Below are 781549 nucleotides of genomic sequence, written 5' to 3'. Positions count from 1 at the left end.
AACACCCAACACCCAACACCCAACACCCAACACCCAACACCCAACACCCAACACCCAACACCCAACACCCAACACCCAACACCCAACACCCAACACCCAACACCCAACACCCTCTCAACGTTTAATCTTGAGATTTCCGGACGCCGTGCCCGACCAAGAGACGCCGCTAGTCGATTACCTCCTCTTTGTTGTCTTAACGCTCTTTTTTTTGACGTTGATCAGCGTATTTCCGCTACTTCTCTTCCGTTGCTACCGACGCAGGATAATCGGCAGCAATGGGTACAGTTCGAATAGTCATGTAAATCCGAAAAAATATGATATTTACAATAAAAATGTGGGATTACTAACCGTACTTCAGGTAAGTGATGATAATAAGAGGCCTTCAATTCACCCCTAATTTTATATGTCGCATGTGCCCCACTGATCAAGATTGTCGGCCACACTTCACAGTGTGTAGTCACCGAACTATCAAATCTCACATCTGATTCCCATCAATGCAAACATTCTCACTTAAGTAAATAGCCATAATTGTGATCAATGACGAACCATTTCGTTTGACCAATTTCTAATATCTCGCTTAACTAGATAATCTTCTTTTATTCGACGTTATTCATTACAAAACTGTGTTCCAGCATTACCATCCGGTTCAAATTAAACAGGTGATATTCGACCATGACATATTTGCAGGCAGTCGTTGGAAAGCTTTCAGAGGCCCACGTCTTTTGGGTGATGCACTTCAGAGACTAAAAATTCTGCGTGGCGATGTTGCAGCCGAAGACTTCAGGTTATGGCGATGTGGCAAATGAATTGCTGCAATATCTTTGATTATCAATAAACGAAAAACAGGGAGTGTCATGCATGTTGAAATTTTTTAAAAATATCTTTGGGGCGGATAGCAACTCAAAGCAGAACGGACCAAATGAAGTGTCCGAAATTCAGCTTAAGACTATTCGTGAGTTGAATGTTAGCGCCGCGATTGCGGCGCATGAAAACTGGAAAATTAGGTTAGATACTTATCTCGCGGGAAAATCTAGCGAGGATCTGCGTCCGGAAGTTATTTGTTTCGATAATCGCTGCGACTTGGGAAAGTGGTTACACGGATCTGCACGTGAGCAGCTAGGAAAATACGCGTCGTTTCAGCAACTTGTTGCGGAACATAAAAATTTCCATTATCACGCGTCCAATGTCGTCAGCCTGAATCAATCAGGGAAAAAAGAAGAGGCGCAGAAGTTGCTCACAAATGGATTTCAGCAGTCCAGCGAAAGGGTTATTCGACTACTCGGCGATATCGCATAATCGGCATATAGAAAAACCATTGCGCTCAGCCTCGGCGATTGTATCTATCTCAAATGCGTCGCGGCTTTGCGCTTTTCATATGGCAATAAGACGGTTAAACAGTACAACTCCAAGTTTGAGTGTAAGGATCGGTTAGATGTACGATTTTACAGAATGAATAATTTCGGTCATGTCGCAATAAGCACCATACTAAACTTGCGACGATGCGCAATAATCCCTTATAGTTAACAAAGCGGGATAACCGAAATAATGTATCTAAACCCGACTGTTTGATTCCGACTGATTCATCACTTTTTTATTGAATGAATCTAACGTCGGGAATAAATATGCAATTGAATTTAACGCTACCACAATATTCTTTTGACCATCCTATCGGGCGCTCATGCCTTTTTCTGAGGCCTTTTTTTCGGGCTATCTGTATTACTCAAATATGACTCAGATTTTTTGATCAGACTTTTTGGTCTGAATTCCCCCGGCAATGGTCATCCACTTATTGATGAAGCCTTGTTACGGGCCAGGTGTTTTGATGAAATTATATAATAAGGTCGCCATCGTCACTGGTGCACAACGCGGCATTGGCCTCGCTATTGCGCAGAGATTCATGCGTGAAGCGCATACGTTATTATTGCTGACATCGTTGATGCAACAGAGCAGGTTTCCAAGTTGCCGGAGCACAGGAAACATAAAATGCGTTTTGTATTAAGCTGGTGTATGGACAAGGCGTGGGGCCACATTCACACCAATCAACATTTTTTCCAGACCTGCGTTACTATTTTATCGGCGAGAGCGGCTGAAGTTATCTTACGTACAAGTAGGATACCTAGCGTCAATAAGCCCCGATGACCCTACAACAGAGTAAACTACGCATCACATTGTTTCGCATAGTGCGATTCGAGCAAACCTGCGAGTTATCATGTCAGAAACACCTATTCCCTTATTCGCCGATTTGAATCTCAGTGAGCCGCTGTTACGCGTACTGAAAGAAGTCGGATATGAGTCTCCGTCCCCGATTCAGGCAGCCACCATCCCGATTCTTTTAGCGAATCGCGACGTGTTGGGTCAAGCACAAACCGGGACGGGAAAGACCGCCGCCTTCGCTCTTCCGATTCTGTCCCGCATTGATATCAAACAAACAACCCCGCAGGCGCTTGTCTTAGCGCCGACGCGTGAACTCGCAATTCAGGTTGCAGAAGCCTTTCAACGATACGCCGCCCATATTCCCGGTTTTCACGTTTTGCCTATTTATGGTGGCCAAAGTTATGAGCCGCAGTTAAGAGCTTTACGCCGTGGTGTGCACGTGGTGGTCGGTACGCCAGGTCGCGTGATTGATCATTTGGATAAAAATACGCTGGATTTGTCGCAGCTGAAAACCTTGGTGCTGGATGAGGCCGATGAAATGCTGCGCATGGGATTTATCGACGATGTCGAGAATATTCTTCAGAAAACGCCAGATACACGTCAGACAGCATTGTTCTCCGCAACGATGCCATCGGTCATCCGACGTATCGCAAAAACGTATTTGCGCGACCCATCTGAAATCGCAATTGCAGCAAAAACTGGCACTGCTGACAACATTCGTCAACGCTATTGGTTGGTAAGCGGCATGCAAAAACTAGAAGCGCTCACTCGCATTCTAGAGGCCGAAACGTTTGATGGCATGATCATTTTTTCGCGCACAAAATTGGGTACCGAAGAATTGGCCAGCAAGTTGCAAGCGCGTGGATTTTCTGCGGCCGCAATTAACGGCGACATCCAACAAGCACAACGCGAACGCACCATCCAACAGCTAAAGGATGGGCGCATTGATATTCTGGTCGCCACCGATGTCGCAGCGCGTGGTCTCGATGTCGAGCGTATCAGTCACGTCGTCAACTACGATGTGCCGCACGATCCGGAAAGCTACACCCACCGGGTGGGGCGCACCGGTCGCGCCGGTCGTAGCGGCGAGGCAATTTTATTTATTACACCACGTGAGAAAAGTCTTCTAAAAGCGATCGAACGGGCGACACGCCAACCCATTGAGCCGTTAATATTGCCAAGCATTCAAGCTGTCAATGATGTCCGTATTGCGAAGTTTAAAAGTCAGATAGGCGAGATGTTGAGTCTTGGTGACTTGGAGCAATTCCGCGCCATCATCGAAGAATATGAACGTGAAAACAACGTTCCTGCCATCGAAATCGCTGCCGCGCTCGCAAAAATGGCGCGTGGCAATGTACCGCTATTGCTGGATAAAAATCAGCGTGAAGCGTCGCCTACTTCGTCCTGGTCGGACGAGCGGTCTTCTCATGCAGGCAAATTTGATCGTCCCGAACGTGGTGAAAGAGCAGAGCGTGCAGAAAGATTCGATCGCAATGATCGCTCGGATCGGAATGAGCGTCCGGCAGCCCCAAGGAAAGAGCGTGTTGATCGCGCAGCAGATGTCGGCATGCAAACCTTCCGCATAGAAGTCGGCCATACGCACGGCGTCAAGCCTGGCAATATCGTTGGCGCGATTGCTAACGAAGCGGGGATCGATTCAAAAAATATTGGACGCATCGAAATATTCGATAACTATAGCGTGCTGGATTTGCCGAACGACATGCCTGCTGAACTGCTTGAACATCTCAAAACTGTATGGGTAGCAGGTCAGCAATTACGTATAAGTGCTGATGGTGCGACGGCCAGTGCTGGACATAAATCTGCTACATCGCCAGCGTCGGCGACATCGAAGGCAGCTTTTTCCCCCAGCAATCCGAGAGAAAATAGTGCCTCGCCGTCCGATAAGTTTGAACGTAAGGAACGTTCTGAATCACCGGACCATGCTGCGAGATCTGAGTTTCCAAAAAAAGAACGCAATGATCGTAAACCTGATGCCGGTATGGAGCGCTTCCGTATTGAGGTCGGAAATGAACACGGTGTGAAGGCTGGCAATATTGTGGGCGCTATCGCCAACGAAGCTAGTCTGGATTCCAAATATATTGGCCGCATCGAAATATTTGATGATCACAGCACGCTCGATTTGCCAGAAGGTATGCCAAAAGAACTGCTCGAACATTTAAAAACTGTCTGGGTGGCAGGGCAGCAACTACGTATTAGTCACGCTGGTGAGCGTTCGCAAGCATCCGAAAAATTTGCGGGCAACAGCAAATCTTTTGCTTCTCCAAAAATGGGAGGCGACAGACGCGTGGGTGAGAAACAAAGCGATAAACCACCGTTCAAAAATAAAAACGATTTTAACAACCGTTCTGACGCTGCAAAAACAAAACCTAAGCCACATCGCAAAGGTCCTAAACCGGCCTGATGTAACCAGACTGATTTAGTTCGGGTAACGTAATGCGCGTGATGGGCATTTTTGCGAAAGTGCTCCGAGTGAATTGGTCGCCATTTGCTGGTGAAGCCTGTACAACAGTGATGGCTGCTATCTGAATCTCGTGATCGTTTAATCAATGATCACGAGATTGTTATTTGTCAATCCGACGCGTGATTGGGGTCCTTTATCACTAGCTTTAACGCTTTGATACATTGTTCATACTGCCTCTTCTTCTGCTCAGATAGATGATCCATGCTCCCGAATAATGCTCCCGTATCGATGGGTCATTTCCGCCCACGACTGACGCTGCAAACTTTAAGCCGTGGTGACGGTCTTTTAGGGATGAAACCATCTGGTCCATTTGGCCCCCGTGGCGGGCTAGTGACGGTCGTGCGTATCATGTGGACTTATACCAATGATGAGGGCTTGTATTGGGAAACCCCTGCGCCAATCGCGCTATTAAATCGACGCCCTTCATCATCGCAATACGCCGAGGATGCATTAGGGCAACGCGTGTTGACACGCAATTTTGATGCAGAAGCTGACGCATTGGATCGCGTGTGGGATGTCGGTTTGCACCCGCTCCCCAGCGAAAATTTGCAGTGGCGCACGGCTAGCGACGGGCAAGAGTTCGCCTCACTTTGGACGCTTGTACAAGAAGGTTTTTTTGGTGATTTCTGGGCCGACCAGTTGCCGATGTTGCAAGCGGAAGGTTGGTCGGTGGTAGTGCATCCAGGCTTTGCGCACGAAAGCGTGGCGGTGGATGCGTGGCATCTCACTGTCAGCACGGAAACCGGCGAAATACGCAATAAGGAAGTGATTTCGCGCATGCGGAACCGGCCTCAGGCTTTAACAGCATTAAGTCAACCTTCCGGTGAATCGTGGATGTTGACGCTAGGTATAGAGATTGACGGAGAAATACTGGACCTGACACCGTTACTAGCGAATTTATTGCAACGTGATGCACGCTGGCTTGACGCCAGAAGACTGGCGTTGATTGATGACGATGCAGTGATCCTGCTACGTACGCCAAACGGAAAGCGGATTGCGGCGGAGGCCGCGCCGCTTAAGGTAATTGTAGGAAGCATGCTGGAGTTGCTGACCGATCCGGATCGTAAGGATGGTCCGCTACAACTGTCATCCTGGGATGCTTATCGTCTCGAAGCGATGCGTCTACATCTGATGAATACGCAGGCGCAACGCGCAGGCAAGCACGGCGCCTGGCAATTACGTGGAGACGTCGGATTACGCGAGTTGGCGCAACGATTGCAACAATCGTCTGGCCCACAACCGATTGAGGCACCATCCGGCTTGGGTGTCACTTTGCGGCCGTATCAGTTACATGGTGTGGCGTGGTTGCAATATCTGCGCGCGCAAAATTTGGCTGGCATCCTGGCGGATGACATGGGCTTGGGGAAGACCGCTCAGGCGCTTGCTCATCTACTGATAGAACAGCAATCTGGTCGACTGGATCGTCCAGTATTGATTGTCCTGCCCACCTCGCTCGTCTTTAATTGGCAATCTGAAGCAAAACGCATGGCACCAAGTCTGCGTGTTATGACGTTGCAAGGGCCAAACAGAAAGCAGGATTTTTTTCGCATAGCAGATCATGATGTCGTCCTGACGACATATCCTTTGCTGTGGCGTGACCGAACCATCCTCGAAGCGCAAGATTTTTACATGCTGATCTTGGATGAAGCACAGACCGTTAAGAATGCCGCAGCCCGCAGTGCGAACGCCGTGCGCCGGATAAAGGCGCGTCATCGTCTCTGCATTACAGGCACACCGTTGGAAAACCATCTCGGTGAGTTATGGACGCAATTCGATTTTTTGATGCCCGGTTTTTTAGGAGATGCGCGCAGTTTTATGCGCTTATGGCGCAAGCCAATTGAAGTAAGCGGTGAAACGTTGCGGGCACAGTTATTGGCGCAACGGATACGGCCTTTTATCCTGCGACGACGCAAGGATGAAGTCGCCACTGAGTTACCCGCCAAGATCGAAGTGATCAAACGTTTGCAATTACAAGGCCAGCAGCGCGCGCTTTATGAAAGTGTGCGTGTGGCCGCTGACGAGCATGTGCGGCGTATATTAAAGCGCAAGGGATTTTCTGGAGGACAAATCACCATCCTCGACGCATTACTCAAACTACGACAAGTATGTTGTGATCCATATTTACTAAAGGGAATACAACACGCCAAAACAATGGAACGCGCCAAGTTAGAAATGCTGCGCGACATGCTGCCGTCGCTGGTCGCCGAAGGTCGTCGCATTCTGGTATTTTCTCAATTTACTGAATTACTCGGCATGCTCGAAGCTGAGCTCAAGCTATTGGGAATCCCTTGGCTTGCCCTGACCGGCAAGACGCCGCCAGCAAAGCGTGGTGCATTAGTCGCGCAATTTCAAAGTAAAACCGTACCGATTTTGTTGATTAGTCTAAAGGCTGGCGGCGTCGGTTTGAACTTGACCGCCGCAGACACCGTTATTCACATGGACCCATGGTGGAATCCGGCTGTTGAAGAGCAGGCTACGGCCCGCGCGCATCGTATTGGGCAAGAGCACGTGGTATTCGTCTACAAACTGGTGATCGAAGGCAGTATCGAAGAAAGAATTTTAGATTTACAAGTTCGCAAAGCAGCGCTGGCCGAAGGAGTGCTGGGCAGCGACGGCGCATTGGCACAGAAATTTAATACGGAAGATCTGCAATTTTTGTTAGCGCCGTTGCATTCGGCCACGGGAGCCGGCAGCAGCTCTTAATTAGCGAGAAAAGTGATCGACGTTTGTTGAAAAAATAACGCATTAATGAAGTGCTAATTGGGTCATTTTGCTTTCTCTACCAATTTTTTCTCCCTTGCTCTAGCGCTAAAAACCAATATTTATCATTGATAAATGATCTGCTTTGGTTCTGGCGTGGGCATAATTTATTGCTCGTTATAACGTTCCCGCATATCCAAAAGCAAATGGCGGTTATTTACCTATCATGATGGGTCCGATACTTTTCATACCATAAGCTGTATTTGTGGGAAATATTCACACATTCCATACTAAGAGCGGGCTAGGACCGAGGTATTGCTTCTCGATTCGGGTGCGTTCAAAAACATAACACGAGACACCCTGAAGACGATTGCACGCATATTGCCTCAGAGGATAATAAAGGAGTAGCTTGATCATGATGGAACCACAACTTCAGTCCCCGCCGACAGGTAGTTTTAAAGCTTCCGGTCTTGATGCCGCTGGCATTGACCCAGCTATCGGGGTTGTACCCGAAACAGGAACCGGCAGGATAGACAAATACTTTCAAATCACTGCACGCGGCAGTACGCAGCGTCGTGAAATTATTGCCGGGGTCACCACCTTTTTAGCAATGGTCTACTCGGTGTTCGTTGTGCCGGATATGCTGGGCAAGGCCGGGTTTGATGTTAGCGCCGTATTTGTCGCCGTATGTCTGACTACCGCCTTTGGTTCTCTAATAATGGGTTTCTGGGCGCGTTTGCCTATCGCGGTTGGTTGTGCGATTTCGTTGACGGCATTCACTGCGTTTGGCTTGGTGCTCGGCAAAGGCATAACGCCAGCTGTCGCTCTTGGTGCAGTCTTTCTGACTGGTTTGGTCTTTACGGCTATTTCAGTGACCGGCGTGCGTTCATGGATTCTGCAAAATTTGCCTGCCGGTGTCGCCCACGGAACGGGTGTCGGTATCGGTTTGTTCTTGCTATTGATTGCGTCAAACGACGTAGGTTTAGTAGTTAAAAATGCCGGTCCTGGATTGCCAGTGGCACTTGGCCACATCACCTCTTTTCCAGTCGTGATGAGCATCGTTGGACTGGCGGCTATCTTCGGTCTTGAACGTCGGCGTGTGCCAGGCGGTATTTTACTAGTCGTCATTGTCATATCAATCATCGGATTAATATTTGATCCAGCCGTTAAATTTGCGGGTGTGTTTGCATGGCCAGCGCTTAGCTCTCCGGGTCACGCCTCATTGATCGGCGCGATGGATATCAAAGGCGCGCTGAGCATGACAGTATTGCCGAGCGTGCTGGCGTTGGTCATGACTGCAGTGTTCGATGCCACGGGTACCATTCGTGCGGTGGCCGGACAGGCTGGACAAGTCAGTGAAAACGGCTACATTCTCAACGGTGGTCGTGCACTGACAGCAGACTCACTCAGTTCAATATTTGCTGGCTTTGTCGGTGGTGCACCTGCTGCTGCGTATATTGAATCCACCGTCGGCACAGCCGCTGGCGCTAGAACCGGTCTTACTGCAGTGGTGGTCGGCTTGCTGTTTCTCGGGGTTATCTTCTTCTCGCCATTGGCTGGCCTGGTGCCTTCCTACGCCACTGCGCCCGCATTGATGTACGTCGGATTATTGATGCTTGGCAGTGTCAGCAAGATGCATATGGAGGATACGGTCGATGCGATGGCTGGACTAGTTTGTGCCGTATTCATTGTCCTGACATGCAATATCGTAACGGGCATTATGCTCGGCTTCTGTACCTTGGTAATCGGCCGCATTGTTTCAGGCGAGTACCGCAAGCTAACATTCGGCACAGTCGCCATCGCGATCGTTCTGGCAGTATTTTATGGCGGTGGCTGGGCAATTTAACAGCGGTGCAAGGTTGTCATCGGGTACCGCCGTTGCCTTGCGTATTCGACTAAAAATTGGGCATGTCGCGTCGCTGGCGGCTGCCTGATCTCAGTGATCGTTTCGTCCAGAGTGAAAGTGGGACGCGCAATATCGCAGCGAAATACCACGCGGGCCTAACCGCAAGTTGCCATGTGAAAATGCTGATCAGGCAAATAATCACATCCCGTAATTGCTATGCTGGTGCGGATAAGTCTGCAATTATTGCACCATATTAATTTCTTTAGGGAAATATAAAATATTCCAATGTCATCGACGTGGATGAGCGCCAACTCTGTATGAATGTAATAGTTTGTAAAGAGGCATCATCGATTGTTTGTGAAACGGTATATTGAATCTGTCTCCTCCAATACCTCCTAAGGTTTGGATTCAGCCCGCAGCCGAAAGGTCATGCGGGCTTTTTTTAGGCCAACGCCAACGCGGTGTTATTTCTTTTGGGAAGCGTCTAGGAACTTGCCTTTAGATGACGCGCAATGACGAAGGTTAATGAAGACCTGTTAACGCTTTACGGATAGGCTCCTGGTCGCCTGACTCAAGCGCAATGAGATAGCTTATTTTTCCCGCAATCACCGTTGCAACAGGCAGTCCGTCCCGGAATAGCACGCGGTTAGCGCTCAATGCAGGGACTTTTTCGCCGGGCAGCATGGCTCCGCAGAGGTTAAGAGGGTCGACGCCAGAGATGCAAATCAGATCACCGGAACCAGGCCGCCGACGCACATCACGGAGCAGTGGAATGGCCTCCGGTAAGGCGAATTGTTCGCCCGATAAACCGCCGACAAAACGGCCGCCCCGTAGTTCTCCCCGCGCTTCAAGACGATGGAAGATGGGGAGCAAATCACGCCATGGCGGCAACCAATTGGCTTCGCGTTCAAGTAACCGCCAGAAAACAACCCCATAGCGCCGCAATAACACCATAGCAATGTGTTCCAGCACCAATGGATCGATTCGTGGTTTTCTGCCCGAAATGGTTGTTGGTGTCATATTAAGGTTTGGGTCTCGGTCTGGATCGCGGTCTGGGTCGATATTTGAGGCAATAGGGCGCACCAAAGCCCAACGCCCAGCCTCGTCCATAGTTGTCATAGGCCAGCCCCGATGACGGCGGCGGGAATGTTCGGCGCGTTTCGCTGTTGGCACTAACAATGCCCGTAATCCTGCAAAACTGTCAGCATTGATCAGGCCAGCGGAAACTAATTCACCAAGTGCATTTTCCAACTCTGTTGGCAGCAAACGTGTATCAGTGAGTAGTTCATCGAAGAACATTGCGCCATGGCGTAGCAACGCCATGTGGACACGTTCTGAGCGCGGTGATATTTCGGGTTGCTCATTGGTAGGTTGAAGCGCATTCCAGATACGCAAATGGCGACGTTGCAGAAGTGCGATTGGGGTACTACGCAGCGGACCGGCCCCAGCGCGTAACGGCGCTGCAATACGGGTCCACACCACCTTGCCACTACGACATAAATCATCTAGCAACTGCGGGGAATAGTCGCTCAATCGTGCTGGAAGGATCGCGCTTTCCCAGCCTGCCGCAGCCCCTTCAAATCCTTCCAATTGGGCGATAACGGATGACAACGCATTTGGTCCTTTTAATTGTGTATCTGGTGTTAAATGCTGCCAATCGAACAGAAATCGCATGAAATCCTGGCGTTCGACCGGTTCAATTTCCCGTCGCAAACGCTTGATTGTGTACCGATGGATACGCGCCAACAGGTGCCGTTCACACCATTCTTCCTCGGCGATGCCGGGTGTAAAGCGCCCGCGCATGACATAACCTTCTGACTCAAGCCGAACCAGCCCGGAGGTAAGGGTCATCGCTGGTAATCCGACGGTCTGCGTTAGCTCCGCTAGCAATTGCGGCCCGAAACCAGAAAGCCGCGCTCTCAGAATCTCAACAATTGCCTCATCGCGGTTCCAGTTGCGCTCCCCATCACTGTGCGCTTTTTGCCGGTTGAATAAGGGCGGGGTGGAAACTGCTTGCGGGTAAGCCGCCTGAAAACAAGCGATGCGTTCCAGTGGAATCCAAATACCGTCGGTAGCGTCCGGGTAAATTGACATAAGTGTTGCACGTCCGCTCAGCGCCAACGATTGCAGCCAGTCCCTCCAGCCTTCATACCGCCTTGCCTCGGTGTTGGTAACGAACGAGAGGCTCATCAGTGCTTCGTGCATTTCGTCACCATCTCGTACGCGTGGCCATGCTTCTTCGACGACGCTTGCGATGGCGTCAACATCCAGTGCGCTCATATCGTCAACCGAAGTAGGATCGGTCCATCGACGACTTTGTACGGCTTGAGTGCGGCGTTCTTCTAATGGTGCATCATCAAGAAAAGCGTAAGGCCTTGCATTCAGTATCTCCATGGCCAGCGGCGATGGCGTTGGCAAGTCGCGGGCAATGAGCGTCACATCACCTTGCTCAATACGGCGTAGCAGTGCAATCCAGCCGACGGTGTCCATCGCGTCATGCAGACAATCGTCGATGGTTTGCATCACCAATGGATGATTGGGTAGTTCACGTTCGCCAACCACATTCTCAAGGCATGCTGCCTGATCAGGGAATACGGCGGCTAACAGATCGTCGCTTTTCATCCGCTGCAATTGTGGCGCGACTTTACGGCCGCCGCTATAGCGTGGCAGCGCCAGTGCAACCGTCGCGTTCCAGCGCCAACGCACATTGAATAGCGGTGCATCCAGCAGCGCCTGAATCAATACGTGTTCGGCATTGCCGGACTTTAAATAGCGCCAGACTTCATCCAGGGCAAAGCTCTGGCTGGTTGAAAGTGATAAAACGATGGCATCTTCGGTGGCTGCGGCCTGTAATTCGAAGTTGAAGGTGCGGCAGAAACGCTTGCGTAGCGCCAACCCCCAAGCGCGGTTAATGCGACTGCCAAACGGTGAATGCAGCACTAGTTGCATACCGCCCGATTCATCGAAGAAACGCTCCATCACCAGCGTATCTTGCGTTGGAAGTGCGCCTAATGCAGCGCGGGCAGGCGCGAGATAATCGACGATCTGGCGCGCCGAACTATCGTCAAGGCCGACTTGTTCAACCAGCCAGTCAATAGCCGCCGACAGAGTGGGCGTCTCCCCGCTAAATGTGACCGTACTGTCGGAATCGGCATCCTTGACGTTATGTAGCCGCAGAATGCCAGTTGTGCTCGATAGAAGCTGATCAACTCTGGCGCGCAAACGTGCGACCCCGACCGACAGTTCATCGCTTCGTCCGGGTGCTTCGCCGAGCCAGAAAGGGATGCTCGGCGGCATGCCATGCGCATCCTCAACCCTAACCCGTCCGGTTTCAACCTTCAGAATCCGGTAAGACGTATTGCCTAATTGGAAAATATCGCCCGCGATGCTTTCGACCGCAAAATCTTCGTGCACCGTCCCAATCGGATGTCCCTGCGGTTCCAGCAATACAGTGTAATCTGCATTATCGGGTATCGTACCGCCGGATGTGACAGCCGTCAGCTTCGCGCCTCTTCGCCCCCGCAATGTGCCAGCGACGGTGTCGCGGTGCAGATAGGCACCACGGACACCATTTCGCCCCGTATAGCCTTCAGTCAGCATGCGAAGGATCGCGTCGTATTGCCCGCGCGCCAGTGCTGCATAAGGTTCAGCACGCCGAACCAGCGCGAACAATTCATCTTCGGTCCACTCCTGACAAGCCACCTCGGCAACAATTTGCTGGGCCAGAACATCTAGCGGGGCGTTTGGAATGTGGAGCAAATCGAGTTCGTCGCGCCGTATGCAATCCAACAGCGCCGCGCATTCAATCAAGTCATCCCGTGATGTCGGAAACAGGCGGCCTTTGGGCATGCCGCCAACCTGATGCCCTGAACGCCCGACACGTTGTAAAACGGCCGCGATGCTGCGAGGTGAACCAACCTGACAAACCAGATCAACATCACCGATATCGATACCCAGCTCCAGCGACGCGGTGGCGATCAACACGCGCAGGTCGCCGCGTTTAAGCCGTTGTTCAGCATCTAAACGATATTCCTTGGCAAGGCTTCCGTGATGCGCGGCGACCGCGCTGGTTCCCAGACGTTCAGCCAAATGGCGGGCGGCACGCTCAGCCATGCGCCGCGTGTTGACGAATACCAGCGTCGTGCGATGCATGGAGACCAGTTCTGCCATTCGGTCATAAACCCGTTCCCATACGTCATTGGCCATGACGGCTTCGAGCGGAACGGGTGGCAATTCAATCGCCAGATCGCGTCGACGGATGTGGCCGACATCGACGATAGCGCAGTCGTTGACCATTGTTTCAGTGCCATCGTCGTAACGTCCCACCAGAAATCGCGCAACTGCATCCAGTGGTTTTTGCGTCGCGGACAAGCCAATCCGGGTGGGACGCTGTTCGCAAAGCGCATCAAGCCGCGCCAGACTTAGCGCCAGATGACTGCCGCGCTTGCTGCCAGCAACTGCATGAATCTCATCAACAATGACCGTCCGTGTGCCAGCCAACATCGCCCGACCACTATCGGAACATAACAGGACGTATAAGGATTCCGGCGTGGTGACGAGAATATGCGGTGCGCGTTTGCGCATTGCCAGTCGTTCGGCAGTGGTCGTGTCGCCAGTGCGCACAGCGGCTCGTATGCCGTGGTCGGGCAAGCCCATCTGCGCCAGTTCGCGCGCAATGCCTTCTAGCGGTGCATCGAGATTAATACGGATATCATTAGACAACGCTTTCAGTGGAGAAACATAAATCACTGAAGTCACATCCGGCAGGATGCCATTGCGCAATACACTCTCTTTTACCAGCGCGTCTATCGCCGCCAAAAAAGCCGTCAGGGTTTTGCCGGATCCGGTCGGTGCCGCGACCAAGGTAGGACGACCGCTGCGAATTAACGGCCACGCGAGCTGCTGCGCTTCCGTGGCACTCTTAAAAGTGCTGCGGAACCAAGCCGAGACAGCAGGATGAAAATCCTCCCACATATTAACGGTAGCGGTGGCGGTGCATGGGGTAGCCATGGAATATTATAGGCTGGGCTGTGGATTTTGCTTTGCACACTTAATCAACCCATCCTAACTGCTGAGCTCAATCGTGGTTTTCCCTATCGTGCTTTCAGTGGGGCTCCTCAAGTTTTGCCGGGCTGGCTTGCATTCTAAGGCGATTTTCCGCATTTTGCGATCAGGACTTTATTTGGTTGAAATGATTGCCTTATTGATCACTTAATTGATTCGATATAATAGAAATCGTATTCGATAAATGAGTGTCAGTTTTATATCGTCATTCTGACTAAAGTCGGTCACAGCAGGAAATACCATTTTGTACGTTAAAATGCTAGGTTGATTTCATTTTCAGTTATTTGTGAGAAGCACCGTGACATACAGCATCAAAGAAATTTTTTATACACTGCAAGGCGAGGGCACGCACGCCGGACGCCCCGCGGTATTTTGTCGCTTTAGCGGTTGCAATTTGTGGACCGGACGCGAGGAAGATCGCAGCAAAGCCATTTGCCAGTTTTGTGACACCGATTTTGTCGGGACGGACGGGGAAGGCGGCGGCAAATTCAAGACTGCTGACGCACTGGCCAGTACGATCAACGCGTTGTGGCCGGAATCGTATACCGCCAGCAAATTTGTCGTCTTCACCGGCGGCGAGCCTCTTTTACAACTGGACGCTGCATTGATCGACAGCATGCACGCGGCCGGTTTTGAAATCGCCATCGAAACCAACGGAACAATCGACGTGCCAGCCGGTGTGGACTGGATCTGCGTCAGCCCAAAAATGGGATCGGTGCTTAAAGTCCACAAAGGAAATGAGCTCAAAGTCGTCATTCCCCAACTCGGACAAGCGCTGGCGACATATGAAACGCTTGATTTCGATCATTTCTATTTGCAGGCGATGGATGGTCCGTTGTTGGCGGATAATCTGCAACGCGCAATTGAAACCTGCAAGCGCAATCCGAAGTGGAAATTGAGCTTGCAAACGCACAAACTTTTACAGATTCCCTAAACTCATACCATTGGCGTCTTTAAGCCTTTGTACTGCTTCTGAAGTCTGCCTTGCAAAGTTCCATTGCTAAGCTGTGATTCAATACTGTCCTTAAAGCGCTTCGGGTTTGATGATTTGGACTCGTTTTAGATCAAATAGTTGATCAGTATTAATTGAAAATGAATTATGTTAACCATTACTCGCAAATTAGAGTTCGATGCCGGTCATCGCATCCCCGATCACAAAAGCCAATGCCGCAACTTGCATGGCCATCGTTATACGCTTGAAATTACGTTGGTCGGTGCCATTATTGAAGTCGAGGGAAGCTCCGACAATGGCATGATTATGGACTTTTCGGATATCAAGACGCTGGCTAAACAGCATCTGGTTGATGTCTGGGACCATGCATTTCTGGTCTATGAAAAAGACACCGTCGTGCGCGCTTTTTTGGCGACTTTGCCAGACCACAAGACAGTGATCATTGATCGTATTCCGACTGTCGAAAATCTTGCCCGCGCTGCCTATGACATCCTCAAAGCTGCGTATAAAGATCATTACGGTACAGGTTTGCATTTGCAAAAATTGGTATTGCACGAAACACCCAATTGCTGGGCTGAGATTTCTGAAGATCGTTGATTAATACGCCTTGAGGTCAGTTACCGGACCTTCAACTCAAGCGCGCAAAGTTCATTTATATGAGTGAATGGTCAGCGCAACGGTTGCGCAATTCTCTTCGTTTCCATGCATTATTAGTTGTTCTGATAAATTTCACCGTATGGATAATCTTTCTCATCCAATAGACGCCGCTTCAACCGATGACATTTTCATGCGGCAAGCAATAGCGCAAGCACATAACGCTTGGGCATTGGGTGAAGTGCCGGTCGGCGCAGTCGTGGTGAAAGATGGCGTTATTATCGCCTCCGGATTTAACCATCCGATAGGCAATCATGACCCAACTGCGCATGCCGAAATAATGGCGCTGCGGGCTGCCGCGACGTTACTTGGCAATTATCGTCTACCCGGTTGTGAACTCTATGTCACACTGGAACCCTGCCTGATGTGCGCAGGCGCAATGATGCACGCGCGCCTCTCACGCGTGATTTATGGCGCTAGCGATCCAAAGACTGGCGCTGGCGGTTCTGTGCTCAACGTCTTTGAGCAAGAAAGGCTGAACCATCACACCGCGTTAACCGGTGGTGTCCTATCCGACGAATGTGGCACACTGCTTAAACAGTTTTTTTCCGAGCGTCGTCTGGCGCAAAAAAATCAACCTGAATTATTGTAAAACGTTTCCAGGACGCATCAGTGGATCTAGAAAATTCCGATTTGCCAGCCGATTTGCAAACACCAGAGCTTGCGCTATTTGCCAAAAAAGTTGGCGTTGCGTTGATCGCGCCAAGCGGTTATGCGCTGGATCAGCAGGTGCTTGGGCGTGGCATTCTGGCTCTGCAACAACAAGGTTGCGTCGTTTATAACTACTACGACGGGACGCAGAAATATCAGCGATTTGGCGGCACCGAAGCAGGGCGGTTGGCACAAATATACGCAGCGATTGATAATCCACAAGTGCAAATTGTCATGGCAGTACGCGGCAGTTACGGCATGTCGCGCTTGTTACCGTTGTTAGATTTTGAGCGGATCGCAGCAAGTAAAAAGCTCTTCGTCGGCCATAGCGATTTCACTGCTTTCAGTCTGGCCCTGTTGGCGCAAACCGGATTGCAAAGCTTTGCCGGACCGATGTTATTTAGTGACTTTGGTGACGTGGAACTGAGTCAATTCACCATGTCTCATTTCTGGCAAAGCCTGCGTCAAGCAGAGCAAACGCTCGATGTGGAGACCAACGGAAATCCAGACCTTGATGTCACCGGCACTTTGTGGGGTGGCAATCTGGCGATGATCAATCACCTTATCGGAACGGCCTATTTGCCGCAAGTTGATGGTGGCATTTTATTTCTTGAAGATATCGGTGAGCATCCGTATCGCATCGAACGGATGATCTTACAACTTCAATACGCCGGAATTGCAGAGCGCCAACAGGCGATAGTGCTGGGCGATTTTTCACATTATCGCTTGGCGGCCCACGACAACGGCTACGATTTTGATGCCATGTTGGCCTATTTGCGTTCGAACATATCTGTTCCAATTTTGACCGGCTTGCCATTCGGTCATGTGCGCGATAAAGTCACGCTGCCGATTGGCGGTCAGGCAAGGCTGATTTCCGGACCAGCCGGATTTCAGCTCAGGATCTACAGTACGCTTACATTACGCTGACCTGAAAATGGGTCTTCATCGAGAGAGTTTGTCCACGTGCTAGCGTGACCAAACCTGGTTTTCCGGTTACGTGGAATGCATTAATTGGATGCGTAATTGGTTCGAAGCAAAAATAGTCATGCTTCGGTGGCCGATACATCAAACTATAGCTACTACAGTTATCCATTGTCACTGACAGTTCCAGCCCTCGGTCAGGGTAGCTAATCAGCGCCTTTCCATCCCATCCCGTAAAGCAATTATCAATCAATGGTCCTTCCAATGCGGCTGGATGATTATAATTCCAGGTCTGTGGAAAGGCCTTCGTGTGAGCAGTCGGGATCTGATCGCTATCCGAAAGCCACACGCCATCGGCCCGCGAACTAAATCGCGTCGCCTCATTTCGTGGAAAGTAGGGATGTAATCCGAGGCCGTAAGGTAAGGATTCGGCTCCCAAATGGGTTACTAATAACGCTATCGATAGCCCATCGTCCGTTAACGTCAAAGTCTGGCTGCAACGATAACTGTGTGGATTGCCATCAAAGCAATCCGATTTTAGCGTCAATTGAATACTGTTTGGGGTTCGGTTGGCAACCCGCCATTTTTGCAGCCACGCATCCCCGTGAATCGGATATGGCTCGCCCGCGCGGTTTTCAAGAACTGGATAGTGCCGTCCTTGATGGGTGAACCCGCCATCAGTAATCCGATTCGACCATGGAACCAGCGGAAAACAGGCCATGGCATAGCGATCCTTTGAGGTTCCATCCCATGACCGCAAAAGAGGACTCCATTGTTCTTTCAACTTCCAATCCCATGCAGCAATACTTCCACCCAAGGTCGGTAGAACTTGCAACCGTTGTGTCGCCGATTGGAGTTCAACTACGCGGATGGCAGAAGAGGTCGTTCCTGATGGTTTCGGGTTTATCATATATTTAATATTGGAATAGTATTCTGATAGGTTTATGCAATGATCTTAATCGACTATAAAGCTTTCAATGATGAAATAATTCGAATAAGCAATACTCAAATCTCTTAAATAAATATTAAAAAAATAACTATTCGATGTTGAATTTGATTCAATACCTAAATGGTTATCGCTTACAGCAAAAAATTCATTGGATAAATATCAATCTTTCTTCTAGGATATGAAGTGGTTTGGAACAATCAGAACAGCGAATTGTTGCAAGGCGAAGCATTGCGGAATCAAAGAACAGTAAAACAAACATCGGCGCGTTATGCGTCGCATGATCCGCAAACAGCGTGTTAAACCAGCTCCAAGGAGAAGACAAATGAAATTAACCAGCAAAAAAATATTAGCGTCCGCATTATTTTTAGGACTAGGTTTTGGGATTGCATCGAGTGCATTCGCAGACAAATCACTAGTAATGGGTTTTGCGCAGGTAGGCGCTGAAAGTGAATGGCGCACCGCCAATACGGCGTCGATCAAAGACGCCGCGGGCAAAGCCGGTGTCACGCTTAAATTCTCGGATGCACAGCAAAAGCAAGAAAACCAGATCAAAGCAATCCGCTCCTACATCGCCCAAAAAGTGGATGTAATTGCATTTTCTCCAGTAGTGGAATCAGGATGGGACACTGTCCTAAAAGAAGCCAAAAGCGCAAAAATTCCAGTTATCCTCACGGATCGCGCGGTCAACGTCACAGATAAATCGCTTTATGTCACCTTTATTGGTTCTGACTTTGTTGAAGAAGGACACCGTGCTGGTCGCTGGTTGCTAGAGCGCGCCAAGACCATGCCAGCCGGTGATATCAATATCGTTGAATTGCAAGGCACGGTAGGGTCTGCACCGGCGATTGACCGCAAAGCCGGTTTCGAGCAAGAGATCGCCACGAATCCACGTCTCAAAATTATCCGCTCGCAAACAGGTGATTTCACGCGTGCCAAAGGCAAGGAAGTGATGGAAGCTTTCCTTAAAGCTGAAGGCAAGAAAATCAATGTCTTGTACGCGCATAACGACGATATGGCGATTGGAGCAATTCAGGCAATCGAAGAAGCCGGTCTTAAACCAGGTAAAGACATCCTCATCATTTCGGTGGATGGTGTGAAAGGCGCATTCGAAGCCATGATGGCGGGTAAGTTGAACGTCACCGTCGAATGCAGTCCATTGCTGGGACCACAATTGATGCAAGTTGCCAAAGACATCGTTGCTGGTAAATCAGTGCCAAAACGGATCACCACGGTGGAGGGCGTGTTCCCAGCCGAAATCGCTGCTAAAGAGTTTCCAAACCGTAAGTATTGACACTAAACGGTTGGCGCTACATCACGAGCAACCACGAGCGACAATGATTGACGCCTAGTCCAGGACCGGAGCAAACTTAGTGCACGACCTTAGCGTTTGCTCCCGATTTGCAAAACAGAATCGGAGTAGACGCAAGTGTGCAAAGGGCGACGGTTCTGACGCTCAGTCATTCACTGTTCTGTTGTATGGCTAATGCATCTCATCCTATTGCTGCGCGCATCTTAACTTTTTTGTGCCGGTAATGGGATTCTTCGGGAAGTCTTTTGCCCATGATGACATCCATTACTACGCCATTATCGACCCCATTTTCTAGTCCTGAACATCGCTCGAAGCCGGTGTTAGAACTCAGTGGCATCTATAAAGCATTCCCCGGCGTCAAGGCATTAACTGATGTCGATCTCCTGTTATTTCCGGGAGAAGTGCACACGTTGATGGGCCAAAATGGGGCTGGAAAATCAACACTCATCAAAATATTGACCGGTGTTTATAAACCCGATAGCGGACGTATCCTGTTAAACGGTCGACCGGTGCAACCGCGTTCAACTCTGGAAGCCCAAAATCTTGGAATCAGCACGGTTTATCAAGAGGTCAATTTATGTCTCAATCTATCGGTTGCTGAAAATATCTTTATTGGCCGTTATCCGATGAAAAATGGTTTCATCGATTGGCCGATGATGAAACAAAATGCCCAAACATTATTGGCCGAATTACAGGTTGACATCGATGTGACCGCGCCGTTATCACGCTATTCGCTGGCGGTGCAGCAAATGGTCGCCATTTCACGCGCACTCAGCATTTCAGCCAAAGTATTAATTCTGGACGAGCCAACTTCAAGTCTTGATGACAATGAAGTCCAAATGCTGTTCACTGTATTGCGACGCCTGCGTGAACAAGGGCTGGCCATTTTGTTTGTGACCCATTTCCTCGAACAGACATTCGATATTTCTGATCGTATCACCGTATTACGTAATGGCATCCGTGAAGGCGAATACCTCGTCAACGCCTTATCCCGCTACGACCTGGTCAACAAAATGGTTGGCGTCAGCGCTGAAGAAGCGCTTGCGCTCAGCAACGCGCGTGAAGAAAATTTGCAGTCATTGCCATTAACCGAGGTGGACCAAAACTCAGCCAGCAGCGCCACCTACATGGAGGCAGCAGGAATTGGGCGTAAAGGCGCGTTGACACCACTGGATCTTACATGTCGCAGTGGGGAAGTACTTGGCTTATGTGGCTTATTGGGTTCAGGGCGGACCGAAGCGGCACGTCTATTGTTCGGCGCAGATAAAGCAGACTCGGGAACCATCGCCATCAAAGGTAAGATTCACAAATTTAATTCGCCACGTGACGCGATTGCTGCCGGTATTGGATTCTCGTCAGAGAATCGCAAAGAAGAAGGCGCGATTCTTGAACTCAGCGTGCGAGAGAATATTATTCTAGCCTTGCAAGCGCGGGCAGGACTGATGCATGTCATCGGTCGCAAGCGCCAGCAGGAAATCGCCAATAATTATATTAAATGGCTTGGTATTAAAACGCCCAGCGCAGAAACCCCCATTGGCAAGCTATCCGGTGGCAATCAGCAAAAAGCATTGTTGGCGCGCTGGCTGGCGACCGATCCCGAAATGCTCATTCTGGACGAACCGACACGTGGCGTTGATGTGCGTGCCAAGCAGGAAATCATGGATTATGTCGTTTCACTCTGTCGCAAAGGAATGGCAATTCTGTTCATCTCATCTGAAATTGACGAAGTATTGCGTTGCAGCGACCGCATTCTGGTGTTACGGGACCGCAAAGCGTGCGGCCAGTATTTGCGCGGTGAGCTGGACGACGCATCAGTCCTGCAAGTCATTGCCGGAGATGCAGCATGAGTGTCGATAAACAACTGAAACCATCAGCGGCTATGCCAACAGAACAATCTGCAATCGCAGCTAATGCCTCGACTGCCTCGACTGCATTAGCCTTACCAACTGCAAGCCAATCCAGCTGGATGCAACATCCCTTATTCTGGCCCACGGCAGCGTTAGCCCTTTTACTGCTAATCGACCTGATCATGATCCCCGGATTTTTTCGATTAGAAATCAAAGATGGACATCTCTATGGCAGCGTGATCGACATCATCAATCGTGCAGCGCCGTTAATGCTGGTAGCGCTTGGCATGACATTAGTCATCGCCACACGTGGCATCGATATCTCGGTCGGTGCAGTCGTGGCGATCTCTGGCGCGGTCGCTGCGGGACTGATCGGCGGCGATATGGTGATGATCAACGGCGCACCAGAATACGTCAGCAAAATGCCGATGGTGTTTGCGCTCTTGATCGCCATGGGCGCGGCGTTGCTATGCGGCGTCTGGAACGGATTGTTGGTTTCCACCTTGGGTTTGCAGCCCATCATTGCCACCTTAATCCTGATGGTGGCGGGGCGCGGTTTAGCGCAATTGCTCACTGACGGACAAATCATCACGGTGTATTACAAACCGTTTTTCTTTCTCGGCAGTGGCTATTTATTCGGTCTGCCGTTCTCGTTATTTATTGTGCTGGCGGTCGGTGGCTTACTATTGTTGCTGATGCGTAAAACGGCGCTTGGTCTCTTTATTCAGGCTGTCGGTATTAATCCGGTTGCATCCCGACTCGCTGGTATTAAAACCTCGGCACTGATTTTTTTCGTGTATATGTTTTGCAGCGCCTGCGCAGGGATGGCGGGTCTCATGATTAGCGCCAATATCAAAAGTGCCGACGCCAACAACGCCGGTCTGTTGATGGAACTCGACGCAATCCTGGCCGTGACCTTGGGTGGTACATCCTTGGCCGGTGGTAAATTCAGTTTGGTTGGCAGCATCATCGGCGCATTAATTATTCAGACACTGACCTACACCATCTATTCAATTGGCGTTCCACCTGAGGTAAACATGGTGGTCAAGTCCATCGTCGTATTCATCGTTTGTTTGTCACAATCGTCGCAATTTCGCTGGCATTTTTCTGCTGCCGGAATACGCAGTTTCAAACATTTTTTTGCGGCGACCAAATAATGAAGAACGCCATACAAAACCTTCCCAAATCACTGACATTGCCCAAGTCTGCTGCATCGCAGACCCGCTCATTATTTAATTCACCTTATTTCACCTCCGTGATTACGGTGGCGTTATTTGCCATCATGTTCGGTCTTGGCTCCTTCTCTTATACTGGATTTTTTTCAGTGCAAGTATTTTTCAATCTCCTGATTGATAACGCCTATTTGCTGGTCATCGGTCTTGGCATGACCTTTGTGATTCTGTCCGGCGGGATTGATCTGTCGGTCGGTTCAGTATTAGCGCTGACCACAATGATCTCGGCCTATTTGCTCGAAAGCCTGCATTGGCCGCCGTTATTTGTCATGATTTGCGTACTCCTGATCGGATCGCTATTTGGCGCATTCATGGGCGCATTGATTCATTTCTTTAAATTGCAGGCCTTCATCGTCACGCTCGCGGGAATGTTTTTTGCGCGCGGTTTATGCTACCTCATCAGCATCAATTCCATCACCATCGATAACCCGCTCTACGTGTCGCTATCGCAGGCCAGATTGACGTTTTTCGGTGCGTTCATTTCTCCCAGCGTCATGATTGCCCTCGTCATGCTGGGGGTGGCGATCTATCTCGCGCACTACACCCGTTTTGGTCGCGCCGTCTACGCCATTGGCGGTGATGAAGAATCGGCATTGCTGATGGGTTTGCCGGTTGGCCGTACCAAAATACTGATCTATTCCTTCAGCGGATTTTGCGCGTCACTGGCCGGGATTCTGTTTTCACTTTACATGCTGTCCGGCTACGGCTTACACGCCCAAGGCGCAGAGCTCGACGCCATTGCAGCAGTTGTCATCGGCGGCACGTTATTGAGCGGTGGTTACGGCTATGTTGCGGGCACGCTATCGGGCGTATTGATCCTCGGCGTCATTCAAACACTGATTACATTCGACGGCACACTGAGCTCGTGGTGGACCAAGATCGTCATCGGCGCATTGCTGTTTATATTTTGCCTGGCGCAACGTTTGCTGGCGATTGGTGGAAAGGCGCGCGGGAAAGCGACGGCATAATTGTAGGAATATTGCGACTTCATTTTTCCTTTGTTGCAAGAAATTCGCCTTTCCCTACGGGAACCAGGCTCGTCACAAAATCGCCATCTGCTTGAATTATGTTGATAAATAGCGCCATCTCTTTAGCGTGAGACGTGGCGTTATCCACCACCAGCAATCCACCACGACGCAGCACACGCTTCAAATCCGGCCACCATCCACCATATTCAGAGCGGTCTGAATCCAGAAAAATCATATCGAAGGCCGCATCTGCCGCACCGCTCAACACGGCGCCAGCATCTCCCTCAATTTGGGTGATATGGTCGGCCAAGCCCGCTCGGACGAAGTTCTTTGCCGCCATTGCAATTTTAAATGCCGACATCTCAACAGTCGTCACTTTGCCATCAAAAGTCCGTGAAGCATCAGCTAACCAAAGGGTTGAGTAGCCGTTAGAAGTGCCGATTTCAAGAATGCGTTTAGCGCTCATGATTTTTATCAGTACAGACAAAAAATCGCCCGTGTCACGCGTAATGTTCAACATGCGGCCTGGTCGATCCCTCATCAAATCGTCATTCGCGTGACCGAACTCTTCCAACTCGTCCAAAAGTTCTTTCAATGTTGAATTCATTGCTTACTCCGCATAGTGAGTGTTGAGAGAGCCTTGCAAACCGCCGATATCGCGATAATCATAAGGCATGGGCAATGACGGTAAAAATCCCGAGTTTAATAGGTGTTCTGATCATATTACAAATGCCGAGTGGCAGTTTCGCTTACCTGGCTGTCATTTTTGGAGTGTTTTGACTTGGCTAGCAAGACGCCGGTGGATTAGTTAAGGGCAGGCTGAAAGCGAAAGGGTATAAGGCATGATGTTTTCTTTTGTGTGTGGTTAAACCCGCGCCCCGCTTCCAAGCGGGTGGGCGGCAAATGGTAGAGTTGGAAGACTGGCGCACAAAAGCAAACCAGCAAGCACGAAGACTTGCCCGCCACAGCCGCCCTTTGAGGCAAAGAGAGATGATTGCACATAAAAAAAGGCACTAGATCGTTTTGTGCGATTTTGTGTTTTCAGGCTTTCAAACCTGGTTTCCTTTTTATCAGGGACGAAAAGAGCATAAAGCAAGACGGTAAAATCTGTGAAGTCTTGATTTTCAGTTGATAAAAAAGTGATTAGACGCGATGCGTTCGCGGATGATCCAAAGCGTTTGGGTGACCCCTTAGCCAATTACAAATTAAAAAAATGGCGATAGGGAGAGCAGCCGGTGCCTCACGTATTGTATTTTCCTGGTCGACGCAGATCAAATTGTCAGTATTTTTTACACTCTTGCCGTGAGATAGGTTTGAAAAAATCATAAGTCCATGATTTAAAACAAATAGTATATGTGGCATAACTATTGCTATTTAGTCATTGGAAAATCTATTTCATGTCTAAGGTGCGCAACTAAAGCTATGTAATCAAGGGCAGCGACTTTAGGGTAATTATTTAACGGGGAAGTTATGAAAAATATTAAAAAAATCGCTTTCGTTGCTGCCGTTACCGTCACAACATTATTTTCGGTATCGGCACAGGCAACCCTCACAACTTACACTAACCTGGCGTTATTTGAGGCTGCTGCGGGTGCAACCTCTCTAGAAACCTTTAGCACTGCTACCCCCAACGTATCTGGCAATAATTTTGCCGGTACCTTTAACGGTTTTTCGCTGTCCAGCGTAGCGAACGGTAACAAGAGCGGCATTTCGACCGGATCTATTAGTGGCAGTGACAATACGGCGATTCCGGCAAATTTTTCCGGCCAAAATTTCTATGGTTGGGGGGAGGGAACTCAAGGTAACGTCGGTCCTACTACCACCTTTAGTTTTGGTCGTGCGGTTCAGGCGCTTGGTTTCGATTGGTTCGATACGGATGTTACTGATAGCTATTCATTGAAAGTCAATGCCTTGACTACGGTAGTTTTCAATTACAAATCGAGTGGCTTTTTTGGTGTTATTGCTAGCGCTGGCGAATCATTTACCACTGCATCAATCCAGACATTCACCGATGGTGGGTTCATTTCAACCGAGGGTTTTGATAATGTCCGTGTCTCCGCCGTTCCTGAACCGACTTCGCTGGCTTTGTTGGGTCTTGGAATCTTAGGCTTCGTCGCTTCACGACGCAAAGCAACTAAGCATACCAGAGGCTGATTCCTCATTTTTTCCATGGTCCGCTGATTAGGTGATTTCCGCTACCTGGTCAAGAAAAGTCTCCCACGATGACATTCGGCGAGACTTTTTTATTTGTCCGGTCCCATTTTATGTCCCGTCCAAAACAAGTTGCATATGCAAATCCCGCTATCCGTCCCTCGCCGAATTAAAAGGACGTTATCAACCTTGCGGTAATATCCACTGTTGTCTGGCTTATCGCTGCCATCTCCACACATATCCTCCACATAGGACAAGGAATTTACTTATGCAACGTTTCAATCTTTATTGTAGGCAGCTTCTGCGAGGCTTATTACTGTTGTCGCTATTGAGCATAACATCCGCTCACGCGGCCGAAAAGCGCGATCTCATCATCGATACCGATCCGGGCGCCGACGATGTAGTGGCGTTACTTCTGGCGCTGGCATCGCCCCAAGAGCTCAATGTGTTGGCCATCACCACCGTAGCAGGCAATGTCCGTCTCGATAAAACCTCACGTAATGCCCGGCTAGCGCGCGAATGGGCTGGGCGTGAAGACGTGCCCGTGTATGCGGGAGCGCCAAAACCACTGATGCGGACGCCAATCTATGCGGAGAACATCCACGGTAAAGAAGGGTTGCCGGGGGTGACCGTGCATGAGCCGAAACAAGGGTTGGCTTCCGGTAATGCGGTCCAGTATCTGATCAATACCTTGAGCAAGGCCAAACCACATAGCATCACCATCGCCATGCTCGGGCCGGAAACCAATCTCGCGCTGGCACTGATGCAGGCACCGGAGATTACCAACGGCATTAAGGAAGTCGTGGTGATGGGTGGCGCGCATTTCAACGGCGGCAACATTACACCAGTCGCAGAATTTAATATCTTCGCTGATCCCCAGGCCGCGCAGGTGGTGTTGGCAAGCGGTGTCAAGCTGACTTATATACCGCTCGATGTCACCCACAAGATTCTGACCAGTCCGCAGCGGCTCAATCAGATTGCCGGATTACACAATCAGGCGGGTACGCTGGTCAGCGACATACTTAACGCCTATGTTCCCGCCGACATGCTGCATTACGGTTTGTCTGGCGGTCCGGTACATGACGCCAGCGTTATAGCGTGGTTGCTGAAGCCAGAGCTGTTCAGCGGCAAGCAGATCCACGTTGACATCGATAGCCGAGAGGGAATAGGTTTTGGTCAGACTGTCGCCGATTGGTATGGCACGCTTGACCAAAACAAAAATGCATTCTGGATCGAAAACGGTGACGCCCAGGGTTTTTTTGATTTGCTTACGGCACGACTTGGACGCCTGAAATGATCATTGGTTAGGCTGGCCTATTTGACTGATAAATATCGACGGAATGTCTGCCGTACGAATTTAGTTGTCGGGCGCGATTGTTTGCGGCCTTTGATTGCATTGATCAGCTCTATGCCAACAGATGTTTCTTGCTACCATTGAAAAGATTCACTTGGTCACATCGGGGACGCGCCATGCCGGCAGCATCCTCGGTGGTGAGTTATTCCTTGCCTTGAATGGCATTTATAGCGCCAAAAAAGCTGAGGAATACCTCATCGCAGATCAGTTAATTGAAAATCACATTAAACGTTTTTTTCGCATTACAGCGATACCAAACAGTCCCAAACCTAGCAATGCCAGGGTTGCAGGCTCCGGCACCGCTTGGCCACCTGTCAAACCAATATCGTAACCACGCCATGTTCCTTTAGCTTGATCCACTACCCAGAACTGATCGTTCGCATAGCTATAACTGAAGTTAGAATCAAAGCTAGTGCCGCCGGATATCAGAGTTGCCGAGCCAAGATCTTGGCCAGTCATACTCCATGCATTCACAGTGCCATTGTAGTAGGTCAATAAATCATTGCCAACGATAGCCAATCCACGGCCTTGTGGATAGCTAGCCTGAGATCCACTAAAACCCGCTAAAGTGATGGCTCCAAGATAGTTACCCGTTAGATCCCAGGAGCGGACTTGACCCGCGGATTGTGCCAAATATTCGGTGCCCGCGCTATTCATTACAACGGCAGACTGAGAATCCAAGGATCCGCCATTCAACGTTACCAAACTCGTAAAATGACCAAATGAGGTTTGTTGGTAAATAACATTGCTGCCATAGCCGCGCGCTAGCAAATTATTTGAAGAATTGGTGAACACCGAGCGGAAGTCAATTCCGGGCGAAGGTGATGCCGAAGCGATTAAAGTGCCATTAGCAGCGTACTTTGAATAGGGGCTAGATTGAGAGCCACCTGATGCCGTATAGTAATTTACCCCATCCCAGGCAAGCGTCATGGTCGTCCCGGGATCTGCGTCGGTAAATGTCGTATTTTGTGTGTAACTTGGCTGTGTAAATACATTGGCTTGAGCTACAAAACTGACGCCAATTAAAGCTGCCGTGACCATTAAACCGCGAAAAGTGCTATGTTTCATCAAGAACTCCAATTGGATATATTTCTTTTTATTGTGAGAGAAAATAAGGCAATAGAAGGTAAGCATAAAACATGCCATATTAATAATATCAACCTAATCAATAGGTTAGCTAAAATATGACATATCGCATCTCGCATTGTGTAAGATTTTTCGACAAATAAAACCGAGAGTTGGTGATCGCAGTCGGTGGTCTAATCGTTTTCTTCACCGTTAAAAAACATAATCTTTATAGTGCCTCTCACAATTTGTGTAGGTATGCGATTTGTGTATCCAGCGTAGGTGCTTGCGTTCTGTTTTCTACTAAATCCCCCCGATTGGATATGCCGTATTCGAGCGTGAACCCTGTCTTTGTGTGTGGGAAATAATTCGGCCCCATCGACACTAAACATGAAACCATGTAGTTGCCAAAAATACCGTGTGCCTTAGCTCAGACGCACAGCCGCCCTGTGCAAACAAAAGCATTTTCACTGCCTATGATTTTTTGAGCGTGATAGATTTGCGGATCAAACCCGCGACGTAATCCTAATCGTTACCTTCGTTTTGAAGCAAATACGTAAGTGACGCTCAAAAATAGGGATTTGAGTAGTGCGTCACGGATCGCGCCGTCCACGGGAAAAGCAGGGCGTTGGCGCAAGCATCGATGCTGCGCCATTTGAAAGCCTTTCGTTCGGATTCTGGTTCAACATCCTGCGTAGGCGACGAGTATCCGCCGTCCGATGGAAAATAAGGCTTTCCCAAGAAGAGATTAAAACACCAGACCAGAACGTGCCTTGCCTGGCTACCCCGAAATCTCTGGCTCGACGAGTTTGGCAAGTTGCGCGAGCGACTCTTGCCAACCGAGATAACACATCTCCAGCGGAATGGCTTCCGGCAATCCCTCTTGCACGATACTGATTTCGGTTCCGCACAGCACTTCCTTCAAGCTCACCACTGTTTGCATTTCTCCTGGAAGGTTCGGATCGTCAAACTTGTCCGTGTAGTGAATTTTTTCGAACGGTACCAGTTCACGATATTCTCCGCTGAAGGAGTGCTCCTGGCCGGTTGCGAAGTTTGTGAACGACATCCTGTAAGTGCCGCCAGCTGTTGTATCCATGTGATGAATCTTGCAGGTGAAACCGTATGGCGGAAGCCACTTGGTCATTGCGTCAGCGTGTAAAAATGCACGATAGATGCGTTCTGGATTTGCACGTAGCACACGATGAAGTCGGATGATACCTTTGGTTTGCATGATCATTTCCTTTCGATTTGTTGTCGCGGAAGCGGCATATTTTAAATCGGCGACTAAATGATTCCAGGAAGTAAGTTGGCGTGACTGAGTTGACTGAGTTGACTGAGTTGAATAAGGCCGGTATTGAAAAAGTTAAAAGCCAAGGCCACACCCAATAATAGTCTCTCGCCTGATTGCGTCAAGTACAAGAGGTAAGTACAAGAGGTAGGCCATCAGATTGAAGGGAGAGGTGCGCCGAAGCATCAATCCCAAGGCTCGCCTTTGCAATGGCCTGCTATCGATCACCACGGCAGAATTCTAACGAGAAATCTGGTCAGTTCTGCGCTCGTAAAAATCGCGCGTTGTCGGGTATTTTCTATGGCGGAATTCTTCACTACTTTATTTTTTTGCAGTTTTTGCCTTGCCAGAGTCGTTAAGAGCAACCGCTTGGTTAACGAGCGCCCTAAAGGCGGACTCGTTCATGTCCTCTCCTTCGTGTATGTCAATTGCGCGGCGTACGTTTCCATCGAGACTAGCGTTGAGTTCCGCATTAAATCTTTCGACAAAGAAGTCCATGAATACTCTTACTTTTTGGCGTATTTGGGTACGGCCAAGCCACAAGATCCAAAAGGTTGACAAGCGCGTCATGTAAGCGTCCAGTGCTATCCTTCATTGGCCTTCAGTAGTTCCGACGCAAGCTGGCGAAATGCGTCGACTGCTTTGACTAACATGGTTGATGACGCATCAGAAGCTGCAATTCAAAGAGCGCCAATATGGGCAGTACCATTGATAAGTCGCGCCATAGCCTCTGCATCGACGGGCTTAATTATTCCGTCATCGACAAGTGACTGAATCGTCTGTGTTGTCCTGAAAAGGCATTCGTTTTGGCTAGGCCATTGTGATATTTATCGATAAGAAAGCAAACGCACGACCATTAAAATAGTCTCGGCCAAATACAGATAGCATGATTATCTATTTAGCTGAGGAGATCGCCACCGCCGTAAATTTATACTGACTCATTATTTTTTGCGCTTGCGGGCTTAAAAGAAACAGCGCAAATCGGTATGCAGCGATATGAGATTTCGGCTCCCGCGTCACGACAGATAAACCATAGTCGGCGGTGATTGACAGTGCTTCCGGCAGTTCGACAGACGTTAACTCGGGGTCAGGAGTGGTTTGACGCGAGCTGCAATAACCGAGGAAAATATTCACTTTCTTTTGTGCAAAGAAATATGTCACTGCATCCTTTGCTTGAGGAACAGGTGGATTGTTCGTGCCACCCACCAGTTGCTGTGCCTTCTTTTCCAGAACGGCTTGTGCGCCATGCCGTACTTTTTCCGCCTTCGCAAACATCATCCAAACGTAGTCGCCTCCGGGATCGGCCTTCGGTGTCGAGGTGCCTAACCTGACGCGCGGATCCATCAAGCGGTCCAGCAAATTTTCCGTGGTGAGGTTGGAGTTAGGCAGCGCTGTCGCGCACAATCTGTTGCGTACCAAAACAACAGGTTGCGTGGCAAATCCATCGTCCGCAAGTTTCTGCGGATGTTCCATATTAGCTGACACAAGGATATCAGCCGGTTCGCGATTTTCGATACGGTCCAACAACAATCCGGCTGGACCAAATACCGTTTCGATCTGCTGCCCGGTCTGCTGAGAATAGAGTTTGGCGACGGCAGTCATTGCACCGGTTAAGCTGCTAGCAGCAAATACTCTGACTGGTGCCTGGGCATCCGATGCAGCATTTGCAGCGCCCGTACCTAAAGCGAAGGAAAAAATTACGTATTTGATACATGTTTTGTGGTGGTTCATTTTGCTTGTCTTTTCATAGAATGTTTTTACGTCACCCGTCTTCACATTTGTCGATGTTGGCAACAATGGCGACGTTATAGAGCTTGTCTTGATCAATATCAAAATTTAGTCCCAGCGATGTCTTAACCCTTTTCGTAGAGGGCCAAACGGAAACGTGCCATTGCTTAATTCGCTCGCGCATCAATTCGGTCGGTGCTCGTAAGTGGGGAGGCATCACCTCGCGATGAAACGGGGATCTGTTGTCGGCAATTATTTTGCTATTAGTGCTGTATTCTAGAGAATATAGCGAATAAAGTGTAAACAGCTCCTCTGATTTCTTCTAAAGACCGGACAGCTTTGTGTAAATAAGCTGGATGATTTGCGAAGCGCGGCGGACAAGAGGGTGGGCTGTAAATAGCAGTGTTGATAGATTGGCATACAAAAACCAGCAAGCCCGAGACTTATCTATTGCCGTCGCCTATTGAAGATCGTACGAAGCAGATAAACATAAAAAACGGCATTGCGCCGTTTGTGGAGCGAAAGTAGAGCATCGTGGTGAAGTCGATGAGTATTGATTAGCCGCCATAAAGCCCTCAGTCGCAATCTGCCAAATTGCACCGGTGTTATATTTACGCATTCTGTTGTTCAGCTTAAATTTTAAAAGGATACGTCATGGCAAACATCGCTTTTCTTGGTACTGGCTTACTCGGAGCCGCCTTCGCTGAGGCGGCTACAAAACGTGGTGATTCTGTTACTGCATGGAATCGCTCCATGGATAAAGTTGTCGCTCTGGCGCAGTTTGGCGTGAAGGCAGCAACGACGCCTGCTGAAGCGGTTCAAGGTGCTTCAAGAGTTCACATTGTGTTGAAGGATGACGCAGTAGTTGAAGAGGTTATTGCGGCGGCGCGCAGTGGATTATTGCCTGATGCGATCCTGATTGATCACACTACAACATTACCGACGCTGACTGCTGAGCGGGCCGAAAGATTACATGCGGCTGGTGTGAAATATTTACACTGTCCGGTCTTTATGGGGCCACCTGCTGCGCGCAATGCTCAAGGGGCGATGATGGTTGCGGGGCCACGGGCGCTTTTCGAATCCGTCGAGGCGGATCTCGCCAAAATGACCAAGCGTCTCCAATATATGGGTGAGCGCGCCGATCTTGCCGCAGCGAACAAATTGTTTGGCAATGCCATGATTATTGGCCTCACCGCGGTGATGGCGGACGTTCTCACACTCGCGCAAGCCAGCGGTGTTGACGGTGAAGATGCTATCAAATTGCTTGGTCTGCTTGATCTGAACGGCATGGTTGGTGGGCGAGGGCTAAGCATGGCCAAGGGACACTTCACTGCGAGTTTTGAACTGGCGATGGCGCGCAAGGACGTTCGATTGATGTTGGAGACAACAGGTGATCGGCCGATGGCGGCATTGCCTTCGATTGCCGTGAGAATGGACCAGCTCATTTCAGCAGGACATGGCGCGGAGGATGCCAGCGTTCTTGGTCTCGACACGGTCTCGCGGCCTTAATTTATCTTTTTATACGGATGGACATGTTGTAAAGTTTTGGGCACGCGTCATTACTGAGTTAATTGTGCGTTAACTTTTCACATCAGGACTAACTTGTGCTTGGATTGAATTGAAGCTGGCTATCGGGAGTGTAAGAAAATGTCCCGATAGAAAGTATCTCCAGATTGGAAATATCAGCTAATGACACAAATTGTGCGGCACCAGTTATTTGATGGATAGCGTAACAGAATAAATGTCGATAAGAATGTTGCTGTTCAAACGTCTTCGGCTGAACGGCGCCAAGAAAATGACTTTGATCGGATGGACTCAGCAATTCTACGAGTGGATCGATAACATGGCTGCGTGCATTCTCGTTTTGTGGATCACAATGGATGCTTAAAAAAGCATGGTCTAAGAAATAATCATTTAATTCGCCTGATATTCCGCAAAGTTCAACAGTATGGGGATAGCCATTTTCAACGATTGCGCGTGCCGCGAGCATGCATAGATCAGCACAATTTCCAATTGCATAAAGTTTGACTGCGTTAGTAAGTTCAATAAAATCTTCCGAAGTGAAACTATTCATCGCTTTTCCGAAAGTTCCTGCTGACTGCTGCATGATGCGTTGCTGCTTCTTTAGGTCCTCAGGGCATGCTCCGTTTCGAAGAATTTCCAACACTACGCTGTCGTTGACCCGTTCCTTGACATAATTGACGCCGTAATTTCCAGCCTCACCGGCTGTCGCAACTGCAAGATGATGACCGGCTTCCTGGTTTGAAGCGGCAGCGATGGTGGGATTGTTATGTGGCGATTGAGTTCGCATACGTGTTTCCTGTTTTGCGGGTAAAAAAATTAAGTATTGTTACTACTGGATCGCCTTATTTGCGAGGCCCATGGCGACGCGCTGCGTAGAATTGAGGCTTATAGGAAAGTCTTCCTCCAGAAAAGGTTCCCTTGATTGGTGAGATTAATATCGGTACGACATTCGCCGAATTAGGGTGCGCGCAATGTTGTTTGACTAATTATGTCGATGTTCACTCTAAGCGGAATGAGTTTGGTTTAGATGCATTAAATGTTGGTTGCTAGTACTTTTTTGATGATATTTAAGCAGCAAAACGACCCTATTTTTGGTCGTGACTGAACACGTCGCAGCAAAATGGTAAAATAGAAGGTTATTCCATATTGTTTCTAAGGGCTTTTTTCCGTGCTATCCACAGCAAATATTACAATGCAGTTCGGCGCCAAGCCGTTGTTTGAAAACATTTCGGTCAAATTCGGCGATGGCAATCGCTATGGTTTGATCGGTGCCAACGGCTGCGGCAAGTCGACCTTCATGAAAATTTTGGGCGGTGATCTTGATCCGTCTGGCGGAAACGTGATGTTGGACCCGAACGAGCGTTTAGGTAAACTGCGTCAGGATCAATTTGCATTCGAAGAAATGCGCGTGCTTGATGTCGTCATGATGGGCCACACTGAAATGTGGGCTGCCATGGCCGAGCGCGATGCAATTTATGCCGATCCTGAGGCGACCGACGACGATTATATGAAGGCCGCCGACCTTGAGGCCAAATTCGCAGAATACGATGGTTATACCGCTGAATCACGCGCGGGCGAACTGTTGATGGGAGTTGGCGTGGCGATGGACCAGCATAAAGGTCCAATGAGCAATGTCGCGCCGGGTTGGAAATTGCGCGTATTGTTGGCGCAGGCGCTGTTCTCTAATCCTGACATTCTGTTGCTCGACGAGCCGACGAATAACCTGGATATCAACACCATTCGCTGGCTTGAAGATGTATTAAATCAGCGCAATTCGACCATGATCATTATTTCCCATGATCGTCACTTTTTGAATCAGGTGTGTACTCACATGGCCGATATGGATTACGGCACATTGAAGGTATATCCCGGAAACTACGATGACTATATGCTGGCGTCCACACAAGCGCGTGCGCAGCAGTTGTCAGTCAATGCAAAAGCTAAGGATAAAGTCGCTGAATTGCAAGACTTTGTGCGTCGTTTTGCGGCGAATAAATCTAAAGCGCGTCAGGCGACATCCCGTGCCAAGCAAATTGAAAAGATTAAGGTTGAAGACCTTAAGCCATCCAGCCGCGCCAATCCGTTTATTCGTTTTGATGGCGAGAAAAAATTGCATCGACTGGCTGTGGATGTGCAAAGCATCACCAAGAGTTACGACCGTACGCTGTTTAAGAATTTTGGCATCATGGTTGAAGCTGGCGAGCGTATCGCGATTATCGGTGCCAACGGCGCGGGTAAAACCACTTTGCTTCGTAGCATAGGCGGCACAGATATTTGCGGGCTCGAAGCAGATACGGGTTTGGTGAAATGGGCAGAAAACGCTAATCCAGGTTACATGCCGCAAGACCCAACTGAAAACTTTGCCGCGGATATTACGCTGACTGACTGGATGGGCGCATGGACACAGGAAGGTGACGACGATCAGGCGGTTCGCTCGATTCTTGGTCGCTTGTTGTTCAGTGGCGATGACGTCAAGAAATCTGTCAAAGTATTATCGGGTGGTGAAAAGGGACGAATGACTTATGGCAAATTGATGTTGGGCCGCCATAACATTTTGTTAATGGACGAGCCAACCAATCATATGGATATGGAGTCTATTGAATCGCTCAATATTGCTCTTGATAAATATGCCGGTACGTTGATTTTTGTCTCTCATGACCGGGAATTTGTATCATCTCTGGCAACACGTATTTTAGAAGTCAAAGAGACTGAAATAGTTGATTTCCGCGGCAATTATGAAGATTATCTGACTAGCCAAGGTATTGAGTAACTGATTTGACGATCAGTTATTGGCTATTCTAGTGCAGTCAACATGGGTGCGGAGTTGCTTCTCTATGCTAGATTGCGAGTGTTGACTGGTGGTTTAGGTGGCTGGTGAAGAGGTTGTCTTCGTGAATGTCAAAAAAGTGCACCCTACGTTTTAGGTGCACTTTTTTTTGCGCTTTAGTGGCGTTCTTTAAAGTGCTATTCCAAATTGATAGAATTTGGCCCCGGTTCGCCAAGATAAAGTAACTGATCGAGTCGATCGCGCAGGCTGCGGGTGATTTCTTTGCCTTTGGACTTAAATATGGCTTCGAGATAAAGCTGTCTTATTTCTTTGAAATCATCAATCGAACTAGCCCGTTCGACCCTCAGTTGCAGACTATATCCACGCAAACCGATCATGCTCTTGATCGTTTCGTTGTAAAACCGATAAACGCATTCGAACTGACTTTTTCCTATTGGTAGAATTGTTTGCGTTTGTGGTATTCCGAAGACAGGGGCAGCGGAAGGTGGTGACGCTACCGACGCATTGAAAGTATCCGTGTTGATTGCTGGCTTAGTTGAGGGGGCAACTGTCAGCGGCGCGATAACAGTAACGTGGGCTTCAATGAGTCCCGACTCTAATAGTATTTCCAGATGCGAAGCTGACAACCCCAAGCCAGCGACCTTGGTCAGCAGCTTATCGCTGTCCGTTTTGCCATCGACGAGCAATAACAAGGTACGCAAGCGTGGTGATAAATTATTTCCACGGATGGCGATTTCTGCTCTTCCACGGGTGGTTTTGTCAAAAAGTGTCATCCCTGTCAGGCCTCTAATTCTTGTTAAATTGATAGTAAGTGAAATTTTTAACAGAAGCAATAAAACTATACCGCAGCATTGAATCGGCGTTGGCGTTAAAATTAGGCTCCTACCGGCTGAGGCTAGATTTTTTTTGGTTTCAGTTCTTATTGGCGTTTCACTAGATTCAGGTTCATTATCGTTATGCCATCGCAACTTATTAAAACTATTGAATTCGAGCGCCCGCAAATGGCGCAAGGCAGCAGTTGTACCGCGCAAGCTTGGGCTAGGGTCGCTGCCAACCCTACACAGCAGGAAAAAACTGAATTAAAGGCGCGTATCAAACGCTTGTTAAAAGAAAAGCAAGCAGTATTGGTCGCCCATTATTACGTCGATGCAGATTTGCAGGATCTGGCAGAAGAAACAGGTGGCTGTGTTTCGGACTCGCTTGAAATGGCGCGTTTTGGTCGCGATCATCCAGCCCAGACGTTGGTGGTTGCTGGTGTGAAGTTTATGGGCGAAACGTCTAAAATTCTTAGCCCCCACAAACGCGTCTTGATGCCCGATCTTGACGCTACTTGTTCGTTGGACTTAGGTTGTCCTGCTGACGAGTTCAGTGCGTTCTGTGACGCCCATCCAGACCGTACTGTGGTCGTGTATGCCAATACCAGCGCCGCTGTGAAGGCGCGTGCTGATTGGATGGTGACATCGTCAATCGGTTTGGATATCGTCGCCCATTTGCACGCACAAGGGAAAAAAATCCTGTGGGCACCAGATAAGCATCTTGGTGGATATATTCAGAAAAAAACCGGCGCTGACATGTTGCTGTGGCAAGGTTCTTGTCTGGTGCATGATGAGTTTAAGGGGATTGAACTTGAACTGTTGCGCAAGCAGCATCCGAAAGCTAAAGTGTTGGTGCATCCGGAGTCACCGCAAGATGTGGTGGATCAGGCCGATGTTGTTGGCTCCACTTCTCAGTTGATCGCTGCTGCGCAGATGTTGGATGCGGATGAGTTTATCGTTGCGACTGATAACGGTATTTTGCATAAAATGCGTATGGCCGCACCTGGCAAGCGCTTCATTGACGCGCCCACTGCCGGTAACAGCGCTACTTGCAAAAGCTGTGCGCATTGTCCCTGGATGGCGATGAACGGATTGCAGAATCTGGCCGACGTATTAGAGTCTGGTAGCAACGAAATTCACGTTGATACTGAAGTCAGCCGCAAGGCAGTGATCTGTATTGACCGCATGCTCGACTTTGCAGCGGAGCGCAAAGCCAATACCCGTCCGTCCAGCGATCTGGCACAAGAACAAACACTATTTTCAGGAATCGGTCCCGCATGAGTCTCCCTATCAGTAATGTAAACAATGCAAATAGCTCATTGAAAAACCGTTTCGCACCGTTTGATCAGGCATTGCAAGCGGCATTTGAAAATAATATTAATACTGGTATTGCTGAAGATGTCGGCAGTGGAGACTTCACCGGTATGTTGGTACCGGCCGATGCCATGGTAAAAGCGCGCGTGATCGTGCGCGAGGAAGCGGTTCTTTGTGGGGCGCCTTGGTTTGAGGCGGTCATGCAACGGCTCGACAGCCGCATTCAGATTGAATGGCATTACGCCGAAGGTGATGTAATGCGCGCCGACAGCAAAGTCTGCGATATTGCTGCACCAGCACGCGGTTTGCTGACCGCTGAACGCGGTGCGCTCAATTTTCTGCAGTTGCTGTCCGGTGTTGCCACCGCGACCCGCAGTTACGTCAACCTGATTGCCGATACTAACGCGAAAATACTCGATACCCGTAAAACGTTGCCGGGCTTACGCTTAGCGCAAAAGTACGCGGTTCGTGTGGGTGGCGGTCATAATCAACGGCTGGCATTGTATGACGGTATCTTGATCAAGGAAAACCATATCGCCGCCGCTGGTGGAATCAGCGCGGCAATGCGTGCCGCTCAAAACCTGAATGCTGGAGTAACGATTCAGGTCGAGGTGGAAAATTTGGTGGAGTTGGATGAAGCGCTGAATGCCGGTGCAACATCGGTTCTACTCGATAATTTTACCCTTGATGCAATGCGGGATGCGGTCAAGTTAACTGCGGGCAGGGCGCTATTGGAAGCGTCTGGCGGCATTAATATGGAAACCGTTCGGGCGATTGCTGAGACTGGCGTTGACCGGATTTCGATTGGCAGTCTGACCAAGGATATCCGCGCAGCAGATTATTCACTGCGCGTACTCGATTAAGATGGGTCGCTAAAGGTAAGCTTCCCGAAAAAACAGGAAATCAAGAACCAGGATGGTGATCTTGATTTCCTGGGATTGATGATGACGCAGAAGTAGGGCGTAGAAACAATCAGTCTTTAGAGGTAATATCTGAAAAATTGCCATTCTGTGGCACCGTCAGACCCGATAACTTAATGCCTGTCAGGCGTCAATACCGTTGGCAAGGCCTTTGCCAATGTTTCAGGATAATCCTGACTGTAATGCAGCCCGCGGCTTTCGCGTCTTGACAGCGCACTTTCCACAATCAAAGACGCTACTTGCACCAAATTACGCAGTTCCAGCAAATCACGGCTGATGCGGAAGTGTGTGTAATATTCATCGATTTCTTCCTTCAATAATCGGATGCGGTGCTGGGCGCGCTCAAGCCGTTTATTGGTTCGAACTATCCCAACATAGTTCCACATAAAGCGGCGCAACTCATCCCAGTTGTGGGCGATGACGACCTCTTCGTCGGCGTCGGTAACCCGACTTTCATCCCAGGCCGGGAGCGGTCTCGATTTTGGTTTGGCTTGTTGCTCGATGTATTTGGCAGTGGCACGGCCAATCACAACGCATTCAAGGAGTGAGTTACTAGCGAGGCGATTAGCACCATGCAAACCGGTATAAGCTGTTTCGCCGACTGCGTATAAACCGGGCAGATCCGTGCGTCCGCTCAGATCGGTGACCACACCGCCGCAGGTGAAATGGACCGCAGGCACGACCGGGATCGGTTGTTTGGTGATGTCGATACCAAGTTCCAGGCAACGTGAATAAATAGTCGGAAAGTGCTCTTTTAAAAAATCGGATGATTTGTGGCTGATATCGAGATCAACATGATCCAAACCACGTTTTTTCATTTCAAAGTCAATTGCCCGCGCAACGATATCGCGTGGCGCTAATTCCGCACGTTCGTCGTGGTCTGGCATAAAGCGTCTACCTGCATCTTGACCTTCTGTATCGGGAAGCTTTAATAAGCCACCTTCGCCACGAATCGCTTCGGTGATGAGGAAAGATTTGGCGTACGGGTGGTATAGACAGGTCGGGTGAAACTGGATGAATTCCATATTGGCAACGCGGCATCCGGCCCGCCACGCCATCGCAATTCCGTCACCAGTAGCGGTATCAGGGTTGGTGGTATAAAGATAGACTTTACCTGCGCCGCCGGTCGCCATCACAGTATGACCAGCGCTGATGGTGAGGACTTTACCGGTCTTTACGTTCTTGGCATATAGACCGAGGCACTGCGGTGAAACCCCTTTTCCGTCAATTTTTTTAGAGGTAATCAGATCAATGGCGTAGTGGTCTTCAAGCAACGTAATATTCGGATGTGAGCGTACCTTTTGTTCCAGCGTCACTTGTACGGCATGCCCGGTTGCATCAGCGGCGTGAATGATGCGGCGTTGGCTATGGCCGCCTTCTCGGGTAAGGTGAAACCCCAACTCGGCGCTGGCATCGGGCGTAAATGGTACGCCTTGCTCGATCAGCCATTCGATTGCTTCGCGGCCATGTTCGACGATATAACGTGTCGCCGTCTCATCACATAATCCGCTACCGGCAATCAGCGTGTCGGAGATATGTTCATCATAGCTATCACCGGAATCAAGCACCGCGGCGATGCCGCCTTGTGCCCAGTTACTGGCCCCGTCAAGCAGAGCACGCTTGGAGATGACAACCACCTTTCTTTGTTCTGCAAGATGGAGGGCAACTGACAGGCCGGCCAAACCACTACCGATAATAGCGACATCGAATTTCATAGTGAATAGGTGAATGTAGAAATGCTGATTGCTCTAAAAGAGAATAAAAGGCTAACAAAGTGGGATAGTGTAGCGCAAGCAGCCACGTCGTGCTGTCGACTATCTGTAGGTTTTCGCAAGAGGGAAGTCGACGCCATCTGTTGGTCAACTATGCAACGGGTCTGCGTAAGCATGTTTTGAACCGCATACTTGGTTTGATCTCCATACCCACATCGGTGTGCGTAGGAGTTAACTGCTGGGTTGTTGGATGCATAAAGGAGTGGGCGAGGAGTGATGCGCGCCCCTTTGGATGCAAAGCGACTAATCCGCTTACGCGTCTATAGGTTCGGCTAATTGCGCTAATTGGCTGTCTCACTGGCTTTCTAAAGTCGCTCCAATAGTCAGCCAGACCGAGCCAGACTCAGCTACAAATATTTGGCAAGCGGTTTAGCAAGCGATTTGCCAAACCGCTTGCTAAAGCTGTTGAGCCGAGGTTAAGCGACAATCACAGGTTTTATTTTGGCGGCGGCTTGTTTGGCGCGAACTCTGGCGCTTTCGACGTCGTTCGCAATCGCGAGTATCACGCCCATACGGCGGCGCTCAAAAGACTCTGGTTTTCCGAATAGACGGATGTCGACGCCCGGTTCCCGCAACGCATCGGCGACACCTTCAAAGGCGATACCCTTAGCGTCGTGCTTGCCATAAATCACTGCCGATGCCGCCGGGCTGTTGAGTGCAACATTGACAGGCAAGCCTAATATCGCCTTTGCGTGCAACTCAAACTCGCTTTGTAGTTGACTGGCCATGGTGACCATGCCGGTATCGTGTGGTCTAGGGCTAACTTCAGAAAACCAGACCATATCGTTTTTGACAAACAGTTCGACGCCGAAGACACCAAGGCCGCCAAGATTATCAGTGATTTTTTTTGCGATATCGCGAGCGCGGACCAATGCTTCGGAATGCATCGGATGCGGTTGCCAGGATTCGACGTAATCGCCTTGCACCTGAACGTGGCCGATTGGCTCGCAGAAATGGGTTCTGATGCTGCCATCTGCTTCAAGCGCACGTACCGTCAAGAGGGTGATTTCATAGTCGAAATCAACGAAGCCCTCAACGATGACACGCCCGGCATCTACGCGACCACCAGCCGCGGCATGCGCCCACGCAGCTTCTACTTCATTGATGCTGTCGATCTTGGATTGGCCTTTGCCGGACGATGACATGACGGGCTTGATCACGCAAGGGAATCCAATGGCATCACAGGCTGCCTTAAGTTCGTCCAGATTGTTGGCAAACCGATAGGGAGATGTCGCAAGACTCAGCGTTTCTGCGGCGAGGCGGCGAATCCCTTCGCGATTCATGGTCAACCACACCGCGCGTGCAGTCGGAATCACGGTAATTTTTCCAGCGGCTTCCAATGCAACTAGCGTCTCGGTTGCAATGGCTTCAATTTCAGGCACGACCAGATCGGGTTTTTCCAACGCTATCAGCGCTTCCAATGCCGCACCATCGGTCATATTGATGACATGCGAACGATGCGCAACCTGATGGCCGGGAGCATTCGGATAACGATCAACCGCGATGACCTCAACGCCAAGACGTTGTAGTGAAATGATGACTTCTTTGCCAAGTTCGCCCGAACCCAGCAGCATGACTTTAGTTGCGGATGGGGAAAGCGGAGTACCAATTCTGACAGGTGGCTTCATATTCTCGTAAGTGGGTAGATGGCTAACGACGATAGCAAATCTTGGGGGTTTTGGACAGCCATAAATGTCAAATTTTGCAAGCAAATTTAAGCAATAGCAAGCAAGATGCAGATTAAGAGGCCAGATTGCCTCAGAAACGACAGTGAGGCGTAGTTGCGCAGTTTTATTTAGTCAAGCGAACTGCCAAAGGGTAGCATTTTGCGATGAAAAAGGCGGTCAAATAAGGTGGTAAATATACGAAAAAATGCACGTACAAAAAGGAATTACTAGACCGGAAGGCTTGAATATTGCGTGCCAGAAACAAAAAAGCCGATCAGGTCCGGTAACCTGATCGGCTCAAATCGCTGAAGGAATTGGGTTGTCGACATCAAGCTAAGCTTTGAAGCCGACTTCCCTTTAAATCTAGCGTTCTTCGGCGTAGATATCGTTGTGGATCGTTTCTTTGACAAACAGCATACCGATGACAAAGGTCGCGATGGCAATCACAATTGGGTACCACAGTCCATAATAAATATCGCCCTTGTAGGCAACCAGTGCAAACGCCGTAGTGGGCAATAGACCGCCGAACCAGCCGTTACCGATGTGATAAGGCAATGACATTGAGGTATAACGAATACGGGTCGGGAACATTTCGACCAGCATCGCCGCAATTGGTCCGTACACCATCGTCACATACAGCACCAGAATGAATAGCAATAACAGGACCATTGGCTTATTCATTTGAGCAGGATCCGCTTTGCTTGGATAGCCTGCACCCTTAATGTCAGCAGTCAACTCAGTAGAGAAAGCCTTATCTTTGGCGGTTGCATCTTCTTTCGAGAGACCATTTGCATCGTACGAAGTCAGCGTTTTATCGCCGATCTTGACGGTTGCAACTGAACCCGGCGCACCAGCGACGTTTTCATAGTTAACCGACATCGCAGACAGCTTTGCCTTCGCGATATCACAGGAAGAAGTGAACTTTTTGGTACCAGTCGGATTGAACTGGAACTGGCAAGTCGCTGGATCTGCCGTAACGATGACCGGTGCGCTCTTGAGTGCTGCTTCGAGTGCTGGATTAGCATAATGCGTCAGCCCCGAGAAGATGGGGAAGTACGTGAGCGCCGCTATCAGGCAACCCGCCATAATAATTGGCTTGCGACCAATCTTGTCCGACAACGAGCCAAAAATCAGGAAAAATGGCGTAGCAATCAGCAAAGCCAGTGCGATTAGAATGTTGGCTGTTGGCCCATCAACCTTGAGGGTTTGTGTCAGGAAAAATAGCGAATAAAACTGACCCGTGTACCAGACCACAGCTTGACCGGCAGTCAAACCAAACAAAGCCAAAATGACTAGCTTCATGTTTTTCCACTGGCCGAATGCTTCGGTCAACGGTGCTTTAGAGACTTTGCCTTCTGCTTTCATTTTTACAAAAGCAGGGGACTCACTCATGGATAAACGAATCCAGACCGAGACGCCAAGCAAAACGATCGACACCAGGAACGGAATGCGCCAGCCCCAGTCAGCAAATGCTTCTTCACCCACGGCTGTACGTACGCCCAAAATCACTAGCAATGATAGGAATAAGCCCAGCGTTGCTGTGGTTTGAATCCATGCAGTAAACGAACCGCGTTTGTCATTCGGCGCATGCTCAGCGACATAAGTGGCGGCACCGCCATACTCGCCGCCCAGTGCCAGACCTTGCAATATCCGTAACGCCACCAAAATGATTGGTGCAGCGATCCCGATGGAATTGTAATTTGGCAAAATGCCAACGATGAATGTCGACGCACCCATAATAAGAATGGTCACCAAAAAGGTGTATTTGCGGCCAATCATGTCACCCAAACGACCAAATACCAAAGCGCCAAATGGCCGCACAATAAAGCCCGCAGCAAATGCCAGCAACGCAAAAATGAAGGCCGTATTTGGGTCCGTACCAGCGAAGAATTGTTTAGCGATAATCGCAGCCAACGAGCCGTACAAATAAAAGTCATACCACTCAAATACGGTACCGAGTGATGATGCAAATATGACTTTTCTTTCTTCGGGCGTGATGCCGCGTGAAGCAACTTTTCCTGCAGCAATACTGGTTGCCATGACTGTCTCCTTGAATATTAATATTGTTATGCACTCTTTGCGATCTGCTTCCGACGGCGTTCTCATGTCGGTATTGATACCCAAATAGTATGTATGTCCGCTTTTAATTAGCGTTTAGACCAACGGAGTGTGCGACCACAACCTTACGCAAATCTTGCTTGAAACTTACAGAAACTTACAACGCAGAGAATGGGATACAGCGGAAAATGTGCAGATTGTTTTTACCGCCTGGATTTTGTTAATGTGTGTAGAGGGAAAAAGTTTAAAAATAGTGAGCCATCAAACTTTAAAACCCGAAGCGACGCTGACCATGTGCGGGCTTGAGTTTTTTTATTGCTTCAGAGATATTATAAAAATTACACTTATAAAATCATTAAGACTATGATCAGTTAAGCCACAGTATTGCTTAATCCCTTTACATCCAGAGGTTATTAAGACCAGTTTCTTCATTCGCTTTTTTATGCCAACGTCTTTCTATGTATAGACTAAAAACGCTTTTGAAAATTGAATTCAATTTGCATAGGCTAAAGGTGATGTGGCCGCTTATTATTTCGGCTGCACTCTTGGTGGCGCTTGGGACTTTTAGTATCAATATTTTGTCCTCGGTTCGCGGGTTTGTCGCGGGTGAAAACAGCTACTCTAAAGCGCAGCGTGTTGCAGTCATGCAGTTGTTTGCATATATTGATACACGCGATTCTTTGCAATATCAGGCCTTTTCGGACGCCATTGCGATACCGTTGGGGGATCGGATGGCGCGGCTTGAGCTTGAGAAGGCCACGCCTGATATGGCGATCGTGCATCAAGGATTTTTGCAGGGTAAGAATCACCCAGATGATTTCAACGACATGGTCGGCTTGTTTCTTCATTTTAGTCACTCTTATTTGATGAGTCCCGTGATTTCCATTTGGGCGCAAGCGGATCGACAGATAGCCGCATTGAATACTGAGGCACAACAGCTGCACAAGGAGACGATTTCCGGTGTCTATGACAGCGTTTCCTCGCAAGCCGCGAAAGAAAGAATTAGGACAATTAGCCTATCGCTTGACCGCCTTGAGGCAGATTTTTCATTTAGCCTTGGGGAAACTTCGCGCCAGTTACAACGATTGTTGTTGCTGGGAACCCTTTTAATCGGTGCGCTGTTGATCGCCATCGGTACACTTATTTCACGCTCAATACTTAGCAAAACCAAACGCGTGGAACGTGCCCTCGGCATCAGTGAAGAGCGTCTTTACTTTGCGATACAAAGTACCGGCGATGGGTTGTGGGACTGGGATATCGAAAAAAATAGCGTATTTTGTTCAGCACGTTTGCTGGCGTTGTTGGAGCAGCCCGACGATGGTTTGTCATATTCATCGCGCTACTTTCTGAAATACATCTATCCCCTGGATCAAGAGCTAGTGCGGGCAGGAATAGAAAAGCATTTAGACGATAGATCGTCGTATGACATAGAGTTTCGTATCGTTACGCGCTCCGGCAAGTTGCGATGGGTACGCCTGCGTGCACGTTCTAAGTTTAATGATCGTGGTGTCGCGATACGGATGACCGGTGCAATTGTTGATATCACAGAGGGAAAAAAAGCAGCACTGGAATTGACGCGTACTAATCGAGCATTGAAAATGTTAAGCCGGTGTAGTGAGGCTGTTATCCGAGCTGAAAATGAACGCGATTTGCTTTCTCAAGTATGTCGCGTTGCGGTAGACATCGGTGGATACCGCATGGCATGGGTGGGTTATGCGCAGGGCGACGAAGCCCGGTCGATTACGATTGAGTCTCATGCGGGGATTGATAACGACGCGGCCTTTGTCGATAATTTACAGGTTAGTTGGTCAGAGGACAGCCCTTTCGGCCGCGGCCCTGCCGGGCGCTCGGTTCGTAGCGGGAAGCCTATCGTGATTGAGGATATGGCGCACGATCCGCGTGTTTTTCCTTGGTTGATTGATATCCAGCTTCATGGTTATCGGGGTGGAATTTATCTACCGTTGCATGACAAGGACGGAACCTTAGGATTGTTGACGTTATATTCTGAAGAGATGATGGTAGTGGCTGTCGATGAAATTAATCTCCTGACGGAATTGGCTGGTGATCTGACATTTGGCATAAGAAGCATTCGGGCTCAACAACAACAACGCCAAATTCAGGCAGCAGTCTTAAAGATTGCCGTAGGCGTTTCGGCGAGTACTGGCACGGTATTTTTTGAGCAAGTAGCCCGTAATATGGCGGAAGCTTTAGGGGCGAGTGCGGGCTTTGTTACACGCTTGTTACCCGGTGAACCAGTGACCAGTCGCGTCCTAGCGGCCGTGATTGATGGGAAGGTGACGGAAAATTTTGACTATGTCGTTGCATGGGACAGCTACGAAGAAGTGTTTAATGCGGATAAATTTTTAATATCAAATAAAGTGTCAATGGACTTTTCCCGTTCACCGGCATTAAAGTCGCTGGGGACGCAAGCATCAATAGGCTGGCGACTCGATAACGCGGCTAATCAGCCTGTCGGTCTTCTCTTTATTTTGTTTCGCAAGCCTCTAAAAAACCTCGATTTCATTACATCTACATTACAGATATTTGCTGCGCGGGTGGCCTCCGAAATGGAGCGACAGGAAACCGATGTACGCATTCGAGATCAGGCATCGTTGCTCGATAAAGCGCAGGACGCGATCATTGTGCGCGGTATGGATCATCGCATCATGTTTTGGAATAAAAGTGCAGAACGGCTTTATGGCTGGACTCAGGACGAAGTACTCGGTATTCCGATTGAAGACCTTCCATTTGATTATTCCGTTATCTTTGAGGATGCAAAAAAGAAAATAATGCATAGCGGGGAGTGGAGTGGGGAAATTGCAAAACGGTGCAAGAGCGGTGCCACGCTGACTGTAGAAAGTCGGTGGACATTGGTCCGGGATGACCATGGGCAACCACAGTCCATTCTGGCGATTGATACGGATATTACCCAACGCAAGGCCTCTGAGCTTGAGATACAACACCTGGCTTTTTACGATCAACTCACCTTGCTGCCGAACCGCTTGCTATTAATTAATCGTCTCCAGCAAGCGTTGGCGGCGAATGTTCGTGGGCGACATTCGGGCGCGTTGTTGTTCATCGATCTGGATAACTTTAAAACGATCAACGACACGTTAGGTCACGACAAAGGTGATCTTCTGTTGCAGCAAGCTGCGTTAAGACTCGCAACATGCGTGCGTGCGAGTGATACAGTGGCTCGCCTTGGCGGTGATGAATTTGTGGTGATGCTGCTCGGACTTGAAGCTGAGCCTGATTCGGCTGTTGCACAAGCCAAGCTTGTTGGAGAAAAAATTCTGGCGGTACTCAGCAAGCCCTATCAAATTGCCGGCATAGAACATCACGGCACCGCTAGCATCGGGATTACGCAATTCCGAGATCAGCGAGATACTGTTGGGGAGTTATTGCAGCAAGCCGATCTGGCGATGTATCAAGGTAAGGCGGCGGGTCGTAACGCGATGCGATTTTTTGACGTGGAAATGCAGGCGGCGGTGACGAGTCGCGCTGCTTTGGAGGTCGATTTGCGGCAAGCTTTGCTGCACGGAGAGTTTCTTCTTTATTACCAACCACAGATGGACGGCGAAGGCCGCGTGACTGGCGCAGAAGGCTTGTTGCGATGGGTGCATCCGCGGCGCGGATTGGTTCTGCCTGTCGATTTTATATCGATGGCGGAAGAGACAGGGCTGATTTTGCCATTGGGCCAATGGATTTTGGAGGCTGCGTGCATGCAGTTGGTGGTATGGGCAGAGCGTCCAGAAACGGCACAACTAACGATCGCTGTTAACGTGAGTATTCGTCAGTTCCGTCATGCTAACTTCGTGGAGTTGATGAATGAAGTGTTAGATCGGAGCGGTGCGAATCCGGAAAGACTCAAGCTGGAAATTACCGAAAGTCTGATGGTCGATAATATGGACTCGACCATTGCTAAAATGACCGCACTAAAAAATCGGGGCGTACGCTTCTCGCTAGACGATTTTGGGACCGGTTATTCGTCACTTTATTATCTCAAGCGCTTGCCGCTTGATCAACTAAAGATTGATCAGTCTTTCGTCCGGGACATTATGACTAATCCAAATGATGCAGCCATTGCGCGCACCATCGTCGCGTTGGCGGAAAGCCTTGGCCTGATGGTGATTGCCGAGGGCGTGGAGACCGAAGCACAGCGTGAATTTTTGGCCCGCCACGGCTGTCATTTTTATCAAGGTTTCCTGTTTAGCCGGCCTTTGCTGATTGAACAGTTCGAGGTTTTTTTACAGCAGCATCTCCGCACCAGAAGTATGGGGAATGTAAAACTGAACGCTCTGTAAAAATTGACCGTTCAGATATTTATCTAAACGAGGCCGGTTCCTCGCTTGTCGAATTCTATGTTTGTTGTGTATGAATGATCGCGCCCAATTCAGCGTAGGCTTGCTTCACTTCATCTGAGAACGGCATCCCACAATTGAGACGAATAAAATGATCAAAACGTTGTGAGTTAGAAAAGAGCATACCGGGTGAGATCAGTATTTCGCGCACTAGCGCTGCTTCGAAGATTTTCCTGGATGAGAGGCCAGCGGGCAACTCGACCCATATCGAGACGCCACCGTTTGGCAGACTACAACGCGTACCGATCGGAAAGTGTCTGGAGATGGCTTCGGCTGTCAGATCACGTTGAACGCGCAGCGCACTGCGTATCTTACGCAGATGCCTGTCGTAAGCTGGCGAACCCATAAATTTCCCTGCAACTGTTTGCGACCATTCATCGTTGTAACGTGTCTGTGCATACTTCAACATATTGACACGGGCTTGCCAGCGGCCAGCCACCATCCATCCGAGCCGAAGTCCGGGAGCGAGGATCTTGTGCAACGATGCACAGTGGATGACATTGCCGGTCATATCGTGGGCTTTTAGCGATGTCAAAGGCGGCCCATCATGCACCAAAGCGCTATACGAATCATCCTCGATTAAGGCGATGTGCGACGTTTCACATAGCTGCACCAAACGTTTTTTGTGTGCTTCCGGCATGATGCTACCTAGTGGATTTTGTAGATGCGGAACGACAACGACCGCCTTGATATTGTCGTAAGTCTGGATCGCGAGTTCCAGCGCCTCAAGCGAGATACCAGTTTGCGCACTGGTGGGAATTTCAAGCGCACGCATACCCAGACTTTCCATCACCTGAAGCAAACCATAAAAAGTGGGTGACTCGACCGCAATGACATCGCCCGACTGCGCCACAGCGCGCAACGCAAGATTGAGCGCTTCGATGCAGCCATTGGTGACCAAAATGTCATCCGGATTGAGCATCATGCCACTAGCCAGCGCGCGCCTTGCGAGTACATCCTTGAAGATGACATTTCCGGTAGGGCGGCTTTGTTTCGAAAACATATCCGTATGGCAGCGCAATTCTCTGGTGGCGAGCACATTCAGTTGCTTGCCCGGATAGAGTTCGGGCGCTCCTGCGGCTCGCCCTAAATTAATACGTACCTTCCGCTGTCCCATAGAGATGATTTCGGATACTTTTTCGTGAATACCTATGAACTGGGCGGTATCGTGTGGTCGGCTCATATCCGGCTCGGTGACCGCCATTATCTCGGTTCGCTTCTGCGATTTGACGAAATACCCCGAACGAGGTCGTGCCTCTAACCAGCCTTCGCTTTCCAGAAAGCGGCAGGCTTGCAAAGCGGTGGAGAGACTGAGCGCGTGTTGCCGCGCCAGCGCCCGAACGGATGGCATTTTGTCACCAGGATGCAAAACCCGCGTTTTCATCGCCTCCAGATAATGCGTGGCGAGTTGGCGATAGAGCGACTGTTGAGGTACGGGCGGTTGAAGCATTTTGTTATCCATGCGTGATGATCCTACGGATGTTCGTGGGCGTATATAGACAGAAGGGATGAAACCAAACCATAACAGATGATTCAATTTGCATGTGATGCGATACAGATTGTGTGGGGCTGTCTATTTCGCTACCGTTGCTGGCGGCTTATTCTGCAATATCACTCAACAACGTCTGCGCTGCTTATGCGCCACCGCCATGGAAACTTGCAAATTGATGACAGGACAAACAACCACTTTTTACGCCAGCTCCGGCACTGGCGTGATTTTACGGGAGGGGAATGTATGCGTGACGGTCAATAATATGCAAATGGATTGCTATGGATGGAAAGAAGAAATGGGGCTGGACGGAAGCGGTGAGTGGATTGCGCCGCGCTCTGGTTGGTATTCTATACATGCCCGCCAACCCGCCTTGCTATACGTCACCAAGCCATCTTCCCTAGTTTTGCGTTTTTGGACAACGTTATCTGCAATATCAAGGCGCATGTTGGGAGTAACTTCTTCTATTAAGCCAGGTTCTTACTCAAGATGATGGCAAGGGGTAAAGCCTCGTAAATACCCGCGGGGCTGACGTGAAAAAAAGCCCGAGATTCGGGCTTTTGGAAATTCCATTGAAGCTGATCGCTCGTGGTTTGGCTAACTTGCGATGTCTTCCAGGCTGAAGATTTCTCTTTTATCGTCGTATGAAAAAATTTCAGCGTAACGACCCCAACGAATAATCGCGTCGATTGTTTCTTCTGCAGCATCGTCGCTTAAATGGTCTTCCAATTCTTGCTGGAAGCGGGCACGCGGGGCGCGTTGGTTTGGCCTTTCCTGCAATATTGCCTTGATTCGGGCTGCCAATGGTACCTGGCGCAGCAGTTGCTGTGCGAAGACTTGTTTACGTTGTTGCACGCCATGATCGGCAAACTCCAGACCTAACGTCGTGAGTGTGATGTCACCTTCCGTCATTTCCGCGAACCCCAAATAGTGCAGGACTTCGGCGACGGGGAAAAGATCGTCGATCTCCAGGTGAAGACGTGCGGAAATATCCGGCATATCTGCGCGTCCGTTATACGGCGCGGCAGCCACGGTTTCTAACAAACCTGCCATTGAGTTGGTCGATACCGGATTAAGGCGGCTGGCGAGTTCCAGACCGGGATTGCTGCGGTTCGACACTGGCTGCAATCTGGCTGTCATCTTGGCGTAGATATCATCCACCAGTTGCCGGAACGCAGGATCTAATCGGTTGCGCGGATGCGGGAAGGGGACCTTGATCTCTGCAATGATACGACCGGGATTGGACGAGAGAACCAGAATGCGATCACACATGAACACCGCTTCTTCGATGTTGTGGGTGACGATCAAGATGGATTTGATCGGCAATCTGCCGTCGTTCCATAGATCGAGCAGGTCGGTGCGCAACGTCTCGGCGGTCAATACATCGAGTGCAGAAAAAGGCTCATCCATCAATAATAAAGTCGGGTCAACCACTAGCGCTCTGGCAAAACCAACTCGCTGCCGCATCCCGCCGGAAAGCTCACGCGGATAGGCATTTTCAAAACCATCGAGACCGATCAGGTCAATCGCTGCCAACGCACGTTTCCGGCGTTCGGCAGGCGGTGTGCCAAGCGCCTCGAGACCTGCTTCAACGTTGTCTAAAACGGTCAACCACGGAAAGAGCGCGAAAGTCTGAAATACCATTGCGACACCATCGGCAGGTCCATTTACTGGATGGCCACGGTAGCTGACGTCGCCGCCAGTGGGTTGAATCAATCCGGCGATGATGCGCAACAAAGATGATTTTCCGCAGCCTGAACGCCCTAGCAGGCCAACGATTTCGCCTTCATGCAACGTCAAACTGACATCATCAAGAACTAAGAGCTCGCCTTGCGCCTTGGCAAAACCACGGCGCACATGATTGACGTTAAGTATTTCGTTTTCAGTTATTTTTTGCATCGTAATCCTTGATCAATCTTTGAATTCTATGAAGTCCTAAGTGGCGTTCAGTTTGTTATTTGCATAGTGATACATCGGTCGCCAAAGCAGGCGATTGAATAACACCACAAATAACGACATCACAACAATTCCCAGGATGATGCGGGGAAAATCACCAGCAGCGGTGTACTGCGCAATATAAGAGCCAAGGCCGTGGGCGTTGAGTTTGGTATCGCCCCAAGATACTGATTCAGACACAATACTGGCGTTCCATGCACCACCAGACGCTGTAATGGCGCCCGTCACGTAGTAAGGGAAAATACCTGGCAACATCGCTTTACGCCACCATTGCCAACCGCGGATTTTGAAATTCGCCGAGACCTCACGATAATCGTTGGGATACGCCATTGCGCCAGCAATTACATTAAACAAGATGTACCACTGCGTACCCAGCACGATTAAGGGACTTAACCAAATGTCGGGATTGCCATTGAAGCGAACAATCAGAATGACAAATACGGGAAATAACAGATTGGCTGGAAAAGCCGCCAAAAACTGCGCCAAGGGCTGAATTTTTTCAGCCAGACGCGGACGTAAGCCAATCAGCACGCCGAGCGGTACCCATATCACGGAGGCAATAGCAATCAGCAGCATCACGCGCAGTAACGTGTAGAAGCCCAGTAAAAGGACGGTACCGACTTCGCCGATACTTACTTCTGATCCGATAAAGGCGATTACGCGCCACATTACCCAGCAACCCAATACCAAGAGCGTCGCGTTCCATGCAAAATCGACTAGCTTATTTGATACATCGTTGGTTTTCTTTGGCTTCGTTTTGCTTTGGTTGAAGCGTAAAGGTGCCGTGATAATGCGGCGAAACAGCATGCTGAATGGCGATAATATCGCTTGAATCAGACGCGTCCGCTGGATCAGATTAAGAAGCCATGACGAGGGCGAAAATTGCGCTGTCGTATTTTCCATACGAAATTTGTCCGCCCATGCCACGAGTGGTCTGAAGAGTAACTGGTCATAACAAATAATGACGGCGGTCATGACGACGATGACCCATCCGACCGCACCTAGATTGTGCTCGCTGATCGCCAGCGCCAGATATGAACCGACCCCGGGTAACGTAATGCTTTTATTCCCGACCGTAATCGCCTCAGCTGCCACGACGAAAAACCAGCCGCCGGACATACTCATCATCATGTTCCAGATCAGGCCCGGGATCGCGAAGGGGACTTCCAGTTTCCAAAAACGTTGCCAGCCAGAAAGATGAAAGCTTCGCGAAACTTCCTGTAAATCATCAGGAACGGTAGTCAATGACTGATAAAAGCTGAATGTCATGTTCCATGCCTGACTGGTGAAAATGGCAAAAATCGCCGCCAGTTCGGCACCAATAACGCGCCCAGGGAAAAGTGCAATGAAAAATGTCACGGTGAACGAGATATAGCCAAGCACCGGTACGGATTGCAATACATCTAGTGCCGGAATCAAAATTTTCTCGGCACGCTTGCTCTTGGCGGCAACAGTCGCATAAACAAGGGTGAAAATCAGCGATGCAACCATCGCGGCCAACATACGCAAAGTTGTGCGCAAGGCATATTCAGGCAAATTGTGCGGGTCTAGCGTGACGACGTTTGCAGTTAGACTTGAGAGCGGGGCGAGGGTATCTTTGACGCCGATACCGCTAAAGGCAATGATGCCTATAACCAACGGAAAAACCAGAAAGTCCCAACGATTAGGGGTGAGTCTTTTTGACAAAGGTAATGCGTGAACGTTTGAAGTCATACCTGGAATTCCTGATTACCTAAGTGATAAATGTCGTAAAGGTTGAGCGCGGCGGTGATATTTCGCGTTCTGTCTAATACCTTTTCCTTCCTCAAGGGCAAATGGCCCGGTGACTATGTTAAATTTGTCGGGAGATGACTATAAAGTTCAAGCAATGCTCAGGCAATGTTAGGTATACGTTTGACATAGTTTTCAAAGCTGTTTTAGATCGATATGATATATTTTTTTACGCACCCCGGCACGTTACCAACCGAATATGGCATTCTGATGACATGGTGGTGAAAATGCTAAAAAAATCTGCAAAATGGGAGGCGAACTCATACAAATGTTAAGCCACACATGTTGACGCCTCGTTTAAGTTACGCATTTCTGCTTCACTTTACAAACTTGCCTGGACCAGAGCAGTTCAGTTTGACGAACAATCACCCTTAAGTGTGGATGACTCTACAGGGCGACATGTCGCGATATGGTGCGATAAAGCAATAGAGCGATAGCTTGCTAATGCTTGATTAAAACGGTTTTTTTATTGCAATAGTATTAACGCGCACATCAGTCAATTTATTAATCACCGTATTGATAGTTTATTGTGATCTATCAACGCGATCTTTTTTACGCTCGCCAATCTGGCGAGAACGCTAGTCTCTCTTAGCGCCAACCACATCAAGGAGAAAAAATGAAAGCTATTTGGAATGACATGGTTATTGCGGAGTCTGACGATACCGTTGTTGTTGAAGGGAATCATTATTTTCCACGCACGTCGATTGATTCCGACTTGTTGAAACCCAGCGAAACAACCTCAAATTGCCACTGGAAGGGCACTGCGAATTATTACACTCTGGAAGTAGGCGGAAAAATGAATCCTGATGCAGTGTGGTACTACCCAGAACCGAAGGATGCCGCAAAGGAAATTCGCGGACGCGTAGCGTTTTGGAAGGGGGTAAAAGTAACCGAGTAAATGGTTGTCCCGTACTGTATTGATCCCATTTGACTGCAAGCTACCTCTATGAGGCGATATGGTTCGGCTCATGAAGTGGTAGCTGCGGTTAGTTTCTTGCTGTAAGGCTGCTTACGTCTTAATTTCTCGTGCCTGCACGTGGCTTGGACTCTTTTCTTTTCAATAATTTAAACAAGCATTTTGGCAGACGCCGAGCGGACTTTTTGAATGTATCGTAATATAGCGATATTAAGTTCTGAAAATCCCAATATTTAATTCTATTAAAAACGAAATACGTGTCTCGGCCAAAAAGATGAACTTCGACCTTATACATAAAGCGCTGGCTAATCCAGTTAGACGCCAAATACTGCAGTGGCTTAAAACGCCCGGAGAGTATTTTTCTGAGCAGGAATATCCGCTCGATATCGGCGTGTGCTGCGGTTTGATTGATAAGCGCACAGGATTGTCGCAATCAACCGTTTCAGCGCATTTAGCCACCTTGCAGCGGGCCGAACTGGTGACCACAAAGCGGGTCGGGCAATGGGTTTTTTATCGACGCAACGAAGACACCATTCAAGGTTTTCTTGCACATATGAATGGCGATCTCTGATAGGTATTTCCCGTAACAACCAGGGTTAAGTACCTTTGTCAGGGTTTGGTATCGGGACCACATTAGTGGATATCGATACAGATGCCGTAACTTGGCTTCCGCCCAAAATGCTGTTGAATCGTTCTATCCATTTTTGTAAAGATTTGTCATGCCTTTAGCTCTACTTGTGTTGGCGCTTAGCGCTTTTGCCATCGGAACCACTGAATTTGTCATCATGGGTTTGTTACCGGACGTCGCGCGTAGCCTTGCTGTATCGCTTCCAAGCGCGGGTTGGTTAATTAGTGGATATGCGCTGGGCGTCGCGATCGGCGCACCGATTATGGCCGTGGCGACTGCCGCGTTGCCACGTAAACGCGCATTGCTGATATTGATGGGCGTATTTATTGTTGGCAATCTGATGTGTGCGGTGGCTGCCGATTACGGCTTTTTGATGTTTGCACGGGTGGTGACGGCGCTTTGTCATGGTGCTTTCTTCGGTATTGGCTCAGTCGTTGCCGCCAGTCTGGTGCCAGAAAATCGTAAAGCATCTGCCGTGGCATTGATGTTTACCGGATTGACCCTGGCCAATGTGTTGGGTGTGCCGTTGGGTACCGCACTCGGTCAGTTTGCCGGTTGGCGCACACCATTTTGGGCTGTGGCAGTATTGGGCGTGCTGGCGTTCGTTGGTTTGGCGCGCATCCTGCCTTCGCAAAAAGATGAGAAAAAAACTGATCTGCGTAGCGAATTCAAACAATTGGGCAGCGCCGGTATTTGGGCAGCGCTGGCGACAACGACGTTTTTTTCGGCAGCGATGTTTGCGTTATTTACCTACGTCGCACCATTACTTGAGCAGGTAACGCAAGTGACGCCACGTGGCGTGACCTGGACGTTGTTTTTGATCGGTCTCGGTTTGACGCTGGGCAATTACCTCGGCGGTCGATTGGCTGATTGGCGTTTGGGCGCATCGTTGACCGCTATTTTTATGCTGTTGGCTTTGGCGACTGCGACGATCAGGTGGACTAGCGTGGCGCTGATACCGGCAGAAGTGAATTTGTTCATATGGGCAATGGTCGCTTTTGCAGCGGTTCCTGGGCTTCAGATCAATGTCATGATTTTTGGTAAGGCTGCGCCAAATTTGGTGGCCACACTGAACATTGGCGCTTTTAACGTTGGTAACGCACTCGGTGCGTGGGTTGGCGGAATGGTGATCGCGCATGGCCTTGGATTGCAAGCAATACCGATCGCGGCGGGTGCACTTGCCTTGGTCGCAGTATTGGCGATGCAGTTATCAATTCGTTTAGCTAAAACAGAAAAATCGGTCACAACGACCAAAATAGTTTCTCCAGCGATGGGCTGACCCCATTTTTTTGAAGTATTTTTTTCCTTAAGTATCAGGAGGTTATTTGCGCTTTATGTTTTGCGCATAGGAGTTCTGCGCTTAAAAATTTACTTTTGGCTTTTTAAATTTTGACTTTTACCACTTTGATTTTTCTATTTACTTTTTTATTGAAATGACTACGCATACCATGACTACATTATTTGATCCTATCAAAATTGGCGATATCCAACTTTCTAACCGTATCATCATGGCACCACTGACGCGCTCGCGTGCCATCGGCGAAGGTCGCGTACCGAACGCTTTGATGACTGAGTATTACGTTCAGCGCGCTTCAGCAGGACTGATCATCAGTGAAGCGACTGCCGTGACACCACAGGGTGTCGGCTATGTTGATACGCCAGGTATTTGGTCTGAAGAGCAAGTCGCCGGATGGAAAAACGTAACTTCGGCCGTGCACGCTGCTGGTGGTCGTATCATCCTGCAATTGTGGCATGTTGGTCGTATCTCGGACCCAAGCTTGTTGAATGGTGAATTGCCGGTTGGGCCAAGTGCGATTGCAGCCGAAGGCCACGTCAGTCTGCTACGTCCGTTACGTGACTTTGTCACGCCGCGCGCTTTGGATCTTGCTGAAATCCCAGGTGTAGTTGCAGCCTTCCGCAAGGGCGCTGAAAATGCTAAAGCTGCCAACTTTGACGGCGTTGAAATTCACGGTGCGAACGGTTATCTTCTGGATCAATTTTTACAAAGCGGTAGCAATCAACGTACCGATATGTATGGCGGTTCGTTAGAAAATCGCGCACGCTTGATGCTGGAAATTACGGATGCTTGTATCAGCGTCTGGGGTGCTGCACGCGTTGGCATGCATTTGGCACCAGCTTGCGACACCCATTCGATGGGCGATGCTAATCCGCTGGAAACGTTTAGCTATGTGGCGCGCGAATTAGGCGCACGTGGCATCGCGTTTATCTGCGCACGTGAACCGCAAACGCCAAATCGTCTGGGGCCGCAACTTAAACAAGCTTTCGGTGGAACATATATCGCCAACCAACAGCTTACAAAAGCCGCGGCAGAAGAACTACTGACAAAAGGTGAGGCAGATGCTGTTGCATTTGGTCAGTTGTTTATCGCTAACCCAGACTTGCCGCGTCGTTTGAAACTTGACGCACCATTGAATGCACCAAAATCAGAAACTTTCTATGCCGCAACGTTGGAAGGTTATACCGACTATCCTGCGCTGGCAGCGTAAGTTAACCTGCCTATTCACTCTACGCTGCGTGATCGGCGTGATCCGCGCTTTCGGCCGTGCTGCGACGGGTGAATTGAGGTAGTTGGTTTTAGTAAAAACGTTCATGATATGTATTTCGCAAACCGACTTATTAAGTCTGTTTGCGATTTTTTTTGACATTGCGTTTTGCATCGTTGAGATGCATGGACATATGCATGCGATTCTGCGATTTTCTTAACTGGCCGACTGACTATCGACCAGTTCATTCAATAAGCTCCGCACGGCAGGAATTAATTCCCCCGCAGTCATGCCAACTGGCCCACATCCTTGCGATACCAGCAAATCCGCTGCGCTGCCATGTAACCAGACAGCACCGAGCGCTGCATACCAGTCAGACCAACCTTGCGCCAATAAAGCCCCGCAAATACCAGATAATACGTCGCCGCTGCCGCCCGTCGCTAACGCCGGATTTCCAGTCGGATTGATCACAGCAGAACCATCAGGCCGAGCAATGATGCTGCTTGCGCCTTTAAGCACCACTACCGCATTGAAGTGCTGCGCCAATCTGCGTGCTGCTGCCAAACGGTCGGATTGGATTTCAATGGTACTGATGCCAAGTAGTCGCGCTGCTTCCAACGGATGAGGTGTCATGACGGTAGCAAGGCCTGAATGACGCCGTTGCGCCACGAGTTGCTGTAATGCGGGCTCAACGGCAATCAAATTCAACGCATCCGCATCCAGCAGCAAGTGGCCGGGTGCCATTAACGTTTTTACCAACAAGTCGTGTGCTGTTTGGGATGCGCCAAGTCCGGTACCGACCACTAATGTCACCGATGTCAGGTCAAGGTCAGCCGCACGGCGACACATTAACTCTGGCTGACCGCTATCGTAGGCAGGTGCAGCATCGAGAAAGCCGATAAATACTTTACCCGCGCCAGATTTGGCAGCAGCGCGTCCCGCAAGGATTGGCGCACCAGCCATGCCTTCCGCACCACCAATTACCGCGACGCTACCGAAGCTGCCTTTATGCGAGTTCCGTGCGCGTGGTTGCAGGTTACGCGCGAATAGATCGCTTGAATTCAACCATGATCTTGCCGGAACCGAAGAGTTTTCTGGCAGGCCGAGTCCGGCAACGGTGACCTGACCGGCGTAGTCAGGGCCATCGCCAGTATGTAATCCGGTTTTATCGCCGATAAAGGTGACGGTATGGTCGGCAACTATGGCGATCCCATCGGGACCGACCACCATACCGGTATCTGCATTGAGTCCACTTGGTACGTCGAGTGCCAGGACTAAACAAGACAGCGTATTAACGGTCGCGACTAAGCTGCGTAAAGGGCCGTCCAGCGGACGGGTCAGGCCGATTCCCAGCAATCCGTCTATCACCAGCGTCCAGGCGATGCTGTCGATAATGGCAAACTGTTCAGGTGGCATCATGTGGACACCGGCACGATTGGCGCGGGCAAGGGCGTTGGCCGCATCGGGCGGTAACTTGTTGACTTCAGCTTGCAACAACGCAACAACGTCCGCACCAGCCTGCGTGAGGATCGTCGCCGCCTCGAGTGCGTCGCCACCGTTATTACCGGGGCCGACCAGCACGAGAATACGTGCTTTATGCGGACTTCCCGTTAATAAGCGCAGCGCAACATCCGCAGCGGACTGACCGGCGCGCTGCATCAACGTATAGGCCGGTAACGCAGTTTGAGCCGCTTGTTCGATACGGCGAATTTCTGCGCTTGCGTAAAGTGCCGTCATGGTAATTTTGCCTCATTCTATGTTGGGGTAAAAAAAGCCGCCCAATAGATGACGTGCTGTTAGCGTCGATAGCGCGCCAATGTCAGTCCGTCAATATCAATCTCGGGCAGACGACCTGATAGTTGGTCTGCTACAATTTTAGCGGCACCCAATGCCATGCTCCAACCGCTGCCGCCATGACCGACATTGATGTATACATTGCTGCTGCTGGTAGCGCCAATGAGTGGTACTTCGTCGGCTAACATAGGAATGTTGCCGGTCCACATTTGTGCATTGTGATAATTGGCGGCATCGGGATACCAGTCCTGCGTGACCTTTAATAGTGTGCGCAGTGCTTTGTCGTCGATGCCAGTGTCGCGCGCGCCCAGTTCCGCAATTCCGGCTACGCGTATGCGCTCGCCGAGGCGCGCCATGGTGACCTTATAGGCATCATCTTGCAGCGCCAGTTTAGGCGCAACTTCATAATTTTTAATTGCTGCCGTTATAGTGTAGGTTTTGACGGCCTGCAAGGGCACTTTTAAGCCAATTTTCCTCAGAAGGCGGGCGCTTCCTGTTCCTGCAGCAACGACCACAGCGTCGGCTTGCAGCACATCATCACCAATTTTTAGTGCCACCCGTCCATCATGTGGATCAATGGCATCGACGCGAACATCAAAGTGAAATTGTACGCCGCTCGCCTGCGCAATGGCTTTTAGCTGTTTGGTAAATAAGGTGCAATTGCCTGACGACAATTCTGGAAAGTATAATCCTCCAGCAACGCTGCGGGCGGTCTGTAAGGCTGGTTCCAGCGCTTGTGCACCCGCTCCATCCAACAATCGATGGGCAACATTTCGTTCCGTCAGCAAAGCTTGAAGCGGGGCGGTTGCGGCTAATTCTTTTTCTGTACGAAATAGTTGTAGCAAGCCGCTACTTTGTTCGAAATCAAGTTGATAGTCCAGCTGAAGCTGAAGCAAAATTTGCTGACTATAACGGGCTAAGCGGTGCATGCGTTCGCTGTGTAATTGATAGCGTTGTAACTCGGGTTTTGAGGTCCAGCGCATTAACCAGCGCCATAACGATGGGCTAAGACGCGCGTTTAAGATAGTGGAGGCCTCCTGGCTGAACAGGCCAGAAAAGATACGCTTTCGCATCCCGTTGACTGCCCACGGCGTGGTTGAGGCCGTTGCCAGCATCCCCGAATTTCCCAGTGTGGACACTTCGGCGACATTGCGGTGTTGCTCGATCAGCGCCACCTGATGTCCTGCTTGCGCCAAAAAGTAAGCGGTCGACATGCCAATAATACCGCCGCCAATGACGACTATTTGTCTTGTTGCTGGTTTCAGTAATTCTTGTGGTATCACTATTTTACTCAATTAAATCCAACTGCTTTTAACAATAACCCGATGAACATTACATCTTGTTTAACCTGCAACGTGGTCAGCGCACCTCCAAAGGAGCGACCAGAATCATACCTTGAATTGATCGCAGTCCTTGCGTCACGAGTAACATTCCCTTAAAAGTTAGCATTGCATTGTCTAAAAATCGCCTTCTTGAAGCTAAACCTTAACCATTTATGGTCGAGGAAGGATAAGATATATTTGTGCACGATAGATGCGAATTGGACAAATATACTATCGCCATAGTTGAGTGACGATTTAAGATAGGCAACCGATAGGCAATATTATGCAACCCAAAAATAGCCAGCGACTTGAATCAAAAACCGATATGGCCCTTGACGCGATGCCACCCTCAGCGGAAAGCGGATTGGGGACCGCTGGCGCCAAAGCCAATCCCGAACCTGCACATTTTGGCGATCCGATTTCCGCTCTGACTTCGACGCAGGCGCGCGAACCGCTTGCCAGCCGGCTGCATGTTGACGCTCGTGGCGCGGCATTGGCAATTATCGCCACGGTGGTTTTTATTTTTGCGCTGCAATGGGCGCAAAAATTTCTGGCACCCGTGGTGTTTGGAATTTTCATTGCCTACACCCTCAATCCTGTCGTCGTATGGTTGCAGCGATTAAAGCTACCCCGCGTCGTCGCTACCAGCATCGTCCTGCTAGCCATTTTGGGTGGTGGCGCAGTGGTGACAGATGCTTTGCGGGGAGAATTTCAGTCTATTTTGGAACAATTGCCACAGGCTTCGCATAAGTTATCGCGAGGACTAGCGAAGTTGCGTGACGGTCAGCCAACGACCATGCAGCAAATGCAAGCCGCGGCTAATGAAATTGCAAAAGCTACGGGTGGGCAACCCTCCGCACGCGAATCATCGTCGGCTTCCAGATTGAGTGACTGGTTGCTGGCCGGATCGCTAGGTGCGATTGGTTTGTTAGGACAGGCGCTGGTCGTTCTATTCCTGGTATTTTTCCTTTTGCAGTCGGGAGATACATTTAAGCGAAAATTGGTGAAGTTGACCGGTCCTTCATTGAGTCGCAAAAAGGTCACCGTGCAGATTCTGGATCAGATTAATACGTCGATACAGAATTACATGTTTATGTTGCTGGTCACCAATATTTTGCTGGCGTTATTGATGTGGATAGCATTTCGTCTGATTGGCCTACAAAATGCCGGGGCTTGGGCGGTCGCGGGTGGTTTTCTGCATATTATTCCCTATTTCGGCTCGCTGTTAATCGCCATTGCAACTAGCGTGGCGGCGTTTATGCAGTTTGGAACCTTTTCGATGATGTTTTTGTTGGCTGGTATTTCTCTCGGGATCGCGGCGATTGTCGGCACGTTTGTCACTACGTGGATGACTGGAAAAATAGCTAAAATGAATCCTTCGGCTGTTTTTGTGGCTTTATTATTTTGGGGCTGGCTGTGGGGAATTGCCGGACTGCTGGTTGGCATTCCGATTGTGGTGATCATTAAAGTTATCGCAGAACATGTAGAAGGAATGTCGCCGATTGCAGAATTGTTAGGCGAGTAAGCACGTTATTTGAGCATTAGCGCGAACTATTTTGAGGTCGATGATGTAATTTAAAAGGAATTTCAAATGGCTAAACCACCTATCAAAATACTGGGCATTTCGGGCAGCTTACGAAAGGGCTCGTTTAATACAGCAGCGTTACGCGCCGCTATCGAATTGGCACCGGAAGGCGTCACCATCATCGAAGCCGATATCTCGGATATTCCGCTCTACAACGAAGACGTTAATGCCCAAGGCCGACCACCTTCAGTGGAACGATTTCGGCAACAAATTCGCGACGCCGATGCGCTTCTATTTGTGACGCCAGAATATAATTATTCGGTTCCCGGCGTATTAAAAAACGCCATTGATTGGGCCTCGCGTCCACCGGAGCAACCATTCGCGGGTAAACCGGCGGCAATCATGGGCGCTAGTCCCGGTGTAATCGGTACGGCGCGTGCACAATATCATTTGCGTCAGATTGCGGTATTTCTTGACTTGAAAGTGTTGAATAAGCCGGAGGTGATGATTGGCGGGGCTGGCGATCGTTTTGATAGCGCAGGCAAACTAACACACGAGCCAACGCGTGAATTTATGGCAACAATGCTGGTGGCGTTACAGGATTGGACTTTGAAGCTTAAATAGTATTGATTGAGTCCTGATCCTGAGGTCTGAATCCGGCGATAGAAAGTCAGCGATATAATCGGTGTGTGGGTTGCCTCCCGATCGCTACGTAATGCCGCTTTGGAATGTAAGTCACGCGCTTAAAACTTAAGGTGGCGCTAAAAAAGTACGCATCGCAGTGACAAAATAGTCGTTGTGATGCGTACAAATTTATCTTTATTTGATTTTATCTACGCGAGTAGATCGTTATCGATTATTCGATTATTTCTTATTCAAACACATGGCGCTGTCGCAAGTATCCACTGCCTTCACGCCGCGTTTTGGTTTGCGTGCGAATAAAGACGGAGCGCAACTCAGGTGCATCAGCATCGGTCTGTATGGGAAAAAACTTAGCGAGTGCAGCCTGTTCATCGGGAGCAAAAACCGTTTGTTTTTTTGCGCTCTCCATAACCCTGATTTGGTCTGCCCGATAGCCGGGTGCCTTATCGGCCTGCTTCATCGTATCGATACGGCTTTGCAGTATGTCGCTCAACTCTGGGCTGACCGCGATAGCACGTTGATAATTTCTCCATACCCGACCGTTATACGATGTTGATGGCGATTTTCCGGTTTTATCATACGCTGTCGCCATCTCAAGTAATGCCTCCGCTTTATCTTCATCAGAGCCGTATCCTGCGATAGAAAAGCTCGCTAAGGAATCGTGCAGATAGCCTTCCAGCAGGACTAAAAATGGGGTCTTTTGTGATACCGCGACTTTGGTCATCTCTTCCAGGGCCCATAACTCATCTGGTCCCGGAGGGGAACCCTGGATCGCTAATCGGAGTTGCCATGCATTGGCGCTGCCATCCACCATATCTGAAAATCTGACAAACGCTCTGACAGCAGTGTCGCGACTAACCGACGTTCTCGCTAAATGTGCACGCTCTTTGAGCACCGCCACGTCGCCTCTGAGCAGATCGTTATAGCTTTGCAAATCCTCCTGATCTTGCGGATTGGCGCGACTATAGCCGAAAGATTCCTCCAAACCACTCAGCCGTAGCCGCCGAAAAGCGTAATACAACGCCATGTGTTTGCGCACAATACTGTGATAGTTGCGCTCAATCTTGTCGCCCGGCACACCAACAAACTCGGCTTTACCGGCCGCCATATAATCATTCCAGGCCAGCGCTAATTTGGGACTGATGATGTAGTCTTTCTTCAGGCGCTCATCCATCACGCAGTAAGCCGCGAGCGGCACACCCGCTTTGCTGGCGGCCCGATGCATGTGTGCCAAAGGGATTTGCGATGCCAACATGCCCATCTCACCCTTCCCATTCCAGATGCCGCGCCCCTGATCACCGGGTTTGTAAGCGCCACCGACATCAGAGTGAACACCGGGATAAATCACTTCGGACACATTCTTTCCCTTCACACGGGTAAGGGGAAAGCTGCGCCGTTGCTCATGCGCGGCGATGTAATGAACGGTCTGCCTGACACAGTCCGGGAGCGGTTTGAGGACTTCTCCTGCCCAATCCTTATGACCGTCAGACCACACCACGGGTATGGTTTCCTTCGCAGAGTTTGGTAACCCGATACTTGCTACGCTATCGAACAATCCCAAAAAATCGATACTGACTCGCATCCCTGCAAACGTGCCATCTGCATCCAATACGTCGTTAAACCAATAGCAAAAAGCGCGCGCTATTACCGCCCCGCGTGAAAAGCCGAATACGGAAATTCTGATATGGTCAATTCCCGGAGACCAACGCGATTTGCGCGCTGCACGTAGCTCTTCAGTGAGTTCGGCCAACCAGCTGTGTCGGTCAGGACGGGAGTCATATCTGTCCGCTAATGGATCGTTGGGATCTTTATCTGCACCGTATTGCTTCAGTTTGGTTGTAATTTCCTCAAGATCAAGCATTTTGTTACCCTCGTTAAAGGTACGATATACGGCGTTATAAACCTGTAACAATCCAAACAAAATTCTAGCCTTACTACCATCGCCGAATGCCTTACCGCCTTGCAATTCGCGCCATTCGGCGTTCTCTGGAAAGCGGGTTCCCACACCGGGCACGTAAAACTTATAGTGATAAGGAACCTTTAGCACTCCTTTTTCATTGACGTCCTTATGGGCATTGAATAATTTCACGATATTGGTATGACCATTCAGGGGTTCGTCCCGCTCCTTATTATTGTTACTTCCGTCGAAGAATAAACCAATCTTGACTACAACTTGGCACGGAGGTCCGTTTTTGGCCGGACGTGTATCGATAGCCTGGACCGCGCATAATTCGGTGATTGACATCGCCATTTCATTTTCGATGCGGTCAGAAATAATCAGCGGCGCGGATTGGATGAGGGCGTCCATTATTCTTCCTCCGGCGGAGCGATTGTTACACTTTTTAAAATGGGATGATGGGTACTTTCAGGATAGTTATTGGCTGAAAGGACGCGTACCTCGTCATTCGCAAAAAAATGTACAAAGAGAGTTCCTACTCTTTCATATCGTTGAATCGTGGTGGTCTTTTCCAACCAGTCCCGTGCATTTGGTTTCCAGCGTACTTTAACTTTCATGCCTGGTTGCCACTGCAAAGGTAGCATGTAGCCGAATGCACCGATTCCGCCGCAACTCAGTCCGCCTACCATGCGCTTGCTATAAAATTCCTGCACCCTGAATGAAGAAATGGAGGGCGCACCGTCATGACTTAGACATCCTAACGATACGGGTGCCATCGGTATATCAACATAAGGAATAGCTTTTGACGGGCGAGCGGGTTTTGTTGGCGCTGTTGAACAGGCGGTGAGTAAAATTGTTATTGCAATAAATAAGGTGCTTTTTAGTCGCATTGATTGAACCTTTGGATCGATAGTTAAAGCGGTTGTGTGGTGACGTGCCGTTAAGGATTGGCAATTTTTGCAAGAGGTGTATCGATAGCCTGGACCGCGCATAATTCGGTGATTGACATCGCCATTTCATTTTCGATTTGATCGGAAATAATCAGCGGCGCGGATTGGATGAGGGCGTCCATTATTCTTCCTCCGGCGGGGCGATTGTTGCGTTGTTCAAAATAGGATGATGAGGGCTTTGCGCCCCGGCCAACGGAGAAGAAACCACCCGGACTTCATCGTTCTGAAAAAAATGTACATACAGTGTTCCTGCTTTTTCGTACCGTTTAATCGTGGTAATCTTTTCTAGCCAGTCACGTGCGTTTGGTTTCCAGCGCACCTTGACCTTCATACCTGGTTGCCACTGCAACGGCAGCATGTAGCCTAAAGCACCTGAGCCGCCGCAACTCAGTCCGCCCACCATGCGTTTGCTATAGAATTCTTGCACCCTAAATGAGGAAATGGAGGGCGCACCGTCATGACTTAAGCATCCCATATCTACCGCCCGCATCGGTATATCAACATAAGGAATAGCTTTTGACGGGCGAGCGGGTTTTGTTGGCGCTGTTGAACAGGCAGTGAGTAAAATTGTTATTGCAATAAATAAGGTGCTTTTTAGTCGCATTGATTGAACCTTTGGATCGATAGTTGAAGCGGTTGTGTAGTGACGTGCCGTTAAGGATTGGCAATTTTTTCAAGACGTGTACCGATAGCCTGGACCGCGCATAATTCGGTGATTGACATCGCCATTTCATTTTCGATACGGTCAGAAATAATCAGTGGTGCGGATTGGATGGTGGCGTCCATTACTCTTCCTCTGGCGGAGCGATTGTGGCGCTGTTCAAAATGGGATGATGAGGGCTTTCTGGTGCAGTCCAAGCAGAAGAAAGCACCCGGACTTCATCGTTCTGAAAAAAATGTACATACAGTGTTCCTGCTTTTTCGTACCGTTTAATCGTGGTAAACTTTTCTATCCAAAAATCTTCACCTTTGATTGGCCGATTCCAGCGGACCTTGACTTTCATTCCTGGCTGCCATTTCGAGGGCAGCATATAGCCGAGGGCGCCGATTCCGCCGCAACTAAGGCCGCCCACCATACGTTTGCTATAAAATTCCTGCACCCTGAATGCGTAAATATACGGTGCACCGTCATGACTTAAACAGCCCAACGATACGGGGGTCATCGGTATATCAACATAAGGAATAGCTTTTGACGGGCGAGCGGGTTTTGTTGGCGCTGTCGAACAGGCGGTGAGTAAAATTGTTATTGCAATAAATAAGGTGCTTTTTAGTCGCATTGATTGAACCTTTGGATCGATAGTTAAAGCGGTTGTGTGGTGACGTGCCGTTAAGGATTGGCAATTTTTGCAAGACGTGTATCGACAGCCTGGACCGCGCATAATTCGGTGATTGACATCGCCATTTCATTTTCGATGCGGTCAGAAATAATCAGCGGCGCGGATTGGATGAGGGCGTCCATTACTCTTCCTCTGGCGGGGCGATTGTTGCGTTGTTCAAAATGGGATGATAAGGGCTTTCTGGCGCAGCTAACGGAGAGGAAACCACCCGGACTTCATCGTTCTGAAAAAAATGTACATAGAGCGTTCCTGGTTTTTTATACCGTTTAATCGTGGTAATTTTTTCCATCCAGTCACGTGCATTCGGTTTCCAGCGCACTTTAACTTTCATACCTGGTTGCCACTGCAGAGGCAGCATGTAGCCGAAGGCAGCAATTCCACCGCAACTGAGTCCGCCTACCATGCGCTTGCTATAAAATTCCTGCACCCTGAATGAAGAAATGGAGGGCGCACCGTCATGACTCAAACAGCCCAGTGATACGGGGGTCATCGGTATATCAACATAAGGAATAGCCTTAGACGGTCGAGCGGGTTCTGTTGGCGCTGTTGAACAGGCAGTGAGTAAAATTGTTATTGCAATGAATAAGGTGCTTTTTAGACGCATTGGTTGATCCTTGAGATTAGGTAGGAAATTCGGGGGAGAGATCAAGCGAAACGTAAAAGGGCAATCTCGGTTCCGTGTTTTTGGGCTTCGTCCAATAACGCCATGGCTTGCTCCCGATCTGGCATCGCCAATGCGTGAGCGATCAACTTTCTGCGCTCTGGATCGTTCAGAATTTCACGCCTGTTCAAGCCCGTGATGAGATCAGTGATCATCGCGTACAGTTGTGATGGCTTTCGCTGTGCGGTGATCGCAGGTATGTTTTGGGCGAAATGGCGCAAAATATAATCTGCCTCGCCGCTATCGATTAACCATGCGTATTGCTTGTCGGTAATATCGAAGGCGTTTGATTCGCCCACTGCTGAAGGTACGTAGGATGCTGTATCAATGCATGTTCCGTCGATGGTCGTCAGCGTGCCTTTGCGGTTGATTAAGTGCCATTTGGCAAAGCCGGAACAAAATGCTTTACGTTGTGCGGCATCGAAGCTGTACAGAATATCTTCACTGCAGATAGTGTCCGAAAATGGCAGCGAAAAACACAATCCGTCAGATGGTGTGCGGATTTGTAGGAATGGCGCGAAGTGACGTTGTAGCGCATGGATGGTGAGCGGGCTTTGCATAATGCTGAGCATCGGCTTGCCCTCACAATTTTTTAGTACACCGGATAAATTCATTGCGGTGATGGCGATCAGGAAGGGTGCACATTCTTCCAGCTCGCTTAACACCGTCTTGTCGTACAGCGAGACAACATCACTGTTTTCGCTTCGACTTTTTTTCCACATTTCGATACCGAAGTCATCATCAAATGTGCCATTGATCAACAGGTAGGTTGAAAGGCGTCTATGTTTATTATGAACTTCAGCCAAGGTTGCTTCGATCTGACTGCATAATGCGGGATGCTGTGGGTCAAGGCCGTAATAGATCATATATTTTTTTCAGATTGGTTGGAATGGGGACCGTGCCATGTGGAGCCGCCGTTTTCTTATCGATTTCCCGGTTGCCGTTTGGATCCCGGTCGATATGGCTAAAGGGGAATATTGCGAACGAAGCAGATCGCTTCAGGCGTGTTGGAATAGCGCTCGAATATGCGCTTAAATGGCGACTTCTTAAAACGGGGGGAGGCCTTCCGTAACGACTGTGAGGACGATTAATAAAATCGCAGAGGTGAGAAACTCTGCCGACATACTAAGCGCTAATTGCCACGAATAGTTCTAAGAAGATTCTAGTAATTGATGTGAGTTTTTAATTGAATTTTAAAAAACAATTTATATTCACTATCGGTTTAGCTGTCTGAAGCCATTGGTCATCGTTATAGAAACCAGCGTTTAATCGTCTTGTAGAATGCCGGGGGACGCACCAGTTAGCCAACCGCGCATTGCGTGATTGGGGTTACGGTGCGAATCAATTATTCAAGCTGACAAAAAAACACCGCAAGACATCTAAAAATGTCTTACGGTGTTTTGATAACCTTCAACTTTGAACTTCCTAAAGTCAAATGGCCGGCGCGGGTTCAAGCCCTGAATGTTTGAGGTCGGTAGCGCTTCATACCATCAATTAAATCCCTCTCATTTTGCGACTTTGATATGATCCAAAATATGCTTCGGTACGGCCGCATAATGCTTGAACTCCATCGTGTAGGTGGCGCGTCCCTGACTCAATGAGCGCAGGGTTGTAGAGTAGCCGAACATCTCTGCCAGCGGCACTTCTGCACGGATAGTTTTGCCACCGCCGCCAGCGATATCGTCGGTGCCCTGTACCATCCCGCGGCGCGATGATAGATCGTCCATGACGTTGCCCATGAAGTCTTCCGGCGTTTCGACCTCGACCATCATCATCGGTTCCAGCAGGACCGGGTTGGCGCGACGCATGCCTTCTTTGAATGCGATGGAGCCTGCCATGCGGAAGGCGTTTTCGTTTGAATCGACGTCATGGTAAGACCCAAATGTCAGTGTAGCCCTGACATCAACCACGGGATAACCTGCCAACACGCCGCTCTTGAGGGTTTCCTGAATCCCTTTATCGACTGCGGGAATATATTCACGCGGAACCACGCCGCCTTTGATGGCATCGACGAATTCATAGCCTTTACCCGGTGCAAGCGGTTCTAGCTTCAGCACGACGTGACCATACTGACCACGTCCACCGGATTGTTTAACGAACTTGCCTTCGACATCTTCAACGGCTTTATGAATCGTCTCGCGATATGCCACCTGCGGTTTGCCAACCGTGGCTTCTACGCCAAATTCGCGGCGCATCCGGTCGACCAGAATTTCGAGATGCAGTTCTCCCATGCCGGAGATAATCGTCTGGCCGGATTCTTCATCGGTGTGCACTCTGAACGACGGGTCTTCCTGCGCCAGTCGATTTAAGGCAAGGCCCATTTTTTCCTGATCGGGCTTGGTCTTTGGTTCCACCGCCTGCGAAATAACCGGTTCCGGAAAAATCATCCGCTCAAGGATAATCACGTGGTCGGGATCAGATAATGTGTCGCCGGTCGTCACGTCTTTCAATCCAACAGCCGCGGCAATATCGCCTGCATAGACTTCCTTGATTTCTTTGCGTTCGTTAGCGTGCATCTGCAAGATGCGACCCAGTCTTTCTTTTTTACCTTTGACTGGGATGTATACCGAGTCGCCTGAATTAATTACGCCGGAATAGACGCGGAAAAAAGTCAGTTGCCCGACAAATGGATCGGTCATGATCTTGAAGGCAAGTGCAGAAAAAGGCTCGGCGTCGGCAGGATGACGTTCTATTTCCTGATCGTTTTCGTCATGACCAAGAATCGCCGGAACGTCTAGCGGCGATGGCAAGTATTCAACCACTGCATCAAGCAGCGCCTGCACACCTTTGTTTTTGAAAGCGCTGCCACACAGCATCGGCACGATCTGATTGGCAACCGTGCGCAAACGTAGGCCATGGATGATCTCGGCTTCGGATAGTTGTTCGCCGCTGAGATATTTCTCCATGAGTTCGTCCGTCGCTTCGGCGGCTTGCTCGATCATCTTGTCGCGCCATTCTTGCGCCAACCCAAGCAGGTCATCCGGAATCTGGCGATATTCAAATACGACGCCTTGACTTTCTTCATCCCAAATAATGGCTTTCATCTTGACGAGATCAATCACACCTTGAAAGTGATCTTCTGCACCGACAGGAATCTGTATCGGCACTGGATGGCCTTTAAGGCGATCCTGTATCTGTTGATAAACGCGGAAAAAATCTGCGCCGACCCGATCCATCTTGTTGATAAACGCGACGCGCGGCACGCCATATTTATTGGCCTGTCGCCATACGGTTTCGGATTGCGGTTGCACACCGCCAACAGCGTCGTAGACCATGACGACGCCGTCGAGCACGCGCATGGAGCGTTCGACTTCAATGGTGAAGTCGACATGTCCGGGCGTATCGATAATGTTTATGCGGTGTTCGGCGAAATTGCCGCCCATGCCTTTCCAGAAAGCAGTCGTGGCGGCTGATGTTATGGTGATGCCGCGTTCTTGCTCTTGCTCCATCCAGTCCATGGTGGCTGCGCCATCGTGGACTTCGCCAATTTTATGTTTGACGCCGGTGTAGAAAAGAATGCGTTCTGTGGTGGTGGTTTTGCCAGCGTCGATATGCGCGCTAATGCCGATATTCCGATACCGCTCAATAGGGGTCTTGCGGGTCATGATAGTGCCTTTTCAAGTTGTATTTTCCCAATATATCTGGGGGTGTTCGTAGCAGTGTGATGCGTTGAACTTGCCGGACGGTGCATTCGCACTATCTTCAATGTCACGGCCAAAGGATGAGCGCAAGCTGCCGCTCCTTTGACCAACACGAATTACAGCAATCAACTTGTCATACGTACGCATACCAATTCCTTGAAAGCGAGCACGATTGTGCAGTTTGCAGGGCTACTCCTAAAAGTAGATTATCATTTTTTTAATAAGTGGGTGCCCTGGTGAGCAATATGGGGGACGGTCTCCCACTAAACAATAGTTCAATAGGCAATACGCTGTTTGGTTTGTCGGGACTGCGGTTTGTATTGGTAGCGTCGATTGATAGCTACAAAAGCCCTTTTTTTAAAATAGACCATGACGCTTATTTTGCGGAGAACTCAGAAAAAGTGGCGTCAGTCTTAATCTTAAAGCCAACGTCATACGTTAGCTGACTTGGAAGACATGAATGCCAACTTGGGGAAATGTCGGCAGTTGCCAAGTGCATATCAATAAAACAGAATCTTGACTTAGACCCTATTTAGATATATCTTAATTAAATCTAAATAAGTTAAAGAGAGATAGTCATGCGACATTTCAGAGATTTTCAATGCAACATAAGCCGCGACGGTCACGATGATCATGGCGGTCATGGCGGTCATGGCGGTCATAGCGAGGGATCGGCTGGCGAGCATCGCGGAAGGGGTGTCCACAGTCCAAGAGGAGGCCGGATTTTTAGTCACGGCAGCTTGCGCTTCGTACTGCTGCAACTGATCAGTGACAAGCCCAGCCATGGTTATGAATTGATCAAACTGATCGAGGATCGCGTCGGTGGAAGTTACAGCCCAAGTCCGGGTACCGTCTATCCCACGCTGACATTGCTGGAAGAGCAAGATTATCTTCAGGTTGAAGAAGCCGATGCAGGAGGACGTAAGCGCTATTGCATCACCGATGCCGGCCGGGCTTTTCTTGCGGAAAACCGCGTAACCGTGGACGCGATGCTGGCGCGTATGCAAGGTGGCGTTGATGGCGCTGGTCCGCGTGGTGGTCGCCCGCATCAGGTAATGCGGGCGATTGAAAATCTTAAGCTGGCGATGCGTATGCGGCTCTCGCGTGAGGCGCTAACATCGGAGCAAGCCAACGCTTTCGCTGCTGTGCTTGATCATGCGGCGCAACAACTGGAGCAAATTTAATGAATACCTCGACTAATAACACATTTTCCAATGGCCTTTGCGAACAGGCCGACTCAATAACGCAGCATGCGTCTGATCGGGCGTCTGCACTTGCCCCGCAGCGTGTGCGTTATCCAATGCGTTTTCGCGTGCTCGAGGTGCGTGAAGTGCAGCGAATTACGCCACATCTGGTGCGCGTAAAGCTCGAAGGCGACGCGTTGGAAGGATTTTCTAGCCTGGGATTTGACGATCACGTTAAGTTGTTTTTCCCGGATCCATTGACCGGCAAACTAGTGATCCCGACGATGGGCCCAGACGGTCTTATTTGGCCTGAAGGTATAAAACCGATTATGCGCGATTACACTCCACGCCGATTTGACGCCGCTGCTCGTACTCTGGACATCGATTTCGCCTTGCATACCGCTGGACCAGCTACGTTGTGGGCTGAGCAAGCGCGTCCGGGTCAACAATTAGGCGTTGGCGGACCCAAAGGTTCGTTCATCGTGCCAACAGGTTTTGATTGGCATCTTTTAATTGGCGACGATACGGCTTTGCCTGCCATTTCGAGGCGACTTGCTGAACTGCCGCCAAACGCCAAGGCTACGGTTTTACTTGAGGTGGACGGACCCGCCGATCACATCACGTTTGAAAGTGCCGCCGAGTTTGACATTGTGTGGGTACATCGTAGTGATGCCGCCCAAGGTGATGCGCCGCTACTGGATGCATTGCATGATGTGCAGATATCGCCCGGTATTTTCCATACATGGATCGGCTGTGAGTCAGCCCAGGCGAAAGCCTTGCGCGCGTATCTGGTGACGGAGTGCGCCGCTAATCCTAAAATGATCCGCGCTTCAGGCTACTGGCGCAAAGGAAGCATGGCAACGCACGATTCGTATGACGGGTGAACTTGCGCCGCGTAGCCGTTACGTTCTTCTACCAACTTTCTTTTAGCGGGATGCGGGGAACGTACCGCTTACTGTCGAGGGATACGATTGATGATTGACGCGAATCTGATCTGCATTCATCGGTCAGCTTGTAGGTCTAATTGTGACCCGGATAAGCGCTAAGACATGGTGAATTCCGGTCTTGGGCGGATCGGCTTAATCGCGCAATTGCGCTTTGAGCAAAATCACTATTGCACCTGAGCCACCGTTGGCATCGCTGGCTTGACAGAACGCTACCACGCTATTGATTTGCACCAACCAGTCACGCACTTTGCCCTTGAGAACGGGGACTTGATTCACAGAACCGAACCCCTTGCCATGAATGACCGCCACACAGCGCCAACGCCGTTTAATGGCTAGTTGTAGAAATTCGGCCAGTGTGTCGCGGGCCTGATCGGTACGCAGGCCATGCAAATCAAGCTGTTGCCGTATAGCCCAATGTCCCCGATGGAGTTTTGTCAGCACGTCGGCCCCGACGCCATCGCGGGCGAAGCGCAGATGATCGTCCGAGTCGAGCAGGTTTTCTATACTAAATTGATCTGAAAGCGAAGCTTCCAGAATAGCTGAGTTCTGTGACGATGCGTCCAGATGCGTAAAGTGTTGGCTAGTGCGGGGGAAGGGCTTTGGATGGTGCTGATGCGGTGGGGCGTTGCTGGATGATTTCAGTGGGAAGACCGGTCCTACTTTTTGACTAAACTGTTCGCTCTCACGCTCTAGTTGTTGTTTTTGGCGCAGTTCTTCAGCGGCAGCTTCTTGTCGGGCCTGGTGCTGCGCTGTCAGTTCTTTGCGTAGCGGTTTGAGTGCGCGAAAATCTTTGATTGGGCCAGACATAGCGTGGTTTAAATGTACGTGGTCTCAAATTCGGATTATTTTTTCTTTGACGGCGATACGAGTGGCTGGATGTTGCCAACACTCTTTCGAAAAACATTGGCGTCGCGATCAGCTTGCTCGGCAAGTTGCTTGCGTTCGGCTGCTTCGGCCAGACGAACTTCTTCTTCCGCCTTCAATTTTTGTTGAAGAAACTTAAGATCGTTAAAGTCTTTGATTGGGGCGGGCATGAGGCTTCCTTCGGGAGGGTGTTCTGCTAAGCCCATCCGCTGCGTCTGTAGGCAATGGCAAACATCAGATGGACTACAAACGGGGTCGCAAACGAACGTGCTTAATGCGTGGTTCTCAACGTACTCATAATAACGCCGTTGCCGACCAGAGATGGCAACGGCATGGTCTTTATTCTTCCAAAAAGCGCTGAGCGTCCAGCGCAGCCATGCAGCCGGTTCCGGCGCTGGTAATCGCTTGACGATAAATGTGATCCTGCACGTCGCCAGCGGCAAATACGCCCGGTACACTTGTTGCCGTCGCCATGCCCTCAAGGCCGGTTTTGGTTTTGATGTAGCCGTTGTGCATAGTCAGTTGGCCTTCAAAAATACTCGTGTTCGGTTTGTGACCGATAGCGATAAATACACCGTGTAAGGTTACTGGCTTGACCGTACCGTCAACGGTTGATTTAATGTTCATGCCGGTAACACCGCTGGTGTCGCCAGTGACTTCTTCCAATGTATGGTTGTATTCGATGGCAATTTTACCTTCGGCAACTTTCGCCATCAGGCGGTCGATCAAAATAGGCTCGGCGCGGAATTTTTCACGGCGGTGGACCAGGGTGACTTTAGTGGCGATATTGGAGAGATATAGTGCCTCTTCAACTGCGGTATTGCCGCCGCCGACCACTGCCACTTCCTGACCTTTGTAAAAGAAACCGTCGCATGTGGCGCAGGCTGATACGCCTTTACCCATGAAGGCTTCTTCCGAAGGCAAGCCCAGATATTGCGCTGATGCGCCGGTGGCGATGATCAGCGCATCACAGGTGTACTCTCCAGAGTCACCGATCAGGCGAAACGGTTTTTCTGATAATTTAGTGGTGTGGATATGATCAAAAATGATTTCCGTTTTAAATTCTTCTGCATGCTTTAACAGACGTTGCATTAAATCAGGACCTTGGACGCCGCCGTGGTCGCCCGGCCAGTTTTCGACGTCGGTCGTGGTCATTAACTGTCCGCCTTGTTCGATGCCGGTAATCAACACGGGATTCAAATTGGCGCGTGCTGCGTAGACCGCAGCACTATAACCGGCGGGGCCAGAGCCAAGAATCAATACTTTGGCGTGCTTAATGGTTTTTTCGGTGGTCATAAAATAATCTCAGTGAAATGTCGTGGGCATCGGATGCAAGCGGCTATCTTGCTAACAAATCAAGCCTCCCGATGTCTCAGCGGGGTAAATAACGGGCAAAAGCGCTGCAAAAAGACCGTCGTTCTTTCATATTTTCTAACATGGGGAGGTTGGGTGTGGATTTCAAGCTACCTCAACAGGCTACACAGGGACTGGTATAAAGTTGGCAATCCCTGATAAAACGTAAATATTCTCTCGACGTATCCAAATGTTGCCTCAAAACTGGTTAAGATTATAGTCGAAGCAGCGACTTTGACGTGTGGAACAAACTAATTGTATTGATAGCGAGAACCAATTTGCCGCGCTGCATCAAAGGATGCATACCATTCCATCATTCGAGGCCCATTACAGTGCATAATTTCACATTGTTAATGTAGTGGTAGGGCAATTGTTGAAAAGGTACGGAGGTCTATTACCTGCTTTTTCATAGACTTGCAAGCGTCTGACGGTGCAAAAATGAGCAAGTTAGAGATCAGTTTGGTTCTTACTGACCGTCAAAGTGGAAGTAAGCAATGAATGATGGACGATCAGCGTTTGGTCGAAGCGTTTCAATCAGTATTTTCAGTATTAACCAGTATTAGTATTGCCAATTGGATTTATGACTAGAACAACGCAAGCTTATACCCGCAGCGCTAAACCGAAACCAGCGCCTCCAACACAGAATCGGCTGGTTCGCCTGCTATCTGAGGCACGCTGGATCATCTTTGCGGTCCTGACCGCCTATTTGGTGATCATTTTTGTAACGTATTCCAAAGCAGATCCGGGATGGTCGCAGGCGCGAGTCGTGCCGCATCTCGATAATTGGGGCGGACACTTAGGTGCATGGCTGGCAGACTTGATGCTGTTTGTCTTCGGCGCGTCGGCGTGGTGGTGGTGTGTCTTGTTATTACGTTCGTTGTGGGGTGGTTATCAGCGCATATCACATCGTTTTGAGGTAGACGTTGATAGCGAAGAAGAACATCCATACGAAGGTATTTTGCGTGGCGTTGGTTTCGTATTGATACTGGTCGGAAGTATGGGTATCGAATATATGCGGATGTATTCGTTGCACATGCAGCTGCCACGTGCGCCGGGAGGTGTATTAGGCCGTTTAATAGGCGGTAATGCACAAAGCGCGCTGGGATTTACCGGTGCTACGTTATTGTTGCTATTGCTGTTTGCACTCGGCGTCAGTCTGTTTTTTCATGTTTCGTGGCTAACTGTCGCGGAACGTATCGGCCACGGGGTTGAAGGCGCCATTCTCTGGCTTAGAAATTTGATCGCCGCCCGTGAAGATCGCAAGGTCGGCCATGTCGCCGCCGTCAAGCGAGAAGAAGTAGTCGTGCAGGAGCGCGCCAAAACCGTTGAGGCAGCACCGATCCGGATTGAGCCGCAAATTGTGACTGTACAAAAATCCGAGCGGGTCGAGAAAGAGCGGCAAACGACGCTATTTCAGGACCTCCCAGATACCAACTTGCCGCCCTTGTCTTTGCTTGATGAAGCACCACCGGTGCAGGAGACGGTCAGCGTTGAAACCCTGGAATTTACAAGCCGCCTGATTGAAAAAAAGCTCTCGGATTTTGGCGTACAGGTAAAAGTAGTCGCGGCCTATCCCGGTCCCGTTATTACGCGCTATGAAATCGAACCGGCAACCGGCGTCAAAGGTAGCCAGATTGTCGGCCTGGCGCGCGACCTTGCACGCTCGTTGTCGCTGACATCAATACGCGTAGTGGAAGTGATCCCCGGCAAAATGTTCATGGGTCTGGAGTTGCCAAATCCAAAGCGCCAAATTGTGCGTTTGACTGAAATTCTGAGCTCCAAAGTCTATAACGATGGCGTCTCTAGTCTGACGATTGCCTTGGGTAAGGATATTGGCGGTCATCCGGTAGTCGCTGATTTGGCCAAAATGCCCCATTTGCTGGTGGCGGGAACAACCGGATCAGGTAAATCGGTGGGTATTAATGCCACCATTTTATCGTTGCTTTACAAGTCCGATCCCAAGCAGGTCAGATTGATTTTAATCGATCCAAAAATGCTGGAATTATCCATTTACGAGGGCATTCCACATTTGCTCGCGCCAGTCGTGACCGATATGCGGCAGGCCGGTCATGCGTTGAACTGGGCCGTCAATGAGATGGAGCGGCGCTACAAGTTGATGTCTAAGATGGGTGTACGAAACCTTGCTGGCTATAACCAGAAGATCATCGATGCTGACAAACGCGAAGACAAGATTCCAAATCCGTTTAGCCTGACACCAGACGCCCCAGAACCGCTTGAAAAATTGCCCACCATCGTTGTGATTATCGATGAGTTGGCTGATTTGATGATGGTTGTGGGTAAAAAGGTCGAAGAGTTGATTGCCCGGATTGCACAAAAGGCGCGCGCGGCCGGTATTCACTTGATTTTAGCGACACAGCGTCCATCTGTAGATGTCATAACAGGTTTGATCAAGGCCAACGTTCCTACCCGGATCGCGTTTCAGGTCAGCAGCAAGATTGATTCTCGTACCATCCTTGATCAAATGGGCGCAGAAGCATTGCTCGGGATGGGCGATATGTTGTACATGCCGCCCGGTACGGGTTTGCCGATTCGGGTCCATGGTGCTTTTGTGTCAGATGAAGAAGTGCATCGGGTGGTCGATTATTTGAAGGAACAAGGCGAGCCGAATTACGTCGAAGGTATTCTGGAAGGCGGCGTTATGGAGGATGGTGTCGACGGTAGTAGTGGCGTGGCAGCCGGTGGTTCTGAAGGCGACGAGTTATACGATCAGGCAGTTGCTATTGTGCTCAAGAATCGTCGTGCCTCGATTTCGCTGGTTCAACGACACTTGCGCATCGGTTATAACCGCGCGGCCCGCTTGCTTGAACAAATGGAAACAAGTGGATTGGTCTCGACCATGCAATCAAACGGAAATCGTGAGATTTTGGTGCCGGTTGGCAATCCGGAGTAAATTCGAATGGTAGGGTAAAAGCGGTTGATGCGGCCTAGGTGGGTTGTTAAAAGGTTGTCCAATAATGCGATTATCCCAAAACCATTCAAATTGGAAATATTGATAGCTGAAGATGGACAGATAGAACGCCGTAAAATGTTCAGGGCCTTTATGGATAAGTGGCTATCTCAAACAAACTTCTGCAACGATGATCGGTGGTGATTGTCTTTGCCATAGTGACTCTGAAATGAAAGTTATTGTGATTCAAAACCGGCAAGCAATCGAAGGTAACAACATTGTGATGAATAAATCAAAAGAATCGGCAAGTAGTGGGTTTGGAGCGCCGTGCAAGGTACGCAAAGTCATGTGCATACTAGCCCTGTCCGCGGCTTTGCTGCCGGGCATGGCAAGTGCAACTGCGCTCGAACAATTTAAGTCCTTTGTTAGCAGTACGCAATCTGCCAAGGGCGAGTTCACGCAACGTTTGGTGACAACCGATAGCGGGACAAATAAACCAAAGGTGTCGACGACCTCTTCTGGCACTTTTATTTTTGCGCGTCCTGGTAAATTTATTTGGACCTATACCAAGCCATACGAGCAAGTGTTGCAAGCGGATGGCGACAAACTATTCATTTATGACAAAGATTTGAATCAGGTAACGACCAAAAAACTTGGCAATGCGCTAGGCTCGTCGCCGGCAGCGATCCTGTTTGGCAGCAACGATTTGGAAAAGAATTTTACCCTCAAAGAGGGGACGCCTAAGGATGGTTTGGAATGGCTGGAAGTGACGCCAAAAGCCAAGGATACAACGTTCGATCACATCGGCGTTGGCTTACGGAATGGTTTGCCTGAGGCGATGGAATTGAGAGATTCGTTTGGGCAGACTTCGATGTTGTCGTTCAAGAATTTCGTTAAAAATCCAGCGCCACCTAGCGGCGGCTTTAAGTTTGTCGTGCCAAAAGGTGCTGACGTTTTTAATAATTAATGTGGCGCGAGGAGGCGCTGATTAATTTCGGCGCGCTTCTATGTCAGCATCATGATGCGACAGTGAGGAGCGCAGACCTCGCTGTTTTATTTGATTGTAGTTTCCTTGCGGGGCGCAAGTAAATTGTCATCCAATAAATCTAATTTTTTGGATGCAGTGCGCCACGCGTCATGATCTGGTAGCGGGGCTTTTGACCGCGTGATGCGCTTCCAGTCGGCGTGCGCCGCCAGTTCTGCATTAAGCTTTGTGAAGTGGCGTTGATGCGCTGGCAAATCGCTGTCGGAGTAAATCGCTCCCACTGGGCATTCTGACACGCACAACGAGCAATCGATGCATTCGTCGGGCGCAATTACAAGAAATTGCGGACCTTCCCGGAAACAGTTCATCGGACAAACGTCGACGCAGGTTGTGTATTTGCAGAGGATGCAGGAATCAGTGACGACGAAGGGCATAGTAAAGAATTGGCGTGTTTTTATTGAATGTAGACGATGTACGCAAGCGTGCGGCGGTCGGCGGTTATGGGTAGTTATTGGGCGGTTATTCATTGCTGAGTTGCTACTCATTCGCCAGTTACTATTTGGTTCCAGCCGGATTTTCTCACAATCATCCCTTTTCTGTCTGTCCTTGACAGGTTTTGAAAACTTTTAGCTCCCATCCTGATAACGAACGCTTAGATGAATCGTTAGCGGGACTGGTATCGGCAGTCTTTCCAACATGCGTATTACGGTGCCGGAGTTAGATATGCAATGTCACATAAGTAGTGTGAAATCAGCGTATTTCAGCAGCATTATTACAGCAGCAGCAGCATTTCAGCATCAGATTGCATCATCACTGCAATTTGCGCAGCATGCGTTAGACTGAGGCGCAGTATGTATTTACCGGTCAACATTTTTAACAAGTCTATCTTTTTTGCAGAGTATTTTCTCCCATGTCTGATCTCTTTAAGGTCGAGCCCACGCCCCCGCTAGCCGAAGCCCTTCGTCCAGCCAAACTCGATGACGTGATTGGGCAAAGCCATTTGCTCGGCCCAGGGAAGCCGCTGCGTCTGGCCTTTGACTCGGGCAAACCGCATTCCATGATTTTATGGGGGCCGCCAGGAGTCGGTAAAACGACATTGGCCCGTCTGACTGCGAATGCTTTTGCCTGTGAATTCATCGCGCTGTCCGCGGTTTTCTCCGGCGTGAAAGACATTCGCGCTGCGATGGAAAGGGCAGAGCAAAATCTAGCAATGGGCAAACATACCATTCTGTTTGTCGATGAGATACATCGATTCAATAAGTCGCAACAAGACGCACTATTGCCCTATGCAGAATCTGGACTTGTGACACTCATTGGTGCCACGACAGAGAATCCGTCTTTCGAAGTCAATTCGGCACTGCTATCACGGGCACAAGTCTATGTACTGAAGTCGCTCACGGACGAGGAGCTTAAGCAGTTGTTAGCCAGAGCGCAAACCTCTGTTTTGCCGCATCTGCTTTTCGATGAAGCCGCGATCAATACCTTGGTCGGATATGCCGATGGTGATGCGCGTCGGTTACTCAATTTGCTGGAGCAGACTAATACTGCGTCGAGTGCAGCACAGACTAATAGAATCACGGCAGAGTTCATTCAAAACGCACTTACTCTCAACGCCCGCAGGTTCGACAAAGGCGGGGACAATTTTTATGATCAGATATCCGCATTGCACAAATCGGTTCGCGGTTCGAATCCGGATGCTGCGTTGTATTGGTTATGTCGCATGCTGGATGGCGGGGCGGATGCTAAATATCTTTCGCGTCGTATCGTTCGAATGGCATGGGAAGACATTGGTTTAGCCGATCCCCGGGCGATCCAGATTGCAAACGATGCCGCCAATACCTATGAGCGATTAGGCTCGCCGGAAGGGGAGTTAGCGCTCGGTCAGGCGGTTATTTATCTAGCAATTGCAGCCAAAAGCAACGCCGGTTACAACGCATTCAATCAGGCAATGGCATTCGTGAAGCAAGATAAATCACGAGAAGTCCCAGTCCATTTGCGTAACGCGCCAACAAAACTGATGAAAGAACTCGGCTACGGTCATGCTTACCGCTATGCGCATGATGAACCTCACGCTTACGCAGCGGGCGAGACGTACTTGCCCGACGATATGCCAGAGCCAGGTTGGTATGCACCGGTTCCGCGGGGCATGGAGGCAAAAATTGGTGACAAACTGACGTGGCTACGCGATCTTGACAAGAAGGCGCGGGAAGAGTGATAGGCGGTTATTGAGGGTGCGTTGGGTAAAAGTGACTCCTCTATTGTGACACGAAGCCACAAACTCTTCTTTTACCGCTTCACTCTTTACTTTGCCAGCTGATCGGTATCAGGAAGTCGCCGGTATCAGGAAACATCATCCGAAAAATCTGCTTAATAGTGTACGAATAGTCGTTTTTCATCCATGCTAAGAAGTAAAAATTATAGTCTGACTACAATTTGCGCTTGACTGAAATTGTAGTATAGCTATAATTTCTTTCACTTTGCCGACGAGCAAATACCAAAAAAATACGCGCTAACAATGAAAAGATAAATCAGCGGGGACCTCCATGACAATGCCACAATTAGGAAAGACCATTCGAACGCGGCGTCATGCGGTGAAAAAAACACTCATGCAAATCGCGGTCGAGACCGGTTTGACTGCAGGCTTTATCTCGCAGGTTGAGCGTAACCTGACCACACCATCAATCACCTCATTAGTTGTTATCGCAAAAGCGCTCGGCGTACTGATTGGCGACCTGATTAAGCAGCCAGAACAAATACAGCCGGACTCCTATCAAGATCGACGGCAGACCTACAGAGTTGCTAGTGGGCCGGTAAAGTATGAGCGGCTATCGACTGTTTTTCCCGGCAGTCGCGTGCATTCGGTCAAGTTCACCATGCCTTCAGGATACAAGTCAGAAATGGTCTCGCACGAAGGCGATGAGATGGTTTTTGTGCTGAGCGGTCAGGTGGAATATACGGTTGGGTTGCAGCATTTTGTGCTGTGCGCCGGAGACAGCCTTCACTTCGACGGCAACATTCCGCACACTATCGAGGCGCTCATGCACAAAAGTAAGCAAGCTGAATTGTTATGGGTTGGCACCGCACAACTCTTTGATGACGAAAGCGACAATGTCGTAGAAGAAAAACAGGGAAATCACGAAAGGTTTCTCAAAGGCACAGAATTTTCTTAGCCAGGTATAGATTTTGCTCCGTTACCGGTGGCATTATTTAAAAAAATCAAGGATGAGCATGTTCGAAAGTACCCAATACGCTACGCGGCGACAAAAGTTACGGCAACAATTTTCGTCTGGTTTGCTTTTGCTGCCGGGAAATGCCAATGCGTCCATGAATTATCCGCATAATCATTACGCGTTTCGGCAGGACTCTTCGTTCTCTTATTTTTTTGGATTGGATCAGCCTGATCTGGTCGGCGTGATTGATATCGATTCCGGCGTGGACTTTTTGTTCGGTGATGACCCCGATATCGAAGAAGTCGTGTGGACAGGCCAGCAGCCTTCGTTGGTCGCGCTCGCCGCCACCGTCGGCATTATCTTCAGCAACGCCACCGACGCTATTAAGGCCGTAAGACCAGCCAATGCGCTGCATGCCATGGTTGCCGAGGCACGCAGCAAGGGGCAAACCATTCATTATTTGCCGCCGTATCGCGGCGAGTCCACGTTGATGATGTCGCGTCTGCTCGACCTTACGCCTGACCAGATTTGTGCCGGTGTATCATCAAGTCTGATCGCTGCGATTATTGGTTTGCGCGAAATAAAAGAAGAAGAAGAAATTGCCGAAATGGAGCGTGCATTAGTCATTACCAAAGAAATGCACATCGCCGCGATGCAGCAATCCAAGCCGGGCATATTTGAATATCAGGTGGTCGGCACGATCGAAGGCATCATGCGCGGAGTTGATTTGCTCGGCGCTTATCCCGTTATTTTTACGCGACATGGCGAGATACTGCACAGTCGCGATCATGCGCAAAAACTAGCGGCAGGTGATTTAGTCGTGAACGACTCAGGTGTCTCCAGCGCATTGGGTTACGCCTCGGATATCACCCGAACTATCCCCGTAGGCGGAAAGTTTAGCCCACGTCAGCGGGCCGTCTATGAGATCGTTTTGTCCGCTCAGGTAAGTGCCATCAAAGCGATCAGACCCGGTGTGCCGTATCTTGCGCTTCACAAATTAGCGGCAACGGAGATCGTCACGGGTTTGTCGACACTTGGATTTTTTAAAGGTGATCCGCATCAAATCGTGGATTCTGGCGCTTATGCGATTTGCTTCCCGCATGGCCTTGGTCATCAAATCGGATTGGACGTACACGATATGGAAGGGCTGGGTGAGACGGCAGTCGGTTACGATGCCAGTGTGATCCGCAGCGAGTTGTTTGGCATGCGCAATTTGCGTATGGCAAAACCGTTGGTCGCTGGCATGGTCGTCACGGTTGAACCTGGGATATATTTTATTCCAGAGCTCATCAAACAGTGGAGGGCAGAAGGCCTTGACGGACGTTATGCTGATCTGATTAATTATGATCGTTTTGTCGAATACATGGATTTTGGTGGTATCCGAATTGAAGATAATGTTTTGGTGACGCCAACTGGTTCGCGTGTATTGGGCCCGGCAATTCCTAAAACTTGCGAAGAAGTGGAAGCCATGATGGCGATGTAAATAAAAAACAATAGGCGTTGAACACCTGTTATTTGTCGAGCAGCATCCTGTCAATGTTACGACATTGCACTATTAACCTTGGAAGAGATGAATAATGAAAAATGGAAAATTTGTTGCCAAACTCGGCTTAGTCGCTGTGCTAAGCGTTTGTGCGGGATTGGCTTCAGCGCAAGCCAAAAAAACACTGGTCTTTTGCTCTGAAGCTAGCCCAGAAGGTTTTAGTCCGCAGTTGTATACCACCGGCACCACTTTTGACGCTTCTGCTAGCCCCATGTTTAATCGCCTGGTTGAATTTGAAATGGGAACGACCACCATTAAACCAGCATTGGCAGAGTCCTGGACCATCTCGGATGACGGTACTATTTACACCTTTAAACTACGTAAAGGCGTGAAGTTTCACAGCAGCGCTAAATTTAAACCAACGCGCGACTTCAATGCTGACGACGTCGTGTTCACTTTTGATCGCATGGGCAATCCTGCAAATCCATTTCACACATTGGAGCGCGGTCAGACTTTTGGTTATTACCTCGACATGGGCCTCAACAACATCATCGACAAAGTTGAAAAGGTTGATGACAGCACCGTCCGCTTCAAACTCAAGCATCCTGAATCGCCATTCCTCGCCGATCTGGTCATGTATTTCGCCTCAATCTATTCAGAAGAATATGCTGCGCAATTGCAAAAAGCCGGTACCCGTGAAATTCTTGATCGCGAGCCGATTGGGACCGGACCATTTGAATTTGTGTCATATCAAAAAGATGCCGTTATTCGCTACAAAGCCTTCGATTCTTATTGGGGCGGACGTCCAAAAATTGACAATCTGATTTATGCGATCACGCCTGATGCATCGGTACGTTATGCCAAGCTGAAGGCCAATGAATGTCAGGTAATGTCTTACCCAAAACCGGCAGATTTGGCTTCAATGAAAGCAGATAAAAATATCAATCTGATTTCAAAACCAGGCATGAACATTGGTTATATTGCTTTTAATGTTGAGAAAAAACCTTTCGATAACAAGCTCGTGCGGCAAGCCTTGAGCATGGCAATCGACAAGGAAACAATCCTTAAAACGGTCTACCAAGGTGCTGGTCAGGTAGCAAAAAATCCGATTCCGCCAACCCTGTGGTCTTACAACGACAAGGTTAAAGATTACCCGTACGATTTGAAAAAAGCTAAAGAGCTGCTGACAAAGGCAGGCTATCCAAATGGTGCAGAAATCGAGATGTGGTATTTGCCGGTCCAGCGTCCTTATAATCCGGATGGCAAACGTATCGGTGAATTGATCCAGGCAGATTGGGCAAAAATCGGCGTCAAAGTCAAACTGACGACTTATGAATGGGGCGAATATCTAAAGCGCAGCAAGCAGGGCGATCAACAATCGATGATGTTTGGCTGGTCGGGTGATAACGGCGATCCGGATAACTTCTTCGGCAATTTGTTGAGTTGCGATGGCGTCAAAGGTGGCGGCAACGCGTCACGCTGGTGCGATAAAGATTTTGATGCGTTGATTCAAAAGGCCAAGCTGGTTTCAAAGCAGAGCGATCGTGCTACTTTATATGAAAAAGCCCAGGTGATTGCGCACGAAGAGGCACCTTGGATCGACATCGCTCACTCGGTTGGATTTGTACCCGTTCGCAAGAATGTTGTTGGTTTTAAGATTCCGGCAACGCCATATAGTTTCTTTTTTGATAAAGTTGATATCGTCAAGTAAGACCATTAAAGCGATTAAAACGATTTAAAGCGATTTAAAAAAACTGTAGCGTCAATGTGCGCGGATTTCCATTTGGTCGTTTCACAAAAAACGTCTACGTGTTGATCCGCGCCCGAACCAGACAAGATTGAGCCTACCTTTTTTTATTCATTGTCTGATTCTTTTATTGTTTCCAATCTGTTTTTAACCGGTTAGTATTTCTTTACATATTTTTCTGGGTGGTCACAATAGGGCACTTAGGCCAAAGAGGCTGCATAGGCCAGAAAAAGGTGGCATAAACCCACAAGTCTTAACGCACTTTTAAGCGGTTGTCTTTTTATTGAATAGGTATTTCCTATGTTTGGATTTCTCTTGCGGCGCGCAGGTTTGGTCATTCCGACCTTTCTTGGCATCACGCTGCTTGTGTTTTTATTGATTCACATGATCCCCGGTAACGTCGTCGAAGCGATATCGGGTGAGCGTGGGATGGACCCCGTTCGATACGCACAGATGATGAAAGAGTTCGGTCTCGATCAGCCATTGTATGTGCAATATTTTTCTTATCTGGGACAGGTGTTTCATGGCAATCTCGGCATATCGGTCACGACACATGAATCTGTACTCACCGAATTTTTGACCTTATTTCCTGCAACGCTGGAACTCTCCACTTGCGCGATGTTGTTAGCCCTTGTGATTGGCGTTCCGGCTGGCATTCTTGCCGCAGTCAAACGCAATACCGTGCTTGATTACTCCGTCATGGGCGCGTCGCTCACCGGTTATTCAATGCCCGTATTTTGGTGGGCGTTACTATTAATTTTGCTGTTTTCTGTCACGTTAGGCTGGACGCCGGTTTCTGGGCGGATCGATCTGTTGTTCGATATTCCGCAGGTGACCGGATTCATGCTGATCGATAGTTTGTTGGCGGGTGATCCCGGTGCGTTTAAATCAGCGGTGTCGCATCTGATATTGCCGACGATTGCTCTCGGTACTATTCCGCTTGCAGTGATTGCGCGTATGACGCGCTCAGCGATGCTGGAAGTTTTGCGTGAGGATTATGTTCGCACCGCACGCGCAAAAGGGTTGTCACCTTGGCGCGTGATTGGCATTCATGCGTTGCGAAACGCATTGATTCCGGTTGTGACCGTGATTGGCCTGCAAGTCGGAACGCTGCTGGCCGGTGCCATTTTGACGGAGACTATTTTCTCTTGGCCAGGTATTGGTAAGTGGCTGGTCGGCGCTATTCAGCGTCGTGATTATCCGGTAGTCCAAGGCGGGATTTTGCTTTCCGCTACCATTATTATCATCGTCAATCTGGTCGTCGACCTGTTGTACGGCGTGATCAACCCTCGTATACGGCACAACTCATGAACGAGACGACCACTAATTCGATCACTCTTCCGGCGCAAGCGCCAAAAAAAGAGACAATCACCGCGCCTCCTCATGCGTTGCGAGAATTTTGGGGTTACTTCAGCCAAAATCGCGGCGCAGTCATCGGCTTGGCTGTTGTGTTCATTATCATACTGGCGGCCCTGTTTGCCGACGTGATCGCACCGCATTCTCCCATCGAACAATTTCGTGACGCGACTTTGGTACCGCCTGTGTGGCAAGCCGGTGGGTCTGCCAAGTTTTTGCTCGGCACCGATCCGGTAGGCCGCGATATGTTGTCGCGTTTGATTCACGGTGCGCGTTTGTCGTTGGTGATTGGACTGGTCTCGGTCTCATTGTCATTGGTGCTCGGCATTGTTCTCGGCCTGATGGCGGGTTACTTCCGTGGTGTAGTCGAAGTGGCGATTATGCGTTTGATGGACATCATGCTCGCGTTACCCAGTTTGCTGCTGGCGGTCGCGGTGGTCGCCATTCTTGGGCCCGGATTGATGAACGCCATGTATGCGATCGCGATCGTCATGTTGCCGCACTATGCGCGCCAAACGCGGGCCGCTGTCATTGGTGAACTATCTAAAGATTATGTCAGCGCATCGCGTATTGCTGGTGCAGGAACCGCGCGCATCATGTTCAATTGCGTGTTGCCGAATTGTGCTGCGCCACTCATCGTACAAGCTACTTTAGGATTTTCTACGGCTATTCTTGATGCTGCGGCACTGGGCTTTCTCGGGCTCGGTGCGCAACCACCGACCCCGGAATGGGGATCGATGCTTGCTAGTGCGCTGGAGTTTATTCAAAGCGCATGGTGGGTTGTGACCTTCCCCGGATTAGCCATTCTGGTCTCGGTGCTTGCGTTCAATTTGATGGGTGACGGGTTGCGCGATGCGCTCGATCCAAAATTGAAGCGTTGATGACAAACCAAACAAAGCGAGTAGCCATGGCATTGCTAGAAATTAAAAATCTTAGTGTTCAGTTCGGATCAACCAGTTCACCATTCACCGCCGTCGATGGGCTTGATCTGACGATTGAAGCCGGCGAAGTCGTCGGTATCGTCGGCGAGTCCGGTTCCGGCAAAAGTGTCACTTCGTTAGCATTGATGGGCCTGATCGATTATCCAGGGCGTGTAAATGCCGAGCAGATGGCTTTTGATGGCCGTGATCTGTTGAAGATGGCGCAAAAGGAGCGCCGGAAGCTGTTAGGCAAAGACATCGCAATGATTTTTCAGGACCCGATGACAAGCCTGAATCCATCCTTTACCGTCGCCTATCAACTGATCGAAACGTTACGCGTGCATCAAGGCGGCTCGCAAAAAGAACTGCGTGAACGCGCATTAGCGTTGCTCAAGCAGGTTGATATTCCTGATCCTGAACGCCGCCTTGACGCCTATCCGCATCAACTATCCGGTGGTATGAGTCAGCGTGTCATGGTCGCGATTGCCATTGCTTGTAATCCGCGCCTATTGATTGCCGATGAGCCGACCACCGCGTTGGACGTCACCGTTCAGGCACAAATGTTGGAATTGTTGCTTCAGTTGCAGCGTGATCGTGGCATGGCTTTAATGTTGATCACCCATGATCTCAGCGTGGTGGCACAAACTGCGCAACGTGTTGTTGTGATGTACGCCGGACAAGTGCTGGAAACTGGATTGGTTCCAACGATTTTTCAGGCGCCGCAACATCCTTATACGCAAGCACTACTCGCCGCGCTGCCCGAACACAATATCGGTCGTGATCGCTTGCAGACTATTCCTGGCGTCGTCCCCGGTCTTTACGATCGGCCGACCGGTTGTCTGTTGAGTCCACGCTGCCGTTATGCCGTCGCGCGCTGTATTGAGGAGCGTCCGCTTCTCAAGGGCGCAGCCGAATTGCAGGTGCGCTGCCATTTTCCGCTCGATAGTACCGGTCAGCCGACCAATGGCTGGACACCGCCGGTTCAGTCGCAAGTATTAGTGAATAATATGACCGCCAATAAGTCAGTAAGTAATCCAGAAAGTAATACAGCCAGCAGGACGGCACCATGACGAGCACTACGCCAACGATCACCCAACCCACTATTTTGTTGGAAGCCAAAAATCTCCGCAAACATTACAACGTTTCTCAAGGCTGGCTAAAGCCTAAAGCGACCGCCAAAGCACTTGACGGTGTCTCGTTCACACTCATTCCTGGTAAGACGCTGGCCGTGGTCGGCGAATCCGGGTGTGGAAAATCGACACTTGCAAGGCAGATCACCATGATTGAACCGCCGACCGGTGGCGAATTATGGATGGACGGGGCCAACATCGCCGACGCTGATCGTGCGACTCTCAAGCGCGTGCGTCCCTTGGTCCAAATGGTATTTCAGAACCCCTACGCCAGCCTTAATCCGCGTAAGAAGGTCAGCAGCATGCTTGAAGAGCCGCTGATCATCAATACAAACTTCAGCAAATCGCAGCGTGCAGAAAAAGCCCAGGCGATGATGGCCAAGGTCGGACTACGTCCAGAACATTACAACCGCTTTCCGCACATGTTCTCCGGTGGTCAGCGCCAACGCGTGGCAATTGCCCGCGCTTTAATGCTCGATCCAAAAGTGATCGTTGCCGACGAACCGGTATCGGCGCTAGACGTGTCGATCCAGGCGCAAGTGCTGAATTTGCTCATGGATTTGCAGGATGCAAGTGGTGTCGCGTACCTGTTTATCTCGCATAATCTATCGGTGGTAGAACATATTGCTGATGAAGTTTTGGTGATGTATTTGGGTAAAGCGGTTGAGCATGGCGACAAAAAAGATATCTTTAGTCGACCATTACATCCTTACACCAAAGCATTGCTCGCCAGCACGCCACGGCTTGATCCCAATCAGCGTCAAGAAAAATTGATGTTGCCGGGCGAATTGCCATCGCCACTTGCGCCGCCGCCAGGTTGTAGTTTCAATAATCGTTGCCCGCACGCAATTGAACGGTGTCGGCAAGAAGTACCTGAACTGGCTGAATTTGAAGGTCGTCTGGTCGCATGCCATCGGGTTGCAGAAATTAACTAATCGTCATTGCTGGCGTCATCTTGGGTTTCAAAAAGTCGTTCGGTGTGATGAGCACACTCATACCGGACGCATAGTTAAAGCGCAATTTGTTGGGTTTTGGCGGTTTAGCAGATTTTTTACAACTTGCCAGAATCACCAATTCAGTCTCTCTATTGAGCAGTTGTTTCGTCCTTAATTAGATTTAGCAACATATTGATCAACTTATCCAGCAAATTACGCATGGACTCACTAAGTTTTACCCAAAAAGTCGATAAGTGATTCCCCAATTACCCGTTTCGACAATTATCGAAATTCCGTTGACCTTGGTACAATGGCAGCTTATTTATTGGTGACTTAACTATAGGTCCGCACATTCCATGATCGACATCCAACTTCTCCGCAAAGACATCGCCACCGTCGCCAGCCGTTTAGCTGCGCGCAAATATCAGCTTGACGTCGACGCCTTCAATTCGTTGGAAGCAGAGCGCAAGCAAATTCAGACCCGCACTGAAGAGCTGCAAAGCCAGCGCAATACGCTGTCAAAGCAAATCGGCATGCTCAAAAGCAAAGGGGAAGATGCAACGGCCGTCCTGGAAGCGGTGAACGGTATCGGCGAAGAACTAAAAACTTCCGCGACTCGCCTCGATCAGGTGCAAGACCAGTTCAGCAAATTTTTGGAAGTCATCCCCAATTTACCGCATGAATCTGTGCCTAGCGGTATTGATGAGTCGGGTAATATTGAAGTCCGCAAATCAGGCACGTTGCCGGTGTTTGATTTTGAAGTGCGCGACCACGTCGACGTGGGCGCTGGCGTCGGTCTGGATTTTGATGTTGCCGCCAAACTCACCGGATCACGCTTTTCTGTGATGAAGGGCGGCATCGCGCGTTTGCATCGCGCGTTGGCGCAGTTCATGCTCGATACGCACACCGCAGAGCATGGCTACACTGAATGCTATACGCCGTACATCGTCAATGCGGATTCATTGCGCGGCACTGGTCAGTTGCCGAAATTCGAAGAGGATTTGTTTGCCGTCAAAAAGGGTGGACAAGAAGGTGAGCAGGGCGCGGATAGCGCAGCGCTCTATCTGATTCCAACTGCCGAAGTACCTTTGACCAACTTGGTACGCGACGAAATCATTGCCGGTGAAAAGCTACCACTCAAAATGACTGCGCACTCACCATGTTTCCGCTCAGAAGCTGGAAGCTACGGACGTGACACGCGTGGAATGATCCGCCAACACCAGTTTGACAAGGTGGAAATGGTACAGATTGTGCACCCTGAAAAATCTTACGAAGCACTCGAAGAGATGGTCGGTCATGCCGAAGTGATTCTACAAAAACTCGGCTTGCCATACCGCGTCGTCTCGCTCTGTACCGGCGACATGGGCTTCGGTGCGGCCAAAACCTATGATCTCGAAGTATGGTTGCCAGCACAAAATACCTACCGCGAGATTTCGTCAGTCTCCAATATGGAAGCATTCCAGGCACGTCGCATGCAAGCACGTTTCCGCAATGCCCAAGGCAAAACCGAGCTGCTGCACACGCTCAACGGTTCAGGTTTAGCGGTCGGACGAACACTGGTAGCAGTGCTGGAAAATTTTCAGCAAGCCGATGGAAGCGTTGAAATACCAGCCGTATTACATCCATACATGGGCGGTATTACGCGGCTAACACCGACGGTTTAGACGTGATAATTTAAGCGCGGAATTGGCGACGCGGAGTGTGCGTCGTTATGATTGGTCAGTATTCCAAATATGTTAGATTGGTATTTGTAATACACGAGTTAAAAAGGTGTCTGGCAGCTAAAATATTCTGCTATAATCTTGTGCTTTGCTGCAGACCACGCAGCAAAATGACCAATTAGGAGAAGTGGCAGAGTGGTCGAATGCGCCAGACTCGAAATCTGGTTTACAGTTTCGCTGTAACGTGGGTTCGAATCCCACCTTCTCCTCCAAGAACACGCTCGATAAGTACCCAAAAGCCCCGCAAAATCTCTGCGGGGCTTTTGTTTATAAGGCTCTAGCGTCTTTTCTAGTCTCGCATCATCCATCCCATATTTCCTCTAACTCACGGCTTTTGTGGTATCGTCGTGTGGTATTTTTAACGTATACCACACGGACAATGCCACTCACCGCCAAACAAGTCGCTGCAGCACAACCTAAAGAAAAACCCTACAAGCTCACGGATTCGAATAGGCTCTATCTGTACGTCCCAATTACAGGTACGAAATCTTGGCGCTGTAATTACAAGGATGGGGGTAAAGATAAAACTAAAACTTTTGGTCGCTATCCTGAAATGTCGCTTGCTGATGTACGGAAGGAGCATGTTAAATTCCTTGATGAGCAATCCATTCCTGATGTTGTTTGCTCTCCATTGTTTGAAAGCGTGGTCGCGGCTTGGCTGAAAATAAAATTGCCAAAGCTATCTAATGCAAAACACCAGATACAGGTGGTCGAAACAATTAATACACATGTGCTCCCGTATGTAGGGAAAACACCAATAGATCAAATCAAGCGCGCTCAGTTGGTTGATATCGTGCGTAAAGTTGCTGATCAAGGTCTTGTAGAGACGGCGCACAGAATTGCTGGAAGGATCAGGATGGTATTTGATTATGCACAGGATGCGGGAATTCTTGAGTCACAACCAGCAACTGGGCTATCACGCGTAATTGAGCAGAAAAAGCGTAAGCAGCCTATGCCATCGATCCCGCCGGAGCAGGCAGGAAGGCTATTTGAAATAATAAATACCTATGATGAAAAGGTTTCTAGGCTCGGGTTGATGTTGGTAGCACATACGTTTGTGCGGGTTAATGAGCTAATAGGTGCCCACTGGGATGAAATAAATTATTCTGATTCCGTGTGGGTGATACCAGAAGAGCGTATGAAACTACGCAAGCCACACGTTGTGCCATTGAGCAAACAGTCAATGGACTTATTGCGCGAGTTGCAAATACTAGCGGGTGATTCTCGATATGTTGTTAGTTCGCCACTTCGGCAGGGAAAGCCAATAAGTGAAAACACATTACTGTTTGCTTTGTATCGGCTCGGTTATCGTGGACTTATGACGGTCCACGGTTTCCGTGCGTTAGCAAGTACGGTACTCAATGAGCAGTCTGAATTTGATCGTGACGCGATCGAGAGGCAACTGTCGCACAAAGAAAGTGATGCCGTCCGTGCTGCGTATAATCGGGCGGAATACTTGCCTGTGCGACGTGTCATGATGCAGTGGTGGTCTGATTGGATAGATTCGCAATATATACATCAAGATCAGAGCGCCGCCAGCGCGTAGCACCTCCTATCTTCACCGGCGAGGGTGCCCGTTTGTCTTTTGCGTAGCGCCAGAGCGTTGATACGCCGATAGAAAGATAATTGGCAGATTCTAATGCCGTCAGTAATGATTTTTGCATGGAGTTGTCCTGTTGATTATTCACGATTGCGCCTTGCTTGATTCTTTGGCAAAGGCAACATCACCTTTAACGGTTACGTTAGATTTTTCCGACTTCGGAAAAGGCCACTCTGCTAATGTCGCAATGGTTGCCTTTTTGGTTTTAGGCACTTTGGGCGGCTTAGCTATTACCATTGGATCTAATGGCTCGAGAAGGTGATCGTCCATATGGTCAGGGTCGATACCTTCGTGTTTTGCCATCGCAATTATTGTTGCGAACTGCTCGTCGTCGTCGGCTCGACCAAGCTGCCAACTCGCTACGCCAAGGCATTCACCGAGGATGAGATCCACCAGGAGGAGCTGAACTTCTGATTGTGGTGCCTGGTCAATATAGGCGCAGATACCGTCGTCGCTGCGGTCGGGAAAGCAGTATAAATCTCCAAGGAGATCGTCCGGTAATGAATGCGTGTTGACCATCGATTTGACTAGTTCGCGCAAGGATGAAACGCTGAAACCACTGGCACCACGTTGTCGTAATTTTTTGTAGAGCGTGACGCGGCGGTTGGTTTCTGCTTCGGCCAGCCGGTCACATTCGGTAGCTTCTTCTTCCCTTTTCTTTTGAGCTAATAAGAGTCCTTGCCTATTCGGCGCTTTATTTTCCAGCGCCATTCGATCGGCGTAGACAGCGTGTGTCTCGCATAATCCAGCGGCCTCTGCTGCAGCTTGTACAGCAGCTTTATCGTAGACCGCCCGCACGATGCCGCTATCCATTTTTAATAGGGCAATAGGCTGCGGTAGCTGGCCCTCTTTCAGAACAGTATTAAGAATTGCGCTGTTTGATTGTCCATCTGCAAGGCGGTCCAGCTTCCAAAGGCAGCCATCATCAAATATTTTGGTTAAGTCTCCAAATATTGCGGTTGCTGCAGTGCCTTCAAGAATCGGAATTCCTCTCTTGTTTGCCAAAACAATCTTTCGCGCATCGTGTGCGGCACGTTTTTCAGTAAAGCAGTCTGGATCGGTGCAAAGATTGACGTCCTCCGTAGGATACAACTCCGGTTGATTGCCAGCGCGCTTAGGGCATGACACACAAGAGCCAGCGGTGGCCAGTAACTTTGCATCATTTAACATGAACGTGGCCGCATTGAGATCAAGCATATAGCGCTTTTGTATATGTTCGGCTGCACGGCGATAGGACATTGGCTCGGCGGGCCATCCACTTGGCGCTGTAACTTCGCTCATGGCTTTGGTTTGGAGTGCTGGCACTGGAATACGAGCGAGAAGCAGGGCGATAGAGGCGGATATTTTATCGTCCAGGAATTTTTCCCGTGCGGTCAGCGTAAGTGCACAAAGTTTCAGGCGTCCATAGATATAGGACCGGCTTTTATCTATCTTTTCAGCCAGCTGGTCGGCGGTATAGCCGTGTTTGATCATTAACTGCTGATAACCTTCTGCTTCTTCCATCGGATGCGGATCTTCGCGCTGCAGATTTTCAATGATTTGAATCTCCATTGCTTCCATATCACCCAAGGCGCGACACATTGCTGGAATAGTGCCCGCACCGGCCACCACTGACGCACGGTATCGGCGTTCACCAGCCACGATCTCGTAGAATTCTGGCTCATCTTCTGTCGGGGATACCGGACGTATTAAAATTGGTTGGATTACACCAACTTTTTTAATATTTTCACTCAACTTTTCCAGCGCTTCGGGGTTGAAGCGTTTTCGGTTAGTGCGCGAAATGCGAATATTGCTTAATGGGTAAATCGCAAACGTGCTGGCTTCGAGTTGAGCATCTGTGATCGCGGCCGAATCATTTTCGGTAATGCTGATTTCTGTATCAATCATGCGGTGCTCCTGGTATTGAAGTGGAGTTAATCGAATTAATTTTTTTCAGGGCATTAAGCGGCACGTTCCAGTAGATGCCGTCCAGACGGTGGTCTATCGCTACTACAGCGTGTTTTCTGCCATTAGTGAGACAGGAAATAAAGCCGGTTACGGTACCGGTTTGAAGGCCGTGTTCACTATCGAATTCAACGGGTGCTCCTGGTGTGATGTCGGTCGTAATCATGGCGGTGTCGAGCATTTGATAGGAGTGACGGTTACGCCCACCACGCCAAACAAAGTAAGTGCATCATCGAGCGCATCTGAACTGGTGGCTGCAAGCGCTGTGTAACGGATTCGTGTTGTATCGGTTCGAACGATGAGGGAGTAGACGTTCATATACGTTTGACCTTTACATTCAATTGACGTGCTGCGATGTACTCGTGCCCCCGCAGTCCGGCAAATTTGTCACGGCCAGTGGCGCGGACCCGGACAACGGCTTCTTGTTTGGTTTGCAGCTCGGCTTCGATTGCCACACGTACACGCAAAAAGTCGAACTTTTTGATTTGCATGGTCATACCTCCAGCGCTGCTTGCGCCTGTACAAACGTATGCACTTCTCCGTGCGCGATGGGTCGTCGGCGAAGTCGTGCGAGATTAGTCGCGATGATATTTTTCATATTGCGGTCCGTAAATAAGGTTTCGACAGAGCAGATTAAACACCACGTTTAAACAAATTGCAAACACTATGTTTAGTTTTTATATCGGTCATTGCACATGGTGTTTGCATTACGATGATTGTTTGAGGGTGTCTTGCGCAATCTGGACGAAAAAAAACCCGCATAAGCGGGTTGTCCTTCTCGGAAAATTTTAGTCTTTTTAGTTTTTTCGTTTTTCCAAATCAACTTCGGTTTGTTGCTCCACCCGAATTTGAGTCGAGCCGGGTTCATGTCTGTTGACTAGTTCGACGATTAAATGTCCGTCGGAAGACTCCTTTTAGCGATCTTTTGTAGCTGTTCTTTAGTCGATTGATCATTTCGCTACTTAAGGGTGTGAGATTTTTCTCTGCGGCCAGCCAAAGGGCTTTCAGGTCTTCCGGGATACACAACCCGGATGGGAGCTAGCGGCTTCTATCTTTGATCTCGGACATAATACACAGCGATACAAGTATTCTCCAGTAGTAACAGCGTGCAACTAATCCGTTAAAATAGTTTCTCACGAGCATTCTTTTGGCTCGATTTCTAGCGAATATTGGGGGGATGGCATGATGCAGTGATTCCACTCGTTGTCGTATGTGTGGTGTTCCGCCAAGGCAATCATGTTACCAATATAAGCGACATTAGTAGATAAAATGGAGAGGTAATGTATCAGCAACAGGAGATAAGATTGATTGCGGCATTTAAATTGCTGCACCAGGAGGAGAGGAGCATATTACTGGATCTTGCCGAAACTAGAGCGCTCAAGCAGGTGAGCACCCGTCCTAAATTGCGTTTAGTTGCTGGTGCTTCTGACCCAGCGAATAGTGCCATGCTTAGCGGCACTTCTGGCTAAGTCGAGGATCATCTCACGCCCTCTACTAGTTGACTGCTGGTATAGGGCGATTAATTCAATCATTTCGTCTGCTTCAATCTCACTATTCCCGGGCTGCATTTTCCCTATGCCGTCTCGAAGCCATATGGCATCGCATCCGACGGCCTCCTGCGCCTTCAATAGGCCATCATTTGATATTCCACGGTCTTCCCAATTATTAACAGTTTGAGGCGAGACGTTCAGTAACTTTGCGAGCGCACTCTGCCCGTTAAGTCCTCGAAGGGCATTCGCTGCATGATAAAGGCGGACCATTTGTTCATTCATACCCGAGATGATCATCCAATTAAACATATTAATGTTAAACATGGTGTTTGCATTTAATTTAAACATAGTGTTTAATGGTGGCTATGGATGACAGAAAACTAATCATGAAACTTGGCGGACCTGCGAAAGTCGCAGAATTACTTGGCCTCGACAAAACGAGGGGGGGCGTTCAGCGTGTTCAGAACTGGACAACTCGAGGCATTCCGCCGAAAGAAAAGCTGGCGAGGCCGGATCTTTTTTTGCCCGATCACGCCGTGCGACATCAGATGCCGGATGCATGAATCTATCCCAGCGTGAGGCAAAAACAGAAAGAAATACGCATTGCGTTTTGTAGAGACCAAAGGGAGTTTTTTTGTGCCCGCTTCCATTTTTATTTCCATATCGCAATTATTAGCAAAGTTTACTTGGCGAGTGATTGATCAAAAAAACAGTGTAGGGAAAACGTTATGGGGCAAATAAAAAATATCAATAGATCGAAACAGATGCGATCACACCGCCGGAGCCAAATAAAAAACCTTATCGGCCTAGCCCAGTTACGCGACAGGCTTGAGGCGCACCGGTTACTCAAAATTTGGTGTCAAAAATCAGAGGTCATTCACGCATACGTCGATGCCCAAAACGACCTTTCTGATGCGTTGCTGGCCGCGGGGCACACCGTACAAGCGGCATTCGTTCGGGAGGACGGACAGATAGCGAATGCCAACGGATTCATGGAGGGGCTTAACTTGTTGGTTAGGGTTGAATCTCGCCCCTAATTGATCTCGTCATTCGGCGAACCTCAGAGTCAATGCTAGGACTAGTTGAATTCACATCCGCGGCATCCAGCGCAGTTTTGATTATCTTCAAATTGTCAGGATCCTGCTTAGTAAGCGCATTGATAAGCGCCAGGATGATGCGCTGGGTGCCTAGCCGGTGGGTGTTTATAACGTCATTTAGAAAGTCGGAATCTTTGAGGTAGCTATTAATCCGCCTCTTAAGTTCGTCGGCCTGTTTGTCCATGGAAGTTCCTATGTTGTTGGTTGATGTGTGAGAGCTGAAATTTAACACATTGGGACTTCCGCCTAATTCACTGATGTTGGCAGTGTAGCTGCCAGCTTCGAATATTTAAACCACCACAAAAAGGGGCAAGTAGTGGAAATCAGAAAAGCCTATTTATCGATGATTAAGGCGTTCGGCGGTGGCTGGGATGCTATGGCCCCAGCGCTTGGGATGTCGCGTGACGCGCTGGAAAATCGGATCTATGAGCGCAAAGGCCAGTCGCTGATGGTTGAGACGGCGATCCAGATGCAGGAATTTTCTGGCACCAAGCTCTTCGCGGAAGCCATTGCCGTAATCAGCGGCGGGACATTTGTGGTTTTGCCGACTGTAGATAACGTTGACAACGATTTCATTCAGTCCAAGTTCAACGAGACATATGCTGAACTGGGCGCGTTGTTCACGGCTTTTACCGCTGCAGCTGCGGATGGCGAAATTGATGCAAAAGAACGGCGTCAACTAGAGGGCTTAGGCGAAGATCTGCATCGGAAGACTGAGCAGCTATTGGGCTTGATTTTCAGCGTCTACTGTAGAAAAACTAAGGCCGTGATGATGACTCGTCCAGGGAGCCACAATGGCTAGGCACATTGGACCGCGCGCGGGATCTGCACCTTATAAAGTGATTTTCCGAATAGTCGATCTCGGCGGCATTGCGACCAAAGACGCATTGATGCATTTGCTTGGCGACGAGTGCCAGAGCGATGCGCATTTCAATATTAAGGTGACAGAGGTGTTGGAGCGTTACGGGTTCGTCACGGTTTCTCGTAAGGGGTTGAAGCTCACACCGCTTGGAAAAGCATATGTTGCTCAGTTCGAAGTAATTCCCCTGATAGAAAAATACGTTGGAAAGATCGTTCCGCCTCGCGCTGCTCCGGTAAGGACGGTATTGAATACCAAAAAATATGGTCTGGTTATACCTATGCGCGAGGGTGCGTTCGATTATAGAAATATTCCATCGCTAATGGGTGGCAAGAGGATATTGCCTAACGGGGAGGTGGTCGAGTGACAACAGTATCTCAGGTCGTCGACCAGATGGTAGCGCATGGCATGCCGCAGTTGCCCGCGAACCACCCCGTTCTTGACGGCAAATATAAGCGCTTCGGCCCGGAGAAAAAAGCGTGGTACATCTTGCGTGAGATGACGCTCAAGTCTGGAAAGAATATCGTCACCGGCGCGTTTGGCATATTCCAAGGTGAAAACAGAAATACCGTTTCTGTGTCACTAGATTTTGAAAATCTCTCTGACGAGGATCGCGCAGAATTTTCGCGTAAGCAAAAGCACGTTGAGGAAAAGGAAGCGCAGCGTATCCAAATGGCCGCGGATCTCGCTAGCAATCGCGCAAAGGACCAATGGAGTCGGGCAGAAAACGGTAATCCTGATCTGCATCCCTATTTACTGCGCAAGGGCACTACAGCCGAAAACGTACGGGTAAGCGATCATGGTGTTTTGCTTGTCCCAATGAAGCATTACAGCCTGGCCGGTGCGCGCCTAGTCGGTCTACAGAAGATCGCTTCGGACGGCACCAAGCTTTATAACAAGGGTATGGAGAAGGTCGGCGCGGCCTGCTTGCTTGGGTCCATTGTTGGCGCGCCGATCATCGGCATTGGTGAAGGATATGCAACATGCCGCTCGGTACGTATGGCGCTCGGACCAGCAGATATTCCGGTCATGGTGGCATTTGATGCTGGAAACATCCTGCCGGTTGCGTTAGGTTTGCGCCGAGATTTTCCTTTGGCTCATTTGCTCTTTCTTGCGGATGACGACTATCAGCTTGAGAAACGCTTTACTGAGGGGTTGAGCCGCGATTTCAAGATCACTCTACCGGTTGCTATTGACGGCCAGACGCATGATGTCTTGACGGACAACGGCGACACCGTACAAGTTTTTGCGGTCTGGAGAACTGATCCTCAAGGCATCGAGTACATCGAGGCCGATGCGCGCTTAGGCAGAACTTTCCGCAACTATAAATATGAGAACGCCGGCGTATCACGCTGTCATGCAGCAGCTAAATCCGTTTGCAACGCCTCTGTTGTGGCACCGTCGTTTAGCAACCGAGGAGATAACAAATGGACCGACTTTAATGATCTGCATATCGAAGAATCGCTAACAGCGGTCGCGTTACAGATTGGTCTTTCCATTACTGCTGCGCAGCAGCCTATAAAGACTCCTGCACTTTCAGACGAGCGCGCGGTGGTTGATGACCAGTTTGGTGTTTCCAGTTTTTCTGCGCAGCAGCCTTTTGAGTCTCCCGCTCCCTCTGGTGAAGGTGCGGAGACCACTGATTTTGCGCATGCTGCTTTTGACATCCCTTTGCCCGAATCCCCCCCGCCCCCGGATGCGAAAGCGGCGGCCGCTGGCCTTTCACCAGAGGGTGAGGGAGAGAGCCATAAGAAAAGAGAGAAGTCAAAAAAAATATACGATCCCGACCACTGGGACCAGGTCGCCTATGTGCTAGATAATTTCATCTTGATCTATGGCGAAGATTTGGTGTGGGATGAAAGCCAGCGCATGTTGATGAAAATATCGTCAATGCGCACCATCGTCCAGAACTCGGACGTTATGAAATTTTGGGGCGGTGATGCACGCAAATGGGTATTGAAAAAAAATATCGTATTTGATCCACTGGAGCGGCCTAGCCCCGCTCTAAGCGGCTCTACCGCAACTGTAAATCTGTTTAGCGGTTGGAAAATGAAGCCGAAGAAAGGCGCGTACTTACAGATTGAAGTCCTGCTTTTACATCTATGTAACGGCGATGAGACTTTGATGATGTGGGTAATGCGGTGGCTTGCGTATCCCTTGCGAAATCGTGGTGCAAAAATGGAGACGTCAATCATCATGCACGGCGACGAGGGTTCAGGAAAAAATTTCTTCTTCGAAAAGGTGGTTAAAGAAATATACGGTGAATACGGGTATGTCATCGGAAATGCACAGCTAGAGTCACAGTTTAACGACTGGGCGGGCATGAAGCTTTTTATGGTGTGCGACGAAGTGGTAACGCGAAGCGAACTCAAACATATGAAAGGCAAGTTAAAAGGTTTGGTTACCGGTGACACGGTGATTATCAACCCGAAGGGCTTGCCTGAGCATAGCGAAGCGAATCACATGAATTTCGTTTTCTTATCCAATGAGCTGCAACCACTTGCGCTCGATAAAACGGATCGTCGTTATTTGGTCATATGGACGCCTCCAGCACTGCCAAAGGAATTCTACGCGGACGTGGCCAGAGAGATCGAGGCTGGTGGCATTGAGGCGTTTTATCACTACCTTATGTATGACTTAGATATGGAAAACTTCGATAAACATACTAAACCGCTCTACACAGACGCTAAGGACTCTTTGATTGAAAAGAGCCTTTCCCCGCCCGAACGGTTCTATCGAGATTGGTCGGCTGGCTTTCTGCCCATTCCATTTATCAGCTGTGGTGTGGGCCAGCTGTACGACGCTTATAAAGTTTGGTGTGAAAAGTCAGGGGAACCAAAATATATCTCTCTTACGCTGTTTAGCCCGACAGTGGCTCGTTATGCCGGTGATCTCCTGCAAAGACGAGTGATCAAATATGAATACGGCAATGTAGTAAAGCAGCGCTACGTGTTTTTGACGGGTAATCAGCCGGAAGGAAAAAGCTTGAGCGATTGGATCGCCGACGCGTCTGCTTTATTCGAAGAGCATTTTAAAAGCTATCGTAGTCGGACAGTATCAAATGTTGACACTTAACCCCTCACATCCCGGTGAACCCCTCACACCGTAAAGCCGCACGGGATATAGGTTGTTGGGAGTATGAGGGGTATGAGCAGTTTTTTCTCACGCACATGTGCGCGTAAGGGGCACGATGCTTAACACTATTAATAAACCGATTGTATTTTTTTATATAAATCTTAATTTAAGTATCAATACTCCTAACACTCCCAACAAAGTGAGTGTTTATAAGGCTCTACGGTGTGAGGGGTTATGTTGGGGGTGTTAGGGGTATGAAAAAACCGAGCTTACGAGAATCTATGCCATTGACTGCAAAACGGATCGATTGGATGAGGGAAGTTATGGGCGCATCAGAGGCAGATGCTTTGATCAGGAAAGCCATGGCGGGAATACCTGGCTACTTTTACGCGGAAGAAAATGGTATGACATTTGGGACAAGGGATACCGGATCGACAAGCGCTATCGGCTGGGATAAACGGGGAGTTGCTTACCGCTCCGATCCTCCTTGGATGGTGGATGCAATGGCGGTAGCCGAGCAGCGCGGAATCGTTTTACCACCAAGGGACATGAGCGACCATGAAGCAGCGGAAAGAATTGCAGTGACGTTACGTAAGATATTAGCCGACCATAGGAATGAACAATGACTGTTAATCGCAAACATAGGGTGCGAACCCCGATTGAGGATGTTACGTTGGCAGGATTTTATTCACCCCCAGCGAAACCAAATATTAACGGTGTTTCCGCACCGGAAAAGATTGATCGCAACGTTTTAGAAAACCGTTTATATAACTGGGGCGAGACTGTAAGTTATCGCGGTAGCACAAGCGGAGGCGTCTGCGCGGCATGGGCCAAAGAATACGTTCGGGTGAGGGGTAAGCAAGAAGCCATGCTTGCCATCGCACTGAAGATCGCTCGGCCGAATGCGCAAATGACTCGGGGCGATGTCAATGAATTAGATGGTTGGTTAATTGAACTAGCGGTGCGTGAATTGCGTTATTTAGATCAACGCCATGTACTGAAATATAAATACGTTTGGCGGTATCCAAATCATTTTATAAAAAACAAATTACACATTAACGACTCGACCATGTGCACGCTTTCGAAAATGGCTTTAGACAATTTGCAAAAAATACTTGATAAGTTTGATGCGCCTGATAATATCCGATCTACAAATTGCACGCACGGTGAGTTCCGCGCCTGAGGCTATAAGCCGTCCCTGGGGGACGGTCGTGCCTCAGAGATTGATAAGGCCCTGATCAGCTAACGTTGCTCGGGGTTTTTTGTTTCTTGCGCCGGTTTGGTACATGTTACGAGTAACCCCCAACATCGAAATCAACCCGTCACATCGCAGAGCCGCATGGGATATAGGATGTTAGGGGTGTGACGGGTATGACGACTATTTTCCCCGTACATGTGTGCGCGAAGAAAGTCATGAAGTTAGCTATAAATGATGATGTATATTTTTTTATAGAAAACTAGAAATAACCGGTAATACTCATCACACCCCTAACAAGTGAGTCCCAGTAAGGCCCTCCGGTGTGATGGGTAGTGTTATGGGTATGATGGGTAACTAATATTTTGATGTAATTCGCAAGCGGCCAGCGAACTGAATGGCCGAACCACATTAATGTAATTCTTACTGTGCATACGTCTGTATTGCTAAGTACATCTGAAGGCCGGGCTTATCGCGGATGCACCCATGAGGGAGCGAGTAGCTGACACTGGCAAGGTCTTAATCGGGTCAAATAGCCTTAAACCACTTAGAGAATATGTCGGGCAGTCGATAACGCCAAACGGCGATGGACGCTGTAACCAGCACAATTTTGTAATGTCGAATGGGGGGGGGATCCATCTACCACGATAACAAGTTTTCCTCTTTAGCCTGCTGATACATTCGCCGCTGACCTGCATTTGATTGCGGCAGCGGCTTTCTTATTTAAGGTGGCTGTATGCCTAAGTCTGCGCCACGGCCATGTAGCTATCAATGCTGCAGGACGTTAGTGTCCGATGGCAGTGGTCGATGTATCAAACACCCCCGACCAGTTTGGATCAAGACCACACCAGTTAAACGCATTACCGGACGCCGCCTTCAGGCTATGCGTGCCAGGTTGTTCGCATCGAATCCGTTGTGTGCTGCGTGCCTGTTAGAAGGGTGGGCAGTCGCGGCGACTCAGCGCGATCATATTGTCCCGCTAGAAGAAGGTGGACGCGACGACGATTCGAACGAACAAGGGTTGTGTGAAGCTTGTCATGACACGAAGAGTAAGTCAGAGGCATTGCGGGGTCGTTTGCGGAAAATGTAATTTTTGCTATTTTTCTATGAATGCGAATCGTTCTCATGGTAGGGGGGCTGAAAAGTCTGTATTTTCCCCACCGGAAACCGATAGTTAAACTGGACTTTTATGGGGAAGAGAAACTACCCCCTAGGGGTTATCTCATCCAGCTAATTTCACGCCAAGGCATCGCGTATCGCCTGACGGCCAATCTAGTAATTCACCAAACAAAATGACTAAAACCAACCAATTTGCTGTGGCGTTACCAGCGGTTGGTGGCGCATCCGTTCAGGGTAGTGCCGAATCCGCTGTATCTCCAGAGCCGCCACCAGTGATGGATCTTAGGGCCGACGAAATGCAAGTCTACAACTATTTGTGTGCATCACTGCGCGAGGCGGGCGTCGAGCATTTGACCGCTGGAATGCCAATCGCGGTAATTGTGCGCACTTTTGTGGATTGGATCGCAGCGGCGAAGCAGTGTGAAGAAAAGGGTAGGACGCAGCAATCAAAAACAGGATGGGTAACGCCGTTACCTTGGGCTGATGATGAGAAACGCTTAAAAATGGAGTTGGGCCAATGGCTACCAAAGGCATGCCTGACGATTCCATCTTTGGCAAGGGTCAGAAAGGACACCGGGGAGAGGTCAGGGCAGGACGACCTATTCAGCGATCTCGTAAGCCACGCTATCAGCTCCCCCGCAAACGGATTGCCGAACTAACGCCTGCTTCCCTGCATGAGTGGGATACGCATTACGGTCTGCGGGTGCTGAACGGTGAAATCCTTACAGGAAAATATACCTATCTTGCGGTAAAGCGGCACTACGAAGATTTGCGGTCGGGCGCTAAACGCGGTCTGGTGTTTTCAGCGGATCATGGTTGGCACATCATTCGGTTTATCGAACGCTTCTTTGTCCATATAAAGGGACCATTGGCCGGTAAGCCGATCCTCCTTGATCCATGGCAGAAGTTCTGGACCGCTGTGTTGTATGGCTGGAGACGCGCCAACGACGGCGGTAGGCGGTTTTCTCGCGGGTATGAAGAGGTCGCACGCAAGAACGGTAAAAGTACCTGGAAGGGGCCGCAGGGCGCTTACCTGTTTGCCATGGACGGCGAGATCGGTGCGGAAGTGTATGCCGTCGCTACTACGCGCGCGCAGGCGATGACCGTGTTTAAACCCGCATTCGATAACATCAAACGCTGGATGCGGCGTTCGTCTGGCGTTGCGAGATCATTTAAAGTCTTTGCCGGAATTAATCAGGAAAAGATTGAGCTGGATACGTCCGTGTTTGCGCCGCTCCCGGCCAACGCAGAAAACCTCGACGGCCTTAACCCTTCGGCCATTTTGTTCGATGAGTTGCACGCCCAAAAAACGCGGGACGTGTGGGACGTGATGGAGTCGGCGCTCGGCGCGCGATTCAATCCGTTGTTGTCCGCTATTACCACGGCCGGTTTTATCCTGGACGGCATATGTACCGAGATCCGAGGCTATCTGATCTCCGTGTTGGAGGGCAAACGTGTCGATGATTCCTTCTTTGGTTACATCTATACGTTGGATGAGGGGGATGATCCGTTCAAGGAAGAGCTGTGGATCAAGGCAAATCCGGGTCTAGGCAAGTCTAAAACGCTCGAATATATGCGTGGTATGGCGAGAAAAGCCGCCGCACTACCTGGTGCGCGGACCAATTTCCTCACCAAGGATTTGAACATTTGGTGTAACAGCGCAGAGGGTTGGTTTGACATTGGCGTCTGGGATAAAGGCAATAAAAAATTTAATCCAGAGATGCTTAAGGGGCGTCCTTGCTATGGTGGGCTTGACCTGGGATCGACCCGCGACCTTACCGCGTTTTCGTTGGTGTTTCCTCCGCAGGAAGACGGAGACGCGTGGTACGTCCTGATCTGGTTTTGGTGCCCGCAGGAAAAGATCGAAACGCAAGAGCATGATGACGCTGCACCTTATAAAAAATGGGCTGAAGAAGGCTATATCACTGGCACCGCTGGCAACGTCACGGACTACACGCAGGTAAAGAAAAAAATACTCCAGGCGATGCAGGAATATCAAATCCGCGAGATCGGTTTTGACCGGTGGAATGCTTTGCAACTGGCCAACGAGTTACTTGACTTGAATGTCCCCCTCGTAGAGGTGCCACAAAACACGGGTGGAATGTATCCGGGCAGTAAGCGGCTTGAAGAGCTGGTCTATGGTTTTCAATTCCAGCATGGCGGCAATCCTGTTCTACGCTGGTGCGCTGCCAATACCGCGTTGCTGTTCGACTCCAACGGCAATTTTCGGCCTGATAAAAAGCGATCAAATGATAACGGTCGGATCGATGGCGTCGTGGCGACTGTCATGGCGCTGAGCCGATCCGTTTGCTACGAAGACAAAGGAGATATTGATGACTTCATTAACACACCGGTTAAGACATGAGTCTCTATAGCTCATTGCGCGGATGGTTCGGTCGGGGCGGTGCTATCGGTGAAAAGCCCGGTACCCAAAACGCTGTACCAGGGGCGGCGCTGATCCCCGATACCGCCTACGTTGGTGCTGATGGTGCGTTGCAGATCAGTACCGTATGGTCCTGTATTGATCGTCGTGCGACCACGGTCGCCAGTTTGCCTTTCTTCGCTTATGAAGTGAAAGGAGGCGAGAAGCAGATGGCGCGTACATCGCGCCTTTACGCGATCCTGCACGATTCACCGAATAGTCGCATGACGCCATTCGAATTTTGGCGCGCCATGATGATGAATCACGATTTACGGGGTAATGCCTACGCCCGCATAGACCGGGACAGTAATGGCGAGGCGGTCGCAATGTGGCCTATGCCTTCAGATCAGGTCGAAGTACGCGTTTTGGACGACGGATCAATGGTCTACGTGTATTCATTCGGAAACGATATTGCCGTGTTAGATGCTTCCAACGTTCTACATCTAAAAAACTTGGGAAACGGCACGACTGGATTGGCGAAGCTTGAATTCATGCGCTCAGCGACCGACGAGGCAACCAAAGCGCAATCGTCGGCAAGTAAGATATTTGGAAACGGCGGCAAAGCCTCCGGCGTATTGATGATCGACAGGATTCTTAACGATGAACAGCGCAAGAAGATTCGCGCTAATTTTGCCGACATGGGTGAGGGCAGCATAACGCGGCTGCACTTACTGGAAGCGCATATGAAATACCAGCAGCTTTCCCTCACTCCGGCCGACCAGCAATTGCTGGAAACACGTAAATTCAGTGTTGAGGAGCTTTGTCGCTGGTTTGATGTGCCTCCGGTCTTGGTCCATCACTCGAACGTCACCGCTTGGGGGTCTGGTATTGAACAGTTAGTGCAGGGTTTTTATACACTTACGGTGCGCCCAATGCTGATCAACATAGAACAGGCTGTGCGTAAGCGTGTAATGACGCCTCGCCAGCGCGTGACGATGTCTATCGAATTCAGTCTCGACGCGTTGCTGCGTGGAAATCCGAAGGACCGGGCCGACATCAACGCCAAAAACGTGCAAAACGGACTCGTTTCGCGGGCCGAAATCCGGCAGCTGGAGGGCTGGCCGTATATACCGGGTACGGACGAACTGACCGCGCAATCGAATTTGGTCCCCTTATCCATGCTTGGCAAGACTGTCGCATCGGGTGGCAATGGCAGTGCAATCGCTCAATAAACGAGGAAAGATATGGAACGCAAATCACTGGCGCTTGCCAATGCACAATTCAAGCTGGACGACGATAACACCTTTGTTGGTTACGCCTCAACGTTCGGCAATGTCGATTCCTACGGCGACACGATCATCAAAGGTGCGTATGCCGCGACGTTGCAGGAACATGGCCTCCCAAAAATGTTTTTTAACCATGATAGTTACGCCGTTCCCATCGGGAAGTGGGTCAAGGCATCCGAAGATGATTACGGTTTGTTGCTAACTGGTGAATTTACCCCCGGTAATACCCTCGCGCAAGAGGTGAGGGCGGCACTCAAGCACGGCACGGTTGACTCGATGTCGATTGGTTACCGTCTCAAAAAAGGGGATTACGAAGATACCCCGAGTGGTCGCACGATTAAAAAGGTCGCGCGCTTGGCAGAAACGTCGATTGTGACATTCCCGGCCGATAAATTCGCGCGTGTCGACTTAACCAGCGTGAAGTCCTTTGTTGAGGAAATCAACCAGGTCGACACCATCAGAGATTTTGAATACCTCTTGCGGGACGCAGGCGGGTTCAGTAAAGGGGCGGCACAAGCGTTGACCGCCCGCGCAAAAACGTTGTTCGGCTCGCGGGATGCAGTCGACCAGGTGGATGCGAAGCATGCGGCTGAAATTCTGGAACGTCTTCGAAAAATAGCCGCATAGACGTGCATTCCGCCCCTACGGGTCACCACATTTGGTGGCTTTTTTCTTTTAAAGGATAGTTATGAAACGTACTACATTGTTTGGTATCCCTTTGCGCGCTGCTGTATTTTTGGCGCTAGCCGTTACAGCAGGCATGGCGCAAGCCGCAGGAATCGATGTCCATGGCTTTATGTTGCAACACGTCGGCGCATTTGCTGGCGTGGCCGCGCTCGGCTTCATTGGTGAGATTGATGGTGCCTCTATTCTGAAGGCCCTGGATTCGGTCGAACAAAAGATGAATACCATCTCTGAAAAGGCCAGCGAGGAAATGAAGGCGTTAGGCAAAGTCTCAGATGAAACGAAAACAGCGATTGAAACCATCGGCATCGAGCAACGGACATTGGCTGACCGGCTGTTGCAGATCGAGCAAAAGTCGACTGCCCCGGAGGAAGCCCCCGCAGATGAAAGTGTCGGCGTGCAGTTCACAAAACACGCTGCCTACGACGCGTTCGTCAAGTCTGACGGACGTCATAAAACCCGCATTGAAGTCAAAAATACGGTCACGAACGCGATTGCCAATACCTTTAGCGAGCGTCGCCCTGGTATCGTTGAGGGTGCTTTTCGGGTGTTCACGATTGAGGATTTGCTAACCAGTATCCCGACCTCAGCGAACGCGATTGACTGGATTCGTGAAAACGTGTTCACCAACGCCGCTGCGGAGACCGCCGAAGGGGCCGCCAAGCCGCAAAGTTCGCTTACCTTTACACCCGGCACGATGCCGGTCAGCACCGTTGCCCATTGGATCAAGATTACCCGTCAGTTAGCGATGGATAACGCGGCCTTGGGGGCGTACATCAATCGTCGGATGGTTTACGGCGTCAATCTGCGCGTTGAGAATCAATTGGTCGCGGGTAACGGGACTGCACCCAATTTGACTGGTCTGACCAATGTCGGCAATTTTACGGCACACGGTTACACCGCCGCATCGTTGACCGCACTGGGCCTGTCGCCAACCAATCGTTTTGACCTGATCGGAAAGATGATCGGTGATTGCGCGGTGGCCGACTATCCGGCCGACGTCGTGATCATGAATACGTCCGACTGGTGGACGATACGCTTGACCAAAGATGGACAGGGTCGCTACTTATTGGGTGACCCCGGCTCGACCGTTGTGCCGACGTTATTTGGTCGCCCGGTCGTTGCCAGCAACGCGATGGTCGCCGGTAAGGTTTGGGTCGGCAGTTTGTCCCAGGCCGCGACCTTGCACAATCGCGAAGGCATCGCCGTGGACCTGTCCGAATCCGACGGTGACAACTTTACGACCAATCTCATCACCATTCGTGCTGAACGTCGCCTCGCATTAACGGTCGAGAAGCCAGGTGCTGCGCGTTATGGTGATTTGACGCCCGCGTAATCTAACGGGGCCGGTCAGTAAGACGGCCTTATAAGGAGATCTAAAAATGGAATTAGTCACAGTCAATATTACTGGTCAGGCGATTACGGCACGCTATGGCACGTTAAATTCTGGCGATGTGTTGCGCACGGATGCAGAGTTTGCGCGCCACTTGGTGGTCGATTGTTGCGCGGCGGAATATGAGAATGCAAAAAATAACACTACGGCCACACTTCCTTTGTTGTCGGATGAGCGCATCAAAGAGTCGAAGCCAAAAAAGATCAAATAATTGCAGCTCAATAACCCTAGGACAGTCATGGCCCAACGATTAATCACGCCACCTACTGAACTGGCGGTAACGCTCGATCAGGCGAAGGCGAACCTACGTGTCGATGGTTCGGACATGGACGCCTTGATCACCATGTGGACGCAGGGCATCATCGCTTCACTCGAGCACGAGATCGGGCAGTGTCTAATGTCGCAGGTTTGGGAGGTGACGCTGGACGCCTTTCCAATTGCGATCAGTCTGCCGCATCCGGTGATCGGCGTGTCATCGGTGAATTATGTTGATACAGGCGGACTCGCTCAAACGCTATCCGCGGATGACTACAAGCTGGTACGTTCGGCCTACGCGTCATCGCTCGTACCGGCATCTGGCACACTATGGCCGGGCACGTTTCAAGATGCGAATGTCGTCACGGTAACGCTTATCTGCGGCTGTGGTGCCACCCCAGACGACACACCGGCAAACGTGCGTCTGTACATTTTGGCGAAACTGGTCGAACAATTCGATCCAGCCACGCGGTTGGAACGGGATACGGTCCAGTCCGACTTCGTTGGTCGCTTGCTAGACGCTTGCCGGACCTACACATGAGCACGCTCTCTACGCAACTTGATAAGCGCGTTCAGATTCAGGCGCGCGCCACCGGGTTAGACGATGATGGGGAGCCGCTCGGCGGTTGGTCGAATGTCGCTACGGTATGGGCCTCGATAGTCGACATCTCGGGTCATGAATATGTGCGTGCTGCCGCTGTCCAGAATGCCGTGCAAACCAAAATTGTGATTCGGTACCGGTTAGGTGTTGTGCCCGCAATGCGGGTCTTATTCGGTTCTGATCGTTACAACATCGAGGCGGTGCTCGGTCAGGACCAACGGGCGTTATTACTGATGTGTTCGAGGGCGGTCTGATGATTAATATAAAAACCAAGTTGTCTGGCAGCTTCATGGCCGATCTGGACAACCTGACTGAGGCTTGCGGCGAGGCAACGTTGCGTGCGACTGGCTATGCCGGAGCGAAGGTGCTGATGGACGAGGCGGTGTTACGCGTTCCGGTGAAGACCGGCACCATTCGAGCCAACATTATCATCAAGCGGAGGGAAGAGAAATCTAAGGGTGATGAAACGCAGACCTATATTGTGACCGTGCGTACTGGAAAATTTGGATCGGACGGTGATGCTTTCTACTGGAAGTGGGTCGAGAACGGCCATAAATTTGTGGGTCGGAAAGCCAAAAATGTTTCATGGAAGGCACATCGAGCTGCTGCCGAAAAACTCGAATTTGGTAGCTCTAGAATGGGCGCTAAGCCTTTCCTTCGCCCCGCATTCGAAGCGAAAAAAGACCAGGTGATTGCGGTCATGCGTCAGAGGATGGCAGAAAAAATCAAAGAATTCCTGGAGAAACCATGACCGTCGAATCAACGATCTTTCATACTTTGCGGGCGCTGGTTTCTGATCGTGTGTGGCAGAACGTGGCAGATGAAAAGGTCGCGCTTCCGTACATGACATACCAGCTGGTGGGCGGTGCAGCAGTCAATTTTCTTGACCCGACCATCCCATCGAAAAAAAATAGTCGGTGGCAGATCGACATCTGGTCAACGTCGCCCGCCGAAGTTGCGCTGCTGTCGCAGCAGGCCGAAGATTTGCTGCGTGTGGCCCCCGAGCTGCGAACGACCGTGCTGGGCGCAGCCGTAGGTTCGTATGAACCCGATGTCGATCCACCCTTACATGGGCGGCGGCAAGATTTTAGTTTTTGGTATTAAGTCGTTCGTTAAACCGCCTTCGGGCACCGCCAAACCACCGCTTTCGAGCGGTTTTTTTATGTCTGATTGAAAGGTACATTATGTCGATCTCCCTCCCGAATGGCGCTTTAGTTGCCATCGCCTCTGGCTATGGCCCCGTCAAAGCCCTGACCGCAATCACCAATGCCTCTACAGGTGTTGCCACGCTGGAAGCAGCGCATGGCGTCATCGTTGGCGACATTATCGAAGTCACGTCAGGCTGGTCGCGACTGACGAACAAAATTGTGCGCGCTAGTTTAGTCGCCACCAATGACGTGAGCTTGGGCGGGCAGGATACTTCCCTGACGAGCATCTATCCCGCCGCTGGGGGTGTCGGCACCATCCGCAAAATTAGTGGCTGGACGCAACTCTCACAAATTCTATCGTCCAGCTCGTCAGGTGGTGAACAGCAATTCCTCGATTACCAGTTTCTGGAAGGTGACGCGCAGAAGCGGATTCCCACGTTCAAAAACGCCGCAGGACTGTCGTTTAGCGTGGCGGATGATCCAACGCTGCCGGGATACATCCTCGCCTCTGCGGCAAACGATGACCGCTTGCCGCGCGCTGTGCGCGTGTCGCTTCCAAGCGGATCTACGATTTACTACAACGCGTATATCTCGCTCAATAAAACGCCATCGCTGACGGTAAATGAAATCATGGCGTGCGAAGTGACACTGTCGTTGCTAGCAGAAGTGGTGCGCTACTAATGGCTAAATTAAAACTGGTGGCAAATCCGACCTTTAAAGCGATGGTGGGAATTCCTGTCGCAGGCGGTGAATCTGTGAGTGTTGAGTTCACATTCAAGCATCGGACCAAAACCGCGCTCGACGTCTTTGTGCAGTCGCGCAAGGAGAAGTCCGATAGCGACACGTTCCTCGATATGGTCGAAGGATGGGACCTGGATGACCCCTTTAATGAGGAGTCGGCGGAACTGCTACTGGAGAACTATATCGGTACCGCGCTTGCTGCCTATCGGGTGTACGTCGATGAATTAGTACAGGCTAAAGTAAAAAACTGAAAGCCGCTGCCAGGGCGCTTTACTCGCAAGGGCCGAGCGCATCCGAAGCAGCGGCGTTTGGCCTGACATTGGAGGAGGCTAGCGGGCCACCGGTTGACATCTGGCCGGACAATCTGACGGTCATCAATGTTTTTGTCGCTATGTCCACCCAGTGGCGCGTAGGCATGGCGGGTGCTACCGGGCTTGACTATACCGCGTTGCCGCATGTGATGCGATTGGTCGGCGTATTGCCAAAAGAGCGTGCTGATGTCTTTAACGGCATCCGCACAATGGAAGATGTGGCGCTTGAAACAATGAGGAAAAAATGACTGGGACCGTAGGCACTGCTGCTCTTGAAATCACCGCCAGTAATACTGGGTTAAAGACAACCGTAGAAGAGTCGAAGCGCTCAATCCTCAGCTTGGGCGAAACATCGACCACCGCTAATGCGAAATCCTCAGCGTCCATCGACCGTTATGTGAAGAAACTGGAAGGGCAGAATGCCACACTGGGCATGTCTGCGCGCGAAACCGAGCGATATAAACTGACGCTGCGCGGCGCATCCGAAGAGCAGTTGAAAGCTGCAGATTCTGCTATCCGCCTCAAAGAGGCATATGAAAAGGGTGAACGCATCGGCGACCGGATACGCACCGGTTTTCTGGCGCTGGGTGCGGCAGCAGCAACGGGCTTGGTGGCGGCCTATGTTGCGTTCGATCAGCTCGTAAAAAAAGCGGGTGATTTTCAGGATATGGCCGAGAAAACCGGCGATACAGCGGAAAATATCGCGTCGCTGGCGGTTGCTGCAGGCACTGCTGGTGTGGAGATGGATACCGTCGTCGGCGCATCTGAAAAGCTAACGAAGGCGCTCACAGGCGTTGATGATGACTCCAAAGCGGCGGGTGCTGCAATCGTGGCGCTTGGCCTGAATTTAAAGGAGTTTAAGAATTTTGCTCCCGCTGACCAGATTGAGGCAGTGGGTAAAGCCTTAAATGGATTCGAAGACGGTGCCACAAAAACGGCTGTGGCAATGGCGTTATTTGGCAAGGCGGGCGCTGAGCTATTGCCATTTTTGAAAGAGTTGGGTGCGCAGGGCGGTCGTCAGGTCATTCTCACCGAGGAGCAGATCCAACTAGCGGATGACTATTCTGATAAACAGGCAAGGTTACGTACGGAAATCAGTTTGCATGCACAAGGCATTGCGACGAACTTGCTACCGGCCTATAACGAACTCAGCACGACGATTCGTGACTTGATAAAAGATCAAGGATTCGCTGCGACCGCTACCGAAATTCTGAAAGGCGCAATGAATGGTGGGATCGTTGTATTTCAAACGGTTGCCGTGCTCGCATCCGAAATTGGGTATGCATTTTTGGCGACGGGTCGGGAAATTGGCGCGGTTTCCGCGCAGCTTGTATCGTTAGCCCATCTTGATTTTTCAGGATTTCGTGCCATTAGCAATGCAGTAAAAGAAGACGGTGAGCGGGCGCGTGCTGAGCTGGAGAAGTTTCAAGCCAAGATCATGTCGGTGGGGCAGCCCTCTGCTCCGGAAGCACCAGCGGATTACTCGAATGAGGGACGTACCCATCGTCCGCCAGCGCGACCACAACTTCAGTTTAATGGCGCAAACAAGGCTGCTGCGGGTGGAAAAAATACGGCTGCACAAGAGGCTAAAGCGCAAGTTAATTACGACCTCGATCAAATCCGCAAGCAATCCGCCGCCATCACTGACACCTTTGCGAATGCGGAGAAAATCATGTCGGCGCGTCGTTCGGCCGGTCTGATTGATGAACGAGAGTATTACGACGCCAAACTTGGCTTCCTGGCTCTCAACGCGCAGGAGCAAGAGTCTGCGCTGCAGAAGGAAATCGCCAGGCTGCAACAAGAAAAGTTAGCGGGCAAAGATAAGATCGACAATGCGCGAAAAGTCGTTGATGCCGAGGCGAAGCTTGCCAAGGTGCGGGAAGGGGCGACGGCGAATGTGCAAATACTCGCGATCCAGCAAGAGGCCGCACTTCAAAAAATTGAGCAAGGTTATCGTGACGCAGAGGCGGCAGCGCAAGACTATCTCGACACCATTCGCAAAACGCAAGCGCGCGAACTGGCCGGGATGGGCGCTGGCACGTTGGAGCGGGGTCGCACTGACGGTCGGGCACAAATTGAGGATAAGTACAGTCAGCAGGAACAAAGCCTCAATAAGAGCCGCACTGACGCCGAGTTCGCGGGTACGTTCGGGCCTGAAGCAAAAAATAAATACGATGACGAATTGAGTCGGATACGGCGCTTCCAATCTGTCGCGCTCGGTGAATACGATTCCTATTTCACAGAGCGACTGAAAAAAGAAAATGATTGGTCAGTCGGCGCTAGTGAGGCGATGCAAAATTATTATGATGAATCGTGCAATATCGCCAGGCAAACCGAAGATCTGTTTGCTAATGCGTTCAAGGGCATGGAGGACGCGCTCACGACCTTTATCACCACCGGCAAAATTTCCTTCAGCGGACTGGCGAACAGCATCCTTGCCGATCTTGCACGGATTGAGGCCAAAAAATTGATTGCCAGTTTGACGGGGGGCAGTGATGGTGCCGGTCTTCTCGGCTCCGCTTTAGGATGGATTGGCGCGCTTAGTGGCGGCGGGTCCGGTGCTTCGCTATCTGGCGACAGTTCAGGATCTTTGTTGTCTGCAACGGGCGAGATGGTCCGAGGGCGTCGGGCAGGCGGCGGTACGGTGTCGTCCAACGGCATGTACGAAGTCAATGAAAAGGGGCCTGAACTTCTTAATGTTGCGGGCCGACAGTACCTGATGATGGGAAGCCAGAACGGAAGCGTCACACCGAATAGCGAAGTCGGTAATGTTGGCGGCGGCGGTCCGAGTCCCACAATTATTGTGAATATGCACGGTGGAGGTTCCGCTCCAGACGTGCGCCGAGCAGCTGGTCAAGGGGCGCGTGAAGCCTTGGCCGCATTTCAACAAGCCCAGCGATATACCTAAATGACGAATCCATTTCTCGAAGAACGCATACCCATTGGTATCAAGATGGGTGCAACTTATGGCGACGATTACAACGTAGAAATCACCACGACCAGCGGTGGTCAGGAGTACCGCCGTCTGGTTCATCCCTACGCAGTGCGGCACTACAGCATCAGTTACATCGGCAAGACCACGGAATTGTGGAGTCGCATTCTGGCCTTGTATCACCGCGCCTACGGCATGTATGCGGGGTTTCGGGTGCGGGCCATGGATGATTTCTCAACGAATGGTGATACGGGGACGCCAACGGCGATTGATCAGCCGTTATTACTCGTATCGAGCGGGGTCTACCAACTGCAGAAGCAATATGGTCGGGGCGCTGCACCTCTATCGGTTGGGTTTCCAACACGCACGATCTTTAAACCAGTATTGGGCACGACTGTTATTGGAATCAGTAATGTGGGTACATCCAACGGGTGGCTAGTCGATACGACCACCGGCCTGGTGACCTTTGAGGAAAATAAAACGCGAAATATCACCGGTATCACTCGGGCCGCCTCCACCATTGCCAGCATCGGCGCACATAACCTTGTCGTCGGCGAGTCAGTCTACTTCAACAATGTGGCCGGTATGGCGGAGGTCAATACGCGGCGCGGCTTAATCACTGCCGTGAGCGCAACCACTATTACGGTGGCGATCAATTCGACCGTTTTTAGCGCTTATACGGGCGGCGGCACGGTCAATAGTCGCCCGCAAGCCGGTGAGCCAGTCACCGCTGGTTGTCAGTTCGATATTCCTTTTCGCTTCAATTCACGCGTTGATCTCTCGCACGTTGCGGTCGATGTGCGTGACACATCCAGTATCGATATTGTGGAGTTAATTTCCCTATGAAGACTCAAATAGCCAATTACGCCACCAGGGTGCTGTGCTTGCGCATCGTGCCGGTGGTCGGCGCGAGCGTATGCCTCACGCATTACCCGCGCAATCTGACCATGACGAACGGTGCGGTGTATCTGACCAATTCCGGCTATGAGTTCACCGGTTATACCGCAGCTTCGGGCACATCCCCCGCCATGGTTGACGTTCAAGGTATTGCCGGTATCGCAGGCATCAGCAAGGCTGCGATTGCGTCCGGGGTGTTCGATAATGCGCGTTGCTATCTGTTTGCCACCAACTGGGACAATCCCATTGAGGACTATGAACCGATAGTGGCATCCATTTTTGGCAAGACCACGCTCACCGACGATAAATATCAGATTCAGGAGATGGCGCTCATCGATGCGCTGAACCAGTCAGTGGGCAGGTCGTACACCGTGACGTGCCAGAAAAGATTCGGTGGGCAGGAATATGGCGGCTGTAAGGTAGCGCTCGGACCGCTGACGGTCACCGGGGCGATTACTTCCGTCACCAGCAATACGCAGTTCCGCGATGCCAGTCGCATCGAAGTCAGCGATTATTTCGGACTGGGTACCATTCAATTTTCGAGCGGACGCAATGCCGGATTGAAGCCACAGGAAATTAAAACATTTACTGTGGGCGGCGGCATTGTGACGTTTGAGGCGTTCTATTACGCACCTGCTGTGGGTGACACTTACCGCATGATTCCCGGTTGCCGAAAACGTGCATTGGAGGATTGCACTGATAAGTGGCACAACATCATCAACAATGGCGGTTTTGGGAATATCCCGACCGGCTCTCAGTACGCCCAGATTGGACAAGCCGGATGACCGCCGATGACGTCATCGACGCTGCGCGCGCAGCTCTCGATACCCCTTTTCAGCATCAAGGGCGCGTCGTCGGATTAGCGTTGGATTGTGCGGGCTTGATCGTGCATGTGGCGCGGTCTATCGGCGCACCCTATAAGGACGTACCAGCCTATGGCCGTTCGCCGCACGAAGGCTTGTTACAGGCAACGCTCGACAATAACGACTGCATCCGATGCGTAGCAGACCGGCAACCTGGTGACATTCTGCTGATGCGCTTCGACAGTGAACCTCAGCATCTGGCGATCTGTGCTGGCGAGACGATCATTCACAGTTATTTGAATGTCGGTATGGTCTGCGAACATCGCCTGTCATCCATGTGGGCCGCACGCATCGTCGCGGTGTATCGATTTAAGGAGTTGGAATGAGCGCTGGTCAGGTAGTCGGCGGTATCGCCGGTGCGGTAATCGGGTTTTTCGCTGGCGGCGGTCCACAAGGTGCGATTGTTGGTGCGCAGCTTGGTATGGGCGTGGGCGGCATGGTCGACCCACCAAAGGGGCCACATATCTATGGCCCGAAATTAACAGATATGTCGACTCAGACCAGCACCTATGGCGCTGTTATTCCGCGTGTGTATGGCACGGTGCCAATCATCGGTAATGTGTTCTGGCTGGAAAACAACCGGCTCAAGGAAACTGAAAACACCCAAAAGCAAGGGAAGGGCGGCGGCGGTGCCGAATCGACGACATTCACCTATAGCGCGACCTTTGCGGTCGGTCTGTGCGAAGGGCCGATTGCGGGCGTGAATCGCATCTGGATCGGCGCGAATTTGATTTATGATGCGGGCGCCACGGATATCGGTGCCATCATCGCCAGTGGCGACGCAGCGCCGTTTTTTAACATCTATACCGGTACCGAAACGCAGTTGCCAGATCCGCGTATGCAATCCACGTTGGGCGTGGCGAATACGCCTGCCTATCGGGGATTGGCCTATATTGTCTTTTATGATTTGCCGCTAACGAAGTATCAAAACTCGTTGATGGGCGCGCAAGTAAAAGTGGAAGTCGCACGCGTACAGGTGACGTCAGGTCCCACACTCGCAGAGACGGTCATCGTGCCAGGAACGTCTCTTCTTTATAGTACCTCGGCGTTGTGCATGGACCGGGACGGGCGCATGAACGTGTTTCTCAGCCAAACCGCTGCGGGCGCGGGCGGTATCGTTGAGCTAGTGGGCGCATTTCCCACCGGCCAAATAGCGAGAAATGGAAGCTTCGTAGGGCTGGGAGATTACCACTTGCCAGGGTCGTCTGATATTGCGTGCGTGGCAGCAACCGATGGTAGCGCATTAATCGTGTACGTACAGGACGTCAACGGCGCGCTCTTGAGTACCATCCCGCTCCCGACTGCTCTTACGTCTCTTACGGGGGGCTATCACCGACGCCTGAGGAAACAGTTTGTTATCGACTGGGGGGTAGCGGGTACGTCCAATTATTGTAATGTGTACGACGTGTCTAACGGTTTGACCCTCGTCAATAGCACCAATTCCTCGTCGACATATGGAAAAGTACATGACATTTTTATCGGGACCGGAGAGTATTACGCCATCACCGAGACGCTGCAGTTCATCTGCTTCGATACCACCTGGTCGGTGAAGTGGGTCGTCAACCTGTCTGTCGAGTCAAATGTTTTAGCGGGATTTGGTCATTCTGGGGGTACGCCGATTATTTTGCGATCCTCAGCCGACGGGGTGATTTACCTCAAGTTTTCCAACTATTTTTACCGCGTAACGCAAAGTGGTTATGTTTTTCTCGGGCAGGTTACCTTTCCAGGGCCGTACAGTGAACTCGGTGGGAACGCGGTCATCGGCGATTTGTGGGCGACCTACAATGCGCAGGACAACACTGTCTACTATGTCAGCCTCGGGCATACGTCCGCGCAGAACGAGTTGCTATCGACCATCATCCTTGAGGAAGCGCTCAAAAGTAACCTGCTTACCTCTGCGGATGTGGATGTGACTGCGCTCACGCAGGAGGTCCGTGGCTACACCATTAGTTCCGCCGCGGCTATTCGTAGCGGATTTGATCCATTGATTGGCGCGTGGCCGTTTGATGTCGTTCAATCCGGCTATCAGGTTGTTTGTAAGCCGCGTGGTGGTGCTTCCGTGGTCACGATTCCAGTGGCGAGACTGGATGCGCGCTCAGTGAGTGGGGCACCGGGCGTCCAAATTACCAACTCGCGCGAAATGGATTCGGTATTGCCGAGCAAGGTAGCGCTGAAATATTTTGATAGTGACCGCGAGTACAACACGGGCGAGCAATATGCTGAGCGTTTGAATACGCAATCGGTCAACGTCGCTGCGATGGATTTGCCTATCGTGCTCAGCGCTGACGAGGCTGCGCAGAAAGCTGAAATATTGTTGTATATGTATTGGTTGGAGCGTTATGACGTGTCATTTAGTCTCCCACCTGCCTATGCTTACCTTGAACCATCCGACATCATTACCATCGCCGCAGCGGATGCGAGTTATGAATTACGTCTGACGCAGATCAACTACACCTCGGATGGTCGCTTGGAATGTCTGGCTAAATTTCATAGCGCGGCTGTCTACACGTCAACGGCGTCGGGTGGCGTTGGGGCGTCCACCGGCCAAGCATTGACCCTTGCCGGACCATCGCAATATGACCTGCTCGATATCCCTCTAGTGAAGGACGTTTTTGATACGGCTGGATTTCCGGTCGCGATGTCTGGTTATCTGCCAGGTTGGGTCGGCGGTATTCTTATGCGCTCCGATGATAGCGGCCAGACCTGGACGCAAGTGCAGGGATTTTCCAAGCCGGGCGGGACTATCGGTTATGCATCCAATAGTTTAAGTGCCCACAATGGTCTCCTCATAGATAAGTGGAGCACATTGCGGGCGGTGATCAGGCCATCCTTATTTAGCGTGACGGAATTGCAAATGCTCAATGGCGCAAATCATTTTGCCTATGGCGTCGATGGCCGTTGGGAAATCATTGCGGCACAAAACTGTATTTTGCAGGCTGACGGCACCTATTCATTGACAGACCTATTGCGCGGGCGCTTTGGCAGCGAGTGGGCGACAGGGCTGCATGCGATCAACGACCGTCTCGTGCTATTAGATAGTGCGAACCTGCAGTTTGTGACCAGCAGCCTGAATACGATAGGCATGGCGCGGACCTATCGCGCCATTACCAACGGCAAGACGATTGATTCAGATGGCAACCGTACGATGACCTACAAAGGTGTCAATCTGAAATGCCTCTCGCCGGTGTATTTGAATGGGAGTCGCGATCCAGCTAGCCGGGACTGGACACTCACCTGGATCCGTCGCACCCGAAAGGGAGGAGAGCTGCGGGATTTTATCGATGCACCATTGAGTGAGGCGTCGGAATCGTATGCCATTGATATCTTTGCCGATAGTTCTTATGGCACGGTGATTCGCAAGCTTACCGCTCTGTTGCCAACCGTCATTTATGACAACGCCTCTCAGGTGACCGACTTCGGCATTATTCAGGCAACGCTGTACATCAAGATCTACCAACTATCGGCTACGACAGGACGCGGATCGCCCCTCACTGCCACCATCACGCGCTAAACACTACAGGAGCATAACGTGTCAGACAGCACCAGCAATCTCGATCTGGTTATCCAATCACAAGCATCGAAAGAAATTACCATCAACGCCGGATTTGATGCCGCTAGTCCTGGAACCTTGTACGGCCGACAGCAATCCATGACCAGCGGTTTGACATTTGGTTATTACGGCGGGCGCTACAACAGCACCTTGATTGCCAATGGGACGTTCTTGCTCACGGCGAATACGACCAATTATATAGTCGCGCTCAGAACGAACGGCGTGGTGAGTCGCGCAACGACGACGACCAACTGGAATAACCAGACTCTTTATATTCGACTATACCTGGTGGTGACTGATGCATCGTCGATAGTCAGTTTTCAGGATCATCGTCAGGCGATCAACCCAGTGATTGGCGGTCTTGCGGGGCAGATACTGAGTGGGGCGGGCGTCAATTCAGCACCTATTTGGGCTTACGCAACGATGCCGCAGACGTCAAAAAACGCCGACTACACGCTCGTGGCAACCGACGCCAGTAACTTTATCCTGCATCCCGCTGCGGATATTACAGCGCGCACATTTACGATACCGGCAAATGCATCGGTCGCCTTTGCGATTGGTACTGAACTCACGCTGATCAATCAGAACGGTGCGGGTGTACTGACGATTGCCATCACGACCGATGTTATGCGCTTGGCTGGCGTTGGAACGACTGGCAGCCGAACGTTGGCCGCCAACGGTGTTGCCAAGGCGCTCAAAATTACGACGAATGAATGGATTATTAGCGGCACCGGACTGACCTAGCACCACCATTAAGACTCACAATAACCAATTAAGCCACCTTCGGGTGGCTTTTTACGTCAGGGACAGATATGCCAGAACTAACAAGCATTACCGCTGCAATGAGGGCGAAATAATGGAAGAGTCCACCACCATCGCAGCACCCGTCACAAAGGCTATTTCTGTTTTAGCTGCGGCTGGCATCTCAAGCTGGTCCGACGCGGCCAGCATCGCCGCGCTTGTTTATACGTTGCTTCTTATCGGCGAGTGGTCGTGGAAGAAGTTTTTACGGGGGTGGATCAAATCGCGGGGAGGAAGTGATGAAGCTACCTGATAATTTGCGCATACCCATAGCAGCGCTGTCGCTGTCAGCAGCCGCGTTTGTCGGCATTCTGACCAGAGAGGGATTTAGCGACAAAGCCATTATCCCTGTCCCTGGAGATGTGCCGACGGTGGGTTTTGGCTCGACCGGCGGCGTCAGGATGGGCGACACCACGACGCCGCTGAAAGCAGTTCAGCGCGCCCTGATCGAATCTACCAATGACCAGTCCGCTATCAAGCGGTGCGTAAAAGTACCTCTGCATCAATATGAATATGACGCTTACGTCAATCTTTCATACAACATCGGTTCGACCGCGTTTTGTAATTCAACCGCCGTGAGGCGATTAAACGCGAGTGACTACCTTGGCGCATGCGAGGCGATTCTGATGTTCAAAATGTTCAAGGGCTTCGACTGCTCAATACCGGGTAACAAATTATGTTACGGGCTTTGGAAAGACCGGGTACGCGTCCATGCGCAATGTGTGGGGGCGCTATGAACGCCAACGCATTGCTCGCAACGCTCAGCAGGTTGCCCGTCTGGTGCTATTGGTTGTTAGCTCTGATGGCGTTGTGTCTGGGCTGTGAGTTGCATGGACGGCATGCGGTGCAAGTGAAGTGGGACGCTGCTGCCGCCATTGAAAATTCCCTAGCAAAAGAAAAACTTGCCGTCGCGACCAACCGTGCCAACGCGGCAGAGTTATCAATGAAATCTAAAATCAAAGAGGTCAATGATGATCGTAATAAAAAAATCGCTGCTATTAACGACCGGCTTAGCGCTGCTTTGTACGAGCTGCGCGCACGACCTGCGCGTCGTGGAAACGCCGATTCCGAAGGTGCCGGAACGACCGGCCAGTGCGCGGGAGCCAGCGGTGCCGAACTTTCAAGGCCGGATGCAGGATTTCTTGAAGGGGAAGCTGCCAGAGCCGATCAATACGTCATCGAATTAAACGGGTGCCATAAAGAGTATGACGCGGTCGCTGATGGGGTAAATAATCTGAGATCGACGTCAGGTTCTAACTCTGACCCTGAGCAATAACATGCTTATGGCGGTGTGCAGACGTCTGCAATCGGTGGCTAACGCCGCCCAGCAATAAAACATAGAGCGCTAGATTAGCTGCGCTAACAACTAATCTAGCCTCAATCCACTGAACGGGCCAGTGAACCAAGCTAAGGCTCTACGACCTCGCGAGGCGTGCGCATCTTAGCATAACAAAAGGTTCCTCATGGCAATTCCTATCATTCCTTGGCTTGGCGGCAAACGTCGCCTTGCCGATATTCTCATTCCGCGCTTTCCTGCACATACCTGTTACGTTGAGGTTTTTGCAGGAGGTGCGGCCCTCTATTTTTTGCGCCCGCCCGCCGATGTCGAGGTCATTAATGACGTCAACGGCGAACTGATCAATCTCTATCGGGTCGTCAAAAATCACCTGGAAGAGTTCGTCCGTCAGTTTAAATATGCCTTATCGAGCAGGGACGTTTTTAAATGGCTGCAGGACACGCCGCCCGAAACGCTCACGGATATTCAGCGTGCTGCCCGATTCTTTTACCTGCAGCAGCACTGTTTCGGCGGGAAGGTCGACGGCCAGTCCTGGGGAACAGCAACCACGGCACCACCGCTCAATCTTTTGCGCATTGAAGAAAACCTTTCGGCTGCCCATTTGCGGTTATCAGGCACCTACATAGAAAACATTGACTGGGCGGCTTGTGTTACCAAGTATGACCGGCCACATACTTTTTTCTACATGGACCCGCCGTATTGGCAGACTGCAGGTTACGGGGTTAGTTTTGGCATCGAGCAGTACCAGCGCATGGCCGAATTGATGCGGGCGATGAAAGGTAAGGCAATTTTGAGTATCAATGACCATCCTGGTATTCGCACCATCTTTGCTGAATTTCAGATGGAGCAAGTCGGTATTGACTATACGGTCGGCGGAGGAGGGAAGGCTGCGGCTAGAACGGAACTAATTATTTATAGCTGGGATCGGGAGAGTGAGCCAGCTGGATTATTTTAGTTAGGTGGAAGTTGCAGTACCCAATGATTGATGATAAACCATCATTGGGTACTGCATCCTGATCGGCAACGGTAGATTCCATCGCAGAGCATAAATATGATTAGCATCAAGTTTTATTGGTGCTCAGTGTAAAATGTCCTGTAGGAAACTATCTTTTAAAGCACCGACCGTTAAACGCTTCATTTTATGGAAATTAATAATATGGGATCGGGATCAAATTCTGGAGACAGCGTCGACGATCAAGCATCGTTTAATCCCGCAAGGCTTCTCAATGCGTTGGTTGAAAAACTTCATTTAAAAAACGACGCCGCGCTATGTCGCAGAATGAGGGTCGCTCCGCCGTTGATTAGTAAAGTTCGCAATAGAATTTTGCCAATCAGCGCGGCATTGTTAGTTCGCATGCATGAAGAAAGTGGTCTGACAGTCGGTGAACTACGAGCGCTTATGGGAGATCATCGAAAAAATTTCGGAGTCAGCGATACGGATATTTTATAAAAAATGCAAAGCAGAAGTCGGGCTATTTCAGCGTAAGGTCGGCTTATAGAAGTCGTTTCTTTGTCGGACAAATTCATTCCTGAATGACGGATTTCGACCTTTTCAGTCGCCCACTTTTTCCAAACTAGACGTTCTTATACCTTACACGATTTGCCGTTGTATCGACAGGTGCGGCCACCCACTCTGGGCAGTATTTGGTCCGATGCTAGAGGGCTTAGGCCAATTGGTTAGAATTACTCCATGCCATACAGCCCCGGCTTCACTGGTGCGTGAACGCCGTACTTGGCCGCGATGGATTTGACAACGTCAACAAACCACTTTTTACTGTCCGGGTGCACGATAACAGACACTACCAACTCGTTGACATCGAAGAAGGGAAGGTCAACCCCCTGCGGCGTTTTCTTTGTCGGACTGGTCCGTGAATACGTATCCAAGCTAATTCTCACCTCTTCTTCAAAAGAAAAGTGCCGGCGCTTTCTAAAGAAACATTCCTCATACTGAAGATCCCCGGTCTCTTCATCCGCATTTCGGTAGATGACGTTTCTTAATAATAGGGAATATCCATTTATGCTTGAGGGGTCAAGGCTGCGCTTCATGTGTCCAATCGAACTTTGGACGGCGACAGCATTGTTTGCTTGCCCATAGATTTCCCACATAACCATATTCTCTTCGAGATTTTTGTGCCAACAGCTTATGAATGTATTCTTGACAAGGTAGTCTTGAAAATCGTCCGCGTCTTTGACGGGAGAGGGGTCACTATCAGAAAACCCTTTATACGCTTGGTGCACGCGCGTTCTCATATCGTCGGGAAATCGCCCCTCCTGACTGTCTCTAAAGGAATCAGCTCTTGCGAGCCACAATGCTTTCCGCTCGAGCATGGAGATAAATTTGGCCAGATGCATATACCGCCATACTTTCAGATCTTCATGTATCGTATTTTCAATTTTTAAGGTCGTTCCCATTTACTCGCCCAAAGTTAAGCTGCCCTTCACCTTTTCATTGTCCTCAACGGTATGAGGATGTTGACGTCGTCACAGGAATTTCTCTATACCCTTGATTATCGAGGAACCGCCGAACGCTGATTGCCGCGAGGTCTGCACGGGGGCCAGGTCCGACCATAACCTCATAAATTGGTAGACGCTCTTTTTCGATGGCAGATTCTCCGGAATTCCGAATATCTTCGATAGTAGTATATGGTGCCAGGAACCCATTAGTCTTGCGAAAACGAGTTTTTGCGGGGCTGAGATTTGCCGCCTCTAGCGTGTCTGGGTGCTCGGCGTAAAACAGCCTCACCTCGTGTTCATCGACAAAATCGGAATGCTTGCACAAAGTAATCAATTCGAAATAGATGCTGTTTATCCCTCCCTCCCAGCCCGTAATTGGAAGATGATCTATATGCGTAAGATCTCTTCGAATAATTTTAACTTTCCGTTTTGAATCTCTCCGATAGGCTTCGACATAAAAAAGGAAAAATGTTTTTATTAAGGATCGTTTTTTCGCTTCGTCGTAGAGGACGTTTCCTAGTGTGCAGTCGGGATAACCGAATCCCTTCATTAAATCCTTTGCTTTGAAACCTATAGAAATGCCAACATCCCCTCCGTAGCCTCGCCATTGACCAAGATTGTTGCGAGCATTAGAGAAGCATCCAATATTAATTCTTGGTCGCTGGTCGATAGGAGCACGAATGACGTCATTAAGAAGACTTCTAATTGGCTCAGAATCGATCTGAAGGCTTTCAAAAATTTCTTGAGATAGTTGCATTCCATGAATAATTTCGCTAGCGTCATTTAGGAAATCAGATTCAGTAAGCCACATATCCTCCGATTCGATGATACCTCGGAAGCCATCTAAAGATGTGTAGTGATAAATATTGGGATTAGAAAGTGGCGCTAGTCGCGATAGCTCACTTCGCAGTAATTGCCGGACAAGCCACCCATAGCTTTCTGAGTCGGAAATCCAGAAATATCTCGGCTCACCGTCTTCCGCAGGAAGGCAGTCTCGTGTGTACTTTTTGGGCCGAGGACTGAAGTTATTAATGAACTCATCTCCATTGTGCCCATTCGGACAGTTAGGCCAGGCGCACGGTTTATTTAAAGTTTCAACGTGGTGAATCTCACAGTAATTTTCTAATGCCAAGAGTAAATCCCCTCTAATCTCTGTTGCTGGCCGGCAACGGCCTACGAAGTTTCTAACTTATTTGACACACGTTGTCAGGTCAAGTCTGAGCGGCTACATATTAGGTTTGACTCCTATGAGTCGCCAAAAAGAACTGATCGACTACTTTCACTCTTAACTAGCTTAGAGCGTGGGATGCCCAACGTCTCTAGATGGTCGAACAGAGCCATTCGTTAATGACAGAATTCGATCCAACGCGGACGGTCATTGGCACGTAGATCACAGCGGCTCGAATGAAGGGGCTGTAAAATTGTATCGAAGATGCCGGCAGCACTATCTGCGGCCGACTATCTTCTTAGAAGAAGAATATTGTGAAGTTCATTCCCGCACTCATTCATGCGTATATGGATGCGTTCATATTCTCCGACAAGAAAAGGAAGAACAGGACGGCCTTCATATTGTGTCTTAGAATATTTAAAACCAAGAAATTCCAAAGAAATTGTCTTCGGACCAGCGCCAACATGAAACCATACTGCGCTGGTAACTATACTACGGTGTTTCCCATGATTATTAAGCGCTTCAAGATACTTGAACTCTCCTTCTTTGGCAATTGATTCAAAAAGCTTCCGGAGTGTTAATAGCGATTGATCTCCGGCGAGTTTTTCTGCGACGGTTCGATAATCAATATTTCTTTCATTCAAAGGGCATTCCCGATCCATGGCCAGTCCGTAATACAAAGCGTGGCTGAGTATGTCTGCGATCGAGTGAATGGACTGCACACAAGCTTGCACATGTGCACCGATCTCGTGAAGTCGATCACCATGTCTCTTCTTGCGGTCTTCGCACATAGGTGCGAGTATTTCGCCCATTGGCAGTTCCTTCACTTCACTACAATGTTGATTCCAACGGCGCGTCGCTTCGAGTATATGAAACGACGCAAATCCTGCTCTTTCTACCATCGATAGGAGGCTATCCCTTGCCAACAGCATTTGGTTTTTTCCATAAATGTCGAAAATAAGTTGTTTCGTAGCTCCCCGATCCCACACGCTATCCATATTCTTATTTTCTCCGATATATTGGCCATCTGATGGTGTCGCAAGCTCCGCTTTCGGCCGGTCAGAACCATTCGTAATTGATAGAATTAGGCCCGAAGCGGCCATCTGGATGAGACGGCTAGGGGATCTAGCTTCCAGCATGGCTGGTTAAAATAAAATTAATCTAAGCAATGAGTTTTCTGTCGTGAATTCCTTTGAGCCATATCAAATCAGAAAAGACCGGTTTCGACGCGAAGCTGCCATTAAAATCTTATCGGGCAGCGGGATATTGTACTAAGCGAACAGTCTCGTTCGTGTCAAACTCAATCTCTTCCTCCTCCCACAACTGGACGTGTGCGGTTTTATGATTTGGATGTTCATGTAAGTCTGCAAATTTCTGCGCTATATCTAATGAATTTAGGCTAATCGTGCCCTCCTTCCTGACCGCTATTACGCAACAAAATTGATTTGTGACTTCATTCAGAACTCGGTACTTAATAGCCATGTACTTCATTAAATTCTCCACAATTGTAGTTACGATGAGCTGTAAAGGCCGAAGGCTTCAACGACCGCTTCTGGACATGTTCCTTCAGTTACATAGCATTCGATCCGAGCTGTGACAATTATGAAAATACCGCGAACCGAAATTAATGTAAACCAACGAAAACCGACTTTTCGCACGCTTACCGAACGTGATGTCACCAATTCTTAAAATGTTTTGATGTACTGTTTATGTACAGCAAAATTCTTCAATTGCGGAAATGCGGAGTGCGTCGGTCGGACTATGATCTCAACCGCGATGAAGGGATATTTGGCTGCATAACTACATGCGATATTGCGGGCACGGTACAGATGGATGTGATTGCCTGGGGTGACGATGCGTTGCGCACAAATCTCGTCGCCACGTTGAACGCACCGGTCTTGGTAGCGATGAACGGAGACGTTATGCGATTTCGCGGGTATCAGCGCGAGAACAAAACAGCACCGACCTACCTACAAAATTGGGTTATAACGATCATCGGAATGCGCCCGCCAGCCGCAAAGTAATTAGCTATCGACTGGATCGATCATGTATGAAGCGCTGTGGCCTGCTTTATTCACATCAGTCGACACTTTGAACCATTCGAAATGTTCCGGCCCCAGCGCCAGCTGACGCGCTATTTCTTCGGCCTGTTCTGGTGACAGGCTGTTATCCATCCAGAGCGCCGCGTCGCTAGCTGTAAGTACCACCGGCCTGCGGTCGTGAACATCTACCATTCCGCCCTCGGCTGCAGCAGTCACGATGACGAAGCCAGAGCCGGCGAGTACTTCTTTATCTGGCCGGATGTCCGTCATCGCGGCCATGAAAACCGGCTGATCGGACTTCAGTTTGATATACCAAGGCTGCTTGTGTCCCTTTTCACCGGTCCACTCGTACCATCCGTCGGCCGGAACAATTGACCGACCGGATCGGAACATGCCGCGGAACATCGGCCCGGTCGCGGCCTTTTCAAGTCGGGAGTTGATCATCAAAGGAATTTTTCTATCGACGGCCCATTGTGGGCGATATCCCCAAGGTACCTCGTCGATATGATTTTTGCCGTCAAGCTGGTGCATCAATAGCGGGCGGCTTCCTGGTGGGATATTCCAGTTCGGTGACCAGTCGTACTTGCGATAGTCCGCATCGACCCAGCCCATTTCTTTTGCATAGGCAATCGCTGCTCTAGTTTGAGTGATTCGTCCGCACATCCTGATAGTATAAGGGAATGTTTTAAAATATTCGGCAGGCCGGGCAACCTTGCTGGAGTGCACTTTTTGCTCGTCATGAAATCCTAATACGATTCCTGAATAGAGATTCCGAGTTTTTGTGGTACTTTTTGTGGTATTTAACTGTAAGCCATTGATTTTTAATTGTTTATTGCTCCCACCTTCTCCTCCAAGACAGCGTTTATAATGTTCGTAGAAGTTCAATAACCGGCCTCCGCCATAGTGCAGACGTCGGTTTTTTGTGGCCTGTCGTCCAGCGTTGTCCATTTACATTCACGGTTTTTGCATCCATATTTGGGCACATGGATGCACTTTAAAACTGACTTGGATGAAAAAATGCCCAAACTCGCCACCCCCCTCACGGATATTCAAGTCAAAAGCGCCAAACCAAAGGACAAGGCCTACACTTTAGCAGACGGGGGCATGTATTTGGAAGTCTCGCCGGTGGGCTCCAAGATATGGCGGATGGCTTACCGTCAGCCGAATGGCAAAAATACCAGGCTGACTTTCGGCGCATCATCGCCTCGATATGTTTGTTGCCGTCCCATTCATCGCCAGACGCCGTCTCGATGGCGTTCATGACGTCCATCACTATCTGGTCCACTCGCGCAGCGTGTCACAAGAAAATGTTCCTAATATTCACTGTCATCCAGGCGAGTAAGCCATAGGAACAGATTGCACGGAATTAACGTTCTAACGGGCGGAAATCCGGGCTTTATAAAATTTACGCTGATGCTTTATACTAAATGTATGCCGGAAAAAAAGGAACCGTGCTTAGAAGCACGCAACGTACAAGGTTCACAAAAATCGCAATGCGGTTTTTAATGTGCGTTTATTTTGTTAAGCCTTCGCGGCTTGGCAATGATGGGAAAGCTTCGGCTTGCCGGTAGCGCCTCGTAAATCGGTTTTCCGACCTGCCATTTCCCGCCGAGCCCGCTTGGAATCGGGGCGCGGCCTAATCGTACAAGGAATCAATTGATGTTTAATGTTCTTACTTCAACTACCGCTCACTATACGAGCCAAAATCCGTCGTTATTTATCTACGGTGCGCCGATAGTCTTCGACGATGTCGTTGGGAGGGCGCTCTCATGAGCGAGCCAATCCTGCCGATGCCAGAACAAGAGGCATTTCATAAGGCGTTTTCGTGGCTGCCTGTAGATCATCAAACTGATAAACACACGCAGTTTCGTGCACTGGCGGTAGATGTCTGTCGTGGTATTCAAACATGCCTAGAGGTTACTCACTTCAGGACCCTGAACAGAAGCAGCGATGCGATGCCAACGTTGAGTACTATTCACACTGAGCGCCTGATGCGCCTGGCGTCGTCATCATCTCAGATGCTTGCGGAAATTGCAGCGAGACACTTTGATGATCTAAACGATAAAAGCGGCAAGGCGTCTAATAAAATTTAACCTCAATCAAATGGATTGGGGGCGTTTCTATTTTTTGAGAGTTGCTCAGAGAATTGTTATTTGCCGAGATGCTAACCGGAATTGCTACAGTTCATATCGTCAGTGTGTGAATCGACCATTCAGATAAATTTACATACTGACCGTTACAACTCCCTCCGGCACGTCGTTCACCAACTTATCGACAAACCAGCCTTGCGCCTTGTCAAATCCTAACTCTTTAGCAAATATGAAATGTGCCACGGTCTCGACGCATTCGACAATCACGCGAATGCCACGGGATTGCCATTGCTGAATGAGTATCTTCAGCATCGTTGCTGCGTCATCTCGCGTCATAGCCGTCTTGAAAAAAATACCGTCAATTTTGATGTGCGTGCAATGATGAATGGCGTAAAGACGTTTGAATCCATCTTGTCCATTACCGAAATCGTCAATGGCAAATTTTAACCCGAGTAATGACAGGCTATTGATCTTGGCCGTGATCAGGTCAAATGTCTTTGGGTCTGAATAGGATTCGCTGACTTCAAATACCACGTTATTTTTTTGTGCAGCGAGAGTGAACAGTTCGCTAGGTAACGCAAGTAGTGATTCATTGGCGATATTGACGAACAAAATGGCTTCTGCCAGCCGCGTAGAACCCAGGTGCTTCAATACACTGCGATCAATGTCTAACCATTGCGCCGGGATTGGCCCGCGGTAAAGCAACTCACATTCTATCGTCGCGCTGCGTTGAAATTGGATGATCGGTTGCAACTCAAACTTCAAACTCACCTTAGGGTCGAAGTCTGAATCGAGTTGCAAAAATCGATTAGGACTATTTGGTTTAGTTGAAATAGACAAAACGGTTCATCTTAAAAGTATTAGTGGAGCACACATACGAAATGATCGTATCGGCTGGAATCTGTGCAAATTACATCAAAAAAGCTATCAGTACCTAGAAAGTTTAACGAGACGTGCGTTCATCCTGTCAATTATGACTGGATATTAGCTACTTAGTAGCGCGAAGTCGTGTTCTGGTAAAAAAGTGGCGCATATTACTTTTTTCCAGCGCGCATTTTTCCAGGACATCTGTCATATTTGTTTTTAAATAGGGAGTTGTCCTATTGTTTGATAGGAGGTCGGGCCTGAATATTGGTCAGCCCCGGGTTTCTGCTAACCGGATATTTTTTCCAAATGACGACTGCTTGGGCTTACTTTATGCCGCCTTAAACTAAGTTGCATCAGACTGTTAAATACTTTGGTAGATTGTAAGCTTTCGCGTTATTTGGGTTCCGTGGCACTTATGATTGACTTGCCCGAATCTATCTAAGCGTCTGGATTTTTTTAAAACAATAAAAGTCCACATAAAATGACGCCGTATAATAACGAAAAATAGATCAGTGCCTGGGATCAGTTTATGGGTGCAGGGAGTAACTTTAACTGGAAAAGTATGAATGAAACTGCGTGTGAATTTAATGAGCATCTTAATGAATCAATATTCACCCTGCAACGGATAGCCGTTCTCATTCCTTGCTATAACGAAGAAGTTGCAGTGGCATCAGTTGTACAGGATTTTAGGCTCGCTCTTCCGACTGCAGAAATTTTCGTCTTCGATAATAACTCGACAGACCGGACTATGGACGTTGCTAAGCTCTCTGGAGCGACAGTGCGCTCAGTTCCGCTGCAAGGAAAGGGAAACGTGGTCCGACGGATGTTTGCAGATGTAGATGCAGATGTCTATGTTATGGTCGATGGCGATAATACCTATGATGCAACGGTGGCACCGCGGCTGATTAATAAGCTATTAACCGAAGGCCTGGATATGGTGGTTGGTGTCCGGGTTACAAAGGAGCAAAAAGCCTATCGGTTTGGGCATCGCCTTGGTAATGCGGTATTGACTCGTTTTGTTGCCTTCCTTTTTGGAAGAACTTTTACCGATATGTTATCGGGTTATCGCGTTTTTTCACGTCGGTATGTCAAGTCATTTCCCGCGCAATCCCGGGGTTTTGAGACCGAAACTGAGCTTGCGATCCATGCATTACAGCTAAGGATGCCTGTCGCAGAGTTGAATACGACCTATGGATCAAGGGTACAGGGATCTTCAAGTAAGTTAAATACTTATCGTGATGGCTTTCGGATACTCGTCACGATCGTTAGATTATTTAAATCCGAAAAGCCGTTGACGTTTTTTTCTTTTGGTTTTTTCTTTTGCTCCTTAATTGCCATTCTTTTGGCGCTGCCTTTGTTTGAGACTTATTACGAGACTGGTCTCGTGCCCCGTTATCCTACTGCCGTTTTATGTTCTGCATTAATGTTGTTTGGCGTCATTTTACTGACCTGTGGGATTGTGCTTAATACCGTTACGAAGGGTCGAACTGAAGCAAAACGATTTGCTTATCTAGTCCATCCTGCGCCTGCCACAAAGAATCCTAACTAATGGACAGTTGTCGACAATTTATTCGTTTTGCTATGGTCGGGGCGCTCGGGTTTGGGGTCGACGTTGGTATTTTATATTTGACGCTTCATATCGGTTTTGGATATTTTTTTGGTCGCGTAATATCATTTCTTTGTGCTGTGTGGGTTACTTGGATGGTCAACCGTCGTTTTACATTTTCTACGAGGCCGAATAGTGCGGTTTTGAATGAAGCAATCCGTTATCTCGCTGCGATGTCTTTAGGTGGTCTGATTAACTATGCGGCATATAGTCTTGTGATAGTCCAGGGCCAAAACATTCCTTTTCTTCCCTTTTTTGCTGTCGCCGTTGGTTCGCTTGCAGGAATGGTGATTAACTATTTCAGTGCAAGGTTGTGGGTATTTAAACTTTCGGAAAAATGTAAGAAATGAATATTTTGCAGTGCGCGTTAAATCGAACGAGCTTTAATCATTGCGACCTGAACAAGCCTAAGACATTATTGATTGCTTGTCTTCTTGCACCATTATTTTTTGGTCTGGTTTCTTTATGGCTTGGAACTGACCTTAACTGGGACTTGCAAAACTATCATGTCTATAACGCGTTTGCGCTATTAAACGGCAAGTTACATACGGATTTGGGTCCGGCTGGAATGCAAACGTACTTTAATCCGATTTTGGATGTGCCGTATTATTGGTTGTCTTTGCATCTACCTGCGCCGCTTGTTGGTTTCATGATGGGCGCAGTACATGGCATCAATTTTATTCTTCTGGCAGGTATATGCCGCAAGACTTTGCCCGACCTTCCGTCAGAAGATCGTTTTCGCATACCACTTTTACTGGCAATAGTTGGTTGTCTCACAGCGAATTTCCTCTCAAGTATAGGAAATACAATGGGGGATGCCTCGACTTCCATTTTTATCCTTGGCTCTTTACTCATCGTTTTGTATGGGTGGGAAAAATTTTCTGAAAATGGTGTGCGGCCGATTCTTATCGTAATACTTGCTGGTTCGGTAGCTGGTCTTGGAACAGGTTTAAAGTTGACCAATGTTGTATTTGCAATGGCTCTGTGTCTCAGCTTTTGCGCGGTGCAGGTTAATTGGATAACGCGATTTCGTCTGGCATTCTTTTTCGGTGTTGGCGTGTTAATTGGTATAGCAGCCACTTCGGGATATTGGTTTTTTGAGATGTGGCGCACCTTCGGCAATCCTTTTTTCCCCCAATTCAGTACATATTTCCCAAATCCGTTGACGCGATCGGTGAGTGTTGCCGATGTGATTTGGCGACCAAAAAATCATTTTGAAACGCTATTTTGGCCATTCTTATTTTCATTGAATCCTAAAAGAGTTGGGCAGCTTCCGCTCCATCAAATTATCTGGCCTGTGGTGTACGTTCTTTTCTGGTGCTGGCTTGCTGCAATATTCTTGAAAAGGAAGACGCGCACTACGATAAGTAGCATGTTGCCGGAGGCGAAATATATCGTTGCAGTGGTTGCCATTGGATATCTCATCTGGATGGAATTATTTAGTATTCAGCGTTATCTGATACCGATTGAGATGTGCGCGCCGTTAGTCGTATTCATTTTACTCATGCAGCTAAAAAGCTATCAAAAAGCCCGTAAAATCGCGATGACTATTTTTGCGGTAACAACGGCTGTAGTGCTTCTAGGGGGGCTGACCACTTGGGGGCATGCGTCATGGGCGAAAAAAATGTTCCGTATCGATTTGCCGCCGATAGCTGCTCCGGAGAAAACTACCGTCATTTTGGCGAATGGTGACCCGGCTTATGGATGGCTGGCCGCGCAGTTTCCACCCAATATTGCTTTTACGCAGATAGAAGGTAATTTTCCTGGAGCAATGCCGGCTTATGTTAACCGTATTCATGAGATTGTAAATAAACGCGGTGGTCCTATTTTCGCCATTGTCCAAGGCGAAAAACAATCCAGTCGGATAGCGCAGATCACCAAAATCCGTGAAATCGCGTCTGGCTTAGGAGTTACATCAACCAAAAGTGGTTGCGAGGGATTACGCTGGATAATCACGCGTCTAAAGCTTCATGCTAGCGTCAGCATGTTGGATGCTCCCGTTGACAATGCACAATGCGCGATCCAGGTACTAGCTTCCGATATTGTGGATGTTGAAGGCAAGAATAAGGTGTTCATTGCCAGCGTAGAAAAAGGGCTAACCCAAAATGGCTTCTTTATCAATGCATCCTTGTGCAAGCCATATCGGGCATACATTGGCGATGCCGAATATCCTTATCAGTGGTGTCCGTTAAGCCAGTCCTGATAGTTACTGGCATAATTGTTAAAAATATAATTTGTTAAGCGGTATTTGCTTCAATAAGACGAGCATCGACTACAATCTTGGCTGATGCTAGTGTGTGAAACGATTTGTAAATGACCAATTGATCTATTTGCCTCTTTAAAAGCTTGATTGGGATGCGTTTTCCCAAAGTGAACTTCACAAGTTGTCGTTTTGAGTTACTCTAATGCAATGCTTAATATCTCCTATGGATTCAAAAATGCACAATGAACAACCCATCACCCATGCAGTCATTTTATTGCACGGATTATGCGGTTCGTCGCTTGAAATGGGGTCTATACCTAAGGCATTACGAAAAAGTGGCTGCGCAGTCATTGAGTTGTTGATACCTAATTATTCCGCAGGACACGTTGATTCAACAATGACCCCGCACTGGGAAGATTGGTGTGCAGTGGTGGATAGCGAGATTTCTCGTTTGAAAATGAATTTTAAAACAGTGTCTATCTGCGGCTTGAGTATGGGGGCAACATTGGCTTTGGCAGTTGCGTCTCGCAGCAGTGAGGCGATTGCTATAGTAGCGTTGTCTCCTGTTTTGCGATATGACGGATGGTCAATACCCTGGTATCAACATTTAATGCAGATACCTTTCTTTTTGGGCTATAAAAATTGGTCTCATAAAGAGGGCGAGCCATTTGGAATAAAGAACTTTGATATGCGCAGAAGAGTTGCTAATGCTCTCAAAAAAGATGGGGTCGCTGCAGTGGGAGCGGCTGCAATTCCGGCGCGACAACTTCGTGGGGCGCATCAAATGATGGCATATGTGCGTTCTTCGCTCAAACAAGTTAAAACGAATATTTTAGTTATTCATGCAATCGATGATGAAACCGCATCACCTAAAAATCCCGAGTTAATTTTGGAGCATGTCAGTTCCGAGATGCGAAAAGTCATTTGGTTAGGCGATTGTTATCATATTATTACTGTCGATAACGAGCGAGAAATTGTGACGAATGAAACAGTTCAGTTCATACAAAAAAATATAGAAATGCACTTAAAAGATATTTCTTATAGGGAATTGCAGCATAAATCACCGTTAAAAGATCGTCGTGGATAAAGGCTGAGATCGTTGGCCGATTTCTCGCTATTACTGACCTGTTATTCTTTATCTGAAAACTGCAATGAAATTAAAAAATAGTAGAACCTGGAAGCAAAGTGGTCTTAATTCGATAGGAATCTGTTTATTAGGATTCGCTTTAACATTTTGTTTGCGATATGTGCTGAATTCAATATTGGATGAATCAATGTCTATGTTGTTTTTTGCCATAAACTGTATTGTTATGGCATGTTTTTTTGGGTTCTGGCATTCAACAGGTCTTCTTATAATTAGTTTTCCGACAGCATTTTTCTTCTTTAGAAAACCCTATTATTCGTTTGAGGCGATAGCTGTAAAAGATTTGTATATAATTATTATTTATGCAACTATTATTTTGCTTTCTTCTTGGATCATCGAATGGTTGCAGCGTGAGCGATATGCTGCGGTTTTATTGCAACGAGTATCGGAAACACGGTATCAATTATTAATAGAGTCAGACCAGGCACGACGCATTGAGTATGCAAGAAATGCCGCTGAGTAGTAAAAATTAATATAATACTAACTATCGGTGCTAGATGTGTGACCAGACCGGTCGGTTAGTTTAAAACGATGCCCTGAACGCGGATTTTTCAACTGCAGAGTTATTTGAGGGAAATATACAACGTCGTTAAGTTGTGATCTGCTTACTCCTTTTGATGTCTTGTGATCGCCAAGTCAGACTCAAAATCAGGCGTATTCAGCGTTAAATCAGCAATATCGCAAGTTCAGTATTTTGCGGAAGTGATTGATTAGCGTCAACGCGTTGCTTAATAACGTGTCTTTGAAGCAGCATTTTAAAGAGCGGACAACTTTCACCGACACCCATTCCGCGTACGCCGTTAAAATAGCGGACTATCAAATAAATTTAACCTTAGTATGGATATTAATCTCTGGACAACGTATTTATTTGCGTCGGTTCTTATCGCCGTTTCACCTGGTTCGGGTGCGATTCTATCAATGAGTCATGGAGTACGGTTTGGAGTAAGGCGCACTGGCGCAACGATTCTTGGCCTTGAGTGCGGTTTAGTGGTAATCCTGCTGATTGCTGGTGCCGGTGTGGGCTCGTTGCTTGTCGCATCTGAGGTGGCATTCAATATTGTAAAATTTCTAGGTGCTGGCTATCTTGTGTATCTAGGCTTTTCGCAGTGGCGCAGTGCGGTACCAAATGCTGAATCGACTGGATTTATGTCGCCGAAGAAAGGCCTGCCTGAGGTGTTTACATGGCGACGTCGTTACGCAGCGGGACTTTTTACCAACATGACAAATCCTAAGGGCATCGTTTTTATGGTCGCTGTTTTGCCGCAATTTGTTATACAGAATCGACCTTTGGGATTGCAGCTGCTGGTGATGGCGCTCACCACGGTGACAGTCGATGTAGTTGTTATGCACGGTTATGCATTAGCCGGAAGGTCAATGCAAAATCTGTTTCGAAACGCGCGAGCGTTCAAGATTCAAAACAGGATTTTTGGTGGTCTGTTGATGGCAATTGGAACGGGCTTGCTTTTTGTAAAGCGGGGAAACGATAGTTTATGAAAATTTCCCGATCTTGGAAAACAGAGTGATGACACGATAACCAAAACAATTCTTGATGGGTGGACGTGAAGAGCAACTGATATTTTTGGCTGTTTTCAAAAGAGCATAAAAAGAGTCGGATAGCTAGAATTGGCGATCACATCAGTGCCACGCAACATTTTATTTCAGCATTGATAATTAAACTTAATGAAAATTTTATACTTAGACTTTAACGGTGTTTTGCACGATGGCATGGTGATGCGTAATCGCAAGCGTGGCATGTACATTACGAATCCAGAACGTTCTTTTTTTGAGTGGATGCCAATTTTGGAAGAATTGCTTGCACCGCACCCGGATGTAAAAATTGTGTTGTCCACAAGTTGGGTGCGGGCACTAGGATTCGATGCTACTCGCCAGGAATTGAGCGAAGAGTTGCGTGCACGAGTTCTTGGCTCGACATTCCATCACCCGAAATTGCTGCAAAGTGAATTTGATATTATGCCGCGCGGGATGCAAATTTGGAATGATGTCGAGCAACGCAAACCAGATAGTTGGTTCGCCATTGACGACGATGCATTCGGCTGGCCCGGATGGTGTCTGGATCGATTGGTTGAAACGAAAAGTCATCTCGGGTTGAGTGATCCGGTCGCGCAAGAGGCAGTCCGTCATATTCTCGCTGCTTTGTAAAAAGACTTGATGTATTCGGTATCGGCGGAAGGATGAAGCGAGCATAGCTAAAATAGCCGTCTAAATACCTTGTTCTAACCATTTGCGGAAAAATTCCTTTTCTGGAATTCAGAAAATTCCGATAGCTGATTAGCCAGTGCACCAATCGCATTTATTGGTGACAACAACCTCTGCTTTTATCGGTAATTCATTTTTTAAATTAGCGCAGTCTGAACACGCTGCCGCATCCATGATTATGTCATTGAGTATTCAAAATATGTCATCGCTTGATGCGATGACATATCGTTTAGCTGCCAAAAGATTAGAAATCTAATAAATTGACATAGATTTCACTTTCCAGCGATCTTCGGCCGTAACTCTGAGATGTCGTGCTCAGTTTGCTGTGTACGAGCGGCAGGATCAGCGAACATCGTACTGCGTAATCGGGTTGCATAAATTTGCGCATCAAGCGTCGACGTATAAGCGGCAATGCTTTTCATTTTCCCCTCTAGTCTTGCTATGCGGGTATTGAGCAAGTTTACTTGCGCCTGAACGTGCTCAAGGTCGTTTTCTGCTGATAATAATTGCAGCCTGGCCGCCACTAGTTCATCAGTGACGATAGAGAGATGTGTGGGAGTAAACAAACGTTTCAGTATGTTCATGATTTCTCCTTTACGTGTACAAAGACAATTAAAGAATCAGTACTTCATTTCGGGTAATGAGTTTCAGGTATTACTTCAAAATATTCATGACGTAACATTTGAAGGTGCCTAAATTTTGTCTCTGTTTTAGTCTCTTTTTCTCCGTTCCTTGTCACTATTTTAGGTTGCTTATGATGTCGACATTTATATGGTAACAGCGAGATTAAGCTACGTGAAAGTGAATCTCTTTTGCAAATAAACTTGATGCTTTTTTACGACATTATGATGACTAATTGGCCTTATCCGATAGCTCTGCAATACTTTAATTGCAAAACAGAAATTGTCTGATTGTGAAGTCAATAAAAGGAAGAGGCAGAGGGATTTTTTGCTTTCCTCATTAACAGTTATCTAATAAGAATGGACATCAAACCTGTATAAAGATTCAATTTTTGTATCATGACTCGCCTTGATGAAATTCATATCGGGGCGACCGTACACCAAATACAATCTTTCCCTAACCACTGTAATAAGTGTAAAAGCAAACTTGGTGCAGCGCTAAAAATGAGTACGCTGATACAAAGCATCAGCAACAAGACGATTGCCGCTTGACAGCCATCAGCGAAGGGGAGAGCGGCTATCGTTCGCCTCATCACTGATTCGATCCGATCACGCTTTGTCGGGGATGCCATTGCACAACTCCATCATGAACAAACAAGTACCTATTTTTTATTTCAAATGAATGTCACGCGTCGAAACAATGATGCCGAAAGACAATTCTTCCTGTCCGTATTTTTTGCTATGAACGTGAATTACAAACACCTCGCTCACCGTGCGATCTGATTCCGTCGGTCTGAACTGAAAATAGCGAACTGCTCATTTTTATGTTTCACTACATAGCGTATTACAAATTATAAAATAGGCAATCAATGGCTCGGTATTAGTATCAATAGTAGCGCGTTGGTTATTGGTCACTCGTCAATACAAAAAATCCCTAATGCAGTTATCAACGCCACTAAAGCAGTTATCAACGCCACTAAATCATCTGGAGAAAAAATGGAAACCACTGCGATTATTTCTGGAAGCGGAGGTCAGATTGTGGTGAGTTGTCTGGTGACACATGGCGTGGATCATGTTTTTTGCGTACCCGGCGAGAGTTATCTGAACGTACTCGATGCACTTTATGATGTCAGAGAGAAGGTTGCCTTGCGTGTATGTCGCCATGAAAGTGGCGCTGCGAATATGGCCGAGGCGTACGGCAAGCTAACTGGAAAGCCTGGAATTGTGATGGTTACACGTGGTCCGGGTGCGATGAATGCGGCGATTGGGTTGCATACGGCACATCAGGACTCGACTCCGTTAATTATGTTCATCGGACAAGTTGCTCGTGACTGTATGGATCGTGAGGCATTTCAGGAGCTTGACTACCGACGCGTGTTTGGACATATGGCGAAATGGGTTGCCCAAATCGACGACGCTAAACGCATCCCTGAATATATTAGCAGGGCATTTCATACCGCTGTGAGCGGAAGGCCTGGCCCGGTGGTATTAGCGTTGCCGGAAGACATGCTGACCGATATAGCGGAGGCTTTTTCCGCGCCTCCATACAAGCGCGTGGCTTGCGCACCGACGCCCACATCATTACAGCAATTAGCTGTTTTGCTTGGTGCTGCAAAAAAGCCGATTGCGATACTCGGCGGCAGTGGCTGGACCCCGCAAGCATGTGAGGATATACGTCAATTTGGAGAGGCTTGGCAATTGCCAATGGCGTGTGCGTTTCGATTTCAGGACCTGTTTAATAATACCCATCCTTTGTATGCTGGCGATGTTGGCATCGGTATCAATCCTGCATTGGCACAGCGTATTAAGGACGCGGATGTGGTTTTGGCAATTGGCCCGCGGCTGGGTGAGATGACGACCAGCGGATACAGCTTATTCGCTATTCCTACACCGCAACAGCGCCTGATCCATATCCACGCCGGTGCGGAGGAATTAGGGTCCGTCTATGCCGCTGAACTATTGATTAACGCCAGCATGCCGGAATGTGCCGCTGCGCTTGCGGAATTGGTCCCGCAGACCGGGATTGCGTGGTCTGGTAAAGGGGAGGCCGCACACACGCAATATCTTGCATGGAGCACGCCACCTCAAGTGGAGGGGCCAGTTCAGATGGGGGAGATCATGCAGACACTTCGCGAGCGACTTCCTGCTGACGCGATTGTTTGTAACGGCGCTGGCAACTACGCCACCTGGGTTCACCGCTTTTATCGCTATCGGCATTTTAAGTCCCAACTAGCGCCGACGAGTGGCGCTATGGGTTATGGCGTGCCGGCTGCAATTGCCGCGAAGTCCCTGTATCCAGAGCGGATGGTGGTGGCTTTCGCAGGTGATGGCTGTTTTATGATGAGCAGTCAGGAACTGGCGACGGCAATGCAATATGCGTTGCCAGTGATTTTTATCATTGTTAATAACGGGATTTACGGCACCATACGGATGCATCAAGAACGTGAATATCCGTCTCGCGTGCATGGCACCACGTTGACCAATCCCGACTTTGCTGCTTACGCCCGTTCGTTTGGCGCTTCTGGCGCGGTAGTTGTTAAGACGGAAGATTTTGCATTAGCGTTTGAGCAGGCGTGCGCTTCCGGGCTTCCGGCCGTGATTGAAATTCGGTTGTCACCTGAAGTGATCACACCAACCAACAGTTTATCCAGCATCAGAGAACAGGCGCTGCGCAAGCAGAAAGCACTCAAAAAGGATGGCTGACGACGAGGTTGCTTGCCGTCGTTAGCCATCCGCCCGGAATGATTGCAATTCATACGTCAAACTGGATTCCTTGCGCTAGCGGTAACGCATTGGAATAATTAATGGTATTGGTGGCCCGACGCATATACGCTCGCCACGAGTCGGAGCCGGATTCTCGTCCGCCGCCGGTATCCTTTTCGCCGCCAAACGCGCCACCGATTTCAGCGCCAGATGGACCAATGTTGACATTCGCGATACCGCAATCGCTGCCAACGGTAGAGACGAACAGTTCTGCTTCACGCATGTTTAGCGTGAATATCGACGACGAAAGCCCTTGCGGGACACCATTTTGCAGGGCGATGGCGTCGGCGAAATCGTCGTAGCGCATGACGTATAAAATCGGTGCAAATGTTTCAAGGCAGACGATGTCCGTTTGTTCTGGCATTTCAACCAGCGCTGGACGGACGTAAAAGCCATCTGCACAGCCGCTTACCGCAACCCTTTCACCGCCGACCACCAGACCACCCTGGGCACGCGCGGCCACCAATGTCTGTTGCATTGCGTCAAAAGAACGTACGTCTATCAGCGGGCCGACCAAAGTTTCGCTTTCTAACGGATTGCCAACTTTGATGTTGTTGTAAGCATTGCGTATTTGCGGCATCAATTGGTCATATATGTCTTTATGCACAATCAGTCGGCGTAGCGTTGTGCAGCGTTGCCCTGCGGTTCCTACGGCTGAGAATAAGACGCCGCGCACAACCAATGACAAGTCAGCGCTGGGCGCTACGATAGCGGCGTTATTGCCGCCAAGCTCAAGAATACTGCGACCAAACCTTTCGGCGACACGGGGACCTATTTTGCGTCCCATCCGGGTTGATCCGGTCGCTGAAATTAACGGAACGCGCGCATCTTTGACCAGCGCATCGCCGACCGTCCGATTACCCTGAAGCACTTCCAACAATCCATCCGGCGCATCTCCAAATGCACGGCTGGCCCGATTAAACAAGGCAGCGCAGGCGAGGCCCGTCAAAGGTGCTTTTTCTGACGGTTTCCAGACCACGCTGTTACCGCATACAAAGGCCAATGCTGCATTCCAGGCCCATACCGCAGCAGGGAAGTTAAAGGCGGAAATGACGCCGCACACACCCAGAGGATGCCAGCTCTCCATCATGCGATGACCGGGGCGCTCGGATGCAATGGTCAGCCCATATAGTTGGCGCGACAAGCCCACTGCAAAGTCGCAAATATCGATCATTTCCTGCACTTCACCCAGGCCTTCCTGAAGGATTTTCCCCGTCTCCATGGTAATGAGTGCGCCCAGATCGTGTTTATGTTCTCGCAAAATGTTGCCTAACAAGCGAACCAACTCCCCGCGACGTGGCGCAGGAACTGACCTCCATGTCAGAAATGCCTGGTGTGCACGATCTATCGTTTCGGTTGTCTGTACAGGACTGTGGGTCTTGATGATTGCCAGCAACGCGCCATCAATTGGGCTACGCACTTCAAGATCGCCATTTTCCAATGCCGTCTGTGGCACACCGAGTCGCTCCATTAATCCATGAATGTTCATGAAATGCATCCTTTTTAGGTGATTACACACAAAGTCTACGTTGAATTGCGTTACTTAAAATGATAATTTTGACGGGACATATTGCGAATGATGCGCGGTTTCGGGTGTTTTTTTACTTCATTGATGTAGTGCTAAGCGTACTTTTTCCCATGAGGAAACGTCGTTGTAAGGGAGCGCATTTTTTATGAAATCTGTTTTTTTAATATCTATTTTATGCATCACGGCGTTTTTTTTAAGCGTTAGTATTGATCGCGGGACGACGTGCGGTAGTAATTGACTTGATCGGCAATAGCGACTAAAACGCGCGATTGTTTTTTTGTAATGGCTTGTTCTGTGGTTATTCAGGACTGCGCCTCCTACAATTTTGTTTTTTCGAATATTATGAAATTAAATTTAATTTTTTGAATGCAAAGTAGTCTTCTATTGATTTTTTTAGCTTGTTTAACTGAGAAATTGATTGCAAAAGCATTCTTGAAAACTCTACAATTTTGTACAGGGAAAATGACTGTATGCGCACAATCGCCGGGATTGTAGTTGGCGCGTAATACCAACTTGTTAAAGGGAGACGCACAATGAGTACGACGAAATATACGGAAGAGCACGAGTGGCTAAAAATCGACGACAACGGTTTGGTGACGGTCGGCATTACTGATTTTGCGCAAGATCATTTGGGTGATCTGGTCTACGTCCAGTTACCGGAAGTCGGCAAGCAAATAGACAAAGGCGCAGAAGCTGCCGTGATTGAATCAGTCAAAACCGCGAGCGAAATCATGATGCCAATGGCGGGCGTAATCACTGAAATCAACGCATTGTTGGCCGACGAACCCGGCAAGGTGAATGAAGACCCATTGGGTGATGGATGGTTTTTCAGGTTTCAGGCAAATGATGATGTTGCCGGTATAACTGGACTGATGGATGAGGATGGTTATAAAGCATTTGTAGCAGGATTGGGTTGAGTATCGTCACGCAAGTTGTATCGGTTGGGACGATGCAAGCGCATGTATGGAACAGTAACTATTGCGAGAGAATACAATGACTCAGATACGGCCGACGTTTGAAGATTTATTGCAGCATACGGATTTTGTTGGTCGGCACATCGGCCCCGATGAGACTGACCAACAACGGATGTTGGCGACGCTGGGTTACACGTCGATCGACGCGTTGATAAAGAATGTCGTGCCAGCGGCTATTTTGTCTGACGCGCCATTAAATCTGCGCAGTGCGCTCAATGAAGTCGAGACGTTAGAGGCGCTACGCAGTATTGCAGTTAAAAATCATGTATTTAAAACCTATATTGGGATGGGCTATTACAACTGCCATACGCCTACGGTTATTCTACGCAATTTACTTGAAAATCCGGGTTGGTACACGGCTTACACGCCGTATCAACCAGAGATATCGCAAGGCCGTTTGGAGGCGTTACTAAACTTTCAAACGATGGTATCCGATTTGACTGGGCTAGAGATTGCCAATGCGTCATTACTTGATGAGGCCACGGCAGCGGCGGAGGCCATGACCTTTTGCCAGCGCGTATCGAAAAGCAAAAGCAATACGTTTTTTGTATCCCAGGACTGCTTCCCGCAAACCATCGATGTAATCAGAACCCGCGCCGCGCCGCTAGATATTGATGTCGTGATAGGTGATCATCTGACGGCGTTAAATGATCTCGATTGTTTCGGCCTGCTATTGCAATATCCAAGCCTCAGCGGTGAGATACACGACTACGCAAAAACTGTTGACATCGCGCACAGTAAGGACGCGTTAGTGATCGTTGCCGCCGATTTGCTGGCGTTAACTTTATTGACGCCGCCCGGTGAATTTGGTGCCGATGTAGCCATTGGCTCGTCCCAGCGCTTCGGCGTGCCGTTAGGTTATGGCGGCCCACATGCAGCGTACTTCGCAACTAAGGACACACACAAACGCATGATGCCGGGGCGCGTTGTCGGTGTTTCCATCGATAGCCGTGGCGACCAAGCGTATCGTCTGGCGATGCAAACGCGGGAGCAGCACATCCGGCGTGAAAAAGCGACCAGCAATATTTGTACTGCGCAGGTGTTGTTAGCGAATATTGCCAGCATGTACGCGGTCTATCACGGGCCGCACGGATTGAAGACCATCGCGCAACGGGTCCATCGTCTTGCAGCGACCTGTGCGGCGGGATTAAATCAGCTGGATTATGCGGTGGTGACGCCTCATTTTTTCGACACACTCACCGTGCGCACTATCGGACATACCCAGGCGATCCACGCAGCGGCGCGCGCGCAGTCTATCAACTTGCGGATAGCTACGATTGATCAGATTGGCCTTTCATTTGATGAAACGACAACGGCTGAGGATGTCGAGACGTTGTGGCGGATTTTTTCGCGCAAGGACCATCCAACGCTTTCCTTTGCAAAAGTTGAAGCTGAGGTTGATGATCGACTTCCGTCAGAGCACACTCGAACCAGTGATTTCTTGACGCATCCGGTATTCAATAGCCACCACTCTGAAACCCAGATGATGCGCTATCTGCGCACACTGGCTGACAAGGATCTGGCGCTTGACCGCACTATGATCCCGCTTGGCTCATGCACGATGAAACTGAATGCCACCACGGAAATGATTCCGATCACATGGAAAGAGTTCAGTGCCATTCATCCCTTCGCGCCGCTCGAACAGGCGCAGGGATATCAGCAACTGGTGACGGAGCTGGAACAAATGCTATGCGTTTGTACTGGTTACGACGCAGTGTCGTTACAGCCAAATGCCGGTTCGCAAGGTGAATATGCGGGCTTGCTGGCAATCCGCGCTTATCACCAAAGTCGCGGTGAAGGCGAACGTAATGTTTGCCTTATCCCAAGTTCTGCACACGGTACTAATCCTGCCACGGCACACATGGCGGGTATGAAAGTGGTCGTCGTGCGTTGCGACGATAATGGCAACGTTGATGTCGTTGATTTAAAGGCCAAGGCCGATTTGCATGCGGCTGAGCTGGCTGCGTTAATGATTACGTATCCATCGACGCACGGTGTTTTCGAACAAGCTATCCGCGAAATCTGCGACATTATTCATACACATGGCGGTCAGGTCTATATTGACGGTGCGAACATGAATGCTATGGTCGGTTTGTGTGCACCGGGCCATTTTGGTGGTGATGTATCGCATTTGAATCTACACAAAACATTTTGTATTCCGCACGGCGGTGGTGGCCCGGGCGTTGGTCCCATCGGCGTGAAGGCCCATCTTGCGCCATTTTTGCCTGGGCATGGACTGCTCGAAACAGGTATTGCGCCGGTCGCCGCTGCGCCATGGGGCAGTGCCAATATTCTGCCGATCAGTTGGGCCTACATCACGATGATGGGAAGTCGCGGTCTTAAACAAGCCAGTCAAATCGCGATTCTGAATGCCAACTATATCGCCCATTGTCTCGCGCCGCATTATCCGATTTTGTATGCTGGCAGAGACGGTATCGTGGCGCATGAGTGCATCATCGATTTGCGGCCATTGAAAGATAAAACGGGGGTGACCGTCGACGATGTGGCGAAACGTCTTATCGATTTTGGCTTCCATGCGCCAACGATGTCGTTTCCCGTAGCAGGAACGTTGATGATTGAGCCCACCGAAAGTGAATCAAAGGGAGAACTGGATCGTTTTTGTGCGGCAATGATTGCGATTCGGCATGAAATTAAGGAGATTGAGGATGAACGCATGACTGCTGAAAGTAGCCCACTCAGGCATGCACCGCACACTGCCTTGGATCTGACAGAAGACTGGGATCGTGCGTACACACGTGAACAGGCCGTATTCCCAATAGCATCACTGAAAAAGACCAGCAAGTATTGGCCGCCGGTTGGCCGAGTTGATAATGTATACGGTGATCGTAATCTCGTGTGTTCTTGCCCGCCGCTGTCGGATTACGAGTAAATCAAGATGGCTATCAGCATATTTGAACTATTTAAAATCGGCATCGGTCCTTCAAGCTCGCATACAGTGGGACCGATGCGTGCGGCTGCGTTGTTCGTCACCGGGCTGCAAGCCAACGGTTTGCTGAATCGCACCGCCACGGTCAAAGCTGAGCTATACGGCTCGCTCGGTGCGACAGGTAAGGGCCACGGCAGCGACAAGGCGGTACTGTTAGGCTTGCTGGGAGAAACGCCCGATCTGGTCGATATTAATACCATCGCCGCTAAGCTTGCGCACATTCGCAGCGCGGCAAGTATTGATTTACTCGGTATCAAGCAAGTTGCTTTCGTTGAAAAAGAGCATCTTTTAATGTATCGGCAGCGCACCTTGCCGTATCACCCAAATGGTATGCGCTTTACAGCATTGGATAGCGATGGTAGCGAAATAGTCAACAAGGTGTATTACTCCGTCGGTGGCGGCTTTGTGGTCAATGAAAACGCCGCCGGCGAGGATCGGATTGTGTCCGACACTACGGTTCAGCCTTATGCGTTCCATAGCGGCGCAGAATTGCTTGATCACTGCCAGCGTAATCAACTATCGGTTAGTCAGCTAATGCTGGAAAACGAAAAAGTATGGCGCTCCGAGCAACAAATCCGTGCTGGCTTGATGAATATTTGGCAGGTGATGCAGGATTGTGTCAAACGTGGCTGTCAGGAAGAAGGCGTTCTGCCCGGCCCGATGCAAGTACGACGCCGGGCCGCCGAGTTGTTCCGCACGTTGTCGACGCAAGGAGAACGTAGTCTGCGCGATCCATTAACGACACTCGACTGGGTTAATCTTTACGCGTTGGCGGTCAATGAAGAAAACGCTGCCGGTGGACGTGTAGTCACGGCACCGACCAACGGCGCGGCGGGCATTATTCCAGCGGTGCTGCATTACTACACGCGCTTTGTACCCGGTGCAAATGACGACGGTGTTGTGCGTTTTTTGCTGACAGCTGCCGCGATTGGTATTCTGTACAAAGAAAACGCATCCATCTCCGGGGCTGAAGTCGGTTGTCAGGGCGAAGTCGGCGTCGCTTGTTCGATGGCTGCGGGCGCGTTGGCGGAAGTGATGGGCGGTAGCCCTGCACAAGTTGAAAACGCGGCAGAAATTGGGATGGAACACAATCTCGGGTTGACCTGCGATCCAATTGGTGGACTGGTCCAGGTCCCTTGTATCGAGCGTAATGCGATGGGTTCCGTCAAGGCAATTAATGCAGCGCGGATGGCTTTGCGAGGCGATGGACGACACCATGTTTCGCTCGATAATGTGATCAAGACCATGCGCGATACCGGCGCGGATATGAAAACAAAATACAAGGAAACATCACGTGGCGGGCTTGCCGTGAATGTTATTGAGTGCTGAAAGTGCAGATTAACTGTTGACCAAATGATTGAACGTTGCTTGCACTTTGGTGTTCACGGTCCTTAAATTGCGCGCTGTTCAAGGGCCACTTCTGACCATATTGATCCGCTTTCGCGGTACGTCGTTAACAAGGCGATACGCTCTTTTCTAAAAAAAGGAAAATCTTATGGAGTCCAATTCACAATCTCTGGCACGTACGCCGTTGTATGACCTGCATCTTGAGTTGGGCGCGAAGATGGTGCCGTTTGCTGGCTATCAAATGCCGGTGCAGTATCCAACTGGTGTTTTGAAAGAACATACCCATACTCGCACGCAAGCAGGTTTGTTTGATGTTTCGCATATGGGGCAAGTGCGACTGAGTGGCGCACATGCGGCGGCGGCGCTGGAAACTCTGGTGCCGGTTGATATCATTGATCTTGCTGTCAATACGCAGCGCTACGCCGTGTTTACCAACGCCAGCGGCGGCATTCTCGACGATCTGATGGTGGCGAATTCGGGGGATCATTTACTGTTGGTCGTCAATGCTGCCTGCAAACAACAAGATTTGGCGCATCTGCAAAAACACCTATCCGAACATTGCAGCGTTGAAGAATTGAATGACAGAGCATTGCTCGCGTTGCAAGGACCGCTAGCAGCAAAGGTCTTGGCCCGGCTTGCTCCCAACACTGCCCAAATGATATTTATGCAGACCGCCACTGTGATGCTGGCGGGCGTGAATTGCTTTGTTAGTCGTTCCGGTTACACGGGTGAGGATGGATTTGAAATATCGGTACCAAACCATCACGCAGAAGCGCTCGCACGTGTTTTGTTATCGCAACCGGAGGTCGCGCCTATTGGTCTGGGCGCACGCGATTCTTTGCGATTAGAAGCAGGGCTTTGCTTGTATGGCCACGATATGGATGCCAATATTACGCCGGTGGAAGCGAGTCTGGCATGGGCGCTCTCGAAAGTACGTCGCGCTGACCAACCACGCGCAGGTGGTTATCCTGGCGCCGAGATCATCCTGCGTCAGCTTGCAGAAGGCGTTGCGCGGAAACGCGTTGGGCTGTTGCCGCAAGACCGGATGCCAGTACGTGAAGGGGCCGAGGTTATCAATGCAAACGGCGAGATTGTCGGCAAAGTGACCAGCGGCGGATTTGGACCGACATTAGGCGGTCCGGTCGCAATGGGCTATGTTGAGTCGGCGCATGCGACGGTCGGCACGACGTTACATGCCATCGTGCGCGGCAAACCGATAGCGGTTATGGTTGCGAAAACACCTTTTATTCCGCAACGTTACTTCCGTGGTTGACGGTTTAAATCTGCAGAGATTTAAGTAAAGCGGACGAACAAGTTTTTTGGTCCGGCAAAGGTAAATGAAAGACAAAGCATAAGCCGGGCAAATCAAAATTAGGAGAAGCAATGCGTGACCCCACCATAATCAGGGAATCCAATGAAGCACGGCGGCCGGTAGAGGTCGGCGAAAAACTTCGTGGTGCGGAAAAAATGGCGCGCATTCCAATCAAGATTGTCCCGACTGAAGCGGGGCAATATTTGCGCAAACCAGCATGGATTCGTGCGCAATTTACGGGTACTCGTGAAGTGTTGCGCTTAAAAGAAATACTCCGCGAAAATCATCTGCACACAGTCTGCGAAGAAGCGAATTGTCCGAATATTGGTGAATGTTTCAAGAGCGGTACGGCGACTTTTATGATCATGGGCGACATCTGTACCCGACGCTGTCCATTTTGTGATGTTGGTCACGGTCGTCCTAATCCGCTGGATACCGAAGAACCGAAAAATCTGGCGCAAACCATCAAGGCAATGGAATTGTCTTACGTCGTCATTACGTCGGTTGACCGGGATGACTTACGTGATGGCGGTGCAGCGCATTTTGTTGATTGCATCCAACAGACCAGAGCGTTCAGTCCGGGCATAAAGATCGAAATTCTGGCGCCCGATTTTCGTGGGCGAGTTGATGTAGCGCTCGAAATCCTTAGTCAAGCCACGCCCGACGTTTTTAATCATAACCTCGAGACCATCCCACGCCTTTACCGTGAAGCACGTCCCGGTGCCGACTATCGCAATTCGCTCGAATTACTGCAGCGTTTTAAGCAGCGTCATCCGCATGTTGCAACGAAATCAGGGCTAATGCTAGGCTTGGGTGAGACGATTGAAGAGATCGAAGTCGTGATGCAGGATTTGCGAGATCATCAGGTCGATATGCTAACCCTCGGACAATATCTACAACCCAGCCCGCATCACTTGCCGGTCGCAAGGTATGTCACTCCGGCAGAGTTCGAGGCTTTGCGAGTCGTAGCGCTAAAGTTAGGTTACTCACGCGTGGCCTCGGGGCCGATGGTGCGCTCGTCTTATCATGCGGATGCACAATCGGAAGGGATATTTTCTTCAATCCCACAAGACGCGTTGTAACGTTTAATCTGGACTGCATGCTATGCGTTATTAGAATTGCAACCCTATGAAGTGACATCCACTTTTATAGCGCATCAAATAAGTTGTCATCGCTGTAGGTGGATGTGCTTGATGCAAGGCTGATATTTGTGGATGCGATGCGATATTACCAACTAAAAAGGTAGCAGAAGCGCAATTTAATTCATAATATTTGTTTTTTTGACATTAATCCTTGGGTTTGGGGATATTTTCTTATTTTGAATGGTCGTATAACTAACAAATCCATCCTCCAACACTTTATCACTAATACTTCGCGTCATCATGCTGAGGTTTCTGAAAACGATTTTCGTTATTGGTTTCGGTTTTGCCCTTCATTGCGGCATTGCCGCGACGCCTATTGTTGTGGTGATACCGGTGACAGGAGCGATCGGACCGGCAAGCGCGGATTTTATTAATCGACATATTCTGCTTGCACAAAAATCCGGTGCGCAATTAATTGTCCTGCAAATGGATACGCCCGGCGGCCTTGATATATCGATGCGGCAGATTATTCAGACGATACTGGCTTCGCCAGTGCCAGTTGCGAGTTTTGTTGCGCCCGGCGGGGCACGTGCGGCAAGTGCAGGGACTTTTATTCTCTATGCCAGTCATATTGCAGCGATGGCACCCGGTACAAATCTTGGTGCAGCCAGCCCGATTCAGGTTGGTATACCGGACCGTACGCGACCACCGCAACAGCAAAAATCCAAACAAGACGCTGGTAATTTAGGGGCCGGTACGGCTAAGACGGAGTTGCCGTCCGATAATGAAAGTACGTTGCATCGAAAGCAAATGCATGATGCAGCAGCGTATATCCGCGGTCTGGCGCAACTGCGTGGTCGCAATGCGGTATGGGCGGAGCGTGCGGTGCGCGAGGCGGTCAGTCTGTCCTCGAATGAAGCACTGACGCAAAAAGTGATCGACCTCATCGCTCAGGATGTGCCGGATCTGTTACACAAGTTGGATGGGCGCCAGGTCAGTACTGCTGATGGTAATCACGTTTTGCATACCGTCGGTGCGGACATTAAGACGATAAAGCTGGATGACAGAACGCGATTTCTGGCTGTTCTCACCGATCCAGGAACAGCGCTCATGTTATTGATGGTGGGAATTTTCGGGTTGATTTTTGAGTTCACTAATCCAGGAATCGTACTGCCGGGTGTGATCGGTGCCATTTGTTTATTGCTTGGTTTATTCGCCTTACAAATGTTGCCGGTAAATTACGCCGGGTTGGGACTCATTCTGCTTGGCCTGGGATTTTTGGTGGCGGAAGTATTCCTTCCTACGTTTGGCGTCGTCGGAATCGGTGGCCTGATTGCGTTCGGATTCGGCGCTACGATGTTGATCGACACGGATCAACCAGGTTTTGGCATTCCGTTGTCTTTGATTGTCGCGTTGGCCATTGTCGCCACGTTATTTGTCTATTTCGTCTCTAACGCGGTGCTGAAATCACGACGACGGCCGGTGGTCAGCGGAGCGGAACAATTGCTGGGCAGTACCGGAATCATGCTCAATGATATGCAATCTGATGGCGTCATTAGTGAAGGTTGGGCGCGGGTTCGCAGCGAGCAATGGCGGGCGCAAAGCATGGTGACACTGGCGAAAGGGCAGCGGGTGCGGGTGGTTTCCCGCACTGGCCTGATATTGGCGGTGGTGCCGATCAATGAGGTGGAACCAGGAGAGTTGATATGACACTCGGATTTGGATTCGGTGGCATTGTATTTCTGATCGTCGCGGTATTGCTCGTTACGTCAGTGCGCATCATGCGTGAGTACGAACGCGGTGTGATTTTTATGTTGGGACGGTTTTGGAAAGTGAAGGGGCCAGGGTTAGTATTACTGATTCCGGTAGTCCAGCAAATGGTGAGGGTAGATTTACGCACGGTGGTGTTTGATGTGCCACCGCAGGATGTCATCACGCGTGATAACGTTTCCGTAAAGGTTAATGCGGTGGTGTATTTTCGTATCGTTGATCCAGAGAAGTCGGTAATTCAGGTGGTCAAGTTTCTCGACGCCACTAGTCAATTAGCGCAGACAACGTTACGTTCGGTGCTTGGTAAGCACGAATTGGATGAACTGTTATCCGAACGCGAAAGGCTCAACCTCGACATCCAGAAAGTGCTGGACACGCAAACCGATGCATGGGGCATCAAGGTGTCAACTGTCGAGATAAAGCACGTAGATATCAATGAAACGATGATTCGCGCCATTGCACGCCAAGCTGAGGCCGAACGCGAACGGCGAGCTAAAATTATCCATGCGGAAGGCGAGTTACAAGCCTCGGAAAAACTCCTGCAAGCGGCGCAAATGCTGGCGCAACAGCCACAAGCCATGCAGTTGCGTTATCTGCAAACATTAACTGCTATTGCCGGAGATAAAAGTTCGACTATTATTTTCCCGGTGCCGATGGATATCTTTACTATTTTGGCCAATATAAAAGGTGTCGCGCCCGGAGAGTAACCGTAAGCAAGCTTACATTGGTCGATGCGATAAATTGATTTTAATTTCAGGCCACACTCAGATTACATTGCAACGTTAACGTATTTTATAAGTGAAGAACACGGCTGATAAAATTACTGGAGGCAGTATGTCGATTCTTGAACACGATCTTGAAAGCACGGTCGCAGCACTCATCGCGCCGGGTAAAGGGATTCTCGCCGCTGATGAGAGTGTTGGTACTATCGAGAAGCGTTTTAAAGCCGTGAACGTGGTTTCCACGCAAGAAAGTCGACGCGATTATCGGGAGCTATTGTTTTCTACGCCTGGGTTAAGTGAGTTCATCAGTGGCGTGATTCTTTTCGACGAGACGCTGAAGCAAAAAAATACCGTCGGCGTTCCACTGCCGGACTTATTAAAAACACAGGGCATGATACCCGGTATTAAGGTCGACATCGGTACGGTTTCATTACCCGGGTTTCCCGAAGAAAAAATCACGGAAGGTTTGGATGGCTTGGCGAAGCGCCTAAATGACTACAAGCATTTAGGTGCGCGATTTGCTAAATGGCGGGCCGTATTAACGATCGATGAAGGGCTTCCGTCGGCGCAAGGGATTGCCGCCAACGCCTATGTTTTGGCGCGGTATGCGGCCATTTGCCAGTCAGCCGGTTTGGTACCGATTGTTGAGCCAGAAATATTGATGGACGGCGATCATACGCTGGAGACATGTGGCAGTATTACTGAACGTGTTTTACACACCGTATTTCACGCTCTGCATGCCCAGCGGGTCATGCTTGAATTGATGATTTTGAAGCCGAATATGGTGGTGCCGGGTTCACTCTGTAAAGTGCAAGCGTCGCCACAGCAAATTGCTCAGGCAACGCTGACCTGTTTTCGCCGTACCGTCCCGGCAGCAGTGCCGGGTATTAACTTTCTTTCAGGCGGCCAAACGGACGCAGCCGCGACAGCGAATCTTAATGCGATGAATGCTCAGATAAAGCACCCTTGGAATGTCAGCTTTTCTTACGGTCGAGCGCTGCAATCGACGGCGATTCAGGCGTGGGCAGGCGAACTTGCGAATAAGGAGGTCGCGCAACAGGCGCTGTACCGACGCGCCCGCTTGAATAGTGCAGCAGTTTTGGGGACTTACTCGGCGGCAATGGAAGAAGATTAGTGTGAGATCGAAGGCGATCTTTTATACATCCTCATTCTGGCGCTGAAAAAGGTTGATCGCCGGGAGCTATTTAGCGTGAAAGTGTGAAAGGGTGAAGAAGATATCCTGATGATGGGGAACATTCAACAAAGACTGCTTTTGGCAGTCTTTGTTTTTTTGTGGACAGCCTTATTTCGTTTCTATCGCTCGCATCTCGCGCGCTGCTACAGAAAGCATCGCCAAATCGACATTTCCCCCCAACTGAAAATCGATCAACAGGCGACGGTAGCGCTCTAATTGTGGACGATTGGCAGATTGCCAGACTTCGACCATTTCCGGGGATTGGTCGAGAGTAGGCGAGAGTTGGATAACATTTGCCGTCAGGGCGCGTTGCAGCGTGGTTAAATCACTTTGCAAAGCGGTGCGGGCAAGTGTCTGCCAATGCGTATCGACCGGTAGTGTGGCCGCACGCTCTCGCATCCATCCGAAGTTAAGATTGAGGTCGAGGGCGAAATAAACTTGCGCCACAAGCTCCAGACTACGACCCGTCACGGTAGCCACTTCTGCTATATCGAGTACGGCACCGATCAGCTCAGCACTTGCTACGCGCCGCGCCAGCGTTTCCGATACGCCTGCTTGCATCAATGCCGCTTGTTTCGCTTTTAGCGCTTCTGCATCTGTGGCTGTCAGCAATGAAACCAATATAGGGCCAAGCTGATCCGCGGCAGGGCGGAAACGGGCGACCATGGCTTCAATCGTCTCTGCGGTGGCATGACGATGCAAGAACCAGAAGCTGGCTTGCTCGATAAGGCGGCCGACCGCAATAAACATTTGAGCTTGCAGCGCGTCGGGTACGACATTGTCCAGTGCGTCGATATCGCTCCAGATGTCCTCGAAACCAAAAACGTCGCGCGCGATGATGGAGGCTCTGATCACATCGGTCGGACTGGCTCCGCTTTCCTCGCTAAGTTGATGCACAAAAGTGGTCCCGACCCGGTTGGTGAACGTATTCACCACGTAAGTCGCAATGATTTCGCGTGCCAGCGGATGACGCGACATCACGTCAGGATAACGTTCGCGCAATGGTTGCGGAAAGTATTGTGCCAGTGCGCGACTAATAAACTGATCATCCAGTAAATCCGAGGCCAGCGTGGTTTCGTACAACCACATTTTGTTGTAGGCCATCAGCACAGCACGTTCAGGCGTGGTTAGTCCTTGCTTGGCAGTCTTGCGCTCGGCGATAGCCTCCTCCGAGGGTAAAAATTCGACCGTACGGTCAAGTCGTCCTGCGCGCTCAAGATAACGGATCAGACGTGCTTCCGGTTCAAGTAGTGATGCGGCGCAACGACCGGCGACAGACAGGGCCTGGGTTTGGTAGTAGTTGTCGGTCAACACCTGTTTGCCCACCTCGTCGGTCATCTCGGCGAGCAATTTGTTGCGTTGCTTCTCGGTCATCTCGCCTTCGGTCACCACTAGTCCCAGCAAAATCTTGATATTGACTTCATGGTCTGAGCAATCAACACCAGCGGAATTGTCGATGGCATCGGTGCAGATCCGTCCACCTTTTTGGGCGAATTCGATGCGCCCGAATTGGGTTAGTCCCAAGTTGCCGCCCTCAGCCACCACTTTGCATTGTAGTTGCGCGCCGTTAACCCTGATGGCGTCATTGGCACGATCACCGACCTGTGCGTGGGATTCGTAACCGGCTTTGACATAAGTGCCGATACCGCCGTTGTACAGCATGTCTACCGGAGCGACCAGAATGGCATGTATTAAATCGGTTGGTGCCAACTCGGTAGCGGTAACCCCAAGTGCAGCGCGGACTTCCGGCGAGAGCGGAACGGTCTTCAACGACCGGGGATAAATGCCCCCGCCGACGGACAGCAATTTGGCATCATAGTCTGCCCAACTGGAGCGCGGCAAGACGAATAAGCGTGCGCGTTCGGCAAAGCTTGCAGCAGTATCCGGGTTAGGGTCGAGAAATATATGACGATGATCGAAAGCAGCCACGAGTTTAATGTGATTGGATAACAGCATTCCGTTACCAAACACATCCCCCGACATATCCCCGATCCCGGCAACAGTAAAATCCTGTTCTTGCGTGTTGACACCAATTTCGCGGAAGTGGCGTTTGACCGCTTCCCACGCACCGCGGGCCGTAATGCCCATTTTTTTATGGTCGTAACCCACGGAGCCGCCGGAGGCAAACGCGTCAGTGAGCCAGAATCCATATTCGGCAGAAATAGCATTGGCGAAATCGGAAAAAGTCGCCGTGCCTTTATCTGCGGCAACGACCAGATAAGGATCATCCGCGTCATACCGTACGACGTCCGTGGGTGGTACGACTTTGCCACCAACTAAATTATCGGTCAGATCAAGCAAGCCGCGTAAAAAATTCTGATAGCAGGCGATACCTTCTTTTAAATAGGCTTCGCGGTCCGAGGCTGGCGGCGCATTTTTCAGTACGAACCCACCTTTTGATCCAACTGGCACAATGACCGCGTTCTTCACCATTTGCGCTTTCACCAGTCCCAATACTTCGGTCCTGAAGTCTTCGCGTCGATCCGACCAGCGCAATCCACCGCGGGCCACTTTGCCACCTCTTAAATGGACGCCCTCGAAACGCGGCGAATAGACCCAAATTTCGAACATCGGCTTCGGAGCCGGTAGTCCCGGGACCTTGGCTGGGTCGAACTTGAATGATAAGTATGGTTTCGGTTTACCATTGACGTCGCGCTGAAAATAATTGGTGCGTAACGTCGCTTGAATGACCCCTAAAAATTGTCTTAGAATGCGGTCTTCATCCAGGTTAGGAACCTGATCCATCGCCTCTTCGGTCTGCTGCAAAAGGGTATCTATGCGGACTTGGTCAGGGCGACCACCCTTAATGTTAGCTGCGGGATCGAAGCGCGCGATAAACAGCTCTACCAATTTGCGGGCAATCGACGGATTGCCGGTCAAAGCTTGTTCGATGTACGCATTGCTAAAGGTTGAGCCGACCTGACGTAAATAGCGTGCGTAAGCACGTAATATCGTCACTTCGCGCCAATTGAGTTGGGCGCCGAATACCAGTCGGTTCAGGTCGTCATTATCGGCTTCGCCATTCCATACATGGGCGAATGCATCTTCAAATATGTCTTTGATGCGGTCGATCTCGACCTCCCCGCCATCTGCAGTTTGCATACCAAAATCATGAATCCATACGGGAGCCGCATCTTGCACTTCAATCCGATAAGGGCGTTCTTCCTGCACCTTAACACCCATATGTTCCAGCATCGGTAAGCTCTGCGAGAGGGCGATTGGTTTGCCGGAGTGGTATATCTTCAGGCGTAAGGACGAAGCAGCAGCTTCGATAGGGCGATATAGATTCATCGCCAGTCCGGCCCGCTGTTGTGCCAGTTCCATTAATTCGATATCTCGCACTGTGGCACGCGCTGCATAATCCTCACGGAAGCCAGCCGGAAATGAAGCCGCATAACGGCGCAATAATCGGTTGCCATGTTCCTCACCACGATTTTCCAGCAATGCATCGGCTAGATCGTCCTGCCAGCGGCGTGTGGCTTGCACAATCTTGGTTTCAAGTTCGCTAATATCAGTATTAGTTACTGTACCAGCTTCGGTACGCACTGTGAACTGGATACGTGCCAATACGGAATCGGACAACAATGGAGTGAATTCGATACTCAAGCCATTGAATGCGTCGAGCAATAAAGTTTGGATACGGACGCGTAGTTCTGTATTGAATTTGTCACGCGGCACGTACACCAGGCAGGATACGTAACGGCCGAATGCGTCGCGGCGTACAAATAGGCGTGTGCGCTGGCGCTCTTCAAGCCGGAGAATACCTATGGCGGTATCGTACAAATTGTCTTCATCAACTTGAAACAATTCGTCGCGTGGATATTGTTCAAGTATAGTCGTAAGCGTTTTTGCCAGATGCCCCTTTGGTACAAAGCTTGCACGCTCCCGCACCTTCGCCACCTTGCGCCGTATGATCGGGATATCGCTAGTAGTAACCATGTACGCGGTTGAGGTATAAAGGCCGACAAAGCGCCGTTCGCCGATCACTTTGCCTCCAGTATCGTACCGTTTGACACCGACGTAATCCAGATAGCCGGGGCGATGCACGGTAGCGCGAGAATCAGCTTTGGTGATAAAAACAGGGGAAGGAGAGTCGATAATCGCTTGCGCGCCGCTTGGTAATTTAGTCATGTCAGCGCTATCCGACGACCGCGTGGTATCCCGCAGTGAATCGCGCAATATTCCGAGACCTGAGCCCGCAACTGCCTGCAAATAATTTTCACCAGCGTTGATGACTAGCTCATAATCGCGGCAGCCTAGAAACGTGAAGTGATCATTGATCATCCATTCCAGAAAAGCGCGGCCTTCGTCGATTTCGGCCTGTTGCGTGTCATCCTTGCCGGGCTGATCATTTAGTTCAGTGACTGCGGCCGTGGCGCTGGTCATCATGCCGTGCCAATCTTCAACTGCTGCCCGTACATCACTTAGTACCTTTTTGACGCCAGTTAAAATTTCTTCAAGCTTCTGAGGCTCGGTACACCGGTCAATCTCAAAATGTATGTAGGATTCCAGCTTTGGTGCGTTGTGTTGCTCATCGATTTTTGCGCTGATGTCAGTAGCAGCCTGAATTCTTTCGACTTGGCCGGAAGCATCACGCCAGACACGGAATACCGGATGGATGGCAGCGTGCAACGTGAGTCCAAGGCGATTAATTTCGGTGGTTACCGAGTCCACCAGAAAGGGCATGTCGTCGTTGACGATTTCGATGACGCTATGGGCTGATTCCCAGCCGTGCTCATCGATTTGGGGATTATAAATACGCACGCGGGGCGCGCCTGTTTTAAAATGTCGTGCAAATTGCCAGTGGGACATTACAGCACCATACAGATCACTGATATTGCGACTTTGTACCTGTTCCTCACCAACTTGAGAATAGTAATTTGCCATAAAGGGCTGCATCGTAGCAAAAACGTCGGGTGGAAGTCTGTCGTGTGCGAACTTCACCATTTCTGTTAATTGTTGCTGTTTTTTTTCTTCCGCTGCTTTTTTTATCACTGGCATACATTTCTTTCGTTATTTAACCTGTACAGGCGCATTAAGGTGCACATTAATGCGCCAGATTAATGGGCCCAAAACAGGTTTTGTTCGATGAGTTAAATCATAGTTGTGCCGATTGCAAACAAACCAAATAAAAATAAAGAGACGACAGATCACCGTTGGTGCGTTCTTGTGTATTAAGGCCAACTAGCGTGAAAGCTGCCCTTTTTATCAATCCGCTCGAACGTGTGCGCGCCAAAAAAGTCGCGTTGTGCCTGAATTAGATTGGCCGGAAGCCGTTCGGTTCGATACGCATCAAAATAAGCAATCGCGGACGAGAACGCGGGGACCGGCACACCAGCGTTGAGTGCAGCGATCACAACCTCGCGCAGTGCGGATTGGTATTTTTCTGCGATCTCGGAAAAGTAGTCATCCAGCAGCAGATTAGCCAACTGTTTGTTAGTAGCGTACGCCTCCATAATTTTTTGCAAAAAACTGGCGCGGATGATGCAACCGGCACGGAAAATTTTAGCGATGTTCCCGTAGTCCAGATCCCATTTGTATTCATTCGATGCTGCACGCAACTGTGCAAAGCCCTGTGCGTATGAAATGATTTTGCTGAAATACAGCGCACGTTGCACAGCGTCAATCAGTGCTTTGCGATCACCGTTATAGGTTTGTTGCAGCGGTCCTGACAGTTTTTTGCTTGCTGCTACACGTTCGTCTTTGAGCGACGATAAGACGCGCGCAAAAACTGCTTCAGTGATAAGAGGTAGCGGCGCGCCTAAATCCAGCGCATTTTGGCTGGTCCATTTTCCGGTGCCTTTTTGTGCAGCCCGATCCAGGATGACGTCTACCAAATCTTTATCGGTATCGGTGTCTTTTTTTGCAAAAATCTGGGAAGTGATTTCTATCAGGTAACTATTGAGTTCACCCTTGTTCCAGTCTGAATATACCTGGCTTAGCTCTTGATTCGATAGGCAAATGACGTTTTTTAAGACCGCGTAACTTTCTGCGATGAGTTGCATGTCGCCATACTCAATCCCATTGTGGACCATCTTCACAAAATGTCCGGCGCCATTGGGGCCGATATAGCCTACGCAGGGCACGCCGTCCGCCGCTTTGGCAGCGATTTCGGTCAGTATCGGTGCGACCAGATCGTAAGCTTCGCGCTGCCCGCCCGGCATAATGGCGGGGCCTTTAAGCGCACCTTCCTCGCCACCGGATACGCCGGTGCCAATAAAGTGAATACCCGATTTGGCCAGATCGTCGTTGCGCCGAATGGTATCGGTAAAATGCGTGTTCCCACCATCGATCAGGATGTCGCCGTTATCCAATAACGGCTTGACGGCAGCAATCGTCTCATCAGTCGCCGAACCGGCTTTGACCATTAACAGGACGCGGCGCGGCTTCTCGAGCGAATCGATGAACTCTTTGAGAGAATACGTTGCAACAAGATTGCGGTCTGGAAATTCTGCGACCAGCGAATCAGTTTTCTCAGCACTACGGTTATAGACGGAGACCGAATGGCCTCGGCTTTCAATATTTAGTGCAAGATTACGACCCATTACGGCCAATCCAATTACACCAATTATTTGCTTAGTCATGATCGTTCTCCAAAAAAAGACTGCTAATGTTGAAAGGGAGCTTTAAAAATAGAGGCTTACTTTCTACTATTGATGATAGCTGACTTAAGCGGAGTGCCGCTTTCGTCGACCTATCTAAAGGAATGCGATCTGATAAACCGCCTTGTGCGTTTTAAAACTACGCGATTAAGTTGCCCTTATATTTTGCAATTACTTAAATCGATAAGCTAGTGATACAAAGTAACTTTGAGCCGTCCTCTTGTCGACGATGGGACTGTTGGTGATGCCATTGCCGAGCCACTTATAGCGCCCGTATACGTTGACAACCCAGGTTGCATTAATAGGAATTTCGACCTGTAGTGCCACGAGTGGATTTGTTGTGCCTTTGCCTTGATAGGCAGCGTAACGTTTATTAGCGGCAGATTCGGCTGGTGTAATGCCGTAGTAATAATTAACGAAATTTGCATTGCGATATTCAGCACCGATTTGTGGGTAAAAGTTAACCGGGCCAGCCTTTATTTCACCTGCATAGATGGCTTCCAGCAACGTGCCATGCGATTTGTTGACGTCGTAAAAAGCGTTCAGAAAGAACGCACCAACCGGAGTTTCCTGAAAAGTGCCAATACCTAAGGGAATCCCATTTTTGCGTTCGGTCAAACCTCTTAGCGTTGAGTTGGAAGTTTTAAAACCATCAAAACTGACACGACCAGTGAGTTCCAGATAGCCATAGCCCATTTTGACCGTTTTTATGCCGAAGGTATCGACCCGCGCAAATAACCGGCCATAGTCAAGATAGGCGTACGGCAATATCAGGGTTGAACTACGTTTACCACGTATTTCTCCGTGTATTTCGCTGGGTGCCTCGTACACACCTACGCCTAAATCACCCATTATGCGCTGAGGAAACTCATCAACATCAGACGTGGTCGAGTCTTGTGCAACCGCGCTTGAAATTAAAACCAATCCTGTTATTCCTCCTAGGATGGCGCCCAGTATGGCTTTGCTCTGGCCGTTTTCTTTCATACTTTTCCGTAGTTTAGTCATGCTTGACGATGAAACCCGCATTTTGCCTGGCGCCAGCCGTTCACAGTGCGCCGGTAATCCTGTCTCTGCCAATGAGCTAGATTCATAAAAAAGCGGATCCAGCCCTCTTCAAAATGAAATAAAACAGCCCTATATTGTTACATCTCAAACGTGTTTAGACTAGGTTTGATTCTCTTTATTGTTGAATATTCGGAATGGATTTGGGCAAGTCCCAATTAAAATTTATTGAAAGATGTTTTCTTTTGGCAGGCCTTATTCTAAGGGAATCCATAATTGACACTAGTTTGAGAGGCTTTGCGTATTGCGAGTATTCTCCTTATGGTAATAGTAAATACTGTTGAAAATAATTGTTTGATAACTACGTTATCTAAAAAAATACAAACGAGTGTATTTTTCTTTTAAGGAGAGCGATATGAGCGCCATTACAACCACTAACTACGAAGGTTATGAGATACATACGCGTGCTGTGCCTATTGGTGACGTTTGGGCAGCTGAATATTCAATCAGTGAAGATGGTGAAACAAAAATATCGTGGACTCGGGCAAATATTGCGGAAGGACTGCCCACTCACGGCACTGCAAACCATGCAGCCCTCGAAAACGCTAAAGCGGACATCCAACTTAACCTCTCTACGTTCACTTAATATTTAAATACGATAGTTGTATTTGTCTTGTATGCGTTCAGGCGATCGAATCCATAATTCAGGTTGCTTTTGATGAGTGAATAGAAATTTTTCAAGAAGCGGGCTATATGCTAGTTAATGGAAAAAATACCGAGATTACGTTCGCTGTGCCATTTGAGGGAGGAACAGTGACATGTACGGTGCTAGCCGAGGCGTTACGGCATTTAACAAAAAATCCGGCAAGTAGTCTCACTCGAGACCAATTGGTCAGCGCCTTTTTGGATAACAAACCCTTAATTCGAGCGGTAGCCCTTAAAGAGCTTGAAATGGGCGTCGATGAAGTAATTTTGACGGCATCGAGTTTTTAAGGGAGGAGCGCAACTTCAGCCTAATCCTCAATGGATGTCCTCGCGCTAGAACATCAGACGCAAATAGCGCGGATATCACAGGTTGAAAGCGGCGTGGACGTCATTCTTTACCCAATTCCATTACTCGAGCGATGTCGCATGACACTGTTGTAAGTGTTTTGAACCAACCTCTTTTTTAAGTGTAAGCGCTGACTTGATCTGCCGCGCTATCAGCCCATAAGACTGGCCTCCGCCAAATCAAAATCGGCAGAAAGGTTATACTCAAAGACCGCATAAGCAGTTAGATAAGGACACACCCATGATCCCCATTTCGATCCTCGATTTGGTCCGTATTACGCAAGGTAGCACCGCCCGCACCGCGCTCGACAATGCGCGAGATCTCGCACGCCACGCTGAAGGTTGGGGCTACCGCCGATTTTGGATGGCCGAACATCACAATATGATTGGTATTGCCAGTGCTGCAACAGCTGTCGCGATTGCGCACGTTGCCGCTGGAACCAGCACGATTCGCGTGGGCGCTGGTGGCGTCATGCTACCAAACCACGCTCCACTCCTTATTGCCGAACAGTTTGGAACGCTTGCATCATTATTTCCGGGGCGCATTGATCTGGGACTGGGAAGGGCGCCGGGCACTGATCAGATTACTACGCGTGCGCTGCGCCGCGATTCTGCGAGCGCTGAAGAATTCCCGCAGGATGTACTCGAACTTCAGGCTTTTCTCGCGCCAGCTGAACCGGGCCAACGCATTGTCGCGGTACCAGGCGTAGGCACAGAAGTGCCTCTCTGGATTTTGGGATCGAGCACATTTGGTGCCAGACTTGCTGCCAAACTGGGTTTGCCATATGCATTCGCATCGCATTTTGCGCCGGATTCACTTGAGGCCGCGCTCCAAGCTTATCGGGCGCAATTTCATGCGTCTGCTCAACAGGCATCGCCGCATGCGATGGTGGGTATCAATATTATTGCCGCCGAGACCGACGCCGAAGCGCAGCGTCTGGCGACGACGCAACAAATGTCTTTTACCGACATGTTTCGCGGTGCCCGAGGTTTGAGCAAGCCACCAATCGATGATATTGAGACTTATTGGTCAGGTGCAGAGAAAGCGCAAGCATCGCATATGCTGGCTTTTTCGGTTGTCGGCTCGAAACAGACTGTACGCGAAGGGTTGGAAAGGTTAATTTCAATGACTGGTGCGGACGAATTGATGATCGTCTCGGACGTTTTCGATCATGCCGCACGGCTTCGGTCATATGAAATCATTGCAGATATAGCGCGCGGCGCCTAAAGTTAAGGCAAAGGATAAGTTCATTCACCTAGTGGGTTGAAGTGGACGTTAACCGACGTTTGAGACGCACAGCGATGGTCCATGATGGTATCGCTGAAAGAAAAAATAAGCCTTATGATTTGGCTTTAGTGTTTCGGGTTTATTGCTCTAACTTAAAGCTAAGTCATTCGAGCGTCACAACCTAATTTTAAAATAAAAATAAAAATGTGCTTTAGGGTTTTATAGGGCGCTTTGAACAGCCACTAACACGTTGCATTTGACCCGTTCGACGAGCAAAGCATCCGTCGATCCGCGCCACCAACGGGCGGAAAACGCTTTGCGGCGAGAGTGCCCGACGATCACAAGATCGACTTTTAACGCTTCTGCCATTGAGCCGATCACATCAATCGGTTCGCCAGTCTGAAGGTGAGTTGCCACACGCAGTCCAGCGGCGACCATTAATGCTTTACCCGCTTCCAATTCTTCTTTAATGACCTGAGTCCTGTTTGCAAAAGCCACTTCCGGGCAATAACCTCCGGCCATTCCATGCGCCGACAGTTCGATGACGGCCAGCAAATGGACTTCAGTCGAAGCAGGCGGATGGAGTTGAATACATTCGTATAAGGCCGAGCGACTGTCTGGCGTGCCGTTGTAAGCGACCAGGATTTTATTGAACATAAACGCCTCCAACAGATGAGATTTCAGCATTATTGCAACTAAGTCATGGTCCTTATTGTGCGCTCTTTATCGGGTCCAGGTTATAACGTTTTTATGACCGTTTGGCGTAGTAATGCAGGCGGAACAAAGAGCCGGATCGATATAGACCTCCTCGCTCTCCTTGTACATCAGGTCCTGTCTTACAGGTTTATCGCGTTGTTCATCGAAATACTGACCGCATACATGCAAACCTTGCAGTAAAATATTTTTTGATAGAATCTACAGATACCTGGAGACTTTACATGCGCTATCCTTTTATTGCACCCTCGACCATTTGTGTTTTAGTCATGCATCTTAGCGCTTGTGGCGAGGTGGCGACATTGCCGGAACAGGCGGATATGGGGCCACATCCGACAATCCCGGCACCGCATGTGACGCTATTGCCCACCGTCAATATAGCGCCAGCTACGGGTTGGCCTGCTGGCGTAGTACCGCAGGCCGGCGCTGGCCTTGCAGTGAAAGCACTTGCCACCGGCCTTGATCATCCGCGTTGGTTGTATGTACTCCCCAATGGTGATGTGCTGGTGGCAGAAACCAACGCTCCGCCCAAGCCCGACGATAGCAAAGGTATTAAGGGTTGGATCATGAGGCTTGTCATGAAACGGGCAGGTGCTGGCGTACCGAGCGCTAATCGCATCACCCTGTTGCGCGATACAAATGGCGACGGCGTGGTCGCCACAAAAACGGTGTTCCTGCAAGGATTGAATTCTCCCTTTGGTATGACATTGGTTGGCACCGATTTGTATGTTGCTACGACTGATGCCTTATGGCGCTTTCCCTATCGCACTGGCGAAACACAAATTACGGTGCCAGGTGTAAAAGTGATTGATTTACCCGGAGGGCCGATCAATCATCACTGGACAAAAAACGTGATCGCAAGTCGGGATGGTGCGCATCTATATGTAACGGTTGGCTCGAATAGCAATGTTGCCGAAAACGGACTTGAAAACGAGGTCAACCGCGCCGCCATCCTGGAAGTTGATGCCAAAACAGGTCGCTCGCGCATCTTCGCCTCGGGCTTACGCAATCCGAATGGTCTAGCTTGGCAACCACACAGTGGTGCTCTGTGGACGGCGGTCAACGAACGCGATGAACTTGGCAGCGATCTGGTGCCGGACTATATGACTTCGGTGAAGGACGGCGGTTTTTATGGATGGCCTTATAGTTATTATGGCCAGCATGTGGATACGAGAGTGAAGCCGCCGCGGCCTGATATGGTGGATAAAGCGATTGCGCCAGATTATGCGCTAGGTGCGCATACGGCCAGCCTTGGGCTTGCTTTCTATGAAGGTAATTTATTGCCGAAGCATTTTTTTGGCGGAGCGTTTATCGGCCAGCACGGCTCTTGGAATCGCAAGCCCAGGAGCGGTTACAAAGTGATTTTTGTCCCCTTTATTGACGGAAATCCTGCTGGTCCACCTGAAGACGTTCTTACCGGTTTTGTAACTGCGCAGGGTGATGCGATGGGCCGCCCGGTTGGCGTGGCGGTCGACCGCACGGGCGCGCTTTTGGTCGCTGATGACGTTGGCAATGTCGTATGGCGGGTTACCCCCAGTCGTTAGCCGACCGGTTGGTTTGAGAGGTGGCGATGCGAACGCTGTTCAGCGAATAGAGGGATGGGATAAAGAGCGCGAAGGAAATGGTTAGGCCTGTCTGCTAGCAAGGCTGGTGAAGTATCGGCGCGGCGAAAGTTTGAGGAACTATTAAGTTTTATGATTTTTATGGAAAATGAATCATTTGACTACTATGATGGAAGCTAAAGCGATATGCGAGCGAATGTCAGATATCAACTCAACCATAGCCAATACAGGAAATTACCATGTCTACCCATACGTACAAACTGGTCGAGTTGGTCGGGACCTCAAAAACTGGTAGCGATGATGCAATACGTGATGCGATTACCAAGGCGGCGCTGACGGTTAAACATATGGACTGGTTCGAAGTCGTTGAAACCCGAGGTCATATTGTGGATGGCAAGATTTCTCATTATCAGGTAACGATCAAAGTTGGCTTCAGGTTAGAGTAACAAACCGTTGACCGACCTTTAGCTTTCCTCGTGGACGTTCCGCGCGCCTGGTTTTATACGCTGAGGCAGGACATTAGAGGCGCTGCGGGGTTGCGAACCTGGGAACCTGATGCCGGGATTGAATTCTAGAGCCTCAAATAATACCGCTACTACTGATCCCTGCCTTCGGTGGTCGTTGTTGGCCTTTTTGAGCGCGATATCCGGTTGAACGGTAGCAGCCGATGGGGTCGATTGTCGCGCCCGAGCGGAACCGTGCCATTGCCAGAATAGGACTGACGTCGGTACGGAATGCATGTTTCAAGGTTTGTGCCGATTGGAGTACGTCGTTTTGCTCCTGATAATGCTGCAACGCCGTGCGGTCAACGATGGCAGATTGAATAAACGCCCGCTGTACTTCAATGGCGCTGCTCATCAAACTTTCAATCGGATCGGTTACGTTGTGTGACTGGTCGAGCATATACGATGGTTTAAACGATGCCCCCTCGCGTTGCGCAACATCCGCCAACTCGTTGAAGATCAAAAATAATTGGAAGGGATTGATGCTGCCCGAGTCCAGATCGTCATCGCCGTATTTGCTATCGTTAAAATGGAAACCACCCAATTTGCCAAACTGTGCCAGGCGGGCAACGATCATTTCGATATTGGTATTGGGCGCGTGGTGACCCAGATCGACAAGGCATTTTGCCTTCGGTCCCAGTTCGGTCGCGCATGCAAAACTAGTACCCCAATCGGCGATAGTGGTGGCGTAGAAAGCCGGTTCAAATAATTTGTGCTCAATATAGACCAGCCAGTCGGATGGCAATGCGCTGTAGATTTCGCGCATGCTATCCAGATAGCGTTCGAGCGCGCCGCGTAGATTGTGCTGGCCGGGAAAGTTTGCGCCATCACCGATCCAGACTGTAAGCGCGTTAGAACCGAGGGCCCGCCCTAACGTAATGCAGTCGATATTGTGTGCAATCGCTTGAGCGCGTGCGGCAGGATTGTTTGCTGTCAGACTGCCATTTTTGTACGAATGCGCTTGCCCGGCCTGATCCTGAAATGTATTCGAATTAACGGTGTCAAAACCTAAGCCATATCCGCTTGCGATTTCTCGCAGAGCCGCAGGATCAGTCGTTTTATCCCAGGGAAAATGCAGTGATACAGTCGGTGTAGCGTGCGTTAATTGATGGATCACCGCGCAGTCTTCCATCTTTTCGAACACGTTTCGCGGCTCGCCAATTCCTGGAAAACGTGCGAAACGCGTACCGCCGGTGCCTACGCCCCAACTCGGTAACGCGACTGCAAAAGTTTGGGCTAATGCGGTCAATTTTTCAATGTCTTGTCCGCGCCGTGCCAGCATGCCACCGAGTGCTTCATAGTCAGCTTGAAGATTATTTTGTATGTTGGTATTGTGTTCGGCAATCCGGCCGGTATCGATCATTGCATTCATCATGTCTCCTGATTTTCAGCACCGAGGCAACAATTATTAGCGCCTGCTGCTGGTTATGTATATTTAATATGCTGGCGATTCGGGCGCATTCGCCTTATTGCCTTATCGTGTAAACGCCGCCGCATTTCCCGCGTCAACGTTAATGATGTTGCCGGTACTCTTGGCCGATTTATCGCTGGCCAAAAAATACACTGCTTCGGCGATATCTTCGGGTAGGACGCTGCGTTTAAGCATACTGCGTTGGCGATAGAATTCTTCCACATCGCCTGATTCAATTTTGTTCGAGGCGGCACGCTCTTCTTTCCATTTTCCATCCCAGATCCGCGAGCCACGGATCACGGCGTCAGGATTGACGACATTGACACGGATACCATGCGCAGCGCCTTCCAGTGCAATACAACGCGCCAGATGGATTTCACCTGCTTTGGCGGTGCAATATGCCGATGCGCCAGCGGATGCCACTAAGCCGTTTTTGCTGGCGACAAATACCATGCTGCCGCCTAATTTTTGTTCTTTCATCATGCGGAAAGCGCTGCGACTAACCAGAAAGTAGCCTGTCACCAGAATCGATTGATTGCGCTCCCACATTTCCAGCGTAGTGTCTTCTAGCGGCGCGGATGAAGCGATTCCCGCGTTAGAGATCAGCAGATCAATGCCGCCAAAGCGGAGCGCCGTGCTGCTGAGGATGATATCAATATCTTGCTCGCTAGTGATATTCGCGCAGATACTAGCGACGTAATCGCGTCCGGCGACCTTGATCAGTGTTTGTTCGGCTTGTATCAGCGCCTCGGCATCGATATCGGTCAGCATGACGCAAGCGCCTTCTTGTAACAGCTGGCGCGCAACCGCCTGACCGATTCCGCCGCCACCACCCGTGACCAGTGCAATGCGTCCCGCGAGACTTTTTGGTTTGGGCATGCGTTGCAGCTTGGCTTCTTCCAGTAACCAATACTCGATATCGAAGGCTTCCTGCTCTGGCAAGCCGACATAAGTGTCGACCCCATTTGCGCCGCGCATGACGTTGATGGCATTGACATAAAATTCCCCAGCGATGCGGGCTGTGGCTTTGTCTTTGGCGAAGGACAGCATACCAACCCCAGGAATCAAATAAATGATTGGGTTGGCATCGCGTATTGCCGGACTATTATCGCGTTTGCAGCGGGCGTAATAGGCGAGGTATTCGGCACGATAGGCGCGCAATGCATCGTCCAGACCAGCCAATAATCGCTCAAAATTGGGATTGACTGGGTCAAAATCGACCACGAACGGGCGGATTTTGGTGCGCAAAAAATGATCCGGGCATGACGTTCCGAGCGCTGCTAACGGCAACAAATCAGTGCTACACACAAAATCGAGCACAGTCTGGCTATCGTCAAAATGGCCTAATTTATATTCATCCTGACTAATCTTGCCGCGCAAAAGCGGCATCAGACGCGCTGCCAGATCGGCACGTTCGGAGGCCACAAGTGGCGTGAACTTACTACCGCCAAAAGCCGGTTGTTTGCTGTTGGCTGCCAACCAGTCTTCTGCGCGTTTGATGATTGCTAAGGTAATCTCGTAGCAGGATTTAGATGTATCGCCCCACGTAAATAAACCATGTCCTTCCAGAACGATGCCTTTTAGGTGCGGCTGTTCTTTTGATAACACCTCTAGCTTTAACCCGAGATCATAACCGGGCCGCTGCCATGGCAACCAACCCAAATCACCCTCGAAGACTTTGAGAGTCAGTGCTCGGCTATTGGCACAGGCGGCAATCGCAATCACAGAATCCGGATGCATATGATCAACATGTTTTTTGTCGATGTAGGCATGTAATGGCGTATCGATACTGGCCGCACGTGGATTCAGGTTAAAGGTGCAATGCGGCAAATAGGCGACCATCTCATCTTCCAGCGCCAAGCCACGATAACGATTTTTGAGAGAACGCAGTTTGTCCATATAGAGTGTGGAAAATCCGTCCAGCTTGATACTTCCCAAATCGCCGCCCGATCCTTTGACCCACAAAACCTCGGCTTGCTCGCCGGTAAGGTGGTCAGTCATATCAATCTTGGCGGAGGTATTGCCACCGCCAAAGTTGGTAATGCGCATGTCAGAACCAAGCAGGTTTGAGCGGTATAACAGGAGTTCGGGCGCGCTGAGCATCGCAGCGGTGGCATCATCCCACATCGGGGTGATCGGGCCTTGCGGCGTGGTGGCAATCAATTCAGTCATACAGTCTCCATCATCTATTGTTATTACTTTAGGCGTTACGCAAAGTCGCCCCAGCAACGTTGTGCTTTCCTGGCCGCCAACGTGGCTTGGTACTCGCGTACTGTCTGCGTCGGCAGCGTTCGCAAGCTCGTTGAAGGGACTGTTCTGCGTAACGCCTATTTATTAATGTATTAGGCTCTGATCACATCGATTTTTTAAAAATGCAAAGGGGATGAGCAATGACGACTAGTAGAAAGCAGGCACTAATCACTGTCAATCTTTTGGCGCTCAAAATGGTGATTGAAGTTGAATTAATCACGATGTTGATTGATGTTCGCATTAAGTTGTCGGCAATATAATCAATGGTTTGACTGAAATGCAAATAATCATCGAGTTGATTGATTGGTGATTGACAGGCATTTCTCAAATGCTTAGTCTGTTTTACCGAGAAAGAGATCGTCCTGTTGATTGCAACTTGCTGTAGCAATCAAAAGAGATGAATCCAAACAGGAGACAAAGTGGTGAATAAATTGGCGATGTCAACAAGCGCTGACGCGCTGTGGTGGATCAGCGATGGTGTGTGAATGGTGAATCATAAACGCCGTAAAGGCTTGCTGAAGTTACTCGCCGAGCACAACACGGTCAGCGTAGAGCAATTGGTTGATTGGCTGAATTCGTCGCCAGCGACCGTGCGGCGCGATATCGCCTGGCTTGCTGAACGTAATCTGTTGACCCGAACCCGTGGCGGGGCAGAGAATCTGCCGCAAAAAAAACGTGCATTTGCCTTGTCTGGCGAAACCTTTCAAAACAATATAGAACGTTTTTCCGCAGAAAAACGCGCTATCGCCAGATATGCCACAAACATGTGCGCCGATGGCGAAACCATCATTATCAATGGCGGCACAACGACTTACATGATGGTGGAATTTCTTGCCGAAAAACGCCTGAAAATTTTGACTAATTCGTTTTTGATGGCAGAGCGCCTATTAATGTCGAGCGAAAATGAAATCATTCTGCCGGGCGGCAAGGTCTACCGTGAGCAAAACGTCATCCTTAGTCCATTCGATAACGATATTACCCAACATCACTACGCGGCAAAAATGTTCATGGGCGTCTACGGATTGTCGATGCTGGGTTTGATGGAGGTCGATCCCCTTTTGATTCAGGCCGAAAAGCGCCTGATCAGTCAGACCGAAGAATTGATTGTACTGGCCGACAGTTCAAAGTTTGCACGCAAAGCAGGATTGATCTTATGCGGTCTTAACCGTGTCGCTTGCGTCATCACCGATACGGGCGCGTCAGATGCCGCGATCCAGATGCTGGAACAGGCGGGTGTGAAGGTGATTACCGTGACGCCGGAAAAAGTACCGATGAATGCAATGCAAGATTGATTCAACAAAATTGCCCCAAAAAACATTGATTTAACAAGGCTGGAAGACATTCGGTCCACAGTCGTATTTATCACAGGAGACATCGCAATGAAACTAAAAAAAATATTGCTCGCCGCGTTGACCGTCGGCATGATCGGCGGCTTGGTGAACAGCGCCCAGGCGGCCGAAAAAATAAAGATCGCGATGGTGGTAAAGAGCCTCGGCAATGGTTTTTTTGACGCTGCCCATGAGGGCGCAAAAGAGGCCGCGAAAGAACTTGGGGATGTTGAGATTATTTATACCGGCCCAACCACGCCAACAGCGGAAGGCCAGATTGAGATCATCAACTCTCTGATCAGCCAAAAAGTAAGCGCTATCGTGATCTCAGCCAATGATGCCAACGCGCTGGTGCCGATTACTAAAAAAGCGATGCAACGCGGTATCAAAGTGGTTTCTTTTGATAGCGGTATCGCAAAAGATGGGCGGTTGATGCAACTCAATCCATCCAATGCGCAATTGATCGGTTTGAAACAAATTCAGATGGCGTCTGACGCGATTGGCGGAGCCGGTGAAGTGGCAATTCTGTCGGCCACCGCTCAGGCAACCAACCAGAATATTTGGATTGGCGAAATGAAAAAGGTCTTGGCGAAACCCGAGTACGCAAAGATAAAGCTGGTTGCGACCGTCTATGGCGATGACCAATCAGACAAGAGCTATCGAGAAGCAATTGGCTTGTTGCGTAGCAATCCAAATCTGAAGGCGATTATTGCCCCGACTACCGTTGGTATCAATGCAGCCAGTAAAGCCGTGGTGGATGAACATTTGGTTGGCAAGGTATTTGTCACAGGACTCGGTTTGCCGTCTGAAATGGCTGGTCATGTGAAGAGTGGGGCGGTGAAAAGCTTTGCGATCTGGAACCCAATTGATCTCGGTTATGCGGCGACCTATGCTGCTTACGATTTCGTCAAGGGAAAAGCCGTTTCTAAACCGGGTGCGAGTATCGCGGTCGGACGGATGGGTAAGATTACGCTTGATGTTAACAATGAAGCTGCGTTAGCGCCGCCATTTACCTACGATAAAGATAACGTCGACAAGTTTGCCAAAATATTTTGACAATCAAATCGGGCTTATCGATTTTGCCGTGCGCATCAATATTATGCAATAACGTCGTAGTGTAGGGGTTTCTGAACAGTGGTTGCAGTATTAGCTGCAACTACGTTCACAGGATGAGGTTTGATTGTCTTGCGCTGGTCGAAACGCTCAGATAGTTGCATCAGGCGCGGCGCTTGTTCCCTATCATTTATGAAATGAATATGCCCTTGAACGCTGCGCCAAACACTTATTCCGCCCCATCCGATCTGACGCGATCCGATCTGACGATGTCCGATACGCCGCCGGTGCTGACGTTATCCGACATCTGTAAGCGTTTTCATGGCGTTGTTGCGCTGGATGATGTGGGACTGACCGTTCGCGCCGGAGAAGTGATGGCGCTGATTGGTGAAAATGGTGCTGGAAAATCGACGCTGGTGAAGACGTTGACCGGGATTTACCAAGCCGATGGCGGCACGATCCATCTGTCTGGAAAACTGGTTTCGTTTGCCAATCCCCAGGCGGCGATGCATGCAGGTATCACAGCGGTTCATCAGGAAACCGTCATGTTCGATGAACTCACTGTGGCGGAAAATATCTTTATTGGTCGTCAGCCGCAACATGGATTCCCACCCCGGATTAATTGGGCTTTCATTGAGGCAGAAGCGGAAAAATTATTCGCACGTCTGGAAGTCACTTTGCCGGTGCGCGCTCGCGTTAAAGATTTGAGCGTTGCACAACGCCATTTCGTTGAAATCGCCCGTGCACTCTCGCAAAACGCGCGTGTAGTCATCATGGATGAGCCCACTGCGTCATTGTCGCAACGCGAAATTCACGAACTGTATCGGATCATCCGGCAATTGCGCGATGCCGGAACGGCGGTTATTTTTATCTCCCATAAGTTTGATGAGATTTTCGCAGTGGCTGATCGTTACACGGTATTACGTGACGGCCATTTTGTGGCTGCGGGCGCGCTTGCCGATATTGCCGAGCCGGAATTGGTGGCGTTGATGGTCGGCCGTGAGATTCATCAGGTCTTTCCAAAGGTTGAAGTTGCACTAGGTCCGACAATACTTGAGGTGGAAAATTTTTGTCATCCGACCGAATTTAACGGAGTGAACTTTTCGGTGCAACAAGGTGAAATTGTCGGTTTTTATGGTCTGGTGGGTGCCGGGCGCTCTGAAGTCATGCAGGCGCTATTTGGACTGACGCCTGAGGTTACCGGTACGGTGAAGCTGCACGGAAAGGCGATTACTATCCATTCCACCAGCGACGCTATTGCCCATGGAATCGCCTATGTACCGGAGGATCGGCAGCATCAGGGTGCACATTTATCGCTTCCAATTGTCCACAACATCACATTGCCGATCCTATCCAAAATTGGTTTTTTTCTGTCGGGTCGACGTGCCAAAGAAACGGCTATTGCACGTCATTTTAGCGAACAGCTGGAATTGAAGGCGGGGCATTTTACCCAAATGGTATCGGAACTATCCGGTGGCAATCAACAAAAAGTGGTGCTGGCAAAATGGCTCGCGACCGATCCAAAGGTGATTATTCTGGATGAGCCGACCAAGGGGATTGATATTGGTTCTAAAGCAGCGGTCCATACTTTTATCAGTGAACTGGTGTCGAAGGGATTATCGGTGATTCTGGTCTCGTCTGAATTGCCGGAAGTACTGGGTATGGCTGATCGAATTGTGGTCATGCACCAAGGTCACATCAAAAAAATATTTACGAGGGCCCAAGCGACACCCGAAAACGTGGTTGCCACTGCATCCGGTAGTGCGTATTCCGCAGAGGAAACTGTATGCGCTTACTAAAAAATCGTGAAGCGCTGCTGGCGTTGCTGATCTTGTTACTGATTGGTGTGGTCGGGTTGCGTGCGCCGATATTCCTGAGTGCCTCGAGCATGTCTAATCTGCTGACCGATAGCACGTTATTGGTGATGCTGGCGTTGACCCAGATGTTCGTCATTGTCACGCGTGGTATTGATTTGTCGATTGCGTCAAATCTTGCGCTATCGGGAATGATGACGGCACTGTTGGCGTCCAAATTCCCTGATTTGTCGGTGGCAGTGATCATTCTGGTGGCACTTGGTATTGGTCTGTTTCTGGGCTTGATTAACGGTTGGCTGATTGGTTATCTGAATCTACCGCCGATTGTCGTTACTTTAGGCACGATGAGCGTCTATCGTGGCCTGGTATTCGTGCTTTCCGGCGGTGCATGGGTGTCGTCGCGGCAAATGCCCGCAGCGTTTATCGCGTTTCCACTGACCCATTTTCTTGGTGTCTCGCATCTGGTTTGGTTGGCAGCGATTGCGATTATCGTCATGTGGTTTATTGCCCGCTACACACATTTTGGAAGAGACTTATATGCCATCGGCAATCAACCGGTGGCTGCGCGCTACGTCGGTATTGCGATTTCTCAACGCTTACTTTGGACGTACGGACTCTCGGGCATGATGGCCGGTCTGTGCGGATATTTGTGGGTTGCGCGCTATGCCGTAGCGTATACCGAAATCGCTTATGGGTTTGAGTTCACCGTTATTGCAGCTTGTGTGATTGGTGGTATCAGTATTGCGGGCGGTGTTGGCAGTGTCGCCGGTGCGGTTTTGGGTGCCTTATTTCTATCGGTGATCAATAACGCTTTGCCGATTGTAAAGATATCGCCGTTCTGGCAGAGCGCATTGACCGGTATCGTGATTCTGACCGCCGTGGTGATCAATGCCCGTGGCAATACCAAAAACGGTAGACAGATATTGTCGCTGCAGTCGCTTGATCCTTCCCGGCAACCGCCTCCATCCGTTCAATCCGGCCAATCGACAGTAAGGGAAACAGTGTGAGTACGATGAACACGGCGCCATTGCCTTCGACAGCGACATCCCGTTACACCATCCAGGACCGACAAGGCTTTAGAATCGGCGGCCTAATGGCGCGCTGGGAAACGCTGTTAGCGATCCTGTTTGTTGTGGTATTTGTTGCGAATAGCTTTCTGTTGCCGCACTTCTTTGATTTTTATAACCTCGCAGATAGTACGTTTAATTTTAGTGAGAAGGCGTTGATTGCATTGCCGATGGCGTTGCTCATCATCTGTCGGGAGATTGATATTTCAGTCTCGGGCATACTCGCCTTGTCGTCGGTGGCAATGGGTCTTGCGCATCACTATGGCATGCCAGCGCCGGGATTGCTGTTTGTCGCTATTGCGACTGGCACAGCGTGTGGATTGTTAAATGGATTTTTAGTTACCCGCTTTGCGTTGCCCTCCATTGTGGTCACGATCGGGACTGTATCCCTGTTCCGCGGTTTGTCGAGTGTAATTTTGGGTGATCAGGCATTTACCGGTTATCCGCAATTGTTGGTGGATTGGGGGCAAGGATATTTCTTCGAGGTGATCCCGCGTGAGTTTGTGGTATTACTTGTTTTCGCGATAGTGTTTGCGGTCCTGTTACATGCCACCAGTTGGGGACGGAAAATGTACGCTATCGGTAATAATCCGATAGCCGCACGATTTTCCGGGATCGCTGTGAATCGTTACCGTTTGGCGTTGTTTATGTTGACGGGCGCAATGGCCGGTCTGGCTGGTTTTTTGCTGACTGGACGGATCGGCAGCACGCGCCCCAACATCGCGCTTGGATGGGAGCTTGAAATCATTACTATGGTGATCTTGGGTGGCGTGAGTATCGCTGGCGGCGCGGGTAGCATTGGCGGGGTGTTACTAGCCGTATTGACACTTGGGATGGTGACGTATGGACTGGCATTAGCCAATATTCCTGGGATTATTATGACAATCGTTGTCGGCCTGCTGCTGTTGATCACCATTGCATTGCCGCGCTTGCTACGCAAATAAAATTACTGACAATCGATGGAACCAATTGTCTTCAAAACCCAACTCAAGGCTGGAAATGTCAGCGAATACAAACTCCGTTATGACTTGATCTGGCCTGAGTTGGTAGTATTGTTAGCCAATGTTTGTATGCGCGATTACAGCATCTTTTTGGGCCTGAACTATGCCTTCCAACGATCTCATCAAGCCTCCTAAGGGCATCAACAACGCAACAGTTGTTTTAGACATTGGCAAAACCAATGTCAAATTGACGTTGCTGGATGCCAGCGGCAAGACACTCGCTGAGCAACGTTGTGCCAATGCCATCGTCCATAGTGGGCCTTATCCGCATCATGACACTGAGCGCATCTGGGATTGGTTGCTCAATACGTTGCAAGTATTTTCCCACACCGCACATATTCTCGCTATCGTCCCCGTTACCCATGGTGCTACCGCTGCGCTGGTCGACGCCGTTGGATTGGTGTTGCCGGTGCTGGATTATGAGTCTGTGTTGCCGCAGGAATGTGATTGGCACTACGAGAGCGTGCGACCGCCTTTTTCCGAAACGTTTTCACCTAATCTGGGCGCAGGATTAAATCTGGGGCGTCAACTATTTTGGTTATCACGTCGCTATCCGGCTGAGTTTGCTCGCGCACGCTACATCCTGAATTATCCGCAATATTGGGCGTGGCGATTGTCTGGTATCGCAGCAAGCGAAATAACGTCGCTTGGATGTCACACTGATTTGTGGCAACCGTTAGCGGGTGGTTATTCCTCGCTGGTTAGGCGGTTAGGTTGGGAAAAATGCTTTCCGCCGATGCGTGATGCATGGGCCGCACTCGGCCCATTGCATGGCGATTTGGCATCGCGGACTGGCTTGCCGACCGATTGCAAGATTCTGTGTGGCATCCATGATAGCAATGCATCGCTGTTGCGGTATTTTGGAGGAGTGGGGGATACAACGCAACGATCGGTGTTATCAACTGGCACGTGGGTTATTGTTGCCGCCTTGGGTGCGTCGCTCGATGGTTTGAATGAGCGATCCGACATGCTGGCCAATGTCAACGCGTTAGGCGATCCCGTGGCCTGTATGCGCTTTATGGGCGGCCGCGAATTTTCTGCAATTGCTGGTTCAGAACCGACATTATGCAGCCTCCATGACTTGCAGCATCTGCTCAACCAAAATACGTTGGCGCTGCCTTGTTTTGCGGAGTCCGGCGGCCCTTTTTCGGGGCAGAACGGCACCATCTGCGGAACCTTGCCACAGTCAGATGAAGAGCGCTATGCGCTTGCTACGCTGTATTGCGTGCTGATGACGGATTATTGTTTGGACGCGCTGAAATCTGCGGGGCCGATAGTGGTGGAGGGCAGTTTTACTGATAACCCCTTCTTCTCGGCCTTGCTTGGGATATTACGCCCACAACAAGCAGTGTCTTTTTCAGAGGATTCCAGCGGTACGACGTGCGGGGGATGGATGTTGCAACATTGGCCTTCTACGCTGGATATTGTTGACGGAACGGTAACCAAGTCGACGCCGCTTTCGACGGAACTGACTGGATTGGCAGACTACCGAGATTGTTGGCGCGCACTTCTGCCGCACGCCTAATCGATTTATCTTAAATAGTGAGTGGCCAGCACTTTGTTGCTTCCTGCGGTATCCTTATGGCATCGTAGTTCGCAAATGTGGTTAGCGCTTTCTGTTCGCTGGCACTCTATTTAATGAAGTAGCTTCTCAATCGGCAAGTGTCTGGCTAGACCAAGGGCCAGCCATGTTTTTTCTCTTTGTCTTTCTCTTTTTATCCGCTGTTAGCAGCCGTTCCAAAATAATTGTGAACTAAACTATCAAAAAGCTGCTCGAACTGAAGTGATGTAATTTGCATATTTTTTTAGCGAACAAGCATCGCCGATGTGGTTTTTTAACGAAAATAGCAATTTGCTTCGCGCAGTTCAGCGCAGCTTCAGGCAATTCCATTTAACCGCAACCACGTTACAAGGGTTACCATTTTCGCTCTATTCACTGGGATCATCCAGAAATGAAAAACGCAGATCCTACGGAACTTATAGATACGCAATCAACATTTAACTTAGGCAATCTGGGCGCATGCGCTCTTTTTCTCGACTTCGACGGCACCCTTGTCGATCTGGCGCCCACGCCAGAAGAAGTCGTCGTCATACCAGAATTAATTGATTCCATACAGCATATCCGTGATCATCTCGATGGACGCTTGGCGATTGTGTCAGGCCGTCCTATTTCGCAGATTGATGCGATGCTCGCACCGTTAATATTACCAGTCGCAGGTGTACACGGCATAGAACGTCGCGATGCTGACGGCGTTTTACATTACGCGACTACTCCCACATTTTCTGCCATTCAGGCCTGCGCTGTGCGTCTCGCCGCGAGTTATTCAGGGTTGCGTGTGGAGCAAAAACGCGGGACTCTTGCATTGCATTATCGTCAAGCCCCCGAGCTTGAGGCGCTCTGTGAATCAGAACTGCTCTTTGCGCTTCGCGATTGTCCTGGCATGGTTTTGTTGCATGGAAAAATGGTGTTTGAGGTGAAACCTGCAACCATCACCAAAGGCACTGCCATTCGCGATTTTTTGACCGAGTCGCCTTTTGCTGGCACGCGTCCGGTGTTTGCCGGCGATGATACAACTGACGAGATTGGCTTTGCCTATGTACAACAAGTGGGCGGGATAGGAATCAAAATAGGCGAAGGCGCCAGCGTCGCACGTTATCGCATCGCGTCACCCCGCGCATTGCGTGCCGAGCTGGCCAGTGTTGCGCAATTGGCTCAGATATTATCCAAAGGATGTTGATATGACAAAAAATTATGCTGAATCATCAGCGCCCATCAATGATCCAAAACGCAGTACATCGACGCTTGCTTGCGGGGTTGTTGGAAATTGCGCGTTAAGCGCATTGGTAGATGAGATGGGGCGCATGGTGTGGTGTTGTCTCCCACGCTTTGACGGTGACCCGGTGTTTAACGCTTTGCTTGATGAATCGGAGAATGGCAGTTTGTGGAGTATTGAAATCGAGAATTTTGCCCGATCCGAGCAATTCTACGAACCAAATACCGCTGTGTTGCACACCCGATTATTCGATACTGACGGGCGCGGCATCGAAATCACGGACGTAGCGCCGCGTTTTATGAGTCGGGATCGCATGTATCGACCACTCATGTTAGTTCGTCGCGTGCGTCCGTTAGATAGCGCAGTACGCATTAGAGTGAGGCTCCGACCACGTTTTGACTGGGGAAGGCAGATACCCACCGTCACGCAAGGTAGTCATCACATACGTTATGTCGGGGCCGCAACCACACTGCGCCTCAATACCGACACTTCACTCAGTTACATCCTGACAGAATCGTTTTTTGTACTGGATCAAACCGCAAACTTCCTGCTTGGCCCTGACGAGACATTGGCGGAAGGGATCGAAGATACTGCGCGCATGTTCGAAAAAGAAACGATTCGTTATTGGCGTACATGGAGCCGACGCCTTGCTGTGCCATTGGAATGGCAGGACGTTGTTATTCGGGCGGCGATCACGCTCAAAATGTCGTTATATGAGGATACTGGTGCGATCATCGCAGCCATGACGACCAGCGTTCCCGAGGCACCAGGAAGCAGTCGTAACTGGGATTATCGGTATTGCTGGCTGCGCGATGCATTTTTTGTCGTGCGCGCCCTAAACAGTTTGTCCGAAGTTGGCACCATGGAAGATTACATGCGCTGGCTGACCAACGTTGTGGCGCGTTCTAAAGGTGGTCACATTCAGCCGTTGTACGGAATCGGGCTGGAAGAGATGCTGCCAGAGTTGATCGTCGATCATTTGCCAGGATATCGTGGTCATACACCCGTTCGTGTTGGCAATCAGGCGCAGGAACATTATCAACACGATGTTTACGGCAATATCATTTTGGGGGCGACTCAGGCATTTCTCGATCAGCGCCTGTTCAATCGCGCAGGTATTGCCGAGTTTATCAATCTTGAGGCAGTTGGCGAACAAGCCTTTAAAGTCTATGCCGAGCCTGACGCCGGCATGTGGGAATTACGCTCCCGTGCGCGGGTACATACCTCGTCGGTATTGATGAGTTGGGCCGCCTGCGACCGACTGTCCAAAATCGCGCATGCGCTTGGTTTGACCGAGCGCGCTGCACATTGGGAGGCGCGTGCCACGATTATTCGTGAACACCTATTGCGCGATGCGTGGAGCGAAGAACGGCAGGCTTTTGCCGAAAGTCTGGGCGGACGTGATTTGGATGCCAGCGTTTTGCTGATGGCCGAAGTGAATTTTATCGATCCGATGGATCCGCGATTTATCGCTACCGTTGACGCTTTGGAGCGCTCTTTGTGCGATGGTCCTTATATGCGCCGTTACGAGGCACCGGACGATTTTGGGAAACCTGAAACTGCATTCAATATTTGCACGTTTTGGAGGATTGACGCGTTGGCGCGGATTGGCCGTAAAGAGCGGGCGCGTGAAATTTTTGAAACGATGCTGAAGGCGCGCAATCATTTGGGATTGCTGTCTGAAGATACGCATCCGGTTACTGGTGAAATGTGGGGAAATTTTCCTCAGACCTACTCAATGGTAGGACTGATTAACTGTGCTGTGCGGCTTTCTGCTCCATGGGATACTGCAATTTAAGCCTCTAAGGAAAACTATGTCACGTCTCGTTATTGTTTCAAATCGGGTTGCCGATCCGCGTAAGCCTGCTGCTGGGGGCCTAGCGGTAGCGCTCGGGGAAAGTATGAAACAAACTGGCGCTCTCTGGTTTGGCTGGAGCGGAAAAATAATCGAAGAAGCTGAGGGCGGAGTTCAGGGGGAAGGTAAGCTCCATACAGAGGAAGCAGGCAATATCACGCTGGTGACGGTTGATTTGAGTCGTAAGGATCACGATGCGTATTATCTTGGATACGCTAACGGTGTGTTGTGGCCAGTGTTTCATTATCGGCTGGATCTGGGGAATTATGAACCGGGTTTCGCAGAGGGCTATCGTCGGGTAAACGAATTGTTTGCGCGCAAGTTGCTGCCATTGCTGAAACCGGACGATCAAATCTGGGTACACGATTATCATCTTATTCCTCTAGCGGCAAATTTACGCGCTATGGGATGCCGCAATCGTATGGGATTTTTTCTGCATATTCCCATGCCACCACCACTTATTACGGCGGCAATTCCGCATCAGGAATGGTTGATGCGTACGCTCTTTGCTTATGATCTGTTGGGTTTCCAAAGTGACGCCGATCTTTTAAATTTTTCCCACTATGTGCAAAGTGAAGCACACGCAGAAGTGTTGTCCGATGGACGTTACCGCGCCTTTGATCGTACGGTACAAGCGGGCTCATTTCCGATTGGTATCGATGTCGGTGAGCTGACTCGTATGGCGGAAACCAAAGAAGGTAATCAAATGTTCCGCGGATTGCGAGAGGAATATTCTCGCCGCCAATTATTGGTCGGCGTTGATCGACTGGATTATTCCAAGGGACTGCCACAACGTATTCGCGCATTCCGCGAACTACTTACACGATTTCCTGAGAATAAGAACAGCGCGACGTTGATTCAAATTGCGTCGCCAAGTCGGGAGGATGTTGATGCTTATGCCAATATTCGCACGGAAATGGAAAATTTGTGCGGTTCCATTAACGGTGATTTTGGTGAGTTGGACTGGATGCCGATTCGTTACATCCATCGTACGGTTGCGCGCAAACGGTTGCCTGGCTTATATCGCGCCAGTCGTGTTGGCCTGGTCACACCGTTGCGCGACGGCATGAATCTGGTCGCAAAGGAATTTATTGCCGCCCAGGATCCCTCAGATCCGGGGGTATTGGTTTTGTCGCGATTTGCCGGAGCGGCAGAGCAACTTAAAGAAGCCTTGATGGTCAATCCCTATGATATTGAGCACACTGCGCAAGTCATTCAACAAGCCTTGCAAATGCCTCTGGAGGAACGTCAGAATCGACACGAAGTATTGCTACGTCGCATCAAAGAACAGGACGTACATTGGTGGTGCAATACTTTTCTTGAAACATTAGCCAATTTGGATTTGCCAGCGGGGCAATCGGTAGCCGATTAGGCAGGTTGGTTGAAGAGTGGACATCAACCATCGCCCATCGATCATAAAATACCTGCAGATTCCGCTGAACGGTCCTTTAAATAAGGAGGTTCACAATGCAACTTGGCATGATTGGGTTGGGACGCATGGGCGCCAATATGGTGCGGCGGCTGCAAAAAGGTGATCACGAATGCGTGGTATACGATGTCAGGGAAGAGGCGATCAACAATCTTTTAAGCCCTGGCATCAGCGGGGCATCGTCGCTTGACGATCTGGTCGCCAAATTACAGAAGCCAAGGGTTATCTGGTTGATGGTTCCGGCGGCTTTGGTCGATCAGGATCTTGCGTTATTAGCGCCTTTACTCGATGCCGGTGACATTATCATTGATGGCGGCAATTCCTACTACCATGACGATATCCGACGCGGGAAAGAGTTGACATCACAACAGATTCATTATGTGGATGTTGGGACCAGCGGTGGTGTGGCCGGTTTAGATCGTGGCTATTGTTTGATGATTGGTGGCGAAAAAGAAATCGTCATCCATCTTGATCCGATCTTTGCGACGCTCGCGCCGGGTTCGGCTGCTGCCTCTCCCACACCTGGGCGCGACAATGCAAACAGCACTGCGGCACAAGGTTATTTGCACTGCGGGCCGCAAGGCGCGGGCCACTTCGTCAAGATGGTCCACAACGGTGTCGAGTACGGCATCATGGGCGCGTACGCAGAAGGCTTGAATATTCTGCGGCACGCGAACGTTGGGCTGCAAAAGGGCGATGTCGACGCCGAGACTACACCGCTACGCAATCCCGAATATTATCAATATGAGATAGATCTTCCTGAGATCGCCGAATTATGGCGTCGTGGAAGCGTTATCGGCTCGTGGTTATTGGATCTGACGGCAAGTGCACTCGTCGCTGATCCTGCACTAGAAAATTATGCCGGTCGGGTCTCTGATTCTGGGGAAGGGCGATGGACGATTACTGCAGCGGTTGATGAAGCCGTGCCGGCCCCGATACTGAGTGCCGCTCTTTTTGAGCGCTTCAGTTCGCGTGGCGAAGCCGATTTTGCCGATAAGGTGTTGTCGGCGATGCGACAGGGGTTCGGCGGCCATATTGAAAAGCCATCGACCGCCGCAGAGACATCCGCCGCCAAGCGTGGCATCACAAAAATCGTGTCGAATAAGCGGCAGGAGGAATGATGACAGTATCGCATTCTGACGCGTTTGTTTTTTTCGGTGCTACTGGTGATCTTGCCTACAAGCAGATTTTTCCTGCCTTGCAAGCGATGATTAAGCATGGTCATCTCGACCTTCCGATTATCGGCGTAGCTAAGTCCGACTGGACTGACGATCAATTACGTGAACGCGCGCGTGACAGTATAGAAAAAAATGGCAGTTTCGATGCCGATGCCTTCGCAAAACTATCGGCCCGCCTTCAGTATATCAGCGGCGATTACCAAGACGACGCGACGTACACTCAACTACGTAAGGTGTTGGGTAAAGCGGTGCGGCCGCTCTACTATCTTGCGGTGCCGCCAAGTATGTTCGGGCCGGTTACTGAAGGGCTTGCCAAATCGGGCGGCGCTAATAATGCGCGTGTGATCATCGAAAAACCATTTGGACGCGATCTTGCGTCAGCGCAAGCACTCAACCGGACATTACTGGCTTCCTTTGCTGAGGAGGCCATTTTCCGAATTGATCATTATCTGGGTAAAGAGCCGGTCGAAAATCTGCTGTATTTTAGATTTTCTAATACATTTGTTGAGCCGATCTGGCATGGCGATTATGTGGCCAGCGTCCAAATCACGATGGCCGAACAATTCGGCGTCCAGTGTCGTGGTGCTTTTTACGAAGAAGTAGGAGCCATCCGCGACGTGGTGCAAAATCACATGCTTCAAGTGTTGGCGTTGTTGACGATGGAAGTGCCGGAAAACGACCTAATTGAAGTGAAAGACGTCAGCGCCGATTCTGCGCAGGATGCCATCCGCGATGAAAAGCTGCGGGTATTATGCGCGATGCGTCCATTAGAACCGTCGGAAGTAATAAAAGGGCAGTTCCGCGGATACCTTGATGAGCCAGGCGTGGCGCCGAACTCTCAGGTTGAGACGTTTGCAGCCCTGCGTTTGCATATCGATAATCCGCGCTGGGCGGGCGTGCCGTTTTATATTCGCGCTGGTAAGGAATTGCCGGTGACGTGCACTGAAGTGATGATCGAACTTAAATCACCGGCGAAAACTGTCTTCGACAAAACTGGGTCAAATCACCCAAATTATTTCATTTTTCGACTCGGCCCGGATATGAAGATCGCATTAGGAGCGAGGACCAAACTACCCGGCGAAGCGATGATTGGCACAGCGACAGCATTGGTCGCGCATCACCATCCAGGTGATGAAATGACGCCGTATGAAAGGCTACTGGGCGATGCGCTTCAAGGCAATGCGGGCTTGTTCACACGGGGTGATATGGTCGAGGCCGCCTGGCGCGTCGTTGATCCTGTTTTGGAGAGTGCGACGGAACAAAATAGTCACAATGCCGCACCAATAGATGTCTATGAGTCGAACACATGGGGGCCGGATGCAGCGCAAAAAATGATGACCGGTAGCGATCAATGGCATAACCCAACATCTAAGGACATGCTGCCATGACAACGCCAAGTGAGATTGTTTTCCTGTTCGATTGCGACAATACGTTGCTCGATAATGACCGCGTGCAGTTTGATCTCCAAACGCATCTGGAGGCAGAGTTCGGTGCAGCAAACCGTATCCGCTATTGGCAAATCTTTGAAGAGTTGCGAACCGAGTTGGGATACGCAGACTATTTGGGGGCATTGCAACGCTATCGAACAGGCGGTATGAATGACCCGCGTCTTTTACAAATGTCGGCATTTCTGGTGGACTATCCATTTGCCACGCGCCTATATCCGAATGCGCTGGAGACTATCGCCCACGTTGGGCAATGGGGACCGACTGTCATTCTTTCGGATGGCGACGTGGTTTTTCAGCCGCGCAAAATTCAACGCTCAGGATTATGGGATGCTGTCGATGGTCGCGTGCTGATCTATATTCATAAAGAGGAAATGCTGGAAGACCTTCAACGACGTTATCCGGCCCAGCACTATGTCATGATCGATGATAAATTACGAATTCTGGCAGCCATGAAAAACGTCATGAAAAATCAATTAACGACTATCTTTCCGCGGCAAGGTCATTACGCTCTGGACCCCGAAAACATCGTCAATTATCCGGCGGCGAATTTGACGGTTGAGTGTATTGGTGATCTGATCAATGCGCTGGATTATCAACATGGGGAATTGATTTTTTCGGACAAGTGAATTGACGCTTCCCGTCTTTGCGAGATTAGCTTCACATTTCCATCCTGGTCATACAGATTGCAATCCGGCTTAACGTTGAAGTAGAGCCAAGGCCCGCTGGCAGACGTTTTCGACGGTAAAACCATACTCTCGCAGCACCACGTCTCCGGCTGCGGATGCACCAAACTTGTCTACCGAGATGATATCGCCGTCATCACCGATGTAGCGATGCCAACCCTGTGCCACGCCAGCCTCCACCGCGAGTCTTGGTTGTCTTGGCTTTGATGGCGGGAAGACGGTATCGCGGTATTCCTGCGGTTGGGCGTCGAATAACTCCCAACTGGGCATCGACACCACGCGTGCCTGAATGTTTTGTTTCATCAATTCTTCCCGCGCGGCAATGATCAGTTTTACTTCCGAACCGCTAGCGATCAGGATTAAGTCGGGATGGCCGTCAGGCGCATCGGCCAGAATGTAAGCGCCGCGTTGCAGGCCTTCGGCAGCAGCAAACCGGATCCGGTCGAGTGTTGGCAAATTCTGTCTGGTTAATACGAGTGCCACGGGCCGATCAGTTGACCGGATTGCAACGCGCCATGCGTGAGCCGTTTCGTTCGCGTCGGCTGGACGAATCACGATTAGCCGCGGTATGGCACGCAAGCTGGCAAGCTGTTCCACCGGCTGATGGGTCGGCCCATCTTCGCCTAGCGCGATGCTATCGTGGGTAAAGACGAAAACTACCTGCAACTCTGATAGCGCGGCAAGGCGTATCGATGGCCGCATGTAATCGGAGAAAACTAGAAATGTCGCACCAAATGGCACTGTGCCGCCATGTCCTGCCATACCATTCATGATCGCGCCCATGGCATGTTCGCGCACACCAAAGTGCAGATTGCGACCATCAGGACTCCAACCCCCGCCGTTCGAACCCTGTCGGTCGCGAGCGCTGACGCCACCTGGTTGAAAATCTCCGAAGCCTTTTAATGCCGTCATGGTCGATGGATCCAAATCTGCCGAGCCGCCAATCAATGCCGGAAAGTGTGTAGCAATCGCGTTCATTACCTGGCCCGATGCGATCCGGGTGGCCATTCCTTTCTCATCTGCGGGGAACTGTGGAATAGCGGCATCCCAGCCGTCGGGAAGCTGTCCTGCGCCGCCCGACATACGTTGGTGTAATTCTTGTGCTAGGTCGGGAAACTGTTTTGTATAGGCTGATATTGTCGCGTTCCAATCAGCTTCACGCTTTTCGCCGCGATCATTTATTTCTTTAAAGTGTGCGCGGGCGGCATCGGGAACGTAGAACGCTGGTTCCTCGGGCCAGCCCAGATTACGTTTGGTCAGGCGGACTTCTTCGGTGCCGAGTGGAGAACCATGCGCCTCAAAGGTGTCTTGTTTGTTGGGCGAGCCATAACCAAGGTGAGTGCGCACCAGTATCAAGGAGGGACGATGGGTTTCTGAGCGAGCGTTAGCGAGTGCTTGCGCGATAGCTGAAAGGTCGTTGCCGTCCGCAATGATCTGCGTATGCCAGCCATAGGCCTCAAAGCGCTGCGTCCGATCCTCGCTGAAGGTCATCTCGGTGCTGGCGGACAGCGTCATGTTGTTGTCATCATACAAATAGATTAATTTGCCTAATTGCAGATGACCAGCCAAAGAGGCAGCCTCGGATGTCACGCCTTCCATCAGGTCGCCGTCACTCACAATTCCATAGGTGTAGTGGTTGATGACTTCATAGCCGTCGCGGTTATAGTGAGCTGCGAAATGTGCTTCGGCCATTGCCATGCCGACGCCATTGCCAAAGCCCTGACCGAGGGGTCCGGTTGTCATCTCGACGCCTGGCGTGACGCCGCGTTCAGGGTGGCCGGGCGTGGAACTGGCCCATTGGCGAAACCTTTTCATTTGTTCAAGCGGTAGATCGTAGCCGGTCAAATGAATCAGGCTATACAGGAGTGCCGATCCATGCCCTGCCGAAAGGACAAAACGATCCCGGTCGAACCAATCGGGATTGGCTGGATGATGCTTGAGAAATTGTGACCAGAGAACATACGCCATCGGTGCCGCATCGAGTGGCAAGCCGGGATGACCGCTATTGGCAAGTTGCACGGCATCGACCGCCAGGAAACGGATTGTATTAACACACGCCTCGTCGACTTCTGAAAATGTTGAGGACATTTAGCTGCTCCTTGATGGGTTGAATGGCGCTAATAGGCGAAGATTTAAAAACGAAGAGTGACTAACAGAGCTCGACGGACGCACATTGGCGTAACCGTCGTGAATTTGTTGGGAATTGTTAAAATAGACAGGGGTTTAATTAAATAGTTTAAAAAAACGACAAACAGCGGGGCGATAGCCGCAATTTAGGCGTTGTACTCTGCAACTAACAAACGAATTCGGCGTTTACGTTGAAAAAATACTTACTTTGGCTTGTAGGGATATAATGCGCTCCACCCAATTTGAGAGATCAATGGGGAATGTGCAGTACTGCGTGACGTTATTCCTCCAGACAACCTTTTTGCAATCTTTTCTGTTGTCAGTTTGTTCCATAAAAGAAAACATTTTTCTTGGAAAACATTGCTTTATAGCATTTTTTCCTACGTTGTCGCGTGGATAAAAGCGCACTTTTTCAATTTATCGTAAGACCCGCGCTGTTCCGTGAAAGCGTGATATATTTTTTTATATTTCCTGTGTACATATTTTTTTTTTGAAACCATTTAGAGGCATTCACCATGGTTCAACTATCAAGGCGCCAGTTTCTTAAAGTTACTGGCTCGACGCTGGCGGGTTCCAGTCTCGCTTTGCTTGGCTTTGCGCCAATTGCGGCGTTGGCGGAAGTTCGACAATATAAGCTTTCTCGCACAACGGAAACGCGTAATACATGTCCGTACTGTTCGGTTGGCTGCGGCATTCTGATGTACGGTCTGGGCGACGGAGCAAAAAATGTCTCCTCGAGCATTCTGCATATTGAAGGCGATCCGGATCATCCGGTCAATCGCGGCACGTTATGCCCAAAGGGCGCAAGCCTGATTGACTTTATTCATAGCCCGAGTCGGTTGCTTGCACCAGAGTATCGCGCTCCTGGCGACGACAAATGGCAGAAAATATCATGGAACGACGCGCTAGATAAAATCGCTGGTCTGATGAAGAAAGATCGCGATGAAAACTTTATTGAAAAAAATGCCGCAGGTGCGACCGTCAATCGTTGGTTGACCACCGGTATGTTGGCTGCATCAGCGGGAAGTAACGAAGTTGGTTATTTGACGCACAAGACAATTCGTAGTTTGGGAATGTTAACGTTCGACAATCAAGCACGCGTTTGACACGGACCGACGGTGGCAGGTCTTGCCCCGACGTTTGGCCGTGGTGCGATGACGAATCATTGGGTCGACATCAAGAATGCCGATGTGATCCTGGTAATGGGCGGCAATGCCGCTGAAGCACACCCTTGCGGATTCAAATGGGTAACAGAAGCGAAAGCGCATAACAAGGCGCGATTGATCGTGGTTGACCCGCGTTTCACCCGCACCGCGTCAGTGGCGGACTATCACGTCCCGACCCGGACCGGTACGGATATTGTGTTCCTTGGCGCAATCATCAACTATTTGTTGGTGAACGATAAGATTCAGCACGAGTACGTTCGCAATTACACCGACATGCCGTTCATTGTGCGTGATGATTTTGCGTTCAAAGATGGTTTGTATTCCGGTTACAGCGAAAAGGCTGGCGGGTATCCGGACAAAAGCACGTGGGATTACGAGATGGGTAGCGATGGCTTTGCCAAAATCGATACCACCTTGCAGCATCCACGTTGCGTTTATCAATTGATGAAAACGCACTACTCGCGCTATACACCAGAAATGGTGGAGCGTATTTGCGGTGTGCCATCGGATAAATTTCATAAAGTAGCCGAAGCATTGGCTTCGACCGCCACCCCGGATCGCGCAGGTACTATTTTGTACGCTTTGGGATGGACGCATCACTCCACCGGCGCACAAATTATTCGTACCGGTGCAATGGTCCAGCTATTACTGGGAAATATCGGTATCGCTGGCGGCGGAATGAATGCGTTACGTGGTCACTCTAACATCCAGGGTCTGACCGATTTGGGGTTAATGTCGAACCTTTTGCCAGGCTACATGACGTTGCCCGGCGAGAAAGAACAGGATTTTGACGCTTATATTGCTGCCCGTGCGACGAAACCGTTGCGTCCTAATCAGTTAAGTTATTGGAAAAACTACCGCAGTTTTCATGTCAGTTTTATGAAGACCTGGTGGGGCGACGCCGCTACTGCGGAAAATAACTGGGCTTACGATTACTTGCCTAAGCTTGATAAGCCGTACGACTTATTGCAGGCCATTGAGTTGATGCATCAGGGCAAGATGAACGGCTACATCGCGCAGGGCTTTAACATGCTTGCTTCTGCGCCGAGCAAGCAAAAAGTTACTGAAGCCCTGTCTAAACTGAAATGGCTAGTGGTGATGGATCCGCTTGCGGTGGAAACGGCTGAGTTCTGGAAACCACACGGCGAATTCCATGACGTCGATCCGGCTAAAATCCAAACTGAAGTGTTCCGTTTGCCAACTACCTGTTTCGCGGAAGAGCGTGGATCGCTGGTCAGTTCAGCGCGCTGGTTGCAATGGCATTGGCAGGGATCGGAACCACCGGGTTTAGCCCGCAGCGATCTGGACATTATGTCCGGCATATTTTTGCGCATGCGCACGATGTATAAACGCGATGGCGGCAAGTTTCCTGACCCGATTGTGAATCTGACATGGAATTATGCTAATCCTGAAAGTCCGACGCCGGAAGAACTGGCCAAGGAATTTAACGGTAAAGCGCTGGTCGATTTGTATGATCTAAAAGATCCGACCAAGCTACTGGCGAAGAAAGGCGAGCAATTGCCGTCGTTCGCCATGTTGCGTGACGATGGCTCGACGACTAGCGGTTGCTGGATATTCTGCGGTGCGTGGACGCAGGCGGGCAATCAGATGGCGCGCCGTGATAACACCGATCCTACCGGGATTGGCCAGACCCTTAACTGGGCTTGGGCTTGGCCGCTCAATCGTCGGGTGTTGTACAACCGTGCTTCTTGCGATGTGAAGGGCAAGCCATTTGACGCCAAACGTAAACTTATTGGCTGGAATGGCACCGCTTGGAATGGTCCTGATATCCCTGACTTCAAGGCTGACGAACCACCGGAAAACGGGATGGGTCCGTTTATTATGTTAGGTGAGGGCGTGGCGCGGTTCTTTGCCCGAGGTGCGATGGCGGAAGGTCCTTTCCCAGAACATTACGAGCCATTTGAAAATCCGCTCGGCTATAACCCGATGCACCCGAAAAATCCGTTGGCGACCAGCAATCCGGCTGCACGGGTCTTTCCACAGGACCGTGCGCAATTGGGAAAACATGAGGATTATCCGCATATTGCAACCAGTTACCGATTGACCGAGCATTTCCATTACTGGACTAAGCATGCCAAGCTGAATGCGATTATTCAGCCCGAGCAATTTGTCGAAATTGGTGAAGACCTGGCGAAAGAAGTAGGCGTCGTAGCAGGCGAGCGCGTGCGCGTCAGTTCGAAGCGAGGACACATTATTGCCAAAGCTGTAGTGACCAAACGGATCAAATCCTTGATGATTGAAGGCAAAAAGATGCACACAGTCGGACTCCCGATTCACTGGGGATTTACGGGTCTTGCAAAGCCCGGATATCTGATCAATACCCTGACACCGTCAGTCGGTGATGCGAATTCCCAGACGCCGGAATTCAAATCTTTCCTGGTGAAGGTGGAAAAAGCATGAGCAAACTACTAGCGTGTGCTGAAAGAGGAGACTAAAGATGTCAATGCAATCACTTGATATCCGGCGCTTGTCGGCGACGACGGTACAGCCGCCGTCGGTGCGGGAACCCGTCACAGGAACTGTCGCAAAGCTGATCGATGTCTCTAAATGCATCGGTTGCAAAGCATGTCAGACCGCATGTATGGAATGGAATGATCTGCGCGATGAAATTGGCGATACGAGCGGTACTTACGATAATCCGCGTGATCTGACCGATAAATCGTGGACCGTGATGCGGTTTTCGGAATATGAAAATCAGGATGCAAATCTTGAGTGGCTAATTCGTAAAGATGGCTGTATGCACTGCGAGGATCCGGGCTGTCTGAAAGCTTGCCCGGCACCTGGCGCCATCGTGCAATACACCAACGGTATCGTCGATTTTCATCAGGAAAATTGTATCGGTTGCGGCTACTGTATTGCGGGATGTCCGTTTGATGTGCCGCGCATTTCGAAGCAGGACCATCGTGCTTATAAATGCACTTTATGTTCTGACCGTGTTGCGGTCGGTCAAGAGCCTGCATGCGTCAAAACCTGTCCGACTGGTGCCATTGTGTTCGGTACAAAAGAAGACATGAAGCAGCATGCGGAAGAGCGCATTGAAGATCTGAAGTCGCGTGGTTTCGACAAGGCCGGTTTGTACGATCCTGCTGGCGTCGGTGGTACGCATGTGATGTATGTATTGCATCATGCGGATCAACCGTCTCTTTATCATGGTCTGCCCAACAATCCGCGCATTAGTCCGATGGTGTCGTTATGGAAGGGTATCGCCAAACCGTTGGCTGTTGCCGGTCTCGCACTGGCTGCGTTGTCAGGTTTCTTCCACTACACGCGCGTCGGCCCTGCCGAAGTGACTGAGGAAGAAGAGCGCGAGGCCCAGGAAGCCGCTCGTAAAATACAGGAAGAGCAGCAGCAAGGAGAGCCAAGATGAATCCCGAGTTGAACGAGTTGAAAGAGCACAAGACGCCCACGCCTCTGATCCTTCGTTACACACCCAACGAACGCAGTAATCACTGGATCACAGCGATTACGTTCGTTTTGCTGGCTCTTTCCGGATTGGCCCTGTTTCATCCAGCCATGTTTTGGCTGACTGAACTGTTCGGAGGCGGGCAGTGGACGCGGATTCTGCATCCCTTTGTTGGCGTTGTCATGTTTGTATCATTCGCCTTCCTTGTATTGCGCTTTTGGCATCACAACTTCTTTGAAGAGGGTGATGTGCAGTGGTTGAAGCAAATTGACGATGTCCTCGCCAATCGCGAGGACAAGCTGCCCGAAATCGGTCGCTATAACGCTGGGCAGAAGTTGTTATTCTTCACACTGGTGGTGTGCATGCTAGGCTTGCTGGCATCCGGAATCGTGATTTGGCGCGCGTATTTTGCATTTTACTTTCCGATCCCAGTCATTCGTGCAGCAGCGTTATTGCACGCTGTTTGTGCGTTTGTTCTGATCATTGGTATCATCATTCACATCTATGCAGGTTTCTGGATCAAGGGTTCGATGGGTGCAATGGTGCGTGGTACGGTCACCTACGGCTGGGCAAAAAAACATCACCCGCGTTGGTTTAAGGAAAGCGTCAAAAAGCAACCATGATGTGAGGTGTTATGGTGATTGATATCGACTTACGTTGATTTTTCAATTTGAACTGTTAATGTGTCCTCAGTATGTGCAAATGGACATTGCGCTCAACTACGCCGACGTGGCGTCAGTTGGGTGCGTCTGCCGCCGATAAGCTTGCATGAGATCAAAGGGTGATGTTGAGTGGTATGCTGACATCAATCCCGCCTGCGCGGTAATATCGTGATCAGGTTCTACAGTATTATTTACAGGGAGTTTCAGTGCAGCGAATTCTTGAACGCGGGGAAATTGAATCCCTCGATCACATTACGATCCCACGCTTATGCTTGCCGTCCGCGGAAGGCGTGTTTAAAGCGCGCGCGGCACGTTTGCGCAAGTTGGCAGCGAATGAAATAACAGGCACGCCGGTTAGTGCAGAGTTAAGTGGCTATTTACTGTTGATGGCAGAGTTGGTCGAAGCGCAGAACGCGGTATTTGTATCGCTGACCGATGCGGATGCAGCATTGCCTGATCGGGAGGTACTCGATATCGGGCTTCAGCACGCGATGCCACCATTGCCAGCGTCTGGTCCAAGACCTGTTGTATGGCAGTTGATTTTCCAGCGATTGCTGGCCTTTTTGGCGCCAGTCGTATCGACGCGGCCTCAATTGGGTCCTGTATTGGCAGCTTTGCAGGCGCTTGATCAGACATCACTGGATACATTGGCGGATGCTGTCTTAGCCCAACGTACGGAAGATGTCGATCCAGCCCAAGCACCATTTATTGCTGCCGCGTTACAAGTGTTGTGGAGCCATAGTGCCAGCAAGTTATCGCTGAAGGACGTGCCGACGTTGGAAACGGCTGCGTTATGTCCTGTTTGCGGTTCGCATCCAGTAGCCAGCGTGGTGCGTATCGGCGGTCAATCGCAGGGTTACCGTTATCTGCATTGTGAGCTTTGTGCGAGTGAATGGCACATGGTGCGTGTGAAGTGTTCCCATTGCGAAAAAAATGCTCACATCGCCTATCAAGGCCTGGACGCACTTGGCGATGCGGACATTGATACTTCAAACACTGCTACCGGGTCGAAGAATATCTCAACGTCGATCAAGGCTAATAAGGCGAACAATCCTCAAAAGGTTATTCGGGCCGAGACCTGCGACGATTGTCACACCTATCGCAAAATCGTCAATCAGGAGCACGACTACGAAGTTGAGCCTTTGGCAGACGATCTGGCCAGTTTGACGCTGGATGTGTTGGTCACCGAAGCCGGCTATACGCGGGCAAGCATGAATCCGTTACTGTGGTTTAGCGGCCCCGCATGACAGACCTGCGATCGGCGGCGGGATTACTAGCAACTTCAGCGGCCACATCGGTTGCCGGTGGCGAGGTCGTTTTTGCAGCTCGCTTGCCTTCCGTCGAAAGTGTTCTTGCGGATGCATCCAGTGTTCCGTTGATCGAAAAATATGGTCGCACGCAAACTCTGGCGGCGCTGCGCGCGTTGCTTGCCGAGTTGCGGGCGGAAATCGTGCGCGGCGTGGCGAGCGTTGCTGCGGATGCTAGTACCGCGGTTAATCGGCCAAAGCTGCAAGATAGAGAAAACCCATTCGCTGGCCTCACCTCGGTACTTGCTGAGCGTTTGGCGACGGCTGCGATTCCGTCAATGAAACAGCTATTCAATCTTACTGGCACGGTATTGCATACCAATATGGGCCGAGCATTGTTACCAGATGTGGCGATTGATGCGGTGGTTGCAGCATTAAGTTCTCCGATGAATCTGGAGTTTGATCTGGCGACCGGAAAGCGCGGCGACCGCGATGATTTGGTCGAAGACTTGCTCTGTGAGTTAACCGGGGCTGAAGCGGCTACGGTTGTTAATAACAATGCCGCCGCCGTTTTGCTGATGTTGAGTGCGCTGGCTCCTCGCCGCGAGGTCATTGTTTCGCGCGGGGAATTGGTCGAAATTGGTGGTTCGTTCCGTATTCCGGACATCATGATGCGTGCGGGCGCAAAACTGCACGAAGTCGGAACCACTAATCGCACCCATGTATCTGACTATTCGGATGCGATTGGCCCGCGTAGCGCGTTACTGATGAAGGTCCATTGCAGCAACTATGCAATTCAGGGATTTACTAAAAGTGTCGAAGTAGCGCAACTCGCCGAACTGACCAAAACGCATGGTGTACCGACCGTGGTCGACTTGGGAAGCGGTACGCTAGTTGATCTTTCTCAATATGGATTGCCGCACGAGACAACGGTACGCGAGACCATTGAAGCCGGTGCCGATCTGGTGACCTTTAGTGGCGACAAATTGCTTGGTGGTCCACAGGCTGGCTTGATTGTGGGGCGCGCCGACCTCATCAAAAAAATCAAACGTCATCCTCTCAAGCGTGCGCTACGGGTTGGAAAACTGACATTAGCTGCGCTGGAGCCCGTGCTTGCTCTATATCGTAACCCTGAGCTTCTGCCTGAGCGACTGACAACCTTGCGTTTGTTGACGCGTCAGCAGTCAGCGATGCGGTTACAAGCTGAAAATCTCATGCCGATAGTTCAGCAGGCATTGGGACCGACAGTTGTCGTGACCTCCGAACCATTATTTAGCCAGATCGGAAGCGGTGCGTTACCGGTTGATTTGCTGCCAAGTTATGGCCTCTCGCTACGTATTAATGCGCCGCAGCGGCGTGGCCGCGGGCTAGGAAAAATTGAAAAGATGCTGCGTAACTTGCCGCGTCCAGTGATTGGGCGCATCGCCAATGATACGTTGTGGTTGGACCTGCGTTGTCTTGAAACTGCGGACGAAGCACAGTTCATTGCGCAACTATCCACGCTAGTACTAGCATCATGATTGTTGGTACCGCAGGACATATCGATCACGGTAAGACGACCTTGACGCGTGCTTTGACGGGTGTGGATACTGACCGCCTGAAAGAGGAAAAAGAACGCGGGATCTCGATTGAGCTTGGGTATGCTTATTTGCCTTTGCCCAATGGTGAGGTTCTGGGCCTGATTGATGTTCCTGGTCATGAAAAATTGATTCACACCATGGCCGCAGGCGCTAGTGGAATTGATTTTGCTTTGTTGGTGATCGCCGCCGACGATGGCATCATGCCGCAAACACGTGAACATCTGGCGATATTGGCCATGCTGGGCGTTAAGCGGGGTGCGGTAGCGCTGACCAAAATTGATCGTGTCGATAGCGATCGCATGGCTGCTGTCGAGCAGGATATCAACGTGCTTCTTGCATCAACGCCATTTTCTGGTGCGCAGATTTTTCGCACTCAGGCACATATTGCTGGCGATCCAGGCGTAGCGGCGCTACTTGCCTACTTGACGCTCAGTGCAAATAATGTGAACGGTACAGCTGTTAACCTTGCAACTAACCAAACTAACGCAAATATTTCGCAAATTGCCGATGCCACGCTCGCGACTTCCTCCATGCCGGACGAGCGCTTGTTCCGATTAGCGATAGATCGTGTCTTTACGTTGGCTGGACACGGAACAATCATCGCTGGAACCGCCTTGGCTGGACACGTGGCTGTTGACGATACTTTGATACTGGCGCCGAGCGGCGAACGTGTGCGGGTGCGCAGTATTCACGCGCAAAATCGTCCATCAGCAAGCGGTCATGCCGGTCAGCGATTAGCGTTGAATCTAGTGGGTGTTCCACGTGAGCAGATCAGTCGTGGCGACTGGATTTTGTCACCAGCACTGGCTGAGTGTTCCGAGCGTATTGATGGTGCGCTGCGCTTATTGTCCGATGCCGGACTTTCTCTTAAGTCCTGGTCTCCCGTGCATGTCCACCTCGGTGCCGCACATCGCACCGCGCACGTGGTGCTGCTTGATGGCGATGTGATAGTGCCGGGGCAGGAGAGTAGGGTGCAGCTTGTGTTTGATGCGCCTCTCCACGCGGTGCCGGGCGATCGCTTTGTGATCCGTAACGCACAAGCATCCCGCACCATTGGCGGCGGTCGTGTACTTGATCCATTCGGACCTGCGACCAAGCGGCGCAGTGCTGCACGTCATGCATGGCGCGATGCACTTGCTGCTTTTGTGGACTCTGGCGATAGCGCCGCGCTTCTTGACTGCAATCCGCTTGGTCTTTATCGTTCTGGGCTGGTGCGGTTATCACAGTTGCCACCCGAGCGGCTAGTTCTTCCCATCGATACGCGATCGATTTCGATCAGGGATGGTGATGCAGTACTTATTTCACGGGCTGCCTGGGATGCACTTGCTGCGCGCACGATCGAAGGATTGCGGACTTTTCACGCGAGTACACCCGATGATATTGGTCCGCAAATTGGCCGTTTAAGACGTATCGTTGAACCAGATATGGATGAGTCGCTTTGGCGTGCGCTGGTGGCATCGTTATGTGCGACCGGAATGTTGGTACAACAAGGTCCATGGTTGCATTTGCCTGAGCATACCGTGGAACTGCGCGCAGATGAGCTAGCGTTAGCGATTCAGTTGCTAGCCTCACTTGAGGCCGCAGGATTTAGTCCGCCTTGGGTGCGCGATCTGGCGCGTGAGCATGGCGCTGGCGAAGCGGAGGTCCGCGATCTTTTATGTAAGCTAGCAAAGCGGGCTGAAGTAAGTCAAATTGTGAAGGATCTGTTTTATCATCCCTCAAAGATTGATGACCTGGCGAGGATAGTCGCAGTGCTTGCAAACGATATCGATGAAGCAGGCTGCGTCGCTTCAACCGGTGCAAAAGCACGGCTAGTCAGCGCTGCCGCGTTTCGGGATGCGACCGGTATCGGGCGAAAACGGGCCATTCAATTATTGGAATTTTTTGATCGGGTCGGCTATACTCGGCGCTTGAAAGACACGCACATCCTGCGGCCAAACGCTTTGTGGGGAAGCGACGTTATGTTGTAACGGTTTTTGGATTCTTCAGGTGGTATTTTTGAATAGTATCTTTGAATAGTATTAAAGAGTATTGGTATCCAGCGATACCTGTTAAGTAGTGCTTAATGAGCTGTACCTATTGAGCAATACGGAACAAGCGGCAATGGGAAATAATCCATTCCGCAGCGTACAGTTTTCTTGGAAGGCAACCGCATCCGGTGGTGCGGCCGGGCTTCAAACCCGGTAGGGGGCGTCAGCCGTTCCCTCGTAAGTTCGACTCTTGCTGCCTTCCGCCCTATGGCCTGCTCTCAGATGGATACGAGGCTGACTAAGTCTGATTGGGCCTCATTAATGTTCAGTAATGCCCAGGACGGTTGGTGTAACTCATTCATTTTTCAGATCATTCGCGTTTAGGGACGTACGAAGATTGCGGACGACTTTCAGCAGATTTTTCACGAATTTTCGCAAACCAATTACCGTTGGGACACAAGGATTGCGATGACTGTCATGGCATATTTGTTCCGATAGTTGGGCTAGGCCATCTTCTTGTATTGCCAATAGTGCGCCTTTGAGCCGATGCAAAGCCCCATCGAGGGCTCCAAACTCCCTATTCTGGAAGGCAAGTAGTAGTGAACGTAAATCTTGTCGGTACGTGTCCAAAAAAATCTTAGCAATGTCATCATCGACTATAGATGAACCAAGGTTGTCGTTGAAGGTGGCTGCCAAAGTCTCGGCTTGATTAATAGATGCCTCGAAAGCAGAAGTGCCTCTTTTCGTCCCAGTAGATTGTGGGGCGTATGAACTATTAATAAAAAAATAGCGTGCCAGAGCATTTTTTAAATCAACCAAAGAAATCGGCTTGGTCAGATAAGCGTCAATTTGAGGCCGAATAACCACTGTCTGATCATTTTCACCACTTGCGCTGGTGACAATAATTGGCGTATCCAATCCATGCTGCCGTAAAGATGAAATGAGTTCGTACCCGCTCATGTGCGGTAAGTTCATATCGGTCAATATCAAGTCATACGGATAGTCGCTCGGCGCTGAGGTTGCCAGCGCTAATGCCAGTTTCCCATTATCGACAAAATCGACATTACTCTGTCCCAATGAGTATAGTTGCCTCTCCAGCAATTTTTTACTGACAGGATCATCTTCTACCACGAGTACCCGTAACACAGTCGATGGGATCGGCTCCTGAGGCTGTGCATGGATTTGGGACAGCGAGATCGACGGCATATAGCGAATCGCGGTAATGGGTATAGCATTACCTATGCGCCAATGTTTAAGGGCGCTGAGATCGATTGGTTGTGAGATAGCATTAACGGCCGCATGGCCCAGCACTAGCGTCACCAGAACAATGGTCCCCGCACCGTATTCGCTCTGAATGGTGATTTTTCCCTGCATCGCATCGATTAACTGCTTACACAATGATAAACCCAGACCGGTGCCACCGAACTCGCGTGCGATACTAGAGTTCGCCTGGCTGAAGGGTGTAAATAGCCGTTTTTGATCCTCAGTCGCAATGCCGATGCCAGAATCTCGAATACCGATCTGCAACGTATATCCATCCGGATGCGATGAGCCGGAAATGTCGAGAATAATGTTACCAACATGTGTGAATTTCACTGCATTTGATAGTAAATTATTTAAAATTTGCGCGATTCGCCCAGCATCACCGACCAGATTCTCCGGAACCGTAGATGTGATTCGACATTGAAAGTCAACAGATTTGGATTCGAGGGCAGGTGTCCACAAGTGCGTACATGACGCCACTGCGTCACGTAGATTGAAAGGCGCAATTTCCAGAGATAATTTGCCAGCCTCAATTCTTGAGATATCCAATATGTCATTAATGATGCGCAGGAGCGATTCAAACGAACCACGGATCGTTTGCACGAGTTCTCTTTCTGATGATGCTAAAGGCGCCATTTCCAGCAACTCCAAATGGCCAGTGGCGCCATGCAAAGGCGTCCTTATCTCATGGCTTATTAATGCCAAAAACATGGATTTGGCCTTATTTGCTTGGTCGGCTTCTATCTTTGCACGCTGCAGAGCACGTTCCGCACATTTCTGGGAGGTGATGTCGCTAAGACAGCATAACAGCACGTCATTGCGCAAGTAACGTGTGCGGGTAAAAGCCGCCAGCGCAAAGGTGCATGTTCCGTCCGCTGCGGACAACTCTAATACATCATGGGCAAGTGTCTGATCGCCTGCACCTGACTGACCTTGATTTTTATAGCATGCCATCAGGCGTTGATGGAACGACGTTATCTCATCGAAGGCGTGACTTTGACTGGCGATATGTCGTGCTTGTTCATTGGCCAGTATGAGTTCTCCTGTCGGATAATTTAGTACAAAAAATCCCAATGGCGCCACGCCCATCATAGCGCGGTTAAACGCTTCGCTGTCATGCACTCGTAGCGCTTCTCGAATGACGGGAATGAATGCCAGGCGATTGAAGAAAAAGACGGCAGTCCATAAAATGATACTGAGCATTAAGGCGACGCCGAGCGCAAAATAAATTTTGTGGTGAAGTACGTCCCACAACATACGCCAGTTGAATGTGTATACCATAGTCCAGCCAGTGTCTCTGATAGGGTGGCTTAAGGTGACAAGCGTGGCGCGTCCGTCGAAAAAAGCTTTCAAAGTATCGCTATATTTTTTAATTCTGGATGATGATGTCTTTTGTTGATAGGGCGACTGTTTGCCAGCATCATCGCTGACCGCCCCTGAAAGTACGATTCCGTTTGACGCAATTACGCCAAAACCTGCTGGTAGCGGTTGCAATAGGAAGTGTTGGTCGAACAGATCAACCGGCGTGCTAATGACCAGCACTGAAAAAGCGCTATCGCCATGAAAGGTCACGGCCGCCCGGCTGATGATCAGTTTTCCGCTTAAAGGGTCTTTATAGGGCGCGATCCAGATGGTCTTACCTGCGCGTAGTTTTGCGGCTGGTATTGTCTGCAGTGCGGCCTCAACAGGTGCGACGGCCTTAACAATTGCGGCGCGAATCTCCATTGGATTTCGATGTGAAGATTGAAGCGATTTAGCCGACATCTCCGTCTGCGGTGCATGCAAGCCCAAAAAAGTTTTCTTTTTATCATAAAGCATGACGTACGAACCCTCAACCGCCGGTAAGGTATTCATGACGACATTAGGTGAGACATCGTAAAATTGTGTCAGAAGCGTTGCCAGTTTTGCAGACGGTTTGGCAACGTTCAACGCGGTTAGCACCAGCATTTCTGTTGATGCTTTGGCGGGGCCGTTGTTAACGGCATTAGCCGCAATTTCGGAAGTCACGGCAGGTTGCGTGCCCGATGTGATGTCCGACTTGCTGACCGCGGTGTCAACGGCGGCATCAATCGCTGCATTGATGGCTATGTTGCGCGCCGTATGTTGAATAAAACTAAATCGTTCGAGCGGAATTAAATTAGCTGTTGCTTTTCCCGCCACGTCCGATTGCCGTTGCTTATGCAAAAACTCTTGCCTTACAATAGCTTGGCGCATTTTTGCATTTGCTGTAATGACCCTGATTTCTACCTGACGCTGTTCGTCATCGAATAGAAGTCGTTGCGCGTGGACAAAATTTTCTGTGTACATTGCCACTGCGATTAACCCTGCCACTAGCGCGACAAAGGTAAACAGCGTGGCACCGCCGTAGAGTATCCATTGATAGTATTGACCTAAAAGTTGAACGGAGCTGGTTCCATTGGGTGAGCCTGGTTGTGAACAATGTGTCGAGAACGGTTTGTTCTCGTCATGTTTGATCATTGCGAGGTGATGGAGGACATCAGTTGTTCATTACTGAGCGTATGGAAAAACTCAATGTTACTTTTGGTGCCGAGCTTTTTCATCAACAACTGTTTATGTGCACTGACTGTTTTGACGCTGCGACTCGTCAACTCCGCGATCTCCGTAAGAGTCAACCCGCGTTGGAGTAGACGTATAGTTTCAATTTCTTTAGGTGTGTATGAGACACGTCCGACTGCTGGTGAGCGTTCGTTTCTTCCTAAAGATAAGAGATTTTTTAACATGTCCTGCGTGGTGGCAGAGTCAGTAAATTTATTGCCGGATCTGACTTCATGCACAGCGTTGATCACGTTACGCATGTCACTATTTTTACGGACGAATCCATATACGCCACATTCCAGCGTATTACGGGCTGTTCCCAGATCATCCCGAGCAGAAAGGATGATAATTTTAAGATCAGGGTATATCTGTCGGATCTTTTTAATCATTGGTAAGCCATCAGGGAACTCATCGCCATAGAAAGAATAATCGCATATCAGAATGTCACATGGATAAATCTCAAGCACTTTGAACGTGTCTGACACCGTTTGCGCGGTTGCTACAATACGGACGTTTTTGGTTGTTGCCAATATTTTTTCAACCCCATGTAACAAAATGGGATGATCGTCTGCGACTATGATGTCGCATGTCTCGTTGGTGTGGATATTTTCAAATTGCTGCTGGGTTTCAAACATAATATTTCCCTTATCTTTCTATTCCACACAAAAATGGCGGCGATCGCGTGAACATATTTTTGAGAGCCTTGAAATCCCGCGACACAGATAGAATTATCTCAATAATTGGTGGCAATTGAATTAAGAGACATCTCTTTTTGATGTGGAAATAACTGTAAACGTCTGAGAATATTCCGAGATAAAAAGATTATTCTTAGTGGGCGATGCTATGCTGCGATGGAATACCTCGACAGGCGCTTATGGCTTACTCTGCTTTATCAGACCGCATAACGACGATTTCGCGCAGATTTTTGCAAGCGCGAACCTATTTGATCATCGCTTTATTGTCGCTTTTGCTTGCCCTTTTTATCGGTTTTTTGCTTCTGTTTATGCTATGGGACCGGAGTGAATGGGCGCATGAAAATTATGCAGATCTGTTGCGGCAAATATCGCGACAGGAATATTTCATTGGTAAGTTTTCGGAGGTGGTGCCAGATTATATTTGTGGCATGACGTCGCCTTGTAAAAAGCCGGTTGACCCGACTGCACGCTTATCGGTTCCCGGTCAGACCTCTCCACTGGTTGAGGAATTTTGGATACTTCGCCGTCCTATCGGGGCGGGTCCATCAACTTTCCTTGAGCCACAGCACGAATTGCAACTGAGAGAATGGCAGGCGCTTGGATGGCGTCTCGCGGATTTTCATAAGGTCTTTTGGGGTTATCGGGTAAGTAGTGACCAATCAGTCTTAATGAATGCTGATGGCTCTCTTGCAATGTTCACCCGGTCAGGATTGAAGTCGCAGCCAGATACCCAAAAAATTGCGTTATTTTTGCTTCAGAAGCGCGAGGAGTTTGAGCGCATATTGCGCGATTATCCAGATTCGCACAATGCGGATGGTATTTATTGGACGAAATCGATGACCGACCCTTTTTCTGGGCGTACGGTATTTACCTGCTTCATGCCGTATCGAGATAGTCATGGCACTGTTCTTGGTTACGCTTCGACCGACGTTTCACCGGATACTGTATTAATCCGCACGAAGGTCACTGGGACTGCTTTCCAAAAAAGATCTGGACTCGTATTGATTTATGCCTACACAGGTCGATTGATGTTGATTGATGGCCGTAAACCGACTACCGAGGAAGTCGCATTTTATCGAAATCTGGATAGCGAGCAAGATTACAAAATTCACCGTAGCTCTTTACAGTTTCGGATGAAAGATGCCATGCTCCAAGTGAGCTACGCGGTACCAAATATCGAATGGCGTGTGGTGTATGCAGTCAGTTTGTGGACGATGCTGCGTGAAAAAATGATGCTGATCGTGGTCGGAATTTTATTGTTTTTATTGGCCGTTACCGGAGTTCTGCTTGGCACGCAGCGCATCAAACGTGCAGTAATAGGTCCTGCAGAAAGGCAGGCAAAACGACTGGCTGACAGTGAAAATTTTAATCGGACTATCATTGAAACATCGCCTGTGGGATTGGCAGTTTTAAGGGTGCGTGACGGCAGTGTCGTATTGCGTAACGGGCAGTTTGTTCCGCTTGAGCGGTGGCGGTTATTTGATGCGACTGATCAATTAATATCTGGCGATGTGTTGCCGATCTTAGCGTCTCTGGAGCAACTAGGAAAACAAGAGCAGCACAGCACGTTACTTTTAGAGGATGCACAGCACGGACATTTTTACCAAATCGGCATTGCTTCAGCAATGCACGAGGATGAGCCAGTATATATTTGTGTGCTGAGCGATATGACTGATCGCAAACGTACGGAGCAAACGCTGGCAGAAGCCAAGCTTGTTGCCGAATCGGTTAGCGCTTCGAAAAGCCTTTTTCTGGCAACAATCAGTCATGAAATCCGCACGCCTTTATATGGAATGCTGGCTTCAATCGAGCTAATGGCCAAAACTCGACTCGATGATGAACAACGCCAGTTGTCCCACACAATGGATGGTTCTGCCAGAACGCTCAAAGACGTATTAAATGACGCCTTAGATTTCACCAAGGGTGAAACGGAAGCCGATGAGCTAGATCGTCAAGAGTTCGACTTAGCGAAAGAGTTGGAGACAGTGGTGCAGGGATTTTGGTCGCGAGCATCGTTAAAGAATTTGCAACTGAATTGCTTCATTGATCCTGCACTCGAGGGCTTGTGGTGGGGTGATTCCCTTAAGTTGACACAAGTGCTTAATAACTTGATCAATAATGCGGTGAAATTTACGATGCACGGAAATGTCACGGTAATAGGGCAATTACTTACGACGGGACCGAATGGATCACGCATAGGCCTTTCTGTCCGTGATACCGGACCGGGTATTGACGAAGAAGATGCGGAACGTATTTTTCAACCATTTGGTCAGGCTAGCGGACCGGTGGCGAGACAGCAGTTTTCTGGTACGGGTTTGGGCCTTTTTATCTGTAAAAAATTCGTCGCTGCGATGGGCGGTACGATTGCTTTAGATTCTGAGCCTGGTCAAGGTGCGACTTTCGTTGTGACGATTACATTAAGCCAAGCTAAACGAATAGCGGTTGATGAGAGTTTGAGCGGTCTTACATTCGCAATTAATACCAGCCTGGAACACGGAACACATTTATCCTCGGTAATAACGTCGAAATCCGGTGTAATCCTTGAACTGCGTGATGATCCTGACAATAGAGAGCCGTATTCAGCGCGAATTGATGTGACTGTCGATACGGCAGGGCATGGCGTTGAAGGGCATAGCGAAACCGGTGAATTTGAAGAAGCGGCGCACCAGGGGGTTGTGTTTCTAGACTTATCTTTGCCCTATCAGCCCTTTTTGAAGGGTAATCAAGGTTATGCCAATCCTCTTTCAGGATCAGCCGTAATAAATGCTTTGTTGATGGTGGCTGGGCGCAAAGCCGCGGAAGAAGCAATCCAGCCAGCAATGATGGGAAGCCCTCGTAAAACTGATGCGCAGGTGTTGATTGTTGATGATCAGGCAATTAACAGACTTCTTTTGGAAAAACAATTAACTTTTTTTGGTTGCCGTATCAGCGCAGCCGAGAGTGGCCGGGAAGCATTACGACAGATTCAGGACGGTCAACATTTTGATCTGATTTTGACTGATCTGAATATGCCAGAAATGAACGGTTATGAGTTGGCACTGGCTTTGCGTGCGCATGAAGTGCTTTGCCCAATCATTGCCGTCACTGCAAGCCTGTTAGCGGGCGAACGCGAACGCGGGCAGGCCGCCGGGATGAACGGCTATATGATTAAACCGTTTGCGATGGATGATTTGGAAAAGCTGTTGGAGCGATTTATTGGCTTGGGCAAGGCACTGCCACATATCGTGTCTAACGCTATGGTGATCGACGAATCCGATCGTGATAAAGCGATCGCGGAAGCGTCTGTGGTCGCATCACAGATGTGGCAGCCGGAAATGTTAAAAGCTGCGGTCAATAGTATGACGGAGGATATGGCACTGTTGGCTGTCGCTATTGCCTTAGCTGACCTTGATCACCTTGGGGCAATCGCGCATCGGATTCACGGCGGTATGGCGGCCCTCGATATGCGACCTGCCATCTCGCTGTGCCGCGCGATCGAAGAAAGTGCAGAGTACGAGTGGCAAGAAGAGGCGTTCCGACTTGCACCTATCCTGTTGGAAATGCTTGAACAAATTCGAGAAGATATCAATCCGGATGAGGATTAAGTACTAAAGCCGTCCCATCATTCATTGACCTAAATCTACAGGCAATCAAAGCATCCGGCTAATAATGTTACGTTTGTCGATGAGTTGATGTTTCGCTACTGCCGCAAGGTGCAGAATTAACATTACTGCTACGCCAGCGCAGGAAGCACGATGTACGTCAAAAAAGAATCCGTTAATCGATGCGTCGTTGATAGGGTTGGGAATGTCGATTAACCAAAAAAATCTGTAACTATGTGTCAGCATTAAAACGCCGCTTAATAACATGACAAAAATTACCAGGTAAAACATTTCATGCGCCAGATGTGCAATATTTTTCTTGGGACGTGAAAGGTCGGCCGGGTAGGGAACTGACGGTCTAAAGAATTTCCATAAATACCTTACAACCGTAAGCGGTATCACGACAGTTCCAATAGACATATTCAATACCGAAAAAAATGAAAAATACGGTGTGTCGATCAAAAAATGTAGCGAGTAACCAGCAATCATTGTATAAATGATCAAGCCCGCAGCAATCCAATGTACCCGTCGCGTAAAGACGTCATAACGATTGTGCTGCTGATTTCTCTGTGAAAAATGATTAATAATCGTTGCCATAAATAACCTTATAAATAGTGTTGTCAGGTGTAAAGAAGAGTTAAAAACGCAAAGTGACTAAAACGCCGTTTCACGCTCACCTAAAAAATTATTTTTTAAAATGGGGAAATGTGATTGATTCGTACAAAAACGTCGAATCGGAGGTGCATCTTGTCACGGTAAAAAATCTCTTTTACCAAAAATAAATTCGCATGCTCTCGATAAAAACCGGGTCACTCAAAGCGCCATCCCGGCAATCACTCGGTATAGCTCAGAATCATTGCGTATACTTAATTTTTCCATTGCACGCAGTTTGTGCGCACTCACCGTTTTGATGCTGAGACTCATGCATTGAGCAATATCAGTGAGACGACTACCTTTGCCCATCAAGCGCAGTACTTCTATTTCTTTAGGACTAATAACAGCAGTTTCAGGATTGCGATACAGCATCGCTTTCAACAAGTGATGCTCAACAAACGTATCGCCTTTGATAACAGCCTGAATTGCTTGCCACAGTACTTCTTCGTTGGCGCTTTTACTGATGTAGCCATTCGCGCCTGCTTCCAATGCCGCGCGGATGATAATTGGCGAATGATGATGCGACACCACAAGTATGTTGGTGCTGTAATTCTTGCGGATATGCTTGATCAAGTTATGACCGTCGAGTGCGTGGAGCGGATGCGGATCGGTACTGTCAGTCTGTAATGAATAATCTAGTAGGAGCAGATCCGGGTTATGCGTCTTCAGCGCCTCCAATAACTCCTTAGGCGATGCCACATCTGCGACCACGTTATAGGATGTTTGTTCAGTAGATGTCTGAGGCGATGCATTTGGAGCTGAAAAATTGCTGATTATGGAGACCAACCCCTTGCGGACTAAAGTGGAATCTTCGACGATAATAATGTTGATAGGCATGAAAAAAGCTCCGTTTATTCAGATTGTCCACAGAACATCTTCACCGTTCCTCAACGTCGATATTTAACGGAGAGTAGTTTGCCATGCGATAAGGATTGGTCCTGACTTGTTGAAACAAAGAATATTCTTATCGACTCTCATTGAAAATAGGGTTTATCCCAAAAATCGCGATATCGATTGCACTGAAAAAAAACTCAACAAACATACCGGTACAAAATCACTGAGTAACGCTGCTATGGATAATTAAGAAAGTATCGCCAGAACTATAAAATCCCTTGTAAAGTCGAATTAATTTTTCCTGACTACTCAAAAAAACGCCCCGTAATCCGAGGCGTTTTTATTAGTATCTGGTCCGGTACCTATTTTGTTCGTTGGCACCGGATAGCTAAAATTCGTTTGTAGATAATGATTTACTTGCTAACCTTCGTCCACGCATCCGACCAGTCACTACCAGTTCCCGGAGCATAATGCTGTGGAGACTGTTTGCACCACAGACCATGAGGAACCGGCTTACATGCATAAACATTGCCATCCTTCGGTTGTAATACCTTGTTACCTGGTTTATACGCTGTGCGATCATTCGGGTACGTAAAGTCATAGTCGACATTTACAGGAGGAATCGGATCAACGACTGGCGGAATTGGATCAACAACCGGTGGAGTCGGGTCAGCTACATCGCCTCCTACCATTTTGAAGTTCGATGTTTTTTGCACCAGCGCGCCCGATTTTGCTTTACCAATAGTCACCAGATCGTAGCTACCGGCTACAGCTTTATCGATATCTATCGTAAAGTGTTCTGAGCCGTCGTTTATATCTGCTTCGCCACGAGCGACTTCTTCTTTTTGCGCGTTGTAGACAATGCTTTGCACCTTACTGGAATCGCCCAGAGCTTTCACGTCAAAATGGAGTGTGACTTTGCCGTTTTCGATTTTGTACGTCGATTTTACGCCGCTGACTTCCATCGAGAAAATAGGATTTGCGCGCTGAATATCAATGATCAGACCTGAAACATTGCTGTCTTTTTGGACGTAAGCAGTGTTTGGGCCATAGGCTGGTTTCACTTCATCATCTTTATTCAATTGGCCTGCTTTGTAACCCAGATTGTCGGCGTTGATTTTGGTGGCTAATTGATGTGGCCATTGGGTACTCTTACCTTCTTCGTCGCTCTGAATGGTGAGTACGGTTTGTTTTGAAACATCCTCCTGACCAGCAACCATCACGCGAGCGGTGATGACCGTGTCCGTTTTTAAATCGGTTTGACTCGGTTGAATTGATCCAATTTCTGACCACTTTGATGGTGCGATCATATCATTCTGAATATCGACATCGACTACTTGATAGAACGTAGCGGAAGTATCTGATGTCTTCCATGTAGCCAGCACCACATGATAGCCGCTATGATCGGTCGGAATATCAACACTATGCGAAGAATTCATGATGCCATTATTCGGTTTGGTGCCGTTATGTATTTGTTGGCCGATTGGCGTTGCTTCAAACGAACTGCGTGACAAAGGCATATTGGGGTTCCAATCTTTTTTAGTGATAAAGAACTGCCAGTAAGCGGTAATATGATCTGCCGTATATTTCCACTTGAACGTATTTTTACCCGCTTTGACCTTGGTTTTATGCCAGCGCGTTGCTGTCTGTTCGTTCAGGTTACCGTATTTGCTGGTGAGGCCGCCTGCTGCAATATCGCCGTCAGCGGGAGCGTTGAACGGGAAAGCCTCGTTGCCGGGTGGCAGAACGCCGAAAGCACCGCCGCCACCGCCGAATTCAACACCTTGTGGTTCGTAGGGAGCGATGCAGTTGGCGTTGACGCCTTGGTAGCAAGACAGCGACCGGCTCATTGGCGATTCGATGTAACCATGTGCTGATGCTTGCTGAGCGACTAGCGAACCAAGTACCAGTGTTAAACCGAGCGATAGTTTACCGATTGTTTTTGTTGATGTGGATGTAGACATATAGGTTAATACCCTTTGTTAGTGTATGTAAAAAATCGTTAGTACTGCATGAATTCTGAATCTCAATAGTGAGTTGATGCTGCGTGCTCAGTGGCACTGCATTCCTACTGTTGATGGGATTCATTTTCCAGTTTTTAACTAACGCACAACACCTGATAAATGCGGGGATTAAATAAGAAAAACGCTTAACCGGTTAAGAATTGTCTGTATTTGAGTTGGGCTTGATGATTCAAGCCGTACGTTTTAGCGTTACTGCTCTACACCAAAGGAAGTGATGATACAAAAAAGGTGCGGACAATGTCGGCACCTTTTGTGGGAAATATGTTCTCCCGCTTAACGCCGCTTATATGGCGTCATTGGCAAGTTTATTTTATTTCAAATTGCGCCTTCACCCAAATCATTCGACCGGGTTCGTTGATGCGTGTGGTTTGGTCATAACCGGGCAATGGCGTGCCACTGCGACTAAGATGTTCGGCGTACACTTTGTTGGTTATATTATCGACGCCGGATGTAATCAATACATCTTTGCGAGGCTTCCAGCCAGCATTAATCGAAAATATGGTGAACCCAGAACTAGCCCCCAAATCTTGTCCCGCGATGTTACCTTTATGAAGATCAAAACGTTTCTGGGAGGCGACTGAGCGCACCATAGAAGCTAGAGACCAGGTGTGATTGTCAAAGGTAAGACCAAATTTACTTTCCAATGGTGGCATTTGTGCCAAGGGTGTCTTGTCGGTCAGGTTATTACCGCGAACCCCGTTAATCGAACCATCGAGTTTCCATAATTGATTGATCGCATACGTTGCGCCGATTTCACCGCCCCACGTCGACGCCTTTATATTACGTGTAATGGAGATGCCGGTCTTTGCTCCCTTATTCACGTTTGACTCAATCAGGATAAAATCATTTACATGGCTATAAAAGGCTGAAGCGGTTAGATTCCATGGGCCTGAATGATATAGGACACCAATATCAAGTTGAGTCGTTTTTTCTGGCCTGGTACCAAAAGCGCTCACACTATCCACACTTTGCTTTGAAATCAACTCCCAATAGTCAGGAAATCGCTCTGCGATTCCAACACCCGCATAAAGCGTCGTTGGACTTCCCGTAAGGTCGTGCTCATAGCGTGTAAAACCACTGCGTAACGTGTCATTTCGGCGTGTGAGATTACCCGAACTGGTGGTCGATTTTCGTTCATCTCTGGCCTGCCAAAAATCTGTGCGCAACCCGGTAATAATGCGGCTATTTTCGCTTTTTCCGAGATGTTGCGTTAGCTCGCCAAACAAACCAATATTCTGAAAACGTGCATCGGGCACCCGTGGACTGTCCTGATACGACACGCTCCCAGGATTCATTCCCATCCCCATGCGTGATGTATGCACATTGCCTTGCATATCAAAACCGGTTACTAGTTGCGTCGTATCACTCAGATTGAGCGTGATGGCGACGCGGCCGCCTTGTGTGGTGCGGTCCGGATTCATTGCCTTCAACATACTACCCGCTGTAGGGGAGCGAAGACTGTAGTTATCCATTACGTGGTCAATGTAATTTCGGTAAATTTGGGCTTCCACTTTTTTGACCATTGGTGACAAGTTACGCTTTTGGAACTTGAGTCCTATAGTCGAGCGAGCGAATCGCGCACCATCCATCCCACGGTCAGCGTAGGCGGCCTGACCGTCACTTTTGGCAATAGATAGCTCCAGCAAGGTATTGTCATCGGGCGTCCACCCAAACGCTGCACGACTACTCCAGCGGGTATAAGACGAATGTACAGGATGTCCTTCGCCATCGCGATAGTCATCGGAATGTGATCGGGTCGCGCCTGCTTCAGCATAAAATCCGGACAGGCTATAACGGGCGGAAGAGACCTCGTCATGACGCCCAAAACTACCCACCATAATACTGGAGTTGAGTTTCAATCCTGGCGCTACACGCTCGGTACTACGTTCGAACAATACAGTTCCTGCAGAACTAGTGGGGCCATAAAGAACCGTTTGCGGTCCTTTAATCAAGGTAATGCGGTCATATTCCGCTGGAAATATATAGGCGGTCGGTGGATCCATGCGACCACCGCAACCACCTAAAATTTGCTGTCCATCCATTGCAATATTCAGCCGTGATCCCGCCATACCACGGAAGACAGGATCACCATCAGTGCCACCTTTGCGCACTACAGAAAATCCCGGAATCGTTTTTAGGTAATCAGCTCCATCATGTGCGGGAACGGGTTGGCGCGGTGCTTTTGGATCGGTAACGACGATGAGCGGTGCCGACATTTGCGGTGCGGTTACAACGACTTCTGGAAGGGGGATAGTCAGGTTTGCAATGATTGCATGATCTATCGATTGGGCGTGAACGTTAGCCATAAAGAGAGCGCCCAAAACTAAGGCAATCGGCGTGAGTTTGAAACAATTCGTCATATTGGGATGAATGGTTGATAAGTGACTCGCGACGATGTCTGCCGGCATTAGCGAAGACGCCGAACCGTCAAGACAAGTATTGCGCACAGTTACTCTGGTTTAAATAGCATTTATCAAAACCGCCCGCTGACAACGCTGAGAGGTTCCTATCCGTTTTATAGATTTGGTACTACACAGTGTGGACACTTTTACCAATTTAAAACACGGGATAAGTACTAGATATGGTTAAGACTTTTCTAATTCTTTAGCAGAAAAATCTTATTGAGGAAGATGGTGGAAACCTCGATAAGAACACAACTTTTAGAGATGAAAATAGGAATGGATGAGAACGAAATACAAATTTTCAATCGCCCTCTGATATCACAAAGTAAAAGTTAATTTAATTATTTTGAAAATTGAATGTCGATTTTATAGAATATTCTTAGATAGATTCCAGAGTATTCGCATTGTTTTTTGTCGCGCAATTTACTATCCTCTTAACTGTTTTTGAAGACAGGATGAAGAGCTTGTAATGAAAAGTTTAAACGAAAAAAATAGCATCAATTTTCTAGAGTTGGCCATCTATAGATGACGATACATTTTTTTCTTCTCGTCAATACAAAAACCACTTTCTGTCTGTTGCTTGGTGCTGCTTGTTAGTGCTTAAGGTTGTTTAAGTAGTGACGAATCAAGAACCATTCGCAAATTTTTATCCTCCCTTGTACACCTGATTTTCACAAAAAATAAGCGTTGAATATTCGAAGGTATTTTCTGGCTTTTTTTTGAAGTAAATGGCGCTCATAAAGGAAGCGTGGTTTTTGGCTGGGATATGGAAATGGTATCTATTCTATGCAGCGAACAGGCAATCAACTTTATAAATACTATCCACATTTGGGATAAATCCCATGTTCCCAATATCGCTTCTCTGTAAAACTGCATCTCATCAACTTAATCAGAGCAAAACGAGTTTGATGTAGAAGCACTCATCCTCATCATCGCTCACCTCAACAGGAGCCTTACAAAATGCGCATCAATCGACTTATCACCGTGTCAGCAATTTTTCTGTTTAGCGTGATGCCGTATGCAATGGGATCGAACGTCGCTGTTGGCTTGCAGCATGATGATACAAAACAGCTGGGGAATTTTGGAGCACTGAAAAAAAGCGATAGCAAGCGCGCAATCGGTTTGCAGGCTTCAGCCCAGTATGGACTACTTGAAAAAAGTCGGAATAGATTGTCGGTTCAATCGATCCCATCCGTTGGTGATCAAGCTATAAATAATAATCTATGGAATAGCTTACCAATGGAAAAATCATTTAAGCGAGTTGAAGGTTTGGGTGAGCGTCATGTTACGGTTTTTTCAGATCCTAACTGCAGCTATTGCAAACGTTTGGAAGCAGAACTGGCAAAGCTCCACAACGTGACCGTACATACATTTATTTTTCCTTTTTTGTCTGAAAATTCAAGAGAAAAGGGAAACAATATTTTATGCGCAAAAAATCCTTCTGCCGTTTGGGGGGAATGGATGTTGCATGGCAAGGCGCCTGTAAAAAATCCCCTTTGCGCTTCAACATTACAAGAACTTCTCGATGTCGGGCGGCGTTTCGATATTCGTGGAACGCCAGTTCTGATTTTCCCCGATGGCTCCCGCATTAGTGGTTTTATTTCTGCCGAAACGATTGAAAAAAAATTAGAGCAAGTAATGAAAAAAATATAGATGTTATCAAATCACCTCAAAATCAGACGTAAGTTGTGGCGTATTCGTCGATTTCAGTAACGAAGTCAGCGGTCAGCTAAGTAACTATATAAATCAGTAATGAAGTCCGTAGCGGCGCAACAGCCCCAACTCTAACCAAGGAAATACAAATGATGAACCCAAAATCCCAATCTGAACGTGGCTTTACGTTACTCGAATTACTGGTGGTTCTATTGATTACCGCGTTGTTAGCTGGGTATGTCGGGCCAAAGTTATTTGGAAAAATCGAACAAGCTAAAGAAAGTGCAGCAGCGGCACAAATGAAAACGCTTGCCGATGTACTTGGTCAGTACCGGCTTGATACGGGCATCTACCCAACTGAAGAGCAAGGATTAGAAGCCTTGATAGAACAGCCAGCTGGTGAAAATAATTGGAAGTGGCCGTATTTAAATAGTGGTTTGCCGAAGGATCCATGGGAAAACGCATACGTCTGGCATAACCCAGCGCGTGATGCCGATGCTACGCATGAAGTTGAAATTTTGTCTTTGGGCGCTGATGGACAGCTGGGTGGCTCAGGAAAAAATAAAGATATTACGAGGGGATTTTGAGTTATGAAAATATCTTTGATTGCGGTCACTATGTGTCTGGCGGTTTCAACTTCGTCGCAAGCTGCATGTTGGGACGAAGCTGGCGCTCGCTACAACATTGACCCAATATTGCTTCAGGCTATGGCGCATGTGGAGTCGGGTATGAATGCTGCTGCTCGTAACTATAACAATGATGGCTCCTATGACGTAGGCTTAATGCAAATTAATAAGTTGCATTTCCCGCGACTTGCTACATTCGGTATTACCGAAAAACGTTTGATCGCGGAGCCTTGTACTTCGGTGATGGTGGGTGCGTGGATTTTGGCAGAATTTGTTCAACGCGTTGGCTATAACTGGACTGCAGTTGGGGCTTATAACGCTGGAACAAGCATACATCGAAAACATGCGCGCAACCGATATATCAAGAAAGTAGCTGGACAATATCGAGCGTTAAAAATGCAGACAAAAAAACGAACTCACGTTGCCAAGGTTCTTTCAGGAAAATCCACCCGCTCGTTTGTGCAGCTTAATACGGCTACGCAATGAAGCAGTTCGACGTACTCGTCATGCGTGGCGGCAATGCAGAGCATCAATTAATACAGGCCAAAGATGCCAATGATGCCAGCAATCAATGTGCAAAACAGGGACATGTCTTGCGCGTTAAGGAAGTCCGACTACGCGCAAAACGTCGCACTAAATTTCTACTTGGTCTGTTTATTCAGGAACTGATCGCGCTTCTTGACGCGGGCCTGGCATTAGTTGAAGCAATCGAAGCTTTGGCAGAGAAGTCGGCAAATGAAGAGCATAAGGAAGTACTAGATGGACTGTTAACGTATTTATATCGGGGGCAGCCACTTTCACAGGCGATGGAGCAACAGAGCGAGATTTTCCCAACATTACTAATTGCCAGTGTTGCGTCGTCCGAGCATAGCGGTCAATTACCACAGGCGTTGCGTCGATTTCATCATTACGAAGTACAGATTGCTGCTTTGAAAAAGAAAGTCTGGAGCGCGCTGATGTATCCGCTCATCGTGGTATCGGTCGGTGCATTGATTTTAGGATTTTTGGTCGTGTTCGTCATACCGAGATTTGCCACCGTCTTCAGTGGCATGAAGGATCTCAATGGCACGGCACAATTGATGGTGTGGTGGGCTGGAATGGTCACCGAGCACGGGGGAGAACTTCTTCTCACCCTTGTTGCCAGCGTTATCGCCGGCGTATTAGCTTTGCGCACGAAAACAGTGAAGGCTGGACTATGGAAAATGGTCTGGAGCGTTAATCGTCTTAACGAACAACGTGTGTTGTTTGTTCTGGCGCGTTTCTATCGGACATTCGGTTTGTTATTACTCGGTGGCATGCAAGTAGTTGATGCATTGACGTTGACCGGAAAGTTACTTCCTGCAGACCGTCAGTCTGATTTGCAACAAGTTCTTCAACACGTTCAAGAAGGGCGCGGAGTTGCCGGTGCATTGGTAGACGCCAATTTGACGACTCCTGTTGCGGCCCGTTTGCTACGCGTCGGCGAAAAAAGTGGCGACCTGGCTGGTATGTGTGAACGTATTGCACAGTTCCACGACGAAGCGCTGGCCCGCGCCATAGAGTTGTTTAGCAAAGTATTTGAACCGATTTTGATGCTCATTGTGGGCGGCTTGATCGGGACCATCGTCTTTTTATTGTATATGCCGATCTTTGAGTTGGCGGGAAGCGTTTCATGACCAACAATATGACTGAGAATATGATCGATAACATTATCGATAACATGACCAATAACCTTGGCAAGGATATCGATATGCCGGCCTGGCTATCTGCTTCTATGGCAGAACATGGTGACGCCGCCATCGAACACATGCTAAATACACAGCCAGAGCGAATCGACGAGATCGCCGCTCTTATTGGGTTGCGCTCAATCTCGAGCGATATCGTGCTGGCTGCTGATTGTGATTTCGATATCATGCCATTGGCGGTTGTATTGGATAAGCAGATTTTGCCTATTCGTGTCGATGGACTTTTGTATCTGGTGATGGGACGCCCTGGTTCCATCTCCGCTCGAAATTGGGGACAGCACTGGATCCAACTCTTGGGTCAACAACACACTGCTGTGTTAGCGGTCACCATACCAGATGCAGTAAAACAACGGCTAAAGATGGTAGAGGCGCAGGAACGCGCGATAGACCAGTTTCAACAGGAGCAATCTGAGCGTCAGACTGATGACGTAACCGAAATTTCATTAAGCACTATTTCACAGGACCAAAGCCCGGTCGTAAAGCTACTCAACTCAACACTTTTCGACGCGCTGCAATCACGCGCAAGTGATATTCACCTGGAAAGTATTGATGATGGCCTTGTGGTGAAATATCGTATTGATGGTGTATTGCAAGCGATTACGCAAGTGCAGGGAAGCGATTTTGCAGAACAGACGATTTCGCGTATCAAGGTGCTGGGTGGGATGGATATCGGCGAACGTAGAATTCCTCAGGACGGTCGTTTCAAGGTATGCATACAGTCTCGGAATATTGATTTCCGTGTATCGGTGATGCCAAGTATTCATGGCGAAGATGCCGTATTACGCGTATTGGATAAATCCAGTCAGAATCAGGCCATCAAACTTGAGACGCTTGGCTTTGATATCCATACCTTGGATCGCATTCGTAGTCTGGTGAAAATTCCACACGGTATGGTGTTAGTAACCGGTCCTACCGGTAGCGGAAAATCGACTACATTGTATGCCACGCTTTCGGAACTCAATAGCGGCGAAGAGAAGCTCATTACGATTGAGGATCCGGTTGAGTACCAATTACAAGGCGTGTTGCAAATTCCTGTGAACGACAAGAAGGGACTAACGTTTGCGAAAGGTCTTCGTTCAATCTTGCGGCATGATCCCGACATTATTTTAGTCGGTGAAATACGCGATACGGAAACTGCGGGTATCGCTGTACAGGCAGCACTAACAGGACATTTAGTGCTGTCTTCAGTCCACGCCAATGGTGTTTTTAGTGTGCTTGAACGTTTTCTTTATATGGGCGTTGAGCCAGCGAGCTTGCTTGAGGCGTTGAACGGTGTCGTAGCGCAGCGCTTGGTCCGACGTAATTGCCCGACATGTTCTCATCCGGTTTCCGACACTGAGCGTCAGGAGATAGAAAAATTGAATCCGGATCGCTTTCCAAATGGAACTGATACCGCACATTTTATGGCTGGTGCGGGATGTGATGCATGTCGTTTTACCGGCTTTCATGGCCGTATCGCATTGGCGGAAATTCTACGTTGCAGCGAGAGTTTTAAGGATGCCGTGATGCAAAAAGTCCCGATGCGAGCACTGAAGGCTATCGCCAAATCAGAGGGATTTGTTTCAATGAGCGACGTGGCGATAGCCGCTGTAATCGAAGGAAAAACGACATTATCGGAGGTGCAACGTGTCATTGCGATGGAATAAATATATTGCCGTAATCGGCGCAGAAGTCGCTATACGTCTATCAGATAATCCAATAGCGCAAACGCATAAACTTGCGTTGTCGTCTTCCAGCAATTCTGAAGAGTGTTGTGCGACCTTTGATACGTTGATTGCTACTTTACCACGTAGTAAATTACCAATGCTCGACGTGATCGAGATAGCGCTTAGTTATCCTTATGTGAACCATATGATTTTGCCATGGCAAGATGAAATTATCTCTCCTGCAGATCGTCTCGCATATGCGGAGTCAATGTTAGAGCAACATTACGGCATCATTCGCTCCGATTGGTATTGCGAGATATCACAGGAAAAGTTCGGCTGTCCTGCAATTGCCAGCGCTATTCGTCGCGACATCGTGGACGAAATTATCGTCGTTTGTAAACAGCAAAAAATAAGGCTACAGCGTATACAAACATTGTTGTCCGACACTATCAACCGTCATCCTGGCGTGTTGCATACAGACGCAGTATTTGTTGTGCGTCAATCGGAGAGCTATGAATTTGCGTTCAGGCAAGATGGCATTTGGCGCAATGCCTTCACTTTGCCGGGAGTAGGCCAGGAACCTGCACTTTGCATCTTGTCGGCTTCCATATTGGCAAACTTTTTTCCTGAGAATGTCTACTCAAGTGATTATACGGTGACTTCAGAATTGCCAGTGATTGCACCCACACGTGCAGTTACGCACTCATCTCAAATTGAAGTAATCGTATCGCAGGAGAGCACGCATGCGTCTATTTAAACGAAATGCGGTTCCTGTCATCGCCACTGATCGCTTCCGTCCTGTATTCATCGTTGTCGCCTTGATTATTGCCTTTACGGCTGGATATCTGCTGCTGCAAGACGTTGGGGAGTTGAGACTACAAACCGCGAAGCTAAATATTGAAGATACACGTCTGGCGGCTTTGCAGCGCAGCGCTGATAAGGAAAAAAAAGCCATCAAATTAGAGTTGGCAAAAAAAATGCCACAGGGCGCCTCGCCACCTGAACCTGCGATCGCTGTGCTTACACGACTCGAGGCAGCATGGACAGATGATATCAGTCTGTTACGTGTGGAAACGGATCTGACCAAAGGCAGTATGCAATTGCATATTAATGCTAAGTCACGCGAGGGGTTATTCAGTTTTGTGGAGCGTCTCAAGCAACAATTTGGGAATAACGTTTTTTTACAGCGACACGGACAAAATGCGTCGAATGATCAGGATTGGCTATTGGATGCAAGTGTGGCATTGGGGTGGAAATGAATATCCAAACAATACGGATAAATAAAATGTTGATGCGCTTTCAATGGGAGTGGTATCGCATCGCTGGGGCCATTGGATTGCCTGGTTTGATTGCTTGTGCATTATTGGTCGTCTGGCTTGTTATGCATGCGGCCTTCCTGTTGCCATCGATCAGTCGTGTAAATGATGCATTGACCAAAAATACTGCGCTTCAGGCGGCCCGTGCAAAAGAAATAAAAAGTAATTTGCTCGTTACTTCACAGCCAACAACCAATTTTTTAGTCAGAGAAGAAGATATTTTGGAACTCGCGAGAAAATTTAAATTGGATGCGCCGGAGGTGAAGTATCAGCAGATGCAGCGCGGAAAAGATGTCCAGCGAGAAGGGCGTATTTTGATCAACCTGCCGACAGTCGGGAGTTACCCGCAATTCAGAGAAATGATGGAAGAGTTATCTACGATGCCAAGTGGCCGAGTTGAAACATTTTCTTTGACCAGAAAAATGCCGTCGGACGAGATGCTTGCAATCGACATGCGATTGTCTGTCGCTAAGGATGTCGCTCTGGAAGCAAGTAAATCTAAGGAAGTGGCAAAGAACGCCCTTTCAGGGAGGCCCAAATGAAGATTCCCTTCTATTTACGCATAGTTCTGCCGCTTACTATCGCCGCTTGTGGTTACGCGATGTGGACTGATTCGACAACAGACGAATCCACAGCTGTTCGCGCTCATTCCGTCAAAGTTAGCCAAGTGCATTCGGTCGAAAAGAAGCAAACAGCACCACAACTGGCCGTGGTAGCGAAGCGGAATTTGTTTCCTTATCAAGGTAGACCTTTAATCGCCCCTGCCATCTCGCCCGTTTCGGATAAAGCGGCAAGCTTGGGTACAAAAAACGAGGCGCTGGCGCCGGTACCGGTACGCGCTCCTCCTTTTCCATTTCGAGTTAGCGGCATATGGGTCGACGGCCCCCAACGCAAGATCATTCTTACCAAAGGCGATCAAACCATCATTCTTTGTCGTGGTTGCGATAAGTTGGCAAGTCCGGCTATTGGCGATGTAATTGACGGTAATTACCGCCTCGAAAAAATTGAAAACGAACGCATCACTTTTACTTATTTACCGTTGAAGCTTGAACAAATAGTCGATCTCGACAAAGCCCTAAGCGGAACAGGAAATTAATTATGTCAAATTTAAAATGCCGTATGGCAAAAAGTTTTTTGATGGTGGCGGTTGCGTCGATAGTAACGGGATGTGCTGTGCCTCGCGCCGTTCAAACGACCCAAGAGCTGTCAAATCAAGGTCATTTGGAAGAAGCAATCGATGTTTTGCAAAAGGCAAAAAAAGAAAATCCTGAGGACATGCGTCTTGATAGTGCCATGTTTAAACAGGTCGATAAACTAGTCGGACGTTATTATCAAGAAGGAGAGCGCGCACTTGCAGCGGATGATGAAAAGACCGCGCTTGAGCGCTTTGAGACAGTCCTGAAATACGATACCGGAAATATGCGGGCACGTCAGGCTATCGACCAGATTGGCAGCCGTAAACATTTAAAAGAATCTCTGATTGAAGCGCGCCTTATTGCAGAAAGCCGCCCAGATGATGCACTTCAGCTAATCTGGAAAGTATTGGAAGAGAATCCTGCATTGCCCGATGCAATCAAATTACGCGATACTTTGATGCGCCGTGTTGCAGAATCTAAAACGCTATCCCCAGCGCTAGGTACTTCGCTACAGAAGCCTATATCGTTGACATTCCGTTCGCATAACCTAATTAGTATTTTCGATACTATTTCTAAGCTTGCCGGGGTTAACTTTATCTTTGACGCCGACGTATCGAAGTCTGCAACCGCCAGCATTTCGGCTAAGAAAACGACAGCGGAAGATGCTATCAATTTATTACTTGCGACCAATCGATTGCGGAAAAAGGTGTTGAATCACAACACGTTACTGATTTATCCAGCTAGCGCCAGCAAGGACAAGGAATATAGGGACATGGCAGTAAAGACCTTCTTTCTGAGTCATGCGAATGCAAAATCGGTTAGTAGCGCGTTGAAAATGACCTTAAAAACCAGAGACATTTATATCGATGAGCGGATCAACGCCATTGTTGTTCGTGACGCTCCAGAAACCCTGGAACTCGCGAGTCGCTTAGTGCAGGCGCTTGATCGCCCAGAGGCTGAAGTCACCTTAGATGTGCAGGTACTTGAAATTAGCAGCAATGATTTGCTCAATCTGGGTGTTCAATATCCAGGGTCGATTGGTGTCGGAATTAACGGCGGTGTTGATGGAAGTACCAATATTCCATTGAATGTGTTGTCGAGCTTGACCAAAAATAATCTGTTTGTCGATCTAGGTGGAAAAAAGGGCTTGACACTAAACATGTTGCAGAAAGCGACACATATGCAAGTGTTAGCGAATCCTAAAATTCGGGTCAAAAATGGTAAGAAAGCACAAATTGAGATTGGTCAGAAAATCCCAGTCATCACCAACCTGATGACAGACTCTGGCGCGACCTCAGAAAAAGTCGAAATGTTGGATGTCGGTCTTAAATTTGACGTCTTGCCGACGATCAGTCTTGATGGCGAGATTAGTGTCGATATTGACTTGACGGTATCAAGCCTGGGCGCTTCAGAAGTCTCCCCAAAAGGCGCAAAGTATTATCGAATAAATCAGCGTAAGACAAAGACGACGTTAACCGCCAAAGATAATGAAACACAAATTCTGGCCGGGTTAATAAATCGTATAGGCGAAGATAATAAATCCGGTTTGCCCGGCCTTAGTCAACTCCCGTTACTTGACCGTCTGTTTGGCAGCCGTGAAGGTAATAATTCAAAATCAGAACTGGTGTTGGTCATTACGCCACGCATCGAACGTAAACTTGAATTGCCAGGAGCACATGTAACTACCTTCATTTCTGGTACTGAATCACGTGTAAGCCAGGATAGTCTGATATTGCGCAATACGGAAGGCGCGCGTTTGACGGCTGGTGGTGGTACCGCTTCGGTTTCAACACCACAGGTCGAGGAGCAGACTCGCCGAGAGGAAAAAGAGACTGAGGAGCTACCCGATCTTGAGTTGCCAATTGATCAAGGAGTTCCGGTTGATAAGGGAGTGCCCGCTTCAGTGCCGCCGCCTTTGAGGCCAAATACAGTCGGGTATTCCCAGCCAGCTGCAAATCCTCAATCCTTAGCTAAAGCGACTGTGGCAGGCATGTCTTCCTACTTGGCGAATAGAGAATTGAAGCCGGATTTAACATGACGGTTAGGTTAAGGCGTGTGAAGAATGGTGCTGGCGCTACCGTAGAAATTACTAAATCGAACGGCTTCACATTGATAGAACTCATGGTGTCGCTCGCAATACTCGCATCTCTAGCAGCAGCGTTATTGCCAATGACAGAGCTAATGGCGCGGCGTAGCCAAGAGCAAACTCTCAAGGACGGATTACGTAAAATTCGCAGTGCTATCGACGCCTACAAACAGGCATCAGATGACGGTGATATAGCAAAAGTAGTAGGTGCTACCGGTTACCCACCAGATTTGGAAGTGCTCCAGACCGGAGTCGCAGATAAAAAAAATATTAACGGTGGAAAGCGATATTTTTTGCGAAGATTGCCACGTGATCCTACCTGCAATTGTCCTGATACGTCGGCAGCTGAAACCTGGCAACTACGTAGTTACGATAGTGCTTTCGATGCGCCGCAAGCCGGCGCCGATGTCTTCGATGTGTCGTCAATGAATACAAAAGAGGGTCTCAATGGCATTCCGTATAACCAATGGTAAAAAAGGATTTACCTTAATAGAGTTATTAGTGGTGATGGCGATTATTGCCACGCTGATGACGTTAGTAGCGCCGAAATATTTCAAACAAACTGAGCGTGCCAAAGAGGTGGTACTGCAACATAACATTCGCGGTCTGCGCGAAGCAATTGACAACTATCGTCAAGATCTCACTGCAGGGCCTCAGGCGCTCGAAGATCTGGTCAGTCGGCGTTATTTAAAAGAGGTCCCGCTTGACCCTGTTACAGGACGCCGTGATACCTGGTTGACTGAACTGAACGAAGACTCAGAAATTCAGGAGGTTCGTAGTGGTGCGCCAGGTACCTCCCTCGGAGGAGGGGCCTATGCGGAATGGTAAACAACCGGGATTTGCCTATCTCTCGGTGCTCATCATTGTGGCCGTTATGAGCATCATGGCACTAAAACTGTCGGGTGATTTGTCAGTGCGTTTGATGAGAGAGAAAGAGGCAGATTTGCTATTCAACGGAGATCAGATCGCCCAAGCGATTAAGAGTTACTACGAAAGTGGACCAGTGCGTGGTTGCTATCCGCCAAATCTGGATGTATTGCTTGAAGATCGTCGGGATTTGCGGGTAATGCGACATTTGCGGAAAATGTTTCCTGATCCGATGCACATGCGCACAGAGGGACAATCCAGTAGCCAGGATGATATTGAAACAATTGGCAATGGTGGATGGGGTTTAATCATGAACGAAAGCGACCATATCATGGGCGTCTTTAGTAAAAGCCAAATGGAGCCGTTCAAACAAAATGGTTTTTCTAAAGGTCGTAAGGATTTTGATGGAAAATCTCAGTATTCCGATTGGAAGTTTACTGCAAGGGGAAGCGCTGTAGCGCCAGCGTCACCGGCGGTTTGCAAGCAATAGATGGGACAAATGAGTGGAATTAGTCTAGACGTAATGTAGATCGCAAGTCCGGCTTTTTGAGGAGAATATTCATTAGTATTTGCATGTTTAATTAATTTTTTTGTATGTGTTATGCGTTTTGTTTCTCTTGTGTAACTACGCGCTATAATCTGCTTGGATAGTTGGCGACATTATTGCCGATATGATGAAGTGCGAAAGTGACACATTTCACGGGATAAGCGCATGCATGTTCGACAAGTAAAATTGGTGTTAGCAGACGATCACCCAGTCGTTTTGTTGGGAGTGCAGTCACTTTTGCAAGGTCTCTCAAACGTGAATCTGGTTGGTACCGCCGCTAATTCGACTGAATTATTTGCGATACTCAACAGCCAACAAGTCGATATGGTATTGACTGATTACGCGATGCCTGGCGGCGCTTTCGGTGACGGTATGGAAATGCTGAGTCGTCTAAAAAGTCGCTTTCCCAAGGTTACCTTAATCGTCTTGACGGTGTTGACCAATCCAGCGTTGCTGAGCAAGATTGTGCAGCTTGGCGTGCACGGTCTGCTCAACAAAAGTAGCGATCTGAACGAAATACCGTTAGCGATTAAACGTGTGGGCAACGGCTATAAATATTTAAGCCGCAGTCTCACTGCGAGTCTTGCCGAACAAAGCACTCGTCCCGAAGTTGATAAAATCGCCTTGCTCTCAAAAAAAGAACTGGAAGTTCTCCGCATGTTTTTGGGCGGTATGTCGGTCCAGGCAATTGCCGATCATTTTCGACGCAGCAGCAAAACCATCAGCAATCAGAAACGAACGGGTATGCAGAAGCTGGCCTGCGCTAACGACGCTGAACTTTTTCAGCTCAATTCTCAAGTTGGACTGACAAATATCTCACCTCCTGAACAAGAGAATCCAAAATAAATTATCGCGACTGCAATGCGAGGGGCTTAGGACAAGCAATCATTGCTGTTAAGTCACCGTGGTGCGGCGTCTTCGAAGTCTATTGACATATTTTGCGACGTTGGCCTTGTGCGCTTGAACGCCTAACAAGTAAGCCGTGACCATGCCTACGCAAACGATGTGCAGGCGCATCAATACCATTTGGCAATTTTTAGATGGTAGCCAAGTCGCGTATGCGATAAATTTCCCTCAAAACGCTCGTCAATTAAGTTGTTGAGGTTCTGCACCTTAACACTTTAGAAAAATAGAAAAATCTATATAAATATTAGATTTTTCTTAGGCGCTGAAAATAACAATTCCAAGATATATCTCAGATGGATACTCTATCCGACATCTTATATTTTTATGATTATTATGGGGACATAAAGATCACTGTCATTAATTTTTATTAGTAAGGGCTAGATATTATTTTAATCAAACTAGGCATGACCTTAATTAGAATTAAGTACAAATATTTAATACAGATTTTTCTTATCGATGCAACCCTTTAGAGCTAAGAATTATCTTTGTAATTTTATTAATAGTTATGTAATAAATAAATAATTATTTTCTTCATTACATTTTTTCATTGATGTAAAGATTAATGGTGTTTGCGATCAATATAGAAATAAATTAAAATCTATCTTTATAAAAGGTAACAATAGTATTCATATCACTTCTACAATTTTTAAAATAATTAATTTTACCAATAATGAATAAATCAATTTTATAAAGTATCGATTGATTGTTGTAATAATACATATATTTAATATTTAATTAATTAACATTTAATAATATTAATTTTTTTTTGCCCCACGTTGTATCGGTTTGGCTAGCCGGATGAATTGGTATCGCTTTCATCTGATTCGCTGAGTTAATAATAGAAAAGAAGAATCCAATGAAACAAGTATTGCCAAAATTAATAATATGTGCAGCCGTTAGCGCGCTATTTTTCACCTCTGCACAAGCAGCTATCTCCGCCGAAACAGCGGGGTCTGATGTGGCACAACTTAAATGGAAATACCAGCCACCGGGAGATAAGTTCTTTGACTTGGCATTAGATGCAGGGGGCGATGTATATGCTGGCCGAACCAATCATAGCGCTGAAGCAAGACACATCGGTATGCTCGGGTTCAGCGATGTAGAAGATCAATTTAAGCTTAAGTGGAGTCTAGATTATTTGACCGAATATCCTACCGGCCACAATTTGGAAGTCCCTTATTATCACAATCGGTACAGAAGCTTTACAGGGTTAATTGTTAAAGATAACACGGTCGTAGCAAGACTATTTGATAGTAGTTTGCTGATATTTGTGGACACGCGTACTGGAAATGTATTAAGGACGACCCCACTTGAGCCTTTGTCCAAGATGTCAACCCAGCATGTAGACACAGCGGCATTGGGAGAGGATGGGACGCTTTATTTCAATCGATGCAATGCGGTATCAAGTTCCGTATCTGAACATGAATTTTTAGGCGTTGGTTTTAACGATGGTTTGATAAAATGGCAAAAACAATTAAAAGGTGTCGGTTGTACTAAACCGCAGTTTAACGAATATTTTGAGGTTTTTTCTCCTGTCATTGATGCAGCCGGTGTAGCGCATATTTCTACTCAGGAACAAGGGCATTTCAACGGCGCCAACTTTACCGTCGCAGAAAATGGTGATGCATCTAAGGGAGTCAGATTACCTATGCGCTCGCTGCAGTCGGCAGTGGGTGACAACGGTGTAATTTATACACTTGGATACAAGCAGGCCAACTATAACTCTACGCAAACAGAATATGGTCTTTACTCTCTTAATGCAGAGTATCCTGATCAACCGGCTCATTTACTTTATAGCTTTAAGTCCGATAGACGATATATGGGGGGCTTGTTAACGGAGCCGGTGATCGCTGGCTCCTCGATTTATTTCGCCGACTCCGCAGTCAACGGAACACGTTACGCGCTTTCTGCACTCACATTGGACGATAATTCCCACGTCCCGCGCTGGACTTTTCCATTTGGAGAAAGTACAACCTATCATTATAAAGAACGCGTTACCGCAACGCCTGCAGTTAGCGCTGGGGGACTTCTCTACGTTGGCACAACAGAAGCGCTGTATGCGATTGACGCTGCAACGGGCGAGCAAAAATGGAAATCATCTGAAAATCGTAACGCCTCTCAATTAACGATAGGCAAAGACGGCACTCTTTACGCGATTGCCTGCGATGATACTTGCATTGTGGCGATCAAGGGCGATGGCACATCTCTGGCTAAAGGTCCATGGCCAAAGGCACGAGGCGACGCTGCTAATACAGGACGGGTCTCAAAAAATATCGGGGAACCGGCGGCTAGTCTTTCCTGGATTAAAGCTGGCCAGATCAATGCAACCGGCGATTTGCCTGTCGGCAGCACGGTGACCGTTACTGCGACTAAGCCGAACGTTAAACCAACGAGCATCGACATCACTTTGCCGAGCGGTAGTAATACCCATTATCGCTGGCCTAAGTACGTGGCTGATCAACTCAATAACACCACGTTGTTCCGCGCTGGTGTCGAACAAAAAGATGGTTCGTTTGCACCGCAATATAGCCAGTACCTCAACATGATTTGGTCGCAATCCAAAGATGCGAAAATAACGGTGACAATTAAGCCGGCTACGGGGGACGCTCCAACCTGGAAAACGGTTAGCGCGATTATCTCAACCGGTGACTTGGCGGTAGGTAGCCATATTCTTATTTCGCTTACCGATCCCGAAGGACATCACTCGCAAAAATCATTTGCAGTGACAGCGGGTGCGAACGGGCATTATGAATGGCCTAAACATCTGGCAGACTTCATCAACGGAACATTTGACGCGGTGCGCGCAGGTGAGATGATCGGCAAAGATGCCTTTACGACGCTCAAAAGTCAGTACCGCAACACATTGTGGGTTCAGCCCGGCTATCACGCCGAATTGACTTTCGTAAGCTAACAGTTCGTTTTTGACGCAGCTTCCTGTCGACCTAGAAGGAAGCTGCGCTTGAGCTTATTTGTATTTTCTCTCGAATCGCTTTGAACTTTTTCAATAAACTCCTCACTCTTGAGTGAGGAAGGGTGCTGAATAATCGCGTTTCAGCGGCAAACCAAATTTTGCCAATTACTTTTTTTACTCATGTTAAGTCTCGTCTTTGTAGCGATAGTTATGCCGGCACGTTTTAGATGCCAGAAAAAACAGAAACTATTTCTCATTTTACGTCGCGATAAGTCGGGCTAATTTTAGCCTGACGTTGTACCGATTTGAATAGGGCGAAGCTGACAAACATCCCGACTTTTCTGCCAAGTATCGCAAGTAGTGTTTGTACTGTGATCTTTACCCACAACGATACGAAAACCGAAGCACGCAACTTAACACTCAACTTAAGAATCAACATAATTCAATGAAATTGACATCTACACTGAAGCGCCCAGCTTTACGCATTCTCCCATTAGCGATCATGATGACATTCATGTCAAACGCGGCGTATGCCGATGCAGGTGACCTGAAATGGTCGCATAAGGTTAGTACTGATACTACTAGGATTTCCTTTTACGACCTAGTGGTAGATGCGGATGGTGATCTATACACTGGTATAAGTAAGTCGCCTCAACCTGGTACGTCAGCAGCTGCAGAAAATGGGCTGATTTCGTTTAAAGGAGCGAGTAGCGAATTTACACAAAAATGGTCACATATTTATGACATCCAAAAACCAGGACAAAGTAAATACAAGCAGTCCTTTGATAATTTATTGCTTAAAGATGACGTTATCGTCGCAAAAAAAGCAGACCATAGTGAGTTGCTTTTCATTGACCGAGAATCCGGTAAGGTTATTGAAAGAACAGAATTGCCGCAAGACACTATCGAGAATGTCGGCGTAAAAAGCATGAGGCCAAACGCTGGAGCACTGGGTGAGGATGGGCGACTGTATTTCAATGGCTGTCAGGCCATAACGAAGGAACTAGCATTTCACAAACTGTACAGTGTTGGATTTGATGGACATGTGAAGTGGCAACAGCAACTTGATGAAGTGGCTTGTACTTTTGCTTATGATTTTCATGAGTTGGGTTACGTTCCATTTTCCCCGGTTGTCGGGGTGGATGGTGCTGTTCATATTTCTACCCAAGTTACTGATTCGCCTTTGACAAACTTTGGCGAGGGTATCGTGTTCAAGGGGCACTTGCACACTGTTCACCCTGATCGTGGTCAAAGCGTAGAGGTCGGCAAAGAGTTTCCAGTTCGTTTGCTTCAGCCGGTGATGGGTGAACACAACATTATGTATACCTTAGGTTATAAACAGGTAAATCCTGAGAATCCGGGACTTCCGCCATCTCCTCATCAAATCGGAGTTGATTATCAGCTTTACGCCGTTTATCCCGATCAATCGGTTGAGACTTTACATAGTTTTAAGCAAGAACGAATATATAACGGCATTGTCGGTGCAACCGAACCGGTTATCGCTGGATCGTGGATTTACTTTCCTTCAGGTTTGCAGGAGAAGAAAGAATATTACGGGGCTATTTCCGGGCTGAAACTGAATGCGCATGGAGGGGGTGGCGACAAGATATGGACTTATCTATTCAGGGATAATGATGGTGTCGGCAATGCTTACGTCAATGCAACACCTGTCGTCAGTCAGGGTAAACCGGAGGAGGGCATCCCAGGTACGATTTATGTGCCCACAGACCAGGGTCTGTACGCGCTGAACGCTAATACTGGCGAGTTGATCTGGTGCAAATTACATGGCGATTATTCAGGCATTAAACAATTGACGTTAGGCTTGGATGGTACGCTCTATGCGGTTGGATATTATAGCCAAGCCATTTTGGCAATTGAAGGTGATGGTACATCGCTGGCTAAAGGTCCATGGCCAAAGGCACGGGGCGACGCTGCTAATACAGGACGGGTCTCAAAAAATATCGGGGAACCGGCGGCTAGTCTTTCCTGGATTAAAGCTGGCCAGATCAATGCAACCGGCGATTTGCCTGTCGGCAGCACGGTGACCGTTACTGCGACTAAGCCGAACGTTAAACCAACGAGCATCGACATCACTTTGCCGAGCGGTAGTAATACCCATTATCGCTGGCCTAAGTACGTGGCTGATCAACTCAATAACACCACGTTGTTCCGCGCTGGTGTCGAACAAAAAGATGGTTCGTTTGCACCGCAATATAGCCAGTACCTCAACATGATTTGGTCGCAATCCAAAGATGCGAAAATAACGGTGACAATTAAGCCGGCTACGGGGGACGCTCCAACCTGGAAAACGGTTAGCGCGATTATCTCAACCGGTGACTTGGCGGTAGGTAGCCATATTCTTATTTCGCTTACCGATCCCGAAGGACATCACTCGCAAAAATCATTTGCAGTGACAGCGGGTGCGAACGGGCATTATGAATGGCCTAAACATCTGGCAGACTTCATCAACGGAACATTTGACGCGGTGCGCGCAGGTGAGATGATCGGCAAAGATGCCTTTACGACGCTCAAAAGTCAGTACCGCAACACATTGTGGGTTCAGCCCGGCTATCACGCCGAATTGACTTTCGTAAGCTAACAGTTCGTTTTTGACGCAGCTTCCTGTCGACCTAGAAGGAAGCTGCGCTTGAGCTTATTTGTATTTTCTCTCGAATCGCTTTGAACTTTTTCAATAAACTCCTCCTCTTGAGTGAGGAAGGGTGTTCAATAATGATGTTTCAGTCGTGATAATGCAAAAGGAACGAATTATTTGTATTTATCGAGTGATGAGATCGGTAGTTACGGTATTTAATATCAAAAAAATAATTATAAAATAGTCAATAAATAAAATTTTGCCGGATGGTTTGAAAAAATTTAAAAATTTCAAACATCACCCGCAGAATTTTCTATTTACAAACGGTTTCCGCACATGAGTGATGTTTTTATGACACCGTGGCGCTTTTCAGCTAAATTTGAACTCCCCAACTATGGCATAATCACAGGCTAATTTCACTGTTTAGCGCGTCCAGATACGCGATTGATCATGCTAAAAACGCTCTACGACAAATTATGGGAATCTCACGTGGTCCATGCTGAACAAGATGGCACGGTAATTCTTTACATCGATCGTCACTTACTGCATGAGGTGACGAGTCCTCAAGCTTTTGACGGACTTAAGCTAGCCGGGCGCACGCCTTGGCGAGTTCCTGCTAATCTAGTTGTGGCCGATCACAATGTTCCCACTACTGATCGCGCCCATGGGATCGTTGATCCAGTTTCGCGTCTTCAGGTCGAGACTTTGGATGCCAATGCCAAAAAATATGGCCTGACTTATTTTGCCATGAACGATTTACGTCAAGGTATCGTCCATGTGATTGGACCTGAGCAAGGTGCCACCTTGCCGGGGATGACAGTTGTCTGCGGCGATTCGCATACATCAACGCATGGCGCATTTGGCTGTCTGGCCCAAGGTATTGGGACGTCTGAAGTAGAGCACGTATTGGCAACTCAGACGCTATTGACCAAAAAATCCAAATCGATGCTTATACAAATCGACGGTGTGATACCGAACGGCGTCACTGCTAAAGATCTGGTACTAGCGGTAATTGGCCAGATCGGTACTGCTGGTGGAACTGGTTATGCGATTGAATTTGGTGGTTCAGCAATTCGTTCTTTGTCGATGGAAGGCCGAATGACAGTTTGTAATATGGCGATTGAGGCAGGTGCGCGTGCTGGCATGATTGCCGTGGACGACACCACTATCAACTATGTCAAAGGGCGACCATTGTCACCAGTTGGACCACATTGGGAGCGGGCTATTAGTTACTGGCGTACGCTGCACTCTGATGTCGGCGCCAAATTTGACATGGTGGTTACACTGAATGCTGCCGAAATTAAGCCGCAAGTGACTTGGGGCACTTCACCAGAGATGGTGGTGCCGATTGATGGCCGCGTGCCGGATCCCGATAAAGAAAAAGATCCGACCAAACGCGATGGCATGGAAAAGGCGTTGGCTTACATGGCGCTGAAGCCAAATACCGCGATGGAAGATATTCGCATCGACAAAGTGTTTATTGGCTCATGTACTAATTCTCGTATTGAAGATTTGCGTGCAGCAGCGGTAGTGGTTCGCGGCAAATTCCGTGCATCAAATGTGAAGCTGGCGATGGTTGTTCCCGGCTCTGGTCTGGTTAAGGAACAGGCTGAGCGCGAAGGCCTGGATAAAATTTTTAAAGATGCTGGTTTTGAGTGGCGCGAGCCAGGATGTTCAATGTGTCTGGCCATGAACGCCGATCGCCTTGAGCCAGGTGAGCGATGTGCATCAACTTCAAACCGCAATTTTGAAGGTCGCCAGGGTAATGGTGGGCGTACACATCTGGTAAGTCCGGCAATGGCCGCTGCAGCGGGAATCGCAGGTCATTTTGTTGATGTACGATCCCTATAGAACGTTTATTTGTACCTTTGATTTCGTAAATATGAAAAAAATTATTGCTTTATGTCTTCTTGCTGCTATTTCCACTTCAATGGCTGGTTGTAATACATTTCACGGTTTCGGCCAAGATGTCGAACATGTGGGCGAAAAAATGCAAGGCAAGTAATTTTCAGTAGCGATTATGTGTTTAATTGCACTGTGTTTTACGTTGTTATTGTCTCTTTGTCGCTAGCTTGAAGCGCTTTATTTGGAATAAATGTGATGAATAAATTTACTGTACTGGATGGTTTGGTGGCACCGTTGGACCGTGCTAATGTCGATACCGATGCCATCATACCGAAGCAATTTTTGAAATCTATTTTGCGTACCGGATTTGGGCCGAACTTGTTCGATGAATGGCGCTATCTGAATCATGGCGAGCCAGGAGTGGATAATTCAAAACGACCGCTTAATCCGGACTTCGTACTGAACCAGGAGCGCTATCAAGGCGCTTCGATTCTCTTAACGCGCAAGAACTTCGGCTGTGGGTCGTCGCGTGAACATGCGCCGTGGGCGCTGGATCAATATGGTTTCCGCGTTGTAATCGCACCAAGTTTTGCCGATATTTTCTTCAATAATTGCTACAAAAACGGTTTGCTACCAATTGTTTTGCCGGAAACGCAGATTGACGGCCTGTTTGATGAAGTGAAGGCGTTTCCTGGTTACCGCCTGATTATCGATCTCGAAAAACAATTAGTGACGACCTCGAACGGTAGCGTGAGCTATCCGTTTGAAGTGGGCGAGTTTCGTAAGTATTGTCTACTAAATGGTCTGGATGACATTGGACTGACACTGCGTCAGGCCGACAAAATTCACGAATTTGAAGATCGTCATTTGTTTGAGCAACCATGGTTAGCCAATACGATTTGATGCAGTTGCGTTTATGCAATGATTCTAAATATGCACAGTAGTATCTTATGTAGATGGTTTTTTTGGCTTGCGCTTGGCGACTATCCTGAATGGCTAGGGCGATAAAAATATATCCATCGACTGCGCGTTATTATTTCAACGTTTCTTTGAACTTATTTAAATACAAAACATGAAAATTGCAATTTTACCGGGCGATGGTATTGGTCCTGAAATCATAGAGCAAGCGGTGAATGTTCTTAAGGTACTTGGTGAAAGTTTCGAAATGGAAACAGCCTCTGTTGGCGGAGCTGGTTATGCCGCACACGGCCATCCTCTTCCAGAAGGCACACTTAAATTAGCAAAAGAGGCGGATGCCATTTTATTCGGCGCAGTGGGTGATTATCAGTACGACTCACTAGAACGTTCGTTGCGTCCTGAGCAGGCAATTCTTGGTTTGCGTAAGAACTTAGGGTTGTTTGCCAATCTTCGTCCTGCGATTTTATACCCAGAATTAGCCGGTGCTTCAACGCTGAAGCCCGAAGTCGTATCAGGTTTAAATATCTTGATCATTCGTGAATTGACCGGCGATATTTATTTTGGTCAACCGCGCGGCGTACGTACGGCCCCTGATGGTGCATTCAAAGGCGAGCGCGAAGGTTTTGATACGATGCGCTATGCTGAGACAGAAATTCGTCGGATTGCGCACGTTGCCTTTCAGACGGCACAAAAACGCGATAAGCGTTTAACAAGTGTCGATAAAGCGAACGTTCTTGAAACCTTTCAGTTTTGGCGTGACATTGTAACGGACGTCCATAAAGAATATCCGGACGTCGCGCTTGAGCATATGTATGTGGACAATGCAGCGATGCAATTGGTCCGCGCACCAAAAAAATTCGATGTCATTGTCACGGGCAACATGTTCGGAGACATTCTGTCGGACGCAGCGGCGATGCTGACCGGTTCAATTGGCATGTTGCCATCCGCTTCATTGGATGCCAATAACAAAGGTTTATACGAGCCTTCACACGGCTCAGCGCCTGATATTGCAGGTAAGGGCATTGCTAATCCATTAGCTACCATTTTATCGGCTGCGATGATGCTGCGGTTTTCCTTGAATAAGGCAGAACAGGCTGATCGCGTTGAGGCGGCAGTAAAGAAGGTCCTGGCGCAAGGTTTGAGGACGAGTGATATTTACGAAGCGGGGACAACAAAAGTCAGTACAACTGAAATGGGTCAAGCCGTATGTAAGGCTTTGGCTTAAGTTACGCGACTAAGAAGGTGTAGAACCCTTCTTTTGTGTTTTCATTGTATTTTATGTTTTCTCAGTATTTATTGACGTTACGGGCGTTTCCCCGTTCATGTTTTAGGGAATGATGATGAAGCTGGTTGGTTTAGTCGGTTGGCGTGGCATGGTTGGTTCGGTCCTGATGCAGCGAATGCAGGAAGAGGGCGATTTCGCCCATATTGAACCGGTATTTTTTTCAACTTCAAATTCAGGCGGACCTGCGCCTGCATTGGCAAAAAATGAAACAACATTAAAAGATGCTAATGACATTGAGGCGTTAAAAAAATGCGAGATCATTATTACGTGTCAAGGCGGTGACTACACTAGTGATATTTTCCCAAAACTTCGTGCGTCCGGATGGAGCGGTTACTGGATTGATGCAGCATCAACTTTGCGGATGAAAGACGATGCCATCATCGTGTTGGATCCTGTCAATTTGAATGTCATTAAAGATGGACTGACGCGGGGTATTAAAAACTACGTAGGCGGCAACTGTACAGTCTCCTGCATGATGATGGGCCTGGGTGGATTGTTTCAGCATGATTTGATTGACTGGATGACCTCGATGACTTATCAGGCAGCATCTGGTGGTGGCGCGCAACATATGCGTGAATTGTTGACCCAATTTGGTGCAATCAATGCAGAAGTCAAATCATTGCTCGACAATCCTGCGGCAGCGATTCTTGAAATTGACCGTAAAGTATTGGCTAAGCAGCATAGTTTTTCTGCAGACGAAACCAAGCAGTTCGGCGTACCCCTTGCCGGAAATCTAATTCCATGGATCGATAAGGATCTCGGTAACGGAATGTCTAAAGAAGAGTGGAAAGCCGGCGCAGAAACGAATAAAATTCTCGGCCGTGGTGAAGGATTTAGCAGTGGGAAAAAACCTATTCCGGTTGATGGGTTATGTATCCGTGTCGGTGCCATGCGTTGCCACTCGCAAGCTCTCACCATCAAATTGAAGAAAGATGTGCCGCTTGACGAAATTAACGACATCATCGCTAGTAACAATCAATGGGTAAAGGTTGTCGAGAATAGTCGTGAGGCCTCAATGCGTGACCTGACGCCAGCTGCAGTCACCGGTAGCTTAACGATTCCAGTTGGCCGCTTACGCAAACTGGAAATGGGTGGTGATTATCTTTCGGCATTTACTGTTGGTGATCAATTACTGTGGGGAGCTGCAGAGCCTCTGCGCCGCATGCTGCGAATTGTGTTGGATAAATAAAAAAGCGAACTAGTTCAATTGCGACTTCCGTCTTTTTGTTGTCTACAAGAGGCGGCTTAAGGACGGAATAATACAATTGTTGATGTTCATCCCTGTCCAACGATAGATTTTCATGGCATTGTTTTATTGGTAATTTTAATGCGACCAATACTATTCGTGATTTGTTGCCAGACTGGTAATCTACTAAATATCTAATGAATCGGCCTAGCTCGACTTTTTGGGCAATATTAATGTTTTAAAACTCAGGAAATAACATTGATAAAACGCAAGATTTGTCTTCTAACTTACGCCAACGGAATGTCTTCAATGCCACTAAACAAGAGTTTACATTCATCGAGCAAATTAATGTCCGTTGGTTTAAAGACAATTACATCAGCAGTCATTTCTTCCATGGTAATGATGGCCGGAGCACATGCCGCTGGGTTTGGTAAGTTAACGATCTTGTCGTCGCTAGGCCAACCACTGCGTGCTGAGATTGAATTAACTTCCGTGGCCAAGGATGAGGAGTCGCAATTAGTTGCAAAATTAGCGTCTGCTGATGCATACAAACAGGCCAATATCGATTTTAATCCCGCATTATTATCTCTCCAATTTTCGATAGATCAGCGTGGAGTGCGTAAATTCGTACGCGTAACTTCTACGCAACCAATTAACGAGCCATTTGTTGCAGTGTTAATGGAGTTGGGCGGCACGAATACGCGCGTTGTGCGGGAATATAACGTCTTGCTCGATCCCGCCAGTTCTCACGTGGCGCAAAGTGCACAAATTACTGTACCAGTTCGCCCATCAGCAGTGGGTCCCACAATAGCGTCTGCGCCATCTGGTGCGGACGCTGCCGCGTTTTTGCCCGGCGCGAGAAATGATCGCTCGTTTCCACGTTATAGTGAAAAAAAAATAGCTCAACCTGATCACACTGAATCTCGCACAGCCAAAACATCAGCTCCCGCTGCTACGGGTGATAAAAAACGCGCTGGAGATTACCGGGTAAAGAAAGGCGATACGCTTTATCAAATTGCGGATACCAACTTGCCGGACGGCGTGTCAATTGATCAAATGTTGGTCGCCCTGTATCGCGGCAATCAAAATGCATTTATCAATAAAAATATTAATCGTTTGCGTAGCGGTCAGATTCTCTCAATTCCCGATGCGGACAACGCACGTACCGTTTCTTCAGCAGAAGCTAGAAGTGTAATTCTGGCAATGTCGAAAGACTTTAACGGATATCGCAATACGCTGGCTGGTCAGTTGCTCACGGCAACGCCGCGTGCTGGCGATGAGGCAAAACAGAGTGGTGGCGGTAAAATCACTGCGAAAGTGGAAGAGCCGGCAAATCCTACGAACGACGCCAAAGACAAACTGAAACTATCACGCGCTGGCGGCACCTCTAAAGCGGATGCGAAATTGGTTGCAGCGACTGAAGAGCAAGTTGCCCATGAAAAAACAAACGTTGAAGCAAATACTCGGGTCAAGGAACTAGAAAAAAATATTAACGACTTACAAAAAGTCATAGATCAAAAAAATAAGAATTTAGAGGAGTTGCAAAAGCAAGCGGATAGCTCTGGAAAAGCTTCGGCTGCCCCATCTGTTGGTGCATCTCCTCAAGCTGCCCTCGTAGTTGGGTCAACACCGTCTTCGATGATGCCCACTGTGGCAGGTGTCGCCCCTAATGCACCTTCTATTACTCCTGTGTTATCAGTTGCGGCGGTAGCTGACGCTTCGCCACCCAAGCCTACTCAGCCCAAGCAGATTCCGAAGTTGGCAACACCCTCTCCTGAGTCCAGCACCTTAAGCGGTTTAGCGGATAATCCTTTGCTATTACCTGGTGTCGGCGTGTTGGCATTGCTATTAGCAGCCCTTGGTATCAGCAGACTGCGTCGCAACAAGCAGCAGGTGTTTTTAGCTAATGGTGGAAGGTCGCAGGGCACCTCGGGGATCAAGTCGAGCACATTATTTGGTGCGGCTGGAGGGCAGAGCACTGATACTAAAAATAGCGTATTTAATTCTAATTTCGTACCTTCGGTTAGCGATCTTGATACGAATGTCGATCCTGTAGCTGAAGCGGACGTTTATATCGCTTATGGACGTGACTTGCAGGCAGAAGAAATTTTAAAAGAAGCGTTACGCGGACAGCCAACGCGTGATGCGATTCGCGTTAAATTATTAGAAATTTATGCGGCGCGTAAGGATGTGCGGGCCTTCGAAATACTAGCTAGCGAACTCTACAGTCTAACAGTCGGGAAGGGGGAGGATTGGCAGCAAGCGGCGGCGTTAGGAGTGACGATAGACCCTACTAATCCATTGTATGGGCGAGGAGATTTGCCAGAGCAAGTAGTTAGTAAAGCAGCATCGATAACTGCTCCTACGCAACCAATGGAAGGACTTGAATTTAATGCGCCGCGAGTTATTCCTGGACCTTTGAATACACAAAGTCGAATACTGGATGTCGAGGAGGTGGCAGTTCCGATATTACTCACTCCGTCGCATGTAGATGCTGATCCACTTAAAGATATATTGGAACCAGACGACAAGCCAGATCTGGATTTTGACTTTGCGCCCCTAGATGACCCTGTCGATAAGAGCCATCATTCGGCGATCACGATGACGACACCTGAATCCGCTAAGGCGATTCTGGAATCTCTGGATTTTGATCTTGAAAACAAAGCGTTGACAGGCTCTGATTTTAGCGTCACGGGTTCGTCTGCTGAAACTGGCGTACAGTATAAACATATTCCATCAGACCCGACTGTAGAGGTATCAGGTGGGGTTCCAACTCTTCTGGAGCCTGTTATTCCACTATCGAATGTAGCATCAACCTTCGTGATGGCTGCTCCCCTGGAGTTCGAGTTTTCAGCTATGGATCTTGATCTTGTCAATGTGGCTGATAAGCATAGTTTGTCAGAGGAAATATTGAAGGCTCCTCTTGTTATGAACAACACGGAAATGGCGACTAAGCTTGATCTTGCTGCTGCTTATCAGGAAATTGGTGATAGTGAAGGCGCGCGCGAATTACTAGAAGAGGTATTAAAGGGCGGTGATGTGGGGCAGATAGCAACGGCGAAAGCGTTATTGGTAAAGCTTACGTAAAAATGTTGGTGAGCATTTTTTAATTTGAAGTGCTAATAATATTTGGCAATTAACGGGCGCAGCGTTATGCTGGCGCCCGTTTGTGTTTAAACGCAGTGTTTTTTTTTGCGATGGGTTCCTAGTCCAAATTGTTATGGCCTTTTTTGTCTTTTAATGGCGATATTTTTTAAGTGGAGTTGGTGTGAGGCGAATCGTTCTCGGCGTGCAATATGATGGCACTCCTTGGCAGGGGTGGCAAACGCAACCTAGCGGCAAGACCGTTCAGGATCGGTTAGAGCTTGCCTTGCAAAAATTCACGCAGGGTAAAGTTTCGACCATTTGCGCTGGGCGTACTGATTCAGGTGTTCATGCGCTTGAACAGGTGGTGCATTTTGATACCCCATTGGCGCGAGACGCATCGTCTTGGGTACGTGGATTGAATGCTTTTTTACCGCCATCCATCGCGGTACGTTGGGCTTGCGAAGTACCGCATGCTGAAGTAACCGACCACGTTGATGGTGACCAACAATTTCATGCACGCTTTAGCGCAACTGCGCGTACTTATCATTACTTACTTTACAACCATCCAATTCGATCGCCCTTGTTGGTGAATAAGGTGGGGTGGGCTTTTCGCCCACTTGATCTGGCGTTAATGCAGGCGGCCGCAGAGCACTTTGTTGGCACGCACGACTTTTCAGCTTTTCGAGCAATCGAATGCCAGGCACGTTCTCCTGTTCGTACTGTGCATGAGGTAAATATTGCCCGCAGTGGTGATCTGGTTGTCTTCACCCTACGCGCAAATGCATTTTTGCATCATATGGTGCGTAATATGATCGGCTCGTTAATTTTCGTTGGCATCGGAAAACAGTCCCCTGAATGGATAGCGGACTTACTTTTACAGCAAGATCGGAGTCGGGCCGCGCCAACGTTTATGCCGGACGGCTTATATTTGGCGAAAGTTGAATACGACCAAAAATGGAAACTACCGCAGCAACAAAGTAAAATATTACCTTGGTTATAATCCGTATATAGTCAAAACAGATCAATATTTATGGCCAATATTGACGTTATTTGTGGAGGTTCGTCATTGGAGCTCAGAGTGAATAAAGTGGATGCCTAAAGCACTCCTTTGCTAAGTTTTGTGTGAATCTCTGCGAAATAGATGATTCGTATCTATTTTTACTCATATTATTACCTCTATAAACATGATCCAGCGTACCCGAATCAAAATTTGCGGTTTGACACGTGAGCAAGATGTTGCGGCAGCGGTTTCTGCTGGCGCGGATGCTATAGGCTTTGTTTTTTATGCAAAAAGTCCACGTTTTGTTTCGCCTCAACGAGCAGCGCAACTAATTGCTACATTGCCACCGTTCGTTACTGCGGTAGGATTATTCGTCAATGCGACGGCCGATGAGGTCGCTGCGACAGTTGATGTGGCCCCGTTGTCTTTGTTGCAATTTCATGGTGACGAATCGGTTTTGCAATGCAATGAAGCAGCTAAACGTGTCAATCGCCCTTTTTTGCGCGCAATGCGTGTAGGTGTTGCAACAGTCGCCAGCGATTTGATAGAGTACAATCGTACATATCGATCTGATGGTCGGCTATTTGCCGGTTTGTTGCTCGATACCTTGGTAGATGGTTATGGTGGTAGCGGAAAGGTTTTTGATTGGTCTCTCATCCCAAAAGAACTCGCGCCTCAGGTCGTTTTAAGTGGTGGCTTGAGCGTACAAAACGCGACTGACGCGGTGGTACGTGTTCGTCCTTTTGCGGTCGATATCAGCAGTGGTGTCGAACAAGAAAAGGGCGTAAAGGATCCCGCAAAGATCCGTGCTTTTATCGAAGCCGTACGTCAAGCAGATACAGTGCCTGAGTAAGTTTTGTTCGCAATCCACTGAACCGCGCGAATTCTGCGGTGCATGTGCGGCGAGTCCTATTATCTTTAGTGCATTGTGGGTGCTATATTCGCCAGCAGTATTAACTGCAGATTGTTGGCTACGGTTTAAGACGAGATCTATTGATAGTGCTCAGTATTTTTTGCGCACTTTGAGGTGACTAAATGCCCTCAATAAAAGTCAATGAGCAGTCAATCAGCCATTTTCAGAAAGAAAAAGATGAAAGAATTAAATCCGCTTGAGCACTTTGCTGAGCGCCAACCACCCGCCACCGCGACCTTACAACAAGCTGCACATTACAATTTGCCTGATGCAAGGGGTCACTTTGGTATGTATGGCGGCAGCTTTGTGTCAGAAACCTTGACACTTGCCCTCAAAGAATTGACGGAAGCTTATGCGCACTACCAGTATCAACCGGAATTTGTTGCTGAATATGAAAGTGAACTGAAACATTTCGTTGGTCGCCCAAGTCCGATATATCACGCTAAACGCTGGTCTGAGCAAATGGGCGGTGCACAAATTTATTTCAAGCGCGAAGACTTGAACCATACAGGCGCCCACAAAATTAACAATGTGATCGGACAAGCATTGCTGGCCAAGCGCATGGGTAAACCTCGCGTGATCGCGGAAACCGGTGCGGGACAGCATGGTGTCGCAACAGCTACGATCTGTGCCCGTTTTGGCTTGGAATGTGTGGTTTATATGGGTAGTGAAGACATCAAGCGTCAAAAACAAAATGTCTACCGAATGAATCTGCTAGGTGCCACAGTCGTGCCTGTTGAATCAGGATCAAAGACATTGAAAGATGCGCTCAATGAAGCGATGCGAGATTGGGTGACGAATGTTGAGGATACGTTCTATATCATCGGCACTGTTGCAGGACCACATCCTTATCCGATGATGGTTCGTGATTTTCAGTCTGTCATTGGTGAAGAGTGCCTGATACAGATGCCGGAAATGATCGGTCGCCAACCGGATTATGTGGTCGCGTGCGTCGGCGGCGGTTCAAATGCAATGGGTATTTTCTATCCTTATATAGACCATCATGACGTCCGTTTGATCGGTGTTGAAGCGGCGGGTGAAGGATTGGCAAGCGGCAAGCACTCAGCCTCATTGACTGCTGGTTCACCCGGTGTTTTGCATGGCAACCGAACATATTTGCTCCAAGATGCGAACGGTCAAGTCATTGAAACGCATTCGGTTTCTGCCGGCCTGGACTATCCGGGCGTTGGTCCTGAGCACGCATGGTTGAAGGACTGTGGTCGTGCGACCTATGAGACGATCACTGACGATGAGGCGCTTGATGCATTTCACACCTGTTGCCTTATTGAGGGAATTATTCCCGCTCTGGAATCCAGTCATGCGTTAGCCTACGCTGCCAAACTTGCAGCGACTTTGCCGAGAGATAAAATTATTTTGGCAAACTTGTCTGGTCGTGGTGACAAGGATATGCATACTGTGGCTGAGCGGTTGAAGTCGGCATAGCGTTAATACAAAATCGCCACCATGGGGAAACCCGTTGGTGGCGATACGCTCTGATCTACATGATCATGATTTGCCGAACGCAGACTGAATGTATTTCGATGGATAGATTTTAAGCGATTTATCTCAAACAACTTGTTAGGCCGAGCTTGTTCTGCTTAATTTAATCAATAGCTCACGAAAATTTTTCTAAGACAACCATGTCACGAATCCAGACTACGTTGGCCGCACTGGCCGCAAATAACAAAAAGGGTCTGATCCCGTTTATCACCGCTGGTGATCCAGATCCAGAGTTGACCGTACCATTGATGCACGCTCTGGTCGCTGGCGGTGCCGACATTCTTGAGTTGGGTGTCCCATTTTCTGATCCAATGGCCGAAGGCCCTGTTATCCAGCGGGCATGCGAACGCGCGCTTAAATTCAATGTCAGCCTGCATGACGTGTTAGGGTATGTACGGGTTTTTCGGCAGACCAATACCCATACGCCAGTCGTGTTGATGGGATACGCTAATCCCCTCGAACGGATGGGCGTGGATGTTTTTATTAGTGCTGCAAAAGAAGCGGGCATTGATGGCACCATCGTTGTCGATTATCCACCCGAGGAGTGTGAAGAGTTTGCGCATAAGATGCGCCTCAATGGCATGGATCCTATCTTCCTGCTCGCGCCGACTTCTACTGAAGAGCGGATCAAGCAGGTTGCCGAAGTTGGCGGTGGTTTCGCGTATTGCGTATCGCTTAAGGGCGTGACGGGTTCGGCTAATATCGATATCGCTGAAGTCACGAAGCGCATCGAAGCAATTCGCAAGCACGTTAAGTTGCCTATTGGTGTCGGTTTTGGTATTCGCGATGCAGCTACCGCTAAAGCAGTGGCGCAAGTAGCGGATGCAGTTGTCATCGGAAGTCGCATTATTCAGGAACTTGAAAATACCCCGCGTGAGCATGCTGTTGCAGCGGTGCAAACATTTATCAGCGGTATTCGGAAAGCTTTGGACGAATAATTTCCGTCGTACTCGCGCAGGCCTGGTTAATGGCGTTAACAAAAATTTGCTAAATTGGCATTTAATCTTCAATCACTAAGTTTGTGTAGAAACAGCGATTTACTATCGCTGTTTTTTGGTTGAAGGTACAATTCGGCAAGTAAAAAATATGAAGGAGGTCGCTCTATGAGTTGGCTTGAAAAACTACTCCCGCCCCGTATCCAGCGCAGTGACTCGGCAACCCGCAAATCGATCCCGGAAGGACTGTGGGTTAAATGCCCTTCCTGTGAAGCGGTGTTATACCGGACTGACCTGGAATCCAACATTCATGTCTGCCCAAAGTGCAGCCATCATTTGCGTATTCGCGCGCGTGACCGTCTGGATGCGCTTCTGGATGCTGGTGGACGCTATGAAATTGGCCAGGAAACATTGCCTATTGATACGCTTAAATTTAAAGATAGTAAAAAATATCCGGATCGCCTCAAAGCGGCGATGGAAGCTACCGGTGAAACCGACGCACTTATCGTGTTGGGTGGCGCTATTATGACGTTGCCTGTTGTGGTCGCCTGTTTTGAGTTTGAGTTTATGGGTGGCTCAATGGGCTCTGTTGTCGGTGAGCGGTTTGTTCGCGGTGCACAAGCTGCGCTTGAGCAAAAAGTACCGTTTATCTGCATTACAGCGACCGGTGGAGCGCGTATGCAAGAGGGTTTATTGTCGTTATTGCAAATGGCAAAAACGACAGCAATGCTAACTAAATTGTCGGAAAAGAAATTGCCGTATATAAGCGTCCTAACTGATCCGACCATGGGTGGGGTATCTGCGTCATTTGCATTTATGGGTGATGTTGTGATCGCGGAGCCGAAAGCGTTAATTGGTTTTGCGGGTCCACGCGTGATCGAAAATACTGTGCGCGAAAAACTGCCTGAAGGATTTCAGCGGTCTGAGTTTCTAGTCACTAAAGGCGCAGTCGATATGATCGTCGATCGACGCAAGATGCGCGAAGAGATCGCGCGTTTGCTAGCCTTATTGCAGAATCAACCAGCCGAAACGCTCGCTTGATGTGTTTTTTTTGATCTGAGCTGATGATCGACATTTGGTTACAGAAATTGCCTGATTGATATTACTCAAAATCTGATAGCCCGAATCGCTTTCTGTTCGGGCTATTGTTTTGTTAAATGACTAATTTATGCCTACATCGTTAACTTCTCCACTCGCAGCAAGCCATCCCACCACGTTAGACGATTGGCTTGAACTGCTCGAGTCGCGCCACTTTAAAACCATTGATATGGGCTTGGATCGTGTCAAGCTCGTAAAAGAACGACTCAACCTCAGGTTTTCTTGTCCTGTCATCATGGTCGCTGGAACCAACGGAAAAGGCTCAACATGTGCGATGTTGGAGTCAATGCTATTACGCGCTGGCTACAAAGTAGGGCTGTACATCAAGCCACATTTCTTGAAATTCAATGAACGCGCGCAGTTAAACGGCGAGTCAGCCTCTGACGATGTGCTGATTGCCAGTTTTGAAGCTGTTGAAGCGCAACGTGGAGATGTTTCGCTAACGTATTTTGAATTTACGACCCTTGCCATTATGCATTTGCTTGCCTCTGCCGATCTAGAGGTGGTGATATTGGAAGTTGGTCTGGGCGGGCGTCTGGATGCTGTCAATGTGATTGATGCAGATATCGCCATTGTGACCAGCATTGATATCGATCACACTGATTACCTTGGTGATACCCGGGAAAAAATAGGTTTTGAGAAGGCGGGTATTTTCCGGGCTGGAAAAACCGCTATTTGTAGTGATCCAGTGCCGCCTCAATCACTTATTGACCATGCCATTGCAATCGGCGCTGATCTTTGGTTACTGGGTCGTGATTTTAACTACACTGGGGATAAGCAGCAGTGGAACTATGGTGGACGCACCCAGCGTCGCAACTCTCTAGGCTATCCAAGCCTTCGCGGTGCCAATCAATTGTTGAATGCATCCGCAGCATTAGCAGCATTGGAGGCTTTACGTTACCAATTACCAGTTAGTGCCCAAGAGGTGCGAACCGGACTTGTGACTGTGGAGTTGCCGGCGCGTTTTCAAGTGATGCCAGGACAACCACTCGTGGTATTAGACGTGGCACACAATCCTCACGCAGCCGCTACATTGGGTCAGAATCTAGAGAACATGGGCTTTCATCCTTACACCTTTGGCATATTTGGTGTGATGCTCGATAAGGATATCCAAGGTATCGTTTCCCAGTTAAAAAGCAGAATTGATCATTGGTGTGTCACTGATTTGCCGTTACCGCGTGCCGCGACAGCAGAGCAAATTCGGCAATGCTTGCAAGATGCTGGAGTCGAAGCGCAAGAAGGGCCAAAAGCAGAATCTACCATTCAAAATTTCAGTACTCCCGCAGAAGCCTATGCAAATGCACTGAGTAGAGCAGGCGAGAATGATAGAATTGTGGTTTTCGGATCTTTCCTGACAGTTGCTGATGTAATGAAGGCAAGGAAATCCGGATTTCACTGACAATATGCGCTGCAACGTGTGGTGCAAACTCAGTCCATATTTTAGTATTGCTTTTTAAAATTAAATAGATATCGCATGGGTTTGTTCTCTTTCTTCCGTAAAAATAAACAACAGCCTAGCTCTGAGCAGAGCGCCTATCATTCGCGCGCTGAAGATGACACCAGTGCCATCCGTGCAAGTAGGAAACGCAAAATTTCCAGTAATCAGAGCAATGATCCGGCCGATCCGGTTCTGCCGGAAAAAAAACGTGCGCGACGTCGTTTAGTTGGTGCAGTAGCTTTAGTGTTGGCGGTAGTCATTGTGTTGCCGATGGTATTGGATTCCGAACCGAAACCGCTAGCCGACGATATTTCGATCCAGATTCCTTCACGCGACAAACCTGCGGCAGTAGTCGCAGCGGATGCTCCGGCAAATCGTGCTACGACTTCATCCAAATCATCTGCTTCGTCTGATATGACCGGTACGATCGGCGGGCTGGATAAGCAGGAGGAAATTATTGATCCAGCGAGTACACCTGCAAGCGCGCCGATTTCTGCTTTAAGTCAACCGCAAGTTTCGGACAAGGGTGCCATTACGAGTGTATCGCCTGTGATGCCGTCTTTGCCTTCAGCCGATAACGCTGACGTCGCGCCAGTAGCGCCAGTAACTTCAGAGGCTAAGCCTGAAGCAAAAATTGTCGCCAAGCCTAAAGTAGAAACCAAGCCAAAAGTTGAAGCAAAGGATGAGCGAAAGTCACGTCCGGAACCTAAACTAGACGCAAGGGCAGAGGATCACCCTACAATAAACGAATCACAGGACGATTCTGCGCGTGCGGCAGCGATTTTAAACGGCGGCAACGCGGCTCCTTCAGCCGAAAAGAAACAGGGCAAATTTGTGATTCAAGTAGCGGCCTTAGCGTCGCAAGAAAAAGTAGATGAGTTGCAAGGAAAGTTAACCGATGCAGGCATTCGGTCTTACACGCAAAAGGTCAAGACCTCTGCCGGAGAGCGAATCAGGATCCGGGTTGGGCCATTTTCCAGCAAAGAAGAGGCCGAAAAGGCGCGTGCAAAGTTAGTGCCGTTGGGATTGTCAGGCAGCTTGGTACCAGCTTGAATTTGATGCAAAGCAACCTCATATAGGCTGCTCTGTGAGAGTGACCTGAAATCCGTTTGCGAGAATCATGTTGGTGCGATTGATCGCCCCGTTGATCGACACAGATGAGGGTTGCAATTGATTGACCAGAAAGGTACCGCAAAATGCCCGATATATTTACGGGCTAACGATCTTTGAACCGGTTTAGAGGCAGCGTGACGATTTTTGATTATCTGGTATTGTTCGTCCTGATTTGTTCAGTACTCATTAGCACTTTACGTGGATTGGTTAAAGAAATCCTGTCTCTTGCAAGTTGGGCAATTGCCCTCTTCGTTGCCAACGCATATGGCGAAAGTCTGGCAGCATTACTACCCGAGGTCATTCCTGGTACGGTGACGCGCTTGATTGTTGCCTTTATAGCCTTGTTTATAGGCGTCAGATTTCTCATGATGCTCTTAAGCATGGCATTGGATGGCGTGATCCATGCGAGTGGTCTTAGCATTGCAGATCGCAGTTTAGGTGGCCTGTTTGGCCTGGTCAAAGGTTTGGTAATCATATTGGCAGTAGTATTGGTCTGCGGCACCACGGCGATTCCGAAACAATTATTTTGGCGGGACGCTATATTTAGCCCGTATGCCGAAAAGACTGCGATGACTGCTTTACCGTTTTTGCCTGTCGCATTTGCGCAGCACGTAAAATTTTAAACACCAATTTTGAATTTGTAATTTGTATTATTTGTATTATTTGCATAGCTTGTATTGCTTCCTCGAAATGTTTTGTTTAGGAGTCCACCATGTGTGGCATAGTCGGCATCGCCTCTCACAACCCCGCCAATCAATTGATTTACGATGCATTGCTGCTGTTGCAGCATCGTGGTCAGGATGCAGCGGGAATCGCAACTAATCACGGTAACGGATTTTTTATGCACAAGGCCAACGGCCTCGTGCGGGATGTTTTCCGGACCAGAAACATGCGGTCTTTGCCAGGTAATTTCGGCATCGGTCAAGTGCGCTATCCAACTGCTGGCAGCGCCAGCGCGGAAGAAGCGCAACCGTTTTACGTCAATGCGCCGTTTGGTATCATTTTGGCCCATAACGGCAATTTGACTAACGCTGAACAACTCAAAATTGAGATGTTCAAAAATGACCGTCGTCATATCAACACCGATTCTGACACTGAAGTTTTGCTGAACGTGCTTGCGCATGAAATACAGCAAGCGACTATCGGATACTCTCTTGACCCAGACGCGCTGTTTAAAGCCGTTGCTATTGTTCATCAACGGGTTCGTGGTTCTTATGCGGTAGTAGCCCAAATTGCCGGGCATGGCCTGTTGGCATTCCGCGATCCTTATGGCATTCGTCCATTATGTATAGGGATCAATGAGACAGAAAAAGGCACTGAATACGTCATCGCCAGCGAATCAGTCGCGCTGGAAGGCTTGGGGTTCCGCTTCTTGCGTGACGTCGTGCCGGGTGAGGCGATATTTATCGATATAGAAGGAAACTTGTACAATCAACAATGTGCAGACAATCCAACCTTAAATCCATGCGCCTTTGAGTTCGTCTATCTCGCACGTCCCGATTCGATCATTGATGGTGCATCAGTTTATGCGACCCGTCTGAAAATGGGCGAATACCTGGCCGACAAGATCAAACGCGAATTTTCCAGCGGTGATATTGATGTGGTTATGCCGATTCCTGATTCATCGCGCCCTGCGGCGATTCAACTGGCACTCAAACTGAACATTGAATACCGTGAAGGTTTCATCAAAAATAGATACATTGGACGTACCTTTTTGATGCCCGGACAAGCGATTCGCAAGAAGTCGGTGCGCCAAAAGCTCAATGCCATCGGGTCTGAATTTAAAGGCAAAACTGTGCTGTTGGTCGATGACTCTATTGTGCGCGGTACTACTAGTCGCGAAATCGTACAAATGGCACGTGATTCTGGTGCAAAGCGCGTCATTTTTGCTTCAGCAGCGCCACCGGTAAAGTTTCCAAACGTGTATGGCATTGATATGCCGACCCGTGGCGAGTTGATCGCTTATGGTCGTACAGACGAAGAAGTTTGTCGCGAAATTACTGCGGATGCTTTGGTGTATCAGGATATTGACGCACTCAAGCGGTCAATTTCAGATGTCAATCCAGCGCTGAAAAATTTCGAGGCTTCCTGTTTCGACGGTCACTACATTACTGGCGATATCTCTCGTGACTATTTGGATCATATTGAATTTGTGCGTAACAATCCAAAAGCGGAAATCGAAGATGGTGTGCGTTCCCAACTGAATCTTGCCAATTTCGACTAATACAGACAAAAAATCTGTTCGCAATGGGCGGACAGATGTTGTTTGTCCATGTTGGTGACGAGAATAAACTGGAAATGGTTGTAGATCATGACTAAAACAGAGCAAAAAAATGCCTATGGGTTTACCACTACGGTGGTTCATGGGGATCGGCAAAAAACCATAGAGCATGGTTCTTTACATAAGCCGGTACATACTTCAGTGACCTACGGTTACCAGGATGCGCGTCAGTTAGCCGAAGTTTTTCAAGGCAGAGCACAAGGTTATCGCTATGGTCGGCAGGGCAATCCTACCGTCGCTGCGTTGGAAGATAAAGTCAACTTAATGGAAGGTGGTTTCGCCACCATCTGTTTCGCCACTGGCATGGCGGCGATTGGCGCTGTTGCGCAAAGCTTGCTGCGTGCGGGTGATCATGTGGTATCGACGGCATTTTTGTTCGGCAATACTGCTAGCGTATGGCAAACGATTCAAGGGCAGGGCATTGATGTTTCGATGGTTGACGTCACCGCTGTTGCGCAGGTTGAAGCCGCGCTGACCGCTAATACGCGCCTGGTGTTCGTTGAAACAGTCGCCAATCCACGTACCCAGATTGCAGATTTAAAGCTCATCGGCGAGCTATGCCGTGCTCGGGGGATTCTGTTTGTCGTTGATAACACGATGACTTCGCCGTACCTGTTTCAGCCAAAGATCGTTGGAGCGAGTCTGGTGGTTAACTCGTTGACCAAATCGATCGGTGGTCATGGTAACGCTTTAGGTGGCGCATTAACTGACACTGGTTTATTCGACTGGAGTCAATATCCGAACATACTGGCCAGCTATAAAAAACTCCCCCCGGCGCAGTGGGGAATGGCGCAAGTCAGGGCAAAGAGTTTACGTGATTTCGGTGCTGCAATTGGTCCGGAAGCAGCCCATCACATCGCCGTCGGTGCGGAAACCATGGCACTGCGAATGGACCGCAGTAGCGCGAACGCACTAGCCGTGGCCCAAATGTTGGAGGCCGATCCACGGGTTGCAGTGGTGCATTATCCAGGCTTGAAATCTCACCCGCAACATGCCCTTGCAAGTGAATTGTTTCGCTCCTTTGGTTACTTGCTTAGCTTTGAGTTGAAGCCTGAGATTGATTGTTTTGAATATCTGAATCGTATGAAATTGGGTATTTCTGCGACACATTTAGGTGATAATCGCACCTTGGTGTTGCCTGTTGCGCATACAATTTTTTATGAAATGGGCCCTGAAGCACGTGCGCGGATGGGAATTTCAGAGTCGTTGATTCGGGTATCGATTGGGATTGAAGATACGGAAGATTTAGTGGCTGATTTTAAGCAGGCATTGGATCACTAATCGTCTTTTCACTATTTATGCTGAAAACTGTCTTCATGCTATGAGGCTGAAAGCCACAAGACCAATAAGGTTTCGTGGCTTTTTTTATGGATGAATCTTTGCCGTTTGCCTTGATAATTTTCGCAATCAGCGTGCACTCTTTTTGATCATTGGAAGCGGTGACTAAATCGTCGTGCGGTCCAACCACTTTGGCACATTGGTTGGAACAAATGCCTTAAAACGCGCCAACAATGCAGCGCCATCAGGTGCATTGATGAGCATGTCTGCCTGTTCTGCTTTAAGAAAGCGTTGGGATACCATATGCTGAATAAATGCGATGAGGCCATCGTAAAAGCCGGTTACATTTAACAGACCGATCGGTTTTTGATGAAAGCCTAGTTGCGCCCAAGTAAAGACCTCAAATAATTCTTCCAGCGTACCAATTCCGCCCGGCATCGCGATAAAACCATCGGATAACTCTGCCATCATCGCCTTGCGTTCGTGCATGTCTTTGACAATGTGTAGTTTTGTCAGGCCTGTGTGTCCAAGTTCTTTCTCCATCAAGGCCATTGGAATGACGCCGGTGGCAACGCCTCCAAGCCGTATTACTTCGTCAGCGATGACGCCCATCAATCCCACGTTGCCACCGCCATATACCAACGCAATATTGTCATCGACCATTTGTTGCGCAAGCGAACGCGCTGCTTGTGCGTAAAGAGGAGATGATCCCGGTGAAGAGCCGCAATAAATGCAAAGTGATTTAATCCGAAGTGATGTCATTTTTTGATTGTTAGTAAAAGAGAGACTATTTTTTTATTAAGAAGGTGGGGGAACGTCACCATTTTCCTTCAAATATTTCGCGGTGAGCTCTTCAAATTGCTGAAGGGTTTCACCACGCAAATACGGATGCATTAAAGACAGAACCTGATAACAACCGCTGGCGAGTGCTTTTTCGACAACCGCTTGCTCGGTATATTTACGTGGATTCAATACATATTGATAGGACAACCAGTAACTGGCGGTGACGACCATGTTGGTCGAGAGAGTATCGATTTCAATAGCGTTGACTGCGAGGGTGTTCTCTTGCTGTAAGCCTTGGCAAAGTTGTTTTACTACCTTAATTTTATGGCCGAAGATCACTTTGAACTGGAGTTCTAAAGTGCGGTTACGTGACAATAAATCGCTTAGATCACGATAAAAAAATCGATAGCGCCAAATCAGTTCGAACATTAAATGGAGATACTTCCAGACGTTCTGCATGGTCGGCCTACCGCCTGGCGGTACGGTCAGCATACGACTCATTTCTTCCTCGAACGTCACGAAAATCGAATTGACGATGTCGTCTTTATTGCGGAAGTGATAGTACAAATTTCCTGGCGAAATTTTCATCTCGTCGGCAATGATAGTGGTCGTGATATTGGGTTCACCGAATTCGTTGAAAAGCCGTAACGACAGTTCCAGAATTTTTTCCCTTGTACGGCGTGGCACCTTTTGTTCCATGATTTTTCTTTCCGAAAATTTCTATACCAGGTGAACAACACAACTCTGCATATAAGCTGTTAAAGATTGTATAGTGTTTCCGTTAAGCTACTTAAACAGAAAGTAAAATCATGTTTATATAGGCTTTTTTTGTGTTCTTTTAGCTATTTATGTGATGTTTCGTTGTTGTGAAACAATGATTCCCGACATAGCCTATTTTCCTAAATTATCCAGTAAGTCAGAAAGTCTACATTTGATGCATTTTAGGACACGTTTGACGACATATTTTATGTTAATCAGAAAAGCGGCAGACGCCCCGGTAGATGTGTAATATAAATGCTCTATCGGATTCTAAAGGCTTTGATTGATTGACCTTGTTATAGATCATTTGGCTTTAATCAGGCGTCAATTGACCATGATCTTCAACGGGTCAGTTCGTAAGAGCTATATTAAAAATCCTGCTTATGATAATTTGAGCGTTAATCATGGGCCAAACTTGCTGACGATTAGTTCGTCCACGCGTCACAAACTTACACCTTTTTAACAAACTCCGATTTTAGACTCATGGCACCAAAACCATCAATTTTGCAGTCGATGTCATGGTCGCTATCGACCAGGCGAATATTCTTTACTTTGGTTCCCATCTTGAGTGTTCCACCGGAGCCTTTTAGTTTTAAATCCTTGATGATGCTCACCGTGTCACCGTCTTGTAAAATATTTCCTGCCGAGTCACGGTAGACTTTGTCATTCTCTTCTATCGACTCCGCGTTGGCATTTGCCGGCCATTCATGTGCACATTCCGGACAGATGTAAAGCGCACCATCCTCGTAGGTAAATTCGGAATTGCATTTTGGGCATACTGGTAAAGTCATCATGATCTTGTCTGTCCGGAAACGGCTATAGATATAAAAGGATCTTAGTATACTGCGTGCCGCTGATAAACATGGCGAGCGATTGGTGCGATTGGATATGGACGAACTCAGAATAGTGCCTTGCAATAATCGCTATTAACCAATAGTTTACCTAATAAGACTACTCAAGGATCCTTAAATCATGCAAAACAAAACTGTCACATTGGCATTGCAGGGAGGAGGATCGCACGGGGCCTTCACATGGGGAGTATTGGATCGACTGCTTGAAGATGGAAGGGTCGAAATTGAGGGCGTCAGCGGTGCCAGTGCGGGGGCGATGAATGCGGTCGTGATGAGTCATGGTTTCGCTGTTGGAGGTCGGGATGGTGCGCGTCAGGCTTTATCCGACTTTTGGGATAGTGTCAGCACTAACGACCTTTTCACCTTCATGCCGCATCATGCGTTAAGCGACAGAGCAATTGCCCGACAAGCGTCCTCGACTGCCGTCATGAAGGGCTTTTTTTCAATGATGCGGTTATTTTCCCCGTATCAATTTAATCCTTTTGACCTTAATCCACTTCGCGACATTCTGGTAAAGCAGATTGATTTTGATCGACTGCGTTCGCATGGAACGATCAAACTGTTTGTAGCCGCGACACAAGTCAGCTCCGGCACATTAAAAATATTTCGCAATCACGACCTCAGTCTGGACGCATTGTTGGCGTCTGCTTGCCTGCCGTCCATGCATCATGCGATAAAGATCGATGGTGAAGCATATTGGGATGGTGGGCTTACCGCTAATCCGCCTATTTTTCCGTTACTGCATCTATGCACCTCGCCAGATATTATGGTCGTTTTGTTGCATCCTTTCCGACGTCCCAAAACGCCAACCACCTCCGATGAAATCGGGCAGCGGCTGACGGAAATCAGTTTTAGTTCCGCCTTTTTTACTGAATTAGGTGGTATTGCGCTTGCCAGACGCAATATTGAGGATGATCCGGAGGCCAGCGGTAAACTTGAGCAGCGTCTCAAAAATCTCAATATGCATTTAATCGATGCAGACGATTTGATGAGCCATTTAAGTGTCTCCAGCAAACTCAACATAAAGGCATCTTTTATCAACGCATTGCGCGATGCTGGTCGTCAACAAGCAGGTATCTGGCTGGCGGGAAAATTTGATGATCTGGGTCGACGTTCTTCCTTTGATATTGATCAATTTCTTCCATGAGCACCAATCGAAGTAGCCATTATTACTAGCTCAGTTTAAGTAGTTGTGAATAAGTCTATAATTCAACAGCACATCCATCCATCAAACATACGATTAAAGTAGCAGGAATCAAACAATGACTCAACCATGAAGACTTCCCAATCGGATTTCATTCACATTCGCGGCCTTCGTTATCACATTCGGCGATGGGGATCACCCGATGCACCGTTGTTATTTATGTTGCATGGCTGGATGGATGTCTCAGCATCTTTTCAATTTGTCGTTGATCAACTTGCGCAAGATTGGCAAGTCATCGCACCCGACTGGCGCGGCTTTGGTCTAACCCAATACGGGCCGGCCGATGTGTATTGGTTTCCAGATTATCTGGCGGACCTTGACGCTATTTTGCTGCATTATGCGGGAGATGAACCGGTCAACTTGCTCGGTCATAGCATGGGTGGAAACGTCGCAGGACTATATGCTGGCGTGCGACCACAGCGGATTCGTAAATTAATTAATCTGGAGGGATTCGGTCTTGGCGTAACGCAGCCAGAACAGGCACCTCTGCGTTACGCTAACTGGCTTGATGCGTTACAGCTCAAGCCCACCATGCAGACTTACCCCACGCAGGCGGCAGTTGCTGCGCGTTTAAAAAAGAATAATCCACGGCTAACGAATGCGCGTGCCGATTTTCTTTCTGGTTATTGGGCCTCTGAGACCAGTCCTGGGAAATGGGAAATTGCAGGCGATCCGGCTCACAGGCTTGTGAATCCAGTATTACCGAAAGTCGAAGAGTTACTGGCTTGTTGGCGGCGCATCACCGCACCGGTGTTGTGTGTGGAGGCCGCAGAGACGGCTATTTGGCAGTCTTGGGGTGGCAAGGAAGCGATACGCGCAGAAATTGACCGGCGCATGGCGTGCATTAATGACGTTCGCTTTGTCTCAATCGCCGATGCGGGACATATGATGCATCACGATCAGCCCCAATTGCTGGCCGCGACGATCGAGGAATTTTTGGCTGAGCCAATAGCGCTTCCTATGCTCGTTGCATCTGAATGAATCCTGATCGCTCGGATGCATCGAGAGCGCGTGATAAGTATCGGAATGTCTATCCCTCACAAAATCACGCGAATGCTAAAGATCATCCATCATGAAGGTTTGTCGTCGCCACGCAAAAAAACCGTGGTGTCATTGATCCGATCAATCCGACCCGCTGCCATTTCCGCCAGCATATGAGATGACGAAATAGCGAGGCGCAACAAGTGTTCGGTGTCCATAATATCCAGCGTTGGCATCGTCCCGTTGTCTCGATCAGTGTTACTGAAGTGGGCCAGATCAATACATGTTTTTATACCTTGGCAAACATCGACCGTCAGGGCATAAAATTGTGCATGTCGATCACCGCGATGTTGAGGAAGCAACCAGGAAAATGATTTATGAAATGCTTCGATTTCAGAAGTCGGCGATTGTGGAGGATTGGTTTGCTTGTTCATGATTTTGGCTCGAATACACCAACGAACGCTACTAAGGCGTTAGACAGATTAGTTTGGCCTTCGAAGGTTTGGAAGCGGGGAGGTTTGGACGTGATCGTGCTTCGCATTATTTTTTCCTTGTACGGTTACACCGCGCCCGCGACTAAACGGGTGGGCGGCAAATGGCGGGGTTAGTCGACCAGCGTACAAGGTTACCGGCATACCCGAAGGTATCCCCACCACCACCGCCCATTGAGGACAAGCGAAGGAAGAGCCACACTTAAGAAGCGGCATTGAGCCGTTCGTGCGCCTTGTACATGTCGAGCGACTAAACCCGTTCCCCTTTTTATTGGGGACGGGAAGAGTATAAATCAAGCTAGTCCGGTTTGTGAAGATTTGATCGCCAAATCGATAAACGCCGACATCAATATGTCCCAAATAGGACTTACGCAAACTGTTCCCAGCGGGGTTGTGCTTTCCTAGCCGTGTTGGCGCGTACTGTCTTCGTCGGTACGCCTTGCTTGGAACAGTTTGCGTAAGTCATATTATTGTGCAGCCGCAGCAAAGGGGGCGTATCGCGCGTACAATCATAGATTGATAGCGACTTTTGAACTGTTTCTTAATGCTGAATGTAGATCTCCATTGTCACTCGAATATTTCCGACGGAATGTTAACGCCGACGGCGGTGGCTGCGCGTGCCAAAGCTAACGGCGTTGACGTCTGGGCCTTAACCGATCACGATGAGGTGAGTGGGATAGCCGAAGCGCGGGCCGCCGCGCGCGTGCTCAATCTGCAGTTTGTGACAGGCGTCGAAATTTCGATTACGTGGGCCGGTCACACGATTCATATCGTTGGGCTAAAAATCGACGAAACCAATCAGGCGCTGCTCGACGGTCTGGCCGCAACGCGTGGTGGACGTGAGCGGCGTGCGCGTGACATGGCTGCTCAATTAGCGGCAATCGGTATTCCGTATGCATTTGAGGGAGCACTGAAGCATGTGGGCAATCCGGATTTGATTTCCCGGACCCATTTTGCGCGCTATCTGGTGGAAATTGGACGTTGCGCCGATACCCACGAAGTCTTTCGCAATTATTTGACTGAAGGTAAACCAGGTTACGTGCCGCATCGTTGGGCTAGTCTGGCGCAGGCGGTTAACTGGATTCGCGGTGCTGGCGGCATTGCAATCGTCGCCCATCCGGGGCGCTATCATCTGAGTGATGTCGCATTTGGTGCGTTCTTCGATGAATTTAAGCAATTGGGTGGTACGGCGATAGAGGTTAACACCGGAAGTCACTCGCCAGATCAATATGTTGAATATGCAAAAGTGGCCGCGACCTACGGTTTTCTAGCATCACGCGGGTCAGATTTTCATAGTCCTGGCGAATCCCGTGTCGATCTTGGCGCCTTGCCGCCATTGCCTGATAATGTGATACCGGTCTGGCACGATTGGGCTTTACAAGAACAAAATTAAACGGGCCCGCGTCTTGCCTAACGGATTACCCATTCAATTCGTCAGACAAGAACCGATATTTCTGCGAGAGTGAAAACATGTTTCGGCCGCGTTTAGGCCGATTCCCCATAAAATTTTCTGGCAAAATCGCGTATTTGGGGAAAACTAAGGCTGGAGTGTTAAAAATAGAGAACGTTGTTATAAGGTCGTTGTCAAAGCGCCGTACCTTGAAATTAGTAATAACAGTCTCATTTATGTTACATCCATCACTTAGGAGTCCTGCGCATGAAACGTATTTTCCTGTTCCTCGCCACAAATATTGCAGTAATGCTGGTGTTGAGCGTCGTCCTATCGTTGCTGGGCGTGGACCGTTTTCTGACGCGCAGTGGCCTCGATATACCAAAATTAATGGTATTTTCGCTGATAGTTGGCTTCGCAGGTTCAATTTTTTCGCTATTGATCAGCAAGTGGATGGCGAAACGCTCTACCGGTGCGCACGTGATTGTTTCGCCGTCCAACTCTACCGAGGTCTGGTTGGTCGACACGGTCGGCAAGTTGGCACAACGCGCAGGGATCGGTATGCCGGAGGTCGCAGTATTCCAAGGCGAGCCTAACGCATTTGCGACTGGGGCTTTTAAAAACTCTGCATTGGTGGCGGTTTCGACCGGCCTGCTTGAAAGCATGACGAAAGAAGAAGTTGAGGCGGTGCTTGGGCATGAAATCGCGCACATTGCGAACGGTGACATGGTGACGATGACACTCATCCAAGGCGTTTTGAACACTTTCGTCGTGTTTTTGTCCCGTGTCATTGGTTACGCGGTTGATCGCGCCATGTCACGTGGTAACAATGATGGTCCCGGTATTGGTTACATGATCTCCGTGATCGTTACGCAAGTGGTGTTGGGAATTGGTGCTTCAATGATCGTAGCCTGGTTCTCGCGCCACAGGGAGTTTCGGGCTGATGCCGGTGCGGCTAAATTAATGGGCAGTAGTCTGCCAATGCAACACGCACTGGCTCGTCTCGGTGGCGGCCAGGCAGCTTCGTTGCCGGAATCGATGGCAGCGATGGGTATTAACGACAAGCCTGGATTTATGGCGCTATTTTCAAGCCATCCACCGATCGAACAACGGATTGCAGCGTTACGTAATCCTCACGTTACAGCACTGTAATCATTCAAAATAGGGTGTAAAACCACCGTTGAAGGAATGTAGCAGGGCGGCGGTAGTCTATTGACTATCGCCGTTTTTATATTTAGAGAGTTAGAACTATGAGCCAGTTTTTTCACATTCATCCCGATAACCCCCAACTTCGGTTGATTAAACAAGCGGTCCAAATTATTCAATCCGGCGGAATCGTTGCGTTGCCAACCGACTGCTGTTATGCCTTGGTGTGTCAGTTGGATAATAAAGATGCGGTCGAGCGATTGCGCCGGATTCGCGGCGTGGATGACAAACACCACTTGACGCTGTTATGTAAAGATCTGAGCGAAATTTCGGAATATGCCAAGATTGATAATCGGCAATTTCGTCTTTTAAAAAGTGGCACGCCCGGGCCTTATACTTTTATTTTGGGCGCATCAAAGGAAGTGCCACGCCGGTTGAGCCATCCATCACGCAAAACGATCGGCTTGCGCGTGCCTGAAAATGTGGTCGTGCAAGCTTTATTGGAAGAGTTAGGTCAGCCATTAATTGGTACTACGCTGATTCTGCCGGGTAGCGGATTGCCGTTGACTGAAGCCGATGAGATTCGCGATCAACTGGAGAAGCAGGTGGAATTGGTTATCGATAGTGGCGCGTGTAGTTTTGAGCCAACTACGGTGATTGATTTGACCGCAGATGAGCCAATGCTAATTCGTCAGGGACGCGGCGATATCCAGATGTTTGGCTTATAGTCATGCCAAAATACAATTAATTCGTGTTACTCTTTTTTAGCGAATGATTTTAACTGGTCATTTGTTCCGAATTTGCCGGGCTTTTGGGCCTCTCTGTTAAACTTCTGCTAATGAATGAACTAATTCAAACTATTGCCGTACTAGCGTTACCCATGCTTTTCGCCATTACCTTGCACGAAGCGGCACATGCTTATGCAGCGAAGTATTTTGGTGATTCCACAGCTTACATGTTGGGTCGCATGAGTCTCAATCCTGTCAAGCACATTGATCCTTTTGGCACTGTACTGATTCCGTTGTTAATGTATTTTTCCACTGGTGGCGCATTCCTCTTTGGCTATGCAAAACCTGTACCGGTCAATTTTGGTCAGTTGCGCAAACCTAAACGTGACATGGCATGGGTGGCCTTGGCCGGGCCAGCCGCAAATTTGGTAATGGCACTCGGTTGGATGTTGTTATGGATCGGGTTGGCTGCCTCTGGATCGGAAGCCAAGGATTTCTTTGTAATGATGGCACAAGCCGGTATCCGGATAAATCTGGTGTTATTTGCGCTTAATTTGTTTCCGCTGCCGCCGTTGGATGGCGGTCGTATTCTGTTTAGTTTGTTGCCGCATACATACGCGTTTAAACTTGCCAAGATTGAGCCATATGGTTTCTTTATCGTATTAGCTTTGTTATTGATCAAGTTACCGCAATTTGGCGATCAACCTACTTTGTACGTCGTGTGGATTACGCCATTGATGCATATCGCGTCGACTGTTCTACAATGGATCGTGACACCGCTACTGATGCTGTTGCGTTGACACAGCATTCCCCTTTCATCTTGCTACTCTGACATCTCACAATTAACTATGTATCCTGATCGCGTTGTATCTGGCATGCGCCCCACTGGCGCATTGCATCTTGGCCATTATCACGGCGCTTTGAAAAACTGGGTTCGGTTGCAATCCGAACTGCCTTGTTTGTTTTTTGTCGCTGACTGGCACGCGCTGACCACTCACTATGACGATCCAAGCCAGATCGAAACAAGCACGTGGGATATGTTGATTGATTGGCTTGCTGCGGGTGTTGATCCCTCACAATCGACATTGTTTATTCAGTCGAAAGTGCCGGAGCACGCCGAGTTGCATTTACTGCTATCAATGGCGACGCCACTTGGGTGGTTGGAACGTGTTCCGACTTATAAGGATCAGCAAGAAAAGCTCGCTGATCGCGATCTGGCTACCTACGGTTTTCTTGGTTACCCGTTGTTGCAAGCAGCTGACGTGCTGATTTATCGTGCCACGCAAGTGCCGGTCGGTGACGATCAGGTCCCCCACATCGAAATGATGCGAGAGATCGCCCGTCGCTTCAATCATCTATATGGCAAAGAAAAAGGCTTTGAAGAAAAAGCGCAAGATGCCGTCAAAAAATTAGGTAGCAAACGCGCCAAGTTATACAACGAACTGCGCGTTGATTTTCAGCAGAAGGGGAGCGAAGAGGCTCTCGAGCAAGCCAAAGCGATGCTGGACGATGCGCAAAATCTGTCAATGATTGATCGTGAACGTCTATTTGGATTTCTGGAAGGAAGTCGCAAATTGATTCTTTCCGAGCCTCAAGCGCTGTTGACGGATGCGTCTCGCTTGCCAGGCCTGGATGGCCAAAAAATGTCGAAAAGCTATGGCAACTCGATCGCCTTGCGCGATGACAAAGACGTCGTTACCAAGAAGGTGCGCACGATGCCAACTGATCCGGCACGCGTGCGACGCACTGATCCGGGTGAGCCGGCCAAGTGCCCTGTTTGGCAGTTTCATTTGGTGTATTCCGATACTGCCACGCAGGAGTGGGCGGCAAAAGGCTGTCGCTCGGCTGGCATTGGTTGTCTGGAGTGCAAGCAACCGGTGATTGATGCCATCGTCCGCGAGCAAGAGCCTATGCACGAGCGAGCGCAACAGTATCTGGATGATCCTTCGCTGGTGCGCGCCATTGTTGCCGATGGCGCAGATCATGCCCGCAAATTGGCGCAAGATACGATGCGCGACGTGCGTGAGGCGATGGGTTTGAGCTACAGTTGATTGATAGTCTCCTTATTTGTCTAATCATGTATGGGTGCCTGACACGATGATTGTTAAACCGATGACGACCACAGCGTTGCCTGTATCCAGCTGGGTTAGTCGTTTTGCGTCAGCCATTCCAGCCGGACAGGTTCTCGATTTGGCTTGCGGTGAAGGGCGCCACAGTCTATTTTTGGCGACGTCGGGCAAGGATATGTTGGCGGTGGATCGTAATCCGAACCTGCTCGCCGGTATTGCGGCAACACAAATTGCCACATACCAGATTGATTTAGAAACTGGCGACGACGATGCGCTTGCCGAATTGTTTCAACCGGCGCGGTTCTCTGGTGTGGTGGTGACGAACTATTTATATCGACCGCTAGTTGCCTTAATGCTTGATAGCATTGCCAATCAAGGCATCTTGTTATACGAGACCTTTGCTGAAGGTAATCAACAGTTTGGCAGACCCAGTAACCCCGATTTTTTGCTGGAACATGGAGAATTGTTGCGGTGGTTGGAGGCTGATAGCGAGAATGTCTGGCATGTTGTCGCGTTTGAGGAAGGTTTTGTTGAGCGACCTAAGCCAGCCATGATTCAGCGGATTTTCGCGATAAAAGGAACTGCTAGTTCCGTTAGCGGTCTACGCCTAGATTAAAATATTATCTGAGCCAAGCTTGTTTTTTTGATTCTGTATTTTCAATAATTTCAAAGATAGATTTTAAGCGTTAAATTACTTAGGTATCAATTTAGTAATTTAATTTGTTATTTGATTTGAATTGCAGGTGGAATTTCCCCATATTGGCGGCGATCCGCTACAATCAGGTTTTTATCTCTTTCGTATTGACTATCATGATCCAAGGTAGCATTGTTGCAATCATCACTCCCATGCATTCGGACGGCAGCCTTGATTTGCCAGGTTTACGTAATCTGATAGATTGGCACATCGCCGAAGGTACTGACGCCATTGTTATCGTCGGCACTTCAGGTGAATCGCCAACGCTCCCGGAAGCAGAGCATTGTGAATTAATCAAAGTTGCAGTGGAACATGCTGCAAAACGTATTCCGATCATTGCTGGCACTGGTGGCAACTCTACCGCTGAGGCTATCAATTTGACGCGCTATGCCAAAGAGGTTGGTGCAGATGCCTCTTTGCAAGTTGTGCCTTATTACAATAAGCCGACGCAAGAAGGCATGTATCAGCATTTTAAGAAAATTGCGGAATCTGTTGATCTGCCGGTCATTCTGTATAACGTACCAGGCCGTACGGTAGCGGATATGAGCAATGAAACGATTTTGCGTCTGGCGCAAATTCCCGGCATCATCGGGGTTAAAGATGCGACTGGTAATATTGCACGTGTTACTGATTTACTGCGTTTGGCACCGGCAGATTTTGCCGTATATTCCGGCGATGATGCGACCGCGATGGCACTTATGTTCTGCGGTGGCAAAGGTAATATTTCAGTCACTGCTAACGTCGCGCCTCGGGATATGCATTTGTTGTGTGTCGCAGCGATCAAAGGTGACGTAGCTGAAGCCATTCGGATAAATAATAAGTTGCTGCCGTTGCACGTTCAATTATTTATTGAGCCAAATCCGATTGCGGCTAAATGGGCATTGTGCGAAATGGGAATGATCCCTTCAGGAATACGTTTGCCTCTGGTGCCGTTGTCACCGGAATTTCACGCACCTGTCCGAGCAGCATTGCGCGAATCAGGTGTATTAAAATAAGCTGCGCTGACAGGCGTTTTCTCTAGAATTTTTCTCGTTCCATTCATTCTGTATTCACATGACTATTCGCAAGAACATTCCTTCGACATCACGCAGTGCTATTCAACGTAATCTTGTTTTCACTCTGGCATTAACCAGCTTGGCAGGTTGCTCCTCTATCAATTCAATGATGGAGCCGGATCGTATCGATTACAAAAGCGCTGATAAAGTAAAAACGCCAAAGCTTGATATTCCACCTGATTTGACGCAATTGCAGCGGGAAAATCGCTATGCTATTCCAGATTCAAATCAAGGAACAGCCACTGCTTCAGGTTATAACCTTCAACAAGGTATTAAATCCGCAGCTGATGTTGCCGTGATTGCGCCTAACGGTGCGCCGGATATGCATATCGAACGTGATGGCTCGCAGCGCTGGTTAGTGGTGCAAACTACTCCAGAGAAGTTGTGGCCAAAGATTAAAGACTTTTGGCAAGATTCAGGATTTTTGATCAATACCGAAAATCCTGATACTGGCGTAATGGAAACCGATTGGGCCGAAAATCGGGCCAAGATACCACAAGATTTTCTGCGTAATACGCTGGGTAAAGTATTCGATTCAATCTATTCGACGGGGGAACGTGACAAGTTCCGTACGCGCCTTGAACGTGGGCCAAACGGTACGACCGAAGTTTATATCAGTCATCGCGGCGCGGAAGAGGTGCTTACTGGCGCTTCAAAAGAAACGAGTATCTGGACTTCGCGCCCAGAAGATCCACAGTTAGAAGCTGAGTTTTTGTCGCGTTTGATGTCTCGCCTCGGTGCGGATCAGGTGAAGGCAAAAGCGGCGGTGGCTAATTCACCGTCGTTACAAGCGCGTTCTAAGCTTGTAAAGGGTGCTCTCGGGACGAGTTACGTTGAAGTAGACGAAAGTTCTGATCGCGCTTGGCGACGTGTTGGTTTGGCGCTTGATCGCGTCGGCTTCACAGTAGAAGATCGTGATCGCACGCAAGGTGTCTATTTTGTCCGATACGTCGATCAAGATGAAGAGGCTAAAGACAAGAAATCAGCTGGTTTCTTCTCAAAAATGTTCACAAGTTCTAAGAAGGACGATAAAAAGGCTGCCCGCTATCGGGTCGTTGTAAAGGCTTCCGGTTCGGCGAGTCAGGTTGCAGTGCAGAATAACGCAGGTCAACCAGAAACGTCGCCAGCGGGAGACAAAATCCTGACTTTGTTGAACGAGCAACTTAAGTAATTGTTTGTAGTGTTGTTTTTGCAATTGTGTCGCAGTTAGTGCTGCGAGGCAATTGCATCTTAGGATTAGTCGTTGAAATTTGCCAGCCTCGGAAGCGGTAGCGAAGGTAATGCCTTATTGATTTCCAGCGCTTCTGCTACCCCTTCTACTGAAACCAAAGCCACAACCAACGTTATGTTGGATTGTGGCTTTGGCATTAAAGAGACCGAACGTCGTTTGGCTAGGTTAGGTCTCGATCCCACTGATTTATCTGCTATTGTTGTCACACATGAGCATCAGGATCATATTGGTGGTGTCTTCAAACTAGCTCGCCGTTATGCATTACCCGTATGGCTGACGCATGGCACCTTTGCTGCCATCTCAAAATCACTTAAAACGCGTAGTGCGGTTGAGATGCATTTTTGTCGCGATGGTGAAGTTCTGACTATCGGAGATTTGGAATTGACGCCCTATACCGTTCCTCATGACGCCAGAGAGCCGGTGCAATACGTTGCTAGTGATGGCACGTTACGGCTTGGCGTGTTAACCGATGCTGGAAAATCCACAAATCACTTGATTCGCGCTCTAAACGGTTGTCACGCACTTGTTTTAGAGTGCAATCATGATAGTCAGATGCTTCTCGATTCAGCTTACCCACCTTCACTTAAGCGTCGTATCGGCGGTGAGTATGGGCATCTTTCAAATGATGTTGCTGCAGACATCTTGGCTGCGTTAGATCAGTCGGTTTTGCGTAAAGTAATCGGCGCGCATTTAAGTCTGCGTAATAACACTCGCGAACTCGCACTGGCAGCGCTTAATCGCGGCAGAAAAAATCAAGATATTGAATTAACGATTGCCTGTCAGGAAGACGGATTCGATTGGATCGACATTTGTTAAAAATGAAGAGTATCCATAGAGGTTTGTAGCCGAGCAGGTTTTGACTTAAGTCTTACTAAGCCCTATTACATATGGTTACAAATAGGATAAGAAAATTGAATCCAGTGATGTTGAATGCAGCATATTTTTGTATTATTACAACAAAAAAGCCGACCCTAAGGTCGGCTTTTTTTAAAGCAACCAAATATTACTTGGATGCAGCAGGAGCGGCAGCAGCGTCAGGTGTCGAAGCAGCAGGAGCAGCAGCGTCAGGTGTCGAAGCAGCAGGAGCAGCAGCGTCAGGTGTCGAAGCAGCAGGAGCAGCAGCAGCGTCAGGTGTCGAAGCAGCAGGAGCAGTCATCGAAGCAGCTGTATCAACAGCAGGCGCTTCGTCTTTTTTACCGCAAGCAGCCAAAGCCAAAGCCAACAGGGAAGCGATCAATAGTGTTTTTTTCATGGATATTCCTTCAGTAGTAATCAAAATTTTGTGCGATGAATAATTACCGGTAATTATCGCTCTAAGGATGCTTTTGCAGTGCTTTGCACTAAATACGTGCATTACAACAATAAAAACTTTCCAGCTGCGAATTATAGCGGATTTTGTCAAATATGATACTGTAGGTTTTCTTTTTAGTAAGCATTTGTATCAAACTAACATCCTTTAATTCACTCCTTTTGCCCTTTAATTAACGTTTATTAGATTTCCATAGGGAAACTAGTGGTTTCTCTGAAAATTTTGTTATACGGCATTGTTTAAATAATAATTCATTATTGGAATTGTTATTTTCAAACTAGCCCAATGTAATCCAGCCGTCCTCGTACCAAGTATATAGCGCCTCAAGTACGTCGGTTGAAACCATACTAGCCGCATCGCCATCCAATTTACGCTGATCAGCCAACGCACATAAAGAGCCTTTATCTTCGCGACCGGCAGCGAACGACTCGCCATTAATAAACACATGTTTGCCACGATAAAGCATTTGTGTCTTGCGCGACAGGCTTACGCCCCGTTTGGCGATCGATGCCGTGAACCGCGATAGTGTCAAAGGGCGTTTTGGAGATTCAAAAAATACGGTCGCTTTTGGATCCGACAAATACTCGCCCATAAAAATCGCGATGTCATCGTCGGTAAAGCGCACTTTATTAAGTGCCTCCGAAACCTGCGATAGCATGTTGCGGCTAATTTCTGCTGGATGTTTGGTGGGAGCCAGGTCGGCGTCGGCGTATCGGCCGGGTAGGTCGATAGATTCAGCCATGAACTGCAAAAAGGCTTCCCCAAGCTCTTGAAACGCTGGTGCACGAAATCCTATTGAATAAGTCATGCATTCGCCGATTGCATTGCCTTCGTGGGCATATTGCGGTGGCAAATAGAGCATGTCGCCAGGTTCAAGTACAAATTCTTGTTCTGGTGCGAAGTTTTTAAGAATTTTTAGTGGACTTCCTTCGACCAGTGTCAAATCTTGTGCTGCGCCGATTTTCCAGCGACGTTGTCCATGCGCTTGCAGTAAAAAGACATCGTAAGAATCAAAATGTGGCCCGACACCGCCCGTATCAGTTGCATAGCTGATCATCAGATCATCAAGGCGTGTATCGGGAATGAAGCGAAACTGTCGGAGTAAGGCATCGACTGTATCGTCGTGCAAATTGACGCCTTGAACAAGGAGAGTCCAATCCTTTTTATCGGCCTCCGGCAAGGTGCTAAACGGCCCATTTTCAACTTTCCACTCTTGCTTAAAATGGCTGATTAGACGCGATTCGACGTCATCTCGCGATGCCATTTCAAATAATGTTGCTGAGGACAGCAGTGGTTTGAAGTCCGGCAAAGCCTGGCGAATCAATAAAGGTTTTTTGTGCCAGTAATCGCGCAAAAATTGCGCAGGCGAAAGGCCGCCCAACAACGTAAAATTTTTCATAGGCTGCATTATATCGGGTTGGATAGGGTTCCATACTCCACCTGCTACACCTTACACAAATACTTCCAAGTTTATCGATTAACTGATTTGGCACGGTGAAAAATGTTTCTTAAAGAACACTTGGTCGCAGACTTCGACAATTTTCTGTTATTTGCATTATTTTTGTTAATCAATACTCAGTAAATTGCCTTAACGACTTGGAGGGTGGCTTTATCAATATCAAGCCCTTCGGATAAATTTTTCTCGTTACGCAGACCTGATGAATTCGGCGGGTATAATCTGAGCGCATATTATATGAAAGGAATGATCATGAAGATTGCCAAGAATACCGTAGTGACGGTCCACTACAAATTGTCAGATGCTCAAGGCAACTTGATCGAAGAGAGTAGCCAGCCGATGATCTATTTGCATGGTGGTTACGAAGGCACACTGCCGAAGATTGAGGAAGCGCTGGATGGCAAGGAAGTTGGCTACAATGTTGAATTGCAGGTGGAGCCGGATGATGCCTTTGGTGAATATGATTCGAATCTGGTAAAGATCGAAGCACGCAACCGTCTACCAACACCACTAGAAGTGGGCATGCAGTTTGAAGGAACGCCAGACGGCGAAGATGACGATGAGCAAGCGTTAGTTTTCACAGTGACTGATATTGCCGATGATAAAGTTGTGCTGGATGGTAACCATCCACTAGCTGGCATCGCGCTGCGTTTCGATCTGACAGTAGGAGAAGTGCGCGAAGCAACGGACGAGGAAATTGTTCATCAACACGTCCATGGCGCACACGGTCATGGTCATCATGATGATTTGGATGATGAGTCTGCGGACGAATTCCGTAGCCACCCGATTCATTAAGATAGTACGCATTTGGCGATTGCTATTGGCAGCCATCAATAAAAAAGCCGTAAGCGTTGAATCATTCAGCGCTTACGGTTTTTGATATTTATTTTTTGATATTGATTATGTTATGTCAATTAAATAACATAAAATTTTAATATTATTTATTAAATATTATTTATTCAATATCAATTATTACTATTCCTCTTGCAATTGTTACTGCGTTGCAAGAAAAATGAAAAAATGATTTAAATACCCATTTTTTATCGTTAGTTGCGGGTTTTGTCGATGGCAAAATAGTGCGGATTGCGCGTGTCTACCGTTACTTTCGCCCACGAGGATGCTATTTCCATATCGCCAAGATTCTTTTTCCAGACAACGTCAGTAGTGGATGGCGCGCTGTTGGAAGGTGGTCCGTGAATAATTAAGACCTTACCCGAAAATTTAGTTGCCAGTGCGGTAATGGCGTGACGCATCTCAACAAAGCCATCGCGCTTTACATTAAAATCAAATACGCGTCTTCGCTGCACGGCGAGTGGATCACCGTCACAAAATAAAACTATACCATCTGATTTATTTTGCTCAGCAATGTTCAAGATTCGTTGCAACCATTCCTTGTTAGCAATTAAACGATCTTCAAATTCGCTGTTGCGGCCGCCTTCAGACGTATAGTGGTTATTTCGTGCAGGCAAATTGACGGTGGCAAACGTTACATTACCAATCTCCCAACGTGCATTTTCAACGTATGTGCGAAACTTTGGTGACGTGGATTGGCGGTTCAGCGGGATTCTGGTTTCACCTAACGAAAAATCATCCGAAAAAAATAATTCACGGAGTCGGTTGAGACGTTCAAACGAAGTAGAGCGTCCGATTTCATTTTTGCATGCGACCCAATCGCTAGCGGAGGGTGAAACGATCATGCCATTTTTTGCGCTATTCAAGAGCGCCTTACGTTCTTGGTACAGTTTATCTGAGCAAGGCTCTTTTTCCGATTTTATGCCATTGGTGACAACGAATGCCAGATTTTCGTCATCAGTCTGGCTAATAGCCGTGCGCACTGCGACTTCATCAGAAGTGCTTCGGAATGGATGGCCAATAACGCCAAAACTAAAGCTGCTGGTTTCTCCCTGGTCGGTAGCAAGAGCAGCGCCAGATAACCAGCCGATAGTAAGTATAAACGCCGCGACGATCCCCGTACTGGCCATGCTTTGGGATCGTGCTACTGGCACAGGACCGGACATTGTTCTAGCCCACAAGCACACCTCGTTCATGCGACTCTGACCGCTTGGGCAGTTGGTGGTGTTTTCTCGGATGACGCAGCATTGGGCCCTGCTTTGCTCAAATGCTTCAGGTGATATAAGTGATCCAATGCTTCGCGCGGGGTTAAGGTGTCTGGGTCAATGACCGCTAGCGCATCAAGCAATTCACTTTCCAGTGATTGATCCTGAACCTGAATTGAATCAAGCGCTTCGTCGCCACTATCCTGATAATTCGCTGGCGCATTTGAAAACAAGTCGAATTGCGGCGTGGCCTGGACCGACTGCGATTCCAGAAGTGCCAGATGCTTGCGGGCGGCTTTGATGACTGCCGTTGGCACGCCCGCCAGTTGCGCCACTTGCAAGCCGTAACTCTGCGATGCAGGGCCGGGCTGGACAGCGTGTAAAAATACAATGCTGTCTTTATGCTCAACCGCAGACAGATGCACGTTCGCTGCTGTAGCGTGGATATCGGGCAATTGGGTTAGTTCAAAGTAATGGGTGGCGAAGAGCGTAAAACAGCGGGTTACGTCAATTAATTGTTTGGCGATCGCCCAAGCCAGCGCCAGTCCATCAAACGTCGATGTGCCGCGTCCGACCTCATCCATCAAAACCAGTGAACTTTCACTTGCGCCATTAAGGATGGCTGCGGATTCGGTCATTTCGACCATAAAGGTAGAGCGGCCGCCTGCTAAATCATCAGCTGCACCAATACGCGTGAATATGCGATCTATCGGACCTATTATTGCGTTGGTGGCAGGGACATAACTGCCGACATAGGCCAGCAAAGTAATGAGCGCGACTTGCCGCATAAAGGTTGATTTGCCGCCCATATTAGGGCCAGTAATCAATAGCAATTTATGCTCTGCAGACAGCATGCAATCGTTGGCAATAAAGTGTTCAATTTGCTTTTCAACTACCGGATGCCGGCCTTGCTCGATCTGGATCGCAGGTTCGGTAGTCAATTGTGGCGCGCACCAATCGTGACGTGCTGCATGCGACGCTAATGCTACCAAGGTGTCGATTTGGGCCAGCGCTTGAGCGATCGTTTGTAATGTTGCTATGTGTGGTGCCAGATCGAGTAATAATTGTTCATATAATACTTTTTCTCGAATGAGTGCGCGCTCTTGAGCAGACAATGCCTTATCTTCAAACGCTTTCAATTCGGGAGTAATGTAACGCTCTGCGTTTTTCAGTGTTTGACGGCGGCGATAGTCATCTGGCACTTTGTCGGTTTGACCATGTGTCACTTCGATATAAAAACCATGTACTTTGTTATATTCAACACGTAGGTTGGCAATGCCGGTACGTGCGCGTTCACGGGTTTCCAGATCGATCAAAAACTGTCCGGCATTTTCGGATAATCCTCGCAACTCATCTAGCTCTGCATCAAATCCGGCGGCAATGACGCCGCCATCGCGGACCATGGTTGCTGGTTCGGCGGCCACTGCACGCTGCATCAATGTGAGGCATGCCACCGGGGTTGCTAATGCCTGATATAGCGTGCGTAACAACGGTATTGGATATTCGGTCTGCTCGACTGCGTGCGCCCCATTTTTACTAACATCACCTTCGCTAACACCGTCACAAAGCGCGACATTGGCGCGGATCGCTTCCAATTGCTGCAAACCATCCCGCAGCCCGGCTAGGTCACGTGGTCGCGCAGAAAGCAGTGCGATGCGTGTGGTAATGCGCTCGATATCAGGGACTTCAGCGAGTGTGGTTGACAAGTCTTTTCCGGTCTCGGCGGCGAGCAGCGCGCCAATCGCCACGTGCCGTCCTTGCGCTACGGATTGCGCACGTTTGGCATGGTGTAGCCAATGACGCAACAGTCGGGATCCCATTGCGGTGCGGCAATGATCCAATAATGAAAATAGGGTTGGTGCACCGGACGCAGAATCCTCGCCACGGATGGTTTCAGTGAGCTCCAGATTACGGCGGGTGGCAGCATCCAGACCAATGAATTCATTTTCAGTTTCTACGGTCAAGGCGCGGACGTGCTGCAAGCCTTTTCCCTGTGTTGACTGTGCGTAGCGTAGTAGTGCGCCAGCGGCGCCGACAGCGGTGCTTAGACCTTCGGCGCCAAAGCCGCTTAATGTGCTGACAGCCAGTTGGTCAAGCAACGCTTTTTCACCATTTGGAATATCGAAGTGCCAGTCCGGCACAGTCGTCGCTTTATTAATCAACGTCTGGCCGTGCAAAGTGCTTAATAAAGGGCTGACAAGTTCGCCCATCAAAATCTCTGCCGCTGCGATGCGTTCCAGTTCTTGTTTAAGGCGTATGTCCAGCGCTTTAATATCGCCGCTGAATTCCATCATTTTTAGCGCGCCACTAGCCATGGTAAGCCAGGCTAATCCAACTGTTGCGGTCTTACGTTGCTTGTGTTGGGTAAAGGAAAGGGCCAATAACGGTTGTTCCAATTTTTCTGGCAGCAGGTTTGAGTCTGTGAGTGTGCCAGGCGTTACGACGCGTAATACTTTACGCTCGACGATCCCTTTGCTCGTCGCTGGATCACCGATTTGTTCGGCAAGTGCGACTGATTCACCGACTTTGACCAGCTTGGCCAGATATTGGTCGGCGGCGTGAAAGGGGATGCCACACATCTTGATCGGTGCGCCATTGTAAGTACCGCGAGAGGTCAGCGTGATACCAAGTAAGCGCGAGGCTTTTTCTGCGTCTTCAAAGAACAGCTCGTAAAAATCGCCCATGCGGAAGAAAACGAGCGTGGTCGGATAATCTGCTTTTATGCTGAGATACTGGGCAGTGCCGGGGGAAATTTTTAACTTTTCTACAGTCATCCGGTTATCACTCGCACATCAATTAATCTATTGTTTACTGCGTTAAACATTTTTCTCTTTCAATACAAAGCGCTTTTACTTTTACTCTTGCCATCGCGGCTTGATAGGATTGTTGCAATTTATTTATTTCAATTATGCGAAACGTTGTTTGCAATCTATTGAATTTTAAACGTTTTCAAGCGCAAATGGGTATGCCGTTGACGATTGGCTCTGACTACGATTCTGATTCAGATACAACATATTTAATTGAGAAAAAGCGTAAGCCGCGCAATCAGCAAGACCGGTCCGAACAAACCTTCTGCGAGTATTGTCTTCTCTCGCGCATCATTTACGACGCTACTTTTTTAGCCAGTCCAGCACACCGAGGCCTGCTTTTCGACCGGATGCAAAACATGCGGTTAACAAATAACCACCAGTAGGCGCTTCCCAGTCAAGCATTTCACCAGCGCAAAATACGCCTGGAATAGCTCGTAACATCATGTTCTTATCAACTTCATTAAACATAACGCCGCCGGCACTGCTGATTGCCTCATCAATCGGCCTTGCTGATACCAACGATATGGGGAGTGCTTTAATGGCAAGCGCGAGTTTGGTTGCATCAGCAAATGCCGTTGATGCGCACTCTCTTAGTAAGCCGACTTTTACCCCTTTGAGTCCAAGTCGACTTTGTAAATGACTTGACCATGATCGGGAACCGCGAGGGTGTGTCACTTCTGTAAGGACGCGCTCATGGGACCAGTCTGGCAATAAATCCAGATGGAACCTGACGCTGCCGTGGCGTCCAATGTGATCGCGCAAACGTGCAGAAATGGCGTAGATCAGGCTACCTTCGACGCCGTCAGCACTGATCACGAACTCCCCTTGTTTATAGAAAGGTATATTTTGATTGTTCGAAGGAGGTGTTTGATGTACGTCGTCGTTCAAATCCGGTAGCGCGATAGCGACCGATTTTAAATGGTGACCAGCAAATCGCTCTTTAAAATAATCACTCCACTCAACATTGAAGCCGCAGTTCGACGGCAATAACGGCGAAACGGAGATTTTTCGGCTAGCCAATAATGGAACCCACGCACCGTCAGAACCCAGGCGTGCCCAACTTCCTCCGCCAAGTGCCAATAATATTACATTGGCTCTGACCGTCAGGACACCATCTGGTGTTGAAAACGAACAATCACCTTCAGCATTCCAGCCTGTCCAACGATGCCGCATGTGAAATCGCACACCCGCTAAACGCAGACGATGTAACCAGGCGCGTAGCAGCGGCGCAGCTTTCATGTCGGAAGGGAACACGCGTCCGGACGATCCGATAAAGGTCTCAATGCCTAAATTCTTCACCCATTTGCGTACGGCATCGGGGCCAAATTCCTGAAGCAGCGGCCCCATGTCGTTCGCATGGGAGCCGTAACGTAATAAAAAATCCGTGTAAGGCTCGGAGTGCGTAATGTTCATACCGCCTTTGCCAGCTAGCAAAAATTTGCGACCGACTGATGGCATCGCATCATAAACGGCTACCGGAACACCGTTGGAAGACAATGTTTCCGCCGCCATCAGCCCGGCCGGGCCACCGCCAATAATGACGACTGCTGGGATGCTTGAATGTGGGGAAGAAATCATGGTAATTGTGGGGCTTAAGCGACGGATGTCTTAAAGCAGACAGAGGGCGTAGTCTACGCTGCAGCGAGTCAACTGCCAATCAGTAACCGTCGGTAGCTGATTGGCAGTTGATTTGTTTGTCAATACGGAGAATGTTGTTGAAATTCTTTTTTATTCGTATTAGATCAATTTTTTCAATCAGGTTCATATCTTTTATGCTGTGCAGGGCGCGTTCTGCCTTATTATATTATGTTGTGATCGCTATTCAGAATCATCCTCCTCCTTGGGATACCATTCATAGTAGGCGTTGAAAGTTTCCGTCATTTCGTCTATTTGCTGCCGAGGAAATCTATCGAACGAATAGGTTTTTGGGGATCCCTCAGTACGAACATTTCTGCCGACCGATGCAGATGATGTCCAATATTGATACATAACACCACCTGATTCCCTTTTTTCCGTAAGATATTCCTTGGCTTTTTTGTCGCCGCCAGAGTCTGCGGGTAGCTTAGTAAAACAGGATTGGTCAATGGTGAAACGCGGATCCGGTTTGGAGGTCGGAGCGAATTGCTCAAGTACATTCCCTGGAGAAAATTTCCCCTCATCAAGGGTATGGGCGATAGGGAATTTGACCCACGAATCCGCGACGACCACCTCACTGGAATCAATTTCACGCTGGTCTCCTATGAGCACAAAATTATGATCCATCCCTTCAGCGGCGACTCGAAATAGGGGACTTTTCGTGGGCTCCGATAGTAATAACGCGGCGGTTACCTTTGAGTGCTCTGAACAATTGCCTACGCCCGATGTGACGATAGCTTTTAGTGATTGTCCATCTTCCGCTAACAACCTGATACGTCGCCTCAGAATATTCTCTGCATTCGTTCGCCATACGTCGGCAACTTGGTTTGTTGATCCAAAAGGTAAGGCTACCTGGGTCAACCGAATCGCTTTGTCGGCCATCAAAAGTTCACTAAGTATTTTTTTGTGACGATGCGTGGTGCGCTGTTACTCACTTCGACCTCCCAAACGTAGCGGGCCATACTAGAATCTGGATAGTTTGCGATCCTTGGACAATCTACCTGCGTTCCGTCTGAGGGCGTTTGATATGCATTAAGAATCACTGGGGAATTCGTGACTGAAACCAGTGCTTTTATAAACAGGGCGTTTGAACGTCCTTCGCTAACTGGGGTATTAGCGGAAAATTGTTGAAGCGAGATATTGCTCAATGAGGAAGCGGATGTAATCGGCACTAAGTTGATCCTAATGTAAGTTCGCATGATTGTTTTCTTCGAGTATCTGATCAAACAAATGAATCAAAGAGCTTATTTCTGCCATACCTTCTCTAGCGTAAAAAAATTGATTCAAAACAGGGAATCGAGGCGGCACATTTTTGCTGTAATTGGCAAAAAATATAAAAATTGTCGTGTCAGCGTATACCACGTGCAAAACCACAATTCAAGGTTTTTTGGTGAGGGCTAAAAAAGGGGGCGGGTAACTTGCTGATCAGATCGCCAGATCATCTGCACGCAGTATTGAAAGTGCTGACATTGGCTTATCTTGTTGATGGTTTAAGCATCGCGGCTGATCCACAAGTTTTTGGACATTGTAGGGATACGCACCTCTAGAGTGGTGGTGCGCTTTGTAGCTCGTGCATCGATGGGAGGTAATTCCTCGTTTTAGATCAAGCGCGGAATCGGCTATTCGTCCCGCTAGTAAAGTTATAAAACCGATTGTGCACACAAGAAAATAGGGCGTTCTTGTAAAAAAGATGTGATACTTTTTTACCCAGCATAACTATCATGGAGCAGGACAGAGTATTGCGTTAGTCATATAAAGATAAGAACTGGCGGTGTTCCACTTTAGAGAATTGGCTAACGCCATTTAAAGCGTTATAAGATTATTCTATTCGAGAGAAAACTTGAGTTTGTTGATGACTTCGCGCCAACGACTCACATCTTGCTTCATCAATTCACCTGTTTTTTTACTATCCAGATACGACGGTTCTAGTCCTGTTGCGCGTAGCTTGACTGCGAGGTCGGGGTCCGCCATCACTTTCGCTAAATCGTCGCTAATTTTTTTTATGATCGCCGGAGGTGTTTTTAAGGGCGCAACCAAGCCGTACCAGACGTTCACATCAAAACCTGGCATCCCGCTTTCGGCCAGTGTTGGTACATCGGGAAGCCCAGAAAAACGCGTCGCCGTAGTCACGGCTAACGGACGTATCCGGCCTTGCTTGATCAGGCCATCAAACGCAGCCATTGACCCGAATGACAATTGCACCTCATTCGACAATAGGGCCACCACTGAAGGACCCGAGCCCTTATAAGGTACGTGTGTCATCTGGACGCCAGAGCGCATGTCAAACATTTCGCCGGCCAGATGCGTTGTTGTGCCAGAACCTGCCGATCCATAATTAATCTTGCCCGGGTTGGCTTTGGCATAGGCTAAAAAGTCAGCGAAAGTTTTGACCGGTAACTGGTCATTGACCAGTACAACCATTGGCGTGCTCGCATACCTGCCTATGGGGGCAAAATCACGGAGCAAGTCCCATGTCAGGTTGCGGTAAACCGTTGTATTGATAGTGTAGGAATTCACCAGTAGCAGAATCGTGTAGCCATCAGGTGCGGCTTTAGCGACTAGGGCGGCGGCGATATTGCCAGCCGCGCCTGCTCGGTTCTCAATAATGACTGGTTGATCCCAAAGGACCGAGAGCTTTTGAGCGACCAGTCGGGCAGAAATATCCGCGCCACCTGGTGCAAAACCGACGACGATATGGACCGGATGATCAGGAAACGCTTGTGCTGCAGTAGCTAACCCGATGCACAATAAAAAAACTGCTATATGTCTACAACGATTCATTATGGAGCCTGCTTATATGGAGGTTAAACCTAATGTCAATTTTCGAAATTTAGAAAATTAATTCGTAATCTAAAAATAGAACCATACAGCATTACGCACTACTTACTATGAAAATTTATAATAAATTATGCTGAGCCTAAAATAGTGCTGACGAAAGATGAGGTTTGACTGATTGGGATCTTCACAAATTTTCGCTGGGTTTGTATAGATTTCAGTTGGCCTGAGCGATATTTGTGCTTACCGATTGAACCGGATTTGGTAGAGTTTTGTTTTGTTCGATACTCTGTTCAAGCATTAAAAAACGCGCCAGTCGGCGCGTTTTTTAATATATTGCTTACTCGCTCACGAGATTATTCGCAAGCCAATCAATTCTGCCTTGGCTTAGCGCTTCAACTGACTGATATCACGCACCGCACCGCGATCCGCCGATGTGGCCATTGCAGCATAAGCTTGCAATGCCTGGGAAACGTAACGCTGACGGTTAACCGGTTTCCATGCATCTTTTCCCCTAGCGTCCATGGCAATGCGGCGCTGCGCTAATAGCTCATCGCTGATAGCCAGGTGAATACGACGATTTGGAATGTCGATTTCGATGGTGTCACCATCTTCAACCAGTCCAATTGCGCCGCCTTCTGCAGCTTCTGGCGATGCATGACCGATTACCAGGCCGGATGAGCCGCCTGAAAAGCGACCATCAGTGAACAGAGCGCATGATTTGCCCAAACCTTTCGATTTGATATACGAAGTTGGATACAGCATTTCTTGCATACCAGGACCGCCTTTTGGCCCTTCGTAGCGAATAATGATGGTGTCACCTGCTTGTACTACATCGCCCAGAATAGCTTCCACCGCGGCATCCTGGCTTTCGAACACACGCGCTTTGCCCGTGAATTTGAGGATGCTTTCGTCCACACCAGCGGTTTTAACGATGCAACCGTTAACGGCCAGATTGCCGTACAACACGGCTAAGCCACCGTCTAGCGAATAAGCGTGCGCTTTATCGCGGATGCAACCGGTACTACGATCCATATCCAGGCTGTCAAAGCGTTTCTCTTGCGAGAATGCTGTTTGTGTCGCCACGCCGCCTGGCGCCGCACTGAATAGTTTGTGTACCGCAGGATCTTGCGTTTGTGTAATGTCGTTATTGGCAATCGCTTCTGCCAAATCCTTACTATGGATTGTTGGACGTGTCGTGTCCAGCAAGCCGGCGCGCGCCAGTTCGCCCAAGATGCTGATAATACCGCCAGCACGGTGGACGTCTTCGATATGGTATTTGTCGGTCGCGGGTGCCACTTTACATAAGCAAGGCACATTGCGTGAAATACGGTCTATGTCGGCCATTTTGAATTCAACTTCGGCTTCTTGCGCTGCCGCCAGTAAATGCAGTACGGTATTCGTGGAGCCGCCCATCGACACGTCTAGTGTCATTGCATTCTCAAACGCAGCCTTATTGGCAATCGTGCGCGGCAGGACCGAGTAATCATCTTGTTCGTAATGACGTTTCGCCAATTCCACGATTAGTCGTCCAGCGCGCAGGAATAATTCCTTGCGATCCGCATGCGTCGCCAGAATCGTGCCATTACCCGGCAATGCCAGGCCGAGTGCCTCGGTCAGGCAATTCATTGAATTTGCTGTGAACATCCCGGAACAAGAGCCGCACGTTGGACAAGCTGAGCGTTCGATTTCGGCGATCTCCGCATCACTGACAGACGAATCGGCAGCCTTGACCATTGCATCAACCAGATCAATTTTAATGATGCGCTGGGTTCCTGGCGCTTTACCTGGCAACACTGCCTCGACTATTTTTCCGGCTTCCATTGGACCGCCAGAAACAAAAACTACCGGAATGTTCAGGCGCATCGCTGCCATTAACATACCGGGCGTGATTTTGTCGCAGTTCGAAATACATACCATCGCATCGGCACAATGGGCGTTGACCATGTATTCGACAGAATCAGCAATCAACTCGCGGGATGGTAATGAGTACAACATACCGCCATGACCCATTGCAATGCCATCATCGACTGCAATAGTGTTGAATTCTTTCGCAACACCGCCCGCTGCTTCGATCTCCCGGGCGACCATTTGACCGAGGTCTTTCAGGTGGACGTGACCGGGAACAAACTGGGTGAATGAGTTAACCACGGCAACGATAGGTTTGTCAAAGTCCCCATCTTTCATGCCGGTTGCGCGCCAAAGAGCGCGGGCGCCGGCCATGTTGCGGCCGTGTGTGGTGGTGCGTGAGCGATATTCTGGCATGACTTCAATCTCCAATAATTCAATCGGGCGTAACTATATTGGGTTAAAAACGCCCATAATTAGCTACAAATCTGCGCCTAGAGTGCCTTGACCCTATCGTGTTGTCAAATATATGATTTATAGATCATTAAGACCTTTTGCATATTACTGAGCTTTGATCGCACCTAATCTATAAAAAATTGTCTGATACATAACTATTCCAAAGTTGATAAAAATAAATTACTCTTAATTATATTAATATTGGTTAATTATTCTAATTAGTGGTTTTTTTTAGAGTAATTTCGAAACTATTTTTCTAGTTAGCTCATTTAAACTTATGGCTGGCAATCTCGCCAGCAGGTCAATGATGGAAAATAATATGTCTTCAGCTTCCTTACCAGGCACATCTTCAAGCAACCATTCGGATACTCCCAGCGATGTGCCCGCTGATTTAGCGATTGATTCCACAACGCAGCAGGACTTGAGTCATCAGCCCGAACAAGCTCCTCAAGTGCCCCTGGACCAGCGAGTGATGCGACATGTCGATACGCAACTGATTCACGCCGGTCGTGATCCATCGCTTTATGGTGGCATGGTCAATACGCCTGTGTTTCGTGGATCGACCATCATGGCCGATAACCTTGATGATTGGGAGGCCGGCCGACAGACTGACAATCCGATGGCAAAATACGGTCGCTTTGGTACGCCAACCACACGTTCGTTTGAGCAAGCGATCACGGCATTAGAAGGTGGTGATCACGCATTAGTATTTCCGTCGGGATTATCTGCCTGCACCCATAGCATCATGGCTTTTGTTGAGGTTGGCGATCATGTATTGATTACGGATAGCGCTTATGGACCGACCCGCACATTTGCCGAGCGCGTATTGCGTCGCATGGGTGTGGAAGTGGAGTTCTTTGATCCATTGATCGGTGGCGAAATCCGACAATTGATACGGTCAAATACACGCGTCGTATTCGTTGAGTCACCTGGTTCCTGGACCTTTGAGGTGCAAGATATTCCGGCAATCGCAGAAGAAGCCCACAAGGTTGGCGCGTACGTGCTGATGGACAATACTTGGGCTACGCCATTATATTTTAAGCCGTTCGAACACGGCGTGGATGTTTCCATTCATGCTGCTACCAAATATATCGTGGGTCATTCTGACGCCTTACTTGGAGTCGCAAGCGCGAACCAGCGCGCGTGGCCAATTTTAAAGCAGGGTGCGCACGACTTCGGTCAAACTGCGGGACCTGACGATATCTATCTGGCGCTACGGGGCATGCGTAGCATGGCAGTGCGTTTGCGCCAGCATTGGGATAGCGGCATGCAGTTGGCCGAACATCTTGTGACACAATCGTTAGTGGAACGTGTTTTACATCCTGCTTTGCCATCCGATCCAGGTCATCAGCTTTGGAAGCGTGATTTTCTGGGCGCCAGCGGGCTATTTACAATAGAGTTGAAACCGGTTGGTCGTCCCGCATTTGCCAGTTTTTTTGAAAGTCTGAAGTTGTTTGGTATCGGTTTGTCGTGGGGTGGCTATGAGAGTTTGGCACTGCCTATCGACAAACCGCCAACACGGGTGGCATCACGCAAGACGTATCAAAATCCTTTGGTCCGGATTCACGTTGGACTGGAAAATATTGACGATCTCAAGCGTGATATGGACCGTGCGTTCAAATGTATGGCACTTGCACTCTAGGTGGTATTTTTTCGGGCCAACGATTAGTACGTTAGCCTTTAAACGCGCTACTTTAGTCAGGATGCAACTATTCCGGGTCTATATATCCTAACGGCAGGGCGGTAGTGTGTTTAATCTTCTCCATCGCGAAGCTGGCGTTGACGTCGAACAGCGCATTTGATTGCGTTAGTTTCTGATACACCTTGTCATATGCGGCGATATTGGGCACTACTATGCGCAGAAGATAATCGATATTTCCGCTCATGCGATAAAACTCGACTACTTCCGGAATCAGCTTGATGTTAGTACTGAACTGCGCAAACCAGGCAGCATTATGTTGATTCGTTTTGATCGACACGAATACGGTCACGCCAACATTGAGCTTGGTGGCATCTAACAGTGCAACGCGCCTAAGCAAATAACCTTCTTCCTCCAATTTCTGAATCCGACGCCAACATGGTGTTGATGACAGGCTTACTTTCTCGGCAATTTCGGCCACTGAAATCGTCGCATCCTCTTGGAGGATTGCCAAAATTTGTTTATCTATTTTGTCCATATTAACGCTTAATTTGTGCTCGAACTTGTTAGTGGAAAAGGGCTTGTCGACCACTCTCGGACGGAAATACACAGCTGACATCATGGCCGCAATCAGGTACGATTTTCATCATCTTGTGATGTGGTGAGCGCAGCTTTTGTTGATCGTAAAGCGCATAAGCCAGCCCGCGTTGCAGTCGAAAAGGTCCTTGCAAGGCGGCGCCGCATGATTTATCGAGAACCTTGTACGACGCTTTTTTACTGTTATCGCTATCGAGGGCCGCTTCCAGGTAGGTTATGTCGGCGCTTTGATAAGCGATACGTACGGCATTCGCGGTGTGTTTCTGCATCAGGACCTTAGGTAGATTCTCGATGCCGTATTTCCAATTGTTATAAGTTGGGCAGCTACTCATCATTTCTGAGGAGGAAACAATCTTAACAGTACATTTAGCAAAATCACTCTGACCGTCTGCGTCGCATTCAGGCCATGTTACTCGGCGATCGGCAATCATTGGTTGCGGGCGGTCGTTGTCAAAATATAGCCAGGTGCCGGGATCTGCTATCACGTAGCGGACTGAATACGATTGAGCATCTAGCGTGGAAAAACCGATGTAATGTTGTATTGTCTGAGCCCCAGCCGAAAATCCGGCGATCGTAACGGTACGAATGGTGGGATAGCGCTGGATTATTTTTTCGACTAACTTATCTATTGCTTTAAAGGATGTCAGGTTGGGGTCATTCTGAGACGAACCACCTTCCATCCAACTGGCACACGTCCACACAAAATCATTAGCCTGTGCAGTTTGTTGCTCTTCAGAACGGCATTTTTTTGCATTCGTATCGTTGACCTGAAACAACGGAGCAATTACTAATGTGGTGCTTAGACGTTCGGTTGTAGCCGCTGCAATGGCGGCATCGAATGTCTTGGCTGCATCATGCGAGTGACCGTGAATCACAATCAACGCGGCGTTGAAGCGCACATTGTTAGTATTGATTGGAGTTGATGCATAAAATCCGAAAGTGCCATCAGGATGCGTGGCGTCCAGGCTAACTCTAAAAAAACATTCTGCGATGGCTTGTAAAGAACAATTATGGTTTTGCTTACTTTGATGTGGATTGGATGCTGTCCGCGTCGCACCGCTGGTTTCAGATACCGCCGCGCCGATAACTGTATCCATCGCATAACTCTTTGCGCTGGCGAGAGTCAACACCAACGCTAGTAAAAGTGTCCACGACACGAACAAGGATGATGAAAACTTCACGAAGGTATATTTGCCATGCATGCGTCACGGTTTAAAAGTAAACAATGGATAAATGTGGTTTGCCGTCAATTTTACAATGAGATGGCAGCAATTTGCTATCACCAGACGCTAGATATTAAGAGATAATTTGATCAGAGACTTTATGCATGATCAGCGCATATAATAATTCATGACGTGGCATTTATAGGTTATATCGTTGTCGGAATTTCTGCAGAACAATAGTTTCAGTGGCGTAATTTAATCTTCAATTTTTGCATTCAAGCGATAAAAAGCGCATATGAAAATCACTTTAGCTTCTGCCATTCAGTTAATGCACGAAGGCGCTTGGGGAAGCTTGGCGACGCACTCAACGCAGGTGGCTGGATATCCTTTTGCGACCATCTTGCCATTCACGTTAGACGAGCAACACTGTCCGATCTTTCTGCTCAGTGACCTTGCTGAGCATACGAAGAATCTCTTCACTGACTCTCGATCTAGCCTTTTAATTCACAGTTCAATCGGGCAGAATGTCTTGACGGCCGAGCGGATTTCGATCATCGGGGACGTCATGCCGATTATTCCCTCGGGAGATCTTATTGCACGGTATCTTCGTTATCATCCGGATGCAAAGGACTATTTGGCGCTGGGAGGTTTTTCATTCCATCAATTAACACCTCAACGATCCCGTTATGTCGGTGGATTTGGACAAATGGGATGGATCGAAAACGAAGAGTGGGCAAGCCTCGAAGTATTGCCAGTGGCGGATGAAAGAATGTTGATTCACGGCATCGCTAATACCTATCCAAATCCGTTACGCATCCTGGGAATTGATTGTTACGGTTTTGATGTTGAAAAAAATGGCAAGCGCACGCGTCAGCGGTTTGCGGATGCACCTGTCGCGGTTTCACAAGTAGGCGAGGTTGTAAGACGATTCCTTGCTGCCATCGAGTAATCAATTCATTCGTCTTAGCAGATGAATTGATTGTTTTCTGAGAGGAAAGTTATAACGTCATCTATCGAAACAATGGAAATACATTGGAAAATGGCGACTACGACGTTGGTCTTGGTTGATTTGAAATAGTAGAAGCCTGAAAAATATGTAAGTCGCTTTAAGAGTAAGTGTCTAACATCCCAGGATTGTTGCTAACGCCAAAAGATTAGGAGCATGAAACGCATTTTCAGGATGGGGAGAAACGTCCTTTATCTGTGCGATACCAAACTCAAATGGTCGCTCAATATAGGCAGTTTTTAAGCCAACATTGTGCGCCGCATCCAAATCATCTTGATGCGCTGCGACCAGCATGACTTCGTCTGGTGCAACGTCAAATATTTTCGCTACGCCAAGGTAAGTTGCAGGATCAGGCTTGTATCTTTTAAATACTTCGGCAGACAGGATACAATCCCATGGCAATCCTGCGCGTTTTGCCATGTTGGTGAGTAATCCGATATTGCCATTGGATAAGGTACAAATAGTGTACTTTGATTTTAATCGCGTAAGTCCTTCGACAGAATCCGGCCATGTGTCTAAGCGATGCCAGATTTTATTGAGGTGACGTTTTTGTGATTCGCTTAATCCATTGATACCGAATCGTTCAAGGATGTCGTCTAAAATAATGCGATGTAAGTCATCAATCAGCGTCCATCCCAACTCACCGGACATCACTCTTTGCATGGCGGGCTTATAACCTTCCCGCCATGCCAGAGCAAATTCTGCACCGTCGATGCCAAGTTGCAATCCGTCAATTTCTCGTGAGATGCTGCCGTGCCAGTCAACGACTGTGCCAAATATATCGAATGCCAAGATTTTTATTTGTGTCATTTTTCACCTAATCAATAAAGATTTTTGTTGGCGCTTAGTTGTAAATCATTTACAACTTAATTGTCGTTATTGCCAATCATTTGTTAAAGACATGTCCAATATTAATTGATCGCCTCTTCCTGATAGAGTGGAGGCAAATCGCTTACATTGCATATTTACGGCAATGTTCTAAATAGCCAGCCTCGTGACTAGCGACCAGGTGCACAACACTGCTCCATAGCCACGCCGGTGTCGCCAGCGTCTTAGTCCGATTAAGTTTCAGTTCTCCAAGCCAGCTGCTGCGGGAATCATCATCCATTTGTCGGGAATGGGCGCGACCAACGGCGTATCCAAGATAACGCGCCATGTGGGTTGCCTGATCAGCTTTAAGCTCCTCGATCTCCAACTTCAGATCTTGCGGCAATAATTCGCGGATAAATACGCCGTGGTCCAAAAAACGCTGTGCGACCATCCGTTCACCTAATGCCGGCGACATGTGGCGTGCGCCCTCCAGCACACGGCGTGCGTTATCACGCGGCATACTAACGTGCGGATAACGTGGCGCGGCAGCGATAACGGCTTCTTTGATATCTATGAGGCAGAAATCATCCCCCCCGACGCATACTAGAACTGCGTAGCGCAATCGGCCTAATGAACTGCAACCTTTCACCCAATAAGCAGCGTCGATTACTTCGATTTTTGCATCCCTGTCACGCGATTTCAACGTGGTCACAAGTTTTATCATTTCTTTTGTTTTAAACATGCTCGCGATGCCTTTTTTCTCCGATTTTGACAGCGGCCAAAAATTTTTCCCCAGTGGAATATTGGGGCGGGTGTCGTCGATCCGTTCGCGTGCGAGTTCTTTCCATGAGCGCTTGACTGCGCTACGCAACACCACCTTTACGACTTCCGGTTTTTGTATGGAGACGCGTTCATCGCCAGCTTCAAGGGCTTGTTCATAACCCAGCACCAAATGTTCAAGCATCTGTGCGGTCACCATTCCTGGCAAGCGCGAACCCCGTGCGACGGCGGCGAGTGAAAGGCCAAGCCGGATAAGATCGTGCGCAGGATTGCCGATAATCGTCTGATCAAAATCGCGTATCTGTACATCGACATGGCCATCGGCCGCAGCTAGAGGACCGAGATTGCCGAGGTGGCAATCTCCACAAATCCAGATCGGAGGGCCATGCGGCAGCGTATGACCATGTAAGTGATGCAACCACTCATAATACTGCGCGGTATTTCCGCGTACATAGGCGTGCGGGGAACGTGCCATTTTTTGATTGCGGCGAGCGATTAATAGCGGTTGTCGTCCATGTGGGGCTGGAATTTTCATCAATCGCACTCCAATCTAAAATTAAGGTTGATATTATTTTTACCGGTATCGCACAGCGCTTGCATGCACTATGGCGAAAAAAAGAACATTAATAATCGCTCAAGCACCCAATAACAACATGTAGATTATCTGCGTGCGATTGCCTTATCGTCCATCACTTCCGTCAGGCTTTTTTTTATACCGCATAATGCACTCTAATTTGGCATGCAAAGACGTAAAGTGGCGTAGAGCAATCCATCACCCAACCGAAAGGTAACGCCAACGATGTGCCTGCTCTTGTAAAATCGCTGGTATTGATTCATACAAAGGCAGAAAAAATGACGACTCCAGCACCAATGCCCTTATTGTCTTCCGAGAATCCATTGACTGACATACGTAGTTTGGTGCGTGCTTTCGTTTCAGCGCGCGATTGGGACCAGTTTCATACACCGAAGAATCTGGCCACCGCTTTGTGTGTCGAGACGGCAGAATTGCTGGAACCGTTTCAATGGCTCAAAACCGGCACTATGGATGAGCTTAGCACTAAAAAGCGCGTCGAAATTCGTCATGAGATTGCAGATGTATTTTTGTATCTGGTAATGCTTGCGGATAAAATGGAAGTCGATTTGATCGAAGCTGCAAAAGAAAAAATTACGCTTAACGAGATCAAGTATCCTGCCGAACGTGTACGAGGCGACGCGAGGAAATATAACGAATATAAGTAAAAAACCATTCGCACTGCATCCAAACCGCATTTGAGAACGTAGTTAACTGAGCTAAATGGTGAGCATGGCGCTGATATGAGTTACTGATCGCGCGCTTTAAAGTTAAAAACGGGTAAATATGTTATTCAAAAAAGTTGGTTTAGCCATCGTGTTCACATGGTTTCTGGTGGGTGGTGTGGCGCATTTTATTGCTCCTGATTTTTTCTTGCAGATTATCCCACCGACCTTGCCGTTTAAGATGCAGGCCGTCTACATCAGTGGATTTTTCGAATTGGCCGGTGCGATAGGGCTTCTATTTTTGGGATGTAGGAGGGCGGCTGGGATTGGGCTATTCATCCTCACTATTGTGGTGACGCCCGCTAATGTTTATATGTGGTGCAATGCTAAGCTGTTTCCCAGCGTTCCAGAAAGTTTACTAGCATTTAGACTGGTTTTGCAGTTAGGTCTTTTGGCGTGTATCTGGTGGTCGACGCTAACGGCCTCTTTTACGCAGTCAAGAAATTAATCCTATTTTTGTTTCTCGGGAGATACAATCGGGGCGCTAGAAACAATCGTGTCATATGAAAACCGACATAAAAAATGGGAGCCAAGAATGACGAAAATTGCCGCCACATTATTATTTCTATTTTTCTGTACCAATGTCCTCGCAGATGAAACTATTGTTTTCATCCGACACGGTGAAAAGCCAGAAAGTGAATTCGGCCAATTAAACTGCCAGGGATTGAATCGCTCACTTGCGTTGCCAGCGAATTTGATTAATAAATTTGGCAAGCCTGACGCAATTTTTGCCCCTAATCCTAATCCTACTGCGCTTCAAAAGGAAAGTGGCAAAATTTTCTTTTATGTTCGACCATTAGCAACGATTGAGCCAACAGCTGTTCGCCTTGGTTTGCCAATCAATTTACAATTTGGAATTAAAGATAGTGCCGACCTTCAAGCGGCGCTGTTGTCGCCGAATTATAAAAATGCGGTGATATTCGTGGCTTGGGAGCACACTTGGGCACAGAAAATTGTTCAAAGTCTGGTAGAAAGCATGGATAAAAATGAAGCCGCAAAAGTTCCGCTATGGGATCGGGGAGATTTTGATAGTATCTATGTGGTGCGTATTACAGGTGAAGCGGCCGATAGACGAGTGACTTTTAGTCTGGATAAGCAAGGGTTGAACGGATTGCCTAATAGTTGCCCGGTCAACTAGCTGATTGTCGGTGTGAGTTTATGGAGTATTGGTAAGTTACAGCGTTGATGTAGGCGTATGTCACGTCTCAAAAAATACGTTCGTTAGGTATCGCTTACCGCTCGCCTGATTTTGCTCACGTTCCCATTTCGTCGATTTAAAGGAAAACACCATGCAACAGTCTAGCGTTTATCAAGATTCCCGCCACGCGCTCACGTCGCGCGTTATTGTGGCTAAGGCGTTGAAGGATCTCTCGTGGGAGCAAATAGCCGCCGACACCGGACTGAGTATCGTCTATATCACGGCAGCGTTATTAGGCCAACATGCATTGCCAAAAAACGTCGCCGAAATCGTTTGCCAACGCTTAGGTCTTGATGCGCAGGACGCAGCTGAATTACAGTCCATCCCGTTGCGAGGCAGTATTGCCGGTGGTATCCCAACCGATCCGACCATTTATCGTTTTTACGAAATGGTCCAGATTTACGGCACGACATTGAAAGCGTTGGTGCATGAGCAGTTTGGTGATGGGATTATTAGCGCTATTAATTTTAAACTGAATATTAAAAAAGTCGACGATCCGGATGGTGGCTCACGTGCGCTGATTACGCTGGATGGAAAATTCTTGCCGAATAAACCGTTTTAATTGCGTATTTCTAGTTCTCGACAGTGGTCTTTGCCTGATATAACCAAGAACATTGATTGGGTTTGATATTGAGAGTGGCGCTATTCGTATGGTAGCCACCGCCGCCTTATACGGCGCTGGTGGTTGATGCAAAATGCGTCGACACAGTCGCGTTGGGCGCTGGCGCTGCGGCGAGCATTTAATCAGAATGTTCGTTCTTCAAACACAATGAATCCTTCGTCATCGACTTTTGCTATGATCGTGTCGTAATTGCCAATCGATGCATGCGGCGTGTCCATGGGATGAACATGGGTTGATGTAACAACTATCACCCGCGCGCCAGAGGCCTCGCCCGCGAGAATGCCGACATCGGCGTCTTCGAATATAAGACAATCCGCAACATCCACACCCAGTTTGGCGGCGGCAAGAAGATAGCAAGCAGGGTTTGGCTTGCCGTTAGCAACATCATCAGCCGTCACCATCACAGCGGGAACAGGAACGCCCGCGGCCTTCAGGCGTTGTATTGCCAGCGCGAGTGGAGCCGAAGTGACGATTGCCCATTTCTCGGATGGTAAGGACCGTAAAAATTTTACCGCACCGGAAATTTCGATAATGCCTTCTACGTCGGCGATTTCCGCTTGGGTAATGCCGAAGGCTTCGCGTTCCGAATTCATGCCCGGTATCGACAGCCGCGTAATGGTGTCAATGGCGCGCGCACCGTGAATGGTCGGCAGAAAGGCATCAACATCGAGACCGTGACGGATCGCCCAGGCGCGCCAAATGCGCTCTGCCGCAGCGATAGAGTTAAGGAGCGTTCCATCCATATCGAAAAGGAACGCGCTGTAGCGACCGGTGAGCGCCGATGAGTATTGATCAGTCAATGTGAGTTTTCCTTATAAGTTGGTCAGCCCGTTGTTGGCCCGATTTCGGCCAAAATAAATCACATTAATTTTTTAAGTAAGGTCATCCTGTCGACTATTGTAGTTGCTCCATCGCCGCAGTTTCGAATCGCTCTTGCAAAAATTCCAAAAATAGTCGGACGCGCCCTGGCATATTTCTTCGACTAGGATACACGGCGTAAATGTCAAGCCCGGTCGGTGTGTATTCCGGCAGCACGAGGCTTAGTCTTTGTGCCTGGATATCCTGCGCCACCATGTATGTCGGATGCATTGCAATGCCATGCCCTAGAATTGCAGCGTGGCGTAAGGCATCCCCAAAGTCCGACCGCATGCTGCCGGAAACCCTTATAGAAGCTTTGCCTTGCGGTCCCGTAAGTATCCAAAAATTTGTTGGTGATTTCAATGCATTCACCAGACAATCATGGGATAGCAAATCCTGCGGTTTCTGGGGCTGTCCTTTGGTAGCCAGATAGGAGGGCGAGGCCACCAGCACTTGCGGCGCGTTGCCAAGCTTCTTTGCCACCAGACTAGTATCTTTTAGCCACGGGGCGATACGCACTGAAAGATCGAGGCCCTCGCTGACGAGATCCAGTTTGCCATCGTCCAAATGTATCGCAAACTGGATATTTCGATGCAGCGTCGAGAATTCCGTGATCAGCGGCACCAGTTGAACTGCCCCAAACGACGGTGGTGTGCCTATCCGAATCGTACCTCGGGCTGACATAGCTGCACCACGAACGACCTCCTGCACCAAGTCGAAGCGGTCAATCAGGTCTTGGCCGTGCTCCAGCAGGGAAATGCCTGCATCGGTAAGATTGACACTTTTGGTAGTCCGAGTGAGTAGTTGCGCACCTAACAACTCTTCCAGCCACGCCACGTGCTTGCTGACGTTACCTTTGGCCATGCCCAGCCTCAGCGCTGCTGCCGAGAAACTGCGGCTACGCGCTACTTCATTAAATACTTCAACACATCGCAGTCGATCCATGAGTGTTTCTCTGTTTCCAAAATGAGAACAATATATTTACTATTGGATTCTATCTGGATCAAATAGGAGAAGGTAGAATAATCTGAGATAAAAAATAAAAAGTAGCTCAACCGGGATAAATGCATGACGACGGATTCGCTTAACGATTTGCCCGGATGTACGCAGCTGATTCATCAGCTATTTTATTTCCTGGATGAATCTAAAAACGACGAACTCATTGCCCTTTTTGAACCCGATGGAAAGTGGCATCGGCAGGGAAAAATCCTCGAAGGTCGCACCCAAATGATGCAAGCAATGCTGCAACGATCACTCACGCAGAGAATTCGCCATGTCATCACGAACAGTTTTATCGCATCAGCTTCGCAAACAGCGGTGCAACTGGTCGCGTATATGACCGCCTATCGGTTTGATGACGGCGCATACCATACCGGTGCGGTAGAAATAAGCCAGCCGTTGCGACTGTCCATCATGAACGCCACGCTGCGACCGACTGACGGCGTCTGGAAAATAGCTGAACTGACACTGACGCCTGAATTTGAATTCGTCCTTCCCGAGACGCCCAACCAGCCTAAAAAAATGGAGAAACAACTATGAATTTCGTGGAAAGTGGAAAAACGCTTGGTGCGCGGGTCGAAGGTATCGATCTGTCTCAACCATTGTCGGATGAACAGTTTACTGCGCTGGAGCAAGGGCTAGGCAAATATGGCGTTCTCAGCTATCCAAAGCAGGAATTGACCTCGGCACAACTGTGTGAGTTCGCCGCGCGCTTTGGTCGGCTTGAAGTCAACGTCGCCAACGCGTATCAAGAGCCTGGCTTGCCGCAGTTGATGATTCTTTCCAATAAAGTTGATCAAGATGGCAAACCGCTTGGCCTAAGTGATGCTGGTCAGGACTGGCATACCGACATGTCTTATAGCAATATGATCGCATTTACTAATGTTTTATACGCCCTTGAGGTTCCGCATCGCGACGGTGAACCACTGGGCAATACCGAATTTTGCAATATGCATGCCGCCTATGAAGACCTGCCTGAAGAATTGAAAGTCAAACTTGATGGCATGACCGTCACGCACGATTTTGCCAAATTTTGGGATAAGATGCGCTTGGAAAAAGGCAGTTCCCGGCCAGCGCTCACCGCTGCGCAGCGGCAAGCCAAGCCGCCAGTTTCGCATCCGGTGTTTTTACAACACCCGATTACCGGCAAAAAGGTACTGTATGCAAATCCGGGCTATTCCATGCGTATCAACGAACTACCGGAAGATGAAAGCGATCGTATTTTGGCATTTTTGTTTGAGCACCAATTACAACCAAAATATCAATATCGGCATCGTTGGAGTGTGGGCGACGTTCTCATGTGGGACAACATGGGAACATTACACAACGCTGTGGCCGATTACGGCCGTGATGAACACCGTTACATTAAGCGCTGCCAGGTGGCAGCGACGCGTTACTTTGGGAATGTCCAGGCATGAAACTGATTACCTATCGCAAGCCCAATAGCGCCATTCTTACCGGCGTGGTAGTTCAGGAACGGATACTAGACATCAGCGCTTGGATAGCTGCTTTGCCAGTGTCGGTGGATACGCATCGTCATACTGCGGCGGCCGGTATCAGGCCAGCAGCATGCGGCATACTGCGTTGGTTACAGTCTGGCTCGGAAGCGATTGCCGCTTTACAGCGCCATGTTCAGTCTGCGCTTGAAAATCCAGCGGTGCAATGGGATTTGCTCAAAGATGTCCAGCTATACGCTCCGGTCCCACGCCCGGGAAAAATTATTGGGGTAGGACGCAACTACGCCGACCATGCAAAAGAAACAGGCGTGGCCCCATTTGAGCATCCGCGTATTATTTTTAAAGCAGCGTCGTCGGTGACAGCGCCGGGTGCGCCAGTTCCCCGACCGACTCTTGTGACTAAGCTGGATTTCGAGGTCGAGTTGGCTGTTGTGATTGGTGGCTATGGAAAAAATGTGTTGGAAGAGGATGCGCTTTCGTTGGTCGCTGGCTACACCATTCTGAACGACTTGAGTGCGCGGGAATTTCAGCTCGATACTACGCCACCTCAGACGACGTTTGCCAAAAGTATGGACGGCTTTGCTCCAATGGGGCCTTGGATTGTTACTCGCGATGAAATTCCCGATCCGCAGACACTGGAAGTATCGACCTGGTTAAATGATCATCGCATGCAGCACGGTCATACCGCAGATATGCTGTTTCCGGTGGCAACGCTCATTGCCTATATTTCTCAATATATGACGTTAGAGCCGGGCGACATTATCAGTACCGGCACACCCGCCGGAATTGGCGCTTTCCGTCAACCGCCGCAGTATCTGCAGCCGGGCGATCAGCTGCGCTTTGAGGTGACTAGCGTGGGCACGATGGCGCACCGGATCGTTTGACGACCAGCAGTTACTGCAACAAAAAAATAGAAAAATTAGGGGACTTTTGATGAAAAATACGTTGGTTGGTTTGATTGCCGGTGGGCTCTTATTGTGTAGCGCAGTGTCGCCAGCATTTGCGGCTTCTGATTATCCAAACAGACCTATCCATTTGCTGGTCGGGTTTGCTGCTGGCGGACCAACCGATATCATTGCGCGTGTCTTGGCCAAGGATATGTCAGCTGTGCTGGGGCAATCAATTATTGTTGAAAACAAGCCCGGCGCGAGTTCGATGATTGCCACGCGAGAAATCAAAGCCGCTGCACCGGATGGCTATAGTATTTTGTTCACTTCACTGGGACTGAATGTTAATCCCATTCTGCTGGGTGAACAGGCTGGCTATAATCCCAAGACTGACTTCGTGCCAATTTCGAATGCAGCAACGCTGCCTTTGGTGGCGGTAACCGCTTACGATTCGCCACTCAAGTCGATGCAGGATCTGATTAAAAAAGCGCAATCGCATCCTGATGCAGTAACGTTCGCATCCTCCGGAAACGGTGGTTCTGGCCATCTTGCTGGTGAACTACTGGCCGCTCAAGCCAAAACTAAAATGGTCCACGTGCCGTTCAGAGGCAATGCACCAGCGCTGATGGAAGTCATGGCGGGTCGAGTTGATTTTATGTTTTACCCGATCATCGGACTGGCAGAAAATGTCGCAGCCAAGCGCGTGAAAATTTTGGCAGTTGGCACGGCAAAAAGAATGCCGCGATTTTCTGATTCGCCGACTATGTCGGAAGTTGGCTTTCCTCGATTTGAAGAGACAGCACCTTGGGTAGGCATGTTGGCACCGGCCAAAACACCTCCCGCAGTGATCAAGCGGCTCAATGACGCCATGGTCAAGGCGCTTGCCAAACCGGAAGTCAAAGCGCAACTGGAAAAACTCGGCGCGGTGATTGTCGGCGATTCTCCTACGGAATTTAGTATCTACCTAAAGCGTGACTACACGCGCTGGGCTGATCTGATTAAAGCGGCGCAGATTAAGGCGGAATAAAGTCTGGTCGATTGACCGAGTCGTTGCACTCCTTCATTCAGCTATTCTTTCTTTGGTGCTTGCGTTGCCGGGGCATGAAGCTAGCATGTCATCACCGCTCATTTTGCCACTTATTAACCAGGTTCAGGTATGTCTTATAACGTAGCCAAAGCGTATTCAATAGAAGATCTGCGAGCCGCGGCGCAGCGACGGTTGCCCCGTGCAGTCTTTGATTTCTTTGACGGTGGGGCCGAAGATGAGGTCACGCTGCGTGATAACACAGCAGCATTCAGACGCACACGGTTAATGCCTGAAATATTACATGATGTATCGCGTATCGATACCAATACTCTCATTTTGGGTGCGCCGGCAGCATTGCCAATGGCGATAGCGCCGACCGGTGCGGTCGGTTTTGGTTGGCGTGGTGGTGATATTGCCATCGCCCGTGCGGCCATTGCCGCCGGTATTCCGTACACATTATCCAGTACGGCGACTGCCTCGATTGAGCAGATTGCCAAAGCAGCGCCAGGCCGACTATGGTTTCAAGCCTACATATTACGTAATAAACCATTTTTGGAGAAGTTGATCGCGCGGGCCTTGGCAGCAGATTACGAGGCATTGGTGATCACCGTTGACTTGCCGGTTGGCGGTAAACGCGAGCGCGATTACCGTAATGATTTTTCGATCCCATTCGGTTTTACGATCAAGAATATGCTGGATTTTGGACTACACCCGGCGTGGCTTTCGGGCATCATCAGATATGGTATGCCCGTCATGGAGAACTTGATCGGGCTTGATGCGAAGGCGACCAATTCGACCGCGATTGCTTCGTCGGTGGGTCGTAATTATGACCCATCCTTCAATTGGGACAGCCTTAAAAAAATTCGCGATACCTGGCCGCGTAAGTTGATTGTCAAAGGCATTCTTAATCCTCAGGATGCTAACCGTATTGCGTTGATGGGATGTGACGCGATGGTCGTTTCCAATCATGGTGGGCGGCAGTTAGATGGCGCAGTCGCTACCTTTGATGCGCTGCCGGCGGTGGTCAAGGCAGTCAATGGGCGAATCCCTGTTTTACTCGATGGCGGTGTGCGGCGCGGCAGTGATATCGTCAAAGCGCTGGCAATGGGCGCTCAAGGCGTTATGCTTGGCCGCGCCACCTTATTTGGTGCAGCGTGTGCGGGGGAGCCGGGTGCCAGCCGTGCTTTGTCGATCTTGAAAGACGAATTGGTCAGGACGATGCAGCTATGTGGAGCCCGCTCTATGGACCAGATCACGGGACGAATGCTGTTTAAGGATATGCTGATCTAAAGGACCAGATGACTTCGCGCAGTCGAATTGATCGATATAAAATAGATGATTTACTGTGTGCCGCTATGGGCCGCATAGCGTGATCAGGGTTGGAGGGTATTTTACGGCTTCGCCTTGTTGGTGTATCTTGTCGACAGGAAGATGTTCATGGTTCGAAATTTTATTGGTCGTCTTCTGCGGATTTATAAAGTCTTTCCAATGTCCTGACTTGCATCGTTACTGACTCGCATCGTCACTGATCTGCTGCAATCCGGACGAATTGGCTACTTTGCCTGAAAATTGCCTGAAAACGATCATGATAGAAACTACCGAACAAAAAATTGTCGACGCGGCGATCACTTCCCGCCGTTCGATCCGCGCCTTTCTACCGACGCCAGTTGCGCGCGAGGATATCGAGAAAATCCTTGAAGTGGCAGCACGTGCACCGTCCGGTACCAATATTCAACCATGGAAAGTCTATGTATTGACCGACGCGCCGAAGGAGCGACTGTGTGCCGAAATACTAAAAATCCATGATAACCCTGAGGAAGCGAGTCAGCATAAACAGGCATATCGTTACTATCCACTTGAATGGGTGTCGCCTTACATTGAGCGACGACGTAAAGTCGGTTGGGACTTGTATGCATTATTAGGCCTGACACGTGAGAACAAGTCAGGAATGCATACGCAACACGGTCGTAACTATACGTTCTTCGACGCACCGGTCGGGCTTATTTTTACAATAGACCGATCAATGGAGCAAGGTTCATGGCTGGATTATGGAATGTTTCTGCAAAACATTATGATCGCGGCCCGCGGACGCGGGCTTGATACCTGTCCTCAAGCAGCCTTCACGCAATTCCATCGCGTCATCAGTGACGTCTTGAAATTGCCTGAGAGCGAAACCTTTGTGTGCGGCATGTCCCTGGGATTCGCCGATATGAGTAAGATCGAAAATACGCTGGTGACTGAACGCGTGCCGGTCACAGAATTCGTAACATTTATCGAGTGACAGCAGTTACCAGCCACCTTGTAGGCTGGTCTGAGTATCTGCCAAACCAAGAAAAAATGGTGTTAAGTCGGTTTTTGTGATGCCTATTTCCAAAAGCCCTCGTGCGGTTTCGCGGCCTCGTCCTCCAGCAGCGGCCCAACCACCGTGACTTTGCGTTGACCGCGCGCAAATACTTCCCGACAAGGTAATGAAAAGGTAGGGTTTTCTGGATGATCTCCCGTCAGTCCTAACAAAGTATGCTCGGACAAGGCATACACTACGCGGCCAATACCAGTCCAGTAGATGGCGCCAGCGCACATGCAACAGGGTTCAGCGCTGGTATAAAGCGTACTCTTCGCAAGTTGTTCCGGGCTTAGTTTCTGCGCCGCTTGGGCCGCGGCGATCAGTTCCGCATGCTGGGTTGGATCACCTTCTGGTGGCATTGAATTGTTACCCGCTGTGACAACCACGTTGCCGTCCTCATCGGCCACCAATGCTGCAAATGGATGACGCCCACGTTGCTTCGACTCGTCGGACAAGGTGATTGACTGGCGCAATAGCGCCAGATCGCGGCTGGACAGTGTTTGAGTAGAGATTGTGGTGGAGTGATTCATGCCATTTTTTTATTAAAGGTGATTGTCAATAGATTCTGGCTGAACGCAGCGGGCTTCCATTACTGGGTTGGTCTCAGGTCAGTGGTAACAATAGCACTCACAAAAAAATGCCGCTCAGTTTTTAGCTGAACGGCATTTCCGCAATAGCCGGACTTTCATATAACCTTAAGCACTTCCTCATAATTTATGTTGCAGGAGGTATTTCGCTTATCCCTTTTTTTGATTGTGAACAGCATGGGCGGTCAAGGAGCGCTCAACCGCTTCACAGTTCAATTTTAAGAACTGATAACACCGATCTGGCATTTTTTCCTATCGGTATGCGAACTTATCACCACGGGGCATGGTGAACTTCGTTTAGATTGAGAGGCTACTTATTTCTTAGCGTCAACTGTCGACTTTAGTTGCGTTGCCATTTGCAGATGCTCTTGCAGGGCGGGCAAATTGTTTGCAGCAAATTGTTTGATGTCTGCATCTTTGGCGCTGGCAGCGGTTTTTTTAAATAAACTGACTGCATCTTTATGCGCCGAGACGCCAATCATTCCAGCATATTGCTTGTCAAACGTGTGCCCATCCAGTTTGCTTAGAACCAGAATTTTGGCCTTTTGCGCTATGCTGGGATCATCCGGTACGGTCACGCTTTTCGATGCTGCGAGCGTTTTCAGATCGTCGCCAACTTTCGTATGGTCATCAATCATTTTTTGGGCGAAGGATTTAACATCAGGATCGCTGCTTTTTTGCAGCGCCAATTGACTAGCCTTAACTTCAGCATTCCCGGATTCAGCGGCATTGGTCAGAAAGCTTTTATCCTGCCGCGCCAAACTATCAGCGGCGTGTGCGTGATGTGCGGTCACCGCCATTGCAGCGACTCCCAGCACAGTTATGCCCAGCAACTGCAACATTTTATGAGATGCTTTTGCGGTAAAGACGGGTGCCTGTAAGCGGGATATCGTAGTCATGATTTCTCCTGAATTCGTTTGATTAAGCGACACCTTATCTTCCAAATACCGCCATTAACATCAGACAAAGCCTCTCTCCGTTGTAAGACTTGTTGAGGTAGCAATAAATAGCGGGAGTCTCGTGCAGCGCCATGTAGATGCGATCCCCATGGTTTATCAGAAGTAAATCGTGCGATTTTTGATTGGAGTGGCGGGAAATACTGAATTGAAATGATGGTCGTGCATCAGGCTTAACCGATATGCACGGTTAACGCGGGGTCGAAGAAATGGTCAAGAATAGGTGAACCAAGAGTAAATAATGAGAATAATGGGCAAATTTTGCCTGCCCTCTATTGAGATTGCCGCCCTGATTTTAGCGCCTTGCCACAACCAAGGCCGCGCTTTAGGTTACTCAGAATTGGCTACAAATCCGCTATAAATTGCAGAGCTGCTTTTGCAAACGCCTCCGGTTGTTCGATTGCACTCAGATGCGAGGCATCCTCCAGCACAATCAGTTGTGCGTTGGAGATTTTTTCACATAGCGTTTGCGACATGGCTAATGGCGTTCCTTGATCTTGTGCACCGGCAATCACCAAAGTCTGTACCGCAATCTGCGCTAGTTGTGCAGTGGTATCCACGTTTCCAACCGCATGACAGCAAGCTATATAGCCGTCAACATCAGTGCTGATCAGACGCTGGCGAAAGCGTGTTACGGTGGCGCTGTGCTCAGTACGGAACCGGTCGTTAAAATACCGTCCCATGACGGCTTCAGCAATGGCTTCCAGACCTTTGCTGCGAACGGTCTCTATCCGTTGCTGCCACATTTCTCGCGCTGCATCAGGATAGCAAGAAGTTGAATTGGCGATGACCAACGCTGCAATGAGCGATGGATGATTGATTGCCAGCTCCTGACCGACCATGCCCCCCATCGACAGACCGATCCACACGACCGGGCCAGAATCGAGCTCGCGCAATAGCCGTGCCGCATCGTCGGCAAGTTCGGTGATTGTCGTTAAACCGGTCGGTGCATCGGAACTGCCATGCCCGCGCTGGTCATAAGTGATGACTCGGCAATCGGCTGCCAGCAAGTTTGCCAAACCGTCCCACATGGTCAGGTCGCAGCCCAGCGCATGACTGAGCATGACGGTATGGCGTGGTGCTTTACCGCTACGCGGTGCGCGCACGCTGTAATGCAATGCAGGTTTGCTAGTTGTGAGACCCTCCTGACCAATTCCTGGATGACAAGTATTTGCTGGTAGCAACGGTAATAGAGGATAACCAATTTGTGCGCCGATCTCACGCAAGATGTGTTGCGCATGCGTGAAAGCCGTGTTGGCCGCTGGTACGCCTGCATAAATCGCAGCCTGCATCAACACTTCTTTCATTTCATCCGGCGTCAGGCGCGTTTCTGGATCACCCAACAGGGCTGCGCGCGCATGCAGTTCGAATTCTTCCCAACGGCTGAGTGCCATGGTGATAGCCAGAACAATCACGCGGCGGGTTTTTTTCTCTAATCCGGGGCGTCCCCAAATATCATTCCAGGCAAATCGCGTGATCAAATGTTGAAATTCGGCATTGAATTCGGTCGCGTTGGCAACGGAACGGTTGACCCATTCATCACCGAGGATGCGCCGACGGTTTTCCATACCACGTTCAAAATCATGGTCGATCGGGTCGTAGCTCATGGTTTATTCACTTTTAGAAAAGGTTGATGAGGGAAGGGCAGTCAAGGCCGCTACCGCAGTTCTTAACGTTTTTAACTGACCGCGAGCCAACACTTCGGCTGGGGCCGTTGCAGAGACTGGATCAAACAAATTTTGAAGACTATCGAGGTCAATGAAATCGCGTAACCGGACATCTTTTTTTACCGCATCGATCACCACAATATTCAAACTGGTGCTACTGCTAGCAGCTAACTGCGTCAATTGTTCCATCAGGCTATGTGCCTGTGGCCGACCAATTGCACCCGCCAGATAAATCGACACGGCTTCTGCAAACACCAATCCTTGCAGACCGTCAATGTTCTGGCGCATGCGCGCGGTGTCGACGTTCAATCCTGCCATTGCTTCAGTTAATGCATTCAACGCACCGTGGGCGCTGAGAAACAGGCCGGGCCATTCCGCCAATTCGGCTTGCCAGTTACCTAGCCCACGCTCGTGTTGCTGGCCCATACTTGCCAGCAGCGCTGCAGCGTGTTGTGGTGTCCGTGTTGCCGCTGCCAGGGCGATCATCGAGGACACAGGATTACGTTTGTGCGGCATCGCCGATGAACCGCCCCGGCCATTACCAGATGGTTCTGCCAACTCCGCAATTTCGCCCTGCGTCATCAGGCTCAGATCAGTAGCAATTTTGCCGAGACTGCCCACCAGCACGGCGACTTCTAATCCTAGCCGCACCCACTCATCGCGTTGCGTATGCCAAGCTGCATCGGCGGCGACCAATCCCAGATCGTCTGCGACCCTTTGCACTACTGCCGGACCTTTTGCGCCCATGACGGCGAGCGTCCCCACTGCACCGCCGAGTTGTAATTGCAGCGCGCGCTGTGCGGTTGAGCGCAGTTGTACACGGGCGCGTACAAGTGGCGCAGCCCAACCTGCCAATTTGAAACCGAAGCTAGTGACTTGTGCAGGTTGCATCAATGTGCGCGCCAGTATTGGCGTGGACAGATGACGTTCCGCCAACGTCAATAAACTCTCTGTGAGAGTTTGCAACCTATCATCAAGTAACGATAACGCCTCGCGGGTGACTAACACCATCGCGGTATCGATCACATCCTGACTAGTACTGCCCCAATGCACAAATGTGGCGGACTCCTGATTAAAAAGTGCGACCGTTTTGGTTAATTCTTTGACCAATGGAATCGCCAGACTGCCGGCGCGCCGACTGGCATGCACTATCGCCGGAATATCATATAACTGCGCCTTGCAGACACTGGCGATAGCCCGCGCAGCCGTGTCCGGGATAATCCCTTCGGCTGCTTGCGCGCCTGCCAGAGCGGCCTCGAAACTAAACATGGCCTGCACCACAGCGGCATCGTCAAATACCGCGATCATGTCCGGAGTGGTGAGAAAACTATCAAATATTGAAACGCTCACATGAGCTCCGTTCGTCTGTTGGCAATAATCATTGCGGCTATTAACACGATTAACGTCATTAACAGTAATCGAAAAATACCGTTTCCTTGTCGGTCTGCATCCAGATATCCCACTGATATTCGGTCTCGGATTGCTTGCGTGCAATCAGTGTATTACGTCGATTGAGAGGAACCTGATTGAGAATATCGGATTGCGCCAGACCCGTATCATCTTCCAGAAAAACGGCAGTAAACTGATGCTTGACCAGACCGCGTGCAAAGATCGTTGCATACAGGACGGGCTTGCCTTTGGTCGCTGCTGTCGGCAGCGATACTTCAATGCGAAATCCACCTTGATCATCGCTAGGAATGCGGCGAAAACCCGGTATTGCTTGCTCGGATTCGGCGGTCACTGCATCCGGTAACCAAACTTCAATCCATCCATCATTAATCGGATTGCCGTCTCCGTCACGGAGCGTGCCGCTGATGGTAATTGTTGGGACGTTACTGAGCAGTGTGCTGGTCGCATCGACGCCCCAACGCCAGGCCTCATGCGGAAAAGGACCGATGGTTTGTGAGGTGGTAATTTTGAAATCCATATTATTTTTTCCTTTTTAAAGATCCATTGGCGTAGCATCACGGCCGCGCAACACAATATCGAATTCATAGCCAAGCATTTTGTCATCGACCGTTTCGTCCATACTGAAGCGAGCAATTAATCGCTGGCGGGCGGCAACATCCGAGATACTTTGAAAGATCGGGTCAAAGTCGAACAATGGATCGCTGGGAAAATACATCTGTGTCACAAGGCGTTGCGCGTACACGCTGCCAAATAAGGAGAAGTGAATGTGGGCAGGACGCCATGCTTTATGGTGGTTACCCCAGGGATAAGGACCGGGCTTAATCGTGACAAAACGATAGCCGCCTTCGTCATCTGTCAGCATCTTGCCAAAGCCGAAAAAATTGGGATCGAGTGGCGCGTCGTGTTGATCGCGTTTGTGCCAATAGCGACCAGCCGAGTTACATTGCCACACTTCCAGCAGCGAGTTGCGGATGGGTTTGCCATCCTCATCCAGTACGCGTCCGGTGACCACGATTTTTTCGCCCAATGGCGCAGCTTGACCTTGCGCGGTGAGATCAGTGTCGTGTGGAAGGATCAAGCTGCGGGACGCTGCAATATTGGTGTTGACTGGATCTGCGGCGCGAATCCGCAAAGGTTCTTGGGTCGGGCCACGTTTTAGCGTTGAAGCGTAAGGTAAATAGACGAGGGTTGGATAGACCCCGGTTTCTGTGGGTTGAAATTTCACTCAGTTCTCCTTTATATTTTTGGGGTTTAACGCAATTCAGGTCGCTTAAGCTGGTCAGTTTGCCTAAATGACTTGCGCGGCGTAACGAGCGCATTAGATGAATCTTGTCATGAATGAATTGGATCATAGGTGATCAATAGCCGGTCAACAAGGTCCGGATGTGACGTGACGACCGGCTATCGCCCGTTTCGTGCGATAATCGCACAAATAGGAGGATTTATGATTGAAGGGGAAAGCGTCAAGATACGACCGTCTTTGGCAATAATAGATGCGCCAAATGGAGAACTAGAAGAAGGACCGCTAAAACGCGACTTGATTGCGGGACTTGAAAAAGGTCTACAGGTGATTGAAGCATTCGATCAGGAGCGATCCCGGCTAACGATCAGCGAAGTCGCGCAACGTGTCGGGCTGACACGCGCCGCGGCGCGACGTTATTTGATTACGTTGACGCATCTGGGATATGTCAGACATGAGCAAAAAGTATTTTCATTGACGCCCAAGGTGTTGCGGCTGGGCCAATCGTATTTGCATTCCGCCAGACTGCCGCGGATTGTCCAGCCGTTACTTTATCGCTTGGCTTATTCGCTGCAAGAGGCAGCTTCGGCTGGCGTTTTGGACCATGATGAATTGGTTTGTGTAGCTGCGGTCAGCGCAGGTCAATTGGTGTCTGCCACACTACAACCGGGTACGCGGGTTCCCGCATTTTGCACCGCGAACGGTCGCGTTTTGTTAGCAAGTTTGTCGCAACCGCAGATTGAGGCGCTATTGGCACGCGTGCAGCTTGAGCCAATTACCGCACACACGATCATCAACAAAGAGCGGCTCTTGCTGGAAATCACACGTACCCGTGCACAAGGTTATGCAGTGGTGGACCAGGAACTTGAATTGGGACTGCGGACGATTGCGGTTCCGCTGAAGAATTTTCGCGGAGAAACGGTCGCCGCGGTGAATGTCAGCGTGCACGCGGCGCGTATTCCAATTGAGGATATCGTCGAACGTTGCTTGCCTGCATTGTTAAAGGTGCAGGTGGAACTGGCGGCATTGTTGTGAAACTTGAGCGACGTAATTTCGGTGAGAAGTTTGTGCTTTGAATTGTCTAAATTCATTCACCTTCAAAAACATTGCCGCAAAAAAGCAATCAATAATAATTAGACCCACCATTAAGCAACCACACCATCACACCCATAACATCAAGGTATTTGCGGTCGCTTGCAATGCTGGCACGCAGCGTGCGACGGCCTCGGCTTTTGAGCAACTCGAAATCATCATCGATACGCTTAACGCACCAATCAGTGCACCACGGCGGCTTTTGATTGGCACGGAAATGCCACGAAAACCTATCTCATATTGATTTTCAGTTAATCCGAAACCGTCCTCACGGATCGCGATCAGCTCTTTGAATAACTGCTCTTTGTCGAGCGTAGTTAGATGGGTAAAAGCGATCAGTTCGACCCGTTCAAGATAGGCGCGTAACTCGGTGTCCGGCAGCGCTGAAAGGAGTACTCTGCCAGCGGTGGCAGTGTAGGCAGGCAAGCGCGTGCCGGGTTCGAAGCCAGTAGTGAGCAGTTTTGGCGCATTTACCCGACTGACATACACCACGTCGTCGCCCTCCAGCACGGAATAGTTAGTTGATTCTTGTAGCTGTAGCGTCAAGCGCTGAAGAAACGGCACGATGGCGCGCGGCAGCCGTGCAGAATCAAGGTAGGAACGCCCCAAGTTCAGTACTTTAGGTGTCAGCCAAAAGCTACGCCCATCCGTCGAAGCCAATCCAATATGCACTAGCGTTAACAAGTAACGGCGCGCAGCACTGCGACTAATTGCCACTTTTTCTGCCAGATCGGTCGCGGTCAGACGCGCCGAATCATCGTTGAAAGCGGTGATGACATCAATGCCTTTGATCAAGCCATCAATCAGGTCACGTTTGGCGACTGCGACATTTTGTAGCTCTGGTTTTTCATTTGAAAATAATCCTGATCTTGTGCGCTAATCGCGCCGGTTGAGCGATAAGCGCAGTATAGCCGTTTTTTGCCACTGTTTTTTTTGTCAACCCGTTCCTATACTTCGCACATCAATTTAGCGAAAGATCATCATGATTGCGCAAGAGCACAACGCCGAACCGAATAATCCACTCGGTATCGATGGTATCGAATTTGTTGAGTATGCAACTGCGCAGCCGTTGGCGCTCGGTGCGCTGCTCGAAAAAATGGGGTTCGTATCAACCGCACGTCACCGCTCACGTGAAGTTACCTTATATCGACAAGGCAGCATGAATGTGATCGTCAATGCCGATCCGCGTGCTTTGCCGCAATCCGACACTGATTTGCAAACCACAGTAATCAGCGCCATTGGACTACGTGTGCGCGATGCTGACCTCGCGTATCGTCATGCGATCTCAATGGGTGCATGGGCAATTGAAACCCGAGCTGGCGTCATGGAACTGAATATTCCCGGAGTGCATGGCGCTGGCGACTCAATTTTGTATTTCGTGGACCGCTTTCGTGATTTTTCTATCTATGACGTCGATTTCAAACCAATTCCGAATGCGCCGGTTAATCCGCCCGCGATAGCTGGGCTGCATTTCTTCGGTGTTGTCCAGGCAATTGGCCGCGACCGGTCGCCTGAATGGATTGATTTTTATCAGCAATTAATGGATTTCAGGCCGCTGCCGCAAGGTCACTATTTTGGGGTCTTGCCTAAAGGAACCTTGCTGGAAAGTCCGTGCCATCAATTTTACTTGCAGTTGGTAGAGCCGCCAGAAGGCGCTGCCGGATTGCAATGGGATGAACAATTGATTCGGGTTGGTTTAGGTGCGGCAGATGTACTCGCTGCGGTGAGAGAACTGAAACAACGTGGAATTATTTTCATCGATCGCGAATCGACGCAGTCGAGCGAAAAGGGTGCGTTGACACAGTTATACAAGAGCGGCATCAGTTTTGAACTCGTTGTCAGCAATCTGGAGAACGACCATGCTTAATATTTCCGGTACTACGCGTATTTTTCCTGTCATTGGCTGGCCGGTAGAGCAGGTCAAAGCGCCCGCGCTATTCAACGCCTATTTTGAGAAACACGGCATAGATGCGCGCGTTATTCCCCTTAAAATTGCACCTGATTCGTACATGTCGGCAGTTCGTACGCTGATGTCGATTGAAAACGTGGGTGGCATTTTTGTGTCGATTCCGCATAAGCCGATGAGTGTCGATGCAGTGGATAAGCCCACCTCTCGCGCCTTGCTGGCTGGCGCTTGCAACGCGATTTTCAAAGCGGACGATGGTAAAACGTTAGTTGGTGATTTGATCGATGGCGAAGGTTTTGTCCGTGCTTTTGACCGCACTTTAAACGGTGCAGCCTTTGATTGGGCAAGGGCTAAAGCGCTAGTTGTCGGAAGCGGCGGTGTCGGCTGTGCCGTCGCGGCATCTTTGGCAACACGTGGCATTGGTCACGTTGCAATTTACGATACGCGTTTGCCGCAGGCCGAGGCACTGCGAGAGCGCTTGCAGCAAGCATTCCCCGCAACGGAGGTGGTAATCGGCACGCCGAATGCCGAGGGATATGATCTGGTGGTCAATTCAACGCCATTAGGGATGAGCCCTGACGATCCGTTGCCAGTCGATTTAAGTCAGGTTTCGGCATCCTGCATCGTCGCTGATTGCGGCATGAAGACCGAAATGACGCGCTTATTGATCGAGGCGCAGCAACGTGGCTGCCGTATCCAGAAAGGCCGTGAAATGATGATTGAACAAGCACCTTTATATCTGGAGTTATTCGGCTGGCCTGGCGTATCTTCGGACGCTTTCCGCGCGTTGGAGGCAATATGAATCTCAGCAATTTCGGGATGGACAGCATCACGCTGGCTGGTCCGTTGGAATCGAAATTGATGGCGTCCAAGGTCGCCGGATTTTCGCAGATCATGCTGTGGGCTAAAGATTTGGCCAGCCATCCGGGTGGCGTCAACGAAGCTGTGCGTCTGGTGAAGGCGAGTGGCGTTCGTGTCACCGGCATTCAGGTCATGCGTGATTTTGAAGGGTTATCTGGCACACTGCATGAATACAAACTCGACATCGCCAAAAATTTATTACAAATGTGCAAAGCGGTCGGCGCCCCCTTGTTGATGGTGTGTTCGAGTACTTCTTCGCATGCCTCGGGAGACATGTCCCTGATTGCCCGCCATCTGGCTAAGCTGGCAACCCTTGCAGTGCCGTTGGGCGTCAAGATTGGTTATGAAGCATTGTCGTGGGGCCGTCACGTTAATCAATATACACAGTCGTGGGAAGCGGTTGAAATGGCTGATCATGCCAATCTGGGCGTGGTGATTGATTCGTTCCACATGCTGGCAAATCAAGCTGACTTTGATGGACTTGAAGATATTCCAAGCGACAAAATCGCGATGGTGCAACTATCGGATTTTATGTGGCGTGATATTCGCAGCGCAGAAGAACGCCTGGAAACAGCCCGCCATTTGCGCGTATTCCCGGGTGAGGGCGCGCATTCCCAAGAGTTGTCCGATCTGCTGCGTCGACTGGACCGAGGCGGCTATCGTGGCGACTATAGTTTTGAAGTCTTTAACGACGATTATTTGCAACTATCACCGGATATCGTCGCTCGCCGCGCGCATCGTGCTACCAAGTGGGTGACTGATCAAGTGCTTCGCCGCAGCCTTCAGGTCCGACAGCCAACGGCTGGCCATCCAACCATGGCTTAGTTATATCGCAGTACAAAATAGCTGAACAAAAAAATAATGCAGCTTTAAAGGAGACAGTATGACAGCAGGTCCAAAATCCGTTCTCGTCCTCAATGGACCGAACCTCAACCTTCTAGGTAGTCGTGAGCCGTCAGTCTATGGCGGCCAGACCTTAGCCGACGTCGAAATTCTTTGCCGCAACGCCTGCGAAGAGCATGGCTTTGCGCTCGATTTTCGCCAGTCCAATCACGAAGGCGTATTGATCGACTGGATCCACGAAGCAGGTATTGCACAGGCGAATGGCGATCTCGCCGGCGTGATATTTAACGCCGGCGCTTATACCCATACCTCTGTAGCGTTGCACGATGCGATCAAGGGCGCCTCGGTGCATCTGATCGAATTACACATCTCGAACGTCCATGCGCGCGAAACGTTTCGGCATCACTCGTGGTTATCGGCAGTTGCGCACGGAGTGATTCTGGGCTTTGGTATTCAAGGTTATGCGTTGGCGATTGCGGCGCTTGCCATGCAGCCTGCCGCAGAATTTAAACGCTGAAGTAAAGCATTGACCGCTGGCGCAGTCGTTTAGCTGTCGGTATGGCTGGGTGCTGTCGCTTGAAAATTAGAGTGCCGCCATTGATTTAATGCATTGAACTACGGAGGCCCCTCGCTTCGGAAAATCCTTGAGGGGAGAACTGGTGTAACGCCCTTTTGGGCGTCACCTACACAATATAAAAATGAACTATTTGGGAGATGTAATGAGGAAAAAAATTGCTGTCGCTTGCTGTTTCGCAGCGTGCTCAACCTTCGCACAAGCACAATCAAATGTAACAATCTATGGAGATGTTGACCAATACATCGGTTACATCCATAGCAGCAGTGGAAAGAGTGTCATCGGTCTGAATGACGGCGCTATTTTGCGAAGCCGTCTCGGCTTTCGTGGTGTCGAGGATCTTGGTAACGGCTATCAGGCTAAGTTCACGCTAGAGCAAGGGTTCGGTGCCAATACCGGTGCATTGGCCGATGCGCCGCGTCTTTTTGATCGTCAGGCATGGGTCGGTATCAATACACCAGCGGGTGAATTTCGTATTGGTCGTCAGAACACCATCATATTTTTCATAGGTGGTGCTATTGATTACACCGAGCGGACCACTTTCGGCTCAATCATCAATACATTTGGCGTTCCATCGCGCTTCGATAATGACATCTCGTACAAATCTCCGCGTCTTGCTAATTTTCAGTTCGATTTGCATTACGCATTGACCGAAACCGCAGGCGAAAGTATTGGTACGCGCGGCGTTTATCAAGCCGGTGTTGATTACACCAATGGCCCTTACCGTGCCGGTTACGCTGGGTTGTGGGCCAAGCCGCTAGCGAATGCAGCGTTCGCAGACGCGGTGGTCTATCACAATGTCTATGCCGATTACGACTACGGCAAAGGTAAGATTTATCTTGCTTACGTGCGCAGTAACAACGTGACGGCGAATGCAAACGGTAATAATGCAACCGCTATCTTGAGCAATGTCAGCATCCCGACTAACGCGTTTGCGGGTAATAATTCAAGCGTATTGCGGATGTATAACATTTACCAGGTTTCGGCTGATTATCGTCTGACTCCACAGTTACGTATCGGCGCTTTGTATGGCGTCATGAAAGATACCTCGAACGGAAATTCGGGCGCGCAGGGTGGTAATGTCGGTGTTTATTACGACATGTCCAAGCGAACTACGCTCTATAGTTTTGCTAATTACATGAAGAACGATACTAACGCCGGTTTCCGGTTTAGTAGTTCTGCTGGTCCAACGGCGAACTTGGCCGGTACCGATATCAATGGCAGGAGTTTGGTGGGCCTGCAAGCTGGCATTCTGCATCGGTTCTAAGGTTTTCACTTTGAGGACGCATTAAAAGAATTCGTTCTTTTAATGTGAACATTATCTACAGATCATGGAGGACGACATGTCTACATCTACGCTTTCGCAACAAGCCAGCGCTAAAAGCAGCGCTGGCGAAGAACAGAAATCAACCACGCGCTCACCGCGTAAAGCGGCGTTCGCCAGCTGGATCGGCAGCGCGGTTGAGTATTACGATTTTTTCATCTACGGCACTGCCGCAGCGCTGGTGTTCGGAAAAATATTTTTTCCTTCATTTGACCCTGTGACGGCCACTGTTGCAGCGTTTGCGACTTTTGGGGTTGGTTATGTGACACGGCCAATCGGTGCTGTTTTATTGGGGCATATTGGCGACAAATATGGTCGCAAAAAAGTGCTTACCTTTACCTTGTTGTTAATGGGCGTGTCGACCTTTATGGTGGGTTTGCTGCCGACCTATGGACAAGTCGGTATCGCGGCACCGATCATGTTGGTGGTTCTGCGTATGTTGCAGGGATTGTCTGCGGCCGGGGAACAGGCGGGTGCCAATTCAATGACGCTTGAGCATGCTCCGGCGCATCGACGCGCATTTTTTACCAGTTTTACCCTGAGTGGAACGCAGGCGGGTCTGATTCTGGCGACACTGATCTTCCTGCCGATTTCGGCATTGCCAGAAGACCAGTTGTTGTCCTGGGGATGGCGTATTCCCTTTTTCCTAAGCGCGATTGTGGTAGCGGTGGGTATGTGGGTACGTCGAACTTTACCCGAGACACCGGCATTTAACGAGGAAGAGAAATCGCATACGCAGGCTAAGTTGCCGGTTGCAGTGCTTTTACGTGACCATAAGGCAAACCTGATTCGGGTGATTTTTGCAGCGTTGATATCGGTGGTCAGCACTATTTTTAGCGTCTTTACCTTGTCATACGCGGTCAACACTGTTCACATCCCGCGTGCGACGATGTTGACGGTTCTCGTTCTGGCGAATGTGTTAGCGCTTGCGGCAATTCCAGCCTTCGCGATGCTGTCTGATCGTATTGGCCGTAAGCCAGTGTTTCTGTTCGGTGCGCTAGGCTCAGCCCTCCTGATTTGGCCCTACATGTGGGCACTTAGTCATGCCAATATCCCGTTGATTTTTGTGATCGGCTTGCTCTTGTCGGGTGTTGTGTACAGTGCTGCCAATGGCGTATGGCCATCGTTATACGGTGAAATGTTTAACACCCGTGTTCGTCTGTCAGGCATGGCAATCGGTACCCAGATCGGCTTCGCATTAGGTGGCTTCGCACCAACCATCAGCGCAGCTATTCTTCGGCCGGGTGTGGATGGCTGGATTCCTGTCGCGGTGTTTGTAACGATCACCTCGGTGATTTCGGCAATCTCCGTTGCGACCTCACGCGAGACCTTCCGCACGCCGATGAGTGAGTTGGGCAAGGTCTAAATATCTGCTGCGCTGGCTCTTCCGCGTGCTTTGCGACGCGGAAGAGTGCGTGATATAACGACCATTATTGGATACGCAGATGTCGTCATTTGTTTAAAAACTATTTATAAGTACGCTGCCACATTTTCTAGCTGGTTAGTATTGACGTTGAGCGCTGTGCGCAACATAACGCTCGCGCAGCGTCTCCAGCAGAGGCGCTGGTAATACTTGGATTACCCGCGTGGAGGTGAGTGTTGCCCCAGAAACCCACCGCTCACCTCACGAAGTGATTTCAGTATTTTCGTGCATAATCAAGGCAGTCGCTTGCCGCTGAACCTCTTAAATCGCAGCGTAACGCCGGCTCTTAATCATGCGATTGGGTTGAAAAGAATCGCATCATTTCTCGCGAAGCATCAGGACCTTTGCCATCGGTATATGTGCCACTCTTATTGCCACCGGCCCAGGCGTGTCCTGCACCATGGATCATCCAGTGCTCAGCGATCGACCGTCCTCGAGCGTCGTGATGCGACGTTCGCGTGTAACGATGTCCATTCGGCACTTGATCTTCTTGAACGATTACCACTGGCTTAATCGGTTTGGATGCATCGTATTTGTTATTACGCTGGTTAAAGATCACTTCAGGTACGCTCTGCGCCATCAGTTGCTCGCTATTTTGAGGACTGACCGTCGCATCTTTATCGCCATGAAAAACAATGATGGGAATCGATTGCAAGCGTGCATCAGCATCGTGCTTATGTTTTGAACCCGAGATCGGCACGTTGCCCCTCATTGCCGCAAGCGCGGACGGCAAGTCATGTGCGGCTGCGTACGGTAAACCTGAATGCACGCCGACAGCGGCATATAAATCGGGATAAGTGGTTCCCATGATAATCGCCATTGCGCCGCCCGCTGAAAGTCCGGCTATGTACACTTTGCCAGCGTCGAGTTTATAGTCATTAATGACCGTTTGAGTGATGCCTGCAATGATGGATGGCTCACCTTGATCGCGTTGCTGGTCTAGGGCCTTGAACCAGTTCCAGCACTTTGCAGTATTTGCTGCCTGGGTCTGCGTTGGATAGACCACAAAGCATGGTGACTCTTCAGCCACAATATTCATCCTGGTGCCGCTTGCAAAGTCGTCCGGATTTTGGGTGCAGCCATGCAACATGACCATGAGCGGCATGGCTTGACCGTGATAAGAAGATGGAATGTACAGTTTGTAATTGCGTGTCCCGGCGTGATTGGTGAACGACTTGGTTAAAAACTGGCCATTTGCGGTGGCCTTACCGGATTCCAGCTCTTCAGGGCTAAGCAAGTCTCCTTCGGCGTCTTTTTTGCCAGTATTTATATTCCCGTACGCGGCCGGAATACCTAACCGATTCAATAGGTCAGACACAAAATTTGGTACCGTAACTGATGCATCACCAATGTCTGATGTGGCATTTTTGTTAGGCATGGCGTTTGACACAGGCGGTGTTGCACCGTGGGGCTGACCAGGTAAGGTCTGGAGCGCTTTTTGAATTGCAGCGGTTGCCTCTGAGGCTCCGTCGGACATTAGCTTACGGGTTGCCTGGCGCAGTTGAGCGCGTAAATATTCAGTCAGATTCATGGGAGCCTTTCAGATCGACATAATTAACAGATAATTAATTGACTTTAATGGATACGTTGGGCGAGCGCTGCTTTTACGGCAGGGCTTGCATGGAATGCACCCAAAACAGAAATGGATGCGATAGTTGCCAAGGCTAATTCTGCGGAGACGTCGGCAGCAATAGTAGCTAGCCCGAGTACTTGAATGTGCAGTGTTTGCCCCGCGTCTCGTAATGCTTCAAGATCCGCGCGGGAATACGTTTGCAAGCCAAGAACCAAGCTCTTGCGAGCGACAGTTTGTTTGACTGTATCGGCATGGACTGCTAGTTGATTGCGGATCGCGGTACGGATCAAATCAGTTCGGTTTGAATAAAACCCTTCCTGGACTAATAAGTCGATTTGTCCTAAATCGATTAATCCAAGATTAATAGTAATTTTTTCACTTTCACTGATTTTCGGCTTTAACACTAATACGCTCATAATACCTCCGCATGACATCCATATGCCATCTATATGGATGGTATTTTAGGTCGTAAACGATGTTTGTCAAGTTAAAGGCGCATCCTTAAGCATAATTTTATTTAATCTATGCACGTTTTTTGGATTAGTTCGGCCTCGATTTAACAGGAACATCCAGGCCTTTACTTCACTGCCAAAATGGAGAAACGATTAGCTGGCCTGAAATCAGCAACTAAAACGACAATAGAGCGCGATAAGTCATTTGGAGGAAGGGAGGAGCGCAGCGTGCGTCAATCGTTGAAGCATGACGTTGACGAAAGCCCCGATGCTGTGGGATGTTTAATCCGGGGCATAAATATTGTATGCGGTGCGTACGTTAAGGAACGTGCGCCAAAGTACGTAATTGAATTATCTGCGTGGTTTCGGCATCATCGCTAAAATCGAAATCGGCCGCGTTGGCGGCCGAGATATTACTTGTTTCAGTTACTCAGTTACTGATCGGTCGTTAACCGTGATGCAATATTAAGCAGTTTTTTTTGCAGCTTGGGACAACTGGGTCGTTGCTTTGGCAACATTCGCTTCAACTGTTTCCACTGCTTGCTTAGTGGTTTTAGAGAGTTGTTCGTAACCAGCATTTGCATTGCTGACGACCGATTTCAACATGGCGACAGCATTTTCAGAACCGGCTGGTGCGCTTTTGGCGACTTCTTCAACCAATGCAGTCACTTTGCTTTTTGATTCAGCAATTTGCGCTTCAGCAGCTTGCGTGAGGTCAGCTTTGACGCTTGAAGCGATTTCGGTCAAATGGCTGCTGTATGACGCGGCTTTTTCAGCGTTCAGTTTAGCTTGTGAAGCGATCAAAGCGAAAAATGCTTGTGGATCTTTTGCTGACAATAATTGTTTTGTCGCAATGCTTGATTCTTCTGCATACGCTTTAGCAGCTGCGATATTCAGTGCAATTGCTTTTTCGCTGCTTTCCATGATCTTGCTTACGAGTGCACTAGAAGTGGCAAACTGGGATTCAAAGGCGGCTTTGGTTGCAGATGAGAATTTATCTAGATTCGAAAACATAAGAAGCTCCTGATGGGTCAATAATGAGGTTATGCAGGTATCCGAGTAAATGGTGCACTGCAACAATTCATATTTTACCCGAAGAATAAAGGATGTCCAGCTTTTTTTTAAAACTTTTTATGAGATAAATCAATACCTGAGAAATCAGTTTTTATGAGGCAATAACCCTTGCTTGGCGTTAATGTCCCTCGATCAGCTTAAGCGCTGTTGGCCGCCGAATCGAATATGCATGTCCCGACCGTGAGCTAGTCAGGTATCTGACGACTTCGGGTTTGGCGAAGGGCGGGTGACAATCGGTTCGTTGCGCTTGGTGAGACGGACGCGGTAGAAGCTAGTCAACAAGTTGTAGCCGGGCAAGTAACGGACTTCCCCCCCCCGGGCAGCTAGTTCTCTCCCAAGTCACATTTGTGCATTTGATAACGCAAAGTCAATACACAATCTATACCTCGCAATATACAAACAATTATGACAAATACACAAGGCCTGTGTAAGCTGCATTAATTGCAGTTAATGCAACAATAAGCTCAAGAAATGGGGAATAGTTTTCATGCCACGCAACCTTCTGACGAGAAAAGCGCTCCAATTACTTAAATAGCTTATAGGTTGAATTTCAACGTGAATGTTTATACGTATGACACACCAAAAAATGACGTAACCATATTAAGGAATATGATGGTGTTACATCAATCCCGCAATCCGGAGCCGATGGTCTATACAGCTTTAGGGACCTTCTTCACCGGCTTATTAGCGCTTGTTCTAGTTGGCGATCAGGTTGAGGCTACATTCGATGCCGGGCGCTTGGCAATTTTTGGACTCGGTATCGGTGCCGTACTAGCCACTGCAATATGTCTGACTCTCAAGAGGACTTTTTTTCATATTCTTGGCAATGGTACAAGGTTAGCGATTATTGGTTTGATGTGGCAAGGAGTTGTGCTGGTCACCTGTGCTTTCGCTTTTTATTCAAACTATCTCATGGCCGACGAACCGGTTCGACTTGAGCAAATGCCCGTGTTAAGTAAGCAAGACGGCAAAGGAGCGACGCAGCATTGGTACGCTTTGTCAGTGAAAGTAGCGGGAAATAATGAACGTATTTATGTGTGTCATGACATTTGGAAAAATATAAATACCAGTCAGCATATATATAGTGCGCCGGTATGGATGGGGTTATGGGGATTTCGTTTTACGTCGACGTCTCATTGCAATTGATATCTCGTCGTTTGCTTGGATTGATTAGGCAGCGAGCTGACCTGTCGATACTTTCTGGAGTGCACCCGGATAGCCCAATTTAGCGGTTTGCATCATTTAAACGCCTACTTTTGTAAGACTTTAGAAATTAAGGGTACCAGAATCGTCTCCCGGTTCAACCGCGTGAAATGGTCATTCCAATCTGTTCTTTGTGTTTGTCACGGCCATCTTGTGTGCGTCGTGACGACACCATGGCTGACGCATGTGAGAGCGGCCGTCTTCGATAGCTAAGCAAATAAGATTGCTGACATTAAATTGCCGTAATTCAGCATGGCGCGATGTTTGCTAGTTGTTATCGAAGTACACGGCATCGCGTTCGCAACAAGGAAGCTTTATTAATTGCTTTTCCTGTTGGACCCGCCATTTCGATGACTCAACCTGATTTACCTAAATCTATAATAGGAGACACCATGCATTTGTCCACAATCGCCCTTGCCGTTCTTAGTGCGTCCATCATTGGTTTAAATCCCGGCAGTGCCATGGCGCAATTTACGGGTGACAGCGTCAAAATAGGTGTCATTGTTGATAAAACCGGTGTCTACTCCGGGATTGGAGGCCCAGGAGGGGTCGCCGCGGTAAAAATGGCAATTGATGATTTCGGCGGCAAGGTATCCGGCAAACCGATTGAAATGGTTTCAGCGGACTACCAGAATAAAGTAGACATCGCCGTTGCACGCGCATCGGAATGGGTCGATCGCGATCATGTTGATATGATCATCGAGTCGACCGACTCTTCTGCCGCTATTGCATTGCAAAAATTGGGGGCAATTAAAAAGAAAGTGATGTTATTTGCCGGATCGGCGTCAACTGTGCTGACCAATCAGGAGTGTTCCCCATATGGCGTCCACTATGTATATGACACATACGCGCTGGCAACCGGTACGGGCCGCGCTATCGTAGAGTCAGGCGGCGATACCTGGTTTTTCCTGACTGCTGATTACGCGTTCGGAAAATCGATGGAAAAAGATACGAGTCAGGTCGTTAATGAAATGGGAGGGAGAGTCTTAGGCTCGATTAAGCATCCACTTAACGCCTCAGATTTTTCTTCGTTCTTGCTACAAGCTCAGGCTTCGAAAGCCAAGATTATCGGTTTTGCTAATGCTGGCAGAGATACGCAGAACGCGGTACGTGGTGCCGTTGAATTTGGCTTGACTAAGGGTGGCCAAAAGCTGGCAACCCTGTTAATTTTTGACACAGACCTGAAAGGCATGGGCCTGCCTCTCGCGCAAGGACTGTTGTTTACCACGGGTTTCTACTGGGATATGAATAATGAAACCCGTGCATGGTCTAAGCGTTTTTACGCACTGCAACAAAAGATGCCGACGATGGTTCAAGCCGGTATGTATTCCGCGACGATGCATTATTTGAACGCGGTTCAGGCGGCAGGTACTGACAATGCGGAAGTAGTGATGAAAAAAATGAAGGCCACCGAAATCAATGATTTTTTTGCGAAGAAAGGCCGGATTCGCGAAGATGGTCTGATGGTGCATGACATGTATCTGGCAGAAGCCAAAAAACCGTCGGAATCCAAGTCTGACTGGGATCTGATGAAAATAGTAAAAACTATTCCAGGCGATCAGGCATATCAGCCGATGAGTGAAGGATCTTGCGCACTGGTGAAAAAGTAATTGTTGTAGCCCTGGAAAAATAATTGCCAGGTTTTGGATGAGGTCCTCCCAAGGAGGGCTGGCTAAATGAATGTCCCGGATCAGCATGACTGCTGATCCGGGATAAACGTGACCGACCTGAGGTGCGTGTCGGATTGATCGGCCAGGTTAGGTTGGGTAAGTCATTAGCTGCACCGTTTGTTAAATTCAAGTAAGCTCCAGCAGCTCTGACCATTTTCGCGTTCGCTAAAATCACGTTTCATACTTTGCATCGAGTTAGCTTAAAACTGCTGTCCTGACCTTCGGCTTCAATTCTTTGTTCGCCTCCGTGGTAAGAAAATGCAACGTCACTGCCACCACTATGCGCTGCCTGTTTGCTGCTTAGCATCCTCAGCTATCCATCGTGAACAATTAAACACCTCGCAGACTGGTAAAAATAGCCTGGCGCAACCCTGGTGCAATGCGTCGCTCCACGCAATTCCTCCCTCCACGCAATTCCTCCCCCGCTAAGATTCCCTTCGTTCACTTGGCTGCGACCTCACGATGGACATTGCACCCGGGCCTTATTCGCCAGGCCCTGCCAGCCATACCGCGAAGCGCTCATTTGAACCGATGGACAACAAACTTTCGGAACAGCGTTGTTGACCAAAATGTCAAGCGAGACAAAGCGGTCAACGGTGACTTTTATGGCCTGCGCCACTTCGTCGTAATGGCGCACGTCGGCTTTGCTCGACACTGTCTTTTATTACGCAGTGTAGATATGTTCTGAGAACAGTCGCAAGGAGTGCGACTCAATTTGATAGATGCTTTTTTACACGGTGCCGATATCGAAGTGTCTTCAGTACGCACTGCTGTGTTTTCCAAATGAACAAAATTGCGCGGTGGCATGCGGGGGGAAGTCAGATTAAAGAACATCGGATAAACAATGACAGGGAGCGGGGTTATCCGTTTTCCCTGGCACGTGGTTTGCATAAAGGTCATATGGCACAATTAAGTGCCATGCAAGGATCCCAGCAATGAATACCCGTAATAAGTCGCTGGTGAGCACGACAATGGAAGGTTCGGTGCCGATACAGACACGAGTGGCTGAACGGCCGAAGCCTCACTACAGTCAAGACGAGATTTGAAACTGGAGCTTAATGTGGTCAATGCAGTAGTTAAACAAGCACCAAATCAAGCGGCAAAAGAAGCCGTAAAAGAAATTCAACATATCGGGATCATCGGTGCCGGTGCCATGGGGCGTGGCATCGCACAGGTATGCGCATCGGCTGGTTGCCAGGTCAGGTTATTTGACAGTGTGGAGGAAGCCGTAGCGCGTGCCATCGCGTTTGTGCGCGAAGACCTGGGACAGGCAGTAGCGAAAGGTAAAATTTCCGAATCCGATGCGGCTGCCGCACTTAGTCGTATTTTGCCCGCCCATGATGTGAAGGAACTGGGCGATTGCGAGCTGATAGTGGAAGCTATCCTAGAGAATCTTGACGCTAAGCAGAGCTTGATGCGGGAGCTGGAAGCGGTGGTCAGGCCGGAGTGCATCCTTGCTACCAATACGTCTTCACTTAGCGTGACGGCGATCGCGGCAGCTTGTGCGTTGCCCCAGAGGGTTGTCGGTTGGCATTTTTTCAATCCCGTGACCCGCATGAAGTTGGTAGAGGTGATACAAGCGCCGCGTACTAAGCCTGAAGCGGTGCAAGCGTTGGTAACGCTTTCGCTGCGCGTGGGCCATCGCGCTATTGTTACCTCTGATTCACCCGGATTCGTAGTCAATCATGCGGGGCGCGCGTTTGTCACGGAAGGACTGAAACTGTTAGCTGAGCGCGCCGCCGAACATCCGGTTATCGATACCATCTTGCGCATGTGCGCGGGTTTTCGAATGGGACCGTTCGAGTTGCTGGATCTCACCGGTCTGGACGTTTCGGTTCCCGTGATGGAGTCTATCCATAGCCAATACTATGGCGATGACCGGTACCGTCCGGTGACACTCGCTCGCACCCGGTTGCTGGCCGGTCTCTTAGGTCGAAAAAGCGGTCAGGGTTTCTATAGTTATCAAGAAAAAAATATCACACCGCAATTAGTATCGCAACAAACCGCGGCGGCGGCCACAGTCGCTGTCTGGTGGCCGGAGAACAGTCCTGTCACGCCACCGGATTCGCTTCTTGCATTGCTTCAATCTGTTAGTCGAGTGCACGATGCGAGCGAGGCCGACGTCATTCTGCTGGCACCATTAGGCCGCGATCTTTCTACAACCGTTGCGGACTTGCAGCTTGATCCGTCTAAAGCAGTCGCAATCGATCCGCTTTTTAGTGGAAAAACCGGGGTCACACTGATGGTTAGCCCGGGTACCGCTGCGGCTACTGTCGACGCGGCCCGTACCATTTTCGCCGCACAATTGATTCCGACGTTTGTAATTGCAGATTCACCAGGTTATGTTGCGCCGCGCGTTATCGCCTGTATCGTCAATCTTGCGTGCGAGATGGCGCAGCAAGGGGTTGCATCGCCTGCTGATATTGACGTCGCTGTGCGCCTCGGTCTGGGCTATCCGGCCGGGCCATTCGAGTGGGGTGATCGCTTGGGTGCAAAACACATACTGGAAATCCTTCAGGGATTGCATGCCACATTCGGCGATCAGCGCTACCGCCCATCACCATGGCTCGTGCGGCGTGCGCGCTTATCACTGTCGCTGACCGCGCCAGACCGCGTGGGCTGAACATCTCGCTCCCTGACATCGCATCCTTTGTGCTTTAGTTCATGCGCCGGCGAAGACAGGCTGTCCTTACCGCAGAATAGTCGCATTTTGGGCGCAAGATGCTGGAATGGGTGTGAAGTTAAATTGGAAGTAATGTTTGAGTTTGATTATTAACGCAGGGACAGACATTAACGCAGAGACAGGCTTGAGCAGTTGTAAATTGCAAACTATGTACCATGAGTCTGGTGTAATTAGCCGCTATATCTCTCACTCAGATTGTCCATTGAAAGGACACGACGGCATCGCGGTGTCCGCATGACATGCACTTAATCATTCATGCTTGCAGAAAACCCTTTTTTTAGGCCAATAAAGCTAAATAGTGGATTTCATTACCTGGCTGAGTTGTGGGGTGGTCGGTTCGGCATGATCGTCCAGATCCATTTCGAACTCAAGCCGCATGGACCGGGGTTTGTGCGTCTTGCGGACAGTCGACTGTATGACGAGTATTTGGCGCGGACAGTAAAGCGGAAAAACACATGTTTGCGATTTGTCCGCAGCTTTCAAAAATGGATTTGCTACGCGTAGCCTGACGACCGTTTGACGAATAGTCGGGCATGCAATTTGCTGTTAGCCTAAGCATGACAACGTAAAAACGATCCACCGCATGCCAGCACTGCCGCCGGAACAGCCTGAATCAGAAGTGCCGGCGCAAGTGGGAATGAGCATAGCGAAATAAACTTAGCGAAAATCAATGCGTTGCGCAGTGCAGGTGACATCTGACCATTCAATTCAAGTCTTAAATAAAAGGAAATAACGTGGAATTTCAGGAAATTACTTACGAAGAAGACGGTCCAGTCGGAACCATTACCCTGAACCGCCCCCATGACGGCAATATGTTTACGCCGCTGATGTGCGATGAAATTCGTGATTGTATCAACGCCATCCGGCGCGAGACCCGGACCCGGGTCATCGTGCTGACGGGCGCCGGAGATAAATTTTTTTGCACCGGCGGTAAGAAGGAAGGTATGGAAGACACCCAGCTGTATGCCGGTATGTTACCCACATTGGATATGTATGAAAGTATTGACCGGCTGCAAAAACCGGTGATCGCTTGTGTCAACGGCTATGCGGTCGGCGGCGGTAACGTGCTGCAGATGGTATGTGACATGACGATTGCTAAGGAAAGCGCCGTGTTCCGCCAGGTGGGGCCGATGGTCGGCAGTTTTGATGCCGGTTATGGCACCTGGTATCTTGAAGATCTGGTCGGTAAGAAGCGGGCTAAAGAAATCTGGTTTCGTAATCCGAAGATGACAGCGCAGGAAGCGCTGTCGATCGGACTGATCAATAAAGTAGTCCCGGATGCGATGCTAAAGAAAGAGACCCGCAAGATGGCGCTGGAAATCGCCGATCGCGGCGCATTTGCACTGGCTTCTATCAAGGCTGCGTTCAATGCCCGCCATGGTGGCGTGAGCGGTCTTGCGCGCATGGCGCATGACTTGTTGCTCCCAGGCTATCTGGACAGCGAAGAACATGCCGAACTGGCGTCTGCATTTGCGGAGCGGCGCAGCCCTGACGCGTCCAAATTTGGCCAATGATTCCTTGCAAAGAAAGCTGTCATGCAGAATGTTTTAACATTACATAATCCGCAGCAGGCGCGCGAGTATTACATGGCAGGGATCTGGCAGGGTGACACTCTGTACAGCCTGGCCGAAAACCATGCAAGTACGCGTCCGGGTTCATGGGCGCTGCGTGATACCGAGATCCGTCTGACCTGGCGTGAACTGGTGGATTGGGCCGACAGCGTGGCGCAAGGTCTGGCTGAGGCCGGTTTGCACGGCGGCGACCGGGTCGCGGTCTGGCTGCCCAGCCGGGTCGAGTCAGTCGTCGTCTTTCTTGCCTGTTCACGCAACGGTTATGTGTGCGTGCCGTCGCTGCATCAGAATCATACCGTGGAGGAGATCGCGGTCCTGCTTGAGCGGGTGCAATGTCGGGCATTGTTCGCGATGCCAGGTTATGGTGCTGATGCATCGGAGAATTCAATTTTTACGCGTGCATTAACGATGCCGTCGATAAAAACTGTCTTCTCGGTATTACCATCTCATGGCGTGAAATGGATGCTGCCTGAGAAAAGCCGGTCCTTTCCGAAGCCTAATGCGGCATCGGTTTCATCACCTCCCGACTTGAATCCCGACAAGGTCGCGTATCTGGCATTTACGTCAGGTACTACCGGCATGCCGAAGGGCGTAATGCACAGCGATAATACGCTGCTTGCTAATGGTCGAGCGCTTGCCAGTGACTGGCATCAGGGACCGGACACAGTCATCTTGTCGCTCAGTCCGGTCAGTCACCATATCGCTACGGTTGCGTGCGAGCAGATGCTGGTGACCGGTTGCGAATTGGTGCTGCATTATGCGGGAACGGGTAAGTCGGTATTGGACTGGATTATTGAGACCGGTGCCACTTACGTGATGGGCGTCCCGACGCATGCGATCGATTTGCTGGCTGCGCTGCAGCAGCAAGGCTTACAGCATCTGGGAAAAGTAAAGACCTTTTATATGGCGGGGACCTTGATCCCGCGCAAAATTGCCGAGCAATTTTTGACGCTTGGGGTGGTGCCACAGAATATTTACGGAATGACAGAAAATGGATCGCATCAATATCCATTGCCTGCGGATGAAATTGATACGCTGGTGGCTTCCTGCGGTCGCGCCTGCCGTGGCTATGAGGTGCGTCTGTGGAATCAGGAAAATCCGGATATCGAAGCTGAGCCAGGACAGATCGGCGAAATCGGCGGACGCGGTGGCTTGCTGATGCTCGGTTATTTCAATAATCAAGAAGCGACCGAAAATTCATTTAATGCCAGTGGATGGTTTCTCAGCGGTGACCTCGGTCAATTCGAAAAAAACGGCGGCTTGCGTCTAGTCGGTCGGAAGAAGGATTTGATCATACGCGGTGGTCACAATATTTATCCGGTCAATATCGAAGAGTTGGCGCAGCGGCATCCGGGCGTTCTGAAGGTAGCGGTGTATCCGGTGTCGCACGAACGTTTGGGCGAGCAGGTTTGTCTTGCCGTTATCCCGCGTGATGGTGTCGCACTGCGTGCCGATGAGGTCTTGAAATATCTCCTCGATTCAGGGCTTTCCAAGTATGACTTGCCTGAGCATTTCATTGAAATGGACGCCTTTCCGATGACGACGAGCGGTAAGGTACTCAAGCGTGAACTAATCGAACTGACGCGTGCCGGTAAATTGGTCCCGCAAGCAGTGAGAGAAATTGCAAGCGCCGGTCAGCCTTTAGCCGGTAAGTCTTTAATCAGTGAAGGAAAAACGGCATGACTATTCAATTAATCTATCAGGAATCATGTGCGATTTTGCAGATAGATCGGCCGCAAGTCTTGAACGCACTGAGTTTCGACGTGCTGCGCCAGATTAGCGCGGCGATCGATCAGGTCGCGGCATCCGATGCGCGTGCATTAGTGATTGTCGGTAGCGGTGAAAAAGCCTTTTGCGCTGGCGCCGATATTAAAGAATTGCAAGGTCGCGGCCTGCTGGCGCAAAAGCAAGGTGCAGAGCTAGGCCAAAGCGTGATGGCCAAACTGGACCGGCTGCCGATTCCATCGATTGCCGTTATTCATGGCTATGCGTTTGGTGGTGGATTGGAGTTGGCAATGGCGTGTACTTTTCGGGTTGCAACGCCAAAGGCAAAGATGGGATTGCCGGAAATTAAGCTCGGGCTGATCCCGGGTTATGGCGGCACTCAGCGCCTTCCACGTTTAGTCGGCGAAGCCAAAGCGCTTGAAATCATCCTGTCTGGCAAGACCATAGACGCGGTCGAAGCAGAGCGCATTGGCTTAGTCAATCTGGTGGTTGAAGCGGCTGACCCGATTACGATCGGTTGTACTTACGCGCAGCAATTTATCGGCTTTAGCCGCTGTGCGCTGTTGTTTGCCCGGGAGGCTATTCAGCGCGCATTAGCGTTGCCGCTGATCGACGGTTTGCGCATCGAATCGGACTTATCAACGCTGGCCTTTCAAACCGCCGACGCACGTGAAGGCATGCAGGCCTTCGTTGAAAAGCGGACTCCTCATTTCAAGGATGAATAAGCCATGAAACAGTCTTGTATTATCGTAACCGGTGCCAGTCGTGGAATCGGTGCGGCAATTGCCGAAAGTCTGGCGGAGGCTGGCTTCATGGTTGGTTGCCTCTCACGCTCAGGCGACCTTCCGCATCGGCCCGATGCTTCGGAGCAAGCACGCCAACGTTGGTTGAGTGCCGCTTGCGATGTGACCAATGCTAGCCAGGTGCGAGCGGCCATCGCAGACATTCAGTCTCGGTGCAGCGTCCCGATAGCCGGGCTCGTGAATAATGCCGGCATCCATATGGAAGGCAAGTCAGCGTCGCTTCCATTGGAGGAATTTGACAAAGTAATGCAAACCAATGCCAACTCGGTAGTGATAGGCAGTCAGAGTGTGTTTCCGTATTTGCGCGAGCAGGGCGGACTGATTGTCAATATAGGTTCATTTTTTGACAAAATGGGCGTTAAGCGCAACCTCGCTTATTGCGCCTCCAAGGCCGCAGTCGGCGCGATCACGCGCTGCCTGGCAGTCGAATGGGCCTCCGTTGGTGTGCGGGTACTAAACGTCGCCCCCGGCTATATCGTTACCGACCTTAACCGCGCATCTATGTCGGAAGGTCCGCTGCGCACATTTCTTGAAAAACGCATTCCAAACGGGGCGCCCGGCACAGCTGATGACGTAGGCGCACTGGTCGCCCTCTTGTTTGCCATGCCTGGCGGATTTATGTCCGGTGAGACAATTTATATTGACGGCGCGCAAGGCGTCGCACACTAAAAGAAGGACGCGCTATGAATGTGCTGGAAAGATTAGATAATCGCTTACCTCTGAGCGAAGATGAAAAAATGATTCTCGATAGCGTGCAAGCACTGGCACGTAAGGAGATTGCTTCAAGAGCAGCGGAAGTCGATGAAAGTGGAGAGTTTCCTTGGGATAATGTCCACGCCATCAACCAGCTTGGTCTCAACGCGATGTTCGTTCCGGAAGAATATGGTGGCGCACCGCTGTCGTTCACCTGCTATCTGGCATGCGTACGGGAAATTTCCAAGGCGTGTGCTTCCACTGGCATCATCTGGGCCACTAATTTTCATGCGATCAAGCCATTAATCGAGTTCGGCAATCACGAACAGAAATCGCAGTTTCTGCCAAAGATTGCAGAAGGAGCGCTGGCCGCTCTTGCCATCACCGAATCATCGGCGGGCTCGGACGCGACTGGTATGAAAACCTCGTTCCGTCCGGATGGCGACAACATCGTCATCAACGGTAGCAAAATTTTCATTACTAATGGTGACGTTGCTGACCAGTATCTGCTGTTCGGAAAATGGAGCGAAATTGACGATCCAAAGGCAGCGATCTCAGTGTTGATCCTTGAAAAGGGCACGCCAGGGTTAAGCGTGACCGGTACAGAGAATAAGATGGGCACACGTGGCTCCAGTACTGCTTCGCTGGCTTTTGATAACTGCCGTGTGCCGCGCGCCAATCTTCTTCAAAATCCTGGCGATGGTCTGAAAATACTATTTGGCTCGCTAAATCGTTCTCGCCCTAGTGTTGCGGCGCATGCGCTGGGTATCGCGCGCGCGGCTTTCGAGGATGCGGTGGCTTACATCAACGAGCGCAAGCAGTCCGGCAAAAAAATTATCGAGTTTCAGGGGATTCAATTTTTACTTGCCGACCTCGCTGCAGAGCTGGTGATGTGTGAATCCTGGTTGTGGCGTGTAGCAGCAATGGTCGATTCCGGAGAAAAAGATTTTGGTACCGAGGCATCGATATTAAAGATGCGCGCCAGCGATGCAGCGATGCGCATCGCCACCGAGGCCGTACAGCTATTGGGCGGCTATGGTTATTGCAAGGATTATCGCGTTGAGCGGCTCATGCGTGACGCTAAAATCACCCAGATTTGGGAAGGTACCAATCAGGTACACCGTCAACTCATTGGCCGTAGCTTTCTTTTGAAATAGGAACAAACATGACAGTAATTAAAACCGTCGGCGTAGTCGGCAGCGGCACCATGGGAACCGGCATCGCGATTGTAGCCGCTCGCGCAGGCTTTCGTGTCAAGGTGCTCGATACCAGACAGGAAGCATTGGAGCAGTCGCGTCAGCAGACGCTCGCCTTTCTAGAAAAATCAGTGCAACGCAAGAAGCTGGAACCGGTTCAACTGGAACAGATCATGCAGAACTGGTCTGGCAGCACTGATGCAGCAGGTATGGCGGATTGCGATATTATTATCGAAGCAGTATTTGAGGACCTGGCTGTCAAGCATCAATTGTTTCAGCGATTGCATGCGGTTTGCCCGCCGCACACCATCTTTGCTTCGAATACGTCGACCATCTCGATTACCGAGATCGCAGGCGGTTGTGGCCGTGATGATCGCTTTGTAGGGATGCATTTTTGCCTTCCTGCACAATTGATGAAGCTGGTGGAGATGTCAGCTGGCATGAACACCAGCGAAGAGACATTTGCTGCAGCCTGGGAGTTTAGTAAGGCCATGGGGCAAAAGCCTGTACGGACTCAGGACACGCCCGGCTTCATCCTGAATTATTTTTTAATTCCATATCACAACGATGCTATCCGTTTAGTTGAGCAGGGCGTGGCCGAGGCGGCCGATATTGATCTGGCTATCAAGACCGCGCTGGGCTATCCGATGGGACCAATGGAGTTGCTTGATCTAGTGGGTCTTGATACGCAACGGCTGTTATGTGAGGCGATGTACGGGTTGACCAACGAACCGCGGGCAGCCTGTCCGCCGCTGGTCAAACGCATGATCGCTGCTGGCCGACTTGGCAAAAAATCCGGTAAGGGCTTCCTCAACTATACCAATACTAAAATGTTCGGAGCTTGAGATGGAAACACCTATGCAGACACCTTATTGTATTATTTCATCCGGCATCAGCCGCTCGTTTCCGGTCGACCATTCATTCATTGCGCAAGCTGATAGCGATGCTATCGCGACAGTCTATCTGGGCGCTCAGGCCGGGGCCGCCTACCGGTCTTCGCCAACAGTAACTGACGCTGTATTTATCGCTATTGAACTCGATATCGAATGTCTCGGTGTGCATGTCGATACAAATGCTCCTGCCGTTCGGACTAACGTGGTTGGTATTGCGCGTTTTCGTCTGGGCGATGCTGAACCTAGTAATCTGATTGAACTGGTGCGTCTGCCACAAACATCGCCGGTCGCACTGGCGGCCGCAAAGGGGGCATTCGAAGCAGCCGGATTGGTCGTCGCAGTGTGTGGGGACTTTCCCGGCAGAATCGTCAACCGTCTTGTGCGGCCTTATTACAACGCGGCGCTGCGTCGACTTGATGAGCAATTGGCAAGCGCCGAGGACATGGATATGACGCTAAGGTTGGGTCTCGGTTATCCGGAGGGTCCGATTGCGCTACTCAAGCGTACTGGTCTGGCCGATCATTGCCGGGTCAGCGAGCAGCTTTACCAGGCATTGCGCCAGGAACCCTATGCACCGGCGCGTGCAGCACAGATGGCAATGGCGCATAGTCAGGGAGACTGAATATGGGACAGCCTCACCACCAGCCCCTGCATGGTATCACCGTCCTCGATTTCAGCACTCTGTTACCTGGTCCTATGGCGACGCTGCTGCTAGCTGAGGCGGGTGCTGAAGTCATCAAGATCGAGCGCCCTGGCAACGGCGATGAGATGCGCAGTTACACACCCAAATTTGGGAATGATAGCGTCAATTTTGCTCTCCTTAACCGAGCGAAGAAATCGATTGCGATTGACCTCAAATCAGTGACGGAACGCGCACGTCTGGAAGAACTGGTGCGCAGCGCCGACATCATCGTTGAGCAGTTTCGTCCAGGTGTCATGCAACGTCTGGGCCTCGATTATGAAACTGTTTCGCGCATCAATCCGAAGATTATCTATTGCTCTATCACTGGTTACGGCCAGTCCGGTCCTAAAGCACAGATCGCCGCACATGATCTGAACTACGTTGCCGATAGCGGCATGCTGGCGCTGTCGACCGGTGCGGACGGCGCGCCGGTATTGCCGGCAGCGCTAGTGGCTGACATTGCCGGTGGAGCTTATCCGGCAGTGATGAATATTTTGCTGGCGTTGCAAGCGCGCGCGCAGAGCGGTCTCGGATGTCATCTCGATATTGCCATGGCCGACAATTTATTTACCTTTATGTACTGGGGACTTGGTAACGGCTTCAGCGCTGGTGAATGGCCGAAGCGCGGCAAGGAACTGGTGACAGGTGGCTCGGCGCGTTATCAGGTCTACCGGACCAGCGACAATCGTTATCTTGCGGCGGCACCGCTTGAGGATAAATTTTGGACTAATTTTACTGAAATCATCGGGATACCACAGGAGGAACTTGCCGCCGATGATCAGCAAGCTATAGCAAGGGTGGCCGCTGCCATCGCCCAACATTCAGCAGATTACTGGTTAGAGAAATTTAAGGGCAGGGAAGTATGTGTGGGATTAGTAGCCGATCTGGAGGATGCGGTCGCCGATCCACATTTTATCGGACGCGGGCTATTCACGCAGACGCTGGATAGCGGCAAGGGCGATTCAATCCCAGCGCTGCCAGTACCGATATGCAATGTATTTCGACAAACCCAGGCGGCGGGTGCACCTGAGCTGGGACAGAGTAATACAGCGTTAATCGGAGAGCTTTAATAATAAAGCGGTCGTCATCATTATATTTTGAGAGCGCGTGTTAAGCGTAAGCGGCCAGTCGAATGGGTGCGCAGTGGGTAATGATTTTCGCCTTAATAACTCAGTTGCACTAACACCTCCGTATAAGTCGCCCGAGCGGACTACATTCGTCAGGTAAATGTAAAACAGCTTCTACGGATTTACCTGACGCAATTTAGCCAAAATTTATCCAAATCAACTTGCCTGACTGTTGAATAGCGCATCGAATTATTTCAGTGTTTATAAGGGAGTGAACGCGACGTAAACAATCACTTTGTGATGTCGCACATTGGATGATGCAGTGCGGGATACATCGAATGAGGAAATGACCATTGCGCCGTCAAAATTCTAGGCAGATTTTTGTCACCCACCACAAACGCGACGATTTCGTCACCGGTCACGTTAATCTGCTTAGTGTTCGTAGTAATTACATTTGTTCAGTGAAAGGCGGTCGCTCCCGGCGGCAAGGGCAACTAAAATAGAAGTATAATATTTGAAATGAAAATACCAGACATAAGCCCCGCAGGCGTGACGCCGAGTTCCCTGCGCGGCGTACTAATTTTGGGTGCTGATGGAAAAGAACTGGCTGCAGGCGGTATCGCCGCCGAGGGCGAAATGGCCGCTCGTATCGTCCGTGGATGGCATGATGCACGTCGCAATCAGCAACACCTGTTTTCTATAGAGGGCCCGGATGATACTGATGTCGTGGTGATCGTTCTTCCGACTCCTGACGCGACGGTGCTGGTAGCGATGCAGCGCGAGGGTCGTGACGCATTGTTTGAACTGGTCGCCTCCATCGACTTTGGAGGCGACATCCTCGCCCATCTGCTTACGAATCCGTTTGAAGCCCTTACCGTGGTCGACCGGGAAGGTGTGCTGCGCTACATGAACCCGGTGCATGAGCGGTTTTTTGGTCTTAAGGCGGGCAGCGCTGCAGGGCGTCACGTGACCGATGTTATTGAGAATACAAGGCTGCATCACGTCGCCGCAACAGGCAAGGCCGAAATCGGGTTAATTCAGGAAATGCGTGGCGTGGCCCGTGTGGTGACGCGCAATCCGATACGCAACAGCCGGGGAGAAATGGTCGGGGCTATCGGACAGATCATGTTTAAGGGCCCGGAACAACTGCGGGCATTATCGGGTGAACTGGCAAAGGTCAAGTCTGAAGCAGCCTTTTACCGTCGTGAGTTAAGCGATCTGAAGAACCGCAGCTACGGGCTGGATCAGATGGTCGGCGAAAGCCCGGCTATGCAGCGCCTCAAGCAGCAGATCGTGAAAGTCGCACCGATGGATGTCGCTATCCTTTTTACCGGGGAAAGCGGCACCGGCAAGGAACTCGCTGCGCATGCCATCCACAAGCTGAGCTCCCGACGCGATGCCACGATGGTGATGGTCAACGCAGCCGCGCTGCCAGCCACACTGGTCGAGAGCGAACTGTTCGGCTATGAGGCGGGCTCGTTTACGGGTGCAGAGCGCAAAGGCAGAAAAGGTAAGATCGAGCAAGCTGATAACGGCACCTTATTTTTCGACGAGGTGGGCGATATGCCTTCCGAAGTTCAGGTAAAGTTGCTACGCGTTTTGCAGGACGGTTCGTTTCAACGGGTCGGTGGGAACGAGTCGCATCACTCGAATTTTCGGCTGGTCACGGCCAGCAATCGTAACTTCGAGGCGATGATCGCCGATGGTACTTTCCGGTTGGATCTTTTTTACCGTATCGGTGCTGTCACGATTCGGCTTCCGTCATTACGGGAGAGACTTGAAGACATTCCTTTGCTGGCTGAAATGGCGCTTAACCAGTTTACCGAGCGGCACGGACAACGTCCGAAGACACTCTCAGATCAGGCACTGGTATTTTTGAAAGGTCAGCGCTGGCCTGGTAACGTACGCCAGCTGATACATATGGTAGAGCGTGCGGCAATATTTACCGAGTCCGATGTGATCGAGCCTGCCGATTTCGGTCACATTGATTCAGATGCTTCCGAAGTGTCGCAGGCAGCACCTTCAGATACGTTCGAGGATAAAATTGCGCGCGAACCAAAGGCAGACCCGGCAGAGCCCATGCGCGTCAGCCGCGCTGTCGAACAAGTGGAAGAACAACTCATTCGTCAGGCATTGGCGCGCTGCCGTGGTAACAAAAAACAGGTTGCTACTGAACTCGGCATCTCACGCTCCTATCTTTACAAGCGCCTGGCGCAAATGCATGTCCCGGAGTCGGAAGGCTAAACTTATCCCGGGTAGCGATCACCCTCTATCACACGGTTGTGATCGACCCGGAATCTGCTTTACGCCGCTTTATAATAATGCTTCGTAATACCGCCTATAAGTATTCCTTAGCCAAAGCCAGTTCCCCAATTTGATCAACGGTCCCGCTGCGCGAACTTCGCCGTCGTGGATTCCGTAGGCACGGTCGACCAGCCCATCTGTCAGAAACGTTGGGATCGCCCGAAGGTGATACATGCCAGTGACACAACCCAAAGATATAAAACGTGTCTCCACAACGCAATTTCTTATGTCTGCAACGAGGGCAATAGTCCTTCGTTTGTCTTCGGTAAAGACACCCAAACGCTTATTTTGCGATCAGGTCCGGCCCACTCAGGACCGGCTATCGCCAGTCTCCCTTAGCGTGAGACACTAACCATGGTATGGCACAGAGTTTGCTCAAGGAATTTAAGTATCCATGCCTGAGTGAGCAACATAATGTCCACACTACAAAAACAATTACCCATGAATGATCTGCCTTTGAAGTCGACACCAGCGCTTGATCTGCTGGCCGGAGTGAAAGTTCTCGACCTCACCTCATCGGTTGCCGGCCCTTATGCTGGCCAGTTGCTTGCCGATATGGGCGCTACCGTCGTCAAGGTGGAAAAGCCAGGGAAAGGTGATGATGCACGCGCCTGGGGACCTCCTTTTCTACATGGGGAATCACTCTGGTTTATGAGCGTTAATCGGGGCAAACATAGCATTACCCTGGATTTCAGCGTACCGGAAGGACGGGACATTCTGCGCAAACTGGTGGCCGAATGCGACGTCATTCTAATTAATCTGGTCGCGCGGGTACAGCACAAACTAGGTGTGGATGCAGTATCGCTACGCTTGTTGAACCCGGGCCTGATCCATGTTTCAGTGACAGGTTTTGGTCTCCACGGAGCACGTGCGGATATGCCTTGTTATGACCTGATCGCGGAAGGATATTCCGGCGTCATGGATCTCACCGGCGAGCCGGATAGTGCCCCGCAAAAGGTGGGTACTCCCGCAGCGGATTTGCTAGCAGGGCATGATGCTGCAATGGCCGTACTGGCCGCATTGCTGCGTCGCGAGCGGAATGGTGCAGGTTGCGAAATTGACATATCGATGGTGGAAAGCATGTCACGCTTCATAGCGCCGAGGCTGATGCCTTACCTCGGATCCGGCAAACTTACCCGCAGATCTGGCGGCCGCGATAGTGTCATCGCGATCTATCAGGTGTTCGATACGGCCGATGAACCCATCACGCTAGGCTTAGGCAACGACGCGATCTGGAAGCGTTTCTGGGAAGCGGTGGAGAGGCCCGAGGTGGCCCTCCTTCCGGAGTTTGCAAGCAATGCAATGCGTTGTGCGCGGCGCGGAGAAATCGTCGAACTGATAGCAGGGATACTGCTAAGCAAGCCTCGTGCGCAATGGTTAGATTTGCTCACGCGTGCCCGCGTTCCGGCCGGACCACTCAATACGGTAGGCGACGTTGCCAGCGATCCCGCGCTACGCGAGTCGGGTTTCATCTACCAAACTGAAGGAGAAGACGGCCCCATTCCTCAAGTGGGTCTGGGAATCCGATTTGACGGACATTCGGAAGGCACGCAGATGCCGCCGCCCAGACTTGGGGCGCATACTGACCTAATCCTGCGTTCCTGGCTCAATAGCGATAGTACAGAGCTGGAACACCTGCGTACAAAAGGCATTATCTGAGGGGGTGATTTTATGTCGCTCGAGGGCGCCAGCTTTATCCAGGAGACGCCGATCCGCCCACGCATGCTTAAAAAGCCGTCGGTTAGATCAGCGTTAGACTTGTTTTCAGGCGGCGCAATAAGGACCAGTGACATGGACCGGCCTCTCTAGTCGGCTCCTCTATTTATCAGGCACGGTACGCCTGATCCAACGCATTTCAGATACTGAAGAACGACATTTTCGGAGAATACCAGCATGTCACATCTTCTTACCTTGCATGATCCGGCCGCTGCCAGGGAGAACTACCTCGCAGGCGTATGGCAGACGGATACCTTGTATTCTCTGGCGAGCCGCAATGCGACGGAGTGTGGCAACGCTTACGCGCTGCGTGACAGCACGCGCCGGTTGACCTGGCGCGTGCTGGTCGCCTGGGTGGATGCCGTGGCAGCTAATTTGTATGACAGTGGATTGCGACGCGGTGATCGAGTCTCGATCTGGCTACCAAACCGGGTGGAAACAGTAGTCGTGCTGCTGGCCTGTTCGCGCAACGGGTATATTTGCAATCCCTCATTACACCAGAACTACACCGTGGCAGAGATCGTCACGTTGCTGACAAGAATCGAAAGCCGGGCCCTTTTCGCGCAACCCGGATGGGGAGCAGACGCTGCAACCTCGGATATTTTCGCGCAGGCCATCGCGCTAAGCGGGATGAAACGGGTCTATGCATTACCGCCGCTACTTGCACCCGATACCGATATGCCACCTGGCGCGTACCACATGCCCTTAACTGGACAACCGTCTCGTATTCCGCTGCCGCTACCGAGTACCCACCCTGATCAGATTGTGTACCTCGCATTTACCAGTGGCACCACCGGAATGCCGAAGGCGGTCATGCACAGCGACAACACTCTGTTGGCTAACGGTCGTGCATTGGTGGCTGACTGGGGACCGACTCATAAGACCATTGTGCTGACCTTAAGTCCGATGAGTCACCACGTCGCCATCGTTGCACTGGAGCAAGCGCTGGTGACGGGATGTGAGCTGGTCATGTACGATCCCCTAGCCGGGATCGCGCCACTCGACTGGATCGAACTCACCCGGACTACCTATGTAATGGGAGTACCGACCCACGCGATCGATTTGTTGCAGGAAGTTGAGCGGCGCGGCGTTACCCGCATTGGCGACGTCGAGGTGTTTTACATGGCAGGATCAAACATCCCGAATAAAACCGCAAGCCGGCTACTATCGCTCGGCGCTAAGCCTCAAAACGTCTATGGCATGACTGAAAACGGCTCGCATCAGTACACCAAACCGACCGACTCTTTTGGCGTAATAACCGGTACTTGCGGCAAAGCGTGTTCCGGCTACGAAATTCGATTATGGCAACCTGACGATCCGGATTTAGAAGCAGTACCCGGTGATATCGGTGAAATTGGCGGCCGCGGAGGCGTTCTGATGTTAGGCTACTTCAGCAATCAGTCGGCAACCGAATCCTCCTTCAATAGCAGCGGCTGGTTCATGAGCGGAGACCTCGGACGCTTCGACAACGAGGGCAATCTGGAAATCATCGGGCGCAAAAAAGACATCATCATACGCGGCGGCTACAATATTTATCCATCCCACATTGAGGATTTTGCGCTTCGGCACGAGAGCGTGAAGAAGGCTGTCGCATTCGGCGTAGCAGATTCCCGACTAGGCGAAAAGGTCTGCCTCGCCATCATCGCTAATGAAAGAGCTCCTGCGGCCGAGGAGATACTGCTGCACCTCGCACAACAAGGTTTATCCAAGTATGAAATGCCGGAATACTTCATGGTGGTGGAAGAGTTTCCAATGACCCCAAGCGGGAAAATCCTCAAACGTGAATTGACGCAATGGGTGCAAAGCGGTCGTGTGCAACCACAAGCTGTGCGTTACCACGCTCCCTGACCAGGGACAGACTTGTGGTTCCTTAGCAGTCGCCGTGAATTGGTGGTTTGGGAAGCACAAGCTGGCAAGAATTGGGCACGAAAATTAAATTAGACGTGGTTTTATTGATTCTTGGGGATACTTTTGTGCATTACAGGCGTTGATCATAGCTTCGCTGCCCAGTAAAAATATCTGAAACAAAGTTGTACCCAGATTTTGCTGACAGAAGAATTTCAAGGCATCGATACACGGTCGCCATTTTGTACCCTAATTTTTATTCTAGAGCCCTAAAAGACGAAAAGGCCAATCGCAAGATTGGCCTAACCCTTTGATTCTATTGGTCGGGACGGAGTGATTCGAACACTCGACCCCTTGGACCCCATCCAAGTACGCTACCAGGCTGCGCTACGCCCCGACTAGCCTGTTATTATATCAGGGCAGGGGCAATTTAATCCACGTGGATTATTAAAGTCTCAACTAAATTGCGACGTAGCGTTGTCTTCAATCATCGAATGAAGTTGCCGTCGTCAAGTTAACCTAATTATCTTATGCCAATAAAAATCAGCCAGCATTTTGATGGTGGCGCCATCGTAGTTTTGCGGGCGGAACAGCCTCAACATATTGAGTTGAATATTCGCAGTGACTCGCATGCGGATTTTTGTCAGTGGTTTTATTTTCGATTGCAAGGGGCGCGTGGTGAGGCTTGTGATATTAGCCTGATGAATGCTGGACAGGCTACTTATACTAACGGCTGGAAGGATTATCAGGCGGTTGCCAGTTACGATCGTGAGGCCTGGTTTCGTGTGCCGACCACTTTTGATGGACAGGTTCTTAACATATCGCATACGCCTGAGCACGATAGCGTGTATTACGCTTATTTTGAGCCTTATACATGGGAACGTCATTTGGGATTGTTGGGGCGGGCAGGGCGCTCATCCTTGGTAACGGTTGAAGATTTAGGTTCTACGGTAGACGGTCGCGATTTGAATATGCTAGTGATCGGGAATCCATCTGCGGCGAAAAAAGTATGGGTGATTGCGCGTCAGCATCCAGGTGAAACGATGGCTGAATGGTTTGTTGAAGGGCTGGTTGATGCGTTGCTGGATGGCGCTAATCCCATCGCTACACGGGTTTTGCAGGAGGCGGTATTTTACATCGTCCCGAATATGAATCCGGATGGTTCGGTACGTGGTAATTTGCGGACTAATGCCGCTGGCGCTAACTTGAATCGTGAATGGATGACACCTTCTATTGAGAATAGTCCGGAAGTGTTTTTAGTCAAAAATAAGATTCACGAAATTGGTTGTGATTTGTTTTTAGATGTTCATGGTGATGAGGCATTGCCGTACATCTTTGTTGCGGGTTCTGAGATGCTGGAAGGATTTACGGCAGAACAGGCGATGGAGCAAATTAAATTCATCGCGAACTTTGAAAGTGCTAGCCCGGATTTTCAGAGCAAATATGGCTATGGTGCGGGTAAGTACAATGCCGAGATGTTGGCGCTTGCTTCAAAATATGTTGGCCATACATTTAAATGTTTGTCGTTGACGCTGGAGTTGCCATTTAAGGATAATGCGAATTTGCCCGACGTTACAAATGGTTGGAACGGTGCGCGGAGTGCACGACTTGGCGCCGCAAGTTTACAACCGATTTTGAAGGCGTTTGCTTAAAAAAATTGTCGGCAGATGTAAAAAATGCCGCGTACGTTTTATCGTCGCGGCATTTTTTTTGCAATCGATCTTGTGTCGACTACACGCGTTTATCTTAGTGAAAATGTGTCGATCCGCTGGGCGGTGCGTCCTCTGGCATTTCAGGGTGTACTAATTCGCCTTCTGGGTCAGCATAAAATGGTGATCCGCAATCGTCACAGAATTCCATCGCAAATAACTCATCGTGGCGTTGTATGTCATTGATGCCGCACTCGCGCAATAACGACAAAATTTGCTCCAACGGCGTTTGGCTTTCTGCGTCGGATTCAGCCTGATCGGTTGGTTCTTCAATGGCCTCTTCCTGGCCGTACAGTGGCCAGACGACGCCGTAGATGATTTCGCTAGTTTGCCCGATAGAAAAACCGATCCTATATTCATCAACTCGGTTGCTTTCAGGTTCTTCGCTAAATCGTCCGATTGTCACATGCAGATCCTTGCTTTCGATTTCTAGCGTAGTGGCAAGGTAATAACTTGCAGCCCGTAAAGAGACCGGACGGATCTGTTTATCGCCTTCACGGCAAGCGACAAAATACGCTTCGGGCAACAATAAATCGATACCGCATCCAGGTAAAAGGCGACTGATATTCGGCGTTACCTGCGCCTGCCAATGTTCGAGTGCGACGGCCTTTTTCATCGCGGTGCTGGCTGTGCCGATGGTGGTAACGCTGGCAGCGCCCGGTTGCCAGCAAAAGAACGCATGCCCGGTCGGGACTACCAGCGTGGCTAGTAAATAGCGGGTGTCGGCTAAAAATGGCGCAGTTTCAGGTGCATTAGGTGGATTGGTAACGATTGTTCCTGTGAGCGCCGCCTGCGTCATACGCTGCATCAATGTGTAGGTGTCAGCGTGGGAGCGCGGCAACTGATCTATGGCGTACAAGGTAGGCATGAGTGCGACGAGGACGCCAGGGGCCAGTATGTGCGCGTGCAAATGGCTAGTCAGTGTGGTGACCATGTCGGGTGGCACGTTTCCGGATGCAATGGAAAATCGGGTCCATGCCAATATTGGCATTGCGACTAAAAGGGTATCGTATTGAATCCCATTTTGCTCAATCACGGACGATTCGCTACAGGCTTCCACTGCATCCATCAAAGCATCATAAGCGTCGGCCTGGTCCGGGAATAATTGTTCTAGTGCGCTGTCGATTGGTTCTTGATGATGGCCCTTCAAGAGTTTATTCAGATGAGTATCGATATCGTGTTCCCAAGCACGTTGTTCCATACGACTAGAGGCAAGTACAAGGGCTTGTGCGAGTTCAGTCAGTCGGTGGCTGTCAGCGGAGAACTTACGAGGTGATTTAGACGGACGGCGCATAGAGGTGTTTGATACTTAGCGTGTTGAATGAGGCAGCAGACTGCCGAATTGAATACTTCTATTGTAGTGGAGTATGCATGCAGGGACGAAAAAAAACGCCGGACCAAGTAAATAGTCCGGCGTTTTTTGCTGTCAGTACGCTTTAAATCCAGCCTACTATACCGAAGCAGGGTTCTTTAGAGTCACAAGTAACCCGGCTAATTTCAGATAATCTAATTTAGATTATTTTAGGCAGCCAATAACTGACGCAACACGAATGGCAGAATACCGCCATGCTTGTAGTAGTCAACTTCGATTGGTGTATCGATGCGTAACAGAACCGTGACTTCCTGGATGTCGCCATTTGCACGATGTATCACAAGTGTTGCATCTTGTTGTGGCTTGATTTCTCCATCGATACCCTTAAGGTCGAAAGTCTCATCGCCTGTAATGCCAAGTGTATCAACGCTGTCGGTACCTAGGAACTGCAATGGCAACACGCCCATGCCGACCAGATTCGAACGGTGAATACGCTCAAACGAACGCGCGAAAACTGCTTTTACGCCTAGTAGTTGTGTACCTTTAGCTGCCCAGTCACGCGACGAACCTGTACCGTATTCTTCGCCAGCGAAGACCATGGTCGGAACGCCATCATGGACGTATTGCATCGCAGCATCGTAAATTGACATCTCTACAGCGGCTGGTTGATGCAGTGTAATACCGCCTTCAACACGTGAACCGTCTGGCGTTGCCGGAATCATCAAATTTTTGATACGCACGTTGGCAAAAGTGCCGCGCATCATGATTTCATGGTTTCCACGACGTGAACCGTAGGAGTTGAAGTCGGCTTTCAAGACACCGTTTTCAGCTAACCATTTACCAGCTGGGCTGGATTCTTTGATCGCACCGGCTGGTGAGATGTGGTCGGTTGTGATGGAGTCGCCGAATACGCCCAATGCCCGCGCGCCAGTGATGCCAGTAGCAGCTGGCTTTGGTTCCATAGTGAAATCTTGGAAGAATGGAGGCTCGGCAATGTACGTCGAAGTTGGCCAGTTATAGACTTCCCCTTGGGCTACGCCCTTGATGCCTTCCCACAACTTGCCAGGTGCGCCTTTGACGTCTGCGTAGTTTGCCTTGAAAGTCTTGGCATTCATCGCAAATTTCATGAGCTTGGCAACTTCTTGCGAAGTCGGCCAGATATCGCCAAGATAGATGTCTTTGGCTTTACCATCTTTGCCTTTGCCACGGCCAACTGGCTCAGTCATCAGATCGCGTGTCATGTTACCGGCAATGGCGTATGCCACGACCAACGGTGGCGATGCCAGAAAGTTGGAGCGAATGTTCGGGTGAATCCGTGCTTCGAAGTTACGGTTGCCGGACAAAATTGCTGACGCAACGACGTCGTTTTTGACAATCGCTTCGTTCATCGCCGGCGTCAAATCACCTGCGTTACCTATACAAGTGGTGCAACCGTATGCGGTGACACCAAAGCCCAGCTTTTCCAGGTACGGAAGCAGACCGGCAGCGGTCAGGTATTCAGTCACAACACGTGAACCAGGTGCTAGCGAGGTCTTGATGTGTGGTGAGACTTTGAGACCCGCTTCAACTGCTTTTTTAGCCAGCAGACCAGCCGCCAGCATGACGCTTGGGTTAGATGTGTTAGTACATGAAGTAATCGCGGCGATCAATACATCGCCGTTCATCAGGCCGACGCCGTCGGTGTTGACGTATTTAGCGTCAAGATCTTCTGCTTTTTTGTTGAATCCACTTTCTGCAGCAGACTTACTGAATAGTTCAGCGAAGTTATTTTTTACATTGCCAATTTCGATACGATCTTGTGGACGTTTCGGACCCGCCAATGATGGTGCAACTGTTCTCAAATCAAGTTCGATGACAGTGGTGTAATCGATGTCGCCTTCTTTTGGAATGCCGAACAATTTTTGCGCGCGGAAATAGCCTTCGAAAGCTGAGATTTCTGCCTTGCTGCGGCCAGTGCCCTTGAAGTAGTCAAGCGTTGCTTCGTCGACTGGGAAGAAACCCATCGTTGCGCCATATTCTGGTGCCATGTTGGCGATAGTTGCGCGATCAGTCAGGCTGAGGGACGCTGTGCCTTCGCCGAAGAACTCAACAAATTTGCCAACAACTTTTGCTTTACGCAGTAGTTCTGTGATGGTCAGGACCAAGTCAGTCGCAGTACAACCTTCGCGCAATTGGCCGACCAGATTGACGCCGACGACATCTGGTGTCAGGAAATATACTGGCTGACCGAGCATACCGGCTTCTGCTTCAATACCGCCAACGCCCCAGCCGACTACGCCGATACCGTTAATCATGGTGGTGTGGGAATCAGTACCGACTAATGTATCTGGATAAAATACGTCACCCTTTTTATGCACACCGCGTGCTAGATATTCCAGGTTAACCTGGTGGACGATACCAAAACCTGGAGGAACGACGCCGAACGTATCAAAGGCTTGCATGCCCCATTTCATGAACTGGTAGCGCTCATTATTGCGCTGGAATTCCAGTTTCATATTGAGGTCTAGTGCTTTCTTTTCGCGGAAATGATCGATCTGTACGGAATGGTCAACGACCAGATCAACCGGCACCAACGGCTCAATATTCTTCGGGTCTTTACCGAGTTGTGCGGCAACGTTACGCATAGCAGCCAAGTCAGCCAGCAGCGGGACGCCGGTGAAATCTTGCAGTACAACACGAGAGACGACGAACGGAATTTCTTCTGTACGCGCGCCAGTTGCGTTCCACGCAGCTAATTGGCGGACATGTTCTTCCGTTACTTTCTTGCCGTCGCAATTACGCAGCACTGATTCCAGCACGATACGGATGGAGACCGGAAGGCGTGAAATGTTGATGCCAAGTTTCTTTTCAAGTGCAGGCAAGGAATAAAATTTGCCTTTCTTGGTATCGGAAATTTTAAATTCCTTGAGGGTGTTCAACGTGTTGCGTGACATGGTTTCTCCTTGATTTACAATCTGAGTAAAACGGTACTTGGTACTTAGCTTAAGTTGCTTTTTGGGACGGTTTGAATAGGTAATCGACATCGATTTTTAACGCAAAATTTATTGCACTGCGCGTCAAAAACGTCAACTTCTTACACACATATTTTTTCACTTTCAAAAATACCAAAAAGATACTTTGAACGCTGCTGTACCACTTACAAAATAATAGGACAATGTAATAGGACAAGAGCGCGACACAACCATGGCTGCTCTTCGTGAGTTAGCCATGATGATCGTCGTAGCCCGGTATGCGGGTGTATTACTGCATTTTAATTCTATTAACCGTGCACTGGCTCAGCTATGAGGTTAGCCGCCGGTGCTGCCGCAGGAGCCACATTTTGCTCCGGCGATTTACATTCGTTGGCCAATTGCTGTCCTTTTTTAGAATCGAGCAGCATGCCTTTTGCCGGAATGCCGATCCATACCAAGCCATATTTGTGATTTTCAAATCGGTCTGCACCAGTCGTCGTCGCTACATTGGTTAGACGATGCAGGGTTTTTCCCCAACGTAATGCAATGTGTTTGGGGTCTGCGGCGTTGCGATAAATGGTTAATTTATTTCCCAGTTCGCAGTTGTATTCGACCGCCACGGCGACTTTGATATCGGGAGTGCCTTCATCTTCACCGTCGTCCACTTCTGCTGCAGGGATGGCTTTCTTGCCGGTATTTTTCTTGGCAACTTTTTTCTTCACTACTTTTTTCGTTGCTGCTGGTTGACCTGTAGTGGTTTGTGCGATGGATGTTAATGGTGCCGTTATCATCAAGCTAGCGCACAGCAAGCTAAGAATAGAGAGAGTTTTTTTCATATTGTCTGAACTGTTGGTTGGGCAGTTATTAATTACATCAATGGGCGCGCTACAATATTAGTAAGCTAAAAAAAGTGCAATGTTTAATTCGTAAATAAACTATTAGCAAGCGGCGGCAGTACTACGCCATTGTTTTTCGCTCGCTGTAAAACGGTCCAATAATACCGATAGCTGGCACGATCATGCAATGTGCAGAGATGCTGGATTGGACCCCAATCCGCCTTTTGGGCGGCAAGTAAAATGTGAGTCGCGTCGCTCACTTCTGACTCGGTTGGAGAAAATGCGCCCAAAATGAAGCGTATTTGCTGCGGATGGATACTCCACATCCGCGTGTAACCGAATGCCATTCTGGCGCGATGGGCATCGTCTGCGACGACTGCGCTGTCGTGTATCTCTGTCGTGACGTTATGCGAAGGGGTTTTGCCGTGTGCATGACAGGCGGCAGATATCTCAAGCTTGGCGCGCGTCACCAAAGCGTGGGTGAACTGACCCGGTGAACGCATAGCAGCGCCGGGAATTGCGCCGTAATGGGATGAAACAAAATCCATAATTCCAAACGACAGCGACTCAACCTGGGGAAGGGCAGCGATCGCTGCGACATCGGCAAGCGCGCCGTGAGTTTCAATCAGAACATGGACTGGTAAAGTCTCGCGGCCAGCGCGTTGACTATGGTGATTGATCAGATCGATAGCGGTGCTGACATCGGCAAGGCTTTCCACCTTGGGGACCATCAGGTAGGCAAGAGTCGCCGCTTTCCGGCAAATAATCTCTACATCTTGCTCGAAAAAACTACTGCTGATGTCATGGACGCGCGCACCGATACGGTTAAACCGATTGTCGGCACTCGCAATAACCTCTGATACCAATCGTGCATGAGCAGCCTCATTACCGGCAGCCGCACCATCTTCGCAATCGAACGTAATATCAAATACCGGGCCTAGGTCGTGTTGAAGCGAGACCGATTTGCGCATGAGCTTTTCTGAACCGGCGTAATGGTCACACGCCGGCAATAAGACCGGTGGATGTTTGCCTAGGAATAAAACCTCGGTAGGATTCATACGACTTAGCTTGACTTAAATGAACTCAATTAGGGGTATTGCCAGCGAGTTGCAATAACGATGCGATAATTTTTAACAGCGATCAAATTGCTATTTATTTAAAACATCATACGGCTACTAACAACTAAATATAACTAACTATTTATGATAATTACTACAGATGGTTCTTATTTCTCAAGTTAATTCTTGGTTCTTGGTTCTTGGTTCTTTTATTCTTATTACAGTAAACAATTTCTGTGTATCAAACTATGTGTATCAATGCGCTTGAAACAACTGACGAAGGCAAATCTGAAAAATGTTGCCCGCATCAGTTTTGCAGCATGCGACCGGTTAAAGATCGCACGTTTTAATGCACCAGATTAGCCAACCAAATGTTTAACGCCTTCACGCTCTTCCAACAGTTCGTTCAACGTGACGTTGATACGCTCTTGAGAGAATGCGTCGATTTCCAAGCCTTGAACGATGGTGTATTCGCCGTTTTCGGTCGTCACTGGGAAGCCGAAAATAGTGCCTTCCGGAATGCCATATGAACCGTCCGATGGGACACCCATGGTAGTCCATTTGCCGTTGGTGCCAAGGACCCAGTCACGCACATGATCAATTGCTGCGTTGGCTGCCGATGCTGCCGACGATAAACCACGCGCTTCAATAATGGCGGCGCCGCGCTTACCAACTGTTGGCAAGAAAACGTCTTTATTCCACTCATGATCATTGATCAAATCTTTTACCGACTGGCCGTCAACTGTCGCGTAGCGATAGTCAGCGTACATCGTTGGTGAGTGATTACCCCAAACGAACATTTTTTCAATAGAGGCGACTGGCTTGCCGGACTTAGCCGCGACTTGCGACAATGCACGGTTATGATCTAGACGCAGCATTGCAGTGAAGTTTTTCGCTGGCAGGTTAGGTGCCGATTTCATCGCGATGTAAGCGTTAGTGTTAGCTGGATTGCCAACGACCAATACTTTCACATTGCGTGAGGCGACTGCATCCAGAGCTTTACCTTGAACGGTAAAAATTTGCGCATTGGCTTCGAGCAGATCCTTACGCTCCATGCCAGGGCCGCGAGGACGTGCGCCGACTAGTAGGGCGACGTCGATATCCTTAAACGCGGTTAGCGGATCACTATGTGCAGTAACGCCAGCCAGTAACGGGAATGCGCAATCGTCGATTTCCATAATGACGCCCTTTAGTGCTTTTTGGGCTTTTTCGTCAGGAATTTCTAGCAATTGCAAAATGACCGGTTGGTCTTTGCCGAGCAAGTCGCCGTTGGCGATGCGAAATAAAAGGGAATAACCGATTTGACCAGCTGCGCCGGTTACGGCAACACGCATTGGGGTTTTAGCCATGTTGAATCTCCAGAGTGGTGATGAAAAGCGTAATCTGTATACCTGATCTACTATGATACCGTCGAAAACAGCGTGCGTCAGTTTGTTTTAGCGAACAGCTTATAGCCAATATCAATGCTGACGGACGACGAAAGCAGTGATAAGCAAAAAAATCAGAAGCAGCAACGTTTATCAGATATTTTATTGGTCAGATGTTTCCTGTGACCAAAAGCAGCCAATAAACAAATAACCTCAATCTAATAACGGTTTCCCGCGAGTGTAGGCGCGTGAAGTTGGTCTGTCAATGACTATCTTATATCTTATATAAGACATCTTACCAAGAGATTTTGTGCTGGACTATATGGGTGTTTATGTGTTGAAATCGTAAGTTATGAGTTCCATCCCATCCAATATGATTAGCACTGATCCAGTCAACGTCGGCAGTGCTGTCGTCCCTGCAGCATCCCCAACCTTTAGTCCGCTCTATCAGCAAATTAAAGCACTTATTATGCTGCGCTTACAGTCGGGAGAGTGGAAGCCGGGCGAACTTATTCCCAGCGAGGTAGAGCTAGGGAACAGATTCAAGGTAAGTCAAGGAACTGTCCGTAAAGCGATCGACGAATTAGCCGCAGAAAACTTAGTGGTGAGACGTCAGGGAAAAGGTACTTTTGTTGCGACGCACCACGAAGACAAGGCGCAATTTAGATTTTTGCGTTTAATGCCTGACGATGGACAGCCTAAGCCGGCCGATAAAAGAGTTATTGAGCTTAAGCGTTTACGCGCTCCGGCGGAAATTGCACGCCTCCTAAACATGAAATCCGGAGATTCGGTAGTATTCGTCAAGCGCGTTATGTCATTTGAGGGTGCGCCGACAATACTTGAGGAGTTATGGTTGCCTGGCGCGATATTCAAGAGCTTAACCCTGGAGCGGCTAGTTGAATATCGTGGGCCCATGTATGGCTTGTTTGAGACTGAATTTGCTACACGAATGATTCGCGCCACTGAGCAAATACGTGCTGCGAGCGCGGATACGGAAGTGGCACAATTACTGTCTGTGCCGCCGATGTCACCGTTATTAAGTGTCGAGCGCGTGTCGTTCACGTATGGCGACAAACCGGTGGAAGTTAGGCGTGGGCTGTATGTGACTGATCGCCATCACTATCAGAATGAATTGAGTTAAGTGTGTTTTAGGGAAGTCGGCGCAGTGTAATACCGACTAAATCGGTGTGGAAAAAGCGAGCAATACAATAAATAGGGGCGCAATTTCACCGAATAGCAGGTTGTCGTAAGATGCTAGATTGGAATGATATTTAAAGGCTTTATGACTAAATTAACTCTGCCAATTAGATGATAATTGGATTTTTCTGAGGTAATTTTGCTGAATACTTAAGAACTAATGGTGTGCTGCACCAAAATAAGCGAAAATCACGCAATTGTTTTAAAACTGAGGAGAACCCCCGTTATGTCTGATGCCGAAGCCGAAAAAAATCAGCGGCCACAATTTCGTAACATTCACATAAGTCAAATTATTGGATATCGCTTGCCTTTGGCAGGTTTTATTTCGATTTTGCACCGTATTAGCGGCTTGTTGATGTTTTTGTTATTGCCTTTCATTCTGTTCCTGCTTGACACAAGTCTGGTGTCTGAAGGTTCATTTGAATACTTCAAGGGCATTACATCCAACTGGTTCGTCAAATTGATTATCCTGGCGCTGTCATGGGCATATCTGCATCACTTCTGCGCTGGTATTCGTCATCTGGTTATGGATAACCATGTCGGCCTCGACAAGGATAGCGCCCGCAAATCCGCAGTCGGCGTATTTGCAATTAGCTTGCCGCTGGCGCTAGTGGTCGCGTTAAAACTGTTCGGAGCATTCTAAAAATGGCGAATAATAATATTGGGTCTAAGCGCTTAGTCGTTGGTGCACATTACGGTTTGCGTGACTGGCTTGCGCAACGCGCTACCGCAGTTGTAATGGCGATTTATACCGTTATTCTGTTGATCTCCTTTTTGACCGCAAGCGATTTTAGTTATCAAGGTTGGGCGGGATTGTTCTCGCACCAGTGGTTTAAGCTGGCGACTTTCGTCGCGCTGGCAGCACTGTTTTTTCACGCATGGATTGGCGTGCGTGATATCTGGATGGATTACGTTAAGCCGGTTGCTCTGCGACTGGTATTGCAAGTTGCCACAATTTTGTGGCTAGTCGGTTGTGCCGGATGGGCGGCGCAGATTTTGTGGAGAGTGTAATCGTGGCAGCTATTAAACCCACAATTCCTACACGCCGCTTTGATGCGGTAATCGTTGGTGCCGGTGGTTCCGGTATGCGTGCTTCGCTACAGTTGGCGGAAGCTGGTTTAAATGTCGCCGTTTTGTCTAAAGTTTTCCCTACGCGCTCGCATACAGTTGCAGCGCAGGGCGGTATCGGTGCCTCTCTGGGGAACATGTCAGAGGACAATTGGTACTGGCACATGTTTGACACAGTCAAGGGTTCTGATTACTTAGGTGATCAGGACGCTATTGAGTTTATGTGTCGCGAAGCGGCGAAAGCCGTGTACGAACTAGAGCATTTGGGTATGCCATTCGACCGTAACGCTGACGGTACGATTTATCAGCGTCCGTTCGGTGGTCATTCGGCTCACTTCGGTGAAAAACCGGTCGCCCGTGCCTGTGCTGCAGCTGACCGTACCGGTCATGCATTGTTGCATACGTTATATCAGCGTAATGTTCGCGCCAAGACCCACTTCTTCGTTGAGTGGATGGCGATTGATTTGGTGAAAGACGCTGACGGCGACGTACTCGGAGTACTTGCTCTTGAGATGGAGACTGGCGAGATCATGATGTTGGAAGCCAAGACAACTGTCATGGCAACTGGTGGTGCTGGCCGTATCTGGGCGGCGTCAACTAATGCATTTATCAATACCGGTGATGGTATGGGTATGGTGGCGCGTGCTGGCATTCCGTTGGAAGATATGGAGTTTTGGCAGTTTCACCCAACCGGTGTTGCCGGTGCTGGTGTGTTGATTACTGAAGGCGTTCGGGGTGAAGGTGGTATTCTCATCAATTCCGAAGGTGAGCGTTTCATGGAGCGTTATGCTCCAACATTGAAGGATCTGGCACCACGTGACTTCGTGTCGCGGTCAATGGACCAGGAAATTAAAGAAGGTCGCGGTTGCGGTCCTAATAAAGATCACCTGATGCTGGATCTTCGCCACATTGGCGCTGAGACCATCAAAAAGCGCCTTCCATCCATCCTTGAAATCGGTCACAAGTTTGCCAACGTCGATGCGCTTAAAGAGCCTATCCCGGTCGTACCAACGATCCATTATCAAATGGGTGGTATTCCGACTAACGTTTATGGTCAGGTAGTAGTGCCGAAAGATGGCATTCCTAACGCGATTGTAAATGGCTTGTATGCGATTGGCGAATGTGCCTGCGTATCGGTGCACGGTGCTAATCGACTGGGTACTAACTCACTGCTGGATCTGGTTGTATTTGGTCGCGCAGCCGGTAACCATATTGTTGACAGCAAGCTAAAAGAGCGCAGCAATAAACCTCTTCCTGCTGATGCAACCGACGCTTCTATGGCGCGTGTCGCAAAACTGGAAACAAGCACAGGTACTGAGCGCGTACAAGATGTTGCCAATGATATCCGTAAGACGATGCAGCACTATTGTGGCGTGTTTCGGACGGATGAATTGCTCCAGCAAGGTTACAAAGAAATTATGATCCTTGATGAGCGTCGCAAGAATGTCTCGTTCAAAGATAAGTCGATGGTTTTCAACACTGCGCGGGTTGAAGCACTTGAACTCGATAACATGATCGAAGTAGCCAAGGCAACTATTACGGCCGCCGCTGCCCGTAAGGAGTCACGCGGCGCTCACGCGCATCGAGATTACGAAAAGCGCGACGATGAGAACTGGATGAAGCACTCGTTGTGGTACTCCGAAGGTAATCGTCTCGATTACAAACCGGTGATTACCAAGCCCCTGACGGTTGATACGTTCAAGCCAAAACCACGTACTTTCTAATAAGGTCTAGCCATGTCACGTACAGTTAAATTTAAAATCTATCGCTACGATCCGGACAAGGATACAAAGCCTTACATGCAAGACCTGACGGTTGAACTATTGCCGACGGATAAGATGTTACTTGATGCATTGCAACGTATCAAGGCAGATGTTGATGATTCGTTGTCACTCCGTCGCTCATGTCGTGAAGGCGTTTGTGGTTCTGATGCCATGAATATCAACGGCAAAAATGGTTTGGCGTGTACAACTAATTTGAATGAATTGTCTGAGCCGATCATCCTAAGGCCGTTACCAGGCTTGCCGGTGATTCGCGATCTGATCGTTGATATGACGCAGTTCTTCAAACAATACGATTCAGTTAAGCCATACCTGATCAACAACAGTATTCCGCCGGAAAAAGAACGTTTGCAGACCCCAGAGCAGCGTGAAGAGCTAGATGGCTTGTACGAGTGTATTCTTTGTGCTTGCTGTTCTACGTCTTGTCCGTCATTTTGGTGGAATCCAGACAAGTTTGTCGGTCCGGCTGGTTTGTTACAAGCTTACCGTTTTATCGCTGATAGTCGCGATGAGGCTACTGGTGAGCGCTTGGATAACCTGGAAGATCCGTATCGTTTATTCCGGTGTCGTTCAATCATGAATTGCGTTGATGTTTGCCCTAAGGGATTGAACCCTAATGCAGCAATCGGCAAGATTAAAGAACTGATGGTTCGTCGCGCGGTATAAATAGTATAAGCACTATCAGTCGATGATTCGTCTATGACGGATCATCGTAACTGGAAGGTGAGTCGACAATTAAGAAACAACATTGTTTTGAATTGCAGTCTAAGCAAAGCCGATCAGACACAAAGTGAGGATGCTGCAGGTTATTCACGCAAAGTTTTTTTGTATTTTTTACGAGAAGACCATTTGGGCTGCTCAGTCACAGAACACACTATGTGTGCCTGACACAAGGTTTCAAAAACAACTTCATATTGTCACTTGTCTGGTTCGCAGTAACTGCTGCGGGATAAAGTTTACATCGACAGTGGTTTAACATTGCCATTGCACTAATTGGAATCAAGTAAATCATGACCATCACCCACCAGGACGACCCAGCAAAGCGCGCAAGATTGCGCTGGCGCGCGCGGCGCGGTCTTTTGGAAAATGATTTAATTCTCACCAGATTTTTGGATGCAAATGAGTCAACCATGACGGACGTTGATGTCGATGCCTTCACGCGATTGATGGACTTATCCGACGGTGATCTGATGAATTTGCTGATGGGACGCAACGAGGCCGAGGGCGAAGTGGATTTGCCTCAGGTTCATGCTTTGGTAGCGCGATTACGCGTAATCTGAGCAAAGATAAACCCGCCATTGACCATATTGTCAGTGTGATGCATAAGCCAGCATGCGGCGAAGCAGTGCGTATAAACGTATTTTATTTTTGATTCAAGCATTACCTGCTAAAGAGGGAAGAGCCATGACCAACGCTGAAACGAAAGCCACACTATCATTTTCTGATGGTAGCCCATCGATCGATTTTCCAATCTACAAAGGGACCGTGGGTCCTGAAGTTATCGATATCCGTAAGTTATATGGTGCGACCGGCAAGTTTACTTATGACCCGGGTTTTATGTCGACCGCTGCATGTAATTCATCGATTACCTATATCGATGGCGACAAGGGCGAACTACTTTATCGCGGTTACCCGATTGAGCAATTAGCTGTAAATTGCGATTTTCTGGAAACGTGTTATTTGCTTCTGAATGGTGAATTGCCAACAGCAGAAGAAAAAGAAACCTTTGACGCAACCGTGACGACACACACCATGGTCCACGAACAAATGCAATTTTTCTTCCGTGGTTTCCGTCGCGATGCGCATCCTATGGCTGTATTGGTTGGCACAGTGGGCGCGTTGTCTTCGTTTTATCATGATTCGCTAGACATTACTGACCCGCGTCACCGTGAAGTTTCGGCTATTCGTTTGATCGCCAAGTTGCCAACGCTAGTCGCAATGGCCTACAAATATAACGTCGGACAACCGTTTGTATATCCACGTAACGATTTGTCGTACAGCGCAAACTTCATGCACATGATGTTCTCAACGCCATGCGCAGAGTACAAAGTCAGCGACGTTCTGGTTCGTGCCCTCGATCGTATTTTGATCTTGCACGCTGATCACGAGCAAAATGCTTCGACATCAACAGTGCGTCTGGCTGGTTCAAGCGGCGCAAATCCGTTTGCCTGTATCGCTGCTGGTATTGCTTGTTTGTGGGGCCCAGCACACGGCGGCGCGAACGAAGCTGCACTCAATATGCTGAAAGAAATCGGTACCGTCGATAATATTCCTGAATTCGTAAGACAAGTTAAGGACAAAAACTCGACTGTTAAGCTGATGGGCTTTGGTCATCGTGTCTACAAAAACTACGATCCACGTGCCAAGTTGATGCGTGAAACTTGCTACGAAGTGTTGGCAGAGTTGGGATTGGAAAACGATCCTTTATTCAAGCTAGCCATGGCGCTAGAAAAAGTCGCGCTAGAAGACGAATATTTTGTCTCTCGCAAACTTTATCCGAATGTTGACTTCTATTCAGGTATCGTTCAATCAGCATTGGGCATTCCAGTTTCTCTATTTACCGGAATCTTCGCAATGGCGCGTACTGTAGGTTGGATCGCGCAATGGAACGAAATGATCTCGGACCCTGAGCAAAAAATTGGTCGTCCGCGCCAATTATTTATCGGTTCTCCGACTCGCGATGTCGTGTCAATCGAAAGTCGTACTGCAAGTAAGTAATGTAAATATCAAAAAAGCGAATCGAATGATTCGCTTTTTTTGTATTGTTGAATAGGAGTTATGCTATTCTACTGCATCAATAGTTTTGATCGCGTTTGCAACGGATAGCTTCAGGTTTTGTATTGCGTCCTTAATTGAAGTGGCAAAGATGACAAAATTGCAAAGTGTGAGCACACGTTTAGAACTAATTGCGTTAGTTGAAAAGAATACAGTAATAAGAAGTTGTAATTTGATCCCTTCCCCACAACTTGATGTGCAATCCGCTAACCGGTCAGGCCGTGTCGCGGAAGGTTTTGTTAACCCGCTAATCTCGCGAAACGCGAAGAAAGGTGAGCAATATGATGCAGCAATATGGCTCCAATTCGTATCTCTTCGGAGGTAACGCACCGTACATTGAAGAACTGTACGAGTCGTACCTTGATAATCCCGGATCTGTTTCAGATAACTGGCGTGCGTACTTTGACGCCATGCAACATGTGCCTGCCGTCGATGGCACAGATAAGCCCGATGTAGCGCATGCAACGGTCGTAGCATCATTTGCCGAACGCGCAAAGCAAGGTCCAATTCGGACAATTTCCGCTTCAGCTGATGCTGAAATGGGACGTAAACGCGTAGCCGCAACTCAGCTAATCGCTGCATATCGTTACCTCGGTTCGCGCTGGGCCAATCTAGATCCGCTGCAGCGCCAAGAACGTTTGGCTATTCCTGAGCTGGATCCGACGTTCTATGGATTTACTGATGCGGACATGGACATTGTGTTCAACATCAGCAATACCTATTTCGGCACAGAGACCTCTACGCTTCGCGATCTGTTGAATTCATTGCGCGATACTTATTGCCGTTCGATTGGCGCTGAGTATATGTACGTTAGTGACCCAACTGAAAAGCGCTGGATACAAGAACGTCTCGAGTCGACTCGCTCTGCACCGACGCTGACGATTGAAAAGAAAAAACACATTCTTGAACGTTTGACAGCTGCTGAAGGTTTGGAGCGCTATCTACACACACGTTATGTCGGACAAAAGCGTTTCTCACTAGAGGGCGGCGAAAGTTTTATCGTTTCACTCGATGAAACGATTCAACGCGGCGGCGAAAAAGGTATCCAGGAAATCGTTATCGGTATGGCCCATCGTGGCCGCCTTAACGTTCTGGTCAATACTTTGGGCAAAATGCCGCAAGAATTGTTTGCCGAGTTTGAAGGTAAGCACGGCGATGATTTGCCTGCCGGTGACGTAAAGTACCATCAAGGTTTTTCATCGGACATCACTAGCCCAGGCGGCCCTGTCCATCTGTCGCTGGCGTTTAATCCATCGCATCTTGAGATCGTCAACCCAGTGGTCGAGGGATCGGTCAAGGCACGTATGGAACGTCGTGGCGACAAAGACGGCGCGCAAGTTTTGCCAATCCTGGTGCATGGCGATGCCGCATTTGCAGGGCAAGGCGTTGTAATGGAAACGTTAAACCTGGCGCAAACTCGCGGTTACGGCACCGGTGGTACTGTTCACATCGTCATTAACAATCAGATTGGCTTTACTACTTCCGATCCACGCGACTCACGTTCGACGCTGTATTGCTCAGACGTGGTCAAGATGATTGAAGCACCTGTTCTTCACGTCAATGCGGATGATCCAGAAGCAGTTGTTTTCGCAACTCAGATCGCCCTTGACTATCGCGTTGAGTTTAAAAAAGACATTGTTGTGGACATCATCTGCTTCCGCAAACTTGGCCATAACGAACAAGATACACCAGCATTGACACAACCGCTGATGTACAAAAAGATTGCACAGCATCCGGGTACGCGTAAAGTGTATGCCGACAAATTGACCGCACAAGGCACAATTGAAGCCGGTGAGGGCGATGCTATGGTCAAGGCCTATCGCGATGCGATGGATGCAGGTAAGCACACAATCGACCCTGTCATTACCAATTTTAAGAGCAAGTATGCCGTTGATTGGTTGCCGTTCTTAAATCGCAAATGGACCGACGCTGCCGATACTGCTGTGCCAATGACTGAACTGAAACGTTTAGCTGCGCGCATTACAAAGGTGCCGGATGATTTTAAAGTCCACGCGCTGGTCGAAAAAGTGCTCAATGATCGTGCGACTATGGGCCGCGGCGAACTCAACCTTGACTGGGGTATGGGCGAGCATCTGGCCTATGCGTCTCTGGTGTCTTCCGGTTATACGATTCGCTTAACCGGGCAAGATGCCGGTCGCGGTACTTTCGTACATCGTCACGCAGTATTGCATGATCAAAATCGTGAGCGTTGGGATGCCGGTAGTTATATTCCGCTGCAAAATGTCTCTGATCAGCAAGCGCCTTTCAATGTTATTGACTCTGTATTATCTGAAGAAGCGGTTCTGGGATTTGAGTACGGTTATTCGACAGCAGAACCGAATACTTTAACGATTTGGGAAGCGCAATTCGGCGATTTTGCCAACGGTGCACAAGTTGTTATTGACCAATTCATCAGCTCCGGCGAAGTGAAATGGGGGCGTGCGTCAGGGTTAGTAATGATGCTGCCACATGGCTATGAAGGCCAGGGACCGGAACACTCGTCGGCACGTCTCGAGCGCTTCTTGCAATTATGTGCAGATAACAACATGCAGGTTGTTCAGCCGACTACTTCAGCGCAGATTTTCCATTTGCTGCGCCGTCAGATGATTCGTCTGTTCCGCAAGCCGCTCATTATCATGACGCCGAAATCATTGCTGCGTAATAAGGATGCCGGTTCGCCTTTGTCTGATTTGGCAAAGGGTTCATTCCAGACCGTCATCGGTGAAGTTGATGACAAGATCGATGCTAAAAAGGTGAAGCGTATCATCGCTTGTTCTGGCAAGATTTATTACGATCTGGTAAATGCGCGTAAAGAACGCGGTCAAGCCGACGTCGCTATTATTCGTCTGGAACAACTGTATCCGTTCCCGCACAAGGCATTTGCAGCTGAATTGAAGCAATTTCCAAACTTTAATGAATTGGTTTGGGCGCAAGACGAGCCGCAAAACCAAGGTGCGTGGTTGCAGATTCAACATAATATTTTTGAAAATCTGGGTGATGGTCAAAAGCTTGCTTATGCAGGTCGTCCAGCCAGTGCATCGCCTGCCGTGGGTTACTACGACAAGCATTACGCGCAACTAAAAACATTGCTTGATACTGCATTTTCAAAGCTTAAGGGCTTTGTTCTTACCAAATAACTGAAGCAAAGGCACGCCACAAACAAGGCGTGCCGGATGCAAAACCCATACGGAGAATTCCATGGCACTTATAGAAGTTAAAGTCCCCCAACTTTCAGAATCTGTCGCTGAAGCAACCCTGTTGCAATGGCATAAAAAAGTAGGCGATCCAGTCGCACGCGATGAGAACCTAATCGATATTGAAACAGATAAAGTGGTGCTGGAATTGCCAGCGCCAAATGATGGTGTAGTCGTACAAATTGTGGAGCCGGATGGCGCTACTGTTGTTGCAGGTCAGATCATCGCGATTATCGATACTGATGCAGCAGCTAAAGTAAGCCCGATGGAAGTAACGCCGATACCGGTGCCGCAACCTGGCCATGCAACGACACCTGTTGCCGCCCCAGAACTTGCAAGCACCTCCGCAGCGGGTATTGCTATGCCGGCAGCAGCCAAGTTACTTTCGGAAAATAACCTTTCAGCAACGCAGGTCGCAGGTAGCGGCAAAGATGGTCGCGTAACTAAAGGTGATGTGCTGACAACGTTGGCAGCGAAGCCAGCCACGCCAGCACCAGCGGTTGCAGCTCCGGCTGCTAAACCAGCCTTGCAACAAGTTGCTGCGCCAAACAAAGCTAGCAAAGAAGAGCGTCCGGAAGAGCGCGTGCCGATGAGCCGCTTGCGCGCGCGTATCGCTGAACGTTTACTGCAATCGCAAGCGACTAACGCAATCTTGACTACATTCAATGAAGTCAACATGCAACCTGTTATCGATTTACGGACCAAGTACAAAGATAAATTTGAAAAAGAGCACGGCGTTAAGCTTGGGTTCATGTCCTTCTTTGTCAAAGCAGCTGTCGCAGCGTTGAAGAAATACCCTGTCGTTAATGCTTCCGTTGACGGTAACGATATTTTGTACCATGGCTATTTTGATATTGGTATCGCCGTTGGTTCGCCACGTGGTTTGGTCGTCCCTGTGTTGCGTGATGCTGATCAAATGTCGATCGCGCAGATCGAAAAGAAAATTGGCGAGTTCGGTGCTAAAGCACGTGACGGCAAGCTGACAATGGAAGATCTGACCGGCGGTACTTTCTCAATCTCAAACGGTGGAACATTCGGATCGATGCTGTCGACGCCGATTATCAATCCTCCACAGTCTGCGATCTTGGGCGTTCATGCCACTAAGGACCGTGCTGTCGTTGAAAATGGCCAAATCGTTATTCGTCCGATGAACTATCTGGCAATGTCTTACGATCACCGTATCATCGACGGTCGTGAAGCAGTATTGGCATTAGTCGCTATCAAGGATGCGCTGGAAGATCCTGCACGCATGTTGCTGGACTTGTAATTTCTAAAAGTAATTGCGCTTTACTGCCTTTCGGTCAATACCTCATTGGAATTGACCGGAAGGCATGAAGTGGACTGCTTTACGTCATGTTGGTTGAATTAAATAAATTAGCGTACAAGTGGGGTAAACAACGGAATGACGATTTATTGCGATGTAAAAAGTCTGCATCAAAGACGTGATTAAAAGACGTGATTATTAAAGAAGTAAGCATCAAAGTAAGCACCAAAGAAGTGAGCGGCAGTTACGCAATGCGTTGCCGCTAAGTTAGCCTTGGCTTTGTCGTAAGAAGTCGAAAAATACCGAATTTACCTGAAGTAGTGCGTGATGCCTTGTTGCCAAGAGCGCCGTAAAAGAACGAAGGAAAAACTATGAGTAAGCAATTTGACGTTATCGTTATCGGTGGCGGTCCTGGTGGTTATATCGCAGCAATTCGTGCTGCTCAACTTGGATTCAATACCGCTTGTATTGATGAGTGGAAAAACGCCAGTGGCGGTCCGGCACCAGGCGGAACCTGTACCAACGTTGGTTGTATCCCATCAAAAGCGTTGCTGCAATCTTCTGAACATTTCGAACATGCTGGCCACAGCTTCGCAGATCATGGTATCGATATCAAGGAACTAACCTTGAATTTGCCACAGATGTTGGCGCGTAAAGATACGGTCATTAAACAGAACAATGATGGCATTTTGTATTTGTTGAAAAAAAATAAAGTGACCTTTTTCCACGGACGGGGCTCTTTTGTTAAAGGCGACGCTAACGGTTACGAAATTAAGGTTGCTGGCAAGACCGAAGAGTCGATTAGCGGTAAGCACATCATTCTGGCAACGGGATCCAATGCGCGTGCATTGCCGGGCGCTGATTTTGACGAGAAATTGATTTTGTCCAACACTGGCGCGCTGACAATTGGCGCTGTACCGAAGAAACTCGGTGTTATTGGCGCTGGCGTCATCGGTCTTGAAATGGGAAGCGTCTGGCGTCGTCTGGGTGCAGAAGTCACCGTCCTGGAAGCGTTACCAGCTTTTCTTGGCGCAGTAGATGATCAAATCGCTAAAGAAGCAGCCAAACTGTTCGCCAAACAAGGGTTGAATATCAGTCTGGGTGTCAAGATTGGCGCTATCACTGCGGGCAAAAAAGAGGTCACGGTTGAGTATACCGATGCCAAAGGCGAAGCCCAAAAAGCCGTGTTCGACAAATTGATCATTTCAATCGGCCGCACACCTAATACCATTGGACTTAACGCTGAAGGCGTTGGCTTGCAACTGGATGAGCGCGGCTTCATCAATGTTGACGGTGATTGCAAAACTAACCTGGCAAATGTTTGGGCGGTCGGTGACGTGGTACGCGGCCCAATGCTCGCACACAAGGCCGAGGAAGAAGGTGTTGCTGTCGCGGAACGGATCGCGGGCCAACACGGTCATGTCAACTTCAATACGATTCCATGGGTTATTTACACGTCACCAGAAATCGCATGGGTTGGAAAAACCGAGCAGCAATTGAAAGCGGAAGGCGTTGCTTATAAAGCGGGCACATTCCCGTTCCTGGCGAATGGCAGGGCGCGCGCGCTGGGCGATACTGCCGGTATGGTGAAGTTTTTAGCTGATGCAAAAAGCGATGAAATTCTTGGTGTCCATATCATTGGACCGATGGCTTCGGAACTCATTTCTGAAGCAGTCGTAGCAATGGAATTCCGTGCTTCTGCCGAAGATATTGCACGTATTTGCCACGCACATCCGTCGTTGTCTGAGGCGACCAAAGAAGCTGCTCTGGCAGTTGATAAGCGCTCGCTCAACTTCTAAAGGAAATGACGATGCGTCATCTGACCCTGTTATCGATAGTTTTACTTGCTGGCTGCGCGACAACTGGGTCAGATAATGGTCGAATCCAGATCCAAACCAAATCGGATGGGCAGCCTTTGACCGCCGCTCGTTGCGTAGTCAAAACGGATGGTGGAACCTGGAACCTGACGACCCCAGCCGAAGTAGTGATATCGGCTGCAGACGGTGATTTACATGTTGACTGTAGTAAAAGAGGTTATCGGAGTGGGGTCATCATCTTTAAAGCGCCACCGGGGGCTGGCTTACCAAGTATGGGAGGTAGTGCTGCGGGTGGTGGTGGCATAGGCTTAGGTCAGGGGACCAGTTTTCCGACCAGTGTTGACAATAAAAATGGGGCCTATCCAAGCCAGATATCGGTTGAAATGGACCGACTATAGTTGCAAGAATCGCAACATCTAAGTGTGGGTGAGCAATGGCTCGCCCATTTTTGTTTTACCCGGTCGTTCTGATAGCTAAGTATGGACGGGGGAGTTGAGCATGTGAGGTTGACAATCATGAACGTCCTAGAGTTTTATGAGCAGACGTTGAGGCAGCGTGGATTTACCTCTGATCCTGCACAGTTGCTGGCGGTCGAGCGGCTTCAGCAAGCTTATGATGAATGGGTGGCCTTCAAAGCGCAACGCTCGAATTCTTTGAAGCGACTAATCAATCGTCCTGACGTGCCGCGTGGTGTATACATGTGGGGTGGTGTCGGGCGCGGCAAATCGTTTCTCATGGATAGTTTTTATTCCGTTGTGCCCGTGGTTCGTAAGGTACGTCTGCATTTTCATGAGTTTATGCGCGCAGTACATCGCCAGTTGGATGAATTGAAAGGCGTAGAGGATCCTCTTGATGAAGTGGCTAAGCGGATCGCAAAAAAATATCGTTTGATCTGTTTCGACGAATTTCATGTATCCGATATTGCTGATGCGATGATTTTGTACAACTTACTCAGAGCTTTGTTTGATAACGGCGTTTCATTCGTGATGACGTCCAATTACGAGCCGGGTACACTGTATCCGGATGGCTTACACCGTGATCGCATGTTGCCGACCATTAAGCTATTGCGGGATAAGCTCGATGTTATTAATATCGATGCGGGAATAGACTACCGTCGACTTGCGATGGATTTAGTGGATAGTTACTACACGCCACTTAATGGCGACAGTGACCGCGCCTTGCGTCACGCTTTTGCTGGGATTGCCGAAATGGCAGATCAGGACCCGGTCGTGGATATTGAAGCGCGTAAAATTAAGTCGTTACGGCGCGCTGGTGGGGTTATCTGGTTCGATTTCGCGACGTTGTGTGGGGGGCCACGTTCGCAGAATGACTATCTCGAAATTGCCAGTCGGTTCCATACAGTGATATTGTCCGGTATTCCGCAAATGTCGGCAGCAATGTCGTCGGAAGCACGCCGATTTACCTGGTTGATCGATGTGTTTTATGATCACAAAATAAAATTAATTATGTCGGCAGCGGTTGCGCCAGAAGAGTTGTATACCCAAGGCATGCTGGCAAACGAATTTCATCGTACGGCATCACGTATCAGTGAGATGCAGTCTAAGGAATATATGGATTCCGAGCAACGGGGTACGGCAGACGCGATTGCATAATCACTAATATGCCGGACGCCGAAACGGGATTGTGCTTAATGTTGATGTAACGCGGCAAATAGGCCGCGAAGGACCGGCCCACTTGTTCCGACGCTACACGGCCCCGACGTTATGCGATGTTGATTAACCGAACAATGCAATGTAAAGAATGGATGGAAACACGTGAGATTCGCTTCTTTTGTTATTAAAATGCAGTCTTCAGCGATCAAAACCAACGGTCTCTCTCTGCCCGTGATATCAACGTTTGCGCTCCTGACTACCTTGCTATTTCTGGGTGGGATGGCTGGCAGGGCGCATGCGCAGGACGATACGAAATCGGATCAATATAACGGCATTACATCCAACAGCAAATCCACAGCAAATGTCGACGCAAAACCTGGCTCTGAGCAAAATACAGCAGGCGTCAACCAAGACGCATCTCAAAGTGATGTGTCCAACGTCAATAAAGACGCTAAGCAATCTGCCAACCCTACAGATAATCCGATTCAGTCTAGGGATATTAATAAAGTATTCGATTCTTCTATTCCTGCCGCAGAATTTGCAACGCGTCATCCGCTCGGTTCTGTCAGTTCGGTGGCCGGTGCAGACAATGTGTTGACCGATGTGACAAAGGCACGTGCCGAGGTCGAGTTACGCACTCTGAACGAGCAGCGCGTTTGTTACAAAAAGTTTTTTACTAATCCTTGTTTAAATGCCGCGAAAGAGCAACGCCGCTTGGCGTTAAAGCAAATTCGCCCTCTGGAGGTTGAGGCAAACGCCTATAAGCGACGTGCTACAGTGGATGATCGCGATAAAGCGCTGGCAGAACAGCAAACCAAAAATGATATTTCTGCGCCTAAGTTGCAGCAAGACCAAAAGGAAAAAGAGAGTTCAATTGCAAATAAGGTAAAAGAAAGCGGGGAGAAAGATGCCGCTGTTACGGCGAATACCAAGCTCCATGCAGGCGAGGCTGAGAAACGCATCTCAGACAATGCCAATAAATTAAATAAAATACAGCAAAATGAAACTGCTAAAGCATCAGAACGCGCTGCTAACAGAGCTGCATTTATCAAAAAAGGCCAGGATGCGGCTGCACGTCAGCGTGAAGTAGCTGACAAAAAAGCAGAAAAAGCGCGCGATCTTGCGGAGAAAAAGGCATCTGCAGTTCCAGCAGTGAGTCCGCCGGCAGTCACTTCACCTTCCGGTGCACCAGCGCCAGCCCAGCCCTAAAGTGGCACTTTGAGCTTAAAAACTTCGGAACTGGTTCAATGTAAAGTGGTTGAGCGCAGGTAAAATTTCGAACGCAAGGGGGAAAACCATTTCTCGTCATTTTTCAGAAATGGTTGTGTATTGGACTGTGTTGTTGTTAACTACGTAATCTGCCGCATCAGAACGTAGCGCCACGTCGGGTAGCGTCTTTTGCGTGCATCGATATAGCTGGTCGACGTTCAACTTTCCTAAGCATGACGGTCTTAAAAATGTTTAAGGCACCCAAACTACCAAATGCCGAGTAACTATTGCGGTGTTAAGACTGCCTTAATTTAACCGAGTTAAGATCAATCTCATGCGTATCCTCCTTGCAGAAGACGACCCCTCGCTGGGTGCGACCGTTCAATCGTGGCTTCAGCTTGACGGCTATGCCGTCGACTGGGTGCAACGTGGGGATTCCGCCGCGATTGCCCTCCAAACCCACAGTTATGATTGCGTATTGTTAGATCGCGGCTTACCTGGCGCGTCCGGTGATCAGCTTCTTATGCAATTGCGCGCTAACAAAGACCTCGTGCCGGTACTCATTTTTACTGCAAGAGATACGTTAGCAGACCGCATCAAAGGACTTGATCTGGGCGCTGATGATTACTTGATCAAGCCAGTAGATATGGAAGAAATGTCAGCTCGGATTCGGGCCGCTATGCGGCGTTATGCCCATCGCGCTGATAATATTATCAAACATGACAATATCGGCTTAGATATCGCCAGCAAACGAGTGACATGTAATGACGAACTGGTAGAACTGACCGCCCGTGAATTTGCCGTGCTACATGCATTGATGCTGCATCGCAGGCAAATTGTTACGCGTGCTCAGATTGAGGAAGGCTTATATGGTTGGGGCGAGGAAGTGGAAAGCAACGCAATTGAAGTGCATATTCACCATCTTCGCAAAAAACTAGGGGCGTCTTTTATCGTTACCGTACGTAATCTTGGCTATCGTTTAAAAGAAGAGAATGCCTAAGTCTTTAGCCGACAACGTTGATATCAACTCTGCCAAGCAGTGCTCCTATTCTCTGCGCCTGCGTTTGTTATGGACGATTCTGGGTACTAGTACCTTAATGTGGATCGCCAGTATCACCATTATGGTGTTTATTGCATGGCACGAAACTAACGACGTGTTTGATGACGCCTTGAAAGAGTCCAGTTATTTGATCATGGCCGCGACCACTGACTTGAATGCGCGAGGCTTATTGGCCGAAACCGATAGCGGCACGAGTGAAACCCGTAAGGTTGATATTCAGTATCAGATCGTGGTGGATAACAAGGTGATCCAACGCACAACCAAAGCACCGGATAGTCCTTTTATTCCACATTTCGACCAGCGCAAAGGTTTTAAGAATATCGATATTGATGGCAAAAGCTGGCGTATTTTTGTGGTTCGCAGCAGTGATGCGCATTTTGAAGTGCAAGTCGGGCAGAAGTTTAAAAAACGTCTGGATATACTTGATGAGCTGGCGGAAAGCCTCACGATTCCGGCTTTGTTATTGCTTGCTATGGTGGGTGCAGTGAGTTGGTATTGCGTTAATCGGGTAATGAAACCGATTAACCTCACAGCCCATGCACTGACCCAAAAATCACGCGATGATTTGACACCAGTGTTGTTAGAGGGACAGCCCACTGAATTAAAACCTATCGTCAACGCGTTAAATGGCATGCTGTTGCGTTTGGATTCGGCGCTGCAAGCAGAGCGTCGATTTACTGCCGATGCAGCGCATGAGCTCCGCACACCGCTTGCGGCAATAGGCATGCACGTTCAGTTGTTACAACGTCAACATGCTGAGTTGGCTATCCCCTTTCAAAAACTGCGTAACGATGTTGATCGCACGACGGCTTTGGTCGAGAACCTATTGGCACTGGCGCGGCTGGACCCCATCAATCAAGATGGCTTGAAGCGACAGTCGGTTGCGCTAACCCCGTTTCTTCAGGGGTTGATTGATGCCCATGCCGTTAATGCTGGCCGCCGCGATATAAGCGTCGAATTACAAAACCAGGTTGAGTCGTTAAATATAAATCCGGAATTAATGTATATCGCTTTGCGCAATCTTCTTGATAATGCATTGCGTTATTGTCCAGCGAAAAGCACGATACAGATTAAAACCAGGACCGCGTCCGGTGTGGTGCGTATTGCTATTTGCGACGATGGTCCGGGTGTTAATGAAGAGCAACACAGTCGATTGAGCGAACGTTTTTTTCGTGTACTTGGTAGTGGCGAGGCTGGCAATGGACTGGGGCTTTCTATCGTACGTCGCATCGCTGAGTTACATGGTGCAAAACTATCGTTTGGGCGCGGTTTGCATACACGTGGCCTCGGTGTTTTCCTGGATTTTCCAGCGTGAAGCGATCACCTGTGCAGAAGCATTACCGAGTTTAAGTGGCGAACGTAAGATTTTTGTTTCTTAAGATAACGTTAATGTTGAGGGAGTTTAATAGCAACAGTCCAGCGCAGTCTCCGAACGCGCTGAATCAACTATTACACACACCGTTGTCAAAAGGGATATCTCATGAATCGCATCGCCAAAGTAATCGCCATCACCGTGTTAACAGTTTCCTGCGCAGCTGCGATTTCGCAAAGCTATACGGGACCGACTGCCAGTGCAGCTGGCGCTAATACCCAATATACTGGCCCGTCCAGTATTTCAAAGATGACTGTGAAACAATTACTGGACGATGGAAAAGACGATCAGTACGTCACTTTAACCGGCAAATTAATTAGCCACGGTGGAAGTAAAAACTATGTCTTTGCTGATGCCACTGGTGAAATCAAGACAAAAATTTCGCCAAAATACTTTCCTGCGAATCAGACAATTAACGAAAATACCGTTGTTGAAATCACTGGAGAATTCGACAAGAACCGTTTTGGTCCCTCTAAACTGGAAGTCAACCAAATCAAAGTTATCCCAGGTTGATTTTTTTTTGACGCAATAGAGGGCGTAAAAGAGAGAGCGTGAACCGGTGGCTTTCAAAATTGTGTGGTACTTCCAATATATCTGGTGCCCCATTGCATCTTTTAATGCTCCAGATACCCCGAACGTACGTTAAACACGCAGACTGTATTATACGAGCAGGTCTGCGTTTTTTCTCTATTTTGATGGTGTAACCAGTTTGATGATCGCCAAAGTACAATTATCGGCAGCTATGTTGACCGTACGCACACGCACTCTGGCAATAAACATTTCGGCCGCCTCGCGCACTGTGGCTCTGTCAATTGCCAGACCCATTTCCGTCTCTGTAAAGTATGGCCAAAATCCATCTGAGCACAATAAAAACGCATCCCCGGTTTTTAATCCGGTATGACGGCCTATTGATACGAATGGAATTTCGGTAGTTGAGCCGATCGCGTTTATTAATACGTTTGACATCGGATGGGATGGCGCCTCGGCGGGCGATATCTTGCCCTCGCTGGTCATTTTTTCTACGTACGAATGGTCAATCGTATGTTCGATACATTTTGCCCCCTCAAAGCGATACAGTCGTGAATCCCCTACATGACCCCAAGTTGCCAATCCATCCGGTGATAACACCAGGGCAACCATGGTACTGTGGGGATCCGTATCACTAGTAGCGGCCGAAAGTTTGATGATGGCGCGGGTTTCGAGAGCGATATTAAGAAGTAGTTGCTCCACCGTATCGGTCAATGGCGAAAACTCATTGAAGAGCTGTTTCGCAGTGATAATGAGTTGTTCAGCGGCAAGATCGCCGCCTGTGCGCCCGCCCATTCCATCCGCTAATATTGCCATCATGTATCCAGGCGCCTTGCCCGCACTTAAAAGGGCGACCCGGTCCTGTTGTTCAGTGCGGTCACCTATGTGCTGACCGGTCCCTGCATCGACTTTATATTGGCTCATTCGTTCGGGTAGATTAAACTGCGCTGTTGATGTGTGTTTTAGAAATGTAATTTAAAAAGCTGTTGACCCAAAGATGCGTCCTTGTTTGCAGATACATGCAATTAAAAGCAAGGGCGACAAGTCGCTAGCTTTCTGGGATTATCTAAAAAATTATTATACGCAGGAATATCTTGTATCAAAGATAAGATATTTTCCTAACATTTATAGAATTTTAATGCGGGAACGTGACTATGTTAGATCGTGAAGATATTCACCGCCGAATCATCGAGCTTGAAGTCGAACATCGTGATCTCGATGCTGTGATTGAGGTGATGGCTAACGAGGTAAGGCGCGAAGAGTTACAATTGCGACGCCTGAAGAAACGCAAACTGCAACTAAAAGATCACATTACGCTCTTAAAAATGCAATTAATTCCGGATATTCCAGCATAGATAAACCTAAGTGAATGAGATAGCGTAGTCGCAGTTCCCTCAGGTGAGGATGACCGCTAGGCTCCTTTATCCTAGCGATACCTTTTCGTTTTATCTCAGGTGCCAAGCTCCTAAGGCCTTAAAACCTATCCTTCAAGCCTATTACTGACAGTTACTTTGACCGAAGATACATCCATTACCATTGCCGAAAGCGCCAAAATTGCTGGCACACACGACGCCGATATCGATCAACTATTTGGTCCTGGTGGCCCGTTAGGACAGATTGTCGGTGGATTTCGCCCGCGAATGGCCCAGACCGAAATGGCGAAAGCGATTGCGGAAGCTATCGCGCAGCAGACAACACTTATTGCAGAGGCAGGTACCGGCACGGGAAAGACGTTCGCCTATCTGGTTCCAGCCCTATTATGGGGTGGTAAAGTTATCGTCTCGACTGGCACGAAGAACTTGCAGGATCAATTATTTTTACGTGATATTCCCACAGTACGCAAAGCTCTCAGCGCCCCGGTGTCGATAGCGCTACTAAAGGGGCGCGCCAATTATGTATGCCATTTTCATTTGGAGCGAACGCTTCAGAATGGACGCATGACTTCTCGCGAGGACACCGGTCATTTACGCGAGATTTCACGCTTTATGAAGACCACCAGTTCCGGTGACAAGGCCGAATTGTCAAAAGTCCCCGAAACTGCGCTCATCTGGAATCTGGTTACGTCGACGCGCGACACGTGTCTTGGCGCAGAGTGTCAGTACTATCAGGATTGTTTTGTCATGAAGGCGCGTAAAGAGGCGCAGCAAGCAGATATCGTGGTGGTCAATCATCATCTGTTCTTTGCTGACGTGGCCTTAAAGGATACCGGCGTAGCTGAGCTACTGCCCTCCGCCAATACGATCATTTTCGATGAAGCCCATCAATTACCTGAAGTCGCCACATTATTTTTTGGCGATACAGTTTCCACCTCGCATATTCTCGAACTATGCCGCGACGTGTTGGCAGAAGGTCTGTCGCATGCCCGCGATGGCGCTGACTGGGCCAAAGTAGTGATGCCGGTCGAGAAAGCCGCCCGTGATTTGCGGCTGGCGTTCCCGCAAGATGTGGTGCGCCTGGCGGTCAACCAGATTGCGCCTTCTAGCGTGTTTTTTTCTGCTCTGGAGACTTTGCGCCAAGAGTTTGACGGAATGATCGCGACGCTGGAAAAACAGGCGGAACGTGCTGAAACTATCGAGCAATGCCGCACTCGGGCGATTGAACTTGGGATGCGGATTGATGCCTGGAATAAGCCGGAGTCGGTTAAATCCAAAGCCAAGACCAGCAGTATTAAAGATGCGGTACACGGCGACGCTGAAGGCCGCGTGTTATGGGTGGAGGCATTTTCTACGTCATTACAATTGCATCAGACCCCGCTTTCCATTGCGCCGATTTTTAATAAACAGCGTGAAGGTGTTCCACGCACCTGGATTTTTACCTCAGCTACGCTGGCGGTAAAAAACGATTTTCAGCATTACGCGTCACAAATGGGTCTTGCTGGTGAACCGGCGCAATCCTGGCCGAGTCCCTTTGAGTATGGTGAGCAAGGCCTGTTATACGTGCCGCAAAATTTGCCACAGCCAAACTCGCCGGAATATACAGACGCTGTGATCGACGCTGCTTTACCCGTCATTGAGGCAGCTGGCGGTAGGACATTCCTGCTTTGCACGACCATCCGTGCGGTCAATCGGGCGGCTGAAAGGTTGCGGGCAGAATTCGAAGAGCGGAATCTGCCGTTTCCATTGTTAGTGCAGGGCGAAGCAGGGCGGACAGAGTTGCTCGATCGTTTTCGGGCTGCCGGTAACGCCGTATTGATCGGTAGCCAAAGCTTTTGGGAGGGTGTTGACGTGCGTGGCGAAGCATTATCGCTGGTCATTATCGACAAATTGCCATTTTCTCCACCGGACGATCCGGTGCTGGCCGCGCGTATCGAGGCTTTGGAAAAAAAGGGAATGAACGGTTTTATGCATCATCAACTGCCAGCAGCGATTATCAATTTGAAGCAGGGTGCAGGCCGCTTGATTCGTGATGAAACTGATCGCGGTGTATTGATGATTTGCGATCCCCGCCTTATTTCAAAAGGTTACGGCAAGCGGATCTGGCAAAGTTTGCCACCGTTCAAGCGCACTCGTGATCTTAGTGTGGCGACTGAATTTTTTAACACTGTCCCACTAGCTGTTTGACCATTGAACCGCACCGTCACGATTCACCCATCGAGTAAATGTGTTGGATGATGTTAAAGTCATGGCGAAAGCACCTGACGTAATATGTCCAAATCAAAGCGTGGAAGCGATTGGTCGGCCCTGCAATTAAGGCTCAACGGTTGGTTTCCACACAATAGCCATTCCAGTAGTTTGTATGTATGTCATGCACTGGTAACAATCCGGATTTATTGTTCTAGCAGTCGAAAGCCTTTGATCAGGGCTTTCTCTTTCATCTTATATCCCTGAAAACCAGTCAAGTTTCAAGTTTGTAATCGTTAAATGTAGTGCAGTGTTGTATAGATTGTGAGGATGTCATGTTTGCAGCGGTCGATCTGGGTTCGAATAGTTTTCGGTTACATATTGGCAAATACAATGGTGATGCCATTCGCGTCATTAAGAGTGCGCGAGATCCCATTCGTCTGGCTGGAGGTCTCGATAGCAAAGGCAATTTGACCGAAGTAGCAATGCAGACTGCACTTGATTCTCTCGGGCGCTTCCGTACTATTTTAGAAGACTATCAACTCGAGGCGGTGCGTGTGGTTGCGACCAACACGTTACGCATAGCAAAAAATGCTGCTGCATTTTTACCCGCGTTAGAGGCAGTCATTGGTTATCCGATCGAAATTATTTCTGGTGAGGAAGAAGGTCGTCTGATTTATATGGGCGTCGCCAGCATGCTGCGTTTGCCGAATGAAAAACGGCTGGTATTGGATATTGGCGGTGGTTCTACCGAATTGATTTTGGGTCGCGGCCAGCAAATTGAACGGGTCGAATCGTTTGGCATCGGGACAGTGAATCAAAGCTTGGCGTTTTTCCCCAGCGGAAGCATCACCAGTGCGGCTTATGCCGCAGCAATTCTCTCTGCGCGCAGTCATTTTGAAGATGCAGCACCGCCTTATCGTCCACAAAACTGGACAAACGCTTACGGTTCATCGGGCACGATTCGCGCAATCGCAGAAACGATAGAAAAAAATAACCTCGGTGATCGACGCTTATCTTACAAAAGTCTGGAAGCGCTGAAAGAGCGGTTTATTGAAATGGGGCATGTCAGCCGGATTGATATGGTTGGTATGAAGCCGGACAGGGCGACTGTCATTGTTGGCGGCGTGGCTGTATTGAGCGGTTTGATGCAAGAACTGGGAATTGAAGTATTGACCCCGATTGAAGCCGGGTTACGCATGGGTGTCATGTGGGATCTGCAACTACGCGGCACGCGTCTGGATCGGCGCGAGCAATCCGTGCGTGATTTTGCGCAGCGCTTCCACGTAGATCAATTGCGCGCCAATCGCGTTGCGGAGACTGCCAGCACGTTGTTTAGCTTACTTAAGCCCAGCAATGACGTGCTTGAAAAGTATCTGCATTGGAGTGGTTTGTTGCACGAAGTCGGCCTGGTTGTATCGCAAAGTGGTTATCACAAACATGCTTCCTATCTGATTGCCAACGCTGATTTGTCAGGGTTTACCACAAGGGAACAAAAGACGATGAGTCATTTGATTCTGGGACAGAAGGGCAACTTACGGAAAATTAGTGAGAGTTTGCTTGACGCTGATTTCTCCAAAGCAGTTCTTGCATTGCGACTGGCGGTCATGTTTCTGCACTCACGGATTGAGGTTGACCTCGACGAACTACGCGTTAAGATGAAAAGTAAAATTGAACTCGACATTAAGCGCGAATGGGTCGCAGACCATCCGACTGCAACTTATTGGATGGAAAAAGAACGGGAATGGTGGCGTGAAATTGGCGTTGAATTTGCTATCAAGCGCATTTGAGCTGCCATTCCTTAACAGTCGGGAAGGCCGCCTAATTACCCTGCGGTAAATACCGATATTCATCGATTTAATGTCTGAATATTGGTTATTAATGACTGCGATCATTATCTTCTTTACTACCCCTATTTCAATTGATAAACCAGACCAATCTCCGAGACTGTAAAGCTTCTCGGAGTTGCCTCGCTGTTTGATTTCAACTTTCGGTGCGATTTAGCATCAATTTCTCTGCTGTTACAGTCAGATAGCAATAATAATGATGTCTTTTGGAAACATAGGCTTGCTAATTTCAATTAAATTGCATATATTATTTATACTATTTAATTTTTGGAGTATTTATGGTTACCCGAGCACCCACCAAGCCAGCTATTGCAGTGACAAAAAAACCGGTAGCTAAAGCCGTCGTAAAAAAAACTGCACCCGTGAAATTGGTAGCGAAAGCCCCTGCGAAAACGCTAAAGGCCCCAAAAGCACCCATCACAGCAAAAAAAACCGTGACACCAAAAAAAGTAGCACCAAAAAAAGTAGCACCAGCAAAAACAGTTGCAGCGCCAGCTAAAAAGACCGCCATAAGCGCACCAGTTCTGCAAGTACCGAAGACTGTTGCAACGCCAATGAGCCCGGTTAAACCAGTCACTGAACCAAAAGTAAAAGCAAAGAAAGCCAAACTGGTCCGCGATAGCTTCACCATGCCGGAAGATGAATATCAAGTTCTGAGCGACGTCAAGAAGGCCTGCCTCAAGGCTGGCTTGGCAGTAAAGAAAAGCGAACTGTTGAGAATCGGCGTTGCGCTGATCAAAAACCTGGACAATGCTAAGTTGAAAGCCGCGATTGCCAGCTTGCCGTTGGTGAAAGCCGGACGTCCAAAAAAAGAGAAATAACCCGGGGTTGGGCTAAGTGGTCCGCTTAGCGTTGATTGCCGCAGTAATGTGAAGCATTACGATTAGCTATAAACCACACTGCAGATATAGCATAGCCATCATACAAAAAAATCCCGATATCACTATCGGGATTTTTTCATTCAAGATCAAGGCAGCAAGCAAGCCTGCTAAAACGACAAAGACAGTTTTTAAGCCTTTTTCAATTGCTCCCGAATCGGCAAATCGCGGATCCGCTTGCCAGTTGCGGCAAAGATCGCATTGCATAACGCAGGTGCAATCGGCGGCGTTCCGGGCTCTCCCACGCCACCTAACGGCATGTCATAGGCGTGTTGGACGATATGCACGTGGATATCCTTCGGCGCAGCGAGTGAACGCATGACTTCATACTCATGAAAGTTACCTTGCACTACCGCACCGTTTTTGAAGGTAATCTCACCGCTCATCGCCAGACTCAGGCCCATGATGCAGGCGCCTTCAACTTGCGAGCGGATACGATCAGGTGTGATAGCTGGCCCGCAATCGATAGCCACGTCAACCCGAGGAATACTGATCGTACCATCATCGCTGACAGCAACCTCGATCACAGCCGCCACATAGCTCATAAAGCTATACGCGACCGCCAGACCCAATCCGTGTCCCTTGGCAACTTTACGTCCCCAACCAGCTTCACGCGTAGCGAGTTCCACCACATTACGCATGCGACCGGCGTCGAGCGGATAAAGCGTCGGCGATTCCCCATAGTTGGTGGTGTCGGACATGTCTTTCGGAGCGATTTTGCGTGCTGGTCCAATCAGTTCCAGCAAATATTCGCGATGATCACGCTTAGCCGCAGCAGCCAGTTCAGCAACGAACGATTGCACTGCAAACGCGTGAGGAATGTTGTAGACGGAGCGGAACCAGCCAATACGGGTATGCGCCGGTACTGGCGGTGCTTCTACCCGAATGTTTGGAATCACGAAAGGAATATTGATTGCACTCATTCCCAGTTCGCCAGCCGATTCACCCATCGCGCCCAGGACGAAAGTAGATGAAATAGTCGGCGCAGCGCTACGATGCAACCAGGCTAGTGGCATGCCTTTATCGTCAAGCGTAGTTTCAAGATGTTCCAGCGATACAGTATGCAAATAGTCATGACGCAGATCATCTTCGCGGGTCCACGTCAGTTTTACGGGCTTGCCATCCATTGCTTTCGACAGCAGCGCGGCCTCTGCTGCGAAGTCTGGCTTCGATTTACGACCGAATCCACCACCGAGCAACGTAACATTGATTTTTACATCCTCGGGTTTCAAACCAAGGGTTCCGGCAACCGTCTTAAGCGTTGCCTGCGGATTTTGAACACAGGCCCAGATTTCACATTTGCCGTCAACAATGCGTGCAGTTGCCGCTGGCGGTTCCATGCTTGCATGGGCCAGATGCGGAATATAATATTCGGCTACTATCTGTTTTCCAGACTTTTCCAGCACAACCATGGTGTCGCCGTCATTACGCATGACTTTGGCTGGTTTGCGTGCGGCTTCTTGCAGCGTTACCTTGAAGGTGGTTGAGTCATAAACAGCATTTGGGCCGTCATCCCATTTGATCTTCAATGCCTCGCGGCCCTTGATCGCTGCCCACGTATTACTGGCGATGACGGCAATGCCGCCTAGGGGATTAAATAAGGCCGGTGGCGGACTGCCTTGCAATTCGACGATTCGGATGACGCCCGGTACCTTCATCGCATCAGCCGAGTCAAAGCTGGCGACTTTGCCACCAAATACTGGAGGACGCGCGATAACCGCATACACCATTCCATCTATCCGGGTATCGATACCGTATTGGGTATTCCCCGTAACGATATTTTGAAAGTCGACGCTAGAGAATTTGTCTTTGCCGATGTACCGAAACTGCGCCGAATCTTTCAGGCGAATCAGCGCGGGTGCTGGTAAAGGCAACTTAGCTGCATCGGCAGCCAATGAACCATAACTGAGTTTGCGACCGGATTTCGCATGATGAATCTCATGATTTTTGGCGCTGACTTCTGAGACTGGCACTTCCCAACGATTCGCTGCTGCGGTTTCCAGCATCAGACGCGCAGTGGCGCCCACCTGACGCATTGGCGTGAAAAAGTGGCGCATGCTACGGGAACCATCGGTGTTTTGATTACCGAAACGACTTTCGTCAGCATTTGCCTGGACCACACGGACGCGACTCCAGTCAGCCTCAAGCTCTTCAGCAACGACGAGCGGCAGACTACTACGGATGCCTTGGCCCATTTCCGAGCGATGGGCAACGATCGTTACGATGCCATTGGTTCCGATTGAAACAAAAACGAGTGGATTGTCGACTGTGCCGCCCGACATTGCCGCGCCACCGTATTTTTTTTCTGGGACCGGTACATCAGCAGCGCTGACAAGGCCGTGAACACCCACGGTCAGCGCAAGACCAGTGAACGCACCGGCGCCTTTCAGCCACGATCGACGCGAGATGGTGTGTGCACCAGTCTGCGCACCGCTAATTTCAATGGCTGATGTTGACTCAAAATGCGTTTCTTCATTATCAAAGGTTGCGCTCATTTTGCGACTCGATTATTGGCGGCGACTTGCTTGATGGCAGCTTTGATACGGGTGTAGGTACCGCAGCGGCAAATATTGCCACTCATTGCGTTGTCGATTTCTTCGTCTGTCGGTTTCGGTATGGTTTTCAGCAAAGCGCTAGCTGACATTATTTGTCCGGCCTGACAATAACCGCATTGCGGTACGCCGAGTGCAACCCAGGCTTGTTGAATCGCTTTGCCCAAACCATCGTTGGCGATCATTTCGATAGTGGTAATTTTTTTTCCTACCGCTGCACTGATTGGTGTCACGCATGAGCGTATCGGTGCACCATCAAGATGGACGGTGCACGCACCACATAGCGCCATTCCGCAACCAAATTTTGTCCCCGTTAAACCGACATTGTCGCGCAGTGTCCATAAGATCGGCGTGTCTTCTGGTAAGTCAACAGTATGTTGCTTGCCATTTATATTTAATGTTGTCATTTTGTTTTCCAACTTGAGATGTTTGCCTAATGATGGAGGTGGTCATGACCCAGCCAGTCCCTGGCATAGATGTTGATGGATTGTAATCTTGCTTTCGCTTTCATGTTGAAAAGTATGGGTTTTGCCGCTTTTTTGTTCTGTTATAAAACTGCTCGTATTGATTCGTCAGGGTTCTCGACGCAAACTTTCGCTTGCGCGCGACCCCATGCTGTAATATTCGCTCATCAAAAAATTTGCTTTCTGAGGATTCATGTCCGTATTTCAAAAACCGATCGTCATGCTCGATTTCGAGACCACCGGGTTGAGTCCTGCAATGGGCGACCGTATCACCGAAGTCGCAGCGTTACGAATAGTGGAGGGCAAAATAGTCGAGCGCTTCGTGTCGCTGGTTAATTGCGGTGTAGTGATTCCGTCGTTTATTTCGCAACTGACAGGTATCTCTCAAACAATGGTCAATAGCGCACCGCCGGTCTCTAAGGTGATCCCGGAACTCTTAAAGTTTATTGGTTGCGATGCGTTGGCGGCACACAATGCTAGTTTTGACGCAAAGTTTCTCTTGGCGGAGAGCGCTGCGCTGGATTTGCAGCCACGTTATAACGCATTGATTTGCTCGTTAAAATTGTCGCGCCGCGTGTTTCCGGGGATGACGAGCTACAAACTTGGATCGCTTGCGTCTGCGCTGCGGATTCCATTTCACGGCACAGCGCATAGAGCAGAAGCCGATGCTGAAGTATCCGCAAATTTACTGCTTCATGTTGCTAAAAGCTTGTCGCAAACCTATCGTGTGTCATCGATAGATCCGGATTTGCTGGTATCGGTGAATAAGTTAACCGCTGTAAAGGTGCCAGATTTTCTGGCCCGACAATTATCAGGACGCGCTTGAGTGTTGAGTATTCAGTATTGATGAGTCTTGAGTGTAAGAACTAAGCTCTGGCGAGTATTGCCGCTTCATAAACTGCGAAACGGTGGCATTCCACCATCGTGCGCCACCATCCACACTTACATTGAACTATCTGTAGCGAGCGGATGTGTGGCGTTTTTTGTTTTTGTCCTATTTCCTTTTACAACTCGGAAATAAAGCGCATCTTAAAACTGCGACCTTTAATATTGCCATTACTCAAGCTAGAAAAAGCGTGTTTTGCCATGCGACGCTCGAGTGCGACATACGTCATGAATTCAAATACGCTGATTTTTCCTACTTGATCTTTGGTCAGGCCAACATCGCCGGTCAGTGCGCCCAAGAGATCACCCGGACGTAGCTTGTCTTTTTTGCCGCCCATGATGCATAGCGTCACCATTGGCGCTTGTAGTGGTCCGCCTTCGGCAGGCTCTAGCGTAGCCAGATCAAACCAGGTGACCGGTCCTTTTTGATAGTCTTCAATCAGCTTGACCCATTTTTTTTCATTTGGCGCACACAGACTCAGCGCAAGGCCTTTGTCATGACCGCGACCAGTGCGGCCGATGCGATGAATATGCACTTCAGTATCCTTCGACACATCAACGTTGATTACCGCTCCCAAAGTCTGAATATCCAAGCCACGTGCGGCGACATCGGTAGCAACCAATACCGAACAACTTTGATTAGCAAACTGCACCAAAATCTCATCGCGTTCGCGCTGTTCAAGCTCACCGTATAACGCCAGCGCACTAAAACCCTGATCGCGCAATTCCGCGGCTAATTCGCGGCAATGAATTTTGGTGTTGCAAAAGGCAATTGTTGACACTGGTTTGTAATGATTCAGCAACTGTGCGACCGCTGCGTTACGGCCATCGTAAGAGACCTCATAAAAGCGCTGTTCAATCTGGCCCGAATCATGTTGGGCCTCGACTTTTACCTCAACCGGTTGGCGTAGAAATTCAGCACTCGCTTTGCGTATATCATCGGGATACGTGGCCGAGAACAGCAGCGTCTGACGGCGCTTCGGACAAGCACTGACGATTCCTGAAATTTCTTCGTAAAAGCCCATATCAACCATGCGATCAGCTTCATCCAGAACCAGGGTTTGCACTGTCGACAAATTGATGGTGCCGCGCCCGATATGGTCGCGTATCCGTCCAGGTGTGCCGACAATGATGTGCGCGCCGTGTTCCAACGACCCAATTTGTGGTCCCATCGGCGAGCCGCCGCAGAGGGTCAATATTTTGACGTTATCTTCCAGGCGTGCCAATCTTCGCAATTCTTTTGCTACCTGATCGGCGAGTTCACGGGTTGGGCATAGAACCAGTGCCTGAATGGCGAAATAGGTTGGATTGAGTTTATGCAGAATCCCGATACCAAACGCGGCGGTTTTGCCGCTACCCGTTTTAGCCTGCGCTATCAAATCGCGTCGCTCCAGAATCACAGGCAGGCTTTGTGCCTGAATGGTCGTCATTTCGTGATAACCGAGACTGTCGAGGTTACGCAAAAGCGCTGGTGACAAGGGGAGATTGGAGAAGGAGGAAGTAGTCACGGTGGCGTTAGTCGACAGAAAGGGGGAGGGAAGTCTAACAGGCGCACCGGTTTAGGGCCAGATATGATGGCTTTTTTGATGTATTTTAATATCTAAAAAGCACTTAAGTGACGTTTATCGCATCCAAATCGAAAAATGCAAGCACAAAATAGGCGTTTTTATTTATATGTTCGATTTTTTCGATAATAGATATGAAAACTTTCCGTTTTTCTTTTGATTTGTTGTCGATCATAATTAGACCTATCGATGCATCAATAGGCGTTACTTAGGTAAGTGGTGACCATCATTGCGAAGCTATCGACATTATCGAAATAATCGTCAATTCAGAAACGGAGAGCATCATGTTACAAGTGCGTAAAAGCGGTGATCGCGGTGTAGCCGACCACGGATGGCTGCAATCCAGACATACATTTTCATTTGGTCACTATCAAGATGCGCAGCACACCGGTTTCGGCCCGCTATTGGTGATCAACGAAGACAGAGTTGCGCCAGGGCAGGGCTTCGGGACGCATGGTCATCGTGATATGGAAATTATTTCCTACGTGCTCGATGGTGCATTGGAGCACAAAGACAGTATGGGGACGGGCTCTGTATTGCACTATGGCGATGTACAACGGATGAGCGCAGGAACAGGCGTAAGGCATAGCGAATTTAATAGCTCACCTTCTGAAGCACTACATTTTTTGCAAATTTGGATAGAGCCAGACGTCAAAGGCATTCCACCTGGGTATGAGGAGAAGCATTTCACTCCAGCGTCCAAACAAGGTCAGTTACGCCTTATAGCGTCATCTGACGGGCGCGACGGGACGGTATTGATACATCAGGACGCTTGCATTTACGCCGGCCTTTTGGGTCCAAAAGATGCAATTTCACATGCTTTAGCGGCAGGACGTACTGGGTATATACACGTGATACGCGGTGCGGTTACGGTGAACGGGATCGCGTTATTCACAGGTGATGCACTGAAAATTTCAGATGAATCGTTAATCTCTTTAAGCGATGCAGAGGCGGCTGAAATATTGGTATTCGATTTGCCGTATTAACTCTTTACTTCATCAGATGCGTGATAAAAGTAATGCCTGAAGTGAATGTCATCTTGAGCGGCGGCCCGATGTACAATTATTAATGAGACTTTAAAGCGCGAATCGACGGCATGAGGTCCAGCAGTCCGCGTTTTAAATACCCCAAAATAATATCGTTGGGCTTGTTTTGGGGGAAAAGGTCATTATATCAAGGTAATCTGGAAGCGCTTTTAGCTACGCAGGCGCAATGACCAATGGTTTTTATGAAACCTATTAGCGTTCAGTATGGCAATTTACCGGCTTCAGCAGTATTGACCTCATTGCTACCGAAGAGATGACGTTAGGCGAAAAGGCAATGGTCAGCGCGCTTTCCTATTCTCGGTGTACGATGACTGAATTAATTCCAGCCTGAGTTATTTAATCTGTTGGCAAGGCACGTCATGCACCTAATGGCGTGCTTTTTATATTGAAGTAACGCATCGATCTATGAGCACCCACATTACACCTTGTAACGCCGCAGCAGCCCAAATCCACGAATCACTGGAATACGTCACCTCTTGCGAACTGCCGACTCCTTGGGCTACATTTCAGCTCCACGCTTTTATCGATCATCCTTCTGGTAAAGAACATCTGGCACTCGTCTTAGGCGATGTAACAGACGGTTTGCCGGTTTTAGCCCGTATCCACTCGGAATGCCTGACTGGCGATGCGCTCTTTAGCCAACGTTGTGATTGTGGCGCCCAATTAGAAGGATCGCTCCAGCAAATTGCGGCAGAAGGGCGCGGCGCCATATTGTATTTACGTCAGGAAGGACGTGGAATCGGATTAATTAATAAAATTCGTGCTTACCGCATTCAGGATTCTGGTGCCGATACCGTCGAAGCGAATCAGCAATTGGGTTTTGCCGATGATTTGCGCCACTACGGTATGTGCGAGCCAATGCTGCAGCATTTGGGAATCAAGACATTGCGTCTGATGACTAATAATCCGCGCAAGATGGACGCACTTAAAAAGATGGGCGTGCCGGTAGTTGAGCGCATACCGTTGATTTTGAACAGAAATCCGTTTAATACCCGTTATCTGGATACCAAGTCGGCTAAATTAGGGCATTTTTTGCCAAATGAGGGCGCTGAACATCAAGATGAAAGTGTCTGAGAACGCACCTTGAGTGCACATTTATAAGATAGTTTATGCAGCGATATTTAGAACGGCGCACTGATTGTTTAATACCCGCGTTGGGCGTTGCGCGTTGTTAGTGGTCAAAGGTTAAAGCTAAAGACTAAACTTAGCCGATATTTTCTATGCGGCAATCTAGGTCTTCTATCAATCCATCTAATTCTTATTGGAGAGTGCCATGCGCAAATTTCTTTCAACAGCCTTATTAGGGAGTGCGATGCTAATAACATCGTTTGCCGCTAATGCCGGTGAAATAGCTTTTAGTCAAACTGCATTCGAAAAATTACAAGCTGAAGGCAAGCCCGCAATTGTTTATTTTCATGCGGACTGGTGTCCGACTTGCAAGGTACAAAAACCTATCGTTGATAGTCTGTTAAAGCAGCCGGATATGCAAAGTATCACTCTGCTTGTGGCGGATTACGATAAAGAAATAGCGCTCAAAAAAGTCATGCATATCAGTCAGCAATCGACCTTTGTTGTCTTCAAGGGTGGCAAAGAAGTGACGCGCGCGACCGGGCAGACCACCAAAGCAGCAATCCAGGCGACGTTTGCGCAAGCACTTTAATGGATTTTGGACTTGCTAGTTACGGTCTGAGTTTTGTGGCGGGTGTTTTGTCCATTCTGTCACCCTGCGTTTTGCCACTCGTCCCCATCCTGCTTACTTCAGCAATCACCGCACATCGATTTGGCGTGTTGGCACTTGCTGCTGGACTGGCACTCTCGTTTTCCCTATTAGGCGTATTCATAGCCGCCATTGGCGCATCAATTGGCTTAGGTCAAGATACATTTCGCCTGGTTGCCGCAATCTTGTTTATTTTGTTTGGGCTATTGATGGTGTCAGCGAGCTTGCAGCAACGTTGGTCTGCGGCGTTGGCTGGTATCGGAGGGTTGGCCAGTGATGTATTGTCCCGCGTGCAACTGGACGGTATTCCAGGCCAATTTGTTATAGGATTACTGCTTGGCGTGATATGGACTCCCTGTGTTGGACCAACTTTAGGAGCCGCAACAACGCTGGCTTCGCAAGGTAAGAGTCTGCCGCAGATTGCATTGCTAATGATCATTTTCGGGATCGGTGCCGGATTGCCTTTGATAGTACTCGGCATGGCGTCACGTGCTGGATTTGGACGCTTCCGCGGAAAATTACTCACCTTCGGTCAATATGGTAAAACTTTACTCGGCGTCATGATGATGATCGTGGGTGGATTAATGCTGAGCGGTCTGGATCGCGCTCTTGAAAGTTGGTTGCTATCTATCAGCCCGGATTGGCTAACCGTCTTGACGACAAGTATGTAGATGGGTTGCTAGAACAATACTTTGCTAAAGAAAGATATACCAATGACGAATACGCATTCTGGTGTTGATGGTAGCGATCCCGCTGAAATCATCAAAGAGATGCACTTGTATCTGGAAGATATTTTTCTCGGTCAACAATTTATATCCGCCTCGCATCAAATGACTGCGGAGGAAATCAAACGCTTTGCACATCAATTCGATCCTCAGCCGTTTCATTTGGACGAGGTTGCCGCCCAAGATACGTTCTTTGGCGGCTTGGCGGCAAGCGGTTGGCACACTGCGGCGATCACAATGCGCTTACTGGTAGAAAGCGGAATGCCGCTGGCTGGTGGCATTATCGGTGCGGGCGGAGAAATTACCTGGCCCAAGGCAACCCGACCCGGCGATGTGCTGCATGTAGAGAGTGAAGTAATATCTCTTACGCCATCGAGATCCCGTCCTGACCGCGGCATGATACAAGTTAGATCCCAGACAATAAATCAAAGCGGAGATGTTGTGCAATTATTGGTCGCAAAGCTGATGGTATGGAGCAAACAAGCTAAGGATTAACGACTGACAAAACATTCTCGGTCCCGATCTCTGTCGGCGTTGCCAAGTCTTGGATGCCGGTTTTTAGCGACGATCAATTCGGCATTACAAAAAACGAACTTAAGGTAATCCGTAGTGACCAATTCAACGACAAATGTGATCAAGGCCATGACGATCGAATCATGCACAACTGACGCATGCACCATTGAAACCTGCCTGGAAAAGTTAAGGGTACGTTTAGCTAACGGTCAACGCTTTATTCTTGGCATTGTTGGTCAGCCAGGCTCTGGTAAATCGACATTCGCACAAGCGCTCGTGGCGGGTTTGCATGGACGAGCGATAGTGGTGCCGATGGACGGATTCCATCTGGCAAACAAGGAATTAGTCCGTTTAAACCGGCAGAGTCGTAAAGGTGCCGAAGACACCTTTGATAGCGCCGGTTATGCCGCACTACTCAACAGGCTGCGTCATCAAGCCCAGGATGAGGTGATCTATGCCCCAGAATTCCGCCGTGAGATAGAGGAGCCGATTGCGAGCGCGATTGCCATATCCGCAGACATACAACTGGTGATAACGGAAGGAAACTACCTTTTACTGGACCGAGGCCACTGGAGCAAGGTTCCCGGCTTACTAGACGAAACCTGGTATTTAGCGATAGAGACCGATTTGCGGCAACAACGACTGATTGCGCGCCATATGCAATTTGGGCGTAATAAGCAGGCCGCGCAAGAGTGGGTACAACGGACGGATGAACCGAATGCTGTTTTAATTGAATCGACACAAGGGCGCGCCGACAGGGTGTTCAATTGGGTTGCTGGCGAAAGTGGCATTTCTCGCTGATCTGGCGGACGCGGTTGCGTCCGCTGAGCCGGTCAAGTTGTTTGTTGCATTTTTCAACGTGCCACTTTCTACCGCAATTTTCAAAAAAACATTTTTCTTAAAATTTATAAACTAACGTCAACTCTGGATAAACGCCGCTGCGGCCACCGCGACTGGCCGTCAGTACGCCAAACTCAGAAAAAATATGGGAGTTTGGTGTGTATCGGAATAGAAGAGAGGCGATCCGTTGATTGATGCCACTTTTATAATCATCATAGCGATAGCGGAAAATTGTCGATAAATCGCCGCGCCATTGATAGTTCAGGAAAATCAAACTTTTGCTGTGGATCGAGTTGTCCAGATCCGGGTTTGTTATATACGTAGCCGCGACTTGCATTTTTTGCGTCAGCATATATTCCACTCCCGCCTTTACCAAACTGGTCGTGCGCAGATCGCTAGTCGTAATCGGATTGTCATTAAGATCGCGCAGCGCCCCTGCACCAACTAATGTGGCAAAACGGGGCGTCCATTGAGAGTGAAGTTCCATCTCAAGTTTGGTTGAGTTATATGTCTGCTGCGTGGTTTTTAACGTGGTCGGCCGGTACGTGAATGTCAGCGAACCGACTTGCTCAGGGGTGATCGGATAACTATATCGAATGCGGTATTCATCGAACCAGTCGACAGCTGAAAAGTCCGTTATAGGGATTGAATAAGAATAATTAGATCGCCGATATCTGAATTCCAGAAAATTATTTAACGCGAAATAGTGTCTGTAAGTAGCCTTTTCATCTTTTCGTACATAGACGCCAAGACTCTCATCATTGACGTGTTCAAACTGAAGATCCTCGCGCGAAAATAACGGTGTTCCGGCGCCATAAGTGGTGGTCCGAAACGCAAGATCCCTTTCGTAACTACCAAATATGCGTGGATTGGTGTCGCGTGCAAAATCGTAGGCAGCCTGTTTTACTTCGTCATCTTTCGGCCAGTGTTGTTGCGCGGCGGCATAATTTATTTTTGCCTGGTCGAAGTCATGATTTAATCGGTAGGTATTAGCGATTCCCAGCGCAGCATTTGGATCCTCCGGTTCAAGGGCTGCGGCTTTCTCGTAAGCTTGCCGCGATTCTTCCAGATGTCCCTCGAAGCGAAGTATCCGGCCAATGCCCCGCCATGCGTCCGCGTTTTTATTGTTTTTGGCGAGTTCGTCGCGATACGTCTGAATGGCTTGATTCCAATGGAATTCCTGAATCTCCTGATCCGCCTTTTCTGCATAGTTTTTTTCTTTTTGCTGCGGCACGACGTCAGTTTCGGCAGCTGATGCGACCATTGACAGACAAGCCAATAGTGCACCCCAAGACAACGTATTCCCCTTCGGTTTGAGCTTCATTGCTATATCCCTTGTCAAAGTATTTTTATCGTATTTTTTAGAAGCTTTTGTAGCTGAAATCTTCAGCGTGCGCCGGTGTTGTATGTCGTTTGTTAATGTGTAATACACACGCGACTTAGCGCCTGACTCACCATTCGTCACCCGATTTCCGAGTCAGACTTGATTCGTGTAATCCTTTCCAAGCTTGAGTTTTGCCAATGCGTCCCAGTGCGCATCGGTCAGATACTTTCCTGGCGTAATCCAGATATTAGTACTACCGCCTCGTCGGGCTGCACGTATAGAACGGGTAAGCTGATCTGCATCTATAGCGCCCTCCTTGTCATTCCATAATCCGATTGAATGCCAATAACGTTTTGCACCAAAATGACGACTAAGATATTTGGCTACTGTCCCTGTGACTTTAGGTGGCAAGCCATCCAGCGCAAAGTAATCCCACACCACCAACTGATCGACTAAAGGCAACAGCAAACGATAATCCTGACCGTTTTCAGTACTGTTGCGAGAGAGATCGTCACGACTCACACGGACATCAACTAACAGCTGTTTGCCGTAAGTGCGCGCAATTCTGGACAGTCGGGTAACAGATTTACTCACCTGTTCTGAGCGCCATTTTCCGATTGCCGGATGCAGTCGGTCTATTAATCCATTACCTTGCCGTGGCCAGTCACTCTGTCCAGACGCACTCGTGAATGCCTTGCGGCATCGTTCGTCATAGCAATGAACGTCGTAAAACAATTCGGTGATACAAATCGATTCAACTTCTGGCTTAGTGGCAAGCGCCCGAAATGCACCATCAAGTAATTCTCCATACTCTTCGTTCGCAAGGCACGTGGAGCAGACTATGTCGCGGCTTGCTTTTCCATTGATATCGACGGCGGCACAATGCGGATTGAGTTGTAGATAACGCGGCGCAAGCACGTCCAGCGTCACCGTTGTGGCGTAGCCCTTTGCAGCAAGCGAGGTGATCGTCTCGGCTAACATATCGACGTGCGATTCTTTTTGTTCTGGACTCCACCACTCCGTATTTCTATCCCATTTGTAATAGGTCCAGTCAGGTCGCCCTGCAGAAACGGCAACCCGATCAACGTGCTTTGCTCCGGGCGATACCAGCAACGATTCCAAAGCCCGGCGCCAGTTGTTCCAATCCGAAAAGTGGATAGATACCGTCAGACTGCCCCCAATCGGTTTTTCTGGCTCGAACAATTCAGCGACCTCACTAAAATCGTCACCATCAAGCTGTATCACCGAGCTTACAACCGCCAAGCTGGCCACCGTGGCCCCACCCAATACCAACCGGCGTCGCCAGGGATCTTCGGGCGCAGCAATGGCGAGAGGATTTCTGCGCTCAAGTTTGTTCCAGTCTTCGTTATGGGCGCGTAATTCGGCCCAGATCGCGTAAATCACCACCGCGGTGTAAAAGTAACTCAACGGAAGCAGAACCATGGTGTAGGGCAAATACAGCAAGTCCCGCGGAGATTTATCTAATAGGATCGCCGTCACTGCGGCGATCAATAGCGACCCAAATCCCATGTATGCAACCCATTCCATGTTCTGCAGTTTGATGATACCGGCATGCATAGCGACGGGAAGCAGCAATAAACTCAGCATTTGCACAATCGGAACAATGATCATGTTGAACAAGTTCAGTAGCAAGTAGCCGCCGAATACACCGAATGTCGGACGGGCAATCATGTCCCGATGCAAAAAAATGATAGTGATATAACTTCTGACCCACCGTACTCTTTGTTTCCACAGACCACGCAAAGAGTGAGGGCACTCTGCGATCACCTTGGTACGTGCGCCATACACCACCCGCACACCGCAGCGATGCAGGCGAAAAGTGATTTCCAGATCCTCGCCCCATATCTCACGAAATCCTCCGATGGAGCGAAGAATGTCACTGCGCACCATACCAAGATTACCAGGGATTATGGGTAAAATTCTTGCCATTGAAAGAGCACGGCGTACCAGGCCTGTGCCTATATGTGAAGTCACCACCAGCATCTTCTGAAGCCACCCTTTAGGATTAAGCGGCGTGTCATTGCCACTCAATGCACCAATTGTAGGATCGGTAAAATACGCAACTCCGTTACCAATAGTATTTTTTTCAAATAAAGAGTCGGCGTCAGTAAACAAGATAATCTCACCGGTGGCGCGGGCAATGCCAGCGTTCAGGGCAGACGCCTTTCCACCGTTTTTTTTCTCCACATAACTAATCTGCCGATGGGCAATAAAAGGCTGAAGTTCGTGCGCTGTCCCGTCTGTCGATCCGTCATTGATGACGATCACTTCAAAATCGGGATAGTCGGAATCAAGGATTGACTGGATACTGGGATAAATTGTGCGCTCCTCGTTAAAAGCAGGTACAAGAACGCTTACCCGCGGCGTGTAATGGGCAGTTTTTGCCCTTGCGAAAAGCCGCCACTCCCAAAAAAGATAGGCGAACGCCAGGGGAAAATAAACGAGCGAAATGACACCGAAATAAAATGTAACGGCACCAAATAGCAATATCGGAGTAAGCAGGAAATCGGTCATCCGCCCAGATATCCCAATGCATAAAGATCTACCATGGCATCGAAAATCTCCGGTGCTTTTTGGGTATGGGCGCCTATTCGCGCGTTGATCTCAAGAACATGCGCAACGCCATTGATATCGCGCCGAATATCCATATCAAGTGGACCGACTAACTTCAGAGTTCTAGCAGCGGAGAGGGCGAGATTGCGCACATCCGGTGCATTGACGCGTGTTACTTCCAGTGCGTTACCGGTACGTCCTTCCCGCAGGAGTGTTTTTTCGAAGATGACGGTTGTCACTTCCAGCGGTTGTTCTGGCGGAAGCATCATCAACACATCATATTCAGTGCCGGGCATAAATTCTTGCCATACAAGATTGTTGTCACCGGATTCAGCCAAGGGTGCGATTGGTCCATCATGTACCGCAACATCACGACCTCCCCGACCAACCCTGGGTTTGGATACGCACGGGAAGCCCAATCGCATCACTTCTGCCGAACCAGATTTGCCGATAGCACTCTTCGGTACAGCGACACCTGCAGCACCCAACGTTTGCGCCGTGCGCCATTTGTCGTCGCAAATGGCGACTGCCTCAGGATTTCCTACAAAAACCGCTATTCCGCGACGCCGATACAAGGCCGCGCGCTCGGCAATGAGAACGAGTTCCTCCTGTACTGTCGGAAAAAGCCAGCCTATATCGTGAGCAGCCAATAATGCATCCAACTCATCGATATAGCGAGGGTCGCGGACTGGCGGGACTAAGAAGAAAGCATCAGCACAGTGCTCGACTGGAACCATATCGACGGCGATCACGCGAAATCCCTTGTTCTTGAGCACGTGCATCGCAGCTTTACCGGAAAGGCCGCCGACGCCGGTGACCAAAACGTTTTTTGTTTGTCTCATCTTTGCCTCTGAAGGACCTGATTTATATCGTCAAGCCGTAAATCTGATGGCTTCGAATGCTTCAGCTGCGCGCAGACGTGCCTGACTTCCGCGCACTCTCGCTAAGCTTTGTACGATATCCTCTTCCATATATGGGCGGGATAGCGTTTGACTTGCGTGACACTTCAACGCTTTAATTTTTTGTTCGAGATACAGAGAAACGTCGATAAAATAATTAGGCCGGAAATCGGGTGGCGTATTGGGGTTTTCGTAGCAAAGCATGGTCGGCACACGACGCGCTGCCTCCAGCGATGCCAGATAAACAGCATGATGATCAGCATGCAGATCATGGCGATTATGGGTAAATATCAAATCAGGATGAAGTTGGCGAGTGACTTCTTCAATCACGCGTTTAAGGTCATCCTGGCGGGTGCCTAATTTGGTGTCAGGAAATTCCAGCACAGTCAAACTATCAAGTTGCAGCACACGACCACCTTTTTCGGCTTCTTTTCTTCGTGGATTACCATTTTTTGCAGCGACACCGTAGACGCCACCTTCGCCGACCGAAAATACAATGCCATGTGTTTCATGCCCTTCGACCTTGTAGCGTAGCAACGCCGCGCCGCAACCTAACTCGATGTCGTCGGGATGCGCACCAATGGCAAGAATGATCAATTTTTTGTTGGACTTCGTGATGCACCGAATCAACCAGATCAGGTTGAAAATGACGAACGCCAAAATGATGAACCCGATCAGTTCAAGTGCATACAGCACTTCTGATCCACTCGACGTTAGTTTGGCAAACTCAAACACGCTATTGGTTGGCAGCAATACAGCAAGAATAGGCAACGTACCCATCACGCGCCGCGCCGGGGGACGCAACCCTGACAACTCCAAACGGAATCGGTAGAGTTGATAAGCCACGAGTAACAAAATGGCTGAGAAAAAACACAGAAAGATTGGTTCTTGGGAGGAAAACATTGCTTTTCCTTTTTAGTTTTTATGAAAACCAAGACTACCGAAACTGCTAACTTACTTTCATCGTTCTGATCTCCCTATGATCCGCCCGACGAAATACTCCAGATAGCAACCATTGATTGAATCTACTAAAGATTAACGCTACTAAACCCAAATAAGGTTATCTTCTTAATAAGATATTATAAAAACACTACTTTGTCTAGACTAGATTTTATCTGAGAATATCCACATAAATGATGCGCGAAAAATGGGACAGAAAATGTGTTCAAGAGGGAGTTTTGAACTGCGTAAAACTTTCATTCGTCTTACGAAAATTCAATATAAGCAAAGCGCGTAGAATGAGAATGAGGCATCTGACTTGGGCCAGCGATTGAGTAGACTACGAACGAAAACATTTTCTGCCAGCAGTCTTAGCTGAAAATCAAACCTTGGACTAGGGTCAGAGATATAAGCTGGTATCCCAAAAATTGAGGAGGCTATATGTCACAAACAGTGGTTGGTGTTTTCGATAATTATGAAATCGCTCAAGACGCTCAGCGGGCGCTGATATCATCTGGTTTCGAGGCTTCCAACGTACATGTTCGCATGCACGAAGCGCATATGTCGTATCGATCGCATGAATCAGATGTTCCCGCATCCGATAAGAAGCGCCGCGCTGTTGTTGGTGTCGCAGATAACCTTCGAGATCTTCTTGTTCACCTATTTGGTAGCCATCATGAAGACATTGACCATTATTCTGAGGCGGTTCGGCGCGGCCACGCGGTGGTGGCGATTACGGTAGACGATGATGCGCTGGTGCCGATAGCGCAATCAGCCTTGCGCAATGCGGGTGCGTTAGATATCGAAAAACAAGTTGAAGGGTGGCGTCAAGATGGGTATAGCGGCTTCGATGCGGCGGCACGGCCTTATACGCCTGAGGAAGTGCTCGCAGACAGAGCCAAAATCAGGCCTGCGCTGGAGGACAACCCCGACATTGCGCAACAGTCCGAAAAAACAGAAGAGGCGGAAAGCTTTCCGTCACGTGCATACCCGTTCCAGCTGGTACAAACGCCCTATGACGACATTATGGGAAAATCAGGCGGCGTGAATGCTGGCGGCCCGGCTACCGAACCCACTGACACGCGCTAAAAACGTGGGGTCTGAAATTGCGAACACAGCGGACGCTATTGGCGTCCGTTTTATGTTTAAGCGCCGTCATGATCTTGATGATCACTTCTCCGCAATGCCAACTCACTAATTTTTTACGCTTGCATGCCACATTATCGGACAGGTCTATGTATCGCTTACCGATCTTGCAACTGTAGGGCAACTGTATAACGACGGTGATGATGCATCTCATCAAATTACCCTGTCAAAATAATAGGTCCCACGGTATATTTATTGTCACAAGAAAACAATAGAAAGAGCCGCATGCGAACGAAATCGAATGTCGTTGTAGCCGCCAGTTTGCTGACAATGTTAACTCTCCATGGCGGGTTTGCCATTGCTGCCGCTAAGACACCTAAGACACTCGTTTTCTGCTCGGAAGGCAGCCCTGAAGGGTTTGATCCGCAGCTTTATACAACGGCTATTTCATTTCAGGCTTCATCAGTGCCAGTGTTCGATCGATTGGTGGCCTTTGAAATAGGGACCACTAAAATTCAACCTGCATTGGCAGAATCCTGGAAAACATCTGCTGACGGTCTGACTTACACTTTTCAATTGCGTCGAGGTGTCAAGTTTCAGGGTAATGCCCGATTTACCCCGACGCGTGATTTTAATGCCGATGACGTCGTGTTTTCCTTCAACCGTATGGGCGATCCCAATCATCCGTTCCACCAACTCCCGGCAGGGCAGAGCTTTGCCTATTACCTGGATATGGCGATGGATAAAATCATCGATAAGGTGGAGAAGCGAGATGACTACACCATTGTGTTTACGCTAAAGCATCCAGAAGCACCGTTCATTGCCAATTTAGGGATGGATTTTGCCGCAATTATGTCGGCCGAGTACGCCGAAAAAATGAAGGCACTCGGCATGCCGGAAATCATTAATCGCGAACCACTCGGTACCGGCCCGTTTCAGTTTGTGTCATATCAAAAGGACGCCGTGATCCGTTACAAGGCTTTTGACGGCTATTGGGGTGGACGTCCCAAACTCGATAACCTGATCTACGCCATCACACCGGATGCATCGGTCCGGTACGCTAAACTAAAAGCTAACGAGTGTCAGGTCATGACCTTGCCAAAACCAGCGGATGTCCCTTTGATGAAGGCTAATCCAGACGTCACGGTACTGAGCAAAGAAGGCTTAAACGTTGGCTACATCGCCTTTAATGTGGAAAAAAAGCCATTCGATAACAAGTTGGTCCGCCAGGCCTTGACTATGGCGATTGATAAGACCGCCATAGTTAATATTGTCTATCAAGGCGCAGGACAATCGGCAAAAAATCCGATCCCACCGACGCTCTGGTCCTACAACGATAAGGTTGTCGACGTTGTTTATGACCCGATTAAGGCCAAAGCGCTATTAACCAAGGCAGGTTATCCGAATGGTGCCGAGGTAGAATTATGGTATCTCCCCGTTACCCGTCCGTACAATCCCGATGGCAAACGTATGGCAGAATTAATCCAGTCGGATTGGGCAAAAATCGGGATCAAAACCAAGCTTGCTACTTACGATTGGGCGGAATATGTTAAGCGCAGCAATCAAGGTGAGCAACAGGTCATGATGTACGGCTGGAATGGCGACAATGGCGACCCGGATAATTTTTTTGCTACATTGTTGGGTTGTGACAGTATTAAAGGCGGCGGCAACAAAGCGCGCTGGTGTAATCCTGCCTTTGAGACGCTGATACAAAGCGCCAAGCGCACACCACATCAGGCCGAGCGCGCAATACTTTATGAGAAAGCGCAACTTATTGTGCATGAAGAAGCGCCCTGGATTTCCATCGCACATGCAGTACGTTATGCAGCCATCCGTAAAAACGTGATCGGATTCAAAATGTCTGTGTTCAGTGAATATGAATTCCAACATGTTGATTTAACGCAATAGACCTATTGCGAGCGTTTTATTGGCATGAAATGTGATGCTTGGGAAGTGTGACATTCGCACCTCCTCGCGCAATACAAGCATGGGGCGTGGGATTGATGAACTAACGTGCCTCCCCACTACGGCGCAAATTTTCACTCAAATAGTGCATTCATAAAGCTAGAATGGGGCGTATTACAGCTATCTACTCAGCTAAAGTCGCACCTAAGGGGTTTGCTTAAGGCCACTAATCAACTAATCGACCAATGCAATGATCGTGAGTTGGCTAAAGTCCGTCGATGAGTGTGATACATCATCAAAAATCAATACAAATAACCACTACATCGATTTTGCTGGAACAATGCTTGCTTAGTGTTAAGTTTACCCATTCGATATAACTGCCCCATGATGAACCTCGCAAAAGTCTTTTTGGTCGGTGCCGGTCCCGGCGATCCTGATTTGCTGACTTTAAAAGCAGTCAAAGCAATTGCCAGCGCCGATGTGATTTTGGTCGATGATCTGGTCAATCCCGCCATACTCGAGCATGCTAAGTCTGATGCCAGGATCGTGCATGTCGGCAAGCGTGGTGGGTGCAAATCCACGCCGCAAGCTTTTATCGAGCGCTTGATGATTGCCGAGGCACAAGCCGGGCAATGCGTCGTCAGGCTAAAAGGTGGCGATCCCTTTATGTTTGGCCGCGGCGGAGAGGAGCGTGACCATCTCATGGCGGCTGGGATTGCTGTCGATGTAATCAATGGCATTAGTAGCGGTTTGGCAGCGCCGTCCTCAATTGGCGTACCACTCACCCATCGTGACTGGAGCCAAGGCGCGATCTTCATAACCGGTCACGGCAAAACGCCCGAATCCAATCCGGATTGGGCGTTACTGGCCCAAACCAGCCTGACGCTGGTGATATACATGGGCGTGGCCCGCTGCAATGAAATACAAGCTGCGCTGATGGCTGGTGGCAAGGCCGCATCGACTCCGGTAGCGGTGATTCAGTCGGCTACCATGGACGCGCAATCGCAACTCATTACCACGTTGGGCGAGTTACCGGCTGCATTGGCAGCCGCGCAACTCGGCAGTCCCAGTATTATTGTCATCGGAGATGTGGTGCGGTGCGCGATGAACACGGTGGCTTCCGACCTGGTTGATCATTTCGATCAATCTTTGGCGCAATATTCTTAGCAACTCATCTCAACACTCCACCAAAGTCACATCCTTGTTTCGGGAGCGGCAATCGCCATAGCCGCCATATGCAGACCAGCGATGCGTTTGAAGTCATCTGAGATACGGTGATCGTTGCACACCTTATTCCAAAATTGATTAGCAAGGTTCGCCGCAACCGGCAACTGACGTAAGTCGAGGCGATCCAAACCGGATAAAGTGAATGTGCGTTCTATCACTTCGCCTTGTGCATTTGGCCGATACATCATCGGCAGCATGTCGTAACATGGCCTCAAGGCAAAAAATCCCTCCACCGTCCAGGACAAAGAGAGATTACCCGGATGACGATCAGTATTACCAATTAACGCGCCGTAGACGTCCAGTAACTGGATCACGATCAAGTCAGCCTGAGATAACTTTTTCCGATTAGCGAGCATCGTCGCGACAAATGACCAGGTTTTTTCAGCGGCTCCCGTTTCACCGATCAACCCCGACAACGATATCATCGGCGTTCGTCCAGCCGTGCCGATACGATCAAAGCGGACAGACTCCAGAAACACGCGATTGCCAGCAACTAAAATGCTGGAAGCGGCAGCCGGTATGCCATTTTCGCGCAACATCGCGATCGCCAGATGTTCGGCAATCAGCAGATCGCCCCAACGTCGACCACCGGCCGTGCGAATGTCGGGAGAAAATTTGACGATCACCGCCGACGGTGAATCATCCGTGCCGCGTACAATAGCGGTAGTGAATTTGGGTTGCTCGCCTCCCGCAGATGAGCCAACAGCCTCACCTTTTAATGCACGTTCTGCTAATTCAGGATAGCGCGTGTCGCGGTCAGCCTCTGCAAGCAGATTGCTTTGCGTATCCGAATTGTCCCCCAGGAAGCGGCGGTAGGATTCATTACCAACGACAAGATCGCCCATATTATCTTCGCCGCGTCGGGCTAAATAATACAGTGCGTCGTCATCCGTCCATTCCAGAATGTCTTCTGGCAGATGCAAGTCAGCGTTTTCGCGCGGTGCCATGCGCCCCAAAAAACCTTGTGGCCGACTATCCTGTAGGAAATACGGCAATCCTTCGCAGGTAAAGACGCTTTTGTTGCCTGTAAATTGGTACGCGTACCAATGACCTGATAAAACGGTGAGTTGCGCGAAGTCTTCAGGATGTCCATCGGCATCGATACGAAAAATAGGCAGCGACGGGCCAACATCACGAATGGTACGTGCCAGCCCGTACATGGTCGCCCGTGCAGCGCCGATTGCAAGAATGTCGTTGCCAGCGGTCGGCCACAACCGTGAAAACGTCGGCTGGCTGATACCAAGTGCGGAAGAAAGCGTCTTCGCATCAGTCGGTTCCTTAGCAAGAAGTTGGCGCAGCGCCGTTATCTGTTCTTTTTTGTTATTGAATAACATATGAATAGATATTTAATAAAAATTATAAGAATGAAAATGTCATTTTTTATAGTTTAATTGAATATCTAATGAATAGATAATTTATCGCAATTATTGTTGTAATTTTACTTGCGCTTATTTATACAGTGTCTGCAATTGTTCTAATGATTGCTATGCCGGAATAGGGTCGTGACAGCAAACACACAACTTATTTCCATCGATATCAGAAAAATAAGCGCCGTAATAATCAGGGTGATAATGCGGCCGCAAACCGGGCGGTCCATCACAGCGTCCACCAAGGGATAACGCCTTGGCGTAGGTGCGATCCACAGCCGCACGCGTAGGAGCGAGGAGGGCGATCATCTGCCCGTTTCCAGCGGTCGCGGTATTGCCATCATAGGGTTTGCCGATGACAAAAATGGGACGAGGCGCATCTGGCGCAACCCAACCAGCCCATGATTTGTCGGGCTCGCTGAACTTCAAAATCAGTCCAAGCTCGCGCGTGACCGCTGAATAAAAAACCAGCGCAGCGGGAAAGTCATTCACCCCAACAAAAACATGAGAAATCAAACCGCCTCCTTAATATACCAATCAAGATTTGAACTTGTCTCATACGCCGATCTGGCACTTTTTTAGGCGTTCCAAAGCCTGTTTTAAATTACTTTCAAAAGTAGTTTAAAACGACACCAGAAAAAATTATACCCGCTCAAGCACAATCGCAATCCCTTGTCCGACTCCGATACACATCGTACACAGTGCATATCGTCCGCCAGTACGTTGCAACTGATTTACCGCAGTCATTACCAGACGTGCGCCGGACGCCCCCAATGGATGACCGAGTGCTATAGCGCCACCGTTTGGATTCACACGCGGGTCGTCATCCTGCAAGCCCAACTGTCTGAGCACGGCCAACCCTTGTGCTGCAAACGCTTCGTTGAGTTCGATGACATCAAACTGATCCAGGCGCAGACCGGTCAACTCCAATACTTTTAACGTGGCAGGAAATGGTCCAATACCCATTACCCGTGGCGTCACGCCTGCGGTCGCCATACCAACAATACGCGCTTTAGGCACTAATCCGTACTGTGACGCTGCGCTCTCATTAGCCAACAGCAAGGCGCACGCACCGTCGTTCACGCCGGATGCATTCCCCGCTGTTACTGTACCGTCAGCCTTGACGATGGGTTTGAGTTTTGCCAATGCCTCAAGTGACGTAGCACGCGGATGTTCATCCTTGCTAATGACGATGGGTTCGCCTTTTTTTGGCGTGATCGTCACCGGTGCAATCTCACTATCGAAAACGCCTGCTTGTTGCGCGGCGATTGCTTTCATCTGGCTTGAGAGGGCCATTTTGTCCTGGTCAGCGCGACTGATACCGTATTCCGCCGCCACATTTTCAGCCGTCTCTGGCATGGTATCGACGCCGTATTGGGCTTTCATCAGTGCATTGATAAAGCGCCAGCCGATCGTCGTATCCTCAATCTTTGCAGCACGGGAAAATGCGCTTTCAGCCTTGCCCATGACAAACGGCGCACGACTCATACTTTCCACGCCACCGGCAATCATCAATCCCGCTTCACCGCTCTTAATTGCACGCGCTGCAGTGCCGATAGCATCAATACCTGAACCGCACAAACGGTTGATGGTAGCGCCCGGTACATCAACCGGCAAGCCAGCCAGCAATGCCGACATGCGCGCAACATTGCGGTTGTCTTCACCAGCCTGATTGGCGCAACCGTAGATCACATCAGCCACGGCGTGCCAGTCAACTTGCGGATTGCGGGCTATCAAGGCGCGGATAGGAATTGCGCCTAGATCATCAGCGCGGATACCAGACAAAGCACCGCCGTAACGGCCAAAGGGCGTGCGTTGGGCATCGCAAATAAAAGCATGGGACATGACACTCTCCGTTGATTAATGATTATTATTTTGAGCTCTGTGCCACCTTTGGTAAGCACAGCAGATATGCAGATTAGCTTTATTCGATGACTCAGCCAGCCAAGTTAATCAGTGGAACAGCCGTCACCTTTTGCAACGCATCGAACGTCATTCCTTCAACGATTTCGATCACTTTGGCACCATCTGCATCCAGATTGATGACGGCCAGATCGGTGTAGATGCGGCTGACACAAGCGACGCCGGTTAACGGATACGTGCAAGCTGATACCAGTTTGCTTTCGCCTGATTTCGTCATATGTTCCATCATGACGTAAGTTTTCTTTGCACCAATCGCAAGATCCATCGCGCCGCCGACTGCCGGAATGGCGTCCGGTGCGCCGGTATGCCAATTTGCCAGATCACCACCGACAGATACCTGAAACGCACCCAATACACAGACATCCAAATGGCCGCCCCGCATCATCGCAAAACTATCGGCGTGGTGAAAATAACATCCGCCCGCCAACAATGTCACAGGCTGTTTACCCGCATTGATAAGATCGTAGTCCTCTTCACCCTCCGCGGGCGCAGGGCCCATGCCAATCACGCCATTTTCACTATGCAGAATCACTTCCCGATCACTCGGCAAATGATTCGCCACCATGGTCGGCAATCCGATACCAAGATTGACCACAGCGCCATCCGGGATATCCTGCGCAACGCGTCGCGCCATTTGTTCTCTTGTCCACTTGCTCATATTTTTCTCGCTTATTTTGTACTAAGGCTGACTTGTACTCTTATCATTTATGGCGCTTGGTAAGCATATTGATCTGCAACCAGGAAGCGGTTAACGGCATAATCGCCAAGTTGACCGCGTTGCCCAATCGTTCGCATACGTCAGCGTCTTTATCACATGTCCACTATGCAGCTTTAAGACCAGCCGGTCCCGTAGCGGTACGCGGCACTAAAACGATGCGTTGCACGTAGAGGCCGGGCGTGATGACTGCTTCTGGATCAAGACTGCCCAAATCGACAATTTGATGTACCGATGCAATCGTCACCTTGGCTGCGCTTGCCATGATCGGGCCAAAATTACGGGCTGTTTTGCGATACGTCAGATTGCCCCAACGGTCACCAGATTCGGCTTTGATCAACGCAAAATCGGCATGAATCGGGCTTTCCAGCACATACATGCGACCGTCGATTTCCCGGGTTTCTTTGCCCTCCGCCAATTGCGTGCCAAAACCGGTTGGTGTAAAGAACGCGCCGATACCAGCACCGGCAGCACGAATGCGCTCGGCAAGATTACCTTGCGGGACAAGTTCGAGCTCCAACTTCCCGGAGCGATATAGACCGTCGAAGATATGCGAGTCCGCTTGTCGCGGGAAAGAGCAAATGATTTTGCGCACCTGACCAGCCTTGAGCAGGGCGGCCAAACCAGTTTCACCGTTACCGGCATTGTTATTGACGATCACTAAATCTTTTGCGCCGTGCGCAATCAGACCATCGATCAATTCAGCAGGTTGTCCAGCACCGCCAAAGCCACCGATCATGATCGTTGCACCATCATGAATATTTGCCAGCGCTTCTGTCACAGAAGGAATTATTTTGTTAATCATGGTTTTTATACGAACATTAGGTTGAAATATCGTTTAAAGTTCTTATAATGAACAAATATTCGCATTTAGAACTTATGGGATAAGAATAGACAGGGACCGCTGCGTTGTCAATATTTGTTAGCGCATTATTTAATTGTTTTTTGTTAATTAATTCGGCGCCATCCATTTACACTTTCAGCGTTTGGGAAGCGGGTAGAAGTTATCCAATTGTTATTAAGAAATTTGAAAGAGCATAAACATGTCGGATAGTGTGCCATTCCCTCTTCAAGAAGAACCAGAGTTACCGGACTCCCATCATCCGTCGTCTGCCATTCCAAAGCCCGGCGATAGTTATGTGCAGTCATTTGCCCGTGGCCTGTCTGTGTTACGAAGTTTTGGCGCAGATGCGCCTTCTCAAACGCTAACGGAAGTCGCCGAACGCGCTGACCTGACGCGTGCGGGAGCGCGTCGAATTTTGCTGACTTTATTGCATCTCGGTTACGTCGCCGCAGAAGGGCGCTTGTTCCGTTTAACACCTAAAGTATTAGAACTCGGGTTTGCTTATTTATCATCATTACCGGTATGGACGCAGGCCCAACCGGTGATGGAAGACCTCGTAGAAAGCCTGCGACAATCCTGTTCAGCCGCCGTGTTGGATGGCGACGAAATTGTCTATATTTTGCGAGTACCTGCCCACAAAATCATGTCGATTCACCTTGGCGTTGGCAGTCGGTTGCCAGCTTACTGCACGTCGTTGGGGCGGGTCTTATTGGCTGGCTTGCCACCAGCGACATTGCGTGATCGCTTGCACAGAATGATACTGGCGCAGCATACCCCAAACACCATTATCGAACCAAAGCGTCTGGAGGAGACGATCGAGCAGGTTCGCATTCAGGGATGGAGTCTGGTCAGGGAGGAATTGGAGCCCGGCCTGGTGTCAATGGCGGCACCGATTGTTGATCGTAACGGGCGCGTCGTGGCTGCGATTAATATCAGTGGACAGGCAAACAATCCAAGTCCGACCCAGTTATTAGAGAACTGCCTTCCCGCATTGCTGGCGGCGGCGGCCAAAATCAATCTGCTAGTGCGTGCACAATCGTAAGAGCGTGGCAGCATTGGATCTTTTTAGATCCCCAATCAACGTTGCTGATCGGGGATTTGGGTGGTTATTTGGGTGGATATTTTAGATACATGAATTCGGCTAACTCTTCAGTATTTCTCGAAAGAACCACCTTCGCGATGCCGAACCAATGTAATGAATCAGCGCCAGGTTCAGCGCTATAGCAATACTCAATGCAAAAGCTGCCAAAGCAATAGTGTTCCAGCTAATCCAACTACCGACACAATCGTCTGCAACACCGACCAGACCCACAGTGTCTGCTTGAGTTCCAGGCCAAAAAATTCTTTCACCATCCAGAATCCGGCATCATTAACGTGGCAGAAAAATACCGAACCAGCACCAATAGAAAGCGCGATCAAAGAACCTTCCGTCGCCGACATGCCCATGGCCAGCGGGGCTAAAATACCGGCGGTGGTGGTGGTCGCCACAGTTGCGGAGCCAGTCGCCTGCCGCAGTGCCACGGCAATCAGCCATGCGAGAAGAATATAAGGCAGATGCGCGACCTCAGCCGCTTTGCTGATCGTCGTGCTCATGCCCGCATCCAGCAAGGTCTGTTTAAGTCCGCCACCAGCACCGATAGTCAGCAACAGCACGGCAATCGGGGCAAGGCTTTTACGTAACAAGTCACCGACCCGCTCACGCGGCAAGCCGCTTCCCCAACCCAGAAAAATCACAGCCGCCAATACGGCTAATCCAAGCGCGACCAGCGGTTCACCCAGAAACTTCAGCAGCAAAGCCAGTTGGCTTTCCGGTGACATCGCCACTTTTGCCAGCGTGCTTCCAAGCATCAGAATCACAGGTAACAAAATGATCAGCAGTGACAGCGCAAAACTTGGTTGCTTGTTTTGCGTTTCTTTTGCGCTGTACACGGCCCCTACGGTAGCAGGCAGTTCAATCGGCATACGGCGCGATAGCCAGATTCCATACAGCGGCCCAGCCAAAATCACCGCAGGTACAGCAATAATAAACCCTAGCATCATCGTCAGACCGAGATCGGCATGCAGAGCGCTAACGGCAATAAGTGGACCGGGGTGTGGCGGCATGAGTGCATGCAGCGTCGTCATACCGGCTAATGCCGGGATAGCAATTTTCAGCAATGGTTGACCGGAGCGGCGCGCAATTACAAAAATGATCGGCACCATCATCACAAGGCCAACCTCAAAAAATAACGGCAGACCGATAACCATGGCAACCGCCGCCATAACCCAGGGAAGGGCGCGCCCGCTGGCCTTGCTTAACAGCGTCGTAGCGATGCGATCCGCAGCACCCGAAACAGCCATCAAAGCACCAAGCATGGCGCCAAGCGCAATGATAATGCCGGCCTCACCCAAAATGCCACCTGCGCCTTTGCTAAACGCTTTGGCTACCATTTCAGGCGGCAAGCCCGCCCCAAGTCCAGCAATAAAAGTGCCGACAAGGATCGACAAAAAAGGCGGTAATTTGGTCGCGCTGATGAGTAGAATAATGGCACCTATCGCCACAACGCAACAGATGATAAGGCGGGTATCGTGAGCGATCCACACTGCGTGCGACAGATCCAATTGCAACTCCTTCGATGATACTTTGTTAAATGAGGCGCTACGATATCCTATTTTGGGCTTGCCATGCAGGAGTGGCCATTAAAGGGCAACTTCACATTAATGGCACATAAAATGCTGGCCATGTGAGACCTGAACTTTGTTACTGAAAAGTTACCATATGAAACATAGAACACTTGTCCCTCAGGGACGACGACAACTACCGGTATCTTGCCGAGTGGTTTTACAGTGTCGGTTCGAAGCGCCGTGAAGGCTCTTTAACACCATGAAATTGAGACCCGGCCTGAATTTAAATTGAAACAAAAGAAAATGCTCCGTATTTCTGCTGTAAGAAGGCCATTACGATAGTCCATTGATTTTTCTATGCTGTTTTGTTTGCAGATTTACTTCGATCAAAGGCTAGGGTACGCTGTGGTGAATGCTAGGATCATTAATATGTTCTAGCGAAGTTTTCCACCAATTTGCAGATTTAATGACTGGCTCGCTCAACATAAAGACGCGAAGGTTGCTGCGATGGAAAAGACCGCATTTGTATTCGCCGGTGGAGGAAGTCTCGGTGCTATCGAGGCAGGCATGCTGCGCGAACTGATCGCTTCAGGCGTCGCTCCGGATTTGTTGGTAGGTGCTTCGGCGGGTGCGATTAATAGCGTTTTTTTTGCTTTTCAGCCACATATGGCTGGGGCGCTGGCGCTGGAGTTGTTGTGGCGCGGTACGCGTCGAGAGCATATTATGCCGTGGTCGATTCTCTCAATACTTGGCGCATTAGGTATATTCGGCACAAAAGGGTCGCATCTGATCAGTTCTGCAAAACTGCGCGCGTTTTTGCATCTTCAATTCGGTGAAACACGTCTTGAGAATAGCGGTTTGCCGGTCTATGTGGTGGCCACCGATATGACGACCGGTAGCGAGGTTGTACTTTCCTCCGGCTCTGTGGTCGATGCGGTATTGGCAAGTACAGCTATCCCGGGCGTATTCCCACCTGTATTGGTGGCGGGACAGTTACTAATTGACGGCGGTGTTGCTAACAATACACCTATTTCTACCGCGATTCGCTTGGGCGCGACCCGCGTGATTGTGTTATCCACCGGCTTTACCTGTGCCGAACGGCGTCCGCCCAGAGGAGCGCTTGAGCACGCCATGCGTGCCCTCAACCTGCTTGTCGCGCGGCAACTGTTGGTCGATTTGGAGCGTTGGTCATCGCACGCAGCCATTGCAGTGGTCGCTCCGCTATGCCCACTAGACGTGTCACCTTATGATTACAGCCAGTCAGGCGCATTGATCGATAGGGCGGCCAATGCAACGCGGCTTTGGCTGGCATCTGGCGGACTGGATAGTCGCGAGATACCGAGTGCGTTGATTCCACATTCTCATCAATAAGAATGTTTGACATCAAGACAACTGCGATATCTCAAAAGATGTCGCAGTTGTGATTACCAAGCAGGTAAGTTATCCCATTCACCCCGCATGAACCATTGATTTCAGTTCGAAATTAATTGGTTTTCTGAGCGGAAGGAACCGCTACTTCAAGCGCGCTATTTCAGGACTTCACTGCTTCTTGTATCGCAACCACGCGCCGCGGCCTTCCTGTATATCTGCCGACTCTAAAGGCAGATAAGTTGGATGCGTCCAGCTGTCTTTGGCGATCTCAAAAGACGCTGGATCGTTACGCGTGTGGTCCGTGTAGTCCGCGATAGTATGTTTGAGCTGGCTTACCGGCAGGTCCTGGCAGTAATTCAGTCGGGTCGGGGACTTCGATGTCATGCGCGACAATGTACTGATTTAACATACGTTTTGTAGCTAGCTTTTTTTGCCGCCTAGGAAATATTTTTCCGTAAGTCTGCAATAGGTAATAGTGCAGTAACAATGGCTTTATATAATGCCCGAGTTATTTCTTTCGGCATTTCACGCAAAGTCCCCTACAAAATGAGATTTCCCAAATTTTCCAACCTGTCTACCGGCTCTCGGGTCATTTTCTCTTTTGTACTTGTGTTGGCGGTGATGGCGTCGATGACGACGATTGCGCTTTGGCGTTTGCAGTCAGCCAACGACATGACTGAATACCTCGTGCACGACAAGCTGGCCAAACAGCAACTGGCGGCTGACTTGCTCGCTGCCGTTCAGCTCAATGGCGAGCGGGCGGTGCTGATTGCCAAAAGTGATAGCCTCGAAGTTGCTGAATACTTTCAAAATCGCACGACCATGGGCGAGAAATTGGTCGCCGATGTTGAGTACAAGCTGCGAGCGGTACCGCATGATGCGCCAGAGCAGGCATTGTTGGCATCGATGGGTAAGCAACGCAAAACGTACCAGCTTGTGCGCGACGAAGTATTTAAATTGAAAGCGGGGGGCAGGACGATGGAGGTAGAGCAATTGGTTGATTCGAAAATGGCATCTACCTTTAAGGCTTATATCGACGCGGTTCATGCACTTGTCGCGCATCAGAAAAAGCAGGCGGAATCGCTGGCCCTGGAATCGGCTCGCCAATTCCAGATCAATCGCGCATTGCTGGCCGGGCTGGGCGCTCTGGCACTTGCCTCGGGTGTATTGCTGGCTTGGCTGCTGACCCGCAGTATTGTGGAGCCGCTCAAGCAAGCGGTTCAGCTCGCGACAAAAGTGGCGCAAGGCGATTTGCGTGCAACCATTGATTTTGATCGCAAGGATGAAATCGGGCAGCTGTTGTCCGCGCTACGCGAGATGAATCAAGTGCTCGCTGGTAAGGTCGCCAAAGTGCGGGCGGGCGCGGAGGCCATTGATGTCGCGTCACGGGAAATCGCCGTCGGCAATCGTGATCTGTCATCCCGTACCGAGCGGCAGGCCAGTGCACTGGAACAAACTGCAGCCTCCATGGAGGAACTGACTTCCACCGTCAAGCAAAACGGCAATCACGCACGGCAGGCCAATCGCCTGGCTGCGTTTGCTTCGGATGTTGCGGTCAAGGGTGGCCAAGTGGTATCGCAAACGGTTGTGACGATGGCGTCGATTAATGAGTCGGCCAGGAAGATTGGCGACATCACCGGCGTTATCGAAGCAATCGCATTCCAAACAAATATCTTGGCGCTGAATGCTGCCGTGGAAGCGGCGCGTGCCGGTGATCATGGTCGCGGATTTGCCGTCGTCGCTGCCGAGGTGCGTATTCTCGCCCAGCGTTCCACCATCGCTGCAAAGGAAATCAAGTCCCTGATCGAGGATTCGGTAGGAAGGGTGGAGGCGGGCAGCAAGCTGGTCAATCAGGCCGGCGCCACCATGGACGAAATCGTGGCCAGCGTTCAGCGCGTGTCCGAGGTGATGGCAGAGATTGATGTCGCCACCCGGGATCAGGAAGTCGGAATCGGACAGATCAACCAAGCCATCGCTGAGATGGACACAGTGACGCAGCGCAATGCAGCATTGGTAGAAAAAGCGGCGGCTGAGGCCGAATCGCTGCAAGACCAGGCGGGCAATCTGGCGCAAGTAGTCAGCGTGTTTAAACTGGACGACGAGCAGAGCAACGAATTTGAGCAGACTGTCCATTCCCAAGCCCGGACGGCATTTGAGCACATCGTATGGGCTAATCGGGCTGGGCGTGGTGTTGCTGGTGCGGATGGCGATCCTTTTCATTGCGCTGCTGGCTGATAAAACCAGCGGCGGTGTTCGGTCTTGAGTGTTGGCGCGCGATCAATACCGACAGGCTTCGATAGCGATCGCTTGTTTAAGGGTTTCCAGGAATTGCAATAATGTTCTATACTCAGTTCGCCCTCGAGAAAAAGAGGAACTGGTTTAGCAGCCTGATTAAAGTTAAGCGCACAAACGGCGTCATGCCGTATTTTTATGTGCTTCTGTCGTCGTACGTCCTCTCTGGGCGGCGGTGGCGGGGAAGCCTTCGGGCTTGCTGGATTTTTGCTTGCTTTACCAGTCTGCTAACCCTGCTATTTGCTGCCCACCCTACTTAGTAGCGGTGCGCGGTTCAACCGCAAAAAAGGAACCAACAATGCTGAGTACCATCCTGCCTATCCCACCTCGTTTTACCATCATTAAGTCCCGCATTATTTCCATCAAACTGGTAGGTCAATCATGAGCAAGCCGACCAGAACCAGATACACATCGCCAACATCACCAGAATCTCTCCATCAGCCGTTTTCATGGCTGCCTGAACATCACAAAAATGAAGAAGCCGCAGAATTTTATGCATTGACCAAGGATGTCTGCCAAGGCATACAAACCTGCATTGATCTGGCCCATTTCAGCAATATGGACAGAGATACTGATACGACACCCATGCTGAATATTGCTGATACAGAAACCTTGCTGCGGTTTGCATTGACGTCATCCCACATGCTGGCGCGCTTTGCGGAACTGCGGATTGACAAGCTGGGTTGCCGCCCAAGCCACAATGTGAGCCCGGCAGAATAATCCATTCAGGCGCAGTGCGTCGCTCAATAAATGCTTCCGGTTTTTGGCGTTATTTCAACAATAGAACACTTGTCTATCAGGGACGACAACAACTACCGGCATCTGGCCGAGTGGTTTTACAGTGTCGGTTGGAAGCGCCGTGACGGCTCTTTAATGCAAGCATCCTAATTGTTACCGTAACGATACTTACCTAATGATCCGAAGTACAGTAGAAGAGTACACATCTAACTCTAAAAGTGACTTCTACATGATCTGCATTGCACCTCGCCTCCTTGAAGAGAGCAAATATGTCCACTCAACTTGAGAATATCCAAGAATCTTCGCCTTTATTAGAAGAGCGTAAGTTGGAAGCAGACATGAGGATTCGAGAAATTGAGATAGCGCTCAAGCGAGATCAGCTCGCCACTCAGAAGGCACCTGACATGAAGACAAAGTGGTCGCCTAGTGCGACAACTATCTTAGTTGCGGTGGCAGGCATGGTTGCGTCTGCGATCGGTGCACTCTTACAGGTGCAATCAACGCGAGAATTGGAGAGATCAAAGTTCGAAGGCAACCTTATACTAAAAGTCATTGAAACTGGCGATCTCGATCAAGCCGCGAAGAACCTCCGGTTCTTAGTTAAAGCCGGATTTATAACCGATGATAGTGGCAAGATTTCAAAGCTCTTAGACAAGCCTGACGCGATACCTTTTCTGCCTTCTCGGGAGGGTCTTCCGGAATTGTCGCCGATTACGGAAGAGCGCTTTTATAAGCTCGGTGACGACGCTAAAAAATACTTTAAAAAAGGACGCCTTGATGAGGCAAAGCAATCTGCCGAGGAACAGAACACGTTACTTCCACAACTTAAGAACAATTGGAACTATGGAAATGCGGTTCAGGATATAAACCTGGTGCTGGGTAGAATTGCAGTCAAACAAGATCGAATTGCTGATGCTAAACGCTACCTTTTGTTGGCCGGACAGACGCCAGGCTCTCCTCAACTCGACACTTTTGGTCCCAACGTTAGTCTTGCTTCAGATTTGATAAAAAAAGGTGAGCGTGAGGTTGTGCTTAAATACTTCGAACTCTGCCGCAAATTCTGGAAGTTGGAAGACGGGCGTCTCGACAAGTGGAAGAGTGCAGTTCAGGCAGGGCAGACGCCCGATTTCGGAGCGAACTTGGTTTATTGAATGACTCTAAACAACTTCTAAGCAAAATGTCGATCTCCCAACTCAGCCGAAAATCGATCTTGTCATCACTGACAACGCGTTTTAACATCTTGCTTAGGCTGCCTCCGGTGTTAACTGGACTCTTTATTGTAAGGGTAAATTGGTCTACAAAATGCTACTACTACCGATGAGTAGGGGTAGAAAACTATAGATGAATTTGCCGAGGTCTACGATTCCCTGAACTTTTACATCATGGTGCTGAGCAAGAGTCCGTGCCATTTTAAAAATCCCTGGCAGGCGGATTTAGCGACTTTTTGGCACCAAATATTCGTGCCGTTCGGAGTTAACATGTGACACTCGCCATTCGATGGGCTGATCGTTATAAGAATAAGCAACGCGCCGCAATTCCAGCAACGGAGCGCCCGTAGAAATGCCGAGTATACGGGCCTGTGCTTCGGTGGCGCTGGCTGCACGCAAGCGTTCTTCAGTTCGGATCACGTTCAGACCAAAGCTGGCCTGATACAGGTGGTACAGGGTGTTGGCCCGGTTGCGCACCTGATCTTCGCTCATGCGTACGAAAAGAACTTCGGGCAGGATGATGTCGTCGATGACCACCGGTCGACCATCGAGGCTCAGCAAATTCGTGAATGCAATAACCTTTGACGTACCGGGCAAGCCGAGCATATCGGCGGCGATCTTACTTACTTTTTTTCTGGTGAAGGACAATAGCTCCACTTTCGGAGAAGTCTTGTGGCCGTCATGAGCGACAAAATTAAAAAACCGGAACGATTGTTGCTCGCGATTGTGCAACGCCACGAATGTGCCGCGTCCCTGATGTCGTACCAGAATATTGTCTGCGACAAGATCGTCGATTGCCTTGCGCAGGGTGCCGATTGATACGCGGAAGCGCTCGCACAGGCGTTTTTCGGCAGGGATCACTTCCCCTGGTTTCCATTCGCCAGCACATAAGGCGTGCAGCATCTGCCGCTTGACCTCTTCGTAAAGTGTGGTGCCGAGCGTGGATGAGGGATCGAGTTCGAGCATGGTGGGATGGTCAGTTCTGATGTGTGAATGAACGGCGGACGGTTCCATGGAAGGCAATGCCATTCTGACGAGGCCGTATCTCGTCGCCGAATGATACCATTTTATTTTAAATGATACATGTCATATAGTTGACATTGATGAATAATGGTCCTACATTAGATCTCAATGTTAATGCGGAGCGGGCCAGATGGCGTATGAAGTTGGTGTGATCCTCTCTGGTGCAGTTCTCGCTGCAATGGTGTCGGGAAGCAGTGGCTTTGCGTTCGGATTGATTGCATCGGCGATCTGGCTGCATGTGCTGGCACCGTCCCAGGTGGTGCCACTGGTAGTTATCTGTTCGATGCTGGTCAATGCGGCGTTGGTGTGGCGTCTGCGCGGCATGGTGCGGCTCCGGTTGCTCTGGCCGTTTCTGGCCGGGGCCATGATTGGTGTGCCGATCGGCGTGGCGGCATTGCACCGACTCGATGGCCATGTTGTGCGGCAGGCGGTGGGCGTGGTATTGGTGGCGTACAGCCTATACATGTTTTCCAGGCCTGTCATGCCGGTGGTGCGGCTCGGTGCATATAGTGGACAGGTGGCTGACGGTGCGATCGGCATGCTGGGTGGCTTCATGGGTGGCGCAACCAGCCTGAACGGCATTTTTCCGACCTTGTGGTGCGGCTTGCGTGGCTGGAGCAAGGGCGATCAGCGCGGCGTGTTCCAGTCATACGTTCTGATCGTGCATCTCATGACGCTGGCATGGATGGGCTCGGCAGGTGAATTGAATGCCAGCACTGCACGCAACGTTCTATTGTGCCTGCCTGCGCTGATGGTCGGCACCTGGCTGGGACTGCGGCTGTTTCATCATGTGAGCGAAAATGGATTTAGAAAGTTGATATTGCTGCTATTTCTATTGTCCGGGCTGGCGCTGCTGCTTTAGCATCCAACTAGACGAATTGGCGCAGTGATATCTGGGCGGTGATATCTGTTATTGCGCGCACTGTACGACCCCGACGCACAAAGTGCGCGGTCCCCTTCCATAAAAAGAGGAGACATCTTGAAATTTCGACAAAAATTCGGCTTGCCGGTCTTACTAGGCACGGTACTTACGTTGGGTTCACTCACCAGCGCGCTGGCAGAAGTCAGTGAAGTCGCCATCGCCCAGCAATACGGCATCAGTTACCTGCCGCTGATGATCATGCAGGAAAACAAGCTGCTCGAGAAGGAAACCAAAGCGGCGGGCCTTGGCGACGTCAAGGTCACCTGGGCCAAGTTTGCTGGCGGTAACGTGATGAACGATGCATTGCTGTCGGGTGACTTGCAGTTTGCTTCCGGGGGCCTTGGACCGTTCATCACGCTATGGGCCAAAACCAGAAACAACATTGGCGTCAAGGCCATCGGCGCGATGAATTCGATGCCATTGCTGCTAAACACAAACAATCCCGACATCAAGAGCCTGAAGGATTTCACTGAGAAGGACAAGATCGCGTTGCCAGCCGTAAAAGTGTCGATACAGGCGATTACGCTACAGATGGCAGCGGAAAAAGAATTTGGAGTCGGACAGGCCAATCGTCTGGATGCCCTCACCGTCACGCAATCGCACCCGGACGGGATGCTGGCCATGCTAGGCGGTGGTAGCCCGATCAATAGTCACTTCACGGCACCGCCGTTCCAGTACGTCGAGCTGGAAAAGCCAGGGATGCATACCGTCCTCAACTCTTACGACGTGACAGGCGGGCCGCATACGTTCAACGTGGTCTGGGCCAGCACCAGGTTCGTCACCGCTAATCCGAAAACCTATGCCGCCTTTCTGCGTGCTTTCGACTCCGCGATTGCGCTGATCAACAAGGACAAGCAGGCCGCTGCCGAGTTCTACGTCAAGGCTGCCAAGACGAAGGAATCGGTCGCTTTCATTGAAAAAATGTTGAACGATCCGAACATCGAATTCACCACGACACCAAAGAATTCGATGAAATATGCCGAGTTCATGCAGCGCATTGGCATGATCAAGGTCAAGCCATCGTCGTGGAAAGAAATGTTCTTCCCGAATGTGCACAATTTGCCAGGAAGCTGAAGCGCAAAGCGCACGCTGGCCGCCGTTGGCGTACGCGGCGTGGGCCTGACCAAATTTCATACAATGATCCGGTTGCCACGTGAAGGAATGGGCTGGCCGGTCGCCGCATATCAATTGCAGGCAGAAACCAGGTGACATCATGACAAACAGCTTGAAAGTAAAAGTCTGGCGCGGCAAGGAAAAGGGTAGTTTCAAGACCTATGATGTACCGCGGCGCGAGAGCCAGACCGTGCTGGATGTGGTGACGTTCATCCAGCGCCAGCTTGACCATACCCTCAGTTACCGCTTCTCTTGCCGGGTTGGCATGTGCGGCTCGTGCGCTATGACAGTCAACGGTGTGGCGCGTTGGACTTGCCGCACCCACGTGTCCAAGGTAGCCGTCGACGATGTGCTGGAAATCGCGCCGCTGTCGAACCTGCCGGTGATCAAGGATCTGGCCACGGACATGACGCAATTTTTTGATAAGTGGGCCAGTGCCAGAGGCCAGTTCAAGGGTTCAACCACTCGCCATGATCCATTCGCCAACGTTGACCCGGCGTCCAAGGCGCGCCTGGCCGCCAATGCCGGCATCGAATGCATCGGTTGTGGTGTTTGCTACGCCTCTTGCGACGTGGTGACCTGGCGCCCGGCCTTTCTTGGCCCCGCCGCACTGAACCGCGCCTGGACTTTGGCCAACGACGTGCGTGACACGCAGCAGGATGCGCGTTTGCAGGCCGTTGCCGGAGATGGCGGCTGTCATTCCTGCCATACCCAGGGGTCTTGTACCCAGCGCTGTCCGAAACAGATTGCGCCGACCGCCGGTATCTCCGGCCTGAAGCTGTTAACAGCGAGGGCCGCTTTGCGCGGCAAGCTATGACCAGTAACGTCGTGCGCCAAGCCCGGGGCTGGTACTTTCAGCGCATCAGCGCGATGGTGCTGGCACTGTGCGTGGTGGTGCATATCGGCGTGATCATCTATGCGGTGCGCGGTGGCCTGAGCGCTATCGAGATCCTGGCACGCACGCGTGGCAACTGGGGCTTCGGTATCTTTTATGCCACCTTCGTGCTGGCTTGTGCCGTGCATGTGCCGATCGGTGTGGCCAACATTGCCGAAGAGTGGTGGGGCTGGAGTAATCGCGGCGCCCGCATCCTGTTTTTTGTAGCCGGGCTGTTGATACTGTTGTTGGGCCTGCGCGCGGTCGCGGGAGTTACCTTTCCATGAGCCGCCGCAACGATTATCGGGCGCGTGCCCATCCTGGCTATTGGGCCTTCCTCGTACACCGGATTTCGGGTCTGGCGCTGGCGTTGTTCTTGCCGCTGCATTTCTGGGCGCTGGGCCAGGCAATTCACGGTGAAGTGGCGCTGGAAGGCTTTCTTCGCTTTGCCGACCGGCCGCTGTTCAAGCTCGGAGAGTGGGGATTGGTGGTACTGCTGTCGCTGCATATGATGGGTGGCGTGCGCTTGCTGCTGATCGAATTCGGCACGTGGTCGGGTCCGCGCAAGAACTGGATCGCTGGCGCCGTCGGTGTTGCTATCGCCACCGGCCTTGCCTTTGCAATGGCGCTGCTTTGGTAACAGTCGCAGCCGGCGACCACCTTAAATCAACGAACAAGGAAATCGCATCATGAAAATCGACTTGCAGCTGGTGGAAGATGCCGCCAAGGAACTCTATATCCGGGCGCTGAAGATCCTGCCACCTGATATCAAAGAAGGCCTGGCCCAACTGGTCCGGCGCGAGACAGCGCCAGTGGCCCAACGCATTCTCGGCACCATGGTGACCAACATCCGGGTCGCCGAAGACAATAATAACTTGCTGTGCCAGGACACTGGCGTGCCGATCTACAAGGTCATCATCGGCAGCGGCGTCGAGGTCGATGGCTTCGCCCTGAAACAGGCTATCCGCCGTGGCTGCGAACGGGCAACCCGCGAACACCCGTTGCGTTCTTCGGTAGTGCATCCGCTGACGCGCAAGAACGAACACACGTCCTGCGGTATCGAAATCCCGGCAATCAGCATCGATTTCACCAATACGCCGGATGTATTAAAAATCCTGATGATCCCCAAGGGCAGCGGCTCGGAAAACAATTCGTTTCTGAAAATGGCGATCCCGGCCGAGGGGATTAATGCCATCAAGCAATTTACCATCGATTGCGTGCTCGCTGCCGGTGGCAAGACCTGTCCGCCGACGATAGTGGGTGTCGGTATCGGTGGCACATCAGAGTTGTGCATGGCGCTCGCAAAACGTGCTTCGACCCGGGAACTGGGGACATCCTGCGCCGACCCCGATGGCGCGCTGCTTGAGCGTCAATTGTCGGCGGCGGTCAATGCCCTCGGTGTCGGACCGCAAGGACTTGGGGGCGACGCCACCGCATTCGCGGTCCATATCGAATTGGCAGCGACCCACATCACGATGAACCCGGTCGCCGTTAACATGCAGTGCCACTCGGCGCGCCGTGCATCTGCGACCTTCACGCCGACTAACCTTAGCTACGGATTCTGATCATGGCCCATTATGAACTCACCATGCCGGTTAGCGAAGCGCAGGCCCGGCAATTACGCATCAACGATACCGTGACGCTGCACCAGACGCTTTACGGGATTCGCGACGCAACCCAGATCCAGATGTTCGACCATGGCCGCGCCACCCGCTTCAATTTGAACGGCCATGCCGTGATCCACACTGCACCGAACGTCAAAAAAGTCGAGCCAAGCGCCGATTACCCTGCTGGCTACATGCCGATCTGTATTGGCACAACTACCTCGGACCGCATGGAGCGCTTTACCGAGCCCTTGATGCGACAGAACGGCGTGCGCATCATCATTGGCAAGGGCGGCATGCGCGCTGGCTCATTGGCGGCATTCAAGGAAATCGGCGGTGCCTATCTGGCCATCATTGGTGGCACGGCGGCATTGGAAACCACCTGGATTACCCAGATTGAGGAAGTGGACATGGACGACCTGAATCCTGAGTCTCTCTGGAAATTTCAAATCAAAAATTTCGGCCCGCTGCTGGTGGCGATGGACAGTCATGGCGGCAGTCTGTATGACGCCGTCAACCATGAGGCCCAATCCCGTCGTGCAGCGGTGCTGGCAAGCCTTGGCGTGCAAACGTCATGAACATCAGGCGACTGGAAACCGATATCCTCATCCTTGGCACCGGCGGTGCTGGCCTCTTTGCAGCTCTGCACGCGCATCAGGCCGATCCAGATTTGCATATCACAGTGGCGGTCAAAGGCTTGCTCGGCAAATCGGGATGTACCCGCATGGTCCAGGGCGGCTACAACGTGGCGCTGGCGAAGGGCGATTCGGTCGAGCGGCATTTCATGGACACCGTCGAAGGCAGCAAGTGGCTGTCTGACCAGGAACTGGCCTGGACTCTGGTAACCAAAGCGGTCGAGCGGATTCATGAGCTGGAAAATGAACTGGGGTGCTTCTTTGACCGTAATCCCGACGGTACTGTGCATCAAAAGGCATTTGCCGGCCAGACTTTTGACCGCACCGTACACAAGGGTGACCTGACCGGCATCGAGATCATCAACCGTCTGGCCGAGCAGGTCTGGGCGCGTGGCATCAATCGCCTGGAAGAACACCGCGCCGTTGAGTTCATCAGGACACCCGATGGGAGTGCTTTGGCAGGTGTATTGATGATCGACATGCGTGATGGCGAGTTCGTGTTCGTGCAATCCAAGGCCGTTTTGCTGGCCACCGGTGGTGGCCCGACGATGTACAAATTCCACACCCCATCCGGTGAAAAGAGCTGCGATGGGCTGGCCATGGCCTTGCGCGCCGGCTTGGCCTTACGCGACATGGAGATGGTGCAATTCCATCCTACCGGACTGCTGGCCGGTACCCACACCCGGATGACGGGCACGGTTCTGGAAGAAGGTCTGCGCGGCGCTGGCGGTTATCTGCTCAACGGCGAACAACAGCGATTCATGCACGCCTATGATTCGCGCGGCGAGCGCGCAACCCGGGACATCGTCTCGCGCGCGATTTATGCCGAAATGCGGGCAGGGCGTACCTCGCCCAATGGCGGCGTCTATATCCAGATGGCGCACCTGGGACCAGACAAGGTGCGCAAGCAGTTCAAGGGCATGGTCGAGCGTTGCAGTGATTGCGGCTTTGATCTGGCCGGCGGTTTGGTAGAAGTGGTGCCGACCGCTCATTACATGATGGGCGGTGTGATCTTCCGGCCCGATTGCAGCACTTCGCTGACGGGTCTGTTCGCAGCCGGCGAAGATACTGGCGGCGTGCATGGCGCCAATCGGCTGGGCGGCAACGGAGTGGCTAATTCGACCGTCTTCGGCGGCATTGCTGGCGACACCATGGCGGCCTGGGTGCAGACTAACGATAGTCTGCGGCCCGCTGACGAAGTTGCACTGGAGCAGGCAATGGCAATGCATCGCCTGCCGCTCGGACTCCCGGCCGGGAATCTGGAAGCGATCCGCGAAGCGCTTTACGACTGCATGTGGGAAGACGCCGGTATCCTGCGCACTGCGGCAGGTCTGGAGCACGGCATGCAAACGCTCGAGCGACTCGATATCGAACTGTCGCAGATCGGCGTTGACGACGATGACCTTGCCTTTAACATGACCTGGCATGACTGGTTAAATCTGAAAAGCCTGATTGCCGTGAGCAAGGTGGTGGTGACGGCGGCGCTGGCGCGGGAGGATTCGCGCGGCGCGCACTTTCGGGAAGACTATCCGGAAACCAAAGACTTGCCTGGTTCTACCTTCACCGTGGTGCGCCAGATTGATGGCCAACTCATCGTGTCGCGCACGCCGGTCGAGTTCGTGCGAGTCAGGCCGGGCGAAACCATACTTGACGACAGCCACGCGATCACCTAGCGCCCAGATCTGGACACGTTTAACGGAAAGCCTGCAGCCATGCCAAATGAGACGATTCGCGGTGCCGATCTTCTGGTACGTACGTTAGAGCGTTTTGGCGTCGAGAAAATATTTTCCCTATCGGGCAATCACATCATGCCGGTCTATGATGCCCTCGTTGATACGGCAATCGACCTGATCCATGTTCGCCATGAGGCGGCCTGCGTTCACATGGCAGACGCCTACGCGCGACTGACCGGGGAAGTCGGTATTGCACTTGTCACCGGCGGCCAGGGTCATGCCAATGGGACTGCCGCCCTGGCCACCGCGCTGGCCGCAGAGTCACCTGTGATCCTGCTGTCCGGCCACGCAGGTCTGAACGAACTTGGCAAGGGCGCGTTCCAGGAAATGCGCCAGGCTGAATTTTGCAGGGAGCTCACCAAAGCGTCGTGGACCGTGCAGAGTGCAGCGGCGTTCGGTCACGATCTGGCGCGCGCCATGCAAATTGCACGCAGTGGACGGCCGGGCCCGGTACATCTGAGCCTGCCGGTCGACCTGCTGGAACAGGCAGTGCCGCTTGCCGACAATCTGTGGCCTGGCATGGACGATGCGGAGCGTCTGGTTACCCCACTGTCAGACGCAGTCGCCGATCTGGTACTGATGCATGTCGCAGCGGCAGCCGGTCCGCTGATTGTATGCGGACCGACCTTCTGCAGTGTGGCGGGTCGGACGTCGATGCAGGAACTGTCGCGGCGCACGGGCGCACCCGTGGTGGGCATGGAAAGTCCGCGCGGCATAAACGATCCTGGCCTCGGTGCGTATGCCCAGGTAGTCGCCCAGGCCAGCCTGATTGTCTTGCTAGGCAAGCCGCTCGACTTTACGTTGTGCTTCGGTCAGGCGCCAGCTATTGATGCGCTTTGTCACTGGATCGTGATCGATCCCGAGAGGGCGCTGCTCGACCGCGCTGCTGGCTTGCTCCAGAAGCGTATGTTGCTCGCTACCCTGGCAGCGCCAGCCGATGCCATGCTCGCGCTGCTCAAGCGGGCTGTGCATTCTGGTCGGTCGGCCCATGCATGCGGCGTGGCCGCAGCGCCTGACAATGACTGGCTGGTTGATGCCAGTGCTCTGATCGCATACCGGCCACCGCAATGGCGCGCTATGCAATTTGCTGACGATCAACCGGTGCATCCGGTGGCGCTTGGGCGTGCGCTGCAGGCCTTCATTGACCGCCATCCGCGCACCACACTGGTCTGCGATGGTGGTGAAATTGGTCAGTGGCCGCAAGCGACCGTGCAGGTAGAGCGACGTTTGATCAACGGCGTAGCCGGTGCAATCGGGCCATCGCTACCGTTTGCACTGGCGGCCAAGGCTGCTAATCCGGAGCAACCGGTGCTGGCGGTAATGGGGGACGGTACCTTCGGTTTTCACATGGCCGAATTCGACACTGCCGTGCGCCATGGATTGTCGGTGATCGTTGTGGTCGGCAACGATGCGCGCTGGAATGCGGAGTACCAGATTCAGGTACGTAATTACGGCGCTGCCCGCACTCTGGGTTGCGATCTGCTGCCAACGCGTTACGAAAAGGTCGCGCAGGCACTGGGCGGGCATGGCGAATACGTGGCCACGCTGGCCGCTCTGGTGCCGGCGCTGGAACGTGCCGCGGCGTCTGGCAAGCCGGCCTGCCTTAACGTCATGCTGCAGTCGACTCCGGCCCCGATGGTGCGCTGTAAGTACTGATTCGTCGCACTTGCAGGATCAAGCGAACCCGAACACTATTTTTTTGAAATAAATATTAAATCATATAGGTCATATAGTTGACCTCGCAGAAATTAGCGCCTAAGCTTTCTGAATTCGCCAGTGATGCGAACACGTATTTTCCAAACCGAGGAGCTAAAAATGATTCACGTTGTTTTGCACGATGCAAAGGACTCCGTTGCTGTAGCAGTGGTGGAGGGCATTAAGGCTGGTACCGAACTAACCGCCTGGATCATGGATGACGACCGTACCATCACCGTCAAGGCGCTACAAGATATACCGATGGGTCATAAGGTAGCGATGAAGCCGATGGAAGTGGGCGATACGGTTTTCAAGTATGGCGTCGATATCGGCAAAGTGATAGTCGCCGCCAAGGTCGGCGAGCACGCCCACGTGCATAACATCAAGACCAAGCGCTGGTAAATCTTCGCGAGGCAGCCGTCTCGCAGGCTGCAAACAGGGCTTGTGCCCCTCAGCCTTATTCCTTTTCTTCCATTCAATTCCTGAGGTTCAGATCATGATCAGCAAAGACAGCACATTCCTTGGCTTTCGCCGCGAAAACGGCCGCGTCGGCGTCCGTAATCACGTCATCATCCTGCCGCTCGACGATCTGTCGAATGCTGCTTGTGAAGCCGTGGCTCACAACATCAAGGGCACGATGGCGATTCCTCATCCGTATGGCAGGCTCCAATTTGGCGCGGACCTGGATCTACATTTTCGTACCCTGATTGGCACCGGGTCCAATCCGAACGTCGCTGCCGTGGTCGTGATTGGTATTGAAGACAGTTGGACCAAGAAAGTAGTGGATGGTATTGCAGCGACCGGTAAGCCGGTGATCGGCTTCGGCATCGAAGGGCATGGCGATCATGAAACGATCATGAATGCTTCAAAAAAAGCGCGTGAGTTCGTCCAGTGGGCATCCGAAAAACAGCGTGAGGTGTGTCCCATCAGCGAGCTGTGGGTATCGACCAAGTGCGGCGAGAGTGATACCACTTCTGGTTGCGGTGCCAACCCGACAGTCGGCAATGCTTTCGATAAATTGCATGCTCTCGGCTCAACGCTGGTGTTCGGCGAAACCTCGGAAATCACCGGTGGCGAAACCGTCCTGGCGGCGCGCTGCGCCAATGACGCGGTGCGCAAGCAATTCATGTTTATGTTTGACCGCTACCAAGACATGATCAACCGCCACAAGACCTCCGACCTGTCGGACTCGCAGCCGACCAAAGGCAACATCGCCGGCGGCCTGACGACTATCGAAGAAAAAGCGATGGGCAATATTCAGAAGATCGGCAAGCATTGTACGGTCGATGGCGTCCTCGACAAGGCGGAAATGCCGACCCATTCCGGACTCTGGTTCATGGATTCCTCGTCGGCTGCAGCCGAGATGGTGACTCTATGCGCCGCTTCCGGTTTTGTGGTGCACCTGTTTCCTACGGGCCAGGGCAACGTGATCGGCAATCCGATCCTGCCAGTGATCAAGATTTGTGCCAATCCACGAACCGTACGGCTGATGGGCGAGCATATTGACGTTGATTGCTCGGGGCTGCTGCAACGCGAACAGACGCTCGACCAGACTGGAGACAAGCTGCTGGAAATGATGCTGGCGACCTCGAATGGTCGTTTGACCGATGCCGAGGCACTTGGCCATCGCGAATTCGTTCTGACCCGGCTATACGAAAGCGCCTGATCTGGCGCCGCGGGATCTTCGTAAAGCTGCGCAGACAGCGGGATACAAATGGGCTGCCATGTGCGACAGGCAAGGCAGGCCCGGCTTCAATGAAGTCGAACCCAATACGGAGAATTGACAGGATAGCCGGCACAGATCGGCATCAGGCGCACGCAGATGTGCGCACCATGCCGTCAGGTTGGTTATAAAGAGGAATGACAATGAACACTTTGCCGCAACCCTTGCTCGACGTCCGCGGGGTAACCTTGCAATACAAGACCAAAGAACATCTGGTCACTGCTACCTATCGTGTCGACTTCAAGGTCTATCAATCCGATCGTTTCGTCCTGCTGGGCCCATCCGGGTGCGGCAAGTCGACGTTGCTCAAGGCGGTCGGTGGGTATATGACGCCGACCGAAGGCGAGATGCGTCTGCATGACAAGATCATCACCAGGCCGGGGCCGGACCGTATGATGGTATTCCAGGAGTTCGATCAGTTACCGCCCTGGAAAACGGTCAAGCAGAATGTCATGTTTCCGTTGCTGGCCAGTGGCAAACTGAAAGGCAAGGCGGCCGCAGAAAAGGCCATGCAATATATCGAGAAAGTCAATCTCACCAAATTCTGTGATCACTACCCACACATGCTCTCGGGCGGCATGAAGCAGCGGGTGGCGATTGCACGCGGCATGGCGATGGAACCTGACATTCTGTTGATGGATGAGCCGTACGCCGCGCTGGACGCATTGACGCGCAAAAAAATGCAGGATGAATTGTTACATCTGTGGGACGATACAAGGTTCACGGTGCTGTTCGTGACACATTCTATTGCCGAGGCGGTCAAGATCGGCAATCGCATTCTGTTGCTGTCGCCACACCCCGGTCAGGTGACGGCTGAACTCAATAGTACAGGGGAAGATACTATCGATGCCAACGGTGAGCGCCTGACCGACCGTATCAACGGCATGCTGTTCTCTGAGCCGGTCGAGCCAGAAGAGGTGTCCCATGTCTGACGTGTCCGACATCCATCGTGCCGAGGTTTCGCTGCGCCCGAACATCGAGCGTGCCGAATATTTTGCGGTAAAGGCGCCGAGCACCGAATTCGGAGTGGTGCAAAAACCGCTGACATCCTGGGAGAAACTTTATAACAAAGGTAGCCTGCGCAAGATTGCAATCCTGGTCTTGTTGGCGGTGATCTGGGAAATCTATGGGCGCTGGCTGAACAACCCGTTGCTGTTCCCGACGTTTTCCTCGGTGATCGTGGCCCTGGTGGCCGGCATCGTTAGTGGTGGCTTGATCGGCAAGTGCCTGTTTTCAATCAAGGTGTTGTTGATCGGTTATGCCGCCGGTCTTGCACTAGCGGCCCTGCTAACGGTGTTTGCCATTACCTCCCGCATAGGCCGCGATGTTCTCGAGACGCTTACCTCGATGTTCAACCCGCTGCCGGCCATTGCCTTGCTGCCGTTATCGTTGCTGTGGTTCGGCCTGGGTACCGGCAGTCTGGTGTTCGTATTAATCCACTCAGTCCTGTGGGCGGTGGCATTGAACACCCATTCGGGTTTCCAGTCGGTAAGTCAGACCCTGCGCATGGTCGGCAAAAATTATGGCCTGCGCGGCTTGCCGTACGTCTTTGCAATCCTGATTCCGGCTGCGTTCCCCAGCATCTTGACCGGGCTGAAAATCGGCTGGGCGTTTGCCTGGCGTACGCTGATTGCCGCCGAGCTGGTGTTTGGTGTGAGTTCCGGTAGCGGTGGGCTTGGCTGGTTTATTTACGAAAACAAGAATCAGCTGGAAATCCCCAGTGTTTTCGCCGGGCTGTTGACGGTGATCCTGATCGGCCTGTTCGTGGAAAACTTCATTTTCCGTATCATTGAGCAGCGCACCGTCGAAAAGTGGGGGATGCAGAATTGAACACTCAGAATAGTAACGCGACGGCAGGAGAGCTTATGAAAATCGTCATTACTGAATTCATGGATGATGCGGCCGTCGACGTCCTGCGCGCTGCCTTTGATACGTGCTACTTACCGACGCTGGTCGACCAGCGCGCCGATCTGCTGGCGCAGCTGGAACAGGTGGATGCCTTAATCGTACGCAACAGAACCAAGGTCGATGCGGCGTTACTCGCCGCAGCACCGAACCTAAAAGTAGTGGGTCGGTTGGGTGTGGGGCTTGACAATATCGATGTCGCAGCATGTGCAGCACGTGGCATCGAAGTCATTCCTGCAACTGGCGCAAATGCCCGCGCAGTCGCCGAATATGTGATCGGAACGGCCATGGCCTTGCTGCGCCAGGCCTATACCCGCAGCGCCGAAACCGCTGCTGGCAAGTGGCCGCGCGCAGCCTTGTCGAATGGTCGCGAGCTGTCCGGCAAGACCCTCGGTCTGATTGGTTTTGGCGGCATCGGTCAATTGACCGCACGGTTGGCGCAGGCGCTGGGCGTGCATGTAATTGCGTACGACCCGATGTTTGGCCCAAAGGCGCCAGTATGGGCTGCAACAGGCGTTGCCTGCACCCGCATAGACGACCTGCTGCGGGTTGCCGACATTGTCTCGTTGCACGTACCACTGGTGGACCAGACCCGTAATCTGATCAACGCTACGGCATTGGCGAAGATGAAAAAAACATCGATCCTGATCAACACCTCGCGCGGCGGTATCGTTGACGAGTCGGCGCTGGCACAGGCATTGCACGCCAGCAACCTGGGTGGTGCGGCGATCGACGTGTTTATGCAGGAACCACTGGCCGCCGACACGCCGCTAGCCGATGCGCCGAACCTGATCCTCACGCCGCATATTGCCGGCGTCACGGAGGAATCGAATACCCGGGTCAGCGCAGTAATCGCTACACTGGTGGGCAATTACTTGCGCCAGAAGCAGTCACTCTGAAACAAATTTAGTGCGGCCAATCGACACTATGCGTCTGTCGTGCCGTGCACTTTTTCGCTAAAAGGATCTATTATCATGGCGACGCTTTCGATTTCTGAACTAAACTGCCTTGTGACACGCGCTCTCGAATGCTCTGGTGCCACCCCGACTGCAGCTGGCGCCGCCGCACGGGCATTGGTATCGGCCGAAGCCCAGGGTCTGGGTTCGCACGGTGTCTCGCGCGTGCCGCAATATGCGACTTTCCTCGGCAATGGCAGGACCAACCGTGATGCAGTGCCGGAAATTGTGCGCTCTAAGGGTGGCAGTTGCCTCATCGACGCGCACAGCGGGATGGCATACGAAGCTTGCGCTATGGCCATCAACACCGTCATCGCCCGCGCCGGCGAATTCGGTATCGGCTGTGTCGGCGTCACCAATAGCAATCACTTCGGTGCCGCTGCGGTGCATCTGGAGCCACTCGGCAAGGCTGGGCTGGTTGGACTTGCCTTCAGCAATTCGCCTGCCGCGATGCCAGCCTGGGGCGGCAAGACGCCGCTGTTCGGTACCAATCCGATTGCGGCAGTGTTTCCGCGTCGCGACAAAGCACCCTTAGTCATCGATCTGGCGCTGAGCGAGGCGGCGCGTGGCAAGATCATGCTGGCGGCAAAAGAGGGCAAGCCAATCCCGCTGGGCTGGGCGCTCAACAAAGCAGGGCAGCCGACCACCGACGCCAGGGCAGCGCTGGAAGGCAGCATGCTGCCGGTGGGAGGCGTTAAGGGAGCGATGCTGGCACTCACAGTAGAATTGCTGGCCTGCGCACTGACCGGCGCTGCCTTTGGTTTCGAAGCTGATTCTTTCTTCGTTGATACAGGCAATCAACCGCGCCTGGGTCAATTATTTTTGGCGATTGACCCCGGTACACTGGCTGGCTCAGACACATATTTTAGTCGCACCGAACGCCTGATCGACATGATGTTGGAAGACGAAGGCGTACGTATCCCAGGCGAGCGGCGCCGTGACCTGGCCAACGCAGCCGTTCGGAACGGCATCACCATTGCCGATGCCTTGCACGTGCAGATCCTGCGCCTGGCTGGCGAGGGTGCCGCAGTATGAGCTTGCCTGCGGACGACGACGGAGGCGAGTAGAAGTCAAGTGCACAATCAGTCGACCACCCCGCACGCTATGACGACAGGATCATATTGATGGATGACCCCGATCGTTTGAGGGCCTTAAAACATTCACGTTCAACAGGAGGAGGAGGGGATCGATCATCCCACCCTTCGTGAGCAATGGTTCGGTCACATTACCAGAGACAAATCGGACTGCCGACAGTTTTTTGATCCAGCTTCAAACCGAATGGATTTATCCCGCCAAAGCATAAGACTGGTGGGTAAACGACATCATATTTTCTGCTGTGACGATCATCTATCCTTTTCGAATCATGTGCATGACACACGATCTCTTTGGCGCTTTACTCACCCGCGGTGACAACAGAGCGTCAAGTTCATTAATTCCAAATCCCAGTCAAACCGACTTTTTAAACTCCTATTTTCGTCAGTAATTATCGGTACTTATCAGTATACTGACATGGTATTATCTTAATAATAGTGCCGCAAGGTATTGTTATGTAATGAATAATAATGGATGTCGTTCCCACCATAGCAATGGTTGTCCGTGTGCAAAGAATAAAAGTACTTATAAAAAACCAGCATTACCCAGGAGGAAGACATGAAAATTCGTAATAAATTATTATTAGTCTCGTTACTCACAAGTGTCGGGACTGCCGTCTTTGCGCAGACATCGCCTGCTCCGGCAGTAGCGCCTGCATGGACACAAGGTATGTCAGCGGATCTAGCAAATTCAACTTTACATCCGATCGCGACAATCTTGATCGGACGCAGTGCCAGCGAGCTTCCGATCGAAAAACTAAAAGTGCCACCCGGCTTCAAAGTTGAGGTTTGGGCGGATGGAATTCCGGACGCACGTTCGCTTGCGCTTGGTAGTAAAGGGACCGTTTTCGTCAGCAATCGCGGGCTAAGCAATGTGTACGCCGTAATCGACCATGACGGAAAGCGTGAAGTAAAAACCATCCTTAAAGGACTGAACTCACCGAATGGACTGGCGTTTGCCGACGGCACTCTGTACGTAGCTGAACGCGAACGCATCGTTGCCTATGCTGGGATCGAGGACAATCTCGATAATCCTCCGGCGCCTCGGGTAATCGTCGATGGCCTGCCGGAGCAACCAGGGCACTTCTGGAAAGTTCTGACGACAGGCCCGGACGGTAAAATATATTTCAATATTGGTTCGCCGCAGAATATTACTATGCCGAGTTATATACAGGCAGCAATCCTGCGGGTTGATCCAAAAACGGGCGTCGTGGAAGATGTCGCGCACGGTGTGCGTAATAGCGTCGGTATGGCGTTTAATCCGCGTACGAAAAAGCTTTGGTTTACTTCCAATGCACGCGACTGGATGGGTAACCAAGGACCGGAAGACGTTCTCGAAACTGTGACCAAAGTGGGACAACATTTTGGCTTTCCGTTCTGCCACCAGGGAACGATCCTCGATCCGATCTATGGCAAGAACCGTTCATGCGCCGAATTTACTCCACCGTCGATGTTGTTGGGCGCGCACGTAGCACCTTTGGGAATGCGTTTCTATACGGGTAAAAGTTTTCCTGCGGCGTATCGTAACGACATGTTTATCGCGCTGCACGGCTCGTGGAACAGGGAAGAAAAACAAGGCTACCGAGTAGACCGCGTGCACACCGACGCCAAGGGCCATCTTGTAAAGGAAGTTTTTCTTGACGGATTCATGACCGATGCGCGTGCCGATCCACCGATGTGGGGTCGTCCAGTTGACGTGCTTGTCATGAATGATGGTGCACTTCTGGTTTCCGACGACTATAACGGCGTTGTATATCGAGTCAGTTACGTCGGTAAATAACGATTCCAGGTTGAGGTTTTAACATTTGATGCATCGCAACTGTCACAAAGAAATGAGACTTCACACATGAAATCTGACTTATGCAGGCGACCCACGTCGGGTGCTGTAGTGAAGCGGCTCCGTCAAAAGCGATGGATGCGCGCCGCGTGGTTGGCGGGGTGCATGCTGGCGATAAGCAGTGGCACGACGGCGGCGCAGGATATCGCTGTTCCTCCAAAAGCGCAAGTCTGTGCCAGTTGCCACGGGGTTGGCGGTAATTCGCACATTGCTGCCATTCCGAATCTGGCCGGACAACCCAAGCAGTTCCTGGTTGCTGCGCTTTATATGTTCCGCGAAGGCAAACGTAAAAATGACCTGATGTCACCAATGGCATCAGGGCTTAGTAATGCCGATCTGAACGAGCTGGCGACCTACTTTTCGAGTCAGAAGCAGGAACAGCCGACGGCAGTATTGACCGAGCAACAAATTAGCGCCGGGGCGGCGTTGACGCAACAGAATCATTGCATTGCGTGCCACGCGCGGGATTTGGGCGGCCAACAGCACATACCTCGGCTGGCCGGACAACATTACGACTATATCAAAGCGCAACTGATAAGTTTTCACGCCAGTACCCGTTACGATATGGACGGCGTCATGACCTCAGCCGCCCAGGCTCTGTCGGAAAACGATATTGAAACCCTGGCGGTGTATTTATCCGGCCTCACGAGCATCGCACCGATTTCTGCGACGCCCGCAAAGCCTCCGACTAAATAAACGCAGCGTATCGAAAGCAGGCATTATAAGCAGCAACGCCAACGGTTAATTGGCCGGGCCTTACCGTGTATTCGTAATTAAAAATATTAAGAGTTCTGCAAATTGATATGGATGAACAACTTTATTGGGATGCAATTTACAAGACGAAATCATCTGATGAGGTAAGCTGGTACCGTCCACATCTTGAAAAATCCTTGGAATTGATTCAACGTGCAGCAATCGGCTCCGCGGTGCAGATTATTGATGTGGGTGGCGGCGAAGCCACCCTGGTAGATGACTTGCTGGCAAATGGCTATCGCAATATCAGTGTGCTGGACATCTCACAGACTGCCATTGATGTATCTCGGCAGCGTTTGGGAAAAGCTGCGGATAACGTAGCATGGCTGGTCGGTGATATTACGCAGATTGCATTGCCGCAACAATTTTATGATGTGTGGCATGATCGCGCTGTCTTCCATTTTCTGACCCGGCCCGAGCAACGTGTTGCGTATGTGCGTCAGGTCATGGCGGCGATGAAACCGGGCGGCACAGTCATCGTCGCGACCTTCGGACCGGAAGGCCCGGAAACGTGCAGCGGACTTGATATCGTTCGCTATGACAGCGAAGCACTCCATGATCAATTCGGTGCACGTTTCCGATTAGTGGAAAGTGGCGTGGAAGTACATCAAACACCATTCGGGACGACGCAACAGTTCTTGTATTGTTATTGCAAGATGGACGCCGAATCAACCTGAAAAAAACGCAGAGTTTTGCAAGCTTGCGTACGAGGCGTAAGATGCGTTACACGCACGTCTGCTGTAAGATAGTTAGCTATTGATCACGATCCAATGTTGGTGGATACCGAACGACATTGGCGTGTAAATTGTTCTCATCGGCAGACTAGGCCATTGCTTGAAGCCTTCCTTGCAGATCGTGAAGTTCCAAGGACTTCACTCTACTATCGTGTCAATGATCTACTCTTCTCCGGCGCGAGCTATTTAACCCACCAAAGAGGACCATTATGAGTACCTTTAAACTAGTCGACAACGAAATTTATATAGGCCCGCAGCCGAACGATCAAGATCTGCAGGACGCCAGGCAGCAAGGGATTCGCACGATTATTGATTTTCGGGAGCCCTCCGAGACTACTACCTCGAACGAGATACTCACCACAAACCATCATCTGTCGTACGTCAATATTCCAGTCAATAAAACAGCCCCGAACGCTAGCCAGATCAGGGACCTGACTGATGCACTAAAAAATAACGAGGGTCCATTTTTGCTGCATTGCGTGAGCGGTGCGCGTGCAGCGTTAATACTCTCCCTGAGCAGGGCTGAGCAGCATGGCTGGAATGGCGAGCAGACCATGCTGGAAGCCAAAAAAATGGGCTACGATTTAACGGCGTTTCCGGAATTTTGTACGTTTGTGGCACAGAACCGGAGTTAGATCATGCTCCACTAATAGCGATGATCAAACGCGATTCGCCTCACGGTGAGGCGTTTTAGGCGTGACCGCGTGCGTACCTTTCCGCGGCATGAGATAGTGGCCCTGGTCGCTTATAACGCGTAAAAATCCACGGGTTGCTTGATTGCCGAAGGTGGCAAGCGAAACGGCTTCAAACTATTGGAAACAAGGACCACAATGATTCGATTTTTTTCAACAGAAATAAAAAAAACCGTTGGCTTTAGTATTCTCGCATTAGCGACATTGACCAGTCTGACTGCACGAGCAGACGACATCTCACGAATATTGCCCTTGCAGACCCATGCCGCTTTTTTTTCCAGTGAAACCAAACAAAAAACTCCTCTGGACCCGCAGGTGTTTGTTGCGGCGCCGACGGCCCCTGCAGCAACCGGCCCACAAGGTATCGAGCATATTGCCGGGGTGCGCAACGCATTGATTTCCGATATGCCCGAGCTACCGATCATGAACGCCATGGGCAAGTCATTGGACATGACACTGGGGGCCTGGCTAGCCGCGCAGGGTGACGTTGTCCTGACCAACATGCCGAATGGAACACAAAAAATTACGTTAATTTTGACGCACCTATTTCCACACGGCGTCTATAGCGTATTCGAGAACCATTTTGATCAGAAGCCAGTCGGATTTACACCACTTGACGGCAATGGAACCGCGAATAAATTTGTCTCTGATGGCGAAGGCAAAGCCAATGTCACCATCATTTCGCCATTGCCACTAACGCACGATAATGCTGTGCTGGTTATTTACCATTCCGATGGTAAAACCCATGCAAAATTGCGTGGTGATATTGGCGTTGATGCGCATCATCAACTGATTGTCAGACCCTGACTAGCGCTTTTAAGTAAAGCAGTATTGTGATTAGTTTTAATTTTGCTGTGTAACCGATAGCGTCGATACGACGCTATCCAAGTATTGGTCCGACCCGGCGGTGCATTATGCAGCTGCCACGGTCATTCTTCAGGCCTCGGCCATACCGGCAATTCGGCAAGTGCCATTTCGCATGCTACGAAGACTGTCCTCGCTTCACCCTGCGCAACAAGACAGTTGCTTGACGTCTTTAAAAAAAGTCTGAGCGCAAAGCTTTAATCCTTCTACCATCGTCAGGTACGGAAACAACTGATCGGCTAGCTCGTGCACCGTCAAGCGTGCCCGAATAGCCATTGCAGCAGTCTGAATCAATTCACCGGCTTCCGGTGCCACTATATGCACCCCGATCAGAATGCCGGAAGGCCTGTCAACGACCATCTTGATAAACCCCCGTGTGGCGAAATTGACCAGTGCCCTCGGAACATTATCAAGCGTCAGTATCCGACTTTCAGTGTTAATCCCGATAAGGTGTGCTGCGGCCTCGCTCAGCCCCACAGCGGCAACCTGAGGATCGGTGAAGACGACCGCTGGCATTGCGCTCAGATCAAGACTGGCAGTACCACCCGTCATGTTGATGGCTGCGCGGGTACCCGCTGCGGCTGCTACATAGACATATTGTGGCTGGTCAGTGCAGTCTCCGGCGGCGAAGATGTTTTCTGCGCTGGTGCGCATACCCTGATCAATCATGATGGTACCGTCTGCCTTAACAGCAACACCCGCCGCTTCCAGTCCTAGGTTGCTGGTATTGGGCGCGCGTCCGGTCGCGATCAATAGCTGGTCTGCAGTGACTTCGCCGTATGGCGTGGTAAGCGTGAACTCGCCATTCGTATAGCGAACCTGGCTGGCCTGTGTGTGTTCCAGCACTGTGATGTTCTCGGCGCGAAAAGCGGCCGTGACGGTTTCCCCGATGGCAGGGTCTTCGCGCGACAACAGCGTGCTGCGCGCAAGTAGCGTCACTATGCTGCCCAGACGGGCAAATGCTTGCGCCAATTCCAGCGCAACCACCGATGAACCGATCACGGCCAATCGGTGGGGAATATTGTCATTGATCAAGGCCTCGGAAGAGGTCCAGTAGGGTGTATCGTTTAAGCCGGTGATGGGTGCAACGTGCGCACTAGCGCCGGTGGCAATCAGGCAGCGGTCGAACGCGACGACGCGTTCACCGCCGTCATTCAAGCGCACCATCAGACTCTGACCGCCGTTGAAGTGTGCCTCACCACGCACTAGGGCAATCGCTGGATTGCTCTCTAATATGCCCTCATATTTGGCAGCGCGTAATGCATCCACGAGAGCTTGTTGCTGCGCTACCAGCTTGCTGCGATCAATGACGGGTTTAGTCGCCCCTATGCCTTCATCGAATGGGCTTATGCGGCGAAGATGGGCGATATGCGCAGCCCGGATCAGGATTTTGGATGGCACGCAGCCGCTGTTGACGCAGGTACCTCCGATGATGCCACGCTCAATCAACGTAACTCGGGCGCCTTCATCGACGGCTTTAAGTGCCGCCGCCATGGCCGCGCCACCGCTGCCGATAATGGCTATATGCAAACCACTACCGGAATTTTTAGGTAAGTCATTTTCGTCGCCTCGCAGGTGTTGCGTTTCCGCGCAAGTCATTGTTGGGAAGTTTTTCACCTTGTATTCTTCGGCGACGATGGATAGCCGGCGTTTGCAGTCGCTTTGGTCAGAGTCTCGACCTCGGTTTTGCTATCGTCGAATGTGACGATCGCTTCGCGCTGATCGTAAATGATCTTTGTCTTGGTGACGCCCGCCACTTTCGAGATCGCGTGCTTGACGGTAATCGGACAGGTGCTACAGGTCATGCCTGGTACCGATAATGTCACCGTCCGGGTGGCAGCCTTTACCGGAGCAATAGTGGCCATGATGGCAGCTGCCAAAGCGAGGGATGAAAATAGTTTTGTCATGGAAGACTCCTGATTAATAGAAAAATGGCGCTATCAGCGGGAAACCTAACGCTATTAATGTCAGCACGGAGACCACCCAGAAAATAGCTTTGTAGGTTTTTCTTACCTGCGGTATTGCGCATACATCAGCGGGCGCGCACGCTAGGGCGGGGCGGAATATTTTTTTCCATGAGACGATCATCGCCACCAGGGCGACGCCGAGGAAGAGCGGACGGTAAGGCTCAAGCAAGGTCAAATTGCCGATCCACACGCCGCTGAATCCCAGCAGCATGAGGATCAATGGCCCCAGACAGCAAGTCGAGGCAAGGATGGCTGCGACCCCACCTGTGAAGAGGGCGATGCGCCCGTTTTTTGATGTCGACATGCGTTGTTCCTGTTAAAACGTTCACGAATAGCGTAACCTTAATACCGTAGTCAAGTACGGAGTCAATCGCTATGCACACTATTTCAGACAATCTGACGATCGGCTTATTCGCCAAAGCCGCCGGGGTCAATGTAGAAACTATTCGTTTTTATCAACGCAAGCGTTTATTGACCGAGCCCGACAAACCTTACGGCCGCATCCGTCGGTATGGCGAGGCAGATGTAGCGCGGGTACGGTTTGTGAAGTCGGCCCAGCGACTGGGCTTTAGCCTGGATGAAATCGCAGAATTGCTCAGACTTGAGGACGGTGCGCACTGCCTGGAAGCGCGGCAAATAGCCGAGCACAAACTACTGGATGTGCGTCAAAAGATGGCCGACCTCGCCCGCATGGAAGCAGTGTTGTCGATAGTGGTAAGTGCCTGCGATGCTCGCAAGGGGAATGTATCCTGCCCCATGATCGTGTTACTTCAAGAAAAGCAACGCATGGACAATTTAGCAAAATAGGAAAACACTACCTTTTGCACACTTAAGTTTTAGATGGGGCACGCTCAAGTCCCCCCGCATTTTGTTTATTATCGTTAAGCAAATGTGCCGAGGGAACGATCAACCTTTCCAGGCAGTTTTTTTAGATACGTTCGCCGAGTAACGTTCGATGATCTCAAACATCACCATGCCGCTCAACATTGCCAACGTAAAAATCCAGGGCTTGCCCGAACCGGTCGTCAAAGATACTAAAACAGGGCCAGGACAGTAGCCAGCCAGCCCCCAACCGGCACCAAATGCCAGTGCACCAAAGATCAGACGACGATCGATTTGTCGCGCCGTAGGCAGACGCATCGGCGCGCCCAGGAGCGACTTGGTGCGCGTGCGGGCGCAGCGAAATGCAACCAGACCTACCAGAATCGCGCCTCCCATCACCATTGCCAGCGACGGATCCCATTTGCCGCTCACATCCAGAAAACCGATCACCTTGGACGGGTCGGTCATACCAGAAATAATCAGGCCGATTCCAAAAATGAGTCCACTCAATAATGCTGTCATTAGTTGCATGCCGCGCTCCTTAATTGATCAAATGGCGAAGGATGAACACGGTCATGCCACCGGCCAGCATGAACAGGACAGTGGCGACCATTGAACGTGGTGACAGGCGCGATAAACCGCACACGCCATGCCCGCTGGTACAACCGGCACCATAGCGTGTTCCGAGTCCGACCAGCAGTCCGGCTACGATCAGGGTGGCCGTATCGGCATCAATTTGAACGAAGGGAAGTGGGGCTATCCCTTGATACATCAGGGGCGCAACGATCAAGCCAGAGAGAAAGGCAACACGCCAGCCGACGTCGCCGGAGGTCGGGCGCAATAGCCCGCCTACGATGCCGCTGATACCGGCAATACGGCCGTTGAAGAATAAAAACAGCGTGGCGGCGAGCCCGATCAATAGTCCACCGGCCAGCGCGGACCATGGCGTGAAGTGGCCCCAGTCAATCATTACTCTCTCCTGCGTTGGCGGCGCAAAATTGTTCATATAAAACCTGCATCACGGCCATGGCGGGCTTGCTGGCAATACTGTAAAAAATCTGTTTGCCCTCGCGTCTGGTACTCACCAAGCTTTCTTCGCGCAACACGCTGAGTTGCTGTGACAACGTCGGTTGCAAGATAGCGGTCAAGGTTTCGAGTTCGCCCACGCTGTGCTCGCTCTGGCTTAACTGGCACAGCAACAGCAAGCGATCGGGATTTGCCAGCGCTTTCAACAAACCACTGGCTTGCAAGGCGGCCAGTCGCATCGCTTGGATATCGATGCTTTCTCCATTACTTTTCATCTGTATTTCCAATCTGTTTGTACACTATACTAAGATAAATTATACTATATATTTTAATATAATATCATTATATGATTTGATAAAAATTACCTCATATTCAACAATCAACATAGTTCAGTGGTAAGTTTTTATTTGGTGTGCTAAAGCGATATTTTTTTCAACTATCCAGTCTATTTTCTTATTAGTCCACACCCATGCCAATTTTCCCGATCTGGATCATGGGCAACCACATTGACGATCCTATTTTGTTGAGGCGGGTACGATTCTGAAATGATCACCACCGAAAAAAACGACACGTGTTTGCCGCCAATAAAGAGCGGAAGATTGCGCTATCGCAACACTCGGTGTAACGGCAATCATTCCCAATATGATTCCCAGTATCTTGTGTTGGCATTCAATAGGCGCCCCTATAAAATAAGGCCCGCTGGCGCCCGGTATCCTCAATCTGCACGCCACGTCCCTGATTAAAACATTAACGAGAAAAATATCATGCGGCATGACGAACGACATAGTATTGAAAAAATAGGCTGGTTACGCGCTGCAGTTCTGGGGGCCAATGACGGCATTATTTCCACGGCAAGTCTAGTGCTGGGTGTCGCAGCAGCCCATGCCGCCCATGGCAGTATTTTGATTACCGGAGTGACCGGCCTGGCAGCCGGTGCGATGGCCATGGCGACAGGGGAATATGTATCCGTCCATTCACAAGCTGATTCCGAAAAAGCTGCTTTGGCAGAAGAAAGCGCAGAAATTGCTGCCGATTTCGATAGCGAGCATCGGGAGTTAACCGCGATTTATGTAGGGCGCGGTCTCGATTTTCCCCTTGCGAAACAAGTAGCTGCGAAGTTGATGGCACACGATGCGCTGGGCGCCCATGCGCGTGATGAACTAGGTATATTTTCCGGCGCAATCGCCAGACCTTTGCAGGCCGCATGTGCTTCGGCATCCAGTTTTATCGTCGGAGCAATATTGCCGCTAACGGTCGCAGTCATTGTTCCTGAAGCGCATCTTATACCGGCGGTGGCAATTGCCGCGTTGATTTCACTTGCCTTTCTGGGCGGACTGGCCGCAAAAACGGGTGGGGCGAAAATTCTCCCCGGCGTGATCCGCGTCACGTTCTGGAGCGTGTTAGCTATGAGCGTGACATCATCGGTAGGAGCAATGTTTGGTGCGGCAATATAGCATTGACAGCGAGGTGGAGCCACTTCTGCTGGGAAGCGGCGGAAAGGCAAGGAACACAAAAAAACGCAAGGGTAATAAGCCAAACTTGAGAGCGCTGGCGAGATATCGCTGTCGCGTCAGTAACGGTTGAATCAGTGCCTATGTCGATGTGCGTGCAATGTGTCATCCACTACAATAAATATTCGGTGTAGCCAATAGCACTGATGTTCACGGCCTGGCCGCTGGCAACACCATACTTCTCTTTACGCTTATTTCTTGCACCCAGAATCTTCCCGTTGAACATCCCCCCGTAGATGCAATGTAAATATTGAGGCATGTTTCTTAGAAGTTCTATAAATAATACAATCAGGAGTGCTATGCAATCTATAGGTATGGAGCAGTTTAACGGTTGAGTTGATCATTGTGCCAAGCGTATTGGAGGGGGCAAAAGTATGGAGCCGATTGTAAAAGTGACGGAAGATTTTTCAATAACTGGCCAGATAACAGTTGCCGATCTGGCGGCCATTGGCGCTGCCGGTTATCGCAGTGTAATGTGCAATCGTCCAGATGCTGAAGGAGACGCGGAGCAAACGGATTTTTCGGAAATCGCATCCGAGGCGCATACCATCGGATTACACGCCGCTTATTTGCCGGTAGTCCTTGACCAGATCAACGCGCAGGACGTGTATAGTTTCAGGCAACTACTCATCGACCTGCCACCTCCGGTTCTCGCTTATTGCCGCAGTGGGCGACGCGCCTCCACATTGTTTCAACTGGCCCAGGACGCCGCGTCGGCCACGCTTGCCGCAACTGACGAAAAAATTGTTGCTCAGCCAGTTAGCCACGAGGTACTCATCGTCGGTGGTGGCGCTGGTGGAATCGGCGTGGCGGCTAGCCTGCTGCGGCGCGAGCCGGGACTGCAGATCAGTATCATCGAGCCCAGCGAACAGCACTACTACCAGCCGGCCTGGAGCTTGGTCGGTGCCGGTGAATTCGATATCGCCGACACCGTCAGACCCACAACGAGCCTGATACCGGGGTCCGTCCGGTGGTTAAAACAGTGCGCCAGCAGCTTTGATCCGGAAAATCAACAACTGACCCTTTCAGACGGCTCCACCCACTGCTACCAATACTTGATCGTTGCACCAGGTTTAAAATTGTACTGGGCGGGTATAGCCGGTCTTGAAGCGACATTAGGAAGCAATGGCGTGACATCGAATTATCGGTTTGACCTCGCACCGTACACTTGGTCGTTGGTGCAAACGCTGCGATCAGGCCGCGCCATTTTCACCCAGCCCGCGATGCCGATCAAATGTGCTGGTGCGCCGCAAAAAGCGTTGTATCTGTCGTGCTCCTATTGGGAGGCGCAAGGTGTGTTGTCCAATATCAGCGTCGAATTCGACAATGCTGGCGGCGCGTTGTTTGGTGTGGCGGCATTTGTGCCAGCCTTGATGCGTTATATCGAACGTTATAAGGCTAATTTGCAATTCAATTCAAATCTGGTGGCGGTTGACGGACCAGCCCGTAAGGCATGGTTTGATGTCAAAGACAGCAACGGCCAGACCAGCAGGGTAGAAAAAACGTTCGACTTTCTGCATGTAGTACCGCCTCAGGTTCCGCATGATGTCATCAAAGCCAGCCGCCTGGGGAATGTCGATGGCTGGGTAGAGGTCGACCAAAAAACGTTGCAGCATGTACGCTACCCAACCATCTTCGGTCTCGGCGACGCCTGTTCTACACCAAATGCCAAGACGGTCGCCGCTGTACGCAAGCAAATCGTCGTGGTAGCAGAAAATCTACTGGCGCTGCGTCAACAGCACGCTCTGATCACCGAATATGACGGCTACGGCGCTTGTCCATTAACCGTTGAAATCGGAAAAGTAGTATTAGCCGAATTTGGCTACGGTGGCAAATTGTTGCCGACGTTTCCAATCGATCCCACAGTCGCCCGGCGTTCTGCATGGGTGCTCAAGAAAAACCTGCTGCCTGCGATCTATTGGCAGTTAATGCTCAAAGGCCGCGAGTGGCTGGCGCGGTCGGGTAAGGTATGAGATCGAACATAACGGACAGGGCAGGGTTGCGATAACGATCCTCATCGGTAAACTGATCTGGACGCTACCGTGCGCCCGGGTGCTTTCGCTATCCGGGGTAATTGCTGGCTTGTTGTCAGGCCTGCTGGGTGTTGGAGGCGGCTTTGTGACGGTACCAGCGCTACAGCGATATACTAATCTGCATGCACAGTCAGTGCTGGCAACATCCTTGGCGGTAATTGCGCTTGTTTCCGTATCGGGTGTGATCAGTAGCGCTGTAGCCAACCATCTTGACTGGATAGTGGCATTGCCATTTTCGGCAGGCGCTATAAGCGGTATCGGTATGTTAGGAGGGCGAATAGTGAATAGTGTCTGGCCGTCTCGCAGGACCCCAGTTACAAAAAAGTTTCGCGTTGATTTCGACACTTGTTGCAGTCGCTTTAATGACTAAAGCAGCCGTCGAAAATTAAGCACCAACCACCATACAGCTTTTTCTATATGCACTTCAGATGTCATTTCAGGAAGAACAATCATGAATCCACTTCAGTTATTCGATACCGAATCCTCTACATTCACTTATCTCCTATTTATTCCCGGTCAGACGACAGCGGTGATCATAGACCCGGTCGCACGGCATTGGGAGCGTGATTTGCAGCAATTGGACAGACTCGGCCTAACCCTTGCTTATGTACTAGAAACCCATGCCCATGCAGACCATGTCACTTCGGCAGGAAAACTATGTCAAATTACAGGAGCTAAGTCAGGCGCTCCAACCGGATGTGGTATCGGGCCTGCCGATTTGCAGCTCAATGATGGCGATCGGATTGTATTTGCTGATGCCGAAGAAATTTATGTCATTCATACGCCAGGACATACTGCCGGCAGTATGTCCTATCTTTGGCGCGATAACGTGTTTACGGGCGACACCCTGTTGATTGATGGTTGTGGTCGTACGGATTTCCAGAGTGGCAGTGCCGATGCACTTTATACTTCCGTGACAACGAAACTATTTACACTAGCAGAAGGCACGAAAGTATGGCCTGCCCATGATTACAAGGGTCGTTCAGCCTCGACCATCGGTTGGGAGAAGGTACATAACGCGCGGCTGGCAGGTAACAACCGAACCGACTTCATTACGCTTATGGAAAGCTTGCATTTGCCTAAGCCGAAGCTGCTGGATATCGCCGTCCCTGCCAATCAAAATTTAGGCTTGCCCCATAGTGCGTGAATGCCCCGTTTTCATTAGGCTGATACAAAACCGGCGAGTATTCATCAAGCGACTCAAGTAAGCCACGTTTCTGGATATCGCCGACAAACTGTCTTCGTGATGGTCTTGTGTGTCCGTACCGAATTGTCCGAAACGCAGCGCGAGCATCGGCAGCACGATCAAATTGAGTGGAGTGGAGGTCACCAGCCCTCGCAAACAGAAAATCGGGCCAATGCACGAAGTTCTAAATTATCGTGCGGATCAACAGAAAAGGGCCAAGATTATTTTTCTTCTTTTATTTTACATAATATACATTATGCGAAATCTAGGTCATTGCGAATGTGTTGCATTTGGATAGGTTTTGAATGCATTCGCTTAATGGTTAGTACTTAATGGCTGTAGGAAACTATTCATAGCACTTCTGAAAACATTGCTCTCAGCTTACTTTGCTGTCTCGATCAAATGACTGTAGCCAAAATAGCGCCAAGGCGTACCGGATCGGCGTCGATAAGGTTCTTTGTTGCGGTCAGCGTTTCGTAGCCGAGAAGCGCGATGATATGGCGCAGGTCATCGCCTTGTTGATGTAACCGAACGGCGAAGGTCCGGCGAATTGTATGAAGCAGATCGCCCTAATCAACTAATGCTGCAGTACCACAGTCGTTACGTGTTCAACTTGGCTGATGGCGGATTGCGCATCAATATTCATGGCAGCACCTCGAACAGACCGGCGGCACCCATGCCACCGCCGACACACATCGTCACCACTACATACTTCGCGTTGCGCCGCCGCCCCTCTAGCAATGCATGCCCGACCATGCGCGCACCGGTCATACCGTAGGGATGACCGATCGATATAGCGCCTCCATTCACATTCATCCGAGCGGGATCGATTCCTAACCTGTCGCGACAGTAGAGAGCCTGGCATGCGAATGCCTCGTTCATCTCCCAGAGATCGATATCGTCGATCGTCAGTCCATGGTGTTTCAATAACTTCGGGACAGCGTAGACCGGACCGATGCCCATTTCCTCGGGCGCATTGCCCACCACTGCGATACCGCGATAGATACCGAGTGGTGTTAACGCGCGGCGTGCTGCCATTCCCGCTTCCATCAACACGCACGCACTGGCGCCATCCGATAGTTGGCTCGCATTACCAGCAGTTACCGTGCCGCCGTCGATCACCGCGGCTAGAGCAGCGAGAGATTCACGCGTCGTCTCCGGCCGGTTGCCCTCATCCCGGTCCAGAGTGACATCACGCTTGATCACGGTGCCAGTGGCCTTATCGGTCAGCGTCATGGTCGTCGCCAAAGGTACGATTTCAGCCGAAAAACGCCCTGCCAACTGCGCCGCTGCGGTCCGCCGCTGTGATTCATACGCCAGCGCATCCTGCGCCTCGCGACTGATCTTGTATCGGTTGGCAACGTTTTCGGCGGTTAGCAGCATAGGCATGTAAGCGTGTGGGACCCATATATCGACTGCGGGATCGCGGGTTTCCTTGATCCAGTCGAAGTAGCGCTGCTGAAGTGCTGAAATATTGTCCTGCCCTCCAGCCGCGACTATATCCATTTTATCGACAATGATTTGCTTGGCGGCAATAGCAATCGCCATCAACCCCGATGCGCATTGCCGGTCGATCGTTTGCGCTGCCACACTGACCGGCAGACCTGCCGCGAAAACTGCATTGCGCGCAACGTTCATCCCGGCGGTACCGGCACCAAGCACGGTTCCGGCAACGAAGTCCTCGATCTCCGCAGCCTCGACACCTGCCCGCTCGACCGCGTGGCGCAGTGCGTGTCCAAGCAAGGTCGGCGAGTGGACGGCGTTGAACGCGCCCTTGAAAGCGCGCCCGATCGGCGTGCGCGCTGTGGAAACAATAACCGCTTCTCTCATGTCTGACTCCGGAAAGGGCTGCGCTGATGAAGACGCTCCCGTGATGATGGTTGACCGACCAAATTAGCTGGCACGGCCTAGTGATGCCGCTGGCGTCCAATAGCCGAAACGGTTGCCGCGTCTGCGACCATAATCGTCAAGGCGGTCGGACACCAGTTGACGGCCGAGTGTATCAGCGTAATACATCGGGCCGCCACGCTCAGGTGGGAAGCCATAACCAGCAAGCCAAACGATGTCGATATCCCCCGGTCGGGTAGCTACGCCCTCCTCCATAATGTGCGCACCCTCGTTGATAAGCGGTAGCAAACAGCGCTCGACAATCTCTTCATCCGTTATGTCGTTGCGGCGAGCGATTCCGGCTAGTGTCCCAAGCTTGGAACAGATTTCATCAACAGCGGCGTCGTCGCGCGCCGTGCGTCCATCGTAGCGATAGAAGCCGCTACCGGACTTCTGGCCGAAACGGTCTAGCGCGGCCAATTCTCGACAGACAATGCGATAGGTCGGATCGGACGGTAGCTTGCCCTCCTTCCCGCGCTCTTCCACTACCTTGGCACAGACATCTACTCCTGCCAGATCCATCATGCGGCATGGTCCCATCGCCATGCCGAATTGCTCGAGGGCGGTATCGATACGACGCGGAGTCAATCCCTCTAAAAGCATCGCCTCGGTTTCGCGGAGATAGCCTTCGAGCATCCGGTTGCCAATGAAGCCGTAGCAAACGCCCGACACCACCGGTACCTTTCCGAGTCTGGTAGCTAATGCCATAACCGTTGCCAGCACATCGGGCAAGGTCTCTTTACCGCGCACTATCTCGAGTAACTTCATCACGTTCGCAGGACTAAAAAAATGCAAGCCGACTACATCTTGCGGACGGCCAGTGGCAGCCGCGAGCACGTCGACATCCAGCGTCGACGTATTGGTCGCAATGATCGCCCCGGGCTTTGCAATATGGCCCAGCCGTCGGCATACCGCCTGCTTGATCTCAAGATTCTCGTACACGGCTTCCAGCACCAGATCGCAAGTGGCCAGTGCCGCATCGTCAAGCGCTCCTGCCAAGCGCCCAACGCAGGCAAGGGCCGTCTTCACGTCGATCCGGCCAGCCTTCACACCGCGCTCGTATTCGGCCGAAATGGCAGCCAGCGCGGCATCGCGCGCGATGGTACTGACTTCAAGTAATACGACCGCAATACCTGCGTTCATAAAGGCAATGGCAATACCGCGTCCCATCGTGCCACCTCCCACGATACCAACTGACGCCAGAGGGCGGCGCTTTGTCATAGAACTCACACCGGCAATTTTTGTGGCGGCACGTTGCGCAAAGAAGGCGTGCTGCAATGCCGCTGCCTCGGGACTTGCATTGCAGGCCACAAACTGCATGCGCTCGAACCGCAGTGCCTCGTCGAACTGCTGCTCCACTGCTGCCTCAATAACATCGATTGCTGCAATACGCGCACGCGCCTGAGCGCGGTTGCGAGTCTTCTCAGCGCGTGCTTTGGCGAACAATCCAACCGGCATGTTGGCGACATCGACCGCACGGTCACGCGCCAACAGGCCGGCGTTAGCCTTGAGGGCAAGCTCTGTAGCATAAGCGATCGCCCGCCCTACCAAATCGTCGTTAGTCGAGATCACTGCATCGATCAGTCCTACGGCGAGTGCGTCCTGCGCCCAGAGCAACTTGCCGGTTAAGATCATCTCTAGCGCCAGCGGTAGGCCGACCAGGCGCGGCAAACGTTGCGTTCCCCCGGCTCCAGGAATTACACCCAGCGTGATTTCGGGAAACCCGATACGCGTATCGACGTGGGCGATGCGCGCATGGCAGCCCAGTGCTAATTCAAGTCCGCCACCCAACGTATGACCGAACAGTGCGGCCACCACAGGCTTACCGCATTGTTCGATTGCGGCAATCACCTCATTCGGATCGGGTTCGCTGGTCATTAGTACGCCACTGCGATCAGAAAACTCACCTATATCAGCCCCCGCGACGAACGTGCGCCCGGCGCAGGCAAGTACAACAGCCCTCACCTGTTGGTCGGCGCTGATCAACGCGAAGGTAGCGAGAAGCTCTCGTCGCACGGAACGTGAGAGCGCATTGACAGGCGGATGATCGATAGTCACCACGGCAACGTCGCCCTGCGTCGTAATGCTGACGTGTCCATTGGAGATCGAATTGGATAGGTTTTCTGTGTAAGGTGTCATGATGGTCGGAGTTCATAAAGAAGAGGCAAGCCGGGTGAAAGTTATTCGCGTATTGCGTCATCGGGTCATCTCGCGAGTCACTTGCCCGGATCAAGGCTGATGCCGCGCGTCTCCGGCATGATGATGTAAGTGATCAGGCTGATAAATGCCCAAAAGATCACATAAGTGATGAACCAACCTTCCTGATGACGTGATGCGAAATACGTCATCAGATAGGGCGTCGTACCGCCGATCAACGCAACCACCAGGTTATAGACCGTGCCGATGCTAGTGACCCGGATCTCAGCGCTGAAGACCTCGGCCATGACCGTCGGAGCGATCGCTGAATATAGTCCGTAGCTCAAGAGACCGAAGCACTCCACCAGAAAAACTGACGTAAAGCTTGCGCCAGTCGACATAACGACTGGGTACAGGAACAACACATTTAACAGTGCGAAGGCGATGAGCGGTGGCCGACGACCAATGCGGTCGGACAGCATGCCGAAGAACGGCTGTGAGATGAGGAACACCGCGATGCCAGCAGTTGCAGCACCGAATGCGACGCTCGGAACCGCACCCGCATGGCGGATCGCGTAAACAGGTATGTAGCTGACGAACAGATAAAAGCTGGGCGCCCCAAGCGCCGCGATGCCGATCACGCGCAGCACCTCTCGACGATGATTTCGCCAAATCCACAATAGAGAACGACGCTTGATTCCGCGCGCGCGCAAAGCGATAAATGTGTCAGTTTCACGTATGCCGTAGCGCAGCCAACCGCCGAAGATCGAGGCACATCCACCGATGAAGAAAGGTATGCGCCAAGCCCAAGCTTCAAGCGTCGGAGTACCAACGAAATACGTCATCGCCCAAGTTAATATAGAGGCTAGCAAAAGTCCCGAGGCGACACCGACGTACATGAAGCTGGCATAAAATCCGCGTTTCGCAGGCGGTGCCGATTCCGCCATATAAGCCGCCGACGCACCATATTCACCTCCCGCAGACAGACCTTGCAGCATCCTCAAGATGGTCAGCGCAATCGGTGCTGCGATTCCGATTTGATGAAAGGTCGGTAATATCGCAATCAGCAGCGACGAGCCTCCCATCAAGCCGATGGTCCATGCAAGGGCGGTACGACGTCCGTAACGATCGGCAAATGCGCCCGTCAACCAGCCGCCTATCGGGCGCATGCTGAAGCCAACCGCAAAAACTGCGAACGTCGACAATAGGGATGTCGTCTCGTTGTTGGTCGGAAAGAACTGCTTGGTGAAGAAGATCGCGAAGCCGGTGTAGACCAGCCAGTCGAACCACTCCAGAGCATTGCCGACGCAACCGGCGAACAGTAATCTCGCTGTGGGCTGTTCAGTGTCAGATGCTACTTCGAACCTCGGTAACGCATCTGTGTGCGCATTCAACATAGTGATTGTCTCCGTCTTATTTATCAAAACATGCGGTAAGCCCCGCATGGCCCTTCAGTTAATTACGCCAGGTCCATTCCATGTCCAGTCACGCATGGGCCGGCGCACTCGATACATGCCTACGTCGCACCAGTCGCAGCGGACGGTACACCATGAGCGGAGTACCATCCCCCGAAACGACGGTGTTCTCCGTGCGCACCAAGCCCCGATCCAGCTTCTTCGACTCGCGCCGCTCGATGACCTTGCAATGTACATAGATCGTGTCGCCGATCTGGATCGCGTGCTTTACATCAAGGTCGGTGTGTAGAAATGCGAGGCCGGTACGATCAAGCGATGGCGAGACCAGCCCTTCGGCCATCGTGAATACCAGGCCCGCGGGTACCGGACGCCCGCCAATCACATTGACACTTTGATCGTGACGATTGGTGAAAAGCTCTTCGGTAAACCAGGTGAGGTTAATAAAAGATACGAGGTCGGTTTCGGTGATCGTGCGTCCGGCCGTGTGCCAGCGCGTACCCGGCACAAACTCTTCCCACATCATGCCGATGCCGATCCGACCAAGATCGGTTCCTTCGGTATTGTTATCGCTCATCGTATCTTCCCTCAAAAGTTTGACTGCAGGCCATTACACGTTACGCATAGTGTCTTAGTAGGATCTCGGCAGTCCGAGCACCTTCTCAGCAATAAACGAGAAGATCATCTGCATGCTGACCGGCGCAATGCGCAGCAGCATCGCTTCCCGAAAGTAGCGCTCGACGTGGTATTCCTTCGCATAACCGAAACCGCCATGGGTCAAAACAGCCGCTTCACAAGCGCGAAAGCAGGCTTCCCCCGCCAAGTACTTCGCCGCGTTCGCTTCCGCGCCACACGGAAGACCCTGATCGTATTTCCAGGCCGAATGAAGCACCATTAACCACGCAGCCTCGAGGTCCATCCAACACTGTGCGAGCGGATGCTGGATACCTTGGTTCTTCCCGATCGGTCGACCGAATACCACCCGCTCGTTGGCGTAGCCAGCGGCACGTGTTAATGCGGCACGGCCCAGACCGACGGCAGCGGCGCCGACCAGTGTGCGTTCTGGATTCATACCATGAAGGATGTTACGGAAGCCCTGGCCTTCGACCCCGATCAGGTCGTCCGTAGGTACCGGCAGATCATCGATAAACAATTCGTTCGAGTCGACGCATTTGCGTCCCATCTTTTCGATTTCGCGCACGTCTACATAGCGCCGGTCAAGATCAGTGTAGAACAAGCTCAGGCCGTCAACTGGCTTTTTGCACTCCTCAATTGGTGTGGTGCGAGCCAGCAATAGCATTTTTTCGGTGACTTGAGCAGTCGAAATCCATACCTTGCGGCCGGTAACAAGATAACGATCTCCATCGCGGCGGGCGAAGGTCTTGAGGCGGGTTGTATCGAGGCCCGTGTTGGGTTCTGTTACCGCGAAACAAGCCTTCTCCTTGCCCATGATCAACGGCGGTAGAATTCTCTGCTTTTGCGCTTCCGTGCCAAACACCACAACCGGGTTCAGGCCGAAGATATTCATGTGAATGGCAGACACGCCACTCATGCCAGCACCCGAACCGGATAGTGCTTCCACCATCAGGGCCGCTTCGGTAATCCCGAGTCCGGCTCCGCCATAGGCTTCGGGCATGCAGACGCCGAGATAGCCCGCCTGCGCAATCGCTTCATGGAAGTCGAGCGGAAAGCCACCATTGCGGTCGCGCTCTAGCCAATATTCGGCTGGAAAATCACTACATACCTGACGCACTCCATCCTGGATAGCGCGTTGCTCATCGTTTAAAGAAAAATTCATGATGTCACTCCAGAAATCGTATAACCCGTCGCCGGACTGTTGGTTTTGACGACACCCTCGCCATCGGCTGTGTTTGGATAAAACTGAATGGCGCCGCCGCTGGCTAGCATCGCCTCGCGGGCGGAAGTACCAATCCCCGCCTGAGCCAAAATCTCGTTGGTATGCTCTCCTAATCGGGGCGGCATCGCGACAGGCGGCCGCTTGCCATTGAACCGCATCGGTGGCGCGACCAGTTTTACCTTGCCTAGTGCCGCGTCATCCACTGTTGGGAACATCCCGACCGCCATCAGATGCGGGTCGCGCTCAAGATCAGCCAGCCGATTCAGCGGTGCAGCTGGAATATCGAGTCGATCGCAAGCGGCAAGCCACACCGCGCTCGAACACATCGCTACACGCTCTCCGACCAGCCGGTAAAGTTCATCGATATGTCGCGTGCGTGCGCCGATTCCCATGAAACGCGGATCGTCAGCGTATTCAGGAACACCCGCCTCACTGAAAAAAAGGCGCCAATGACGATCAGTGTAGGGAACGATACAGACATAGCCATCGGTCGTCCGATATGGACGACGCCAGCGTGTCAGCAGACGCGGATAACCAGCTTCGCCTTCGGGTGGTACGAAGTGTGCACCGTAGAAATGCTCGATGAGTGTGAAGTGCACCATCGATTCGAGCATAGGCACTTCTACATAGACGCCGCTGCCTTCGCGCGCACGCCGGACGAGCCCCATCAAGACTGCCTGAGTAGCGAACATGCCGCAGATTTTGTCGGCAATCACGCTCGGCACATAGGACGGCTCTCCACCCTGGTCCGCCGATAGCCCCGCGAGACCGCACAAGCCCTGGATGATGTCATCGTATGCGGGACGTCCCGCGTACGGGCCGTCTTCACCAAAGCCATGTGCGGCAACAACGATGAGTCGGGGATTGCGCTCAAGCAGCGCCTCGGGACTAAAGCCGAGTGCCGCCATTTTTTGCGGGCGCATGCTGTGTAGCAGAACATCGGCATTGTCGATCAGCGCGAACAGCGCATCGCGTGCGGTCGATTGCTTAAGATCGAGAACAATACTCCGCTTGCCGCGATTGACACCTAGAAAGGCAGCCGCCATGTCCACCTCGGGGGACGGCCCGATTTGGCGCGTCGCATCACCACCGGGTGCCTCGATCTTGATCACGTCGGCGCCGTAGTCGCCCAGTTGCTGGCTAGCGAACGGCCCTAGCATGATAGTCGTCAGATCAAGTATACGGACGCCAGCCAGTGGCGCTGCATCGCCCATTTGTTTTGCCTCGGCCATTCCAGTTCCCTTTGTTTTTTATCACTCAGTCAATCGTATACGTCGACCCGAAACCGGTCTAATATTAGTTTTATCGTTTCTGATATCAAAAGAGTATCGCCATGGAACTTCGTCAACTTCGTCAATTTCTCGCCGTCGCGGAAACGCTTAACTTTCACAAGGCGGCTGCGCGTTTGCATATTGCCCAACCTCCTCTATCGATGGCCATACGCCGTCTCGAGACCTCGCTTGGTGCGGCGCTGTTTGACCGCACCAAACGCGGTGTGGTGCTAACGGCCGCTGGTCAGGCTGCGCTGGAACATGCACGCAATGCGGTATTTCATGCAGATCAGGTCCGCGAAAGTATCGCGCTCGCCAACACGAATGCCATTGGCAAGGTGCGCGTGCATTTTGTCGCTTCATCAATGATGGCATTTGTCCCGCGTACGATTGCGCGCTTTCATGAGGCATTCCCCAAAGCGGAGCTAGATTTGTACGAAGCAGATACGCAAGCCATACTCAAGGCAATCGAGGTCGGTGACTCCGATATCGGCATAGTGCGCTTTCCAACACCTAGGCTGGCATCGATCACAATGGAACCCGTGCTGAGTGACCGCTATATCGCAGCGTTGCCGGAGAATCACCGACTCGCAGGACGCAAGTCATTACGGCTGATAGAGTTACGCGACGAACCCTTCATCATTCCATCGCAGCGCATGACGCCAACCTCGCATCTGGGTGTGCTCGCGGCCTGTCATCAGGCCGGGTTCATCCCGCGCATCGTTCAGCAGGGATCACAGGCGCAGACCATTATTGCGCTGGTTGAGAGCGGGCTGGGCGTTGCACTTGTACCCAAGCTCTGGGAGATGATGGCGGGGCGTTCGGTAGCCCTGCGCCCGCTTTCCGACCAACGCGATGGCACCACCGGACTAGGCATCGCGTACCGGACCAACGCCGTAACGCCACTGGCCCGGCATTTCCTGGAGTTTGCGAAGGCAATCGCGGGTTGACCTCGCTAATGCTGCTGGCAAGCTTCGCTTAGCTGACGTCCATGGGGCAACCCGAAGCCAAAATAGAAATATAAGTGGAGAGATGCAGATTAGCCAAGAGGCAATGTGCCGCTATGTGTATGCTAAAAGGAAGGCTTAATTTGGAAAGCATTTCCTTCTACTCCATAAACGCCGAGCTTTTACGGTTCACCATATCAAGCGTCTCTCAAGCCTGAAAGTCATCTTTAAAATGAAAGAACGTCATCGACCTCACCCACATCATTCGATGCTTAAGTTATCAATAAGATTGAAGTTAAGTTGAGGAAGTTTAACGGTCGGCAGCTTCTTCCCGTTAGACCGGTGTTTGGATGAAATCGACAAATGCCCGCAACGGAGCCGGTAGGTGACGCCGTCCGGAAAAGTATAAAAACGGGCCAGGAAAGCGTGGCCACCACTCCTCCAATATCGGCACCAATTGACCGGATTCTAGATACGGCGCGAGCCATTCCTCGAACAGATAGATGATGCCATGTCCGGCTACAGCAGCGCTGACCGCGATGTCGGCGATGGTCGGCGTGATGATCAGTGGGCCAGTTGGCTCTACACACAACTTCTTGCCGTCGCGCTCGAATTCCCAAGGGTGCATCGCGCCGCTGAGAAATTTACCACGCAAGCAAGCGTGTTCCATCAAATCACGCGGGTGTATCGGCATACCGCGCAACGCCAGATAGGATGGTGCGGCAGCGACCGCAAAGCGTTGCTTACGCGGGCCGATCGGCACTGCGATCATATCCTGCTCCAACTCTTCCCCGTAGCGTATGCCAGCGTCACAACCGCTGGCAATGACATCGACAAAATTGTTGTCCACCACCACCTCCACCGTGATGTCCGGATAGGCGCTCATAAAGGCGTTAATAATCGGCAAAAGAAAAAACCGGGCCGCGACTACCGGCACATTTAAACGCAGTGTGCCGCGCGGACTATCGCGCAGATCGTTCAGCACGTCTAACGCGCTGTGAACGTTGTCCAATGCTGGCATCAAATGCCGCAATAGCAACGCTCCGGCCTCTGTCGGCGTGACGCTGCGAGTGGTCCTGAGCAGTAAACGTATGCCAAGCTGATTTTCTAACCGGCGAATAGCCTCGCTGAGCGTCGATGCTGATTGCTCGCTGGCGCGCGCAGCCTGACGAAACCCCTTGTGCTGAGCCACCAGCGCGAAGGTCGCTAGATCTGCCATCGAATAAGATTCTGAACTCATTATTTGTCTACCTGATTGTGCGGTATGCCGAACAGCCCGTTCGGTGCTGAACGGATTATCACACAACGTGGACGTGGCTACAATGACGTGACCAGTTGCGCAACGGTGCTTGACAGACAATTAGAGAATTAGATAACCAGACAGGCTGGCGGTGAAGGCCTGACTAATCACAACACAACCCAAGGATTTTTCATGACCATTTATCAACTTTCCGACGACCAATTCACCCCGGCCAATTGCGCCCTTTCGTTTAATCGCGTCGGCTATGGCGCCATGCAACTGGCCGGTCCCCACGTATGGGGTCCGCCGAAGGACCGTGCTGGTGCGGTGGCTGTTCTGCGCGACGCAATGGAACTGGGCATCAACCACATCGACACATCGGACTTTTATGGGCCACACGTTACCAATCAAATTATTCGCGAAGCGTTGCATCCTTACTTTGACGGGCTAACCATCGTCACTAAGATCGGCTTCCGGCGCGGCGAAGACGAATCATGGATACCATCCCATAGCGCACAGGAGTTACGTGCCGCCGTGCATGATAATCTGCGCAACCTGCAACTCGATGTGCTCGATGTTGTCAATTTGCGCGCGCCCGGCATTACTGGCCCCGATAATTCGTCACTAGCGGCTTCGATGGAAACGTTGGTACGGTTGAAGCAAGAAGGGCTGATCCGTTACATCGGGCTTAGCAATGTGACCGCAGAGCAAGTGGCAGAGGCGCAGCAATTTACCGATATCGTCTGCGTGCAAAATCAATACAATCTGGCGCACCGTGACGACGACGCACTGATCGATACGCTGGCTGCGCAGAAGATTGCTTTCGTGCCGTTTTTTCCGCTCGGTGGTTTCACACCGCTGCAGTCGGACACCTTAACGCGCGTGGCCGCCTCCATGCAGGTCAACCCGATGCAAGTAGCGCTGGCATGGCTGCTACAGCGGGCGCCGAACATACTCGTGATTCCCGGTACCAAGTCAATCGCCCATCTGCGTGAGAATGTGTTGGCGGGTGCGCTGCAACTTGATGCGGAGGCATTAATTGCATTGAATAATATCTAGTTTTGCCGCGACGACTTTTGTGCAGTAACGATCGGTGCTCAAATGCCGATATTTTCATCCTGCGCAAACGTTTATTGTGCCGTCTGAGGAGGTGTCAATAACGAAGGCGGTCCGAGTGGCCCCGATTTGGGCTGCACTTCTTCAGGCAGCATTACACGCTTCAAAATACCTGCTTCGGACAGCAGAACATAGTTAGGATGCACCTCTTGAATACTGGTCCCGGGTAACAGTTCCCTACCCTGCCTCACCGCTTTGGCAGGCTTGCCATCGACACTCAGAATGGCAACGCTTTCCTCAGATTTTTTCGCAGCGACTACACCCAGTAACTGGTAATTGCTGGCGACCGTCACCGTCTCGCGCCCTCCAAATAAACCTGCCGCCATCATCACATTGATCGGTGGTCTCTCCGGCTGCGGCGGTGCTACGACCACGCGTGTTGGAGGCTTGACCAGTGTTATTACCCAGTAAGCAGTGCAAGCGCAAAGCAGCATGAATAGCAGCAGGCTAAGACGTTCCGGCATACGTTTGGAATGCTTGCTTAACCTTTTACTTAATTTTTCACTCATATGACCGCCTTGCGCTGATCTATTTTATTAAACACTATGTCAGAAATAGCCGCGCAGTATAGAGAAGCAACGCGATCCTTCCCTCGGCTATTTTTCTTTTACTAATACCAATTCCAGACGCCAAACCTGATGTGAGCGAGTTATATGTGTTTTAGCGCACCAGTTGATTGATTTCGATGATCGGCATCAGTACCGCCAGCACAATCAGCAATACCACCACCCCCATCGCCAGAATCAGGGCTGGCTCCAGCAAGCCGGCCATGGTCATTGCGCGTCGTTCAAGATCTTGTTCCTGCGCATTGGCAGCCCGCTCCAACATTGCTGGTAGCTCGCCTGTGACCTCGCCGGCCCTGATCATATGAATCAACAAAGGAGGAAAATGTTTGTGTGCTGACAAAGCCTGCGCCAGACTAATACCCTCACGAACGCTGGCAGCGGCCGTATCCACCTGTTGCTGCATCGCGACATTGGAGAGCGTATCCCGACTGGTTTGCAATGCCTTCAGTATCGGTACACCGGAACCGGTGGTAATGGCTAGCGTGCTGGCAAAACGCGCCGTATTGAGGCTACGTTCGAACTTTCCGTAAAGCGGTGCGCGTAACAGCCAGGTATCCCAGCGCATTTTGGTCACGGGATTCTTCAAAGCCATGCGCCAGCCATACATCAAGAGACACACCGTCAACAACACCGCCCAGCCATAGTTGCGTACGACGCTGGAGGTCGCCAGCATCAGCACGGTCAGCAACGGTAATTTCTGTTTGGTATTGGCAAATACAGCAACGATTTGTGGCACCACATACGTCAACAGGAAGATCACGATGATGAATGCCACCACGGTGACGATAGCCGGATACGTGAATGCCAGTTTGACCTTTTGTACGAGGGCATTGCGCCTTTCGATGTAATCTGTCAGGCGCGAAAGTACACGCGATAATTGACCAATTTGTTCACCGGCAGCGACCAGAGCGCGATAAATGTCAGCGAAATCTCGCGGATGCGCAGCCAACGCGGCAGACAAGGACGCGCCGCCCATAACGTCCGAGCGTATAGAAGCGATCAAATCACGCTGATAGGTTCGCTCAGCTTGCTCCATCAGTGCAGTTAATGCCTGCTCGAGCGGCAGGCTGGCTTCTAACAAACTGGCGAGCTGGCGCGTGAACAATGCAATCTCAACGGTGGAAAGGTGTCCGGCAAAGCCCCGCCGTTGAAGATTTCCGGCAGCATCCACCTGCTGCGTAATCGGATCGACATTAAGCGGCAATAAGCCTTGGCTGCGCAAACCGGTCCGCGCCATTTTTGCGCTGTCGGCATTGACCACGCCCTTGATACTACTACCATTATTATCCACTGCTTCGTACCGAAATGCTGGCATGGTAGTCCTCGCTTACTCTTTGGTGACGCGTAGCAATTCCGCATGCGTACTGACACCGTCGGCAAGCCAGCGCTCGCCATCCTGGCGCATGGTTTGCATGCCGTCGCGTTGCGCCACTTGCTGTATTTCGGCTTCGGACGCACGATTGTGAATGAGTGACTGAATCTGATCAGTTGCCTGCATTAATTCGTACACACCCACCCGCCCTTGATACCCGATGTGCGCGCAGCGCTCACAACCGACGGCCTGCCAGAACTGTCCATCATGGCGGCGGCAATGAGTGCATAATTTTCTAACCAGACGCTGTGCCACCACACCCAACAAAGAGGATGACAACAAAAAGGGTTCTATACCCATATCCAGTAACCGCGTTACCGCTGCAGCCGCATCATTGGTGTGTAACGTTGCCAGTACCAAGTGTCCGGTCAGCGAAGCCTGTACCGCAATTTGAGCGGTTTCCAGATCACGTATTTCACCAATCATGATGACATCCGGGTCTTGCCGCAAAATTGCTCGCAGCGCTTTAGCGAAACTCATGTCGATACGCGCATTGACTTGGGTCTGGCCAATCCCCGCCAGTTCGTATTCGATCGGATCTTCAACTGTCAAAATATTCGTACTGGAAGTATTCAGTTGCGATAGCGCAGCGTACAGCGTGGTCGTTTTTCCGGAACCAGTTGGTCCTGTTACCAGAACGATGCCATGCGGCTGGGCGATCAATCGGTCGAACTGCGTCTGCACGATAGCGCTCATACCGAGATGTTGCAGATCGAGCCGACCAGCTTCTTTTTCCAATAAGCGCAGCACTGCCCGTTCACCATGACCGGTCGGCAAAGTGGAGACCCTTACATCTAGAGGCTTGCCACCAACCCGCAGAGTAATGCGGCCATCTTGCGGCAATCGTTTCTCCGCAATATCCATTTGCGCCATGATCTTGATTCGAGAAATCAGCGACGCGTGGATTGCCTTCCGTGGTCGCACGACATCGCGCAAACTACCGTCAACGCGAAAGCGCACTACCGAGATCTGCTCGAATGGTTCGATATGAATATCCGATGCCCCTTCTCGTAAAGCTTGTGTCAGCAAAGCGTTGATCATGCGAATCACCGGCGCATCGTCCGATGACTCTAGCAGATCCACGACTGCAGGCATATCCTGTAACAGTTTGGCGAGGTCGAGATCGGATTCAAACTCATCCACTACTTGCGCTGCATCGCCGCCAGAACCTGCATAAGCGCGCGCAATTGCGGCATCAAGCTCTTCACGCGATATCACATGCAACCGCATCTGGCCGAAGCGACGACCGACTTCAGCAATCGCGGCCCGCTGGGTTATGTCGGAAATCCACAACTCCACCGGATGGTCCGTGTTATCGGCACCTCCGGTGCGTTGAGCCAGCAATGCGTTATGCCGGGCAAATGCATACGGCAATAGTTGCGTATCGGTCCTGCCAATATCGCTCATGGCATTTTTTCCTTCAACACTTCCGGTGATTCCCTTACTTCTATTCCGAGTTTATCTGCTGTACCTTGCTGCTGCTCTGGGATCAGCATGTCCGGAGCACGTTGCTGTCTCGACCTGAGATCGACGAACGGACCGCCATCTTCTAGTATTGGTGTCACGGAGGAACCGAAATCGGTAAGAATACTTTTGTTCGGCTGAACACTAATCTGGGCATTACGCATGTAATCGTAACGGTCAGCAACGATCGTAGCGCTCTGCTCCTTGTTGCGGATAATGGTGGGGCGAAGGAAGATCATCAGATTGGTTTTGTTGCGGGAGCCAGACTGATATTTAAATAAATTACCAATAAATGGCAGATCCCCCAGCAAGGGTACCTTCTGGATAGTATGTTCGTTATCGTCCCCAATCAGACCACCCAATGCGATGATGCCGCCATCATCAATTAGCACATTCGTCTCTAGCGACCGCTTGGTGGTAGTTGGCCCATTCTGATTGGATGCGGTGCTCTGGACCACCGCTGACACTTCTTGAGAAATTTCCAGCCGCACAGTACCACCTTCGGAAATATGCGGCTTAATTTTGAGCGCAGTTCCCACGTCCTTTCGATCGACTGTGGTAAAGGGATTGGTGGTGGTTCCACCCGTTGTGGCGTACGATCCAGTCACAAAAGGAACGTTTTGTCCGACCACGATCCGCGCCTCTTCATTATCCAGCGTCAGCAAGTTTGGCATCGATAGCACGTTGCTGCCGCTCGTGGCGTTCAAGGCACTGGCAAGCGCACCTAAGCCAATTTTTCCTGCAATCTGGCGAAACACGCCGAGCTGCAAGCCAGCGCCGAAGTTAGGCAATGCGCCAGAATTCGCTTGCAGAGCGATCGCAGTATTGAACAGGTTGCCGCTAGTGATGCCTGTATTCGTTCCGGTAAATCCCGTTCCTCCGCCGACGCGATAAGCACTATTTTTATCTCCGCTGAGGGCCAGCCACTGCACGCCGATCTCGCTGGCCGCCGTATCTGTCACCTCAACGATTAAGGCTTCAACATAGACCTGCGCGCGCCGCGTATCGAGTTGATCGATAACGCCGCGCATATTACGATAGACAGCATCACTGGCAGTAATGATCAGCGTATTCGTCGTTTCATCCGCCTGAATAAAGCCGGCGCCACCTCCGACTGATGGGACGGGACTGCCGACCGAAGCCGACGATGCGCTTGACATTAACGTACCGGATGCGCCGCTGTTCGTATTCTGGAATGCCCCACCAGCGTTAACGTTGGAAGCCGGACCGCTGGACGAAGGACCGGCCGTGGTTGCCGAGCTGTCGAACGAAACAATGGAGCGCAACGTTTTGACCAGCTTTACGGCATCGGCATTTTTCAGGTAAACCACATGTACATTGCCAACCTGCGTCGTGGGCTGATCAAGCTTGGTAATCAGCGCTTTTGCCAACATGGCGCGCGCCGCAGAAGGCGCGCGAATAACCAGCGAATTAGTTCTGGAATCGGCCAGAATCATGGTGCGCGCGCTATCGTTTCCTCCTTGTGTAACAGCACCGGTATCAAGCAATTTACTCGCCATAACAGCGATATCGCTGGCCACTGCATAGCGCACCGGTATGACATCCAGATCTCTGACCGCTGGCACGTCGAGCGCAGCAATCATTTTTCCGAGGCGCTGCAGATTTTGGGCATAGTCGGTGACCACTAGTGTGTTGTTGCCGGGGTTGGCATTGATCGTATTGTTTGGCGAAATCAATGGCCGTAATATTGGAAGGATATTGCTTGCAGATTCGTAGTTCAGCGCAAATATCTGCGTTGCAATCTGGTCGCCTCTGACACCCGCCGAAGGTATCGCGCCTAGTTGCAACTTGGCGTCCGCCTCAGGAACCACTTTAACGAAGCCGTCGCCCTGCACCACCGCGTAACCTTGTAGACGCAGAGTTGATGCCAGCAATGCGAAGGCCTGCGATTTGCTCAGCGGTTTTTCCGACACCAGATTGATCGTTCCCTTAACCCTCGGATCAATGATGAATGTCCTATTGGTGTACTGTCCGATGGCTTTGATCACCGACTCGATGTCAGCACCGACAAAATTCATTATTGCCTGACCGCCGACGCCGTCATTTATATTATCTTTAATAGTTGCTGCAAAGACAGAGGGGACGGTGGCCGCAGTTACGCAAGTCAGCAACGTCATAATGGCGACACGCCAGCTGAGCGATACCAATGGTGAGGGGGTGAAGAGATGCATTTTATCTTTCAAGATTTGAAATCTAGATCGGTAACGTTTTTCCCGTTCAGATGGCGAGGTTGGCCGATTAAACTCAGTATCATCGCCAATTGTTTCTCTTGCCCCGCCGCCGCTTCTGCTGTTCCTGAAAACTGTACATGACTGTTGTGTAAATTACCACTACCATTCAGTAATAATGATCCGGTTATTGTCTTCAACGTTAACCCTGCCTGGCTACCCATCCAATCAAAATGCATACGATAACTGCCGAGCGGCTTGACCGGCGAAAGGCGCGATCCGATCCCGATCATGTCTAGTGTCATCACTCCGTGCAAATCCAGGCCCTTAGTCGTCCTTAGGAGCGTCATGGGATTCCAGGCTAACCGAATCATCCCTGATGGCTGTAGTGTGTTTAAGGGCGCACCAAATGCCATCAACCGTTCTGCCGGGACCGCAACACTCGCCGCACTGATGGTCAAGCTAGTCCAGTTGCCGCGTACCGTGACCGGTTGCGACAGTACTTGCACATTTGCGAATGTCGCGTCCACCAATCCCACCAATACCAGCGGCGAAAGATGCCAGACCAATCGACCTGGCAACAACGGCATCACGGGACCGTTGTCGTTGGCCGCAACGCCGATAAAAGCAGAGCCCCGCCACAACGAACCTTGTGTATCGCCCAAGGTGATTCGGCCGCCTGTCTTATTTTCTAATAGCGGCCCCAACCACGCCGCTGGGAGAAAAACCAACACCGTTATTAGCACACTCAATGTTGCGGCTCCGGCCCACCTGATTCCAAGGGTTAACGCCCGCATAATGTTCTCACTGACTTAATCAGCCTGGAACCAAAATAAAATCTGCTGTTTACGCTGAAATACTGGCTGATATCCAAGACGCTACTCATGCTTTTGCCCCACGAGCGTGACACTCGCATTCACGATCCCGGGCTGCGCACTTTTTCCCGTACCGGGATCATCAAGCGCGTTAATATTGGCCTCCGTAATTTCCCAATGTGCGGACTTTTGGGCATTGTCAAGCCAGTCAAGCAAGCTGACAAAATCCACCTGAGACAATTGCACCTTCGCAATGTCACCACTCATGCTCACATTTTGCGGATGTAGACCTTTGCTCTTAAGCGTGGCTTCTACCGTTTCCTTGCTCAATGGCAAAATGCGCTCTGCTGCCTGGCGACTCGATAGCGTTGCAGCTATTGCCGTCAAGGATTGCATTTCTACCGATTGCTGACGCAGTGTCGGCAAGTCTTTTTGCAAGCGCGCCCTTCCTGACAGTGCTGGCCCAATCAACAATAAATGCATGATGACCAGCACGATGAATATCGCAGAAGCGCTCAGCAAGCGGCGTTCACGAAGATTTCGTTGTAACCAGAAATCGGTTGCCGACCTCCGCATTTTTGCCCAAGTCGACCGCAATGGATTGGACGGAGAATTCACTTGATACTCCTGATCTGCCATATGCCGGAAGTTGGCTTAATCAGCGTTAACTGATTAGCCTCCAAAGCGCTCCTCATTTGTACTTCAATGGCATTGGCTTCGGCGGCATTTTTTAAACGCACTAGCAAACTGCGGTCATGATATTCAAGCGCAATAATCGCATTCTTCCCGGCACTGCGTGGCAGTGCGGCCCAAGCCTGGCCGAAACCGGCCGTGAGCACCAAAAAGTCGTCAGCCCCAAGCTGACCACTGCGCCGTTCCATAAGGGCAATTTTCTGTTTCATTTGTGCAATGGGATCAATAATCACGCTCTCGTTTGGATAGGCGACAAGGTAGCTTTGCGCCATATCGGCCCGGATACTGCTGGCTTCTCGGCGCATGCGCCACCATTCCACATTTAAGCTGAAAATATTTACTAACAGCAATGCTGTTGCCAATCCCAGAGGCCAGCGCCATCGACGCCAATTAACATCGGTGCGTGCCCCTCTAACCGTCAGTCCGTCCATCAAATCAAGGCCGCCACTCTTCGTCAATTTTTGAGCGCCACCAACCCAGCGCTCCCATTCGTCAGGGATTACCGTGACCTGCTCGTCGCCGAGTTCCTCATAAGCCGACCGGCTAGATTCATCTACATAAAGTGTCACCAACTGATGCGGCACAATGGTAGTCAGTCCATACAACACCGCTTGTGCTGCCGACTGCCCCGGAAGCGGACTAATTAACCAGCCCATGCCGTCATTCTCAGCGAGTCGCAACGTGACATCCATATCAGCACCGTAATCGGTAACGGCAGCGACGGCTGTTCCGGCCTCGGGCAGCGGCAGGCAAAGCTGCGCTGGCAACGCCACGAGTTTGTTGGCGCCAAGCGATAGCACGGTCTTCACTATCAACGCCAGCCAATCCCGTTGCACCACGGCAATGAGGCGGAGATTACCGTTGGAACCATTACTCTTCCGGCTCGCAACAATCACGCAATCGTGCGGGTCAGTCAGCAAATGCTCTTCAACAAGATTCGGCAATGCCAATCTCAATTTGGTATCTGACAACGGCGGAATCGGCAGTCGCAACAGATTGACGTCGCCAGCCGCTACTATCAAGACCACTCGCGCGGCGGCGCCAATATGTTCAGCCAGACCGGACAGTTGGTTCGTTCCTTGATCAACGATGCGGCCCTGTTCGGATATTAGCGCGAACCGACAATCCGGCATGGGTAACGCCGCTGCGGAATTGATCGTGGTCCTCAGAGGTAGTCGAATATATAAAGTACTCAAAACTGATAACCCTTCATTGTTCTCTGATCCACAAAATGCTGCTGCCGCTACGATTATTGGTGCGCTGTATCAGCGATACCGTTTTGAGTACAGCGCGGCCCATGCGAATCTTGCTACTGACGAAGAAAAAATTACTGGAAACGCCAACGTTGGCAGTCAAAGAGGATTGCGTGGAAAACAGTTGTGTCATTCGCTCCAACACTTGTTGTACGTCTACAAACGGTGCATTCCGTCGGCTAGCAACCAGCGTTTGGGCGTCCGCCAAGGTTAGTTTTCCTAAGCACGCCGCCAGTACTTCTGCCGGAGCGGTATTGACATTTACCGGAGTCGGAACCGGTAGCACTACGACAAACTCCTTCATTTGAAGAAGCATTTCCAGCGTAAAGTTGGGTAAAGACAATAAATCGTCAGTTTGCATGATCGGAAGAGTCGCGTCCCTGGAGTGGAGCGTTTGTTGCCCCGATGCTGCCACGGGTATGAGGATTGGTTGCCCGGCGGCGATAGCCTGCGCCACAACCGTGGCCACACTGACAGGAACATGCAGGTTCTCCAGAAGGCGTTTGAAAACTGCCAGCTCATCGGGATTAACGACGCCATTGGCGCTGAGGTTATTCAGGTTGTAGCGTGATTGAGCGTCGATAATGTTACCGGAAAGGACGGTATCTCCAGCATCGCCAGCAGAATCGACACCGGATCGTCCGTCATCGAGATACTGTTCAAGGCGCGTATCCGCCAGTGGTGTAGCCCATGGCTGGTTTAAATGATCTACAAGGGATTGCCGCCCGCCCGTACGTAAAACCAAACTGGCCCAATCCATCGCGCCACGCATTACCCACATTTTCTGAAGCTGCATGCGCTGGTTGTCAAGGGAGCGTATCTGCACTTGCTGTTGCCAGAACAGGTTGGCTACGATGGTGACTGCCAAGGTTGTCAACAACAAAGCTGTTACCACCGCTATGCCGCGCTGCGAAAAACGGGAGGAAAATGGGCGCGGGGCAGATACTCTCATGTCGCGCCTAACAAGAAAATTTTGATCATGTTGCTATCACGTCCGCGCGGCTGTAAGGCGACTTCAAGCCCAGTCCATCGGTTGGCACCTGGCCTGACGTCCAGACTAGCTCCTCCGGATGAGTCGGGTTGGCGCCATCCTAATCCGTCGCTTCCCCATAATCGAAGCTGCATAGTCGCGACATTCGATTGCAAAACCACCATCTGCGTGTTCGGTGATAAGTTATCTGTATCATTGCTTGAGTCGTTAAGCGTGGTCTGCCACATCGCATCAAGCGCGTTTAAATCGCGGGTTGCAACCGATTCTTGGCGCGTGAGTACACCATTGCGTAAGTGGTAATCAACGATTTGAACATGGCTTGGTTGCTGATCAGAAAATACCAATCGCACTAGTAAGAAGCGATTTTGGGCTACCAGCAAGGTAGGCCGGGCCAATAGCAAACTACCGGGTGCGAGCAGCGCACAGTCGTTTTGTAGCTGCGCAAAGGTCAATTGCATGGCACGCGTTTGTTCCATTTCGGCGGTCAGCGCAACGCGGGCGCGCACAATACCATCCAGTCCTCGCCAGCCAAGAACAGCAACTAGCGCCAAAATGGTAATCGCGATGATGAGTTCCACTAGTGTGAAGCCACGCGCAACGGATCGCGGATTGCACGATTTGATAGCGAGATTGCCCCCCTTAACCCGCCTATTGCCCATTAGGTACCACCTGCGTCAAATTGACGATGCGGCGCTCCTGATCGGCAGCATCAAATACCGATACCTCAACCCGTCGGAAATACGGGTTCGGCGTACCTGATACATGCTGTTTGCATAGCAGTTGCCATGCTCCTTGCGCACAATTAAAGGTACTATCGCCGATCGAAGGCCATTCATGACCCAGACGCAGTTGTGTCATTTTGTTTTCCGCCGACCAGGTTGCCATCATGGCAGCCCGCAAGCCATTGCTATTTTGCGTCAGGCTACCGACGGCACGCAGACTCGCGCCAAGCGCCGTGGCGACAATGACCAATGCCACCAAGACTTCCAAAAGGGTAAATCCCTCTTTAAAGCTAAGCACGCGTAGAGTGGACATTTATTCCACCCAAAAATGACCGATGCCGTCAGCGCGAATCACAACGCTGATTTCACCGCTAACAAAAGTCAACGTAAAAGGCTTGTCTACCGGCTCGCGCCCAAATGCAATACGGACCGAGGGTCCAGCGTCAGTTGCCGGTGGCTTCATTGATAGATGCATGGGTGTATGTTTGAATGCACGTTCGCGCAGCACATCATCCTGCGTGAGCAATTGCCACCCACTTTCTTCCTTTATCAGAAAGCGATAGCTATTACTATCAGCTTCGAACGCTGTGGCTTGATTACGCAAAATAGCCTCCTCCCGTGTTAACTGTAAAAGCAGCGCAATCCGTTGTGCATCGTGTTCCATCACCTGATAGTCGCTTTGGAAAACATTTGGCGATACTAGTCCCAACGTGATACCGGCAATCACCACCACAACCAGCAACTCCAGCAACGTGAATCCTTTGCGCAGATTGCGGTTCGTTCTCCCCGCATTACAGATCCCAAGAGCCAATATCGGCATCGTTACCCTCCCCACCGGGATGACCATCAGCACCATATGAGAACACGTCAATTTCGCCTTTGATACCGGGCGACAAGTATTGATACGGATTACCCCAAGGATCTTTGGGCAGCTTATCGATATAGCCGTTGGTTTTCCAACCGTTTGCAACAGGGCCACTAGTTGGTTTGGTAATCAAGGCTTGCAAGCCTTGTTCGGTGGTCGGATAACGCTGGTTGTCGAGCTTGTACAGTTTCAGCGATGACATCAATGTTGCGATATCGGAGCGCGCAGCCATCACGCGCGCATCGTCGGTCCGGCCCATTAATTTGGGTACCACCAACGCAGCAAGAATGCCCATGATCACGACGACTACCATTATTTCAATCAACGTAAAACCTCGCTGCGTGTCAGAGCGAGGGAAATCCTTACATGGCAACTGCGCTTTTGGATTATGCATTTTGTACGCTCCCATTGCTTCCTATGCAGAAACTGTAAAGATTCTCAGGTCAAATAAGCGCTCTACTAACCAGACCGTAGCAATCAACACGATAAGACTGGAGCCGAAAGAAAAAACGGCGCTTCGATAAAACATCGTTCTGCGAATGGCATAGGCCAACGGCAAAAATACCGAGACAATGGCAAGCTGCCCGATCTCAACACCAAGGTTAAACCCGACTAATGCCAACAACAAGGATGACTGAGGAAGCCCCAGATCGGTCAGCACACTAGCGAAGCCAAAGCCGTGAATCAATCCGAACGCAAACGCCACCATCCATCGCCTCCCCTGAAACAACGGGAACAGATTGTTAAGTGCGGCCAAAACAACCGATGCCGCAATCGCTGATTCGACCCACCGTGACGGCAGTGATATCACCTGCAAGGTCGCCAATGTAAGCGTCATCGAATGTGCCAGTGTAAAAGCGGTAACGATTTTAAGTACATCGATAAACGACGCTTTGAAGCTATCGGATGGGCGACGCTCCTTGTCGCCGAGTTGAAGCACCGCGGGTAACAAAAGCGATAACAAAAACAGGATGTGATCGAATCCTTTCCAGATGTGCCAGATGCCCGTTATCAGATAGTCTTCAAATTGTGCGAGCTTGCTTGCCTCTCGCAACACCAACGTCTGATGCGGCGTCCCCGGAGAAAAAATGGCGGTTGAGTTTTGACCGCCAGATTGCAGGTTCAGCAAGCCGCGGTGCTGTGGATCGATGTCAAACAGAAGGCGATAATCAACATCAAGTTTTTCAATCTGCGCGCTACAACTCGCGGTAAAACGTAACACTGAATAAGCGCCATCGCTGTGGTTATCGACTAACTGCAGGCCGCTCGTAATGGGGCATTTGGTGCCAGCATTGGAAAGCGTCAGATGTCCCAACGCATAGGCAGCAATGTCGCGTTGATGGGCACGGATTTCACCCCATGTCAGTTCACCGTTGCCGTCCTGGTCCAGACCGATGGCAAAATCGAGATCACGAAGCGCGATGTCCCACTGGCCTTCGACGGACTTATCACTCACCTTTAAGGTGAGATAGCTGTCACTTGGCTTGTGGGCGTGGACAGGAACGGAAAGCAATCCCGTCGCGGCCAGCAGGAAGATAGTGAGGAGGCGCCTCATCTCATGACCCCGCAATGACTTGGGCTGCGAGCGCGTTGATGACTTGATCTTCAAGCCGGGTCTTTTTTAGCCAATCCAGCACTGGTTCAGCGGCAGCCTTATTATTCGCAGCAAGCGCAGCCTCCAGAAAAACGCGCACGTCGGCTGGCTCCTTTTGAATCGCCCAATTACGCTGCGCCAGTTGTAATGCTGATGGAGCGCGATGCATCAACTGCAATTCAAAACGTGACTGTTCGCGTTGATGGACGGTGTCCATACGCAACATGGCTGCAGCAAAACGGGAATCGAGCACTGCAATCTGATCGGCTGCGGCGTGATTGCCCGTCGACTGTAAAGCCAGTGTGTAGCGCAGTAACAAAGCGTCGACGCGCGTTTTATCTTTGAGCAGAGGGATCACGTCGGCTGCACGCTTCTGATCCAATAAAAAATCTGCGTATGCGCCTAACAAATAACTATCAGCATCGTCATACGTCAACGCCGTTTTAAAATACTCCTCAGCCTCACGAGACTCTCCGAGTCGCACTGCCATTTCGGCAAGCAAAGTAACCACCCAAATTCTAATACCAGGGTCCACTTCTGTCGCGTGATCAAGCGCCGATTTCAACCTCACATAACTTTGACGAGCCTGTCCACTCAAACTGGAAACATTCGATAAGCAAGTAATCGTAATCAGCACTGGCGCTATTTCACGCAGCTCATTGCAACTCTGGGTGGCACGCGCATAGTCGCCCATCACCTGCAGCACAGTGGCCCGCGTGATCCAAGCCTGTGCATTGCGCGGATCAGCCTTCACTACCGCGTCAAGATCAAGCAGCGACGCAGGGAACTGATGTGTGCTTTGTAGTAATGTGGCACGCATGACACGCACTTCAGTCGGTGGACTGGCCTTGTCATACCAAGGTGCCAGCGCCGCTTGGGCGTAACCGAGATAGCGTGGATCTCCCTCTACGCGCGACTGACTTATGTAGCGGCGGGCAAGCGTGAGCGCCAGTGACATATCACCGGGTGATGCTGCCAGACGACTACGCAAGGCACGAAATTCAATCTGCGACGGGGCAGTACGTCGCGGCAAATATTCAATCACTTCCGCGTCGCTAACGGGGATATGCGGCGCGCAAAAAGCCGGAAACGAAAAGGCTGAAAATAACAATGCCGCCACCAGGGCGTTGAATGATGTCATGGATATTCACGTCGCACAAAAGACCTTCAGACACAGTTCGTTGGCGTCGTTGCGACGGCAAACTAGAAACCGCAGACGCCGTGGAGGGTCATTGCGGCAGGTCATCAAGACCTAACGCAATAATCATCCAAAGTGCCTGCGGGCTTTAGGTGAAAGCCATTACGTAAGCGGCAGAGGAGCGGTATTATTCGGCGTTGTAGCCGTAATCGAATCGATGGAAACCGGCTCGGTGACATCGGACGTTGTTGCAATAATCCCGTTGACGCTATCGATGAAGGCGTCCTGCGAAGCCACAGGTTCAGCGGTATTATTCGAACCGGTGCGATCAAATGGCGTTTGGTTATCCCCACCACCACCGCAACCGCCCAAGAGCACGGATAGAACCAGCGCTGACCCGAGACCCATCATGCACTTTTTGGTGATCATGTTGGCTCCTCAATTATTGCCCGGCAGGGGCGTGTTGAGATACGGGAACACCGCTTGGAAAGTTGTCGCATCATTGCGTACGCCGTCGGTAAATGCCAGGCCGCCAGCCGCTGCGTCACTCGGTTTACATCCAACACCCAAGGTATCGGTCGCCCCGGTGAGCACACACAATGCGCCCATTGCCACGCGTACGGATAGATCAACGACATCATCCCCAGGACGACGACCATTTGGGAACCCGGCGTTGTCTCCACCAGCTACACCAAGCGCATTTTGAGTGGCTTGAGGTGTTGGCGCAATAGTAGTGTTTAAGCGTAACATTTCGCTGGCTTTGACATTCGCCGGCTGGTTAACGCCTTTGATACCGGTCAAGAACGCTGCCACCAGATCGGTTCGCGGAAAGTTGGTAGGCGCTGGAGCAGACGGAAATAACGTCTGTATGAGCGCAGGAAGCGACGGATTTGTGACGTAAGCAGCAAACTGTGTATCAGCGGAAGGTCTGGATGCATTAAAACGATCCTTATCGTCCAATCCAATCACCACTTCGTTGACCAATGGCATTCCCAGCCTCGACACTTGCGCCCATGGGCCGCCTTCCTTCACAGCGTTGTTGTTTCCAGATGCTGGTTTAGGATTGATCAACCGGCCTTGGCGGACGCTTGCAGTAGTAAAGCCACCGATGACCGGCTCAGTACCATTAGTTAAGCATGAAATCGGCACTTCCAAACTGAGTGAGCTAATGTTCTTGGCAGCAAGATTGTTGGTGTTGCCGGTTTCAGGCCCTAAAGGATTGAGGTTGAATAAGTCAAATATCTTACCGACGGCGATGTAGAAAGATTCCTTACGCTGCCCCACGAAGAGCCGTCCATTGCCACATCCAGGGATCGCCACGTTATAAATATGCTGGTTCGCATAAGTTGCATAACCTGTCGTGCTGCCGAATGATTTGTCACCTATATTGTCGACCGGTTTATCAAAGACGTTGGAACCGTTAGCCGTGTTGGTGACTGAACTCACGGTACCAACACGGCGGTCGCCACGCACTATGTCGACGGTGTACGTTTCACGAACATTTAAGGCAGGTGGATTAACACCGCTGATGACACCCGAATTGATGAGCGGAATAAGAGTGGGTTGCCCCCCGACAGTCAATGCGGTACGTTTTGAAGTATTCGTAAATTTAAAGCGGAAGGTAATATTTTCCTTGTTCCCACCATCATTAACAACGCTGATTTCATATAGCGCATTGGCGTCAAATTGGTAGAAATTTGGCCCACCCTGTGGATCTTGAAACGGAATGTAATTGGCTACCAGAGTGACATAGTCCTGACGGCCCGGCTCGTAACTTCGAAACATATAGAAGTCGGTGCCGTCGACCTTCGGCTGACCACTGATAAATGGCGCCTCGCGGTGACTTGAAGCGGCAGCTGAGAAACAGGTGATTGCACTAATTGAGCCGAAGACGACTGCCGCGGCTTTTCTGCTCAGGAATGCTTGCATGACATGATCCAATCGTTAGTAATGGTGATGGGGACATGAGGCTCGTATTGGGGGCTTTGAAGTGGTTCGCAGTCACAGAAAAGTGAAAGCCGAACGCAGGTTACGTTTCTAATATAGGCGGCAGACTAAGCGCGGTCAAGATAAATGTTGTCATTTTTACTTCAACTTTAATTCCCTTTATTTTGGTGCAAAGGGCATTTATTTCTATGCACTCTTTCTTGCCGGTTATTCCATTGCCCATGGGTACGTGTTTAAACCCAAACCTGTTTGGGCAATTGACCTGTCAATGTGGCTGCCGACGTCATAGTGACTGTCTGGTCTTTGTTCATGGCGACGAGAAATAAAAAGCAGGACTGAAAAGTTGTGTTAACAATGGTAAGCCAGCGGGAAGGGTTGCATGGGATCGCAGAACGGTATGAGAGCGGAGTTGAGCCGACCATTAAGAATTCGACTTTCAACATACCGGCCATTTTCAGAAAATAATTCACAATCATATCCACCATCACAAAAAATATACGATAGCGCGTCCTTTTGATTGTAGAGCATGATGGCCAGCTTCAACCCGTCGAAGTTGCGGTATTCGAAGACCAGATATTACGACAGCGAATCAAAGACGTACTCGCAAATTGGCTTCATACCTTCGCCCGACGGCTTAACCATGCGTGAAGAATACTCACCGGGAAAAGTGGAATGAGGCGAAGGAGAGAGGTTTTGCCGCGTCCATTGCGACCGGAAATGTGCGTATCGTTATCCACGCAGGTGGATCGAGCGCGCTTCTTGACGTAGAAATTGACAACGATAACGCGCTCCGGCTCATACCTAATGACCGAAGATGGATGAATGGTTGATCCTCCGCAGCCTCCGTCTGGAATGGCTTTCTGAAGCATTACCTGGCCTTCAACGGAGGCTGCTGGTTCATCAATTTGAACATCGATCGGACCATCGTGGTTTTCAAACGGCATACCTACTCCTTAAAGTACAACCGTCACCAGTGCAAAATAAACAGTGCTAAGGCTAACAATATTGCCTTGTCAGCAAAAATTGTAACCGCGCCAACGTCAATCATAGGCGTTGAAGTTAATTTGTTCACCGCCCGTCCCCACATCGACCGTAGATTGCCAAATTAGGAGGCAAGGATTATAAATCGCGATCGCTGCCGTCAAGTCGTACAAACTTTTAAAGTGTTTCTGATAAGCGCCTAAAACCGATGACGAATGCAGATCGCGACAGTTGTCTGGCTTTTCACGCCAGGCACGAACAGGTCTGTTGAAGCGAGGTTAAAAGCACAAAAAAAAGTGGCTTTGATTTACCGATATTCATTTGAAGGACGAATCACATAGGACACCCGTATCTAGCCGCTTGAAGGAAAATGTAAATAGTTTTTTGGCTTTATCAAGGGAGGTATTTAATGCTTAAGTGATCAACTAATTCTCTAAAAAGTAGTCGTGTTTTTGACGGCTGCATCTATTCCTTTCGTGCCATTTTTTTCTTTATTTGCTCTTGACAACCACTACTTTTAATTCCAATATGTAATTTCCTTAAGGAAATATTTTTGTTTGGATGCTGGTTTCCATGGCTCCTTGTTTGAAAGGGGTTCCTCCATGTCGTATTCAACTCAACTAAACTTTCCGACATAATGACTCTTCCGCAGCCCACGCGTACCGTCCTTTTAAACCACTCAAATTCGGAACAAAAACGCGCTGAAATCCTCGCCTATTTCACTCAGACATTTGATCTTTACGAATCGTTATTCAACTGTTTATCGGACGAGCGGGCTTGGTACAACAAGGCAATTAATTTACGACACCCGTTAATTTTTTATTTTGGTCATACCGCTGCATTTTTCATTAATAAGTTATTGGCAGCCCATCTGATCAATGAGCGTATTGACCCAAAAATTGAGGCGATGGTTGCTATTGGCGTGGATGAAATGAGTTGGGATGATTTGAATGAGCAGCATTATGACTGGCCGTCAATTATGCAGATGCGGGCATATCGCATCAAAGTACGCGCTAAAGTCATACAACTTATTACGCACATAAAGATTGCCTCACCGATAGACAGGGATAGTGCAGTCTGGGTTCTATTGATGGGCATAGAACATGAGAGAATTCACCTGGAAACCTCTTCTGTATTGATACGCCAATTGTCACTGGCGTATGTGTCTACCGATTTCAGTTGGCCCATCTGTCCTCACGCAAGCCATATCTTAGGCCAGGCACCGATTAACAGCCTGATCGACATACCGGCACAATCCATATCTATAGGAAAATTAAGCAGCGATGCTACTTATGGCTGGGATAATGAATACGGGCAACGCAACATAGCCGTTGCCGATTTTCAGGTTAGTCAGTTCCTGGTGAGTAACGAAGAATTTTTAGCTTTTGTGCTGAATGGCGCCTATCAAGAAAAATCTTACTGGAGTGATGAGGGCTGGAATTGGTGTCGTTATAGCGGCGTCAGCATGCCGACATTTTGGGTCGGCGACATTAAGCAAACCACACGTCTCAAATTAAGGCTTATGTTGGAGGAAGTTCCAATGCCATGGAACTGGCCTGTCGAAGTTAATCAATATGAAGCTGCCGCTTTTTGCGCATGGAAGGCAGCATTCACCGGGTTACCTATTCAACTTCCAAGCGAAATGGAATGGAAAGTTTTACGTGAGCGCATTGCCGGCGACCAGCCTGATTGGGTCTCGGCTCCGGGAAATGTAAACTTGGAACACTGGGCATCGCCATGTCCTGTTGATCAGTTTCCGCAAGATGAGTTTTACGATGTAATTGGCAATGTGTGGCAGTGGACCAGTACTGCGACTGATGGCCTGCAGGGATTTAAAATACATCCTTTATATGATGATTTTTCAGTGCCCACATTTGATGGGAAACATATTCTAATAAAAGGCGGAAGCTGGATTTCGACCGGCAATCTTGGATTGCGCTCTGCGCGATATGCCTTTCGGCGTCATTTTTTTCAACATGCAGGATTTCGTTATGTCACCTCTCACTATCAGGAAAAGTTACCGATGAATCCTTATGAAACAGATTCAGCAGTTGCGCAATACCTGGATTTTCACTATGGCCCCGAATATTTCGGGGTTGCCAATTTTTCAAAAAAACTCGCTGATATTTCTGCAATGCTTTGTGAGAAAAAACATCGCGCCTTAGATATTGGTTGCGCCGTTGGGCGTTCCGCTCTGGAGCTTGCAAGGCATTTTTCTCATGTGGACGGTGTCGATTATTCGGCCCGTTTCATCGACGTTGCCATAGCGCTCATCAAACATGATCGTGTGCGGTATGAAGTGCCGATAGAAGGAGAGTTGTTTGAGTATCGAGAAGTTTGCCTGAGCGAGCTGGAGTTAAATGCAGAACAGGCCATCAAGGTCAATTTCAGTCAGGGTGATGCCTGTAACCTGAGCAAAAAATATTGTGACTATGACCTCGTGTTAGCAGCTAATTTGATTGACCGTTTAGTAGAGCCTGCAGCATTTCTTGTGGATATAGGAACGCGCATACGTCCCGGAGGGCTACTACTGTTGACCTCGCCTTACACTTGGCTGGAGGAACACACGCCAAAATCGAACTGGTTGGGCGGATTTCGAGAAAATGGGGAAGCCGTGACCACCTATCAAGCGCTTAAACGTATCCTGGCTACTATGTTTGACGAGGTGCAAGCGCCTCAGGACATTGATTTTGTAATCAGGGAAACATCCAGAAAATATCAACATACGCAGGCTCAGCTTACTATCTGGCGCCGCAAGATGATGCCGAAGTAAAAGACATTCAGTTAATCCGGAATAAATATACGTTACCAAGCCGTACCCATGGCGGACTGACCATCGTCACAAAGATTAGCTTTTGTGGCGGCGACTAGTCATGGATACCAGCCATGCGGTTTAAACCGCATGGCACCGAGTTGGCAATCAGTGTCAACTCGGTACCAATCAGAGTTCTAAAATTGTAAGAAACTCAGAATCGATAGCTCGCATTGACGCCCGCTAACCAATTGCGTCCAGGAGCGCTTTCATAAAACTGACTATTGGCTTGATTAACAATCACAGATCCAACGTATGCGTGGTCGAACACATTGTCGACACGCGCAAATTCGGTGAATGCCCATTTTCCCAGTGTCTGTCGTACAACCGCGCGCAGGTTCATCAAACTATATCCGCCTGCGTAGGCCTTATTTAGATCGTTTGCGGCCATGCTACCTGCCGCCCTTCCCTCCACCGCAAACTCAAGCGAATTGTCGGGTTTACGCCAAACCAGCTCGGCAAATAACCCTTGATTCGGTACGCCCGGAATACGATTGCCCCGTGCGACGTTATAAGAAGTCGTCACATTATTGCTGGCATTGGTAATGTTTTCTGTGTACGACTGCGCAACCTTGGCGTCCAGCAACGTGTAGGCGACATTTGCTTGCAAGTGATACGGCAGTTGAAACTCTGTACTCAGCTCTAGTCCATCACGCGTTGTTTTTGGCGCATTCATATAGGATGTTTTGCCGCCGTTGCTTGCCGCAATCACGATGTCGTCGGTGGTATCAGCGTGAAACAGAGCGATTTTTACCTGTGCGCTGTTAGAAATTTGGCTCTTGTATCCAATTTCGATCTGCTTGGTCTTGGCGGCGTTGATACCAATGTTGCCGGTATTCGTGCCACCAGAATTGACATAGCCCGGACTATAGATGATCTGATTGAGTGTCGGTGTATCAAAGCCGGAGCCATAAGACACATACACGTTTGCATTTTCCTGAACGTAATATTGCGCCGAAACCATACCGGTTACTGCTTGATAGGTATGCGAACCCAATGAGGCCAAATTGTTGTTGCTGTTTGCACTTAAGGTAATTTGCGATTGCCGTAAACCAGCGGTAAATGCCAAGCGATCGGTAGGACGTAATTCACCTTGCAAATAGAAGTCAAGATTACGCGCCTCCATTGAATAATCCTGATCTGTCGCCGCAATTTTCTCCTGACCTGCGATATTGGAAAACGTTAAACGGTGATCCCTGTTTTCGTTACCATCCACGCCAACGACTATTTTAAGAGGCATGCCGCCAATATTTTCCGAATGCAACCACTTGCTGTCCATACCAAAAAAATCGCGCTTTAGATTGATGACGCCATTTACCGTTGAGGCAAGATATTGGGTGGTTTTGCGCTCGCCGCCATAAGGTGTAAAAGTGAGCGAGTCGGTTGCACTGATGCGCTGATCCACCGTCACGCCGACTTGGGTCTGATCAACACTTTTGCGGGTGTTAAATGCTGCCGCTCCGATTCCTGCTCCGCGCGGATTTGCTTGTAATTGGGCGGCAGTTAATCCTAATGGATCAAGCGCAGTCAAATGCACCCTGTTAGCCACTACCGTCACCGTCGTATCCGGCGTCAGTGTAAAGCGCAGCTTCGCATTTTCATTATTCCTATCGGCAGCGCTATGATCGCGATAACCGTCTGTATGAAGCGCACCAGCATCCACAAGATAATTAAGACCGTTTTCATCGCCATCGATTTTGACGCCGTACTTGCGCTGTCCGAACGATCCCATCGAAAAATAGGGCATCACTTCCGCTCCCGGCTTTCCATTTTCTGAGAAGACGTTGATAACGCCGCCTGCGGAATTGCCGTACAAAACAGAAAACGGACCACGCATGACTTCAATATGATCGGCAGAAGCCAGATCAATATGTGAAATCTGGCCCTGCCCGTCAGCCGCCGTTCCAGGAATACCATCGACAAATATTTTGATGCCACGCGCACCGAAAGCTGAATTAGCACCAAAACCTCTTGAAGAAATCAATAGATCCTGCGCATAGTTTTGGCGATTCAGCGCAAAAATGCCGGGCGCGCGCGCCAGCGGTTCTGACATATTTTGTTCAGCAGTACCATCGTGAATCTGACGAGAATTCACCACATCAATTGACGCAGCTGTGTCCATGACGCGCTGTTCAGTCCGACTAGCTGACACTACGACTTCCTTAAGTGGTTGAGATGTATCGTCGGCAGCCATACTCACGGAGCTCAATGTGCTGAGCACGCCAAGCGCAGCCAACACATATGGGGAAGTTTTCGATCTTTTTTTAAAATTGGGGAATGCGGCAGAGGCAGGGAAAAGCAAAAACATTTTGCATACTCTTTAGGGAAGCATCTGCCGGAAATGCCATCGCAATCGTCAGAGGATGCTTCAGCGCTGCCAACACATGTACAACAATCAGAATCAAAAAAATGAACACCATCACTTTTTGGATAATCATGAACATATTTCGTAACTTCGGATTTTGCCACGGAACGATCAATTTCCGCATAAAGTTTTTTAATTATTCGATGTAATCGGCATATTGTGTATCCGTTTGCCGAATCACAATCAACGCTTTCAGGCTGTTGAGTCAATACGCCACCTACCTTACTTTTAACTTCGCCGGGCTCGATACCTACGCTATTTTGCACCTAAGCTGTTTCATCAAGAAAAATTTTCAAGCGTTCAATAAACCATTCTCCGTCAGGTCCTGGAGGTGACGCAGCGGGATGGTCAGCCGACATAGCCAGCTTCATGGCGCCTTCAGGTATGCCCTCAACTTGCAACATAACAAGGGCACCAGTAGCAAGGTCGCGTTCAATCATGTGCAACGGCATGCTTCCCCAACCGATACCGTTTAGAAGAAAGGCATGCTTCGCTCACAGGTCGGCCGGACGCCAGGTCTGCGGAGACATCACACCGTAGTCTTGCCCCGTCATTAAAACCGATCGGTCCCTGAGAACGAGTTGAAATGAACGCACGCGATGTCACGTCGGAAGAGTTAGGCGGTGTAGAGTCCACCGACATCGTGGACCTTTCACTACCCGGCGCAAAGGTAGTTAAAGCCTTCAACCAACTACCCGCTGCAGTCCTGACAAGCAACCCGTCTCAACATGAAGGCCGTCGCGTTGTGTTCGTCGCGAGCAACGACGACGACGCTAGCATCACTGTCGCAGGTTTAGCCGAGCAGTTTGGTTTTGCACCTATTTTGCTCGGCAAGATCGCAGAAGGTGGCCTTCTTCTTCGGTTGACCGGACCACTCATGCTTAAAAATTTGATCAAACTGGGTTGATTAACAATTGGGACCTATGCGGTGGCACGGAGGCAATTTGGCTCCGTCATCGCTACAAGCAAAAGTTGCGGACATGGTGGACCTGTCGGCGCTAGAAAATAACTCTAACAACCATTATAGAATTTGTTTCAGCGCCTTCTGCGCCTGGAGTCTGGCGAGCGATTCGTTGATATCGCCTTGTGCGATTTTCAACCAGCGTTCGCAGGCGTTAAGTTCGGTGCGGTAGGTGTGCGCCAGCGCCGCACCCAATGTGCCTTGAGCGATAACATCGAGTGCTTTATCAACGATTAGTCGGGGGTTAGGCTGGCTGACCTCACATTGGTAGGCGACATGCCGCTGAAGATGCGCGCGAATTAAGTGGAAAGCCTCACGAGAAAGTTGCCGGGCGCGCTGATCAATCGCCTTATCGACCAAGGTTGGCCTAGCGATACTTGGTGTAGCCATTCCAGTGAGCAAAAGCGCATTTACATCGATAGTGTCTGGACGTTTTTGCCCCTTTTGGGGTTGACCTTGCTTACGCAGGATGGGCAAGACATCGTGCGTTACCCATCGCTTGAACGCCTTGGCCAGATTGTGACGACTGCGCATGATCAAGCTGTAAAGACCGGACTCGGTGATGAGTGTGGTTTCTTGAGGGCGGCCCATGGCATCATTGGCGATGATGTTATCAACTTCGTACAAATCGAGACGGGACAAGGCTTGGGGCGCGTCAGTAACGTGCAACACCGCACAGACATCGCTGGCGAAGAACCAGAATTGATCGTTCTTTTCGATAGTCCGCACGGTATGGTAGCCGAAGGTAAAGGTGGCAGGCAGGACGGATGATTGGTAAACGGTAGACACTATATTCTCCTTAATTGCACAACGCCACGATTAACGGGGTGGCACGCCGGCTCTTAAGGTGGGTTTAACACCATTGCTAAAGAATAAGCGTTGAAACAATTTCCGTCAAGCAATAAGTCAATCTCAAAGGCGGAATACGTCCATAGGTAGTTTGTATGAAAATCACCGCAGAGCTAATGAATCTGAGCCAAACATGCTCACACGCAAATCTCAGAGAGATTCGGGGGTCCATATATTCGTACCTGCGTAATCCTGCCCCGTTCGTGCTCCATCAAGAATGCCATACCGCCTGACGCTTATCCAAAAAGGCGTCGATCCCTTCTGCCGCATCAGGCTCCATGATGTTACGCGCCATGACTTCGCTGGCGCAATCGTAGGCATCGCCGAGCGCCATTTGCCTTTGCTTGTAGAACATCATTTTGCCGTAGCGCACCGCTGTCGGGCTTTTGCTGACGATCACGGCTACCTTGCGCGCTACTGCCTCGTCCAAGGCATCCTCTGGAACGGCTTCGTTGATTAGTCCCCAATCCGCGGCGGTGGCGGCGTCGATAAAGCGTCCTGTGAACAGCATGTCGAATGCGCGTTTGGTCGATATATTGCGCGACAAGGCGACGGCCGGTGTTGCGCAGAATAAGCCGACATTGATGCCGGATACCGCAAACCGCGCTGACTCTGAGGCGATCGCCAAATCGCAGCTGGCAACTAATTGACATCCCGCCGCCGTGGCAATGCCTTGCACCCGCGCGATAACCGGTACCGGCAGCGCCTGAATGCTCATCATCAAGCGGCTACAACGTGCAAACAGCGCCTGGTAATAAGTGAGGTGATAATTACTTCTCATTTCGCGTAAGTCATGCCCTGCACAGAAGGCTTTTCCAGCAGCGCATAAGACGACACAACGCACGCTGGAATCGATGGCAATGGCATCAAATGCCGTTTGCAATGCATCAAGCGCGCTCTCGGACAACGCGTTCATTTGCAGGGGCCGGTTCATGCGGAGTGTCGCGACACCATCGCGGTCTTCTCTGATTAGTGTTGCGTCGGACGGTTGGCTGTATTGATACATTTAAGCGCTCCTGAAGTGCTAATTATATTTTTACTCAGCAGCAATAAAGTTGACGATGCTGTCGTTAAGCTGATCCTACCTACAATTTATTGAAGAGGCTTGGCTTTGTTGTCGCCAAAACCAGAATATGATCCTTAATCGTTGCAGCATTTATGCGTCTTAAAATCTTACTTTACATCTCTTTCACTACACCTGATTTTAGTGAATAATGTCTGAATCAATAGTCGGACAAAAAAGTTAATGATTCACATTGATTAACTTATTTCTTCGGAACACGATCAAATAATGAAAATTATAAAGAGCAATGCAATGATTTCCAGGAAAAGTAAAGAAGAGCACAATTTTGCGGTCCGTCTTATGCAGCATCTGGTTGTACCTACCTTTGTTCTAGATCCGCAATGCAAAGTGGTCATTTGGAATATGGCTTGTGAGCGCCTCACCGGCATCCCCGCTTCTGAAATGATTGGCACATCAGACCATTGGCGCGGATTCTATTCCACACCGCGCCCTTGTCTTGCCGATCTCATCATTCATGAGCGGACAAGAGATGTAAATGACCTTTACGTATGGAATAAAAATATTGAAAAAGTACCTAACGGGCTTTATGCAGAGAACTGGTGCGTGATGCCGCAACTCGGCACCAGACGTTATCTCGCTATCGATGCCGGACCGATCTATGATGAAACTGGACACCTGATTTCTGTCGTTGAAACGTTACGTGACATAACGCTTCAAAAGGAAGCGCAAAGTGCTTTGCAAGATTTGGCATCCAAAGACGGTCTGACTGGCATTGCCAACCGGCGTTGTTTCGACGAAACGTTAGAAGCCGAATGGCATCGTGCCATCCGAAAATCTCACCCGCTGACGTTATTGATGGTTGATGTAGATCACTTTAAAGACTACAACGACCGCTATGGACATCAGGCTGGTGATGCATGTCTTAAGCGCATCGCCGCTGCCATGGCCAACACTCCGCTACGCGCCTATGATCTGGTTGCGCGCTATGGCGGCGAAGAATTCGCGGTGATCCTGCCAGAAGTAACTTTTGAGGGGGCGCAAGCCGTCGCAGAGCGTATTCGGGCAGTGATCGCACAACTCGGGATTCTTGATTCGGCCTCTACCGGCGGTGTAGTGACGATCAGCATTGGTGCTGCAACAGTCAACGCTGTCAGCACTGAGACCGGCAGCAACAAGTCTTCACAACTTGTTGCTGCTGCTGATGCCGCCCTGTATCAAGCCAAGCATGCAGGGCGCAATCGGGTTATTGCAGTCCAGGTGGATGCGGCGACATGTCAGCAGATTCTAGTCAGCGTCGATCCCAACTCTTAACGCTAAAGTCAATATTTGCTGACGAAAGAAATCGTTGCCTTTGAGTGCGCCGCCGATGCGCTTTCCGGCCAACGCAGAAGCAACCCTATCTCCAAACAGCACAACCGCCTGATCACGATCGCGTTGACGAGACATCCAGCGCATACCGTCAACGTGCGGGAATTGTTGGTGGATCGCTTCTGCCCATCTCGCAGTTCTCAAGTAGTCGAATGGTGCGCTGTTGATCAACTCAGCCTTAGGTACTTTGAGCCGGTGCAATCCATCGGTTGTTAAATCGACTAGTTGCAGATCACGTTGCGGTGTGATCTCGCCGTATCCGCGCATGGCAAAACCATCCAGATCCACAAATTTATCTTCCGCATCGATGGAGATATTGTGGAAGACCGTCTCGAAAATAGCGCATTCCAGCGACGAGCCGCCGTACAAATAAGGCACAACATTTCCAGCAAGCCCTTTGATGGGTGCAAATCGGGTTGGATTGCGCAAGACACCTTTGGCATCTATTCCCGGATTGAAACTCTCTGGCGTAAAAGCAACGTCGTGCACTACGTGGATTATCTGTCCTGCGGGCCAGATTTCGATCAATGGATCGAGCGATACCCCGGGCGCACGGCACGTCAAGCGGCGTTCCCGGCGGTTTCCCGTTTGGCAGCATCCAATATCGCGTCTGGATTAGCCTCTAGCAAATCAACCGGCCGGGCTTGATTGGGCAGCCAACCATTATTTGACGCGAACCAGAATGCCACCTTCCAAGGAGATTTTTTGTCATCAAATACTTCTAAAACCGGTTGAATCGCTTTGATCGGCTTGTAATCTTCAAACTGAAAGAGCGGGAAAACTTCACGCGTTTTTCCTGTATCGTCGCGATGACTGACAGAAAATACCTGGTGACGTTTCTTCCAGTTATCTGCTAAGGCACTGCGATTTGCAGAACGGGAGTTATTTTTTTCAGCCAGATCTTCCGCAGTCATATAGCCAAATTCATTGAGAATACGCGCACGACGGGTCGCCAGTCGAAGCGCCATCTGGGTATCGACAGCAGACGGCGATACCAGTTGGCCGGTCATGAACTCCACCAGATCCTCCAGCTTTTTTTCGCGCACTTTCCCTGTTTTTTCGACCAGCAGTTGATCAAGAAAAGGGAGTAAGGTTTCCAATACGCGTGACGCTTGGTCACTGTTGACGCCGATTAAATACGCGTGTGTCGATTGGCTATCCGGCACGGCGTGGCGTGCCTCTTTCTGATTCGGCGGCCAGGACTGGAACGTCAGAACGTTGCCTGGTGTGACTTCCTGGTGGCGTATTTTGGTCATAAAGCACCCATTGATGATTTTGATTGTATTTTACTATACCCAATCAAAATCATCAAATATGAGGTACTGAGTCGACGCATACGGGCCACACTATCGCTATTCGGCATACCATTACATACGGGCTAAGACTGCAAACATTGCCCTATTATTGAATTGTTCGCGTATTCATTATTGACCGTACCGTCCAACCACACTCTGCCCTACAAACGTATGGCCTTTGAGTGCTGCGAGCAGTTCATCCCGATTAAGTCCTTTCGGCAAACTCATCGGTGCGAGATCGGACGCAATCACTGTCAACACATAATGGTGAGGGATATCGCCCGCTGGAGGGCAAGCGCCACGATAGGCTTGCGCGCCAGATATGTTTTTGCCAACGGTTACATCGGGGCCATCAACCTGTCCGTCACCCTGCTTTAATTGCCCTGCTTCGCTGGCAATATTGTAGGCAACCCAATGGGACACCCCAAGGCCCTTATTTCCATCAGGATCGAATAATAAAATAGCCACAGTTTTAGTGCCTGCCGGAAGATTTGACCATGAAACCTGCGGCGACACGCCTTTTCCACCACAACCAGCGGCGTCACCAGCATACATTGCGGGCATGACGCCGCCGTCAGAAAACGCAGTGGAAGTGACTTTCATCCCTTCTGCATAAGCAAATCCGACCGACAGCGACAACATTGCAGCTAATACTGCGGCTGTGAAAATCCTTAAAGATGTCATATGAGCCCTCGAATGGTTGTTGGTTGTTGGTTGGCGTTGATAACGACTGACTTAAAAAGTTACTTCGGCACGGAAAAAAGCGAATTCATAACATATATTGGAATCGATACGATTGATGCAATGTAATTATTACTTAATGCATTTTGAATGGCTTTACGACTATTTGCAAAATACCAATCAATAATCATAACGCCAAACACATCTTTTGAAGCGAAAACGGTGTTAGTCAAGTTCTACTTGATGTTGTTTTATTGCAAAAAAATGCCCCGGATTTGAAGGAGCGCATGATGACACCTACTGCGCGATGTACGATCTTCAATAGGCACTGCAGAGCGTAGATCGAATCAGGGCTTGCGAACTAACTGTAAAAAAAAGACTATTTAAATCATATATTTATATCAATAAAATACATCAATACATGCACATTTTAGAAGCTGAAACAAATGGGGAGTGAATATAATCGGTTTCAACGAGCGTTATTTATGAATCATATAAACTTTAAAATTCATATACTTATATCAAATACCTCTACTCATACTTTACTTATAATTATCAGTCATCGTGAATCTAGCCTAGATTCAATATATTGCATTGCAGTGACCAATAAATATCTTTTAAATCAATTAGTTATAAAAAATATCTACATCAGTACTTTAACTTTAAGTCTTACAACCAAAAGTACGCAAATATCAGCTTGATTGCCGCCGTCATCAATAGGTATCAAGCAACTTAATCGTAATAAATACTATGTAAATCATATAGTTAAGAAGTACACCTACATCAATACTTCACATTGCTTTAACTAGCATAACGGCGCAAACCTTAACTTAATAGTTCTAGTTGTAGCAAGGTTGTCAGGCGCATTGCCTTCAATCTTGCGATCTCGATTTGCCCGATAAAGTATTGGATGCAGTTGCGGATGTATTTACGGACATATTTGAAGCCGCAATTCAACCCACACTTCGAGCAAATCGCACCTTTCGATTCGACCATTTTTTTGTGAATAGTGTGAATAAAATAAAACAGGTCAGGCACGGGGATCACCGTTGCTGACCTGTCGACCAGATCACGTGGATAACGCGACCTGACTTATTTTTTTGAAATCTCTTTAAGTCGCAGAATCTGGTGGTCTTGTAACGACCGACCCGGTGCGGCTATCATACCAGCGGTTCTCTGACAGCATGATCTCGTGGTGTCCGCTTCCGCCCGGTATCATGGGAAAACAGTTTTCGAGCTGCTCGACTGCAACATCCAGCAGAAAAGGACCGGGTGAAGAAAGGCAGGCGTCAATCGCCTCACTCAGTTCAGAAGCCAGTTCAACACGGCGTGATCCCCACCCGAATGCCTTGGCCAAAGCAACAAAGTCTGGCAACGCCTCGTTATAACTATGGCTATATCGCGCGCCATGATGCAGTTCTTGCCATTGCCTGACCATTCCCATGCAGCCATTGTTTGAAATAATGACTTTCACCGGACATCGATGTTGGGCAGCCGTCGCCATCTCCTGAATATTCATCAAAATGGATGCATCGCCGCTGACACACACCACCAACTTATCCGGATGTGCAATCTGTGCGCCAATCGCCGCGGGCAAACCGTAGCCCATCGTGCCTGCGCCGCCCGAGGTAAGCCAGCGATGCGGTGCTTCAAACTGAAGATATTGCGCCGCCCACATTTGATGTTGACCAACATCAGTTGACACAATCGCGTCAGTACCGTCAAGATGTTCAGCCAATGTTTGCATCAGGTGTTGCGGCACGATGGTTGGGAGTGAATGCGTATAACCAAGAGATTCTTCAGCGCGCCATAGTGCAATTTTGGCCCACCAGTCAGCGGTGCGAGTGGCATCTAGCGGCAACGATGCAAGCTGCTCACCTAAAGCGGCAAGTACTTTGGCGCAATCGCCGACCAGTCCAACATTTGTTTTGACAACCTTGCCGACTGATGCTGGATCGATATCGATATGAACGATGCGTGCTTCAGGGCAAAAGTCTTTTAACCGGCCCGTGACACGATCATCAAAACGTGCGCCGACACAGACGACAAGATCCGCTTCATGCATAGCCAGATTGGCTTCCAGCGTGCCGTGCATTCCCAACATACCAAGCCATTGCGGATCGGATGCGGGAAACGCGCCGAGCCCCATCAACGTGAGCGTACATGGCGCGTTGGTCATATGTACCAGATCAACAAATTGCGCGCATGCCTCACTGCCGGAGTTGATCAACCCTCCTCCGCCATAAAGTATAGGCCTGCGTGATGCTGCGATCATCTGTGCCGCTTCACGTAAAAGCGCAACCGGCGGCAAGTCCGCCAGCGTTAAATCGGTCGACGCAGGCAATGCGGCAGATGACGCGGTTTGGGGACGGGCGACAAACAACCGTCCCTGAATATCTTTCGGTATATCGATTAATACCGGCCCTGGCCGTCCGGTCGTCGCCTGCGCTACTGCATACCGAACCGTATCCGGAATATCGGCAACGTCACCAATCTGAACGTTCCACTTGGTGACCGTACGAGAAATGCCAAGCGCATCACACTCTTGAAACGCGTTCGTACCAATCGCAGTCGTCGCGACTTGTCCGCTCACGCACAATAACGGAATAGAATCACTCAAGGCATCAAGTAAGCCAGACGTTGTATTGGCGATCCCTGGCCCCGACGTCACAAAAACCACCCCAAGGCGACCGGTTGATCGGGCGTAACCTTGCGCTGCATGGACGGCAGCCTGCTCATGACGAACGAGAATATGCCGAAGGCGCGGCTCCGAATGTAGTGCATCGTAGAGTGGCAATACTGCGCCGCCCGGATAGCCAAAAATGGTATCTACGCCGCAATCAATCAACGTACGCAATAGAACCTGTGCGCCGGTCAATTGCAGGTGCGGCTCAGAATCCAACAACGCATTGTTGGGAGATAAAGTATTTTGGCTTATTTTCATACTAAAATGATATTCTATTTCAGCCTGAAAAGGATTCATAATTTCAGTTGAATTGCTTACACTTCGGAAAATAAAATGACTATTTCAAAGAAAGACGGAAAAATATTCGACATTCAGGATTTCGCGATTTTGCGGGCACTTTTGCAAGACTCGCGCAAAAGCCTGCAAGATATTGGTCAAGAAGTCGGGCTGTCCACAACATCATGCTGGAACCGCATCAAACGCATGGAATCGGCTGGCGCAATCCAAGGCTATACGGTCAAAGTCGATCTTGCCCAACTTGGGTATCAAGATACTGTCATCATTCAGGTCAATCTGGAGAGTCACAGCGATGAAACGTTGTACGAATTCGGTCGTATTCTTGAAACGATTCCAGAGGTCATGGAGGCCTATCTGGTCTCCGGCGACTACGACTATTACATTCGCATCGCCGTTAAAGACACGCGAGATTACGAGCGTTTATTAAGAGAAAAGCTGTATAAAATACCCGGCATACGGCATAGCAAATCGAGCTTTGTATTGCGTACTTTGAAGAAATCGGACACGCCTTTTGCTTGATGTGAGGGGAATAAACGATCATCCTTGCCTAGCAAGAATGTGCGATTCCCCTCATCGCCATACCGCGTTTTCCGGCCTCGCAATGCGTGCTTAGCTAGAAAAAACAATCGCTATGGTATTCAGGCGATTTGACTTATTACGGAACTGAATTGGCGCTTAAGACGCTGCCTTTGCATCAGGCTCAGTCCAATTGATGGCGCTACGATCAAGCTGGTCAATTCGCAATTGAGCTATGCTCCCCAACATCTGCGACGACGTTAAAGTAAACCGCAATAAAGTTTCGGTGTCTGCAATATTCAATACCGGCGTCGTATCGCTGTTTCTGTCCATCGTACTAAAATGCGCCAAATCGATGGATAGTTGAATGCCGTGGCAGACATCTTTGGTCAGGGCATAAAATTCTGCGGCTTCTTGATTTTGGTGGTGGTCGGGCAACCATGAAAATCCCTGATGGAGAGATTTTGGTGCTGTTCGTTTGCTCATGATTGCGCTACCGGTTCGATCAGGATGGTGCGGCGTTTGATGATGGTAAGACGATACCGGACAGGTAAGATGGCTTTTAGCATAGGTCAAGCCTTTTTTGGTTACGCCGCGTCCCACTGCTAAGTAGGGTGGGCGGCAAATAGCAGGGTTAGCAGACTGGTCAAAAAAAGTAAAACCCAGCAAGCCCTAAGGCTTCCTCGCCACCGCCGCCCATTAACTGAGTTGACGTTATCAGGCTGTAAGGTGCAAGTTGTGCAGAAGTTTTACACTTCGTCGACTAATGTTGCTTTGTCGATGTTTGTATTGAAGCAAACACGATTGCGTCCGTCGGCCTTGGCGTTATACAGCGCCTTATCCGCAGCTTGCACCAATTCCAAAGGCAGTTGCTCATTCCTGAAAGGAACGTAAGCCTCTACGCCAGCACTAATCGTCACCACGCCAAACGGGCTGCCAGAATGTTCGATGGCCAGACGGTGAACGTGGTAGCGAATATTTTCAGCAATCGTCATCGCGCCGCGTAAGTCGGTATCAGGCAGTAAAATCGCCAGCTCTTCTCCGCCGTAGCGTACCGCAAGATCTCCCGGCCGATTTTGATTAGACTTCACAATTTGACTGATTGTCCGCAGGCATTCATCGCCTTCGGTATGCCCGTACATATCATTATATTGCTTGAAATAATCGGCATCGATCATAATCAAAGCCAATGAACGACCATTGCGCATGGCACGTTTAAATTCCTTCTCTAGCGCTATGTCGAAGTGACGCCGATTCGAAAGACCGGTCAGACTATCTTGCAAAGATAGTTGTTCAAGCGTTTTGTTCAGTGTCAGTAACGCATCTCTGGCTTGCACAATTTCTGCCTCCGCATGCACACGTCGTTGGATTTGCCTCACCAGATGAAACCCAAATACTACAAGCACGAGCAGCAGCAGCGCCACGCCAGCGGAATGCAGATAAGTGTCTGAGAGCCAAACGGCAAGAATTTCCTCTTCCGACAACGCTGCAACCACAAATAATGGGTAATGCTCGACGTGCCGGAAGCTATGTATGCGTTTAACGCCGTCTTGGGAGGATACAATCGAAATGGTCCCAAATTTGCTCCTGGATACATAGTTAACAAATACAGTGCTATTCGCTATATTTTTTCCAATAGAATCATACAATAGCGGCCGACGAGTGAGCATCATGCCTGCGTCTAACGCCAGCACAATCGCGCCGCGTTTGCCGATTTCGAAGTGATCGTAGAATTTATTAAAATAATCCATATTGATGGTGGCCAATGCAACTCCGGCAAAGCTGCCGTCCGGGTGATTGATTCGGCGAGATACCGTCAATATCCAGGCACCATTGGACCGGCTTTGAATCGGCAGACCGATGAACGGCGCCGAATCCAAATGTTTGCGGTGATAAATAAAATAGTTTCTATCTGCATTGTTGACGTTTGCGGGCATCGAAGCCATAGAGTTGACGAGCCAATTTCCCTTTTCGTCATACACAAATAAGCCATTTAACTGATCCAATTCGCCCACTCGCTGCACCAACAGGCGGTGCAAACGTTCGAGCGCAGCAGGACTTGTACCGTCGGTCTGAACGCGTTCTACCAGCCCGACTAGCGCAGTGTCCGCCTCTTTGATCGTGTCGTCTGCATGCTGCGCTATGGCCGTTGCCATATTGGTGGTGGCAACTTTTGCTTCCTGCAATTGCACACGGCGGGCGCTCCAACTTTGCCAGCCATCGATTGCTACCAGAGAAAGGCAAACAAACACCACAAAAACCACCGCTAACCACGTAATCGGCAGACGATTGATGAATACGCGTTGCAGCGTAGGTTTATCGATTGGATTGACCATTAGTTCTTTGTTACAAAATAATAAAGATGAATACGCAGGGTCCGGCTAGATAGTTATTGGGTTATGTTCACCATGCGATACAAACCCTACGCTCGCCTAAAGTCTTGGCCTTGTGCATTGCATCATCAGCATATTTCAACAGTGTCGGCCCGTCCCTTCCCGTAACAGGATAACCGGCAATACCGATGCTAGCCGATATCGTGGCTGTGATGCGTCCTAATTGATATGGTTCGGAAAGGATATCGAACAATTGATTAGCAAAAATAGTGGCGCTTGGTACATCGGAGTGAATTAAAACGATGGCAAAGTGATCGCGATCAAGTCGGGCAGCCATATCAGGAGCCCGAAGAGAGTTTTTGATCCGCATGGATATATGACGTAAAAGAACATCCGCATCCTCACTTTCCTCGCTAACCGTATCCGGTTCTGCGTCGGCAACCTCTATGTCAATATATAAGACGGCGAGTGTCGTCTTATAACGTCGGCAGAGTGCTAATTGCTGATTCAATGCTATATCAAATAGTGCGCGATTAGGCATACCCGTACTGCCGTCATGATGCGCGTCGTATCCGACCTGGAAGAGCTTGGTTGAGGCATCAAGCAACGCTTTGCGCAGTTTATTTGCCTCCGCAAAATGCAGTGTTGGAATGGTAAACGGTTTATTCGCGCTTAATGCAATAACGGGCTGTATGAGTGCATTGACAGAATTGGCAACCCGTTCCCCCAAAAACCACGCTAGCACAAGTCCTAATGACAGGACGATGACCGTCGTAATAATCAGTAAGAGTAGTGCATGGTGAAGGCCTTCAGTGAGCTCGACTAACGGTATCGACAAGGCGACTGCCCATTGGCTTGTAGAGGAACGACTGTATACCGTCATAGCAGGAACGCCTTCGAGGGTAGTGGTAACGAAACGGCCTTTATTCGCGCTGATGAGACGTTGCCACAACTCTGGCGTCACCATATTGCCGATAAATTTTTGCAGGTTTTGGGTGCGCCCTACGACATTTCCATTGCTGTCGATGATCGCAGCGATCCAACTACCGGGCAGCTTTTGATCTGCCATTAAATTTAAGAGTTGTGAGGGCGCTACTGAGGCATTCAGTGAATAAAGAATTGATCCATTACGCTTCACCGGGACTGCGATAGAAAAAACAAGTCGCCCTGAGAGCGGCCCCACGAAAAGGCCAGAAACGCTTGGTTTACCTGTTTCAAATATATTTTTAAGTAAAGGCACATCCGTTAATTTGGGAAGAATCGGTCCAAATGGAAGATTAGTGGAGAGGAGCAGCTGGCCGTCGGATGCTAACACTGCGATACTTTCAACGGGAAGCATCGGTAACTCTTCCAACGCTCTGGCATAAAAAGTCTTAAAGTCGCCATCCGCCAGACGCGGGGAACTGTTAAGAAGTTGAAGAGCCGACTGCGTACTGGCGAATTCTCTATCTACAGCAGCAATGATCGCATCAGCGTTGCTGGCAGCGTGACGCGTCAAATTTTCTCGTTCATGCGTGTAAAAATTGACAATCAAAAAAAAGGCTACGGCTGCAATTGGTAAAATGCAACCGAGAACCAGCGCCGTTTGATTAATGTGAATACCGGAAACCTTGAAGTGTTTAAAAAAATGACTTTTTCTTACTTTTTTCCCATTGCCGATCATCGCTTTTGTATAGCCTTGTAGTTTTCTTTGTAGCTATAGTCTACCCTTCAATCGCTCTTTAATATTGCCTAATAACAAGAAATTTTTATAAAGAAACATTTCTTTCTTGCATAATATGAATATTTGATATGAATTTTTCTGCACCGTACTTAGCCCTCTTTATCGAACTTTCTATAAACACCCTATTTCAAAAGTTTTGCATGTAAAGTTTTAACATGAAATTGTGGTTAGGCTGGGCGTACCGCGGCCAAATTTCTATCCAGGTGGTAAGGAGGAATGTCAGTTGTGCGAAGCTATTCTCCGCCAGATTTACGAACGCAAACCGGAAACGACCTGATAGCTTATTTACCGATTTTATAATTGATGTTTGACCTTATCGCCTGTAGATGGAGTCATCCGATTTTTCGGGGTTTCAGCCTATTAAGTAGGGGCGTCCGCGATCACCAGCACACCGGCAGAAACGATAAATTCAGCTGCGCTTTCTATATCCCCTTGCAGTGCGGCTCTTGCCGCGATGCCGTCGCGGCGTTCCAGAGCATCGATCAGACCAAGATGATGGCTGACCGCCACTTGCTCTACCACACGGCGTGAGCCGGAATGCAAATCGTAATTCAAAATGGGACCAACGCGTACCCACAACGTCTCAATGAGTTGCATCAACATAGGCATACATGCGCCTTGGTAAATCGCGAAGTGTAATTCCTTGTTCAGGCGGACCAGCACGGAGCTGTCTGGCTCCGTAAGTGCCATTTCGTTGGCAAAGCGCTGGTGTAACTCCGAGATTTTTCGCACGGCAGAGGACTGAAGCGCATAAGTAGCCTGTTCTGTGGCTAAACCTTCCAGATTGATTCGAATCTGTGTGATTTCACGGAACTGACTAACGGTCATAGTCGGCACACGAAGTGTCCGATTTAACGTCAGCACCAACGCTTGTTCAGCAACCAGACGCTGCATAGCTTCGCGTACCGGCATGACACTGACGCCTAGCGCTGCGGCAACAGTGCGTAACGAGAGTTGCTCTCCAGGCATCATTCGCCCACTCATTAGAAGTTCTTTGAGCTGGTCGTAGACCTCCACACTCATGGTCTGGCGTTTCAGTGGAATTACAAGTTCAGATATTGTCATGGCAAAAGTATACACCGCACAACCCAGTCAAATTGTTGAGACTTGGCACAATAAATTGACTGGTTTGAAAAAAATGTTGACAGAGGATCGGCCAATGGCTACATTTTGCCATGTGTGATCACAGATCACAATACAAATAAAGCAATCGCCTTAGCGCCTTTGAAGAACACGCGTTACAGGCAAAAACGGTAACAGTTGAAATTGAAAACAACGTAATTAGGAGACCAATAATGGGTGTATTGCAATTATTAACACCGCGACCAGGATTGCGGGTTCTTATCACAGGTGGGGCTTCTGGCATTGGACTAGAGATTGCAAAAGCCTTTGTTGAAGCTGGTGCGCGTGTGCATGTTTGTGATGTCGATGCCAATGCCATTGCAGCATTAAAAACGTTAAAGACATTAGTTATCACAGGCAGTTGCGCCGACGTCTCCGATGCGGCCGCGGTTGAACGCGTATTCGATGATGTGCGTAGCAAGCTTGGGGGACTTGACGTGCTGATCAACAATGCCGGAATCGCAGGGCCAACGGGTGGTATCGATGAGATCCCGATTGCCGATTGGGAAAAGACCGTTGCGGTCAATTTGAACAGCCATTTCTACTTCATGCGGCACGCGGTGCCAATGCTGCGTAGCGCACCAGACGGTGGCTCCATTGTATTTATTTCATCCGTTGCGGGTCGACTTGGCTATGCCTATCGTACTCCCTACTCATCGACCAAATGGGCTTTGGTGGGGCTGGCGAAGAGCCTTGCGATTGAACTGGGGCCGGACAACATTCGCGTTAACGCGATACAACCGGGCATCGTAAAAGGGCCGCGTATGGAGCGCGTGATCAGGGCCAGGGCCGAACAAGTGGGCGTTAGTTACGAATCGATGGAGGCGAGTTATCTGGACAAAATATCGCTTAAGAGGATGGTCACGCAGGAAGAAATTGCAGCGAGTGTGCTGTTTTTATGTTCTCCCGCAGGTAGCGCCCTATCCGGCCAAGCTATTTCGGTGTGCCGAAACGTCGAGACGCTTTAATCGGCACATCACGATCGTCATTACAAATAGCCATTACGCATCATCGCAGTCATTCGTGAAAATAATTAATCTACATTTTATTGGGAGACAACATGTCCGCAACACGTAAAGTCATCATCACTTGCGCCCCAACCGGCGCGATACATACACCAACAATGTCACCATTTTTGCCAGTCACACCGCAACAAATTGCGGATGCAGCGCTGGCTGCCGCACGGGAAGGTGCCGCAATAATACATTTACATGCACGCGATCCGGAAAACGGTAAGCCGACGCAAGATCCGGCAGTCTTTGAAAAGTTTTTGCCACAGATCAAAGCAGAAACCGATGCCGTGATCAATCTGACTACCGGCGGCAGTCCGCACATGACGGTGGAGGAACGCTTGCAACCGGCTTTGCGCTTCCAACCTGAAGTGGCGTCGCTGAATATGGGATCAATGAATTTCGGCTTGTATCCGATGCTTGATCGGTTTAAGGAATTCAAGCATCCATGGGAACGTGAACATTTAGAAAAAAGTCGTGATCTGGTATTCAAGAACACCTTCGCCGATATCGAATATGTGCTGACCTCGTGCGGTGCAAACGGAACACGATTTGAACACGAGTGCTACGACATTTCTCATCTGTATAACCTGGCGCATTTCGCCGATCGCGGTTTGGCTAAAGCGCCCTTCTTTGTACAAAGCGTATTCGGTTTACTCGGTGGCATTGGCGCGCATCCTGAAGATCTCGCCCACATGAAACGTACAGCAGATCGGTTGTTTGGAAACGACTACGTATGGTCGATTCTTGGTGCGGGTCGTAACCAGATCCCATTAGCCACCATCGGCTTGGCGCAAGGATCAAACGTCCGCGTCGGGCTTGAGGATTCGCTATGGATCGGTCCGGGACAATTAGCCGAATCAAGCGCCGCGCAGGTGCGCAAGATACGGCAGGTGATTGAAGGCCTGTCGCTAGAAGTGGCAACACCACAAGAAGCTCGCGCTATGCTGGCATTAAAAGGACAAGATAACGTGGCATTTTAAACGTTTATTTACGCCAGCCTTCATCCCGCTATTTTTTGTGATGGGATGTAATTGTATGCGGTCGATAAGAAGCAACAAAGCTCGCGACCGTTTTAAACTATTTTGAGATTTAAGAGGAGACCCATTTCATGGCAATTGATGCAAATGCAGAATTGCAGACTATGTTGCATTCAACACAAAGTACGCTGGACCGAACGGTGTTTCGTAAGCTGATGCCGTTGTTGGTGATAGCGTACGTGATCAGTTTTCTGGATCGAACCAACATTGCTCTTGCCAAGCACGCAATCGGGATTGATCTGGGTATCTCGGCGGCGGCGTATGGCCTGGGTGCCGGCTTATTTTTTCTGACGTATGCCTTGTTTGAAATTCCTAGCAATCTGATGATGCATAAGGTTGGCGCGCGGTTCTGGATCACGCGGATTATGATTACCTGGGGAATCCTGTCCTGTAGCATGGCCTTCATACAAGGAGAAACGTCGTTCTATGTCATGCGATTGCTGCTTGGCGCTGCGGAAGCAGGACTTTTCCCCGGTGTGATGTTGTATCTGACTTATTGGTTTCGCCGTGAAGAGCGGGTACGCGCTACCGGCTATTTTTTACTCGGTGTCTGTATCGCCAATATTCTTAGCGGTCCGGTTGGCGGCGCATTACTCCAGTTGGACACGCTGTTTGGCTGGCACGGCTGGCAATGGCTGTTTATGCTGGAAGGATTGCCTGCGGTCGTCCTGGCATTTGTCGTATGGAAGAAATTGCCGGATGGCCCTTCATCCGCGAGTTGGCTAACGCCGCAAGAGGCGCAGACGATTGAGTCACGTCTGGCTGCTGAGCGCGCCGAGCAAATGCAATCCGGACAAGTCGGGCATTCGTTCAAACAATGCCTTGCCGATAAACAAATCTGGCTTGCGATTTTGGTTTATTTTTGCCATCAGATTACTATATATACCGTGATCTTTTTCCTGCCAAGTATTATCGCAACGTACGCCAAATTGACGCCTTTGCAAATTGGCTTGTTAAACTCGGTACCGTGGCTTGCCGCCGCGGCTGGCGCAGCCATCTTGCCACGCTACGCAAACACGCCCCCACGCTGCCGCAAAATACTGTTTAACGGCTTGATCATCATGTCGGTCGGTTTGCTACTGGCCGCCTTGTCTGGGCCGCTTGTTGGAATGATCGGTTTCTGCCTGACAGCGTCTATGTTTTTTGTAGTGCAGTCGATTATCTTTATTTATCCATCGTCCCGTCTTGCCGGACCGGCATTAGCTGGCGGTCTGGCTTTGGTCAATACGTGCGGGTTGATCGGCGGCTTTATCGGTCCGTCGGTGATGGGAATCATTGAGCAGACTACCGGCAAAGTGACCAACGGATTGCTAATCATGGCCGGAATTCTAGTGCTGGCTGCGCTGTTCAGTACGCGGCTACGACAGGGGCAGGAGAAGAGTAACTAAGAGAAAAGGAAAAATCCACCCGTTCGGTTAAAACATAATGAAAACAGGCAACGGGTGGATTAGCGGTGAATTACATGTCCCTATGTTGACGTATTGCGAGGTATCAAACGTTATACCTCGGCTTCTACACCGAGATGCGCCCTGATTCGCCTGATCTCGTCGCCCATGCGGGTAAAGCGCGCATCAGTCATCTCGATCGACGGATTGTCGATACCAAGGGCTGGTTTATCGTAACCCACTACAAGTTCAACAAACGCGGGCGCGACACCGTTCAGGACCGCATTGATTCCTTCTTTTAACGCTGTCACTGAGGTAAAGCGATACGTTGAACGATAACCGGCTGACTTTGCTAGACCGGTAAAATCGGCGCTGCCGTGTCCTGGTGTTACCAAATTGCCTAATCCTGCAAATTGGACACCGTTATTCACCAAAAAATGAAAATAATTAGGCGGTGCCGCCTGAGCGACCGATACCAGACTGCCAAGCTCCATCAACAGACTGGCATCGCCGTCTAGCACGAATACCTTTTTCTCCGGACGCGCCAACGCCAATCCTAGTCCAATCGAAGCCGCGCCACCCATCAACGGTACGCAGGCCATCGTCAGCGGCGATATCGGTAATTTATCGAGCGCATTCATCGCGCCCATCGTACACACCACAATTGCGTCACCACGCACTTCGGCGAGAACTTCGCAAGCTTCTAATGTCATCATCATATGCATTCCCTCTTGGTACATCGTTAACAGTTTTTTCTTGTTGCGCGGGTTTCGGAACTAACGAGACAAAGGACCATTAGATCCTTTATTGCCTGTTACCGGTCCGCTACCAGCCTACAAAGTGACCGACCAACAAAGCGGCAGGTCCTTTACGCTCGCGCGAAGCACACCATGCTTTCTCGATGTTGTCGCTGTCTTGCGGTCCTTCCAAACGCCAGTGGGGAATGTCGAGCGTGTCGAGTAGCGGCTCCATCATGCGCACCATGCGACGTTTGGACTGCAACGGATCTTGACCCAAATTAGAAAACTCTCGTCCAAATTGCCCGATAACGAAAAAAAGTGGCACTCCAGAGTCCAGTCCCAACGCGCGCACACTATTAATCCCAGCATAGAACCCCTGGTTTTGTATCAGCACGGCAGAATTCGCCCCACCGGCATACAATCCAGCCGCAGTTTCAATGGCCTGATCTTCGGTGGTGCAATTCACCACTTTGATACCATGTACTGGATTGTCCAGGGATTGGTGCAATGCGATTTGCAACATATCAGGTACGGTCGTAATGAAATCAATACCGCATCGTTTGAACGCGCTAATGAAGGTAGATGCGGGGACTGAATATTGTGAATGCTCTGTCATTTTATTTTCCTCATTGAGGTTGTCAGACCTACTTATTAAGCGGTGGAAGTTACTGCTTGGGAAGTCTTCTGAATTTCGCCGTAGTGTTCGACGCCTGCTGCACGCGCAGCAACAGCACGACGCCGAATAGCATAAGCACAAATAGAAGACACAACGCTGGTACCCAAGACGTAGCTGCAAATGAGCCACGGTTTGCCCCCGTTCATGGTCAATAATATGGTCGCCACAATTGGAGTGACACCACCAGCAATCACGCTAGAGAATTGATACACGAATGAAATGCCGGTATAGCGCACACGTGCATCGAAAAGCTCGCACAGAAAGACGGCAACAGTGCCGTAGACCGCAGCATAGATAATGCCAAACGGTACCGCGATCGCGGCCCATATCAACGTGGTATTACCACCGGCATGCGACATAATCCAAAATGCAGGGAAGCAACTCAGGCCAGTAAGAATCGAGGCCCAGGTGTATAAGGCGGGACGACCGACTTTGTCGGATAAACGCCCAAAAATAGGGATAAAAACGGTCAGCACCGCTGCGCCAATCATCACACCTATCAACGCATCGGTACGTGTCATCCCGATGGTTTTAGTGAGGTAGCTGATGGAGAAAACGCTGAAAATATTAAAGAAAACACCGTCAATATGGCGCGCACCCAACCCTAACAAAATATTGCCTGGGAAGCGCTTGATCATATCGGTGAAGGGTATCTTGGCTTCACCACGATTTTGCTTTAATTGCGCAAACTCAGGCGTTTCCATGACCTTCAGGCGTATCCATAATCCAAACAAAACCAAGCCAAACGACAACACGAATCCAAGACGCCAACCCCATGCCATGAACTGTTCTTCAGTCAGGAGGGCCGATAGTCCCGCCACGAAACCGGCAGAAATCAGTACACCCAGCGACAATCCGATCTGAGGCAGACTGGTATAAAAACCGCGGCGATTCGACGGCGCATATTCATATGCCATCAAGACGGCACCACCCCATTCTCCACCCAGCCCGATTCCTTGAATAATACGAAAAAACAAGAGTAATGCAGGTGCCCAATAACCGATTTGGTTGTAAGTCGGAATAAGCCCGATAGCAACCGTGGAGACGCCCATAATCATGAGTGTGATCACCAGCATACTCTTGCGCCCCACTTTATCGCCGAAGTGGCCAAAGATAACGCCACCCAAGGGGCGCGCCATAAAGCCTACCGCAAAAGTGGCATACGCCAGCATCGTGGAAGTTGCCGGGTCGCCAGTCGGAAAATACAACTTGTTCAACACAATACTGGCGACGACGCCGTACAGGAAAAAGTCATACCACTCTATCGTTGCCCCAATGATGCTGGCCATTGCAACCCGCCGAAGGGTTTTTTTATCTGTTACCTTATTACCTGGATTGGTAACGTTTGTTATATTGCGGTCTGCTGCCATGATGTCTCACTCCAAAAACGTTAGTTCTTATGGTGATGCGGAGAATATTTTTTCCCCGCCTGCTTTTTTCTCCGATTAATTCGGATGTTTTGTAAAACTGAAAAACTCAAAAACGTTAAACCAGTGCTGTCGCAGATATGGTTGCGGGTGCTCCTTGTTCGCTTGCAGTGTCTATCTTCAGCGTTGCCTCGTAGCTTCGCGAGGCAGCGTCCTCCAGAATCATGTCAGCGGCTTTTTCAGCGATCATCACAGTCGGTATGTTGGTATTGCCAGAAATGAGCGTCGGCATGATTGCACAATCGACAACCCGAAGTCCTGACATACCATGAACCCGAAGTCGCGCATCGACCACCGCCATCGGGTCGGAAGATGGCCCCATCCTGGCGGTTCCTGACGGGTGAAAAATGGTGGTTGCGTGTTGTCGACAAAAAGCCAGAATTTCTTCGTCGCTTTGTATATCGGGGGTTGGTCGATACGAGCGTTTCATGTATTGCTTCATCGGCGCGGTATTCGCCACGCGTTGCGCAAACTTGACCCCTGCAATCGTAGTGCGACGATCCAACTCGGTCGCCAGATAGTTGGGTTGGATCGACGGTGCAGTAAATGGATCACGCGACTGGATATTGACATGTCCGCGCGACTCCGGACGTAGCTGACAAACGGAATACGTACAGCCGGAAAAAGCGTGAACATTCCCTGCCGCATGTTCAGCCGACACGGTCGCAAAGTGAAACTGCGTATCTGGTGTTGCGTTTTCGTCCGGCAATGCACGACAAAACATGCCGGCCATATTGATACCTAGCGCCAAAGGGCCAGTCCGTGCGGTCAACCACTGCAAACCCATCCTGGCTTTTCCCCATATTGAATTGAGCGCGTCGTTGGTGGTAATTTTTTCACTCACCTCGTACATCAGTCGCACCTGAAGATGGTCTTGCAGGTTTGCACCAACCCCTGGTGAGTCACGCACGACAGGAATATCAAATTTTTGTAGCAAGGCTGCCGGTCCGACGCCCGATAATTGGAGCAGTTGAGGAGATTGCAACGCGCCGGCGCACAAAAGCACCTCGCGCGCGGCACGGACTTCCTGCGCTTGCCCACCTTTTCGGTAGGCCACGCCGATCGCCCGTGTACCTTGAAACTGAATCAGTGTGGCCTGCGCATCGGTTTCAATATGCAGATTGTTATTTTTGCGTGCGGGATTCAGGTAAGCAACCGCGGTCGAACAGCGTAAGCCATTACGGGTGGTCAACTGAAAATACCCCACACCTTCCTGTTCGCCGGTATTGAAATCGGCCACCACTGGCACGCCGTTCTGTTTTGATGCAGCAATAAAAGCATCAACCAGTTTATTATTGCCTGGAATAGTGGTTGCCCATATTGGGCCATCACCGCCGCGGGTCGCTGATTCGCCCTGATCGTTGTGTTCGAGCCGCTTAAAGTATGGCAGACAGTCGTCCCAACTCCAGCCGGTGTTGCCCAACGCGGCCCAATGGTCGTAATCGCGTTTTTGACCGCGCACATAGACCAATCCATTAATAGAGCTTGAGCCGCCTAAGGTACGACCGCGCGGCCAATAAATCTTACGATCATTGAGGTTTGGTTCTGGTTCGGTGTAGAACCCCCAGTTATAGGTTTTGTGGAACATTGTCTTGGCATAACCGATAGGAAGGTGTATCCAGCCATACCGGTCACGAGGACCCGCCTCTAATAAGCAAACGGTATATTTGCCGTTAGCACTCAAGCGATTTGCTAAAACGCACCCGGCCGAACCTGCACCAACAATCACATAATCATATGTTTGCATACTACGTGTCCTTTTCCTTGAACCGGCCAATCCCTCGAACTACAACAATGGATGAGCGGCGGTGAGTAACCGTTGAGAGCATTGCTCCATGCGCCTTTAGTCATTGCACTTGGCTGATTAATGCACCCTATTGTTCTTCTGATCAAACGCCCTATTTTCGGCTATCCTCAATACTTCTTAAGCGCTTAGCATCGTCAATTACCCGATATAGTGGACGATTGAATAAACTTAAATTCCGAGGTATAAACTTTAAAGTGTGTTGTATGCAGCAGTCATGTAATTACGTCCTGTCACCATCAATACAAGCAAGATCTGATGCTCTCAACTTATTTTTTATCAAGTCGGGCTTAATGAGACGATAAATCGCTTTTTTGACTCAAAACCGTGGACCATGGACGATATAAAAACAAAAAATGCTTTGGAGATACAGCATCTTGAAGCCCGCGTGATGCGGGTAATCACTGTGCTGGAAAGGGTAGCTGCCGCAACCCAACCGATCACTGCGTCGCAACTGGCAACCCGGCTAAATATCCCAAAGGCTACGTTGGCACGTCTGTTGGAAACCTTGATCGCCAACAATTACCTACTAATTCTTCCGGGTGAACACGGCTATGTGCTGGGACCTCGCGCCACCCAGTTGGCTTTAGCAACGTTGGGCAACAACGGTTTTAGACGTACGTGTCGCGCAATATTGCGTTCGCTGGTCCAATCAATCGGAGAAACCTGCAATCTGACCGTGCTGGAGGGGGACCGGGTTGTTTATATTGATCGGGTCGAAACCCAGGAACCGCTGAGATTGCATATCGAGCCAGGTGCACGGCTTCCGCTACATTGCACTGCGGGTGGAAAACTGCTGTTGGCCCATATGAGTCGACTAGAAAGGAAAGAGATACTTAACCAACTGCCTTTGCCGCGCATGACACCGCGGACTTTGACAGATAGGAAAGCGCTCGAAGAAGAACTCGACAGATTGGCCCAGCAAGGGATTGGTTTAGATAACGAGGAATTTGTACGCGGCATGGTCGGCATTGCTGTGCCGGTGTTATCCGAAACAGGGAAAGTCGCCGCCGCACTGGTTTGTCACTCTGCAACCGCGCGTGCCAGTTTGACTGATTTGATGGCGTTCTTGCCGCAAATGAAGGATGCCGCACGAAAGTTACGCGGACTTTTTGAAACCGTCTAAGGCGCGTTAGAAATAAGGATTAAGAATTAGCCTTATTGGGAACGCTCAGACATGTACCTCAACTGTTGCTGAACACATATAAGAAAAAAATTCGTTTTAAAGCTGCTGAAATGAGATTCGCAGCTTAGTCAGCGCGCTTCCCGTGATGTGGAAATACACGGGAGAGCGCTGAGATAAAAGCATGACAGACGCCGGCTTCAATATTATAAAAATAAGGTGCAATGAACGGATCACCTTAATTTAATATCATCGAACGCTTTTCCCTTGCGCGGTTTGCTTGACCAGCAAAGCCGCCGCTGCGATCAATCCGGCAAATGCCAGAACCGTGAATATCCCACTGAAGCCAAACTGGCGACGGGTTAATTCGGCGACCAAAAACGAGCCTGCAATTCCGCCAAAACGACCTAAGCCTAGCATCCAGGCGACGCCAGTGGCACGCCCTTGCGTAGGATAGAAAGCAGCCGCCAATGCGGGCATCGACGATTGTGCGGTGTTCATTAATGTTCCTCCTACAAATACGACGAGCATCAAAGCGCCGACATTGCCGGCAACCTGCCCGATTGCATAGATGCACACCGCAGTGAGCGTATAGCACACGGCGATGACGCGATTGGCATTAAAACGGTCCATCAACCAACCGCACAGTATTGCACCTACACCGCCCAAGGGAAACAAGGCAGATACGAGCGCCGCGGTCTTAGGCGTCAAACCGGCATCCTTCAGCAATAACGGCATCCAGTTAATCAGTGCATAGAAGATCACTAGGCCCATGAAGTAGGTCAACCACAGCATGACCGAACCTGTAATGTATGTGCGTGAAAGCACCACACTGACTCCACTTTTCGCCTTGTCTGTCGTCGTTTTTTCGGTCATTACGAATGATCGGGCATCAGCCACTGTGGCCGATATACGGCTAAGCGCGGCGCGTATACGCTGCGCTGGCTGCCCCTTCGCCACCATGTAGCGTACTGATTCTGGCAGAAACCGCAGCATCAATACCGCCAACAGTAATGGCGCTATACCACCGGTCAACAACACACTACGCCAGCCCCATTGAGGAATCATCCACGCCGCCAGGAAACCGCCACATGCAGCACCCAAAGGAAAACCGCAAAACATAGCGTTGGTAAGCGTCGAGCGTCGTTGATCAGGGCAGTATTCACTCATCAATGTGACGGCACTTGGCATCGCCGCACCAAGACCAAGGCCGGTTACGAAGCGCAAGGCCGTTAGTTGTGCCAGATTTGGGGCGAACGAAGACCATGTACACGCCACGCCGAACAATAGTACTGAGATACTCAGCACCAGTTTGCGTCCCATTCGATCTGCCATCGGACCGGCAATCAATGCACCAGCCGCTAAGCCGAATAACGCTGCACTGAGTACCGGTGCAAGCTCGGGTCTCGTCATGCCCCACTCCTTAAGAAGCGATGGTGCGATGAAACCAATCGCAGCTGTGTCAAAGCCATCCAATAAAACGACGACAAAACACAATGCAAAAATTAACCACTGAAATGGCGAAAATGGGTGATTATTAAGAAAGTCCTGGACATTGACGGCCTGCGCGGGATTGCTAGATTCTGGGCTAGATGCCGGACCAGATGCTGGGCGCACTACAGTGCTCGACTGTGTGTTTGACGCAGCACCCTTATCGTAGAGATTGTTGCTTTGATTCATTGAAATGTCTCCTATTATTATTAAATATTGGCATTAAAATGCCTATTGTCAGTACAAATTCAGTACAAATAATGCCACAACCACTTACCTATGTTTTTTGTAAAAATAATTAAAATCTCCCATCGGGATGATGGTGATTTATGCGCATCTTTTGCTATTCTCGTGCTTATCCTTTTTAACCTTTGCTGACTAAGCCGCCGTAATCGTAGTTGGCGTTCAGACGAACGGCAATCCAACATAATTTTCAGCTAAAACCGTCGATGCAGCGCGTGAACTAATGACGTACTCCAGCTCTGCGCGCTGTAACTCTTTCTGAAATGGCGATGCGTCCTCAAATCGATGCAACAAGCTGGTCATCCACCAGGAAAAATGTTCTGCGCGCCAGATCCGCTTGAGTGCTGTTTCAGTGTAAGTGTCCAACTGGTCTTGCTGCCCCTTTTTATAAAACTCATCCAGCGCAATCGACAGCAGACGAACGTCGGCCACCGCCAGATTCATACCTTTAGCGCCCGTGGGCGGGACGATGTGCGCGGCGTCACCTGCGAGGAAAAGCCGGCCATGTTGCATCGGCGTCGATACGAAGCTACGCATGCCAATGATATTTTTCTGAAAAATTTTGCCTTCTTTTAATTTCCAGCCGTCACGATTTTCTAACCGTGTATGAAGTTCGGACCAAATGCGGTCGTCGGACCAATTGGCTACCTCATCTTTTGGGTCACATTGAAAATAATGTCGCTGTACCATCGGCGAGCGCGTGCTGACCAGCGCAAACCCGCGGTCATGCTGTGCATAAATTAGCTCATCCGAAGACTGAGCCGACTCCACCAGAATGCCGAACCAACCGAATGGATAGATGCGTTGATAGTCGCGACGTGAAATGTCTGGAATAGTTGCACGGGCGATACCGTGAAAACCATCACAACCGATCACGAAATCGGCTTTTAATTGCTGTGGCTCGCCACCATGCTTGAACCGAACCGAGGGTTGCTCGCTGTCAATAGCATGGAGGCTAACATCACTCACTTCGAACAGCAGTTGAGCATCTGCGGCAACACGGACTGCAACCAGATCCTTGATGACCTCGTGCTGGGCATAGACGGTAATGGCACGACCGGTGAGTTCACTCAAGTCGATGCGGTGACGCTTTCCGCCAAAAGCAAGTTCAATGCCGTGATGCAGCGCACCTTCGCTACGCATCCGTACACCGACGCCAGCCTCATTTAGTATGTCCATTGTGCCTTGCTCCAACACCCCTGCACGAATGGTTGATTCGATATCGGCACGCGTACGGGATTCCAGTACCACCGATTCAATGCCCCTCAAATGCAATAAATGTGACAGCAATAGTCCGGCAGGACCGGCACCGATAATCGCTACCTGTGTGTTCATCTGTGATCTCCAATTTTTGTACTATTCTTTTGATTACTTTGATCGTAGTCGATGGATCGCCAATAAAAAATGGATCAAACCATCAATTTCTTGTACTATTTTGACAAACACATCACACGGAAAGCGTCATGAGAACGCCCGAAATCCCCCAGTTCACCCTATATGGCGAAGTCACACCGATCAATCCCGCTGAGTTCCTACATATCGAATTAATCGAGACGCGGAGCCGCCTATACGATTGGCACATTGCCAGTCACACGCATAGTGGACTGTTTCAGGTGCTGTTTTTGTTAGGTGGTCAGGTTCGGGCTCAGATCGACAGCGCTACGTGGAATTGCGTGGGCCCGACGGCAATCACCATTCATCCCTCCGTGGTCCACGGTTTTGAATTTTCGCAAGAGGCGCACGGCTTTGTCCTAACGATTGACCAAAGCGTCCTGTTTGGCGCGCAGGCTGGGATGCAGGATGACATTTTTTCCGTGCTGTTTTTGGAACCGTTGGCAATTGACCTGGCCAGCGCGCCAGAAGTGCGACAACGCATTGAGTCGTTACTCGGATATTTAATGACGGAATTTTCAAGCCCGTTAGATGGTCATGCGTTGATGCTGGATTGGCTGGCACGGAGCGTTTTATTGCTGTTACTGCGCCAACACACCGATCATCGCAGCGCCAATCTGACCGGACGTGCCAGCTTCGAGACGTTTAGTCGCTTTCGGGCACTGGTCGAAGCGCATTATTATGAACAATGGAGCGTGGCCCAGTATGCAAATCAGCTGCATATTGCTGAAATTCGCCTGAACCGTTTATGCCTTAAGTTAGGCGGAAAATCAGCCTTCGACATGACGCAGCAGCGTCTGATGCTGGAAGCCCGACGCAAGTTAACCTACGTCCCCGCCAGTATATCCAGTATCGCTTATGAGCTTGGTTTTCAGGATCCCGCCTATTTTAGTCGTGCGTTTAAGCGAGAAACAGGAATGACGCCCAAACAATTCAGGCAAGAAAGCGCGCCGCCAGCGCAGTGATCTGATCAACTCCGACGGGTGCACTATGCTTGTCCTAAGTTTTGCTACTCATACTTAGTAGATGTGTCTTGGTGACCGCGCAACCAAACCAAAAGCTACCGGAATAGGCTCTACAATGCGTGTACGGTGTATCTAATATAAAAAATGTAAAAGTCTCTATTGCTTTTGGATAGTAAAAATCTGACAATCTGCGACCGGCCAGGCAAAGAAAAATCCGCGAATATTTTGTAGATATTTTCTGCATATACATTGCTGAATTTATTGACGCACATTTAATAAAATCGACGTAACACCATTTAGGAGGTCATTGTGATTCAAAAACCATTAATGAAGAGGTCATCATATGATGGCGTTGCCCGCACGTTGCATTGGCTAACGGTATTTTTGATCTCGGTACAATTTGTCATTGGATGGTTGATGGACGATGTAGGTCGAGATACTAAGGTTGAAGGCGGTATCTGGTGGCATCTCTTTGTTGGTGGCGCTCTGATATTAACTATTTTTATTCGGGTTGTATGGCGGGTAACACATTCACCACCACCAGATAGATCGTCGCTCTGGCTCCGCCGCGTAGCAAGCGCAACGCATTTTCTTTTGTACGCCGCGTTGATCGTCACACCGCTTTTGGGCTGGGCAAATGCATCATCCCGTGGTTGGGTTGTGCGGGTTTTCAATATTATTCCATTACCTGCACTAACCGCCAAAGGATCATCTTTCGGACATGATATGGGCGATGTCCATGGCGTGATGGCGTGGGTTCTTTTTGCGCTGATTATTCTTCACGTTTCGGCAGCATTGTTTCATCGCTTTGTATTGAAAGATGACGTGATGAGTAGAATGTTGAAGTGAAAATGAGTGACTATTAACGCCATACTTTCCAGGCCTTGACGATTGGGAGATTTTGCCAGGACGGAGCGCAAGATGTGCGGGTGTAAATAATTCTGTGTCTGCTTTGCTGCACATAAAAATTTCAGACGCTCTTCAAATTGAAGAGTAAACGTGGTCGTAATCAGTTATGGATCGACATAGTCCACTTTTTTGCTGTTACGTCACCGTACGTAAATAAAGGCAGATCCACACCCGTCAAGGTGCATATCTGCCTTTATTTTAATTTACTTCACTTTACTTTCAGATTTGCGCGTTCTTCAAAGCGGCATTGAAAGTCGCACTAGGCCGCATGATCGCCTTGACCTTCTCCAGATCAACCAGAAAGTAACCGCCGATATCGACCGGTTTACCTTGTACCGCCTTGAACTCTGCGGAGATCTTTTCTTCGTTATCGGCCAGAGTTTTAGCCAAAGGCGCAAAGTGCGCTTGCAACTGCGCATCTTCGGTCTGCTCAGCCAATGCTTGTGCCCAGTACATGGCCAAATAGAATTGACTGCCGCGGTTGTCCAGTTCACCGGTACGTGGTGATGGTGATTTGTTGTTGTCGAGAAGTTTGCCGGTGGCGTCATCGAGCGTTTTAGCCAGAATCTTTGCCTTGTTGTTGCCCGTTTTGATGCCGACATCTTCCAATGACACAGCCAACGCCAGGAACTCGCCTAATGAGTCCCAACGCAGATGGTTTTCTTCGACCAATTGCTTGACGTGCTTTGGAGCCGAGCCGCCCGCACCGGTTTCAAACATGCCGCCGCCGGCCATCAATGGCACGATCGATAGCATTTTGGCACTGGTCCCCAGTTCCATAATAGGAAACAAATCAGTCAGATAATCACGCAAAATATTACCGGTCACCGAGATGGTATCTTTGCCGCGGATCACGCGCTCCAAGGTGTAACGCATTGCCCGAACTTGCGACATGATCTGGATATCGAGACCCGACAGATTGTATTCTTTGAGGTAAGTTTTGACCTTTTTGATCAATTCTGCTTCGTGCGGACGGTATTCATCAAGCCAGAAAACCGCTGGCATGCCGGATAAACGAGCACGATTGACGGCCAGCTTTACCCAGTCGCGGATCGGCTCATCCTTGACCTGACACATACGCCAGATATCGCCCTCTTCCACGTTTTGCTCTAACAATACGTTACCGTCAAAGTCGACAATACGCGCCACGCCATCGCCGGGCACTTCAAAAGTTTTGTCATGCGACCCGTACTCTTCGGCCTTTTGCGCCATCAGGCCGACGTTTGGCACAGTTCCCATCGTAGTTGGATCGAAGGCACCGTTGGTTTTGCAGAAGTTAATCATTTCCTGATAGATACGGGCGAACGTACTTTCCGGAATCACTGCTTTGGTATCTTTAGGGCGGCCATCCGCGCCCCACATTTTGCCGCCGAGACGGATCATGGCAGGCATTGAGGCATCTACGATCACGTCGTTCGGTGCATGCAGATTGGAGATACCCTTGGCTGAATCGACCATCGCCAGTTCTGGACGGTGTTCATGACAAGCGTGCAAATCATGAATAACTTCATCGCGCTTGGATTCTGGCAAGGTCGCGATCTTGTCATAGACGCTGCTCAGACCATTGTTGGCATTGACGCCGAGTTCTTCAAATAACTTACCGTGCTTGGCAAAAGCGTCTTTGTAGAAGATCTTTACTGCATGGCCAAAAACAATCGGATGCGACACTTTCATCATCGTTGCCTTGACGTGCAACGAGAGCATCACGCCAGTTACGCGGGCGTCTTCCATTTGTTCTTCGTAAAACTTGCAAAGCGCCTTCTTGCTCATGAACATACTGTCGATAATCTCGCCGTTGAGTAGCGACACCTTATTCTTCAATACAATGACTTTGCCATCTTTCGTGACTAGTTCCATCTTGACGTCGCAAGCTTTGTCCAGCGTCAGACATTTTTCGCTAGCGTAGAAATCGCCACCATGCATGTGGGAAACATGCGTGCGCGATGCCGGACTCCATTTAGACATGGAATGCGGGTTCTTACGTGCATAGCGCTTGACCGCTGCAGGAGCACGACGGTCAGAGTTCCCTTCGCGCAATACTGGATTGACCGCGCTGCCCAAGGCCTTGGAATAACGCTTCAAAATTGCTTTCTCTACATCGGTCTTCGGGTCTTCAGGGAAATCCGGAATGGCAAATCCACGTGTCTGCAATTCACGAATAGCAGCAATAAGCTGGGGAACCGAAGCACTGATATTTGGTAGCTTGATGATATTAGTATCGGGTTCTTGGGTCAGGCGGCCTAATTCAGCCAGATTGTCGGGTACTTGTTGGCCTTCAGCCAGGCAGTCAGAGAACTCAGCAAGAATCCGCGCTGAAACCGACACATCGCTCTTGACGATGGTGATATCGGCTGGTGCAGTAAACGTTCTGATGATTGGCAGGAAGGAACAAGTTGCCAGGCGCGGCGCTTCGTCAGTTAGCGTGTAGATGATGGTCGATTTACCTGCAGTCACGGTGATCCTCTTGTCGTTGTATGTTTGTTGATGTATTGGTGTGCTGCCTTTTCGGATTGGTGCTTCCTGTTACCGATCCTTAGGGCGCTAAACTAATGTGGAGTTTAATTTATTGGAAGCAGCGTTTCATATGGTGAAATCCCATATCATCGCAATAGACGAAGTTTACTCGCACTTCGGTTTTAGCGCTTAACAAAAAAGCCCCAAATAGCTACTTTGCAGTATTTTTTTACACTTAAGGCAAAAAAATACCTTAAGGGGGACTTAATTATTTGCCGTTAAACTGTCGGAAACATTGATTTTTAGGTCTACTTGTTACGTTGATGAGTACCGCTTAATATAGAAAAGGATCTATCCCATGCGTCTGTTATTGGTCGAAGATGATCTAATGGTCGGCGAGGCCGTGCGCAAGGGGTTACGGCTGGACGGTTTTGCTGTGGACTGGGTGGAGGACGGCAAAGCAGCCGAAGTCGCGGTCGCCCAAGAAGACTATGAATTATTACTCCTTGATCTTGGCTTGCCGAAAAAAAATGGTCTGGACGTACTGAAATCGTTACGCGCGCGCGGGAGCCAGATTCCCGTGCTCATCCTCACTGCCCGCGATGCGATAGCTGATCGGGTTGCTGGCCTGGATGCTGGTGCAGACGATTATTTAATTAAGCCATTCGACCTTGAAGAACTGGCGGCACGCATACGCGCCTTGTTACGAAGACAATCGGGACGTGCCGACCCGGTGATTGAGGTTGGGCAATTAACGTTAAATCCGGCCACCCATGAAGTACGACTAGAAGGTTGCGAAATCAATTTGTCCGCGCGTGAATTTGCACTGTTACGGGCGTTTTTGGATCGACCCGGCGCAGTGCTGTCACGCGCGCAACTAGAGGAAAAGCTGTATGGCTGGGATGACAGCATCGAAAGCAACGCGGTAGAAGTGTATATCCACGCCTTGCGTAAAAAGTTAGGCAGTGATTTTATCAAGAACGTGCGTGGCGTCGGCTATATGGTGGCCAAAACGGTGGCAAAAGTGGTACCCGATGCGGTGCCCGATGGGGTGCCCAAATGAGGTCCATTCGCAGTAATCTGCTTTTATGGTTAGCGGTCGGATTGACGGCAGCTATTTTGCTGGCCGGAGTTGGGTTGTATTTCCAGGCGCGTAGCGAAGCCAATGAGTTATTCGACTATCAAATGAAGCAGATCGTGGCGTCGTTGCCGCGCCAGGCTTTTTCGCCGATTGACTCCGACCATGACACCGTGCCGGATCTGAGCGACGATATCATGATTCAGATTTGGGACAACACGGGCGTTGTCATCTATCACTCGCATACGCGCTCCAGATTGCCGTTACAAGCAGAACTTGGCTTTGCCGATATTCTGCAAAATAATGCTATCTGGCGTGTTTATAGCGCCCAAATTGGCAATACCGTCGTGCAAGTGGCGCAGCCGCAGAGGGCGCGACAGATAATCGCAGCGCAAATGGCAATCAAGACCGTGTCTCCTTTGCTGCTACTTATTCCATTGATGGGACTATTGATCTGGGTGGTGATTGGGCGTGGTCTGGCACCGATTAAGCGCGCCGCAGCTGAAGTCCAGACACGAGATTTTCATTCGCTGGCGGCGATTGAGGATGGTGGCTTGCCACAAGAGATTCAACCATTGACGCAGGCGCTCAATGATTTGCTGGCACGATTGGGCGGAGCAATCAACGCGCAACGTGCGTTTGTGGCTGACGCGGCGCATGAATTGCGTACGCCACTTACCGCATTACGATTACAGGTGCAACTTGCCGAGCGTGCGACCACCGATGATGATCGGCAAGCGTCTTTTTCTGACCTCAAACGCGGTTTGGAACGGGCTACGCATTTATTGAATCAGTTGCTGACCCTGGCACGTCAGGAACCGGGCGCTTTTCAGCAAGCGGTGATCGAAAGTGATCTGACGGCATTGATGCAGTCGGTGGTGGGTGACTTCTCTACCTCGGCAGTTGCCCGCAATATTGATCTGGGAATTACCACTGCGACACAGGCGAATATTGTCGGCAACGTCGATGCCTTGCGCGTACTTTTCAACAATCTGATCGATAACGCGTTATGTCACACGCCGGAACATGGCGTTATCGACGTATCTATCACCACTGGCGTTGGTGAGGTAATCGTAACGGTGCGTGACAGCGGGCCGGGAATACCTGAAGCGGATCTTCCTCGTGTATTCGATCGTTTCTATCGGGCGTCCAGCGCTCAGAGACAATTTCACGGCAGCGGCTTGGGCTTGGCAATCGTCAAGCAAATTGCTGATGCGCATCACGCGACAGTTAGCCTTCGCAATGACAAAAATGGCTTGTCTGCGAGCGTACGGTTTGCTGTATGAGGTAATAAATTTTGAAGGAGCCTTTGCAAAAATCTTTGAAAGACAAACGTTGAAATAACCAAAGTTGTCGTTACAAGTATTTAAATAAAATACATATTTTTCTTTTTAACACTGCTTTTTAAGTCTGGCTTAATTCTTCGAATTTATGCTGTATCCCAAGGGTGGTCGTTTCCGCTTAAGTCATCAAATATTAGACGTGGCACTGTGCAATTTAGTGCTCAGTGTAAATGGTGATGAAGGAAGCCGAAACGACATGGCCCATCCACTTCAAGGGAGTACCACATGAATCGTCAGACATTTGCTCGTAGTGCTATTGCCAGCGCTGTGTTGGTTGTCGTTGCGGGTTTTTACATCCACTCCAACGGGATTGGTACCGGCATTACCAATGCTAATGCGGCAAACGTTATCACTGCGCCGCTGCCCTCCACTGCGGCTTCGCCGCCGAGCTCTGGTGGTCCGATAGCGGTGGCAACCGATTTTTCAACGATTGTTGAGCGCTCTGGTCCTGCGGTGGTGAATATTAGTGTTACCGGCAGCGCCAAGGCCAGCGATGTTTCAGCTACTGAGGGCAGTTCAGGACAACTTGACCCCAATGATCCGCTCTCACAGTTTTTCAAGCGCTTTGGCCCTCAATTACAGGTACCACATGCGCCGCAAATCATGCGGGGACTGGGTTCTGGCTTCATCATTAGTTCCGACGGTTTAATTTTGACCAACGCGCATGTGGTTGATGGCGCGCAAGAGGTGACGGTTAAATTAACGGATCGCAGGGAGTTCAAGGCCAAGGTATTGGGCTCCGACAAGCAGAGCGATATTGCAGTGATCCGCATTGCGGCAAAAGACCTGCCGACCGTACAGATTGGTAATCCGGCACTAACCAGAGTAGGCGAACCGGTATTAGCCATCGGATCCCCTTACGGCTTTGAAAATACCGCTACCGCGGGTATTGTCAGTGCAAAATCACGATCCTTACCGGATGACAATTACGTTCCATTTATTCAAACAGACGTTGCGGTTAATCCCGGTAACTCGGGCGGCCCATTGTTTAATATAAAGGGCCAGGTTATCGGTATTAACTCACAGATTTATAGTCAGACGGGTGGCTATCAAGGGCTTTCGTTTGCCATTCCGATCAATGTCGCGATGAATGTTGAGCAGCAACTTGTACAACACGGAAAGGTAACCCGTGGTCATCTCGGCGTCAGCGTTCAAGAGGTTAATCAGGCATTAGCAAGCTCGTTTGGATTACCTAAAGCCGAAGGCGCATTAGTCGGATCGGTCGACAAAGGTAGTCCGGCTGAAAAAGGTGGTTTGGAAACTGGCGACGTAATTTTGCGTTTTAACGGACAGCAAATTGACCGCTCTGCAGATTTGCCAGAGTTTGTCGCTGATTCAAAGCCGGGAAGTACCGCAAATATTGACGTCGTTCGCCATGGTAAGGCTAAATCGCTGTCCATCAAAGTAGGCGAAATGGATGCGGGCAAGCTCGCGTCTAATGATAACGCTGGCGGCGCGCAAGGTCGACTTGGTTTGGCTGTGCGGCCACTTAATCAGGACGAACGACAACAAGCCGGTGTTACAGGTGGACTCATCGTTGGGGAAGTAACCGGCCCTTCGGCTTTAGCGGGTATTCAGGCTGGCGATGTGATCCTGTCTATTAACGGCACGCCGGTTAATAGTGTAGAGCAACTACGGCAGCTGTCGAACAAGGCGGGTAAGAATATTGCCTTGTTAGTGCAGCGTGATGGACAGAAAATCTTTGTCCCACTGGCGTTAGGTTAAGCTGAGTCTGTCTATTTATGCTTTAAATAAGGGAGTAAATGAGACATTACATTACTGACCGCTTGATTTTTTTCAAGCGGTCAGTTCGTATTTTTGCGCTTCACCGAACCTTAATACAAAATACTGTCTAGCAAAATGCATGCCTAAATCAGAACAGATAGTACCGGCTGCACGATCAATTAATTAGTGGTTATGAAGGAATTTCGGTGTCAAAAATGCGCTCAAACGACTCAAATAACCTGTCGCAACACATCTTGCCATCATCGGCCACAATGATTGGTGTGTGCATCACCGCCCTTTCCATTATCAAACTTGCCCGATTTAATGGCCTGGCTTTTTGGCTAGGCCATTTGCTTGCAGTGAACAGCCTCGTATTTTTGACCAGCGGCGTGCTTTCTTATGCTGCCATGCGTTCGGCCGGAAGTACCCGACTCGAAAACTATGCTGACGGTGCGTTCATCATGGGATTGACTTTGTTAAGTCTATCCACCGTATTCATGGCGGTCGTGATTGCATGACGACTCGCCGATACAGGCCGAGCCGAGCCAAACTTCAATTGACGCCATCTTTGCCGGAAATACTCCGTGGCAAAGCAAACATTACCAATAGCGCGGCAATAATGGTGACAGTCGCAATGGCGTATAACCCTCCCGCTGTACTGCCCGTGACGTCTTTTACCTTACCCACCATGTAAGGACTAATAATGCCGCCCAGATTGCCGATTGAGTTAATCAAAGCGATCCCGCCAGCGGCCGCGGTGCCGGTCAAAAATTTCGGTGGCAAGGTCCAAAAAACCGGTAGACAGCCAATCACCCCAACCGCCGCTAAAGTGAGTGCCGCCAATGCAATCGCCGTGTTATCTCCAAACAATCCGCTTAATACATAACCTATCCCACCGGCGAATATGCAAAGACCAAGATGCCAGCGCCGCTCACCATGGCGGTCAGAACTACGTGCAATCAGCACCATCACGACACCAGCCGCAGCGTACGGTATTGTGCTTAGCAAACCGATTGTCATCGGACTGGCGATGCCGGTGTTCTTGATTAATTGCGGTAGCCAAAAAGTGAGGCCATATAATCCCATCAGCATGAAGAGGTAAACAATAGACAAAAAAATGGTCGCTGGCTGGCGGATCGCATCAAGAAAACTGTGCGCCACGATGTCAGTGTTTTCATTATCAATGTTGTCTTGTAATACCTTCTTTTCCGCATTGGATAACCACTTTGCGTTGCCGATGTTATCGTCCAACCAGAGCAACACCAGAAAACCGAGACCGATGGTTGGCAATCCTTCGAGCAGAAACAGCCATTGCCAGCCCGCCAAGCCATAGACACCCGCGAAGCGAGTCATGATAAAACCCGCGACTGGCCCACCAATGACGCCTGCGGCGGCGATAGATGTCATGAAAATGGCGTTGATACGGGCCCGTCTTTTAGCTGGAAACCAATACGTGAAATACAGAATAATTCCAGGAAGAAAACCAGCTTCAGTCGCGCCAATAATAAAGCGCAATACATAGAACCAGGTCTCGTTATGTACCAGCATCAGTAAGGACGAAGCGATACCCCAAGAAATCATAATGCGTGCAATCCAGAGCTTGGCGCCGACGCGATGCATGAGGATATTGCTGGGGATTTCAAAAATAAAATAACCTACAAAAAAAATACTTGCACCAAAACCGTAAGCGGCGTCGCTTAATCCGAGATCGCTTTGCATTTGCAACTTGGCAAAGCTGATGTTGACGCGATCAAAATAGGCGAAGATAAAACACACTATCAAAAATGGAATAATGCGCCAGGTTATCTTGCGATAGGCTGCCTCTTCAAATGCTGTGGTACTGGACGTGACAAAACTACTGGCTACGGACATGCTTTGCTCCTGTTAGGATACGTGATCCATTGATGGACCAGTTCGCATTCGTCTATGCTCGCGCTGAACTGGAATCTGCCGTGCAACCCGCTTGCGCTTCTGTTGAAAGCGATGCAGTGTTGACTGGCCTTTTATTTTTATAAGTGTTGCGGCTATTTTTGATTAAATAGACGCAACGAGGCCGGAGCAGGAGTCAATCGACCGCGCTCCAACGTAAATGTACGAAGGATTAAATTGCCTGTTTGGACAAACCTGTGCGCTACAAATCAGGCCATGCTTTACGTTGCCGCACACCCCTCTTTGAAGTTGGCAATCTTCTTAGTCAAGCAAGGCTTCGTTCCATGTATGCACAGTTTGCTGTTGCTCGCCCAGTTTCTCGATTCCGAGTTTGACGACGTCACCATTTTTTAAGAAAACCTGCGGTTTCTGTCCCATGCCAACGCCTGGTGGCGTGCCCGTTGAGATAATGTCGCCAGGATAAAGTGTTGTGAACTGGCTGATGTAATGCACTAGGAATGCGACATTAAAAACCATCGTTTTGGTATTACCGTTCTGGTAGCGTGTGCCATTGACGTCCAACCACATGGAAAGGTTTTGTGGATCGCCAACTTCGTCGGCGGTAACCAGCCAAGGACCCACCGGCCCAAACGTGTCGCAGCCTTTGCCCTTATCCCAGGTGCCGCTGCGCTCAATCTGGTATTCACGCTCGGATACGTCATTTATCACCGCGTATCCAGCGACATGGCTGAGTGCATTTTCCACCGTGACATAGCGCGCTTTGCTGCCGATAATCACGCCCAACTCCACTTCCCAGTCGGTCTTGACCGAATTTTTCGGCATGACGATCGGATCGTTAGGGCCGCCAAAGCAGCTCGACCATTTATTGAACAATACTGGTTCAGGTGGTACCGGCAAGCCAGATTCGGCCGCATGGTCACTGTAATTCAGTCCTACACAGATGAATTTACCCAGGCCTGTAAATGGCGCACCAAAGCGCTGCGGTGCAGGCACTTCCGGCAGCGTTGACAAATCGATTGCCTGCAATTTTTTCAGGCCAGCCGGGGATAATACTTCTGGACTGATATCGCTAATGATCGATGACAGATCGCGAATTTTCCCGTTAGTGTCCATCGCTGCTGGTTTTTCCTGACCTTTGGGGCCGTGACGTAATAATTTCAAAATATGCTCCTGTTTCTAATGCGTTTATGGATGCTCAATCGATTTGACCGGCCACTATTACGGTTACCTGAATGACGATTAGTTTGACCAGCCACCGTCAATAATTTGGCTGGTCCCGGTCGTGAAGGAAGATTCGTCCGAGGCCAGATACAAGGCCAGCGCGGCGATTTCTTCGGCTTTGCCCAGACGTCCGATTGGCTGGCGTGCGACAAAGCCTTGACGCACTTGCTCATCACTTTGACCGCTGGTGTGAGACTGTTCAGCGATACGTCCGCGCAACGACGGCGATTCTACGGTGCCGGGACAGATGGCGTTACAACGAATGCCCTTTGAAACGAAATCAGCAGCAACGGATTTCGTCAATCCGATCACCGCGGCTTTGGTTGCGCCGTAAGCAAACCTGACCGGCACACCCTTGATGCTGGAAGCGGCAGATGACATATTGATAATCGAGCCACCACCGTTAGCCAGCATGCCGGGCAGGAAGGCGCGAATAGTCCGATACATGGACCCGACGTTGAGATTGTAGGAGAAATTCCACACATCTTCATCGCATTCCAAAATAGTGCCGTGGTGAACAAATCCGGCGCAATTAAACAGGACGTCGATGGTGCCAAATTCTGCTGCTATGGCTTTGACTTCTTCGTTATTGGTCACGTCAAGTTTACGCACGACACAATTTGGCAGCGTTGACAGTTCGGCTAATAGTGTTTCATTGATGTCAGTGGCGATCACGTGCGCGCCTTCGCGCAGGAATGCCTCAACGGTAGCGCGGCCTATACCTTGTGCAGCGGCGGTAATCAATGCGGTTTTACCCGCTAAACGATTGGTCATGAAGGACTCCTTAAAAATGAGATAAATACAAAGACGTATTTTTGACGTAAATGCTGAGGCAAGTCGCCCGGGCGATGGTCGTTATAAAGTTACCAACAGCCCGTGCTAACGATTTGAGGCGGCGATAAAGGAGTGTTTAGGTGAGTGGCAGATGTGATGCCGCGGCATCGGCGCTGTGGGTGGCATTTTGGTAGCCCTCACGTACGCGCAATAAATGATTGCGCATAGACAGTGCGGCGCGCTCTGGATCGCGCGCTTGCAGCGCTGCCAGAATATCGCGGTGATCTTGAAGACTGCGCTCCAAAACGGCTGGAATACGGGATGTAATAGAGCGACTTTTTTTGCCCAATACATACAAACTTCCGGCAATACTTTGCAGGAAAGGATTATTGCAGGCTTCAATAATGACCTCATGGAATGCGACGTCGGCGGCCGCAAAAGTGGCCGCATCACTCAACAAGGCGACTTCATCCTCTACCGTAGCTGCCAGGAAAGCCAATTGCTCTTCACTAATATGCGTTGCTGCCAAAGCGGCTACGCCGCTTTCAATAATGATGCGCGAATCGAATAGTGCATCGAGACTGCCAGCGTTAAGGTCGATAATCATTTCTAACGGTTCAAGCAATTCACGCGGATGCAGAGAACCAACGAAGGTCCCTTCGCCCTGCCTAATGCGCAATAAGCCTAATAATGACAAACCGCGGATTGCCTCTCGCACAGCTGGACGACCAACTCCCAACATAGTCGCTAACTCACGCTCTGGTGGCAATTGCTGCGTTGGCTTGAGCTGACCGGTACGTATCATCTGCAAAAGTCGCTGCGCTACCTGCTCGGAAACGGAGGTCTGAATAATAGGATCGAATGACATATTTATAAATAAGGTTCCGCTTACCAATTCAATGGTAAGACCAATAAACGAAGACTATGCCTGAAATTTCAGCCTGTCAACTCCGATGCGTATTTTTGAGAGAAATTCGAAAGGAGACGAAAGTACTAAAAAATGGACGCTCAGACAAAAAAATGATGGAAAAGGCCGTGATTGGTCCTTACGTAGCGTCAATGCTCAAATGTGAACCATTGCAAAATAGCAAATTTTTTTCAACCCAAAATTAATCTTTTGTATAAAATTAGTAATAGATTTGGTAATGCCTGCGATTTGGACTATTTGCAATATCGTCGTCGATCTTACTGTGGGTTTCGTTATGGCCTGTCCGACTTCTACATAGACAAAAAATAGCCATAATCAAACGTCAAACGAGGTTCTGCCGGTTAATGGATTGAATTACTGAAAATAATTCACTGAAAGAATTCATCCTCAGTTGATATTGGAAAAGGTTGATTGATTAAATTTAGAAAAAAATGCAGCCCTGTCTAGTTGAAAGCAAAGAGAAAACAATCCAACAAAAGAACAGTATACGAGCGCCTCAGCATTTCCAGAAGAAAGAGCGCATGACACTAGTTTCGTCCCATCTAACCTTATCAATGCGTGCGTTGCTACGTGCAACTACATTGAAAGTTTCTTTGCTCGCGCAGCATGCCATGCCCGATTCTATCGAACTTCTAGGTGCGGAATGTTTGAAATTGGTCGCCGAATTTGATCGCGCCTTAGAGCATCGCGGGGTTGCGGACGACATCAGGCACGAGGCTGTTTATGCACAATGCGCGTTGATTGATGAAACGGTGACGTGTCATCTATCCGAAAATACAAAATTAAAATGGTTTGACTCGCCTTTGCATTTCGCACTATTTCAGTATCGTGATGCAGGTGAGCGCATCGTCGAATCCCTGAAGGCACGCATGAGTGAAACGCCTCCCGATCTCGATATGCTCGAATGCTATAGCATTATCCTCAACTTGGGGTTCAAAGGACGCTACATGAATATCAACGATAAAGAACGCATCGCCTTGATAACGGCGCTAAATAAGCAAATTGACACACTTCGTTCCACGCAGAACCATCCGCTGATCCTCGATCCATCAGGCCGAAGGCGCTTCGAATGCTTCTATCAGGTTTCTCCATGGGTATTGGCTGGGCTCACCATTGTGGCGACGTTGCTACTCTACCTTCTGATGGGGGCGACGCTAGACCATCTATTGACTCATTGGTTAGAACAAAAATAGTCCGATATGTCTGGGACTCAACATTCGGCATGAGACCTGACTACCGAGCAGTGTTCGCTCAGTCAGCAAACTTGCAATAGAACAGCTAACGAACAATCAGCAAACAATAATCCACACTTCTCGGCTCTACTTGCGCAGCGCATTTTGAATTGGGCTCTTTTGGAAGATCCTGATCACTCCTCTTACAAATATCTATACCCATGCTGTTGTGCTACATGTTGCAACAGCGACAGATAACACCATTTTGATTCAACTATTTTTAGTTTGAGCGCAATGTGATCACGAATGCGACTTATGCTCTTAGACTTATGGCATTAATATAAGCAGTCTCATACATAGCTTTAAATACATAGCAATAAATTGCGACAGACTCCTAAGTTGTAGGGATATCGCTGTTTATTTTGGTAAATAAGAATATTTGTCAGGCTATGGGTCCAGCCGTAAACTGACTTTGTCATCGTGGCACCGTGGCACTATCACACACGGATCGCAACCTGCATTTTCATCGGTATTTTTCGATGTATCGTTTCAGGTATTTTAAAAATACGTCTCGTTCAAACCAGGAGTCAGGATGAAAATGCAATCATTTCCCCATCATTTCAAAGCGTTGGTAATCGGCGCGTCAGGCGCACTTGGTTCTGCTTTTGTAGATGTATTGAAAGCCAATCCAGACTGCGCACTTGTCGAAGCGCTCCATCGCCATTCGCAACCGGCAATCGACTTTGACCGGGAGGAAAGTATCGCCGACGCTGCTCAGGCACTCCTTTCTAAAGGCCCGTTTAATGTCATCATCAATGCTGCTGGCATCCTCCACACGCCCGAATTTATGCCTGAAAAAAAATTGGCCGACTTGCAATATCAGCAAATGATGGAAACATTTCGAGCAAATACTTTTGGTCCGGCAATGATTATTCGCCATTTTTCAAAGCTATTGGATAGCGAAAGAGGTGTGATGGCAATTCTTTCTGCAAAGGTAGGTAGCATTGAAGATAATCGTTTGGGCGGATGGTACAGTTATCGCGCCTCAAAAGCGGCCTTGAATATGTTCGTTAAAACGGCCGCGATTGAGATCAATCGAACGAAACCACGCGCAGTGTTGATCGCGTTGCATCCTGGCACCGTCAACTCCAAATTATCCGAACCATTTCGTGGAGCCCAGATTGGCCGCACGCCTGACGCTGCCGCCAATGATATGCTCGGCGTATTAGACACGTTAACTGCAGCCGATACAGGGCAGTTTTACTCCTACAATGGGGATAGACTGCCTTGGTAGCCAGCCTGATCCGAATTATTTAATGCGTTGCTTTTCGAGTTTGCGCGCTAGTGTACGTCGATGCATTCCCAGGCGACGTGCTGTCTCAGAGATATTAAAATCAGTTTCCACCAGAACTTCGTGAATACGCTCCCATTCGAGCGTCTTGATTGAGGTCGCCCGATTAGGAAGTGCGACTTCGGTGACGCCCGCAATATGACCAAAGGCTGCTTCGATATCGTCGGTATTTGATGGTTTGGCTAAGTATTGGCAAGCCCCAAGTTTAATCGCCTCAACCGCTGTAGCAAGGCTGGCAAATCCGGTCAGAACCACAATCAACATTGAAGGATCATGCTTGTGCAACATTTGCACGCACACTAACCCCGACGTACTACTGTTCAGTTTAAGGTCCACCACTGCGTAGCCCGGGGAATGCTGATGCAACAATGCGGTAGCCTCGGTCAGGTTTGCAGCCAACAACACCGTATACCCACGTCGCTCGAACGAGCGTCCGAGTGTTCTGGCAAATGCGGCGTCGTCTTCAATGATGAGTAACAGGCGGTCAACTGGCATGGTCTTCGTGCTCTTCAAGACTGATCGCGGCAAGCGGTAGCGTAAGCTTTACCGCCGCCCCACCCGCATCGCGATTCCACGCTTCAACGGTGCCACCCAATTTGCGTGCGACATTAACAACAAAGAATAATCCCAGACCGCCACCCGGTCGTCCTTTGCTCGACTGATACGGTTTACCAATTTGCGTCAGCATGGCGGGTACAAATCCAGTACCACGATCTGTCACCAGCAAGGTCAATGCATCGCCTTCACGCGTGGCTTCGAGGTATAACCACCGCGGGGAGGCTTCGAGCGCATTATCTAGTACGTTGCAAATCATTTGTTTTAGCGCCGAATCGAACACCACAGGCATATCGTGCTCGATGCGGTTTTCATATACAAAGGTAATGATGGCTCGGGTGGCACGGAAATCCTCAACCAGGTCACTCAAAAAAGTGTTGATCGTGGTCTTCACCGAAGATTCTCCGCGAGCCTCTCCCGCAGAGAGCAAAATCCCGCTAACGATGGATTTGCAGCGCGTGAGTTGCGTCTGCATTTCACTGATCTCTTCCAGTAATTCACTATTCCGACTAAATTCGGGCATGCGCTTCCAATCGCCCAGAATAACGGACAGTGTGGCTAATGGCGTGCCGAGTTCATGCGCTGCCCCCGAAGCCAGCAAACCCATTCGCACGATATGATCCTCTTCGGCAGCACGCTGGCGCAAGTCGGCCAGTTGCGCATATCCGGTGCGAAGATTGCGACTGATCCGGGTAATGAATATCACAAGGAGAGCTGCAATCAGCGCGAAACAAATAAGCATACCTTCGACGTAGAGATCGGATAAACCGTTCCCTTGAACAAGCGGTAACGTCAGCGGATTAGAAAATAGGGATAGACCTGCTAAACAGGCAATGGTGATAGCGACGATTGTCCAGGTTGACCAGGCTTCGAGCAATACTGCACTTAAAATAACCTGTAATAAAAAGAGAAAAGCGAAAGGATTTGTTGTCCCGCCGCTGAGATGCAATTGAATTGTCAATGTGACGACATCGACCAATAGCGCCAAAAACAGTTCTCTATTCTTGACTACACGCTGTTCGTGCCAGCGCAGGTGACTAGCAATGTTGAAGGCAATGAGGCATGCCAATACCTCTAACATCTGAGGCAGGGGAAGGCTAATATCGAAACCGATAATCACAATAGCAATGGTTGTGATCTGCCCGATCACGGCAATCCATCGCAGTTGGATCAATTGCAGCATGTTGTTGTGGCCAGCGGCATTTTCAAAGCCGGTCGCTTCCACTGAATGCTCTTTCAAATCAGTCGGAGCGAGGGCTTCTTTATTTCTTACCATCTTCACTTTCGCGATTAACACCATCACTACGACGGGCATCCATTGAGTTTCCTAAGCGCAACAAACGGAGATCCTCGCGCGCGACCCACAAACCTGCACCTGCCAGCATCAAGGCAAGAGCATACCAAGTCAACGCGTACACTAAATGATTGTTGTGAAAAGCGATGACCGTCAGACCAGCAACCGGTCGCTTGGACGCGGAGCCGTCGACCTTTTCATTCGTAGATATTTTTGTTGCTTCTGCATCTATAAAATAGGGAGCGATAGAAGTCAGACCACGCGCCGCTGCAATCGCTTTCACATCGCGTGAATACCAGCGATTACTTGAGGGATCATTGTGTCGAAGAAAGCCACCACCGGGTTCACTCATGCGCAATAGCCCGGTCACGATTGAAATACCGGCGTTCGATACCGCTGTGCGTTCGTGAGGATCTTGCGCATTCGAAGGGATGAAACCGCGGTTGATTAGCACGATGCTGCCGTCTGCGCCACGTAGTGGTGTCAACAGCCAGAAGCCGCCGCCTAGATCCGTCGAAGCCTGGACGCGCACTGTCAGTGGGTATAGGAACGTGCCAGTCACACGCACATGGCGATATTCGTCGGCATCAGCATTGACGCGCTGCCATTGGTCTTGAGCGGGAGCGGCGACTGCGGGAGCATGCACCCTTTGATCAACGCGCTCGATAAGGTCAAGCTTCCATTGCAGGCGTTTGAGTTGCCATGTGCCGAGAGCCATAAAGGCAAACACAAGAAGACATCCGCAAATCGCTATGAAAATGCGGAACGCCGCGGGCCGGGAACGAGAAGAGGTATCCTGCGCAACTGCTGTTGCAGTTTGTCCCGGCACTTTGCCGGGCGTTACCGTGCCACGCGGCGCGGGGTTCATGGCATAGTGTGCATGTTGTGCATTTTTGTCATGTCACGCGACGGCGGAGCTGATTGCAGAATCGACTCAGGAACGGTCTCCTGTGCAGACTCTGTCATCACGCCCGGCATCATGTTGTGATTCAAGTGATACATCACCCATACAGAACCGCTTAGCATAATAAAGACCAACATCACGGTAAAGATTAACGCCAACATCGACCAACCATGCTCGGACTTGGTGTTCATATGCAAAAAATACACCATATGTACGACAATTTGTACAGCAGCGAAGCCAAGCAGGATGAGGCCGGTGGTACTAGACTTCTCAAACACTTTTCCCATCACTAACCAAAATGGAATCGCCGTCAAAATCACCGCCAGCACAAAACCGGTGACATATGTTTTTAGGCTGCCATGATCGACATGCGCATGGTCATCATGACCGTGTTGAGGGCCGTGCGCAGGATGTTCTTGATGCGCGCTCATGGAAGCACTCCCATCAGATAGACAAAGGTGAAGACGCCAATCCAGACAACGTCAAGGAAATGCCAAAACATCGACAGACACATAAGCCGACGACTATTCTCCGGCGTCAGTCCGTGGCGACGAACTTGAAACATCAATGTCACCAGCCATATGATGCCGAAGCTCACATGCAGACCGTGCGTTGCCACTAATGCGAAGAACGATGTCAGAAACCCGCTGCGTTGTGGTCCGGCACCTTCATGAATTAAATGGATAAATTCATAGAGTTCAAAGCCTATGAAGCAAGCACCAAGCAAGCCAGTAATCGCCAGCCAGATCATGGTGGCGCGCACCCGTTTGCGCTGCATTTCCAGCATCGCAAAACCATAGGTAATCGACGACAGCAACAATAATGACGTATTGATCGCCACTAACGGCAGGTCAAACAACTCCGCACCCGTGGGACCACCGGCATAGTTACGACCCAGTACAGCATAGGTCGCAAACAAAGCGGCGAACACCAGGCAGTCGCTCATCAGGTAAAGCCAAAATCCGAGCAAGGTGCCATTCTCTGGATGATGCTCGGTCACGTAAAAGTGCGAGCTCGGTAATGCGCCTATGGCGCTAGCGGAGGATGTAGTGAGTTCAGACATGGCTACCCAGCAGGCGTGTGCGCTCATCTTCCACCCGGACGACTTCGTCCGCAGGAATGAAATAGTCGCGATTGTAATTAAAAGTATGGGCGATGATTGCTGCCAACATCGCTACGAAGCCGACACCAGCCAACAACCACATGTGCCAGATAACAGCGAAACCCACAACTGCACTGAGAGCGGCAATGATAAATCCAGCGCTCGTATTTTTCGGCATATGGATGGCAACGAACCCTTCTTTTGGTCGCTCAAAATTATGACTCTTCATGTCAGTCCACGCGTCGTTATCGTGAATACGTGGTGTGAACGCAAAGTTATAGTCTGGCGGTGGTGAAGATGTTGACCATTCCAGCGTACGACCGCCCCAAGGATCGCCAGTAGTATCGCGTAGCGATTCCCGACGACGATAACTCACAATCAATTGCACAATGAACGAACCAATACCAAGCGCTATCAATACTGCGCCGAAGGCGGCAATCTGAAACCAGATTTGCAGTGATGGATCTTCAAAACGGCTAAGACGCCGTGTCACGCCCATCAGTCCCAATACGTAAAGCGGCATGAAAGCAAAGTAGAAACCGATTGTCCAGAACCAGAAGCAGCACTTGCCCCAGAAGTCGTCAAGTTTGTAACCAAAAGCCTTCGGAAACCAGTAATTAATACCAGCAAACATCCCGAACAGTACGCCACCGATAATCACATTATGGAAATGGGCGATCAGGAACAGACTGTTATGCAAAACAAAGTCGGCAGGCGGAACCGCCAGCAAGACGCCAGTCATACCACCAATAACGAAGGTAATCATGAAACCCATCGTCCACAGCATCGGCACTTCAAAGCGAATCCGCCCGCGATACATGGTAAATAACCAGTTAAAAATCTTCGCGCCGGTCGGGATCGAAATAATCATCGTCGTGATGCCAAAGAACGAGTTAACACTGGCTCCGGAACCCATGGTAAAGAAATGATGCAACCAAACCAGATAAGACAGGATCGTGATCACCACGGTCGCGTACACCATTGAAGTATATCCAAACAGACGCTTGCTACTGAATGTAGCAACGACTTCGGAGAAAACACCAAAGGCTGGCAAAATCAAAATGTAGACTTCAGGATGACCCCAAATCCAGATCAGGTTGACATACATCATGGCGTTGCCGCCCATGTCATTGGTGAAGAAATTAGTGCCAACTGTACGGTCAAGCGCCAGCATGCCGAGTACGGCCGTCAGTACAGGAAAAGCGGCTACGATCAATACGTTAGTGCACAAAGCCGTCCACGTAAAAATCGGCATTCTCATCATGTTCATGCCCGGCGCACGCATCTTCACAATGGTTGCGAGTAGATTGATACCGGACAGCAAGGTCCCGACCCCGGCAATCTGCAAGGACCAGATATAGTAGTCGACCCCCACATCCGGACTAGCCAGTATCCCGGACAGCGGCGGGTAGGCTAACCAACCAGTGCGTGCAAACTCACCGATGAATAGAGATGCCATGCATAAGCCACCACCAAAGGCCGTCATCCAGAAACTAAAATTGTTCAGGAATGGAAAGGCGACATCACGTGCGCCGATCTGGAGCGGCACAACATAATTCATTAATCCTGTCACCAAAGGCATGGCAACGAAGAAAATCATAATCACGCCATGTGCCGTAAATATTTGATCGTAATGATGCGGGGGTAAAAATCCATCTCCACCGCCGAAGGCAAATGCCTGCTGGGCACGCATCATCAAAGCATCGGTAAAGCCACGGAGCAGCATAATTAAACCAAGTACGATGTACATGATACCGATCCGCTTATGATCGATACTTGTAAACCAGTCGCGCCACAAAGTGCCCCAAAGGCGGAAATATGTTATTGCAGAAAAAACCGCTAGTCCGCCAATACCCACCATGATAAAGGTAGCTAGCAGAATAGGTTCGTGATACGGAATCGCATCCCATGTGAGGCGGCCGAAGATCAGCTTCGTCAGATTAATGTGGTCTAGCATCGTTACTTTCCGAGGAAAAAGAGGGGCGCAGCGCACACTGCCACGCCATTGCCTGTAAAGCGACGCGCTACACAGCCCGCCGGACAGCCTTCTTGTAGGTTTTTATTCATGGGATTGGTCCATCTTTCCGTGCATACCATTCGCCATCATCTTGTCCATGCACATCTGGTTAGGCTCAACACATCGATTAACGATGGCATGGTACAGATCGTTGTCCACTGTGCCGTACTTGCGCACAGGCTCGCGTTGGCTAGGTTTTTCAAGCTGCATATAGTCGACACGCTTTAGTGCCCCGCCGCCGGCCTTGGCTTCCTGTACCCATTTATCAAAATTTTCCGGCGTCATGCCATGAAATTTGAAGCGCATATCTGAAAATCCGGCACCACTATAATTGGCCGAAAAGCCTTCGAACTCACCGGGCTTGTTGATCACTGCATTAAGTGAAGTTTGCATGCCTGGCATCGCGTAAATTTGACCGGCGAGTGCTGGAATGAAGAAAGAGTTCATCACTGAAGACGCCGTAATTTTAAAGTGAATAGGCACATCAACCGGAGCCGCCAATTCATTCACGGTGGCGATACCTTGTTCGGGATAAATAAATAACCATTTCCAGTCAAGCGCCACAACTTCAACCGTCAATATCTTGGTCTCGGCGGGAATTGGACGCGCGGCGTCAAGACGCGTTAGTTTTCTATAAGGGTCTAGCGTATGCGTACTGATCCAGGTTAATAGACCAAGGGCGATGATAATGAGCAACGGCGCGCCCCAGATGACCAACTCCAGCTGCGTCGAGTGATCCCAATCCGGTTCGTAGGTCGCCTTAGTATTATTTTTTCGATAGCGCCATGCAAACAATATTGTCAGCGCGATCACAGGAACTATGATTAGCAACATCAATAATGTGGACACGACAATGAGGTGGCCCTGCTGAACGGCGATGTCACCAGATGGATTCATCAGCACCGTATTGCAGCCAGCCAACAAAAAGGCGGGAAAGAGCATCCATCCGCGACGAACAATTAGGGAGACCATGCAGGAATATTCCAGTCGAAGCAATAAAATATGATAATGTACATCTGGCGGTATGCCTTGGCAATTGGACGTTTTGTCCTACCCTAGCGAGCAATATGAGGGGTGGGACCGTTCAACACCTAAACCCAAATTGAGAACGAATCATGACCAGCATTCACATCCATAGTAGCGAACTTCCCGCTGATTTTAATTCAGATTCGAACCGCTCTAATGTTCGAAACAACAAATCTGATCACGCCCAAATCGCGCCAGGTGAAATTGCGATCGGCGTAGTTATCGGCCGCGCCTCCGAATATTTCGATTTTTTTGTCTACGCGATGGCGTCTGTGTTAGTGTTTCCGTCGGTATTCTTTCCATTCGAGTCTAGACTGGAGGGGACACTATACGCCTTTGTTATTTTCTCTTTTGCTTTTCTTGCGCGACCGTTCGGGACAATTGCTTTTATGGCGATCCAGCGCAAGTTTGGGCGCGAGGTCAAACTCACGGCTGCGCTTTTCATGCTGGGTATCTCAACTGCCGGTATTGCGTTTTTACCTGCGTATGAGCACTTAGGTTTTGCCTCGATCGTTTTGCTGTCATTTTTGCGAATTGGTCAAGGGATTGCTGTCGGCGGTTCGTGGGACGGTCTACCCTCGTTGCTGGCACTTAACGCTCCACAAAATCGACGTGGTTGGTATGCGATGCTTGGACAATTAGGCGCTCCGGTCGGATTTATGATTGCGGGCAGCCTGTTCGCCTACATGTTATCCAACCTGACAACTGATGACTTTCTTGATTGGGGCTGGCGCTATCCGTTCTATGTGGCATTTGCTATTAACGTGGTGGCATTGTTTGCACGCTTGCGATTGGTATCCACCAATGAATACGCGCGTTTGCTGGATGAGCGTGAACTGGAGCCAACCAACGCCATTGAGATGACCCGATCGCAAGGCCGCAATCTGATCATCGGTGCGCTCGCGGCACTTGCCAGTTATGCATTGTTTCACCTCGTTACCGTGTTTCCATTATCATGGATCAGTTTATATTCGCTGCGTTCGACTAGTGACTTCCTAGTCATTCAGGTGATCGGTGCGGCACTGATGGCGGTAGGCGTGATTGCATCAGGTTTGATTGCTGACCGTTTAGGGCGACGTACGACTCTGGGCGGTTGCGCGATATTGATTGCGGTACTCAGTGGATTTATACCAACGCTAATGAACGGCGGAGAAATCGGCCAAAATATTTTCATTTGGGTTGGCTTTAGCTTGCTCGGATTGTCGTATGGCCAGGCTGCAGGTGCAGTAACCTCCAACTTCCTTCCAAAGTATCGCTATACGGGTGCTGCCTTGACCTCGGATCTTTCCTGGCTGGTCGGCGCGGGCTTCGCTCCATTGGTGGCGCTTGGTCTTTCTGCGCATTTCGGTCTTGCCTATGTAAGCTTCTACTTGTTATCGGGTGCTGCATGTTCACTGGCAGCCCTCAGTCTTAATCGCGCTTTAGAGATTCGCGATTAAGTAATAAGGCATGACCCAAATTGCTGCAATTTTTCGACCTGGTCGCCTTTGTAACAATAAGTGTCTTGAGGTATTTAAGTATTTTTGATTAGGAATTAAACGCAAATGCCGAGATATTTCTTCTCAGCATTTGCGTTTCCCGCTCAAAAACTACACCTTGCAAATTCGATTGTTTCATCTAAACTTATCAAATAATAATCTTATTTAAGTGCAATTATTATTAATAATACTCTGCAGAAAAAAGAAACATCACATTTTACCGTCAAATAAGTCTAGAAATCTCGTTGTCACAGTTAATTTTAAAGTTCGGCCTTGAGAAAATATTCTGGAATCCACTTATAAACATAAGGAGAGATCGTGAAAATCAAGCTGACTGCTACCTGCCTTGTTATAGGCGCTTTTATTACTCCTATTGCACACCCAGCTGATGATGATTTGAACGCACATTGAAAACCAGCAATGTTCGACAAAGATTCCGTTAAAACAATTAAAGTCTAGCTTGTAGGAACGCTGATGACTTGGCGCATATAAGAATTACATCTCATTTTTATGTCGATTTTAATTAATTACTAAGCCTACATTATTCCTTAAACCATCTTTCCATGGAGCGTATATGTTGACCAAACCTTTATTAATTTCGGCGATTATTGTTGCCACAATGTTAGGTGGTTGCAAGAAAGCGGATAATTCAACAGCTGCAGACTCATCACCGACCACCCCGATGCAGGCTCCAGCGGCGACCGCTCCCGCAATGCCTCCACCTGCGCCCTCTTCCACTCCTTCTACGATGGCACCAGATACAACTTCGACACCTTCTGCTGCAAGCGATGCTACCAGCACAAACTCTTCGCCTTAGTAGTATCCCGTGACCAAGCAACGCGTATGAAAACAAAAATACCGTGCGCGCTGCTTGGGATAAGACGCAGTTAAACATCGTCTACTTTTTGGTTAGGTGCATCAATGAAGTTATCAGGCCGCATGTTCATCATTGCAAACCTGGCGTCGCTTCCGGTGGCATTGGCGCAAGTGCCCGCTTCGTCTGACATTCAGAACGGTATGCAACCTGAGATGCAGCCACCCTTAGCCAATGTAAGCGTTCAAGAACGAAACAAGAACGGCTTCACTTATGTTTGCGGGGGCGTAGGCTCAGACGAGTCTGCATACCTCAAGCAGATCGCGAAGAACTACGACTTAATGTCGACTTTTGCCCGCCGGGATGGCAGCTATCTGGCCGATATTAATATCGCGATTAAAGACAAAAGAGGCCAAGTGGCATTAAAAATTACATGTCCTGGGCCGATGATGTTGGTCAAATTTCCGCACCCCGGCACTTATCAAATTCAAGCCGAAGTAGGAGATAGCACGGTGACGGAAACGATTCAGATTCCCGCTAAAGGCCATCCGTCCTCGAAGGTCTTCGAATGGCCAGCAAGCTGATATCAGAATCTTTTCAAGAAGAGGTAATCTTCTTAATAGCATGGAAATGATTGATGCCGACAAGGTCTAAAATACGCTCCAGCGGCAGTATGTTGGGTTATTTGTTCGGTTATTTGTTCGGTTATTTTGTTCGTTTTTTTAGTGCAACTCTGAACGGCCACCGCTGCCACGTCCGCTATGACGCAACGGATTGCGGTGAACCAACAAGGGACCAATAGTAGTCCAAGCCCCTAGAGCACGCTAACGCGGCGGCACAGTAACTGCGATTCACGTACCAAAAAGAAACCGTTTTAGTCGATTTTTCTCGTACTAAAAATGTTTTATATTCACCATAAAAAGCCAAGGACGAAGATATTGATACGTATCGCAATATTGAAGCCGGTCAGCGCAGTGCCACCGCATTAGTAGACGCGATTTGCACTACGTCAATGGCGCATCTTAACCGGATAGAACCGCACACCACTATCGGAAACTGGGGATCATTTAACGCTCTATGACGCGACATAATATGTTTCCGGTCTACGTACAACGGTTTCCAAAGGCTTGGGAATATAGCCAGAAAAGGTGCGCGTCATATGCCCTTATGTTGGTGGTAGATTTGGCGGTAAAGGATCAACCTGGTTTCACGTGGTGCCAGCGGCAATGGTCGCGCGTCAACTAGGCCAACCCGTCAAATTGGCACTTAAGCGCCCTCAAATGTTTGGTCCAGTCCTTCATCGCCCCAATACTGAGCAACGTTTCATGCTCGCTGCCAATATTGGTGCGCGTTTTGATCGTGCAATGAATCTGAATCTTGCCGAATATAATGTTCCCGTCAACGCGGATGTTCGCAGTATTAATATCATTGCGGTAGATGAAAACGATCCGCATATTAATTCTTTAGGAGCATGAGGCATTGGCGAAATCGGCATCACTGGTGTGCGCAGCCATTGCTAATGCCGCTTATCACGCGACGGGGAAACGCGTTCGAAATTTACCGATTACTTTAGATAAGATTATCGCGTAGCCCTGACGTGACCTAATTAATGACAGGATTATGGAAAACAATGCTTCATGTCACCTTCTAAACTATGACTGAGTCATAAGTGACTAGCGCCGATGCTGGATTGATTATCGGGGGCGACTACTCTGTCCATCGCTTTATAGCGCCTAGAGAAGGACAGAGAAATACTTTTTAAACATTATTTTGGCACTTATATCTATACGGATAAAGCCCATAATTTGCCGCATTAATGTATAAATATATGGGTATCAATTGTTCAGCAGAAGCTGCAAGATAATACCCGTGCCGATAGCGGCCAGAACATAGTCGCCACCTGTTTGAACCCAATGGTAACCACGTGGCGGCGCACTTAAATGATGTCCACGCCAATCGCTCACTACATATTGATTATTACGGTATTCAGGCGGAAGGCGACCTCCGCGGCGGAATTGGTGGTCAGGACCAGCTCCACGTTCATCTCTGCGTGCATCAAAGTTATTATTACGATGATCATCACCACGGTGCCTTTGATCGTCACGGCGTTGCATTTGATCGTCACCGCGTTGCATTTGGTCGTTTCGTCCGCGGTCGTCGTGATTCCTATCATTGCGATTCCCATAATCCTGAGCGAACGCAACGCTTCCTGAAGATAACGATATTACTATTATGGTCGATAAAATTATTTTACTTTTCATGCTGAACTCCATTATGTTGTGAAGCTTATGCGCATGCAGCAATTGGATTCGTACCAAACACCGACTCCGATTAGGCCAATCTTAAGTGGGAGTGATACTTACTAAAGATAAAAACATGGCTTATCACTGTAGACAGAAAAATCTCATTACAGTTCATTACTGAAAAGTAATTTTCATCAGATCAATTCTACTCACGGTAATAGAGGCCCGCCAATTTCTTTCACGTTATTGCGTGAAAAAATAGATGTTTGAAGAGCGAAACAATCAACTAACAGTGATATTCAATATAAACGCCGCGTTTTCTCGAAACTACATCTCTATGCCTTCATCAGCGTTGGGAGGATTGATGAGCGATCACGTGATGCGTCACGCCAATTTTGCACCAATACGCCAACGCTGCAGCCATTAGCAGTAAGATCATCGAAGTCAACATGGCGCCACGTATATTATTAATGATATCAGCCGAGGATCCTACTGCAATCAGGGCACCAAAAATAGCGACACCGAGCGCGCCACCGACTTGCCGCGCTGTATTCAGTACCGCAGATGCAGTACCAGCCTGATGACGCTCAACGCTCGACAAAATCGAGGTAGTCATTGCAGGAACAGCTAACCCCATACCGGCTGGAATTAATGCCAAACCCGGCAACATTTCAAAGAAAGTGGCACTGGTCGATATACCTATTGCACCCAGCATCGCATATCCGGTGGCACCAATTAGTCCACCTAAAATCATTGGCATACGCAACCCTGTACGCGCCGACATCCAGCCGCTAGCGATATTAGAAATAATAAACGTTCCGGTAAGTGGCAGAAAGGTCAAACCCGCCTCCATGACGGAAAAGCCACGCACCTTCTGCAAATAAAAGCTCACTATAAAGATCACGCCATAATAAGAAAAATTCACCAATACGCCGAACAGCACTGCGCCGGAAAAGCTTACTTGACTAAATAATCTCAACGGTAACATTGGTGCGCTCGAACGTCGCTCGACAATCAAAAATGCAGCGCTGGCAACAAAGGCCAGAGCTAACCCACCCTGCACAAAATGATGCGATAAGCCAAGTGGTTGAACCTCTATGACCGCACCAATGAACGCCGTAAGCGCGATGATTGCCAATAATTGGCCCGGAACATCAAATGAACGTCCGGGATCCTTTCTAGGCATGTGTGGGACGATTTTGCGCGTCAATATAAATCCAGCAATACATATTGGAATATTGACCCAAAAAATACCCCGCCAACCTGTACCGGAGACGAGCAAGCCACCAATCACTGGCCCGGCAGCAATCGAAACACCTCCCGCCGCAGTCCACCAGCCAATGGCTTTAGCGAGCAGTTTTTTATCATGCGCATAGGCAAAATTAAGTATAGCTAACGAACTTGGCACCAGCAATGCAGCACCGATTCCTTGTACTGCGCGTGCAATATTTAGCGCAGTTGCAGATGGCGCAAGTGCACAAGATAACGACGAAATCATAAATAATACAAATCCAATGAGAAACACCCTCTTGGACCCAAACTTATCGCCCATTACGCCTGCTGACAATAGAAATACAGCAAAGCCCAAAGTGTAAGCATCAACTACCCATTGAAGATCCGTTACGCTCGCGCCCAATTCTCGACCAATCTGGGGCAAAGCGACGTTCACAATAGTCACATCTAACTGGACAATGATAAAAGCAAAGCTGGTGGCCAATAAGATTCCCAGCGGAGGTGCTTGTACCAGTTTCATGCTTGATTCGTTATTCATGCCATCCTCAGTCCAGCCTCGGCTCGTTCAGCCTCTGGACATTTTCTAAAAAAATAAACAGCCACGATCATAAACTGCTTTTTGTTTTTATATTTATTCATGCGCAATGAGATAAGCATGCTCAAATTGGCAACAGTATGACTCCCCTTTTGTAAAGACTTCTAAATATAACAATCAATAATAAACAGCAAAATTAATTACCGCGAACCCGGATGGTTCCCATGGTTTAACCAAGTTTTTACAGCAATTGAATGTCCAAACACAGTTGATGATGACTCTTTTTTGAATGGCAAAGAGGGCCACAAGGCGCGTATGAAGAATCTTTGGAGATTTTTAAAGCCAAGAAATCCAGTTGGAATAAAAATATCTTAAGCACATTTGCTCCACGTCAACCCGGCCGACTTAACTTCCCCGTCAACCACCCACCATGCTATTCTGTGGTTGTTTTATTAACTAAATTTTCTGAGGCAAGCCAAGTGAAGAAAATTACCTCCTCATCCTTACCGGGCTATGTATTAGTTTTGTTTGTCATTTGTCTCTTGATGTTTACAGGGATAGCCATCACCAATTATCAGAACTTACAAAACCTCAAACAAAACAACCAACAGATGGAGCGCAGTTGGGCGGTACAAGATCATCTAAAAAATATTAATCTATTGATTTTGGACGCTGAAAGTAGCTTACGTGGCTATTTCATTTCTGGGGATCAAGGCTTCCTCGGGCCATGGGAGCTCGCAAAAGAAAAATTAGATCCTGAGTTCTCTACTTTGAGCGTGTTGATTAACGGGAATCCAATACAGCAACAGTACTTAGCACGCTTGCGCGATTTGTATAATCGCAAGCTTAAGAAATTTGAAGAAGGTGCTGCGCTATTTAAAGCGGGAGGATTAACTGACGTAATTACCATCTTCCGAAAAGGTGAGGGAAAACAGATAATGGATCAAGTTCGTGCCTTAGACGTTGTAATGGAAAAGGATGAATTAGAGCTGTTAACGAAAAGGCGCAATCGTTTTTACCTTGAGTTCAACCGTACACTATTGATTGGTGCAGTGATCAACTGTTTGGGTTTACTCATTTTAGTTATTTTCTATCGCATGATCCAAATGAATTTTTCACGACAGCGGATCGTAGAAAATCAACTTAAACTAATCAATGAAAATTTAGAAGCGATTGTATTTTCGCGCACGGAGCAATTATCTAAATTGTCCAGGCATCTGTTAAAAGTATCCGAGGAGGAAAAAGCGCAACTGGCGCGCGAACTGCACGATGAGATGGGGTCAACCCTGACTGTTATCGGCATGACGTTATCGAACGTAACGTCAGAACTTGAAAAAACTGCTCCTGTCATAGCAAAAAAACTATTGAGGGCAAAACACGCATTACAAGAAACCGTTAGCGTAAAGCGTCGAATTATTGAAAACTTGCGGCCGAGCATGCTGGATAATTTAGGCTTAGCGGCTTCAATAGAAAGTCACTGCGAAAGTATTACTCACATGGCCGGTCTTTCTTATGAAACGGACATATCGGAAGAGTTCGAAAATATTGATCCGGATTGGGCTATTGCGTTATTCCGAATAGTGCAAGAGTCACTCAACAACGTCATAAAATACGCCAATGCATCCCATGTCAAGATTACGCTCAAGCGGGATCAAACCGGTTTATGGCTACAAATACTCGATAACGGCATCGGTATTTCAGAAGACGCGTTAACAAAGCCAAAATCACATGGGCTGTTGGGAATGCGTGAACGGATTCTCTTATTAGGAGGAACCTTTACTATCGCGCGACGAAAAAATGTCCAGGGTACGTTGATCGAAGCCTTTATTCCGTCTCAGCCATAAGCGATTCTACGCATCGGACGATGGCATCCATATTTTTCAAATGGTTATTGACTAATTTAAGTGGCATCTACTTTATAGAAGACGATACCTTGTGAAAACTATGAGTTTGTTGCTTCATTCATTCTATGAAACAACAACAGTAATAAAATACACTCATCCATGCGTATTCTTTGAGCGAAACTCATTGGCCAGTTAAAAGAAATTTTTCTTTAGGCTATCAACCGGCGGCACATAATTGATTACTTTATTGGCGGCTTTGAAGGCTGACATGATAAACGCATCGCTGCATTCATACGATTCCATATAGCATCATGTTTGCCTCCCTTTTTAGCTACTTGCTTAGCAGTAACTTGATGAGATGTTGGACCCTCAACTGGAGGATGAGATTGTAAGGATTTATCTTCTTCTCGAAACAATGGGCTACGAGGCATAACTCACTCCCTATCAAATTTGTTGATCGGATGTTAATTTAGGATGCTTCTTGATTTTTATTTTTTTGCATTCTGAAATGGTCAGAATGAATGTGATATCTATTAGATTTAACAACCGCAAGATTTTTTAAAATGTTTTATATCTGTGCGGAAATTCAAAGCAGGCTGATTGAAGGATTACTTTTCTGTCAAACATGAACGTTTACATAGATGATTAACTAAAAAACGATCAAGTAAAAATAAGAAATTCTCAGCTGTAAGACAAGAAAGATGCACGTAAAGTTTCACGGTATAAGCGCTTTAACACGATTAATTAAGTACAAATAACGCCGCTCAACAACACTTTCTTTAGTTGCAGATAAGGCTCACGCTCCGTCCCGAACGTGAGCCTTTTAATCATGTGGGCGTAAAGCCCCACGCACATCACGCGTTAAGGATTTTGAATATTAGAGGCTTGTTTTCCCTTGGGGCCTTGCGTAACGTCAAACGTTACTTTTTGTCCTTCTTTAAGAGTTTTGAATCCGCCCATTTGGATGGCAGAGAAATGTGCAAATAAATCTTCTCCTCCATCATCGGGGGTGATAAAGCCAAAGCCTTTTGAGTCATTAAACCACTTGACGGTACCCGTTGCCATAATACGTCCTTCCAAGATTAAACGCCGAACGAGTTGCGAGGACCTCAGATACTGACCATCCCTTTAACTCTCCTCTACTAATAAGGACGCAATGGTCACCTATTAATTTTTTTGTTTGATCGATACTTTGATGCCATACACATGCTTCACTAGCAGTGTGGAATTCCTGCCAGTTCAATTTCAACCGGAATCGGAAAGTCACATTGATGCTGCCACTTAGTATTGACGCTCAAAGCACCCAAAAAACTAATGTAACAAGGCAATCAAAATGATAATCGGAATTGGAATGCCAATAAGCCATAATAATATTGAGCCCATAATGCTCTCCTGTAGTGATCAACTAATTGCGCGGCCAGACAAGTTGATAGAAGAAAGTTAGATTAATTTACAACGCGTTACAACACTCGGTCACGCTGTTTTCCTCCAAGCGTCGCGGTTATACTTGCGAAAAATGCACCAACTAATAATGCGACAAATATCCACAATGCTGATTGCGCCGCTATTTTACGTGCCTTGTCAGCAGTATCTTTTGCCGCAACTTCGGTATCTGATTTGACTTTTGATAAGCGCGCATATACATCATCAACACGCCTATCTGCTTCTGCCCTTGATAGACCAGTAACTTGAGCAACCTGCTGCGATAGGTATTGTTTATCGTCAGATGACAAAGGGCCACTGCGCAGGTCATTGGCAAAGATTCTTAAAACTTCAGCGCGTAAAGCAGGATTGTCATTTTGGCGTACTGCATTAGTACCCGGAACAGCAACCGTTCCGCTGTTACTGGTATCGTTTAATGCGTTGGTATTCGAATTAGAACCGGCATTTACGTTACCATTGTCAGCAGGGGAAGTCGCTTGGCTTGAACGCAAAAGCATGTCCGAAAAATAGCTAATCGAATTGGAGCCTGCTCCCCCTGTGGCACCCATAGCTGTAGCGGCCGCCCCACCTAACTCAATCGCACCGCTCGACACCGCTCGTACCGCACCAGTCAGAAAGAATGCGGTGAGCAAAGTTGCCACTGCCCACGATAGTAGCCCGTGCGCAGTGTCGCGAAAATACACTTCAGTCGTGTGCACGCTTACCCACTTTACACGAAGGCGACCAGTCATATAACCGCCAATTCCAGCAGCGGCGAGTTGGGTAAAGGCGAGCCAAATAATGGTCGCCTTACCCATCGGAACATTATTGGTCGACCATGGCGAAACTGCTGAAAGCCCTAAACCACCGCCAAGAATAATTAAGATAAGGGATAAAGCTGCGGCGGTGGCGGCGCCGGCAAAAATCGCGCCCCACGATACACCAGAAGTATTTCCATCAAACGCAGCGTAATTTTTTTCAATTTCAAGCGGATTTAAACCGGGAATTCTGGGCTGAGCATCCATCTGACTCTCCTTAAATTATCACAAATTGAAGTCCATGCGGTCATAGTGTTCAAATTATTCTGGTTAAAAAGAAGAGGTGCAGATAACGCGGCCCGCAGGCAAACAGGAATAGGGAAACCTTCCGCATAATCGCACCTCAACTCCAAATATCCAATTCGGATTACATGTTCAAAGAGTAATAGTGGGACGAACCCTGAGATATCGGCGAAACACTGATTTTTCTGTAGGAAACGGTGAAAAGGATCGACTATTACCCAACCTTTTTTAGGCCATAATTGACTGGATATCGATCCATCCTATTTATTTCTTAACTAGGCGTCGGATTCTTGCAGCAATGAAAAGTAATAAAAATACGTCTTGTTTATTTTTAAAACACCAGAATCTGGTTTGTATCTGCGGAACCACGATTAGTAAAAACAGCATTTTCCGAATAGCAAGCTAGTCGTCATTACTGAGATAGCAAAAGAAACCGTACTTTACTTTTTTGATATGTCCTTCTACATTTAATTTCATCATTGGTACATTCTGTTTCTCAATTCTCCTTCCACCTCCTATTCAAAGGGATCGCCATGGATATCAACGAGACTAAACCACACTTCAAGGATGCCGTCACGATGCTAGAGCATGAGCACGAAACGGTTAAAGCAATGTTTAAGAAATTCGAAGCCTTAGGAGAGCACGCCTACGTCGGCAAGAAAAACTTGGCTAACGAGATATGTTCTGCTCTGAGTAAACATTGCATCATTGAAGAAGAAATTTTTTACCCTGCCGTACGCCATATTTCAAAAGAAGGGCCAGTGCTTGTCAACGAAGCTGTGGTAGAGCACGCCAGCGCAAAAGAACTCATTGCGCAAATTCAGTCGATGTCTGCTGAAGATGCGCTATTTAATGCCAAAGTCAAAGTGCTGTCCGAACAGATTGAGCATCACGTTAAAGAAGAGGAGAAAGATATGTTTCCACAAGCCAGAAAGTCACATATTGATCTGCTTTCATTAAGGGATCAAATGCTTGACCGAAAAGATCAGCTCTCAGGGGAAGGTGTCTAAAATCAGCGTTCAATATCTCCTTTGTCAGTGATATATTCAGAATAGATTTATGGGGACGGAGCGGCGATTGATAAAACGTATTACGGGTGGACTGTATGCCTGTGATTGTCACTACACCGCTTTTTCTCTATAGCTCAATACCAATAATGCCGGCACTAAAAAGCCAAAAAACAAACTTACTGGCAATAGGTCGCAACGCCGCCACTGTTTGCGCCGAGGTTTGGATGTCAGAGACACCATGTAAATTCAGTGTTACCGCTGTTGTGAGAATAATGAAATACGCGACTATATTAGAGAAGCGCATTCCTATAAGCGGGTCAATTTTAATGCGACGAAAATTCGAACGTGGCTGCTCTGGCGTGTCGTTAAGTGGTTTGGCATTTGAATCAGCCAATTGGTTTTCTACCTCTTTGGAGCTCAGCCAGAAGAACAGATAGGGACTGATTGTGGTACCGAATATGGCAACAACAGTCGTAATAAATTCTGGCCTCCAAGAGAGTTGTGGAAATAAATTTCCACAATATGCGTCCGGGGAATATGTACAATGAATGCGGTCGCTACATAAGCCAGCAATGTCAGAGTGAACCATTTTAGCAATCGAACGTACCGCTTAACGGTACAAATATTTGTAGCAGCAACGACAGAAATCCGAAGCAAAGAGCAAGAACGTGCGCCGACAAACCGACTAACAATTTCAGCGCTTCACCCATCGCGGCAATATCCGCCGCAATATTGATTGTGTTAGTAATTAGCAGAAGTCCTACAATCCCATAAGGAAGCCATGCAGCTTAATGGCTTGCGAATTAAGCCGCAAAATGTGTCTACATGGGTGACCAGTATTCTTTCGCGCATAAGTTATGATTAATTTTTAATCACCCACCAATCTGGTAAAAGGCTAGCCACTTTCCGCTGTGTAAATCGATCGTCAATCAAATAAATAGTCCCACGGTCAGATTCTGTCCGAATCACACGGCCAGCGGCCTGAACGACTTTGCGTATCCCAGGAAATAAATAAGTGTAGTCATAACCGACGTTAGACCCGAAAGTTGCGTTCATAGATTGCATCATTTGATTATTGACAGGATTGAGTGGTGGTAATCCTAATGTAGCGATAAATGCGCCAATAAGACAGTTACCTGGCAAGTCGATACCTTCCGAGAAGGCTCCTCCAAGTACCGCAAATCCGATTCCCTTACCTCCAGAAGAGAAGCGCGCCAAAAAATCCTCGCGATCGGATTCCACCATGCGCCGCGACTGTATCCATATTGGAATGTCGGGATGTCGGATTGAAAAAAGATCAGCCGCTTTTTGAAGGTAATTAAAACTACTAAAAAAAGCTAAATAATTCCCCTGCAACTTTATGTAAGCACCACCCATCAATACCACGATGGGCTCTAATGATGAGTCTCTGTCTTTGTATCGCGTGGAGATATCGCAGATATAGACAGACAATTGATCTGGGCCAAACGGCGACCTAACCTCAATCCTTGCAGTGTCAACTGGCAGTCCGAGCGTATCGCTATAGAAATACGAGGGCGTTAATGTTGCAGAGAATAAAATAACTGATCTTGCTACCGCAAAGCGTTGCTCGAGAAAAGGTGCTGGAATAATATTACGAAGACAAAGAGTGACACCACTTTGACTCGCTTTATGCTGCGATATATCAATGTCTTTTGAGATATCGAACAGCGAATGAGAATCAAACATTGTAATCAGGTGCGAAAAATGCAGCAAATCAAAATAAAAACGCAATAACCCCGAGTCAGGGCCGACAGGAGTTTCATTTAGATATTCGGAGACCATGCTGATGGTCTGTTGCATAGCCGTGACGAATTTTTGCGAAATAGTCGGATAAACCTGATATGGCGCAGTTTGATTTTTGTGTAATGCATTCCACTGACGATGAAACCTTTCCAAGGTCTTTTTGAGGCCCAGTGGAGCCTCCCGAAGCGCGCGCTTACAATCGCTCTGATTTAATTCTGCGGTGAACATTTTACGCGTACGTTCAACCATATTATGTGCTTCGTCCACCAGCACGGTTACTCGCCACTGATTGGCGACAGTTAAACCGTACAGCATGGCATTAAGATCAAAATAGTAGTTATAGTCACCCACCACGACGTCGCTCCAACGCACCATATCCTGACTAAGATAATAAGGACATATCTGGTGCGCCAATGCCAACTTGCGAATAGATGCTTTATCCATCGTATGGATATTCACTGCGTCCTTTCGCGCCATCGGTAAGCGATCGTAGAAACCTTTCGCGAGTGGACAAGAATCTCCGTGACAGGCTTTGTCTGGATGTTCACAAGCTTTATCCCGAGCAACCAGTTCAAGTACGCGTAACGGTAAAGTAGATGCCCTATTTTGTATCAACTCCAGAGCATCCAAAGCAAGAGCGCGACCAGAGGTCTTGGCCGTCAAGAAAAATATCTTATCCAACTTCTGTTTAGAGCAAGCCTTCAATGTCGGAAATATGGTGCCGATCGTTTTTCCGATACCAGTTGGCGCTTGCACCATGAGGCATCGCCCACTCGTCGTGGCGCGATAAACATCTTTGGCTAATTCCCGTTGTCCGGGCCGAAAAGCATCATGAGGAAACTGTAAAGCATCTAACGCTTGATCGCGTTCCGCACGATGCGTCAATTCCTTTTCTGACCACTCCAAAAATAGTTCACATTGATCATTAAAAAAATGCTTTAGCGTCTGCGCCGTATGGAGTTCTGATATGACGGTTTCCTGCTGGCTGCCAATATCAAAGTAAACCACCGCCAGTCGTACTTCGGAGAGACCACGCTCCTGGCAAAATAACCACCCATATACTTTTATCTGGGCCCAATGCAGAGAACGGTGATTATCGGGTATCTGGCGTATGTCGCCGCGGTAGGTCTTTATTTCTTCAAGCTGATTGTGGATTGGATCGTACCCATCTGCACGTCCAACGACACGTAAATTCTTCACTTCTCCCAGAAGCTTAATCTCAGATTGATATGACTTTTCCCGGCGAGCCTGGACAATCGCGTGCCCCGCGATACCTTCTTGCGCGGACGGGGATGGCGTAAAACGTAAATCAAGATCCCCGCGCTTAGCGGTGAATTCGCATAAGTTTCGGACGGCAACGACGTATTGCATTTTTTTACTCCGCCCACTGGACGTAACACACAGCAATGGGAATGGCGTGGCTGGCGCAATAGTTAATCCAACGTAACTGATTATCTTGCAGGCGATCGCCAGGTCCCTTTACCTCAATCATGCGGTATGTTTTCTGATCAGGCCAAAATTGGATCAGATCCGGGAACCCCGCACGATTAGATTTGATATCCGACAAAATGCGTTCGAAGCAGTGCTTCAAATGGTGGGCTGGTATGCATGAAAGAGCGAGATCCAGCAAGGTTTCCGTCATTAAAGGCCAGAATACAAACGGGGACTGTATTCCCCATTTGTCTTTAAAGTATTGACGTATGGTGACAATGTATTGGTCGCTATCAAGCTGCCGCAGACATTCGCCGAATTGCACCGCGCGGCGTTGGTAGAACTCAGGGCCGTACAAATCAGCCGGGCCGGTGTGAAAAGGATGAAAAAAAGCATTTGGAATCGGCGCAAAGACCGCACTCCAACATAACAAGCCAAACAACGAATTAATCAGACCGTTTTCTACATAATATACATGCGTGAGATGTGCGTCATCCAAAATTGGCGCTGATCCATTTTGGCCATTTTTTTCCAAATGATCCCGGACCCGTTCCTCTACGGTTGTTTGGTCGAAGAGATTAGGCAGCGATAGGTCAATACGAGGGACTGACACCTTCGCAATCGCCGGCATTTTTGGACGATCAAGGTGGCGATTTAGTCGAGGAAAAATACGTTGCAGTTGTTGTTTCTCAGCTTCGCTTTCTGGCTGACGTTGAGCGGCTTCAGCCAGAACAAGCGCCAATTCAAATTGACCTGTTAGTTCCATCATCCGAATTATCCGCATTCGCGATCCTGGATAATTCCCTCGTTCGTACACGTCTAACGCAGCGGTAAATTCTTTGTTTTTTTCGTAATGTTGCCCAATTTGGAACAATAACTTGGAACGGCGCCCCTCCGACAAAATACTTTCATAACTATCAGTAGGTATATCTTTGAGCACGACTTCCGGCGCTTCGCCTTGACGGAATCGCTCACGACATTGAAAAAGAAAATGGTAGTCATCAACGTCTTTTCTGCTCTGAAACCCTCGGGATAACGACGTTAAGGTAACTTTCTCATATCTGAAAACGCCCAGGTCAGCCAGAACGAATTCCGTCCAGTCTTGATGCAGATTTCCAAAAAATAACAATTTTATATGGTCGCAAATAACCCTTATACAAACTTGATAGACACACTCCTCCGACTCTGGATACCAACTGGAAAAATTCTGTGTGACGAGTATGTCGTTAGTGAGCGTAGTGAGTGCTAATAATTGCTCCGTTTTTTTCGCTTTAATAACAGCGTTTTTCAAAAGCGCGGAACCGAAAATATGCGCAATTTCGGTTTTTTTTAATAAACCAAACATTGCTTCCAGTTTCAGAAGTGGATTGCGATCAATCCAGCCAAGTTCTATCAAAGGAGCAATTGCTATTTCTATTGCTCCTATTTCACTGTATGCCAGTTTACTCGACCGAAATAAGTCTCCCTTGCGCATAACCAATCGGACTAGTAGCGCTCTTGATGCCTGCGGCAACAAACGGAAGTTGCGAATGAATTCACCCTCTTCGCAAGTCAGGAGATCGCTATAACGACCTGAAACCCAATCCAAAACGATGTGGAAGTTATCGAGATAATAAAAGCGATTTTCTAGCACATTCACCATTTTTGGAATTCAGATAGTACAAATCTGTTGCTAGCCCATTACGCGAATTATGTTGGTGAAGTTCAGAATGGTGCCCATCGGTAAAAAGCATCAGTCCGTAAGGATCGTGGAATTATCCAGCGCGCTGAAGCATCCATCTTCCCTTTACTGCGCTGCGCACAGACGAATCAACCATATGCGAAGAAACAATAACTCCACATATCCCGACGTTAATCCCGTCCTCCATTCGACAATTGGATTGGGCGTGTAATAACGCTTACGATTATCACGGCAGATCGATATTTCACGACCGCCGATACCTAGGCGTAAGCCAGTCTTAGCGCCTTCAGAGAAAGCGGGTTTTGCAATAATGGAATGAGAGGCTGTCATAATAAGTTATCCCTAAAATTCTTAACACCGAGATCAAAGCTTATCATAACAACTGTATGCATATACAGTATAAATTGAATCTGTCTCTTTTTGGCTATCCATCCTTAATGCTCTTTTTCAGCAACACTGCTATTTCATCTGATTAAAATTCATTGTCTACACGCACGATTTCTCTGTAAGCGACGCATTAAGGCCTTTCTTTAATATTTGGATGGAAAATTTTAGAATGGTCGACGCCACGTCCAATGGCCTCACCACCTTATTCCCCATAATCGTTTCCATCCAGTTTAAAGCCTAATTTTTTCATGGCAACCGCCAATCCCTGCGCAGACTTTGCGTATGCGTCCCAGGGACGGTTACCTTGATCTAACCGTGTATGAATTGTTTGGACCGTCCAATGCGCTCCACTGGTGACGTGATTTACCTCGTCCCAACGTATTGGCACCGATACGCCAAGTCCGAGTCTTGCCCTTGCGGACCAAGCGCACACGGTGGTCGCCCCAAAGCCATTGCGTAAATAATCGACGAAGATCTTGCCGACACGATTGCGTGGCCCGCTTTTTACGACAAAATGGGTTGGAAGTGCCGAGACTAAATGCGCGACGATTGCCCGCGAGAATGCCTTCACCACTTCCCATCCATAGTGCTTGGCCAAGGGGACGACGATGTGAAATCCTTTTCCACCGCTGGTCTTTACAAATGAGGTAAGCCCTAATTGATCCAGCATCGCTTTTATCAGCAAGGTTGATTCCTGTACCGTTGTCCAGTTAACGCCCTCGCCCGGATCGAGATCAAAAGTCATGCGATCCGGTTTATCAATGGCAGTCTTGACCGCGTTCCAGGTATGAAACTCAATAACGTTCATTTGCGCGGCTGACAATAATCCTTCAGGACGGACCACTTCCAGTAAACGTTCGTGTTCAGGATCAAGCTTAGCGGCCAGTTCCGACACGCCTGTCATATGCGCCATTGCAAGGTGTTTTTGGAAAAATACCTGTTTTCCAACGCCATCCGGGGCGCGCAATAAAGAGACTGGCCGACCTTTAAGGTGCGGCATCATCAAAGGTGCCACCAACGCATAAAACCGCAATAATTCAATTTTAGTAATCCCACTATCCGGATCAATCTCACGTTCCGGATTAGTAATCTTTAACGACGGCGGTAGCGTAGTCAATGAATCCGCGTGCCCATCTACACGATTATCCGGCTGCCGGGCCACTTCTCGAACAATCGCCCGCGCGGGTTTATCATTGCGCAAGCCTTGATAAACAGGATGCCGTATTCGCCCGCTTTTAGTCCACTCTGCAAAGGAAACTTCAGCGAGCAATTGCGGTTTCACCCAATGCCCATCTGGTCGGAGGTCGCTAGTTGCAGTGAAGGGATTTTGCTCACTTTTTATGGCATTTAATTTGACGAGTAGCGAGCGTAATGTTTTTTCATTGAAGCCTGCGCCCACTTTGCCCGCGTAACGCAATTTCCCATCTGCGTCATGGACCCCAAGTAACAATGATCCCATCGCTGTGCGGCTTCCCCGAGGGTCGGTATAGCCGCCAATGACAAACTCTTGTCGATGACTGCACTTCAATTTAATCCAATCATTGGAGCGTCTGCTCACATAGTGCGCGTTCCGCTTTTTCCCAATGATGCCCTCCATTCCAAGTCGACAAGCAGATGCCACAATGTCTGCGCCATTCGCTTCAAAGGTTTCGCTGAATCGGAGTATCGGTGACTGAATTTTTCCGACCAAAGTCCTCAGCAACGCTCGCCTTGCTATTAGCGCTGATTGCCTCAGGTCGAAACCGTCATAAAAAGGAAGGTCGAATAAAAAATAGACGATACGCTGGGTTTCGTGTGTATCGAACGCGCCCTGTAATGCTTGAAAATCAGGGATTCCTTTTTCTCCTTGCACTACTATCTCACCGTCATACCAGCCATTGGGAAGTCTGGCGTCCTTCAACGCATCTCTTAAAGCAGGTAATTTCTCCGTCCAATCGTGTCCATTGCGCGTCATCAATGTGATTTTGTTACCAGCGACTCGAGACAATAAACGATAGCCATCGTATTTAATCTCATAAAGCCATTCTGTCGAGTCGATCGGCGCGCTATCGACCAAGGTCGCTAATTGAGGAATCAATTTTGTCGGGAGCGCTGCCTTTATGGCACCCGCCGGAACGCCATCTTGTTTTGGATCAACTGCTTTCTTAGTTAAGAGTTTAGGTGAAGCTTTGACTGCCGTTATCGGGTCTAAAATATCTTCAACTTTATTGGTCGTTCTAATTTTAGTTTTTATTTTTGACTTTGACTTTGACTGCGACTGTGACTTAGCGGTCCTTTTTCTCGTTGCTTTTGTTTTGCCGGTTTCTGGCGGTAGCTGTAACGTGGCGACGCTATCTGGCATTTCGTCGACGACGCTATATGCAATAGCCGGTTGCGCGAATTCGTCTTTTTCCTTGATTAGCAACCATGATGGCTTTTTATTCGTTATCACGTTATCGCTTGTATTTTTTAAACGAATCAAAGCCCAATTGCCATGTAATTTATGGCCTTTCAGTGAGAATTTTAAATTACCTTCTCGTAATCCGACTTCTGGATCGTTAAGTGGCTGCCAAATGCCCTTATCCCAAATGATCACCTTCCCTGCACCGTATTGCCTGGCGGGAATTTCTCCTTCAAATTCATTGTAGGCAACCGGATGATCTTCAACCTGAACTGCCATCCGCTTATCTTTCGGATCATAACTCGGACCTTTTGGCACGGCCCAGCTCCGCATGGTGCCGTTATATTCGAGACGTACGTCATAATGCAAGCGCGACGCCCAGTGTTTCTGCACAACAAAAGCGTGTCCAATACTGTCATCTGTCCCACCCTCTTCGGGCTCTGACGTTTTGGTGAAGTCGCGTTTACTTTTATAAACCTTGAGTGGATCAGCGCGCGTCATGACGATCTCCCGATAGTCTTTAACTGGCCTTACGTTTGGTCACTGATTTTTTTGTTCTGGTTGCGGCGGCTTTAGGCTTTGTTGTTGCGGCCTTTGGCTTCGCGATCGGTTTAGCCGATTTGCCCATATTGCTCAGGCTCCGCTGTAACATCTCCGTGAGATCGTAGATGCGAGCACTGGCCGAGGATTCGCCTGGCTCTTTGTCAATGTGAGAAACGGTTTCGGTCTGGCCAGCTTTGACCTTATCTTCTACCAATTGAAGGATTTGCTCTTTGAATGAGTCGGTAAAGTCCTCTGGGTTCCACTTTGCGCTCATATCCCGGACCAACTGTTCACCCATCGTCATTTCTTTTTCGCTGATACCGCTCGCTTTGATTCCTTCTTCCGGTAAATCAAGCTCATCCCAATTTCGAACCTCTGTTCCCCAGCGCAACAAATCCAAGACCAGCGCTGGGCCACAAGGCATTAATACTGCCAAATGCTGCTTGGTCTGAATCACTACTTTGGCAATGCCTACTTTTCCTGTTTTGATTAACACTTCGCGGAGCAACGCATAGACCTTGGCGCCTTTATTGATCGGCGACACGTAATAGGGTCGCTCAAGATATAAAAAAGGTATATCACCAGCGTCAACAAAGCTTTCGATTTCAATTGTTTGAGTAGATTTTGGATAGGCCGCCGCTATTTCTTCCTGCGATAAAATAACATATTGGCCATCCTCATATTCGAATCCTTTGACGATATTTTCTTTATCGACATCCTTGCCCGATTTCTTATTGATTCGCTTATAACCGACGGGGTCCATGCTACGTTTATCAAGCCAATCGAAATTGAGACCTTGCTCCGCTGTTGCAGAATGCAATGCAATGGGGATGTGTACCAGCCCGAACGATATCGCTCCTTTCCAAAGGACACGTTTGCTCGCAGTCGCCATAGCAACTTCTCCTTAATTTTACAAGCGATCGATTATCCTGATTTGTGCATATAATCAAAAAACAGGCAGATAACTATCTGCCCGCTACTACTGTGCCGCTATTCATTTAGCGATTACAGTCTTGGCGTGGAATCGCCGTACCTGTTTGATCCATAGTAAGTGTCAATTTCACTTGCCCAACTTTGATCTGCCATGTCGGGCCAATGATCTTTATCGAAACCTGGGGCGCTCTTCAGATGATCTTTGTCGACGTCAAGAATGAAGCGTTGATTGACTGAGTCAAGCTTCAAAACACCCCATGGAACAGCAAATAACTTTTCTCCCATTCCAAGAAAGCCGCCAAAAGATAGAACCGCATAGCTAACCTTACCGGTACGTGTGTCGATCATCAATTCTTTGATATCACCCAAGTCCTCGCCAGACTGATTGCAAACGTCGTTCCCTATTAACGTATCCGCTCCAAGCACATCTGGCCCTGGGCCTCCATTTGGATTATTTCTATATATGCCGTAAGTATCACGATCCAGGTAGCTCATTTTTTTTGCTCCTTTCGTAGATTATCAAGGTGGTTTACGTTCATGGAAAACACAGCGAACGTAAGCGCTAGACTTCACCCAATTATCAAAAGTTCCCACAGCCTTAATAGAAATTCCAGAAGCTTAATGGGTGGTAATTTTTCTCAAAGTAACAGGTCTCAATGTTGTTTTGCGACAATCTATAACAGCGCGTTAAAACTGCATGGTCGATATACACCACGCATACAAAGCGGCGTAAATTTAAAGGGAATATTGACAAAGGAAGTCGCTAAAACTCCTCGTTTATGATGGTCGAAAAACGCCATTAATACTTAATGCTTAACCCTTAACGGTTAACATCACGCATCAAAATAAATGTGACGTAAAATGCGTATAAATCAGTTTGGTGATTTAGATAAAGAAAAAACCGTAATCGCCGCTCACCCTTCTAATCGTTTTGTAGAAATAAAACGATAGGCTTACGCTTGCCTTACTTTGATTTGCGCAATAAATGACCTGCAGCATTTTCCTCGAAACGCCCTGCTTCTTCGATGTAACCTTGTACCGTCCCATCGTGTTGCCAACCGCCCTGTCTTTTAATATCTTGAAATCGCGCTCCAGCACGATAGGCGCTAGTTGCTAATCCGCGTCTTAAGCTGTGGCTACTTAACTGTGGAACATAGGGCAAATCAGCTAGCACCGCAGCCGCAGTCAAAATACTGTTGAGGCTAGCCTCGTGCAATGCATCAACACCAATTTGCTCCCATTTGTTGATACTTCTGAATATTGCCCCTGAAGAAATGTTCGCTGCCCGACACCAAGTACGCAAAGCATTGGGTGGACAACAAACTTGCTCGCCGAAGGGAATTGCCTTGGTAATTCCCTCGCCTTTCTGGTCGGTCTTTGAACGCGGCAATGTTATGAGCACTCCCTCGGGCTCCCAGGAGACGTGCTCGACTTGAAGACGTACGACCTCGCTCCGCCGATACGCACCAAAGTAGGCAATCTGCAGCAAAGCGCTATCACGAAGCGCTTTTAATGTTCCCTGGTGTGTTAAGGCAGTGACGATTAGCGCCAAATCTTCTACTGGCAACGCTTTTGCCTTTCGGGCTGGCTGACCATTTTTGCGCTGTATCCCCAACAGCGTTTTACGCACATTGAGGGTCGCTGCCGGATCTGGAAAATTTTGCTGAATATGCCATTGAGATAGCGCTGTTAAACGTAACGCTAAAGTCCTTGGATTAAGTAATTGCGAATAGCTCAGAAGGTAGCGAAGCATCATTGATTCGTCCGCAGGCAGCACCCCGCCCCACTCCAGATAGTGGCGAATCGCCGAGCGGTAAGTCCGGCGCGTGTTATCCGAAGTCGCCGCGGCAAGAAATTCTCGATGCTGTTGTTGCCGCTGAGCGACAGAGTCGCCAACGCTCTCAATGACTGCAACCTTACCATCCTCGATACGAATCTTCATGCACCTTCCCCCATCTCATTGTGGCGATCCATTGTGGAGATTGCTCGCAGCCATTGACTGTGCCTTCGCCTTCGCAACCAATACACATTTTTTACGGCTGATTTTTAGGTATTCGTACTAAGGCATTTTTTAACTGAAGAATGCATTTCCGTTCGAAATCGCTTAAATGAACCCTGTAATGTCCATTACAAACGATAGCATTACAAGCTGATATATAACATGCGATAACATACATTATCGCATGTTATATACCGCAATTACCACCTAGACTTTAGACTTGTATTATTGTAATATTACGTATTATGTATTACGTTATTTAAAGGTAAAAATGGGACGAATTGGAATTTTGTACGCTGATGTCATTCAAGCAGCCGATAAATTAATTGCCGAAGGAAAAAATCCGACGGTAGATGGAGTTCGTGAAGAGCTAGGAAGTACGGGTAGCAAAAGTACCATCGCCCCGCTCTTAAAACGATGGAAGGCAGAGCACCAGGAAAATAGGGCAAGCGCAGAGGTCGGTATGCCGTCAAACCTGATTGATGCGATGAAAAGTGTGTATGACAATCTTCAGTCAGACGTAGAGCAAAGAATTACCCAGGCGCAAGAAGCGCATCAAAAAGAGTTGGAAGCGATGGGCGAAACATTGCAACGTCAGCTCGAAGAAAATGCCATAGCGGCCGAAACCAATAGGCAACTAAAAGACGATGCTGCGCGTGCGCAGCAGGTATTTGAACAGTTGCGCGCCGAACAACGTGCACTCAATTTAACGTTAGCGACTGCACAGGCCGAAAATACAGGCTTACAAAATCGCCTAGCGGATCGTGCGGCCGAGATTGTGACAATGAATCAACAACTCGGTTACGCTCGCACTCAGTTCGAGCATTATCAGGAGGCAACTACAATCCAACGCGCCGAAGAACGGAGCGTATTTGAGCAAAAATTAATGCGTGGCGAGCAAGAACTAGTAAATATTCGGCAACAATCCAGCGATCAACAATTACGGCTCGCTCAGCAAGAAGCCCAACTCGCACAGATTCCTACACTACTCGATGAAGTGCAACGGTTGCAGGAAACCGCTCGCGCAGAACGTCAACAAGCAGCAATAGTCAAAGACGAGCATAGTCAACTCACCTATCAAATTCAGCAACTCACAACAGATCGCGCCGAACTCAAACAAACGTTGGAAATAGCACTTCAATCTCTAAGCGACGTACGTTTGCAATGCGCGATCGAAGAAAAAGAGAAGTGGCTACTCGACAAGCGGATCGCTGAATCAGAAGTAAAAATGGAGCAACTGAGGGAAGAAAAAAGTGGCCTGTTGCAAGAACGGGCTACTTTGCAAGCACAGGCTTTGACGACCGCAATGCACACGCATGCAGGTCCTAAATAATTAGTTCGACGTCATTACACTGGCTTTTAAATAGCGGTTTGATGGCGATGGGGGACGTCGGTCTGCTATTTTGGATCACCATTATTTAAATATCTGCATCTACCAACAAGTCGGTGAATACAGTGAAAATATTAACGTAGAAAGCCTGGGATCGCCACTTTAGCTAAATTTGAAAACTCTATGGGTGCCAACACTTTGGCTGCATACAAAAAACAAGCTAAAGCCTTCGCGAAGGATTGGCTTGAACAACTAGCACCGGATGACATGTACGAATTATTAACTTTTCATAGCGGGACATAAGATTTAAAAGCGATTGTGCAGCTAAAATCTATGCTTAAATTGAAATTCGGCGCGTCTCGTTATGAAACGCGCCGATTAACTTATATGCAAACTAACAACCACGGATTTTAATGGCGGCGGTTGGCACAGCTGGTTGCAGTCTAACTGTTTACTAATTAAAACTTATGACGAATGCCGACACGCAAGACGCTTTGATTACTGTCATCTGCCGGCGCGTTACTATAAGCGGCATTAATCACACCCGGATTATAGACGCCATTTGCTCGCTGCTTGCTGTAAAACCCGTATACGTCAGTGCGTTTAGAGAGGAAATAGTCAACACCAAGATTCAGCTGAGTAGTACTGACTTTGGTCGAGCCGACCGTTTGGCGGCTTATATCAGCGCGGTCATAAATGACGCTTCCCAACAAATGGACTTTTGGAGAAAACGCATAATCCACGCCGACATCAAAGATATTCGCTTTGGTTGCAGAGGTAATATTAACCAAACCTACAGTTGCTACAGAAGTCGCCAAAGGTTGCTTAACTTGGGACCAAGCGCCATACAGCTTCGCTTGACCTAGTTGATAGCTCGAACCAAGGGTAAATGTTTTTAAATTGCTGTCCCCAGCTTTAGCTGTTGATGCACCCGAAGTAAGCTTAGTCTGAAAATATGCCAAGCCAATGCCGAACGGCCCATTGGCATAATTACCACCAATACCAAAAGACTGCCCGGCAGAGGTTTGTCCAGCGACTTCACCAAAGCCATAGTACAAGCTACCAGTAAATCCACCGTGAATAATGCTGTCATAGCGGATCGAATTGTTCGTGCGTGTGCCGGCGACGCGATCCAAATTATTAAAATGACCACCCTTGATACCGTTACCGCCGAATGTTTGAGCTGACGTGTATTTACTTCCGATGTCCTCCAGGAAATCAGTTTGGCGACCAATAGTCACGATACCGAATGCACCGGTCAGACCAACGACAGCTTTGCGATCAAACAGCGTATTTGCCACCGACAATGAGCCGTCGTCAACATTGAAACCGCTTTCCAATTGAAAAACTGCCTTTAAGCCACCACCAAGATCTTCAACTCCTTTGAAACCGATCCGAGAGGTCGATAGATCGCCAGAATCTACACTTAGACGGCTGTTATTGTTTGGGCCAACTTTGCTCGTATAAGTCACACCCGCATCCACGACACCATAAATAGTGACGTTGCTTTGGGCTTGCGCGCTTGCACTAATTAGACTGAGTGCAGCTAGAGCAAATAATGTTTTTTCAATTTCTTTCCTTATTAATGAATCATAATTTCTTGTGCTCGCCTATATCGATAACGGCGAATTTGGCAAGCAACCTGACAAATAACGGCGTAACAAAAAGTTACATTGTTACCAACCAAGCGGAATTATAGTGCTCTCGAGAAATTAATCGCATTTATTGCCCCATAACCATGCTCGAATTAGATGATTTCCTTATCAATCAAAGGTGTCTACACGGAATTAATGGAAATTTGACATGTACTTAACCTGTTTAAAGCTATCTTGTGACTGGATCTGCCTCCCTGCGCTGATTAAATACCGGCGATTCCATATATTTTTGGCGGAAGTGATCCATCACCTAGCGCTGGCAAACTAGAATTTTTACGGTATTAATCGACCATCACCTGATCAAATTATTAGATCGAAAGTAGTGGCGTTAGCATTGGAATAGCAACAAGGTGGACGATCATTTTCATCGGACAGATCAGCGGAGGTCACTGATTGCGTGAACGGTTATTTCTGACGTCAGTGTGCCGGTCATCACCGACACCTAGACTCGAGGAGGATGATTATTTTGTGCGCATTAATAAGATGTTCATGTTGACATCTGGATATGAGCCCCTTCCGGAAAAAGCAACTTTTAACAAATTTGCTTAATTAAGACGCACTAGAAAGATGATGCGACGATAGATCGGATCGTTGGTTAAATATAGTATCTTTCCGTTTGATAATATAGGTGAGTAACAATGCTATGCTGATTGAATAAAATGGATAGACTTCCCACCATAAAAATACAACATCAACTAATCCCAATGTAAAAAATCCAATAGTTAGTGCTGCGCCCATTGCGGCGGTATATCGCACTTCGGGATCATCATCGCGTATCTCTCTAATAAAATAATATGCAGGTATAAAATATAAACCGAGTATTGCTAACAAACCGAATACGCCAAATCTTGACATCGTAAATAATATTTCGTTATGAGAGTGTGCAAATGTCGCCGATAAGGGTGTAATGACTTTTCTTTTTGCCAAATTATGTAGTTCTTTTGAAAAGCCTTCTACACCTACCCCAATGAGTGGGTGCTCGGTGAATAGCATCCACGACGCACGCCAAAGCTGGAGGCGAATGCCTAAAGAAGTATCAACATCGGATCCAACTGAGTATTGGCTTATATCCGTTTCCGCTACAGCTACACGATCTTTTACTATATTACCAAAGTAAGATACACCTACTAATAAAGCGAAAAAAACAGAAATGACTCCAAATTTATAACGAGAGCTAACATTTTTTGTTACCACAATACCCAATAAAATAAAAATAGGTATAGTCAGCCATACACCACGAGATTGCGACAGGTAAGCCACATATAACCCTGAACATAACGCAGTAATTTTCAAAAAAATGATGTATCGATTAGAAGTCTTATTCCATGAAATTGACAAAATAGAGAATATACCGAGTAACAAGGCCATTTGACCAAATATTATTATGGGTATGAAATCTGTTACATAACGCTGCGCCCCGCCTTTTGTCAGAATGTATATTTTTATTGCAGATAGAATTGCTCCCACCACAAATGCCCATTGAAGATATTTTATATTTCTAATTGATAAAAATGAGACAACCCAAAAGATCAACACAAACATAGCTAATCTGAATGGAGAATCATAATTCCTAAGGGTAAAGTGTCCAGATCCAAGTTGGTTTGCAAAGACCGCAATTAATGGACCACACATGGCCAGATGTAATGGCCAGTATTTTTTTACAAAATTTAAGAAGGTCGTTTGCTCTGAATATCGAATAAAAACAATTGAACTCAAACTAAACAATAGTAAAAATACGAAGATCACTCCGGCCGACCGATCTACTGTAAGTGTCATTATAAAAAAGGCACAAAGTAGTGCTGATACCAGCCATTTAAAATAACGCAAATATTTCTCCGATCTTAACAATCTAAAATTCGAAAAAATCGATTTCTTAGAAATTATTATAAAACTTATATTTAAATAACATTAAAATGTTATTTATAAATGATCGCTTAATTTTGTTTTTTTAAATTTATAAATTTTGTCCACCAATATACAATATGCCAATATATTCCCTCGATTACTCTTCCCTGTTTAATTAAAAACCTTGAAAATAATTTTAATTCTCGTGCGGTATGAGGCTTGTCGCATATCAGACCACGAGGAAAGTTTTTGATATTCAAGAAAATTTAATTTAGCCTCATGTAAACACCAGCTATGCCACGGTTTTACAGGTCCAGTAAAATGCATGAATAACACTTTTTCTTGCATATTAAATATTTTTTCACCACTACTAAGAAAATCTATTAAATGGTAGCGAAAATTCCATTTTTTGTCGATATACGTAGTATGTCCGTTTAATACAACGTTTAAAGCATCTTGATCAGCAAAGCGTAGACTTCGCGTTGTAAGTACGTTAAGCGACTTATTCTGTGAGTCGTGCTTTACCCAGTTATCAATATTAATATACATCACGCCGGCATTAAAATACTCTGAATGGGGTAACTTTAAAATTGAAATTTGTGTAGTTACTGTGGTTTTAATCTCATCTGTAACAACGGCGGCGATAGTATTTTTTAAGTCAATAGACATTAATTCTTCGATGTTACCCATGCATAATATGTCCGCATCAAGATAGAGTACCTTATCGACTATTCCATGTAATAAATTAGGAATTAATATTCGAATAAATGTACCAAGTGAGTGCTGAGAAAAACAAGGAAATTTAGAAAAATTTGAGAGAATTTGCTTATTCAGTATATTAACGTTTATTAGAACGTTATAATTATTTTCCAATTTCTTGAGACGGCATTCAATGTCTTTAGTTATAGAAAATGCAAATACATGAAAAACAAATATTAAATTTGGATTATTCTTTATTATTGAGACTATATTAACGCCCATGCCTCTAAAATAATTAGCATCTACACCGAAAGCGATATGTATGGTGGCGCGATCAACGTTAGGAAAAGAAACAGCGGTAGAGGTAGCGCCCAATGACAGTCCTTAATATGTTTTAATTACCTTAAATTTAAAGGTTTTATTTTTCGACTTAGTATGACTAAAGATTACCGTTAAATCTGTTAAAAACTTAGCCACAGGTACGTTGGGAGTACATTATCAGGATAAAATCGATCAGAGATGACAATAACTATAATCTTTAAATTATATTATACGCAAAAAAAATGCTAAAAAACCTATAAAAAATTTGGTTAAACGTCGACTTTTTCAGCCACAAATACTTTCGTATGCGCCTCTTTAAACACATTAACTAACGTCTCCGGTATCGGCTGATCCGTAAACAAAGCGTCGATCTTAGACAGTTCACTGAGCTTTACTAATGCTGGACGCATAAATTTCGAATGGTCTGCAACCAAAAATACAGTGCGAGAATGCGCAATAATTGCTTCTGCCACGCGTACTTCACGGTAATCAAAATCTCGCAGCGCGCCGTCCGGATCTATACTTGAAACCCCAATGATGCCGAAGTCCACCTTAAAACGTTGGATGAAATCAATCGTTTCTTCACCCGTCACGCCCAAATCTCGAGCCCGCACTAAGCCACCTGCGATAATCACTTCGCAGCCTGGGTAGCCGCTCATGATTGCTGCGACGTTCAAATTATTGGTGATGACGCGCAAATTACGACGAAGGCTGAGTGCTTTGGCGACCTCTTCCGTAGTTGTTCCGATATTAATGAATAGTGTTGCCTGATCCGGAATGTGTTCAGCGACCAAAGCCGCAATCCGACGTTTTTCTTCAGACTGCAACCCTTGCCGAGCACCATAAGCGATATTTTCTGCGCTGGAAGGAAGTCCGACGCCTCCATGATAGCGTTGCAATAAATTTTGTTCCGACAACATATTAACGTCGCGTCGAATGGTTTGCTGAGTCATTCCAAAACGATTCGCTAAATTTTCAACGGTAACGAAGCTTTCTCGTTGGACGTAATTGACGATTTCTTGCTGACGCGCATTCAATGTGACGATGGGTGTTTGTGCCATATGATGAATTCGATCTTAATGTTTTCAATCAAACTAATTAGGTACTGCCTCTTATTTATAATTATTGCAGGACAGACTTACCTACACCAACGCCTCCGCAACAGCCATTATGCCCCACAACAAAGTCTTTGTTGTCAACCAGCCATAAGGATATGCGCTTCAAGCAGCGTATCGATTTTCCATGTTGACTATGATTATTTTGCCTGCAATGACTCTAACGCCTGACGACGAACATCCCCGCCAACATCCCCTCGTATCAAACTCAGCGCAGAATGCGAGAGATACGCATGCGCGTCTGAATCTAGTAGTAATGGCACAACGTTGCGCAGGGCGCCAATCAATTCCGGTGTGAGTTTATCTAATACCGGACGCACGTCACGCGCCAGATTAGGCGCGTCGTCAAATTTATAGCCACCTGGGAGCGTGTTGTGCCACCCCGACAACAAGTCCTGTTGAATGAGTTTTCCAGCATCAAACTGATTTTGAAAAAACGCCTGGACAAGCGCTAGATCCAATCCACCTATTGCATCGGCTTGCGCAGTTACGACCTCTAAAATCTGTCTCTCTCGCTTCGCATCGTCTACTGCGGCGCCTGAATTCCATTTGGACTTCGCCACTTTTGACGCAATACTCAGTCGCTGGTCAATTAGCCCGAGCAAATAATCAATTTTTTGTGCATCCGCGGATGACATAATAGTTTGTTGCTGCTCTACTGCATCCGGCGTGGTTGATAACAGACTTTGGCAGGCTGCCAACATCAGTACAAAAGCCAAACAAGATAAACGGCGCAAACATGACCTCGGCAAACAGGGAGTTAACATGAAACCTTTCTTTGTAGATGTAGATTGATTGCGTTGACATTTTAACGGTTGCAGAAGGACGTTAAACAAAATATAGCTTTATGCCAACGCACAAAACATAAAAATATAAAATACAAAAAAATAGTGAAAGAAATCTCTTTCGTTCCTACTTATTCATTCCGTCAATACTTTGTCATTATTCTTTTCCGCGCGCTTCGTTTTAGCGAAGTTGACAACGCATTTAGAAGCAATAAACCTTACACTATGACCTTTGTATATTACAAACATTTTTCATGCTGTCGATACTTAACCTGATTGAAGCAGACCCGCATTCCGACAACGTTGAATGTTTGATCGCGCTAGTCAAAACCTTGCGACCGCACTTGCCGGAAAACGGTAGCGATGCTGTAACTAACGTTCAGACGCTAATTGATACTCTTCAACAAAATCCACGCTATTCGCACGCTTTACGCCATTATTTACTGCGCGTCTACGCTACTCGTCGCCAAACTAGTTTATATACCGACATAGGCATCCTCCCTAACGCCGGTTTTTTTACTGAGTTATTTCAGCGTATGGCGTATCGGGTATTGCCTCCGGCACTGGATGAAACTTACTTACGCGACTGCCTGGATCGGGTACTGCCTTTTGAAACCGATTACGTATGGCTAAACGCTATTTCAACTGATACATGGTTAAGCCTGATAGCGGTGTTGCACCCATCAAACAATGAAGCCGCGGTTAAAAGCAACACAATTGCGACGGCACAAGTTATCGATAGCAATAATATTGATAACACTATCGATAACAAAACAATCCTCAGTCCTGCCACAGCGATCATCAACAAAGTGCATGCCAGCGACACTCTCGGTGGTATCAATACTATCGCTGAGTTGCTTGATGCAACGCAAACCCTGTCTTACCGAATCAGCGCGATGGGATTGGAGCCGTCTTTAATTCGTCTGTATCCTGAAATGGAAGATTTCGAATCGCCATTTTTGATGCAAAACGTCGAATTACACCGCTACTTGGCCGGTTACCGCAGTCTCCTGAATGGCGAAGTCGCAATCATTAATTGCCTTGATCAAGCTCACAATCCTTACCTAAGCGCCATTCAGAGCAACCCAAACGAAAACACTCTAAGCGAAACAATAACCATACCAAGGCTGATTGAGGATGCTAAGCACCTCCAGGTCATGCTAGATCAATGCGACGACGTGGTGGTCAAGATTCGCAAGAACGCCCTAAAAAAAGGCACTAGCGTAGCTCTTACTTATTTGTTGGTGCGTCTCGATCAAAGTATCGCCCGTTTGCGAAAATTATTAATCTTGGTTGAGGTCGTCGACATAGACATGGGAGATTTTTTGTCGCTCCCTCAACGAGAAATATTGAGAAAAATCGTATCCCCTGCCCATCATGATGGCGCATTAATGGCACATATCCCAACCGAATTATTAGTAACGCCAGCTCAAACGGTGAAGCGGATTGCAGCGGTAGATTTGGCAAGGGAGTTGGTCGAGGCGCATAACCGTAAATACGCGGTGCGTGAACTGTTTGCGAGCAATATTAATTTGTTGGCGCGAAATATTACCGAAAACGCGAGTAGGACTGGCGAACATTACATCGCAGAAGATCGAAGTGAGTTTAGTGCGATGTTCCGCTCAGCTGCAGGCGCCGGACTGATCATCGGATTTATGGCGATGATGAAAATTCTCTATTCATATCTCCGTGCAGCACCTCTTGTAGAAGCTTTTTTGTTCAGCATGAATTACTCGGCCGGGTTTATGCTGATTCATGTACTACACTTTACCGTCGCCACCAAGCAACCAGCCATGACCGCGTCCCGTATAGCGGCTGGCTTGCACAGCACGGATAGTCGTCATATCGATATTGATAGTCTGGTCGATCTGATTGTCAAAGTTTTTCGCACTCAGTTTATTGCCGTTACGGGCAATTTATTGATGGTTTTTCCCGTTGCTTATCTTATTAGTGTGGGCTGGGTGCACTTATTTGGTCACCATCTTGTTACGCCGGATAAGGCGCAACATTTGCTTCATGACTTAGATCCATTGCATAGTCTGGCGCTTTTTCACGCTGCCATCGCCGGAGTCTGTCTTTTCATGGCTGGTTTAATTTCTGGCTATTACGATAATCGTGCGCTTTATACGCATATGGCAAAGCGCTTAGAACGAGCGCGTTGGCTACGTAAAATATTAGGAAAGACGCGGCTCAGCAAAGTTGCGCATTACCTCGAAAGCAATCTGGGTGGCCTAATGGGTAATTTTTATTTTGGTATCTTACTCGGCACGATTGGTACTGTTGGTTTCATGATTGGCCTACCAATCGATATTCGTCATATCACCTTTTCCGCGGCAAATTTCGCCATTGCGTTGGTCGGTCTCGATAATCAGATGGGGTGGCAAATAGCAGTACGTTCAATAGTGGGGATTTTGGCCATCGGGACCATCAATCTTTGGGTCAGTTTTTCCCTCGCTTTATTTGTCGCTTTACGTTCGCGTCAGGTACATTTTCGCGAAGGTTTGCCGTTGACCAAAGCGGTCCTCTCACGCTTTTTACGGCGTCCGATAGATTTTTTTATTCCACCTAAAGATCAATCACCAGATAGTGAGAGTAAACCAGTAGCGTGAACGGTGAAATACCACAAGATGATTACCCTGGTTACGCCACCGACGCCAATAAGCAGGTGATGAACCGGTTGGCATGAAGCCGAATGAAAGTGCAGAAGGCATACAAAATTGAGGTCAATACCAACACCAAATTTAATATTTGTTGATGTAACCGTAAAATAAGAGAGAAATAAGTTAGGAGCGAAACGAATAAATTCCGGTACATTCACGTTGTTAAAAACGATACTTAAGTGTCACCGTAGCGTCGCGCGGTGCGCCATAGGTGATCGCGCCATAGGCCCCGAACACGCCAAAGTAGTTTGTGTCTAAAACGTTGTTGATATTAAGTTGAGCCGAGAGCTGCTTCGTGATGTCATAGCGCGCCATAATTGGCTGGCATTCTGCAGACTCTGCAAACTGACGAGTAACAAATAATGGGCTAGCTAAAAATGAGAATGAACACCATTAATATAAAAATATCAACAAAATTACACAAAAGCATCTTGAACCTGTAATCCGTGTTTGATGTTGCTAGCCTCTTATAGTCGCCGCCTCAAACGATTGCTCCACAACTTGCTTAACGTCCTTATTGGCGCTTCTAGGGAAATAACAATTTGGCTATATACTGACAATGAGATAGCAAGTGTGCCAGCGCCACTAGCGGGTCTGGTGATAACAATTTCCTAAACAGATTTGCCACCACATTCTTTATGAGACTCGCCATGAGATTCAACAAGGGCACCACCACGGGCATCATCAAGAGAATCAACACGCGCGTCACGAGTTCAAATCGTGCGATGCTTTCTCGCCTGCAACGGATCCTGTTGATCGCCGTGTTAGGGCTAACGCTATCTTCTTGCGCATCGTTGCCCGATATAAGGACGTTCAATGAGCAACCAGCCGATGGTTCGCTTGCCATTAAAAATCGACCAGAAAATGCCCGCCCACCATCAATTTTGGTATCGAGATTAAGTCACTCGCGGGTTGACTTGCATAAATTGGCGGCGCTGGAAGATGCAGCAGTGACGGCACCGCCAATTGCAGGCAATAAAATAACGCTTTTGTTCGATGGCCCGCAGACACTGAATGCCATGATCAAGGCGATTGCCAATGCCAAGAATAATATAAACTTTGAGACCTATATTTTTGATCAAGACGCTCTTGGCATGCAATTCGCCAATCTGCTTATCGAGAAACAGCGTGCCGGAATTCAGGTCAATATCATTTATGACAGCGTTGGTACCATTGGCACACCAACTGAATTTTTTGACCGTATGCGCAGCGCCGGTATCAAATTGGTCGAATTCAACCCCGTCAATCCGTTAAAACGGATCGGCGCATGGCGCCTCAATAACCGCGACCATCGCAAAATTCTTGTCGTCGATGGAAAAATTGCCTTCACAGGTGGCGTGAATATCAGTGCGGCCTATGCCAATAGCTCATTGTTCAGGTCAAAGAAAAAGACCAGCGGCTCAGTCGGCTGGCGCGACACACACATCCAGATTGAAGGCCCAGCGGTCGCTTTTTTGCAGCTTTCGTTCATGCGTTCGTGGGCAAAGCAAGGTACTGAAGACCTGCCCGACTTACAGTATTTCCCGACATTAGGCATTGCTGGCGACAAAGTGGTGCGGGTAGTGATTAGCAGGCCGCGGGGAGAGTTTATTCTTTATAAAGCCTATATCCAGGCATTTCAAAATGCAAAGAAAACCATTCATATCACAACGCCCTACTTTGCCCCTGATCAGCAAATGGTACAGGTGCTAATTGACGCCGCGCGGCGCGGCGTTGAAGTCTCAATGATTTTTCCCAGCGTCTCCGATAGCGGCCTTGCATCTCAAGCAGGACAGTCGTATTACCATCAACTCCTTGCAGCGGGCATAAAAATCTATCGATTACAGGTCGCCATCCTTCACGCCAAAACTGCAGTAATCGATGGCAACTGGTCTACGGTCGGATCGGCCAACCTTGACATCCGTAGTTTTCTGCATAATTACGAAGCAAACGTCATCATCATGGGCGACGAATTTGGTAGCGAAATGGAAAATGCGTTTGATGATGATCTAAGTACCTCGGATGAAATTACCGCAGAGGCTTGGGACCAAAGGTCACTGACTGACCGAATCAAAGAGTGGGCCGCAAGGTCATTGGGATATTGGCTTTGATGAAACAAAATTCTATTTGGGTATTGCAAGTGAAACCACTATAAAAACCGTAAAAAGAGTCCTCGCTTAATAATAGACATTACATAGCGTGAATATTGCACGATATGTAGTTATATCAATAACGTGTAATTTTAGAAAAACCACGCCATAAAATAAGAAGAAAGTCATGCTGGTGTTTGTGAAATTTTGCGGTACTATAAAGTCTATAAAAACATTGCTTTTATACCCATTAGCAGCAGCGCAACGTACCTCCTTGTCTCTAAAAAGATTAGGTGAAAATAAAGCGCACTAAAAGCGAAGACAAATCCGCTATCCCGCGGCAGCAAATATCAATTAAGTCTTTCAATACCAGCGGTGCCATCAGTTTCTAATACTTCAAACTTTCAGTATTTATTATTTCTACCGCGATAGCAGCGTTTCGCTGATCGTCTAGTTGCCTCATTAGTACATCAAAAAGTCTCGTGAACAAACGCGTGCTGTCCTCTGTAGTTACCCGCCCCGCGATGAATACCTACTATTTTTTTCAACACGCTTGCTCTGAAAACCATTTTTCAATTGTAATTTGAACCAAATATGCGTGGCCGTCGATGTCATATTTGCTTAAAACTCGGGAGATAACATGCTTGAAATAAACAAAGAGCTCTTCGATCAAGAAGGATTGATGTCAATAATTGCTAACGCGTCGGCAACAGAGCTCGATGAGATGGATTTTGGGGTGATTGGATTTGACGACGCAGGCCTGGTGCAACGCTACAACCTATTTGAATCGAAATTGGCTGGATTGCGGGCTCAAAACGTGATCGGGTCACATTTATTTACGAGTGTTGCTCCGTGCATGAATAACTTCATGGTTGCGCAGCGCTTCGAAGATGCACGCGAATCCTCCACCTCTTTAGATACCATCATTGATTACGTACTCACATTACGCATGCGCCCTATTAAGGTAAAACTAAGACTTTTATCGCGTCCTGACGTGCTGATCCGATTCATTTTAGTTTTACGCGCAACATGAGCGAAGACGGGAGTACGCAAGACATTGCCAGCGAGTACGAGGCATTACTGCAGTTTCTTTACCTGGCACCGGTTGGCCTTGTGCAAACTAACCGCTTGGGCGAGGTTGAGCTGATGAATCCACTCTCAGCCCAGCTATTAATGCCCTTATCGAAAGATGGCGGCCTGTCAAATTTATTTAACGCTTTAGAGTCGGTTGCCCCAGAATTGCGGCGCATGGCAGCAGATTTTACAGCACCACAAGGATCTATTTGTGAGGGTTTCAGAGCCCAATTGACTGCAGGCGTTCGCGGAAAACAAGATCCCAAGATGCTCGGGATAAGCATGATCAAATTGGATGAAAGCCATCTGATGACAGTCCTAACCGATATGACGCAGATCATAGCCCAAGAGCGCCAACTCAAGTACAACACGGCTTGGATTAACGCGATAACGGTGGGCGTCACAGACTATGCATTAATGAGCCTTGATCAGGAAGGGAAAATCCACGAATGGAATCCAAGTATTGGACGCGTCACTAAATTTACTGCCGAAGACGTGGTGGGAAAATCCTTCTCTATGTTCTACAAGGAAGGTAGCATCTCGCCCGAACGGATTACAGACTACTTAAAAGAAGCCGATGAAGACGGCTGGAGTCTGAACGAAGGCTGGCGTGTCAAGGCTGACGGGACAAGCTTCTGGAGCAGCAGTATGATTGTGCCGATTGAAGATACTGCAGTAGATGGTGCAGGAAATATAGTTTTAGCGGATCCTGATGAACTCAGTTATGCTTTAATTTTGCGCGATATAACTGACCGGAATAACGATGCGGCTGGACACTTAAGTGCCCTGTCGAGCGACTATTTAACTGGCATAGCAAATCGACGTACGCTTTTCGAGGCAGCAGAGCTAGAGTTCAAACGTTGGCATCGAAATCCTCGGCCCCTCACTCTTATCATCATCGATGCTGACTATTTCAAGAAAGTCAATGATACGTACGGACATGCAGCTGGTGATCTTATATTGTGTAATCTGGCAAGCACGATGAAGGAAACGATGCGAGACATCGATACGGTAGCACGGATCGGTGGCGAAGAATTCGCAGCGCTTCTCCCATCAACAGATCTTGGCGGGGCATTGCAACTGGCAGAACGCTTACGCAACAAGATCGAAGCTGCACGGGTCATCATCGATGGTGCAGAAATTAAATACACTATTAGCATCGGGATCAGCGCTATGGACCACACAGTCACCGGCTTTGACGAATTGCTTCAGCGTGCCGATACAGCACTCTATGATGCCAAACATTCGGGACGTAACAACGTAAAAATTTGGAGGCAGACATAACGCTCAATTAGAACCAACATTAGTTGCTTTACTCAATTACAAAAGCTCAATCTAGTTTAGTGAACGCTTTTTCCACCTATTGAAAAGATATTTTTATTTTAAAAATTTGGCGATGTGCAACTGATTCGCTGCGGTAGACAACGAATCAGTTGACAATTTGTACGTGGTAAAAAAAACGATGCCTGTTCCTATTTTTTACATTTAATTAGCAACCAACCGTTTATCTGGATGTGCTCCGATGTTAAAAACTATCTCGTTATCCGTGGAACGTCATCACATCACTAATGAAACGTGTATTGTGGGAGATATACTGATAAAACGAGTGCCTGATTATGACAAACGTTATCCCCGACAGCGCTATTACTAGCGGCGAAAAAGATACTCTCGAAACCATTACGAGCGTGCATCACTGGACTGATACTTTACTATCCTTTCGATGCACGCGGCCATCCGCATATCAATTCACACCCGGCCAGTTTGCGCGCTTAGGCCTCAGGACGGAGAGTGGCGAAACGGTGTCCCGCGCCTATTCATTGACCTCAGCGATGACAGAAAATACCCTCGAATTCTATTTGGTGCTAGTACCAAATGGTCCGTTTTCGGCACTTCTGTCAAAGCTACTGCCGGGAGATAAAATACTCGTCGAAAAATCCAGTTATGGGTTCATGACTGCAGATCGTTTTGTCGATGGAAAGGATCTCTGGATGCTGGCAACCGGAACCGGCCTTGGGCCCTTCATCTCGATTTTGCAAGATCCCGCCTTATGGAAAAAGTTTACGCATTTAGTACTCGTGCACGGCGTACGAAATACTGAAGAACTAGCCTATCAAGCATTGCTGGAAAGCCTGCCACAACGCACCGAACTTGCAAATGGCGGTGCAAGTCTGACGATGGTGCAAGCGACAACCCGTGACACGCAGACGACAGGCCCGCGCCATCTTCATGGCCGCATTACAACACTACTTGAAAATGGCACGCTCGAACACGTTACAGGTCAACCAATAACGTTAGAGGCATCGCGCGTGATGATTTGTGGAAATCCAGAAATGATTACAGCGACCAGAGAAATGTTGGTTCAGCGCGGTATGCGCCCATGCCGCAGAGCAATACCCGGACAATTTGTCACCGAAGATTATTGGTAACAAATTACTCCTATTTCGATTATTTACGCCTCATTTTGACCATGAATATTTAACAAGCTAAAAGACGCTTTAACATCCTGTTCTTGCGCTGATGATGGCTTAACCCTGTCAATTGACTGCTAATAAAAGCCCGGAAATAGTATGCGTTTCGACGATGTAAGAACGTCAGTCGCTTATTACTCCTTTTTTAGATTGACAGTGTTTAGCAACGATATCGGCTATCTCTGTCAAACTACGGGTTGCCACCACATTCCGCTTTCCAAGGAACCCGCATGCATGACGTAGCCGCACCGAATATCGAGCCAACATTCCCGAAACTTTCATTAAGCAATGGATTTGCCGCTTTACCTCCAGAGTTTTATACGCGCCTAATGCCAACGCCAATCGTGGCACCTTATCTGGTCGATGCCAATGATGTCGCCGCAGCGTTAATTGGTATTGATCCGGCTATATTTCCCTCTAAACAATTTATTGATACCTTTTCAGGTAACCAGTTATTGGATGCATCACAGCCACTTTCCGCCGTATATTCAGGGCACCAGTTTGGACAATGGGCGGGCCAATTGGGTGATGGGCGCGCGATATTATTAGGCGACGTCCCATCATATAACGCTACTAGCCGTATTGAGTTGCAACTCAAAGGGGCTGGAGCGACGCCTTATTCGCGTATGGGAGACGGTCGTGCGGTACTGCGCTCATCCATTCGCGAATATCTTTGCTCAGAAGCGATGGCGGCGCTGGGCATTCCAACCTCGCGCGCACTAAGTGTCATCGGATCAGACCAGTTGGTGATGCGAGAAACACCGGAAACCACGGCAGTAGTAACGCGCATGGCACCAAGCTTTGTTCGCTTTGGATCGTTTGAACACTGGTTTTACAACAAACAACATACATCGCTGAAAATCTTGGCCGATTACGTTATCGTACAATTTTATCCAGAACTAGCAGCAAAAGAAAATAGATATCAAGCTTTTTTAGCGGAAGTGACCAAGCGTACCGCCCATTTAATGGCCGAGTGGCAGGCAGTCGGTTTTATGCACGGCGTTATGAATACCGACAATATGTCGATATTAGGACTAACACTTGATTACGGACCATTTGGGTTCATGGAAGCTTACGACCAACGCCATATCTGCAACCATACGGATCAACAAGGCCGCTATGCTTACAATATGCAACCACAAATCGGTCATTGGAACTGCTATGCACTCGGCCAGACATTACTCCCATTGATTGGAAGTGTTGAAGACACCGAAGATGCGTTGAAAGACTATCAAAACCAATATACTGCTAAGTATGGTGACTTATTGCACGCCAAGCTAGGCCTGCTAACTGTTCAGCCAGAAGACGATAAGTTATTTGATGCAATGTTTGCATTAATGCAAAGTAGCCATACGGACTTCACATTATTTTTCCGCCGTTTAGGTGACTTGCAAATCGCGCATCCAGAAAACGACATGCTATTGCGTGATCTGTTTATCGATAGAGCAGGTTTTGATGCATGGGTGCTTCAATACAGGGCGAGATTGCAGTCAGAAAATAGCCTTGACGCAGTGCGACGTCTTGCAATGCATAAAACGAACCCCAAGTACGTGCTGCGTAATTATTTAGCGCAAGTTGCGATTGAAAAAGCACAGAAAAAAGACTATTCCGAGGTTCGTAAACTACTTAAAATTTTACAGCAGCCATTTGATGAACAGCCTGAATATGCTGACTACGCCGCGTTGCCACCCGACTGGGCCAACGGATTAGAAGTTAGCTGTTCTTCTTAAATGAGTAAGTTAAACATAATTGACTCATCAGTGAGTCGGCAGATGAGTACGGAAATTAAAAAAGCCATCAAAAAAAACTCAAAAACTGTCCATTAAAATAGGAGTCCATCATGAGCAACTCAAAAGTTACTAAAACCGAAGCAGAATGGCGCGCGACACTAGAACCAATGGAATATGAAGTTACAAGAAAAGCCGCCACTGAACGTGCTTTCACGGGAAAATTCTGGGATCACCACGAACATGGCATTTATACCTGTGTATGCTGCAACACACCTTTGTTTGAATCAGACGCGAAATTCGATTCGGGTTGCGGCTGGCCAAGTTATTTCAAAGCGATTAATCCAGAAAATGTCAGCGAACGGATTGACCGCGCTCACGGCATGACCCGCACCGAAATTTTATGTAATGTCTGTGATGCACATTTAGGACATGTTTTCCCTGATGGACCAGCGCCAACTGGCTTAAGATACTGCATTAACTCCGCATCATTACGTTTTGATCCGGCATAATCCGTTAATCTTATTTATATACCCGTGTTTACGCATTGGATATGAATTAGTAAAATAAAGCCTCGCACAATTGCACAATCGCACTAACGAAAGAAAGCCCAGTCCATGAAGTTTCTGTTTGACCTTTTCCCTGTAATACTTTTTTTCGGCATTTTTAAGTGGGGCGAAGGCCATACCGATGCCGCCCAGGCTTTGGTGTCGCAATATCTATCGGGCTTTGTGTCTGGCGGTGTTGTCACTGCGACGCAAGCGCCAATCATATTGGCAACGGCGGTGGCTATCTTTGCTACTTTGGCTCAGATTGGCTATCTACTCGCGCGCCGTAAAAAGGTCGATGCGATGCTGTGGGTTTCGCTAGTGATTATTAGCGTGTTTGGTGGCGCCACCATTTACTTTCATAACGAAGCATTTATCAAATGGAAACCTACCGTTTTATACTGGTGCTTTGCAGCAGCATTGCTAGGTAGTCAATTGATTATGGGTAAAAATTTAATAAGAACCATGATGGAAAAACAGATGGCGTTACCTGAACCAATCTGGGCCAAAGTAGGTTTCGCCTGGAGCGCGTTCTTTATATTTATGGGCTTGCTGAATTTATACGTAGCCTTTAATTTTCCGATCAATACATGGGTTAACTTCAAGTTATTTGGCGGTATGGGATTAATGTTTGCATTTGTCATTGGACAAAGCCTTTATCTCTCAAAATATATCAAGGAACCTAAATGACTACCCAATTAGATGATATTCGTACAAAATTAATTGCAACTTTCTCTCCGACAGAATGTCTATTGCAGGATGAATCAGCGATGCATGCCGGCCATGCTGGTGCAGCCTCTGGTGGTAGTCATTACCGCCTTCGGCTTATTTCCGAAGTTTTTGAAGGGAAAAATCGGTTAAATCGCCATCGTCTGGTGTATGATTGTTTGGATGACATGATGCAACATAAGATTCATGCTTTGGCGATCACAGCGTTGGCGCCATCGGAGATTAAAGACGCTTAAAAACGCGAAAATAATCATTGCACGATAAAATTTAGTTACACATTTATTGAACACTTCATTATTTCTAGCTATATTCTGTTTTACTCTTCTACAACTCCCCCATTCTATTTAGGATTCGAATATGACTTTTAAACCTGCTCGCTTGTTGGTGGTTCTTTTTGCTGCAGCTGCATTACCTGCTTTGGCCCAAAACGTTGCCGTAGTAAACGGCAAGGCAATTCCATCTTCACGTGCTGACTTAATGGTTACGCAAATGGCGGCACAAGGTGGTCAACCTGATTCTCCGCAGTTGCGCGCAATGGTTAAAGACGAGTTGATCAATCGCGAAGTATTGATTCAGCAAGCTGAAAAACAAGGCCTTGGCAACAATCCAGATGTAAAAGCGCAAGCCGATATCGCCCGTCAGTCAATCCTGATCCGCGCATTGGTCTCGGATTACATCAAGAAAAACCCAGTTAGCGATGCTGACATCAAAGCCGAATACGACAAATTTAAAGCAACTGCTGGCGACAAGGAATATCATGCTCGCCACATTTTGGTCGATAATGAAGCAGATGCAAAAGCCATCATCGCTAAGTTAAAAGCTGGCGGAAAGTTTGAAGACCTGGCTAAGCAATCAAAAGATCCAGGCTCAGCAGCTAATGGCGGCGATTTAGGTTGGGCAACACCCGTTTCTTTCGTCAAACCTTTCTCGGATGCGCTAGTTGCTTTGAAACCAGGTCAAGTTACTGATACACCGGTCAAAACCCAATTCGGATATCACGTAATCCAACTGGAAGAGTCACGTCCGGCCAAGATCCCAACATTGGCAGAAGTGAAGCCGCAAATTACTGAAGCGCTGCAACAGAAAAAATTGCAAGCATATCAACAGGAACTTCGCGCAAAAGCGAAAATTCAATAAGTCTTGCTATATTGCTCTGCCTAAAAAAACGCTCCTTGGGGCGTTTTTTTATTGGCGAGCAACTTTAGGCGTTGAAACTACGGTCAAGTATAGGGACGAATCTCGTGCCTTAAAAACCTTGCGTAAATCACTGCGCCATCCGAAAATTAAGCGCAGGTTCATAAGTAATGCGTAAACGAAAGTTACTGTACCAGCTTATTTTTGCATCGTTATCTCTTGGTGGAGTTTGCGCAGAGAACTCGGATCGCGGCCCGGTAAGAACAAATCCAAAATTATTTCGACGCATACTTATCCAATCACGTACCTGATCAGACACCACTACGCTGATGGTTTCGCCTACCGGTAAAAGCATAGAATAATCACACAGCATTTTGGAAGAGAAAATTTCGGTTCCCATACAAAGCCTGTTCGCATAGGATATTGGGGTAGAAGTTTCCATTAATTTTCCATCACTGCGTGAGATCGATTTGGTGGTGTCGAGCCAAAATTCAGCGCTAGCAATAGCATCAAACTGACTAACGTCAAATTTTACGCCTCCTCTGAACACCGAAACACGCACGTCGTCGCAAGCAAAAGGTGGTTTTCCTGCCCTAAAAAAATCATCGTAACCGACCATGACTGTTTCTGCGGGGGCGGAAAAAGTTGTCGAGGGAGTCTTCCCTTCTCCGCTGCAAAAGCCGAACGAGCCACTATTTACCGTTGTACCAGTCGTGGCAATAAGCGGTTGTAAATCAACCGTTTTAAGCGTCACGGGAGCGCATCCCGTTAAAAATAATAGTATTAAATTAAATGCAGCGATGTTCATCCACGATATGGACAGTCGGTTCATTTTTCGACACTCCCCTTTGGTTAACATGTTAACCGTGGTCTTGGTTGCACCAAGACTCCCTTTTAATTAGCTACGGCTTACCTGCAATTGCCACGGCAACGCACTTAACGATCTTTCTGCGGTATAGGCCCAAAAACATCCATCACGTAACCAGAGCAACCTTTTATTTGTACTATGGGGATCGCGCAGGTCGACTTCTACATTTTGACGAAAACGTTCAATCAGCATTTCGATCCCACTATAGATCTGACCTATTCCCTTACAATAGTAAATAATTGTGAAAAATACTAGTCAAAAATATAACTTAATGAACTAAAAAAACACCCACCCCAGTGTGTTGCCTTACTTCTTTTGAACTAAGATTGAAAAGAGAAGCTGTTCCTCCTGTGACATTGAGGGCACTGGACGGGCATAAGGCGTGGTTATCTCATCCCACGGATGGCTACTTTGGGCGCGTTCGAATCCAAATTTTTCGATACGCGTCATCCATTCCTGATTAAATAAATCAGCCGCACCAGGTTCGTTTGCAAGTTCTGACGGGATCGACGTGTAACGCATCTCAAGTCGTAAGCCGGGTAATTCGGCGTTCACAGCACGCACCATATCTTTCATTCCGGCAAGGTATTGGAGTTGATGGGTCCAAAACATCAACAGGTTGCTACGACGGACGATGGACCGGCGACTGGATGGATCTATTGATACCGGGCGCGGATATGTCCACATATTTATAACTATCCAAATACGCACAGTAACCGGTTGCATTACGCCAGAAGTAACTAGACTCGCAGCTAGTTTTCGGTAACCATCAAAATCCAAAACCTGCAGTACGTTAGATACAATACCGCCATCTGCATGCAGGTGATCATCCAAGATTAACGGAGGGAAAATACCAGGAATAGCGGTCGTAGCCAGTAGTATCTGTTGCACCCGACGTTGCCCCTCTATTGGTGCCGCCAATTCTCGGCCGATGTCCCAAAGATGGCCAATTCCCAGATCAAAATCTGTCGTACCGATGATCAATTGCCTACCTTCAGAAAAGCGAGCCTGCAATCGCGCACTCATACGTCCGCTCATCTCGCGCTCAATCATCTGTCGATATAGCTCGGTCTTGACTAATCCCCCGGTTCGTCTTAACCAAAATAGCCAGTCAAACGTCGGAGCGAAATCGGTAGTGGCGTTGCGGTACAAGGCCGCAGCCTGGGATAGTGCTTCTGCCGTACCCAACAACGCAAACGGTGCCTGTAACCCACCAGTGCTAATTCCTGTCACCAAATCGAAGTCCGGCATAGAGCCATTGCTACGACTTTGCCATCCACGTAGAAAACCGATGCCGTAGGCACCGTGCTGACCGCCACCTGAAAGCAACAATAAGTCTAATGTATTGTCTCCTCGAGCAACATTGCGATGCACTAAGCCATCAACGATTGCGTCTATTTTGGCCTCGTATTGAGTACGCGCGACATCATCTTGCTCTTTACGTTGTAAAAAAGCCAAGGCGGGTCTGACATCAGGAGCAAACGGCAGTCCTACAGCAGCCAATAAACTAAGCAAAAATCGTATCATATAGAAAACCTTGTTAATAGCATCGTAACGACAGACAAATAAAGCGATCGTGTATTTTTAGAGGGAGTCGCCGGAGAGGGGCGAAAGGAATTTAAGGTTTAATTTTAAGATTATTTCACTCGCCTTTTTGATGCCACTGCCACGCCGTTCTATCTAACAAAAAAGACAAGCCTCCATCTAAAGATTGAATTTAATTACTTGAAGCAGACATATTCGATATTTCACGACAGAAATTTTACTCGGTTATTTGATCTAGCCTCTCGCTCAACCGCGTGGTTAATGTATACTTCGCCACTGAACAGCAGAAAGAAAGCCATAGAAATGTCTACATACAGAGAACTTCAAGAACAAATCGAACAGTTGCGCCTGCAAGCAGAAGAAGTCCGTCAGGTCGAACTCGCAGATGTCATTATGGAAATCAAAACCAAAATGCAGGAATATGGCATTACCGGGTCTGATTTGGGCCTGATGGGCAAAAAACGTGTAATGAAACCGTCACCGGCATCGATGGAACCAGAAGTACCGGCATCCGAAAATGCTGAAATGTAAATAGGCTAAGGTTGAACGGTTCCCCAAGCTGTTAATTGTGATATTCGCTTTCGTAGTAAGAATACATACGTTTGGCAGCTGAACGACCTGAAGACATTGCCCATTCCCAAAACCACGTCATCGCACGTGGTTTTTTTGACTGTATAAAAAACTGCATTTTATATCTACGCATTTGCCCCTCTTCCCGTGCTTCTATCAATCTGACAATACCAACTTCCTCCCCACGCGTTATTTACGTCACGCTCCCGTCATATTGTTTAGGTAGGGTTCGGACGGAATCATAGTAGTTATAAAAGCCGTATCGCCACCTTTTCATTTTATGGGTAACGTATGTACAACAATGACAAGCGACTCATTATTCTAGACGCGGATGGCACCACGATCGATGCGTTTAGCGCAATCGATAAGACCTTTGCACACCACAATATGGCAATTGGTGATGAAGAGAGTTTTCAGAAGCGACGCCATATTTTTAAATATCTGGGCGGGTTGAAAGATTTTCCATCGAATATAAAAAAACAGATCGGCAAACAAAGTCGGAAACAAATAATTCAAACGTTGACAGAAGTATATCGGGAGGAGGCGCAACTTTATCCCCATATTGCAGAGCTGATTCGAACACTGATCGCTGCGCCCGACGTAATAGTCGGACTAGTTACCCGTAACATCACCAACGAGCCAGAAGAAACGCTGCGACAACTTTTCCGCCGCCACGACGTTGATCTCGACGCGCTTGATTTTTTTATTCATATTCCGGTTCGCGAGGAAAAGAGGGTCGAATTTCGTGCTGCCAGAGAGCGTTTTAATATTAATCCGGCGCGTAGCTATATTTGCGGTGATGAAGAGAAGGATTTCTTGGCCGCGATCGATTCCGGGATGCATCCGTTTATGGTTTCGTACGGATTCGAAAGCTATAAGCGGCTTACCAAAAAATTTAAAGTGCCTGAAGAAATCATCTCACAGACATCAGCAGAGTTAAGCGAAAGGGTCCTACACGGACTGGGCTTGAATAACGTTTTGCAATGTTGATAGTCCTGGTCATACCAAAACCGAACGTCCGCTATTTTTGAGTGCCAAGGCAAGCATCAAAGCAAACTTTTTTAGTTGATTACTGTGGCATCAGCTTATCTGCAAAGATTTGCTGACCATAACATCGTCCTGAAAGGCAGTCGCTACGACGTCAGCGCCAAAGAAATTTTTATTCAGCGCTAACATCTCGACTATCCGTTGATGTCCCGCCGCATCATCAGGCATGCGCAAGATAACAGTCATATATCTGGACTGACTTTTAGTATGTTGGGTATGAGGAGATGATGCTGCAACATTGGACGAAAGTGTCACTTTCGGATGGATGGTAATGGCAGTCTTTTTATCATCAAACGATGCTTCGACTGAAGTACTCAACTGTAATTCTTTAGTCAATTCACCTTCTAAAACAATCACTGTAGTATGTGGTTCCGGCCACCTTTTTGCACCACCAACAACCTCGGGAAGACCGCCGGTTACTTCAAATTCTGTTGCAGAAATCTGCTCATAGTGGAACGGTTCCCAACCTGGAACGTTCATTTTACGTTTTGCTACGCTCTCCATCGCTTTAGCTGGCCCACGTCCATTGGCAAGCATGCCAACCGGGAGGAAGTCTTCCGCGCTTACAGCGGTTACATTATCACTCATATCAGACTTTCTCTATCTTGAAGAATTTGCTATTTTTACCAACACTCGTGCGCGTAAAACTATCCTGCTGTATCGTTCGATTCTCACCTTAAAAAAAGGAAAAAAATGTCTCAAATCGCCGTCGTATCGATCAATACCGCCAAACCTGGGCAAGAAAAAAAAATGGAAGCGGCAATGCGTGCATTAATAGCACCAAGTCAACGCGATCCAGGTTTTATTCAATATGACCTCCATCGCGACTTAGACGACCCGCGCACTTTCGTGTTCTTTGAAAGGTGGGAAAGCCGTGAACTGCTTCACCAACATTTTAAGGCTCCACACGTTATTGCATGGATTGCGCAAGCCGGTGAGTTGGTAGAGAGCAGCACACTGCGGATTATGGAGAATCTAGGTTAATTACGAAAACGCACTCAGCATAGGAATATTTCTCACTCTCTTCGCACCATCCGCCACAGGAGGGTGTGACTTGCACCGGTGTATGCGCGTCAAAGTACACAGCCGACACCTGTTTACCGATATTTACTTTTCTTCCCTGTCTTTATATCAATAGCAAAACGCACACCATTCTCCGTGAATTGAGTTTCATCTGGCGGCTCATCCCCCGCCAAGACACCGGATACGTTGAGCAAGCCTTCACCTTTTCGGATAAGCTCATCTGAGCGTTCATAGACATTCGGACAATCGGTTTCGGCCATCAAAGCCTTAACGATCGGCACCTTCCAGGCTTCCACGCCAGCGGCCTGAAATTCGCATATGAGGTAGCCGTTTCGACCGCCATACCAATCCACCAATAGTCCCGGTAATCCATCTTTTTCTGCCAATATCAGTCGCACCACATCGGTTGCAGCGCTATTTTTTGCACCCCTGGCGAGACTGCGCGTCGCAACAGCTGCTTTGATACGACGCTTCATAAATGCATGATCGACGGATTCGTTCTGATCGAAAGTCCAGACTCGCGCGCGAATTTCCGATTTCGGGCTATGTGCTGCGCGCGCCAAAAACTTGCCTGAAGACGAGTGTACCAGCGCTGTAGCGCCAAATTGCATATTTTCGCCAGGCTTTCCATCGATGCGCTCAATGGCAGAGGCATAAATCCAAGGCTGACGAACTAGCAGGCTTTTTTCCTTGCCTTGCTTTATGGTAATGACGAGCATAGTACCCATTCCCAGATGTAATATATAAGATGAAATTGAACATTAACGGTTGCTTGCCGAAGTTTCGGTCCGGCTATCGGGTCAAGTCCATAAACCGCATGACAGCATTAAGCGAATAAAAATGACTTCAACATGCATTCTAAGGCCAAAATTAACGTTCCCATTTTCCGGGAATGTTAATTAAATAGTCTCCATTAATGACAAAGGCGACGTTCAAAGGCCTTACACCTGACCTTCATTTCACGAACAGAAAATAAAGAAACTTGTTTTAGCGCCTTATTAAAGAAATCAAGCATAGCGGGAAAATAACTATCCTAAAATCCACTGTAGGAAACGGCCTCTCCAAAAACAAAAAAGCCCTGAATAATCAGGGTTCATGTTCGATAGTGACAAAAGCAGTCCACTTCAAACTATCAAATGGGTCACATTACTAGTTTTCAACTCTGCTTTTTTAAGTCAATAGCAATTAATTAGATTAATTTCATTTCCGCATTTGCGCCAATTCACCTGACGAAGGACAATCCTAGCGAGATGCTTGCCTTAAAGTTGAGAGCATGATTTTACACGTTTTTCAACCACCGGCGATAAGGATGCAGCGTATCTCCTTGCTTCCTGCGAGGTAATAAGTTCAATTTCGTCCGCCGCAAAGAGGAATCAATAGCCAGGCATACGCGCCAATCCCAAATCGTGCCTAGGATCAGCGAAAAGGTCACCCAGCTTTACGGTGCGATTTGCGGATAATCGTAGAGGATAATCGGCGAGGCCAGTATGGTATCAAATGTCCCTTCCTCACCAACTAGTACTGGCCAGACACCAATATTTTCACACTCTGCTACATTCACCGCGAGATCCGCAGGAGGATCAATAGAAGATACGAACCGACCATCCGATACCCGAAGAATCAGGTGACACGAGACTAACGCTCGCAGCGTTGCTGCATCGCGGCTAATACCACGCGCATCCGGCAACGGTGTCCAATTGGCGATTCTGGCGGTGATTCGGAAAACGTTATCGATCACTCGCTCGGCACGTATTCCTACTTCGCCGTTTATGCATCGGCGGTTACGTGCCAATAAACCTGCCACTTTACCTTGCGCATTACCTAACGGTTCCAATTCGCGATGCCCTGCTAATTCAAAGGGGGTTTTCCACTCCTTATATTCAGATTCACCCACCTCATCCAGGCAGAGTGGTTCGGTATTAATCTGGCGCTCAACCGCTTCCTGCCAGCTATAAAAATGCTGCCCGTCGATCGTCAGAACATCAACCGCACAATATGGCGGCTCGTCCTGTGGCCACTCCACCAATGGCGGCTTCAATTCTCCCGTCTCGCGCGCGGTTAAATGCAAGAACCCTGACGTGACCGTCAGTACCGTGTCGGGACCACCCTGCACAAGGCACTGAGTCTGAATCATCCATGGATCGGCACCATCATGAGCCATACAGTAATTGTGTGGATAAACGCCCCCGAAGGCCCAGCGCTGCCGGTTTTTCACAGAGTAGGCGCGGTAGGGATAAAGCATATAACCTTCATAAAGCACGGCGCTTACAACGCTATGAATAAACGAGGCATTCATGGCACATTCTCTTCAACGATATCCAATAGACTATCCAGCGCCTGCTCCCATGTCGATAGTCCATGCTGCCTCTTATATCGATAAAGCCGATCAAACTGATCGCGATCCAGACACAACCATGTGCCGTTGGGATAATAGCGATCCATCATCTCCTGCCACACCGAATCGGGCAGCAAAAATGTTGCCTCCTTGGTCCAGGCAATCCGGCTGATCTGGAGCCGATCATTTTCATCGCGATAAAAAACCGTACCGCTAAACTGGAACAAAAGTGGCACCTCACCATCTTCAAGCGCATAAAAGAATTTCACTGCGGCCACATTGAAATCATAGCTACATGGAACCGGCAAGTCCGCAATACAACTCCCTTCGAAACCAGGTATGAGCAAAGTGTTATGCGTCCACAGGAGTGGATGTGGCCCCTGTTTGAAACGCAGGGGATCGCCAAATAATTCTCGCAACCGTTCTTGCTCCCCCGGCCGGTAGCGCCGCCGTGGCGATTCGATCTGAATGTGGCACTGTAGGATGACATTCGCGACTCTCACGCTCGAAATAGCCGTGTTGATGCACAGTCTGCAATTAAGCAGCGGAGTGGCCGCAGAACGGACCGTCTCCGCGCCTTCCACCTGGAACGATAGTTCAGGCATGGAAACTCCTTTTCGATACGCGGACACCCGCCTGAAGGTCAAAAAAGAATTCACCGATAGCAACCTAAGCCTCAGTGCCTCCGATCAAGCCCTGCCAACGCCATGGGATGATGCCTGTCAAAGCTTGGCATTGGTCAATCGGTAACCGATAATATTAGTGTGCGCCCTGCGCACGATTGAATAACAGCGCCACCACATCCGGTTCCAGCACAAAAGTTGCTTTATCAATCTTGCTTCCGACCTCTGCCGAGGAAATACTCTTCCAATACCATCTTCCCGAAAATCGGAGCCTTGCTACCCCCTCGACCAAGCCCGTCAATTCAATTTTGATGCCCTATATTTCAACCTTTGAACAAAGTTGATGCCGAAATAATTATCAAGAATTCTATATTGGTTAAATATACAAAATTTTTTTCACTCATTCAAGAAATACTTAGGCTTCACAACACAAGAGTCGCCTTAGTTTGGAGGTTTTCTTCACTGTATAGTTACTCTCTGGAATCTATCTATTAATATATTTATCAACCTTTTTTCTAGAGGCTTTTAGCACGGCTTGAGATCATAATTACTAGTAATAATTTAACGCTTGTATATCTTTCAAACCCCATTCTTCACAGACCACCGTGAAAAATACCCATCAAAACTCGGACCAATAAATCAAATTGCAACGAATTTAAAAAGGATCGTCACTTCCCTATATTGATGCACAAGAAGTATCCATAACAATACGTATAAAAGTCGCATTACGTATTTACGCTGAATTTCAACTCTTCGCCGGAGCGGCTTTCAGTTAAGTATTTTTGCGCATTCGTTTTGTTTCAATTTCTCCCCTATTCCGGCTAGCTCGGCCAAACATATTCGTGGCGCTTCATACATCACTGTCCGTCAAGACACCGGGGCAGCTCAGATTTTTTTGAAATAATAGGTTGCTATGTGGCTTAAAATAGCGGCGTTGCGTACACTACCGCGCTATCATTTAATTTCGTCTTAACCATGACCATTAATATCAGCGAAGATCTCCGTGCTTATATCGATCCTTTAACCGATGACGAATTCGCCGCACTAGAACGTAGCCTGCTGTCCGAAGGCTGCCGCGACGCGCTAGTACTGTGGGGTGATCTTTTAATAGATGGGCACAACCGCTACGGTATCTGCCAAAAGCACGAAATTCCTTTTAATATTATTCAGAACCACACGTTTAAATCTATCGAAGATGTCCACATGTGGATGATTGATAACCACCTTGGGCGGCGCAGCGTATCGGACTTTCAACGCGGTGTACTTGCCCTGCGCAAGAAAGAGATCGTATCGACGCGCGTGGCACAGACGCAAGCCCAGCGCCCGCCCGATAAGATAGCTGGGGCAGATGTATTAAGCCAGCCAGAGGGCGAGCAACCGTTAACGCGGGAAGCCATTGCGCGTTCTGCGAGGGTAAGCAGCGCAACCTTGGCACAAATCGAAAAAATCCAAAAAACGGCTGCGCCGGAACTGGTCAGAGCCGTAAAGTCCGGTGAAATATCTATTAATGCTGCGGTGGCCGTAGCGTCCTTGCCTAGCGAACAACAGATAGCTGCTGTCGCTGGCGGCAAGAAAGAATTACGCGAAGCAGCAAGACAAGTACGTGAGGCACGACTACCGCCAAAGCCAGAACGAGAGACTCCGTCGAGCGACGCTTCCCCGGATCAAGTAGAAATCTACCGTTTGACGTTACTGGTCGCTGAACTTACTGAAGAGCGCAATGAATTAAAAAAGAAGGTGCAACACTTGACCATAGCACTTACGGAGGCGCGCAGCGAGCGAGCTTAGAAATAGGGTTAAGCATCTGTTAGGAGCAAAACGCGTAGCGTACAATATGCCGAAGTGGGGCGGGCAAGTCGAAAACTGACCATCACCAAAAACTGTTACGCTTTTCCTTTTAGCCAACAAACTGGCACTAAACGGCGATATTGATAATTGCAAACCGGCTCTGTCCAAGTTGCTTACCCCTCCAAGACTTTGATGACATCTGACTTCAACTTACCTATATTTGCGCTGAGCACTGCGGTCATACTACTGACGCCCGGACCGACCAATACCTTACTGGCCGCCGCCGGCCTGGAGCGAGGTGCGAAAGGCGCGTTGCCACTCATTGCATGCGAACTTCTCGGCTATCTCATTGCGATCTCGGTTTGGGGCGCAGTGCTCGCGCCCTTACAAAGTAGTTACCCTTGGGTAGCGATCTTGGCACGCGCCGCCAGCAGCCTCTACCTGATCTACATTGCGGTGATGGTATGGAGGGCAGCCTCCGTGCTGCAGACATCGGGACAACGATCGGTTGGCCCTCATTCCTTATTCGTGGCAACCCTTCTCAATCCCAAAGCACTACTTTTTTCGTCTGCGATTTTCCCCGTTCTATCGCCCAGCAATATGCAAATCTATTTTTCAGCGACGGCATTGTTTGTTTGCCTGTTGATACCTATCGGCATCGCTTGGACGATGTTCGGCGCAGCGTTAGCCAACGGGCGCTTGAAGTTTGCGGATCGCATCAAGTTGCAGCGCGCAACTTCATTGGTGCTTTGTGCATTCTCGGCATCTATCGCCTGGGCTACTTTTCATTGAAGTTATCCATTGGCATCGCTAGACGCCATACCAATAGTGTGACGGCAAAAAACTCCTTATCCTACCCGCCTATGGCGAAATATCCATGTCTAATACATTTTCTCTTATAGAGAATTTTCGTTGAATAGGAATTTTTTAATGAAACAAGACAAACAGAATACTTCTACATCGACGACATTTGAGACGCCACTTGATCTATATAGATCGATTTCGCGGGTATGGTCCGCAGACACTTCAAGCCCAACTGGGGCATGGTCACAATCAAATCCGGCGCAGAATCATTGCAGCATTACGTCTCTTGTCGTACAAGATCATTTCGGCGGTGGGATTCTTACCACTAAGACGCCTGGCGGAACGCACTTTTATAATCTAATTGATGGAAAAAAGTGGGATCTAACTGTCCACCAATTCGCCGAACCTGTGCCATATGACGATACACCGTCATCTCGCGATTCAGCGTTTGCCGATACTTCAAAGCAGAAATACGCACTTCTTACAGCTCGGCTCAAGCAATCTATCGGAGATTAGCTATTTTTATATCGATGCAAAATGGGTTGTTTTTTTGACCTTAAAACAGCATTTTCGATCAAAAAATAGGAGGGTTGCGAATACTTTGTATTAGTTGCGGACGTTTACGATAAAAGATGGCAAACACACATCCAAGCAATCAAACCCGCAAAACAAAAAAGCCCTGAATAATCAGGGCTTTATGTTTAAAACTGGCGGAAGCGGTGTCCGCCATTCTACGGTTTAATACCGTTCAACAAATGCCAACAATTCGTAATCCTCATAGAGGAAATTGAAATTTATAGTGTAACGTCGTTTATTCCAATACAATAGAATCTACGTTTCCCGTGTGGGTAGAGATGTGGGTAGGCTAAGGGGTAGGCAATCATGGCATTAAATGTAAACAAGCTTTCAGCCCTGGGCGTGAACAAGGCAACCAAACCCGGATATTACGGCGACGGCTCAGGATTGTGGCTACAGGTTTCACCCACCGGGACTAAAAGCTGGATATTCCGCTTCACCTTGGCGCGCAAGCAGCGTGAAATGGGATTGGGTCCGTTACACACCGTGGATCTCGCCTCAGCGCGAGCAAAGGCGAAGGAGTGCCGCGTGTTATTGCTGGCCGGCCAGGATCCGCTCGATTCCAGAGACGCCGCAAAGCTTGCGGCATCATTGACTCTTGCACGGTTGATCACCTTCGATCAGTGCGCAGCAGCCTATATTGCCGCACATCGCAGCGGATGGAAAAATGCCAAGCATGCCAGCCAGTGGGAAAACACCCTGGCCACCTATGCGTCTCCAATCATCGGTGCGTTGCCCGTCGCCGCCGTGGATACCGCACTGGTCGTCAAGGTGCTCAGCGCAATCTGGGCAGACAAGACGGAAACCGCAACCAGATTGCGGGGCCGCATCGAAAGCATCCTCGACTGGGCGACCACAAGTCGGCACCGTCAGGGTGAAAATCCGGCGCGCTGGCGTGGCCACCTAGAAAATCTGCTTGCGACGCCGAGCAAGATTGCACCGATCAAGAACCACCCCGCCCTGCCCTGGCAAGAAACTGGTGCCTTCATGGCGGCATTACGTCTTCGGGAAGGTATCGCCGCACGCGGTGTTGAGTTTGGCATTCTCACGGCGGCGCGCTCTGGTGAAGTGCGCGGCGCAACTTGGAATGAAGTGGATATGACGACGAAAGTTTGGACCGTGCCCGCCGAGCGCATGAAGGGCGGTAAAGAACATCGAGTTCCGCTATCGACTACTGCAATGGCATTGCTGCGCGCGACGCCGCGCATGGGCGCTTTAATTTTCCCCGGACGAGTTCAAGGTAGCGCGCTAAGCGATATGAGTCTGACGGCTGTTCTGAGGAGGATGGGACGTAAAGATATAACCGTGCATGGATTCCGCTCGACCTTCCGCGACTGGTGCGCCGAATCTGTAGCGAACGCGTTCCCGCGCGAAATCTGCGAGCATGCGCTGGCGCATAGCTTGCCCGACAAAGTCGAAGCCGCTTATCGACGCGGGGACCTACTGGAGAAACGTGTTTTGCTTATGCAAGCTTGGGCGGATTATTGCGGGAACATTCCGACTGCCGCTACCGTGACGCAAATTCGCGGCGCGAGTGTGCGAGACTAAAGCACTACTTGTAGGGGATAGGTATAACTATTTACTAGATGTGTAAATAGTTCTTGACGATCTTTAATCTCACGCGATAGACTAAAAATTAACGAGTTACCCACTCTCTAAAAGACCGGGCGGTGCCGCTTTCCGATAAAAGCGACTTGAATTGAGGAGCACTTACCGTCTAGCATCATTCCGTTGCGGGTAAACTTGATTCAAGATTCAAAACTAAGCGCGACCCCTACCCCTTCAATGTGGGTGATGCATAGAGAGGGACAACGGACTAAGAACCTAATTTTAGGTCTGGTCCCGGCGTCTTCGCATCATAAGCAAGGGTCAGATCAAATCCTTTTTTACGGATAGATCATGCTAAATATTACACCTTCACAGCCTTCCATTCTTTTACGCCTTCCCGCAGTACTGGCGCGCATTCCCGTTTGCAGAGCATCTTGGTGGAGTGGAGTGAAATCCGGTCGATACCCGCAGCCTGTAAAGCTCTCCCCCCGTGTTGTGGCCTGGCGCGAAGAAGATATTAACGCTCTCGTAGCCAACGGCGTATGTAAGTCTGGTGCAATCGACACGACGATCCGAAATGCAACCGTTAGTACGGCGCGAGGTGAACTATGAAAACCGCTGCGGACATTCATCTAACAAGCGCTTCTCACAATGTGGGTGTGGGGTTTTCTGTGGTCTTTACATTTAATGACGGCAATTTCAATGCAGAATGGACACCCAGCATGCCGCGCGCTCGTGCACTTAGGCGGGTACTTCAAAAATACCGGGCGGCGCGGAATAATTTCTTAACTGAAATTGCAAAACAAACCACAGAAACCGTGCTTTGTTTTGAGGTGAAATCATGAGCCCCGTCGGATTGAATCAATTGTCTATGCCGTTGATGGCGGCTAGCTTTGGCCAAGGAGATAAAGGAAGGATAACTCACACCGAGGACTACACTTGGAAGCATTTAACAGATGCTGTGCAGAATCCAACGGATGCGACTATTTCACATGATGATTACTTAGGTTTATCAGATATCGCCCGAAATTCTTTGAAAGCGAAAGATCCCTTTGTGATTTTTGGTCAATTTGAAGGGAAGGCGCGCAATAAAAATAGTGTCAAAAGCCGCTCGGCCGCCACGCTTGATATTGATAGTGATGCGACGAACTTAATCCAAAGCCTTGACGGCGCGGAGGAAAGGGGCATTACTATTCGTGGCGTGGTGCCCTTTTCTTATGTTGGGCATACCACACGAACCCATACAACCGAATCGCCTCGCTTACGCCTTTTGATTCCGTTTAGTCGCCCCGTGTCTCCAAGCGAGTACCCCCACTGCGTGCGGGCATTGGGGAAGTTATTTTGTATCCCCGTGCTTGATCTGTCGTGCGTCCAGCCAGAGCGGTTAATGTTTCTTCCCACACCAAACAAGGGGGCACCCTACTCCTACTGGTCTAGCTTTGGAAATGGCTATGTGAATCCAGACACACTGTTGGCAACTATCCCGCATAATGTTATCGACGAGGTTATAGAGCCAGCACACAAAAGTGCACCCGACAACTTGACACGGGCGGTCAACTTAGCACGCGTAAATAACGAGACGATATCGGATTTGCGTAATGCTCTAGTAGCAATCGTGGAGGGCTACAATAAAAATGCATATGGGTACGAGTATTGGGTATCTGTCTTACAGAATCTGAAATCTCTTGATGAGGTCGGTCGCGAATTAGCATTGGAATTTTCCAAACAATTACATGATTGGAAGTGTGACGAAGAAGAATTTAACCGCAAGTGGAATGATGACTTAATCGGCGACAGATCCGACTACACTTCAATTTTTAAGAAGGCCCAAACGTTAGGCTGGATTAATCCCCGTAGGGGTCACTTACTTGGCATACAGACCGATTATCAAATGTTGGTTGATCGCACCGACACAGGAAACGCGAACCTGCTCGTTAAACTCACAAATGGTGACTTACGATACGTGACCGAAAAACGTATTTGGTTAGGATGGCAAAACAACAAGTGGATCTGGGACGACAGCGGTAGCATTGCGCAGTCAATGGCGCTGCGCATAGCCGAAGAATACCAAAAGGAAGCGACTCAGTATTATCATCAAAGCCAGAATGCTGTAAACACTCCGGCAGATAGAACGCGAATTGAAAGAACTGCTGCAAGCATAGCAAAATGGGCGCAGCAGTGCCGAAACAAACGGGCACTAGATAATATGCTGGCGGTCGCTGCGAAATTCCCGGAAGTCAAATTATCCCTAAAGGATTTAGATACTGATCGGCGACTTTTGGGGGTGGAGAACGGGGTCGTCGATCTACGCACGGGAAATTTCCGCCCAGCGGCGCGTGCGGATTTAGTTACGAAGCGTTCAGGACTTCCATTCAATCCAAAGGCACTTGCACCGGGGTGGATTAACTTCGTGGAGCAAATTACGGGGCGTCCTATTTCAGCCAAATTTGATCCTATCACGGAGGATGTGATCGCCAATACCGTGGGGCAATTCGAGCTGCGTCCAGAACTCTCGCATTATCTGCGTAAGGCGCTAGGGTATTCACTCACAGGACTAACGGAGCAACACAAGTTATTTGTGTGCGTTGGAGCGGGTTCTAATGGAAAGAACGTGTTACTCGACATCGTTAAATGGGTACTTGGGGATTATGGTGTGAGTATCCCGCCCGCTGTAATGCTGGAAACTCATCAGAATAACGATCCGGAGCGAGCGTCATCGGTTGCAGCACGTTTAGCTGGTGCACGGGTTGCAATAAGTAGCGAGTCAAAACCCGGGCAGAAGTTCGACGTAGCGACCATTAAGAGTCATACAGGCGATGGATATATGATCGCCCGATTCCTCAATCAAAATGCATTTGAGTTTGATATAACTCATAAGTTATGGTTGATGACAAACTCTGTCCCGACACTTGACCACCTTGATGGGGCAGTTCGTGGCCGTTTGCATATCATTCCTTTCGATATGAAGTGGAACCGGCCAGGGGAGTCTGATAGAAATCCAGCATTGCCTGAGGGGGACCCTGCTCTTACCGACACTTTGCGATCGGAGGCGGAGGGCATTCTGGCGTGGCTTGTGGCTGGCGCAGTTGATTATGCTAACGAAGGGCTCACGCCGCCTAAGCAAGTGCAGAATATGACACGCACGTATTTAAACGATCAAGACTCTTTAGGCCGATGGCTTGGCCAATACGAGAAGTGCGACCCCAAGCAGGGGGCGACGGCTAAGACATTATTTGATGAATTTCATTGTTGGTGTGAAGAAGAAGGAAACGATAATTCGTACACTCAAAAAAGCTTTGGTCAGGCGATAAAGTTACATGGCATTGCGAGTGTTAAACGGGAAGCAGGTATGTACTACGGCATCATTCGTCGTAAATAATAATGCTCAAGGAACGATAAGAATCGAGGTGATCTGATATATAAAACCTGCCGGATGATGGATCATGATTGATTTTCCCAAGCTCGCCGTAGTAATTAAATATTATATATATATATAGGCTTGTAGTGAAAAAAACCGTCATGATCCATCATCCGGCAGGCTCTAGAAATAACTAGTTTACGGTTTCAGCATGTTGAAGGAGATAGAAGCAATTTTTTGATTTCTTTATTAAGTAATATAATGATCCACGCGCGTGTAAGGCTATACAGGCTCTCGGTTACATAATTACACACCTCTAGCAGGGGCTTTTTTCTCCTGCATCAGCACTCCCCTCCGGCCTGAATATATTCCCAATGCTGCGGCTGATATAGTCTGCGTGCCTTGGCGGGCTGAACTCTGGGAACCCTGTGTCCCCCCCCAACCGGGGTAACAATATCGGGGGAGTACTCCTCCTAAATGCGCGATAAAAAAACACGCTTGTTCAAAAAAGAGCTTAATAAAAAACTACTTTAAAGATACTCTTGACAACTTCTAGTGTTGCCAGTTATAAATAGTTGCCATAAAATATCTTACTGATTTACCAATTCCCGTGCGGAAATATGAAATTTATTTATATACTTGTTCTGCTTACATTGGCCGGGTGTGACGTACCAGGTCGCTATCAAATTGCGGTTGTAGGCCACACAAGTACGGACGAAGACCGTGTATGGGTTATCGACACAAAGACTGGAGGCGTAAGTTTATGTTACGAGTCGGCTGCTCAAATTCACTGTCTGAAAAGTGAACCTCCGAATCTGCAATTTTAACAACCGATACGCCGCCCACACAACTCACAGGACTTTAAGAAACCAAACATGAAGAAACTAATTATTATCGTCGCCTTGATACTTACTGGATGTGCATCTCCAGCAGTTTTTCGTGATCCGAAAAGCGGCCAAGTTGCTCAGTGCAACGCTGCCACACCAGGGATTTTCCCTATCATTGCCCAGCATGAAATTGATGATTGCGGCGCGGCATATTTACGTATGGGCTGGCAAAAGCAATGATTTTTCTGGATTATGATTAACCACACTGCCAGCGCTCTTTGGGATGTGATAAGCAGTGAGTCCGTGGCCAGCAATATTCATAAATTGCCTCGCTATCCGAACAACGGCGAAACATTTAGAAAATGGCGCGTCAATTATGAAAGAAGAAAAAGCATCGTGGGGCATGCGATAGATGCGGATTTATCACCTGAGTTTTTTTGCGTATAGCAGAAACTGCCTAAGCACCGAGCCAGATTTTAAGAGCAACGTGGGTAGGCGTGTGGGTAGGAGAAATACAAAAAGCCCCGTCATAGGGGCTTTTTAATAAAACTGGCGGAAGCGGTGAGATTCGAACTCACGAACGGGATAAACCGTCGCTAGTTTTCAAGACTAGTGCCTTCAACCACTCGGCCACACTTCCAGAGAGGCGAATTATACATAAGTCGCGCTGAAATGACGATAGCTGGATGCTAAATTTTAGACAATGTTTGAATTTTTTTGTTTTAAATGTCATTAGCGGGCTTAATTCTAATTAATCTACCAAAAACATCTGCTGTAAATCATTCAAAAAGCGCTCCCCAAGCGCTGTAGGTTTAATCAATTTATGATCTCGATAAAGTAAACCTTTTGCTTCCGCGTCGTTTAGAGATTTTTCGATCGTACTCAGAGACATGCCGGTTCGTTCGGCAAATAGATTGACCTCGAAACCGCCATTTAGCCGCAATGCGTTTAGCATGAATTCAAATCCTAACTCGCCTCTTTCAATCTCAACCTCTTCTTGCACTACGTTGCCAAGTCTGGTTTGTTCCAAATAGGCTTTGGGTTGCTTGTAGCGGACTTGTCGAATCACGCGATGGGGAAAGGATATTTTTGAGTGCGCACCGGCACCAATACCCAGATAGTCCCCAAACTGCCAATAATTCAAATTGTGTCGCGCTTGTCGACCGGGCTGAGCGTAAGCCGATACTTCATAATGTCCATAACCCGCTTCGGCCGTTAACGCGGTGATCATATCTTGCATTTCGGCGCTGGCATCATCATCAGGCACTAGCGGGGGATATTTGGCGAAATAAGTATTCGGCTCCAGCGTCAAGTGGTACATCGATAGATGCGGGGGGGCGAAACCGATAGCTGTCGTGACGTCATGGCGTGCTTCTTCCTGCGTCTGGCCGGGCAACGCATACATCAGATCTAGATTAAAGTTATCAAATGTATGTTGCGCGATCTCGACAGCGCGTCGCGCTTCGCCATCATCGTGAATCCGCCCCAATGCTTGAAGGTGGCGGCCATTGAAACTTTGAATTCCAATCGACAGCCGATTTATTCCACTAGCGCGATAGGACTTGAACTTCTCGACTTCGAAAGTACCCGGATTAGCCTCCATCGTTATTTCGGCAGCGCCATCCAGCGGTAGTAGTGCACGAATATCCGACATTAAGCGATCGAGTCCCGCTGCAGACATCAAACTGGGCGTTCCTCCACCGATGAAAATTGAGTATATCTTGCGACCCCAAATAAGCGGTAACGCATTTTCGAGATCAGCCCGCAACGCGGTGAGATATTCTTCTTCTGGAAAACCGCCCTTTGCCTCGTGCGAATTGAAGTCGCAATACGGGCACTTTTTGACACACCACGGAAAATGTACATATAGTGATAGCGGCGGTAATGCGCTCAGATGTAAATGTCCTGGCTTTAAATAAGCGAGCGCTGCTTGCGCTGCGCCGTCCAAAGTTTCAACCGAACTTTCTGCCGAGGCCACTTTTGTTTTGGTTGGCGTGCTGCCAATAAGCTTAATAGGAATCATCGCAATTTTTCAACTAGTGCGCGTAACGCCTGACCGCGATGTGACAGAGCATTTTTTTCACTCGAAGTCAGCTCAGCGGCAGTTTTTCCTAAATCAGGCAACAGAAAATGCGCATCGTAACCAAATCCACCATCGCCGCGTGGTTCCGCGATGATTTCTCCGTGCCAGCTGCCATCTGCAATGACTGGCTGTGGATCGTTAGCGTGACGCACAAATACCAGCACACAATAATAATAAGCCGATTTGTCTTGATGCTGGACAAGATCTGTTACTAGTTTGCGATTGTTTTCCGCATCGGATTTGGGTTCGCCAGCATAGCGCGCTGACAATACGCCGGGTGCACCTTGCAGCGCATTAACGCATACGCCGGAATCGTCAGCCAAAGCGGGCTGCCCCGTCAGTCGGGCGGCATGACGTGCTTTAGTCAATGCATTTTCAACAAATGTCAGGTATGGTTCATCCGCTTCAGGAACGTTAAATTCGCCCTGTGGATGCACGTCGAATCCAACGCGGGAGAGCAATTGACCAAATTCTTTTAATTTGCCAGCGTTATTTGATGCTAAAACCAGAGTGCGTAACATAGATAGGTAACTCAAAACAAAACGTATAAAGACAATACTCTAGCATCGCTGGTAGAAGGAGGGTAAACAGGCAGAATCATGGCTATAGACAGGGCGCAGCATTTGTAACAAGCAGCGACCAAAACCGCGTTAAACGGCAGGCAAAAAGGGGGCCGATTTTATTTACCTGGCCTTGTGTCACGCGCTTCGATACTGCTTTGATGCCTGCCGATCAACGGACTATGCTGATAAGCCCAGTACTTCACGCTGCATCGCTATCAATTGACCGATACCGGTTTGTGCCAGATCCAGCAAACTATTTAGCGTCGAACGATCAAATGCCACACCTTCTGCAGTGCCCTGCACTTCAATAAAATGGCCGGCATCGGTCATCACCACATTCATGTCCGTATCGCAGCCGGAATCTTCAAGATAATCCAAATCCAGTACAGGCGAACCCTGAACGACACCAACTGAAATCGCAGCCACAAAATGCTTCAGCGGTATAGCGGCGATCGCCTTGCTATCGACTAGCGTAGAAAATGCGTCGTAAGCAGCAACCATCGCGCCGGTAATAGCCGCCGTGCGGGTACCGCCATCGGCCTGGATGACATCGCAATCAAGATGCAACGTTCGCTCGCCAAAGGCTTCCAGATCAAAGGCCGCGCGCAAGGAGCGCCCTATTAATCGTTGTATTTCTTGCGTTCGGCCAGATTGCTTACCACGCGCGGCTTCACGATCCATACGCGTGTTGGTGGAGCGTGGCAGCATGCCGTACTCTGCTGTCAGCCAGCCTTGCCCTTTGCCTTTTAGGAAACCGGGGACTTTGTCCGAAAGGCTTGCGGTACAAATGACTTTGGTGTCGCCAAACTCAATCAATACTGAGCCTTCGGCATGCTTGGTGTAATTGCGGGTCAGGCGCACAGGACGCAAAGCGTCGGCGGAACGGCCACTTGGACGGGTGAATTTATGTGAAGCAGACAGCATTGTTATTCCTTAATAATCGGTGATGCCATGAAAGGAGTCGTCGCGGTCGTTGATTTTTCTATAACGTACCGAATTTCTTCTATCGCTTTTTCGCTTTCCTCATCTTTAAACGTTTCACCTATTTAACAGGCGGTATGTCGAGAGGCTTGAATTGTCGCCGTGAAGGCCTTCATTGGCAAGGTGTGAATAACGCTTGAGGTCGATTGGTTTTCAATGTTACACGTGCTTTCCCACACCATCGCTGCTTTTGCCTACAATACGGATCGCGTTGCGATGGGCTTGAGATAAATTATCACTTAAGAGCACTAACATCGGGTATTTTCCTGAATGGTTTCCGCAGGAATTGGCAATCGGCGACGAAACTGTAAGTGTGAAAAAAACAAGCTCCGTACCTTGCGCGACACTTTATCCATAATTCGCAATTCTTCTTTATGTACAGGTGTCATTAACGCTCGCTGCAATGCAAATACACTTTGGGGGCGCTCTAAAGGATCAATCATCAGGCTCCAACGGACTACCTGAATTAATTCAGGGGTATAGAACCCTTCCAACTTACGAAAATGCTCCTGCATTTTGTCATTAAGCTTGCGCTGATCGACCGGTTGCGGTGGCGCACCTGTCATACACGCAAATATAGAGGCGCCAATACTATAAATATCGGTCCACGGCCCTAACTCACCATTTTTTTCATACAACTCTGCAGGTGCAAAACCAGGCGTGTACATAGGATATAGTTTGGGAGAATCAGTGCGCAACGTTTGTCGGGCGGCACCAAAATCCAGCAAAATCGGCGTCCCGTCAGCGCGTAAATAAATATTCGCCGGTTTGATATCCAGATGTAACAGCTTGTGCGTATGAACTTCGCGCAACCCATTCATGACTTGATGAAACATCTTACGTATAAATTTTTCAGAAACCAGCGGTTTTTCACCCTTGTCCCGACGTCGCAAAATATGCTCTTGTAGCGAGCGTCCTGACTCATATGCCATGACCATATAGACTGTGTCATTAGCGCGAAAGAAATTCAGTACACTAACAACGTTCGGATGGGAAATATGGGCGAGCGAGCGCCCTTCTTCAAAAAAACATTTAAGGCCGATGCGAAAAATAGGCAAATTTTCGGGAGGAATCGCCGGTGACAACTCCCCCCATTGACGTAATGCCAGCGAACTCGGCAAATATTCCTTTATAGCGACGGCATTGCCTTCATCGTCATAGGCCAGGTAGACAATACTGAACCCGCCCGAAGCAATCTTCTTTACAATGCGATATCCAGCGAGCTTAAGCCCATCAGGCAGTGGAGCATTGTTTTGTGCTGCCATACGATCGTAGTCCTATCAGTTGTCGGTGATTTTGATCCCATAATCTGCTGCGTGACTGAGATTGTCTTGATAATTCATAAATTTGTAAACAAGAATCAAAGAGGACTTTATTTTGACTATTTCCAGCATGACCGGCTATGCCGTCAATACCTATCAAAGCGCTGCCGGCACCATTACTATAGAGCTGAAAAGCGTGAATTCACGTTTTTTAGATTTGCAATTCCGAATTAATGACGATCTGAGGGCGTTGGAACCTGCGTTGCGTGAGGCAATTATGGCGCGCATCAGTCGTGGCAAAGTCGAGTGCCGACTAAGTTTTGGACGCAAAGCAGGTAATGACAGCAGCCAAACGTTAAATACGATGCTCTTGGCAGCGTTAGCCGAATTACAAAATACCGTGCAGAAACAGTTTGGTGAGGCGAGCCCGCTAACAGTTGGTGAATTATTGCGCTGGCCTGGCGTGATCGAAGAGACTGTCATTAGTCAGGATATGCTTCAAGCAGACGTTCAGACTACGATGGCGACGACGCTCGACGCCTTTGCTGAGTCACGCGTGCGCGAAGGTTCTGCACTGACTGCGACCATCATTGCACGTATTGATGCGATGGAAATCATTGTCCAAAGAATCACTCCATTGGTGCCACAAGTGATCGCCCAATTTCAGCAAAAGGCCATTGCCCGTATGCAAGAAGCCTTAGGTTTGGCTCAGCCGGATTCTACCGCAGCCGGCCCAGCGTCTGGGCTGTCGCGTGATGAAGCAATGGATAGGATTAGACAGGAAGTAACACTATATGGGATTCGGATTGATATTGCAGAAGAATTGTCTCGACTAGGTGCGCATTTAACTGAAACCCGCCACATTTTGAAAAAAGGCGGTCCTGTCGGGAAACGGCTTGATTTTATGATGCAAGAACTGAATCGCGAGGCTAACACGGTTGGTTCAAAAGCGGCGATCAAAGAACTCGCCGACGCGTCAATGGAACTTAAACTATTAATCGACCAAATGCGGGAACAAGTACAGAATTTGGAATAAAACATGCTTAACGTCGTGTGACTCAAAAAATGCAAACAGCGGCCCGCTCACGCCGGTCGCTTTTTATATGCGTTATTTTTTAGGGCTACCAACTACATCGCCGACACATAAGCACCGGACCAGATCACTGGTCGCTTGAGCTAAATTCCTTTAAATCTTTAGTTCGCTGAGCCGCATGTTGGGTCATGCAACCCAAGTAAGCAATGGTTCGGATTGTTCCGCCTTCGTTGTAGGTATAAATTGCCTTGCAATCATTTTCCCTGAATGTTACCCAGGCACGTTGCGCATTAACCAGATACTGCTTAATGACTGAATTCTGACTATCAGGCGCATCTTTGTCTGAGAATTTTTTTAACAACGATTGATAAACTTGGTTGAGGGAGCGATCGCTTTGCTCAAACTGCTTCTGTCCACATGCATTTATCTCAATGGTATTGCGCTGAGTGAGACAAGGGTCTTGCGCTTCAGCAAAGGCAGTCAGCGGTAAAAGACATACTAAAACGATCAATAATTTATGCATACGGTACGATCCCAATCATGCTGCGCCACAACGTTAGGCGCTATAAAAGTTCTACTTGCCTCGTTATTCAACATCCGACATTACGACCAAGTGAGCAAAATACTGATTGCGTGTTCGTTAATTCAAATAACGAAAAAGGCCAGCACCCTATGCAATGCTTTTCAATTAAGCAAAAAAATATCCGGCTGAGTGGCGTTTATTATTTGCATTCACTAAACAGCAATACAACCTTTGCTGACCTTGGTAATGTCGTATTTTCTGCGCAAAAAATTAATCAAGCGCTATATTGAAGGGCATCTTTAAATAACACTCTGCTTAAGTCAACTCTTCCAGGCGAATCTTGGTGACCGTACCAACGACTGTCTCCAGTGCTTCGATTTTGGCAATAGCCGCTTCTACGTTTTTCTCTTGCGTTTGATGTGTCAGCATAATGATATCGGTACAGGTTTCCCCTTCGGCTGGCTCTTTTTGTAACATCGCGCTGATAGAAATCAACGAATCGGCAAGGATGCGCGTCACATCGGCAATGACGCCCGGTTGGTCCGTAACACGCATGCGCAAATAGTAACTAGTGGTGATTTCGGCCATCGGCAAAATCTCAATATCAGTCATCGCGTCTGGCTGGAAGGCCAGATGTGGTACCCGATGCTCAGGGTCAGCTGTCGCTAATCGGGTGATATCGACCAAATCGGCAATGACTGCTGAAGCGGTAGGCTCGGAACCGGCACCCTTGCCGTAATAGAGCGTTTCACCAACCGCATCGCCACGGACCAGCACCGCATTCATCGCACCCTCGACGTTTGCAATCAAACGACTTGCCGGTACCAAAGTTGGATGCACGCGCAACTCAATACCTGCCGCCGTCCGTTTGGTAATACCGAGTAACTTAATACGGTAACCAAGTTGTTCAGCGTAGCGAATATCCGTCGCCTGCAACTTTGTTATGCCTTCAACATGGGCCTTATTAAATTGCACAGGAATACCAAACGCAATTGCCGCCATGATCGTTAGCTTATGCGCCGCGTCTACGCCTTCAATATCAAAAGTCGGATCCGCTTCGGCGTAGCCCAAGCGTTGCGCTTCCTTCAGGACAACTTCGAAATCAAGCCCTTTATCCCGCATTTCGGACAAAATGAAGTTCGTAGTACCGTTGATGATCCCAGCGATCCATTCGATGCGATTAGCCGTCAGACCTTCGCGTAACGCTTTTATGATAGGAATGCCGCCAGCAACAGCGGCCTCAAATGCCACGATGACGCCTTTTTCCTGTGCTGCTTTGAAAATTTCGTTTCCATGAATCGCAATTAACGCTTTGTTTGCTGTTACTACATGTTTGCCATTCGCAATCGCTTTCAGGACCAGATCTTTCGCGATGCCGTAGCCGCCGATCAGCTCAATGACGATGTCAATATCTGGGTTATTGATGACAAGGCTGGCGTCGTTCACCACTTCCACTTCGCCATTGGTCAATTGTTTTGCGCGCTCAGTATTGAGATCGGCCACCATCGTAATTTCAATACCGCGACCAGCGCGTGCTGCGATTTCCTGCTGATTGCGTTTCAATACATTGAACGTACCGGACCCGACCGTGCCGATGCCAAGCAAACCTACTTTGATGGATTTCATAGTCTCTACTATCTGTAAAAAATGCTACTAGCGAAATGGCACTTAGGCCAATTCGACGGGATGAACAACAACATGAAGTTCATCGATTAATAAATTTAAGGTGTTAGCTGTATTCGATGTTTGATGTACTTCTTATTGAGAGCACTTTACGCAGTACCGTGCCGCTTGCGATACCCTTCGAGAAAGTGCGCAATTCGCCCAACCGACACTGCCAAATCGTCCGTATTTGGCAAAAATACCACGCGAAAATGATCTTGCGTCGGGCAATTAAAGCCAGTTCCCTGCACGACTAAGACCCGTTCCTCGGCCAGCAACTGATAAGCAAAATCCTGATCATCAGCAATCGGGTACATATGTGGATCGAGGCGCGGAAACATATACAGCGCCGCTTTTGGCTTAACGCATGTCACCCCAGGAATATCAGTCAGCAACTTATACGCCATATCACGCTGACGGGTCAGACGACCGGTGGGACTCACCAGGTCATTGATACTCTGGTAACCACCTAACGCGGTTTGAATCGCATATTGACCTGGTGCGTTGGCGCACAAACGCATTGACGCCAGCATGTTCAAACCTTCGATATAACTTTTTGCATGTCTTTTTTCGCCCGACACAACCATCCAGCCAGCCCGATATCCGCATGAACGGTAATTTTTTGATAAGCCGTTAAAGGTAATAAACAGCACATCATCGGCAAGCGACGCAAGCGAGGTGTGGGTGTGCCCGTCGTATAACACTTTGTCGTATATTTCATCTGCAAAGATGATCAGCTGATGCTCACGCGCCAGATCAACTATTTCTTGCAGCAACGTATCCGGATACAAAGCACCGGTAGGATTATTCGGATTGATGACAACAATCGCACGCGTGTTGGCGTTGATTTTACTTCTTATATCAGCAATATCAGGGAACCAATCCGCTTTTTCATCGCAAATATAATGGCGTGGAATCCCCCCCGACAGACTCACTGCTGCAGTCCATAACGGATAGTCGGGCGATGGTACCAACACTTCGTCGCCGGTATTGAGTAGCGCATTCATACTCATCACAATCAGTTCCGAAGCACCGTTGCCAAGATAGATATCCTCAATCGTGACGCCCTGGATTTTCTTTTGTTGGGTGTAATGCATCACCGATTTACGTGGCGCAAACATACCCTTAGAATCCGTATAACCGGCGGCATTACCCATGTTGCGGATCATATCCTGAACGATTTCATCAGGCGGTTCAAAGCCAAACACGGCCAGATTGCCAATGTTTAACTTAATAATTTTGTGGCCTTCTTCTTCCATTTGCCGTGCTTTTTCCAGCACAGGCCCACGGATATCGTAGCAAACGTCGTCCAGTTTTTTTGATTTTTTAATCGTCCGCACAGCGCATTCCTTGTTAGTTGATGACAATCACATCCGCTAATGCGTGTCACTGGGTTGCTGCGTTAATGGTTGCACTAAATGGCTACATTTAGGAATTACATTAACTATCCAGGGTACTAGCGCATCTCACTGACGTAAAAAAATAGGCCAGAACTAACCATTTTGCCGAAAGCGAAGCGCTTTATCAATCAAATTATCATGTAATACCACGTCGTTCCCCATGGAAAACGCTACAATGCAGCACTTTATTTTCCTTTTTACGGGAATTGGCGGACTGTAGACGGTCTAATAGCAGTCAATCACGCGGAGAATCAGACTATGAAGCTTCATCACACTACTACACAACAATATCAAACCGTAACCGCTTACGATGACGACGGTGTCGACATCAACATGGTGCGTTTTAATTACAGCCTTCTCGTTTTGCCTGAATTACCGCCAGTCGCCTGGCCTGTTCGGAGCTTTGATCGACTAGACCCCGAACACTTCGCACATATCGGCAGTACCAATCCCGACGTGGTAATACTTGGTACAGGCAAACGGCAGCGCTTCATCCATCCCAAATTGACCACCGTACTGACTGCACGTCGTATCGGCGTGGAGTGTATGGATAATCAGGCGGCATGCCGAACATACAACATTTTGATGGCTGAGGGCCGCAAGGTCGCCTTAGCATTAATTTTCGAACTAGTCGTTCCGACACCACCAACCAAGGAACTCGCCAAAGATGCGTGAACTGCATAAATCCAAAACCTTCGTATGGGTGTTGTTTCTCCTGTTTTGCATCATTTGGTGCTACATGTTAGGTGCAAGGACGTTAGTCCCGAGCGATGAAGGTCGCTACGCTGAAATGGCGCGCGAGATGGTGGCCACGGGCGACTGGATCACATTGCGATTAAATGGTATCAAGTATTTTGAAAAGCCACCTCTACAAACCTGGATGAACGCATTGACCTTTCAAGTGTTTGGCCTGGGTGAATGGCAGGCACGTTTGTGGACTGGTTTATGTGGTTTGCTAGGAGTTGTGCTGGTGGCATACACCGGCCGTAAAGTATTTTCGGAACGGATTGGATTTTTTGCCGCCTTGGTGCTTGGCTCCAGCTTTCTGTGGGCTGGGTTGGGTCATATCAATACGCTTGATATGGGCCTCGCTGCGATGATGACACTTTCGCTGTCTGGCTTACTGTTGGCACAGCGTACTGACGCCACTGCTGCACAACAACGCAACTGGATGCTGGTGTGTTGGGCGGGCATGGCCTTGTCTGTGCTGTCGAAGGGACTTATTGGCATACTTATACCTGGTGCTGTTCTTGTGCTCTACACCGTGTTTTCACGCGATTGGGCGATCTGGAAACGCTTGCATCTGTTAAAAGGACTGATCCTGTTTTTTGTGATCGCCACCCCTTGGTTTGTTCTAATTACGCTCAAAAATCCCGAGTTTCCGCAATTTTTCTTCATCCATGAGCAGTTCCAGCGGTTCACCAGCAAGATTCATCATCGTTATGGACCACCCTATTACTTTGTGCCAATTTTGCTGTTGGGCATTATTCCATGGTTAGGCGTCCTTTTCCAGAGTTTATGGAACGGTGCACACGAACGCAACGCAGCATCCGGCTTCCAGCCAAAAAAGATGTTATTAATTTGGACACTGTTCATTTTCGTCTTTTTCAGTATTTCTGACTCGAAGCTGCCGTCTTACATCTTGCCGATTTTTCCGTCGTTAGCTTTACTCATTGCTTGCCATCTGGATAGAGCCTCAAACAAGGCAATCAATGCCTCGGCATTAGTCTTACTTATTCCTGGCTTGGTCGGTGTAGCGCTCGCCTGGAAAATACCTTCTCTGGCAAAAGATGCATTCTCCGCACCACTCATGGCGGCTCATGTTCCATGGGTATTTGCGGCATCGGTCATTGCTTGCATTGGCGCTGTCGCCGCCTTGCTCCTTTCACGTCGTCAAAAAGAATGGGCAATTGTGGCTTTGGCTGCCAGCGGTTTTGTGGGTGGACAGCTCCTAATGTACGGACATGATCCGCAAGGTCGTTACTCAGCTGGTATCGACATGGTTCCTGCGATTGAGGCCGAGTTGACGCCAGAAACCCCCATTTATGTTGTAGGGAAATATGAGCAGTCATTGCCATTTTATCTACGTCGCACCATGATTATGGTGCAGCATATGGATGAACTCGAGTTCGGTCTCACGCAAGAGCCGCAATTATGGATTCCGACAGTCGATGCGTTTGCGGTGAAGTGGACTGCAGACCACGCGGCTGGCAAGAAAGATGTTGCGATCATGCGCCCCGAAAATTATGTCGAGTTGCAAAAAAGTGGCATCCCAATGCGTGTCATTGCGCAAGATCCAAGGCGTGTAGTAGTAACTAATGCAATGCTTAAACCTGGTGAAAAATCGAATCCAGCTAATGTTCCTAAAATGGGAGGAAATCCGGCTTCGCCTGAACCATCGTCGTCCATGTCAGATGCCGATGCCACATCACCCACATCAATTTCGTCCCAAAAGGAATAGGGCCCATGAATATTACGACCTTCGGCTTTATTTTGACTGGTGTATTGCTCAATGCATTGGCACAATTACTCCTTAAAGCAGGAACCAATGCAGTCGGCGCCATTCACTTGACGAGCGAAAACTGGTTTCCAACCGGCATTAAACTGATCACGCAATTGCCGATCCTCGGTGGTTTGACCTGCTATGTTATTTCAGTTGGTGTCTGGATCATCGGACTTTCCCGCGTCGACGTAACCATCGCTTACCCAATGCTTTCGTTGGGTTACATCGTCAGCGCGATTGGCGCGTGGTACTTTTTGGGTGAAGTCATTTCGGCGCAACGAATAATGGGGATTGGCGTCATTATTGTCGGTGTTGTGTTACTCACGCGCAGTTAAATATAGGCGGTAGCAGGCTTTGGAGTGCAGAACTCGCCGAAGCTTTCTACAGCCAAGTCCGAGCTATAGTCGCGTTATACTTAACCCGCTATTTTTAACATTTGAATTTATTTCCATCAATTGGAATTTATTTACTTAAAATATTGTGATCCACATCGCTATGAGCCAACAACCATTTCTCCCATTCTCCAAGCCAACCATCGACGAAGACACCATCGCCGCAGTGAGCGATGTGTTGCGTTCTGGCTGGATCACAAGCGGGCCTAAAGTACAGGCTTTTGAAAGTCAGTTATCTACCTATTTTGGTGGTCGTCCGGTGCGGACCTTCAACTCCGGTACCTGCACGATGGAAATTGCATTACGGATCGCTGGCATTGGCCCCGGAGACGAGGTCATTACAACACCGATTTCTTGGGTTGCCACCGCCAATGTCATTATTGAAACTGGTGCAACACCGGTATTTGCTGATATCGATCCACTTACCCATAATATCGATCTGGACAAGCTGGAAGCCGTCATTACACCTCGCACCAAGGCAATTATTCCTGTTTATTTGGCTGGCTTGCCAATCGACATGGATCGCCTGTATGCGATTGCTAAAAAATATAATCTGCGCGTAGTAGAAGATGCCGCGCAAGCACTCGGCTCATCCTGGAAGGGGCAGCGCATAGGCTCATTTGGCGATTTTGTTTCTTTTAGCTTCCAAGCCAATAAAAATATCACGTCTTCCGAAGGCGGTTGTTTAGTATTAAATAACGCCGAAGAAGCCTCGCTAGCCGAAAAATATCGATTGCAAGGTGTAACCCGCCAGGGTTTTGATGGCATTGATGTTGACGTCTTGGGCGGGAAATTTAACATGACTGATATCGCCGCCGCGATCGGCCTTGGACAGTTTGCGCATATTGACGCCATTACAGCGCATCGGTGCCAGTTAGCAAAACACTATTTTGATTGTTTCGGAAACGACTTTACCGAAAAATACGGCGCTGAGTTGCCGATTGCCGATTTCGAAAACAGTAACTGGCATCTGTTCCAGCTGATATTGCCAGAACGGTCAGACGGTAAGCCAGCGCGCGCGACTTTCATGGAGCAAATGCAAGCACTTGGTGTGGGCGTTGGCTATCACTACGCCCCGATACATTTGTTTACCATGTACCGTGAGCGTGGCTTCAAAGAAGGCATGTTTCCAGTCTCAGAACGGGTCGGTCGGCTCATCGTGACGCTGCCAATGTTCAATGCGATGAAAAGCAGTGATGTCGAACGCGCTGTGGACGCGGTAAAATCTGTGCTTAAATAAATTTGCAAAAGATTCATGAAACCAGAAATCAGCGTTGTCATCCCGGTTTATAACGAGGAATCCGGCCTCGCCCAGTTATTCGCGCGCCTTTATCCGGCGCTCGACGCACTCGGCACATCTTATGAAATTGTTTTCGTCAATGACGGCAGCCGCGATACGTCAGCCGCGGTTTTGGCCGAGCAGTTCCGGTTACGTCCGGATGTTACTCGGGTGGTGTTGTTTAATGGCAATTTTGGCCAACATATGGCGATTCTCGCGGGCTTTGAAAGTAGTCGGGGTGAGATTATCATCACATTGGATGCTGATCTTCAAAATCCACCAGAAGAGATTCGCCATCTGGTTGCCAAGATGCGTGAAGGATATGATTATGTCGGATCGATACGCCGACAGCGCCAGGACTCGATATGGCGCACCATTGCCTCCAAGGTAATGAACCGAATACGCGAAAAAATCACACATATCAAAATGACAGATCAGGGCAACATGCTGCGCGCATACGGACGCAACGTTGTTGATTTGATAAATCAATGCAAAGAAGTCAATACTTTCGTCCCTGCACTGGCATACACATTTGCCCGCAAACAGACCGAAATCACTGTTGAACATGAAGAGCGCTCGGCTGGTGAATCTAAGTATTCACTGTATAGTCTCATTCGGTTGAATTTCGATTTGATAACGGGCTTCTCCCTGATTCCGTTACAGTTATTTTCACTCGTTGGTATAGTGCTGGCTTTTGGATCTGCCGCGTTGTTCATTTTGTTGCTAATACGGCGCTTCGTGTTGGGCGCAGAGGTTCAGGGACTTTTCACGTTGTTCGCAATCAACTTTTTCCTGATGGGGATGATTTTGTTTGGCATCGGTTTAGTAGGTGAATACGTCGGTAGGATTTATCAGCAAGTGCGTGCACGTCCGCGATATGTCATTCAAGCGGTGCTGGAGCGAACCAGTCCTGAGGATATGGGCGCATCATGAAAGCGGTTGTCTTTGCTTACCATAACGTCGGCGTACGTTGTCTGAAGGTGCTTTTGGCGCGTGGCGTTGATGTAGCGTTAGTCGTCAGCCACGAGGACAATCCGCAAGAAACTATCTGGTTCGACTCGGTTTCAGCCTTATGTCAAGAACAGGGTATTCCGGTCGTTACACCCGCAGATCCGAGCGACCCAGAGCTATTTGCACAAATTTCCGTTTTAAAACCTGATTTTATTTTCAGTTTTTATTACCGTCACATGTTGTCCGTTAAATTGTTAGCGCTCGCCACACATGGCGCTTTCAACATGCACGGTTCATTGTTGCCAAAATATCGGGGACGCGTACCGATCAATTGGGCAGTGTTACACGGTGAAACCGAAACCGGCGCGACGTTGCATAAAATGGCGCTCAAACCTGATGCCGGTGTTATCGTTGCACAAACATCAGTCCCTATTTTGCCTGACGATACCGCTCACGAGGTATTCGGCAAAGTAGTCGTAGCGGCTGAGCAGACGCTATGGAATGCCCTACCAGCGATGTTAGCGGGCGCAATACCGGCAATCCCGAACAATCTATCGCAGGGAAGCTATTTCGGCGGTAGAAAGCCAGCTGACGGCAAGATAGACTGGCAACAAACAGCACAATCAGTGTACAACCTGTATCGTGCAGTAGCGCCGCCCTATCCCGGCGCATGGACTGTCTTGGACGATGTTACTTTTGTGATAGAAAATGCCCGTCTTTCTAAAATCCCGATGACAAATTTGCCTATCGGCCTGGCGGTGGTGGATAATTGCATTTTTGGGGTGTGCGGCGATGGTCGCGCGCTGTTAATCAAAAGTTTGTCAGCGAATGGGAAGGCCGTGACAGCGCAAGCGCTACAAACGATGCTTTAGTAGATTTACAACAAAACAATCTGGCAATGTCGCCCGCCCTTCGACTATTTATCGAAGCGAAGTCTCAAACTATCGTGCTTATAAAAATAGCAGCGTTTAAGATTTTGGCGGTGACGCACTGTACCAATTAGAACAACAACCTATTAAACGATATCAATATGAAAAAAGTTCTTATTCTCGGCGTTAACGGCTTCATCGGCCACCATCTATCCAAGCGTATTTTGGACACCACCGACTGGCACGTATACGGTATGGACATGATGACCGACCGTATTACTGATCTGCTGGAAAACGAAGAATACAAATCGCGCATGCACTTCTTTGAAGGCGACATCACCATCAACAAGGAGTGGGTCGAATATCACGTCAAAAAATGTGACGTCATTCTACCTTTGGTCGCCATCGCGACACCGTCAACGTACGTCAAAAAACCATTGCGTGTCTTCGAACTAGATTTTGAAGCAAATCTACCGATCGTGCGATCAGCAGCAAAATACGGTAAACATTTGGTATTTCCTTCGACTTCTGAAGTTTATGGCATGTGCCATGACGAAGAATTCGATCCAGAAGCATCTGAATTAATTTGCGGCCCGATCAACAAACCACGGTGGATTTATTCTTGCGCCAAGCAATTAATGGATCGCGTGATCTGGGGTTATGGCATGGAAGATGGCCTGAACTTCACCTTGTTCCGTCCATTCAACTGGATTGGCGCTGGCCTGGATTCTATCCATACGCCAAAAGAAGGTAGCTCCCGTGTAGTAACGCAATTCTTTGGTCACATCGTTCGTGGCGAAAATATTTCTCTGGTCGACGGTGGCGAGCAAAAACGCGCGTTCACTTATATCGACGATGGTATCGATGCATTGATTAAAATCATCGCTAATAAAGATGGTATTGCTAGCGGCAAAATCTACAATATTGGCAACCCGATTAACAACTATTCCATCCGTGATCTTGCGGACATGATGTTGAAATTGGCTGCCGAGTACCCTGAATACGCAGACTCTGCCAAGGACGTTAAACTGATCGAAACGACTTCCGCTGAATACTACGGAAAAGGCTATCAGGACGTGCAAAACCGTGTGCCAAAAATCACAAACACTTGCGATGAGTTGAACTGGAAGCCGACGACCAATATGGCGGATACTTTGCGCAATATTTTTGATGCTTATCGCGGTCAGGTCGCAGAGGCGCGTGCCTTGATGGATTAAACTAACGTGTTAATAGGCGTAATCTGTTTCCTTGCGCCTATTAACAAGTCACCAAAGATTAAATTCGTTTCATTATTGCTGCTGCTGACTAACTCATAGTCACAAAAAAACAGCTCTCCTTCAACCGCGCTACGCGGGTCAACACCACCTTCAGGTATTACACCAACCTTGGCTCTCCTTACCCTAAAAATCGACGCTGACACCTATCGCGGCACGCGCGAGGGAATACCTAACCTGGTGCGTCTGCTCACCAAATATCAAGCCAATGCAACGTTCTTGTTTTCGCTTGGTCCAGACCATACCGGTTGGGCATTAAAACAGGTATTCAGACCGGGTTTTTTCAAAAAAGTGTCGCGTACCTCAGTGGTTGAGCATTACGGCCTCAAAACACTGATGTACGGCGTTTTATTGCCAGCACCAGATATCGGGAAAACCTGCGCCAGTTACATGCAGGCCGTACACGCGGCAGGTTTTGAGTGTGGCATCCATACCTGGGATCATCGTGTCTGGCAAGATCACGTGCGCCAAAGGGGCGCGGCATGGACTCAAAGTACGATGCAACGGTCATTTGATCGCTTCAAAAATATTTTTGGCTTTGCTCCCAAAACACATGGCGCTGCCGGTTGGCAAATGAATCCCTATGCTTTCGAACAGCTTGAAGTTTTTAACATAGCTTACTCATCCGATGGCCGGGCTATGCTAACCGAATCTGGCGCATTAACTGACCAATTGGCTGGGCCACATCGCTTAAGTGTAAGCGGCGTAACGTTACCTTGCGTGCAGCTTCCAACCACCCTGCCGACGTTAGACGAACTACTGGGACGCACGATCAATGGTGTTGAGTTGAATGTTGTAAATATTGCGGCACACTTGCTGAAATTAACGGCCGAGCCACGTGATCATGTATTTACATTGCACGCGGAACTTGAAGGACAAAAACTCGCCCCAATATTTGAACAGTTGCTGCAAGGATGGCGGGCGCAAGGTTACAAGTTGGTTTCCATGGAAGACTATTATCTGAAGATAAAAGATCAGTCCATGCCTACTTTGCCGATGCACTGGGCAGAATTGCCAGGCCGTTCTGGCGACATGATCATGCAAGCCAGCGTTTGATGCAATTAACTGCAATCTCTCTGAGCTGGTAATTATTTTATATATTTCATTCAGAGAAGAGGACAAAAAGTGACAGATCAAGCATCCATCATTAACATGACTGTTCCCGAATTTTCCGCGCCGATGACTGGCAACCAAACATTCATATTGTCCAATTTTCTTGGAAAAAACCTGGTTCTGTATTTTTATCCAAAAGATAATACCCCGGGCTGCACAACGGAAAGTATTCAGTTCCGTGATCTTTATTCTAAATTTCAAGAAAGCAACACATTTATATTTGGAATCAGCCGCGACAGTATCCGTTCGCATGAGGGTTTTAAAGCTAAACTAGACATGCCGTTCGACTTAATTTCAGATCCGGACGAGATTTTATGCACGATGTTTAATGTGATGAAAATCAAAAATATGTACGGCAAAAAAGTGCGCGGTATCGACAGAAGTACGTTTGTGATTGACGGCGCTGGCATATTGGTGAAAGAATGGCGAGGAGTGAAAGTGCCTGGGCACGTCACGGATATACTTGATTTTGTGAAAACTATAACTTGAGTTTCTAAATCATTGAATTCTAAAAAATTATTCCATGGAAAGCCGTTTGAGGAAAAGGTCTTAGGCCTTCTCAAACGGCTTTTTTACTTTGCGATTTAACGATTTTCTACAATCTAGACATAGCCGTTCCTCTTTTTACATGTATTTTGTTGTTTTTTAAGGTTGTTTCACTGGTTGGTCTGGTTCGTTTTTATCATAACGAACTATTTTTTCATCACTAAAGCGAGGTTTTTTATGCCCCTACCAAAACTACCGACCAAACCCGCTGCCCTACTCTCCGTTCAGGATTACCCCAAAGCGGAAGTTGGCAAAACCGTCAAGCCGCGCATTGCAATCGTGGAACCAGTTAACCGCCCGGTTCGTACTGCGCCAGTAGCAAAACTGATAACCGCTCCAGCACCACAAGCGCGTAATAAGCCAGTTCAGACTCGCCCCGTTGAGAGCCGTAAGACCGATAAAGCACCAAGCGATAACCCGCGCTCAGTAGTAGATAAAACCGTTAAATCGACAGAAGGTCGTCCCAAATCAAGTACCAGCCGTGCGGCTGATAAGTCAGGCGTAACAAAACTGTTTGTGCTCGATACCAACGTATTAATGCATGATCCGAGCTCATTATTCCGTTTCGAAGAGCACGATATTTACTTGCCGATGGTGACGTTGGAAGAACTCGACAACCATAAAAAAGGCATGTCGGAAGTTGCGCGCAATGCGCGTCAGGTATCCCGCTCGCTTGACGCACTCGTAGGTGACGTAGTCGATGACCAGATTGATCATGGAATTCCGTTATCAAAACTAGGTAATAAGGACGCGAAGGGTCGCCTGTTTTTCCAGACCAAACTTCAAAACGGAACACTCCCTGAAGGCTTGCCTGTCGGCAAAGCCGACAATCAGATCCTGGGCGTGGTGCGCGCACTTGAAGCCGAGACACCAAGTCGGCCGGTGGTGCTGGTGTCCAAAGACATCAACATGCGCATTAAGGCCCGCGCTATGGGTCTTCCAGCAGAAGATTATTTCAATGATCATGTATTGGAAGACACCGATCTGCTGTACTCCGGTATTCAGCAACTACCGGATGATTTCTGGATCAAGCACGGCAAAGGGATTGAGTCGTGGCAGGAAAACAAGCTCGGAACCGGCTATACCTTTTATCGTCTGACAGGTCCTTTGGTCCCCTCTCTACTGGTTAATCAGTTCGTATTTATCGAGCCGAAAAACGGTGAAGCTGCGTTCTACGGGCAAGTGACGCAGATCAATGGCAAAACCGCTGTGCTGCAATCGCTACGCGACTACGCGCATGCAAAAAATAGCGTGTGGGGCGTCACGGCACGTAACCGCGAACAGAATTTCGCCCTGAATTTGCTGATGAATCCGGAGTGTGATTTTGTCACATTGTTAGGACAAGCAGGTACTGGAAAAACGCTATTAGCATTAGCCGCAGGTCTGGCCCAGGTGCTGGAAACCAAAACCTATAACGAGATTATCGTTACGCGTGTCACGGTGCCGGTCGGTGAGGATATAGGTTTTCTGCCAGGTACAGAAGAAGAGAAAATGGGTCCGTGGATGGGTGCATTCGACGACAATCTCGAAGTGCTCAACAAATCGGACTCCGACGCGGGTGAATGGGGCCGTGCAGCAACGCAAGACCTGATTCGCTCAAAGATCAAAATCAAGTCGCTTAACTTTATGCGTGGTCGGACCTTTGTTAATAAGTTTTTGATCATCGACGAAGCACAAAACTTGACACCAAAACAAATCAAAACATTGGTAACTCGCGCAGGTCCGGGAACCAAAATTATTTGTTTGGGCAATATTGCGCAAATCGATACGCCTTATCTGACCGAAGGTTCCAGCGGCTTGACTTACGTCGTTGATCGTTTCAAAGGTTGGTCGCACAGTGGTCACGTTACATTGGCACGCGGTGAAAGGTCACGTTTGGCAGATCACGCGAGTGAAGTATTGTAATGCCTGTAAGTTAAGCTATCCGGGCCAAGAAGGTGGGTTCAGTAGTATATAAAAAGGGAGCAATTCAATTGAATTGCTCCCTTTTTTATTAACTAATTTTTTATTTATATCAGACAGCCATGGCAACAATGCAATCGCGCAATGTTTCACCGTTACAGATATTTGACCGAGTTCACTAGTACTTAACCGATTAAACCAAATCGTTTCAAATGGGTTCTAAGCATGTTGCGAGTAACACCTAAGACCTTTGCGGTTTGTACCTGATTTTGATTACAACCTGCAAAAGCGGTATGAACCACCGCTTTCTCGACGGTTTCGAAGAGATTAGGTTGCGCAAATTGGATGCACTCTGCAATTAAGGCTTCTAGTCGATGTTGCATCTGTGTCGCGGAGCCATTAATCGATTGATCTCTCTGTGGTGAGGAAGTAGGCGTAAATTCGGCCGTATCATGTGACTCGAAGTTGGGAGAGCGCTGCATGTTACCGGCAAGCTTTAAATCATCCTTGATGATCACATTTCCATCACAGACGATAAGTGCGTAATGGATTACGTTTTCTAACTCACGAATATTGCCCGGCCAGTCATAAGCTTCAAGCATCTTTTGTGCAACAACACTTAAGGTTACCCCCTCCAAGTGCAGTCTTGTACTGTAGGTCTCAATGAAGTGGCGTGCCAGCGGTAAGATGTCACCGGATCTGGCACGAAGCGACAACATATTTACCGTCGCGACGCTAAGACGATAATATAAGTCAGCACGAAATCTGTTGTGGAATATTGCCTGTTGCAAGTCGACGTTGGTGGCCGCAACCAATCGCACGTCTAGCGGAATCGGGCGTCGCGAACCTAGTCTGACGACCTGACGTTCCTGCAGCACGCGTAATAACTTCACCTGCAAAGAAGCCGGTAACTCTCCAATTTCATCAAGAAATAAAGTCCCTCCGTTGGCGGCTTCAAACCATCCTGAACGGGCATGAGTAGCGCCCGTAAATGCGCCAACTTCATGACCGAACAATTCCGCGTCCACCAACGTTTCACAGAACGCGCCGCAATTTACTGCAATAAAAGGGCCAGTACGGCCACTTTGGACATGGATGTGTCTGGCAATTAATTCTTTACCGGTGCCTGTGTCGCCGGTAACTAATACAGTCGCATCGCTTAACGCGATCCGCTCAACCTGTTTTAACAATGCCGTGGAGCGTGGATCGTGGAACAGCATGGCTTTAGCGCGTGCTGAAGGAGATGCAGCTAATTGCTCAGGAAAAGTCAGAAGTTTATTCAAAACATGTTCCACCGAACCGTCAATTTTTAAGATTAACAGTAATGTTACCTAGAAGGAACGTTTGATTTATAAATAATTTATATGATTTTTAGCTTGATCATTTCATCAACAACTATCGGTTTTTTGTTCTGATAGTTTTCTATTTGAAACTCTTTTGTTGATGTATCGAGATGGACCACATTTGCCCAAGATGGTGCGTACTCATGCCCTGGATTTGTTGGGCTTATTTGTATCACATGCATCCTATGCATACGTGAGCCCCCTATTTTGGTGCGCGTGGAGATGGCATTTGGAATAAAAACCCAAGCTTCTCCGCCCCAAAAAAATTTATGAAAAACAACACTTCGTTGTTATCTACCGTCGATTTATATGGAGGATGCCCTCTATTTTGTGAGGATAAAAAACAACGTTTAAGACCTAGGCTATCTTAATATGCCATCTTAATCAGGACTATTAACACCAAACACACTTATACAACTGGTTTTTGACGATAGCAACTGGCTGCGTGTTTCCTTAAACTCCTGTATATTCTTGCCTAGGCAATGATTATTAAAGAAACTAAGTGACCAATCCGGCTGAAATTTCACCCCTTTTCGCAATCGATACGTATCAAATCGAAGATAGCATCGGCTACTTATTAGCGCGCTCGCGCACTATGCTGATGAAAAGCTCAGACGATTTATTAAGCAAATTTGGCATAACACACGCGCAGGGAGCCATTTTATTAATGCTTTCCACCGGGAAGTATTTAACAGCCGCAGACTTAACCAGAGAAACGTACACCGATGCGGCTTCGATGAAGCGGATGATTGATAGGTTGGCGTCGCGTGGGCTGATCCTGCGTGAGCCATGCCCGCAAGATCGGCGTTTAGTAAAGTTGGGGCTTACCGATGACGGTGCAGAACTGGCAAAAAAGATACCGTCGGTTTTTTGTGATGTACTAAATCAACATTTTGTTGGATTTACCCCAGAAGAGATCGGTTTTTTAAAGTCCCTATTGCGACGTGTGCTGGCAAATAACCCACAAAATCCAGCCGTGAAAATTCATTGACCAGACAACAAAAAATTAATCCGGCAATTATTGCCTACGTGACATCTTCTCTAAAAATGCCATCATCAACGAATGCAGCTAAACAAATCATTCCAATGAACACTCTTCCTAATTCTTTTCGACTCGCATTATCCTCCATGCGCCTGCAGCGCCTCGCTATCTCTGTGACCGCTATCCTTTTGTCGGCTTGTGCCAATATGAGCGGTATTCAAACAAGTGCTCACTCCAATACCGCGGCCGACTATGCCACTGCGACATCGCTTCCAGACCAAGGTGGCCAATGGCCTGACGCTTCGTGGGTAACGAGTATTGGCGGCGCTCCGCTACAACAACTCACTGATGAAGCTTTGGCCGGTAACCCAGATCTGCAAGTCGCAGCAGCCCGTGTCGCAGCGGCACACGCAATGGTTGAAGCAGCGGGTGCAAGTTCCAAGCCACAGGTTGGAGCCAGCTTTTCATCCACGCGCCAACGATTCACTGAAAACAGCATCTATCCACCACCATTTGGTGGCGCGTACGTAACGGATAATGAATTGGCGCTGAACTTTTCGTATGATCTTGACTTTTGGGATAAACATGGCGCGGAATTGCGGTCTGCGCTGTCTCAAAGTAAAGCAGCAGAGGCTGAACATTATGCTTCGCGTCTCATGCTGACCACCGCAGTCGCCAAGGCATGGATTCAATTGGCAAGACAATATGCGCAGCTGGATTTAACCAATCAACAATTAGCTTTACGCGCTCAGTTAGACCGTTTGACGCAACAACGTTTTGCTGCCGGCCTTGATACGCAAAGCGACAATCAACAAAGTCGCTTACAAGTAGCCAATTTACTCTCCGAACACGCTCAATGGAATGAAGCCATTGCCTTGACCCGCAACCAATTGGCGGCGCTGCTCGGGCAAGGACCAGACCGTGGTTTGCTGATTCCCCAACCATCACTGCCAGCAGAAACAGCTATCACTCTGCCCGACCAGTTGCCAATGGGATTACTCGGGCGACGCGCTGATATTGTGGCTGCACGCTGGCAAGTCGAAGCCGCTCAAAGCGATATTAAAGTGGCAAAAACTGAGTTCTATCCAAACGTCAATTTATCGGCGATGATCGGACTTTCAAGTTTGGGCTGGACCAACTTTTTAAGCAAAAGTAGTATGGTCAATGGAATCGGTCCCGCTATTCACTTGCCAATATTTGAAGGCGGCGCGTTGCGTGCTCAGTTGAAAGGCCGTGTTGCCGCTTACGACGGTGCCGTTGCAACCTATAACAAAGCCCTCACCGATGCACTGCACGAAGTCTCGGATCAGGTACAGTCGTTGCGGGCAGCTGAGATTGAAAAAAATAATCAGGCCGCAGCAACTCAGGCTGCTGAGCGTGGCATGAAGCTCGCGCAGCAACGCCAGCAAGTTGGTACTGCCAACATGCTCCAAGTTGTAGCCACGCAAATCACCTATCTCTCACAGCGCAAATTCGAGCTCGATACGCTTGCCCGTCGCGCTGATTTGAGGATAGGTCTGATCAAGTCATTAGGTGGTGGTTTTGATGCCAACACTGAAGGGCTGTCCCCAGCGGCGATCAGCACTACCGATGCAAAAAAAACCAGCAGCAATAATCCATTGTCAAACCGTCCACCTCTTGTGAATGCAGCGTCATGAATACACCTAATCAAACTCCGCAAGACTCTAACAATGCTGCACCTCCCGCCAGTGCTGGCGTGCCTGACGTCGAACAGCCAATTGAGACCAAAGGCAAGCGCCGTGGACTTCTCATCGCTTTTACCGTCCTTCTTTTGATTTTATTGATTGCGTATGGCATTTGGTGGGTGATCTTTGCTCGTCACTTCGAAAGTACCGACGACGCGTATGTCTCAGGAAACGTAGTGCAGGTCACGCCTCAGGTTAGCGGTACTGTCATTGCGATCAATGCCGACGACACCGAATTGGTCACTGCGGGCGTACCTCTCATCAAATTGGATCAAGCGGATGCCAAAGTTGCACTCGACCAATCGGAAGCCCAACTGGCACAAACTGTGCGCGAAGTACGTACATTGTTTGTCAATAACAGCGCCTTGAACGCAAACGTCACAGCACGTCGTGCGGACGTTGAAAAAGCACGCGCTGATTTGGCCCGCCGTCAGCAATTAATCGCTACAGGTGCTGTATCCAAGGAAGAGTTGGAGCATGCAAAAGTTGCCGTTCAAACTGCCGATGCGGCACTATTAGCGACCAGCGAACAGCTCGCATCCAATCGCGTACTGACTGACAAGACAACAGTGGCGCAACATCCAAATGTGCTGCACGCTGCAGCTCAGGTGCGCACCATGTACCTGAACTTCGCACGGACAACATTGCCGGCGCCAATCACCGGCTACATTGCGAAACGTTCAGTACAAGTCGGCCAGCGTGTAGCCGCCGGAACGACGTTGTTATCAATTGTGCCGCTGAATGCATTATGGGTAGATGCCAATTTTAAGGAAGTGCAAATCGCGAATATGCGCATCGGTCAACCGGTGACATTAGTGTCCGATTTGTACGGCTCGAAGATCGAATATCACGGAACAGTTTTAGGCCTTGCAGCCGGAACAGGTTCTGCCTTCGCACTGTTACCAGCACAAAATGCCAGTGGCAACTGGATCAAAATCGTACAGCGTATTCCGGTGCGCATCACCCTCGATCCAAAAGATCTGGAATCCCATCCACTACGGATCGGCGTCTCAATGGATGTGAAGGTCGATATCGCTAAAACCGAAGGAACTTCATTGACTGCAGGCTCCGCAGCCAGGACTGTGCCTGCTTACAAAACCGAAGTATTCGACAAATCTGGCCAGGAAGCCGATGCGATTATTAGCGATATTATCGCCGCCAATAACGCACCGAATCCTGCCGTTGCTGCACATTGAAACCTGTGACATCTGGCGCCATGCATATTTCTGACATCTTGAAGCACATCACTTTTCAGAAGATTCATGGCGTATTTTGTACAATAACCGAACCGGAATGCATGCATGAGTTCCCCTAACCGACCACATCAGCCGTTGCAACCCTTGCAACCGTTAACGGGTGGAAAACTGGTTCTTGGCACGGTAGCCTTGTCGTTAGCCGTGTTCATGAACGTACTCGACTCGTCGATTGCAAACGTCTCTATCCCTGCTATCTCGGGAGATTTGGGCGTCTCCCCGCAACAAGGGACATGGGTTATCACTTCGTTCGCGGTTGCGAATGCAATTTCGGTTCCGCTGACCGGCTGGTTGACCCAGCGCTTTGGTCAGGTCCGATTATTTATCACCTCAATTATCCTGTTTATCCTGTCATCAACGCTGTGCGGGCTCGCGCCAAGCATGGAAGTGTTGATTGCAGCACGGGTTTTGCAGGGCGCTGTTGCTGGACCAATGATTCCGTTATCCCAATCGCTATTACTAGGGAGTTATAAGCCCTCAAAAAGCGGAATGGCCCTGGCGTTCTGGGGGATGACGACGCTTGTAGCGCCCATCATGGGGCCGCTGTTAGGCGGCTGGATTTCCGACAATTACACTTGGCCATGGATTTTTTATATCAACATTCCAATCGGTGTATTTGCCGCTTGGGCAACATGGTCTATCTATAAAACACGTGAATCTGCGACCCGCAAGCTACCTATTGATGCGGTCGGTCTAGGGCTTCTTGTAGTCTGGGTGGGATCGCTACAAATCATGCTGGATAAAGGCAAGGAGCTGGATTGGTTCAACTCCGGACAAATTGTGATTCTAACTGCGGTAGCGGTAGTCTCCTTCATCTATTTTGTGATTTGGGAACTAGGCAGTAAGCATCCAGTCGTTGACTTATCGCTATTCAAAAGTCGCAACTTCAGCGGCGGCGTGATCGCAATCTCAGTCGGTTATGGCCTGTTCTTTGGTAGCTTGGTGATTCTGCCGCTATGGTTGCAAACGCAGCTTGGATATACCGCCACACTGGCGGGTGAAGTCATGGCACCCGTAGGTATTTTTGCGATCATATTGTCCCCGTTGATTGGTAAATTATTACCTAAAATTGATGCACGTTGGGTGGCGTCTGCAGCGTTCCTGATCTTCGCGTTAGTGTTCTTTATGCGCGCAGGATTTACACAGAATGTTGATACCATGCGGCTAATGATTCCCACGGTGATTCAGGGTGCTGCGATGGCAATGTTCTTTATCCCTTTGACGTCGATTATCTTGTCAGGTCAACCGCCTGACAAAATTCCAGCGGCTGCGGGTCTGTCAAACTTTGTTCGAATCATGTTTGGTGGGATTGGAACGTCGGTCACTAGTACTTTTTGGGATCGCCGTACAGCGCTGCACTATTCACAATTATCGGAACATAGTGGACCAACAAATGCGGCCTTTGTAGATGCTGTCCACGGCCTGACCGCGCAAGGAATGTCTCCGCAAGGTGCATATGCTGTTATCGACAGATTGATGACAGTTGAAGCCAGCACAAAAGGTGCTACAGACATTTTTTGGATATCAGCGATCTTGTTTTTATTTTTAGTAGCGCTAGTGTGGTTAACCAAGCCTATACGGTCAACTGGACCTATTGATGCAGGCGGCGCTCATTAGACCTCGATAGAAGAGCTGCGTTTCTGAGTAGTGAAATCTTTACTACGACAAATATAAAAAATGGATGAAGCGTATAAAAATACACATCATCCATTTTTTTATAATGACGTTACCTCAAGTGTATCTAGCAAATTGCATCAGAAATAGTTTCGAACTAAAACCCCAGGACATCACGCTACTTCAATAACGTTTTGCATGAGTAAATCCTGATCGCCCAACACGACGATCAAATAAGATTTTTGCTCAAGCGTTCGTTCAGCATAGGGAACTCACGTTGGTGCCATACTGGATATACTGGTGCCACATCACTGGCAAGATCCAGCAAGGCGACTTGTTCGACACTTAACTGCCAGCCAGTAGCGCCGATATTCTCAATCAGCTGTTTCTCGTCACGCGCGCCGATGATGACACTGGACACGGTCTCTCTTTGTAGTAGCCAGTTCAGCGCTATCTGTGGAATTGTCTTGCCGGACTCTTCGGCAATGGTATCGAGCGCATCAACGATACGAAAAAGCCGCTCCTCTTCGAAATGTGGCCCCGTCCCGGCAATGTCGTGCGCACGAGTGCCAGGCTTGGCAGGTTGATTGCGGCGTATCTTGCCGGTCAGCTTCCCCCAACCCAATGGGCTCCAAATCAGCGCACCGACCCCTTGATCCACGCCCAGCGGCATTAGCTCCCACTCATAGTCACGATTGAGCAGTGAGTAATAAACCTGATGCGCAACGTGCCGCGGATAGCCATAGCGCTCAGACACGGCGAGAGATTTCATCAGGTGCCAGCCAGAAAAATTCGATCCACCGATATAGCGTACCTTGCCCGATCGGACTAGCTGATCCAAGGTTGCCATGGTCTCTTCTACTGGCGTATTGTTATCTTGACCGTGTAACTGAAGAAGATCGATGTGATCCGTACCGAGGCGTTTCAATGAATTCTCGACCGCTTCGACCAGATGCTGACGCGACGAACCGAAATCGTTTGCTCCATCACCCACCGGAAAGGTGGCCTTGGTTGAAATGAGCAAACGACTACGCTTACCCTTAATCGCTTCGCCCAATATCTGTTCGGACATACCATCTGAATATACGTCGGCGGTATCAAACATCGATACCCCGTGCTCCAGGCAAACGTCGATCAGGCGCGCCGCGCCGCTCGTATCCGTACTTCCCCATGCTTTAAAAAAATCATTGCTGCCACCAAAGGTTGCGGTGCCAAAGCTAAGTGCAGGCACACGCAGGCCTGATTTACCGAGTCGTCGATGTTCCATGTTGTTTTCCAATGTTCAAAATATACGGATTTATTTTATGATCAAAACAGACCATTTACCGCTAAGATTGCGGGTATGCGGCGATGTATTCGCCTTAGGAAAATATATCTTGTGTAACATCTTTGAATTGTAGCATCCTAGGAAAAATGATGAATTCGACGGCAACTGAATCGTTCTGCCACGGGGCAATCAGCACAGGCGGCGTTCGCCCTACGAAGTGATAGTTGTTCAGCTCTCGCAACAGCGAACTGATCTTGGAAAATTGCTCACCAAAACGAGGCTTGTGTGGAACCGGTGACACAATGTTACCCGAACCTTCTAATTGCTTTGACGATCTTATTGTGCCTCACATTTGACTGCCATTCCCTATAGCAACCAACTTATAAGGCCTGACCTATACTACGTTGTTGCCACACTGTCAGAGTCATCAATCATGGCTATTAGCGCTAAATACGATCTCATTATCCCGCAACATATATTTCTCAAAGGAGACGCATCATGCCAACCTATCAGGTCTATACATCCCATCATTGCCTCACCGTTCCCGTAAAAGCCAGCGTCGCCCGAGCAATCACCAGTGCCCACAGCGAAGTGACGGGAGCAGACAATTTCTTTGCACAAGTGATGTTCACTGAAAAAGCTGCGGAGGACTACTATCTTGGTGGCCGTCCGTTACAAGCCAATCATCTGTTCGTTCATGGCGTCATACGAGCTCGCAGCCTCGAGCTCAAAAAAGTACTTATAGAAAAATTGGTGAGCGAAATAGCCAATGCGGCGTCATTACATCAGCGATACATCTGGGTCTATTTATCAGATTTGCCACCAGATATGATGGTGGAGTTTGGTCATGTGCTTCCGCAGCCGGGGGAAGAAGCCGCATGGGCCAATATGCTCACGGTCGAGGACCGAGAATATATGCATAGTACAGACTATCTTGGACAGGATAACCCTTGATCAAAGATCACCAAGTTGCGTTGTTCTCGTCGATTTGACCGTAAAAATAATTTTTGAAATAACCACCTCGGCCGCACTGCAACCAGAAAAGCATCAACGCAATTTAACCTCGGTTTGATTATGCCCACATTTTATCCGTCATGCGTTCAACGGCATTCGAGTCTAAATTTACCTTTTGTCTGGATCAATACAGCTAAAATAATGTGTCTCTGTGAACGGAAGCGGGCCATGCAAATCTATCTGCATGGCCCGCTATATAGCTCTGTAACTTCACTCACTGATCATGGTTTTATAAAAATTGCTTACCGATCCACCAGGCAATTGCGGCAATAAATGCCGAGGCCGGAATCGTAAAAATCCAGGCCCAAACAATATTACTCGCAACACCCCATCGGACTGCCGACATTTTGCGCGACGCGCCAACGCCGACAATCGCACCGGTAATTGTGTGAGTAGTAGATACCGGCACACCCAAAATGGTCGCCATAAACAGAGTAATAGCACCGCCTGTTTCGGCACAAAACCCACCAACCGGCTTCAGCTTGGTGATTTTTTGTCCCATCGTTTTAACAATACGCCAGCCACCGAAAAGTGTTCCGAGACTAATAGCGCTATAACAAGATAAAATCACCCACCAAGGCGGCAATGAATCAGAGCCGTTTGAAACACCAGCCGCGATCAATAGCATCCAAATGACACCGATAGTTTTTTGTGCGTCATTACCGCCGTGACCGAGGCTATACATAGAAGCGGACACCAATTGCAAACGACGGAACCACTTATCGACCTTGCGTGGCGTTGAGCGTACAAAAATCCAGGACACCAGCACCATCATAATCGAGCCGAAAACAAATCCAAGCAACGGTGACAGAACAATAAAAGCGATAGTTTTAATGAGGCCAGAAGAAATCAACGCGCCCGTACCCGCTTTAGCTACTGCCGCACCAACCAAACCACCAATCAGCGCGTGCGACGACGACGAGGGAATTCCATAGTACCAAGTTAAAATATTCCAACAAATAGCGCCGATCAGTGCGCCGAACACAACGTAATGGTCGACCACTTCAGCGTGAATGGTGCCCTTTCCGACCGTGGCAGCGACATGTAGCTGGAAAACCGCGATCGCTACAAAGTTAAACACTGCGGCCATTGCGACAGCCTGTTGCGGCTTCAAAACACCTGTGGAGACCACCGTGGCGATAGCATTCGCGGCGTCATGAAAGCCGTTCATAAAGTCGAACACTAACGCCAGCGCAACAAGGAAAGCAAGAACGTAAATACTGATATGAAGAGTTTGCATGGAAAATTGAGTCGTTTTAAATACATCGAGGTGGCACGATAAGTATTGACACTTATTATCGTAGACGGCAGCTGAGTTAGCTGCCCCACCATGGCTCAGCACGTTATTTCAACCGTGCTGTGGCGAAAAACCTTAGGCGTTTTCTACGATGATGCCTTCAATGATGTTGGCGACGTCTTCACAACGATCCGTCACTGTTTCCAAAATTTCATAAATTGCTTTTAATTTAATCAACGTACGTACATCCGGTTCGTCGCGGAAAAGCTTTGACATCGCGGCACGCATGACATGATCCGCATCTGACTCGAGACGATCAATCTCTGCACAAATTTCCAGAATTTTTGTCGAGTTGTCCATGTTGTGTAGTAAAGCGACCGCTGACTTTACTTTTTCTGCACAAGCTAAACATAATTCTGCCAGGCGCTTTGCCTCGGGCGTAATTGCCTTAATATCGTAAAGCGAGATCGTCTGTGCTGCATCCTCTAATAAATCAAGGATGTCATCCATACGCGTGATCAGTTTATGGATATCGTCACGATCAATTGGCGTAATGAACGTCTTGTGCAGCATATCAATCGCTGCATAAGTAATCTTGTCGGCTTGTTTTTCGATGCTTTCAATGGCGTGGACCCGAATTTCCAGATCGTCGAAATTGGTCATCAATGCCACCATTTCTTTCGCACCCTTTACGCACAACTCGGCATGTTGGTTAAAGAGCTCAAAGAATTTGCCCTCGGTGGGCATCAATCGTGCAAACATATTTTCTCTCTCTTCTTCATTAAATCTGGATTAAATCTGTGCTGTAATACAAGGAACTCGTCAATCTAATGCCTGTTACCTGGCAGCAAAAATGATGCATCAATAAACATTACAACGTTATGCCAAGGCATTAGTCTCCACCCTGCGGAGCGGCAAGGCCACCGGCATAGTTCTCAAATTTTGTGTATTGTCCAAGAAACGTCAGTCTCAAGCTACCAATTGGTCCATTACGTTGTTTACCAACAATGATTTCCGCTGTACCTTTTTCCTGAGAGTCAGGGTTGTACACTTCATCACGATAAATAAACAAAATAACATCAGCATCCTGTTCAATCGCACCTGATTCACGCAAGTCTGACATGATCGGACGTTTATTTGGACGTTGCTCCAAGGAGCGATTCAACTGAGATAACGCGATCACCGGGCACTGTAATTCTTTCGCCAAGCCTTTTAAATTTCGTGATATTTCAGAAATTTCAGTAGCACGATTTTCACCTGCCGTATTCCCTGACATCAACTGCAAGTAATCGATGATGATCAATCCTAACTTACCGCACTGTCGAGATAACCGGCGCGCACGCGCCCGAAGTTCCATTGAGCTTAAGGCTGGCGTTTCATCAATATATAGCTGTGCATCATTCATTTTTTGGATTGCATGCGTCAAGCGTGGCCAATCCTCATCATTCAGTCGTCCCGTACGCAGACGATGCTGATCAAGTCGACCAACAGAGCCCAGCATACGCATCGCTAATTGCGTGCCGCCCATTTCCATAGAGAACACGGCAACTGGCAGTCCACTCTCTATAGCGACAGTCTCACCAATATTGATAGAAAACGCCGTTTTTCCCATCGATGGGCGGCCAGCAACAATAATAAGGTCGCCAGGCTGCAAGCCAGATGTCATTTTATCAAGATCAGCAAAGCCGGTTGGTACCCCGGTAATTTCGCTTTGATTGTCGCGGCTATATAGTTCGTCAATGCGCTCGACAACCTGAGTCAATAAAGGTTGGATTTCTTGAAAACCTTGTGCGCCACGCGAACCCTCTTCGGCAATAGCAAAAATCTTCGACTCAGCCTCATCCAGCATCTGCTTCACTTCTTTGCCCTGCGGACTGAAAGCCTGGCCCGATATTTCATCTGCCACTGTAATCAACTTACGCAAGATGCCACGGTCGCGCACAATTTCGGCATAGCGGCGAATATTAGCGGCCGAGGGCGTATTTTGAGCCAGCGCATTGAGATAAGTCAAACCGCCGACCTCCTCTGCCTTGCCGGTACTACCAAGCGACTCAAATACGGTAATGACATCCGCTGGTCTGGAGTTATTGATCAACTTGACGATATGTTGAAAAATAATGCGATGGTCGTACCGATAGAAGTCGTCTGCACGAACGAAATCGGCGATTCTATCCCAAGAGGCATTATCGAGAAGCAACCCGCCCAAAACGGATTGCTCCGCTTCGATTGAATGGGGTGGTACGCGTAGTGAATCTAACTGTGGATCTGAAGGTGGCATGGCGCGAATTATACCTGCTTACAAGTTTAGCTCTGTTGCAGTAAACCAAAAAAAGGACAATAAAAAAGCCGGGAGAACCCGGCTTTTTAACATTTCAACAAATACTCGTAGCGCACTCAATCAAATTAAGCGTGCTCGCCGATCACAGCAACAGTCACATCAACCAGGACGTCAGTGTGCAAAGATACAGCAACGGCGTGGTCGCCAACGATCTTCAAAGGACCGACTGGCAAACGCACTTGCGATTTTTCAACAGCAAAACCTTGCTTGGTCAACGCTTCAGCGATATCAGCATTGGTAACAGAACCGAACAAACGGCCATCAACACCTGATTTTTGCGAAATCTTCACGGTCAAACCGTTCAATTTTTCGCCTTGCGCTTGGGCGGCTGCCAATTTAGCAGCTGCAGTTTTTTCCAACTCTGCGCGTTTAACTTCAAATTCAGCAATTGCTGAAGTTGTAGCACGGCGAGCAAGACGTTGTGGAATTAGAAAGTTACGTGCATAACCATCTTTTACACGAACGACTTCACCAAGATTGCCGACATTAACGACTTTTTCTAACAGAATAATTTGCATGTTTTTCTCCTATTTCAAGTCGTCAATTAAACGTTGTGCAGATCGGTGTAAGGCAACAACGCAAGGAAACGCGCGCGTTTGATCGCGGTGTCAACTTGACGTTGGTAAATTGCCTTAGTACCTGTCAGGCGTGCTGGCATAATTTTGCCATTTTCCTGAACAAAATCTTTCAACGTATCGACGTCTTTGTAATCAACGCTAGCAACGTGTGCTGCTGTGAAACGACAAAACTTTTTACGCTTGAACAGCGGGTTTTGTTGTTGACGCTTGTTTTTCAGTTTGCTTTTATCGAACTTTTTACCGAATGCCATTTGAGGCTCCTGTATAAATAATTAGGCCGCAGTTTCAGCTGCAGCAAATTCAGTGATGTGAAATACCAGACTTTTACCGTTGCGACTCTTGCGTGCCAAAAATCCTGTGAACCAGTACTGACCACCCAATACCGTCTGATTGAATCGCCCCGATATCTCGCCTATGGCAAGAGCGGCAATTTCGAACTCAACCTGACGTTGGATACCCGCTTCATGTGGTGACGAACGACTCAGCAATATTGCTGAAACGATCGGGATACCCGCTGGCGTATAACGCAATACTTCGCGCTCTGCGATTTCGGCAACCAATTGAAGCGCGTTGTTGAGTTGATTCACTCCGGTCTATTTGGAAAATGGTGACGCAATGAATGCAAGTTAATCGGCAAAATTAGGCGGCTGCCGGGGCTGATGCTGGCGCAGCTGGTGCTTCAGTACGATGGCTTTTAGCAGCATCTTCCTTTTGCACAGCCTTCATCATTGGCGATGGGCCAGTTTCAGCTTTTTTCAGCTTGACCGTCAGGTGACGCAAAACAGCATCATTGAACTTAAAGCCAGTTTCGATTTCGGTCAGTGTTTCGCTGTCGCATTCGATGTTCAAGCAAACATAGTGTGCTTTTGCCAATTTTTGGATCAGGTAAGCCAATTGACGGCGACCCCAATCTTCAACGCGATGAACGATACCGCCACGTGTAGTGACAATACCCTTATAGCGTTCGATCATTGCAGGCACTTGCTCGCTTTGATCCGGATGGACGATAAACACGATTTCATAATGACGCATGTAAGCTCCTTTTTGGACTGTTGAAAATAGCCCACCCCGGCGTCAAGACGAGTGTGGGAAGAGGAAAGTCGATAACTATACAGTGAAATCCTTCAAAACTCAATGCTCAATACACATGATCGTCATACAGACAAATAGATTGTCAAATTTACTTGCATTCAACTGAATACTGTACAAAAATACAGACTGTTTATATACACAGTTCGCCGGTAGCATAAATCGCAGCATGAACGCCATATTCTCGCACCAGCCCTTATTCGACAACCGCTATCAATATGATCAAATTAACTGCACGCCAACAACAAATACTTGATCTCATCAGGGATGCTATTGAGAACACGGGTTTCCCTCCGACTCGCGCTGAAATCGCATCCGAGTTAGGATTTCGCTCAGCCAATGCAGCTGAAGAGCATTTGCAGGCGCTTGCACGCAAAGGCGCCATCGAAATTTCTCCGGGGACGTCTCGCGGAATACGGCTTCTTGCAAAAGGCCCTAGCCCGACTAGTAAGCGCAATAATGATGACATCGGGCAGCAATTTACCTTACCCCATCCTGCATTAATGCAACTCAATCTTCCATTGGTGGGACGCGTGGCTGCCGGATCACCAATCCTGGCACAGGAACACGTTCAGGCACGATACAACATTGATCCTACCTTTTTTAGCGATAAACCGGATTACTTGCTGAAGGTACGCGGCATGTCTATGCGTGATGCCGGTATTCTTGATGGGGATCTACTAGCTGTCAAAAAAACGGAATCAGCGAGAAACGGTCAAATAGTCGTAGCACGACTGGGCGATGACGTCACCGTCAAGCGATACAAAAAAACTGGCTCTTCGATACAACTACTACCAGAAAATCCAGAATTTGAACCGATCATTGTCAGCGAAGATCAAGATGACTTTGCGTTAGAAGGCTTAGTGGTGGGATTAATGCGGAACTGGGGCTAATCCTTAAAAATGCAATTATCGGCTCGATCAGAGCTGATAATTGCAAGCGTATCAAGGCGCACTTTTTAATGAAGACGTAAGCTAATTAACCTAAATAGCGCATTTGAAAGCCCCTCTCAGGATGAAAAGCGGCATCTCTTAGCGTTAATCAAAACTACTCAAAAATTCCTTAATTACTTTTGAAGCAATAATTTTTAACACCCGGAAAAAATTTCTCCATCAATCAAGACGCCGCCGCTTAGTCAAAATCTGATTAGCGATACCGCGCAAAATATTCACCTCTTCAGTTTCCAACCCTGCGCGTGCAAACAAACGCTTCAGGCGTGGCATCAATTTTTTCGGATGTGCCGGATCGAGAAAATCGATTTCAATCAGTGCTTTTTCCAAATGGGCAAACATACCTTCAATCTCAATCAGATTAGCGGTATCGCCGTGAAATCCGATCTCGTCACTTGACTCACTCTCGCCAGGCGGTTGTTCAGCGCTAGCCGCGACCCGAAACTCATAAGCTAATACTTGCACCGCTTGCGATAAATTTAAGGAGGAATAATCGGGATTCGCCGGAATGTTAATTAATACATTACATTTCTCGACGATTTCATTCGGCAAACCATAGCGCTCGCTTCCAAATAATATTGCCCCAGTCAGGGTTTTATCTGTCGCTAGTTGCGCCGCCACCGCTCTTGGTGCCATCACAGGTGGAGAAAACTCGCGGAGGCGCGCACTTAGCGCAGCTGCATAATTGCACCCGATCAAGGCCTGTTCGACAGTCTCGACGATTCTGGCTGACGATAGAATATCTTGCGCACCGCTTGCTAATGCAATTGCCTCATCACGCTGTAAAACGTCCGGATAGCGGGGATTCACCAGGACCAGCTCGGAAAATCCCATTGTTTTAATAGCACGTGCAGCTGCGCCAACATTGCCGGGACTACTGGTATCAACCAGTACAAAGCGTAGGCGATTGAAAAGAGACGTGTTGGTTTTTGTCAGGTTCATTTAAAATAGCGTCATTCGCAGGTTAATTTTCAGGAAACGCTGATGTTTAGTGTCTTGGAGTATTAGCCGGGAGCCTGTCGGTCTGACCGGATCAAAGTGAAAAATGCACTGAACGAGGACAGATTTTGCCAGATTCGCAGCACCGATAGCCAGCTATTGGTCGAGAAACTGATGAAACATGACCTGACCAGATCATTTTTCAGCCGATTCCGCATAGCCCGTCAGGCCCTTGTTACCGTCAAGACGGCCTGCATCGCTCATTATTAATAATATAGGTTGGTTCTGTTCCCATTAGGCACAGTGCCGCCATTTTAACGGAACCGAATCCAGATATGCATCCTATGCTCAATACGGCCATCAAGGCCGCCCGTCGTGGTGCCGCAGTCATTTCGCGCGCCTCCTTCGATCTCGACCTGCTTCAGGTAGAAAAAAAAGCACATAACGATTTTGTCACTGAAGTTGATAAAAATGCCGAAGCGGCAATTATTGACATTTTGAAGAACGCCTATCCAGACCACGCCATATTGGCCGAAGAGTCCGGTGCGTCCGACAATCTACATGACGAAAACGAAAACGTCTGGATTATCGATCCAATCGATGGCACTACCAACTTCATCCATGGCTTTCCACAATACTGCGTGTCGATTGCGTTACAGCATCGTGGACAAATTACCCAAGCCGTCATCTATGACCCAACTCGTAATGATTTATTTACCGCTAGCAAGGGCGCTGGCGCTTACTTAAATGAAAAACGTATCCGTGTCAGCAAACGCACTCGCATTGCAGATGGCTTGATTGGAACCGGCTTTCCTTTCCGCGAGACCGAAGGGCCGGTCATGGACGAGTACATGAAAATGTTCCGCGTAATGACACAAAACTGCGCTGGTCTGCGCCGCCCCGGCTCGGCTGCGCTCGATCTGGCATACGTTGCAGCGGGTCGCCTGGATGGTTTTTTTGAAAAAGGTTTAAAACCGTGGGACATCGCGGCTGGTACTTTGCTGATTACGGAATCTGGCGGTATCGTCGGTAACTTTGTTGGGGATTCTGATTACCTCTACAAAGGCGACGTATTGGCTGGCAACCCTAAAATATTCGCACAATTGGTTAGTTTATTATCGCCATACGCAAAAAAGTAGAAAAAAACTGAATGGCATCCTATCCTAAAGATGAGGCCAGAATGTCACAAGGGAATAGGTTCAGGGATATCACTAAAGTGGCGTGATTTGAACCAACTGATCGACTCAAATGATCGACGCCTCTGACGGCATCATATGTTTTTATATGATGCCGTTTTCACATCAAAAGCGCCAAATGTTTTGTGATATTTAGCTGCCAATCACCGTGCGATGCGATGAAGGTCGATGGCAATTCAATCACTATTGAAAAACACTAACGATAAAAATTTCGCTACACTTTTAATGACTGAGAGAGAAATCCAAAAATTTCGAACGATGCCGCGCAAACGCGCGGTTTGTTGTTGTTCGCTGTTATACTTCTGCCTTATGCGGCCATTCACCAGTCAAGTGTCGCCGTAAGGGAGCGAGAAAAGTTTAGTTCAGAGGGCTTTTTAGCTGTCTCAACAATTGCTTGCTAGTTCCTGAATTCATTAATCCCGTTTGCCTGCGACTGGCGCCCGAGCGGCGACAGGCCGATATTCTTCTATTGAGCTTCCATGTTATTTTCTGAACTCGGCTTGTCCGATGCCATCGTTCGCGCTGTTACCGAGCACGGCTACACAACGCCTACTCCAATTCAAGCGCAAGCAATTCCTGCCGTGCTAGCTGGCGGAGATTTGCTTGCGGGCGCCCAAACCGGCACCGGAAAAACCGCTGGCTTCACCTTGCCCGTCCTGCACCGCCTGGCTACTTCGCCAACAAACCCGACTGGTTCCCATCGTCCAATTCGCGCACTGATTTTGACGCCGACTCGCGAACTCGCGGCACAAGTCGAAGAAAGCGTGCGTTTATACGGTAAATATTTGCCGTTAACTTCAGCGGTTATTTTTGGCGGTGTTGGCATTAATCCGCAAATCAAAATTTTGAAACATGGCGTTGATATCCTGGTGTGCACACCAGGCCGATTACTCGACCACATGCAACAAGGTACGGTTAATCTGACGCATGTTGAAATTTTGATCTTGGACGAAGCCGATCGTATGCTCGATATGGGTTTCATCCGCGACATTAAAAAAATTCTTGCCGTGCTACCGAAGAAACGTCAAAACTTATTGTTCTCCGCGACCTTCTCGGACGACATCAAGATATTGGCTGATAACTTGTTGAACTCACCAGCGATGATTGAAGTTGCCCGCCGCAACTCCACTGTCGAGGTCATCCAGCAAAAAATACATCCAGTTGATCGCGATAAAAAACATCCGTTACTAGCACATCTGATTAAGGCTCATTCTTGGCGCCAAGTGCTAGTGTTTACCCGCACTAAACATGGCGCAAACAAACTGGTCGAACAACTTGGTAAAGACGGCATCAGCGGTATGGCAATTCATGGCAACAAAAGCCAATCTGCACGCACCAAAGCACTCGCCGAATTTAAAGACGGTAGTTTGCAGGTGTTGGTCGCTACCGACATTGCAGCACGTGGAATTGATATCGATCAACTGCCGCACGTGGTTAATTATGATCTACCAAATGTTCCCGAAGATTACGTCCATCGCATCGGTCGCACCGGTCGTGCTGGCGCCACTGGCGAAGCCGTATCATTGGTATGCGTGGATGAACATCAAATGTTGAAAGACATTGAAAAGCTGATCAAACGCGAATTGCCAAAAGAAATTATTGCCGGTTTTGAACCAGATCCACATGCACGCGCACAGCCGATTCAATTGCGTAGTGGTGGCGGTGGCGCAGGCAACGGCAATCGTGGCGGTGGCGGACGCACACAAGGTCAACGCACAGCTGGCAAAGCACCCGCCTCTGGCGCAAAACCAAACACGGGTCCGGCCAGAAGCAGCAATGCCAATTCGCAAGCTCGCCCTGCAGCACCGCATCGCTCAGGTGGCCGTGGTCGCTAAGTAGTCTTTATATTCTGTGGCTGTCACAATGGCCGCGTCATTTTTCCTACGAAAATGACGCGGCCATTTGTATATTAAATTACCAAAAAGCGCTGTGCCATTTCTCTGTCTTATATTTGTTAATGTGACTTTCTTCAATTTAAAAGACATTGCGATACTCAATCGCCTGCGCTAAATGCCGCGGATGCAATCTCAAATTTATAGTGTAATTGACGACGCCCAACGATTCAGCATACTCAAGCATTTTTTTACATAGGTAAGCGTATTCCCACGGCCGTCTCGATAAATTCCGGCAGAGAAATTCAATCGGCAAGAATTAGCGGGCTATCGCCATCGTAGATGTGAAGTTCCACGGCAGGAAGTCATGGACCTGATTGACCGGGTGGTCGGCGATATGGGTGAGAACGTGGCGTAGCCAGGCTTCAGGATCAATACCGTTTAATTTCGCTGTGCCGATCAGTGAATAAACAGCGGCAGCCCGCTCTCCACCGCTGTCGGCACCCGCGAAGAGATAATTACGACGTCCGATAGCGACGCCACGCAAGGAGCGCTCCGCTGCGGAATTATCGATTTCAATGCATCCATCGTCACAATAACGTTTTAGCGCAGGCCATAGATTGAGGCTATACATGATGGCAGCGGTCGTGTCTGACTTGCGCGATAGCAGCAGAAGCGTCGCCCGTAACCAGAATTCGAAGTCATCGATAAGCGCGAGCGATTGTGCTTGTCGGGCTGCGCGACGTTGGTCCGGTGGTTGGCCGCGAATCTCAGCTTCAATCACATACAGTTCGCCGATCCGGCGCAAGGCTTCAGTGGTGACCGCAGATGGTCGGGCCACATGCAAATCATAAAATTTACGGCGTGCATGCGCCCAGCAAGCGGCTTCCACGACCTGGCCGCTTTCATAAATGGCGTTAAATCCAGCGTAGGCATCCGCTTGCAACACGCCACTAAAAGAGGCCAGATGTGTTTGTGGATGGATGCCTTTACGGTCCGGAGTATAGGCAAACCAGACTGCTGCTGGTTCAACAGATCCGGAAGGACGGTCATCCCGCACATAGGTCCATAGTCGCGCTGTCTTGGTCTTGCCATTACCCGGTGCCAGAACGGGTATGGGTGTGTCGTCGGCATGCAGTTTCGTGGCAGCCAGCACATGGCGTCGAATCGCGTCCACCAGTGGTCGCAGCAAACTGCTGGCAGCACCGACCCAGTCAGCCAATAATCCCCGATCCAGTTCGACACCTTCACGGGCATACATGACAGATTGCCGATAGAGCGGCAGGTGATCGGCATATTTACTGACCAGTACATGGGCCAGTAATCCGGGACCTGCCAGACCGCGTGTAATCGGACGACTGGGCGCGGCAGCTTGCAGGATGGTATCGCAGCACTTGCAGGCCAGCTTCGGACGAATGTGTCGGATGACTCTGAAGCTGGCGGGAATGAATTCGAGTTGTTCAGCAACGTCTTCGCCCAGTTGCCGCAGGCCACCACCGCAATCCGGACAGGCATTTTGTTCGGGCAAATAAATCTTCTCATCACGGGGTAAATGAAGGGGCAGCGGTTTGCGCGGTGCACTCTGGCGTGGCTTTCTGGTCGGAGGTTCTTCCATGGCAACAGCACTCTCATCGGCCTGCAAATCTTCCAGTCGCAGTTCAAGTTGTTCGATCTGGTGATCGAGCTTCTCGGATTTGCGGCCGAACTGCATGCGTCTGAGCTTGGCGATAAGAAGCTTGAGGTGTTCGATTTCGATCCCGCGCGTGGAAAGCTCTTCCCGCAACTGCGCCAGCGTTTCACTTTGCGCGGCAAGGGCGACGTCACGCTCCAGGATCATGGCCTGCAAGGTCGCGATATCGTCAGGAAGAGTGGTGTGCGTTGGCATGGTGCCAGTTTACGCATGTGTGGCGATGTTTACAAGCCTGATGAGGGCCGATTCGTGCGTTCCGGACGCCGCCAGTCGATCCCTTCCAATAGCATCGACAACTGCGCTTGCGAGAGCGACACCGATCCTTCCGTTGCCTGCGGCCAGATGAAACGGCCGCGTTCGAGGCGCTTGGCCAGCAGGCACAGGCCATCGCCGGTCCACCACAGAATTTTAAGGATATCTCCACGCCGTCCCCGAAAGACGAAGACATGACCGCTGAACGGATCTTCGGCCAATGCCGTCTGCACCTTGGCTGCCAGGCCATTAAAACCACAGCGCATATCGGTCACACCCGCTGCCATCCAGATACGTGTGCCTGCCGGCAGACCAATCATGCGAGCAACCGTTCCAGAACAAGGGCAAGCATGGCAGAGTCGACGACGCCTTCGAGTCGAAGCCGGGCTTTGCCTACTTCCAGAATAATGACCCCGGGGGAAACAGCGGTACTGGTAAAGACCGGTTGTGTATCTACCGGCAGGGGATCGCTGAGCACAACCGGCAATAATGTACTCTGCGGGCCCGAGGCAGTTTCAAAGGCTCCCACATGAAATAGCTTGCGCCATGCAAAAACCTGATTGGCATTGAGGTCATGCGCACGCGCCACCCGCGATACCGAAGTTCCTGGCACCAGAGATTCTTCGGCGACCCTGCGTTTAAATTCCGTTGAATGCTGGCGATAAGCGCCGCGCTTTGCTCGCGAAACCGTCCCAATATTTGTGTCCATAATGTGAATTTGTGGGCACAATTAATTTGTGCCTTCCCATTCAAATCATGCAGAAATTTGGTGTTTATTGGTAGAGGGTACTGAGGGAACGCTTACTTACATAGGCGTAATTTGAGGACAGCTAATCTAATCGTATGATGGCTGGCAATTTGAATGAAACGAGTGGGTGACTTTGAAGGAAACGCGGACGAGATTAAGGCGCTTCAAACGCTCAGCAACGGTCAATCTCTGATTTTTACGTACTGTCCAAAAAATAAAAAAGGCCTGTCAAAGACAGGCCTTTTTTATTCAATATGGTCGGAGTACAAGGATTCGAACCTTGGACCCCCTGGTCCCAAACCAGGTGCGCTACCGGGCTGCGCTACACTCCGAAGACACGCATAGTACACGCAAACTATGTCGCAGCGCAAAACAATTTTACAATTATGTGATATTTATTTTTGGCATCAAATTTGGATACCAAATCTCAATGCGCAGTTCGACAAAATCATGAAAAGAAGCCCGGCTTTAATCGATACTTTATTCTGCAAATAATGTCTCCACAAACCGGTGTTACGAGAGATTATTTAAAACAATTTTCAACATTAATTGTAAGTGACAACAAAACGGTCGCTCTTTTTCACGCATCTTTAAAATGACGACGCTACGTGATTTAATCAATGCATCGTTTGCATCTACTTGGTTGAGGGCTAGTGCTCGTCACCAGACCCGAAAACCCGACCAAACGATACGATTGATAACAATCGACAGTCAATAATAAAAATTACTTCCTCCGTCCTCAGAGCCTCATAGACACAGCGACTTCGGCTGTTATTCAAAAGCGCATCCGATTCAGCCAAAGCTGTTAAAAGCATCACAACTAATGCTGCTAATTATGTTCTTCCGATATTAATACTCGCAAAAAAGTATCGGGCTTTGACCTTATAGTATCAAGGCGTATCAGAACTGAGTGCTAATATCATCCCAGTACCCAAAAATAAATCAAAACGGAGACAAGTATGAAATTCATCGCTAGAAGCGCGTTGTTCGTCAGCCTATTCGCAGCAACTGCAACAGCCACTATTAATGCGTCTGCCGTCGATCTGGTGGTTGCTACGGTCAATAATGGTCATATGATCGAGATGGCCAAACTAGGGAAATTCTTCGAGCAAGCCAATCCTGATATCAAATTAAAGTGGGTCACGTTAGAAGAGGCCGTTTTGCGCCAACGTGTCACGACCGATATCGCCACAGGCAGCGGCCAGTTCGATGTGATGACGATCGGGATGTATGAGGCACCGATTTGGGGTAAAAAAGACTGGCTCGTTGAGTTGAAACCAGACGCTGGCTACGACGTCGACGATCTTTTACCCTCAATCCGCACAGGTTTATCAGTCGGCGGCAAGCTATATGCCGCGCCATTCTATGGTGAAAGTTCCATGATTATGTATCGTTCCGATCTGGTCAAAAAGGCAGGAATGACCATTGAAGACCGTCCGACGTGGGATCACATTCGTGAGGTAGCCGCTAAAATCAATGATCCTGCCAATGGCGTGTACGGTATTTGTTTACGTGGCAAACCTGGCTGGGGCGATAACATGGCCTTTATGACGACCATGGCGAACTCGTTTGGCGGACAATTGTTTGACATGAAGTGGAAGCCGCAATTCACCAGCGAACCGTGGAAAAAAGCCGTTACCCTATACGTTGATCTGCTAAAAAACTATGGACCTCCAGGCTCATCTTCCAACAGCTTTAACGAAATTTTAGCCCTATTCAATCAAGGTAAATGCGGAATCTGGATCGACGCCACGATTGCGGCCTCATTCATTACCGATCCAAAACAAAGCAAGGTCGCTGACAAAGTGGCCTTTGCTCAATCCCCGGTCGCAGTGACTGACAAAGGTGCAAACTGGCTGTGGGCATGGTCTTTGGCTATACCAAAGAGCTCCAAACACGTCGATGCTGCGCAGAAATTTATCCGATGGGCAACGTCGAAGGAATATATTGCTTTGGTGGCCAAAGAAACCGGTTGGAGTAACGTTCCGACTGGCACCCGCAAATCCACTTACGCCAATCCTGAATTCCAAAAAGTCGCTAAATTTGCAGCAGCGGAACAGAAAGCGATCTACTCAGCCGATCCAAACCACAGCACCTTGCCACAGTCGCCTTATGTCGGCGTGCAGTTTGCGGCTATCCCTGAGTTCCAGTCGATTGGTGCCATGGCCGGGCAACAACTGAGCGCAGCCTTGCTGGGCAAAGAATCGGTCGACAAAGCGCTGGAAATTTCGCAACAAGCAGCCGATCGCGAAATGCGTAAGAGCGGCTATTACAAATAATCCTCCAACACTGAAGGATTATTCCGATTGACCGCAGGCGGCTGGCCATGGATTGCGGGCCGCCTCCGACTTTACGTGCGAGTACACCATGAAACGACTCACAGCGCGGCTTCTGCTCACGCCTGCGATGACGACTCTGTTCGTCTGGATGATCGTCCCTCTCGCGATGACGATCTATTTCTCACTATTGCGTTATAACTTGCTCGAGCCGGGTGTACACCCGTTTGCCGGACTCGACAATTACCATTACTTTTTTACCGACGATGCATTTATTCCGGCGGTAAAAAACACCCTGACTCTTCTATTCTCGGTGATGGGCATCACGGTCGTGATTGGCATCGCGTTAGCGTTGCTGATCAATGAGCCCTTTCCGGGCAGAGCATTTGTTCGCGTGTTACTTATTTCGCCGTTCTTCGTCATGCCGGCAGTCAATGCGCTGATGTGGAAGAACATGATGATGAATCCGATTTATGGATTGTTTGCACAGATCAGCCATTTTTTCGGCTTTGGTCCAATTGACTGGCTATCGGAATATCCCCTTTTTTCCATCATTCTCATGATTGCCTGGCAATGGCTGCCTTTTGCTTGCCTGATCTTCATCACAGCTTTGCAATCGATGGATCGAGAACAGTTAGAGGCGGCGCGGATGGACGGCGCTAATTATTTACAACAATTACGTTACCTTTACATTCCCCATTTGGGACGTTCAATTGCGGTCGTGATCATGATTGAGATGATTTTCTTGCTGTCCATTTTTGCAGAAATATTTACGACCACCGGCGGCGGTCCAGGCTTCGAGACGACCAACGTCGCTTTCTTGATATTCAGACAGGCACTCGCTAGTTTTGATGTCGGTGTGGCTTCTGCTGGTGGCTTGTTTGCCGTATTGCTAGCAAATATCGCAGCCATTTTCTTCATTCGCCTGATCGGCAAGAACTTAGATAAATAGGAGCTGGCCATGCAAACAATGACCAAAGCGAAACCCCTTATTGCAGCACCAGCAGTAACGTATACCAGCGCATATAAAGTGGCCCTTGTCGGCCGTACTGCCATGGCATGGTTACTCGCCCTGCTGCTTTTTTTTCCGATTTTTTGGTTAGGATTAACGGCGTTCAAAACGGAACTGCAAGCGATTGCGGTTCCAGCCGAGCTCTTCTTCTCACCAACGTTAGCAAATTTTATTGAAGTTCAGGCGCGTAGCAACTACTTGCTATACGCAATGAATTCGATCATCACCAGCGTGGGATCAACGCTTCTTGGTCTGCTAATTGCCGCACCAGCTGCCTATTCGATGGCGTTCTCACCGACCAAGCGCTCCAAAGATATTTTGGTCTGGATGCTTTCCACCAAGATGTTGCCAGCGGTCGGTGTATTGGTGCCGATCTATGTTCTGTACCAAAAATTTGGATTACTCGATACCCGTTGGGGATTAACCATTATTTTTACACTATCAAATCTGCCGATCATGGTCTGGATGTTGTATTCCTATTTCAAAGAAATCCCACGTGAAATTTTAGAAGCGGCACGCATGGATGGCGCCAGCATATTCAAGGAGTTTCGCTATGTCGTCTTGCCGCTGGCTCTCGGCGGCCTGGCCTCGACAGCTTTATTGTGCCTTGTATTGTCATGGAACGAATCGTTCTGGTCGCTTAATCTTGGCGCTGCCAATGCCGGAACGCTCGCTTCGCTGATTGCCTCCTATTCCAGTCCGGAGGGATTATTCTGGTCAAAGCTTTCCGCTGCGTCGTTGATGGCCATCGCGCCAATCATCGTATTTGGCTGGTTCTGCCAGAAGCAATTGGTGCAAGGCCTGACCTTTGGCGCGGTTAAATAAGCTGGCGTAATCAACACATTGTGTTGGTTGCAGATGGATTCAAAGCAAATCTATTAAAAAATTCTAAGGACACACCATCATGGCTTTCCTGACATTAAACAATCTCGATAAATATTTTGATGCACATCACGCCATCAAAGGAATCAATCTAGAGATTCAAAAAGGTGAATTTGTCGTTTTTGTTGGCCCATCCGGCTGCGGAAAATCGACCTTACTCCGATTGATTGCGGGTCTGGAGCCGGTGAATGGCGGCAACCTGACACTTGATGGAAAGGACATCACCCATTTACCCTCTTCCAAACGCGATTTGGCGATGGTGTTCCAATCCTATGCTTTGTATCCGCATATGACCGTTTTCGAGAACATGTCGTTTGCATTGAAACTGGCTGGCGTCGACAAAGCGATCATCCGTGAGAAGGTCAACAAGGCCGCCAGCATCCTCAACCTGACCGAGTATCTGGAACGCACACCGAAGGCACTATCCGGCGGACAACGGCAAAGGGTCGCTATCGGCCGTGCAATCGTACGTGCGCCAAAGGTATTTTTATTCGACGAACCGTTATCAAATCTCGACGCTGCTTTACGTGGACAAACCCGTATCGAAATTGCCCGCCTTCATAGAGAGTTGGGCGCCACCACGATTTACGTTACCCATGATCAGGTCGAAGCCATGACGCTAGCTGACCGCGTAGTCGTTTTACGCGACGGGTTGATTGAACAGGTTGGCTCACCATTGGAGTTGTACGACCGTCCCGCCAATCAATTCGTTGCACAGTTCATTGGTACGCCGAGCATGAACGTGTTGCCGCTTTCGGGTCTTCCACACCCGCCGAAAGTTGGTCAATCGTTGCCAGAAGGCGGATTCGTCGGCATCCGCCCCGAGTATGTTGAACTGAGTACCGTATCGGGCGAAGGCTATTCGGCCACGGTGGACGTCGTCGAAGCACTCGGTGCTGAAACGCTGATCTATTCGACGATGGAAAACGGCTTGCAGATTGTCGCAAGGCGCAATGAGCGCTCATCCCTTAGCGCAGGCGATCATGTCAGCCTGCTCTTGGATCAACAACATATGCACATCTTTGATCGCGCAGGAAAAGTACATGCAACCGCTCGCTAACCACTCTCTTATGTCACATACAAATCCTGCATCTATCAAGCGCATTTTGCATCTTGGTGTCGGCGCATTCCATCGCGCGCATCAAGCGTGGTATCTGAACCGCCTAATCGATAGCGGCGAAACAAAATGGACGCTTGCGGCAGGCAATATTCGGCCCGATATGGTCCAGTTGCTGAGCGATCTACATTCACAAGGTGGCGAATACACGCTGGAAACAGTCACTCCTGCGGGCATATTTTCCTACGAGCGCATACGTTCTATCAGTGATATTTTGCCATGGACGCCTGATTTGCATGCCGTGGTCACAATGGGCCGCCATCCAGACACCAGAATTATTTCCTTCACCGTGACTGAAGCTGGTTATTACCTGAATCAACACCAACAGTTAGATCTATCCTATGCAGATTTACGTTCGGATCTTGAGCAAGGCACGCAACTGACAATTTATGGTGCGATATGCAGCATATTGCGCGCCCGGCGAGAGGAAGATGCGGGGCCGATTACTTTACTTTGTTGCGATAATATTCGCAGCAATGGTGACCATTTCAGAACCGGCCTGTTTGATTTTCTGGAACGTCGCGGCGAATCTGAATTACGCAATTGGGCTCAAGACAATACGACATGCCCGAATGGCATGGTTGATCGCATTACGCCAAAGCCACCGGTTGAAACAAAGGGTCGCGTAAAAGCGGCAACAGGCTTCCCTGACCAATGTGCTGTGATGGCTGAAGATTTCTGTCAATGGGTCGTTGAAGATCATTTCTGTAATGGTCGGCCGCCATGGGAAAAAGTCGGCGTAGAAATGGTGTCTTCAGTCTTGCCGTATGAAGAAGCAAAAATTCGTATTCTGAACGCTAGCCATAGTTGTATCGCGTGGGCAGGTGCGCTGAAAGGATTCGATACTATTCATGCCGCATTAGCTGACAAAACCATCGCGCAGATGGCCTTTGATTATGTCACCAACGACGTCATTCCTTGTTTGTCACCCAGTATCATTGATCTGGCCCTGTATCGAGATACAGTGTTAGACCGCTTTAGCAATCCTCATATCAACGATACGATCGAACGGGTTGCCGCAGATGGTTTTGCCAAAATACCGGGTTTTATTGCGCCAACCATCGCTGAACGCCTGGCGCAAAACCAACCGTTTGACAGTACTGCCACGCTGCCGGCACTTTTTTTGATTTTTCTCCAACAGAGGGCTGAAGGGAGAGTTGCGTTTCCTTATAAAGATCAGGCCATGGGTGAAGCGATTGTTACCAACATTCTTAATGCAACGGATTGTGTGCAGGCATTTTGTAGCAACGCCCTTCTCTGGGGGCCGATCGCAGGAGACCCGACGCTTGAAGCAACCGTTCGCCGTGCGTATCTTTCAATAAAAGGAAATCTATAATGACAAGCCTTGATCGTCTTCACAAAAAACACGCCATACTCACTGGCGCAAATGGTGGCATTGGACTTGCAGTAGCGGCTGCTTATTTGCAGGAAGGAGCGCTTTGCACTGTGGCAGATTTACCTGCCGAACCATCCGCTGAGTTAGCGTTATTGATGGCATCGCATTCAGATCGGTTGATCTATGTATCCACCGACGTCACGCAGTCCACTTCTGTCGCATTAATGATTGACCGTGCCAGTCAGACGTTCGGACCAGTGGATACATTTTTCAATAATGCCGGTGTGTTTGATATGGCGCCGTTGCTTGACTCGGATGAGGCGATGTATCAGCGTTTGTTTGATGTTAATGTCAAAGGCATGTTCTTCTCCATGCAAAAGATTCTAGCGCAAATGGTCAGCTTTGGCACGCAGGGAACGGTTATCAATATGGCATCGCAGGCGGGACGCCGCGGCGAGGCGTTGGTATCACATTATTGCGCGACGAAAGCGGCGGTCATCAGCTATACCCAATCTGCCGCACTGGCGATGGCCCCTTTCGGCATCCGCGTGAATGCTATATCACCGGGTGTTGTAGACACGCCAATGTGGGGTCATGTTGATGCTTTATTCGCCCGATATGAAGGCCTCAAGTTGGGAGAAAAGAAAATAGCCGTAGGACAGGCAGTTCCTCTTGGTCGTATGGGACATCCGGGAGAAGTTGCGGGTGCCGCCATTTTCCTTGCTAGCGCAGAATCGGCCTATATTACCGCCCAGACGCTGAACGTAGATGGTGGTAATGTCATGAGTTAAACATCGTAAAAGCATGCATACAAGAGTATGCATGCAAAGCAAAACAGAACTGAAATAGCTCTAAAGGAGACAGCATTGAACACCAAACTCCCCTCCCGTAACCCGGAACTCGAATATCACGAATTCAGTGAGTTTTTACGTTTTTTGGAGCATGGCGTTCCTGACCCGCTTATTCGCTGGCACTACCACGATGTATACGAACTTCATTTCATTATTAAAAGTAGTGGGAAGCTATTTGTCGGTGACTATATTGGAGACTTCGCGCCGGGTAATCTGGTACTAACCGGCCCAAGGTTACCCCACAACTGGATTTCTTCCAACATTCCCGCAGAGGGCATTCCCTCTCGTGACATGGCGATCCAATTCGGTCATACACCGCTGGAACTGGCAGCTAAGTACATCCCTGAATTACGGGAAATAATGCCCTTGCTGGAACGTGCCAAGTACGGCATTGAATTCCTTAACATGAGCGAGCAGGTAGAACCGGTATTTTACCGAATACGAGAAGCGAAGAATGTCAATCGGTTTGCAGAATTTCTAAATTTGCTTGGCATTTTAGCCAGAAGCAACTCCTACCGTCTATTGTCCAGTGCTCAGATGCAGTCATTCGATGACGATGCTTCGATGGCACAAATCAATACCGTATTTAATTACATTACGGAAAACTATCGGACGCCGATTTCAGCCGATTTTTTGGCGACCAGATTAAATATGTCCCCCGCCAAGTTTTCGCGATTTTTTCGGAAGGCTACAGGAAACAGTTTCACTGACTTTGTTAATCAAATTCGCATTAATAAAGCCTGTCAGTTACTGATGAATTCGGAACAATATGTGACCAATATTTGCTACGAAGTCGGGTTCAATAATGTTGCAAACTTTAATCGTCGATTCCTGGAGATGAAAGGCATCACGCCCAAGGAATTTAGGGCGCAATCTGAAGGCCGATTCGGTACCTAACGGCGCCGCGGAAGGCTGCGTTCGGCGGTGCGCAGACCACCATCCACTGAAGCCGCCAAGTAAGTACAGAGAGATAAAACATTCGCAACAACCTGGCAGTGTCACTCAAGGATTTTTAAACCTGCTCAAACAGCCGCTGTTCAATATATTCACCTTGCTCAGCACTAGGAGGACAAGCAAATAAACCACCTCCGATATGTGTCGTAAATTGATTCAGCATATCGAGTTTAGCCTTTTTTTCAAATATCTTTGTGAAGCCCGTCCTTGGATCTCTTTGATAGCACTGGAATAATAGGCCCGCATCAAAAGTCATCGCTTGACGCCAAGGCGGCCAGGGCTCGGCGATACTGGCTACACCATTGTCGTGAGCGTAAGCCCTTCGAAGAATCTCTGCACCGCCGTTATTTGCGGGAGCGGCCAGACGTGCATGTGCACTTTCTGCACTGACCGGATTACCATCATTGTCGTTGACATCGAAATCCATTGGATCGAATTCGTGTTGTTTACCAATCGGTGCACCCGAGTATTTATGACGTCCGCCCGTTTCCTCCTGACATCCTAACTCCATCCGATCCCAATGCTCCAGCGCGATACGGGTCGAACGAATGACCATATACGTTTCGTCCCGCATCCAACTTGGACCTTCGTCACCGACCCACACGAATTGCTTCATAGCCGCGCCATTATTAGGCCGGATTTTCATGGTTCCGTCTTTAAAGTCCATTTGATCGCGTGGCGTTTCACCAGATTGAACCCCTGACGAAAACCGTTTGGGCTCAACGAATTTTTACCATACCACAAGCCAATCCAACCAAGCGACGAATAGCATGTTCTGCCACCTGTGGATCGTCTGAACACGCCTGTATCGAAATATCACCGCCAGTGCGCTCAGCAATCAATTGATCCCTCATAAAACGTGGCAAAACGCCCAGAGCGGCCGGTCGTTGTTTGGCTAGGCCATAAAGTCAAAGAAATAAGACTTGAATACTCGGTTAAGAGACTGAAGCGAGCATAGAAAAGTCAAATAAGAGCGAATTGCTCGCCCAACGGGTCGGTGATGAATGCGCTAGTCAGAATATCGATATTGATTGTCTGATAATCGATATTTAACTCCTATAAGACAAGTGCTAAGATCTAATCACTGAGTTAACACGGCGCCCGCGCCGCCTCTCCCAACTACTTTTAAAGGCCCAATTATGAGCAGAAGAATCATCGATTTATCCGTCGTCCTGCAAGAGGGCATTCCATCGGATCCGGAAGAATTTTTGCCGCGCATCAAATACACGGACAATAAGGAAGGTGCCCGGCAGTTGGCTGATTATTTCCCTGGGCTTGATCCAGCTGATCTACCTGGCCGCGAAGGATGGGCGGTCGAGTTCGTTCAGATGAGCACTCATGCAGGAACTCACATGGACGCGCCGATCCATTACCGATCACTCCAAGACGACGGTACCCCGGCAATGAGTATTGACGAGGTACCTCTCGAATGGTGTTTTGGGCCTGGCGTAAAGCTTGACTTTAGGCATCTACCAGATGGTCATGTGGTCACGCCTGCGGAAATCGACGCAGAATTAACGCGCATAGGCCACAAGTTAGAAGCTGGCGATATCGTCCTTGTTAATACAGCGGCGGGTATTCGATACGGACAACAGGATTTCATTCACCGAGGCTGCGGAATGGGCCGGGACGCCACCTTACACCTTACGCGCCAAGGTGTCCGGGTTGTTGGAACCGATGCTTGGAGCTGGGATGCGCCGTTTAGCTTTACGCAGAAACGCTTCGAGGAAACGCAAGACGCCTCGATCATTTGGGAAGGACATTTTGCCGGTAGCACCGTGCCTTATTGCCAGATCGAAAAGCTCGCGAATCTTGAACAACTGCCTCCGCATGGCTTTGAAGTTATTTCTTTGCCGATCAAGGTAGCAAAAGCCTCAGCTGGTTGGGCGCGACCTGTCGCGATTATCAGTGAATGACGATATGCTCACTGGGGCGCCGATCATCAATCTGTTTGGCGAGCCGCCCGCTCCCGTATGGCTGCGCCGCGCCCGATTCAAGGCCGGCACAGTTTTTCCCCAGCAGCGTCGCTCATGGGGGCGGCTGCTCTATGCGGTGAAGGGAGTTGCGGAATTTGACGTTGCGGGCGAGCGCTACTTGTCACCTCCTGCTTACGCGATCTGGATTCCTCCTGAAGTCACTCATGCATCACGTGCCAATCTCGACATCGAGTATGTAGTTGTCCACATTGAAAGCGACCGTTGCGTGGACATGCCCACCGAGCCTTGCACATTAGCGCTGAGCGACGTGACCAAAGCCCTGGTGACTGACCTCACGTCGCGAGGTATTGGGCATCCGCGAGCCGAGACTGACCTGCGTATGGTCCAAGTGATAATAGACCAGTTGATCGCCGCCCAGCGATACGCAAGCTATTTACCTGCGACCGATGATCCATTATTAAGTCCGATCATAGCAACGCTCGAATTAAATCCTGGCGATCGGCGTTCCCTTGCGCAATGGGCGGACGAGAGCAGCTCGACGGAGCGCACTTTGTCGCGAAGGTGGCATGCACACTTGTTCATGTCATATAACGAGTGGCGTCAGCGGCTGCGCCTCGTGAAAGCGATCAACATGCTAGAAGCAGGTAATCAGGTCAAAGAGATCGCATATACGCTTGGCTATCAGAACACTTCAGCTTTTATCGAGATGTATCGCCGCCGCACCGGGACCACCCCAGGGGGAAAGGGAAAACTGCGCTGATAAGTAGAGCGCGTTGCGCTACCCAATTTATGCTGCCACGGCTTCTCGCCGTGGCGGCGTCCACCAAGCAACCGTGTAAAGGCGTTTCGCACAATGCGTGTCACCGCCTAGCATTGAGGCGCTGGTGTAGTAACAAGCTTTATTTACCAATATAGGAAATAGAATGCCTAGGATCACACTTACATCAATTGACAAATTGTCGGATGAGCAAAAGCTACAATTCGACCGTTTCCCTGCGAATCTAACACTTGCTTTGCTACGCACGACCGGGGCCACCGCTGGATACCTGTCTCTCGGCGCATCTTTTCCGCGCGGCTTAATCAACGACAAGGACCGGGAGATGATCATCCTGCGGGTAGGCGCACTAAGTCGTAGCCAATACGAACGCATGCAGCATCTCCCGCTTGCCCAACAGGCCGGTTGGGACGATAACGCCATCGCTGCGATCGAAGAGGGTCACGGTCCCGATGCGCGGTCGCGGTCTATTCTTCGCTTCGTTGATGAATGTGTAAAAAATGTAAAAGTTTCATCGCCGACGTTCGCTGAAGCGAGGGCATTCTTCAACGACACGCAGATTGCCGAGCTGACGCTTCTGATTGGTCATTACATGATGACAGCACGATTCCTTGAAACTCTTGAAGTACCACTTGACGAGGCAGCAACCTCGTGGAAGAGCATGTAAGGTAACGTCGCTTTACTAGCGAACTGACCTGAGATACAAGCTCATTAATAGCATAGCGAAGGAGGCTTTTACGGTGAAGCGGTGCTGTCGCTTGCTGATTATAGCCTTGCTGGTTATTATCAGCACCAGAAGCGGGCCACGGTCGTCATTGATACTACGGAAATGGTGCGGGTGAATCCTCCAAATTCAGAGGGATTACCCTTTTCTCAATACCATTTCATCAATTTTTGTTGTTGCGACAGAGCCCTTTTATAACTGTTTCTTAACTAAAGCTATCAATTCGCAAAAGCTGTGAAAGTTTGCGTCAAAATTTTCTTATTTTGAACTATCAGTGTATCGGTGGCCATTGGAACGAATGGCTTCGCCTCCCAAACCAAATACGCAACGTTACCGTCAACAATTTGTGTACGGATCTTAAATGCATCCCAAAATGCTGACTCTGCTCCCTTGAGGAACGCATCGAAAAACGCATGAATTTCTTTTAATCCACGATAAGTTTTGTCTGGGGTGATCACCAAAGATTGTTCGGTATAGTCAACCATGATTGCATCAACTCCTTTTGCAAATGCGCCCAGATGACTCCCGAGAATAGTCCCCGTCTCCGACGTTGCTATAGCGGAATTCGATTTCGAAGACTCTTTAATTGCCGCCACTTTTTCTTGGTCCGACGTTATATTTGAATTCATCATCTTCTTTCTGTAAGGAGTCTTTTTTGACTACAGGTTGCCGCATAAAAAGAGGACTGGAAGTCTCATGTCTGATCAGAAAAATCCACCGATCATTTTTTACCTTGGATTCCCTGCTAAGGTTGACTTTATGAAAGCCAGGCGCCTTGGGCTTCTTCCCAACCGATCACTGCGATTGGCGCACCTTCAGGTGTAATGAAAGTTAAGGGACCTAGAAAGGTCATGTAAAATTCACTGTCGACTGGGAAGTTAGTTTTATCATGACGCGCATTCGCTGATTCGTAACCATAGCCAGGAGCAACTGCGGTGTCACCGCCAGCCGCGACGCCGCCACGGACATCCATCCGCCCCTTGGTCAGGAAGTACTCGCCCGGCCCAACGTGAAAGTGTGGAGCGAAGGATGAGTCTTCGGGGCAATCGAAAATTGCGGTCCAGGCACCCATTTCTGGAGAAACGTGCAGTAGCTTCCAGCGGATTCCACCAGTTGAAAAAGCCGCAGGAAAGGGCTTCCACTCAACCTCATCCATCTGAACGTATTCTTCCCTTACCTTTTCTTTTTTACTTGCGTTTGTCAGTGCATTCATTACAGTCTCCTTCTGCAGTATTATATGTAGACAAAGTCGTATGACCTCGTTTCCACTGATCTCAATTTGTATCACTTCGTTTTAACGCCAACTTGATAAACAATTGATTCGTGATGAAGTGATCATAGCAAGACGCGGTAAAAAGCCGTTGTACCAGAATGCATAGCGACTTGATTCTGGGAGAAGTAAGTTGTTCGCGTTTGCGCTTATCGTCATATTAGTATTTCGCATTCTTGAATGCTGCGATTCAACACGCTGCAATAAAGCATACGTTTGTGTTAACTTTCTAGCGCTAACGACGACTTTTCGTTTAACGACTTCAGTCGCTGCTCTTCTTCGAGGACGAGGATTGAAAAAAATGTAATTAAAGTTGATATTTTTACTATTAAGGAAGCTCGTATTTCTCTTTAAGTCAATTCAATTTGCACTTCCACACAACATAAAATATATATTGAGATCACAATGTATAAAGAAATCTGAACAATTCCGTTTTAGATTTTTGAACCGTAGACATCCCCATCTTATAAAAATTGATCGGGCAAAGACTCGACAGGGATGTAAACGCTGGAGAGAGACAAAATGAAATCCCCTTCCTATAATTTTCTAAGTGGGCATTGGTGCTCGACTGACGACATCGCTATCGGTGACCGCACTGATGCTTGGCAAATAGCCCTTTCGTCAAGCTATCGGGACTGGAAAGTTAATAAACGTGTTCCCGCAGACTTTACCGCTCAAATGCGTCAACGCGATATCGGTGGGATCCAACTCGTCGAATGCATCTGCAGCCCATGCGGCGGAAGTCGAACCTCCCAAGAAATCAAACGGGACGATGAGCCATATCTTGGCATTCAAATCACTACCAGAGGAATGGAGCACTTCAAAGTAGATGATCAAGCACTTTCTTTTGGAGCCGGCGATCTTGTCCTATGGGTCAGCAACCAGGCAACTGAATTCATCGTAACGGAGAACTTACATAAAGCTACCTTGATGATTCCGTTTGCTCACTTGAAAGAGCGTCTGCCCCGGGATATGAGCATAAGGGGCAGTGTGGTAGATAGCAAAACGGGAATCGGGGCCATTCTTTTCTCCCACATATTGTCAATGACAAATCAATTTGAGAGTCTCGATGCTATGGATTCGGTCTGTTTGAAGCGAGTCACTTTGGAATTAGTATCTGCGACCCTTTCGCAAAAAATAGAGACGACACCGCATGGTCTTTCTCAGCGTTACTTGAAAGGCATCCAAAACTACATTCTCGATCACCTTCAAGAAGAAGATTTAAGCTTGGGGCGAATTGCTCAAGCAAATCGTATTTCGGTGCGTTACCTTCATATGGTATTCGAGCAAACGGGGAAAAGTGCTTCTTCCTGGATTCAGGAGCAACGTCTGGAGCGTTGCGGAGAGGCTCTCCTTAACCCAGTGCTTAAAGGTCGCCAAGTGTCGGAAATCATGTATCAATGGGGATTCAATGACGCTTCGCATTTTAGTCGAGCATTTAAACTCCACTTTGGAAGTAGCCCGAAGCATTATAGAAATCATCAAGATACTCATTCCCTACCAAAGCATCAAGATCACAACACCGTTGCTTCATTTACCTAATAATTTTTCCTCCACAACCGCTTGAACATACGGTTGCGCTGATTTTTTTTATCCTCGTCTTTTGTGCTGAAAACTCTACTCACCAGAGTTTCTTCTCTATTTAAAGGCTCGGGCATCCCATTAGCGGTTAGCGGAGTTTTTTACTGTAGACCGAATTAATTTAAGTACTTGCCAAAGCTTTCGGCATGTATTAAATGCAGGGCGGATTCAATTAGGCGATGCAACACTCATATATAAATATCTGCAATATACAGACAAGAAGAGTGATGGAGAGCAGTCAACACCGGAGGCAGCGCTAGACACCAAGCTTGCAACGAACGCTACTTTTCTCCTATGGTGTAAATCGTCGTGGTTCAGACATTTCGCGCATTTTGAGCTCGCCATTTAGCACCGCGACTCGAACCTGAACAATTTAGTGTGCATCCTTATTCGTCCAGCGCATCTGCCGCTTCTTTGCGCACCGCAAGCTCACCACTTCGCTGGCCGCTATTGCGGCAATGACGCTTCTGATCGGCATGCCCCGCCGATAGCGCCGCTCATAATCGACAAGGTATTGGCCATTGGATTCCAGGTACCAATACGTTCCACGAAGATTCCACCACAGCGTCGAGTACGCTGGATGTTCGACCGTCACCTCGACCATGGCGTGGATGCTCTCGATTCTCTCGTCGGCTTCGGAACCGTTGCCATGCCACGTCAGCCATTTGGCCGACGCAATTTCGTCTTGTACGGAGCGTCCGTTCAGCGCCAACGAGTCTGGAAATTTCAGTGCGAATATTCGATCACACGACATTTCATGGCGATGTGAAACCAATCCAGAACCCGATAGAACGGCCTCCTGGATCCATCGATGGCTTTCTCAAATTCGTCTGTGTTGACGGAGAAAACTGTAATCTTTTGATTTTTCGCAATATATTGCTCCGAGAGAAAGTGATCCAGCCGCGCCGTCGAAGAGACTTTCTTATTGATGTATCCGTAAACTCGGCAGTTACATCGACCGGTTGAATCTGCCTTACAGATCCGCGATTCGGGCCTGTTCTTTTTCTTGGCGCGTAAAGCGATGGTGTAGCCAAGCGGAATCCCCAGCAAGCGCGAATACCTCGCCTGATTGTAGGCCGCCGGATAGTATCGCTCACTACGAATCGCGCTTTCGGCCTTGTCATCCAGTTCTTGACCGGCCGCTCATACGCGACTCCTCAATCCGGATGTTTGGAGAGAAATCAACGAAGTATTCGCTCAGGAAGAATCACAAGAATCACAAAAAAGTTGCGACCCAATCAGAAATATCTAACTATTTGATTTATAAGAATTAAGAAAAGTGCGTCGGGAGGGGCTCGAACCCCCGACCCATGCCTTAGAAGGGCATTGCTCTATCCAGCTGAGCTACCGACGCATAGATGATCTTTAACAGTTCCAATGTGCAAGGACAAACACCCGCACATTCACTGAATGATACATGTTGAAGCAATAAAACGTTTCAATAAGATTGAGACGATTTAACAAGCTATTAACGCCCACTATTTCACTATTATAGTGAAGCAAATTCCAAGCCATTTTAAAAAAATCAGATAAATATTAATCAACCATTTTATCTAATAAATCTATTCTGAAATGAAAAAGCGGGCTGTCCTAAGACAGCCCGCTTTCAAATTGGTCGGAGTACAAGGATTCGAACCTTGGACCCCCTGGTCCCAAACCAGGTGCGCTACCGGGCTGCGCTACACTCCGAAGAACAGAATCATACCCGCCAACATCATTTTGGTCAATATGTTTAAACAAACTTTCATTAAAATTTGTTATCGCTCTTCTGACAAGATCAATTGCGGCCTCTTAAAAATGGCGCTGAAACAGCTGCCCTTTCCAGGTTCAGATGCAATCACCAAATGACCACGATGCCGCAACAAAACGTGCTTCACGATTGCCAGGCCAAGACCAGTACCCTGCGTCACCCGAGAACGTGTTTTATCAACGCGATAGAAGCGCTCAGTTAAGCGACTTAAATGCTCTTCAGCAATTCCGATGCCGTCATCACGAACCGTCAATGCGGCCCCCTCGCCGAACAACTTCCACGTTACTTGAATTGATCCACCATTCGGTGTGTAGCGCACAGCATTCGTTAATAAGTTAGTGAATGCGCTCTCAAGTTCGTCATGATTACCTTTGAGATTAATGTCATCTGCTTCCAGCGTGATCAGATGCTTTCCTTCCGACAGAGCACGCGCCTGATCTAGAATATGATTGAGCATCGGGACGATTCGTACCGTATCACCAGAAGGCTGCTGAACCAACGATTCGAGCCTGGTTAAAGTCAGCATATCAGCGACAAGACGCTGCATGCGTTGACCTTGTTCCGCCATCAAATGTAGTTGACGCTGACGCGTCATCTGATCCATTTCAGTGGATAACGCATGCTCCAGGAAGCCGTTGATAACGGTTAAAGGAGTTCGTAATTCATGCGACGCATTGGCTATAAAATCACGACGCAAGGTCTCGAGTTTTTCCGCCTGTGTCACATCATGCGTAACTAGAATTCGCCGTCGATTATCAAAGGATATTAATTGCAGTTGTATTTTTCGATGGTGATGAACAAACGGAAGTGGTTGATCAAAGCTGCCCGACAACATGTAATTGACAAACTCTGGCGCACGAATCAAATTGGTCAGAAGGCGCCCTTCGTCGCGCACTCTATCTAGTCCTAAATGTTTTTCTGCAGCCGGATTACACCACTCCAAATGCATCACTCCATCCACAATCACCACACCGTCAGGAAGCAAACTCATGGCTTGGCGAAAACGCGCAAGCCATTCCACCATATCGACACGCGAGCGCTCGTCTTCTCTGCGAATATTTTCTAAACGTCGTGTTGAGTGCGCCCATAATCCCCAGGTTTTTGGACGCGGCGTCCCATAAGGACGATCCAACCATTCCTCGATACGAAATAGCGACCAAATTTGCAGAAATAGCAGGATGACTAAAGATAATCCAAACCAAATCAACCCCACTACCAAACCGTAGGAAGCCCCGATTGCCAACATGATCAGACACAGTAAAGCAAAACGCAATAATGTCGGCACCCAAAACGTACGGGCTTTACGCGTCGCTCGCTCCTGCACATTCACGAGGATTTCATCGGTGCGTATTGGCATTTCATGCAGTCGTGTCGTTGGACATTTTGTAGCCAACTCCACGGATCGTTTTAATGTAGTCCGCAGCTGAGCCCAACGATTTACGTAGCCGCATAATATGTACATCAACAGTACGCTCTTCGATGAAGGTATGATCGCCCCACACTTTATCGAGCAATTGTGCGCGTGAAAATATCCGTTCCGGATGCGCGATCAAAAAGCGAAGTAACTTGAATTCAGCTTGATCCAGTTCGATTGTCCGAGAGTCAACAGAAACTTGATAGCGGTCAGTATCAATATTGATCGCGCCATATTTTAATGTGTTATGGCCCAATTCCGGCACTTTACGCCGCAACAGAGCTTGAATACGAGCGACCAATTCTTTTGGTGAAAATGGTTTTGTAACGTAATCATCTGCCCCATCATTTAAGCCTCGAACTTTATCTTCATCCATACCCTTGGCAGTCAACATAATGACTGGCAAAGTGGCAGTCCGAACCTGACTACGCCACTCTTGCAGTAACGATAAACCGGAAGTGTCCGGCAGCATCCAGTCGAGTAATACTACTTGAGGTAACATCGCAGTGATTGCCGCGCGCGCCTCGTTGGCATTTTCAGCAATTTCGCAGGAAAATCCCGCATCATCGAGCGTAAACCTCAAGAGCTCAGCGATGCCAGGCTCATCTTCGACAATCAAAATATTAGTATGATGTTTTGACATCTGCGATATGAAAATAAGTTTGAAAATGCATACTGATAGTAATCCGGATTAAAAAAATTTAAACGGCAATTTTATCGACAATGCGACGCGCCATTGTCTGCGCCAAGTCCGCCGTTTTTGCCTCAACCATCACGCGCACCAACGGCTCGGTGCCAGACGCGCGAATCAATACGCGCCCATTGTTACCGAGTTCACTCTCGACTGCGGCTTTTTCGGCTACAACTTCGGGTTGCTGTTGCCAGTCGAAACCAGCCGCCACTCTGATGTTAATCAAGGTTTGGGGATACATGCTTATGTCCGCGGTAATTTCGGACAAGGATTGTCCGCTACGACTTAAAGCGGACAATACTTGCAGTGCTGACACAATACCGTCACCAGTCGTATGCTTATCCAGGCATAACAAGTGGCCAGATCCTTCTCCACCTAGCAACCAACCGCGCTCTTTCAATTGCTCTAATACGTAGCGATCGCCGACTTTAGCGCGTGCAAACTCCAAGCCCATTTGCCCAAAAGCCACCTCCAATGCCATGTTCGTCATCAGGGTGCCAACTACGCCGCTGACCATGCCGGTTTTCAACCTGTCTTTCACCACGATATAGAGCAATTCATCGCCGTTGTATATCCGCCCGGTAGAATCGACCATAATCAATCTATCGGCATCACCGTCCAACGCAATACCTACATCGGCGTTGTTCGCACACACAGCAAGCGCCAGCGCCTCGGGCGCGGTCGCACCGTAACCGTCATTAATATTGAAGCCATTGGGTTGATTGCCAATAGAGATAACTTCAGCGCCTAACTCGTGAAATACATGCGATGCAATATGATATGCAGCCCCATGCGCGGCATCGACAACGATGGTCATTCCGCGCAAATCAAGGTCATTCGGAAACGTGCTCTTGCAAAATTCGATATAGCGGCCTGGTGCGTCATCCAGACGCTTAGCCTTACCTAATTTATCCGATGTTACACAACTCATCGGATGTTCCAGTGCGGCTTCAATAGCGGCCTCTACGCTATCATCCAGCTTATTTCCATGGGCTGAAAAAAACTTGATCCCATTATCGTCAAACGGATTATGCGACGCTGAAATGACAACTCCTGCAGACAGGCGCAATGCCCTTGTCAGGTACGCAACCGCCGGTGTCGGCATCGGTCCGGCCAGCATCACATCAACGCCAGCCGCCGCAAATCCAGCCTCCAAAGCAGCTTCCAGCATGTAGCCGGATACGCGTGTATCTTTGCCGATTAACACCGTTGGCTTGATTGCGGCAGACTCAGATTGCGCCAGCACTTTGCCAGCAGCGTAGCCAAGTCGCATTACAAAATCCGGTGTAATTGGAGCAATCCCCACGCGACCACGGATACCATCTGTACCAAAATATTTTCTAGTCATTTAAGGCCTGTTTTTAAATATTTATTATTTTTTTAGAAACGCTACCTTGTACACTATTCTCAACCAACTCCGACTATTTACGATAACCTAAGATTTTAGTCCGATACAAAAACGTTATACGCTGATAACTTCTCTCATCTGTCGCGCTCAATTCACAACAATCGCATCATCAAAATTTAAGCTAAACCAGCTTGCCAAACCGCCAGCGCATCAATCGTTTCTGCTACATCATGAACGCGCACGATTTTCGCCCCTTGAGCCACTGCTACGAGGGCCGCAGCAACGCTACCGGCCAAGCGCCTTTCAATCGGTTTGCCCGTCAAATTTCCTATCATGGTTTTGCGTGAAGCTCCAACCAACATTGGCAGATCCATCAATTGTTGCATTTTACCAATATTTCTTAGCAAAACGAGATTATGTGCGAGCGTCTTACCAAAGCCGAAACCAGGATCAATGCTAATGCGTGAACGTTCCACTCCTACTCGCTCCAAAGCAGCAACCCGTTCACCCCAAAAGCGCGTGACCTCGGCTAATACGTCGTCATATGCCGGCCTCTCCTGCATAGTTTGAGGCTGCCCTTGCATATGCATGACACATAATCCGCAATCACTTTCCTTGACCGCCTCAAGTGCACCATCAGCTCGAAAAGCATTAATATCATTGATTAAATCTGCGCCGGCAGCAATTGCCTCGCGCATAACCATCGGCTTATAGGTATCAATTGAAAGAGGCTTACCACAATCGCGTAGCGCGTAGATAATCGGCATCAAGCGATCCAATTCTTCTGAGAGCGACACTGTGGGACTCCCGGGGCGACTAGACTCAGCACCAATGTCAATAATATCCACGCCGTCTGCGATCATTTGCTCCGCATGAGAAAGAGCAAATTCTAGCGAATAAAATTGCCCGCCATCGGAGAATGAATCTGGCGTGATGTTCAGAATTCCCATTACCAGTGGTCGTGCGTTGGGTGTATTTACCGCAAGGCGGTAGCGTCCACATTGAAAATATTGTTGCATTTTTTTATTCGTATACAGAAAAAGGGCGAGGATAAATCCTCACCCTTAGTTATTTACATCGAAAATTCTCGACTCACGATCACGCCACCTTCAGCTCGAAATCAGGCTGGTGCTGTCGCTGTCGGAGATATTCCACCACCTGACGAACTATCAGTCGGCGTCTTCTTTACCGGGATACCATATTTTGGCAAACGTGGCTCGAGGCCTTCCATGATGTCGTTAATTTGATCAGCATCAATTGTTTCCCAATCCAGCAAAGCCTTAGTCATGGCTTCGACTTTATCGCGATTTTCTTCTAGCAATCTACGCGATAAAGCGTATTGCTGATCCAAAATGCTGCGAATTTCTGCATCAACTTTTTGCTGAGTTGCTTCGGAAACAGTTTTTGAAGCCATCCGACCAAAATAAGCATCTTGCTCTGTATCTTCGTACACCATCGTGCCGAGGGTTTCCGACATGCCGTAACGCGTCACCATTGCACGCGCCAACTTCGTTGCGCGCTCAAAGTCATTCGATGCGCCAGTAGACATCTGGTGCATGAAGATCTCTTCAGAAATACGGCCGCCAAACAGAATAGCGATTTCTTCGAGCATCTTGTCTTTATACATATTGACACGATCATGCTCAGGCAACTGCCAGGTTAAACCTAACGCAAATCCGCGCGGCATAATGGTGACTTTATGTACAGGATCAGCTTTTGGAAGCAACTTAGCAACAACTGCGTGACCCGACTCATGATAAGCAGTGTTACGACGCTCTTCTTCGCGCATAACAGCCGATTTACGCTCAGGACCCATTACGATCTTGTCCTTAGCATCCTCGAAGTCCTGCATTTCTACTAAACGCTTGGTGCGCCGCGCTGCAAACAATGCGGCTTCGTTTACAAGATTAGCCAAGTCCGCGCCTGAAAAGCCTGGTGTACCACGCGCCAAAATATCAGCCTTAACGTCAGTCGAAATAGGCACTTTGCGCATATGCACATTGAGAATCTGCTCACGGCCACGTATATCCGGTAATCCAACTACAACCTGACGGTCGAAACGACCTGGACGCAACAGTGCTTTATCAAGCACATCAGCACGGTTGGTCGCAGCAATCACGATCACGCCCGAATTAACTTCAAAGCCATCCATCTCGACCAGCATTTGATTTAGTGTTTGTTCCCGTTCATCATTACCGCCGCCCATACCAGCGCCACGATGACGACCAACCGCATCAATTTCATCAATAAAAATGATACAAGGAGAATGTTTTTTGGCGTTTTCGAACATATCACGGACACGTGAAGCACCGACACCAACGAACATTTCAACAAAATCCGAACCGGAAATAGTAAAAAACGGTACCTTGGCTTCACCGGCAATCGCGCGCGCCAACAATGTTTTACCCGTTCCTGGAGGACCAACCATTAACACGCCATGCGGAATTCGACCACCCAACTTTTGAAATTTAGTGGGATCGCGTAGAAAATCTACAATTTCAGAGACTTCGTCTTTCGCCTCATCGCAACCTGCGACGTCGGCAAAAGTGACTGTATTAGTAGTTTCATCCAGCATCCGCGCTTTAGACTTCCCGAACGAGAACGCACCACCTTTCCCGCCGCCTTGCATTTGACGCATAAAAAATATCCAGACGCCGAGCAACAAAATCATCGGGAACCAAGATATGAAAATTTGCGACAGGAATGACGGTTCTTCAGGTTGTTTAACGTCGAACTTAACGCCGTTATTGAGTAAGTCGCCTACGAGCCCACGATCAAGGAACGTTGTAGTGGTCTTGATTTTTTTGCCGTCAGAGGTATTGGCAATAATATTACGATCTTCAATCACCGCATCAGTGATGTGTCCCGCCTTCACCTCGTTAATGAAGTCGGAATAAGCAATTGGCGCCGCACCGTTAGACAATCCTTTAGTATCGAATTGTTTAAATACGGTAAAGAGCACCAAGGCAATGACCACCCAGATGGCGGCTTTTGAAAACATGTTATTCACTAGAACTCCTTGAGCGCGCGACGCGCCGATAGTCGTGGTGCTTCGGGTTGGGCTCGCACTGTGTTTATTGCTTTCGGGCTGAAACCTGATTTTACTCGGAATCACCAGTCGTTACTAGGTTGGATATGTGGACACACCCATGAAAAATCAAGGATAAATCCACAATAAAGTGTTTAAAATCGAAATTTAAGCCGAATTCTTTAAATTCCGGCCCAATAAAAATATTTCTGACGATTTATCACGGCTCGCTTTCGGTTTTCTAGAGCCAACACTTTCGAATGTTGCGCGAAATTTGCTTAGTATCTCGTTATATCCTCGGCCATTGAAGCATTTCGCCAACAACACGCCAGACGGCTTCATGTGATTTACAGTAAATTCAATTGCCAAATCAATAATTTCCTCCATCCGTGCGGCATCCGCTATGGCAATACCTGATAGATTAGGGGCCATATCAGACAACACAAGGTCAACTTTACGACCAGCTAGCAACCGTTCAAGTTGAGAGAGACTTTCTTGCTCGCGAAAATCCCCCAGGATAAAATGCACATCGGCAATAGGATCCATCGGTAATATATCCAATCCAATAACCATTCCATGGATTCCGCCGCCTTCTTGACCGGATAATTTATTACGAACGTATTGAGACCAGCTTCCAGGTGTTGAGCCAAGGTCAACTATAATTTGCCCTGGCTTAATCAACTTATCAACTTCGTCGATTTCTTTTAGCTTATAAGCAGCCCGGGCGCGATAGCCTTCTTTCTGTGCCAGCTTCACATATGGATCATTAATGTGATCGTGTAGCCAGTTTTTGTTTAATTTCTTCTTTGCCATTCGCGTAGAATACCGTTTTTAAGGAATTTTTATATTTATGTTGAAACTCACACCCGCCGAGCGCAGCGAACTCCGCGCCGAAGCCCATGCACTAAGTCCAGTTGTCCTGATCAGTGAAGAAGGTTTAAAACCTTCACTGATGAAGGAAATTGACAACAGCCTGAATTCTCACGGCCTTATCAAAGTGCGTGTATTTGGCGACGACCGCGAAGCGCGGATTGCAATCTACGAAACTATTTGCGACAAACTCGGTGCCGCGCCGGTACAACACATTGGTAAACTCCTGATAATGTATCGCCCACAAAAAGATGCTGCTAATAAGGCACGCACCGAAACACGTGGTAAGGGTATGCGGGAAGTCACTATCGTTAAACCAAGTCCAAGTGGCACAAAGCGCCCGTCAGTTACCAAGGTAATGGTAAAAGGCAATGAACGCGTTACTGCTGGTGGCAATATTAAACGTGAAAAACCACGTCAAAAGAGCCGCAAGAAATCTGCGCTTGGTCAGTAATTGTGAACTAAGCACGCGATACATTAAGCTCATGAAAGTGCGCGTATTTTACCCGAAGTTGCAAGGGCAAAACCCATAAAGGTGAATTCCCTTGCAACGATATTGACCGGGTCGCGCGTTAACGCAATGTGCGTAGCTTTAAAATCAGGCCCATTCCAAACAGGCTTTGGATGAGATATATGCCGCTTGCGACGCCGTGTAAAATTCCGAATTGTGTTTTAGCAGCCGGACTCATAATGCCACCGGATGCGATCGCCTCGCGTAGCGATGCCATGAACGGCTGAATACCAAAATAGCCAACCACAGTACAAAGCAGCATCACCAAAGTTAAACGCAATAAAGTTTTGCGCAACGGCGCGTTATCATCTGCGGTCCGAAAACCAAATAACAGCGTTAGCAACAGCCCACAGGCAACACCGAGCCAAGCCTCAACTCTAAATAAACTACCGGCAATCGTGCCTGCTAAAGCGCGATCTGCCAATGTTGCAAATAATGTCGGCGCAACCACGTATCCAACGGTCCATAAGCTGCCAACCCATAAGGTGGCAATCAATAATCTTGCGCGCACTACTATCATTGTGTCCTCTGCCGCGGCCGCAATCGACCGGGTCTCAATGGAAATACTAACGGCTTATTTTCTCCGCACTTCCAGTAATACTGACAAGCTATCAACACAGGAAACTATCTGGATGATTTCACGTAAGCTACCCGAAATGCAATCAGCCTCTTGTGTGTACCCTCGTTAGGGTTACACACACGAACTATCCAATCATCAAAAAATTTAGATGTAGCGCACTTCCAAAATTTCGTACTCGCGAATCCCGGACGGCGCTTGAACGCCGACCACGTCGCCAGCACTTTTACCGATTAAGGCACGAGCAATCGGCGAGGTAACAGAGACTTTTGAAACTTTTATGTCTGCTTCATCCATGCCAACGATTTGGTAAGTCACCTTATCGCCAGTCTCCAAATCTTCGAGATCAACAGTTGCAGCAAAAACTACACGACCATCCGCATCCAGCGTAGTCGGATCAATGATTTGCGCTGCACCTAATTTACCTTCTAGATCGGCAATCCGACCTTCGATAAAACCTTGACGCTCTTTGGCTGCGTCGTAATCGGCATTTTCCGAAAGATCGCCGTGCGCACGCGCCTCAGCAATTGCATTGATCACGGATGGGCGCTCTTTGGTTTTCAGGCGTACCAGTTCAGACTTCAGTAATTCGGCGCCAAACTTGGTAAGAGGTACTGAGCTCATAGGAATCTTATTCAAATCTAATTAAAGTTGTCAATTTGACGAATTGATGTTGTTGTGCCCCGTCGCGGTGACACTCTTAACAACATTCGCCAGCGTTATTTTCTAGTCTTGCATAGTGGAACGGGATACAAAATAGAGCAGCGATACAAAAAATCTAACTACCTGCCAAAAAAATCGACACTGCTCTTTTAATCCGAAAGAATCGTGCCAATAAAATGCCACGGAGGTCACAAACGGCACCGAATTTCGGCACTGTGTGCGACCTCCGCGTGGGACGTCTAAAATCTGCATCTCATCTTACTACTCAGGCATTGATTGGTGCTAAGTAGAACTCAAAAATCCTCATAGTCATTGAGACTACTTCGACTTTTCTGCCTCATTTAACGCCAACTGATTGCCCCGATCAGCATAGTTGTCGCTACAACTCGTAGCGCCTTACCAAGAGGATAGTGATACGTATGGACTTAGTGTAAGGTTTTATGCAGACCTTGTAAATCGTAGACGTTCAACTCATCAAGATGCCGCATACCTTGAACCGCCGCCTCCGCTCCCGCGATGGTGGTGTAAGTCGTCGCCCGCGCTTGCAAGGCTGATGTGCGGATAGCGCGTGAATCGACAATCGCACTACGCTTCTCTTCGACCGTATTAATGACCAATGTAATTTCATTGTTCTTAATCATGTCGACGACATGTGGACGACCCTCAACCACTTTGTTGACAGTCTTCACCGGAATACCCGCTGCATGAATAGCGGCAGCTGTGCCCTTCGTGGCGACCACTGAGAATCCCATCGCTACTAAATCCTTGGCAACTTTCACTGCACGTGGCTTATCGCTAGCTTTAACGCTGAGAAATACCTGACCCGATGTTGGCAATTTGATACCGGCACCGAGTTGCGATTTAACGAAAGCCTCGCCGAACGTTTTGCCCACGCCCATCACTTCACCGGTTGACTTCATTTCCGGCCCCAGAATGGTATCCACGCCGGGGAACTTAACAAACGGGAATACCGCTTCTTTGACACTGAAGTATTTCGGTACGACCTCGTCCTTGATCCCCTGACTATCCAGAGATTGGCCGACCATGCAGCGCGCCGCAATCTTAGCCAATTGCAAACCGGTAGCCTTAGAAACAAACGGCACCGTACGCGATGCACGCGGATTAACCTCTAGAACGAACACAACATCCTTGCCATCAATCTGCTGAATGGCAAACTGCACGTTCATCAAGCCGACCACATTCAGGCCTTTAGCCATCAATGCAGTCTGACGCTTCAACTCATCAATAGTTTCCTGCGCCAAAGAATAAGGTGGCAGCGAACATGCTGAGTCCCCCGAATGGACACCCGCTTGCTCAATGTGCTCCATGACGCCACCGATGAATGTACGCTCGCCATCTGATAAGCAATCGACGTCGACTTCAATCGCGTCGTTCAGGAAACGATCCAGCAATACCGGAGAATCGTGCGAAACCTTCACGGCTTCACGCATGTAGCGCTCAAGGTCACGTTGCTCATGGACGATTTCCATAGCACGACCACCCAATACATAGGACGGGCGCACTACCAGCGGATAGCCTATTTCCTGAGCCAGACGCAATGCGTCTTCTTCAGTACGTGCTGTACGGTTTGGTGGCTGACGGAGATTCAAATCATGCAATAGTTTTTGAAAACGTTCCCGATCTTCGGCAGCATCAATCATGTCTGGTGAAGTGCCGACAATCGGTACGCCATTCGCTTCTAGATCCAGCGCGAGTTTCAACGGCGTTTGACCACCGTATTGAACGATGACGCCGTATGGTTTTTCTTTATCGACGATTTCTAGTACGTCTTCCAGCGTCAGCGATTCAAAATACAAACGATCAGACGTGTCGTAATCGGTCGAAACGGTTTCCGGATTGCAGTTGACCATGATGGTCTCGTATCCATCTGCTCTTAGTGCCAGTGCCGCATGTACGCAACAATAATCAAACTCGATACCTTGGCCGATACGGTTAGGTCCGCCGCCCAGTACCATGATTTTCTTTTTGTCGGTCGGATTCGACTCGCACTCTTCCTCATAGGTCGAGTACATATAAGCGGTATTCGTCGAAAACTCACCAGCACAGGTATCAACACGCTTATAGACCGGACGCAAATTCAGCGCATGGCGCTTGGCACGAACTTCGGTATCGGTAACTTTCAGCAGCTTCGCCAGACGACGATCGGCAAAGCCTTGCTGCTTTAGTTTATACAGCGTATCGCGATCGAGCCCCTCTAGCGTTTGGGTGCTTTCCAGCCACAATTCAGTATCAACGATTTCTTTAATTTGCGATAGAAACCATGGATCGATATGGGTCAGTTGATGCACTTCTTCCAATGTAAAACCTTGTGCAAACGCGTCACCGACGTACCAGATACGATCTGGACCAGGTTCGCCAAGCTCTTCTTCAATAACTTCACGATCCTGAGTTTTTTCGTTCATGCCATCAACGCCAACTTCAAGTCCGCGTAATGCCTTTTGGAATGACTCCTGGAAAGTGCGGCCAATCGCCATTACTTCGCCAACCGACTTCATTTGGGTGGTTAAATGGTCGTCAGCTGCAGGAAATTTTTCGAATGCAAAACGCGGGATCTTCGTCACGACGTAATCGATCGAAGGCTCAAATGACGCAGGCGTTGCTCCGCCAGTGATTTCGTTACGAAGTTCATCCAGCGTAAAACCAACTGCCAGTTTTGCCGCGATCTTCGCGATCGGAAAACCGGTCGCTTTCGATGCCAATGCTGATGAACGTGATACCCGTGGATTCATCTCAATGACAATCATCCGACCATCAGCCGGATTGATTGAAAACTGTACGTTAGAACCACCCGTATCAACGCCAATCTCACGCAAAACAGCGAGTGAGGCGTTACGCATGATTTGATATTCTTTGTCTGTCAATGTCTGTGCTGGCGCAACCGTAATGGAGTCACCGGTATGCACGCCCATCGGATCCAGATTTTCGATTGAGCAGACAATAATGCAGTTATCCGCCTTATCGCGCACAACTTCCATCTCGAATTCTTTCCAACCGATCAATGATTCTTCAATCAACAATTCTTTAGTTGGCGAGGCTTCGAGGCCACGCTTGCAAATCGCTTCAAACTCTTCCGCGTTATACGCAATACCGCCGCCGGTTCCACCCATAGTGAACGATGGACGAATAATGGTCGGGAAGCCGAGTTCTTTTTGCACAACCCATGCTTCGTCCATGGTGTGCGCGACACCAGAGCGGGCCGAACCAAGACCAATTTTGGTCATGGCCGCTTTAAATTTGGAGCGATCTTCTGCCTTGTCGATCGCTTCTGGCGAAGCACCAATCAACTCAACGTTATATTTAGTCAGAATGCCATGATGATGCAAATCCAGCGCACAATTCAGCGCGGTCTGGCCGCCCATCGTAGGCAGGATTGCATCCGGCTTTTCTTTCGCAATAATGCGCTCAACTACTTGCCAGGTAATCGGCTCAATGTACGTGACATCAGCCATTTCCGGATCAGTCATGATGGTCGCAGGATTGCTATTAACCAGAATGACTTTGTAGCCTTCTTCACGCAACGCTTTGCAGGCTTGCGCGCCGGAATAATCAAACTCGCAGGCCTGGCCGATAATGATCGGACCAGCGCCAATAATCAGGATGCTTTTTATATCGAGACGCTTAGGCATTTTTATTTTTCTCCATCATCGCCACAAAGCGATCGAACAAGGGGGCTACGTCATTCGGGCCAGGTGATGCTTCTGGATGTCCCTGAAAGCAAAATGCCGGCTTATCAGTACGAGCAAAGCCTTGTAACGAGCCGTCGAATAGCGAGACATGTGTCACGCGGCAATTAGCGGGCAACGTTGTCGGGTCAACCGCAAAACCATGGTTCTGCGAAGTGATCATGACCTGCTTGGTATCGAGATCTTGTACCGGATGATTGGCGCCGTGATGGCCGAATTTCATCTTCAACGTCTTCGCGCCGGATGCCAGCGCCATGATTTGATGTCCGAGGCAGATACCAAAAGTAGGAATGCCTCGCTCGATTAATTCTTTGGTCGCTGAAATTGCGTAATCGCATGGCTCGGGATCGCCAGGACCATTTGACAGAAATATGCCATCTGGATTGAGCGCTAACGCTTCAGCGGCGGTCGCCTGGGCAGGCAACACGGTTACTTTGCAGCCACGGGCGGCCAGCATGCGCAAGATATTGAATTTAACGCCGTAGTCAAACGCTACGACGTGATATTTAGCGGTAATTTGCTGATCGTAGCCGCGACCGAGACGCCATTCTGTCTCGCTCCAGCTATAAGCTTTGGTGGTAGACACCACTTTAGCCAGATCCATTCCAGCCAAACCAGGAAAGACGCGCGCTAACTCTAAGGCCTTCGCCTTCGCGCTGGCAACGTCTGTGTCGACCGTTACGATGGCACCGCTTTGCGCACCTTTTTCACGCAAAATACGTGTCAGCTTGCGCGTGTCTATGCCGGCGATAGCGACAATATTCGCATCTTGCAAGTAAGACTCAAGCGTTTGGGTAGAGCGAAAATTCGAAATCAAACGCGGCAAATCGCGAATGATCAAGCCCGCAGCATGCACGCGGGACGACTCGATATCCTCTGGATTAACACCGGTATTGCCGATGTGAGGGTAAGTCAGTGTGACGATTTGTTGACTATAGCTAGGATCGGTAAGAATTTCCTGGTATCCGGTCATTGCGGTATTAAATACCACTTCGCCGGTCGTGTGGCCAACAGCGCCAATCGAAAAACCTTGAAAAATTGATCCATCTGCTAGCGCGAGGATGGCCGGAACAGCATGGCCAGAAAAAAATGGCGGCAAAGGTAACTCCTGATGTTGTTACCGCCGCTACGCTGTGCCAAACGACCGCTAAGAAACCCTCCAACAATCTGGAGATATTGATAGTCTTTTTGAGACGGAATGGAGTTGTATGCGCTACGGCGGAGTAAATTGGGCTTAACCCTCCGATTATAGAGCAAAACCACCCTTCAGACAATCAGGTGAACCGCGCTATTCTCGAAAAAGACGCTGGTTATTACAAAATTAATTTATGGCGTTGAGCCTTAACACGCCCACTCACAATAACCAGCGCTAATTCCCACCTACCAACTTGACTAATAATTAACTTAAGAGTCCATCGCAGAACACAATAAATTCAACGACAACGCTCATTTGCATTGAATTAATTATTTGACAACTATTGCGATTAGCTATTTTACCACTAAGTTATGCAGTTAAAGCGGCGATCCCTGCCTTAGCAATTTGTACATCTTCCGATGATTTGACGCCAGACACGCCGACCGCGCCCAAATATTCGCCATTGATAACGATAGGAACGCCACCTTCAAGTAATCCATCCAGGTTAGGCGCAGTGATGAAAGAGAAACGACCATTGTTGATCATATCTTCATACACTTTAGATTCGCGCTGACCAAGAGCGGCCGTTTTGGCTTTGGATGGCGCAATGTGGGCCGAAATTGGCGCCGCACCATCCAACCGCTGCAGCCACAATAAATGTCCGCCGTCATCAACAATAGAAATCGTCACAGCCCAGTTATTTGCTTTGGCTTCAGCTTCTGCCGCATTCGCAATTTTCTTTAGATCGTCGAGTGTTAATACTTGTTTCGATTTCATTATTTCTCCTTGGATGATGGCGAGGATTGTACTTTAGTGAGGCCACATGATGCTATCCCATTATGGGTTTCAGAAAAAAATTCATGCAAAAACCACTTTTTTGCATTAACATCGTTAATTAATATTCGTTTCGGGAACTTGTAGCCGAATCTGCCGTCTGGTTATGCATCTTGAGTTAAGCCCTTGTTTTGACACGGGGACTCTTATTCACTTACATTCATGCGGTCATTTGACCCAAGCCTCAATTACGATGACGATTAAAATTGACATTCCACTTTTTCGTGCTTTAGCAATGGCGTGTACCGTACTCGCTAGTTGCTGGATCGCCAGCCCGGCCTGGTCGTCAGATATAACTGTTTTCGATAGCGCCCCTCCCGCCCAACCGCCTCGCAGTAAATTTCAACAATTCACTGAGCAACTTACCGAACGTGCATCAGATCTTGCACAAAGTGCCATCGGTTTAATCGGTATTAATTATAAATACGGCGGCAACACGCCGCAAACTGGACTTGATTGCAGCGGCTTGGTGCGATACGTGTTTAAGGAAGCGCTCGGTATTAACTTACCCCGCACCTCAGCAGAACTCAGCAAAGAAGGCGAAAAAGTTGACCAGGATGACTTAAAACCTGGCGATCTGGTCTTTTATAACACCCTCAAACGCAGCTTCTCTCATGTCGGCATCTATCTAGGGGATAACAAGTTTATCCACGCTCCAAGGACCGGTTCTTCAGTGCGAGTAGAAAGCATGGATATAGCTTATTGGAAAAATCGCTTCAACGGCGCGCGTCGCATTAGTGATCTGGATCCGGCAACAGTTGCAAATATTACATCAGCGCAAAAATAGAAACACTGTCTATTCATTTACTTATTTAACAGCAAAAAGCCACATCCATAGATGTGGCTTTTTGCTGTTTCGAATAGCACAAGAAATGTAGGAATTGGAATCCTGCGCAAGCCTTATTAACGGTTCCGCTTCACCCACCGCGCTTCTCTAGCAACTTCCTTTTGATCTCGACCATTTGAGCCATCACGGCTTGCTCCCCCGCAAGAATTGCCATATTCCGTCCATTGAAGTCATTACCCTTCATAGCGTCGAGCCTAGGTTGGATGACGATGTCCGCCTCTTTCAGGTCCTTTTCATTAATCGTCTGACCCATAATAGCAAAGGTTTGCAGTAACACATCGACAGAACTAGATGCGGCCTGCGCTTTCGGCACGGCAGAGATATCGACAGCAATCACAAAGTCGGCACCCATTTCCTTGGCAAATCGAACTGGTACCGGGGCCACCAACCCACCATCTACATATAGATGGCTACCAATCTTGACCGATTGAAATACGCCCGGGACGGCTGAGGAAGCACGCACTGCTAACCCAGTATTTCCTCGCCGAAATAAAATCGGCTGGCCTGAGTTCAGATCTGTAGCGACTGCTCCGAATGGGATTTTCAGTTTTTCGATCGGAACATTACCGATGGTATTATTAACATAGTTTTCAAGGCCGATGCCTTTTAAAACTCCGCTTACCTTGGCAAATAAGGGAATCGACCAATCAGAAAATGCCGCCTCATCCATTTTCAATGCCAATTTTTGCAATGCGTATCCGTTGTTTCCTGCGGCGTAAAGCGCCCCAACAACGCTACCTGCGCTGGTACCAACGACGATATCCGGAACTATGCCTTGGGCTTCAAGAGCCTTAATGACTCCAATGTGCGCGAAGCCACGTGCCGCGCCACCACCCAAGGCAAGGCCAATTTTAATGTGCCGCGGCGCTTCTTTTTGAACAACCGGCACCGTGACTACGGGTGTCACTGGCGCGACTGGTGCAATAGTCGTACAGGCTGTGACTAAAGACAAAGTGAGCAAAATAGACAGCGATGATCTGACTACTGGCAGGCAACGAGGCGATAAGATAGCGTTCATTAATTAAGAAATACGATGAAAGTCAGCGATTTTACATCAGAGGCGGACCTCGGCAGCCATGCCCGACGAAAGATTACGACCGGAATGATAGGTAAATTGATTGCAAAATAAACCATTAATCAGACTAACGCTACAACTTCGGCGTTAGACAATGGCGCAAATGCAGAACACCTGGAATTCATTAGCACGGCATGAGTATTCCCTCTATCATCGACCTAACTTTCCTCAATGTATATCAGCCTTACTATTTATTACGATCGTCGTCGGTAGGCGTGCTGTGAACACGCTCCCCTTGTCTTGACTCGACTCGACGCCCAACACTCCCCCATGTCGAAGTAATACATGTTTAACAATGGCTAGGCCAAGCCCGGTTCCTCGCGTCTCGCGAGACCGGCTTTTGTCCACCCTGTAGAAACGTTCGGTCAAACGCGACATATGCTCAGCACTGAATCCTATACCCGTATCACGCACCACGAACTGTGGTCCCTTGAGCGTATTTTGCCAAATCAAATCTATTTTCCCGCCAGCCGGGGTGTACCGCACAGCGTTAGATACCAAATTATTGAAAGCACTTCGTAATTCTTCTGTGTTTCCGTTGATATCCGGGCCATCTATGTGAAGAGAAAAAATATGTTGACCAGCCGACAACAACTCAACTTCTTGCAAAATATTTTTTAACATAGCTTCGATATACACGCGTTCTGGACGCATCGGATAATCGATTGACTCAAGCCGCGTTAGTGTCAGCATGTCGCCAATCAAATTTTGCATCCGCTGGCCCTGCTCGGTCATCATTTTTAGATGTCCAGCCCTTACTTGTGGGTCGAGATTTGGATGGGCTTGGGCAATTTCTAAAAAACCGTTAATAACCGTCAGCGGTGTGCGTAATTCATGTGAGGCATTAGCGATAAAATCGCGGCGCATCATATCGATGCGTTCTGATTCAGTCGCGTCATGGGTTACCAGAATCTGACGGCGATTTTCAAATGGAATAATTTGTACAACCAGTTTCCGCTCGCGTAGCGTTAATAGCAGCGGCTGATCATAGCGACCAAGAATTATGTAATCGATGAAATCTGGGTTTCGGATCAAATTGGTAACACGCATTCCTTTGTCGCGGCCATGTTGGAGGCCGAGATGACGCTCGGCCGCTGGATTACACCACTCCAAAAATAAAACGTCATCCATGATCACCACACCGTCAGGCAATAGATGCATGGCCTGTCGAAAACGCGCCAGCCATTCGGACAGTTCAGCTTGATTTTTTTCATCATCACGTCGCAGACGATACAAACGTGAAAAAATGTCTGTCCACGCTCCCCAACCATCTGGAAGCTTTTGTCCACGAGGATTATCCAGCCAGCCACCTAAACGATACAAATAATATAGTTGCAAAACAATCAGCATTACGAGACTTGCGGCGCACAAAAGCAACCCGGGAATTGCCCCAAAAAAAAGCCACGCGAAAGCCGAAACGACAAAAATCATCAGCAGCCGAAGGGCCGCTGGTATCCAGAACAACATCGTTGGATTCATAAGGTATTAAAAGGAAATGAGATAGCGCAATGCAGTGCGTTAACGTAAAAAGACTTATTTTGTCGACAACATGTAGCCGACGCTACGCACGGTACGAATCAAATTATCCGCCTCATGCAGAGCCTTCCGTAAGCGTAGTATGTGCACGTCTACCGTTCGCTCTTCGATAACCACATGATCGCCCCACACCTTGTCAAGTAATTGACTGCGTGAAAAAACCCGATCGGGATTGGCCATAAAGAACTTCAGCAGACGATACTCGGCGTGTCCGATATCAATTTTCTGTTCATTCATCAGCACCGAACAACTCGCTGGATCAAGCGTTACCGCGCCAGCAGACATCATGCCAACAGTCTGATCAGGATTTTTACGACGCAATAATGCTTTCACCCGCGACGTTAGCTCACGTGGTGAAAACGGCTTGGTCATATAATCATCCGCACCATTATCCAAACCGGATATCTTATCCTCTTCCATGGATTTAGCCGTTAGCATCATCACCAGTATCGACTGAAATTGCCGTTCTGCACGTAGACGTGACAAAAATCTGAGTCCACTCTGATCGGGAAGCATCCAGTCCAACAGCACCAACTCTGGCGTTCGATGCTGAATCGATGACCAACCTTCGGCTGCCGTAGACGCCACCGTCGGACTCCAACCTGCCTCCGACATGGTGTATGCAACTAACTCTGCAATCGACGGTTCATCCTCAATGATCAGAATTGATGCTTTTTCAGAAGTCATCGGCACAGGTCAACGTAAAAATTAACAAGCCATGAATTATAAACATACGCGTTCGCCCTTTTCTTCCTCACTTGATCCGCTGCTCGCCTGCTTTACGCAACAATCAAGTACCTGAGCCAAGGTGTGTCGCTGCATAGTCGGTATGTCGTATATCCTTACCTTCGACGATATAAATAACATATTCTGCGATGTTTTTAGCGTGATCCCCAATACGCTCGATTGCTTTTGCGACCCACAAAGTGTCCATCAATGCAGAAATCGTGCGTGGATCTTCCATCATGTAAGTGATGACGTTGCGCATAATTGACCGAAAATCCCGATCGATAATTGCATCGTCTGAAATCAATTTGATCGCCTGCTTTTCGTCCAAACGTGCCAACGCATCAAGAGCATCGTGCAGCAAGTCGGCGGCCGCTGTAGCAATCACCCTTACAGTTTCATTGTGATCGACACCTCCGACGCCACGCTTATGAAGATGGATCGCCGTACGTGCAATTTTGGCGGCCTCATCACCGACTCGCTCAAGATCGGTAATGACCTTAATCGTCGCCATCACTACGCGTAAATCATTAGCCGTAGGCTGACGACGCACGATCAAGTGACTACAAGCATTATCCAATTCCACTTCTAATAAATTGACTTGATCGTCATCCTTGATGACGCGTTCGCCAGCGGCAATATTTCCGTTATGGAAGACATTCATTGCTTCCTGAAATTGTCGCTCGACCAAACCGCCCATAAGTAATACTTTTGAACGGATTGTTTCAAGGTCTGAATCATATTGCTTTGAAGAGTGTTCGCCAGTCATCTGGTTATTCCTTACAGTTCTATGCGGATTCAATAAGAGTTAAAAGGTGCATACGAAATAGAAGTTAATCATCCAACGCCACTCCGTATAACTGATTAACCAAAGCGACCAGTAATGTAATCCTGCGTTTCTTTACGGGCCGGATTCATGAATATCTGATCGGTCTTGCCAAATTCGACTAGCTCACCCAAATACATATAAGCCGTGAAATCCGAGCAGCGTGCGGCCTGTTGCATATTGTGCGTCACGATAGCAATCGTGTAATCTTGCTTCAGCTCAGTAATCAACTCTTCTACTTTAGCCGTCGAAATTGGGTCCAGCGCCGATGTCGGCTCATCAAGTAAAAGGACATCAGGACGTACTGCGACGCTCCGTGCTATACACAAACGTTGCTGCTGACCGCCTGACAAACTTAAGCCGCTTTTATTCAGTTTATCTTTTACCTCGCCCCACAAGGCCGCTTTCGTCAGTGCCCATTCAACGCGCTCGTCCATTTCACCTTTTGGCAAATTTTCATAAAGACGAATACCAAAAGCGATGTTGTCGTAGATCGACATTGGAAACGGCGTCGGCTTCTGAAACACCATACCGACCTTGGCACGTAACATATTCAGATCCTGACCGGCATCCAAAATATTCTTCCCAGCGTAGATAATTTGTCCTTCAGCACGCTGACCGGGATAAAGATCGTACATTCGGTTGAGAGTACGTAGTAATGTGGATTTTCCGCAGCCGGATGGACCAATAAATGCGGTTACCTTTTTTTCATTGATATGAAGATTAATATCTTTCAATCCTTGAAAACTACCATAGAAAAAATTCAACTTTGAAATTTCTATAGTCGGCTTTTTAAGAGCGTTGAAATCGGTGCTTTGCAGTGCTTGATTAGTCATGGCAATCGCAGTCATTAAATGCAGTTTTCAGTAAATGGTTTAGCTGTTAGCCAAGCAAACATCAATGAAAAAAATGCCTTATAGCACTTTTTCAGACGTTGCCTCAACTTGGAATTTTTTGGCTAAATAAGGTACGCGCTACGATATTCAAAATCAATACACCCAATGTAATCAACAAAGCACCCGCCCAGGCCAAAGATACCCAATTGTCGTAAGGGCTATTGGCAAACTGATTAATCACGCCAGGCAAATTGGCAATTGGCTTATTCATATTGGTACTGAAAAATTGATTGTTCAAAGCTGTAAAAAGCAATGGTGCGGTTTCGCCGGCTATGCGTGCCACAGCCAATAGAACGCCCGTCACTACACCGGCTTTTACCGCGCGAAGCCGCACAGTCAATGCTACCTTCCAGCGCGGTGCGCCGAGCGCAAATGCTGCTTCTCTCAAATTGCCGGGTACCAGTTTGAGCATATTGTCGGTTGTCCGGACTACCACAGGAACAGCAATTAATGACAAAGCAAATGCCCCCGCCCAACCAGAAAAATGACCGATTTTCGCGACATAAATTGCGTAAACAAACAGGCCAATGACAATTGACGGCGCTGACAACATGATATCGGTCACAAAGCGCGTCACTTGGGCCAGTTTGCTTTCTTCCCCATATTCAGCCAAATAAATGCCGGCTAATATTCCGATTGGCGTGCTAATCAGTGTGGCCAGTCCAACCAGCATCAAGCTGCCCACTATCGGATTAAATAAGCCACCGCCCTCCCCACCTGGCGATGGGGTGTTTTGGGTAAGCAATCCAAGATTCATTGCACCCACCCCTTTTACCACGAGGGTTGTCAAAATCCACATCAACACAATTAAACCGAAAGCCATCGCCAAAAAAGACAACACCATGCCAATTTTGTGTATCAAAATTCGCTTGCGATATACTTTGTTCGCAGCTGGATTGACAGGAAAAGTTTGCGTTGAAAGCCCTGAATTCTGTGCACTCATTTGACACCCTCTTTCCGGGACATTCCCATCAACATCAATTTAGCTGCGGATAGTACAAGAAAAGTAATCACAAATAATATAAGACCAAGTGCGAATAACGCAGAGACGTGCAAGGTTGACGAAGCCTCAGCGATTTCGTTAGCTAGCGTCGATGCAATACTGTTACCGGCACCGAATAAGGACCACGATAAGCGGTGCGAATTACCAATAACGAAGGTCACCGCCATCGTTTCGCCTAGAGCACGACCAAGTCCAAGCATGACACCACCCACAACGCCGGTTTTAGCATAGGGCAACACCACCTTGCGGACGACTTCCCAACGGGTGCAACCAAGGCCGTACGCTGATTCTTTCAATACCGCCGGTACGACCTCAAATACATCGCGCATCACGGAGGCAATAAAAGGAATGATCATCACTGCCAAAATCAGGCCAGCTGTTAAGATGCCGATGCCCATTTGCGGACCTGAAAATAAGATACCAATACCAGGAATATGACCCAAAGTATCACCTAACAAGGGCTGTACATATTCCGCAAACAACGGGGCAAACACAAATAATCCCCAAATGCCGTAAATAATACTCGGAACCCCAGCGAGAAGTTCGACTGCCGTACCTAAAGGCTGACGTAATTTTGAAGGACAAATTTCCGTCAAAAATAATGCAATACCGAAACTGATTGGGAACGCAATTGCTAATGCAATAAATGACGTCACCAGCGTACCCGCAATCGCAGTTAATGCGCCGTACTGATAGTTGACCGGATCCCACTCAATACTGGTAATAAAAGACGGACCAAATGTATGAAATACAGGCCACGCGCCGATGGCAAGCGAGACAATAATTCCCATCAGAACAAACAGTACGATGAGCGAAAATCCCATCGTGATTTTATGAAAGAAGAAGTCCTGGATGCGTTGTCTGCGCATAGTGACAAGCAATGCTTGTTGCGACAAACCGGCCTGATCAAGGCTTTTGGGGTGGAGTGATATTGGTTGTGCCATAACAGGAATATTTGCACTCATGAGTAGCGATATCCGATGAAGTGTGTGCCATGTCCGTCTAACATCTCGGAACTTATTACAAATTATTAGCCCGGCGGTCACCTAGCGAGTTTTTCTGCGTAGGAATTGAGGCGATGGGCCTTGCAACTTAATGTTGGTATCGGGAGGCGCTATTACAGTATGACTACAGACAAACGGTCTACCATCACCGTCCATCTGTATTTTTATTAACTATCTAGACACACGCTAAAACCAGCCCTGATTACCAGATTGCCTTACCAGCGCTGTCCTTAATATCACTTTTCCAAGCTTCGGTTACTAGCTTAACGACAGAAGCAGGAATCGCCACATAGTCAAGTTCAGTCGCTGCTGCGCCACCGTTCTTGTAGGCCCAGTCAAAGAACTTCAGAACTTCTTTGCCCTTGGCACCATCAGCTTGTGATTTATGCAGCAAGATGAACGAAGCACTAGTAATAGGCCAGCTATTCTTACCGGAAGCATCTGTGAAATCGACCGCAAAACCCGGTGTTTTAGCCCAATCGGCACCCGCTGCTGCTGCTTTAAAAGTTTCGTCATCTGGTTGTACAAATCCACCGTCACGATTTTTCAACTGTGTATGCTGTAGCTTGTTCTTTTTAGCGTATGCATATTCAACGTAGCCAATCGAACCTTTGATTTTTTGGACGTTGGCTGCGACGCCTTCATTACCTTTGCCACCCACACCGACCAGCCACTTAACCGAAGTACCTGCACCAATGCCACTCTTAAAGCTAGGATTAGTTTTTGACAAGTAACTAGTGAACACAAAAGATGTACCTGAACCGTCAGCCCGATACACAACCGTGATGTCGCTAGATGGCAGCTTCACGCCAGGGTTCAAAGCAGCAATTTCTGGCGAATTCCATTTAGTAATTTTGCCTAAATAGATGTCTCCCAATAATGCACCAGTCAGCTTCAATTGGCCTGGAGTAATACCTTCCAGATTTACCACCGGCACTACGCCACCCATGATTGCAGGGAACTGCATCAAACTGTCAGCGGCCAATTCTTCCGCCTTTAGCGGCATATCGGACGCCCCAAAATCGACGGTCTTTGCTTTGATCTGTTTGATACCACCGCCCGACCCAATCGATTGATAATTCAAGCTATTGCCAGTTGCCGCTTTGTAAGATTCGGCCCACTTTGCGTAAATCGGATAAGGAAATGAAGCGCCAGCGCCAGTGATTTCCGCTGCCATTACCGATGAAACTGCGAACGTTGCACCCAACGCCAAAACGACGGATGTAAAGACTTTATTGAGTCGCATTCAATTACTCCCTTGTTCACTAAAATTAAACACCAAACTTAAAATAAAACTATAGAAACTTACGGTTTCTTACGGATCAGGCTAGCTAAAATGGTTTATTTGATACATTTACAGCCGCAAATTCATAACGTCCATTGGGACAGGCGGAACTTTAACCAACATTTATGACATGTTTGTGACACGCAATGAAGCGCAACATAACAGTGTAATTAGTGTTCTATTTGAATAATAAAGGGCTCAAATAGCTATCGTATTTGTCATCAAGATGTCATATTGTCTGCATACACTCCGATCAAATTGTCCAGACTAGTACACTCACTTTATGAAAAAAAATACTAGCCCGGGCGAGGGAAGTGACCCAATTAAACCAAATATTGATAGCAACCCTGCCTATTTGAATCGCGAGCTCTCGCTTCTCGCCTTTAATCGGAGGGTATTGGCGCAAGCCGAGCAACGACACATTCCATTGCTTGAGCGGTTACGCTATTTATGTATCGTCAGTAACAATCTGGATGAGTTTTTTGAAGTACGCATTGCAAGTCTTTTGGCCAATAGTCACACAGAGGACGGCAGCCAAGTCATTGATCCCCCGCTGCTGACTGAGGCGTTCAAACTAACCAGTACCGAATGTCACGATATCGTTGCACGTCAATATGCCATCCTGAACAAGGAAGTCTTGCCGCAACTATCAGCGAATGGTGTTCATCTTCTAAGGCATAAAGATCGTAACGAAGCCCAGCGTGCTTGGGTGAAATCGTATTTTGAGCACGAAATTCGTCCCTTACTCACCCCCATCGGGCTTGATCCGGCTCATCCGTTTCCGCAAGTTCTCAACAAGAGCTTAAATTTTATCGTCGAAATGGCGGGAAAAGATGCGTTCGGACGAGAAGCGACAATCGCCATTGTGAAAGCGCCGCGTGTATTACCGCGTGTGATTAGATTACCCGATGCGCTATCGCCGAATGGCATTTCATTCTGTTTACTGTCATCAATCATTCATGCGCATATTAATGATCTGTTTAGCGGGCGCCACATACTCTCCTACTACCAATTTCGGGTGACGCGCAATAGTGATTTATGGGTCGATGAAGAGGAGGTGAAAAATCTACGTCAGGCGCTACAAAGTGAATTACAAAGTCGCCAGTTTGGCGTTGCGGTTCGTCTCGAAATAGCCCAAAACTGCCCTCAGCATTTATCTACCTTTTTACTCAATCAATTTTCTATCGCGCCAAATCGAATGTATGCCGTTGATGGACCAGTCAATCTGGTGCGACTATCAGAAATGATTGATCAGACCACGCTCCCGAATCTGCGCTTCCCAACCTTTACACCGGGCCTGCCTTCGCACTTGTTATCTGAAGATATTTTCACCTTATTAAAAAGAAAAGATGTCCTGTTGCACCATCCGTTTCAGTCGTTTCAACCAGTGATCGACTTTATCCGCAGCGCGGCACATGACCCGTTAGTCGTTGCTATAAGGCAGACTATTTATCGCGCAGGGATGAATTCGGATTTAATCGAATCATTAATTCTTGCAGCGCAGTTGGGTAAGGAAGTCACTGTAGTAGTCGAATTAATGGCACGTTTCGATGAAGAAGCGAACATTAATTGGGCCGACCGATTAGAGCGCGCCGGAGCCCATGTTGTATATGGTGTAGTCGGCTTGAAAACGCACGCAAAACTGGCACTCGTTATCCGCCGCGAAATAATCAATGGAGGAAAAGACGATACGAATGGATTGTGCTTTTATGCGCACCTAGGAACCGGAAACTATCATCCGAACACCACCAAGCTATACACCGACTTTGGTCTGCTAACTGCTAACCAAAAGTTAGCAATCGAGGTGAATGAAGTATTCATTCACCTAACCAGTCTGACTAAACCAAAAAAAATGGATCATCTTTGGCTGGCCCCATTCGCCCTGCAAAAAGAATTAATTCGCGCGATTCGAAACGAGGCAGAAATAGCACGGCAAGGCAGACCAGCGCGGATAGTCGCAAAAATGAACGCGTTGTTGGATGAGTCGGTAATCAAAGCGCTCTATGCTGCTTCAGCAGATGGCGTGAAAATAGAACTTATTATTAGAGGCGCCTGTGCATTGCGCCCTGGCGTGACCGGACTATCGGACAATATTTCGGTGCGCTCTATCATCGGGCGTTTTCTTGAACACACGCGAATCTATTACTTTCGGAATAATTTACAGCACGATGTCTATCTTGCCAGTGCCGACTGGATGAATCGTAATCTTTTCAGGCGCGTTGAGGTGGCATTCCCCATATTAGACAAAGCACTAAAAAAGCGTGTCATCAATGAGGGACTAACGCCTTACCTGAAAGACAATGTCAATGCATGGGAATTGTCGTCGGATGGAAATTGGACCAAACGTAAAAAAGGACCACGTAGTGCAGCGTTTAGCGCCCAGCAGCACCTGATGTCTCTTTTAGGTGCGTCTTCAGAAACCAGCTAATCTAATAATTGTTAAGGAAATTTTCATGGAACTGATACTCTGGCGTCACGCTGAGGCTGAGGTCGGCGAACCCGACGAAGGCCGTGCTCTGACCGGAAAAGGTCATAAACAAGCATGGAAAATGGCAGACTGGCTTGACCGCAATTTACCCAACTCTTGTAAGATACTCTGCAGCCCGGCGACTCGCACTATCCAGACAGCGGAAGCATTGGGACGCAAATTTAAGATTCATCCAGAACTCGCCCCAAACTGCACTGCTGATCAACTATTAGCAGCGGCCCATTGGCCAGACTCTCGCGAACCAGTACTCATTATCGGGCATCAACCCACGCTGGGTCAGGTAGCTGCGATACTTATCGCTGGCGAAAAAAAAGAATGGTCGATACGTAAAGGCAGCGCCTGGTGGATCGCACAACGGCAGCGTGGTGATACCACGACAACCTATCTTAAAGCAGTCATGTCGGCGGAACTGATTGCAAAGTAAATGGTTCAACATGTAAATATGAATCTGTAAAACGCGTCACTTTGTAAATTTTTAATATTTATATATTTATATATTTATATATTTATTTGCAGATTTAAATATGATGTCTTAGCTTCGTTTCCAATTTTTCAATAATTTACATGTAAACTGGAATATCATCATGTCGCGACTCTCTCTTAGAATTAAGACGAGGATTAGCGCGGGTGGATTGTATTCAAAGATGCATTACAACTTAAATCTCGAGTCCGGATCTTTCTTCGACGCCACTCGCGTAGGCTCATCCGACCTAAATAGGATATTTTAGCAAAGGGGCGTTCGGAAGCTGATGTTATCGTGATAGCTCTGGTTTTCGGTCCTTGACGAAGGTGCCAGGCCTACCTCAATCGCGTATTTAAAAAGATCCATATCGCATTCGACTCCGATCTTTCGCATCGCGCTATTTTTTTGGGAGCTCACAGTTTGCTTGCTCCGATGCAGATGACTTGCGATCTCACTGATTGCCATACCAGAGACATACAGTCGCAGTACTTCTGCCTCTCGCTGAGATAATGCCAAGCGTCCTTTCACATTACCGTATTCCTTCATGATAGATTTTATCGTTGGGGAAAAGAACTCACCCTTATCACTTCCATAGGCGATATGGACTGCCGATATTAAATAATTGACGTCATCCATCTTGCTAAGAATACAGCGCACTCCTATCGCTCTTAATTTCCCTAAAATTGCCGGATTATCGATCATGGTCATGGCGACAATACGCACGCCTGGGTAACGTCGAAGAATGAATTCAAACAAAGGAATGCCATCGCCAAATTCGCCACCTGGCATTACATAGTCAGCCACCAGCACGTCGCATAAACCCTTATTTAACAGATCAATTATTTCTGTTGAATTACAAGCTGTTGCTACTACTTTCAGGCTACTTGCAGCGATTACAGATCTGATTCCCGCCAATACAAATGGATGGTCATCAGCAATAATTACTTTGATTATTTGTGTATTCACTGATTACCTTAAGAAATCTCTGATTTAGTTGCTTAAGGCGTCGCAAATGAGTGGGACAAGAATATATGGAACTCTGTTTATTTAAGCTAAAAAACAAAACATATCTCACCGAAGAAAAACGATTTTAAATTACTACACCCCACTCAGTCGCACGAATTAATTTAAGACGAACGTGTAAATAATTCTGATGCATCGCGAATGCCAGAAAATATAAAAAAATAATTACCGTCTTTTTAAATATATCTTTAGTCTTTTTTTAAATAGACTGTAGGAATGCGCCAAATAGTTTTCATAAAATTTTCGACCTGATCGCTGATTAGCCCACTCATAGCATTTTAATGCTTCTTGCTTTATCAATGAACGCATTACGAACTGTAGATGGACTCATTTTATGATGCACCGTGTCACCTTCTTGTCTCCATATCTTTTGCTAACTTCACTATTTTAATTAATTTCAGCATCCGCAAAATATCACGCTCCACATTCAATTAAAAGCATGACGCAATCATCGAATCGCCGCACGTATTGTGTAGCAACCGATACCGACCATATTACACATATGAACGCCTCCATACGACTAAGAAAGTTCTAGTTCTACACTTCGACGGAGATTTGTTCATAAACAATGCCATCTGAACACGCTCGATATAATTTTTTTCTTCTATGGCGTTATGTTTTTTAAGCCAAAATAACGGGCTATATATCTTTTACTTCACATTTAAACGCCAAAAAAAGTGACTCCTCTAGAGAATTCTTAGTCAAAATAAGATAAAATTCTTGAGTAAATTAAACTCCCATACAATCGATCTACCTATAGTCGGCCCAAAACGCTTCTCTTTCAGAAGCGCTATATTTTCCAGCAATTATGCTCACGAATAAAGGCGAAAATTCACTGCGATTCGCGGGTCTTTTCGGTGCAGCAACGCTTGTCGTAATTTTAGTGCTTTAGTCAAAAAACGTAATTGTTAAGACGGAATATGGATCTGGATGGCAGGGCGTGTTATCGGTATGCACTGCAGCTTTAACGATCGCAGTTAAGCCTTAAATCGAAGAAATTTGGGCAGCAGATTGAACAGATGAAATTAGGAAGGGCGCCCACCCAATCGAATGAAGCCGCTATTGGTACTGAAGGATTTTCGATCAGGAAGTCATACCAAAGGCAATAGCGTAAACCGCCGAGACTCTATTTGCATCACGAGTAGAATAGTTGAATCGAACCATGAGATAGTCCCGCCAAAAATCACCGAATATGGTGGGTAGACGAAGATATTGCTAAGCAGCAGGAATTTATTCCGGCGAGCTTAAGGGTCATTACCCACATCATCCCAAGCTCGCCTATGCGTAATGCGAAGCAGTCCCGCAATCACCAGCGGCGTATGCTGCTGGTCCACCGTCAACAGCCCGACTATCCTTTTTCTCAGCGTTGACGCGCTACAACTCCGCATTAACTTGGCGTCAAACAAGTATTTGATGCATCTGCGTTATGCTCTGTGCTGTCTCTTGCATCAAATTTACCTTCGATCTCAAAAGTTAAATGTTCAGTGTTTTCTGGTCATATTTTAAATACCTCCCAATAGTTGAATACTCATCTATGGAGTAGCCTATTTTAAAACACTATTCCAGCACGCTCGATTACAGTTCATGTGATAACGCGGCACTGTCTTAATGTTCAACATCATGTATTTCGCATATTAGCCAATCCAATGAAATTGTTTTAATCATGCCTCTTAGAGCCACCTGATCGTAGTAATTATATCCGGCAAAATGCCAAGACTTTACTGCAGCGGTGACGAAGCGCTTCTTTAAAGGGTAATGTCGGCATGTTGTAAAAACGGTGCAGTCTTTGATTTATAGATTGATATTCAAGTGCAAGTTGAATCAATTCCCTGTGATAAATATAACGCTGAACAACTGCATTAAGTAAGATCCCACCAAGCATAATACCTGCTAGAAACCCAAGGCTATAGCGAAACCAACTATTACCCCACATCGTAGAGTTCAACGGCAATTGCTTAGAAAAGGAATATCCCAAACATGCCAGAGAAAACAGCGCAAGTTTCTCGGGGCCACCGATGAACATAAGGATTCTATGCTTTGATCGCTCAATCTTTAATTCTAAATATCGTTGAACGTGCTCAAGAGTCTGAGTTGGGATATCCATAAGTTCTGCCACCTGCCAGAGATCGTATTGGATTTCAAGTTTGAACTGCCGAAGCGCAACTTTTCGGAATCTAATGAGCTCTATAAGCTGGGGTAGCATATCAAGTAATAGACCAAACAACGCTAGCAACATAGCCAACATTCCAATCCAACCTATAATTTCCATCCAGAAATACTCTAGCGGACGGATACGACTGATAACGAGGCCGAATACGAGCATAGATAAAGTGATGAGAAGCGATAGTCCTCTGAACCACCAAGTAACTCTTGAGATTGTGGCGTCAAGCGAAGTACGCGTTTTGTCAGCTCCACCTTTTCTTATTTTATCGAGGATATCAAGCAAATCTGCACATTGTCGGTCCATATATTTTTTCTAATATTTTCTAATTATTGATCATAATCAAGCGTGATTCAACATGAAAACACGCATCTCTGTAAACGCACTGACATTGCACCCTGCCCTCAAAGTAAATTCCAAGTCGAAGTATATTGAGGAGCCTATGCCAATCAATACACGAAAGTGATTTAGCGATAGAGCCGACATCCACCTTAGGATATACCGGTCTCAAAATAAGTCGAGCATCGGTAAGCTACTCGCTAAATGTAGTCGATAAGAAAATCGAATGATCGACCTATAGCGACTCATCTACAACACAATCTCTATGCCTCACTAAGCAAATCCACAATGCGAGATGAACAGCACATCTTTTACCAAGGCTCAGGGTCTTCAGGGCGCTCTCGCATCTTTGCCAAAAAACTATTTAGGATGCCGTTTGACACAATGGCGAAGCCGAGGCTTTCATTCAATAACGCATAAAATGGCGTTTCGCAGCCACTTTCTGCATTCAATTTCTCCCTGACCTGTCCAATTACAGCAGTATGAGTCGAGATATCACCGTACGGTTTTTCTCCACCCGTATTCGCAAAATTGCGTACTTGGTTAATAATATCCAGAATGCTTACCGATGAATTTTTCTCCCATATTTTTTTTAGACTTTCGTAAAGCTGGTCTAAGTTTTGATCACCGGCTAAGCTTCGATCCAATCGTGTTTCTATTGGAATAACCGCCTCTATTTTTCCCATAGCATCAAAGTGCATTTGTGATGTCATAGTATTTATTTGATTAATCATAACCTTCGTCACATTTTTGAAGCGCTATTGGTGGCGAACAATGTGTATCAAAAATTACTGCTAGGCGTTCGCGACATACTTCCATGATGGCGTTACTTTGTAAATGTATAGCTGGCAAGCTATTCATCGCGCGGTCGCTTGCCATGTTTACGAACTCGTCTGGAGAAAATTCGGCGACGTGATCATTCATCCGTAATAAAAAGCGTGTACCAAATTGATATTCGATATTGATATGCCCCTTAAAATGTAGGCGAAAATGCTCCATCAAGGTACGGTGGTTCGGCCTGAAGCTCTCTGGAATCAGTAAATTCAGACTTGTGCTTTCTGTCACATCCTCTCGATCAAGCGACTCTTCAAAAATCGCCATTACCACCTCTGGATTGACTACACTGCGATATAGAAGCACGCGTATTTCTTCTCGCAACCGGGTTATCATCTCCACACCTAAATCAGCATGACCCGCCAAGTACTGTACTAACTCACCAGCGGCCTGTAAAATTCCTTTGGCATATCCATCGCATTGCGCTTGCTGGTATATGTACTCAACCTCAGCTTCTGCATGCGCTACCAAGGATTTGGCACGACGGCGCGCCTCATTCATTAGCGCTGACGCTTTAATGTTATTTCGCAAATAACCACTGCGTACTAACACTCCCTCTTCCGGCATGACCTCACACATTGTCTGAATAATTTTTGGCATACTGTATCGCCTGTAAGATTAAAAATAGATCCACTTTCCTGCATTCCCTTACAGACACAGCACGCAGGGGAAAATCGAATTCTGTTGGGGGTAAGGTCAGAGAGTATTGTTTTGCAAAACAGATATCTAAATTTGGAGGAAAAAGCAAAGCCATCCGCTTTTTTAATGTTTCTGATGCCTCTAGCTGCCAAAGTAAAAGATGCTGTAAGCCGATTTTTTGAACGTCTTCAAGCACTTCTTCTGAGTACCTTGAATGCGGTTTAGCGACGCCCAACCGACGGGACATAAAAAACTGTACGGAGCTGGAAAGATGTAATAAATTGCCTTCCCATCCAAGATCAGCCTTTAACAACTGCGCGCCAATCAGCGTGCTGATATAAGGAAGTTGCGTCCAGTTCAATACTAATTGACGCTCCAAAATAGAGCTTACGGACTCCAATCTGGCCGGCAATCCGAGCTGATGCATCAAGATGTCGTTGATCACTCCACGCTGGCGCGGTGTGTCAAACAATTTTGGCAAACACATTCTCTGTGGATGAATGTAGCTCAATGGATCGTACATTATTGATGCCATGCATCTACTCATTTCATCCATGGCCGTCCACCAACTTTTGCGGCTCGACGCGCACCATCTGATCCGGTGTCGTCCTAAGAGGAGACGCTGCGTCCGATGACGTATTAATAGATTGAGCGTCTTCCAGCTCTTGCACAATCAACGGCGCGCGAACCGCGCTTGGCGATCCACGGCGATTAAAATGCCAGAGTAATCCCGCTATCACGGTGAGCAGCAGTACTGTAATTATTCCAAGCCAAGTGGTCGGGAGGCGGTAATCCTGCGCTCTAGGATTTTTTGGTGTTTGGTTCTGTAAGGTCGGGCGCTTCGACAAGATGACAGAAATATTATCGTACTCAACTTGATCGAAACTATTCTTTAGGAATCGTTTGGTATTATTAATCATAGTTTCTGGATTAATCTCCTCGTCATAAACTATCAATGTTGACAAATGAACCGGACGATTTTTTTGACCGCGCTCTGCACCATCCAAGTCGTAACTGACGTGTACACGTGTGGATACCACTCCTGAAACAGTTTTTAAAGATTGCTCCAAACGCTGCTCAATAGCAGAATAAAGTCGTGCTTTTTCTGCCCGCGGAGAAGCCACTAATGAGTCGGCCGGGAACATGTCTGCTACCTCTATCGCCTTTGGTGATGGAAGATCGTAAACCTTCAAAATATCTACCGCAGCAGCAAAATCAACTTGTCCTACATCAACACTGAAACCGTTCTTACCATTATTTTTTTTTGTCGCATCGATATTATTCCTATGTAAAACTGCCACCACTTCATTAGCTTGGCGCTGCTCAAGGCTCTGCAACAAATTTTCCTGCTTACAACCGGCCAAGAAGAAACAGATGACCAACAAGCCATGTTTCATCATCACGTTCGTAAAAGGGCTTCTATTGTGGCTACGCCTTTCCGGGTCAATGCGCTAATGATTTCTACATCTTGTTTATAGTCACCAATATGTACTTGTAGCTCTAGCAAGCCGGCCGGGGTTGTATCGAATTTCGGACCGTTGATCTTACTCATGATGTATTCGTATTCATTCTGGGTAGATACTGAGCTCGAAACAAACGCATCTCGCAATCTGTCATCAAGCGATAAAGCACCCATCTCATGAGGAGAAACATCTGCGAACTTTGCGCTGGATACGCTCTGTGTAACGGCAATTGGCAATATAGTCATTTTAATCAACTCCATCTAAAACGTGAGCATTTGCGAAAGCTAATACGGCGAAGCACCAAAGAATCAAAAAATCCTAAAGTGCAGAAACGTATCCGCGACATTAACGTTGTTATTTCCGCCTGGTTATCGAAAGTTCGCTACGATCGTTGCATCCATATCTTTAAATGCCTTAACTGTGGATGACTGGGCGTTACGCAGGATACTCATCTCAGAGATGACTGCCTGATATTCTGCGAGAAGAGTTGGATTAGCGCTATTGCCACCACTTAATTGTTCACGCAAAGTCTTTTCTCGATCGAAGAGCTCTTGACCGCCATCCTCAAAAGCTTTTGCGATCGAAACCATCAAACCATTACCAGGATATGCGGCCATATTTTTTACCTTTGTTTTCTTTTGAAAGAGTTAATTAACTATAAGGATTTAGTAAAGAGCCAATGCTTCGATGTCATTTTTACGTAATCATTACCGTTATATTTAAATGACTTATTTTTTAACCAGTCGTCTTCTAGATCGACAGAAAAATGTACGTATTCAACACCAAAATATTGATAGAAATTGTGAGTAAATCTTTGCAGATTAAGCAGCTCAACATCCGTTAAGTCACCTTTTGTCAGAAACGTGATCCGACGATCATCATGCTTGGATAAATAAGTAATACCTATTCGGTCTAATCCCGTCCTGGCCTGTTTCTCGAGCATCGCATCATCCCATTTATCGAGAATGATCATGTCGCTATAAGGCATCCAGTGCATCATCCTTTCGATTAGAATCGTTCTTATTTCACTAGTAAGAGTAGTCCTCTCTGCGCTCAGCATTAATACTGGCTTCGCTACCTCGTCTAAATTCAGCCGATGAAAAGCGAGATTCGGATAGGTGGATTGCAACAGTTTATTGATCCGCGACTCCTCCAACCTTAACGACGAAATTTTGACTTTATCGCTTAAACCTCTACGGATTAGGGCCTGTCGACCCCATGCCAAATCTCTATCACTGTTAGCGAACACATACACTATGCTGTCGCGCCCCTTGAGAATTTTGTATTCGCTGATAGAGCCACTAATCGCAGAGGTTACTTCCGTAACGTATTCGTCTTCTTTAAAGCTCTTCCGTGTGACTATAATAAGAGTCACTATAAAAAATAAAACGGCTAATCCACCTACCCAACTGATTGTAGATAAAAGCGATTTTTTATCTACAGCTACTTCAACAAGTAGTTTATTTTTCTGGATTGAGTTAACCCATTCCACGCCGGGTGGGCGAACCGAAAATCTTACCGTTCCCGCACTACATGCATCTTGAAATAGTTGCTGTTGATCTTCAGATGTATCGTCCAGTATTCGGAACAAAAATCCATCTGACACTTTAGAACTAAGAATAATTTCAAAATTAATACCGCCTTTTGGCATCGGCACAACTACAGTATTATTCGAAAATTCCGGCATCACTTCACAAACGATCAAATCCTGCATCGCACCGACCACGAATAATGTCCTGCCCTCTGCAAGACTGTACTCACATCCGTGAAAGGGTCCGTTCAAAAAACGTAATACTGCGACTTCCGAAATTTTTTCGGCGTTTAATTTCGATGACATAGCAACTTCTCTTCGTTATTATCGAGCGACGACAGTCACTAACATTTTATGTCCCTAGTGCCATGCTAAATAACGTGGTTCAAATATGCACATGCAGTTTGGACTTAATTCTAAATTTTTAAAACTTAAGACTGGTGATAACATGAAACAGAGTCTATTTAATTCCTCATTCTTTCGATATCAGACCAGAACGAAATGTGCACCAGATTTGATAGGATTGATCAGAGCAACGAGATTGTTGATCGTTTTAATTTATCCAACGATGCTCTCTTAAGCCTCTATATTTTGGTCGCTATCGGGATAGAATTCAGATTATTTTTTTCGATGCTTTTTTAGTTTTCTATTTTGAATACGTGAGAAAAAGACAAGCAGCTAACTTCTTTCAAAAAAATAGAAATTGGCAAATGTCAAAATTTTCATCAAGCCTCCAAAGAAAAATCACTACCAGAAGCTCTGCGTTTAATTGTCTGGGCAATGACGTTTTCCAATATTTTCAGACGATTCCGCAGATCAGCGGAAAGCATAAGCATGCATTCATTTTCAAGGGAGCGACAAGTATTGACGATTGATAACTCACCACAAATAGCAAAAGCACCTGCAAGCGAGTGAAGTTGTTCCTGAATTATTTCGGCTTGGTTGTTCGAGAATGCGGAGAAAATAATTTTGAATGAAGTCGCGCTAGAAAGCTGAAGGACTGAAATCCTCTCCGTTGTCAGATTCAAATCATGCTTAAGAAAAATAGCATCAGGAAAAGGAAATGTCGTTCCAGCAAGGCATTTACGAATCATGCAATCAAGTCGCTCCAGCGACACCGGCTTAACTAAAATATCGTCAATGCCTGCCTTCTCGCAGCGCGTATGCTCTTCCTTATTCGCATGTGCAGTAAGTGCAATAATTGGAAGTAGAACGTTCTGTTGACGCAAAATTTTAGCCAGCATATAACCATCCAATTCAGGCATACTGAGATCAGTCAACACGATGTCAAAATCACCTGGACTAAATAGCTGTAACACCTCGATAGCCGAAGCCACTAAAGTCACTTTATAACCAAGCAGACTTAGTTGATCACCTACTAATGCGAGATTAAGGGGATGGTCTTCCACCACCAAAATGTGTACGGATGGCGCAACCAAAGGATGAGGTTTGTCAGTGTTAAGCAATGAGTTTCCTTCCTGCATAGCAAGTTCGGAGATAACCGGTATTAAAATCGCCGGATCCAAGGCGCGCCTGAGCGCGTCGTGCAAACCGCTAGTTGAGTAGCATGACACTAATATTCGGACGGTTGGCCCAGGCTGCACAATGGGATGTCGAGGCCCATCTTCCAAAATATCTATGATGCAACCAGCCAATAATCCAGCCCTTTCTTCATCTATCAGACACCAATGCCGCTGGCGTCCAAACAATAACAGTGGCGCACTCGTCAGGGTCAACTCATCTGGATGAGTAATCTTCACCGGCATTATTCCCCATCCAGATATAAGCGCTACCAATTGTTCCCAACACTCAGGTGTGGCGCACAATACGGTTACCATCTTCATCGATTCAAAAGACAACGATGGTAATAACGCAGGTCTAAGTGCATCAGTACGAAGTGATGCCCTGACGGTAATGGTTGTTCCTTTTCCCTTAATACTACTTATAGCTATTTTTCCATTCATTAAATTGATCAACTGATCACATAGCGCCAAGCCAAGACCAGTACCACCGAAAAGTCGACTAGCCGACGGCTCGGCCTGAACGAATGGTTGAAACAACTCTCGCTGGCGTTCTAGCGAGATCCCAATGCCAGTATCCGTAACTCGGAGTACCACATCACCATTTTCGACCGTTAACACAAGCCTGATGTTTCCTCGTTCGGTGAATTTGACTGCGTTACTTAAAAGATTGAGAACTATCTGTCTGAAGCGTTTCGGGTCGCCGAGGTAATAGCGTGGCAGAAGAGGATTAATGTAGTAAAACAGTGCCAACCCCTTATTCTGAACTAGTGGAACAAATAACAAGATTGCCTGTTCAATAGTTTCTGCCAGATCAAAAGGGATAACTTCCAATGACATTTGGCCGGATTCGATCTTTGAAAAATCTAGAATATCGTTAATGATATCGAGTAGTCCACGTGAAGAGCTGACGATGATGTTCATACGGTCGTACTGTAGTTCTGTCATTGGTGTACGCGCTAATAACTCTAGATTCCCCACAATACTGTTAAGTGGCGTACGTATTTCATGGCTAACGTGGGCCAGTGCGGTGGATTTAGTTGCGTTAGCAACATCTGCAGCGATGCGTGCGTCCAACAATTGTTTTTCAATTAATTTACTTGCTGTTATCTCCAAAAAACTACACAACAACAATTGTCGTCCTGCGTAACGGGTGAGGACAAGACTTACTAGCAAGTGGCGACATTGTCCTCCACGATCAACCATCATGAGATCGTGTTCGCCAAGCGACTGAGGAAATGTCTGATTATTTTTTTCGTTCGAAACGCGGCTTAGTGCCAGAAAGCGAGATGGTAGGCACGGGGCTTCGTTATGATAAGTTTGCATTCCATGGTTTTGCAGCAGTACTTTTCCGTCGTCTATTGTCAAAAGGCACAATCCACCGGGTGCGTTCACAACCATTACGCGATGCATTTTTTCACTATCAAATACCTGCTGGGCACTCAGCAACAATGGTCTTAACATAGTGCGATCATAAAAAAAAATACAGCACCACAATAGAATGAGCAATACCAAGGTTCCAACAACGATTAATATCAAAAACCAATGCTGATATATCCAGATAGGTTCTTCTGAGTATGGAAGTTCAGCTATCCGCTTGGCATTACTAAGCAATTTCCTGATAGTGAGAGTTCTATCGCAATTAAAATAATGTGGATCCTTTAGCTCCAAAGCCGAAACCTTGGCATCTATTACACTTTGTTCAAGCGTTAGATTCGCAGTGTTAACATCCCAGCGCGTAAGTGCAAATTTTTCCAACTTATTGTTCGCCAAAAATGGCGTTAGCCAAGGATTCTGTAATGGGTCGGAAACGTGACCCATATCTGGCATTAATTCTCGAACAGAAGAAACTAGCGCAATCGGTTTAAAGCTCTGTGTCCAAATGCTGTCAGGTCGCGACATGATTTGTGGAAAGACATATACAAGGTCAAAAAAATAACCATTAGATAGCTCACCGGAATCTGCCGGCCTAATGACGGAAGTATGGGGTTGGGGGTTGCTTAATTTTTTCAGGCAAAAGAAATTTTCCGCAAATTGTTGCTGTGATATCAGGCTTCCAGCGAATTTCACGGTAGCATTAGGTTTACGCTCAAGAAATAATTTTTGGCCATCACTCAGCAATTGATCGCAATCAGAAATAGAGTTATTTCGATCGACTTTTCCTTCAACATCAACGTATCCAGTATTACGCCGAACCTCATATTTTTTTGGGGTCACATCACCGACAACAATTGCATTTTTATGAGAAAAAAAGGCACGTTTATTTACGATCGAATTATTTGTGTGAACATGGATCAGAAAGACCATGATGGTCAATAGTACCAATGACAAGATCAGCCCGCAGCCCACCAAAAAAAAGCGTTGATGATGCGCAATCGTTTTTATTTGATTGTTTTCGAGGATTATATCTTTCCGATCAATATCTATTGCTATACGCTCCACCACCACGACATTTCCCGTCTTAGCGGCAATCAACTACATCTTAAAAACCAGTAATGATATGACTTTTTTTCAGGCTTCTGTCATTGCGACAGGCATATCATATGCTTGTAAAATTGCTTAGCCGTACCAACTCCACAATTGACTCTGTAGATAAATTAGATCGTACTTATAGCACTTGAAAAATCAACGGCAGCATACACGACAGTCGGAAAAAATAAAAGTATGATCCTGGCATCTTCTTATTTTGAGCGTGAAACAACAACATTTTTTAAATATTAAACAGGCGAAGCTTAATAGCCATCAGATTTTTTAACGAGTTCAATGACAAGGTCGCAGACCCCGCCGACAAACAACATACGCGGCAGATCATCGGGTTCAATCTGGATAATAAACATTTCATTTAATGTATAAACGACCTGTAAAAGATCCAAAGAATCAGCGCCGAGATCATCAATAAGAAAAGTCTCATCTACAAGGTCTTCATCAGCCATAAAATATTCTGAGAGGTAGGACAGTACTTGTTTCCGTATTACCAACTCATCTACCGGAAATACGATATGCGCAGGTTCGGTCGAGAAAATCATGGGGAATTTCCTTTAAATTATTTGAAAGGTGTACGGAATTTTGTGATAACTACTTTATAAGTAGTCGCCAATGAAGAAGGAATCGGCTATTTCAGATAGCGATATAGATTGAAAAAATATAACTTAAGAGTCACATGCAAGTTCCGCCATCAAGTGATTTTTACTCTTCTTCCGTTCCTCACTGGCTCCATACCAGGACCGACGAGCATGGGATTTTCGGTGGAGGATATGGCTTTGCTTTCTGCTTGACGAATCTGATACTCGCCCTTTTTTTTGAACGGAGTTAATCTGATATTCCGATTTTCCTTCAATGTCTTATTTTCTTGTTTGAAACGCTCCGGGCCCGATGATGTTTGTTGTCGTAATAAATCAACATAATATTGTTCTGGATTTATTTCGGCAAGGCTAAACGGCGGATTATATATATCCAAGTTTGACAACGATGCCCTAGGTATGTTTACTAATGGCATAGGTGTACTTTTGTTATCGATCGTCACTGACAATATATCTTCTGATGCGCCAGACCTTCTTAGCTTTTCACCAATATTAATGTTGATTACTGGATTGGCATTAATCATCGTTTTTTCGGCTCCAATCGGCAAATCAGCTAATGTATTTGCGACATCAGACTCTTTTAATGAATCGCCAGGAATATTTTTTGTATCCTCTACAGCCGGCGGGACAACTGATTTTTCATCGACCGGACGCATCAACTCCGCCCAGTGATAAGCAACTCTGACTTGATTCATCATACTGTGCAAATTAGCACCACCGTTTGGTGACTGAAACGTACTCAACACACGAGTGGCCGCTTTCGCCGCGGCATCAGAGATTGTTCCTTTTGCTTCTTCAACTTTTTTCCACGTTGCAAGTGATAGCGAGCCAAATTTAGCTTCTAAGTGTTGACGAATCACTGGCATCACGTCAGTATTAAAAACGGTAGTAAATAAATCTGATTTGTTATGGCGCACTACAGCATCAAGTTTGGCATGTATTTTTTCGCTAAGTTGCTGCACCTTGTCATAACAATTATTTTTTTGCCAATGCGAAAATCCAGATTCTTCGCCAAGTTTATCCCCCATTACCAACATGCATAGTTGCCGTGATAGCCTATTGCAATCGTCCGAGACTTCTGCTCCGCCGTGAATTCGCAACGTCGATAATGCCAGCGCCAGGTCAGAGACGCCAATCGTGGCCGCATGTGTTCCTTGGGCGACTATCCGTTTAAAATCTTCCGGTTTATCAGCTATTCTTGAAATCGCCTCAAAAGCGGAGGCTTCGGCCTGATCAATCGGCCGGGTGGCGTTTGGCAATAGCGCTTCCGAGGCGACAGCCCCTTCGGTGGATGCAGCTATCACATCGATAGCTGCGGTATACGCCTCATGCGCAGCTGCGGTGATTTGATGGCGCTCGTTTATTTGCGGAGTGCCGCTGAAATCGAAATCACTCGGATTGGGGGGAACGCAAACTTGATTACTTCCGCTTACGCTTTCAATACCATCCACGAACGACATTTTAGGCTTGGTGATATTGTTCGGATGTGGACAAACAGCGCCTCTTGTTGAACCGCTGATCAGTGTTGGTCCCATCGATTATTCCTATAGATAATTTTGCAAGGGTGAATGACTCACCTTGTTTTGTGCAACAGTTTTACTAGACAACACAGCAGGTTCTTATTGAATTACAAATTGACCTGCTTCAAAACTGAAGAAAAGCACGCAACATGTCGGCCATGCTTTGAATAATTGAGCTAATCGTCTTATGAGCGGTTTCGAAGCGGCCGTAAGCATTACTATACTTTTGCCCACGACTCTGCAGCGAATCTTCGATTCTGCTAACCTGCGCGTCAAAACCAGATTTCCAAACGTTATAGGTAGTGATGGATAACTTATGACCGTCTATGACAATACCGTCGTCAGATGTCGGTAAATTGGCGATTTGTTTTTTTATCTGCGATAGATCAGGAATGATACAAAATGTGCCGTCCCGGTTAGCATGGATACATTCGACTGGATCGATTCCTAACTTCGTACAGATGTCGACGGCCTCGTTCGAAAGAATGCCATTTTCAGGAGTTTTTCCGGCAATTACTCCGTTCATAGTCGGAGGCTCAAATCTATTTAGAATAGAGTTAAGCGCATTTTCTATTTGTTTAAAATTGACCTTCATATCATTGTCCCCGTCGGAACTCACATACTTTTTGAGCGATGCGACAATGTCGGTGATTTGTTGATATAAAGTTGTGTACTTGGCGAGTGCAGATGCATAATGAGATAAATCACCCTCCTCGTACTTGCCTATCAAGCCAGACAATTCTTTCCAAACCTCATTGAGATTATTGGCATCCGGCAACTTGTCTGCGACGAGGTCCCGCAACAAATCATTGCGTAAAACGGCAATTTGAGGTCCCAGTAAGTGATCCATCACAGTAGAACCATCTATTGCCGCACTTAAATTTGCTAGATTCTCAAGTTTGACAGTATCAAGTCTGACCGCCCCTACAATTTTTGTGGGGTCATTGAAATCAATTGCATCAAATGCCTGTAATACCTCTGCGTACACCATCCTTTTATTTTCGAGCAAGCTTGAAAATTGAAGAGCACGCGATATTATCCGCTCTCGCTCGCCCTCCTGAAGTTTACCGGTGATTAACGGCTCAATGTCGTTACAGAAAACCGATGCATCACTCGTCTCTCGATTGTTTATCGACATTGCCATGGCAGTCAGTGGCTGTTGTATGCTTATTTCCATGTAAAGACATCCTCTCGGCGTTGGGACTGATTCAATATACTGAAAAAGTGTAATAAAGTAGGCGGTGCTCTGGATTAAGCAGCGCCTAACGCAACTGTTTAAGCCTTAATGTTTTGTACAATTGAATCTAGCGTTGCGCGACTTTGGTCAGAAGAAGAAGCGATCATTGAAAACATTCTCGTCAGCAGCTCTGTGGCTCGCTGCGCAGCTTGCTCCTCGCTATGTTGAATGGTTGACGCAACAGCGCCATGTGCATCGCTCAATTTACTTGCTGCTTGTTGTTCAGCAGAGATCACCCCTCCTGAAGCTTGCGCGATAGCAGATAGCGGCTGGGAAAATGAAATAACGGTTTGCCCACCGAACTGTTGCTGTGAAAATTTTTGCGAATTAGATTGCGACGCGAGTTCTTTAGCGGCGATCTTCGCGTCCGTACGCAGAATGGTTTGATTGAGGACAGCCTGCTCCTCGCTACTTATTGAGGGCGCATTCGCCTTTAATTCTAATTGCTTACCTTTCGAATCTAAGGTCTGTAAACTCTTCTGCGGACTGCTTCCAGCCGACGGCGGGCTTGATCGATTTAGCGCGTTGCTAGTGGCTGCGTTTTGCGCACGTAACTGATTAACCTGGCGTCCGTTGGTTGATATATTACGAATCTGGCCGTTAGTTGCCTTAGAGAATTTTTGAAAACCGACTCCGGCGACAGCAGTGCCAACTGCCATACCGGTTACTGCGCCTCCCAAGTTTGCTATAGCTGCATTGACTCCCTTGGCACCAGCCGCAGCCGCTTGCTGCACGGATATTTCAGCAAATTTTGCTGCAGCGGCATTACGCGCGGTATTGCTTTGCCCTAGTGTCATCAATAACGAAAATAGCAATTCCAGAAGGCGGTCTATACCAGCATTCTCGATCACTTCTTTTTCGACTTCTGGTAACTTCTTCTCAAGCAGTTTTCCAACAGGGGTATCCACACTCTCGTCGACCAATTCCCTTAGATTAACAATAATCTCCTTACGCTTATCGGGCGCCATTAAACTAATCGAAGATTCTAAAGCTCGCCTGCTTTCCGTCGCATCGGCCATCTCTAAAGGCAAAAGTGTCAATAACGCTGTTATTGAAATCGCATCCTTAGCAGTTCCTTTAATCGTTTTGCTGCTTTCAGCACTATTAATGTCAGCATTAGCTGGAGTCAGTATCGTAACTTGATTGCGAATTTCCATTTATTTCTCTTTATTCTATATTTTTAATTAAGCAGAATGCGCACCGCGCATTGCTCGCGCCAATGCAACGCCGGTACTAGTGTGATGGTTGATCGCGTTACTTGCGGCAGAAAAAAATTTCTGAGAAATATCGAGTGAATCTTTAAACTGCTCCATTAATGCAGAAATCATATCGCTTAATAATGCCAATTCTTTGACGCCCAACTGAATGCTGGCATTCGCCTTAGCTGTTTTGAGGTTCGCAACCTCCACGCCAACATCCAAACCGCTAGTAATAACCGTTTTTTCAAAGTTAAGCCCGGCACCAAGTTGAGCCAACCGACCAGCGTAAATTTGCTTGCTTGCCAAATTGGTTGACATGCCCAAACGCGTAGCTGCTGCATTTAACATCCTGGAAGCTGCACCCGAAACCTGAGAGAAAACTTGTGAAATACCTTGTTTTAGCATCGTAGGAATCATTTTACCCAGCGTCTTCTCTAGCACGCGTGACAGAACAGAGGTAATTTTGCTTGTAATATTGGATACCGCGGCTCCCACAGCCCCACACACTCCGGTGACGGCAAGCCCCGCTGCACCCACAGAGATGCCTACCGATACCACAATCATGCTGGCCATCTTGGCGCTCTCAGGAGCGACGCCATGCATCTCCATTAGTTCGGATACTCGATTCATTACACGTTGTAATAGCGGTTGCAGAGCTTTCATTAGGGGCTGCATGGCCTTTTCCATAAAAGATTTTCCTGTCACCGCGGAGTAAACCTCATCAGCGAGCATCAAAGCCACACCAATACCGGCGAGCACAAGACTTGCCCCCCCGGTAAAAACTGCAGCTAACACACCAATTACGAGAATCACAGCGCCGAGAATTTTCCCGACGCAGCCCATGACTTTATTTAGCGCCTCAGCCTTAGCCCTTTCTATGTCCGCTTTTTTGGCATCTGCGGTCATTTTTGCGGTTCGGATATCCTCTTGAATTCTCAACAGACTACGTTGGGTTTCGGCACGCACCTCTCCAGTCTTCAGCATCAGTTCACCCAATTTAGTCATCAAGGTCAACATGAGTCCTATATTGCTTTGATCTTTTTTTACCAAAGATTCAGGCAGATTATTTTCTGCTATACCGGACTGTGCAAACACAGCATCAACCTGATCCTGCAAATCCACTAGAGCGACTTCTGATAAAGCCACACCCTCCTTCAGCTCAGTCAATTGCCCCTGCTTTTTGTCGACAGTTGCCTGTAGTGTATTTCGGCTCTGTAGCGCAACATCGTAATCAGGCGTACCAGGTTTAGCCGACGAAAGAACACGCTCAGCCTCAGCGAGTTGTTTCTTGATTCCTTCAACGTCGTCAATCAACTCCTCTAATTTTCCACTTACCACTTCAAGATCGGAGACAGCGCCCTCAACTGCTTTCACTGCAGCTTCGTATTTAGCCGCAATTTCCTTTCGCGTATTATTGAGCACCTCTTGTTGAAAGAAAAAGGCGTCCGCTTTGGATGCCAACTTGGTGAGATTTCCTGTCTCTAGTGCAGCCATCATCGCGGCCAACCGCATACCTATTTTTGTACTTTCATTTTGTGCGCCATTTGCCACACTTGCCTGCCATCTTTTTGGTGCTCGCAATTCTGGACGACTTACGTCAGCGTTATATTCCTGGCCACCAACGCTATCCCCATCAATTACGAGAGCCGCTAGCTCCTTTGCTGCCTGCTGCGCTCCAAGCAAAAAAGCCGGCGAAAGCTTCGTCAGTTGCTCGGCTTTTTTTGACAGCTTCTCGTTCGACAAAAAATTACCACTGCCATTTGATTCATTTCGAATCACATCAATTGCCACTCCGGCTATTCTCATGCTCATCTAGGATCTCTTTCGATTTATAATGACGCCTTACTTCCACTCTTTTGTAATGCCTTTAAATAGGCATCAGCAATTTTCTTCACTGAATCCTCATTTGCATTTTCAATAACGGTTTTAAAACACTGCTTAGCTTTGCCAGACTTCCCCATTGCCAACTGACATTGTCCGGAGTAAAGCATTGACCGGTAATCACCGTCACCCTGCGCAAACGCAACGGCATATAAATCAGCGGCCTTTTGATAGGCCCCTTTGAGTTGGTAAACTGCAGCCAATCCCATTAAAAAATCAGGACAATAAAAGTCATAAATACACAAAAAACGAAAAAATTTCTCTGCCTCATCCAACTTTCCCTGACGATAAAAATCGTAGGCTAGGCCGTACAACTCATCCATCTGCTGTTCGGAAATTCCGTGTATTTCCTTGAGCGTCGCACCCTCGCTTACGGCATCCAGAATGGTCTCAAGATAATTTTCATCAAAATCTTCGGATTGATGTTTCACTTTTTTCTCCCTAAGCATCACCAAACGATGGTGTCATTATTAAATAAAATAAATAATGGAACATTAAAAAAACGCGCATAGTAAATTTGACTTACAAATACGCCTCACAATTTATAATTAAAGTGGTGAAAAATTACCCTTACTTCCATCAACATCAATGTCATTTTTAGCGTCGTAGCTATCGGCTATAACCTCATTTTCAGATTCTTCATTTCGATCATTAATAGAATCCTCGCTTATTGCCCCCGGATGGTCGATGCCAGCCAGTTCGACCTCCTGAAGCCAGAGAAGCAGGTGAACTACCGGATAAATAACATCCATTTCAACCATTGAATAAAGCGCATGCGTGCCATAGATTCGTCGTGCCAAGCGCACATCGACGATCACGGGAACACCAACCTTCTCCGCATACATTCTGACTGCTAAGGCGCGTTGATTGCGTTGACGTACAGAGACATAAGGAATCGGTGAAATTTCAGGCTTAAAATAAATACCGATGGCTATGTGCGTTGGGTTGGCAATAATCATTTTAGAGTTTTGGATATCATCCTTCTCTTGTGACGATAGCAATTCCATATGCGCTTGCCGCCGTGAACTCTTGATCATTGGGTCGCCCTCCTGCTCCTTGTTTTCGCGCTTGACCTCCTGCTTGTCCATGCGTAAATCCTTCAGATAAAGGAAAAGTTCAGCCATCGCATCGAGAATTATAATGATCATTACAGAGCCCAAACAAATCAGAACCAGACTAATGATAAGCCTCCCCCAAATGTCCACAATTACCGGAATCGAGGCATAAATTTGCGAGAATATCAAGCCACGATGCCACCACCAGGCAAGTACCGCAGCAGCACCAAAACTAAACAGATAAAGCATTGTCTTGATGAGATCCTTGATAGTGCGCAGGCTGAATATTTTTTTAAATCCCTTCGCCGGATTAACGGCCCCGAAATTCAACTTTAATGCTTCACTCGCCAAGGAAAAGCCACTTTGAACCAGCGAAGGAATAGCGGTAGAAAGTATACTCAGCAAAATAATTGGGCCAATTACCTTTAACCCAGATAGCAATAAACTGGCGACATAACGATGGAGATCGACGTCAAATCCGCTTTGCACAACAATGATAAGAGCTGTTCCGATTTCAGCAAGTGAGCCAAGCCATACTACGAACAACACGCCACAAAAAGTTAGACAGGCGACAACCAGATCACGGGCTTTAAATGATTGACCTCGTTTAGCTGCATCTTTCTTTTTTTTTGCTGTTGGCTTTTCGGTTTTGCTGGCAGCGGACATTGGCTATTTCCCCCTGAACCAGTATGACAATTGGCTAGACTTTGCCGTTAACTGCATAATTTCATCTGGAAAGATCGGTCCAAAATAGATTAGCAATGTCAGCATTGCCATAAAACTTTTTATGGTGAGTGATACAGAGAATGCATTGAGCTGGGGCGCGAAGCGCGACAGTAGCCCCAACGTGAACTCGGATAGCAGCATGATCGTAATGACCGGGCTCGCCACAACAATTGCCTTGGTCATCAGATCGACCAAAATAGACATAATTGGTAACGATGAAAAATTACATCCTTGCAGAGGATCACATAACCGATAGCTATTGTTGATCGCTTGAGCAAACAGTAGCATCCCACCACCTTGTAAATAAATTGCAGCTGCAAAGATATTAAAAAAATTGGCTAGTTCGGAAGTATCTACGCCATTCGATGGATCGATTGTGCTGCTAAGCGTGGCGCCTCGCTGATTGTCAATAAAGTTACCGACTGCATGGAAAATCCAAAAAGGCCACGCAATAAGACACGCCATTATTAAACCAATGAAGAGTTCCCTGCCTATAGCAATGATATAAGGAAGTGTTTCGATGTTTGCCATGGCATCCATCGGTACGGGGCAAAATCCCATGGCTATAATCATAATCACCGTATGACGGGTCGGACCTGTCAATACAGTCGTATTAAAAAAAGGGAGAATAAAAAATATTGGCGCTAACCTCACATAGCCAAGCGAAGCCCCTAGCATCCAAGTGTGTAGATCAAAAAAAAGTGAAGCATTCATTAGCAATATCAGCCTATTGCCAATCGCATCATTTCCTGACTAAAGTTGAGTAGAACTTCACCATACCAGCCAGATAATAAAAATAAGCACAAACTCACCGCTAGCAACTTTATGCCAAATGGTAAAGTCTGCTCCTGTAATTGCGTGACCGTTTGGAACAATCCAACTAAAAGACCAACAACAGTCGCAACTGTCACTGGCCACAGTACCAACATCAGCACCAGATACAAACTCTTGTTACCCGCATAGGCAATATCATTCATTGTTAAGTACTCAGATCGATGTATTGCAGGATTAATCCCTGACTCAAAATGGACCAGCCATCAAGCGCGACAAAAAGGATCAATTTAATTGGGACCGAAATCACAACTGGGCTCATCATCATCATCCCCAATGCCAGCAAGATGCTTGAAATGACCAGATCAATTACTACGAAGGGCAAATATAAATAAAATGCAATTTTAAATGCGGCTTTTATCTCGCTTAGCGCGTACGCTGGTAATAGCGAGAAAATCGACGCTTTATCCTCACCAGCCATGTAGAGGTCATCTTTTTCTAACGATCGCGCAACTTGAATTTTTTCAAAAAATTGCGTCAATTCTGGGTCGCTATACTTTTCTAAATATCCGCGGTAGCTATTCAACCCATTGTCTAGGAATAGTTCTACCGATTCAAGATTCGAAAAATTAACCGGATTATCTCTCTGGTGGTCAACAATCGATTCTGCTACTGGCATCATAACGAATACTGCCATCATTAATGCGACCGCATTAAGAACAAGATTGGAAGGAACTTGCTGTAATCCCATCGAATTACGGACCATGATGAACACGATTGAAAATTTCAAATAACAAGTTCCAGCCGCAATCAAAAATGGTAGGAGCGTTGCAAAAGCCAACGTTCCAATAAGTGAAATGTCATTTGACATTTTTTGCCAAGGATGAAATTTCTGCGATCTCAACGCCGAGTTGTCCGTTTAACTCAACCAGTTCGCCTTTTGCAAGCGTGACGCCATTGGCAGTAATTTCGATTTGCTTTTCGCTTGTAGGACCAAGTAATAAAAACTGACCGCGATATAACTCGCTGAGCTGTGCGAGTGTTAAGACATTGCGTTGCAATATAAAATCAATGCGGACAGAAATGTCGTCGAGCGCTTGGGAGGGAATGAGCGTTTCTATTTTTTCTTGCTGTTTGAGTACTTCCAAAGCAATTTCTCCTAGGTCATTAATTGAAAAACCAGCAAGCGCCTGACCACCACTCAGCAAAGCAAACCGAATGTCACTCACCAATAAAAGATCACCGCGTGCCATTTGAATCAAAAGATGACGACTCACATAACTGCTTCCGAGTAGAAACTCTAGTCTTAGTGGAAGCTCTTGTATAAATGGAGACAGCGGCCCACAAATACAGGACGAATTGATCGGGAACTTATCCAACCAAACCCTGCATTGCAGGGACATTACTGAAACATAACGGCACTCGCTATCCGGCGATGGGCTGAATCTTGCATGAAGGCGAGAGTAATGGAGTTCAGGCGGCTTTAAAGAGAGCGGATGATCACTCGCATTAAAAAGACTTATCACCTGCTGGGGAGCGTTATAACTATGCCGAGCGACCATCGCTAATTGCGGTGCGGTATTACTGAGCCACTCGGCAAGATCAAGATATCCACTCCAATTGCCATGCTCCGCGTAAGCGGTAATGGAAACAAGCATGTCACTCCTGGTCAATAGCGAGAATTCCTGATCAAGACCATATTGCGACCATTGCGCCGCCGCTCTATGCGCGTCGACGTTGGCCTGAGATATCCGACGAAGCGAAGGAAGCCTCATAACTCATCCTCCTCTTCGATCCACCGATGTTTAGCACCATCTTGTAGATCATCCTGATGCGGCTCCACTATCCACTTCTCGCAACTACTAGCAACTTGGTCATTCAGGCGTTGCTCAACCAGATTACTGGATGGCCGCAACAATAATTGTGCATGGTTTTGGCTTGGGTGAAGCGCAATGCGCACCGCATGTTGATCGCCCCAAGCCTTAAAGCTATAAATAAGTTCGCCATTTTTGTATTGTTCAGCTTCCTTACCAAATATAGTCGTTGGCTCAGATTGCGACTGGACGGAGGTAAACGGCTTATGCAAAGAATTACCAAACGCTTTATCTTTAACCTGCAATTGAGGAGAAAATTGGTTTAACTTATCGCTCTCTCCCAGAAGCGGCAAAGGTTGTAATTCCTTTTCATCAATAAGGTTTGTCACGCTCTTGTCGAATTGGTGATAAATGTCGGAGAATTTTTCTTGTAAAGGTAGTGGGAGTAGCATCTTTTCGCTTTGATGCGAACTGCCCGATCGTATTTCGTGTCCATAGGAGTTTGAGTCTTTGTTTTTGGTCTTGACCATCTCCCCACTATCAACCACATTAAGCCCGTCATTAGGTGGATCCAGCCGAAGAGATGGAATCGAAACTTGCTCAGCCTTTAATCTTGCGTGGTAGCCATTTTTTGATCGTGACGATATTGCGCCATGTAAGCTATTGAAACTAGCAATTTCATCCCGCTTACTTGACTTAGGCTTATCCTTTAAATCGTCGGGGATGTAGACACCCGAACTGGTAGCGCCTTCCTTATACCGCACATCTAATGGCATTAATTGCTGCACTGCCATCGATAACTGCTGCATCTCTTCGTGCTCCTGTTGTGTTTTTTTATCGACACATTCGGACTCCGGAAATATTTTTTTTCTCCCTCTATCGAAGGAATCCAGATTCGCACCAACACATAAGTTGACGTTACTTATTTTGTCCATGAAAGTTTCGCCTCTATTTCAGATTCTTCAAAGTTGATAGATTTTATGCATTGCTTTTTTTTCTCGAACATAACTAACTCGGTATATTTTTCTTGCTTAAGGTCAAGTCGCTTACACAGCAAACGCTGTGATTCAAACTTTTCTTCACATTCTATTTTCCTCGTCTGGCACTTATGTAGTTCCAGACACAGTTCTTGGACTTTTCGCAAAACAATCGCATTTTTGCGCATCCATAAAAAAAGACGCTGTCGGTCAATTATTTCTCCCACAAGGTGCCCACTCTCTGCAAATTGGCGTTGTAGTTCAATTGCCCCGGTTAATTGTTCGCATTCAATCTGTATTTGCAAACACTGATTGTGTAGACTCGACAAATGGCGCTTACCCGACTTTTGGCGTAGTTCACTGTAACGTTTGAAAGTCACATATTTATTCAGCAAGTGCATGCATCGTCTCCAGCGTCACCACTTCATTACTGCGCTCGTCAGGCATCTGACGCAGCCAACTAAAAAGTGCATCCTTCTGCTCCATCAAACGGTCATTCTGAGTATTTTCGCCGACTCGATACTCGCCCATGTCCAGCATTAACTGTAATTCCTCGATACGACTTAGCTTTTCTCGAATAGAACTGGCGCTACGCAATTGTGTTGCGTCACATACTTGCGATGCAACACGGCTCAAACTACGCAATACATCGACTGCTGGATAATGGTTTTTAGAGGCGAGCTTTCGACTCAGATAAATATGTCCATCCAAAATGGAACGTATTTCTTCGGCAATCGGGTCCGCTTCATCCTCGCTTTCAAGCAATATTGTATAAAACGCAGTAATACTGCCATCGGTAGTGACGCCTGGCCTCTCTAGCAACCGTGGCAGAGCCTCAAATACCGACGCTGGATAACCGCGACGTGCCGGTGGCTCCCCCGCGGCTAAAGCCACGTCGCGTAATGCACGCGCATAGCGCGTCAGGGAGTCTTGCAATAAAACGACCTGCGATCCACGGTCACGATAATATTCGGCAACAGTGGTCGCTAATAGAGCCGCGTTTCGACGATCAACTGATGATGCGTCCGATGTCGCGTACACCACCACACATCTGCTACGCCGCGGAGAGTGTTTTAAGGCATCGACAAATTCTGTTACTTCACGTCCGCGCTCCCCAATAAGTCCGATGACGAATATTTCAGCCGTCGCATGCTCAATAAGCATATTTACAAAGCTAGTCTTTCCAGCACCTGCCGATGCAAAAATTCCTAATCGCTGACCGACTCCGCATGTCATAAGCGCATCTACAACACGAATACCGCTATGAAATTTTTGCCGAATCGAGACGCGCTTCTCAAACGTAGGAGGCGCCGCATCTAAGGCACACCACCGATCAGCTTGTATCGATGCTTTTTGTTCTGACAAGCGTGCTATACATATTCCATTTGAATCAAGTACCGAACCCAATACACCATCGTGTAATCGAACGGTCAATGCACCTCCAGTCGGTATCAATACAGATTCTCGGGATAGGCCTTTCGCATTACCCATTAAACTAAGAATTGCCATGTCCCCACGAAAACCTACAACCAGTGCGCGGGCCAGCACTTCATTTTCTCGCCAATGTCGGCGCACGTCGCAAACCTCTCCGACAGAGACGCCATTTAACCGTGCTTCGATAATGGTTCCGGATAGATAATGAGGATGAATGTAGTGATTCAGGAGGCGTGGTTGCGTCATTGTCTGACGATTTCTATCACGCGCGATTGACTTTCAAAAAAAGCGTTGATTGCCTCGGCCATTGCACCAGGACTATGTAGATATGCATCTGCCATGTACGCGCAGAGTTGCAACTGACCATTACTTTCACGAATCCCAAGTTGCCCGTTCTCGCTATAGATAAAACCACCCATAATTTCACGCAATAAATTATCCGAATGGTAAGTGATGATACTTTCATGAAAGTCGCATAAGTCGCTCCAGATCACCGTCCTCTCGTCGATGGTCCCAACGAACATTGAGGGCATATTTTCCAACTGGATCTGTACTGTCGTATGATTATCAAGATCTTTGATGAGGCCTGCTTCGCAACCGCTATGCAATAGGGCATTTCTTACCAATTCGCCAAGATTTTTTTTAATCATTTTCTCTCTTTATAAAGACTTCGAACTCCAACCTTGGATTGCGCAATTAAAGTTAATTTTTCAGACTATTTCTGCCAGACACTACAAACAAAATCTAGATAACTTTGACTACGTTGACATCCACATTACTACTGACTTCCCCAAACGAAATCACATCCAGGTCACGAAAGCGCGCCTCTAATAGCTTCTTAACGAAACGTCTGATATCGACACTTGTAAGGACCACCAAATCTTTTTGTGCAATTGGAAACGCCTGGAATAGCAACGTAAATTTATCTATAATTTCCTCCGTAACAGATGGTTCGACGTTGAGAAATGCGCCGTTAGCATTTTGTCGGATTCCTTTGCGGACCTGCTCTTCAATTTCGGGCGATAGCATGACCACGCGTAACTGATTGGCGACGGAAAATTTGTGTGAAATATAGCGCGCCATTGCGCCACGTACATGTTCAACCAAGGCGATCACATCTTTTTCACGCCCACCCCATTGCGCCAAAGTCTCCAAAATAAGCTTAAAATTGCGTATCGAAATTCTTTCTGAAAGAAGTCGTTGCAACACCTCCGCAATTTTTTGAACAGTGACGTTGCGCAATACCTCCTTAAGAAGATCTGGAGTATTTTTTTCCATCTGGTCCAACATTTTCTTTGTTTCCTGAATCCCAAAAAATTCAGAAACATGCTTGACCAATACTGTCACCAGACATTGATATAACTCATCTTGTGCACTACGGATCTGAAATCCGAGTCCGAGAAGTTCTGATTTCCAGCTTGGATCAATCCAATGACAGTCCTGATGAGCTGTATCTTGATCAATTTGAACATCAATTCCCAGGCGTGTAATCTCCTCAGACATGTGTACCAGACGTATTTTTCCGAAGCGAATACATAACTGCTCAGTACGAATTTCATTAATTAGTAATACCAGATGATCAACCTTCATTTGCTCTGAGCCGCGGATTAAAAAATCAGGCAGACGTACGCCATAATCAATAAAGAATTGGCTGCGCAACCGCTGGCCGAGTTGATTGTCAACAAATTCTTTCTTTTGCGACTCAGGTACTAGCAGAATGAAAGTAACCGTTTCGGTAATGACCTTATCGAGGTCGGCGATTAAACCCGATTGCTCGCTATCTCCAGTCTCAGTATCCTGTGTTGGCTTGGTGACATTATCGATCTCCTGCGCGCTACGTTTTCGGCTAAATCCAAGATAAAGATATCCTCCCAGCGTCAACGCAAGTCCAAGGAACACAAAAACAGGGAAGCCAGGTAGGAAAGCGACCCCCACTGCCAAAACAGCGGTAATACCAACCGCGAACGGCTTGTTCAAAAGCTGCCCCATGATATTATGTCCCAGATTGGAGTCGTCGCCATTGATGCGCGTAACAATTAGCCCGGCGCTGATGGAAATTAACAGGGCAGGAATCTGAGCAACGAGTCCGTCACCGATAGTCAACATGGTGTAAGTCTGCAGCGCAGTTGACATGTCCATGTTGTACTGCGTTACGCCGACCCCAATGCCACCGATAAAATTAACGAAGACAATGATAATCCCGGCAATGGCATCGCCTTTAATGAACTTCATCGCCCCATCAAAAGAGCCATATAGCTGACTTTCCCGCTCTAATACGCTACGGCGTTCTTTGGCTGCATCACCATCAATCACGCCAGCTTTTAAATCTCCATCGATGCTCATCTGCTTTCCGGGCATTCCATCCAACGAAAAACGTGCAGCTACTTCAGCAACCCTTTCTGAACCCTTTGTAATAACGATAAACTGAACAATGGTGATAATTGAAAAGATAACAAATCCAACAATCAAACTATCGCCGATTACATACTGTCCAAAAGTACTGATAATGTCGCCAGCATCGGCCTCTGTGAGGATTAGCCGACTAGTGCTGATCGACAAAGACAATCTAAAAAGTGTAGTGATGAGTAGGATCGTTGGAAAAGTCGAGAAATTTAAAATTCTGTCGACGTAAAACGACCCCATAAATAGCAGGATTGCAATGACAATATTTAGAGCGATTAGAAAATCAACCAAGAACATTGGCAACGGCACTATCAACATCGCAATGATCATCACCATTAGCATGACAATGATCAACTCTGGATGCGCTTTTGTATTGGCGAGTAATGTAGAGATCATCACCCCGCCTCTACAGTTGCGGTCGCACTTGCCGCTGCTCCAGCAATTCTGCTGTGTACGTCAAATCAATCGTATGATCGAACGCGGCAACGGCGTCAGAAAGTCCGCGGTCATTTTCGAATAACGCGTCTGGTAGTTGCTTGTACGCACTGCGCACAGCGTTGAGTAAAATAGAGCGTTCACGACTACTTTGCAGGATACATAACGGACCAAACGTTTGAGTTAGCAGTTCAGACATTGGCGATTGGTTCCTCACAATGCGGCATAACAATAACAACCAATCCGCCTCCTCCTCTTCATGTGGCATTACCAATTTTTTGACCAATAGGGAGATCACAAACTCTTGATCCGCAGTTCGCAGCAATCGGAGCTTTGTCATATGCGCACCTAAATTACTGAACTCAAGAAGATCACAGCTTGGATTTTCAGATTGGATATCAATACGCAAGGATTCCTCCATAAAATTGAGTACCGCGTGTCGCTCTTTGTAGCCATAACTGGCAATCCATTCCTCGTAATCGCCCACTGGACGATTATTTCCTTCTAGAAATCGACGATATGTTTGTCTTAAAAAGGACGCTTTTAGCGCTAACTTTGCGCCGAACAAACGCGCCTTTAACGCACAGTTAATACCAGCCTTTAGCATCTTTAAATCTGCTTTTTCTTCCATTTTCGCAAGCAACGCTTCCAGCCGCGTGCGCTGAACCTGTGATAATTCTTTTCTTTTTAACAGCTCCTTCAGAACTAGGTAAAGATCGCTATCATCTAAAAAAAGAGCCCGTGCTCGCTCCATCAGAATATCGATATCACTATTCTTTACCGATAGAACTTCGATGAGTTTTTTCGCTTTTGGTACTACATCGTCATCCAGAACACGTTCGAAACTTTCACTCAACAAATTTCCTTTCTGCTCCAATTCACGGCGATTACGAAACTGCGCTGCGACGCTAGCCATGTCATCTGCCATGTCCGTCAGCTTTTGCTGAAGAGCTGCAGGTGTTTGTTCATCCACGTTCTCAAACTCTGGCTGTTGTGGTATTCCTTCACTGGCAGATTTTATCGATTCTTTCTGTCGGGTCTGCGCCTGAAATAGCGTGGAGATAGCTGTACCTGAAGTTGGATTAATCGCCATCGTGAATATTCATTCGCTCTACACGACCAACTTCTGGCGTCCTGTCGAATCTTTTAATGAGGGTATCCAATACGATTTCTTGTTCTATATTTTTTGTGCCTAAATTAATGCCACTATCAATCTCACGAGGCGTGATAAGAAATACCCGCACTGTATTCTTGTTATGCGACTGTCTGTACCGAAAGGCACCACCAATGAAAGGCAAATCACCTAATATTGGAATCTTCTCAATTTGATTTCCGCTTTCACCGCGAGTGTAGCCACCAATAAGCAAACTCTTCCCTTTTGGGACTCTTGCTACGGTACTAATTTTGGTTCGTCCGACAGTAGGCAATGCTCCGTTTAGCGCTACCTCACTAGGTGGAATTTCGTTTCCATCTTCAATATTAAGCGAAAGCTCGACATCGTCTACGGCTGTAAATCGTGGCAATACGTGTATCAACGTGCCGTAAGTGACGTGCTGTAATTCGACTGCTCGTTCGGAAATTAGTGGCGTATAAAATGTACGATTATTGTCGAACATCGCTGGTGTATTCTCTTGCGTCAACAATACTGGTCGAGAAACGATTTGAGCTTTATTGTCACGAGCCAGTGCCATGATTGATGCAATAAATTGCAATCCCTCTAAACTGGCTACCGAGGTTCTGGACGTTCCCTTGTTAAAACCAGCACCGAATTGACCTCCAAGCGAAAAGGATCCTTGCCAGTTCACCCCAAGCTGATCCAGATCGTCTTTCTGCAAGTCGATAATCCAAAGTGAGAGTTCAACTTGTCTTTTTTTTTCGTCTAAAGCTTCAACTAAATGACGAACGAGCTGAATCTGATCGCGAGTCCCCTTGACCAAGAGGCTGTTCGTTTCAGGATAAGCAATAATACGCGTCGCTGTTGAGGATCGACTCACTCCAGCATTAGTCTGAGCATTGGTATCAAGAGGCGGAGGTAGGTCTACGACTCTTGCATCCTTCAACGGAGTGCCGCTAATGGATTTCGGCACTTCCGTTGTCAGTTCTTTTTGCACTCCTTCCAGTAAATTATTTACCACTGTAGCGATTCCTGGAATAATAATGTTGTCATCCCGTCGCGTATATGAGCGGTCGGTGACAAAAGTGTTATTTAACTTAATAACTTCAATGTGTTGCCGCTCCCGATTAACGATCCGGCCATCCATAAATTCGGCACTTTGCGTCACCAAATCAATATAAATAGGTGGGCCCGAGATGTAAAAAATGTTATCCCCATCGCTACGCAATGGATAACGCGAATCTGCCAATCCAGATTTTTTAAGAAAATTCGCGAGTTCGTTTAAACTAATATTGTGTAATGTGATTATTCTGTTCTTGATCTCCGAAACATCGTAAATATAAATAACATTTCCGTCGTCATATGTGACTAAACCCAACTGCTTACTGACGGCACCGACGACATCTTCTTGAGCAAGATTGAATTCTCCGGACACTTGTTTATTAGCCGCCAGTTTACTTACAATGATTGACTTACCCATGTAGGATGAAACTACGCCGAAAAAAGATCGTAGGTTATCCTGGCGTGCGAGATACTTTTCTCCATCACTTAAACCCCTGGTATCCACTCCGAACGCGGGCTGACTAAACGCAATATTTGCAGCTATCACCAGCCATTTCATGCCGACACTCAGTTCCCACACTTTCACATCATTCCTTTGTTTTCGTTGTAACACCAAAAAGATGTGTCAGGCTAAGACCTACCGACTTCCTTACTTCATTCGAAAAATGTGAAGAGGAAGCATATCCGTGGGCTATAGCTGCCTCTGTTATCGATTGACGATCCGCAATCACTGCCAAAACAGCCTTTGCGAGCTGCCACTCTTTAAGTTCCGACTTCGGGCTACTACCAGTTCCTGAACGAAATAGTCGACGAAAATGACATGCCGAAACGCCATACCGAGCACTCAGTGTTTTTAATTTTTCACCTTCCCCTCCCTCCCGTAGCAAAAAGGACACTATTGAATAAGTCTCCGTACGGCGTAACGCTGCAGAAATACGTATATATTCCGGGGTTTTGTCAATTGCCATTCGCAAGAACAAAGACTTTATACAACCACCGGTTACATGCAATTTTGGGAGCAATTCCACGTTATTTTCGGTAGGCCGAATTTCTAATTGCGTGCGCTCATCAAGTCCACTATCAATAAATACTTGAAGTTTAATTAGCACTTTTAAAGACTCTAGATTCACGGCATGCACCAACGTATTCCTCCTCAGCAGTTTCTACAAAAGGCACCAAAAGGCCACTATGCGACACGAATCGTTTTTTAACTTTGAAAGCTATGTGATCTCTTTTGTTTATTGCTACGTCGCTTTTACTCTTTATAAAAACGGCTTCTCCACAAGCTGAAGTCTATTTGCATCCGCTAAAAGAACAAATGGGACAGGGATTAAACATTGCGTATTTCTATAGGACAAAAACAAAAAAATAGGCGGGGCTTAACAAAAAATGGACGCTATATACGGACGTAAGTATCTATTTAGGTGAGAGGCAGCAAACCTTGGCTAGGGAAAATTAATTTCTATGAGGACGTGACATTGCTCTGAATTTAGTGACTCAGGTAGCGCCACATTCGGCGTATTATTTTTTCACTGAGAGTGAAAAAAGCATTAGCGACTTATCAGATGCATCGATGTGCGATAGGAGTATTTTTAATACGAAGAATGGTATTTGAGACAGGATTTCGTGTTGTGCACGCTATTTCTTAAATACGATATCGGGATGCGATATTGAAATTACACTAGCCCGCCGAACAATACTGGAGAGCCTACATTGCATCGGAGAATTGGGTGGATGGCGTCAAGCAGTGCCATTGCAAACGAACTAACTGAAGTAAGGCTTGGCAATATAAATCGCCATACTGAAAAACTTCATTTGACCTGATAATCACCGACATTAAGTTGGATAACTGGCAGGCCAAGTAAGAACCGCCGCGAATAATTATTGCTATTCGCTGCTATTTTTATAAAATAACTCACGTGCCAAAAGTCTTTGAATCTGGGTATTCATGTCGTTGGGCGACGTCTCACGCTTATGTCTGAATTCTCCGTGCTCAACAATATTCATGGGTAATACTTTAGACATGTACTGACACCATGCAATAAATATATCAGGCATCATAAATGCACGTACTTTTTCATCAGCAGGCCCTTCGAATACTTTTTTTACAAAGTCCTTAAAACGCGCTGAACTGATTTCACCGCCTTCAATTCCTTCGGGTAGATGCTGCTTTAAGCTGTTCGGCAACACAGTCCTGAAGTGCTGTAGAAAACTAGGCTTCACTTCTGAGATATCCTTCGCATATTGTATGAATGCGGCCTGCGAACTGAGTATCGCGTCGGCATTACGCCGCATTCCATCTTCCGAGTAGTAACCATATTTTGATCTGTCAGCATTAAGGTAAATTTCCTCGACGCTATTCGGAATGGCTAAATGTGATAACTCATGTTGCAAGGTCTCCTGCAGCTGACCGGCTCTATTGATTGGCGATAAAAATGCTGATGTGGTCAGGTGAAGCTTACCTCGCTTCGGGCCATCTTCATATGTGTATGCCGTGATCACGCTAGCAAATAACGAAGCTTCCTGGGGAACGCCATCCGCATGTTCTTGCGGATTATATCGGTACTGTATGCCCTCCGGACTGACCGAAGCCGATATAACACAAATTTTATCGGTCCTGATGGGGTTAGTCACTTTCTTAAATCTCACCAGTATTCGTTCTACTTTCTGTTTATAAGCATCTGTTAGCCCTTCAGGTTTTACGTGAAAAAATGCAGAGGCGTGCATCCAGAATTCCAGAGGAGAGTCTTTCGACCAGTTAGCCAACTGTTCCGCAAGACGATGACTATTGACGTAGGCGGTATTAATGTCGTCTGCAAAGTATGGCCCATACATACTACTTATTTCAGATATACCTCTTGCATGTGTCTTGAATGTCCAGCCGCCAACCTTGGCAAAACTCGACGTTAAAGCAGGACCAAATACTGTTCTCCATAGGCGGGTTGTGACGCTTTGCTGTGGCATGACGTAATCGGTTTGATAGTTATTATCCAAGTGGTCTAATATTATTTTTTTTCGCCATAAACTTTTAGGAGTTGACGATAAGTGTGCTGATTTTCGCAGAGTTGCAGACTCGTATCACAGACCTCGTTAAGCGCCTCGGTCTCTCCTCCAAAATCGTCAAAGGATTCTGCAGCTAACTGCGACTTCATTTTGTCCCAAAAAATCTTAACGCTGTCCAACTGATACTCAGTTAAAGTATTACCTCCCCAATCTAAAGACTTCATTTTATTTATTGTCTCGGACAAATCTAAATCCGGGTTATCGGTCATACGGGTGATTAAGGCGTTGAAATGTCGTGCCAGTTGGGGATTCGCAGGGAATGCACTTTGAATTTTTTCAGCATCGCGAACAATTTCTAGCCGCAATAGCGAACGCTCATAATAAGGACGTGTTTCAACATCCAATGCAACCAGTCGCCTTATTACAGTTGTGCGCTCGGACTCCGACGGTAATGCTACAATGTTTAGGCCCTCCGTGCTACAACTTGCTTGGAGACTATCGGGCAGTGCACGCCGCAACCGGCATCGCTTTTCGTCAAATTCGTCGTTGGAGAGCACTTCAAATGCATTTTTTCGGTCTGGGCCGTGGCGATCTCTGGTGCGCCCACTTTTATCTTGAAAACTAAAAATAAATTGCTCGCTATTAGTATTATCAGCGTACATGATTGGCTCTGACCATCCTTCAGGCAAATTGAAGCCTCGTTGTAACGCCTCCTGATAAGAAGTTACACCGCTCGGAAGCGTGGGCTTAGGCGTAATCAAATGATTATTCGATATCTGCCAAGTGGCGCCGTCATATTGCATATCAAGGCGCAGGTCTTCCGGCATCGACTCGCCAATAATACAGCGCTCATTAGTTGGTAGTAATTGCCTCTCAACCAAATAAAATTCATCTTCAATTTTGATGTATTCACGATCTCCAACGCTGTGCACACCCAGATCCAACTGCTCCGGCAAATGATCAAAGAAACTTTGGTATTTAATCTGCCTGACTTCTTTGATGAGCTTGTTGTTGTACAACATATCCGAGACGCGCGCTGAGGATGAGTGCAGAGGAAAATTCTGCGTAAAGGAATTCAGTATTTGCGGATCGTCGTCAATCAGATGTCTATATCCCCGAAGCCATTGATCGGTTTGCTTTTCCAATTGTCTTTCCGCTTCGTTCCATAGGTAACCCACTTTTTTGCCAGAATGGCTAACGTCCATGACCAAATATATCGGCCCACCGTCGAATTTTTGTATAAGTCCACTAGGAGATAAATTGTGTGGAAAGGTTAGCGTATCTCCGAGCAGTGAAATGAGATTGGGGGGTACGGTCAACTCTACAGGAGCGGGATCAAAAAATTCGGACATGTCTGACATAAAATGTAAATCTTCATGCCTGGTTGAGAGAGGGTTACTTAATACTGATTCCGCACCCTTTTTTGTAATACCTCTTGCCTGTTCAATTTTAGGAGACTGTTCCGATATATGCTGTGCTGTCTTATGTGTAGCAAATTCTTCTGAGGACCGATAATTAAAAGGAGTGCGAACATAACGCATCAGGTACTGCGCTTGATTTTTTTTAATTAATCCGGTAAAGCAAAATAGCGCATCTGTTGCCACTGCTAGTCCTTGTGTGGCGATACCTGCATCGGTTTTTGCGGGAGCTACGATCATTTCAGCCATATCCAGGACCGCAATCACGCAATTACCATCGGGAACTAGCCCAACAATAAATTTTCCAATTGCATAAATATCAGAATGAAATATTTTTTCGGTCCACGTTGAAGATATTGGTTGCGAAGGCGACGCATCGGTAAAGCGCTTATGTATTGCTGAAGGAAAACTCTGCAAGTCACTCACGACGGTGGCAATCTCAACTATATTTGTTGAAAAAATATAGACGGAGGGAGCCTCGAATGTGATTTGGTTCGATGGCTGGAATTGAATACCATTAGTAAAGCTGGCATGATTTTGCTTCACGAACTGCGCGACCCCGCCCGCGCGATTTATTTGTTCCGTCACTTTAGAAACAACCGGAGAACCCCAGCAGCGCCCTTCAGAAAATAAATAATATTCACTTTCCGTATGGCCAGTTCGTGCGATTAGACCAGAAGTGGCTTTAAGTGCAGCCTTATAAGTGATATCAGCATGTTGCGTATCGTATAAAACTACTTTCGGCATAAATACTTCTAGTTGCCCAATCCTACTTGCGCTAACCAAATTATCTTGATCGATTTGCGGCAATTGCTTAAGACCGAAACTATATAACTTAAATTTACTAAATATTAGTAAATCTAATGCAGCTTCGGATTGTCGCTTGTGAACCCCATCTTCATTGAACTGATCATTAATATTGCGTAAGAACCTTTCCTCGCTTATGTTGACTTCCTGCAAGAGACGAATCCGGGGTATTTCAGGTGCAATTAACGCGGCAAGTCCCGACTTCATACGATCAGTCGCAGTACCTGAAGGCTCACCATAAATCCTTTTCTCTATTGACTGACCGAAACGTGTCAAGGTAGAACCAGTAGAGGGTAGCCACGCAGAAGGAGCAATATCAATCAAACTATGCAACCCTGCCTCACGCAAAATAGAGGGCGTAAGAAGCGTACCTGCTTTGACTGAAAATTGATTAATGAAGCTTGCTCCAATACTCATTAACGCGCCATCACGGCCCTGATAGTGCGCATCACGAAAATCACGTTGTCTCATGTTAAATTGTGCGTTGAACAAAGGATCAATGGCATGTAAAGACGCCTCAACAAACCATTTTGCTAGCGTATTTAATCTAGCACGATCAGCGGCCTTCAATGAAGGAAGGTGCAAATCTAGCCGGTTAATAACACTCGCTTTGATGCGATCAGAAAATCCTGCTAATGTATCGAGCGTTGGGTCGAGGCTTAACGCAGCGCTTGTATTTTTTCGTACGAAGACCTCAAGGACTTCCGCACCAGATGGCTCTGATATTTGGCCTAAAGCATTGAAAAATAGTTGCGCAACGTCGTTTTTCAGTACCGATTGTGGCGTCGTTGGCTGTGGATGTGCTGGTGGGCTATCATAAGCAACGCCTTTGTCAACTGGCGGCAACTTGGAATGCACTGCGTATTTCAACATCGCATACTCGTACTGATCAACCGATGGCTGACCTCCAATCATCCGGGAAACCACAGGCGTGAACGCACTCAGTAATTGATCCACACGAAATATAGGATCGTTTGAACGCTCAAGTGCAATGCCCTTTAAACGGTCGTCCTGGGCAACATTTGTTGGCCAACGCTGGTATGCGTTGATGCCATTTAGGATTACTCCTTTGTCTATGGAAGACCAAGTGTGAATCCCGTTAAGAGAAGTATCAAACGAGTCGATGCTGAGGTAGTTGGAGGAAGCGGCAACGTCTAACTTAGGTGCTACACTTGGTACACTTGTTGTCGTGGGAACAGGCTCTATTTTTTTCTTTTCTTCTCCCTGATTCCAATAGGGATTATTAAGATCGTCATAAATACTACCTTCGACCCCCTGGAAAAGCATCGGGTCTTTCGGCCAAGCCGGTAGGTTGTTATAGACGGACTGCCCAAATGATAAAATGCTGTTGCCGATGTCGCTTAATGTGGGAATGTTTGATGGCGTTGCCTGAGTCGTACTATTGCTCGGACATGTTTCAGGGCCAGGTAGAGGCATGCCCTCCTTGGTATCTGGCAACGCCGTAAAACGTGTTCCTGTCTCATGACAATACGCTGAAAATAATTGTTCTGGCTTACAGGCATTAGTTATTAGCATAGCTGCTAGCGCTAATCCCGTTTTTATGGGCGCTCCTTCAGAGCCTGAATCACAACAGGAAACTGCGCTAGGGTTCGTGCCAAATTGCACGTACTCGAAGCCCTCTCGAAGTTTCTTCATGTCTGTCTGTTCTTTTTTGTCGTTTATTATTTTATTCTCTAGCTCCCTGTGAACCCGTTGTCGGCGCGTTGCCCGCGGGAACTTGGCGTTAAGAGATGACTTCCCGTTGCGAAGTGGCACTTCAATGCCGCTACAGTTTGTGACGGCGTTGATAAATGTCGATTGGGATTTTGAAGATGGCTCCGATCCGCGGACCGCGAAACTCGCAGAGGTGGCGGAGGTTGATGGGGTAAAGCTGGTATGCACCATGAGCATCCTTAATGAATTTAATAAAAAAATGAATAACTTCGATGCTGCCGATGACAAATGGCATACTTGTTCGCTCAGGCACAAGAAGAATTAATCACCGATTCAAAGAATAAACGTCACTTACAACCACCCGGTATTATTGGTCTCGTCTTGCGCGAGCCAACAAAGCATATTAACGTTCCTCCGAACCCAGACGACAGCACTATATGCGCAGGATTACTTCATTGCTGATTCAAGCTAGACTCTCAAAAATATCATTACCACTTTGATCCGTCGCTAGGACAAGAACTAAAGTCTCATTTGTAGAGAAATAGGAAAATAGCGCAAGACGCACCTATTATTTGTCGTGGATTTCGAGCGCCAGCCCTCGAATTGGCGTTGTAGCCATTGAAAATTTCAGATCAGCGCAACATTTTATTTCTTGTAAATGTGGTTTTTGTGCGCCCATTTAGAACGTGCAATTTGCCAACACCCCGAATACTATTAAAGCGTTAAATTGTGATTTGGCACGCCATCATAAAGCGGCGGTACTCTCTACTGATGAAACGGTGAGTGGGTTATTTATTTAGCGATCAACGCAATAGAGAAAAAAATAGACTGCGCCAATCAGCGACTGGCTATTAGAAGTCTTATTATTCGGCTTGGGAATACCCGAAGCTTTATTTGAAGCCATGCAGTTACACAGAATTATTCGGACCTTTTTTGTCTTCTTCGAAAAAAGGTACGGAATCAATATTATGCTTTTTTTGATTGCCACTATCAAACAATTCACGTACTAAAAGTCTGTGCACTTGTGTATCCATATCGTTAGGGGCCACATGGCGCCGATTTTTCATTTTTGCTTGTTCGGCACCTGCCTCTGGTATTGCACTCAACATATGTTGACACCATGCTACAAATATATCGGGCAGCATGAAGGCTTTTACTTTGTCATCAGCAGGCCCCTGAAAAAGTTTTTTTATGAATTTTTCAAAGCGTTTATCACTAACGTCAGCAAGCCCTTCGGGCAGATACTTTTCCAGACTATCGGGCGACACCAGCTTAAAATGCTCTAGGAAGCTTTGTTTTACCGAAGTAATCAACTCAGCGTACTTTAGAAAAGCTGCGGGCGAACTAAGTATCGCATCAGCGTTACGACGCATTCCATTTATTGGGTAGTGTCCGTATTTTGTACTGCCAGCATCAAGGTAAATCTCCATATGGCTATCGGGTATTGCCAGGTGCGATAATTCATGTTGCAAGGACTCCCCCAATTGATGACGACCGCTGACTGGGGACAAAAATGCTGAGGTCGTTAAATATAGCTGGCCGCGGCGTGGCCCCCCCGTATAAGTGTAAGCTGTAACAACGTTGCCAAAAAGTGTTGCCTCCTGCGGAACACCCCTCACGTGTTCCTGTACGTTATATTTGTACTGCACCCCTTCTGGACTGACGGACGGAGAGATGACGCGTAATTTATCGACTCTGTCTGGAGCAGAATATCCCTGAAATTCTGTTAGTGTTTGTAGAATTCTTTGCTTGTAATCTGATGTCAGGCTCTCTTCCTCAACATGAAAAAAGGTAGAAGTCTGGCTCCAAAATTGTTGAGGAGCATTTTGCGACCAATCTACTAACTGCCCAGCGAGATCATGAGTGTAGGCGTAGGCATGACGAATTTCACTAGCAAATTCTGCGCCATATTTTTCTCTTATTTGAGAGAATCCTTTTGCGCGTACCTCAAACGTCCAGCCGCCAGACTTGGTGAAACCTGATGTTAAAGCGGGTCCAAATATTGTTTTCCATAACCGAGATGTCACACTTTGCTGCGCCTCAACGAAGTCGCTTTCGTACTCTCGATTCAATTTATTCAACCATCTTACTTTGTTGATGTAAACATTCCCTAATTCATCATATTGTCGTTGGCTTTCGACGAGTCGCAAATTTAACTCGCAGGTCTCACCCAAAGCCTCACGCTGCCTTCCAAAATCGTTAGAAGATTCGCTCGCTAATTGCGATTTTATTTCTTCCCAAAAGTCCGTCAAGTCCATCAACCTATCTGCGGGCAACTCTCGATCCGCCCACTTTAATTGACCAACCTCTTCCATTGCAGCAGCTAAAGTCAATTTTGGCTTGTTGACAATATTATCGGTTAAAAGCAAGAAATGCTGTGAAAGTTCGGGATTATTTTGGAATGCATTTTGAATTTTTTCGACGTCTCGAACTATTTCAAGTTGAAGCAACGGACGTTCGTAATAGGGACGCGTTTCAACATCCAGCTCAACGAGCTGATTTATTGCCTCTTTACGCGCGGCTTCCGCTGGAAGTGAGGCAAAGTAAGCCCCCTGAGAACCACAAGCTGCTTGAGAACCAAACGGTGGCGCTCGTTTAATCCTGCATCTATTTTTTTCAAACGCTGTAATTTCTAGTTCATCCAAAGCACCTTTTCGATTCGGGCCGAGACGATATTTGGTGTTGCCTTCGCTGTCCCTGAGGCTTAAAACAAATTGATCGGGGTTGGAGTTGTCAAAGAACATCGCAGACGTCGACCAACCTTCTGGCAAATTAAATCCATGTTTTATCGCCTCCTCAAACGTTGCGACAGTGTTAGTCAGTTTGGTCGCAGGAGTAATCAAATAATTTTTTATTACCCTCCATTTTTTTCCGTCATACTGGACGTCAAGACTTAAATCTTCCGGCATTTGCTCGCCAATAATACGACGCTCCAAACTAGGCTTAGATTGCTCCTCCAGTAAATAAAATTCTTCATCAAGCTTAAGGTACTGTCGATCTCCAACGGTATAGACACCGTGATTGATATTTTCCGGCGGATGTGCGAAATAACTCTGATAGTAAAATTTACGCACTGCATTGAGACATTTATTGTTGTACAACATATCCGATATTCGGGTTGAAGTTATGTGAGTCAGAGCATTTTTCGTGAATAGGTCTACGATTTGAATATCTTCATCGGTCAATTCACTATATGCATCGAACCATTGATCGGTCTGCAATTCCAATTGTTTTTCCGATTCATTCCAGAGATAACCGACTCTTTTTTCAGTATTATCTAAGGCCAACACCAAACATATCGGTCCTCCCTCAGACTTTTGGAAAAGTCCTTTAGGAACTAAATTGTTCGGTACGTTTAGGTTGTCTTTCTTAAACGATATTTTGTTTGGGGTGGGGCTGATCGCGCTTGGTGCGAATTCGATAAAGTGGGAGATACCAGTTCTAAAGTGTAAATCTGCCGGGTTATTGGCAAGATGTTTCACAGTGTCAAATCTAAGGCCGCCATTCGTCAATCCCACCTTCTCATCCTTGTTGAGCGATGGCCCTGCCAAATGCTCTTTAATCTTCGTTTCAGCAAATTCATTGGGAGATCTGGAACGAAAAACAGCTCGAGCAGAGTTCATCACGACTTTTGCTTCCTTTACTTCGTTGACCAATCCAGTGAAACAAAATAGGGCATCTGTTGCTATCACCGTAGCTTGCTCAACTTTACCTTTATCGGTTTCGGCTGGCAACGCAACCATTTCTGCAGTATCAAGGACGGCGATCACGCAATTACCATACGGAACCATACCTATAATAAATTTTCCAAGTGTATAAATACTGGAGCTGAATATTTTTTGGGCCAACGTTATATGCATTCGTTGCGTCGACGACGCATCGGTAAATCGTTGATGTATAGCTGAGGGAAAACTCTGTACCTGACTTACGACAAGGGCAATTTCTTTTAGATTTGTTGCATAGGTAGAAAAGGATGCTGTTTCGAAAGAGGTTTGATTGGATGGCTTAAATCGAACGCCGCTAGTGAAGCTCGCATGATGTTTGTTGACATACGCCGCAACCCCGCCCGACTCCTTTACGTAGGAAGTGATGACAGAAACAACGGGTGAACCCCAGTAGCCCTCCTCAGAAAACAAATAGTACTCGGGAGGCGCACCGCTGCCCGAATTTCCCACACTTGCAATGAGCCCCGACGTCGCTTTGAACGTAGCTTTATGGGCAATATCGCCATGTTTTCCCTCGTATAAAATCACTCTTGGCACAAATATTTCTAATGCACCAAAATGGGCCGCCCTGATTAAATTTTTCTGATGGCTTAGTGGCAAATGCTCAAGGCCGTAATTGTATAAATCAAATTTACTTTGCTCTAGTCGACCTAACGCATCCTTGGATTGCTGATTGTGAACCGCGTCATCGTTAAACCGATCATTGACACAGATCAAAAACTCCTCCTCGCTAAGCTTAACTTTTTGCATCAACCTGATCTTTGGAATTTCAGGCGCAATCAGAAAGGCTAGTCCAGATTTCATACGGTCCGCTGCGCTCCCCAAACGTTCACCTGCAATGTCATTTGCACGCGAATCGTCGAAGCGTATGAGGGCGGTCCCTGTAGAGGAAGACCATGCTAAAGGATCAAGATCAATTAAACTATGCAGACCTGCCTCACGTAAAACTTCGGGAGTCATTCGGCCTCCCGCCTTCGCTGGAAATTGATTCATAAACCCTGCCCCAATACTCATTAATGTGCCATCAGGGCTAAGGTAAGAAGCGTAACGAAAATCGGGGTGATCAAGATCGAGCTGTGGGTGGAACAAAGGATCAACACCGATTAATGTAGCATCAACAAACCACTTTGCGAGCAAGTTCAACTTACTACGATCATTCGGCAAAAAGTTTGGCACTTGTATCTCTAGCTGATGAATAATCTCGGCTTTTATACGATCCGAAAATTTGGACAATTTATCCAATGTCGGATTAGTTGCCAATTCCAACTTAGCCTTGGAATTTATGTAACTTGATAAAGCCTGAGTACCGGATAGCCTGTTTATCTCCGTTAAAGCCATAAAGAAAAGCTGCGCGATCTCGTGGCGTAATTCTGCTTGCGGCCAGGCCAGTTGGGGTTCTGCGGGGTTAATCGAAACACCCGTGCTGTTAGTTCCGTAAGACTGGGACTGCACAGCATATTTTAAGACCGAATACTCATATTGACTGATAGTTGGGTCACTTCCCCAGTTGCGTAATATTAATGGCTTGAACACATAAAGGAGCTGATAAATATTTGCGATATTGTCACTCAGGCGCGTAAGTGCGATGCCCTTCAATCTCTCATCCTGATTAATATTTGCGGGCCAACGTTGAAAGGCATTTAACCCACCCATAATCGCATCCGCATCTAATGACGAGGGAAACGCAGAAAATACGTTGGGGCGGAGCTTCTCGGCAGTATTATTGGTTACGACTTTCTGGTTACCACCCGCGCCCCAATGAGGGTACTCTCGCCCCCAAAATGCCCTCACTTGCCTACCGCCAGTATGCGCCTCTACCAACATCCGCGACCTTGGTAAAGCCGGTAAGCTGTTATAGATGGATTGTCCAAACGATAAAATGCTATTGCCGATATCGCTTAATGTAGGAATGTTTGACGGCGTTGCCTGAGTCGTACTATTGATCGGACATGTGTCAGGGGCCGTCAGAGGCAGGCCCTCCTTCGTATCTGGCAAGGCCGTAAAACGTGTTCCTGTCTGATTGCAGAAAGCTGACAATAATTGTTCTGGTTTACATGCATTAGTGATTAGCATAGCTGCTAGGGCTAATCCTGTTTTTATGGGCGCTCCTTCTGAGCCTGAATCACAACAGGAAGCTTCGCTAGGGTTCGTGCCAAATTGTACGTATTCGAACCCCTCTCGAAGTTTCTTCATGTCTGTCTGTTCTTTTTTGTCATTTATTATTTTATTCTCTAGCTCACTTTGAATGCGTTGTCGGCGCGTTGCCCGCGGGAACTTGGCGTTAAGAGATGACTTCCCGTTGCGAAGTGGCACTTCAATGCCGCTACAGTTTATGACGGCGTTGATAAATGTCGATTGGGATTTTGAAGATGGCTCCGATCCGCGGGCCGCGAAACTCGCAGAGGCGGCTGAGGTTGATGGGGTAAAGCTGGTACGCACCATGCGCATCCCTTAATGAATTTAATGAAAAAAATGAATAACTTCGAGGCTGCGAATGACATACTTGTTCGCTAATGCACAAGGAGAATTAATCACTGATTCAGAGGATAAACGTCACGTGCAACCATCTGGCATTAGTGGTTTCGTTTCATGCGAACAAAGAAAGCATTTATCCTCCCTGCGCGCCCACCCAACAACGCTGATAACGATTACTTCATTGCTGGTTTAAGTTAGCCTCTCAAAAATATCATTGCTACTTTGATCTGTCGTTAGGACAAGAACTAAAGTCTCATTTGTAGAGAAATAGATAAATGGCGTAAGACGAACTCTTTGTTTATCGTGGGTTTCTAGCATCAGTCCCCCGAATTCACTTTATAGCTATCAAAAAATTTCAGATCAGCTCAATATTTTATTTCTTGTAAAAATGACCTTCGATGCACTTATATAAGGGACAATTTGAAAGAGTGTTTGAAAGAGTGTCATTCGCAAACGGCATGAACAAGGGTAAGTATTAAGCCAAATTCACATATCAAATTTGCACAATTCTTCATAACGATCAAGATATTCGTCAAATAAGGAGCAGTACCTAACGGATGAATGCTGCGATACGCTATATAATGCTGAGAGTAAAGAAATACATTGCCTTTAGGTAATTTTACCTTTGCCAACCTGTACCATTAAGCGACACAATAATTAAAACAATCTACTTGCGGCGTTGCGGCACAGTAATCCCCACTTATCCGCCAAAGAGTTACCTAAGAGGTTTGTATGCTCTATCACATGCACGAATTTAGTCGTTCTCTATTAACGCCTCTGGTGCAATTCGCCGAAACGAGTGCAAAGCTTTTTACCAATCCGGTGTCACCGCTTGCCCATTCACCATTTGCGCAGCGCATCGCTGCTGGCTACGAACTGATGTATCGACTGGGGAAAGATTATGAAAAGCCAAATTTTGATATTGTCTCCACTTTAATTAATGGCAAGGAAGTTGCCATTATTGAAGAGGTTGAGCTGACAAAACCTTTTTGTCGGTTATTGCATTTTAAGAAAGATTTAAACAAAAAAGAATTGGCAGCACTTAAGCAGCCGACTGTACTGCTAGCCGCCCCGTTGTCAGGACATCACTCCACTCTACTGCGCGATACGGTGAATGTTTTATTGGCTGATCATGATGTCTACATCACTGACTGGACAGATGCACGCATGGTGCCCGAATCCGAAGGTGCTTTCCATTTACATGATTACGTGTTTTATATTCAGGACTTTATACGGTTATTAGGTCCTGATCTGCACGTGATTTCAGTATGTCAGCCGACCGTTCCGGTACTCGCTGCGATCTCCTTGATGGCGAGCGAAAAAGATCCAAAACTTCCGAAAACCATGACGATGATGGGTGGCCCGATCGATGCACGGATTTCCCCAACCGAAGTCAATGATCTGGCAACTGAAAAGCCGTTTAGCTGGTTCGAAAATACCGTAATCTATACTGTACCCTCGAATTATCCAGGCGCAGGCCGCAAGGTCTATCCTGGTTTTCTGCAACACGCTGGTTTTGTGGCAATGAATCCGAATCGCCACGCACAAAGTCATTGGGACTTCTATATGCACCTGCGCCAAGGTGATAACGAGTCCGCAGAAAATCATCGCAAGTTTTATGACGAGTACAATGCGGTACTGGATATGCCTGTCGACTATTATTTAGATACCATTAAAACGGTGTTTCAGGACTTCAGTCTTCCGCTCGGGACTTGGAAAATTGACGGAAAACTCGTCAAGCCGCAAGATATCAAGACCGTTGCCTTGTTCACCATTGAAGGTGAACTTGATGATATTTCAGGACCAGGGCAAACCAAAGTTGCGCATGATTTATGCGCATCTCTTCCGACTGCAATGAAACAGCATTTCACCGCAGAGAAATGCGGACATTACGGGATATTTTCGGGCCGTCGCTGGCGTGAAATGATTGCCCCTAAGATCACAGAATTCATCAAGGCCAACGCTTAATGATAATGATAATGATGTCGATCTGAGCCGTTCTACCGTTTAAAAAGCCACTCATTAAAATAGAGTGGCTTTTTCTATTTAGCCCGCCGCTGATTTACGCGGATAATAAACCTTTTATGTTGTTATCATCTGCTGTGTTTAATCAAACTATTAACCAAACTACCCCCTCTACCGCCGACCTTGCCGACCATATTGAGTCGCTACTGCCTCAGACGCAATGCACTAAGTGTGGATTTTCAGGTTGTCGCCCGTACGCCGAAGCGATAGCGGAAGGCAGCGCCCTCTATAATCAATGCCCACCGGGCGGACAAGAGGGCGTGAACCGCCTCGCGCAACTATTGCGTGCGCCGATAATTCCGCTTAACCCAGTCAATGGTGCTGAGCGCCCGCGCCCACGTGCCATCATTGATGAGGCGATTTGCATCGGCTGCACTCTGTGCATTCAAGCTTGTCCGGTTGACGCAATTTTAGGAGCAGCAAAACAGATGCATACCGTCATAGAAGACCTGTGCACTGGCTGTGATTTATGTGTCGCACCCTGCCCCGTTGACTGTATTAGCATGGTCGATGTAACGCAAGACAAGACCGGCTGGGAAGCCTGGACCCAACAACAAGCAACCGACGCACGCCAACGTCACGATTTTAGAGATGCACGCTTAAAACGTGAAAAGCAAGAAAACGACGACCGTCTCGCCGCCAAAGCGGCCGACAAATTGAGGGTTATAGCGGCGGAGGCAACTAACAATCCAGAGCAAAAAATCGAACAAGAACGCAAAAAAGCGATCATTCAGGCAGCGATTGAACGCGCTCGACTAAAAAAAGAACAACAAGCTGGGATACAGCCTAAGCCACAGGCTGAGGATCTGTCATGAATACAGAGAAGCGTCGCGAAATATTTAACCGCTTGCGTGCTGTCATGCCAAACCCGACCACCGAACTTCTATACACCTCGCCATTTGAATTACTCATATCTGTGTTGCTGTCAGCGCAAGCTACAGACGTAAGCGTCAACAAAGCCACGCGCATGTTGTATCCCATTGCAAATACGCCAGAGAAAATTCTAGCTCTCGGTATCGACGGGCTGATTCCATATATTCAAACCATTGGATTATTTCGGACAAAAGCCAAAAATACGATCGAAACATGCCGACTGCTCATTGAACGCCATGCTGGAGAAGTTCCGCATACACGTGAAGGGTTGGAGGCGTTACCTGGCGTTGGTCGTAAGACAGCCAATGTGGTGCTAAACACCGCTTTCGGGGAACCGACCATTGCCGTTGATACGCATATTTTTCGCGTCTCGAACCGAACCGGACTTGCGCCCGGTAAAGACGTCAATATCGTTGAGCATAAATTGATGAAAGTGGTACCTGTAGAGTTTCAGCAAGATGCGCACCACTGGCTTATACTACTTGGCCGCTATACGTGTATCGCACGCAAGCCTCTGTGCTGGAACTGCACAATCGCAGATCTTTGTGACTACAAAACCAAAACACCATTACCTGAAAAAGGTATATAAAGCGCCATGCCGACCCCTCATACTGAACATCACTTCGAAGCCAGCGACACAGTCCGCGACATCGTGATTGGAATGGCAGACGGCCTGACGGTTCCGTTTGCACTTGCAGCGGGTATCAGCGGCGCGTCGGTGGCGATGAATATTATCGTTACCGCCGGTGTCGCCGAAATAGCCGCTGGATCAATTGCCATGGGATTAGGCGGTTATCTTGCAGCACGTACTGAACGCCAGCATTATTACGCTGAGCGTGACCGTGAAGAGCAAGAGATTTTGACCGTCCCTCATAGAGAACGCAGGGAAGTGATCGACATCATGGCGCAGTATGGCGTCACCAAACAAGAATGTGAGCCGATGCTGGCCGGGCTCGAACGCACGCCACTGGCCTGGCGGGATTTTATGATGCGCTTTGAACTCGGACTGGAGGAGCCGCATCCTGGCGCCGCAAGAAAAAGTGCAATAACAATTGCGCTCTCATATCTGGTCGGTGGTTTGATTCCTCTCGCGCCTTATATATTTATGAACTCTACCCACAGCGCACTTACAGTATCGACTATCGTCACACTGCTGGCGTTGTTTGTGTTTGGTTACCTGAAAGGTAGTGTAACCGGGACCGGCGCGCTTAAATCCGGCTTGCAAACATTGCTCGTCGGCGGCCTGGCAGCGGCAGCGGCTTTCAGTATCGCAAGACTCATTAGCTAAAATTATCTATGTTCAATCCCTCTCAACAAGACGTCCGTCGGTTTTTCTGTGAAGCCTATCGTAAGTATCGGGCGAACGAAATACTCACCCCAATTGAGGCTATTGCCCGTGATTGGATTATGCAGCATCCAGAATATTCAAATGATTTGAACGATGTCGATGCTGCTCTTGCCGCCGATTATTCAGTCGAAAATGGCCAGACAAATCCATTTCTGCACTTGGCGATGCACCTATCAATCGCCGAACAGATTTCGATCGATCAGCCACCTGGGATTCGTGCAGCATCGACTGCGCTGACACAGAGACTACAATCGGAACATGATGCCTATCATCACATCATGGAATGTCTAGGCCAGATGATCTGGAACGCGCAGCGGAGCGGCTTGGCGCCAGATGGTGCTGAATATATTGAGTGTGTCAAAAAGAAGATGTAGCAGATACAGAGGGTTAATAGCATGAATGCACTGCGTTCGACCTCTGAGACATCGCGGTCTAGCGCTTGATTAGTTAGAGAGGTAACGGGGGGATATTTATGTACACATCCTTAAACGATTAGACGGCTTGGCGATCTTCCGTATTTGGTCACACATCTCGTTAGTCCATGCCTTACATACGTTATTTCACAAAGCTTTTTAGAACAAGAAAACAACGACAAAAAGCCACCATACAAAATATGGTGGCTTTTTGTCGTTCAGAAGTTACTAGCAACTTCTGAACCGTTCTTTAAATTATATCAATATCTTACTTACGCAAGACCAACGATGTTGGCAAGCTATGGATATAAGCAGCAATATCCTGAATGTCCTGATGCGTCAACGCCTTAGCAACCCCACCCATAATCGCATTTGTGCGGCCATTTGGGCCAGCAGCACCGCGCTGATAAGAAATCAGAGCGTGCTGAAGATAGTCTTGATGCTGACCGGCCAACTTTGGATAAGCTGGATCGATTGGCGTTTGTAAGTTCGCCCCATGACAAGATGCACACGAATATTTTTTGACTGCGGCTTCACCAGCGGCGATGTTACCGCTTGCCAGTGCACCGACAGAAGCACTCGCGGAAAGGATAAACACCACGCCAACAAGAATTTTTTTCATAGTGTGGGTTCCTTATTTTTGCTGAGAGTAATAAGCGGCAAGATCAGCCATATCCTGATCCGACAACGAAGCTGCAATTCCACGCATCGTCGGATGTTGGCGATCACCCTTCTTATAGGCAGCCAGCGCATTTTCAATGTACTTGGCAGATTGACCGCCAAGCATCGGTACTTGATATACCTCGGGAAAACTAGCTTTATAGCCAGGAATACCGTGGCATCCAATACACATGGATACCTTGTTTTCAGCTGCCTTAGCGTTACCGACGACGTCCGTAGCTGCGGCGAAGTTGGCAATACCCGCAAGCGCGAGAAATGCAATTAATTTTTTCATAATAGCTGTGGGTAAATAGCCGAGTAGTTGTAGCGAAACCGGTTCGATCTTCGTTGCGCTTGCAACTTAGTGTTTATAAGATGCCATTCATGTCATTACCGCCTGAAGTAAACAAGCGGGACAAAATGTTGCGCTATCGGAAACCAAAAAACGGTTAAGTCTAACTCAAAGTTAACACCTAGTCCACGTCCAGCAACAGCATTTATCAGCCTAACGCTTGGTTTCGCCTAATGTAGTCGATGTTGGGGTGGTCGGTTCCGACACAACCTCGATGATATTCTGTGTTTTACTCTGTGTTCCATGCTCCCTGTCAGTTTCAGAATAAGGTTCAGTACCGACTTCCGGCTCTTCGCTCCGAATCTCCTCGCTATCCTGGGCCGGATGCGCCTGAGCCACTACCTCGGAAAACAAAAAAGAGCGTGGTGAAGCACTGAAGCGCCTTAATACAGCTCTAAATACGACTCGACGAATCCGTACCGGCACTTCTCGGGCACGCAATGCGAGCACCAAAGCACATCCAAACGAGACTCCGACATTGAGCACTCCGACGCTCGCTATGCCCACCACTGCCAACCAAAAATGTGGCGACATCACTACAGTCCAACCCAGACTGCTTGCCGCTGCCGTCAAGCTGCCGGTCGCAAGCGTCACGTGACGGACGTCCAGAGGAAGACCAAAAAATTGGACAATCACAGGCGACATGCCGAGTAGAAGTCCAAGTGAAATATTACCGACGATCTGAGCGATATGATGTTCAAGCCACGCTGCCCATCGCTGCGCCCGTGGCGCACCTAAAACGCGGATGAGGCGACGTTGATGGGTCAAGGCCTCGCGCAGTCTACGCAGAGCAAACCAATTGTCCGCAAAGCCGGAGGCAAGGCTGGATAACCACAGCAAGATGCCCGTTAAAGCCGCAAATAATGGCGTAGGGCCGATGATCGACAAACTATCTATCGTCGCTTGCGCATGCCCGACGTCCAGCATAGGCGCGTGGGTAGTAAGCGTGATGACCAGCGAAATGACTAGCATCGTCGGCACTACTGCTATCAAATTACCAAAAACGGCAGCGGCCTGCGAACGTAACAACAGCGCAACTTCCGCAAGTAATGTCCGCAAACCTTCGACTGTATCGAGCTGGCTCATCTTTGCTGCCAGCGCCGGTGCGGTTACGGCAGGTTGTTTGGTCGCCAAAACACCGCCGATGGCGGATATTGCCAGAAAACTGACCGCGTAATTTAATGAGGCAAATAGACCTTCGAAAAACCGTGCCAGGCCAGCCGAAGACAATAGCGATTTGCCTAGCACAGTGAACGCTGTCAAGACGCCGCCACGGCATGCAGCCATTAACATTGCCCGGTATTCCTTTCGGTCACGCGCAATGTAGTGTTCGCCATGATCAGCATTACGTTCCACCATTTTGCGGGCAAGTAATGAAAAGCTGCGACGTACTAAGCCACGAATTGATGATCTGTGATGGTGCGCTAATATAAAATCTACCAAAAGTGCCTGAATTTGACCGGTACCGGTCTTTGAAACCGCCTTGACCGTTCGCACACTCGTTATTGAGGCAGATCCAGCAATGATTCGATGCCTTACACCGCCAATTGCAGTCGCGCCATCTTCACCCCAGCTATCAGTAAATTCTTCGCTTGATTCATCGCTGAATTCGCTATTCGGTGCATTCTGAAGCGTTTTCGATACATCCAGTGCCAGATTAGATGCGACCGCCGCACGTAAATCGATCAGGCGAGTCATTCGGCTCAAATGCGCACGCATTCTCTCCACGCGATACACCAGACTGACAGATACGCCATATTCATCTAAATGACCATAAATCCGATCCGTTTGCGCCTGGCAGACGGCGATCAGCATACGTACGCTGCGCAAGGCACCTTCGTCGGTAGGACTTAGGTATAAGTAACGCTCCAGCTCGCGGCGCAGCACCATGAACGGGGTCGCTTGCAACGGCATCTTTGGATCAAGGCGATAACGGAAGGCTTTACTAATGCCATCTGCCAAAACTGCTGTTACCAGATAAATGAGCGCCTCATCTATCTGCTGGTGATACATGTGCGAGATACCGTCATCCGCGGTGAGCTTCCAAATCCTTTCCACCGTTTCTGCATCCAGCTCCAGCAACCATTCGGCGTCTTCAGGATGCGGAAACATCGCTGTAAATAGCACAGAAAGATCGGCCTCCGCAGGTGGCTTCGGCAATATATATTTAATGACATGTTCAGAAAGCTCATTGAAAAACGCTGGCTCGTTGGGCAAACCAGTCGCACAAAAGAGCTCCGGTCCCGCAGCTTCGCGCAACGTTTTTTGTAGCGTTGTCTGCACAATCCTGCGAACGTCGCGATGCGCATCCAACCAATCCAGCATAAAAACGACACGTTGCTGCTTGACCCGACGCCACGCCCCCTCCTCTAGTAAGGAAACGGTGGGTTCGTGACGTATCCACTCGGCGATATCAATCGTCCAATTAGCACGCTCTTGCCAGGATGCAAACGGATTTGCGCGCCGCATTAACGCTTCAAGCTCGATGGCGTAGTGATCTTGACTATTATTTTGATAACGGTCACCTTGGCGAAATCGCCGCCACATGACACGCAAACGCAGAAAAAATATTTTCATATTGTAATTATTATTTAACAAATAGATGGTCGAATATGTACGGCCATTGAAACAACAGCAAACAGTGTACGCAGTTCAATTTTTCCCAAGAAAAATTTTTCATTATTTCAAGTTTCTCATTGTTGCTCTCCTTACTATGTCTTTTGCCGTTCTACTTTATACTGGATTTTATTTTCTTCCAGATGACAACGCCATGCGACAACAACACCGTTTTGAAGGCTCCAGTAACTACGTCGCTACAGACGACCTGAAGTTAGCAGTTAACGCAGCACTCGTCCTGCAGCGGCCGCTGCTAATCAAAGGAGAGCCAGGAACGGGTAAAACCATGCTGGCAGAGGAAGTCGCTGTCGCGCTGGACATGCCGTTGTTGCAATGGCATATTAAATCGACAACGAAAGCACAGCAAGGTTTATACGAATATGATGCCGTATCACGATTGCGTGACTCCCAACTTGGTGACGAGCGGGTCAAAGATATTCACAATTACATTATTCAAGGTGTGTTGTGGCAGGCGTTTAACGCAGACCAACAAGTTGTTTTATTGATCGATGAGATAGACAAAGCCGATATTGAGTTCCCCAATGATTTGTTACGAGAACTTGATCGGATGGAGTTTTACGTCTACGAAACCCGTGAAATGGTAAAGGCCAAATTTAGACCCTTGGTCATTATTACATCGAATAATGAGAAAGAATTACCGGACGCTTTTCTGCGTCGATGTTTCTTTCATTACATTAAATTTCCCGACAAAGAAACCATGCGCGATATCGTCGACGTGCATTTTCCGCAATTGAAGAAAGATTTATTGGCGCAGGCGCTCGAAACATTCTATCAAGTGCGTGAAGTTGCCGGTCTGAAGAAAAAACCATCTACCTCAGAATTACTGGATTGGCTAAAATTATTACTGGCTGAAGATATTCCGGCCTCTGCTCTGCAAAGTAGCGACATCAAGACCATTGTCCCGCCTTTGCATGGCGCGTTACTTAAAAACGAACAGGACGTGCATTTGTTTGAGCGCTTAGTGTATATGGCGCGCAAAAACCGTTAATGTGAAACATTCTGCGAAACTCTAATGCTGATCGATTTTTTCTACACACTTAAAAACGCCAAAATTCCTGTATCAATCAAGGAGTTTTTGATTTTGCTGGAAGCATTGCAAAAGCATGTGATCACGCCATCGCTGGATAATTTTTATTATTTGGCGAGAACGACATTGGTCAAAGACGAAGCGCACTACGATAAATTCGATAAGGCATTTGGATTGTATTTCAAAGGCATTCAGGCGATTTTTGATAAAAACCCTGAGATACCTGCCGAGTGGTTGGCGCAGCGCATGAAGCGGGATCTGACGCCTGAACAGTTGGCGCAGCTTGAAAAATTTGGCTACGACAAGCTCATGGATCGCATCAAAGAGCTACTTGAAGAACAAAAAGGTCGTCATGAAGGCGGAAACAAATGGATCGGCACGGGTGGCACATCGCCATTCGGCCATGGCGGCACCAATCCTGAAGGCATCCGTATGGGCGGCAGCGGCGGCAATCGCACTGCTGTAAAGGTGTGGGAAGCCCGCGCCTACAAAGACTATGATGACGAGCGTGAGCTCAATACCCGCAACATCAAAGTCGCCCTGCGTCGACTGCGTCGATTTGCCCGCGAAGGCGTGGCGGAAGAATTAGCGCTGGACGACACTATTCGGGCCACCGCAAACAATGCGGGCTATCTGGATATCAGAATGCAGGCAGAGCGAAAAAACAACATTAAAGTACTGATGTTGCTCGATGTCGGCGGCAGTATGGACGATCATATTGCTCGTACCGAGGAATTATTTTCGGCCGCTAAGACCGAATTCAAAAACATGGATTTCTTCTATTTCCATAACTGCGTCTACGACTATGTCTGGAAAAACAATCATCGTCGTCATGCGGAACGGTTCCCCACCTGGGATATTCTGCGCAAATACAAACCTGACACCAAGCTGATTTTTGTCGGTGACGCTACCATGAGTCCTTATGAAATTTTGCAACCAGGTGGCTCGGTTGAATATAATAATGACGAAGCTGGCGCCGATTGGTTGCAGCGTTTCACTAATGCCTTTCCAAAATTCATCTGGCTAAATCCTGAGCCAGAAGGTCTTTGGCAATACCGGCAATCGGTAGAAATAGTGAAGCAGTTGATGAGCAATCGCATGTTCGGACTGACTATCGATGGGTTGGAACGTGGGATGCGATTGTTAAGCAAGTGATACAAGGGTAAATAACGCTGTGTTGAACTGAAAAACTCTGCCAGCTTGCTCGCTAGCTTGTTAGCGCCAATTCACAGATGGTGCGGCGACTTTTGGTGCAACGTATTCGATTAGTCTACGTACCGATAATCACACTCTTACGTCGTCGTAAAAGCGTGCAAAAAATGGATGTTAGACTGAGAAGATGCGCTAAAATCAATGGCTAGAGAGTATGTGTCTGCCATTCTTTTACCTCCACAGTCTTACGGCTTGTGATCAGTTTTCTAAGATGCCTGAATTATCCATCTTCGCCATCGAAGAGCAAACTTTCAATTTTCTGTCACGTCCATATAATGGGGGGAAGTGCTGAAAGCTAGCGACCAAAACTGTAGATTTTGATAATTTCATCAACACCACGGTATGGTCTAACCTATTTTCTTGAATGTTTACGTATTTTGAAGACGGTGGTTGTCATGACCCCCTTTCAGAAATTTATTAAAAAACAACAAGCAGCCGCATTTTAGCTGGTTCAAACTGTTTTTGCATCGAGAAACGACCTATTCTGGAGCTGCGTCGATTTTTTCATTAGAATGCGTTCTTGTAGAGATTTCCCTCATTTTGATATTACTTGTTTTTTGTCTTAATTTACTAAAAGACAAGTATTAAAACTGCACCCCAACTGAATTGCATGGCAACTAAAAAATCTCCGATTTCCGACTACAGTGAATCATCCATCCGCGTCCTAAAGGGACTGGAGCCTGTCAAACAACGTCCCGGCATGTACACGCGGACCGAAAATCCACTCCATATCATTCAAGAAGTGATTGATAACGCCTCCGATGAGGCGCTGGGCGGCTATTGCAAAAATATTCTGGTGACGTTAAATGTCGACGGTAGCGTCAGCGTCGAAGATGATGGCCGAGGCATACCCGTTGGTATGCACCCGGAGGAAAAAGTCCCTACCGTCGAAATTGTATTCACGCGCCTGCACGCCGGCGGCAAATTCGATAAAGGTAGCGGTGGCGCTTACGCATTCTCCGGTGGCCTCCACGGTGTCGGTGTTTCCGTCACCAATGCACTTTCCACGCGACTTGAAATCACCGTCTGGCGTGAAGGCGGCGTTCATCAACTGGCGTTTGCCGGTGGCGATCTCATTGAGCAGTTAAAAACCCGGCCCCAAACACGCGACGACAAAAAAAGCGGCACACGCGTTACTGCATGGCCAGACCCAAAATATTTTGACTCGCCCGCAATCTCACAACCGGAATTGCAGCGTCTGCTGCGCTCAAAAGCGGTTTTGCTTCCGGGCGTCAAAGTCACCCTTCTCAACGCCAAAACCAATGATAGCCAAACCTGGCAGTACGACCAAGGGTTACGCGGCTATCTGATGGAGTCGTTAGCGCAATCGTCTAGCTCTGAGCCGCTAATACCGCTGTTTGAAGGCGAACAATACGCCACTGCAGAAACCGACGGATTTGCTGAAGGCGAAGGTGCGGCATGGGTCGTGGCGTGGACTGAAGATGGCGGTATCGTCCGTGAATCGTATGTCAACCTGATTCCAACCTCGGCTGGAGGAACGCATGAATCCGGTCTGCGCGAAGGGCTGTTTGGTGCAGTGAAGAATTTCGTTGACATGCACTCACTGTTACCGAAAGGTGTCAAACTGCTACCGGAGGATGTATTCGCCCGCGTATCGTTTGTTTTATCGGCCAAAGTGTTAGATCCACAATTTCAGGGGCAGATCAAAGAGCGTCTGAATTCGCGTGATGCGGTAAAGTTGATCTCGACTTATACTAAACCAGCGCTAGAATTATGGCTCAATCATCACGTCGAATACGGTAAAAAACTTGCCGAGCTCGTTATCAAGCAGGCGCAAAATCGTTTACGTTCAACCCAAAAAGTTGAAAAGAAAAAAACCTCGGGTATTGCCGTGTTACCTGGCAAACTGACAGATTGCGAATCCAGCGATATTAGTCGTAACGAGTTATTTCTGGTCGAGGGTGATTCAGCTGGCGGCTCCGCAAAAATGGGACGTGATAAAGAGTTTCAAGCGATTCTTCCTCTGCGTGGAAAAGTGCTGAACTCGTGGGAAACTGAGCGCGACCGCCTATTTGCGAATAATGAAATCCACGATATGGCGGTTGCTATCGGGATCGATCCCCATAGCAAAAATGACACAGTCGATTTCAGCACGCTCCGTTACGGAAAGATCTGCATATTGTCAGATGCGGACGTCGATGGATCACATATTCAAGTGTTGCTGCTAACGCTGTTTTTCCGCCACTTTCCACAGCTTATTGATCGTGGGCATATTTGCGTTGCACGGCCACCATTATTTCGGGTTGACGCACCCGCCCGCGGGAAAAAACCTGCACAAAAAATTTACGCATTAGACAACGGTGAACTCACTGCGATCGAAGATAAGCTGCGTAAAGATGGCGTCAAGGACGGGTCTTGGACCATTTCTCGCTTTAAAGGTTTGGGTGAGATGAACGCCGGGCAGTTGTGGGAAACCACCATGAATCCGGATACGCGTCGCTTGCTACCCATTATGCTCGGGGCGTTTGATCTGGAGGCGTCCGAAAATCGCTTTAATATGTTGATGGGCAAAGGCGAAGCCTCAGCACGTCGGGCATGGATTGAAGAGCACGGCAACGAAGCCGAGGCCGACATCTAATGAAACCTTCGGCACACATACGTCGACTGATACTTTCACTGACTTTCATGTCAGTACTGGTCACAGTCAACGCACGTGCCGATATTTATGGTTTTATCGACGAGCAAGGCGTCGGGCATTTTGCTACAGAAAAGATCACTGACCGTTACCAGTTATACATGCGAGGAAATGCGACCTTTGACTCCTCGAATTTCTTCTCCCATAAAGACCAACGAGTAGTCGGCCTGGATTCAAACTTCACAAAGACGCCGCTATATCGCTATCTATCGCAACATGCCGGTACTAAAAAATTTGAAGCGATTGTTAATCAGGCCGCAAAAGAATTTTCCCTTGAACCGGCATTGTTGAAAGCTGTCATGGCAGCGGAATCGGGGTTTAATCCAGCTGCCGTATCGCCAAAAGGCGCGGTCGGACTGATGCAAATTATGCCCGACACCGCCGAACGTTACGGCGTCATTAGTGACAAGAAAAAAACGGTACAGGAAAAGTTAAGCGATCCACGCACTAACATACGTCTCGGTGCGCGCTATTTACGTGATTTGATATTACTGTTTCCGTATAAACAGGAGCTGGTAATCGCCTCATACAATGCAGGAGAAGGTGCAGTAAGGAAATACAAAAATCAGATTCCGCCCTTCCCTGAAACGCGTAATTATGTACAAATCGTGGCGCAGTTCTACCAACTATATAGACCGGCTCAAAGTCAGCATGCCATTGTGCAAGACGACAGTAATCATTTTGCAGACTCCAGCTTGAGCGATGCTGAACACAGCAACCGGCCTCGCATCCACCTGGTCATTCCCGGACGTAGAAATATGCCTGACGGTCTGCAACCCATCATCGAATAAACCAAACGAATAAATCTCTAAAACTTCATGACTGAACAAAACGATCTGTTTGACCTGCCGCCGCCTGACGGCGAACCTAATGAATCACTAACCCTCGCAACTTTTGCAGAACGCGCCTATTTGGATTACGCCATTTCGGTCGTAAAAGGTCGTGCGTTGCCGGATGTTTCTGATGGTCAGAAACCAGTTCAGCGGCGCATCTTGTACGCCATGAATGAGCTTGGCCTGAACTCAAACGCAAAACCGCGCAAATCAGCCGCCGTAGTCGGCGACGTTCTGGGTAAATTGCATCCACATGGCGATCAATCGGTCTACGATGCGCTGGTGCGCATGGCCCAGGATTTTTCCCTGCGCTATCCGCTGATCGATGGTCAAGGCAACTTCGGCTCACGCGATGGCGATGGCGCAGCGGCGATGCGTTATACCGAAGCGCGCTTAACGCCAATTGCCAAATTGCTACTTGATGAAATTGACATGGGAACGGTTGATTTTCAACCCAACTATGACGGCTCGACCGAAGAGCCAAAACTGCTACCGGGACGATTGCCATTCGTGTTGCTCAATGGTGCGTCAGGTATCGCCGTCGGCCTGGCGACCGAAATCCCATCACATAATCTGACCGAAGTTGCCAAAGCGGCTGTCGCCCTGATTCGAAATCCGAACATGACGCATGCGGAATTAATGGAAATGATTCCGGGACCGGACTTTCCGGGCGGTGGACAAATTATCAGTTCCGCAGCCGCTATTTCGGATATGTATGAAGTCGGCCGCGGTAGCCTTAAGGTGCGTGCGTGCTGGAAAATTGAAGAGTTGGCACGCGGCCAATGGCAAGCTGTGGTCACCGAACTGCCACCGAATACTTCCTCACAAAAAGTATTGGAAGAGATTGAGGAGATTACCAATCCCAAGATTAAGCTTGGTAAAAAATCGTTAAGCCCGGACCAGATGGCGCTCAAACAAACCATTTTGTCGGTACTCGACGCGGTGCGTGACGAGTCCGGACGCGATGCGCCGGTACGCCTGGTATTCGAGCCAAAATCGAAAAATATCGATCAAACTGAATTCACCAACATGCTACTGGCGCATACGTCGCTGGAAAGCAGTGCGTCGATCAATCTGGTGATGATCGGCGGCGATGGACGGCCGCGACAAAAGGGTCTGGGTATGATCCTGCGCGAATGGATTCAATTCCGTTTCGCCACCATCACCCGCCGTTCACAATTTAAGCTTCAAAAAGTAGAAGACCGCATCCATATTTTGGAAGGTCGCGAAGCGATCTTGCTCAATATTGACAAAGTTATCAAGATCATCCGTGAGTCAGACGAGCCAAAACCGGCGTTGATGGATGCGTTTAAGTTATCGGATCGTCAGGCTGAAGACATTCTTGAAATACGTCTGCGTCAGTTAGCCCGACTGGAAACCATTAAAATCCAGCAAGAACTGGCGACACTGCGCGATGAAAAGAAAGGTCTTCAGGATCTGCTTGAAAATCCTTCGTCATTAAAACGTTTGGTCATCAAAGAAATCGAGGCAGATCAAAAGCAATTTGGCGATGCCCGCCGCACCTTGATTCAGGCAGCAGAAAAGGCCGTAGTAGAAACAAAAGTGATCGATGAGCCCGTCACCGTCATCGTCTCGCAAAAAGGCTGGATACGCGCCCGCAGCGGTCATAGTCAAGATGCTGCCCAGTTCACATTTAAAGCTGGCGACGCTATGTACGGCGCATTTGAATGCCGCACGGTCGACAATCTGCTGGTATTCGGCTCGAATGGCCGAATTTACTCGGTATCGGTGGCTTCACTCCCCAATGCGCGGGGAGACGGCATTCCTATCACCACGTTAATCGACCTGGCCAACGGCAGTAGCATATTGCATTACTTCGCTGCTTCGGCAGAAGTGACGCTATTGCTGGCGTCGTCAGGCGGCTACGGTTTCACCGCCAAAGTCGGAGACATGCTTAGCCGGGTTAAAGCAGGTAAGGCCTACATCACGCTGGATGAAGGCGATCAATCGTTACCGCCTCGCCCTATCGGTTCCAGTGCCAGCGCAATTGCGTGTTTGTCAGAAAAAGGGCGGTTACTCGTCTTTGGCCTGGAAGAATGCAAAATGCTCACAAATGGTGGCCGTGGCGTGATCCTGATGGAATTGGAGAATGCAGAAAAGCTATTGGCCGCTCAGCCTATCAGTCAACGGGGTGTGATGGTGTCCGGTATGGGTCGCGGAGGCAAGGCGCAAGATGTCTCTCTTTCAGCGAACGGCTTGATCCCGCATATTGGCAAACGGGCGCGTAAGGGTAAGTTGCTAGAGTCGAAACTTAAGCCGATGACATTAACGCCATTGGTGTAATTCACTCGTCGCTATATGCGTCACAGCAACGATATATCGAACATTTTTTAAAGGAAAACGGTTTGCCGCATAACATTTATTTAGCCATAACCGTCTCATGCATGTTGACGCTTTCAGGTTGTGCAACCTGGAAGCATCCATATAAAGGTGAAAGCGATTTCTACCGCGATAAATTATCGTGTGAGAAACAAGCTGCGCAAATTTATCCGACGATAATCGTGAATCAACTTAATCCTGGCTATCAGAGTCCTACGACTACCAACTGTCGGAGAATTAATAGCGATGATAAAAATAGTCAGGTTATTTGCAATACAACTCCGGGGCTGTACATGCCGCCATCGTATTCGCAGAATGATGTGAATGCATCGCGCAGAGATGCTGCTGTGGAGTCATGCTTGAGAGCTGGTGATTGGCGATTGGAATATTAATGAGTAACGTAGCGATAATGTAGACGTTAAAACGGAGGGCAATGCCCTCCGTTTTAACGTCCTTCAATTTACTCCATATCTCCACTAACTTTACATTCAGGTGGGACTGAAGAGCTTACAGCTTAGCAGCAATCAATTTACCTAATTTTTCAATACCTTCACGTATCTTGGCCGGTGGTACCGTCACAAAGCTTAACCGCAGTGTATTAGACTCTGGCGTGTTGGCAAAAAATGGTGCACCCGGGACAAATGCGACGTGCTCTTTAATCGCCTCATCCAATAATTTCATTGTGTCGATATGTTTTGGCAATGTTACCCAAATAAACATGCCGCCTTCTGGTTTGGTCCAGGTCGCACTGCTTGGAAAATAGGTTTCCAAAGCTGCTAGCATAGCATCGCACTGATCTGAATATAACTGCCGAATGGTCGGAATATGTGTACCCAAAAAGCCATCTTTAATCGCTTCGTACACCACCATTTGGGTCAATTGCGCAGTATGTAAATCGGTGGCCTGTTTAGCTTGCTCCATTTTATCAACCAATTCACGCGGCGCTACTACGTAGCCGAGACGAATACCTGGCGTCAATACTTTGGAGAACGAACCCATATAGATGACGCCATCGGGATTCATATTCAGCATCTTCGGCAATGGCTCGCGGCGATAGCTGAGCGCACCATACGGATCATCTTCAATCAGCGGCAAATTAAGGCGGGAACAAATCTCCACCAATGCCTGACGCCGTTCAAGCGACATCGTGCGACCTGTCGGATTTTGAAAGTTAGGCAGTGAATAAAGTAGTCGCGCATCCTTACCAAGTGTCGTAACCAGCTCTGGTATCAAGCCACCCTCATCGGTTGGAACCGAAACAAAGTCAGGGCCGTACAAAGAGAAAGCTTGTAACGCGCCCAAGTAGCTCGGGGTCTCAACCAACACTTTGCTTCCTTCGTCGATCAAGACTTTGCCGAGCAAATCCAATCCTTGTTGCGAGCCAGAAACCATTAAGACCTGATCCATCGAAATCGTTGAACCATTAATCGACAATGAATTGGCCACCCATTCGCGTAGAGGACCATAACCGTCGGTCGGACCGTATTGCAATGCCACTTTGCCCTGCTGCGTCAGCACCTTATCGAACGCGACCTTCATTTGCTCGACCGGGAAGGTCAAAGGCGAAGGCAAACCACCGGCGAAAGAGATCACTTCCGGACGCATGGTTATTTTCAGAATTTCGCGAATAGCGGAACCCTGCAGTTTTTGTGCGCGTTCCGAAAAATGCCATTTCAGTGCGTTTGGATTCTCAATTTTCATTACTATTCTCTTTTATCGGTGTTGACGATTGCGGCATGGACTACAAGTGGTCACCGCAATATGCATAAAACGGTCAGAAACTTAATCAATTTCTGCAATGAGTTCGATTTCAACGCAAGCGCCCAATGGTATCTGAGCCACTCCAAATGCGGAACGTGCGTGCTTGCCTTGCTCGCCAAATACTTCGACCAACAATTCTGAGGCACCGTTTGTAACCAAATGCTGTTCGGTAAAATCAGTGGTGGAATTAACCAAGCTCATCAATTTGACGATACGTTTTACTCGCGTCAGGTCACCGCCGCAGGCTGTTTCAAGTGTCGAGATTAATTCGATCGCAATACCGCGTGCCGCTTCTTTGCCTTCTTCAGTGCTCGTATTCTTACCTAGCTGACCGACCCATACTTTTCCCTCTTTTTTCGCCAGATGGCCCGATAAGAAAACATTCTTTCCACTTTGAGCGTACATAACATAGGCCGCGGCTGGTGCGGCGATCGCAGGCAGTGTGATATTAAGGGCTTTCAGCTTTTCATATACAGACATCTAACACTCCAATTCTGGATGGGTAAAAAAATCGACTGCGCCCGTTCTTTGGACGACGAATACATGATTATCTCAAATCTACCTGCGCTTTGCGTAAAAAGTAGATCTTTAGCATCACTTATACTGAAACTGCTCAATAAACATTATCAAAACTTAACAGGTTGCCGCCGAACGGCCATCTGCCGTCCAGCCGCCAGGGTCCTATCATAACTAAATACCAAACAATTTATGCGTTGATGGCTGCCAAAAGCGATCCAGCGATCATTGTACGGATTAGCGTTAAAGCCAAATTGAAATTGCCGAGTAGATTGTCAACAGCACCATGACTGTACAAAAAACACGTTGCCACAATACTTCCGCCAGATAGCGTCGCAAGACCGAGCCAGCGCCAGCCCATACACTAACGCAGGGCAGATTAATGGCGGCAAATACAAGACAATACAGGCATAGCGCCAGCCAGAACGGTTCAACCAAAGGCAAAAAGGCCGAAGCACTGGTGATCCCCATAATCCAGGCTTTTGGATTGGCAAACTGAAACAAGGCAGCACTGACGAAAGACATTGGCCGGGCGTTACTGTCCTTGTCGGCTTTAAAAGACATTTTGCGCAGTTTCCACGCCAGATACAGTAAATAGCCAGAACCTAATGTTTTCAGTATCAAATGCATTGATGGAAGTGCTAGTAGCAGGCTTCCAATTCCCATTCCACATATCAGTAGCAATACACAAAAACCGACAGTTACTCCCAGCAAGTGGGGAATCGAACGTGAAAAGCCAAACATGATGCCCGATGATGTCAGCATAATGTTATTCGGACCCGGCGTAATCGATGACACAAACGCGAATACAGCCAGCGGAAACAATGATTCCATGATCATGTGGCACCGCCAACCGCTGGACGGAAAGGCTGGCGTAAGGCGTGCCCAAACCGGCGCAGTAAGGCAGTCAGTACACCACGATGATTGACGCAAGCGATCTCCACCTGACAGAGTCCGGAGTCTGCTTCTAGAACAATCAATTGATCAGGATGAACCGCCAGACGTTGCCCTGCGCTTAGCCAATAGTCATCAATATCACCCTCGCGGGTAATCCACACACGCCCGGCGACCACCCGAATAGAACATGGGCGAAGCGCGATACCGGCCAATACATCACCGACATCCATCGTATGGGAATCTTTCATGAACAATTTTTTCATCACATTCAACCTGAAAATAGTATGGGCTTTGACGAGGGAAGGCAGTTACCTTCTGTTTTGCCTCTTTTCTGCATTCGAGATTGTCAATGCCAATCCGATAGGTGTATCCTAACCGACAGGAGCGATACAGTACCAGTACACTTCATAAAATAATTCCTAACATTGCACCGGCAATATGACCAATACACTTAGCAACCGCAAACTTACCCCTCCGCGCTTGGTTAGCACCCAGCAACTTCTTTCGCGCGATGCGGACACGTCGCTTGTCGAGCAAATCGTCCGTGTGATCGAAACACGGATAAGTGACAAACTGCTTCGTACCGGTGCGCGCATGCCTTCTATCCGGCAGTATGCGGATCTAAATAGCGTGTCTCGCTTCACAGTTGTGGAGGCTTACGACAGACTGGTAGCAAAGGGATTTCTCGAGTCGCGGCGCGGTTCCGGCTTTTATGTCCGGGAACGTTCACCGTTGATTAACGCCCATCAGATACCCCAATCAAACCAAGAACAAACGCCCTCAATTGACATAGTCTGGCTCGTAAGAAACATGTTTCGGCAGATGCCGACACAAAAAAAGCCAGGAATGGGTATGTGTCCAGCCGAATGGCTTGATGGTGAACTCATTGCCAATGCCTTGCGTGCGATTAGTCGCCAAAGCGTTAGCCAATTGTTAGGTTATGGTGATCCACAAGGTTTTTTCCCATTGCGGCAACAGCTGCAACTTAAACTGGCAGAGCTTGAAATTGCGGTCACGCCCGAGCAAATCGTCACGACTACCGGTGTCACGCTGGCGCTCGATCTGGTGGCGCGCCACTTTACCAAGCCTGGAGACGTGATTTTTGTTGACGATCCGTCGTGGTTTCTAATGTTTGGTTCGTTTGCCGCCTTGGGCACCAAAGTCATTGGTATTCCTCGTTTGGCAGATGGTCCGGACATCGTCAAACTGGCTGAGTTGGCTGCAATACATAAACCCAAATTATATGTACTGGTTTCAGTGCTGCACAACCCAACATCGACCTCGATGTCAGCGGCCAAGGCATTTCAGACATTAAAAATTGCCGAAGAACATAACTTTACGATAGTCGAAGACGATATTTATTGCGACATCCATCCTGGTTCTGCAGTTCAGCCGGCGACCAGACTGGCGACACTCGATCAGCTGAGTCGGGTCATTTATCTGGGTGGATTCTCCAAAACATTATCAGCTAATCTACGCGTAGGTTTCATTGCCACTTCGCATGAGATAGCGCAGCATTTAACTGATCGCAAGATGCTAACAACGCTCACCACGGCTGAGATAGGGGAACGCGTTGTTTATAAAATATTATCCGAAGGACATTATCGCAAACACGCCGACCGTCTGCGAACCAAGCTCGATATTGCTCGCGACAGCACCACGCGGCAGTTGGAAAGGTTAGGAATGACCGTTGATACCATGACTCCCGCCGGGATGTTCATGTGGGTTGACACCGGTTACGATACGAACGTTCTGGCGGAAAAAGCGGCAGCACAGGGCTTTATGTTGGCTCCGGGCGCCTTATTTTCACCCAATCAATTGCCATCGACCCGCATGCGGATCAACGTTGCAGCAATGTCGGACCCGGGGATTTGGCGGTTTCTTGAAAAAGAATGTTGTCGATAACGAGTGTTTTGATAACAACCCCGTTAAACCCTTGAAATAGCCGATTTACACCCCATTTCTGAGAAAATCAGCTTTTTGTACGCGGTTAATGCCGGTTAATACCCGTTCATACCGCTATGCAGCGAGCTAAGACATTTCTTTCGTTTATATTAATCTTTAGAGGTAACAGATAATGGCCGTATCCGAAAAGCAAACCCTGGGCTTTCAGGCAGAAGTCAAACAGTTGCTGCAACTGATGATTCATTCTTTGTACTCGAACAAAGAAATCTTCTTGCGCGAATTGGTCTCAAATGCCTCCGATGCTGCCGATAAGTTACGTTTTGAAGCGATTAACGATGGCGCATTGTTTGAAAATGATCCCGAGCTGAAAATCAAGGTTACTTTCGATAAAGTCGCCCGCACCATCACCGTGTCAGACAATGGCATTGGCATGACGCGCGAAGACGCTATTTCCCATTTGGGTACGATTGCCAAATCAGGTACCAAAGAATTTTTCTCCAAACTATCTGGCGACCAGCAAAAAGACGCTGCCTTAATCGGACAGTTCGGCGTTGGCTTCTACTCTGCCTTTATCATTGCCGATAAAATTACCGTTGAAACCCGCCGCGCTGGCACTAACACCACCGAAGGCGTGCGCTGGGAGTCGGAAGGTGCTGGCGAGTTCAGCATCGAAGCTATCGACAAAGCGGGTCGTGGCACAGACATTATTTTGCATTTGCGCGCCGAGGAAGACGAGTTCTTGTCGGCCTGGAAATTGAAATCGATCATTCAAAAATACTCCGACCATATCTCGCTGCCGATTTTGATGCAGAAAGAAGAGTGGGACGAAGAAAAGAAAGAAACGGTCGTTCAAGACACTTTTGAAACCGTCAATCAGGCCAGCGCATTGTGGGCACGCAGCAAATCGGACATCACCGAAGAGCAATATGTCGAGTTCTATAAACACGTCTCGCACGCTTTCGAAGCACCTCTGATTTACACCCACAATCGCGTTGAAGGTCGCAGCGAATATACGCAGTTGCTGTATGTCCCGGCACGTGCGCCATTCGATTTGTGGGATCGCAATAAGCGTGGCGGTCTCAAGCTGTATGTCAAACGCGTCTTCATCATGGACGATGCCGAGCAACTGATGCCGATTTACCTGCGTTTCGTCAAAGGCGTGATCGATTCAGCAGATTTGCCTCTTAACGTTTCGCGTGAAATATTGCAAGAATCGCGTGATGTTCGCGTGATCCGAGAAGGTTCGACCAAGCGTGTACTAAGCATGCTGGAAGAATTGGCAAACAATGATGAGCAATCGCAAAAAGACAAATACGCAACATTCTGGACCGAGTTCGGTCAAGTCCTGAAAGAAGGACTGGGCGAGGACGCTACCAACAAGGAACGTATCGCTAAACTGTTGCGATTTGCCTCGACCGATAACGATAGCGATGCGCAAACCGTATCGTTTGCTGATTACATCGGCCGTATGAAAGAAGGCCAGAGCAAAATTTACTACGCGACCGGCGAAACCTATACAGCGGCTAAAAATAGCCCACATTTAGAGATTTTCCGCAAAAAAGGCGTCGAAGTCTTGCTGCTGACTGACCGCGTCGACGAATGGATGCTTTCGTTCTTACAAGATTTTGAAGGCAAGGAACTGGCTTCTGTGGCAAAAGGCGGACTTGATCTTGGTACGCTGGAAGACGAAGCCGAGAAAAAGCAACACGAAGAAACCGAAACGCAGTTTAAGGATCTGGTCGAGAAGATGAAGACGTCATTGGCCGACAAAGCCAAGGATGTACGCGTCACTTTCCGCCTGACCGATTCACCAGCGTGTCTGGTAGCCGATACCAATGAATTGTCCGGCAATCTGATGCGTATGCTGAAGGCCGCTGGTCAGGAAGCGCCTGACTCGAAGCCTATTCTGGAAATTAATCCAGATCATCCGCTGGTGCAACGTTTGAAATACGAAGAAGCGAAATTTGACGATTGGGCAAATATTCTCTTCGATCAGGCAATGCTGGCCGAAGGCGGCGCGCTGACCGATCCTGCGTCTTTCGTCAAACGTCTTAATGATATGTTGCTCGGCTTGGCCTCAAAATAAGCGTCAACATAGCGAATACGGCGAAATAAGTATGGAAACAAATGGGGGAGCCTGGCTCTCCCATTTTTTTACTTAAAAAATGACAAAACGCTAAATAGAAAAACAATAACCAGAGCGATCTCTCAGTGAATCAAGAAATTTGCCTATCAGCGCCCTGTTTAGAACAAATTAAGACTAATGTGAGATTAACGAAGACAAATTATTTACTACAATCGGAATCAACCAAGGGGCCAAAAATGCCGTCAGTACGCCATTCATCCCCATTCCCAAACCGGCAAACGCCCCCATTTCGGGACTGACCTGAAATGCACGCGCCGTGCCGATCCCGTGCGAGGTGACACCCAACGCAAATCCGCGCACTTCATGTGAATCAACACGCATCCAGTTAAACAAAAATCGCGCTATAACTGCACCAAAAATGCCAGTACAAATAACCAATACCGCCGTTAATGCAGGAAGTCCGCCTAGTTTCTCTGATACGCCCATGGCGATCGGTGTCGTGGCCGATTTAGGGCCGATGGAGATAGCGAGTTGATAGGAGCCACCCATCACAACAGTAATGGCGACGGCAGAAATGATCGCTGTTATCGATCCAGAAAATAACCCGCAAACGAGCGGTATAAATGATCTACGTAATCGCGGTAACTGGCGCGCAAGGGGAATCGCCAATGCCACCGTCGCGGGTCCGAGTAGGAAGTGAACGAACTGAGCGCCTGAAAAATAGTCACGGTAAGACATACCCGTAGTCTGTAAAACCAAAACGATCAGCGCAATCGCAATGGCGACCGGATTAGCAAGTGGTGAAAATTTGAAGCGACCGTACACCCAAAATGCGATGACATACGCACACAACGTCAGCGTCAAGCCAAGCAGAGGTGAACCCGCAAGATAGACCCATATTGATCCAAACTCAGGAATGCTATGCATGATCGCTCTCTTTGGGTACTTTATGCTTGTCTAAAGCGCCTGATTCACCCTGCAATTCGGCATCTGGCTCCCTCCGCGCTTTACGCTGAGCGGGCATTGTCAATCGTATCGCGGTAGCTGTCACAGCGAGAGTAAGTATGGTGCTGACGATGACCGATACAATCACGGCGAGCCAATGGCCTCGGACGGTGGCTGCTGAGACGACAATTCCTACACCCGCAGGGACGAACAATAGCGATAAATGGCCGAGCAGTTCAGTGCCGGTTTTCTCAATGCGCTCAAGTAAGCCCGGAGAAATCACTAGAGCCACGAATAGCAGCAACATGCCAACAACAGGTCCGGGAATAGGCAAACTTAAAGCAAACGTAATGCCCTCGCCCAAACATTGAAAAATTAGTAGGGTAGCAAACGTCGCAAGCATCGAATGATTCCTCCCTTGTTTTATTTAAACATCTAAAAGAAGCCGTTACCTCACTCACCATTTCACCATCGAACCGTCTTACCGCCTTACCGTCTTACAATACCGGATTTCACCTCTCAAATTTACATGCTTCACACGCTGAAGCCCTTACTTTGAGTCAATGGATCAATAACGTAAATGCCACCGGTTGTACAAAAAACTCAGCACGAATAAAGGGCCTATTAATAAAAAACGCAAGTCATCAAAGAATGAAGGCTTTTTACCTTCGATGTGATGACCGATAAATTGACCGATCCACGCCGCAACAAAAACGGCAACCGACAACGGCAACACCCAATTACCAGGAATACTATCCAAAATTAATAGCATCAATGCCACCATCAAAACCATTCCGGCAGCAAATGATAGTGACAATGATCCGTAGTAAATCAGCGCGGCTATTGCGGCTATTGTCGCCACAAATGGATGTAGTGCCCAGAGTAAACCCAGCAACGCAAATACAATCGCCGGGACGCAAATACAATGGATGATTTCGTTAGTATGGTTGCGGTGACTTTCCGCATAGGCCCTTAACAGGGCATCAATTTTTCTCGGGGTTGCTTGCATCGTCTGCACCTTGTTTAGTTTTAAAATCTTGAGGATACAGAGCCCCGATTAAGGGCAACTACCAAATACGCATAAAGCACTTACCGGCCACCGGCTACATCTAAAAACGATCCCGTAGAGTACGACGCCTGATCCGACAACAACCACATAATTGCTTGCGCCACCTCATCGGCACGACCACCACGACGCATCGGAATGGCATCTTTCACCCTGTCTACGCGCCCCGCTTCGCCACCGCTGGCGTGAATATCTGTATAAATCACTCCAGGCCGGACCGCATTCACCCGAATACCCTGATCAGCAAGTTCTTTTGCTAATCCTATCGTCATGGTATCTATTGCGCCTTTGGATGAGGCGTAATCAATATATTCTCCTGCGCCGCCAAGGCGCGATGCTACCGATGACAGATTCACAATCGCGCCACCGTTGCCACCCAAAGAGGTAGACATGCGTTTCACCGCCTCGCGTGCACAAATAAAGCTACCGACCACATTCGTCGCGAATATCCGCTGCAAACGTGCCGCATCCATTTGCTCCAGACGCATTTGTGTTTCGAGAATGCCTGCGTTGTTGACCAATGCAGTTAATGTTCCGAGTTTTGTATCGACGGTCTCAAAAAGCTTTACTACGTCACTCTCCACGGCCACATCAGCAGCCACGGCGATAGCCTTTCCGCCACCAACGACGATAGCATTGACCACGGCCTCGGCAGCATCCCGATTACGCACATAATTAACGCAGACCGCATAACCCCGCTCAGCCGCCAGCAGTGCAGTAGCCGCGCCAATGCCACGACTGGCACCGGTAATTAGAATAACGGGTTGATGCATGCAAACACTCCTTCAGATATTAACGGTGAGCCTAAAAAAAACCAATAAGTTGACGTATAAAAAAAGTTTCTCAAGAAAAATATATTAGTCTCGTAAAAATCATGATGAAAGACCTACAGAAACGATAATATACTGATCCTTCGAGAAAATAATTACCGGCGCCACCTTATGCCAGCACCACCAACATCAATTGCGAACTTGAGCGGCTTTACCCCCGTTATAGATGAAGGCACACAAATCTTGATACTGGGCAGCTTTCCAGGTGTCGCATCATTGGCACTCCAACAATATTACGGTCATCCACGCAACCAGTTCTGGCCCTTGCTTTCGGCAGTGCTCGACGATAATTTGGTTGACTTGCCTTATCTCGAGCGATTAATCCGTCTACGCGCACACGGCATCGGTTTATGGGACGTGCTTGCTGGTTGTGAGCGTAATGGCAGTCTGGATAGCGCTATTCGTAATCCACTCGCTAACCAATTTGATTTACTGCATCGGCGCTGCCCGCAATTAGCGCGAATTTGCTTTAATGGCAAAACATCTGGCAAATTCGCGACCCAATTCTCGTCAGCTGGATTCGAAACTCTGGTGCTACCATCCTCATCACCCGCTAACGCACAATCTACATTTGAGCAAAAACTGGCGCTGTGGCGCGGTATCATTGCGTAATCATCAGATCATTTTGTGCTAGCCGCTTATTCCCTTTAGTAGATCCACTTACGCCACCTCATATCCAGACAATGCTGATCAAACGCAAATCCATCGAAGCCGAAGCCAATCTTAAAGCCGGCCCAAGTAAACGCCTCCAAAAAACTGATACAAAGGATGCGAAGGCAGAGCCTAAAGCTCCGCGCAAACCTAAATTCGCTCCCGTCACATTGTCAGAACAAGACGGCGTCCGTTTTTTACATTTCGGTACCGAATGGGTGCAAGGCGCAATGCGGCTAAGGAAACCAGACTGGCTGGAGTTGGAATACGCACAACAAATGATGGCGTGGATGCTATTTAATGATCAGCCGCAGCATATTGTGCAACTTGGCCTGGGTACAGCCGCCCTGACCAAATTCAGCTATCGTCAATTTCCAGCCGCACGCGTCACCGCGATTGAACTGAACCCTTCCGTGCTCACAATATGCACAACCATGTTCAAGTTGCCGCCGGATGATGACCGCTTGACCGTCATCGAAATGGATGCAATGGATTTTGTCATGAACGAGGCGAATCGGGACACCATCGATGCGCTACAAGTCGATTTATACGACGCCACTGCAAAAGGCCCGGTGCTCGACACCCCCGAGTTCTATAGCGCCTGCGCCGCCTGCCTCACGGACAATGGCGTAATGACGGTTAATCTATTTGGCGACCACCCAAGTTACGCCAAGAATCTGAAAGCGATGATGTTCGCCTTCGATGATGTCTGGTGTTTACCTGAAGTCCATGACGGCAATGTGATAGCCATCGCGTTTAAAACCGCATGGAAACCGGATTTCACAACACTTTATGAACGCGCTGCAGAGATAACAGCTGAGACCAAGTTGCCAGCAAAAACGTGGGTGAACGGCATAAAGGTATGGCATACCGACCATTGAGAACTAGACCCTAGGGATTATTGACTAAGCGTTGTGCAAGATTCAAATCATCGCGCGCTTGGTCTACTAATCGACTCACAACATTAACTTTGCGAAACTAGCCATAATAAAGTGATGAATAAAGCTCCGCCAAAAATACTCGATCTACAGCAAATTTTCACTTGGTTGCTGGCGGATGGCACGGTTATAAAAGAAGAAGTTAAAGACTTTTTTACCCAGGCGCAGGGTATTTTCCGCAACGCCAGTATTGCTATTCATCCATTGTCCGCAGTGGCCCAATGCAAGCGCCTGACCGCGCAAATCCCTCAGCGGGCAATGACATTGGAGTGGTTGACGGAATGGTTGGCGCACAAAGTCGCCCTGCCCTTTTACCGTATTGATCCACTCAAAATTGACTTTGCCAAAGTGGCGGATGTGATGTCGGCGACTTACGCTACCCGGTTCAATATTTTGCCCGTCGAGTTAACGGCGACAGAACTCGTGATCGCAACTGCAGAACCATTTCGTATCGATTGGGAACCGGAAATTGCTAAAATTTCGCGGCGGAATATTAAGCTGGTCATTGCTAATCCAATCGATATAACGCAATACATCACACAATTTTTTACCCTCGCAAAATCGATTAAAAGTGCGCATAAATCGGGTGGACAGGAATTAGCATTAAGAAATAACTTTGAACAATTGGTGGAGCTAGGCAAAGCCAATAAGCAGGTAGACGCCAATGACCGTCATATCATCAATATCGTCGACTGGTTATGGCAATACGCATTTGAACAGCGCGCGTCAGATATTCACATGGAGCCCAAGCGCGACTTCAGTGCTATACGGTTTCGCATCGACGGCGTGCTACATCAGGTATATCAAGTTCCAGCTGTCGTAATGATCGCGATGACAGCGCGAATCAAATTACTTGGTCGGATGGATGTCATTGAGAAACGGCGCCCACAAGATGGACGGATAAAAACTCGCACCGCCGGTGGTCAGGAAGTCGAATTACGTCTTTCAACGCTGCCAACCGCTTTCGGTGAAAAGCTGGTGATGCGGATTTTTGATCCAGAGGTAGTCGTAAAAACGCTACCCGAATTGGGCTTCCCAAAAGATGACGCCTTACGTTGGGATGCACTGACCAAGTGTCCACACGGCATTATTCTCGTCACCGGGCCAACTGGGTCAGGTAAAACGACGACCTTATACACCACCCTAAAAGCGCTAGCGACGTCAGAAGTAAATGTCTGCACGGTCGAAGACCCGATCGAAATGGTCGAACCTGCATTCAATCAGATGCAGATCAACCAAGGCATCGATCTGACATTTGCGGATGGTGTCCGAGCGCTGATGCGACAAGATCCAGACATCATCATGGTCGGTGAAATACGCGACTTAGCCACCGCAGAAATGGCCATTCAGGCTGCACTCACAGGCCATCTGGTGCTTTCTACGCTCCATACTAACGACGCGCCATCTGCGGTTATGCGATTACTGGAACTTGGCGTACCTTTTTATCTACTGGAAAGTACGATCATTGGCATCATGGCCCAGAGACTTGTGCGCACTTTATGCCCACATTGCAAAAGCGACGGCGGTGAAGTCACGGATGAAGTGTGGCAAAATTTGGTGAAAAATAATGCGATTCCAAAACCCGCAAACGTCTATCAACCAGTTGGATGTCCCGAGTGCCGTCAAACCGGCTATCGTGGACGAACAGGTTTGTATGAACTTCTAACAGTTACACCATCGTTTTCAAAAATGATTCAGGCTGAAACTGACATTCAGGCACTAAAGCAACAAAGTATTTCCGATGGCATGAAGCCTTTACGCGTTGCCGGTGCCCTTAAGATTATAGAGGGCGTCACCACGGTCGAGGAAGTTTTAAAAGTGACTTCAGCACTTACTTAACACCTGCAAAACTCTAAAGGAATATCATCATGTTGCGAGCAATGCGAATAAAAAAAGAGTTCTTCACCGTCACGCTATCAATAGCACTGCCACTTTTGGGGACTTTCGCACAAGCACAAACCAACACCACTCACGCCGCAATAGAAGTATCAAAAGCGCCAACCAGCGCTGAATGTCATCAGTTAGACGAGCGAACGCGGGAACTTGATCAGATAGAACAACAACGTCTCATGGAACGTGGTACCAAATATGAAAGTAAACGTCCCATCCAAAGTCAGGAATGGATACGCCAGCAACGTAAAGATATCCAAACTAAAATGTTTTTTGCCAAATGTTAGAGGTCTAGGAGTCGTGGGGCCGGTAGTCGCTGATTCAATACACTAATCAAGCAAAAATCTACCGGGCTGCCTAACAAATTAGACAAATTCCCCCGACAAACGCGGGTGAAGGTAAAATTAACACCTCTCGTCTTTATTTGACGCGATACGCTTGAAAATACGTTGCCTGGCAATCATTTCAAGGGTTTCAAGAAGTGAACTGTAAGCAAACACCAAATACACAAGAGGAATCGATTGAAAACAGCACTGGTCGGAGACTACAGCATCCCCGAGTTCGACAAAACGATCATGACTAACTTATTGGTGTCCGTAGTGGACCTCAATATCGTCAGACAAGAATATAAACTCATCGGCGTCCGTAACGCCGATCAGGAAATCTATCGCGTAATCGGTGCAACTACCGATAACCAATACAACAACGCGTACGAAGAACTTGATGACATGGGTTTGATAGATGACCTGCAAGAAAGCGATCGGGAAAAAAATGGTTATGACGCTATCTTTAGCCTTAACCTTGACGCCGATGCATAACATGCCCAAATAGGGTAGTTCTATTTGCTCAAATTGAGCGCTATCCGCGGATAGCGCTTTTTTTAAAAGTTACTCTTATAGCCTACTTTATATCAACTATCAACAGGCCTAATTCATATCTGATTTAGCGCTATCTGCAACATCTCTTTCTACCAACTCACCTGCCACCGTCAGAAATGCGTTGACCGTCAAGACCTCATCTTGGGATGCGCCATGTTCACTTAATTGGGCAATGATCGTATTCATCACAGGATTGACATAAATAAATTAACCATGAAATAGCCGCACGACAGACCACAAATGCAAGTGGGATAACGAGAAGCGTGGCGATATGCACGCACGATAAAAATCGTTTCTTAAATCTTTTTATACTTTTCCATATAGCAGAGCATTAACCAAATAAGCGGCAGAATACGCAACTTAGAAGCTGGCTGAGATTACCTGGATCAGGATTTAAATCAGCAATTAGGACCCCACCAATAATGTCTGACGGTGAGCACGTAACAATGTCAATCAGTAGAGTTCGCGGCGTATTGGATATACAAAAGATCAATACCCTGACATGCAGAAGTGCAGGAAGGAGACTCCACAAAAGTGTTTTTCATCAAATCTGGATCACCAGTCAAAATGCGCATAGGCATGAATGGATTGCACACATACAGTCTACCTTTAGTCCAGTTTGTAACCGGTTGTAATCGTGGTCAACCATCGACCGATCAAGGTCGTTTATACCGCAAGCCCTCAGGATGACCTGAGTTAATCAAGACCACGTAAAAGGTACTCAAATGAATAAATTATTAGCTGCTCTGATCGCTGGCTTGTTTGCTACTTCCGTCTTTGCACAAGCCGCCGCGCCATCAGCACCAGTCGCCCCAGCTACGCCGATCACTAACACTGCCAAGACTACGAAGGCGGAAACAAAAGTCGCTGCTGATTCGGGAACAAAAACGGTGAAGGCAAAAGCCCATCATAAAGTAGCGAAGGTCAAGGCAACCAAAGCCAAATCCGAAGCAAAAGTAACGCCACCAGTGGCCAAGGTAGATGCAACTAAAACCGCTCCTAAATAAAATAGATAGTCGGTCGTAAAAAGACAGGTTTATCCTGTCTTTTTTTTATTTCTAATACGGATAAACGCCTCGCAATAATTGGTGAGATTTCGGAAATAATTTTTTGAAATAATTTTTTGAAATAATTAAGGAGCGCTCTAACCTTAGTCTGATCCATGAGCGCATAATTACCGTCTGAGAATAGGCCTCAAAGACCTTGCAATAACAGAGTATTTTAACGAGAGAAATAATGAACAAATCAATCATCACCGCATGTCTGCTCTCTGGTTTGCTAATCGCGGGAACGGCTTCCTATGCTGTCGAGCAAGGCACGCAACCAGCCGTCAATGGTACAAAAGGGAGTGCCCGTAGCCAACAAGATGCAGTGCCTGCAACACAAAAACGCCTTACTGAACTGAAACAAAAACTCAATCTTAAATCATCTCAGCAAACCGCATGGGATACATTTTCAAGTGGTTTAGCCGCGCAAGCAACATTGCGCGCACAATCCAAAGAAAAAATGAAAAGCGCGCTTGGCCCTGATTATGAAAATTTGTCCACGCCAGAAAAAATGGAAAAGATGGTCATCATGATGCGTTCGAATGCCGATTTTTTGAGCAAGACCGCTTCAATCACCAGGACTTTTTATGATGGGTTAAGTACTGAGCAAAAGACTATTTTCGATCTTTTTGCAAAGACGACCTGGACCAATCGAATGAAAGAACAAATGCGATAGCATCCTTGCCTATGTCTACCATACGCATGCAGTTTATTCACGATGCAATACAAAAGTCTGAAGAATCAACAATCTACTTTGAATGCATGCTGAGTTATGTGGCTAGCCGAAGAATGCAGCTTCTCATCCGAAGTAAAACGAACTAACACACAAGTTGTAAAGCCGCGAATGACGTCGACTCTCATGCACCTTACCTTAACGTTTAAGGTTCTTTAATCATCGAGGTGTCTGACGAAACGGGTTGTCCGCGGTGGGTAAAATTGACATTGTGGCAAACTCGATCGCGCCCGCTGGTTTTCGCCGCGTAGAGTGCTGTATCGGCAGCTTGTATTAATTCGAGTGGCATATTTTCATCTCTGACTGGAACAAAAGCATCGACACCGGCGCTAATTGTTACTATGCCGGCAGGATTTCCCGTATGTTTAATTGCGAGGTTGCGTATCGCCATGCGGATATTTTCGGCGATGACCATCGCACCGTTTATATCGGTACATGGGAGCAATACGCTAAGTTCTTCGCCGCCGTATCTTGCGGCCACATCACCTGGTCGGCGTTGACTGGACTCAACAACCTGACTAATGCGCCGCAAGCATTCGTCTCCCGCTATATGACCGTAGATATCGTTATATTGCTTGAAGCAATCTACGTCAATCATGATTAATGCAAGTGAACTTGCGTTGCGCATTGCCCGATTAAACTCCTTATCCAGTGCGATATCGAAATGGCGACGATTTGAAAGACCGGTCAGACCGTCTTGCAGAGACAGTTTTTCAAGTGTCTGATTAAGTGCCTCCAAAGCATCGCGTGCGCGCACAATTTCGGTTTCAGCATCGACCCTTCGTTTAATTTGACCGACTAAATGAAACCCAACTAAACCTAGCACGATCAAGAGAAAAGCTACGCCTGCCGAATGGAGGTAGGTGTCTGCCAACCAGTCCGCCAGAACTTCAGGTTCTGACAATGCTGCAGAAACAAAAAGAGGATATTGATCGAGCCGCCGAAAGCTGTTGATGCGCCTTATCCCGTCTTGCCCCGATTTTATAACGGTTGTTCTAGCCTTGCCTTTGGTGACGTCCTGAACCAATATCGAGCCGGAAATATTCTTACCGATAGAGTCCTTCAGAAGAGGGCTGCGGGTTAACATCACGCCGCTATCTAAGGCGAGCGTAATCGCACCGTGCCGGCCAATATCAAAACTCTCGTAAAATTTATTAAAATAATCGATGCTAATTGTGGCTAGTGCCACGCCAGCAAAGCTACCATCGGCATGATTAATTCTGCGCGATAAAGTCAGTATCCAGGCTCCGGTAGACCGGCTTCGGAGCGGAATTCCAACATAAGGCCCAGAATTAGAGTGCGTCCGATGATAAATAAAATAGTCGCGATCCGCATTATTGACGTTTGACACTACTGCTGGTAATGAATAGGTCAACCAACGGCCGTTTTCATCGTAGACGTAGATACCATTCAGTTGCGGCAATTCAGTCACCCGCAACGCCAGCAGAGTATGAAGTCGGTTCAGCGCTATAGGGCTGATTCCATCTGTTTGCACCCGCTCAACGAGCCCAACCAGCGCGGTATCCACTTCTTTAATTGTGTCATCTGCATGCTGGGCTATTGCGCGCGCCATGTTGGACGTAGCGATGTCCATCTCGTGCAGCTGAACTTTACGCGCGGTCCAGCTTCGCCATCCATCAACAAATACAAGCGAAAGGCACACTAAAATAACGAAAATACCTGCCAACGACGTTATAGAAATAAGTTTGGGTTTTAAACCATCCTGAGATTTCGATTTATCGGCAAGACTAATCATGATTTTTCTTGCATTTTAGCTATGAATTCAGATTCACCGTACACTTTTCGGAAAAATAAAAGCAATCCTATATTCTGAATTCGTCTCACTTAATGTCTTTATTGTTATAGGGGTAACTATTATTGATTATAGAAATAGATAGAGCAATGCAATTTTATTTACTGATAACCACTCGCATTCACGTCGTCTATTTCACTCTATGAATGCTGCTCTGAGTTCGGGTTGACGTTGCGTTAAGGTTAGCGGCGTTAATTATTCGGAAGGCCAACCATCACCAGGCTAAACGGTCGTTATTTCCTGTTCCCAAGGTGCAGGATGGCGGTCACAGTTGCGACCGGCCTTGGCTACCTGTCCAGGCACTTCATGACCGAGCAACGCTGGCAACTGGCGCGACATAGCGATCAGGTTTGGCAAGTCGATACCTGTTTCAATGCCGATTTCTTCGCAGAGATTCACCAGATCTTCGGTGCATATATTGCCCGACGCGCCGGGTGCGAATGGGCAACCTCCCAGACCACCAAGGGCTGAGTCAAAACGTCGCGCACCGACCTCATACGCCGCAAGGACGTTCGCGAGGCCGAGTCCACGCGTGTTATGGAAATGTAATGTCAACGCCGATGACGGTAGTGTCCTGAGTACGCGTTCAACCAAACGTGCGACCTGGCGCGGATTAGCCATCCCAGTCGTATCTGCCAGCGTGATAGCCCCGATTCCCATCTCCAGATACTGCTCCACGAACCCCATCACGCGGTCTTCGTCAATTTTTCCTTCAAATGGACAACCAAAGGTTGTGGCAATCGTTCCGTTAAGCGAGAGTCCAGTCCCCGCAGCCAACGCCACGACGTCACCAAACGCCGCCAACGATTCCTCGCAACGCATCCGCATATTGGCGCGATTGTGCGTCTGACTTGCGGACATCACGAGATTAAGCTCATCGACGCCCGCATGGATCGCGCGTTCAGCACCCTTCCGGTTCGGTATCAAGGCAACGTACACAACGCCCGGCTGGCGTCGGATTCGTGCGAAAACTTCTTCACCGTCACGTAACGCGGGAATCGCCTTGGGCGACACAAAAGAACCGGCTTCAATACGGCTAAAGCCAGCGCCAGAGAGCTGATCAATCAACGCTACTTTATTGTCTGTAGAAACCCACCTCGGCTCAATTTGCAGGCCATCCCGCGGTGCTACTTCCTGCACGATCAGTCGTTCAGAAAAGTCGGTGATCATTGGATGACTCCGGTATCTCTTAATCGTTGAATTTCGCTATCGCCCAAGCCTAACTCAGTAAGTACTTCGGCTGTGTGTGCGCCCAGCGCTGGACCTTGCCAATTCACCTCGCCCGGTGTTTCCGACAGTTTAGGGACAATCCCGGGCATTTTGACATGCACGCCGCCGGGCAACTCTGCCGACAAAAGCATATCCCGCGCCTGATAATGAGGATCGGCCACAATATCGGCAACAGAGTATATTCGCCCTGCCGGTACGCCAGCCTTTTCCAGCGTCGCCAATACGTCTTCGATCGCATTCGCTGAGGTCCAACCGGCAATCGCTGCATCGAGCAACACGACCTGTGCGACGCGTCCATCGTTGTGTTCGAAATGTGGATCATCAGCCAGATCAGCGCGTCCAATAGCCTGCATCAGGCGCTTAAAAATGGGATTGCTATTGCCAGCTATAACGACATAAGCGCCGTCACGAGTCGGATAGGTATTCGAAGGAGCAATTCCAGGCAAAGCGCCACCGCTACGTTCGCGCACATGACCGAGCAAATCATATTCGGGAATCAGACTTTCCATCACGTTGAAGACACTCTCCACCAGTGACACGTCCACCACCTGACCGTCGCCCTGACCCGTCTTGACGCGCAATACCGACATCAAGGCGCCCATTACGGCGTGCAAGGATGCGAGTGAGTCACCTAAACTGACACCAACACGGGCCGGAGCGCCATTTGGTTCACCCGTTGTGTAACGGATACCGCCCATGGCCTCACCAATGGCACCAAATCCAGGGCGATCCTTATACGGGCCAGTCTGACCATAGCCAGAGATGCGTACCATCGTCAGTTTCGGATTCAAGGCATGGAGCACGTCCCACCCCAAACCCAGTTTCTCCATCGCACCGGGCTTCAAGTTTTCGATCAGAACGTCGGCATTACTGACAAGACGCTTAATGATCTCGATGCCTTCAGGAGACTTCAAATTGATTGAAATGGATTTTTTGTTGCGCGATTGGAGATACCACCAAAGCGATGTGCCTTCGTAGAGCTTTCTCCATTTTCGAATAGGGTCACCGACACCGGGAGCTTCGATTTTTATTACTTCTGCACCGAACTCACCCATCATGCGGGCGGCGAAAGGTGCGGCGATCAACGTGCCAATTTCGATGACACGGATACCTTTAAGCGGTCCACTCATTACAATCTCCATTTATCATTTTATTCAGAATAGGAGGAGGATAGAGGGAGAGCGGGACTTTCGTCCAATCCTAATTTATCAAGGAGCATTTGCGCGATTGCAATGTTGTGTTTTTATTACTTATAATGCATGCCGATTGGCTGGATAGAATGCTATTAAAATAGTTTTTACTCAATGTCCTTAGGCCATGCGACGCTCGCTTGTGCCTTACGGCCCAGTGCATGTATGCGCACTTTTCAGGCTTTCCCGACGTTTCGTAACGCGTCCCACTTGGCAGTCTTTTGCAGGCTAAAATACCGTAAGTCACATTTAGGCAATTTTTTAGATGATTTTTTTTAAATAATTTTTTTAGATGATATCTCACCGATAGATTTTTCGATAAACATCAAAAATGCAAAGAGTTAAACGAAAAGGATTACCTAATGAGTAGCATCAGCCACATCATTCACGCACATGTCCGCGATATCGGCTTCCCGGTCAGGCGTTTGTTGCCAGCCGCGGAGGTGAGGACTGTCGGGCCCTTTGTTTTTTTCGATCACATGGGACCGTATACGTTTTCGACCGAAGGTAATACGGGCGACGTTCGCCCTCATCCACATATCGGATTAGCGACCGTTACCTATCTGTTCTCTGGTGCGATGATGCATCGCGATAGTCTGGGCAGCGTGCAACGCATCGTACCGGGCGATATTAACTGGATGACATCGGGGCGCGGAATCACGCACTCAGAACGCGTGCCTGAAGATATTCGCCGACAAGGCGTGGCCGTTCAGGGCCTGCAAATGTGGTTGGCTCTGCCACAAAAAGACGAAGAAACGACACACGGCTTTTGGCACTATCCGCAAGCAGATCTTCCCTTTGTGCAATTAGAAGGTGCAACGTACCACGTCCTGGTAGGAACAGCATTTGGTCAGACATCTCCCGTCAAAACACACAGCGATACGCTGTACGTTTCTGCCAGACTCGCTGCGGGTACAAGCATGCAAGTAACACCTGATTATGCTGAACGCGCTATTTACATCATTAGTGGGGCGTTGACGGTCGATGGTCAAGCGGTGGATCAAGGCGCATTGATTGTGCTTAAATCCGGGAGCACGGTCACCGTGGTTGCACCGCGCGATACCGCCTTCATGATTTTAGGTGGTGAACCGCTTGATGGTCCCCGCTTTCTCTGGTGGAATTTCGTGGCGAGCACAAAGGAGCGGATCGAACGCGCTAAACTGGCTTGGTTAAATCAAGAGCAGAATATTTTTCCGTCCGTACCGGGCGAAACGGAGTTTATTCCGCTGCCCCAAAGTTAGTCATGACCAGCATGCCAGCGGGCCATGAAAATATTAAATACTACAAAACGTGTCTAGCCATAAAGCACTGATGCTCGAAAATGGTATCGCGCCATGAATCAATAAAAAAACCATCCTGGCAAAAGCCAGCATGGTTTTTTTTACACTCGCCAAATATTAAATCGACCAAAATCAGGCGGCCGCTTTTTCCTTCGCCAGTGACGCCATATCAATCACAAAGCGATATTTAACATCGCTTTTGAGCATGCGTTCGTAAGCTGTATTGAGGTCCTGAATCGGAATCAACTCAATATCCGAAGTAATCCCGTGCTCAGCACAGAAATCCAGCATTTCTTGCGTTTCCTTGATACCGCCGATGAGTGATCCCGCCAAGGTGCGTCGTTTCATGATCAAATTAAACACGTTCGGTGAAGGATGCGATTCGGCTGGCGCACCGACTAATGTCATCGCTCCATCACGCTTTAGCAAGTTTAAGAAATGATCCAGATTATGCGGTGCAGCCACGGTATTCAGAATGAAGTCGAAACTATTGACGTGTTTTGCCATTTGGTCAGGATCTTTAGAGATGACAACCTCATCGGCACCCAGGCGCAACGCATCATCTATCTTGTTTGGCGACGTCGTGAACAACACCACGTGTGCGCCCATTGCATGGGCAATTTTTACGCCCATGTGGCCAAGACCGCCTAATCCAACGATACCAACCTTGTGGCCTTTGCTGACCTTCCAATGGCGTAACGGTGAATAAGTCGTGATACCGGCACATAAAAGTGGAGCCGCCGACGCCGGATCGAGTTTGTCTGAAATATGTAACACAAATTTTTCACTGACGACGATATTGTTAGCGTAACCGCCAAAAGTCACGCCGCCGCTATGCTTATCTTCACCGTTATAAGTGCCGATGAAGCCGGTCTCACAATATTGTTCAAGGCCTTCTGCGCAGCTCGGACAAGTCTGACATGAATCGACCATGCAACCGACGCCAGCCATTTCGCCTACTTTAAAGGCTTTTACATGAGTTCCAACCTTGGTAATACGCCCCACAATTTCGTGGCCCGGTACACTTGGATAGATGGTGTTATGCCATTCATCGCGCGCAGTATGCAGGTCAGAATGGCAGACCCCACAATACAAAATGTCGATTTGGACATCGTGCGGACCTGGTTCCCGACGATCAAAGGTGAATGGTGCTAAGGGTGTTTGCGCCGACTGTGCGGCGTATCCAATTGCTTTAGGCATTTTCAATTTCCTTTGTTAGGTAAAACAAAAAACAGCGATCAGCATCGCTTAAGGCAACAATGGTAACCCTATCGGATAAAATTTTCCCGCGAGGGTCGATTTTGCTGCTGCGCACAATCTCTTTTTATTCAAAAGAACAAGTGTCAAAAACCAGACTATCGCCTAAGTAAGTAAAAATTATGTAATCTTGCTACATAATTTCTCGACCCAAACCGCGCTGCCCAACACCATTTCTTGACCTCCAACAACAATAAACATCAAACAAAATATTGCATCACAATTTATAGTGGATAATGCGCCCCCAGCCACTCGCAACATCTTGGCTCCCATATACTGTTGGAGAATCTCGTGATCATTGAAGCACAACTACCCGCCGTAACGGCACTCATCCAAAAAGCAGCAAGCGATAGTGACAGCGTTGCTTTTAATGCTTTGTATACACTATTCCCGAAGAACACCCCAGCGCAAAAAGTCCATGCCACACTGGAAGCTGCTTGCACTAGCATTGCTAATTTACATACCGCAATTTACGCGGTTGTCATGGTTAAAAAAGATACCGGCCTGCCCGGCGACGCTTTTTTTGTGACATTTAAAGCAGTCCATGAAGATGAATATGCCACTATAGCCGGCGACACCCCGCATCTGCATTTGACCTCGGCGCAAAAGCAATTAATGGTCAATGCTGAAAAAGCCAGAGTCTACGCACACGCAAAAGCTTGATTGAATTTTAGGCATATTTCGCTTTAAAGCAAATCCGCATTCGTAAAGTTTGTCTGAAATTCAAATAAAAAAACCGCGCTCTTAGTAAGGATCGCGGTTTTTTTATGTACTATGACTTTGCATGCTTTATTTAGGTTCTCGTAAAAATCCCCGCACCATTCGCCACACATCATCTGCAATGGGAACCATGGCTAACACCACCAAAGTTGCAGCCAGCGGCATTGTCGAAATAAATCCTACTTTTTTAAATCCCAACGCACCGACAAAGCCGCCGCAAAAAAATAGAAACACTAACGTTCCAAGCAAACGCAGTTTATTCAGATCAGCATGGACTGATAATTTTTGATCATGCCGCGCGCTGTTCCAATAGAGCAATTTTCCCAATTCGATACCAATGTCGGTGACCATCCCAGTCATGTGGGTTGTACGAATCTCTGACTTGGAGATTTTAGTGATAATGGCATTTTGCAAACCCATAATGAAGCACAGCAACAAGACCGTGAACGGTACCAACAACCATTGATGGTTTTCCAAATTGCTCCCCAACAAGCCAAACAATAATAGCAATGCAGCCTCTAACATAAGGGGTATCGCATACTCTCCATGGAGATCGCGTTTTCGACTCCAATTAATAAAAATCGCGCAACAGGCTGCCCCAAACGTAAAAAACAGAAGTGATGCCAGGCCGGACAACAGGAAGCCAATTGAACCAAGCGCCAGGTTATCGCTCATCGAAGAAATAATTCCTGACATGTGAGACGTATATTGTCCCACCGCCAAAAAACCTCCGGCATTGATCGCCCCTGCAATGAATGACAAGAAGCAGGCCAGATGAATATTGCCCCGCTGGCTGCGCTCCCGGCCGGTGAGTTGTCTTAAGTAAGGTATCGGCATAGTTGCCTGATCATACTCCGCCATTGCCGTGCCATCACGATTTGTCACAGTAAGTAACTAACACAACCCCTCAATTCCAACATCGCCAGCGCATCTCACCTATGGATCATGTGGCTGGACGGTGTGGGCCTGCCTTCACGTTGATATCTCCAGATAAGCCATCCACTAGCCGCCAAGGTTAAGAGTTCCGTAATTAATAATGCATACCAGATTGTCTTGCCACCCAAATAGGTATTTAGTAGCCATAAAGAACCCAGCAACAAAACCCAACTTCGCAAAATGGCAATAATCGCAGAAGCACCGGGACGTTCAACCGCAGTCAGATAACCGGCTGCAATCAAGTTACAACCTGCTGGCAAGAAAGCCAGCGCATACCAGATGATCACTGGCGCCAATATTTCCCATGCTGATCCACCATCGGGCAGAAAAAGAAAAGTTAGCTGTCTGGAAAATACGCACATCACAACCGCAATGATTACGGCAACCGCCATGACTGAGGTCGCTCCAAAAGCAAAGACCACGTGCATCGCGCGGGGCTGATTTGCTCCGCGATAAAAGCTGATCATCGGTTGCATACTTTGAACCAAACCAACCATGGTGACGGTGGCGGCCAGCGTCATGTATTCCAAAATAGCGTAAGCGGCCAATCCGCTCTCACCATATGTGTTCAACACCAATCGATTGAAAACGAAGATGGTGACGACGGCGGCAATCGCTCCCAAAAATTCCGACGATCCGTTGTACAAAATCGTTCCGACATTACTGCCCTCTTTAAACGCATTCCAGCAAGGTTTGATATTTTTTGCTTTGAAAACGTGATAACTCAACATGGTGAAACTCGAGACCAGCATACTGAGCCCCGTCGCCAATCCAGCCCCTTGCATGCCAAGCGGAAGGACAACGATAAAGTAATAATCTAAAACAACATTCACAAAGGCACCCAACAACATCGCGTACAAACCAAATGTCGCCGCTTTTGTCCCCTCCGTACGTAAGAAAAATTCTAGTGCGTACAACGCTTGCGCAAACAAAATAAACCATGCGTACGCACGCAGATAGTCTTCCACCAGAAGCGCCAGATGGCCGGTCGCACCCATCATTTCTGCTATTTTTGACGTGTTAGTTAACACCACTACACTTAACGCAATGCCAATGGCAAGCATGGTCCATAACGCTTGGGTAAATACGCGACGCGCTTCATCGAAACGCCCCTCGCCAGATAAACGTGCAATTAACGTCGCACCGCCGACGCCAATCATCAGACTGACGGCATAAGGCACATACAACAAAGGGACCAGCAGATTGAGCGCCGCTAGTGATTCTGCCCCGAGATAGCGTCCTATAAAAATGCCGTCAACGAACGTGTAGAGGGTGTACACCCAGCCTGAAAGCAAAGTCGGAATCGCTAAGGCAATAAATTGTTTTAACAGGGATTTTGTGGAAGTGTTGTGCATAAAACGTGATTTTCTATTGTGTAAGAAATGCACGATTTCAGTAGAGCGTTAATTTTAGTAGCGTATTAGCAGAAAAGTCGATCTGATGCGTTGCAATCGGGGCGTTACGCCACCTGTTCAACGTTGGAGAAAAATGAAATCGGGCTAACAGTAAAAAATAAACCATCACACAGATAACCTGCGTGATCGGGCCTATTGATCCATTGTTGCGCAGTGGGCAATCAAACTGGATTTATAAAGCTGGCATGAGCCGCGCACCTACTGACAAACCAGTGCAATGAGAGACCGCCCGAAACAACGTTTAGAACGGTTTTGTTGCGGTTAAGAAGTTGCGAGGCGTCTTTTAATCAGGGCTTCGCGTACTTTGTCGTAGCCTATGTTGAACAGCAACGTATAGGGCAAAAAGAAAAGGAGCAAACCGATATCAAGCACGAACGCATCCAGCAAACTCAAATTCAACCACCACGCGGCCAATGGAACCACCGTCACAATCAGTCCTAATTCGAATGAAATTGCATGAATGACACGAACGCCAAATGTCCGTACCAGATTCATACGTCGCTCAATCCGGTCAAACAGCGCATTAAAGACAACATTCCAAACCATCGCAATGAGCGAAATCATTAATGTAAGCAAGCCAGCGTGGGCCATCGATACACCCATTAGCCAGGACAGTGCCGGCGCGCTGATGGCAACGGCCAACAACTCGAAGGTCAAGGCGTGAAATCCGCGCTCGGCAAACGATTTTTTGGTATGGATATTATTGGTTTTATTGGTCTGGCTGGTGTCACTGGTCTGACTGACGTGACTGACGTGACTGACGCGACTGGTGTGTTCGGTGATACGCATACAAGCTCCTAAGCTTTATTTATAACTGATCCTTGCTATTCTCCTTGCTTTTACTGATACTAAAAAATGAGTAACCATCGGAATTTCCGATATATTAAAATATAAACAACTGAAATAACCTCGGTCATGTCACATTCTCTTGAATCTTTATTCATGTTTGTCGAAGCTGCAACGTTAGGATCGTTCTCCGCTGCTGCGCGCAAATTGAACAAACAACAGTCAACCGTCAGCGAGGCCATCGCCAATCTCGAAATTGATTTTGGCCTACTATTGTTTGACCGCACTACGCGGCGGCCTACTTTGACTGAACATGGCAAAGCGATGTTGATCCACGCACAACAAGTGCTGGACGCCAATGATCGTCTGTCCCGTTCAGCCCATCGACTGGCTGATGGCTTGGAACCGACGCTTACATTAGTGTTATCAGATATGTATCAATCGAATCGCTTCGAATCGATCCTGACCGAATTTGAACAGCGTTACCCTGAGTTGGAACTTGAATGCATGATTGCCGAACATACCGACGTTGTCGCCCTGGTACAAGAAGGCCGCGCGCAGCTTGGTTTGGTCGGCGCGCAGCCAGACTATCCACCCGACGTGGGATTCGAATCCATGTCTGAACGTTCAGAGATCGGGTTGTATGTCAGTAAGCGTCACCCTCTCGCAACTGCTACGCCGGTCACTACGGAAATGTTGCACGGCGCCCGTGAGCTCCGACTAAATACTTACCTTAATGACATCATCGAGCGCCGCCGTGGCCTTTGCTGGTCGGCTTCCAGCTACTTATTATTGCTTGAGATGACGGAACTAGGATTCGGTTGGGCGGAGCTTCCACGATGGTTGGCACAACGTTTTGCCGCCGATGGATTACTGGAACTACAAGTACGCGGATGGCCAAAATCGGTTCAGGTTGACGCAGTCTGGTCTAGAAGGCATGGATTGGGCCAAGCTGGCGGTTGGTTATTGGCGTCTTTGCTGGCCCCTTAGAAACGGACCATTGAAAACAAAATAAACGCAATAACTGTCACCAATTGAAACATTCTCCGATCAACGAAAGCGCGGTTTGGATTTATAATGCAACACTGTTGCACAATAAACATACCTGCAAATTTAGTCAACATTGAATCAAAAAATATGAAGGACAACATGAAGCACGTATTTTCTAGCGTCGCCATTAGCGCCCTGCTCTGCTTGGCAATTTCACCTGCAATCGCGCACGAAGCACACGTCCATGGCGTCGGCAAACTGGATGTGGCAATTGATGGCGCACAAATTACGCTCCATCTGGACACACCATTAGTCAATCTGCTCGGATTCGAGCACGCCGCAAAAAATACCAAGGATCGCGCGGCGGCCCAAAAAATGGCGCTTCAACTTCGCAACGCCAGCAAAATATTCGTGACAACGCCTGCCGCAGAATGTCGCCCTATATCGGTCAAACTAGCATCCAATGCGATCGATCCGATACTCCTTGGCGAGTCGCCAACGCCTGCGACCAAGATCAACGCCACCGCAAAAGCAGCGGGACATGCTGACCTTGATGCCGATATCGTTTTACAGTGTGAAAATCCTAATCTTTTGAAAACTATTGACGTTAACTTATTTGCAAAATTCAAAGGCTTTCAGAAAATTGATGTCCAAATGGTGACGCCAAAAAACCAGCTAGCCGCCACGCTACGACCATCGGCCACAATTCTGTCCTGGGAATAAAATGCGTGTAATGTCATGAGTGAAGTAGTCATTAAATTAGATGACGTATCGTTCAGTTGGCCCGGACAGTCTGTGCCGACCTTGCAAATGGATGCATTAAAGGTAGATCGTCAGGATCAGGTATTTATCGCGGGGCCAAGTGGTAGTGGCAAAAGCACATTGCTGGCATTGATCGGCGGTATTGTGGTGCCGCAACGCGGAACCATCACGATACTTGATACTGAGCTCCATAGCATTTCTGCCTCGGCGCGAGACCAGTTTAGGGTTGATCACATAGGTTTTATTTTCCAGCAATTCAATTTGATTCCGTACTTATCAATCCTCGATAATGTATTGCTTCCATGCCATTTTTCACGCTATCGACGCCAACGGACCTTGGCGCAAGGCACCACATTACGCAGCGCCGCTGAATCTTTGCTAGAAAGTCTTGATCTGGCACCATCGTTGTGGCGCAAACCGGTGACGCAACTATCGATAGGTCAGCAACAACGTGTCGCTGCCGCCCGCGCATTGATAGGCCAACCTGAGATCATCGTTGCCGACGAACCAACATCCGCACTCGACGCTGATCGCCAACAACGGTTCCTGGATCTGATGCAGCGAGAGTGTGAACAAGCACGTTCTACGTTGCTCTTCGTTAGCCATGATCAGCGACTGGCATCGCGCTTTAGCCACCGGTTAGCGTTAAACGAACTAAATCATGCTGCCCATCTAGAGGATCAGGCATGAGCATGCTGATTCGTCTGGCCGCGCGCAGTGCATGGAATCGCCGCTTTACACTTGGGCTGATCCTGTTAGCAATTGCCTTATCAACGACATTGTTATTGGGCATAGAGCGCATCCGACACGACGTACGCGAGAGTTTTTCCCAATCCGTATCCGGTACCGATCTGGTGGTCGGTGCAAGAACCAGCTCAGTGCAACTGATGCTTTATGCGATCTTTCATATCGGTGGCGCCACCAACAATATCGGCTGGGATAGCGCCCAAAAACTTGGGCACAATCCCGCCGTTGCCTGGACTATTCCGCTATCGCTGGGCGACTCGCATCGTGGCTTTCCGGTATTGGCAACCAATGGCGACTATTTCACGCATTTTCACTATGGCGACAAACAACCGTTGCGTTTCGCATCTGGCCAGCCGTTCCATGACGTATTTCAGACCGTACTCGGGTCTGACGTCGCACAACAACTGCACTACAAAATCGGTGACAAAATTATCCTCAGCCATGGAAGCGGTGATGCGCATTTGACCGAACATGCCGATAAACCCTTCGTCGTCAGTGGAATTTTAGCGAGAACCGGAACGCCGGTCGATCGCACCGTGCATATCGGCCTGGACGCGATGGAGGCGATCCATCTTGACTGGGAAGGCGGTGCACCAATCAAAGGATTGATAATTCCATCGGAAATGGTTAAAAAATTCGACCTGACGCCCAAAACTGTTACCGCCGTTCTTGTAGGACTAAAAAATCGTGCCAGCGTTTTTGCCTTGCAGCGCGCCATTGCCGACGATAAGGACGATCCGCAGATGGCGGTCTTGCCGGGAGTCGCATTGGATGAGTTGTGGCAAGTGGTCGGTATCGGCGAAAAAGCGCTGTTAGCCGTCTCCGCCATGGTCGTCGTCGTAGGACTGGCCGGATTGGTATCCTCTATCCTTGCCAGTCTAGGAGAACGACGTCGCGAGTTAGCCATCCTGCGCTCCGTGGGCGCGCACCCGATAGACATCTTTTTTCTGCTCGCAATAGAGGGTTTTGTCGTGATGTTGATCGGCGTACTGCTCGGGATTGTGATATTAAATCTCGCCATTGTGATGCTAGGACCGCTATTGGTGACGGAATTCGGTATCGCCTTACATCCAGCACTCCCCACGACAGGAGAATTATTCCTATTGCTATGGACCATCATTGGCGGTCTGGTCGCTAGTCTGCTGCCGGGATTGCGAGCGTATCGGCTCAGTCTATCCGACGGATTAACGCCCCAAGTGTAAATATAAGAGGTTGGCTATGAAAATATTTTTATGGATCCTGGCAATCGTCATCGCAGGTCTGGGTACTGGAATGGTAGGACGTTATGTGGTGGCTGACCGCAATGCAACAGCAGCGCTTAAAGCATCGGCGGCGGCACAATTAGCGACGCAAGATGGCGGCTACAAAATTGGCGACCGCCTGCAACAGAATCCGCTGGTAGCATCAAACCCAACCAAGACTGCGCCAGCGATCAAGTCGCCGTTTCAAGAAATAAAATGGGAAGACCTTGCCCCCGCCAGTTGGGACCCGATGAAGCCGTTCAAGGGAATCGATCTTAACAAGCTCGACGACGCTGATCCACGTGCAGAAGCAGCGCTCCAAAAAGCCAAGGATTACTGGAAAAGTGCACCGATCAATCCTGCGATGAACGGCAAAATGGTCAAAATTCCGGGATTCGTGGTGTCGCTGGATCGCGAAGGCGATGCGCTCAAAGAATTCTTACTCGTTCCGTATTTTGGCGGCTGCATCCATGTACCACCGCCGCCTGCAAACCAGATTATTCACGTCAACAGCACCAACGCCATCAAGGGCGTGCGTACGATGGATGCTGTATGGATCAGTGGCGTATTAAACGTTAAACCAACATCCACCGACATGGGCGATGCCGGTTATTCTCTGGTGGCGCAAAACGTTGAGATGTACAAAGACGGCGATACAAAACAATAAATGAAGCAATAAATGAAACAATGAGCGAAACAATCAGTGCGTCAAAATCAAGACTGATCTTTAGGTGCGCGGCAACACAATTGTCGCCACCAATCCACCTTCAGGATGATTCACCAGCAATAACTCCCCACCATGCGCTTGCACAATGTTTCGCGCAATTCCCAGGCCAAGTCCCATTCCGTTGGCATTTAATTCACGACCATGTGCAAGTCGTAAATAAGGCTGGAACAAACTGCTAAACGCCTGTTCAGGCACGCCAGGCCCATGATCCCGAATCTGAATTTCAATATTATCTGACCCCTCATTTGCTGACTGCGCGCTAATCTGCCGCACAGAAATCTCCACCCTTTCAGCGTAAAAAAGTGCATTATCAAACAGGTTGCCGATTGCACGTTTGAGTGCCAGCGGTTTCGCCATCACTGTCAATCCAGATTCCTCAAATGCCACCGCATGACCGGCCATCAGCGCATCACGGATCATTCTTTGTATCAATGCATCAAGCCGGACCTCGGTACGATTTTCATGTATATCACTATCCTTTACCGATTGCAATGCGCCCTTCACCATCATGTCCAGTTCATCCAGGTCCTCGTGAAAATCGGCGCGCATCGCGTCATCATCGAGCAGTTCGGTACGTAGTTTCAGACGCGTAATGGGAGTGCGCAAGTCATGCGAGATAGAAGCGAACAAACGCTCGCGATCCTCCAGATAACGCTTTATCCTTTCACGCATTGCGCTAAAGGCACGCGCCGTTTTGACAAACTCGCGACTGCCGGTTTCCGGCAACTCTGGTACGGTCTCACCTTTTCCAAAAGCTTCTGCCGCATCCGACAGTGCGGCCAGCGGGCGCGTCGTCCAGCGCACCACCAATATCGATAGCAGCAATACCGCCGCCAGCGACAAAGCCTGCAATACCAAACGATCTGGCGACAAAGGACCGTTACTTTCCAAAAAATAGGGATTGGGCATCAGCGCCGCAAGATATAACCATTTGCCCGGTTCGAGCTGGGTCTGGATCACCAACACTGGCGCGGGATTTGGTTTAATCAATAAAATATGTTGTACCCAATTGTCCGGTAAATCCGCAATTTTCAATCCGTCGTCTGATACATTCACATCATCCGGCCACGCAAAAGCGAGTCGAAACTCGGGCAAAAATGGCAGCTCTTCCTTGAGAGTTTTGAGGACAGTCTGGCTTGCCAGATCAGCTAACGCGTTCTTGCCAATTGGTTGAATCAGAATCGGGGCGTTATTGGCGTTCACGAAGAAGCGCGTGCCGCCCATTTCGCGCAATTGCTGAATCATGATTGGTCGATAATTGGCGGGCAAACTCTTGAAATAACGGATGGCACTAACGGCACTATGACCGAGATGCTGCGCCGCGATCCGGGTTTCTATTTCTGATTTAGATCGTAGTTGAGTAGCCCAAATCAACCCACCGACTAATTGTGTCACTGATATGCCCAACACCATCACCACCGACAATTGCCCAAGCAGCGAATGCGGCAATACCCGCGCCAAAACACGGGTAATAAATCGATGGGTAGTTGTGTTTGCCAACCTGAGCCTAAATGGCGGAAGAAACAACGTCAGCAGAAAATACGTAACCTGCGCCACGTACAGTTTTGATCAACTGCGGTGATTTGCCATCATCGTTCAGACGATCTCGCAACTTGCTAATCTGGACATCCAGCGAACGATCCATCGGCCCCGAATCCCGACCTCGGGTTTCTTCACACAATACGGTGCGATCCAAAATATCGCCCGGATGCGCGACAAAATACTTCAACAATTGATAGTCCAGTCCAGTCAACGCCACCAGTTTTTGTTCGGCGTCAACAACGGTTCTTTCGACCGTATCCAGCGTAAAACCCAGAAACCGGTAATACCGCGGTGCAGCGGCGTTATCGAATCCCATGCGCCGGTGGATTGCCTTGATCCGCGCCAGCAACTCGCGCGGGCTATAAGGCTTGCCCATATAATCATCCGCGCCTAACTCCAGACCAACAACCCGATCAGTTTCATCTGAGCTGGCTGTCAGCATGATAATCGGCACATTTGAGCGGCGACGGACGATTTTACACAATGCAAAACCATCCGTGTCAGGCAACATGACATCCAGGATAACCAGCGACAACTCGTCAGCAAAACGCTGAAATTCTGCCAGAAAAGTTTCGCCGTTATGCGCCAGCATGACTTCATACTGATTTTTTTCGAGATAGGCCTTTAACAAGATCCGGGTTTTCTGGTCATCGTCAACGATCAAAATCTTACGCATAGTGAGGCTTCAAGAGTAGGTACAAGAGTGGATACATAAGTTGAAAAACGACTGGATACATCGATAAATGTGTGGGTGTGATCTCACTCATTCCTCAGGACGCTCTATTTTAGGTGAGCTGCGCGCTATTGCCGCTAGACGACGCTGCGTATCCAATTCAGTTATTTGATCGTCCATAAAATAGCGCCGTACTTCCGCAACGATGGCATCCTTTGTTGTCTCATCAGTCGCCATTCTATGCACCAGACTTGGTGCCTGAAACGCGCCGCCTTTGCTGAACGTACGCCACGATGCCAGCGCACAACTATCCATTTTCGCTTTATTGGGATCACGCCAAACTGAAATCGACCCTTTTACTTGATTGTAATCGGTTTGAACCGTTGCCGACATCAAGACCTGCGCGAGTTTCTCCTGCGCCTGTTGATGCGAATAATCTCCGGCAAACATCGCCAACGTATCAACGCTATAAAGATGATACTCATCCGTTCCCGGCACCGTACTGCATCCAAAATCAACGTCGGTTATCTTGCCCCACGCACGTAGCTCACCTTTTACCCAATCCCCCATCACAAACATCGCAGCATCACCATCGGCAAGTTGCCGCGTCATCTCATTCCAGGGCTGCTCACGAAGTGGCATCGGCATCCATTGTTTAAGTCCGCGCAATCGTTTCAGTGCATGCGCCAGACGAGGATCGGCGTAAGCTTTGGCGTTCATGTCGACAAACAATCGGCGATAAAATGCGGGACCACTTTCTGCCAAAACCAACGTTTCGAACAAGGTTGCGACTTGCCATGCCTCGCTACTCTGTGCCAAAGGAACGACGCCCGCCTGTTTTAATTTGAATGCGACACGATCAAAATCGGCCCATGTTTTGGGCGCAATCAACTCCAATCGATCAAATATCTTCTTGTTGTAAAACAGCATGTTGATACGTTGGATACCGATAGGAGCAGCAACAACATGATCCCGATTTTGCACCAATGACCACACCGTTGGAAACAATAGTTTTTTCCAATTGTCAGGCCTCGATACATCATCCAGTTCCAGCAATAGGCCAAGATCAGCCCATTCGCCAAAGACCACACCATTCAATTGGGTCACCTCGGGCGCATGCCCCGCCAACACTCTGCTCTTCAAGACTTTGCTAGCCCCGACACCGGCCCCGCCCGGTATTGCTGCATTGCGCCATTCAATGTTTTCATCCACCAACCGATCCGAGAGGACCTTAACGGCTTTGCGCTCACTGTCTGAGGTCCACCAATGTAAAACTTGCAATGCGTTGGCCTGCGAATACGCTACAAAGCTGGTATTTGTGCCGTATGAAAACGGCGACAACCCGCATCCCAGCATCATCGCCATGCACCATCCCCATCGCCATTGCTTAATCCTCAATGCGCAGTACGACCTTTTTAATTGTTCAGTCATTTGTATTTTTATTTATCTAAACATGTGTAACTTATCGCGCTTTTTTGCTTCTTATTTTTTTGGCCAAGCTTGGTATCCATCAGGCTTCTTGCGTCATTCGGGAATAATTTATACCGTTTTTCTGTCCCGTATCGCGAGAGACTATAACGTAAGTTCACGACTTGATTTGGTTTTAAGCCTCCATTTAGCTAAATTTCACGCTAGTTTTGTAAAGATTTGTAAAGAACAATTAACTTTCGTTTCTGATGCAAAGTCTTCTGCGGCTTGCGCAAAAATCATCACACTATGGCAGCGTAAACACGGCCCCAACGTGGTGTAAATATATGTAACTTGCCGATCTTGAAAATTCCATAAAAAACGCATTAAATCAATAACTTACGTAGCAATTAACTATCATAACAAAGACCGATAGCATCACAATCCCTATGATGCTACTGTCAATCCACAGCAGGATGAAGGCAAGTGGATAACCCGCAAGCCAGACCATAAACTGCGAAAAAATGCGGCAAAACGCCCTTCACCACAAAATACAGAGGAGACAATCCATGCAATCCGTCAGCAAAATCCAGGGAAGTAAGACCCTCCGCAATGCCGTTCTCACCGCGCTAGCAACGCTTGCAACGTTTGCCGCCGTCACCACTGCCCAAGCCGGCACATTGACCATAGAAAGCTGGCGCGTCGACGATAAAGCACTCTGGGAAAGCGTCCTGATTCCTGCATTCCAAAAGAAAAATCCGGGCATTCAGGTCAAGTTTTCCCCCACTGCGCCGACCGAATACGACTCCACCGTCACAGCACGTCTCGCCGGTGGCACCGCTGGCGACCTGATTGCCTGCCGTCCTTTTGATGTATCGCTGTCACTTTATAACAAAGGCAATCTGGAAAAACTGGATGGCAAACCCGGCATGGAAAACTTCCCTCCGTCGGCAAAAGTCGCATGGCAAACCGATGATGGAAAAGATACATTCTGCATGCCTATCGCTTCGGTCATACATGGCTTCTTATATAACCAAAAAATCTTCAAAGAATTAAACATTCAGCCGCCAAAGACCGAGGCCGAGTTCTTTAAAATTCTCGATACCATCAAAGCTAACGGCAAATATACGCCTATCTCAATCGGTACTGCAGATCAGTGGGAGTCTAGTCAAGTCATGTTTACCGGTCTTGGCCCCAACTACTGGAAAGGTGAGGAAGGCCGTAAAGCCCTCATCGCAGGCAAAGCCAAGTTCACCGATCCGCAATTTGTGTCCGTATTTGACTACGAGGCCAAGCTAGGCAAATACCTGTCCAAAGGCGCAAGCGCCCAAACTTATGGCGATAGTCAGAACCTGTTCGGTCTCGGCAAAGCAGCAATCTATCCCGCAGGCTCCTGGGATATCGCGTATTTCAATGCGAATGCCAAATTGGAAATGGGCGCTTTTCCACCACCTGTGCCAAAAGCTGGCGATAAATGCTACATCTCCGACCATAACGATATCGGTATGGGCGTCAACAAAAAGTCGAAAAACAAAGAAGACGCATATAAATTCCTGGCCTGGTTGGGATCACAAGAATTCGCCGATATTTATACCAATAAGGTGACCGGCTTCTTCTCTTTGTCCAATCATCTGATATCGGTCAAAGACCCCGTCGCCAAACAAATGATCGACTGGCGCAAAACCTGCTCATCAACCATTCGCCTGAATTCGCAAATCCTCAATCGCGGAACACCAAGCATGGAAAATGAACTGTGGAACGTCAATGCACAAGTCATTAACGGCAAATTGGCACCAAAAGATGCAGCGGCACAAATTCAGACCGGCTTTGCCAAATGGTACAAGCCACAACAAAAATAATTATCGAAAGCATGAGTCGAGTGGCCGAACGAGCAAGCAATACAAGCGATTTTTTTCACTTGCTTGTCCGTTCTAACAGCCAAACAAGATCGACTCTTTTGCACAAAAATTACCGGGCCTTGTGACGAGATATCTCAACGGTAACGAAGTGATCGCGATCAACCCCGCCACAGCGGTTTTGAATAAGTCCAACTCAATAGGACAATGAGTTTGTTTGGAGAATCAAGTTGAAAAAAGCATTTCCCTGGCATATTGTAATTTTTCTAGCGCCAGCGGTGATCATCTACTCGATGTTCAGCGCGCTGCCGCTGCTGGACACACTCCGGCTTGGCTTCTATACCACCAACGATGCTGGTGTTCATAGCTTCGTCGGTCTATCCAACTATCACATCATCCTTTTCGATTCTGACTGGTCCAACGCGTTCTGGAACGCGATGTGGAATAACGTCAAGTTTTTTGCAATCCACATGCTGCTGCAAAATCCAATCGGATTATTGCTGGCGACGCTGTTTAGTCTCAAAGGTCTGCGCTGGGCGCGCTCATATCGCACCCTGATATTTTTGCCGACATTACTGTCGGTGGTGATAATCGGATTTATCTGGCAACTTATTCTGTCGCCGTTATGGGGTGTTGGTGAAAAATTGATGGGCTTCGTCGGAATGGCAAATTTCTTCGCGCCCTGGCTTGGTCAGCAATCTACTGCATTAATCACACTGGCCCTAATCTCGGTATGGCAATACATCGGCATCCCCATGATGCTGATCTACGCGGCATTATTGGCCGTGCCAGAAGAAGTGCTGGAAGCGGCTTACGTCGAAGGCGCTGGTTCGTGGCGCATCTTTTGGCAAATCAAATTACCGCTAATTTTGCCAACTTTGGGATTAGTCACGATTCTGACTTTCGTTGCCAACTTCAATGCATTTGATCTGATCTATTCGGTTAAGGGTGCACTGGCTGGACCCAACTATTCAGCCGATCTTCTGGGTACCTTCTTTTATCGGACGTTCTTTGGCTATCAGGCGCAAATTGGCAGTCCCACGATGGGCGCTGCAGTGGCAACCCTCATGTTTTTGGTGATCTTGCTCGGCGTTGCCGTGTATTTCTATCTCGTCCAGCGCAGGCTGACACGCTATGAATTGTAAGGTGTATTCCATGACTTCCTCCACACTTCGCCCCTCGCTACGACCGTCAATGCGACATAGTAATATCGGCCGCATTTGGGTACACCTTGTGCTGTGCGCCTATGCGCTGGTGGCACTGTTCCCCATTGCGCTGATACTGATCAACTCCATCAAATCGCGCGAAGCCATCTTTGACAATCCGCTGGCATTTCCCACCGTCGACACGTTCTCGCTGATCGGCTTTGAGAAGGTGTTAACCAACACCAACTTCATGCTGTATTTTGGCAATAGCCTGATCGTGACACTCGGCTCGTTGGCACTCATCGTTTTGTTCGGTGCCATGGCAGGCTGGGCGCTATCCGAATATAAATTTCGTGGCAATCGCATGATGACGTTGTATCTGGCACTTGGCATCATGATTCCCATCCGCCTTGGCACAGTCTCCATTTTGCAATTGGTCGTGACGCTTGATCTGATCAATACGCGCACGGCGTTGATACTGGTTTATACCGCTCAGGGATTACCATTAGCTGTGATGATTTTGTCCGAATTCATTCGGCAAATTCCAAAGGAATTAAAGGAAGCCGCACGTTGCGACGGGGTGGGTGAATTCAAGATTTTTTTCCGCGTGATACTTCCCTTGATTCGTCCTGCGATTGCGACCGTTGCTGTATTTACGATGATTCCAGTCTGGAACGATCTGTGGTTTCCATTGATTCTGGCACCCGGCGACGACACTAAAACTGTCACCCTCGGCGTCCAGCAATTCATCGGCCAGTACGCCACTGACTGGAATTCTGTGTTGGCTGCTTTATCGATGGCGGTGATTCCCATTTTGATTTTGTACATGCTGTTTTCACGCCAACTGATACGCGGCCTGACATCCGGTGCGGTCAAATAAACCAACAAACTTATACAAATTCGTCCGCGTATTTCTGATCGCACGGCAGAGTAAAACAGGTAAAAAATCATGGCTAACGTCAATATTAAGAATCTTAGAAAATCATACGATGGCAAGCAAGATGTGCTGGCAAGCATCAACCTTGACGTAAACGACGGCGAATTTTGCGTACTGGTCGGCCCTTCCGGCTGCGGCAAATCGACATTACTACGACTTTTATGCGGACTCGAAGATATCACCGATGGCCAAATAGCCATTGGCGATCAAGTCGTCAACCATCTTCCGCCTGCCGAGCGTGGTATCGCGATGGTATTTCAAAGCTATGCGTTATATCCGCATATGACGGTGTATAAAAATATGGCGTTCGGGCTAAAAGTTGCTGGTTCCGATAAAAATACGATCGACCAACAGATTCATCATGCCGCTGGCATTTTGAAGATTGATCATTTACTGGATCGATTGCCGCGTGAATTATCCGGCGGCCAGCGCCAGCGTGTGGCGATTGGTCGCGCTATCGTACGGAAACCGAGGCTGTTCTTATTTGACGAACCACTATCCAATCTGGATGCGGCCTTACGCGTACAGACTCGCCTTGAAATCGCCAAATTACATCGTCAACTGGCAGCAACCATCGTCTACGTCACGCATGATCAAGTTGAGGCCATGACGTTAGGCGACAAAATTGTCGTGATGAATGATGGCCAAATACAACAATCAGGTACGCCTCTAGAGCTATATCAGCAGCCAGAAAATTTGTTTGTGGCAACCTTTATCGGTTCGCCCAAAATGAATCTGATGCAGGGCTTGGTCACTACTATTGAGGCAGATTATCTAAAGATACAACTAGATGGTGGTCAGGAAGTGCGTGCCGATGTCCGCGCTACGGAAACGAACGGGATTATCCGCATCGGCGATCCTGTCACCTTAGGCTTGCGCGCCGAACACATCCTTGAGAATAACAGCGGTAGCGAGACCTTTAGCGGGAGAGTTAACATCGTTGAACATCTTGGAGAAGCAAATTTCATTTATGCCACGCTGCAAAACGGTCAGGATATCGTCGTACGCGGCGATGGAAACAATACCGTCCGTATCGGTGAAAGTATCACGCTATCGGCAGCCAGCAGTGCATTTCACGTATTCGATGCAAATGGCAATGCGCTACGCCGCATCAAGCCAGGCAACATGATTTCATCAAAATTGGGACCGGCACAAAATCTCCCTAGCGGCGATGTGCCATTCTAGCCACCCACCCGGCCCGCAATTAGCGTGAACGATCTTTGTCGTCAAGTTTTGATAAGACAGTTTTGCGTCAGTTCTAAAAAGCGCATGATGACCAAAAAACATTCCTATTTAGTAGTTTGCGCACCATTTGACGGCAAAAATAGATAAACTTTTGCTTTATGCCACAACAAACAGGACTTGAAGTGAATACAGCGCTTGACTCAGCTTACGAGTATTTGATCGGGATCGACGGTGGTGGCACCAAAACCCAGATTCGTATTGCGCGTGCAGATGGCAGCGTGATTGCAGAAGCAACCGCTGGGCCATCCGCCCTCATGCATGGCCGTGATAAGGCGTGGGCGGCAATAGGATTGGCGATACAGGCAGGTTTTCATAAAGCGGGCATTTCAGCCCCTTCTTACAGCGGAATCGCTGCTGGCTTTGGTTTGTCCGGTGTTAACGTCCCGTCTTGGGCAGCAGAATTCACTGCACTGAATCCAGGATTTGGCAGCATTGCCGTAGCCTCAGACGCCATTACCACCCTTCTCGGTGCGCATCAGGGTCGCCCGGGCGCGATCATCGCGTTAGGCACGGGAAGTATTGGCGCGGTGCTAAAACCCGATGGAGTCCAACACATTATTGGAGGATGGGGGTTTCCTTCTGGCGATGAGGCAAGTGGCGCCTGGTTAGGAATATTGGCAATCAATCATGTGCAACAAGTGTTTGATGATCGGACGCCCCAAAGTATTTTGGCGACGAACATCATCCGACATTGCGGCGGCGATGGCACTGACAAAAGCAATCGGGACAGCGTCCTAGCCTGGCTGGCAAATGCCAATCAGAGCATGTACGCGCAATTAGCACCCTTTATTTTCCAGCATGCGGTGGATGATGAGGTGGCGAGAAATATGCTCTGGAGAGCGGGTAATGAAATCGCCAAAATGGCGCTTGCTCTGGATGTATCAGAGCAATTACCGTTAGCGTTGTGCGGCGGCCTCGCGCATGTATTGAAAGACTATCTCCCGCAGACTTTACAATTGCGCACCGTTCCGCCAGAAGCTGACTCGGCAAGCGGCGGATTGCTACTCATTCGTCAACATCTGGAGCAATGATGTTGAAAATTGACAATTTTTACGATGACCTCACTATGCATGTTCAAATCAACTTTGTCTCGCTTAGATGCGGAATGAAGAACCGTCATAAACACTATAGAGACGTATTTTCCGCTGTCATTTACACCCTCATAACGGAGAAAATTTGATGCCCTTCACCACCCAACTTCATGGCAACGTGCTTACTGCGCAAGGCTGGGTCGCCGGTGCAATCAGCTTCAACGATTTGATTACTGATATTAGCGGCGAAACCCTGGACTTTGATCCGAGCCTGCCATTGCCCATCGGCATTAAGCCCTTAGGACATTCGCCCTATGATCAGTTTATTTTGCCCGGCTTTATCGATTGTCACGTCCATGGCGGTGGCGGTAAAGACGTGATGGACGCAGGCGATGCCGTGCACTTAATCGCCAGAATGCACGCACAACATGGCACCACAAGTATGCTGGCGACCACTATGACCGCACCGGCAGCAGATCTTGAGGCCGCATTGAGCGCTATCGGCCGCGCATGTCTGCAACGCTGTGACGGTGGTGCGCGGATACTTGGCGCGCATCTGGAAGGCCCCTATATTAATCCCGGAAAACTGGGTGCGCAGCCCGACTTCGCCGTCGCAGCAACGCTGGAGCAAGTTGACTGGCTACGTAGCTTTGCACCGCTTAAACTCATTACGATAGCGCCAGAAGTGGATGGTCATCTGGAACTGGTGAAGACACTCAGTGCAAGCGGCATGCGCGTACAAATCGGGCATACGCTGGGCACTTACGAGGATGGCGTGGCTGCGCTAAATAATGGCGCGACTGGATTTACCCATCTGTTCAACGCCATGAGCGCGTTCCATCACCGCGCTCCCGGCATGGCCGGTGCAGCACTGGCACATGCCGAGTATGCCGAACTGATACCTGATTTGTTGCACGTACATCCCGGCGCGATCAAAGCGGCATTGCGCGCTATTCCACGTTTGTATTGTGTAACTGATTCAACCGCTGCATCCGGCATGCCAGATGGTGAATATATGCTGGGACGGCAAGTCGTCCATAAATGTATGGGTGGCGTGCGCCTGGCGGACGGCACACTGGCGGGTAGCACGCTCACGATGGATCAGGCGTTGCGGAATCTGGTATCGCTCGGGCTCGATTTGGCCGAAGCCTCGTTACGCACCTCAACCTATCCTGCTGATTATCTTGGGATCACAGAACGTGGTCGCCTTAAAACCGGCTGCTTCGCCGATATTCTGGTATTTGATCGCCAGCTTAACCTCACAGCAGTGTATGTAGAAGGAGAACAGATTGACCTCAACGCCGCCAACACCAATTAATTCATCATCGGCCCCATCATCGCGCATGCTTGAAGAAGCGTGTTCCGCCAGCGCCCATGTTGCCGCGCAGCTAAAGCAAGATCGTGATCGCTACGCAGAACTTGGACGTAGATTGCGCTCCGAACCACCGACCAGTATTCTGACCGTGGCACGTGGTAGTTCCGATCACGCGGCCAGTTATTGCGCTTATCTGATCATGGCCCGCCTTGGTCGCATCGTCGCATCCTTACCAATGTCTTTGGTCACTCTGAACAACGCGCCATTAGTAGCGCGTGATGCACTCGCCATTGCCATTTCTCAATCGGGCCAAAGTCCCGACGTGATTGCCCCGATTCGCTACTTCCGCGACGGTGGCGCGACCACAGTTGCGCTCGTGAATGACGCCTCATCTCCGTTGGCAACCAGTGCCGAATGGGCGATGCCATTACATGCCGGTGCAGAACTTAGCGTCGCCGCGACTAAAAGCTTTATTGCCAGTCTGGTCGCCGGAGCGCTACTTGCAGGGCATTGGCAAGACGATCCAACATTTCTGGCCGCTCTCGACACATTGCCGGAATCTTTGGATGCAGCAACCCAGTGTGACTGGTCAGCCGCACTAGAAGTATTAATTCCCGCCACTAACATCATGGTGGTCGGGCGCGGGATCAGTTTTCCGCTGGCGTTAGAGGCAGCGTTGAAATTCAAGGAAACGTCGGCGATTCAGGCAGAAGCATTCAGCGGTGCCGAAATCAAACACGGCCCAATGGCGCTCATCAACGAAGGATACCCGCTTCTCATATTCGCCACCCGCGGCCCAACACAGGCAGGTTTACTCAAACTGGCAGAAGAAATGCGTGGACGCGGAGCAAAGGTCCTGTTAGCCGCACCTGATGACATCGCAGAGCGTAACCTGACACTTCCCGTGGCAGCGACCCCCGATCTGGATCCCGTCGTCGCCATTCAAGCATTTTATGTCATGGCCGCACACCTATCGTTAGCGCGCGGTATGGACCCCGACCGACCGCGCCATCTGAGCAAGATCACGAAAACCAGTTAGAGATACAAGGAGCATTTTTGCTTTGAGCTTTAGAGAGCTTCGCGTCATTTACAAACCACGGCTTGACGGCAGCCACTGTAGATACTTCATCCAACCGGTTCGCCAATCCATGTCAAGAAGCATCGACTGTCGCGCCGGTTGAGATGTACATCTACTGATGTCGAGACATCGTTAAACAACTACCGCTCACAAGACCGCAACAAAGCAATGAGCAACTTTATCCCCGACCAACAAACGGCATATTAGTCGCCATCACCGTCATAAATTGCACGTTAGCGTCTAACGGCAGTCCCGCCATATATAACACCGCCTGCGCAACATGCTCCACCGACATTCTTGGTTCAGCTGCCATTTCCCCGTTGGCCTGCAAGATTCCACTTCCCATCCGCTCGGTCATATCGGTAGCGGCGTTGCCGATATCAATCTGTCCACAAGCGATATTGTATTTGCGTCCATCTAGCGAGGTAGCCTTGGTAAGGCCGGTCATGGCGTGTTTAGTTGCGGTGTAGGCCACTGAATTTGGCCGCGGCGCATGTGCTGCAATCGAGCCGTTGTTAATGATCCGGCCGCCACCCGGTTGCTGCACCTTCATTAGATGAAAAGCCTCTTGCGTACACAAAAATGCGCCAGTCAAATTGATATCCACTGAGGCTTTCCAGTCGGCATACTCAACATCTTCAAGCGAGACCGATGGCGTAAAAACACCGGCATTATTAATTAATAGATCAAGTCGTCCAAAACGCGACCGGGCTTGGGAGAATAATAATTTAACCGATGCAGGATCACTCACATCTGCTGATATCGGCAGCGCATTGACGCCGAACTCACCTGCTGCAATAACGGTTTCGTTAAGCACCTCAAGCCGCCGTCCTGCCAATACGACAGAATAGCCATTGTTGAGCAGTGCGAGAGAAATGTACTTACCGATCCCCGAACCTGCACCAGTGACGAGAGCAACTTTTTGATTCGGGTGCGTAGTTGATGTCAGAGTTGACGTCATGTTGATTGTCCTTGGTCGTTAATGTGTTTGATATTATGCACATATTTTAACAACCATCTCGCTAACATTCTCAATTACAGACAAGCAATTGCCTGCCATCCAAATCCTCTGTCGCAACTGCAACATGCGATGAATCGACGGTGAGTAGAGATAACATGAACAAGTCTTTTACCGATTAAAGCTTTAGTCAACCAGATGAAGCATAAAACCTATCAAAACTTTGGGTGCCTATTTCGATCGACCCTATGAATATGCCATATCAACAATTTCAAACAGTTTGATCGTCAGGCTGCGATCTTTGTATCGAATAATGCCATATCTTTACTACACATCAATTTTTCAATATCCAGCAAAATAAGCATACGATCTTCCAGCGCACCAAGGCCGGTCAAATACTCGGCTGATAATGTCGCGCAAAACTCGGGTGCGGGTCTTATTTGATCTGTGGTTAATGTTAAAACATCCGAAACGCCATCGACGAGTATTCCTACGACACGGTTCCTGATATTCAAAATAATCACAACAGTATCGTCATTTTGATGGATATTATCGCGTTTTAATTTAATGCGAAAATCGACAATCGGCACAATAATCCCACGCAAATTGCTGACGCCTTTTATAAACGTCGGCGCGTGGGGAATCCGTGTCACTTCCTCATAGTTTCGAATTTCCTGAACGCGCAGGATGTCAATTCCGTACTCTTCCGCGCCCAACGTAAAGACCAGAAATTTTTCACCGTCTCCGTCTGTTACTGCATTAAGCACATCTGCTACATTTATTGCCATCATTTCTTTCTCCAATCTTCGACGCGCAGTTGTTGCATAACCATTTGTTACGTCATCATTGATTACGTAACCTAGCCGCAAGGACTTATATACTTATCTAACAAAGCAAGATATCGGCACTGCCTGGAGCTAGCTGGATCGGCTGTAGAATCTTTTTCAATACCTTTTTCAATACTTTAGGCAACATTTTTAACATCGATATAAGGCCCATATTTATCGATTAATACTCTTTAGGCCCGAGACATCAACAATCAACGCCACACTGCCATCCCCTAAAATAGTCGCAGCCGAAATGCCTGGAACCTTACGATAATTTGTTTCCAAATTTTTAACGACAACCTGATGTTGACCGACCAGTTGATCCACCAACAAGGCAAAGCGTCGGCCATCTGCCTGCACAATCACTACAATGCCTTTTGTGGGATCGGTGCGAGCATGCGGAACATCAAACACGCGATACAACTCAGTCAGCGGCAAATATTCACCGCGTACGTGCATGATTTGCTCGTCATTAGCGACAGAATGTATGTCTTCCGAACGTGGTTGTAACGACTCAATCACGTAATTCAGGGGCAAAATATATACTTCGTTTCCAATCTTGACCGACATCCCATCCAGTATCGCCAAAGTTAATGGCAATATGATTTTGACCGTACTGCCCTTGCCCTCATGGGAAAAAATTTCGACATATCCGCCCATCTCCTGAATGTTCCTCTTAACAACATCCATCCCAACACCGCGCCCGGAAACGTCGGTTATTTTTTCTGCAGTCGAAAATCCGGGAACAAATATCAACTGCCAAACTTCCTCATCCGTCATATTAGCCACGTCCAGCAGCGGCATGCCTTGCTGGATGGCCTTAGCGAGGATTTTTTCACGGCTTAAACCCGCACCATCGTCACTGACTTCGATCACTATATTGCCGCCCTGATGCTGCGCCGACAGAACCAATTCACCAACCGGATCTTTGCCAGCAGCAATTCGCTGCTCTGCTCGCTCAATACCGTGATCGAGACTATTTCGTACCAGATGCGTCAATGGGTCGACGATGCGCTCAATCAGACTCTTATCAAGTTCCGTCGTTTTACCAACCGTCACCAGTTGCACTTCTTTACCTAGTTTGACGGTCAGATCACGCACCAGACGTGGGAACCGGCTGAATACATAATCCATCGGCATCATGCGAATCGACATCACGGATTCTTGAAGATCACGGGCGTTACGTTGTAACTGCGCCATGCCGCTTAATAGCTGCTCGTGGATGACTGAATCCAGGGTCGAAGCGGTTTGAACCAGCATCGATTGCGTGATCACTAGTTCTCCGACCAAATTAATAATTTGATCAACCTTGTCTACATCGACACGAATTGAACTCGATTCTTTAGTACTTCCAGCGCTCGCGGACGTACCCGGATTGAAAATAATAGATTCAGGAGCATCAACGTTAGCCTCAGCAGCTATATTTGGCATTAAGGTAGCCGCAGACGCAACATCGCTGAAACCCGCGGTGGTAATCAAAACCTTTATTTGCGCTTCGGTAATAGATGGAGGCGAAACCAGCGGCAATGGCAACACTTCGGATTGTAGTGGAGCGACTAAAGTCTCGACTCTCTCCGCCAGTTCACGTGTAATTTCGATTTGATCCAGGTCTATAACAAAACAACATACTGCAATAATGTCATCGGGTTCACAGGAAGTTCTAAGCCAGACTACCAAGCTATCGTCACTTTGCGTCTGTGCCAGCACATCGCCTAAGTTTGCCATTTCAGCGATCAACCACGAATGGTCGCTGTCGACCAGACCAGAAAATCGCACCTTCAAACAGATGGATTTTGATGAATCATTCTGCTGGGCCAAATCCTCTGCATCAACGATGATTAGAGGATTAGGGAGAATGGGCGTGATTGGCATCACAACGGATACAGGTCTAACAGGAATGTCTGACAATCCTTGTTTCCTCAGCTCTTCCTGCGCCAAATGTTGTAATACCAAACAAATACGAGCGACCATTTCCGGCGCTGGTTCGACGCCAACCCGATAGGCATTTAATTGCTCTTGTAGCACGTCTTTTGTTTCCAAAAATACATCGATCATTGTGCTGTGCAATATCAACTCCTGATGTCGTACCCGATCCAGCAAACTTTCTAAAAGATGGGTCGTATCAGTCAATGCGACGAATCCGAACGTTGCAGCACCACCCTTAATTGAATGTGCGGCACGAAAAATAGCATTTAAATGCTCATTGTCAGGGGCGTCAAGATCAAGGCCCAGTAGCAATTGCTCCATTTCGGCGAGTAATTCTTCTGCCTCCTCAAAGAAGGTCTGGTAAAACTCGGTTATGTCCATTGGCACTCACATCCTTGCTCAATACTGCCTATTTTTTAACGCCTTAAATACGGCATGCTCGCTACTTCGCAAATACTGCTGCATACGGTATTACGGACGCAAATGGGTTTTCTGAATACCTAAAGGATAATTTTTTTTGTGAGGATATGCCGGCGCTTATTGGTGATGAAGTAAATGCTTTACCACGCAGCCCGATTGCCAGGGATTGGCGAAATCGTCGCCTAACTTCTAACGTCAGGGTGACGGTTTGGACGGTACCATTTTGCGTAACTGTGTTACCACATCAGGACGCCCGGGGCCGATCGTGGCCGTATCTGTACCAACGCTGGTGTCGCTGCCAGCATTGCTACCATTTACTATGCGCGACTTCGAACCGACAGTTTGCACTTCATTTCCAGTCGCATTCTCATATTCAATCTGCTCCTGCGAATGGCGATTCAGCACGACAATACTGATGCGACGATTGATCGGATCGAATGGATCTGCCTTGTTTAAATGCATGCTCGAAGCAACACCCATAACCCGCAGCACTCTGTCCTCTGCCATCCCACCGGCAATCAACTCGCGACGCGATGCATTGGCGCGATCGGCCGACAATTCCCAATTGCTATAGGCTCTCTCACTCGCCACATAAGGCGTGGCATCGGTATGGCCAGACAGAGTAATTTTATTTGGCAACTCGCTTAAAACCGGCCCGATTTCTCGCAAAATTAAGCGCATGTAAGGCTCGACCGTAGCGCTTGACAGATTGAACATTGGCCGTTTTTTACTATCCACAATCTGAATCCTCAGACCTTCGGTCGTAATATCAATCAGTAATTGCGGTTTAAATTTTTTAAGCAAAGGGTTGGCTTCAATTACCAAATCGAGCCGCTTCTTAAGTTCGCGCAGGCGTTTGTTATCACTGGCATCACTAGCATTGCCTGCACCGACAAGATCAGCGGCAACCTTTGCTGCCCGATTAACTTCGCCGTCCGATCGCGTTGGATCGCGGCCGCCGCCAGGTATCACGCTATTACTCATGCTGCTACGGTCACCGCCGTTAATGGCTACCTTTAGCGGCGTCCGAAAGTATTCTGCGATGCCAACAAGTTGCCGCGGGGTTGATATCGACAATAACCACATCACCAGAAAAAAGGCCATCATCGCGGTCATGAAATCAGCGTATGCAATCTTCCAGCTACCACCATGTTGTGGCGGTTTGACAGGTGCGGAACGTCTTATGACAATGCGATGTTGCCCCTTACTCATACCATCTCCGCATGTCCATCGTCCTAATAAATTATTTTATGTATTTGATCGCCGTCTATGCGCGCGGCGCTCATGCAACCGGTCAATAATCCACTTACCGATTCTTCACTTCGCGCACATGTTGATCGAGTTCGGAAAAGGATGGCCGCTCTGTCGAATACAATACTTTTCGACCGAATTCAACTGCCAGTTGCGGCGCGTATCCGTTCAGGCTAGCAAGCAGAGTTACCTTCATGCATTGATATAGTTTGGCAGACTCAGCAACCTGATGTTCGATCAATGTCGCCAGCGGCGATACGAAACCGTAGGACAATAAAATACCAAGGAAAGTACCCACCATCGCGTTGGCAATTAACATCCCCATTTGTGCTGGCGGTAAATCGGCGGAGGCCAGCGCATGGACTACGCCCATGACTGCAGCGACAATACCGAATGCAGGCAAAGCGTCACCTACCTTAGCTAAACTTTGGGCAGGAACCTCGGATTCATGTTTATAGGTTTCTATTTCATGATCCATGAGGGATTCAATTTCGAACGAATCCATATTACCGCTGATAATCAAACGCAGATAATCGGTCAAAAATTCAATCACGTTAGCGTCGCTCAAAATCATCGGATATTGTGCAAACAGCGGACTATTCAATGGATCATCAATATCTGACTCCAGTGCCAGCATCCCATCTTTACGGCCCTTTGCCAGCAGCACGTACATTAGCGCCATCAACTCCATGTAAAGCGCTTTATCGTGCTTAGAGCTGCGTAACAACTTAGGAAGTTCTCTCAACGTGGCACGGATTGCCTTTCCATTATTACCGACCACAAATGCGCCAATACCCGCACCGGCGATCATCAATAATTCTACCGGCTGATAGAGTGCGCCGAGGTTGCCACCCAACAGTGCATAGCCCCCGAATACGGATACTGCCACCACGATATAACCAATTAAAACCAGCACTATCCATCCCCTTATAAAAAACCACACCGGGCAGCAAAAATACCGCCAATATGCGGGTTCAATCTATGAAACTGAACCTTTCGGTGCCACGTATTGATGAATCCGGCAGCGCTGGCAGAGCGGCAATTGCACACTATCTTTCAAAGCAACGACGCCGTCAGGCCACGGATGCATGGCGTATTCCGTGGTGGTGGTGATTAAGTTTGTGCTGTAGAGCCTCTGCTTCTGCTTTGTTGCTAGCAGCTAATTTGCGGGTCTTGCCCGCGCGCGAAGGGGGGCGACACAAGACACAAACGAATCCCTGTTGAGGATCGTGCGCATGCGCCACAAAATGGCCTTTACAACGGCTACAGGGAGTCAATTGCAACATGCCACTGTCGAAAAAGCGGGCAAGCGTCCAGGCGCGAGTGAAATCGAGTACCGGTTCACCGCCTTGTTGCTGTACCTGCTCCAGATAAAGCCGATAACTTTTTATAACGGCAACAATCTGCTTACACTCTCCATGCGTAATCATAAAACGATAGATGTTGTAGAACATAGACGAATGAATATTAGACATCCATGTCATAAACCAATCGGTAGAGAACGGCAACAATCCCTTAGGGGGCGACATCCCTTTGATTTCTTTGTATAGTTTTATGAGCCGATCACGACTCAAGCTGGTCTCAGCCTCTAAAAACTGTAAGCGCGCACCAAGTTTGATCAAATCCATTGCCAGCTGAATTTCCTGTGCTTCAAGAATCACGCTTTTGCTAGCCATGAAGCACTTTCAGAAGCCAATAGTCATCAAAGCTTGCGTAAATTCCATCAAGTTGAAGTTTCATCAATGAATGCCTTCAACCTCTTGACTAGCCAACAGAATAGCGGCGTGTGCCTGCTGCAGACTGTTATCTTTGCCCTCGTGGGTTAATGACGACAAGATGGCGTGGTCATCGAAACGGAAGCGACATAACAATAAACTCGAAGCCGCAAGTTTAATCACTTGCGATAAAGACAAATCACTGATTAGCTCGGCTAACTCCTTTGACAACCCCAGACGGAACATTGCTGTTGCGCGGTCCTCCCTTAACAAGCGCTGTGCCAACAATAAATAAGATAAGTTTACTTCCCCGATTTCACTGCCAAGGCCACCCATTTAATTCCCCTAGACGACAACAACACTTCCATAAAACTGAAAAAAATATAACGTTTTATTTTAGTTCAACTTTCCACACGGCAATTATGAAATATATTTGACGCAAAAAGAGTCGGCACTCTTCTTAATCTAAATGAAATATTTGGGCTATCGCTTGTAGGAATTATTCCTACAAAAAGAATGATCACGATTTCACGATCAAGCCATGCAAACGAAATTGATCGCAGCAATGGCCTGATCGGATACACGGAGTGTGAAAAATGGGTCAGTTAGGTCAGGAAGTCAGCGACTAACCTGGGTATTGTGGACTTGCTCCGAAAAGGCGATGTGTCGGCGAAGATGTTCTAGCCCGATCTGAAGATGATTGCATCCTCTATCTAAATGTGTTGCGATTCCAAGCCGCGCCTGCGTTTCAATTTCTGTCGCCGATTGTGCGATTTGAACGCACCGCAATATCCCCGCCGCTCCCCTTATTCCATGAGCGACACTCGCGGCCTGATCCAATGCCCCGATGCGAAGGCTATTGCGGATGCATATTAATCCTTCCTCACCAAACTGCAGCAATTCAATTAGCAAATCCATCGGCATATCCGCTATTACCACACTGAGAGAGTTATACGACTCAGCTAAGGGCGACGGATCATTCGGCAATCTGGATCGCGCAAAAGAGTAACGCGTGGATGTACGGCGGTTGATCAATGGTGACAATGCATCCCGCAATTGTCGGCGACCAATCGGCTTAGTGATAATGGCCAGGCAATCTAGCCCACGTGATTTGGTCTTTAAAAAATCAAGAGACATTCCACTATATAGAATCATTGGTAGCGGTAATCGGACGGGAATAGGCGCAAGTGCCGTACTATCCATAGCATCAGCTCCCGCCAGTTCCACTTCCCATTCCCGCACTCTATGAAGCAGTTGTACGCCCGTCATATCTTCCAGCACATAGTCCGTCACCATCGCTGAAGGCCAGGCTTGTTTATCAGCATGACGTTTGCGTAACCAGGACAGCGCCGCTGCGCCTGTCTCTACGACCTCGCTTTGCCAGCCCTCAGACGCCAGTTGCACTTGCAACAGGCGACGATTAATGGGATTGTCTTCGACGACAAGAATAAGGTAGGAACACATCGCGTGTCAGTGATTCACTGATGAAAAGACAAATGGCGGTCGTCGCAGCAACCGCTGCGGTTGCTGGTATGGCTGAAATAATAGTAACAGCGGTGATGCCCTCAGTAACAACATTTGTATAGTCTCATAATTACTTTCTTGAGTGAACCAGCAGCAGAATGCACTATTCCCTACATCATGCGATGTGTTACTGCGCCGATTTAAAAGTACTCCGGCATTACGCAAAATGAAGGCTGGTGACTAGCGTGAATCGATAGGAATGGTGAGTTCCACAACGGTACCAACACCTAGCTGTGATTCGATACTGATAGCGCCACCAATAAGTTCTGCGAACTCCTTGGCGAGCGACAGTCCAAGCCCCAAGCCATCGCCACGTTGCACTCTCACCGTATCTGTTTGGTAAAAATATTCAAACAAATGCGCCAAATCCTTTTTTTCTATACCAGAACCGGTATCTAGCACTTTGATCCGAATTTTTCCTTTCACCACAACGACTTCTAGCGAGACGCCCCCTTTTGCCGTAAATTTAATTGCGTTGTCTAACAAATTGTTTAGTATTTGTGAGAGTCGCATCCGATCACTAAAGAATTGTATTGGCAAATCTGTAGCCAGCAGCATGCCAAAACTCAAATTTTTCTTTTTTGCTGCCGGTTGGTGTACGGCGCAAATATAGTTAAAGAAAGTCACCGAATCAATAGACTCCCGAAATATCACCACCTTTCCAGCCTCAATTCTTGCCAGATCAAACAAAGTGTTCAACAAGCTATGAAGATGGACTGCACTTTGATGAATCAGATCGTTAAATTCTCGACTCAAATCATCCGTACTACCATCACGTACCAGCTCTGAATAACCTTGTATGCTAGTTAGTGGCGTCCGTAACTCGTGCACTACAGTGGCAAGAAAGCGTGATTTTCTCTTGGTTGCATCAACCGCGCGGCGCCGCATGATATCGTATTTTTTGACAACAAAATACTGTCGTTTAATCGTTCTATAAATAAAGAATACGAGGATTAATATCAATAAAGTCGGCACCAAAGCAAACGTGATGTAGTTAGTAATTTGATGCGTAAATTGCGAGGGAATTACCGCCGATTGCGCAAAAACGACCGATACCAAAATGGGATAAGGACCTAGTTTATAAACGATTGCGCGCGACGCCAACGGGTCTGCGGCAGGAAAACCATCACCCGTGTTTCTCGGATTATGAGATTGATCAATCGGCTTCACCATTGAAGCCCCATCTGTCAACACCGGCAGTCCTATGATGGAAGATAGTACAACTCGCTCAATCGCACTTTCGGCGTCCAGATTTACATGTCCAGGTTCAAATATTTCGCTATTACTGAGAGGCTCAGTATTGCGATAAAAATAGGACATCTGCTCAATAGGAAATCGTATCAGTGCAATACCGGCAAACTCGCCAGCTGGCGACAATAGGCGACGCGACATGGTCATCACCCATTGACTGGTTCCGGGTGTCTGATATGGTTTTCCTATTCTCAGGATATCTTCGCTGCTATCACGGTTCGCTATAAACAGTTCCTGCCGGCTCAGATCGACACCTTCCGCCATCTTTACTTTAGTCACTGTCGGAATCGCTGTTGATGCGACCACGTGTCCATTTTCACCAACAATCGCTAACTCGTTATAAAGACCGGCATATGCAGGAGCATAGCGCTGAGTTAAGGACCTTTGCGTTAAAGATGGTTGAGGAGGAATTTGCGAGGACGAGCGCGCCGACAATGCGCGCGCTGGTAAGTGATTTTCCTGGACCTGAGCCGATTGTGTAAATTTTTCACTACTAATGCCATAGTCCGCACGCACCTGTCTTAACATACGATCTCGTTCGTCAATCTCGTGGACGAGGTGCTTCACATAGTGCCCAACCAATACCACCCTGTCGCGCTGGGCTTCATTAAGATCCCTATCAAATTCAAATCCGATTTGATAACCGGCATGCAGCCAGATATAACCGATCGTCACGACAACCATTATCACGATGACGTTGAGAAGTCGAAAATACCGGATTCCAGAAAAAATACTTCCAGTCTTGGTCTGATTGTACCGGTGTGATCGGCGAGGGTTGAATCGTTGCATTACGGTTGCCAGACTATCGGTTCAGATAAAATCATCGCTATAGCGAAATGAAAAAAGGATGTCGTGAAGTGGCGTCAATAAGGCGTTAATAAATGAGACTACGCACCATTCATATAATATAACCAGACTGACATCGATACTTCGGAATGGTCATAACCACACGCCGTTAAAACCTGATCATGTTGTCAGTTTCTGAAACATGCCAATTTCATCGGATGACATCAGCTTATCAATTTCCATCAAAATCAGGATACGCGCATCAACCGTACCCAATCCGATCAAATAGTCGGTATTGACCAGCATCCCCATTTGAGGCGCTGGCTTGATCTGTTCTGACGACAGGGTAATCACGTCAGAAACACTATCAACAACGATGCCCACAGCACGGTCGTAGAGACGTAAGATAATGACGACAGTAAACTGATCGTAGGCGTCCGCGTGAAGCCCGAACTTGATGCGCATATCAATAATCGGAGTAATAATTCCACGAAGATTGATGACCCCTTTTAAAAAATCAGGAGCATTGGCAATATGGGTGACGTTGTCGTAACCACGTAATTCTTGCACCTTTAAAATATCGATCCCGTACTCTTCCTTACCCAAAGTAAAAATCAAAAATTCACGTCCGACAGCTTCCTGCCGTGCAGCAGATTTTCGTGTATGAAACTGTGTCTGAGGTTGGTTTAGCATTTTGGCTTCGGTTATTGCGGTATGCGGCATAGACTTCATCCTTGTCAAATGTAAAGCATCATTTAGTTCACAGGGGTCTCGGCACCGACACGCGCATAACAATCACACTGGAACATCAAATATAAACACATCCACCGCATGCTGATACGGGGAAAAAGGCATGGAATAGAACTTAATTTGGACTATCAATCAGACTTAGTTCCCGCTCTAGACGACGTTAGCTGATAATCCAATCATTGTTGGCGGCGCCAGATTTATCTAAAGGCCGCACTGACGATGACTTAAAAGACCTCCGAAAGTGAATTATTAAAACTTGATATCTGCGATACCTTTCGGTTTAATCAAGCAAGCCATGCTTAATGACATATTGCGTTAGCTGCGCATTGGTGCGAATACCCATTTTTTCAAATACCCGTGAGCGATACACGCTGACAGTTTTAGGGCTGATCGATAAAGTTTGGGCAATTTCAGTGCGTGTTTGTCCTGATGCGATCATCCGGACGGTTTGAAACTCACGATCAGAAAGCGTTTGATGCGACATCAGGTCATCTTCATCGACAACGTGATTCGCCAGAGACTCTGCCATTCCCTCGGTAATATATTTTTTACCGCGAGCGACCACCCGAACAGCTTCAATAAGTTCGTCTGGTGCCTCATCTTTGGTCAGATAACAGGCAGCGCCAGCTTTCAGCGCACGCACTGCAAATTTTTCCGGACCATGGCTACTGAGAACCATGATCCGTAACATTGGCTCACGTTTTTTGAGCAAATGCAAAATTTCGATACCATCTTTCCCCGGCATCGAAATATCGAGCAATAATACATCGCAAGGTTGTTCTCGCAATATCTGCGTTATACCGACATAGTCACTGGCCTCCCCAACCACTGTTATGCCCGGACTCGCACTCAAAATGTGCGCTAACCCTCTTCTGACAATCCGGTGATCATCTGCAATCACGACCCGGATTGATGAAACAACGTTCGTATTCATTACTTTTTGCCAGACAATGGCAACTCGCTATCGTGGATGGTGCAACGTTTATTTAAACAATTTACGTCACCAGTCCATCGATACCAAAGCACCTGTTGTGTTCAACTATAAATAAATTTCCAAAAAAAGGAAATTTCATTAGATTGCCGCAATCGTAGAGCACACTCCTTCAGCGAACATCCCGCATGTAAAGAGACTCGCTTTTTTTTGCGTCAGAATCTCTATTTGTGTTTAGATAACGTTATATCAATCCAGGCAAACGATTGCGCATGTCCCCACCACCCTTTATCGTTTGTCATTCGGCATCCCCTCCCTTACCGGGCCTCCCTTACCGGGCCTCCCTCAAGCCTATAGAGCCATGCCAGCAACTCCGCAATTGCATGATAAAGCTGGGGAGGAATCTTCTCATCCAGCGCAACATGCATTAATAAATTCAATAACTCCGGTGACGAATGAACGTATAGACCATGTTCTCGTGCGCGTTCCACTATCGCTTCAGCAGTAACGCCGTAACCTTTAGCCACAACAATTGGTGCCGACTCTTTGCCTGAGTAGGAGAGCGCTACCGCACTATGACGCTTCGCCACATCAAAAGCCTCCATACTCAACCTTTTTATTTGCCAGGCTTCTATCGCAACCTGCGTGCATTGCGCCGATTATGCTTAGACAAAATTCAATGATATTGTTTTAAACTGCACAAATGTTTCTCTATTGTAATATTACAGTATCGGCGAGATTTATTCTGCTGGTTAGATTGTTTAAATAGTTTTAACGTTTTTTTACAACATTATCATCCTCAACATCCGCGCCCGTTGACTCTGAGGTTGATATCTGTAACGACGTCACATCCAGGCCACTAGCAATAAAACGACTACGCAAATCAGCAGTGTGATCGCGCAGCAGGTTAGCGTTTGTGTTATCGCCGACCACGATGTTGGTTTCAATGCTTTGTCCGGCCAAATGCAATCGTAACTCCAACGTTCCCAAAGAAGGCAGATTCAGCTTCAAATAGGTACTCCATCCAACTACCGCTGGATCAATCTGGGCATTTTGTGAATTGGGTTGATCTTTACGCTGCGTATGCTGTTGGTTCAACTCCCACTCCATAGACGCACCGGGCCATGCCTCGCCTTGCCAACGAAACACCGGAGACGCCAGAAAATTAAGTTGTTGACGGACCAACTCTGCCGCATCAGGACGCATTTCTGCGGTCATAGAATTAATAACAGACGTTTTATCATTTTGAGATATCGAGGGGGCCGAATTTTTCTCCGACAATACTATGTCGTTCGTCCCATTGTCATCGCTGGAATCACTTTTTGAGGGATCTGTATCCTTTTGCGTATATTGCCCGCTGTAAGCTCTCAGCATGCTGGTACCCAACGTATTAGGTAGAGAAGGATTAGTCAATTGCTGTGGTACATGCGGCGCGATTGCCGAGGAGCGGTCAGTGGTGACGCCATGGTCAGATTCCATTATCCCTGTCGGATCCTGTGAACCGGAAGTCATCGAAAAACCGGATAAACGGCTGCTCGTAGTCGTGGCGAGTACAGAAGACATTCCCCTGGCCTGCTCGGCCCATAACGGCAAATCTGCACGCGTCCCATTCGCGCCAAATAACTCTGGACGGCTTTGCACCAGTGTGCCGAGTCGCGCCTGTGGCTCCTGCGCCATTTGTGCCAGTGAACGACGGCCGCTGGAATATTGCAACAGATGGGATTCGTAAAACAAGCCACTGTGGGATACCACTCTCGCCAAAACAGATGCCAGCAAGTGCAATGGCAAAGAGGCGCGACCATCTATCGGCATGGTCGGCAATAACGGCGCTTCTCCCTTAATGAAGACCGCTGAACCGGGACCATTTTGAGGGCCGCCCAAAATAGCACTAATAGCCCGCGCGGTGGCACTCAATGTGGGTGGCGTCTCAGCGGAATACAAAACCACATCTGCAGCGCCACGCATTGGCTGCAAACCTCGACCCAATTGCGTGTCCGTTGCAGCGCGAGAAGGAAGACGAAGGTCGTTGTTGACTGCGCCAGCATTGGTCACCGCGGTGGGCTCGGAAAGCTGCAACGCAGACTTGAGGGGAACCAGATCGAGGCGCTGCGTCAATGTCGTTGCCAGCACCGTATCGACAATAGGTGTAATGCCACTCATACGACCAGACCAACGCTATCGACCATAGGCCTGATTGAGATTCTGCTGACGCCGTAGATTTCCCATTAGAATACCTAATCGTGCAACCTGCGGCGTCAGCAGATCGCGGATCTCGGCATCATCAGCCAATATTTGTCGGAGTAATAAGTATTTCTTTTCCAACTCAGACGGATCAAGTGGATAGCTCGACTCTATCGTTTTGAGATGATTAACATATCTTCTAAATTCCTCTTCCAGCGGTGGCATTGCGTCCCAATCACCAGCCCGAGCCAATGCCAGCATGCGGCCGGTGATGGGTTTAATTTGCTCGTAACAATGTATTACATCGCTTTGACATCTCATCGCATTCTCTTGTTGTGCTGCTCTATCGGTTCACTTTAGCGCAATGTTGAAACTAAACGGCGTGCTTGACTGAGTTGCCAGACGAGTACCCATTACTAAAATTTCCAGCGGTATCGTCGGGGCTTCTTTCAACTCTTCTTATTTGGATCAATTTCACGCCACGCTGAGCCAATATTTTCCAGTAAGCGAGCCGCCTCATCCAACAGCGCAGGATCGTTACGCAAGTTGGCGAACATCAAACGCTGCTTGATATAGTCATATAAAGCCGACAAATTCGCTACCAGTTCAGCGCCATCCTTACCGCCTATCTCAGCGTCAAGACTTGCCTTCAGGCCGTTATCTATAATATTAATCGCTTTAGAAATGGCATTGCCCTTGGCAACGATCTCTTTATTAACCATATGATGGCGTGCCATGTTAATAGCGGTCCTGGCACCATCAAACAGCAAGGTAATGAGGTGGTGTGGCGAGGCGCTCATAACGGCACTTTCGACACCCATCTTTGCATAGGCCTGTGCGCCTGAATTGATCACCTTGGAACCTTGTGACGAGTACATGGCTATCTACCTTATTTCGTATTGTTGATTGCGTCGAACTGTTGGGTCAAATAGGTGCTTGTCGCATTTAGTTGGGTGACAATCAAATCCAACGCAGTGAACTGACTTTTATAGCGCGCCATCGTATCGTCGATTTGCGCAGACATGACCTTGTATTGCTTGCTGAGATCATCCAGCGTCTTATTGACACCGGAAGTAGCCGCCGTCAACATCCCATCTGTAGCGTTAAAACCTTTCAACAATGTCGTTAACTGCGTCCCCAAACCAGTGCCGCTATTGCCTGTGGTCCCGCTAAATAATTCTCCAACGCTATCCAGATTAGTGTTCAGTGCCTTACTCAATTTAACTGAATCGATGGACAACGTGCCATCGGTCTGAAGAGAAACACCAATTTGCGAGAGGGAGGCGAATCCACCTGTACTACCTCCAGTGACATTTTGCGGCGTAGTCAGTAATGAACGAATGCCGCTCTGTATTGAGCGTAAGACGGAGTCACCTGATAGTACAGCCCCAGTTTTGCTGGTCCCGTCATACGCAGTCAATGTCGTAGCGGCTTTTTGTAAATTATTATAAGCAGTTACGAACGCCGTTACGGCTGTCGAGACAGCAGTGGTATCGCGCGCCACGGTAAGTGTCGTATTAGCTGCTGAAACAAGGGTCATGCTCACATCTGGAATCGCATCCGTCACCGTATTACTGGCGCTCGTAATAGCGATGCCATTGACGGTCAGTTTCGCATTCATGGCAGACACCGTCTCCTGCATATTTTGATTGCCACCACCCACATTTTGCGACAAAAGATTTTCCAATGCCGCATCACCAGTTACCGAAATCTGCATACTGGAAGTTTCACCAGTCGTATTTGATGTCAGTACCAAACGGTTTGGGTTAGTACCACCATCATTCACAATGGTCGCTGTTACTCCCAGCGTCGTACTCTTATTAATGGCGTCACGAATCCCTTCTAACGTATTACTGGAACTATCAATCGTCACCGAACCGGCAGCACGACTAGCATCTGCCGCGAACGTCGCATTACTATATTTGCCAGTCGATGGATCGAGCGTGCCGCCGGACACTTTCCCGAACTGAATCGTCACCGTGCCGTTACCAATCGACGTTTTAGCACTGGCCTGGCCGACAGCTGCCAGCGTTTGGGCTTGCGCCAATTGCGATACGTTAATAGCGTATGAACCGGCAGCGCCGTTCGCGCCCGCAACTGCCGTCAGCACACTGGCCGAACCTGAAGTCGCTTTCACTGTCTGATACAAAGCGGATGCAGCAAGCGCGCTGGACGCCGTCTGGAAATTATTCAGCAGACTACTCAACGTCCCGTAGGCTGACAATTTAGAGGTATAACTGACCGACTGCGCCTGCAACGCCTGAAGTGGAATCTGCTCAGCGGCCTTTAACTGATCCAGCAAAGGGCCAAGCTGAAGTCCGGACCCAATACCATCGGTAACAATCCCTGTCATGATAAATCTCCAAATTCTGTCATTTGCGTCGCTCTATTAACTTATGCAAAAGCTAATTAAGCGGTATAGATATTAGATTCGCGACTTACCGTTTTTTAGCGGCAATACTGCTAACCAAATTAAATCGATATGTCACGTGCAGCACTTCAACCATTCGCTAACCACTCACGCCTTTGACAATTAGCAAAAGCCAGACTGGTTAACGTAAGTAACGGAAGCAGACAACACAAGCAGATAGGCAATCCAGGACTGTCTAAATGCTTGTTTATCGGATTCACGATCCAGCAACATAATCGATCACCCCACTGCCGTCAGCGAACTAATCGCTGACGGCAACTTCTGATAAATTTATTGCAACAACGACAGAACACTTTGCGTTGTCTTGTTCGCTTGCGACAACACCGAAGTACCGGCTTGTTGCAAGATTTGAGCGCGCGTCATGTTCGACACTTCAGTCGCGTAATTTGCATCTTCAATACGTGAACGTGAAGAAGACAAATTGACGATAGTTGTACCAAGGTTAGAGATCGTGGATGCAAAACGGTTTTGTACCGCACCCAATGAACTACGCAAACCGTCAACGTTCGACAGCGCAGCATCAATGACCGATAACGCGTTGGCGGTAGCAGTGCTGCCACTACCTTTATTTAACGTGAACTTATCGGCATGTGCAGAGTCGTTGTAGACCTGGTTAGAAGCGCTATCGGTGACAGTGCCATTGTCATGCACATACAATGTTGCAGCAGTATCAGTCGTTAGCGCACCATTCATATCAACATTCACTGCTTTGGTTGAAGCATCATCAGTGACTGCTACAGTACCAGCAGTATTTTTGACATCGTACTTAGTTCCAGCAAGCGTGATAGCCATCGTACTACCAACAGTAGCGCTGCTAGCACTAAGTTGCGAACTCAACGCTGAGTTGGATATATTGAGACCAGTAGATCCTACAGTAGCAGTGGCTACAGTCAGTGTGTATTTGGCTGCACCTGAAGTGATTACACCACTTGTACCACCTGTCTTACTCATACTTTCAAGAATATCACCGGTACCCGTACCGCCATTGATATTCGCTTGCGGATCACTACCAGCATTAGTTTTTGACAGGTTTCCAGTTGCATCAAGATAAAGAACGGAACCATCATCGGCTGCCGTTAACTTACCACTTGAATCAATTTTGGCATCTTGTGAGGTACCACCAATTTTTACATTGATTGTTGTGAATGCGCCTGCAGCTGGCTTTAAATCCGTGCGTACTTTGGCAAGACTACGTGCCGTATCGGCAAAGTCAAAACTTGTACCGTTAGATTTATACGAAGCGGTTGGATTAACAGAATCCGTGACCGTGTCGCCACTTGCAATCTTGCCAAATACTGTCGACAGCGTCGCAGCGTCCGATGCGCCATATGCTTTGGTATACGCTGTCGTGCCGTTGGTAACAGTCCCAGCTGCGTAACCCGCTGCTTTTAAGTCTTTAACCGCTGCCGTTGAGTTCGCCGTTCCTGAGCCATCGACGTTAAAGCCGTTCATACCTAGCGCAGTGGTGTCCATCTTTTGCAAATTGATGTCAATGGTTTGACCATCGTTTGCACCAACCTGAATGGAGAGCGCTTTGTTTGAGGCTAATACTTTGACGCCATTGAAATCAGTTTGTGCCGATGTACGGTCAATTTCCGCCAAACGTTGGGTAATTTCATCCTGAATCGACTTCAGATCGCTGCCGGAGTTACTACCGTTAGCTGCCTGCACCGCCAGCTCACGAATCCGTTGCAAGTTATTGTTAACTTCGGTCAACGCGCCTTCAGTGGTTTGCGCTAGCGAGATACCATCGTTCGCGTTACGTGAGGCTTGGGTCAAACCGGTGATGTTTGCTGTGAAGCGGTTAGCAATTGCTTGACCTGCCGCATCATCTTTAGCGCTGTTAATCCGCAAACCGGACGATAGGCGCTCAATCGCGGTACTCAACGAAGACTGTGACTTGGTAAGGTTGTTTTGGGTCAGCAGCGAAAGGGAATTGGTGTTAATGACTGATGCCATGGTACGACTCCTATTTGCAAAATTGATGGATGCCGGCTACGTTGCCGTAACGTTGGACCTGTACATTGTGCAAGCCACCATTATGTGCAAGCCACCGTTAATCAGGTTATCGGCAATAGACATCTAAAACTGTAGGGTCGCTTCAAAAAAACCTCACACACTTAGGAAAACGCCACACGCTCAGCTTAGTCACCTAATCTATCAAGCAGGCAAATTCATAATCTCTTGATAAGCACTTACCACTTTATTGCGAACTTGTAGTCCCATTTGAAAGCCTACATTGGCTTTTTGCAAATCCACCATGACGTCATTGAGCGCAACTCCCGGTTTGCCTAGTTCAAACGACTCCGCCTGACCCATCGCGTGCGTTTGCGCATTGCTAATACGCTCCAATGATTTTTTCATTTCACCTGCAAAGCCACCACCAATCGACTCCCCAACAGGATTAGCGGCACTAGACGAAGACGCTCCCGCAACTTGCGCGGTAGCCCGTAATTGCTGCAAAACCGACTCAATTGCCGCTATCGCCATGTTGCTCTCCTCTATTGTTGGGCACATTCATCCACCTAGTATCCCGAAGTGATGAAGCGTACCAGCTATGCCAATCAGGCAAAGCGCCAAGTGATGGCAAAAATCAATCCTATTCCACTGATCAAAAGCC

At 48.7% G+C, this 781549-nt stretch carries 673 protein-coding genes, 7 tRNA genes and 8 pseudogenes; 373 read left to right on the top strand and 315 right to left on the bottom strand.

Annotated features, from left to right (window positions below; all coding sequences use genetic code 11):
* The 5 genes and pseudogenes from ACXX82_RS24675 to ACXX82_RS24655 all read left to right on the top strand — a co-directional run.
* Positions 1 to 294, top strand: a pseudogene (locus ACXX82_RS24675) (hypothetical protein); the annotation flags it as partial.
* A gap of 564 nt (positions 295 to 858) precedes the next feature.
* Complete coding sequence (locus tag ACXX82_RS24670; RefSeq protein WP_458563941.1) at positions 859 to 1296, top strand: CZB domain-containing protein; 438 nt, start codon at positions 859 to 861, stop codon at positions 1294 to 1296.
* Positions 1297 to 2209: 913 nt separating this feature from the next.
* Entirely contained in the window at positions 2210 to 4576 is a 2367-nt protein-coding gene (locus ACXX82_RS24665; protein WP_458563940.1) for a DEAD/DEAH box helicase, read from the top strand.
* A gap of 261 nt (positions 4577 to 4837) precedes the next feature.
* Positions 4838 to 7339: a DEAD/DEAH box helicase gene (locus tag ACXX82_RS24660; RefSeq protein WP_458563939.1), complete on the top strand. Its 2502-nt coding sequence runs from the start codon at positions 4838 to 4840 to the stop codon at positions 7337 to 7339.
* 412 nt (positions 7340 to 7751) lie between these two features.
* Entirely contained in the window at positions 7752 to 9182 is a 1431-nt protein-coding gene (locus ACXX82_RS24655) for an NCS2 family permease (protein WP_458563938.1), read from the top strand.
* A gap of 522 nt (positions 9183 to 9704) precedes the next feature.
* On the opposite strand, the gene ACXX82_RS24650 is transcribed toward ACXX82_RS24655, so the two are convergent.
* Complete coding sequence (locus ACXX82_RS24650) at positions 9705 to 14192, bottom strand: DEAD/DEAH box helicase (RefSeq protein WP_458563937.1); 4488 nt, start codon at positions 14190 to 14192, stop codon at positions 9705 to 9707.
* A gap of 352 nt (positions 14193 to 14544) precedes the next feature.
* Here ACXX82_RS24650 and queE point away from each other — a divergent pair, with 352 nt between their 5' ends.
* From queE to ldcA, 4 genes are all read left to right on the top strand, one after another.
* Positions 14545 to 15180 carry a 7-carboxy-7-deazaguanine synthase gene (gene queE, locus ACXX82_RS24645; RefSeq protein WP_322239239.1) on the top strand — a complete coding sequence of 212 codons (636 nt, stop codon included), beginning with the start codon at positions 14545 to 14547 and terminating at the stop codon, positions 15178 to 15180.
* Positions 15181 to 15345: 165 nt separating this feature from the next.
* The gene (gene queD, locus ACXX82_RS24640; protein WP_322239237.1) at positions 15346 to 15795 is read left to right on the top strand and encodes a 6-carboxytetrahydropterin synthase QueD; all 450 of its coding nucleotides are present in this window, start codon (positions 15346 to 15348) and stop codon (positions 15793 to 15795) included.
* Positions 15796 to 15934: 139 nt separating this feature from the next.
* Entirely contained in the window at positions 15935 to 16444 is a 510-nt protein-coding gene (gene tadA, locus ACXX82_RS24635; RefSeq protein WP_322239235.1) for a tRNA adenosine(34) deaminase TadA, read from the top strand.
* Between the two features lie 53 nt (positions 16445 to 16497).
* The gene (gene ldcA / locus ACXX82_RS24630; RefSeq protein ID WP_458564055.1) at positions 16498 to 17430 is read left to right on the top strand and encodes a muramoyltetrapeptide carboxypeptidase; all 933 of its coding nucleotides are present in this window, start codon (positions 16498 to 16500) and stop codon (positions 17428 to 17430) included.
* Here the strand turns inward: ldcA and ACXX82_RS24625 are convergent.
* Positions 17417 to 18334 (bottom strand): aldose 1-epimerase, encoded by a 918-nt coding sequence (locus ACXX82_RS24625; RefSeq protein WP_322239231.1) that lies wholly within the window; start codon positions 18332 to 18334, stop codon positions 17417 to 17419. The two genes, ldcA and ACXX82_RS24625, sit on opposite strands and share 14 nt — an antisense overlap.
* Positions 18335 to 18695: 361 nt before the next feature.
* Here ACXX82_RS24625 and ACXX82_RS24620 point away from each other — a divergent pair, with 361 nt between their 5' ends.
* The 4 genes from ACXX82_RS24620 to yjfF all read left to right on the top strand — a co-directional run bounded on the left by ACXX82_RS24620 (position 18696) and on the right by yjfF (position 23729).
* Entirely contained in the window at positions 18696 to 19664 is a 969-nt protein-coding gene (locus ACXX82_RS24620) for an ABC transporter substrate-binding protein (protein ID WP_458563936.1), read from the top strand.
* Positions 19665 to 19936: 272 nt separating this feature from the next.
* Complete coding sequence (locus tag ACXX82_RS24615; protein WP_322240699.1) at positions 19937 to 21529, top strand: sugar ABC transporter ATP-binding protein; 1593 nt, start codon at positions 19937 to 19939, stop codon at positions 21527 to 21529.
* A 119-nt stretch (positions 21530 to 21648) separates the two neighbouring features.
* Positions 21649 to 22686 (top strand): ABC transporter permease, encoded by a 1038-nt coding sequence (locus tag ACXX82_RS24610; protein ID WP_322240697.1) that lies wholly within the window; start codon positions 21649 to 21651, stop codon positions 22684 to 22686.
* A complete protein-coding gene (yjfF, locus tag ACXX82_RS24605; RefSeq protein WP_458563935.1) occupies positions 22686 to 23729 on the top strand; it encodes a galactofuranose ABC transporter, permease protein YjfF in 1044 nt (347 codons plus the stop codon). The genes ACXX82_RS24610 and yjfF overlap by 1 nt, the downstream gene beginning before the upstream one ends.
* Before the next feature lie 19 nt (positions 23730 to 23748).
* Here yjfF and ACXX82_RS24600 read toward each other — a convergent pair whose 3' ends face one another.
* Positions 23749 to 24336, bottom strand: coding sequence for an O-methyltransferase (locus tag ACXX82_RS24600; protein ID WP_322239226.1), 588 nt, complete (start codon positions 24334 to 24336; stop codon positions 23749 to 23751).
* Between the two features lie 863 nt (positions 24337 to 25199).
* Here ACXX82_RS24600 and ACXX82_RS24595 point away from each other — a divergent pair.
* Positions 25200 to 25883 carry a PEP-CTERM sorting domain-containing protein gene (locus tag ACXX82_RS24595; protein ID WP_322239224.1) on the top strand — a complete coding sequence of 228 codons (684 nt, stop codon included), beginning with the start codon at positions 25200 to 25202 and terminating at the stop codon, positions 25881 to 25883.
* Positions 25884 to 26148: 265 nt separating this feature from the next.
* Positions 26149 to 27177 (top strand): nucleoside hydrolase, encoded by a 1029-nt coding sequence (locus ACXX82_RS24590; protein ID WP_322239222.1) that lies wholly within the window; start codon positions 26149 to 26151, stop codon positions 27175 to 27177.
* Between the two features lie 276 nt (positions 27178 to 27453).
* Here the strand turns inward: ACXX82_RS24590 and ACXX82_RS24585 are convergent, their stop codons facing one another.
* The 5 genes and pseudogenes from ACXX82_RS24585 to modA all read right to left on the bottom strand — a co-directional run bounded on the left by ACXX82_RS24585 (position 27454) and on the right by modA (position 31318).
* The gene (locus ACXX82_RS24585) at positions 27454 to 28368 is read right to left on the bottom strand and encodes a PEP-CTERM sorting domain-containing protein (RefSeq protein ID WP_322239220.1); all 915 of its coding nucleotides are present in this window, start codon (positions 28366 to 28368) and stop codon (positions 27454 to 27456) included.
* A gap of 712 nt (positions 28369 to 29080) precedes the next feature.
* Complete coding sequence (locus tag ACXX82_RS24580; protein WP_322239218.1) at positions 29081 to 29530, bottom strand: SRPBCC family protein; 450 nt, start codon at positions 29528 to 29530, stop codon at positions 29081 to 29083.
* Positions 29531 to 29908: 378 nt separating this feature from the next.
* A pseudogene (locus ACXX82_RS24575) lies at positions 29909 to 30049 on the bottom strand (DUF1801 domain-containing protein); the annotation flags it as partial.
* A gap of 218 nt (positions 30050 to 30267) precedes the next feature.
* Positions 30268 to 30414: a TetR family C-terminal domain-containing protein gene (locus ACXX82_RS24570; protein WP_416186885.1), complete on the bottom strand. Its 147-nt coding sequence runs from the start codon at positions 30412 to 30414 to the stop codon at positions 30268 to 30270.
* A 67-nt stretch (positions 30415 to 30481) separates the two neighbouring features.
* On the bottom strand, positions 30482 to 31318 hold the full coding sequence (modA, locus tag ACXX82_RS24565) for a molybdate ABC transporter substrate-binding protein (protein WP_458563934.1): 837 nt from the start codon (positions 31316 to 31318) through the stop codon (positions 30482 to 30484).
* Between the two features lie 651 nt (positions 31319 to 31969).
* Here modA and ACXX82_RS24560 point away from each other — a divergent pair.
* Positions 31970 to 32824, top strand: a complete 855-nt coding sequence (locus ACXX82_RS24560) for an NAD(P)-dependent oxidoreductase (protein WP_458563933.1) — start codon at positions 31970 to 31972, stop codon at positions 32822 to 32824.
* An 88-nt stretch (positions 32825 to 32912) separates the two neighbouring features.
* Here ACXX82_RS24560 and ACXX82_RS24555 read toward each other — a convergent pair whose 3' ends face one another.
* Positions 32913 to 33626 carry a hypothetical protein gene (locus ACXX82_RS24555; protein WP_458563932.1) on the bottom strand — a complete coding sequence of 238 codons (714 nt, stop codon included), beginning with the start codon at positions 33624 to 33626 and terminating at the stop codon, positions 32913 to 32915.
* A 381-nt stretch (positions 33627 to 34007) separates the two neighbouring features.
* Between ACXX82_RS24555 and ACXX82_RS24550 the strand changes: the two genes are divergently transcribed.
* Complete coding sequence (locus ACXX82_RS24550; protein WP_322239210.1) at positions 34008 to 35609, top strand: ABC-F family ATPase; 1602 nt, start codon at positions 34008 to 34010, stop codon at positions 35607 to 35609.
* A 194-nt stretch (positions 35610 to 35803) separates the two neighbouring features.
* On the opposite strand, the gene ACXX82_RS24545 is transcribed toward ACXX82_RS24550, so the two are convergent.
* Positions 35804 to 36400, bottom strand: a complete 597-nt coding sequence (locus tag ACXX82_RS24545) for a hypothetical protein (protein ID WP_322239208.1) — start codon at positions 36398 to 36400, stop codon at positions 35804 to 35806.
* A 183-nt stretch (positions 36401 to 36583) separates the two neighbouring features.
* Here ACXX82_RS24545 and nadA point away from each other — a divergent pair, with 183 nt between their 5' ends.
* Positions 36584 to 37723, top strand: a complete 1140-nt coding sequence (nadA, locus tag ACXX82_RS24540) for a quinolinate synthase NadA (protein ID WP_458563931.1) — start codon at positions 36584 to 36586, stop codon at positions 37721 to 37723.
* Complete coding sequence (gene nadC / locus ACXX82_RS24535; protein WP_322239204.1) at positions 37720 to 38619, top strand: carboxylating nicotinate-nucleotide diphosphorylase; 900 nt, start codon at positions 37720 to 37722, stop codon at positions 38617 to 38619. Before nadA ends, nadC begins: the two co-directional genes overlap by 4 nt.
* 170 nt (positions 38620 to 38789) lie before the next feature.
* Here nadC and nadB read toward each other — a convergent pair whose 3' ends face one another.
* The 3 genes from nadB to ACXX82_RS24520 all read right to left on the bottom strand — a co-directional run bounded on the left by nadB (position 38790) and on the right by ACXX82_RS24520 (position 44155).
* The gene (gene nadB / locus ACXX82_RS24530; protein WP_458563930.1) at positions 38790 to 40391 is read right to left on the bottom strand and encodes an L-aspartate oxidase; all 1602 of its coding nucleotides are present in this window, start codon (positions 40389 to 40391) and stop codon (positions 38790 to 38792) included.
* A 473-nt stretch (positions 40392 to 40864) separates the two neighbouring features.
* On the bottom strand, positions 40865 to 42076 hold the full coding sequence (gene purT, locus ACXX82_RS24525) for a formate-dependent phosphoribosylglycinamide formyltransferase (protein WP_322239200.1): 1212 nt from the start codon (positions 42074 to 42076) through the stop codon (positions 40865 to 40867).
* A 402-nt stretch (positions 42077 to 42478) separates the two neighbouring features.
* A complete protein-coding gene (locus ACXX82_RS24520) occupies positions 42479 to 44155 on the bottom strand; it encodes an MFS transporter (RefSeq protein WP_322239198.1) in 1677 nt (558 codons plus the stop codon).
* A gap of 533 nt (positions 44156 to 44688) precedes the next feature.
* On the opposite strand from ACXX82_RS24520, the gene ACXX82_RS24515 reads away from it, so the two are divergent.
* Positions 44689 to 48477 carry a bifunctional diguanylate cyclase/phosphodiesterase gene (locus ACXX82_RS24515; protein WP_458563929.1) on the top strand — a complete coding sequence of 1263 codons (3789 nt, stop codon included), beginning with the start codon at positions 44689 to 44691 and terminating at the stop codon, positions 48475 to 48477.
* A gap of 55 nt (positions 48478 to 48532) precedes the next feature.
* Here the strand turns inward: ACXX82_RS24515 and ACXX82_RS24510 are convergent, their stop codons facing one another.
* The gene (locus ACXX82_RS24510; protein ID WP_322239194.1) at positions 48533 to 49996 is read right to left on the bottom strand and encodes an aminotransferase-like domain-containing protein; all 1464 of its coding nucleotides are present in this window, start codon (positions 49994 to 49996) and stop codon (positions 48533 to 48535) included.
* A 187-nt stretch (positions 49997 to 50183) separates the two neighbouring features.
* On the opposite strand from ACXX82_RS24510, the gene ACXX82_RS24505 reads away from it, so the two are divergent.
* The gene (locus ACXX82_RS24505; protein WP_323507314.1) at positions 50184 to 50516 is read left to right on the top strand and encodes a hypothetical protein; all 333 of its coding nucleotides are present in this window, start codon (positions 50184 to 50186) and stop codon (positions 50514 to 50516) included.
* Between the two features lie 104 nt (positions 50517 to 50620).
* Here ACXX82_RS24505 and ACXX82_RS24500 read toward each other — a convergent pair whose 3' ends face one another.
* Together ACXX82_RS24500 and ACXX82_RS24495 are read right to left on the bottom strand one after the other, a co-directional pair.
* Positions 50621 to 51922, bottom strand: coding sequence for an ABC transporter ATP-binding protein (locus ACXX82_RS24500; protein WP_322239189.1), 1302 nt, complete (start codon positions 51920 to 51922; stop codon positions 50621 to 50623).
* A gap of 36 nt (positions 51923 to 51958) precedes the next feature.
* Complete coding sequence (locus ACXX82_RS24495) at positions 51959 to 53692, bottom strand: ABC transporter permease (RefSeq protein WP_322239187.1); 1734 nt, start codon at positions 53690 to 53692, stop codon at positions 51959 to 51961.
* Between the two features lie 673 nt (positions 53693 to 54365).
* Here ACXX82_RS24495 and ACXX82_RS24490 point away from each other — a divergent pair.
* The 4 genes from ACXX82_RS24490 (at position 54366) to ACXX82_RS24475 (ending at position 57800) form a co-directional block, all read left to right on the top strand.
* Positions 54366 to 54647: a DUF427 domain-containing protein gene (locus ACXX82_RS24490; protein WP_322239185.1), complete on the top strand. Its 282-nt coding sequence runs from the start codon at positions 54366 to 54368 to the stop codon at positions 54645 to 54647.
* A gap of 292 nt (positions 54648 to 54939) precedes the next feature.
* Positions 54940 to 55236, top strand: a complete 297-nt coding sequence (locus tag ACXX82_RS24485; protein WP_322239183.1) for an ArsR/SmtB family transcription factor — start codon at positions 54940 to 54942, stop codon at positions 55234 to 55236.
* A 148-nt stretch (positions 55237 to 55384) separates the two neighbouring features.
* Positions 55385 to 56572, top strand: a complete 1188-nt coding sequence (locus ACXX82_RS24480; RefSeq protein WP_322239181.1) for an MFS transporter — start codon at positions 55385 to 55387, stop codon at positions 56570 to 56572.
* A gap of 169 nt (positions 56573 to 56741) precedes the next feature.
* Positions 56742 to 57800 (top strand): alkene reductase, encoded by a 1059-nt coding sequence (locus tag ACXX82_RS24475; protein WP_322239179.1) that lies wholly within the window; start codon positions 56742 to 56744, stop codon positions 57798 to 57800.
* A gap of 213 nt (positions 57801 to 58013) precedes the next feature.
* Here the strand turns inward: ACXX82_RS24475 and ACXX82_RS24470 are convergent, their stop codons facing one another.
* Entirely contained in the window at positions 58014 to 59534 is a 1521-nt protein-coding gene (locus ACXX82_RS24470; RefSeq protein WP_458563928.1) for an NAD(P)H-hydrate dehydratase, read from the bottom strand.
* Between the two features lie 59 nt (positions 59535 to 59593).
* On the bottom strand, positions 59594 to 60886 hold the full coding sequence (locus ACXX82_RS24465) for an FAD-dependent oxidoreductase (protein ID WP_322239175.1): 1293 nt from the start codon (positions 60884 to 60886) through the stop codon (positions 59594 to 59596).
* 310 nt (positions 60887 to 61196) lie between these two features.
* Between ACXX82_RS24465 and ACXX82_RS24460 the strand changes: the two genes are divergently transcribed.
* Both ACXX82_RS24460 and ACXX82_RS24455 read left to right on the top strand, forming a co-directional pair.
* The gene (locus tag ACXX82_RS24460) at positions 61197 to 62438 is read left to right on the top strand and encodes an AI-2E family transporter (RefSeq protein ID WP_458563927.1); all 1242 of its coding nucleotides are present in this window, start codon (positions 61197 to 61199) and stop codon (positions 62436 to 62438) included.
* 66 nt (positions 62439 to 62504) lie between these two features.
* Entirely contained in the window at positions 62505 to 63062 is a 558-nt protein-coding gene (locus ACXX82_RS24455) for an NADPH-dependent FMN reductase (RefSeq protein WP_322239172.1), read from the top strand.
* A gap of 247 nt (positions 63063 to 63309) precedes the next feature.
* On the opposite strand, the gene ACXX82_RS24450 is transcribed toward ACXX82_RS24455, so the two are convergent.
* The 10 genes from ACXX82_RS24450 to fusA form a co-directional block, all read right to left on the bottom strand.
* Entirely contained in the window at positions 63310 to 65388 is a 2079-nt protein-coding gene (locus ACXX82_RS24450) for a T6SS phospholipase effector Tle1-like catalytic domain-containing protein (protein WP_458563926.1), read from the bottom strand.
* Positions 65388 to 65867 (bottom strand): DUF3304 domain-containing protein, encoded by a 480-nt coding sequence (locus ACXX82_RS24445; protein WP_458563925.1) that lies wholly within the window; start codon positions 65865 to 65867, stop codon positions 65388 to 65390. The genes ACXX82_RS24450 and ACXX82_RS24445 overlap by 1 nt, the downstream gene beginning before the upstream one ends.
* Before the next feature lie 50 nt (positions 65868 to 65917).
* Complete coding sequence (locus ACXX82_RS24440) at positions 65918 to 66049, bottom strand: hypothetical protein (RefSeq protein WP_458563924.1); 132 nt, start codon at positions 66047 to 66049, stop codon at positions 65918 to 65920.
* Positions 66049 to 66531: a DUF3304 domain-containing protein gene (locus ACXX82_RS24435; protein WP_458563923.1), complete on the bottom strand. Its 483-nt coding sequence runs from the start codon at positions 66529 to 66531 to the stop codon at positions 66049 to 66051. Before ACXX82_RS24435 ends, ACXX82_RS24440 begins: the two co-directional genes overlap by 1 nt.
* A 50-nt stretch (positions 66532 to 66581) precedes the next feature.
* Complete coding sequence (locus tag ACXX82_RS24430) at positions 66582 to 66713, bottom strand: hypothetical protein (protein ID WP_458563922.1); 132 nt, start codon at positions 66711 to 66713, stop codon at positions 66582 to 66584.
* Positions 66713 to 67204 carry a DUF3304 domain-containing protein gene (locus ACXX82_RS24425; protein ID WP_458563921.1) on the bottom strand — a complete coding sequence of 164 codons (492 nt, stop codon included), beginning with the start codon at positions 67202 to 67204 and terminating at the stop codon, positions 66713 to 66715. Before ACXX82_RS24425 ends, ACXX82_RS24430 begins: the two co-directional genes overlap by 1 nt.
* Before the next feature lie 50 nt (positions 67205 to 67254).
* A complete protein-coding gene (locus ACXX82_RS24420; protein WP_322239166.1) occupies positions 67255 to 67386 on the bottom strand; it encodes a hypothetical protein in 132 nt (43 codons plus the stop codon).
* Positions 67386 to 67868, bottom strand: a complete 483-nt coding sequence (locus tag ACXX82_RS24415) for a DUF3304 domain-containing protein (protein ID WP_458563920.1) — start codon at positions 67866 to 67868, stop codon at positions 67386 to 67388. Before ACXX82_RS24415 ends, ACXX82_RS24420 begins: the two co-directional genes overlap by 1 nt.
* Positions 67869 to 67909: 41 nt before the next feature.
* On the bottom strand, positions 67910 to 68791 hold the full coding sequence (locus ACXX82_RS24410) for a DUF4123 domain-containing protein (protein WP_458563919.1): 882 nt from the start codon (positions 68789 to 68791) through the stop codon (positions 67910 to 67912).
* Positions 68792 to 69430: 639 nt separating this feature from the next.
* Positions 69431 to 71530: an elongation factor G gene (fusA, locus tag ACXX82_RS24405; RefSeq protein ID WP_458563918.1), complete on the bottom strand. Its 2100-nt coding sequence runs from the start codon at positions 71528 to 71530 to the stop codon at positions 69431 to 69433.
* A 614-nt stretch (positions 71531 to 72144) separates the two neighbouring features.
* Here fusA and ACXX82_RS24400 point away from each other — a divergent pair.
* Positions 72145 to 72750: a PadR family transcriptional regulator gene (locus ACXX82_RS24400; protein ID WP_458563917.1), complete on the top strand. Its 606-nt coding sequence runs from the start codon at positions 72145 to 72147 to the stop codon at positions 72748 to 72750.
* Complete coding sequence (locus ACXX82_RS24395; RefSeq protein ID WP_416186834.1) at positions 72750 to 73634, top strand: siderophore-interacting protein; 885 nt, start codon at positions 72750 to 72752, stop codon at positions 73632 to 73634. Before ACXX82_RS24400 ends, ACXX82_RS24395 begins: the two co-directional genes overlap by 1 nt.
* Positions 73635 to 73829: 195 nt before the next feature.
* Here ACXX82_RS24395 and ACXX82_RS24390 read toward each other — a convergent pair whose 3' ends face one another.
* The 3 genes from ACXX82_RS24390 to trxB form a co-directional block, all read right to left on the bottom strand.
* On the bottom strand, positions 73830 to 74504 hold the full coding sequence (locus tag ACXX82_RS24390; protein ID WP_322239154.1) for a Smr/MutS family protein: 675 nt from the start codon (positions 74502 to 74504) through the stop codon (positions 73830 to 73832).
* 35 nt (positions 74505 to 74539) lie between these two features.
* Complete coding sequence (locus ACXX82_RS24385; protein WP_458563916.1) at positions 74540 to 74731, bottom strand: hypothetical protein; 192 nt, start codon at positions 74729 to 74731, stop codon at positions 74540 to 74542.
* A 169-nt stretch (positions 74732 to 74900) separates the two neighbouring features.
* Positions 74901 to 75857, bottom strand: a complete 957-nt coding sequence (gene trxB, locus ACXX82_RS24380) for a thioredoxin-disulfide reductase (RefSeq protein ID WP_322239150.1) — start codon at positions 75855 to 75857, stop codon at positions 74901 to 74903.
* 637 nt (positions 75858 to 76494) lie between these two features.
* Here trxB and ACXX82_RS24375 point away from each other — a divergent pair.
* Together ACXX82_RS24375 and lolA are read left to right on the top strand one after the other, a co-directional pair.
* Entirely contained in the window at positions 76495 to 78825 is a 2331-nt protein-coding gene (locus ACXX82_RS24375) for a DNA translocase FtsK (RefSeq protein WP_458563915.1), read from the top strand.
* A gap of 343 nt (positions 78826 to 79168) precedes the next feature.
* Positions 79169 to 79789: an outer membrane lipoprotein chaperone LolA gene (gene lolA, locus ACXX82_RS24370; protein WP_322240693.1), complete on the top strand. Its 621-nt coding sequence runs from the start codon at positions 79169 to 79171 to the stop codon at positions 79787 to 79789.
* Positions 79790 to 79875: 86 nt separating this feature from the next.
* On the opposite strand, the gene fdxA is transcribed toward lolA, so the two are convergent.
* Complete coding sequence (gene fdxA, locus ACXX82_RS24365) at positions 79876 to 80241, bottom strand: ferredoxin FdxA (RefSeq protein ID WP_322239146.1); 366 nt, start codon at positions 80239 to 80241, stop codon at positions 79876 to 79878.
* 476 nt (positions 80242 to 80717) lie between these two features.
* On the opposite strand from fdxA, the gene ACXX82_RS24360 reads away from it, so the two are divergent.
* The 11 genes from ACXX82_RS24360 to ACXX82_RS24310 all read left to right on the top strand — a co-directional run bounded on the left by ACXX82_RS24360 (position 80718) and on the right by ACXX82_RS24310 (position 93815).
* A complete protein-coding gene (locus tag ACXX82_RS24360; RefSeq protein ID WP_322239144.1) occupies positions 80718 to 82022 on the top strand; it encodes a replication-associated recombination protein A in 1305 nt (434 codons plus the stop codon).
* A 328-nt stretch (positions 82023 to 82350) separates the two neighbouring features.
* Positions 82351 to 82977 (top strand): helix-turn-helix domain-containing protein, encoded by a 627-nt coding sequence (locus ACXX82_RS24355; RefSeq protein ID WP_322239142.1) that lies wholly within the window; start codon positions 82351 to 82353, stop codon positions 82975 to 82977.
* 58 nt (positions 82978 to 83035) lie between these two features.
* Positions 83036 to 84460 carry an aminopeptidase P family protein gene (locus tag ACXX82_RS24350; RefSeq protein ID WP_458563914.1) on the top strand — a complete coding sequence of 475 codons (1425 nt, stop codon included), beginning with the start codon at positions 83036 to 83038 and terminating at the stop codon, positions 84458 to 84460.
* Between the two features lie 94 nt (positions 84461 to 84554).
* Positions 84555 to 86171, top strand: coding sequence for an ABC transporter substrate-binding protein (locus tag ACXX82_RS24345; RefSeq protein WP_323507527.1), 1617 nt, complete (start codon positions 84555 to 84557; stop codon positions 86169 to 86171).
* Between the two features lie 336 nt (positions 86172 to 86507).
* Positions 86508 to 87518, top strand: a complete 1011-nt coding sequence (locus tag ACXX82_RS24340; RefSeq protein WP_322239136.1) for an ABC transporter permease subunit — start codon at positions 86508 to 86510, stop codon at positions 87516 to 87518.
* Complete coding sequence (locus ACXX82_RS24335; protein ID WP_322239134.1) at positions 87515 to 88444, top strand: ABC transporter permease subunit; 930 nt, start codon at positions 87515 to 87517, stop codon at positions 88442 to 88444. The genes ACXX82_RS24340 and ACXX82_RS24335 overlap by 4 nt, the downstream gene beginning before the upstream one ends.
* A gap of 26 nt (positions 88445 to 88470) precedes the next feature.
* Complete coding sequence (locus ACXX82_RS24330) at positions 88471 to 89553, top strand: oligopeptide/dipeptide ABC transporter ATP-binding protein (protein WP_458564054.1); 1083 nt, start codon at positions 88471 to 88473, stop codon at positions 89551 to 89553.
* Positions 89550 to 90548, top strand: a complete 999-nt coding sequence (locus ACXX82_RS24325; RefSeq protein ID WP_322239132.1) for a peptide ABC transporter ATP-binding protein — start codon at positions 89550 to 89552, stop codon at positions 90546 to 90548. Before ACXX82_RS24330 ends, ACXX82_RS24325 begins: the two co-directional genes overlap by 4 nt.
* A gap of 356 nt (positions 90549 to 90904) precedes the next feature.
* Complete coding sequence (gene serS / locus ACXX82_RS24320) at positions 90905 to 92212, top strand: serine--tRNA ligase (RefSeq protein ID WP_322239130.1); 1308 nt, start codon at positions 90905 to 90907, stop codon at positions 92210 to 92212.
* 178 nt (positions 92213 to 92390) lie between these two features.
* Positions 92391 to 92481, top strand: a tRNA-Ser gene (locus ACXX82_RS24315).
* A 167-nt stretch (positions 92482 to 92648) separates the two neighbouring features.
* Complete coding sequence (locus ACXX82_RS24310; RefSeq protein ID WP_458563913.1) at positions 92649 to 93815, top strand: tyrosine-type recombinase/integrase; 1167 nt, start codon at positions 92649 to 92651, stop codon at positions 93813 to 93815.
* Here the strand turns inward: ACXX82_RS24310 and ACXX82_RS24305 are convergent.
* Positions 93742 to 93933 carry a helix-turn-helix transcriptional regulator gene (locus ACXX82_RS24305; protein ID WP_458563912.1) on the bottom strand — a complete coding sequence of 64 codons (192 nt, stop codon included), beginning with the start codon at positions 93931 to 93933 and terminating at the stop codon, positions 93742 to 93744. The genes ACXX82_RS24310 and ACXX82_RS24305 overlap by 74 nt on opposite strands.
* 20 nt (positions 93934 to 93953) lie before the next feature.
* Positions 93954 to 95756 (bottom strand): ParB/RepB/Spo0J family partition protein, encoded by a 1803-nt coding sequence (locus tag ACXX82_RS24300; RefSeq protein ID WP_458563911.1) that lies wholly within the window; start codon positions 95754 to 95756, stop codon positions 93954 to 93956.
* Between the two features lie 109 nt (positions 95757 to 95865).
* On the opposite strand from ACXX82_RS24300, the gene ACXX82_RS24295 reads away from it, so the two are divergent.
* Positions 95866 to 96084: a hypothetical protein gene (locus ACXX82_RS24295; protein ID WP_458563910.1), complete on the top strand. Its 219-nt coding sequence runs from the start codon at positions 95866 to 95868 to the stop codon at positions 96082 to 96084.
* A 43-nt stretch (positions 96085 to 96127) separates the two neighbouring features.
* On the opposite strand, the gene ACXX82_RS24290 is transcribed toward ACXX82_RS24295, so the two are convergent.
* Together ACXX82_RS24290 and ACXX82_RS24285 are read right to left on the bottom strand one after the other, a co-directional pair.
* Positions 96128 to 96304 (bottom strand): hypothetical protein, encoded by a 177-nt coding sequence (locus tag ACXX82_RS24290; protein ID WP_458563909.1) that lies wholly within the window; start codon positions 96302 to 96304, stop codon positions 96128 to 96130.
* Between the two features lie 918 nt (positions 96305 to 97222).
* The gene (locus tag ACXX82_RS24285; protein WP_458563908.1) at positions 97223 to 97651 is read right to left on the bottom strand and encodes a hypothetical protein; all 429 of its coding nucleotides are present in this window, start codon (positions 97649 to 97651) and stop codon (positions 97223 to 97225) included.
* Between the two features lie 38 nt (positions 97652 to 97689).
* Between ACXX82_RS24285 and ACXX82_RS24280 the strand changes: the two genes are divergently transcribed.
* Positions 97690 to 97866, top strand: coding sequence for a hypothetical protein (locus ACXX82_RS24280; protein ID WP_458563907.1), 177 nt, complete (start codon positions 97690 to 97692; stop codon positions 97864 to 97866).
* Positions 97867 to 98317: 451 nt separating this feature from the next.
* On the opposite strand, the gene ACXX82_RS24275 is transcribed toward ACXX82_RS24280, so the two are convergent.
* Positions 98318 to 98584: a hypothetical protein gene (locus ACXX82_RS24275; RefSeq protein ID WP_458563906.1), complete on the bottom strand. Its 267-nt coding sequence runs from the start codon at positions 98582 to 98584 to the stop codon at positions 98318 to 98320.
* A gap of 132 nt (positions 98585 to 98716) precedes the next feature.
* Between ACXX82_RS24275 and ACXX82_RS24270 the strand changes: the two genes are divergently transcribed.
* The 30 genes from ACXX82_RS24270 to ACXX82_RS24125 all read left to right on the top strand — a co-directional run bounded on the left by ACXX82_RS24270 (position 98717) and on the right by ACXX82_RS24125 (position 125219).
* Entirely contained in the window at positions 98717 to 99202 is a 486-nt protein-coding gene (locus ACXX82_RS24270; protein ID WP_458563905.1) for a YmfL family putative regulatory protein, read from the top strand.
* Positions 99195 to 99626 carry a hypothetical protein gene (locus tag ACXX82_RS24265; RefSeq protein ID WP_458563904.1) on the top strand — a complete coding sequence of 144 codons (432 nt, stop codon included), beginning with the start codon at positions 99195 to 99197 and terminating at the stop codon, positions 99624 to 99626. Before ACXX82_RS24270 ends, ACXX82_RS24265 begins: the two co-directional genes overlap by 8 nt.
* Positions 99623 to 102334 (top strand): DUF5906 domain-containing protein, encoded by a 2712-nt coding sequence (locus tag ACXX82_RS24260; RefSeq protein ID WP_458563903.1) that lies wholly within the window; start codon positions 99623 to 99625, stop codon positions 102332 to 102334. Before ACXX82_RS24265 ends, ACXX82_RS24260 begins: the two co-directional genes overlap by 4 nt.
* Positions 102335 to 102615: 281 nt before the next feature.
* Complete coding sequence (locus ACXX82_RS24255) at positions 102616 to 102960, top strand: hypothetical protein (protein WP_458563902.1); 345 nt, start codon at positions 102616 to 102618, stop codon at positions 102958 to 102960.
* Positions 102957 to 103517, top strand: a complete 561-nt coding sequence (locus tag ACXX82_RS24250; protein ID WP_458563901.1) for a hypothetical protein — start codon at positions 102957 to 102959, stop codon at positions 103515 to 103517. The genes ACXX82_RS24255 and ACXX82_RS24250 overlap by 4 nt, the downstream gene beginning before the upstream one ends.
* Before the next feature lie 748 nt (positions 103518 to 104265).
* Positions 104266 to 104619, top strand: coding sequence for an HNH endonuclease (locus ACXX82_RS24245; protein ID WP_458563900.1), 354 nt, complete (start codon positions 104266 to 104268; stop codon positions 104617 to 104619).
* Between the two features lie 202 nt (positions 104620 to 104821).
* On the top strand, positions 104822 to 105307 hold the full coding sequence (locus ACXX82_RS24240) for a hypothetical protein (protein WP_458563899.1): 486 nt from the start codon (positions 104822 to 104824) through the stop codon (positions 105305 to 105307).
* Positions 105308 to 105351: 44 nt separating this feature from the next.
* Positions 105352 to 107013: a terminase large subunit gene (locus ACXX82_RS24235; protein WP_458564053.1), complete on the top strand. Its 1662-nt coding sequence runs from the start codon at positions 105352 to 105354 to the stop codon at positions 107011 to 107013.
* Entirely contained in the window at positions 107010 to 108242 is a 1233-nt protein-coding gene (locus tag ACXX82_RS24230; protein ID WP_458563898.1) for a phage portal protein, read from the top strand. Before ACXX82_RS24235 ends, ACXX82_RS24230 begins: the two co-directional genes overlap by 4 nt.
* Positions 108243 to 108254: 12 nt before the next feature.
* The gene (locus tag ACXX82_RS24225; protein WP_458563897.1) at positions 108255 to 108923 is read left to right on the top strand and encodes an HK97 family phage prohead protease; all 669 of its coding nucleotides are present in this window, start codon (positions 108255 to 108257) and stop codon (positions 108921 to 108923) included.
* 61 nt (positions 108924 to 108984) lie between these two features.
* Entirely contained in the window at positions 108985 to 110316 is a 1332-nt protein-coding gene (locus ACXX82_RS24220; RefSeq protein ID WP_458563896.1) for a phage major capsid protein, read from the top strand.
* A 46-nt stretch (positions 110317 to 110362) separates the two neighbouring features.
* On the top strand, positions 110363 to 110584 hold the full coding sequence (locus ACXX82_RS24215) for a hypothetical protein (protein ID WP_458563895.1): 222 nt from the start codon (positions 110363 to 110365) through the stop codon (positions 110582 to 110584).
* Positions 110585 to 110611: 27 nt separating this feature from the next.
* Positions 110612 to 111169, top strand: coding sequence for a head-tail connector protein (locus ACXX82_RS24210; protein ID WP_458563894.1), 558 nt, complete (start codon positions 110612 to 110614; stop codon positions 111167 to 111169).
* Positions 111166 to 111483, top strand: a complete 318-nt coding sequence (locus ACXX82_RS24205) for a phage head closure protein (RefSeq protein WP_458563893.1) — start codon at positions 111166 to 111168, stop codon at positions 111481 to 111483. The genes ACXX82_RS24210 and ACXX82_RS24205 overlap by 4 nt, the downstream gene beginning before the upstream one ends.
* A complete protein-coding gene (locus tag ACXX82_RS24200) occupies positions 111483 to 111980 on the top strand; it encodes an HK97-gp10 family putative phage morphogenesis protein (protein ID WP_458563892.1) in 498 nt (165 codons plus the stop codon). The genes ACXX82_RS24205 and ACXX82_RS24200 overlap by 1 nt, the downstream gene beginning before the upstream one ends.
* Entirely contained in the window at positions 111977 to 112333 is a 357-nt protein-coding gene (gp17, locus tag ACXX82_RS24195; protein ID WP_458563891.1) for a tail completion protein gp17, read from the top strand. The genes ACXX82_RS24200 and gp17 overlap by 4 nt, the downstream gene beginning before the upstream one ends.
* A gap of 80 nt (positions 112334 to 112413) precedes the next feature.
* Positions 112414 to 113058 carry a phage tail protein gene (locus ACXX82_RS24190; protein WP_458563890.1) on the top strand — a complete coding sequence of 215 codons (645 nt, stop codon included), beginning with the start codon at positions 112414 to 112416 and terminating at the stop codon, positions 113056 to 113058.
* Positions 113058 to 113369: a phage tail assembly chaperone gene (locus ACXX82_RS24185; protein WP_458563889.1), complete on the top strand. Its 312-nt coding sequence runs from the start codon at positions 113058 to 113060 to the stop codon at positions 113367 to 113369. The genes ACXX82_RS24190 and ACXX82_RS24185 overlap by 1 nt, the downstream gene beginning before the upstream one ends.
* 68 nt (positions 113370 to 113437) lie before the next feature.
* Entirely contained in the window at positions 113438 to 113677 is a 240-nt protein-coding gene (locus ACXX82_RS24180; RefSeq protein WP_458563888.1) for a DUF1799 domain-containing protein, read from the top strand.
* Positions 113674 to 116337 carry a phage tail tape measure protein gene (locus ACXX82_RS24175; protein ID WP_458563887.1) on the top strand — a complete coding sequence of 888 codons (2664 nt, stop codon included), beginning with the start codon at positions 113674 to 113676 and terminating at the stop codon, positions 116335 to 116337. The genes ACXX82_RS24180 and ACXX82_RS24175 overlap by 4 nt, the downstream gene beginning before the upstream one ends.
* Positions 116338 to 117207, top strand: a complete 870-nt coding sequence (locus tag ACXX82_RS24170; RefSeq protein WP_458563886.1) for a DUF2460 domain-containing protein — start codon at positions 116338 to 116340, stop codon at positions 117205 to 117207.
* Entirely contained in the window at positions 117204 to 118043 is an 840-nt protein-coding gene (locus ACXX82_RS24165) for a phage/gene transfer agent baseplate hub protein (protein WP_458563885.1), read from the top strand. The genes ACXX82_RS24170 and ACXX82_RS24165 overlap by 4 nt, the downstream gene beginning before the upstream one ends.
* On the top strand, positions 118040 to 118447 hold the full coding sequence (locus ACXX82_RS24160) for an NlpC/P60 family protein (RefSeq protein ID WP_458563884.1): 408 nt from the start codon (positions 118040 to 118042) through the stop codon (positions 118445 to 118447). The genes ACXX82_RS24165 and ACXX82_RS24160 overlap by 4 nt, the downstream gene beginning before the upstream one ends.
* Positions 118444 to 121632 (top strand): phage tail protein, encoded by a 3189-nt coding sequence (locus tag ACXX82_RS24155; protein ID WP_458563883.1) that lies wholly within the window; start codon positions 118444 to 118446, stop codon positions 121630 to 121632. The genes ACXX82_RS24160 and ACXX82_RS24155 overlap by 4 nt, the downstream gene beginning before the upstream one ends.
* Positions 121633 to 121650: 18 nt before the next feature.
* The gene (locus ACXX82_RS24150) at positions 121651 to 122415 is read left to right on the top strand and encodes a hypothetical protein (RefSeq protein ID WP_458563882.1); all 765 of its coding nucleotides are present in this window, start codon (positions 121651 to 121653) and stop codon (positions 122413 to 122415) included.
* Between the two features lie 112 nt (positions 122416 to 122527).
* Positions 122528 to 122725 (top strand): hypothetical protein, encoded by a 198-nt coding sequence (locus ACXX82_RS24145; protein ID WP_458563881.1) that lies wholly within the window; start codon positions 122528 to 122530, stop codon positions 122723 to 122725.
* Positions 122712 to 123209, top strand: a complete 498-nt coding sequence (locus ACXX82_RS24140; protein ID WP_458563880.1) for a glycoside hydrolase family protein — start codon at positions 122712 to 122714, stop codon at positions 123207 to 123209. The genes ACXX82_RS24145 and ACXX82_RS24140 overlap by 14 nt, the downstream gene beginning before the upstream one ends.
* Positions 123206 to 123748, top strand: coding sequence for a hypothetical protein (locus ACXX82_RS24135; protein ID WP_458563879.1), 543 nt, complete (start codon positions 123206 to 123208; stop codon positions 123746 to 123748). The genes ACXX82_RS24140 and ACXX82_RS24135 overlap by 4 nt, the downstream gene beginning before the upstream one ends.
* 187 nt (positions 123749 to 123935) lie before the next feature.
* On the top strand, positions 123936 to 124724 hold the full coding sequence (locus ACXX82_RS24130; protein ID WP_458563878.1) for a DNA adenine methylase: 789 nt from the start codon (positions 123936 to 123938) through the stop codon (positions 124722 to 124724).
* 186 nt (positions 124725 to 124910) lie between these two features.
* Positions 124911 to 125219 (top strand): hypothetical protein, encoded by a 309-nt coding sequence (locus tag ACXX82_RS24125; protein ID WP_458563877.1) that lies wholly within the window; start codon positions 124911 to 124913, stop codon positions 125217 to 125219.
* A 233-nt stretch (positions 125220 to 125452) separates the two neighbouring features.
* Here the strand turns inward: ACXX82_RS24125 and ACXX82_RS24120 are convergent, their stop codons facing one another.
* From ACXX82_RS24120 to ACXX82_RS24110, 3 genes are all read right to left on the bottom strand, one after another.
* Complete coding sequence (locus ACXX82_RS24120) at positions 125453 to 126181, bottom strand: hypothetical protein (protein ID WP_458563876.1); 729 nt, start codon at positions 126179 to 126181, stop codon at positions 125453 to 125455.
* 43 nt (positions 126182 to 126224) lie between these two features.
* The gene (locus tag ACXX82_RS24115; RefSeq protein ID WP_458563875.1) at positions 126225 to 127355 is read right to left on the bottom strand and encodes a DUF2971 domain-containing protein; all 1131 of its coding nucleotides are present in this window, start codon (positions 127353 to 127355) and stop codon (positions 126225 to 126227) included.
* Between the two features lie 326 nt (positions 127356 to 127681).
* Positions 127682 to 128494, bottom strand: coding sequence for a hypothetical protein (locus ACXX82_RS24110; RefSeq protein ID WP_458563874.1), 813 nt, complete (start codon positions 128492 to 128494; stop codon positions 127682 to 127684).
* Positions 128495 to 129136: 642 nt separating this feature from the next.
* Here ACXX82_RS24110 and ACXX82_RS24105 point away from each other — a divergent pair.
* Complete coding sequence (locus ACXX82_RS24105; RefSeq protein WP_458563873.1) at positions 129137 to 129415, top strand: hypothetical protein; 279 nt, start codon at positions 129137 to 129139, stop codon at positions 129413 to 129415.
* Here the strand turns inward: ACXX82_RS24105 and ACXX82_RS24100 are convergent, their stop codons facing one another.
* Positions 129416 to 130318, bottom strand: a complete 903-nt coding sequence (locus ACXX82_RS24100; protein WP_458563872.1) for an SOS response-associated peptidase — start codon at positions 130316 to 130318, stop codon at positions 129416 to 129418.
* 102 nt (positions 130319 to 130420) lie between these two features.
* Here ACXX82_RS24100 and ACXX82_RS24095 point away from each other — a divergent pair, with 102 nt between their 5' ends.
* Both ACXX82_RS24095 and ACXX82_RS24090 read left to right on the top strand, forming a co-directional pair.
* Positions 130421 to 130696, top strand: a complete 276-nt coding sequence (locus ACXX82_RS24095; RefSeq protein WP_458563871.1) for an Arm DNA-binding domain-containing protein — start codon at positions 130421 to 130423, stop codon at positions 130694 to 130696.
* A gap of 506 nt (positions 130697 to 131202) precedes the next feature.
* Positions 131203 to 131526, top strand: coding sequence for a hypothetical protein (locus ACXX82_RS24090; RefSeq protein WP_458563870.1), 324 nt, complete (start codon positions 131203 to 131205; stop codon positions 131524 to 131526).
* Positions 131527 to 131655: 129 nt separating this feature from the next.
* Here ACXX82_RS24090 and ACXX82_RS24085 read toward each other — a convergent pair whose 3' ends face one another.
* The gene (locus ACXX82_RS24085) at positions 131656 to 132363 is read right to left on the bottom strand and encodes an EAL domain-containing protein (RefSeq protein ID WP_322239126.1); all 708 of its coding nucleotides are present in this window, start codon (positions 132361 to 132363) and stop codon (positions 131656 to 131658) included.
* Positions 132364 to 132952: 589 nt separating this feature from the next.
* Between ACXX82_RS24085 and ACXX82_RS24080 the strand changes: the two genes are divergently transcribed.
* From ACXX82_RS24080 to ACXX82_RS24050, 7 genes are all read left to right on the top strand, one after another.
* Positions 132953 to 133939 (top strand): glycosyltransferase family 2 protein, encoded by a 987-nt coding sequence (locus tag ACXX82_RS24080; protein ID WP_458563869.1) that lies wholly within the window; start codon positions 132953 to 132955, stop codon positions 133937 to 133939.
* Positions 133939 to 134346 (top strand): GtrA family protein, encoded by a 408-nt coding sequence (locus tag ACXX82_RS24075; RefSeq protein ID WP_458563868.1) that lies wholly within the window; start codon positions 133939 to 133941, stop codon positions 134344 to 134346. Before ACXX82_RS24080 ends, ACXX82_RS24075 begins: the two co-directional genes overlap by 1 nt.
* Entirely contained in the window at positions 134343 to 136199 is a 1857-nt protein-coding gene (locus tag ACXX82_RS24070) for a hypothetical protein (protein WP_458563867.1), read from the top strand. The genes ACXX82_RS24075 and ACXX82_RS24070 overlap by 4 nt, the downstream gene beginning before the upstream one ends.
* Positions 136200 to 136434: 235 nt before the next feature.
* A complete protein-coding gene (locus ACXX82_RS24065) occupies positions 136435 to 137286 on the top strand; it encodes an alpha/beta hydrolase (protein ID WP_458563866.1) in 852 nt (283 codons plus the stop codon).
* Positions 137287 to 137350: 64 nt separating this feature from the next.
* Positions 137351 to 137806, top strand: a complete 456-nt coding sequence (locus ACXX82_RS24060; protein WP_323519046.1) for a DUF4118 domain-containing protein — start codon at positions 137351 to 137353, stop codon at positions 137804 to 137806.
* A gap of 374 nt (positions 137807 to 138180) precedes the next feature.
* On the top strand, positions 138181 to 138837 hold the full coding sequence (locus ACXX82_RS24055; RefSeq protein ID WP_322239114.1) for a LysE family translocator: 657 nt from the start codon (positions 138181 to 138183) through the stop codon (positions 138835 to 138837).
* 186 nt (positions 138838 to 139023) lie between these two features.
* Positions 139024 to 139503, top strand: a complete 480-nt coding sequence (locus ACXX82_RS24050) for an HAD domain-containing protein (RefSeq protein WP_458563865.1) — start codon at positions 139024 to 139026, stop codon at positions 139501 to 139503.
* Positions 139504 to 139832: 329 nt separating this feature from the next.
* Here the strand turns inward: ACXX82_RS24050 and ACXX82_RS24045 are convergent, their stop codons facing one another.
* Positions 139833 to 140144 (bottom strand): hypothetical protein, encoded by a 312-nt coding sequence (locus ACXX82_RS24045; protein WP_322239110.1) that lies wholly within the window; start codon positions 140142 to 140144, stop codon positions 139833 to 139835.
* Positions 140145 to 141176: 1032 nt separating this feature from the next.
* Between ACXX82_RS24045 and ACXX82_RS24040 the strand changes: the two genes are divergently transcribed.
* Positions 141177 to 142883, top strand: coding sequence for a thiamine pyrophosphate-binding protein (locus tag ACXX82_RS24040; protein ID WP_322239108.1), 1707 nt, complete (start codon positions 141177 to 141179; stop codon positions 142881 to 142883).
* 49 nt (positions 142884 to 142932) lie between these two features.
* Here the strand turns inward: ACXX82_RS24040 and amaB are convergent, their stop codons facing one another.
* Positions 142933 to 144432 (bottom strand): L-piperidine-6-carboxylate dehydrogenase, encoded by a 1500-nt coding sequence (gene amaB, locus ACXX82_RS24035; protein WP_369124726.1) that lies wholly within the window; start codon positions 144430 to 144432, stop codon positions 142933 to 142935.
* Positions 144433 to 145004: 572 nt separating this feature from the next.
* On the opposite strand from amaB, the gene gcvH reads away from it, so the two are divergent.
* The 8 genes from gcvH (at position 145005) to ACXX82_RS23995 (ending at position 155760) form a co-directional block, all read left to right on the top strand.
* Complete coding sequence (gene gcvH, locus ACXX82_RS24030) at positions 145005 to 145388, top strand: glycine cleavage system protein GcvH (protein ID WP_322239106.1); 384 nt, start codon at positions 145005 to 145007, stop codon at positions 145386 to 145388.
* 76 nt (positions 145389 to 145464) lie between these two features.
* Entirely contained in the window at positions 145465 to 148335 is a 2871-nt protein-coding gene (gene gcvP, locus ACXX82_RS24025; RefSeq protein ID WP_458563864.1) for an aminomethyl-transferring glycine dehydrogenase, read from the top strand.
* Positions 148336 to 148341: 6 nt separating this feature from the next.
* Positions 148342 to 149721: an L-serine ammonia-lyase gene (locus tag ACXX82_RS24020; RefSeq protein ID WP_322239103.1), complete on the top strand. Its 1380-nt coding sequence runs from the start codon at positions 148342 to 148344 to the stop codon at positions 149719 to 149721.
* A gap of 166 nt (positions 149722 to 149887) precedes the next feature.
* Positions 149888 to 151012: a glycine cleavage system aminomethyltransferase GcvT gene (gcvT, locus tag ACXX82_RS24015; protein WP_458563863.1), complete on the top strand. Its 1125-nt coding sequence runs from the start codon at positions 149888 to 149890 to the stop codon at positions 151010 to 151012.
* Positions 151013 to 151122: 110 nt separating this feature from the next.
* A complete protein-coding gene (lipA, locus tag ACXX82_RS24010) occupies positions 151123 to 152133 on the top strand; it encodes a lipoyl synthase (protein ID WP_458563862.1) in 1011 nt (336 codons plus the stop codon).
* Positions 152134 to 152433: 300 nt separating this feature from the next.
* Positions 152434 to 153843 (top strand): NfeD family protein, encoded by a 1410-nt coding sequence (locus ACXX82_RS24005; protein WP_458563861.1) that lies wholly within the window; start codon positions 152434 to 152436, stop codon positions 153841 to 153843.
* Positions 153840 to 154610 carry a slipin family protein gene (locus tag ACXX82_RS24000; protein ID WP_322239095.1) on the top strand — a complete coding sequence of 257 codons (771 nt, stop codon included), beginning with the start codon at positions 153840 to 153842 and terminating at the stop codon, positions 154608 to 154610. The genes ACXX82_RS24005 and ACXX82_RS24000 overlap by 4 nt, the downstream gene beginning before the upstream one ends.
* 127 nt (positions 154611 to 154737) lie before the next feature.
* Positions 154738 to 155760 (top strand): class I fructose-bisphosphate aldolase, encoded by a 1023-nt coding sequence (locus ACXX82_RS23995; protein ID WP_322239093.1) that lies wholly within the window; start codon positions 154738 to 154740, stop codon positions 155758 to 155760.
* A gap of 168 nt (positions 155761 to 155928) precedes the next feature.
* Here ACXX82_RS23995 and ACXX82_RS23990 read toward each other — a convergent pair whose 3' ends face one another.
* The 3 genes from ACXX82_RS23990 to ACXX82_RS23980 all read right to left on the bottom strand — a co-directional run bounded on the left by ACXX82_RS23990 (position 155929) and on the right by ACXX82_RS23980 (position 163406).
* The gene (locus ACXX82_RS23990) at positions 155929 to 160812 is read right to left on the bottom strand and encodes an NAD-glutamate dehydrogenase (protein WP_458564052.1); all 4884 of its coding nucleotides are present in this window, start codon (positions 160810 to 160812) and stop codon (positions 155929 to 155931) included.
* A gap of 182 nt (positions 160813 to 160994) precedes the next feature.
* On the bottom strand, positions 160995 to 162404 hold the full coding sequence (gene gnd / locus ACXX82_RS23985) for an NADP-dependent phosphogluconate dehydrogenase (RefSeq protein WP_458563860.1): 1410 nt from the start codon (positions 162402 to 162404) through the stop codon (positions 160995 to 160997).
* A gap of 189 nt (positions 162405 to 162593) precedes the next feature.
* Positions 162594 to 163406 carry a MipA/OmpV family protein gene (locus ACXX82_RS23980; protein ID WP_458563859.1) on the bottom strand — a complete coding sequence of 271 codons (813 nt, stop codon included), beginning with the start codon at positions 163404 to 163406 and terminating at the stop codon, positions 162594 to 162596.
* A gap of 433 nt (positions 163407 to 163839) precedes the next feature.
* On the opposite strand from ACXX82_RS23980, the gene ACXX82_RS23975 reads away from it, so the two are divergent.
* The 3 genes from ACXX82_RS23975 (at position 163840) to ACXX82_RS23965 (ending at position 165702) form a co-directional block, all read left to right on the top strand.
* Positions 163840 to 164070 (top strand): hypothetical protein, encoded by a 231-nt coding sequence (locus ACXX82_RS23975; RefSeq protein ID WP_458563858.1) that lies wholly within the window; start codon positions 163840 to 163842, stop codon positions 164068 to 164070.
* A 107-nt stretch (positions 164071 to 164177) separates the two neighbouring features.
* Positions 164178 to 164417, top strand: coding sequence for a DUF1488 family protein (locus ACXX82_RS23970; protein WP_322239084.1), 240 nt, complete (start codon positions 164178 to 164180; stop codon positions 164415 to 164417).
* A gap of 298 nt (positions 164418 to 164715) precedes the next feature.
* Positions 164716 to 165702: an LLM class flavin-dependent oxidoreductase gene (locus tag ACXX82_RS23965; RefSeq protein WP_322239082.1), complete on the top strand. Its 987-nt coding sequence runs from the start codon at positions 164716 to 164718 to the stop codon at positions 165700 to 165702.
* Positions 165703 to 165921: 219 nt separating this feature from the next.
* Here the strand turns inward: ACXX82_RS23965 and ACXX82_RS23960 are convergent, their stop codons facing one another.
* Entirely contained in the window at positions 165922 to 166359 is a 438-nt protein-coding gene (locus ACXX82_RS23960) for a universal stress protein (protein ID WP_458563857.1), read from the bottom strand.
* Positions 166360 to 166640: 281 nt separating this feature from the next.
* Between ACXX82_RS23960 and ACXX82_RS23955 the strand changes: the two genes are divergently transcribed.
* A complete protein-coding gene (locus ACXX82_RS23955) occupies positions 166641 to 167960 on the top strand; it encodes a PQQ-dependent sugar dehydrogenase (protein ID WP_458563856.1) in 1320 nt (439 codons plus the stop codon).
* Positions 167961 to 168217: 257 nt separating this feature from the next.
* Positions 168218 to 168424, top strand: a complete 207-nt coding sequence (locus tag ACXX82_RS23950) for a dodecin (RefSeq protein ID WP_322239077.1) — start codon at positions 168218 to 168220, stop codon at positions 168422 to 168424.
* A 133-nt stretch (positions 168425 to 168557) separates the two neighbouring features.
* On the opposite strand, the gene rhaI is transcribed toward ACXX82_RS23950, so the two are convergent.
* Together rhaI and ACXX82_RS23940 are read right to left on the bottom strand one after the other, a co-directional pair.
* Entirely contained in the window at positions 168558 to 169853 is a 1296-nt protein-coding gene (gene rhaI, locus ACXX82_RS23945; protein WP_322240686.1) for an L-rhamnose catabolism isomerase, read from the bottom strand.
* Positions 169854 to 169955: 102 nt separating this feature from the next.
* Positions 169956 to 172064, bottom strand: a complete 2109-nt coding sequence (locus tag ACXX82_RS23940; RefSeq protein WP_458563855.1) for a bifunctional rhamnulose-1-phosphate aldolase/short-chain dehydrogenase — start codon at positions 172062 to 172064, stop codon at positions 169956 to 169958.
* Positions 172065 to 172627: 563 nt separating this feature from the next.
* Here ACXX82_RS23940 and ACXX82_RS23935 point away from each other — a divergent pair.
* From ACXX82_RS23935 to ACXX82_RS23875, 13 genes are all read left to right on the top strand, one after another.
* A complete protein-coding gene (locus ACXX82_RS23935; protein WP_458563854.1) occupies positions 172628 to 173434 on the top strand; it encodes a DeoR/GlpR family DNA-binding transcription regulator in 807 nt (268 codons plus the stop codon).
* A gap of 87 nt (positions 173435 to 173521) precedes the next feature.
* Complete coding sequence (rhaS, locus tag ACXX82_RS23930; RefSeq protein WP_458563853.1) at positions 173522 to 174526, top strand: rhamnose ABC transporter substrate-binding protein; 1005 nt, start codon at positions 173522 to 173524, stop codon at positions 174524 to 174526.
* A gap of 200 nt (positions 174527 to 174726) precedes the next feature.
* On the top strand, positions 174727 to 176322 hold the full coding sequence (locus ACXX82_RS23925) for a sugar ABC transporter ATP-binding protein (RefSeq protein ID WP_458563852.1): 1596 nt from the start codon (positions 174727 to 174729) through the stop codon (positions 176320 to 176322).
* Positions 176310 to 177344 (top strand): ABC transporter permease, encoded by a 1035-nt coding sequence (locus ACXX82_RS23920; protein ID WP_322239067.1) that lies wholly within the window; start codon positions 176310 to 176312, stop codon positions 177342 to 177344. The genes ACXX82_RS23925 and ACXX82_RS23920 overlap by 13 nt, the downstream gene beginning before the upstream one ends.
* 5 nt (positions 177345 to 177349) lie before the next feature.
* Positions 177350 to 178348, top strand: coding sequence for an ABC transporter permease (locus ACXX82_RS23915; RefSeq protein WP_458564051.1), 999 nt, complete (start codon positions 177350 to 177352; stop codon positions 178346 to 178348).
* A 15-nt stretch (positions 178349 to 178363) separates the two neighbouring features.
* On the top strand, positions 178364 to 178540 hold the full coding sequence (locus ACXX82_RS23910; protein ID WP_458563851.1) for an L-rhamnose mutarotase: 177 nt from the start codon (positions 178364 to 178366) through the stop codon (positions 178538 to 178540).
* On the top strand, positions 178509 to 179930 hold the full coding sequence (locus ACXX82_RS23905; protein ID WP_458563850.1) for an FGGY-family carbohydrate kinase: 1422 nt from the start codon (positions 178509 to 178511) through the stop codon (positions 179928 to 179930). Before ACXX82_RS23910 ends, ACXX82_RS23905 begins: the two co-directional genes overlap by 32 nt.
* A 427-nt stretch (positions 179931 to 180357) precedes the next feature.
* On the top strand, positions 180358 to 181143 hold the full coding sequence (gene otsB / locus ACXX82_RS23900; protein ID WP_458563849.1) for a trehalose-phosphatase: 786 nt from the start codon (positions 180358 to 180360) through the stop codon (positions 181141 to 181143).
* Between the two features lies 1 nt (position 181144).
* The gene (locus ACXX82_RS23895) at positions 181145 to 182977 is read left to right on the top strand and encodes a glycoside hydrolase family 15 protein (protein WP_322239059.1); all 1833 of its coding nucleotides are present in this window, start codon (positions 181145 to 181147) and stop codon (positions 182975 to 182977) included.
* A gap of 16 nt (positions 182978 to 182993) precedes the next feature.
* Complete coding sequence (otsA, locus tag ACXX82_RS23890; RefSeq protein ID WP_322239057.1) at positions 182994 to 184406, top strand: alpha,alpha-trehalose-phosphate synthase (UDP-forming); 1413 nt, start codon at positions 182994 to 182996, stop codon at positions 184404 to 184406.
* A 95-nt stretch (positions 184407 to 184501) separates the two neighbouring features.
* Positions 184502 to 185584, top strand: coding sequence for a phosphogluconate dehydrogenase (NAD(+)-dependent, decarboxylating) (gene gnd, locus ACXX82_RS23885; protein ID WP_322239055.1), 1083 nt, complete (start codon positions 184502 to 184504; stop codon positions 185582 to 185584).
* Positions 185581 to 187029: a glucose-6-phosphate dehydrogenase gene (gene zwf / locus ACXX82_RS23880; protein ID WP_458563848.1), complete on the top strand. Its 1449-nt coding sequence runs from the start codon at positions 185581 to 185583 to the stop codon at positions 187027 to 187029. The genes gnd (ACXX82_RS23885) and zwf overlap by 4 nt, the downstream gene beginning before the upstream one ends.
* Positions 187026 to 187715: an HAD family hydrolase gene (locus ACXX82_RS23875; RefSeq protein ID WP_322239050.1), complete on the top strand. Its 690-nt coding sequence runs from the start codon at positions 187026 to 187028 to the stop codon at positions 187713 to 187715. The genes zwf and ACXX82_RS23875 overlap by 4 nt, the downstream gene beginning before the upstream one ends.
* Before the next feature lie 69 nt (positions 187716 to 187784).
* Here the strand turns inward: ACXX82_RS23875 and tkt are convergent, their stop codons facing one another.
* Positions 187785 to 189860 carry a transketolase gene (gene tkt, locus ACXX82_RS23870; protein ID WP_458563847.1) on the bottom strand — a complete coding sequence of 692 codons (2076 nt, stop codon included), beginning with the start codon at positions 189858 to 189860 and terminating at the stop codon, positions 187785 to 187787.
* 554 nt (positions 189861 to 190414) lie between these two features.
* On the opposite strand from tkt, the gene fdnG reads away from it, so the two are divergent.
* From fdnG to ACXX82_RS23835, 7 genes are all read left to right on the top strand, one after another.
* A complete protein-coding gene (gene fdnG, locus ACXX82_RS23865; RefSeq protein ID WP_322239046.1) occupies positions 190415 to 193486 on the top strand; it encodes a formate dehydrogenase-N subunit alpha in 3072 nt (1023 codons plus the stop codon).
* Between the two features lie 37 nt (positions 193487 to 193523).
* Positions 193524 to 194453, top strand: coding sequence for a formate dehydrogenase subunit beta (gene fdxH, locus ACXX82_RS23860; protein WP_322239044.1), 930 nt, complete (start codon positions 193524 to 193526; stop codon positions 194451 to 194453).
* Positions 194450 to 195112: a formate dehydrogenase subunit gamma gene (locus ACXX82_RS23855; protein ID WP_458563846.1), complete on the top strand. Its 663-nt coding sequence runs from the start codon at positions 194450 to 194452 to the stop codon at positions 195110 to 195112. Before fdxH ends, ACXX82_RS23855 begins: the two co-directional genes overlap by 4 nt.
* Before the next feature lie 245 nt (positions 195113 to 195357).
* Positions 195358 to 196398, top strand: a complete 1041-nt coding sequence (gene fdhE / locus ACXX82_RS23850; protein WP_322239040.1) for a formate dehydrogenase accessory protein FdhE — start codon at positions 195358 to 195360, stop codon at positions 196396 to 196398.
* A complete protein-coding gene (gene selA / locus ACXX82_RS23845; protein ID WP_458563845.1) occupies positions 196395 to 197918 on the top strand; it encodes an L-seryl-tRNA(Sec) selenium transferase in 1524 nt (507 codons plus the stop codon). The genes fdhE and selA overlap by 4 nt, the downstream gene beginning before the upstream one ends.
* Positions 197915 to 199948, top strand: a complete 2034-nt coding sequence (selB, locus tag ACXX82_RS23840) for a selenocysteine-specific translation elongation factor (protein ID WP_322239036.1) — start codon at positions 197915 to 197917, stop codon at positions 199946 to 199948. The genes selA and selB overlap by 4 nt, the downstream gene beginning before the upstream one ends.
* A gap of 170 nt (positions 199949 to 200118) precedes the next feature.
* Positions 200119 to 200211 (top strand) — tRNA-Sec (locus ACXX82_RS23835).
* Between the two features lie 91 nt (positions 200212 to 200302).
* On the opposite strand, the gene ACXX82_RS23830 is transcribed toward ACXX82_RS23835, so the two are convergent.
* Positions 200303 to 203689 carry an ATP-binding protein gene (locus ACXX82_RS23830; RefSeq protein ID WP_458563844.1) on the bottom strand — a complete coding sequence of 1129 codons (3387 nt, stop codon included), beginning with the start codon at positions 203687 to 203689 and terminating at the stop codon, positions 200303 to 200305.
* Positions 203686 to 204402: a response regulator gene (locus ACXX82_RS23825; protein WP_322239032.1), complete on the bottom strand. Its 717-nt coding sequence runs from the start codon at positions 204400 to 204402 to the stop codon at positions 203686 to 203688. The genes ACXX82_RS23830 and ACXX82_RS23825 overlap by 4 nt, the downstream gene beginning before the upstream one ends.
* Before the next feature lie 239 nt (positions 204403 to 204641).
* Between ACXX82_RS23825 and ACXX82_RS23820 the strand changes: the two genes are divergently transcribed.
* Positions 204642 to 208046 carry an ATP-binding protein gene (locus tag ACXX82_RS23820; protein ID WP_458563843.1) on the top strand — a complete coding sequence of 1135 codons (3405 nt, stop codon included), beginning with the start codon at positions 204642 to 204644 and terminating at the stop codon, positions 208044 to 208046.
* 45 nt (positions 208047 to 208091) lie between these two features.
* Here ACXX82_RS23820 and ACXX82_RS23815 read toward each other — a convergent pair whose 3' ends face one another.
* The 4 genes from ACXX82_RS23815 to ACXX82_RS23800 all read right to left on the bottom strand — a co-directional run bounded on the left by ACXX82_RS23815 (position 208092) and on the right by ACXX82_RS23800 (position 213861).
* Entirely contained in the window at positions 208092 to 208640 is a 549-nt protein-coding gene (locus tag ACXX82_RS23815; protein ID WP_458563842.1) for a cytochrome b, read from the bottom strand.
* Between the two features lie 216 nt (positions 208641 to 208856).
* A complete protein-coding gene (locus tag ACXX82_RS23810; RefSeq protein WP_323506997.1) occupies positions 208857 to 209534 on the bottom strand; it encodes a response regulator in 678 nt (225 codons plus the stop codon).
* Between the two features lie 410 nt (positions 209535 to 209944).
* On the bottom strand, positions 209945 to 211495 hold the full coding sequence (locus tag ACXX82_RS23805) for a lytic polysaccharide monooxygenase (protein WP_458563841.1): 1551 nt from the start codon (positions 211493 to 211495) through the stop codon (positions 209945 to 209947).
* 365 nt (positions 211496 to 211860) lie between these two features.
* Positions 211861 to 213861 (bottom strand): TonB-dependent copper receptor, encoded by a 2001-nt coding sequence (locus ACXX82_RS23800; protein WP_322239022.1) that lies wholly within the window; start codon positions 213859 to 213861, stop codon positions 211861 to 211863.
* Between the two features lie 1056 nt (positions 213862 to 214917).
* On the opposite strand from ACXX82_RS23800, the gene ACXX82_RS23795 reads away from it, so the two are divergent.
* The 32 genes from ACXX82_RS23795 to ACXX82_RS23640 all read left to right on the top strand — a co-directional run bounded on the left by ACXX82_RS23795 (position 214918) and on the right by ACXX82_RS23640 (position 251848).
* The gene (locus tag ACXX82_RS23795; protein ID WP_322239020.1) at positions 214918 to 215610 is read left to right on the top strand and encodes a DsbC family protein; all 693 of its coding nucleotides are present in this window, start codon (positions 214918 to 214920) and stop codon (positions 215608 to 215610) included.
* Between the two features lie 152 nt (positions 215611 to 215762).
* The gene (gene gspG / locus ACXX82_RS23790) at positions 215763 to 216197 is read left to right on the top strand and encodes a type II secretion system major pseudopilin GspG (RefSeq protein ID WP_458564050.1); all 435 of its coding nucleotides are present in this window, start codon (positions 215763 to 215765) and stop codon (positions 216195 to 216197) included.
* A gap of 3 nt (positions 216198 to 216200) precedes the next feature.
* Entirely contained in the window at positions 216201 to 216722 is a 522-nt protein-coding gene (locus tag ACXX82_RS23785) for a transglycosylase SLT domain-containing protein (RefSeq protein WP_322239018.1), read from the top strand.
* A complete protein-coding gene (locus ACXX82_RS23780; RefSeq protein WP_323507716.1) occupies positions 216719 to 217891 on the top strand; it encodes a type II secretion system F family protein in 1173 nt (390 codons plus the stop codon). The genes ACXX82_RS23785 and ACXX82_RS23780 overlap by 4 nt, the downstream gene beginning before the upstream one ends.
* Positions 217888 to 219606, top strand: a complete 1719-nt coding sequence (locus ACXX82_RS23775; protein WP_458563840.1) for a GspE/PulE family protein — start codon at positions 217888 to 217890, stop codon at positions 219604 to 219606. Before ACXX82_RS23780 ends, ACXX82_RS23775 begins: the two co-directional genes overlap by 4 nt.
* On the top strand, positions 219587 to 220363 hold the full coding sequence (locus ACXX82_RS23770; RefSeq protein ID WP_322239012.1) for a hypothetical protein: 777 nt from the start codon (positions 219587 to 219589) through the stop codon (positions 220361 to 220363). Before ACXX82_RS23775 ends, ACXX82_RS23770 begins: the two co-directional genes overlap by 20 nt.
* Complete coding sequence (locus ACXX82_RS23765; RefSeq protein ID WP_322239010.1) at positions 220350 to 220865, top strand: hypothetical protein; 516 nt, start codon at positions 220350 to 220352, stop codon at positions 220863 to 220865. Before ACXX82_RS23770 ends, ACXX82_RS23765 begins: the two co-directional genes overlap by 14 nt.
* Positions 220862 to 221464, top strand: coding sequence for a hypothetical protein (locus ACXX82_RS23760; protein ID WP_458563839.1), 603 nt, complete (start codon positions 220862 to 220864; stop codon positions 221462 to 221464). The genes ACXX82_RS23765 and ACXX82_RS23760 overlap by 4 nt, the downstream gene beginning before the upstream one ends.
* Entirely contained in the window at positions 221461 to 222018 is a 558-nt protein-coding gene (locus ACXX82_RS23755; protein WP_458563838.1) for a hypothetical protein, read from the top strand. The genes ACXX82_RS23760 and ACXX82_RS23755 overlap by 4 nt, the downstream gene beginning before the upstream one ends.
* 2 nt (positions 222019 to 222020) lie before the next feature.
* Entirely contained in the window at positions 222021 to 224096 is a 2076-nt protein-coding gene (locus tag ACXX82_RS23750; RefSeq protein ID WP_322239005.1) for a secretin GspD/PilQ domain-containing protein, read from the top strand.
* On the top strand, positions 224093 to 224617 hold the full coding sequence (locus ACXX82_RS23745; protein ID WP_323507720.1) for a type II secretion system protein: 525 nt from the start codon (positions 224093 to 224095) through the stop codon (positions 224615 to 224617). The genes ACXX82_RS23750 and ACXX82_RS23745 overlap by 4 nt, the downstream gene beginning before the upstream one ends.
* Positions 224592 to 224972 carry a type II secretion system protein gene (locus ACXX82_RS23740; RefSeq protein WP_322239001.1) on the top strand — a complete coding sequence of 127 codons (381 nt, stop codon included), beginning with the start codon at positions 224592 to 224594 and terminating at the stop codon, positions 224970 to 224972. Before ACXX82_RS23745 ends, ACXX82_RS23740 begins: the two co-directional genes overlap by 26 nt.
* The gene (locus ACXX82_RS23735; protein WP_322238999.1) at positions 224959 to 225501 is read left to right on the top strand and encodes a type II secretion system protein; all 543 of its coding nucleotides are present in this window, start codon (positions 224959 to 224961) and stop codon (positions 225499 to 225501) included. The genes ACXX82_RS23740 and ACXX82_RS23735 overlap by 14 nt, the downstream gene beginning before the upstream one ends.
* 222 nt (positions 225502 to 225723) lie before the next feature.
* The gene (locus ACXX82_RS23730) at positions 225724 to 226404 is read left to right on the top strand and encodes a response regulator (protein WP_322238997.1); all 681 of its coding nucleotides are present in this window, start codon (positions 225724 to 225726) and stop codon (positions 226402 to 226404) included.
* A 916-nt stretch (positions 226405 to 227320) separates the two neighbouring features.
* Positions 227321 to 229375 carry an outer membrane protein assembly factor BamB family protein gene (locus ACXX82_RS23725; protein WP_458563837.1) on the top strand — a complete coding sequence of 685 codons (2055 nt, stop codon included), beginning with the start codon at positions 227321 to 227323 and terminating at the stop codon, positions 229373 to 229375.
* A gap of 445 nt (positions 229376 to 229820) precedes the next feature.
* On the top strand, positions 229821 to 231974 hold the full coding sequence (locus tag ACXX82_RS23720; protein WP_458563836.1) for a hypothetical protein: 2154 nt from the start codon (positions 229821 to 229823) through the stop codon (positions 231972 to 231974).
* Positions 231975 to 232418: 444 nt separating this feature from the next.
* On the top strand, positions 232419 to 233819 hold the full coding sequence (leuC, locus tag ACXX82_RS23715; protein WP_322238993.1) for a 3-isopropylmalate dehydratase large subunit: 1401 nt from the start codon (positions 232419 to 232421) through the stop codon (positions 233817 to 233819).
* Positions 233803 to 233973 (top strand): entericidin A/B family lipoprotein, encoded by a 171-nt coding sequence (locus tag ACXX82_RS23710; RefSeq protein WP_322238991.1) that lies wholly within the window; start codon positions 233803 to 233805, stop codon positions 233971 to 233973. Before leuC ends, ACXX82_RS23710 begins: the two co-directional genes overlap by 17 nt.
* A gap of 95 nt (positions 233974 to 234068) precedes the next feature.
* Entirely contained in the window at positions 234069 to 234716 is a 648-nt protein-coding gene (gene leuD, locus ACXX82_RS23705) for a 3-isopropylmalate dehydratase small subunit (protein WP_322238990.1), read from the top strand.
* Positions 234717 to 234885: 169 nt separating this feature from the next.
* The gene (gene leuB, locus ACXX82_RS23700; protein ID WP_322238989.1) at positions 234886 to 235956 is read left to right on the top strand and encodes a 3-isopropylmalate dehydrogenase; all 1071 of its coding nucleotides are present in this window, start codon (positions 234886 to 234888) and stop codon (positions 235954 to 235956) included.
* Positions 235957 to 236071: 115 nt separating this feature from the next.
* A complete protein-coding gene (gene asd, locus ACXX82_RS23695; RefSeq protein ID WP_322240679.1) occupies positions 236072 to 237205 on the top strand; it encodes an aspartate-semialdehyde dehydrogenase in 1134 nt (377 codons plus the stop codon).
* A 345-nt stretch (positions 237206 to 237550) separates the two neighbouring features.
* Positions 237551 to 240289, top strand: coding sequence for a motility hub landmark protein FimV (locus ACXX82_RS23690; RefSeq protein ID WP_323507511.1), 2739 nt, complete (start codon positions 237551 to 237553; stop codon positions 240287 to 240289).
* A 181-nt stretch (positions 240290 to 240470) separates the two neighbouring features.
* Positions 240471 to 241289: a tRNA pseudouridine(38-40) synthase TruA gene (gene truA, locus ACXX82_RS23685; RefSeq protein ID WP_458563835.1), complete on the top strand. Its 819-nt coding sequence runs from the start codon at positions 240471 to 240473 to the stop codon at positions 241287 to 241289.
* Positions 241290 to 241473: 184 nt separating this feature from the next.
* A complete protein-coding gene (locus ACXX82_RS23680; RefSeq protein ID WP_458563834.1) occupies positions 241474 to 242142 on the top strand; it encodes a phosphoribosylanthranilate isomerase in 669 nt (222 codons plus the stop codon).
* A 237-nt stretch (positions 242143 to 242379) separates the two neighbouring features.
* Positions 242380 to 243645 carry a tryptophan synthase subunit beta gene (gene trpB, locus ACXX82_RS23675; RefSeq protein WP_458563833.1) on the top strand — a complete coding sequence of 422 codons (1266 nt, stop codon included), beginning with the start codon at positions 242380 to 242382 and terminating at the stop codon, positions 243643 to 243645.
* Positions 243646 to 243842: 197 nt separating this feature from the next.
* Entirely contained in the window at positions 243843 to 244640 is a 798-nt protein-coding gene (gene trpA / locus ACXX82_RS23670) for a tryptophan synthase subunit alpha (RefSeq protein WP_322238977.1), read from the top strand.
* 165 nt (positions 244641 to 244805) lie between these two features.
* Entirely contained in the window at positions 244806 to 245678 is an 873-nt protein-coding gene (gene accD, locus ACXX82_RS23665; protein WP_322238975.1) for an acetyl-CoA carboxylase, carboxyltransferase subunit beta, read from the top strand.
* A 127-nt stretch (positions 245679 to 245805) separates the two neighbouring features.
* Entirely contained in the window at positions 245806 to 247134 is a 1329-nt protein-coding gene (folC, locus tag ACXX82_RS23660; protein ID WP_322238973.1) for a bifunctional tetrahydrofolate synthase/dihydrofolate synthase, read from the top strand.
* Positions 247135 to 247209: 75 nt separating this feature from the next.
* Positions 247210 to 248226, top strand: a complete 1017-nt coding sequence (locus ACXX82_RS23655; RefSeq protein ID WP_458563832.1) for an SPOR domain-containing protein — start codon at positions 247210 to 247212, stop codon at positions 248224 to 248226.
* Positions 248227 to 248420: 194 nt separating this feature from the next.
* Positions 248421 to 248909 carry a CvpA family protein gene (locus ACXX82_RS23650; protein ID WP_458563831.1) on the top strand — a complete coding sequence of 163 codons (489 nt, stop codon included), beginning with the start codon at positions 248421 to 248423 and terminating at the stop codon, positions 248907 to 248909.
* Positions 248910 to 248998: 89 nt separating this feature from the next.
* Positions 248999 to 250510 (top strand): amidophosphoribosyltransferase, encoded by a 1512-nt coding sequence (gene purF / locus ACXX82_RS23645; protein WP_322238967.1) that lies wholly within the window; start codon positions 248999 to 249001, stop codon positions 250508 to 250510.
* 87 nt (positions 250511 to 250597) lie between these two features.
* Positions 250598 to 251848 (top strand): cystathionine gamma-synthase family protein, encoded by a 1251-nt coding sequence (locus ACXX82_RS23640; RefSeq protein ID WP_322238965.1) that lies wholly within the window; start codon positions 250598 to 250600, stop codon positions 251846 to 251848.
* A 162-nt stretch (positions 251849 to 252010) separates the two neighbouring features.
* On the opposite strand, the gene ACXX82_RS23635 is transcribed toward ACXX82_RS23640, so the two are convergent.
* The 3 genes from ACXX82_RS23635 to ACXX82_RS23625 all read right to left on the bottom strand — a co-directional run bounded on the left by ACXX82_RS23635 (position 252011) and on the right by ACXX82_RS23625 (position 254181).
* Positions 252011 to 252592 carry an LOG family protein gene (locus ACXX82_RS23635; protein WP_322240677.1) on the bottom strand — a complete coding sequence of 194 codons (582 nt, stop codon included), beginning with the start codon at positions 252590 to 252592 and terminating at the stop codon, positions 252011 to 252013.
* 51 nt (positions 252593 to 252643) lie between these two features.
* On the bottom strand, positions 252644 to 253327 hold the full coding sequence (locus ACXX82_RS23630) for a TetR/AcrR family transcriptional regulator (protein ID WP_322238963.1): 684 nt from the start codon (positions 253325 to 253327) through the stop codon (positions 252644 to 252646).
* 509 nt (positions 253328 to 253836) lie between these two features.
* Positions 253837 to 254181, bottom strand: coding sequence for a zinc ribbon domain-containing protein YjdM (locus tag ACXX82_RS23625; protein WP_322238961.1), 345 nt, complete (start codon positions 254179 to 254181; stop codon positions 253837 to 253839).
* Positions 254182 to 254359: 178 nt separating this feature from the next.
* Between ACXX82_RS23625 and ACXX82_RS23620 the strand changes: the two genes are divergently transcribed.
* Both ACXX82_RS23620 and ACXX82_RS23615 read left to right on the top strand, forming a co-directional pair.
* On the top strand, positions 254360 to 255385 hold the full coding sequence (locus tag ACXX82_RS23620) for a patatin-like phospholipase family protein (protein ID WP_322238959.1): 1026 nt from the start codon (positions 254360 to 254362) through the stop codon (positions 255383 to 255385).
* Between the two features lie 126 nt (positions 255386 to 255511).
* Positions 255512 to 256423, top strand: coding sequence for an alpha/beta fold hydrolase (locus ACXX82_RS23615; protein ID WP_322238957.1), 912 nt, complete (start codon positions 255512 to 255514; stop codon positions 256421 to 256423).
* A gap of 89 nt (positions 256424 to 256512) precedes the next feature.
* Here the strand turns inward: ACXX82_RS23615 and ACXX82_RS23610 are convergent, their stop codons facing one another.
* On the bottom strand, positions 256513 to 256857 hold the full coding sequence (locus ACXX82_RS23610) for a hypothetical protein (RefSeq protein WP_458563830.1): 345 nt from the start codon (positions 256855 to 256857) through the stop codon (positions 256513 to 256515).
* Between the two features lie 601 nt (positions 256858 to 257458).
* Here ACXX82_RS23610 and ACXX82_RS23605 point away from each other — a divergent pair.
* The 9 genes from ACXX82_RS23605 to ACXX82_RS23565 all read left to right on the top strand — a co-directional run bounded on the left by ACXX82_RS23605 (position 257459) and on the right by ACXX82_RS23565 (position 266043).
* The gene (locus ACXX82_RS23605) at positions 257459 to 258307 is read left to right on the top strand and encodes a 3',5'-nucleoside bisphosphate phosphatase (RefSeq protein WP_322238954.1); all 849 of its coding nucleotides are present in this window, start codon (positions 257459 to 257461) and stop codon (positions 258305 to 258307) included.
* Between the two features lie 264 nt (positions 258308 to 258571).
* Positions 258572 to 259456 (top strand): protease HtpX, encoded by an 885-nt coding sequence (gene htpX, locus ACXX82_RS23600; RefSeq protein ID WP_458563829.1) that lies wholly within the window; start codon positions 258572 to 258574, stop codon positions 259454 to 259456.
* A 98-nt stretch (positions 259457 to 259554) separates the two neighbouring features.
* Complete coding sequence (locus tag ACXX82_RS23595; RefSeq protein ID WP_458563828.1) at positions 259555 to 260178, top strand: L-threonylcarbamoyladenylate synthase; 624 nt, start codon at positions 259555 to 259557, stop codon at positions 260176 to 260178.
* Between the two features lie 110 nt (positions 260179 to 260288).
* Positions 260289 to 260978: a site-2 protease family protein gene (locus ACXX82_RS23590; protein WP_322238948.1), complete on the top strand. Its 690-nt coding sequence runs from the start codon at positions 260289 to 260291 to the stop codon at positions 260976 to 260978.
* Between the two features lie 48 nt (positions 260979 to 261026).
* Positions 261027 to 262229: a tryptophan--tRNA ligase gene (locus ACXX82_RS23585; protein ID WP_322238946.1), complete on the top strand. Its 1203-nt coding sequence runs from the start codon at positions 261027 to 261029 to the stop codon at positions 262227 to 262229.
* Positions 262230 to 262275: 46 nt separating this feature from the next.
* Positions 262276 to 262863 carry a class I SAM-dependent methyltransferase gene (locus tag ACXX82_RS23580; protein WP_458563827.1) on the top strand — a complete coding sequence of 196 codons (588 nt, stop codon included), beginning with the start codon at positions 262276 to 262278 and terminating at the stop codon, positions 262861 to 262863.
* A gap of 194 nt (positions 262864 to 263057) precedes the next feature.
* Positions 263058 to 263936 carry a 4-hydroxy-tetrahydrodipicolinate synthase gene (dapA, locus tag ACXX82_RS23575; protein WP_322238943.1) on the top strand — a complete coding sequence of 293 codons (879 nt, stop codon included), beginning with the start codon at positions 263058 to 263060 and terminating at the stop codon, positions 263934 to 263936.
* 58 nt (positions 263937 to 263994) lie between these two features.
* Entirely contained in the window at positions 263995 to 265167 is a 1173-nt protein-coding gene (gene bamC / locus ACXX82_RS23570; RefSeq protein WP_458563826.1) for an NlpB/DapX family lipoprotein, read from the top strand.
* A 72-nt stretch (positions 265168 to 265239) separates the two neighbouring features.
* Positions 265240 to 266043, top strand: coding sequence for an MBL fold metallo-hydrolase (locus ACXX82_RS23565; RefSeq protein ID WP_322238939.1), 804 nt, complete (start codon positions 265240 to 265242; stop codon positions 266041 to 266043).
* Between the two features lie 187 nt (positions 266044 to 266230).
* Here ACXX82_RS23565 and ACXX82_RS23560 read toward each other — a convergent pair whose 3' ends face one another.
* Positions 266231 to 266479 carry a hypothetical protein gene (locus ACXX82_RS23560; RefSeq protein ID WP_322238937.1) on the bottom strand — a complete coding sequence of 83 codons (249 nt, stop codon included), beginning with the start codon at positions 266477 to 266479 and terminating at the stop codon, positions 266231 to 266233.
* 334 nt (positions 266480 to 266813) lie between these two features.
* Positions 266814 to 267935, bottom strand: a complete 1122-nt coding sequence (locus tag ACXX82_RS23555) for a JmjC domain-containing protein (protein ID WP_322238935.1) — start codon at positions 267933 to 267935, stop codon at positions 266814 to 266816.
* Positions 267936 to 268244: 309 nt separating this feature from the next.
* On the opposite strand from ACXX82_RS23555, the gene ACXX82_RS23550 reads away from it, so the two are divergent.
* Entirely contained in the window at positions 268245 to 268787 is a 543-nt protein-coding gene (locus tag ACXX82_RS23550; protein ID WP_322238933.1) for an FKBP-type peptidyl-prolyl cis-trans isomerase, read from the top strand.
* Between the two features lie 251 nt (positions 268788 to 269038).
* Here ACXX82_RS23550 and ACXX82_RS23545 read toward each other — a convergent pair whose 3' ends face one another.
* From ACXX82_RS23545 to ilvD, 6 genes are all read right to left on the bottom strand, one after another.
* Complete coding sequence (locus ACXX82_RS23545; RefSeq protein ID WP_322238931.1) at positions 269039 to 270010, bottom strand: hypothetical protein; 972 nt, start codon at positions 270008 to 270010, stop codon at positions 269039 to 269041.
* A gap of 26 nt (positions 270011 to 270036) precedes the next feature.
* Positions 270037 to 272823 carry a DNA mismatch repair protein MutS gene (gene mutS / locus ACXX82_RS23540; RefSeq protein WP_458563825.1) on the bottom strand — a complete coding sequence of 929 codons (2787 nt, stop codon included), beginning with the start codon at positions 272821 to 272823 and terminating at the stop codon, positions 270037 to 270039.
* A 336-nt stretch (positions 272824 to 273159) separates the two neighbouring features.
* Positions 273160 to 274437 (bottom strand): TIGR03862 family flavoprotein, encoded by a 1278-nt coding sequence (locus ACXX82_RS23535; protein WP_458563824.1) that lies wholly within the window; start codon positions 274435 to 274437, stop codon positions 273160 to 273162.
* A gap of 240 nt (positions 274438 to 274677) precedes the next feature.
* Positions 274678 to 275376, bottom strand: a complete 699-nt coding sequence (locus tag ACXX82_RS23530) for a hypothetical protein (protein ID WP_458563823.1) — start codon at positions 275374 to 275376, stop codon at positions 274678 to 274680.
* Positions 275377 to 276318: 942 nt separating this feature from the next.
* Positions 276319 to 277275, bottom strand: a complete 957-nt coding sequence (locus ACXX82_RS23525) for a Bug family tripartite tricarboxylate transporter substrate binding protein (protein ID WP_322238923.1) — start codon at positions 277273 to 277275, stop codon at positions 276319 to 276321.
* A 381-nt stretch (positions 277276 to 277656) separates the two neighbouring features.
* Complete coding sequence (gene ilvD, locus ACXX82_RS23520) at positions 277657 to 279534, bottom strand: dihydroxy-acid dehydratase (protein ID WP_322238921.1); 1878 nt, start codon at positions 279532 to 279534, stop codon at positions 277657 to 277659.
* A 511-nt stretch (positions 279535 to 280045) separates the two neighbouring features.
* Between ilvD and metC the strand changes: the two genes are divergently transcribed.
* Positions 280046 to 281215, top strand: coding sequence for a cystathionine beta-lyase (gene metC / locus ACXX82_RS23515; protein ID WP_458564049.1), 1170 nt, complete (start codon positions 280046 to 280048; stop codon positions 281213 to 281215).
* Between the two features lie 67 nt (positions 281216 to 281282).
* Here metC and ACXX82_RS23510 read toward each other — a convergent pair whose 3' ends face one another.
* Together ACXX82_RS23510 and ACXX82_RS23505 are read right to left on the bottom strand one after the other, a co-directional pair.
* Complete coding sequence (locus ACXX82_RS23510; protein ID WP_322238917.1) at positions 281283 to 281750, bottom strand: Lrp/AsnC family transcriptional regulator; 468 nt, start codon at positions 281748 to 281750, stop codon at positions 281283 to 281285.
* 28 nt (positions 281751 to 281778) lie between these two features.
* A complete protein-coding gene (locus tag ACXX82_RS23505; RefSeq protein WP_458563822.1) occupies positions 281779 to 282906 on the bottom strand; it encodes a hypothetical protein in 1128 nt (375 codons plus the stop codon).
* Between the two features lie 361 nt (positions 282907 to 283267).
* Between ACXX82_RS23505 and ACXX82_RS23500 the strand changes: the two genes are divergently transcribed.
* Complete coding sequence (locus ACXX82_RS23500) at positions 283268 to 283921, top strand: HugZ family pyridoxamine 5'-phosphate oxidase (RefSeq protein WP_322238912.1); 654 nt, start codon at positions 283268 to 283270, stop codon at positions 283919 to 283921.
* Between the two features lie 171 nt (positions 283922 to 284092).
* Here the strand turns inward: ACXX82_RS23500 and ACXX82_RS23495 are convergent, their stop codons facing one another.
* On the bottom strand, positions 284093 to 284788 hold the full coding sequence (locus ACXX82_RS23495; protein ID WP_322238910.1) for a haloacid dehalogenase type II: 696 nt from the start codon (positions 284786 to 284788) through the stop codon (positions 284093 to 284095).
* A gap of 142 nt (positions 284789 to 284930) precedes the next feature.
* Complete coding sequence (locus tag ACXX82_RS23490) at positions 284931 to 286103, bottom strand: DUF2252 domain-containing protein (protein ID WP_322238908.1); 1173 nt, start codon at positions 286101 to 286103, stop codon at positions 284931 to 284933.
* Positions 286104 to 286420: 317 nt separating this feature from the next.
* Here ACXX82_RS23490 and ACXX82_RS23485 point away from each other — a divergent pair, with 317 nt between their 5' ends.
* From ACXX82_RS23485 to cynS, 4 genes are all read left to right on the top strand, one after another.
* Positions 286421 to 286807: a nucleotide pyrophosphohydrolase gene (locus ACXX82_RS23485; protein ID WP_322238905.1), complete on the top strand. Its 387-nt coding sequence runs from the start codon at positions 286421 to 286423 to the stop codon at positions 286805 to 286807.
* 118 nt (positions 286808 to 286925) lie between these two features.
* Positions 286926 to 287312, top strand: a complete 387-nt coding sequence (locus tag ACXX82_RS23480) for a DoxX family protein (protein WP_322238902.1) — start codon at positions 286926 to 286928, stop codon at positions 287310 to 287312.
* Between the two features lie 87 nt (positions 287313 to 287399).
* Positions 287400 to 288002, top strand: coding sequence for a histidine phosphatase family protein (locus ACXX82_RS23475; RefSeq protein WP_458563821.1), 603 nt, complete (start codon positions 287400 to 287402; stop codon positions 288000 to 288002).
* Between the two features lie 151 nt (positions 288003 to 288153).
* Positions 288154 to 288624: a cyanase gene (cynS, locus tag ACXX82_RS23470; RefSeq protein ID WP_322238897.1), complete on the top strand. Its 471-nt coding sequence runs from the start codon at positions 288154 to 288156 to the stop codon at positions 288622 to 288624.
* A gap of 182 nt (positions 288625 to 288806) precedes the next feature.
* Here cynS and ACXX82_RS23465 read toward each other — a convergent pair whose 3' ends face one another.
* Both ACXX82_RS23465 and ACXX82_RS23460 read right to left on the bottom strand, forming a co-directional pair.
* Entirely contained in the window at positions 288807 to 289484 is a 678-nt protein-coding gene (locus tag ACXX82_RS23465) for an HAD family hydrolase (protein WP_322238894.1), read from the bottom strand.
* A gap of 94 nt (positions 289485 to 289578) precedes the next feature.
* Positions 289579 to 290487, bottom strand: a complete 909-nt coding sequence (locus tag ACXX82_RS23460; RefSeq protein ID WP_458563820.1) for a LysR family transcriptional regulator — start codon at positions 290485 to 290487, stop codon at positions 289579 to 289581.
* A 123-nt stretch (positions 290488 to 290610) separates the two neighbouring features.
* Between ACXX82_RS23460 and ACXX82_RS23455 the strand changes: the two genes are divergently transcribed.
* From ACXX82_RS23455 to ACXX82_RS23430, 6 genes are all read left to right on the top strand, one after another.
* On the top strand, positions 290611 to 291081 hold the full coding sequence (locus tag ACXX82_RS23455) for a nuclear transport factor 2 family protein (RefSeq protein WP_458563819.1): 471 nt from the start codon (positions 290611 to 290613) through the stop codon (positions 291079 to 291081).
* The gene (locus tag ACXX82_RS23450) at positions 291078 to 291959 is read left to right on the top strand and encodes a TauD/TfdA dioxygenase family protein (protein WP_458563818.1); all 882 of its coding nucleotides are present in this window, start codon (positions 291078 to 291080) and stop codon (positions 291957 to 291959) included. Before ACXX82_RS23455 ends, ACXX82_RS23450 begins: the two co-directional genes overlap by 4 nt.
* Positions 291956 to 292882: a fumarylacetoacetate hydrolase family protein gene (locus tag ACXX82_RS23445; protein WP_458563817.1), complete on the top strand. Its 927-nt coding sequence runs from the start codon at positions 291956 to 291958 to the stop codon at positions 292880 to 292882. Before ACXX82_RS23450 ends, ACXX82_RS23445 begins: the two co-directional genes overlap by 4 nt.
* A gap of 49 nt (positions 292883 to 292931) precedes the next feature.
* Positions 292932 to 293912, top strand: a complete 981-nt coding sequence (locus ACXX82_RS23440; protein ID WP_458563816.1) for a Bug family tripartite tricarboxylate transporter substrate binding protein — start codon at positions 292932 to 292934, stop codon at positions 293910 to 293912.
* A gap of 129 nt (positions 293913 to 294041) precedes the next feature.
* A complete protein-coding gene (locus ACXX82_RS23435) occupies positions 294042 to 295202 on the top strand; it encodes an alpha-hydroxy acid oxidase (RefSeq protein WP_458563815.1) in 1161 nt (386 codons plus the stop codon).
* A gap of 295 nt (positions 295203 to 295497) precedes the next feature.
* Complete coding sequence (locus ACXX82_RS23430) at positions 295498 to 296193, top strand: nitroreductase (RefSeq protein WP_322238874.1); 696 nt, start codon at positions 295498 to 295500, stop codon at positions 296191 to 296193.
* An 83-nt stretch (positions 296194 to 296276) separates the two neighbouring features.
* On the opposite strand, the gene ACXX82_RS23425 is transcribed toward ACXX82_RS23430, so the two are convergent.
* The 6 genes from ACXX82_RS23425 to pcaH form a co-directional block, all read right to left on the bottom strand.
* Positions 296277 to 296786: a nucleoside deaminase gene (locus tag ACXX82_RS23425; RefSeq protein WP_322238871.1), complete on the bottom strand. Its 510-nt coding sequence runs from the start codon at positions 296784 to 296786 to the stop codon at positions 296277 to 296279.
* Positions 296787 to 297157: 371 nt separating this feature from the next.
* On the bottom strand, positions 297158 to 297742 hold the full coding sequence (locus ACXX82_RS23420; RefSeq protein ID WP_322238868.1) for a DUF4142 domain-containing protein: 585 nt from the start codon (positions 297740 to 297742) through the stop codon (positions 297158 to 297160).
* A gap of 401 nt (positions 297743 to 298143) precedes the next feature.
* The gene (gene pcaCD, locus ACXX82_RS23415; RefSeq protein WP_458563814.1) at positions 298144 to 299406 is read right to left on the bottom strand and encodes a bifunctional 4-carboxymuconolactone decarboxylase/3-oxoadipate enol-lactonase PcaCD; all 1263 of its coding nucleotides are present in this window, start codon (positions 299404 to 299406) and stop codon (positions 298144 to 298146) included.
* A 3-nt stretch (positions 299407 to 299409) separates the two neighbouring features.
* Positions 299410 to 300816, bottom strand: coding sequence for a 3-carboxy-cis,cis-muconate cycloisomerase (gene pcaB / locus ACXX82_RS23410; protein WP_322238864.1), 1407 nt, complete (start codon positions 300814 to 300816; stop codon positions 299410 to 299412).
* Between the two features lie 58 nt (positions 300817 to 300874).
* Complete coding sequence (locus ACXX82_RS23405; protein ID WP_458563813.1) at positions 300875 to 301393, bottom strand: peptidase associated/transthyretin-like domain-containing protein; 519 nt, start codon at positions 301391 to 301393, stop codon at positions 300875 to 300877.
* A gap of 15 nt (positions 301394 to 301408) precedes the next feature.
* Positions 301409 to 302101: a protocatechuate 3,4-dioxygenase subunit beta gene (pcaH, locus tag ACXX82_RS23400; protein WP_458563812.1), complete on the bottom strand. Its 693-nt coding sequence runs from the start codon at positions 302099 to 302101 to the stop codon at positions 301409 to 301411.
* Positions 302102 to 302320: 219 nt separating this feature from the next.
* Here pcaH and ACXX82_RS23395 point away from each other — a divergent pair, with 219 nt between their 5' ends.
* Positions 302321 to 303151, top strand: a complete 831-nt coding sequence (locus ACXX82_RS23395) for an IclR family transcriptional regulator domain-containing protein (RefSeq protein WP_458563811.1) — start codon at positions 302321 to 302323, stop codon at positions 303149 to 303151.
* A 126-nt stretch (positions 303152 to 303277) separates the two neighbouring features.
* Here ACXX82_RS23395 and ACXX82_RS23390 read toward each other — a convergent pair whose 3' ends face one another.
* Positions 303278 to 304003, bottom strand: a complete 726-nt coding sequence (locus tag ACXX82_RS23390) for an IclR family transcriptional regulator domain-containing protein (RefSeq protein ID WP_458563810.1) — start codon at positions 304001 to 304003, stop codon at positions 303278 to 303280.
* Positions 304004 to 304190: 187 nt separating this feature from the next.
* Here ACXX82_RS23390 and ACXX82_RS23385 point away from each other — a divergent pair, with 187 nt between their 5' ends.
* The 6 genes from ACXX82_RS23385 to ACXX82_RS23360 all read left to right on the top strand — a co-directional run bounded on the left by ACXX82_RS23385 (position 304191) and on the right by ACXX82_RS23360 (position 310082).
* Positions 304191 to 305075 (top strand): 4-hydroxyphenylpyruvate dioxygenase, encoded by an 885-nt coding sequence (locus tag ACXX82_RS23385; protein WP_458563809.1) that lies wholly within the window; start codon positions 304191 to 304193, stop codon positions 305073 to 305075.
* Positions 305068 to 305916 carry a shikimate dehydrogenase family protein gene (locus ACXX82_RS23380; protein ID WP_322238850.1) on the top strand — a complete coding sequence of 283 codons (849 nt, stop codon included), beginning with the start codon at positions 305068 to 305070 and terminating at the stop codon, positions 305914 to 305916. The genes ACXX82_RS23385 and ACXX82_RS23380 overlap by 8 nt, the downstream gene beginning before the upstream one ends.
* Positions 305913 to 306800: a sugar phosphate isomerase/epimerase family protein gene (locus ACXX82_RS23375; protein WP_458563808.1), complete on the top strand. Its 888-nt coding sequence runs from the start codon at positions 305913 to 305915 to the stop codon at positions 306798 to 306800. Before ACXX82_RS23380 ends, ACXX82_RS23375 begins: the two co-directional genes overlap by 4 nt.
* Before the next feature lie 58 nt (positions 306801 to 306858).
* Positions 306859 to 307335: a type II 3-dehydroquinate dehydratase gene (gene aroQ, locus ACXX82_RS23370; RefSeq protein WP_458563807.1), complete on the top strand. Its 477-nt coding sequence runs from the start codon at positions 306859 to 306861 to the stop codon at positions 307333 to 307335.
* A gap of 202 nt (positions 307336 to 307537) precedes the next feature.
* Positions 307538 to 308659, top strand: coding sequence for a porin (locus ACXX82_RS23365; RefSeq protein ID WP_458563806.1), 1122 nt, complete (start codon positions 307538 to 307540; stop codon positions 308657 to 308659).
* Between the two features lie 76 nt (positions 308660 to 308735).
* Positions 308736 to 310082 carry an MFS transporter gene (locus ACXX82_RS23360; RefSeq protein ID WP_322238842.1) on the top strand — a complete coding sequence of 449 codons (1347 nt, stop codon included), beginning with the start codon at positions 308736 to 308738 and terminating at the stop codon, positions 310080 to 310082.
* A gap of 343 nt (positions 310083 to 310425) precedes the next feature.
* On the opposite strand, the gene ACXX82_RS23355 is transcribed toward ACXX82_RS23360, so the two are convergent.
* From ACXX82_RS23355 to phaP, 3 genes are all read right to left on the bottom strand, one after another.
* Complete coding sequence (locus ACXX82_RS23355) at positions 310426 to 311670, bottom strand: extracellular catalytic domain type 1 short-chain-length polyhydroxyalkanoate depolymerase (protein ID WP_458563805.1); 1245 nt, start codon at positions 311668 to 311670, stop codon at positions 310426 to 310428.
* A 44-nt stretch (positions 311671 to 311714) separates the two neighbouring features.
* On the bottom strand, positions 311715 to 312128 hold the full coding sequence (locus tag ACXX82_RS23350) for a ribbon-helix-helix domain-containing protein (RefSeq protein WP_322238838.1): 414 nt from the start codon (positions 312126 to 312128) through the stop codon (positions 311715 to 311717).
* 501 nt (positions 312129 to 312629) lie between these two features.
* Complete coding sequence (phaP, locus tag ACXX82_RS23345) at positions 312630 to 313199, bottom strand: TIGR01841 family phasin (RefSeq protein ID WP_458563804.1); 570 nt, start codon at positions 313197 to 313199, stop codon at positions 312630 to 312632.
* Between the two features lie 648 nt (positions 313200 to 313847).
* Between phaP and ACXX82_RS23340 the strand changes: the two genes are divergently transcribed.
* Together ACXX82_RS23340 and ACXX82_RS23335 are read left to right on the top strand one after the other, a co-directional pair.
* The gene (locus tag ACXX82_RS23340) at positions 313848 to 314384 is read left to right on the top strand and encodes a hypothetical protein (protein WP_323518685.1); all 537 of its coding nucleotides are present in this window, start codon (positions 313848 to 313850) and stop codon (positions 314382 to 314384) included.
* 449 nt (positions 314385 to 314833) lie between these two features.
* Complete coding sequence (locus ACXX82_RS23335) at positions 314834 to 316051, top strand: ABC transporter substrate-binding protein (protein ID WP_458563803.1); 1218 nt, start codon at positions 314834 to 314836, stop codon at positions 316049 to 316051.
* A 517-nt stretch (positions 316052 to 316568) separates the two neighbouring features.
* Here the strand turns inward: ACXX82_RS23335 and ACXX82_RS23330 are convergent.
* Entirely contained in the window at positions 316569 to 316766 is a 198-nt protein-coding gene (locus ACXX82_RS23330; RefSeq protein WP_322238830.1) for a hypothetical protein, read from the bottom strand.
* Between the two features lie 405 nt (positions 316767 to 317171).
* On the opposite strand from ACXX82_RS23330, the gene ACXX82_RS23325 reads away from it, so the two are divergent.
* From ACXX82_RS23325 to ACXX82_RS23270, 12 genes are all read left to right on the top strand, one after another.
* On the top strand, positions 317172 to 318734 hold the full coding sequence (locus ACXX82_RS23325; protein ID WP_416186830.1) for a 3-hydroxyacyl-CoA dehydrogenase: 1563 nt from the start codon (positions 317172 to 317174) through the stop codon (positions 318732 to 318734).
* A 794-nt stretch (positions 318735 to 319528) separates the two neighbouring features.
* On the top strand, positions 319529 to 320308 hold the full coding sequence (locus ACXX82_RS23320; protein WP_458563802.1) for an enoyl-CoA hydratase-related protein: 780 nt from the start codon (positions 319529 to 319531) through the stop codon (positions 320306 to 320308).
* A 21-nt stretch (positions 320309 to 320329) separates the two neighbouring features.
* Complete coding sequence (locus tag ACXX82_RS23315; RefSeq protein WP_458563801.1) at positions 320330 to 322048, top strand: class I adenylate-forming enzyme family protein; 1719 nt, start codon at positions 320330 to 320332, stop codon at positions 322046 to 322048.
* Positions 322045 to 322815 carry an enoyl-CoA hydratase/isomerase family protein gene (locus ACXX82_RS23310; protein ID WP_458563800.1) on the top strand — a complete coding sequence of 257 codons (771 nt, stop codon included), beginning with the start codon at positions 322045 to 322047 and terminating at the stop codon, positions 322813 to 322815. The genes ACXX82_RS23315 and ACXX82_RS23310 overlap by 4 nt, the downstream gene beginning before the upstream one ends.
* A 3-nt stretch (positions 322816 to 322818) precedes the next feature.
* Positions 322819 to 323562: an SDR family NAD(P)-dependent oxidoreductase gene (locus ACXX82_RS23305; RefSeq protein ID WP_322238823.1), complete on the top strand. Its 744-nt coding sequence runs from the start codon at positions 322819 to 322821 to the stop codon at positions 323560 to 323562.
* A gap of 14 nt (positions 323563 to 323576) precedes the next feature.
* The gene (locus ACXX82_RS23300) at positions 323577 to 324743 is read left to right on the top strand and encodes an acyl-CoA dehydrogenase family protein (protein WP_322238821.1); all 1167 of its coding nucleotides are present in this window, start codon (positions 323577 to 323579) and stop codon (positions 324741 to 324743) included.
* An 8-nt stretch (positions 324744 to 324751) separates the two neighbouring features.
* Positions 324752 to 325627, top strand: coding sequence for a 3-hydroxyacyl-CoA dehydrogenase family protein (locus tag ACXX82_RS23295; protein WP_322238819.1), 876 nt, complete (start codon positions 324752 to 324754; stop codon positions 325625 to 325627).
* A gap of 1 nt (position 325628) precedes the next feature.
* Positions 325629 to 326297: a 3-hydroxyacyl-CoA dehydrogenase family protein gene (locus ACXX82_RS23290; RefSeq protein ID WP_458563799.1), complete on the top strand. Its 669-nt coding sequence runs from the start codon at positions 325629 to 325631 to the stop codon at positions 326295 to 326297.
* A 2-nt stretch (positions 326298 to 326299) separates the two neighbouring features.
* The gene (locus ACXX82_RS23285; RefSeq protein ID WP_322238816.1) at positions 326300 to 327427 is read left to right on the top strand and encodes a CaiB/BaiF CoA transferase family protein; all 1128 of its coding nucleotides are present in this window, start codon (positions 326300 to 326302) and stop codon (positions 327425 to 327427) included.
* Between the two features lie 516 nt (positions 327428 to 327943).
* Positions 327944 to 329668 (top strand): sigma-54 interaction domain-containing protein, encoded by a 1725-nt coding sequence (locus ACXX82_RS23280; protein WP_322238814.1) that lies wholly within the window; start codon positions 327944 to 327946, stop codon positions 329666 to 329668.
* 474 nt (positions 329669 to 330142) lie between these two features.
* Entirely contained in the window at positions 330143 to 331387 is a 1245-nt protein-coding gene (locus ACXX82_RS23275) for a CaiB/BaiF CoA transferase family protein (RefSeq protein WP_322238811.1), read from the top strand.
* A gap of 234 nt (positions 331388 to 331621) precedes the next feature.
* A complete protein-coding gene (locus tag ACXX82_RS23270) occupies positions 331622 to 333292 on the top strand; it encodes a class I adenylate-forming enzyme family protein (RefSeq protein ID WP_458563798.1) in 1671 nt (556 codons plus the stop codon).
* Between the two features lie 317 nt (positions 333293 to 333609).
* Here the strand turns inward: ACXX82_RS23270 and ACXX82_RS23265 are convergent.
* Positions 333610 to 333686: transfer RNA gene (locus ACXX82_RS23265), tRNA-Pro, on the bottom strand.
* A gap of 133 nt (positions 333687 to 333819) precedes the next feature.
* Here ACXX82_RS23265 and ACXX82_RS23260 point away from each other — a divergent pair.
* Positions 333820 to 334941, top strand: coding sequence for a M14 family metallopeptidase (locus ACXX82_RS23260; protein WP_322238807.1), 1122 nt, complete (start codon positions 333820 to 333822; stop codon positions 334939 to 334941).
* Positions 334942 to 335035: 94 nt separating this feature from the next.
* On the opposite strand, the gene ACXX82_RS23255 is transcribed toward ACXX82_RS23260, so the two are convergent.
* The 5 genes from ACXX82_RS23255 to ACXX82_RS23235 all read right to left on the bottom strand — a co-directional run bounded on the left by ACXX82_RS23255 (position 335036) and on the right by ACXX82_RS23235 (position 342504).
* Positions 335036 to 336292 (bottom strand): DUF2863 family protein, encoded by a 1257-nt coding sequence (locus ACXX82_RS23255; protein WP_322238805.1) that lies wholly within the window; start codon positions 336290 to 336292, stop codon positions 335036 to 335038.
* A gap of 227 nt (positions 336293 to 336519) precedes the next feature.
* Positions 336520 to 339243, bottom strand: coding sequence for an aconitate hydratase AcnA (gene acnA / locus ACXX82_RS23250; RefSeq protein ID WP_458563797.1), 2724 nt, complete (start codon positions 339241 to 339243; stop codon positions 336520 to 336522).
* A 326-nt stretch (positions 339244 to 339569) separates the two neighbouring features.
* Positions 339570 to 340097, bottom strand: coding sequence for a hypothetical protein (locus ACXX82_RS23245; RefSeq protein ID WP_322238801.1), 528 nt, complete (start codon positions 340095 to 340097; stop codon positions 339570 to 339572).
* Positions 340098 to 340180: 83 nt separating this feature from the next.
* The gene (locus ACXX82_RS23240) at positions 340181 to 341155 is read right to left on the bottom strand and encodes an HpcH/HpaI aldolase/citrate lyase family protein (RefSeq protein WP_458563796.1); all 975 of its coding nucleotides are present in this window, start codon (positions 341153 to 341155) and stop codon (positions 340181 to 340183) included.
* A gap of 359 nt (positions 341156 to 341514) precedes the next feature.
* Complete coding sequence (locus ACXX82_RS23235; RefSeq protein WP_205320665.1) at positions 341515 to 342504, bottom strand: malate dehydrogenase; 990 nt, start codon at positions 342502 to 342504, stop codon at positions 341515 to 341517.
* Positions 342505 to 342874: 370 nt separating this feature from the next.
* Between ACXX82_RS23235 and ACXX82_RS23230 the strand changes: the two genes are divergently transcribed.
* From ACXX82_RS23230 to ACXX82_RS23155, 16 genes are all read left to right on the top strand, one after another.
* Complete coding sequence (locus ACXX82_RS23230) at positions 342875 to 343663, top strand: GntR family transcriptional regulator (RefSeq protein WP_322238797.1); 789 nt, start codon at positions 342875 to 342877, stop codon at positions 343661 to 343663.
* A gap of 282 nt (positions 343664 to 343945) precedes the next feature.
* Positions 343946 to 344362 (top strand): succinate dehydrogenase, cytochrome b556 subunit, encoded by a 417-nt coding sequence (gene sdhC / locus ACXX82_RS23225; protein ID WP_322238795.1) that lies wholly within the window; start codon positions 343946 to 343948, stop codon positions 344360 to 344362.
* A gap of 2 nt (positions 344363 to 344364) precedes the next feature.
* Positions 344365 to 344730: a succinate dehydrogenase, hydrophobic membrane anchor protein gene (sdhD, locus tag ACXX82_RS23220; protein ID WP_458563795.1), complete on the top strand. Its 366-nt coding sequence runs from the start codon at positions 344365 to 344367 to the stop codon at positions 344728 to 344730.
* Between the two features lie 2 nt (positions 344731 to 344732).
* A complete protein-coding gene (gene sdhA, locus ACXX82_RS23215; protein ID WP_322238792.1) occupies positions 344733 to 346511 on the top strand; it encodes a succinate dehydrogenase flavoprotein subunit in 1779 nt (592 codons plus the stop codon).
* Positions 346512 to 346523: 12 nt separating this feature from the next.
* A complete protein-coding gene (locus ACXX82_RS23210) occupies positions 346524 to 347234 on the top strand; it encodes a succinate dehydrogenase iron-sulfur subunit (protein ID WP_322238790.1) in 711 nt (236 codons plus the stop codon).
* Between the two features lie 344 nt (positions 347235 to 347578).
* Entirely contained in the window at positions 347579 to 347848 is a 270-nt protein-coding gene (locus tag ACXX82_RS23205; protein WP_322238788.1) for an FAD assembly factor SdhE, read from the top strand.
* Between the two features lie 124 nt (positions 347849 to 347972).
* Complete coding sequence (gltA, locus tag ACXX82_RS23200) at positions 347973 to 349286, top strand: citrate synthase (RefSeq protein WP_322238786.1); 1314 nt, start codon at positions 347973 to 347975, stop codon at positions 349284 to 349286.
* A 338-nt stretch (positions 349287 to 349624) separates the two neighbouring features.
* Positions 349625 to 352480 carry a 2-oxoglutarate dehydrogenase E1 component gene (locus ACXX82_RS23195; RefSeq protein ID WP_458563794.1) on the top strand — a complete coding sequence of 952 codons (2856 nt, stop codon included), beginning with the start codon at positions 349625 to 349627 and terminating at the stop codon, positions 352478 to 352480.
* 61 nt (positions 352481 to 352541) lie between these two features.
* Positions 352542 to 353804 carry a 2-oxoglutarate dehydrogenase complex dihydrolipoyllysine-residue succinyltransferase gene (gene odhB, locus ACXX82_RS23190; RefSeq protein ID WP_322238782.1) on the top strand — a complete coding sequence of 421 codons (1263 nt, stop codon included), beginning with the start codon at positions 352542 to 352544 and terminating at the stop codon, positions 353802 to 353804.
* 368 nt (positions 353805 to 354172) lie between these two features.
* Positions 354173 to 355600: a dihydrolipoyl dehydrogenase gene (gene lpdA, locus ACXX82_RS23185; RefSeq protein ID WP_458563793.1), complete on the top strand. Its 1428-nt coding sequence runs from the start codon at positions 354173 to 354175 to the stop codon at positions 355598 to 355600.
* Between the two features lie 11 nt (positions 355601 to 355611).
* Positions 355612 to 356016 (top strand): hypothetical protein, encoded by a 405-nt coding sequence (locus tag ACXX82_RS23180; RefSeq protein ID WP_322238778.1) that lies wholly within the window; start codon positions 355612 to 355614, stop codon positions 356014 to 356016.
* Positions 356017 to 356133: 117 nt separating this feature from the next.
* Positions 356134 to 357231: a cell division protein ZapE gene (gene zapE / locus ACXX82_RS23175; protein ID WP_322238776.1), complete on the top strand. Its 1098-nt coding sequence runs from the start codon at positions 356134 to 356136 to the stop codon at positions 357229 to 357231.
* Between the two features lie 162 nt (positions 357232 to 357393).
* On the top strand, positions 357394 to 358440 hold the full coding sequence (locus ACXX82_RS23170) for a hypothetical protein (RefSeq protein WP_458563792.1): 1047 nt from the start codon (positions 357394 to 357396) through the stop codon (positions 358438 to 358440).
* 334 nt (positions 358441 to 358774) lie between these two features.
* Positions 358775 to 359440, top strand: a complete 666-nt coding sequence (locus tag ACXX82_RS23165) for a response regulator (RefSeq protein ID WP_322238772.1) — start codon at positions 358775 to 358777, stop codon at positions 359438 to 359440.
* Positions 359433 to 360815 (top strand): ATP-binding protein, encoded by a 1383-nt coding sequence (locus tag ACXX82_RS23160; protein WP_458563791.1) that lies wholly within the window; start codon positions 359433 to 359435, stop codon positions 360813 to 360815. The genes ACXX82_RS23165 and ACXX82_RS23160 overlap by 8 nt, the downstream gene beginning before the upstream one ends.
* A 165-nt stretch (positions 360816 to 360980) precedes the next feature.
* Positions 360981 to 361385: a YgiW/YdeI family stress tolerance OB fold protein gene (locus tag ACXX82_RS23155; protein WP_322238769.1), complete on the top strand. Its 405-nt coding sequence runs from the start codon at positions 360981 to 360983 to the stop codon at positions 361383 to 361385.
* A gap of 174 nt (positions 361386 to 361559) precedes the next feature.
* Here ACXX82_RS23155 and ACXX82_RS23150 read toward each other — a convergent pair whose 3' ends face one another.
* Positions 361560 to 362324 carry a PP2C family protein-serine/threonine phosphatase gene (locus tag ACXX82_RS23150; RefSeq protein ID WP_458563790.1) on the bottom strand — a complete coding sequence of 255 codons (765 nt, stop codon included), beginning with the start codon at positions 362322 to 362324 and terminating at the stop codon, positions 361560 to 361562.
* Positions 362325 to 362554: 230 nt separating this feature from the next.
* Here ACXX82_RS23150 and ACXX82_RS23145 point away from each other — a divergent pair, with 230 nt between their 5' ends.
* The 3 genes from ACXX82_RS23145 to ACXX82_RS23135 all read left to right on the top strand — a co-directional run bounded on the left by ACXX82_RS23145 (position 362555) and on the right by ACXX82_RS23135 (position 366750).
* Positions 362555 to 362755, top strand: a complete 201-nt coding sequence (locus tag ACXX82_RS23145; protein ID WP_322238765.1) for a YdcH family protein — start codon at positions 362555 to 362557, stop codon at positions 362753 to 362755.
* Positions 362756 to 362911: 156 nt separating this feature from the next.
* The gene (gene yoaA / locus ACXX82_RS23140) at positions 362912 to 364960 is read left to right on the top strand and encodes a DNA repair helicase YoaA (protein WP_458563789.1); all 2049 of its coding nucleotides are present in this window, start codon (positions 362912 to 362914) and stop codon (positions 364958 to 364960) included.
* Positions 364961 to 365295: 335 nt separating this feature from the next.
* Entirely contained in the window at positions 365296 to 366750 is a 1455-nt protein-coding gene (locus ACXX82_RS23135; RefSeq protein ID WP_458563788.1) for a Ppx/GppA phosphatase family protein, read from the top strand.
* 313 nt (positions 366751 to 367063) lie between these two features.
* On the opposite strand, the gene ACXX82_RS23130 is transcribed toward ACXX82_RS23135, so the two are convergent.
* Positions 367064 to 367318 (bottom strand): hypothetical protein, encoded by a 255-nt coding sequence (locus ACXX82_RS23130; RefSeq protein WP_323518688.1) that lies wholly within the window; start codon positions 367316 to 367318, stop codon positions 367064 to 367066.
* A 43-nt stretch (positions 367319 to 367361) separates the two neighbouring features.
* Between ACXX82_RS23130 and ACXX82_RS23125 the strand changes: the two genes are divergently transcribed.
* Positions 367362 to 367628, top strand: coding sequence for a hypothetical protein (locus ACXX82_RS23125; protein WP_322238757.1), 267 nt, complete (start codon positions 367362 to 367364; stop codon positions 367626 to 367628).
* 188 nt (positions 367629 to 367816) lie between these two features.
* Here ACXX82_RS23125 and ACXX82_RS23120 read toward each other — a convergent pair whose 3' ends face one another.
* Together ACXX82_RS23120 and ACXX82_RS23115 are read right to left on the bottom strand one after the other, a co-directional pair.
* The gene (locus ACXX82_RS23120; RefSeq protein WP_458563787.1) at positions 367817 to 370180 is read right to left on the bottom strand and encodes a xanthine dehydrogenase family protein molybdopterin-binding subunit; all 2364 of its coding nucleotides are present in this window, start codon (positions 370178 to 370180) and stop codon (positions 367817 to 367819) included.
* On the bottom strand, positions 370177 to 370644 hold the full coding sequence (locus ACXX82_RS23115; protein WP_458563786.1) for a (2Fe-2S)-binding protein: 468 nt from the start codon (positions 370642 to 370644) through the stop codon (positions 370177 to 370179). The genes ACXX82_RS23120 and ACXX82_RS23115 overlap by 4 nt, the downstream gene beginning before the upstream one ends.
* Before the next feature lie 250 nt (positions 370645 to 370894).
* Between ACXX82_RS23115 and ACXX82_RS23110 the strand changes: the two genes are divergently transcribed.
* Entirely contained in the window at positions 370895 to 371527 is a 633-nt protein-coding gene (locus ACXX82_RS23110; RefSeq protein ID WP_458563785.1) for a 3'-5' exonuclease, read from the top strand.
* Positions 371528 to 371705: 178 nt separating this feature from the next.
* On the opposite strand, the gene dbpA is transcribed toward ACXX82_RS23110, so the two are convergent.
* Entirely contained in the window at positions 371706 to 373094 is a 1389-nt protein-coding gene (gene dbpA / locus ACXX82_RS23105) for an ATP-dependent RNA helicase DbpA (protein ID WP_322238749.1), read from the bottom strand.
* Positions 373095 to 373435: 341 nt separating this feature from the next.
* On the opposite strand from dbpA, the gene ACXX82_RS23100 reads away from it, so the two are divergent.
* From ACXX82_RS23100 to ACXX82_RS23075, 6 genes are all read left to right on the top strand, one after another.
* A complete protein-coding gene (locus ACXX82_RS23100) occupies positions 373436 to 374137 on the top strand; it encodes a pirin family protein (RefSeq protein ID WP_322238747.1) in 702 nt (233 codons plus the stop codon).
* A 465-nt stretch (positions 374138 to 374602) separates the two neighbouring features.
* Positions 374603 to 375271 (top strand): GTP cyclohydrolase II, encoded by a 669-nt coding sequence (ribA, locus tag ACXX82_RS23095; RefSeq protein ID WP_458563784.1) that lies wholly within the window; start codon positions 374603 to 374605, stop codon positions 375269 to 375271.
* A gap of 199 nt (positions 375272 to 375470) precedes the next feature.
* Positions 375471 to 375857 (top strand): thioredoxin family protein, encoded by a 387-nt coding sequence (locus tag ACXX82_RS23090; RefSeq protein WP_322238744.1) that lies wholly within the window; start codon positions 375471 to 375473, stop codon positions 375855 to 375857.
* Positions 375857 to 376585: a cytochrome c biogenesis CcdA family protein gene (locus tag ACXX82_RS23085; RefSeq protein WP_458563783.1), complete on the top strand. Its 729-nt coding sequence runs from the start codon at positions 375857 to 375859 to the stop codon at positions 376583 to 376585. Before ACXX82_RS23090 ends, ACXX82_RS23085 begins: the two co-directional genes overlap by 1 nt.
* A 99-nt stretch (positions 376586 to 376684) precedes the next feature.
* Positions 376685 to 377134: a MaoC family dehydratase gene (locus ACXX82_RS23080; protein WP_322240673.1), complete on the top strand. Its 450-nt coding sequence runs from the start codon at positions 376685 to 376687 to the stop codon at positions 377132 to 377134.
* A gap of 147 nt (positions 377135 to 377281) precedes the next feature.
* Entirely contained in the window at positions 377282 to 377953 is a 672-nt protein-coding gene (locus ACXX82_RS23075) for a nucleoside/nucleotide kinase family protein (RefSeq protein WP_458564048.1), read from the top strand.
* 97 nt (positions 377954 to 378050) lie between these two features.
* On the opposite strand, the gene ACXX82_RS23070 is transcribed toward ACXX82_RS23075, so the two are convergent.
* From ACXX82_RS23070 to ACXX82_RS23055, 4 genes are all read right to left on the bottom strand, one after another.
* Positions 378051 to 379316, bottom strand: coding sequence for a tetratricopeptide repeat protein (locus tag ACXX82_RS23070; protein ID WP_458563782.1), 1266 nt, complete (start codon positions 379314 to 379316; stop codon positions 378051 to 378053).
* 153 nt (positions 379317 to 379469) lie between these two features.
* The gene (locus ACXX82_RS23065; RefSeq protein ID WP_458563781.1) at positions 379470 to 381851 is read right to left on the bottom strand and encodes a glycosyltransferase family 2 protein; all 2382 of its coding nucleotides are present in this window, start codon (positions 381849 to 381851) and stop codon (positions 379470 to 379472) included.
* Positions 381848 to 382732 (bottom strand): ATP-grasp domain-containing protein, encoded by an 885-nt coding sequence (locus ACXX82_RS23060; protein WP_322238734.1) that lies wholly within the window; start codon positions 382730 to 382732, stop codon positions 381848 to 381850. The genes ACXX82_RS23065 and ACXX82_RS23060 overlap by 4 nt, the downstream gene beginning before the upstream one ends.
* Positions 382733 to 382762: 30 nt before the next feature.
* A complete protein-coding gene (locus ACXX82_RS23055; RefSeq protein WP_458563780.1) occupies positions 382763 to 383692 on the bottom strand; it encodes a PIG-L deacetylase family protein in 930 nt (309 codons plus the stop codon).
* A 477-nt stretch (positions 383693 to 384169) separates the two neighbouring features.
* Between ACXX82_RS23055 and ACXX82_RS23050 the strand changes: the two genes are divergently transcribed.
* The 3 genes from ACXX82_RS23050 to cobA all read left to right on the top strand — a co-directional run bounded on the left by ACXX82_RS23050 (position 384170) and on the right by cobA (position 387886).
* The gene (locus ACXX82_RS23050; RefSeq protein WP_458563779.1) at positions 384170 to 384817 is read left to right on the top strand and encodes a hypothetical protein; all 648 of its coding nucleotides are present in this window, start codon (positions 384170 to 384172) and stop codon (positions 384815 to 384817) included.
* A gap of 282 nt (positions 384818 to 385099) precedes the next feature.
* Positions 385100 to 386722: an ABC transporter substrate-binding protein gene (locus ACXX82_RS23045; protein ID WP_458563778.1), complete on the top strand. Its 1623-nt coding sequence runs from the start codon at positions 385100 to 385102 to the stop codon at positions 386720 to 386722.
* A gap of 381 nt (positions 386723 to 387103) precedes the next feature.
* Positions 387104 to 387886: a uroporphyrinogen-III C-methyltransferase gene (gene cobA, locus ACXX82_RS23040; RefSeq protein ID WP_458563777.1), complete on the top strand. Its 783-nt coding sequence runs from the start codon at positions 387104 to 387106 to the stop codon at positions 387884 to 387886.
* 26 nt (positions 387887 to 387912) lie between these two features.
* On the opposite strand, the gene yjjJ is transcribed toward cobA, so the two are convergent.
* The 5 genes from yjjJ to ACXX82_RS23015 form a co-directional block, all read right to left on the bottom strand.
* Entirely contained in the window at positions 387913 to 389280 is a 1368-nt protein-coding gene (yjjJ, locus tag ACXX82_RS23035) for a type II toxin-antitoxin system HipA family toxin YjjJ (protein ID WP_458563776.1), read from the bottom strand.
* A 150-nt stretch (positions 389281 to 389430) separates the two neighbouring features.
* The gene (locus tag ACXX82_RS23030; protein ID WP_322238723.1) at positions 389431 to 389829 is read right to left on the bottom strand and encodes a VOC family protein; all 399 of its coding nucleotides are present in this window, start codon (positions 389827 to 389829) and stop codon (positions 389431 to 389433) included.
* Positions 389830 to 389955: 126 nt separating this feature from the next.
* On the bottom strand, positions 389956 to 391158 hold the full coding sequence (gene pcaF, locus ACXX82_RS23025; protein ID WP_323507082.1) for a 3-oxoadipyl-CoA thiolase: 1203 nt from the start codon (positions 391156 to 391158) through the stop codon (positions 389956 to 389958).
* 91 nt (positions 391159 to 391249) lie between these two features.
* Complete coding sequence (locus ACXX82_RS23020) at positions 391250 to 391894, bottom strand: 3-oxoacid CoA-transferase subunit B (protein WP_458563775.1); 645 nt, start codon at positions 391892 to 391894, stop codon at positions 391250 to 391252.
* Between the two features lie 163 nt (positions 391895 to 392057).
* Entirely contained in the window at positions 392058 to 392756 is a 699-nt protein-coding gene (locus ACXX82_RS23015; protein WP_322238717.1) for a 3-oxoacid CoA-transferase subunit A, read from the bottom strand.
* Between the two features lie 238 nt (positions 392757 to 392994).
* Between ACXX82_RS23015 and ACXX82_RS23010 the strand changes: the two genes are divergently transcribed.
* Positions 392995 to 393837 (top strand): IclR family transcriptional regulator domain-containing protein, encoded by an 843-nt coding sequence (locus ACXX82_RS23010; RefSeq protein ID WP_323507081.1) that lies wholly within the window; start codon positions 392995 to 392997, stop codon positions 393835 to 393837.
* 188 nt (positions 393838 to 394025) lie between these two features.
* On the opposite strand, the gene ACXX82_RS23005 is transcribed toward ACXX82_RS23010, so the two are convergent.
* Positions 394026 to 395402, bottom strand: coding sequence for a GntT/GntP/DsdX family permease (locus ACXX82_RS23005; protein ID WP_323507080.1), 1377 nt, complete (start codon positions 395400 to 395402; stop codon positions 394026 to 394028).
* 504 nt (positions 395403 to 395906) lie between these two features.
* On the opposite strand from ACXX82_RS23005, the gene ACXX82_RS23000 reads away from it, so the two are divergent.
* On the top strand, positions 395907 to 396770 hold the full coding sequence (locus ACXX82_RS23000; RefSeq protein ID WP_458563774.1) for a patatin-like phospholipase family protein: 864 nt from the start codon (positions 395907 to 395909) through the stop codon (positions 396768 to 396770).
* Positions 396771 to 396938: 168 nt separating this feature from the next.
* Here the strand turns inward: ACXX82_RS23000 and ACXX82_RS22995 are convergent, their stop codons facing one another.
* Positions 396939 to 397154, bottom strand: coding sequence for a hypothetical protein (locus tag ACXX82_RS22995; protein WP_323507079.1), 216 nt, complete (start codon positions 397152 to 397154; stop codon positions 396939 to 396941).
* Positions 397155 to 397316: 162 nt separating this feature from the next.
* Between ACXX82_RS22995 and ACXX82_RS22990 the strand changes: the two genes are divergently transcribed.
* The 3 genes from ACXX82_RS22990 (at position 397317) to ACXX82_RS22980 (ending at position 400951) form a co-directional block, all read left to right on the top strand.
* Positions 397317 to 399005 (top strand): methyl-accepting chemotaxis protein, encoded by a 1689-nt coding sequence (locus tag ACXX82_RS22990; RefSeq protein ID WP_458563773.1) that lies wholly within the window; start codon positions 397317 to 397319, stop codon positions 399003 to 399005.
* Between the two features lie 438 nt (positions 399006 to 399443).
* Complete coding sequence (locus ACXX82_RS22985; protein WP_323507077.1) at positions 399444 to 399782, top strand: hypothetical protein; 339 nt, start codon at positions 399444 to 399446, stop codon at positions 399780 to 399782.
* Between the two features lie 287 nt (positions 399783 to 400069).
* On the top strand, positions 400070 to 400951 hold the full coding sequence (locus tag ACXX82_RS22980; RefSeq protein ID WP_458563772.1) for a hypothetical protein: 882 nt from the start codon (positions 400070 to 400072) through the stop codon (positions 400949 to 400951).
* A gap of 282 nt (positions 400952 to 401233) precedes the next feature.
* On the opposite strand, the gene ACXX82_RS22975 is transcribed toward ACXX82_RS22980, so the two are convergent.
* Complete coding sequence (locus ACXX82_RS22975; RefSeq protein ID WP_322240671.1) at positions 401234 to 401974, bottom strand: GntR family transcriptional regulator; 741 nt, start codon at positions 401972 to 401974, stop codon at positions 401234 to 401236.
* Positions 401975 to 402161: 187 nt separating this feature from the next.
* Here ACXX82_RS22975 and ACXX82_RS22970 point away from each other — a divergent pair, with 187 nt between their 5' ends.
* The 20 genes from ACXX82_RS22970 to ACXX82_RS22875 all read left to right on the top strand — a co-directional run bounded on the left by ACXX82_RS22970 (position 402162) and on the right by ACXX82_RS22875 (position 421105).
* On the top strand, positions 402162 to 402893 hold the full coding sequence (locus tag ACXX82_RS22970) for a sulfite exporter TauE/SafE family protein (RefSeq protein WP_458563771.1): 732 nt from the start codon (positions 402162 to 402164) through the stop codon (positions 402891 to 402893).
* 117 nt (positions 402894 to 403010) lie between these two features.
* Positions 403011 to 404027, top strand: coding sequence for an ABC transporter substrate-binding protein (locus tag ACXX82_RS22965; RefSeq protein WP_458563770.1), 1017 nt, complete (start codon positions 403011 to 403013; stop codon positions 404025 to 404027).
* 139 nt (positions 404028 to 404166) lie between these two features.
* Positions 404167 to 404883, top strand: coding sequence for a succinate dehydrogenase/fumarate reductase iron-sulfur subunit (locus ACXX82_RS22960; RefSeq protein WP_322238697.1), 717 nt, complete (start codon positions 404167 to 404169; stop codon positions 404881 to 404883).
* Positions 404880 to 405227, top strand: coding sequence for a succinate dehydrogenase (locus ACXX82_RS22955; protein WP_458563769.1), 348 nt, complete (start codon positions 404880 to 404882; stop codon positions 405225 to 405227). The genes ACXX82_RS22960 and ACXX82_RS22955 overlap by 4 nt, the downstream gene beginning before the upstream one ends.
* Complete coding sequence (gene sdhC, locus ACXX82_RS22950; RefSeq protein WP_322238694.1) at positions 405224 to 405580, top strand: succinate dehydrogenase, cytochrome b556 subunit; 357 nt, start codon at positions 405224 to 405226, stop codon at positions 405578 to 405580. The genes ACXX82_RS22955 and sdhC (ACXX82_RS22950) overlap by 4 nt, the downstream gene beginning before the upstream one ends.
* A 49-nt stretch (positions 405581 to 405629) precedes the next feature.
* Entirely contained in the window at positions 405630 to 406505 is an 876-nt protein-coding gene (locus tag ACXX82_RS22945) for a fumarate hydratase (RefSeq protein WP_458563768.1), read from the top strand.
* Between the two features lie 2 nt (positions 406506 to 406507).
* Positions 406508 to 407122: a fumarate hydratase C-terminal domain-containing protein gene (locus ACXX82_RS22940; RefSeq protein WP_322238690.1), complete on the top strand. Its 615-nt coding sequence runs from the start codon at positions 406508 to 406510 to the stop codon at positions 407120 to 407122.
* Positions 407119 to 408852 carry an L-aspartate oxidase gene (locus ACXX82_RS22935; protein WP_458563767.1) on the top strand — a complete coding sequence of 578 codons (1734 nt, stop codon included), beginning with the start codon at positions 407119 to 407121 and terminating at the stop codon, positions 408850 to 408852. Before ACXX82_RS22940 ends, ACXX82_RS22935 begins: the two co-directional genes overlap by 4 nt.
* Before the next feature lie 39 nt (positions 408853 to 408891).
* Positions 408892 to 410568 (top strand): thiamine pyrophosphate-binding protein, encoded by a 1677-nt coding sequence (locus tag ACXX82_RS22930; RefSeq protein ID WP_323507073.1) that lies wholly within the window; start codon positions 408892 to 408894, stop codon positions 410566 to 410568.
* Positions 410569 to 410727: 159 nt separating this feature from the next.
* On the top strand, positions 410728 to 411009 hold the full coding sequence (locus ACXX82_RS22925; RefSeq protein WP_322238683.1) for a UxaA family hydrolase: 282 nt from the start codon (positions 410728 to 410730) through the stop codon (positions 411007 to 411009).
* Between the two features lie 94 nt (positions 411010 to 411103).
* Positions 411104 to 412273 (top strand): UxaA family hydrolase, encoded by a 1170-nt coding sequence (locus ACXX82_RS22920; protein WP_322238682.1) that lies wholly within the window; start codon positions 411104 to 411106, stop codon positions 412271 to 412273.
* Positions 412274 to 412473: 200 nt separating this feature from the next.
* Positions 412474 to 413262 carry an ABC transporter ATP-binding protein gene (locus ACXX82_RS22915; protein WP_322238680.1) on the top strand — a complete coding sequence of 263 codons (789 nt, stop codon included), beginning with the start codon at positions 412474 to 412476 and terminating at the stop codon, positions 413260 to 413262.
* Entirely contained in the window at positions 413255 to 414160 is a 906-nt protein-coding gene (locus ACXX82_RS22910; RefSeq protein ID WP_323507072.1) for an ABC transporter permease, read from the top strand. Before ACXX82_RS22915 ends, ACXX82_RS22910 begins: the two co-directional genes overlap by 8 nt.
* Positions 414161 to 414195: 35 nt before the next feature.
* Positions 414196 to 415134: a hydroxyacid dehydrogenase gene (locus tag ACXX82_RS22905; RefSeq protein ID WP_323507071.1), complete on the top strand. Its 939-nt coding sequence runs from the start codon at positions 414196 to 414198 to the stop codon at positions 415132 to 415134.
* 75 nt (positions 415135 to 415209) lie between these two features.
* Positions 415210 to 416226 carry an Ldh family oxidoreductase gene (locus ACXX82_RS22900; protein WP_458563766.1) on the top strand — a complete coding sequence of 339 codons (1017 nt, stop codon included), beginning with the start codon at positions 415210 to 415212 and terminating at the stop codon, positions 416224 to 416226.
* A 615-nt stretch (positions 416227 to 416841) separates the two neighbouring features.
* Positions 416842 to 418062 (top strand): PQQ-dependent sugar dehydrogenase, encoded by a 1221-nt coding sequence (locus tag ACXX82_RS22895; protein ID WP_322238672.1) that lies wholly within the window; start codon positions 416842 to 416844, stop codon positions 418060 to 418062.
* 66 nt (positions 418063 to 418128) lie between these two features.
* The gene (locus tag ACXX82_RS22890) at positions 418129 to 418815 is read left to right on the top strand and encodes a c-type cytochrome (protein ID WP_323507069.1); all 687 of its coding nucleotides are present in this window, start codon (positions 418129 to 418131) and stop codon (positions 418813 to 418815) included.
* 107 nt (positions 418816 to 418922) lie between these two features.
* Positions 418923 to 419549 (top strand): class I SAM-dependent methyltransferase, encoded by a 627-nt coding sequence (locus ACXX82_RS22885; RefSeq protein ID WP_322238669.1) that lies wholly within the window; start codon positions 418923 to 418925, stop codon positions 419547 to 419549.
* Positions 419550 to 419815: 266 nt separating this feature from the next.
* Entirely contained in the window at positions 419816 to 420241 is a 426-nt protein-coding gene (locus ACXX82_RS22880; RefSeq protein WP_458563765.1) for a protein tyrosine phosphatase family protein, read from the top strand.
* A gap of 195 nt (positions 420242 to 420436) precedes the next feature.
* On the top strand, positions 420437 to 421105 hold the full coding sequence (locus ACXX82_RS22875; protein ID WP_322238665.1) for a hypothetical protein: 669 nt from the start codon (positions 420437 to 420439) through the stop codon (positions 421103 to 421105).
* Between the two features lie 195 nt (positions 421106 to 421300).
* On the opposite strand, the pseudogene merA reads toward ACXX82_RS22875, so the two are convergent.
* The 3 genes and pseudogenes from merA to merT form a co-directional block, all read right to left on the bottom strand.
* A pseudogene (gene merA, locus ACXX82_RS22870) lies at positions 421301 to 422686 on the bottom strand (mercury(II) reductase); the annotation flags it as partial.
* Positions 422687 to 422775: 89 nt separating this feature from the next.
* A complete protein-coding gene (merP, locus tag ACXX82_RS22865; protein ID WP_322238663.1) occupies positions 422776 to 423069 on the bottom strand; it encodes a mercury resistance system periplasmic binding protein MerP in 294 nt (97 codons plus the stop codon).
* Between the two features lie 13 nt (positions 423070 to 423082).
* Positions 423083 to 423433: a mercuric ion transporter MerT gene (merT, locus tag ACXX82_RS22860; protein ID WP_322238661.1), complete on the bottom strand. Its 351-nt coding sequence runs from the start codon at positions 423431 to 423433 to the stop codon at positions 423083 to 423085.
* A gap of 71 nt (positions 423434 to 423504) precedes the next feature.
* On the opposite strand from merT, the gene merR reads away from it, so the two are divergent.
* Positions 423505 to 423936 (top strand): mercury resistance transcriptional regulator MerR, encoded by a 432-nt coding sequence (gene merR, locus ACXX82_RS22855; protein WP_323507068.1) that lies wholly within the window; start codon positions 423505 to 423507, stop codon positions 423934 to 423936.
* A gap of 99 nt (positions 423937 to 424035) precedes the next feature.
* Here the strand turns inward: merR and ACXX82_RS22850 are convergent, their stop codons facing one another.
* The 3 genes from ACXX82_RS22850 to ACXX82_RS22840 are packed head-to-tail and all read right to left on the bottom strand — an operon-like array spanning position 424036 to position 425252.
* Complete coding sequence (locus tag ACXX82_RS22850) at positions 424036 to 424482, bottom strand: YeeE/YedE family protein (RefSeq protein ID WP_322238657.1); 447 nt, start codon at positions 424480 to 424482, stop codon at positions 424036 to 424038.
* A gap of 10 nt (positions 424483 to 424492) precedes the next feature.
* Positions 424493 to 424921 (bottom strand): YeeE/YedE family protein, encoded by a 429-nt coding sequence (locus tag ACXX82_RS22845; protein WP_322238655.1) that lies wholly within the window; start codon positions 424919 to 424921, stop codon positions 424493 to 424495.
* Positions 424914 to 425252: a metalloregulator ArsR/SmtB family transcription factor gene (locus ACXX82_RS22840; protein ID WP_322238653.1), complete on the bottom strand. Its 339-nt coding sequence runs from the start codon at positions 425250 to 425252 to the stop codon at positions 424914 to 424916. The genes ACXX82_RS22845 and ACXX82_RS22840 overlap by 8 nt, the downstream gene beginning before the upstream one ends.
* Positions 425253 to 425741: 489 nt before the next feature.
* Here ACXX82_RS22840 and ACXX82_RS22835 point away from each other — a divergent pair, with 489 nt between their 5' ends.
* The 4 genes from ACXX82_RS22835 to ACXX82_RS22820 all read left to right on the top strand — a co-directional run bounded on the left by ACXX82_RS22835 (position 425742) and on the right by ACXX82_RS22820 (position 429668).
* The gene (locus ACXX82_RS22835) at positions 425742 to 426431 is read left to right on the top strand and encodes a VIT1/CCC1 transporter family protein (protein WP_322238651.1); all 690 of its coding nucleotides are present in this window, start codon (positions 425742 to 425744) and stop codon (positions 426429 to 426431) included.
* 431 nt (positions 426432 to 426862) lie between these two features.
* Positions 426863 to 428461, top strand: a complete 1599-nt coding sequence (locus tag ACXX82_RS22830; protein ID WP_458563764.1) for a bifunctional protein tyrosine phosphatase family protein/NAD(P)/FAD-dependent oxidoreductase — start codon at positions 426863 to 426865, stop codon at positions 428459 to 428461.
* Between the two features lie 79 nt (positions 428462 to 428540).
* Positions 428541 to 428891, top strand: coding sequence for a TSUP family transporter (locus tag ACXX82_RS22825; protein ID WP_458563763.1), 351 nt, complete (start codon positions 428541 to 428543; stop codon positions 428889 to 428891).
* An 81-nt stretch (positions 428892 to 428972) separates the two neighbouring features.
* A complete protein-coding gene (locus ACXX82_RS22820; RefSeq protein ID WP_322238647.1) occupies positions 428973 to 429668 on the top strand; it encodes an MBL fold metallo-hydrolase in 696 nt (231 codons plus the stop codon).
* 681 nt (positions 429669 to 430349) lie between these two features.
* Here the strand turns inward: ACXX82_RS22820 and ACXX82_RS22815 are convergent.
* From ACXX82_RS22815 to ACXX82_RS22790, 6 genes are all read right to left on the bottom strand, one after another.
* Positions 430350 to 431537 (bottom strand): acetyl-CoA C-acyltransferase, encoded by a 1188-nt coding sequence (locus tag ACXX82_RS22815; RefSeq protein WP_323507067.1) that lies wholly within the window; start codon positions 431535 to 431537, stop codon positions 430350 to 430352.
* Positions 431538 to 431600: 63 nt separating this feature from the next.
* The gene (locus tag ACXX82_RS22810; protein WP_458563762.1) at positions 431601 to 433733 is read right to left on the bottom strand and encodes a 3-hydroxyacyl-CoA dehydrogenase NAD-binding domain-containing protein; all 2133 of its coding nucleotides are present in this window, start codon (positions 433731 to 433733) and stop codon (positions 431601 to 431603) included.
* 77 nt (positions 433734 to 433810) lie between these two features.
* A complete protein-coding gene (locus ACXX82_RS22805) occupies positions 433811 to 435127 on the bottom strand; it encodes an MFS transporter (protein WP_322238644.1) in 1317 nt (438 codons plus the stop codon).
* Positions 435128 to 435215: 88 nt separating this feature from the next.
* Positions 435216 to 435734: a MaoC family dehydratase gene (locus ACXX82_RS22800; protein WP_323507065.1), complete on the bottom strand. Its 519-nt coding sequence runs from the start codon at positions 435732 to 435734 to the stop codon at positions 435216 to 435218.
* Positions 435735 to 435773: 39 nt separating this feature from the next.
* Positions 435774 to 436940 carry an acyl-CoA dehydrogenase family protein gene (locus tag ACXX82_RS22795; protein ID WP_458563761.1) on the bottom strand — a complete coding sequence of 389 codons (1167 nt, stop codon included), beginning with the start codon at positions 436938 to 436940 and terminating at the stop codon, positions 435774 to 435776.
* Complete coding sequence (locus ACXX82_RS22790; RefSeq protein ID WP_458563760.1) at positions 436937 to 438232, bottom strand: CaiB/BaiF CoA transferase family protein; 1296 nt, start codon at positions 438230 to 438232, stop codon at positions 436937 to 436939. Before ACXX82_RS22790 ends, ACXX82_RS22795 begins: the two co-directional genes overlap by 4 nt.
* Positions 438233 to 438333: 101 nt before the next feature.
* Here ACXX82_RS22790 and ACXX82_RS22785 point away from each other — a divergent pair, with 101 nt between their 5' ends.
* Positions 438334 to 439221, top strand: a complete 888-nt coding sequence (locus ACXX82_RS22785) for a LysR family transcriptional regulator (protein ID WP_322238640.1) — start codon at positions 438334 to 438336, stop codon at positions 439219 to 439221.
* Between the two features lie 331 nt (positions 439222 to 439552).
* Here ACXX82_RS22785 and ACXX82_RS22780 read toward each other — a convergent pair whose 3' ends face one another.
* Positions 439553 to 440458, bottom strand: a complete 906-nt coding sequence (locus ACXX82_RS22780; RefSeq protein WP_322238639.1) for a LysR family transcriptional regulator — start codon at positions 440456 to 440458, stop codon at positions 439553 to 439555.
* 192 nt (positions 440459 to 440650) lie between these two features.
* Here ACXX82_RS22780 and ACXX82_RS22775 point away from each other — a divergent pair, with 192 nt between their 5' ends.
* Positions 440651 to 441517 (top strand): oxidoreductase, encoded by an 867-nt coding sequence (locus tag ACXX82_RS22775; protein WP_322238638.1) that lies wholly within the window; start codon positions 440651 to 440653, stop codon positions 441515 to 441517.
* A 71-nt stretch (positions 441518 to 441588) separates the two neighbouring features.
* Here the strand turns inward: ACXX82_RS22775 and ACXX82_RS22770 are convergent, their stop codons facing one another.
* The 17 genes from ACXX82_RS22770 to ACXX82_RS22690 all read right to left on the bottom strand — a co-directional run bounded on the left by ACXX82_RS22770 (position 441589) and on the right by ACXX82_RS22690 (position 458127).
* Positions 441589 to 442083, bottom strand: a complete 495-nt coding sequence (locus ACXX82_RS22770) for a type II secretion system protein N (protein ID WP_322238637.1) — start codon at positions 442081 to 442083, stop codon at positions 441589 to 441591.
* Between the two features lie 151 nt (positions 442084 to 442234).
* A complete protein-coding gene (gspF, locus tag ACXX82_RS22765; RefSeq protein ID WP_323507063.1) occupies positions 442235 to 443455 on the bottom strand; it encodes a type II secretion system inner membrane protein GspF in 1221 nt (406 codons plus the stop codon).
* A gap of 12 nt (positions 443456 to 443467) precedes the next feature.
* Entirely contained in the window at positions 443468 to 444919 is a 1452-nt protein-coding gene (gspE, locus tag ACXX82_RS22760; protein WP_458563759.1) for a type II secretion system ATPase GspE, read from the bottom strand.
* Entirely contained in the window at positions 444916 to 447168 is a 2253-nt protein-coding gene (gene gspD, locus ACXX82_RS22755; protein WP_458563758.1) for a type II secretion system secretin GspD, read from the bottom strand. Before gspD ends, gspE begins: the two co-directional genes overlap by 4 nt.
* An 8-nt stretch (positions 447169 to 447176) precedes the next feature.
* Positions 447177 to 447911 (bottom strand): type II secretion system protein N, encoded by a 735-nt coding sequence (gspN, locus tag ACXX82_RS22750; RefSeq protein WP_458564047.1) that lies wholly within the window; start codon positions 447909 to 447911, stop codon positions 447177 to 447179.
* A 132-nt stretch (positions 447912 to 448043) separates the two neighbouring features.
* Complete coding sequence (locus ACXX82_RS22745) at positions 448044 to 448598, bottom strand: type II secretion system protein M (RefSeq protein WP_458563757.1); 555 nt, start codon at positions 448596 to 448598, stop codon at positions 448044 to 448046.
* Complete coding sequence (gene gspL, locus ACXX82_RS22740; RefSeq protein ID WP_458563756.1) at positions 448595 to 449869, bottom strand: type II secretion system protein GspL; 1275 nt, start codon at positions 449867 to 449869, stop codon at positions 448595 to 448597. Before gspL ends, ACXX82_RS22745 begins: the two co-directional genes overlap by 4 nt.
* Positions 449870 to 449882: 13 nt before the next feature.
* Positions 449883 to 450878 (bottom strand): type II secretion system minor pseudopilin GspK, encoded by a 996-nt coding sequence (gspK, locus tag ACXX82_RS22735; protein WP_322238631.1) that lies wholly within the window; start codon positions 450876 to 450878, stop codon positions 449883 to 449885.
* Positions 450875 to 451576, bottom strand: coding sequence for a PulJ/GspJ family protein (locus ACXX82_RS22730; protein ID WP_458563755.1), 702 nt, complete (start codon positions 451574 to 451576; stop codon positions 450875 to 450877). The genes gspK and ACXX82_RS22730 overlap by 4 nt, the downstream gene beginning before the upstream one ends.
* Positions 451566 to 451952, bottom strand: coding sequence for a type II secretion system minor pseudopilin GspI (gene gspI, locus ACXX82_RS22725; RefSeq protein ID WP_323507060.1), 387 nt, complete (start codon positions 451950 to 451952; stop codon positions 451566 to 451568). Before gspI ends, ACXX82_RS22730 begins: the two co-directional genes overlap by 11 nt.
* Positions 451953 to 452459 carry a GspH/FimT family pseudopilin gene (locus tag ACXX82_RS22720; protein WP_323507059.1) on the bottom strand — a complete coding sequence of 169 codons (507 nt, stop codon included), beginning with the start codon at positions 452457 to 452459 and terminating at the stop codon, positions 451953 to 451955. It abuts the gene before it with no gap.
* A complete protein-coding gene (gene gspG, locus ACXX82_RS22715; RefSeq protein WP_322238627.1) occupies positions 452431 to 452898 on the bottom strand; it encodes a type II secretion system major pseudopilin GspG in 468 nt (155 codons plus the stop codon). The genes ACXX82_RS22720 and gspG (ACXX82_RS22715) overlap by 29 nt, the downstream gene beginning before the upstream one ends.
* A gap of 21 nt (positions 452899 to 452919) precedes the next feature.
* Positions 452920 to 454059, bottom strand: a complete 1140-nt coding sequence (locus tag ACXX82_RS22710; RefSeq protein WP_458563754.1) for a HupE/UreJ family protein — start codon at positions 454057 to 454059, stop codon at positions 452920 to 452922.
* Position 454060: 1 nt separating this feature from the next.
* A complete protein-coding gene (locus tag ACXX82_RS22705; protein ID WP_323507057.1) occupies positions 454061 to 455239 on the bottom strand; it encodes a tetratricopeptide repeat protein in 1179 nt (392 codons plus the stop codon).
* Between the two features lie 159 nt (positions 455240 to 455398).
* Positions 455399 to 455665 (bottom strand): hypothetical protein, encoded by a 267-nt coding sequence (locus tag ACXX82_RS22700; protein ID WP_322238623.1) that lies wholly within the window; start codon positions 455663 to 455665, stop codon positions 455399 to 455401.
* 9 nt (positions 455666 to 455674) lie between these two features.
* Positions 455675 to 457165, bottom strand: a complete 1491-nt coding sequence (locus ACXX82_RS22695; RefSeq protein WP_322238622.1) for a DUF4331 domain-containing protein — start codon at positions 457163 to 457165, stop codon at positions 455675 to 455677.
* A 632-nt stretch (positions 457166 to 457797) separates the two neighbouring features.
* Positions 457798 to 458127 carry a hypothetical protein gene (locus ACXX82_RS22690; protein WP_458563753.1) on the bottom strand — a complete coding sequence of 110 codons (330 nt, stop codon included), beginning with the start codon at positions 458125 to 458127 and terminating at the stop codon, positions 457798 to 457800.
* 674 nt (positions 458128 to 458801) lie between these two features.
* Here ACXX82_RS22690 and ovoA point away from each other — a divergent pair.
* Entirely contained in the window at positions 458802 to 460937 is a 2136-nt protein-coding gene (ovoA, locus tag ACXX82_RS22685; protein ID WP_458563752.1) for a 5-histidylcysteine sulfoxide synthase, read from the top strand.
* A gap of 193 nt (positions 460938 to 461130) precedes the next feature.
* Here the strand turns inward: ovoA and ACXX82_RS22680 are convergent, their stop codons facing one another.
* Both ACXX82_RS22680 and ACXX82_RS22675 read right to left on the bottom strand, forming a co-directional pair.
* Positions 461131 to 463284 (bottom strand): TonB-dependent receptor family protein, encoded by a 2154-nt coding sequence (locus ACXX82_RS22680; RefSeq protein ID WP_458563751.1) that lies wholly within the window; start codon positions 463282 to 463284, stop codon positions 461131 to 461133.
* Between the two features lie 323 nt (positions 463285 to 463607).
* Positions 463608 to 463793: a hypothetical protein gene (locus ACXX82_RS22675; protein ID WP_458563750.1), complete on the bottom strand. Its 186-nt coding sequence runs from the start codon at positions 463791 to 463793 to the stop codon at positions 463608 to 463610.
* A 134-nt stretch (positions 463794 to 463927) separates the two neighbouring features.
* Between ACXX82_RS22675 and ACXX82_RS22670 the strand changes: the two genes are divergently transcribed.
* Positions 463928 to 464248 (top strand): NAD(P)-binding domain-containing protein, encoded by a 321-nt coding sequence (locus tag ACXX82_RS22670; RefSeq protein ID WP_323507701.1) that lies wholly within the window; start codon positions 463928 to 463930, stop codon positions 464246 to 464248.
* 114 nt (positions 464249 to 464362) lie between these two features.
* On the opposite strand, the gene ACXX82_RS22665 is transcribed toward ACXX82_RS22670, so the two are convergent.
* Positions 464363 to 465091: a BRO-N domain-containing protein gene (locus ACXX82_RS22665; protein ID WP_323507700.1), complete on the bottom strand. Its 729-nt coding sequence runs from the start codon at positions 465089 to 465091 to the stop codon at positions 464363 to 464365.
* Between the two features lie 271 nt (positions 465092 to 465362).
* Entirely contained in the window at positions 465363 to 466157 is a 795-nt protein-coding gene (locus ACXX82_RS22660) for an enoyl-CoA hydratase (protein WP_458563749.1), read from the bottom strand.
* 285 nt (positions 466158 to 466442) lie between these two features.
* Here ACXX82_RS22660 and ACXX82_RS22655 point away from each other — a divergent pair, with 285 nt between their 5' ends.
* Entirely contained in the window at positions 466443 to 467486 is a 1044-nt protein-coding gene (locus tag ACXX82_RS22655) for a sensor domain-containing diguanylate cyclase (protein WP_458563748.1), read from the top strand.
* Here the strand turns inward: ACXX82_RS22655 and ACXX82_RS22650 are convergent.
* The 4 genes from ACXX82_RS22650 to ilvB all read right to left on the bottom strand — a co-directional run bounded on the left by ACXX82_RS22650 (position 467460) and on the right by ilvB (position 472463).
* The gene (locus ACXX82_RS22650; protein ID WP_322238610.1) at positions 467460 to 468107 is read right to left on the bottom strand and encodes an RES family NAD+ phosphorylase; all 648 of its coding nucleotides are present in this window, start codon (positions 468105 to 468107) and stop codon (positions 467460 to 467462) included. The two genes, ACXX82_RS22655 and ACXX82_RS22650, sit on opposite strands and share 27 nt — an antisense overlap.
* Positions 468104 to 468799 carry a hypothetical protein gene (locus ACXX82_RS22645; protein ID WP_322238609.1) on the bottom strand — a complete coding sequence of 232 codons (696 nt, stop codon included), beginning with the start codon at positions 468797 to 468799 and terminating at the stop codon, positions 468104 to 468106. The genes ACXX82_RS22650 and ACXX82_RS22645 overlap by 4 nt, the downstream gene beginning before the upstream one ends.
* Before the next feature lie 168 nt (positions 468800 to 468967).
* Complete coding sequence (locus ACXX82_RS22640; protein WP_322238608.1) at positions 468968 to 469522, bottom strand: YbhB/YbcL family Raf kinase inhibitor-like protein; 555 nt, start codon at positions 469520 to 469522, stop codon at positions 468968 to 468970.
* Between the two features lie 1108 nt (positions 469523 to 470630).
* The gene (ilvB, locus tag ACXX82_RS22635; protein ID WP_323507692.1) at positions 470631 to 472463 is read right to left on the bottom strand and encodes a biosynthetic-type acetolactate synthase large subunit; all 1833 of its coding nucleotides are present in this window, start codon (positions 472461 to 472463) and stop codon (positions 470631 to 470633) included.
* 75 nt (positions 472464 to 472538) lie between these two features.
* Between ilvB and ACXX82_RS22630 the strand changes: the two genes are divergently transcribed.
* A complete protein-coding gene (locus ACXX82_RS22630) occupies positions 472539 to 473021 on the top strand; it encodes an Lrp/AsnC family transcriptional regulator (protein ID WP_322238606.1) in 483 nt (160 codons plus the stop codon).
* A gap of 156 nt (positions 473022 to 473177) precedes the next feature.
* Here ACXX82_RS22630 and ACXX82_RS22625 read toward each other — a convergent pair whose 3' ends face one another.
* The 4 genes from ACXX82_RS22625 to ACXX82_RS22610 form a co-directional block, all read right to left on the bottom strand.
* Entirely contained in the window at positions 473178 to 473504 is a 327-nt protein-coding gene (locus ACXX82_RS22625) for a hypothetical protein (protein WP_458563747.1), read from the bottom strand.
* 263 nt (positions 473505 to 473767) lie between these two features.
* Positions 473768 to 475354 (bottom strand): sensor domain-containing diguanylate cyclase, encoded by a 1587-nt coding sequence (locus ACXX82_RS22620; RefSeq protein WP_458563746.1) that lies wholly within the window; start codon positions 475352 to 475354, stop codon positions 473768 to 473770.
* A gap of 67 nt (positions 475355 to 475421) precedes the next feature.
* Positions 475422 to 477014, bottom strand: a complete 1593-nt coding sequence (locus ACXX82_RS22615; RefSeq protein WP_503421162.1) for a sensor domain-containing diguanylate cyclase — start codon at positions 477012 to 477014, stop codon at positions 475422 to 475424.
* Positions 477015 to 477434: 420 nt separating this feature from the next.
* Positions 477435 to 478139 carry a GntR family transcriptional regulator gene (locus tag ACXX82_RS22610; protein ID WP_323507500.1) on the bottom strand — a complete coding sequence of 235 codons (705 nt, stop codon included), beginning with the start codon at positions 478137 to 478139 and terminating at the stop codon, positions 477435 to 477437.
* A 230-nt stretch (positions 478140 to 478369) separates the two neighbouring features.
* Here ACXX82_RS22610 and ACXX82_RS22605 point away from each other — a divergent pair, with 230 nt between their 5' ends.
* The 3 genes from ACXX82_RS22605 to ACXX82_RS22595 all read left to right on the top strand — a co-directional run bounded on the left by ACXX82_RS22605 (position 478370) and on the right by ACXX82_RS22595 (position 481634).
* Positions 478370 to 479164, top strand: a complete 795-nt coding sequence (locus ACXX82_RS22605; protein ID WP_322238600.1) for an SDR family oxidoreductase — start codon at positions 478370 to 478372, stop codon at positions 479162 to 479164.
* Between the two features lie 92 nt (positions 479165 to 479256).
* Complete coding sequence (gene kce / locus ACXX82_RS22600; RefSeq protein WP_322238599.1) at positions 479257 to 480189, top strand: 3,5-dioxohexanoate:acetyl-CoA acetone transferase; 933 nt, start codon at positions 479257 to 479259, stop codon at positions 480187 to 480189.
* 161 nt (positions 480190 to 480350) lie between these two features.
* The gene (locus ACXX82_RS22595) at positions 480351 to 481634 is read left to right on the top strand and encodes an MFS transporter (RefSeq protein ID WP_458564046.1); all 1284 of its coding nucleotides are present in this window, start codon (positions 480351 to 480353) and stop codon (positions 481632 to 481634) included.
* A gap of 110 nt (positions 481635 to 481744) precedes the next feature.
* Here ACXX82_RS22595 and ACXX82_RS22590 read toward each other — a convergent pair whose 3' ends face one another.
* The 4 genes from ACXX82_RS22590 to ACXX82_RS22575 all read right to left on the bottom strand — a co-directional run bounded on the left by ACXX82_RS22590 (position 481745) and on the right by ACXX82_RS22575 (position 486221).
* The gene (locus ACXX82_RS22590; RefSeq protein ID WP_322238598.1) at positions 481745 to 482350 is read right to left on the bottom strand and encodes a thiamine pyrophosphate-dependent enzyme; all 606 of its coding nucleotides are present in this window, start codon (positions 482348 to 482350) and stop codon (positions 481745 to 481747) included.
* A 106-nt stretch (positions 482351 to 482456) separates the two neighbouring features.
* Complete coding sequence (locus ACXX82_RS22585; protein ID WP_322238597.1) at positions 482457 to 482987, bottom strand: thiamine pyrophosphate-binding protein; 531 nt, start codon at positions 482985 to 482987, stop codon at positions 482457 to 482459.
* Positions 482988 to 483022: 35 nt separating this feature from the next.
* Entirely contained in the window at positions 483023 to 484417 is a 1395-nt protein-coding gene (locus ACXX82_RS22580) for an MFS transporter (RefSeq protein WP_322238596.1), read from the bottom strand.
* A 115-nt stretch (positions 484418 to 484532) separates the two neighbouring features.
* Positions 484533 to 486221, bottom strand: coding sequence for a GMC family oxidoreductase (locus ACXX82_RS22575; RefSeq protein WP_322238595.1), 1689 nt, complete (start codon positions 486219 to 486221; stop codon positions 484533 to 484535).
* A 391-nt stretch (positions 486222 to 486612) separates the two neighbouring features.
* Here ACXX82_RS22575 and ACXX82_RS22570 point away from each other — a divergent pair, with 391 nt between their 5' ends.
* The gene (locus tag ACXX82_RS22570) at positions 486613 to 487404 is read left to right on the top strand and encodes an IclR family transcriptional regulator (RefSeq protein ID WP_322238594.1); all 792 of its coding nucleotides are present in this window, start codon (positions 486613 to 486615) and stop codon (positions 487402 to 487404) included.
* A gap of 246 nt (positions 487405 to 487650) precedes the next feature.
* Here the strand turns inward: ACXX82_RS22570 and ACXX82_RS22565 are convergent, their stop codons facing one another.
* Positions 487651 to 489081 carry an MFS transporter gene (locus ACXX82_RS22565; protein ID WP_458563745.1) on the bottom strand — a complete coding sequence of 477 codons (1431 nt, stop codon included), beginning with the start codon at positions 489079 to 489081 and terminating at the stop codon, positions 487651 to 487653.
* Between the two features lie 216 nt (positions 489082 to 489297).
* Positions 489298 to 490470 (bottom strand): 4-hydroxybenzoate 3-monooxygenase, encoded by a 1173-nt coding sequence (locus ACXX82_RS22560; RefSeq protein WP_322238592.1) that lies wholly within the window; start codon positions 490468 to 490470, stop codon positions 489298 to 489300.
* Positions 490471 to 490598: 128 nt separating this feature from the next.
* Between ACXX82_RS22560 and ACXX82_RS22555 the strand changes: the two genes are divergently transcribed.
* Together ACXX82_RS22555 and ACXX82_RS22550 are read left to right on the top strand one after the other, a co-directional pair.
* Positions 490599 to 491492: a helix-turn-helix domain-containing protein gene (locus tag ACXX82_RS22555; protein ID WP_322238591.1), complete on the top strand. Its 894-nt coding sequence runs from the start codon at positions 490599 to 490601 to the stop codon at positions 491490 to 491492.
* A 327-nt stretch (positions 491493 to 491819) separates the two neighbouring features.
* Positions 491820 to 492341, top strand: coding sequence for a cytochrome b (locus ACXX82_RS22550; RefSeq protein ID WP_322238590.1), 522 nt, complete (start codon positions 491820 to 491822; stop codon positions 492339 to 492341).
* Positions 492342 to 492620: 279 nt separating this feature from the next.
* Here ACXX82_RS22550 and ACXX82_RS22545 read toward each other — a convergent pair whose 3' ends face one another.
* Positions 492621 to 494855 (bottom strand): NADP-dependent isocitrate dehydrogenase, encoded by a 2235-nt coding sequence (locus ACXX82_RS22545; protein WP_323507505.1) that lies wholly within the window; start codon positions 494853 to 494855, stop codon positions 492621 to 492623.
* A gap of 358 nt (positions 494856 to 495213) precedes the next feature.
* Here ACXX82_RS22545 and ACXX82_RS22540 point away from each other — a divergent pair, with 358 nt between their 5' ends.
* The 4 genes from ACXX82_RS22540 (at position 495214) to ACXX82_RS22525 (ending at position 499519) form a co-directional block, all read left to right on the top strand.
* Complete coding sequence (locus ACXX82_RS22540; protein WP_458563744.1) at positions 495214 to 495918, top strand: response regulator; 705 nt, start codon at positions 495214 to 495216, stop codon at positions 495916 to 495918.
* The gene (locus ACXX82_RS22535) at positions 495915 to 497219 is read left to right on the top strand and encodes a sensor histidine kinase (protein ID WP_323507507.1); all 1305 of its coding nucleotides are present in this window, start codon (positions 495915 to 495917) and stop codon (positions 497217 to 497219) included. Before ACXX82_RS22540 ends, ACXX82_RS22535 begins: the two co-directional genes overlap by 4 nt.
* Positions 497220 to 497501: 282 nt before the next feature.
* Positions 497502 to 499001: a DegQ family serine endoprotease gene (locus ACXX82_RS22530; protein WP_322238586.1), complete on the top strand. Its 1500-nt coding sequence runs from the start codon at positions 497502 to 497504 to the stop codon at positions 498999 to 499001.
* Positions 499002 to 499216: 215 nt separating this feature from the next.
* Entirely contained in the window at positions 499217 to 499519 is a 303-nt protein-coding gene (locus ACXX82_RS22525; RefSeq protein ID WP_458563743.1) for a hypothetical protein, read from the top strand.
* 34 nt (positions 499520 to 499553) lie between these two features.
* On the opposite strand, the gene ACXX82_RS22520 is transcribed toward ACXX82_RS22525, so the two are convergent.
* From ACXX82_RS22520 to ACXX82_RS22505, 4 genes are all read right to left on the bottom strand, one after another.
* Positions 499554 to 500873: an MFS transporter gene (locus ACXX82_RS22520; protein WP_458563742.1), complete on the bottom strand. Its 1320-nt coding sequence runs from the start codon at positions 500871 to 500873 to the stop codon at positions 499554 to 499556.
* A 318-nt stretch (positions 500874 to 501191) separates the two neighbouring features.
* Positions 501192 to 502052 carry a fumarylacetoacetate hydrolase family protein gene (locus ACXX82_RS22515; protein WP_458563741.1) on the bottom strand — a complete coding sequence of 287 codons (861 nt, stop codon included), beginning with the start codon at positions 502050 to 502052 and terminating at the stop codon, positions 501192 to 501194.
* Between the two features lie 78 nt (positions 502053 to 502130).
* On the bottom strand, positions 502131 to 502886 hold the full coding sequence (locus ACXX82_RS22510) for an SDR family oxidoreductase (protein ID WP_322238582.1): 756 nt from the start codon (positions 502884 to 502886) through the stop codon (positions 502131 to 502133).
* 136 nt (positions 502887 to 503022) lie between these two features.
* Complete coding sequence (locus ACXX82_RS22505; RefSeq protein ID WP_322238581.1) at positions 503023 to 503754, bottom strand: FadR/GntR family transcriptional regulator; 732 nt, start codon at positions 503752 to 503754, stop codon at positions 503023 to 503025.
* A 581-nt stretch (positions 503755 to 504335) separates the two neighbouring features.
* Here ACXX82_RS22505 and ACXX82_RS22500 point away from each other — a divergent pair.
* Together ACXX82_RS22500 and ACXX82_RS22495 are read left to right on the top strand one after the other, a co-directional pair.
* On the top strand, positions 504336 to 505007 hold the full coding sequence (locus ACXX82_RS22500; protein ID WP_322238580.1) for a DotU family type IV/VI secretion system protein: 672 nt from the start codon (positions 504336 to 504338) through the stop codon (positions 505005 to 505007).
* A 577-nt stretch (positions 505008 to 505584) separates the two neighbouring features.
* Positions 505585 to 506280: an SDR family NAD(P)-dependent oxidoreductase gene (locus tag ACXX82_RS22495; protein WP_322240659.1), complete on the top strand. Its 696-nt coding sequence runs from the start codon at positions 505585 to 505587 to the stop codon at positions 506278 to 506280.
* A gap of 15 nt (positions 506281 to 506295) precedes the next feature.
* Here the strand turns inward: ACXX82_RS22495 and ACXX82_RS22490 are convergent, their stop codons facing one another.
* From ACXX82_RS22490 to cyoA, 7 genes are all read right to left on the bottom strand, one after another.
* Positions 506296 to 506832 carry a response regulator transcription factor gene (locus ACXX82_RS22490; RefSeq protein ID WP_322238579.1) on the bottom strand — a complete coding sequence of 179 codons (537 nt, stop codon included), beginning with the start codon at positions 506830 to 506832 and terminating at the stop codon, positions 506296 to 506298.
* Positions 506822 to 508207, bottom strand: a complete 1386-nt coding sequence (locus ACXX82_RS22485; protein ID WP_322238577.1) for an ATP-binding protein — start codon at positions 508205 to 508207, stop codon at positions 506822 to 506824. Before ACXX82_RS22485 ends, ACXX82_RS22490 begins: the two co-directional genes overlap by 11 nt.
* Entirely contained in the window at positions 508155 to 509054 is a 900-nt protein-coding gene (locus tag ACXX82_RS22480; protein ID WP_322238575.1) for an SURF1 family protein, read from the bottom strand. The genes ACXX82_RS22485 and ACXX82_RS22480 overlap by 53 nt, the downstream gene beginning before the upstream one ends.
* Entirely contained in the window at positions 509051 to 509521 is a 471-nt protein-coding gene (cyoD, locus tag ACXX82_RS22475) for a cytochrome o ubiquinol oxidase subunit IV (protein WP_322238573.1), read from the bottom strand. Before cyoD ends, ACXX82_RS22480 begins: the two co-directional genes overlap by 4 nt.
* On the bottom strand, positions 509518 to 510153 hold the full coding sequence (cyoC, locus tag ACXX82_RS22470; protein ID WP_322238571.1) for a cytochrome o ubiquinol oxidase subunit III: 636 nt from the start codon (positions 510151 to 510153) through the stop codon (positions 509518 to 509520). Before cyoC ends, cyoD begins: the two co-directional genes overlap by 4 nt.
* Positions 510146 to 512149, bottom strand: coding sequence for a cytochrome o ubiquinol oxidase subunit I (gene cyoB, locus ACXX82_RS22465; protein WP_322238569.1), 2004 nt, complete (start codon positions 512147 to 512149; stop codon positions 510146 to 510148). The genes cyoC and cyoB overlap by 8 nt, the downstream gene beginning before the upstream one ends.
* A gap of 102 nt (positions 512150 to 512251) precedes the next feature.
* Positions 512252 to 513181, bottom strand: coding sequence for a ubiquinol oxidase subunit II (gene cyoA / locus ACXX82_RS22460; protein WP_322238567.1), 930 nt, complete (start codon positions 513179 to 513181; stop codon positions 512252 to 512254).
* A gap of 143 nt (positions 513182 to 513324) precedes the next feature.
* Between cyoA and ACXX82_RS22455 the strand changes: the two genes are divergently transcribed.
* Positions 513325 to 514674 (top strand): MFS transporter, encoded by a 1350-nt coding sequence (locus ACXX82_RS22455; RefSeq protein WP_323507575.1) that lies wholly within the window; start codon positions 513325 to 513327, stop codon positions 514672 to 514674.
* A gap of 558 nt (positions 514675 to 515232) precedes the next feature.
* Here ACXX82_RS22455 and ACXX82_RS22450 read toward each other — a convergent pair.
* Entirely contained in the window at positions 515233 to 515514 is a 282-nt protein-coding gene (locus tag ACXX82_RS22450; protein WP_322238563.1) for a hypothetical protein, read from the bottom strand.
* Between the two features lie 120 nt (positions 515515 to 515634).
* Between ACXX82_RS22450 and ACXX82_RS22445 the strand changes: the two genes are divergently transcribed.
* The 3 genes and pseudogenes from ACXX82_RS22445 to ACXX82_RS22435 all read left to right on the top strand — a co-directional run.
* Complete coding sequence (locus ACXX82_RS22445) at positions 515635 to 516111, top strand: hypothetical protein (RefSeq protein WP_323507574.1); 477 nt, start codon at positions 515635 to 515637, stop codon at positions 516109 to 516111.
* 564 nt (positions 516112 to 516675) lie between these two features.
* Positions 516676 to 516807: pseudogene (locus ACXX82_RS22440) on the top strand (molybdopterin cofactor-binding domain-containing protein); the annotation flags it as partial.
* A gap of 84 nt (positions 516808 to 516891) precedes the next feature.
* Positions 516892 to 517117, top strand: a pseudogene (locus ACXX82_RS22435) (xanthine dehydrogenase family protein molybdopterin-binding subunit); the annotation flags it as partial.
* Between the two features lie 245 nt (positions 517118 to 517362).
* Here the strand turns inward: ACXX82_RS22435 and ACXX82_RS22430 are convergent.
* Entirely contained in the window at positions 517363 to 517491 is a 129-nt protein-coding gene (locus tag ACXX82_RS22430; protein WP_458564045.1) for an RcnB family protein, read from the bottom strand.
* Between ACXX82_RS22430 and ACXX82_RS22425 the strand changes: the two genes are divergently transcribed.
* On the top strand, positions 517468 to 517740 hold the full coding sequence (locus ACXX82_RS22425; protein WP_458564061.1) for a hypothetical protein: 273 nt from the start codon (positions 517468 to 517470) through the stop codon (positions 517738 to 517740). The genes ACXX82_RS22430 and ACXX82_RS22425 overlap by 24 nt on opposite strands.
* Before the next feature lie 376 nt (positions 517741 to 518116).
* On the opposite strand, the gene ACXX82_RS22420 is transcribed toward ACXX82_RS22425, so the two are convergent.
* Positions 518117 to 519523, bottom strand: a complete 1407-nt coding sequence (locus tag ACXX82_RS22420; protein ID WP_458564044.1) for an MFS transporter — start codon at positions 519521 to 519523, stop codon at positions 518117 to 518119.
* 341 nt (positions 519524 to 519864) lie between these two features.
* Between ACXX82_RS22420 and ACXX82_RS22415 the strand changes: the two genes are divergently transcribed.
* On the top strand, positions 519865 to 521382 hold the full coding sequence (locus ACXX82_RS22415) for a sensor histidine kinase (protein ID WP_458563740.1): 1518 nt from the start codon (positions 519865 to 519867) through the stop codon (positions 521380 to 521382).
* A gap of 861 nt (positions 521383 to 522243) precedes the next feature.
* Here the strand turns inward: ACXX82_RS22415 and ACXX82_RS22410 are convergent.
* A complete protein-coding gene (locus tag ACXX82_RS22410) occupies positions 522244 to 522447 on the bottom strand; it encodes a cold-shock protein (RefSeq protein ID WP_168057001.1) in 204 nt (67 codons plus the stop codon).
* 395 nt (positions 522448 to 522842) lie between these two features.
* Positions 522843 to 523829 carry a hypothetical protein gene (locus ACXX82_RS22405; protein ID WP_458563739.1) on the bottom strand — a complete coding sequence of 329 codons (987 nt, stop codon included), beginning with the start codon at positions 523827 to 523829 and terminating at the stop codon, positions 522843 to 522845.
* A 569-nt stretch (positions 523830 to 524398) separates the two neighbouring features.
* Here ACXX82_RS22405 and ACXX82_RS22400 point away from each other — a divergent pair.
* Positions 524399 to 524875, top strand: a complete 477-nt coding sequence (locus ACXX82_RS22400) for a hemerythrin domain-containing protein (protein WP_322238546.1) — start codon at positions 524399 to 524401, stop codon at positions 524873 to 524875.
* Between the two features lie 127 nt (positions 524876 to 525002).
* Here the strand turns inward: ACXX82_RS22400 and ACXX82_RS22395 are convergent, their stop codons facing one another.
* The 8 genes from ACXX82_RS22395 to ACXX82_RS22360 all read right to left on the bottom strand — a co-directional run bounded on the left by ACXX82_RS22395 (position 525003) and on the right by ACXX82_RS22360 (position 535936).
* Positions 525003 to 525464, bottom strand: coding sequence for a divalent metal cation transporter (locus ACXX82_RS22395; RefSeq protein ID WP_458563738.1), 462 nt, complete (start codon positions 525462 to 525464; stop codon positions 525003 to 525005).
* 272 nt (positions 525465 to 525736) lie between these two features.
* Positions 525737 to 528010: an ATP-dependent DNA helicase gene (locus tag ACXX82_RS22390; RefSeq protein ID WP_458563737.1), complete on the bottom strand. Its 2274-nt coding sequence runs from the start codon at positions 528008 to 528010 to the stop codon at positions 525737 to 525739.
* A 4-nt stretch (positions 528011 to 528014) separates the two neighbouring features.
* A complete protein-coding gene (locus ACXX82_RS22385; RefSeq protein WP_322238539.1) occupies positions 528015 to 529712 on the bottom strand; it encodes a VRR-NUC domain-containing protein in 1698 nt (565 codons plus the stop codon).
* Positions 529713 to 529856: 144 nt separating this feature from the next.
* Entirely contained in the window at positions 529857 to 530081 is a 225-nt protein-coding gene (locus ACXX82_RS22380) for a hypothetical protein (RefSeq protein WP_322238537.1), read from the bottom strand.
* 259 nt (positions 530082 to 530340) lie between these two features.
* Positions 530341 to 533019, bottom strand: a complete 2679-nt coding sequence (gene ligD, locus ACXX82_RS22375; RefSeq protein WP_458563736.1) for a DNA ligase D — start codon at positions 533017 to 533019, stop codon at positions 530341 to 530343.
* A 19-nt stretch (positions 533020 to 533038) separates the two neighbouring features.
* Positions 533039 to 533953 carry a non-homologous end joining protein Ku gene (gene ku, locus ACXX82_RS22370; RefSeq protein ID WP_458563735.1) on the bottom strand — a complete coding sequence of 305 codons (915 nt, stop codon included), beginning with the start codon at positions 533951 to 533953 and terminating at the stop codon, positions 533039 to 533041.
* Between the two features lie 113 nt (positions 533954 to 534066).
* Positions 534067 to 534489, bottom strand: coding sequence for a PRC-barrel domain-containing protein (locus ACXX82_RS22365; RefSeq protein WP_322238531.1), 423 nt, complete (start codon positions 534487 to 534489; stop codon positions 534067 to 534069).
* A gap of 469 nt (positions 534490 to 534958) precedes the next feature.
* The gene (locus ACXX82_RS22360; RefSeq protein WP_322238528.1) at positions 534959 to 535936 is read right to left on the bottom strand and encodes a tyrosine-type recombinase/integrase; all 978 of its coding nucleotides are present in this window, start codon (positions 535934 to 535936) and stop codon (positions 534959 to 534961) included.
* Between the two features lie 328 nt (positions 535937 to 536264).
* Between ACXX82_RS22360 and ACXX82_RS22355 the strand changes: the two genes are divergently transcribed.
* A complete protein-coding gene (locus ACXX82_RS22355; protein WP_322238526.1) occupies positions 536265 to 537326 on the top strand; it encodes a DNA-binding protein in 1062 nt (353 codons plus the stop codon).
* Positions 537327 to 537781: 455 nt separating this feature from the next.
* On the opposite strand, the gene ACXX82_RS22350 is transcribed toward ACXX82_RS22355, so the two are convergent.
* The 6 genes from ACXX82_RS22350 to aroQ (ACXX82_RS22325) all read right to left on the bottom strand — a co-directional run bounded on the left by ACXX82_RS22350 (position 537782) and on the right by aroQ (ACXX82_RS22325) (position 543725).
* The gene (locus ACXX82_RS22350; protein WP_458564043.1) at positions 537782 to 538894 is read right to left on the bottom strand and encodes a porin; all 1113 of its coding nucleotides are present in this window, start codon (positions 538892 to 538894) and stop codon (positions 537782 to 537784) included.
* A 633-nt stretch (positions 538895 to 539527) separates the two neighbouring features.
* Entirely contained in the window at positions 539528 to 540805 is a 1278-nt protein-coding gene (locus tag ACXX82_RS22345; protein ID WP_458563734.1) for an O-antigen ligase family protein, read from the bottom strand.
* 107 nt (positions 540806 to 540912) lie between these two features.
* Positions 540913 to 540999, bottom strand: a complete 87-nt coding sequence (locus ACXX82_RS22340; protein ID WP_458564042.1) for a hypothetical protein — start codon at positions 540997 to 540999, stop codon at positions 540913 to 540915.
* Positions 540995 to 541897, bottom strand: a complete 903-nt coding sequence (locus tag ACXX82_RS22335; protein WP_458563733.1) for a glycosyltransferase family 8 protein — start codon at positions 541895 to 541897, stop codon at positions 540995 to 540997. The genes ACXX82_RS22340 and ACXX82_RS22335 overlap by 5 nt, the downstream gene beginning before the upstream one ends.
* A gap of 215 nt (positions 541898 to 542112) precedes the next feature.
* Positions 542113 to 542904, bottom strand: coding sequence for a DeoR/GlpR family DNA-binding transcription regulator (locus ACXX82_RS22330; protein WP_458563732.1), 792 nt, complete (start codon positions 542902 to 542904; stop codon positions 542113 to 542115).
* 194 nt (positions 542905 to 543098) lie between these two features.
* Positions 543099 to 543725: a gamma subclass chorismate mutase AroQ gene (gene aroQ / locus ACXX82_RS22325; protein WP_458563731.1), complete on the bottom strand. Its 627-nt coding sequence runs from the start codon at positions 543723 to 543725 to the stop codon at positions 543099 to 543101.
* Between the two features lie 272 nt (positions 543726 to 543997).
* Here aroQ (ACXX82_RS22325) and ACXX82_RS22320 point away from each other — a divergent pair, with 272 nt between their 5' ends.
* The 10 genes from ACXX82_RS22320 to ACXX82_RS22275 all read left to right on the top strand — a co-directional run bounded on the left by ACXX82_RS22320 (position 543998) and on the right by ACXX82_RS22275 (position 556155).
* On the top strand, positions 543998 to 546352 hold the full coding sequence (locus ACXX82_RS22320; RefSeq protein WP_458563730.1) for a site-specific recombinase: 2355 nt from the start codon (positions 543998 to 544000) through the stop codon (positions 546350 to 546352).
* A 701-nt stretch (positions 546353 to 547053) separates the two neighbouring features.
* Positions 547054 to 548493 (top strand): cardiolipin synthase, encoded by a 1440-nt coding sequence (gene cls / locus ACXX82_RS22315; RefSeq protein WP_458563729.1) that lies wholly within the window; start codon positions 547054 to 547056, stop codon positions 548491 to 548493.
* A 619-nt stretch (positions 548494 to 549112) separates the two neighbouring features.
* Positions 549113 to 549505, top strand: a complete 393-nt coding sequence (locus tag ACXX82_RS22310; protein WP_458563728.1) for a phosphonate transporter — start codon at positions 549113 to 549115, stop codon at positions 549503 to 549505.
* Positions 549502 to 550830 (top strand): sensor domain-containing diguanylate cyclase, encoded by a 1329-nt coding sequence (locus tag ACXX82_RS22305; protein WP_458563727.1) that lies wholly within the window; start codon positions 549502 to 549504, stop codon positions 550828 to 550830. Before ACXX82_RS22310 ends, ACXX82_RS22305 begins: the two co-directional genes overlap by 4 nt.
* A 332-nt stretch (positions 550831 to 551162) precedes the next feature.
* Entirely contained in the window at positions 551163 to 551972 is an 810-nt protein-coding gene (locus ACXX82_RS22300; RefSeq protein ID WP_323507680.1) for a ferredoxin--NADP reductase, read from the top strand.
* A 272-nt stretch (positions 551973 to 552244) separates the two neighbouring features.
* A complete protein-coding gene (locus ACXX82_RS22295; RefSeq protein WP_458563726.1) occupies positions 552245 to 553744 on the top strand; it encodes a protein adenylyltransferase SelO in 1500 nt (499 codons plus the stop codon).
* A gap of 110 nt (positions 553745 to 553854) precedes the next feature.
* On the top strand, positions 553855 to 554253 hold the full coding sequence (gene msrB, locus ACXX82_RS22290) for a peptide-methionine (R)-S-oxide reductase MsrB (protein WP_322238503.1): 399 nt from the start codon (positions 553855 to 553857) through the stop codon (positions 554251 to 554253).
* Between the two features lie 105 nt (positions 554254 to 554358).
* On the top strand, positions 554359 to 554979 hold the full coding sequence (locus ACXX82_RS22285; protein ID WP_458563725.1) for a septation protein A: 621 nt from the start codon (positions 554359 to 554361) through the stop codon (positions 554977 to 554979).
* Positions 554976 to 555254: a BolA family protein gene (locus ACXX82_RS22280; RefSeq protein ID WP_322238499.1), complete on the top strand. Its 279-nt coding sequence runs from the start codon at positions 554976 to 554978 to the stop codon at positions 555252 to 555254. Before ACXX82_RS22285 ends, ACXX82_RS22280 begins: the two co-directional genes overlap by 4 nt.
* 121 nt (positions 555255 to 555375) lie before the next feature.
* Positions 555376 to 556155 carry a peptidylprolyl isomerase gene (locus ACXX82_RS22275; RefSeq protein WP_322238497.1) on the top strand — a complete coding sequence of 260 codons (780 nt, stop codon included), beginning with the start codon at positions 555376 to 555378 and terminating at the stop codon, positions 556153 to 556155.
* Positions 556156 to 556282: 127 nt separating this feature from the next.
* Here ACXX82_RS22275 and ACXX82_RS22270 read toward each other — a convergent pair whose 3' ends face one another.
* Both ACXX82_RS22270 and ACXX82_RS22265 read right to left on the bottom strand, forming a co-directional pair.
* Complete coding sequence (locus ACXX82_RS22270; RefSeq protein WP_458563724.1) at positions 556283 to 556984, bottom strand: hypothetical protein; 702 nt, start codon at positions 556982 to 556984, stop codon at positions 556283 to 556285.
* A 342-nt stretch (positions 556985 to 557326) separates the two neighbouring features.
* Entirely contained in the window at positions 557327 to 558547 is a 1221-nt protein-coding gene (locus tag ACXX82_RS22265; protein ID WP_458563723.1) for a patatin-like phospholipase family protein, read from the bottom strand.
* Between the two features lie 321 nt (positions 558548 to 558868).
* On the opposite strand from ACXX82_RS22265, the gene ACXX82_RS22260 reads away from it, so the two are divergent.
* A complete protein-coding gene (locus ACXX82_RS22260) occupies positions 558869 to 559096 on the top strand; it encodes an H-NS histone family protein (RefSeq protein ID WP_322238491.1) in 228 nt (75 codons plus the stop codon).
* Positions 559097 to 559426: 330 nt separating this feature from the next.
* The gene (locus ACXX82_RS22255; protein ID WP_322238489.1) at positions 559427 to 560125 is read left to right on the top strand and encodes an HAD family hydrolase; all 699 of its coding nucleotides are present in this window, start codon (positions 559427 to 559429) and stop codon (positions 560123 to 560125) included.
* 90 nt (positions 560126 to 560215) lie between these two features.
* On the opposite strand, the gene ACXX82_RS22250 is transcribed toward ACXX82_RS22255, so the two are convergent.
* A complete protein-coding gene (locus ACXX82_RS22250; protein WP_323507624.1) occupies positions 560216 to 560770 on the bottom strand; it encodes a hypothetical protein in 555 nt (184 codons plus the stop codon).
* A 105-nt stretch (positions 560771 to 560875) separates the two neighbouring features.
* Here ACXX82_RS22250 and ACXX82_RS22245 point away from each other — a divergent pair, with 105 nt between their 5' ends.
* Complete coding sequence (locus tag ACXX82_RS22245) at positions 560876 to 561166, top strand: putative quinol monooxygenase (protein WP_322238485.1); 291 nt, start codon at positions 560876 to 560878, stop codon at positions 561164 to 561166.
* Between the two features lie 113 nt (positions 561167 to 561279).
* Here ACXX82_RS22245 and ACXX82_RS22240 read toward each other — a convergent pair whose 3' ends face one another.
* From ACXX82_RS22240 to ACXX82_RS24680, 4 genes are all read right to left on the bottom strand, one after another.
* Positions 561280 to 561924: a class I SAM-dependent rRNA methyltransferase gene (locus ACXX82_RS22240; RefSeq protein WP_322238483.1), complete on the bottom strand. Its 645-nt coding sequence runs from the start codon at positions 561922 to 561924 to the stop codon at positions 561280 to 561282.
* 719 nt (positions 561925 to 562643) lie between these two features.
* Positions 562644 to 563501 carry a hypothetical protein gene (locus ACXX82_RS22235; RefSeq protein ID WP_458563722.1) on the bottom strand — a complete coding sequence of 286 codons (858 nt, stop codon included), beginning with the start codon at positions 563499 to 563501 and terminating at the stop codon, positions 562644 to 562646.
* The gene (locus ACXX82_RS22230; RefSeq protein WP_458563721.1) at positions 563498 to 564145 is read right to left on the bottom strand and encodes a DUF6084 family protein; all 648 of its coding nucleotides are present in this window, start codon (positions 564143 to 564145) and stop codon (positions 563498 to 563500) included. Before ACXX82_RS22230 ends, ACXX82_RS22235 begins: the two co-directional genes overlap by 4 nt.
* A 64-nt stretch (positions 564146 to 564209) precedes the next feature.
* Positions 564210 to 564266, bottom strand: a complete 57-nt coding sequence (locus ACXX82_RS24680; RefSeq protein ID WP_369124710.1) for a hypothetical protein — start codon at positions 564264 to 564266, stop codon at positions 564210 to 564212.
* A gap of 872 nt (positions 564267 to 565138) precedes the next feature.
* Here ACXX82_RS24680 and ACXX82_RS22220 point away from each other — a divergent pair.
* The 8 genes from ACXX82_RS22220 (at position 565139) to ACXX82_RS22185 (ending at position 573304) form a co-directional block, all read left to right on the top strand.
* Positions 565139 to 565951: a ParB N-terminal domain-containing protein gene (locus tag ACXX82_RS22220; RefSeq protein ID WP_458563720.1), complete on the top strand. Its 813-nt coding sequence runs from the start codon at positions 565139 to 565141 to the stop codon at positions 565949 to 565951.
* A 192-nt stretch (positions 565952 to 566143) separates the two neighbouring features.
* Positions 566144 to 566743, top strand: a complete 600-nt coding sequence (locus ACXX82_RS22215; RefSeq protein WP_322238473.1) for a LysE family translocator — start codon at positions 566144 to 566146, stop codon at positions 566741 to 566743.
* A 138-nt stretch (positions 566744 to 566881) separates the two neighbouring features.
* A complete protein-coding gene (locus tag ACXX82_RS22210; protein WP_458563719.1) occupies positions 566882 to 567271 on the top strand; it encodes a YunG family protein in 390 nt (129 codons plus the stop codon).
* Positions 567272 to 567637: 366 nt separating this feature from the next.
* On the top strand, positions 567638 to 568879 hold the full coding sequence (locus ACXX82_RS22205) for a tyrosine-type recombinase/integrase (protein ID WP_458563718.1): 1242 nt from the start codon (positions 567638 to 567640) through the stop codon (positions 568877 to 568879).
* 351 nt (positions 568880 to 569230) lie between these two features.
* Positions 569231 to 569491, top strand: coding sequence for a helix-turn-helix transcriptional regulator (locus ACXX82_RS22200; RefSeq protein WP_458563717.1), 261 nt, complete (start codon positions 569231 to 569233; stop codon positions 569489 to 569491).
* Positions 569488 to 569724 (top strand): hypothetical protein, encoded by a 237-nt coding sequence (locus ACXX82_RS22195; protein ID WP_323507618.1) that lies wholly within the window; start codon positions 569488 to 569490, stop codon positions 569722 to 569724. Before ACXX82_RS22200 ends, ACXX82_RS22195 begins: the two co-directional genes overlap by 4 nt.
* Positions 569721 to 572258, top strand: coding sequence for a DNA primase family protein (locus tag ACXX82_RS22190; RefSeq protein WP_458563716.1), 2538 nt, complete (start codon positions 569721 to 569723; stop codon positions 572256 to 572258). Before ACXX82_RS22195 ends, ACXX82_RS22190 begins: the two co-directional genes overlap by 4 nt.
* Positions 572259 to 573112: 854 nt before the next feature.
* The gene (locus ACXX82_RS22185) at positions 573113 to 573304 is read left to right on the top strand and encodes a hypothetical protein (RefSeq protein ID WP_323507764.1); all 192 of its coding nucleotides are present in this window, start codon (positions 573113 to 573115) and stop codon (positions 573302 to 573304) included.
* 310 nt (positions 573305 to 573614) lie between these two features.
* Here the strand turns inward: ACXX82_RS22185 and ACXX82_RS22180 are convergent.
* The 5 genes from ACXX82_RS22180 to ACXX82_RS22160 form a co-directional block, all read right to left on the bottom strand.
* Positions 573615 to 573704 (bottom strand) — tRNA-Ser (locus ACXX82_RS22180).
* 111 nt (positions 573705 to 573815) lie between these two features.
* On the bottom strand, positions 573816 to 575087 hold the full coding sequence (gene hemW / locus ACXX82_RS22175; RefSeq protein ID WP_458563715.1) for a radical SAM family heme chaperone HemW: 1272 nt from the start codon (positions 575085 to 575087) through the stop codon (positions 573816 to 573818).
* Positions 575084 to 575668: an RdgB/HAM1 family non-canonical purine NTP pyrophosphatase gene (rdgB, locus tag ACXX82_RS22170; RefSeq protein ID WP_322238447.1), complete on the bottom strand. Its 585-nt coding sequence runs from the start codon at positions 575666 to 575668 to the stop codon at positions 575084 to 575086. Before rdgB ends, hemW begins: the two co-directional genes overlap by 4 nt.
* A gap of 219 nt (positions 575669 to 575887) precedes the next feature.
* Entirely contained in the window at positions 575888 to 576634 is a 747-nt protein-coding gene (rph, locus tag ACXX82_RS22165) for a ribonuclease PH (protein WP_322238445.1), read from the bottom strand.
* 305 nt (positions 576635 to 576939) lie between these two features.
* Positions 576940 to 577956, bottom strand: a complete 1017-nt coding sequence (locus ACXX82_RS22160) for a serine/threonine protein kinase (protein ID WP_322238443.1) — start codon at positions 577954 to 577956, stop codon at positions 576940 to 576942.
* Between the two features lie 127 nt (positions 577957 to 578083).
* Here ACXX82_RS22160 and ACXX82_RS22155 point away from each other — a divergent pair, with 127 nt between their 5' ends.
* The gene (locus ACXX82_RS22155) at positions 578084 to 578989 is read left to right on the top strand and encodes a YicC/YloC family endoribonuclease (protein WP_322240653.1); all 906 of its coding nucleotides are present in this window, start codon (positions 578084 to 578086) and stop codon (positions 578987 to 578989) included.
* Positions 578990 to 579113: 124 nt separating this feature from the next.
* Here ACXX82_RS22155 and ACXX82_RS22150 read toward each other — a convergent pair whose 3' ends face one another.
* From ACXX82_RS22150 to ACXX82_RS22140, 3 genes are all read right to left on the bottom strand, one after another.
* Complete coding sequence (locus ACXX82_RS22150) at positions 579114 to 579509, bottom strand: lysozyme inhibitor LprI family protein (RefSeq protein ID WP_458563714.1); 396 nt, start codon at positions 579507 to 579509, stop codon at positions 579114 to 579116.
* Between the two features lie 315 nt (positions 579510 to 579824).
* Complete coding sequence (locus ACXX82_RS22145; RefSeq protein WP_323507639.1) at positions 579825 to 581135, bottom strand: homoserine dehydrogenase; 1311 nt, start codon at positions 581133 to 581135, stop codon at positions 579825 to 579827.
* 146 nt (positions 581136 to 581281) lie between these two features.
* Positions 581282 to 582511 carry a pyridoxal phosphate-dependent aminotransferase gene (locus tag ACXX82_RS22140; protein ID WP_322238438.1) on the bottom strand — a complete coding sequence of 410 codons (1230 nt, stop codon included), beginning with the start codon at positions 582509 to 582511 and terminating at the stop codon, positions 581282 to 581284.
* Positions 582512 to 582829: 318 nt separating this feature from the next.
* Here ACXX82_RS22140 and ACXX82_RS22135 point away from each other — a divergent pair, with 318 nt between their 5' ends.
* The 10 genes from ACXX82_RS22135 (at position 582830) to ACXX82_RS22090 (ending at position 593403) form a co-directional block, all read left to right on the top strand.
* The gene (locus ACXX82_RS22135) at positions 582830 to 583246 is read left to right on the top strand and encodes an Mth938-like domain-containing protein (RefSeq protein WP_322238436.1); all 417 of its coding nucleotides are present in this window, start codon (positions 582830 to 582832) and stop codon (positions 583244 to 583246) included.
* Positions 583239 to 585032: a glycosyltransferase family 39 protein gene (locus ACXX82_RS22130; protein WP_458563713.1), complete on the top strand. Its 1794-nt coding sequence runs from the start codon at positions 583239 to 583241 to the stop codon at positions 585030 to 585032. The genes ACXX82_RS22135 and ACXX82_RS22130 overlap by 8 nt, the downstream gene beginning before the upstream one ends.
* 5 nt (positions 585033 to 585037) lie before the next feature.
* On the top strand, positions 585038 to 585409 hold the full coding sequence (locus ACXX82_RS22125; protein ID WP_322238431.1) for an EamA family transporter: 372 nt from the start codon (positions 585038 to 585040) through the stop codon (positions 585407 to 585409).
* A gap of 160 nt (positions 585410 to 585569) precedes the next feature.
* Positions 585570 to 586706 carry a DegT/DnrJ/EryC1/StrS family aminotransferase gene (locus ACXX82_RS22120; RefSeq protein ID WP_322238429.1) on the top strand — a complete coding sequence of 379 codons (1137 nt, stop codon included), beginning with the start codon at positions 585570 to 585572 and terminating at the stop codon, positions 586704 to 586706.
* Positions 586707 to 586721: 15 nt separating this feature from the next.
* Positions 586722 to 587678: a glycosyltransferase gene (locus ACXX82_RS22115; protein ID WP_322238427.1), complete on the top strand. Its 957-nt coding sequence runs from the start codon at positions 586722 to 586724 to the stop codon at positions 587676 to 587678.
* Positions 587675 to 588568, top strand: a complete 894-nt coding sequence (locus ACXX82_RS22110) for a formyltransferase (RefSeq protein WP_322238425.1) — start codon at positions 587675 to 587677, stop codon at positions 588566 to 588568. Before ACXX82_RS22115 ends, ACXX82_RS22110 begins: the two co-directional genes overlap by 4 nt.
* 158 nt (positions 588569 to 588726) lie before the next feature.
* Positions 588727 to 589782: a bifunctional UDP-4-keto-pentose/UDP-xylose synthase gene (locus ACXX82_RS22105; protein ID WP_322238423.1), complete on the top strand. Its 1056-nt coding sequence runs from the start codon at positions 588727 to 588729 to the stop codon at positions 589780 to 589782.
* Positions 589783 to 589950: 168 nt separating this feature from the next.
* Complete coding sequence (locus tag ACXX82_RS22100; protein WP_458563712.1) at positions 589951 to 590895, top strand: polysaccharide deacetylase family protein; 945 nt, start codon at positions 589951 to 589953, stop codon at positions 590893 to 590895.
* A 69-nt stretch (positions 590896 to 590964) separates the two neighbouring features.
* Entirely contained in the window at positions 590965 to 591441 is a 477-nt protein-coding gene (locus ACXX82_RS22095) for a peroxiredoxin (RefSeq protein WP_322238419.1), read from the top strand.
* Positions 591442 to 591675: 234 nt separating this feature from the next.
* A complete protein-coding gene (locus ACXX82_RS22090; protein ID WP_322238417.1) occupies positions 591676 to 593403 on the top strand; it encodes a PhoH family protein in 1728 nt (575 codons plus the stop codon).
* Between the two features lie 182 nt (positions 593404 to 593585).
* Here ACXX82_RS22090 and ACXX82_RS22085 read toward each other — a convergent pair whose 3' ends face one another.
* On the bottom strand, positions 593586 to 594683 hold the full coding sequence (locus ACXX82_RS22085) for a sigma-54 interaction domain-containing protein (RefSeq protein ID WP_458563711.1): 1098 nt from the start codon (positions 594681 to 594683) through the stop codon (positions 593586 to 593588).
* Positions 594684 to 595245: 562 nt separating this feature from the next.
* Between ACXX82_RS22085 and ACXX82_RS22080 the strand changes: the two genes are divergently transcribed.
* From ACXX82_RS22080 to ACXX82_RS22065, 4 genes are all read left to right on the top strand, one after another.
* On the top strand, positions 595246 to 595734 hold the full coding sequence (locus ACXX82_RS22080) for a MarR family winged helix-turn-helix transcriptional regulator (protein WP_322238413.1): 489 nt from the start codon (positions 595246 to 595248) through the stop codon (positions 595732 to 595734).
* A 95-nt stretch (positions 595735 to 595829) separates the two neighbouring features.
* Positions 595830 to 597383 carry an efflux transporter outer membrane subunit gene (locus ACXX82_RS22075; RefSeq protein ID WP_458563710.1) on the top strand — a complete coding sequence of 518 codons (1554 nt, stop codon included), beginning with the start codon at positions 595830 to 595832 and terminating at the stop codon, positions 597381 to 597383.
* On the top strand, positions 597380 to 598627 hold the full coding sequence (locus ACXX82_RS22070) for an HlyD family secretion protein (protein WP_458563709.1): 1248 nt from the start codon (positions 597380 to 597382) through the stop codon (positions 598625 to 598627). The genes ACXX82_RS22075 and ACXX82_RS22070 overlap by 4 nt, the downstream gene beginning before the upstream one ends.
* A gap of 105 nt (positions 598628 to 598732) precedes the next feature.
* On the top strand, positions 598733 to 600301 hold the full coding sequence (locus tag ACXX82_RS22065) for a DHA2 family efflux MFS transporter permease subunit (protein WP_322238407.1): 1569 nt from the start codon (positions 598733 to 598735) through the stop codon (positions 600299 to 600301).
* A 226-nt stretch (positions 600302 to 600527) separates the two neighbouring features.
* On the opposite strand, the gene ACXX82_RS22060 is transcribed toward ACXX82_RS22065, so the two are convergent.
* A complete protein-coding gene (locus ACXX82_RS22060) occupies positions 600528 to 601565 on the bottom strand; it encodes an aldo/keto reductase (RefSeq protein ID WP_323507675.1) in 1038 nt (345 codons plus the stop codon).
* 498 nt (positions 601566 to 602063) lie between these two features.
* On the opposite strand from ACXX82_RS22060, the gene ACXX82_RS22055 reads away from it, so the two are divergent.
* Positions 602064 to 602519, top strand: coding sequence for a tautomerase family protein (locus ACXX82_RS22055; protein ID WP_458563708.1), 456 nt, complete (start codon positions 602064 to 602066; stop codon positions 602517 to 602519).
* Between the two features lie 289 nt (positions 602520 to 602808).
* On the opposite strand, the gene ACXX82_RS22050 is transcribed toward ACXX82_RS22055, so the two are convergent.
* The 7 genes from ACXX82_RS22050 to rpsF all read right to left on the bottom strand — a co-directional run bounded on the left by ACXX82_RS22050 (position 602809) and on the right by rpsF (position 607764).
* Complete coding sequence (locus tag ACXX82_RS22050; protein WP_322238401.1) at positions 602809 to 603819, bottom strand: inorganic phosphate transporter; 1011 nt, start codon at positions 603817 to 603819, stop codon at positions 602809 to 602811.
* Between the two features lie 132 nt (positions 603820 to 603951).
* A complete protein-coding gene (locus ACXX82_RS22045; RefSeq protein WP_322238399.1) occupies positions 603952 to 604578 on the bottom strand; it encodes a DUF47 domain-containing protein in 627 nt (208 codons plus the stop codon).
* A gap of 130 nt (positions 604579 to 604708) precedes the next feature.
* A complete protein-coding gene (locus tag ACXX82_RS22040) occupies positions 604709 to 606094 on the bottom strand; it encodes a replicative DNA helicase (protein ID WP_458563707.1) in 1386 nt (461 codons plus the stop codon).
* Positions 606095 to 606219: 125 nt separating this feature from the next.
* Positions 606220 to 606672 carry a 50S ribosomal protein L9 gene (rplI, locus tag ACXX82_RS22035; RefSeq protein WP_322238395.1) on the bottom strand — a complete coding sequence of 151 codons (453 nt, stop codon included), beginning with the start codon at positions 606670 to 606672 and terminating at the stop codon, positions 606220 to 606222.
* A 26-nt stretch (positions 606673 to 606698) separates the two neighbouring features.
* Complete coding sequence (gene rpsR / locus ACXX82_RS22030) at positions 606699 to 606983, bottom strand: 30S ribosomal protein S18 (RefSeq protein ID WP_108439014.1); 285 nt, start codon at positions 606981 to 606983, stop codon at positions 606699 to 606701.
* A 21-nt stretch (positions 606984 to 607004) separates the two neighbouring features.
* The gene (gene priB / locus ACXX82_RS22025; protein WP_322238391.1) at positions 607005 to 607319 is read right to left on the bottom strand and encodes a primosomal replication protein N; all 315 of its coding nucleotides are present in this window, start codon (positions 607317 to 607319) and stop codon (positions 607005 to 607007) included.
* A gap of 52 nt (positions 607320 to 607371) precedes the next feature.
* A complete protein-coding gene (gene rpsF, locus ACXX82_RS22020) occupies positions 607372 to 607764 on the bottom strand; it encodes a 30S ribosomal protein S6 (RefSeq protein ID WP_322238389.1) in 393 nt (130 codons plus the stop codon).
* A 275-nt stretch (positions 607765 to 608039) separates the two neighbouring features.
* Here rpsF and lexA point away from each other — a divergent pair, with 275 nt between their 5' ends.
* A complete protein-coding gene (gene lexA, locus ACXX82_RS22015) occupies positions 608040 to 608714 on the top strand; it encodes a transcriptional repressor LexA (protein ID WP_322238387.1) in 675 nt (224 codons plus the stop codon).
* A gap of 219 nt (positions 608715 to 608933) precedes the next feature.
* On the opposite strand, the gene ACXX82_RS22010 is transcribed toward lexA, so the two are convergent.
* Entirely contained in the window at positions 608934 to 609713 is a 780-nt protein-coding gene (locus ACXX82_RS22010; RefSeq protein ID WP_323507697.1) for an RNA methyltransferase, read from the bottom strand.
* A 332-nt stretch (positions 609714 to 610045) separates the two neighbouring features.
* Between ACXX82_RS22010 and ACXX82_RS22005 the strand changes: the two genes are divergently transcribed.
* Both ACXX82_RS22005 and ACXX82_RS22000 read left to right on the top strand, forming a co-directional pair.
* On the top strand, positions 610046 to 610849 hold the full coding sequence (locus ACXX82_RS22005; protein ID WP_322238384.1) for an inositol monophosphatase family protein: 804 nt from the start codon (positions 610046 to 610048) through the stop codon (positions 610847 to 610849).
* Between the two features lie 536 nt (positions 610850 to 611385).
* Positions 611386 to 612741, top strand: a complete 1356-nt coding sequence (locus tag ACXX82_RS22000) for a DEAD/DEAH box helicase (RefSeq protein WP_322238382.1) — start codon at positions 611386 to 611388, stop codon at positions 612739 to 612741.
* Positions 612742 to 613057: 316 nt separating this feature from the next.
* Here ACXX82_RS22000 and tnpC read toward each other — a convergent pair whose 3' ends face one another.
* From tnpC to ACXX82_RS21980, 4 genes are all read right to left on the bottom strand, one after another.
* Positions 613058 to 614623 carry an IS66 family transposase gene (tnpC, locus tag ACXX82_RS21995; protein WP_458562829.1) on the bottom strand — a complete coding sequence of 522 codons (1566 nt, stop codon included), beginning with the start codon at positions 614621 to 614623 and terminating at the stop codon, positions 613058 to 613060.
* Positions 614624 to 614652: 29 nt separating this feature from the next.
* The gene (tnpB, locus tag ACXX82_RS21990) at positions 614653 to 615000 is read right to left on the bottom strand and encodes an IS66 family insertion sequence element accessory protein TnpB (protein ID WP_323507754.1); all 348 of its coding nucleotides are present in this window, start codon (positions 614998 to 615000) and stop codon (positions 614653 to 614655) included.
* On the bottom strand, positions 614997 to 615389 hold the full coding sequence (gene tnpA, locus ACXX82_RS21985) for an IS66-like element accessory protein TnpA (protein ID WP_416186780.1): 393 nt from the start codon (positions 615387 to 615389) through the stop codon (positions 614997 to 614999). Before tnpA ends, tnpB begins: the two co-directional genes overlap by 4 nt.
* Positions 615390 to 615683: 294 nt before the next feature.
* Positions 615684 to 615760 (bottom strand) — tRNA-Pro (locus ACXX82_RS21980).
* Positions 615761 to 616387: 627 nt separating this feature from the next.
* Between ACXX82_RS21980 and ACXX82_RS21975 the strand changes: the two genes are divergently transcribed.
* From ACXX82_RS21975 to ACXX82_RS21945, 7 genes are all read left to right on the top strand, one after another.
* The gene (locus ACXX82_RS21975) at positions 616388 to 617707 is read left to right on the top strand and encodes an ABC transporter substrate-binding protein (RefSeq protein ID WP_458563706.1); all 1320 of its coding nucleotides are present in this window, start codon (positions 616388 to 616390) and stop codon (positions 617705 to 617707) included.
* An 88-nt stretch (positions 617708 to 617795) separates the two neighbouring features.
* Positions 617796 to 618656 carry a carbohydrate ABC transporter permease gene (locus ACXX82_RS21970; protein ID WP_323507737.1) on the top strand — a complete coding sequence of 287 codons (861 nt, stop codon included), beginning with the start codon at positions 617796 to 617798 and terminating at the stop codon, positions 618654 to 618656.
* Positions 618657 to 618659: 3 nt separating this feature from the next.
* A complete protein-coding gene (locus ACXX82_RS21965) occupies positions 618660 to 619541 on the top strand; it encodes a carbohydrate ABC transporter permease (protein WP_458564041.1) in 882 nt (293 codons plus the stop codon).
* 79 nt (positions 619542 to 619620) lie between these two features.
* Complete coding sequence (locus tag ACXX82_RS21960) at positions 619621 to 620658, top strand: ABC transporter ATP-binding protein (RefSeq protein WP_322238377.1); 1038 nt, start codon at positions 619621 to 619623, stop codon at positions 620656 to 620658.
* A complete protein-coding gene (dalD, locus tag ACXX82_RS21955; protein ID WP_322238375.1) occupies positions 620642 to 622051 on the top strand; it encodes a D-arabinitol 4-dehydrogenase in 1410 nt (469 codons plus the stop codon). The genes ACXX82_RS21960 and dalD overlap by 17 nt, the downstream gene beginning before the upstream one ends.
* Positions 622051 to 622842, top strand: coding sequence for an L-iditol 2-dehydrogenase (locus ACXX82_RS21950; protein WP_322238374.1), 792 nt, complete (start codon positions 622051 to 622053; stop codon positions 622840 to 622842). The genes dalD and ACXX82_RS21950 overlap by 1 nt, the downstream gene beginning before the upstream one ends.
* A 75-nt stretch (positions 622843 to 622917) precedes the next feature.
* The gene (locus ACXX82_RS21945) at positions 622918 to 623799 is read left to right on the top strand and encodes an AraC family transcriptional regulator (RefSeq protein WP_322238372.1); all 882 of its coding nucleotides are present in this window, start codon (positions 622918 to 622920) and stop codon (positions 623797 to 623799) included.
* A 115-nt stretch (positions 623800 to 623914) separates the two neighbouring features.
* On the opposite strand, the pseudogene ACXX82_RS21940 reads toward ACXX82_RS21945, so the two are convergent.
* A pseudogene (locus ACXX82_RS21940) lies at positions 623915 to 624541 on the bottom strand (Dyp-type peroxidase); the annotation flags it as partial.
* A 34-nt stretch (positions 624542 to 624575) separates the two neighbouring features.
* Positions 624576 to 624746 (bottom strand): annotated as a pseudogene (locus tag ACXX82_RS21935) (Dyp-type peroxidase domain-containing protein); the annotation flags it as partial.
* Positions 624747 to 624995: 249 nt separating this feature from the next.
* On the opposite strand from ACXX82_RS21935, the gene ACXX82_RS21930 reads away from it, so the two are divergent.
* The 3 genes from ACXX82_RS21930 (at position 624996) to ACXX82_RS21920 (ending at position 627235) form a co-directional block, all read left to right on the top strand.
* Positions 624996 to 625772, top strand: coding sequence for a cyclase family protein (locus tag ACXX82_RS21930; RefSeq protein ID WP_322238370.1), 777 nt, complete (start codon positions 624996 to 624998; stop codon positions 625770 to 625772).
* The gene (locus tag ACXX82_RS21925) at positions 625765 to 626553 is read left to right on the top strand and encodes an AraC family transcriptional regulator (RefSeq protein WP_322238368.1); all 789 of its coding nucleotides are present in this window, start codon (positions 625765 to 625767) and stop codon (positions 626551 to 626553) included. Before ACXX82_RS21930 ends, ACXX82_RS21925 begins: the two co-directional genes overlap by 8 nt.
* A 163-nt stretch (positions 626554 to 626716) precedes the next feature.
* Positions 626717 to 627235 carry a carboxymuconolactone decarboxylase family protein gene (locus ACXX82_RS21920; RefSeq protein ID WP_323507654.1) on the top strand — a complete coding sequence of 173 codons (519 nt, stop codon included), beginning with the start codon at positions 626717 to 626719 and terminating at the stop codon, positions 627233 to 627235.
* A 275-nt stretch (positions 627236 to 627510) separates the two neighbouring features.
* Here the strand turns inward: ACXX82_RS21920 and ACXX82_RS21915 are convergent, their stop codons facing one another.
* Together ACXX82_RS21915 and ACXX82_RS21910 are read right to left on the bottom strand one after the other, a co-directional pair.
* On the bottom strand, positions 627511 to 627924 hold the full coding sequence (locus ACXX82_RS21915; protein ID WP_322238364.1) for a nuclear transport factor 2 family protein: 414 nt from the start codon (positions 627922 to 627924) through the stop codon (positions 627511 to 627513).
* Positions 627925 to 628049: 125 nt separating this feature from the next.
* Positions 628050 to 628505: a 2,4'-dihydroxyacetophenone dioxygenase family protein gene (locus tag ACXX82_RS21910; protein WP_322238362.1), complete on the bottom strand. Its 456-nt coding sequence runs from the start codon at positions 628503 to 628505 to the stop codon at positions 628050 to 628052.
* Between the two features lie 579 nt (positions 628506 to 629084).
* Between ACXX82_RS21910 and ACXX82_RS21905 the strand changes: the two genes are divergently transcribed.
* A complete protein-coding gene (locus ACXX82_RS21905) occupies positions 629085 to 630104 on the top strand; it encodes a helix-turn-helix domain-containing protein (protein ID WP_458563705.1) in 1020 nt (339 codons plus the stop codon).
* A gap of 412 nt (positions 630105 to 630516) precedes the next feature.
* On the opposite strand, the gene ACXX82_RS21900 is transcribed toward ACXX82_RS21905, so the two are convergent.
* The 9 genes from ACXX82_RS21900 to ACXX82_RS21860 all read right to left on the bottom strand — a co-directional run bounded on the left by ACXX82_RS21900 (position 630517) and on the right by ACXX82_RS21860 (position 639187).
* Complete coding sequence (locus tag ACXX82_RS21900) at positions 630517 to 630897, bottom strand: hypothetical protein (RefSeq protein ID WP_322238357.1); 381 nt, start codon at positions 630895 to 630897, stop codon at positions 630517 to 630519.
* Between the two features lie 526 nt (positions 630898 to 631423).
* Positions 631424 to 631497, bottom strand: a tRNA-Arg gene (locus ACXX82_RS21895).
* Between the two features lie 258 nt (positions 631498 to 631755).
* Positions 631756 to 631832 (bottom strand) — tRNA-Pro (locus ACXX82_RS21890).
* Between the two features lie 68 nt (positions 631833 to 631900).
* Complete coding sequence (gene phoR / locus ACXX82_RS21885) at positions 631901 to 633250, bottom strand: phosphate regulon sensor histidine kinase PhoR (RefSeq protein ID WP_458563704.1); 1350 nt, start codon at positions 633248 to 633250, stop codon at positions 631901 to 631903.
* A gap of 1 nt (position 633251) precedes the next feature.
* Entirely contained in the window at positions 633252 to 633950 is a 699-nt protein-coding gene (locus ACXX82_RS21880) for a response regulator (RefSeq protein WP_322238353.1), read from the bottom strand.
* A 58-nt stretch (positions 633951 to 634008) separates the two neighbouring features.
* On the bottom strand, positions 634009 to 635346 hold the full coding sequence (gene glmM / locus ACXX82_RS21875; RefSeq protein WP_322238351.1) for a phosphoglucosamine mutase: 1338 nt from the start codon (positions 635344 to 635346) through the stop codon (positions 634009 to 634011).
* A 176-nt stretch (positions 635347 to 635522) separates the two neighbouring features.
* Complete coding sequence (gene folP / locus ACXX82_RS21870; protein ID WP_323507578.1) at positions 635523 to 636365, bottom strand: dihydropteroate synthase; 843 nt, start codon at positions 636363 to 636365, stop codon at positions 635523 to 635525.
* 101 nt (positions 636366 to 636466) lie between these two features.
* Positions 636467 to 638356, bottom strand: a complete 1890-nt coding sequence (gene ftsH, locus ACXX82_RS21865) for an ATP-dependent zinc metalloprotease FtsH (RefSeq protein WP_322238347.1) — start codon at positions 638354 to 638356, stop codon at positions 636467 to 636469.
* 186 nt (positions 638357 to 638542) lie between these two features.
* Positions 638543 to 639187, bottom strand: coding sequence for an RlmE family RNA methyltransferase (locus ACXX82_RS21860; protein ID WP_322238345.1), 645 nt, complete (start codon positions 639185 to 639187; stop codon positions 638543 to 638545).
* Positions 639188 to 639224: 37 nt separating this feature from the next.
* Between ACXX82_RS21860 and ACXX82_RS21855 the strand changes: the two genes are divergently transcribed.
* Complete coding sequence (locus ACXX82_RS21855) at positions 639225 to 639698, top strand: YhbY family RNA-binding protein (protein WP_322238343.1); 474 nt, start codon at positions 639225 to 639227, stop codon at positions 639696 to 639698.
* A 118-nt stretch (positions 639699 to 639816) separates the two neighbouring features.
* Here the strand turns inward: ACXX82_RS21855 and ACXX82_RS21850 are convergent, their stop codons facing one another.
* The 5 genes from ACXX82_RS21850 to ACXX82_RS21830 all read right to left on the bottom strand — a co-directional run bounded on the left by ACXX82_RS21850 (position 639817) and on the right by ACXX82_RS21830 (position 646611).
* On the bottom strand, positions 639817 to 640275 hold the full coding sequence (locus ACXX82_RS21850) for a DUF4149 domain-containing protein (protein ID WP_322238341.1): 459 nt from the start codon (positions 640273 to 640275) through the stop codon (positions 639817 to 639819).
* Between the two features lie 204 nt (positions 640276 to 640479).
* On the bottom strand, positions 640480 to 640956 hold the full coding sequence (gene greA, locus ACXX82_RS21845) for a transcription elongation factor GreA (protein WP_322238339.1): 477 nt from the start codon (positions 640954 to 640956) through the stop codon (positions 640480 to 640482).
* A 464-nt stretch (positions 640957 to 641420) separates the two neighbouring features.
* Complete coding sequence (gene carB / locus ACXX82_RS21840) at positions 641421 to 644642, bottom strand: carbamoyl-phosphate synthase large subunit (protein WP_322238337.1); 3222 nt, start codon at positions 644640 to 644642, stop codon at positions 641421 to 641423.
* Positions 644635 to 645798 carry a glutamine-hydrolyzing carbamoyl-phosphate synthase small subunit gene (gene carA, locus ACXX82_RS21835; RefSeq protein WP_322238336.1) on the bottom strand — a complete coding sequence of 388 codons (1164 nt, stop codon included), beginning with the start codon at positions 645796 to 645798 and terminating at the stop codon, positions 644635 to 644637. Before carA ends, carB begins: the two co-directional genes overlap by 8 nt.
* Positions 645799 to 646203: 405 nt before the next feature.
* Positions 646204 to 646611: a GlcG/HbpS family heme-binding protein gene (locus ACXX82_RS21830; RefSeq protein ID WP_322238333.1), complete on the bottom strand. Its 408-nt coding sequence runs from the start codon at positions 646609 to 646611 to the stop codon at positions 646204 to 646206.
* A 250-nt stretch (positions 646612 to 646861) separates the two neighbouring features.
* Between ACXX82_RS21830 and ACXX82_RS21825 the strand changes: the two genes are divergently transcribed.
* A complete protein-coding gene (locus ACXX82_RS21825; protein WP_458563703.1) occupies positions 646862 to 647455 on the top strand; it encodes a C40 family peptidase in 594 nt (197 codons plus the stop codon).
* Between the two features lie 130 nt (positions 647456 to 647585).
* Here the strand turns inward: ACXX82_RS21825 and ACXX82_RS21820 are convergent, their stop codons facing one another.
* From ACXX82_RS21820 to pstS, 8 genes are all read right to left on the bottom strand, one after another.
* The gene (locus ACXX82_RS21820) at positions 647586 to 648533 is read right to left on the bottom strand and encodes a patatin-like phospholipase family protein (protein WP_323507615.1); all 948 of its coding nucleotides are present in this window, start codon (positions 648531 to 648533) and stop codon (positions 647586 to 647588) included.
* A 225-nt stretch (positions 648534 to 648758) separates the two neighbouring features.
* Positions 648759 to 650069 (bottom strand): phosphate regulon sensor histidine kinase PhoR, encoded by a 1311-nt coding sequence (gene phoR / locus ACXX82_RS21815; RefSeq protein WP_322238325.1) that lies wholly within the window; start codon positions 650067 to 650069, stop codon positions 648759 to 648761.
* Positions 650070 to 650123: 54 nt separating this feature from the next.
* Positions 650124 to 650813 carry a winged helix-turn-helix domain-containing protein gene (locus tag ACXX82_RS21810; protein WP_322238323.1) on the bottom strand — a complete coding sequence of 230 codons (690 nt, stop codon included), beginning with the start codon at positions 650811 to 650813 and terminating at the stop codon, positions 650124 to 650126.
* Between the two features lie 103 nt (positions 650814 to 650916).
* Positions 650917 to 651621, bottom strand: a complete 705-nt coding sequence (gene phoU / locus ACXX82_RS21805) for a phosphate signaling complex protein PhoU (RefSeq protein WP_322238321.1) — start codon at positions 651619 to 651621, stop codon at positions 650917 to 650919.
* 95 nt (positions 651622 to 651716) lie between these two features.
* Complete coding sequence (gene pstB, locus ACXX82_RS21800) at positions 651717 to 652514, bottom strand: phosphate ABC transporter ATP-binding protein PstB (RefSeq protein WP_322238319.1); 798 nt, start codon at positions 652512 to 652514, stop codon at positions 651717 to 651719.
* A 103-nt stretch (positions 652515 to 652617) separates the two neighbouring features.
* Positions 652618 to 653517 (bottom strand): phosphate ABC transporter permease PstA, encoded by a 900-nt coding sequence (gene pstA, locus ACXX82_RS21795; protein WP_323507613.1) that lies wholly within the window; start codon positions 653515 to 653517, stop codon positions 652618 to 652620.
* Positions 653514 to 654446, bottom strand: coding sequence for a phosphate ABC transporter permease subunit PstC (gene pstC / locus ACXX82_RS21790; protein WP_458564040.1), 933 nt, complete (start codon positions 654444 to 654446; stop codon positions 653514 to 653516). The genes pstA and pstC overlap by 4 nt, the downstream gene beginning before the upstream one ends.
* Before the next feature lie 337 nt (positions 654447 to 654783).
* On the bottom strand, positions 654784 to 655827 hold the full coding sequence (gene pstS / locus ACXX82_RS21785) for a phosphate ABC transporter substrate-binding protein PstS (protein WP_322238314.1): 1044 nt from the start codon (positions 655825 to 655827) through the stop codon (positions 654784 to 654786).
* 322 nt (positions 655828 to 656149) lie between these two features.
* On the opposite strand from pstS, the gene ppk1 reads away from it, so the two are divergent.
* Positions 656150 to 658294: a polyphosphate kinase 1 gene (gene ppk1 / locus ACXX82_RS21780; RefSeq protein ID WP_323507612.1), complete on the top strand. Its 2145-nt coding sequence runs from the start codon at positions 656150 to 656152 to the stop codon at positions 658292 to 658294.
* A 25-nt stretch (positions 658295 to 658319) separates the two neighbouring features.
* A complete protein-coding gene (locus tag ACXX82_RS21775) occupies positions 658320 to 658778 on the top strand; it encodes a SixA phosphatase family protein (RefSeq protein WP_322238310.1) in 459 nt (152 codons plus the stop codon).
* A gap of 300 nt (positions 658779 to 659078) precedes the next feature.
* Here the strand turns inward: ACXX82_RS21775 and ACXX82_RS21770 are convergent, their stop codons facing one another.
* The 31 genes from ACXX82_RS21770 to ACXX82_RS21620 all read right to left on the bottom strand — a co-directional run bounded on the left by ACXX82_RS21770 (position 659079) and on the right by ACXX82_RS21620 (position 695919).
* Positions 659079 to 659783 (bottom strand): response regulator, encoded by a 705-nt coding sequence (locus ACXX82_RS21770; protein ID WP_323507611.1) that lies wholly within the window; start codon positions 659781 to 659783, stop codon positions 659079 to 659081.
* Between the two features lie 1750 nt (positions 659784 to 661533).
* Entirely contained in the window at positions 661534 to 662307 is a 774-nt protein-coding gene (locus ACXX82_RS21765; RefSeq protein ID WP_458563702.1) for a YuaM family protein, read from the bottom strand.
* 344 nt (positions 662308 to 662651) lie between these two features.
* Positions 662652 to 663074 (bottom strand): hypothetical protein, encoded by a 423-nt coding sequence (locus ACXX82_RS21760; RefSeq protein ID WP_458563701.1) that lies wholly within the window; start codon positions 663072 to 663074, stop codon positions 662652 to 662654.
* Positions 663067 to 663774 (bottom strand): hypothetical protein, encoded by a 708-nt coding sequence (locus tag ACXX82_RS21755; RefSeq protein ID WP_323507662.1) that lies wholly within the window; start codon positions 663772 to 663774, stop codon positions 663067 to 663069. Before ACXX82_RS21755 ends, ACXX82_RS21760 begins: the two co-directional genes overlap by 8 nt.
* Positions 663746 to 664348 carry an OrgA/MxiK family T3SS sorting platform protein gene (locus ACXX82_RS21750; RefSeq protein WP_458563700.1) on the bottom strand — a complete coding sequence of 201 codons (603 nt, stop codon included), beginning with the start codon at positions 664346 to 664348 and terminating at the stop codon, positions 663746 to 663748. The genes ACXX82_RS21755 and ACXX82_RS21750 overlap by 29 nt, the downstream gene beginning before the upstream one ends.
* A 13-nt stretch (positions 664349 to 664361) precedes the next feature.
* Positions 664362 to 665213 carry an EscJ/YscJ/HrcJ family type III secretion inner membrane ring protein gene (locus tag ACXX82_RS21745; RefSeq protein WP_323507660.1) on the bottom strand — a complete coding sequence of 284 codons (852 nt, stop codon included), beginning with the start codon at positions 665211 to 665213 and terminating at the stop codon, positions 664362 to 664364.
* On the bottom strand, positions 665213 to 665521 hold the full coding sequence (gene sctI, locus ACXX82_RS21740) for a type III secretion system inner rod subunit SctI (protein WP_323507659.1): 309 nt from the start codon (positions 665519 to 665521) through the stop codon (positions 665213 to 665215). The genes ACXX82_RS21745 and sctI overlap by 1 nt, the downstream gene beginning before the upstream one ends.
* Before the next feature lie 123 nt (positions 665522 to 665644).
* Positions 665645 to 665893, bottom strand: a complete 249-nt coding sequence (gene sctF / locus ACXX82_RS21735; RefSeq protein WP_458563699.1) for a type III secretion system needle filament subunit SctF — start codon at positions 665891 to 665893, stop codon at positions 665645 to 665647.
* 38 nt (positions 665894 to 665931) lie between these two features.
* The gene (locus ACXX82_RS21730; RefSeq protein WP_458563698.1) at positions 665932 to 667113 is read right to left on the bottom strand and encodes a PrgH/EprH family type III secretion apparatus protein; all 1182 of its coding nucleotides are present in this window, start codon (positions 667111 to 667113) and stop codon (positions 665932 to 665934) included.
* Between the two features lie 419 nt (positions 667114 to 667532).
* On the bottom strand, positions 667533 to 670802 hold the full coding sequence (locus ACXX82_RS21725) for an ATP-binding protein (RefSeq protein ID WP_458563697.1): 3270 nt from the start codon (positions 670800 to 670802) through the stop codon (positions 667533 to 667535).
* A gap of 257 nt (positions 670803 to 671059) precedes the next feature.
* Entirely contained in the window at positions 671060 to 671353 is a 294-nt protein-coding gene (locus ACXX82_RS21720; RefSeq protein WP_458563696.1) for a phosphopantetheine-binding protein, read from the bottom strand.
* A 149-nt stretch (positions 671354 to 671502) separates the two neighbouring features.
* Complete coding sequence (locus ACXX82_RS21715; protein WP_458563695.1) at positions 671503 to 672942, bottom strand: hypothetical protein; 1440 nt, start codon at positions 672940 to 672942, stop codon at positions 671503 to 671505.
* A 109-nt stretch (positions 672943 to 673051) separates the two neighbouring features.
* On the bottom strand, positions 673052 to 674104 hold the full coding sequence (locus tag ACXX82_RS21710) for an IpaD/SipD/SspD family type III secretion system needle tip protein (RefSeq protein WP_458563694.1): 1053 nt from the start codon (positions 674102 to 674104) through the stop codon (positions 673052 to 673054).
* Positions 674105 to 674202: 98 nt separating this feature from the next.
* Positions 674203 to 675321 (bottom strand): IpaC/SipC family type III secretion system effector, encoded by a 1119-nt coding sequence (locus ACXX82_RS21705; protein ID WP_323507712.1) that lies wholly within the window; start codon positions 675319 to 675321, stop codon positions 674203 to 674205.
* 27 nt (positions 675322 to 675348) lie between these two features.
* Positions 675349 to 677175 (bottom strand): type III secretion system translocon subunit SseC family protein, encoded by a 1827-nt coding sequence (sctE, locus tag ACXX82_RS21700; RefSeq protein ID WP_458563693.1) that lies wholly within the window; start codon positions 677173 to 677175, stop codon positions 675349 to 675351.
* A 17-nt stretch (positions 677176 to 677192) separates the two neighbouring features.
* Positions 677193 to 677675 (bottom strand): type III secretion system translocator chaperone SicA, encoded by a 483-nt coding sequence (gene sicA / locus ACXX82_RS21695; protein ID WP_458563692.1) that lies wholly within the window; start codon positions 677673 to 677675, stop codon positions 677193 to 677195.
* 117 nt (positions 677676 to 677792) lie between these two features.
* Positions 677793 to 678965 (bottom strand): EscU/YscU/HrcU family type III secretion system export apparatus switch protein, encoded by a 1173-nt coding sequence (locus tag ACXX82_RS21690; protein ID WP_323518668.1) that lies wholly within the window; start codon positions 678963 to 678965, stop codon positions 677793 to 677795.
* Positions 678966 to 678968: 3 nt separating this feature from the next.
* Positions 678969 to 679739 carry a type III secretion system export apparatus subunit SctT gene (gene sctT / locus ACXX82_RS21685; RefSeq protein ID WP_458563691.1) on the bottom strand — a complete coding sequence of 257 codons (771 nt, stop codon included), beginning with the start codon at positions 679737 to 679739 and terminating at the stop codon, positions 678969 to 678971.
* An 8-nt stretch (positions 679740 to 679747) separates the two neighbouring features.
* A complete protein-coding gene (locus tag ACXX82_RS21680; RefSeq protein WP_323507684.1) occupies positions 679748 to 680002 on the bottom strand; it encodes an EscS/YscS/HrcS family type III secretion system export apparatus protein in 255 nt (84 codons plus the stop codon).
* A 2-nt stretch (positions 680003 to 680004) separates the two neighbouring features.
* Positions 680005 to 680667, bottom strand: coding sequence for an EscR/YscR/HrcR family type III secretion system export apparatus protein (locus tag ACXX82_RS21675; RefSeq protein WP_323507685.1), 663 nt, complete (start codon positions 680665 to 680667; stop codon positions 680005 to 680007).
* Positions 680657 to 681571, bottom strand: coding sequence for a FliM/FliN family flagellar motor switch protein (locus ACXX82_RS21670; RefSeq protein WP_458563690.1), 915 nt, complete (start codon positions 681569 to 681571; stop codon positions 680657 to 680659). The genes ACXX82_RS21675 and ACXX82_RS21670 overlap by 11 nt, the downstream gene beginning before the upstream one ends.
* On the bottom strand, positions 681568 to 682545 hold the full coding sequence (locus tag ACXX82_RS21665) for a SpaN/EivJ family type III secretion system needle length determinant (RefSeq protein ID WP_323507687.1): 978 nt from the start codon (positions 682543 to 682545) through the stop codon (positions 681568 to 681570). Before ACXX82_RS21665 ends, ACXX82_RS21670 begins: the two co-directional genes overlap by 4 nt.
* On the bottom strand, positions 682533 to 682988 hold the full coding sequence (locus ACXX82_RS21660; RefSeq protein WP_458563689.1) for a SpaM family type III secretion system protein: 456 nt from the start codon (positions 682986 to 682988) through the stop codon (positions 682533 to 682535). The genes ACXX82_RS21665 and ACXX82_RS21660 overlap by 13 nt, the downstream gene beginning before the upstream one ends.
* The gene (sctN, locus tag ACXX82_RS21655; RefSeq protein WP_458563688.1) at positions 682972 to 684267 is read right to left on the bottom strand and encodes a type III secretion system ATPase SctN; all 1296 of its coding nucleotides are present in this window, start codon (positions 684265 to 684267) and stop codon (positions 682972 to 682974) included. The genes ACXX82_RS21660 and sctN overlap by 17 nt, the downstream gene beginning before the upstream one ends.
* Positions 684264 to 684671, bottom strand: coding sequence for an InvB/SpaK family type III secretion system chaperone (locus tag ACXX82_RS21650; protein WP_323507690.1), 408 nt, complete (start codon positions 684669 to 684671; stop codon positions 684264 to 684266). The genes sctN and ACXX82_RS21650 overlap by 4 nt, the downstream gene beginning before the upstream one ends.
* 94 nt (positions 684672 to 684765) lie before the next feature.
* Positions 684766 to 686820 carry an EscV/YscV/HrcV family type III secretion system export apparatus protein gene (locus tag ACXX82_RS21645; RefSeq protein WP_458563687.1) on the bottom strand — a complete coding sequence of 685 codons (2055 nt, stop codon included), beginning with the start codon at positions 686818 to 686820 and terminating at the stop codon, positions 684766 to 684768.
* Positions 686821 to 686830: 10 nt separating this feature from the next.
* Positions 686831 to 687952 carry a type III secretion system gatekeeper subunit SctW gene (sctW, locus tag ACXX82_RS21640; protein ID WP_323518664.1) on the bottom strand — a complete coding sequence of 374 codons (1122 nt, stop codon included), beginning with the start codon at positions 687950 to 687952 and terminating at the stop codon, positions 686831 to 686833.
* Positions 687942 to 689594: a type III secretion system outer membrane ring subunit SctC gene (gene sctC, locus ACXX82_RS21635; RefSeq protein ID WP_458563686.1), complete on the bottom strand. Its 1653-nt coding sequence runs from the start codon at positions 689592 to 689594 to the stop codon at positions 687942 to 687944. The genes sctW and sctC overlap by 11 nt, the downstream gene beginning before the upstream one ends.
* Positions 689595 to 689622: 28 nt before the next feature.
* Positions 689623 to 690165: a helix-turn-helix domain-containing protein gene (locus ACXX82_RS21630; protein ID WP_323507758.1), complete on the bottom strand. Its 543-nt coding sequence runs from the start codon at positions 690163 to 690165 to the stop codon at positions 689623 to 689625.
* A gap of 757 nt (positions 690166 to 690922) precedes the next feature.
* Positions 690923 to 691999, bottom strand: coding sequence for a hypothetical protein (locus tag ACXX82_RS21625; protein WP_458563685.1), 1077 nt, complete (start codon positions 691997 to 691999; stop codon positions 690923 to 690925).
* A 41-nt stretch (positions 692000 to 692040) separates the two neighbouring features.
* The gene (locus ACXX82_RS21620; protein ID WP_458563684.1) at positions 692041 to 695919 is read right to left on the bottom strand and encodes a hypothetical protein; all 3879 of its coding nucleotides are present in this window, start codon (positions 695917 to 695919) and stop codon (positions 692041 to 692043) included.
* Between the two features lie 124 nt (positions 695920 to 696043).
* On the opposite strand from ACXX82_RS21620, the gene ACXX82_RS21615 reads away from it, so the two are divergent.
* On the top strand, positions 696044 to 696262 hold the full coding sequence (locus ACXX82_RS21615) for a hypothetical protein (RefSeq protein ID WP_458563683.1): 219 nt from the start codon (positions 696044 to 696046) through the stop codon (positions 696260 to 696262).
* 583 nt (positions 696263 to 696845) lie between these two features.
* Here ACXX82_RS21615 and ACXX82_RS21610 read toward each other — a convergent pair.
* Positions 696846 to 701855 (bottom strand): hypothetical protein, encoded by a 5010-nt coding sequence (locus tag ACXX82_RS21610; protein ID WP_458563682.1) that lies wholly within the window; start codon positions 701853 to 701855, stop codon positions 696846 to 696848.
* Between the two features lie 124 nt (positions 701856 to 701979).
* Here ACXX82_RS21610 and ACXX82_RS21605 point away from each other — a divergent pair, with 124 nt between their 5' ends.
* The 6 genes from ACXX82_RS21605 (at position 701980) to ACXX82_RS21580 (ending at position 706757) form a co-directional block, all read left to right on the top strand.
* The gene (locus tag ACXX82_RS21605) at positions 701980 to 702117 is read left to right on the top strand and encodes a hypothetical protein (protein ID WP_458563681.1); all 138 of its coding nucleotides are present in this window, start codon (positions 701980 to 701982) and stop codon (positions 702115 to 702117) included.
* A 752-nt stretch (positions 702118 to 702869) separates the two neighbouring features.
* Entirely contained in the window at positions 702870 to 704105 is a 1236-nt protein-coding gene (locus ACXX82_RS21600; RefSeq protein WP_322238303.1) for a polyhydroxyalkanoate depolymerase, read from the top strand.
* Positions 704106 to 704221: 116 nt separating this feature from the next.
* Positions 704222 to 704977 (top strand): electron transport complex subunit RsxB, encoded by a 756-nt coding sequence (rsxB, locus tag ACXX82_RS21595; RefSeq protein ID WP_458563680.1) that lies wholly within the window; start codon positions 704222 to 704224, stop codon positions 704975 to 704977.
* On the top strand, positions 704974 to 705624 hold the full coding sequence (gene nth, locus ACXX82_RS21590; RefSeq protein WP_323507633.1) for an endonuclease III: 651 nt from the start codon (positions 704974 to 704976) through the stop codon (positions 705622 to 705624). Before rsxB ends, nth begins: the two co-directional genes overlap by 4 nt.
* Before the next feature lie 6 nt (positions 705625 to 705630).
* A complete protein-coding gene (locus ACXX82_RS21585) occupies positions 705631 to 706323 on the top strand; it encodes a VIT1/CCC1 transporter family protein (RefSeq protein ID WP_322238297.1) in 693 nt (230 codons plus the stop codon).
* An 8-nt stretch (positions 706324 to 706331) separates the two neighbouring features.
* Positions 706332 to 706757: a DUF1841 family protein gene (locus ACXX82_RS21580; RefSeq protein ID WP_322238295.1), complete on the top strand. Its 426-nt coding sequence runs from the start codon at positions 706332 to 706334 to the stop codon at positions 706755 to 706757.
* A gap of 307 nt (positions 706758 to 707064) precedes the next feature.
* Here ACXX82_RS21580 and ACXX82_RS21575 read toward each other — a convergent pair whose 3' ends face one another.
* The 3 genes from ACXX82_RS21575 to ACXX82_RS21565 all read right to left on the bottom strand — a co-directional run bounded on the left by ACXX82_RS21575 (position 707065) and on the right by ACXX82_RS21565 (position 710385).
* A complete protein-coding gene (locus ACXX82_RS21575; RefSeq protein WP_322238294.1) occupies positions 707065 to 707418 on the bottom strand; it encodes a c-type cytochrome in 354 nt (117 codons plus the stop codon).
* 12 nt (positions 707419 to 707430) lie between these two features.
* Positions 707431 to 707751 carry a c-type cytochrome gene (locus ACXX82_RS21570; protein WP_322238292.1) on the bottom strand — a complete coding sequence of 107 codons (321 nt, stop codon included), beginning with the start codon at positions 707749 to 707751 and terminating at the stop codon, positions 707431 to 707433.
* Positions 707752 to 707961: 210 nt separating this feature from the next.
* Positions 707962 to 710385: a site-specific recombinase gene (locus ACXX82_RS21565; RefSeq protein ID WP_322238289.1), complete on the bottom strand. Its 2424-nt coding sequence runs from the start codon at positions 710383 to 710385 to the stop codon at positions 707962 to 707964.
* Between the two features lie 193 nt (positions 710386 to 710578).
* Between ACXX82_RS21565 and ACXX82_RS21560 the strand changes: the two genes are divergently transcribed.
* The 5 genes from ACXX82_RS21560 (at position 710579) to parC (ending at position 718477) form a co-directional block, all read left to right on the top strand.
* Positions 710579 to 711433: an AAA family ATPase gene (locus ACXX82_RS21560; RefSeq protein WP_322238287.1), complete on the top strand. Its 855-nt coding sequence runs from the start codon at positions 710579 to 710581 to the stop codon at positions 711431 to 711433.
* A gap of 24 nt (positions 711434 to 711457) precedes the next feature.
* Positions 711458 to 712627, top strand: a complete 1170-nt coding sequence (locus tag ACXX82_RS21555; RefSeq protein ID WP_322238285.1) for a vWA domain-containing protein — start codon at positions 711458 to 711460, stop codon at positions 712625 to 712627.
* A 667-nt stretch (positions 712628 to 713294) separates the two neighbouring features.
* Positions 713295 to 715283: a DNA topoisomerase IV subunit B gene (locus ACXX82_RS21550; RefSeq protein ID WP_322238283.1), complete on the top strand. Its 1989-nt coding sequence runs from the start codon at positions 713295 to 713297 to the stop codon at positions 715281 to 715283.
* Positions 715283 to 716131, top strand: a complete 849-nt coding sequence (locus ACXX82_RS21545) for a lytic transglycosylase domain-containing protein (RefSeq protein WP_323507627.1) — start codon at positions 715283 to 715285, stop codon at positions 716129 to 716131. The genes ACXX82_RS21550 and ACXX82_RS21545 overlap by 1 nt, the downstream gene beginning before the upstream one ends.
* Positions 716132 to 716158: 27 nt before the next feature.
* The gene (gene parC, locus ACXX82_RS21540; protein WP_323507628.1) at positions 716159 to 718477 is read left to right on the top strand and encodes a DNA topoisomerase IV subunit A; all 2319 of its coding nucleotides are present in this window, start codon (positions 716159 to 716161) and stop codon (positions 718475 to 718477) included.
* 543 nt (positions 718478 to 719020) lie between these two features.
* Here parC and ACXX82_RS21535 read toward each other — a convergent pair.
* The 4 genes from ACXX82_RS21535 to ACXX82_RS21520 all read right to left on the bottom strand — a co-directional run bounded on the left by ACXX82_RS21535 (position 719021) and on the right by ACXX82_RS21520 (position 721935).
* Positions 719021 to 720214 (bottom strand): aminotransferase-like domain-containing protein, encoded by a 1194-nt coding sequence (locus ACXX82_RS21535; protein ID WP_323507629.1) that lies wholly within the window; start codon positions 720212 to 720214, stop codon positions 719021 to 719023.
* 81 nt (positions 720215 to 720295) lie between these two features.
* A complete protein-coding gene (locus tag ACXX82_RS21530; RefSeq protein WP_458563679.1) occupies positions 720296 to 720754 on the bottom strand; it encodes a RidA family protein in 459 nt (152 codons plus the stop codon).
* Between the two features lie 279 nt (positions 720755 to 721033).
* Positions 721034 to 721624 (bottom strand): LysE family translocator, encoded by a 591-nt coding sequence (locus tag ACXX82_RS21525; protein ID WP_322240647.1) that lies wholly within the window; start codon positions 721622 to 721624, stop codon positions 721034 to 721036.
* A 2-nt stretch (positions 721625 to 721626) separates the two neighbouring features.
* A complete protein-coding gene (locus ACXX82_RS21520; RefSeq protein ID WP_322238273.1) occupies positions 721627 to 721935 on the bottom strand; it encodes a DUF2917 domain-containing protein in 309 nt (102 codons plus the stop codon).
* Positions 721936 to 722125: 190 nt separating this feature from the next.
* Between ACXX82_RS21520 and ACXX82_RS21515 the strand changes: the two genes are divergently transcribed.
* Both ACXX82_RS21515 and htpG read left to right on the top strand, forming a co-directional pair.
* On the top strand, positions 722126 to 723592 hold the full coding sequence (locus tag ACXX82_RS21515) for an aminotransferase-like domain-containing protein (RefSeq protein WP_458563678.1): 1467 nt from the start codon (positions 722126 to 722128) through the stop codon (positions 723590 to 723592).
* A 172-nt stretch (positions 723593 to 723764) separates the two neighbouring features.
* The gene (htpG, locus tag ACXX82_RS21510; protein ID WP_458563677.1) at positions 723765 to 725678 is read left to right on the top strand and encodes a molecular chaperone HtpG; all 1914 of its coding nucleotides are present in this window, start codon (positions 723765 to 723767) and stop codon (positions 725676 to 725678) included.
* 174 nt (positions 725679 to 725852) lie between these two features.
* Here htpG and ACXX82_RS21505 read toward each other — a convergent pair whose 3' ends face one another.
* From ACXX82_RS21505 to ACXX82_RS21490, 4 genes are all read right to left on the bottom strand, one after another.
* A complete protein-coding gene (locus ACXX82_RS21505; protein WP_322238268.1) occupies positions 725853 to 726605 on the bottom strand; it encodes an LrgB family protein in 753 nt (250 codons plus the stop codon).
* Positions 726598 to 727026, bottom strand: coding sequence for a CidA/LrgA family protein (locus tag ACXX82_RS21500; RefSeq protein ID WP_322238266.1), 429 nt, complete (start codon positions 727024 to 727026; stop codon positions 726598 to 726600). The genes ACXX82_RS21505 and ACXX82_RS21500 overlap by 8 nt, the downstream gene beginning before the upstream one ends.
* Before the next feature lie 165 nt (positions 727027 to 727191).
* Complete coding sequence (locus ACXX82_RS21495) at positions 727192 to 727632, bottom strand: Mpo1 family 2-hydroxy fatty acid dioxygenase (protein WP_322238264.1); 441 nt, start codon at positions 727630 to 727632, stop codon at positions 727192 to 727194.
* Between the two features lie 80 nt (positions 727633 to 727712).
* Positions 727713 to 728462, bottom strand: a complete 750-nt coding sequence (locus ACXX82_RS21490) for an SDR family oxidoreductase (RefSeq protein ID WP_323507173.1) — start codon at positions 728460 to 728462, stop codon at positions 727713 to 727715.
* A gap of 168 nt (positions 728463 to 728630) precedes the next feature.
* On the opposite strand from ACXX82_RS21490, the gene ACXX82_RS21485 reads away from it, so the two are divergent.
* The 5 genes from ACXX82_RS21485 (at position 728631) to ACXX82_RS21465 (ending at position 732816) form a co-directional block, all read left to right on the top strand.
* Positions 728631 to 729131 carry a DNA-deoxyinosine glycosylase gene (locus tag ACXX82_RS21485; protein WP_322238261.1) on the top strand — a complete coding sequence of 167 codons (501 nt, stop codon included), beginning with the start codon at positions 728631 to 728633 and terminating at the stop codon, positions 729129 to 729131.
* Positions 729132 to 729202: 71 nt separating this feature from the next.
* The gene (locus ACXX82_RS21480; protein WP_322238259.1) at positions 729203 to 730051 is read left to right on the top strand and encodes a spermine/spermidine synthase domain-containing protein; all 849 of its coding nucleotides are present in this window, start codon (positions 729203 to 729205) and stop codon (positions 730049 to 730051) included.
* A gap of 114 nt (positions 730052 to 730165) precedes the next feature.
* Positions 730166 to 731947 (top strand): type IV pilus assembly ATPase TfpB, encoded by a 1782-nt coding sequence (gene tfpB, locus ACXX82_RS21475; RefSeq protein ID WP_458563676.1) that lies wholly within the window; start codon positions 730166 to 730168, stop codon positions 731945 to 731947.
* Positions 731948 to 731976: 29 nt separating this feature from the next.
* Positions 731977 to 732285, top strand: a complete 309-nt coding sequence (locus ACXX82_RS21470; protein WP_458563675.1) for a hypothetical protein — start codon at positions 731977 to 731979, stop codon at positions 732283 to 732285.
* Positions 732286 to 732519: 234 nt separating this feature from the next.
* Positions 732520 to 732816, top strand: coding sequence for a hypothetical protein (locus ACXX82_RS21465; RefSeq protein ID WP_322238254.1), 297 nt, complete (start codon positions 732520 to 732522; stop codon positions 732814 to 732816).
* Between the two features lie 108 nt (positions 732817 to 732924).
* Here ACXX82_RS21465 and ACXX82_RS21460 read toward each other — a convergent pair whose 3' ends face one another.
* Positions 732925 to 733065: a hypothetical protein gene (locus tag ACXX82_RS21460; protein ID WP_323518647.1), complete on the bottom strand. Its 141-nt coding sequence runs from the start codon at positions 733063 to 733065 to the stop codon at positions 732925 to 732927.
* Between the two features lie 536 nt (positions 733066 to 733601).
* Between ACXX82_RS21460 and ACXX82_RS21455 the strand changes: the two genes are divergently transcribed.
* Both ACXX82_RS21455 and ACXX82_RS21450 read left to right on the top strand, forming a co-directional pair.
* Entirely contained in the window at positions 733602 to 733883 is a 282-nt protein-coding gene (locus tag ACXX82_RS21455) for a hypothetical protein (protein WP_322238251.1), read from the top strand.
* A 229-nt stretch (positions 733884 to 734112) separates the two neighbouring features.
* On the top strand, positions 734113 to 734598 hold the full coding sequence (locus ACXX82_RS21450) for a Spy/CpxP family protein refolding chaperone (RefSeq protein WP_322238250.1): 486 nt from the start codon (positions 734113 to 734115) through the stop codon (positions 734596 to 734598).
* A 202-nt stretch (positions 734599 to 734800) separates the two neighbouring features.
* Here ACXX82_RS21450 and ACXX82_RS21445 read toward each other — a convergent pair whose 3' ends face one another.
* The 3 genes from ACXX82_RS21445 to ACXX82_RS21435 form a co-directional block, all read right to left on the bottom strand.
* Positions 734801 to 736411: a sensor domain-containing diguanylate cyclase gene (locus ACXX82_RS21445; RefSeq protein ID WP_458563674.1), complete on the bottom strand. Its 1611-nt coding sequence runs from the start codon at positions 736409 to 736411 to the stop codon at positions 734801 to 734803.
* 279 nt (positions 736412 to 736690) lie between these two features.
* On the bottom strand, positions 736691 to 737638 hold the full coding sequence (locus ACXX82_RS21440; RefSeq protein WP_458563673.1) for a hydroxymethylglutaryl-CoA lyase: 948 nt from the start codon (positions 737636 to 737638) through the stop codon (positions 736691 to 736693).
* Positions 737635 to 738828, bottom strand: a complete 1194-nt coding sequence (locus tag ACXX82_RS21435; protein ID WP_458563672.1) for a CaiB/BaiF CoA transferase family protein — start codon at positions 738826 to 738828, stop codon at positions 737635 to 737637. Before ACXX82_RS21435 ends, ACXX82_RS21440 begins: the two co-directional genes overlap by 4 nt.
* 422 nt (positions 738829 to 739250) lie before the next feature.
* On the opposite strand from ACXX82_RS21435, the gene ACXX82_RS21430 reads away from it, so the two are divergent.
* Positions 739251 to 740129 (top strand): pirin family protein, encoded by an 879-nt coding sequence (locus ACXX82_RS21430; protein WP_458563671.1) that lies wholly within the window; start codon positions 739251 to 739253, stop codon positions 740127 to 740129.
* A 171-nt stretch (positions 740130 to 740300) separates the two neighbouring features.
* Here ACXX82_RS21430 and ACXX82_RS21425 read toward each other — a convergent pair whose 3' ends face one another.
* On the bottom strand, positions 740301 to 741368 hold the full coding sequence (locus tag ACXX82_RS21425; RefSeq protein WP_322238237.1) for an NAD(P)-dependent alcohol dehydrogenase: 1068 nt from the start codon (positions 741366 to 741368) through the stop codon (positions 740301 to 740303).
* Positions 741369 to 741716: 348 nt separating this feature from the next.
* Here ACXX82_RS21425 and ACXX82_RS21420 point away from each other — a divergent pair, with 348 nt between their 5' ends.
* Positions 741717 to 742088, top strand: a complete 372-nt coding sequence (locus ACXX82_RS21420; RefSeq protein ID WP_322238234.1) for a hypothetical protein — start codon at positions 741717 to 741719, stop codon at positions 742086 to 742088.
* 159 nt (positions 742089 to 742247) lie between these two features.
* On the opposite strand, the pseudogene ACXX82_RS21415 reads toward ACXX82_RS21420, so the two are convergent.
* The 3 genes and pseudogenes from ACXX82_RS21415 to ACXX82_RS21405 all read right to left on the bottom strand — a co-directional run.
* Positions 742248 to 742982 (bottom strand): annotated as a pseudogene (locus ACXX82_RS21415) (YoaK family protein); the annotation flags it as partial.
* A gap of 95 nt (positions 742983 to 743077) precedes the next feature.
* A complete protein-coding gene (locus ACXX82_RS21410) occupies positions 743078 to 744436 on the bottom strand; it encodes an MATE family efflux transporter (protein ID WP_458563670.1) in 1359 nt (452 codons plus the stop codon).
* Between the two features lie 321 nt (positions 744437 to 744757).
* The gene (locus ACXX82_RS21405) at positions 744758 to 745285 is read right to left on the bottom strand and encodes a multidrug/biocide efflux PACE transporter (protein WP_458563669.1); all 528 of its coding nucleotides are present in this window, start codon (positions 745283 to 745285) and stop codon (positions 744758 to 744760) included.
* Between the two features lie 126 nt (positions 745286 to 745411).
* On the opposite strand from ACXX82_RS21405, the gene ACXX82_RS21400 reads away from it, so the two are divergent.
* The 5 genes from ACXX82_RS21400 (at position 745412) to ACXX82_RS21380 (ending at position 749689) form a co-directional block, all read left to right on the top strand.
* Positions 745412 to 746272 (top strand): LysR family transcriptional regulator, encoded by an 861-nt coding sequence (locus ACXX82_RS21400; protein ID WP_458563668.1) that lies wholly within the window; start codon positions 745412 to 745414, stop codon positions 746270 to 746272.
* A 159-nt stretch (positions 746273 to 746431) separates the two neighbouring features.
* On the top strand, positions 746432 to 746995 hold the full coding sequence (locus ACXX82_RS21395) for a DUF2796 domain-containing protein (RefSeq protein WP_458563667.1): 564 nt from the start codon (positions 746432 to 746434) through the stop codon (positions 746993 to 746995).
* A 15-nt stretch (positions 746996 to 747010) separates the two neighbouring features.
* The gene (locus ACXX82_RS21390) at positions 747011 to 747724 is read left to right on the top strand and encodes an ABC transporter ATP-binding protein (protein ID WP_458563666.1); all 714 of its coding nucleotides are present in this window, start codon (positions 747011 to 747013) and stop codon (positions 747722 to 747724) included.
* Positions 747721 to 748983: an ABC transporter permease gene (locus tag ACXX82_RS21385; protein WP_458563665.1), complete on the top strand. Its 1263-nt coding sequence runs from the start codon at positions 747721 to 747723 to the stop codon at positions 748981 to 748983. The genes ACXX82_RS21390 and ACXX82_RS21385 overlap by 4 nt, the downstream gene beginning before the upstream one ends.
* Before the next feature lie 16 nt (positions 748984 to 748999).
* Positions 749000 to 749689, top strand: a complete 690-nt coding sequence (locus tag ACXX82_RS21380) for a DUF3299 domain-containing protein (protein WP_322238218.1) — start codon at positions 749000 to 749002, stop codon at positions 749687 to 749689.
* A gap of 60 nt (positions 749690 to 749749) precedes the next feature.
* Here ACXX82_RS21380 and ACXX82_RS21375 read toward each other — a convergent pair whose 3' ends face one another.
* The 3 genes from ACXX82_RS21375 to ACXX82_RS21365 all read right to left on the bottom strand — a co-directional run bounded on the left by ACXX82_RS21375 (position 749750) and on the right by ACXX82_RS21365 (position 753329).
* Complete coding sequence (locus tag ACXX82_RS21375) at positions 749750 to 751162, bottom strand: ATP-binding protein (protein ID WP_458564039.1); 1413 nt, start codon at positions 751160 to 751162, stop codon at positions 749750 to 749752.
* Between the two features lie 94 nt (positions 751163 to 751256).
* A complete protein-coding gene (locus tag ACXX82_RS21370) occupies positions 751257 to 751967 on the bottom strand; it encodes a response regulator (RefSeq protein ID WP_322238215.1) in 711 nt (236 codons plus the stop codon).
* Between the two features lie 87 nt (positions 751968 to 752054).
* Positions 752055 to 753329 (bottom strand): ABC transporter substrate-binding protein, encoded by a 1275-nt coding sequence (locus ACXX82_RS21365; RefSeq protein ID WP_458563664.1) that lies wholly within the window; start codon positions 753327 to 753329, stop codon positions 752055 to 752057.
* A 611-nt stretch (positions 753330 to 753940) separates the two neighbouring features.
* Between ACXX82_RS21365 and ACXX82_RS21360 the strand changes: the two genes are divergently transcribed.
* The 7 genes from ACXX82_RS21360 (at position 753941) to ACXX82_RS21330 (ending at position 761939) form a co-directional block, all read left to right on the top strand.
* Complete coding sequence (locus tag ACXX82_RS21360; RefSeq protein WP_322238213.1) at positions 753941 to 755230, top strand: ABC transporter substrate-binding protein; 1290 nt, start codon at positions 753941 to 753943, stop codon at positions 755228 to 755230.
* A gap of 227 nt (positions 755231 to 755457) precedes the next feature.
* Positions 755458 to 756372: a carbohydrate ABC transporter permease gene (locus ACXX82_RS21355; protein WP_322238211.1), complete on the top strand. Its 915-nt coding sequence runs from the start codon at positions 755458 to 755460 to the stop codon at positions 756370 to 756372.
* A gap of 10 nt (positions 756373 to 756382) precedes the next feature.
* Positions 756383 to 757252, top strand: coding sequence for a carbohydrate ABC transporter permease (locus tag ACXX82_RS21350; protein ID WP_322238209.1), 870 nt, complete (start codon positions 756383 to 756385; stop codon positions 757250 to 757252).
* 69 nt (positions 757253 to 757321) lie between these two features.
* On the top strand, positions 757322 to 758494 hold the full coding sequence (locus ACXX82_RS21345; protein ID WP_458563663.1) for an ABC transporter ATP-binding protein: 1173 nt from the start codon (positions 757322 to 757324) through the stop codon (positions 758492 to 758494).
* A gap of 182 nt (positions 758495 to 758676) precedes the next feature.
* Complete coding sequence (locus ACXX82_RS21340; protein WP_458563662.1) at positions 758677 to 759585, top strand: glucosamine kinase nucleotide-binding domain-containing protein; 909 nt, start codon at positions 758677 to 758679, stop codon at positions 759583 to 759585.
* A gap of 148 nt (positions 759586 to 759733) precedes the next feature.
* Positions 759734 to 760903 carry an N-acetylglucosamine-6-phosphate deacetylase gene (nagA, locus tag ACXX82_RS21335; RefSeq protein ID WP_458563661.1) on the top strand — a complete coding sequence of 390 codons (1170 nt, stop codon included), beginning with the start codon at positions 759734 to 759736 and terminating at the stop codon, positions 760901 to 760903.
* 25 nt (positions 760904 to 760928) lie between these two features.
* Positions 760929 to 761939, top strand: a complete 1011-nt coding sequence (locus ACXX82_RS21330) for an SIS domain-containing protein (protein ID WP_458564038.1) — start codon at positions 760929 to 760931, stop codon at positions 761937 to 761939.
* 217 nt (positions 761940 to 762156) lie between these two features.
* Here ACXX82_RS21330 and ACXX82_RS21325 read toward each other — a convergent pair whose 3' ends face one another.
* The 18 genes from ACXX82_RS21325 to fliE form a co-directional block, all read right to left on the bottom strand.
* A complete protein-coding gene (locus tag ACXX82_RS21325) occupies positions 762157 to 762939 on the bottom strand; it encodes an SDR family oxidoreductase (RefSeq protein WP_458563660.1) in 783 nt (260 codons plus the stop codon).
* Positions 762940 to 763223: 284 nt separating this feature from the next.
* Positions 763224 to 763727, bottom strand: coding sequence for a chemotaxis protein CheW (locus ACXX82_RS21320; protein ID WP_458563659.1), 504 nt, complete (start codon positions 763725 to 763727; stop codon positions 763224 to 763226).
* A gap of 210 nt (positions 763728 to 763937) precedes the next feature.
* Complete coding sequence (gene cheA, locus ACXX82_RS21315; protein ID WP_458563658.1) at positions 763938 to 766070, bottom strand: chemotaxis protein CheA; 2133 nt, start codon at positions 766068 to 766070, stop codon at positions 763938 to 763940.
* A gap of 234 nt (positions 766071 to 766304) precedes the next feature.
* A complete protein-coding gene (motB, locus tag ACXX82_RS21310) occupies positions 766305 to 767321 on the bottom strand; it encodes a flagellar motor protein MotB (protein ID WP_458563657.1) in 1017 nt (338 codons plus the stop codon).
* A 94-nt stretch (positions 767322 to 767415) separates the two neighbouring features.
* Positions 767416 to 768276, bottom strand: a complete 861-nt coding sequence (gene motA / locus ACXX82_RS21305) for a flagellar motor stator protein MotA (protein WP_322238195.1) — start codon at positions 768274 to 768276, stop codon at positions 767416 to 767418.
* A gap of 157 nt (positions 768277 to 768433) precedes the next feature.
* Positions 768434 to 769036 carry a flagellar transcriptional regulator FlhC gene (gene flhC, locus ACXX82_RS21300; RefSeq protein ID WP_322238193.1) on the bottom strand — a complete coding sequence of 201 codons (603 nt, stop codon included), beginning with the start codon at positions 769034 to 769036 and terminating at the stop codon, positions 768434 to 768436.
* Positions 769037 to 769099: 63 nt separating this feature from the next.
* Positions 769100 to 769411: a flagellar transcriptional regulator FlhD gene (flhD, locus tag ACXX82_RS21295; RefSeq protein WP_322238191.1), complete on the bottom strand. Its 312-nt coding sequence runs from the start codon at positions 769409 to 769411 to the stop codon at positions 769100 to 769102.
* Positions 769412 to 769693: 282 nt separating this feature from the next.
* Positions 769694 to 770539 (bottom strand): Hpt domain-containing response regulator, encoded by an 846-nt coding sequence (locus ACXX82_RS21290; protein ID WP_322238189.1) that lies wholly within the window; start codon positions 770537 to 770539, stop codon positions 769694 to 769696.
* Positions 770540 to 770779: 240 nt separating this feature from the next.
* The gene (locus ACXX82_RS21285; protein ID WP_458563656.1) at positions 770780 to 772639 is read right to left on the bottom strand and encodes a sensor histidine kinase; all 1860 of its coding nucleotides are present in this window, start codon (positions 772637 to 772639) and stop codon (positions 770780 to 770782) included.
* 177 nt (positions 772640 to 772816) lie between these two features.
* Positions 772817 to 773329 carry a chemotaxis protein CheW gene (locus ACXX82_RS21280; protein ID WP_322238185.1) on the bottom strand — a complete coding sequence of 171 codons (513 nt, stop codon included), beginning with the start codon at positions 773327 to 773329 and terminating at the stop codon, positions 772817 to 772819.
* 337 nt (positions 773330 to 773666) lie between these two features.
* Positions 773667 to 774320 carry a response regulator gene (locus ACXX82_RS21275; protein ID WP_458563655.1) on the bottom strand — a complete coding sequence of 218 codons (654 nt, stop codon included), beginning with the start codon at positions 774318 to 774320 and terminating at the stop codon, positions 773667 to 773669.
* Between the two features lie 314 nt (positions 774321 to 774634).
* Positions 774635 to 774922 (bottom strand): EscU/YscU/HrcU family type III secretion system export apparatus switch protein, encoded by a 288-nt coding sequence (locus ACXX82_RS21270; RefSeq protein WP_322240638.1) that lies wholly within the window; start codon positions 774920 to 774922, stop codon positions 774635 to 774637.
* A gap of 166 nt (positions 774923 to 775088) precedes the next feature.
* Positions 775089 to 776477 (bottom strand): flagellar hook-length control protein FliK, encoded by a 1389-nt coding sequence (gene fliK, locus ACXX82_RS21265; protein WP_458563654.1) that lies wholly within the window; start codon positions 776475 to 776477, stop codon positions 775089 to 775091.
* Positions 776478 to 776492: 15 nt separating this feature from the next.
* Positions 776493 to 776819: a flagellar protein FliT gene (locus ACXX82_RS21260; RefSeq protein WP_322238179.1), complete on the bottom strand. Its 327-nt coding sequence runs from the start codon at positions 776817 to 776819 to the stop codon at positions 776493 to 776495.
* A 128-nt stretch (positions 776820 to 776947) separates the two neighbouring features.
* Complete coding sequence (gene fliS / locus ACXX82_RS21255; RefSeq protein WP_322238177.1) at positions 776948 to 777376, bottom strand: flagellar export chaperone FliS; 429 nt, start codon at positions 777374 to 777376, stop codon at positions 776948 to 776950.
* 11 nt (positions 777377 to 777387) lie between these two features.
* A complete protein-coding gene (gene fliD / locus ACXX82_RS21250; RefSeq protein ID WP_458563653.1) occupies positions 777388 to 778851 on the bottom strand; it encodes a flagellar filament capping protein FliD in 1464 nt (487 codons plus the stop codon).
* Positions 778852 to 779199: 348 nt separating this feature from the next.
* A complete protein-coding gene (locus ACXX82_RS21245) occupies positions 779200 to 780888 on the bottom strand; it encodes a flagellin N-terminal helical domain-containing protein (RefSeq protein WP_322238172.1) in 1689 nt (562 codons plus the stop codon).
* A gap of 201 nt (positions 780889 to 781089) precedes the next feature.
* A complete protein-coding gene (gene fliE / locus ACXX82_RS21240; RefSeq protein WP_322238170.1) occupies positions 781090 to 781419 on the bottom strand; it encodes a flagellar hook-basal body complex protein FliE in 330 nt (109 codons plus the stop codon).
* Between the last annotated feature and the right edge of the window lie 130 nt (positions 781420 to 781549).

It is taken from the genome of Glaciimonas sp. GNP009 (assembly GCF_054343755.1).
The sequence above is the reverse complement of the archived record's forward strand: the minus strand, read 5'-3'. Positions and strand labels throughout refer to the sequence as shown.

Excerpts from the sequence above, each read along its gene's own strand:
- ACXX82_RS24250 (WP_458563901.1), top strand. The coding sequence starts at position 102,957 with ATGACTGTTAATCGCAAACATAGGGTGCGAACCCCGATTGAGGATGTT.
- ACXX82_RS23955 (WP_458563856.1), top strand. The coding sequence starts at position 166,641 with ATGCGCTATCCTTTTATTGCACCCTCGACCATTTGTGTTTTAGTCATG.
- ACXX82_RS23020 (WP_458563775.1), bottom strand. The coding sequence starts at position 391,894 with ATGAGCAAGTGGACAAGAGAACAAATGGCGCGACGCGTTGCGCAGGAT.
- ACXX82_RS22585 (WP_322238597.1), bottom strand. The coding sequence starts at position 482,987 with ATGACAGAGCATTCACAATATTCAGTCCCCGCATCTACCTTCATTAGC.
- ACXX82_RS24060 (WP_323519046.1), top strand. The coding sequence starts at position 137,351 with ATGAAATTAAAAAATAGTAGAACCTGGAAGCAAAGTGGTCTTAATTCG.
- ACXX82_RS21930 (WP_322238370.1), top strand. The coding sequence starts at position 624,996 with ATGAGCAGAAGAATCATCGATTTATCCGTCGTCCTGCAAGAGGGCATT.
- ACXX82_RS22900 (WP_458563766.1), top strand. The coding sequence starts at position 415,210 with ATGGCGACGCTTTCGATTTCTGAACTAAACTGCCTTGTGACACGCGCT.
- ACXX82_RS21290 (WP_322238189.1), bottom strand. The coding sequence starts at position 770,539 with ATGTGTTCCTACCTTATTCTTGTCGTCGAAGACAATCCCATTAATCGT.
- ACXX82_RS24000 (WP_322239095.1), top strand. The coding sequence starts at position 153,840 with ATGACACTCGGATTTGGATTCGGTGGCATTGTATTTCTGATCGTCGCG.
- ACXX82_RS22680 (WP_458563751.1), bottom strand. The coding sequence starts at position 463,284 with ATGTTTTTGCTTTTCCCTGCCTCTGCCGCATTCCCCAATTTTAAAAAA.
- ACXX82_RS23165 (WP_322238772.1), top strand. The coding sequence starts at position 358,775 with ATGCGTATCCTCCTTGCAGAAGACGACCCCTCGCTGGGTGCGACCGTT.
- ACXX82_RS22195 (WP_323507618.1), top strand. The coding sequence starts at position 569,488 with ATGAAAACCGCTGCGGACATTCATCTAACAAGCGCTTCTCACAATGTG.
- leuB (WP_322238989.1), top strand. The coding sequence starts at position 234,886 with ATGAAAATTGCAATTTTACCGGGCGATGGTATTGGTCCTGAAATCATA.
- queD (WP_322239237.1), top strand. The coding sequence starts at position 15,346 with ATGTTAACCATTACTCGCAAATTAGAGTTCGATGCCGGTCATCGCATC.
- ACXX82_RS24245 (WP_458563900.1), top strand. The coding sequence starts at position 104,266 with ATGCCTAAGTCTGCGCCACGGCCATGTAGCTATCAATGCTGCAGGACG.
- ACXX82_RS22255 (WP_322238489.1), top strand. The coding sequence starts at position 559,427 with ATGTACAACAATGACAAGCGACTCATTATTCTAGACGCGGATGGCACC.
- ACXX82_RS23090 (WP_322238744.1), top strand. The coding sequence starts at position 375,471 with ATGCGCAAATTTCTTTCAACAGCCTTATTAGGGAGTGCGATGCTAATA.
- ACXX82_RS23210 (WP_322238790.1), top strand. The coding sequence starts at position 346,524 with ATGTCACGTACAGTTAAATTTAAAATCTATCGCTACGATCCGGACAAG.
- ACXX82_RS21245 (WP_322238172.1), bottom strand. The coding sequence starts at position 780,888 with ATGGCATCAGTCATTAACACCAATTCCCTTTCGCTGCTGACCCAAAAC.
- ACXX82_RS21975 (WP_458563706.1), top strand. The coding sequence starts at position 616,388 with ATGAAATTCATCGCTAGAAGCGCGTTGTTCGTCAGCCTATTCGCAGCA.
- ACXX82_RS22050 (WP_322238401.1), bottom strand. The coding sequence starts at position 603,819 with ATGCAAACTCTTCATATCAGTATTTACGTTCTTGCTTTCCTTGTTGCG.
- ACXX82_RS22630 (WP_322238606.1), top strand. The coding sequence starts at position 472,539 with ATGACTATTTCAAAGAAAGACGGAAAAATATTCGACATTCAGGATTTC.
- ACXX82_RS22135 (WP_322238436.1), top strand. The coding sequence starts at position 582,830 with ATGAAGCTTCATCACACTACTACACAACAATATCAAACCGTAACCGCT.
- ACXX82_RS24485 (WP_322239183.1), top strand. The coding sequence starts at position 54,940 with ATGAACTTCGACCTTATACATAAAGCGCTGGCTAATCCAGTTAGACGC.
- ACXX82_RS24480 (WP_322239181.1), top strand. The coding sequence starts at position 55,385 with ATGCCTTTAGCTCTACTTGTGTTGGCGCTTAGCGCTTTTGCCATCGGA.
- ACXX82_RS21390 (WP_458563666.1), top strand. The coding sequence starts at position 747,011 with ATGAGTGAAGTAGTCATTAAATTAGATGACGTATCGTTCAGTTGGCCC.
- ACXX82_RS22245 (WP_322238485.1), top strand. The coding sequence starts at position 560,876 with ATGTCTCAAATCGCCGTCGTATCGATCAATACCGCCAAACCTGGGCAA.
- ACXX82_RS24395 (WP_416186834.1), top strand. The coding sequence starts at position 72,750 with ATGAATACCTCGACTAATAACACATTTTCCAATGGCCTTTGCGAACAG.
- ACXX82_RS23970 (WP_322239084.1), top strand. The coding sequence starts at position 164,178 with ATGCTAGTTAATGGAAAAAATACCGAGATTACGTTCGCTGTGCCATTT.
- ACXX82_RS21720 (WP_458563696.1), bottom strand. The coding sequence starts at position 671,353 with ATGATTTTCTCGACCGAACCTGCGCATATCGTATTTCCGGTAGATGAG.
- metC (WP_458564049.1), top strand. The coding sequence starts at position 280,046 with ATGCGACATGTCGATACGCAACTGATTCACGCCGGTCGTGATCCATCG.
- ACXX82_RS21470 (WP_458563675.1), top strand. The coding sequence starts at position 731,977 with ATGTTGCGAGCAATGCGAATAAAAAAAGAGTTCTTCACCGTCACGCTA.
- lexA (WP_322238387.1), top strand. The coding sequence starts at position 608,040 with ATGATCAAATTAACTGCACGCCAACAACAAATACTTGATCTCATCAGG.
- ACXX82_RS22890 (WP_323507069.1), top strand. The coding sequence starts at position 418,129 with ATGAAATCTGACTTATGCAGGCGACCCACGTCGGGTGCTGTAGTGAAG.
- ACXX82_RS22075 (WP_458563710.1), top strand. The coding sequence starts at position 595,830 with ATGAACACTCTTCCTAATTCTTTTCGACTCGCATTATCCTCCATGCGC.
- ACXX82_RS23825 (WP_322239032.1), bottom strand. The coding sequence starts at position 204,402 with ATGTTTGAAACCCAGCAGCAATTTGAAAATATCCACACCAACGAGACA.
- ACXX82_RS24240 (WP_458563899.1), top strand. The coding sequence starts at position 104,822 with ATGACTAAAACCAACCAATTTGCTGTGGCGTTACCAGCGGTTGGTGGC.
- tkt (WP_458563847.1), bottom strand. The coding sequence starts at position 189,860 with ATGTCCTCAACATTTTCAGAAGTCGACGAGGCGTGTGTTAATACAATC.
- ACXX82_RS22275 (WP_322238497.1), top strand. The coding sequence starts at position 555,376 with ATGACTTTTAAACCTGCTCGCTTGTTGGTGGTTCTTTTTGCTGCAGCT.
- ACXX82_RS21850 (WP_322238341.1), bottom strand. The coding sequence starts at position 640,275 with ATGATAGTAGTGCGCGCAAGATTATTGATTGCCACCTTATGGGTTGGC.
- ACXX82_RS23050 (WP_458563779.1), top strand. The coding sequence starts at position 384,170 with ATGTCACAAACAGTGGTTGGTGTTTTCGATAATTATGAAATCGCTCAA.
- ACXX82_RS22535 (WP_323507507.1), top strand. The coding sequence starts at position 495,915 with ATGAGGTCCATTCGCAGTAATCTGCTTTTATGGTTAGCGGTCGGATTG.
- ACXX82_RS21600 (WP_322238303.1), top strand. The coding sequence starts at position 702,870 with ATGCTCTATCACATGCACGAATTTAGTCGTTCTCTATTAACGCCTCTG.
- folP (WP_323507578.1), bottom strand. The coding sequence starts at position 636,365 with ATGCAACAATATTTTCAATGTGGACGCTACCGCCTTGCGGTAAATACA.
- ACXX82_RS23940 (WP_458563855.1), bottom strand. The coding sequence starts at position 172,064 with ATGACTGAATTGATTGCCACCACGCCGCAAGGCCCGATCACCCCGATG.
- ACXX82_RS23550 (WP_322238933.1), top strand. The coding sequence starts at position 268,245 with ATGAAGATTGCCAAGAATACCGTAGTGACGGTCCACTACAAATTGTCA.
- ACXX82_RS22010 (WP_323507697.1), bottom strand. The coding sequence starts at position 609,713 with ATGAACCTGACAAAAACCAACACGTCTCTTTTCAATCGCCTACGCTTT.
- ACXX82_RS21515 (WP_458563678.1), top strand. The coding sequence starts at position 722,126 with ATGACCAATACACTTAGCAACCGCAAACTTACCCCTCCGCGCTTGGTT.
- ACXX82_RS21410 (WP_458563670.1), bottom strand. The coding sequence starts at position 744,436 with ATGCACAACACTTCCACAAAATCCCTGTTAAAACAATTTATTGCCTTA.
- ACXX82_RS22105 (WP_322238423.1), top strand. The coding sequence starts at position 588,727 with ATGAAAAAAGTTCTTATTCTCGGCGTTAACGGCTTCATCGGCCACCAT.
- ACXX82_RS22380 (WP_322238537.1), bottom strand. The coding sequence starts at position 530,081 with ATGACAGCCTCTCATTCCATTATTGCAAAACCCGCTTTCTCTGAAGGC.
- gspG (WP_322238627.1), bottom strand. The coding sequence starts at position 452,898 with ATGCATAATCCAAAAGCGCAGTTGCCATGTAAGGATTTCCCTCGCTCT.
- purF (WP_322238967.1), top strand. The coding sequence starts at position 248,999 with ATGTGTGGCATAGTCGGCATCGCCTCTCACAACCCCGCCAATCAATTG.
- ACXX82_RS22940 (WP_322238690.1), top strand. The coding sequence starts at position 406,508 with ATGGCCCATTATGAACTCACCATGCCGGTTAGCGAAGCGCAGGCCCGG.
- yjfF (WP_458563935.1), top strand. The coding sequence starts at position 22,686 with ATGAAGAACGCCATACAAAACCTTCCCAAATCACTGACATTGCCCAAG.
- ACXX82_RS21715 (WP_458563695.1), bottom strand. The coding sequence starts at position 672,942 with ATGGGACCAACACTGATCAGCGGTTCAACAAGAGGCGCTGTTTGTCCA.
- ACXX82_RS23275 (WP_322238811.1), top strand. The coding sequence starts at position 330,143 with ATGTCCACACTACAAAAACAATTACCCATGAATGATCTGCCTTTGAAG.
- ACXX82_RS22785 (WP_322238640.1), top strand. The coding sequence starts at position 438,334 with ATGGAACTTCGTCAACTTCGTCAATTTCTCGCCGTCGCGGAAACGCTT.
- trpB (WP_458563833.1), top strand. The coding sequence starts at position 242,380 with ATGAAAGAATTAAATCCGCTTGAGCACTTTGCTGAGCGCCAACCACCC.
- merT (WP_322238661.1), bottom strand. The coding sequence starts at position 423,433 with ATGTCGACATCAAAAAACGGGCGCATCGCCCTCTTCACAGGTGGGGTC.
- cynS (WP_322238897.1), top strand. The coding sequence starts at position 288,154 with ATGCAACAGTCTAGCGTTTATCAAGATTCCCGCCACGCGCTCACGTCG.
- ACXX82_RS21760 (WP_458563701.1), bottom strand. The coding sequence starts at position 663,074 with ATGATTAATCAAATAAATACTATGACATCACAAATGCACTTTGATGCT.
- ACXX82_RS23135 (WP_458563788.1), top strand. The coding sequence starts at position 365,296 with ATGTTTGCAGCGGTCGATCTGGGTTCGAATAGTTTTCGGTTACATATT.
- ACXX82_RS22930 (WP_323507073.1), top strand. The coding sequence starts at position 408,892 with ATGCCAAATGAGACGATTCGCGGTGCCGATCTTCTGGTACGTACGTTA.
- ACXX82_RS24135 (WP_458563879.1), top strand. The coding sequence starts at position 123,206 with ATGAACGCCAACGCATTGCTCGCAACGCTCAGCAGGTTGCCCGTCTGG.
- ACXX82_RS21645 (WP_458563687.1), bottom strand. The coding sequence starts at position 686,820 with ATGATCTCTACATTACTCGCCAATACAAAAGCGCATCCAGAGTTGATC.
- ACXX82_RS22445 (WP_323507574.1), top strand. The coding sequence starts at position 515,635 with ATGAAGTTATCAGGCCGCATGTTCATCATTGCAAACCTGGCGTCGCTT.
- ACXX82_RS21625 (WP_458563685.1), bottom strand. The coding sequence starts at position 691,999 with ATGCCACAGCAAAGCGTCACAACCCGCCTATGGAGAACAGTATTTGGT.
- tfpB (WP_458563676.1), top strand. The coding sequence starts at position 730,166 with ATGAATAAAGCTCCGCCAAAAATACTCGATCTACAGCAAATTTTCACT.
- ACXX82_RS23450 (WP_458563818.1), top strand. The coding sequence starts at position 291,078 with ATGAATTTCGTGGAAAGTGGAAAAACGCTTGGTGCGCGGGTCGAAGGT.
- ACXX82_RS22110 (WP_322238425.1), top strand. The coding sequence starts at position 587,675 with ATGAAAGCGGTTGTCTTTGCTTACCATAACGTCGGCGTACGTTGTCTG.
- ACXX82_RS22815 (WP_323507067.1), bottom strand. The coding sequence starts at position 431,537 with ATGAGAGAAGCGGTTATTGTTTCCACAGCGCGCACGCCGATCGGGCGC.
- ACXX82_RS23925 (WP_458563852.1), top strand. The coding sequence starts at position 174,727 with ATGCCCTTGAACGCTGCGCCAAACACTTATTCCGCCCCATCCGATCTG.
- ACXX82_RS23895 (WP_322239059.1), top strand. The coding sequence starts at position 181,145 with ATGACAAAAAATTATGCTGAATCATCAGCGCCCATCAATGATCCAAAA.
- ACXX82_RS22905 (WP_323507071.1), top strand. The coding sequence starts at position 414,196 with ATGAAAATCGTCATTACTGAATTCATGGATGATGCGGCCGTCGACGTC.
- ACXX82_RS22575 (WP_322238595.1), bottom strand. The coding sequence starts at position 486,221 with ATGCAAACATATGATTATGTGATTGTTGGTGCAGGTTCGGCCGGGTGC.
- ACXX82_RS24440 (WP_458563924.1), bottom strand. The coding sequence starts at position 66,049 with ATGGACGCCCTCATCCAATCCGCGCCGCTGATTATTTCCGATCAAATC.
- ku (WP_458563735.1), bottom strand. The coding sequence starts at position 533,953 with ATGGCGACTGCGAGCAAACGTGTCCTTTGGAAAGGAGCGATATCGTTC.
- ACXX82_RS23960 (WP_458563857.1), bottom strand. The coding sequence starts at position 166,359 with ATGTTCAATAAAATCCTGGTCGCTTACAACGGCACGCCAGACAGTCGC.
- ACXX82_RS23270 (WP_458563798.1), top strand. The coding sequence starts at position 331,622 with ATGTCACATCTTCTTACCTTGCATGATCCGGCCGCTGCCAGGGAGAAC.
- ACXX82_RS24600 (WP_322239226.1), bottom strand. The coding sequence starts at position 24,336 with ATGAATTCAACATTGAAAGAACTTTTGGACGAGTTGGAAGAGTTCGGT.
- ACXX82_RS23525 (WP_322238923.1), bottom strand. The coding sequence starts at position 277,275 with ATGAATCGTTGTAGACATATAGCAGTTTTTTTATTGTGCATCGGGTTA.
- ACXX82_RS23445 (WP_458563817.1), top strand. The coding sequence starts at position 291,956 with ATGAAACTGATTACCTATCGCAAGCCCAATAGCGCCATTCTTACCGGC.
- ACXX82_RS21440 (WP_458563673.1), bottom strand. The coding sequence starts at position 737,638 with ATGATCACCGACTTTTCTGAACGACTGATCGTGCAGGAAGTAGCACCG.
- ACXX82_RS22985 (WP_323507077.1), top strand. The coding sequence starts at position 399,444 with ATGAGCAAGCCGACCAGAACCAGATACACATCGCCAACATCACCAGAA.
- ACXX82_RS22520 (WP_458563742.1), bottom strand. The coding sequence starts at position 500,873 with ATGTCCGTAGCCAGTAGTTTTGTCACGTCCAGTACCACAGCATTTGAA.
- ACXX82_RS22615 (WP_503421162.1), bottom strand. The coding sequence starts at position 477,014 with ATGATCGGCAATGGGAAAAAAGTAAGAAAAAGTCATTTTTTTAAACAC.
- ACXX82_RS22625 (WP_458563747.1), bottom strand. The coding sequence starts at position 473,504 with ATGAGCAAACGAACAGCACCAAAATCTCTCCATCAGGGATTTTCATGG.
- ACXX82_RS24340 (WP_322239136.1), top strand. The coding sequence starts at position 86,508 with ATGTTTGGATTTCTCTTGCGGCGCGCAGGTTTGGTCATTCCGACCTTT.
- ACXX82_RS24205 (WP_458563893.1), top strand. The coding sequence starts at position 111,166 with ATGAGCACGCTCTCTACGCAACTTGATAAGCGCGTTCAGATTCAGGCG.
- ACXX82_RS24490 (WP_322239185.1), top strand. The coding sequence starts at position 54,366 with ATGAAAGCTATTTGGAATGACATGGTTATTGCGGAGTCTGACGATACC.
- ACXX82_RS23290 (WP_458563799.1), top strand. The coding sequence starts at position 325,629 with ATGGAAACACCTATGCAGACACCTTATTGTATTATTTCATCCGGCATC.
- ACXX82_RS23815 (WP_458563842.1), bottom strand. The coding sequence starts at position 208,640 with ATGGCAACGATTATTAATCATTTTTCACAGAGAAATCAGCAGCACAAT.
- sdhC (WP_322238795.1), top strand. The coding sequence starts at position 343,946 with ATGTCTGATGCCGAAGCCGAAAAAAATCAGCGGCCACAATTTCGTAAC.
- ACXX82_RS23875 (WP_322239050.1), top strand. The coding sequence starts at position 187,026 with ATGACAACGCCAAGTGAGATTGTTTTCCTGTTCGATTGCGACAATACG.
- ACXX82_RS24410 (WP_458563919.1), bottom strand. The coding sequence starts at position 68,791 with ATGATCTATTACGGCCTTGACCCACAGCATCCCGCATTATGCAGTCAG.
- ACXX82_RS21610 (WP_458563682.1), bottom strand. The coding sequence starts at position 701,855 with ATGAAGAAACTTCGAGAGGGGTTCGAATACGTACAATTTGGCACGAAC.
- ACXX82_RS21330 (WP_458564038.1), top strand. The coding sequence starts at position 760,929 with ATGCTTGAAGAAGCGTGTTCCGCCAGCGCCCATGTTGCCGCGCAGCTA.
- ACXX82_RS21710 (WP_458563694.1), bottom strand. The coding sequence starts at position 674,104 with ATGGAAATAAGCATACAACAGCCACTGACTGCCATGGCAATGTCGATA.
- ACXX82_RS22670 (WP_323507701.1), top strand. The coding sequence starts at position 463,928 with ATGAACGCACGCGATGTCACGTCGGAAGAGTTAGGCGGTGTAGAGTCC.
- gnd (WP_458563860.1), bottom strand. The coding sequence starts at position 162,404 with ATGACTAAGCAAATAATTGGTGTAATTGGATTGGCCGTAATGGGTCGT.
- ACXX82_RS22240 (WP_322238483.1), bottom strand. The coding sequence starts at position 561,924 with ATGCTCGTCATTACCATAAAGCAAGGCAAGGAAAAAAGCCTGCTAGTT.
- ACXX82_RS22115 (WP_322238427.1), top strand. The coding sequence starts at position 586,722 with ATGAAACCAGAAATCAGCGTTGTCATCCCGGTTTATAACGAGGAATCC.
- rplI (WP_322238395.1), bottom strand. The coding sequence starts at position 606,672 with ATGCAAATTATTCTGTTAGAAAAAGTCGTTAATGTCGGCAATCTTGGT.
- ACXX82_RS21705 (WP_323507712.1), bottom strand. The coding sequence starts at position 675,321 with ATGGAAATTCGCAATCAAGTTACGATACTGACTCCAGCTAATGCTGAC.
- ACXX82_RS23500 (WP_322238912.1), top strand. The coding sequence starts at position 283,268 with ATGAAAATCACTTTAGCTTCTGCCATTCAGTTAATGCACGAAGGCGCT.
- ACXX82_RS23350 (WP_322238838.1), bottom strand. The coding sequence starts at position 312,128 with ATGAGCGTATTAGTGTTAAAGCCGAAAATCAGTGAAAGTGAAAAAATT.
- gp17 (WP_458563891.1), top strand. The coding sequence starts at position 111,977 with ATGACCGTCGAATCAACGATCTTTCATACTTTGCGGGCGCTGGTTTCT.
- zapE (WP_322238776.1), top strand. The coding sequence starts at position 356,134 with ATGAACGTCCTAGAGTTTTATGAGCAGACGTTGAGGCAGCGTGGATTT.
- ACXX82_RS23755 (WP_458563838.1), top strand. The coding sequence starts at position 221,461 with ATGAAGATTCCCTTCTATTTACGCATAGTTCTGCCGCTTACTATCGCC.
- ACXX82_RS24055 (WP_322239114.1), top strand. The coding sequence starts at position 138,181 with ATGGATATTAATCTCTGGACAACGTATTTATTTGCGTCGGTTCTTATC.
- ACXX82_RS23625 (WP_322238961.1), bottom strand. The coding sequence starts at position 254,181 with ATGATGACTTTACCAGTATGCCCAAAATGCAATTCCGAATTTACCTAC.
- ACXX82_RS21755 (WP_323507662.1), bottom strand. The coding sequence starts at position 663,774 with ATGCCAAAAATTATTCAGACAATGTGTGAGGTCATGCCGGAAGAGGGA.
- ACXX82_RS22655 (WP_458563748.1), top strand. The coding sequence starts at position 466,443 with ATGAAAATTATAAAGAGCAATGCAATGATTTCCAGGAAAAGTAAAGAA.
- ACXX82_RS22230 (WP_458563721.1), bottom strand. The coding sequence starts at position 564,145 with ATGCCTGAACTATCGTTCCAGGTGGAAGGCGCGGAGACGGTCCGTTCT.
- ACXX82_RS21365 (WP_458563664.1), bottom strand. The coding sequence starts at position 753,329 with ATGGCGATGATGCTGGGATGCGGGTTGTCGCCGTTTTCATACGGCACA.
- ACXX82_RS21605 (WP_458563681.1), top strand. The coding sequence starts at position 701,980 with ATGCCGCTACAGTTTATGACGGCGTTGATAAATGTCGATTGGGATTTT.
- ilvD (WP_322238921.1), bottom strand. The coding sequence starts at position 279,534 with ATGCCAGAATATCGCTCACGCACCACCACACACGGCCGCAACATGGCC.
- ACXX82_RS24420 (WP_322239166.1), bottom strand. The coding sequence starts at position 67,386 with ATGGACGCCCTCATCCAATCCGCGCCGCTGATTATTTCTGACCGCATC.
- ACXX82_RS22605 (WP_322238600.1), top strand. The coding sequence starts at position 478,370 with ATGGGTGTATTGCAATTATTAACACCGCGACCAGGATTGCGGGTTCTT.
- ACXX82_RS23680 (WP_458563834.1), top strand. The coding sequence starts at position 241,474 with ATGATCCAGCGTACCCGAATCAAAATTTGCGGTTTGACACGTGAGCAA.
- phoU (WP_322238321.1), bottom strand. The coding sequence starts at position 651,621 with ATGACTGGCGAACACTCTTCAAAGCAATATGATTCAGACCTTGAAACA.
- rpsR (WP_108439014.1), bottom strand. The coding sequence starts at position 606,983 with ATGGCATTCGGTAAAAAGTTCGATAAAAGCAAACTGAAAAACAAGCGT.
- ACXX82_RS24080 (WP_458563869.1), top strand. The coding sequence starts at position 132,953 with ATGAATGAAACTGCGTGTGAATTTAATGAGCATCTTAATGAATCAATA.
- ACXX82_RS22300 (WP_323507680.1), top strand. The coding sequence starts at position 551,163 with ATGACAAACGTTATCCCCGACAGCGCTATTACTAGCGGCGAAAAAGAT.
- ACXX82_RS21910 (WP_322238362.1), bottom strand. The coding sequence starts at position 628,505 with ATGAATGCACTGACAAACGCAAGTAAAAAAGAAAAGGTAAGGGAAGAA.
- ACXX82_RS23800 (WP_322239022.1), bottom strand. The coding sequence starts at position 213,861 with ATGGCTAACGTTCACGCCCAATCGATAGATCATGCAATCATTGCAAAC.
- ACXX82_RS23000 (WP_458563774.1), top strand. The coding sequence starts at position 395,907 with ATGGAAAAGACCGCATTTGTATTCGCCGGTGGAGGAAGTCTCGGTGCT.
- ACXX82_RS21445 (WP_458563674.1), bottom strand. The coding sequence starts at position 736,411 with ATGATTAGTCTTGCCGATAAATCGAAATCTCAGGATGGTTTAAAACCC.
- ACXX82_RS22250 (WP_323507624.1), bottom strand. The coding sequence starts at position 560,770 with ATGAGTGATAATGTAACCGCTGTAAGCGCGGAAGACTTCCTCCCGGTT.
- ACXX82_RS22790 (WP_458563760.1), bottom strand. The coding sequence starts at position 438,232 with ATGGCCGAGGCAAAACAAATGGGCGATGCAGCGCCACTGGCTGGCGTC.
- ACXX82_RS24430 (WP_458563922.1), bottom strand. The coding sequence starts at position 66,713 with ATGGACGCCACCATCCAATCCGCACCACTGATTATTTCTGACCGTATC.
- ACXX82_RS23530 (WP_458563823.1), bottom strand. The coding sequence starts at position 275,376 with ATGGCCGACAAAGCGATTCGGTTGACCCAGGTAGCCTTACCTTTTGGA.
- ACXX82_RS21560 (WP_322238287.1), top strand. The coding sequence starts at position 710,579 with ATGCGACAACAACACCGTTTTGAAGGCTCCAGTAACTACGTCGCTACA.
- ACXX82_RS23460 (WP_458563820.1), bottom strand. The coding sequence starts at position 290,487 with ATGGATCGACTGCGATGTGTTGAAGTATTTAATGAAGTAGCGCGTAGC.
- ACXX82_RS22695 (WP_322238622.1), bottom strand. The coding sequence starts at position 457,165 with ATGCAAGCATTCCTGAGCAGAAAAGCCGCGGCAGTCGTCTTCGGCTCA.
- ACXX82_RS22830 (WP_458563764.1), top strand. The coding sequence starts at position 426,863 with ATGGAGCCGATTGTAAAAGTGACGGAAGATTTTTCAATAACTGGCCAG.
- amaB (WP_369124726.1), bottom strand. The coding sequence starts at position 144,432 with ATGAACATTCATGGATTAATGGAGCGACTCGGTGTGCCACAGACGGCA.
- rhaI (WP_322240686.1), bottom strand. The coding sequence starts at position 169,853 with ATGAATGCAATGATCGATACCGGCCGGATTGCCGAACACAATACCAAC.
- ovoA (WP_458563752.1), top strand. The coding sequence starts at position 458,802 with ATGACTCTTCCGCAGCCCACGCGTACCGTCCTTTTAAACCACTCAAAT.
- ACXX82_RS21350 (WP_322238209.1), top strand. The coding sequence starts at position 756,383 with ATGACTTCCTCCACACTTCGCCCCTCGCTACGACCGTCAATGCGACAT.
- ACXX82_RS23495 (WP_322238910.1), bottom strand. The coding sequence starts at position 284,788 with ATGACACAAATAAAAATCTTGGCATTCGATATATTTGGCACAGTCGTT.
- ACXX82_RS22610 (WP_323507500.1), bottom strand. The coding sequence starts at position 478,139 with ATGACAATATCTGAACTTGTAATTCCACTGAAACGCCAGACCATGAGT.
- sdhC (WP_322238694.1), top strand. The coding sequence starts at position 405,224 with ATGAGCCGCCGCAACGATTATCGGGCGCGTGCCCATCCTGGCTATTGG.
- ACXX82_RS24165 (WP_458563885.1), top strand. The coding sequence starts at position 117,204 with ATGAAGACTCAAATAGCCAATTACGCCACCAGGGTGCTGTGCTTGCGC.
- ACXX82_RS22005 (WP_322238384.1), top strand. The coding sequence starts at position 610,046 with ATGCATCCTATGCTCAATACGGCCATCAAGGCCGCCCGTCGTGGTGCC.
- ACXX82_RS23785 (WP_322239018.1), top strand. The coding sequence starts at position 216,201 with ATGAAAATATCTTTGATTGCGGTCACTATGTGTCTGGCGGTTTCAACT.
- ACXX82_RS23480 (WP_322238902.1), top strand. The coding sequence starts at position 286,926 with ATGTTATTCAAAAAAGTTGGTTTAGCCATCGTGTTCACATGGTTTCTG.
- ACXX82_RS21745 (WP_323507660.1), bottom strand. The coding sequence starts at position 665,213 with ATGATGAAACATGGCTTGTTGGTCATCTGTTTCTTCTTGGCCGGTTGT.
- ACXX82_RS22305 (WP_458563727.1), top strand. The coding sequence starts at position 549,502 with ATGAGCGAAGACGGGAGTACGCAAGACATTGCCAGCGAGTACGAGGCA.
- ACXX82_RS24175 (WP_458563887.1), top strand. The coding sequence starts at position 113,674 with ATGACTGGGACCGTAGGCACTGCTGCTCTTGAAATCACCGCCAGTAAT.
- ACXX82_RS21915 (WP_322238364.1), bottom strand. The coding sequence starts at position 627,924 with ATGATGAATTCAAATATAACGTCGGACCAAGAAAAAGTGGCGGCAATT.
- ACXX82_RS22120 (WP_322238429.1), top strand. The coding sequence starts at position 585,570 with ATGAGCCAACAACCATTTCTCCCATTCTCCAAGCCAACCATCGACGAA.
- otsA (WP_322239057.1), top strand. The coding sequence starts at position 182,994 with ATGTCACGTCTCGTTATTGTTTCAAATCGGGTTGCCGATCCGCGTAAG.
- ACXX82_RS21370 (WP_322238215.1), bottom strand. The coding sequence starts at position 751,967 with ATGCGTAAGATTTTGATCGTTGACGATGACCAGAAAACCCGGATCTTG.
- ACXX82_RS24610 (WP_322240697.1), top strand. The coding sequence starts at position 21,649 with ATGCAACATCCCTTATTCTGGCCCACGGCAGCGTTAGCCCTTTTACTG.
- ACXX82_RS21900 (WP_322238357.1), bottom strand. The coding sequence starts at position 630,897 with ATGTCGTGTGATCGAATATTCGCACTGAAATTTCCAGACTCGTTGGCG.
- ACXX82_RS24670 (WP_458563941.1), top strand. The coding sequence starts at position 859 with ATGTTGAAATTTTTTAAAAATATCTTTGGGGCGGATAGCAACTCAAAG.
- ACXX82_RS24190 (WP_458563890.1), top strand. The coding sequence starts at position 112,414 with ATGTCGATCTCCCTCCCGAATGGCGCTTTAGTTGCCATCGCCTCTGGC.
- ACXX82_RS23615 (WP_322238957.1), top strand. The coding sequence starts at position 255,512 with ATGAAGACTTCCCAATCGGATTTCATTCACATTCGCGGCCTTCGTTAT.
- aroQ (WP_458563731.1), bottom strand. The coding sequence starts at position 543,725 with ATGTTAACTCCCTGTTTGCCGAGGTCATGTTTGCGCCGTTTATCTTGT.
- ACXX82_RS21505 (WP_322238268.1), bottom strand. The coding sequence starts at position 726,605 with ATGCATAGCATTCCTGAGTTTGGATCAATATGGGTCTATCTTGCGGGT.
- ACXX82_RS24110 (WP_458563874.1), bottom strand. The coding sequence starts at position 128,494 with ATGGCCGCTTCGGGCCTAATTCTATCAATTACGAATGGTTCTGACCGG.
- ACXX82_RS24200 (WP_458563892.1), top strand. The coding sequence starts at position 111,483 with ATGATTAATATAAAAACCAAGTTGTCTGGCAGCTTCATGGCCGATCTG.
- ACXX82_RS23760 (WP_458563839.1), top strand. The coding sequence starts at position 220,862 with ATGAATATCCAAACAATACGGATAAATAAAATGTTGATGCGCTTTCAA.
- gspG (WP_458564050.1), top strand. The coding sequence starts at position 215,763 with ATGAACCCAAAATCCCAATCTGAACGTGGCTTTACGTTACTCGAATTA.
- phoR (WP_322238325.1), bottom strand. The coding sequence starts at position 650,069 with ATGAATCCAACGATGTTGTTCTGGATACCAGCGGCCCTTCGGCTGCTG.
- ACXX82_RS24225 (WP_458563897.1), top strand. The coding sequence starts at position 108,255 with ATGGAACGCAAATCACTGGCGCTTGCCAATGCACAATTCAAGCTGGAC.
- ACXX82_RS21615 (WP_458563683.1), top strand. The coding sequence starts at position 696,044 with ATGCCGCTACAGTTTGTGACGGCGTTGATAAATGTCGATTGGGATTTT.
- ACXX82_RS21490 (WP_323507173.1), bottom strand. The coding sequence starts at position 728,462 with ATGCATCAACCCGTTATTCTAATTACCGGTGCCAGTCGTGGCATTGGC.
- ACXX82_RS22895 (WP_322238672.1), top strand. The coding sequence starts at position 416,842 with ATGAAAATTCGTAATAAATTATTATTAGTCTCGTTACTCACAAGTGTC.
- ACXX82_RS22160 (WP_322238443.1), bottom strand. The coding sequence starts at position 577,956 with ATGGCAGCACAAAACAATGCTCCACTGCCTGATGGGCTTAAGCTCGCT.
- ACXX82_RS21405 (WP_458563669.1), bottom strand. The coding sequence starts at position 745,285 with ATGCGTATCACCGAACACACCAGTCGCGTCAGTCACGTCAGTCACGTC.
- ACXX82_RS23235 (WP_205320665.1), bottom strand. The coding sequence starts at position 342,504 with ATGGCTAAAACCCCAATGCGTGTTGCCGTAACCGGCGCAGCTGGTCAA.
- ACXX82_RS24335 (WP_322239134.1), top strand. The coding sequence starts at position 87,515 with ATGAACGAGACGACCACTAATTCGATCACTCTTCCGGCGCAAGCGCCA.
- ACXX82_RS23055 (WP_458563780.1), bottom strand. The coding sequence starts at position 383,692 with ATGTTTTCCTCCCAAGAACCAATCTTTCTGTGTTTTTTCTCAGCCATT.
- ACXX82_RS23580 (WP_458563827.1), top strand. The coding sequence starts at position 262,276 with ATGATTGTTAAACCGATGACGACCACAGCGTTGCCTGTATCCAGCTGG.
- ACXX82_RS21450 (WP_322238250.1), top strand. The coding sequence starts at position 734,113 with ATGAACAAATCAATCATCACCGCATGTCTGCTCTCTGGTTTGCTAATC.
- folC (WP_322238973.1), top strand. The coding sequence starts at position 245,806 with ATGCCTACATCGTTAACTTCTCCACTCGCAGCAAGCCATCCCACCACG.
- ACXX82_RS24290 (WP_458563909.1), bottom strand. The coding sequence starts at position 96,304 with ATGCAAATCAAAAAGTTCGACTTTTTGCGTGTACGTGTGGCAATCGAA.
- ACXX82_RS23775 (WP_458563840.1), top strand. The coding sequence starts at position 217,888 with ATGACCAACAATATGACTGAGAATATGATCGATAACATTATCGATAAC.
- ACXX82_RS22495 (WP_322240659.1), top strand. The coding sequence starts at position 505,585 with ATGCAATCATTTCCCCATCATTTCAAAGCGTTGGTAATCGGCGCGTCA.
- ACXX82_RS22925 (WP_322238683.1), top strand. The coding sequence starts at position 410,728 with ATGATTCACGTTGTTTTGCACGATGCAAAGGACTCCGTTGCTGTAGCA.
- ACXX82_RS22805 (WP_322238644.1), bottom strand. The coding sequence starts at position 435,127 with ATGTTGAATGCGCACACAGATGCGTTACCGAGGTTCGAAGTAGCATCT.
- ACXX82_RS22000 (WP_322238382.1), top strand. The coding sequence starts at position 611,386 with ATGTTATTTTCTGAACTCGGCTTGTCCGATGCCATCGTTCGCGCTGTT.
- ACXX82_RS22995 (WP_323507079.1), bottom strand. The coding sequence starts at position 397,154 with ATGACATCGAAGTCCCCGACCCGACTGAATTACTGCCAGGACCTGCCG.
- ACXX82_RS23075 (WP_458564048.1), top strand. The coding sequence starts at position 377,282 with ATGACGATCGAATCATGCACAACTGACGCATGCACCATTGAAACCTGC.
- ACXX82_RS21905 (WP_458563705.1), top strand. The coding sequence starts at position 629,085 with ATGAAATCCCCTTCCTATAATTTTCTAAGTGGGCATTGGTGCTCGACT.
- ACXX82_RS24305 (WP_458563912.1), bottom strand. The coding sequence starts at position 93,933 with ATGCAAAAATCATTACTGACGGCATTAGAATCTGCCAATTATCTTTCT.
- ACXX82_RS24310 (WP_458563913.1), top strand. The coding sequence starts at position 92,649 with ATGCCACTCACCGCCAAACAAGTCGCTGCAGCACAACCTAAAGAAAAA.
- htpG (WP_458563677.1), top strand. The coding sequence starts at position 723,765 with ATGGCCGTATCCGAAAAGCAAACCCTGGGCTTTCAGGCAGAAGTCAAA.
- gcvP (WP_458563864.1), top strand. The coding sequence starts at position 145,465 with ATGACTCAGATACGGCCGACGTTTGAAGATTTATTGCAGCATACGGAT.
- ACXX82_RS23010 (WP_323507081.1), top strand. The coding sequence starts at position 392,995 with ATGTCGGATAGTGTGCCATTCCCTCTTCAAGAAGAACCAGAGTTACCG.
- ACXX82_RS22720 (WP_323507059.1), bottom strand. The coding sequence starts at position 452,459 with ATGCCGATATTGGCTCTTGGGATCTGTAATGCGGGGAGAACGAACCGC.
- ACXX82_RS24210 (WP_458563894.1), top strand. The coding sequence starts at position 110,612 with ATGGCCCAACGATTAATCACGCCACCTACTGAACTGGCGGTAACGCTC.
- ACXX82_RS21280 (WP_322238185.1), bottom strand. The coding sequence starts at position 773,329 with ATGCTAAACCAACCTCAGACACAGTTTCATACACGAAAATCTGCTGCA.
- ACXX82_RS24330 (WP_458564054.1), top strand. The coding sequence starts at position 88,471 with ATGGCATTGCTAGAAATTAAAAATCTTAGTGTTCAGTTCGGATCAACC.
- ACXX82_RS23535 (WP_458563824.1), bottom strand. The coding sequence starts at position 274,437 with ATGATTTCTTCCCCACATTCAAGCATCCCAGCAGTCGTCATTATTGGC.
- ACXX82_RS23130 (WP_323518688.1), bottom strand. The coding sequence starts at position 367,318 with ATGGCGGTCTTTTTAGCTGGCGCTGCAACTGTTTTTGCTGGTGCTACT.
- selA (WP_458563845.1), top strand. The coding sequence starts at position 196,395 with ATGACAGACCTGCGATCGGCGGCGGGATTACTAGCAACTTCAGCGGCC.
- ACXX82_RS22570 (WP_322238594.1), top strand. The coding sequence starts at position 486,613 with ATGGACGATATAAAAACAAAAAATGCTTTGGAGATACAGCATCTTGAA.
- ACXX82_RS24285 (WP_458563908.1), bottom strand. The coding sequence starts at position 97,651 with ATGTTTAAATTAAATGCAAACACCATGTTTAACATTAATATGTTTAAT.
- ACXX82_RS22560 (WP_322238592.1), bottom strand. The coding sequence starts at position 490,470 with ATGAACACACAGGTAGCGATTATCGGTGCCGGTCCTGCCGGACTATTG.
- ACXX82_RS24040 (WP_322239108.1), top strand. The coding sequence starts at position 141,177 with ATGGAAACCACTGCGATTATTTCTGGAAGCGGAGGTCAGATTGTGGTG.
- ACXX82_RS23285 (WP_322238816.1), top strand. The coding sequence starts at position 326,300 with ATGGGACAGCCTCACCACCAGCCCCTGCATGGTATCACCGTCCTCGAT.
- greA (WP_322238339.1), bottom strand. The coding sequence starts at position 640,956 with ATGAGCTCAGTACCTCTTACCAAGTTTGGCGCCGAATTACTGAAGTCT.
- ACXX82_RS21535 (WP_323507629.1), bottom strand. The coding sequence starts at position 720,214 with ATGAAAATTGAGAATCCAAACGCACTGAAATGGCATTTTTCGGAACGC.
- ACXX82_RS23120 (WP_458563787.1), bottom strand. The coding sequence starts at position 370,180 with ATGAGCGCAACCTTTGATAATGAAGAAACGCATTTTGAGTCAACATCA.
- ACXX82_RS22935 (WP_458563767.1), top strand. The coding sequence starts at position 407,119 with ATGAACATCAGGCGACTGGAAACCGATATCCTCATCCTTGGCACCGGC.
- ACXX82_RS22780 (WP_322238639.1), bottom strand. The coding sequence starts at position 440,458 with ATGAGTTCAGAATCTTATTCGATGGCAGATCTAGCGACCTTCGCGCTG.
- msrB (WP_322238503.1), top strand. The coding sequence starts at position 553,855 with ATGAGCAACTCAAAAGTTACTAAAACCGAAGCAGAATGGCGCGCGACA.
- pstA (WP_323507613.1), bottom strand. The coding sequence starts at position 653,517 with ATGAGTGCACAGAATTCAGGGCTTTCAACGCAAACTTTTCCTGTCAAT.
- ACXX82_RS22285 (WP_458563725.1), top strand. The coding sequence starts at position 554,359 with ATGAAGTTTCTGTTTGACCTTTTCCCTGTAATACTTTTTTTCGGCATT.
- ACXX82_RS24595 (WP_322239224.1), top strand. The coding sequence starts at position 25,200 with ATGAAAAATATTAAAAAAATCGCTTTCGTTGCTGCCGTTACCGTCACA.
- ACXX82_RS24280 (WP_458563907.1), top strand. The coding sequence starts at position 97,690 with ATGAAACTTGGCGGACCTGCGAAAGTCGCAGAATTACTTGGCCTCGAC.
- ACXX82_RS22555 (WP_322238591.1), top strand. The coding sequence starts at position 490,599 with ATGAGAACGCCCGAAATCCCCCAGTTCACCCTATATGGCGAAGTCACA.
- ACXX82_RS22505 (WP_322238581.1), bottom strand. The coding sequence starts at position 503,754 with ATGTCATTCGATCCTATTATTCAGACCTCCGTTTCCGAGCAGGTAGCG.
- ACXX82_RS23915 (WP_458564051.1), top strand. The coding sequence starts at position 177,350 with ATGAACACGGCGCCATTGCCTTCGACAGCGACATCCCGTTACACCATC.
- ACXX82_RS22990 (WP_458563773.1), top strand. The coding sequence starts at position 397,317 with ATGAGATTTCCCAAATTTTCCAACCTGTCTACCGGCTCTCGGGTCATT.
- fliD (WP_458563653.1), bottom strand. The coding sequence starts at position 778,851 with ATGACAGGGATTGTTACCGATGGTATTGGGTCCGGACTTCAGCTTGGC.
- ACXX82_RS21765 (WP_458563702.1), bottom strand. The coding sequence starts at position 662,307 with ATGGACCGACAATGTGCAGATTTGCTTGATATCCTCGATAAAATAAGA.
- ACXX82_RS23730 (WP_322238997.1), top strand. The coding sequence starts at position 225,724 with ATGCATGTTCGACAAGTAAAATTGGTGTTAGCAGACGATCACCCAGTC.
- fdxA (WP_322239146.1), bottom strand. The coding sequence starts at position 80,241 with ATGCCCTTCGTCGTCACTGATTCCTGCATCCTCTGCAAATACACAACC.
- ACXX82_RS23255 (WP_322238805.1), bottom strand. The coding sequence starts at position 336,292 with ATGCGCCGTCCGTCTAAATCACCTCGTAAGTTCTCCGCTGACAGCCAC.
- ACXX82_RS24400 (WP_458563917.1), top strand. The coding sequence starts at position 72,145 with ATGCGACATTTCAGAGATTTTCAATGCAACATAAGCCGCGACGGTCAC.
- ACXX82_RS22070 (WP_458563709.1), top strand. The coding sequence starts at position 597,380 with ATGAATACACCTAATCAAACTCCGCAAGACTCTAACAATGCTGCACCT.
- pcaF (WP_323507082.1), bottom strand. The coding sequence starts at position 391,158 with ATGTCCCATGCTTTTATTTGCGATGCCCAACGCACGCCCTTTGGCCGT.
- ACXX82_RS24230 (WP_458563898.1), top strand. The coding sequence starts at position 107,010 with ATGAGTCTCTATAGCTCATTGCGCGGATGGTTCGGTCGGGGCGGTGCT.
- sctC (WP_458563686.1), bottom strand. The coding sequence starts at position 689,594 with ATGAAATGGCTGGTGATAGCTGCAAATATTGCGTTTAGTCAGCCCGCG.
- sctF (WP_458563699.1), bottom strand. The coding sequence starts at position 665,893 with ATGGCCGCATATCCTGGTAATGGTTTGATGGTTTCGATCGCAAAAGCT.
- sdhD (WP_458563795.1), top strand. The coding sequence starts at position 344,365 with ATGGCGAATAATAATATTGGGTCTAAGCGCTTAGTCGTTGGTGCACAT.
- ACXX82_RS21325 (WP_458563660.1), bottom strand. The coding sequence starts at position 762,939 with ATGACGTCAACTCTGACATCAACTACGCACCCGAATCAAAAAGTTGCT.
- ACXX82_RS21855 (WP_322238343.1), top strand. The coding sequence starts at position 639,225 with ATGTTGAAACTCACACCCGCCGAGCGCAGCGAACTCCGCGCCGAAGCC.
- ACXX82_RS24020 (WP_322239103.1), top strand. The coding sequence starts at position 148,342 with ATGGCTATCAGCATATTTGAACTATTTAAAATCGGCATCGGTCCTTCA.
- ACXX82_RS22405 (WP_458563739.1), bottom strand. The coding sequence starts at position 523,829 with ATGGATGCTCAGCCCAGAATTCCCGGTTTAAATCCGCTTGAAATTGAA.
- ACXX82_RS24665 (WP_458563940.1), top strand. The coding sequence starts at position 2,210 with ATGTCAGAAACACCTATTCCCTTATTCGCCGATTTGAATCTCAGTGAG.
- ACXX82_RS22970 (WP_458563771.1), top strand. The coding sequence starts at position 402,162 with ATGGCGTATGAAGTTGGTGTGATCCTCTCTGGTGCAGTTCTCGCTGCA.
- ACXX82_RS22210 (WP_458563719.1), top strand. The coding sequence starts at position 566,882 with ATGAAACAAGACAAACAGAATACTTCTACATCGACGACATTTGAGACG.
- fusA (WP_458563918.1), bottom strand. The coding sequence starts at position 71,530 with ATGACCCGCAAGACCCCTATTGAGCGGTATCGGAATATCGGCATTAGC.
- ACXX82_RS23110 (WP_458563785.1), top strand. The coding sequence starts at position 370,895 with ATGTCCGTATTTCAAAAACCGATCGTCATGCTCGATTTCGAGACCACC.
- ACXX82_RS22795 (WP_458563761.1), bottom strand. The coding sequence starts at position 436,940 with ATGAATTTTTCTTTAAACGATGAGCAACGCGCTATCCAGGATGGAGTG.
- ACXX82_RS24065 (WP_458563866.1), top strand. The coding sequence starts at position 136,435 with ATGCACAATGAACAACCCATCACCCATGCAGTCATTTTATTGCACGGA.
- motB (WP_458563657.1), bottom strand. The coding sequence starts at position 767,321 with ATGAGTAAGGGGCAACATCGCATTGTCATAAGACGTTCCGCACCTGTC.
- ACXX82_RS24185 (WP_458563889.1), top strand. The coding sequence starts at position 113,058 with ATGGCTAAATTAAAACTGGTGGCAAATCCGACCTTTAAAGCGATGGTG.
- ACXX82_RS22920 (WP_322238682.1), top strand. The coding sequence starts at position 411,104 with ATGATCAGCAAAGACAGCACATTCCTTGGCTTTCGCCGCGAAAACGGC.
- ACXX82_RS21950 (WP_322238374.1), top strand. The coding sequence starts at position 622,051 with ATGACAAGCCTTGATCGTCTTCACAAAAAACACGCCATACTCACTGGC.
- ACXX82_RS21570 (WP_322238292.1), bottom strand. The coding sequence starts at position 707,751 with ATGAAAAAATTAATTGCATTTCTCGCGCTTGCGGGTATTGCCAACTTC.
- ACXX82_RS23735 (WP_322238999.1), top strand. The coding sequence starts at position 224,959 with ATGCGGAATGGTAAACAACCGGGATTTGCCTATCTCTCGGTGCTCATC.
- ACXX82_RS23440 (WP_458563816.1), top strand. The coding sequence starts at position 292,932 with ATGAAAAATACGTTGGTTGGTTTGATTGCCGGTGGGCTCTTATTGTGT.
- ACXX82_RS24265 (WP_458563904.1), top strand. The coding sequence starts at position 99,195 with ATGGCTAGGCACATTGGACCGCGCGCGGGATCTGCACCTTATAAAGTG.
- fliE (WP_322238170.1), bottom strand. The coding sequence starts at position 781,419 with ATGGCGATAGCGGCAATTGAGTCGGTTTTGCAGCAATTACGGGCTACC.
- dalD (WP_322238375.1), top strand. The coding sequence starts at position 620,642 with ATGCAACCGCTCGCTAACCACTCTCTTATGTCACATACAAATCCTGCA.
- ACXX82_RS22480 (WP_322238575.1), bottom strand. The coding sequence starts at position 509,054 with ATGAACCCCGCGCCGCGTGGCACGGTAACGCCCGGCAAAGTGCCGGGA.
- ACXX82_RS22485 (WP_322238577.1), bottom strand. The coding sequence starts at position 508,207 with ATGCCCGTCGTAGTGATGGTGTTAATCGCGAAAGTGAAGATGGTAAGA.
- ACXX82_RS24505 (WP_323507314.1), top strand. The coding sequence starts at position 50,184 with ATGGAAACTTGCAAATTGATGACAGGACAAACAACCACTTTTTACGCC.
- serS (WP_322239130.1), top strand. The coding sequence starts at position 90,905 with ATGATCGACATCCAACTTCTCCGCAAAGACATCGCCACCGTCGCCAGC.
- pstB (WP_322238319.1), bottom strand. The coding sequence starts at position 652,514 with ATGACTAATCAAGCACTGCAAAGCACCGATTTCAACGCTCTTAAAAAG.
- pstS (WP_322238314.1), bottom strand. The coding sequence starts at position 655,827 with ATGCGACTCAATAAAGTCTTTACATCCGTCGTTTTGGCGTTGGGTGCA.
- cls (WP_458563729.1), top strand. The coding sequence starts at position 547,054 with ATGAGATTCAACAAGGGCACCACCACGGGCATCATCAAGAGAATCAAC.
- tadA (WP_322239235.1), top strand. The coding sequence starts at position 15,935 with ATGGATAATCTTTCTCATCCAATAGACGCCGCTTCAACCGATGACATT.
- ACXX82_RS22540 (WP_458563744.1), top strand. The coding sequence starts at position 495,214 with ATGCGTCTGTTATTGGTCGAAGATGATCTAATGGTCGGCGAGGCCGTG.
- ACXX82_RS22675 (WP_458563750.1), bottom strand. The coding sequence starts at position 463,793 with ATGCCGTTGCACATGATTGAACGCGACCTTGCTACTGGTGCCCTTGTT.
- ACXX82_RS21690 (WP_323518668.1), bottom strand. The coding sequence starts at position 678,965 with ATGTCCGCTGCCAGCAAAACCGAAAAGCCAACAGCAAAAAAAAAGAAA.
- ACXX82_RS22220 (WP_458563720.1), top strand. The coding sequence starts at position 565,139 with ATGACCATTAATATCAGCGAAGATCTCCGTGCTTATATCGATCCTTTA.
- ACXX82_RS22640 (WP_322238608.1), bottom strand. The coding sequence starts at position 469,522 with ATGACATCTTTAAGGATTTTCACAGCCGCAGTATTAGCTGCAATGTTG.
- ACXX82_RS23310 (WP_458563800.1), top strand. The coding sequence starts at position 322,045 with ATGACTATTCAATTAATCTATCAGGAATCATGTGCGATTTTGCAGATA.
- ACXX82_RS21520 (WP_322238273.1), bottom strand. The coding sequence starts at position 721,935 with ATGAAAGATTCCCATACGATGGATGTCGGTGATGTATTGGCCGGTATC.
- ACXX82_RS23995 (WP_322239093.1), top strand. The coding sequence starts at position 154,738 with ATGTCGATTCTTGAACACGATCTTGAAAGCACGGTCGCAGCACTCATC.
- ACXX82_RS23905 (WP_458563850.1), top strand. The coding sequence starts at position 178,509 with ATGCCTTCCAACGATCTCATCAAGCCTCCTAAGGGCATCAACAACGCA.
- ACXX82_RS22525 (WP_458563743.1), top strand. The coding sequence starts at position 499,217 with ATGCGCTCAAACGACTCAAATAACCTGTCGCAACACATCTTGCCATCA.
- ACXX82_RS23155 (WP_322238769.1), top strand. The coding sequence starts at position 360,981 with ATGAATCGCATCGCCAAAGTAATCGCCATCACCGTGTTAACAGTTTCC.
- ACXX82_RS24350 (WP_458563914.1), top strand. The coding sequence starts at position 83,036 with ATGTTCGAAAGTACCCAATACGCTACGCGGCGACAAAAGTTACGGCAA.
- ACXX82_RS24620 (WP_458563936.1), top strand. The coding sequence starts at position 18,696 with ATGAAATTAACCAGCAAAAAAATATTAGCGTCCGCATTATTTTTAGGA.
- ACXX82_RS24615 (WP_322240699.1), top strand. The coding sequence starts at position 19,937 with ATGACATCCATTACTACGCCATTATCGACCCCATTTTCTAGTCCTGAA.
- ilvB (WP_323507692.1), bottom strand. The coding sequence starts at position 472,463 with ATGAAAATAAGCCAAAATACTTTATCTCCCAACAATGCGTTGTTGGAT.
- bamC (WP_458563826.1), top strand. The coding sequence starts at position 263,995 with ATGACTATTCGCAAGAACATTCCTTCGACATCACGCAGTGCTATTCAA.
- ACXX82_RS24130 (WP_458563878.1), top strand. The coding sequence starts at position 123,936 with ATGGCAATTCCTATCATTCCTTGGCTTGGCGGCAAACGTCGCCTTGCC.
- ACXX82_RS21285 (WP_458563656.1), bottom strand. The coding sequence starts at position 772,639 with ATGCAACGATTCAACCCTCGCCGATCACACCGGTACAATCAGACCAAG.
- ACXX82_RS23205 (WP_322238788.1), top strand. The coding sequence starts at position 347,579 with ATGACCATCACCCACCAGGACGACCCAGCAAAGCGCGCAAGATTGCGC.
- ACXX82_RS24450 (WP_458563926.1), bottom strand. The coding sequence starts at position 65,388 with ATGGACGCCCTCATCCAATCCGCGCCGCTGATTATTTCTGACCGCATC.
- ACXX82_RS23640 (WP_322238965.1), top strand. The coding sequence starts at position 250,598 with ATGACTAAAACAGAGCAAAAAAATGCCTATGGGTTTACCACTACGGTG.
- ligD (WP_458563736.1), bottom strand. The coding sequence starts at position 533,019 with ATGACGCGCGCTGATCCACTCAAGGTTTATAAAAGTAAACGCGACTTC.
- ACXX82_RS24045 (WP_322239110.1), bottom strand. The coding sequence starts at position 140,144 with ATGAACATACTGAAACGTTTGTTTACTCCCACACATCTCTCTATCGTC.
- ACXX82_RS23980 (WP_458563859.1), bottom strand. The coding sequence starts at position 163,406 with ATGAAAGAAAACGGCCAGAGCAAAGCCATACTGGGCGCCATCCTAGGA.
- ACXX82_RS22060 (WP_323507675.1), bottom strand. The coding sequence starts at position 601,565 with ATGGAACATCGACGACTCGGTAAATCAGGCCTGCGTGTGCCTGCACTT.
- nadA (WP_458563931.1), top strand. The coding sequence starts at position 36,584 with ATGCCATCGCAACTTATTAAAACTATTGAATTCGAGCGCCCGCAAATG.
- ACXX82_RS22955 (WP_458563769.1), top strand. The coding sequence starts at position 404,880 with ATGACCAGTAACGTCGTGCGCCAAGCCCGGGGCTGGTACTTTCAGCGC.
- nadC (WP_322239204.1), top strand. The coding sequence starts at position 37,720 with ATGAGTCTCCCTATCAGTAATGTAAACAATGCAAATAGCTCATTGAAA.
- ACXX82_RS23430 (WP_322238874.1), top strand. The coding sequence starts at position 295,498 with ATGATAGAAACTACCGAACAAAAAATTGTCGACGCGGCGATCACTTCC.
- ACXX82_RS23240 (WP_458563796.1), bottom strand. The coding sequence starts at position 341,155 with ATGAATCCTACCGAGGTTTTATTCCTAGGCAAACATCCACCGGTCTTA.
- ACXX82_RS22215 (WP_322238473.1), top strand. The coding sequence starts at position 566,144 with ATGACATCTGACTTCAACTTACCTATATTTGCGCTGAGCACTGCGGTC.
- ACXX82_RS23590 (WP_322238948.1), top strand. The coding sequence starts at position 260,289 with ATGAATGAACTAATTCAAACTATTGCCGTACTAGCGTTACCCATGCTT.
- ACXX82_RS21970 (WP_323507737.1), top strand. The coding sequence starts at position 617,796 with ATGAAACGACTCACAGCGCGGCTTCTGCTCACGCCTGCGATGACGACT.
- kce (WP_322238599.1), top strand. The coding sequence starts at position 479,257 with ATGTCCGCAACACGTAAAGTCATCATCACTTGCGCCCCAACCGGCGCG.
- lolA (WP_322240693.1), top strand. The coding sequence starts at position 79,169 with ATGTGCATACTAGCCCTGTCCGCGGCTTTGCTGCCGGGCATGGCAAGT.
- ACXX82_RS23765 (WP_322239010.1), top strand. The coding sequence starts at position 220,350 with ATGCGTCTATTTAAACGAAATGCGGTTCCTGTCATCGCCACTGATCGC.
- ACXX82_RS24255 (WP_458563902.1), top strand. The coding sequence starts at position 102,616 with ATGCCATTGACTGCAAAACGGATCGATTGGATGAGGGAAGTTATGGGC.
- ACXX82_RS21525 (WP_322240647.1), bottom strand. The coding sequence starts at position 721,624 with ATGGAATCATTGTTTCCGCTGGCTGTATTCGCGTTTGTGTCATCGATT.
- merR (WP_323507068.1), top strand. The coding sequence starts at position 423,505 with ATGCACACTATTTCAGACAATCTGACGATCGGCTTATTCGCCAAAGCC.
- ACXX82_RS24070 (WP_458563867.1), top strand. The coding sequence starts at position 134,343 with ATGAATATTTTGCAGTGCGCGTTAAATCGAACGAGCTTTAATCATTGC.
- sctN (WP_458563688.1), bottom strand. The coding sequence starts at position 684,267 with ATGACGCAACCACGCCTCCTGAATCACTACATTCATCCTCATTATCTA.
- ACXX82_RS23475 (WP_458563821.1), top strand. The coding sequence starts at position 287,400 with ATGACGAAAATTGCCGCCACATTATTATTTCTATTTTTCTGTACCAAT.
- gspD (WP_458563758.1), bottom strand. The coding sequence starts at position 447,168 with ATGCATCTCTTCACCCCCTCACCATTGGTATCGCTCAGCTGGCGTGTC.
- ACXX82_RS21860 (WP_322238345.1), bottom strand. The coding sequence starts at position 639,187 with ATGGCAAAGAAGAAATTAAACAAAAACTGGCTACACGATCACATTAAT.
- ACXX82_RS23085 (WP_458563783.1), top strand. The coding sequence starts at position 375,857 with ATGGATTTTGGACTTGCTAGTTACGGTCTGAGTTTTGTGGCGGGTGTT.
- ACXX82_RS23045 (WP_458563778.1), top strand. The coding sequence starts at position 385,100 with ATGCGAACGAAATCGAATGTCGTTGTAGCCGCCAGTTTGCTGACAATG.
- ACXX82_RS23965 (WP_322239082.1), top strand. The coding sequence starts at position 164,716 with ATGATCCCCATTTCGATCCTCGATTTGGTCCGTATTACGCAAGGTAGC.
- ACXX82_RS21665 (WP_323507687.1), bottom strand. The coding sequence starts at position 682,545 with ATGGACAAAATAAGTAACGTCAACTTATGTGTTGGTGCGAATCTGGAT.
- ACXX82_RS23710 (WP_322238991.1), top strand. The coding sequence starts at position 233,803 with ATGTACGATCCCTATAGAACGTTTATTTGTACCTTTGATTTCGTAAAT.
- ACXX82_RS22490 (WP_322238579.1), bottom strand. The coding sequence starts at position 506,832 with ATGCCAGTTGACCGCCTGTTACTCATCATTGAAGACGACGCCGCATTT.
- ACXX82_RS24300 (WP_458563911.1), bottom strand. The coding sequence starts at position 95,756 with ATGATTGATACAGAAATCAGCATTACCGAAAATGATTCGGCCGCGATC.
- acnA (WP_458563797.1), bottom strand. The coding sequence starts at position 339,243 with ATGTCACGCAACACGTTGAACACCCTCAAGGAATTTAAAATTTCCGAT.
- ACXX82_RS24520 (WP_322239198.1), bottom strand. The coding sequence starts at position 44,155 with ATGGCAACCAGTATTGCTGCAGGAAAAGTTGCTTCACGCGGCATCACG.
- ACXX82_RS23935 (WP_458563854.1), top strand. The coding sequence starts at position 172,628 with ATGGTGAATCATAAACGCCGTAAAGGCTTGCTGAAGTTACTCGCCGAG.
- ACXX82_RS23180 (WP_322238778.1), top strand. The coding sequence starts at position 355,612 with ATGCGTCATCTGACCCTGTTATCGATAGTTTTACTTGCTGGCTGCGCG.
- ACXX82_RS23015 (WP_322238717.1), bottom strand. The coding sequence starts at position 392,756 with ATGATTAACAAAATAATTCCTTCTGTGACAGAAGCGCTGGCAAATATT.
- ACXX82_RS24090 (WP_458563870.1), top strand. The coding sequence starts at position 131,203 with ATGAGCGAGCCAATCCTGCCGATGCCAGAACAAGAGGCATTTCATAAG.
- ACXX82_RS22910 (WP_323507072.1), top strand. The coding sequence starts at position 413,255 with ATGTCTGACGTGTCCGACATCCATCGTGCCGAGGTTTCGCTGCGCCCG.
- asd (WP_322240679.1), top strand. The coding sequence starts at position 236,072 with ATGAAGCTGGTTGGTTTAGTCGGTTGGCGTGGCATGGTTGGTTCGGTC.
- hemW (WP_458563715.1), bottom strand. The coding sequence starts at position 575,087 with ATGATTCCTATTAAGCTTATTGGCAGCACGCCAACCAAAACAAAAGTG.
- ACXX82_RS23740 (WP_322239001.1), top strand. The coding sequence starts at position 224,592 with ATGGCATTCCGTATAACCAATGGTAAAAAAGGATTTACCTTAATAGAG.
- ACXX82_RS23420 (WP_322238868.1), bottom strand. The coding sequence starts at position 297,742 with ATGACTACGATATCCCGCTTACAGGCACCCGTCTTTACCGCAAAAGCA.
- ACXX82_RS21360 (WP_322238213.1), top strand. The coding sequence starts at position 753,941 with ATGCAATCCGTCAGCAAAATCCAGGGAAGTAAGACCCTCCGCAATGCC.
- ACXX82_RS23795 (WP_322239020.1), top strand. The coding sequence starts at position 214,918 with ATGCGCATCAATCGACTTATCACCGTGTCAGCAATTTTTCTGTTTAGC.
- ACXX82_RS24155 (WP_458563883.1), top strand. The coding sequence starts at position 118,444 with ATGAGCGCTGGTCAGGTAGTCGGCGGTATCGCCGGTGCGGTAATCGGG.
- ACXX82_RS21650 (WP_323507690.1), bottom strand. The coding sequence starts at position 684,671 with ATGATTAAAAAAAATCTTGGCGAATTGGTAAGAAATGCCCTATTGCAT.
- ACXX82_RS23630 (WP_322238963.1), bottom strand. The coding sequence starts at position 253,327 with ATGGAACAAAAGGTGCCACGCCGTACAAGGGAAAAAATTCTGGAACTG.
- ACXX82_RS23655 (WP_458563832.1), top strand. The coding sequence starts at position 247,210 with ATGGGTTTGTTCTCTTTCTTCCGTAAAAATAAACAACAGCCTAGCTCT.
- ACXX82_RS23425 (WP_322238871.1), bottom strand. The coding sequence starts at position 296,786 with ATGAATCACTCCACCACAATCTCTACTCAAACACTGTCCAGCCGCGAT.
- ACXX82_RS22960 (WP_322238697.1), top strand. The coding sequence starts at position 404,167 with ATGACAAACAGCTTGAAAGTAAAAGTCTGGCGCGGCAAGGAAAAGGGT.
- ACXX82_RS22565 (WP_458563745.1), bottom strand. The coding sequence starts at position 489,081 with ATGAATCAAAGCAACAATCTCTACGATAAGGGTGCTGCGTCAAACACA.
- ACXX82_RS24580 (WP_322239218.1), bottom strand. The coding sequence starts at position 29,530 with ATGCAAACCAAAGGTATCATCCGACTTCATCGTGTGCTACGTGCAAAT.
- ACXX82_RS23745 (WP_323507720.1), top strand. The coding sequence starts at position 224,093 with ATGACGGTTAGGTTAAGGCGTGTGAAGAATGGTGCTGGCGCTACCGTA.
- ACXX82_RS22055 (WP_458563708.1), top strand. The coding sequence starts at position 602,064 with ATGCCAACCTATCAGGTCTATACATCCCATCATTGCCTCACCGTTCCC.
- cyoC (WP_322238571.1), bottom strand. The coding sequence starts at position 510,153 with ATGTCTGAACTCACTACATCCTCCGCTAGCGCCATAGGCGCATTACCG.
- ACXX82_RS24625 (WP_322239231.1), bottom strand. The coding sequence starts at position 18,334 with ATGATAAACCCGAAACCATCAGGAACGACCTCTTCTGCCATCCGCGTA.
- ACXX82_RS22705 (WP_323507057.1), bottom strand. The coding sequence starts at position 455,239 with ATGACATCATTCAACGCCCTGGTGGCGGCATTGTTATTTTCAGCCTTT.
- ACXX82_RS23070 (WP_458563782.1), bottom strand. The coding sequence starts at position 379,316 with ATGAAGCTCAAACCGAAGGGGAATACGTTGTCTTGGGGTGCACTATTG.
- rpsF (WP_322238389.1), bottom strand. The coding sequence starts at position 607,764 with ATGCGTCATTATGAAATCGTGTTTATCGTCCATCCGGATCAAAGCGAG.
- ACXX82_RS23125 (WP_322238757.1), top strand. The coding sequence starts at position 367,362 with ATGAGCCCGGTTAAACCAGTCACTGAACCAAAAGTAAAAGCAAAGAAA.
- ACXX82_RS23305 (WP_322238823.1), top strand. The coding sequence starts at position 322,819 with ATGAAACAGTCTTGTATTATCGTAACCGGTGCCAGTCGTGGAATCGGT.
- ACXX82_RS23395 (WP_458563811.1), top strand. The coding sequence starts at position 302,321 with ATGATTGAAGGGGAAAGCGTCAAGATACGACCGTCTTTGGCAATAATA.
- ACXX82_RS22875 (WP_322238665.1), top strand. The coding sequence starts at position 420,437 with ATGATTCGATTTTTTTCAACAGAAATAAAAAAAACCGTTGGCTTTAGT.
- ACXX82_RS23065 (WP_458563781.1), bottom strand. The coding sequence starts at position 381,851 with ATGACCGATTTCCTGCTTACTCCGATATTGCTATTTGGTGCCGTTACA.
- ACXX82_RS21730 (WP_458563698.1), bottom strand. The coding sequence starts at position 667,113 with ATGTCATCGAAATTAAACGCCGAAAAAATTTCGGAAGTCGCAGTATTA.
- ACXX82_RS24425 (WP_458563921.1), bottom strand. The coding sequence starts at position 67,204 with ATGCGACTAAAAAGCACCTTATTTATTGCAATAACAATTTTACTCACC.
- ACXX82_RS21385 (WP_458563665.1), top strand. The coding sequence starts at position 747,721 with ATGAGCATGCTGATTCGTCTGGCCGCGCGCAGTGCATGGAATCGCCGC.
- ACXX82_RS21435 (WP_458563672.1), bottom strand. The coding sequence starts at position 738,828 with ATGAGTGGACCGCTTAAAGGTATCCGTGTCATCGAAATTGGCACGTTG.
- ACXX82_RS21585 (WP_322238297.1), top strand. The coding sequence starts at position 705,631 with ATGCCGACCCCTCATACTGAACATCACTTCGAAGCCAGCGACACAGTC.
- flhC (WP_322238193.1), bottom strand. The coding sequence starts at position 769,036 with ATGGCTAGCAAAAGCGTGATTCTTGAAGCACAGGAAATTCAGCTGGCA.
- ACXX82_RS23385 (WP_458563809.1), top strand. The coding sequence starts at position 304,191 with ATGATTGCGCAAGAGCACAACGCCGAACCGAATAATCCACTCGGTATC.
- ACXX82_RS22880 (WP_458563765.1), top strand. The coding sequence starts at position 419,816 with ATGAGTACCTTTAAACTAGTCGACAACGAAATTTATATAGGCCCGCAG.
- ACXX82_RS24555 (WP_458563932.1), bottom strand. The coding sequence starts at position 33,626 with ATGCGAACTCAATCGCCACATAACAATCCCACCATCGCTGCCGCTTCA.
- ACXX82_RS21550 (WP_322238283.1), top strand. The coding sequence starts at position 713,295 with ATGGCAACTAAAAAATCTCCGATTTCCGACTACAGTGAATCATCCATC.
- ACXX82_RS22580 (WP_322238596.1), bottom strand. The coding sequence starts at position 484,417 with ATGGCAGCAGACCGCAATATAACAAACGTTACCAATCCAGGTAATAAG.
- ACXX82_RS24220 (WP_458563896.1), top strand. The coding sequence starts at position 108,985 with ATGAAACGTACTACATTGTTTGGTATCCCTTTGCGCGCTGCTGTATTT.
- ACXX82_RS23750 (WP_322239005.1), top strand. The coding sequence starts at position 222,021 with ATGTCAAATTTAAAATGCCGTATGGCAAAAAGTTTTTTGATGGTGGCG.
- gcvH (WP_322239106.1), top strand. The coding sequence starts at position 145,005 with ATGAGTACGACGAAATATACGGAAGAGCACGAGTGGCTAAAAATCGAC.
- ACXX82_RS23405 (WP_458563813.1), bottom strand. The coding sequence starts at position 301,393 with ATGGATTTCAAAATTACCACCTCACAAACCATCGGTCCTTTTCCGCAT.
- ACXX82_RS22145 (WP_323507639.1), bottom strand. The coding sequence starts at position 581,135 with ATGAAATCCATCAAAGTAGGTTTGCTTGGCATCGGCACGGTCGGGTCC.
- ACXX82_RS22190 (WP_458563716.1), top strand. The coding sequence starts at position 569,721 with ATGAGCCCCGTCGGATTGAATCAATTGTCTATGCCGTTGATGGCGGCT.
- fdxH (WP_322239044.1), top strand. The coding sequence starts at position 193,524 with ATGTCAATGCAATCACTTGATATCCGGCGCTTGTCGGCGACGACGGTA.
- ACXX82_RS21395 (WP_458563667.1), top strand. The coding sequence starts at position 746,432 with ATGAAGCACGTATTTTCTAGCGTCGCCATTAGCGCCCTGCTCTGCTTG.
- rhaS (WP_458563853.1), top strand. The coding sequence starts at position 173,522 with ATGAAACTAAAAAAAATATTGCTCGCCGCGTTGACCGTCGGCATGATC.
- ACXX82_RS23610 (WP_458563830.1), bottom strand. The coding sequence starts at position 256,857 with ATGAACAAGCAAACCAATCCTCCACAATCGCCGACTTCTGAAATCGAA.
- ACXX82_RS23485 (WP_322238905.1), top strand. The coding sequence starts at position 286,421 with ATGACGACTCCAGCACCAATGCCCTTATTGTCTTCCGAGAATCCATTG.
- ACXX82_RS24510 (WP_322239194.1), bottom strand. The coding sequence starts at position 49,996 with ATGGATAACAAAATGCTTCAACCGCCCGTACCTCAACAGTCGCTCTAT.
- ACXX82_RS24120 (WP_458563876.1), bottom strand. The coding sequence starts at position 126,181 with ATGGGAACGACCTTAAAAATTGAAAATACGATACATGAAGATCTGAAA.
- ACXX82_RS21775 (WP_322238310.1), top strand. The coding sequence starts at position 658,320 with ATGGAACTGATACTCTGGCGTCACGCTGAGGCTGAGGTCGGCGAACCC.
- ACXX82_RS21660 (WP_458563689.1), bottom strand. The coding sequence starts at position 682,988 with ATGCACTTGCTGAATAAATATGTGACTTTCAAACGTTACAGTGAACTA.
- ACXX82_RS23830 (WP_458563844.1), bottom strand. The coding sequence starts at position 203,689 with ATGATCAAACATGACGAGAACAAACCGTTCTCGACACATTGTTCACAA.
- ACXX82_RS22885 (WP_322238669.1), top strand. The coding sequence starts at position 418,923 with ATGGATGAACAACTTTATTGGGATGCAATTTACAAGACGAAATCATCT.
- fliS (WP_322238177.1), bottom strand. The coding sequence starts at position 777,376 with ATGTACTCGTCACAAGGTTCCAAGGTGATCAATTCAGGCGCACAGGCC.
- ACXX82_RS21830 (WP_322238333.1), bottom strand. The coding sequence starts at position 646,611 with ATGAAATCGAAACAAGTATTAACACTCGACGATCTAAAGAAAATTGCG.
- ACXX82_RS24075 (WP_458563868.1), top strand. The coding sequence starts at position 133,939 with ATGGACAGTTGTCGACAATTTATTCGTTTTGCTATGGTCGGGGCGCTC.
- ACXX82_RS24415 (WP_458563920.1), bottom strand. The coding sequence starts at position 67,868 with ATGCGTCTAAAAAGCACCTTATTCATTGCAATAACAATTTTACTCACT.
- trpA (WP_322238977.1), top strand. The coding sequence starts at position 243,843 with ATGTCACGAATCCAGACTACGTTGGCCGCACTGGCCGCAAATAACAAA.
- ACXX82_RS21810 (WP_322238323.1), bottom strand. The coding sequence starts at position 650,813 with ATGACTTCTGAAAAAGCATCAATTCTGATCATTGAGGATGAACCGTCG.
- otsB (WP_458563849.1), top strand. The coding sequence starts at position 180,358 with ATGAAAAACGCAGATCCTACGGAACTTATAGATACGCAATCAACATTT.
- ACXX82_RS21920 (WP_323507654.1), top strand. The coding sequence starts at position 626,717 with ATGCCTAGGATCACACTTACATCAATTGACAAATTGTCGGATGAGCAA.
- ACXX82_RS23855 (WP_458563846.1), top strand. The coding sequence starts at position 194,450 with ATGAATCCCGAGTTGAACGAGTTGAAAGAGCACAAGACGCCCACGCCT.
- ACXX82_RS24050 (WP_458563865.1), top strand. The coding sequence starts at position 139,024 with ATGAAAATTTTATACTTAGACTTTAACGGTGTTTTGCACGATGGCATG.
- ACXX82_RS21320 (WP_458563659.1), bottom strand. The coding sequence starts at position 763,727 with ATGATGGCAATAAATGTAGCAGATGTGCTTAATGCAGTAACAGACGGA.
- lpdA (WP_458563793.1), top strand. The coding sequence starts at position 354,173 with ATGAGTAAGCAATTTGACGTTATCGTTATCGGTGGCGGTCCTGGTGGT.
- ACXX82_RS23810 (WP_323506997.1), bottom strand. The coding sequence starts at position 209,534 with ATGCCTATCAACATTATTATCGTCGAAGATTCCACTTTAGTCCGCAAG.
- ACXX82_RS24475 (WP_322239179.1), top strand. The coding sequence starts at position 56,742 with ATGACTACATTATTTGATCCTATCAAAATTGGCGATATCCAACTTTCT.
- ACXX82_RS22260 (WP_322238491.1), top strand. The coding sequence starts at position 558,869 with ATGTCTACATACAGAGAACTTCAAGAACAAATCGAACAGTTGCGCCTG.
- ACXX82_RS21820 (WP_323507615.1), bottom strand. The coding sequence starts at position 648,533 with ATGAACGCTATCTTATCGCCTCGTTGCCTGCCAGTAGTCAGATCATCG.
- pstC (WP_458564040.1), bottom strand. The coding sequence starts at position 654,446 with ATGCGCAGACAACGCATCCAGGACTTCTTCTTTCATAAAATCACGATG.
- ACXX82_RS22155 (WP_322240653.1), top strand. The coding sequence starts at position 578,084 with ATGACCGGCTATGCCGTCAATACCTATCAAAGCGCTGCCGGCACCATT.
- ACXX82_RS22045 (WP_322238399.1), bottom strand. The coding sequence starts at position 604,578 with ATGTTTGCACGATTGATGCCCACCGAGGGCAAATTCTTTGAGCTCTTT.
- sctE (WP_458563693.1), bottom strand. The coding sequence starts at position 677,175 with ATGAGCATGAGAATAGCCGGAGTGGCAATTGATGTGATTCGAAATGAA.
- ACXX82_RS24470 (WP_458563928.1), bottom strand. The coding sequence starts at position 59,534 with ATGACGGCACTTTACGCAAGCGCAGAAATTCGCCGTATCGAACAAGCG.
- ACXX82_RS24495 (WP_322239187.1), bottom strand. The coding sequence starts at position 53,692 with ATGACTTCAAACGTTCACGCATTACCTTTGTCAAAAAGACTCACCCCT.
- ACXX82_RS23260 (WP_322238807.1), top strand. The coding sequence starts at position 333,820 with ATGCCAATAAAAATCAGCCAGCATTTTGATGGTGGCGCCATCGTAGTT.
- ACXX82_RS22845 (WP_322238655.1), bottom strand. The coding sequence starts at position 424,921 with ATGATTGACTGGGGCCACTTCACGCCATGGTCCGCGCTGGCCGGTGGA.
- ACXX82_RS23355 (WP_458563805.1), bottom strand. The coding sequence starts at position 311,670 with ATGAATCTGACTGAATATTTACGCGCTCAACTGCGCCAGGCAACCCGT.
- ACXX82_RS22690 (WP_458563753.1), bottom strand. The coding sequence starts at position 458,127 with ATGCCGTTTGAAAACCACGATGGTCCGATCGATGTTCAAATTGATGAA.
- ACXX82_RS22400 (WP_322238546.1), top strand. The coding sequence starts at position 524,399 with ATGGATATCAACGAGACTAAACCACACTTCAAGGATGCCGTCACGATG.
- ACXX82_RS21960 (WP_322238377.1), top strand. The coding sequence starts at position 619,621 with ATGGCTTTCCTGACATTAAACAATCTCGATAAATATTTTGATGCACAT.
- ACXX82_RS24545 (WP_322239208.1), bottom strand. The coding sequence starts at position 36,400 with ATGACACTTTTTGACAAAACCACCCGTGGAAGAGCAGAAATCGCCATC.
- ACXX82_RS22200 (WP_458563717.1), top strand. The coding sequence starts at position 569,231 with ATGCTAAATATTACACCTTCACAGCCTTCCATTCTTTTACGCCTTCCC.
- ACXX82_RS24500 (WP_322239189.1), bottom strand. The coding sequence starts at position 51,922 with ATGCAAAAAATAACTGAAAACGAAATACTTAACGTCAATCATGTGCGC.
- ACXX82_RS23820 (WP_458563843.1), top strand. The coding sequence starts at position 204,642 with ATGGCTTACTCTGCTTTATCAGACCGCATAACGACGATTTCGCGCAGA.
- ACXX82_RS24125 (WP_458563877.1), top strand. The coding sequence starts at position 124,911 with ATGGAAATTAATAATATGGGATCGGGATCAAATTCTGGAGACAGCGTC.
- ACXX82_RS23160 (WP_458563791.1), top strand. The coding sequence starts at position 359,433 with ATGCCTAAGTCTTTAGCCGACAACGTTGATATCAACTCTGCCAAGCAG.
- rdgB (WP_322238447.1), bottom strand. The coding sequence starts at position 575,668 with ATGTTACGCACTCTGGTTTTAGCATCAAATAACGCTGGCAAATTAAAA.
- leuC (WP_322238993.1), top strand. The coding sequence starts at position 232,419 with ATGCTAAAAACGCTCTACGACAAATTATGGGAATCTCACGTGGTCCAT.
- leuD (WP_322238990.1), top strand. The coding sequence starts at position 234,069 with ATGAATAAATTTACTGTACTGGATGGTTTGGTGGCACCGTTGGACCGT.
- ACXX82_RS22265 (WP_458563723.1), bottom strand. The coding sequence starts at position 558,547 with ATGATACGATTTTTGCTTAGTTTATTGGCTGCTGTAGGACTGCCGTTT.
- ACXX82_RS24660 (WP_458563939.1), top strand. The coding sequence starts at position 4,838 with ATGCTCCCGAATAATGCTCCCGTATCGATGGGTCATTTCCGCCCACGA.
- ppk1 (WP_323507612.1), top strand. The coding sequence starts at position 656,150 with ATGAAAAAAAATACTAGCCCGGGCGAGGGAAGTGACCCAATTAAACCA.
- ACXX82_RS24650 (WP_458563937.1), bottom strand. The coding sequence starts at position 14,192 with ATGGCTACCCCATGCACCGCCACCGCTACCGTTAATATGTGGGAGGAT.
- ACXX82_RS21345 (WP_458563663.1), top strand. The coding sequence starts at position 757,322 with ATGGCTAACGTCAATATTAAGAATCTTAGAAAATCATACGATGGCAAG.
- ACXX82_RS22915 (WP_322238680.1), top strand. The coding sequence starts at position 412,474 with ATGAACACTTTGCCGCAACCCTTGCTCGACGTCCGCGGGGTAACCTTG.
- ACXX82_RS24435 (WP_458563923.1), bottom strand. The coding sequence starts at position 66,531 with ATGCGACTAAAAAGCACCTTATTTATTGCAATAACAATTTTACTCACT.
- ACXX82_RS22550 (WP_322238590.1), top strand. The coding sequence starts at position 491,820 with ATGAAGAGGTCATCATATGATGGCGTTGCCCGCACGTTGCATTGGCTA.
- ACXX82_RS23100 (WP_322238747.1), top strand. The coding sequence starts at position 373,436 with ATGTTACAAGTGCGTAAAAGCGGTGATCGCGGTGTAGCCGACCACGGA.
- ACXX82_RS21565 (WP_322238289.1), bottom strand. The coding sequence starts at position 710,385 with ATGAAAATATTTTTTCTGCGTTTGCGTGTCATGTGGCGGCGATTTCGC.
- ACXX82_RS23145 (WP_322238765.1), top strand. The coding sequence starts at position 362,555 with ATGTTAGATCGTGAAGATATTCACCGCCGAATCATCGAGCTTGAAGTC.
- ACXX82_RS23595 (WP_458563828.1), top strand. The coding sequence starts at position 259,555 with ATGAGCCAGTTTTTTCACATTCATCCCGATAACCCCCAACTTCGGTTG.
- pcaCD (WP_458563814.1), bottom strand. The coding sequence starts at position 299,406 with ATGAGCTACGACCCGATCGACCATGATTTTGAACGTGGTATGGAAAAC.
- ACXX82_RS21575 (WP_322238294.1), bottom strand. The coding sequence starts at position 707,418 with ATGAAAAAAATTCTTGTTGGCGTGGTGTTTATCCTTTCCGCGAGTGCT.
- ACXX82_RS23080 (WP_322240673.1), top strand. The coding sequence starts at position 376,685 with ATGCACTTGTATCTGGAAGATATTTTTCTCGGTCAACAATTTATATCC.
- ACXX82_RS22835 (WP_322238651.1), top strand. The coding sequence starts at position 425,742 with ATGCGGCATGACGAACGACATAGTATTGAAAAAATAGGCTGGTTACGC.
- rsxB (WP_458563680.1), top strand. The coding sequence starts at position 704,222 with ATGTTGTTATCATCTGCTGTGTTTAATCAAACTATTAACCAAACTACC.
- ACXX82_RS23195 (WP_458563794.1), top strand. The coding sequence starts at position 349,625 with ATGATGCAGCAATATGGCTCCAATTCGTATCTCTTCGGAGGTAACGCA.
- ACXX82_RS23280 (WP_322238814.1), top strand. The coding sequence starts at position 327,944 with ATGAAAATACCAGACATAAGCCCCGCAGGCGTGACGCCGAGTTCCCTG.
- ACXX82_RS22980 (WP_458563772.1), top strand. The coding sequence starts at position 400,070 with ATGTCCACTCAACTTGAGAATATCCAAGAATCTTCGCCTTTATTAGAA.
- ACXX82_RS21400 (WP_458563668.1), top strand. The coding sequence starts at position 745,412 with ATGTCACATTCTCTTGAATCTTTATTCATGTTTGTCGAAGCTGCAACG.
- ACXX82_RS24140 (WP_458563880.1), top strand. The coding sequence starts at position 122,712 with ATGAAGCTACCTGATAATTTGCGCATACCCATAGCAGCGCTGTCGCTG.
- ACXX82_RS22365 (WP_322238531.1), bottom strand. The coding sequence starts at position 534,489 with ATGAGCTACCTGGATCGTGATACTTACGGCATATATAGAAATAATCCA.
- ACXX82_RS22710 (WP_458563754.1), bottom strand. The coding sequence starts at position 454,059 with ATGAGGCGCCTCCTCACTATCTTCCTGCTGGCCGCGACGGGATTGCTT.
- carB (WP_322238337.1), bottom strand. The coding sequence starts at position 644,642 with ATGCCTAAGCGTCTCGATATAAAAAGCATCCTGATTATTGGCGCTGGT.
- ACXX82_RS22500 (WP_322238580.1), top strand. The coding sequence starts at position 504,336 with ATGACACTAGTTTCGTCCCATCTAACCTTATCAATGCGTGCGTTGCTA.
- ACXX82_RS21380 (WP_322238218.1), top strand. The coding sequence starts at position 749,000 with ATGAAAATATTTTTATGGATCCTGGCAATCGTCATCGCAGGTCTGGGT.
- ACXX82_RS21620 (WP_458563684.1), bottom strand. The coding sequence starts at position 695,919 with ATGAAGAAACTTCGAGAGGGCTTCGAGTACGTGCAATTTGGCACGAAC.
- ACXX82_RS21675 (WP_323507685.1), bottom strand. The coding sequence starts at position 680,667 with ATGTCAAATGACATTTCACTTATTGGAACGTTGGCTTTTGCAACGCTC.
- ACXX82_RS22620 (WP_458563746.1), bottom strand. The coding sequence starts at position 475,354 with ATGGTCAATCCAATCGATAAACCTACGCTGCAACGCGTATTCATCAAT.
- ACXX82_RS21670 (WP_458563690.1), bottom strand. The coding sequence starts at position 681,571 with ATGAGGCTTCCTTCGCTTCGTCGGATATCTCAGGCCAACGTCGACGCG.
- ACXX82_RS23245 (WP_322238801.1), bottom strand. The coding sequence starts at position 340,097 with ATGAAAAAAACTCTCTCTATTCTTAGCTTGCTGTGCGCTAGCTTGATG.
- mutS (WP_458563825.1), bottom strand. The coding sequence starts at position 272,823 with ATGACTGTAGAAAAGTTAAAAATTTCCCCCGGCACTGCCCAGTATCTC.
- ACXX82_RS23375 (WP_458563808.1), top strand. The coding sequence starts at position 305,913 with ATGAATCTCAGCAATTTCGGGATGGACAGCATCACGCTGGCTGGTCCG.
- ribA (WP_458563784.1), top strand. The coding sequence starts at position 374,603 with ATGAGCACCCACATTACACCTTGTAACGCCGCAGCAGCCCAAATCCAC.
- ACXX82_RS22065 (WP_322238407.1), top strand. The coding sequence starts at position 598,733 with ATGAGTTCCCCTAACCGACCACATCAGCCGTTGCAACCCTTGCAACCG.
- ACXX82_RS24515 (WP_458563929.1), top strand. The coding sequence starts at position 44,689 with ATGTGGCCGCTTATTATTTCGGCTGCACTCTTGGTGGCGCTTGGGACT.
- ACXX82_RS22390 (WP_458563737.1), bottom strand. The coding sequence starts at position 528,010 with ATGCAATACGTCGTTGCCGTCCGAAACTTATGCGAATTCACCGCTAAG.
- ACXX82_RS23620 (WP_322238959.1), top strand. The coding sequence starts at position 254,360 with ATGCAAAACAAAACTGTCACATTGGCATTGCAGGGAGGAGGATCGCAC.
- ACXX82_RS24355 (WP_322239142.1), top strand. The coding sequence starts at position 82,351 with ATGACAATGCCACAATTAGGAAAGACCATTCGAACGCGGCGTCATGCG.
- ACXX82_RS21880 (WP_322238353.1), bottom strand. The coding sequence starts at position 633,950 with ATGTCAAAACATCATACTAATATTTTGATTGTCGAAGATGAGCCTGGC.
- ACXX82_RS21500 (WP_322238266.1), bottom strand. The coding sequence starts at position 727,026 with ATGCTTGCGACGTTTGCTACCCTACTAATTTTTCAATGTTTGGGCGAG.
- ACXX82_RS22385 (WP_322238539.1), bottom strand. The coding sequence starts at position 529,712 with ATGGTGAATGTGCTAGAAAATCGCTTTTATTATCTCGATAACTTCCAC.
- ACXX82_RS24590 (WP_322239222.1), top strand. The coding sequence starts at position 26,149 with ATGCAACGTTTCAATCTTTATTGTAGGCAGCTTCTGCGAGGCTTATTA.
- ACXX82_RS23295 (WP_322238819.1), top strand. The coding sequence starts at position 324,752 with ATGACAGTAATTAAAACCGTCGGCGTAGTCGGCAGCGGCACCATGGGA.
- ACXX82_RS24385 (WP_458563916.1), bottom strand. The coding sequence starts at position 74,731 with ATGCCCGCCCCAATCAAAGACTTTAACGATCTTAAGTTTCTTCAACAA.
- ACXX82_RS23555 (WP_322238935.1), bottom strand. The coding sequence starts at position 267,935 with ATGAAAAATTTTACGTTGTTGGGCGGCCTTTCGCCTGCGCAATTTTTG.
- ACXX82_RS22205 (WP_458563718.1), top strand. The coding sequence starts at position 567,638 with ATGGCATTAAATGTAAACAAGCTTTCAGCCCTGGGCGTGAACAAGGCA.
- merP (WP_322238663.1), bottom strand. The coding sequence starts at position 423,069 with ATGACAAAACTATTTTCATCCCTCGCTTTGGCAGCTGCCATCATGGCC.
- ACXX82_RS24445 (WP_458563925.1), bottom strand. The coding sequence starts at position 65,867 with ATGCGACTAAAAAGCACCTTATTTATTGCAATAACAATTTTACTCACC.
- ACXX82_RS23490 (WP_322238908.1), bottom strand. The coding sequence starts at position 286,103 with ATGAAAATTCCAGCCCCACATGGACGACAACCGCTATTAATCGCTCGC.
- ACXX82_RS22850 (WP_322238657.1), bottom strand. The coding sequence starts at position 424,482 with ATGCAACTAATGACAGCATTATTGAGTGGACTCATTTTTGGAATCGGC.
- ACXX82_RS23805 (WP_458563841.1), bottom strand. The coding sequence starts at position 211,495 with ATGTCTACATCCACATCAACAAAAACAATCGGTAAACTATCGCTCGGT.
- ACXX82_RS22040 (WP_458563707.1), bottom strand. The coding sequence starts at position 606,094 with ATGCCACCTTCAGATCCACAGTTAGATTCACTACGCGTACCACCCCAT.
- ACXX82_RS23300 (WP_322238821.1), top strand. The coding sequence starts at position 323,577 with ATGAATGTGCTGGAAAGATTAGATAATCGCTTACCTCTGAGCGAAGAT.
- ACXX82_RS24375 (WP_458563915.1), top strand. The coding sequence starts at position 76,495 with ATGACTAGAACAACGCAAGCTTATACCCGCAGCGCTAAACCGAAACCA.
- ACXX82_RS21545 (WP_323507627.1), top strand. The coding sequence starts at position 715,283 with ATGAAACCTTCGGCACACATACGTCGACTGATACTTTCACTGACTTTC.
- ACXX82_RS24655 (WP_458563938.1), top strand. The coding sequence starts at position 7,752 with ATGATGGAACCACAACTTCAGTCCCCGCCGACAGGTAGTTTTAAAGCT.
- ACXX82_RS21425 (WP_322238237.1), bottom strand. The coding sequence starts at position 741,368 with ATGCCTAAAGCAATTGGATACGCCGCACAGTCGGCGCAAACACCCTTA.
- ACXX82_RS24325 (WP_322239132.1), top strand. The coding sequence starts at position 89,550 with ATGACGAGCACTACGCCAACGATCACCCAACCCACTATTTTGTTGGAA.
- tnpA (WP_416186780.1), bottom strand. The coding sequence starts at position 615,389 with ATGGACACAAATATTGGGACGGTTTCGCGAGCAAAGCGCGGCGCTTAT.
- ACXX82_RS21430 (WP_458563671.1), top strand. The coding sequence starts at position 739,251 with ATGAGTAGCATCAGCCACATCATTCACGCACATGTCCGCGATATCGGC.
- aroQ (WP_458563807.1), top strand. The coding sequence starts at position 306,859 with ATGACAGCAGGTCCAAAATCCGTTCTCGTCCTCAATGGACCGAACCTC.
- gspF (WP_323507063.1), bottom strand. The coding sequence starts at position 443,455 with ATGCCAGCATTTCGGTACGAAGCAGTGGATAATAATGGTAGTAGTATC.
- yjjJ (WP_458563776.1), bottom strand. The coding sequence starts at position 389,280 with ATGTTATTCAATAACAAAAAAGAACAGATAACGGCGCTGCGCCAACTT.
- ACXX82_RS21495 (WP_322238264.1), bottom strand. The coding sequence starts at position 727,632 with ATGCAAGCAACCCCGAGAAAAATTGATGCCCTGTTAAGGGCCTATGCG.
- selB (WP_322239036.1), top strand. The coding sequence starts at position 197,915 with ATGATTGTTGGTACCGCAGGACATATCGATCACGGTAAGACGACCTTG.
- ACXX82_RS22320 (WP_458563730.1), top strand. The coding sequence starts at position 543,998 with ATGCTGTCGATACTTAACCTGATTGAAGCAGACCCGCATTCCGACAAC.
- gspK (WP_322238631.1), bottom strand. The coding sequence starts at position 450,878 with ATGAGAGTATCTGCCCCGCGCCCATTTTCCTCCCGTTTTTCGCAGCGC.
- ACXX82_RS22310 (WP_458563728.1), top strand. The coding sequence starts at position 549,113 with ATGCTTGAAATAAACAAAGAGCTCTTCGATCAAGAAGGATTGATGTCA.
- ACXX82_RS23380 (WP_322238850.1), top strand. The coding sequence starts at position 305,068 with ATGCTTAATATTTCCGGTACTACGCGTATTTTTCCTGTCATTGGCTGG.
- gnd (WP_322239055.1), top strand. The coding sequence starts at position 184,502 with ATGCAACTTGGCATGATTGGGTTGGGACGCATGGGCGCCAATATGGTG.
- ACXX82_RS23365 (WP_458563806.1), top strand. The coding sequence starts at position 307,538 with ATGAGGAAAAAAATTGCTGTCGCTTGCTGTTTCGCAGCGTGCTCAACC.
- fliK (WP_458563654.1), bottom strand. The coding sequence starts at position 776,477 with ATGAGTGGCATTACACCTATTGTCGATACGGTGCTGGCAACGACATTG.
- ACXX82_RS24560 (WP_458563933.1), top strand. The coding sequence starts at position 31,970 with ATGGCAAACATCGCTTTTCTTGGTACTGGCTTACTCGGAGCCGCCTTC.
- ACXX82_RS24585 (WP_322239220.1), bottom strand. The coding sequence starts at position 28,368 with ATGCTTACCTTCTATTGCCTTATTTTCTCTCACAATAAAAAGAAATAT.
- ACXX82_RS21260 (WP_322238179.1), bottom strand. The coding sequence starts at position 776,819 with ATGAGATGTCAAAGCGATGTAATACATTGTTACGAGCAAATTAAACCC.
- ACXX82_RS21275 (WP_458563655.1), bottom strand. The coding sequence starts at position 774,320 with ATGAATACGAACGTTGTTTCATCAATCCGGGTCGTGATTGCAGATGAT.
- ACXX82_RS21530 (WP_458563679.1), bottom strand. The coding sequence starts at position 720,754 with ATGTCTGTATATGAAAAGCTGAAAGCCCTTAATATCACACTGCCTGCG.
- cyoA (WP_322238567.1), bottom strand. The coding sequence starts at position 513,181 with ATGGTCTCCCTAATTGTTCGTCGCGGATGGATGCTCTTTCCCGCCTTT.
- gcvT (WP_458563863.1), top strand. The coding sequence starts at position 149,888 with ATGGAGTCCAATTCACAATCTCTGGCACGTACGCCGTTGTATGACCTG.
- ACXX82_RS24215 (WP_458563895.1), top strand. The coding sequence starts at position 110,363 with ATGGAATTAGTCACAGTCAATATTACTGGTCAGGCGATTACGGCACGC.
- purT (WP_322239200.1), bottom strand. The coding sequence starts at position 42,076 with ATGAAGCCACCTGTCAGAATTGGTACTCCGCTTTCCCCATCCGCAACT.
- ACXX82_RS23605 (WP_322238954.1), top strand. The coding sequence starts at position 257,459 with ATGCTGAATGTAGATCTCCATTGTCACTCGAATATTTCCGACGGAATG.
- ACXX82_RS23455 (WP_458563819.1), top strand. The coding sequence starts at position 290,611 with ATGACGACGGATTCGCTTAACGATTTGCCCGGATGTACGCAGCTGATT.
- ACXX82_RS22595 (WP_458564046.1), top strand. The coding sequence starts at position 480,351 with ATGTTGCATTCAACACAAAGTACGCTGGACCGAACGGTGTTTCGTAAG.
- ACXX82_RS21555 (WP_322238285.1), top strand. The coding sequence starts at position 711,458 with ATGCTGATCGATTTTTTCTACACACTTAAAAACGCCAAAATTCCTGTA.
- modA (WP_458563934.1), bottom strand. The coding sequence starts at position 31,318 with ATGAACCACCACAAAACATGTATCAAATACGTAATTTTTTCCTTCGCT.
- ACXX82_RS22775 (WP_322238638.1), top strand. The coding sequence starts at position 440,651 with ATGACCATTTATCAACTTTCCGACGACCAATTCACCCCGGCCAATTGC.
- ACXX82_RS22945 (WP_458563768.1), top strand. The coding sequence starts at position 405,630 with ATGAAAATCGACTTGCAGCTGGTGGAAGATGCCGCCAAGGAACTCTAT.
- ACXX82_RS23780 (WP_323507716.1), top strand. The coding sequence starts at position 216,719 with ATGAAGCAGTTCGACGTACTCGTCATGCGTGGCGGCAATGCAGAGCAT.
- ACXX82_RS22270 (WP_458563724.1), bottom strand. The coding sequence starts at position 556,984 with ATGAACCGACTGTCCATATCGTGGATGAACATCGCTGCATTTAATTTA.
- ACXX82_RS24095 (WP_458563871.1), top strand. The coding sequence starts at position 130,421 with ATGCACTTTAAAACTGACTTGGATGAAAAAATGCCCAAACTCGCCACC.
- tnpB (WP_323507754.1), bottom strand. The coding sequence starts at position 615,000 with ATGATTGGTCTGCCGGCAGGCACACGTATCTGGATGGCAGCGGGTGTG.
- sctT (WP_458563691.1), bottom strand. The coding sequence starts at position 679,739 with ATGAATGCTTCACTTTTTTTTGATCTACACACTTGGATGCTAGGGGCT.
- ACXX82_RS23950 (WP_322239077.1), top strand. The coding sequence starts at position 168,218 with ATGTCTACCCATACGTACAAACTGGTCGAGTTGGTCGGGACCTCAAAA.
- lipA (WP_458563862.1), top strand. The coding sequence starts at position 151,123 with ATGCGTGACCCCACCATAATCAGGGAATCCAATGAAGCACGGCGGCCG.
- ACXX82_RS22810 (WP_458563762.1), bottom strand. The coding sequence starts at position 433,733 with ATGACACCTTACACAGAAAACCTATCCAATTCGATCTCCAATGGACAC.
- ACXX82_RS22645 (WP_322238609.1), bottom strand. The coding sequence starts at position 468,799 with ATGACCAAAATACGCCACCAGGAAGTCACACCAGGCAACGTTCTGACG.
- ACXX82_RS23505 (WP_458563822.1), bottom strand. The coding sequence starts at position 282,906 with ATGGATACAGTTATCGGCGCGGCGGTATCTGAAACCAGCGGTGCGACG.
- ACXX82_RS22590 (WP_322238598.1), bottom strand. The coding sequence starts at position 482,350 with ATGATGATGACATTAGAAGCTTGCGAAGTTCTCGCCGAAGTGCGTGGT.
- gltA (WP_322238786.1), top strand. The coding sequence starts at position 347,973 with ATGACCAACGCTGAAACGAAAGCCACACTATCATTTTCTGATGGTAGC.
- ACXX82_RS22770 (WP_322238637.1), bottom strand. The coding sequence starts at position 442,083 with ATGAGTGAAAAATTAAGTAAAAGGTTAAGCAAGCATTCCAAACGTATG.
- ACXX82_RS23720 (WP_458563836.1), top strand. The coding sequence starts at position 229,821 with ATGAAATTGACATCTACACTGAAGCGCCCAGCTTTACGCATTCTCCCA.
- ACXX82_RS23560 (WP_322238937.1), bottom strand. The coding sequence starts at position 266,479 with ATGAAAAAAACACTATTGATCGCTTCCCTGTTGGCTTTGGCTTTGGCT.
- gspI (WP_323507060.1), bottom strand. The coding sequence starts at position 451,952 with ATGTCCACTCTACGCGTGCTTAGCTTTAAAGAGGGATTTACCCTTTTG.
- ACXX82_RS24390 (WP_322239154.1), bottom strand. The coding sequence starts at position 74,504 with ATGTCTGGCCCAATCAAAGATTTTCGCGCACTCAAACCGCTACGCAAA.
- ACXX82_RS23725 (WP_458563837.1), top strand. The coding sequence starts at position 227,321 with ATGAAACAAGTATTGCCAAAATTAATAATATGTGCAGCCGTTAGCGCG.
- ACXX82_RS22150 (WP_458563714.1), bottom strand. The coding sequence starts at position 579,509 with ATGCATAAATTATTGATCGTTTTAGTATGTCTTTTACCGCTGACTGCC.
- ACXX82_RS23335 (WP_458563803.1), top strand. The coding sequence starts at position 314,834 with ATGCATTTGTCCACAATCGCCCTTGCCGTTCTTAGTGCGTCCATCATT.
- ACXX82_RS24160 (WP_458563884.1), top strand. The coding sequence starts at position 118,040 with ATGACCGCCGATGACGTCATCGACGCTGCGCGCGCAGCTCTCGATACC.
- tnpC (WP_458562829.1), bottom strand. The coding sequence starts at position 614,623 with ATGCCAACGCACACCACTCTTCCTGACGATATCGCGACCTTGCAGGCC.
- ACXX82_RS22235 (WP_458563722.1), bottom strand. The coding sequence starts at position 563,501 with ATGAATGCCTCGTTTATTCATAGCGTTGTAAGCGCCGTGCTTTATGAA.
- ACXX82_RS21480 (WP_322238259.1), top strand. The coding sequence starts at position 729,203 with ATGCTGATCAAACGCAAATCCATCGAAGCCGAAGCCAATCTTAAAGCC.
- accD (WP_322238975.1), top strand. The coding sequence starts at position 244,806 with ATGAGTTGGCTTGAAAAACTACTCCCGCCCCGTATCCAGCGCAGTGAC.
- ACXX82_RS22420 (WP_458564044.1), bottom strand. The coding sequence starts at position 519,523 with ATGAAACTGGTACAAGCACCTCCGCTGGGAATCTTATTGGCCACCAGC.
- ACXX82_RS22280 (WP_322238499.1), top strand. The coding sequence starts at position 554,976 with ATGACTACCCAATTAGATGATATTCGTACAAAATTAATTGCAACTTTC.
- sctW (WP_323518664.1), bottom strand. The coding sequence starts at position 687,952 with ATGGCGATTAATCCAACTTCAGGTACAGCTATCTCCACGCTATTTCAG.
- parC (WP_323507628.1), top strand. The coding sequence starts at position 716,159 with ATGACTGAACAAAACGATCTGTTTGACCTGCCGCCGCCTGACGGCGAA.
- ACXX82_RS23690 (WP_323507511.1), top strand. The coding sequence starts at position 237,551 with ATGTCCGTTGGTTTAAAGACAATTACATCAGCAGTCATTTCTTCCATG.
- ACXX82_RS22455 (WP_323507575.1), top strand. The coding sequence starts at position 513,325 with ATGACCAGCATTCACATCCATAGTAGCGAACTTCCCGCTGATTTTAAT.
- ACXX82_RS21680 (WP_323507684.1), bottom strand. The coding sequence starts at position 680,002 with ATGAATGATATTGCCTATGCGGGTAACAAGAGTTTGTATCTGGTGCTG.
- ACXX82_RS22700 (WP_322238623.1), bottom strand. The coding sequence starts at position 455,665 with ATGATCACCAAAAAGTGCATGATGGGTCTCGGGTCAGCGCTGGTTCTA.
- ACXX82_RS24460 (WP_458563927.1), top strand. The coding sequence starts at position 61,197 with ATGCAACCCAAAAATAGCCAGCGACTTGAATCAAAAACCGATATGGCC.
- ACXX82_RS21580 (WP_322238295.1), top strand. The coding sequence starts at position 706,332 with ATGTTCAATCCCTCTCAACAAGACGTCCGTCGGTTTTTCTGTGAAGCC.
- ACXX82_RS21485 (WP_322238261.1), top strand. The coding sequence starts at position 728,631 with ATGCCAGCACCACCAACATCAATTGCGAACTTGAGCGGCTTTACCCCC.
- ACXX82_RS22840 (WP_322238653.1), bottom strand. The coding sequence starts at position 425,252 with ATGAAAAGTAATGGAGAAAGCATCGATATCCAAGCGATGCGACTGGCC.
- gspE (WP_458563759.1), bottom strand. The coding sequence starts at position 444,919 with ATGAGCGATATTGGCAGGACCGATACGCAACTATTGCCGTATGCATTT.
- phoR (WP_458563704.1), bottom strand. The coding sequence starts at position 633,250 with ATGCCAATACGCACCGATGAAATCCTCGTGAATGTGCAGGAGCGAGCG.
- ACXX82_RS24170 (WP_458563886.1), top strand. The coding sequence starts at position 116,338 with ATGACGAATCCATTTCTCGAAGAACGCATACCCATTGGTATCAAGATG.
- ACXX82_RS23920 (WP_322239067.1), top strand. The coding sequence starts at position 176,310 with ATGCGCTTACTAAAAAATCGTGAAGCGCTGCTGGCGTTGCTGATCTTG.
- ACXX82_RS23585 (WP_322238946.1), top strand. The coding sequence starts at position 261,027 with ATGTATCCTGATCGCGTTGTATCTGGCATGCGCCCCACTGGCGCATTG.
- ACXX82_RS24145 (WP_458563881.1), top strand. The coding sequence starts at position 122,528 with ATGGAAGAGTCCACCACCATCGCAGCACCCGTCACAAAGGCTATTTCT.
- glmM (WP_322238351.1), bottom strand. The coding sequence starts at position 635,346 with ATGACTAGAAAATATTTTGGTACAGATGGTATCCGTGGTCGCGTGGGG.
- ACXX82_RS21270 (WP_322240638.1), bottom strand. The coding sequence starts at position 774,922 with ATGGAGGCTTTTGATGTGGCGAAGCGTCATAGTGCGGTAGCGCTCTCC.
- odhB (WP_322238782.1), top strand. The coding sequence starts at position 352,542 with ATGGCACTTATAGAAGTTAAAGTCCCCCAACTTTCAGAATCTGTCGCT.
- ACXX82_RS22360 (WP_322238528.1), bottom strand. The coding sequence starts at position 535,936 with ATGAAGATTCGTATCGAGGATGGTAAGGTTGCAGTCATTGAGAGCGTT.
- ACXX82_RS21750 (WP_458563700.1), bottom strand. The coding sequence starts at position 664,348 with ATGGCATCAATAATGTACGATCCATTGAGCTACATTCATCCACAGAGA.
- htpX (WP_458563829.1), top strand. The coding sequence starts at position 258,572 with ATGAAACGTATTTTCCTGTTCCTCGCCACAAATATTGCAGTAATGCTG.
- ACXX82_RS21825 (WP_458563703.1), top strand. The coding sequence starts at position 646,862 with ATGACGATTAAAATTGACATTCCACTTTTTCGTGCTTTAGCAATGGCG.
- ACXX82_RS23435 (WP_458563815.1), top strand. The coding sequence starts at position 294,042 with ATGTCTTATAACGTAGCCAAAGCGTATTCAATAGAAGATCTGCGAGCC.
- zwf (WP_458563848.1), top strand. The coding sequence starts at position 185,581 with ATGATGACAGTATCGCATTCTGACGCGTTTGTTTTTTTCGGTGCTACT.
- ACXX82_RS24345 (WP_323507527.1), top strand. The coding sequence starts at position 84,555 with ATGAAAAATGGAAAATTTGTTGCCAAACTCGGCTTAGTCGCTGTGCTA.
- ACXX82_RS22820 (WP_322238647.1), top strand. The coding sequence starts at position 428,973 with ATGAATCCACTTCAGTTATTCGATACCGAATCCTCTACATTCACTTAT.
- ACXX82_RS24275 (WP_458563906.1), bottom strand. The coding sequence starts at position 98,584 with ATGGACAAACAGGCCGACGAACTTAAGAGGCGGATTAATAGCTACCTC.
- cyoD (WP_322238573.1), bottom strand. The coding sequence starts at position 509,521 with ATGAGCGCGCATCAAGAACATCCTGCGCACGGCCCTCAACACGGTCAT.
- trxB (WP_322239150.1), bottom strand. The coding sequence starts at position 75,857 with ATGACCACCGAAAAAACCATTAAGCACGCCAAAGTATTGATTCTTGGC.
- ACXX82_RS22185 (WP_323507764.1), top strand. The coding sequence starts at position 573,113 with ATGAAGAAACTAATTATTATCGTCGCCTTGATACTTACTGGATGTGCA.
- cobA (WP_458563777.1), top strand. The coding sequence starts at position 387,104 with ATGATGAACCTCGCAAAAGTCTTTTTGGTCGGTGCCGGTCCCGGCGAT.
- ACXX82_RS22530 (WP_322238586.1), top strand. The coding sequence starts at position 497,502 with ATGAATCGTCAGACATTTGCTCGTAGTGCTATTGCCAGCGCTGTGTTG.
- nth (WP_323507633.1), top strand. The coding sequence starts at position 704,974 with ATGAATACAGAGAAGCGTCGCGAAATATTTAACCGCTTGCGTGCTGTC.
- ACXX82_RS22330 (WP_458563732.1), bottom strand. The coding sequence starts at position 542,904 with ATGGCACAAACACCCATCGTCACATTGAATGCGCGTCAGCAAGAAATC.
- ACXX82_RS22125 (WP_322238431.1), top strand. The coding sequence starts at position 585,038 with ATGAATATTACGACCTTCGGCTTTATTTTGACTGGTGTATTGCTCAAT.
- ACXX82_RS23510 (WP_322238917.1), bottom strand. The coding sequence starts at position 281,750 with ATGGACAAAATAGATAAACAAATTTTGGCAATCCTCCAAGAGGATGCG.
- ACXX82_RS22425 (WP_458564061.1), top strand. The coding sequence starts at position 517,468 with ATGATGTCCACGCCAATCGCTCACTACATATTGATTATTACGGTATTC.
- ACXX82_RS23975 (WP_458563858.1), top strand. The coding sequence starts at position 163,840 with ATGAGCGCCATTACAACCACTAACTACGAAGGTTATGAGATACATACG.
- ACXX82_RS21455 (WP_322238251.1), top strand. The coding sequence starts at position 733,602 with ATGAATAAATTATTAGCTGCTCTGATCGCTGGCTTGTTTGCTACTTCC.
- ACXX82_RS23360 (WP_322238842.1), top strand. The coding sequence starts at position 308,736 with ATGTCTACATCTACGCTTTCGCAACAAGCCAGCGCTAAAAGCAGCGCT.
- ACXX82_RS22975 (WP_322240671.1), bottom strand. The coding sequence starts at position 401,974 with ATGCTCGAACTCGATCCCTCATCCACGCTCGGCACCACACTTTACGAA.
- nadB (WP_458563930.1), bottom strand. The coding sequence starts at position 40,391 with ATGAAATTCGATGTCGCTATTATCGGTAGTGGTTTGGCCGGCCTGTCA.
- ACXX82_RS23115 (WP_458563786.1), bottom strand. The coding sequence starts at position 370,644 with ATGACAACATTAAATATAAATGGCAAGCAACATACTGTTGACTTACCA.
- ACXX82_RS23230 (WP_322238797.1), top strand. The coding sequence starts at position 342,875 with ATGAGTTCCATCCCATCCAATATGATTAGCACTGATCCAGTCAACGTC.
- ACXX82_RS22295 (WP_458563726.1), top strand. The coding sequence starts at position 552,245 with ATGCATGACGTAGCCGCACCGAATATCGAGCCAACATTCCCGAAACTT.
- ACXX82_RS24005 (WP_458563861.1), top strand. The coding sequence starts at position 152,434 with ATGCTGAGGTTTCTGAAAACGATTTTCGTTATTGGTTTCGGTTTTGCC.
- ACXX82_RS22355 (WP_322238526.1), top strand. The coding sequence starts at position 536,265 with ATGGGACGAATTGGAATTTTGTACGCTGATGTCATTCAAGCAGCCGAT.
- ACXX82_RS23060 (WP_322238734.1), bottom strand. The coding sequence starts at position 382,732 with ATGAGACAAACAAAAAACGTTTTGGTCACCGGCGTCGGCGGCCTTTCC.
- ACXX82_RS23315 (WP_458563801.1), top strand. The coding sequence starts at position 320,330 with ATGCAGAATGTTTTAACATTACATAATCCGCAGCAGGCGCGCGAGTAT.
- rph (WP_322238445.1), bottom strand. The coding sequence starts at position 576,634 with ATGCTGTCTGCTTCACATAAATTCACCCGTCCAAGTGGCCGTTCCGCC.
- cheA (WP_458563658.1), bottom strand. The coding sequence starts at position 766,070 with ATGGACATAACCGAGTTTTACCAGACCTTCTTTGAGGAGGCAGAAGAA.
- nagA (WP_458563661.1), top strand. The coding sequence starts at position 759,734 with ATGCCCTTCACCACCCAACTTCATGGCAACGTGCTTACTGCGCAAGGC.
- ACXX82_RS23340 (WP_323518685.1), top strand. The coding sequence starts at position 313,848 with ATGATGGTGTTACATCAATCCCGCAATCCGGAGCCGATGGTCTATACA.
- dapA (WP_322238943.1), top strand. The coding sequence starts at position 263,058 with ATGATCCAAGGTAGCATTGTTGCAATCATCACTCCCATGCATTCGGAC.
- ACXX82_RS23910 (WP_458563851.1), top strand. The coding sequence starts at position 178,364 with ATGGAACCAATTGTCTTCAAAACCCAACTCAAGGCTGGAAATGTCAGC.
- flhD (WP_322238191.1), bottom strand. The coding sequence starts at position 769,411 with ATGGGTGGCCTTGGCAGTGAAATCGGGGAAGTAAACTTATCTTATTTA.
- ACXX82_RS22410 (WP_168057001.1), bottom strand. The coding sequence starts at position 522,447 with ATGGCAACGGGTACCGTCAAGTGGTTTAATGACTCAAAAGGCTTTGGC.
- ACXX82_RS22090 (WP_322238417.1), top strand. The coding sequence starts at position 591,676 with ATGCCCCTACCAAAACTACCGACCAAACCCGCTGCCCTACTCTCCGTT.
- ACXX82_RS24360 (WP_322239144.1), top strand. The coding sequence starts at position 80,718 with ATGTCTGATCTCTTTAAGGTCGAGCCCACGCCCCCGCTAGCCGAAGCC.
- ACXX82_RS22510 (WP_322238582.1), bottom strand. The coding sequence starts at position 502,886 with ATGACCAATCGTTTAGCGGGTAAAACCGCATTGATTACCGCCGCTGCA.
- ACXX82_RS22130 (WP_458563713.1), top strand. The coding sequence starts at position 583,239 with ATGCGTGAACTGCATAAATCCAAAACCTTCGTATGGGTGTTGTTTCTC.
- ACXX82_RS22730 (WP_458563755.1), bottom strand. The coding sequence starts at position 451,576 with ATGGGCAATAGGCGGGTTAAGGGGGGCAATCTCGCTATCAAATCGTGC.
- ACXX82_RS21375 (WP_458564039.1), bottom strand. The coding sequence starts at position 751,162 with ATGGTGTTGGGCATATCAGTGACACAATTAGTCGGTGGGTTGATTTGG.
- ACXX82_RS23150 (WP_458563790.1), bottom strand. The coding sequence starts at position 362,324 with ATGAGCCAATATAAAGTCGATGCAGGGACCGGTCAGCACATAGGTGAC.
- ACXX82_RS23545 (WP_322238931.1), bottom strand. The coding sequence starts at position 270,010 with ATGTCCGGTCCTGTGCCAGTAGCACGATCCCAAAGCATGGCCAGTACG.
- sctI (WP_323507659.1), bottom strand. The coding sequence starts at position 665,521 with ATGACTATATTGCCAATTGCCGTTACACAGAGCGTATCCAGCGCAAAG.
- cyoB (WP_322238569.1), bottom strand. The coding sequence starts at position 512,149 with ATGCTAGACCACATTAATCTGACGAAGCTGATCTTCGGCCGCCTCACA.
- ACXX82_RS22660 (WP_458563749.1), bottom strand. The coding sequence starts at position 466,157 with ATGTATCAATACAGCCAACCGTCCGACGCAACACTAATCAGAGAAGAC.
- ACXX82_RS22395 (WP_458563738.1), bottom strand. The coding sequence starts at position 525,464 with ATGGTTCACTCTGACATTGCTGGCTTATGTAGCGACCGCATTCATTGT.
- ACXX82_RS24455 (WP_322239172.1), top strand. The coding sequence starts at position 62,505 with ATGGCTAAACCACCTATCAAAATACTGGGCATTTCGGGCAGCTTACGA.